Below are 919,885 nucleotides of genomic sequence, written 5' to 3'. Positions count from 1 at the left end.
TCGCCTGCTGAGACTTCATCAGAGGCCACCTTGCACGTGAAACACTGCCCATGAATGAGGCAGTGTCACTGCAGACAGACTACGGCCCAGTACTTTGACCAGAAACGAAAAAGCCCGCCGATGAGGGCGGGCTTTTCGTACAGATTTCACACAGAAGCGAACTGACTGTTCGATCCATACAATTGCTTTACCTGACGCTGACCCGGTGGTCTAGCTTAAGTATTCGCAACCGCTGCGAAGATGGTGGGTCGTGTAGGATTCGAACCTACGACCAATTGGTTAAAAGCCAACTGCTCTACCAACTGAGCTAACGACCCGTTGGATGGCGCGTATAATACTGATTTCTATAGAGAAATCAACACCCCACAATAAAATTTCTTAAAAATAGCGCGTCGGGTCCGCCACGGCGGCTGCCTTGAAGCCGTCAGCGCGCAAGCGGCAGCTGTCGCACTTGCCACAGGCACGCCCGTCGTCATCAGCCTGGTAGCACGACACAGTCAAGCTATAGTCGACCCCATGCGCCACGCCGGCCTGGACGATCTGGGCTTTGCTCATGTTTTGCAAGGGCGCCTGAATGCGGAACCCCTGCCCTTCGACCCCTGCCTTGGTAGCCAGATTGGCCATGCGTTCGAAGGCTTCGACGAATTCGGGGCGGCAGTCCGGGTAGCCGGAATAATCCACGGCATTGACACCGATGAAAATGTCACGGGCTTGCAGCACTTCGGCCCAGCCCAGCGCCAGCGACAGAAACACCGTGTTGCGCGCTGGTACGTAGGTCACCGGGATACCCTCCCCTGGCGTTTCCGGCACATCGATGCTGCTGTCGGTCAGGGCCGAGCCACCGATGCCGTCCAGGTTCAGCCCGATCACCTTGTGCTCTACCACGCCCAGGTCCTTAGCGACCCGTGCCGCGGCGTTGAGCTCGGCGCGGTGACGCTGGCCGTAGTCGAAGCTCATGGTATAGCAGGCATAGCCCTGGGCCTTGGCCATGGCCACGACCGTGGCCGAGTCCAGACCACCGGACAGAAGAATTACTGCGCGTTTATCAGTCATGTCTCACTCTCTTGCTCAGCGGCCAGGTTCGTCGTTCCACAACAGCTTGTGCAGCTGAAGCTGGAAACGCACAGGCAAGTTGTCGGCAACGATCCAGTCGGCCAAATCAGTGGCACTCACCTGGTGGTGGCTGGGCGAGAACAATACTTCGCCGGCGCGCTCGGCCAGGTTGTACTGAATCAACTTGGACACCGCCCAGTCGTAGTCTTCGCGGGAGCAGATGACGAACTTGACCTGGTCGTTGCGCGTCAGGTGCTCGATGTTCTCATAGCGGTTGCGGTGCGATTCTTCCGAACCTGGAGTTTTCAGGTCGACGACGCGGCTGACACGGGTGTCGGTGCCGGCGATATCGAGCGCTCCGCTGGTTTCCAGCGAGACTTCGTAACCGGCGTCGCACAGGCGCTGCAACAGGGGCAAGGCGTTAGGCTGGGCGAGGGGCTCGCCGCCCGTCACGCAGACATAGCGCGGCTTGAAGCCGGCCACCTGTTCAAGGATCGAATCCAGGCTGCGAAGGGTGCCGCCACTGAAGGCATAGGCGCTGTCGCAGTATTGGCAGCGCAGGGGGCAACCGGTGAGCCGCACGAATACCGTGGGCAGCCCAGCCGTTCGTGTTTCACCCTGCAACGAGTAAAAGACTTCGGTGATGCGTAATGTATCTTGCATGATCGCCACGGGCGTGACAGCAAAACAGGCTGCCCGCCTCCGTCAGGCACTGGCACAGACTCGACATAGCGTTATCCGTGACAGCGTGTTTACGAAAAAAGGGCGGTGATTCTAACGAAAAAACCCGCGCCAGGCGCGGGTTTCTTTCGAACGGGGGGCAAGCGCCGCATTACTTCACAGCTTTTGCAGGTCTCGCTGCGCCAGTTGCGCAGCCGATGTGCCCGGGTATTGGGTCACCACCTGCTGAAGAATGCCCTTTACCTTGTCCGTGTGGCCGAGACGACGCTCGACGTCGGCCAGTTTGTACAAGGAGTCTGGCACCTTGCTGTGTTTGGGGTACTTCTGGCTTACCTGGGCAAACGCCTGGCTTGCGCCCTGCAGGTCACCCTTGGCCAGGTTCACTTCGCCCAGCCAATACTGTGCGTTACCGGCATATTGGCTGCTGGGGTACTTGCGCAGGAAGGCGTTGAACGCCTGGCTGGCTTTGTCGAAGTCTTTTTGCTTGATCAGGTCGAAGGCAGCATCGTAGTAGAGCTTCTCCTTGGCCGGATCACCGGGCTCGCTACTGGCGGCCGGTTGTTGGGCAGCAGCACCGGCTGCAGCCCCCGCGGCGGCGCCAGAGGCACCACCGGCGGAAGAATTGTCAGGGGTCGCGGCAGGCGCGGCGCCACTGTTGATGCGACGGTCCAGGTCCTGGTATCGCTCCAGGTTTTCCTGCTTCATGCGAGACACATCGTTTTGCAACTCTTCGATGATGCCTTGCTGGCGGGAAAGCTGATCCTGCATCTGTTGCAGCTGCATGAACAGCTGGCCCTGTGCAGAGGCAGGGGCCGAAGCCCCTGACCCGGCATAGGCGCCGCTCGTGCCATAACCCGCAGGCGGATAGCTGCCTGTGTTGTCATCTACTACAGGGACTGCAGCCCACGCCGAAAGGGGCAGGCTGAGTGCGAGGACGGTTACTGCACGACGGCACTTGCGCATAGGAACTTACTTACGCAGTTCTACGCGACGGTTTTGAGCCCAGGACTGCTCGTCGTTGCCGGTAGCAACTGGACGCTCTTCACCGTAGGAAACCACTTCCAGCTGAGCAGGGGAAACGCCCTGCAGAACCAGGTAGCGCTGAACGGCCTTGGCACGACGCTCACCCAGAGCCATGTTGTACTCGCGGGTGCCGCGCTCGTCGGTGTTGCCTTCCAGGACAACGCGGTTGCCGTTGGCTTTCAGGTCCTTGGCGTGAACGTCCAGAGCGCGCATGGCTTCTGGCTTCAGGTCCGAGCTGTCGTATTCGAAGTAGAAGGTGGTGATTGCGCGCAGAGCGGCTTCTTCGCTCAGGGAACCGTCGACTGCGCCGGTGTTGGCACCGTAGCCAGCGTTCGGGTCAACGGCGCCAGCGCCTTCACCTGCGTTGTCACCGCCCTTGGAGGAGCAACCTACAGCCACAGCCATGGCCAGAGCCAGCGCAGCGAATTTACCAAACTTCAGCATTTCCATCGTGAAACTCCTAATGAAACCCCAGTGTGTTAAGCAAAACGTATTACGCCGCAATCAGTTCAGGTAAGGGGACCAGGACGGTTCTCTGACTTCGCCTTGAGCGGTAGGAAGTGGGAGCCTCACGCGGCCATTAAGCGACACGAGCATCAAGACTCCCCGGCCCTGCTGGCGGGTGGCGTAGATTAGCATGGTGCCGTTGGGCGCAACAGTGGGAGACTCATCAAGACTTGTTTCCGAGAGAATCTTTACACTTCCGCGTTGCAAGTCCTGGGCGGCAACTTTGAAGTTGGTGAAACCCTGTTGGCGGTGAATCATCACCAGGGTCTTTTCATCCGCCGAGAGTTTAGGGTTGGCGTTGTAGTTACCCACGAAGGTTACGCGCTCGGCGCTGCCGCCACTGACCGACTGTTTGTAGATCTGCGGCTTGCCGCCACGGTCGGACGTGAAGTACAGGGTGTTGCCGTCTTTACCCCAGAATGGCTCGGTATTGATGCCAGGGCCGGCGGTCACGCGGCTGATCTGACGCGAAGCCACGTTCATCACGTAGATGTCCGGGTTGCCATCCTTGGACAGCACGAAGGCCAGGCGCGAACCATCGGGCGACCAGGCAGGTGCGCCATTGAGGCCCTCGAAGTTGGTGACCTGTTCACGGCGACCGGTATCGATGTGCTGGACGAAGATACGCGGGCGCTTCTGCTCGAACGACACATAGGCGATGCGTTTGCCATCGGGCGCAAAGCGCGGCGACAGGATGGGCTCGCGGGACTGCAGCAGGGTCACGGCGCGAGCACCGTCATAGTCCGAACGCTGCAGGGTGTAGCGCGTGTTGTTGGTGGAGAAGCGCTCGGCCGTCACGTACAGCATGCGCGTGGAGAAGGCACCCTTGATACCGGTGAGCTTCTCGAACGACTGGTCGGCGATGTAGTGCGACATGTCGCGCAACTGGTCGGTGCTGCCAGCGACGCTGCCGGTCAGGACCTGCTGCTCGGTGGCGACGTTGAACAGGGCGTATTGCACCTGCAAGCGCCCACCGGAGGGCACGATGCTGCCGACCATCACGTACTGGGCACCCAGCGCCTTCCAGTCGCGGAAGATGACTTCACTGGCCTGGGATGGCTGGCTGATCATGTTCTGGCGCGGGATAGGCGAATAGTAGCCGGAGTTGCGCAGGTCGTTGCCGATGATGTCGGCCATGTCTTCAGGCAGCACACTGCCACCCTGAACAGCGAACGGCACCACCGCAATTGGCGTTGCCCGGTCACTGCCACTGGTGACCAGGATGTTCTTTTCCTCTGCTACGGCCATGCCTGCCACGCAGCACAGCATGACCAGCAGTCCTCTCAGACGTTTAATCACAACGCTAGATCCTCAGGTGTAAATGTCATCTTGAACGAGCGATATTGGTTGAAATCGCTCGGCTTCATGCCCTGCATTTCAGTCAGGCGACCGATGTTTTTCACCGCTGCCACCGCCGAGCTGTCGTAGGGGCCGTCACCGCTTGACCGGGCCACACTGACGCTGGTGATGGTGCCATCGGGCAACATGCTGATCTGCAGTACCACCGTCATGCCTTTACGCGCCGATGGCGGGCGAGCCCAGCCTTCTGCCGCGCGCATGCGGATCAAGTCGTCGAAGTCGCCGGCCACTTGGTCACCCTGCTCATCGGCCAGCGCCTGCTGCCGCTCGGTGGTGTCGGACAAGAGCTCGGCCAGGGCCTGTGCCTTCTTGTCTTCAGCCGCCTTGCGAGCCGCTTCCTGTGCCTTTTTCTTCTGAGCATCGGCCGCGGCCTTCTTCTTGGCGTCTTCGGCTGCCTTCTTCTTCGCTTCTTCGGCCGCTGCCGCCTTCTTCTTGGCGTCTTCGGCCGCTTTTTTCTTCGCATCCTCGGCGGCCTTCTTCTTGGCCTCCTCGGCAGCTTGCTTCTTCGCCTCTTCAGCGGCCTGTTTCTTGGCCTCTTCTTCGGCTTTTTTCTTCGCTTCTTCCTCGGCCTTCTTCTTGGCGATGTCAGCCTGCTGTTTCTCGGCCGCTTTCTTTGCCTCATCGGCCTTCTTGGCTTCAGCCGCTTTCTTGGCCTCGGCGGCTTTGGCAGCTTCAGCGGCCTTGGCGGCGTCCTCGGCTTTCTTGGCCTCGGCTGCCTCGCGTGCCTCCTGGGCCTTTTGAGCAGCGTCGGCTTTCTTTTGTTCCGCAGCTTTCACCGCTTCCTGCTCGACCTTCTTCTGCTCAAGCTGCTCGACCTCGGTCTGGCGCGAAGCGGTTTTCTTGGCTTCCCCGGCAATCTTCTGATTGGTCTGAGTGGTGGCCTGGCTCTTGGACTTGAGCTGATACAGCGTAGCCTGAACGATCGGCTTGGACGGCGGCAGTTCGGGCGTCATGGCAAAGCTTACGAACAGCATGCCGAATACCAGCACATGCAGGCCGATGGCCCAGATACTGGGCCAGAAGTAGCTTTCCGAGGCAGAGGGCTCGCGCTGTTGCATCAGGGCGCCTCGGTAATCAGGCCGACGTTACCGACACCGGCTTTCTGCAGCCCGCCCATGGCGCCCATGACCGCGCCGTAGTCCACCGCCTTGTCGCCGCGGATGAATACCTGGGTCTGCTTGCCCTGGTCGCGGCCGGCCGCGATGATCTTGGTGACGGCGTCGGTCATGGCCGGCAGGGTCATGGCCTTGTCCATCTGCTTGTCGGTATCGACTTCGCTGCCAAGGTTCCAGTAGTAGGTCTTGTCGGCCTTGATGGAAATGGTAAGGATCTGGACGTTGTTGTCCTGCGGCAAGGCTTCGCTGGAAACCTTGGGCAGGTCGACCTTCACGCCCTGGTTGAGCATGGGCGCCGTCACCATGAAGATGACCAGCAGCACCAGCATCACGTCGATGTAGGGCACCACGTTCATCTCGGCGACGGGCTTGCGTTTGTGGCGAACTCGGGCCATGGGCTTCTACCTGATTACTCTTCGCTGGTGTGCACTTTGCGGTGCAGGATCGCCTGGAATTCGTCGGCGAAGGTGTAGTAACGGCCGATCAGCGTCTCGCTGCGGGCCGCGAAGCGGTTGTACGCAATCACCGCCGGGATGGCCGCGAACAGGCCAATGGCCGTGGCGATCAACGCCTCGGCGATGCCCGGTGCAACGGTGGCGAGCGTGGCTTGCTGGGCGCTGGCCAGGCCGCGGAAGGAGTTCATGATGCCCCATACGGTACCGAACAGGCCGATATAGGGGCTGGTCGAACCCACGGTCGCCAGGAACGGCAAACTTTGCTCGAGCTTTTCTTCTTCGCGGGAAATGGCAACGCGCATGGCACGGCCAACCCCTTCCATCACGGCATCCGGGTCAACGCCGGGTTGCTGGCGCAGGCGGGAAAATTCCTTGAAGCCTGCACGGAAGACCTGCTCCACACCCGAGTCCGGGTCCGGGTTGCTACCGGCCTGGCGGTACAGCTTGGACAGGTCGATACCCGACCAGAAGCGCTCCTCGAAAGCATCGAGCGCACGACGACCGGCGCGCAGCATGGTGCTGCGCTGGAAAATCATGATCCACGAGGTGACCGAGGCGGCCACCAGGGTCAGCATCACCAGCTGCACCACGACGCTGGCGTTACTGACCAGACTCCACATGGAGGTATGGTCGACGACGTTAGCTTCCACGCTTATTCTCCTGCATTCGATTGATTACCCGAGCCGTCTGCCGCAAAGGCGTCGCGCAGCTGGGGAGGTATGGCTCGGGGTTTGAAAGTGTCGGCGCGCACAGCGGCTATCAGGAACCGCCCTTCGCAGAGCAGCGTGTCGTCCCTTTCCCGCCACACTTGCTGCACGAAGTGCAAGCTGGCGCGATTGAGTTCAAGTACGTGCGCGGTCACCCGCAATTCATCGTCCAGCCGCGCCGGCGCGTGGTAGCGCGCTTCGCTGGAATGGACCACGAACAGCAGGTTGTCGTCAGCCAGTTGCGACTGGGAAAAGCCCAGGTGCCGCAAGCGTTCGGTGCGCGCGCGCTCCATGAATTTCAGGTAGTTGACGTAATACACCACGCCACCGGCATCGGTATCTTCGTAATAGACGCGACAACGGTGTGTGAACGGTTCCAGGCCTTTTTGCGCGCGCATACTCTAGTGCTTACTCCTCGGCTTGCCAATCCGCTCTGGCAACTGTTTTTCAACATTCATGTCCAGGTGCCAACGCCCCCGCTGCATGCCAGCGGTAGGACCACGAAAAGCGTGTTTCGATCTGTCATTCATCACCCGGCTCGGAAAAATCCGCGCCCTCCCCCAACCGCCCGGGAACATTCAGGCCGAAGTGCAGGTAGGCGTGCCGAGTCACCACACGGCCACGGGGGGTGCGCATGATGTAGCCCTGCTGGATGAGATAGGGCTCGAGCACGTCCTCGATGGTGTGACGCTCTTCGCTGATGGCGGCGGCAAGGTTGTCGACACCGACCGGGCCACCGTCGAACTTCTCGATCATGGTCAGCAGCAGGCGCCTGTCGGAATGGTCGAAGCCGCGCTCATCGACGTCCAGCAGGTTGAGCGCCATGTCGGCCACGGCCTTGGTGATCTGGCCTTTGCCGCGCACCTCGGCGTAGTCGCGTACCCGCCGCAGCAAGCGGTTGGCAATGCGCGGCGTGCCACGGGCACGGCGTGCGATCTCGTAGGCACCGAGGTCCTCGATGACCAGCCCCAGGATGTTGGCCGAACGGCTGACGATGGTGGCCAGGTCCTTGTCGCTGTAGAACTCCAGCCGCTGCACGATACCGAAACGATCGCGCAGCGGGTTGGTGAGCATGCCGGCGCGCGTCGTGGCCCCGACCAGTGTGAAAGGTGGCAGGTCGAGCTTGATCGAGCGGGCCGCCGGGCCTTCGCCGATCATGATGTCGAGCTGAAAGTCTTCCATGGCTGGGTAGAGCACTTCTTCGACGACCGGCGACAGCCGGTGGATCTCATCGATGAAGAGCACGTCATGAGGCTCAAGGTTGGTCAGCATGGCGGCCAAGTCGCCAGGGCGCTCGAGAATCGGCCCCGAGGTGCTTTTGACCGACACCCCCATTTCGTGGGCGATGATGTTGGCCAGGGTGGTCTTGCCCAGGCCTGGCGGCCCGAAGATCAGGGTGTGGTCGAGCGACTCGCTGCGCCCACGCGCCGCCTGGATGAACAACGCCATCTGCTCGCGCACCACGGGCTGGCCGATGTACTCCTCCAGCCGCAATGGCCGGATGGCGCGATCCTGGACTTCTTCGCGGTCGCGGCCACTGGCAGCGATCAGGCGGTCGGCTTCGATCACTTGGTAATCATCCCCTTGAGGCTGCGACGAATCAGCTCTTCACTGGAAAGCCCCGACTTGTCCTTGATCGCGCCGATGGCCTTGCTCGCTTCCTGAGGCTTGTAGCCCAGGGATACCAGGGCGCTGACCGCATCCGCCTCGGCGCTGGACTCGCTGGCGGCCGGCAGTGGGCCATCGGACACCAGCGTGAACATGGCCGGTGACGTTTCCCAGGCCTTGAAGCGGTCCTTGAGCTCGACCAGCAGGCGCTCTGCTGTTTTTTTGCCTACGCCGGGTACGCGTACCAACACCGAGGCGTCCTGGGCTTGCACGCAGCGCACCAGCTCATCGATCTCGAGCCCGGACATCAGTGCCAGGGCCAGCTTGGGGCCTACACCGTTGAGCCGAATGAGTTCGCGGAACAATTCGCGCTCGCGCTTTTCGGCAAAGCCATAGAGCAGGTGGGCGTCTTCGCGCACCACAAGGTGTGTGTGCACTGTCACCGGTTCGCCGACCTTGGGCAGGCGATAAAGCGTCGTCATGGGGACTTCCAGTTCGTAGCCCACGCCATTGACGTCGATGATGAGGTGCGGCGGCTGCTTTTCCGCCAGGGTGCCGCGCAAACGTCCGATCACGTTTCGATCCTTTTCACGGGGAGCTGCTCGATGGCCGCTCAACCCTATCAGCAAATACGGCAGGCGGACGCTCCACCTGCACAAAATGTGTATCAGCGCATGAAGCGCTTACAGACGCAAGCGCCCACCGCGCCGACGCGCCGTCGACAGCCCATGGGGCACCAGACTCGAACGGGTGTGGGCATGGCACAAGGCGATGGCCAGCGCGTCGGAAGCATCGATCTGGGGCTTCTGGGTCAGCTTGAGCAGGTGCATGACCATCATCATCACCTGGTCCTTGTTCGCCCCGCCGGTACCGGCCACCGCCTGCTTGACCTGAGTGGCGCTGTACTCGGCGATTTCCAAGCCTGCTTCAGCCGCGGCGACGATGGCCGCGCCTCGGGCTTGTCCCAGTTTGAGGGCGGAATCGGCGTTGCGGGCCATGAACACCCGCTCGATGCCCATGGTCACCGGGCCGTGCTGGCCGATGACTTCGCTGACCCCCCGAAACACGATCTGCAAGCGCTCGTGCAGTTCACCACTGCCTGTGCGGATGCAGCCTGAGGCCACGTACTCGCAACCACGTGCGGTCTGGCGGACGACGCCATAACCTGTGATGCGCGAGCCGGGGTCGATACCTAGAATCAGAGTCATAGCGCCTGTCGTTGAAGTGAAGCGGTGTGCAAACAGTACAGGCCCTTTCGCAGATCAACCCCCTGGCCAGGTCGCATGTGTCGCCACCTGTACCACGGGTGCCCTGCGAAAGGGCCTGTACGACGCCCGGAAGCGTCAGTATGGCGCGCCGGAAAGCCCTCAGCCGAGGTTTTCCATGATCTCGTCGGAAATCTGCGCATTGGAGTAGACGTTCTGTACGTCGTCCAGGTCTTCGAGCATGTCGATCAGCTTGAGTACCTTCTCGGCGCCCTCCTGATCAAGTTCGGCGCTGGTGGTCGGCTGCATCACGATTTCGGCGTCGGCCGCCTTGAAACCGGCCTCTTCCAAGGCATTGCGCACGGCGTAGAAGCTGTTGAACGAGGTGAACACGTCAAACGAGCCGTCCTCGTGGGCCACCACGTCGTCGGCATCGGCCTCCATCGCCGCCTCCATCAAGGCATCCTCCTCCAGGCCCGGTGCAAAACTGATCTGCCCCTTGCGCTCGAACAGGTAGGCGACCGAGCCATCGGTGCCCAGGTTGCCCCCGCACTTGGTAAAGGCATGGCGCACGGCTGCAGCTGTGCGGTTGCGGTTATCGGTCATGGCCTCGACCATGATCGCTACACCGCCCGGCCCGTAACCTTCATAGGTGAGCTCTTCGACGTTGTCGCTTTCGTTCGTGCCGGCGCCACGGGCCACTGCGCGATCGATGATATCGCGGCTCATGTTGGCGCCCAGGGCCTTGTCCAGCGCCAGGCGCAGGCGCGGGTTGGAGGCAGGGTCCGGGCCGCCTTGCTTGGCAGCGACTGTCAGCTCGCGGATCCACTTGGTGAATACCTTGCCCCTCTTGGCATCCTGGCGCTCTTTGCGGTGCTTGATGTTCGCCCACTTGGAATGACCCGCCATAACGACTCCCGATCCGTGTAACAGAAACAGGTTCCGCCCCGAAGGGCGGAACGTGGAAAGACTGCGCCAAAGCGCGTGGGCGCAACCGCCGGCTGCGCCCGGGCCGATTACTCGACCTTGGTCTGCTCGCGCAGACGGATGTGCAGCTCACGCAATGCCTTGGCATCGACCATGCCCGGCGCCTGGGTCATGACACACGCGGCGCTCTGGGTTTTCGGGAAGGCAATCACTTCACGAATCGACTGGGCGCCGGTCATCAGCATGACCAGGCGATCCAGGCCGAAGGCCAGGCCACCGTGAGGCGGTGCACCGAACTTCAGGGCATCGAGCAGGAAGCCGAACTTCTCTTCCTGTTCCGCCGCCTCGATACCCAGCAGGCGGAACACGGCCTGCTGCATTTCCTTGCGGTGGATACGGATCGAGCCGCCACCGAGTTCGGTGCCGTTGAGCACCATGTCATAGGCACGGGACAGGGCCGTGGCCGGGTTGGCTTCCAGTTCCTCGGGCGTGCACTTGGGCGCGGTGAACGGGTGGTGCAGCGCGGTGAAGCTGCCGTCTTCGTTTTCTTCGAACATGGGGAAATCGACGACCCACATCGGCGCCCACTCGCAGGTGAACAGTTCGAAGTCGTGACCCAGACGAATACGCAGGGCGCCCAGCGCTTCGCTGACCACCTTGAACTTGTCGGCACCGAAGAACACGATGTCGCCGTCAACGGCGCCCACGCGGTCGAGGATGGTGTTGAGATTGGCCTCGGGGATGTTCTTGACGATCGGCGACTGCAGACCTTCAACGCCCTTGGCACGCTCGTTGACCTTGATGTAGGCAAGGCCACGGGCACCGTAGATGCCGACGAACTTGGTGTATTCGTCGATCTTGCTGCGCGGCATGCTGGCGCCGCCTGGCAGGCGCAGCGCGGTGACGCGGCATTTAGGATCGTTGGCGGGGCCGGCGAATACCTTGAAGTCCACGTCCTTGAGCTGGTCGGCGACGTCAACCAGCTCCAGCGGGATGCGCAGGTCTGGCTTGTCGGAGCCATAGCGACGCATGGCTTCCTCGAAGGTCATGTGCGGGAATTCGCCGAATTCCAGGTCCAGCACTTCCTTGAACAGCTTGCGGATCATGCTCTCGGTCAGGCCCATGATCTCGGACTCGTCCAGGAAGCTGGTCTCGATGTCGATCTGGGTGAATTCCGGCTGGCGATCGGCACGCAGGTCTTCGTCGCGGAAGCACTTGGCAATCTGGTAGTAACGATCGAAACCGGCGACCATCAGCAACTGCTTGAACAGCTGCGGCGACTGCGGCAGGGCGAAGAAGCTACCGGCGTGGGTACGGCTTGGCACCAGGTAGTCGCGCGCGCCTTCAGGGGTGGCGCGGGTCAGGATCGGCGTTTCCACGTCGAGGAAGCCGTTTTCGTCGAGAAAGCGTCGAATGCTGCTGGTGATGCGCGAACGCAGGCGCAGCTTGTCGGCCATCTCAGGGCGACGCAGGTCGATGAAGCGGTAGCGCAGACGCGTTTCTTCACCAACGTCGGAGTATTCGTTCAGCGGGAACGGCGGGGTTTCGGCTTCGTTCAGCACATTGAGCTGGTAGCCGAGGATTTCGATGGCACCGGAGGCCATGTTGCTGTTCACCGCACCTTCCGGGCGACGGCGGACCTTGCCGGTGATCTGCACGACATACTCGCTGCGCACACGGTCTGCTGCGGCGAAGGTGTCGGCGCGATCCGGATCGAAAACGACCTGGGCCATGCCCTCGCGGTCACGGATGTCGAGGAAGATCACCCCGCCGTGGTCCCGGCGACGATGGACCCAGCCGCAAAGGGTGACTTCCTGGCCGTCCAGGCTCTCGTTCAGTTGGCCGCAATAATGGCTGCGCATCATGATGGTGGTTTCGCTTCTCGTGATTCGTGTATTCGATGGAGGCCTTGGCCGCCCGGAGGGCTAATACTGCAAGACCCGGTCATAGCATTCAACTCAGTCGGCCTTGTCGCCGCCTGCCAGATTCTTTTTCGCACCGGTCTTGAAGTCGGTTTCGTACCAGCCGTTACCGCTCAGGCGAAAGCCGGGTACCGACAGCAGTTTCTTCATCGCCGGCGCCTGGCAGGCCGGGCAATCGGTGAGCGGCGCGGCGCTGATTTTCTGCAGCACTTCCATACGGTGCTCGCAGGACGCACATTGATAGTCGTAAAGGGGCATGGATGTCTCTCGTCAACCATAACGCTGGCTGCCTGGGCAGCAAAAGGCGGGATTATATATGGTTAACCAGCGCTGCGCAGCCCGCCGGGCAATCAGTGCGACGTCGGTGGCTGCTGCAACCAGGCAACGCAGATCACCCGTATCAGCCCGCTGAAGTTGCGCACGCCCCCCTGGCGCAGGTGCACCTCACGGTCGACGTAGGACAACACCGCACTGACCGAGCACTGGTTGGCAGCGGCAATGCGCTCGAGGATACCCCAATACACGGCTTCAAGGCGCAGACAGGTGGAAAAACCATTGAGCCGCACCGAGCGGGAAACAGGCTGGGTCTGCAACATGTCGAAATCTGCCGTGAATGGGTCGACGCATTGTTTGCCGGGCCAGCGCCCCTGACCTGCCGTCCGCTTGCCAGACTGAGCCATCTGCACACCTCCTGATGATTGAACCAAGGGGTGTATCAAGCGCCGAACGCGCCAGTGCAGAGCAGCGGCAAACCCTTCCCGCACAGAAACCGGCAGGCCTGCCCAGTCACCCTGGGCAGGCCTGCCGGCACGGTCCGGCTATTTCTCGTCGAGCAACACGCGCAGCATCCATGCAGTCTTTTCGTGGACCTGCATGCGCTGGGTCAGCAGATCGGCGGTGGGTTCATCGCTGACCTTGTCAACCGCTGGGAAGATACTGCGGGCGGTGCGCACTACCGCTTCCTGCCCTTGCACCAGTTGCCGGATCATCTCGTCGGCTGGGGGAACCCCCTCCTCTTCCTTGATCGAAGAGTGCTTGGCGTAGAACGCGTAGGACCCAGGCGCCGGGAACCCCAGGGCGCGGATGCGCTCGGCAATGGCGTCCACCGCCAGCGCCAGCTCGTTGTACTGCTCCTCGAACATCAGGTGCAGCGTACGGAACGAGGGCCCGGTGACGTTCCAATGGAAGTTGTGGGTTTTCAGATACAGCACGTAGGTATCTGAAAGCAGGCGGGAAAGCCCATCGACGATGGACTTGCGATCTTCTTCACTGATGCCGATATCGATTGCCATGATGCTCCCCTCCGGAAAACGTGAAACCCAAGCGGGTGCCGACCACTTTAGCAACACTCTGAGCGCCGCGCCTCTGTCAGGTGGCCGCAGGCACAGGGCGCCGGGTGCAGTTTGAGTAGCCTGCAGGTTTACGGTTAAATAGGCAGCGTGCCATTCGTGCGGACTGCAATTGCCGAATGCATAGGCTGAAGGCCACGTGTTCGCGCCAACACTTCATGCGCACCGGGCCGTCAGCTCTTCCCGTGATCAGCTTCAATCAATGTGAGCCAATCCCATGTTCAAGATCGTCCACCTGGTGACAGGCGCGGCAGCCTTGCTGCTAGCGTTCATACCCAGTCTTAAAACCGAGGCAACGCCTTTCCTGCAACAACCCGACGCGGTCTACCTGGCCCTGTTCGGCTTGCTCAACCTGATCCTGGCGCCTGTCCTGCCGCTGTACTACCGAGGTGCCAGGCAGCAGCTGCAATACCTGGCCTGCGCCCTGCTGGTGGTGGCCGTGGTGCTGCAGACCCTTACCGTGCTGGCTCGACCGGAGCTTGGCAACCTCGCGGCGCTGGTGTGCGCCGCTCTGGCCGTGGTCCTGCACCTGGGCGCAGGCTTTGCCCAGGGCACGCGCAAGGTACGCAGCAGCCAACAGCCACTGACGGAGGCCGGCAACCGAGATATGGGCACGGTCAAGTGGTTCAATACGTCCAAGGGGTTCGGGTTCATTTCCAGGGACTCAGGCGATGACATCTTCGTGCACTTTCGCGCCATCCGCGGCGAGGGCCATCGCGTCCTGGTAGAGGGTCAACGCGTCGAGTTCTCGGTCATGCACCGCGACAAGGGCCTGCAGGCCGAGGATGTGGTCCCCGTCACGCGCCGCTGACAGGCGAGCAGGCTTCAACACGTTGAAACCAGGCCTGTCGCTTCGCCCATGGGTGCGACAGGCCTGAGGACCAGATGATCAATAGTGAGGCGGCGGCGCCTCTTCACCCTCGCTGCCATACTGACCTGCTATCTCTTCGTAACGTTTGATCAACTCGGCCATCTGCAACTGCAGCCGCTCGATCACGCGCCCTTGCTCGACCACCACATCGTTGAGCGCCTGCAGGGTGTCGTCCTGGAATGCCTGGCGCGTTTCCAGCTCGATCATTCTCGGCTCAAGCGACATCGGCGGCCTCCTGGAAACCTTCGAGGTGTAGATTTCGTACGCGGGCGCGTATCGCCTGTACTTGTGCGTCGGTATAGGCCACGGCCGGGCATTTGCCCCAGACCGGTGCAGGCCAGGCCACATCATCGAGCTGGCGAACGATCACGTGCATGTGCATTTGGCTGACCACATTGCCCAGCGTCGCCACGTTCATCTTGTCAGCCCCGTAGCTGCGCTTGAGCGCCTCGGCAAGCTGCGTGGTTTCCTGCCAGAGCAGGTGCTGGTCATCCAGGCTCAGGTCGAACAGTTCGCTGACCTCGGCACGGCGGGGCACCAGGATGAACCAGGGGTAGTTGGCATCTCGGCTCAGCAGCAACTGGCACAGGGCGAAATCGCCCAGCACCCAAGTGTCCTGCTGCAAGCGTGGATCAAGAACGAACACGGCGTACCTCCTTCAGGCAAAGCGACCCGCACGGGTGGCGGTAAAAACGGCAGCAAGGATACCTTGCGCAATTGCGGTAACACAGCGCTACTTTTCGCACCAATAAGGTGCTTCGCCACGTCAACTGACTCCCTAGCCCACCACAATTGACACCGCATTAACATGTTGCGGTAACACATTGACTTTGATAGCAAGCTAGCCAACTGAATAGCCCGGCCGGGCGGGCTTGAGGTGCAGTGCGACCAACCCCCGTGTTTACGGCGGTTGAAACGAATTCCTGAAAATTTTGTGAAAAATTCATCAATGCCAGCCCAAGTTGAGCACGCTTGTTGCATTGCCTTCACCCCAAGTCGGCATGCTCTCTGAAACACCTGCACACCGGGCGTCACCACCCTCGGATGCGACGCTGAATTGCCCGACAGCGACACGGCCAAAAAGTTCCATCAAGAGTGCTTTACGCCATATCGCCAACGACCTTCAGCGTGCTATACATTTTCGCCGACATAACAAGAAAGAGCTGCACCCTATAACTAGAACACCTGGATGCAGCGGTACTCTTCCTAAAAAAACCAAAGGAGCAAGTCACGATGCGCGTGATGAAGTGGAGCATGATCGCCCTGGCCGTTTCGGCGGGGTCCTCGCAGATGGCACTGGCCTCTTCGCAGGATGAGTCCAAAGGTTTCATTGAAGACAGCAAGCTGAGCGTCAAAACTCGCATGCTGTATTTCAGCCGTGATTTCCGCAACAACGAAGGCGGCCAGAGCCGCCGTGAAGAAACCGGCCTCGGCTTCGTGGGTACTTATGAGTCGGGCTTCACCCAGGGCACCGTGGGCGTGGGTATCGACGCCATTGGTATGCTCGGCCTGAAACTGGACAGCGGCAAGGGCCGTGCTGGCACCGGCCTGTTCCCGAACGGCTCGGACGGCCGTGCACAGGATGACTACTCCAAGGGTGGCGGCGCGGTTAAATTCCGTATCTCCGACACCGTACTGAAAGTCGGCGACCAGTTCACTGCCCTGCCAGTGTTCGCCACCGACGACAGCCGCCTGCTGCCGGAAATCGCCCAGGGCGCGTTGCTGACCAGCAACGACATCAAGGGCCTGACCCTGCACGCGGGTCGCTTCACCAGCCTGACCGGTCAGGAACAGACCAACCGTGACAGCCTGCGCCTGAAAGAAGCCGACGTATTCGGCGGCACCTATGCCTTCACCGACAGCCTGTCCACCAGCCTGTACTACTCCAAGGTCGAAGACTACTGGCGCAAATACTACGCCAACGTCAACTGGGCGCTGCCGCTGTCGGACAAGCAAGGCCTGGTGTTCGACTTCAACTTCTATGACACCAAGAGCGACGGCCAAGGCCTGCAGCGCGCCGAAAAAGACGGCGTGACCAAGCTCGACAACCGTGCGTTCAGCCTGTCCGGTGCGTACAACATCGGCGCCCATACCTTCACCCTGGCCTACCAGAAAGTGACCGGCGACGGCGACTATGGCTACGGCGTCGACGGTGGCGGCACCGTGTTCCTGGCCAACTCCGTGGCCCGTTCCGACTTCAACGCCGAAGGCGAGAAGTCCTGGCAGGCTCGCTACGACCTGAACTTCGCCGAGTACGGCATTCCAGGCCTGAGCTTCATGACCCGCTACGTGCGTGGCAGCGGCGCCGACACCGGCACCACCAGCAACGGCAAGGAATGGGAACGCGACATCGACATCAAGTACGTGATGCAAGAGGGCCCTGCCAAGGACCTGAGCTTCCGCGTTCGTCAAGCCACCTACCGTTCTTCCGATGGCGTCTACTACGGCTCCCCATCGCTGGACGAGCTGCGCCTGATCGTGGAGTACCCGCTGAGCATCCTGTAAGCCTGGCTTGCAACGCTGCGCACCTGAAAAGCCCGGCCACCGCGCCGTAATGCAGTTCACTTAGGGCCGCTTCGCAGCCCATCGCGGCACAAGGCCGCTCCCACACTGACCGCGTGATGCCCTAGTTGGGGTACTCACAGGGCTTGTAGGAGCGGCCTTGTGCCGCGATGGGCCGTGAAACGGCCCCAGCGGTATTGAGTGAACAGCCTTACGGCGACCGTGCCGGGCTTTTTCTTGGCTGACAAGCAGGACGCCCTGGGGCATCCTGTACGCCTTGGCTTCACCCCCGTACAATGCGGGGCTATTTCAACGTCTTAGGCAATCGACACGGCTAACCATGCGCACCAGTCAATATTTGCTCGCCACCCAAAAAGAAACCCCTGCCGACGCAGTGGTCATCAGCCATCAGCTCATGCTGCGTGCCGGCATGATCCGCAAACTGGCTTCGGGCCTATACACCTGGCTGCCGATGGGCCTGCGGGTAATGCGCAAGGTCGAGAACGTGGTGCGCGAGGAAATGAACGCCGCCGGTGCCCTTGAAGTGCTCATGCCCAGCATCCAGCCTGCCGAACTGTGGCAGGAGTCCGGCCGCTGGGAGCAGTACGGCCCCGAGCTGCTGCGGGTCAAGGACCGGCATCAGCGCGATTTCTGCGTGGGCCCAACCCACGAAGAGGTCATCACCGACCTGGCGCGCAACGAGCTGTCGAGCTACAAGCAGCTGCCGTTGAACATGTACCAGATTCAAACCAAATTCCGCGATGAAATCCGCCCGCGCTTCGGCCTGATGCGTGGTCGCGAGTTCATCATGAAAGACGCCTACTCCTTCCATGCCGACCAGGCTTCCCTTCAGGAAACCTATGACCGCATGCACCAGGCGTACACCAATGTGTTCACCCGCCTAGGGCTGGATTTCCGTCCGGTGCAGGCCGACACCGGTTCCATTGGTGGCAGCTACTCCCATGAATTCCACGTCCTGGCGCAGTCCGGTGAGGACGATGTGATCTTCAGCGATAGCTCCGACTATGCTGCCAACATCGAAAAGGCCGAGGCCGTGCCGCGCGAGACCGTGCGCCCTGCCCCAACCGAAGAGCTGCGCCTGGTCGATACGCCCGATGCCAAGACCATCGCCCAGCTGGTCGAAAAATTCGGTCTGCCGATCGAAAAGACCGTCAAGACCTTGATTGTACGCGGCGCCGAGGAAGGCAAGCTGGTCGCCCTGATCGTGCGCGGCGATCACGAGCTCAACGAAATCAAGGCCGCCAAGCTGGAACAGGTGGCGGACCCCCTGGTCATGGCCACCGATGCCGAACTGCGCGAGGCCATCGGTGCTGGGGCAGGCTCGCTGGGCCCGCTGAACCTGCCGCTCGAGTGCGTGATCGACCGTTCGGTCGCCCTGATGAGCGACTTCGGTATCGGTGCCAATATCGACGACAAGCACTATTTCGGGGTCAACTGGGAGCGTGACTTGCCAGTGCCCCAGGTGGCCGACCTGCGCAACGTGGTCGAAGGCGACCCGAGCCCGGATGGCCAGGGTACCCTGGTCATCAAGCGTGGCATCGAGGTGGGTCACATCTTCCAGCTGGGTACCAAGTACAGCGAAGCCCTCAAGTGCCAGGTTCTGGGCGAAAACGGCAAGCCGGTCATGCTGTCCATGGGCTGCTATGGCATCGGCGTGTCCCGCGTGGTAGCAGCTGCCATCGAGCAGAACCACGATGAGAAAGGCATCATCTGGAACGACGCCCTGGCGCCCTTCCAGATTGCCCTGGTACCCCTGCGCTATGAAACCGACGTGGTTCGCGAAGCGACCGACAAGCTGTATGCCGAGCTGACGGCGGCAGGTTACGAAGTACTGCTCGACGACCGCGACAAGAAGACCAGCCCCGGCATCAAGTTTGCCGACATGGAGCTGATCGGCATTCCGCATCGCATCGTCGTCAGTGATCGCAGCCTGGCCGATGGCAACCTGGAATACAAACACCGTACCGAGCAGGATGCCCAGGTGTTGCCACTCGAAGAAGTGCTGACCTTCCTGCAGGCCCGCGTTCGCCGCTGATAATCAATGCACGAGTGATCATGTCCAAGCGAAGTACCTATAAGCTCAAGGGCGCCGCACTGTGCGGCGCCCTGCTCGTCAGCGGCTGCGCCAACCAGATGCCCCAGCGCAGCGACCACGAGGAGCGCGTCGAGCGCAAACTGCTCGAACACACCCTGCAGATCGACGTTGGCGAGCCGAAGGTGATGGAGCTGCCGCAACGACGTGTACGCGTACATGAGCAGAAGCGTTTCGAGGTCACCGAGTTCGAGGTGACGCGCCACTACGACCGCTACACGCCTTACCAACCCTGGCGGGAAATCTACGAGATTCCGCTGGGTGCCGTGGCGGTTGTAGCAGGCGTGGGTGCCAACGTGGTCAACGTCTTCGCCTTGGGCAACCTGCCCCAGAGCATTACCCACGATTGGCTCAGTTATGGCGTGGACGGCCTTAATCCGTTCATGAACGTGCCTTCCAACGGCCGCGCCCAGCAGAACCTGGCAGGTATCAGCGAAGTGCAGAAAGCCAAGCGCGAAGAGGCCACGAGCATGCCGTGGAGCGAGCGCCTGGTGGAGGTCAAGGCCGGCAAGAACACTTATGAGCTGACCACCGACCGTGCGGGCATCCTGCGCCTGAACCTGCTCGACAGCCCCTTCTCGGAGCAGAACCTCAACCATGTCGGCACCTTGCATCTGCAAGTGGTCGATGAGGACAACGCCGTGCGCGGTGACGCCAGTTTGTTGATCAGCGCCACGCTGCGCAACAAGTTGCGCGAAGCTCACGAGCTGATTTTCGACGACCTCGAAGATGATGAGGTGAGCCAGTGGGTGCACCGAGTCAAGCGGCTGTCCGAGCTGGGCCTCGAGGAGGAAGCCAGTGAGTTGGAGCAGAGCCTGATCGAGCTGACGCGCAACGATCCCGAGTTGCAACAGGAGTTCTTGCAGTCCCTGACCAAGGCCACTGGCCGACTGGTGGCTGATCCAGGGCATTGACGCCCGCCTGTGGCTGACCCGCGCTGGACCCGTGAGGGTCTCAACGCGGGCAACTGAGCACTTTTCTTGCGAGCTATAGCGGCGGGAAAAGCTCCAGCTGTTCATGCGCACCGCGCAAGTCCCGCAATCTCACCCCTACACCTAGCAATCGCACAGGTTTACCACCGCGCGCGAACGCTTGCGCCACCAGCTGCCGGTAACTGTCCAAGTCCCTGCCGGCGCCTGCTTGCTCAAGGGTGGTCTGGGTAAAGTCATGGAACTTGACCTTGACGAAAGGCTTTTCCGGCCGGTAGGTGCTGTCCATCCGCTCGATGCGCTCGTTCAGGCTCTGCAGCAATTCCGGCAACCGTGCCAGGCAACTGGGCAAATCCGGCAGGTCGGTGTCGTAGGTATTCTCGACGCTGACCGACTGCCGCCGGCTGTCGTTTTGAACCACGCGATCATCGATACCACGCGCCAGTCCCCACAACCGCTCGCCAAAGGTGCCGAACTCTCGCACCAGCGCCAGGCGAGACCATTCACGCAACTGCGAGCAGGTCTCGATCCCCAGGCGGGTCAGCTTATCTGCTGTGACCTTGCCCACACCGTGCAGACGGGTGACCGGCAGCGTCGCCACGAACGCTTCTATTTCATCAGGCCTGATCACGAACAGGCCATTGGGCTTTCGCCAGTCGCTGGCGATCTTGGCAAGAAACTTGTTGGGCGCCACCCCGGCCGAGACGGTGATATGCAGGGTACGGGCCACGCGCCGACGGATGTCCTCGGCGATGCGTGTAGCGCTGCCGGCATACCATTGGCTTTCACTGACATCCAGGTAGGCCTCGTCCAAGGACAGCGGCTCGATCAGGTCGGTGTAGTCACGAAAGATGGCATGTATCTCTCGAGAAGCCTCACGGTAAGCCTCGAAGCGCGGCTTAACGATCAACAGGTCCGGGCACAACTTGAGGGCGTGACGGGACGACATCGCGGAACGCACCCCGTAGGCACGCGCTTCATAATTGCATGTGGCGATGACCCCACGCCTTTCGGCCGACCCGCCCACTGCCATGGGGCGACCTGCAAGACGAGGGTCGTCGCGCATTTCGATGGCAGCATAAAAGCAGTCGCAGTCGACGTGAATGATCTTGCGCAGGGACATGGATGACCATAGGCACTGTAAATTCATACAGATAATAGCGCATGGTTTGGTGTTCAAACAGCATGGACATAGGTTAGACAGCGCCGGCGTTCACCGTAGGCGCGCTACCCCAGCCCGCGTGCTACAAGGCTAAAGGTCTGAACAAAAAGGGCTTTTCACACTATTTGCTTGACACGGGGAAACAAATCCGTAGAATTCGATCTCACAGGCGCGGGATGGAGCAGCCTGGTAGCTCGTCGGGCTCATAACCCGAAGGTCGTCGGTTCAAATCCGGCTCCCGCAACCAGATTCGAGAAAAGGCCACTGTTAACGCAGTGGCCTTTTTCTTTGCGCGCGTGCAAAGCAATTCGAAAAAACCTCGTTAAATCAATGAGTAGCACTTGACACCACCTGCTAAGACTGTAGAATCCGCCCCACAGACGCGGGATGGAGCAGTCTGGTAGCTCGTCGGGCTCATAACCCGAAGGTCGTCGGTTCAAATCCGGCTCCCGCAACCAAGTTCAAGAAAAGGCCACTGTTAACGCAGTGGCCTTTTTCTTTGCCTGTTTCACGGCACCAGGGTTACCAAGATGCGCCCTGTTCTGTTCAAGCGCTGGCCACAAGATTCCCTAAACGCTTGACATCAAAGTCGTTCGCTGTAGAATGCGCACCTCTGACGCGGGATGGAGCAGTCTGGTAGCTCGTCGGGCTCATAACCCGAAGGTCGTCGGTTCAAATCCGGCTCCCGCAACCATATTCGTCAGAACAAACCCCGCACGTAGCGATACGCGCGGGGTTTTTCGTTTCTACCTCCCTTACTTGCAAGCGATGCCTGCATGCCTTGGCGCACCCCCGATTAGCGGCTGGCGCTGCCCTTGCGTGGATGAACTATCTTTAACCCCTGCCGGGCTGTTATGCGCCCATGGCCGGAGTAATATTGGATACGTTTTCCAAAGGGACTTTCACTTGGCCGCGCCTCTTCTTCACCTCGTGCCTGACGCCCGGGGTAATTCATGACCGCTCAGAACCCTGAACCTACGGTGCCGCTGGCCACAGCGTTGCCCGGAGCCGTGCAGCGCCTGCCCTTGCTTGAACGGATAAGCCGCTATCGTCAGCCGATCGGGCTGGCGGTGACGCTGGTGCTGTTCACCATGGCCTTGATCGCCTGCCGCCACCTGCTGAGCGAGCTGGACATCTATGCCTTGCACGATGCCATGCTCGAAGTGCCGGTGCAGTCACTGCTTGGCGCGCTGCTGGCGACCGTGATCGGATTCGTGATTCTGCTGGGCTACGAGTGGTCAGCCAGCCGCTACGCGGGGGTCAAGCTACCTGCGCGAACGTTGATACTGGGCGGTTTTAGCGCCTTCGCCATCGGCAATGCCATCGGCCTGTCCATGCTGTCGGGCGGCTCGGTGCGCTACCGGCTGTATGCACGCCAAGGCGTGGGTGCGGGCGAGGTCGCGCGCATGACCGTCTTCGCGAGCCTTTCACTGGGTTGTGCACTGCCACCGCTCGCAGCATTGGCCACCCTTAGCAATCTGCCCGCCGCCTCGGCTGCCCTGCGGTTGCCGCAAGGCTTGCTGGCCGGCATCGCGGTTGCCGTCCTGGCCGCCTGCGCACTGTTGGCGGTAGGCCTGTACCGCAAGCGGCTGGCCGAGCAGCCAGTGCCTGACAACTTGCTGGTGCAACTGGGTCGGCGTACGCTGCGACTGCCCGGCGCCCGGCTTACTGGCCTGCAGCTGCTGATCACGGCACTGGACGTCGCCGCCGCCGCTACCGTGCTCTACCTGCTGCTGCCCGAAGCACCCCCGTTCGGTGCCTTCGTACTGGTCTACCTCCTGGCGCTGGCCGCGGGCGTGCTCAGCCATGTACCGGGTGGCGTTGGTGTGTTCGAGGCCATCCTGCTGGCCGCCTTCGCCGATCAATTGGGCGCTGCGCCATTGGCGGCCGCGTTGCTGTTGTACCGCATCATCTATGTGGTGCTGCCGCTTCTGCTGGCCTGCGTGCTGCTGCTGGCCAACGAAGCCCGGCGCTTGCTGTTCGCGCGGCAGGCCATGAAGGCTGCATCCGGGCTGGCAGCGCCTATCCTGGCCATCATGGTATTTCTCTCCGGGGTGGTACTGCTGTTTTCCGGCGCCACGCCCGAGATCGATACCCGCCTTGAGCACATGGGCTTTCTGATTCCCCATCGGCTGATCGATGCCTCCCACTTCGGCGCCAGCCTGATCGGCGTACTGTGCCTGCTGCTGGCCCAAGGCCTGCGTCGGCGCCTGTCGGCCGCGTGGCTGCTGACCACGGTGCTGTTGCTGGTGGGTGCATTGCTCTCGCTGCTCAAGGGGTTCGACTGGGAAGAAGCCTGCCTGCTGACCTTCACCGCCGCGCTCCTGGCCTTGTTCCGCCGCTCGTTCTATCGGCCCAGCCGTTTGATGGAGCTGCCGTTTTCGCCGGTGTACCTGGTGGCCAGCGCCTGCGCGGTGGGCGCCTCGGTGTGGCTGCTGTTGTTCGCCTACCAGGATGTGCCCTACAGCCATCAGCTGTGGTGGCAGTTCACCCTGGACGCCGATGCCCCCCGTGGGCTGCGTGCGGCGATGGGCAGTGCCTTGCTGCTCGCAGCGCTGGCGCTGACCTGGCTGCTGCGCACTGCACCGCCGGTGATCCACCTGCCCGATGAAGCCGAATTGCAACGTGCCCATCGCATTCTGCAGGCATCCGACCAGCCCGATGGCGGCCTGGCCCTGACCGGCGACAAGGCGCTGCTGTTCCATCCCAGGGACAACGCGTTCCTGATGTATGCCCGCCGTGGTCGCAGCCTGGTAGCGCTCTACGATCCGATCGGGCCGGCCCAGGAGCGTGCCGAGATGATCTGGCAGTTCCGCGACCTGTGCGACCTGCACCACGCCCGACCGGTGTTTTACCAGGTGCGTGCGCAGAACCTGCCGTTCTACATGGATATCGGCCTGACCGCCTTGAAGCTGGGTGAAGAAGCCCGTGTCGACCTGCGCCGCTTCGACCTCGACGCCAAAGGCAAGGAGATGAAAGACCTGCGCTACACGTGGAATCGAGGCGGCCGTGACGGGCTGAGCCTGGAAATCCATGAGCCAGGCCATGCGCCGCTGGCTGAGCTCAAGGAAATTTCCAATGCATGGCTAAGTGGCAAGAACGTTCGCGAAAAGGGTTTTTCGCTGGGCCGTTTCAGCCCGGATTATCTGCAACATTTCCGTATCGCCCTGATTCGTTTCCAGGGCCAACCTGTGGCCTTTGCCAACCTGCTCGAGACCCACAGCAACGAGTTAGCCAGCCTCGACCTGATGCGCGCACACCCGCAGGCGCCCAAGCTGACCATGGAGTTCATGATGATCGGCTTGATCCTGCACTACAAAAGCCATGACTACGGCCGCTTCAGCCTGGGCATGGTGCCGCTTTCGGGGCTACAACCACGGCGCGGTGCGCCCCTGACCCAGCGCCTGGGCTCGATGGTGTTCCGCCGTGGCGAGCAACTCTACAACTTCCAGGGGCTGCGCCGGTTCAAGGACAAGTTCCAGCCCGACTGGGAACCTCGCTACATGGCCGTGCCTGCCGGGCTCGACCCGCTGGTGGCTCTGGCCGACACTGCTGCCCTGATTGCCGGTGGCTTGACTGGATTGGTGAAACGCTGATGACCCGACGCTTTTGGCTTTACCTGTTGCTGACCCTGCTGCTGGCCGCCCTGGCCGGCGCCACGGCGTTCTGGTTCTGGACGCGCCCGGCGCCGGATGCACAGCTTGAACAACTTCAAATCAACGATGCCAGCATCACCCGCGTCACCCCAGGCGTGCATCCTACTGCCTGGGTGGCGATCGGCGTACCGCAGGACCAGGCCCTGACCCACAAGCAACTGCTGGACCTTGCCCAGGCGGCCGAGGCGCAATTGGTGCAAGTGGTGCTGCCTGCCGGTGATTGCACCAAGCAGCAGCAAGCCATGGACACGGCCCTGGCCCAGTTGCCGAGCAAACCGACCCTGGTTGCCGGCATTGGCCCGGGTGCCACCCAAGCCTGGCGCTGGCTGGCCAGCCAGAACGACGACAAGGCCCGGGCCATTTCCGTGGGCTTTACGGTCGAGCAGCCAGGGTGCCAGGCCCCCTTGCCCAAGACCGCGCCCCACGGCCACTGGAGCGTGGCGTGGAACGATAACCCGGACGATGCCAGTGCGGCCTTCGTGCGCGACCAGAGCAATGCCGAAACCAGCATCAGCGACTATGACATCCACCTGCCGCAGGTGCTCAAGGCACAGCTGACCCAGGCCTTGGTGGGCCAGGATGGCAACGCATTGGCGATCCCCGTGGTCGAGGTACCTGCCGGTCAAACCACCGATACCGTCACGTTGTTCTTGTCCGGCGATGGTGGCTGGCGCGACCTGGACCGCGACGTGGCCGGCGAGATGGCCAAGCTGGGCTATCCGGTGGTGGGCATCGATACCCTGCGCTACTACTGGCAGCACAAGACACCGGAGCAGAGCGCTGCCGACCTGTCCGAACTGATGCATCACTACCGGCAGAAGTGGGGGACCAAGCGTTTCGTGCTGACGGGGTACTCGTTCGGTGCAGACGTACTGCCTGCCATCTACAACCGCCTGCCGGCGGAAGACCAGCAACGGGTGGACGCTGTCATGTTGCTGGCCTTTGCCCGCAGCGGCAGCTTCGAGATCGAAGTCGAAGGCTGGCTGGGCAAGGAAGGTCAAGAGGCACCCACCGGGCCTGAGATGGCCAAGCTGCCGGCTGCGAAAGTGGTGTGTGTGTACGGGGTGGAGGAAAGCGACGAAAGCGGTTGCACCGACAAGACCGCCGTGGGCGAACGCCTGAAACTACCGGGCGGGCACCACTTCGATGAAAACTACCCGGCCTTGGCCAAGCGGCTGATCGATGAGATCGAGACGCGTCAGGGCAAGTCGAGTGTGGCTGAGCAGAACTGAGGGCTATTGGACGTACAGTTTGCAAGGGCCAGGTCGAGCGCTCGGCACTGATAGCGCGGATCAGGGGTTACCCAGCGCCCTGCATGACCTCATGCCGCGATAAGCTGCACAGCAGCCCCAAGATTTCAGCTTCGCAGCGCATATTGCCGGGGCCGCGCTGCGGCCCATCGCGGCACGAGGGCCGCTCCTACAAAGCCCTGTGAAGCTCCTGACTCAGGCGTTATGCGGTCAGTGTAGGGGCGGCCTCGCCGGGGCGCCGGACCGGCCGCGATGAGCTGCGCAGCAGCCCCAGTACCCTCGCGTCGCCGCAAACATCACCAGGCCCTAGGGGAATCCCCTCAGCCGCTCCCCTACCCTGTTTCAGATCTCAACCTGAGTCCCCAACTCGATCACCCGGTTGAGTGGCAGGTTGAAGAACCTCAAATTGCCGTTGGCATTCTTCAGCAAAAACGCGAACAGGTTGCCTCGCCAGCGCGACATGCCTTCAAGCCTGGACGCGATCACGGTTTCGCGGCTCAGGAAGTAGGTGGTGCGCATGGGCGTGAAGTCCAGCTCGTCCAGGTGGCAGAGTTTCAGCGCCGCCGGCACGTCCGGCTCATCCATGAAGCCGAAATGCAGCACCACCCTGAAGAAGCCATCGCCATAGGCCTCGACCTCGAAGCGCTCCTGCTCAGGCACGCGGGGTCGATCTTCGCTGAGCACCGTCAGCAACACGACCTGGCTATGCAGCACCTGGTTGTGCAGCATGTTGTGCAGCAATGCATGGGGCACGGCATCCGAGCGCGCGGTGAGAAACACTGCCGTGCCCTCCACCCGATGCGGCGGCTGGATGCGGATACTGCTGATGAACAGCGGCAGTGGCAGCGCCCCTTCGTCTATACGTTCGACGAGAATTTGCTTGCCACGTTTCCAGGTGCTCATCAGCAGGAACAGCAAACCGCCCGCCAGCACAGGGAAGGCTCCACCCTGGACGATCTTCGGAACGTTGGCGGCAAAGAACAGCCCATCGACGAACAAGAAGCCGAGCAGGAGCGGCACGGCCAGGACCGGTGGCCACTTCCACAGCAACAACATCACCGCCGCCACCAGAATGGTCGTCATCAACATGGTCCCGGTGACAGCCACGCCATAGGCTGCCGCCAGGGCGCCCGAGGACTCGAAGCCGATCACCAGCAGCACCACGCCCACCATCAACGTCCAGTTGACCGCCGCCACGTAGATTTGCCCTTGCTCGTCACTGGAGGTGTGCTGGATGTGCATACGCGGGATGTAGCCCAGCTGGATGGCCTGTCGGGTGAGCGAGAAGGCGCCGGAGATCACCGCCTGCGACGCAATGACGGTGGCCAGCGTGGCAAGGCCGACCAGCGGCAGCAAGGCCCAGCTAGGGGCCAACAGGTAGAACGGGTTGCGCGCGGCCTCGGGGTTTTGCAGCAGCATGGCGCCCTGGCCGAAGTAGTTGAGCACCAGTGCCGGCAGCACCAGGGCGAACCAGGCCCGTGCGATCGGCTTGCGGCCAAAATGCCCCATGTCGGCGTATAGGGCTTCGGCACCGGTCAGCGCCAGCACCACCGCGCCGAGGATGGCCACCCCCATGCCGGGGTGGACGATGAAGAAATTGACTGCCCAACCGGGGTTGAAGGCGCGCAGCACTTCAGGCGTCTGTGCGATGCCATGACCCCCCAGCGCGGCCAGCACCATGAACCAGATGACCATGACCGGGCCGAACAGCTTGCCGATCTTTTCAGTGCCATGGCGCTGCACCAGAAACAGCGCCACCAGCACCACCAGGGACACCGGGACCACCCAATGATCGATGCCATCGAAGGCCAGGCCCAGGCCCTCGACGGCCGAGAGCACCGAAACGGCCGGGGTGATCATGCTGTCGCCATAGAACAGCGAGGCACCGATCAAGCCGCAGATCACCATGAGGGTCCGCAGGCGCGGATGCGCCGCCGTGGCGCGCCGCGCCAGCGCGGTCAGGGCCATGGTGCCGCCCTCCCCCTGGTTGTCGGCACGCAGGATGAACACCACGTACTTGAACGACACCACCCACAGCAGCGACCAGAGGATCAACGACAGGATCCCCAGCACACCGTCGTGATTGACCTGCACCCCGTAACCGCCCGTGAACACTTCCTTCAAGGTATACAGCGGGCTGGTGCCGATATCGCCATAAACCACCCCGACCGCCGCCACCAGCAGGCCCAGCGACCGGGTCGCCCCCTGCTTCGCTGCGTGCCCGCCCTCGGCGTGACTGCTTGCCTGAACCATCGACCACTCCCGCAAAAGGCCCTCACGGCCACTGTTGTCAGCGTGCATGCCAGGTCGCCCATCCGGGCCTGGCGTAACGGCGCGAAGCATAGCGCAGCGTTCGTCGTATTTGTGCTGGTCAATCGACCCATCGCTCGCTAGAATTGCGCACTTTTTGATCAGAGGCGCCAAAAGCGCCCGTCAAGATCGCCCCCGATCACCGCTGGGCGACCTGTATTCAATGCCGAGGTTAGTCATGTCCACCACGCCCGCCACCCCCAAGGTCGGTTTCGTCAGCCTGGGTTGCCCCAAAGCCCTGGTCGATTCCGAGCGCATCCTGACCCAGTTGCGCATGGAAGGCTATGAAGTCGTGCCAACGTACGAGGATGCCGACGTGGTGGTGGTCAACACCTGCGGTTTCATCGACAGCGCCAAGGCCGAATCGCTCGAAGTGATCGGTGAAGCCATCAAGGAAAACGGCAAGGTGATCGTCACCGGCTGCATGGGTGTCGAGGAAGGCAGCATTCGCGATGTGCACCCAAGCGTGCTTTCGGTGACCGGCCCGCAGCAGTACGAGCAGGTGGTCAACGCCGTGCACGAAGTGGTGCCGCCGCGTCAGGACCACAACCCGCTGATCGACCTGGTGCCGCCGCAAGGGGTCAAGCTCACGCCGCGCCACTATGCCTACCTGAAGATTTCCGAAGGCTGCAACCACAGCTGCAGCTTCTGCATCATCCCGTCGATGCGTGGCAAACTGGTCAGCCGCCCGGTGGGCGAGGTGCTGAGCGAGGCCGAGCGCCTGGTCAAGGCCGGGGTCAAGGAAATTCTGGTGATTTCCCAGGACACCAGCGCCTACGGCGTAGACGTCAAGTACAAGACCGACTTCTGGAACGGCCGGCCGGTCAAGACCCGCATGCTCGAGTTGTGCGAGGCCCTGAGCAGCCTGGGTGCGTGGGTGCGCCTGCACTATGTGTATCCGTACCCCAATGTAGACGACGTGATCCCGTTGATGGCTGCCGGCAAGATCCTGCCGTACCTGGACATTCCGTTCCAGCACGCCAGCCCCAAGGTGCTCAAGTCGATGAAGCGCCCGGCCTTCGAAGACCGGACCCTGGCCCGCATCAAGCAGTGGCGCGAGCAGTGCCCGGAGCTGGTCATTCGTTCGACCTTCATCGTTGGCTTCCCAGGGGAAACCGAGGAAGACTTCCAGTACCTGCTGGACTGGCTGACCGAAGCCCAGCTCGACCGCGTGGGCTGCTTCCAGTATTCGCCCGTCGAAGGTGCACCGGCCAATGACCTGGGCCTGGCCGACGTCCCGGACGACATCAAACAGGATCGCTGGGACCGCTTCATGGCCCACCAGCAGGCCATCAGCGCCGCCCGCCTGCAGATGCGCATCGGCAAGGAAATCGACGTGCTCATCGATGAGGTCGAAGAGCAAGGCTCGGTGGGCCGCAGCTTCTTCGACGCGCCAGAAATCGACGGCAGTGTCTTCATCGATGGCAACCATGGCTTCAAGCCTGGCGACAAGGTGCGTTGCCGCGTGGTAGACGCCGACGAATACGACATGTGGGCAGAGCCCATCTGACAGGGCGCCACGCCGGCCTCCTGTCGCAGTGGCGCGGCCCGCCCCGGGTCGCGCCCTCCCCCAGCATCTATCCTTGGTTTGACGGCCACTGGAGCAGGGACCCGATGCGCACCTTTTCGACCCTGGAAACGCCCCATCTCAGCGACTACCCCAAGCTGGTCAGCGTGTGGGAAAACGCGGTACGTGCAACGCACGCTTTCCTGCCCGAATACTACATCGTGCTGCTGCGCGACAAGGTGCTGCGGCGCTACCTGGACGCGGTGATGCTGGTCTGTGCCCGTGGGCCTGATCGCAGCATCCAGGGCTTTGTGGGTGTGGCGGGCGGGCGCATCGACATGTTGTTCGTGGACCCGCAATGGCATGGCCGGGGTATCGGCAAACAGCTGCTGCAGCATGCTGTGCAGGCGTTGGACGCCCTGACCCTCGACGTCAACGAGCAGAACACCCAGGCGCTGGGCTTTTATCTGCACCAGGGCTTCGAAATCGTGGGCCGTTCGCCCAAGGACGGCCTGGGCCAGCCGTATCCATTGCTGCACATGCGCCGACGCGGCACGGCCTGATTGACACAGATTCCCGCCCCTCGCCCGGCGGGAAGGGTACAATGCAGCCTTTCATTGCCTTTGCGAATCGTCGTCATGTCCGAACCCGTCCGTCTGTCCAAACGCCTTGTCGAGCAGCTTGGCTGCTCCCGCCGCGAGGCTGAGTTGTATATCGAAGGAGGCTGGGTGACGGTCGATGGCGTGGTGGTCGAGCAGCCGCAGTTCAAGGTCGAGCAGCAGCATGTGGAGCTGCTGCCCGGCGCGCGCGCCGAGAGCCTGGAGCCGGTTACGCTGCTGCTGCACCAAGCCGCGGGCATGGACAATGAAACCGCCCGGCTTGGCATGAACATGACCAGCCTCAGCGAGGCCCATCGCGAAGGCGTGCGCCCCTTGCACGGGCATTTCACCCGCCAGGCTTGTATAGCACCGCTGGAACCGGGTGCCAGCGGCTTGCAGGTGTTTACCCAGGACTGGCGGGTTACCCGCAAGATCAACGCCGACCTGCGCAAGCTCGAACAGGAATTCGTCGTCCAGGTGCGCGGTGAAGCCAGTGCGCAGATGCTCGAGCGTCTGGCCCGCGGTGTGACCCGCAATGACCGCGAGTTGCCCAAGGCCAAGGCCAGCTGGCAGAACGAAACCCATTTGCGCCTGGTGCTGAAGAACCCGCAACCCGGCCAGATTTCCGAACTGTGCGCCTATCTGCGCCTGGAGTTGCTGGGCATGCGCCGCATACGCCTGGGTGGCGTTTCGATGGGCAAGCTGGCGCTGGGCCAATGGCGCTACCTGATGGGCACCGAACGTTTCTAAGTGAGATGCCGTGCGATGACGTGCGGCACAAGAACAGGATTTTGCAGCAATGAACCACAATGACGTCCTGCGCAGCCTGCGCTACATGTTGAAAGTCAATGACGCCAAGATGGCCGAGATCATCGGTTTGACCGGCCTGGACGTGAACCCTGTCGTCCTGGCGACCTATGTGAAGAAAGAAGAAGAGCAAGGCTTTGTGCGCTGCCCGGACCGGGTCATGGCGCACTTTCTTGACGGCCTGGTCATCTACCGTCGCGGCAAGGACGAAAGCCGTCCGGCACAACCTGTCGAGCTGCCGGTTACCAACAACCAGATCCTGAAGAAGCTGCGCGTGGCCTTCGAACTGAAGGAAGACGACCTGCACGCGATCTTGAAATCGGTCGATTTCCCCGTCAGCAAACCTGAGCTCAGCGCACTGTTTCGCAAGGCCGGCCATGACAACTACCGCCCGTGCGGCGACCAGTTGCTGCGCAATTTCCTCAAGGGCCTGACCCAGCGCGTGCACGGCTGAATGGTCATGCAGCATACGGTGGCGCCGGTGGGGATCGTGCGCTCCTGCTTCATGGAGAAGTTCGCCATTCCGCGCCAGCCGCAGCTGGCACCAGCCGCACGCGGTGTGCTGGAACTGCTGCCACCCTTCGACCAACCCGAGGCAGTCGAAGGGCTGGATCAGGTCAGCCACGTCTGGCTGCTGTTTCTGTTCCACCAGGCCCTGGAAGAAAAACCCAGGCTCAAGGTGCGCCCACCGCGCCTGGGGGGCAACAAGAGCATGGGCGTGTTCGCCACCCGCGCCACTCACCGGCCCAACGGCATCGGCCAGTCGGTGGTGCGGCTGGAGGGTGTTGAACCTGGCCGCTTGCTGCTGTCAGGCATCGACCTGCTTGACGGCACGCCGGTGCTGGACATCAAGCCTTACGTACCCTATGCCGACAGTGTCGAGGGTGCCCATAACCACATGGCCAGCGCTGCGCCAGTCGCCATTCCCGTGCAGTGGGCCAACAGCGCCCTGCCCCAGGCCCGCGAGCATGCGTTGCGGCTGGGCGAGCCCCTGGTGGCCCTGATCGAGCAATGCCTGGCGCAAGACCCACGGCCGGCCTATCAGGTGCCTGTGGCCGAGCGGGTATATGGGGTGAAGTTCTGGGATGTGCAGGTCAGGTGGCACTACCCGCAGACGGATGTGATCTGCGTGCTTGAGGTGGTGCTGGCTTGAAGGTGCAATAGGGCCGCACCTGGAGGTTGTGCTGCCGCCATCGGCCGCAGGCACGAACTGCCGCCCATGAAAAAGGCGACCCGTCGGGTCGCCTTTTTTTGTGCCGTTACGTTGCGATCAACGCGCAGGACCTTCGGCAACGCCCAGGTCATCGGTTGGACGGGTGTCGATCAGCGGACCGCCACCGGAAGCCAACTCCGACGCCAGCGTGTCGTTGTCCATCTCCTTGACCCACTTGGCCACGACCACGGTGGCAACGGCGTTGCCCACCAGGTTGGTCAAGGCACGTGCTTCGGACATGAAGCGGTCGATACCCAGGATCAGGGCCAGGCCGGCAACCGGCAAGTGGCCAACAGCCGACAGCGTGGCCGCCAGTACGATGAAGCCCGAACCGGTAACACCGGCGGCGCCTTTGGAAGCGACCAGCAGCACCAGCAGCAGGGTGATCTGGTGGGTGATGTCCATCGGGGTGTCGGTGGCCTGGGCAATGAACACCGCAGCCATGGTCAGGTAAATCGAGGTGCCGTCCAGGTTGAACGAATAACCGGTCGGGATGACCAGGCCTACCACGGACTTCTTGGCACCCAGGCGCTCCATCTTGGCCAGCATGCGCGGCAGTGCGGACTCGGACGAGGACGTGCCCAGCACGATCAGCAGTTCTTCACGGATGTAGCGGATCAGCTTGAGTACGCTGAAACCGTGGGCACGGCAGATGCCACCGAGCACCACCAGCACGAACAGCAGGCAGGTGATGTAGAAGCACGCCATCAGGTAGCCGAGCTGCACCAGCGAGCCCACGCCGTACTGGCCGATGGTGAAGGCCATGGCGCCGAAGGCACCGATCGGGGCCAGCTTCATGATCATGTTGATGATGTTGAACATGACATGGGCGAAGCGATCGATCATGTCCAGGAACGGCTTGCCGTAGCTGCCCAGGCGATGCAGGGCGAAGCCGAACAGCACCGAGAACATCAGTACTTGCAGGATGTCGCCGTTGGCGAAGGCACCGACCACGGTATTGGGGATGACGTTGAGCAGGAAGCCTACGGTGGTCTGCTGCGCGCCGGCGGCAGCATAGGCGGCCACGCTGCTGGCATTGAGGGTGCTGACGTCGATGTGCATGCCCGCGCCGGGCTTGACCACGTTGACCACCACCAGGCCGATGATCAGCGCGATGGTGGAGACGATTTCGAAATACAGCAACGCATAGCCGCCCGTCTTGCCGACGGATTTCATGCTCTGCATGCCGGCGATACCGCTGACCACGGTGCAGAAGATGATCGGGGCGATGACCATCTTGATCAGTTTGACGAAGCCATCACCCAAGGGTTTGAGGGCAACACCCGTTTCCGGGTAGTAATGGCCGAGCAGAATACCGATGGTGATGGCAACCAACACCTGGACATACAGGGATTTGTAAAGCGGCTGACGTGTCGTCATGGCTGTTTTTCCTCAAGTGTGCCGCGCCACCCTGTTCCAGGGGTGCAGCACCTGAATCGCTAACCCTCCTGCACTTGGAGGGATTTGTCGTTGTGGTAGAGCTGCCTGTTGAGGCCTCTGCCAATAGCGATAGCAAGGGCGATGCCAAAATGCCCAAACCGGGTGCAGGCTGGGCTATTGCTGGCTTTCCATGCCCAACGGCGGGGCGAAACCTGAGCAAGGGTGGCGGGTTTCCGCCCGCTGGCGGAACTGGAGCGGCCCAGATGGCGGAAAACCGCCTGGGCTCATTCCAGATTGAAGGTGATACGGAAGGCGGCGCCACCAAGCGTCGAGTCATCGAGGCTCAGTTCGGCATCGTAGCTGTCGATGATGTCCTTCACCACAGCCAGGCCAATGCCTTGCCCCGGGTGCTGGCTGTCCAGCCGCTCGCCGCGCTCCAGAATGCGCTGGCGCTGATCGGCGGGCACGCCTGGGCCGTCATCTTCGATACACAGGGTCAGCCGTCCGGCTTCTCTGAACAGGCTTACCCTTATCTGGCCCAGGCTCAGGCGGTAGGCGTTTTCCAGAAGGTTACCCAGCAGTTCGAGCAATGCGCCCTGCTCCACGGGCACCCGTGCCTGGTCTGGCACCTGCAAGGTCACCTCCACGTGCTTGTCGCGATAGACCTTGGCCAGCGTGCTGCACAGGCTGTCGAGCAAGGGGCGTAGCACCACGCTATGGCGCACCAGGCCGCTCTTGCGCAGGCTGGCGCGTTGCAGTTGATAGTCGATCTGCTGGCTCATGCGTTCGATCTGGCTCTGCAGGACCCTGGCCTGCTCGCGCTCGCCGTTGTGCTGCTGCAGGCTTTCGCCCACCCCCTGCAACACGGCCAAGGGCGTCTTCAGGCTGTGCGCCAGGTCGTCCAGCGAGTCCCGGTAACGCTGGCGTTGCTCGCGCTCGCTTTGCAGCAGGCGGTTCAGCGAACCGGTCAGGCGCAGCAGTTCGCGGGGGTGCTGGGTACTCAGGCCGTCCCGCGCGCCGGATTCCAGATCGTCGAGCTCGCGGCTGAGCCGGCGCAGCGAGCGCAACCCCCAGGTCAACCCTGCCCAGAGCAGCGCCAGCAGTGCCAGCAAGGCAGCGCCGAAGCCCAGGTAGAGTTTTTCACGCAGGCCGTCGAGGGTGCGCTGGTAGTCGCGTACTGGCTGCAGGGCCACGATGCTGAAGGCAGCACTCTTGCCGCCCAGCAGCTTTATCTCGACGTCATAGACGAAGAATTCCTCACCGTTGGCCTGGTGGATGCGGGCGAACTCGTTTCCGCGGCCATCGTAGCGAGGCTGGTAGTTGATGTTCTGCGCTGCCGTGGCCCGGGACTGCCAGACCAGGTGGCCACTGCGGTCGAAGATGTACCCCAGCAGGCCGGTATAGGGCAGGTTGAAGCGCTCGTCAGGCAACAGCGCCGGCATCTGCAGCTGCCCGTTTTCGATACGCGCCGCCGAGATCAGTGTAGTCACGTCCGAGGCTAGGCGTTGCTCGATCGATTCCTGCAAGGCAAGGCTGAAGGCTTTCTGCAAGGCTGGCAGCAGCGCCAGCATGAACAGCACCGCCAACACGGCAGCGGCCAGCATCAGGCGCACGCGCAGGGATCGAATCATCGGCAGCGCTCGGTGAACAGGTAGCCAAGCCCGCGCACGGTATCGATGGGCTTGAAGCCGCATTCGCCTTCGAGCTTGCGCCGCAAGCGCCCGATGAGCACTTCGATGACGTTCGGATCACGCTCTTCATCGCCAGGGTAGAGCTGCTCCATCAGGCGATCCTTGGCCACCACCTGCTGGTGATGACGCATCAGGTACTCAAGGATGCGGTATTCATAGGCGGTCAGGCCCAGTGGCTGCTCGTCGAGCGTGGCCTGCTTGCGATTGAGGTCCAGGACCAACGGGCCGGCGGCGATGGTTGACTGGGTAAAGCCGCTGGAGCGGCGCAGCAGCGCATTGAGGCGCGCCTCCAGTTCTTCGAACTGGAACGGCTTGACCAGGTAGTCGTCGGCGCCAGCGGCCAGCCCTTCGACCTTGTCCTGCCAGTTGCCGCGGGCAGTGAGGATGAGGATGGGGAAGGTCTTGGCCTGGTTGCGCAGGCGCGTGATCAGCTCCAGACCACTGATGCCCGGCAGCCCCAGGTCGACCACTGCCAGGTCGAAGTGGTACTGCTCGGCCTGGTACAACGCTTCCTCGGCATTGGCGACCGCCTCGACCACGTGGCCACTTTCCCCCAAGCGGGTATAGAGATGATGGCGAAGCAAGGCTTCGTCCTCGACCACCAGCAGTTTCATGTGCAGCTCCTTGATGGATGTGCCTGTACGGTGCCCAATGCTGACAAGCCAGCCCCACCGCGTGCGCCTACCGGCCCGATGGCCCAGCATGGCACTGGTTGGAGCTGGCTTGCCAGACCCGGGTCGCTCAGGATAACGCGACGGGCAGGTCAGAACTTGTAGGAAGCCGCCAGATAGGTCTGCGCGCTGCTGCTCAGGCGCAATGTACCGGCCTTCGGCGTGCCGTGGGGGCTGACTTCGGTGGCGGCATTGGTGCGCAGGTAACGGTAGCCCAGTTCGACCGAGGCCTTGTCGGTAATGTCCTGGATGACGCCTGCCTGCAGGCCGTAGGCGTAACCGTAGTCGGTGTCGCGGCTCAGGCCTGGCGATTCCTGGGACAGCTTGGTCATGCCCAGGGTACCGCCGCCGAACAGCTTGGTGGTATCGCCTACGGGCAGGAACAGGTCATAGCTGCCCAGCAGGTTTTCCTGGCGAAGTTTCAAGCCGCTGTGGTCACCGGAGACGTTGTCGTAGGTCATGTAGTAGCGACCTTGGTCATTGATACGGCCCAGGCGCACGCCCCAGGTACCGTCCTTGGCGATCACGCCGTCGGTGTTGAGGTGGTCGGTGTTGCGCTGCAGCAGGCCTGACTTGCGAACCTTGTCGCTGGTCTGGCCGTAGGTGAGGCTGGCGAAGTTTTCGTCGGCCGCCTGGGCGCTGGTCATGCCAGCGGCGCAGACGGCTACGGCGGCAAGCAGGGTGTTGAATGTTTTCATGGTGAGGTTACTCCAGTCGAGTGCGCTGTTGAGGTCTGGAAGCTAGAGTAAGCAGGGCACACTGAACCTCGACTGAACCCCTGCTGAACATTGACTGAACGAACCGATCGCAATCCAGGAGTAGTCACCATGCGCGCCTTGCTGGCCTTGACCTTGATGTGTACCGCCGCCTTCGCCCAGGCGGCGGTACAGACCCGCGAGATTCCCTATCAGGATGCCGATGGCAACCGGCTGGTGGGCTATTACGCCTATGACGACGCCGTCACCGGCAAGCGGCCTGGCATCGTGGTGGTGCATGAGTGGTGGGGGCTCAATGACTATGCCAAACGGCGCGCCCGGGACTTGGCAGCGCTGGGCTACAACGCCCTGGCCATCGACATGTACGGTGACGGCAAGCACACCGAGCACCCTCAAGACGCCCAGGCGTTCATGGCGGCAGCACTCAAGGACCCCAAGGCTGCTGCCAGGCGTTTCGACGCCGGGCTGGCGTTGCTCAAGCTGCAGCCCAACACCAACAAGCATGACCTGGGCGCTGTGGGGTACTGCTTTGGCGGCAAGGTGGTACTCGATGCCGCCAGGCGCGGCGAGAAGCTTGACGGGGTGGTGAGTTTCCATGGCGCCCTGGCTACCGCTACTCCAGCAAAGCCTGGGGTGGTGAGGGCGGCGATTCTGGTGGAGCACGGCGCGGCAGATAGCATGGTGACGGCCGAACAAGTGCAGGCCTTCAAGGCGGAGATGGACGCGGCGAAGGTGAATTACCGCTTCGTCAGCCTCGATGGGGCCAAGCACGGGTTCACCAACCCTGATGCCGACCGACTGAGCCATGGGGATCACGGCGGCCCGGACATCGGTTATGACAAGGCAGCCGACGACCGCTCCTGGGCAGACATGCAGGCGTTCTTCAAGCAAGTGTTCAATGAGTGATCACACGGGGCAGCCATGATGGGATGCCAGCGCTCACCGTGACAGGTAGGCAACACTGGGCGCGTTTTCATGCTTGTGTTGAAAACTTCGCCCATGTGCCGGGCAGCATCGCCCTGCACCTCCCGCAACCCCTGCTCAGCTGGCACAATACCGCGCATGACTACCCTTCCTGCCTGCTGTACCTCGCTTCGGCAACACTGGCCCTTGCCCCGCCCCCTGCCTGGCGCGGTGCTGGTCAGTTGCGCCTTCGACCCCACAAGCATTACCCCGGACGATTTCGCGCGTGCTGGCATCGTACCCAGTGCGGGCCTGCTACGTTCAGTCGCCAAGCGCCAGGCTGAATATGTCGCAGGACGGGTATGCGCGCGTGCTGCATTGCAGCAGTTGGATGGCCGGGACTACGTGCCCACCACCCACCAAGACCGCTCCCCCATCTGGCCTGCCGGTATCCGGGGCTCGATTACCCACGGTAAAGGCTGGGCGGCGGCGGTGGTTGCCGCCCAAAGCAGCTGTCGCGGGCTGGGGCTGGATCAGGAAGCGCTGCTCGATGACGAGCGCGCCGAGCGCCTGATGGGCGAGATCCTCACGCCGATGGAGCTGGAGCGCCTGGACCACCGGCAGTTGGGCCTGGCCGTGACCCTGACCTTCTCGCTGAAGGAAAGCCTGTTCAAGACGCTCTACCCCCTCACTGGTCAGCGCTTTTACTTCGAACATGCCGAGCTGCTCGAATGGTCCGCTGAAGGGCTGGCCACGCTGCGCCTGCTCACCGACCTGTCCGCCCAATGGCGCAAGGGCGATCAATTGCAGGGGCAATTCTGCCTGCAGGACGGCCATTTGCTGAGCCTGGTCAGCGCCTGAGGCCTACAACGGCGCCTGTTGCCGCGGCCAGGCGAGGCTGAAACAGGCGCCTCCCAGGGCCTTGCCATGGCCTACCGTGGCACGGCCTGCGTGCCAATAGATGATACGGCGCACGATCGACAAACCCAGGCCATGGCCACCGGAGGCCCGGGTCCGGCTGTCGTCCAGGCGCATGAACGGCGTGAAGATGCGGTCCCACACCCCTTCCGGGATGCCTGGGCCGTCATCTTCCACATCGATACGGCAGACCTGCGGGCCTAGCTGGTAGCGCACGCGCACCTCATGCTCGGCATGGCGCAGGGCATTGCTCACCAGGTTCTGCACGGCGCGGTGCAGGTAGCGGGGTTCTGCCTCGACCCAGGAGGTCTCGCCTTCGACGCCCTGGCAATCGCCTCGCAGCAGGCGTATCTCACGGCGCAGTGGAGCCAATTCGGCAATGACCTGATCGAGTAAGGCATCCAGGTCGATACGCTGGAATGTCAGCGCCGGGGCGCCCTGCTCGAGGCGCGCGTAGGTGAGCATTTCGTCGACCAGCTTGTCCAGGTCCTGGATGTCGCCGTCCATGCCGGCAAGGTGCTTGGCGCGGGCCTGCTCGGTGGCGGCGCTTTCGACCATTTCCAGACCGAAGCGCAAGCGGGCCACGGGGGTGCGCAGCTCGTGCGACACGGCACGCACCAGCTCGCGCTGCATGGACAGCGAGCGCTGCAAGTGCTCGGCCATGCCATTGAATGCAGCGGCCAGGCGCCCGACCGAGTCGGCATCGCCTGCGGGGACGCGTGTGTCCAGGCTGCCCTGGGCGATGCCCGCCGCGGCCAGCGCCAGGCCGGACACGCGCCGCTCCAGTTGGCGCACCAGCAGGTAGACCACCAGGCCAATCAGGCTCAGCCCAACCAGGGTGATCAATACCAGCAACTGGGGTGGGTAAGGGTTGAGCTGGTGCAAGGGCCCGATCTCCAGTACCCACGGCGAGCCGGAGAGCCCGGCGAACACGCGTATGGAATCGCCATCCATGCCCAGCGCCATCACCGTGTCACCCTCCTCCACCCGGCGCCGCTGATCGTCATCCAGGCTGGCCCGCTCGATGCGCTGCAGGGCAACCCCGAACCCGAAGCCCTTGTCGCGCTTGATCTGCTCCAGGCGCTGCTGCTGTTCGGTCACCGGGTAACGCACCAACTCGTCGGCCAGCAAGTAGAGGGTCGCGCGGGCCAGTTGCTCGCTGATCTGCCTGACCTGGGCGACCAGCAGCAGGTCCTGCTGCCCTACCCTGCGCAACACCCGAGCCGCATGCGGGCCGGTCTTCTCGACCACCACGAGGCTGCGGTACAGGCGCGCGCGTTGTGTGCCATCAAGGGCGAAGGCCGACATGGGCTGCAATTGCAGCGGCACCCCCAGCAGCCGCCCCCACAGCAGCAGGGAACGCTTGCGCTCGGTGTCGCTCTGCAAGGCCAGGTTGTCTGCCATGAGGCTGAACGTGCCTTGGGCCAGGCCCTCGCGATGCTGGGCGGCACGTACTTCGTTGACCAGGTGCAGGCTGAGCACCCCCAGCAGCGCCACCAGCACCAGCACCGCCAGCATGCCGCCGTAAATGCGCAGGAAAATGGAGTTCACGGGCATTGGCCCACAAAAAGATAGCCTTTGCTGCGCAGGGTCTTGATCAACCGGGGTTGGATGGGGTCGTCGCCGATGCGAGGGCGGATGCGGGAAATGCGTATGTCGATGGAGCGGTCCTGGCCGTCATAGCCGACACCGCGCAGCGCCGTGGATATCTGTTCGCGGGTCAGTACCTTGCCAGCGTTGCTGGCCAGCAGCCACAGCAGGTCGAATTCGGCGCCCGTAAGCTCGATCTGCCGCTCGCCGAGCCACGCCTCACGCACCCGGCTGTCGATGCGCAGCGCGCCGAAGGTCAGGTCCTGGCGCTTGCCCGCAGGCGCCTCGCTGCGACGCAGCAGGGCCTGGATGCGCGCCAGCAACAGCCGGGGGCGTACGGGCTTGCACACGTAGTCGTCTGCGCCGATGTCCAGCCCTTGCACCTGATCCAGCTCGTCGGTGCGTGCCGTGAGCATCAGGATGGGCCCAGGGTATCGGCTGCGCACGCGGCGACAGATGCTCATGCCATCTTCCCCCGGCAACATCACATCCAGCATGACCAGGTCCGGCTGGGTATCGATGATGCGTCGCGCTGCACGCGCACCATCGCCCTCGACACTGACCGCGTACCCTTGGGCGCTCAGGTATTCGGCGGTCAGCTCGGCCAGACGCTGATCGTCTTCGACAATGAGGATGCGCGGTGGCGTTGGATCCATGGCGTAGGGCCTGTTGGTGCTGTTTTTCCCTGGATAGTACGACCAGCGCCCTGCCGAGCCAACCCACTGGATGGTTCTGCGGACAAAGATCCGAGTGCGTTGGCAGCCCCTGAAAAAAACTGCCCAGCGGCAAGCAGACGCAGAAAAATACTTCAAACCAGTGGGCACAAGGCCTACAGCGAATACTTACGTTTCACTCACAAAGTACCCACAAGATATCCACAGCCGCTCGCCTTGCAAACACCCCCATACCGCATTATCTTGTATCGCGATCGCGACGAACCACTAGATATAGGGGTTCGTGCAAAATCACTTACAAAAGTCAACCCGCAAAATCATCGGATTTTTCGGCTGAACTTACGGTGGTTTCAGCAGCCAAACCGCTCCTGCGGAGGCGACCGAGGCAAGCCCTGCCAGGGCCTTGTTCGGGCATGGGTGCACCAGGCGAGCCTGGCACTCATCAGCAACAGATTCCGGCAACCCGGAACTTTTGACTTCGGCCAGGGAGCGGCAAGCCATTGCCCTTATTCCTGAGTCTGTCCCGAAGTCGGTACGCCCGCGCGGACGGATGCGCTTGCGTTGCGCATCCCCGCCAGGCAATCGAGCAAGTGGACGGAACGGTGGGCGCCCAATTGGGCGCCTGATCAATATAGAAACTGTGGAGACACCCACCCATGCAAACCGACACGACTCGCGAGAACCCGCAGGCCAAGGCCCCGCAGGTTGCCGAATCCAATCAGGATCTGGCCGCCACTGCCCCTGGCCAACTGCGCGTGATCAAGCGTAACGGTACTGTCGTCCCTTACACCGACGACAAGATCACCGTGGCCATCACCAAGGCGTTTCTCGCAGTTGAAGGCGGTACCGCCGCCGCTTCGTCGCGCATTCACGACACCGTCGCGCGCCTGACCGAGCAGGTCTCGGCCACGTTCAAGCGTCGCATGCCATCGGGTGGCACCATCCACATCGAAGAAATCCAGGACCAGGTCGAACTGGCCCTGATGCGCGCCGGCGAGCAGAAAGTCGCCCGTGACTACGTCATCTACCGTGAGCAGCGCGCCAAGGAGCGCGCCACCCGCGTCAGCACCGACGCCGTGGTCGAGCCGCACCCAAGCATTCGCATCACCCTGGCCGACGGCAGCCTGGCGCCGCTGGACATGGCGCGCCTGAACACCATCATCAGCGAAGCCTGCGAAGGCCTGGCCGAAGTCGATGGCGACCTGATCCAGCGCGAAACCCTGAAGAACCTGTACGACGGCGTGGCCATCAAGGACGTCAACACCGCCCTGGTGATGACTGCGCGCACCCTGGTCGAGCGTGAGCCGAACTACTCGTTTGTCACCGCTCGCCTGCTGATGGACACCCTGCGCGCCGAAGGCCTGGCCTTCCTGAACGTTGCCGACAGCGCCACGCACCACGAAATGGCCGACTTGTATGCCAAGGCCCTGCCGGCCTACGTCGCCAAGGGTGTGGAGTTCGAGCTGCTCAACCCGGCACTGGCAGCCTATGACCTGGAGCGCCTGGGCAAGGCCATCGATCACGAGCGTGACCAGCAGTTCACCTACCTGGGCCTGCAAACCCTGTACGACCGCTACTTCATCCACAAGGATGGCGTGCGCTTCGAGCTGCCACAGGTGTTCTTCATGCGTGTGGCCATGGGCCTGGCACTGGAAGAAAAGGACAAGGAAGCGCGCGCGATCGAGTTCTACAACCTGTTGTCGTCCTTCGACTACATGGCCTCGACCCCGACCCTGTTCAACGCCGGCACCCTGCGCCCGCAGCTGTCGAGCTGCTACCTGACCACCGTCCCGGACGACCTGTCGGGCATCTACCACGCGATCCATGACAACGCCATGCTGTCCAAATTCGCAGGTGGCCTGGGCAACGACTGGACGCCGGTGCGTGCACTGGGCTCCTACATCAAGGGCACCAATGGCAAGTCCCAGGGCGTCGTGCCGTTCCTCAAAGTCGTGAACGACACCGCTGTTGCGGTCAACCAGGGCGGCAAGCGCAAGGGCGCTGTGTGTGCCTACCTGGAAACCTGGCACCTGGACATCGAAGAATTCATCGAGCTGCGCAAGAACACCGGTGATGATCGCCGTCGTACCCACGACATGAACACTGCCAACTGGATCCCTGACCTGTTCATGAAGCGTGTCTTCGACGACGGCAAGTGGACCCTGTTCTCGCCCTCGGAAGTGCCAGACCTGCACGACCTGACCGGCAAGGCCTTCGAAGAGCGTTACGAGTACTACGAAGCCCTGACCGAGTACAACAAGATCAAGGTGTTCAAGACCATCCAGGCCAAGGACCTGTGGCGTAAGATGCTCTCGATGCTGTTCGAGACCGGCCACCCGTGGCTGACCTTCAAGGACCCGTGCAACCTGCGCTCGCCTCAGCAGCACGTGGGCGTGGTGCACAGCTCGAACCTGTGCACCGAGATCACCTTGAACACCAACAAGGACGAGATCGCGGTCTGCAACCTGGGCTCGATCAACCTGCCGAACCACATTGTCGATGGCAAGCTGGACACCGCCAAACTGCAACGCACCGTCAACACGGCCGTGCGCATGCTCGACAACGTGATCGACATCAACTATTACTCGGTGCCGCAAGCGCGTAACTCGAACCTCAAGCACCGTCCGGTGGGCCTGGGCATCATGGGCTTCCAGGATGCGCTGTACCTGCAGCACATCGCCTACGGCTCCGACGCTGCCGTCGAATTCGCCGACAAGTCGATGGAAGCGGTCAGCTACTTCGCCATCCAGGCCTCCTGCGACCTGGCCGATGAGCGCGGTGCCTACGAGACGTTCCAGGGCTCGCTGTGGTCCAAAGGCATCCTGCCGCTGGACTCGCAACAGATCCTGATCGAGGCCCGTGGCCAGAAGTACATCGACGTCGACCTGAACGAAACCCTGGACTGGGCGCCGGTCCGTGCCCGTGTACAGAAAGGTATTCGTAACTCGAACATCATGGCCATCGCGCCAACCGCGACCATCGCCAACATCACCGGCGTGTCGCAGTCGATCGAGCCGACCTACCAGAACCTTTACGTGAAATCGAACCTGTCGGGCGAGTTCACCGTGATCAACCCGTACCTGGTTCGCGACCTCAAGGCCCGTGGCCTGTGGGACTCGGTCATGATCAACGACCTGAAGTACTACGACGGTTCGGTACAGCAGATCGAGCGTATTCCACAAGAGCTCAAGGAGCTGTACGCCACGGCCTTCGAAGTGGAAACCAAGTGGATCGTCGACGCCGCTTCCCGTCGTCAGAAGTGGATCGACCAGGCTCAATCGCTGAACCTGTACATCGCCGGTGCTTCGGGCAAGAAGCTGGACGTGACCTACCGCATGGCCTGGTACCGTGGTCTGAAAACCACCTACTACCTCCGTGCCCTGGCCGCTACCAGCACCGAGAAGTCGACCATCAACACCGGCAAGCTTAACGCCGTGTCCAGCGGTGGCGACAGCGCCCCGGTCCAGGCAGCCGGCCCTGCGCCAGTGCCCAAGGCCTGCGCGATCGACGAGCCGGACTGCGAAGCCTGCCAGTAAGGCCAGGCCGAGGCTTCCTGCGGGAAGCCTCTTTTTTGTAGAGCTGTATGCAAGCCTGCGGGTATGGCGCTGCCGCCCCGCTACTCGATACAAAAGCCGCAGCCGCGCCGCTGGGGCCAGCCCGCCACGGGCACCGCTGATTTGCGTGCACCGCACCGCAACCAAGATCTACCGGCCATACTCCACAGATGGCCCTCGAGCAGGAGACTCTCACCATGCTGAGCTGGGACGAATTCGATAAAGAAGATGACGGCGAAGTCGCCGCCAAAGGCAATACCCCTGCGCAGGCACACGCCGCCGCCACCCTCGACAAGCTCGACAGCGCCGGCGGTGCCGCGGCCCTGGAAGCTCGCGCCGCCACGGCCTCGGACTCCGAGGCCGTCAAGCGCGCCAAGGCGGCCCTGGACGCCCTGGACGTTGCCGAAGGCCTGGCTGAGCTGGAAGGCTCCTCTGCCCGTGTGGCGGTGGATGAGAAGCGCATGATCAACTGCCGCGCCGACCTCAACCAGCTGGTCCCGTTCAAGTACGACTGGGCCTGGCAGAAGTACCTCGACGGCTGCGCCAACCACTGGATGCCGCAGGAGGTCAACATGACCGCCGACATCGCCCTGTGGAAGAGCCAGGACGGCCTGACCGAGGACGAGCGCCGCATCGTCATGCGCAACCTGGGCTTCTTCTCCACGGCCGACTCGCTGGTTGCCAACAACCTGGCCCTGGCCGTATACCGCCTGATCACCAACCCCGAGTGCCGCCAGTACATCCTGCGCCAGGCCTTCGAGGAGGCGATCCACACCCACGCCTACCAGTACTGCATCGAGTCGCTGGGCATGGATGAAGGCGAGATCTTCAACATGTACCACGAGATCCCGTCGGTCGCGAAAAAAGCGGCCTGGGGCCTTAAGTACACCCGCGCCATCTCCGATCCGGAATTCAACACCGGCACCGTCGAGACTGACAAGGAACTGCTGCGCAACCTGATCGCCTACTACTGCGTGCTGGAAGGCATCTTCTTCTATTGCGGCTTCACCCAGATCCTGTCCATGGGCCGCCGCAACAAGATGACTGGCGTGGCCGAGCAGTTCCAGTACATCCTGCGTGACGAGTCGATGCACTTGAACTTCGGTATCGACGTGATCAACCAGATCAAGATCGAAAACCCGCACCTGTGGGATGCGGCGATGAAGGAAGAAGCCACCCAGATGATCCTGCAAGGGACCCAGCTGGAGATCGAATACGCCCGTGACACCATGCCACGCGGGGTATTGGGCATGAACGCAGCGATGATGGAGGACTACCTCAAGTTCATCGCCAACCGTCGCCTGACGCAGATCGGCCTGAAGGAAGAGTACCCAGGCACGACCAACCCGTTCCCGTGGATGAGCGAGATCATGGACTTGAAGAAGGAGAAGAACTTCTTCGAGACGCGGGTGATCGAGTATCAGACCGGTGGGGCGTTGAGCTGGGATTGATCCTCAAGCGCGTAGGTTTTCACTTCCGGCTGAAGTTTTTTCACCAACACTAAACTGAACCCTCCTGCTACAAGCGATGTTGATTGAGTGCACAAGGCCCGGATGAGCTCATTGTGCACTCAATCCCTCTGAAATTTTCTTATTCAGCTTTTGTACTGAAATCCAGTCAACGCTGAACCCTTCACTGCACCTCCGACACGTGCTACAGCAGGCGGAAAGTCTACGGCCGATGTAGCGGAGGTCGCTCACCTGTTGCCTGGCGACAAAAACGTTATCTGGTGCCAACGCGGGTTGTACCGGCGTGGAGAAGCAGCCGGAGCCTGGAAAAAGACCAGTGATCTGACAAATCTGCGGCTGAAAATCGGTTCTTTCGTCAAACGATGACCTTTGCGAATGGGTACAAGCGCCTGTTAGCTCTCGTGTCGCGTGAGTGCGCCCTGCGCTGCAGTGATCAGAATGTTTCATTAAGCATTTCAGGATGTGTCCAGCATAATCGAGGCGCTTGACCGCTCAAAAACGAACAGATTTATGCTGGAGAACCGTCTATGCCCGCTTCGCCTCCCGCCCGGTCCAAGGCCGCGGCGGTTCTACGTGTCACATCTGGTAACTTCCTCGAACAATTTGACTTCTTCCTGTTCGGTTTCTACGCCACCCAAATCGCTTCAGCTTTCTTCCCAGCCTCCAGCGAATTCGCCTCGCTGATGATGACCTTCGCGGTGTTCGGCGCCGGTTTCCTCATGCGGCCACTGGGGGCGGTGATTCTGGGCGCTTACATCGACGATGTGGGCCGCCGTAAAGGCCTTATCGTCACGCTGTCAATCATGGCGAGTGGCACGCTGCTCATCGTCCTGGTCCCTGGCTTTGCCACGATCGGCTATTGGGCACCCGCGCTCGTACTACTTGGCCGCTTGCTGCAAGGCTTCTCCGCCGGTGCTGAACTGGGTGGGGTATCGGTCTATCTAGCCGAAATGGCTACACCAGGTCGCAAAGGGTTCTATACCAGCTGGCAATCCGGCAGCCAACAGGTCGCCATCGTGGTCGCCGCTGCGTTGGGTTACGGGCTGAACCAAAGCCTGGCGCCGGCCGAGATCAGCGAGTGGGGCTGGCGAATTCCGTTCGCCGCTGCCTGCCTGATCATCCCGTTCATCTTCTTCCTGCGCCGTAACCTGCAAGAAACCGAAGCGTTCGAGAAGCGTCAGCATCGCCCGACCATGAAGCAAGTGATCGCCACCCTCGGCCGCAACTCATCGGTAGTCATCGCGGGCATGTTGATGGTCGCCATGACCACCAGCGCTTTCTACCTGATCACCGTGTACGCGCCGACCTTTGGTAAGACTGTGCTCAACCTGAGCGCAAACGACGCGCTGCTGGTGACGCTTCTGGTAGGCGTGTCCAACTTTATCTGGCTACCCATCGGCGGCACGCTCAGCGACCGTTTCGGTCGTAAACCAATCCTGATCGCCATGACCGTACTCACCTTGTTCACCGCTTACCCGGCACTGTCTTACCTGGCCCATGCGGCAAGCTTCGCGCACATGCTTGAGGTACTGCTGTGGTTCTCCTTCCTCTATGCGATGTACAACGGTGCGATGATCCCGGCGCTCACGGAAATCATGCCAGTCGAAGTGAAGGTAGCGGGCTTTTCCCTAGCCTACAGTTTGGCTACGGCTCTGTTCGGCGGTTTCACACCGGTCATGTCGACTTGGTTGATCCATGAAACCGGTGACAAAGCAGCGCCTGCTTACTGGGTCGCATTTGCTGCACTGTGTGCGCTGTGCTCGACGGTTGTGTTGTATCGTCGAATGGCAAGGAAGGATCGGGTTCCAATTTGAACCATCGTGAGCCATGAGTTGCCAGGGACCCGTGTCCCTGGCAGTGCCGTTATCCGCCCAGAGTGGGTCGAGCGCTCAGGCCACGCAAGTGGAAAGCAGATGGAAGCGCCAATGGCACCAGAGAGACCGGTGTCACTCCCCCTCAGTCCGCTGTTCACCTTATGGTTGCAGCGCAAGCCGTCACCCACGTCAGTGATCACCACCCGGCTCCACCCGCTGCACGGCAACCTGCTGGCGGGTGGTCATGTCGGCCAGTATCACCTCCCCTTCCTGGTGCGTCGGGGTGATCATCAGCGAGCGGACAAAGTGCTCGTTGCCGCCCTTGCGCTCCTGCACGTTCTCGAACGCCACAACGACCGTATCGTTGCGCCAGTTGCTGATATCGAAGCCGCCGGCGGCAATGAACTCGCGGATGTCGCGCACGTCGTTGAAGGTGTTAGCGGGCAGGATCAGCAAGCGGTCTTTGAGAAATACCTCGTAGTACTGGCGAGACCCAGCAGGCCAGTTGTGCGCTACCACGTGCTCGATGCGCCAGTGATGGACGTCGTTTTCATACACCACGACGCGTTCGACCTTGTGCCCGTTGCAGGCGGCGAGCAAGGGCAACAGCAAACCGCCAAGCCAGGTACGCTTTTGGCGCAGATTCATTCAGATAGCCTCGTTACATCCACAAAGGTGTCATTTACCGGCTTTCGCTACCCGGCGGTTGAATTTACGGATGTCCCGATACTCCATCAGGCGAACACGCATGTCCCGGTAGCGCTGGCTGTTGATGATCAGCAGAGCCAGCAAACCGAACACCAGGACGGAAATATACCCCCCCATGTGCGGGCGATAACCGTAGCTGGGCAATGCGGCGAGCAAGGCAACCACGAGGATGCCGACCACACCGCGCACGCCCCAGGCAAAGCCACGCACCATGGCGATATGGGAGGCGGCGCTCACTACACCGGCTGCCGCCAGCACCATCACCGAGAGTTCAGGGTCTGAACCGCGCATATAGGTGGAGAACACCAGCGAGACGGTACCGCCCAGCGCCATGCAGGAAAAGAAAAACTCGGCAATGAACACGCCGAAATAACGGGAAAGGAATGCTTGCAGTTCCTGGCCATGGGTCATTCGTCAATTTCCTCATAAAGCCCCACGGCAACCGACTGCACGAAGCTACTGCTGGCAAAACCCGACAAGCCGCCAATCGAGTCCTTGATCAAGGTATGCGTGGCGTGCTGGATTTGGGTGGGGGTGAAACGCTTGATCGCGGTACCCGCCGCCTGCTTCAGCTTCAGCTGCTTGGCGGTGAGCGACGGGTGCTTGATCTGCAGAAGTTCCTCGGCCAGGGCCTTGCGCTGCTGCCGCGACAGGCTCTGGAACAGCTCTCTCCAGCCCTTGCCGGTCGCCGCTTTGCGTGCCTGCAGGAAACGCACGGTGGTCAGGCTCGATGCGCCCACACCGGCCAGCGCTACGCCGTCGAGTATGCTCATTACCGTCTGGACCGTGTCATTACTGTCGAGCCAGTCGTTCTGCCCAGGGTCGAACACTTCGTTGAACACCCGATACCCGCCCATCATGCACTGCCCGGTCCCTGCCGCTGCGGCGGCATAACCGACCGCCGTCAACACCATGCTGGCGCCGCCAGTGAAAGGTACGGCAATGGTGCCGCTGAACATGACGACCCAACCCAGGTAGGCCGACAGGCAACTCAAACTGGCGTTCACGGCCTCTGCCATCACCTTGCGCTCACGAGCGCCGGTCTGCAGCTGGGTCATGAACTGTTCAGGTGACTTGTAAGGTGGCGCCTCCTGCAAAATCACGCGCTTGGGCGCGATGCTGCAGATCGGCTTGAATTCGCGCAGGACGATCACGTTGTACTGGGCATCGATGTAGACAACACCCGCGCCAACGATACCCGGGTCGGAATCAATGGCCCTGAATAGCTTCTGCTGGTCGAGGGTCAGCAACAACCGCTGGCGTGCCATTTGCTGCCGGTAGCCGCCGAGCACGTCGGTCATCAGGTCTGTCACAACAACTCTCCTAGTTTCAAAAAGCCGCTGCGCCGGCGCAACCGCGGCCCAGGCAGGTCAGGCGACCTGCACACGGGCTGCGGGTGCAGCGGCGCGAGCGCAACGCAGCGTGGGGTTACACGTTCGGGCACGGTATCGGCGCCCAGTTACCCATGTCGGGGCAGCGGCACATCTTGTTGACCTGGTCCACGCCAGCGTTGGCCACCTGTTGGGCCTCGGCCTTCTTGGTGGCGGCCTTCTGCAGGGTCTTCTCGGTGGCTACGGCCTCTTGCGGCACGGCCTTGTTGACCTTCTTGGCCTGGGTCTTCTTGCCGGTGGTCTTGGCCGGTGCGGCCACGGTGGCGACTTCGGTACGCGCCACGCCAACCTGCTTGAAGTCCTGCTCGTAGGCCTGGGTGTAGCTGTCGAGGTTTTCCGCGACGCGGCCATTGACGGTGGCCAGCAGCTTGTTCGACTCCTGCAGGCCCGAGACGATCTCGGCCAGGCGCTTGCGCCCTTCGGTGTCGTTGATGCGGTTGGCCTTGCGGCCTGCGATCAGGCTGGTGAACTCACGCTGGTAGCAGCTTTGCGAAGCCTTGGCATAGGCCATAGTGCGATCCTGGTCGGCGGCGCTCTTGTCGATGTCGGTGGCGTACGAGGCGATGCGCTGCTTGTCGTCGCTGATCTGCTTCTGGCGCTCCGTGTAGTAGCCGGCGGCGCCACCCACCAGGGCACCACCTGCTGCACCGATGGCGGCATTGCGGCCGCGGTTGTCGCCGTCGATCAGGGCGCCGGTCAAGGCACCGCCGAGGGCGCCGATGACCGCACCGCTGGCCACCGAGCGGGTCATGTCACCGTCGGTGGAACGCAAGTGCTGCACCGGCTCGTAGCAGCTCGGGTAGTACTCGACCTTGGTCGTGGCACCCACCTTGGACACCGGCGAGCTGGAGCAGCCGGCGACCAGGACTGTGCTGAAACGGGTTGCCGTGGCGCAGCAACAACAGCAACGCCTCGTCGGCATTGGGGGCGAATTTCAGCGGGTTGTTCTGCACCGGGGCAATGGTGGTCTGCTGCATGCGGAACTCGCCCTTCAGACTACTGCGCGCACGCAAAACATCGATCAGGCCCTCTACCATCAGGCGGTAGCTACGGCCGATGGCCTCCATCTGCGCGGCGGCATCGGCGGCGTCGATGCGCAGGTGCTCGATGCCAGCGCCGCGCAGGAACGCCTGCAACAGGGCGTCGCTGGCCATGGCCGGTGCGGGCGCAGCGGCAGGCGGCGCGACCGCTGCCGCTGTCACCGGCGGCGCTGACGGTGGCGATATCATATCCGCAGCCGCAGCCGCAGCCGGGGCCACTGCCGCCGGCGCTGCAGCCGGCGTCGAGCCGAGCAGGTCCCAGTCTTCCGGAATCAACCCCGGGGTGGCCGGGGCGGCAGTCGGTGCCGGCGGAGCCAACGGGGTTGGTGGGCGAAAGTCATGCTGCTGGGCAGGGACGTGGTCGGGCTGGCTGACCGGCGGCACGCTGGCCGGGCCGAGGAAATCGAACAGGTCAGGCAGGGTGTCATGGCTCGAAGCCCCCTGCAGGAGCGCAGCCGGCGCCCCGGAAATCGCCGGGGCAGGCATGGTCGGGGCGGCCATCTGGTTGGCCATCAGCGCTTCGAAACTGTGCGCCTGGGGCTCGCTTTCAAGGCTGCCAGGCAGGCTCGCGTCGATCCGCGCCTGTATCTCGTATTCACCAATACGGATAACTTCGCCATCCATCAACGGCTCACTGTTACCACGACGCAAACGAATACCGGCACAAACTAACTCGACACCATTGGTGCTGTCGTCGGTCAAGTAATACTGGCCATTCTTGGACTGGATCACACAATGCCGAGACGATACCAACCGTTCCGGGTCGGGAAGTACCCAGTCATTGTTAGCCGCGCGACCAATAGTGATGGCACCGCTCTCCAGCCGCATTTCCGGACATTGTCCAGGGGTAATCTTGTGATAGCTGGTGATAGTTAGGCAAAGTGCCATCATGCCTCCTTGCATCCGTTTAGAACGTCGATCCATCCATTCGAGTTAGTGTGCGAAGCCACTCGAACACCGCTGCAACGCTTGATTCACGTAGCCCAGGCAAAAACCAAAAATATATGAAGGGTATGTAACGCCAATGCCGTAGCCAAACCAGAATCCATGACGAGCGGTGCCTGGCTACTGCCAACAGCGTCACAGCAGGCACTCGGAGGCGCGTAGCTTACCTTGACACCTGCAAATAGATAAACCATAAATGCGCAACTTCGAAGTGCCAAAATAATATCATCGTGATACCACTTCGACACGCGTTAAAAGTTTGTGCGCCAGTTCACATTTGCAAATTCGCACAAGAACACGCCCTCATCAAGGGCCGATAGGGAGATCGAATTCTGGTGTACGCATCGCCGTTGCTCGCCGCTGTTTCTGCTGACTTCCCCTGCGGCGAAGACCTCGAATATGACGCTGAGTTTCCAACCTGGCCGCGCGCCTGCCGTATCTGTTCGCCACCTGCCGCTTCGCGCACTACCTCAAGTGCATCGTTCGCGACAAGATCGGCTCGTTCAAGGAAAAGGACGAGATGCAGCGCTGGCTGCAGGACTGGATCCTCAACTACGTCGACGGCGACCCGGCGCACTCCACCGAGACCACCAAGGCCCAGCACCCGCTGGCAGCGGCCGAGGTCGTGGTCGAGGACGTCGAAGGCAACCCGGGTTACTACAACTCGCGCTTCTACTTGCGCCCCCACTACCAGCTCGAAGGGCTGACCGTGTCGCTGCGCCTGGTATCGAAGCTGCCTTCGGCCAAAGGGGCCTGACCGCCCCCGGGCTGTCTGACAGCCCTAACTGCACCCAACCGCCAACCTGACGCGTAATACCGAGGACATCATGGCTGTAGATATTTTCATCAAGATCGGCGACATCAAGGGCGAGTCCCACGACAAGGCCCACAAGGACGAAATCGACGTGCTCAACTGGAGCTGGGGCATGTCCCAGTCCGGCAACATGCACACGGGCAGCGGCGGCGGCTCGGGCAAGGTCAACATCCAGGACCTGTCGATCACCAAGTACATCGACAAGTCCAGCCCCAACCTGATGGCCCACTGCTCCAGCGGCAAGCACATCGACAAGGTCAAGCTGACCGTGCGCAAGGCCGGGGGCGAGAGTCAGGTCGAGTACCTGATCATCAACCTTGAAGAAGTCATCATCAGCTCGCTCAGCACCGGTGGCTCGGGCAGCGACGACCGCCTGACCGAGAACGTGACCCTGAACTTCGCCAAGGTCACCGTCGATTATCAGCCGCAGAAAGCCGACGGCAGCAAGGAAGGCGGCCCGATCAAGTACGGCTGGAACATCCGCTCCAACGTCAAGATCTGACCGACCGCGTCCGCGCTGCCTTGGCTGGCGTGGACGCCTTTCCCTCACCTCACCCGCTTACGGTGAACCCATGGCCAAGCCTTCTTTCATCAACCTGTGGAATGCCTACCCGACTGACTCGTCGCCTTGCGACGGCGGCTGGGACAACCAGTGCGCCATTCGCATGAGCATTGCGCTCAATGGCGAACACACCATCAAGGTGAATGCCGGCAGCTACAGCGAACCGCGCTGTGCTCATGGCCATGCCCGGGGCGCCGAGTCGCTTGCCAACTGGTTGTGGAAGTACCATCTCGGCGCACCCCTACAACTGAGCGGCAGCGCCGACGACCGCCTCAAGCTCAGCGAGAAGCGCGGCATCATCTTCTTCAAGGATTGCTTCGCCCGTGCCGGGCAGGCATTCGACAACCGTACCGGCGACCACATCGATCTGTGGGACCGAGGCCGGGTCACGGGCTATTTCGCCGACCAGGCGCACCGATCCAAGGCTGTCTGGTTCTGGGAGCTCAAATGAGACCTGCATGCACAACCCTGCTGCCGGCGCTGCTGCTCGCATTCGCCTTGAACGCGTGTGCCCAGGCGCCCGCTGCCCCGTCGGGCGCGGCGCCTGAGGTGAACTTGGGCGGCCACACCCTTGCGCTGGTTAACCACCAAGGCCGCTGCGCGCTGCGCAAAGCCGATGCCTCGCTGCTGCAACTGGACATGCCCTGGCCCTGCCAGCTCAGCCCAGGGCGCGACAGCGGCAAGCCACGCGTCGAACAATTCAAGGGGGCGCAGATCATCATTGTCAGCCATGTGCAACCAGACCCGGCGCAACCTGGCCGTTGCGACAGCCAGTTCCAGGCCGTGCGTCAGCTCGGCACGCGCCTGGAGCCCTCCATCCTGGCCCGTGGCGGCAGTTGCTCGCGTGGCCCTGTGGACCAGAAGAACTTCGTGGGGCTGTTCGAGTGGTAGCCGAGATCGCCGCCCGCGACCGCCTGCAGCCGTCGCTGCTGGACCGCCTGACCGACGACAACCCGGGCAACCCGCAGGAAGCCCCGGACAAGCGCGTGCTCAGCCTGCACCAGCTCAAGGCCTCTGTGCTGCGCGACCTCGCCTGGTTGCTCAACACCACTTCGCTGCTCGACAGCGTCACCACCCTGGACACCCCGGCCGGGGCCTCGGTGGTCAACTATGGGCTACCGGCGCTGGCCGGCAACAGCGCCTCGAACATTGACCTGACCGCCCTGGAACGCATCATCCACCAGGCCATCGCCACCTACGAGCCACGCATTCTCCCCCACACCCTCAAGGTGCGGGCCCAGGCCGCGCCCGGCGAGATGAACGCCAACGCCTTGAGCTTCGAGATCGAAGGCGACCTGTGGGCCCAGCCAGCGGCGCTGCCGTTGCTGCTGCAGACCGACATCGACCTTGAGTCCGGGCATGTGCGTGTGGCCCCCGCCGAACGCCGGAGGCGTGCATGAACCCGCGCATGCTCGAGCTGTACAACCAGGAGTTGCAGCACATTCGCGAGAGTGCCGCGGAGTTCGCCAGGGAATACCCGAAAGCGAGAGTGCCGCGGAGTTCGCCAGGGAATACCCGAAAATTGCCGGGCGCCTGACGTTGTCCGGCATCGAGTGCGCCGACCCGTATGTCGAGCGCCTGCTCGAAGGCTTCGCCTACCTCACCGCCCGGGTGCAGCTCAAGCTCGACGCCGAGTACCCGACCTTCACCCACAACCTGCTGGAAATCGCCTACCCACACTACCTGGCGCCGACCCCATCGATGACCGTGGTGCAACTGCAGACCGACCCCGACGAGGGTTCGCTGGCCAGCGGTTTCCGCCTGCCGCGTGACAGTGTGCTGCGCGCCAACCTGGGGCGCAACTCGCAGACCCCGTGCGAGTTCCGCAGCACCCAGGACGTTACCTTGTGGCCGTTGCAGGTGGCCGCCGCCGAGTACTTCGGCAACCCCGGTGCGGTGCTCGGGCGCCTAGCCGGCAGCGTGCCGCAGGCCCGCGCCGGCATGCGCCTGACCTTGCGCACTGGCGCCGAGGTGCCGTTCGCCAGGCCTGGGCCGGCAAGAACTGGGGTTCGATGCAGATCCCGCGGATCGGCCAGGAGGTGATCGTCAGCTTCCTCGAAGGCGACCCTGACCGGCCGATCATCACCGGCCGCGTATACAACGCCGAGCAGAGCGTGCCTTACGACTTGCCCGCCAATGCCACGCAAAGCGGCATGAAGAGCCGTTCGAGCAAGGGGGGCAGCCCGGCCAATTTCAATGAAATCCGCATGGAGGACAAAAAGGGCGCCGAGCAGCTGTACGTGCATGCCGAGCGCAACATGGACACCGTGGTCGAGCAGTGCGAGACGCTGGCGGTCGGCATCAACCGCACCCAGACGGTCGGCATGCTGGAAACCATCACCATCGGCCAGGACCGCATCCGCGCCGTGCGCCGCGACGACATGCTGCTGGTCGGCGCTAGCAAGACTGACAGCGTCAGCACCAGCTACCTGATCGAAGTGGGTGAAAACCTGCGCCTAGTGTGCGGCAAGAGCGTGATCGAGCTGAACGCCAGCGGCCAGATCAACATCAGCTGCGCGCAGTTCAGCTTCCATGCCAGTCAGAACGGCGAGATCAATACCGACGGCACCCTCGACCTGAACGTCGGCAGCGGTGCGCAGACCGCACCCGACAACCAGGGTGTGAAAAAGACCATCGACGACTCGGTGAAGGCGATCTTCTCCGGCTCCGACCAGTAACGAGACCTGTCATGAGTTATCGCGTCAACGAATTCCGCCTGGCCCTGCCCGATGCCGCCGTGCAGGACAGCAGCATCAACATCCTGCGCTTCGAGGCGCTGGCCACCTCGCTGATCATCAGCCGAAGCCAGCTGGCCGAAGGCGAGACCTTGCAGAGCAATTTCGATGGCCAGCTGCAGCGCCTGCAACAACAGGTCAAGGACTTGCGCATGCAACCGGCCCAGGCCGTGCAGGTGGGTGCCGCCCAGGCGATCGCCGCCATCGAGCTGAGCAGCCAATTTAGCAAGGGCCAGGAAAAGGTCCACCAGTACCAGCTGGCCCTGGTGCTGCCCGGCACGCGCAAGATGTTTGCCCTGAGTTACGTCAAGGCCAGCCCGCTGGGCGCAGCAGACGCGGCGCACTGGGCAACCATCAAGCAGTCGCTCGATTTCGACAACCTGGGCTGATCGCGCACCATGTCCGACGCCCTGTGGGCCGCCCGCGAAGGCGACGCGCTGATGCACACCTCGATGCTGGCAGACATCGTCGGCGGTGTACTGGAAATCGCTGCCACCGTGGCCATCGGTGCCCTGGCCACTGCCGCCGTGGCGGCGGCGTTCGGCCTGACCGTGGCCACCGGTGGCCTGGGCTGCTTCGTGCTGGGTGCGGTGGTCGGCCTGGTGGTCGGTGTCGTCATGGCCAAGACCGGCGCCGATACCGGCCTGAGCCGATTATGCGAGGGTATCGGAAATTTCCTGTTCCCGCCGTCGGTGCAGGCCACCATCATCAGTGGCTCGCCGAACACTCGCACCAACGGCATGCGCGCGGCACGTGCTGCCGGCATCGTCACCGGCCCGCCGGCACCGCTGGAGCCGGCCGGCGCCGAGGCTGGCGAGGCGAAGGAAGAAAGCTTTCTGGACATGGCCAAGGGCTTCTTCTCGCAGATGTGGCGGCCGACCGTGGCCACGCCAGCCGCCAATACTCTGCCAGCCCCGGACGACAAAGTACTGTGCAGCAAGCACCCGCCCATGCCACCGCAATATCTGGCCGAAGGGTCAAGCAAGGTACTGATCAATGGCCACCCGGCCTGCCGCAGCGGTGACCGCAGCACCTGCGAAGCGGTGATCGTCGAAGGTGGCCTGATATCGAGCAACGTGCGCATCGGTGGAGAGCCGATCGTAGTGCGCGAGATACGCAGCGGCAAGACGCCGGGCATCGGCCTGGCGGTGACCGCGCTGATGCTGCTGCGCGGGCGTGGCGGCAAGTTCTACAGCAAGTTCGGCTGCATGCTGGTGGGCGGGGTGAGCAGCGTCGTGACCGGGCAGGTGACCGGTGCCCTCACCCAGGCCATGGCCGGTTCGCCCAACCCGGTACATGCGGCGACCGGCGGCAAGGTCCTGTGTGGCGATGAAGACCTCGACTTCACCGTGCAGGCCACCCTGCCGATCGCCTGGCAACGCTTCTATAACAGCCACGACGAGCGGATCGATGGCTTGTTCGGCGCGGGCTGGAGCCTGCCTTACGAAGTTTCGGTAGAGGTTGGCGAAGACGATCACCTGGTGCTGGTCGACGAGCAGGCCCGCCGGGTGGATATGGGCATCATCACCTTGGGTGATGCGGTGTTCAGCGTCGGTGAAGGGCTGAGCGTACGCCGGGCGCACAACGGCGAGCTGCTGACCGAAAGCCGCGAAGGCGAGTACCGGTTGTTCCAGCCGACCCCGGGGCGGCCTGACCGACTGCGCCTGAGCCAGATCGGTGATCGCAACGACAACCGGATCTACCTGGATTACGACGACCAAGGCCGTCTTTGCCAGTTGCGCGATACCTTCGATCAGGTGCGTGTCCGGCTCGGCTACAGCCAGCAATGGCCACAGCGTGTGAGCCACGTCGACTTCCACGCGGCGAGCGGCGAATCGCAACGCTTGGCCAGCTATGGCTATGACGTAAACGGTGACCTGGCTCAGGTGCTGGATGGCGCAAGTCAGCCGCTGCGCAGCTTTGCTTACGACGCCGCCCGACGCATGATCGAACACCGTACTGGGGGCGGTCTGTGTTGCAATTACGAATGGGCGCAGCATGAGGACGGTTGGCGGGTAGTACGACACTGGACCAACGGCGGCGACAGCTACGCCTTCGAATACGATGTGGCCGCTGGCATCACGCGGGTGACCGACAGTCTTGGCCGCGTCGCCGTGCGCCACTGGAACCCGCAGTATCAGATCACCGCCTACACCGATGCACTCAAGCGGACCTGGCGCTTCGAATGGAACGACGAGCGCCAGTTGCTCGAGGCAAGCGATCCCATGGATGGACGCTGGCAATTTTTCTACGATGAGTCGGGCAATCTTGCCGAAACGGTCGACCCGCTGGGGCGTAGCGAGTCGAGCGAGTGGCTCGAGCATTGGTCGCTGCCGCGCAGCCAGACCGACCAGGCCGGCCACCGCTGGACATTCGCCTACGACCAACGTGGCAACTGCACGCGCGAAACTGACCCGCTGGGCCAGCACACACGGTATCGCCACGACAGCCAGGGAAACCCTGTCGAAATCATCGATGCCAATGGTTCCAGCCGCCACCTGCGCTGGAACGAGCAAGGACTGCTGGTCGAACAGCGGGACTGCTCCGGCTATCTGACCCGCTTCGCCTACGATACATTGGGCCACCTGCAATCGATCACCGACGCCCAGGGCGAGCGCACCGGCTACCAGCATGACAGCAAGGGTCGCTTGCGCAGCGTGACCTTGCCCGATGGCCGCAGCGAAGCGTTTGTCCTGGATGCCAGCGGCTTGTTGGCACAGCACATCGACACAGCAGGTCACGTTACCCAATACCGGCGTAACCGCCGCGGGCAGCTGGAACTACGCACCGATGCGCTCGGCCGACAGGTGCGCTACCAGTACGATAACCATGGGCGCCTGCTCGCGCTGTACAACGAAAATGGTGAAGCATACGGTTTCGAATGGGATGCAGGCGACCGGCTGATCGCCGAACGCGACCTGGACGGCGGCTTGCGGCGCTACCAGTACGACCTACTGGACAACCTTGTCCAGGTGACCTTCATGCCTGCGCCGGGCAGCGAGGAGGCGCCCATCATTCATCGCATGGCGTATGACGCCGGCGGTCGCCTGCTGACCCGCCATACCGATGAGGGGCGCACCGAATACTGCAATGACCCCCTGGACAACGTGGTTGCGGTCCGCCGTACCGCCGTGGATGGCCAGGTCGAGGAACTTGGCTTCGCCTTCGATGCACTTGGCCAGTTGCTCGAAGAACACAGCGCGCAGGGCCGCGTGCAGTATCAGTACGACCCGCTCGGCAATGTCACCCGCACGCGAGTCCCCGACGGCCGTTGGATCAACCGCCTGTACTACGGTAGCGGGCACCTGCACCAGATCAACCTCGATGGCAAGGTGGTGTGCGATTTCGAGCGAGACCGCGTACACCGGGAGACGCTGCGCCTGCAGGGCAACCTGGCGATTCAACGCCAGTACGACCGTGGCGGGCGCGTGCGCACCCTGCTGCGCCGCCCGGCAACCCAACCCCGCCAGCTGCCGGCGCCAGACCAGCAGCGGTACCAATTCGACGCGGCCGACCAACTGGCCGTACGCGAAGTGCAGCATCCGGGCACCGGCTATTTGCAGGCTTATCAGCATGATGGCTGCGGCTATGTGCTGGGGCGCCAAGACAGCCCTGTCGGCCAGCGCGAAGCATTCCGCTACGACCCGGCCGGCAACCTGCTCGACCCGCGGGCAGCAGGGGCCGGGCTGGTCCGGCACAACCGCGTGCTCACTTTCGAGGACAAGCGCTATCGCTACGATGGCTTCGGTCGCCTGGTGGAAAAGCGCAGCCGTCGCCGCGGTACGCAGCATTTTCGCTACGACGCCGAGCACCGGCTGGTCCAGGTGCGCAACTTGCAACCCGGGCGGGAGCGCATCATCGACATGCGCTACGACCCGATGGGCCGGCGTACCGAGAAGATCGAATCGACGCTCGACGGCCAGGTGGTCGGCCGCACGCGCTTCAGCTGGAGTGGCCTGCGCCTGCTCGGCGAGCAGCACAATGGCCGGCAGGCGTTGTACCTGTACGAGGACGATGGTCATGAACCGCTGGCCCGGGTGGATGGCCTGGGTGCTCACCAGCAGGTACTGCATTACCACAATGACATCAACGGCCTGCCGGAGCAGTTGACCGACGACGCTGGCGAGGAGGTGTGGTCGGCGCGCTACCTGACCTGGGGCGCAAGCTGGGATGAACAGCGGGCTACCCGTCTGCCGGAAAAACAGAACCTGCGCTTCCAAGGCCAGTACCTGGACCGCGAAACCGGCCTGCACTACAACTTGTTCCGCTTCTACGACCCGGAGATAGGCCGCTTTACCCAGCCTGACCCGATTGGTCTGGCCGGTGGTTTGAACCTTTACGAGTATGCGCCCAACCCGTTTACTTGGATCGACCCATGGGGTCTATTGAAGGAAGGCGAGACCGCGGGGTATGGTGCCAAGGCGCACCGAGGCGATGGCCTTGAAGCTCATGAGATTCTGCGTAACAAGTTCTTGCAGGACGCCGGTATTGCACCGAAAAACCGCAGGTTGCGCGGCAACCCTTCGATTGCCCTGACGCCGAAGCACCATGATCAGGTGCATGCTGCAGAGAACCGGTTACGCAAGGCAATGGGCCTCAAGCCTAACCAGATGCTCAAAAGCGGCAAGCTTGAAATCCGCTTGATGTCCAAGGCGATCTACCAATCGTTAGTCAGCCAGGGGGATGTCACAATCCAGCAACTCAGAACGGCACGACGCTACGCCAAATCGTTCGCCAAAAGCAAAGGGTGTTACTAGCCATGAAGAAAATCGTGTTGTCCCAACAAGATCACGGCTACGGCCAGATCGGTGGTGCGCCTTTGCTCAAGGATCTCTCCCTGTGGCCGGCCAACCCGCAAACCGGTGGGCTGATGACTCCCATCATGACCCTTACCGAACCATTCCAACCGGCCCGGTTCGTCCCACCAGGCATGGCTATCACCGTTTTTCTTGCAGTCGCGCAACAGCAGGATGGTAGCTTCAACCGCCCACTTCAACGTCGCTATACGGTCAATCAGCAGTCTGAACTGCAGAGCGTGCTCAGCGGTGGCTTTGCCCGGGTCATTCTGCATGAACTCGCCAGCCATCCACTGGAGCCCAGCACCCCGCCCTTGCTGCTGGAGCGAGCGTTCATCGATTTCGAAGAAATGACCGACGAGGAGCATGACGAGGAGCATGAGGATGAAGACAGCGGGATCGGGCTGAGCAAGCCCAGCGGTCGCCCTTGCTGGCTGCAGGATCCGATCTACGAACCACCGCGCTACATGTTCATGATGCAACTGGTAGACGCCGACGTGGCCCAAGCCAGTCCGCCACATGGTGGGCTGTTTGGCGAAGGTAATGGCTACCTGTTCGTGGACATGCAGGCGCGCCGTGGCAAGGAAGGCGATGACGCCGGGTTCTTCTTCATTCAGTTCACCTGAAGGGCTGCTGACTCAAGGCGATCACCCGAGAGGGGCAAGGGCTGAGGAGATTCACGTGAACATCTGTCACTTGGACAACGCGCCGCCCCTTGGGGAGACTTGGGCGAAGATACCGATGTAGACAGCATCAAGCGCGCCGGCCCACACACCCCAGCCGCCTAGCCCATTACCGACTACCTCGATCTGGAAGGCGGGCCGACCTCTACAATCGATTCACTGCCGCATGACCCTGGCTTGCCGCACGTATGCCCGCGTACCGGCAAGCAGTCGTGGTGGGCAAGCTCAACCTGCACAAGGACCTGCAGCACGAACCACCCAGGTTGCTTTACATTCACCCTGCTCAGTTAAATCAGTCCAGCTGTCGAGCCTTCAGCGCCTGCGCCAGCATGTCAATGAAGGCCCGGACCTTGGCTGAACCGTACTTGCTCTCCCGGTGCAATATATGGATTGGCCAAGGCGCCTCTTCGTAATCGGCCAGAACCACCTGCAGCTGCCCGCTGGCCAGTTCATCCGCGACCTGATACGACAGCAGGCGAGCAATGCCCAACCCGCAGCTGGCCGCAGCGATGGCGCCGTCATTGCTGGTCACAGTCAAGCGGGGTTTCATGCGCACCAGGGTCGGTTCACCGATTACTCCGAAACGCCAGCCGGCTCGCGGCGACAGGTTGGTGGTACCAATCACTGCATGCTCCGCCAAGTCGGACGGGTGCTTTGGCACGCCATGACGCGCCAGATATTCGGGAGAGGCGCACAGCATGCGTCGGACCCTGCCCACCCGCAGTGCTTTGAGCCCGGAGTCGGGTAAGGGCCCGATACGAACGGCCACATCCATGCCCTCTTCGACCATGTTCACGATGCGGTCGAGGAAGTAGGCGGAGACGTCAACCTCGGGGTACTGCTGCAGGTAGCGGACGATGCACGGCATGACGAACTTCTTGCCAAACAGGATGGGCGCAGTAACGGCCAGGTCGCCCTTGGGTGTGGCGTTGATGCCGGCAGCGGCTTCGTTGGCCTCATGGATGCTGGCGAGAATGTGCCGGGTGTCCTCCAGGTAGCGGCCGCCGGCTTCGGTCAGGCGCACACTGCGCGTGGTACGCAGCGCCAACTTCACCCCGAGTTGTTCTTCCAGGGCGACAACAGCACGGGTGACGGCCGCCGGGGAGATATCCAGGCGCCGGGCAGCGGCGGCGAAGCTTTCCAGTTCGCCAACGGCGACGAACACCTTCATCAGGTGGATCTGGTCCATGCGGGCTCCTGGGGGCGGGAATGCGGGCATTATGGTTGATTCGAGGCGCTGGTGCTGCCTGTTCTGGCCGATCAGATATCAAGCATCAACGCCTGCCCCGGCTCATCCATGTTCGCTGGCACCGCACAACAGATCAGCGCGGTCCCGCTCTCCGGCATTTCGGCCGGGAGGTTAGGGTAATGCACCTGGCCACTGAGCAACCGCGTTTTGCAGGTGCCGCAGGTTCCACCCCGGCAACTGAATTCCGGCGACAGGCCATGTGCTTCGGCCAGCTCCAGCAGTGTGCCGCTGGAGGGTGACCACTGTGCCTGCTTAGCTGATGCTGCAAAATGCACCGCCACTGGCTCGCTGGCAGCAAGCGGCTGCTGCAGCGTCGGCTGGCCGGCGTCGAGGTGGCGGCGAAGGCTTGACGGGCCGAACGCTTCGGCATGAATCCGCGCGTCCGGCACATGCAGGCCACGCAGCCCCTGGTAGAAGTCCTGGGTGAAGTTGCCTGGGCCACACAGGTAGAAGTCGTAGTCATCGAGTGTCAGTGTGGCTTTGACGTGCTCGATACCCAGCCGGTCGGCAAACTGATAGTCACGGCCTGGCTGGGCGTGGTCTTCGGGTTGGCTCAGGGCGCGGTACACGTGCAGCAGCCCTGCGGCGTAATGTTGCAAGTGGGCCAGTTCCTTGTGGAATGCCAGATCAGCCAAGCTACGGGCACCTTGGAAAAGATGAATGACCCGCGCCTGCCCCTGCTTCAACTGCTCGCGCAACATGGCCAGCAAAGGCGTGATACCCACGCCAGCGCCAATCAGTACCAGCGGCCGGGTGCTGTTCAAATCGAGCGTGAAACTGCCTACGGGCGGGCGCACCTGCAGTACATCGCCTGCCACGACGCGCTCATGCAAATATCGCGAAGCGGGCCCCTGGGCTTTGACGCTGATACGCACATGGCCGTCGGAGGGTGCGCTGGACAGGCTGTAGGTGCGGATCAGAGGCTTATGCGGGTCCAGCGGGATTTGCACGGGCACATGTTGCCCTGGCGCGAACGTCACTGCGGTAGCGCCAGGTGGCTCAAGGTAGAACGAGCGGATATCGCCGCTTTCCTGCTCTACCCGCAGCACACGCCAAGGTTGCCATTGCGCCTGTTGCGAAGGTTGCAGCAGGCGGGGCCAGGTGCCGGTCGCCAACGTGGTTGGCGCGTAGTCCTTGAATGCCCAACGCAGGCCAACTGCGCCCGGACGCCATACCACCTGCTCGACATCCAGCGTCCATAGACGCTCGGCACCCTCGAACAGGGAAGTGTCGGGGCTGTCCAGCACCAGCTCGGCACGCCCATACAGTTGCAGCACGTTGCCGTTGCTGAAGTCGATGAACAATAGCCCAGCCCGGGGGTTTGCCAGCAGGTTGCCCAGGGTATTGAAGTGCAGGTTCCCGGCGTAATCGGGGATGGTCAGGAGGCTGCCTTCAACCCTGACGAAGCCGGGTCGTCCGCCACGGTGGGAGACGTCCACCGCTCGCTGGCCGTCGGCGTGCTCGACATAACTGGCAACGAAGAAGGTATCGGCTGCCTGGATCAGGCTGACGGCATCGGCATCCAGCGCTGTGGAATCGACGCGCCCTTGGAGCAGTTGCGCAACCCGGGTGTAGTCGCGCCGTTGGATGTATTGCGGGCAGTTGCCGAATGACTGAGCCACGGTCACCTGCAACTGCCCCTGGGTGGCCTGTTGGATGTGGCCGTTGAGGCGATTGCGCCGACGGGTGTGCAGTTCGATACCCAGCAGACCGACTGCCTGCCCGTCGGCCAGCCCTGGCGTCGCCGGATCGTCGGCTGGCGGTTGGGTATCGATTATCAGCTCACGTGGATGGGGCGAGCGGATGAAACCTTCCGGCCCCTCCAGTAGGGTCGCCCATGGACGGCCCTGCGAGTCCACGCTGGCGGCAACAATGAACGGCAGCTGGTGGTAGAAGGTGCGGTGCTGATCGGGCATGTAGTCGCGAATGACCTTATGCCCCACCGCCTCCATGCGCGCTGCAACACCCACCTTTTCCTGCAGGGTTTTCTCGCCTGGGTGCCAAGGCGATGGGCGATGGTCGAGTGTGTGCTGCATGGCGACGTCCTCGGGGCGGCAAAGTGTCAGGCGTTGTTCTGCAGCCCGATCTGAGTACGTGGCATGGCCACGAAGCCGGGCAACGCTTCGATTCGCATCAGCCAGTCGCGCACATTGGCGTAGGGCTCCAGCGACACATTGCCTTCAGGTGCGTGGGCGATGTACGAGTAGTTGGCGATGTCGGCGATGGTTGGGGTATGGCCTGCCAGGAACGGTCTTTCGGCCAACTCGGTATCGATCACCTTGAGCAGCGCATGGGCGCGAGCAATGACCTCGTCGGTATTGAATGCCGCGCCGAATACGGTTACCAGGCGCGCGGCGGCCGGACCGAAGGCCAGCGGGCCGGCCGCTACCGATAACCAGCGTTGCACAGCAGCCGCTGCCACTGGATCTTCGGGCAGCCATGCACCGTTGTCGTATTTCTTGGCCAGGTACACCAGGATGGCGTTGGAATCAGCGATCACCGTACCGTTGTCATCGATCACCGGCACCTGACCGAAAGGGTTCAGGGCCAGGAACTCGGGTTGCTTGTGCGCACCTGCTGCCAGGTCCACGAAAACCAGTTCGGTGGGCAACGCAAGCAGGGAAAGCATGAGCTCGATGCGGTGCGCGTGACCGGACTTGGGGAAGTTGTAGAGCTTTATTGGGTTGGACATTGGCATGGCTCCTAGTCAGCGCCGGCATAGCGCTGGTGGAGCCATACTGCATGTATCGACGTAGAAGCAGAATCAGCGCCTGGAGCAAGCCTCAATTTCGCTGATCGAAACAATGGGCCTGCGTGGCGCCCGCGACAGAAGGTGATTGGAGGTAGAGCCTGTGCTGAGCCTATACAACGTGGGGACTGTGGCACCGTATGGCTGTTTGAACCCCAACTTGCTCAGTTCATCAAATTCGCGGTCTTCGATGGCCTTACCGCTGCCTTGAATAGAAGCGATAGAGCTGGCGAACGGCATCGATGACTTGGGGCACGCACTGCTGGATATTCTGTTCGGACATCTGATCCAATAGCTCGACGTTATCTTCCAACCCATGTAGCGAGATAGTCTTGAGCAGCGCATCCTGTTCTGTAGGCAGGGCAGCCCACCCAGCGACTTGAGTGCCGCGCATGTAGCCAAAGCACCACTCCTCCATGACGACTTCGGTACCCTGATCGCCCTCGCCTTGCTCAAAAAGCGGTTCGAAGCCATCAACATCGTCTTCCAGGTCTTCGGCAACCTGACTGGCGTAGCGCAACATTAATGCCGTATAGGCCTCTTCGTCAGCAGGCTTCTTGAACTTGGGAACGTGACCGCCGGCTACCGCTGGCAGCCATTCCATAGGCTGGACGGTATTGGGTGAGCTAGCCAGGGCGGTGAAGAAGCCGTTGAGCTCTGCCAGATTGATGACCGAGTAGTCATTGCCGTAGACGATCAACATGTCTTCAAGGCGATTGAGCTCTTTTTCTGTAAGCGGTAAAAACATGCAGTAGGGTCCTGGCAGTCGGGTATGCGTGCACCCTAACATAAACACCTCCTGCAGAGCGCCTGCGCGCTTCATACGCATCATGTGGGTATGCCTGAATAGCGTGCTCACTTCCTTAGCGGCATGGCCGCATGCAGGCGATAACCGAGCGTCACATCATAAAGATCTGTACGCCGAACACGGGGGGCGTCATTCAAGGTATTGCAGGGGGCCGAGCGAGCACTGCTCAGGTCTATATCGGCATAGACGATGGTCTGCTCTTGTGCACTGGCCACTTCGCCAATAGGCCAGCCGTTGGTTCCGGCAATCAGTGAACATCCCAAAAACCGCCTACCTCGCTCGTCACCGATACGATTGGCAGCGGCAATGAAGATATTGTTGATGTGGGCGGCCGTCATGGTCGGGTAGTTGGCCATGCACCGGTCTGCCTGATCGAATAGCGGTGGTGGTGTCCAGACCCAGTTATTGAGGCTGCAGATCAGATCGGCCCCTTGGGCTGCCAGCAGTCGTGGCACTTCCGGGAACCAGATATCACCGCCAATCAACAGACCTATGCGGCCTATCGATGTGTCAAACACTGGAAAGCCCAGGTTACCTGGGGCACACCACAAGTTTTCCTGGGCCCCTAAGTGAGCCTTGCGGTAATGCCCGAGCAAACCGCTCGGGCCGAACAGCACCGCACTGTCATACAGTTTCAATCCATCCTGTTCGACGAATCCGGCAGCCAAGTAGACCTGGTATTGCTCGGCAAGGTCTGCCCAGGCCTGCACGCTAGAGCCGTGCTCAAGTGTTTCGGCATGAGCAAAGGCCTCTGCCCGCGACACAAAGGTGTAGCCCGTGTTGGTGAGTTCGGGCAGCACGATGAGGTTGGCTCCAGCACGCGCGGCGCTGCGTGCCAATGCCACGCTCTTGGCGAGGTTACCAGCGCAATGTTCAAGCCCCACCTGAGGCGCGAACTGGATGACGGCAATGCGTGCCGGGCTGAATGCGGCCATGATGCCTTCCCTCTTTTGATCGTTTAGAAGGAAGCCAGTAGAGCCGGCTTTCGTTAACCGGATACAGTCGGGCGTTTCTGATAAGTCGGTAGGATTCTACGATTCAGATGGTAAGCATGACCTTACAGATCAAACCATCTATTCAGCTGCAATAATTTTGGGTAGTCCCAAAGACAAAACCCCTACCTGCATACGCAGATAGGGGTTTTGCGAAATGAATCTTGACGATGACCTACTCTCACATGGGGAAACCCCACACTACCATCGGCGATGCATCGTTTCACTACTGAGTTCGGGATGGGATCAGGTGGTTCCAATGCTCTATGGTCGTCAAGAAATTCTGTAGCCAGAATGTCCTGTTGGACAGCCCAGCGAATCCGGATATGTGATGTTTGTGATGTGTTGCGAACTTTCGGTTCATGTCATCTTCACCACCGCAATCTGCAGAAGCAAATTGCTTGGGTGTTATATGGTCAAGCCTCACGGGCAATTAGTATTGGTTAGCTCAACGCCTCACAGCGCTTACACACCCAACCTATCAACGTCGTAGTCTTCGACGGCCCTTTAGGGGATTCAAGATCCCAGTGAGATCTCATCTTGAGGCAAGTTTCCCGCTTAGATGCTTTCAGCGGTTATCTCTTCCGAACATAGCTACCCGGCAATGCCACTGGCGTGACAACCGGAACACCAGAGGTTCGTCCACTCCGGTCCTCTCGTACTAGGAGCAGCCCCTCTCAAATCTCAAACGTCCACGGCAGATAGGGACCGAACTGTCTCACGACGTTCTAAACCCAGCTCGCGTACCACTTTAAATGGCGAACAGCCATACCCTTGGGACCGGCTTCAGCCCCAGGATGTGATGAGCCGACATCGAGGTGCCAAACACCGCCGTCGATATGAACTCTTGGGCGGTATCAGCCTGTTATCCCCGGAGTACCTTTTATCCGTTGAGCGATGGCCCTTCCATACAGAACCACCGGATCACTAAGACCTACTTTCGTACCTGCTCGACGTGTGTGTCTCGCAGTCAAGCGCGCTTTTGCCTTTATACTCTACGACCGATTTCCGACCGGTCTGAGCGCACCTTCGTACTCCTCCGTTACTCTTTGGGAGGAGACCGCCCCAGTCAAACTACCCACCATACACTGTCCTCGATCCGGATAACGGACCTGAGTTAGAACCTCAAAGTTGCCAGGGTGGTATTTCAAGGATGGCTCCATGAGAACTGGCGTCCCCACTTCAAAGCCTCCCACCTATCCTACACAAGCAAATTCAAAGTCCAGTGCAAAGCTATAGTAAAGGTTCACGGGGTCTTTCCGTCTAGCCGCGGATACACTGCATCTTCACAGCGATTTCAATTTCACTGAGTCTCGGGTGGAGACAGCGCCGCCATCGTTACGCCATTCGTGCAGGTCGGAACTTACCCGACAAGGAATTTCGCTACCTTAGGACCGTTATAGTTACGGCCGCCGTTTACCGGGGCTTCGATCAAGAGCTTCGCTTGCGCTAACCCCATCAATTAACCTTCCGGCACCGGGCAGGCGTCACACCCTATACGTCCACTTTCGTGTTTGCAGAGTGCTGTGTTTTTAATAAACAGTCGCAGCGGCCTGGTATCTTCGACCAGCAAAAGCTTACGGGGCAAGCCCTTCACCTTCGCCGGCGCACCTTCTCCCGAAGTTACGGTGCCATTTTGCCTAGTTCCTTCACCCGAGTTCTCTCAAGCGCCTTGGTATTCTCTACCTAACCACCTGTGTCGGTTTGGGGTACGGTTCCCAGTTATCTGAAGCTTAGGAGCTTTTCTTGGAAGCATGGTATCAACCACTTCATCGCCTAAAGGCAACTCGTCATCAGCTCTCGGCCTTGAAATCCCGGATTTGCCTAAGATTTCAGCCTACCACCTTAAACCTGGACAACCAACGCCAGGCTGGCCTAACCTTCTCCGTCCCTCCATCGCAATAACTGGAAGTACAGGAATATTAACCTGTTTTCCATCGACTACGCTTTTCAGCCTCGCCTTAGGGACCGACTAACCCTGCGTCGATTAACGTTGCGCAGGAAACCTTGGTCTTTCGGCGTGCGAGTTTTTCACTCGCATTGTCGTTACTCATGTCAGCATTCGCACTTCTGATACCTCCAGCAAGCTTCTCAACTCACCTTCACAGGCTTACAGAACGCTCCTCTACCGCATCACCATAAGGTGATACCCGTAGCTTCGGTGCATGGTTTGAGCCCCGTTACATCTTCCGCGCAGGCCGACTCGACTAGTGAGCTATTACGCTTTCTTTAAAGGGTGGCTGCTTCTAAGCCAACCTCCTAGCTGTCTAAGCCTTCCCACATCGTTTCCCACTTAACCATGACTTTGGGACCTTAGCTGACGGTCTGGGTTGTTTCCCTTTTCACGACGGACGTTAGCACCCGCCGTGTGTCTCCCATGCTCGGCACTTGTAGGTATTCGGAGTTTGCATCGGTTTGGTAAGTCGGGATGACCCCCTAGCCGAAACAGTGCTCTACCCCCTACAGTGATACATGAGGCGCTACCTAAATAGCTTTCGAGGAGAACCAGCTATCTCCGAGCTTGATTAGCCTTTCACTCCGATCCACAGGTCATCCGCTAACTTTTCAACGGTAGTCGGTTCGGTCCTCCAGTCAGTGTTACCTAACCTTCAACCTGCCCATGGATAGATCGCCCGGTTTCGGGTCTATACCCAGCGACTAAACGCCCTATTAAGACTCGCTTTCGCTACGCCTCCCCTATTCGGTTAAGCTCGCCACTGAATATAAGTCGCTGACCCATTATACAAAAGGTACGCAGTCACCTAACAAAGTAGGCTCCCACTGCTTGTACGCATACGGTTTCAGGTTCTATTTCACTCCCCTCTCCGGGGTTCTTTTCGCCTTTCCCTCACGGTACTGGTTCACTATCGGTCAGTCAGTAGTATTTAGCCTTGGAGGATGGTCCCCCCATATTCAGACAAAGTTTCTCGTGCTCCGTCCTACTCGATTTCATTGATAAGAGATTTTCGTGTACGGGGCTATCACCCACTATGGCTGCACTTTCCAGAGCATTCCACTAATCTCAAATCAACTTAAGGGCTGGTCCCCGTTCGCTCGCCACTACTAAGGGAATCTCGGTTGATTTCTTTTCCTCAGGGTACTTAGATGTTTCAGTTCCCCTGGTTCGCCTCTTGCACCTATGTATTCAGTACAAGATAACCAGCTTGTGCTGGCTGGGTTCCCCCATTCAGAGATCTCTGGATCACAGTCTGTTTGCCGACTCCCCAAAGCTTTTCGCAGGCTACCACGTCTTTCATCGCCTCTGACTGCCAAGGCATCCACCGTATGCGCTTCTTCACTTGACCATATAACCCCAAGCAATCTGGTTATACTGTGAAGACGACATTCGCCGAAAATTCGCACGTCGCTCTTACGAGCAGAACTCACAAATTTTACCTTAGCCTGAATTCCAGCAGTGAAACTGGTCTTCAGTCTATTTCTATCACATATCCGAATTTTTAAAGAACGGTCTGACAAAAATCAGAAATCAACATTCACGCTGGAATGTTCATTTCTGTATTCTGAACAGTGCTGCAAACCTTAAGCCTGAAGGATTGGTGGAGCCAAGCGGGATCGAACCGCTGACCTCCTGCGTGCAAGGCAGGCGCTCTCCCAGCTGAGCTATGGCCCCGTATTCTACGGCTGAACCAAGTAATGGTAGGTCTGGGCAGATTTGAACTGCCGACCTCACCCTTATCAGGGGTGCGCTCTAACCAACTGAGCTACAGACCTATAACAGGGTCGCTTTACAACATCGTCTTTTACAATGAATCAAGCAATTCGTGTGGGAGCTCATCAGCAGGCTGATGTCGTCGATTAAGGAGGTGATCCAGCCGCAGGTTCCCCTACGGCTACCTTGTTACGACTTCACCCCAGTCATGAATCACACCGTGGTAACCGTCCTCCCGAAGGTTAGACTAGCTACTTCTGGTGCAACCCACTCCCATGGTGTGACGGGCGGTGTGTACAAGGCCCGGGAACGTATTCACCGCGACATTCTGATTCGCGATTACTAGCGATTCCGACTTCACGCAGTCGAGTTGCAGACTGCGATCCGGACTACGATCGGTTTTGTGAGATTAGCTCCACCTCGCGGCTTGGCAACCCTCTGTACCGACCATTGTAGCACGTGTGTAGCCCAGGCCGTAAGGGCCATGATGACTTGACGTCATCCCCACCTTCCTCCGGTTTGTCACCGGCAGTCTCCTTAGAGTGCCCACCATAACGTGCTGGTAACTAAGGACAAGGGTTGCGCTCGTTACGGGACTTAACCCAACATCTCACGACACGAGCTGACGACAGCCATGCAGCACCTGTGTCAGAGTTCCCGAAGGCACCCATCCATCTCTGGAAAGTTCTCTGCATGTCAAGGCCTGGTAAGGTTCTTCGCGTTGCTTCGAATTAAACCACATGCTCCACCGCTTGTGCGGGCCCCCGTCAATTCATTTGAGTTTTAACCTTGCGGCCGTACTCCCCAGGCGGTCAACTTAATGCGTTAGCTGCGCCACTAAAATCTCAAGGATTCCAACGGCTAGTTGACATCGTTTACGGCGTGGACTACCAGGGTATCTAATCCTGTTTGCTCCCCACGCTTTCGCACCTCAGTGTCAGTATCAGTCCAGGTGGTCGCCTTCGCCACTGGTGTTCCTTCCTATATCTACGCATTTCACCGCTACACAGGAAATTCCACCACCCTCTACCGTACTCTAGCTTGCCAGTTTTGGATGCAGTTCCCAGGTTGAGCCCGGGGCTTTCACATCCAACTTAACAAACCACCTACGCGCGCTTTACGCCCAGTAATTCCGATTAACGCTTGCACCCTCTGTATTACCGCGGCTGCTGGCACAGAGTTAGCCGGTGCTTATTCTGTCGGTAACGTCAAAATTGCAGAGTATTAATCTACAACCCTTCCTCCCAACTTAAAGTGCTTTACAATCCGAAGACCTTCTTCACACACGCGGCATGGCTGGATCAGGCTTTCGCCCATTGTCCAATATTCCCCACTGCTGCCTCCCGTAGGAGTCTGGACCGTGTCTCAGTTCCAGTGTGACTGATCATCCTCTCAGACCAGTTACGGATCGTCGCCTTGGTGAGCCATTACCTCACCAACAAGCTAATCCGACCTAGGCTCATCTGATAGCGCAAGGCCCGAAGGTCCCCTGCTTTCTCCCGTAGGACGTATGCGGTATTAGCGTTCCTTTCGAAACGTTGTCCCCCACTACCAGGCAGATTCCTAGGCATTACTCACCCGTCCGCCGCTGAATCAAGGAGCAAGCTCCCGTCATCCGCTCGACTTGCATGTGTTAGGCCTGCCGCCAGCGTTCAATCTGAGCCATGATCAAACTCTTCAGTTCAATACTGCTTGGGTTTTTAAGAAACCCTAAACTTGGCTCAGCAATCTCAAATGACTATGTGATTTCTCGCATGGCCACTTGTGATGCTGATAATCTTTCTGACTATCAGTCCGTACTCACAAGCACCCACACGAATTGCTTGATTCGATTTGTTAAAGAGCGTTTGGCTGAGAGCGTTTCGTCTCAACCGAGGCGCGCATTCTACGCTTTCCTCACTGCCTGTCAAGCGTTTATTTTGAAGTTTTTTGAAGCGCCTTACTCGAAGACTTGAAACTTCAACCGCTGACCGACTTCCCCGCTGCGTTACTCGCTGCGAGGTGGCGAATAATACGCGCTTTGAATCTTGAGTCAACCCTTTGATTTAAAAACTTTTGCACACGTACCGCCCCATTCCCCGCAACTTAATGAGGCCGCGGTGAATCTGTAGATAAACCCACCACGGAGCGTAGCGGTAATGAGCGAGGCGCAAAGCGAGAAAACCCCGGGCCTGTCTGCAGACGAACAACAGGAGGTCAGCTCCAACCAGCCGCCACGTGCGGCAGTGCTCCACGAAACCATCCGGTTGCAGGGCGACCAGGAACTGGAACGTACATTGGCTGCGCTCTGGTGGTCAGCCCTTGCCGCTGGTTTGTCCATGGGGCTGTCACTGATGGCCATGGGTCTTCTGTACTCGCGTCTGCCGGACGGCGAGAGCGCGCAGGTCATCGCCAGTATCGGCTACAGCGCCGGCTTCCTAGCCGTCATCATCGCACGGCAGCAGTTGTTCACCGAGAACACTCTGACCGCCGTCCTGCCGGTGATGACGACGCCAACGCTAGGCAACTTCGGTCGCCTGCTGCGTCTCTGGGGCGTGGTCCTGGCCGGCAACCTGGCCGGTACCTTGCTGGTGGCCTGGGTAATGCTCGAACTGCCCATCTTCGATACCAAGACAGACATCGCGTTCCTGGAGGTGGGGCGTAAAGTAATGGAGAACGACGTTAGCCAGATGTTTGCCAAAGGCATCGTATCCGGCTGGATGATCGCCACCATGGTCTGGATGATCCCCTCCATGGAGCACGCCAAGATCTGGATCATCCTGGTCATCACCTACCTCATGGCATTGGGCGACTTTACCCACATCGTGGTGGGGTCGGTAGAGGTCTCGTATCTGGTCTGGGCAGGTGAAGAAACCTGGAGCAACTTCTTGCTGCACTTTGCCCTGCCTACGCTGGCCGGCAACATCATCGGCGGCAGTCTCATCTTTGGTCTGATCAGCCATGCCCAGGTGCGCAGCGACAGCGGCAAATCGCCGTCGCAGTTACTCAAAGATGAACAGCCCTCGCGAAAACGCCAAGGCGATCAGCAAAAATGAAACGTAGCCTTACCGCGTGCGGGTAACATCTCTTTTTCTTCTATAAGGAAGCTGGGCAAAGGCGTGCCGACAACGCTGCCCAGCTTTCCCGTCTTCTTTCAGATCCCAGTCAGGCATACTCGCCTCCACTGCTCGCATCACCCGTGATTTGGCTTGCAAGGCCATGTCTCGTGCACCGCCCATGGCCCAGAATACTCGCGCACGTTAAGCGATAAGCGCTCCGACAGAGATCACACCCATGGACACACGCACCGGCAAGGGCCTTTCGTTTGCCAAACGGATTTATCTGCCACGGGTACTGGGCAAGGGTGTGGGGCTTTTCGCGGTAATGGCCGCAGTGCAACCCCTGTCTCCCCCCGCCTGGGTTTGGGCATTCATGCTGTTCAACGGCTTGCTGTGGCCACATTTGGCCTATCTGTGGGCGGCCCGGTCCAAAACCCCCTACCAGGCCGAGCAACGCAACTTTTTTCTTGATTCGCTAATGGGTGGGTTCTGGGCCGGTGCCATGCAGTTCAATCCGCTGCCGACGGTTACCGTTCTATCGATGATCACCATGAACAACGTCGCAGCCGGCGGCAAGGCCTTGGCTATTCGCGCAGGCATGGCGCAAGTGGCAGGCATGCTTACGGCTTGCGTCTTGCTGGGGGCGGAATTTCAACCCGACGCCACCGCCTTTCAGGTCTACGCCTGCCTGCCGATGCTGACGTTGTACCCGGCGGCGCTAGGGTGGGTCTGCTATCGACTGGCAATCAAGCTGGCCGAGCACAAACGCCGACTCAACACCCTCAGCCTGACCGATAGCCTGACCGGGCTGCTCAACCACGGCGCCTGGAAAGACCTTATGGCGAGGCGTTTTCACGGGTGCAGGAAACAGCGCAGTGAAGCGGTAGTTGCCCTGATCGACATCGATCATTTCAAGACCATCAACGACACTTTCGGCCATGTGGTGGGCGATCAGGTGCTGCGCCAGGTGAGCATCGAGTTGCGCGGCGCCCTGCGCGAGGGCGACAAGGCCGGTCGCTACGGGGGTGACGAGTTTTGCGTGATACTGCCGAGCACCACCGAAGCCCAGGCCTGCCAGGCCATGGAGCGCCTGCGCGAGCGCGTGGCGGCCTACCGCGACCCGCAGACACCGCACCTGCGCATCAGCTTGAGCATTGGCCTGTGCCCGTTCGACCCCTCGCTGGAGACGCCCGACGGCTGGTTACGCCAGGCGGACACCGCTTTGTATGTAGCCAAGCGCAACGGCCGGGATCGCGTCATGGCCACTCATCGTGCCGATACCAGCGTGACGCCTTCTGCCGAGCCCCCCGCCTTCATATCGCTGGCGCGATGACGCCTGCCGGGTGCAAGCGCCGCTCGGCCACAATCTCCGGCAGGTCGTGCCGACGAAGGTAGGCCCTGAGCGGCTCACTCACATTCAGCCGCTCATCCATGCGTTGCTCCAGCAACAGGCCCAGCCGCTCGCGACACAAGGCCATGCGATGCCCCTGTTCGGGTCGCCATACGAACTCGTTGCTGGGGGTGATGCTGTCGTCGGCGATATCCATGCCGAAGGCATCCTCGGAGAAACGCACGATATAGAGGCCACGTTTACCGTGAAAGCCGACGAAGCCCTTGAGCTGCTCGGCTGCATTGCAGATATCCTGGGATGTAATGGTCATGCCCCACCTCACGATGAATGGAACGCGCTGCGTAGCCTTCAAACGGAAATGCTTGCCGCTGCCAGCCACGCCCGCGCGTAACGGCCCACGTCGCCGGAACAAATGCCAGGCAAAAAAATGGGCGACCGAAGTCGCCCTAAATGCCTTGCGTGCTCGTGAATCGAGAAGGTCAAGGGCGCTTGCGCTTGCTCGAGTCCTTCCAGATGAAAATGCCTAGACCGGCGAAGAAAGCCACCATCAACCCCACCGTTACCACGCCTGCGATAACCACGTTGTCGAAGAACATGCCGACCTCTCCATTTGTTTGCCGTTGTCCGATGGGAGAACAGTAACCAATGTCAGGCGGGAGGAAATTGACCAGGGTCAATGACGCCCGGGGACGGGCGCGCGGGCGGGTGCAGGGTTGACCTGCGTCAAGCATCAGCGTTTCTTGGGCTTGCGCTTGGACTTCTTCTTGGCAGCATTCAAGGGCAGTGCCTGCTCGAAAGCATCGCGCATCTCGTTCAGGCGCTTTTCCTTGATGTCATGCACGCGGCGTGCACGTTCGGCATCGAAATCAATGAGATTGTCTTGGCTCATACTGGGCTCTACACGCTACGGATACTGCATGATGGGGCCAGAACCAGACGCTTGCCAGTCCCGTTTCATACTTCGATGTCCACCAGCAGCCCCTGGCGCACGGGCTCACCCATCAAGGGCACCACTGGCACGGTGTTGTCGGCGTTGACCTCATGGCCCGGCAACGCGTCGAATCGCTCATCGTTACCTTTGCCTTTACCCTGGCGTTGCTGCTGCCGGCGCTGCTCCTCTCGCAGCAGCAACTGCTGTTCCTGCGGGTCACGTTGGCGCTTGAGGTCGATTGCACTTTCACCGGATGCAGGCTGCGCCGGCACTACCGGCTTTATATCCGGGGTCGGTTTGACCGGGTCCTGCTGCGAGGTGACCGGGGCAGCGCTGAGCGGAATGATCGGTGGCAGCATGGCGGTTCTCCTGTAGCCCTGTATCGGCAGCCCTGCCGCTGCCTTGAAGTCATGGACAACTTCTAGCCCGGTTCGTCCGCCGCCTCATCCTGGTCCTGCAAGGCGGTTTCGCTCCAGGGACGCTGGTAGACCTGCTGCCACACTGCATCCATATGAGCCCGAACCCAGGCCGGGGCGGCCCTGAGCGAGGCACTGTCCTGGCGCTCGCCGCCGATCGGATCTTCGCCGGCCGGCGTGATCAGCGACTGGCCCGTGATGCTGTAGACCCTTTGCCCGTCCCGCATCTCGATGGCGATGTCATGGGGCTCGACACCTCCTCCGCAGAACGCATGGCTGGCCACTGTCACCTCGGCCGCACCGTTCTGGTCGAGGTCGGCCACGCCGCTGACATCGGTGTAGAAGTCCACGTCCAGGTCCAAACCCGGACACGTGGTTTGCTGATCGATCTGCCAGCGCGCCTGGAAGGCCTCCTGCGCCTTGCTTCGGCCGTACAAGGTCGCCTTGAGCACGACCTTGTCCACTTCCTGCTCACTTTCAGGGTCGCTGGCCTGGCCATCGACACGGCTCAAGACCAGCAGCCCTTCGCCGTCACTGTCGCGGTAGTGCACGCTCTTGAGCGGTGCCTGCACGCCCAGCACCTCCAGTTGCTCCATGGGGATAGGTGGCAACATTTCGAAGGTCTTCGGCTCGCAGCCTGCCACGAGCAGACCGCCGACTGTGAGGCTCAAGACAACGCAAAGAGGCTTGGCAGGCATGGGATGCAGAACCCTCGTCGGCACGGCAGGAAGCGACGAAACGGCTAGACTGATGCACCGGCCGAGACCGTTCGGCACCCTCAGGTGCACTCGGCACTTTGGTCTGCCCGGCCGATCCGTTAACATAATCGGCTTTTCATCGCGGGAGTGCAGGCAGTATGGCGCAGCAGTATCAACCGGGGCAACGCTGGATCAGCGACAGCGAGGCAGAGCTCGGCCTGGGTACCATCCTGGCGCAGGATGGCCGCCTCCTGACCGTCCTCTACCCGGCCACTGGCGATACCCGCCAATATTCCCTGCGCAATGCGCCGCTGACACGCGTGCGCTTCTCGCCAGGTGACCAGATCACTCACTTCGAAGGTTGGAAGTTGACCGTGCGGGAAGTCGAGGACATCGACGGCCTGATGGTCTATCACGGGCTCGACGGGCAGAATCAGCCCCGCACGATGCCGGAGACCCAGCTGTCGAACTTCATCCAGTTCCGCCTGGCCAGCGACCGCCTGTTCGCCGGCCAGATCGACCCGCTGTCCTGGTTCAGCCTGCGCTACAACACCCTGCAGCATACCAGCAAGCAGATGCAGTCCACGCTGTGGGGCCTGGGCGGCTGCCGTGCCCAGCCCATCGCCCACCAGTTGCACATCGCCCGCGAAGTAGCCGACCGCAGCGCACCTCGCGTACTGCTCGCCGACGAAGTGGGCCTGGGCAAGACCATCGAGGCAGGCCTGGTGATTCATCGCCAACTGCTGACCGGCCGCGCCAGCCGGGTGCTGATCCTGGTGCCCGAGAACCTTCAGCATCAATGGCTGGTGGAAATGCGCCGGCGCTTCAACCTGCAGGTCGCCCTGTTCGATGCCGAACGGTTCATTGAAAGTGATGCCAGCAACCCCTTCGAGGACGCCCAGCTCGCGCTGGTCGCACTGGAGTGGCTGGTCGACGACGAGAAAGCCCAGGATGCGCTGTTCGCGGCGGGCTGGGACCTGATGGTGGTCGATGAGGCGCACCACTTGGTCTGGCACGAGGAACACGCCAGCGCCGAATATGCACTGGTCGAACAGCTGGCTCAGGTCATTCCCGGCGTGCTGCTGCTCACTGCAACCCCTGAACAATTGGGCCAGGACAGCCATTTCGCGCGTCTGCGCCTGCTCGACCCCAACCGTTTCCATGACCTGGCGGCCTTCCGCGCCGAAAGCGAGCACTACCGGCCAGTGGCCGAGGCAGTGCAGGAACTGCTGGACGAGGGGCGCTTGTCGCCGAAGGCCCACGCCACCATCCAGGGTTTCCTCGGGGCCGAGGGAGACGCGCTGCTCGCGGCGGTCAACGACGGAGACAGCCAGGCCAGCGCCCGACTGATCCGCGAGCTGCTCGATCGCCATGGCACGGGCCGAGTGCTGTTCCGCAACACCCGTGCCGCCATCCAGGGGTTCCCTGAGCGGCAGTTGCACCCTCACCCACTGCCTAACCCAGAGCAATACGCCAGCTTGCCTGAGGGCGAACACGCCGAGCTCTACCCTGAGGTCGCGTTCCAGTCCCAAGTGGACCAGGCGCAGGAAGAGCGCTGGTGGCGCTTCGACCCGCGGGTCGACTGGCTGATCGACACCTTGAAAATGCTCAAGCGCACCAAGGTGCTGGTCATTTGCGCCCATGCCGAGACCGCCATGGACCTGGAAGACGCCCTGCGCGTGCGTTCCGGGATTCCGGCTTCGGTCTTCCACGAGGGCATGAGCATCCTGGAGCGCGACCGCGCGGCGGCCTACTTCGCCGATGAAGAATTCGGCGCCCAGGTGCTGATCTGCTCGGAAATCGGCAGCGAGGGGCGCAACTTCCAGTTCGCTCATCACCTGGTGATGTTCGACTTGCCTGCCCACCCCGACCTGCTCGAACAACGTATCGGCCGTCTGGACCGTATCGGCCAGAAGCACACCATCGAGTTGCACGTGCCGTACCTGCAAGGCACGCCGCAAGCGCACCTGTTCCAGTGGTACCACGAAGGGCTCAACGCCTTCCTCAACACCTGCCCCACCGGTAACGCCCTGCAGCATCAGTTCGGCCCCCGCCTGCTGGCACTGCTCGACAGCGATGACAGCAAGGCCTGGGACAGCCTGGTCAACGAAGCGCGAAGCGAACGTGAGCGGTTCGAAGCCGAGCTGCATACCGGCCGTGACCGCTTGCTCGAACTCAATTCCGGTGGTGCCGGCGAAGGTGAAGCGCTGGTCGAGGCCATCCTTGAGCAGGACGATCAGTTCGCCCTGCCGATCTACATGGAGACCCTGTTCGATGCGTTCGGTATCGACAGTGAAGACCATTCGGAAAACGCGCTGATCCTGAAGCCCAGCGAGAAGATGCTCGATGCCAGCTTCCCCTTGGGCGATGACGAAGGTGTGACCATCACCTATGACCGCGGCCAGGCGCTGTCGCGTGAAGACATGCAGTTCCTGACCTGGGAGCACCCGATGGTGCAAGGCGGCATGGACCTGGTGCTGTCCGGCTCGATGGGCAATACCGCTGTGGCGCTGATCAAGAACAAGGCGCTCAAGCCTGGGACCGTGCTGCTCGAGTTGCTGTTCGTCAGCGAGGTGGTCGCGCCGCGCAGCTTGCAACTGGGCCGGTACCTGCCGCCAGCCGCCCTGCGCTGCCTGCTTGATGCCAACGGCAATGACCTGGCGTCGCGGGTAGCATTCGAGACCCTGAACGATCAGCTCGAAAGCGTACCCCGTGCCAGTGCCAACAAGTTCGTCCAGGCACAGCGCGACGTGCTTGCAAAGCGTATCGGCAGCGGCGAAGAAAAGATCGTCCCGCTACACGAGCAACGGGTGGCCGAAGCCCAACGACGCCTGGCCGCCGAGGCCGACGAAGAGCTCGCACGCCTGGTGGCACTGCAAGCGGTCAACCCAAGCGTGAGGGACAGTGAAATCGACGCGTTGCGCAAGCAGCGCGAAGAGGGCCTGGCCATGTTGGCCAAAGCAGCGCTGCGCCTTGAAGCGATCCGCGTACTGGTCGCAGGCTGACCGCAGCGGGCCCGCCTGACCTGCAGCGGCCTTACCCGTCTTGGGATGAGGCCGCTGCAGGTCAGACCGTCCCAACCTCGCGCGGTTTCCCTACCGCGCGCTTGGGCAGCACCTAGTCCTGGCGTTTGATTCGATACTGCTCGACCAAGGTCGAAGGGTCCTGGTCCAGGTAACCCTGACTGCCGTGCAAGCGCATCAATTGGGCAGCCAGACCCGTCAACGGTGTCGCCGCGCCCTGTTCGCGTGAAAACTTCACGGCACCATCCAGGTCCTTGAGCAGCGTTCGCACATGCCACTTTATGGGAGCGAAACGGCTTTCTGCCATCTGCGGGGCCAATATCTGCAAAGGCTTGGAATCAGCAAATCCGCCTGCCAGGGCCTGGGCGATCAACCCGGCGTCCACCCCGGAACGCTCGGCCAGCGCGATGACCTCGGCAATGACCAGGGCATTGCACGCCACGATCATCTGGTTGCAGGCCTTGGTCACTTGGCCCGCGCCAACGCCCCCCATGTGCGTCACCCGCTGACCAAGTACCTCCAGCACTGGGCGAGCACGCGCCAGGTCAGCCTCCTCCCCGCCCACCATGATGGCCAGTGTACCTGCCTGCGCGCCCGCCGTGCCGCCGGACACCGGGGCATCCAGCCAGGCCATCCCACACAAGGCGCCCAGTTGGGCTGCCATTTCCCGGGTAGCGCCAGGCTCCAGGCTGGAAAAATCCACCAGTAGCTGGCCCTGCCGCCCGCCTGCAGCAACGCCCTGATCGCCAAATACCACCTCGCGCACCACGGCGGTATCGGCCAGGCATAGCAATACCATGTCCACCTGCCGTGCAAGCTCGGCGGGGCTTGCGGCCAGTCGTGCGCCTGCGGCAACCAGCGCCTGGCATTTTTCCGGGCTGCGGTTCCATACCCACAGCCGATAGCCGGCCGCCAGCAGGCGCTTGCACATCGGCAGGCCCATCAGACCGACACCAGCGAAACCAAGTGAAGGTAATGCGTTGCTCATCAGGTACTCCTGGCTGAAAAAAGGGCTGGGGCAACGCCGCGCTGCGTGACTGCGGCGACGACCACCTTTACGCATGCCGTAAACTGTTACCGCCACGCCGAATTGTTACTTACCTCTACCTCAATTGAGCAATGACGAGCACCCAAAAGAGGCGCCTGCGCGTTTTCGCGCACCAAAAAAGCACAAGGCTGCTATTCACTGCCTGACTTGAATGACGATGAACGGCGCCACAACCACCGCCCAGATCTCTGGATCGCGGGTTTGCAGTTCACTGGCCTGTTCTGCCGTCACCGGGCCGACAGTGCCATCAGTGCGCCACTTATCGAAGAGATCACTGCGGTTTTCGGCCATTGCCGTGGCCACGGTGATCAGATCCAGGGCGGGATCGACCCAAATCAGGTCACCTTTTGCCCAGAATCTTTCCAGGGCTTTCCACTCGATGGTGGCGGTCTCTCCGAGCAATTTGGCATAGAGGGTGCTTGTTCGATCAGTCATGGGAATATCCGCTGGAAATCTGGCTTTGAAAGGGCCGGCATTTTTGCAGAAAAACCTGGTTTCAAATATGCAATTGGCTGGCAGGCCGCGTCTTTTCGAGGTGCGACTGCCAATATAGGCCATCTGATGGCGCCTTTTTGTACTTTAGTGTCAAGCAAGCGACAACCGTGAAACCAGGCGCTTTTTGCCCGCTTTTCAAGCGCGCAGACAGCGCTCTACACTGTACCGGTACAGTTCCGGGACATGTTCCGGGGAAGGTGGGCTTGCGCGTTGGCATGACCACGCCGCAACCCGCCTGGTCTGTAGCCCTGGCCGCCAGGACTATAAGAATTACAACAGAATGAGTGGAGCACTATGATCAAGATTTCCAAGCTGTTCGCTGCAATGGTTCTGGCCGGGGTAGCCAGCCATTCGTTTGCCGCCGACACCATCAAGATCGGGATCGCCGGGCCCAAGACCGGCCCCGTGACCCAGTATGGCGACATGCAGTTCATCGGTGCCAAGCAAGCCATCAAGGACATCAACGCCGCAGGCGGTGTCGATGGCAAGATGCTCGAAGCCAAGGAATACGACGACGCCTGCGACCCTAAACAGGCCGTGGCCGTCGCCAACAAAGTGGTCAACGACGGCGTCAAGTTCGTCATCGGCCACCTGTGCTCCAGCTCTACCCAGCCAGCGTCCGACATCTACGAAGACGAAGGCGTGATCATGATCACCCCGGCGGCAACGTCCCCGGAAATCACCTCCCGCGGCTACAAGCTGATCTTCCGCACCATCGGCCTGGACAGCGCCCAAGGCCCTGCCGCCGGCAACTACATCGCCGACCACGTCAAGCCCAAGGTAGTCGCGGTACTGCACGACAAACAGCAGTACGGTGAAGGCATCGCCACGGCCGTCAAGCAGACCCTGGAGCAAAAAGGCACCAAGGTTGCCGTGTTCGAAGGCCTCAACGCCGGCGACAAGGACTTCTCGTCCATCATCCAGAAGCTCAAGCAGAACAACGTCGATTTCGTGTACTACGGCGGCTACCACCCAGAGCTGGGCCTGATCCTGCGTCAAGCGCAGGAAAAAGGCCTGAAAGCCAAGTTCATGGGCCCGGAAGGCGTGGGTAACGACTCCATTTCGCAAATCGCCCAGAATGCCTCCGAAGGCCTGCTGGTCACCCTGCCCAAGTCGTTCGATGCCGACCCTGAGAACAAGAAGATCGTCGACGCGATCAAGGCTGACGGCAAGGACCCGAGCGGCCCGTTCGTCTTCCCTGCCTACTCGGCCGTCGAGCTGATCGCCCAAGGCATCAAAGCCGCGAAATCCGAGGACACCGACAAGGTGGCCGAGGCTATCCACAGTGGCTCGTTCAAGACCCCTACCGGCACCCTGGCCTATGACGACAAGGGTGACCTCAAAGACTTCAAGTTCGTGGTTTACGAATGGCACTTCGGCAAACCGAAGACTGAAGTCTCCCCTCAGTAACAAGCGTGACTAATAGCTGACCGAGAAGCCCACTGTGCGAGCAGTGGGCTTTGTTTTACGAGGTTCATGGGCCCGCCCCCGCGATCCGGGGACGGGCTCACCTGAAAATCTTAAAACCGTCACCCGCGGTTTCCTGGCCGTACCCCCGGCCAGCGAAATGCAAATCAGGTTTTTAGGAGCGCTGTAATGCCTGAGATCTACCATTTCTTCCAACAACTGGTTAATGGATTGACCATCGGCAGCACCTATGCCTTGATCGCCATCGGCTACACGATGGTGTACGGCATCATCGGCATGATCAACTTCGCCCACGGCGAGGTTTACATGATCGGCTCGTATGTGGCGTTCATCGCCTTGGCGGGTCTGGCCATGATGGGTATTCATTCGCTGCCGATCCTGATGACCGTTGCCTTCGTCGCGACCATTTTCGTGACCAGTGCCTATGGCTACAGCATCGAACGGGTTGCCTACCGCCCGCTGCGCAACAGTAACCGGCTGATTCCGCTGATTTCTGCCATCGGTATGTCGATTTTCCTGCAGAACACCGTGCTGTTGTCCCAAGACTCCAAGGACAAGTCCATTCCCAACCTGATTCCGGGCAGCTTCTCGTTCGGACCAGGCGGCGCAGAAGAAGTCCTGGTGTCCTACATGCAAGTACTGGTGTTCGTGGTAACACTGGTGGCCATGACCCTGCTGACCCTGTTCATCTCCCGTTCGCGACTGGGCCGCGCGTGTCGCGCCTGCGCCGAGGACATCAAGATGGCCAACTTGCTGGGCATCAACACCAACAACATCATCGCCCTCACCTTCGTCATCGGTGCTGCCCTGGCGGCCGTCGCGGCCGTGCTGCTGAGCATGCAATACGGGGTCATCAACCCTAACGCCGGCTTCCTGGTTGGCCTGAAGGCCTTTACCGCCGCGGTGCTAGGCGGTATCGGCAGCATTCCGGGCGCCATGCTCGGTGGGCTGGTGCTGGGTGTGGCCGAAGCGTTCGGCGCCGACATCTTCGGCGACCAGTACAAGGACGTCGTGGCATTCGGCTTGTTGGTTCTCGTCCTGTTGTTCCGGCCGACCGGCATCCTGGGCCGCCCGGAGGTTGAAAAAGTATGAACAAGAATCTCAAACCGGCGTTTTTCAGCGCCTTGCTGGTATGGGCCGTGGCCTTCCCGGTGCTGGGCCTGAAGCTGAGCATCGACGGCATTAGCCTGGTGGTGCATAGCCAGGGCTCGTTCACTATCAGCATCATCGCCGTGTGCTCGGTGCTGATGTTCCTGCGCGTGCTGTTCGACCGGCAGTGGAGCTCGGTGATGAGCCGTCGCTCGGACCGCAAGCTGATCCCACCTGCGCTAAGCAACTACCTGACCCTTCCCAAAACCCAGCGCTGGGTGATTCTTGGGCTGGTCGTGGTGGCCCTGATCTGGCCCTTCTTCGGATCGCGCGGCGCGGTCGACATCGCCACCCTGATCCTGATCTACGTGTTGCTCGGCCTTGGCCTGAACATCGTGGTCGGCCTGGCCGGGTTGCTGGACCTGGGGTATGTGGGCTTCTACGCCGTGGGTGCCTACAGCTACGCCATGCTGTCGCACTATCTGGGGTGGAGTTTCTGGGTCTGCCTGCCGATTGCCGGACTGATGGCCGCCACCTTTGGCTTCCTGCTCGGTTTTCCGGTGTTGCGCCTGCGGGGGGACTACCTGGCGATCGTGACGCTGGGCTTCGGCGAGATCATTCGCCTGTTCCTGCGTAACCTCACCGACTGGACCGGTGGCCCCAACGGCATCAGCAACATTCCCAAGCCCGAATTCTTCGGCCTTACCTTCGAGCGACGCGCCGCCGAGGGCATGCAGACCTTCCACGAGTATTTCGGCCTGCCCTACAACTCGATCAACAAGGTCATCTTCCTGTACCTGGTTGCACTGTTGCTGGCACTGCTTGCGCTGTTCGTGATCAACCGCTTGTTGCGCATGCCCATCGGCCGTGCCTGGGAAGCGTTGCGCGAAGACGAGATCGCCTGCCGTGCCCTGGGCCTGAACCCCACCGTGATCAAACTCTCGGCCTTCACCCTGGGTGCCTGCTTCGCAGGCTTTGCCGGCAGCTTCTTTGCCGCTCGCCAAGGGCTGGTGACGCCGGAATCGTTCACGTTCATCGAGTCGGCCATCATCCTGGCCATTGTGGTGCTCGGCGGCATGGGCTCGCAGCTCGGCGTGATCCTCGCTGCCATCGTCATGATCCTGCTGCCGGAGCTGATGCGCGAATTCAGTGAATACCGGATGCTGATGTTCGGTGCGCTGATGGTGCTGATGATGATCTGGCGTCCGCAAGGTCTGCTGCCAATGCAACGTCCCCACATGGAGCTGCGTCGATGAGCCGCGAAATTCTGCAAGTCAGCGGCCTTAGCATGCGCTTCGGCGGCTTGTTGGCGGTCAATGGCGTAGGCCTGACCGTCAAGGAAAAACAAGTGGTGGCGCTGATCGGTCCGAACGGCGCCGGCAAGACCACGGTGTTCAACTGCCTGACCGGTTTCTACCGGCCCAGCGGCGGCACCATCCTGCTCGATGGCGAGCCCATCCAAGGCCTGGCCGGGCACCAGATCGCGCGCAAGGGAGTGGTACGCACCTTCCAGAACGTGCGCCTGTTCAAGGAAATGACGGCGCTCGAAAACCTGCTGATCGCCCAGCACCGGCACTTGAACACCAACTTCTTCGCCGGGCTGTTCAAGACCCCGGGGTTTCGCCGCAGTGAAAAGGAAGCCATGGAGCGGGCGCAGTACTGGCTGGACAAGGTCAACCTGACCGAATTCGCCAATCGCACCGCCGGCACCCTCGCCTACGGCCAGCAACGGCGCCTGGAAATCGCCCGCTGCATGATGACCCGCCCGCGGATCATCATGCTCGACGAGCCGGCTGCCGGGTTGAACCCGAAAGAGACCGAGGACCTCAAGGCATTGATTGCCTATTTGCGTGAATCACACAACGTGACCGTGTTGCTGATCGAGCATGACATGAAGCTGGTGATGAGCATTTCCGATCACATCGTGGTCATCAACCAGGGCACGCCCCTGGCCCACGGCACGCCCCAGGAAATCCGCGATAACCCTGAAGTGATCAAAGCCTACCTGGGGGAAGCGTAAATGCTGAAGTTCGAGAACGTTTCCACTTTCTACGGCAAGATCCAGGCGCTGCACAGCGTCAACGTGGAGATCAACCAAGGCGAAATCGTCACCCTGATCGGCGCCAACGGCGCGGGCAAGTCCACTTTGCTCATGACCCTGTGCGGTTCACCCCAAGCCCACAGCGGCAGCATCAAGTACCTGGGCGAGGAGCTGGTCGGCCAGCCCTCCTCGCACATCATGCGCAAGAGCATTGCCGTGGTGCCCGAAGGCCGCCGGGTGTTCGCCCGGCTGACCGTCGAGGAGAACCTGGCCATGGGCGGGTTCTTCACCGACAAGGGCGACTATCAGGCGCAGTTGGACAAAGTGCTACAGCTGTTTCCGCGCCTGAAGGAGCGGTATGCCCAGCGCGGCGGCACCATGTCCGGGGGCGAACAGCAGATGCTGGCCATCGGGCGTGCCCTGATGAGCAAACCCAAGTTGCTGCTGCTCGACGAACCCTCCCTGGGCCTGGCACCGATCATCATCCAGCAGATCTTCGACATCATCGAACAACTGCGCCGTGATGGCGTGACAGTGTTCCTGGTAGAACAGAACGCCAACCAGGCGCTGAAGATCGCCGACCGGGCCTATGTGTTGGAGAATGGGCATGTGGTGATGCAGGGTACGGGCGAAGGGCTGCTGACCGATCCAAAAGTGCGTGACGCCTATCTAGGCGGTTGATGCCAGCGGGGCCTGCGAGGGCCCCGTTATCTCGACACTGCACGCTTGCACCCCCCGCTTCACGATCAAACAGCACGGACTGCGCGCAGGTGGCAGCCGTCTATTTATCTTCGCCGGGCTTGTATTGCCCCTGCCTGCCTCAGTAACGTGACGGCCTCTCGAACACCGGAGCCCGTCATGCGCCTGACCCCTTCCCTGCTACTGACCGCCTTGTTGCCCCTGTTCGCGGGCTGCCAGCTCCTGGCCGAAAAACCCGCCGACCCTGATATAGGCAGCACCCGCATGCAAGGCCAGGTTCACGCTGCCGGTGGGCAGTTGCTATTCAAGCCCTGCAACGAACCCCGCAGCTTCGTCATCAACGATGCCGCCGCCACGGGTATCCTGCAGGAAGCAGCGAACCTTGCAACCGGTGCCAACGACACCCTGTTCGCCGACGTGCGTGGCCGGCTTACAGGCAGCAAGCAGGCCAATACCGATGGGCAACTGGACCTGCGCCGCCTGTACCGCCTGGAACACGCCAGCAATGGGTGCATCGACCCCAACTTCAAGCAGCTCACCCTGCGAGCCGGTGGCCACAAGCCTGACTGGGACGTCAAGGCCAATAGCCGGGGCATGGTGCTCAACCGTGCCGACCAACCCCCGCTTGCCCTGCCCTTTCTGGAGGAGCAGGTACCCGGTGGCGGCTTGACCCTGACCAGCGAAGCCAATGGGCAGCGCGTCGAACTCTGGCTGGCGCCACAGCGCTGCATGGACCCGGCCACGGGCGCGTTCAACCATCTGCGCGCCGAGCTGCGCATTGATGGCACGACCCTGCAAGGCTGCGGTTATTACGGTGGCGCGCGCGATGACTGATGACCGGGCGGCTTAATCCTGCCAGTCGAGGCGGCTAAAGCTTTATACTTGGCGGTTTGTGTTAAGCCGCCGGCCGCCCATGGCCGGGATACTGGACCCTGCCATGCTACGAATCACCGAACTCAAGCTGCCCCTGGACCATCCCGATGAAGCACTGCGCGAGGCCATCGTCCAGCGCCTGGGCATCCGCGACGAGCAGCTGATCAGCTTCAACCTGTTCAAGCGCAGCTACGATGCGCGCAAGAAGAACACCGAACTGCTGTTCATCTACACCATCGACCTGCATGCCAGCAACGAAGAAGAGTTGCTGCGCAGGTTCGCCGACGACCATAACGTCGGGCCCGCGCCGGACGTGACCTACAAGTATGTCGCCCATGCTCCTGAGGGCCTGGGCGCAAGACCCATCGTGGTGGGCCTGGGCCCGTGCGGGATTTTCGCCGGTTTGCTGCTGGCGCAGATGGGCTTCAAGCCGATCATCCTCGAACGCGGCAAGGAAGTGCGCCAGCGCACCAAGGACACCTGGGGCCTGTGGCGCAAGAGCGTGCTCAACCCCGAGTCCAACGTGCAGTTCGGCGAAGGCGGAGCCGGGACATTCTCCGACGGCAAGCTGTACAGCCAGATCAAGGACCCGCAGCATCACGGCCGCAAGGTGTTGGAGGAGTTCGTCAAGGCCGGCGCGCCTGACGAGATCTTGTACATCAACAAGCCGCACATCGGCACCTTCCGCCTCACCGGCATGGTCGAGCAGATGCGCCAGGAAATGATCGCCCTGGGGGCCGAGGTTCGTTTCGAACAAAAGGTCACCGACCTGCTGATCGAAGAAGGTCAGGTTCAGGGCGTGGTGCTTGAAAGTGGGGAGCAGCTGCTTTCACGGCATGTGGTTCTGGCATTGGGCCATAGCGCCCGGGACACCTTCCGCATGTTGCATGCTCAGGGTGTGTACATGGAAGCCAAACCGTTTTCCGTCGGTTTCCGCATCGAGCACCCGCAATCGCTCATCGACAAGGCGCGCCTGGGCAAGTATGCAGGTCACCCCAAACTGGGTGCGGCGGACTACAAGCTGGTGTATCACGCCAAGAACGGGCGGTCGGTCTACAGCTTCTGCATGTGCCCAGGCGGCACGGTAGTGGCCGCCACCAGTGAACCCGGCCGCGTCGTCACCAATGGCATGAGCCAGTACTCACGCAACGAACGCAATGCCAACTCCGGCATCGTCGTCGGCATCGACCCGGAACGGGACTACCCCGGCGGCCCGCTGGCCGGCATCGAGTTGCAAGAGCGCCTGGAAGCGCACGCCTACGTCATGGGCGGGAGCAACTACCAAGCACCGGCGCAGCTGGTGGGCGATTTCGTGGCTGGCAAGCCTTCGACCGCACTGGGCAGTGTCGAGCCGTCCTACAAGCCTGGCGTGACCCTGGGTGACCTGGCGCCAAGCCTGCCGGCCTTCGCCATTGAGGCAATACGCGAGGCCTTGCCAGCCTTTGATCGGCAAATCAAGGGCTATAACCTGCATGACGCGGTGTTGACCGGGATCGAGACCCGCACCTCTTCGCCGCTTCGCATCACGCGGGGCGAAGATTTCCAGAGCCTGAACGTAAAGGGGCTGTTCCCTGCCGGCGAAGGGGCCGGTTATGCAGGTGGCATTCTGTCTGCAGGGGTTGATGGCATTCGGGTTGCTGAAGCGGTGGCCAAGGCCATGCTGGCCCAGTAACAAGCCCTGAAATGCTGGTACAAAAAACCCGACCAGGCCAGAAGCCTGATCGGGTTTTTTTTAGGGCGTTGATCAGTGCGAGACGCGGCTGGTGCCATCGACCGTCATGATGCGCACACGGTCGCCCACTCGGAAAATCTCGTTTTCCTGCACGGACTGCACATAGGCGCGCATGCTGCCGTCGTCTTCGCGCACCGTGATCTCCACACCCTGGGTACGGGTGATGCCCTCTTCGGCGGCCGAACCGGCCAGGCCACCGGCAACGGCACCAATCACGGCAGCGACGATGCTGCCACGCCCGCCACCGACGGCGCTGCCCGCCAGGCCACCCACTACGGCACCAGCGCCTCCGCCAATCGGCGTCTTGGTACCTTCGATCTTCACAGGGCGCAGCGATTCGATGGTGCCCATGCGCACGGTTTGCACACGGCGGGCCTCATCGCGCGAATAGCTGTCGCCGCTCAAGTTTGACGCACAGCCACCGAGTAGCAGCGCGGTGGCTGTGAAGGTCGCAACCAGCAAAGCGGATTTACGCATGGGTAGAATCTCCATAAGTCAGGTACTCATTAGACGCTGCACATTGACGGCTGTCACGGTACTCACTGCATAAAATTGCTTTCATTCAGCCAGCGTACAGCCAACGCGGTCAGGCAGGGCGCTTACCCATCAGACCAAGGATAACCATGGATTACTTCATCGTCGTGGTCGCCACCCTCGCCGGGTTGGGTTTCCACGCCTGGCTGTACGTGCGCATGCGGCGATGGATGGACCGTGACCTGGCGCTGTCACTGGCAGGTGGCGACCCGCACAAGCAGGCGTACATGCTGCAGCGGTTGCAACATGCGCGTCAGTCGAAGATGGGGCGCAAGGCACTGGCTCAGTGGCTTGCGCAGGAGGCGGCGGCGTATTCGCGCTGAAGAACAGAGCCGATGGGGCTATCTCGTAGCCCCGTGTATCAAGGCGCGAGACGCTCGCGATGCCAGCCTTGGGCCGCCTTGCGGTAGTTCAGGCGGTCATGCAGGCGACTGGCGCGCCCTTGCCAGAACTCGATGCGCTCTGGCAGCAGGCGATAGCCACCCCAATGCTCGGGGCAATGAGGCTGGGTGTCGGAGAAACGCGCCTCGGTCGTCTTGACCAAGGTTTCGAGCGCCTCGCGCCCAGCGATCACCTGGCTCTGGGGCGATGCCCAGGCGCCCAGGCGGCTGCCCAACGGCCTGACCTGGTAGTAATCGTCCGATTCCTTGGCCGAGACCTTCTCGACACGGCCCTCGATACGCACTTGCCGTTCGAGCGCCGGCCAGAAAAAGGTCATGGCGGCGAACGGGTTGGCCTGCAGCTGCCTACCCTTGGCGCTGTCGTAGTTGGTGAAGAACGTGAAGCCCTGCTCGTCCAGCCCCTTGAGCAACAGCACACGGCAGTGCGGTCGCCCATCGGCGTCCACCGTGGCCAGGGTCATGGCGTTAGCTTCCACCGGCGCCTGCTCTGTTTGCACGGCATCGCCGAACCATTGGTGAAACAAGGCGAACGGCTCGGCCGGGGCCTGAGCCTCGGTCAGGCCGTCGCGGGTGTAATCGCGGCGCATATCGGCCAGGGATTGGGTCATTGCTGCGTTCCTTGACGATCAGTTGGTCTTCGCAGGGCTGTTGGCAGCTACCTTCTTGTCAGTGGCAGCTTTCTTGGCGGCAGGTTTGGCGGCCGCCGCTTTTTTGGTCGCCGTCTTGGCCGGGGACTTGGCTTTGGCGGCAGGCTTCTTGGCAGCGGTTTTGCCGGCTGGCTTGGCTGCAGCTTTGCTTGGCTGGGCCTTGGCGGCTGTAGCCTTGGTCACAGGTGCCTTGGCATCCTGCACGGCTACCATGGCAGCCGGCGACGGCGTTGGCGTGGCCTGTTGATACTTGCTCAGCAGCGCGACCATGGTGTTCTGTGGGGTCAGCAGCATTTCCACGCGGCGGTTCAGTGCACGGCCTTCGGCACTGTCGTTGGCGGCGCGAGGCATCACCGAGCCCATGCCCTTGAGGATCAGGCGATCACGTTGCAACCCGCTCAGGCGGAAGATGGCCGATACCGAGGCAGCCCGCTCAAGGCTCAGCTTCTGGTTGGCAGCCACCACGCCACTGGTGTCGGCGTGGCCCAGCACCAGCACGGCCGTCTTGGGGTCGCCTTCGACCGTCTTGGCCACGCGGGTGATGGGGCCCAGGGTGACGGGCAACAACATGTTCGGACGGTCAGGGTTGTACGCGCCGTCTACTGGCAAGGTGACTGCCAGCACGTTGTCGCGCCGCTCGAGCTCCAGCTTGCTGTCCTTGATGGCCTCGCGCAGCTTGGGTTCGTACTCGTCCAACCAGGCCTGGGTGGCCTGTTGGTCGATCTTCGGCACCACCGGCCCTTGGGCCTGCTTCTGCTCACCGCCAAACGGCCACCACCAGCGGCTGCTGCTTTCGGATTTGGCGTCGGCCTTGGCGACCTTTTCCGTGACTGCTGCCTTCACTTCCTGTTCGGCGACCTTGTCCGAGCCGAATGGCCACCAGCTTGAACTGGCGCTCTTGGCAGAACCCTCGGGATGGCTGGCGCAGCCGGTGACAGCGGTCAGGCACAGGGCGAGTGCTAAGGTTTTATGTGAAGACATCAGCGATACACCATGAATTAGAAAGAAATTTTGCCCACACTCTTGAGGCGTCGGCATTGAGGATAGTCAAAGAGGCTGGGCAATACCCGCACTAACCGATCAAAGGCATTGCCCAAGTACGCGCACCAGTTTCTGGGCGCGAGGGTCCATCAGCACGTAGGGGCCCAAGGTATTGACGACAAAGCCAAAAGCCACATCTCGCTCCGGATCTGCAAACCCGACCGAGCCCCCGGCACCGGGGTGACCGAAGGCGCGAGCACCCAAGCCGAAGGTGGCATTGGCCACATCAGGCTGGTCGAGCATGCAGCCCAGCCCGAAGCGCGTCTGGGTCAGCAAGGTCCGGTCCTGGCCTAGGCTGTGTTGGCGAGTGAACGCCTCCAGCAGCTCCGACTCCAGCAGGCTGCCTTCGAGCAGGCCTGCATAGAACCCAGCCAGGCTGCGGGCATTGCCATGGCCATTGGCTGCGGGTTGCTGCATGCGCCGCCACTCAGGTTTGTTGGTACTGGTCAGAATGGCGGGTGGGTTGGTAAACGCCCTTGTAGACAGCGCCTCGGGCTCACGCAGCGTCACCTGCAGCAGGCGCTGGGCAGCAGCGTCACCAGGGTTGCCCTTGCCGCGTGCAATATGGGCCACCCGATGAAACTCCTCGTCGGCCAGCCCCACATGGAAGTCCAACCCCAGCGGCCGCGCCGTACGCGCCACGATGGAGTCGCCTGGGCCGCGCCCATCTGCGCGACGAATCAACTCACCGATCAGCCAACCAAAGGTGATAGCGGCGTAGCCGTGCTCGCTACCCGGTGTCCACCACGGTGTTTGCGCGGCCAGGGCATCGACCATTGCCTGCCAGTCGTAAAGGGCCTCGGCTGGCAGCAGCTCGCGAATCGCAGGCAGACCGGCACGGTGGCTGAGCAATTGTCGTAGCGTGATAGCCGCTTTGCCCGCCTGACCGAACTCAGGCCAATAACGCGCCACCGGGGCATCCAGTTCGAGTTTGCCCTCGCCCACCAGTTGCAAGGCGGTGACGGCGGCAAAGGGTTTGGTGCAGGAAAACAGGTTGGCGATGGTGTCGCTGTGCCAGGGCTGCTGGCCATCCTTGTCGGCGGTGCCCGCCCACAAGTCCACTACCGTTTCACCGCCCACCTGAATGCACAGCGCAGCCCCGCGTTCCTGGGGATCATCGAACAGCGCCGCGAAGGCTTCGCGCACTGCTTCGAATTTCAGCTCAAAATGACCCTGAATCTGCACCCTGTGTTCTCCATGCGGCATGTTGGCAAAAGGGCCTGCATTGTTTCAGTAGTTCGGCCTTTTGCCTACAGGCGCCCATCGCTCGTCACGGCGACGCTGGCGCTTGGCTGTGCGCGCGCAACTGGTCCATTGCTTCGAGATTGCTCTTGCGCACGGCCTGGACGAAGCCTGGGTAGGCGATGTCGGTGATGGCAACCAAACCCAGGTGCCCGTTCTCTGCGTCCAGCAATCGGCCGCTGGCAGGCTGGTCAAGGTACTGGAACCAATGGGCGCCGACGATCGTGGGCTGGGCGAGCGCCGCCTTGAGGAAGTTGCCATAGGCAGGCCCGCGGTCTTCCTCGCGTGCGACCTCCACCGGCCCCGGCCAGAACGGCCCGCGATCGCGCGAGCCGAATTGGAACTCGGACACCAGCACCGGCTTGTCCAGCTCCGCCAGGCGCGCGAAGTCATAGCCGTCCTGAGGCTTGAGGGTATAGAAATTGAAGCTGAGCACATCGCAGAACTCGGCGCAGGCCTTGACCGCTTCGGGCGTACTCACGGCAAACCGCCCACCCAGCAAGAGGTGATTCGGCGCATGCCACTTGAGCGAGTCGGAGAGGGTCTTGAAATAGGTCTGGGCGAACACCTGCTGGAAATACTGGTAGTCGCGTTCGATTTCCGGGTGTTCCGGGCTGGGCAGTGGGGCCTCGAAACCGGGGTCTTCCATCAACTCCCAAGCCGACAGCTCGATGCCCCAGGCCTTGGACAAGCCTTCCTGATTTCGGTACTTGTCACGCAGCTGCTTGAGGAATGCGCGCTTGGCCGGTACGTCGGTGGTCAGGCGCAATGTACCGTAGGCCAGCCCATAGCGCGCTTTCGGGTCATCGCCCGGGGCCGCCCAGGCCAGCTCGTTGTCGGCAAAATAACCAATTAGCCAAGGGTCATCGCGGTGGTCGCGGGCGGCGATGGCCACGGCCCGTTCGGTGGCCATCGCAAAGCGTGGGTCGAAGGGATCGGGCATACGGCCCCACCAGTCCATGCCGGTGCTGATGCTCGCGTAATCGCCCACGATGGACAGCGGCAAGGTGTAAGGCACGCGCTGGTGCTCGCCTAAGGCCGCATCGCTCCAGTTGCCCAATGTGTTGAAGCCCCAGGCCTGCAGCCGGTCGAGTGTATGGCGCTGCCAGCGGGCGCTGTCCAACTTGGCAGGAGGGCAATTGGCTGGCTGCGCTGGCGCCTGCGGGTCGGCCCCCTGGCACGGTGCTCCGTAGGTGCGTTCGAGATTGGCGGCATAGAAGTCGAACCACTGCCCCTTCTTGAAGGCGCGCCCCTGGGACGAGGCATTGCCGTCATCGTTATTGCCCTGGCCATAGAAGGCGGACAAGGGCTCGCCCTGTTGCGGCAGCGCCTTGAACATCCCCTCGCGCCCCGCCACATACGTGCGCCCGCCATCTGCGGCCACGGCATTGACGCCCAGGGAATAGAACGGGTGCCCCAGCGGCGTCACCAGGTACCAGCGCCCCTCGCGTTTTTCGGTGCGGAAGAACCCGGTAGCCTCGAAGGGCGTGCCTGCCGTCACGCCGCCATAGGTGTCCAGCGGCTGCTTTTCACGCTCGGCCAACCACCCCTTGATCTGCTGCTGTTCACGCCCGGCGCTCGCCTTGAGCTGCTCATCACTGGTTACTTTCTCAGGCCAGGTGCTGCGCGTGGACTGGCCGTAGGCGTCGATGAGTTCGCGGTAGGCCGCCTGCCACGCCTGGTCGTCATCCTGGATACCCACGCGCTCGATCAGCAGGCTCTGGGCTGCCTTGGGACCAGGGATGCTCAGGCTGACCGCCGCGACCTGTGCCAAGTCCACCGCGCCCGTGCTGCTGCCGAGTAGCACGCGCTGGCCGCCGAAGCTCCACGGCATGGGCGGGCCTGCACGCAGCCCTTGCTGCAGGGGCGAACGCGCTGTCAACGGCACCATCACCGTTTGCGCAGGCCCTGCCGGCAAGTCGATACGGCTGGTCAGCGTACGGCCGTCATTGCCCTGCACCGTCACATCCAAGGTCAGCGCCCAGGCCATCGCGTTTTGCAGGCGCAGGGTCAGGAAGCGGCCGCTAGACCAGTCCCAGGTGCCGCTTTGCGGGCTCATGCGCAAGGTCGGCCGCTCGGCGGCGTTGAACACCACGCGTCGCAACACCTCGCCCTGGGCGGTCTGCTCGGCGTTGTACTGGGGCATGCCGGCATCCACGGTTGCGACATTGACCACCGAGGCCGGGCGCACGAAGCTGAACAACGTCTGCTGCCCCGCCAGCAACGGCGGACTCAACAGCAGGGCGATGACAGCGGGCAAGGTACGGCGAACCATAGGGCGGGGTCTCTCCTTCAGGGCCCTCATGGCCCACGACTGAGGTTGGACAACGTGCCGGCGCAAGCGCTCCGGCCGTCAGGAAATCTCCCGCCGAAATGGCGGCAGCGCATTGAGAATAGCCTTGCCGTAGCGCTGGGTGACCAGGCGCCGGTCCAGCAAGGTGATGACACCGCGGTCCTGCTCGGTGCGCAACAGTCGGCCACATGCCTGGATCAGGCGCAACGAGGCATCAGGCACGGCAATTTCCATGAATGGATTGCCGCCTCGCGCTTCGATCCACTCTGCCAAGGCCGCCTCGACGGGGTCGTCAGGCACGGCAAACGGGATCTTGGCGATGACCACGTGCTCGCAATAGGCCCCCGGCAAGTCGACGCCCTCGGCGAAGCTGGCCAGGCCGAACAGCACGCTGTGCTGGCCGTCGTCGACGCGGGCCTTGTGCTTGTTCAGGGTTTCCTGCTTGGACAAGTTGCCCTGGATCAGCACCAGCTTGCGCCAGTCCCGGTCCAGGCCATCGAACACGTCCTGCATCTGCTTGCGTGACGAGAACAACACCAGCGCGCCGCGGGCATCTTCGACGATGCCCGGCAACTCGCGAATGATGGCCGCGGTGTGGCCGGCGGCGTCACGGGGGTCGGCCTTGAGGTCGGGCACCCGCAGCAGGCCTGCATCACCGTGCACGAACGGGCTGGGCACCACGCAGGAAACCGCATCGCGGGGCAACCCCGAACGCATGCGGAAGCGGTCGAACTTGCCCAGCGCAGTCAGGGTCGCAGAAGTGACCAATGCGCCGTGTGCCACGTTCCACAAGCTGCGCCGCAGCATCTCGGCCGCCAAAATGGGGCTGGCATTGACCTCGATATCGAACAGTGCCCCACTCTCGGCCAAGGTCAGCCAGCGGGCCATGGGCGGGCTGTCCTCGGGGTCTTCGGCGGTGAACGCCGTCCACAATTCCCAGTTGCCCTGGGCACGGGTCTGCAGGCTACCGAACAGCGGGTACCACTCCTCGGCCTGGTGGCTGGCGATGCCAATGCTGACCTCGCCGCCCATGCCTTCCTTGAGCAGGTCGGTCAGGCGGGTGAACACATCGTTCAGACGGGCAAAGCCTTTTTTCAGCTCGACGCCGACCTCGCGGATTTCATCGGGCACCACGCCACCTGGAAAACGGTAGCGGGGGCGTTCACGCCCTTCGTTGTCTTCGCCTGGACGAAAATCGGCCACCTGCTCGCAGAGCGTGAACATGAACTGCTGCTGGGTGCGGATTTCGCGGGCAAGCTCGGGCACCTGTTCGATCAGCTTGCCCAGATCGCCCGGCAGGGGGTGCTGGGCCAGCAGCTTGGTCAGGTTCTTGGCGGTTTGCTCTAGCCAGTCGGCCGTCGAACGCAACCGTGAATAATGGGCGAAGTGGCCGATGGCTTTGTCTGGCAGGTGATGCCCTTCGTCGAACACGTACATGGTGTCCCGGGGGGCCGGGAGCACCGCACCGCCGCCCAGCGCCAGGTCGGCCAGCACCATGTCGTGGTTGGTGACGATTACGTCTACCTTGCCCATGCCTTCACGGGCCTTGTAGAACACGCACTGCTGGAAATTGGGACAGTGGCGGCCGGTGCATTGGCTGTGGTCGGTGGTCAGCCGTGCCCAGTCCTCGTCTTCGAGGCTGTCTGGCCAACTGTCGCGATCACCGTCCCAACGGTTGCCGGCCAGCTTTTCGATCATGCTGTTGAACAGCTTCAGGCTGCGCTCGTCCACGTCGATGCGAAAACCTTCTTCCTCCAGCAACTGCGCCTGGGAGGTCTGGGCGTGGCCTTCCTGGACCAGGATGTCGAGCTTGGACAGGCACAGGTAGCGGCCCCGCCCCTTGGCCAGGGCAAAGCTGAAATTCAGCCCGCTGTTGCGCATCAGGTCAGGCAGGTCCTTGAAGACGATCTGCTCCTGCAGCGCCACGGTCGCAGTGGCGATGACCAGACGCTTGCCTGCCGCCTTGGCCGCCGGAATGGCCGCCAGGCTGTAGGCAACCGTCTTGCCGGTACCGGTGCCCGCCTCCACCGCCACGACGGCGGGTTCGCCGGCACGGCGGCCTTCGTCGTCGCAGGGAATGTCCCCGAGGACCTTGGCTACCTCGGCGATCATCAGGCGCTGGCCGTAACGCGGCTTGAGGCTCTTGGCTTCGAGAAATCGCGTATAGGCGCCCTGGATGGTGGCTTTGAGTTCAGTGCTGATCATGGTGTGCAGGCGCCCGAAGGGCTGGATATATTTTCAGTATCGCGCATAGGGCGGCTATCATACCCCGCTCACGCTGTTTATGCCGCATGGAGATCCGGATGACTGCCTTTGCCCTGCCCTACACCCTGCACGTTCTGGCCGCCCTGGTCTGGGTGGGGGGCATGTTCTTCGCCTGGATGGTACTGCGCCCGGCAACGGTTGCAGCGCTGGACGGGCCTGCCAGGCTACGGTTATGGGCGGAAGTTTTCCGACGCTTCTTCGGCTGGATCTGGGTGGCCGTGGCGATTTTGGCGATAAGCGGCGTGGGCATGATCCACCTGCGCTTCAATGGCTTTGAAACCGCGCCGCGGTACGTCCAGGTGATGATCGGGGGCGGTATCGTCATGTTCGCCCTGTTCATGCGTATCCAGGCGTTGCTGCTTGCGCAAATGAAAACGGCGATCCAGGCCGAGGATTGGCCGGGGGCAGCGGCCGTGCTGGGGCGCATCCGCCGGATGGTGGGGGTGAACCTGCTGCTGGGCCTGGCCGTGGTCGCCGTGGCCAGTGCCCGCCTGATGTTCTGAGCGTACCCGCAGCGATCAGAGTCGCTGCAGGATCAGCTCGCCAGCAGCCCCGGCAAGGCCTGGCTGACCCGGTTGCCCGGCGCGGCCACTGTGGCCCGGCGAGGTGCGGTAGACCAGGCAACCCTTGCTCGCACCGCCCTTGCCCGCCTTGCCTGCGGCACCAGGCTTACCCGGCGCGCCCCCGTCAAGGCGCACCCTGATGCGATCGGCCGGGAAAGCCTCGGGTACGCTCAGGCGAATTCGACCACCCGGCGCACCGTCGTGGCCATTGCCGCCGTCATCCCCGTTGAAACCACGGCTGGCACGGCCCCAGGTGCAGCCACCGGCCTGGCCGTTGGCGCCATCGAGCCCGGCGAACCCTGGCGCACCCGCGCCACCGCGGGCATCGATGGACAGTTGTTCGCCCTCTAGCTGGGCAAGCTTGAGGTCAAGCCCGCGCCCTGAACGCGCGGCACGTTCATAGGTCCCAGGCGCGCCCGGCGCACTGAACTCACTGCCAGCACCCAGGCTGGCACTGGCGGCCTCGATCAGGAGCGGGGTATCGGCCGGTGCCACGGCGATACGGGCATCACGGCCCAGCTCCAGCCGATCGACCGTCAGCGAGGCGAGCGTGGCGGGAAGCAGCAAGGTGGCATCGTCTGCCACCCTGAGCTGCTCCAGGTGCACCTCGGCCGACTTGGTTGGCAGGCGCAGCATGGAATTGGCGGGTACTTCCAGGTTCTGTGCCTGCGCAAGCGGCGCGGCCAGCAGGGCGAACAACATCAGATTACGCATTTCGTGGCGCCTCTTGCGCGCGGGGGATGGACATGATGTGGAAAATGCCCGTCAACAGGATCTGCAGACGGTCGAACCAGCGATGGCTACGGCCGCGCAGACTGGCATTGAACACCAGCATTTCGAGCAGGTGCAGCAGCGCCAACATCAAGCCCGTGGCGTTGATCAACAGGTTCAACGGCACAGGTTGCGGCACCATCTGGTTGTACAGCACTACGCCCCAGAAGACTATGGTCAGGAGCTTGCCCAGGCTCAAGATGAATTTCATGCTCTGCCCCACCGTATGGCGTACTGCCGGGATGGCCAACGCGACCGTTTCACAGTAACTGCTCGGTCGGGAACCGCGCCAGCGCATATCCTGCTTGGCAAGGTCTAGTCCTCCGGCCATTACCGCCCAAGGCGATTGCAGAGCGCCCGCGCTGTAACGGTGCGCGGGCGCCATTGCCTCACCGTTGGATCTTGATTTCCGTACGACGGTTCATGGCACGCCCCTCGGCGGTGGCGTTGTCGGCCACAGGTTGGGATTCGCCAGCCCCGACCACAGACACGAAGCTGTTGCGCGGGATGCCGCTTTCAACCAGATAGTCGGTGACCGAATGGGCACGGCGCTCGGAGAGTTTCTGGTTGTAGCTGTCGGCGCCTACGCTGTCGGTGTGGCCGCTCACGCTCAAGCGGGCCGAAGGCGCTTCCTGCTTCAGGCGTGTAGCGATGGTATTGAGGCGCTGCTTGTCGGCAGCGGTGAGCCTTGCAGAGTCGAATTCGAAATGCACGTCGCGGATGACGATCACTTCTTCTTTCTCGACCACCACCTGCTCGACGACCACAGCTTCGACCTGCGGCGCAGGCGGCGGGCAACCGTTAGCATCGACCTGGACGCCGCGCGGTGTACCTGGGCACTTGTCGCGGCTGTCCGGTACGCCGTCGCCGTCTTCGTCGCCATCCCCATGGGCCCAGCAATACCCCGCTGCAAGCCCGCCCCCGAGCAGTGCACCCCAACCTGCCCAACTCGAGCTTTCAATAGCGCCAAGTGCCGCGCCGCCCACACCGCCGACCGCCGCACATTTGGGCCAGTCGGTCTTTTGCAAACCCGCGCAACCAGTCAACACACTGGTGAGCAGAACCAGAGGTACAGCTGTGCGTACTATGCTCATTTCATAGCCTCTTCTAGGGGGGAATCGGCATCGTGGCCGATCAGGGCAGTAAAGACGCTGCTTGCGCAGCCTGCCAGCCATTTGCCATGACCGCATGCCACGGCCCTATGCCGACAGGCGCTGGCCCGATAGTCTTGGCTAATCTTGATGAGGACTGGCAATGACCGACGGTTTTTCCCAACGCACGCCGCAGCAGGCGCTCGCTGCCTTGCTCGAGCGCGTCACCCCGCAACGCCTGTTGCTGGTGGGCACGCGGTTCCCGGCACTTGATGCCTTCCTGCTGGCCCACCCTGAGGCGAGCCTGGCGAGCGCACCGCCGGGCCCGCTGCCGGCTGAACTGGCAGCACAGCGCTTCGACCTGGCGCTTCTGGTCGATTGCCTGGAGCACCTGCCCAAGCGCAACGGGTTGGAACTGCTTGGTGGCATCCGCAATCTCAACGCCAGTCGAGTCGCAGTGCTGGCCGACCTGGCGGCCTGCGGCTGGCAGGACACGGACTTCTTCGCCCTGGCCCTGTCGGCCAGCGAGAAGTTTCAGCGCGACCAGCAGGTGTTGAGCCTGTTCACCTATGATCTACATGACTACAAGCAGGTCCCTGACTGGCTGAACGCGCGGTTCTGGGCCAACCCTGAAAACTTCGGCAAATACTGGTGGTGATGATGAGTGTTTCGGTCTGCCCATGTGGCAGTGGCAACCTGCTCGACGCCTGCTGCGGGCATTACCACGCTGGCACGCCGGCACCGGATGCCCAGGCGCTGATGCGCTCACGTTACAGCGCCTATGTGCTGGGGCTGGTCGATTACTTGGTGGCGACCACCTTGCCAGCCCAGCAGGCCGGCCTGGATCGCGCCGCCATGGCCGCCTGGAGTGCCCAGAGCACCTGGCTGGGCTTGGAGGTGGAGGACGCCGAGCTGATCGGTGGCCAGCCCGAGCACGGCTTCGTGACCTTCACTGCCCGCTGGCATGACCAGGACGGCGATCATCAGCACCGCGAACGCTCGGCCTTCGTGCAGCACGAAGGCCGCTGGTATTTCATCGACCCCACCGTGGGCCTGAACGCCACGCGCAACGATCCCTGCCCTTGCCAAAGCGGGCAGAAATTCAAGAAATGCTGCGCCAGCTATGTGGGTGGCTGAGCATGATGACTCGCCTGCGTGTCCTGCTGCCTGCCTTGCTGGTGATGCTTCTGGGCGGCTGCGTCAGTTGGGGCGGTGAGCCCTGGCGGCAACCGGAGATCCACCTGGTCAGGGTGGAAACGGTCAAGGCCCGCCTGCTGCAACAGGAATTCGTGCTCCATGTGCGGGTGGAAAACCCCAACGACAGTCGCCTGTTCATCCGCAACCTGTCCTATGCCCTGCGGTTGAACGATGTGCTGCTGGCAGAGGACGAAGCCAGCCTGTGGCGCAGCGTTGGCGGACACGACCAGCGCACCTTCAAGATCACCGCCCGTACCAACCTGTGGCAGCGCCTCAAGCCACTGGCCAAGATGCTCAAGAGCCACCAGCCTTTGAAATACACGCTCAAGGCCGAACTGCGCACCGGCCTGTTGATCCATCGGAACCTGCACTTGTTGCGTGGTGGTGAGATAATGCCCGGCGATCATTACCTGGAGTAACCCTGCAATGTCCCAACAGCCTCACGTTCACGGCCCTGACTGCGACCACGACCACGATCATCACCATGATCACGGCCATGTCCATGGGCCGCACTGCAACCACGGTCACCAGGAGCCGGTGCGCAACGCCCTCAAGGATGTTGGCCGCAACGATCCGTGCCCGTGCGGCAGCGAGAAGAAATTCAAGAAGTGCCACGGCGCCTGACCGCCGCCCCGCCGTTCGACGGCACCGCGCCTGTCCGTTAGCGCGGGCGCGGCGCGGTCTGCAGCTTGGGCGCCGAGGTGCCCGGCTTGGCTGGCAACCGTAGCGCGGTGGCCAGCAACAGCCCCAGGCACAGCACCATGCACAGACCGTTGGTGCCCTTCCAGCCTGCCGTGTCCAGTAACAAGGAAGGCGTAAAGGCCCCGAGCGTGGCACACACGGCAATGGCCAGGTCATTCTTGCCCTGCAGGCGCATCGCGCACGGGCTGTCCTGCAATGCCTGCGCCAGCAGCGCGCCCCCGCCCACATAGGTCAGGTTCCAACCCAGGCCCAGTGCGATCAGGGCCGCGGTCATCACTGCATAACTGCTGGACCCCATGTTCAAGGCCGTGCTCACCACGAACAGGCCCAACCCTGCGCAGATCGTTACCTTGATGCCCAACCGTTTAATGATGCTGCCTGTGAAGAACGACGGCGCAAACATCGCCACGACATGCCACTGGATGGCCATGCGCACGTCGGCGAAGTCCTGGTGCATACCTTTCATGTGCAGCGAAGCCTGGATCATCAACAGGTTCATGATGCCGTATCCCAGCGCCGCCACGCTCATTGCCACCACCAACACCCTGCGTGGCGCAGGTCGCACCGTCTCGGACGCTTGCAGGCCCTGCTGCGGGCGATTCACCGGCATCTCCTTGGGCAAGCACAGGGCTATCAACCACGACACGAGCGCCAGACCAATAAAGACGGCATAGCACAGCGAGAACAGTGGATACCCGCCCACATCCCTGAGCCACCCGGTCAAGGCCGGCCCCGCCACGGCCGCGATCACGCCGCCTGCCACCACCAGTGAAAGCGCCCGCGCCTTGAGGTGTTGTGTCAGATTGTCGGTAGCGGCAAACCGGTTGAAGTTGGCGAACGCGATGTACACCCCTAAGGCACAGTGGCTGAGTATCAAGGCGAAAAAGTGCTGGTGCTGCACGGCCAGGAACCCGCTGACGCCGGATACGGCCAAGGGCAGAGCCCCCAGCATGAATGCGCGGCGACGACCGATGCGCTCCATCAGCCACGACACCGGGTAAGTCGCCAGCATCACGCAGAGAAACTGAAACCCGTAGGGCACCGTCGCCCACGCAGGATCGGGTGCCAGGGCAGCACCGACAAGGGCTGCCATGGTCACGGACATCACAGCCGTGGTGAGGTTGACCGATTGTGCGATGAAATACAGGTAGGTGCGTGCTGGCAGGATTTCGCTCATGGCGTGCTCGCTGAAGGCGCAGTAAATGAATGCGCCAAAGCTTCTCACTGATCGGCTGACCACGGGCGAACAGTCGACGCGGTTTCCAGCTAACTGTTAGGCTGTTTTTTCTAACACTGACGGGCCAGTCGATGCGTGCTGACACTCTCCTTCATCAACTCCGGCAGCGTCTGGCTGCCAGCGAATGGCTGCCCGGGCAACGCATGCCGTCGATTCGCAAGCTCACGGCCAGCACGGGTGCCACCTACCACGAGGTCGTGTCCAGCTATGGGCGCCTGGTCAGTGAAGGGTTGTTGACGGCCGTGCCAGGGCGTGGCTACTTCGTGGCCGGTACCATTCGGCCGCCAGCCAGGGACGAGGCGCCCGGGCATATGGCCGGGGACGCGCTGTTCAAGCTGCTGCAAGGCGGCCCGCACTACACCAAGCTCGGCTGCGGCTGGCTGCCCCCTGCCTGGCGCGACACCGAGCTGCTGGCCAAGGCCGTGCGGCGTACGGCGCGCCTGGAGCAAAGCTCACTGGCCGACTATGGCGACATCCAGGGTTACCTGCCCATGCGCAAGCAGTTGTGCGTGCACCTGCGGCGCATGACCCAGATCGATGTAGGCCCGCAGCAATTAATCAGCACCTTGGGCGCCACCCAGGCCCTGGACCTGGTGGCCCGCCTGCTGATCGCCCCTGGCGATCACGTGTTCGTTGACGAGCCTTGCAACGGCAACCTGGTCAAGCTGATCGAGCTGGCCGGGGGGCACGTGGTCGGCATCCGTCGACTGCAGGACGGTCCGGACCTTGAAGACATGCAGCGGCACCTGGCCCAGCACAAGGTCAAGGCCTTCTTCTGCAACAGCACATTCCACAACCCCACCGGCAGTAACGTCAGCCCGCACAACGCCTTCGGCGTGCTGAGACTGGCGATCGAACACGGCTTCTACGTCGTCGAAGACGACGTGTACGGCGACTTCAGCCCGGGTGTGCGCCAGACCTTCGCCGGCTTGGATAACCTGCAGCAGGTCATCTATATCGGCAGCTTCTCCAAGTGCCTGTCCGCCTCCCTGCGCGTGGGTTACATCGCCTGCCCGGCTGCACTGGTCGAACCGCTCATGCGCCTAAAACTGCTCACCTGCGTGGCCGTGCCTGCATTCTGCGAGCGCTTCGTCAATACGATCCTCACCGACGGCACCTACGCCAGGCACATGAGCGACTTGCAGCAACGCCTGATTCGACAGCAGGTTCAGACCCAGCGCACGCTGACAGACCGCGGCTGGCGCTTCGACATCACGCCGCACGGCGGCATGTTCCTGTGGGTCCATCACCCCGATATTGCCAACCTGCATCCTTTCTTGCGCCAACTCGAACAGCACGATGTGCTGCTGATGCCTGGCGAATCCTTTGCGATCACGCGCAACTACGTTCGGTACACCCGCATCAACTGCACGCACTTTTCCGACGCCATGGCTGTGCATTTCGAAGTTTGACCCGCTGCAACGCGCCCCTGGATACCCCGGCGTCACGGCCGGGGATTGGCAAATGGCCGACAAGGTCTTGCCACTCATCCAGCGCTGGGCCGATGTGCCGAAATAAAGCCAGGGCAGGCCTTGCACCCAGGCGGCCTGCTCACTACCTTAGCGCCTTTCCATCCCCGCTATGCCTTGCAGGAGCCTTGCCATGGCCGCCCCCGCCCTTTTCTTTTTCCGCCCGCGCGCTGCAACGGCTGCCCTGCTGCTCGGTTCACTTGGCCTGGCCGGTTGCCAGACCACTGCCCAACAGGACAGCCTGCCGCCGGCCAGCGGCGTGCAGCCGCTCAAGGGCCTGGCCCAGAACGTGTCGGTCAGGCGCAATGCCATGGGCGCTCCGCTGATTGAGAGCAGCACATTCCATGACGCGCTGTTCACCTTGGGCTACGTGCATGCCGGGGACCGGATCGAGCAAATGGTTGCCATGCGGTTGCTGGCCCAGGGGCGGCTGGCTGAAGTGGCGGGCCGCGATGCACTGGATATCGACCGTTTGATGCGCGCCGCCAACCTCAAGCAAAGCGCGGCACAGCTGTACGCCGACGCATCGCCACGGCTCAAGCGTTTCTTCGACGTCTATGCGCGCGGGGTCAACGCCTACCTGTTCCGCTACCGCGACAAGCTGCCGGCGGACCTGGCCAACAGCGGCTACCGCCCCGAATACTGGAAGCCTGAAGACTCCGCGCTGATATTCGCGTTGTATGCCTTCAGCCAGTCGGTCAACCTGCAAGAAGAGATCAGCGCCTTGACCCTGGCGCAGAAAGTCGGCAGTGACAAGCTGGCCTGGCTGCTGCCCGGCGCCGCCGACGAACCGCTGGCCGAAGGCGAAGCAGCCAAGCTCAAGGGCCTGGACCTTGCCAGTCAGTTGCCGGGGTTGTCTGCCCTGGCAGCCGCCAGCCAGAAACTGGTCGACCTTGACCTGCTGGGTAGCCCCGGTTCAGCCAACCTGGCCATCAGCCCGCAACGCAGCCGCAGCGGCAAGAGCCTGCTGGCCAGCGACAGCCGTGCAGTCTGGGCGCTGAGCCCGGTACAGATCCACACCAGCAAGTACCAGGTGGCCGGCCTGTCGCTGCCGGGCCTGCCGATCGTGCTGGCTGGCTACAACGGCCAGCTGGGATGGACCAGCAGCGCGGTGATGGCCGACAACCAGGACCTGTTCCTGGAAAAGCTGCGCCACCAAGGCAACCAGGTCAGTTACCTGGCGGACGGCAAATGGGTTGCAGCCAGGGCACACACCGAGACCTTCCTGGTGCGCGGCGAGCGCCCACAGCGCGAAGTGATGCATGACACGCGTCATGGCACGCTACTCGGCCAGCCAGGCAATGCCAGCCTGGGCATTGCCCTGAACTTGCCGCAGTTCAAAGGTGATCGCAGCCTTGATGCACTGTTCGACCTGACCCGTGCCAAGACCGTGGAGCGCGCGTTCGACAGCACCCGTGATGTCACGGCTGCTGCGCTGAACTTCGTCTTTGCCGAACCTTCGCACATTGGCTGGCAGGTGAGCGGGCGCTACCCCAACCGCCGAGAAGGCCAAGGCCTGTTGCCTTCGCCGGGATGGGATGGGCGCTATGACTGGGATGGCTATGCCGACCCCATGCTGCACCCGTACGACCAGGACCCGACCGCTGGCTGGATCGGCCACGCCAACCAGCGCAGCCTGCCGCGCGGCTACGGCATGCAGCTGTCGAGCAGCTGGTACTACCCGGAGCGTGCCGAGCGCCTGGGCCAACTCGCTGGCAATGGCCGCCTTGATGGCCGCAGCCTGATGGCATTACAGAACGATCAGGTCACCTTGTTGGCCGGCAAGCTCAAGCAGATGTTCGACGCGCCAGGTATGGCAGGCCCGCTGCAGCAGGCCATCAATGCCTTGCCCACCGATCAGCGCGACAAGGCCCGTACGGCGCTGGCCAGGCTCAAGGCATTCGATGGCCGCTTGAGCCCGGTGTCGTCCGATGCTGCGCTGTACGCCCTGTTCCTCCAGGCCGTTGCCCGTCAGACGTTCCTCGATGAACTGGGGCCGGAGTCGGGGGCGGCCTGGCAGGCATTCGTGAGCAATGCACGCCTGTCGTTCTCGGCACAGGCCGATCACCTGCTGGGCCGGGATGACAGCCCGTTCTGGGACGACCGCGGTACGCCCCAGAAGGAAGACAAACCCGCCATCCTGGCCCGCAGCCTGGTTGCGGCAATGGACACGGGCATCGCCCAACTGGGCGCCGATCGCAGCGCCTGGCAATGGGGCAAACTGCACCAATACCAATGGCCTGCACCGGCCTACCACGGGCTGGGAGATGCCATCGGCCGTCCTGCACAGCCTGCAGGCGGCGACTTCAGCACGCTCGCCTTTACCCCCTACGCCTGGGGAAGCGACTTCGTCACCCGCCTGCCGGCATCGGCGCGGCTGATCGTGGACTTCAGCCAGGCTGAACCCCTGCAGGTGCTGACCAGCAGCGGCCAGTCCGGCAACCCGGCCAGCCCGCATCATGGGGATGGCCTCGATGCCTGGTTCAAGGGCCGCTTCGCGGTCATGCCGCTTGCGCCCCAGCACTTCGCACGTGCCTATGGCACCCAGCGCCTGACCCTGATACCGGGCAAGTAGAAAAGGTCCGCGGCGTGCAGCAGCTGCGATGGTCAAGGGCTGAACAAACCACCGGTCGAACTTCCCTTGGCCGCTGCGGCTCCTAACTGGTAACTCCCTACCAGTGCGTGTGCCATGGACCTCGTCATCGCTCGACCCGAAGGCCTGTACTGTCCGCCCGGCGATTTCTACATCGATCCCTGGCGGCCGGTAGACCGCGCCGTGATCACCCACGGCCACGGTGACCACTCGCGTTCCGGCAATCGCCATTACCTCACCGCAGACCCCGGCGCCGGTATCCTGCGCAGCCGCCTGGGCATGGACATCAACTTGCAGACCCTGCCTTACGGCGAGCGCCTGTTGCACCACGGCGTGACCCTGAGCCTGCACCCTGCCGGGCATGTGCTGGGATCGGCACAGGTGCGCCTGGAATATCAGGGCGAGGTCTGGGTGGCGTCGGGCGACTACAAGGTCGAGCCAGACGGCACCTGCGCGCCCTTCGAGCCAGTGCGCTGCCATACCTTCATCACCGAATCGACGTTTGGCCTGCCCATCTACCGCTGGCCGACCCAGGCGGATGTGTTCGCCGGCATCAATGCCTGGTGGCGGGCCAACAGCGAACAGGGCACGGCCAGCGTGCTGTTCTGCTACGCCTTCGGCAAGGCGCAGCGCATCTTGCATGGCCTGGACCCCAGCATTGGCGCGATCCTGGTGCACGGTGCCGTCGAGCCGCTGAACAGGGTGTATCGCGAAGCGGGGGTGTACCTGCCCGAAACCCGCTATGCCGGCGACATTGCACGCAACGATCCGCTGTTGCGCACGGCCCTGGTGATGGCCCCGCCGTCCGCTGGCGGCAGCAGCTGGATGCGGCGCTTCGGCGATTACAGCGACGCGTTCGCCAGTGGCTGGATGCTGCTGCGCGGCACCCGGCGCAGACGCGGTGTGGACAAAGGCTTCGTGCTCTCGGACCACGCCGATTGGCCTGGGCTGCTGTGGGCCATCGGCCAGACGGGCGCCGAACGGGTCATGGTCACCCACGGATCGGTGGGCGTGCTGGTGCGCTACCTGAATGAACAGGGGCTCGACGCCCGCGCATTCGTCACCGAATACGGTGAGGAAGATGACGCCACAGCCGGGGAGAAGGGCGCATGAAAGCCTTCGCCGAACTGTACTTGCGCCTCGATGGCACCACCTCCAGCAATGCCAAGCTTCAGGCCCTGCGCGAATACTTCGCCAGCGCACCGGCCCAGGACGCCGCCTGGGCGGTGTATTTCCTGGCGGGTGGGCGCCCGCGTCAACTGGTGCCCACCCGAGTATTGCGCGAACTGGCCGGCGCGATGGCAGGGTTGCCGGACTGGCTGTTCGAGGAAAGCTACCAGGCGGTGGGCGATCTGGCCGAGACCATTTCGCTGTTGTTGCCCGACACCCAGCAGGGCGATGACGAAGGTCTGGCGCATTGGGTCGAAACCTACCTGCTGCCGTTGCGCGGCCTGCCCCCGGAGGAACTTCAGCAACGTCTGCCACCTCTGTGGGCACGGCTGGATCGCCCCAGCCTGATGCTGTGCCTGAAGCTGATCACCGGCAGTTTCCGCGTCGGCGTATCGAAACTGCTGGTCACACGCGCCCTGGCTCAGTTGGCGGAGCTGGACGCCAAACGGGTAGCCCAGCGGTTGGTCGGGTATACCGACATCAGCCACCGGCCAACCGCCGAGCGCTACCTTCAACTGATAGCGCCCGAATCTGCCGACGAGCATAGTCAGCGTGGCGGGCAGCCCTATCCCTTCTTTCTCGCGCACCCCCTACAGGCCCCGGTCGAACAGTTCGATACGCTGCTCGGGCCGCCCAGCGCGTGGCAAATCGAATGGAAGTGGGATGGCATCCGGGCACAGGTGGTCAAGCGCGACGGGCAGCTGTGGGTATGGTCGCGCGGTGAGGAGCTGGTCACCGAACGTTTTCCCGAGTTGCAGAGCCTGGCCCAGACCCTGCCCGATGGCGTGGTGCTCGATGGCGAGATCCTGGTCTGGAAAGCGAGCGATGCCAAGGCAGAGGCGTCCGTTCAGCCCTTCGCCCTGCTGCAGCAACGCCTGGGTCGCAAGACCTTGGGCAAGAAACTGTTGAGTGATGCCCCAGTGGTGTTGCAGGCCTATGACTTGCTGGAATGGCAAGGCGAGGACTGGCGCAGTCGCCCGCAGCATGAGCGGCGCGCGCAGCTCGAACGTGTGCTCGAAGCCTGCCCACTTGCGCCTGTACTGCTCTCCCCGCTGCTGCAAGGGCCCGACTGGGCGGACCTTGCCCGGCAGCGGGAGCAGTCACGCAGCCTGGGCGTGGAAGGCATGATGCTCAAGCAGCGCGAGGCACTGTATGGCGTTGGCCGCACCAAGGACATGGGCACCTGGTGGAAGTGGAAGATCGATCCGTTCAGCGTCGACGCCGTGCTGATCTACGCCCAGCGTGGCCACGGACGGCGCGCCAGCCTGTACAGCGACTACACCTTCGCAGTCTGGGACGGCCCTGCCGGCACCCCGGACCGCACGTTGATCCCCTTCGCCAAGGCCTATTCCGGCCTGACCGACGAGGAGATGCGCAAGGTCGATGCCATCGTGCGCAAGACCACCCAGGAAACCTTCGGCCCCGTGCGCAGCGTAACGCCCACGCTGGTGTTCGAGTTGGGCTTTGAAGGCATTGCTCTGTCCAAGCGCCACAAGAGCGGCATCGCCGTGCGCTTTCCACGCATGTTGCGCTGGCGCCTGGACAAGCCTGTCGAGGAGGCCGACGACCTGGCGACCTTACAGGCCTTGCTGGCCTGATCAGGGATCACAGGCAGCTGTGAGGGGCTGGCGTGAGGCGCTGGCAGCGAAATTGTGCTTTCATCTGAAGGCTCAGCCCGTGCTCCAGACCGTTCCAGCCCCGTATTCAGGACCATCATGCACCACTCGACCCACGACATCCTCTCCCCTGTTCCGGGGGTAACCCGCCAACTGCACAGCTTCCACTTCGGGCCACGCGGTGGCCGCAAGGTGTACATCCAGGCCTCGCTGCATGCTGACGAATTGCCCGGCATGCTAGTGGCCTGGCACCTCAAGCGCCAGTTGCTGGAGCTGGACCAGCAAGGCCGCCTGCAGTGCGAGGTCATCCTGGTGCCGGTTGCCAACCCGGTAGGCCTTGAGCAGGTGCTGCTCGACGCCCCGCTGGGCCGGTTCGAGTTGCAAAGTGGCGAGAACTTCAACCGCAATTTCGTCGACCTGTCAGACAGCATCGGTGACCAGGTCGAGGCCCACCTGACCCAAGACCCGCTCCACAATCAGGCCCTGATCCGCGAATACCTGCGCCGTGGCCTGGATGCTCATCCGGCGCGTACTCCACTGCAAGCGCAGCGCCTGATCCTGCAGCGCCTGGCGTGCGATGCCGACCTGGTCCTGGACCTGCACTGCGACTTCGACGCTGTCGAACATCTCTATACCACCCCGGACGCCTGGCCGCAGTTCGAGCCCTTGGCCCGTTACCTGGGTGCCCAGGCCAGTCTATTGGCGACCGATTCGGGCGGGCAGTCTTTCGACGAGTGCTTCAGCCTGCTGTGGTGGCAACTGCAACAGCGCTTTGGCAAACGCTTCCCCATCCCGGCGGGCACGTGTTCAGTCACCCTCGAATTGCGCGGCCAGGCGGATGTGAGCCACGACTTGGCGCGCCAGGACTGCCAGGCCATTCTCGACTTCCTGACCCATGCCGGCGTGATACAGGGCCATGCCCCTGCCCTGCCGCCCTTGCGCTGGCCAGCCACGCCACTGGCTGCCGTGGAGCCGATCACGGCCGCTGCGGGCGGGTTGCTGGTGTACCACGCCAAGCCAGGGCAGTACCTGGAGGCAGGACAACTGATTGCCGAGGTCATCGACCCGCTCAGTGATCGCGTCATGCCCTTGCGCAACAGCCAGCCTGGCCTGCTGTATGCGCGCAGCGTGCGGCGCATGGCCACGGCAGGCATGGTGATCGCCCATGTTGCCGGCGAGCAGGTGTGCCGCAGCGGCAATCTGTTGGCCAACTGACAAGTAAACCAATGCCTTGCAGCGGTGGTCTCTAGAAGCACAGCCTTCGAGGGACTGCCCGCCTGATGCCCGCCGCCACCGATCTTGCCAATGCCTGGTTCGCCCAACGCGGCTGGAAGCCGTTCGCTTTCCAGCGCAAGGTGTGGGCCGCCGTCGAGCGTGGGGAGTCGGGCCTGCTCTATGCCAACACTGGCGCTGGCAAGACGTATGCGGTCTGGCTGGCGGCACTGCGGGCGTTCAAGGCCCAGGCCCAGGGGCGCCACGCGGCGCCGCTCCAGGTCATCTGGATCACCCCCATGCGCGCCCTGGCCGCTGATACGGCACGAGCGCTGCAGGCGCCCATCGACGAGATGGGCTTGCCCTGGAGCGTTGGCGTGCGCAGCGGCGATACCGGCAGCGCCGAGCGCGCACGCCAGGCCCGGCGCATGCCCAGCGTGCTGGTCACCACACCTGAAAGCCTGACCCTGCTACTGACAAGGGCACAGGCCAGCAATGACTTCGCGACGCTGCGCATGGTGGTGGTGGATGAGTGGCATGAACTGCTCGGCAACAAGCGGGGGGTTCAGCTGCAACTGGCGTTGGCCCGCCTTCGGCGTTGGCACCCTGGCCTGCCGACCTGGGGGCTGTCGGCCACCCTCGGCAACCTGCAACATGCCTTGGACGTGTTGCTGCCCCAAGGTGGTCAGCTGGTCCGCGGGCGCCAGGACAAGGTGCTGCAGGTCGATACCCTGGTGCCTGAGCACATCGAGCGCTTCCCATGGGCAGGGCACATCGGCCTGAAGATGTTGAAGCAGGTGAGCCGGGAAATCGACGCCAGCAGCAGTTGCCTGGTGTTCACCAACACCCGGGCGCAGGCCGAGCTCTGGTACCAGGCCCTGCTCGAAGAGCGCCCCGACTGGGCGGGCCTGATCGCGCTACATCACGCCAGCCTGGCACGTGACACCCGCGACTGGGTCGAACGCAGCCTCAAGGAGGGCACGCTCAAAGCCGTCGTCTGTACATCGAGCCTGGACCTGGGCGTGGACTTTCTGCCGGTCGAGCGCGTCCTGCAGATCGGTTCGGCCAAAGGAATCGCCCGGTTGATGCAGCGCGCAGGCCGCTCAGGGCATGCGCCTGGACGGCGCTCGCGTATCACCCTGGTGCCCACCCACAGCCTGGAGCTGGTGGAAGCCGCCGCCATGCGCCAGGCCCTGGCGGCCGGCCACCTGGAGGGACGCCGGTCACCGCGCCTGTGCATGGATGTACTGGTCCAGCACCTGGTCAGCATGGCCCTGGGCAGCGGGTTCGAGCCGCAGCAACTGCTCGCTGAAGTGCGCAGCACCTGGGCCTTCGCCGACCTGCGTGACAGCCAGTGGCAATGGGCACTGGACTTCGTTTGCCATGGCGGCAGCTCGCTCAGCGCCTACCCCGATTATCAACGTGTTGAAATGCACCCAGACGGCTTATACCGGGTCGCCAGTGAGCGCCTGGCGCGCCGCCATCGCATGGGCATCGGCACCATCGTCAGTGACGCCTCGCTGCACCTGAAGTACTGGAGCAAAGGCGGTGGCGGCAAGAACCTGGGCAGCGTGGAAGAAGCGTTCATCTCACGCTTGAGACCCGGGGACACATTCGTCTTCGCCGGCCGCGTGCTGGAGCTGGTTCGCGTGGAAAACATGACCGCTTATGTGCGCCGCAGCAACGCGCGCAAGGCGGCGGTGGCCCGCTGGAACGGCGGGCGCATGCCACTTTCCAGCGAACTGGCAGATGCTGTGGTCCAGCAACTTGACGCCGCAGCGCACGGTCGCTTCGACAGCCCTGAAATGCGCGCAGTAAGGCCGTTGCTCACGGTACAAGCCCAGTGGTCGGCGCTGCCGACGACAGGGACGCTGCTGGCAGAGACATTCAAATCCAGGCAGGGCTGGCACCTGTTCGTGTACCCGTTTGCCGGGCGCATGGCCAACATGGGGTTGGCCAACCTGATCGCCTGGCGTGTCAGCCGTGAGCAACCGCTGTCGGTTTCCATCGCCGTCAACGACTACGGCTTCGAGCTGCTAAGCCCTGGGCCGGTGGATTGGGCCAGCTACCTGCCCCAGGCGTTGAGTACCGAAAATCTTCTGGAGGATGTGCTTGCCAGCCTCAATGCCGGGGAAATGGCGCTGCGCCGGTTCCGGGAAATCGCCCAGATCGCTGGGCTGGTGTTCGGTGGCTATCCTGCGGCGCAAAAGAGCATGCGCCAGATCCAGGCCTCGAGCGGGTTGTTCTACGAGGTGTTCCGCAAGCACGACGCAGGCAACCTGCTGCTGGGCCAGGCACGTGATGAGGTACTTAGCGAGGAGTTGGAAATCGATCGGCTTCGGGCCCAGTTGCTGAAACTGACCGACCTCAGGCTGGACTTGCGTGTGATGGAGCGCACCGGGCCGCTGGCGTTCGCGCTACTGGTCGAAGGGCTGCGTGAAACCCTCAGCACGGAAAAACTGGCAGACCGCATCGCGCGGATGGTAGCGGAATTGGAGAGCATTGCAGGTTGAACCAGATAACGATCAGACGCATTCATGGGGTAGCGGTCATATCGCTGGCCATCGACGGCCTGGCGATCCCCACATGACGACACATTGCGCCATCGAACTGGCCGGGCAGAAACTCTGGCTGCTGCCGGACAAAGCCGTGTATTGGCCAGCCCGCAAGACGTTGCTGCTGGCCGATGTGCACATCGGCAAGGCGGCGAGCTACAGGGCCTTGCACCAACCCGTTCCCAGAGGCACTACCGAAGCCACGTTGGCCCGGCTCGACACACTGCTGGCCGAGCATGACTGCGAGCAACTGATCGTGCTCGGTGATTTCCTGCATGCCCGGACTGCGCGGGCGCCGGCTACGCTGGCCCGGGTGCAAGCCTGGCGGGAGCGTCATCCGGAGTTGAGCATCGTGCTGATACGCGGCAACCATGACCGCAACGCAGGCGATCCACCTGTTGAGCTGGGGATCGACGTGGTAGACGAACCTTATGTAGTGGGGCCGTTCGCCCTGCAACACGAACCCAAGGCGCATCCGGCACTCACGGTGCTTTCAGGGCACGTCCACCCGGTCTTCGTGCTGCGCGGCAGGGCTCGCCAGCGGCTGCGCCTACCGTGCTTTCTGATCGACGAAAAAGTCAGCCTGCTGCCAGCTTTCGGAGAATTCACAGGCGGTTGGGAGATCGAGCCCGCCGGCACCAGCCAGGTCTATCTGGCCGGTGCCGGCCGGGTGTGGCCGCTATGAAATGAATCAGGCCACAGGCGCCGGAGGCGGCTCATCGGGAAGGGTGGGCTCGCCGGGCTCCATAGGCGTATCACCCGGCTGGCCAGGCTGCGGCGTGTCCGGGTCAGGCTGCCCTGGCACACCGCCGGCATGCAGCGGCAATGGGTCAGCCAACAGCGACCAGGACAGCAGCCCGATGTGATTGGGCTGCAAGCCAGCCAACTTCGCACTGATCGTTGGGTGGAGTTTCATTGGCACCTCCTGACAACAGCCGACCCGCTTTATGCAAATCGGCAGGGTTACCCCTTGGAGCGTCAAAAGCCGATGAAATTCCCGACGCCTGTCGGTCAGGTGCGTGGCAGGGTGACGCCACGTTGGCCCTGGTACTTGCCGCCGCGGTCCCGGTAGGACACTTCACAAGGCTCGTCCGATTGCAGGAACAGCATCTGCGCCACCCCTTCGTTGGCGTAGATCTTGGCCGGCAACGTAGTGGTGTTGGAGAACTCCAGCGTCACGTGGCCTTCCCATTCGGGCTCGAGCGGGGTCACGTTGACGATGATGCCGCAACGCGCATAGGTGCTCTTGCCCAGGCAGATGGTCAGCACGTCGCGCGGGATGCGGAAGTACTCCACGGTGCGCGCCAGTGCAAAGGAGTTGGGCGGGATGATGCACACGTCGCTCTTGATGTCGACGAAGCTGCCGGCATCGAAGTTCTTCGGGTCGACGGTGGCCGAGTTGATATTGGTGAAGACCTTGAATTCGTCGGCGCAGCGCACGTCGTAGCCGTAGCTGGAAACACCGAAAGAGATGACCCGGTTATCCTGTTCGCCACGCACCTGGCGCTCCACGAACGGCTCGATCATGCCGTGTTCCTGCGCCATGCGGCGAATCCACTTGTCCGATTTGATGCTCATGGCGGGATGTCCTGAAGAGTCTGCAAGGTAAAGATAGACGCGCATCTTACCGGTCCCGGCGCGGTCTTCAAAGTTCCATCCAGCGTTTGCCGCCCGCCGCGGCTACAGTGCCCGCGAGGCGTGGCTTGCAGCCGCCGTCGATCTCTTTTCGGGGAAAGCGGCGTCTGGCCATTGGCAGCTTGGGCAAAGTGGGGTAAGGTGTTGCCACTGTGCTGCACGTGACACCGAGAATCTCTAGTTTGATGCACGATCCTGATCGGCCCATCGCTGAATTTTCTGCTCTCTTTGCGCTCAGTCCCGGGCAGGGTTTTTCCTGACCGAAATCAAATTGTCCAAGGAGACAGAAAAATGTCCAATCGTCAAAGCGGTACCGTCAAGTGGTTCAACGATGAGAAAGGCTACGGCTTCATCACCCCTCAGTCGGGCGACGACCTGTTCGTGCACTTCAAAGCCATCCAAGCTGACGGCTTCAAAACCCTGAAAGAAGGCCAGGCTGTTACTTTCGTCGCTACCCGCGGCCAGAAAGGCATGCAGGCTGAAGAAGTTCAGATCGCCTAAGTCGATCGAGCTTTCTAGCTTTCAAAAAAAACCCGCTTCGGCGGGTTTTTTTATGCCTGCTACTCAGTCAGCAGGCGCCAGGGCGCGCTGACCATGGTCAAGGATCGCCCGTTGAACAGATACGCGCCTGGCCTCCTCTGAGCACGACCTGTCAGCACGAGCGGCTCACCGAGCCGCCCTCTGGTCTTGATCTGAAAGGCTGCGGTACTACAGCCGACTAGTCTTCGCTGATGGTGATGCTCGGCATCGCTGGCGCTGCCGCCTCACGCAGTACGATACGTGCCCCCACCTTGCGCGCCAGCTCCTGGTACACCATGGCGATCTGGCTCTCAGGCTCGGCGATGGCCGTAGGCTTGCCGTTGTCGGCCTGCTCGCGGATCAACATCGAAAGCGGCAACGACGCCAGCAGATCGACGCCGTACTGGCTGGCCAGTTTCTCACCGCCACCCTCGCCGAACAGGTGCTCAGCGTGGCCGCAGTTCGAACAGATGTGTACAGCCATGTTCTCGACCACGCCTAACACCGGGATGTTGACCTTGCGGAACATTTCCACGCCTTTTCTGGCATCGAGCAGCGCCAGGTCCTGGGGCGTGGTCACGATGACCGAACCTGCCACCGGCACTTTCTGCGCCAGCGTCAGCTGGATATCGCCGGTGCCAGGCGGCATGTCGATGACCAGGTAATCGAGATCATTCCAGGCCGTCTGGGTTACCAACTGCAGCAGCGCCCCCGAGACCATGGGGCCGCGCCACACCATCGGGGTATTGTCATCGGTCAGGAATGCCATCGACATCACTTCGACCCCATGGGCCTGGATAGGCACGAACCATTTCTGATCACGAATCTGCGGCCGCGTACCTTCGGCGATGCCGAACATCACGCCTTGGCTGGGGCCGTAGATATCCGCATCGAGGATGCCTACGCGCGCACCCTCACGGGCCAGTGCAAGCGCCAGGTTGGCGGCGGTGGTGGATTTGCCCACGCCGCCCTTGCCCGATGCCACGGCGATGACGTTCTTGACGTTGGCCATGCCGGGCACTTGGGCCTGGCCCTTGTGGGCCGCGATCACGCACTCGATGCTCACCTGTGCGCGGGTCACACCCTCAAGGTTACCGATCGCCGTTTCCAGCACCTGCGCCCAGCCCTGCTTGAACAGGCCTGCGGCATAGCCGAGCTGCATCTGTACGCTGACACACCCATCCTGGATTTCGATGGCACTCACGCAACCGGCAGTGACCGGATCCTGGTCGAGATAGGGGTCGGTGTACTGGCGAAGCACGCCTTCGATGGCGGCGCGATTGAGGGCACTCATGGACACTCCCATTGGCAAACTGAATGTAAAACAAGCGCCTATCCTAACCCGTCAATCGTCAGCAGATGCGTGCGCGGGGTGAAATATATTCGTCAGCCCTTTATAGTGGCCGATCATCCTCATTTTCACCCGTCGCCAGATAAGTAGCCGAGCCACCATGTCCGAGCCACGTCAGATTCTCGTCACCAGCGCCCTGCCCTATGCCAATGGATCCATCCATCTTGGCCATATGCTCGAGTACATCCAGACAGACATGTGGGTCCGCTTTCAAAAGCTGCGCGGCAATCAGTGCATCTATGTCTGTGCCGATGATGCGCACGGCTCGGCCATCATGCTGCGAGCCGAAAAGGAAGGCATCACGCCAGAGCAACTGATCGCCAACGTACAGGCCGAGCACAGCGCCGACTTTGCCGATTTCCTGGTGGACTTCGATAATTTCCACTCCACCCACAGCGAAGAAAACCGCGAGCTGTCGGGCATGATCTATACCCGGCTGCGCGAGGCGGGGCATATCTCCACTCGCTCGGTGACCCAATACTTCGACCCTGAAAAGGGCATGTTCCTGGCAGACCGCTTCATCAAGGGCACGTGCCCGAAGTGCGCGGCCGAAGACCAGTATGGCGACAACTGCGAAAAATGCGGCGCGACCTATGCACCGACCGAATTGAAAGACCCCAAGTCTGCTATTTCAGGGGCTACACCGGTGCTGCGCGACTCCCAGCACTTCTTCTTCAAGCTGCCCGACTTCCAGGCCATGCTCCAGCAGTGGACGCGCAGCGGCACGTTGCAGGACGCCGTGGCCAACAAGCTCGCCGAATGGCTGGATGCCGGTCTGCAGGAGTGGGACATCTCCCGGGACGCGCCTTATTTCGGTTTCGAGATCCCTGGCGAGCCTGGCAAGTACTTCTACGTCTGGCTGGACGCGCCGATCGGCTACATGGCGAGCTTCAAGAACCTGTGCGCGCGTCGCCCGGACCTGAACTTCGATGCCTTCTGGAACCAGGGCTCCAGCGCTGAGCTTTACCACTTCATCGGCAAGGACATCGTCAATTTCCACGCCCTGTTCTGGCCCGCCATGCTCGAAGGCGCTGGCTTGCGCAAGCCGACCGCGGTCAACGTGCACGGCTACCTCACCGTCAACGGTGCGAAGATGTCCAAGTCGCGGGGCACGTTTATCAAGGCCCGTACCTACCTCGACCATTTGCAACCCGAATACCTGCGTTACTACTATGCCGCCAAACTCGGTCGCGGGGTCGATGACCTGGACCTGAATCTTGAGGACTTTGTGCAGAAGGTTAACTCCGACCTGGTGGGCAAGGTGGTCAACATCGCCAGCCGGTGTGCCGGGTTCATCCATAAAGGCAACGACGGCGTGATGGTGGCCGGTGATGCAGCTCCAGAGCTGACCGAAGCCTTCCTGGCAGCTGCACCGTCCATTGCCGAGGCCTACGAGGGCCGAGACTTCGCACGCGCCATGCGTGAGATCATGGCACTGGCCGACCGCGCCAATGCCTGGATTGCCGAAAAAGCGCCTTGGTCGCTGGCCAAGCAGGAAGGCAGGCAAGACGAGGTGCAAGCCATCTGCGCCCAGGGCATCAACCTGTTCCGTCAGTTGGTGATCTTCCTCAAGCCTGTGCTGCCAGTGCTTGCGGCCGATGCCGAGGCCTTCCTGAATGTGGCCCCCTTGACCTGGGACGATCACCGTTCGCGCCTGGAAAATCACTCACTCAACCCGTTCAAGGCCCTGCTCAGCCGCATTGAACCTGCCAAGGTGCAAGACATGATCGCGGCCAGCAAGGAGGACCTGTTGGCCGCCGAGGAGCCCAAGGCACCTGTGGGTAATGGCGAGCTGCACAAGGACCCGCTGTCGGCGGAAGTCGACTTCGACACCTTTGCCGCTGTCGACCTGCGCGTGGCACTGATCGTCAAGGCCGAGGCCGTACCGGGTGCTGACAAGCTGCTGCAGTTGACCCTGGACATCGGTGATGAGCGCCGCAACGTCTTCTCCGGCATCAAGTCAGCCTACCCTGACCCCGCTCAGCTCGAAGGCCGGCTGACCATGATGGTCGCCAACCTCAAGCCACGTAAAATGCGCTTTGGGGTTTCCGAGGGAATGGTGATGGCCGCCGGCCCTGGCGGTGAAGAAATCTACCTGCTCAGCCCCGACAGCGGCGCCAAGCCCGGTCAGCGCATCAAGTGACCCACAAGCGGGACCTGCATCAGGCCCCGCCTTGCGACGATGGCGCGCAGCCACGGGCTGCTGCGCCTTGCCTGCCTTGCTCACGTTCTCCAGGAACGCTACGAATTCATGAATGCCGTCAAACGTCGAGAAATCTTCCGTCGACTGCACGAAGACAACCCGACACCCAAAACCGAGCTGGCTTACACCACACCCTTCGAGCTGTTGGTAGCCGTGACCCTTTCCGCGCAATCCACCGATGTAGGTGTGAACAAGGCCACAGCGCGGCTTTTTCCAGTTGCCAACACCCCTGAGGCTATCTACGCGCTCGGAGTCGACGGACTGAGCCAGTACATCAAGACCATTGGGCTCTACAACAGCAAGGCCAAGAACGTCATCGAGGCCTGTCGCCTACTCATTGAGCGGCATGACGGGCAGGTGCCGGACACGCGCGAGGCCCTCGAAGCCTTGCCGGGCGTTGGCCGCAAGACAGCCAACGTAGTGCTCAATACGGCATTTCGCCAACCGGCGATGGCAGTGGATACCCATATCTTCCGCGTCAGCAATCGCACGGGCATTGCTCCGGGCAAGACGGTGCTGGAGGTGGAAAAAAAGCTGCTCAAGTTCGTCCCCAAGGATTACTTGCTCGACGCACACCATTGGTTGATCCTGCACGGACGCTATGTATGTCAGGCCCGCAAGCCCAGGTGCGGCAGCTGCCGAATCGAGGACCTGTGTGAATTCAAGCACAAGACCAGTTATGATTGAGGCAATAGTAGAAAGATTGCGCTTCGATTGAAAAAATCTTTTTTACCAGCGCCCACTTTATGGTTATAAGGTCGGCCATTGGCCCTTGCCGTGGAGCGACTCATGAGCACTGATAAAGACGACCTCACGATTGAAGATGATTTTGTGACCGCTGAAGAAGAAGTCGAGCCGCAAGTAGAACCGGCGAAAACCAATCTGAGCAAGCGTCGCACCATCGACAATCTGCTGGAAGAACGTCGACTGCAAAGGCAACTGGCCGATTTCGATTACGATCTCTAGGAGGTGCTGGCTGGCGGGCCTCCGAAAGACCCGCTCCCTCTCCGTTCAGGCCTCGAATTCGGTGCAGAGCCCTCCTGCAGGAGGCTCTGCATACCGTCAGTTCAACCCGTGTCGCTGTGCCAGTTCGATCAAGTCCACCAATGACCGCGCGTTGAGTTTGAGCAGCAACCGAGATTTGTAAGTACTGACCGTCTTGTTGCTCAGGTACATGCTGTCGGCGATTTCCTTATTCGACCGGCCCCGCGCCAATTGCTGAAGCACTGTCATCTCCCTTGCCGAAAGGCGGTTGACCATTTCCGCTTCACTGCCGCCGCTGCGCCCTCGCGAGGCGTGCAGCGCCTGGTTGGGGAAGTAGCTATAGCCCGACAACACCGCCTTGATCGCGCTGAGCAGTTCGGTCAGTTCCTGTTGCTTGCACACGTACCCTGCCGCCCCTGCCTGCATGCACCGCATCGAGAAGTTGCCGGGTGCCTGGGAGGTCAGTACCAGTACTTTGCTGCATGGGCTTGAACTGGCCATGCGGGCTATGACTTCGAGGCCGTCGAGCTTGGGTATGCCGATGTCCAGCACGACGATATCGGGAAGATGTTGCCGTGTCAGTTGCAGCGCGGCCACTCCGTTGTCCGTTTCAGCGACGACATCGTACCCATGCCGCTCCATCAGCATGCGTACGGCCAGACGTATCACAGGGTGATCATCCACGATAAGCACTTTGTTCATGCGATATCCATTCATTGCTGTTGCATTGGCAGGCCACGATAACCGAGAGAAGAACTCATGGCGCGGCGTTTTCGCCTAGAAACGGACGTACAGACACGGCTTACTAAACTTACGGAAGTTTCCTACACACAAGATGAAGAGTTGTTACAAGCTAATTAATAAAAGCGGATAAGAACTCCCTTAGAGGGCAACTCCCGACAACTTTTACATCAAACACTGACACCGTGGTCGTGACGCTTGAAGCGCTTGGCAGGCGCAGGCCCGGCATGGGAAACAGTGCAGGGTTTAGCTGAGCAAGGACCTAGGTTATAGATGTACGAAAGCGCAGGAGAAGGCTCCATGAATCAAGCACAACCCGTTGCTCCGCTGACAATCGTCGCTATCTTTGCGGGCATAATCGAAGCCTCCGCCCTGGCTACCTTGCCCTTTCTCAGCGAAGCCAGCCAGACGCTGTATACATGGTTTCTGGTTGGGTTTCCCTTCTTCCTGACCGCCCTGTTCTTCTTGACGCTGAACTTCAATTACAAGTCTTTCTATACGCCTGCTGGATCGCGTATCGAATCAGTGGACAGTGCGCAGAGCGCACGGAAGATCACGTCCACGACCCTGCCAACCGCAAGCGCAATCGTGCACGGCGAGCCGGTGACCTTCATGTTCAGCGGGCCAGAGGCAAATCAGTTGATGGAAAAGGAGGTATTGCAAGCGCTCGCCCAAGCGCCTGAGCCGGCTCGCACCTGGCAGTTCTGCAATGTGCCAAGAGGGCAATGTGTCCGGCTTTCAGTCAGCCCCCTCGAGTAAAGGCAAAAAACCCGGCACTAGGCCGGGTTTTTGCAGAACGGCGTGCTGAATCAGAGCAACGAGCGGCCCTTGTTCGCAGCGATACGCATACGCAGCGCATTGAGCTTGATGAAGCCCGCCGCGTCTTCCTGGTTGTAGGCACCGCCGTCTTCTTCGAAGGTGGCGATGTTGGCATCGAACAACGAATCGTCGGATTTGCGGCCGACCACGGTAACGTTGCCCTTGTAGAGCTTCAGGCGTACGACACCGTTCACATTGACCTGGGACGCGTCGATCATCTGCTGGAGCATGACCCGCTCCGGGCTCCACCAGTAACCGGTGTAGATCAGGCTGGCGTACTTGGGCATCAGCTCGTCTTTGAGGTGAGCGACTTCGCGGTCCAGGGTGATCGATTCGATGGCGCGGTGCGCCTTGAGCATAATGGTGCCGCCAGGGGTCTCGTAGCAGCCACGCGACTTCATGCCCACGTAGCGGTTTTCGACGATGTCCAGTCGACCGATGCCGTTGGCGCCGCCGATACGGTTCAGATCGGCCAGCACGGTGGCCGGGCTCTTCTCTACGCCGTCAATTGCGACGATGTCGCCGTTGCGGTAGGTCAGCTCAAGGTAGGTTGCCTGGTCTGGGGCGTTTTCGGGCGAAACGCTCCAACGCCACATGTCTTCTTCATGCTCGGTCCAGGTATCTTCCAGGACGCCGCCTTCATAGGAGATGTGCAGCAGGTTGGCGTCCATCGAGTACGGCGACTTCTTCTTGCCATGACGCTCGATCGGGATACCGTGCTTTTCGGCGTAGTCCATCAGTTTCTCGCGCGAGAGCAGGTCCCATTCACGCCATGGCGCGATGACCTTGACGCCGGGCTTGAGGGCATAGGCGCCCAGTTCGAAACGAACCTGGTCGTTGCCTTTGCCGGTAGCGCCGTGGGAGATGGCGTCGGCACCGGTTTCGTTGGCGATTTCGATCAGACGCTTGGCGATCAGCGGACGGGCAATGGAAGTACCCAGCAGGTACTCGCCCTCATACACGGTGTTGGCGCGGAACATCGGGAATACGAAATCGCGCACGAATTCTTCGCGCAAATCGTCGATGTAGATTTCTTTGACGCCCATTGCCTGAGCCTTGGCACGCGCCGGCTCGACCTCTTCACCCTGCCCCAGGTCGGCGGTGAACGTCACCACTTCGCAGTTGTAGGTATCTTGCAGCCACTTGAGAATCACCGAAGTATCAAGGCCGCCGGAATACGCCAGTACGACCTTTTTTACGTCCGCCATGCCATCACTCCACGGGGTTGTACGGAAAAGGCCCGATTCTAACGGCGTTGAGGCTCAATTTATAGAGGCGCGACAGCTTCTGACGACAAAGCGACAAGAATTGTCGATGGCGCGACGGCCGCTACTTTGCAGTGGCGGGTTTGTCCGGGACCGACTTGGTGGCACTTGCAGCCTGCGCCGGGGCAGCGGAGGCAGCGGGGGCCTCGACCGCCTTTTGCGTGGGCTGCGCCTGGGCAGGGCCTCGCTCAAGTTCGATGTTGACCCGCCGGTTACGGGCGCGATTGCCGGCGCTGTTGTTCTTGACCAGCGGATAACGCTCGCCGTGGAAACGCACGGTTATCTGGCTTTCAGGCACGCCGTGGGCCATGAGGTAATCGGCGACCGCTAGTGCTCGCCGGCGGGACAGGTCGCGGTTGGTCAACCGATTGCCGCTGTTGTCGGAATGCCCGTCCAAGGCCACCTGATTGACGCTGGGGTCGGCCTTCATGTATTCGAGCAGCACATCGAGGCGGGTCTTGGCCGCCTGATCCAGCACGATGCCGCCACCGGGGAAGCCCACCTGGGTCTGACGCACCTGGTCGTAGTTCATCGGCAACAGCTTGCTGGCGCAGGCCTGGTAGTCACTGTAGGCCTTGGCGAAACTGACCGGCAGCACGCGCACTTCCATTGCCCGCCCGCCCTCCCCGGCGAAGTTGCGCACCACGGCGCTGCGGCCATCGAGCAGGCCGTTGATCAAGCGGCTGGCCTGGCCTTGGGAGGAGTTGAACAGCACGCCGGTACGTGCCATGCGCACATTGCCCAGGTTGATGTCCCCGCGCCCAGGTTGCCAGGGCGCTGCAGCAGCCAGCAAGGTGGCACCGCCGGCACCCATCGCATTGGTTTGTGAGCGCAGGCGGAACACCGGTTGCTCACCGGCACGGCGTACGAACTCACCGCTTCCGAAACCGTCTATCGGCTGGGTCAGCCGGCATTCGAACGCGTCACCCTCCACCGTCCAGGCAATGCGCTCCATGCGTGTCTGAAACGTCAAGGCACCGGCCGGCACGCTGGCAAACACGATAAACAGGGCTAGGTAACGCTGGCGCACGGCGGGCTCCACATAATTCGACACTCACCTTTACAGTATCGGGCGGCCGCGGGAAAACTTGATACCTGTGCTCTGGAGGGGCTTTTCCGGTAGCATTACGGCTTGAGTTCGACCCGCCTGGAATCCTCAATGTCCGATCGCCTGACCCTTCTGCGCCCCGACGACTGGCACATCCATCTGCGTGATGGTGCCGTCCTGCCTCACACCGTTAGTGATGTGGCGCGCACCTTCGCCCGTGCCATCATCATGCCCAACCTGGTGCCGCCGGTGCGCAATGCCGCCGAAGCCGGGGCCTATCGTGACCGTATTCTGGCTGCTCGCCCGGCTGGCAGTCGGTTTGAGCCGTTGATGGTACTGTATCTCACCGACCGCACCACCCCACAAGACATCCGAGATGCCAAGGCTAGCGGTATCGTGCACGCCGCCAAGCTCTACCCGGCAGGCGCCACCACCAATTCCGATTCTGGCGTGACCAGCATCGACAATATTTTCCCGGCTATCGAGGCGCTGGCTGAAGTCGGCATGCCATTGCTGGTGCACGGCGAAGTCACGCGCAGCGAGATCGACGTGTTCGACCGTGAAAAGCGCTTCATCGACGAGCATATGCGCCGCCTGGTCGAGCGCTTCCCCTCGCTCAAGGTGGTCTTCGAGCACATTACCACCAGCGATGCGGCCCAGTTCGTGACCGAGGCTTCGGCCAACGTTGGCGCCACCATCACCGCGCAGCACTTGCTGTACAACCGCAACCATATGCTGGTGGGCGGCATACGGCCGCATTTCTATTGCCTGCCCATCCTCAAGCGCAACACGCATCAGGTGGCGTTGCTCGACGCCGCCACCAGCGGCAACCCGAAGTTCTTCCTCGGCACCGACTCGGCTCCCCACGCCCGCCACGCCAAGGAAGCGGCGTGTGGATGCGCTGGCTGCTACACCGCCTATGCGGCCATCGAGCTCTATGCAGAGGCGTTCGAACAGCGCAACGCTCTGGACAAGCTCGAAGGCTTTGCCAGCCTGCACGGTCCTGCTTTCTACGGCTTGCCAGCCAACACCGACACCATCACCCTGGTTCGTGATCAATGGACGGCCCCAGAAAGCCTGCCCTTCGGTGAGCAAACCGTGATTCCGCTTCGCGCCGGGGAAACACTGCGCTGGCGCCTGCTGGAGGAACACGCGTGAGCGAAGACCTGTACGAAGATGAACTTGAATCCTCTGGCAGCGGTGGTCACCGTCACCCGATGGCCGAACGCTTTCGGGGTTACCTGCCCGTGGTGGTGGATGTGGAGACGGGTGGTTTCAATAGCGCCACCGACGCCTTGCTGGAAATTGCTGCCGTCACCATTGGCATGGACGAAAAGGGTTTTCTGTTCCCCGAACATACCTATTTTCACCGGGTAGAGCCCTTCGAAGGCGCCAACATCGAGGCCGCGGCGCTGGAGTTCACCGGCATCAAACTCGACCACCCGCTGCGCATGGCGGTGAGCGAGGAAACGGCCCTGACGGATATCTTCCGAGGCATCCGCAAGGCGCTCAAGGCCAATGGTTGCAAGCGCGCCATCCTGGTGGGCCACAACAGCAGTTTCGACCTGGGTTTCCTTAACGCGGCGGTAGCGCGCAACGACCTCAAGCGTAACCCGTTCCACCCGTTCTCGAGCTTCGACACGGCCACCCTGGCAGGGCTCGCCTATGGGCAGACCGTGCTGGCTCGCGCCTGCCAGAGCGCTGACATCGATTTCGATGGTCGCGAGGCGCACTCGGCACGCTACGACACCGAAAAAACGGCTGAGCTGTTCTGCGGTATCGTCAACCGCTGGAAAGACATGGGCGGCTGGCGACAGGATTGATCCGCGCGTTTCAGCGCTAAAGCCAGCCCGTGCGGCTGGCAAAAAAAACCGGCCATGAAGGCCGGTTTTTTTTGCTCGACGCGGGCTTACAGCTTGCCGGCGTTCTCGCTCAGGTAGGCAGCAACGCCTTCTGGCGATGCGTTCATGCCCTTGTCGCCTTTTTTCCAGTTGGCAGGGCAGACTTCGCCGTGCTCTTCGTGGAACTGCAGGGCGTCGACCAGGCGCAGCAGCTCGTCCATGTTACGGCCCAGCGGCAGGTCGTTGATGATCTGCGAGCGCACGACACCGTTGGTGTCGATCAGGAAGGCGCCACGGAAGGCCACGCCGCCTTCGGACTCTACGTCGTAGGCCTTGCAGATTTCGTGGGTCATGTCGGCAGCCAGGGTGTACTTGACCGGGCCGATGCCGCCGTTGTTGACGGGGGTGTTGCGCCATGCGTTGTGGGTGAAGTGCGAATCGATCGATACGCCGATCACTTCCACGTTGCGCGCCTGGAAGTCAGGAATGCGATTGTCCAGAGCAATCAGCTCGGACGGGCAGACGAAGGTGAAGTCCAGCGGGTAGAAGAACACCAGGCCGTACTTGCCCTTGATGGCCGAGGCCAGGTTGAAGCTTTCGACGATCTCGCCGCTGCCCAGTACGGCAGGTACGGTGAAATCGGGGGCTTTCTTGCCAACGAGTACGCTCATTGTTATCTCCTGATGTGAGTGAAGAACCATTGCCAGGCCGAGTCGCCGACCCGACATGCAACAAAGGTTGACCATCATACACAGGTTACGGTGGCAGGCCGAATGCTGAGCGCGCGACCGTTGGTCACCCGGGGCGAATGCCTTCTGAAACCACTTTGACAAGCATTCTCATTCACATTAAGCTCCAACCCATCGAACCCGCCAGCGATGGTCAGCCCTATGTATGTGTGTCTTTGTGTCGGCGTCACCGATGGACAGATCCGCGATGCGATCTATGAAGGATGCTGCAGCTACAAGGAAGTCCGAGCCGCCACCGGTGTCGCCAGCCAGTGTGGCAAGTGCGCCTGCCTGGCCAAGGAAGTGGTGCGCGAAACACTGACCAAACTTCAGGTCAGCCAGGCCGCCCTGCCCTATCCAGTGGAATTTACCGCTGCCTGATATACGGAATGACGAAAACCGGACCCTGTGTCCGGTTTTTTTTCGCCTTAATTCAACAAGTTAGCGTACCAACGCGGTTCACAAACATTCTTATTCCTATTAATTTTCATTTATTATTCAATTACTTAGGTTTGACAGGCTTGGTCATCAGGCTCAAACTTCCCTGTATTGGCACACTTCGACAGGGCAGGAACCCCAATGAAAGGCGACATCAGCGTCATCCAGCATCTCAACAAGATCCTCGGAAACGAGCTGGTCGCAATCAACCAGTATTTCCTGCATGCGCGCATGTACGAAGATTGGGGCCTGAACAAACTCGGCAAGCACGAGTACAAAGAATCGATCGACGAAATGAAGCACGCTGACAAACTGATCAAGCGTATTCTGTTTCTCGAAGGTATTCCCAATGTTCAGGACCTGGGCAAGCTGCTGATCGGCGAGCACACCAAGGAGATGCTCGAATGCGACCTGCGCATCGAGCAGAAAGGCCTGATCGACCTGAAGGCGGCCATTGCCCACTGCGAAACAGCAGGTGACTTTGGTTCGCGTGACGTCCTGGAAGATATCCTGGAGTCCGAAGAAGAGCATATCGACTGGTTGGAAACCCAGCTGGGCTTGATCGACAAGATCGGTATCGAAAATTACCTGCAGTCGCAGATGGGCGAAGAATAAGACGCCCAACCCAAAAAAACCCGCCAATGGCGGGTTTTTTTATAAGCGCATTTTTACGCTTCGGCAGCCTTCGCCTTGGCGGCGGCATCCTTGATCAGGGTCTGCAGCTCACCCTTTTCGAACATTTCCAGCACGATGTCGCTACCGCCGACCAGCTCACCACCGACCCACAGCTGGGGGAAGGTTGGCCAGTTGGCATATTTGGGCAGGTTGGCGCGAATTTCCGGGTTCTGCAGGATGTCGACGTAGGCGAACTTCTCGCCGCAACCCATCACTGCCTGGGAGGCACGGGCCGAAAAGCCGCACTGCGGCGCATTCGGCGAGCCCTTCATGTAAAGCAGAATGGTGTTGTTGGCAATCTGCTCTTTGATCGTTTCGATGATATCCATGTAGCACCTCGGCTTGACTTTCCGACACGGGCGTCGGCACGGTGACGCATTGTAACGGAAAGCCGAGCTGCATGCTCGGCCTTGCCAAAGCTCAAGCGGCTTCCACGTGCACTGGAACGCCATTGAGCGCAGCATTGCCGCAGACCGAGTCGCGCAGCAGCTCGTCAGTGAGATCGTTGGCGCTGACGCCGGGCTGTGCCTGGGCGGTCTGAAGGCGCACACCGTGACGACCATGCCCGAAGCCATGGGGCAGGCTTACCACCCCTGGCATCATGCTTTCGCACGCCTGTACCTGCACCTGCACCGCCCCTGCTCGCGAGCTGACCCTGACCTGCTGGCCATCCTGCAGTTGGCGCTGGCGCAGGTCATCGGGGTGCATCAACAAGTGATGGCGCGGTTTCCCTTTGACCAGCCTGTGATAGTTGTGCATCCAGGAGTTGTTGCTGCGTACGTGACGCCGCCCTATGAGCAGCAGTTGCCCGGTTTCTGGCGGCGCCTGCCGGGCCAGGCGCTGCAGGTCATCGAGCAGCACACGCGGCGCTGCCTCGACGGTTTTGCTCGCCGTGCCCAGGCGATGGGCAAGGTTGGCCTGCAAGGGGCCCAGGTCCAACCCATGAGGGTGTGCATCGAGGGTTTCGAGTGACAGCTGCCAGGGCGTCGCCTGTCCATAACGCCCGCTGCGCAGGGCTTTGTCGATCATCTGCGCCGGCGCTACGGTCGGCGGCAGTTCACGTCCGGCACGGCGCGCATACGCCTTGGCCAGGCCGACGAAGATTTCCCAGTCGTGCAGGGCGCCCTCGGGCTTGGGCAGAATCGCTCGGTTGAACCGGCTCACATTGCGGACCGCCAGCAGGTTGAAGGTGGTGTCGTAGTGATCGTTTTCCAGGGCTGAAGTCGATGGCAGGATCAGATCAGCATGGCGCGTGGTTTCGTTGATGTACAGGTCGATACAGAGCATGAAGTCGAGCGCCGACAGTGCCCTGTCCAATTGCCGCCCGTTGGGCGTCGACAGCACGGGATTGCCCGCGACCGTGACCAGGGCGCGGACCTGCCCCTCACCTGGGGTCAGCATCTCCTCGGCAAGCGCCGCCACCGGCAGTTCTCCGGCGTACTCTGGCAGGCCCGAGACCCGACTCTGCCAGGCGTTGAAGTGGCCACCCGAGGTGCTCGCCACCACGTCCACCGCAGGTTCGGTACACAGTGTCCCGCCCTTGCGATCAAGGTTACCGGTGACCAGGTTGATCAGTTGCACCAGCCAGTGACAGAGCGTGCCGAACACTTGGGTCGATACCCCCATACGCCCGTAACACACCGCCTTGTCGGCGGCGGCGAAATCACGCGCCAACTGGCGAATGGCCTGCGCCGGGATGCCGCACAGGCCGCTCATGGCCTCGGCCGTCATGGGGGTCAGGGCGGCGCGGACATCGGCCAGCCCTGTCATCGGCAGATGCGAGCCGCGTGTCAGGCCCTCCTCGAACAGGGTGTTGAGCAGCCCACACAACAAGGCCGCGTCGCCGCCCGGCCGAATGAATAAATGGTTGTCTGCGATGACCGCAGTTTCAGTGCGCCGCGGATCGATCACCACCAGACGTCCGCCCCTGGCCTGCAAGGCCTTGAGACGTTTTTCCACATCGGGAACCGTCATGATGCTGCCGTTCGAGGCCAAGGGGTTGCCGCCTAGCACCAGCATGAAATCGGTGTGGTCGATGTCCGGAATCGGCAGGAGCAGCCCATGGCCATACATCAGGTGGCTGACCAGGTGCTGGGGCAGTTGGTCCACAGATGTGGCGGAATAGCGATTGCGGGTCTTCAACAGCCCTAAAAAGTAGTTGCCATGGGTCATCAACCCATAGTTGTGCACACTCGGGTTGCCTTGATACACGGCAACCGCATTATTGCCGTGGGCCTGCTGCACGCGCCAAAGGCGCTCGGCGGCCAGCTCAAATGCCTCCTCCCAGCCAATCGCCTGCCACTGGTCGCCCACGCGCCGGTGGGGTTGGCGCAGCCGGTCAGGATCATTCTGGATATCCTGCAGTGCCACCGCCTTGGGGCAGACATGGCCGCGGCTGAAGGGGTCCTGAGGATCGCCTTTGATGGACTCGATCCGGGCAGGTTCGCCAGGCGAGTGGCTCAGCACGATGTTCAAACCACAAATGGCTTCACACAGGTGGCAAGCACGGTGGTGCAGGGTACGGGTCATGGCCGCATGCCTCATTGTCTTGATGGCTCGACTATGAACTCAGCCTTGTACAGGAGCCAGCGTGCTTCGCGGTGTGAATTGGTCTTTATCACTCATACAGCAGGCCCTGCCCGTTTGCCAATGTGCCCTCAAGCCGTGTACAAACAGCCGTAGCAAATAAAACACAGCGATACAGTGCCCTGCGAAACCCCTTGCAACATCGCCGGGGGTGCCAAGCGGTTTCACCCCTTGGTTTCAGGCGACATTTAATTATAGTATTGCGCCTTTCCCTATTCGTCCGCCCCGTGCGGCTTACGCCGCAGGTCACCGCCGTTGTCAAAAAAAACCGCACGGTCGGCCTGCATACTGTTGCAGATAAGGTAGTCAATCATGAGCGCTAGGCACTTTCTCTCCCTGCTGGACTTCACCACCGACGAATTGCTCGGGGTGATCCGCCGCGGCATCGAGCTGAAGGACCTGCGCAAGCGGGGCGTGCTGTTCGAGCCGCTGAAGAGCCGTGTGCTGGGCATGATCTTCGAAAAATCGTCGACCCGCACCCGCGTGTCGTTCGAAGCCGGGATGATTCAGCTTGGCGGCCAGGCCATTTTCCTGTCCCCGCGCGATACCCAACTGGGCCGGGGCGAGCCGATCGGCGACAGCGCCATCGTCCTGTCGAGCATGCTCGACGTGGTGATGATACGGACCCACGCCCACAGCACCCTGACTGACTTTGCCGCCAAGTCCCGCGTACCGGTGATCAACGCCCTGTCGGACGAGTCGCACCCCTGTCAGCTTCTGGCCGACATGCAGACGTTCCTCGAGCACCGTGGGGCAATCGAGGGCAAGACCGTCGCGTGGATCGGCGACGGCTTCAACATGTGCAACTCGTACATCGAAGCGGCCCGGCAATTCGGTTTCCAGCTGCGCATCGCCTGCCCCGAGGGATATGAGCCCGACCCACGGTTCCTGGCCATCGGCGCTGAGCACGTGCAGATCGTGCGCGATCCCCGTGAAGCGGTAAAAGGTGCTCACTTGGTGACCACCGACGTCTGGACTTCCATGGGCCAGGAGGAGGAAACTGCTCGTCGCCTGGCGCATTTCGCGCCGTACCAGGTCACCCGCGACATGCTCGACCTGGCAGCACCCGACGTCTTGTTCATGCATTGTCTGCCCGCCCACCGTGGCGAGGAAATCAGCCATGATCTGCTCGATGACCCCCGTTCGGTCGCCTGGGATCAAGCTGAGAACCGTCTGCATGCACAAAAGGCACTCCTGGAATTTCTTGTCGAACCGGCTTACCACCACGCATGAGTCAACCTCTACTGCTCAACCTGCGCAACCTTGCCTGCGGCTATGGCGACCAGCGCATCGTCCAGAACCTGAACCTGCATCTGAATGCAGGCGACATTGGCTGCCTGCTGGGCTCGTCCGGCTGCGGCAAGACCACGACCTTGCGAGCCATCGCAGGTTTCGAGCCGGTGCACGAAGGCGAAATCCAACTGGCCGGCAACGTCATTTCCAAGGCCGGTTTCACCCTGGCGCCGGAGAAGCGCCGCATCGGCATGGTGTTTCAGGACTATGCCCTGTTCCCCCATCTGACGGTGGCGCAGAACATCGCCTTCGGCATCGCCAAGCACCCGCGCCAGGCGGCGGTCATCGACGAGATGCTGGACCTGGTCAAGCTGGGTGGGCTTGGTGGCCGTTACCCTCACGAGCTGTCCGGCGGCCAGCAGCAGCGGGTGGCACTGGCACGGGCGTTGGCGCCAGAGCCGCAATTGCTGCTTCTGGACGAGCCGTTTTCCAACCTTGACGTGGAGCTTCGTCGCAGGCTCAGCCACGAGGTACGGGATATCCTCAAGCAGCGCGGTACCAGCGCCATCCTGGTCACCCATGATCAGGAAGAAGCCTTCGCGGTCAGCGATCAGGTTGGGGTGTTCAAGGAAGGCCGGCTTGAGCAGTGGGATACACCCTACAACCTGTACCATGAACCGCAGACACCTTTCGTGGCCAGTTTCATCGGCCAGGGCTATTTTATCCGTGGCCAGATGACCAGTGTGGAAGCCGTCAGCACCGAGCTGGGCGAGCTGCGAGGCAACCGCGCCTATCGCATGGCTGCCGGCAGCTCGGTGGATGTGTTGCTACGTCCGGATGACATCGTGCATGCCCCCGACAGCCCGTTGCGCGCAGTGATCGTGGGCAAGAGTTTTCTCGGCGCCTCGACCTTGTACCGCCTGCAACTCCCCACCGGCAGCCAGCTCGAAGCGATCTTCACCAGCCATGTGGATCGTCAGCCAGGAGAAGAGGTGGGCATCGCAGTAAAAGCCGATCACTTGGTGGTGTTTCCGGTGCCAGGCAGCATTGCAACCCAGACGGTGCAGCAGGCAACAGGCGTTCGTCGCCACAGTGGGCCGAACTGACGCCAGGCCCGGGCTACGTCTTGAGCGGGCCCGCTACCGGCTCAACCCGAGCAGGTAGCAAGGATGAATGGGCATCACGTTCTGCCAATACTGGCAAAGGTGGCCTGGGTATGCTCGGCCAGGGTCGTTGCCGCCAGTTCCACCTCCAGCCCACGTCGTCCGGCGCTCACATGGATAGTCGCAAAACGCTGCGCCGCCTCGTCGATGAAGGTGCGCAGACGTTTCTTTTGCCCTAGCGGGCTGATCCCACCTACCAGATAGCCTGTTGCCCGCTGCGCCTTGACAGGGTCGGCCATCTCGCACTTTTTCACCCCCGCCGCATGCGCCAAGGCCTTGAGATCAAGGGTACCCACCACAGGCACCACCGCTACCAGCAACTCCCCTTTCTCGCTACAAGCCAGCAGCGTCTTGAATACCTGCTGCGGGTCCAGGCCGAGCTTATCTGCAGCTTCCAGTCCATAGGACGCTGTCTTGGGGTCATGCTCGTAGCTGTGAACGTGATAGTGCGCGTGATGCTTTTTCAGCAGGTCCAGAGCGGGCGTCATACGAAGTTCCGGTGTAAGACAGATCGGCAGCTACTTTAGGTCAATTCCCACATTCCAGCCAAGAAGCCCGTGCGCCCCGCTCTACGATGGGGCATCACGCTTGTGGCCGTTGCCCAAAACGTGACTGACCGTTCACTTTCGACCTTTGACATCAGCGTTTCTTGTCTATATTTTTTCGTTTCTGAATGCCGGGGGTGCACCTTCACGGTGCACCTCATATCCGCCCAGGACCATCCGGAAGGTCCGGGCCTTGCTGTCGAGCCCCGCGCGACTCACAACAAAAACAACGAGGTCATACATGACAATTGCCCAAGGCCAACCCACGCTGTCCAGTCAGTGCCTGGCCGAATTCCTCGGTACTGCGCTGCTGATCTTCTTCGGTACCGGCTGCGTCGCCGCGCTCAAAGTCGCAGGCGCAAGCTTCGGACTCTGGGAAATCAGCATCATTTGGGGGGTGGGAGTCAGCATGAGCATCTACCTCACCGCCGGGATCTCCGGTGCACACCTGAACCCTGCCGTCAGCATCGCGCTGACCCTGTTCGCCGGCTTCGAGCGGCGCAAGCTGCCTTTCTACATGCTTGCCCAAGTGTGTGGTGCCTTCTGCGGCGCGGCGCTGGTCTACACCCTCTATAGCAGCCTGTTCTTCGATTTCGAACAAGCGCACGCCATGCTGCGCGGTAGTGAATCCAGCCTGGACCTGGCAGCGGTTTTCTCGACCTATCCCCATCCTTCCTTGTCTACGGCGCAAGCGCTGCTGGTGGAGGTGGTGATCACGGCGATCCTCATGGCCGTCATCATGGCCCTGACCGACGATAACAACGGCCTACCCCGCGGCCCGATGGCGCCGCTGCTGATCGGCCTGCTAATCGCGGTGATTGGCAGTGCCATGGGGCCCTTGACCGGCTTTGCCATGAACCCGGCACGCGACCTGGGCCCGAAAATCATGACGTTCCTGGCAGGCTGGGGCGAAATCGCCTTTACCGGCGGCCGAGATGTGCCTTACTTCCTGGTGCCGATATTCGGCCCTATCATCGGCGCCTGCCTGGGTGCTGCCACCTATCGTGGCTTGATTGCCCGCAATTTGCCCGCAGCTCCAACGTCCACGCCTGCGGCAAGCGATGGTCGCCAAGGCGATACGCAAGTCAACTGAGCACGGCAGACAGACCCGCCACGACCCCTATTTTGCAAGGCCAACACCATGACAGACACTCAGGACAAGCAGTACATCATCGCCCTGGACCAGGGCACCACCAGTTCGCGTGCGATCATCTTCGACCGCGACGCCAATGTGGTCGGCACCTCCCAGCGTGAGTTCGTCCAGCATTATCCGCAGGCAGGTTGGGTCGAGCACGACCCCATGGAAATCTTCGCCACCCAGAGTGCGACCATGGTCGAAGCACTGGCCCAAGCTGGCATCAGCCATGCCCAGGTCGCGGCCCTGGGCATCACCAACCAGCGCGAAACGACCGTCGTCTGGGACAAGGAAACCGGCCGCCCGGTATACAACGCCATCGTCTGGCAATGCCGGCGCAGCACCGAAATCTGCGCCCAGCTCAAGCGCGACGGCTTTGAGGACTACATTCGTGAAACCACGGGTCTGGTCACCGACCCGTACTTTTCCGGTACCAAGCTCAAGTGGATCCTGGACAATGTCGACGGCGCCCGGGAACGCGCCGAGCGTGGCGAGCTGCTGTTCGGCACCGTCGATACCTGGCTGATCTGGAAGTTTTCCGGCGGCAAGGTGCATGTCACCGACTACACCAACGCCTCGCGAACCCTCATGTTCAACATCCACACGCTGCAGTGGGATGAAAAGCTGCTCGACATCCTGGGCATCCCTGCGCAAATGCTGCCAGAGGTGCGCTCCTCTTCCGAGGTCTATGGGCATACCAAAAGTGGCATCGCCATCGCCGGCATCGCCGGGGACCAGCAATCGGCCCTGTTCGGGCAGATGTGCGTGGAACCGGGGCAGGCGAAGAACACCTATGGCACTGGTTGTTTCCTGCTGATGAACACGGGCGACAAGGCCGTCACTTCCTCCCATGGCCTGTTGACCACCATCGCCTGTGGCCCGCGCGGTGAAGTGGCCTATGCCCTGGAGGGGGCCGTGTTCAACGGCGGCTCGACGGTCCAGTGGCTGCGCGATGAACTGAAGATCGTCAATGACGCGTTGGATACCGAGTACTTCGCCAGCAAGGTCAAGGACAGCAATGGCGTCTACCTGGTGCCTGCCTTTACCGGCCTTGGCGCCCCCTACTGGGACCCTTATGCCCGCGGCGCGCTGTTTGGCCTGACCCGCGGCGTCAAGGTGGATCACATCATCCGCGCAGCACTGGAGTCCATCGCCTACCAGACCCGCGACGTGCTCGATGCAATGCAGCAGGACTGCGGCCAACGCCTGTCCGAACTGCGGGTTGACGGCGGCGCGGCGGCCAACAACTTCCTGATGCAGTTCCAGGCCGATATCCTCGGCACGTGCGTCGAGCGCCCCAAGATGCGCGAGACCACGGCGCTGGGTGCAGCCTACCTGGCGGGCCTGGCTTGCGGTTTCTGGAGCAGCCTGGACGAATTGCGCAACAAGGCGATCATCGAGCGGGAGTTCAGCCCGCAACTGGATGAAGCGCAGAAAGAGAAGTTGTACGGTGGCTGGAAAAAAGCCGTCGATCGCACCCGCGATTGGGAAGAACACGACGCCTGATCACCGTAGGCAACGGCGCAGTCCGCTCCATGGCCTGCGCCGGATCCACCCTTCGGACGCCACGCTGGTCGTCATCCCCGTCCTACGGCATCATTGCAGCATTTGTCAGGCTGCTCCGAAGGACGTCCATGAATTTGCCTCCACGCCAACAACAAATCCTCGAACTGGTCCGCGACCGCGGCTACGTCAGTATCGAGGAAATGGCGCAGCTGTTCGTCGTTACCCCGCAAACGATCCGCCGCGACATCAATCAACTGGCAGAGCTCGACCTGTTGCGCCGTTACCACGGGGGCGCAGCCTACGATTCAAGCGTCGAGAACACGGCGTATGCCATGCGCGCCGACCAGATGCGTGATGAAAAGCAGCGCATCGCCGAGGCTGTCGCTCGGCAGGTGCCCGATCATGCCTCACTGTTCATCAATATCGGCACCACCACCGAATCCATCGCGCGTGCCTTGCTCAACCACAGCCAACTGAAGGTCATCACCAACAACCTGCACGTCGCCTCCATCCTGGCGGCCAAGGATGACTTCGAGGTCCTGGTGGCGGGCGGTACCGTGCGCCGTGACGGCGGCGTCGTAGGCCAGGCCAGTGTCGACTTCATCAATCAGTTCAAGGTCGATTACGCCCTGGTCGGTATCAGCGGCATCGATGAAGACGGGAGCCTGCTGGATTTCGACTATCAGGAAGTGCGCGTATCCCAGGCGATCATTGCCAATGCTCGGCAGGTGATCCTGGCAGCGGACTCCAGCAAGTTCGGGCGCAATGCCATGGTGCGCCTGGGCGCCATCAGCCTGGTCGACTGCCTGGTGACCGATCAGACCCCAACCCCTGCCCTGGTCCAACTGCTCAATGAACACAAGGTGCGTGTCGAAGTGGTTTAGGTTGTCTAGACCGGCACTGCAACTGTGGGCGCGGCACAAGCCCGCGCCGCACTGGCTTTTTTCGTTAATGTTCATTTGCTTGTCACCTGATCAGTATTTTCTATGAATACGGACTGGCGAGTCGCGTCCTCTTGCGCTAGTATTTTCGGAAACGAACATAAATGTTCACTTTCGATACAAATTGCTCCAGGAGGCCTTCCCTGTGTCCCAGCCCGATTCGACCAGCGCTCCCGTCGCCGATTGCTATGACCTGGTGGTGATAGGCGGTGGCATCAACGGTGTGGGCATCGCCGCCGACGCTGCCGGCCGCGGCCTGAAAGTCTTTCTGTGTGAAAAGGACGACCTGGCCCGGCACACCTCATCAGCCAGCAGCAAGCTGATTCACGGTGGTCTGCGCTACCTTGAGCATTACGAGTTTCGTCTGGTACGTGAGGCCCTGGCCGAACGCGAAGTCCTGTTGGCCAAGGCACCGCACATTGTTAAGCCCATGCGCTTCGTGCTGCCCCACCGCCCCCATCTGCGCCCTGCCTGGATGATCCGTGCTGGCCTGTTCCTGTACGACCACCTGGGCAAGCGCAAGCGCCTGGGCGCCTCGCGCAGCCTGCGATTTGGCGCGGGCTCCGCGCTCAAGCCGGCCATCACCCGCGGTTTCGAATATGCCGACTGCTGGGTTGACGACGCTCGCCTGGTGGTCCTCAACGCCATGGCCGCCCGTGAACATGGCGCGCATATTCACACCCAGACACTGTGCCTGGGCGCCAGGCGTGTCGGCGCCATCTGGGAAGTGGATGTGCAGCACGCCGACGGCAGCACCCGGATGGTGCGGGCCAAAGGGCTGGTGAACGCCGCCGGCCCATGGGTTGCGCAGTTCATCAAGAACGACCTGAAACTGGACGCTCCTTACGGCATTCGCCTGATTCAGGGGAGTCACCTGATCGTCCCCCGGCTGTATGAAGGCGAGCACGCTTACATTTTGCAGAACGAAGACCAGCGCATCGTTTTCTGCATCCCGTATCTTGATCGTTTTACGCTGATCGGCACCACTGACCGTGAATACACAGGCGACCCTGCCAAGGTAGCGATCACCGATCAGGAAACCGACTATCTGCTGAAGGTGGTCAACGCCCACTTCAATCACCAGCTGCAGCGCAGTGACATCTTCAGCACCTATGCAGGCGTTCGCCCCCTGTGCAATGACGAGTCGGACAACCCGTCGGCCGTTACCCGTGACTACACCTTGGCACTGTCCGCCGCCCACGGTGAAGCCCCCCTGCTCTCGGTCTTCGGTGGCAAGCTCACCACTTACCGCAAGCTGGCCGAATCGGCCATGGCCGAACTCAAGCCATTCTTCAGCCAGATGGGCGGCAGTTGGACGGCCGAAGCAACCCTGCCGGGCGGCGAGGACATGACCACGCCCCAGGCACTTGAAGAAGCCTTGCTTGCTCGGCATACCTGGCTCGCCCCGGCCATTGCCCAGCGCTGGGCACGCACCTATGGCAGCCGCGTCTGGACACTGTTGGCAGGCGTCGAAGGCCCGCAGGACCTGGGTCAGGCCATTGGTGCGGGGCTCTTTGCCCGCGAGGTGGATTACCTGTGCGAGCATGAGTGGGCAACCTGCCTTGAAGATATCCTGTGGCGTCGTACCAAGCTTGGGCTGTTTACCACGGAGGCGGAACAGAACACCCTCGCCCAGTACCTGAAAAAGGCAACGCAGCGCAGGCACGCCGCCTGACCCAGGTGCGCCGCCTGTCAGCCCATGCTCACAGGCGGTTGTAGGCCTCAATGGCGAGCTCATGGTAAAGCGCCTGCTCCTGGGCATCGAGTTCAGCCTTCAAGGCAGCAGCTTGCTGTAGATAGACCTGCTCCCCGTGCTCGCCGGCGGTGCGCTCGGCGGCCTCGAGCCGTTCGTGAAACGGTGCCGCCAGCGCCTCGAAACGTTCGCGATAATAGCTGCGCACAAACGACTGCCAGAACTCGCGTTGCGCTAGCGCTGCTGCCAGCACATCCAGACTTTCACCCGCCAGTACCCGGTCTCCGGCCAGCCTGACCTGCCGACTGATGACGTCGCTGAATTCCGGGTAGTTCATGTAGCTCGGCTGAGCCGGCAACCCCAAGCGACTCGCCAGATTGACCCGATAAGCCAGGTACACTTCGATGTCATCCACCATCGCATAGGGATCGCGTCGCATTTGCTCGATGTGCCGAGCGGCAATACTGTCCACCTGGTCCAGGCGGTACAGCGAACGGCCAAGTCGCAAGAGTTCGCGCTCAGTCTGCCCGGCACTCGTCCCAGCCGTATGCATGGCGATATGCGCCCTCACCTCCAGTTGACTGAGCAGCAGCAACAGACGGTCATCGCAGGTTTGCGGACCTTGGGTCTGCAAGTAGACCGATTCGCGGACATCCGTACTTTCAGCACACAACTCCAGGATGTGCCATATACGTGCGCGGTAGTACTGCGGCCGTTCGTCAAAATCGTCAGACTCGGCAAAGTCGGCGAGGAACCGGAACAGATCGGCCGACCCCTCATCGTCGAGCAAGGCGCTCCAGATGCGTTCATACCGATGGCGTATCTCTGGCTTGGGCCCAATCCAGCTGTCTCGCAGTTCGTTGTCAACGGACACTCGGGCATGGTGGCGTGGGGCGCGTGAGCCCTCGTTTGCAGAGGCGAGTGCTTGCTGACTGGCTTCGTCCAACGGATTGTCGTGCAGGGACAGTTGCTGGATGCGGTCTCCAAGCGCGCGCAGGTGCTCGTTGACCTCACGAATCTGGTTTTCACGGATGTCCATCAGGCCGCGCCACAGCACTTGATGGGGCTGCGGGGGGTTCAACAGGCCCGTGTTGCGCAGTGAAATCGCACGCAGATGACGCAGGGCAGACAGGTTCGGTACGCGGCCGATCGGATTACCGCTCAAGCTGATGTGTTCAAGGTGGGTCAGCCCGGTCAGCACCGTGTCACTGTCGGGTTGCAGTACGATCCGATTGTCATCAAGGCGCAGTGTGCGCAACTGCCCCAGACCGCTGAGTCCTGTAGGCAGCTGCGTCAACTGGTTGCCGCGCAAATCGAGCACCTGCAAGTGCGGGAAGCGTCTGAGAAATGCATCGCTGACATAGGTAAGCGCCAGGTTGCGCAAGGCCAGTTGCCGCACGTGATTGAAATCGATGTCACCAGGCAGGTCAGGTAGCGTGCCTACCTGCTCGCCCTCTAGACGCAGCACATACTCATCATTCTCGGACGCGACCGTCTTGCGTCGCCAAGCGCGGCGAATGTGGGTGGCCACCCCGCGTCGGCGGCGCCGATCAATGAAGCCATTGCCCTGGCGCTCCCAGGAGGCGAGGGACTGACGCAGACGTTCCAGTCGCCCTTCGAGATCGCTCAGGTGGTCCCAAAGGTTCACGTCGCGCTCGATCAATTGCGCCAGATAAGCGTCCATCTGGTCATCGGTCAGTGTCGGGTAAATGCGGCGTATGCCCCGACGCAGTGCTTGCCGACTGCTCTCGCCCCGCCCGCTGAGGGGATAACCGATACGGCCATCCTGGAGTCGGCGAGGCGGATTGAAGCGACCACCCAGCGCCGTCATCCCCAGCGACTGGGCCGTCTTCCCACGGTCGGCAGCCGCCCTATGCAGCAGATCTGCCCCTAATTCAGCTGTCGTAATCGATGGGCCGCCGAAAGCGGTTTTCTGGGTTTCATCCAGGGTCTGCAGCAGGCATGCCAGCAGCCCTTGGTCCCGGGCCTGGATAGGATGTGCTTGCAACTGATATCCCCCGATGTTCTGCACGATCACCTCGGTGCGCTGTGCATCAGCCGGGCCGTGGAAGACCACTAGCTGGCCCTGAGCCTCCCCCAAACGCACCTCGATACGTGTTGACACGGGCCATGGCGATGTTTCATCGATCAGCGCCAGGGCCAGGCGCAGTGTGTCCAGGTTGGCGGCATGCTCATGCTCGAGCCCCAACAACGCGCGATCGATGCGGCTTTCACGCAAAGCCCAACGCGCTCGCTCAGCAAGCGGCAGGGGTACCTTGCCGCTCATCAGCGTCGCCAGTTGTTCGGTGGTGGCGCACTCCACGATTTCTTGCGCCAGTGGCACTGACAGGCCGGTGAAGTCGCGAGTGAGCGTATCCACGCCAACGCCTGGCTCGCCCACTGAAAGTGCCAGCGCTTGCTCGACCAACAGCTCGGAGGTCGGCCCTTGGCTATGCAGCAGGTGCCGTGCCTGCGCTTCCCTGAGCCGTGCTGGCGCCGGCTCCTCGTGTAAACGCAAGCTGCGCAAGTGTTCAGGCGACAGACCCGTGACCTGCATCAGCACGTCGGCATCCAGGTTGGATACCTGCTCAAGATCGGCGCCAAAACTGCGCATCAATTCACCCGGATGCTCCAGGCTGTGGGCCGACGCCGGCATCTTTTTCAGACGCAACCCCCTGTTGGCCACCCTCACCGGCGTGAGGCCGTCGACCAAACCGATGCGCTCTAGCGCGCCGCCGATCGTAGACTGCGCAGCCCCAAGCACTGCGCCCGTGGCCACGACCTGCGCCACATTGAACACATGGGCCAGCGCTTGCTGCCTGTCGCCTATCTGCCAAGCCTCGTAACCGTCGTAGACTTCGCGCGCGACGTCTACGGCTGCCGCTACGAACAAAACTTCGCCCAAGCCGGGAACGAACTGCGCGGCCAGGGTGAGCGCATCGAGCCCTGCCCCTTTCAAGGCGTCGATGCGCTCGTGCCGCTCAAGTTGAGTCAAATCGCCCGTAGGGACGGCCAGCACCCGGGCATCGTCGATCATTGTATTGAGCAAGCGTTTACGCAGGCAGGCAAAGACAGAGCCTTTTATTGCGAAATGGCGACCATCGATGGCGAGCGGTGTAGATCCACCAGAGGATTTGTTCAATTGCGCCAACTGGGCCAGGAACGCAGGCTGCTCGCGCTGGGCGATCAAGCTGACGAAATACCGTCTATATTGACGCTCACGCAGCCGCTTGCCGAGGTGCTCGTAAAATCCAGCCCAGTCCGCATGCCGCCCGATGGGCTCGGCCGGGTCATCGGAAAACCAGCTTATCAAGCCGTGCATGGGCCCATTGGCCGCTGCGCGAAGCTCAATGACCAGGCAACGCTGAACGGGCTTGCCTAGGACAAATAGCTCGAACGGCTGGAACCCCTGAGTCACGGCCGGTACGGTCGGCTTCTGGGCTATCAGTGGCAGAAGTGCCAGGTAGTCTTGCTCGGTCAACTGCCCTTTGAGCCTGGCCATCCTGACTGCAACATCGAGTGCCGCACGTAGACGCTCCTCGAAAATCTGTTCTACCGCACGCTGCCCAAAATCGGCGGGTGCTGGGGGGCGCGCCTTGGGGAACAAGCACGTACGCAGCTGCTGCTGGTACTGCCCGCCCAGGTCCAGCTGCCGGCAGAGCCGAGCAAACGCTTCGAAGGAGAGCGGCAATACAGTGCCGTTTGCCTCTTGCAAGTGAGCGCGCCGGTGCAGGCCGGGAAAGGTCTCGCTTTCATGAAAGTTGTGCAGCGCGGCCACCAGCAGCGACTCTTTGCTGTAAAGCGCTCTCATAGGTGTCTGCAGTCGAGGCGCGGCACTGGGTATCGCAACTTTGTCATGCAGCACCACCTGGGCGGTGTCTACATTCACCTCACCCAAGCCCCTGGCTCGCAGCGCCTCCTGAAGTAATGGGCGGGCAAAGGTCTCTAGCCCAGGCAACGTTTTCAAACGCGCCCTGACCGCCTCGCTCGACAACTGTTCAAGATCGAGCGCCCGGTGGAATGTGCTCAGCAGGTCCGGATCAGCGCTGGTCAGCCAAGCCGGCAACGCCTTCGCCACACATGCATCAACGGAAAGATGAGGTAGTGCGTTATCTGCCACAGATCTTCCTCTGGTCTGGAAAACGGCGTAGCAGAACATCGGGCTGTCATGGGCAGGTGTTACATATGGCTGGGTACACAAGCATGAACACTCATTCGGATAACCGAACATGAAATTGAAGGTCATTCGAATTTCCGACTCTGTTGAAAAACTCGAATTAGTCGAACAAGGCTAACGCCCTCGCTTTCAGCGGGGCTAACATGCTTCACGGACCTTGGCACGACTTCTGCTCATATCCATCAACCGGATGCAACAGCTGCCGTATCCGTTGAACGAAAGAGTCCGCCAACGGCTCCATAAAAAAAACAAACACGTCGAGGAAAATTTGATGCGTATCGTTCGTCAATTGCTGGGCGCCGCCATCGCGGCTGCTGTAATCGCTTCGCCGGCCATGGCCGAAGAACTCACCGGCACCCTGAAGAAGATCAAGGATTCAGGCACCATCACCTTGGGCCACCGCGACTCCTCCATCCCGTTTTCCTACCTGGCCGGCAAGCCAGAGCCTGTAGGCTATTCCCACGACATCCAGCTGGCCGTCGTCGAGGCCCTGAAGAAGCAACTGGGTACCGACATCAAGGTCCGCTATAACCTGGTCACTTCCCAGACCCGCATCCCGCTGGTGCAGAACGGCACCGTCGACCTGGAGTGCGGCTCCACCACCAACAACGTCGAGCGTCAGCAGCAAGTCAGCTTCTCGGTGGGTATCTTCGAGGTTGGCACCCGTCTGCTGACCAAGGTCAAAGACGGTCAGCCGGCCTACAAGGACTTCGCAGACCTGGCTGGCAAGAACGTAGTGACTACCGCAGGCACGACCTCCGAGCGCATTCTCAAGGCCATGAACGCCGACAAGCAGATGAAGATGAACGTGATCTCCGCCAAGGACCACGGTGAAGCCTTCAACATGCTCGAGAGCGGCCGCGCCGTGGCCTTCATGATGGATGACGCGCTGCTGGCTGGCGAAATGGCCAAGGCTCGCAAGCCGTCGGACTGGGTCATCACCGGTACGCCGCAATCCTATGAAATCTACGGTTGCATGGTGCGCAAGGGTGATGAGCCCTTCAAGAAGGCCGTGGATGATGCGATCGTTGGCTACTTCAAGTCCGGTGAAGTCAACAAGAGCTACGACAAGTGGTTCCAGCAGCCAATCCCGCCAAAAGGCCTGAACCTGCAATTCCCGATGAGCGACGAGCTCAAGAAGCTGATCGCCGAGCCGACCGACAAGGCGGCAGACGAGAAGAAATCCTGACCCCCAGCCTGGAGCCTGCCGCGCTGCAAGGCGCGAATTAAACCGGCAGGCTCCCCGTTAGTGTCTAACCTTTCATCCGAGGGCAGTTTGCCCTCGGAAGCTGGAAGGTGCCCGTGAAACAATCGTCTGAGGGGAAATCCCGATGAATTACAACTGGGACTGGGGCGTATTCTTCAAGTCCACTGGCGTGGGCAGCGAAACCTATCTGGACTGGTACATCACCGGCCTGGGGTGGACCATCGCCATCGCCATTTCCGCCTGGATCATCGCCTTGCTGCTGGGATCGATCCTGGGCGTGATGCGTACCGTGCCTAACCGGCTCGTTTCCGGTATCGCCACCGCTTACGTCGAGCTGTTCCGCAACGTGCCTTTGCTGGTGCAGCTGTTCATCTGGTACTTCCTGGTGCCGGACCTGCTGCCAGAGGGGCTGCAGGAATGGTTCAAGCAGGACTTGAACCCGACCACGTCGGCCTTGATCAGTGTGGTCGTGTGCCTGGGCCTGTTCACCGCCGCACGGGTGTGCGAGCAGGTTCGCACCGGCATCCAGGCCCTGCCACGTGGCCAGGAATCGGCAGCGCGGGCGATGGGCTTCAGCCTGTCGCAGATCTACACCAATGTGCTGCTACCACAGGCCTTCCGCATCATCATCCCGCCACTCACCTCCGAATTCTTGAACGTGTTCAAGAACTCCTCGGTGGCTTCGTTGATCGGCCTGATGGAACTGCTGGCGCAAACCAAGCAGACCGCCGAGTTCTCGGCCAACCTGTTTGAAGCGTTCACCTTGGCCACGTTGATCTACTTCACCCTCAACATGGGCCTGATGCTGCTCATGCGCGTCGTCGAAAAGAAAGTGGCGGTACCTGGCCTGATCTCTGTAGGGGGCAAGTAAATGGACCTGGATTTCAGCGAAATCATCCCCGCCCTGCCCGCCCTTTGGGATGGCATGGCCATGACCCTGCAACTGATGGTGATGGGCGTCATCGGCGGCATCGTGCTGGGCACCCTGCTGGCGCTGATGCGCCTGTCGTCGAATAAACTGCTGTCCAGGTTGGCCGGCGCCTACGTCAACTATTTCCGCTCGATCCCCTTGTTGCTGGTGATCACCTGGTTCTACCTGGCGGTGCCGTTCGTGCTGCGCTGGATCACCGGGCAGGACACGCCGGTGGGGGCCTTCACCTCCTGCGTGGTCGCCTTCATGATGTTCGAGGCGGCCTATTTCTGCGAAATCGTGCGTGCCGGTGTGCAATCGATCTCCAAGGGCCAGATGGGCGCGGCCCAGGCATTGGGCATGACTTATGGCCAGACCATGCGCCTGATCATCCTGCCCCAGGCCTTCCGCAAGATGACGCCCTTGCTGCTGCAGCAAAGCATCATCCTGTTCCAGGACACGTCCCTGGTCTACACGGTAGGCCTGGTCGACTTCCTCAACTCGGCACGCTCCAACGGCGACATCATCGGGCGCTCCCATGAGTTCCTGATCTTCGCCGGCGTCGTGTACTTCATTATCAGCTTCTCCGCTTCGTGGCTGGTCAAGCGCCTGCAAAAAAGGATCACCGTATGATTTCCATCAAGAACGTCAACAAGTGGTACGGGGACTTCCAGGTGCTGACCGACTGCAGCACCGAGGTCAAGAAAGGTGAGGTGGTGGTGGTGTGCGGGCCTTCGGGGTCGGGCAAGTCCACCCTGATCAAGTGTGTGAACGCGCTGGAGCCTTTCCAGAAAGGTGACATCGTGGTCGACGGCACTTCGATCGCCGATTCCAAGACCAACCTGCCCAAACTGCGCTCGCGCGTGGGCATGGTCTTCCAGCATTTCGAGCTGTTCCCCCACCTGACCATCACCGAAAACCTGACCATTGCCCAGCGCAAGGTATTGGGCCGCAGTGAAGCCGAAGCCACCAAGAAGGGCCTGGCCCTGCTCGACCGCGTCGGCTTGAGTGCCCACGCCAAGAAGCACCCCGGGCAGTTGTCCGGCGGCCAGCAGCAACGGGTCGCCATTGCGCGAGCATTGTCCATGGACCCGATCGTCATGCTGTTCGACGAGCCCACCTCGGCCCTGGACCCGGAGATGGTCAACGAAGTGCTGGACGTGATGGTCGAGCTTGCCCACGAAGGCATGACCATGATGTGCGTGACCCACGAAATGGGCTTTGCCCGCAAAGTGGCCAACCGCGTGATATTCATGGACAAGGGGCACATCATCGAGGATTGCCAGAAGGAAGACTTCTTCGGCAACCCCGAAGGCCGTCACGAACGCACCCAGCACTTCCTGAGCAAGATCCTTCAGCACTGATCCTGCCTCATCGAGCCGCTCGGCCCCGCCGCCCTTCCGGGCAGCGGGCGCTGGCCGTGACGAGGTCACTGTGATGAAATGCGACCCCTCGCTCCTGTTACCTGCCAAGCCTGCCGTGAAAGCCCGCCTTGTTCGCCAACTGCTGTTACCCCCGCTGATCATCCTGCTGATGATCGGGCTGGGCATGGCCGGGTTCCTGATCAGCGAGAGCAACGGCATACGCGTGCTCAGTGAAAATGGCGAGCGCCAGTTGGAATTGCATGCGCGTACGGTCGAGAGCGAAATCAGCAAGTACACCTACCTTCCCAGCCTGCTGGAACTCGAAGACAGCGTGTCGCACCTGCTGACAGACCCTGATGGTGGCTCACGGCAAACCGTCAACGAATACCTCGAAGGCCTCAACCGGCGCAGCCGCAGCCGCGCGATCTTCGTGCTCGATACCCAAGGGCGGGTGCAGGCCACCAGCAACTGGCGCGATACCGACTCGTTCCTGGGCGAGGACCTGTCGTTTCGCGCGTATTTCCAGACCGCCGTGCGTGGCGAACCCGGGCGCTTCTACGGCATCGGCAGCACCACGGGCGAAGCTGGCTACTACTTGGCCCACGGGCTTGAGGAGCACGGCAAAATCATCGGCGTTGCCGTGATCAAGGTGCGTCTCGATACCCTGGAGGAACGTTGGCAGCGGGCCCGCCTGGAAGCGTTCGTCAGCGACGAGAACGGGATCATCATTCTTTCCAGCGATCCGGCTCGACGCCTCAAATCGGTGCGTCCACTGACCCCGCAAACCAAGGAGCGCCTGGCGCGCAGCCTGCAATACTACTGGTGGCCGCTCAATGAGCTGCAACCGCTGGGGCGCGAGACCCTGGCCGACGGGGTAGAAAAGCTGACCTTCCCGGCCAACAGCGAAACGGCCCAGGGCAACCCCGATGAGGTGGCCTACCTGGCCCAGACACGTCGTCTGGTCGATACACCCTGGCACTTTACGCTGCTCACGCCGCTTCAGGATCTGCGTCGCGAATCCATGGTGCAGGGCATCCTGGTCGGTGTGGCGTTTGCCTTGCTGACCATTCTGGGCATCGCCTGGAACGAGCGACGCAAAGTCATCGCTACCCGCCTGGCAGCCCGCGAGGCGCTGGAGCAAGCCAATAGCCAGCTCGAGCGCCGCATCGCCGAGCGTACGGCCGACCTGCGGGCCAGCAACGAACGGCTCAAGGGGCAGATACGCGAGCGCCGTCATGCCGAGCAGACCCTACGCCAGGCGCAAGACGAACTGGTTCAGGCTGGCAAGCTGGCAGCCATCGGACAGATGTCCACCAGTATCGCCCACGAACTCAATCAACCCTTGGCGGCGCTGCGTACCTTGTCGGGCAACACCGTTCGGTTCATCGAACGCGGCGCACTGGAGACCGCCAGTACCAATCTGCGTACCATCAATGGCCTGGTCGACCGCATGGGCCGCATCACCGCCAGCCTGCGTTCATTCGCCCGACGCAGTGACGACAGCGGCCAGGCCGCGGTGGCCAAGGCGGTCGAAGCCAGCCTGCAGGTGCTGGCAGAACGGATCAACAGCAGCCACCTGCAGGTGCACCGCCATTACCAGGACCTGCAGTTGGCCATCGACCAGACCCGGCTGGAGCAGATCCTGGTCAACCTCATCGGCAACGCCCTGGATGCCATGGCTGTCCAGCCCCAACCGGCCTTGTGGCTCGAAGGCGAACTGCAGGGGGATAAATACCGCTTGCAGGTGCGCGACAACGGCCATGGCATCGATCCAGAGGCACGCAAGCATCTTTTCGAACCGTTCTTCACCACCAAGCCGGGCGACAATGGCCTTGGCCTGGGCCTGACCCTCTCGGCTAGCCTTGCTGCGGCCGCCAAGGGCAGCCTCAGTGTCGAGCACCCTGCCAGCGGCGGCACAGCTTTCGTGCTGATCCTGCCCTTGGCCTCCACCCCCAGCGAATCGGCAGACTCTCCATGACCCAAGCGCCCCTTACCGTTCTGATCGTCGAAGACGACCCCCATGTCCTTCTTGGGTGCCAGCAGGCACTGGCGCTGGAGGACATCGGTTGCGAAGGCGTAGGCAGTGCCGAACAGGCGCTCGAGCGCATTGGCGATGACTTTGCCGGCATCGTGGTCAGCGACATTCGCTTGCCGGGTATCGACGGCCTGGAACTGCTCAACCGTCTCAAGGCGCGCGACCGCAGCCTGCCGGTGGTATTGATCACCGGGCACGGTGATATCGACATGGCCGTCGGCGCCATGCGCAACGGCGCGTATGACTTCATGGAAAAGCCCTTCTCTCCCGAGCGGCTGGTCGATGTGGTGCGCCGTGCGCTCGAGCAACGCGGCCTGTCCCGTGAAGTCTCGGCGCTGCGCCGCCAGCTTGCCGGGCAGAGCAGCCTGGAGGGGCGCATCATCGGTCGTTCGCCCGCCATGCAGCACCTACGCGAACTGATCGCCAACGTGGCCGATACCTCCGCCAATGTGCTGATCGAGGGTGAGACAGGCACCGGCAAGGAACTGGTGGCCCGCTGCCTGCATGACTTCAGCCGTCGCCAGGGCCAGCCCTTCGTGGCATTGAATTGCGGTGGCCTGCCCGAGAACCTGTTCGAAAGCGAGATATTTGGCCATGAAGCCAACGCCTTCACCGGTGCTGGCAAACGGCGTATCGGCAAGATCGAGCACGCCAACGGCGGCACGCTGTTTCTCGATGAAGTGGAAAGCATGCCGATCAACCTTCAGATCAAACTGTTGCGGGTGCTCCAGGAGCGCACCCTGGAACGGCTCGGCTCGAACCAGAGCATTCCAGTGGATTGCCGGCTCATCGCGGCGACCAAGGCCGACCTCGACAGCCTGGGTCAGAGCGGGCAGTTTCGCAGCGACCTGTATTACCGCCTGAACGTGGTGACCCTCGAACTGCCACCGCTGCGCGAACGCCGCGAAGACATCCTGCAGCTGTTCGAGCACTTCCTGCAGCAATCGGCGCTGCGGTTCGACCGGGAGACGCCCACCCTGGACAGCCAGACGCTGTCACGGCTGATGGCCCATGACTGGCCAGGCAACGTGCGCGAACTGCGCAATGTGGCCGAACGCTATGCACTAGGGCTGCCCGCGTTCAAGAAAGGCCCCACGGGCACCAGCAGCCAAGGGCTGGGCTTTGCCGAGGCCGTGGAGGCCTTCGAGCGCAACCTGCTCAGTGACGCCTTGCAGCGCACCGGGGGCAACCTGAGCCAGGCCAGCCAGGAGCTGGGCATGGCGAAGACCACGTTGTTCGACAAGGTCAAGAAATACGGTCTGGGTTGATGGACCGAGGCGCCGCAATAGATCAGTCAATGGGCAAGGCACAGTCGACAGCGGCGGTAACATGAGGGAAACTCAACTCCAAGATGTTTACCCTCAGCCCTACCCTCGGAGTTAGCTGTGCTGGAGATCCGCCACCTGAAAACCCTTCATGCCCTGCGTGAAGCAGACAGCCTGGTCGAAGCGGCCGAGCGGCTGCACCTGACCCAGTCGGCCTTGTCCCACCAGTTCAAGGAACTGGAAGAGCGCCTGGGCCTGACGTTGTTCGTGCGCAAGAGCAAGCCCATTCGCTTCACCAGCGCAGGGCTGCGCCTGCTGCAACTGGCCGACGCCACGCTCCCCCTGCTGCGTGGCGCCGAGCGGGATATCGCCAGACTGGCCGGCGGCACTGCCGGTCGCTTGCACATGGCTATCGAATGCCACAGCTGCTTCCAGTGGCTGATGCCCACCATCGATCAGTTCCGTGATGCCTGGCCTGAAGTGGAACTGGACCTGGCCTCAGGCTTCGCGTTCGCGCCCCTGCCCGCCTTGGCCCGTGGTGACCTGGACCTGGTGGTGACCTCCGATCCCCTGGACTTGGCCGGCATTACCTACGTTCCCCTGTTCACCTACGAAGCCATGCTGGCGGTGGCCAACCAACATCCGTTGGCCAGCAAACCCTACATGGTGCCCCAGGACCTGGCGGACCAGACCCTGATCACCTATCCGGTGGAGCGTGACCGTCTGGACATCTTCACCCGCTTCCTGGAGCCAGCCGACATCGAGCCTGCGGCCGTACGCACCTCGGAGCTTACGGTCATGATGATGCAGTTGGTGGCCAGCGGCCGCGGCGTGTGCGGCATGCCCCATTGGGCCTTGCACGAATACAGCTCGCGCGGTTACGTCAAAGGCAAGCGCCTGGGCGAAAAAGGCCTGTTCGCAACACTCTACGCTGCCGTGCGCACCGACATGCTAGATGCACCCTATATGCGCGATTTTCTGCTGACGGCCAAAGACACTTCGTTCGCCACCCTCGACGGGGTCAGTGCGGTGCGCTGAGCAACTGGCGGTACAGCGGCAGGATCAGGTCACGGGTCAGGGGCGCCAGGGGCATTTCTGGCGTCTGGTCAGCGGCCAACCAAGTGATCTCCTCGATTTCGGCCGCCGGCATTACTGATGCCGCGCAGTCCACCCGGAACAACTCGGCCTGCACCTCGAACCCTGGCTCATTGGCTGCCGGAGCGCTGAACTGACCAAGGCGCACGGCCTTGGCGGGGTCGATCTGCAGGCCCAGTTCCTCGTGCAGCTCACGGGCCAACGCTTGAACCGGGGTTTCTCCGGCATCGATCTTGCCGCCCGGCTGCATGAATGCCTGAGTGCCGCGCTTGCGCACCAGCAGCGTGCGACCTTGCGAGTCCAGCAATAAGGCGGCGGCAATGCGGATGGTATTGGCCATGGGTGATCTCCCTGAAAATGGGCGGCGAGCATCCCATGCCTCCCCAGCCGTGACAAGGCCACTGCCAGGTTTGGACGTGGGCCGACGAATGGCCACTTGCCAACCCGGCCGGGACCCTTCATAACCTTCCCAATGACGCTTCCTGCCGCCAACCATCCCGTATTCGAGCTGTTCCATCCAGGCGTTGCGGCCTGGTTCTCAGGCCGTTATCCGTCGGTGACCGATGCCCAGGCTCAGGCCTGGCCGCTCATCCAGGCCGGTCAGTCCGTGCTGCTGGCAGCGCCGACCGGCTCAGGCAAGACGCTCAGTGCGTTTCTGGCGGTGCTCGACCGGCTGTTTCGCCAAGGGCTGGAGCAGGGCGGCACATTGCCCGCCCACACGCAGGTCGTCTACGTATCGCCTTTGAAAGCCCTGTCCAACGACATCCGCTTGAACCTGCAAATACCGCTGGAGGGCATCCAGCGCACACTCCAGGCGCAAGGGCACGCAGCCCCCACCATCACCACGGCGGTGCGCACTGGTGATACGCCCCAGAAAGAACGCATCGCCATGCGCAAACAGGCACCGCATATTCTGGTCACGACCCCTGAGTCCCTGTACGTGCTGATGGGTTCGGCCTCTGGGCGTGAAGGCCTGCGTACGGTGCACACAGTCATCGTCGATGAGATCCATGCCCTGGCCGGCAACAAGCGCGGTTGCCACCTGGCGCTGACCCTCGAACGCCTGCAAGCGTTGTGCGACCGTCCGCTGCGACGCATCGGCCTGTCTGCTACCCAGCGTCCGGTCGAGCGGGTGGCGCAGTTTCTGGTGGGCAGCGGGCGCGCCTGTGCCATCGTCGATGTGGGGCACGCCCGCCAGCGTGACCTGGCCATCGAAATCCCGCCGGTGCCACTGGGGGCGGTGCTCGACCAGGATGCCTGGGGGCTGGTGTACGATCGTCTGGCCGAACTGGCCCGTGCGCATCGCACCACCTTGGTGTTCGTCAACACCCGGCGGCTGGCCGAGCGCATCACCCGTCACTTGAGCGATCGGTTGGGCGCGGCTGCGGTGGCCGCTCACCACGGCAGCCTTTCCAAGGAAAGGCGCCTGAGCGCCGAGCAGCGCCTGAAGGCGGGCGAGCTGCAGGTGCTGGTGGCCACGGCCTCGCTGGAACTTGGCATCGACATCGGCGACATCGACCTGGTGTGCCAGATCGCCTCACCCGGCTCGATCGCAGCGTTCCTGCAGCGCGTGGGGCGTGCAGGACATCAGGTGGACGGGGTGCCCAAAGGACGGCTGTTCGCGACATCGCGAGACGACTTGATCGAGTGCGTGGCGCTGCTCGATTGCGTGCGCCGCGGCGAGTTGGATGAAGTGCAGGTACCGAAGGCCCCGCTGGATGTGCTGGCCCAGCAGATCGTCGCCGAGGCCAGCAACCAGCCCTGGCACGAGCGAGCGCTGTTCGACTGCCTGCGCCAGGCCATGCCGTTCGAAACGTTGGCGTACGAAGATTACGACGCCTTGCTTGGCATGCTTGCCGAAGGCTACAACGGCCGCCAGGGCGTGCGCGGCGCCTACCTGCACCGTGATGCCGTCAGCGCCATGGTGCGAGGGCGCCGTGGCAGCCAACTCACCGCCTTGACCAGTGGCGGGACGATTCCCGACAACGCCGACTACGCCGTCGTGCTCGAACCTCAGGCGCTGAACATCGGCAGCGTCAACGAAGACTTTGCCGTGGAGAGCATTGCTGGCGACATCTTCCAGCTAGGCAACGCGTCTTATCGCATCCTGCGCGTGGAGGCCGGGCGGGTCCGGGTCGAAGACGCCCACGGCCAGCCCCCCACGATTCCGTTCTGGCTGGGCGAAGCCCCTGGCCGCAGCCGCGAGCTCAGCGCCGCCGTGGCCAGGCTGCAAGGGCAGATCGATGAGCGCCTGCAACACGCCGATGGCTCGCTGGCGCATGTGCTGGCCTGGCTGCAAGCCACATTCGAACTGGACGCCAGCTGTGCCGAGCAGTTGCTGGACTACCTGGCCCGCACCCAGCAGGTATTGAGCGCCCTGCCCTCCCAGGACACCCTGGTGATGGAGCGTTTCTTCGACGAGTCAGGCGGCACGCAGCTTATCATTCATTCGCCGTTCGGTAGCCGCATCAACCGCGCCTGGGGTTTGGCCCTGCGCAAGCGGTTCTGCCGTACCTTCAATGTCGAGCTGCAAGCGGCAGCCAGTGAAGATGCCATCGTGCTGTCGCTGTCTACCAGCCACAGCTTTGCCCTCGACGAGGTGTGGCGCTACCTCGACAGCCGCAGCGCCGAGCAGGTGCTGATCCAGGCTGTGCTCGATGCCCCGCTGTTCGGTGTCCGCTGGCGCTGGAACGCGGGTGTGGCCATGGCCTTGCCGCGCTTTGCCGGTGGTCGCAAGGTTGCACCGCAGATCCAGCGCATGAAGAGCGAAGACCTGATCGCCTCGGTGTTTCCCGATCAGATCGCCTGCCTTGAAAATCTGTCCGGCGAACGGCACGTACCGGACCACCCGCTGGTTCGTCAGACCCTCGACGATTGCCTGCACGACGCCATGGATTGCGACGGTTGGCTGGCGTTGCTGCGGCGCATGGAAAGCGGTGCCGTGCGCCTGCTGGCGCGCGACCTGCCGGCGCCCTCGCCGCTGGCGTCAGCCATTCTCAACGCCAGGCCCTACACCTTTCTGGATGACGCCCCGCTCGAAGAGCGCCGTACCCAGGCGGTGCTCAATCGCCGCTGGGCGGATGTGCAGTCAGGTGATGAGCTGGGTGCGCTGGATGCGGACGCCATTGCGGCAGTGGCAGCCGAGGCCTGGCCGCAGCCGATCAACGCAGATGAAATGCATGAAGCGCTCATGAGCCTGGGCGCCATCAGCCAGCCCGAAGCTCAGGCAGGCGCACGCTGGCGTACGCTGCTTGATCAGCTTGCCAAGCGGGGCCGAGCCGTCTACCTGCCCGAGCAGAAGTTGTGGCTGGCCCGTGAGCGCCTGACGCTGTTGAAAGCCGTCTACCCCGATTGCCGCCTGGCGCCCGTGGTCGAGCCACTGCCAGGCTTCGATCAGCCAGTGGACCATGACCTGGCGCTGCCCGAACTGCTGCGTGCCCGGCTCAGCGGTCATGGGCCTGCCACCGTTGCCCAGCTTGCGACGCCGCTGGGCAAGTCCATCGCTGATGTGGAGCAGGCATTGGCCCGGCTCGAGGCCCAAGGCCATGTGCTCAGGGGGCATTTCAGCCCAGATGCAATTGACACTCAATGGTGCGAACGCCACCTGCTGGCGCGTATCCACCGCTATACCGTCAAACGTCTGCGCCGGGAGATCGAGCCGGTCAGCCTGCAGGACTTCATGCGTTTCCTGTTCCACTGGCAACACCTTGATCCGGGGCAACGGTTGCAAGGGCCGCAGGCGCTGCCTGTTGTGCTGGCCCAACTGCAGGGGTTTCCAAGTGCGGCCGGGGCGTGGGAAGCCGAAGTGCTGCCTGCACGCGTGCGCGATTACAGCCCCAGCTGGCTCGACGAGGCCTGCCGCAGCGGGCAGTTCGCCTGGAGCCGGTTGGCAAGTACCGTGTCAGCCAGCACGGTGGCCAGCACGCCCGTGGTGTTGCTGCCTCGCGAACACCTGCAGCTGTGGCGAAGCCTGGCCCCACCCCCGTGCCTCGACACCTTGGGACCACGTGCCCAGCGGGTGCATGACGCCCTGAAAACCCGGGGTGCACTGTTTTTCGACGAGCTGGCCCAAGAGGCCCGCCTGCTCCCCAGCGAACTGGAAACGGCCTTGCAGGCGCTGGTTGGCGCTGGCCTGGCCAATGCCGACAGCTTCACCGGGCTGCGTAGCCTGATCGCGCCGGCCGCCCGGCGCACCGCGCGTCGGCCGCGCTTCGGTCACCTGCCCTTGTCCAACAGCATGGCTTATGCAGGGCGCTGGGCCCTGCTGCCGCGCAGCGAAGCCGCGCCGGATCAGGATCAGCACATCGAAAGCATCGCTCGCCTGCTGCTGCAGCGCTACGGGGTGATGTGCTGGCGCCTGCTGGCGCGTGAGAGCGATGTGTTGCCGCCCTGGCGTGACCTGCTGCGCTGCTACCAGCGCCTGGAGGCGCGTGGGGAAATCCGGGGTGGGCGCTTCATTGCCGGGTTGTCCGGCGAGCAGTTCGCCTTGCCCGAGGCCGTGGCCATGCTGCGCCAGGTTCGCCGGCAAGCGGCGGACGGCACGTTGGTTCTGGTCAGTGCCAGCGATCCGCTGAACTTGATCGGCACGTTGCTGCCGGGGGCCAAGGTACCGGCCACCAGCGGCAACCGACTGCTCTACCGCGACGGCGTACCGGTGGCTGCGCGGGTGGGCAAGCGCTACGTCTATCTGGTCGAAGCTTGCGCAGCGCAGCAAACGCTGTGGCGACAGCTGCTGCTGCGCGACACGGCCTTTGCAGCGACGGACAAGTTGGCTATGGTCGGGGCTCACCCCAGGCCGTGAGCCTGACCGAGCCATCGCAAGGACCCTGTATGAGCCTGTCACTTCTCAGCCGTTATGCGGTGTTCGCCGTCTGCATCGTGTTTACCCTGGCCACCCTGCCATTGATTCATCACCACTGGCTTTGGCCGTTCACCCTGACAACAGGCTTGCTCAGCCTGATAGGCCTGTTCGACCTGTTGCAAAAACGCCACGCCGTGCGTCGCAACTACCCGATCCTGGGCAATATTCGCTACCTGGTGGAAACCATTCGCCCGGAAATCCGCCAGTATCTGCTCGAAGCAGACAGCGACGCCCTGCCCTTCTCCCGTGCCCAGCGCTCGCTGGTCTATTCCCGGGCCAAGAACCAGGTCTCGGACAAGCCGTTCGGCACCCTGATCGACGTCTACGCGTCGGGCTTCGAGTTCATCGGTCACTCCATGCGCCCGGCGCCTCTGGCTGACCCGGCGAGCTTTCGCATCACCATCGGCGGCCCGCAGTGCAGCCAGCCGTACTCAGCCTCGATCTTCAACATCTCCGCCATGAGTTTTGGCTCGCTCAGCGCCAACGCCATTCGCGCGTTGAACCAAGGCGCGAAGCTGGGCAACTTTCACCACGACACCGGTGAGGGCAGCATCAGCCCCTACCATCGCGAGCACGGCGGCGACCTGGTATGGGAACTGGGCAGCGGGTATTTCGGGTGCCGTACCTCGGACGGTCGTTTCGATCCGCAGGCATTTGCCGCGCAGGCGCGCAGCCCGCAGGTGCGCATGATCGAGGTCAAGATGAGCCAGGGCGCAAAGCCTGGGCATGGCGGCATTCTGCCCAAGCACAAGGTCACCCAGGAAATTGCCGACACCCGCGGCGTGCCGCTGGGCGAAGACTGCGTCTCGCCGTCGCGGCACAGCGCGTTTTCAACACCCATCGAAATGATGCAGTTCATCGCCCAACTGCGTGAGCTGTCGGGCGGCAAACCGGTGGGGTTCAAGCTCTGCCTGGGTCACCCGTGGGAATTCATGGGCATTGCCAAAGCCATGCTGGAAACCGGCATCCTGCCCGACTTCATCGTGATCGATGGCAAGGAAGGCGGCACCGGGGCCGCCCCCGTGGAGTTCACCGACCATATCGGTGTGCCGCTGCGCGAAGGCCTGTTGTTCGTGCACAACACCTTGGTGGGCTTGAACCTTCGCGACAAGATCAAGCTCGGTGCCAGCGGCAAGATCGTCAGCGCCTTCGACATTGCCAGCGTCCTGGCCATCGGTGCGGACTGGGCCAATGCTGCGCGGGGGTTCATGTTCGCCATCGGCTGCATCCAGTCCCAGAGTTGCCACACCAACAAGTGCCCCACCGGCGTGGCCACGCAGGATCCGCTGCGCCAGCGTGCCCTGGTGGTGCCGGACAAAGCCGAACGGGTGCTCAACTTCCATCGCAACACCCTGCGTGCCTTGGCCGAAATGCTGGCTGCTGCCGGGCTGGAACACCCGTCGCAGCTCGAAGCCAAGCACTTGGTACGCCGCATTTCAGCCACCGAGATCAAGCTGTTCTCGCAAATGCATGTGTTCCTAAAGCCCGGCGAGCTACTGACCGGCGAGGTCGATGGGCAATTCTATTCGCGTATGTGGCAACTGGCCCGGGCGGACAGCTTCGAGCCCAACAGCGAGGTAGCCGCCTGAATGCTTGAGCGCGGCCAAGCCGCGCACCCGCTTTATTGCGCAGTTTCCACAAAATTTTCACATACCCGGCGCAACGTCTAAGCTCCAGGCAAGCAAGATGAAAATACCTGGTTGGATAGACGATTATGGGCGCACTGTGGCAAACGGAACCAAACACCAAGCAAGCCCCCGCACAAACGCCTGCCGAGACGCCAGAACCCAAGTCCCCTCGTCAGCGCCGGCTATGGTGGCGCCTGATCATCCTGATTCTGCTGGTGGCAGCTGGCACGGTCGGCTTCGCGGCCTATGAAGAATTCCGCACCTCCGAGCTGCAATCGCGCGAGTTCAGCAAGCTGGCAAGCACCTTGACTTACTCGCTGCAGCCCGGCCCCAGCGATTCGATCGTGTACCCAGGCGAAGGGCCGTTCGACAAGCGCCTGGGCTACAGCTCGCTCGGCGAGTTCCTGCCCCGCCTGCTCAAGCGCGATTACCTGATCAGCCAACAAGTGCGGTTCTCGCCGGCGCTGGTCAACTACGTCGATCATGGGCTGTTCGCGCCCTACATCGAAAAGGTCCAGGCAGGCCTGGCGATCACCGATTGCCGGGGCGACATGCTGTACCAGTATCAGTATCCCCAATACCTGTACCCGGACTTCGCCTCGATTCCCTCGGTGGTGGTCAACAGCTTGCTGTTCATCGAGAACCGCGACCTGCTCGATACCCGTGATCCGCGCAACAACCCGGCGGTGGACTGGCCCCGTTTCGCCAAGGCGGCCTACAGCCAGATCGCGCGCTACCTGGCCCTGCCTGGCCAATCTGCCGGTGGCAGTACCCTGGCTACCCAGCTGGAGAAGTATCGCCATTCACCTGACGGGTTGACCGTGTCGGGCGCCGAGAAGATCAGGCAGATGATTTCTGCCAGCGTGCGCGCCTACCAGGGCGGGCCGGACACCACCGAGGCGCGCCAGCGCATCGTGCGTGACTACCTCAACAGCGTGCCGCTGTCCGCCGTGCCGGGTCATGGAGAGGTGCACGGTATGGCCGAAGGCCTGCGCGTGTGGTACGGGGCAGACTTCGAGCAAGTCAACAAAGCGCTCAATGACACCGCCACGGACGCACAGAGCTTGGCGGCCCGTGGCCTTGCGCTGCGTCAGGTGCTGTCGTTGATGATCGCCCAGCGCCGGCCCTCGCACTACCTCTCCAAAGGGCGCCTCGAACTCGCCGAGCTGACCGACGCCCATGTCCGGGTGCTGGCCGCGAACCAGATCATCCCTCAGGCGCTGGCCGATGCCGCATTGGCCAGCAAGGCTGTCTACCGTGACTGGGTCGCGCAGCCGACCATCGTGCCGATCGTCACCAACAAGGGCATCAGCCTGGCCCGCAACCGTCTTTCGGCCATGCTCAACCGCCCGCTGTACGACCTCGATCGCCTGGACCTTTCTGCCACCAGCACCTTGCAGGCTGACTTGCAGCTGCAAGTCAGCGAGTACCTCAAGCATCTGGCCGACCCGGCCTTTGCCGCGCAGATCGGCCTGATCGGCGAACGTCTGCTGACCGCCAAAACCACCGACCAGGTCAGCTACAGTTTCACCCTGTTCGAACGCACGGCCGATGGCTCACGCGTGCGGGTACAGACGGACAGCACTGACCAACCCTTCGACATCAACGAAGGCAGCAAGCTGGAACTGGGGTCCACCGCCAAGCTTCGGGTGCTGACCACTTACCTGGAAATCGTCGCCGAGCTGCATGACAAGTACGCCGGCAAGCCTGTGGCCGAGTTGAAGAACGTCGAGGTCGCCGACCTGGATGTCATCAGCCGCTGGTCACTGGGCTGGCTGATGCAAAACAGCAAAAACCAGAGCCTGGATGCCATGCTCGATGCCGCCCTTGAGCGCAAGTACTCGGCCAGTACCGGAGAATCGTTCTTCACCGGGGGCGGTATGCACGTGTTCAACAACTTCCGCAAGGAAGACAACGGCCGCAACCCTACCCTCAAGGACGCCCTGCGCGAATCGATCAACCTGCCGTTCATCCGCCTGATGCGCGACGTGGTGCGCTACGTCACCTATCAGCAGCCACTGAACGCGGTGCCGCTGCTCAAGGATGATGCTGACCCGCGCCGACAGGAGTACCTGGCAAAGTTCGCCGACAAGGAAGGGACCAGCTACCTGATGCGTTTCTGGCGCAAGTACCAGCGCAAGACCTCGCAGCAACGCCTGGACACCTTCCTCGACAGTATGCGCGTGACCCCCCAACGTCTGGCGGCCGTGCACCGCTACCTGTTCCCCGAGGCCGGCCAGGCCACGTTCAATGCCTTCGTACGGGCCCATAGCAAAGACAGCAAGCTCGCACAAAGCAAACTGACCGACGATCGACTGGTACAGATGTACGATGCCTACGGCCCGGGGCGGTACAACCTACCTGACCAGGGCTTCATCGCCAAGGTTCACCCGCTGGACCTGTGGCTGCTGGGTTATTTGCTCAAGCATCCGGCATCGACCTTGAGCGAAATGATCAACGCCAGTCGCTTCGAGCGCCAGGAGGTCTACAGCTGGCTGTTCAAGAGCCGCCACCAGGGCGCACGGGACAGCCGCATCCGGACCATGGTGGAAATCGAGGCGTTTCTCGACATTCACCAGCGCTGGAAGCGGGTCGGCTATCCCTTCGATCACCTGGTCCCGTCGCTGGCGACCGCTATTGGCAGCTCCGGTGACCGGCCTGCCGCGCTTTCCGAACTGGTGGGCATCATCCAGAACGACGGAGTACGGCTGCCGACACTGCGCATCGATACCCTGCACTTTGCAGCGGATACGCCCTACGAAACCAAACTGATCAGCGACCCGGACCGTGGTGTGCGGATACTGCCGGTCGAAGTGGCGCGAGCCCTCAAGGGCGCCATGTCGCAAGTGGTGGACGCGGGTACCGCGCGGCGCATCTCCGGCAGCTTCATGCTCAAGGACGGCACGCCTCTGGTCATGGGCGGCAAGACCGGAACGGGCGACAACCGCATCGAAAGCTTTGGCGCCGGGGGCCGCCTGATAGGGTCACGGTCGCTGAACCGCACCGCGACGTTCGTGTTCTTCCTAGGCGACAACCACTTCGGCACCTTGACCGCCTTCGTGCCTGGGCGCTCGGCGGAGGCCTTCAAGTTCACGTCTGCGTTACCGGTGCAGGTGCTCAAGGGCATGGCGCCGATCCTCATGCCGTACTTGCAGCCTGGCAACCCTAACGAATGCATCCCCCCACAGCGGTCAAACGCCGTCGCTGGTTCACCTGAGGATGTATCGAACGGGTAGATAAGAATCATCAGCATTTGTGGCTTGCCGAAGATACATCTTGAGTACTATCTTGAGATATATCTTAAACAGGCACTTTCCAGCATGCGCGATTCTGAGTACTTCGAACGCAAACCCGGCCGCGGCGAACGCGGCCCTCGGGTGTTCGCCCCGGGCGATCTGAAACTACTGCTGCTCTCACTGTTGGGCGAACAGCCAGGACACGGTTACGACCTGATCAGGCAAATCGAAAAGCGCTTCGAAGGCAGCTATACGCCAAGCCCAGGTGTGATCTATCCCACGCTCAACTTTCTGGAGGAGGCCGAACTCATCCAGGGCCAACCTCAAGGCAGCAAGCGGCTGTACACCATTACCGACACGGGTCGCAGCGCCTTGACCGAGCAGGCCGTGGCACTGGACGGGTTACGCGTGCGTATCGAAGTCAGCAAGCATGCCCTGCGGGGCCACGACCGCCCTGCTGAGATTCACGAGGCCGTGGGCAATCTGCGCCACGCCTTGCACATGCACCATGGCCGCTGGACACCCGAGGAAATCGAGCGAGTCCGCGACCTGCTCAACGTAACCGCCAAGGCCATTGCTGGCGGCCCCCATGCCCCTGACCAGGAGAGCGTCGATGAGTGAAGCCATTCACCGCGTCAACCACGAGATTCGCCAGCGCCGCCTGAACGTGCTGCGCGTGACCGACCTGACCCCGCGAATGCGGCGCGTGACATTGGGCGGCGCTGAGCTGCAGGGCTTCATCAGCCTAGGCACGGATGACCATATCAAGCTGCTGTTTGCCGAGACTGCCGAGCAGCAGCAAGCCATTGATGCCCGGGCACTGGGTCGGGAAGGTGGCGAGCGGCCCATCATGCGCGAATACACCCCCCGGCGCATCGACTTGCAGGCCAACGAACTGGACATCGACTTCGTGCTGCACGGCGATGGCCCTGCTTCGACCTGGGCGGCGCAAGCGGCACCGGGGCAAACCCTGGATATCGCCGGGCCGCGCGCCTCGATGGTGGTCCCGGACATTTTCGATGCCTACCTGCTGATCGGCGATGAAACCGCCTTGCCCGCCATCGGCCGCCGTCTTGAAGCCCTGCCTGCGGGGCGACGGGTGGTGGCCGTCATCCAGGTTCACGATGAGCAGGAGCGTCAGCCCTTGCCGAGCCAGGCGCAGGTGGACGTGATCTGGTCGGTACGGGGGCGGGACGACCTGGTGGCCACGGTCGAGGCTTTGCCATTACCCGAAGGGGCCTTGTACGCCTGGGTGGCGCTGGAAAAGAGCCTGACGCGTGAGGTCAAGACGCTGCTGATCAGCAAAGGCGTAGCTCAAGACGCCCTCAAAGCCGCCGCCTACTGGCGCGCGGAAGGTTCAGCGAGCGATGACTGAAAGGGGCCGGTCCGGCGCCTCGGCAATGTTCGTTGCGAAGCTCAAACCCCAGGGCAGCCTGAGAAGCTTGAATGACGGCATGCCCTTGCTCACCCCGCCCGCCACCTGTCCAGAATGAGCAGCACCCCGGCGATTGCCCAAAACCCTGCCAGCACACCCAGCGCATTGATCATCACCTGGCCGTACCCCAAGGTGGCGACGTCGATGAAAGGATAGGCGTAGACGCCAATCTCACTGCCGCGCCACAACGCATAGGCGAAATAGACGGCAGGATAGAACGCCCATAACCCAAGGTGGTGCAGCCGTAACCGCCCCTTGGGCACCTCGAACCACCAATACAAGACGTAAAGCGCTGGCATGACGTCATGCAACAGCTCGTCTGCCAACCATTGCCAACCCTCCGGCTGCCACAGATGGCGCAACAACAGGCTATACGCCAACGCCACCAGCACGATGCTCGCCGCCACTGCCGAGCTGACCACAGGAGACAGGAAAAAGCGCTTGCTCGCCCCTTCCCGGCCAAATGCGGCGTAGCTCAGGACAGTGGCCACCAGCGTATTGGTCAGCACCGTGAAGTAGCCGAACACGTTGATCAGCCCACCTATCAGGCTCGCCTGCTCCTGCCATCGCCCCCACAACACCAAGTACACCTGCACGCTCAGGCCCAGCCAGCCCAGCATGGCCAGGGTGCTCAACCACGGGTGACGCCGCATGTCAGGCCTGGCGCTGCAGCTTGATGTACAGCTGCTCGACCTTCTCGCGGGCCCATGGGGTCTTGCGCAGAAAGGTAAGGCTCGACTTGACCGTCGGGTTGCTCTTGAAGCAGCGCACATCGATGCGCTCGGCCAGCCCCTGCCATTGATAGTGGGCGACCAGCTCGGTGAGGATCTGCTCGAGGGTCTTACCGTGCAACGCGTTGTGTTGGGCAGTGCTCATGCCAAGGCTCCGGTACAAAGATGCGCACCTTACACCAGTGCAGGCATCGTCGCGCACCCTGCGCTGGACAAATAAGGCTGGCGGCGTGGGACACGGCTGTGCTGAAATAGAGATGTTATATTGTAACAATTAACATCTCTGCCAAGGATCGCTACAGCTCATGGTGCACTCACCGCTTCGCCTGTCTCCGCTTGCACTCGCACTTTGCATGGTCACCTCCTACAGTCAGGGGGTTGAACTTTCGCCCCAAGTCATCACTGCCAACCCGCTAGGCAGCGCCCAGTTGGCCAGCCCCAGCACGGTGCTGGAAGGCACCGACCTGCTGCAACAACAGCACAGCAGCCTGGGGGAAACCCTGAACCGACAGCCAGGTGTGGCCTCCACTTGGTTCGGGCCAGGGGCCAGCCGCCCGATCATCCGAGGCCTGGACGGGGATCGCATTCGCCTGCTGCGCAATGGCGTAGGCGCGCTGGATGCCTCGTCGTTGTCCTACGACCACGCCGTGCCCCTTGACCCCGTCACCGTCGAACGCATCGAGATCGTCCGGGGCCCCGCTGCCCTGCTGTATGGTGGCAATGCCATTGGTGGCGTGGTGAACACGTTCGACAACCGCATTCCTGATACCCCTATCGACGGCATCCAGGGAGCCGGCGAGTTGCGCTACGGTGGCGCCGACACCACACGCAGCAGTGCCGGCAAGCTGGAGGCCGGCAACGGCGCCTTCGCTTTGCACGTGGATGCCAATGCCCGTCAGTACAATGACTTGCGCATCCCAGGCTTTGCTCGCAGCGCTCAGGTACGCGATGCCGACACCCCAGGCAGCAAGCATCGCCTGGAAAACAGCGACGGTCGCCAGGACGGCGGCGCGCTGGGCGGTGCCTATCACTGGGACCACGGTTATGCTGGCCTGTCCTACAGCCGTTATGACAGTAACTACGGTTCGGTGGCCGAGCCCGGCGTTCGGCTGGACATGGAGCAGGACCACTATGCTTTCGCCTCGCAGTTTCGCGACCTGGACGGCCCGTTCAGCTCGGTGAAGCTCGATGCCGGGTATACCGATTACCAGCACCGTGAAATCGAAGAAGGCGAAGTCCACACCACGTTCAAGAACAAGGGCTACGAGGCCCGTGTCGAGGCCCGCCACCAACCCCTGGGTCCCGTCGAAGGCGTGCTGGGCGCGCAAGTCAGCCGCAACGAATTCTCAGCCCTGGGCGAAGAAGCGTTCGTGCCGCATACCGATACCGACACCTTTGCACTGTTCTTGCTGGAGCAATGGCACGCCACTGATCGGTTGGACTTGAGCCTCGGGGCTCGGATGGAACACACCCGCGTCGACCCGGACGGCAAGGGTAACGCGCAGTTTGCAGAAGCCGACAGCGCCAGTAGCTTCAATGCCTTTAGCCTGTCGTCGGGCGCCGTGTATCAACTTGACTCGATCTGGTCGCTCGCCGCCAACCTGGGCTACACCGAGCGGGCGCCCACCTTTTATGAGCTCTATGCCAACGGCGCGCATGTGGCCACCGGTGCCTATGAAGTGGGCGATGCCAGCCTGAGCAAGGAAAAAGCGTTCTCGGGGGACTTGGCACTGCGCTTTGACAACGGCACGCACAAAGGCAGCGTGGGCGTTTTCTACAGCCATTTTCGCAACTATATCGGCCTGATCGGCACCGGCAACCTGCGCGAAGGTCACGATCATGAGCATGAAGGCGAAGACCATGATCATGACCATGACGGCATTCCCGAATACCAGTACCAAGGTGTTCGAGCCCGCTTCTACGGCATCGAAGCGCAAGACCGGTGGCAGTTGGCGCAGAACCGCTATGGCAGCTTTGCGCTTGAGCTGTCGGGTGACTATACCCGTGCCAAGAACCTCGATTCCGGCGAGCCCCTGCCACGAATCGCACCGTTGCGCTTGAACAGCGGGCTGGTGTGGGAGCTTGACCGCTGGCAGGCGCGGGTGGACGTTGAGCACGCCGCCGCTCAACACCGCAAGCCGGCCAATGAAACCCGCACCGATGGCTATACCACCCTGGGCGCCAGCGTGGGGTATCGCTTCGACGTGGGCCACAGCCAGTGGCTGGCATTCGTGCGTGGCGAGAACCTGACGGATCAGACGGTGCGTTATGCCAGCTCGATCCTGCGCGATATCGCACCTGCGCCGGGACGAAGCGTGGAAGTCGGCCTGCGCACCACCTTCTGAGGTAGCCCGCTCGCCATGATGGGACGCATGGGGCGTCATCCGCCCCATTCAGCCGCACTGTTACTCAAGGGGTAACAATGCACTGCGACATTTTGTCTTTTTTTCCCGCGCTTTACCCTATATCCTCCCCGCCGCAAGCTGAATCGCTTCACCCAACCCCCTTTTTCGTCAACCCATTGCCAGGGCTGCCTGTCGATGCGCTTGCCGTTTTTCCAACAACCAGAAGATAGCGCTACCTCATGCTTCAACTGCCAAAATCCTGCTACCTCGGCCTCGCCCTGGCGACCCTGGCCAACGCAGCCCATGCCAACGAGCCATTTGCCAGTGACTCTCCCTGGATGTTTGGTGACTGGGCCGGGCACCGTACCGCCTTGCTTGACCAGGGTTACGACTTCACCTTGGGCTACACAGGCGAAATGGGTAGCAACCTGCGCGGTGGCTACGGCCACGACCGCACTGCCCGCTACAGTGATCAGTTCACCTTCGGCAGCCACATGGACCTGGAAAAGATCTTCGGCTGGCACGACGCCGAATTCCAGCTCACGGTCACCGAGCGCCACGGCCAGAACATCAGCAACGACCGCATCAATGACCCCCGCGTGGGTGGCTTCACCTCGGCGCAGGAGGTATGGGGCCGCGGCCAGACTTGGCGCCTGACGCAGCTATGGGTCAAGCAGAACTATTTCGACGGCGCGCTGGACGTCAAGTTTGGCCGCTTTGGCGAAGGCGAAGACTTCAATAGCTTCCCCTGCGACTTCCAGAACCTGGCCTTCTGTGGCTCTCAGGTGGGCAACTGGGTAGGCGGCATCTGGTACAACTGGCCCGTCAGCCAGTGGGCCTTGCGCGTGCGTTACAACCTCAGCGACAGCCTCTTCGCCCAGGTTGGCGTATTCGAGCAGAACCCGTCCAACCTGGATTCGGGCAACGGCTTCAAACTCAGCGGCAGTGGCACCCAGGGCGCCGTCATGCCAATCGAACTGGTGTGGAGCCCGCGCATCAAAGGCATGAAGGGGGAATATCGCGCCGGGTACTACTACAGTAATGCCAAGGCAAGCGATGTACTCAAGGATAACGACGGGCAGGCGGCAGCGATCAGCGGTGCCGCCTACCGCAGCAGCTCAAGCAAGCACGGCGTGTGGCTGGGCGCCCAGCAGCAGGTGACTGCGCTGGCATCGGACGGCTGGCGTGGTTTGAGCGTATTCGCCAACGCCACGATGCATGACAAGAAAACCAATGCCATCGACAACTATGTGCAGGCTGGACTGGTATTCAAAGGGCCGTTCGACAGGCGGGCCAAGGACGACATCGGCCTTGCAATCGCCCGTGTGCATGTCAACCCGGCCTATCGCAAGAATGCTCGGCTGGCCAACAAGGCCGCTGGGCTTTACGACTATGACAACCCAGGCTTCTTACCCGTACAGGACACCGAATACAGCGCTGAGCTGTATTACGGCATCCATCTTGCCGACTGGCTCACGGTGCGACCTAACCTGCAATACATCCGCCACCCCGGAGGCGTGTCGCAGGTCGACAACGCCCTGGTCGGCGGCTTGAAGATTCAAAGCACTTTCTAAAAACACATACCAAACGGAGAACATGCGATGAGCACTGAAGGTGCCAAAACGGGAAGCCGCTGGCTCCCCCGCCTGATCGGCGTCCTGCTGTTGTTGATGGGGCTGGCACTGCTGGCCGGCGGCATCAAGTTGAGTCAGGTGGGCGGGTCGCTGTATTACCTGATCGCCGGCATCGGCTTTGCCGTGTCTGGCGCCCTGCTGCTGGCCCAGCGCCGTATCGGCCTGGGTGTCTACGCCGTCGTATTGTTGGGCAGTACGGTCTGGGCACTGCTCGAAGTGGGCCTGGACTGGTGGCAACTGGTGCCGCGTCTGGCCCTCTGGTTCGCCATCGGCGTGGTGCTGTTGCTGCCCTGGTCGCGCCGCCCGTTGATCGGGCCAGCCAGCAAAGCCAACACGGCGCTGCTCACCGTTGCCGTGGTGGCTTCGGGTGCCTGCGCCGTCGCCAGTCAGTTCACCCACCCCGGTGAGGTGTATGGCGAACTGGGTCGCGACACCAGCGAAATGGCCAGCACCGCCCCGGCCATGCCCGACGGCGAGTGGCATGCCTACGGCCGCACCGAGCACGGCGACCGTTACTCACCGCTGCGCCAGATCACCGCGCAAAACGCCCATCGCCTTGAAGAGGCCTGGCGTATCCGCACCGGCGATTTGCCCAGTGACAACGACCCGGTGGAACTGACCAACGAAAACACGCCGCTCAAGGCCAACGGCATGCTCTATGCCTGCACCGCGCACAGCCGCGTGCTGGCCTTGGATCCGGATACCGGTGCTGAAATCTGGCGCTACGACCCGCAGATCAAAAGCCCGGTAGGCACCTTCAAGGGTTTCGCCCACATGACTTGCCGTGGCGTTTCGTACTATGACGAAAACCGCTACGTAAGCCTTGACGGTAGCCCTGCGCCTACTATCAGCGAGGCTGGCAAGGCCGTGGCTCAGGCCTGCCCGCGCCGTCTTTATCTGCCAACTGCCGACGCACGCCTGATCGCCATCAATGCCGACAACGGCAAGGTCTGCGAAGGCTTTGCCAACCAGGGCAGCGTCGACCTGACCACCGGTCTTGGGCCATTCACGCCAGGTGGCTACTACTCCACGTCGCCTGTGGCCATCACTCGCGATCTGGTGATCATTGGCGGTCACGTGACCGACAACGAATCGACCAGCGAGCCGTCCGGCGTGATCCGCGCCTACGACGTACACGACGGCCGCCTGGTGTGGAACTGGGACAGCAACAACCCCGACGACACCGCACCACTGGCACCGGGCAAGATGTACAGCCGCAACTCGGCCAACATGTGGTCGATTGCCAGCGTCGACGAAGACCTGGGCATGATCTACCTGCCACTGGGCAACCAGACGCCGGACCAATGGGGTGCTGACCGTACGCCAGGCGCCGAGAAATACAGCGCCGGCGTGGTCGCACTGGACCTGGCGACCGGCAAGGCACGCTGGAACTACCAGTTCACCCACCATGACCTGTGGGACATGGACGTGGGCAGCCAGCCTACCCTGGTATCGCTGAAGACCGACGATGGCGTCAAGCCAGCGGTCATCGTGCCGACCAAGCAGGGCAGCCTGTACGTGCTGGACCGTCGTGACGGTACGCCGATCGTGCCGATCCGTGAAATCCCGACGCCACAAGGCGCGGTCAAGGGCGATCACACCTCGCCAACTCAGGCCCGTTCGGACCTCAATCTGCTCGGCCCTGAGCTGACCGAACAGGCCATGTGGGGCGCCACGCCGTTCGACCAGATGCTGTGCCGCATCCAGTTCCGCGAACTGCGCTACGAAGGCCAGTACACCCCGCCGTCCGAGCAGGGCTCGCTGATCTACCCAGGCAACGTAGGTGTGTTCAACTGGGGCAGTGTCTCGGTCGACCCGGTGCGCCAACTGCTGTTCACATCGCCCAACTACATGGCGTTCGTCTCCAAGATGATCCCCCGTGAGCAGGTTGCTGACGGTAGCAAGCGTGAGAGCGAGACCAGCGGCGTGCAACCGAACACCGGCGCACCTTATGCCGTGACCATGCACCCGTTCATGTCGCCGCTGGGCGTGCCGTGCCAGGCGCCTGCCTGGGGCTATGTAGCCGCCATCGACCTGTTCACCAACAAGGTGGTCTGGAAGCACAAGAACGGCACCACCCGCGACAGCACGCCGGTGCCGATCGGCCTGCCGGTTGGCGTACCCAGCATGGGCGGCTCGATCGTCACCGCCGGCGGCGTAGGCTTCCTGAGCGGTACGCTGGACCAGTACCTGCGCGCCTATGACGTCAACAACGGCAAGGAATTGTGGAAAGCCCGCCTGCCAGCAGGCGGCCAGGCCACTCCAATGACCTACACCGGCAAGGACGGCAAGCAGTACGTGCTGATCGTGGCCGGCGGTCACGGCTCGCTGGGCACCAAGATGGGCGACTACATCATCGCCTACAAACTCGCCGAGTAACCGGCACGGTGTCACAAAAAGCGGAGCCTGACGGGCTCCGCTTTTTCATGCGCGCGCGCCACTGCCCGGCAGCGGCTTGAAACCCTTCCTGCCTTGCCCCATCTAAGCACCATAGTCATTCACGCAGGTGCCCCATGAGCGACCAGCAGGATTACCCTGAACACGCCGACGATTCCAACGAAGTCGAACACACCAGTAGCCAGCCGATAACCGGCCATGCCTTGGCCCTGCCTGGACAGCAACTGCCGGACAAGGTCTATGTGATCCCCATTCACAACCGCCCATTCTTCCCGGCACAGGTGCTACCGGTCATCGTCAACGAGGAGCCGTGGGCCGAGACGCTGGACTTGGTGGCCAAGTCTCCCGACCACTGCCTGGCGCTGTTCTTCATGGACACGCCGCCTGAAGACCACCGCCATTTCGACACCAAGGCCCTCCCGGAGTACGGCACCCTGGTCAAGGTGCACCATGCCAGCCGGGAAAACGGCAAGTTGCAGTTCGTGGCCCAGGGCTTGACGCGGGTACGTATTCGGACCTGGCTCAAGCACCATCGTCCGCCCTACCTGGTTGAAGTCGATTACCCGCGCCAACCGGCCGACCCCACCGACGAGGTCAAAGCCTATGGCATGGCCCTGATCAACGCGATCAAGGAGCTGCTGCCCCTCAACCCGCTGTACAGCGAAGAGTTGAAGAACTACCTCAACCGGTTCAGTCCCAACGACCCCTCCCCGCTGACCGACTTCGCCGCCGCACTGACCTCGGCGACCGGCAGCCAGCTTCAGGAGGTGCTCGACTGCGTGCCCATGCTCAAGCGCATGGAAAAAGTGCTGCCCATGCTGCGCAAGGAAGTCGAAGTCGCTCGCCTGCAAAATGAAATTTCCGCCGAGGTGAACCGGCAGATCGGCGAGCATCAGCGCGAGTTCTTCCTCAAGGAACAACTGAAGGTCATCCAGCAGGAACTGGGGTTGACCAAGGATGATCGCAGCGCGGATCTGGAGCAGTTCGAGCAGCGGCTCGAAGGCAAGACCCTGCCGGATCAGGCACGCAAGCGCATCGATGAAGAGATGGGCAAGCTGGCGATCCTGGAAACAGGTTCGCCCGAATACGCCGTGACCCGGAACTACCTGGATTGGGCGACAGCCCTGCCCTGGGGTATCTACGGCGATGACAAGCTCGACCTCAAGCACGCTCGCAAGCTGCTCGACCAGCATCATGCGGGACTGGACGATATCAAGGAACGGATCCTCGAGTTTCTGGCCGTTGGGGCATGGAAAGGCGAGATCAGTGGCTCCATTGTGCTGCTGGTAGGCCCGCCAGGCGTGGGCAAGACCAGCGTAGGCAAGTCCATCGCCGAATCGTTGGGCCGCCCATTCTATCGCTTCAGCGTGGGCGGCATGCGCGACGAAGCCGAGATCAAGGGGCATCGCCGCACCTACATCGGGGCCCAGCCCGGCAAGCTGGTACAAGCCCTGAAGGATGTGGAGGTGATGAACCCGGTCATCATGCTCGATGAAATCGACAAGATGGGACAAAGCTACCAGGGCGACCCTGCCTCGGCGCTATTGGAAACCCTGGACCCCGAGCAGAACGTCGACTTCCTCGATCATTACCTGGACCTGCGCCTGGACCTGTCCAAAGTGCTGTTCGTATGCACCGCCAACACCCTGGACTCCATCCCCGGCCCGCTGCTTGACCGCATGGAGGTCATTCGCCTGTCCGGGTACATCACCGAAGAAAAATTGGCGATCGCCAAACGCCACCTCTGGCCCAAGCAACTGGCCAAGGCGGGCGTGGCCAAAAGCAGCCTGAGCATCACCGACAGCGCCTTGCGCCTGGTGATCGAAGGCTATGCCCGTGAAGCCGGCGTGCGACAGCTGGAAAAACAGTTGGGCAAACTCGTGCGCAAGGCCGTGGTGAAGCTGCTTGAAGACCCTACCGCTAAGCTCAAGATCGGACCAAAGGACCTTGAAGGTGCATTGGGCATGCCGGTGTTCCGCAGCGAGCAGGTGCTGGCGGGCAAGGGTGTGATCACAGGCCTTGCCTGGACGAGCATGGGCGGTGCGACCCTGCCGATCGAAGCGACGCGCATTCATACGCTAAACCGCGGTTTCAAACTCACCGGCAAGCTCGGCGACGTCATGAAGGAATCGGCTGAAATCGCGTACAGCTATGTCAGCTCCAACCTCAAGCAGTTTGGCGGCGACCCGGCGTTCTTCAACGAAGCGTTCATTCACCTGCATGTACCGGAGGGCGCCACGCCGAAGGACGGTCCGAGCGCCGGCATCACCATGGCCAGCGCGTTGCTGTCCTTGGCAAGGGATCAGGCACCGAAGAAAGGCGTGGCCATGACCGGCGAGCTGACCTTGACTGGGCAGGTGCTCCCTATCGGTGGGGTGCGCGAAAAGGTCATCGCGGCCCGTCGGCAGAAGATCCACGAGCTGATCCTGCCCGAACCCAATCGCGGCGATTTCGAGGAGCTGCCCGAATACCTGCGTGAAGGGTTGACGGTGCATTTCGCCAAGCGCTTTGCAGATGTCGCGAAAGTGCTTTTCTAAAGCCCAGGAACAGGGGCTGTGCCACAGCCCCTGGTTCACTCGTAACTTGGTATGACTGCCGTGGCGCTTAATCGGTTATCCTCGGGCGTTCGACAACCCGTGGAGCCCCTATGTCCACCTCACGCCTTCTTGCCCCATTGGGGCTGACCCTGCTAACCGCCTGCGCCCAACATGGGTTCGAGCCTGTCACTCTGGATGCCGACAGTGAGTGCCCGGTCTACCTTGAAAAAGGGCAAGTGTTGAACTTGACCCTACCCAGCAACCCTTCCACTGGCTACCGCTGGCGCGTGGAAGCCGCAGCCACGCCTGTGCTCGTCAGTCTCGGGCCTGAGGTCTACAGCGCGCCTGATCAGGAGGATGTGGTCGGCAACGAAGGCCTCTCGACGTGGCGCTATCAGGCCGATCAACCCGGCAAGGCGGCATTGAAGCTGGTCTACCAGCAGCCCTGGGCTACGCAGGTGGCGCCTGTGCAAACCTTCGATTGCACTGTCGTCGTGCGCTAACGCTCGGCGCTGACGTACGTGGGCGTGCCTGCTCTTACATACGCATGGTTCAGGCCAATCGGCGCCAAGCTGGCATGGCAAGATCAACCGCCATTCGATAAAATGCGCGCCCCGTTTTACCCAGCCCCGAGCCCGCCGTGACCACAGATCCCGATCGTCTTTTCGCCCAACCGTTGGCGCAGGTCCCCGACTTCGTTTTCAACGAGGATGTGGTGCGCGTGTTCCCGGACATGATCAAGCGCTCCGTGCCGGGCTACCCGACCATTGTCGAAAATGTGGGCGTACTGGCCGCGCGCTTCGCCAAGCCCGGTACGGCGCTGTATGACCTGGGCGCCTCGCTCGGTGCGGTAACGCAGGCCTTGCGCCGGCACGTGCGCGGGGAAGGTTGCCGAGTCATCGCCGTGGACAATTCCGCCGCCATGGTCGAGCGCTGCCGGGAATACCTCGCGGCCCAGGATTCGATGTTCCAGGAGTTGTTGCCTGTCGAGGTGCTGGAAGCGGACATCCTCAACCTGGCGTTCGAACCGGCCTCGGTGGTAGCGATGAACTTCACCCTGCAGTTCATCGCACCCCCTCAGCGCCTGGCGCTATTGACGCGCATCCGCCAGTCACTGCTACCCGGCGGTGCCCTGATTCTTTCGGAAAAGCTGTGCTTTGCCGACACCACCACGCAGGCACTGCTCAATGACCTGCACCTGGACTTCAAGCGTGCCAACGGCTACAGCGAACTGGAAATTGCCCAGAAACGCAGCGCCATCGATAACGTGATGAAGCCCGACACCCTGGAAACCCACCGCCAGCGCTTGCTCGATGCAGGGTTCTCGACGGTGGTGCCCTGGTTCCAATGCCTTAACTTTGCCTCGTTGATAGCCCTACCATGATCGACCTTTCTCCTCTGGCGCGCCGCCTGGCGGGCACCCCCCTGGCTGCATGGTCGCAAGGCCTGCAGGCGCAGCTCGATACCAAGCTGGAAAAAGGTCATGGCGACCTGGACCGCTGGCGCGGTGCACTGGACGCGCTTCCGGCGCTGCAACCGAGCGAAATCGACCTGGTAAATGGATTACGCCTGGACTGCGACTGCGATGACGCCAGCCGTGTGCAGATGCGCCAGGCATTGATGGGGCTGTCGCCCTGGCGCAAGGGCCCCTTCGATCTGTTTGGCGTGCACGTCGATACCGAATGGCGCTCGGACTGGAAGTGGTCGCGCGTCGCACCGCACCTGGACCTCAAGGGCAAGCGGGTACTGGATGTTGGCTGCGGTAATGGCTATTACCAGTGGCGCATGCTAGGCGCCGGCGCCGACATGGTCATCGGGATCGACCCGAACTGGTTGTTCTTCTGTCAGTTCCAGGCGGTGCAACGGTACTTGCCGGACCTGCCCGCCTGGCACCTCCCCTTCGCCCTGGAAGACCTGCCTGCCAGCCTCGAAGGCTTCGACACGGTGTTTTCGATGGGGGTGTTTTATCACCGTCGCTCGCCTATCGAGCACCTGCTGGCGCTCAAGGACTGCCTGGTAAAGGGCGGCGAGCTGGTGTTGGAAACATTGGTGATCGAAGGCGACACACAACAGGTGCTGGTGCCCGAGGACCGTTACGCGCAGATGCGCAACGTGTGGTTCCTGCCCTCGGTCCCAGCCCTGGAGCGCTGGCTGCGCCGGGCTGGGTTCAGTGATGTGCGCTGCGTGGATGTCAGTGTCACGAGTCTGGAAGAACAGCGCAGCACCGAATGGATGCGCTACCAGTCGCTCAGTGATTTCCTCGACCCCAGCGATTCAGGCAAAACCATCGAGGGCTTGCCTGCCCCGCGTCGCGCCACGCTGGTGGCGCGCAAGTAACCACTGGCTCAACGCGAGGCCGCGAGGATCAACGTCTTCATTTCTGAAACGGCGGCCTTGAAGCCCACGAACAATGCGTGGGCGACCAGTGCGTGGCCGATGTTCAGTTCGTTGATGCCCTTGATGGCCGCCACGGCCTCGACGTTATGGTAGTGCAGACCGTGACCGGCATTGACGATCAGGCCCTGCCCGATGCCAAACGCAACGCCATCGACAATGCGCTTGAGCTCCTCGGCCACTTCGGTAGGTGATTGCGCGTCGGCATAACGGCCGGTGTGCAGCTCGATGGCCGGCGCGCCCACCCGGTGCGAGGCCTCGATCTGGCGTTCGTCAGCATCGATGAACAGCGACACTTCTGCGCCGATGCGCGACAGGCGTTCGACGGCCGCCTTGATCCGCGCTTCCTGGCCTGCCACATCCAACCCACCTTCTGTGGTGAGTTCCTGACGGGTTTCAGGTACCAGGCAGATGTGTGCAGGACGGATCTTTTCGGCAAAGGCCATCATCTCTTCGGTGACGCCCATTTCGAAGTTCATGCGCGTCTGCAATACATCCTTGAGCAGCAGCACGTCGCGCTCCTGGATGTGGCGGCGATCCTCGCGCAGGTGCACGGTGATGCCGTCGGCACCCGCCTCTTCAGCATCCAGCGCCGCCTTGACAGGGTCTGGATAGCGCGTACCCCGGGCCTGGCGCAGGGTGGCCACATGGTCGATGTTCACGCCGAGAAGCATGCGGTTGCTGTGAGTCACGAAAGGCTCTCCTTGGATTGAGCCCTACAGCATACGTCGTGATCAGCGCTTGCGAAACAATTCGCGGCTGACCAGCGGCTTGCCACCCAGATGAACGGCCAAGGCCTGGCGCATCAAGCGCTTGGCCGCCAGCAAAGCACCTGGCGTTTCCCAGTCCGCCTCGGCCAGGGCCAGCAACTCGGTGCCACCGAACAGCCCAGGCTGGGACAGTTCGACCCGCTCCAGCCCAGCGTCCACGCGCAGGCGGTACAGCCCCTCGGCGGCAATGGGCTGATCAACGACATCCCTGTGCAGCGAGAAGGCGTAACCCAGCTCATCGAGCAGCCGCCATTCAAAAGCCCGCAACAGCGGCTCAAGCGGGCGGCCGGCGAGTAGGGCTTGCAAGGTTTGCGCGTAATGATCGAACAATCCAGGCGAAGGTGCCTCTGCCGGTAGCAGGCGCATGAGCAACTCATTGAGGTACAAACCGCTGAAGACAGCGTCCCCATGCAGCCAGGGTGCCATGCCGACCGTTTCCAGCCTGCCAACGTTCTTCAGCTCCCCTCGCCCGCGCAGCTCAAGCTCCAGTGGCACGAAGGGGCGCACCAGGCTGCCACCCTTGCCACGCGCACGGCGCAACACAGCACGCACGCGCCCCTGGGGTGTAAAGAAGTCCACCAGCGCGCTGGTTTCCTTATAGGCACGGCTGTGCAGCACGTAGGCTGGCTGACCGACAGGTTGTTCCATGAAATTCACCAGCCCGCATGAGGCAGACGCTGGCGAGAACGCACCGACCGGGGCGTACTCGCATCAGGCCGCGTGAGCCTTAGAGGTCGCCGTAACCCAGCGAGCGCAGGGCGCGCTCGTCATCGGACCAGCCGCCTTTGACCTTGACCCAGAGGTTGAGCATCACCTTGGCGTCGAACAGCACTTCCATGTCCTTGCGCGCGTCGGAACCGATGCGCTTGATGCGCTCACCCTTGTCGCCGATGATGATTTTCTTCTGCCCGTCGCGTTCGACCAGGATCAGTGCATGGATATGCAACACATGCCCCTGCTGCTTGAACTCCTCGATCTCGACCGTGATCTGGTAAGGCAGCTCGGCGCCCAGTTGGCGCATGATCTTTTCGCGCACCAGCTCGGCAGCCAGAAAGCGGCTGCTGCGATCGGTGATCTGATCTTCCGGGAAGAAATGCTCGTTTTCCGGCAGGTGCTTGGCAATCAGCGCTTCGAGCGACTCGAGGTTGTGGCCCTGCTGTGCGGAAATGGGCACGATCTCGGCATTGGGCAGCTGGCCTTGCAGCCACTGAAGGTGCGGAATGAGCTCGGCCTTTTCATCCATGCGGTCAGTCTTGTTCACCGCCAGGATCACCGGGCCGGTCACATACTGGACGCGCTCGAGCACCAACTGGTCCTCATCCGTCCAGCGGGTGCGGTCCACCACGAAGATCACCACGTCGACGTCCTTCAAGGCCGCCGAGGCGTTGCGATTCATGTAGCGGTTCAGGGCCTTGTCGTTGGCTTTGTGCATGCCGGGGGTATCGACGTAGATGGCCTGCACCTGGCCTTCGGTCTTGATGCCAAGCATGTTGTGGCGCGTGGTCTGTGGCTTGCGCGAGGTGATGGCCAGCTTCTGACCGAGGATGTGGTTCAACAGGGTCGACTTGCCGACGTTGGGGCGACCGACAATGGCGACGTAGCCGCAACGGGTAGTGGTGTTCTCAGTCATTGCCATTCTCCACGCCCAGGGCGATCAATGCGGACGCAGCGGCTACCTGCTCGGCGATACGCCGGCTGACACCCTGGCCACGACTCTTGTTATTCAGCAGCGCCACTTCGCATTCGACGAAGAACGTACGGCAGTGAGGTTCGCCCTGGATATCCACCACTTCGTAACGCGGCAGCTCGCAACTGCGCGATTGCAGGAACTCCTGCAGGCGCGTTTTAGGATCTTTGTTGGTATCGACCAAGGTCAGCCCTTCGAACTCGTTGGCCAGCCAGGCAAGCACGCGCTCGCGGGCCGTGTCCATGTCGGCGTCCAGGTAGATGGCCCCGATCAAGGCCTCCAGCGCATCGGCCAGAATGGACTCGCGGCGAAAGCCCCCGCTCTTGAGCTCGCCGGAACCCAGGCGCAGGTATTCGCCCAGGTCGAACCCGCGGGCCAGACGGGCCAGGGTCTCGCCCTTGACCAGGCGGGCGCGCAGCCGTGACAGCTGCCCTTCACGGGCCTGAGGGAAGCGCTCGAACAGCGCCTCGCCGGCGACGAAGTTGAGAATGGCGTCACCGAGGAATTCCAGACGCTCGTTATTGCGTCCGGCATAGCTTCGGTGGGTCAACGCCAGGAGCATCTGGTCCTGGTCCTTGAAGGTGTAACCGAGCTTTCGCTCCAGGCGGGTAAGGGAAGCAGTCATGCGGCCACCCGATCGTTGTTAAACGCGTTGTTCAAATCAGCATCCTGAAAGACGGTTTGGCCATGGTCACCGCACGCTGGGCGGCGAATCTCCCATCCCTGAGACACAGCCTATGTCAGAAAAGCATTCGGCGCTGTATGGACAGCGCCGAAGGGTATCAATGGATCAGTCCGACCCGCGACAAGTTAGGCAGGTGGCTGAGTTTCGGCTCAGGCCAGCTCATCCATACGGCGAAGGCCTTGCCGACGATGTTGCGGTCCGGAACCATGCCGTGCAGTTCCTTGGGAATATTGGGGTCATCCCAGTAGCGGCTGTCGTTGGAGTTGTCGCGGTTGTCGCCCATCATGAAGTAATGGCCGGCTGGTACCGTCCATTGCTGGTCCGGCGGCATGCGATAACGGCTCATCTCCTTGCGAATCAGGTGCTCTGCAGCACCGAGCTTCTCCTTGTACAGCTGAGCGCTGCCCAGGGTCCCAGGCTCGGTACCCACCAGTTGCTCGGCGACCCGCTGACCGTTGACAAACAACTGCTTGTCGTTGGTGTAGCGGATCTGGTCACCGGGCAAGCCGACGACGCGCTTGATGTAGTTGACGTTCGGGTCGCTGGGATAGCGGAACACCATGACGTCGCCGCGCTGCGGGTCGCCCACCTCGATGACTTTCTTGTCGATCACCGGCAAGCGGATGCCGTAGGAGAACTTGTTCACCAGGATGAAGTCACCCACTTCCAGCGTGGGTTTCATCGACCCCGACGGAATCTGGAACGGTTCGACCAGGAACGAGCGCAGCACCAGCACGATGAACAGCACCGGGAAGAACGACTTGCCGTATTCGACCAGCAAGGGTTCCTTGTTCAAGCGCTCGACCACCGCCGGTTCCGGCTGGCTGACACTGCCCTGGTAATTGGCGATCGCCGCACGTCGGCGCGGCGCCAGGAACAAAAGGTCGATCAGGCCCAACAGACCGCACACGAACACGGCAATGACGAGCAACAGCGGGAAATTTAGCGACATAGGACCTAACTATCCAACCTGAGCACGGCGAGGAAGGCTTCTTGTGGAATTTCCACGTTGCCCACCTGTTTCATGCGTTTCTTACCGGCCTTCTGCTTCTCGAGCAGCTTCTTCTTACGGCTGACGTCGCCGCCATAACATTTGGCCAGTACGTTCTTTCTGAGCGCCTTGACAGTGGTACGCGCGATGATCTGGCCACCAATGGCTGCCTGGATCGCCACATCGAACATCTGCCGCGGGATCAGCTCCTTCATTTTCTCGGTCAACGCGCGGCCTTTGTAGGCAGCGTTGTCGCGGTGCACGATCAATGCCAGGGCATCGACCTTGTCGCCGTTGATCAACACATCCAGCTTGACCAGGTTGGCCGACTGGTAACGATCGAAGTGATAGTCCAGCGAAGCATAGCCACGGCTGGTGGACTTCAAGCGGTCGAAGAAGTCCAGTACCACTTCGTTCATCGGCATGTCGTAGCGCACTTGCACCTGGCTGCCCAGGAACTGCATGTCGCGCTGAACGCCACGCTTCTCGATACACAAGGTGATCACGTTACCCAGGTGTTCTTGCGGCACCAGGATGGTCGCGGTCACGATCGGCTCGCGGAAGTCGGTGACCGACGAGACGTCTGGGAGCTTCGACGGGTTGTCGACGACAATGGTTTCACCCGTCTTGAGTTCCAGCTCGTAGATCACGCTGGGCGCGGTGGTGATCAGGTCCAGGTCGTATTCGCGCTCCAGGCGCTCCTGGATGATCTCCATGTGCAGCATGCCCAGGAACCCGCAGCGGAAGCCAAAGCCCAGGGCGTCGGAGCTTTCGGGCATGTACTGCAGGGACGAATCGTTGAGGGTCAGCTTCTGCAGGGCATCGCGGAAGTCTTCGAAGTCATCGGAACTGACCGGGAACAGGCCGGCGTATACCTGCGGCTGGATCTTCTTGAACCCAGGCAGCACTTCGACTTCCGGAGTGGACGACAGGGTCAGGGTATCGCCAACCGGGGCACCGTGGATGTCCTTGATGCTGGCAATGATGAAGCCTACTTCGCCGGCCTTGAGGTCGGCGGTCTGGGTGTGCTTGGGCGTGAATACGCCCACGCTGTCGACCAGGTGCAGCTTGCCGGTGGACTTGACCAGAATCTTGTCGCCTTTCTTGACGCGACCGTGGCGCACGCGCACCAGCGAGACCACCCCCAGGTAGTTATCGAACCAGGAGTCGATGATCAGGGCTTGCAGCGGCGCGTCGATATCGCCAGTCGGGGCGGGAATGGTATGCACCAGGCGCTCGAGCACCTCGTCCACCCCCATGCCGCTCTTGGCACTGCAGGCCACAGCGTCGGTGGCATCGATGCCGATGATCTTCTCGATTTCGTCCTTGACGCGATCGGGATCGGCCTGTGGCAGGTCCATCTTGTTCAGGACCGGCATGACTTCCAGGCCTTGCTCGATGGCCGTGTAGCAGTTGGCGACGGACTGAGCCTCGACGCCCTGACCGGCATCGACCACCAGCAACGCCCCTTCGCACGCCGCCAGCGAGCGCGAGACTTCATAGGTGAAGTCGACGTGGCCGGGGGTATCGATGAAGTTGAGCTGGTAGACCTTGCCGTCCTGGGCCTTGTAGTTGAGCGTGACGCTGTGGGCCTTGATGGTGATCCCGCGTTCGCGCTCCAGGTCCATGGAGTCGAGCACCTGGGCTTCCATTTCGCGCGCTGTCAGGCCACCGCACAGTTGAATGAAACGGTCGGCCAGCGTCGACTTGCCATGGTCGATGTGGGCGATGATGGAGAAATTGCGGATATGACTCAAATCACTCACGGGTCAACACTCGGAAAAGGCTGCGAGCCGGACGCCCGCCGAAAAATAGCCGGCAATTGTACCTGAAGCTGCCAGGATGTGGGAGATTCCTCTGCCCGGCCGTCACCTGCAGCTTGGCAGGGGAGTCTCACTGCACATGAAAAAGGGCAGCTGTCGCTGCCCTCCTCCCGTATCCGCCGCGCTTACTCGGCGAGCTTGAAGGTAATGAAGCTGGCGCGCCCCTGGCGCAACACGCGCATGGACACAGAGCGGTTCTTCGGCAGTTCCTTGGCGATCTGCGTGAATTCCTTGGCCGAACCGATGGCCTGGTTGTTCAGGTGACTGATGACGTCACCCGGACGCAGGCCGATCATCGCGGCCGGACCATCCTGCACTTCCTTGATGACCACGCCGCCCTTGAGCTCCAGGGACTTCTTCTGCTCGGCAGTAAGGTCGGCCACCGAGACGCCCAGGCGATTGCTGCTGCGCTCGACATTGCTGTCGCCGGCACCGGCACCGATGTCGGCATCGTCGTCTGGCAGTGCGCCAACGCTGACATCGAGGGTTTGACGCTTACCGTTGCGAATGATGTCCAACTTGGCCTTGGCACCATCCTTCAAGCCACCTACCAGGTGCGGCAGGTCGGCCGACATGATGATTGGCTGGCCATTCATGCTCAGGATGACATCACCGACCTGCAGGCCGCCTTTGGCAGCAGGCCCATTTTCAAGCACCTGGGCGACCAGCGCACCGGCCGGTTTGTCCAGGCCGAAGGATTCAGCCAGGTCCTTGTTGACCTCCTGGATGACAACGCCCAGCCAGCCGCGGCTGACCTTGCCGTCCTTCTTCAACTGATTCGAGACATCGATGGCCACGTCGATCGGGATCGCGAACGACAGGCCCATGAAGCCACCGGAGCGCGTGAAGATCTGCGAGTTGATCCCCACCACTTCGCCGTTCATGTTGAACAGCGGCCCCCCGGAGTTACCCGGGTTGATCGCAACGTCGGTCTGGATGAATGGTACGTAGGTGTCGTTAGGCAGCGTGCGGCCTTTGGCACTGACGATACCTTTGGTCACCGAGTGGTCGAAACCGAACGGCGAACCGATGGCCAATACCCATTCGCCGACCTTGAGCTTTTCCGAATCCCCCAGCTTGACGGTAGGCAGGTTCTTGCCCTCCACCTTCAGCAGCGCGACGTCGGTGCGCGGGTCGGTACCGACCAGCTTGGCTTGCAACTCGCTACGGTCGGACAGGCGCACGATGATTTCGTCGGCGTCGGCGATTACATGGTTATTGGTCAGCACATAGCCGTCGCTGGAGATGATGAAGCCCGAGCCCAGTGACTGCGCTTCACGCTGGCGATCACCACGCGGCGCACGCGGTTGCTGCGGAAGGTTGCGCTCGAAGAATTCGCGGAACATTGGCGGCAGGCCTTCAAGATCCGGCATTTGACCCGCAGCGATGCGACGGTCCGGAAGCTTCTGCTTGGTACTGATGTTCACGACCGCAGGCGAGGCTTGCTCGACCAGTGTCGTGAAATCCGGCAAGGCTTCTTCAGCCTGGACCGTCAGCACTTGCCCGAGCATCAGCACGGCCGCGAAGAACGATAGATAGGGTTTCAAGCGAGGTATTGACATACGGCTCCCGTCACAACGAGCGGTAATTAAAAAACGACCCTGCACAACGCAGCAATGGCCAGGCTCCCAGAAGCCTGACCTATAGAAAATTTGCCGTCAGATTGCAAATGACAATGCTTTAATTTCATTTCAAAAAGCCACGCTCTGCACAAGAACGCTCGCCATCAGCCTTCGATCAATGACTCGCCTGGGCGTCTTGAGGGCGCATCGACAAGGCGACGCGTTCGGCCGTGCCGAGCGGGATCTCGCCAACAACGGTCACCATCATCTGGCCCTTGGGTGTACTCAGACGCCGCGATACCGCCGATGTGGGGCCCAACTGGGTACGCACATCGGCGCCAGCCTCGCCTTTCACAGGCTCGATGAAAACAGAGAACCGCGCCAGACCGTCGTCATACATCAAGGTGCTGACCGGGCCACCCTGCCCAGGTTCGCGGCGGATGGTGCTATTGACCACTTCAAACCCCGAAGGCAGCCAATCGGAACGCCACCCAGACACAGCCCCGCCGGCAGGGGCTGCCGCCACCACGGGCTTGCAGGCGGAACTGGGGCGCAGATCGTCGTCGGTTGGCACACGCGCTTCGAGCCGAGTCATCTGGAAGCGCTCCAGCAACTGACCTTTCTCGTTGAGCATCAGCGAGCGCAGCGGCAAGCCCGTCACACGGTCCAGGTGCAGTTCGTAGCCATAGCGGTGCTGATCACGCGGCGAGAGTGACACGACCACCGCGTCCCGGCCTGCAACGCGAGATTTGCCGGACACGGACAGGTCATACCAACTCATGAGCTTGAGGGGGTCAAGGCGGCGTGGCGCACTGTCGGGCGGCGCCGAGATACCCTCGGCAAGCCCGCCACTGACGCACTGTACCTTGCCATCGACGCGCACGATTTCCTGGGCGGTGCCATCGAGCTGCAGCAGCCGCTCGCTGACCTTGCCCTCTTGGACACGGTGCCAGATATCGTGGGTTGAAAAGCTGCCGTTGCGTTCGTAAACGAAGGCGCCCAGGTAGCTCTGTCGTTGCTCGGCCTGTGCCAGCTTGTTCAGCCACTCGTTCGCCTCGGGCGAAGAATTGGCTGCCAATGCTGGCACCGTCATGCAGCTGCCGAGCAGCAGCGACAGGAGAGGTAGCGCGCGCATGAGCCTCCCTAATTAGCGGTTTTCCAGGCTGGCGGCGCGGGCGTAAGGCAAGGCGGTTTCAGAACCCTTCAGAGCGGACTCCTGGGCATGTTGACGCAGGTAACCTGGCAGGCGCTGATCCCAGCCAGCCTGGTTCTGCAGCACGCCGTTGGCCATTGGGCCGGTCGGCTGATCACTGCTTTCGCTGTAGCCGGCCAGCACGGCAGGGCCTTGGGCCTGAGGCACGGTCACACCCTGCTGAACAGGCTGCTGGGCAGCCAGCTGAGCACCGGTGATATCGTCCTGGTTGTACAGGCGCACACCTGCCAGTACGGCGAGGGTAACCGACGCGGCAACGGCCACACGGCTTACAGTGCGCCATGGGCCTTGCTTGGCCTTGGCAGGTACGGCCTCATCGGCCAGTGCCGCGGATACCGCCGAGGCGATGTCCAGGTTAGGCAGCAGCAGCTCCTTGTGCATGGCTGCGCGGGCTACCTGGTAACGCGACCAGGTGGCACGGGTTTCGGCATCGTCGACGGCGTTCAATACCCGACGCAATTCCAGTTGGTCCGCTTCGTTATCCATTACCGCGGACAGCGATTCCTGCAAAGCTTCACGACTCATGGCGGTTCCTCTTTTGGCTGTAGCCGCTGTCTCAGGTTTCCTGCAGCAAAGGCTGCAAGGCTTTGTCAATGGCCTCCCGAGCGCGGAAGATCCGAGAGCGCACGGTACCCACTGGACATTGCATGACGCTGGCAATGTCTTCGTAACTCAGGCCATCGAACTCTCGCAGGGTCAGCGCCGTACGCAAGTCTTCTGGCAGTTGCTGAATGGTGCGATGGACAGTGCCTTCGATCTCATCCCGCAACAACGAGCGCTCCGGGGACTCAAGATCCTTGAGGCCATGATCGCCGTCGTAAAACTCCGCATCCTCGGAGCTCACATCGCTGTCTGGCGGCCGTCTTCCACGGGACACCAGGTAGTTCTTCGCCGTGTTGATGGCGATGCGGTACAGCCACGTGTAAAACGCACTGTCACCGCGGAAATTACCAAGCGCACGGTACGCCTTGATGAACGCTTCCTGTGCTACGTCCTGGGCTTCGTGGGTGTCATGGACAAACCGCACGATCAACCCGAGAATCTTGTGCTGGTACTTCAGCACCAATAGATCGAAAGCTCGCCTGTCGCCGCGCTGTACGCGCTCGACCAGTTGCTGATCTTCTTCCTGGGTTAGCATGAACACTCCTCGGTGAACTCGAAGGAGTGTTGCAGCGGCCATTGCTCAGGCTTGCAACCATAGACTCGGGCTTTGCGCAAAAGTTCTCCCCTCCAAGCAAGTTTCCTGCAGACCTTGAGCGGCGTGCACGGAAGACGCGGTACGGCAGCAGCCGACAACGTCGATAATCAGGTTACGAATACGCAGGTGAGCCCAATGTCGAGCTACCGCCCTGCGTCGCCGCGGCAAATTGTTGGCGTGCGGGCAGCCTTCATAGGATTTCCAGGCACGCTGGAAAGTTCCCACAATGCCTGCCGTTACCGGGCGAGCGGCATGGAAAAGGGCCACCCGAGGCTGCTATAAAGGCTACCCAGCCAGTAAACGATAGTTTCACAATGCCATCGACGCGTGGCTATTGTGCCGTGCCCCTTCCGAAGATTACTAGTGTCCTGACATGAGCCAACAATTCCAACATGATGTCCTGGTTATCGGCAGCGGCGCAGCGGGCCTTAGCCTGGCCCTGAACCTGCCTGCGAATCTGCGCATTGCGGTGCTGAGCAAGGGTGACCTGGCCAGCGGTTCGACCTACTGGGCCCAAGGGGGCGTAGCGGCGGTGCTCGATGACGCCGATACGATTCAGTCCCATGTAGAGGACACCCTCAATGCCGGCGGCGGCCTGTGCCACGAAGACGCCGTTCGCTTTACCGTGGAGCACAGCCGCGAAGCCATCGAGTGGCTGATCGAGCAAGGCGTGCCGTTCACCCGGGACGAGCCCCACGGTGTCGTCGACGCAGGCTTCGAATTTCATCTAACGCGTGAAGGTGGCCATAGCCACCGGCGCATCATCCATGCCGCCGATGCCACGGGCGCAGCCATCTTCAACACCTTGCTGGCCCAGGCCAGGCAGCGCCCGAACATCGAGCTGCTGGAGCAGCGTGTGGCCGTGGACCTGATCACCGAGCGGCGCTTGGGCTTGGACGGTGAGCGCTGCCTGGGCGCCTATGTGCTGGACCGCAACACGGGCCAGGTGGACACGTTCGGTGCGCGGTTCACGGTGCTGGCCACGGGGGGTGCGGCGAAAGTGTACTTGTACACCAGCAACCCGGATGGCGCGTGCGGCGATGGTATCGCCATGGCCTGGCGGGCCGGCTGCAGGGTCGCAAACCTTGAATTCAACCAGTTCCACCCTACGTGCCTTTATCACCCGCAGGCCAAGAGCTTTTTGATCACCGAGGCCCTGCGTGGCGAAGGCGCCCTGCTTCGCCTGCCCAACGGCGAGCGCTTCATGCCCCGCTTCGACCCGCGCGAGGAGCTTGCCCCGCGCGACATCGTGGCGCGGGCGATCGACCATGAAATGAAGCGCCTGGGGGTGGACTGTGTCTACCTGGATATCTCGCACAAGCCTGTCGAGTTCATCAAGAGCCACTTCCCCACCGTTTACGAGCGGTGCCTGAGCTTTGGCATCGACATCACGCGCCAGCCAATACCTGTCGTGCCGGCAGCGCATTACACCTGTGGTGGCGTCATGGTGGACGACAGAGGACACACGGATGTGCCGGGGCTGTATGCGATTGGCGAAACCAGCTTCACGGGGCTGCATGGCGCCAATCGCATGGCCAGCAACTCGCTGCTGGAGTGCTTCGTCTACGGCCGGGCGGCGGCGGCCGACATCCAGGCGAACCTCGAAAATGTGGGCATGCCTGAGGCCTTGCCGGGATGGGACGCCAGCCAGGTCACGGACTCGGACGAGGATGTGATCATCGCGCATAACTGGGATGAGCTACGGCGCTTCATGTGGGATTACGTGGGGATCGTGCGGACCAGCAAGCGTTTGCAACGGGCCCAGCATCGCGTGCGGTTGTTGCTGGATGAAATCGATGAGTTCTACAGCAACTACAAGGTCAGTCGGGATTTGATCGAGTTGCGCAATTTGGCGCAGGTGGCGGAGTTGATGATTCGCTCGGCGATGCAGCGCAAGGAGAGCCGTGGGTTGCATTACACGCTGGATTATCCGGCGATGCTTGGTGAGGCCAGGGATACGGTGCTTCAGCCCGATTGAATAGAGGAGAACCAGGGACTGCTGAAGCGGTTTTGACCTTGATCTTGATCTTGATCTTGCTTTGGCTTTTGATCTTCGCGACTTCAGAAGGCCGAATGCAGGGCTTGCGGAGGGAGGTGACAGGCATGGATGCCTGTCAAGCGCTGGGCCCCAGGATGGGGCCTACAGCGCGGTCCTCCCGGGAGCAAGACCGGAGTGAGGGAACCCCGAAGCGTAGCGTAGGGGCCGTATGAATGGAGCACAGCGTTTTTTGGTTACTTTTTGTCGCGTTTGACAAAAAGTGACTCGCCGTTGAACTGACCCCCAAAAGTTGGACAGTGAGCGCTATGGGGCCAGCGCGTGGGTCCGAAATTGTATCGGACTCAGGCCATCAAGTCTGAGGCTGATGCGTTTTTGGTTGTAGTAAGCGATGTAATCATCAAGTCCTGAAGCCAACTGCTCGACATTTTCAAACGACTCCAGGTAAAAATATTCGCTCTTGAGTGTGCCGAAAAAGCTTTCCATTGCGGCGTTGTCTAGGCAGTTGCCCTTACGCGACATACTCTGCTCAATGTTCTTCTCGGCCAGCATATGCCGGTAAGTGGGCTGCCTGTACTGCCATCCTTGATCGGAGTGCAATATCGGTTTATCACCTGGATTCAGCCGCTCAAAGGCTTGCTCAAGCATTGCCGAGACCATCTTGAACTCCGGGCGCCGGTTAATCTGATAAGCGAGGATTTCGCCGTTATACAGGTCCATCAACGGCGAAAGAAACAGCTTCTGCCCCTTCACTTTGAACTCTGTCACGTCGGTTGCCCATTTCTGATTAGGGGCTCCTGCCTTGAATTCTCGCCTGAGCAGATCAGGCGCAACCAGTCCCTCTGAGCCTCGGTACGAGCGATATTTCTTCGCCCTGACCAGCGACTGGAGACCCATAAGCTGCATCAGTCGCTGCACCTTCTTGTGATTAATCATCCGACCGTTGTGCTTGAGGGTCTCAGTGATCCGGCGATAGCCATACCGTCCCTTATGCTCGTGATAGACGTTGTTGATACTCTCTTTCAAAGCCGCATGCTTGTCAGTCAACAACACCTTGCTTTGGTAATAAAAGGTACTACGTGCAAGCCCGGCGGCACGTAACAGCAGAGCGAGTCGATGCCCGTGCCTCAATCCTTGGACAGCCTTCGTTTTCTCGCCTGCGCAGTGCGAGGGTCCGCTTGGATCAAGGCATCGAGCTTTTTTAGGTAAGCATTCTCCGCACGCAGATATTCCAGCTCTTCGAGCATTTGCTCGGGTGTCAGGTCGCTATCCGAAGCGGTAGGAGGACTTGCGCTGGTTTTTTTCGATGGCTTACGGGGCATGCTCAACTCTCGGGTATGATGCGGATGAAGTGCTTCAACTCCGCCTTGATCATACAACCTTTTCCACTGCCTGATGCTACTTGGACCACGAATATCAAACTGGATGCAGGCTTGCTGGGCAGACAATCCTTCTTGCTCAATGCACTGCAAAACCTTCAATTTGAACTGGGCATCGTAGCGGCTGTACTTGGCATTTAAACCGGCTGCGCCGTGTTTTTCATAGCCCTTTACCCACCGACGTAGCATCGATGGACTGAGGTCATGCTTTAGCGCCACTTCATGAATGCTAGGAGCAGAAAGGCACTCTTCGATGAGTGCCTGTTTGAGCGCCAGGTTGTATTTCGTCATGGAACACCCTCCGGTGAGATAGGTGTCCAACATTCGGGGGTCAGTTCACGTAATGGCGAAAAGGTGACTAAGCGTCGCCATCGCAAATGGAATATGCTCTCTTTCAATACCCACGCCAACGCAATCAAACTTGAAACTTGAAAGCGTGGGCGCATACAGCAAGTTGGTATTCATTGGCACGGGTGGCGCACAGTCACCTTTCCGCCCTTACGGCGGCTTACTTTTTGTCTTCGGTATGTGTCAAGGTAGTTGTCGTGTCTTGCCTAACCGACTTGCTGCTGGGCGTCTCGCTCACGATTCAGATACACATGGTCAGGCAGCTTCCAGCTGCGGATTCCTCTAGCCCAGCGCTCTGGATTCCCACGCTGAGCCACCGTGTAGACCTGTTCACGCTGCTTCAGCGCAGCAGCATCCTGCCTCCCATGTCGCTGCGCAGGAGTGACGTATTTAAGCGCGCTATGGCGGTGTTCATTGTTGTACCAGGCAGCAAACTCCATGACCCATACCCGAGCCTCGTCCAGTGATTCAAACGGCAGGCCTGGCCATCGCGAGCAGTACTTGGCCGTACGGAACAAGGCTTCGGCATAGGCGTTATCGTTGCTGACCCGCGGGCGGCTAAACGATGGCAGCACACCCAGATCACGCAGAGCGGCCAGCATTGTCGCGCCTTTCATGGCGCTGCCATTGTCTGAATGAAGCACCAATGTTTCCGGGCGGATTGCTTCACGCAGACAGGCACGTTCCAGCAAGACGCTGGCATGTTCAGCGCTCTCTGCCTCATGCACCTCATTCATGACCAGCTTGCGGCTGTAGATATCTTTGACCATGTACCAGTAGAAGTAACGGCCTTTGACTGTGCTGGGCAGCCAGGTGATATCCCAGCACCAAACCTGGTTCGGGCCGTCTGCCCTGTGCGTGGTGAGCGGCCTGGCTTGGGGCTTTCTGCCGCGTCCACGCCGATGTGCCTGGCCTGCTGACTTGAGCACTCGATAAAAGGTGGATTCTGAGGCCAAGTAAAGGCCTTCATCTGCCAACTTCGGCACGATTTCATGTGGAGTGAGGCCTGCACAGTCAGGACGATTGGCTGCTGCCAGAACCGCCAGCCGCTCCTGCTCGCTCAGTTTGTTGGCCGGCGTTGGGCGACTCGTTTCAGGCCGCCGGTCTTTAGGTTGGTTGCGCCACCGCTGCAAGGTGCGCTCGGTGATGCCCAGCTCTGTGCAGGCTGCACGCTGACGAGCGCCTGACTCGATAGCCGCATCGATCAACTCAAGGGCAGTGGTGCGATCTGCGGCGCTGGTCATTCGTCCTCGCCCTTGCCCCAGATCGCATTGGCCTTTTTTCGCAGCACCAACAACGCTGCCGTTTCTGCCAAAGCCTTTTCTTTGCGCCGCAGCTCACGCTCCAATTGCTCGATACGCTTGACCGAAGCAATATCTTTGGCGGGTTCCTGCTGGGTAGGCGTATTGGCTTGCTCACACGCTGCACGCCACAACACCAAGTCCGCCGGCACAATGCCTGCGGTACGGCAGTATGCCGAAATCTCTGCCTCGCTCATTGCGGCTGTCTGGAGCACTGCCCTGAACTTGTCAGCGCTGCTCCAGCGCCCGTTGCGCTTACCTGTTCCTGCCATCTGTGCTCCCTGGGTCTTGGCTTCGTTACGCCAAGTCCTGAGTGTGACAGCAGTGATGCCCGTTTGCTTGGCCAGCTCTACGACCGTACGGCTGATCGGGGCCGACATTTGCTCCAGCGCCCAGGCTTTTTCCTCAGCGGTGTAACGTCGTTGCTTCATGAGACAGTCCTCGCCCTCCATCTATTGCACGGGGCGACAACTATCCTGACATGGAGGGTCTTGTCAAAAAGTAAGCAAAAACCGCCTGCTCCTATCATCCGGCCCCTACGCTACGCTCCGGGGTTCCCTCGCTCCAGGCTTGCTCCCGGGAGGACCCCGCTGCAGGCCCCCTCCTGGGGCCCAGCGCTTGACAGGCATCCATGCCTGTCACCTCCCTCCGCAAGCCCTGCGCTCGGCCTCCTGAAGTCGCGATCTGCGGCGCCTGGGCTACCGCGCGCTTAAAAGCAAGAGCGAGAGCGAGAGCGAGGAGACGCGGCGCTCGGCTCGGTCGTTAGGGCTGTATGGGCGCCACCCAGCGCCTGCGGCTGAACTTCAACCTTACCCGCAAACGCCGATGCTCATCTGTCCCAAGCGCATCCCTGGGCACACACTGGCTGTGCCCCCACCACGCCCCAACAGGGATGAATCTCAGCACCACGAGCGACGGCAACGCGATGCTGTCACGACACAGCCGTACCGGCTGCCACCCCCGAGCGCGGGAAAACACCCACCAGCCGGCCCCATCACGGCGCAGCCCGGTGACAGCCTGAACATGGGTCAACAGAATACGACGCGGAATAGCCCAGGCCGCATGGACGATGCACGCGGCGACCACCAGCAGCCCCAACCAGGACGGTAATGGGCTGACAAGCACGGCGAACCAGGCGAGTACCTGGCAGATCAGGTAGGCCGCCAGCAACAGGCGTGAGCCCTGCCAGCGGCATTCGAACCACTCACTTGGGTTGGACACGGTCCAGGATGATGCGAACCATGCGCTGCAACTCCGGGTCCTCGGACTCGGTACGCTCCATGAACCAGCCGAACATGTCCTGGTCCTCACAGCTCAGCAGCCGAACATACAACTGACGATCGGCTTCGTTGAGGGTGGGGTAGACCTCCTGGGTGAAAGGCACCAGCAGGACGTCCAGTTCCAGCATGCCTCGGCGGCTGTGCCAGAAAAGCCGGTTGAGTTCAGTTTGTTCGACCATGGGGCCCTCCTCGAGTGGCCCGCCAGTATACAGTCAGCCGCGCGAAGCGACAGCCAGCTGTTGGTCTAAGTCACCTACCTATTTTGTTACCGGCGTTCTATGATGGCCCCAGACTTTAAGCCACCGCGATGACCCATGGCCGATACCGCTTTCTTCTGCCCTCTGTCCCACGAAGGCATTCTCGCTGTCCGCGGCTCCGATGCAGGCAAGTTCCTGCAGGGCCAGCTGACCTGCAACATCAACTACCTCAGCCCCGAATACGCCAGCTTTGGCGCACGTTGCATGGTCAAGGGGCGCATGCAGTCCAGTTTCAGGATTCTGCCCGAAGGCAACGGTTACCTCCTGGCCATGGCCAGTGAACTGCTGGAGCCGCAACTGGCCGACCTGAAGAAGTACGCCGTATTCTCCAAGGCCACCCTGACCGACGAGAGCGCCGCCTGGGTGCGTTTCGGCCTGCACGACGGCCAGGCAGCGCTTGCGGCGCTGGGTTTGGAATTGGCACCTGAAGCCGGCAGCACTGCACGGCGAGAAGGGCTGATCGCTGTAACGGTCAGCACAGGTCGCGCTGAACTCTGGGCACCAGCGGAGCTGGCAGGCGAGGTGCGCAAGACCCTGGCCGGTACGTTGCCCGAAGGTGACCTCAACCCATGGCTGCTGGGGCAGATACGCGCCGGCATCGGCCAGGTGTTTGGCCCTACCCGCGAGCAGTTCATTCCGCAAATGATCAACCTGCAAGCCGTCGATGGTGTCAGCTTCAAGAAAGGGTGCTACACCGGCCAGGAAATCGTTGCGCGCATGCAGTACCTGGGCAAGCTCAAGCGTCGCATGTACCGCCTGGCCATCGATCAGCAGGCCCTGCCGGCAGCCGGGGAGCAGCTGTTCTCCCCCGTGCATGGCTCCTCGGTGGGCGACGTGGTGATGGCGGCCAGTACCGGCACTGGCTGTGAACTGCTCGCCGTGATCGCAGCCGATGCCGTGGAAGATGGCAACCTGCACTTGGGTCATCTCGAAGGCCCGCGCCTGCAGGTGCTGCCCCTGCCCTACGAACTGGACCGCGACAGGGAAATCCAGCGCTGACCAGCCCCGCCCTGCCACGACAGCGGGGCCGCTTCACCACTGCGGTAGACATGTCCATGAACAAGCTGGCCGAAATGGTCCAGGCGCAATTGCTGGATGCCATCGAAAAGGATGACCTGGTACTTCCGACTTTGCCTGAGGTTGCCTTGAGCATCCGCGAGGCTGCGGAAGACAGCGAGATCAGCGTGGCGGCCTTGAGCCGGGTGATCGGCCGCGATGCCGCCTTGTCGGCACGCCTGATCAAGGTGGTCAACAGCCCGCTGCTGCGAGCCACGGTGGAGGTTACCGAGCTGCACACGGCGATCACCCGCCTGGGCATCAACTACAGCTGCAACCTGGCCATCGGCCTGGTCATCGAGCAGATCTTCCATGCGCGCTCGCCTGCCGTGGAGCAGAAACTGCGCGAAATCTGGGCCAACAGCCTCGAAGTCGCGGGGATGAGCTACGAGTTGGCCCGGCGCTACACGCGGCTCAAGCCTGATCAGGCGGCACTGGGCGGCCTGGTCAACCAGATCGGCGCGCTGCCGGTACTGATCTACGCCGAGGAGCACAACGAACTGCTGTCCGATCCGGTCTGCCTGCACCATGTCATCGAACTGATCCAGCCCGTCCTGGGCGACAAGATACTCAAGGCCTGGGAGTTCCCCGAACAGCTGGTCAAGCTGCCTGGCCTGGTCCAGGACCTGGATCGGCAGACCGACCGCATCGACTACATCGATGTGGTCCAGATCGCTCGCTGTGTCAGCCAACGTGGTCGGGAAAGGCCGCTGGCAGCCTTGCCAGCCTACCGACACCTGGGCCTGCCCATGGGCAGCGAGCTGCACGCCGAGGACCTGCTCGAAGCCCGAAGCTTGTTGCGCTGAGGGCTTCACACTGTCTGGCCGCCGGCTACTCCGGCCGCCAGCGCTCAGTCAGCGATGAAACTCACCCGCACGCGCAGCCCGCCGTTGTCACCATCATGCAGGCTGATCTGCGCCAGGTGAGCCCGGCAGATCTCTCCCACGATCGCAAGGCCCAACCCGCTGCCCTGGGCGCTACGGCGATAAAAACGCTCGAACACCCGCTCGCGCTCGGCCTCTGGAATGCCGGGGCCGTCGTCTTCCACCTCGAGCACCGCAGGCGCGAGCACGCGCAGGATGACGTTGCCACCCTTGGGGGTGTGGGCCAGGGCATTGTCGACCAAGTTGCTCAACAGCTCGTTGAGCAACGTTGGCTCGCCCTTGAGCCATACCGGCGCCTGCGCCTCGAGGGCCAGCGCAACCCCGCGGTTGTGCGCCAACGGCGCCATGGCCATGCCCAGCTCGCGCGCCAGCTGGCTGAGGTCCAAGCGCTGAGCGCCCCCCTCGGCGATTGCGCGCGCGCCGTTTTCCACACGTGCCAGTGAAAGCAACTGGTTGGCCAGGTGCGTCAATTTGTCGGTGCCCTGGGCCGCCGCTTCCAGCGTTTGATGCCACTGCTGCGGTTCACTGGCGCGCAAACCCAGCTCCACCCGCGCCTTGAGCGCCGCCAAGGGCGTACGCAGTTCGTGGGCAGCATCGGCGATGAACTGCGCCTGGCGCTCGAACTGTGCACGCAGACGTTCGGTGAAATGGTTGAGCGCCCCTACCAGTGGCCGCAGCTCAGGCTGCACCTGCACCACCGGCAACGGGCGCAGATCGTCCGGCTGGCGCTCTTCGACCGCTGTGCGCAGGCGCTCGAGCGGTCGCAGCGCCGCACTGACGGCGAACCACACCATCACCAAAGCGCCCAAGGCCAACATGCCCAGGCGCAGCAACGTATCGCCCATCAGGCCGCGAGCCATGCTCACCCGCGCCTCATCCGTTTCGGCCACGCGGATTTCCGCCATGCCGTTCATGTTCGGCTCGCTCACCGCTTTGAGCAGGCTGACCACTCGCACGTTCTGTCCCAGATACGTCGCGTCATAGAAACGCGCCAGGGCGGGATAGTCATCGGTGCGGGGGGTGCCAGGCGGCGGAGGCGGCAGCTTTTCATACCCAGAAATCAGCCGCTGGTTGATGTCCAGGACTTGGTAGTAGATGCGTCCAGCGCTGTCGTAGGCAAAGGTATCGAGCGCCACATAGGGCACATCTGCGCTCAACGAGCCGTCGCGTTGCGACAGGCCCGCGGCGATGGTGCGGGCGGACGCCAGCAGGGTTCGGTCGTAGGCGGTGTCCGCTGCCTCACGGCCGTTCCAGTAGGCACTGAGCCCACTGGCCAGCATCAGGACCACCAACAGCAACGCCAGATTGCCCAGCAGGCGCCCACGCAGACTGATGTTTTCACGCATCGCGATGCTCGAGCAGGTACCCCAGGCCGCGGAAGGTGACGATGGCCACCGGATGGCCATCGAGCTTCTTGCGCAGGCGATGGACGTAGATCTCGATGGCATCGGGGCTGGCGTCCTCGTCCAGGCCGAACACCTGGGCCGCCAACTGTTCCTTGCTCATCACCCGGCCCGGCCGGGCAATCAAGGCTTCGAGCACCCCCTGCTCGCGGGAGGTCAGGGACAACGGCGCTTCACCCAAGGTGAACCGCCGGGTATCGAGGTCATACACCAGCGGCCCGCAGCGCTGCTGGCGCTCGCCCCCCAGCACACTACGGCGCAGCAGCGCCTTGACCCGTGCCTCAAGCTCGGTCAACTCGAACGGCTTGGCCAGGTAATCGTCAGCCCCCAGGTTGAGGCCATGGACCCGATCCTTGACGTCGCTACGGGCGGTGAGCATCAGTACCGGCACGGTCTTGCCACGCCCGCGCAAGCGTGCCAGCACCTCGAAGCCATCCATACGCGGCAAGCCCACGTCGAGCACGGCCACGGCGTAGTCCTCACTGCCAAGCGCAAGGTCGGCAGCTACCCCGTCATGCAGCACATCCACCGTCAGGCCTAGACCTTTCAGGGCCTGGGCCACGCTGTCAGCCAATTGCAGATGGTCTTCTACCAGCAACACACGCATCGGATTGTCCCTGTTCGGTGGGGCGATGGCGCGGAGTGTACCCCGCCGCGGCGACCTGTGAAGCCGGCTCGACAAACCTTTCGCGCTGAAAGGTTAGCGAAAGGTTCGTTACCTAGCATCGCACCACGGTCGCCCCGAGCGCCGAATAAAGCACCAGCAAGGTGCAATCGAATAAGAACAAGAAACGGAGCCACAACGATGCTGTCATTGCAGCCGCAGGCATTCGCACCTGCTCGTTCCTTTGCCGCACGCCCCAGCGCCATTGCCAGCGCCCTCGCGCTCGCCGGCGTCGCCCCGCTCAGCCAGGCCGCCTTTTTCGAAGACAGCACGGCCACCTTCGAAACCCGCAACATGTACTTCAATCGCGACTTTCGCGATGGCACCAGTGCGCAACAATCCAAGCGCGACGAATGGGCCCAGGGGTTCATGCTCAACCTCGAATCCGGTTACACCGAAGGCACCGTAGGCTTCGGCGTAGATGCGCTCGGCATGATGGGCATCAAGCTCGATTCAAGCCCAGACCGTACCGGCAGCGGCCTGCTGCCGACCCATGACAACGGCAAAGCTGCCGACGAGTACTCAAAGCTCGGCCTGACCGCCAAGGCCAAGATTTCCAAAACCGAACTCAAGATCGGCACGCTGATCCCTTCCCTGCCCACCCTGCGCCCAAACGATGGCCGCATTCTGCCGCAGACATTCGAAGGCGGGCTGCTCACCTCCAAGGAAATCAAGGGCCTGACCATCACCGGCGGGCGCCTGGACAAGGCCAAGGACCGTGACGACACCAACTGGGAAGACCTGGCACTGAACAACAAGAACGGCCGCTTCGGTGGCTCGTTCAGCGCAGACAACCTGTCCCTGGCCGGGCTGGACTACCAGTTCAACGACCGGCTGACCGGCAGCTACCACTTCGCCCAACTGGACGACATCTACAGCCAGCACTTCATCGGCCTGCTCGCCACCCAAGCCGTGGGCCCAGGCGCACTGGCCTTCGACCTGCGCCTGGCGCTGAGCGATGACGCAGGCGCTGCCAGGGCCGGCAGCATCGACAATACCACCTTCAACGGCATGGTCAGTTATGCCTTGGGCGGGCACAAGTTCAGCGCCGGCTGGCAGCAGCTGACCGGCGACAGCGCGTTCCCCTATGTCGATGGTGCCGACCCATACCTGGTCAATTTCGTCCAGATCAACGACTTCGCCAATGCCGACGAGCGCTCCTGGCAGGCCCGCTACGACTACAACTTTGCCGCACTCGGCGTGCCTGGCCTGACGTTCCTGACCCGCTACATCAGCGGCGACAACGTCAGCCGTGCCAGCGGTGGCGAGGGCAAGGAATGGGAACGCGATACCGAGCTGAAATACGTGGTGCAGAACGGCCCGCTCAAGAACGTGGCGGTGCGCCTGCGAAACGCGACCTTCCGCTCCAATTTCGCCCGTGACGCCGACGAAGTGCGGCTGCTGGTGAGCTACAGCGTCGCCCTGTGGTAACCCGATAACAACAACGCCTACGGAGATAGACCATGACCTTTTCACTGCGCCATATCGTACTGGCAACCGGCTGCCTGCTACTGGCAGGCAATGCCCTGGCCGCCGAACCCAAACGCCCCGAGTGCATCGCCCCGGCCTCGCCTGGCGGTGGCTTCGACCTGACCTGCAAGCTGGTGCAAAGCGCCCTGGTGCAGGAGAAGATCCTGAGCAAGCCCATGCGCGTGACCTACATGCCGGGCGGTGTCGGTGCCGTGGCCTACAACGCCGTGGTGGCACAGCGCCCTGCCGATGCCGGGACCCTGGTGGCCTGGTCGAGCGGTTCGCTGCTGAACCTGGCCCAGGGCAAGTTCGGTCGCTTCGATGAAAATGCAGTGAAATGGCTGGCTGCCGTCGGCACCAGCTATGGCGCAATCGCGGTCAAGAGCGACTCGCCCTACAAAACCCTCGACGACCTGGTCGCTGCCCTGAAGAAAGACCCGAGCAAGGTGGTGATTGGCTCCGGTGGCACCGTAGGTAGCCAAGACTGGATGCAAACCGCCCTGATCGCCAAGGCAGCCGGCATCAACCCACGCGACCTGCGCTACGTGGCACTCGAAGGCGGCGGCGAAATTGCCACCGCACTGCTCGGTGGCCATATCCAGGTAGGCTCCACCGACATTTCCGACTCCATGCCGCACATCGAGAGCGGCAACATGCGCCTGCTGGCCGTGTTTTCGGAAAAGCGCCTGGACGACCCGGCCATGAAGGACATCCCCACCGCCAAGGAGCAGGGCTACGACATCGTCTGGCCTGTGGTGCGCGGCTTCTACCTCGGCCCGAAAGTGAGCGACGAAGACTACGCCTGGTGGAAAGCATCGTTCGACAAGATGCTGGCCTCCGAAGACTTCGCCAAGTTGCGTGACCAGCGCGAACTGTTCCCCTTCGCCATGACGGGTGAAGAGCTCGATGGCTACGTCAAGAAGCAAGTCGCTGACTACAAGATGCTGGCCAAGGAATTCGGCCTGGTCCAGTAATCCAGACCACTGGGCTTTCCTGGCGGGAGCAGGCAGACGCTGCCGTGCCTAGCCTGGGCCTTGGCCCAGGTTCACGGGTGTGCCGCTCCCATCGCTACTTACCGAGGATTCCTCCATGATCCTGCAACGCATCTTCGCCCTGATTCTGCTGGCCGTCTGCGCCGCCCTGGCCGTGATGGCCTGGCCTTATCAGGCGGCGTTTTCCTATGAGCCGGTAGGCCCGCGTGCCTACCCGCTGCTGATGCTCGGCCTGATGAGCCTGGGCTTGCTGTACATGGCGATCCGCCCCACGCCGATCGTGCACAAAGACGACGAGCCGGCGCTGGACAAGGCGACCTTGACCAAGATCGCCGCCTGCATCGGCCTGCTGCTGATCTTCGCGGCCACCTTCGAATCCCTTGGCTTCATCCTCAGCGCCATCCTGGCCGGTGTGCCCATGGCACGCCTGTATGGCGGTCGCTGGCTGCACAGCGCCATCGTCGTGGTCGGCATGAGCCTCTTCCTCTACTGGCTGTTCGACCGCGTCATGGACGTGCCCCTGCCCCTTGGCCTGCTGAGCGTACTGGAGAACTGACACATGGATACCTTGAGCTACCTGGGCCAGGGCTTCGGCGTCGCCCTGTCCCCTTACAACCTGGTCACGGCCCTGTCCGGCACGCTGATCGGTACCGTCGTCGGCCTGCTGCCGGGCCTGGGCCCGATCAATGGCGTGGCCCTGCTGATCCCCATCGCCTTCGCCCTGGGCTTGCCCCCGGAGTCGGCACTGATCCTGCTGGCTGCGGTGTACCTGGGCTGCGAGTACGGTGGGCGGATCAGCTCGATCCTGCTGAACATTCCGGGCGAAGCATCGACCGTGATGACCACCCTGGACGGCTACCCGATGGCCCGCCAGGGCCTGGCGGGCGTGGCCCTGTCCCTGTCGGCCTGGAGCTCGTTCATCGGCGCCTTCATCGCCACCTGCGGCATGGTGCTGTTCGCCCCGCTGCTGGCCAAGTGGGCAATCGCCTTCGGCCCGGCCGAGTACTTCGTGCTGATGGTGTTCGCCATCGTCGCCCTGGGCGGCATGGCCGGCGACAAGCCGCTCAAGACTTTCATCGCCGCCTTGATCGGCCTGTTCCTGTCGGCGGTGGGCATCGACGCCAACAGTGGCGTGTACCGCTTCACCGGTGACAGCGTGCACCTGGCCGACGGCATTCAGTTCGTCGTGCTGGTGCTGGGCCTGTTCTCGATCAGCGAGATTCTGTTGCTGCTGGAAAAGACCCACCACGGTCACCAGGCGGTCAAGGCCACCGGGCGCATGCTGTTTAACTTCAAGGAAGCGGCGTCGGTGTTCGTGGTGAACATTCGCTGCGGCCTGCTGGGCTTTGTGATGGGCGTGTTGCCAGGCGCTGGTGCCACACTGGCCAGTGCAGTGGCCTACATGACCGAAAAACGCATGGCCGGTGCCAGCGGCAAGTTCGGCAAGGGTGACGCCCGTGGCCTGGCGGCACCGGAAACCGCCATTGGCGCTTCCTGCTGTGGCGCCCTGGTGCCCATGCTGACCCTGGGCGTGCCCGGTTCAGGTACCACGGCGGTGATGATCGGCGCGCTGACGCTCTACAACATCACCCCAGGCCCGCTGCTGTTCGAACAGCAACCTGACATCGTCTGGGGCCTGATCGCGTCGCTGTTCATCGCCAACATCATGCTGGTGATCCTGAACATCCCGATGATCCGCATCTTCACCCGCATCCTGGCCGTGCCGAACTGGGCCCTGGTGCCGGTGATCGCCATCATCACCGGGATCGGTGTCTATGCCGTGCATGCCACCACTTTCGACCTGTTCCTGATGGTCGGCATCGGCATCATGGGCTACATCCTGCGCAAGCTGGACTTCCCACTTTCGCCGATTCTGCTGGGCTTCATCCTGGGTGGCCTGATGGAGCAGAACCTGCGCCGGGCATTGTCAATTTCCAACGGCGAGTTAGGCATTCTCTGGTCGAGCCCGATCAGCATGGGTGTCTGGGCACTGGTAGCGCTCATGCTCGCACTGCCTATGGTGCGCATCTGGCGCAAGCGTAGCCTGCAGCGCCGGGCCATGGCCGATGCCTGATCGTGGGTTGCCGCTGTACTGGGCAACTGGGCTGGTCGGCCTTGCTGGCGGTTTCGCCGCCAGCAAGGTCGGCTGGCCTTTGCCGTGGATGGTCGGCTCGTTGCTGGCGATCATCGCGGTACGTTGCCTGAGCCCTTGGCAGCTGCCAGAAATACCCAATGGCCGGCGCTGCGGGCAATGCATCATTGGCCTTGGCATCGGCCTGCACTTCACGCCCCAGGTCATCGAGCAAGTGGGCAGTCACTTCGCCTTGATCTTCTTCGGCGCTTTGTTCACTACCGTTTCGAGCGTGCTTGGGGTGTGGTTGCTGCGCCGCTCGGGTGAGGACCGCGCCACTGCGTTCTTTGCCAGCATGCCAGGCGGTTCCGGTGAAATGGTCAACCTGGGTGCGCGCAATGGCGCGGTATTGAGCCAGGTGGCCGCAGCCCAAAGCCTGCGCGTGCTGGCGGTGGTGCTGTGCGTGCCGGCGCTGTTCAAGCTGCTGTTGGGCGATGGCGTAGCGCTCAACCACACCGGCAGCGTCAGCTGGGCCTGGCTGGCCCTCATCGCACCGCTGGGCGTGGCAGCTGGCTGGCTCTGGCAGCGGCTGCAACAGCCCAACCCATGGCTGTTCGGGCCGCTGCTGGTGGCAGCCACCTTCAGCCTTGCCGGCAACTTGCAGATCGCCCTGCCCAATGGCGCCAGTCAGATCGGTCAATGGCTGATCGGCAGCGGCCTGGCCTGCCATTTCAACCGTGCATTCTTCCGCCGCGCGCCGGCATTTCTGGGGCGCACGCTGGTGGCCACAGCCTTGAGCATGGCCCTGGCTGGCGCTGCCGCCTGGGGCTTGAGCCTGCTGACAGCTTTGGATCTGCGCTCACTGACGCTGGGCATGATGCCCGGCGGCATCGCTGAAATGAGCCTGACGGCCGAAACGCTGCAACTGTCGGTGCCGCTGGTGACTGCTTTGCAAGTGATGCGCCTGCTCTTCGTGCTGTTCCTGGCCGAGCCCTTGTTCCGTTACTGGATGAGCAAGCGGCCCGCATGACCTGTCGGGGCCTGACGGCCCCGTCTGGCTCACAGCGGTGGCAACGCCCAGTTGATGGGCGCAAGCCCGCGCTGCTCGAGAAAGCCGTTGGCACGGCTGAAATGCCCACAGCCAAGAAACCCACGGTACGCCGACAACGGCGAGGGGTGCACCGACTTGAGCACCAAGTGCTTGGTGCCGTCGATCAGCTTCTGTTTGCTCTGCGCATGAGCCCCCCACAGCAGAAACACCACATGCTCACACTGCTCGCTGACCACCTCGATGATACGGTCGGTGAAGAATTCCCAGCCTTTCTTGGCATGGGAGGCCGCGTTGCCCCGCTCCACGGTCATGGTGGTGTTGAGCAGCAACACGCCCTGCTCGGCCCAGCTTTGCAGGTAGCCATGGTTGGGGATGGGAATGTTCAGGTCGCGGTGCAGCTCCTTGTAGATGTTCACCAGCGACGGCGGCGTGGGCACGCCAGGCTGCACCGAGAAGCACAGGCCATGGGCCTGCCCTGGGCCGTGGTAGGGGTCCTGGCCGAGAATCACCACCTTGACCTGATCCAGGGGGGTGGAGTTGAGTGCATTGAAGATCAGCGGGCCAGGCGGGTAGATCTGTTTACCGGCGGCATATTCACCGCGCAGGAACTCGCGCAACTGCTGCATGTAGGGCTGCTCGAACTCGGCACGCAAGGCGGCTTTCCAACTGGGTTCGAGTTTGATGCGATCGTCGTCAGTCATGGGGGCTTCCGTAAACAATGGGGCGACACTAGGGGTGACACCGACGCTTGTCAAACGATCCGACCAGTGCCCGGCGGGATCGACCAGGCAGGCCATACTTGAGCGGTGACTTGAATGAGGTAAGCCATGAGCATTCATTGCCAAGTACTGACAGGCGCCGATGGCGCTCGCCTGGGCATCGCTACCCTTGATGCGCCAAGGGCGCTCAATGCCCTCGACCTGCCGATGATAGAGACGCTGGCCGAGCAGTTGCACAGCTGGGCGCAAGACCCAGGCATCGCCTGTGTGCTGCTGCGCGGCAATGGCGCCAAGGCATTCTGCGCCGGGGGCGACGTGCGGGCGCTGGCCCAGGCGTGCCGCGAGCAGCCTGGCAGCGTGCCACCGCTGGCTGCATCGTTCTTCGCCGCCGAATATCGCCTGGACCATGCCTTGCACACCTACCCCAAGCCACTGCTGTGCTGGGGCCATGGCCATGTGCTGGGCGGCGGCATGGGTTTGCTCCAAGGTGCCAACGTACGCATCGTGACCCCCAGCAGCGCACTGGCCATGCCTGAGATCAGCATTGGTCTGTACCCTGACGTGGGGGCCAGCTGGTTCCTGGCCCGCTTACCGGGCAAGCTGGGGTTGTTCCTGGGGCTCACCGGTGCGCCTATCAATGCGCGCGATGCGCTGGACTTGGGGTTGGCTGACCGTTTCATGGGTGAAGACCGGCAAGCGGCGTTGATCGACGAACTGCTGCAGATGAACTGGCAGGAGCAGACCGCGTTGCAACTCAACAGCCTGCTCAGGGCTGAGGAGCATTGCGCCCGCCGGGCACTGCCGGCGGCCCAGTGGTTGCCGCGGCGCGTGCTTATCGACGCGCTGCTGGATGTCACCTGCGCGGGCGCTGCCTGGCGGGCAGTGGCGAGCCTGCGCCAGCACGACGACCCGCTGCTGTCGGCAGCCGCCGAGCGCATGCTGGGCGGCTGTCCGCTGACGGCTCATCTGGTGTGGGAGCAAATTCAGCGGGCCCGACACCTGTCACTGGCGCAGGCGTTGCAGATGGAATACGCGATGAGCCTGAACTGCTGTCGTCATCCGGAGTTCAGCGAAGGGGTGCGTGCCCGCCTGCTGGACAAGGATCACCAACCGCGCTGGCACTGGCCGGATGTGGACCACGTGCCCGCAGCCGTGGTGCAGGCACACTTTCAAGCGACGTGGGAAGGCCATCATCCGCTGGCGGACCTGCACTAGCGGCGCGTCGGGCGCAGGGCGCTCCTCACCTGATCAATGGCCTCGCCCACGCCTGTCACCCCAGCCGCCTTGATGCCGACCTCCATCCTGGAAGCGCGGGCCATCGTTGCGGTAGTCGTGTCGATCGCGGTCGCGCCTGTAGTCCCAGCGCTGGCGATGACCGTAATCGTAGCGCGGGTTGCCGTGCCAGCGGCGCACGTCGGGCGGCGGCAACGGTCGGTAGCCGGGCGGCGCATGGTAACGAGGCACCGGTTGGTAGTAGTAGCGCGGCTGGGGCGCCACCGGATAACGACCGTACCGGTAGTAGCCGGGCGCGTAACCAGGCGAGACATATCGGTCAGTGACGTAATAGTCGGAGCGGTAGTAGGTCGACCGACCAGCGTACGGCGCACAGGCGCCAAGCGTCAGCCCGAGCAGGGCCACAAGCAGAATTCGATAGGACATAGGCCGCCTCCCGGACCGCTGAGGTGCCCGCGCAGCGAACGCTGCCGAGCGTCGATGCACGACACGTTGATCGACATGGAATAAGACAAGCGTCAACCCGTGCAGTGCCATACTGGTAATAATTTGATACAGCTGCGGCTTCTGGACAAAATCTTGCAGTCATTTAAAGCCCGGAACACTAGAATGTGCGGCCCGGCACACATCATGGGAAGATCATGCCTTCACGCTCCGCTCCATCATCGCAGCGTTCGTTAGTCGCCGCCCTGCTGATGCTGCTGGCCTGCGGTTTCCTCGCCACGTCGCTGCTGAGTTATTTCTCCTCGCGCAGCGCCATACGTGACGGCATCATCAATACCGAATTGCCGCTGACCTCCGACACGGTCTATTCGGAAATCCAGAAAGACCTGATCCGCCCTGTTCTGATCGCCTCGATGATGGCCCAGGACACTTTCCTTCGAGACTGGGTGTTGGCCGGTGAGCAGGATGCCCAGCGCATGACCCGCTATCTGGGCGAGGTAACGGGCAAGCAGGGCATCTTCACGTCCTTTTTCGTCTCCGAACACACGCTGACCTACTACCAGGCCAAGGGCGTGCTCAAGCAGGTCCAGCCACAGGCCTGGCGCGATGCCTGGTACTTCCGCCTGCGCGACCAGGCGGCACCTTACGAGATCAATGTAGACCTGGACATGGCCAATCAGGACAACCTGACCGTGTTCATCAACTACAAGGTGCACGACTACCAGGATCGCTTCATCGGCGCGGCAGGGGTGGGGCTGAGCGTTTCCACCGTGGTCAGGATGATCGACCAGTACCAACACCGCTATCAGCGATCCGTGGTCTTCGTCGACGCCCAGGGCAAGGTGTTGATGACAGGCTCAGGCGGTGGCCCGCAGGGCCTGCGCGTCGGCCAGTCGCTGGTCGACAGCCCGGACCTGGGCGGCGTGCTGGCACGCCAGCCGGTGCCTGGCGAAGGCAGTCATGAATACCGCGACCTTGAAGGCCACAGCCATTTTCTGAACGTGCGCCACTTGCCGGAACTGGATTGGTACCTGCTGGTGGACAAACGCGAGACCGGGGCGCTGGACCGGATCCGTCATTCGCTGTACCTGAACCTGGCGATCTGCGCCATGATCACCCTTGTGGTGGTAGCCCTGATGCATGCGATGGTGCGCCGCCACCAGGCCAGCACCGAAGCCCTGGCCACGCTCGACAGCCTGACCGGGCTGCCCAATCGGCGCAGCTTCGACCTGCTGGCCGCCCAGGCGCTGCGCGAGGCCCAGCGTGACAACAGTCCGCTGGTGGCGTTGCTGATCGACCTGGACCACTTCAAAGCCCTCAACGACACCTATGGTCACCTGGCAGGCGACGAAGTGCTGCGCCAATTTGCCAATGTCCTGCAAGGCAGCATTCGCCAGTCCGATATACTCTGCCGCTGGGGAGGCGAGGAGTTCATCGTGCTGCTGCGTGAGGCCGATGCCCGCCAGGCGAACGAGGCTGCCGAAAAGATCCGGCGCCGCGCCGAGCAACTGACCTTCAGTTACGAGGACCAGCCCCTGCGCCTGACCACCAGCATCGGGGTGAGTCATCTGCAGCCAGGCGATACCTTGCACACCCTACTGACCCGCGCCGACGGCGCCCTCTATCGTGCCAAACAGGCTGGCCGCAACCGTGTCTGCAGTGAAACCTGAAATGAACGACGATCAACGTTGCCCCGCCTGCGGTGCCCTCAACCGGTGCACCCTGGCCGATCCTGCGCAGGCCACCCAGGCTTGCTGGTGCTACAACGTGCGCATCGACCCGGCGGTATTGCAGGCCTTGCCTGCCGAACTGCGCGACCGTGCCTGCCTGTGCCCAAGCTGCGCAGGCGTCGAGGCCCAATTGGCATCGCCCGCAGGTGACGACCATGCGCCTTGATCGTTTTCTTGCCAACCTACCGACCTGCAACCGCCAGCAAGCGCGCCTGATGCTGGCTCAACGTCGCGTGCGGCTCGATGGCCAAGTGGCCAGCGACCCGCTAACGGAAGTACGGGCGTTCAGCCGGGTCGAGCTGGACGATGAGGTGCTGCAGGCGGGCCTCCCGCCACGCTACCTGATGCTGCACAAGCCGCCCGGTTGCGTCAGCGCCACCCACGATCCCCAGCATCCAACCGTCATGGACTTGCTGCCCGACGCGCTCGCGCAGGGCCTGCATATCGCCGGGCGCCTGGACTTCAATACCACCGGGCTGATGATCCTGACCAACGACGGGCAGTGGTCCCGGCGCCTGACCCAACCGGCCACCAAGCTGCCCAAGCATTACCTGGTCGAAACCCAGGACGAAATCGGCGAGCACTATGTGGCCCGGTTTCAGGAGGGGTTTCACTTTGCTTTCGAAAACCTGACGACCCAACCGGCCGACCTGCAGATCCTCGGGCCGCGCCTGGCCCGGCTCGCCATCGTCGAAGGGCGCTACCACCAGGTCAAACGCATGTTCGGGTTCTATGACAACAAGGTGGTCAAGCTGCACCGGGAGCGCATGGGCGCGATCGCGCTGGACATGAACCTGCCGCCGGGGGCATACCGAGAACTCACGCTCGAGGAAATCGCTGCCGTATAGGTGAGCCTTGTGACGTAGGGAAAAGGCGCAGGAGCGCGGAGGGAAAAGACATTTTTTATAACGCGGGCTTCTAATTTGCCGAACGTTCTGGTAAAAAGTGCAGCTCAGATGCGGGTATAGTTTAGTGGCAAAACGAAAGCTTCCCAAGCTTTAGTTGAGGGTTCGATTCCCTCTACCCGCTCCATCTTCAAGCCAGCGTTCACATGGCTTACGCTTCCTCTACCGCCCATCCTCACTGCACACGTTGATGCTGCAGTACCACCGCCGCTTCCCGCATAAAAATCTCGAGCGTCTTGGGCCCCACGCCATCAAATCCCAGCAGCCATGTATTGGCGTGCGCCATGTCCACCGCCGCATTGAGCAACACCTCATCCATTTCCGCTTCAAGCCCACTGCCCAAGCGATGCAGCCGCCGGGCCGTGGATTCGTCGTAGCGGGCGTAACCGGCCTGACCCAGAAGCTTCACCAGCGTGTGATGCGGGCACCTCGCCAGCTTGCCTGGGGTGTCCAGGCCATGGGTATCGACCAGCAGCCGGTAGGCCTGGATCGCGACACTGGCACGAATGCGCTTGCCGATCAGAAAGCTGGCAAGCAACCACTTATAGAGGCCGCGCCCATGGCACTGGTGTATGTCGATGCCAAGCAGCGCGGCGCTGACCAGTATCAACCCTTGGTGCGCCGCGGGTCAGCGGAGCGAGGGTAGGTGCGCTCTTGCTCGATGGTGCCATCGGCCTTGTGAATCTTCACCGAGGCTGTCTTGCCCTCGAAGAATGTGGCCAGCGACCCCACCAGTTCTTGCTTGGTCGCGCTGTGCTTTGAAGCGCGCGCAGCACCTGCCTTCTTCAGTTCCCACCCGTCATTGGCAGGGCTTACATGATAGGTGTCCATGACAGATCTCCTGTTCAGGTAAAGACATGACGATCTACGTGTCGGTGTGGCCGGTGCTGGCTAGGCGCTGCCCCGTGGCCACTCAAGACCTTGGAGGGATTCAAGTCCGCTCGTGTTCACTTTCAATCCCCTGCAGTTGCCGTCAAGCTCACCGATGCAGCCTGCAACGCGCTGCCAGCACTGGCGCGGCGCACTCATGGCCTAGGCTTGACGTGGTAAAGTCTGCCGGATCCCGCTTTACGGACTCCAGCATGCCCGCACTAGACGCCACTCTTCTCCCCTGGTCAGACCTTGCCGACCAGTACCCCTGTGAAACCCTCATGGTCGGTAACGGCGCAAGCCGGGCCTTCTGGAAGCCGTTCGGGTATTTCTCGCTGTACGAGGAGGCGCAACGGGCCGGGCGTAAGAAGGGCTTGGCCATCAGCGATCAGGCCTTGTTCAAGTCATTGAGCTCCGAGCTGTTCGAACCAGTGCTGACCGCCCTCAACACCACGGTGCGTACCAACGCTGCGCTGGCCATCAACTCGACCGCGCCGCTGAACCGCTATTACTCCATCAAGGAGGCGCTGATCCACGCCGTGCGCACCGTGCACATGCCTTGGTCGGCAATGCCCGAAGCCGCCCTGAGCACCCTCAACCAGGCCCTGCGCGGCTACCGCAACGTCTATACCAGCAACTATGACCTGCTGCTGGTCTGGGCCGTGCAGCACGATCCGAAGGGCTTTGCCGAACTGTTCGACGAGCAGGGTTTTTTCGACGTGCGCCGAACGGCGGGTCAAGGCACGCGGGTGCTGCACCTGCACGGTGGCATGCACCTGCTCAAGCTGCCTGACGGCACTACCCGGCAACGCAGTGCCAGCAGCGTTGAAATGCTCGAAGGGTTCGCCGTGAATGTGCCAGGTGAAGTGCCGCTGTTCGTCAACGAAGAGCGCAGCGACGAAAAGCTGCGTGCCATCCGTAGTTCGGACTACCTGAGCTGGAGCCTGGGCCAGTTGGCCAGTGAACACCGGGGCATGTGCCTGTTCGGTCAGCACCTGGACAGCAACGACCGGCACCTGCTCGACGCCATCCGCTCAGCCCGGCCCAGCCACCTGGCGATTGCCATACGCCCTTTGGGAGAGGCATCGGTCATCAACCAGAAGCGTCATTTCACCAGCCGCTTCGAAGACATGCCGGACACGGCCCTGCACTTCTTCGACGCCCAGACGCATCCGCTGGGGCTGGCAAGCACGACTGTGTGATTGATTGCCCAAGCTGGTTGATCAAGCATGGCTGCAGCATAAAAACGCGCTCATGAGCAGCGAAGCAAGGATGAGCATATCCAAGGCTGGGGCGCATCAGGTTCAAAGCAACCCATCCGCCCGCAGCAACGTTTCAAGACAATGCGCCTTCACCCCGTAGAACGCCTTGAGCTGTTCTATCTTCTCCAGCAAGGCTGACTGATCCGCTGGCTGGCGCCGCTTGACGGCCAGGATCATCTTGTTCTTGTTGGTGTGCTCCAGGGATATGAACTCGAACACCTTGGTCTCGTAGCCGCAGGCCTCCAGGTACAGTGCACGCAGGCTGTCGGTGAGCATTTCGGCCTGCTGGCCCAGGTGCAGGCCATATTGCAGCATCGGTTGCAGCAGGCCCGGGCTTTGCAGCTGCGGGCGGATCTGCTTGTGGCAGCACGGTGAGCACATGATGATTGCCGCGTTGCAGCGGATGCCGGTATGGATGGCGTAGTCGGTCGCCACGTCGCAGGCGTGCAGCGCGATCATCACCTCGATGGCATCGGGCACCACGCTGCGCACATCGCCGCACTGAAACTCCAGCCCTGGGTGTTCAAGCCGCGCGGCGGCGGCGTTGCACAGCTCGACCATGTCCTGGCGCAGCTCAACGCCCGTTACCTGGGCATCGCGGCCCAGCGTATTGCGCAGGTAATCGTGCATGGCGAAGGTCAGATAACCCTTGCCCGAGCCGAAGTCGGCCACCCGCAGGCGTTGCTCGCTCGACAAGGGGGCATTGGCCAGGGCGTGGTCGAAGACCTCGATGAACTTGTTGATCTGCTTCCACTTGCGCGACATCGACGGGATCAGTGCGCCCTGGGCGTCCGTGACGCCAAGGTCACGCAGAAACGGTCGGGCAATGTCCAGGTAGCGCTTTTTCTCACGGTCATGCCCGTTGCTGCCAACGGTTTCCCGGGGCGCCTGGGCGCCATGGCGCTGCAGCATGGGCTTGCCCTTCTTGCTGAAGGTCAGTTGCAACTCACCCTCTGCATCGAACAGGTGGGCATTGCGAAAGCCTTCTGGCAACAGTTCGGCGATGCACTGCAGAGCATCATCGAGCGGCAGGTTGCGGGTGATGTCGCGGGTCTGGTGGCGGTAGACCAGGGACAGGTTCGCCTGTCCCTTGACCAGCAAGGGCTTGGCGATGATGCGTTGCAGGGTCGGGTCGGTGCCGACAGGCCGCGCCAGTACCAGCTTGACCACGGTGTTGCCCTGCAGGCCGGTGCGAAGCAGGTCGAGAAACTGGACGCGCGCATCCGGTGAAGTAGAAAGGGCAGACATGGGCAAACGGTATCTCCAATAGCGGGGGCCGTATTCTACACCCCCGCACAGTCGGCCAGGGTTGCGTTAGTCGAGGATTACCAGCGGCTGGGGCAGATGCCTGCACGCAAGTGCGCGTGGCGCCTGCTGGCCAAGGCGATGGCCGCACGCCTCGACGCACTCGATCATGCCCTGCAGCGCTTGCCCCTGACGAACCTGGCTGGCCAGACGGTCAGTGAGCGTAACGCGCAGCGCGTCGTCAAGGCAGAGTGCGGCCTGCTTGTCCATCAGCAGTTGTGCGTACTGCTCGGCCTCGCTGACGAAGATCATTACGCATCCGGCGCCTGTAAAGGCCTGAGCGCCGAGGTCGAGAAACTGACGAGTGGCAAGGCGCGACGCTCGCCAGCGGCGCCAAGCCCGCGGTACGGTCCAGCGTTCCAGGCGCGGGCTGCGCAACAGCACGCAGAGGCCTACGAACAGCAGCACATTGGCAACGATCAGGCCGCGCACGCTGGGCCAGCCCAGCACCGCGTGCAGCACGCCTGGCAGTGCCAGCGCCAGCACGGCGGACCAGAATAGTGGGAAATAGGCGTAATCATCGGCGCGGCGGGCAAGCACCGCCAGCAACGCGACATCCGTGCGCCGGCCAACACCGGCCATGGCTTCAGCGAGCTGACGCTGCTGGTAGGGTTCAAGCGGGGTCATGCCGTGTTCTCGTGAGCGTTCTTATAGTTGTTTTCCCGGTGTACGGGGCTTCGTCAGCACGCGGCGGATTCAGGCATAATCCGCCGCAGGAAGATCTGCGTGCAAATCGTACAACAACAGCCGCCCGAAAACCTCGCCCATGCATGTGTCACCGTTGACCATGCATCGGCCCCCTTACGGAATTCATGATGAAACTGTCTCTGCTGGGCCTGGCCATGGGCCTGGTCAGCCAGGCGGCTGTCGCCGCCACTTCCGCGCCGCCGCTCGAGAACAAACAGGCCTTCATCGACCATCTGATCAGCCAGATGACCGAGGCCGAAAAAATTGGGCAGTTGCGCCTGATCAGCATCAGCCCTGAAATGCCCCGGGAGAAGATCCGCGAGGAGATCGCCGCCGGACGCATCGGCGGCACCTTCAATTCGCGCACGGCACCGGAAAACCGGCCGATGCAGGACGCGGCCATGCGCAGCCGGCTGAAGATCCCGATGTTCTTCGCCTACGATACGGTACATGGCGAGCGCACCATCTTCCCCATCGGCCTGGGCATGGCCGCCACCTGGGACATGGACGCCGTCGCCAAGGTCGGCCGCACAGCGGCCATCGAAGCGACTGCCGACGCACTGGACATGACCTTTGCGCCGATGGTCGACATCGCCCGGGATCCGCGCTGGGGTCGCACCAGTGAGGGCTTTGGCGAAGACACGTACCTGACCGCGAAAATCGGCCAGGTAATGGTCCGCGCGTTCCAGGGCAGCAGCCCGGCCAACCCGGACAGCATCATGGCCATCGTCAAGCATTTCGCCCTTTACGGCGCAGTGGAAGGCGGGCGTGACTACAACACGGTCGATATGAGCCTGCCGAAGATGTACAACGATTACCTGCCGCCCTACCGCGCCGCGATCGATGCCGGCGCCGGTGGTGTGATGGTTGCGCTGAACTCGATCAACGGCGTGCCGGCCACCTCCAACACCTGGCTGATGAACGACGTGCTGCGCAAGGAGTGGGGCTTCAAGGGCGTGACCATCAGCGATCATGGCGCCATCCAGGAGCTGATCCGCCATGGCGTGGCGCGCGACGGTCGCGAGGCGGCCAAGCTGGCGATCAAGGCGGGCATCGACATGAGCATGAACGACACCTTGTACGGCGAGGAGCTACCAGGGTTGCTCAAGGCGGGCGACGTGAGCCAGGCAGAGCTGGATCAGGCCGTGCGCGAAGTGCTGGGCGCCAAGTACGACATGGGCCTGTTCAAGAACCCCTACGTGCGCATCGGCGCGGCGCAGAACGACCTCAAAGACTACTACGGCGAGGACCGCCTGCACCGCGACGCTGCGCGCGACGTGGCGCGCCGCAGCCTGGTGCTGCTGGAAAACCGCAGGCAGACGCTGCCGCTCAGTAAAGATGCCACCATCGCCCTGGTCGGTCCCCTTGCCGACGCACCGATCGACATGATGGGCAGCTGGGCAGCAGACGGGCGCCCCACCCACTCGGTCACGGTGCGCGAAGGGCTGCGCCGCGCCATCGAGGGCAAGGGCAAGCTGGTCTACGCCAAGGGCTCCAACGTCACCGGTGACAAGGCCATTCTCGACTACCTGAACTTCCTCAACTTCGATGCGCCGGAAATCGTCGACGACCCTCGCCCACCTGCGGTGCTCATCGACGAAGCGGTCAAGGCCGCGCAGCAGGCGGACGTGGTCGTGGCGGTGGTCGGCGAATCGCGCGGCATGTCCCATGAATCTTCCAGCCGCACCACGCTGCAGGTACCGGCCAACCAGCGTGCACTGATCGAGGCCTTGAAGGCCACCGGCAAGCCGCTGGTGCTGGTGCTGATGAATGGCCGGCCGCTGTCCATCGGCTGGGAGCGCGAGCAGGCCGATGCCCTGCTCGAAACCTGGTTCGCCGGTACCGAAGGTGGCAACGCCATTGCCGACGTGCTGTTCGGCGACTACAACCCCTCCGGCAAGCTACCGATCACCTTCCCACGCTCGGTCGGGCAGATTCCGATGTACTACAACCACACCCGTATTGGCCGTCCGTTCACACCTGGCAAACCCGGCAACTACACCTCCCAGTACTTCGAAGAACCCAACGGGCCGCTGTATCCCTTCGGTTACGGCCTGAGCTACAGCACGTTCGAACTGTCGGGGCTCGCGCTTTCTGGCAACAAGCTCAAGCGCGGGGACACGTTGCAAGCCAGCATCGTGGTGCGCAATACCGGCAAGGTGGCCGGCGAGACGGTGGTGCAGTTGTACGTGCAGGATGTGTCCGCCTCGATGAGCCGCCCGGTCAAGGAGCTGAAGAACTTCCAGAAGCTCATGCTCAAGCCCGGCGAAACACGGACCGTGACCTTCAGCATTAGCGAAGAAGACCTGAAGTTCTATAATGGCCAGCTGCAGCGCGTTGCCGAGCCCGGGGCGTTCAACGTCCAGGTGGGCCTGGACTCCGAGGCGGTGCAACAGCAGGGCTTCGAACTGCTGTAAGTGTCGATCCTTGACGGCCTTTTCGCGGACAGACTGGGGCGGCGGTGCAGCGCTCCGGTTTCGCCAAAGCAGGCTCCTTCCCCACCCACGCGGATCTGCTCCCAATGCCTTTTTCCTTTCGCGCCCTGCGTCTGGGGCTGATCACCCTGGTGATCGTGCTGGGTACCGTCCTCTGTGCCAGCTGGGCCATGCACCAGGCCAAACGCCAGGCCATGGAAGCGGACGCCCGCCAGGCCAGCCAGCAACTGGGGCTGTATGCCAATGCCTTGCACACCCTCATCGACCGCTATCGGGCCCTGCCTGCAGTACTGGCCCTGGACCCGGAACTGATCGACGCTTTGCGCGGCCCGGTCCAGGCGCGAACCCAGGATGCCCTGAACCGCAAGCTCGAGCGCATCAACGGTGCAGCCAACTCTTCCACCCTCGAACTGCTCGACCGCAACGGGCTGGCGGTGGCAGCCAGCAACTGGCGGCTACCCACCAGCTATGTGGGTTCCAACTACGGCTTTCGCCCTTATTTCAAGCAAACCCGCAGCCTGGGTAATGGCCGCTTCTATGCCGTTGGCGTGACCAGCGGGGTACCCGGCTACTTTCTGTCCAGCGCGGTGAACGACGAACAGGGTCGCTTTCTCGGCGCCATGGTGGTCAAGCTGGAATTTCCCGAGCTTGAGCGCGAGTGGCGCCAGGGCAGCGACATATTGCTGGTCAGCGATGCCCGTGGCATTACCTTCATCGCCAACCAGGACGGCTGGCGTTACCGGGAACTGCGCCCATTGGATGGCGCTGACCGGGCCGAACTGGCGCAGACCCGTCAGTACGACAAGCACCCGTTGATACCGCTGATGCACCAGGTGCTGACGCGTTTCGCTGAAAACAGCACCCTCAGCCGGGTGCAGGCCCCACAAGGCGAGACCGAGTTCTTGTGGGAAAGCCTGCCGCTGGAAAGCGAGCAATGGACCCTGCACCTGCTGCGCAAGCCCCAGGTGGGAACCGACGCGCGCAATGCCGGCCTGGGTGCTGCAGCGGTATGGCTGAGCCTGGTATTCGCCGCCTTGCTGGTCAGCCAGCGCCTGCGCCTGTCACGCCTGCGCCAACGCAGCCGCGAGGAGCTCAAGCGCCAGGTCGAGGAACGCACCCGCGAGCTGCGCACGGCTCAGGAGGGGCTAGTGCAAACGGCCAAGCTGGCGGCCCTGGGGCAGATGTCCGCCGCCATGGCGCACGAAATCAACCAGCCCCTCACGACCCAGCGCATGCAGCTGGAAACCCTGAAACTGCTGCTGGACCACGGGCGCTACGACGAGGCTCGTCAGGCCCTGGAACCACTGGAGCAGATGTTGACGCGCATGGCGTCGCTGACCGGGCACCTGAAGACGTTTGCCCGTAACAGCCCAGGCGGCTTGCGCGAGCGCCTGGACTTGGCCGGCGTGGTCGACCAGGCGCTGGACCTGTTGCAGGCGCGCCTGCATGCCCTGGACGTGCAGTTGGCCCTGTACCTGGCACGTCCGGCGTGGGTGCGCGGCGACGCCATCCGCCTGGAACAGGTGCTGATCAACCTTCTGAGCAACGCGTTGGACGCGATGGCAGACAGGCGCTACCGGCGGCTGGAAATCCGCATCGAGCCCGATGCGCAGCATTGGCGCCTGAGCGTGCTCGATTCGGGGGGTGGTATCGCGGCCGAGGACCTGCCCAGGATCTTCGACCCTTTCTTCACCACCAAGCCCGTAGGTGATGGCCTGGGCTTGGGCCTGGCGATCTCCTATGGCATCGTGCACGACGCCGGTGGGCAGCTGCTGGCCGAAAACGTACCGGGCGGCGCGCGCCTTAGCATCACCTTGCCTCGCGATCAGGAGCCTGCATGTTGAACTCAGTGATGGTCATAGACGATGAAGCCAGTATTCGTACGGCCGTCGAGCAATGGCTGAGCCTGTCGGGCTTCGAAGTCCAGGTCTTTGCCCGTGCCGATGAGGGCATGGCGCACATCGGCCAGGACTATCCAGGCGTGATCATCAGCGACGTGCGCATGCCTGGCATTGACGGCCTGCAACTGCTCGAACGGCTGCAGGCCAACGATCCGGACCTGCCCGTGATCCTGCTTACCGGTCACGGTGATGTACCCATGGCGGTCGAGGCCATGCGCAGCGGCGCCTACGACTTCCTGGAAAAGCCCTTCACTCCACAGCACCTGCTCGGCAGCCTTCGCCGCGCGCTGGAAAAGCGCCAGCTGGTGCTGGAAAATCGACGCCTGCATCAGCAGGCAGACCTCAGGACGCGGCTTGAAGCCACGCTGCTCGGGGTATCACCGGGCATGCAGCAGTTGCGCCGGCAAGTGCTGGACCTGGCCGCCTTGCCGGTGAACGTGCTGATTCGCGGCGAAACCGGCAGCGGCAAGGAGCAGGTCGCCCGCTGCCTGCACGACTTTGGCCCACGCGCCAGCAAACCTTTCGTCGCGCTCAATTGCGCCGCCATTCCCGAAGCCTTGTTCGAGGCCGAGCTGTTCGGCCATGAAAGCGGCGCCTTCACCGGCGCCCAGGGCAAACGCATCGGCAGACTGGAATACGCCGATGGCGGCACGGTCTTTCTCGATGAAATCGAAAGCATGCCCCTGGCGCAACAGGCCAAGTTGCTGCGCGTGATCCAGGACCAGAAGATCGAGCGCCTGGGCGCGAATCAGAGCATCGGCGTGGACCTGCGCATCATCGCTGCCACCAAGCCCGACCTGTTCGATGAAGCCCGGGCCGGCCGCTTTCGCGAGGACCTGGCCTACCGCCTGAACGTTGCAGAGTTGCGCCTGCCGCCTTTGCGCGAACGACGGGAAGACATCGTCCTGTTATTCGAGCACTTCGCGCAGGCAGCCGCGTCCCGAATTGGCCGCACAGCCCTGCCCCAGTCGGGTCAGCAGTTGGCGCAACTGCTGACCCATGATTGGCCAGGCAACGTGCGTGAACTGGCCAACGCGGCGGAGCGCCACGTGCTGGGGCTCGGTTCGCCCATGCCAGAACAGGCGTCTGTCGGGCAGTCGCTGGCTGAGCGCGTGGAGGCATTCGAAGCGCAGTGCCTGCGTGCTTCCCTGCGCCAACATGCCGGCGAGATCAAGGCGGTGATGCAGGACCTGCAAATGCCCCGCCGTACCTTGAACGAGAAAATGCAGCGCCATGGGCTGGTGCGGGACGAATTCGTCAACGCGCCATAAGCGGAAACTCGCCTACACCTGCGCACTGATGAGCGGAATCTTGCTTATACAGGTGAACCGCCGTTGCGCGCACGCTGTACTGAGTGCATCTCAACTTCTGCTCAACGCCATGATCCATACGGGTTCCACGTCAGCGTGCACCCGGATGAGGCAATCGCGCCTCGTTTTGGCACACCTTCTGCAAAAGCCCCTGCAAGCTGCGCCCTGCGCGCTTTCACAACAACAATGAGAAGGTGTCCTCTGATGGATAACGCTACCTCCCTGCCTAACGGGGCGGCCGCAACGCCTGCCGCGCCAAGAACCACTGCCAGTCGCCTCAAATCGATCTTCAGCGGTTCGATCGGCAACATGGTCGAGTGGTACGACTGGTACGTCTATGCAGCGTTCTCGCTGTATTTCGCCAAGGCTTTCTTCCCGGCCGGCGATTCCACGGCTCAACTGCTCAATACCGCTGCCATCTTTGCCGTGGGCTTTTTGATGCGCCCGATTGGTGGCTGGCTGATGGGCATGTATGCCGACCGCAAGGGGCGCAAGGCTGCGCTGATGGCCTCTGTGCTGCTGATGTGCGCAGGCTCGCTGGTCATTGCCCTCACACCCGGCTATGAAACCATCGGTGTAGCAGCGCCGGTCCTGCTGGTGGTTGCTCGCTTGATGCAAGGGTTGTCGGTGGGGGGTGAATACGGCACCTCGGCCACCTACCTGAGCGAAATGGCGAGCAAGGAGCGTCGGGGCTTCTTCTCCAGCTTCCAGTACGTGACGCTGATCTCGGGCCAGCTCATCGCCCTGGCGGTCCTGATCGTTCTGCAACAGACCCTGACCACCGAGCAACTGTACGCCTGGGGCTGGCGCGTGCCGTTCGTGATCGGTGCCCTGTGTGCGGTGGTTGCCCTCTACCTGCGACGGGGCATGGAGGAAACCGCGTCGTTCACCAAGAAGGAGAAAGCCAAGGAAAGCCTGATGCGCACCTTGATGCGCCACCCCAAGGAACTGCTGACCGTGGTCGGCCTGACCATGGGCGGTACCCTGGCCTTCTACACCTACACCACCTACATGCAGAAATACCTGGTCAATACAGTCGGGATGAGCATCAGCGATTCGACCACTATCTCTGCCGCGACGCTGTTCCTGTTCATGTGCCTGCAACCTTTGGTGGGTGGGCTGTCGGACAAGATCGGCCGGCGCCCTATTCTGATTGCCTTCGGGGTGCTCGGTACGCTGTTCACGGTGCCGATCCTCAGCACCTTGCATACCATCCAGACCTGGTGGGGCGCGTTCTTCCTGATCATGGCGGCGTTGATCATCGTCAGCGGCTACACCTCGATCAACGCAGTGGTGAAGGCTGAACTGTTCCCGACCGAAATCCGTGCCCTGGGCGTTGGCTTGCCCTACGCCCTGACCGTCTCCATCTTCGGCGGTACGGCCGAATACGTGGCCCTGTGGTTCAAGAGCGCCGGCATGGAAAGCGGCTTCTACTGGTACGTCACAGGCTGCATCGCCTGCTCGCTGCTGGTGTATGCCACCATGAAGGACACCAAGCAGCATTCGCGGATCACCACTGACTAAGCCATCCCACGCTTATCACTGCTTCGGGCGCCTAGAGGGCGCCCGACTTCGTTTGGACACCCCGAGCCTGACGGAATTACCTAGGTGCCAGCCCTCCCCCTGCAAGCCCAGCTTGCACCTTCGCACCGCCCGCACTGGCACGACGTTCATCTGACGCGCTTGGCTTAATGGCCTATTAATCACACTCCGGCACATTGCATCCCTCAGCAACAGCGCCAGCACCTGCTCCGCGAAACCCGCCGATTGGCTACCTACAAATCCAGGTGCGCACCCCAAATAATCGAATAATCCGATCATTAATTACGATTTTTAGCGCTTTTTAATCGTATTAATCGGCGTAACATTGAATTTATCGAAACAACCCACTACCTCTGGAGCATCCACATGAAAAGCAAACTCATCCTGACCCTCGCCCTTTGCGCATTTGCCGCAGGCGCATCCGCCGAGGATGGATTCGATCGCACCCATGCGCATACCTTCGCGGCGGCGCCCGCTCAAGCCACCGGCTATGCCGAGGATGGCTTTGACCGCACCGGTGGCCAGCGCTTCGCCGAAGACGGCTTCGACCGCACCGGCGGCCAGCGCTTCGCCGAAGACGGCTTCGACCGCACCGGTGGCCAACGCTTCGCCGAAGACGGCTTTGACCGCACCGGCGGCCAGCGCTTCGCCGAAGACGGCTTCGACCGCACCAACGCTCATCGCATCAGCTGATAGCAACCATGCGTATCCAGCCCGGCTTTCGCCGGGCTCCAGCATTCCCAGTTGGCCTCAGCCTTGGCACACTGGTCGCCTCTCAAACCAGGAGGTGGGCCGGCAAGCCCAGCGCAGATGTATTACTACGAACCCGCCAAAGGCCATGGCCTGCCCCATGATCCGTTCAACGCCATCGTCGGCCCTCGCCCGATCGGCTGGATATCCTCGCAGGACCAGCAAGGCCGTCTGAATCTCGCGCCTTATAGCTTCTTCAACGCCTTCAACTACATTCCACCGATCATCGGTTTCTGCAGCGTCGGGCGCAAAGACAGCCTGAACAATATCGAGCAAACCGGTGAGTTCGTCTGGAACCTGGCCACCCGCCCTCTGGCCGAGCAGATGAACCTGAGCTGCTCTGCTGTAGCGCCGGAAGTGAACGAGTTCGACCTCAGCGGTCTGACGGCCACACCCTCAAGCGTGGTGAAGGTGCCACGGGTAGGGGAAACCCCCGTGGCGTTCGAATGCAAGGTGACGCAGATCGTGCAACTGCAGCGCGCCGACCAGGCACTGGTACCCAGTTGGTTGATCCTGGGCGAGGTGGTGGCGGTGCACATCGCCGAGCGCCTGCTCAAGGACGGCATCTACGACACCGCGGCAGCCGAGCCCATCCTGCGTGGCGGTGGCCCGGCGGACTACTTCGAGCTGGGCAACCTGTTCAAGATGCCCAGGCCCAAAGCCTGATCACCAGATCAGCTCACCCGCCTCGCTGACCCCTTGCAGGCGTTGCAACTGGCCCGTGGCCGCCTCGTCGGCAGCCACGGCGCCCTTGAACACTTGCCCATCGAGCACCTTGTGAAAGCGCGGTGCGCCGCCCATGCCCATGGCCTTCACGGCAATGGCTGCGTGGTAGCCACCGCCTTCGGCCGGCACCATTGCCGACACGGCTTCGTACTGGGGAAACTCTCTACGTGCCATCTTTGCCATACGCCTTGTGAGTGAAACCGAGATGGTACCCACTGGCTCGTTGACGCGGCAATCACTGGCCTGGGCGCCCGCAGCACCGGCTCAGCCGAACGTGTGCAGATCCAGGCTGCTCACCACCTGGGCTTGCACCAACTCACCGAACACATTGAGCGTTGGCGAAGCGAAGTAACCATTCATCGCCTGCTGATCCTGCCAGCTACCGCTCAATAACCACAAGTCGTCATCGGCCTGCGAGCGCTGCACCGAAAAGCTCAGGCAACCCGGGGTATCCAGCGACGGCGCCAACAGGTCGCGCAAGCGTGCCCCGAGTTCGGCCGAGCGCCCGCTGCTGGCCCGAATCAAGGCAAGGTGGGTGACCGGTTGTTGTAGCCTCATTGCACAATCTCCCTCAAGCAGTCCAATACCTGGCTTGCAAGGCTAGGGCCTGGGCGCGTCTGCGCGTTAGGCCATTACTGCACACCGATTGCCTGATTCTGCAACGCGGCAGGATCAGGCAATCGATCTGCAGTATTCGACTAGCTTCGACGATTGCCCAAACCTATGCTGCGTCGGTCAGCAGAGGAAAGCCCCATGCCCATCGCCCCGTCCCTAGATCCGCACCTGGAGGTTCAGCGCCAGGAGCTGGCCGACTTGATCGCTCGCCATGCAGGCGACCCCTATGGGCCGGCCTCAGCCATCGACAACCTTTTCCTGGTGCGCTACACCGAGAACATTCGCTCCGTACCCACTCTGGCGCAACCTGCGCTGTGCATTCTGGCCCAGGGCAGCAAGAGCCTGTTCCTCGGGGATGAACAATACGCCTACGACCCGCTGCACTACATGGTGGTGTCGGTCACCTTGCCCCTGAGCGCGGTCAAGCTCGACGCCAGCCCGCAGCGCCCTAGCCTGGGGTTGCGCATGGACCTGGACCCTGCCGAGATCAGCCAGCTGATCGCCGACAGCGGTCCGATGCTGGTACCCAATCGCCCGTATGGGCGCGGCCTGTATGTGGAAAAAACCGACGGCGCGCTGCTCGATGCCTTGCTGCGTCTGCTGCGCCTGCTCGACACGCCTCGCGACATCGCCATGCTGGCCCCGCTGGTGCGCAGAGAGATTCTCTACCGCCTGCTGCGCGGCCCGCAGGGCTATCGGCTGTACGAAATTGCCTTGGCCAATAGCCAGACCCACCGCGTGTGCCAGGCCATCAGCTGGCTCAACGACAACTATCAGCGGCCACTGCGCATCGAGGACCTGGCCCGCGAGGTCAACCTCAGCGTTTCTACCCTGCACCATCGTTTCAAGGCGGTAACTTCGATGAGCCCGCTGCAGTATCAGAAGCAACTGCGCTTGCAGGAAGCCCGGCGCCTGATGCTCAACGAGGGCCTGGAGGCCGCCGTGGCGGCCTATCGGGTAGGTTACGAAAGCCCGTCGCAATTCAGCCGTGAGTACAGCCGCCTTTACGGCGCACCGCCTATCCGTGACATGGCCCGGCTGCGGTCAAGCGCGGTGTAGCGACAACGAGATCACCGCAGCGCTGCATAGCGTAACGCGCACAGTCACTGAAGCGGCCATTGCATCTCGCCCTTGGCCACCTTGGCGCTGAGCTCAAGCGCACTCTGATCGCCCAACCCCGGATAGTGTCGTTTCATGGCCTCGACCAGCGCCGCCGCATCCCTTGCCACTCGCGCCTGCGCCTCGAAGGTGCGGATGTAATCGGCGGTAAAGCCAACGGACTGCGGTGAGTAATCACTGGCACCGACAAAGTGGCCGGGCACCACGGTTTGCGGCGCAAGTGCCTGGATGTCCGCCAGGGTTTGCAGCCAATGGGCACGCGAGGGTGCCGATTGTGTGTCGGCCATCCACACATGAATGTTCTGCGAAACCACGACGCCGCCAACCACTGCCTTGATCGAAGGTATCCAGACAAAGCTGCGGTCTGGCTGCGGTCCTTCGAGGCCGCGCACCTCCAGCACTTGGTCCTCGAGCAGCAGACGGTTGCCTGCCAGCGCCTTGGGCAGCACCAGCCGTTCAGGTTTGTCCGCCCCCATTTCAGGCCCCCAGTACGCCAGTTTGGCCTCCATGGTGTTGCGGATGTGTTCGACAGTGGCGGCCGAGGCCACTACCTCGGCGTCCGGGAACGCCTGGGTCAGGGTTGCCAGGCCGAAGTAGTAATCGGGGTCGCCCTGGCTGATGTAGATCGTCGTCAGGCGCTTGCCACTGGCGCGCAGTCGCTGCACCAGTTGCCGGGCGTGGTCATTGCCAAATTGTGCATCGATCAACACGGCGTCACGTTGACCGCTTACGATCACGGAGCTGACCGCGAACGGCGCATCGGCGCCAGGGTTGTAAACGTCCAGTTGCAGGGGGGCGGCTGCCAGCAGTGGGGCGGCACAGGCCAGGCATCCGAGCACCAGGCCACGCAAGGGAGAAAGCAGTGTCATCGCAGGCATCCGTCAGAATGGGAATGCCTGGGAGCTTAAGGGGCGATACCCTGTAGAAAAATGCCATGCTTGCACATGGTTTGTTTCTAAAATCGGGCAAATGATGGATCGTCTAACCGCTATGCGCGTTTTCGTCACGGTCGTGGACCTTGGCAGTCAGTCGGCGGCGGCCGAGCACCTGCTGCTCTCGCGGCCCGTGATCTCTCGGTACCTGGCACAGCTCGAAGCGTGGGTGGGGGCGCGGTTGATGCAGCGCACCACGCGCCGGCTCAGCCTCACTGCCGCGGGCCAGGACATCCTGCCGCGCTGCAGGCAATTGCTGGAGCTGGCCAGCGAACTGCAAGGGGCCGTACAACAGCAAGACCAGACACCGCGAGGGACATTGCGTATCAGCGTCAGTACGTCATTTGGACAGGCGCAGCTGGCCGATGCCGTGGCCGCCTACGTGCGCCAGTACCCCTTGGTAAAAGTCGATCTGCAGATGCTCGATCGCACCGTGAACCTGGTGGACGAACGCATCGACCTGGCCATCCGCAACAGCAATGACCTGGACCCCAGCCTGGTTGCCCGCCGCCTGAGCGTATGCCGCTCGGTGATCTGCGCCGCGCCCGCCTACCTGGCCGAACACGGCACGCCCGAGCGGGTCGAGGACCTGGCGCACCACAATTGCCTGACACACAGCTATTACGGCAATGGCGTGTGGCAATTCGAGGTCGACGGCCAACCGGTTGCGGTGCCGGTCAAGGGCAACATCAGTGCCAACGAATCCCTGACTTTGCAAAGGGCCGTAGCAGCAGGGGCCGGCATCGCCTTGCTCCCGTCCTACCAGGCGGCCGCCGCCCTGCGCAGCGCAGAACTGGTGCGCCTGCTTCCCGAGGCCAGGCCGCAGGCCCTGGGCCTGACGGCGGTCTATACCTCACGCAAGCACATGCCGGCGACCTTGCGCACCCTGCTGGACTTTCTCGTCCAGCGCTTTGAGGAGGAACCGGCCTGGGACCGGGACCTGTAAGCGCCCGCTTACTCTTCGACGCTCATGTATTCCTTGGCCCAGCGGATGTAGTCCTCGGGCTGGGTGTAGGTATGCGAAAGCTCGGTGGCGCTCAAGTTATCGGACTTGTGCTGCTGGCCACGCTGCTGGCGCAGGCAGTCGTACGTCGCCTTGATGGCGGCGAAGTAAGCCGCGTGACCGTCGACGGCGATGCGCACGCCAAGGCTTGCCAGGCGCTCGTCGTCGTGGAGGTTGGGGTTACCGTAGGTCACCAGCATCAAGGGTACGGTCAGGTGGCTGGCAATCTGTTCGAGCTGGTCGAAGTCCTTCACCCCTACCATGCAGATGCCGTCAGCACCCGCTTTCTGGTAGCTCTGGGTTCGCACGATCACTTCCTCGGTGCTCAGCACGCCGGCGTTGGTACGGGCGATGATCGACAGGGACGAATCGACGCGCGCCTCGAGCCCCGCGCGAATTTTGCCCACGCCTTCTTCTACCGATATCAGGTCGGTGGACTTGCGGCCGAACTGGGCCGGCAACAGCGTATCTTCGATCGTCAACGCCGCCACACCGGCGCGCTCCAGCTCCGTGACCGTGCGCATCACGTTAAGCGCATTGCCGTATCCGTGGTCAGCGTCTGCCAGTACCGGCAATTGGGCTACGCGACCAATTCGCGTGGCCTGCTCGACGAATTCGCTGAGTGTGATCAGGGCAAAATCCGGCGCAGCCAGTACCTGCAACGATGCCACCGACCCTCCAAGGATGCCGACCTCAAAACCCAGGTCTGCGGCAATACGCGCAGACATGGGGTCGAACACCGAGGCGGTGTGGTAGCAAGAACCTGAAGCGAGCAGCTCGCGGAAGGCAATACGCAGATCTTGGTGGGAAGCCTTGGGCATGATCACTCCGCAATTGTAGAAATTTCTGAACGGTAACTACCGGCCTCTGTATCAGGCGTACCTGCACAATTCATGGACCACTCAATTCGGGGTCATGCTCCACATGCAGGCAGAGGAATAAAGGTGTAGGAGCCAGGGGAATCCGATTAACCCCCGAGAGGTCGCACCAAGCTGGTGCAAACAGGGGTTTAGAGCGGGATTGGCATACCAAAGATATCACGAGGCCAGCCTTTGCTGGATGAATGCTCTGATGCCGATCGTGCATAGGCAATGCCCAGAGTACATAGGAAGCTACGTAACTCAGGTTACACTGCCATGCTTTAACTGCTCAAAAACAAGGAATTGCCGTGCCCCCTGCCCTGCCCGCGATTGCCCTGCGCCAGATCCTGACCGCCTTGATGCTGGCCATCTTTCTCGGCGCGCTGGATCAAACCATCGTGGCAGTGTCATTGCCTGCGATTTCCGCGCAGTTCAACGATGTCGGTCTGCTGGCCTGGGTCATTTCCGGCTATATGGTAGCCATGACCGTGGCCGTGCCGATCTACGGAAAGCTGGGCGATCTCTATGGAAGGCGTCGCATGATCCTGACCGGGATTGGCGTATTCACCGTCGCCTCGATCGGCTGTGCGCTGGCTCAGGACATGCCGCAACTGGTCCTGGCCAGAGTGCTGCAAGGCATCGGCGCCGGCGGCATGGTATCGGTGAGTCAGGCGATCATCGGCGACTTCGTGCCTCCGCGCGAACGTGGGCGTTATCAGGGCTATTTCAGCAGCATGTATGCCCTGGCCAGCGTGGCGGGGCCGGTACTGGGCGGCTGGCTGACCGAGTACCTGTCCTGGCGCTGGGTATTCTGGATCAACCTGCCGCTGGGCATCGCCGCGCTATGGGCTATCCAGCGCGCTCTGGCCGGTCTGCCCGTGCAGCATCGGCCCGCACAAGTGGATTACCCGGGCGCGCTGCTGCTGATCGTGGGGCTGGGCAGCCTGCTGCTCGGCATCACCCTGGTCGGCCAGGGGCAGGCCTGGACGGCCCCCAGCGTGCTGGGCCTGATCACCTGCACCGTGGTCGCCATGGCCATGTTCATCCTCCAGGAGCGTCGCTGCGTCGAGCCACTGCTGCCGTTGAAGCTATTCAATAATCGCGCCGCGGTGCTGTGCTGGGGGGTGATTTTCTTCGCCAGTTTCCAGGCCATTTCCCTGACCATGCTGATGCCCTTGCGCTACCAAGGCCTCACCGGTGCCGGTGCCGACAGCGCCGCCTTGCATCTGCTGCCGTTGGCCATGGGGTTACCCATCGGTGCTTTTACCGCAGGACGACTGACAACGCGGCTTGGCCGCTACAAGCCGCAGATCCTGGTTGGCGCCCTGCTGATGCCCGTGTCTATCCTGGCCTTGGCGATCACCCCGCCACAGGCCGGACTGGCCAGTGCACTGTTCATGCTGCTGACAGGAATCGCGTGCGGGATGCAGTTCCCGACGTCACTGGTAGGCACACAGAATGCCGTGCAGATCCAGGACATGGGGGTCGCCACCAGCACCACCAACCTGTTTCGGTCCCTCGGTGGCGCCATGGGCGTGGCGTGCATGTCGAGCCTGTTGCTGGCCTTGCTGCACCAAGGCGGGCTGGCGTTGCTGGACAATCCGCTGATAGGGACTTTCAAGGCCAACCCGGTGAGCCCCGAACTGCAGGCACACCTGGCGGTCACGTTCCGGCATCTGTTGATGGCCAGCGCAGGGGTTGGCGTCATTGCACTGGTGGTGGCGGTGTTGCTACCTGATCGGCCACTGCGCGGGCACTGAGGTGGCACGCAGGTAGGCTCAGGTGCAGATCACTGGCCCGTCCCCTGGGAATCAAGCCCTCACAAACCTTCACAAAGTCTCATTTGCGCATCGCCGGGCTCCAGCGCAGCATATCCAGCCCGGCGTCGACCCATTTCTCGGCGTTGCCCAGCAGGTCCACGCTGTCGGGCAGCAACAGCCAACGCCTGATCAACCCGTCGACGTAGGAAAACATGGCCACCGCGGCCCGCTCCACATCCAGCTCCACCGGCAGTTGGCCGCGGCGCACGGCATTGGCCAAGGCCAGGGTAATGCCTGTATGGCAGTCCACTACCGCCACCTGGCGCTGCTGGCGGATTTCGCACATGTCATCGGTGAACTCGCACTTGTGATGCAGAATCTCATTGATACGGCGTGTCCTGGCGTCGAGCACCAGGTCGTTGAACACTTGCAGCAGCAATTTGCGCATGCAGTCGAGCGGGTCGAGTTCGTCTTCGCTTTCGCTGGCGCGTGCAAGATGGTCATGGGTTTCATGCAGGCTGTCGAGCAGTGCCTGCACCAGTTCGGCCTTGTTATTGAAGTGCCAGTAGATTGCACCTCGCGTGACGCCCGCCTGTTCGGCGATGTCCGCGAGGGTGGTTCGCGCAACCCCGCGCTTGTAGAAAGCCCTTTCCGCCGCCTGGATGATCTGGGCGCGGGTTTCCTGGGCTTCCTCTTTGGTTCGACGGACCATGGCAGTACAACCTCATCTGGCCCGAACGCGGCGACGCGTGCGGGAAGGCTCCGGGGCGCCTCTTGGGGGCACCTGGCGGATCAAGCTAATCAAGGGCTGTGGCGGTAGCCATGGACAACCCGGCGGTATTTACAAACAACCATGAATGTAAGTATATTCCTTAGCAAGCTATTTATCCACCGGATAGCCATTTATCCAGATCAAGACATTCCATTACTCTTGAGCGTCTCCCTGCTCCTGCGATCCGAGGATTCTCATGCAATTCAAGCCAGCCGTTACCGCCCTGGTTTCAGCCGTAGCCCTCGCAACCCTGCTCAGTGGCTGCAATAAAGAAGACCAAGCCGCGCAGCAGCAGCAACAGCAGCAGCAGGCGCCTCAAGTCGGTGTAGTGACCCTACAGCCGCAAGCCTTCACCTTGACCACCGAGCTGCCGGGCCGCACCAATGCCTACCGGATCGCCGAAGTTCGTCCACAGGTCAACGGGATCATCCTCAAGCGCCTGTTCAAGGAAGGCAGCGAGGTCAAGCAGGGCCAGCAGCTGTACCAGATCGACCCGGCCGTGTATGAAGCCAACCTGAGCAAGGCCCAGGCGGACCTGCAGGCTACCCGCTCTCTGGCTGATCGCTACAAGCAGCTAATCGAGGAGCAGGCGGTTTCCCGGCAGGAATACGACGACGCCAATGCCAAGCGCCTGCAAGCCGAGGCCTCGCTCAAGAGTGCGCAGATCGACCTGCGCTACACCAAGGTCCTGGCCCCCATCAGTGGCCGCATCGGTCGTTCGGCGGTAACCGAAGGTGCGCTGGTCAACAGCGGCCAGACCAATGCCATGGCCACCATCCAGCAACTGGACCCGATCTACGTGGACGTGACCCAATCCACCGCCGAGCTGCTCAAGCTGCGGCGCGAGCTGGAAAGCGGCCAACTGCAGCGCGCCGGCGACAACGCAGCGTCCGTGCAACTGGTGCTCGAAGACGGCACCCTGTACAAGCAGGAAGGCCGCCTGGAGTTCTCCGAAGTGGCCGTGGACGAAACCACCGGCTCGGTCACCCTGCGTGCCATTTTCCCCAACCCTGACCACACGTTGCTGCCTGGCATGTTCGTGCATGCACGGCTCAAGGCCGGCGTGAACGCCAACGCCATCCTGGCACCGCAGCAGGGCGTGACGCGCGACCTCAAGGGCGCCCCTACCGCGCTGGTGGTCAACAAGGACAACAAGGTCGAACTGCGCCAGCTCAAGGCCAGCCGGACCGTGGGCAGCGACTGGCTGATCGAGGAAGGCCTCAACCCAGGCGACCGCCTGATCACCGAAGGCTTGCAGTACGTGCGCCCAGGCGCCGAGGTCAAGGTCAGCGAAGCCACCAACGTCAAGAAGCCGGACAGCCCGAACCAGGGCAACGCAGCGAAAGCAGACGCCAAAGCGGAGTAAACCATGTCGAAGTTCTTTATTGATCGCCCGATCTTCGCCTGGGTGATCGCCTTGGTGATCATGCTGGTCGGCGCCTTGTCGATCCTGAAGTTGCCGATCAACCAGTACCCCAGCATTGCCCCACCGGCCATCGCCATTGCCGTGACCTACCCGGGCGCTTCGGCGCAAACCGTGCAGGACACCGTGGTGCAGGTGATCGAGCAGCAGCTCAACGGTATCGACAACCTGCGCTATGTGTCGTCGGAAAGTAACTCCGATGGCAGCATGACCATTACCGCCACCTTCGAGCAGGGTACCAACCCCGACACCGCCCAGGTTCAGGTGCAGAACAAGCTCAACCTGGCCACCCCCCTGCTGCCGCAGGAAGTGCAGCAACAGGGTATCCGCGTCACCAAGGCCGTGAAGAACTTCCTGATGGTGATCGGCCTGGTATCCGAAGACGGCAGCATGACCAAGGACGACCTGGCCAACTACATCGTCTCCAACATGCAGGACCCGATCTCGCGGACGGCCGGTGTGGGTGACTTCCAGGTGTTCGGCGCCCAGTACGCCATGCGCATCTGGCTCGATCCGGCCAAGTTGAACAAGTTCCAACTCACCCCGGTGGACGTCAAGACCGCCGTGGCAGCCCAGAACGTACAGGTGTCCTCCGGCCAGCTCGGCGGCCTGCCTGCCATGCCTGGGACGCAGCTCAACGCCACCATCATCGGCAAGACCCGCCTGCAGACTGCCGAGCAGTTCGAGAAGATCCTGCTCAAGGTCAACAACGATGGCTCCCAGGTCCGCCTGGGTGATGTCGCCCAGATCAGCCTGGGCGGCGAGAACTACGCCGTCAGCGCCCAGTTCAATGGCAAGCCCGCCTCGGGCCTGGCCGTCAAGCTGGCCACGGGCGCCAACGCACTGGACACGGCCAAGGCCTTGCGCCAGACCATTGCCGACCTGGAGCCGTTCTTCCCGCCAGGGGTCAAGGCGGTATTCCCGTATGACACCACGCCGGTGGTCACCGAATCGATCAGCGGGGTTATCCATACCCTGATCGAAGCCGTCGTGCTGGTGTTCCTGGTGATGTACCTGTTCCTGCAGAACTTCCGCGCCACCGTCATCACCACCATGACCGTACCGGTGGTATTGCTGGGCACATTCGGCATCCTTGCCGCCGCTGGTTTCAGCATCAACACCTTGACCATGTTCGCCATGGTGCTGGCCATCGGCCTGCTGGTGGACGATGCCATCGTGGTGGTGGAAAACGTCGAGCGGGTGATGTCCGAAGAAGGGCTGCCACCCAAGGAGGCCACCAAGCGCTCCATGGAGCAGATCCAGGGCGCGCTGGTGGGTATCGCCCTGGTGTTGTCGGCCGTATTGCTGCCCATGGCGTTCTTCGGCGGCTCCACCGGTGTGATCTACCGTCAGTTCTCCATCACCATCGTCTCGGCCATGGGCCTGTCGGTGCTGGTGGCGCTGGTCTTCACCCCGGCGCTGTGCGCCACCATGCTCAAACCTTTGAAAAAGGGCCAGCACCATGAGGCCAAGGGCGGGTTCTTCGGTTGGTTCAACCGCAACTTCGATCGCACCGTCAACGGTTACGAGCGCAGCGTGGGGGCCATCCTGCGCAACAAGATTCCGTTCCTCTTGGCCTATGCCCTGATCGTGGCTGGCATGATTTTCCTGTTCACCCGCATTCCGACTGCGTTCCTGCCCGAGGAAGACCAGGGTGTACTGTTTGCCCAGGTCCAGACGCCGGCCGGTTCCAGTGCCGAGCGTACCCAGGCAGTGGTCGACCAGATGCGCGAATACCTGCTCAAGGACGAAGCCGACACGGTGTCCTCGGTGTTCACCGTCAACGGCTTCAACTTCGCCGGCCGCGGCCAGAGCTCGGGCATGGCGTTCATCATGCTCAAGCCCTGGGGTGAGCGTACGGCGGAAAACAGCGTATTCGGCCTCGCCCAGCGGGCGCAGCAGCACTTCTTCAGCTTCCGCGACGCCATGGTCTTCGCGTTCGCCCCGCCAGCGGTGCTCGAGCTGGGTAACGCCACCGGCTTCGACGTATTCCTGCAAGACCGCGGCGGTGTCGGCCATGCCAAGCTGATGGAGGCTCGCAACCAGTTCCTGGCCAAGGCTTCGCAGAGCAAGGTGCTCAGCGGTGTACGCCCCAACGGCCTGAACGACGAGCCGCAGTACCAGCTGACCATCGATGACGAGCGTGCCAGCGCCCTGGGCGTGACCATCTCGGACATCAACAACACCCTGTCGATTGCCTTCGGTGCCAGCTACGTCAACGACTTCATCGACCGCGGCCGGGTCAAGAAGGTCTACATCCAGGGCGAAGCCAATGCCCGGATGAGCCCGGAAGACCTGCAGAAGTGGTATGTGCGCAACGCCGACGGCGAAATGGTGCCGTTCTCGTCCTTCGCCAAAGGTGAATGGACCTACGGCTCGCCCAAGCTTTCGCGCTACAACGGCGTGGAAGCCATGGAAATCCTCGGTGCCCCTGCACCTGGCTACAGTACCGGTGAGGCCATGGCCGAGGTCGAGCGCATCGCGGGTGAACTGCCAAGCGGCGTAGGGTTCTCCTGGACGGGCATGTCCTACGAGGAGAAGCTCTCCGGTTCGCAAATGCCGGCCCTGTTCGCCCTGTCGCTGCTGTTCGTGTTCCTGTGCCTGGCAGCGCTGTACGAAAGCTGGTCGATCCCGATCGCCGTGGTGCTGGTGGTGCCACTGGGCATCATTGGTGCGTTGATCGCTACCAGCCTGCGCGGGCTGTCCAATGACGTGTACTTCCTGGTCGGCCTTTTGACCACCATCGGCCTGGCGGCCAAGAACGCCATTCTGATCGTCGAGTTCGCCAAGGAATTGCACGAGCAGGGCCGCAGCCTGTACGACGCGGCGATCGAGGCGTGCCGCATGCGTTTGCGTCCGATCATCATGACCTCGCTGGCCTTCATCCTCGGCGTGGTACCGTTGACCATCGCCAGCGGCGCCGGCGCCGGCAGCCAGCACGCCATTGGTACCGGCGTGATCGGCGGCATGATCAGTGCGACCGTACTAGCCATCTTCTGGGTACCGTTGTTCTTCGTCGCAGTGTCGTCGCTGTTCGGCAGCAAAGAGCCGAAAAAAGATGACACCCCTGAAACTCCACGTTATGAGGCTGGGCAATGACCAAGTCTTTGTTGTCCCTGGCAGTCACCGCTTTCATTCTCGGCGGCTGCTCGCTGATCCCCGACTACCAGACCCCGGAAGCACCGGTGGCTGCCCAGTGGCCGCAAGGCCCGGCCTACTCGCCTACCCAATCGGCGGACGTCGCTGCCGCCGAACAGGGCTGGCGGCAGTTCTTCAACGACCCGGCGCTGCAGCAACTGATCCAGACCGCACTGGTCAACAACCGGGACCTGCGCGTCGCGGCGCTGAACATCGACGCCTACCGCGCTCAGTACCGCATCCAGCGTGCGGACCTGTTCCCGGCGGTATCGGCCAACGGCAGCGGCAGCCGCCAGCGCATCCCGGCGAACATGTCGCAGACGGGCCAGTCGGACATCACCAGCCAGTATTCGGCGACCCTGGGCGTCAGTGCCTATGAGCTCGACCTGTTCGGCCGCGTGCGCAGCCTGTCGGAGCAGGCGCTGGAGACCTACCTGTCCAGCGAGCAGGCGCGTCGCTCCACCCAGATCAGCCTGGTAGCGAGCGTGGCAAACGCCTACTACACCTGGCAGGCCGACCAGGCGCTGTTCAAGCTGACCGAGGAAACCCTGAAGAACTATCAGGAAAGCTACAACCTCACCCGCCGCAGCAACGAGGTGGGCGTGGCGTCGGCGCTGGACCTGAGCCAGGCCCGCACGGCTGTCGAAGGTGCCCGGGTCAAGTACTCGCAGTACCAGCGCCTGGTTGCCCAGGACGTGAACAGTCTGACCGTCCTGCTGGGTACCAGCATCCCCACCAACCTGCCTGAGCCGCTGCGCCTGGATGCCGATCAGCTGGCCGAGGTACCGGCGGGCCTGCCGTCGGACCTGTTGCAGCGCCGCCCTGACATCCAGGAGGCCGAGCACCTGCTCAAGGCGGCCAACGCCAACATCGGCGCTGCCCGCGCGGCCTTCTTCCCCAGCATCAGCCTCACGGCCAATGCAGGCACCTTGAGCACTGACATGGACGGGCTGTTCAAGGGGGGGTCGGGCACCTGGCTGTTCCAGCCGCAGATCAACCTGCCGATCTTCACCGCCGGGAGCCTGAAAGCGAGCCTGGACTACGCCAAAATCCAGAAGGACATCAACGTCGCCCGCTACGAGAAGTCCATTCAAACTGCGTTCCAGGAAGTGTCCGACGGGCTGGCCGCGCGCAAGACCTTCGAGGAGCAATTGCAGGCCCAGCAAGACCTGGTGCAAGCCAACCAGGACTACTACCGCCTGGCCGAGCGTCGTTACCGTATCGGCATCGACAGCAACCTGACCTTCCTCGACGCCCAGCGCAACCTGTTCAGTGCGCAGCAGGCGCTGATTGGTGACCGCCTTTCGCAGTTGACCAGCGAGGTCAACCTGTACAAGGCGCTCGGTGGTGGCTGGTACGAGCGCACCGGGCAGGCCAGCCAACAGGCCTCGGTACAGACGCCCCGCGGCTGATACCCGCCCGCTTGCTCACCACCGGCCAGGCCCCAACAGACGCGGTGGGTGGTGAGCAAGGCGCGGCCTTGGCATTCGCCAGGCTGATGATGATGGTGACCACAGCTATCCTGAGCTATATCGGGCACACCCCGGCAAGCCCACCAGGAGGCAGCACCATGAACACCCTCGCCGAGCACCTGATCCGTTACGCGGGCTATCATCGCGACCCACGCAATATCGTCACCCATTTCGTCGGCATACCCTTGATCGTCCTGTCCGTGGCCATTCTGTTGTCGCGGCCAGGCGTGTCCCTGGGCGGCATCTGGTTATCCCCTGCCCTGTTTGTCTCGGCGGCGGCTACCTGGTTCTACCTGCGTCTTGAGCTTCGCTTCGGGCTGGTGATGGGCGTCCTGCTGGGCCTGTGTCTGTGGCTGGGTCGCCTGCTGGCGGTGCAGACCACGGCGCTGTGGCTGTCGATAGGCGTGGGGGCGTTCGTGGTGGGCTGGATCATTCAGTTCGTCGGTCACCACTACGAGGGGCGCAAGCCAGCGTTCGTCGATGACATCAGCGGCTTGATCATCGGGCCGCTGTTCGTGGTGGCCGAGGCGGCGTTCCTGATGGGCCTGTGCCCTTCGCTCAAGCGTCAGGTCGAGCGCGCCGCCGGCCCCGTGGCGGTGCGTAAGGCCATGCGACACTGACATCGCCGGCAGGCCGTCCCGTCACAGCAGACGGCCCACCGAGCCTGACGTCCTGTGTCGGCCCTCAATGATCGTGGTGCAGGTACTTGGCTTGTTTTGGCAAGCGCAGGCTGAACAGGAAGGCAACGGCCATCATTGCCGTCACGTACCAGTAGAACGTGTTCTCCATGCCCAGGGTTTTGAGGCCCAAAGCCACGTACTCCGCTGACCCGCCAAACATGGCGTTGGCCACCGCATACGCAAGCCCCACGCCCAATGCCCGTACCTGGGGTGGGAACATCTCGGCCTTCACCAGGCCGCTGATGGAGGTGTAGAAGCTGACGATGCACAGCGCCAGGCTCACCAGCACGAACGCCATGAATGGGCTGCTGACCGTCTTGAGCGCCATGAGCAATGGCACCGTGAACACCGTGCCCAGCGCGCCGAACAGCAGCATGGAGTTACGCCGGCCAATGCGGTCGGACAACATGCCGAACAACGGCTGCATCACCATGAACAGGAACAGCGCCCCAGTCATTGCGTAGCTGGCGTGCTTGGCGGTCATGCCGGCCGTGTTGACCAGGTACTTCTGCATGTAGGTGGTAAAGGTGTAAAAGATCAGCGAGCCGCCGGCGGTATAGCCCAGCACCGTGATGAAGGCCGCCAGGTGATTGCCGAACAGACCGCGAATACTCCCGGCGTCCTTGTCCTGGCGCGTCTCTGCGCTGCTGGTTTCGTGCAGCGAGCGGCGCAGCATCAAGGAGATGACGGCAGCGACCGCACCGACCACGAAAGGAATTCGCCAGCCCCAGGCGCGCAGCTCGTCTTCGGTCAGTAACTGCTGCAGGATCACCACCACCAATACTGCCAGCAACTGGCCGCCAATCAAGGTCACGTACTGGAACGATGCAAAGAAGCCCCGCTGGCCACGCAGGGCCACTTCGCTCATGTAGGTCGCGGTGGTGCCATATTCGCCACCCACCGACAGGCCTTGAATCAAGCGCGCCAGCAGCAGCAATGCCGGGGCCCAGGTACCGATGCTGGCGTAGGTGGGCAAGCACGCGATGGCCAAGGACCCGAAGCACATCATCAGTACCGAGATCATCAGCGAGTTCTTGCGACCGTGGCGGTCGGCCAGGCGCCCAAAGATCCAGCCGCCGATAGGCCGCATCAGAAAGCCTGCGGCAAACACGCCGGCGGTGTTGAGCAGTTGCACGGTCGGATCATCGGAGGGGAAGAACGCCGGGGCAAAATAAATGGCGCAGAAGGCGTAGACATAGAAGTCGAACCATTCCACCAGGTTGCCTGAAGAGGCGCCGACGATGGCGAAGATGCGTTTGCTACGCTCCTCGCCGGTGTAGTGAGGGGTGGTCATGTCAGTCGTGCTCCTGGAGGATACAAGGTAAGTCTAGACATACCTGGTTACACAGTCGTTCCGCGTGGTGTGCAATCCGGCGCAGCGAGGCGGTGGAGGCTGCCCTGATCCCTGAGGCACCTGCGGGCTGGTTTCGTCAAAGGCGTTCAATTGCCAGCGCCAGCCCTTGGCCGACACCTACGCACATCGTGGCCAAGCCTTTGCGCCCGCCTGTGCGCTCAAGGTGGTGCAGCGCCGTCAGCACCAGGCGCGCACCGCTCATGCCCAATGGGTGGCCCAGGGCGATGGCCCCGCCGTTGGGATTGACCTGGGGCGCATCGTCCGCCACCCCCAGCCCGCGAAGAACGGCCAGCCCTTGGCTGGCGAAGGCTTCGTTGAGTTCGATGACATCGAAGGCGCTGATGGAAATGCCCAGTCGCTCGATCAGCTTGCGCACCGCAGGCACCGGCCCGATGCCCATGACCCGCGGGGCTACCCCCGCACTGGCCATGCCCAGCACCTTGGCGCGAGCGGTCAGGCCATGGGTGTGCACGGCCTCGGCAGATGCCAGGATCATCGCTGCCGCGCCATCGTTGACCCCCGATGCATTGCCCGCCGTGACCGTTTTGCCCACGCCATTGACGGGGTTGAGCTTGGCCAAGGCCTCAAGGGTGGTATTGGGCCGCAAGTGCTCATCATGCTCTACCCAGGTCTCACCCTTTTTATGCGCGATGCACACCGGCACGATTTCCTCGGCGAAGAACCCGGCAGCTTGCGCCGCTGCGGCCTTGTGCTGACTGCGCAAGGCAAACGCATCCTGGTCGGCGCGGGAGATACCGTAGTCGTCAGCCACGTTGTCGGCCGTTTGCGGCATGGCATCCACACCGTATTGCGCTTTCATGAGCGGGTTGACGAAACGCCAGCCAATGGTGGTGTCTTCAAGTTGCATGCTGCGTGAATAAGCGCTTTGTGCCTTGCCCATGACAAATGGCGCACGCGACATCGACTCCACGCCGCCCGCGATGGCCAGCTCCATCTCGCCGCAGGCGATGGCGCGGAACGCCGCGCCAACGGCCTCCATGCCTGAAGCGCACAAGCGGTTGAGGGTGACGCCCGGCACGCATTCCGGCAGCCCGGCCAGCAGCAGCGCCATGCGCGCCACGTTCCGGTTGTCTTCGCCGGCCTGGTTGGCACAGCCGTAAAACACCTCGTCCAGTTGCGTCCAGTCCACACTGGAGTTGCGTGCGATCAGCGCCCTGAGTGGTACCGCCGCCAGATCGTCAGCCCGTATGCCGGCCAAGGCACCGCCGAATCGGCCAATGGGCGTACGAACGGCATCACATATATACACCTCGCGCATCTTGCCTCTCCTGCAATGGCCATGGGCGCCGGGGACAGAGGCACAATCGGTCACTGCAACCTGTCCGCCGGATGGGCATCAGGTTAGGGACAAAGGCGGATCCACCACAATTGGCTCAAGGCTGAAATGGGCGATTATCGAACGCTTTTGTCAGGCAGGCTGGGCTGATGATCCGCAGGCAAGCATGCGTTCTCAACCAAACAGCTGATGGCTCAACTCCTGGCTAGCCTCCAGCAGAACAGGAAGAAACCGTTGTTCCAGTTCACTGCGCGGCACACGCCCGACGTGAGTACTGACGTTCAACGCCGCCAGCACCTGGCCTGAGGCGTCGTAGACGGGCACGGCAACCGAGCGCAGCCCCTGTTCGAGTTCCTGGTCGACCACGCACCATCCCTGGCTACGCACTTGCTCGATGCAGGCGAACAGCGACGGGGCGTCGTGCAGGGTACGGCTGGTGCGCGCCTTGAGGTCGGCGCGGTCGAAGTATTCGCGCAGGCTGGTGTCGTCCATGGCCGCCAGGAGGATGCGGCCCATGGACGTGCAATACGCCGGGAGGCGCCCACCGACAGACAAGTCCACCGAGATCAGGCGCTCTACTGTCGCCGAGCGGGCGATGTACAGAATATCGTCCCCTTCGAGGGTCGCCATGTTGGCCGCTTCGTGCAACTGGTCGCTGATTCGGTCCAGGTAAGGCTGCGCGGAAATGGCCAGGGGTGTCGATGACAGGTACGCATGGCCCAGCGTCAGCACTTTGGGCAGTAAGGAGTAGGTACGCCCGTCGGTGGTCGCGTACCCCAGCTTCATCAGGGTATGCAGGCACCGGCGCACGGCTGCCCGGGGGATTTCAGTGCGGTGGCTGATTTGCGCGATGGTCAGGTGCCGCTTGCGTTCCTGAAATGCCTGGATGACGGCAAGCCCGCGCGCTAAGGAGGTCATGAAGTCAGGATCGCCGGTGAACGCCTGAATACGCTTGGCCGGTGATGCCACGATCGGCGGGGCCAGGGCTGGCGCCGTGCTGTGCGCTGTTTCGGGCAGGCCACCGTCACGGGCTGTTTTAACGTCCTTCATCGCACACCTCAAAAAAATCGCCGACTTGTGCGATTATCGAACAACCGGCCGATAATCGCAATTGACCGGCGACACGTTTGCTTATACCTTTCCAGTGCCACTTGTGGCTTCTTTGGAGAGACTGGTCAGGTACCCACCGTAGAAGTCCCAGGCAACGGCCCTGCCAATTGGTGGGGCCGTTTTGTTTGTACGACTCGCATCGTTGGGTATCGAACTTTCATACGTTGAGGTTTTCTTAATTTCGACATGTGTTTGATTGCCCATCGCGCCAATCCCATCGCGCTAGCCTTGTTCGCGTGTTGATATACTCCGATCGTCTTGTTGGACGACTCGCCGATGTAGATCCTGCTGGCATGTTAACGTGTCGATACCGCATAACGGTTACGCCGACAGGGCGGTCCTCTTTTCAAATCAATTCAGGTACTGCATGTGACAAAAGAAGAATTGCGCGCAGAACTCGAGCGCCAGGCCGAGCGTTTCAAGGATGTGTATGGCGGCGAAGTGACCACCTATGCGGCGCAGCCGGAACCGGAACGCAAACCATGGCGTAAACGTGTCAACATGCGCGACCAGGCATTCAGTCAGGAGCTGGAACGCATGGAGAAGGAATTGCGCAGCGCCGCACCCTGAGTGCTTTGCCCAGTCGTCAAGTTGCGCAAGGGGTGCCCAAAGCGCCTGACTGCTCTGGCGCAGTGGTTGTAACGGAATTTCACAAATTTCATACAGCCGTTTAAAACGATAAAGGCATCACCTTTTCGCGTATTTTGTTGATTTTTCGCTGACGTTGAATGCATTTGCCTTAGATGATGCCGGCCCACCTGCGGCTGCGGATGGCGTTTTCTGACCTGCGCGACATGATCAGCGGCTGCGGTGGGTGCATCGATTGCCAACGTTTTCTGGCATAATCCGGCCCCCCTACGACCGCCAGACAACCTTCATGATCGATTTATTCAGCGGACTGGATGCCTGGGTATTGGTGAGCCTGCTGCTCGCCTTGACCTTCGTGCTCGCCTTCGAGTTCATCAATGGCTTTCATGACACCGCCAACGCGGTAGCCACCGTCATCTACACCAAAGCCATGCCGCCACACCTGGCCGTGTTCTTCTCCGGCGTGTTCAACTTCCTTGGCGTTCTGCTGGGTGGGGTCGGGGTGGCTTACGCCATCGTGCACCTGCTACCGGTAGAGTTGCTGATCAATGTGAACACCGGGCATGGCCTGGCCATGGTCTTCTCGCTGCTGGCCGCGGCCATTACCTGGAACCTGGGCACCTGGTACTTCGGTATTCCTGCGTCCAGCTCGCACACCCTGATCGGCTCGATCCTGGGGGTGGGCCTGGCCAACGCGCTTATCAACGGCATTCCGCTGGGTGACGGCGTCAATTGGCAGAAAGCCATCGATATCGCCATGTCCCTGGTGGTTTCGCCGATTGCCGGGTTTGCCGTGGCTGCGCTGGTTCTGCTTGGCCTGAAATGGTGGCGCCCGCTGTCGAAGATGCACAAGACGCCTGAACAACGCCGCAAACTGGACGACAAGAAGCACCCGCCTTTCTGGAATCGCCTGGTGCTGGTGATTTCGGCCATGGGCGTGAGCTTCGTGCACGGCTCCAATGACGGTCAGAAAGGCATTGGCCTGATCATGCTGGTATTGATCGGCATCGTACCGGCCAAGTTCGTGCTCGACCTGAACAGCACCACCTACCAGATCGAACGCACCCGTGATGCCACGTTGCACATGAGCCAGTTCTACGAGCGCAACGCTGCCACGCTGGGTGAATTCCTGGCGCTGGGCAAGGCCAAGGCCAGTGACCTGCCTGAGCAGTTCAGCTGCAATCCGCAGCAGACCGAGCCGACCATCGCCGCGCTGCAATCCTCGCTGCAGGGCGTGACCGACTACCGGGCCCTGGACGCGGACAAGCGTGTCGAAGTACGCCGTTACCTGCTGTGCCTGGACGACACCGCGAAGAAGGTTGGCAAGCTGCCAGGCCTGGACGCGCGTGAAAAGTCCGACCTTGAAAAGCTGCGCAAGGACCTGACCGCCACCACTGAGTACGCCCCGTTCTGGGTGATCGTGGCCGTTGCCCTGGCCCTGGGCCTGGGCACCATGGTTGGCTGGCGCCGCGTGGTGTTGACCGTCGGCGAGAAGATCGGCAAGCAGGGCATGACTTACGCCCAGGGCATGTCGGCGCAGATCACCGCGGCCTGCGCCATTGGCATGGCCAACGTGTTTGCGCTGCCGGTTTCCACCACGCATGTACTGTCTTCCGGCGTTGCCGGCACCATGGTCGCCAACAAAAGCGGCCTGCAGGGCGGCACGGTGAAGACCATCCTGATGGCTTGGGTGCTAACCCTGCCTGCCTCGATGGGTCTTGCAGCCGGCCTGTTCTGGTTGGCGTCCAAGGCAATCGGCTGACCTCAGCCCGTATAAGAAGGCGCCGTAGGGCGCCTTTTTTATGGGCGATGGCTTCACACCGCGCAGCTACTTCTTCTTCCCGCCCAGCAACGAGCCCATCAGCCCGCGCACCAGCTGCCGCCCCAGTTGATTGGCAGCCTGACGCACCGCCGACTTGATCGCCTGCCCGGCCGCGCCTTGCAGGAACTCGCCCGCCTTTTCGGCAAAACTGCTGTCATCGGCCTTGGGTTGCGGCGCGGGCTCCACCGCTTCGCCTTTGCGCTGGTTGAGCCTTTCGTAAGCCGAGTCCCGGTCTATGGGTTTGTCATAACGGCCAACCAAGGGTGAACGCGCAATCAGCGCACTGCGTTCAGACTCACTCAACGGGCCGATACGCGATTGCGGGGGCGCAATCAGCACCCGCTGCACCCTGGCAGGTGTTCCCTTGTCCTCAAGCGTGCCGACCAAGGCCTCCCCGATGCCCAGTTCGGTCAGCGAAGACAACGCATCGAATGAAGGGTTGGGGCGAAAGCCCTCAGCTACGGCACGCAACGCCTTCTGCTCCCTGGCCGTATAAGCCCGCAGGCCATGCTGGATTCGCAAACCCAGTTGGGCCAGGACTGCATCGGGTAGATCCGCTGGGGACTGGGTGACGAAATACACCCCTACCCCCTTTGAGCGAATCAGCCGCACCACCTGCTCCAGGCGGTCCTGCAATGCCTTGGGGGTGTCCTTGAACAGCAGGTGCGCTTCATCGAAGAACAACGCCAGCACCGGTTTTTCGGCATCGCCACGCTCGGGCAGTTGCTCGAACAGTTCGGCCAGCAGCCACAGCAGAAACGTGGCATAGACCTTGGGTGCCTCATGCACCAGTCGGCTGGCGTCGAGCAAATGGATGCGCCCTCGCCCATCCGGGTCGGGCCGTAGAATGTCCTCGAGCTGCAATGCCGGTTCACCGAACAACGCCTCTGCCCCCTGTTGCTCCAGGGTGGCCAGCCTGCGCAGCAACGCCTGAACGGACGCGCCGGTCACCAGCGCACTGTCTTCGCCCAACACCTGCGGGTTGTCCTTCAAGTGGCCAAGCAGCGCTTTGAGGTCCTTGAGGTCCAGCAACAGCAGGCCTTCGCGATCAGCCACCTTGAAACTGGCATATAGCGCTGACTGTTGGCTATCGGTGAGCTCAAGCAGGTTGCCCAGCAGCAAAGGCCCCATTTCGCTGATCGTGGTACGCAACGGATGACCCGACTGGCCCGCAATGTCCCACACGCTCACCGGATAGGCCTGTGGCTGGTGGCGCAACCAAGGCATCCCGGCGATGCGCTCGGCCACCTTGCCCTCGGGCGCGCCTTTGGCGCCCAGCCCACACAGGTCGCCCTTGACGTCGGCCGCGAACACCGCCACCCCGGCATCGCTGAACGCTTCGGCCAAGTGTTGCAGGGTCACGGTCTTGCCGGTACCGGTGGCCCCTGCCACCAGCCCGTGCCGGTTGGCAAGCCGCATCGCCTGCCCTACGGGCTGGCCATCAGGGCTCGATCCTACAACGATAAATGAAGATTCCGACATCTCTTTAATCCTCTGCTCAAGCTTTGTCTTACTCCGGCCGATACCTCTGGGTGATATTCGCCTTACTCAGAGAGAACAACCGAAAAAGGACTTTTCGGGATGTTGCACTGGCTGGGCCCTACAGCTGCGAACGCCTGATACAAAACCTTAGCGGACCCGATGATTTCATGAACAAAAGCCTTCGTTTCAGCCACAAGATTCTGCTGGCAGCATCACTGATCGTGATCCTCGCATTCAGCCTGTTCACCCTCTACAACGATTATCTGCAGCGTAATGCGATTCGCGAGGACCTTCAGGACTACCTGACTGAGATGGGCGCTTCCACTTCGACCAACATCCGCAGTTTGTTCGAGGGGCGTATCAAACTGGTCGAAAACCTGGCGCAGAATATTGCCCAGCAACCGGCCAACGCTGAAACCCTGATGGGCCAGCAGGCGCTGATATCGAGTTTCCTAACCGTCTACCTGGGCAGGGTCGATGGCAGCTTCAGCGTACGCCCGGATGCAAAGATGCCTGACGGCTACGACCCCCGCACACGCCCTTGGTACAAGGATGGCATGAGTGCCAGCAGCACCCTGCTGACCGAACCCTACATCGACATGACCACCAACAAGATGGTCATCGGCATCCTCGACAAGGTGGCCGATTCGGTGGGCGTGGTCGGGGGTGACCTGGCACTGGACGGCCTGGCGCAAATCATCAACTCGCTGAATTTCGGCGGCATGGGCTATGCGTTCCTGGTAAATGACCAAGGCAAGATCCTGGTCCATCCGGATCAAGGCCTGGTGATGAAATCATTGTCAGACCTGTTCCCCGAGCGCACACCAAAGCTCACGTCCGAGCTCACCGAAGTGCAAAGTGACGGCCAGGCCCGCCTGCTGACGTTCACACCGGTGACCGGCTTGCCTTCGGCCAACTGGTACATCGGCCTGTCGTTGGACAAGGATGAGGCCTTCGCGATGCTCAGCACATTCCGCACTTCCGCCGTGATTGCCACCGTGGTGGCCGTGGTGATCATCATCGCCCTGCTGGGGCTGCTGATCCGTGTGCTGATGCAGCCGCTGCACACCATGACACGGGCCATGGAGGACATCGCCGAGGGTGAAGGCGACCTTACCAAGCGCCTGCGCATCCACCACCACGACGAGTTCGGCATCCTGGGCAACGCCTTCAACCGCTTCGTCGAGCGTATCCACGGCTCGATCCGTGAAGTGTCCTCGGCCACCGAGCAGGTGAACGAAGTCGCGTTGCGTGTCATCAGTGCGTCCAACTCGTCGATGGCCAATTCCGACGAACAGTCCAACCGCACCAACAGCGTGGCGGCCGCCATCAACGAGCTGGGCGCTGCCGCCCAGGAGATCGCCGGCAACGCGGCGCAGGCGTCCCAGCACGCAAGCTCTGCAAGGCGCCTGGCAGAAGAAGGCCAGCAGGTGGTCGATCGCAACATCGCCGCCATGAACCGTCTTTCCGACTTGATCGTAACGTCCAGCGCCCACATCGAGACGCTCAACAGCAAGACCGTCAACATCGGCCAGATTCTCGAAGTGATCACCAGCATCTCCCAGCAGACCAACCTGCTGGCGCTCAACGCCGCCATCGAGGCCGCGCGCGCCGGTGAAGCAGGTCGTGGTTTCGCAGTGGTGGCCGACGAGGTGCGCAACCTGGCCCATCGCACCCAGGAATCCGCGCAGCAGGTCCAGGGCATGATCGAGGAGCTGCAAGTGGGTGCCCGCGAGTCGGTCGAAACCATGGACCAGAGCCAGCGTCACAGCCTGGACAGCGTGCAGATCGCCAACCAGGCAGGTGAGCGGCTGGAAAGTGTCACCGTGCGCATTGGCGAAATCGATGGCATGAACCAGTCCGTGGCCACGGCCACCGAAGAGCAGACGGCCGTGGTCGAAGCCATCAACATGGATATCAACGAAATCAACATGCTCAACCAGGAAGGCGTGGAAAACCTGCAGGCGACGCTGCGTGCCTGTTCTGACCTGGAGCAGCAGGCCAGCCGCCTGAAACACCTGGTCGGCACCTTCCGTATCTGAAGCCGGCCCAGCCCCGGCACCGACCCACCGAGCGCTATTGCCTAGCGCTCGGCTGCCGGGCGGCCAACCGCACAAGCTGATCGAACAAACTACCCTTCTGAAAGGTCAACTTCATGGCATGTCAACGCCGGTTTCGTTACCGCGCGGTGACAGACCCGAAAGACGATCCCGGAGGGACGCAGATCGTGCACATTGCCGACATCACCATGTTCTACGCCCCGGCCAGCGGCGGCGTACGCACTTACCTTGATGCCAAACACCACCGCCTGGATGCCGTGCAAGGTGTCCGTCACAGCCTGTTGATCCCCGGCGCCAGCGCTCGGCATGAAGGCGGTGTCTATCATGTGCCTGCACTACCCCTGCCCTTTGGCAAAGGCTACCGCTTTCCGGTACGCCTGGCGCCATGGTGCAACACGCTGCGCACGCTAAAGCCAGACCTGATCGAAGTCGGCGATCCGTATCTGACCGCCTGGGCGGCGCTGGAAGCTCGCCGTCAGCTGGACGTGCCGGTCATTGGCTTCTATCACTCCGACCTGCCGCTGTTGGTGAGCAACCGCATGGGCAATTGGTTCACGCCCAACGTCGAGGCTTATGTCAGCAAGTTGTATGGCAATTTCGACCGAGTGCTCGCACCGAGCAAGGTCATGGCAGACAAGCTCCGTCGCCTGGGAGTACGTGATGTCCACGTGCAGCCTTTGGGCGTAGACCTGGAAACCTTCAATCCTGCACGCCGCGATCCACAGGTGCGAGCCGAACTGGGCATCGCCGACACCTGCCGGCTGCTGATCTATGCAGGCCGTGGCTCACGGGAGAAGAACCTGCCCGTTCTGCTTGAATGCATGCGGCAGTTGGGGCGCGGTTATCACCTGCTGCTGGTGGGGTCCAATATGCCCGCCAATGTGCCCGACAACGTCAGCGTGATCGGCCAGTTCTGCCCACCTGACCAGGTGGCTCGCCTGATGGCCAGCGCCGACCTGTTGGTGCATGCCGGCGACCAGGAAACGTTCGGCCTGGTCATCCTCGAAGCCATGGCCAGTGGTACGCCCGTGGTTGCAGTGCGTGCCGGCGCCTTCGGCGAAATCGTCAACGACCAGTGCGGTCGCTTGTGCCAACCCAACGACGCCAGGGCAATGGCCCTGGCCGTGCGCGAGGCGTTCGAAGCGGGTGCGCGCAAGCTCGGTGCCCAGGCCAGGCGCCATGTAGAGCAGCATTACTCATGGGACAACGTGGTCAACGGCCTGCTTGAGCATTACCAGGCCGTACTGGGCCACCAACAGCAGGTGCGGGCACATGCTTGAGGCCTCTCTCCGTTCCCGCAGCGTGATGCTGGTGCTGCATGACGTGGCCCCAGAGACCTGGCCAGACTACGAGCCGTTCGTGCAGGCGGTCGATGCATTGGGTAACGTGCCCATGACTTGGCTGGTGGTACCCGATTTTCATCGACGTAACCTGCTGACTCAGTCTCCCGGCTTCTGCCAGTTGCTCGATCGCCGTCTGGCCGCGGGTGACGAGCTGGCCCTGCATGGTTACGCCCATGCCGATGAAGGTCCCACGCCGCGCACGCCCCTGGACTACTTCATGCGGCGGATTTATACCCATGAAGGCGAGTTCTACGCGCTGGACGAACACCAGGCCATCGCCCGACTACAAGACGGTCTGGCGCTGTTCGACCGTCAAGGCTGGCCCGTGGCTGGCTTCGTGGCCCCCGCCTGGTTGATGAGCCAGGGCACACGACAAGCACTGCGCCAACTGCCGCTGAAGTACACCAGCACCCCGCAGCACCTCTATCGCCTGCCGGACTTTACCGCCATCGATGCACCCGGCCTGGTCTGGAGCGCGCGCAGCGCCTGGCGCCGTGGCGTGTCGCGGGTGCTCAGTGACTGGCAATGTCGACGTTGGCAAGGCGCCAACACCCTGCGCCTCGGGTTGCATCCGGTGGACATGCGCCATCGCTACTCACGGGACTACTGGTTGCGCACCCTTGAAAAACTGATCGAAGACGGGCGTGAACCTTTGACCAAGTCAGCCTGGCTGGAGCGGCAGGTGGCAGCGTGAACCGCTGGCTGCTGCTGGGCTTGGCGCTGTTGGGCGCAGCGTTGGTGCCTGCACTGTTGGGCGGCAGCGAACTGCTGCCCAAGCTGAGCCGTTTCGATCCGCAGCTGCTCATGACGTTGGTGGGCATGATCCTGCTGTGCTGGGTGATCAACGCCTGCCGGATGCGCCTGCTGCTGGGCGATCAGGCAGCGCGTGTATCGCGGGTGCGCACATTGGGTGTGGTCATGGCCACCGAGTTCGCCATCTGCACCACTCCAGGTGGCGGCGGCGGCCCCTTGACCCTGATGGCCTTGCTGGCCCGCGAGGGCATCAGTGCAGCCCGCAGCGGCGCGGTGTTCGCGATGGATCAGCTCAATGACTTGGTTTTTTTCTTCTGCGCCATGCTGGCGATCGCAGGCTATGCGCTGTTTCACAGCCTTGGGCGCAGCCAGGAAAGCATGTTGCTAGGCAGTGCAGCACTGCTATGCGCGGTGCTGGCAGGCGTGGTGATGTTGCTGCGCTACCGGCGCAAGGTGATGCGTCTGAACGGCCGGCTGTTGCAGCGCCTGGGCACCAGCGCACCGCGTAAACGACGCTGGGCACGCAAGCTGCTTCGTTTCGTGCAGGCCTTGGCGCAAACCTGGCAGTTGCCCAAGCGCACTTTGTTTCTGGTGTTCAGCCTGACATGCGTCCACTGGGGACTGCGCTTTAGCGTGCTGTATCTCGTGGTCAGGGGCTTGGGCGTGGAGCTGGCCTGGATTCCCAGCTTCCTGGTCCAGATGCTATCGCTCAGCGCCGGTCAGTTCAGCATGATGCCCGGGGGCGCAGGCGCTGCCGAGCTGACCTCGGCCAGCCTGCTGACACCCATGGTGGGCAGCTCGACGGCGGCGGCAGCGATCCTGATCTGGCGTGCCATCACTTACTACCTGTATCTGCTCGCCGGAGGGCCGGTGTTCGTGTGCCTGCTGGCGCGTCCGCTGCTGGAGCGCTGGCGCCGTCAGGTGGGTTGAGCGCTTGCCAAAGCGCCGCGGCACCGGGAAAGTCGGTACCGTCGGTGTCCTGCAAGGCGTCGGGATCGTAGCGGGCCAGGCAACCCTGACCCACTACAGGGGGAGGTGAGGCTGTAGGGGTACCGCGCCGTCCCATGGGTCGATCCTCACGTTGCTCGACAGGTCTGGGAGTAGCCCTGCGATCAGTCGAACACCACTGTCTTGTTGCCGTGCACCAGAACCCGATCTTCCAGGTGATAGCGCAGGCCGCGGGCCAGGACCATTTTTTCCACGTCACGCCCGAAGCGGACCATGTCCTCGATGCTGTCGGCGTGGGTAACCCGCACCACGTCCTGCTCGATGATAGGGCCGGCGTCCAGCTCTTCGGTCACATAGTGGCAAGTCGCGCCGATCAGTTTCACGCCACGCAGCGCCGCCTGGTGGTACGGCTTGGCGCCGACGAACGATGGCAGGAAGCTATGGTGGATGTTGATCACCTTCTCAGCATAGTCCTGGCAGAGTTGCGGCGGCAGAATTTGCATGTACCGCGCCAGCACGACCACATCGGCTGCATGTTCCTGCACCAGGCGTGACACTTCGGCAAACGCCGGGGCCTTGTCCTTGGGGTCTACTGGAACATGGAAAAACGGAATACCGTGCCACTCGACCATGCTGCGCAGGTCATTGTGGTTGGAAATGACGCAGGGAATATCGCAATCGAGCTCATCGCTGTGCCAGCGGTGCAGCAGGTCAGCCAGGCAATGGGATTCACGGCTGGCCATCAACACGACCCGCTTCTTCTGGGCAGAATCGGTCACGCGCCAGGTCATGGAGAACTCTTCGGCGATGGGCGCGAACGCCTCGCGAAAAGCCTCGATGCCGAAGGGCAGCGACTCGGCGCGAATTTCATGACGCATGAAGAACCAGCCAGTCTGCTCGTCGGAGTGATGGCTGGCTTCGGTGATCCAGCCGTTGTACAAGGCCAGGAAATTACTGACTTTCGCCACGATGCCGACACGGTCGGGGCAAGCGATCACCAGACGGTAGGTGCGCATGAATAAGACTCCAGAACTCGCAAAGGCGCTCATTCTAGCGGCACGCTGAGAAAAACGCAGTAATGATTGCGACGTGCTGCATAGGGCCGTTGGGCCTACCCGTGGGGAATCTTCTGACAAGATTTATGGATGAAACGGCAACCTATGTAAATTTCTGTTCACTTGGAGAAATACTGTCACAGCTTAACCAACTGTTAATACATCAATCATATGTTTACTTGCGAGAGTTGCCTGTTTACTATTGCTCCACACATTCCCGAACACGCATTAAGGAACACTCCATGTCCCTGATCAACGAGTACCGTGCCACCGAAGAAGCCATCAAGGAACTTCAGGCCCGCCTGGCCAACCTGTCTCAGGATGACAAGCTGAAAAAAGAACTGGAGTTCGAAGGCAAACTGCGCACCCTGATGGGCGAATATTCCAAATCGCTGCGTGACATCATTGCCCTGCTCGACCCTGATGCCAAGATGAGCAAACTGCCGCGTGGCGCCGTGAAAACCACTGGCACTAAACGCGCGCGCAAGGTCAAGCAATACAAGAACCCGCACAACGGTGAAGTCATCGAAACCAAAGGTGGCAACCACAAAACCCTGAAAGAGTGGAAAGCTCAATGGGGCGGTGACGAGGTAGAAAGCTGGGCAACCCTGCTGGACTGATTGTCCGTTGCCCGCTATTTGATATTCGAAAAGAAAACGCCGGTTAATAACCGGCGTTTTTTTATGGGTTTTCAATTGACGGCGAACCGCGTTTGCAACGCGTTGGCATGCAGTTGCCAGGCAGTCAGCACTTGCCGTCCTGCTTCATCCGCGTCAGGCCAGGCTACGGCCAGGGCATGGGCGAAATCACCCAAGGTATTGGGCGCACCCCAGCGGGGGTCAGCCAGACGCTGCCTACAAAAATCCTGCCATCGCGCCCGCTCTTCATCGTTCAAGGTGTCCGGAAAGTTACGCGCACGGTAGCGAAAGAGTAGTTCGGGCAGGCGTGGATCATCGAACATCCACTGCCCGGCGCCCAACTGTGCGGGCGCCAGCGAACGCACTTGATCGCATAGCCGCCGGTCACGCTGGCCGAGAAACCGCTCATACAATTGCTGTTCAGGATCTTCACTGGCCGCAAAACCGTCTTGTGTATAAATAAGCGCCAGTTTTTCCTGCCATTGATCCTGTTGACGGGCCAATGCCTCTGCGCGCCGTTGTAACGTATCCAGGTCGATCCCAAGACGCGCTTGATCGGCCGGTCGTATTACAGAAAGGGGCGCGACCACCGGACAGCGGTTGATCTGAATGAGTTTGAGCGGTACGGGCAGCTCGCCTTCGCCAAGTGTTTCTCGACGGGTATAGAGCCGCTGGCGTAAAGTTTCAGCATTTTCCTCAACCAGCGGCAGGGTTTGCTGATGCAGATCGCAAACAATCAATGCATTGCGGTTCTTAGGGTGCCAGGCCAATGGCAACACAATGCCCAGGTAATGACGCGCGGCACTGAAACGCCCGGAAATATGCACCATCGGCTGTAGCAACCGTATTTGCTCCATGACCTTATGCTTGCTGCGAAGCTGAAACAACCAGTCGTACAACTTGGGCTGCTTCTCGCGTATCAGCCGAGCAAGGGCAATGGTTGCCCGAACATCGGACAGCGCTTCGTGTGCATGGCCATGCTCGATGCCATTGGCCTTGCTCAACAACTCAAGGCGCAGACTGGTGCGCCCGTCCTGTTTGGGCCATTGGATGCCATCGGGCCGCAAGGCGCACGCGGCTCTAACGATATCGATCAAATCCCAGCGGCTGTTGCCGCCCTGCCATTCGCGGGCGTAAGGGTCGAAGAAGTTGCGGTAGAGGCTGTAGCGGGTGACCTCGTCGTCGAAACGCAGCGTGTTGTAGCCGGCGCCACAGGTGCCGGGTTGTGCCAGCTCGGCGTGCACCCGCGCCATGAACTCGGCCTCGCCGAGGCCTTTTTCGGCCAACTTTTGCGGCGTGACGCCCGTCACCAGGCAGGCAGCAGGGTGCGGCAGTATATCGTCCGATAGGCGGCAGTAGAGGTTGACCGGATCGTCGATTTCATTGAGGTCAAGGTCAGTACGTACCCCTGCCATCTGCACGGGCCGGTCGCAGCGCGGGTTGATGCCAGTGGTTTCGTAGTCATACCAGAAGATGCTTGAGGTCACAGGGCCGTCCTGTTGCAGGGTCGCCCTGATTCTAACGCGTTGAGCCCGGCCTGACGTCGAGCCGATGAAGCTACCTGGGGCCAGTAGGCGGTGCTATGCAGCCCCTATTGGCCCGGGCCAGTCCCATGGGCAGGCATCAGCGCTCGGCATTACCGACCTGTCAAACCGAGGTAGAGGAAGCGCGAAAACTGAAGTACTCCTGCAGGGAGCGTACAAAGTCATCGTATTCGCGAGGGGCCTGCAACAACATGAAACCCGAATCGTAATATCCAGGGGTCTGGTCCTCGCGGCACCACAGGCAACTGGCCGTAAGGTTGACGAACTGATGCCCACCCCCCGTCAACGGCAGGCGCAACTGCAATTCGTAATCGGGGCCCACCATGACCGGCAGTTCGCTGATCAGCATCATGCCGTTTTCGGAGGCGTTGCCGAGCTGGCCCATCTCCTGGCCGTTGAAGCGATTGAACACTTTCAGGACAAAGGGCAGCTGGTGGCGGTCGATAAGTCGTTTATTGAATAGCGTCAAGGTCAGTCCGTCCGCGATGCCAGGAATGCCTGGTACTGGCGGTTGTTGTATCAGTTGAGTGACAGGTTAGCGCACGCTGCGACAAATCTCCCTGTCAATACAACACACCTTGGCATTAGCGCCAAGGTACGCTCGTCGCTGGCCTGGTCACGGCCGGTTCACCGCCGCGGTAGTGGCCGAGTTTCTCCAGTGTTTGCAGGCGCGCCTGGGCACGGTAGGCATATTCATTGCCCGGATAGCGCTGGATCAGGTACTGGTAGGTCTGTGCGGCATCCACATACAACGCTTGCCGCTCCAGGCACTGCCCACGCAGCAACGCGACTTCCGGGTGGATGAACGGCCGGGCGCGGCTGGTACGATCGACCTGGGACAGCTCCAGCATTACCCGCTGGCAATCACCCCGATCATAAGCGCGGTAGGCATTGTTGAGATGGTGGTCCATGGACCAGCGGGTACACCCGACGGCACTGGCCGCGAGGGCTAAAACGATCAGCATGCGCATGGGACTCTCCTTTGCTGAACAGCATATCGGCCGACCCATCGGATTCTTCAACGATCGGCACTTACCGCGTTTGTTGACCGACACATACCAGCCAACAAACCCGTGCCCCTGTCACCTGCACAGTTTTCCAAAGCCAGGTAGTGCAACCTAACGATGACTACAGCCCGATTCAGGAGTAGCCTCTCGCTGCGCTTCACTATAGGAGTCTGTGCATGACCATCCGCCGTACCAAAATCGTCGCCACCCTTGGCCCCGCCAGCAATTCGCCGGAAGTGATCGAACAGTTGATCCTCGCCGGCCTGGACGTGGCTCGCCTGAACTTCTCTCATGGCACTCCGGACGAGCATAAGGCACGCGCCCGCCTGATCCGTGAAATCGCTGCCAAGAATGGCCGTCACGTGGCCTTGCTCGGCGACCTGCAGGGTCCGAAGATCCGCATCGCCAAGTTCGCCAACAAGCGCATCGAACTGAAAGTCGGTGACACCTTCACCTTCTCGACCGCTCATCCGCTGACAGAAGGCAACCAGGACATCGTCGGTATCGACTACCCCGACCTGGTCAAGGACTGTGGCGTTGGCGACGAACTGCTGCTCGACGATGGCCGCGTGGTCATGCGCGTCGAAACCGCCACCGCCGACGCCCTGCACTGCGTGGTGATCATCGGTGGCCCGCTGTCGGACCACAAGGGCATCAACCGCAAAGGTGGCGGTCTGACTGCACCGGCCCTGACCGAGAAGGACAAAGCCGACATCAAGCTGGCTGCCGAGATGGACCTGGACTACCTGGCCGTATCCTTCCCGCGTGACGCCAGTGACATGGAATACGCCCGCAAACTGCGTGACGAGTCCGGTGGCAGCGCCTGGCTGGTGGCCAAGATCGAACGCGCCGAAGCGGTTGCCGACGACGAAACCCTCGACAAGCTCATCGCAGCCTCCGACGCCGTCATGGTTGCCCGTGGTGACCTGGGCGTGGAAATCGGCGACGCCGAGCTGATCGCCATCCAGAAGAAGATCATCCAGCACGCCCGCCGCAACAACAAGGCAGTGATCGTCGCGACCCAGATGATGGAGTCGATGATCCAGAACCCGATGCCGACCCGTGCCGAAGTGTCCGACGTGGCAAACGCCGTGCTCGACAACACCGATGCCGTGATGCTGTCGGCCGAAAGCGCCGCCGGGTCATACCCGATCGAAGCGGTCCAGGCCATGGCGCGCATCTGCCTGGGTGCCGAGAAGCACCCGACCAGCCAGCGCTCCAGCCACCGCCTGCACACCACGTTCGAGCGCTGCGACGAAAGCATCGCCCTGGCAGCCATGTACACGGCCAACCACTTCCCGGGTGTGAAGGCGATCATCGCTCTGACCGAGAGCGGTTATACCCCACTGATCATGTCGCGCCTGCGCTCGCACGTGCCAATCTTCGCCCTGTCTCCGCACCGCGCCACCCAGGCCCGTGCCTCGATGTTCCGCGGTGTTTACCCGATCGATTTCGACCCGGCATCGCTACCGGCCGACAAGGTCAGCCAGGCCGCCGTGGACGAGCTGCTCAAGCGTGGGCTGGTCGAGCAAGGTGACTGGGTGATCCTCACCAAGGGCGACAGCTACCACACCATCGGCGGGACCAACGGCATGAAGATCCTGCATGTCGGTGATCCGCTGGTCGGCTGATCGGCTGACGAGCCAGGGTTGCTTCGCGCGCGTTCCCCCGTGCGCAAGCGGCCCTGTTCAGGCACCGCAGATACGTCGGCTCAGGCGTGCTCGACAAAGCTGTCTGCAAACACCTGCCCCCTCGGCACCCCAGCGATGAACAGCCGTCGGGCAAAGCGTTCGACGCTGGCGGGCGCGCCGCACAGCAAGGCCAAAGTCTGTCTCGATGAAGGCCGCAGCGCAGCCAGTGCCTCCTCCAGCTGCGCGACCATCACCAATTCCACGTTTACACCTGGCAACTGCTGCAACGGCGCTGCCAAGTAGTGCCCTGCGCGGTCGCGGGCCACGTGCAGCAACCTGATCTCCCCCTGATGGCCTTGGCGCAAGGCTTCGCGCACGATGCCCCACAGCGGTGCAAGCCCGGTACCGGCAGCCAGTAGCCATAACGGTCTGTCCTGCCAGTCAAGGTCGTAATGCAATGCCCCGCCCCTCACCTCGCCAACGCGCAACACATCCCCCACTTCCAGCGCCCGCGCCCGGTCACAGAATGCACCGGGGTGCTGGCAATCGATATGAAACTCCAGGTAATCATCTTCACCCGGCAGGCTGGCCAGCGAATAGGGCCGCGCCACCCCACCCAACCAGAGCACCGCGTGCTGGCCCGGCTGGTAGCGGACGCTGCGCTCGGTCCGCAGGCGCAACCGCAGCACATCACCGAACCAGTCCAGTTCGCTGACAGTGCCACCTACACCGTCGCGCAACGGATCGAACACCTCCACGCGCAGGTCTTCGACCACGCGGCACTGGCAAGCCAGGCGCCAGCCCACGGCATGCCTGTCCAGCGCCAGGGCTTCTGGCAGGGCGTCGAGGGGCAACCCGTCCTCACACCGTACCAGGCACGCATGGCAGCTCCCTGCGCGGCAGCTGTAGGGCACCCCGAGCCCTGCCTCGTTCAGGGCATCGAGCAAGTTGGCACCCGTCGGCACCGTCCAACAACGCGTGCCCACCCTAATTTCGGGCATGTTCACTCACCTGTTCAAACCCCTTGTGCCGATGGACGCGACCGCGCGCCCGTCGAGTCTAATGCCCTGTCCTGTGCCTAGCAGCAAAAAGGATGCCGGCTACCGGCCAGACCATGGTCCTGACCACTCGCAGGTGTTTCACAGGGGCAGGCGCGCTATACTGCCGCGCCTTTTTTGCGTCGGCAGGCTGTCGGCGCGCCTTTGCAAGGCGTTTCGACAGGCTGGTCGGCTCCGTCGAACGTCTCACTGAATGTTCCCGTCTTTAAGAGGAGCGCGCTGCATGACCGTGATCAAGCAAGACGACCTGATTCAGAGCGTGGCCGACGCCCTGCAATTCATCTCGTACTACCACCCCGTCGATTTCATCCAGGCCATGCACGAGGCCTACCTGCGCGAAGAGTCGCCGGCTGCGCGCGACTCCATCGCCCAGATCCTGATCAACTCGCGCATGTGTGCCACCGGTCACCGGCCTATCTGCCAGGACACCGGCATCGTCACCGTATTCGTGCGCGTGGGTATGGATGTGCGCTGGGACGGCGCCACCCTGAGCGTCGACGACATGATCAACGAAGGTGTGCGCCGCGCCTACAACCTGCCTGAAAACGTGCTGCGCGCATCGATCCTGGCCGACCCGGCCGGTGCCCGCAAGAACACCAAGGACAATACGCCGGCCGTTATCCACTACTCCATCGTCCCCGGCGACAAGGTCGAGGTGGATGTTGCAGCCAAGGGCGGCGGTTCGGAAAACAAGTCCAAAATGGCCATGCTCAACCCGTCCGACTCCATCGTCGACTGGGTACTCAAGACCGTTCCGACCATGGGCGCTGGCTGGTGCCCGCCTGGCATGCTGGGCATCGGTATCGGCGGCACTGCCGAAAAAGCCGCGGTCATGGCCAAGGAAGTGCTCATGGAGTCCATCGACATCCATGAGCTCAAGGCACGCGGCCCGCAGAACCGCCTGGAAGAAATCCGCCTGGAGCTGTTCGAGAAGGTCAACCAACTGGGCATCGGCGCCCAGGGCCTCGGTGGCCTGACCACCGTGCTCGACGTCAAGATCATGGACTACCCGACCCACGCCGCCTCGCTGCCGGTGTGCATGATCCCCAACTGCGCGGCCACTCGCCACGCCCACTTCGTGCTCGACGGCACAGGCCCTGCGGAGCTCGAAGCGCCTTCGCTGGACGCCTACCCCGAAATCGTCTGGGAAGCGGGCCCAAGCGCCCGACGTGTCAACCTCGACAGCATCACGCCCGAAGAAGTGGCCAGCTGGAAACCGGGTGAAACCATCCTGCTCAACGGCAAGATGCTGACCGGCCGGGACGCAGCCCACAAGCGCATGGTCGAAATGCTCAACCGCGGCGAAGCACTGCCGGTGGATCTCAAGGGCCGCTTCATCTACTACGTCGGCCCGGTCGACCCGGTAGGCGACGAAGTGGTCGGCCCTGCTGGCCCCACCACCGCCACGCGCATGGACAAGTTCACCCGCCAGATCCTGGAGCAGACCGGTCTGCTGGGCATGATCGGCAAGTCCGAGCGCGGCCCGACCGCCATCGAAGCGATCAAGGACAACAAGGCCGTCTACCTGATGGCTGTAGGTGGCGCCGCCTATCTGGTTGCGCAAGCCATCCGCAAGTCCAAGGTCCTGGCCTTTGCCGAACTGGGCATGGAAGCCATCTACGAGTTCGAGGTCAAGGACATGCCCGTGACCGTGGCCGTGGACAGCAACGGTGAGTCGGTGCACATCACAGGCCCTGCCTTGTGGCAGAACAAGATTGCCCAGAGCCTGGCCGTCGAAGTGAAGTAACCCATGGCAACAGCGGGCGGCGCTTTCAGGGGCCGCTCGCGTGCGCAGCCATGCGCAGCCCAACCTGCGGCGGCGGACCTTGATGCCAGGGCCCGCCGCCGTTGCGTTTAAAGACGTTCGAATTGTTCGGGCCAGTTCCTGCGGGTAAATACCTGCCCCTGCTGCCTGACCCGGCGCACGGCCTCCAGGTCCAGATCGCACACCAGCCAACGGCTGCACTGCGGGTCGAGCGATTCGCTCAGAGCCATTACCCCATCCCCCGGCATGCCACGATCAGGCGGCACGAACAGCCCTGCCCGGCCTAGGTTCTCGTCCAATGCCGGCGACCAGGGTGCCAGCCCTACGGTCGGGCTCTGCAATACGGCCAGCTGGTTCTCCAAGGCGCGTGCCTGAGCCCCGATCCGTACACGGTGATAGCCGGCTTCGGTGTCGGTGCAGCTCGGCGCCAGGATCAGGTCAGCCCCACGCTCTGCCAACCGGCGTGCCAAGAGCGGGAACTCATTGTCGTAACAGACCAGGATGCCAAGACGGCCCAGATCGGTGTCGAACACCGTCAGCCCATGGCCTGCGGCAATGCCCCACTGTTCCCGCTCGAAGCGGGTCATCATCAGCTTGTCCTGATGCCCTAGCGCGCCTTTGGGGCCAAACAGCCAGGCGCGGTTGCGGTAGGCGCCGTCGCTGTCCAGTACCGGAAGCGTGCCTGGTTGCAGGTAGATGCCCCAACGCTTGGCCAGGCCTGCACACAGGGCCTTCCACGGCTCGATCAAAGGCTGGATGCCTGCAATGGAAGCCTTCAGGTCCCCCCGCTGCTCGGGTGTCAGCTGCCCGCTGAGCACCAGCCCTGCATATTCGGGCAGCAGCAGCAGGCGCGCGCCCGCCTCCACCGCCTCTGCACACAAGCCCTGCAGGTGGTCGGCATAAGCCTCCCAGGTTTCGTGCAGCTCAATGGCGTATTGGCAGGCCGCGACACGGATCAAAGGGGCAGTTCCTTGAGCCAGAACGACATCAGCTTGTCCGAGCTTTCCTGCTCGTCCAGGTCGCGCCAGGCATACCGGGTACGCAGTGATGGGTCATGGAGGAAACCGCGGTTGCGCCAGAACCCATGCAAAGGCTTGTAGTCGGCCGGGCGGCGCGGATGTACACCGGGCCGCTCCACGGCGCAGAACGCGCAGTAATCGAACTCGGCCAGTTTGTGGGCATAGGATTCGCGTTCGATGAAAAAACGTACCCCAAGCCCCTGCCCTCGGTATGGCGGCAGAACCACAGACTCGCCGAAATAGTAGACGCTGGCCGGGTCGCGGCCCTGGGCCACGAACGGCTCCTGGAACTCGGGCGCAACGTCGACCAGGGGCAGGCCCGTGGAGGCGCCCACTACCTTGTCCTCATCCATGGCCAGCACCACCAGGCTGCGCCCGGAACGGGCATAGGCGGCCAGGTAGTCGGCTTCGTACTCGGGCGAGCCATCGTAGAGGTAGGGGAACTCGCGGAACACAGTTAGGCGCAGACGAGCGAGGTCATCGATATAGGGCGCGATGGCGGCGCCGTGCAGTAGGCGTATTTGCATGCTTGGCGGTCGTTTTGTCGATGTGGATGACGCGCTCGGCTAAGCCGGGCTTGAGGGGAAACCCTATCATCCAGCCCACCGACACGCCTTTTCCCTACACGACAGGTAATGTTCCATGACCGCTACCGAATTGGTAAACGCTTACTACGCCGCGTTCAACGCAGGTGACATGCCAGGGTTTCTGGCCCTGCTCAGCGAAGATGTGATTCACGACATCAATCAGGGTGAGCGGCAGATGGGCAAGGCCAGGTTCGCCGCCTTCATGGACAAAATGAACCGCTGCTACCGCGAGCGCCTGGCCGACATCGTGGTGATGCAGAATGCCGACGGCAGTCGCGCGGCGGCGGAATTCACCGTACACGGGCAATATGTGGCCGATGACGAAGGCCTGCCTGCGGCCACCGGCCAGACCTATGTCCTGCCGGCCGGCGCGTTCTTCTATATCCATTGCGGCAAGATCGCCCGCGTAACCAACTACTACAACCTCAACGATTGGGTCGAGCAAGTCGGCTGACCCATGGACTGGCCGGCCTGATGAGTCAGAGGATACGGGTGCCCAACACCTTCAAAAACGCCGCCAACCACGCAGGGTGAGCCGGCCAGGCGGGCGCAGTGACCAGGTTGCCGTCCACATGGGCCTGGTCCACCGCAATGTCGATATAGGTGCCGCCGGCCAGGCGCACCTCGGGCGCGCAGGCCGGGTACGCACTGCACTCCCGGCCTTTGAGCACCCCGGCAGCGGCTAGCAACTGGGCGCCGTGACACACGGCAGCGATGGGCTTGCCTGCCTGGTCGAACGCTCGCACCAGCTCGAGCACTTTCTCGTTAAGGCGCAGGTATTCCGGGGCACGCCCGCCCGGGATTACCAGTGCATCGTAACTTTCGGCGCGGGCCCGGACGAAATCGTGGTTCAGGGCAAACTGGTGCCCCGGCTTTTCACTGTAGGTCTGGTCGCCTTCGAAGTCGTGGATAGCCGTGCGCACGGTCTGGCCCGCCACCTTTTCCGGGCACACGGCGTGCACGGTATGCCCAACCATGCTCAGCGCCTGGAAGGGCACCATGACCTCGTAGTCCTCGACGTAATCGCCCACCAGCATGAGTATCTTCTTAACCGTCATCGCATCCATTCCCTCGATTGCCTGTGAACCGTCATTGCACGATAGCTGCGCTCAGTCGCGCCGGTCGAGCACGTTGGCCACCAACCGGTCCAGCCATCCCCAGATGCGCTGTTTGACCCGTCGCCAGAACGGCCTGGCGTTCCAATGCGCCAGGTCAACTTCCTCGCTCAGGGCAAAATCGCGTTCGAAACTTTCGACCACCGCGCTCGTCAGCGGCAGGTCCAACGCTTCTATATTGGCCTCCAGATTGAAGCGCAGGTTCCAATGGTCGAAGTTGCAGGACCCGATGCTGACCCAATCGTCCACCACCACCATCTTCAGGTGCAGAAAGCACGGCTGATACTCGAAAATACGCACGCCAGCGCGCAGCAGGCGTGGATAGTACCGGTGACCGGCATACCGTACCGAAGGATGATCGGTGCGCGGGCCGGTGAGCAGCAACCGCACATCGACGCCCTTGCCAGCTGCGCGGCGCAGCGAGCGACGCACGCTCCAGGTCGGCAGAAAGTAAGGCGTGGCCAGCCAAATGCGCTGCTTGCCGCTGTTGAGGGCACGTACCAATGAATGCAGGATGTCCTGATGCTGGCGGGCGTCGGCATAGGCCACCCGGCCCATGCCCTGCCCTTGCGCAGGCACCTTGGGCAGGCGCGGCAGGCCGAAGCCCTCGGCAGGGCGCCAGGCCGTGCGGCGATGGTTGGCCTGCCACTGGCGATCAAACAGCAATTGCCAGTCGCTCACCACCGGGCCTTGCATCAGCACCATCACCTCGTGCCATTCGCTGCTGGGCTGGCCCGGTTGCCAGAACTCATCGGTAACCCCGGTACCGCCCACCACCGCCCACTGCTCGTCGACCACAAGCAACTTGCGATGGTCGCGGTACAGATTGCGCAGCCCGCGTCTCCAGTGCAGCCGGTTGTACCAGCGCAGATACACGCCGGCATCCACCAGACGTTGCCGCAGCTTGGCGCTCAAGGCCAGCGACCCGTAATAATCGAACAGGCAGCGCACCCGCACCCCGCGGCGGGCGGTCTGTTCCAGCACCTGGACCACAGCCTCGGCGCAGGCTCCGGACTCGACCAGGTACAGTTCCAGGTCCACCTGCGTCTGGGCATGCTCAATGGCCGACAGCATGCGGGGGAAGAATTGTGGCCCATCGATCAGCAGCTCGAACTGGTTGCCATCCCGCCAGGGGAAGACCGGGCCCGGCATGTCAGCGCGCAGTGAAGATCAGTACCGCATTGACCGGTACGGACGGGTTGATGGCCTTAAGGTTGGCGAACTTGCGCAGGGCTTGCAGCCCTGGCATCAGGCCGAAATCCTCGGCGCGCAGCACCAGGGGCTCCAGGGTGACGACCTGGAACCGACGCTCGTCCAGGCGGGTGGCCAACAGCAAGGCGTCGTAGCGGTGGGACTGACCGTGCAACGTTACCGTCAGCGGTAGGCGCAATTCGATCTGCGCACCGTTGGCCAGGTCGTTGATCGGGCGCAGATCCAGCTGCGCCTGCACGGTCGCTTCGGCAAACCGTGCGACGTCGAACAATGTGTCCCGCATGCGCTCATCCCGCAACGGGACGCCGCTGCTGACCGAATCCATCTCGATACGAAGGCTCGCGGCGCCCTTGCGGTCCACCGTGCCATGCAGCACTAGGAAGCGGTGCACCTGCGCCGCTTCGCCGTTGGTGCCGGTGATGAAGGACAGGCGAGACGACTCGCCGTCAAGGTGCCAATTGGCGTGTGCGGGCAGGCACAACGCAAGCAGCAGTGCAGGCCATAGGCGGAGTGACTTGAGCATGAGGGGTCTCGAAAATGCAGGCGACTCACCTTACCGCGCAGGTCTTTGGCACAGCAAGCGCCAGCACGTTCGCCGCCACGCCCAACCGGCGGGTCATGCAAGCATCATCGAACCTTCATCGCCATGACATCCCGTGTTTCTAGCCTGAACGCGCACATAAAAGCCTACCGGCCACCCTTGCATGGCTGGTTTTATGGAGACTCGTAATGACGCGAATCGCTCATGTTGCCGACACCTGCACCGGACACCGCCTGCACGCCGAGCGCCTGATGGGTCACGCCGCGTTGCGGGAGGCTCAGGCCCTGCGCTATCAGGTCTTCAGCGAAGCGTTCGATGCAAGGTTCAAGGGTGCCGAGCACGGCCTGGACCAGGACGAATTTGACCCGCACTGCCGTCATATCGGCGTACGCGATGTCACTACCGGACGGCTGGTGGCCACCACGCGACTGCTCGACCACGAGGCGGCCAGCAACCTGGGCCGCTTCTACAGCGAGGAGGGGTTCAGCCTGCAAGGGTTGCTGCAACTCCAGGGCCCCATCCTGGAAGTGGGTCGTACCTGTGTGGCCGCGCCGTACCGCAACGGGGGCACCATTGCCACGCTCTGGAGCGAGCTGGCCGACGTACTCAACGAAGGCGGTTATCGCTACCTGATGGGTTGCGCCAGCATCTCGATGCAGGACGGCGGGGTGCAGGCGCATGCCGTCATGCAACGCCTGCGCGAACGCCACCTGTGCACCCAGGACCTGCGTGCCGAACCCCGCAATCCGCTGCCGCCGCTGACGTTGCCGGATAACGTGAGCGCCCAGATGCCGGCCTTGCTCAAGGCCTACATGCGCCTGGGCGCCAAGGTCTGTGGCGAACCGTGCTGGGATGAAGACTTCCAGGTCGCCGATGTGTTCATCCTGCTCAAGCGCGAGGCGCTGTGCCCGCGCTACGCCCGTCACTTCAAGGCCGCTGTGTGAGGGGCCGTCTTCGGCAGGTGGGGCGCTTGGTTCACATGCTGCTGGTGGTGGTGCTGGGGCTGCTGATGGCCAGCCTGCTCGTCATCGGGATGCACCTTGGCATCAAAACCTCGCTCGAACGCCGGCAACGCTGGACCCGGCTGTTCATGCGGCGCCTGGTAGCAGCACTGCCCTTCGAAGTCTGCGTGACGGGCAAGCTGCCGAGCACGCCCATGCTGTGGGTCGGCAACCATGTGTCCTGGACCGACATCCCCCTGCTGGGCATGCTGGCGCCTATGTCGTTTCTGTCCAAGGCGGAGGTCCGGCACTGGCCGCTTGCCGGGTGGCTGGCCGAGCAGGCAGGCACCCTGTTCATCAGGCGCGGCGCCGGCGATGGGCAGCAGCTACGCGTGCAGATCGGCCAGCAGTTGGTCACAGGCCACCCCATGCTGCTGTTCCCCGAAGGCACGACCACCGACGGGCACCAGCTCAGGACCTTTCATGGGCGCCTGTTGGCGGCAGCCATCGACCAGGGCATCGCCGTGCAACCGGTGGCCATCCAATACCAGCGGCGGGGCCAGATCGACTCCTTGGCGCCCTTCGTGGGGGATGATGATCTAGTGTCACACCTGCTGCGGTTGCTGGCACAACCTCGCGGCCAAGTACGCATTCACCTGCTCGATCCACTGACAAGTCATGGCAAGGGCCGCACGCTGCTGGCGCTCCAGGCCCAGCGTTCGATCCATCAGGCGCTCTACGGCACACCAGAGCCACCGGTACTTCACAGGCCGTGTGCGACCGCCACCTGAACGCAGCGCCCTGGCGCCAACCACGCGGCAGATCAGTCAATCAACGAGCGGGCCGGCCTGTGCCCGATGGCTGGCAGCGAAGGCTTGTACCAGGGGGTAGAACGCGCGGAAATCATCGAGCAACGGCACGTACAGGCGATCAAGTTCCTCCATGACCCCTGCCAAGCCTTCAGGCCGTGACAAGCGCCGGGCGATCCCGGCGAACACCTGTTCTAGCGTGGCGAAGTCAGCATAGGAGCCCAGCCAGTCAGACTGCGCCATGGAAGGCGCGATGTGGGCCAACCGGCCCGGCAGCGCGGGCTCGGCCAACAGCACCTGATAGAACCCATGGGTGAACTGACGCAGCGGCTGGCGCCCATATTCAGGCCAGTGACGCGCCAGGCAGTGGTCGAAGAAGACGTCCAGCGCAATCCCCGCAAACCGGCGTCGCACCTGCGTAAAACGCGCCAGGGAGGCCAGCACGACAGGATGCGTGTCAGTGAAACTGTCGATGTGCCGGTGCAGGCGGATGGACGCCTCGATTTGCGGCGCGAACCGCCCTTCCAGCGAGCCTTTGACGAAGTCCCCGTAGAGGCTGCCCAGCAACTGCTGTGGGGCTGGTCCCCCAAGGTGAAGGTGTGCAAGATAATTCATGGCGCCAGTCTATCACTTGCCTGGAATGCATCGCCGCCGAGCGATATACCGTCTGGCTATCTGTTCGGAACACTTAAAGCTTTGCGACTCCCTTTGACTCTCAGGTATCCGTCATGACCACGCTATTCGATCCAATCACCCTGGGCGACCTGGAACTGCCCAATCGCATCATCATGGCCCCACTCACCCGCTGCCGCGCAGACGCCGGCCGCGTGCCGAACGCACTGATGGCCGAATACTATGTGCAACGTGCCAGTGCCGGCCTGATCATCAGCGAGGCGACCTCGGTCAGCCCCATGGGCGTGGGCTACCCGGACACGCCGGGCATATGGAGCGCTGAACAGGTCAGGGGCTGGACCAATGTCACCAATGCCGTGCATGCCGCTGGCGGCCGAATCTTCTTGCAGCTGTGGCATGTGGGCCGCATTTCCCATCCACGCTACCTCGATGGCCAGTTACCGGTCGCACCCAGCGCCATCCAACCCAAGGGGCACGTGAGTCTGGTTCGCCCGCTCAGCGACTACCCCACGCCTCGGGCGCTGGATACCGAAGAGATCAGCGACATCGTCGAGGCCTTCCGCACGGGTGCCGAAAACGCCAAGGCCGCAGGCTTTGACGGCGTCGAGATTCATGGCGCCAACGGCTATTTGCTCGACCAGTTCCTGCAAAGCAGCACCAACCAGCGTACTGACGCGTACGGCGGCTCGCTGGAAAACCGGGCCCGCCTGCTGCTGGAGATCACCGACGCCGTAGTCCAGGTATGGGGAGCGCAGCGCGTCGGGATGCACTTGGCGCCGCGCGCCGATGCCCACGACATGGGCGATACCGACCGTGCCCAGACCTTCACGTATGTGGCGCGGGAGTTGGGCAAGCGGGGCATTGCCTTCATCTGCTCACGGGAACGTGAGCGCGACGACAGCCTTGGCCCTGCACTCAAAGCAGCATTTGGCGGCGTCTATATCGTCAACGAAGGTTTCGACAAGGCCAGTGCCAATGCGGCCTTGGCCAATGGCAAGGCTGATGCCGTGGCCTTTGGCGTGCCGTTCATCGCCAACCCGGACTTGCCTGCACGCCTGGCTGGCGATGCGCCATTGAACGAAGCTCACCCAGAAACGTTCTATGGCCAAGGTCCGGTGGGGTACATTGATTACCCACGCCTGTGAGGCCTTAGACAGGGGCCAGGACCCGGCCCCTGTCCTTCCCGGTCAAGGCTTGGCGTTGATCTGCTGTTGCAGGTTCTGCAACTGGCTCTGGACGTTGTTCAGGTTACGGGTCATCTGACCACGAAACGCGTCGAACTCCTGCACCGATGCGCCACCGCCGGCCGTGGTATTGGGGCGGTTGTCCAGCTGGCTTTTGAGCACCAGCACATCCTGCTCCAGGCTTTCGATGGCGGCCTTGGGGTTGCCTTGTTTTTTCAGCGCCGCCACTTCCTCGCTCAGGCTCTTGAGTTGCCCGTCGAGCTTGCGCCCATCGACCTGGCCCGACTTGAGCGCTGCCAACTCGCCGTTCACCGCCTTCAACTGCGCCTGCAACTGCGTTTGCAGTTCTGTCACCGCCCTCTGCTGTTCACGGGTGTCGGCCAGGACCTGCTCCAGGCGCTTGCCAAGGTCCCCGGCCTGGCCCGCCACACCCGCCTGCTGCTTGCCCTGTTCGGCCAGACTGGCCTGCAACTGGCTGATCTGCTGCTTGAGGGCTTCACTGCCACTGTTGTTGGACGAGGCGCTGGCTTCGACCTTGCCGCTGATCGCTTGCAATCGCCCTGCCGCGTCTTCGCTGATGCGCGCGAAGCTCTCCTGGGTGGCGACCAGTTGCTGCTCCATCAGGGAGATCTGCCGATAGCTCCACCACCCTAGACAACCCAGGGCGATGAACGCGGCTACCAGCATCGCCCACAACGGGCCGGTGCTCGGTGGCCTGGTCGCTTGACGACGACTGCGCGGGACATGGGCCGCAAGCACCTCATCGTCGTCATCCGGCGTCCCTGCGCGCAAGGCCGGTACATCATCGAAATCATCGCGAGCATCAAAGCGCATGAGCATCCCACCACAGAGGTTGCAAATAAGCGGGATTATAAACCGCGCGCGCAGCCAGGTGATGCCCGACGTCGTCGTGAGCGCTTACCGGCCAGACGGCTGGTGTTTCCACCAGGTGCAGAATTCGTCCAATGCCGCCCATACGCTAGTGGTGGGCTGGTAGCCCAGGTACTGACTGGCGCGGCTGATGTCCAGGGTAAAATCGCGACTCATCACCTGCATGGCCAGGCGTGACAGCGTAGGCTCGGGCCGGCCCGGCCATAGGGCGCACGCCGCCTCGTTGAGCGCGGCCAGGCCGTAGGCCAGCCCATAGCCTCGGTAGCGGGTGACCTGGGGGAGCTGAAGCTGACGCAGGACATAGTTGATCACGTCCCATAGCGGCAAGGGCTGGCCATTGCTGATGTTGTACGCTTGCCCAAGCGCGCGCCCGTCAGCGAACACTGCGCTGTACAGCGCTTCGTTCAGGTTGTGAATACTGGTGAAGTCAACTTTGTTCAAGCCGTTGCCGATAATTGCCAGCCTGCCTTTGCGTTGCAGGTGCACCAGCCGCGGCAGCAGGCTCGTATCGCCTGCACCGATGACGAAACGTGGGCGCAGCGCCAATACTTCGAGGCCAAACTCCTGGGCACCGAAAACCTTCTGTTCGGCAATGAACTTGGTCCTGGCGTAGTGATTGGCAAACCGGCCGGGCACCTGATCCTCGCCAATGGCCATGCGTGAACGACCATTGAAGTAGATCGACGGCGAGGACAGGTGCACAAGACGACGTACGTGTTCCTTCAGGCAGCCTTCGACGACGTTCTCGGTGACCACCACGTTGCCCTGGGCGAACGTCTGATAGAGCCCCCAGTGCCCCACAGCACCGGCGCAATGCACCACGGCCTCGACGCCCTGGCACAGGCGCCGGGCCAATTCCGCGTCGCCAAGGTCGCCCGGGATGAACTGCGCGCCACGCCGCACCAGATGCTCCACACCTTCGGCACGTCGGCCACTGACCCGCACATCCAGCCCCCGCTCCAAGGCCAGCCGAGCGAAACGCCCGCCGATGAAGCCACTCGCGCCAGTGACCAGAATTCGCATGTAACACTCCGCCTTGCCTGATGTTCAGAAGCCTTTGACGCCCTTCGGCGCTACAACGGCACCAGCCAGTGGTGGGCGCTGTGGCGCAGGTGGTCGGTCAGCTGTGCCAGCAGTTGCCCGCCGTTACGCCAATGATGCCAGTACAACGGTACGTCGATCGGGGTATCGCTGCAGATTTCCACCAATTGGCCGCTTGCCAGTTGCTCGCGGGCCTGCAACTCCGGCACTAGCCCCCAACCCAACCCCGCTTCGGTCATGCGCAAAAAGCCTTCGGAAGAGGGGCACAAATGATGCAGAAAACCGTCCTGCATACCTAAAGAGGCCAAGTAGCGGTGCTGTAGAAAATCGTCGGGGCCATAGACGATTGCGGGCGTGCGAGCCAGGCGGCAGGCATCGAAGCCTTGGGCAAAATGCTGCTTCATGAAGGCAGGGCTGGCCAATGCCCGATAACGCATTGCCCCCAGGGCCAGGCTGCGGGCGCCGGCCACTGGGCGTTCGCTGCCGCACAGGCAGGCGGCCACGTCACCGGCGCGCATGCGCTTGAGACCTACTTCCTGGTCCTCGACTACCAGATCGGTAAGGACCTTGTGCTCGGCACAGAATTGCCCCACTGCGCCGGCCCACCACGTGGCCAGGCTATCAGCATTGAGCGCGATGCGCAGACGTTCCGGCATACCCCCGTCTTCGAGCGCGGGTACCTGGCGCTGCAAGTCGCGCTCAAGCAGGCGCACCTGCTGCACATGGTTGAGCAATTGCCGGCCTACCTCCGTCGGGCCAGGCGGAGCAATGCGAACCAGTACCGGCTGCCCCACGCGCGCCTCCAGCAACTTGATGCGCTGCGACACGGCCGATTGGGACAGGCCCAGCACCTGCGCTGCACGCTCGAAGCCGCCTTGCTCGACGACGGCAGCGAGGGCCGCAAGCAACTTGTAGTCGAACATCGATTTTCCTAATGACCGGTGAGCTTTATTGATTTTTCTTATAACCCGCAAGTTGTCACACTGGCCAGCATCTTTCGAGGAGTCGTCTTCCATGTGGCAGAGTTATCTCAATGGCCTGCTGGTCGCCCTGGGCCTGATCATGGCCATTGGCACGCAGAACGCATTCGTTCTGGCGCAAAGCCTGCGCCGCGAGCATCACTTGCCGGTAGCGGCGCTGTGCATCCTGTGTGATGCCCTGTTGGTCGCCGCAGGTGTGTTCGGTCTTGCCACGGCCTTGGCCCATAATCCGACGCTGCTGAGCGTTGCCCGCTGGGGGGGCGCGGTATTCCTCATCTGGTACGGGATCAAAGCCCTGCGCAGTGCCTTCTCCGACCAGAGCCTGCAGCACCAGCAGGGCCAGGGCATGCGTTCACGGCGGGCCGTGCTGCTCAGTGCCCTGGCGGTCACCTTGCTCAACCCCCACGTCTATCTTGACACTGTGCTGCTGATCGGCTCGCTCGGGGCCCAGCAGACGGCGCCAGGGGCCTACGTGGCGGGGGCTGCCAGCGCCTCGCTGCTATGGTTCTCGACCCTGGCGATCGGGGCGGCATGGCTGGCTCCCTGGCTGGCACGGCCAGGCACCTGGCGTCTGTTGGACCTGATGGTGGCCGTGATGATGTTTGCCGTGGCAGCGCAACTGATCTTCAACTGATCATTCGAGCCCAGGGTGCCAGCGCGTGACGTCCCTGCCCATCCTGCCTGGAAACGACCGCCACCGGTCGCTGCCCGCCAAGGCACCTGGAACCTCTAATCCCTATGTTTGTTGCGTGGTTATGCGCCAAGGCTTGGTGCTATGATCCAGCCCTTGCGTCGCAAAGAGTACAAACTCGCCGACGCACATAGGGCCGCCCGTGATCGGCCCTGCGCAAACCGCGAACTAGACCTGAATCAGGAGATCTACCATGGCTTTTGAATTGCCGCCGCTGCCCTACGCCCACGATGCCCTGCAGCCGCACATCTCCAAGGAAACCCTGGAGTATCACCACGACAAGCACCACAACACCTATGTCGTGAACCTGAACAACCTGGTACCGGGCACCGAATTCGAAGGCCAGACCCTGGAAGAGATCGTCACCTCTTCGTCGGGTGGCATCTTCAACAACGCCGCTCAAGTGTGGAACCACACCTTCTACTGGAACTGCCTGTCGCCAAACGGCGGCGGCCAGCCGACCGGCGCCCTGGCAGAAGCCATCAACACCGCTTTCGGTTCCTTCGACAAGTTCAAGGAAGAGTTCACCAAGACGTCCGTCGGCACCTTCGGTTCCGGCTGGGGCTGGCTGGTCAAGAAAGCGGATGGTTCCCTGGCGCTGGCCAGCACCATCGGTGCCGGCAACCCGCTGACCAGCGGCGACACTCCGCTGCTGACCTGCGATGTCTGGGAACACGCCTACTACATCGACTACCGCAACCTGCGTCCAAAGTATGTCGAGGCGTTCTGGAACCTGGTCAACTGGGCCTTCGTGGCTGAGCAGTTCGAAGGCAAGACCTTCAAGGCCTGAGTCCAGCACTGTTCTTGAAGCCCGGCCACGTGCCGGGCTTTTTCATGCCTGCTACTGGACGATGCCGCACTTGTTCAGCGTGCATAGCGCGCTAACATCAAATTTCCGGTTTCTTGACGACGCCCACTCAAGTTACCCAGGGCTTCAACCGATACACTGCTAATGACCGTCCCGTAGTGAAAGGTCATGATTGATGGCAAAATAATGTCATTTGCATGGATTAAGGAACCTCCATTGAAGCTGGAATTGCGTAACAGCTTGTCGGTCAAGTTGCTCAGGGTCGTGCTCCTGGCGGCGCTAGCGGTCGGCGTCGTGCTCAGCTGTGCGCAAATCGTCTATGACACCTACAAGACCCGCCAGGCCGTCAACAATGACGCCCAGCGCATTCTTGACATGTTCCGCGATCCTTCTACACAGGCGGTCTACAGCCTGGACCGTGAAATGGGCATGCAGGTCATGGAAGGTCTGTTTCAGGACGAGTCGGTGCGAATGGCCTCCATCGGTCACCCCAACGAAACCATGCTGGCAGAAAAGTCCAGGCCGTTGCAGGACATGCCCCTGCGCTGGCTCACCGATCTGATTCTTGGCCAGGAGCGTACCTACACCACGCAGCTGGTAGGCCGGGGGCCCTACAGTGAATATTACGGCGACCTCAACATCACCCTCGACACGGCCGCCTATGGCGAAGACTTTCTGATCAACGCCGTGATCATCTTCATCTCCGGCGTGCTTCGGGCGCTTGCCATGGGGCTGGTGCTGTACCTGGTCTACCACTGGCTGTTGACTAAGCCACTCTCCAAAATCATCGAACACCTCACCCAGATCAATCCAGACCGCCCCAGCCAGCATCAGATCCCACTGATAAGGGGCCATGAGAAGAACGAACTGGGCCTTTGGGTGAACACCGCCAACCAGTTGCTGGCATCGATCGAACGCAATACCCACCTGCGCCATGAGGCCGAGAACAGTCTGCAGCGCATGGCCCAGTACGACTTCCTCACCGGCCTGCCCAATCGCCAGCAACTGCAGCAGCAACTGGACAAGATCCTGGTGGACGGTGGGCGCCTGCAACATCGAGTGGCCGTGCTCTGTGTAGGCCTTGACGACTTCAAGGGCATCAACGAGCAGTTCACCTATCAGGTCGGTGATCAGCTGCTGCTGGCCCTGGCCGATCGTCTGAGGGCCCACAGCGGACGCTTGGGCGCGCTGGCGCGGCTGGGGGGCGACCAGTTCGCCCTGGTGCAGGCCAACATCGAACAGCCCTACGAAGCGGCAGAGCTTGCACAAAGCATCCTCGATGATCTGGAGGTGCCCTTCGACCTGGACCACCACCAGCAGATCCGCCTGCGCGCCACCATTGGCATCACCCTGTTCCCGGAAGACGGCGACAGCACCGAGAAGCTCCTGCAAAAAGCCGAGCAGACCATGACCCTGGCCAAGGCGCGTTCACGCAATCGCTACCAGTTCTACATCGCCAGCGTGGACACCGAGATGCGCCGGCGCCGCGAACTGGAAAAGGACCTGCGCGAGGCCCTGCCACGCAACCAGCTGTACCTGGTCTACCAACCGCAGATCAGCTATCGCGATCATCGCGTTGTAGGGGTCGAGGCGTTGCTGCGCTGGCAGCATCCGGAACTGGGCATGGTGCCGCCCGATCAGTTCATACCACTGGCCGAACAGAACGGCAGCATCATCGGGATCGGCGAGTGGGTGCTGGATCAGGCCTGCCGGCAGTTGCGCGAATGGCACGACCTGGGCTTCAGCGAGCTGCGCATGGCGGTCAACCTGTCTACTGTGCAACTTCACCACAGCGAACTGCCGCGGGTGGTGAACAATCTGCTCCAGGCCTATCGCCTGCCTCCGCGCAGCCTGGAACTGGAGGTGACCGAAACCGGCCTGATGGAGGACATCAGCACCGCAGCCCAGCACTTGCTGAGCCTGCGGCGTTCGGGCGCCCTGATCGCCATCGACGACTTCGGTACTGGGTACTCGTCTTTGAGCTACCTCAAGTCCTTGCCCTTGGACAAGATCAAGATCGACAAGAGCTTCGTGCAGGACCTGCTCGATGACGACGATGACGCGACCATCGTGCGCGCCATCATTCAGTTGGGCAAAAGCCTGGGCATGCAGGTCATTGCCGAAGGCGTGGAAACCGCCGAACAGGAAGCCTACATCATTGCCCAAGGCTGCCACGAGGGCCAGGGCTACCACTACAGCAAGCCGCTGTCGGCCCGGGAACTGACCAGCTTCCTCAGGCAGGCCCAGCGCAATCAGGTTTCCATGCTCTGAATGCACAGGTGAAACGCCGTGACCAGCTTTTACATGAATCGCAGGCTGAACCCTTTACAGCAAATGCAAATCTTTCGCATGATGTGTCGGTTCAGCGTGCCATCGCGCACGGTTCACCCATGGTCCAACCACACGACGCAGGAAACCAACAATGATTCGAATGCCCCTGGCCTCTGCCAGTCTGCTGGCCATTGCCATCGCTCTCGCCGGTTGCGGTGAAGGCAAGGACGACAAGGCCGCCGCGCCGCAAGCCCAGGCTCCCGCTGCCGCCAGCACCCCTGCAGCAACGCCAGGGGCTGTCGACGAAGCCGCTGCCAAGGCCGTGGTCAAGCACTACGCCGAGATGGTCCATGCCGTGTACAGCGACTCGCTGAGCACCGCCAAGACCCTGCAGGCCGCCGTCGACGCATTCCTCGCCACGCCCAACGATCAGACGCTCAAGGCCGCCAGGGACGCCTGGGTCGCTGCGCGCGTGCCCTACCTGCAAAGCGAAGTGTTCCGCTTCGGCAACACCATCATCGACGACTGGGAAGGCCAGGTGAACGCCTGGCCCCTGGACGAAGGCCTGATCGACTACGTCGACACCAGCTACGAGCACGCCCTGGGTAACCCGGCAGCCAGCGCCAACATCATCGCCAACACCGAGATCCAGGTGGGCGAAGAGAAAATCGACGTCAAGGACATCACCCCCGAGAAGTTGGCCAGCCTCAACGAGCTGGGCGGCTCCGAAGCCAATGTCGCCACCGGCTACCACGCCATCGAATTCCTGCTGTGGGGCCAGGACCTGAACGGTACCGGCCCAGGTGCGGGTAATCGTCCGGCGTCGGACTACCTGGAAGGCGAGGGCGCCACGGGTGGCCACAACGACCGCCGCCGCGCCTACCTCAAGGCGGTCACCGACCTTCTGGTCGCCGACCTTGACGAGATGGTGGCCAACTGGGCGCCGAACGAGCCCGACAACTATCGCGCCAAGCTCGAAGCCGAGTCGGCCACCGACGGCTTGCGCAAGATGCTGTTCGGCATGGGCAGCCTTTCGCTGGGTGAGCTGGCTGGCGAGCGTATGAAGGTGTCCCTGGAGGCTAACTCGCCCGAGGACGAACACGACTGCTTCAGCGACAACACCCACTACTCGCATTTCTACGATGCCAAGGGCATTCGCAACGTCTACCTGGGCGAGTACACCCGCCCCGATGGCACCAAGCTGACCGGGCCTAGCCTGTCGTCACTGGTGGCCAAGGCCGACCCTGCTGCCGATGCGACCCTGCGCGCAGACCTGGAAGCCACCGAAGCGAAGATCCAGGTGATCGTCGACCACGCCCTCAAAGGCGAGCACTACGACCAACTAATCGCCGCCGACAACACCGCCGGCAACCAGATCGTGCGTGATGCGATTGCAGCCTTGGTCAAGCAGACCGGTGCCATCGAACAGGCCGCCGGCAAACTGGGCATCGACAACCTGAACCCTGACACAGCCGACCACGAGTTCTGATCCCATCTGGTGCGGCACCCAACGCCCGGCCTTGAGCCGGGCGTTTTCATGTCTGCGGCACCGTTTCCTGCTGCCTGGCAGGCCACCCATCGCCCACCCTGCACGCATCATTTAATCGCCAACAGGGAGGCAGCCAATGCTGCAGATTCTCGATGTTTGGGGAGAGGGCCGGATCGTGCAGCGCATTGAAGGCACGAACCTGATCACAGGATTTCACAACGCCTACAACCTCAACAAAGCTGGCCAGCGTATCTCCAACGGCCCGTTCGCAGGCGGGCCGATCCCCAACGTGATTCTGGTGTACGAGTACGACGCGCCCAAGTTCCCGATCGACGACCACTCTGTTCCCCATGTCACCCTGATGGGGGCGCCGATCACCCACGCGGTGGCCGAGGAGATGTGCCGTGTATTAGCAGGGTCAGGCAAGGTCTACCTCTACGACCCCAACGAAACCGACCGACGGCTGTTCGAAGCCGTGGCCTATGCGCATGGTTTGCAACCTTTAGGTCGCTTCGACCCAGCCGCACTCGAACCGCCCTTCAATGAAATCACCTTGCTCGCGGCCTACGTATACCGCGCCCCGAGCGGCCCCCTGCCCCGTCCGAGTACTCACCCATAAAGGAGATACACAATGGCCAGCGTTACTTACCTGCGTTCCCTTGCCAACAACACGCCTTATACCCTGACCTTGATTGACGGAGAAAACCGCAGCCAAAGCCTGGCAATTGGCGCCCAGCACGTCTGGAACGGCTCGCTCGCGGTGCCTTGGATCGGTAAATCCGAAGAGAACTACAAAGCGCTGCGCTTGATTCTGGGGCCAGGTGCAGAGACCAACATCTGGCTTTTTCAGGATTACTGGCAGCCCGCCTACATGGATGCGGTGAAATACCTGATCGCCTCGTCCATGGAATATGCCAGCGAGGAAGTGATGGAGGTCCCGGGCGATAACCGCGAAGGGGGTAGCAAGAACCTCATCGTCAGCCTGGTCAACCGCCAGTTCAAACTCTTGATGGCCTAAGCACCTGCTACGACGATTTCATCCAGCAAACGCAAATTGCTCTTATTCAATGATCCTGGGCCTGATAAGCTTGCACGCCGGATTTTCGTTCAGGCCCAGGATTCTGCATGTCCCTGCCGCTGTCCCGACTTGCCCCTCTGCTGCTGGTCTTTGCCCTCGCCGCCTGTGACGACGCCCCGCGTTTTACCCAGGCCGAGCCGGGCGAAGCGCTGTCAGGTGGCAAGACGACCGTGTTGCGCAGTGACCGCAATGCGTATTCGCTGCCCGCCGCCAACCTCTCCCATGAGCGGCGCCTGGACTTTGCAGTAGGCAACAGCTTCTTTCGCAACCCTTGGGTCATCGCCCCCTCCACCACCACGGCGCGCGACGGCCTGGGCCCCTTGTTCAACACCAACGCCTGCCAGAACTGCCATGTGCGCGACGGGCGCGGTCACCCACCCGCGGCAAGTGCCAGCAATGCGGTCGGCATGCTCGTGCGCCTGTCGATACCTGACCAACCCTACCTGGCCAAGGTCATCGAACGTCTGGGGGTGGTACCAGAACCTGTATACGGCACCCAGCTTCAGGACATGGCCATCCCTGGCGTAGCGCCTGAAGGCAAGGTGCGCATGACCTACACGGCGCAGACGGTCTCGTTCAAGGATGGCCATCAGGTCGAGCTGCGCATGCCGGCGTTGCAGATCACCCAACTGGGCTACGGGGCCATGCACCCGGACACGCGCTTTTCGGCGCGCGTGGCGCCACCGATGATCGGCCTGGGCCTGCTCGAGGCGATTCCCGAGGCTGACGTATTGGCCAACGAAGACCCGGACGACCGCAATCGCGATGGGATTCGGGGACGCGCCAACCGCGTGTGGGACGATGCGCTGGGGCGCACGGTTGTCGGCCGCTTTGGGTGGAAAGCGGGCCAGCCGACTGTGAACCAGCAGAATGCGCATGCGTTCGCCGGCGACATGGGCCTGACGACGACATTGCAGCCCAACGACGACTGCACCCAGGCTCAGGTCGAATGCCGCGCCGCGCCCAATGGCGACGGCGTGGCAGGGGAAAAGGAAGTCAGTGACAACATCCTGCGCCTGGTCACCTTCTATACCCGCCACTTGGCCGTGCCGGCCCGTCGGGATGTGGCCACCCCCCAGGTGCTGGCAGGCAAGAACCTGTTCTATAAGGCCGGGTGCCAGGGTTGTCATATCCCTCAGTTCACCACCGCCAGCGATGCCGCCGAGCCGGAACTCGCCGGCCAGATCATCCGGCCCTATACCGATCTACTGCTGCATGACATGGGCCCCGGCCTTGCCGATGAACGAACCGAATTTGCCGCCAACGGCCAGGACTGGCGTACGGCCCCGCTCTGGGGAATCGGCCTGAGCGAAACGGTCAGCGGTCACTCGCAATTTCTGCATGACGGACGCGCGCGCAACCTGCTCGAAGCGGTGCTGTGGCACGGCGGCGAAGCCCAGGCAGCACGCGATTTCGTCCTTACATTCGATGCCGAGCAGCGCGCTGCCCTGCTGGCGTTTTTGAAATCACTTTAAACATGCACAGGAGCCGGCCATGTTCCGACCCAAACTGTTGTTTACCAGCCTCGCTGCCCTGGCCCTTGGCGCCTGCTCCCCGCAGGATCCGCAGGCCGTCACCTCCGCGGCCATCGCCAAGCAGGTGATCCTGCCCACCTACAGCCGCTGGGTCGAAGCCGACCGCATGCTGGCCGCCAGCGCCCTGGCGTTCTGCGAAGGCAAGGAAACCCTGGAAAAGGCGCGTGCCGATTTCCTCAATGCGCAAAAGGCCTGGGCCGAGCTGCAGCCCTTGCTGGTGGGCCCGCTGGCCGAGGGCAACCGTGCATGGCAGGTACAGTTCTGGCCTGACAAGAAGAACCTGGTCGGCCGTCAGGTCGAGCAGCTGGTCAATGGGGACAAGCCTGTCGATGCGGCCTCCCTCGCCAAGGCGAGCGTTGTGGTCCGCGGTTTATCAGCCTATGAATACATCTTGTTCGACAGCAAGCCGGACATCGCCACGGCCGAGCAGAAGGCGCGTTACTGCCCGATGCTGGTGGCCATCGCCGAGCACCAGAAGGGGCTGGCCGAGGAAATCCTCAAGGGCTGGAACAGCACCGAGGGCATGCTCTCGCAGATGACCAAGTTCCCCAACCAGCGCTACGCCGATTCGCACGAAGCCATCGCCGACCTGCTGCGTGCACAGGTAACCGCTTTGGACTCGCTGAAGAAGAAGCTGGGTGCGCCCATGGGACGGCAAAGCAAAGGCATCCCACAGCCCCTGCAAGCGGAAGCCTGGCGTAGCCACAACTCCATGAATAGCCTCCAGGCCAGCCTCAAGGCGGCCCAGGCGGTTTGGGTGGGTGTGGACAATAAAGGGCTGCGCGGGCTGCTGCCAGGCGATCAGAAGGCGCTTGCGCAAAAGATAGACGATGCCTACGCCAATTCATTGAAGTTGCTGGCTGATAACCAGAAAACCTTGGGCGAGCTACTGGCCGACGACGCAGGTCAGCAGACCCTCAACCAGATCTACGACAGCCTCAACGTCGTGCACCGCCTGCATGAAGGTGAATTGGCCAAGGCGCTTAACATTCAGTTGGGCTTCAACGCCAACGACGGTGACTGATCATGCTGCGACGCCAGGCCTTGAAACTCGGTAGCGTTGTACTCAGTGCCCTCACCTTGGGCGGCTGGAGTCTTCTGCGCAAAAAAGGCAGCGAGCCCTTGCTGCTGTCGGCACGCGACGACGCCGACGGCAAGCACTATGCCGTGGGCTATCGACTGGACGGCACCCAGGTGTTCAGTACCCAGGTGGCCCAGCGTTGCCATGCCATCATCGATCACCCGGAGCGGCCCATTGCCTTGTTCGTGGCTCGCCGCCCAGGGACTGAAAGCTACCTGGTCGACCTGCGCGACGGGAAGCTATTGCAGACGGTGGTATCGCCGCCTGACCGGCATTTCTATGGTCATGCCGTGCTGCACAAGGACGGTCAGTGGCTGTACACCACCGAAAACGATACCCGAGACCCAGGACGTGGCGTGCTGGGGGTCTACCGTTTCGACGACGAGCGCCTGGTGCGCACCGGCGAGCTCAGCACCCACGGCATTGGCCCGCATGAAGTCGCCTGGCTGCCGGACGGCGAAACGCTGGTGGTCGCCAACGGGGGTATCCGCACCGAGGCCGAAAGCCGAGTGGAGATGAACCTTGATGCCATGGAGCCGAGCCTGGTGCTGATGCAGCGCGACGGCACCTTGTTGAGCAAGGAAACCCTGGCCCAGCAGATGAACAGTGTTCGTCACTTGGCGGTAGCCCGCGATGGCACCATTGCCGCGTGTCAGCAGTTCATGGGGGATGCCTCGGAAACTGCCGAGCTGCTGGCAATCAAACGACCAGGCCAGGCTTTCCAGGCCTTCCCAGTTCCGCACCACCAGTTACAGGCCATGGCCCAGTATACGGCCAGCGTGGCCATACACGACGAACTGCGCCTGGTGGCACTGACAGCACCACGGGCCAACCGCCTGTTCGTCTGGGACCTGGACAGCGGCGCCGTGCGTCTGGATGCGCCCATGCCCGACTGTGCCGGCGTTGGCGCGGTGAAGGACGGGTTCGTGGTGACATCGGGCCAAGGCCGCTGCCGGTTCTATGATTGCCGCAAGCACCAGCTCGTCGGCCAGCCCCTGAACCTGCCTTCAGGCTTCTGGGACAATCACCTGCATGTGATCTGAAACGGGCGTCAGGCTGTGCCCTGCGGCTCAACCAAACGGCCGCAGCCCCTGGCGCATGCCGAACAGGAACAACAGCAGGTCGTGATCAGGCTGCACCTTGGCATGCTGCTGTGGCTTTACCTCGCGCGGCAAAGCACATTGCTCAGCCAGTTCCGATTGGCTGAACACCACGGTTTTCGGTTGTTCCCAGGCTGCCACTGCAACCGTGGTGAGCGCCAAGCCCCCAACCAGAAACAAAGTTCGAGCTATTTCTAGTTTCATTGCCCTAACCCTTTGACAGCGCTGCCAAACGCCATTGGATAAACGTAGTGCAACCTAGGCGCCTTTGCACCGCTCAACGACGAATGGCAGCACCGGTATCGAGGGTGCCTGCGCAAGGGGTACAGGCCTTGTGAACCGTCATGCACCTTAACCCTTGCGCAGCACATACACGCGCCACATGGCATAAAACGGCAGGAAGTCGAGGCGTTCCTGGATCCTGAAACCAGCGGCTGCGAACTCCGCCTCAACCGTTTCGGCAGGTAACACAAAACGGTTCTGGTAACTGTCCGGCCCGTGCTCGGTATCGCGACGGTGCTCGAGCTTCCTGCGCCGCCAGGCTTTGAAATTGCCATCGACCCACAGCGACACAATCACGCTGTCTCGGCTAACCCGTTGAAACTCCTTAAGAATCGCTTTCCTGTGAGCCGCTTCGCCAATATGGTGAAACAGACGCATGCAAAAAATGCTGTCCACCGCGTTATCCGGTAACTCGATGGCAAAGGCCGAGGTCTGCAAAGGTCGTACCCGGGCCACGACTTCCGGTGGTTGGGACGCGCATGCCGTCTCGATCATGTCGGCGGAATTGTCTGCTCCAATGATCACGCGGTTGGCTTTTTCCGCCAGCAGTGGCCAGAAGCGACCCGCTCCGCAGGGCAGGTCCAAGACCAAGCCCGGTTCGCCCGCCAGCGTCAGGGCCCGGCGAGCCAACTGCTCATCGCGTTTATGGGACAGGCGCCTGGCCAAGCCGGCCTGGTGCTTCAAAAAATACTGTTGGGCATGGGCCTTGTCGTATTTACGGGAAAACTCGAGGTTGATGGGGCTGCGCATCGGGCATCTCCTGATTCCAATGGCGGCCAGACTAAGCAGCCAAGCGTTGGAATCAGGTTATGACGTTGTGAAAAAAGCGTTCTTCACCAGGATATTTCTTACAGGCTATTACGAAAGTGTATTCAGCTCACCCTTGACCACTGTACTGCTGAGGTCCACTTGGAATCGGCAGCCATGGGGATGGGTCGAGGTCAGCGTGACCTGCCAGCCTTGGTCATCGCAAATGCGCTGGACCAACGACAAGCCAAGGCCAAGGCCTTCCCCTCGGCGTTCTTCCCCGCGTACGAAGGGCTTGAACATGGCCTCGCGCTGCTCCTCGGGGATGCCTACCCCGCTGTCTTCCACGGTGAAACTTGTGGCCTGCAGAGTCAGACGAATGTAACCGCTGTCGGTGTAATGGGCGGCGTTACGCAGCAGGTTGCCCATAACCGATTGCAGGAAGGTGGCGTTGTACAAGACCGGACCTGCGTTGCCACGGCCTTCGTAATGCAGCGTCAGCCCCTTTTGTTCGATGGTGTCGCGCCAAACCCCGATCAATTCGTCCCCTACTTCGCGCAGGGTTGCCCGCGATGCCACAGCACCTTCGTCCCTTTGGGCCCGGGCCAGCATGAGGAAGGTTTTCACCAGCTCGCGCATTTCCTCGGTGGCGCGTGCCACCCGTTCGACCTGACTGCGCGAACGCGCATCCAAGGCCGGGTTTTCCATGAGCAACTCGCATGAGGTCGCCAGCACCATCAGTGGTGTACGCAACTCGTGGCTGACGTCACTTGTGAACAGGCGCTCGCGCGTCAAGGCATCGCGCAGACGGCCCAGGGTGTCATCGAAGGCCACTGCCAACTGCCCGACCTCGTCAGCGGCGTAGTCAGGTGCCAAGGGTGGCGCCAACCCAAGCAGCTGGTCGCGATGGCGCACCTGGCGCGCCAGGCGGATGACCGGTGCCATCACCCGACGCGCCACCAACCAGCCCAGGATCACGGCGAGCACCAGGCTCAATACGAACCCTACGACCACTACGGCGAACAGCAGCCGCTCTCGCTCCTCGAAGTCGCTTTGATCCTGCAACAGCACGTAACGACGACCGTCCACGATCTCCACCATGGCGTGATACGAAAGCTGGTCGCGAAAGACCTCGTGGAAACCTCGGTCCAGATGGCGCAGGTCCTTGGGCAGCTCGAAGTCGTCCCGCCCCCCGCTGAAGTAGAACAGTTGGTCCGGTCGCGGGCGGTGACTCCAGTCGCTGACGCTGTCCATGCGCAACAGCCGCTGCAGGTCACCGCCGAGCACCGAGGAAATCAGGCGCTCTTCCACCAGGTGCACGGTGGAAACGATACCCACCGCGAAAGCCCCGGCCACCAGCGCGCTCATCAGCGCAAAGGCAATGATGATGCGCTGGGCAAGGCTCTGTTTAAACTCCATCGCGACCCTCGGCGAGGCGATAGCCGACGCCATGGACGGTATGCAGCAGGGGTTTTTCGAAAGGTTTGTCGATCACCTGACGCAACTGGTGTACATGGCTGCGCAGGCTGTCGCTGTCAGGGCAGTCATCGCCCCACAGGGCCTCTTCCAGTACTTCGCGCCGCAACACGTGCGGGCTCTTCTGCATGAGTACCGCCAGCAGTTTCAGACCGACCGGGTTGAGCTTGAGCAGACGTCCTTGCCGGCTGACCTCGAGCGTGTCGAGGTCGTAGCTCAGGTCGGCGACCTGCAGCGTGCGACGGCCACCCCCCTGCGCCCTGCGCAGCACAGCCTCGATACGCGCGGACAGCTCGGACAGGGCGAAGGGCTTGAGCAGGTAGTCATCGGCGCCGGAGCGGAAGCCTTGCAGCCGATCGTCCAGTTGATCGCGGGCGGTAAGCATGATCACCGGCGTGTCGCGGCGGGCGTCTTCGCGCAGGCGCTTGCACAGCGTATAGCCATCGATACCCGGCAACATGATGTCGAGCACGATCAGATCATAGTGCTCGGTCGCTGCCAGGTGCAGGCCCGACAACCCATCCTGGGCACAGTCGACGGTATAGCCTTTCATGCCAAGGTAGTCGGCAAGGTTGGCCAGAATATCGCGGTTGTCTTCAACCAAGAGGATGCGCATGAATTTCTCCTGTGCGACGCTGCTCGCGGTGATGCGCGGCAGGCGCAGCTTAAGGCCTAAGCCTGCGGGGTGCCAGCCTTTGGATGAATTCAGGCGGCTTGACGTTTTTTTCACTGAACCTTCACGGACACAGCATAGGAGCGGCTCGACAATGCGCGACCTTTCCGTGCCCTGGAGCCGCCATGCAGCAACCAATTTGCCCTCGCCCCTTGAACCTGTGGCTGTACCTGGGTATTCCACTGGCCACCATGCTTGCGCTGGTGGCGCTCGAATGGACCTCGGTGGACATGGACGTGGCCAACCTGTTCTTCGATACCGCCACCGGGCAGTTCATCGGTCGGCACAGCTACCTGCTGGAGAACATCCTGCATGACCGGGTCAAGCAGGGCGTTATCTTGCTGGGCGTCTTGGCACTGGCTGTTTTTGTGGCAAGTTTTTTGGTCAGGGGCTTGTACGGCTGGCGCCGCGAACTGGGCTGCTTGGTACTCGCTCTGGGGGTATCCACCGCCTTCGTCACGCCGCTGAAGAAACTGACGCAGGTGCAGTGCCCTTGGAGCCTCACGCAGTTCGGCGGCTCGGAAACCTACAGCAAGCTGCTTGAGCCAAGGCCTGCTACCGACAAGCCGGGGCTGTGCTGGCCGGGCGGTCATGCGACCACCGGGTTCTGCCTGTTCGCGCTGTTTTTCGCGTTGCGTGATCGTAAACCGCGTCTTGCGCGCGTCGCGTTTGCGGTGGCCCTGATCGCCGGTACAGTGCTGTCGGTGGGCAGGATGATGCAAGGGGCGCACTTTTTGTCCCACAACGTCTGGACGGCTGTGTTCTGCTGGCTGATCGGCCTGGGTGCCTACTACCTGGTGCTGTACCGCAGACGCGCGCAGAACAGGCCAGCCACAGAGCCCCGCCCTGCCTGAGCCAGCACCCACCGATAGAATGCCGAGCCCTGAACAAAAAAGCCCCGGCTCTAGCGAGCCGGGGCTTTGGGGTACAGCGGGGGTAAGGCTGGCTTACATCATGCCGCCCATGCCACCCATGCCGCCCATATCAGGCATGCCGCCGCCTGCTGGCTTGTCTTCCGGCAGGTCGGCAACCATGGCTTCGGTGGTGATCATCAGACCGCCGATCGAAGCAGCAGCTTGCAGTGCCGAACGGGTGACCTTGGCTGGGTCCAGGATGCCCATTTCGATCATGTCGCCGTACTCGCCGGTCGCAGCGTTGTAGCCGTAGTTGCCCGAACCCTGCTTGACCTTGTCGGCCACAACGCTTGGCTCGTCGCCGGCGTTGGCAGTGATCTGACGCAGTGGTGCTTCGATAGCACGGCGCAGCAGCGAGATACCGACGTTCTGGTCTTCGTTGTCACCTTTGAGGTCAACGATTGCAGACAGGGCGCGCACCAGGGCAACACCACCGCCAGGCACCACGCCTTCCTCGACCGCTGCACGGGTAGCGTGCAGGGCGTCTTCGACGCGGGCTTTCTTCTCTTTCATTTCGACTTCGGTGCCAGCACCGACCTTGATGACGGCAACACCGCCAGCCAGCTTGGCCAGACGCTCTTGCAGCTTCTCACGATCGTAGTCCGAAGAGGTTTCTTCGATCTGGGCACGGATCTGCTTGACGCGACCCTGAATATCATCTTCAGCGCCAGCGCCGTCGATGATGATGGTGTTTTCCTTGGACAGGGTCACGCGCTTGGCGTTGCCCAGGTGTTCCAGGGTAGCGGTTTCCAGGGACAGGCCGATTTCTTCGGAGATGACCTGGCCGCCGGTCAGGACGGCGATGTCCTGCAGCATGGCCTTGCGACGGTCGCCGAAGCCTGGCGCCTTGACCGCTGCAACCTTGACGATGCCGCGCATGTTGTTGACGACCAGGGTAGCCAGGGCTTCGCCTTCGACGTCTTCAGCAACGATCAGCAGTGGGCGGCCGGCCTTGGCAACGGCTTCCAGCACTGGCAGCAGCTCACGGATGTTGGAGATCTTCTTGTCGACCAGCAGCAGCAGCGGGCTGTCCAGCTCGGCAACCATGGTGTCTGGCTTGTTGACGAAGTACGGGGACAGGTAGCCGCGGTCGAACTGCATGCCTTCTACAACGGACAGCTCGTTTTCCAGGCCCGAACCTTCTTCGACGGTGATGACGCCTTCCTTGCCGACCTTCTCCATGGCTTCGGCGATGATTTCACCGATGGAGCTGTCGGAGTTGGCGGAAATGGTACCGACCTGGGCGATGGCCTTGGAATCGGCGCATGGCTTGGACAGGTTCTTCAGCTCGGCGACGATGGCGGAGGTGGCCTTGTCGATGCCGCGCTTGAGGTCCATCGGGTTCATGCCGGCAGCGACGGCCTTCAGGCCTTCGTTGACGATCGACTGAGCCAGCACGGTCGCGGTGGTGGTGCCGTCACCGGCTGCATCGTTGGCCTTGGAAGCGACTTCCTTGACCAGCTGGGCGCCCATGTTCTCGAAGGCGTCCTTGAGCTCGATTTCCTTGGCGACGGAAACGCCGTCCTTGGTGATGGTCGGCGCGCCGAAGCTCTTGGCCAGTACCACGTTACGGCCTTTCGGGCCCAGGGTCGCTTTTACCGCGTCAGCCAGAACGTTGACACCAACCAGCATTTTCTTGCGAGCGGAATCGCCGAATTTTACGTCTTTAGCAGCCATGATCGTTTAATCCTTGATAAATCTTTGGAGTAACGGGAAGTCGGTGGAAATCAGCCTTCAACAACGGCCAGGATTTCGTTTTCGGCCATGACCAGCAGGTCTTCGCCGTCGACTTTCACGGTGTTGCTACCCGAGTACGGGCCGAAAACCACTTTGTCACCCACTTTCACGGCCAGCGCACGTACTTCGCCGTTGTCCAGGACGCGGCCGGTGCCGACGGCGACGACTTCGCCGCGGTTTGGTTTTTCAGCGGCCGAACCTGGCAGGACGATACCGCCAGCGGTTTTCGATTCTTCTTCGCTGCGACGGATGACGACGCGGTCATGCAGAGGACGAAGCTTCATTGTCGATCTCTCCCAAATTGTGGTTTTCATCGGCCGGTGTCGACACCGGCGGTTTGATGCTGTCCGGCGTTGCCGGAAGGCCGCTCGCCACGAGCAAACGGCCTGAGTCATGTCTGGTGTCGCCACCAGAAACCTTGCGGTGACCACTACATGAGGCCGACCGAATCGATTACAAGGCTTGGTAGGGAAATTTTTTTGCACAGGCATGAAAAAGGGCCGCTTGGCGGCCCTGTTCTCACTGATCGCGGCGTTCGTACTCGCCTTCGATCACATTGGGTCGATGGCCCCCGCCATGCGGGGGCTGGCCCTGCAACGGGTCATCCTGGAACGCGCGCTGGCGGGTCGCTTGGGCCTGGGCGCGCTCGCGCATCTTGCGAGCCGCCAACTGGCGGGTAAAGGGCAACAGGCACAGCAGGCCAAGCACGTCGCTGATAAAACCGGGGATCATCAATAGCCCGCCGCCGACCGCCAGCATCATGCCATGGAACATGTCCTCGGCAGGCAGCTCACCGCGCTGCAGGCTTTCACGTGCACGCAGGGCCGTGGCCAACCCGGCCACTCGCATGACCAGGACCCCGAGGGCGGAGCCGGCGATGATGAGCAGCAACGCGGGGAAAAAACCGATGGCGGCGCTGACTTTCACGAAGACGAACAGCTCCAGCACGGGAAACAGCAGAAGCAGCAGTAGAAAAACACGCATCAAAGCATTCCTCGTCGCAAGACACCCTTGCAGTAAGACCTACAAATGGATGCGTGTGCTCCGCTTTTCAAGCAGGTATTTCGCTCAAGACCGGCCAGTGATCGGCGCGGGCCAGCAAAACCAAGGCTTCGCGCACTTGTGTCGGCGTATTGCAACGGCTCGGGAATGCCAACCAGTGGATCGCCTGGCCGATGCGCAGGTGCATCCCCTCGCTGTCGATACCGACCAACTGCGCAGGGATGTGGCTGGGAAGCTCGGCAAGCTGCACATAGTGCGCGATGGCGGCGGCGTGGTCGCTGTTCATGTGCTCGATCATGCCGCTCTCGACCTTGCCGGCGAAGGGATTGGCCAAGGTCACCTGATCGAGCCAGTGGATAGCACCGAAGCCACCAATGTACCGGTGGCGCACCGGCTCAAGCACCCAGAAATCGAAGTCGTGAGCCTGGTGGTAGTCGGCCGCGTCCGGAAAGTAGCGGTAATAGCGCAGGGCCGCTGCCTCGATGTTGGCCGGGTCCTGCAGCTTGCGCGCCTCGGCCATTACGGTCAGCCGCCCGACCGCCTGCACGTCCTGCGCCTCGCGTTCGCCCACCAGCAACGAACACTTGGCGTCTTTACTCAGGTTATGCGTGTGCTGGGCGATACGGCTGATCAGGATGAGGGGCCTGCCCTCTGCATCGAGGCAATAGGGCACGACCGAACCGAACGGGAAACCCGGCATGGACTTGGAATGGGTCGACAAGACTCCCCGGTATTCCTTGAGCAGCAATTCCCGTGCAGGACGGACGGCGTTCTCACTCACTTCAAAACCCCTCGCTGAAACCCTGTAGGCAGCAGGCAGTGATGGCTGGCACAAGCGCGACCAAGGCAGGCCTGGCGCCAATCGCCCGGCTTGACCTCGACGGCTTACCAGGTAACGCCAAAGCCTGCAGTGTAGCGGGTCTTGTCCAGGTCGCTTTCGCGGGTGCCACTGATGATGTCCTTCTCGGCCTTGAGGTTCAGCGACGCCCAGTCGGTGACCTTGTAGCGCAAGCCGACTTCGGCGTCCAGGGAATAGTCGGCAACATTACCCAGGGGCTTTGCCAGCTCGCCGTTGGTGAACAGCTGCACCTTCTTGCCGATCAGGTACCGGGTGTAGTCCCACTTCACAGCGGCGGAATAGAAGTTGTCCTTCTCACCGTCTTGGTACTCGAAGTCGGTGCGGTTGATCAACGAGCCCAGCGAGAAGGCACCCAGCTCATCGTCCCAGAACTGGTAGCCAGGGCCGGTACCCACCGTGCGCTGGCGGGCGAGGTCTTCGATACGGTCACGCTTGTACTCGGCGCGCCCCTGCCAGAACCATTTCTCTGTCAGGAAGCGGTCCAGCGCGTACTCGGCGCTCCAGTTGTCGGTGGTGGTGACATCGTCCTTGGTCTCGCGGTTGTATTCGCCTTCGGCGTTATGACGCCAGCGCCCATGACGCGCAGTAGTCTTGAAACTGACGTCGTAGTCGTCGGTGTCGTTCTCGGCCCGCTTGTAGTCCAGCGCCACATCGACATTGCCTTTCCAGACCAGGTCCTCGACCACCGGCTTGGGCTTCATTATCTGCTCGATGCTCGCCAGGTCCACCGTCTTGGGTGCCTCGCCGTTGGCCAGGGTCACCTTGCCGGCCTCGGCTGCCTTGAGCGACTTGGCCTTCTCGCCAGAGTAGGCATCCTGCTTGACCAGCAGCTCCTGGTCGCTTTCCAGGGTCTTGACCTGTTTCCAGTCCAAGGCGATCGAACCGCCGTAAGGCGTCTCGAGCAACAGCTTGCCGCCGTCGAACACCTTGATCTTGCCGCTCAGACGGTCGCCGTTCTTCATCCAGACGGTATCGGCAATCGCCGGGGATGCGCAGCAGGACGCGGCAAGCAATGACAGCAGTAATTTGAGGGACATAAGCAGGCTACAGGTTCGATTTGGCGAGAAAACCGGGCATTATCCAGATGCAACCGGCAAGAGCAAGCAAAGACCTGCAATGTGCCGATGAGTTCCACTCTCATTTACTGGCCGCTGGTCAGGTTTCATCTACACCCCAGGGAGGGTCTGGTGTCCGACGCGATGGGTCATACCTTGGAAACTGCAGAGGGCCGACGGATGGCACTTTATTCAGTGCTCGGCCAGGTGCCTGCCGGGCAGGTGGTGAGCTATGGCCAATTGGCCGAGCTTGCCGGGCTTGGCAAAGCCGCACGGTGGGTGGGACGCACACTGTCGCAACTGCCCCAGGGCACGCGCTTGCCCTGGCATCGGGTGCTGGGCGCAGGTGGTCGCCTGAGCCTGCCTTCGGGTACGCCATCGGGCGATGAGCAACGGGCCCGTTTGCGTGCCGAAGGTGTGCAGGTGGCCAACAATCGCGTGGATATGACGCGCCATGGCTGGCGCCCGATGGAGCACAGCGGTTAGAGTGCGCGCTTTGTCCTGGAAACTTGAGGCAGATGTTGGTCCATGCCCCGTAAAACCTGGCGCGCTGCGCTTGCTGCTTATGCCAGCCCGTCAACCCTGGTGCTTTTGCTGCTCGGCTTCGCGGCCGGCCTGCCTTACATGCTGGTGTTCTCGACCCTCTCCGTATGGTTGCGCGAAGCCGGCGTAGCCAGGGAAACCATCGGCTATGCCAGCCTTATCGGCCTGGCCTATGCCTTCAAATGGGTGTGGTCGCCGCTGCTGGACCAATGGCGTTTACCGCTTCTGGGCGGGATGGGGCGTCGCCGTTCCTGGCTGCTGCTGTCCCAGGCACTGGTCGTGGTGGGCCTGGTCGGGATGAGCCTGTGCGACCCGCAACAGCACCTCTCCTGGCTGATCGCCCTGGCCGTCCTGGTGGCCTTTGCCTCGGCTACCCAGGATATCGCCGTGGATGCCTACCGCCTGGAAATCGCCGATGACCAACGCCAGGCGGCCCTGGCCGCCAGCTACATGGCCGGTTATCGCGTCGCCGCCCTGCTCGCCACGGCCGGCGCACTGTTCTTTGCAGAATGGTTTGGCTCCACCGGGTTCAGCTACCTGCACAAGGCGTGGGCCGGCACCTATGTCATGTTCGCAGTCATGATGCTCCCAGCCCTGTTCACGACCCTGGTCATGCGTGAACCGCCCGTGCCCCTGCGCACTCAACTGTCGGCAGCCCGCTACGGGTTGGCCCACCAGTTGGCCTCGGTGTTCGTGCTCATCATCCTGCTGGTGTCGGTGCCGGCCAGCTTCACGCAGATGTTCAATACGGGCTGGTCGAGCGTGATCTCGGGCGACGCCACGCCCCTGGACCTGCTGCTCGAAGACCGCGCCTTCCTGCGCTTGATCCTGTACGTGCTGCTGTCCTGGGCTTGCCTGTCGAGCCTTGGCCGCCGCGGCCTCGCGCCGGTGCTCACGCCCATCAATGACTTCATCGTGCGCTACCGCTGGCAAGCCCTGCTGCTGCTCGGCCTGATCGCCACCTACCGCATGTCTGACACGGTGATGGGCGTCATGGCCAACGTGTTCTACATCGACATGGGCTTTACCAAGGACCAGATCGCCAGTGTCAGCAAGATTTTCGGCCTGATCATGACCTTGGTGGGCGCCGGTGTGGGTGGCTTGCTCATCGTGCGCTTCGGCATCATGCCCATCCTGTTCATCGGTGGCGTAGCATCTGCCGGCACCAACATTCTGTTCCTGATGCTGGCGGACATGGGCCCGAACCTGGAAATGCTGGTGGTGACCATTTCCCTGGACAACTTCAGCTCAGGCATGGCGACTTCAGCCTTTGTCGCCTACCTGTCGAGCCTGACCAACCTCAAGTTCTCGGCCACCCAGTATGCGCTGCTGAGCTCGATCATGTTGCTGCTGCCACGCCTGATCGGCGGCTATTCCGGTGTCATGGTGGAGAAGTTCGGGTACCACGATTTCTTCCTGATCACCGCGCTGCTTGGGGTGCCGACCTTGATCCTGATCGCCTTGCAGTGGCGCCAGGACGGCACGCCCGGCCAGCCGGCAAGCCAGCCTGCCCCGGCCCGCGAGCAGCCCTGAACAGCATGCCTTGCAAGGGCAAGGCCTGTGTATCGACCTAAGGCATCATAGTCGCTTGGGCACTGCGCCCCCTCAACAGCGACCACAGCGGGCAAAGGGCCACCCCCCCTGCCACACCGGCCGCCACGGCAAAGTGCAAAAGGCTGGCACCGGCACCAATCATGGCCAGCAGAGCCCCGCCCAATCCCAGCAGCGCAATGGTGATCATGCCGAGCATGGCCGAGACCAGGCCTTTGCTTTGCGTGCTGGCGAACAATGTCATGCGATAGAGCACGGCATTGGCGACACCCAGGCCCAGTGCGTAGAGCGACAGGCCCGCCACCAGGCTGATGACGCTCGGCCATACCCAGGTTGCCACCACCATCAGGCAAAGCCCGGCCACATACGGCCACAGCGCACCGCGCACCAATGTCGGCAGCGGATAACGGTCGGCAATGTGGTTGATGATCAGGTTGCCCAGAATCAGCCCGCCGAACACCGGCAACTGCCACAGGGCATAGGCGAGCGTGCTTAGCCCCTCATCGTGGATGAGCAGCACCGGGGACAGGCCAATCCAGCCGATCAATGGCAGGCCAACCAGGCCCAGGGCGGCGCTCCCGGCGACGAAGCGTCGGTTCGACAGCAGCTGCCCGTATCCGGCCAGCAAGGGCAGCAGGTGGATCGGGGTAAAGGCCAGGCGCGAGCCGTCGCGCCGCTCCACCCCCAGGGTTTCGGGCATCAACCGATACAGAAGCAACCAGGCGACCACGGCGCCAATGGCGAACGCCACGAACAACCAGCGCCAGTCCAGCCATTGCAGCAATAACGTCCCCACCAAAGGCCCCAGCAGTGGCGAAAGCAAGGCGATATTGGCTAGCAGGGCCATCATGCGCACGGCATCCGCCTCGCTGAATGCCTCGTTGAGTGCGGGGTAACTGACCGTGACCACGAACCCTAGCCCGATGCCTTGCAGCAGACGCAGCAGGTTGAACAGGCCGATGTCATGGACCCAGAAGGTGCCCAGGCACGCCAGGCCGAAGAATGCGCAACCTATGAGCAGCAGCGGTCGGCGGCCATAGCGGTCGGCCAACGGCCCGATCAGCCATTGCAGCAAGACGCCACCGAGCAGATAGAGATTGAGCGCATGTGGAATGTATTCGGGGCCGGCCTTGAGCTCGCCCACCACAACGGGCATCGCCGGCATGACGGCGTCGCTGGCCAGGTAGGTCAGCAGTTCGAACAGTGCGAGAGTCAGGCCGAACAACAAGGCCCGCAACGGGGTGATGTACAGCAGTGGTTTCATGATGGTTTACGAAGATGACGGGGAACGAGGCTATATGCCAGAAATCGCAATGACTGACTGTGAGCAAGTGTAAGCGCGCGTCCATTGAGCGCCTTGAGCAACGAAGCCCGCCCTGCGCGCCCAGCAGGCCCTCTGAAGGACGCTGCTGAACCCGCAGGGCGGGCTCGATCGATGCCAGCCTGCGCTGAGGTCTTACTGCGCGGCCGTTTCCTGCACCACGCGAATGACCCGCTGCGGGAATGGAATGTCGATCCCCTCTGCCTTCAAACGGTCACGCGCCTGCTCGTTGAGCATGAAGATCACGTCCCAGTAGTCCGAGGTCTTTGTCCATAGACGCAGCGAGACGGTGATCGAGCTGTCACCCAGGGTGGACACCACCGCCACAGGGGCGGGGTCGGCCAGCACACGTGGGTCTTGGGCCAGTTCCAGTAGGACGTTGCGCGCCTTCTGCAGGTCAGCCTCGTAGTCCACCCCCACGTCGAACACCACCTTGCGGGTAGGTTGGCGGTTGGTGTTGGTGATGATCCCGTTGGACAGGGAGCCGTTGGGCAGGATCACGGTCTTGTTGTCGCCGGTCCGCAGCACCGTGTGGAAGATCTGGATGCTGTCCACGGTACCACTTACGCCCTGGGCCTCGATCCAGTCACCGAGGCGGAACGGGCGGAACAGCAGGATCAGGACGCCGCCTGCGAAGTTCGCCAGGCTGCCTTGCAGCGCCAGGCCGATGGCCAGGGTGGCACCACCGATGGCCGCCACGAAGGAGGTCGTCTCGATACCGATCATCGAGGCCACGCTGATGGCCAGCAGGATCTTCAGCACGATGTTGGCCAGCGTGCGAATGAAGTTCTGCAGCGCTGGGTCGTGAACTTTAAGGCCCACGAGCCTTGCCAGCCGGTCGCTGACGATGTTGGTCACCCACCAGCCAATGGCAAGGGTCACCAGCGCCAGCAGCAGGCGGCTGCCGTACGCCATGATCATGGGAATCCAGGTTTCGGATTGGCGGACCAGCTGATCGACTTCAGCACTCAAATCCATATTCATCTCCTGATGCCGAGCGGCGATTGCACAATACGTCGGGCCGCCTGCATTTCAGCGGCCAGGCCCCCATGGACAGCCGCAACTGCATGGGGGTTCCGGCGGCCCGGGTCAGTCGCGGAAGTTGTTGAACTGCAGCGGCATGTCGAATTCCTTGGTACGCAGCAAGGCGATGGCTTCCTGCAGATCATCGCGCTTCTTGCCGGTAACCCGTACCTGCTCGCCCTGAATGGCGGCCTGGACCTTGAGCTTGCCATCCTTGATGGTGGCGACGATCTTTTTCGCCAGGTCTTTGTCGATGCCCTCGCGGAACTTGGCCTCCTGCTTTTTCTCCTTGCCGGACGCATAGGGGTCCTTGGTCTCCAGGCACTTGACGTCGATCTTGCGCTTGACCAGGGCCAGGCGCAGGATTTCGAGCATCGCCTCGAGCTGGAACTCTTCCTCGGCGGTGAGCATGACGGTCTGCTCTTTGTCCTTGAACTCGAAGCTGCCCTTGCCCTTGAGGTCGTAGCGGCGGTCGAGCTCCTTGATGGCATTGTCGACCGCGTTCTGCACTTCGTGCTTGTCCAGTTCCGATACCACGTCGAACGAAGGCATGGTTACTCTCCCAAAATAAAAGCGCGCTCGGACTGAAGATGGAGCGCGCTGGGTTTGACGGTTAAAATGCGGGCTCATTATAACGGTTGCGAAACGCATATGAGCAGCACCTGGCACATTCTCGGCGCAGGTAGCCTGGGCAGCCTGTGGGCTTGTCGTCTGGCGCGGGCCAGCAAGGCCGTGCGCCTGATCTTGCGTGACAGCACGCGGTTGCAGGCCTACCAGCAAGTGGGCAGCCTTGGCTTGCTGGAACAAGACCTGACCGCCCACTACGCCATCCCGGCCGAGACCGCCCAGGGTATTGGGCCGATCCACCGTCTGCTGGTGGCCTGCAAGGCCTACGACGCGGCGCCGGCCGTGGCCAGCGTTGCCGGCCGTCTGGTGCCGGGGGCCGAGGTGCTGTTGTTGCAGAACGGCCTGGGTAGCCAGGACGAGGTGGCCAGGCAGGTGCCGCAGGCCCGCTGTATCTTCGTCTCCAGCACCGAAGGCGCCTACCTGGAACATGACTGGCAGGTGCGCTTCGCCGGGCAGGGGTACAACTGGCTGGGGGACCCTGGCAATCCTGCACCACCGCCGTGGCTCGAGGACTTGCAAGCGGCGGGTATCCCTGCCCAATGGACGCCCGACATCCTCACCCGGCTCTGGCGCAAGCTGGCCATCAACTGCGCGATCAACCCGCTAACCGTGCTGCACCAGTGTCGCAACGGGGGCCTGCTCGGCCACCTCGATCAGGTGCAGGCACTGTGCCTTGAACTCGAGAGCCTGTTGCTTCAGTGCGGCCAGCCGCAGGCCGCCCAGAACCTTGAGCAGGACGTACAACGGGTGCTCCTGGCCACCGCCAGCAACTACGCTTCGATGTACCAGGATGTACAGGCTGGGCGGCGCACCGAAGTGCACTACCTGCTGGGGTATGCCTGTCAGGCAGCCCGCCGACATGGGCTGCACCTGCCGTATCTGGAACACCTGCACCAACGCCTGGTCGATAACTTGCGCGCGCGGGGCTTGCCCTGCGACTGACGCGGCCCTTGAACCCACACGGACATCGCCTTGCCCATGACGCTGCGTCAACGCCTGGAGAACCTCCCCGTCGGGCAGAAGCTGCTGGCAGCTTTGCTCGTGTTGCTGGTGACCATTTTGCTGGTGGCGAACCTGACCTTCATCAGCGCCGCCTACTGGATCACCCAGGAAAGCATGGCACCGCAAGCGCTTCAGACCATCGGGCGGCTGGTCTCCAACCCCGAGCTGTCGACCCGCGCGGCAGACGATTCCGCCTCGGCCCAGGCGTTGCTCGATGAACTGGACAGCTATGCGCCGCTGCGCGCCGCCGCCTTGTATGGCAGCGACGGGCGCATGCTCGCCCAGTTGCAGCATGGCGACCCCCTGACACTGCCCAAGCGCTTTCGCAACATAGAAGGCTGGCGATTCATGGAGTTTCGCAGCACGCAGTTGATTCGCCTGCCGCGGGCCGGTAGCCCGCCGGCGCACTTGCTGCTGGTGGCCAGCAGCGAACTGCCCACGGCCTTCTATACCGGGACGCTCAGTGCAAGCCTGGCCATTCTGGTGTTCAGTGTGCTGTTGTGGCTCTTCATTGCCCGGCAGATCAAACGCCTGATCACCCAACCGATCAACCAGCTCGAAGAACTCAGCCGCCAGGTCACCCGTGAGGAGAGCTATGCGCTGCGGGCCCAACGCGGCAACGACGACGAGATCGGTAGCCTGGCCAATGCCTTCAATACCATGCTCTCGCGCATCGAAGCCCGCGAGCACCAGCTCAAGCGTGCCCGGGACGAGTTCCAGAGCGCCTACGACCAGGCCCAGGGGTTGGCCGAGGAAACGCGCCATACCAATCGCAAACTCGAGCTCGAAGTGCAGGTGCGCAGCAAAATCGAGAAGAAGCTCACAGGCTTTCAGAACTACCTGAACAGCATCATCGACTCCATGCCCTCGGCCCTGATCGCCTTGGATGAGCAGCTGTATGTGACCCAGTGGAATCAAGAGGCGACGGCGTTATCCGGCACGACCCTCAACGAGGCGCTCAACCAGCCGGTGTTCATGGCCTTCGCGCCACTCAAACCCTTCTTGCCACAGTTGAAGGACACGGTGGAGCGGCACCGGGTGGCAAAAATCGACCGTGTCACCTGGCACAAGGATGACGAGCCGCGGCATTACGCATTGACCTTCTACCCGCTCACCGGCGGTGGAGGCCGGGGCGTGGTGATCCGGATCGATGACATCACCCAGCGCCTGTCGCTCGAAGAGATGATGGTGCAGTCGGAAAAGATGCTCTCGGTCGGAGGCCTGGCAGCCGGCATGGCCCACGAAATCAACAACCCGCTCGGGGCCATCCTGCACAACGTGCAGAACATCCGCCGCCGCCTGTCACCCGACCTACCGCGCAATCTTGAGCAGGCCCAGGCGCTGGGGATCGACCTGGCCACGGTCAACGGCTACCTGCAAAGCCGCGAAGTGCCGCAGTTGCTCGATGGCATCCAGCAAGCGGGGGCCAGGGCCGCCAAGATCGTCACCCACATGCTCAGTTTCAGCCGCCGCAGCACGCGCGAACTGGCGCCCTGTGACCTGCCTGCCCTGATCGACCAGGCGGTGGACATAGCAGGCAACGACTTCGACCTGGCCATCGGTTTCGACTTCAAGGGCCAGGCTATCGTGCGCCAGTTCGACCCGGCGCTGGGGCCTGTGCCCTGCACCGCCAACGAACTGGAGCAGGTATTGCTCAACCTGCTCAAGAACGCCGCCCAGGCTATTCACCAGCGCCCGGCACCTTGCGAGCCAGGCCGTATCATCCTGCGCACACGGCTTGCGCCACCCTGGGCAGAAATCCAGGTGGAGGACAATGGCGTGGGCATGCCCGAAGCCGTGCGCAAGCGCACCTTCGAGCCTTTCTTCACGACCAAGGAAATCGGCCAGGGCACCGGCCTTGGGCTTTCGGTGTCGTACTTCATCATCACCAATAACCACAAGGGGCAGATGGAGGTGCATTCCACACCTGGGCAGGGAACCTGTTTCACCCTGCGCCTGCCCCTCGGCCAGCCGCATCCGCCGCTGCCGGTCAACACGGAGCAATGACATGGGCTACCGCTTGTCCAAGATCTATACCCGCACTGGCGACACTGGGGAAACCGGCCTGGGCGATGGCCGGCGAGTGCCCAAGGATCATCCACGCATCGAAGCCATCGGTGAGGTGGACAGCCTCAACAGCCAGCTTGGCTTGTTGCTGGCTGGCCTGGATGAACAAGGTCTGGACGAAGTCAGCCGCGTGCTGGCGCCCTGTCAGCACCGCCTGTTCGACCTGGGTGGGGAGCTGGCCATGCCCATTTACCAGGCCCTGACCACCGCTGAGGTGGAGCGGCTGGAGGCGGCCATCGATGTGTGGAACGACGAACTGGGCCCATTGAAGAATTTCATCCTGCCCAGCGGGTCGGCGCTGGTCGCCCAGGCGCACGTGTGCCGCAGCCTGGCACGCAGCGCCGAGCGACGCTGCCAGCACCTCAATACCGTAGAGCCACTGGAAGGTGTCGGCCTGGCGTACATCAACCGCCTATCGGACCTGCTGTTCGTTGCCGCCCGCATCATTGGCAGGCGGCAAGGGATCGCTGAAGTGCTGTGGCAGCCCGCCGAAAAACCTCAGGGCTGACGCCTTGGCGCTTGCCGTACTGGCCCGCCGTCAAAGAGCCGGCCAGAACGCCCTGATACCCGCAACGCCCTGCGCCCCGGCTAGCCAGGCTTGCTCGCGCGCCTCTGGCCCCACGCCACCGAGCAGGTACACCGGCCGGTCGAACCCGGCAATCAGGCGCTGGGCCTGTTCCCAGCCTAGCGGCGCGGCCTGTGGATGGCTTTCGGTAGGCTGGACCGGCGACAGGGTGACGAAGTCCACCCCCATTTGTTTGGCCAGGGCTAGCTCCTCGGCGTTGTGGCAGGAGGCGGCAAGCCAGCGCTGGACCGGGAACGGCCTGCCCTTGTCGGCATACTTGCGCAACTGCGCCGCGGTCAGGTGCCAGCCTGCCGACGGGAAGTCGCCCAGCCATTCCAGTGGCCCCTTGAGCATCAGCTGAGCCTTGCCCGCGCATAACCCCACCGCATCCACCGCCACATCCCGATACTTGGGGTCGTACATGTCCGGTGCACGCAACTGGATCAGCCGGATGCCATTGGCCACGGCCTTCTGGATCCCCTTGAGCATGTCAGGCACGTCCAGGCCGTCCGGTGTGATCAGGTACTGATCCGGCAGCCGGGCAGCGGTGACGATGGGCTTGTTGGCCTCGGGAAACGCATGGTCCGGCAGCTCGCGCGGCGCGACCCAGGCCAGCGGTTGCCCCTCGGCGCCATGGGGCTCACCGGTGAAGGCCTCGACCTCGCGTACCTCAAGCAGTACGTGTTTGTCGGGGTAATCGTGACTGACCTTGATCAAGGGCCGCGAGCGGGTTACCTGGATGCCCAGCTCCTCGTCGAGCTCACGCGCCAGCGCGGCCTCGACGCTTTCCCCTGGCTCCACCTTGCCTCCCGGAAACTCCCAGAGGCCGCCCTGGTGTTGGGTGTCGGCGCGACGGGCGATGAGTATCCGCCCGTCCATACCCCGAATCACGGCTGCAACGACGTGAACCCGTTTCATCGGTCACGCTCCGTCACGCCGACCATGGACGATGGGGTTGGCATAAAGCTCATGGTTCTGCTCCCTTGGCATTGACACATCGGGACCGCGAACGGCCCCGGCGGCATCAGGTGCGGTACTCGGCGTTGATCTTCACGTATTCGTGAGAAAGGTCGGTGGTCCAGATGGTTTCACTGCACTGACCACGGCCAAGGTCGATACGGATGGTGATTTCTTCCTGGGCCATCACCCGGGCGCCCTGGTCTTCGGTGTAGCTTGGGCTACGGCCGCCCTGGCTGGCAATGCACACCTCATCCAGGTACACATCGATCAGGCTCACATCCAGCGCGGGCACGCCGGCACGCCCAACCGCTGCAAGGATGCGGCCCCAGTTCGGATCGGAGGCGAACAGTGCGGTCTTGATCAGCGGCGAGTGCGCCACCGCGTAGCCGACGTCCAGGCATTCCTGATGATTGCCACCGCCGTTGACCTGCACGGTCACGAACTTGGTCGCCCCTTCACCGTCACGGACAATGGCCTGGGCCACCTCCATGCAAACCTCGAAAACTGCCTTTTTCAAGGCTTCGAACAGGGCTCCGCTGGCCTGGGTGACTTCCGGCAGGTCGGCCTGACCGGTGGCGATGAGCATGCAGCAGTCGTTGGTCGAAGTATCGCCGTCGATGGTGATGCGGTTGAACGATTTGTTGGCCCCGTCCAGCATCAAGTCCTTGAGTACCCCTGGCGCGACCTTGGCGTCGGTGGCGATGTAGCCCAGCATGGTTGCCATGTTCGGGCGGATCATGCCCGCACCCTTGCTGATACCGGTTACGGTCACGGTCACGCCGTCGTGCTGGAACTGACGGCTCGCGCCCTTGGGCAAGGTGTCGGTGGTCATGATGCCTGTGGCCGCTTCAGCCCAGTTGTTTTCCGACAAGTTATCCAGGGCAGCTTGCAAGGCGCCTTCGATCTTCTCGACCGGCAGGGGCTCACCAATCACGCCGGTGGAGAACGGCAAAACCGATTCGGCGGGCACACCGGCAAGCTCGGCGAGTTTAGCGCAGGTCCGCTGCGCAGCTTCCAGGCCGGGGGCGCCCGTACCGGCATTGGCATTGCCAGTGTTGGTCAGCAGGTAGCGCACGGTGCCCTGTACCCGCTGCTTGGCCAGGATCACGGGGGCGGCGCAGAAGGCGTTGAGGGTGAACACACCGGCCACACTCGAACCCTCGGCGCAGCGCATGACCACCACATCCTTGCGCCCCGGGCGCTTGATGCCGGCAGAGGCAATGCCGAGTTCGAAACCCGGGACAGGGTGCAGCGTAGGCAAAGGACCAAGACCAACAGCCATTGGAGCGCTCCTAGAAAATACGTTTGGTGAAAAAAAGGGCCGCTGTGCGGCCCATCTCTGGCAAGCCCGGCCGAACCAGGCACACCGTATGGCTTGAATCGGCGCAACCCAGTCCGGCAGTGGCGTGCCGGCGATGAGCTGCGCAGTAGCCCCTTGGCATTGAGCGGCCCACAAGACGCCGTGCGCCTTGTGACGGCCCGGCGGTCAGATCACTCGATCTGGCCGTGGCAGTGCTTGAACTTCTTGCCCGAACCACACCAGCACGGCTCGTTGCGACCCAGTTTCTGCTCATTGCGCACAGGCTCGGCGGCTACGGCTACCTCAGCACCCTCCTCGGCCAACTGCTCGCTTTCAAGACCAGGTGCTGGCGCGTGCTCGAACTGCATGCGGCTGGCCAGCTCTTCGGCGTCGCGGCGCAGACGTGCTTCTTCCTCGGCAGGATCCTCACGGCGAACCTGAACGTGCGAGAGCACACGGATGGCGTCGCGCTTGATCGACTCGAGCAGCTCCTGGAACAGGGTGAACGACTCGCGCTTGTACTCCTGCTTCGGGTTCTTCTGGGCGTAGCCGCGCAGGTGGATACCATGACGCAGGTGGTCCATGGTCGACAGGTGGTCCTTCCACAGGTCGTCCAGCACGCGCAGCAGGATCTGCTTCTCGAAGGTGCGCAGTGCTTCTATCCCGGCCTGGTCCTCTTTCTCGGTGTAGGCCGTGGTGATTTCGTGCAGCAGTTTCTCGCGCAGGGTTTCTTCGTAGAGGTGGTCGTCTTCGTCGAGCCACTGCTGGATCGGCAACTTCATGGCAAAGTCACTGGACAGCGAGGCTTCCAGGCCGGCCACGTCCCACTGCTCAGGCAGCGACTGCGGCGGGATGTGCTGGCTGATGGTGGCATCGAGCACTTCCTTGCGGAATTCGGCAATGGTGTCGCCGACGTTCTCTGCGGCCAGCAGGCTGTTGCGCATGTGGTAGATGACCTTGCGCTGCTCGTTGGCCACGTCGTCGTATTCGAGCAACTGCTTGCGGATATCGAAGTTGCGGCCTTCGACCTTGCGCTGGGCCTTCTCGATGGCGTTGGTGACCATGCGGTGTTCGATGGCTTCGCCCGACTGCATGCCCAGCGCCTTCATAAAGTTCTTCACCCGATCAGAGGCGAAGATGCGCATTAGGCTGTCTTCGAGCGAGAGGTAGAAGCGGCTGGAACCCGGGTCACCCTGGCGACCGGAACGACCGCGCAGCTGGTTGTCGATACGACGCGATTCGTGACGCTCGGAGGCGATGACGTGCAGGCCACCGGACTCGATAACCTGCTGGTGACGCTTCTGCCAGTCGGCCTTGATGTGCGCGATCTGCTCGTCCGTAGGGTTTTCCAGTGCGGCCACTTCAGCTTCCCAGTTACCGCCCAACAGGATGTCGGTACCACGACCGGCCATGTTGGTGGCAATGGTCAGCGCGCCTGGCGCGCCGGCCTGGGCGATGATCTCGGCTTCCTTCTCGTGGTACTTGGCGTTCAGTACCTTGTGTTCGATGCCTTCCTTGTGCAGCAGGTTGGACATGTGCTCGGAGGTTTCGATGGTCGCCGTACCCACCAGCACCGGCCGACCCTGCTTCAGGGTTTCCTTGATGTCGGCGATGATCGCGGCGTACTTCTCTTCGGCGGTCAGGTACACCAGGTCGTTGTGGTCCTTGCGCGCCAGGGGCTTGTTCGGCGGAATGACCATCACGTTCAGGGCGTAGATCTGGGCGAACTCGAAAGCCTCGGTATCGGCGGTGCCGGTCATGCCCGACAGTTTCGAGTACAGACGGAAGTAGTTCTGGAACGTGGTGGAAGCCAGGGTCTGGCTCTCGGCCTGGATGTTGAGGTTTTCCTTTGCCTCGATGGCCTGGTGCAGGCCTTCGGACAGACGGCGACCCGGCATGGTACGCCCGGTGTGCTCGTCGATCAGCAGCACCTGGCCGTCCTGCACGATGTATTCGACGTTGCGATGGAACAGCTTGTGCGCGCGCAGACCGGCATAGACGTGCGTCAGCAGGCCCAGGTTGTGCGCCGAGTACAGGCTCTCGCCCTCGGCCAGCAGACCGACCTGGGTGAGCATTTCCTCGATGAACTGGTGACCGGCTTCGTTGAGCTCGACCTGGCGGGTCTTCTCGTCGATGGTGAAGTGGCCTTCCTGGGTGACCTGGCCTTCGACTTCCTCGATGTGCTGGGTCAGGCGTGGGATCAGGCGGTTGATCTCGATGTACAGCTTGGAGCTGTCCTCGGCCTGGCCGGAAATGATCAACGGCGTACGGGCTTCGTCGATGAGGATCGAGTCCACTTCGTCGATCACGGCGAAGTTCAGTTCACGCTGGAACTTCTCGTCCTGGCTGAACGCCATGTTGTCGCGCAAGTAGTCGAAGCCGAATTCGTTGTTGGTGCCGTACGTGATATCGGCAGCGTAGGCTGCGCGTTTTTCTTCGGGCGGCTGGAACGCAGAGACGATACCGACCGACAGGCCGAGGAATTCGTACAGCGGGCGCATCCAGTTGGCGTCACGACGAGCAAGGTAGTCGTTGACGGTGACCACGTGCACGCCCTTGCCGGACAACGCATTGAGGTAGACGGCCAAGGTACCGACCAGGGTCTTGCCCTCACCGGTGCGCATCTCCGCGATCATGCCCTCGTGCAGGGTCATGCCGCCAATGAGCTGAACGTCGAAGTGACGCATGCCCATCACACGCTTGCCGGCCTCACGGGCGACGGCGAAGGCTTCGGGCAGGAGTTGGTCCAGTGTTTCGCCTTTGGCCAAACGCTCCTTGAACTCGGCAGTCTTACCACGCAGCTGCTCGTCGGAGAGGGCCACCATCTTCTCTTCGAAGGCATTGACGATACTCACCGTCTTGAGCATGCGTTTGACTTCACGCTCGTTCTTGCTTCCAAAAAGTTTCTTTAACAAAGGCGCAAACATATTGGCAGGATCTTCCACACGTAGGGATGGAGGGCGGCCCCATGAGTCGCCCGTGCAGCCCTAAGGCCGCATGCGAACGAGCATTCTACCCGGAAACGATGGTGATGAAAGTGGTGGATTCCACGATGCTGGCACAGCGCTTTTACAGGGGCGTGTCTTAGATAGGGGCATTTCCCCTGAGTTCAAGACCTGGAAAGATGAAAGCGTTCAACACTCGCCTGTGCCGGGTACCTTGCAGGGCCTGGCGCCTGTACGTCGAGCCCTGCGCTTGGCCAGTGGGCTCAACCGCCAGGTGATCGGGACTGACGCTGAAGTGTTAGACTGCCCAACTTGTAACCTCATGCGTACACCCATGGCCTACAAACCCTCCCCCGCCCAGCCGCCATCGGCGCTACTGCGCCAGGTTCGCCCGCTGCGCCTGCTGCTCAACCAGGCCGAGCGCCTGGAGCACCTGCAACGCCTGGTCGAAGGCCAGCTGCAACCGGCTGCACGCGAGCACTGCCACGTGGCGTCATGGCGCGACGGTACCCTGCTGCTTGTGGTCACCGACGGACACTGGGCCACGCGCCTGCGTTACCAGCAAAAGCGTCTGATGGCGGCATTGCAGGCAACCGATGCGTTCGGCAACCTCAGGCGTATTCTTTTCAAGGTGCAGCCACCCCTGGTGCCCGCCAAGCGCGGCGGGCATGCGGCCGAGTTGTCCAACAGCGCAGCCCAGAGCCTGCTGCAGACGGCCGAAGGCATCACTGACGCGAAACTGCGGGCTGCACTGGAGCGCCTGGCGGCGCATGCGCAGGCCAAGGACTGAGCGCCAGTTCTGGCGTGCGGAGCAGGCCAGACGATGCCCAAGACAGCAGGCAGAAGGACTGCGAAGCTTGGTCAGGCGCACTGCCCACTAACGTCCTGGCAATTGCTGCACGAAGCCGCCCATAAAAAAGGCCACCCGAAGGTGGCCTCAATGAACTAGAGAGTGTTCGAGCTTACACAGCCGCGACAGGACGCATATACGAGATCGGCGCCGTGCTGGCATCTTCGAAAGTGACCACTTCCCAGGCATCGGTTTCGGCAATCAGCTTGCGCAACAGCTGGTTGTTCAGCGCGTGGCCGGACTTGAAGCCCTTGAACTCGCCAATCAGGCTGTTGCCCAGCAGGTACAGGTCGCCAATGGCATCGAGAATCTTGTGTTTGACGAACTCGTCTTCGTAGCGAAGACCGTCTTCGTTCAACACGCCTTCCTCGTCGACCACGATGGCGTTTTCCACACTGCCGCCCAGCGCAAGGTTGTGCTTGCGCAGGTATTCGATGTCACGCATGAAGCCAAAGGTGCGGGCGCGGCTGACTTCCTTCACGAACGAGGTGCTGGAGAAGTCGACGCTTGCGCTCTGGGTCCGGTTGCGAAGCACCGGGTGATCGAAGTCGATCTCGAAGCTCACCTTGAACCCTTCGAAAGGCAGGAAGGTGGCGCGCTTGTCACCCTCTTGCACTGTCACCTCACGCAGGATGCGGATGAACTTCTTGGCTGCGTCCTGTTCTTCCAGGCCGGCAGACTGAATCAGGAATACGAAAGGTCCGGCGCTGCCATCCATGATCGGTACTTCCGAGGCGGAGAGCTCGACGTAGGCGTTATCGATGCCCAGGCCCGCCATGGCGGAGAGCAGATGCTCGACCGTATCGACCTTGACGTCACCGTTGACCAGCGTCGTGGACATGGTTGTCTCGCCGACATTGGCCGCACGCGCCGGGATCTCGACCACAGGGTCAAGGTCGGCGCGGCGGAAGACGATGCCGGTGTCAACAGGCGCAGGCTTGAGGGTCAGGTAGACCTTCTCCCCAGAGTGCAGGCCGACACCTGTGGCACGGATGGTATTCTTCAGGGTGCGTTGTTTAATCATGGCATTGGCCGCTTCAGCGCAAATTGCGAACAGTTATCAACAAAGGCTGGCGATAATACCAGACCCAACCTTTGATGAATACCAATCACCTTCATAGCCCTGATAAATTTCATTAATCAGCCTGACGACGCAGGAAGGCCGGAATATCGAGATAATCCAGGTCATCCTGAGGGTTCAGCTTGGCCGCAGCTGCCGCACCCGCGTGCGCTTGATTGCGCATGACGGTTGGGCGCTCCAGATCACGGTAGTTGACCGCTGGCTGCTCCTGACGCGCAGGGGCAGGGTTGGATGCCTCGTAGACCTGCTGGGCAGTCTGCAGGGTGTTATCCACCACCTTGACCGGCTTCTCGATGCGCGCACCCAGACCGGTGGCCACGACGGTGACATGCAGCTCGTCGCGCATGTCCGGGTCGATCACGGTACCGACCTTGACCATGGCATGGTCGGAGGCGAACGCCTCGATGATGCTACCCACGTCGGAGTACTCACCCAGGGACAGGTCCGGACCTGCGGTGATGTTGACCAGGATGCCACGGGCGCCCTGCAGGTTGACGTCTTCGAGCAGCGGGTTGCGGATCGCCGCCTCGGTCGCCTCGCGAGCGCGGTTCGGGCCGCTGGCGCAGCCAGTACCCATCATGGCCATGCCCATTTCACCCATCACGGTACGCACGTCGGCAAAGTCGACGTTGATCATGCCCGGGCGCTTGATGATGTCGGAGATACCGCGAACGGCTCCGGCCAATACGTCATCGGCCTTGGCGAACGCGGACAGCAGACTTGCGTCCTTGCCCAGGATGGTCAGCAGCTTCTCGTTGGGGATGGTGATCAGCGAGTCGACGCTTTCGGCCAGCATGCGGATGCCTTCATCGGCGATCTGCATGCGCTTGCGACCTTCGAACGGGAACGGACGGGTCACCACTGCAACGGTGAGGATGCCCATTTCCTTGGCCACTTCGGCGATGATCGGCGCTGCACCTGTACCGGTACCGCCGCCCATGCCTGTGGTGATGAACACCATGTTGGTGCCTTGCAGCACTTCGGCGATGCGCTCACGGTCTTCCAGCGCGGCCTGACGACCGACTTCCGGATTGGCGCCAGCACCCAGGCCCTTGGTCACGCCAGTGCCCAGTTGCAGGATGGTGCGCGCACCAATGTTCTTGAGCGCCTGGGCATCGGTGTTGGCGCAGATGAACTCCACGCCCTCGATGCTGCTCTTGACCATGTGATTGACGGCGTTACCACCACCACCACCGACGCCGATCACCTTGATGACCGGGCTTTGCGGGACGTTGTCTACGAGCTCGAACATTTTCCCTCTCCTTACAGTTCTCTAGTTGTCGCGCCTACCACTACTGCTTTGAAACTTAGAAGTTGCCTTGTACCCACCGCTTGAAGCGCTCAAGCACTGGGGCCTTCGGTTCATCGCCATAGCTGTTGTTGCTGCTGCTGTTGCCGGTCAAGGGCAGGTCTTCGGTCTGCTTGTGCAGCCCGTAGGTAAGCAAGCCCACACCGGTGGAATAAATCGGGTTGCGTACCACGTCGCTCAGGCCGCGCACGCTGTGCGGCACGCCCAGGCGTACCGGCATGTGGAAAATTTCCTCGGCCAGCTCGACCGCGCCTTCCATCTTGGCGGTGCCGCCGGTCAGGACGATGCCAGCAGGCACCAGGTCCTCGTAACCGCTGCGACGAAGTTCAGCCTGGATCAGGGTGAAGAGTTCGTCGTAACGCGGCTCGACCACTTCGGCCAACGCCTGACGCGACAGTTCGCGCGGAGGACGGTCGCCAACGCTTGGCACCTTGATGGTTTCACCCGCACCTGCCAGCTTGGCCAGGGCGCAGGCGTACCGAATCTTGATTTCCTCGGCATACTGTGTGGGCGTACGCAGGGCCATGGCAATGTCATTGGTCACCTGGTCCCCGGCAATCGGGATGACCGCGGTGTGGCGAATCGCGCCTTCGGTGAAGATCGCGATGTCGGTGGTGCCGCCGCCGATGTCGACCAGGCACACGCCCAGCTCTTTTTCGTCGTCGGTCAGTACCGAATAGGCCGATGCCAGTTGCTCGAGAATGATGTCGTCGATTTCAAGGCCGCAGCGGCGTACGCACTTCTCGATGTTCTGCGCGGCATTGACGGCGCAGGTCACCACGTGAACCTTGGCTTCAAGGCGCACGCCCGACATGCCGAGCGGTTCGCGCACCCCTTCCTGGTTATCGATCACATAGTCTTGGGGCAGCGTGTGCAGCACCCGCTGGTCCGCCGGAATGGCCACCGCCTGGGCCGCATCGAGCACACGCTCAAGGTCGGCCAGGCTGACTTCGCGATCGCGAATGGCGACGATGCCATGGGAGTTCAGGCTGCGGATGTGATTGCCAGCGACGCCCACGAAGGCCGAGTGGATGCGGCAACCCGCCATCAGCTGTGCTTCTTCGACGGCGCGCTGGATCGATTGCACGGTGGACTCGATGTTCACCACCACGCCTTTTTTCAGGCCGCGGGACGGGTGAGTGCCGATCCCGACGATTTCCAGCGTGCCGTCTTCGCCCACCTCACCTACCAAGGCCACTACCTTGGAGGTACCGATGTCCAGCCCGACGATCATTTTGCCGCTATGCGCGTTTGCCATGGTCCTGCCTCTCTCTAATTCTTCGCAACGGCGGGTTGGGCCGTCGTCGGTGCAATCGGTTCCCGCCAGCCAACGGCAAGCCCGTTGGCATATCGCAGATCGATGCGGGCGATGTTGGCGATCTGCTCTTTAAGCGTCTTGTCGTAAATGGCAATGAAACGGCGCATCTTTTCGACCAGATGGTCGCGCCCCAGCAGCAGCTCGATACCGGGCCCTGCGCTGCTCGCGCCCGTGGTCAGGAACCAGCTGCCTCGCTCGCGCAGCTCCAGGCGCGCGATGGAGAAGCCTAAGGGGCGCAGCATCTGGCTCAATATCTGATACTGCTGCATGACCTGCTGCTGGGCCCGCTGGGGGCCGGCCAGTTGTGGCAGGTGCTCGTAGTTGGCCAGTTCGCGCGGTGTAAAGGCCTGGCCCTGATTGTTGAGCAAGGCCGCATCACCCCAGCGCGCCACCGGCAGTTGTTCCTCGAGGCGAATCACTACTTCATCCGGCCATACCCGGCGCACTTCTGCATGGGCGATCCAGGGCATCTGCTCGAGCTCCTTGCGCATCGCCGGCAGGTCGACGGTGAAGAAGCTTGCGGCCACATAGGGTGCGATGCGCTGCTGCACCGACTGCTGGCTGATGTAGGTCAGGTCGCCCTGCACGTCGATCTTGGTGATCGGCCGGTCGGCATACGGCATGAGCCGTATGGCACCCTCGTAGGCGCCGAAGCCTGCGGCTACCAGCAGCACCGGCCACAGCAGGCGCTTGAGGCCGCCCAGGCTTGGACGCGGCAGGCGCGCCGATACGGGCTCGTCGGCCACCAGCCGGCTGGCACCACGCGGCACCGGCTTGCTGCGGCCGGTAACGGGTTGCTGCTGACGTACCATTGCGCCCTGCATGATGATTAACCTCGCGTCGCCACGCTGTCGGCCAGGATCGCCAGCACCAATTGCTGGAAGTCCAAGCCGGCCGCGCGGGCCGCCATGGGCACCAGGCTATGATCAGTCATGCCTGGGGCGGTGTTTACTTCGAGCAGCCAGAACCGGCCCTGCTCGTCCTGCATCACGTCCAGCCGCCCCCAGCCTTCGATGCCAATGGCATCGCAAGCGCGGGCAGTCAGATCGATCAGTTCCTGCTCCTTGGCGCTATCGAGCCCACAGGGAATGCGGTACTGGGTATCGTTGGCGATGTATTTGGCGTCGTAGTCGTAGAACACGTGGGGCGTTCCCAGGGCAATCGGCGGCAGCACCTGCCCGCGCAACACCGCAATGGTGAACTCCGGGCCGTGAATCCACTGTTCCACGAGTACCTGAGAATCGTATTTGGCGGCCTCTTGCCAGGCGGCGACCAGTTCCTGCTCGCTGTTCACCTTGGCCATGCCGATGCTGGAGCCTTCATGGGCAGGTTTGACGATAAGCGGGAAGCCCAGTTCCGTACTGGCACGCAAACAATCGCTTTCGCTGGCCAACACGGCATGCCGCGGGGTAGGAATACCCAGGCTCTGCCACACCTGCTTGGTGCGCAGCTTGTCCATCGCCAAGGCGGAAGCCAGGATGCCGCTGCCGGTGTAAGGAATGCCCAGGCACTCGAGCAGCCCTTGCATGCTGCCGTCTTCACCGCCGCGGCCGTGCAGGATGATGAAGGCACGGTCGATTTTTTCGCTTTGCAGACGCGCAAGCAGGTCATCGCCCACGTCGATGGCGACGACGTCCACACCGGCTTCTGTGAGCGCGCCAATCACGGCGGCGCCGGACTTGAGCGAGACTTCCCGCTCGGCGCTCTTGCCCCCATAGAGCACAGCGACGCGACCGAACGCCTTGACGTCCAGGGTGCTGGGCAATGTGTCGTAGGCGCTGGTCATTTCGACGTCTCCTGCACGGCGCCGGCAAACAGCGGGCTTTTCATCAATTGCGGAGCCAGGCCGCCGACATCGCCGGCACCTTGGCAGATCAGGATGTCGCCGGCACGCAGCAACGGCTGAACCAGCGGCGCCAGCTCGGCGCCGCGCTCGATGTAGATCGGGTCCAGCTTGCCGCGCTGGCGAATGCTGTGGCACAGCTGGCGGCTATCGGCCCCCGGGATCGGCTCTTCGCCGGCCGGGTAGACTTCCATCAGCAGCAGCACGTTGGCATCACCGAGCACCTGGACGAAGTCGTCGTACAGGTCGCGGGTGCGGCTGTAGCGGTGCGGCTGGTAGACGATCACCAGCCGGCGGCTTGGCCAGCCGCCACGCACGGCCTTGATCACCGCGGCCACTTCAGTGGGGTGATGACCGTAATCGTCCACCAGCATCACGCTGCCGCCCTCCACGGGCAGCTCACCGTACACCTGGAACCGACGGCCCACGCCCTGAAACCCGGAGAGCCCTTGGAGAATGGCCTGGTCGGGAATGCCTTCGTCGGTGGCGATGGCGATGGTCGCCAGTGCATTGAGCACATTGTGGTTGCCCGGCATGTTCACCGAAACCTCCAGCGGCTCACAGTCGCGGCGCAAGACGGTGAAATGCGTCTGCATGCCTTGCTGACGAACATTGATGGCGCGGATATCGGCTTCTTCGCTGAAGCCGTAGGTGACCGTCGGGCGCTTGACCTGAGGCAGAATCTCGCGCACCACCGGGTCATCCAGGCACATCACGGCCAGGCCATAGAACGGCAGGTTGTGCAGAAACTCGACGAAAGTCTTCTTCAGTTTGTTGAAGTCCCCTTCGTAGGTGGCCATGTGGTCGGCGTCGATGTTGGTGACCACGGCGACCATCGGTTGCAGGTGCAGGAAGCTGGCGTCGCTTTCATCGGCTTCGGCAATCAGGTAACGGCTGGTGCCTAGCTGGGCGTTGGTGCCCGCTGCAGTCAAGCGACCACCGATGACGAACGTGGGGTCCAGCCCACCGGCGGCGAATACCGAGGCCAGCAGGCTGGTGGTGGTGGTCTTGCCGTGGGTACCGGCCACGGCCACGCCATGGCGGTAGCGCATGAGTTCGGCCAGCATCTCTGCCCGTGGCACCACGGGAATGCGACGTTCCAGGGCAGTGGCCACTTCAGGGTTGGCCGGGTTGATGGCGCTAGACACCACCAGCACGTCAGCGGTCGCAGCGTTCTCTGCACGATGGCCAACGAAGATCTGCGCGCCGAACGACTCCAGGCGCTCGGTCACAGGCGAGGCCTTGAGGTCCGAACCGGATACCTCGTAGCCCAGGTTCAGCAATACCTCGGCGATACCGCACATGCCGACACCGCCGATACCCACGAAATGGATACGACGAATACGGCCCATCTTGGGCTGGGGCATGGCTTTCTGGCTCTCAACCACGGGCCACCTCCAGGCAGATATCGACGACGGTGCTGGTTGCAGCAGGTTTGGCCAGGCGCCTTGCGGTACCGGCCATGACAGTCAGTTTCTCGGGTTGCATCAGCACCTCGTTCAGGCGTTCAGCGAGCTGCGCTGCGCCAGTTGTCGCTTGTGGCATCAGGAAGGCAGCGCCTTCGCGAGCCAGATAATGGGCGTTATGGGTCTGGTGGTCGTCGATCGCATGGGGCAAGGGCACCAGCATCGAGGGCAGGCCCGCTGCCGCCAGCTCGCTGACGGTCAGGGCCCCGGCACGGCACACCACCAGGTCGGCCCAGCCATAGGCTTGGGCCATGTCCTTGATGAAGGGCTCGACCTGCGCCTGGACACCGGCTTGGCGGTATCGCTCGGCGGTGATCGACGCATGTTGCTTGCCAGCCTGGTGGAACACCTGGGGCCGTACGGCTTCGGGCACTTCGGCCAGCGCTTTAGGCAACAATGTGTTCAAGGGTTCCGCGCCCAGGCTACCGCCGAGCACCAGCAGGTGCGGTTGGCGCTGGCCAAGCGCAGGACGCCCGGCATCCATGAACAGTTCTGCACGCACCGGATTGCCTGTGGTGCGGCGCTTTTCACTGGCCGGGAAGGTGTCGGGGAAGGCTTCACATACCCGTGCGGCCAGGGGTACCAGCAAGCGGTTGGCGGTGCCGGCGCGGGCATTTTGCTCATGAATGATCAGCGGTACCCCGCAAAGGCGCGCCGCCACGCCGCCCGGGCCTGTGACATACCCACCGAAGCCCAGCACGCAGGCAGGCTTGAGCGTGCGGATGATGCGCCGGGCCTGCAGCACGGCCTTGACCAGGGTCAAAGGGGCCTTGAGCAGCGAGAGCTTGCCCTTGCCACGCAGGCCGCTGACTTGAATCCGATGCAGGGTAAGGCCGGCCTGGGGCACCAGTTCATTTTCGATCCCTCGCGGGGTGCCCAGCCAGTGCACGGTGTAGCCACGCGCCTGGAACTCGCGCGCGCAAGCCAGCGCTGGGAACACGTGACCGCCGGTTCCGCCGGCCATGATCAATACGTTCTTGTGTTCAGCGGCCATGGGCAGGCTCCTCGGCAAAGTCGCTCTCGCTGAATTCATGTTCTTCGCTGCCCAGATGGGTACGGCTTTCCCATTCGATACGCAGCAGCAGCCCCACGCACGCGCAGCAGATGACCAGCGAGCTGCCGCCATAGCTGAGGAACGGCAGGGTCAGGCCCTTGGTCGGCAGCAGGCCGACGTTCACGCCAATGTTGATCAAGAACTGACCAATCCACAGGAAGGCCAGGCCAAAGGCCATGTACGCGGCGAAGAACTGTTTGGCTTTCTCGGCCCACAGCCCGATGTAAAGCGCGCGAATGGTGACGAAGACGAATAGTGCGATGGTGACCAGCGAGCCAACCACACCCAGCTCTTCGGCCAGCACCGAGAACACGAAGTCGGTGTGCGCTTCAGGCAGGTAGAACTGCTTCTGCACGCTGTTGCCCAGGCCCACGCCCAGCCACTCGCCCCGCCCGAATGCGATCAGGGCCTGGGTCAACTGGTAGCCGGAGCCAAACTGATCGGACCAGGGGTCGGTGAAGGTGATCAGTCGCGCCATTCGATAGGGCTGCGCCTGCACCAGCACAAACACCGCCACGACCGCCAGCACCACCATCAGGCTGAAGCGGAACAGCCCCACCCCACCCAGGAACAGCATGGCAGCCGCGGCCCCCATCATCACCACGGTGGCGCCAAAGTCAGGCTCCATCAGCAGCAAACCGGCCATGGGCAGCAACACGATGAACGGCTTGAAAAAGCCCATCCAGCTCTCACGTACCTCGGTCTGCCGGCGTACCAGGTAGCCGGCAAGGTAGATGACCACAAATACCTTGGCGATTTCCGAAGGCTGGACGTTGAAGAAGCTGAAGCCGATCCAGCGCATCGAACCGTTGACCTCGCGCCCGATGCCGGGCACCAGCACCATGACCAGCAGGCCAAAGGCACCGAGCAGCATCATGAACCCCATGCGCTGCCAGGTGGCGATCGGCACCATCATGGTCGCGCCACAGGCAACCAGCCCGAGGAAGACGTAAACCAGGTGCCGGTACATGTGGTAAAGCGGGTTGCCGGACTGGACGGCGGCCACCTCCGAGGAGGCAGAGGTGATCATTACCAGGCCCAGGCCCAGCAGCGCCAGGCAACCGGCCAGCAGAGGGAAGTCCAAGTCGATGCCACGGCCGCTGATCAGCGGCGACGGGTAAGGCTTGAGGATGCCGAAGATCATGCCAGTGCTCCCGCTGCCTGGGCAAACAGGCGCCCGCGTTCTTCGAAGTTCTTGAACATGTCGAGGCTGGCGCAGGCTGGCGACAGCAGCACGGCATCACCGGGCTGTGCCAATTCGGCGCAGCGCTGCACAGCGTCGTCCAGGGAGGCTACCCGCACCAGCGGCGCGGCATCGCCGAGGGCCTGGCCCAGGCGTTCAGCATCACGGCCGAGCAACACCACGGCGCGGCAATAGCGCCGGATCGGTTCGCGCAGCGCCGCAAAATCGGCGCCCTTGCCGTCGCCTCCGGCAATCAGCACCAGCTTGCCTTGCGTATCGGCACCCAGGCCTTCGATAGCTGCCAGTGCGGCGCCCACGTTGGTGGCCTTGGAGTCGTCGTACCAGTTCACCCCGTTGCGCTCACGTACCCACTGGCAGCGGTGAGCGAGCCCCTTGAATTCACGCAGCGCCTGCAGCATCGGCTCGAAGGGCAGCCCTGCAGCATGGCCCAGGGCCAGTGCGGCCAGCGCATTGCTTTGGTTATGAGCACCGCGCACCTTGAGTTCGCGCACCGGCATCAGAGCCTGGAACGCGAAGGCAAGGTATTTCTCGCCGTCCACCTCGCGCAGGCCGAAGGCTTTGAAGTCGGGCTCGCTCAGACCAAAGGTCCAGCAGGGGCGGCCTTCGACTGGCAGGGGACGGCTGAGCGCGTCCTGGCGATTGACCACCACCTGCCGGGCACCACGGAAGATGCGGTGCTTGGCCAGGTGGTAGGCCGGCAGGCCACTGTAGCGGTCCATGTGGTCTTCGCTGATGTTCAGCACCGTGGCGACTTCGGCATTGAGCTGGTCGGTGGTTTCCAGCTGGAAGCTGGACAGCTCCATCACGTACAGCTCGACGTCATCGGCCAACAGGTCGAGGGCCGGGGTGCCGAGGTTACCGCCAACCGCTACGCGCTTGCCCGCCCTGGCGGCCATTTCGCCGACCAGGGTGGTGACGGTGCTTTTGGCATTCGATCCACTGATGGCGATGATCGGTGCCTTGGCGTTGCGCGCAAACAGCTCGATGTCGCCGGACAGCTTGACCCCGCGGGCAGCGGCTTGTTGCAGCGCCGGCGTAGCCAAGGCCAAGCCTGGGCTGACGTACAGCTCGCTGGCGCGGCACAGGAAGTCCACGTCAAGCTCGCCACAGCGTACTTCCACCTGCGGGTAATCTCGGCGCAGGGTTTCCAGTTCCGGCGGTTGCTCGCGGGTATCGGCGACCGCAAAGGCAATGCCCCGGCTCGCCAGGAAGCGAACCAGGGACATGCCGCTCTTGCCGAGGCCGACAACGATGCGGAATTGGTCGGAAGCGATCAGTGACACGCGCATCTACCTCAGTTTCAGGGTGGCAAGGCCAATCAGCACCAGGATCACGGTGATGATCCAGAAGCGGACGATCACGCGTGGCTCTGGCCAGCCCTTGAGTTCAAAGTGGTGGTGAATCGGCGCCATGCGGAACACGCGCTTGCCGGTCAGCTTGAAGGAAGCGACCTGGATGACCACGGACAGGGTTTCCATCACGAATACACCGCCCATGATGAACAGCACGATTTCCTGGCGCACGATCACGGCGATGGTGCCCAGCGCCGCGCCCAGCGCCAGTGCGCCCACGTCGCCCATGAACACTTGTGCCGGGTAGGTGTTGAACCACAGAAAGCCCAGGCCGGCACCGATCAGTGCGCCGCAGAACACGATCAGCTCACCAGAGCCGGGTACGTACGGGATCAACAGGTACTCGGCGAATTTCACGTTGCCCGACAAGTAGCAGAAGATGCCCAGCGCCCCGCCAACCATCACGGTCGGCATGATGGCAAGACCATCCAGGCCATCGGTCAGGTTCACGGCGTTGCTGGAGCCGACGATGACGAAATAGGTCAGCACCACGAAACCGATGCCCAGAGGGATGGTAACGTCCTTGATGAACGGCAGTATCAGGGTGGTCTCCACACTGGTCGGGGCCGTCTTGTAGAGGAACACGGCCGCAGCCAGGCCGAACACCGACTGCCAGAAATACTTCCAGCGACTTGGCAGGCCGCGGGAGTTCTTCTCGATGACCTTGCGGTAGTCGTCGACCCAGCCGATGGCACCGAAGGCCAGGGTAACGATCAGCACCACCCAGACATAACGGTTGGTCAGGTCAGCCCACAGCAAGGTACTGACGGCAATGGCAGACAGGATCAATGCCCCGCCCATGGTCGGCGTACCGGACTTGGACAGGTGCGACTGCGGCCCGTCATTGCGAACGGCCTGGCCGATCTGGCGAATTTGCAGGGTACGGATCATCCACGGCCCCAGCCACAGCGCCAGCGACAACGCGGTAAGCACCCCGAGAATCCCGCGCAGGGAGAGGTACTGGAAGACCGCGAAGCCTTTGTGGAACTGTTGCAGATACTCGGCCAACAGCAGCAGCATTAATGTTTCTCCCCGCTGGCACCGCACAGTGCAGCCACGACATTTTCCATCGCAGCGCTGCGCGAGCCCTTGATCAAGATAGTGGTATCGCCGGCATTTTCGGCACTGACTGCTTCGATCAGCGCGGCCTGCGTAGCGTAATGGTGGCCATGGGTACCAAACGCCTCGACGGCGTGCGCCATGTTGGCGCCCACCGCATACAAGGCGTCGACCTTGCCGCGGGCGTAGTCACCCACCTGACGGTGACCTTCCTGCGCCCACTGACCCAGCTCGCCAATTTCTCCAAGCACCAGGACAGTGCGTCCGGAAAAGCCGGCGAGTATATCAATGGCGGCACACATGGAGGTGGGATTTGCGTTGTAACTGTCGTCGATCACGCGAGCGCCGCTCGGGGTGACCTGCGCCACGGTGCGGCCCTTGACCGGCTGGACCGCAGCCAGGCCGGCAGCAATGCCCTGCAGGCTGATGCCCACGGCATGGGCGGCGGCGGCGGCGGCCAAGGCGTTGCTGACGTTGTGCACGCCCAGCACGTTGAGTTGCACCTGCGCCTGCTCGCCGGCCCCGTGCAGGGTGAAAGACGGGCAGCCGCGGGGGTCACGGCCAATGTCACTGGCATGGAAGTCGGCACGGGTATCGTCGAGCGCAAAGCTCACGATCCGGTGATCGCCGGCACGCGTTCGCCAAGTGTCGAAGGCCTTGTCGGCCAGGTTGAGAATGGCGGTACCGCCCTCACCCAGTCCTTCGAGGATTTCGCCCTTGGCCTCGACGATCTTCTCCGGGCCGCCGAATTCACCCACGTGCGCGGTGCCGGCATTGTTGATGATGACCACTTGGGGCTGAGTCAAACCCACGGTGTAGCGAATTTCGCCGATGCGCGAGGCGCCCAGCTCGATGACGGCGGCGCTGTGCTCGGGGGCGATTTCCAACAAGGTCAGCGGCGCGCCCAGGTCATTGTTCAGGTTGCCGCGTGTGGCATGCACCAGGCCGCGCGTGCGCAGGACACTGGCGAGCATTTCCTTGACCGTGGTCTTGCCGCTGGACCCGGTAATGGCCACCACGGGCTTGTCAAAGGCCGCCCGGTTGAGTGCACCGAGCTGGCCAAGGGCCAGGCGACAATCGGCGACCACCAATTGCGGCAGGTCGACGCCCTGCACTTGGCGTTCGACCAGGGCCGCCACGGCGCCCTTGGCCTTGACGTCCGTCAGGTAGTCATGACCGTCAAAGCGCGGGCCGGCCAGGGCAACGAAGAGTTGCCCCGGCGCGACGCTGCGGCTGTCGATGCTGACGCCATCGAAGCGGGCATCGGCGCCGGTCAGGCGACCCTTCAAGGTGGCGCTCACCTGGCTAAGCGTCATCGCCTCAAGCATTGGGGGCCTCCCAGGCTGCGAGTGCCTTTTCGGCCTCGGTCAAATCGGAAAACGCATGGCGCTGCGCGTTGATCTCCTGATAGTCCTCGTGTCCCTTGCCGGCCAGCACGATGACGTCGTCGGCAGCGGCACCGGCGATCAGCTGGGCGATGGCCTCACCGCGACCGGCCACGAACGCCACCTCGGCCGGCGCCGTAAAGCCGGGCCGAATATCGTCGAAGATGCGCATTGGGTCTTCGGTACGCGGGTTGTCGTCGGTCACCAGCACCCGGTCGGCCAGACGTTCGGCCACTTCTGCCATCAGCGGGCGCTTGCCCCGGTCACGGTCACCGCCACAGCCGAACAGGCACAGCAGTTGGCCGTGGGCATGGGGGCGTAGGGCCTGGAGCACTTTTTCCAGGGCATCGGGCGTGTGCGCGTAGTCGACCACCACCAGGGGCTTGTCGCCGCCGCCCAGGCGTTGCATGCGGCCAACAGGGCCGTGTAACTGCGGCATGACCTTGAGGATCTCGTCCAGGGCGTAGTCCAACGCCAGCAGGGTCGCCACGGCCGCCAATACGTTGCTCAGGTTGAAGCGACCCAGCAGCTGCGTGCGCAACGTGCGCTCGCCCTGGGCGGTGACGAGGGTAGCGCAGACGCCATCGTCGTCGAACTTGGCCTTGGGGCAGTACAGCGAGGCGTCCGAGTGCTCCAGGCTGTAGGTGATCAACCGGGTATCGATGCGCTCGGCCATCGGCTTGTGAGCGTAGGCGTCAGCCAGGCGGCGACCGAAGTCGTCGTCCAGATTGACCACTTGGCAACGCAGGCTTGGCCAGGCAAACAGCTTGGCCTTGGCCGCTTCGTAGGCCTGCATGCTGCCGTGGTAGTCGAGGTGGTCACGGGACAGGTTGGTCATCACCGCGATGTCGAACGCCAAGGCCGCTACACGCCCCTGTTCCAGTGCATGGGAGGACACTTCCATGGCAACGGCCTTGGCGCCTTGTTTTTTCAAGTCGTACAGGGTCGACTGCACGGCGATCGGGTCAGGCGTGGTCAGTCGACCGCTTTTCAGCTCGCCGTAGAAACCCGTCCCCAGGGTACCCACCAGGCCGCAACGCTGGCCCAACAGGTCGAGCGCCTGTGCCACCAGTTGGGTGACGCTGGTCTTGCCGTTGGTGCCGGTCACGCCTACCAGGTTCAACTGGCGGCTGGGCTCGCCATAGAAACGCCCGGCGATGTCCGACAGCTGGGCGATCAGGCCCTTGACTGGAATCAGCGGTACATCGGTCAGCGGCAGCACCGTGGCGCCCTGTTCCTCGTAAGCCACGGCGGCAGCGCCACGGGCCAGCGCGTCGGCGATATGCTCGCGGCCATCGACCTTGGCACCAGGCACTGCCAGGAACAGGTCGCCTGGGCGCACGTTGCGGCTATCGAGGGTCAGTTCACGAATCAGCGGGTCGCGACTGGCATGGGCGAAGAGGTTGCTCAATGGCATTGTCATTATCCTCGCCCTCCGTTGGCGGCTGCTGCATTGACTTGCGATTGGCTTGCCGGCGCAGGTGGCGGCAGGTTGTCTGGCGGCACGTTCATCAACCGAAGGGTGCCGGACATGACCTTGCTGAACACAGGTGCCGATACCAGACCGCCGAAGTAGCCGCCTTTGCCGGGTTCGTCGATTACCACGACGATCGCATAGCGCGGGTCGCTCATCGGGCCGAAGCCTGCGAACAGCGAGCGATAGGCATTTTCGGTGTAGCCCTTGGAACCCACCGTGGCTTTACGCGCGGTACCGGACTTGCCGGCCACGTGGTAGAACGGCACCTGGGCACGGAACACGCCGCGCGGCGCCTCGATCACTTGCTGGAGCATGCCCTGCACGGTTTCTGCGGTTTCCTTGGGAATCGCCTGGACGGCTTCGGGCGCCTTGTCCACCTTGAGGATCGACAGCGGCACCATCTTGCCGTCGTTGGCCAAGGCTGCATAAGCGTGCACCAGCTGCAGGGCGGTGACCGAAACGCCGTAGCCGTACGACAGCGTGGCTGTTTCGGCCTTGCGCCACTCCCGGTGGTTGGGCAGGTTGCCGACGCGCTCGCCCGGGAAACCCAGGCCGGTGTACTGGCCCAGCCCGACCTGGGACATGACACGGTAGATGGCTTCGCCGCCGATATCGAAGGCGATCTTGCTCATGCCCACGTTACTGGAGTTGATCAGAATGCCGGTCAGGTCGAGGATCGGACCCTCGCTTCGGGACACGTCCTTGATGGTATAGCGACCGATCTGCAGGCTGCCCGGGTAAACCTCGACCTTGTCGGTAGGCTTCCAGCGGCCGCTTTCCAGTGCGGCACTCATCGAGATCGGCTTGACCGTGGAGCCAGGCTCGAACACGTCGATGATGGCCCGGTTGCGCATGGCCGCCGGGAACATGCTGCGGCGGTTGTTGGGGTTGTAGGTAGGCTGGTTGACCATCGCGAGAACCTCGCCGGTCTTGACGTCCATGATCACCAGGCTGCCGGCCTTGGCGTCCTGCTCGGCGATGGCGTTGCGCAGTTCGCGGGTAGCCAGGTATTGAAGGCGCAGGTCAATCGACAACGCCAAGGTCTTCCCTGCCTTGGCGTTCTTGGTGACCTGGATGTCCTTGATCAGGCGGCCGCGCCGGTCCTTGATCACCTGCCGCTTGCCCGGTACACCGGCCAGCCACTCGTCATAGGCCAGCTCGACGCCCTCGCGACCGTGATCGTCCAGGTCGGTAAAGCCGACCATGTGGGCGGTCACGTCGCCGGCAGGGTAGAAGCGGCGGAACTCTTCCAGCCCATAGACGCCTGGTACCTTCAGGTCCAGCACATGCTGCCCCTGCTCCGGGGTCAGGCCGCGGACCAGGTAGATGAATTCCTTGTTGGCTTGCTGGGTCAGGCGCTCGGTGAGCTGCTGGGGGTTTTGCCCCAGAGCAGCTGCCAACTGCGGCCAGCGGTCGCGCGAAGCCTGCATTTCCTTGGGGTTGGCCCACAGCGTGGTGACCGGCGTGCTGACCGCCAGCGGCTCACCGTTGCGGTCAGTGATCAAACCACGGTGCGCAGGGATGGGAATGTGGCGCAGGCTGCGTGCATCGCCCTGGCCCTTGAGGAAATCGCGGTCGACGACCTGCAGGTCGATGATGCGCCAGCAAATGGCACCGACCATCAGCGCCAACAGGCCGACGACCACACGGAACCGCCAGGGATAGAGTGCGCCTTCGAGCTTCATCATGGCGCCACCATCCGCACTTCGTCAGCGGCTGGCACGCGCATCTTGAGCTGCTCGGTAGCCAGGTTTTCGATGCGACTGGCCGCTGTCCAAGTGCTTTGCTCCAGGATCAACCGGCCCCATTCAGCCTGGGCCTTGTCCCGCTCGTTGAGCTCCCCGTACAGGGTATTGAGCAATTGACGGTTCCAGTGCGCGCTGTACGACACGGCAATGGCCGAGCCCAGCACGCCGACGAACAGCATGAGCATGAGGAAGCTGCCGCCAGGCAGAGGTTTGGCGAACAACTTGCTCACCGCAATTTCTCCGCAACACGCATCACCGCACTGCGTGAGCGGGGGTTGGCCTTGAGCTCTGCATCGGAGGCGAACTGGGCTTTACCGATCAGCTTGATGGTGGGCTCAAACACCTTGTGCTGCACGGGCAGGTTGCGCGGCAGGTTGTCAGCTTCGCCCTTGGCCAGTTTGCGCATGAACAGCTTGACGATGCGGTCTTCGAGCGAGTGGAAGCTGATCACGGCCAGGCGACCGCCAACCTCCAGTGCGTCGATGGCCGCTTGCAGGCCGGTTTCCAGGTCGCCGAGTTCGTTGTTGACGTGGATACGCAGGCCCTGGAACGCGCGGGTGGCTGGGTTCTTGCCCTTTTCCCATGCAGGGTTGGCCACCTTGAGAACCTCGGCAAGGTCGCCTGTGCGGGTGAACGGCTGCTTTTCACGGCGCTCGACGACTGCACGGGCCATACGGCCGGCAAAGCGCTCCTCGCCATACTCCTTGAATACGCGGGCGATTTCCTCGACCGGCGCGGTGGCAATGAATTCGGCGGCGCTGATGCCTTGGTCGGGGTTCATGCGCATGTCCAGCGGCCCGTCATTGAGGAAGCTGAAGCCACGCTCCGGGTCGTCAAGCTGTGGTGAAGACACGCCCAGGTCCATCAGTATCCCGCTCACCTTACCGTGCAGGCCGCGCTCGGCCACTTCTGCACCCAGCTCGGCAAAGCTGCGCTGCACAATGACAAAGCGGCCGTCTTCGGCCGCCAGCGCTTGCCCTGTGACAATCGCTTGTGGGTCTTTGTCAAATCCCAACAGCCGCCCTTCTGGGCCGAGCTTGCTGAGGATCAGCCGACTGTGTCCGCCACGGCCAAAGGTGCCGTCCAGATAGCAACCGTCGGCGCGCAAGGCCAGTGCCTCGACAGCTTCGTCGAGCAGGACGGTAATGTGGTTGAAGCCGCTATCTATGGTCACAGGATCAGGTCACGCAATTCGTCGGGCATGGCGCCCGGTTGTTGGATAGCTGCGAGGTCGGCTGCCGAAACCGTGTTCCAGGCTTCCTCATCCCACAGCTGGAATTTGTTCAGTTGCCCCACCAGCATCGCCTTCTTGTCCAGCCGGGCGTACTCACGCAAGCGGGGCGGCACCAGGAAGCGACCACTGCCATCAAGCTCAAGGTCGACCGCGTTACCAATCAGCAAGCGCTGCAGGCGGCGGTTTTCCTCACGAAGCGATGGCAAGGCTCGCAACTTGGCTTCAATTTGCTCCCACTCATCGAGCGGGTAGACGCACAAACAGGGATCGACAGCGTCAATGGTCACGATCAGCTGCCCGTTGCAACGCGAATCGAGCTCGTCACGGTACCGGCTCGGCATGGCGAGACGGCCCTTGGCATCGAGACTGACGGCATTGGCTCCGCGAAACACGGCTGCGATTCCCCACAATATTAGCTTTTTTGTGTCAGAAAACCCACTTCATCCCACTTTCTGCCACTTGCGCACACTATAGGAATCCGCCCGCAGCACCGTCAAGGCACGTTCGGAAGGAAAAGCCTTACATGACCGAGATTTAGCGCGTTAAAGGAATGTGGAAAGACTATCTGGGGAGTAAAAAGACTTGGGAAATCAAATGCGCACAACCCGATGCGTGCCGAACTTAAAGTGATTTATCAAGAGTAAGATTTTTTCGGCATTACAAGATGAGATCTGCTATCGATTCAAGCAGGAGGGAAGAGGTGGAGAGTCAATCTGTAAGCCGGGTTTTGTCGAGGACAGTCATTCCTCTACGACGGCCATCACTGGACGCCTCTAGCAACCTACCCGGTTCCGACGCGGGCCACGCCTGATGGAACCCTATTTGGTCTTGCTCCGAGTGGGGTTTACCTAGCCACGGACTGTTGCCAGCCGTGCGGTGCGCTCTTACCGCACCTTTTCACCCTTACCGGCACAGAAGTGCTTAGGCGGTTGTTTTCTGTGGCACTTTCCGTAGGCTCGCGCCTCCCAGGCGTTACCTGGCACTCTGCCCTGCGGAGCCCGGACTTTCCTCCCCCCGCCAGCGACACCGCAATGCGGTGGAACTTAAACGGGCAGCGACTGTCCGATCGACTCTCCGGCGCAAAGAGTACCGGCAGATGCTACCAAGAACAAGCATTACCGCCTTTTATATCAATTAGCCACTACTACGCTTTCTGTTTTTCCAGTGCAACTTGATACAGCAGGTTCTTGCGGACGCCCGTTATTTCCGACGCCAGCGCCGCTGCCCGCTTGAGCGGAAGCTCGGCCAGCAGAAGGTCAAGTACGCGCTGCGCTTCGGTGCCGATACCCTGTTCGCCTTCCGGGGCGCTCCAGCCGCCTACCAGTACCACACATTCGCCGCGCTGCTGGTTGCTGTCGCCGGCAACGAACGCATGGAGCTCGGACAAAGGCAGGCCCTTGAGGGTTTCAAACGTTTTGGTGATTTCGCGCGCCAGCACTGCTGGACGGTCTGCGCCAAATACCGCCTGCATGTCGTCCAGGCACTCCAGGATGCGATGCGGCGCCTCATAGAAGATCAAGGTACGCGGCTCCTCCTTGACCTGCTCCAGACGGGCGCGGCGCCCCGCTGTCTTGGCGGGCAGGAAACCTTCGAAGATGAAGCGATCCGAAGGCAAGCCTGCCGCTGACAGTGCGGCGATCAAGGCACAGGCGCCAGGCACCGGCACCACGGGCACACCTGCAGCGCGAGCCTGTCGCACCAGGTGATAACCGGGGTCCGAAATCAGCGGTGTGCCTGCGTCAGACACCAGCGCCACATCGTCGCCGGCCATTAGCCGGGTCAGAAAGCGACCACCCTCATCCCGCTCGTTATGTTCATGGCAGGCGGCCAGTGGTGTGTCGATGCCGAAGTGTTGCAGCAGGCGGATCGAATGGCGCGTGTCCTCGGCAGCGATCAGTGACACGCTTGCCAGCACCTTCAGCGCCCTGGCACTCATGTCATCAAGATTGCCGATAGGCGTTGCCACCACATAAAGCGTTCCCACTGGGGCGGTCGAAGCCCCGGCCACATCAGTCACTGCACGCACCTGCCATTGAAATCAAAGCAGGCATTGTAGCCCGAGCACCCGCAACAGCGCGCAAAGAAGTTGAACGCCGCTGCGCCACAGCAGGCCTATAGTGAAGCTTCCACACGGCGACATCGCGCCCCGGCCAGCGCTTGGGTACAATCGCCAGCCAACTTGATCGAGTAACAGGACAATTACATGATCGCCTGCCTGCGGCTGCTCACAGCCTTCTGTCTCGCTGCCCTGCTGGCAGCCTGCGCCAGTTCGCCCTCATCCAGCCTTGGCGAGCTGCCCCGTACGCCGGATGCCAGCATCGAGCAACTGCTCGAACGGGCGACCTCCAGCAAGTCTGCCGAAGATGCCGCACTGCTGCGCCTGAGCGCCGCAGACATGGCCTATCAGCAGAAGGACTTCCCGCGCGCCGCACGCATTCTCGAACAAGTCCAGGTAGACACGCTCAAGCCCGCCCAGCAGGTGTTCGCCGTCACGCTAACCGCCGAACTTGCCATGAGCCGCAACCAACCCAAGGCTGCCTTGAGCGCGCTGCAGCATCCCAGCCTGCAGCACGTGCCCGAATTGCCTGCGCAACAGCAGGTGCGCACCTATTCGGTACATGCCGCCGCTCTGGAGGCCGACGGGCAGGCCATGGCCGCTGCCCAGCAGCGTGTGCTGTTGGCACCGCTGCTCAGCGGGCAAGCCGCCAGCGCCAACCACGATGCCATCTGGTCACTTGTCGCCTCGCTGTCGACCGAGCAGCTGCAACAGCCCGCCAACGATCCGGTCCTGGCGGGCTGGTCCAGCCTCGCCCTGGCCGTCAAGGGCGCCGGCACCCTGGAGCAGCAACAGGCAGCCATCGACGACTGGGTCAAACAGCACCCGGATCATCCTGCCGCGAAACAGTTGCCCACTGCCCTCACCAAGCTCAAGGAGCTGGCTAGCCAGCCTCTGACGCGTATCGCCCTGCTACTTCCCCAGGAAGGCCCATTGGCCGGTGTGGCGCGCGCGCTGCGTGACGGGTTCATGGCCGCCCACTTCCAGGCCCAGCAATCCGGGCAACCCGCCCCGTCCGTGCAGATGGTCGACAGCTCCCGCATCGGGTCGCTGGACGACTTCTACCGACAGGCGCAGGCCGACGGCGTGCAGCTTGTCATTGGCCCATTGGAGAAACCCCTGGTCAAGCAATTGGCTGCCAAGCCGCAGCTTCCGATCACCACCCTGGCACTGAACTATGCCGACGCGGGTCAAAAGGCGCCGCCTCAACTGTTCCAGTTCGGCCTTGCCGCCGAGGACGAGGCCCGCGAGGTGTCCCGCAGGGCCCGCGCAGACGGCATGGTCCGCGCCGTTGCCATGGTGCCGAGCGGTGAATGGGGCGATCGTGTCCTGGCCGCGTTCCGTCAGGATTGGGAGAGCAACGGCGGTACACTGCTGGCTGCAGAGCGTATTGCCCAGCCCGTGGCACTGGCCCAGCAGATTGCCGACCTGTTCCAGCTGCGCCAAAGCGAAGGGCGCGCCAAGAGCGTGCAAAGCACCGTGGGCGGCAGCATCGCTGCCCAGCCGGCACGTCGCCAGGACATCGACTTCCTGTTCCTGGCAGCCACCCCACAGCAGGCGCAGCAGATCAAGCCGACGCTGAACTTCCAGTACGCAGGTGACGTGCCAGTCTATGCCACTTCCAACCTGTACAGCGCCAGCGGCGATGTGAACCAGTACAACGACATGAACGGCATCCGTTTCTGTGAAACCCCATGGTTGCTCGACAGCAGCAACAGCCTCCGCCAGCAGGTGGTACAGCAATGGCCGCAAGCGGCGGGGAGCCTGGGCCGCCTGTATGCCATGGGTGTAGACGCCTACACCCTGGCCCCGCGCCTCGGTCAGCTCAAGGCCCTGCCGGACAGCCGTATCCAGGGCCTGTCTGGCAACCTCGGCATCAATGCCAGCCAGCGCGTTGAGCGTCAGTTGCCGTGGGCAGAGTTCGCCGGCGGCCAGGTCAAGCGCCTCCCTGATACGCCCCGCTGATGACCGCTGCCTCGCCAAGCCATGCTGGGCAAGCGGCGGAAAACCATGCCCTTGAGTACCTTCAAGGGCATGGCCTGAAGCTGATTGACCGCAACTGGCGATGCAAAGGAGGCGAGCTTGATCTGGTCATGCTCGACGCCGATACAGTAGTATTCGTCGAAGTCCGCTATCGGTTGCACGCGCACTACGGTGGCGCCCTCGGCAGTATCGATCAGCGCAAGCAGAAGCGGCTGGTGCTTGCCGCCAGCCTGTTCCTGCATCAGAAACCTCAATGGGGCAACTGTCCTTGCCGCTTCGACGTGGTCGCCCTTCAAGGCAGCCATCATGCTGGCAAGCCGCTCGAATGGTTGAAAAACGCCTTCGAATGCTGAACCCACTTCGTTCTTTTTGCTCTATGTTTCGCGGGCTGATTACCGTCGCGTGCCGCGACGGCCTCCGCCCCATTTAAGGTCACCAGATGGACATGCAATCCCGAATCCGCCGGCTGTTCCAGGCCAGCATCGATACCAAGCAACAGGCAATGGACATCCTGGCACCGCACATCGAGCAGGCCAGCCTGGTCATGGTCAACGCACTGCTCAACGAGGGCAAGATGCTCGCGTGCGGCAACGGCGGCTCGGCCGGCGATGCGCAACATTTCTCTTCGGAGCTGCTCAACCGCTTCGAACGCGAACGCCCCAGCCTGCCAGCAATCGCGCTGACCACTGACAGCTCGACCCTGACCTCGATTGCCAACGACTACAGTTACAACGAGGTGTTTTCCAAGCAGATCCGCGCCTTGGGCCAACCCGGGGATGTTCTGCTGGCCATCTCCACCAGCGGCAATTCCGCCAACGTCATCCAGGCCATCCAGGCCGCACATGACCGCGAAATGATTGTCGTAGCATTGACGGGCCGCGACGGCGGGGGCATGGCCTCGCTATTGCTGCCAGAGGACGTCGAGATTCGGGTACCCTCGACGGTGACCGCTCGCATCCAGGAAGTCCACCTGCTGGCGATCCATTGCCTGTGCGATCTGATCGACAGCCAACTGTTCGGGAGTGAAGAATGACCCCTATGCGCATTGGCCTCATGGCCTTGACCTTGTGCCTGAGCGTCACCGGCTGCAGTTCGGTACTCAACTCTGCTCGTAATTCGCCCATCGAGGACGACCGAGGCACTCGCACCATTGGCAGCAAGATCGACGATTCACTGATCGAGACCAAGGCATCGGTGAACATCGCCAAGGCAAGCCCGGACCTCGACAAGGGCTCGCACATCGTCGTCAGCAGCTACAACGGCATCGTTCTGTTGGCTGGCCAGACGCCACGCGCCGACCTCAAAAGCCTTGCCGAACAGACGGCCAGCCAAGTCCAGCGCGTCAAGAAGGTGCATAACGAACTGCAGGTCATGCAGCCCTCCTCCATCCTGGCGCGCAACAACGATGCGTGGTTGACCACCAAGATCAAGACTCAGATGCTGGCCGATACAGCAGTACCCAGCTCGCGGATCAAAGTGATCACCGAGAATGGCATCGTGTATTTGTTGGGGCTCGTCACCCAGCAGGAGGCCAATGCCGCCACTGCCGTCGTGCAAAGCGTGTCTGGTGTGCAAAAAATCGTGAAACTGTTCGAGTACATCGACTGAACACTTGAGCACGCCAGGCCGCGCAGGCCCTCGCGCACCTAGCCTATTGACAGTACTAAAAAGGCGATCCTTGCGGATCGCCTTTTCTTATTTCACCACTTTCAAACTTGGCCGACCGCTCGGGCGCGGTGGCTGCCCGCCGCCTTCTGGCGGCCCATCATCATCAGGCTGCTCCTGATCGTCCTCGATTTCCTCGTCCTCCATCATCGAAGACTCCAACTCGAAAACCATGCCCTGACCATTTTCGCGGGCATAAATACCCAGTACCGCGCCAATGGGCACGAACAACGAATGGGGCACGCCGCCAAAACGGCCTTCGAAGCTGACGGCGTCATTGTCCATGTGCAAACTGCGCACAGCGCTGGGCGACACATTCAGGACGATCTGGCCATCACTGGCAAAACCTTCCGGCACCTGTACTTTCGGGTACTCGGCATTGACCAACATATGGGGTGTGCAATCGTTGTCGACGATCCACTCGTACAGTGCTCGAACCAGATAGGGGCGACTGGAGTTCATCAACAGCTCCTCAAAGCGTGCGCATTTCGCGTTCAACGGACGACAGGCTTGCCTGGAATGACTCCCGGGCGAACTGTCGCTCCATGTAATCCAGCAGCGGCTTGGCTTGCCGCGGCAATTCGATACCCATCATCGGCAGACGCCAGAGTATGGGCAGTAGACAGCAATCGACCAGGCTTTGCTCATCGCTCATGAAACAGGCGAACTCGCCAAACAGCGGCGAGACACCGGTCAGGCTCTCGCGCAGCGCCTTGCGAGCCTCTGCACGGGCAGCCTCACCGGTGCGTGGGTCGAGAATCTGATCAGCCAGGCTGCACCAGTCACGCTGGATACGGTGCATCAGTAACCGGCTATTGCCACGCCCCACCGGATAGACCGGCATCAGCGGAGGATGCGGATAGCGCTCCTCCAGGTACTCCATGATCACCGACGACTCATACAGGACCAAATCCCGATCAACCAAGGTCGGCACGCTGCCATACGGGTTCAGTTCGGCGAGCCGCGGCGGAATCTTGTCGGTATCGACGTTGGTGATGTGCGCGTCAACGGCCTTTTCGGCCAACACAAGGCGAACCCGATGCGAGTATTGATCGGCAGGGTCGGAATAGCAGGCTAACCCATTGGTTACGCCCATGTAGCGCCTCCTCTCGAGGGATGCTTGTAAAACTGTAAATGAAAACGCGCCTGTGGCGCACTGGCATAACTACCAGTGCGCCACAGGCGCGTTCAACAACCAGAGGTTACTGCGTGATCAGTGCACGTCCTTCCAGTATTCACGCTTGAGCAAGTAGGCGAATACGAAGAAGAAAGCCAGGTACAGCAATACGTAGGTACCAATGCGCTGGCTTTCCAGTTTGACCGGGTTGGCCGAATAGGCCAGGAAGGTCACCAGGTTCTTGACCTTCTCGTCGAACTGCTCGGTGGTCAGAGTACCGGAATTCGGCGTGATGGTCAGCTGATCGCAGGCTTCATGGGTCAACGGCGTGCCGGTCAAGGGGTCAAATTGTTTCTTGCCATCCACCACCGTCTGCACCTGCTTGCAGCCGATCACCTGGTTTCCCTGCAGGCCAACCAGCACGTTCGGCATGCCGACGTTCGGGAAGACCTTGTTGTTCACACCGTAGGGCCGCGATGGGTCTTCATAGAAACTGCGCAGATAGCTGTACAGCCAGTCGGCGCCTCTGACCCGTGCCACCAGGGTAAGGTCGGGTGGCGCGGCACCGAACCAGGTCTTGGCATCGCTGGGTTTCATGCCAATCTGCATGTGGTCGCCAATCTTGGCCCCGGTGAACACCAGGTTTTCAAGCATCACGTCGTGGGGAATGCCCAGGTCATCAGCCACCCGCTCATAGCGCTGGAACTTGGCACTGTGGCACCCCATGCAGTAGTTGGCGAACGTGCGCGCACCGTCCTGCATCGCTGCCTTGTCGCTCAAGTCGATATCGACCTTGTCCAGTTCCACGCCATGCTCTGCAGCAAGGGCGAATGCAGGCATCACTGCCAGGAGAAATACAGCAATCAACTTTTTCATCAGCCAGTCACCCTTTCCGGAACCGGTTTGGTCTTCTCGAGCCTTGTGTAGAACGGCATCAGCAGGAAGTAGGCGAAGTACAGGAACGTGCACACCTGCGACAGCAAGGTACGCCCAGGCGTTGGCGCCAGTACCCCCAGCACGCCGAGGACGATGAAGGCGACGCAGAACACCAGCAGGGAGAGTTTGCTTATCCAGCCCTTGTAGCGCATGGAGCGAACCGGGCTGCGGTCCAGCCAGGGCAGCACGAACAGTACGGCAATGGCTGCGCCCATGGCGATCACGCCCATCAGCTTGTCCGGTACGGCGCGCAAGATGGCGTAGAACGGCGTGAAGTACCACACCGGCGCGATGTGCTCGGGGGTCTTGAAGGCGTTGGCCTGTTCGAAGTTGGGTTTTTCCAGGAAGTACCCGCCCATTTCCGGGAAGAAGAACACCACGGCGCAGAACACGAACAGGAACACGACCACCCCGACGATATCCTTGACGGTGTAGTACGGGTGGAACGGAATACCGTCCAGCGGGATACCGTTTTCGTCCTTGTGCTTCTTGATGTCGATGCCATCGGGGTTGTTAGAGCCGACTTCGTGCAGGGCCAGGATATGCAGCACCACCAGGCCCAGGATGACGATCGGCAATGCCACTACATGCAGGGCGAAGAAGCGGTTGAGCGTGATGCCCGAGATCAGGTAGTCGCCGCGAATCCACTGGGTGATGTCATCACCAATGACGGGAATGGCCCCGAACAACGAGATGATCACCTGGGCACCCCAATACGACATCTGCCCCCATGGCAGCAGGTAGCCCATGAACGCTTCAGCCATCAGCGCCAGGTAGATCAGCATGCCAAACAGCCATACCAGCTCCCTGGGCTTTTGGTAGGAGCCATACAACAGGCCGCGGAACATGTGCAGGTAGACCACGATGAAGAAGGCCGACGCACCCGTCGAATGCAAGTAGCGCAGGATCCAGCCGTATTCCACGTCACGCATGATGTATTCGACTGAGGCGAAGGCCTCTTCGGCCGAAGGCGTGAAACTCATCGTCAGCCAGACCCCGGTGACGATCTGGTTGACCAACACCAGCAAGGCCAGGGAGCCGAAGAAGTACAGGAAATTGAAGTTCTTGGGCGCGTAGTACTTGCTGAGGTGGTCTTCCCACATCTTGGTGGCAGGGAAACGCGCGTCGATCCAGTCCATGAACTTGCTCATCATGCGTTCTCCTGGTCGATACCGATGACGATGATCTCGTCGGACTCGTAGGCATGGGGCGGCACCGGCAGGTTCAGCGGTGCCGGCTGCGACTTGTACACTCGCCCTGCCATGTCGTAGTGGGAACCATGGCACGGGCAGAAATAGCCTCCGACCCATTTGGGACCGAGGTCGACGGGGGCCACTTCCGGGCGGAAGGTGGGCGAGCACCCCAGGTGCGTGCACAGACCAACCAGCACGAGGATCTCCGGCTTGATGGAGCGTACTTGCGGATCGACGTAGGTCGGCTGGTCCGATGCCTGGGAATCAGGGTCTGACAATTCGCCGGTGATTTTCTTGAGGTTGCCGAGGATCTCAGCCGTTCGCCGCACGATGAACACAGGCTGCCCTCGCCATTCTGCGACCATCTGCTGCCCTGGCTCGACCTTAGCGATGTTGACCTTTACCGGTGCGCCTGCAGCTTTCGCCTTGGCACTGGGGAACCATGACCCCACGAACGGTACCGCAGCCCCCACTGCTCCCGCTGCCCCGACCACGGATGTCGCGGCTACGAGGAAGCGGCGCCGGCCTGCGTTGACGCCGTCATTGCTCATTCAGTCCTCTCCCATCAGCTTGCTTGGCCTGTTGAACCAGGCTCGTACCTACGTTGTGTCTGTGGCGCTAAAAATTGGTCGCCATGGTAAGTAACAAAACCACACACTGACAAGGTGATTACCGGGCTGCACGGCCACTACCCACGCTTTGCTTGATCTACGTCTATGGGAAAGGCGCTCACCGACGAGCGGGTAAATTATTCAAGGCAAAAAAAAGCCCGGTTCCAAGGAACCGGGCTTTTTTCGACTGCCGAAGCGGTATTAACGCTTGGAGTACTGAGGACGCTTACGCGCTTTACGCAGACCCACTTTCTTACGCTCGACTTCACGAGCGTCGCGGGTGACGTAGCCAGCACGACGCAGAGCGCCACGCAGGGTTTCGTCGTATTCCATCAGGGCGCGGGTGATACCGTGACGGATCGCACCGGCCTGACCGCTGACACCACCACCGGAAACGGTGACGTAGATGTCGAATTTCTCAACGCTTTCGGTCAGCTCGAGTGGCTGGCGAACAACCATGCGAGCGGTTTCGCGACCGAAGAACACGTCCAGAGAACGGTTGTTGATGGAGATGTTACCAGTACCCGGACGCAGGAATACGCGAGCGGTTGCGGTCTTGCGACGGCCAGTGCCGTAATTTTGAGTCGCCGACATAATGAACTATCCCGTTAGATCTTCAGTTCTTGAGGCTGCTGAGCAGTGTGTGGGTGAGCAGCACCCGCGTACACTTTCAGCTTACGGTACATGTCGCGACCCAGCGGGTTCTTCGGCAGCATGCCTTTGACCGCAGTTTCGATAACACGCTCAGGGGCCTTGGCGATCAACTTCTCGAAGTTGATTTCCTTGATACCACCTGGGAAACCGGAGTGGGAGTAGTACATTTTGTCGGAAGACTTGGCACCCGTCACACGAACCTGCTCGGCGTTGATGACGACGATGTAGTCGCCGGTATCAACGTGAGGGGTGTATTCTGGCTTGTGTTTGCCACGCAGACGGCTAGCGATTTCGGTAGCCAGACGACCCAGGGTCTGGCCAGCGGCGTCGACTACGAACCACTCGCGCTTTACTGTTTCCGGTTTAGCAGTAAAAGTTTTCATTCTCTAAAGCCTCAGAGGCCGCCCAGCGAAAAATAGACGGCGAATCTTACTGGATAGTGCACAGCTTGCCAAGGGCAAGCGCGCAGCCGAACGCTGACGCTTTTGGGGGCTCGGGTCAGGCACGCCAATGTTCGACGGGGTTCTTCCTGCGTGATGGTGCATCACTTCCGCCACGCGGAGAGGGGCTGAATTATCCAGATTGCGGGAAAAATATCAACCTGCTTTGATGAATGACCATAGCCAAGGAGCAAGCAACCGATGGACTACCGTCAGCTGGGTCGCACCGACCTCCAAGTCAGCGCGCTGTGTCTGGGCACCATGACCTGGGGCGAGCAGAACGATCAGACCCAGGCATTCGAACAGATTGCCCGGGCCAAGGCCGCGGGCATCAACTTCATCGATACCGCCGAGATGTATCCGGTACCCCCGCGGCCGGAAACCTATGCCGCTACCGAGCGCATCATCGGTAACTGGTTCGCCCGCCAGGGCGATCGGGACGACTGGGTACTGGCCAGCAAGGTGGCCGGCCCCGGCAATGGCATCAGCCATATCCGCGACGGTCAACTCAGGCACAACCGGCAACACATCGTCGCGGCACTGGAAGAGAGCCTGCGGCGCCTGCAGACCGATCGCATCGACCTCTACCAGCTGCACTGGCCTGAACGCAGCACCAACTTCTTCGGCAAGCTGGGCTACCAGCATCTGGCCCAGGACCATTTCACGCCACTGGAAGAAACCCTGGAGGTGCTCGACGAGCAGGTGCGCGCGGGCAAGATCCGCCACATCGGGCTGTCCAACGAAACCCCCTGGGGCACCATGAAATTCCTGCAGCTGGCCGAAAGCCGTGGCTGGCCTCGGGCCGTCTCTATCCAGAACCCCTACAACCTGCTCAATCGCACCTTCGAGGTGGGGCTTGCCGAAATCGCCATCCGGGAGCAGTGCGGCCTGCTGGCTTACTCGCCCTTGGCCTTTGGCATGCTCTCGGGCAAATACGAAGGCGGCGCCCGCCCGGAGAAGGCGCGACTGACCCTATTCAGCCGCTTTGCCCGCTATTCCAACCCACAGACGGTGGCCGCTTGCGAACGTTATGTACAGCTGGCCCGGGACCACGGTGTCGATCCGGCGCAAATGGCCCTGGCCTTCGTTACCCGTCAGCCATTCGTGACCAGCAACATCATCGGCGCTACCAGCCTCGAGCAACTGGACAGCAACCTGGCCTGCCTCGAACTCACCCTCAATGACGAGCTGCTGGCAGCCATCGAGGCCGTTCATCAGGACCAGCCCAACCCCGCGCCCTGAGCACGCACCCAACGCCGCTTGCTTCACGGCTTACCCGTGCAGCGGGCGGCGCGATCTACCAGGCTAGACACGACCCGTAAAAAATAAGACGATCCAGCCAGTGATTGACCACTCCATCCTATAAGAACAATGACAATGATGTTTACCCAACCCTCCGCGTCGTTGCGGCGCGTCAGCATCCTGGCCATTGACAAGGTATTCGCTTCGACCTTGATGCAGGCCAAGGACTTCTTTCACCTGGCCAGCTTGCGCTACGGCAAACAGTTAGGCCTGGGCTTGCAGCCCATGTTCGAGATCCACCTGGTCAGCCCTGACGGGTTGCCGGTCGAGAGCTTCAGCAACGTGCAGCTGCCGGTGGACGGCGGCCTGGATGATGCCGACGTGATTATTCTTCCGGCGTTCTGGGACGATTTTGACAACCTGTTGCAACGTTATCCGCAGGTGCTGCCCTGGCTGCAGGCACAGCATGCCCGGGGCGCCGTGCTGTGTGCAGAGGCCAGTGGCGTGTTCTGGCTGGCCGAGTCAGGTCTGCTCGACGGCAAGGAAGCGACCACGTACTGGCGTTTCTTCGACAGTTTTGCCGAGCGCTTCCCGCAAGTACGCCTGACCCAGGACAAACACCTGACCGACGCCGACAACCTGTACTGCGCCGGCGGCACTACATCGGCCTGCGACCTGTACATCTACCTGATCGAGCGCTTTTGCGGGGCCAATGTGGCGCGGGCCGTCTCGCGCGACATTCTGTACGAAGTGCAGCGCAACTACACGCCGGGACGCATGGGCTTTGGCGGCCAGAAGCTGCACCAGGACCTGATCATCTTGCAGATCCAGCACTGGCTCGAAGAGCACTTCGCAGACAAGTTCCGCTTCGAGGACGTGGCCCGTAACCACGGCATGAGCATTCGCAACTTCATGCGCCGCTTCCAGGGCGCGACCGGGGACAAGCCGTTGCATTACCTGCAACGCTTGCGCATCGAGACGGCCAAGGGACTGTTGTCGAGCACGCGCAAGAGCATCAAGACCATCAGTTACGAGGTGGGCTATGACGATGCCAGCTTCTTTGCCCGGCTGTTTCGCCAGCACACCGACCTGTCGCCGAACCAGTATCGCCAGCAGTTTATGCAAGAAGCCTGAGCGCAATCGGGCTGCCTGACAGCCCACCGCCGGCAATCAGGCGGTGGACTGCCAGGCAGCCCCAGGGTCTCAAGGCTTGTGCGCGCGGGACAGGAATTCGTGAGACTGCATTTCCAGCAGTCGGCTCAGCGTGCGCTGAAACTCGAAGCTCAGGCGCCCACCGGTATACAGGTCCTTGAGTTCCACCTCGGCCGAGATGATCAGCTTGACGTTACGGTCATAGAACTCGTCGACCATGTTGATGAAGCGACGCGCGATGTCATCGCTTGCCACGCCCATCTGCTCGACGTTGCTCAGCAGGACCGCATGGAAGATCTTGCCCAGTTCGATGTAGTCGTTCTGGCTTCGCGGCCCATCACACAAGGCGCGGAAGTCGAACCAGGCCACATCGTCGCAAGTGCGCAGCGCCTGAATGGGACGGTTCTCGATCATCAGCACGTCGTTCTCGACCGCTGCGGTGCACTCGGGCGTCAGCGCCTTGAAGCTGGCACGCATGCTCTGCTGCGCCGCCTCGTCGAGCGGGTGATGGAACAGTTCGGCCTGCTCAAGGTGGCGCAGGCGATAATCGACACCGCTGTCGACGTTCACCACATCGGTGTACTGCTTGATCATGGCGATGGCCGGCAGGAAGCGTGCACGTTGCAGGCCATCCTTGTAGAGGCCGTCCGGCACGATGTTGGAAGTGGCCACCAGGGAAACACCGTTCTTGAACAGCTCCTCCATCAGGGTGCCCAGGATCATGGCGTCGGTGATGTCCGAGACGAAGAATTCGTCGAAGCAGATCACCTTGGCCTCATCGCTGAAGCGCTTGGCAATGATGGTCAGGGGGTTCTTCTCGCCCTTGAGGGTTTTCATCTCTTCGTGGACACGCTTCATGAAGCGGTGGAAGTGCGTGCGCATCTTCTGCTTGAACGGCAGCGCTTCGAAGAAGGTGTCGACCAGGTAAGTCTTGCCTCGCCCTACCCCGCCCCAGAAGTACAGGCCCTTGACCGGGGTCTGCTCCTTCTTGCCGAACAACTTGCCGAATACACCCGGCTTGTTGTTCTGGGCCTGCACCAGGTCGTCGTACAGGCGCTGCAGGTGACGCACCGCAGTTTCCTGCGCCGCGTCATGAAAGAAATCGGGACGTTTCAGATCTGCTTGATAGCGTTCTAGGGGAGTCATGATTCGTTAGCGAGGCAACAAAAAACGGGCCGTCACTGTAGCGAGCGGCCCGCCTAATGGCAATGCGACTTGCGTCAATATGCCCCATACCGGTAACCAGAGCCCGATGATAGTGCCCTGATCATCAGGCCAGAGGGCGGGCACATTCCGTCCGTCGATCAGTCCTGTTGCGGCTCAAGCGCTGCACGAAGACGCTCGATGGCTGCATCACGGGCTTGTTCGCTGTCGAACGAGGCACCGTCGGCAACCGGCTCACCCTTGAGCCACACACCAAAGCCCAGCCCCTCGGCGCGGATATCGACCCCATCGCCTTGCTGCAACTGCTTGCTTGCGGCACCGGCGCTCTTGCCATCGGCAAAGCTGCGGGACAACAGCAGTTGCTCGCCATCGGCAGCCAACAAGCGGAAGCGGAAGCTGCCGTCTTCGTCCCGGAAGCTGACGAAGCGCGCGCTCTTGGCGACCTTCTTCTTGACGTTCGCCGTGGTCTGCACGCTGCTGCGGAACGAACGCAGGCCAACGGCCTCGCGCAACTGTTCCAGGAACGGCGTGGCGATGGTGCGCGCCTTGGCCGCGCCTGCCAGGAGGATGTCCTCCAGGTCCGCAGGCCGCGCGATCAGCTGATGGTAATAGTCGCGCTTTTCCGCCAACTGGCCATCGAGCAGCTGGAACAGGCGCTGCTTGGCTTCGCCCCAACCCAGGCCCTGCTCTAGCTCGGCTCGGAACTCGGCGCACTGTGCAGGCGTGGAGAAGGCCTGGAACAGCGTGAACAGGTGCGCGTCGTCCGGGTTCTTGGCTTCACCCGGCGCGCGCGAGTCCGTCACGATGCGCGAAATGGCATCCTTCATGTCCTTGGCGCTGGTGAACAACGGGATGGTGTTGTCATAGCTCTTGGACATCTTGCGCCCATCCAGGCCGGGCAAGGTAGCCACGCTTTCCTCGATGACCGCTTCCGGCAGTGCGAAGAACTCATTGCCCTGGCCGAACAGGTGGTTGAAGCGCTGGCCGATATCGCGGGCCATTTCCACGTGCTGGATCTGGTCACGGCCAACCGGCACCTTGTTGGCGTTGAACATCAGGATGTCCGCCGCCATCAGCACCGGGTAGCTGAACAGGCCCATGGTGACGCCGGCGTCCGGGTCTTCGCCGTTTTCGACGTTCTTGTCCACCGATGCCTTGTAGGCATGGGCCCGGTTGAGCAAGCCCTTGGCCGCAACGCAGGTCAGCAGCCACGTCAGCTCGGGGATTTCCGGAATGTCGGACTGGCGGTAGAAGGTCACCTTGTCCGGATCCAGGCCACCGGCTAGCCAGGTGGCGGCGATTTCCAGGCGCGAGCGCTGGATGCGCAGCGGGTCGTCGCACTTGATCAGGGCGTGGTAGTCGGCCAGGAAGTAGAACGAGTCCACGCCAGGCTGCTGGCTGGCTCGGATGGCCGGGCGGATGGCACCGGCGTAGTTGCCCAGGTGCGGAGTGCCGGTGGTCGTGATACCGGTAAGGATACGCGTGGTCATGGGTGTTCGCTTATTCAGGCTTGGCTCAGTTCGAAAGGCGTGGCAGCAGCAGATCCTTGAGGTCGGTCAGCTTGCCATGGAAGAAGTGTCCGCATTCTGCCACTTTCAGCAGCTCATGGGGGCGCGACAGGCTGTCGGACCACTCGTAAACCAGCGTCGGTGCAACGACTTCGTCGGCATCGGGTTGCACCAGGGTCACCGGGCACCGTTGCGGCACGGGGAATTGCTCGGTCAGGCGCATGACGGCCGGGGCGATCATGAACAGATGCTGCAAGGCAACGCCTTCGACTTCCAGGCGGCCAGCCAGGGCGGTCGCCACGAAGCCGCCGAAGGAAAAGCCCATCAGCACCAAGGGCAGCCCGGGATGCGCCGCCCGCAGCCAGGCGGCAGCGGCTTGAGCATCAGCCACCTCGCCTTGTCCCATGTCATGGCTGCCGGCACTCTGCCCGACGCCGCGGTAGTTGAAACGCAGGGTCACATACCCGGTATCCCGGGCCGTGCGTTGCAATGTCGAAACCACCTTGTTGAGCATGGTGCCGCCCTGGACCGGGTTGGGGTGACAGATCAGCACGGCGCCACGGGCGTCTGCCACGTCCAGGTAGAGGGCTTCGAGCGGGCCACTGGGGCCGTCGATGAACAGAGGGGTTTCGCGGACAAGCAAGGCACTACTCCGTGACCTTGGGGGAGGTCGATTCGTCTAGGTGAGGAATTCTGTTCTGATTTGCGATCGCTCGCGGTATACAGCGCAGGTCTGAGCCGTTAACGTAAAGCAAAGCCGTTTATAGAGGAAGGACTCGTGGAACTCTCGCTCCTTGTTTGGTTGTTGCCTACCCTGGCCCTGGTCATCGGTGTGGTCGTCGGTTTCGTCGTGGCGCGCCTGTTGCCCAACGCTGCGCCCAGCAGCAGCCAGCGCCAGCTCGATGACATCCAACAGCGTTTCGACAGCTACCAGAACCAGGTGGTGACGCACTTCAACAGCACCGCCGTACTGGTCAAAAAGCTCAACCAGAGCTATCAGGATGTCCAGGATCATCTGGCCGACGGCGCCAACAACCTGGCCCTGGACGAAGTGACGCGTCAACGCCTGCTGGCAGCGCTGCACTCGGAAAGCTCCCACGGTCCGCACAGTCGCCTGACGCCGCCCAGAGACACCGCCGAAGTGCCGCGCGACTATGCACCGAAAACGCCCAACTCACCGGGCATGCTCGACGAGAGCTATGGTCTGAAGCACTGACATTGAAAAAGGCCTCGGAAGAGGCCTTTTTCAATGCACGATCACCATCGACCAGGTGTCCCGCTGCGATAGGGGGACGCCCTTCAGGTCAAGGCTTGCGCCAAGAATGACCGCCCTCGTCGTCCTCTCCGCCAGCGTGGCGAATGATCAGATCAAGTGGGTATGCAGATGCTTTCATGGTGACGCTCCTTTTGGTTGCGCTGGCTCTCTCGCCAGCACCACCAGAATGCCCTCGCCGTCTCTGGACTAGGCAGCGGGCAGCACTTCCTCGCACCCTCATGCGCAGGCGCGCAACGCCTGTTGCACATCTGCCAGCAGGTCCTCAATGTCCTCAAGCCCTACCGACAAACGCACAAGCCCCTCGGAGATACCGTGCTGCGCCCGCTCTTCGGGTGTATAGCTTGAGTGGGTCATGCTTGCCGGGTGCTGGGCCAACGACTCAGCATCACCCAGGCTCACAGCGCGCGCGAACAGGCCCAGCGCATTCATGAAGCGGCGTCCGGCGCCAAGGCCGCCCTTGAGTTCGAAGGCGATCATGCCGCCGGGCAGGCGCATTTGCCGCTTGGCCAAGTCGTGCTGCGCAAACGACGGCAAGCCTGGGTAGTGAATCAACTCCACCTGCGGCTGACGCGACAGGTAGTCGGCAACCTGTTGGGCGTTCGCGCAATGCCGGTCCATGCGCAGGGCAAGGGTCTTGATGCCACGCATCAGCAGCATGGCGTCCTGGGGTGACAACACCGCCCCGGTCATGTCCTTGAGCCCTTGCAGACGAATGCGATCGACCAGTGCCTGGCGGCCCACCACCAGGCCGGCGGTGATATCGCCATGGCCGCTGAGGTACTTGGTGGCCGAATGCACGACCAGATCAGCGCCCAGTTCCAGCGGCCGTTGCAGGTAAGGCGTGCAGTAGGTGTTATCGACTACCACCAGCACATCGCGGCCGCGTACCGCTTCGGCCACAGCGGCAATGTCGATCAGCCGCATGGTCGGGTTGGCGGGGGTCTCGAAGTAGATCATGCGCGTCTTGTCACTGAGCGCAGCGCGCAGCGCATCGGCATCGTTGAGGTCGACGTGGCGGATGGTCACGCCAAACGCCCCGATGCCATGGTGCATGAAGGCAAAGGTGCACCCATACACGGTCTGCCCGACGATCAACTCATCGCCCGGGCGCAGCAAGGTCCAGAGCGTGGACGTGATGGCGCCCATCCCCGATGCCAGCGCAAGGCCCGCCTCCCCGCCTTCAAGCGAAGCCATGCGCGCTTCGAGCAAATTCAGCGTGGGGTTGGAGATACGGCTGTAGAAATGTCCGGCCTGTTCACCGGCAAAGCACGCCGCGCCGTATTCGACGGTGGGAAAGGCATAGGTAGCGGTTTGGTAGATCGGTGGTACCAGTGCGCCGCCGTGCGCGAGCGGGTCGTAGCCGTGATGGATGGCACGCGTTGAAAAACCGTTGTCGTGACGGGAGTCGCGCATGGCAACAGCCTCTTGTTGGTTTGATCTAAGCTTATGCCACTGCAACCCAAGCATTTTTCCAAAATGACCAGCCCATCAGCGCTGCTTTGGAACAAAAACAAGAACCGTGAATACTTGAGGGCAAAGCATGCCTGCACCCTTGGACCGCATCGACCGCGCACTGCTCGCGGCCTTGCAGAATAATGCCCGCCTCACCGTCGCCGAGCTTGCGGACCTGGTATCGCTGACCACTTCGCCCTGCTGGCGCAGGGTCAAGCTGCTGGAAGAGAACGGTTATATCACTGGCTACCGGGCCACACTTTCACCCAAGTCGCTAGGGTTCGGAGTAACTGCCTTCGTCAGCATCATGATGGACTCCCACACCAAACCCATGGCGCTGGCATTCGAGCAGCGGCTGATGGAGATACCCGAGATTGTGGCCTGCCATAACATTTCCGGGCGGTACGATTTTCTGCTGGAAATCGTGGCCAAGGACTTAGAGGCCTTCGGAGAATTTGCCCGTGAGGTGCTTCAGCGTCTGCCGGGAGTGAAGGAAATTTATTCGAGCTTTTCCTACAAGGCGGTGAAGGAAAAACGAGTGATACCTATGTCGGAGAAGCATATCTAGGCTCTGTGTAAAAGCCTTGATACTCGGTGATGCTGGGTTGGAAATAGCCTGGATCGCCAGCCCGGTCGGAATGCTCATTTACAACCCGTAAAGTCGAACGCGACTCCGACCGTTCCTCGGCTGTTTTCGCCTTGCCTGACCTTCGTCTCAAGACTTTTCATACAGAGCCTAGGACAAGTTCCGAGCGATAAACAATGCCCGCAGCCGCTCTAGACGCCCGCCAGCCTAACCAAATGCCTGCTTGACCAAGTTGTCGAACAGGCTGTAGGCCGGCAGCACTTCACGACGATGATCCTCATCGCTGGCGTCCAGAGGTGTGACAGCATCCCTCCGGATATTACTTGCTATTCAGCACCGTGACCGACACTGGGGCATATGAGATTCTAAAAGTTGTAAAAGTGTGATGGCAGGTGAACGGAAAAGGAGATTTCAATGCTAGTAAAAAGCAGCAAGGCCCTGACTACCTAGGGCCTCAACTTTGAGGTGACCTAGGTGCCAGCTGAGTTATAGATCACATCAAACAAGGCTGCTACTGCATCACCGAATCTAGCCATCAGCAACAGCTGTTGTATTCAGCGCCAAATAAACTGCTTGCTCAGGTGATAACTCCTGAGAAAAATCGGCGACAGCGAAATACACATGGGGGCGAAAAATCAAATCCACGAGTCGCTCATTAGGTACATTCACCTCCAACATAAATAACCAAAAATCAACCTCATGTTCAGCCCCATCACACTCCATGACCCTTCGCATCATCTCAACCAGCTCATCGGTAGTAACGTCGGGAACCGGTTTGATATAGGGTTCGTATAGGACTTTACGGACCCAAGTGTCATGATCTTGGCCACCGTAGATGCCTTGAAAATCCAGGAAATCAAAGGAAGTTGAAGCTAGCTGATTAAACTCGAGAACCATGTGTTCCGTCAGGTCGCGTTCCCCGCAGTCTATTTCCTCAGAAAGACTAGTAAGCTTCAAAACTAGTTTCTCATCAAGTTTGGGTGGCATTAATTCACTACGCAAAGCCATACAGCCCCTCCACTGCTGGAATTTATAACGGCGCTTTTTGTGCCTAAAAGCACACTCATATTTTCAATGAGCAATTGAAGCTTACCTGACGGAGTAAGTTTTAACTTGTAGGATCCGTCTGAATACATCATGAGCGCCTGCTCCCTAATAGAAGATATATGCCACGGCGAACACCCTTAACCGACACCGGCGACGAAAGAGAAGGATGCTCCGAACAAGGCATGGCGCGGCTCTTGGAGTGGAGAGCGTCAGAGGAGCTTGCAGGATTCAGAATTAAAAATCGCTAGCCTTCCGGGTATGGATACAGCTCTGAGGCTTAGGGAAGACTCTTTGCACGCGGCGGTGAATGGCACCAGTTTTGCCAGTGTTCGCGGCTATAGCTCCTGGTTGCGCAACCTTTCAGATTCTCAGCAAGACAGTTGCTCTTACGGACCCCGCAAAAGCAACGGATTACGCGTATACAAAAAACCCGCCGAAGCGGGTTTTTTTGCAAGCCAGCGATTAGATCGCCCCACGCTGCCTCAACACATCCAGCACGAGCTTGACCCCTTCTTCCACGCTGGTGGCCTGGGTATCGATCACCAGATCGGCGTCCAGTGGCACATCGAACGGGAAGCTCTCTCCTGGAATGTTGTCGCCTTCGGCGGCATACAGGCCCTGCGGATCGCGTTCGCGGCAGACCAGTGGCGAGGCTTGAACGTAGACGGTCACCAGGCGGTCCTTGCCGATCAGGGCCTTGGCCTGTTCGCGGCCTTCGGCATCTGGGGCCACGAAGGCGGCCAGGGTCAGCAAGCCGGCTTCGTTGAACTGGCGCGCCACATGGGCGGCGCGGCGCCAGTTCTCGGTACGGCCAGCGCGATCCTGTGGCAGGCCCTTGTTCAGGTCATGGCGCAGGTTCTGCCCGTCGAGTACATAAACGGCACGGCCCATGTCGAACAGTTTGCGCTCCACAGCGTAGGCCAGAGTGCTCTTGCCAGCGCCGGACAGGCCGCTGAACAGTACGGTCGCCGGCTGCTGGCCAAAGCGCAGGGCACGCTCTTCGGTCGAGACATGCGCCGACTTGCCATGCTGCCCGGCGCTGCCATGGGGCAGTACAGGCTGGGCGATGATCATGCCGGCGCCCACGGTGCCGTTGGTCAGGCGGTCGATGACGATGAACGCACCGGTGGTGCGGTTGCTCTCGTAGCCGTCCAGCGCAATGGCGCTGTCCAGGGATACCTTGACGCGACCGATCTCGTTCAGCTGCAAGGCGCTGGCAGCGCCTTTTTCCAAGGTATTGACGTCCACCTTGTGGGTGATGCTGGCAATCGAACCCGGCACGTAGCTGGTCGCACGCTTGATGTCGTACTTCTTGCCCGGCAGCATCGGCTCTTCGGCCATCCACACCAGCATGGCTTCGAACTGGTCGGTCACAGGCGGCACATTGTCGGCATGCACCAGCAGGTCACCACGGGAGATGTCGATCTCGTCTTCCATGGTCAGGGTCACGGCCTGACCCGGGCCTGCGCTTTCCAGCTCGCCTTCGTAGGTGACGATGGACTTCACCCGGCTGCTCTTGCCCGACGGCAGCACGACGACTTCATCGCCCTTGTGCACCACGCCGCTGGCCAGGGTGCCTGCAAAACCACGGAAGTTCAGGTTGGGGCGGTTGACGTACTGCACCGGGAAACGCAGGTCGGTGAAGTTGCGGTCGGCCGCCACTTCCACGGTTTCCAGGATTTCCATCAATGTCGGGCCGGTGTACCACGGCGACTGCTCGCTGTGGTTGACCACGTTGTCACCCTTGAGCGCGGACATCGGCACGAAGTGCAGGCTGCTCGGCGTCAGGTTGATGGCTTCGGCGAAGGCCAGGTAGTCGGCCTTGATCGACTCGAAGACGCCTTCATCGAAGCCCTTGAGGTCCATCTTGTTGACGGCGACCACGATGTGCTTGATGCCCAGCAACGAGGCGATGTAGCTGTGGCGGCGGGTCTGGGTCTGCACACCGTAGCGGGCATCGACCAGGATGATGGCCAGGTCGCAGGTGGATGCGCCGGTCGCCATGTTACGTGTGTACTGCTCGTGGCCCGGGGTGTCGGCAATGATGAACTTGCGCTTGGCCGTGGAGAAGTAACGGTAGGCCACGTCGATGGTGATGCCCTGCTCACGCTCGGCCTGCAGGCCATCGACCAGCAGCGCCAGGTCCACTTCCTCGCCTGTGGTGCCGGACTTCTTCGAATCACGGGTGATGGCTTCGAGGTGATCCTCGTAGATCATCTTCGAGTCATGCAGCAGGCGCCCGATCAAGGTGCTCTTGCCGTCATCCACGTTGCCGCAGGTCAGGAAACGCAGCAGTTCTTTGCGCTCGTGCTGAGCCAGATAAGCGAGGATGTCTTCGCTGATCAAATCGGATTGGTGACTCATCTCATTCAAGCTCCAAGCTGTCAGCTTCAAGCGGCAAGCTTGTCGGCGTACAACTAGTTAGAAATTAGGTTGATCAACCCACTTGGCATTCTGGAGCGCTCGCGGGCCATGCAGGCGGCAATCCACAAGGTTCGAACGCTGCGCGCTCGATTGCTCTTGCAGCTTGCCGCTTGAAGCTTAGAAATAGCCCTGGCGTTTCTTGTCTTCCATGGACCCGGCGCCGTCGTGGTCGATGACCCGGCCCTGGCGCTCGGAGGTGCGGGTCAGGAGCATTTCCTGAATGATGTCGGTGAGCGTCTCGGCTTCGGACTCCACGGCGCCCGTCAACGGGTAGCAGCCCAGGGTACGGAAACGCACCTTCTTCTTGACGATGCGGGCTTTTTCTTCCTCGGACAGGTGCTCGAGGATGCGCGCGTCGTCGATCATGATCAGGGTGCCATTCTTCTCGATGACTTCGCGCTCGGCGGCGAAGTACAGCGGCACGATCGGGATGCCTTCGAGGTAGATGTACTGCCAGATGTCCAGCTCGGTCCAGTTCGACAGAGGGAACACACGAATGGACTCGCCTTTGTTAACCTTGCCGTTGTACACGTTCCACAGCTCAGGGCGCTGGTTCTTCGGATCCCAGCGGTGCTTGCTGTCACGGAAGGAGTACACGCGCTCCTTGGCACGCGACTTTTCTTCGTCGCGGCGCGCGCCACCGAAAGCGGCATCGAAACCATGCTTGTCCAGCGCCTGCTTGAGGCCCTGGGTCTTCATGATGTCGGTATGCTTGGAGCTGCCATGGGTGAACGGGTTGATGCCCTGGGCCACACCCTCGGGGTTGACGTGGGTGATCAGGTCGAGCCCCATTTCCTCGACCATCTTGTCGCGGAAGCGGTACATCTCCTGGAATTTCCACTGGGTGTCGACGTGCATCACCGGGAACGGCAGCTTGCCCGGGAAGAAAGCCTTGCGCGCCAGGTGCAGCATCACGGCGGAATCCTTGCCGATCGAGTACAGCATGACCGGGTTGTCGAACTCGGCGGCCACCTCGCGGATGATATGGATGCTTTCCGCCTCCAGCTGTTTCAAGTGCGTCAGTTTGTCGACCATGGCTACTCACGAAAAACGATCTTATGGACGGCCAGCGGGCCGTGTTCGAGCGAGCCACTCTATCACAGCAGATGCTTCTATTTAGGCGCCTGGATAGATCGAAAGCGTCTAACCATATGACTGAGGGTTTGGGCTGCGGGTCGGCGCTCAAGCCTGCCAACCCATTGCCACGCGGCCTGCGCCGACAGGTCGGTCAGATCGGATTGGGGCAGTCGATGAACAGGTGCTCCACGGCAAAACGCCGTGCCAGGTAATCGCCCAATGCCTGCACGCCGTAGCGCTCGGTCGCATGGTGCCCTGCGGCGATGAAGCTCACGCCGTTTTCGCGGGCGCTGTGGTAGGTCTGTTCCGACGCTTCGCCGGTCAGGTACAAGTCCACCCCGGCCGCGATCGCCGTGTCGATGTACCCCTGCCCGCCGCCGGTGCACCATCCCACACGACGAACGACTCTGTCTTCCTCGACCAGCAACGGCTCACGCCCCAGCACATCCTGCACACGGCGGGCAAAATCGCGGGCAGTCATGGGTTGGGCCAGCGACCCGACCAGCCCGACCACCTTGGGGTTGTCTGGGTCGAGCGGGCCCTCTACGGTGATCTGAAGCTGTTGCGCCAGCTGCACGTTGTTGCCCACTTCCGGGTGGACGTCGAGCGGCAGGTGAAAGGCCAGCAGGCTGATGTCGTTGTTGAGCAGGGTTTTCAGGCGTCGCTGGCGAATGCCGGTGATGCAGGGGTTTTCCCCCTTCCAGAAATAACCATGGTGCACCAGCACGAGATCGGCTTGAGCCTCAACGGCTGCATCGAGCAAGGCCTGGCTGGCGGTCACGCCAGTGACGATGCGCCCGACCTGCGGCCGGCCTTCGACCTGCAAGCCGTTGGGGCAATAGTCCTGGATCCTGCTGCTGCCCAGGTAGCGCTCGGCTTCTTCGACCAATGTACTCAGCGCGACGGCCATGGGAAATCTCCTCGAAAAAACTGCGTGCCTGCCAGGCGCAAGGCCTGGAGAAGGTCCGTATAATGCCGGCCATTATGGGCCGTCGTCGGCACTGGGGGAACCGGTGTATGATCGCGCGCCCACGCTCCACTGCGCGGCCCCAGGCCGCGGCTCTTTCCAGGATTCGTTCATGTTCAAGGCTCTGCGTTACTTTGGCTGGCCCCTGCTCACCGGCGTGCTCATCGCCGCCCTGATCATCCAACGCTTTCCGGAGTGGGTCGGCTTGCCCAGTCAGGATGTCAACCTGCAACAGGCGCCCCAGTCCACGCAGGTGGTGCAGGGCCCAGTCTCCTATGCCGACGCCGTTACCCTGGCTGCACCTGCGGTAGCCAACCTGTACACCACCAAGGTGGTGAACAAGAGCTCGCACCCGCTGTTCGAAGACCCGCAGTTCCGCCGGTTCTTCGGCGACAACCTGCCCAAGCAACGCCGCTGGGAGTCCAGCCTGGGCTCGGCGGTGATCATGAGCCCCGAGGGCTATCTGCTGACCAACAACCATGTGACCAGCGGCGCCGACCAGATCGTCGTGGCGCTCAAGGATGGCCGGGAAACCTTGGCCAGGGTGATCGGCAGCGACCCGGAGACGGACCTGGCGGTGCTCAAGATCGACCTGAAGAAACTGCCGGCCATCACCATCGGGCGCTCCGATACCATTCGCATCGGCGACGTGTCCCTTGCGATCGGCAACCCGTTCGGGGTCGGCCAGACCGTGACCATGGGTATCATCAGCGCCACCGGCCGTAACCAGCTGGGCCTGAACAACTACGAAGATTTCATCCAGACCGACGCGGCGATCAACCCGGGCAATTCGGGCGGCGCTTTGGTGGATGCCAACGGCAACCTGATCGGCATCAACACTGCCATCTTCTCCAAGTCAGGTGGCTCGCAAGGCATCGGCTTCGCCATTCCAGTGAAGCTGGCCCTTGAGGTGATGAAGTCGATCGTCGAGCACGGCCAGGTCATCCGGGGCTGGCTGGGCATCGAAGTTCAGCCGCTAAGCGCAGAGCTTGCCGAGTCGTTCGGCATGAAGGACCGGCCAGGCATCGTGGTGGCGGGCATATTCCGCGAAGGCCCGGCAGCCAAGGCCGGTCTGCAGTTGGGGGATGTGATCCTGAGCATCAACGGCGAGCCGGCGGGCGATGGCCGCCGGTCGATGAACCAGGTGGCGCGCATCAAGCCCAACGAAAAGATTACCATCGAGGTGATGCGCAACGGTCAGCAGCTCAAGCTGATCGCTGAGGTGGGCCTGCGGCCACCGCCAGCGCCGGTGGCCAAGCAGGAAGAAAAGTAACGCAAGTGCCCAGCACGTGGGCGCTTGGGATTGGCCTGCGGCGCCACGCAGGCCAATCGCCCCTTTACTGCATCAATGCAGAATCTGGCTGAGGAACAAGCGCGTGCGGTCGCTCTGTGGCCGGTCGAAGAAATCGTCCGGTGACGCCTGCTCGACGATCTCGCCCTTGTCCATGAAGATCACCCGATTCGCCACAGTGCGGGCAAAGCCCATTTCGTGGGTCACGCAGAGCATGGTCATGCCATCTTCGGCCAGGCCAACCATGGTATCGAGCACTTCCTTGACCATTTCCGGATCCAGCGCCGAGGTCGGCTCATCGAACAGCATGATCTTGGGCTTCATGCACAACGCCCGGGCGATGGCCACGCGCTGCTGCTGACCACCGGACAACTGCCCTGGGTACTTGTGCGCCTGCTCCGGGATACGCACTCGCTCCAGGTAGTGCATGGCGATTTCCTCGGCCTTGCGCTTGGGCATCTTGCGCACCCACATGGGGGCCAAAGTGCAGTTTTCCAGGATGCTCAGGTGCGGAAACAGGTTGAAGTGCTGGAACACCATGCCCACTTCGCGGCGGATGGCCTCGATCTGCTTGAGGTCGTTGGTCAGCTCCACACCGTCAACCACAATTCGCCCTTGCTGGTGTTCTTCCAGGCGGTTCAGGCAGCGGATGGTGGTGGACTTGCCCGAGCCCGAGGGCCCGCACAGCACGATGCGCTCGCCCTGGCGAACATTGAGGTTGATGTCCTTGAGCACATGGAACTGGCCATACCACTTGTTCACGCCCTGCATCTGGATGATGCCTTCGGGGCCGGCAGGCTGCTTGATCGCTTCACTCATTTCGAAACTCCTAACGCTTGTGGCCAGTGTCCAGCTTGCGCTCCAGGTGCATGGAGTAGCGGGACATACCGAAACAGAAAATCCAGAAAACCAAGGCGGCGAACACATAGCCTTCGGTGGCCATGCCCAGCCAGGCCGGGTCGGCGGCAGCTTGCTTGACGCTGTTGAGCAGGTCGAACAGGCCGATGATGATCACAAGGCTGGTGTCCTTGAACAGGGCGATGAAGGTGTTGACGATGCCAGGGATAACCAGCTTGAGCGCCTGGGGCAGGATCACCAGCCCCATCGAGCGCCAGTAGCCCAGCCCCATGGCGGCGGCGGCTTCGTACTGCCCCTTGGGGATGGCTTGCAGGCCCCCACGTACCACTTCGGCGATGTACGCCGACTGGAACAGGATCACCCCGATCATGGCCCGTAGCAGCTTGTCGAAGCTCATGCCCTCGGGCAGAAACAGCGGCAGCATCACCGACGACATGAACAACACCGTGATCAGTGGCACGCCTCGCCAGAACTCGATGAAGGTTACGCACACCACTTTCACCGCCGGCATGCGCGAGCGCCGCCCCAGTGCCAGTACGATCCCCAGGGGCAAGGCCCCGACGATGCCCACGGTGGCGATCACCAGCGTCAGCATCAGGCCACCCCACTGGCTGGTCGGTACCGTCTCCAGGCCGAACAGTCCGCCGTGCAGCAGGGTGTAGGCCACCAACGGGTACAGCACCAGGAACCCCAGGCCGTAGACCGCCTTGCGCGGGAAGCTGCGGATGAACAGCGGCGCTGCGCCCAGCACCGCCAGCCATACCGTCAGGTCCACCCGCCAGCGCATCTCGGATGGGTAGTAGCCATACATGAACTGGCCGAAACGCTGCTGGATGAACACCCAGCAGGCGCCTTCCTTGGTGCAGTCGGCACGGGTGGTGCCCACCCAGTTCGCGTCGATCAACGCCCACTGCAGCAGCGGCGGCACGATCAGCCAGACCAGGTAGATGGCGAACAGGGTAAGCAGGGTGTTGAGCCAGCTGGAGAACAGGTTGGCACGCATCCAGGCGAGCACACCGACGGTCTTGACCGGAGGCGGCATGTCAGGTTTGAAAACATGAGCATTCACAGGCGTGTCCTCACCGTTCGATCAGCGCGATGCGCTTGTTGTACCAATTCATCAACAGCGAAATGCTGATGCTGATGGCCAGGTAGACGCTCATGGTGATGGCGATCACTTCGATGGCCTGGCCGGTCTGGTTGAGTACGGTGCCGGCGAACAACGAAACCATTTCCGGGTAGCCGATGCCTGCGGCCAGCGAGGAGTTCTTCGCCAGGTTCAGGTACTGGCTGGTGAGCGGTGGAATGATCACGCGCAGCGCCTGCGGGATGATTACCTTGCGCAAGGTTGGCCCTTCGCGCAGCCCTAGCGAACGCGCAGCCTCGGTCTGGCCGTGGCTGACCGAACGGATGCCCGAGCGCACGATTTCAGCGATGAACGCCGCCGTGTAGATCGTCAAGGCCAGGGTCAACGCCAGCAGTTCAGGGATCAGTACCCAGCCGCCGACAAAGTTGAAGCCCTTGAGTTGCGGCACCTCCCACTGCACGGGGCTGCCGAACAACAGCACACAGGCACTTGGGATGGCGATCATCAGCGCCAGCCCTACCCAGAACTTGTGAAACGGCTGGCCGGTTTCTTCGAAGCGCCGGTTGGCTCGGCGCACCATCAGCACGGTCGCCAGCACAGCTATCAGCAGGGCAGCCACGAAGGGCCAGAAGCCTTCTGCCATGGAGGCCCCAGGCATGTTCAGGCCGCGGTTGCTGATGAAGAACGCGTCGTCGATGTTGATGCTGCCCCGCGGCCCTGGCAGGGTCAGGAACACGGCGAAGTACCAGAACAGGATCTGCAACAGCGGCGGGATGTTGCGGAAGGTTTCCACATACACGGTAGCCAGCTTGTTGATCATCCAGTTCGGCGACAGCCTGGCGACACCGATGATGAAGCCCAGCAGGGTGGCCAGCACCACGCCGATGAGGGTCACCAGCAAGGTGTTAAGCAGCCCGATGACGAACACCCGCGCGTAGCTGTCCGACTCCACGTAGGGAATCAGGTGCTGGGCGATGCCGAAGCCGGCACTGCGGTCAAGAAAGTCAAACCCCGAGGTGATGCCCCGGTGCTGCAGGTTGGTTTGCGTGTTGTGAAACAGGTACCAGCCCAGACCGACCACGAAGACGATGGTCAGTAGCTGGAACAGCCACGCGCGCACACGTGGATCGCTCAGGGATAAACCCTTTCGTGCGCCAATTGGATTTTGCATGAAATGCCCCGAAGAAAAGGGTAGCGGACCGCCTGCGGCGGCGGGATGCCGCCGCAGGTGCAACCATCAGCGCACAGGGGGTGCGTACTGGATGCCGCCGTTGTTCCACAAGGCATTCATGCCACGGTCGATCTTCAGGTCGGTGCTCTGGCCAAGGTTCTTCTCGAACACTTCGCCGTAGTTGCCCACTTGCTTGACGATCTGCACTACCCAGTCTTTGGGCAGCTTGAGGTCCTTGCCGTACTCGCCGTCGCCACCGAGCAGACGCGCCACGTCCGGGTTCTTGGTGCCCTTGGCCTCGGCCTCGACGTTCTTGGAGGTGATGCCGGCTTCTTCGGCATTGAGCATGGCGAACAGGGTCCACTTGACGATGCTGAACCACTCCTCGTCACCCTTGCGCACGACCGGCCCCAACGGTTCCTTGGAAATGGTTTCCGGCAGTACCACGTAGTCAGCTGGGGCAGCCAGCTTGGAACGCTGGGCGAACAGTTGAGATTTGTCCGACGTCAGCACATCGCAACGGCCAGACTCCAGGGACTTGGCGCTTTCATCCGAGGTGTCGAAGGTGATGGGAGTGTATTTCAGGCCGTTGGCGCGGAAGAAGTCCGATACGTTCAGTTCGGTCGTGGTGCCGGCCTGGATGCAGATGGTCGCGCCATCGAGCTCCTTGGCACTGGATACGCCAAGCTTCTTGTTGACCAGGAAACCTACGCCGTCGTAATAGGTGACCCCGGTGAACATCAGGCCCATGCCGGCATCGCGCGAACTGGTCCAGGTGGTGTTGCGCGACAGCACGTCGACTTCGCCCGATTGCAGCGCGGTGAAGCGTTCCTTGGCGTTGAGCTGGCTGAACTTGACCTTGGTCGCGTCCCCGAACACGGCTGCCGCCACGGCGCGGCAGACATCGGCGTCGATCCCGACGATCTTGCCTTGTGCATCCGGAACCGAGAAGCCAGGAAGACCGTCACTCACGCCACACTGGACGAAGCCCTTCTTCTTAACCGCATCGAGCGTCGCCCCGGCCTGGGCCGTACTCACAGCGCCCAGGGCAGCGGCAGCGGTCAGGACTGCCAGGGTGGTTTTCAACATCTTCATTCACAACCTCCAAATCGCTCTTGTTGTATCGAGCCGGAATTGCACCGCACCCTTTTGAGGCGCATCCGACCCGTATTGGCTTGTTATTGGGTCACTTGGCGCAATGGGCTGTTCTGTGACAGCCTTCGCGTGCAAAGGGTGTTACCGTCTCGGCCTGTCCTTTGCATCACAGATGGAAGTGCAAACCGCGTACCAGATTGCGTGGCTTGAGCGTTTAAGCACGAGTCAAGTAGGGAAAGTTGCATCGTTGCGACATTCTTTTTCCGACTCGCCGGGCGCGCGCCTTCTTTTCAAGCACGACCTCTTCCACACGCACGTTTTCGGAGCAGCCATGACCGACCCACTCATTCTCGAACCTCAAAAAGCCGCAGATGCCTGTGTGATCTGGTTGCACGGCCTGGGCGCGGACCGTTACGACTTCCTACCGGTGGCCGAATTCATGCAGCAGCATCTGCTCACGACCCGGTTCGTCATGCCCCAGGCGCCGACCCGGTCGGTGACCATCAACGGCGGCTACGCCATGCCCAGTTGGTACGACATCAAGGCCATGACGCCGGCCAGGGCCATCGACGAGGCCGAGCTCGATGCCTCGGCCGAGCAGGTCATCGCCTTGATCAAGGCCGAGCAGGCCAAGGGCATCAGCCTGTCGCGCATCATCCTGGCCGGGTTCTCCCAAGGGGGCGCCGTGGTGCTGCACACGGCCTATATAAAGTGGCAGGAAGCCCTGGGTGGCGTGCTGGCCCTCTCCACCTATGCCCCCACCTTCGCTGACGAGCACACGCTGAGCGCGTGCCAGCAACGCACCCCGGCCCTGTGCCTGCATGGCGTGCACGACCCGGTGGTGATCCCATCGATGGGACGTACGGCCTTCGAGTACCTGAACACCTGGGGCGTCGCTGCCCGCTGGCACGAGTACCCAATGGAACATGAAGTGGTCGTCGAAGAGCTGAACGACATCCTCCAATGGCTGACCACGCAACTTCAGTAAGCCGCGCGCACGAGTCGTTCAAGGCCATTGCACTACGCCGAGCAGGGATCTTGCATTACACTGCCCGGCGTACATTCCTTAACCAATTGACGAGATGACCGTGCTCAAGGCACTCAAGAAAATATTCGGCAAGGGAGACATTGCCCCCCAGGCCACTGCGCCCGCTGCCAGCATTGCCCCGGCGCCAGCGGCCCCCCAGGCCCATGCGCCATCGGCCCCTGCCGTTGCGCGCAGCCAGCCTGCCGCCCAGGTTGTACAACCTGCCGCTACCAAGCCTGCCAGCGACAAACCGCGTCGAGAGCGCAAGCCAAAACCCAAGCCCCAGGCCAGCCTGTGGAAACCGGAGGACTTCGTGGTCGAGCCCCAGGAGGGCAAGACGCGTTTCCACGATTTCAAACTTTCCAACGAGCTAATGCACGCCATTCACGACCTGGGTTTCCCCTACTGCACGCCGATCCAGGCGCAAGTGCTGGGCTTCACGCTGCGCGGCCAGGATGCGATCGGCAGGGCCCAGACCGGTACGGGCAAGACTGCCGCGTTCCTGATCTCGATCATTTCCCAGCTGCAACAGACGCCCCCGCCCAAGGAACGCTACATGGGCGAGCCACGCGCACTGATCATCGCCCCCACCCGCGAACTGGTGGTGCAGATCGCAAAGGACGCGGTCGCCTTGACCAAATACACCGGCCTGAACGTGATGAGCTTCGTCGGCGGCATGGACTTCGACAAGCAGCTCAAGGCTCTGGAAGCACGGCACTGCGACATCCTGGTGGCTACGCCCGGCCGCCTGCTGGATTTCAACCAGCGTGGCGAGGTGCACCTGGACATGGTCGAGGTGATGGTGCTGGACGAAGCCGACCGCATGCTGGACATGGGCTTCATCCCGCAGGTGCGCCAGATCATTCGCCAGACGCCGCCCAAGAGCGAGCGCCAGACGCTGCTGTTCTCGGCCACTTTTACCGATGACGTGATGAACCTGGCCAAGCAGTGGACGACCAATCCCGCCATCGTCGAGATCGAGCCCGAGAACGTGGCCAGCGAAACGGTCGAGCAGCACGTTTATGCGGTGGCTGGCAGCGACAAGTACAAGCTGCTGTACAACCTGGTGACCCAGAACAAGTGGGAACGGGTGATGGTGTTCGCCAACCGCAAGGACGAAGTACGCCGTATCGAGGAAAAACTGGTACGCGATGGCGTCAATGCCGCGCAGTTGTCCGGCGATGTACCTCAGCACAAGCGTATCCGTACCCTCGAGAACTTCCGTGAGGGGCGCATCACGGTGCTGGTGGCGACCGATGTGGCTGGACGCGGGATCCATATCGACGGCATCAGCCATGTCATCAATTTCACCCTGCCGGAAGACCCTGACGACTACGTGCACCGGATCGGCCGTACCGGCCGGGCAGGCACCAGTGGCGTATCGATCAGCTTTGCTGGCGAAGATGATTCGTACCAGTTGCCTGCGATCGAGACGCTGCTGGGGCGCAAGATCAAGTGCGAGATGCCGCCTGAGGAGTTGCTCAAGCCGGTGCCGCGCAAGCACGCCTGATCGGGTTGGGTCGGTCAGGTCGATCTGCCCATGCTCCTGGCCGCCGGACCGGCCTCGATGGGCCGCGCAGCGGCCCTGGGCATCACAGCTCCCCGGGCGTTCGTGCAGCGCCCAAGGTCAATCGCTCCCCCCTATCCCCATCGCCCTGCCGCGTCCTGATCGCTCTGACGTCCTTCCACCCATCGTTCCCCTTGCCCGGTCGTTTCCTTCTTCCAGAACGGTGCCCGGGTCTTCAGGTAATCCATGATGAAGTTGCAAGCCTCGAACGAGGCCTGCCGATGGGCACTGGCCACGCCGACGAACACGATCGGCTCGCCGGGCGCCAAATGCCCCACGCGGTGCAGCACCTCGACCTTCAACAACGGCCAGCGCTGCTGTGCCTCGGCCACGATCTTGGCCAGGGCCTTTTCGGTCATGCCGGGATAATGCTCGAGCACCATGCCCGCCACCTCCTGGCCGTCGTTGAAGTCCCGCACGTAGCCGATGAAACTGACCACTGCCCCGACACCTACGTTGGCCGCATGCAAGGCGTTGGTCTCAACGCCCGGATCGAAAGCGCCTTCCTGTACCCGAACGGCCATGCTCAACCTCCAGTCACAGGCGGAAAGAAGGCCACTTCGTCGCCGTCTTGCACAGGCTCATCCAGCCTGCACAATTCCTCGTTGCGCGCGCACATCAGGTTTTGCTCGGCCAGCACCTGATAAGGCTCGCCTCTACCCACCAACGCCAGGCGCACATCGTCCACTACTCTGAACGTCCCTTCGAGCGACTCGCTGCCGCGCTCCAGCCGCTCCCGGTAGCGAGCGAAATACATCACCTTGATCTTCATCAGCCTTGCACCTTGTACGGGCCGCTTTTGCCGCCCAGCTTCTCCAGCAGGCGCACTTGCTCGATGACCATGCCCTTGTCCACGGCCTTGCACATGTCATAGAGGGTCAACGCGGCTACGCTGGCCGCCGTCAGCGCTTCCATCTCCACACCGGTCTGCCCGGCCAGCTTGCACCGGGCGACGATACGCACTGCATCACTGCCCTCGGCGCTGAGCTCGACCTTGACACTGGTCAGCATCAGCGGATGACACAACGGAATCAGGTCGCTGGTCTTCTTCGCCGCCTGGATGCCGGCGATGCGCGCCACGGCGAAGACATCACCCTTGGGGTGCTCACCGTCAACGATCATCTGCAGGGTGTGCGGCAACATGCGCACGCGCGCTTCGGCCGTGGCCTCGCGCTCGGTCACGGCTTTTTCAGTGACGTCGACCATGTTGGCCCGCCCTTGGGAATCAAGATGTGTCAGCACTGCTCTGCTCCTGTGAAGGGAGCTGAGAGTGTAAACCGGTGGGTCAGGTTTGAGCAGGGGCCAGGCCGACGCATTGCGGCCCGAAGCCGCCGGGCGGTGAACCGCCCGGCGTGCGGGGCTACTACATGTGTGACTCGGCGAACTCGGCCAACACCGACCGAGGCACCCCTTGCAGGGTGATGTGCACGCCATGGGGGAAGTCCTTGAAGCGTTCGGTCAGGTAGGTCAGGCCCGAACTGGTCGCGGACAGGTACGGTGTATCGATCTGCGCCAGGTTACCCAGGCACACCACCTTCGATCCCGCGCCAGCACGGGTGATGATGGTTTTCATCTGGTGCGGCGTGAGGTTCTGGCACTCATCGATGAGGATCAGGCTCTGCTGGAAGCTGCGACCACGGATGTAGTTGAGCGATTTGAACTGCAGCGGCACACGTTCGAGGATGTACTCGACACTGCCGTGGGTGCTTTCATCGTCCATGTGCAAGGCTTCGAGGTTATCGGTAATGGCGCCCAGCCAGGGCTCCATCTTCTCGGCCTCTGTTCCCGGCAGAAAACCGATCTCCTGGTCGAGCCCCTGCACGCTTCGGGTGGCGATGATGCGCCGGTAACGCTTGCTGACCATGGTCTGCTCGATGGCCGCCGCCAGTGCCAGGATGGTCTTGCCCGACCCCGCCGCCCCGGTCAGGTTGACCAGGTGGATATCCGGATCGAGCAGCGCCAACAGCGCCAGGCTCTGATGAATGTCACGCGGTTTCAGGCCCCAGGCTTCCTGATGCAGCAGCGGCTCCTGGTGCAGGTCGAGCAGCAGCAGTTCGCCCTCGCGCGTGCCCTTGATCCAGCCGACGAACCCTTGCTCATCGATGATGAACTCGTTCACGTGCACCGCAGGCAGCGGCTCGGCCAGTTGCACCCGGTGCCAGGTACGGCCACGTTCCTGACGCGTGTCGACCTTGCTGACCCGGTCCCAGAACGAGCCGGTGACCGAATGATAGCCCTTGGACAACAGCGACACGTCGTCGACCAGCTGGTCGGTGCTGTAGTCCTCGGCGGCGATGCCGCAGGCGCGCGCCTTCAGGCGCATGTTGATGTCCTTGGTGACCAGCACCACGTCCAGGTCGGTGCGCCGTGCCCTGACTTCGAGCAGCTGATTGATGATGATGTTGTCGTTGAGGGTTTCGGGCAACAGCTTGTTCGGCTCGTTGCGCGGAGTCATCAGGATGGACAGATACCCTTTTGGCCCACTCTTGCCACGCTGGATGGGTACCCCCTGCTCCACCACGCTAGGCGAGGCATCACCCAGCGTCTGGTCGATCAGGCGGATGGCCTGGCGGCATTCGGCAGCGATGCTTTGCTTACCGGCCTTGAGCTTGTCGAGTTCCTCCAGCACCGTCATGGGAATGGCGACGTGGTGCTCCTCGAAGTTGAGTAATGCGTTGGGGTCGTGAATCAGGACGTTGGTATCGAGCACATAGAGGATTGGCTTGCTGGAGGAAGGGGTGCGTCCTTGGTCATCCATACTCGGTCACCTTATGTCGAAGCGGCACGGCGTGGTCTGTTACGCCGCGGGGTGACTGCCGTTCTTCCCGTATCCGCGTTGTTACGGGCGGGAAGCGATCTGGCCAGGTGGACCGATGTGACGCCACCTGTGCTGCAGGAATCGGCTGTCTGGTTTCTTCATACCGCAAAAGCCATGACCGGAAAAAGCATTTTCATGCGATTGCCAACTTTATTTTTCCGATTGACGAACAGGCCTTGGCGCCAACGCCAAGCAGGTCTACAGTCAGAAGTCAGGTTGCTACTCGCCCTGTCCATATTCGCGACAATCCTGCCAACCAATGCCGCTTTGCGCGGTGTGCTCAAGCAGCCATTGCACCGCAGGCCTGGCCTTGGGCAAGGCGTCGTGAAACTGGATCACGCCTTTGCGCCACAGCAGCATCAAGGTCAACACACGCTCGGCTGAGGCCTGCGCACTCAAGCCCGAGTCGTCCTGCGCATCGATATCCCACAGCGAGACCTGCAACTGCTGACGCTGCATGAACGCCTGGCCGTCGGCCCGCCGCTGGCCATACGGTGGGCGAAACAGCGGCACATACTGCTCGGGCAGGTCTGCCCGCACCCGTGCCTGGCTGCGGCTGATCGAGGCCTGCCAATCCGTCCACTGCGCATGGGACCGGTATTCCCACCCCTGAATGCCTACGCACTGGCCAGCATACAAGCGCCGCAGGGCCGCCAGCGACTCGCCGTCGCGACGTTGCTGCAAACGGCTGCCGAGCACGAAGAACGTCCCATCGAGTTTCTGCTTGCGCAAGTAGGCAGTCAGCTCGTCGGTGGTGCCTGCCGCCGCGCCCGGCCCACCGGCAAAGGTGAGCAGAAACAGCCGGTCATTGAGTTCATCGCCGTTGCGCTCGGCTGCAGACAGCCGCTGTACTTCGCTGCTGGTCTGGGGCAACAACGCCGCCTTGCGCAGTTGCTCGTTCAGGTACTGCTCATGAAATTGCCGGCTGGGCTCGATCCAGCCGGTGTAGAACTCACCCACATCGGTGGCGAAGGTCGCAGCTTGCAAGCGCAGTTCGGCCATCGACGTCACCGCATAGCAAAAGGACGCATCTTGCTCGCAACTGCGTTGCGCCTGTTGATAACCCTGCCAAAGACGCTGCCACAGCCGCGCCCGCACCTGCCTGATCTTCTGCAAGTTGACCTGCCGCAGGCCCAATCGGGCTGCCAGGGCGTTCTCGTCGAGCAGCTCGTTCTCGTGCAGTACCCGGGCGAACGAGAGGATTTCGGCCCGCGACGCCACATCGAACAGCGCAGGGTTGTCCAGTTGCTCGGGCCACAGGCCACGGTCCAGGCTGGCCGGCGTGGAAGGGGCGGCTTGCACGGCCAGGCTCAACAGGCCAGTCAGCAGGGCTGAAACGACGCGCACGGTCAGGGCTCCGTTCAAGGAAAACAGGCACTATAGCCGCTGCATCGGCCATGGGCGTTGACTATTGTCGCCATAGTTTGGACTTGCCTCGTCCAACCCTTAGAATCCCGCTCTTTGATGCCAGGAGCAGATCCGATGCTGACGGTGATTTCCCCCGCCAAGACCCTCGACTACGACACCCCACCGGTGACCGAGCGCTTCACCCTGCCCCGCCACCTCGACCATTCCCAGGAACTGATCGAGCAGCTGCGAGAAATGAGCCCGGCGCAGATCAGCGAACTGATGCACCTGTCCGACAAGCTCGCGGGCCTGAACGCCGCGCGTTTCGGCAGCTGGACACCCACGTTCACGCCAGAGAACGCCAAGCAGGCCCTGCTGGCCTTCAAAGGTGACGTCTACACCGGCCTGGACGCCCAGACCTTGGGTGAGGACGACCTCAGCTACGCCCAGGATCACCTGCGCATGCTCTCCGGCCTCTACGGCCTGCTGCGCCCGCTGGACCTGATGCAGCCCTACCGCCTGGAAATGGGCACCAAGCTGGCCAACGCCCGCGGCAAGGACCTTTACGCGTTCTGGGGCACGCGTATCAGCGAGTGGCTCAACGAGGCCCTGGCCGAACAGGGCGATGATCTGCTGCTGAACCTGGCCAGCAACGAATATTTCAGCGCGGTCAAGCGCAGCGCCCTGAAGGCCCGGGTGATCAATGTGGACTTCAAGGACCTGAAAAACGGCCAGCACAAGATCATCAGCTTCTACGCCAAGAAGGCGCGCGGCATGATGAGCCGCTTCGTCATCGAAGAGCGCATCAGTGACCCAACGCAGCTCAAGCAGTTCGACGTGCAGGGGTATTACTACAGCGCCGAGCAGTCGAAGGTCGATCACCTGGTGTTCTTGCGCGATCAGCCCGAAGCATAGGGCGCCGAGCGCGGCGGGGCATCAGGGTAACCTGACGTACCCTGCCCCCAGCCCTGACACCTCGACCCCCTGCGGCCCTATGCCGTCCACGCTGACGGTCACCTCGCTCGGCGCTTGGCCAGGGTCCTCACGAAACCACACAACGTGCTCACCTGCGCTGCTGCGCTGCAGCGCCTCTGGCGGAATGACCAGCGCCTGGGCCTTGCTCGTGATACGTATGTCCACCTGCGCGCTCATGCCCAGGCGCAAGCTAGAGCGGGCTGGCTCGGCGGGCAAGCTTGCGGGCGGTTTTCAGGAGGGTGTCGATCAGAGAATCGGGATCATCGCTGCGAGGGGGGTCGGTTTTGCCTATCATCAGGGTCATGTTGACTTCGTAATTGCCGAAACCTGCTTCCAGAATGGGCGGCAGCGACTTGTAAGTTGCAATAATTTCCCTGATCGCCTCATCTTGATACCCCGTCTGCTGATATTCAGCGTTTGCTTTATCCACCATCGCTCGGGACCATACTTCATAGCGCTTGCCTAACTCTCTGCTTGCGGCGAGGCGCTCGTTGTGGGTGAAATCGCCGCCTTCGTCGTAACCAATCAAAGCGAGCTGTTCAATTGTCAGTTTCTGGAAAGGATTACTCCCCTTTCCGTTCAGAAAATCCGTGGCTTGCCTTGCCCTTGCCAATAACTCGGGATCATCCGTGTCTGGGACATGTGCGTCGTGAAGGGGCTTGGTAAGCCTATATGCACTTCCGCCTAGCTCCATCTGTATCTTGGATGCCAAAGCAGCCAGCTCTTGCCGACTAAGCTGACTGTCGCGCGCAGCCGCCCGCTGAGCGGCACTTGCAAGTTGTTTGGACAACGTAGAAAGATCAAGGGAGGCTTGGCGAGTTGCACCTGAGGGTACCGCGCCCTCTTGATTCGGGACTGCTGAATGGGTATGGATGCGCGTAGAAGCGAGCGCACGGATTGGAGCAACAGAAAACTCACTAACTTTTGACATGACCAATCACTCACTATTTTGAAGTTCCACGGGCAGCCCAAATGCCCGCAGTGCTTGTGACGCCAAGCACTGCAGGCATTTTTAGCCGCTTACTTCATGGTGAATTCAGCCTTCCAGGCATAATTCGCGCTGAATCCAGAGTTCACAGCCGTGCACGTGGCCCCACCGGAGGGGGTCGCGGTCTTGTTCCATTTAGGCTGTTTAATGCCACCGGACATCATCATCACGAACGTAGTGCTGAAGGCACAGGTTTTACCCCCTGCCGCATACCTCAACATAGCGCCGTTGGTATCGGGGCTTACCAATCGTTGCACGCTAAAGGTAATCGACGAGCCGGGCTGTACCTCCTGAAGTGGTGTGGGCCTGGCAATCTGATACGTACTGGTCTCGTTCGCATTGGTCAGCTGGAGCTTCACCGGCTCGGTTCCGAGATTTCTGAACGTCACTTCAACGGGCGGCCCCGCAAGGGCTGGGGCCGCTGCCAGCATGACTGCGGTGGCAGAGAGGATTCGCATGCAGTTCTTCATCGTTTCAAGCCTCGTCTCTTCCATGTGGTTTGGGATCAGAAGCCTGCGTGGGCCGGCCACGCATTGACTGCGACGATCCTTCGTTCACAGCCGCCAATCACGACGTCTGGCCATGTTGGCGGCCCGGCGCTGAAAAACCTTAGGAACTGAAGGGTCTTCAAGCGTTACGAGATGTAGCGAGAAAACGTGGAGCCCAGCTGTGTGAGCCCGTTTATTGACCTCAAGAAATAAACACCGGGCCGAAAGACTTCAGCTTGCCATCATCACCTGGGGCATTTTCTTCATTTTTCCCCTCCCGGCCCCCATGCTGGCATATGAGCGTCCCGAAATATTTGCGTCCTGTGTATACCGAGCCCAAACCGACACGTGCCGAGCCAGGATGCCTTGCTGCCCGAAGGTGTGGCGCGGGTGCCGCAGTTCGTAGATTAAGCCAGTGCGCTGCGGCACTTGACTCCCATCTCACCTTCCTCGATCCACAGCCGGCCAGCCCCTGCCCTTTTGAGCCTTCCCCCATTTCACGCTACGATGCTTCAACCCTCGCGCAACCAAGGTCTGCAAGGCTCATGATCATCGGCGCTCTCCTTATCCTCACCTGGCTGGTGCTGTTGCTGCGCTACCCTGCCAAGGCCTTGCCGATTTCGCTGGCCGCCGTGGGTGGTCTGGGCCTGGTGGCCTTGTTCGTCATCTGGCAGGACACTCGCGAAACCTCGCAACTGGCCCGCTTGGACATGCGCCTTGCCTATGCCCCCACCCAATGCCCCGCCGACCGCCCCTTGCAGGTCACCCTGAAGAACGGCAACAAGGTGCCGCTCACCGAGCTGCGCTGGCGTGTGGCGGCCTATGCGCCAGGCGACACAGTCAACCTGGCAGAAAATACCTACAATGCACCGCGCTACCGTGGGCCTGGCGAATTGCAGCCGGGCGCGCAGTGGTCCGATTGCCTGCCATTGCCTGCGCTGCGCTCGGGCTACCGTGCACAGACGTTGGAATTCAGGGCCGAGCACCTGCAAGGCAGCTTTGCCAACTGACTCCTTGTCGACGCCCAACGGCTGGCGACCGGTTGGCGACTCGGCGCAGACCCGCTGCCCCTCCACACAGACCCAAAGGCCTTCTGCATGTCGACAGTCCTGATCACCGGTTGCTCCAGCGGCATTGGCCGCGCCCTGGCCGATGCGTTTCGCGATGCCGGCCATCAGGTCTGGGCCACCGCCCGCCAGGCTGAAGATGTGGCGCGCCTGGCCGCTGCGGGCTTCGTTGCCCGGCAACTGGATGTCAACGACCCACACGCCCTGGCCCTGCTCGCGCAGGAACTCGAGGCACTGGACATCCTGATCAACAACGCCGGCTACGGCGCCATGGGGCCGCTGCTCGATGGCGGGGTCGACGCCCTGCAGCGCCAGTTCCAGACAAACGTGTTCGCGCTGGTCGGCGTGACACGCGCGCTGTTCCCCCAGCTGCGTCGCGCCCAAGGCCTGGTGGTGAACATCGGCAGTGTCTCCGGCGTGCTGGTCACGCCGTTCGCCGGCGCCTACTGCGCCTCCAAGGCTGCCGTGAAGGCCCTGAGCGACGCCCTGCGCCTGGAACTGGCGCCGTTCGGCATCCGCGTGATGGAGGTGCAGCCTGGGGCCATCGCCTCGCAGTTCGCCAGCCACGCTCAGCAGCAGGCGCAGCAGGTGCTGGCGCCGCAATCGCCGTGGTGGCCACTGCGTGAACACATCCAAGCCCGGGCCCGCGCCTCGCTCGACAGGCCGACACCGACGGCGACCTTTGCCCAAGGCGTGCTGAAAGCGACCCAGCGTTCGCCAGTGCCGGCACGGGTGCGGCTGGGCAATGGCAGCACGGCCCTGCCGCTGATGGCCCGCCTGGTGCCGCAGCGTTTACTGGACAAGGTGCTGCGCAAACGGTTTGGCTTGTCACGAACGTTGTAGGCCGGTCACGAGCCTACGCGTTCAGACCTTGTCGAATGCCTGCCACCCACCGCCGAGCGCTTTGTACAGCCCCACGAGCGCCTGGGATACCGCGGCAGCGCTGTCGATCCACTGCTCTTCGCTGGCCAGCAAGGCCGACTGCACGGTCAGTACATTGAGAAAATCCACCGCGCCTTCCACGTATTGACGCTGGGCCGTTTCCAGGGCGATGCGGTTCTGGCGCACGGCTTCGGCGAGGCGATCGCGACGCAGCTGGCTGGCGTTGTACAGGCGCAGCACATCATCGATTTCATGCCAGGCCCCCAGCACCACCTTGCGGTAGTTCAGGGCCGCTTCCTGCTGCTGCGCCTGGCGCAGGGCCAAGGTGCCCTTGAGGCGACCGCCTTCGAAAATCGGCAGCGACAGCTGCGGCCCGAAGGCGAAGCGGCGAGCATCCCAAGCACCGAAGTCAGCCAGCTGCATGGCCTGGAAACCCACGTTGCCAGACAGCCGGATACGTGGATAAAAATCAGCCTTGGCCACGCCGATGCTGGCCGTGGCAGCATGCAGGCGCGCCTGGGCCTGGCGAATGTCCGGACGACGCTCGGCCAGCTCCGACGGCACGCCGATGGCGAACGTCTGCTGCGGGGCGGGCAGCTCACCGGCTTGCAGCAAGCTGCCCTGCAGGCTGCGTGGGGGCTCGGCCGCCAGCAGGCTCAAGGCATTGATCAGATCGTCACGGCGCGCCTGCAAAGTGGGCAGGCGCGACTCGATCAAGGCGACCTGGGCGTTGGCCTGGGCCACGTCGAGCCGGGTGGCCACGCCTTCGGCCTGACGGTCTTCGGACAACTTCAGGCTGTGCCGCGCGACCTTGAGGTTGTCCTCGGTCACCTGCAACGTATGCTGCACCGCGCGCAGCTGGATGTAATCACCGGCCGTTTCGGCGAGCAGGGCCAGCAGGACGCCGTTTCGGTCGTTCTCGGCCACCTCGACACTGGCGTCGGCTGCTTCGACCTGACGCCGCACACGTCCCCAGACATCCAGCTCCCAACCTGCTACCAAGTCACCCTGCCACAGGTTGAAAGCCGATTTGCCCGCGTTGCCGGAGGGGTCGCTGAGCCCTTCGGCGCTGTTGCGGGCACGGCTGTAGCCGGCATTGGCGTCCACCGACGGCTGCTGGTCGGCGGCCACGGTGCTGCGCAGCGCACGGCTTTGCAGCAAGCGGGCACTGGCGATCTGCAGATCAAGGTTGCGCGCGGCGACCTGTTCGATCAGTGCGCTGAGCCGTGGGTCGTGAAAGCTGTCCCACCAGCGCAACTGCATGGGCTCGGCCACAGGTTGGCTGGGCGCGTGCTCACCCTCCAATTGGTCCCACTGCTGGGGCGCGTGGGTATCGGGCTGCTGGAAGTCAGGGCCAAGGGTACAGCCCGTGAGCAGTGCAGCGAGCATTATGGCCGCAGGGGCCTTGCCCCCCAAACGCGTGATGGGCCGCGATGAACGGGCTGCCTGTGGGCCGGCGGGTGCAGGGCTCTGCGCGTAGGTGATGTTCATCGGGCCGTCACCTCGCTACCGGCCAGCTTATCGCCTTGGGTATCGCTGGTCGTGTCGATGATCGCTTCGACCGACATGCCCACACGCAAGCGCGTCAACAACGGCTGCCCGTCATCGAAGACGATCTTCACCGGGATGCGCTGCACCACCTTGGTGAAATTGCCGGTGGCGTTGTCCGGCTTCACCGCGGCGAACGTCACCCCCGTGGCCGGAGCGATGCTTTCGACGTGCCCATGGAGTCGTTCATCGGCAAAGGTATCGACGCTGATGCTGACCGGCTGACCGGGCTGCACGTGGGTCAATTGGGTTTCCTGGAAGTTGCCTACCACATAGGCCTGCTGCAGGGGCACCACCGACAACAGCCGCGCCCCGGGGTTGACATAGGCCCCGATGCGCAACGCGCGTTCACCGACCATACCGTCCACCGGCGCCGTGATGCGGGTATAGGAGAGGTCCAGCCGGGCCTTTTCCACCCCGGCTTCGGCGCGCTTGAGCTGGCCATCGGCGCTGGCGACCTGAGCGGCGAGGATGTCCACCTGCTTGCGCGCAGCTACCGAAGCTGCACGGGCATTGGCCAGGCGAGCACGGGCCTGATCCACGGCGCTGCGTGCCTGCTGGGCGTTTTGCACGGTACCGGCGCCCTGCTCGGCCAGGCGTCCGTAGCGGCGAACTTCATGATCGGCGAACGCCGCCTCGGCCTCGGCGGCTTTCACCGCTGCCTGGGCCTGAGCAATCAGCGCGTCCTGGCGGTCGAGGGTGGCACGGGCATCGGTGCTCTGGGCCTGGGCCACTAGCAGCTGCGCCTGGGCAGCGTCCAGGGCAGCCTGGTAGTCGCGGGCATCGATGGTGGCCAGCAGTTGGCCGGCCTTGACTTGCTGGTTGTCCTCGACCAGCACCTGGGTGATGAAGCCGGCGACCTTGGGCGCGACCACGGTGTAGTCGGCGGTCACGTAGGCGTCGTTGGTGCTCTGCCGGTGGTCGCTGCCCAGCAGCCAGGGACCGACGAGGGCGGCCAGCACGGCCACGGCCAGCACAGCGCCGATGAACAGGGTTTTACGGTGGGTGGTCATTTGGCGTTTCTCGAATTCAGACAGGGGTCAGGCCACCGCACGCGGTGGATAAACCCGGGTGGGCATGACAGGAATCAGGCAGATCAGGGCTACGGCGATTACGGCCAGGACCAGGTAGAGGTCGGCCGAGGTCAGTACCAGCGCCTGGTCATGGATGCGCCTGGCAAGGCTGGCAGCGTGGTCGTCCAGCAACGGGGCATTGCCCAGGCTGTCGACCAGGTGATTGGAATGGAAATGCCGGCGCAGCGTGCCCAGGGCATCGAGCAGCCCGCCCGCCACGACGGCGGACAAGCCCTTGACGGTGTTGAACCAGGCCGAGGCGAAGGGGCCTTCCTGGGGGCTCATGCCCGTGGTCGAGAGCATCAGCAACGGCAGCACCGCCATCGGCTGGCCGAACACCTGCAACAGGTAGAACGGGTAGAAATCGGTGCGAATCCACTGGCTGGTGAGCAGGCTGCTGCCGATGCAGGAGGCGGCCAGCATCCCCAGGCCGATGCCCAGCACCCAGCGACAGTCGACTGCGCGGATATTGCAAAGCGCGGCGGTCAGCGGCAGGGCGATCAATTGTGGCATCGCCACCAGCAGCATCAGCGGGCTGGTCTGGGCGGGCCGGTAGCCCTGGAGCTGTGCCAGGTAGGCGGACGGCAAACTACCCACACCCGAGAGGACGATGAGCACGCCCGCGACGGTCAACAGGGCAAAGGCCAGGTTACGCCGGCCCAGCAAGCGCAGCTGGAAAAACGGCAAGGGCTCGGACCACTCGTTGAACATGAACAGCACCAACAACAGCAGCCCACCGCCCAGCAGCCAGCAGATCAACGGCGAATCGAACCAGCCCCAGCGATCACCCAAAGACAACCCCAGCACGATACCGCAGATCGCCGGTAACCCAAGCAGCACACCACGCCAGTCGAACTGCCTGAAACGCTCCAGGCGCAATGGGTCCTGCGGCAGCCCCCACGCCACGCAGCCACCGGCCACCAGCGACGGCAGGATGATCTGCCAGAACGCCCAGCGCCAGCCGACGTATTCGGTCCACAAGCCGGCCAACGGTGTACCCAGGTTGGGGCCGAAGGTGGCAGTCAAGGCATAGCACGCCAGGCCGTAGACCTTGATGCCAGGGGGCAGGAAGCGCAGCGCCACGCTCATCAGCATCGGCGGCAGTGCCCCCGAGGCAAGCCCTTGCAGCACCCGCAGCAGCATCAGGCTGTGCAGGTTGGGGGCGAAGGGTTGCAGCAGACCCAGCACTGCGAAGGCACCGATGGCTGCCAGGGTGAAGCGCCGCAGGGAAAAGGTGGTCGCCAACCAGGGCGAGAAGGCCATTGCCGAGACGGAGGCTGCGCTGTACACCGCCAGCAGCCAGGCCCCCTCATCGGCACCGATAGCCATGGCCCCGCGGATATCGGCCAGGGAAATCTTGGTCACGGACTCGTTGAGGCCCGCACACAGCACCGCCAGCAACACGCCGAACAGCCCGACCACCACCTGCAGGCCGAACGCGCCCTGTGCAGGGGCGGTCGATGCAGGCGTGGCAGCCAGCCCGCTAGCAGGGGCAGAAACGGCATTCATTTAGAGACATCTCCAGCAACACTTTTACGACTGGAGCGATTTTAGGCAGGGTAAATGCTGACGAAAACTGAATTATTGGCAGTTTTATATTGCGCCAAACGCAACGATGGCCTGTTCAGGGATCGCTTCGGGTACACGCCTTGATCGTCTGACGCAGCCACTGGTGGGCCGGGTCGTTGTCGAAACGTGGGTGCCAGGCCTGCATCACGTTCACTTTTTCAAGCGGTACGGGAATCTCGAAGGCGCGCAGGGGCAGCTTTAGGCGCTGGACACTGTTCAGGATGTTGGCTGGAATCGGCAGGATCAGGTCCGAATCGGGTAACGAGAACATCGCCGAGTGAAAGCTGGTGGTGATCAGCGCCACCCGGCGCTCCACCCGATGGTTGGCCAGGGCCACATCGATCGGACCGTTGGCACGGCCGCGACGCGACACGCTGATCTGTGGGAACGCGGCGAAGCGTTGTGGGGTGATGTCCTGGTCGAAGACCGGATGTTCCATGCGCGCCAAGCCGACGAAATAGGTGCTGAACAAACTCTGCACCTTGATCTCCGGCCCCAGCTCCACGGAGGAGCTGACGATCAGGTCGATGTGGCCGTTGCGCAACATGGCATCGTCGTCACTGCTGCCTTCGGGCACGAAACGCAACACGGTATTGGGCGCGTCGGCCAGCATCATGCGCAGCAGCTTGGCCCCGTAGAGGGCGATGAACAAATCGTTGGTACGCACGTTGAAGGCACGGTGCAGCTTGGACAGATCGACGCCTTCACGGCTGCGAAACACCTGCCCGGCCTGCTCAACCAGGCCATGCACCTGCTCGCGCAGGGCCAGGGCCCGTGGCGTTGGCACCAGCCGGCGACCGGCGCGCACCAGGATGGGGTCGCCCATGGCCTCGCGTATGCGCCCCAGCGTGCGGCTCATGGCGGCTGGGCTGAGGTTCATGCGTTGTGCCGCGCCTACCACGCTGCCTTCATCGAGCAGCACGTCGAGGGCGACCAGCAGGTTCATGTCAGGGAGTTGCATGGCCGTTTTCCGAGACGACGTTGGGAAACGGCGATGTTAGCAGGTTGCTCGATTGCGCCCGACGCAATGTGCTCGTGCGTGGCAGGGCCTTTATTCGCAGTCCAGGTGAGGTCGAGAATGGCAGCAGCAGGTTCGGCCCCATGCCGGAAGACGAGCCACCACTCACGATAAAGGATCCCGCATGCCCAGCCCCGTGCTCATTGCCATCGACGCCTCCCCTGCCACTCAAGCGCTGCTCGCCCTGGCCCGCCGCTGGTGTCGCCCTGAAGACCATACCTTGCATGTACTGCTGGCCATCGATGCCACCTTTGCCGTGCACGAACAACCGGCGCCCTACACGGCCGACGAACAAGCGCAGTACCCTGCCGCGTGCGAGGAACAGCAACAGGCCGATCATGCCCTGGGCGAGGCGGTCCGTGCCTTGCAGCAGGCAGGCTTCGCCTGCCAGGGCTGCATGGTGGCCGGTCAGCCTGTGGAGGTCATCGTGGCCAGGGCACAGGCACTGGAATGTGAACTGATCATCATGGGGCACCGTCATCTGTCGCGGCTGGGGCGACTGCTGGACCCCTCGATCAGTGCCAAGGTGATCGATCAGGCCCAGGTGCCGGTGCTGGTCGGGGCGGCTGAACGTAGCGCTTGAGAAGCTGAACATCAGGTAAATGCGGGACCTGTAGGAGCGGTCTTGTACCGCGATGGGTCGCGCAGCGGCCCCAGGAATATTTGCTGCGAAGCTGAAATCTTGGGGCCGCTGCGCGGCCCATCGCGGCACGAGACCGCTCCTACCCGGAAATCGACTAGCCTCCAAAGGTGGCACTAGGCAGTTGCTTTTGCAAAGTCCAGGGCCCGCTATCTCAGTCGATACAGGGCCAAGGAGCAGGCTTGCCGGGGCCGTGCTGTGGCCCATCGCGGCACGAGGCCGCTCCTACAGGGGTAACGTGCCGCAGTGTCAGGCCGCCGAGTGCTTCACTGCGGATCGACCACCACCGTACAGGTAGTCCCCGCTGCCAGGAAGAAGCCTTCGGGCACCTGGTCGATATGGATGCGCACAGGCACCCGCTGGGCCAGGCGCACCCAGTTGAAGGTGGGGTTCACATCGGCAATCAGCTCGCGGCTCTGGGGGTTGTCGCGGTCGTAGATGCCCCGGGCGATGCTCTCCACATGGCCCTGCAAGCGTTCCCCGCTCATCATCTGCAGTTCGGCAGGGTCGCCTACCTTCACATGGGGCAACTTGGTTTCTTCAAAAAACCCGTACACCCAGAATGACGCCTCATCGACCACCGCCATCACCGCCTCGCCGGTGCGTGCGTAATCGCCCTTGTGAACGTTCAGGTTGGTCACATAGCCATCGACCGTGGCCACGATCCGGGTACGTTTGAGGTTCAATTCGGCGGCCGCCAGGGCCGCCTGGGCCTGCTGGTAGTCGGCCAGAGCAGCGCTGGCAATGTTGCTGGCATCGTCGCGGTTTTCCTTGGAGATCACCAGGTTGTCCAGGTCGGCACGGCGCCTGGCATTGACCCGGCGCATTTCCCAGGTGGCCTTGCGGGCGGCGACCAGGGCCTTGGCCTGTTCGACCGCCAAACGGTAGTGTTCCGGATCGATCTGGATCAACAGGTCGCCCTTGCTGACCCGCTGGTTGTCCTTGACCGGCACATCGACCACGTAGCCAGGCACATCGGCCGCCACGTTGATGATGTCGGCGCGTACCCGGCCATCCCGGGTCCAGGGGGTGGTCATGTAATGCAGCCACAGCTGACGACCGATCACCACGGCGGCCGTCAGGACCAGCAACGTGGCGACAAGGCTGAAGAACTTTTTCATCGAAGGATTCTCACCAGTAGAGCGACAGCGCCGGGGCGCCGAACAGGCAGACGAACAGGCTCAGGCGCAGCAGCGCCGGGTGCCAGAAGAAACGGTAGCCATCAACGCTGGCAATGAACCGGTCAAGCCCCCAGGCCAGGCCTAGCGCAAACAGGAACATCAGGGTCAGGGTGGGCATGTACACGCCGTGGAAGGCGATTTCACGAGGCATGGGGCAACCCTTTGGGTGGCGCAAGCGGTGAGTGGGGGTCGAGCAAGGACGAGCGGATGAAGTGCAGGTAGCTCTGCACACGGCGTAGCACTGACGTGTCGAAGTGCCGCGCAAACGGCTCGTCGGTGGCCTGGACTCGGGAAATGGCATGGTCCACCGCCACCAGGGCACGCTCATGATTCCCGACGCTGGGCTGCAGGAACAGGCGCGCCAGGGCACGGCCCATGACCCGGATAGCCTGGCGCCACGGCTGGGACTCGGCATAGGCCGGGTGCACGGGGGCCCGCGCCTGCTCCTTGCGCAGCTCGATGACCGCATGGCCGATTTCCAGCACGCTGAACATCCAGCCCATCAACTGGCTTTGCACCTGGGGCTTGCCGGCCGCCAGGCCATAGGCCTGGTGCAGCAAGTCGCGCGTGCGGCTTTCGAAAGCCGTGCCGATGCCGCGCAGGCGCCCGCTGATGGCAAACAGCACTTGTTCACGCAAGGCCTGCTCCAGCCGGCTCCACAACCAGCGGCTATTGGGTGGCAGGATGATCGCCCCGGCAGCCGCGCACACGAACATGCCGACGACCATGGCGATGTAGTCGTTGATGAAGCTGTACGGGTCATACACCGTCAGGTTGTTGGGCACCGAGCCAATGGCGAAAAACACCAGCAGGCCAATGCCGTAGCCCGAGTAGGCCGGGCGCGACGAGAGAAACGCACCCAGCACGAACACCGGCGCCAGGACCATGCACAGCAAAGGGAAGCCGTCGATCCAGGGAAACACGAAGAAGGTTTCGAAAAAACCGACCACCGCGCCGATCGCCGTGCCGCAGGCCATCTGGAACGACAGCCGCTTGGGGTTGGGCGAGGCCGCCGACAGCCCGGCGGTGACCGTGGCGATCAAGGTCATCATGGCGCCGCTTGGCCAGTCGCTGATCAGCCAGTAGCTGCCCAGCAGCAACAGCACCGCCGCCGAACGCAGCCCGGCTGCCAGGCATACCAGCGTACTGGTCTGTGCCACGTAGGGTTCGTCCCACTGCTCCCGCGCGTGGTTGTGCACGGCCAGGGAGGCGTGGGTTTCGGCGTAGCTGTACATCTCGTCTACGAAGCGGTAGAGCAACTCGAACGCCGTGTGAAAATCCAGCAGGTCGGCTTCGCCGGGCGCGGTGGCCAGGTAGTCGGCGCGCAAGCTGCGGACCTGGGCCTGCAACCCTTCGCGGTAGGCACCGAGCTCGAGGGTCAGGCGCAAGGCGTCGGCGTCGGTCAGCGCGCGCCCCACATAGGGTTCGAGCAGGTCGACGAGGGTGTGCAGGCCAGGCTCGATGGCGCTGACGATCTGCACAGGCCCGCGTGCGCGAAGCCGCTCGATCAGACGGTGCAGGGCGTTGAAGCGGGTGGTGATGGCCATGAATTCGCTGTTCATGCGCACCAGCCGGCCACTGCGCCGACGCATGTGCGGGTCCTCGAAGGCAGTGACGTTGCGCAGGCTTTCCAACCCCACCGCCTCGGCCACGAAGCGCACATTGCTGCTTTCGAAACGCTCACGCTGACTGTCGCCGCGCAAGGCTTCGACGACTACCGCCGCGAACGCGCCAAAGCGCTGGTACAGGGCGTTGCGCATGGCGGCACTGGCCGACTGCGGCAGGATGGCGGCGCTGACGAAGGTGGACACCAGGATGCCCAGGGCAATCTCCAGCACTCGCCAGACCGCGGCCATGAATGCCTGGTCGGGGTGCTGCAACACCGGCAGGCCGATCATCGCCGCGGTGTAGCCGGCCAGCACGAAGCCATACGCCTGGAAGGTGCGGTAGCGCATGGCGCCTGCCGAGCACAGGCCCACCCAGACGGCCAGGCTGGGCAGAAACAGTTCGGTGTTCTGCGGGAAGACGGCCATCAATGCGACCATCATCACAGAGCCGGCCAGGGTGCCCAGCACCCGGTAGAAGCTCTTGGCGAACACATGCCCGCTTTGCGGCTGCATGACGATGAACACCGTGATCATGGCGGTACGCGGCTGCGGCAACTCCAGGCGCATGGCCAGCCACAAGGTGATGAAGGCTGCAGCCAGCACCTTGAAGATGTACACCCAGGTGACCCCATCGGTCCGCACCCAGGCATGGAAACCGCGCCGCCATTGCAGGCTCTGCGACCAGCGCAGGGGTAAACCCCATGTGCTCATGGGCGTGCTCTCGGCTTGGGGTTGAGAATGGCGAGGGTTGCCGGCGTGGCTGGCGGCGCCTGGCGCTCTTGGTCCGGTACATCCGAGCCGGCTTGCAGACCGCCGCCCAGCGCCGTCACCAGGGCGGCGTGGGCGATCAGGCGCGCGGCCTGCACCTGCTGCTGAACCTGTTGCTGACGAAACAGCAGCGTTTGCGCGTTGAGCACGTTCAGGTAGTCGGTAAGGCCCCGCTGGTAGGCGACCATGGCGATGTCATAGGTTTTCTGCGCGGCGGCGACCGACTCGGCCGCGAAGTGCGCCTGCGCCTGCATCGATTCGCGACGCACCAACTGATCGGAGATGTCCTTGAGCGCGCCGATCACCGTCTGGTTGTAGCGCGCCACGGCCACATCATAGTCGGCGGCGGCGGCCCCCAGTTGCGCGCGCAGACGCCCGCCATCGAAGATCGGCAGGGTGACGGCCGGGCCGACGGTGTAGTTGAACTTGCGCCCGGTGAGAAACGCCAGCGGGCCGCCGCCAGTGGCGACGAAACCCAGGCTGCCGATCAGGTCCACGTTGGGGAAGAAGCCGGCGTGGGCCATGTCGATCCCACGCGCCTGGGCAGCGACCTGCCAGCGGCTGGCGACCACATCGGGGCGCTGGCCGACCAGTTCGGCGGGTAGCCTGGAGGGCAGCGTCAGCGGTGCGGCAAGGACCAGGCTGGGGCGCTGCAGCTGCGCGCCCTCCCCTGGCCCCTTGCCCGCCAGGGCGGCCAGCTGATGGGTGGCCAGGACGATAGCCTCGTCCAGGCTGTCGAGCTGGCGATGGGTTTCCGGCAGCGGCGCCTGGGCCTGGCTGACCTCCAGATGGGTGCCGATGCCCGCGTCCAGGCGACGCTGGGCCAGGTCCAGGATCTGCTCTTGCTGCGCCAGTTGAGCCTTGATGATGTCGCGCCGGGCGTAATGCAGGCTCAGCTCGATGTACACGCTCACTACCGTGTTCTGCAGCTCCAACTGGGCCTGCCTGGCCTCTGCCACCTGTCGATGGGCCTGGTCCACGGCCTGCTCGCTGGCATTGCGCTCGCGCCCCCAGAGATCGAGGGCGTAGCTCAAGCCAAGGGTTGCGTTGTTATCCCAGGTGGTGGCACCGGACAAGTCGCCAGGGCCATAGAAGGGGTCGTCAGGCCAGTTGTGCCGGTTGAGCGTCGCCTGACCGTTGCCTTGCAGGTGTTCGGCCGACTCGGCAAGGCCAGCCAGGGCACGCGCTTGACGCACCCGTGCTGCGGCGATGGCAAGGCTAGGGTTGGCGGCCAGCGCCATTGCTATCCAGTGATCGAGCTGGGGGTCGCGGTAGGCGCGCCACCATTGCTGGTACGGCCAGTGGGCATCGGTGGCGGCCTGCTCGATGGCTGCACTGGGGCTCAGGGTGTTGGCTTGCAGCGTTTGGGTCTGCGGGGCAATGCCCCAGGTTCCGATACAGCCGCTCAAGGTGAGGGCAAGGGCACAGGCACTGAACGCTTGAAGCGTTCCGATGATGCAACGCGGCACAGCTGCGATATCCCGAGGAAGAGGTGGAGGGGCTGGGCAATTCTAGGGGGCGGCCACACTGGCGATAAGCGCTGATTCCTGCGAATCTTTGTTACTGAAACGGCGATAATCAGCCTTTGGTCGAAGGCAACTTTTCATCCTGGTTGCACGACTTCGTGACACAATTTTGTCCTCTACATCGAGAGTGACCCATGGACACCCTGCAAAACATGCGTGCCTTCAGTTGCGTGGCCCAGCTCGGCAGCTTCACGGCCGCAGCGGGCCAGTTGGATACCACCACCGCGAACGTCTCGCGAGCCGTCTCCAACCTGGAAGCTCATCTGCAAACACGCCTGCTCAACCGCACCACGCGCCGCATCGCGCTGACCGAAGCCGGCAAGCGCTACCTGATGCGCTGCGAACAGATTCTGACCTACGTCGAAGAAGCCGAGGCCGAGGCCAGCGACGCCCATGCCCGCCCTGCCGGGCAGTTGAAGGTGCACTCGATGACCGGGGTGGGCCAGCATTTCGTGGTCGATGCCATTGCCCGCTACCGCGAATCGCACCCGGACGTGACCTTCGACCTGACCATGGCCAACCGTGTACCCGACCTGCTCGACGAAGGCTACGACGTGTCCATCGTGCTGGCCACCGAGCTGCCGGATTCAGGCTTCGTGTCGCAACGGCTGGGCATCACCTACAGCATCGTCTGCGCGTCGCCGGCCTATATCGCCCGTCATGGCGTGCCGCACAAACCGGCCGATCTGCTCAAGCATGCCTGCCTGCGCATGGTTAGCCCGGTGATACCGCTTGAAAAATGGCTGTTTGACGGCCCCGAAGGCCAGGAAATGGTCAACATCACCAGCTCGCCGTTCATGGTCAACACGGCCGATGCGATGCGCACAGCCATTCGCAGTGGCATGGGGGTGGGGGTATTGCCGATCTATTCGGCCATCGAAGGCTTGCGTAACGGCACCCTGGTGCGAATCCTGCCGCAATACCGGCTGCAGGAACTGAACCTGTATGCCATCTACCCGTCGCGCCAGTACCTGGACGCGAAGATCAAGACGTGGGTGGAGTACCTGCGTAACTCGCTGCCGGAAATCCTCGCGGCCCATGAAGCCGACTTGAAAGCGCACTGAGCCACCACCGGGCCAAGGGTTGCAGCCTGCTGCGCACAACCTGTAGCTTCAGGCTTTTGCCTTCAGGTGAACGATGAAAAAGACCGTCCTTGCCTTCAGCCGGATCACCCCGGCCATGGCCGAGCGCTTGCAGCACGATTTCACCGTGATCATGCCCGATCCCAAACGCGGTGACGTCAACGCGCAGTTCAACGAAGCCCTGCCGCATGCCCACGGCCTGATTGGCGTGGGCCGCAAGCTGGGGCGTACCCAGCTCGAAGGGGCCGGCAAGCTCGAAGTGGTGTCCAGCGTGTCGGTGGGCTACGACAACTACGATCTGGACTACTTCAACGAGCGCGGCATCGCCCTGACCAATACGCCGGACGTGCTCACTGAAAGTACGGCTGACCTGGGCTTTTCCTTGATCATGGGCTGCGCCAGGCGAACCGCGGAGCTCGACGCCTGGACCAAGGCCGGCCATTGGCAGGCCAGCGTGGGGCCTGCGCTTTTCGGCAGTGACGTGCATGGCAAGACCCTGGGCATCGTCGGCATGGGCAACATCGGCGCGGCCATCGCCCGGCGGGGTCGCCTTGGCTTCAACATGTCGGTCATCTACAGCGGCAACAGCCGCAAGACGGCCCTGGAGCAGGAATTGGGTGCGCAGATGCGTAGCCTCGAGCAACTGCTGGGCGAAGCCGATTTCGTCTGCATCGTGGTGCCGCTGTCCGATGCCACGCGCCAGTTGATCGGCGCCCGCGAATTGAAGCTGATGAAGCCCTCGGCGTTTTTGATCAACATCGCCCGCGGGCCAGTGGTGGACGAGGCGGCACTGATCCAGGCCCTGCAGGACGGCACGATCCGCGGTGCAGGCCTGGACGTGTATGAAAAGGAACCCCTGGCCGACTCCCCGCTGTTCAGCCTGCCCAATGCCCTGACCCTGCCCCACATTGGTTCGGCCACCGCCGAGACGCGTGAGGCCATGGCCAACCGCGCCATCGACAACCTGCGCGCGGCGCTGCTGGGCGAACGGCCCAGGGACCTGGTCAATCCTCAGGTGTGGAAAGGCTGAGCACGGGCGTAGCTGACACGGGCCGCAATCAATGCGGCCCTGTTTCATGAACAGGCCTAGGCAGGCCGAGGCACCTCGGGGCCGCGCGCAGCCTTGGGTTTGCGAAACACCAGCACATTGCCCGCCATCACCGCTACCAGGCCAAGCAAGGCGGTGGGCGTCCATTGATAGCCTTCGACGGCCGCCGACACGTTCAGGGCCACCAGCGGGAAAAGCACCGTGCAGTAGGCCGCACGCTCCGGCCCCATGCGCCCGACCAAGGTCAGGTATGCGGTGAACGCGATCACCGAGCCCGGCACCGCCAGGTACAGCAATGAGCCCACGTAGCGTGCGCTCCACTCCATCTCGAACGGAATCCCACCCACCAGGCAGGCAATTGCCAGCATGCCTGCCCCATAAGCCATGCCCCAGGCATTGGTGGTCATGGGCTTGAGCCCGGCCGCCTGCTGAACACTCGAAAGCATGTTGCCTGCCGAAAAACACAAGGTGCCAAGCAGCGCTAGACCAAGGCCGTACAGGGTTTGGCGGCTGGCTGCATGGTGCGACAGCTCCGGCCAGAACAGCAGGCCCAGGCCCAGCAATCCCAAGGCGCCACCGCCTAGTACATGCGGGGCCACCTGACGGCCAAAAAACAGCCGGGCATTGATCGCGTTCCACAAGGTGGCGGTGGAGAACACCACGGCAATGAGGCCGCTGGCGATCCATTGGCTGGCGCTGAGAAAGCAGATGAAGTTGATGCAGAACAGGCATAGTCCCTGGGCCAGGCAGATCTGGTGGCCGCGCCGACCCATGGGCTGCAGGCGCCGGGTGAGCAACAGCATGGCAAACAGGATCAGTGCTGCCAAGGCAAAGCGATAGACGATGGATACGGGGATGGCGACCCCACCCAGCTGGAATTTCAGGGCAATCCAAGTCGTACCCCAGATCAGCACGGTGAGCAGGTAGAGCGACAGGTTCATGGTGTGTTTCCTTTGGGCCTTCCACAGGTGTCCCGGCCAAGGCAGGCATGCCTGGAGTAACGGGCACCGCCAGTGTTTCGCCAGGTAGCCCTGCCCTGCTTGCATAAACTTGCGCTTTTGCGCATCAAGGCGCTGTCACCTGCCCTTGGCCGCAGTAGCATGTGCAGCAGAGGTAGGCCCCGATGACGCCATTCACGCAGCTGCAAGTGTTCAATGTCATGCATGCATCCCCCAACGCCCGGCTGGAGCTCAGCGCGCACCTGGGCGATGGGCTGGCGGCTGCGCTGTGGCGCAACCGCGACGATGCCCGCGACTACCAGGCACCCAGCCACCACACCCTGTCCTGCTACCTGGCTGACGGTACCGGCACCTTTCGGCGCCAACGCCCGGCCGACAAGGGTGCTCCGGACAAGCTGTGCGTATTGCCGGCCGAGCACGAATCGAACTGGGTGATCAACGGGGCCATCCGCATGGCCCACCTGTATGTGAGCCCGGCGCAGTTCGCGCTGGGGTGCATACGCCTGCTCGACCGGGAGCCGCGGGCGCTGCAACTGCAAGAGGCGACCTTCATGGACGACCCCAGGCAGGCCCTGCGCTTTCGCCAGCTGTCAGGCCTTGACTGGAACGAGCCGGCCGAACGTTTGCTGGCCAGCAGCCTGGCCCACGAGATCGTCGACCATGCCTTGCTCAGCCAAGTGGGCCTGCGCCAGGGGCTGCGCCTGAAGGGCGGGCTGGCGCCCAGCCAGCGCCGGCAGTTGGTCGACTACATCGAAGCACACCTGGAGCATGCCCTTACCCTGGGCGAGCTGGCCGTGCGCTGCAACCTGTCCGAGTACCATTTCGCACGCATGTTTCGCGTGAGCTTCGGCTTGCCCCCCCACCAATACCTGCTGGCCCGGCGCCTGCACCGGGCGTGCCTGCTGCTGCGGCTGGGCCATGCGCCCTTGGGCGAGGTGGCCCTGGCCTGCGGTTTCGCCAGCGCCAGCCATTTCAGCAATCGCTTTCGCCAGGTGCTGGCGGCCACGCCTGGGGAGTATCGTCAGGCCCTGGGCCGCAGGGCTGGTCGCTAGAATTCGAAGGTACCCGATACGCTCACCTGCCGCGCATCGCCCACCGCCACGAAGTACTGGTTCACCGACGAGCTGTAGTACACCTTGTCGAACAGGTTCTTGACGTTCAGTTGCAGGCGAACGGTGTGCGCGTCCAGCTGGGTCTCGTAGCTGGCGAAGGCGTCGGCCACCGTGTAGGACGGCAGGTCGAAGGTGTTGGTGGCATTGCCGGTACGCTCGCCCACATAACGCGCCCCGGCACCGGCGCGCAGGCTGTCGCCACCGAACAGGCTGCCGAAATCGTAGACGGCGGACAACGAAGCGCCGTGCCGCGCCACGTTCTGCAGGCGATTGCCCTTTAGGGCCGGGTCTTGGGTGACCTTGGCATCGGTGAAGGCGTAGCTGCCGATCAGGCTCCAGCGCTCGCTCAACTGGCCGGTCAGGTCCAGCTCGACGCCCCGGGAGTTCACTTCACCGGCATTGCTGTAGACCGTCTCGCGGGTGCTCGAATCGAAGTTGGACACCAGAACGTTGCGCTTGGTGATGTCGAACAAGGCCAAGGTGCCGGTGATGCGCCCTGGTACGTCGAGCTTGGCCCCAAGCTCCCACGACTTGCCCTCTTCCGGGGCGATGGCGCCGTCGAGCACCACGTTGCCGGCCAGTGGTGCGATGGTCGAGTTGGGCTTGAACGATTCGCTGTAGCTGCCGTAGAACGAGAGCTGTTCATCGACCTTGTACACCACCCCCGCATGGGGGACCCAGGTTTGCCCATTGATGTCGGTGTTGGCCTTGAACGGGCGCCCGCGACCGGCGTACTGGTCATATTGCTGGAAGCGCCCACCGGCCACCAGGATCCAGTGATCGTCCAGGTGCAGCGCATCCTGCATGAACAAGGCGTCAGTGCGCAGCTCGTCGGTCTGGTCACTGTCGGAGGCGCGCACTGTGCTGCCCTCCACTTCGCGCCCATACACAGGGTTCAGGTAGCTGAAGGGGGTGCGCGGCGTCTGGCGGATCAGGTCGGCGCGGTACACCTTGCGGTCTTCATGGTCCAGGCCCACCAGCAGATCATGCTGCAGGCCTGCCAACTGGACCGTGCCGGCCAGGCTCGCCGTGACGAACTGGTCTCGGCTCATGGCACCGCGCGTGCCATCGATGCTGCGCGTCAGTGTGCCAGTGCGCGGGTTGACCCCGGTCACGCGGACCTGGCTGGCGTCATAGGTTTCCCGGTTGAAGCTGTAGCCCAGGTGCAGCTTCCAGTCGTCGGCAAGCTGATGGTCCAGTTGCAGGCTGTAGAGGTCGGAGCGGCCCTGCATGTCGTTGAACGGCTCATCCAGGCGCCGCGTGGCCGGGATGTTGAGCGGATGGCCGTCGTTGCCGAAGGCCGTGCCGCGGTCGAACGGGTAAAGAAATTCACGGTGCTCGTAGGCCACCACTACTTGGGTATCCTCGCCCAGCCAGGCCAGCGAGGGGGCCAGCAGTGTCTCGCGGCGCACGCCGTAGTTGCGCCAGTAGTCTTCGTCCGTGTGGTCGGCAATCAGGCGGTAGGCCAAGTTGCTGTCGCCCAGCGCACCGGTGCTGTCGAACCCACCACCGCTGCCGTTCTTGCCATCGCCGTAGGTCGAGCCGCGTGCAGTCAGTACGTTGTAGGCCTGCAGCTGGGGCCGCTTGCTGACCACGTTGATCACCCCGCCTGGATCCTGGATGCCGTACAACAGCGAAGCCGGCCCCTTGAGCACCTCGACCCGCTCGGTGCTGGCGCTGAGGCTGCGGCCCTGCACCAACGGCATGCCATCGCGCATGATCGAACCGTCGCGGTTGTCGCCAAAGCCCCGCTTCATGACGGTGTCGGAGGTACCGCCGAAATTGTTGCCTTGGGTAATGCCGCTGACGTTGGCCAGGGCATCGTCCAGGTTGCGCGGCGCCTGGTCGCGCAGCACTTGGGCGGGCACCACGTTGATCGCCTGGGGGATGTCCTGGGTGGGGCCCTGGCCGCGCATGATCGAGGTGGTGGTGGGCGGCTGATAGCTCAAGCTGTCGAGCTGCGAAGTCACGGTGGTGGCCTGCAGGTTCAAGGCACCGGCGGTGTCCAGCGCTTGCAGGGTGAAGGTATGGGCATCGACCCGTTGCCAGGTCAGCCCGGCATTACCCAACAAGCGCTGCAACGCCTGCTCGGCGCTCAAGGCCCCGTGCAACGCAGGCGCCTGCACGGCAGGTAGCGTCAGGGTATGGACCACGCTCTGCCCGGTGACGCGGCTGAAGGCGGCGAGGGCCTGGAGCAGTGGCTGGGCAGGTTGGTCGAAGGTATAAGCTTGCGCGCGTTGCGCTGCAGTCGCCGCCTGGGTGTAGATGAGCGGCGGGAGTACTGCAAGACCGAGCCAAAGGGGAACGCAACGCAAAGTAGACTTCATGGACGCTGACCTGAGAGAGGGTATTGAGTGCGAATGAATCGCACTTTCACGTACTACACGGTTATGGCGTGCTGTTACCTCACCTGCGGTAGGAAGTTTTTTTGGAGGGCATGAAATAGGGTGGTCAACGACCAGCAATCAACGGATAACCGTGAACCGACCAAGCACTGTCTGACGCGAAAAGCCGAGCACTGCGCCCAGTGAGTCCAGCGCCTGCAAGGGTTCGGCAATGGGGAAGCTGCCACTGACTTCACGCCGCCCCAAAGCCTCGTTCAGCAGCACGATGTGGCCGGGGTAATAGCGACCCAGATCCTCAACCACCTGGGCCAGGGGCGCCTGGGAATAGGTCAGCCAACCCTCGCGCCATGCCAGGTGCTGCTCGCTGTCGACCGACAACGTGTGGCTGACCTGCCCCGCGCCGTAGCTCACCTGCTGATTGGCAATCAACTCACGTGCCACGGCCCCCTTGGACGGGCTGACCGCCACGCGACCGGCGCGGACGGTGACCTGGGTGGCGGCGCCCTGCTCGCGCACTTCGAACTCGGTGCCCAGCACTCGCACCTGCCCATCGGCGGCCTGCACCACAAAGGGCTCGCCGGTGTGGGTGACCTTGAAGAACGCAGCGCCGTGCAGCAACCGCACGCGGCGCTGGCCGTTTTCGAATTGCACGGCAATCGAACTGTGGGCGTCCAGCGTGACCGCCGAGTGGTCTGGCAAGGTCACTTCGCGCCGGTCGGCCGACGTGCTGTAGTCGGCACGCAGGTCCAGCAGCCAATGACCGGGCTGCCACCCACCGAGCATGCCGATGGCCATGATCAGGCAAGCGGCCATGGCCAACGCCCCTGCACGCCAACGTCCGGGGCGCCTGACAGCGGGCGGGCTCATCCGGGCGAGGTAATGTTGCAGGGCCAGCCGGTCTTCATCGGCCAGGGTCGCCGCAGCGAGGGCGCTGTGGTTCCACAGCGCCTGCGCCTGCTCGTACGCGACCGGATGCCGCGGGTCGGCCAGCAGCCAACGCCTGAACGCCGCACTGCGGGCTTGCTCGGGCTGCCCATTGATGCGTACAAGCCACTGCAGGGCGGCATCGGATTGTGCCTGAGTGACAGCAGGTAACGTGGTGGTCACGGCGTGCCCCGTGGTGGTCGTGGAATGGGCGCGGCCTGGGCGACACTGGCCTTGCACGCTTGCAGGGCACGCATCATATGTTTTTCCACAGCGCTTTGGGACAGGTGCATGGCGCGTGCTATTTCGCTGTACGTGCAGCCGTGGACACGGTTGAGCAGAAAGATTTGCCGGGTACGCTCGGGCAACGCACGCAAGGCGTTTTCGATGCGTTGCAGATCGTCGTCCACCTCCAGGGTCTGCTCCAGCGTCTGGCTCACAAGGTGCGCGCTGCCCTGTGAAACATCGGCCAAAGCACGCTGGCGGCTGCTTTCGCTGCGCAGATGATCGATGGCCAGGTTGCCGGCGCAGCGCATCAAGTAGGTGTCCAGGGCTTCGACCTTCACTTGCGCACGCCCCCAGAAGCGCAGGAACAGCTCCTGGACCAAGTCGGACGCGGTGGCCCGGCAACCTACCCGGCGACTGACCAGCGCCTCCATGCGCGCGCGCTGGGCCATGAAGACTTGGATAAAGCGGGCACGAGCGCTCGATTCACCCTCTGAGCCGTCGTTCTGCGTCGTGGGGCTCATGGCATCATCCGGCTAACAGGACCAACAACGGCCCCAGCAATGCACTGACGGCGGCCATGCCGACCAGCAAGCGAGGCAGGTACGCCAGCCCGAACACCCACAAGGTCACACCTGCCATCGCAACGGCCGTCCACTCCACAAGACCGTGAGCCCAGCCCCGCGCCTGCACGCCAAGGGCCAATGAGACCAGCAGCATGAGCCAGCCGGTCGCTCGTAACAGCCGCGGTTGTCCTGGGACCGGCGTGAGGCCCAAAAGCGCTTCGAAGTGCTTGGGCATGGCCAGACACAAGGCGGCGAACCCCGCGAAGGCGATCAGGGCGATACCGAGCATCACTGGACCTGCGCCGTTTCATGGCCAACCTGGCTGGCGCGTGAACGGGAAGGCTTGGCCAAGGCCAGCGCAGGGCGCAGCTTCTTGCTTGCCAGCCAGGCCAGGAACAGGCCGCAGCCCAATGCGGTGAGATCGAACCCAGCCATGCTCCAATCGCCATCGATGATGGCGTGGTTGAGCCCGTGCGCGGTTGTCAGCGCGTTGAGCAGTGGCAACAGCGTGAAGGCCAGCGCCCCGAGCGCCAGCTGCTCGCCCCAGGCCCGGCGACCGCTACGCGCCATCGCGTGCACCAGCGCCAGGCCCCATGCCATGAAGAACGCATTGACCTCCCAGTCGGCACGGGTTTCAAGCGCCGCCGGCAGCAGCCGGTTAGCCCAGAAAAAGCTGGCCACTGCCAACAGCAGCCCGCTCATGCTGACGATGTTGAGCACCTCCACCAGACGCAGCTCACGCGGAACGCGCGGGGCCTTGGCATGCTTGAGCTGGCGCTTGTCCAACCACATCACCAGGCCGGTCCCGATCACGGCAGTGCCTGCCAGCCCGAAGCAGAAATACAGCCACCGCAGCCAAGGGCCGGCAAAATTGCCCATGTGCAACCCGGCAAAACTGAATGCCGTCAGCATGGCGCCACTTTCGGGCTTGCCTTGTTCGAGCAGCGCGCCTGTGGCGCCGTCGAAGGTCCAGTTGGCACTGCGCCGATAGGCAACGTGGTCGGCGGCAGACTGGGTGAAGGTGACCCGTGCGTTGCTGTCGCCCGGGTTCTCGACCCGAATGTTGCCCACCCGCGCCCCCGGTTGCAGCGCCTGGACCTGGGCATAGAGCGCCGGCAGTGGGGCAAGCGGCGCGGCGACCTGGGCTGCCTTGGGCGCCTCCCCTGCCCCAAACAAATCATTGAAGTACTTCGAGGTGTCATCACCGTAATGCGCCATCAGCCCTGCGGGCATGACCAGGTACATGAACAGCACCAGGCTGCTGTAGCTGATCATCAGGTGAAACGGCAGCACCAGCACGCCGATGGCGTTGTGGCCGTCCAGCCAGGAGCGCTGGCCCTTGCCAGGGCGGAAGGTGAAGAACTCCTTGAACAGTTTCTTGTGGGTGATGATGCCGGTGACCAGGCCGAGCAGCATGATCAGAGCGCAGAATGTCGACAGCCAGCGGCCATACGGATAAGGCATCTGCAGCTGGAAGTGGAACCGGTAGAAGAACTCCCCGCCGCGGCTGTCGCGCGCCGTGACGGGCTCGCCCGTCTTGGCATCGAGGGTCTGGGTGACGAAGCCGCGAGGCCCGCCGTTCACATCCCGGTACCCGACCTTCACCCTTGCTTCACGCTCATTGGGCAGGCGGATGAACCAGCTTTGCGAAGCGGGCGCCTGACCTTGCAGATAGCGCTGCGCCGCGCCCAGCGCGGCTTGCGGATTGGGTGCGTAATGGCCTATCTCAGGCTGCATCCAGTGGGTGATTTCTTCCTTGAAATACGACAGGGTGCCGGTGAGGAAGATGGCAAAGAGCAACCAGCCGAACAGCAGGCCCGTCCAGGTATGCAGCCAGGCCATCGCCTGGCGAAAGCCGTCTTTCATGACAATTTCATCCAATGGACCAGCGCGCCGAGCAGCCCGAGCACCAGGCTCGGTATCAACACACCCAGCCACGCCCGCCAGGCGTCACGGCAGGCAAAGCAACCGATGAAGGCCAACACGTAGAACACGAACGACAGCATCAGGCCGATCAGCGTGGCGTCGACCGGCGCTATGGGCAGCGACACAGCCACGCAGAAACTGGCCGTAGACGCCAACAGATAACCGCCAAGCAACGCCGCCAGGCTGCGTGAAGCCACGGCCAGGCGATAGCTGGGCGTGAGGCTGGCGGGTTTACGGGTCATGGCCAAGTCCGGAAATGTTGAAGCCAGCAATAATAATGATATGGATTCTCATATGCAAAGCCTGGCCGACAGCGTGCCGGACAAAAGTGAGCAATCGGCTTTGCTACAAGACATTTATTTTTAAGAGGGGGTTGAATTCGCTGTTGGCTTGCCTGACCTTAGAGTCAAGAGGCGCAGAAATTCCAAGGGTCTCAAGGACCTGGCGTCTCCATGCGAGCAAGCTGAATAAGGATTGAATCATGCAAATCCAGGTCAACAGCAGCAACCACATCGATGGCAATGCCCGGCTCGACGAGTGGGTCCGCAACACGGTGCAAGACACGCTGGAGCGCTACGAGGAAGACCTCACCCGTATCGAGGTGCACCTGCGCGATGAAAACGGCGGCAAACCCGGACCACAGGACAAGCGCTGCCAGATGGAGGCTCGCCCAAAAGGCCATCAGCCGATCTCGGTGACCCACACGGCAAACTCGCTTGACCAGGCGGTGGAAGGCGCGGCCACCAAGCTGACCCATGCGCTGGAGCACCTGTACGGCAAGTTGCGCAGCAAGCGTGGCGTGCTGGAGCTGAGCGACCCGGAGGCTTGATCGCTTGACCGGAACGGGGCCGCGCAGCGGCCCTGCCTTATCCAAGCGCGAGGGCTCAGCCTTGCACCACTGCCCCCGTGCCACGACCGATAAACGGTTGGAACCCGGCCCCACCCCCACCAGTCAATTTCTGCATCATCACGTTGCAGAAGCGCCATCATGACCAATCCATTCGATCAGATCAGTGCAGCGTTCAGCCCCCAGTACCGGGTCAACCTGAGCATCGAGGCGCTCGACGGGAGCATCATGCTCACCTTGTCTGACGAGGCGGGCATCGCCGCCAAACGCTTGATCAGCCAGGCGCAACGCAATGACCCCGCTCGCTTGCAACGGGTTATCGACAGCATCCGCCTGGGCCTGGCGATAGATCGCAGCCAGAACCCCATGCAAGTGCTCGCCGCCCTTACGCGCCCCAGTGGTGGTCAAGCACGCAACGTGGTGGCCAACTGAGGGTCACTTACCCTCTTCTACATCCTTGCCGCTGGCGTCCAGGACCTTGGTCGACGGATAGCGATACGACGCGTAGCGCACCACCAGAATGGCGAATGCCAGCAGCAGGATGCCTCCGCACACGTACAGCAGCCCCACATCGGGCGCCTTGTGGTGCGACACGTCGCCAATCAACAGGCGGGTGAGCGCGGTGATGGCCACGTACAGCAGAAAGCGGATGGGCATGTGGTTGGTCTTGAAGTAGATACCCACCATGGCGCCCAACTCCAGGTAGATGAACAGCAGCAGGATGTCATCCACGCTGATCCCACCTTTGCCGAGCATGTCCAGAAACGTCACCACAGCGGCATAGGCCGTTATCGCACCGATGCCGAACAAGGCCAGGTAGTGAAAGCCTTCGACGCACAGGTTGCCCAGCGAATCGGCTGAGCCGTGCAGGCCTTTGCGCAGTTTTTCTGCCCATTTGATGTTCATGATCGATGACTCCCCGAAGCTCTCTGAAAAATGATCCGCTGCCTGTATGACGCTTGTGCCATGCAGTTAAAGGGCCAGGCACAGGGGCTTGGAAGGTGGTCGAGCGATGCAGGACACGCACACCCCCTGGGAAATTCAGGGTTGCGCGATTCAGGGAATGCCATTACTGTATATCGATACAGTAAATCGTTAACAGCAAAAAGGCATAGAGGTGATGAATGGCCGTCGAAGTGGTGTATCGCAGCAGCCGCGACCCGGAGCGCTTGTTCATGGATAAGGCCGAAGCAGACCGTCACGACAAGATGCTCGAACTGGCTGAGCGCCTGGCAGAAGTCCTGCACAAGGCTGTGCCATCGTTGAGCGAACAGCAGGTAGAAGAAGCCGGTATCTACATGGCCAAGAACCGCGATGTGTTCGCCAGGGCGTTCAAGAGCCAGCCCGACGCGCTGGGTGAACTGCTCGAGGGCGATGCTGCTCAATAGCGATCGGTGGGCCTTTGAGCGACGAGGCCTGGGGCGTTGTATTCAGTCGTACAACAAACGTTCCGCCAGCGCCTGCGCCACACGTGCAGGCGAACGCTTTTCAGCCTGGGCATGGCCGAACACTTCGGTCAGGCGGGTGGGTATACGGGCAATGTGGGCGGTGATCGCCTCCGCTTTTTCGCCCCTATGGGCCAGCGCTGAGTAGATCAGGGCACCCGCGTTGATCACGTAATCAGGTGCATACAGAATCCCCCGCCCTTCCAACTGGTCGGCAACGTGCAACGATGCCAGTTGGTTGTTTGCAGCACCCGCCACTGCCGCGCACCTCAACTGCATCACGCTTTGCCCATTCAATCCCGGGCCTATGCCGCAGGGGGCGAAGATGTCGCACGGTGTACTGGGGAGCGCATCGTGGGCAATCGGTTGTGCGTCGAACTGCTCTACTGCAAGTCTCACTCGGCCAGGCTCCAGGTCGCTGACCAGCAGGTCTGCACCTGCTGCGTGCAGGTGTTCGGCCAGCGCGTACCCTACACTTCCCAACCCCTGGATGGCGACACGCAGCCCTTCGAGGTTGTGGCTGCCCAGCCGCGCATGGGCGGTGGCGCGCAGGCCCGCGAATACCCCCATCGCCGCATGTGGAGCAGGGTCACCCAGCGCTGTCGTGCTGACAACATGGGGGGTGCCTTGCGCCAAGCAATCCATGTCCAGTGTCGAGGTGCCGCTGTCCAGGGCGATGAGTAGCCGCCCTTGCAAGCTATCGATACAGCGGCCGAATGCTTCGAACAAGGCAGCGCGGTCGTTCACCTGCGGGCTGCGCAGCATGACCGCCATGCCGCCCCCGAAAGGCAGGCCCGCCATTGCCGCCTTGTAGCTCATGCCCTGGGCCAGGGTGACTGCGTCGGTGATCGCACTCTCATGATCGGTGTAGGCCAGGTAGCGACAACCGCCCATGGCGGGCCCGAACCGCTCGCTGTGAATGACCACGACGGCCTCAAGGCCTGTCTGCGGATCGTTGAACACATGCAGTGACTGAGTACGGGTGCTTTGCATCAGTGCGAACATGGCCTGGCTCCCCATGAGGTGCAGCATCCAGTATAGGCACCTGAAACGGGCGGGCCGGGCTACCGGACAACTGGACGAAACCGCTCTGGGCGGCTATTACTCAAGGGTGAGTGGAGAAGCCCATGAAGCCACGTCAAGCCTGCCTGGCCTGCCTTGAAGACACGCCTGCCGCCCTGCTGCAAGCTGCGCTGTGGATTGCCGCTGAGCATGATCCAAGCGTCGATCCTGATGCCTGCCAGGCCGTGTTCCAGAACATGCAGCACACCATCAGCATTCACCTGCCCATGATTGGCGTCACTGAACTTGCCCAGCCGCTCTTGCGCCAGCTCAACGCGCTGGGTTTCCAACAGGATGAATACCTGCCGCTGCGTCCTCACGCTGCCTTGATGAACCATGTGCTGACAAGGCGACGTGGCCAACCGCTGGCCTTGGCCATCCTGGCACTGGAGTTTGCGCAGCGTCTGTCCATTCCACTCGAAGGCGTCGCCTTCCCCGGGCATTTCCTGTTGCGCGTGCCGGGTGCCGACCATTTGCTCGACCCCTGCGGCGGTCGGCGTCTTTACCCCAATGATTGCCGGGAGCTGCTGGTCCGCCAGTACGGTCCGGGTACCGCCTTGAGCGCCGAGCACTTGCGCCCGGCCAGCGCCATGCAGATGCTGCAACGGCTGTCACGCAACCTGCGCCAGTTGCACACCAGCAATGATGCCCCACTCGCGGCGCTGATCGACGCCGAGCGCGTCATGCAACTGGGGCCCGCCCAGGTCGGCGACTACCTGGCCCGTGCCAACCTGTACAGGCAGCTCGATTGCCCGCATGCCGAGCGCTTCGACCTAGAGCATGCATTGCTGCTGACGCAAGACCCTGTCCAGCGGCTGGTTTTGAGCGAGCGGCTGGGTCAGTTGCCTTCGATCAATCGCTTGATTCACTGACGGCAGATGATCCGGGGGGCTAACGTCTTTCTGCGAGTAATGGCGTATGGGCAAAAGTGACTGGATTGGATCACCAGAATTGGTGATGATCTGGAACAACGGATTATCTGGGTGCGCAGCCTTAAAGGCTCAGCGCACCCATTAGCAAGGAGAGCAAGCTTTGAACATAGCGACACGCATAACTGCCATAACCACGTTGACGCTGACTTTCATGGGGTTGCCAGGGTGCGAACAGCGTAAAGAGAGCGAACAGCCGAAAGTGTCGAACGTTCAACTCAGGAAGATCGCCACTCAACTTGTTGAAGTCAATGCCACGCTCAAGGAGCTCAAGGAAATACAGGCTCAAAGCATGGCTATGCAACAAGCTCAGTTTGCAGCTCAGCTAACAAATAACCAAATCGTGCTGAAGTCGCTCAACGACAGGACCTACACGAGCGCAGCCAAGAAACGCAAAGCTGATGCGCATGATGAGGCTCCAGAGCAGTCACCCAAACCACGCTAGGCAATAAACGACTTCTCGGCTCAACCGCGGCTCGAGGCTCTCACTTAGGCGTATCGGGTTGACGCGAAGGATGAGCCTGCATGAACGCCGGATGCTGCTGCGCCAACGCCGCCACCCTGCGAATGCGCGGGTAACCCCCAAGGTCGACCCCGAATCGCTCGGCGGCATAGAGCTGCGGTATCAGGTAGACATCCGCCAGGCCAGGCGCATCGCCCAGGCAGTAGCCACCCTCGCCGATCACCTGCTCGACAGCCCCCAGCCCCTGGCTTATCCAATGGCCGATCCATTGGTTGATCTGCACTTCATCCTGGCCCGCTTCACGCAGGCGGTTGAGCACGCTGACGTTGTGCAGGGGGTGGATGTCGCAGCCGATGATCGCCGCCACCCCACGCGCCTTGGCGCGCTGCGCCGCCCCTGCCGGTAGCAGCGCGGGCAGCGGATAGGCCTCTTCCAGGTACTCGATGATGGCTGGAGATTGCACCAGAACCTCACCATCGTCGGTACGCAGAGTGGGCACCCGGCCCTGGGCATTGATACCCAGATAACCGGCTTGCCGATGCTCGCCTTGCAGCAGATTGACGGGGAGTGCCCTGAAGCTCAGCCCTTTGAGGGCCAAGGCAATCCGCACTCGGTAGGACGAGGTGGAACGGTAATAGGTATACAGCTCCATGCCTGCGTCTCCTCAGTTGGCCGCAATGACCCGACCACGGCACTCGCCGAACCCGATGCTCACCTCACCGTCGCACACACCCCGTGCCCGCAGGATGATTTCGTCGCCGTCCTCCAGAAACTTGCGCACTTCGCCATTGGGCAGCTCGACCGGGTGCTTCCCGCCCTCGGTGATTTCCAGCAAGCTGCCATAGGACCCTGGGGTGGCACCTGACAGGGTGCCGGAGCCGAACAGGTCGCCGGGTTGCAACTGGCAACCGTTGACACTGTGGTGCGCCACCAACTGGGCCACCGTCCAGTACATGCTGCGGGTGTTGCTCAGGGCCAGGCGGTGCGGCGCCCCCCCTTCCTCGCGCATGCGCTCGGTGAGCAGCAACACTTCCAGTTCGATGTCGAATGCACCCGCTGCCTGATCCCGCTTGTCGAGCAGATAGGACAGCGGCTGGGGGTCACCTTGAGGCCTTGGCGGCTGAGCGCAGCGCAAGGGCGCCAGCGCCTCGGCCGTGACGACCCAGGGCGAAATCGTGGTCACGAAGCTCTTGGACAGAAACGGGCCCAGTGGCTGGTATTCCCACGCCTGGATGTCCCGCGCCGACCAGTCGTTGAGCAGGCACAGGCCCGCGATGTGTTCGGCGGCATCGCCGATGGGGATGGCCTGGCCGATGTCGTTGCCCTGCCCGATCCAGATGCCCAGCTCCAGCTCGTAGTCCAGCCGCGCACAGGGGCCGAAGCTTGGTTCGCTCTGGCCGGCAGGCAATGTCTGGCCCTTGGGCCGGCGAACATCCGTCCCGGAGGGGCGAATGGTCGATGCGCGGCCGTGATAGCCGATGGGCACGTACTTGTAGTTGGGGAGCAAGGGGTTGTCGGGGCGGAACAACTTGCCAATGTTGCGGGCATGCTCGATGCCCACGTAGAAGTCGGTGTAATCGCCGATCTGGGCCGGCACATGCAACTGGCAGGTGCTGGCGGGATAAAGCGCGCCCTCCAGCATTGCCTGGTGCTCGGATTGCTCACCGAGCAACTCGAGCAGCCGCTCCCGCAGCGCCACGCGCGCAGCGCGCCCGAGTGCGAAAAACGCGTTCAAGGTGCCGCCCTGGGTGGCAAGTACCGCCGCCTTGGCCTGACCTTCGAAAAAACCCATGGCCAGCACCGCCTCAAGGTCGAGGATGGCATCGCCGATGGCCACGCCACAGCGCTTGGCTTCGCTGCCACGACTGAAGATACCCAAGGGCAGGTTCTGCAGCGGGAAGTCACTGTGCCCATTGGCGTGGCTCACCCAGCTGCGAGCAATGGCGGGTTGGTTCATGGGTTATCTCCGGTTCGGGTTGAAGGTGCTGGGCAAGGTGGCCCAGCAGCTGTCGTAGTCGGCCTGCAACTGCGGGCAGGACATGGCGTACTGGCTCGGGCGCAGCACCTGGCTGGTCTCGAACATGAACGCCATGGTGTTCTCGATCTTGTGCGGGGCCAGCTCGGCCGCTATGGCCCTGTCGCAGGTCTCGGCATCCGGGCCATGGGCACTCATCACGCTGTGCAGGGACGCGCCACCGGGTACGAAGCCTTCGGCCTTGGCATCGTAGGCACCGTCGATCAGCCCCATGAACTCGTTCATCAGGTTGCGGTGGAACCATGGCGGACGGAAGGTGTTCTCGGCCACCATCCAGCGCGGGGGGAAGATCACGAAGTCCATGTTGGCAAGGCCATGCACGCTGGTCGGTGAGGTGAGCACGGTGAAAATCGAGGGGTCCGGGTGGTCGAAGCTGACTGTGCCCAAGGTATTGAAGCGACGCAGGTCGTATTTGTAAGGCACGTTGCTACCGTGCCAGGCCACCACGTCCAATGGGGAATGCTGGAGCTCGCACGCCCAGTGCTCTCCCAGAAATTTCTGTACCAGTTGCACCGGCCCGGTGGTGTGTTCATAAGCGGCCACCGGCGTTTCGAAATCGCGGGGGTTGGCCAGCCCATTGCTGCCAATAGGCCCCAGGTCCGGCAGGCGCAAGGGCGCGCCGTGGTTTTCAGCCAGGTAGCCACGGGCATGGCCATCGAGCAGTTCGACACGAAACTTCATGCCGCGGGGAATCACTGCAATTTCAAGCGGGCCCACCTGCATCACACCCAGCTCGGTGGCAAGGCGCAGCCGACCTTGCTCAGGCACCAGCAACAGCTCGCCATCGGCGTTGAAGAACACGCGCTCCATGGAGCGGTTGGCGCTGTAGATGTAGATGCTCACACCGCCAGGCGTGTTGGCAGGGCCATTGGCCGCCATGGGCAGCCAACCCTCGATGAAGTCGGTTGGCGCTTGCGGGATGGGCTGCGGGTTCCAGCGCAGGCGGTTGGGCGTGATCGTGCCCCCCGCCTCGTTCAGGGGCTGGCGCGTCAGGCGCTCGAAACGCGGATGGGCGGCTGACGGCCGGATACGGTACATCCAGGTGCGGCGCAGCTCATGACGGGCCATGGTGAACGCCGTGCCGGAGAGCAGCTCGGCATAGAGCCCATAGGGGGTTTTCTGTGGCGAGTTCTGCCCGACCGGCAAGGCGCCTGGCAACGCTTCGCTGGTGAATTCGTTGCCGAAACCGCTGAGGTAGTGAAGGTCAGGTGAAGGGTCGCGATTCATCGATGCCTCCGGGCCGGGGCGGCCTGTGGGAGCAGTTGCTGCTGCCCGAGGGAACGGCGGCGCATCTGCATTGTTTTTATCGTAATCAGATTACGGATAACGTAATTTGCTCTGCACCAGGCGTCAAGCTATAAAGGCGCGACTCGATGACTCGCGGATGACCCTACCGATGGCCAAAGCCAGCTCCCCTACCGACAACGGCAAGCAGAAGGTCCGCTCAGCCGAGGTGGGCACCGACATCCTCAAGGCATTGGCCGAACTCTCACCCTCCACGTCACTGTCCAGGCTTGCAGAGCATGTCCAGATGCCGGCGAGCAAGGTGCATCGTTACCTGCAAGCTCTGATTGCCAGCGGGTTCGCCGAACAGAATGCGGCTACCAATCATTACGGCCTGGGGCGCGAAGCCTTGCGCGTGGGCATGGCCGCGCTGGGCAGCATCGATGTGCTGAAAGTCGCCGCGCTGCCGCTCTCCCAGCTGCGTGATGAACTGAACGAGAGTTGCTTTATTGCGGTGTGGGGCAATCAGGGGGCGACCGTGGTAAGCATCGAACCGGCCGTACGCGCCGTCACCGTGGTGACGCAGATTGGCTCGGTATTGCCGCTGCTGACCTCGTCCACCGGGCTGGTGTTCGCGGCCCATTTGCCTGAGCGGGAAACCGTGGACTTGATGGCGCGCGAGCTGACCCAGCTCAAGCTAGGGCCTGGGGATTATCAGACGGTGCTGGCAGGTATACGTGAACGCGGTCTGCACCATATCCACGGGCTGCTGATGCCGGGTGTGGATGCGCTGTCGGCGCCGATCTTCAACGCCATGGGGCAGATCGCTGCGGTGATGACGGTGGTGGGGCCCACGTCGATGTTTCATGCCGATGAACAAGGCCCTGCGGCACAGCGGCTTTTGGCTGCTACGCGCGAGGCAAGCTGGCGCATGGGGTACTGCCCAGCCTCTTGAGCACCGCAGACTGTTGCCTGGTATGTAACGGTGAATGTCGCCGTATGCGGTTTTTCCAGTCGATTCAATTGCTTATTATCGGATCACTGGCTGGCACCGAGGGCTCTCCCCCCGCTCACGGTGCCAGCCGGGTGTATCGACGTAGATTTTGAAGCTCCTTGATCTGACGTCTCGATTGACCGCTGCGAAAGGCAGCGGTTTTTTTTTGCCTGCCGTTTGGTCCTCAGGAGCCCGGTTGCCATGTCATCGGGTCAAAACCTGGCCACTTTGAGCGAGCCGAACCCTTGGGCGGGTTCCCTGAACGCCAGGTAATGACGCAACACCTGTTGCGGCGCCTCGGTATGCGGATGGTGGCCAATACCCTGCAACAGCACGACATCGGCGGTCGGAACGTGTCGACGGTAGTGCTCGACCATGTGCGCGCCATAAAGGGGATCGACTGCGCCGGCGATCAAACGCAACGGCACCGCCCCCTGCAGCGCCTGCGTCCAGCGATCACGGTGCTGCAAGCGTTCAGGCACGTAGCCGGCAAGCCTGTGCAGCACGCGCGTGCCGCGATTGGCAGCCAGCATGCTCCAGAAGTCGTCGAGCACGCTTTCGCTCGGGTGGGTACATGGCCCATAGACACGGGTCAGGTGACGCACCAGGTCATCGCGGCTGAACGAGCGCGCCACCAGCCAGCCCAGGCGACTTAGCAGCAGCTTCTGCAGTAACAGCATGCGACAACCTTCAGGAAACAGGCCGCTGTTGAGAAAGACGCAGCTGGCGATATTGGCGCGCTGCTCATGATGCCGAGCCAGCAGCTCCTGGGCCACGCTACCTCCGTAATCATGAGCCAGCACATCCACCGGCTGGTCGATCTGCAGGTGAGCCAGCAAGGCCTGCTGCAAGTCGGCCTGCTCCATCAGGCTATAGGCGTGATCAACTGGCTTGGCCGAATCGCCGAACCCCAGCATGTCGCAGGCCACCACCCGATAGCGCTGGGCCAGAGGGCCCCACAAGTAATGCCAGTCCCAGCTGCCTGTAGGAAAACCATGTAGCAAAAGCAGGGGCGTTCCTTGCCCTGCGGTCCAGTAGCGGATGCTCTGGCCCCGGAATGTGAAACTCTGTCCCCGGGTACGCCAGACGCACAATGGAATTTCGGCCATGGGCATCGGAAGGCACCGGGTTAAGGGATGTGGACGCGATAAGGCAAGGCTGCTGTCATTGCATGTCACCTCGGCACTTGCATGTGCTCTCTGTGCGAGACACAGTCTAGCCAGCGGCCGAGGCGCTTGAACTTGCGTTGCCAGCCAGCTTGATGACTGAGCGAGTCACCTGCACCAGCGGTAGGCGCAGCCTGACTGGTTGCCGGCTGCGTATCCTTCCTGCAAAAACGTCAGGCGCTCAGTGCCTGCACCAGTTCAGCCAGCCACGGCTCGGCATCGGTTTCCGGTGTCACGGTTTCGCTGGCATCAAGCCGCAGCATGGGCAGCACCTCCTGCACGCCAAGTTCGGCAAACAGTTCGCGCATCTGTTCGCCGCCACCGCAATAGGTATCGCCATAACTGGAATCGCCCAAGGCGATGACTGCACCCGGCAGGCCACGCCAGTCGGCCGGCAGGGTGTCGCGCAGGGCGCTGTAGAGGGGCATGAGGTTGTCGGGTAACTCGCCCATGCCTGTGGTGGAGGTCACCGCCAGTACGGCCTGCGGGCCGAACGCCTGCAAGTCTTGCAAAGAGGCTCGGTTGGCGTGCCAGGCTTCCAGGCCAGCGGCCTTGAGCAGCGATTCGGCGTGACGGGCAACTTCTTCGGCGGTGCCGTACACCGATCCGGAAATAATGACGACTTTCATCAGGGAAAAGGATTCCGATACTGAGTGAAATCGTAGGATACTAGCACCCAGCGCTGGCACAAGGCCGTGGCAACGCCCGCGGCCCTCATTCCTTCACTGCATGACCCAGACATGATCAATGCGCAGTTGCTGCAATCGATGGTCGATGCCTCGGACGACGGTATCGTGGTCGCTGAACAGGAAGGCGACGACACCATCCTCATCTACGTGAACGCGGCTTTCGAGCGTCTCACCGGCTACAGCCGGGATGAAATCCTGTACCAGGACTGCCGCTTTCTGCAGGGGGACGACCGTGACCAATTGGGCCGCGCGCGCATCCGCAAAGCGCTGACCGAGGGCCGGGCATGCCGTGAAGTGCTGCGTAACTACCGCAAGGACGGCACCGCTTTCTGGAACGAGCTGTCCATTACCCCGCTAAGGCACGCGGCTGACCAGCGCCTGTACTACATCGGCATTCAGAGGGACGTTACCCGGCAAGTGGAAACGGAACGCGAACTGGCTGAGCTGCGCGCTCGTCAGAAAGCCGGTGATGGTGCGTGAACCAATGCGCTTTGGAGTCAATCGGGCCGTAGAACCCTCCACATCGAGTTTCAACATGCCCCCCGACACACTTCTGACCCAGGATGAGCTGGACTATATCCAGGATGTCCAGCACTCCCCGCAGTTTGACATGACCGAAGCCATGACGAGCCTCCTGGTCAATGGGGACAGCCGCATTCAGGGTCTGCTCACGCGCCTGGTCGCTCATGAGCAGGTTACCTTGCAGGCCCATGTCGACAACCAGCAGATCAGCATTCCGCTTCAGCTGATCGAGGACGAGTTTCATACGCTGCAATTGCAACTGGGCGCGCCCGATATCTTCGAGATAGGCCCCAGGCTGCGCCCATGGCGGCTGACCCTTGATCCGCCCTGTGCATTGCTCGACGCCCACGGTGAGGAGAGCGGGCTCTGGGTGTGCGATATCTCTGTCAAAGGTGTGCTTGTGCATGTGCGCGACCTGCTAGACGCTCCTGATGTCTTCACGCTCCGATTCGCCCCGGACGGTGTCTGCCCCATCGAGCTTCACGGCAAGCTGGGCCGGCGTATCGACGGCTGCAAGGCCGCCTATGACCTAAGTGGCACTGCCCAGGAAGACATCGAACGCCTGCGCGATTTCATCCTCCACAAGCACCGGCTTGCTCACCCTGAGTTGCATACGCAAATGCCCGGCTGAAGACGACACCCGACGAACGCACCGTGTTCTCCCACGGCGGTGGCTTACGCCCGCTCGGTCGATACGCCATAATCCGCGCCCACTTCTTGCATGCCTAACTGAGTCGACCACCACCCCGGCCGACACAGCCAAGGGGCCAGCTACCCGCCAGCCTCGTCGTCAGGAGATACACGATGTCTAGATCCCCCGTCACCTTGATGGTGTCGCGGCGCGCCGCCGATGGCCGCTATGAAGAACTGCTGGCCTGGCTCCATGAGGGCGAACAGCTGGCCACCGATTTCCCCGGCTACCTGGGCTCAGGGATTCTCGCACCGCCGCGCGACGGCGATGAATTCCAGATCATCTTCCGCTTCAGCGATGAGCCGACCTTGCATGCCTGGGAACATTCGGCCTCGCGGCGCGCCTGGCTCAAGCGCGGCAACGGGCTGTTCGAGCGCCCCAGGGAGGCACGGGTCAGTGGCATAAACGACTGGTTCGGCACTGCCTTGGTGCGTAAACCACCCCGTTGGAAACAGGCCACGGCGATCTGGCTGGCATTCTTTCCGGTGTCACTGGCCTTTAACATGCTGTTCGGTCACTGGCTGGCAGGCATGGACCTGTTGCCACGCGTGCTTGTCAGCACCCTGGCGCTCACCCCCCTGATGGTGTACCTGTTCATCCCCCTTTCAACGCACCTGCTGGCGGGCTGGCTGCAGGGGGCGGCGGCACGCGAACACGCCTGGCGTAGCCGGTAGGCGCAGGCCACACACGCGTTGGGCAGTTGGGGTATGCTGGGCGACAACCTTCGACTCATACAGTTGACCGCCCCGAACATGAACAGCCCTATCCTGATAACCGGAGCCAGCCAACGCGTCGGGCTGGCCCTGGCCATGGAACTGGCCCAGGCCGGCCATACGGTGGTCAGTGCCAGCCGCAGCGTCCAGCCTCAATCGCCACACCCCAATATCATTCCGTTCACCGCAGACTTGTGCCAGGCGGCCGATCGCCAGGCACTGATCGACTACCTCTACAGCCATTACGATGGCCTGCGCGCCGTCATCCACAACGCTTCGCTGTGGCTCGACGATGACCTGGCCAACCTCGACACCATGTTCCGCCTTCATGTCGAAGCGCCCTATCATCTCAATCTGGCCCTGGGCGAGCTCTTGGCCAAGGTCGACAAGGCCGACATCATCCACGTCTGCGACGAAACGTCCTCACGCGGCAGCAAGAGCCACATCGGCTACGCCGCCACCAAGGCCGCGTTGCAGAACATGGTGTTGTCGTTTGCCGAAAAGTACGCACCCACGGTACACGTCAACGGTATTCTGCCTGGGCTGCTGATCCTCAAGGAGGGCGGCGACGAAGCCTATCGCCAGCAGACGCTGAAGAAGGCACTGCTGGAATTCGAACCGGGCGCCGGGCCGCTGATCGAGACCGTCAAGTACCTGCTTGCCAGCCAATACAGCACCGGCAGCCAAGTGGTCATCAACGGTGGCCGCCACCTGAAAAACCGCATCATTTGAGAGAAGCCCATGACCCCACAGCAACAGCTCGAACTGGAAGCCGCCGCTTTCCGCCGGCTCGTGGAACACCTGCGCTCACGCACCGACGTGCAGAACATCGACCTGATGAACCTGTCCGGGTTCTGCCGTAACTGCCTGTCCAAGTGGTACAAGGCGGCAGCTGACGAGCGCCAGGTGGACCTGAGCCTGGATGACGCCCGTGAAGCCGTCTACGGCATGCCTTATGGCGAGTGGAAGGCCCAGTACCAAAAAGAGGCCAGCCCCCAGCAGCAGGCCGCATTCGAACAAGGAAAACCCCGTGACTGATCTGACTACCCTGCGCGCCAGCCTGGACAGTGGTGAACATGTGTTCGCCGACACCTTGGCATTCATTGCCGAACACTATGCCTATCAGCCCCAGGCCTTCAGCAACGGTGGCGTCGAAAACGCGGCCGGGCAGAACGAAGGTTCATGCAAGACCTTGGGCCTGGCGTTGCTAGAGGGATTGACTGATCGTGAGGCGCTGCTGGCCTTTGGCGAGCATTATCGAGATGTGCAGGCCACACCCGAGGGCCACGACCATGGGAATATCCGTGCGCTGATCGCGTACGGCCTGGCAGGCGTCAAGTTCGAGGCATTACCACTGTCGCGCAAGGCTTGATGGGGGTTGTCCATCCAGCGGTCTGCGCCCTGGAGTCGCGCACGGCAGCATGAAGACTGGGGCTGCTTGGCAGCCCCAGTAACCTGACCTCAGAGCGTTACAGCTGCACGCAATCGAACTGCACCTCGGTCGCCACATCTTCGTCGTAATCGACGTCCGTGCGCTCGAAGCCGAACAGGTTCAGGAACTGCTTCTTGTAACCGGCATAGTCGGTCAGCTCGAACAGGTTCTCGGTGGTCACCTGTGGCCACATGGCCTTGCAGGCATCCTGCACATCATCACGCAGTTCCCAGTCGTCCAGGCGCAGGCGGCCTTTTTCGTCGACCTGCGCCGGGGCGCCGTCGGTGCGATACATACGGTCACGGAACATGCGATCGAGCTGATCCTGGGTACCTTCGTGGACACCCTTCTCCTGCATGATCTTGAACACCATCGACAGGTACAGCGGCATGACCGGGATGGCCGAACTGGCCTGGGTCACCACCGACTTGAGCACGGCCACATTGGCGCCGCCCTTGACCTCAGCTGCCAGCTTCTGGTCCAGGCGCAGGGCAGTGTCGTCCAGGTCCTGCTTGGCCTTGCCCAGGGCGCCGTGCCAGTAGATGGGCCAGGTGATTTCGGTGCCAATGTAGCTGAAGGCGACGGTGCGAGCGCCTTCGGCCAGCACATCGGCACCGGCCAGGGCGTCGATCCACAGCTGCCAGTCCTGGCCACCCATGACGGTCACGGTGTCGGCGATTTCCTGCTCGGTGGCCGGCTCGATGCTGGCCTCGATGATGGCGTCCTTGTTGGTGTCGATGGCCGTCGACTTGTACGGCTGGCCGATGGGCTTGAGCGCCGAGCGCACCAGTTCGCCCGTCTGTGGCAGCTTGCGCACCGGCGAGGCCAGCGAATAGATGACCAGGTCGACCTTGCCGCCCATGTCGTTCTTGATCAGCTCGATGACCTTGGCCCGCGCTTCGTCGGAGAAAGCGTCACCGTTGATCGACTTGCTGTACAGGCCCTCGGCCTTGGCGAACTTGTCGAACGCCGCCGCGTTGTACCAGCCAGCGGTGCCGGCCTTGGTTTCGGTGCCTGGCTTCTCGAAGAACACGCCCAGGGTGTCGGCCTTGAAACCGAAGGCTGCAGTGATGCGCGCGGCCAGGCCGTAGCCACTGGAAGCACCGATGACCAACACCTTCTTCGGACCATCCTCGCGCACGCCCAGTTTGCGGGTGGCTTCGATCTGGTCACGGACGTTGAGCTCGCAGCCCTTGGGGTGAGTCGTGGTGCAGATGAAACCGCGGACCTTAGGATGAATGATGGCCAATGTCTGTACCTCGTCTGGTTTATGCACGAAAACGCCACTCAGGGCGTTTTCAAATGTGGACTGAGGGGTAAGACTCACCCCGCAGGTTAGGCGACACATCTTAAGGGTTGAACGCAGCGATGCAAAATCGGTGGGCGGTTGGCGACACGGCGCGCTGTCCGGACGCACCCTCCCAACGCCGAGGCATTGATTCGGTTTTCCTATCAATGGGCAATAAAAACAAACTTAACAAATAAGCAAAATGCGCCGATGCTGGTTGCCCTCACCTTCAGACGGAGAACAACAACATGAACGAAGTGGTGATCGTCGCCGCGACCCGCACCGCCATCGGTAGCTTCCAGGGCGCCCTGGCGGGCGTCCCGGCCGTCGACCTGGGGGCAGCCGTGATCAAGCGTCTATTGGAGCAGACCGGGCTGGAGCCGGCTCAGGTCGACGAGGTGATCATGGGCCAGGTGCTCACGGCCGGCGCCGGGCAAAACCCTGCACGTCAGGCAGCGATCAAGGCAGGCCTGCCGTTCAGCGTGCCTGCCCTGACCCTGAACAAGGTCTGCGGCTCCGGTCTCAAGGCACTGCACCTGGGCGCCCAGGCTATTCGCTGCGGCGACGCTGAGGTGGTGATCGCCGGCGGTCAGGAAAACATGAGTCTTGCCCCTTATGTAATGCCATCTGCCCGCACCGGCCAGCGCATGGGCCATGGCCAGCTGATCGACAGCATGATCAGCGACGGCCTATGGGACGCGTTCAACGACTACCACATGGGCATCACGGCTGAAAATCTGGTGCAGGAGTACGCGCTGAGCCGTGAACAGCAGGACGCCTTCGCGGCCGAGTCGCAGCGCAAGGCGGTGGCAGCCATCGCCGCTGGCCGCTTTGAGGCCGAAATCACCCCGATCGTGCTGCCACAGAAAAAAGGCGAGCCCAAGGTTTTCGCCCAGGACGAACAGCCACGTTCGGACACCACGGCTCAATCCCTTGCCAAACTGCGCCCTGCCTTCAAGAAGGACGGCAGTGTGACGGCAGGCAATGCCTCCAGCCTCAACGATGGGGCCGCGGCAGTGCTGCTGATGAACGCTGCAAAGGCCCAGGCATTGGGCTTGCCCGTGCTGGCCAGGATCGCGGCCTATGCCAGCGCTGGGGTCGACCCCGCCGTGATGGGGATCGCCCCTGTCTCGGCGACTGAACGCTGCCTGGGCAAAGCAGGCTGGCAACTGGCCGACCTGGACCTGATCGAAGCCAACGAGGCGTTCGCGGCCCAGGCGCTGGCCGTTGGCAAGGCGCTGGCGTGGGATGCTTCGCGGGTCAACGTGAACGGTGGGGCGATTGCGTTGGGTCATCCCATCGGTGCATCCGGGTGCCGCGTGCTGGTCACCCTGCTGCACGAGATGATCAAGCGCGATGCCAAGAAAGGTCTGGCAACGCTGTGTATCGGGGGGGGGCAAGGCGTGGCCCTGGCGATCGAGCGCTGATCAACCGAGCCATGGGCACTTGGACGCCGCCGTGCACGCCCTAGCGGCGGCATCTGCCATGCACAATCAGGCGTTGGCTACCTGCAGGGCGTGGAACGCGGGTGGCGTGACCTTGATCGGATCATTGAGCGCCTTGACCAGCCGGACCACTTCCTCACAGGCCTGCACGGCGACGCCCAGCGGGCTGTGCAGCAGTGAGCACGCCGTACCGATCCACAGTCGCTCCCCCAGACGCTCATTGGCTTCACACAGCCAGTGCCACTTGCTGTCCAGGGCATGCTGGGCATCGTTTTCTGCGTCGACCAGGCCCAACGACAGCACTTTGTAGGCAGGCAGGCGGTCCAGGGTGCTCGTCAGCTGCTCAGGGTCGCTCACCAGGTCGATGTGCAAGCCGTCCACCGGCAGGTGCGCGGCCAGGCCAAGGTTGCCCTGCAAGCCACCGGCCCACGTCGCGATCAGCTTTTTCAACGGGGCGTGCTGCAGGATGTTGTAAACCCGCTCGTAGGCGTTCTTCCAGTCCTGCGGCAGCGCCTGGGCAAGGATCGGCTCATCGATCTGCACCCACTGCACGCCTTGTTCGGCCAGGCGATTGAGAACGGCGTCGTAGTACGGAAGCAGTTCGTCGACAGATTCCAGCGCTAGGCTGTGCCCGTCTTGCGCCGCGCTTTGCCACAAATAGGTCAGGGGGCCGACGAGAACAGGTTTGACGGTGTGGCCCAGCGCGCTGGCCTGGGCCACTTCCTGTAGCAGCTGATCGGCAAGCAGGGTGAAATGCCGCGTCACAGGTGCCTGAGGGTCGCGCGCTGCGCCGCCCTGCCAGTCCACATCGCCTACAGGCAATAGCTCGATACCGGCGTCTTTCTGCATCTGCCAATGACGTGCGCGAAGCGCATGGTCGTTGCCAGTGCGTGGAAAGCCCAGGTTATGCGCCAGTGCCATGTGTATGTCCCCAATGTGCAGAAATGATGGGGGCATTTTCAGATCGATGAGCGTTTGAAACAAACTCAATAAATTTGAGATCAACTCAAGTTTCCCTCATGTTACTCGCGCTGGCGCACCCGTGACGCCTAGCCGTGTCTTGATCAGATCAATGCGCTGCGCAACCGGGCATGACCCATTCACAGGGCTGGCGCACAATGCCAGCCTGCCCACACTCGGTGTTCCGTCATGAGCGTGCTCAAAACTGCCCTGCAACAACAGCAATTCGCTTGCGTCATGGAGTTCGTCCCCAAGCCGTCAGCAGAGCGTTTTGCGGCGATGGACGCCATAATGGCCCGCAGGCAGCTGTGTGGCTGGCCGATGACACTCGCCATTGGCGACCGGGTGAGCAGCCCGCTGGACATGTCACCCCTGGATGCCTTGGCCTGTTTTGAGCATCCGGTACCTGCCCTGCCCCACTTTTCCGGCAAGGACCGGGAGCGCCATCACCTGCTCGCCCAGATGCGGCGCATGGATGCTGCGGGCCAGCACCAGTTGCTGATGCTGACAGGGGACCGCCTGCCAGGCCATACCCCAGGCAAGCGCCCGGTGCGCTACCTGGAATCGGTGGCAGCGCTGCAGATCGCCCGGCAAACCTATCCGCACTGGTGGCTGGGCGCAGCGCTCAACCCGTTCAAATACCGTGAAGAAGAAGGCGCCGCTCAGTACCTGAAGGCTGAAAAGAAATTGGCAGCCGGTGCCGACTTTTTCATCCTGCAGCTAGGTTTCGATGCTGCCAAGCACCAGGAAGCCATGCACTGGATGCGCCGCCAGCGCGCACCTAAACCTATGCTGGCTTGTCTTATGAGCCTTACCCAAGGCCGTGCGGGCATGCTCGATCATGTCGCAGGCGTGACCGTCACCCCGTCGATGCGGCAAATGCTGGAAGCCGAGGCGGCGCAATCCAAGGCCTTTGCCCAGGCTCGCAGCATCGACCGCCTGGCCCTGCAGGTCATTGGGGTTAAGCTGATGGGCTACGCCGGCGTGCATCTGTCGGGCATCCATGAGCCCAGCCAGCTGCTTGCCTTGGAGGCACGCCTTGCGCACTGGCAGACGCAAGTGGCCACGCTGGAGCAATGGGCGCCTGCCTGGCAGGCCAGCTGGCAAATGCCTAGCCTACCGGCAGTGACGTTTCACCCACCGCAGGCGGCATGGCGCGAGGGAGAGTCGCGTGTCGTGGCTTCGTTTGCCCAGAAAGCCCGCTACCACGCCATGCATGGCATGCATGGCCTGTTATTCAGTCGTCGCAACCCGGTGAGTCAGTTGTTCGGGTGGGCGGTTCGCCAGCCGATGTGGGCGACAGGCCTGGGCGCCCAGGTGCTGCACAGCGTGGAGCGGGCCGTGAAGCGACCACTGCTTGGCTGCGACACCTGCGGTCGTTGCCGCCTGGAAGACACCTTGTACACCTGCCCCGAGACCTGCCCCAAGGGCCTGGCGAACGGCCCCTGCGGCGGTACCACCTTGAACCGGTGCGAGTTTGGCGATCGTGAGTGCATCCACAGTGCCAAGTACCGCACGGCCAAGGCGGTGCGGCAAACCGATGTGCTGGCCCAGCGCTTGATCCCTTGCGTGGAGCAGCACAACCGCCATCGAAGCTCCTGGCCGGGTTGGTTCGGTGGAAAGGTTCAGCCCGTCACTCAGCCGTCAGCGCCTCGAAGCCGGCGCGAATCGTAGCTTCGGGAAGATCATCGGCAATGAACACCATGACGCTCTCGCGCGGTTCGGCCTCAGCCCATTCAGCGTCCCAGTCGAACCCGTAGAGCTTGAGCACGCCCTGAAACACCAGCTTGCGGTCCTCGCCCGCGATATTGAGCACGCCCTTGTAACGCAACAGTTGCGTGCCATGGGTTTCCAACAGGCCATTCATGAAGTCGCTGAGGCGGTCGATGTCCAGCGCCTTGTCGGTGCGCAACACCAAGGTGGCGATACGGTCCGGGGTGGCGGGTTTGAGTACTGGTCGCAGGGTGGGTTTGAGGTTGGCGCCCAGGTCCGGGTTGAGGTTGAAGCCGCGTACATCGAGCAGTGCACCCAAGTCGATGCGGCCTTGTTCGACCACATGCATGGCGGCCCGCCCATTGATGCGGGCCAGGCGCTCGCGCAGGGCTTGCACGGTGGCCGGTTCCACCAGGTCGGTCTTGCTCAGCAGCAGGCGATCGGCAAAGCCCACCTGAGCCTGGGCGATGGTCTGGGTCAGGTGGACGTCGGCGTGAGCGGCGTCGACCAGGGTGATGATGCCGTCCAGGATGTACCGCTCGCGCAGCTCTTCGTCGATGAAGAACGTTTGAGCCACAGGCGCGGGGTCGGCCAGCCCTGTGCACTCGATCACCAGCCGATCAAAGGCAATTTCGCCAGCATCGAGCCGCTCCAGCAGCAGGAACAGCGCACGGGTAAGGTCGCCATGGATGCTGCAGCACACACAGCCGTTGGCCAGGGTCATGACCTGCACCGGCTCGTCACCGAGCAACTGGCTGTCGATGCCTGCTTCGCTGAACTCGTTTTCGATCACGGCCAGCCGCAGGCCGTGCTCGGCCTTGAGCATGTGCTTGAGCAGCGTGGTCTTGCCGGCACCGAGAAAGCCGGTCAGTACGGTTACGGGAATCGGGGTCTGCACGCAGAACATCTCCTGTTCGGAAAAAACACAGGCCCCACCGCGACAGGCCTGCGCTCATCGCCAGCACCTGCCCCCAAGAGGAGCGGGCTTGTCGATGACCACAGGCTGCCGACGATGGGGCCGGTACAGCTTAACGCTTTGGGCTTAACAGCACTTTGGCCCGGACTTGCCACCATAACGTGCTTCCTGGCGCTCTCGGAAGAACGCTTCGTACGTCATGACCGGTTTGTCCGGATGCGTCTTGTTCATGTGTTCGACGTAATTGTCGTAGTCAGGCATGCCCACCATCAAGCGTGCAGCCTGCCCCAGGTATTTGCCCAGCCGACCCAGGTCATTGAACATCGCAGCAGTCCTCTCAAGCGTCAGGCAGAGCCTGGAACGGGGTTTCCTTGTCGGTCCGCTCTTTGCGACCCCAGGCGGCGTAACCCACCTTGATCGCGAAGAACAGAATGCTGAATACCACCAGCAGGAACAGGATGGTCAGCCCGGCGTTAGTGTAGGCGTTGTAGATCACGTGCTGCATCTGCCCGATGTCCTTGGCCGGTGCCAGCACCTGACCAGCGTCCAGTGCGGTGCTGTATTTCTTGGCCAAGGCCAGGAAGCCCACGGCCGGGTTGGGATCGAACAGCTTGATCAGGCCGGCCGCCGTGGTGCAGATCAGCAACCAGGTGGCTGGCAGCAGCGTGACCCAGATGTAGCGCTGGCGCTTCATCTTGATCAGCACCACGGTGCCCAGCATCAACGCAATACCGGCCAGCATCTGGTTGGAGATGCCGAACAGCGGCCACAGCGTGTTGATACCCCCGAGCGGATCGATCACGCCTTGGTAGAGCAAGTAGCCCCACATGGCCACGCAACCTGCGGTGGCCAGCAGGTTCGCGCCCCACGATTCGGTGCGCTTGAGCGCCGGCACGAAGCTGCCGAGCAAGTCTTGCAGCATGAAGCGCCCGGCACGGGTACCGGCGTCCACGGCGGTGAGGATGAACAAGGCCTCGAACAAAATGGCGAAGTGATACCAGAACGCCATGGTGTTCTCGCCAGGCAGCACTTGGTGAAGAATCTGCGCGATACCCACGGCCAATGTCGGCGCACCGCCGGCGCGGGCCAGAATGGTGTGCTCGCCGATGTCACGGGCAACCGCCTCAAGCTGCTCGGGCGTGATCAAGAAGCCCCAGCTGCTGACCGTCTGCGCCACCGAAACCGCGTCTGCACCGACCACGGCAGCCGGGCTGTTCATGGCGAAATACACGCCCGGCTCGATCACCGAGGCCGCGACCATGGCCATGATCGCCACGAACGATTCCATCAGCATGCCGCCGTAGCCGATGTAGCGGGCGTTGGTTTCGTTGTCCAGCAGCTTGGGCGTGGTGCCCGACGAGATCAGGGCATGGAACCCAGAGACCGCGCCACAGGCGATGGTGATGAACAGGAACGGGAACAGCGTGCCTTTCCAGACCGGGCCGGTGCCATCAGTGAACTGGGTCAGCGCTGGCATCTTGAGCTCAGGGGCGATGATCAGGATGCCGATGGCAAGGCCCACGATGGTGCCGATCTTGAGGAAGGTGGACAGGTAGTCACGCGGGGCCAACACCAGCCAGACCGGCAGCACGGCTGCGACGAAGCCGTAGCCCACCAGCATCCAAGTGATTTGAACACCGGTGAAGGTGAAGGCTGGGCCCCAAACCGGATCCGCGGCAATCTGACCACCCAACCAGATGGAAGCCAGCAGCAGCACCACGCCGATGAGGGAAATCTCACCAATGCGGCCAGGGCGGATGTAGCGCATGTAGACGCCCATGAACATGGCGATCGGGATGGTCGCCATCACCGTGAACATGCCCCAGGGGCTCTCGGCCAGGGCCTTGACCACGATCAGCGCCAGCACCGCGAGGATGATGATCATGATCAGGAAACAGCCGAACAGGGCGATGGTGCCCGGAATGCGGCCCATCTCTTCGCGCACCATGTCGCCCAGCGAGCGGCCGTTGCGGCGTGTGGACAAGAACAGGACCATGAAGTCCTGGACGGCACCGGCCAGTACCACACCGGCAATCAGCCACAGGGTGCCGGGCAGATAGCCCATCTGCGCCGCCAGTACCGGGCCGACCAAGGGGCCTGCGCCAGCGATGGCCGCGAAGTGGTGGCCGAAGAGGATGTGCTTGTTGGTTGGAACATAGTCCAGACCGTCATTGTTGAGCACCGCAGGGGTGGCGCGGCGCGGATCGAGTTGCATCACTTTGGTGGCGATGAACAGACTGTAATAGCGGTAGGCGACCAGATAAATGGCCACTGCCGCGACCACGATCCACAAGGCATTGATCGCTTCGCCACGGCGCAGGGCGACGACACCCAGCGCGCAGGCTCCCAGGACTGCCAGCACCAGCCACGGGAGGTGGCGTAGCAGGCTGTTGTTATTGTTCATAGTTGGCTTCCAGCTGAGAGGTTGGAATGGATGGCCCTCTGAGTCTAGGGCCTGCCTGCCGGCTTTACCATCTCCAATTGCATGCCGATTTACAGCGCAACTCCACGTGGTAGAGCGGCACCGCACTGCCAAATACCTGGTAGTTCTGCCAGTTGTCCCGCCAGGGCCGATTGGCCGACCTTTGGTACTTCCAACTCAGCAAGGAAGTCGCCATGAACTCACTTCATCTCATCATCGCAGCCAGCCTTGCGGCAGGCAGCATGCACGGCAATGCCGCACCTGTAGAGCCGATGCATGGCGCAGTCGAGATGCCTATTTCCAGGCAGTACTACTGTTATCAACAAGGTGACTACAACTGGCCAGTCGACGGTTCAAACATCAAAAGCCCAGGGTGCAAAGCGGCTTACCAGCATGTGTTTAAAAAGTTTGGCAACAATGCGCAACAGGCTGTGTACCAGTTCAATCAATGGCATGAGGTGTCGAAGAACGTCGTTGATTTCCGCAATAAGGAGGCTGTCAAAAAAGCCATTCCTGATGGTCAGCTGTGCTCGGCAGGCAATAGCGTGACGGATACGAAGGCTGGGCAGGTCAATGACAAGAGCGGCTTGGACATCCCTGCCGATTGGTACGCCCAGGACTGGAAAAAAGATGACGACAACAAGGCCCACCTGCGCTACAAAATCATGGCGCCGCACAACCCTAGCTACTGGGAAATCTATGTGTCCAAGCCGGACTACGACCCCACCCAGCGGGCCTTGAAGTGGGATGACTTGGAGCTGGTACAGGAAATCGGAGATGTCCAGCCTGTCAATGGCTACTACGCGTTCGATGTCGATCTCAAAGAACACGCTGGCCGACGTGTGGTCTATACCCGCTGGCAACGTGATGACGCTGCAGGCGAGGGTTTCTACAATTGCAGCGACGTGAATATCGTCAAGTAGTGCAGGGACGAATACGCGATCATGGCTGGTCTATAGTCTGAACATCAGATGAGGACTCGCCATGACCCCGCCACATTCCGAGCGCCGCCGCTTCCAACGCATCGATTTCGACGCACCTGCCGAACTTCGCCAAGGCGAGCAGCGCTGGCCTGCCAGGCTCATCGATCTATCCCTCAAAGGCCTTCTGGTCGAGCGCCCGACCGATTGGAACCCAGACCCAACCCAGAACTACGAGGCGGTCATCCAACTTGACGCCGATACCTGGGTGAAGATGCAAGTCGAACTGCGCCATGAAGAGCTCACGCGGCTGGGCTTCGTTTGCCTGTACATCGACATCGACTCCATGAGCCACCTGCACCGTCTTGTGGAACTGAACATTGCCGACAGCACCGAAATGATGCGTGAGCTGCGTGAATTGATCGAATAACAGGATCTATTAGCTGGCTAACTGCCTGACCACCGCCCCTTTCCTGTCCATCTAGACAGCTTCCTGCCTGTCTCAGGCACCGTTGTATACACCCTCTCGTACAAGCGCTTTGGGTTGGTATGCCTCCTGCAACAAGGTCGCGTACGCCCCAAGGCTGCCCATGACGGCGCTTGGATCAAAAAATTGTATACAATTTGTGTAGTACCTGTAGGCAATAACTGACTACAGTAGCTCCACAACAATAAACAGAGAGCCTGCGCCATGACTACGTCCACAAGCACGTCTCCCGCCCAGCGGCCAGAGGACGAAAACCTCGGCCTGGGTGCCAATCTGGCCTATGGCCTGCAGCACGTGTTGACCATGTATGGGGGAATCGTTGCCGTACCCCTGATCCTGGGGCAGGCCGCAGGCCTCAATGGCGCAGAAATCGGTATGCTCATCGCCGCTTCGCTGTTTGCAGGTGGCTTGGCGACCTTGTTGCAAACCCTCGGCCTGCCGTTCTTCGGCTGCCAACTACCCCTGGTACAAGGGGTGTCGTTTGCCGGCGTCGCCACCATGGGCGCCATCCTCAGCAGTGAGAGTGGGGGCGGGCTGCCGGGGGTGCTGGGCGCGGTGATGGCCGCCTCGCTGATAGGGCTGCTGATCACCCCGGTATTCTCACGCATCACCAAGTTCTTCCCACCGCTGGTCACCGGCATCGTGATCACCACCATCGGCCTGACGCTGATGCCGGTGGCCGCGCGCTGGGTGATGGGTGGCAACAGCGCCTCACCTGACTTCGGCAGCATGGCCAACATTGGCCTGGCCGCCCTCACTTTCGCCATCGTGCTGCTGTTGAGCAAACTGGGCAGCGCGACTATATCCCGGTTGTCCATCCTGCTGGCGATGGTGGTCGGTACGCTGATCGCCTGGGCACTGGGCATGACCGACTTCAGCAAGGTTACCGAAGGCCCTGTTTTCGCCTTCCCCACGCCCTTTCACTTCGGCATGCCGGAATTCCACATCGCCGCCATCCTGTCGATGTGTATCGTCATCATGGTGACGCTGGTCGAAACCTCGGCCGACATCCTGGCCGTGGGTGAGATCATCGGTACCAAGGTCGACTCCAAGCGCCTGGGCAATGGCCTGCGTGCCGACATGGCCTCGAGTATCCTCGCGCCGGTGTTCGGCTCGTTCACGCAAAGTGCATTCGCCCAGAACGTCGGCCTGGTCGCCGTGACTGGCGTGCGCAGCCGCTACGTGGTGGCCACCGGCGGTGTGATCCTGGTGGTATTGGGCCTGCTACCGATCATGGGGCGCATCATCGCCGCGGTGCCTACCCCCGTGCTGGGCGGCGCGGGCATCGTGTTGTTCGGCACGGTGGCAGCCAGCGGCATTCGCACCTTGTCCAAGGTCAGCTACCAGAACAACGTCAACCTGATCATCGTCGCCGCTTCCCTGGGCTTTGGCATGATCCCGATCGCCGCACCGGCCTTCTACCATCAGTTCCCCAACTGGTTCGAAACCATCTTCCACTCAGGCATCAGCTCGGCGGCGATCATGGCCATCCTGCTGAACCTGATCTTCAACCATTTCACGGCAGGCAACTCGGACCAGCAGTCGGTGTTCGCTGCCGGCTACGAACGCACCATTCGCTACTCGGATATCTCCGCACTACGCGACGGGGACTATTTCAAGGATGGCAGGCTGTTCGATGCCGAAGGCCACGAGGTGCCGATGAGGGGCCAGGACGAGCACGGCAGCGAGCCGGCCAAGCGCGCGGCGGTCATCGAGCACTGATCCATCAGGTGGGTGTTGTACAGGGCCGATGCGCATCGTCGGCCCTTTTTTTTGCCAGTGAATTATTCGAACAAGGCATCCAGCGCCTGCTCTAGACGCGTCACGGCGATCACATCCAACCCTGCAGGCGCCTCTTTGGGTGCATTGCCCTTGGGCACGATGGCGCGCTTGAAGCCGTGCTTGGCAGCCTCCTTGAGCCGCTCCTGGCCACTGGGCACAGGCCGCACCTCACCCGACAGGCCGATTTCCCCGAACACCAGCAGGCCATGGGCCAGCGGCCGATTGCGCAGGCTGGACATGACGGCGGCGAGCAATGCCAGGTCCGAAGCCGTTTCCAGTACTTTCACACCGCCCACCACGTTCAGGAACACATCCTGATCGTGGGTCGGGATGCCCCCGTGCCGGTGCAGAACGGCCAGCAGCATGGCCAGGCGGTTCTGATCCAGGCCCAGGGTCACGCGGCGCGGGTTGGCCAGGTGGCTGTCATCGACCAGTGCCTGGACCTCGACCAGCATTGGCCGAGTGCCTTCCCATGTGGCCATCACGACACTGCCGGGGACTTCTTCCTGGGTGCGATTGAGAAAGATCGCCGAGGGGTTGGAGACTTCTTTCAAACCTCGGTCGGTCATGCCGAACACGCCCAACTCGTTGACCGCGCCGAAGCGGTTCTTCACCGCCCGCAGCAGCCGCAGGCGACCGTCGGATTCGCCTTCGAAATACAACACGGTATCGACCATGTGCTCCAGTACCCGCGGGCCTGCCAGCGAGCCTTCCTTGGTCACGTGGCCCACCAGGAAGATCGCCGTGCCACTTTGCTTGGCATAACGCACGAGCAGCGCCGTACTTTCACGCACCTGCGCGACCCCGCCTGGGGCCGATTGCAACTGTTCGGTGAAAATGGTCTGGATGGAATCGATCACCATTACCCGTGGTTTTTCCTGACGGGCGGTGGCGATGATGGTCTCGATGCAGGTTTCGGTCATCACCTTGAGCTGGTCCTGGGGAAGGCCCAGACGCCTGGAGCGCATGGCCACCTGCTGCTGGGATTCCTCGCCGGTGACGTACAGCGCCGGCATGCCGACGGCGATGTTGCACAGGGTCTGCAGCAGGATCGTCGATTTGCCGATCCCAGGGTCGCCACCGATCAACACCACAGAGCCATCAACCAGGCCACCGCCCAGCACCCGGTCGAGCTCGGTGCTGCTGGTGGTGAAGCGCGGGATCTCCTCGACGCTGACCTCAGCCAGGGTCTTGATCTGTGCCTGCTGCCCCGTCCAGCCGGCGCGGCCCGTGCTGGGTGCTGCGGCGCCGCCGCTCTCGATCATGGTTTCGACCAGCGTGTTCCAGGCGCCACACTCGCCGCACTGGCCAGCCCATTTCGGAAAAGTCGCGCCGCACTCGGTGCAGCCATACAAGCGCTTGGCCTTGGCCATGGGGAGTGCCTCCGGGCAAAACCTGCATGATACCCGAGGCTGGCCGTGCCCCGAATGCCTTGGGATGCGACAAAACTATTCGGTGCGACGGAAGTCACTACCCCTGAATGCAGCGCATGAAGCGTTTAAGTGGCTTACACTGCGTTTACCTCACCATTTGTTACAAAGGAATCGAAACATGGGCATGATCAGTGAGTTCAAGGCCTTCGCGGTCAAAGGCAATGTCGTCGACATGGCGGTAGGTATCATCATCGGCGCGGCCTTCGGCAAGATCGTCTCGTCCTTCGTCGGCGACGTGGTCATGCCACCGTTGGGCCTGCTGATCGGCGGCGTTGACTTCAGCGACCTGGCCATCACCTTGAAGGCGGCGCAAGGCGACGTCCCGGCCGTGGTGCTGGCCTATGGCAAGTTCATCCAGACCGTGATCGATTTCGTGATCATCGCCTTTGCGATCTTCATGGGCGTCAAGGCCATCAACCGGCTCAAGCGCGAAGAGGCCGTGGCGCCAAGCGTACCGCCCGCGCCGTCCCCCGAGCAGACCCTGCTTACCGAGATTCGCGACCTGCTCAAGGCTCAGAACCGGCCCTGAAGTGCACCGTTACAGGCTGCAGGAAGCGGCAAAGCTTCATGCACCGCTGCGCCCCTGTAGCCTGTAGCGGCACGCCGGCTACCAGTACGTCTCGACGGCCACCTGGCCCGGCCGTTTGCTAAGGCTCAATTGCAGATCACGGGCCTTGAGCACCTTGCGCGTTTCATCGATCATTTCAGGGTTGCCGCACAGCATGATTCGCGAATGCTCCGGTGACAGCTCAAGCCCTGCCGCCCTTTCCAACTCGCCGCTTTCGATCAAGGTGGTGATGCGCTGATTCAGGGCGCCTGGATGTCGCTCACGTGTCACGACCGGGATGAACTGCAACTTGCCGGCATGCTCGGCCAGGTACTCACGCTGCTCCAAGCCAGCAATCTCGTCCAGATAGGCCAACTCTTTGGCCTCACGCACCGAATACACCAGCTTGATGTTGTCGAAGCGTTCCCAGGCTTCGAAGTCCTGCAAAATCGACATGAACGGCGCGATGCCTGTACCCGTGGCCAGCAACCACAGGTCGCGTCCGTCGACAAAACGGTCGAGGGTGAGAAAGCCAAAGGCTTGCCGCTCCACCAGGAGCGAATCGCCCTCACCCAGTCGGCTAAGCTCACTGGTGAATTCGCCACCCGGCACTACGATTGAAAAGAACTCAAGGTATTCGTCGTGGGGTGCACTGACCATGGAGTAGGCGCGCCAAACCACACTGCCATCAGCCTTGGTCACGCCCAGGCGAGCAAACTGACCGGAGCGAAAGCGAAAACCCGCATCACGGGTGACCCGCAGGCTGAAGAGGTTCGGCGTGAGCGGCTGAACCTCGAGCAAGGTCTGGCGGGTGAATTTTTCGTCGCTGGCGGTCATGTCGGGCTCCATATCTTGGGGCCCTACAGTGTCGCGCAAAGCGCCCGCGATAAAAACCACTGGGTTTTTGCGGCTTCGAAAGTTGTACAAAGATATACAGAAGCACAGCACAGTTATAGCGAAAAAGACGGACACACCGGTTTGGAGCTATCTACACTGCCTTCGAACCCATACGGACTGGGCCGCGTCGCCCTTGGAGACTCACATGTTTCACTGGAACCCCGAGCACCTACACGCCCTGGTGAGTGAGCGTAATCCTCGGAAGCTGTTCGACATCGCGGTGCATCTGGTTCAGGATCTGGGTTTCGAGTATGTGGGACTTAAGCTTCGCATTCAGATTGCTACCCAGACACCACGGCATTACTTGTACAGCAATTACCCCAGCGCATGGATCGAGCGCTACCAGCGCGGAGAATTCTACAAGCAGGACGCAGCGGCTGCGCTCAGCCACCGCTCGACCAATCCTGTGGTATGGAGCGATGAGGTCTACCGCGAGGCACCGCATTTTCGCGAGGCAGCCTGCGAGCATGGCCTGCGTCATGGCTGGACCCAGTCCTTGCATGATCTGCAGCACAACGAAAGCCAGATGAGCGTGTCCAGGCCGCTGCGCACCGTCGAGACCGCCGAGCTGTTCGAAAAAGCCGGGGCCATCCAGTGGTTGTGCCATACCGTACATGCGGTGCTGAGCGCGCATCACCTCGATGCACTGTGCCCCTCCCAGCCCAAAATGAGCGAACGCGAGTTGGAAGTGCTGAAGTGGTCTGCGGCAGGCAAGACTGCTTCCGATGTCGCCTGCATCCTGTCACTGTCGCAGAGTACGGTGAACTTTCACATTCGCAGCGTCATTACCAAGACCAACGCCGCCAACAAAGCGGGCGCTGTCGCCATCGCCGCGTTGCGCGGCTGGATCTGATCCCGGGCCTGCGAGCCCAGCCAAAGCCCTGTAGAATCGCTCGACTAAGCCCGCAGCGAACGGTTGCGGGCAGCTTTGTACCCGAGCCAGATTGCCATGCCCCTGTTGACCACGCCCTTCGCCGAACTCGATCTGATCCGCCAGCCGGACCAGGCCAACGATCCCTTGCAGGCCTTTGACGCCGCCGATGAGTACCTGCTCGAACAATTGCATGCCCAGGCGTTGCCAGCCGGCAGCCGTGTGCTAGTGCTCAACGACAGTTTCGGGGCGCTGGCGGCAAGCCTCGCCAGGCACCTGCAGGTGACCAGCAGCGGCGACTCCTACCTTGCTCAACTCGCGCTGGCCAAGAACCTGGCACGTAACGGCCTGCCTGCCGACAGCGTTTCGTTCGTGCCTGCCTGTCAAACCTGGAACGGCCCCTTTGATCGGGTAGTGGTCAGGGTGCCCAAGACGCTTGCCTTGCTCGAAGATCAACTCATTAGGCTGCAAGGGCACCTGGCGCCGCAGGCGCAGGTGATTGCCGGGGCTATGATCAAGCACCTTCCCCGTGCTGCCGGCGACTTGCTGGAAAAGTATGTCGGCCCTGTGCAAGCCTCGCTGGCACGTAAAAAAGCCCGGCTACTGACCGCCACGGTGGATGCGCGCCCTGCCTTTACATCGCCCTACCCCAGCCGCTATCGCCTCGAATCGCCAGCGCTGGAGTTGCTCAACCATGCCAATGTCTTCTGTCGTGAAGGCCTGGACATTGGCACACGGGCATTTCTTCCGCATCTGCCGGATAACCTGGGCAACGCCCGGGTCGCGGACCTGGGTTGCGGCAATGGCGTGCTGGCCATCGCCAGCGCTCTAAAAAATCCAGACGCCCAGTATACCTTGGTGGACGAGTCGTATATGGCCGTGCAATCGGCACGGGAAAACTGGCAGCGTGCGCTGGGTGATCGCCCAGCCGACTTCCTGGCCGCAGACGGCCTGGCCGGCATCGAAAAACAGTCATTGGATGTAGTGCTGTGCAATCCGCCCTTCCACCAGCAGCAAGTGGTGGGTGACGTGCTGGCCTGGCGTATGTTCCAGCAGGCCCGCGAGGCGCTGGTGGTCGGCGGCGCCTTGTACATCGTGGGCAACCGCCACCTGGGCTATCACAGCAAGCTTGCCCGCCTGTTCCGGGGCGTGGAGCAGGTGGCGGCAACGCCCAAATTCGTGGTGCTCAAGGCGCGCAAGTAACTGTCGACTAGGTGGAACAGCGTACGGCGCCTGGGTGAGCAGGCGCGTTCGGCGTACTACCGGCTGATGCCGGGGTTCAGTGGGTGGTCAAGCCGGCTGCGCTCATGAACAGGCGCATCAACCATGCCGCCACACCCAGCGCGGCCACACTCAACGCCCAGATCAGCACCAGCCAGCCCAGGCGCTGCCACAGCGGTTTCTTGCTTGCCACGTCCTGATCACGGGTCATGGTGCAGTCTCCTAGTGATAGCCTTGGTCATGGGTGACCTTGCCGCGGAACACGTAGTAGCTCCAGAAGGTATAACCCAGGATCAGCGGTAGAATGAACAGCGTTCCCACCAACATGAAGCCCTGGCTTTGCGGTGGCGCGGCAGCCTCCCAGATCGAGATCGATGGCGGGATGATATTGGGCCACAGACTGATGCCCAAGCCACTGTAACCCAGGAAGATCAGCCCCAGCGTCAACAGAAACGGTGTGTAGTTCGCGCTGCGGGCTACTGCCTTGAACAGGTTGTAGAAGGTCAACAGCACCAGGATCGGCACCGGCATGAACCACACAAGGTTGGGCATGCTGAACCAGCGGTCGGCAATCTGCGGATAGGCGATTGGCGTCCACAGGCTGACGACACCCATGACGGCCAGCAACACGAGCGCCAGCGGCCGCCCCAGCTTGTGCATCTGCTCCTGAAGCGGCCCTTCGGTCTTCATGATCAGCCAGGTACACCCCAGCAGTGCATAGGCCACGATCAGCCCCAGGCCGCAGAACATGCTGAAGGGTGTCAGCCAGTCCAGCGAGCCGCCGGCGTAATGCCGATCCACCACCTTGAAGCCTTCGATGAAGGCGCCCAGCGCTACGCCTTGGAAGAACGTCGCCACCAGAGAACCCCAGATGAACGCCTTGTCCCATAGATGGCGGCCAGCATCGGTGGCCTTGAAGCGAAATTCGAAGGCCACGCCACGGAAGATCAGGCCGATCAGCATCAGGATCAGCGGTAGATAGAGCGCTTCGAGCACGACCGCGTAAGCCATCGGGAACGCGCCGAACAGCCCCGCGCCACCCAGCACGAGCCAGGTCTCGTTGCCATCCCAGACCGGTGCGACTGTGTTCATCATCACGTCCCGGTCACGCTCTTGTTTGACGAAGGGGAAGAGCATGCCGATGCCCAGGTCGAAACCGTCCATCACCACGTACATCATGACGCCGAAGATGATAATGACGGCCCAGATCAGTGGAAGATCGATACCCATGACTCAGTTCCCCTTGCTCAGGTCTGCAGTGGTGGCATCGCTGCCTTCGTCGGCGGCGGACAATGGCCGCGCCGGCGTGCGTTTGCGGCCAGGACCGCCCGGACGCTGCTGATCGCCTTCGCCGGTATGCGGGCCCTTGCGCACCAGGCGCATCATGTAGGCGAACCCGGTGCCGAACAGCGCGAAGTACACCACCACGAACGCCACCAGGGTGAACCCCAGCTGGGTATAGCTGTGGTTGGAAACGCCGTCGGCTGTGCGCATCAGCCCGTAGACCACCCAGGGCTGGCGGCCGATTTCGGTGGTGAACCAGCCGGCGAGGATTGCCAGCAACCCGGAAGGCCCCATCCAGGTCACGAAGTGCAGGAACGGCCGCGAGGTGTACAGCTTGCCGCCCTTGCGCAATACAAGGCTCCACACGCCAGCGGCGATCATCAGCATGCCCAGCGCCACCATGATGCGGAAGGACCAGAAGATGATGGTGGAGTTGGGCCGGTCTTCAGGCGGGAACTCCTTCAAGGCCGGCACCTGCTTGTCCAGGCTGTGGGTGAGGATGAGGCTACCGAGCACCGGGATCTCGATCTTGAACCGTGTCGTTTCAGCTTGCATGTCCGGGATGCCGAAGAGGATCAACGGAGTAGGCTCGCCGGGGCGGTTCTCCCAATGCCCCTCGATAGCGGCGATCTTCGCCGGTTGATGCTTGAGGGTATTGAGGCCGTGGAAGTCGCCGATCACTGCCTGGATCGGCGCGACGATCAACGCCATCCACATGGCCATGGAGAGCATCTTGCGCACTGAAGGGTTGTCGCGCCCCCGCAGCAGGTGCCAGGCGGCCGACGCGCCCACGAAGAAGGCGGTGGCGACGAACGCCGCCGTGGCCATGTGCATCAAGCGGAACGGGAACGAAGGGTTGAAAATGACAGCGAACCAGTCGACCGGAATCACGCGACCGTCGATGATTTCGTGACCTTGCGGGGTATGCATCCAGCTGTTCGAGGCCAGGATCCAGAACGTGGAAACCAGCGTTCCGAGCGCCACCATGCAGGTAGCGAAGAAATGCAGCCCACGGCCCACGCGGTTCCAGCCAAAGAGCATCACCCCCAGGAAACCTGCTTCGAGGAAGAAAGCAGTCAGCACTTCGTAGGTCAACAAGGGCCCGGTGACCGAACCTGCAAATTCGGAGAAACGGCTCCAGTTGGTGCCGAACTGATAGGCCATGACCAGGCCCGAGACCACGCCCATGCCGAAGTTGACTGCGAAGATTTTCGACCAGAAGTGGTACAGGTCTCGATAGACCTGCCTGTCTGTCTTGAGCCACAGCCCTTCGAGCACCGCCAGGTAACTGGCCAGGCCGATGGTGATGGCAGGAAACAGGATATGGAAGGATACGGTAAACGCGAACTGGATCCGGGCAAGATCCAGTGCCTCCAGACCGAACATAGGTGCTACCTCATCAGATAATCCGGCGGTCGGGCACTCGGCCCTTTCGCCCACTGCCCCCACATAGTCGAGTACGGCATGTTGGAATTGTTCTGTTCGATGTGCAGGGATTGCGGCCAAAGGCCGAAATCGTCGGGGATCGTTGCAAACGTAACGATTGATCCAGGTCAACGATATGAGTCAAGCATAGCCCCGAACAGCCCGGTGCGAGGTGTGGTTGTTTGCCGCGTGACCGGTTGCCCCACCCCCTGTTCAGCGGCACGGAAACTGTGTCGAACACGGTAAACAGCAACTATTTGTTACATACAGATGATAGGCTGCGGAGCTTCCTTGCATCGAGGTCACAGGTGTCCGATGTCCGAGACTGAACCGCTGCTGTTGCGTCATCATCGCCCTTTTCTGGCGTTCTGGCTGGCACGGGTCTTCACCGCCAGCGGATTCCAGATGTTGACCGTGGCGATTGGCTGGCACCTGTATCAGCTGACCGGCAACGTGCTGGACCTGGGGCTTGTGGGGCTGGTGGAATTTGCACCCCGTGTGCTGTTCATGCTGCATACAGGCCATGTGGCCGACCGCTATGACCGGCGCAAGGTCGCCGCTCTGTGCCAAGGCCTGCAAGGGCTGATCGCACTGGCCCTGGCGCTGGGCAGCGCCACGGACCAGGTCAGCCGCGAGTTGATTTTCGTGCTGGCGTTTCTGCTCGGCGCCACCCGTTCGTTCGAGATGCCGGCGACCCAGGCGCTGTTGCCCAACGTCGTGCCCGCGGGCCTGTTTCCACGAGCGGTCGCCGCTTCGGCCTCTGCGACTCAGTCGGCCACCATCGTGGCCCCCGCCGTGGGCGGGTTCCTGTATGCCTTCGGCAGCGGCTGGGTCTACGGCCCGACTGTGGTGCTTTATGCCATAGCCTGTGGGCTGACCCTGAGCCTGCACGTGCGAGGACAGGTCGTTCAACGCGGCCGTGCCACCGTCGAGTCGCTGCTGGCCGGCATTCGTTTCATTCGCAGCCGACCGGATATCCTGGGCGCCATCTCGCTGGACTTGTTCGCCGTGCTACTGGGCGGGGCCACGGCGCTGCTGCCGGTATTTGCCAAGGACATCCTGCTGACAGGCCCGCTGGGCCTTGGGCTGCTGCGTTCGGCGCCCGCGGTGGGCGCGTTGCTCATGTCGGTGTGGTTGGCGCGCTTTCCCTTCGAGCGCAAGGTGGGCCGAACCATGTTCACGGCAGTTGGCGTCTTTGGCGTGGCCACTGTTGCGTTCGGCCTCTCGACGTCCTTCTGGTTTTCCCTGGCGGTCCTGGTGGTGCTGGGCGCTGCCGACATGATCAGCATGGTCATTCGAGGCGCCTTCGTGCAGTTGCATACCCCGGATGAAATGCGCGGGCGCGTCAGCGCCGTCAACGGGCTATTCATCGGTGCCTCCAATCAGCTCGGCGAATTCGAATCGGGGGTCACCGCGCACTGGTTTGGTACGGTCCCGGCCGTCGTCATGGGTGGGGTGGGGACCCTGGTGGTGACGGGGGTGTGGATAAAACTGTTCCCCACCTTGGCCAACCGAGACCGTTTGCACGAAGGCTGAAAAGCCACCCCAGCGGCCCTGCACGCCATGCGCACCGGGCGGGGCCGGTCTATTCCCAGACGGCCATAGGCCCCTGCACGGCATGCTGGTATGATGCGCGGCTTTTTTCTGCCCCATAGAAATCACGGCAGCCGGTACGGTCTGTGCTTTGCTGATGGGGTCGACATATTCATGGCGCCGGGGGCGCCTCGGGGAGCGGGCATGCTGGAAAGGCTGTTTCAACTAAAAGCACACAACACCAATGTGCGCACCGAGATACTGGCGGGCGTCACCACCTTCCTGGCCATGGCCTACATTCTCTTCGTCAACCCGAGCATCCTCGGCGAGACGGGCATGGACAAGGGTGCGCTGTTCGTCGCGACCTGCCTGGCGGCGGCCATTGGCTCGACCACCATGGGCCTGATCGCCAACTACCCGATCGCCTTGGCGCCGGGCATGGGCCTGAACGCATTCTTCACCTACACCGTGGTGCTGCACATGGGGCACACCTGGCAGGTGGCCCTGGGCGCGGTATTCCTGTCGGCGGTGATGTTCTTCCTGCTGTCGATCTTCCGGATCCGGGAATGGATCGTGAACAGCATTCCCCTGCCCCTGCGCTCGGCCATTGCGGCGGGTATCGGGTTGTTCCTGGCGTTGATCGCGCTGCATAACGCGGGCATCGTCGTGGATAACCCTGCGACTTTGGTTGGCCTGGGTGACCTGCGCCAGCCGGCACCGATCCTGGCCACCCTGGGCTTCTTCCTGATCGTAGGCCTGGAAGCGCTGAAGGTGCGCGGCGCCGTGTTGATCGGCATTCTGGCCGTGACTGTGGCCGCCATTGCCATGGGCGTGACGCCATTCGGGGGCATCGTGTCCATGCCGCCTTCGCTGGCGCCGACCTTCCTGCAACTGGACATTGCCGGGGCGCTGGATGTGGGCCTGGTGAGCGTCATCTTCGCTTTCCTGTTCGTCGACCTGTTCGATAACTCCGGCACCCTGATTGGCGTAGCCAAGCGCGCCGGGCTGATGGGCAAGGACGGCCACATGCCGAAGATGGGCCGCGCCCTGATTGCCGACAGCACCGCGGCCATGGCCGGCTCGCTGCTGGGCACCTCGACCACCACCAGCTACATCGAGTCTGCGGCTGGCGTAAGCGCCGGGGGCCGTACGGGCCTAACGGCCATCGTGGTCGCCGTGCTGTTCCTGCTGGCCCTGTTCTTCGCGCCGCTGGCCGGCAGCGTACCGGCATTCGCCACTGCGCCAGCGTTGCTGTTCGTTGCCGTGCTGATGGCCTCGGGCCTGGCGGAAATCAACTGGGACGATGTCACCGAAGCCGCCCCGGTGGTGGTTACCGCGCTGGCCATGCCGCTGACCTATTCGATTGCCAACGGCATTGCCTTCGGCTTCATCGCCTGGACCGCCGTGAAGCTTATTTCCGGGCGTCGCCATGACCTGAACGCGGCCCTGGTGATTCTTTCCATCCTGTTCGTCATCAAATTGGGTTGGTTCAACGCATGAGTGCTGCATTCGACCCTAGCGCCTACGACGCGCAACTGCAGGATAAGGCCGCCCGCTTGCGTGCGCTGCTGGCCCCCTTTGGTGCGCCAGAGCCTGCCGTGTTCGACTCGCCGCGCGCGCACTATCGTCTGCGTGCGGAGTTCCGCCTGTGGCGCGAGGACGGCCAGCGCCACTATGCGATGTTCGCCCCTGGCGAGAAGCACAAGGCTATCCTGATCGACGATTTTCCGATTGCCAGCGAGCGCATCAACGACCTGATGCCGCGCCTGAAGGCGGCCTGGCAGGCCAGCGAGGCATTGAGCAATCGCCTGTTCCAGGTGGAATTCCTCACCACCCTGGCCGGTGATGCGATGGTCACCCTGTGCTACCACCGCCCGCTGGACGAAGCGTGGGAAGTGGCTGCGCGGCAACTGGCTGAAGACCTGGGAGTGAGCCTTGTCGGCCGCTCCAAGGGCAAGCGCCTGGTCATCGGCCGTGACTATGCGGTTGAAAAGCTCGACGTGGCCGGCCGTGTGTTCAGCTATCGCCAGCCTGAAGGTGCATTCACCCAGCCTAACGGCGCCGTGAACCAAAAGATGCTGAGCTGGGCCTTCGAGGCCATTGGCGAGCGCGATGACGACCTGCTCGAGCTGTACTGCGGCAACGGCAACTTCACCTTGCCGCTGGCCACCCGGGTGCGCCAGGTGCTGGCCACGGAGATCAGCAAGACCTCGGTCAATGCTGCACTGAGCAACCTGGCCGAAAACGCTGTGGATAACGTGCGGCTGGTGCGCTTGTCGGCTGAAGAACTGACCCAGGCGCTGAACGAGGTGCGCCCGTTCCGCCGCCTGGAAGGCATCGATCTGAAAAGCTACGCATTCGGCACGGTCTTCGTCGATCCGCCGCGCGCCGGCATGGACCCGGACACCTGCGAGCTGACCCGGCGCTTCGAGCGGATCCTGTACATTTCGTGCAACCCGGAAACACTCGCGGCGAACATTGCCCAGCTCCACGATACCCACCGGATCGAGCGTTGCGCGTTGTTCGATCAGTTCCCCTACACCCACCACATGGAAAGCGGTGTGCTGCTGGTGCGGCGCTGAGCCTGGACCCTGTGCAGGTCGGGGCCGATGAAATTGAATTCAGCCGCCCCGGCAATCTCCAATGCGCTAGACAGCTGCCGGTGCTCTGACACCTGAGGCTGTGTTGAACTAATATTTGTCTTCTTGTTTCACGCTCTGGAGAGCACTCATGGAATGGCGAAAAGGCCGGCGTAGCGACAATGTGGTCGATGCACGGGGCGCAGGTGGCGGTGGCATGCGCTTTGGCGGTGGCAAAGGATTGGGGCTTGGCGCCATCTTGCTGATTGTCGGGATCGGCTGGCTGACGGGCCAGGATCCCTTGCAGATCCTCGGTCAACTGACTGGCCAGATGCAGCAGCAAGCGCCTGCCGTGACCGATGGCAAGGCGCCACCGGCCAATGACCAGCAGGCAGAATTCGTCGCCTCCGTATTGGGCGACACCGAAGACACCTGGCAAGCCCTGTTCGCCCAGTCCGGCAAACAGTACAGGGACCCCAAGCTGGTGCTGTTCAGTGGTCAGGTGAATTCTGCCTGCGGCTTTGCCACCGCGGCGGTCGGGCCGTTCTACTGCCCGGCGGATCAGCAGGTGTACCTGGACATGTCGTTCTTCCGGGAAATGGAAACACGCTTCTCGGCTGCCGGCGACTTCGCCCAGGCGTACGTGATCGCCCATGAAATCGGCCACCACGTGCAGACCCTGCTTGGCGTCTCGGCCAAGGTGGATGCGGCAAGACGCAGCGGCCAGCGCATGGAAGGCAGCAATGGCCTGCTGGTGCGCCAGGAACTGCAAGCTGACTGTTTTGCTGGCGTGTGGGCCTACCAGGCACAAAAACGCCTGAACTGGTTGGAACCTGGCGATGTGGAGGAAGCGCTCAATGCCGCCAATGCCATCGGTGACGACCGGCTGCAGCAACAAGGTCAAGGGCGCGTGGTGCCCGACTCGTTCACCCACGGCACCTCGGCGCAACGCGTACGCTGGTTCAAGGCCGGGTTCGCTCAAGGCGACGTCGACAGCTGCGACACCTTCAGCGCGCGTAATCTCTGAACATGTTCAGCGTTGCACCTGATTGATTCGACTATTACAGCACCTGTGGTCGCTGAAACGCGCCGTATCGCCCTTACGGCTGAAAAAGCGTTTCAGCTTCCTCGCCAACGGCCGATAACTCCAGCACGATTGAGCGGGCATCCAGAATAACAACGCCTTGCGATCGGAGATCAAGAGAGCGAAAACAACTTCTGGAGTGCGTGCATGAACAGCTGGTTTGCCAATATCAGCGTCAACCTCAAACTCGGCCTGGGCTTCGGCCTGGTGCTGATCCTGACCGGCCTGCTGGCCCTGGTGGGCTGGACGAGCCTGGGCGGTCTCATCGACCGCAGCAACTGGATGAGCGACATCGGCCAGTTGAACAAGGACCTTACCGACCTGCGTATCGCCCGCCTGCAATACATGATCGCCAACGGCGATGACGCCGCTGCTGCCAACACCTTGGCCAAGCTCGACACCTTCAGCAAGCAGCAGGCTTACCTGGAGCACACGTTCAAGAGCCCTGAAAACGTCAAGTTGCTGGGCGAACTGGGCGACATCATCAGCGCCTACAAGGTATCGCTGTCCAAGATGCGCCAGGGCTATGACGCCAGCCGTGCCGCCCGCGCCGCCATGACCCGCGCCGGTAACCAGGCTGACCAAGCCATGGAGGCATTGAGCCAGGAAGTCATGGCTCGCCCAGAGGCCGACAGCGTGCGCCTTGCGCAGTACCAGCTGATCAGCAAGGCCCGCCAGCAACTGATGCAGGTGCGTATCGATGTACGCGGCTACATCGCCGACAACACGGCGGACAATGAACAAGCGGCTCTGCGCCAGCTCGATGCGGCGCTTGCGGTGGTCGATAGTCTCAAGCGTGAGCTGTCCGGCCCAAGCGAGCGGGTGCAACAGCTCGAGCGCGCAGTCACCGACTACCGTGAAGCTACGCGTCAATTCCGCGATGCCGTGGCCACCATTACCAGTGCGCGCGCCGAGATGACGGTTCAGGGCGCGGACATCGTCAAGCACAGCGATGCGCTGTACAAGATCCAGCTGGAGCGTCGCGACGTCGAAAGCAGCCAGGCGCGCACCTTGCAGACCATCGCCACCCTGCTGGCATTGCTGGTGGGCATCGTGGCAGCCGTCCTGATCACCCGGCAGATCACCCGGCCGTTGCAGGACACCCTGGCCGCGGTTGAGAAAATCGCCAGCGGTGACCTGACCCAGCAGTTGCATGTCACCCGCCGCGACGAGCTGGGGGTGCTGCAGCAAGGCATTGCCCGCATGGGCACGACCCTGCGCGAGCTGATCGGCGGCATTCGCGATGGCGTGACCCAGATCGCCAGCGCTGCCGAGGAGCTGTCAGCCGTGACCGAACAGACCAGTGCCGGTGCCAACAGCCAGAAAGTCGAAACCGACCAAGTGGCTACGGCGATGCACGAGATGGCCGCCACGGTTCAGGAAGTGGCGCGCAATGCCGAACAGGCTTCGCAGGCGGCCACAGGTGCCGATGGCGAAGCGCGGGCCGGGGATCGGGTGGTGGGCGAGGCAATCTGCCAGATCGAGCGCCTGGCGCAGGACATGCACCGCTCCACCGAGGCCATGACCGCGTTGCAGCAGGAAAGCCAGAAAATCGGCAGCGTCATGGACGTGATCAAGTCGGTGGCCGAGCAGACCAACCTGCTGGCCCTCAACGCGGCCATCGAGGCGGCGCGTGCGGGTGAAGCCGGGCGCGGTTTTGCCGTGGTGGCAGACGAAGTGCGCGGGCTGGCTCAGCGTACGCAGAAGTCGACCGAGGAAATCGAAGAGCTGATCGCCAGCCTGCAGAATGGCACCCAGCAGGTGGCCAATGCCATGCAGGGCAGCCGCGCCTTGACCGACAGCAGCGTCGAACTGGCGCGCAAGGCGGGTGAGTCGCTGGAGAACATCACAGGCACCGTGTCGAGCATCCAGTCGATGAACCAGCAGATTGCCGCTGCGGCCGAGCAGCAGAGCGCGGTGGCTGAAGAGATCAGCCGCAGCATCCTGAATGTGCGCGATGTGTCGGAGCAGACGGCCTCGGCCAGCGACGAGACGGCGGCGTCGAGCGTTGAGCTGGCGCGGCTTGGGGGTGAGTTGCAAATGCTGGTCAGCCGGTTCCGGGTTTGACCTGAAGCAAAGGGTTGGACGGGGGGCCGTAGCAGAGGCGCCGCAGCAGTTTGTGCAGCCTGTCGTGGAGCTGGTTACCTGAGGCCGCTTTGCGGCCCATCGCGGCCGGTCCGGCGCCCCGGCAAGGCCGCTCCCACGGGTTTGTGAGCTGCGCCCCAAATGTTGGACATCCGTCCACTTTTGGGGTTTTTATGCGCAGGTATTCAAAGCAGTTCAAGCTGTCAGCCATTCAGGCCTTTCTTGATCGCGGGTATGGCTTTCGCCATGTTGCCGCACAGTTCCAAATGGATCCGACGCTCCTTCGTCGCTGGGTCGCGGCCTACCGTACGCACGGTCAGGCCAGTCTGGAGAAAACAGGCCGCCATTACAGCGCCGAGTTCAAGCTCGCTGTTCTTCATCATAAATGGCGCGAAGACCTTTCGTTGCGTGCCACGTCAGCGCTTTACAACCTCGGCAATTCCACACTGGTTCGCAGTTGGGAGGAACAGTATTACAGTGGCGGACATCAACCCCGACCGCCCCGTAAGAAGCCAGTGATTACCGCGATGCCTAAAGCACCCAGCAAGTCTGAAGACGTTTCATCCACGCCTACTGAGCAACTCACTCGTGAGCAGTTGCTGACAAGGCTAGCCCAGCTCGAAGCGGAGAACGCCTATCTAAAAAAGCTCGAGGAGCTAGACGAGGAGAAGGCGAAGAAGAAGATAGCCAGGAAAAAACCCGGCTAGTCGCGGCGCTACGTAAGCTTTACCCGCTTGCCTGGCTGCTCAAAGCAGCTCATTTGTCGCGCAGCACTTATTATTACCAGCTCGGCGTGCTCGAGGCTGGGGATCGGTGTGCCTCGCTCAAAACGTTGATACAAGACATCAGCCACCGGCACCGCGGCCGCTACGGGTATCGGCGAGTCACCTCTACGCTGCGTAGCGAAGGGCAATCGGTTAACAGTAAGAAGGTACGCCGTCTGATGGCCGAACTGGACCTGAAATGTACAGTGCGCCCCAAGAGGTACAAATCTTATCGGGGGCTAATGGGCGAAGCCGCCCCCAACATCCTTAAGCGCGACTTCCGCGCAGACCAGCCAAATCAAAAGTGGGTAACGGATGTTACCGAGTTCAAAGTGGCAGGTGAGAAGCTATACCTTTCTCCGATCATGGATCTTTATAACGGCGAGATCGTTGCCTATCGTACCGACTCCCGACCCCGATTTACCTTGGTAGGCGAAATGTTGGAGACAGCAATCAATAGGCTACCAGCTAACAGCCGGCCGCTCTTGCACTCAGATCAAGGCTGGCATTATCGATACCCTGACTACTGCAAGCGGTTGAAAGAAGCAGGGCTTGAACAGAGCATGTCACGCAAGGGCAACTGCCTGGACAACGCGGCGATGGAAAGCTTTTTTGGGACGCTCAAATCGGAGTACTTCCACCGTGAGCGCTTCGCAAGCGTGGCTGAGCTTAAGGCGGGGTTGGATGAATACATCCATTATTACAACCATGATCGAATCAAAATGAAGCTCAACGGCCTGAGCCCTGTGGCTTACAGGACTCAGGCTGAGATAGGCTAACCAACTGTCCAACATTTGGGGCGCAGCTCATTGCGTATCCAGAGGCTACCCGAATCCTGTGGGAGCGGCCTTGTGCCGCGATAGGCCGCACAGCGGCCTCAGCTTTTGTTGCGGTCCCCAGCCATTGGCTGAATGCCAGCACTCCGGCGCGCCATCAGCCTTTTCACTTCACTACCATCCCTACCCCACGACCACGTGGGTCGGACGCGGTCTCAAGCGTCTGTCCATTGACCCGAATGGCCTGGATGTCGCCCATCTCCCAGCCTTGGTCCTCCAACACATAACCCATCTTGTTCAGATCAGCGGCCACCTGCCCGGTCAGCGGCGCATAGCTGTCGAAATAGATCGTGTCCTTGGGCAGCAACTGGTGGTGCACCCGCTGCGCAGCCACTGCCTTGTCCAGCGGCATGCCGTAGTCGTACAGGTTGTTCATCACCTGGAAAATCGAGGTGAAAATACGCGACCCACCCGGCGTGCCGATCACCAGCTCCACCTTGCCGTCACGGGTCATGAGGCTGGGGCTCATTGAAGACAGCATGCGCTTGCCCGGCTCGATGGCATTGGCATCGCCACCGATTACGCCGAACGCATTGGCAGCACCTGGCTTGGCGCTGAAGTCGTCCATCTCGTCATTGAGCAGGAACCCGGCCCCCTTGACCACCACGCCACTGCCGTAATCGAGGTTGAGCGTGTAGGTGTTGCTGACTGCATTGCCGGCCTTGTCGACGATGGAGAAATGCGTGGTCTGGTGCGGCTCCAGCCCTGGCTTGACCTTATCGGTGGCGGAAATGGCCTTGGGATTGACCTGCGCTGCGCGCTTAGCCAGGTAATCCTTGGCCACCAACTGGTCCACGGGCACTTTTGTAAAAGCCGGGTCGCCAAGGTAGTCGGCCCGATCGGCGAAGACGCGCTTTTCAATCTCGGCCAACAGGTGGATGTACTGCGCAGAGTTGTGCGCCACACCCTTGAAATCGGCGGCACGGTCCTCCTTGATGCCCAACAGCTGGGCCAGGGCAACCCCACCGGAACTGGGCGGAGGCGCGGTGTACACCACATTGCCGCGCCAGCTGACGGCCATTGGCTCGCGCCACACGGCCTTGTAGTCCTTCAGGTCCTGCTTGGTGATCAGCCCCTTATCGGCCTGCATCTGCGCCACCAGCAGGTCGGCGGTCTTACCCTGGTAGAACTCGCTCACGCCCTTGTCGGCGATGCGCTCGAGGGTCTGGGCCATCTCGGGTTGTTTGAACAGCTCACCGACCTTCATGCTGCCGAAGTAGTCGTTGAAGTTGGTGGCGGTCTTGAACATGCCCTGGGCATCGTTGCGGTACTGATACTGCTTGTCCGCGACCTTGAAGCCGTTTTTGGCGTAGCCGATGGCCGGTGTCAGCAGCTCGCTCCATGGCAGCTTGCCGAACTTGCGATGGGCCTCCCACAAGCCCATCACCGTGCCTGGTACGCCCGCAGCACGGGCCCCCACCAGGCTCAGGTTCTCGATCACTTCGCCCTTGTCATCCAGGTACATGTTGCGCGTGGCCGCCTTGGGCGCCACTTCACGGTAGTCGAGGAAATAGGGCTTGCCGTCCACGAACAACGTCATGAAACCACCACCGCCAATGTTGCCGGCCTCGGGGTAAGTGACTGCCAGCGTGAATGCGGTGGCTACCGCGGCATCGACCGCGTTGCCGCCTTTTTTCAGGATATCGGCGGCTACCTGGGCGCCGTACTGATCAGGCGCGGCGACAGCCCCGCCCTCCAGGGCAACGGCGTACACCGATGAGCTGCCCAACAGCGCGGCTGCCAGAGCCAGGTACTGGAAAGGGACGCTACGCATGACACATTCCTTGGGTGTTGTTCTTGTGGGACCGTCAGTAAGACCCAAGCGTCAGGCCTGTGCAATCTCATCGTCGAGAACGCGCCGCCCCTAGGCAGCAGATGTCGCGTTCAGGCAACTGAACAGGCGTAGATCGCCAACTTGCGCTGGATGAAATCCAGGAAGCATTGAATGCGCAGGGCCAGTTGGGTATTGCGGTAGTACACCGCATGGATGGGCTGACGGTGGCCGTTATTGGCCTGGGGCAGCACGACCTGAAGACGGCCGCTGCGAATGTCTTCGTGGGTCATGAAGTGCGACAGGCTGACGATGCCCTCCCCGGCCAGCGCCAGCTGGCGCAGCGTCTCGCCGCTGGACGCGACCAGCGTGGGCCGAATGGTCCAGTGCTCGCCCTGAGCATGGCGCAGAGGCCATTGGTTCAGCGTCTCGGGTTGGCTGAAGCCAAGCAGGCAGTGATCGGCCAGATCCTCGACCCGCTGCGGTGTGCCGTGACGCCTCAGATAAACCGGGCTGGCGAGTACCTGCACCGGGCTGCAACCCAGGTTGCGCGCGTGCAGGCTGGAATCGGCCAGCTCGCCAATGCGGATGGCCACGTCGGTACTGTGCTCAAGCAAGTCGATGATCAGGTCATCGGTGTTGAGCGCCAACTCGATGCCGGGGTACTGCTGCCGGAACTCGCCTATCCAGGGCACGATGGCGTGAAGCATGAATGGCGTGGCCGCGTTGACCCGCAGGCGACCGGTGGGCGTCTGCCGGTTCATCGCCAGGCGCTCTTCCAGCTCGTCCATCTGTCGCAGCACCTGCCTTGCCTGTTCGAGAAAGAACCGTCCTTCCTCGGTCAGGTCCATGCGCCGGGTGGTCCGGTTGACCAGCGTGGTGCCCAGCTTGGCCTCCAGGCGCGCCAGGGTTCGGCTGACTGCCGAGGGCGTCTGGCCCATCTGCGCGGCCGCTGCAGAGATAGACCCACCGTCGATGACGGCGACGAACACCTGGAGTTCTTCGGATCGGGTTTTCACATCAAGGCCTGTGGATAGAGTCGCCAGGGTCTAGATAGCCGCTTGCGCGAGGGAAGTCCAGCGATGCCCGCAAGCCAGAGGGCTACTGAGCTTTGCCGAACACGCGGTCCAAGTGCGCTTGATAGGCCGCTAACGCGGCCGGGACATCCGGTCGCTTCATGACGTCGGTGGCCAGGAAGGTCGGCAAGCCGCTCATGCCCAGGAACTGCTGCGCCTTGTGGAAAGGGAAGTACACCGCATCCACACCTTTGCCCTCGAAGAAGTCGTCAGCCTCGTCGAACGCTTGCTGCGGAGCATTCCACGTGAGCGACAGCATGTACTGCTTGCCTTGAATGAGCCCGCCACTGCCGTATTTTTGCGTGTGATCCGAGCGAGTACGACCATCACTGGCATACAAGCTGCCATGCCCGGCAGTGAAGACCTCATCGAGGTACTTCTTGACGGTCCAGGGCGCGCCCATCCACCAGCCTGGCATCTGGTAGATCACCACGTCAGCCCAGAGGAATTTCTCCACCTCCTCCTGCACGTCATAGCCCCCGTCGATGAAGGTCTGGCGCACGTCGAAACCTGCACGGTCAAGGTGCGCCAGTGCGGCCTCGTGCAGGGTGGTATTGAGCTGCCCGGCGGAATGGGCAAACTGTTTGCCGCCGTTGAGTAGCAGGATATTTTTCATAGGGGCCTCCCGGACCTGGACACTGATTGCAGGCAAGCAGGTTAAAGTCAGGCCCGGTTGGGAAACAGCCAATCAACGGCAAAATACATTTGCCTCAAGATCACGAATCGACAGGGATTATTGCTTTAATCTCTAGCACTCCCGAAGCAGGAGAACGTCATGAACGAGCAGTACGCCTTCATTCTCAAAGCCAAGACACGCCCGGAAATGGCAGAAGCCTTCGAGCGACTGTTCCGGCCCTATGTCGAGCCCAGCCGCCGCGAACCTGGCTGTATCGAATACCACATGCTGCGCGATCAGCAGGACCCGAGCTTGTTCGTGTTCTTCGAAGTCTGGGCGAACAAGGCGGCACTGGATGTGCACTCGGCCCTGCCGCACATGGCCGCTTTTTTCGACCGGCGCATGGATTACCTGGAGCGCGACTTCGAAATCCAACGGGTCGACATGCTCAGCGGCTCATCCGCTAACCGTTGATCAGCAAATGCACGCCCAGCAGCATCAGGCCCACGAAGAAACAGCGGCGAAACACCTGTGCGCTGACGCGTCGACGCAGCCACTGGCCCGCCTGCATGCCAAGCAGGGCGGGCACCACCACCAGTAAAGAGGCACCCAGCGCCGGACCGCCGAGTACGCCCTGCCCGGCAAGGCCGAAGGCCAGCGCCAGGGTGGACACCGTAAATGCCAGCCCAAGGGCCTGAATCATCTCATCACGGTTAAGACCAAGGCTTTGCAGGTAAGGCACTGCCGGCATCACGAACACGCCCGTGGCCGCACTGATCACCCCGGTAGCCAGGCCGCAGACAGGACCTAGCCACCCTTCCCGTTTCCGCGCAACGCGCAAGGCCGGCCCAGCCAGCCCGTAAACGGCATAGAGCATCAGTGCGCCCCCCAGTGCATGCGCGGCCCAGGGGCCACTGCTGATGCCCAGCCACATACTGCCCAGCAAGGTGCCGATGAAAATCATGGCCAGCATCGGGCCCAGCCTGCGCAGCAACGCCTGCAAATGCCCCCCTGCCGCCAGTTGCCAGAGGTTGGTCACCGTGGAGGGGACGATCAGCAACGCAGCAGCCTGCGCAGGTGGCATAGCCAGGCCCAGCAGCCCCATGGCAACGGTTGGCAGGCCGAGCCCGATCACGCCTTTGACGGCACCTGCCAGAAGAAAGGAGGCAAATACCAGCGCAGTCAACAATGGGCCAAGGTCTTGGTAAAACGCTGTGAAGGTCATCATGTGCCCATCATGGTCAATGCATGACGTGCTGAACATCTGTCATATTCGTGGTCAGCCTATTGCCCAGACAGAGCCTCATGCATTTTGACCTCGTTGACCTGACGCTTTTCCGGCACACCGTCGAGTGCGGCAATATCACCGCCGGCGCTGGGCGCAGCCACCTTTCGCTGCCGGCAGCCAGCGCCCGGATTCGTGCCATGGAAGCGTCCCTGGGCGTTGCACTCTTGCTGCGCAATCGCCGGGGTGTCTGCCCCACGCCTGCGGGGCAGGCCTTGCTGCAACATGCCCGGCTCATCGCGCAACAGGTCGAGCGCTTGCAATTCGACCTGGGTCAGTACGCGCAAGGGCATCAGGGCCAGGTGCGCTTGCTGTGTAACACCGCGGCCCTGACCCAATACCTGCCCGAACTGCTGGCGGCCTATCTGGCCGAGAACCCTGGGATGAGCGTGGATGTGCAGGAGCACCCGAGCTTGCGCATCGTGCAGGCCATCACCCAGGGCATGGCCGACCTGGGTATCATCTCCAGCGCAGCCCCTAGCGAGCATCTACAGACACGACCCTTTCGTGACGACCCGTTGGTACTGGTGACGCCGAATGATCACCCGCTCGCCAACCTTCCCACGCCGCGCTTCGTCGACAGCCTGGCCCATGGTCATGTCGGTCTCGGGCCGGCCAGTGCCCTGGCCCTTTACCTGGAAGAGCAGGCGCTGCGTGCAGGCCAGCGCATGCGCGTCAGGGTCCGCGCCGAGGGCTTGGAGGGTGTGTTGCGCATGGTCGCAGGCGGTGCCGGCGTCGGCGTCGTACCCCTGGCGGCGGTGCAGCGCTGGCAAGGGGTGTTGCCGCTGCGGGCCATGGCACTGCAGGAACCCTGGGCTAACCGGAGGTTGCTGTTGTGCGCGCGGGACTTCGCGGCCCTGCCAGGCTATGCAGCGGCATTGGTGGGGGTATTCACCGAGCGGACCTGAAACTTCTTGCAGCGCAGTCATGGTACCTGCGGCTTTACCGGCCACCAGGACTGCACCAGAATGCGCGACAACGCCCCACCAAAAAGGACTTGCCAGTGGCATCGATCTACCAGCTCAAACCCCGTTTCCAGGCCCTGCTGCGGCCTCTGGTGCAGCGCCTGTATGACCGGGGCATCACGGCCAACCAAGTCACGCTCGCCGCTGCCGTAATCTCCGTTGCGCTAGGGTTGTTGCTAGCGGCCCTGCCTCACCTCCACGGTTTGTTCATCCTGGTGCCAATATGGATGCTGCTGCGCATGGCACTCAATGCCATCGACGGCATGCTGGCGCGCGAATTTGGCCAGCAATCCACCCTTGGCGCCTATCTGAACGAGCTGTGCGACGTGATCGCCGATGCCGCCTTGTACCTGCCGTTCGCGCTCTTGGTGGGCGTGTGGCCGGCGCTGGTGGTGCTGGTGGTGCTGCTGGCGACGGTCAGCGAATACGCGGGCGTAATGGGCCCCTTGGCAGGTGCATCGCGCCGTTACGACGGGCCCATGGGCAAGAGCGACCGCGCCTTCGCCTTCGGCGTACTGGGTACCGGTGTCGCCCTGGGTTTGCTTGACGGCACCTGGGTCAATGGATTGCTGCTTGTGATCCTGGCGCTCTGCCTCTATACCCTCTACAACCGGGTGCGTCACGGGCTGGCTGAAACCCGCTGAGTCTTCGCCCGTCGCATAAGGATATCGACCATGCGCCAAGCGCAAAGCCTGCATTTTTCCACCCATGACGGTGTCGAGCTGCACTACCGTCACTGGCCTGCCACGCGCAACGAACACCAGCCGCGTCGGGCGGTGGTGATGTTCCACCGCGGCCATGAACACGGCGGGCGAATGGCCCACCTGGCCGATGAGCTGGCCATGCCGGGCTATGACTTTTTTGCCTGGGATGCCCGCGGCCACGGCCTGTCGCCCGGCGCACGCGGGGACAGCCCAGGCTTTGCGACCAGCGTGCGCGATGTGCAGACGTTCATCGAGCACATTCAGGCCCGCCACGGGCTGGCCGAACAGGACCTGGTGGTGCTGGCGCAGAGTGTCGGCGCGGTGCTGGTGGCCACCTGGGCGCATGATTACGCACCCAAGGTACGTTGCCTGGTGCTGGCGTCTCCGGCGTTCAAGGTCAAGCTGTACGTACCTTTTGCCCGCCCTGGCCTGAAGCTGCTCAAGGCCGTGCGCGGCAATTTCTTCGTCAACAGCTACGTCAAGCCACAACTGCTGACCCATGACCCGGAACGGGTCATGTCGTACAAGGCAGACCCGCTGATCAGCCGGCCCATTTCGGTGACCATGCTGCTAGGCCTGTTTGATGCCGCCGACCGAGTGGTGGCCGACGCCCAGGCGATTCAGCTACCCACGCAACTGCTGGTCTCCGGTGCAGACCTGGTGGTCGAGCGCGCACCTCAGCAGCGCTTCTTCGACCGTCTGGGCAGTGCGCGCAAGGAGATGCACGTGCTGCCAGGGTTCTTCCACGACACCCTGGGCGAGCGCGAGCGGGCACACGCCTTACGCCGTATCGAGCGATTCGTTGAGCACTGCTTCGCCTGCCCGGTCGAACGGCGTTCGCTGCTCGATGCGGACAAGACCGGCGCCAGTTGCGCCGAGGCCGAGAGCCTGGCCGCGCCCTTGCCCCGCCACTCGCTGCGCGGGCTTTACTGGCGCGCCACCCGTGCCGGGCTGCGCTTGGGCAGCAAGGTAGCGGACGGCGTGCGGCTTGGCTTCGACACGGGTTTCGATTCGGGCAGCACACTGGATTATGTGTACCGCAACCAGCCCGCGGGTAAAGGCGGGCTGGGCCGCCTGGTCGACCAGAACTACCTCAATGCCATCGGTTGGCGTGGCATTCGCCAGCGCAAGGTGCATGTCGAAGCGCTGCTGCGCCTGGCCATGGATCGCCTGCGCGATGCCGGCCGCCCGGTGCACATCGTGGATATCGCAGCCGGCCATGGCCGCTACATTCTCGAAGCCCTGCAACAGGTCGATCAGCGCCCTGAGTCAATCCTGCTGCGCGACTACAGCCCGCTCAACGTGCAACAAGGCGCCGCACTGATCCAGGAAAAGGGCCTGGGTGACATTGCCCGTTTCGTTCAGGGCGATGCCTTCGACCGCCATAGCCTGGCGACGCTGGAACAGCCTCCGACGCTGGCAGTGGTGTCAGGCCTGTACGAACTGTTCGCCAGCAACACCCTGGTGAGCCATTCACTGGCTGGCCTGGCCCAGGCGATGGAGGATGGCAGTTACCTGGTCTACACCGGTCAACCGTGGCATCCGCAACTGGAGATGATTGCGCGCGCCTTGACCAGCCACCGGGGTGGCCAGGCTTGGGTGATGCGTCGCCGCAGCCAGGCAGAAATGGACCAGCTGGTTGAAGCAGCGGGCTTTCGCAAGGTGACCCAACGCATCGACGAGTGGGGGATTTTCAGTGTCAGCCTCGCTCAACGGGTGCGCTGAGTGGACCTTGTGTTGGTCGCCAGCCTGCTGCGCCGGGGTCGGCAACTGGCAGGGCTCTCGGACGGCATGACCCTGCTGGCGCTCGGGTTCGGCCTGGTGCCGTTGCTCGGCGCGGCGCTGTCGCCCTGGTCGGTTGTGCCGTGCCTGCTGCTCGTTGGCCTGGGCATGCTGCACAAGTACTGGGCCATTCGCGTTGCGCTCGATGCCGAGCTGTTCGCGCACCTGGCCCAAAGCCAGGACCTGGCGGCAGACATGCAGGCGCTGGACCGCGCGTTGTTCGACCATGGGCTCAAGCCGCAGCCGACCGATGCGCGTACCTGGCCGCTGCGCAGCCGGGCTGCGCTCGGCCTGCTGCGTCGCCAGGCTCTGTGCCTGGGCCTGCAACTCACGGTGGCCTTGGCTACCGTGCTGATACTGTCTATCAAAGGATGATGAACGCTCCATGCTCGCCAACCTCACCGCCTACCTGATCACTTCGGCCGCACGCCTGATTACCGGGGCGCGAGCCCTCTGGCTGGGGTGCACGCCCCTTCCGGTGCAGCGGCTGTACTTTGCCAACCACAGCAGCCACGGCGATTTCGTCCTGCTGTGGGCATCGCTGCCCCAGACGCTGCGGCGTCGCACTCGGCCGGTAGCTGGCGCCGACTACTGGGCCAAGCCGGGTATTCGCGATTTTCTCATCCGCAAGGTGTTCAATGGCGTGCTGATCCAGCGACAACGCGACGAAGGCCAGGGTCACCCCTTGCAACCGGTGCTCGATGCCGTGGCCCAGGGCGATTCGCTGATCTTCTTTCCCGAAGGCACACGCAACCTCAGCGATGAGCCCTTGTTGCCGTTGCGAAGTGGCCTGTATCACCTGGCGGCGGCCCACCCACAGGTCGAGCTGGTGCCGGTGTGGATCGCCAACCTCAATCGTGTGATGCCCAAGGGACGCGCCTTGCCGTTACCGTTGCTGTGCACCCTGAGTTTCGGCGAACCCTTGCACCTGCAGGCCGACGAAAGCAAGCAAGCCTTTCTGGAGCGGGCTGGCCAGGCCCTGCTCGATCTAGCCCCCAAGGACGTTTGACATGCACGACAATACCTTCGCGCTGTTCGCCGGCATCGGCGCCCTGCTGCTGCTCGCCAGTGTGATCGGCCGTGTCCTGAAATGGCGCGCAGGCCCCGGGCCCCATGCGGTGATCGACAACCTCAACGCCCGCATCAATGCCTGGTGGGTCATGGTGCTGGTGATCGGCATCGCCTTCGTCTTCGGCAAATACGGCGTGATCGTGTTGTTCTACGGCGTGTCGTTCTACGCCTTGCGCGAATTCATGACCCTCACCCCCACCCGGCGCAGTGACTACCCCGCCCTGGCAGCGGCGTTCTATATTGCGCTGCCCGTCCAGTACGTGCTGATCGCCATGGACTGGTATGGCCTGTTCAGCATCTTCATTCCGGTCTACCTGTTCCTGTTGCTGCCGATCCTGGCAAGCCTGGGGGGCGACACCACGCGCTTTCTGGAGCGGGCTTCCAAGGTGCAGTGGGGCTTGATGATCGCGGTGTACTGCGTGTCGGCGGTACCGGCGCTGATGACCCTGGAGATTCCCGGTTTTGAAGGGCGCAACCTGCTGCTTATCGCCTGGCTGATCGTGGTGGTGCAGCTCAGTGATGTGCTGCAGTACGTGTGCGGCAAGCTGTTCGGCAAGCGCAAGGTGGCGCCAAACCTCTCGCCCTCCAAAACCCTCGAGGGCCTGGTGGGCGGCGTGGCACTGGCCACGCTGATCGGCGCGCTGCTGTGCTGGATCACGCCGTTCAGCTTCTGGCAGGCTGCCCTGATGGCCCTGGCGGTCAATGCCATGGGCTTCTTTGGTGGGCTGGTGATGTCGGCGATCAAGCGCGACCGTGGCGTGAAGGACTGGGGGCATATGATCGAAGGCCATGGCGGCATGCTCGACCGCATCGACTCGGTCTGCTTCGCTGCACCGGTTTTTTTCCACTTCGTGCGTTACTGGTGGGCTTGAAGCGGCGCCAACGCCTGGTAGCGAACTAGCCTGTAGCCTGAGCTGAATCTGCATGAACAGCGCGGCCAGGCACCTGGACGTCGACTTCAGGCAACTGCACGGGCGCTTCAACACCTATGGTGACGGGTCATTCAACCAGTCACAGGAGTTGTGCCATGTCCGATTTCATCACCGTGCTGCGTGAAACCTGCCCCACCCCGGTCGTGGACGCTACCAAGTGGAAACGTATCGGCGGCGACCCGCACACCGTGAACCTGAACGCCTACCTGTCAGCCGACGGCAGCAAGATCATGGGCACCTGGATCTGCACCCCAGGCAAGTTCGAAGTCAACTATGACAAGTGGGAATACTGCCACTTCCTCGATGGCTACTGCATCGTCACCCCGGAAGGCGAGGAACCGAAGCACCTCAAGGCAGGTGACGTGTTCGTGATCGAGCCAGGAATGAAGGGCACGTGGGAGGTGGTCGAGACGGTGCGCAAGTACTTCGTCTTCGCCTGATTCGCAGACGCAGGGGGCGCGATGAGCCGCCCCCTGCACGTTCATGACGTGCCCCTTTGCTCACTGTGGCTTGCGATAGGCCTCAATGATGGCTGAAAAGTCCTTGCCACCCTCCCCACGCAGGCTCATGGCCTGATACAGCTGTTGCGCAACGGCGCCAAGGATCACAGGCTGGCGGGCCTGACGCGCAGCTTCAGTGGCCAGCCCCAGGTCCTTGAGCATCAATTCGGCGCCGAAGCCGCCGGTGTAGCCACGCGAAGACGGCGCCGTGTCGATCACGCCAGGCCAGGGATTATAGGTGTCGGAGCTCCAGCAGCGTCCGGTGGAGCTGTTGATGATCCCTGCCAGCACCTGGGTGTCGATACCCAAGGCATTGCCCAGTGCCATGGCCTCGGACACACCGATCATCGAAATGCCCAGCAGCAGGTTGTTGCAGATCTTGGCGATCTGCCCCGTCCCCACTTCGCCGCAGTGCACGATGTTGCGGCCCATTTGCTCGAGCACCGGCTTGAGCGCTGAGAACAGTGCGTCGCTGGCCCCGACCATGAACGTCAGCGTACCGGCCGCCGCCCCACCCGTGCCCCCTGAGACCGGTGCATCGCCCATGTCCACGCCCTTGGCGGCCGCCGCCTTGGACACCTCGCGGGCGGTTTGCGGGTCGATGGTGCTGCAATCGACGGTAGGCGTGCCAGCTCGGATCCCGGCCAGTACCCCATCGTCATCGAGGTAGACGCTGCGCACGTGCGCGGCGGCCGGCAACATAGTGATGACCAGGTCGCTTTCGGCCACCGCCTCGCGTGGTGAGGCGCTGACCTGCCCACCCAGGGCGCCGAGTTCTGCCAGTACCTCCTTGTTCAGGTCGAACAGGGCAAGGTGGTGACCGGCCTTGATCAGGTTGCGGGCCATGGGGGCGCCCATGTTGCCCAAGCCAATGAATGCGATACGCATGTCGTGCTCCTTAGCGCAGGCTGATGGTGGTGTTCACGCCGTCGTTGATACTGTCGTCATCGAACCAGCGGGCGGTAACCGTCTTGGTCTGGGTGTAGAACTGCACCACCTGCTTGCCGTACGGCCCCAGGTCTCCCAGCTTGGAGCCGCGCGAGCCGGTGAAGCTGAAGAACGGTACGGGTACCGGGATCGGGATGTTGATGCCCACCTGCCCGACGTCGATCTCGCTCTGGAACTTGCGCGCCGCCGCGCCGCTCTGGGTGAACAGACCGGTCCCGTTGCCGAACGGGTTGGCGTTGACCAGTGCGATGGCCTCGTCGAGGGTATCGACCTCGAGCGTGACCAGCACCGGCCCGAAGATTTCCTGGGTATAGACCTGCATGTCGGTGGTCACCCCGGAGAACAAGGTGGGGCCGACGAAGTTGCCTTGCTCATAGCCCGGCACCTTGACGTCGCGGCCATCGAGCTCCAACGTGGCGCCTTCTCGGATGCCGCTCTCGATCAGGCTCAGTACACGCTCCTTGGCCCGCTTGGACACCACCGGCCCCACATCGGTACCCGGCTCGCAGCCAGCGTTGACGCTGAGCTTGCTCGCCGCCTGCTTGATGTCCGGCAGCCATTCGCGGGCCTTGCCCACCAGCACCGCGACCGAGGTGGCCATGCAGCGCTGGCCTGCGGCACCAAAGGCCGCCCCTACAAGGGCATTCACGGTCTGCGTACGGTTGGCGTCCGGCAGCACCACGGCATGGTTCTTGGCGCCCATCATCGACTGCACGCGCTTGCCATGCTGGCTGGCGAGGTTGTAGACATGGGTACCCACTTCGGTCGAGCCGACGAAGGAAATCGCCTTGATGTCCTGGTGCGTGCACAGGGCATCGACCACGGCCTTGCCCCCATGGACGACGTTGAGCACACCGGCCGGCACCCCGGCCTCCACGGCCAGCTCGACCAGCAACAGCGTGGACAACGGGTCCTGCTCGGAGGGCTTGAGCACGAACGTATTGCCACAGACGATGGCCATGGGGAACATCCACAGCGGGATCATCGCGGGGAAGTTGAACGGTGTGATGCCGGCGCACACCCCGATCGGCTGGCGCAAGGTGTAGGTATCGACACCGCCTGCCACGTTTTCGGCGAATTCGCCCATTTGCAGGGTGCCGATGGAAGCCGCGTGCTCAACCACTTCCAGGCCACGGAAGATATCGCCCTCGGCGTCGGCCAGTGTCTTGCCCTGTTCGGCGCTCAGCACCTGGGCGATGCGCTTGCTGTGCTCACGAATCAGCGCCTGGAGCTTGAGCATGATGCGCATGCGCGCGCCAATCGGCGTATGGCGCCAGGTCAAAAAGGCGCGCTGGGCCGCTGCCACGGCGGCGTCCACCTCCTCGGTGGTGGCGAACGGAACACGCGCCAGCACGGCCTGGGTGGCCGGGTTGACGATATCGCGCCACTCGCTCGTTCGGGACTCCACCCATTGGCCATCGATCAGCAGCTTGGCCTGCTCGACCTTGGTCTGGTCAGGGGACTGGGGTGCGTTCATCTGCGTTCTCCTTGGAATTATTGTCAGGACGAGATCGCCAGCGCCGTCGCTAACGCGGGGTGGCGTGAGAGGGCATGTTTCGAGTATAGATGTGCAAACATCCTACAAGAACGCATAAAAATTCCGGATCATCATGCAAAAAGACCTCACATCCCTGAGCGCGCTCAACTGGGACGACTTGAAGTTCTTTCTTGAAGTAGCCCGCACCCGCAAGGCCAGCAGCGCGGCCAAACGCCTGAGCGTGGACTACACCACCGTCTCGCGGCGCATCACGTCGCTGGAGGGGGCGCTTGGCACCTTGTTGTTCGAAAAATCGCGCACCAGCGGTTTTGTGCTGACGGCAGAAGGCCAACGCCTGCTCGGTTATGCCGAGGCCATCGAGAGTACGCTGCACATGGCGTGCGAGCAGGTGTCAGGCTCCGGGGTGGCGCTGTCGGGGCATGTGCGCATGGGCTGCACCGAAGGCTTCGGCAGCTTCTTCATCACCCCGCAGCTGAGCCACTTCGTCGATGCATACCCGGCGATTTCAGTGGATATCCTGCCGCTGCCGCACTTCATCAGTCTGTCCAAGCGCGAGGCAGACATCGTCATCGCCCTGGAACGCCCGGAACACGGGCCCTATGTATGCTGCAAGCTATGCGACTACCGGCTGCGCCTGTACGCCACCCAGGCCTACCTGGACAGCCACGCGCCGATCCAGGCCGTTGCCGACCTGGCCGGGCATCCCTTCATCAGCTATGTCGACGACCTGGCTTTCAGCTCCGAGCTGCTGTACCTGGCCAACCTGATCCCTGGGGCCACGGCCCACCTGCGCAGTACCAGCGTGATTGCCCAGTGCACCGCGGCGCTTCAAGGTCGGGGGCTGGCCATTCTGCCGTGTTTTCTGGCCGCGCAGGACCCGCGGCTGGTCACGGTGCTGCCCGATCAGGTGGAGGTGACGCGGCAATTCTGGATGTATTGCCGCGAAGACCTGCGCAAACTCAAGCGCATCACCTTGTTGTGGGACTACATCCGCGAGGTGACCGAAGCCAATGCCGCACTGATGATGGGGCAGGATACGGTGATGCGCTTTGCCAGGTCCTGCACCCAGCCCTGACGGCGCTCGCCCTCACACCTGCTCGAGCATCAACCCCGAGATACGTCGAACCTTGCGCTCCACGGCTTCCTCGAAGATGCCCTGGCGAGGTTCGACCAGGCTGAAGCAGTGCTTGGCACGGGTGATGCCGGTGTAGATCAGCTCCTTGGTCAGCACCGGATTGAGTGCGTCGGGCAGGACCAGTGCGGTATGGCCGAATTCCGAGCCCTGGGATTTGTGCACGGTCATGGCGAACACGGTTTCCACCTCGTTCAAGCGGCTGGGCAGTACAAAGCGTACGCCTCCCTTGCCATCGTTGCGGGGAAAGGCCACGCGCAGCAATGGCCTGCCCTGTTCGTCCGGCAGGCACAGGGCGATGCCGATGTCGCCGTTCATCAAACCCAGCCCATAGTCGTTGCGCGTGACCAACACCGGGCGGCCCTCGTACCAAGGCTGCTGGCTGTCGATCAGGCGGGCGTTGTGCAGCACCCGCGCTACCCGCTCGTTCAACCCTTCAACGCCCCAGGCGCCGCGGCGCACGGCGCACAACAGCTGGAAATCCTCGAAACTGTGCAAGACCTTGGCAGCCCAGCGCTCCCACGCAGGGTCGTCGAAGGGAGTGTCCAGCGCCGGACGCTGGCTGCCCAGTGTACGCAGGTAGCTGCGATACCCCTGAGGGCCTTCTGCGCCGCGGTCCAGGCCGTCGAGCAGCAGGCGATCGAAGGCGCGGTCATGCTCCTGTTTCAGGGCTAGGCTGTGGACGTCGGGCGGCGGCATGGCCAGTAGGTTGCGCGCCGCGTGGCTTTGCTGGCGATTGACCAACCGGGCGAGCTGGCCGATGCCGCTGCCTTCGCCGAAGCGCCGGGAAAAGCGCAGCATGACCACTTGCTGAGCCAGTGGGTGGCGCTGTTCATCACCTGGCTCAAGACCGCTTTCAGACAGCGATTGCCCGCCGATATGCTCCAGCCATGCTTGGGTCGCTGGGGAGTAGCGGCCCTGCTCGGCATCCCGGCACAAATCACCCAGCACCGCACCGGCCTCCACCGAGGCCAGCTGATCCTTGTCACCCAGCAGCACCAGCCGTGCCTTTGGCGGCATGGCATCGAGCAGGTTGGCCATCATCTCCAGGTCGATCATCGAGGCTTCATCGACCACCAGTACGTCCAGGGGCAGCGGGTTGGCGGCATTGTGACGGAAATGTCGCGAGCCTGGACGGCTGCCGAGCAGGCGGTGCACGGTGCTGACTTCAGTGGGGATATGGCCACGCACGGCGCTGCTGACCTGCAGACGCTCGACTTGCTGGCCAATGGATTCGGTCAGGCGAGCAGCGGCCTTGCCCGTGGGCGCCGCCAGGCGGATGCGCAACGGCCTGCCCGCTTCCACTGCCGGGGCCTGGAGCAAGGCAAGCAGGCGTACCACGGTGGTGGTCTTGCCGGTGCCAGGCCCACCGGTGATGATGCTGAACCCGGCGCGCGTGGCCAGGGCGCAGGCAAGCTTCTGCCAGTCCACCTGCCCTGCGAGGCTGCCGCCCTCGAACAGGGCGTCCAGACGCGCCGCCAGGTCTGGGGGTATGGCGTCGGCCTGGGTCAGGCGTTGGCGCAATGTGCTGTCGATGCGTCGTTCATAACTCCAGTAGCGGCGCAGGTAGAGGCGTTCGCCGCTGAGGACCAAAGGCCGTGTGTGCTGCCCGGGCGCATCGGCGGCTGCCACCAGCGGGCTTGCGGCAATGCGCTGGCGCCAGGCGTCCAGGTCAAGGCCGGCCAGCAGCTGGGAGGGCAACAGCAGCGGGCCGGTCAATGCATCACCCTCAGGCGGTAACGAGAGCGCGAAGTCAGGTTCGGCCAAGGTCTGCTGCAAGTCCAGGCAGACGTGCCCATGCCCCAGTTGATGGCTGGCAAGGGCGGCGGCCAACAGCAACAGCGGGTCACTGCCCGGCGCAAGCGTCTCCAGAAATGACACGAAAGCACGGTCCAGCGCCCGCAACCAGCCGCGCTCGACCCAGCGATCGAGCAGTTGCAGCAGGTCACTGCTGCGGTGTTGAGGGGCGAGGGCCAGTAGGTGCTCGGCTTGCAGGGGGGTGGGCAGCAGGTCGAGGAGGCTTCGGCTCATGGGGCGTCTCCGGCAAACAGGTCATGCGCAGCAGGCGCGTGCTCGCCGCGAAACAACGCATCGAGGGTTTCGATCAGCTCGCGCGGGGGCTTGGCGTTATAAATGCCATGCCCGCTGCTGTTGGCCCCTCGCAGGAAAATGAAAAGGGCCCCGCCCACATGAAGGTCATAGTCATAGTCCGGCAGGCGGGCGCGCAGCTGTCGGTGCAGGGCCAACAGGTACAGCACGTACTGCAGGTCGTAACGATGCTCGAGGATGGCTTGCTGCATCGCGGCAGGGTCATATGCCTGGATGTCCGGGCCCAACCAGTTGGATTTGTAATCGGTCACGTAGTAGCGCCCCTGCAGCTCGAACGCCAGGTCGATGAAGCCCTTGAACATGCCGTTGAGCAGCGTCGGCTGCGCAGCTGGGCGCAGTAGACCTGGATGGGTGTAGTGGGCCACCAGGCGGTCGAGTTGCTGGGCATCGACCTGATGACTGGCAAACCAGAACTCCATCTCGACCTGATAGTGGGTGAGCTGGCTGAGGGTCACGGTCAGGCCGTTTTGCGCCACTGGCATCGGTGTGTCGAGCAGGCCTGTGAGCCACTGGGTCAGCGTCGGTATCCAGCCCTCCCAACCGCGCCGGTTACAGCGCTGACCCACGGTGCGGGCCAGCGCTTGCGGGTTGTCGCGCACCTGGGCAAAGCCTTCGCGCCCGGCCCACTCCAGCAAACCGTGGAGGAACGTGCCGGGGTTGGGACCGCGGGGGAAACGGTGGATGTCTCCGCTATCGGCCGGGACCTCGCGCAGAACCTGGGTATCGACGCGCTCATCATCGAGCAGTTGTTGCGCCAGGGAACTGTCGACGCCCAGCGCCTGTTCGCCGATCCGCAGGGCGCTGTAAGAGGCGATCCACCACTGTTCGGCCGCCGCGCGGCGGGGCATACGGGCTGGAACCAGCTGATGCTGCAACTGCGGTGTCTGGTAGGCCGCCCGGTCCGCCTCCGGAAGCCCTGGGCAGGTAATGTGCGCGCTGGTATCGGCCAGTGCTTGCAACCAGTCTGCCAGTTGCTTGGAGTCGGCAAGCTCAGTGCCGCCGCCCAGCAGGTAGCCGAGCGCCGAGCGATGCAGGTTCGAGCGCTTGTGATTCCCGCGCTTGAGGTCGGCCACCCCCAGCCAGCAGGCGTGCTGGGCACGGGTAAGCGCCACATACAAAAGGCGCAAGTCTTCGGCCAAACGTTCGTCATCGGCGCGCTCGATCTGCGTGGCGTCCGGCGTCAGGGTCAAGTGCGCATTGCCTTGGCTGTCATGCCAAGCGAGCGGCAGGCGGCTACCGTCCACCGGTTTGCTGGAGCAGATGAACGGCAGATACACCAAGGGGTATTCCAGGCCTTTGGACTTGTGGATGGTCACCACCTTGACCAGTTGCTCGTCACTCTCCAGGCGCAGGATCTGCTCCTCGCCAGCCTGGCCTGAACTGGCCAGATGATCGGCCAAGTGCCGGATCAGCGCCTGTTCACCGTCCAGCTCGCCTGCGGCCTGCTGGAGCAACTCGGCCAAGTGCAAGAGGTTGGTGAGCACTCGCTCGCCGTCCGTGCGGCGAATGAGCGTTCGCGGCAGTTCGAAGTCATGCAGCAACTGGCGCAGCATGGGCAGTACGCCCTGGCGCTGCCACGTGTCGCGGTAGGCGCGAAACCGCATCACCCAGCTTTCCCACACCCGTTCGTCCTGGTTCAGGCGATCAAGCGCCGGCAGCGACAGGTCGAGCGTCAAGCTGGCCAACGCCGCCTTGAGCAGACGCTCGGAGTCCGGCTCTGCGCAGGCTTTGAGCCAGGCCAGCAGGTCATGGGCTTCCTGGGCGGCGAACACCGAGTCCTTGTCGGAGAGGTAGACGCTGCGCACGCCTCGGGCAGCGAGCTCCGTGCGGATGCGTTGCGCCTCGTGGCCATCGCGCACCAGGATGGCGATGTCCGAAGGCAGGCACGGGCGCAATTGGCCATTGGCGTGCGCAAAGCCTGCCGCGCCGCGTTGACTGGCGTTGAGCAGGCCCACGATGTGGCTCGCGCAACTGGCGGCCATCTGCTGCCGGTAAACGCCCACCGAAACCGGCTCGTCGCTGGGTAGTTGCCAGCACTGAAGTGCGGCGCAGGGTTGCCCTTGAAGCATCAATTGCTCGCTGCGGCCCTGGGCGCGCACGGCAACGAAGGGCAGAGGGTTGTCGTGCGCCTCCCGAAAGAGGAAGGCGCCACGCCCGCCGGGACGCGCCTCGGCTTGCTGGAACACCTGGTTGACCGCCGCGACCATGCCTTCGCTGGAGCGGTAGTTGGTGTCCAGGCTGTGCAAGCGCCCTTGGGTCGCACGCCGGGCAGCGAGGTAGGTGTAGATATCGGCACCGCGGAAGGCGTAGATCGCCTGCTTGGGGTCGCCGATCATGAACAGGCCGGTGTCGCCGTGGTTCTCGCCGATGCGGTAGATGCGTTCGAAGATGCCGTACTGGATCGGATCGGTGTCCTGGAATTCATCGATCATCGCCACCGGGAACTGCTCGCGAATCAATCCGGCCAGACGCTCGCCTGCCTCGCTGTGCAGTGCCTGCTGCAACCGCAGGAGCATGTCATCAAAGCCCATTTCCGCGCGGCGCCGCTTCTCCACTTCGAACTGCGCCGAAACCCAACTGGCGGCATGTTCGAGCAGCGCTGCATCCGGACTGGCTAGGCCCTGCAGGTCCTGTTGCAGGGTTTGCATGGCATCGAGTGCAGGGTGCGCTGGCGGCTCGCCGACTTTCCAGGCCTCGGCCAGGCCCGCAGGGGTCAAACGGGTGAAGCCTGTGCCCAGGTCAAGTTCTACGCACTGCTCGTCGTTGCACCACAGGCACAACTTGTCGAACCAGGGTTCGAAATAGCGGGCCTGCATCTTCCTGCCATCCACGTGCTTGGCGGCCACGGCGTCGCGACAGAGCTGTCGCAGCTCCGGTGCCCAGGCAGCCCAGGGCCTCTTGAGCCGGGCCAACTGCTCATCGCGGGCCTGCAACGCCTCAAGGATCAATGTCTCGGGCTCAGGCCCTTGGTGGGCGGCACGCACCCTGCCAAACAACGGGCGAATGCGGGGCAAGAGCGCGGCAGGGCTCACCCAATGGCTACGTACCCACGCCAGGGCCTGGCTTTGCATGCCGTAGCAGAAACGCCGCCAGTAATCGCGCACCACCTGCCCCAGCAGTTCACTGTGGTCGGTTTCCAGACTCTGGGTGAACAGGCTACCGCTGTCGAATGCGTGCTCACGCAGCATGCGCTGGCACCAGCCGTGAATGGTCGATACGGCAGCCTCGTCCATCCACTGCACAGCCGTTTCCAGCCGGGCGGCGCTGCTTGGCCAAGCGTGCTCTGGATAATCGTCACGCAGTTGCGCCAGCAGCGGGTCGACGGCTTCGAGTTCACCGCGGAAAAACCGCGCCGCCTCGGCCAGCCGAGTCCGGATACGCTCGCGCAACTCCTTGGTGGCAGCGTCGGTGAACGTGACCACCAGAATCTGCGGCGGCAGCAGCTCTCGTTCGAAACCCTGCTCGCCACCATGGCCGAGGATAAGGCGCAGGTACAAGGCCGAAATGGTGAATGTCTTGCCGGTTCCCGCGCTGGCCTCGATCAGCTGACTGCCATGCAAGGGGAAATTCAGGGCCAATGGCCGAGCCTGGGTCATGCGTTTTTCTCCGGGTTGCCCAGGGTTTGCCAGGGGGCGTCGAACAGGGGGCGGTACAAGGCCTCGCACCATCCCTCGAAGGTTTCGTCGGCCGTGAGCGCGGCGAAATCGCGGAACTGCCGGGCCAGGGCAACGCTTTCACCGCGCTCGCCGGCACCAGTGCGTTCGTCGCCTTCGTAAGCACGGGCAGCGGCAGCCATGGCTTTGTCCGGCTCGTCCTGGGCGAGCCAGGCGAATGCCGTCTTAGGCGCCACTGGCAGCGGTGCACACATGCCTGCCTGGCGTGCCACCAGCAGTTCTCCCAACAGCTGTGCTGCCGCTTGCTGGCCGACTGGCGCCAGTAGCAGGGTCACGTCACTGGCTACCAGCGCAGTGTGATAGGCGTATCCTGCGGCGCAGGCGGCAAGGTGTGTCACCCATGGCGCGATGAGGCGATGCCATTTGAGGCTGTTGCGCCCTGCACTGATGGTGTTGGGGACCGGGGTGATGCTCAGCACGCTCTGGTCATCGCCTTGGAACACGCGGCCCAGCCAGCCCTCCAGCCGATGAGGACCGTGTTCGAAATGCACGGGCAGTGCGCCCTCAACCTGCCGCGGCCAGCGTTCGAGCAACTGCCCATGGCGTTGCAGCAAATCAGGCAGCGGCTCGATGAGGTCGTGCTGCAAGAGCTCGCCAAAACCGGCCAAGGGCAACAGGCCCTGGGCCTGCAGGCGGCGTGCTTGCTGATGCAGGGCACGCTGGGCATCCTCGGGTGCGCTCAAGGCTGCGCTGAGTAATGCTTCACTTGCGCCATAACGTTGCAAGGCGTCGAGTACGAAAGGCTCTTCGTCCGGCGTGGGCGCTTCGAGCGCTTCGAAGTAGACCTTGAGCCGCTGACTGAAGAAGTGCCGCACTGGGTGCCTCAGAAAATCGGCCAGCTGGTTCAATGTCAGCGGCTCATCATCCTGGTAGGGCGTCAGCTCGGACAGGTCGTGAGGGTCGTCGCTGTGGGCCTGGTGTAGCACTTGCCACTCGTGCGCGTAACTGAACAGCACGCTGCCTTGTTCGAAATAGCGCAGGCTGAACGGCTGCAACGGGTGTTCCTGGGTCAGGGCGTGAAGCAGTTGCTGGCCCGGATCGTGTTTGGTGTCGGCTTGCGCATCGGCCAGTTGCCATCCTGCAGCGATGTGATCGCGAAGCTGGCCGATCAGTACCGAGGCAGGACGCTCGCTGTTGTCGCGGATACTGCGGCCCACCCAGCTCACGTAGAGCTGGTCCTGGGCCGACAATACGGCTTCGAGCAACAGGTAGCGATCATCTTCCCGACGCGAACGATCACCTGGGCGATAGTCGGTGGCCATCAGGTCGAAATCCAGCGGTGGCTGCGCGCGAGGATAGTCACCGTCGTTCATGCCCAGCAGGCAGACCACGCGAAACGGGATGGCCCGCATGGGCATGAGGGTACAGAAATTCACCGAGCCTGCCAGAAACCGCTGGGACAATTTGCCTTGATCCAGGCCCGACAACCAGGCCTCGCGCACCACCGTAAGGGGCAGTGGATCTTGCAGGTCCACGGTTTCGCAGACATCCAGCCACGATTCGCGCAGGTCCTGCAACCGGATCAGCAAGAACTCGTCCTGCTCATCCTCGGCCAGGAAGAAGACGTGCAGCAGGGCATTGAGGCGTTCGCTCCACTCGCCGGCGTTGGCCGGGGATGACAAGGTTTGGCACGCCACTTCCAGCGCATCGAGCAACGCGACAAGCGGGCCAATCAGCGCAGCGTCCAGCCCGCCTATCTCGTCATAAGGCTCTATGCCATCGCAGGCATCACCTACACCCACGGCATACCCCAGCAACATCCGCCGCAAACCAAAGCGCCAGGAGTTCTGCTCGAGACCTTCCGGCAAGCCAAGGCTGGCCCGTTGCTCGGCATTGAGCCCCCAGCGAATGCCGGCCCCTTCGATCCAGCGGTGTAGGGTGGGCAAGTCGCCTTCGCGAATGCCAAACCGAGCCCGTACTGCCGGCACGTCCAGCAGGTCCAGCACTTCGCTGACGGCAAAGCGGCTTTCGGGAAGTTTGAGCAGGTGCTCCAGGGCGATCAGCAGCGGCTCGCGGCCACGCTGGCCCTGGTCGGTCAAGGTAAAAGGGATGTAGCGAGGGTCTTTACGCTGCACCTGGCCGAAGACGGCCCGTATGTGCGGTGCGTAGCTATCCACGTCGGGCAACATGACGATGACGTCGCGTGGACGCAGTGTGGGATCTGCGCTGAAGCGAGCCAACAACTGATCGTGGAGAATCTCGACTTCCCGTTGCGTGCTGTGCGCAACGTGAAAGCGCACCGAACGGTCGCGGCGTGCATTGACCGGCGGCCACTGCTCACGGGATTCGGCCAGCGGGCGCAATTGAAGGATATCGTCCTGTAGCTGGTTGAGCAGCGTTACGGGTGAGCCTTCGGTGAACAGGTCGATGCGTCCATCGCTGAAGACACCCTGGTAACTTCCTGGGTCGTCGTAGCTGTCGAGCAGATTGATGTAGTCGCGGCCTTGCTTGCCCCAGGCTGCCAACAGGGGATGTGCGTGTTGGTGCAGTGACTGGTCATCGAGTTCCAATGGCATGCCGGGCCGGCGTTGCTGACGCTTGTACTGGTGCCGCAGCAAGTCCTTGTCGGCCACGATATCGGCCCAGTGATGGCGACAAGGATTGTGCACGCATAACAACACCTGGCTGAAACGGGCGAGACCGGCCAGCGCTTCGAGCGTCTGGGCCGGCAGCGAGGAGATACCGAACACGATGACCCGCGCGGGCAGGTTTGCCGGGGCCTGCTTCAGGTCGTCGATACAGGCCATGAACCGCTGGTGGACGCCGGCACGGCTCTGGGCCATGCCCTGCTCGCCTACGTCCTCCAACAAGGCACGCCACAGCTCTGCCTGCCAGCAGTTATCCACAGGCAATGGCTTGCGTTCGCTGCGTGCAGTATTGAGCACATGCCGTCCTGCGGCCCACTCTTTCAACCAGTCGGCGCGGTATACCTGATATTGGTCGAACAGGTCGGCCAGGCGCTCGGCGAGCTGATAGCGTTTGCGCAGATCGCTGTCGTCAGTCAGAAAACGCCGCAACGGCTCGAAGTGCGGCCGCTCAATCAGCTCGGGTAATAGGCGCATCAAGCGCCAGGTGAGCGGTGCCTTGTCGAGCAGCGACACTTCCGGTATCTGATCGCGGCCCAACACGGTGCGGTACAGCTGCCACATGAAACTACCCGGGAGCTGCATCTCGATGGCAGCGGCAATGCCACAACCGCCCTGGTCATCCTCTAGGGGGTCTTCGGCCAAAGCGAGCTTGAGCCATTGGGCGATACCATTGCTCTGAACCAGCGCGATTTCGTTCTCTAGAGGCGCCAGGGGGTAACGGCGCATCCAGCTCACCACCAGGCTGCGCAGGTCGTCGGGGCGATTGCCGTGGACGATCATGAAGCCAGGCTGGAGGTGAGTACTGGACATCGGCAGGTCTCTTTAAGGGCGAGTTGACTTGGGCAGGAACGATATCACGGCGCGGATCAAGGGCGGGGCCGTAGCAAGGTGTGGAAGCGTTGATGCGGGGTATTTAATGCTCCAAGGCATAGCAGTCGCGTGCTCACACCTGCTGCTCAATGGCGGTTGCTCGTTTGACGACACCGACGCTGATACGTAAGTTTTTCAGCCCAAAGACAAAACCCCTACCTGCATGCGCAGATAGGGGTTTTGCGAAATGAATCTTGACGATGACCTACTCTCACATGGGGAAACCCCACACTACCATCGGCGATGCATCGTTTCACTACTGAGTTCGGGATGGGATCAGGTGGTTCCAATGCTCTATGGTCGTCAAGAAATTCTGTAGCCAGAATGTCTTGTTGGACAGCCCAGCGAATCCGGATATGTGATGTTTGCGATGCGTTGCGAACTTTCGGTTCATGTCATCTTCACCACCGCAATCTGCAGAAGCAAATTGCTTGGGTGTTATATGGTCAAGCCTCACGGGCAATTAGTATTGGTTAGCTCAACGCCTCACAGCGCTTACACACCCAACCTATCAACGTCGTAGTCTTCGACGGCCCTTTAGGGGATTCAAGATCCCAGTGAGATCTCATCTTGAGGCAAGTTTCCCGCTTAGATGCTTTCAGCGGTTATCTCTTCCGAACATAGCTACCCGGCAATGCCACTGGCGTGACAACCGGAACACCAGAGGTTCGTCCACTCCGGTCCTCTCGTACTAGGAGCAGCCCCTCTCAAATCTCAAACGTCCACGGCAGATAGGGACCGAACTGTCTCACGACGTTCTAAACCCAGCTCGCGTACCACTTTAAATGGCGAACAGCCATACCCTTGGGACCGGCTTCAGCCCCAGGATGTGATGAGCCGACATCGAGGTGCCAAACACCGCCGTCGATATGAACTCTTGGGCGGTATCAGCCTGTTATCCCCGGAGTACCTTTTATCCGTTGAGCGATGGCCCTTCCATACAGAACCACCGGATCACTAAGACCTACTTTCGTACCTGCTCGACGTGTGTGTCTCGCAGTCAAGCGCGCTTTTGCCTTTATACTCTACGACCGATTTCCGACCGGTCTGAGCGCACCTTCGTACTCCTCCGTTACTCTTTGGGAGGAGACCGCCCCAGTCAAACTACCCACCATACACTGTCCTCGATCCGGATAACGGACCTGAGTTAGAACCTCAAAGTTGCCAGGGTGGTATTTCAAGGATGGCTCCATGAGAACTGGCGTCCCCACTTCAAAGCCTCCCACCTATCCTACACAAGCAAATTCAAAGTCCAGTGCAAAGCTATAGTAAAGGTTCACGGGGTCTTTCCGTCTAGCCGCGGATACACTGCATCTTCACAGCGATTTCAATTTCACTGAGTCTCGGGTGGAGACAGCGCCGCCATCGTTACGCCATTCGTGCAGGTCGGAACTTACCCGACAAGGAATTTCGCTACCTTAGGACCGTTATAGTTACGGCCGCCGTTTACCGGGGCTTCGATCAAGAGCTTCGCTTGCGCTAACCCCATCAATTAACCTTCCGGCACCGGGCAGGCGTCACACCCTATACGTCCACTTTCGTGTTTGCAGAGTGCTGTGTTTTTAATAAACAGTCGCAGCGGCCTGGTATCTTCGACCAGCAAAAGCTTACGGGGCAAGCCCTTCACCTTCGCCGGCGCACCTTCTCCCGAAGTTACGGTGCCATTTTGCCTAGTTCCTTCACCCGAGTTCTCTCAAGCGCCTTGGTATTCTCTACCTAACCACCTGTGTCGGTTTGGGGTACGGTTCCCAGTTATCTGAAGCTTAGGAGCTTTTCTTGGAAGCATGGTATCAACCACTTCATCGCCTAAAGGCAACTCGTCATCAGCTCTCGGCCTTGAAATCCCGGATTTGCCTAAGATTTCAGCCTACCACCTTAAACCTGGACAACCAACGCCAGGCTGGCCTAACCTTCTCCGTCCCTCCATCGCAATAACTGGAAGTACAGGAATATTAACCTGTTTTCCATCGACTACGCTTTTCAGCCTCGCCTTAGGGACCGACTAACCCTGCGTCGATTAACGTTGCGCAGGAAACCTTGGTCTTTCGGCGTGCGAGTTTTTCACTCGCATTGTCGTTACTCATGTCAGCATTCGCACTTCTGATACCTCCAGCAAGCTTCTCAACTCACCTTCACAGGCTTACAGAACGCTCCTCTACCGCATCATCATAAGATGATACCCGTAGCTTCGGTGCATGGTTTGAGCCCCGTTACATCTTCCGCGCAGGCCGACTCGACTAGTGAGCTATTACGCTTTCTTTAAAGGGTGGCTGCTTCTAAGCCAACCTCCTAGCTGTCTAAGCCTTCCCACATCGTTTCCCACTTAACCATGACTTTGGGACCTTAGCTGACGGTCTGGGTTGTTTCCCTTTTCACGACGGACGTTAGCACCCGCCGTGTGTCTCCCATGCTCGGCACTTGTAGGTATTCGGAGTTTGCATCGGTTTGGTAAGTCGGGATGACCCCCTAGCCGAAACAGTGCTCTACCCCCTACAGTGATACATGAGGCGCTACCTAAATAGCTTTCGAGGAGAACCAGCTATCTCCGAGCTTGATTAGCCTTTCACTCCGATCCACAGGTCATCCGCTAACTTTTCAACGGTAGTCGGTTCGGTCCTCCAGTCAGTGTTACCTAACCTTCAACCTGCCCATGGATAGATCGCCCGGTTTCGGGTCTATACCCAGCGACTAAACGCCCTATTAAGACTCGCTTTCGCTACGCCTCCCCTATTCGGTTAAGCTCGCCACTGAATATAAGTCGCTGACCCATTATACAAAAGGTACGCAGTCACCTAACAAAGTAGGCTCCCACTGCTTGTACGCATACGGTTTCAGGTTCTATTTCACTCCCCTCTCCGGGGTTCTTTTCGCCTTTCCCTCACGGTACTGGTTCACTATCGGTCAGTCAGTAGTATTTAGCCTTGGAGGATGGTCCCCCCATATTCAGACAAAGTTTCTCGTGCTCCGTCCTACTCGATTTCATTGACAAGAGATTTTCGTGTACGGGGCTATCACCCACTATGGCCGCACTTTCCAGAGCGTTCCACTAATCTCAAATCAACTTAAGGGCTGGTCCCCGTTCGCTCGCCACTACTAAGGGAATCTCGGTTGATTTCTTTTCCTCAGGGTACTTAGATGTTTCAGTTCCCCTGGTTCGCCTCTTGCACCTATGTATTCAGTACAAGATAACCAGCTTGTGCTGGCTGGGTTCCCCCATTCAGAGATCTCTGGATCACAGTCTGTTTGCCGACTCCCCAAAGCTTTTCGCAGGCTACCACGTCTTTCATCGCCTCTGACTGCCAAGGCATCCACCGTATGCGCTTCTTCACTTGACCATATAACCCCAAGCAATCTGGTTATACTGTGAAGACGACATTCGCCGAAAATTCGCACGTCGCTCTTACGAGCAGAACTCACAAATTTTACCTTAGCCTGAATTCCAGCAGTGAAACTGGTCTTCAGTCTATTTCTATCACATATCCGAATTTTTAAAGAACGATCTGACAAAAGTCAGAAATCAACATTCACACCGGAATGTTCATTTCTGATTTCTCATCAGCAAATGAATCAAGCAATTCGTGTGGGAGCTCATCAGCAGGCTGATGTCGTCGATTAAGGAGGTGATCCAGCCGCAGGTTCCCCTACGGCTACCTTGTTACGACTTCACCCCAGTCATGAATCACACCGTGGTAACCGTCCTCCCGAAGGTTAGACTAGCTACTTCTGGTGCAACCCACTCCCATGGTGTGACGGGCGGTGTGTACAAGGCCCGGGAACGTATTCACCGCGACATTCTGATTCGCGATTACTAGCGATTCCGACTTCACGCAGTCGAGTTGCAGACTGCGATCCGGACTACGATCGGTTTTGTGAGATTAGCTCCACCTCGCGGCTTGGCAACCCTCTGTACCGACCATTGTAGCACGTGTGTAGCCCAGGCCGTAAGGGCCATGATGACTTGACGTCATCCCCACCTTCCTCCGGTTTGTCACCGGCAGTCTCCTTAGAGTGCCCACCATAACGTGCTGGTAACTAAGGACAAGGGTTGCGCTCGTTACGGGACTTAACCCAACATCTCACGACACGAGCTGACGACAGCCATGCAGCACCTGTGTCAGAGTTCCCGAAGGCACCAATCCATCTCTGGAAAGTTCTCTGCATGTCAAGGCCTGGTAAGGTTCTTCGCGTTGCTTCGAATTAAACCACATGCTCCACCGCTTGTGCGGGCCCCCGTCAATTCATTTGAGTTTTAACCTTGCGGCCGTACTCCCCAGGCGGTCAACTTAATGCGTTAGCTGCGCCACTAAAATCTCAAGGATTCCAACGGCTAGTTGACATCGTTTACGGCGTGGACTACCAGGGTATCTAATCCTGTTTGCTCCCCACGCTTTCGCACCTCAGTGTCAGTATCAGTCCAGGTGGTCGCCTTCGCCACTGGTGTTCCTTCCTATATCTACGCATTTCACCGCTACACAGGAAATTCCACCACCCTCTACCGTACTCTAGCTTGCCAGTTTTGGATGCAGTTCCCAGGTTGAGCCCGGGGCTTTCACATCCAACTTAACAAACCACCTACGCGCGCTTTACGCCCAGTAATTCCGATTAACGCTTGCACCCTCTGTATTACCGCGGCTGCTGGCACAGAGTTAGCCGGTGCTTATTCTGTCGGTAACGTCAAAATTGCAGAGTATTAATCTACAACCCTTCCTCCCAACTTAAAGTGCTTTACAATCCGAAGACCTTCTTCACACACGCGGCATGGCTGGATCAGGCTTTCGCCCATTGTCCAATATTCCCCACTGCTGCCTCCCGTAGGAGTCTGGACCGTGTCTCAGTTCCAGTGTGACTGATCATCCTCTCAGACCAGTTACGGATCGTCGCCTTGGTGAGCCATTACCTCACCAACAAGCTAATCCGACCTAGGCTCATCTGATAGCGCAAGGCCCGAAGGTCCCCTGCTTTCTCCCGTAGGACGTATGCGGTATTAGCGTTCCTTTCGAAACGTTGTCCCCCACTACCAGGCAGATTCCTAGGCATTACTCACCCGTCCGCCGCTGAATCAAGGAGCAAGCTCCCGTCATCCGCTCGACTTGCATGTGTTAGGCCTGCCGCCAGCGTTCAATCTGAGCCATGATCAAACTCTTCAGTTCAATACTGCTTGGGTTTTTAAGAAACCCTAAACTTGGCTCAGCAATCTCAAATGACTATGTGATTTCTCGCATGGTCACTTGTGATGCTGATAATCTTTCTGACTATCAGTCCGTACTCACAAGCACCCACACGAATTGCTTGATTCGATTTGTTAAAGAGCGTTTGGCTGAGAGTGTTTCGTCTCAACCGAGGCGCGCATTCTACGCTCTCCTCATTGCCTGTCAAGCGTTTATTTTGAAGTTTATTTCGAGAAACTCGTTCAACTTCAAACACTTGACTCGCTTCGATCTCTCGTAGCGGGAGGCGAATTCTACAGCGTTTCAACACGCTGTCAACCTTCTTCTCAACCGCTGTCGATCTGTTCGATCGTAGCCTTTACAGCGCCACCCGAACAAGCTAACTCATTGAATCTCAAGGAGTTTCGCGTTCCGATGTCGCTGGAAGTGGGGCGCATTATAAGGGGATTCGAAACCGCGTCAACCATTAATTTCAGAAATCGTGAGATAAGTGCCTGTCACCTTCCAAGGCCACCTCGAACCGCCCTCCCCTTGCTGCGGTTCACGCGCGCAAGCGAACGCGCAACAGCCGGTATCCTCAGCACCATCAACAACATCCCAATAAAGGCATAGACAGCCCACTCCCGCAGGTCAGAGCGTACGATCCACAGAAAATGCAGCAGCCCCAGGCCCAGTACTGCGTAGACCAGCCTATGCAGCTTCTTCCACCGCGCGCCCAGGCGGCGCTGGCTGTAGCGATTGGACGTGACCGCCAACACCAGCAAACCCAGCAAACCAAGGGCACCCACGATGATGTACGGTCGCTTGCGCAGTTCTACCGTCAACTGTCCCCAGTCCAACCCCAGGATGAAGAACAGGTACGCCAGCACATGCAACACTATGTAGGCAAACACCCACAGCCCGAGCTGACGTCGCACCACGATCCAGCCCGGCCAACCGGTAACCCGCTGCAATGGCGTCATGCACAGGCTGATTAACAGAAACACCAAGGCGCCCAACCCCAACCGGTCCATCAACACCTTGCCCGGATCAGGGCCCAACAGGCTGGCCGATGCCTCATACAGCCACCAGGCCGGAAATACGCAGCCTGCCATGAATATACCTAGACGAAACCAGGGATATCTCATCAGTAGTTCTTCCGCAGATCCAGCCCGTCATACAGCGACGCCACCTCATCGGCATAGCCGTTGAACATCTGTGTCTCTCGCACATTGGGACTGAACAGCCCGCTAGGCAACCTGCGTTCACGAGCCTGGCTCCAGCGCGGGTGGTCGACGGTCGGGTTCACGTTGGCATAGAAGCCATACTCATCCGGAGCCAACCCCTGCCAAGTGGTTTTCGGTTGCTCTGCAACAAGGCTGATGCGCACGATCGACTTGATGCTTTTGAAGCCATACTTCCAGGGCACGACCAACCTGAGCGGGGCTCCGTTCTGGTTCGGCAGCTCCCGGCCATACATACCGACTGCCAGGATGGCCAGCGGATGCATCGCCTCGTCCAGGCGCAGCCCCTCTTCATAAGGCCAATCGATCAGTGCAAAGCCAGAACGCTGGCCAGGCATGCTCTTGGGATCCTCGAGGGTTTCGAAACGGACGTAACGGGCCTTGGAGGTGGGTTCGACCTGCTTGAGCACGTGTGCCAATGGGAAGCCCAGCCACGGAATGACCATCGACCACGCTTCCACGCAGCGAAGTCGATAGACACGCTCTTCGAGTTGGTAGGGTTTGACGAAGTCCTCCAGTGCATAGCGACCGGGTTTACCCACTTCCCCATCAATGACAACGCTCCAGGGTTCGGTCTTAAGGCTGCCTGCGTTCGCAGCCGGGTCGCCCTTGTCGGGCCCGAACTCATAGAAGTTGTTGTAGTGGGTGGCATCCTTGAAGGGGGTCACGGCTTCGTTTTGGACCGTCACCGCCTGCCAACGGGTACCAGGCAGCTTTTCGGCAAACCAGGCAGGCGCCTTGCCAGCCTGTACGTCAGGGTAGCGAGACGGCTCGCCGGCCAGAACGTTGCCCGGCAACGTACCCAGTGCCAAACCCGCGAGCGAGCCACCCATCAGGGTGCGGCGTGAGAGATAGAGGCCTTCAGGGGTGATCTCCGACGCCTTGCATTCGCCTGACCTGGGAAGCTTGATAAGCATGAGCGGCTCCATAGCACTGGGTAACGGATGTACCAGTAAGACTATGGAACCGGAGGGTTATTCCACAATTAAGGGATTGTCACCCTTTGCGACGACGCGAGCGCAGCAGGAACTGGATAGGGCCGGAAGCCGCATAGGCCAGGAAGGCCAGCAGCAGAATGCGCGGAGGATCGCTGAAGACCACTGCGAACACCAGCACCACGGCAAGGATCGCCACGAAAGGCACGCGCCCCTTGAGGTCAAGTTCCTTGAAGCTGTTGTACTTGATGTTGCTGACCATCAGCATGCCCGCAGCCGCCACCAGAAGCGCCACCAGGAACGAGAGCTTCGAGCCCTGGATGCCATAGTCGCTGAACGCCCATACCGTACCGGCCACCACGCCGGCTGCAGCCGGGCTGGCCAGGCCGATGAAGTAGCGTTTGTCGGCGGTGCCCACCTGTGTATTGAAACGCGCCAGACGAAGCGCAGCACCGGCCACATAAATGAAGGCCACCATCCAGCCGACCTTGCCCATGTCACCCAGCGCCCAGCCAAAGGCCAGCAGCGCGGGGGCCACGCCGAAGGCGACCATGTCCGACAGCGAATCGTACTCGGCGCCGAAGGCGCTCTGGGTATTGGTCATGCGCGCTACCCGGCCATCGAGGCCATCGAGCACCATGGCCACGAAGATGGCAATGGCAGCAAAGGCAAAATACTTGCTCGCTTCGCGCGGGTCGCCAGCGCTCAGGGCACTCTGTGCGTTCATCGAACTGATGATGGAATAGAAACCAGCGAACAGGTTCGCGGTAGTGAACAGGTTGGGCAGCAGATAAATGCCGCGATGACGCACCTTGCGCCCTTCGTCGTCATGCCCCTCTTCAATGTGCTCATCGACAGGTAGCAGGCTTTCGGCGTCGGAGGGCTTGTTCGGCTCTTCGGGACGTTCGCTCATGGAGGGTACCTTGCAACAGGATGGAAAAAGTTCGACACGGGCCCGCTAAACAGGTTCTGACGGCGGGCCACTGGTCTGCTTTATACCAGAAGCTGGCTGCCAGAACGAAAAAACGCGGCCTAAGCCGCGTTTTTCATCGTTCGATAAACCTTAGTTCTTGGTCTTGTCGACGATCTTGTTGGCCGAGATCCACGGCATCATCGAACGCAGCTTCTCGCCGATGACTTCGATGCCGTGCGCGGCGTTGTTACGGCGCTTGGCGGTCATCGATGGGTAGTTGGTAGCGCCTTCGGAGATGAACATCTTCGCGTACTCGCCGTCCTGGATGCGCTTGAGTGCATTGCGCATGGCTTTACGGGATTCTTCGTTGATGACTTCTGGACCGGTCACGTACTCGCCGTATTCGGCGTTGTTGGAGATCGAGTAGTTCATGTTGGCGATACCGCCTTCGTACATGAGGTCAACGATCAGCTTCAGCTCGTGCAAGCACTCGAAGTAGGCCATTTCCGGGGCATAGCCGGCTTCGACCAGGGTCTCGAAACCAGCCTTGACCAGTTCGACGGTACCGCCACACAGCACAGCCTGCTCGCCGAACAGGTCGGTTTCGGTCTCGTCCTTGAAGGTGGTTTCGATGATGCCGGTACGGCCACCGCCTACACCCGAGGCGTAGGACAGGGCGACGTTCTTGGCGTTGCCCGAAGCATCCTGGTAGATAGCGATCAGGTCAGGGATACCGCCACCTTTGACGAACTCGGAGCGCACGGTGTGACCCGGGGCTTTCGGGGCGATCATGATCACGTCGAGATCGGCACGTGGAACCACCTGGTTGTAGTGGATCGCGAAGCCATGGGAGAACGCCAGGGTAGCGCCCTTCTTGATGTTCGGTTCGATTTCCTGCTTGTACAGCTGGCCCTGGAATTCGTCCGGGGTCAGGATCATGACCAGGTCGGCAGCGGCGACTGCCGAAGCTACGTCGGTCACTTTCAGGCCGTGGGCTTCTGCCTTGGCAACGGTGGCCGAACCTTTACGCAGACCGATAGTGACATCCACACCGGAGTCTTTCAGGTTGCACGCCTGAGCGTGGCCCTGGGAGCCGTAGCCGATGATGGCGACTTTCTTACCCTGGATGATGGAAAGGTCGCAGTCTTTATCGTAGAAAACTTTCATGAAATACCCCTGGTTATATCCCGGCCCCAATGGAGCCATCGCTAATTTATTGTTGAATTCAGATGCTGAGCACTTTGTCGCCACGGGCAATGCCGGTAACGCCGCTGCGCACGGTTTCGAGAATCGATGCAGTGCCGATGGCCTGGATGAAGCTGTCCAGCTTGTCGCTGGTGCCGCTCAGCTGCACGGTGTACACGCTGGCAGTCACATCGACGATCTGGCCACGGAAGATATCCGTGGTGCGCTTGATCTCGGCACGCTGGGCACCGGTGGCCTTGACCTTGACCAGCATCAGCTCGCGTTCGATATGAGCGCTTTCCGACAGGTCGACAAGCTTGACCACTTCGACCAGCTTGTTCAGGTTCTTGGTGATCTGTTCGATCACTTCGTCATGGCCAACGGTGGTCAACGTCAGACGCGACAGGGTCGGGTCTTCGGTCGGCGCCACGGTCAGGCTTTCAATGTTGTAGTTGCGCTGGGAGAACAGGCCGACCACACGGGACAAGGCACCCGGTTCGTTTTCCAGCAGCAGGGAAATGATGTGCCGCATATCAGGTACGCTCCGTCTTGCTCAGCCACATGTCACGCATCGAGCCGTCCTTGATCTGCATCGGATAGACATGCTCGCTGCGGTCAACCGCGATGTCGATGAACACCAGGCGATCCTTCATCGCGAAGGCCTCTTCAAGCTTGGGCTTGAGGTCCTTCAGACTGGTGATGCGGATGCCCACATGGCCATAGGCCTCAGCCAGCTTGATGAAGTCAGGCAGCGACTCGACATAAGAGTGCGAGTGACGGCCGTTGTAGGCCATGTCCTGCCACTGGCGAACCATGCCCAGCACACCATTGTTCATGTTGACGATCTTGACCGGCAGGCCGTACTGCATGCAGGTCGACAGCTCCTGGATGTTCATCTGGATGCTGCCTTCACCGGTTACACAGGCAACGTCCTGATCCGGGAAATTGAGCTTGATGCCCATCGCTGCCGGGAAGCCGAAGCCCATCGTGCCCAGGCCACCGGAGTTGATCCAGCGGTTGGGTTTGTTGAAGCGGTAGTACTGGGCAGCGAACATCTGGTGCTGACCCACGTCCGAGGTCACGAAGGCATCACCGTTGGTGACTTCGCACAGCGTCTCGATGACTTTCTGCGGCTTGATGACATTGCCGTCGCCCTTGTCATAAGGGAACAGTTCGCCATTGCCACGCCATTCATCGATCTGCTTCCACCAGGCATCCAGCGCCGCCTTCTCAGGCTGTTCGCCGATTTCCTTGAGAATGCCGATCATCTCGGACAACACGCTGTCCACTGGGCCAACGATCGGTACGTCGGCCTTGATCATCTTGGAGATCGAAGCCGGGTCGATGTCGATATGGATGATCTTGGCGTTCGGGCAGAACTTGGCCGGGCCGTTGACCACACGGTCGTCGAAACGCGCACCGACGGCGAAGATGACATCGGCGTTGTGCATGGCCATGTTGGCAGTGAAGCTGCCATGCATACCCAGCATGCCAAGGAACTGGCGATCGGTACCCGGGAAGCAGCCCAACCCCATCAGGGTATTGGTGACCGGCAGGTTCAGCGACTTGGCGATCTCGGTCAGGGACTCGGACCCACCGCCCAGGATCACGCCGCCGCCGGCGTAGACGATCGGGCGCTTGGCGGCCAGCAACATTTCTGCTGCCTTGCGAATCTGCCCGGAATGCCCGCGCACCGCCGGGCTGTAAGAGCGCAGCTTGACCTTCTTGGGGTACACGTACTCGAATTTTTCGGCCGGGTTGGTCATGTCCTTGGGGATATCGACCACTACCGGACCTGGGCGGCCGGATTGCGCCAGGTAGAACGCTTTTTTCAGGATTTCCGGAATCTCGGTCGGGTTCTTGATCATGAAGCTGTGCTTCACGATAGGCCGGGAGATACCGATCATGTCGGTTTCCTGGAAGGCATCGGTACCTACCATGGTGCTAGGCACCTGGCCGGACAGGATGACCATCGGAATGGAGTCCATGTAGGCAGTGGCAATGCCCGTGATGGCATTGGTCGCACCCGGGCCGGACGTCACCAGCACCACGCCGGCCTTGCCGGTAGCGCGGGCGTAGCCGTCAGCCATGTGCGTCGCCGCCTGTTCGTGGCGAACCAGGATGTGCTCGACTTCCGGTTCCTTGAACAGCGCGTCGTAGACGTGCAGGAGAGCACCACCAGGGTACCCGTAGATGTGCTTAACGCCTTCGTCGCGCAAGAAGCGGACGACCATCTCAGCGCCAGATAAAAGCTCCACGTTGTTCACCTCTAAAACGCCAGAATACCGCCCCAACAGGCGGGTCTTAATAGGTTTACTGCCAAGCAGAGCATGAGCGAACGTCAGCACTGACTGAGCAAGTATTGGGAGCTCCCCAGAGTGTTGCGGGGGTTTCCCACCCAGCGCGAGGTAACGCGTTGCGGGGTGTAACAGGTCGGCGCGGGTGTGCGCCTCATGATCTGCTTAGCGGGTCTGCTTCTGGCAGTCCCACTACAGCGGAAGTTGGATTCTTGTGATTTGGCGGCGACAAGTCAAGAAAAATTATTGCCAATTTTCAGCCAAGATGAATTCCTGGCACCACTAAAAATCACTAAAGCAGCAGAAAAATTAAGATTTCTATAAAAAAGGGCCACAATCTGCGACCCTTGAAGGAAAATTGGAATAAATCAGGCGGTCGGGGCGATCAATTGGTCGAATGCTGCCAACAGCCGGCGCAGCTCCCGGCTCTGCTCCGGCCGGTTCACGAACACGGTTTCAGCCATGGTGAGGATCCCCGACGCGTTGGGCAATGGGTGACCCAACTCGATGATGATCTTCATGCGCGGCAGAAAAATCCACTGCAGCCACTGCTCGAAACGCAGGGTGTCGACCGCGAAGGGCACCGTGCTCTCCAGTGCATCGTCCTCAGGCGCCTCGTCGTCCCACCAACCTTGCACCTGCAACTCACGCTCGATCAGCATCAGGTGGTCGGCGATGGCCAGTACCCGCGGCTGCACCGTCACGAGCTCACCCGTGCTTTTTGCCGTGCCTGCGCTGCCCCGGCACTGTCGCCTTGCTTCTCACGCGCCTGGGCGATCGTGTTCCACAACTCGGCCTGCAGGCTCGGACGCCCATTGGCATAGGTCAGCGCACGACGCGCCAACTGCTCGGCCTGCGGGGCGTCACCCTGGGACAGCCTGACCTGCGCCAACCGGTAGAGTACCTGCGGCTCCCGCGGCGCGATCCGCTGGGCCCGCTCTAGGCTCGAGGCAGCGCCGTTGAAATCGCCGCTGCCCTGCTGCGTCTGAGCGGTGGTCAGCAGTGCCAGCACCGGCCCATCGAGCTGTTCGTCAGCAGACAACCCGCCGCCAGCGCCGCTACGCGGAATACCGGTTGGCGCGCTGCTGGCCTTGGGGGCCGACGCGCTGTTCATCGACGCAATATCGAAAGGCTCGTCGGCAATGGGGTTAGGGTCAGTGGTGATCGGTTGGGCGTTGACCGGCTCGGTAGTGATCGGCGTCGTGCTGATAGGCGCCGCGCCATTGCCGGCAGGGAACGTCTGGATGCCGGACGCCCCGGCCCCCTGGGGAATCATCACCGTGACGCCGGAGTCTTCCGGCAGGGTCTGCGCCTGGGGCGTGCCGGCATTGATGCCAGGGGCCTGGCGCTTGGCCGTGACGCGCTCGCTGTTGGACACGCGGGTACTGGAGTCGACCACCGGTATATTGCCGCGAGGCACGCTGGAGCACCCCTGGAGCACCACCAGCGCCGTCACGGCAGGAAACAGCCACTTGTTCACGTCACACCTCTTCAATGCAGCCTGTGCTTAATTCATCCAGCCCTTGACCCAGTCCATGACCGATTCAGCTGGATTCTGCTCGCCGCCACAGGTCGCGCCGGCAGGCGGTTCACTCCCGCGAATATACGGCATCTGCACGGCCCCCGGACAGCTGCTGTCAGACCCCTGGCCGCTGTAGGGATCAATCCAGGCCTGCACCACGTTGTCGGGCTGGGGCATGTCGAGCGGCAGTGGGTCGGCTTTTTTCATGAAGCTGGTCCACACCTGCAGCGCGCCGGTAGCGCCGGTGAAGGGCGTTTTACCGTTGTCGTCGCGCCCCATCCAGACCACCGCCAGCAGGTCCTGGCTGAAGCCTGAGAACCAGCTGTCACGCGAATCGTTGCTGGTACCGGTCTTGCCCGCCAGGGTGAGGGTACGCGGCAAGGTGTTGTACACCGAGCGCCCGGTGCCTTCCCGCATGACCCGCTGCATGGCGTTCTGCACCAGGTAGATGGCCGCAGGGTCGAATGTCTGCTGGATCTGGAACGGATAGCGCTTGAGCGGCTCGCCTTCGGCCGTCAGTACGCTGCGAATACCGCGCATCGGCGTGTTGAAGCCACCGTTGGCCAGGGTCTGGTACATGGTCGCGACCTGCATCGGCGACATCCCGCCTGCACCCAGCAACATCGATGGGAACGCCGGCCAGTCCACATCCACACCCAGTCGCCCAATGGTCTTGATCACGTTCGGCACACCTACTTCCAGGCCAAGCTTGGCGGTGGAGAGGTTGTACGAATGCGCCAGCCCCTGGTACAGGTAGATGGTGCCGTGCGAACGCCTGTCGTAGTTTTGCGGGCGCCACACCTGTCCGTTGGCAGCCTTGACCGAGAACGGTTCGTCCTGCACCCAGCTGGTCAGGGTGTACTTGCTCGGCTGCTCGAGGGCCGTCAGGTACACCGCCGGTTTGACCAGAGAACCAATCGGGCGCACGGCATCGATGGCGCGGTTGAAGCCGGCAAAGCCCGACTGGCGGCTGCCGATCAGGGCCTGCACCTCGCCGGTTTCAGGGTTGGTCACGACCATTGCCGATTCCACCTCGTCGGCGCCCTTGCGCCCGGCCAGGCGCTTGAACGTCTCGTTCATCGAGGTTTCGGCTTTCATCTGCAGGATCGGGTCGAAGCTGGTGAAAATTCGCAGCCCCTCTTCGGTCAAGTCTTCGTCGCGGTAGTCCTGGCGCAGCTGGCGCTTGACCAGGTCCAGGAAGGCCGGGAACGAGCTGTCGGCCAAGCTGCCGCGCTTGGTGACGCCCAGGGGCATCTTCTTCGCCGCATCCACTTCGGCCTGGCTGGCCACGCCCTGTTCGGCGACCAGGTCCAGTACCAAGTTACGCCTAGCCAACGCACGTTCCGGGTAACGGCGCGGGTTGTAGTAGGACGGGCCCTTGACCATGCCGACCAACAATGCGATCTGGTGCAGCTTGAGCTCGGACAACGGCTGGCTGAAGAAGAACTGGCTGGCCAGGCCGAAACCATGCACGGCACGCTGGCCGTCCTGACCGACGAACACTTCGTTGAGGTAGGCCTCCAGGATCTCGCGCTTGTCGTAATGCAGTTCCAGCAAGACCGCCATCATCGCCTCGGTCAGCTTGCGGCTCAGGCTGCGCTCACTGGTGAGGTAGAAGTTCTTGACCAACTGCTGGGTCAGGGTACTGCCGCCCTGGCGCATCGATCCGGACGAGGTATTGACCCACATGGCCCGCGCGATGGATTTGGGCGACACGCCCATGTGACTGTAGAAATCGCGGTCTTCAGTGGCCACAAGGGTTTCGAGCAGGTACTTGGGCACCTGGTCGATCTTGATCAGGATGCGATCCTCGAGGTTCTTAGGGTAAATGCCGCCGATCATCAGCGGCTCCAGCCGGACCACATCCAAGGCCTTGCCATTGGCGCCCGCAAGCCCTGCCACGTAATCACCGGAAAACCGTACACGCACGAACTGGGCAGGTTCCATGCCCTCATAGAACTGGAAGCCACGGGTATTGAGGTCTACCGTGCTGCCGTTCACCGCTGCCGCGCCTGGCCCGTTGGCGGCACTTTCACGGCGATAACCCAGCGCGTCGAGTTCGGTGAGGAAGTCATCCTTGCTCAGTTTCTGGCCGGTGAACAGCTCCAGCGGCCTGGCATACACCTTGGCAGGGATGGTCCAGCGCTTGCCGGAAAACTTTTCCTGCACGACGGCATCGAGGTAGACCGCGAAGCCGGCGATGATCACCAAGCCGACCAGGCTGAGCTTCAAAGCCCAGCCCAGCCAGGCACGGGAGCGGCCGGTCGGGCGTTTTTTAGGGGTACGGGAATTTCGAGATCGAGTCATGGCGGCGGATTATACGCACTTTACTGAGGCTGGGCAGGCGGCCCGGCGGTAGGCAGGGACGGCACCATTGACCATAATGGCCGATTCGAATTCCCTGCCCCCGGAAGGATTTCCCGTGAGCCAAGCCCTCATCACTGCGTTGCAGAACCCTGCCTTGTACCCCCACCCCGTGGATGGGTTCCACCTTATCGAGACGCATATCTCCTGGGTATTGCTCACGGGTGAGTATGCCTACAAGATCAAGAAGCCGATGAACTTCGGCTTCCTCGACTTCACCCACCTGGATCAGCGCCAGCACTTCTGCAACGAAGAACTGCGCCTGAATCAACGCCTGACCGACGGTCTGTACCTGGAGGTGCTGCCGATCACCGGCAGCGCCGACGCCCCGCAGATCGGTGGAGAGGGCCAGGCAATCGAGTTCGCCTTGAAAATGCGTCAGTTCCCACAGGGACAGATGCTCTCCACGCTCCAGGCCAACGGTGAGCTGACCGCTGCCCACGTCGACCAGATGGCCCGCCAGATCGCCGAGTTCCACCTGCAGGCGCCTCGCGTGCCCGTGGAGCACCCGTTGGGTACGCCCGAGAGCGTGATGGCACCGGTGGAACAGAACTTCGAACAGATCCGTCCGTTTCTGAGCGACAAGGCCGATCTGCAACAGCTCGACGCCCTGCAAGCCTGGGCGCGCAGCAGTTTCGACCGTTTGCATGGGCTGCTCGAACGCCGCAAGGCCGAAGGTTTCATTCGCGAATGCCACGGTGACATTCACCTGGGCAATGCCACGCTGATTGATGGCCAGGTGGTGATCTTCGATTGCATCGAGTTCAATGAGCCCTTCCGCCTGACCGACGTCTATGCCGACACCGCCTTCCTGGCCATGGACCTGGAGGACCGCGGGCTCAAGTGCCTGGCCCGGCGTTTCATCAGCCAGTACCTGGAACTGACCGGAGACTATGAAGGGCTGGAATTGCTCAACTTCTACAAGGCCTACCGCGCACTGGTACGTGCCAAGGTCGCGCTGTTCAGCATGCCTGCCGACGCCGATGGCGTACAGAAGGCCACGACCCTGCGCACCTACCGCAACTACGCCAATCTCGCAGAAAGCTACAGCGCCATCCCTTCACGCCTGCTGGCCATTACCCATGGGGTTTCGGCTGTCGGCAAGAGCCACGTAGCCATGCGCCTGGTCGAAGCGCTGGGCGCCGTGCGCGTGCGCTCGGATGTGGAACGCAAACGTCTGTTCGGCGAGCAGGCGCAAGACGCGACGGGCCAGTTGAGCGCAGGCATCTACGATCAAGAGGCCAGTGCTGCCACTTACCAGCGCCTTCATCAGATTGCGGCTACCGTGCTGCGGGCAGGCTTGCCGGTGGTGCTCGACGCCACCTACCTCAAGCATGCACAGCGCCAGGCTGCCGCCGACGTCGCCAGCCAGACTGGCGTACCGTTCCTGATCCTCGACTGCCATGCCCCGGATGCCGTGATCAGCAGCTGGTTGCAGCAACGCCAGGCGCAGAGCCAGGACCCGTCGGACGCTACTTTGGAAGTCGTTCAGGCCCAGCAGGCAAGCCGTGAGCCGTTGGCTGCCGAGGAAGTCGCGTTGAGCACGCCGGTAGACACCCAGGCGAGCAGCAGCATGGACCATGTCATCGAGCAAATCCGTCAGCGCTTGCCCGGGCTCTGATGCCTGACACGGCAAGCCGCCATTTCAAGCAACGCGCCTTCGACCTGCGGCCTTGTTAAAAGGCCGCGCACTTGTCCTGCCCCGCTACACTTCCTCTAACGGCATCCGCTCTTTCCTCAACCATCGCAAGGAGGCGTGATGAGCGAGGATCTTTACTGCCTGAAAAACCTTGGCAAGACTTCAGTCCAGTGGCTGAAGGCTGCCGGGGTGCATAGCTCGTCGGATTTGCGGCGGCTTGGCGCAGTCCAGGCCTACCTGGCGGTGAAGGCTCGCGGCTTTCGCGCTACCAAGGTCCTGCTGTTCGCCATCGAGGGCGCCCTGCTGGATGTGAACTGGAGAGCGCTGCCGCATGCGCGCAAGGCGGCACTGCTCGAGCAGCTGGAATCCGCGACTCAGCGCGAGGCAAAAAATAAAGTGCAATAAGCTATTGACCCATGAATGAGAATCGTTATGATTATCACAACTGGTCGCAAGACTGGTTGGATAACCTCAGAGCCCTTGGTTCGGACTCTCAGATTATCTCCTCATCAGGCTAATCACGGTTATTGACCCGGCAATTTGCCGGGTCTTTTTTTGCCTGGCTGTTCAGGCGAATGTCCGACAGCTTCATGAACACATCCTGCTTCTATTTCAGCGGGCGATGACCAACGGATGCCCCCGCTCAGGATGCGCCTGCACGATGACGTCGATTCCGAAGACAGCCTTCAGCGCCTTTGGGGTGAGCACACTGGCAGGGCTGTCCAGGGCGTAACTGCGTCCCTGTTCCAGTAACAGGATCCGGTCGCAGTACCGTGCTGCAAGATTAAGGTCATGCAGAATGAGCAAAACGCCAGCGCCACGGTCCGCGAAACGACGCACCGCCTCCAGGGTCGTGTGTTGGTGCAGCGGGTCGAGCATGGAGGTCGGCTCGTCGAGCAACAACGTCACGCCCTCTTCGCCCGGCCACAACTGCGCCATCACCCGTGCCAGGTGCACCCGCTGGCGCTCGCCACCCGACAACGCCAAATAACTGCGTTGTGCAAGGTGGGTCGCGTCTGCCGCCTGCAATGCCGCCTCCACAATCTGCGCGTCACGCTGGCGCCCGGTGGCGTGTGGCATGCGCCCCATGCCCACGACGTCCTGCACCTGGAAGGCAAAGCCTAGGCTGGCCACCTGCGGCAACACCGCCAACCGTTGCGCGCGCTCGGGGCCGGCCCAGTCCGACAGCAGACGCCCTTGCAGCGTCACCCGCCCCTGCGCAGGCACGAGTTCGCCACTGAGCGCCCCCAGCAGGCTGCTCTTGCCCGCACCGTTAGGGCCCAACACACCGACGATCTGCCCAGGCGCCAGCTGCAGGTCGATACCTCGCAGAACGTCCTGTTTACCACGGCGCAGGTAGAGGCCTTCGGCTTGCAGCATCACGCGCGTCCTCGGATCAGCAGGTACAGGAAAAACGGTGCGCCAATGAAGGCAGTGACGATACCGATGGGAAGTTCGGCAGGCGCCAACAGCAGTCGCGCTAGCAGATCGGCCATCAGCAACAAAGCGCCCCCTGCCAACAACGAGGCAGGCAATACCACCCGATGATCAGGGCCGGCCAGCAGTCGCACCAAGTGCGGCACCACCAGGCCAACGAACCCGATCAAGCCGGCTGCAGCCACTGCCGCCCCGACGCCCAATGCCGTGCAGAACACCAACTCCCGCTTCAAGCACTCGACGTCGATACCCAGATGCCGGGCTTCGGACTCCCCCAGCATCAACACATTGAGCGCCCTCGCCCGGCGAGGCAGCCAGAGCGAGATGCCCGTCGCGACCAGCAGCAGAGGCCAGATCCGCGCGTAACTGGCGCCATTGAGGCTGCCCAGGTTCCAGAACGTCAGGGTGCGCAGGGTGGCGTCATCGGCCAGGTAGCTGAAAAGCCCCACGGTCGCGCCGCCCAGTGCGGTCATGGCAACCCCGGCCAGCAGCATGGTAGCCACATTGGTCTGCCCGTCGCGCCTGCCCAGCCGGTAGACCAGCGCGGTCACACCCAGCCCGCCGAGAAACGCACAAAGCGACAACAGATACGGTGACAAACCCTCGGGGACGTTACCCAGCCACCGAGCCCCAACGATCGCGACTGCCGCCCCAACCGCCGCACCGGCCGCCACGCCCACCAGCCCAGGGTCTGCCAGTGGGTTGCGAAACAACCCCTGCATGGCCACCCCGGACAAGGCCAGCACTGCGCCTACAGCCAGCCCCAGCAGCGTGCGCGGTAGGCGGATCTGGCCAATGATCATCTGCGCCTGCTGCAAACCCTCCGCTGAAAGCGGCACACCCACAAGCCGCAAGCTGGCCTGCAGCGTATCGGTCAACGGCAGGCTTACGGGCCCCAACGACAACGAAAGCAGGATGGCGAGCATGCATGCCAAGCCCAGCCAGATGAACAACGTGCGCGGTCGAACCCGTGGCCTCATGGCGCGAAGCGGATGTTGGCCGAAGGATAGAACGCTGCCGCCAGCACCTGAAGGCTGGCGGGCAAGCGCGGCCCCAGCCCTCCGACCAGCAGGGTCGGGTCGAGCTGAACCAGACGCTGATCGCGCACTGCACGCGAGGCGGCCAGTGCAGGGTTTTCTTTCAACAGGGCCTGCAAGGCGGCTTGATCGGCGAGCACGCGGTCCGAGAACACGATGACATCCGGGTCCAACGCCGCGAGCGCCTCGCTGGAAAAGTCCTTGTAGCCCTGATGGGTTGCAAGGTTACGTCCCCCGGCCTGCTTCAAGACCCAGTCCCCTGCCGTGCCGGCGCCTGCCAGCAGCGGCCTGGCCCCTGCATGACCTACCAGCAACACCACGCCGGGCGCGGGCTGCCCGGCTTGTGCCTGGCGTACCTTGTCGTGCAACTGGTCGAGCTGATGGCGAAAGTCTGCGGTCGCACGTGCAGCCTGTGCCTGGGCCCCCAACAGCTCGCCCAGGCGCTTGAGGTTCTGCCCCACGGCATCGATATCGGGCTGGCTGGAGAACACCTCGACGGGCACGCCGGCCCTGGTGATTTGCGCCAGCACCGGCGCTGGGCCCATTTCATCCGTACCTATCAACCTATCCGGGCGCAGGCTCAGAATGCCTTCAGCGGACAACTGGCGCTGATAACCAATGCTGGGCAGCGCTTTCAATGAGGCTGGATGTTGGCTGGTGGTATCGACGCCGACCAGCCGCGGCTCAGCGCCCAACGCCACCACCCACTCGCTCAAGGCGCCGCCCGCACTGACCCAACGGCTCGGCTGGTCGGCTGCCAGGGCCTTGGCGCAGAGCAGTGGGCTGGCGGCGAGAACAAGCACGGCGGCAAGGCGACGCATCATTGGATTTCCTTCATCGGTTTGGCCCCCACACCTTGTAGCGGGCGGCAGAACTGCGCACCATGCAAAGCCAGGCGCAGCGAATGACAGCCATTTGATAATTGTTCGCATTGACGCGTCAAGTCGATCACCGCACCCAGAGTCAGGCCCGCCATGCACTTTCTTTGCCCCTCCCACGGCTTGCCCGAAGGCCAGAGCCGCCCGTTCGACGTAGACGGCGTCCTCCTGCTGGGCGTTCGCCGCCAAGGTAGCGTTTATCTCTACCGCAACCGCTGCCCGCACCGTGGCATTGCCTTGAACGGGCCGCAGGAACGTTTTCTGGACGACAGCAACAGCCTTATTCACTGTAGCCACCACGGTGCGCTGTTTCTGATCGAAACGGGCGAATGTGTGTCCGGGCCTTGCGAAGGCGAGGCGTTGCAGGCCCTGGACTGCCTCGAAGACAGCCAGGGCATCTGGCTCAAGGCGTAAGGATCACCGGCAGGCGCCGGTCAATGACGATGCCCTCGGCATCCAGCCGGGTCCCATAGGCCAGCACTTCGACCCCCTCGGCCGCCGCAGCCTTCAGGGCCTGGGCATAGGCCAGGTCGATGTCATCGGCCGGTCGCACGGCCTCTATACCCGTCAGGTTGACGCAATACAGCTGAACCGCCCGTATGCCCTGGCGCGCCAGCTTGGCCAGCTCGCGCAGGTGCTTGGCACCGCGCTGGGTGACGGCGTCCGGAAACGCTGCCGTGGTGCTGTCGGCGTAACCCAGGGTCACGCTTTTGACTTCCACATAAGCCGGTGCACCGTCGAATTCCAGACGAAAATCGATACGACTGCCTTCTTCACCGTAGGCCACCTCCCGCTTGAGTGCAGTGAAACCTGCCAGCTCGGTGATGATCCCCGCACGCAGCGCCTCCTCCACCAATGGGTTGGCGCGCCCGGTGTTGACGCAGGCCAGCCTCCCTTGTGGGGTTTCGCTGATTTCCCAGGTGCCTGGCAGCTTGCGTTTCGGGTCGCTGGAGCGACTGAACCACACCAGGCCACCCTCGTGCATGCAATTGAGCATGGAGCCGGTGTTGGGGCAATGAATCGTCAGTTGCTCGCCAGTGGGCAGTTCGATGTCGGCCAGAAAGCGCTTGTACCGGCGCAGCAGCCGACCTTGTTCAAGGGCAGGAGAAAAACGCATCAGCCCTGCCAGCTCTGCAGGCCACGGGCGATACGCTGGACCGCTTGTTCCAGACGCGGGAGGCTCTGGGTGTAGGCGAAACGTACATGATGGCCGGCCAGGTGGCGACCGAAGTCCAGCCCCGGGGTAAACGCCACGTGTTCGGTTTCCAGGAAATGTCGGCAGAACGCGAAGGCATCCCCCCCGAAGGCGCTGATATCGGCATACAGGTAAAACGCGCCCTGGGGCTCTACGGCGATTTTGAAACCCAGGCTGCGCAGGGCTGGCAGCAGGTAGTCACGGCGTTTGGCAAATTCCGCACGACGCGCCTCGAAGATCCCGAGCGCCTCCGGCTGGAAGCAGGCCAGCGCGGCGTGCTGGGCCATGCTAGGTGCGCTGATGTAGAGGTTTTGCGCCAGTTTCTCAAGGTCAGCCACGGCATCTTCGGGTGCCACCAACCAACCCAGGCGCCAGCCGGTCATGCCGAAATATTTGGAAAAGCTATTTAGTACGAAGGCCGAATCGTCGACTTCGAGCACGCTGGGCGCGTCCATGCCATAGGTCAGGCCGTGGTAGATCTCGTCCACAACCAGATGACCGGCGCGGGCGCGCGTGGCTTGGGCAAGGCTGGCCAGCTCATCACGCCCCAGTACAGTCCCCGTCGGGTTGGCAGGTGAAGCCACCAGAGCGCCGACCGTATCGGCGTTCCAGTGTGCGTGCACCAGCCCTGCATCGAGCTGATAGTTCACCTCAGGCCCTACCGGCACCAACTGCGCCCCACCCTCGACCAAGCGCAGAAAGTGGCGATTGCACGGGTAGCCCGGGTCGGCCAGCAGCCAATGTTTGCCGGGATCGACCAGCAGGCTGCTGGCCAGCAGCAGCGCACCGGAGCCACCTGGCGTGATCAGGATGCGCTCCGGGTCAACGTCAAGACCATAGCGCTGGCCATAGAAACCGGCGATTGCCTGGCGCAGTGCAGGCAGACCGCGGGCGGCTGTGTACCGGGTGTGGCCTTCGGCAAGGGCGGCCTGCCCTGCGGCGACGATGGGCGCTGCCGTGGTGAAGTCCGGCTCGCCGATCTCGAGGTGGATCACGTCATGCCCGGCTGCCTGCAGCTCATTGGCACGCGCCAGCAGCGCCATGACATGGAAGGGTTCGATGGCGCGGCTGCGCGCACTGTAGGGTTGGGCCATGTCCTTCTCTCAATCGGGTCTAAACTTTGGATTCTACCCTTGCATGCAATCGAACGTATGGTTTGCGCCGGTGTCAGTAAGCAGGATCGGGCGGGCTAGCGCACCCCCGATCTATCTGGTAAGTTCGGCGGCTCGCAGTCGCAGGGCCGGCGGTCGCCGGAGATGGAGCATCCTGCGCATAGGATCAGATGAGTGAGAGGCGGTCTATTCATGTCCACCGTAGAAAAGCAAAAAACCGGTCAAACCATGTACGGTGTCGAGCCCTATCAAGAGACCAAGGGCGAAGAATACATGGGTGAGCCCATGAAGAAGCACTTCACCAAGCTTCTCAATGCCTGGAAAGGCGAGCTCATGCAGAGCGTGGACCGCACCGTGGACCACATGAAGGACGAAGCGGCGAACTTCCCCGACCCGGCCGACCGTGCCAGCCAGGAAGAAGAATTCGCCCTCGAGCTGCGTAACCGCGACCGCGAGCGCAAGCTGATCAAGAAAATCGACAAGACCCTGCAGAAGATTCAGGACGAAGAATACGGCTGGTGCGATTCCTGCGGTATCGAGATCGGCCTGCGCCGTCTGGAAGCCCGTCCGACCGCTGACCTGTGCTTCGACTGCAAGGAAATTGCCGAGAAGAAAGAAAAGACCGTCGGCAAAGGCTGATCGTCTTCTTCTCCAGCCGGGGCGCATCATGCGCCCCGCTTCATTTATGTACCCTGCCCGACCATGACCCAGTCCCGTTACACCGGCCGCTTCGCCCCCACCCCCAGCGGTTTCCTGCACTTCGGCTCCCTGGTAGCCGCCCTGGCTTCCTGGCTGGACGCCCGAGCCGTGGACGGGCGTTGGCAGCTGCGCATGGAGGACACCGACCCGCCACGGGAAATGCCCGGCGCGCGCGATGCCATCTTGCAAACCCTGGAACGCTACGGTCTGGAATGGGATGGCGAAGTGGCCTTTCAGAGCCAGCGCTTTGATGCCTATGCCAGCGTGGTCGACCGCCTGTTCAACATGGGCCTGGCCTACGCCTGCACCTGTTCGCGCAAGCAGCTGGAAGCATACGGCGGTATCTACCCCGGTTTTTGTCGCAATGCCGGGCACGCCCGCGAAGGTGCGGCCATTCGTATCCGGGTGCCGGAGCTGACCTACCGTTTCACCGACCGGGTGCAAGGTGAGTACCAGCAGCACCTGGGCCGGGAAGTGGGCGACTTCGTCATCCAGCGCCGTGACGGGCTTTATGCCTATCAGTTGGCAGTGGTGCTCGATGACGCCTGGCAGGGCATCACCGACATCGTGCGCGGTGCCGACCTGCTCGACAACACCCCCCGTCAGTTGTACCTGCAGGAGCTGCTGGGTTTCACGCAGCCGCGCTATCTGCATGTGCCGCTGATCGTCCAGCCTGATGGCCACAAGCTGGGCAAGTCCTACCGCTCGCCGCCCCTGCAGGCCGACCAGGCTACCCCGCTGCTGCTGCGGGCGCTCAGGGCACTGGGCCAGGACACGCCCGCGCAGCTCGCAAGCGCCACCCCAGCCCAAGTACTGGCCGTGGCACGTGCCCAGTGGCGGCCCGAACGCATTGCCCAGCGCACCACGGTCCCTGAGGCCGACTTGCACTAGGCCGGGTTTCAATAACCCGCCCGCCTGAATCAAAAGGCCATGAAATTCAAACCCTTGGCCAACGCTGCCGATTCCCGCTAGCATCCGCCACGCCATATGCGCCAATAATAGATCCACACCCGCAGCGCCCAACCGTCGAGGCCCGCATGTACATCTATCGTTTGGTCCTGCTTCTGGTCGTGGGGATCTACCTGTTCTCCCCGGCCATCATGGACTGGTGGATCGAGCCCACCGGAGCCTGGTACCGCCCGTACCTGCTCTGGCTCATCCTGATCGTCGTCACTTTCATCCTGCAGAGCCAACGAGATGCCGATGAGCTTTAGCCTGACCCAGATGATCCTGATCAGTGCCGGCTACCTGCTGGTGCTGTTCGGCGTGGCCTGGGTCAGCGAACGCGGCTTGATACCGCGCTCGATCATCCGCCACCCCCTGACCTACACCTTGTCGCTGGGGGTCTATGCCAGCGCCTGGGCGTTTTACGGATCGGTGGGGCTGGCCTACCAGTACGGCTATGGCTTCCTGGCCTGTTACCTGGGGGTTTCAGGGGCATTCCTGTTGGCGCCGGTGTTGCTGTATCCGATCCTTAAAATCACCCGTACCTACCAGTTATCGTCCCTAGCCGACCTGCTGGCCTTCCGCTTTCGCAGCACCTGGGCCGGGGCGCTGACCACGGTGATCATGCTGATCGGGGTATTGCCGCTGCTTGCTCTGCAGATCCAGGCCGTGGCCGATTCCATCAGCATCCTCACCGGGGAGCCGGTCAAGGCCCGGGTAGCGTTCGCTTTCTGTGCCCTTATCATCCTGTTCACCATCTTCTTCGGCTCAAGGCACATCGCCACCCGTGAGAAGCACGAGGGGCTGGTCTTCGCCATCGCCTTCGAGTCGGTGATCAAGCTCATCTCCCTGGGTGGCATCGGCCTTTATGCGCTGTATGGTGTCTTCGGCGGGCCCCATGGCCTGGAGGTCTGGCTGCTGCAGAACCAGACGGCGCTGGCGGCCCTGCACACGCCTTTGCAGGAGGGCCCGTGGCGCACCTTGCTGCTGGTGTTCTTCGCCTCGGCGATCGTCATGCCGCACATGTACCACATGGCGTTCACCGAAAACCTCAACCCGCGTTCGCTGGTCAGCGCCAGCTGGGGGCTGCCGCTGTTTCTGCTGCTGATGAGCCTGGCCGTGCCCCTGGTGCTATGGGCCGGCTTGCGCCTGGGCGCCAGTACCAACCCGGAATACTTCACCCTGGGGCTGGGCATCGCGGCCAACAACCAGGCATTGGCCCTGCTGGCCTATGTCGGGGGGCTTTCGGCAGCCAGCGGGCTGATCATCGTGACCACCCTCGCCCTCTCGGGCATGGCGCTCAATCACCTGGTCCTGCCCCTGTACCAGCCGCCTGCAGAGGGCAACATCTACCGCTGGCTGAAGTGGACGCGCCGGGCCTTGATCGTGGCCATCATCACCGCCGGTTTCATGTTCTACCTCACCCAGAGCAACCACCAGAGCCTGGCCAACCTGGGCATCGTCGCGTTCGTGGCCACCTTGCAGTTCCTGCCGGGGGTCCTGTCGGTGCTGTACTGGCCCACGGCGAATCGGCGGGGGTTCATTGCCGGCCTGGTGGCAGGCACCCTGGTGTGGATGGGCACCATGCTGCTGCCACTACTGGGTAACCTGCAGGGTTTCTACATCCCCTCGCTGGACATGATCTACGTACTGGACGACACCAGCTGGCACATGGCAGCCATTGCATCGCTGGCCGCCAACGTGCTGCTGTTCACCTTGATTTCCCTGTTCACCAATGCCAGCAACGAGGAGGTGGCCGCCGCCGAAGCCTGCGCCGTCGACAACGTCCGCCGCCCCCAGCGCCGCGAACTGCATGCGGCCTCGCCGCAGGAGTTCGCCACCCAACTGGCCAAGCCACTGGGCGCCAAGGCCGCACAGAAGGAAGTGGAGCAAGCCCTGCGCGACCTGTACCTGCCCTTCGACGAGCGGCGCCCCTACGCCCTGCGTCGGCTGCGCGACCGCATCGAGGCCAACCTCTCCGGCCTGATGGGCCCAAGCGTGGCCCAGGACATGGTGGAGACCTTCCTGCCTTACAAGTCGGGCAATGAAAACTATGTGACTGAAGACATCCACTTCATCGAAAGCCGGCTGGAGGACTACCACTCGCGCCTGACCGGCCTGGCTGCCGAACTCGACGCCTTGCGCCGCTATCACCGCCAAACGCTTCAGGAGCTGCCGATGGGTGTATGCTCCCTGGCCAAGGACCAGGAAATCCTCATGTGGAACAAGGCCATGGAAGAGCTGACCGGCATTGCTGCCAAGCACGTGGTCGGTTCGCGCCTGATCACCATTGCCGAACCCTGGCGTGGCCTGCTGCAAGGCTTCATCAATGTGCCGGATGAACACTTGCACAAACAGCGCCTGGCCCTGGACGGCCAGCCGCGCTGGCTGAACCTGCACAAGGCCGCCATCGACGAACCGCTGGCCCCAGGCAACAGTGGCCTGGTGCTACTGGTGGAAGACCTGACCGAAAACCAGGCCCTGGAAGAGAAGCTGGTGCACTCTGAACGCCTGGCGAGCATCGGCCGCCTGGCGGCGGGTGTGGCCCACGAGATCGGCAACCCGATCACCGGCATCGCCTGCCTTGCGCAGAACCTGCGCGAGGAGCGCGAAGGCGATGGGGAAATCATCGAGCTGTCCAGCCAGATCCTCGAACAGACCAAGCGGGTGTCGCGCATCGTGCAATCGCTGATGAGCTTTGCCCACGCAGGCGGCAGCCATCAGAACAGTGAAGAGCCCGTGTGCCTGGCAGAAGTGGCCCAGGATGCCATTGGCCTGCTGGCCTTGAATCGGCGTAACTTCGACGTGCAGTTCTTCAACCTGTGCGACCCCGACCACTGGGCAGAGGGTGACCCGCAACGCCTGGCCCAGGTGCTGATCAATCTGCTGTCCAACGCGCGGGACGCGTCTCCACCCGGCAGCGCGATTCGCGTGCGCACCGTGGGCTGCGAGCACACGGTCGACCTGATCGTGGAGGACGAGGGCAGCGGCATTCCGAAGAACATCATGGATCGCCTGTTCGAACCCTTCTTCACCACCAAGGACCCTGGCGAGGGAACCGGGCTGGGCCTTGCGCTGGTCTATTCCATCGTGGAGGAGCATTATGGACAAATCACCATCGACAGCCCGGCCGATATCGAACGGCAACGTGGCACCCGGATCCGCGTGACCCTGCCCCGGCATGTCGTAGCGACGTCCCCTGAAAATCGAGACCGTCGAGAGAATTGAATCAATGCCGCATATTCTGATCGTCGAAGACGAAACCATCATCCGCTCGGCCCTGCGACGCCTGCTCGAACGGAACCAGTACCAAGTCAGCGAAGCCGGCTCGGTGCAGGAAGCACAGGAACGCTTCAGCATTGCGACCTTCGACCTGATCGTCAGCGACCTGCGCCTGCCTGGCGCCCCCGGTACCGAGCTGATCAAGCTCGGCGAGGGTAGGCCGGTGCTGATCATGACCAGCTACGCAAGCCTGCGCTCGGCCGTGGACTCGATGAAAATGGGTGCGGTCGACTACATCGCCAAACCGTTCGATCATGATGAAATGCTCCAGGCCGTTGCGCGCATCCTGCGTGATCGACCAAGCGCGCCACCTGCAGCCCCTGAGCCACGCCTGGCCTCCTCCAAGGCTGCCCCGGGGGACAAAGGCAACGCACCGGCGACCAATGGGGATATCGGCATCATCGGTTCCTGCGCCCCCATGCAGGACATGTTCAGCAAGATCCGCAAGGTCGCCCCTACCGACTCCAATGTGCTGATCCAGGGTGAGTCAGGTACCGGCAAGGAACTGGTCGCCCGTGCGCTGCATAACCTGTCGCGACGGGCCAAGGCACCGATGATCTCGGTCAACTGCGCAGCGATTCCCGAGACGCTCATCGAGTCCGAGCTGTTCGGTCATGAAAAGGGCGCCTTTACCGGTGCCAGCGCAGGTCGGGCTGGGCTGGTGGAGGCCGCTGACGGCGGCACCCTGTTCCTTGACGAGATCGGCGAACTCCCGCTCGAAGCCCAGGCGCGCCTGTTGCGCGTGCTTCAGGAAGGCGAGATTCGGCGGGTGGGTTCGGTGCAGTCGCAAAAGGTCGACGTGCGCCTGATCGCGGCCACTCACCGGGACCTGAAAAACCTGGCCAAGGCCGGTCAGTTCCGTGAAGACTTGTACTACCGCTTGCATGTGATCGCGCTGAAGCTACCTGCCCTGCGCGAGCGCGGCAGCGATGTGAACGAAATCGCCAGTGCCTTCCTGGCCCGCCAGTGCGCGCGGATCGGGCGTGACGACCTGCACTTCTCACCCGAAGCAGAGCAGGCCATTCGTCATTACAGCTGGCCCGGCAACGTGCGAGAACTGGAAAATGCCGTGGAACGCGCAGTCATCCTGAGCGAAAGCCCGGAAATTTCGGCGGAGCTGTTGGGCATCGACATCGAGCTCAGCGATCTGGACGAGGACGAGCTGCTCGACAGTGCGCTGACCGGAGCCAGTGCCGCCACGGCCAGTCATGAGCCGACCGAAGATTTGTCGCTGGAGGACTACTTCCAGCATTTCGTGCTCGAGCACCAGGACCACATGACCGAGACCGAGCTGGCACGCAAGCTGGGCGTCAGTCGCAAGTGCCTTTGGGAGCGCAGGCAGCGCCTGGGCATTCCACGCCGCAAAAGCAACGCCACCAGCGAGAACTGATTCGACCGGGCAGGAGGCGTCTCCTGCCCGTCTTCGGTCACCCTGCAAGGTTCTTCCCCGTAACGGGACCTCAGGCTGATTCCCCCGCATCCCCCCGCCGCAAAAAACTGTTACCTGCCTGCAGGTGCGTAACAGTTGCCGAGGTAAACGGTAACGAAAAACACGCCGCGCACTTGGCATGCTTCCCTGGAAAAATAGCCAAACCCCCGGATTTGCTGGGCCAGCCAAAGTTGGCACGCCTTCTGCTATATGCTTAGTACAAAAACAATAACAAGCACTGCAACCCACAATAAGAACAAGACGAAACGACTCACGCACAATAAGAACAAGACGGCGGAGGCGCAGCTAACTGATTCTTTTGGAGAGGATGCATGTTTGGGGCTTGCCCCACACCCAGGCAGAGAACAACAAAAACTGCACTATAAAGCAGCACCTGAACTGGATGGATCGACGATCAACGTGACATCAGCGGCCAAAGCAATCCGTTTGCTCTTTACCCCTGGTTTGGGGGTCGTCCACAAGCTTCACGCTTAGTGGCAGGGCACTCAACAAAAACAAGAAGCCCGCAAAAAAACAATAAGAGCACATGCAACGACTTCTTGGGGAGCTTAGGCTCCCCTTGTCGTTTCTGCCTTTGGGCAGGCATTCTGCGACCGCCTACACCATCCCGCGAGTAAATGCTAGAATCCCCGCCCATCATGCGGCCATTCTCATATTCTTGGCCGAACATTCCTTCAAACAGTGCATCCCATGCTGAAGAAGCTGTTCCAGTCGTTCCGCCCGCCCGTACCGGGCCAGCACCACCGGCGCACTACGCCCGAGGTGATCAACAAAAGCCAGCATTCGCTGCAGCGCCACCAGTTCACCCGCCATGCGGTGAACATCGTCGAGCGCCTGCAGAGCGCCGGTTACCAGGCTTATCTGGTCGGTGGCTGTGTCCGCGACCTGATGCTGGGCATCACGCCGAAAGACTTCGACGTGGCCACCAGCGCCACCCCCGAACAGGTGCGTGCCGAGTTCCGTAACGCGCGTATCATCGGCCGCCGCTTCAAGCTGGTTCACGTGCATTTCGGCCGTGAAATCATTGAAGTCGCCACCTTCCGCGCCCCTCACTCCGAGGACGATCAGGGCGACAGCCACCGCTCGTCCCATAATGCCAGCGGGCGAATCCTGCGCGACAACGTGTATGGCACCTTGGAAGAAGACGCGCAGCGCCGCGACTTCACCATCAACGCGCTGTACTACGATCCGGTGAGCGAGCGCATTCTCGATTACGCCAACGGCGTGCACGATGTGCGCAATCGCCTGTTGCGCCTGATCGGCGATCCTACCCATCGCTATCAGGAAGACCCCGTGCGCATGCTGCGTGCGGTGCGTTTCGCAGCCAAGCTCGACTTCGGTATCGAAAAGCACACCGTCCAGCCGATTCGCGAACTGGCGCCGTTGCTGCGTGAAATACCGCCGGCGCGGCTGTTCGAAGAGAGCCTGAAGCTGTTCCTTTCGGGCCAGGGCGCCATGGCGTTCGAAATGCTGGTCGACCTGCAGCTGTTCGAACCCCTGTTCCCCGCCAGTGCCCAGGCGCTGGAGGACCGCCCCACCTATACCCACACGCTGATCAGCCAGGCGTTGAGCAATACGGACCTGCGCGTCAAGCAAGGCAAGCCGGTAACGCCTGCCTTCATGTTCGCAGCCCTGCTGTGGCCTGCCCTGCCAGCGCGCGTTCTGCACCTGCAGAACCAGGGGGTGCCGCCGATTCCGGCCATGAACGGTGCAGCCCATGACCTGATCGCCGAGCAGTGCGCACGCATTGCCATTCCCAAGCGCTTCACCCTGCCGATCCGCGAGATCTGGGACATGCAGGAACGCCTGCCGCGCCGCAGCGGTAAACGCGCCGACATGCTGCTGGACAACCCACGCTTCCGTGCCGGTTACGATTTCCTGCTGCTGCGCGAAAGCGCTGGCGAAGAAACCGATGACCTTGGTCAGTGGTGGACCGAGTATCAGGAAGCCAATGACAGCGAGCGCCGCGACATGATCCGCGACCTGGGCAGCCGTGATGAAGGCGGTGCGTCCCGCAAGCGCAAGCGCAGCAACAGCAAGCGCAAGCGCGGTGGTGAAGAGGCCTTCGAGTGAGCATCCGCGTGTACGTCGGCCTGGGCAGCAATCTGGATGCCCCGGCCGAGCAGTTGCGCAGCGCGCTGGACGCACTCGATCAGGTCCAGGCGACGCGTCTGGTGGCCGCTTCGGCGCTGTACACCAGCGATTCGCTACTGCCGGGCCAGCCCCGCTACACCAATGCCGTCGCCGCGCTCGACAGCGCCTTGGCGCCCCTTGACCTGCTCGATGCCTTGCAGGCCATCGAAAACGACCAGGGCCGGGTGCGCAAGGAACGCTGGGGGCCCCGTACCCTCGACCTGGACATTCTGCTGTACGGCGACCAGGTGCTGGACCTGCCGCGCCTGCAGGTACCGCACTATCACATGCATGCCAGGCCCTTCGTGCTCTATCCGCTGGCCGAACTGGTCCCTGCAGACTTCCGGCTTGCCGATGGCCGCCAATTGTCCCAACTGCTCGCCGCTTGCCCATACATTGGCCTCGAACGCCTGTAATCGGCCGTTCGTTAGGGCAGTAACGCCAGCAACAACCTCATCGTAACAATGCGGTAACAGGGTGATTGACTTCCCTCATTTCGCTCACGACTATAGGCGACCCGCGTGGCACCCCTGTGTTGCGCCCCCCTATCGAGGCCCGGACGGACCTGTGCCAGAACATCACGCGCGATGATGTGCCGCTGCGGAAGATGACTACTCAGGTTGCATGCAGTCGTTTCCCCTGGCGCCAGAATGAGGAACTCTCTACATGCCTGAAGTAACCCTTTCCACCCTCAATGGCCTGAAGGCCAAGGGTGAAAAAATCGCCATGCTGACCTGTTATGACGCGACGTTCGCCAAGGCAGCCAGCCAGGCCGGCGTCGACGTCCTGCTGGTGGGCGACTCCTTGGGCATGGTCTTGCAAGGCCATGACAGCACCTTGCCGGTCACCACGGCAGACATGGCCTACCACACCGCCTCGGTCAAGCGCGGCAATCACGGCGCGTTGATTCTCGCCGACCTGCCGTTCATGGCCCACGCCACCCCCGAATCAGCCTTCGCCAACAGCGCGGCGCTGATGCAGGCAGGCGCCCACATGGTCAAGATCGAAGGTGCAGCCTGGTTGGCCGAGACCATCCGGCTGCTGGCCGAGCGTGGGGTGCCTGTGTGCGCCCACCTGGGCTTGACGCCTCAGACCGTAAATGTGCTCGGCGGCTATAAGGTACAAGGTCGCCTGGAGGCACAAGCCCGGCAGATGCAGGCCGATGCCATCGCGCTTGAAGCCGCAGGCGCTGCCATGCTGCTGCTCGAATGCGTGCCCAGCGAACTGGCCGCAGCGATCACCCAGGCCGTGCGCATCCCGGTCATCGGCATCGGCGCCGGCAGCGCCACCGATGGCCAGGTACTGGTGCTGCATGACATGCTCGGCCTGTCCCTCAGCGGCCGGGTACCCAAGTTCGTGAAAAACTTCATGGACGGCCAGCCTGACATCGCCAGCGCCCTCGCCGCTTATGTCCAGGCCGTCAAGCAAGTCACGTTCCCCGCCAGTGAACACGGGTTCAGCGCATGAATACAGTCAAGACCGTGCCGGAGCTGCGCGCCGCCGTAGCCCGCGCCCGCAGCGAAGGCAAGCGCATCGGCTTCGTGCCCACCATGGGCAACCTGCACAGCGGCCATGCGGCCCTGGTGGTAAAGGCTGCGCAATGCGCCGACTTCGTGGTTGCCAGCATCTTCGTCAACCCGCTGCAGTTCGGGGCCAATGAAGACCTGGACAAATACCCCCGCACGTTGGCAGCCGACCAGCAACTGCTGGTCGAATCGGGCTGCAACCTGCTGTTTGCCCCTGCCGTGGACGAAATGTATCCGGACGGGATGAGCGTGCAGACGCGGGTCAGCGTGCCCAACCTGTCAGAAGGGTTGTGCGGCGCCAGTCGGCCAGGGCACTTCGAAGGCGTGGCCACCGTGGTCAGCAAGCTGTTCAACATGGTGCAGCCTGATCTCGCGGTCTTTGGCGAAAAGGACTATCAGCAGCTGGCAGTCATTCGCGCCATGGTGCGCGACCTGAACATGCCCATCCAGGTGATGGGGCTGCCTACAGTGCGCGCCGCAGACGGCTTGGCACTGTCTTCGCGCAACGGCTACCTCACCGCCGAGCAGCGGGCAACGGCGCCTGTGCTGTATCGCGTGCTCCAGACGATGGCAGCTGCCATCGCCCGTGGCCAAAAGGACTTCGCCGCGCTGGTGGCCGACGGCCAGGCCCAATTGAGCGCAGCCGGTCTGCGCCCCGATTACCTGGAAGTTCGACATGCCCTGACCCTGCGCCCGGCCATGGTCGATGACCGAGACCTGGTGGTCATCGCGGCGGCTTACCTGGGCAACACCCGCCTGATCGACAACCTGTACGTGCAGGTGCAGGACAAGACGGCCTGAACGGCCTGGGGTGCCTAGGCACCCCATCTACTTTTGCGCCCCCCATTCCCAGCGCCGGGCCTTTGCCTATAATGATGCCAGCCTGAACCCGGCAATGACTGCCGTGTCCAACGCATCACCACGGACCAAGGGACCCCCGCGCAATGGCGTATTACCGTACCCCCCACGATGTCACGGCTCTACCCGCCTGGCAGGCGCTTAAGCAGCACCGCAATGCCATGCAAGGCTTCAGCATGCGAGAAGCTTTCGCCGCCGATCCTCAGCGCTTCGAACAATTCTCCCTGAGCTCCTGTGGCCTGTTCCTGGATTATTCCAAGAACCTGATCACCGAACAGACACGTGACCTGCTGGTGAACCTGGCCGACGAAGTGGGCCTCAAGGACGCCATCACCTCGATGTTCAACGGCGAGATCATCAACGCCTCCGAAGGCCGGCCGGTGCTACACACTGCCCTGCGCCGCCCGGTGGGTGACAAGCTCAGCGTCAACGGCGTGAACGTCATGCCCGAAGTGCACAAGGTGCTCAACCAGATCACCGAGCTGGTCGGCCGCATTCATGATGGCCTGTGGCGTGGCTACAGCGAAAAGCCCATCACCGACGTGGTCAACATTGGTATCGGTGGCTCGTTCCTGGGCCCGGAACTGGTATCCGAAGCATTGATGCCTTACGCCCAGCGCGGTGTACGCTGCCATTACCTGGCGAACATCGACGGTAGCGAGTTCCACGAACTGTCGGCCAGCCTGCGCGCCGAAACCACCCTGTTCATCGTCTCGTCCAAGTCGTTCAACACCCTCGAGACCCTGAAGAACGCAATGGCCGCGCGTACCTGGTACCTGGCCCAGGGCGGCTCGGAAGCCGAGCTGTACCGCCACTTCATCGCCGTGTCCAGCAACAAGGCCGCCGCCGTTGCGTTTGGCATCCGCGAAGAGAACATCTTTCCGATGTGGGACTGGGTCGGTGGGCGCTATTCGCTGTGGTCCGCCATCGGCCTGCCGATTGCGCTGGCCATCGGTACCGCCAACTTCAAGGAACTGCTCTCCGGTGCCTACACCATGGATCAGCATTTCCAGAGCGCGCCGTTCGAGAAGAACATGCCCGTGCTGCTGGCGCTGCTGGGTGTGTGGTACGGCAATTTCTGGGGTGCCAGCAGCCATGCGATCCTGCCGTACGACCACTACCTGCGCAACATCACCAAGCACCTGCAACAGCTGGACATGGAGTCCAACGGCAAGAGCGTGCTGCAGGACGGCACCCCGGTGAAAACCGAGACCGGCCCTGTGATCTGGGGCGGTGTGGGCTGCAACGGCCAGCATGCCTATCACCAGTTGCTGCACCAGGGCACGCAGCTGATCCCGGCCGACTTCATCGTGCCGGTCGTCAGCTTCAACCCGGTAGCCGACCATCACCAATGGCTGTACGCCAACTGCCTGTCCCAGAGCCAGGCGCTGATGCTGGGCAAGACGCGAGAAGAAGCCGAGACCGAACTGCGTGCCAAGGGCATGAGCGAAGCCGAGGTGCAGAAGCTTGCCCCGCACAAGGTCATCCCGGGCAATCGCCCGAGCAACACCTTGGTGGTCGAGCGTATCAGCCCACGCCGGCTGGGTGCCCTGGTGGCCATGTATGAGCACAAGGTGTTCGTGCAGAGCGTGGTCTGGGGTATCAATGCCTTCGACCAATGGGGCGTGGAACTGGGCAAGGAACTGGGCAAGGGCGTGTACCAGCGTCTTGTAGGCAGCCAGGAAGAGGTGGCCGAGGACGGGTCTACCCAAGGCCTGATCAATTACTTCCGCGGCCGCCATCGCGGCTGATCAGCCCTCTACCTGGCAGGGCTTGTGCTCGCCAGGCAAGGCATCAAGAGATGCGCCGCAGCTTCTGCAATTCGCCCCCTGGGCAATTGCCGGGGCTGCTGCGCAGCGCCTATCGCACGTGGGCCAAGCCCCTACAGCAAGCCTGTCGACGGCTTCATAGCCCCTATCGACCGTACCCGCCCAATCGCCGAACCGGTGGAACACCCCTCCCCGCAAAACTGTCCTACCCATTAACCGTTGCCGTCCCTCGCCCCTCACAAGAGCAGGACCACCGCCATGTTCGATATTCGAAAATACCCGCACGCCCTCGCCGTCAGCCAGGCGGCAGCCCTGTCCCAGGACGACTATCACCGCCTGTACCGCCAGTCGGTCGAAGACCCGGACACCTTCTGGGCCGCTCAAGCGCAGCGCCTGACCTGGATGAGGCCTTGGTCACAGGTTCAACAATCGAACCTGCGCACCGGCCAGGCCCGCTGGTTCGACGGGGGCCAACTGAACGTCAGCTACAACTGCATCGATCGCCACTTGGCCACACGGGCCGAGCAGACCGCCCTGCTATGGGAAGGCGACGACCCCAGCGACACCCAGGCCATCAGCTACCGTGAACTGCACCGCCAGGTGTGTCGCCTGGCCAATGTATTGAAGTCGCGAGGCGTGGCCAAAGGTGACCGGGTGTGCATCTACATGCCGATGATCCCCGAAGCCGCCTTCGCCATGCTCGCTTGCGCGCGCATAGGCGCTGTTCACTCCGTGGTGTTCGGTGGTTTTTCCCCGGACGCGCTGCGTGACCGTATCCTGGACGCCGACTGCCGCACCGTCATCACCGCTGATGAAGGCGTACGCGGCGGTAAGCGAATCGCCCTCAAGCAGAATGTCGACAAGACGTTGGCCAGTTGCCCGGCCGTCAGTACCGTCGTGGTAGTGCGGCGAACCGGGGGTGATGTCGCCTGGGACGATAGTCGCGACCTTTGGTACCAGCACGCCATCGAGCAGGCCGATGAAGCCTGCCCACCCGAACCGATGGAGGCAGAGGCGCCTCTGTTCATCCTCTACACCTCCGGTAGCACCGGCAAACCCAAAGGCGTGCTGCACACCACGGCGGGGTACTTGCTGCAAGCGGCCATGACATTCGATGTGGTGTTCGACTATCGGGAGGGGGAAGTCTTCTGGTGCACCGCCGACGTCGGCTGGGTCACCGGCCACAGCTACATCGTGTATGGCCCCTTGGCCAATGGCGCCATCTCGCTGATGTTCGAAGGCGTGCCCAACTACCCCGACAGCTCGCGGTTCTGGCAAGTCGTGGACAAGCACCAGGTCAACATCTTCTACACCGCACCCACCGCCCTGCGCGCGCTGATGCGCGAAGGGGATGCGCCCCTGCAAAGTACCTCCCGTGCAAGCCTGCGCTTGCTGGGCAGCGTGGGTGAACCGATCAACCCGGAAGCCTGGCACTGGTATTTCAATGAGGTCGGACAGCGCCGCTGCCCCATCGTCGATACCTGGTGGCAGACCGAGACCGGCGGCATCATGCTCACGCCACTGCCCGGCACCCAGACCCTCAAGCCTGGCTGTGCCACCCAACCCATGTTCGGCGTGCAGCCGGTGCTGCTTGATGACAAAGGCCAGGTCATCGAGGGTCCAGGGGCTGGGCTGCTGGCGATCAAGGCCAGCTGGCCTGGGCAGATTCGCACTGTCCATGGCGATCACCAACGCATGGTCGACACCTACTTCAAACCCATGCCCGGCTACTACTTCACCGGGGACGGCGCCAGGCGCGATGCCGACGGGCATTACTGGATCACTGGGCGCGTGGACGATGTGATCAACGTGTCCGGGCATCGCATCGGCACGGCGGAGGTCGAAAGCGCCCTGGTGCTTCACGACAGCGTGGCCGAAGCAGCCGTGGTGGGCTACCCCCACGATCTCAAGGGCCAGGGCGTATACGCCTTCGTGACCACCATGAACGGTGTCCGCCCCGATGAAGATCTCAAGGCCCAGCTGTTGGCGCTGGTCAGCAAGGAGATAGGTAGCTTCGCCAAGCCCGAGTTACTGCAATGGGCGCTGGCTTTGCCCAAGACACGGTCGGGCAAGATCATGCGGCGTATACTGCGCAAGATCGCCTGCAACGAGCTCGACAGCCTGGGCGATACCTCCACCCTGGCCGACCCGGGCGTCGTCCAAGGGTTGATCGACACTCGCCTGAACCGATAACCGGCAGCCGCTTCCCAGGCTGCCCAGCCCTGCAGGTCACCATGGAAGCGCTTCGCCGTCGTATCGAAAAACAAGCCATGAGCCTCACCGGCCTGGCGTTGGGCCAGCTCGACCTGGAGTCGCCCAAAGGCGACCCTGGCCTGTTCGGGCCCAACAGCATCAGCTGGCGCGTGCACGGTGACTTCCCTAGCATGCTGGTCGGCGGCATCAGCGCGCTGATGCTGCAGTTGCTGCACCCGCTGGCACTCGCCGGGGTCTGGGATCACTCCAACTTTCGCCATGACCTTATCGGACGCCTGCGGCGCACCAGCCAGTTCATTTCAGGGACCACGTTCGGCGCGACCGAAGATGCGCACTGGTTGATCGAAAAAGTGCGTCGGATCCACCTGCAAGTCGAAGGCACGGCGCCGGATGGCCGCCCGTACGCAGCCAGCGACCCCCACCTGCTGACTTGGGTGCATGTGGCCGAGGTCAGCAGCTTTCTGGCCGCACACCTGCGCTACCGCAACCCCCGCTTGTCCCTGGCCGACCAGGACGCCTACTACCAGGAAATCGCCCTGATCGCCGAGCGTCTGGGCGCCCATGACGTGCCCCGCTCGCGCCGTGAGGTCGCACACTACCTGCATGAGATGCGCCCACAGCTGAGCTGCGATGCCCGCAGCCAGGAAGTCATCGGTATTCTGCTCAACGCCCCGGCACCCAGCCGGCTGGCAAAACCCGTAGCCAAGCTGATGCTGCACGCCGGTATCGAGCTACTGCCCCAGTGGGCACAACAGCAGCTTGGCCTCGAACAGGGCCATTGGCAAAAACGGTTGATCCACCTAGGCGTGCATGGCACCGCCCCGGTATTGCGCTGGGCCATGCGCGACGGCTCTGCGCACAGGGCAAGGCGCCGCATGGGCATCGAATAAGCACTGGGCGACACTCAGCGGAACTGATTTAACGTGCCATACTCCAAGGCATCCCGCCCCGGACAGACGAAGCGATTCATGTACAAAGGACTGACTCGCGCCATCGGCGCATTGCTGGCGTTGCTCGCCCTGTACAGCCTGCTTGGCTTTCTCATTCTTCCGGGCTTGGCACTGCGTATCGCCAACCAGCAGCTTGCCCACTACGCCACGGTGCCGGCCAACTTGCAACGGGCCGAGTTCAACCCCTTCAGTCTCGAATTGACCTTGTGGGGCCTCCAGATCGGTGAGCCCGGCAAAGAGCAGGTCGGTTTCGAAAAACTGTACGCTAACCTGTCGCTGGACAGCCTGTGGACCGGCGCGCTGCACCTTGATGCCCTCGAGCTGGTCAAACCGCGCACCGAAGTGTTGTTCGCCAAAGATGGCACCCTCAACCTCACGCGCCTTTTCCAACTGCCCACCAGCAAAAGCGAGCCCGATACCCCCCCAGGCGATCCTTTCCCGCTGCGTATCGGCAGCATCAAGCTCGAGCAGGGTTTTGTGCGTTTCGAAGACCTGCGTCCCAGCGAGCCGATCGAGTTTCTCTATGACAACCTTAGCCTGGAGCTGAAGAACCTCAGCACCCTTGCCAACGACAATGCCGACATGACCATGGTGGCCAACGGCCCCAACGGTGGACGCATCGACTGGCAGGGTACGTTGAGCCTGGCGCCTATCGCGTCCGAAGGCACGCTCAAGGTCAGCGACAGCAAGATGAAGCTGTTCTGGCCCTATGTGCGCGATGCCGTGCCCTTGGTGCTGGAAGACGGCAAGCTCAGCCTGAGCACGCATTATCGGCTCAACCTGGCAGACAAGACCGAACTGCGTTTGGAAAAAGCGTCGGTGCGGGTGGCGCCCTTTGCCATCAAGGCCCCGGACGGTCGCCCGTTGGCAAGGCTCGCCAGTCTGGAGTTGAGTGATGCCTCCGTCGATCTGGTCAAGCAACAGGTAACGGTCGGCAAAGTGCGCAGTGAAAAGCTCGAAACCTGGGCGGCGCTGGAGAAGGGCGGTCAGCTCGATTGGCAGGTGCTGTTTGCCGGCGAGCCTGGCAAGCCAACGCCATCAGAAAAGGCCGAGCCGCCCACCGCAGGGCCTGCGGCGGCACCGCGGACGCCAGCGGCCCCGAGCAAGCCCTGGCAGGTGCTGCTCAACGATGTCCAGCTCAGGAACTACCGCGTGCACCTGGCAGACCGCACGCAAAAAGAGCCGGTCACCCTGGACGTAGGCCCCTTGAACGCTGACTTGAAGGGCTTCGATAGCCTCAACCGGAAGCCCTTCACGGTCAAGTTCGACACCGGCATCGGCAAGCAAGGCACCCTGCAAGGGCAGGGCCAGGTCAACCTGGTGCCGGTGTGGGCGAAGCTGGATGTCGGCACCCGGGACATCGACCTGCGGTTGGCGCAAGCCTACATCAACCCCTACATTCTGTTGGAGCTGCGCAGCGGCATGCTCGACAGCGACCTGAAGGTGGACCTGAAAAGCGCATCGCCGCTGGCCTTGACGGTGAGCGGCAAGGCCCAGGTGAATCAGTTGCACACCCTCGACACCATCAAGAGCCGGGACTTCGTCAAATGGCAGCAGGTCAACCTCGATGGCCTGACGTATGTGCATGGCGATGCCCTGTCGATCGACAAGGTGACGCTGCAACAGCCCTATGCACGCTTCATCATCAATGAAGACCGTACCACCAACATCAATGACCTGTTGATTCCACAGCCAACCGATGCGCCTGCCAAGGCTAAATCCCAGCCTGCAAGCGCCACCGCGGAAAAGCCACTCGGTATCCGCATTGGTCAGATCGTGATCAAGGACGGTTCGGCCAATTTCGCCGACCTGTCGCTCACGCCCAATTTCGCCACGGCCGTGCAACAGCTCAACGGCCAAGTCGGCACCATCGATAACCGCAAGCCCCTCCCTGCCCCAGTGGATGTGCAAGGCAAGGTCGACCGGTACGCGCCCGTCACCATCAAAGGTGGCCTCAACCCATTCGACCCGCTCGCGAGCCTAGACATCGCCGCCGTGTTCAAACGCGTCGAACTGACTACCCTTACACCCTACTCGGGCAAGTTTGCCGGCTACCGCATCCGCAAAGGCCGGCTGAACCTGGACCTGCATTACCTGATTACCAAGGGCCAACTCAAAGCCGAAAACAAGGTGGTCGTTGAGCAATTGCAGCTTGGGGATAAGGTAGATAGCCCGGACGCGGTCGATCTGCCGATTCGCCTTGCAGTGGCACTGCTCAAAGATACGCACGGCAAGATTTCAATCGAGTTGCCCGTTGCGGGCGATCTGAACAACCCGCAGTTCAGCGTAATGCCGATCGTGTGGCAAACCTTGCGCAACCTTGTGCTGCGCGCCGCGCAGGCACCGTTCAAGCTCATCGGTGGCCTGGTTGCCGGAGGCGGCGCCGAAGACTTGGGCACCGTCGCTTTCGCCCCTGGGTCCAGCGAGCTGGCAGGCGACGCTCAGGCGTCCCTGGACAAGCTCGCCGAGGGCCTGAGAAAGCGGCCGGAACTGCGCCTGGAAATCGAAGGCACTAGCGCCCAGGCAAGTGACGGCCCCATCCTTGCCCAGCAGCGCCTGGAACGGGAATACCAGGCCACTTGGTACAAGATCCTGCAGCGGCGCGGCGACAAGGTCCCGGCCAGTGCGTCCCTGATGGTGGTCGACGAGGCTGACAAGCCAGCGATGCTCGAAGGCATTTACCGCAGTCGCCTCAAGCAACAGCCCCCTGCCGAATGGGAGCAGCTTGACCGTGACGCGCGCACCGCCAACCTTCGTAACGCCGTGCTCAAATCCTGGGCCGAAAGCACAGCCCTGTTACGCACCCTGGGGCAGGAGCGCGCCAGCAGCATAAAGGACTACCTGGTGGACAAGGCCAAGCTTGAGGACGACAGGGTGTACTTCATCGATACCCACCTGGGGCAGCCCGAGAAAGATGGCCGCGTCGTGACGCCGATGCATCTGGATGCCGACTGACTTCCAACGGCAGGCTTAATGCAAAGCCTGCACGGCCTAATTAGACCGCACACGAAAAAGCCCCGGCACAGGCCGGGGCTTTTGTTGTAGCTAGCCAAATCCATTTGGCCGACAGGACGATCCTTATTCAGCTTTCAGGCCGTCAGCCATCACGCTCTTGACGCCTTTGATGTTCTTGGCGATGCGCACAGCTTCTGCTTTTTGCGACGCGGTCACTTTTACGTCCGAGGACAGAGAAACTACGCCGTGGCTGGTTTCTACTTTGATGTCGCTGCCTGGTACGCCTTTTTCGGTCAGCAGATCCGCCTTGACCTTGGTGGTGATCCAGGTGTCGGAGCCTTCTTGCTTGGCGTTTTCAGTGGTGGTGTTGGCAGCCAGCATTACCGGAGCCTGGGTGGCCTGGGCTGCGAAAGCGGCATTGGCCATGGTCAGGGTCAGAGCGGTAGCAGTAGCGGCAGCAATGGCGAACTTCTTCATGTGAGTCACTCCTGTTTTTCGAAAGGTCTGCGCCGTGTGTCTGGCGGCAGGTAAACAGGTAGTTGCATGGCCTGTGCCAGGTTATACGCTTCGCTTGTTTCCTTATAAATCAAAGACTTACAAATCATCGATATCTTTACTGCTCGTGCATTCTGCAATCTGCACGATAAACCTGCATGCAAGATGCAAGTCCGTTAAAAGTTCCTGGTCTACTTTTGTATTTATAACGGCAAAGCCCAGAATCGAGCCAAAAAAAAGAGCTCCCGAGGGAGCCCTTTGTGAAGCGCTAGGCTATTAGACGCCAGACGCCTTGGCTGCCGCGACGTCCTTGATGGACAGCTTGATACGGCCGCGGTTATCCACGTCCAGTACCAATACTTCGACTTCCTGACCTTCCTTGAGGATGTCGGTGACTTTCTCGACGCGCGCATCGCTCAGCATGGAGATGTGCACCAGGCCATCCTTGCCAGGCAGGATGTTGACGAAGGCGCCGAAGTCGACGATACGCTCGACCTTGCCCACGTAGATCTTGCCAATCTCGGCCTCGGCAGTGATACCCAGGATGCGCTGCTTGGCGGCATCTGCCGCTTCCTTGGTCTCGCCGAAGATCTTGATCGAGCCGTCGTCTTCGATATCGATCGAAGCCTTGGTCTCTTCGCAGATGGCGCGAATGGTGGCGCCGCCCTTGCCGATCACGTCGCGGATCTTGTCCGAGTCGATCTTCATGGCGATCATGGTAGGCGCGTTGGCCGACAGTTCGGTACGCGACTGGGCAATGATCTGGTTCATCTGGCCGAGGATGTTCAGGCGCGCTTCCAAGGCTTGGCCCAGGGCGATTTCCATGATCTCTTCGGTGATGCCGTTGATCTTGATGTCCATCTGCAGCGCGGTGACGCCCTTGGCGGTACCGGCTACCTTGAAGTCCATGTCGCCGAGGTGGTCTTCGTCACCCAGGATGTCGGTCAGAACGGCAAACTTCTCGCCTTCCTTGACCAGGCCCATGGCGATACCGGCAACCGGTGCTTTCATCGGCACACCGGCATCCATCAGGGCCAGCGAGGCACCGCAGACCGAAGCCATGGAGCTCGAACCGTTGGACTCGGTGATTTCCGAGACGACACGGATGGTGTACGGGAATTCGCTGTCGCTTGGCAGCATCGCCTGCACGCCGCGACGCGCCAAACGACCGTGGCCGATTTCACGACGGCCAGCACCGCCCATGCGACCACACTCACCGACCGAGAACGGTGGGAAGTTGTAGTGCAGCATGAAGGGGTCTTTCTTCTCGCCTTCCAGGGTGTCCAGCAACTGTGCGTCGCGGGCAGTACCGAGGGTGGCAACGACCAGCGCCTGGGTCTCGCCACGGGTGAACAGTGCCGAGCCGTGGGTTTTGGGCAGAACACCGACTTCGATGTTCAGCGGACGCACGGTGCGGGTGTCACGGCCGTCAATGCGCGGCTTGCCGTTCACGATGTTCTCGCGCACGGTGCGGTATTCCAGCTCGCCGAAGATTTCCTTGATCTGGCCAGCGGTCGGGCCGGCTTCTTCGTTGCTCAGGCGGGCAATGGCTTCATCGCGCAGCTGGCCCAGGCGGGTGTAGCGGTCCGCTTTCTGGGTGATGGTGTAGGCCTGCGACACCTGCTCGCCAAATTCGGCGCGTACCAGGTTCATCAGCTCGGTGTTGGCGGCAGCAGGCTGCCAGTCCCACGTCGGCTTGCCGGCTTCTGCAGCCAACTCCTTAACGGCCTGGATAACGGCCTGGAACTCGTCGTGGGCGAACAGCACGGCGCCCAGCATCTGGTCTTCGGTGAGCTCTTTGGCTTCCGATTCAACCATCAACACGGCGGTTTCGGTACCGGCGACGACCATGTCCAGGCTCGAGGCAGCCAGTTGCTCGTACGTTGGGTTCAGCAAGTAGCCGGTGCTTTCGTGGAAAGCAACGCGCGCCGCGCCAATCGGGCCTTCGAATGGAATGCCAGAGATGGCCAGGGCCGCCGAGGTACCGATCATTGCGGCAACATCGGGGTCGGTCTTCTTGCTGGTGGAAACCACGGTGCAGACGACCTGCACTTCGTTCATGAACCCTTCAGGGAACAGCGGACGGATCGGACGGTCGATCAGGCGCGAAGTCAGGGTTTCTTTCTCGGAAGGACGACCTTCACGCTTGAAGAAACCACCTGGGATCTTGCCGGCAGCGTAGGTCTTTTCCTGGTAGTGAACCGACAGCGGGAAGAAGCCCTTGCCTGGATCAGCTTGCTTGGCACCGACCACGGTCACCAGCACGGTGACGTCGTTGTCGACGGTGACCAGCACGGCGCCGGTGGCCTGACGGGCAATGCGGCCCGTTTCGAGAGTAACGGTCGATTGACCGAACTGGAATGTCTTGATTACCGGGTTCACGGTTTCCTACCTTCTTCAGTGGCTCTTGGGGGAACTGTTTTCTTGCGAATGCTTGGGCAGTGCAGGGAATCGGCCCTATCTACCGTCCAGATACAACTCGAGGCCGGGAGCCTGGAACCGAGCAAAAAACCGCTCGAATTACCAGGCTGCCAGCCTCGAAGTCATGCTTGGCGTGCCCCACGACAAGGCTGTAAAACAGCCCTGTCGAAGCCAGCGGCACGCCATGCACACCACTAACCAGGCCGCTATTAGCGACGCAGGCCCAGGCGAGCGATCAGCGCGCTGTAACGGGTGGTGTCTTTGCCCTTCAGGTAGTCCAGCAGCTTACGACGCTGGTTGACCATGCGAATCAGACCACGACGGGAGTGGTGGTCTTTGTCGTTGGCCTTGAAGTGGCCTTGCAGCTTGTTGATGTTGGCGGTCAGCAGAGCAACCTGTACTTCCGGGCTACCGGTGTCGCCGGCGGCTTGCTGGTGTTCGGCAACGATCTTAGCTTTTTCTTCGACGCTGAGGGCCATGAGGCTTCTCCTGATTAAACGGACCCCGCTAACGGGTTCCAATAGGCCAGGGACTTATCCCTGTATCAATAGAAAGAGGTGTGACCGTGCCTACTGACAGCCACCCTCTGCTCCACGGACCTCGGCAAACGCCCAGGCCCATGGTTTCGGTCATTCCGACCGAATCAATCGACGTGGCGCGATCCGCCCGTCTTCGCTCACTTCACCGATACCGATGAAGCGGGCATTGTGATCCTGTACACGAACCATGCCGAATTGCGGCGCGTCCGGTGCGCGCACTGCCTGCCCATGCAGCCAGTAGAAGGCGCTATGCTCGGACAGGCTCACCATCGGCCAGTCCTGCAGCCCGCTGTCCGACGGCATGAGGAAGCGATCGAGCGCTTCGTTGCCGCCTTCGGCGTGGGCCTGCTCAAGCTCCTCGAGCGTGACCGTCTGCGCCAGCGCGAAGGGCCCGGCCTGCGTTCTGCGCAGCTCTGCGACATACGCACCACAGCCCAGCACTTCACCGATATCTTCCACCAGGGTACGAATATAGGTGCCTTTGCTGCAGCCGACGCTCAAGCGTGCACGGGTGCCTTCGCATTCGAGCAGTTCAAGACGGCTAATAGTAACAGAACGCGCCTCGCGCTCCACTACCTCTCCTGCACGCGCCAGCTTGTATAACGGCTGACCGTCACGCTTGAGGGCCGAGTACATGGGCGGTATCTGGCTGATCGGACCACGAAAACCGGGTAGCGCGGCTTCCAGCTCGGCGCGACCAACGGTCACCTCGCGGGTGCGCAGCACCTCGCCCTCGGCGTCGCCAGTATTGGTCGTCTGGCCCAGTTGCATGACCGTCTCGTAGCCCTTGTCGGAGTCGAGCAGGTACTGCGAAAACTTGGTGGCCTCGCCGAAGCACAGCGGCAAGACACCGGTGGCCAGCGGGTCGAGGCTGCCGGTATGACCGGCCTTCTCGGCATTGAGCAACCAGCGCACCTTTTGCAAGGCAGCGTTGGAGGTGAAGCCCAAGGGCTTGTCCAGCAGGATGATGCCGCTGACGTTGCGGCGGATACGTTTGACCTGGGCCACCGATTACTCCTTGGTGCCAGACTCGTCGGCATCCTTGTGCAGGCGGTCTTCAGCCACTGCACGCTCGATCAATGCCGACAGGTGCACGCCACGGCTGACGCTCTCGTCGAAGTGGAAATGCAGTTGCGGCACGCTGCGCAGCTGCATGGAGCGACCCAGGTGCAGGCGCAGGAAGCTGGCAGCGCTGTTCAGGGCCTTGAGCGACTGCTGCACGGCATCGGGGGTTTCTTCACCCATCACGGTGATGAACACCTTGGCATGGCCCAGGTCGCGGCTCACATCCACGGCAGTGATGGTGACCAGACCGACACGCGGATCCTTGACTTCACGACGGATCAGCTCAGCCAGTTCGCGCTGCATCTGATCGCCAATGCGTTGGGTACGGCTATATTCTTTGGCCATTCTTGTTACCTGTAACGTAAAGCGGCAAACGCCCGGTCAGAACGATGCCTGACCGGGCGCTACCTGAAGAGGTGCTGCAAAGCGCCCGCCAAGGCGCTTGCAGCCTGCTCACCCTTAGAGGGTACGAGCCACCTGGACTTTCTCGAACACTTCGATCTTGTCGCCGACCTTGACGTCGTTGTAGCTCTTCACGCCGATACCACACTCCATGCCGTTACGCACTTCGGCGGCATCGTCCTTGAAGCGACGCAGCGATTCCAGCTCGCCCTCGAAGATAACCACGTCGTCGCGCAGTACGCGGATCGGGCGGTTACGGTAGACGGTACCTTCGATGACCATACAGCCAGCGATGGCGCCGAACTTCGGCGAACGGAACACGTCACGCACTTCGGCGACGCCCAGGATGTTCTCGCGAACATCGCTGCCGAGCATGCCGGTCAGGGCTTTCTTGACGTCTTCGATGATGTCGTAGATCACGTTGTAGTAACGCATATCCAGACCTTCCTGCTCGACGATCTTGCGCGCACCGGCATCAGCACGCACGTTGAAGCCGAACAGTACTGCGTTCGAAGCCAGCGCCAGGTTGGCATCGCTTTCGGTGATACCACCTACGCCGCCACCAATGACACGAACCTGCACTTCGTCGTTGCCCAGGCCGCCGAGCGAGCCCTGCAGCGCCTCGAGAGAACCGCGCACATCGGTCTTGAGGACGATGTTGAGCGTCTTCTTCTCTTCCTGACCCATGGTCTCGAAGATGTTTTCCAGCTTGCCTGCGTGAGCACGGGCCAGCTTGACCTCGCGATACTTGCCTTGGCGGAACATCGCAACTTCGCGGGCTTTCTTCTCGTCAGCCACTACCGACAGCTCGTCACCGGCTTCCGGCGTGCCGTCCAGGCCAAGGATTTCGACCGGGATGGACGGGCCAGCTTCCTTCACAGGCTTGCCGTTCTCATCCAGCATGGCGCGAACGCGGCCATAGTTGGAGCCGCACAGCACCATGTCGCCCTGACGCAGCGTACCGTCCTGAACCAGGATGGTAGCGACTGGGCCGCGGCCCTTGTCCAGGCGCGATTCGACCACCACACCGCGCCCTGGGGCGGTCGGCGTAGCCGTCAACTCGAGGATCTCGGCCTGCAGCAGTACCGCTTCGAGCAGTTCGTCCACGCCGGTACCCATCTTGGCCGAAACCTTGACGAATGGCGTGTCACCACCCCAGTCCTCGGAGGTCACGCCTTCGACGGCCAGCTCGTTGCGGATGCGATCGAGGTCAGCACCAGGCTTGTCGATCTTGTTGACCGCCACCACCAGCGGTACGCCAGCTGCCTTTGCATGCTGAACGGCTTCGCGGGTTTGTGGCATCACGCCGTCGTCCGCCGCCACTACCAGGATGACGATATCGGTCGCCTTGGCACCACGGGCACGCATCTGGGTAAACGCAGCGTGGCCTGGGGTGTCGAGGAAGGTGACCATGCCGCGGTCGGTTTCCACGTGGTAGGCACCGATGTGCTGGGTGATACCACCGGCTTCGCCAGCAGCAACCTTGGCACGACGGATGTAGTCGAGCAGCGAGGTCTTACCGTGGTCAACGTGACCCATGACGGTCACGACCGGCGCACGGGACTCGGTCTGGCCTTCGAACTTCAGGGATTCGGCCAGGGAGTCTTCCAGGGCGGAATCGCTGATCAGCGTGACCTTGTGGCCCAGCTCTTCGGCGATCAGCTGCGCGGTTTCCTGATCGAGCACCTGATTGATGGTCACCGGGGTGCCCATCTTGAACATGAACTTGACCACTTCAGCGCCCTTGACGGACATCTGGTTGGCAAGCTCGGAGACGGTGATGGTCTCGCCGATGGTCACGTCACGAATGACAGGACCAGTCGGGTTCTGGAAGCCGTGCTGGTTACGCTTCTTCAGCTTGCTCTTGCCACCACGACCACGACGAGCGCCATCGCTCTCTTCGTCGGTGGTACGCGGCGCGGCACGAGGCGTCGGAGCCTTTTCCTTTTCCTTGACCTTAACCTTGATCGACACACGCGGCGCTTCGCCACGACGACGGTCGTCATCACGGGTGCGGCTCTCGTTGCGACGGGTCTCGTCTTTCTTGCGCTCGGCAGCACGAGCGGCAGCGTCTTCCGACGTCGGCGCATTGGCCACTACCGGCGCTGCGGCAGGGGCCGAAGCCTGTTCTGCCTTGGCCACAGGGGCCGGAGCGGCAGCAGCGGCCTCAGCAGCTTGGCGACGTGCCTGCTCTTCGTTGCGCTGACGTACTTCGGCGTCAATTTTATCGCGGGCAGCGTTTTCAGCTGCACGGCGCTCTTCGAGCTCACGCTTCTGCTCAGCCTGGATCTCTTCCGGGCTGCGCTGCACGAATACTTTCTTCTTGCGTACTTCTACGCTGATGCTCTTACTACCGGCGACACGCAGGGTGCTGGTGGTTTTGCGCTGCAAGGTAATCTTGCGCGGTTCTTCCGCCTTGCTCTTGTGGCTGCTCTTCAAATGAGTCAGCAACGTCTGCTTCTCATTGTCGGTCACTACCTGACCGGCGTCGGTGTGCGGCAGACCTGCCTCACGCATCTGCTGCAGCAGGCGCTCTACCGGTGCCTCGACCTCTTGGGCCAGTTCTTTCACCGTGACTTGCGTCATGCACTTCTCTCCTCAGGCCGCGCCTAATTACTCGAACCAGTGGGCTCGGGCGGCCATGATCAACTTGCCGGCACGCTCTTCGTCGATGCCGTCGATGTCGAGCAGGTCGTCGATCGACTGCTCGGCCAGGTCTTCGCGGTTAACCACGCCGCGCACCGCCAGTTCCGCCGCCAGGTCCTTGTCCATGCCCTCAAGGGAGAGCAGGTCTTCGGCCGGATGGGCGTCTGCCAGTTTTTCTTCGGTAGCGATGGCCTTGGTCAACAAACGGTCCTTGGCTCGAGCGCGGAGCTCATTGACGATATCTTCGTCAAAGCCATCGATGTTGAGCATTTCTTCCAACGGTACGTAGGCAATTTCTTCAAGGCTGGTGAAGCCTTCGTCGACCAGCACTTGGGCCAGCTCCTCGTCGACTTCCAGTTCATCGATGAAATTGCGCAGGATGTCGCCAGTTTCGGCTTGCTGCTTGGCCTGGATGTCCTTCTCGGTCATCACGTTCAGGGTCCAGCCAGTCAACTGACTGGCCAGGCGAACGTTCTGACCGCCACGGCCAATGGCTTGGGCCAGGTTGTCTTCGGCGACGGCGATGTCCATGGCATGGGCATCTTCATCAACGATGATCGCCGCGACTTCAGCCGGCGACATGGCGTTGATGACGAACTGCGCCGGGTTATCGTCCCAGAGAACGATATCCACACGCTCACCACCCAACTCTCCGGATACGGCCTGGACGCGCGACCCACGCATGCCGATGCAGGCGCCTTGCGGGTCGATGCGCTTGTCCTTGGAGCGGACGGCGATCTTGGCTCGCGAACCCGGATCACGGGAGGCGGCCATGACTTCGATGAGGCCTTCAGCGATTTCCGGCACTTCGATGCGGAAAAGCTCGATCAGCATCTGCGGCGCGGTGCGCGACAGGATCAGCTGAGGACCACGGTTTTCGGTGCGAATTTCCTTGAGCAGTGCACGCAGGCGCACACCAACACGGAAAGTTTCGCGGGCAATGATGTCTTCGCGGGCCAGCAACGCCTCGGCGTTGTTGCCCAGGTCGACGATGACGTTGTCGCGGGTGACCTTCTTGACGGTGCCGGAGATGATTTCGCCCACACGCTCACGGTAGGCATCCACCACCTGCGCACGCTCGGCCTCACGGACCTTCTGCACGATGACCTGCTTGGCGGTCTGCGCGGCGATACGGCCGAACTCGATGGACTCGATCTTTTCTTCGATCACGTCGCCAATCTTGGCTTCGGGATGTGTGTCCTTGATCTTGTCCAGCCAGGTTTCGATGGCCGGATCATCGAGGTCGGCTTCATCGACCACGGTCCAACGACGGAAGGTCTCGTAGCTACCGGTGTGGCGGTTGATTTCCACACGCAGGTCGACTTCGTCTTCAAAACGTTTTTTGGTTGCGGTGGCCAAGGCCACCTCCAGCGCTTCGAAAATGACGCCGGGCGGTACACCTTTTTCGTTGGATACCGATTCAACAACCAGCAGTACTTCTTTGCTCATCGTACGCCTCGCCTTGCGCAAGCCATTGGGCCCGGATAATCCGTCGGACCCGGCACGTCTCAGTCAAAACTGGGAATAATATTGGCCTTGTCGATCGAATCGATCGGCAGTAGGAACTCCTGGTCGTCCACCTGGACCACCACATCCTGCTCCTCCACACCGCGGAGAAGGCCCTGGAAGTTACGACGACCCTCGAAGGGTGAGCGCAGCTTGATCTTCACTTGTTCGCCGGCATGCGAGGCAAACTGTTCCAGTGTGAACAGTGGGCGATCCATGCCTGGAGAAGACACCTCGAGGGTGTACTCGCTGCTGATCGGATCCTCGACATCCAGGATGGCGCTGGCTTGACGGCTGACAGCTTCGCAGTCGTCCACCAGAATGCCGCCTTCCTTGTCGATGTAGATACGCAATACCGAATGCTTGCCCTGGGAAACGAATTCGATCCCCCAGCATTGATAGCCCAGACCCTCGACAACCGGGGCCAACAAGGCCTGCAACTGTTCTAGCTTGCTCGACACCTGAACCCCCTCGTGCATGCTGTGCAAATAAAAAATGGGCGAAGCGCCCATCCCTGAAAGCGCCGTTGGACAACGACGCCTGAACTGTTCGGTTAGCAAAAAGCCCCTGAAAAGGGGCTTCGCTGAAGCTGGTTGCGGGGGCTGGATTTGAACCAACGACCTTCGGGTTATGAGCCCGACGAGCTACCAAGCTGCTCCACCCCGCGACAAAGCTGGGGCGAAAGTATAAGACCGAACCCACTTGAGGGTCAAATCCAAACCTTCACCTGCAAGAAAGCCCGCCAAGGCGGGCTCTCAAGCTTTAAATGGTACCGAGAAGGGGACTCGAACCCCTACACCCTATGGGCACAACCACCTCAAGGTTGCGTGTCTACCAATTCCACCACCTCGGCAATACTACTTTGAAACCCGTTACTTCTGCTCTTCTGCCGGAGGAGGTACATCACTCGAATTAGGAGTGGCTTCGCTCTTCTGTTCTTGGAGCACCGGTACATCATCATTGATGGCCGGCTTTGGCTGCTCTTTCACTTCTAGCACTGCTGGATCTGGAAGACCTGCTTGGCTAAGCTGGTGAGCTTGTTGCTTCGCGAAGTATCCTAACCCAAGTGCTGTCAAAAAGAAAGTGGCAGCGAGTATTGCAGTGAATTTACTTAGGAAGGTGGCAGAGCCCTGACTTCCGAAGACGGTATTGGAAGCACCCGCACCAAAAGATGCACCGGCTTCCGCCCCCTTACCCTGTTGCAACAGTACCAGCACTACCAGCGACAGCGCTGCCAACAGATGAAAAACAACGATGACTGTTTCCAGCATTTGTTCAGTTTCCTGCGGCGCGACAAATTGCACCGAATTCGTCTGCGTTCAGGGAAGCCCCACCAATGAGGCCCCCATCGATATCCGGCATGCCGAACAGTTCGGCCGCATTGGCCGCCTTCACGCTGCCGCCGTAGAGCAACTGCACCTTCGCAGCCACTTCAGCATCTTTCGCCGCAAGCTGGCTGCGGATGGCGGCATGCACATCCTGGGCCTGCTGAGGCGTGGCCGTTAGGCCGGTGCCGATGGCCCATACAGGCTCATAGGCAATTACCGCATTGGCAAACACACTAACACCGAAGGCTTCGATGATACTGTTGAGTTGACGCCCAACAACTTCGAGCGTTTTGCCTGCCTCGCGCTCTTCAAGGGTTTCCCCGATACAGAGCACTGGCTTCAAACCTTTGGCCTGAGCCGCTGCAAACTTGCGATTCAACACTTCGTCATCTTCGCCGATTACCTGGCGACGCTCCGAATGGCCAATCAACACCAACTTGCAACCTGCTTCAGCCAGCTGTTCCGGAGCAACTTCACCGGTCAGCGCGCCCTGTTCGGGCAATACTGCAGAATTCTGTGCGCCGACGATAATACCCTTGCCATCGAGTTCAGCAACCACCTGGTTGATGAACAAAGTTGGCGGGAATACCGCGACTTCCACCCCGCTCGGCAGGGCAAGATTACGCAAGCCCTCGGTCAGCTCAGCGACGCTGGCGCGGGTACCGTGCATCTTCCAGTTACCAGCAACCATAGGGCGACGCATGCTTTACCTCGTCGGTCAAAGTGGGCGCAGATCTTACCCAACCAGATTCGCGCTGGCAAGCGGCTTCAGGCACAAACTTCTGCGACGCGCTTTGCCAGTGCTTCGGCGTGCAGACGCACCTGGTGTTCATCCTCACCTTCGACCATGACGCGCAACAGCGGCTCGGTCCCGGATTTACGCAGCAATACCCGCCCACGGCCTGCCAGGGCCTCTGTGACCTGCGCGCTGGCTTGCTTGACGTCCGGATGCTCGAGCGGGTCCACGTCGCTTGCAGCGAAGCGTACATTGATCAGCACTTGCGGGCATTTGCGCAATGCCTGGCGCGCCTGGGCCAGGGTCTCGCCACGGCGCTTGAGCGCCATCAGCACCTGCAGCGCGGCGATGATCGCATCACCGGTGGTGGTGTAGTTGCAGCACACCACATGACCGGAATTTTCCCCGCCTATCAGCCACTCGCGCTCGAGCAGCTCGGCCATGACGTAGCGGTCACCGACCTTGGCACGCACGAACGGAATATCCAGGTCTTTGAGCGCCAGCTCCAGCCCCAGGTTGCTCATGAGCGTACCCACCACGCCGCCTTGCAGCTTGCCGCGGTCATGCAGGTCGCGCGCGATGATGAATAGCAGCTCGTCACCGTCGACGATCGCGCCGGTGTGATCGACCATCAACACACGGTCGCCATCACCGTCGAAGGCGATGCCCAGGTCCGCATGCCCGACCAGCACGGCGGCCTGCAGCGATTCGATGTGGGTCGAACCACAGCCTTCGTTGATGTTCAGGCCATCTGGCTGGGCGTGCAGCACAGTGACATCGGCACCCAGCTCACGGAACACGCTGGGCGCGACCTTGTACGTGGCGCCATGGGCGCAGTCGACCACCAGCTTGAGGCCGGCGAAGCTGGTGCTGCTGGGCACACTGCTCTTGCAGAACTCGATGTAGCGGCCGGCTGCGTCGTTGATGCGCGAGACCTTGCCCAGCTTGCTCGATTCCACAACGGTCATGGGCTGGTCGAGCAGCTCCTCGATCATCAGCTCCACTTCGTCCGGCAGCTTGGTGCCCTGCCCCGAGAAGAACTTGATGCCATTGTCATCGTGCGGGTTGTGCGAGGCACTGATGACGATACCGGCTTCGGCATGGAAGGTGCGGGTCAGGTAGGCAATGGCAGGCGTGGGCATCGGGCCCAGCAGCATCACGTCGGCCCCGGCAGCCGAAAGACCAGCTTCGAGCGCAGACTCGAACATGTAGCCGGAGATCCGCGTGTCCTTGCCTACTAGCACGCGGCAATGGCCTTGCTTGCGAAACGCCATGCCGGCCGCCCAGCCGAGCTTGAGCATGAACTCCGGGGTGATCGGGTATTCGCCGACGCGGCCACGAATGCCGTCGGTACCAAAATATTTTCTGCTCATAGGGACTCCAATGTTCTTATTCGGCGTGCTGAACGGCGGCGATCATGCGAACAACGTCAACGGTTTGTGCTACGTCATGCACGCGCAGGATACTTGCACCCTTGGCCATGGCCAGCGCCGCCAGCGCTAGGCTGCCATAGAGACGCTCACCGACAGGACGCTCGAGCGTCAGGCCGATCATGCTTTTACGGGAAACGCCCACCAGAAGCGGACGCCCCAGACGATGGAGCGCTTCGAGGTGTTTGAACAGGCTGAGGTTGTGGGCCAGGGTCTTGGCGAAACCGAAGCCTGGATCGAGCACGATGCGGTCGGCCTCAATGCCCGCGTCCGCACAGGCCATCATGCGCTGCTGAAGGTAGCGCGCCACGTCCTCGGTGACATCGTCATAATGCGGGTCGTCCTGCATGGTGCCGGGCTCGCCGCGCATGTGCATCAGGCACACCGGCAGCCCGGTGGCAGCCGCGGCATCCAGCGCACCATCGCGTTCGAGGGCCCGCACATCGTTGATCAGGCCAGCGCCCAGGCGGGCGGCTTCGCGCATGACGGCAGGCGTGGACGTATCGACCGACACCACGACATCAAGATGACGGTGGATGGCTTCGACCATCGGCGCCACGCGCTCCAGCTCTTCGGTGACCGAAACGGGCCGCGCACCCGGGCGGGTGGACTCCCCGCCTACATCGATCAGCGTGGCTCCGGCGGCCACCATCGCTTCGGCGTGGCGCAAGGCCTCGTCGCGCTGACTGAAGCGGCCGCCGTCGGAGAAGGAATCGGGCGTGACGTTGAGGATACCCATGACATGGGTACGCGACAAATCAAGAACCCGATTGCCGCAAGGCAATCGGGTCGGGTGCTGCACTGAGCTCATAGATGCCCTTAGTGTTGAGCCGCTGGACCACCGATTGGCGATTCCGGGCGATCACCCTGGGCAGCCGGTGTACCGGAAGCCGAATCATCATCCCAATCGCGAGGTTCGCGAGGCGTACGGCCCGCCATGATATCGTCGATCTGCTCGGCGTCGATGGTTTCGTACTTCATCAAGGCCTCGGCCATCGCATCGAGCTTGTCGCGGTTTTCGGTCAACAGCTGCTTGGCGGTCGCGTAGCACTGGTCGATGATGCTGCGCACTTCGGAGTCGATCAGCTTGGCCGTCTCACCGGAGACGCTGGTCTGCTGGCCACCTGCGCTACGACCCAGGAACACTTCGCCGTCTTCCTCGGCATACATCAGCGGGCCCAGCTTCTCGGACAAGCCCCACTTGGTGACCATGTTTCGCGCAATCTGGCTGGCACGCATGATGTCGTTGGAAGCGCCGGTGGTGACGCCGTCGAAGCCCAGGGTCATCTCCTCGGCGATACGACCGCCGTACAGGGAGCAGATCTGGCTGATCAGCGCACGCTTGGACAGGCTGTAGCGATCTTCTTCGGGCAGGAACATGGTCACACCCAGCGCACGACCCCGCGGGATGATCGACACCTTGTAGACCGGATCGTGCTCAGGCACCAGGCGACCTACGATCGCATGGCCGGCTTCGTGGTAGGCGGTGTTCTGTTTTTCCTTCTCGGACATGACCATGGTTTTGCGCTCGGCGCCCATCATGATCTTGTCCTTGGCCAGCTCGAACTCCTTCATGTCGACCAGGCGCTTGTTGGAGCGGGCGGCAAACAGAGCGGCTTCGTTGACCAGGTTGGCAAGGTCGGCACCGGAGAAGCCAGGCGTACCACGGGCAATGACGGCCGGGTTGACGTTGTCGCCAATCGGCGCCTTGCGCATGTGCACCTTGAGGATCTGCTCACGACCACGGATGTCCGGCAGGCCTACAACAACCTGACGGTCGAAGCGCCCGGGACGCAGCAGCGCGGGGTCGAGCACGTCAGGGCGGTTAGTCGCGGCAATGACGATGATGCCATCGTTCATCTCGAAGCCGTCCATCTCTACCAGCAACTGGTTGAGGGTCTGCTCACGCTCGTCGTGGCCCCCGCCCATGCCAGCACCACGGTGGCGGCCGACGGCGTCGATCTCGTCGATGAAGATGATGCACGGGGCGTGCTTCTTGGCCTGTTCGAACATGTCGCGCACACGGCTGGCACCGACACCGACGAACATTTCCACGAAGTCCGAACCGGAAATGGTGAAGAACGGCACCTTGGCCTCACCTGCAATGGCCTTGGCCAGCAGGGTCTTACCGGTACCGGGAGGGCCGACCATCAGCACACCGCGGGGAATGCGGCCACCCAGGCGCTGGAACTTGCCCGGGTCGCGCAGGAACTCGACCAGCTCGCCTACTTCTTCCTTGGCCTCGTCGCAGCCGGCGACGTCAGCCAGGGTGGTCTTGACCTGATCTTCGGAGAGCAGGCGCGCCTTGCTCTTGCCAAAGCTCATGGGGCCACCCTTGCCGCCCGCCCCGCCTTGCATCTGGCGCATGAAGAACATGAACACGGCGATGATCACCAGGATCGGGAAGCTGGCGACCAGCAACTGGGTCCAGATGCTCTGTTGCTCGGGCTGCTTGCCTTCGACGGTCACGTGGTTGTCCACCAGGTCGCCGATCAGGCCATTGTCGGTGATCGCCGGGCGCACGGTCTTGAAGCTATCGCCGTCGGAGCGCTTGCCGGTGATGATGTAACCGTCGACGGTCACTCGCTCGACCTTGCCATCCTTGACCTGCTGGATGAAGTCGGAGTAATTGAGGGTCTGCGGCTCGTTAGGGCTGGAGAAGTTGTTCATCACCGTCACCAGGACAGCTGCGATGATCAACCACAGGATCAGATTCTTTGCCATGTCGTTCAATTCGCTACCCTCTGAGGCCGGCGCACGACGCAGCCGTGCCTCGCATGATATTCATCGCCCTAACTTACTACATTGCCCACGCAACCGCAGGCACCGTCTGTAACCCTTTGTGAAATCCAGACTACACGAAGTTCGGACGATCCTGACGCCGTGACCGATTGGAATTAACTATCGGCCGCTGCGCTTCGTACCGTTCACGCGCCTTTGAACCCCTTGCCAAGCAGGTACTGCTCGCGGGAGCGGTCCCGCGATGAAGACGGTTTGCGCATCTGTACCTTGTCGAACTTGGTTCGCACGTCCTTGAGGTACACATCGAAACCTTCACCCTGGAAGATCTTGATCAAAAAATCACCGCCGGGCCGCAGCACGCGGGTTGCCAAATCCAGGGCCAGCTCGCAAAGGAACATGGCTCGCGGTATGTCGACCGCGGGCGTACCACTCATATTGGGGGCCATGTCCGAAATCACAAGGTCTACGTGTGAATCGCCGACGGCTTCGAGAATTTGCCGCAGCACCTCGTCCTGGGTGAAGTCCCCTTGGATGAAGGTGACATCGGGGATGGAGTCCATCTCCAAGATGTCCGAGGCGATCAGTCGACCCTGACCGCCAATCAGACGACTGGTCACCTGGGACCAGCCGCCCGGCGCTGCACCCAGGTCGATGACACTCATGCCAGGACGGATCAGACGGTCCTTCTCCTGGATCTCAAGCAGCTTGTAGCTTGCCCGCGAGCGGTAGCCGTCCTTCTGCGCCTGTTTGACGAAAGGGTCGTTGAAATGCTCTCGCAGCCAGTTTGCGCTGCTTTTGGAACGTTGTACCACGGGGCACCTCGATGATATGCGTGGTGATTGACTGGGCGGAGCCGGTGGCCCTCGGGTAAAATGCCGGTCAATTTTACAGAATCAGACGGAAAGGGTCAGATTATGCCGCTCAATAACGAGCAGAAGAAGCAATACAAGTCCATTGGTCATGACCTCAAGCCGGTCCTGATCGTTGCTGGCAACGGTTTGAATGAAGGCGTCGTCGCCGAATTGGAACGCGCATTGGCCGACCACGAGCTGATCAAGGTCGAAATTCGCTCCGAAGACCGCGAAGAGCGTGCCGAAACCATCGCCGCGCTGTGCAAGGCCGGCCGCGCCGAGCTGGTGCAGACCATCGGCAAGAAAGCACTGATCTACCGCAAGAACCCTCAGCCGAACAAGCAGCTGTCCAACGTCCACCGTTACAAGTAACGGCGGCGCCGCTCAGTGGCGCGCGTGACGCGCCCTGAGCGGGACGGGCTGGGCTACCAGCACGATGCCGGAGAAGCCCAGCACCAGGAAACAGAACATCTGCCAGCGCTCGCCCACGGAGATTCCGTAGCGCAAGGTGTAATAGCCGATGCAGGCCCCAAGGCCCAGCAACAGCATCTGGCCACGGAACTGGCGCCACCAGGCAGCCGGGCCTTCCACCTTTGCCAATACCGCCAGCTGGGTGATCAAGCCGAGCAGTGCCACGCCGATCAACCAACGATCGATCTGCCCGGCAATGTCTTGAACCAGTAACGGCGCAAGGCCGCTGACTTTCAAAGCAGGCACCAACCCCACGTGGAACACCCACAGGCCACCGACCCAGAATACCTGGGCCAGTTGCCAGAGGATCCCCTCAAGGGAAGGCGCCCGCAGGCGCCGGTCAGATGTGCTTGACTTCGACAATCTCGTACTCGACCGTACCGTTTGGCGTCTTGACGACAACGGTGTCACCCTCTTCCTTGCCAATGATGGCGCGAGCGATCGGCGCACTGTTGGACAGCTTGCCTTTCTTCACGTCGGCTTCATCTTCGCCAACGATCTGATAAGTGACCTGATCACCCGTTTCGGTGTTTTCCAGATCGACGGTTGTGCCGAAGATGACCTTGCCCGTATGGGCAATGGTGGTCACGTCGATCACGACCGAGTTCTGCAAACGGCCTTCGATATCGCGGATACGTGCCTCGACCATGCCCTGCTCTTCGCGGGCGGCATGGTATTCGGCGTTCTCCTTCAAGTCGCCCAGCTCACGCGCTTCACCGATGGCTTGGCTCAGGCGCGGGCGCTCGGTCTTGCTCAGAAAGAGCAGTTCTTCTTCCAGGGCGCGAGCGCCCTGAACGGTCATCGGGTATTTGGTCATGCTCATGCTTTGAGTCCTGCGTGCAGATCCTGCAGGCGGCGAACGGTTTTTTCCGGACCGAATTTCAGCGCCTCGCAGATGGCTTCACCGGCCGCAATGGTCGTGGTGCAGTAGATCTTGTGCTGCAGCGCATTGCGGCGAATCGAGTAGGAATCGGCGATCGACTGACGGCCTTCGGTGGTGTTGATGATCAGCGACACTTCGTCGTTCTTGATCATGTCGACCACGTGAGGACGGCCTTCGGTCACCTTGTTCACGCGGCGCACCTTCAAGCCCGCCGCCTCGATGACCTTGGCGGTACCTGCGGTTGCCACCACTTCGAAGCCCAGGGTGATCAGGTCGCGGGCGACTCCGGCCACTTGCGGCTTGTCGTCGTCACGCACGCTGATGAACGCGGTACCACCGGTCGGCAGCACTTCGCTGGCACCCATCTGGGCCTTGGCGAAGGCTTCACCGAAGCTGTCACCGACACCCATCACTTCACCGGTCGATTTCATCTCAGGGCCGAGGATCGGGTCAACCCCTGGGAACTTGGCGAATGGGAAGACGGCTTCCTTCACGCTATAGAAGTTCGGGATGATTTCCTGAGTGAAGCCCAGCTCCTTCAGGGTTTTGCCTGCCATGACACGAGCGGCGATCATGGCCAGCGACGTGCCGATGCACTTGGACACGAACGGTACGGTACGCGAGGCGCGCGGGTTGACTTCGATCACGTAGATCTTGTCGCCCTGCAGGGCCAGCTGCACGTTCATCAGGCCAACCACGCCCAGCTCCAGGGCCATTTTCTTGACCTGCACACGCACTTCATCCTGCACCTCCTTGCTCAGCGAGTAAGGTGGCAGCGAGCATGCCGAGTCACCGGAGTGAACGCCAGCCTGCTCGATGTGCTGCATGATCGCGCCGATGACCACATCGGTACCGTCGCAGACCGCATCCACGTCCATCTCGATGGCGCAGTTGAGGAAGTGGTCCAGCAGCACCGGGCTGTCGTTGGACACCTGCACGGCTTCGCGCAGGTAGCGCTTGAGCTCGTCCAGCTCGTAGACGATCTCCATGGCGCGACCACCCAGGACGTAGGACGGACGCACGACCAGCGGGTAACCGATGGTGCCGGCGGCGCTGATGGCCTCTTCTTCGCTGCGCACGGTGGCATTTGGCGGCTGTAGCAGGTTCAGGCGCTGCACCATCTGCTGGAAGCGCTCACGGTCTTCGGCACGGTCGATGGCGTCGGGGCTAGTGCCGATGATCGGCACGCCGGCTTCTTCCAGGGCGCGGGCAAGCTTGAGCGGGGTCTGGCCGCCGTAGTGCACGATCACGCCCTTGGGCTTCTCGACGCGGCAGACTTCCAGCACGTCTTCCAGGGTCAGCGGCTCGAAGTACAGGCGGTCGGAAGTGTCGTAGTCGGTGGACACGGTTTCCGGGTTGCAGTTGACCATGATGGTTTCGTAACCGTCGTCACGCAGCGCCAAGGCGGCGTGCACGCAGCAGTAGTCGAACTCGATGCCCTGGCCAATGCGGTTAGGACCACCGCCGAGGATCATGATCTTGTCGCGGCTCGACGGATTCGCCTCGCATTCCTCCTCGTAGGTGGAATACAGGTAGGCGGTATCGGTGGCGAACTCGGCGGCGCAGGTGTCGACGCGCTTGTACACCGGGAACACTTCCAGCTTGTGGCGGTGACGGCGCAGGGTCTTGTCGGTGATGCCGAGCAGCTTGGCCAGACGCTGGTCCGAGAAGCCCTTGCGCTTGAGGCGCAGCATGCAGTCCTTGTCGATCGCGGTGAGGGCCAGGGTCTTGACCTTCTCCTCCTCCTTGATCAGGTCTTCCATCTGCACCAGGAACCACATGTCGATACCGGTCAGGTCGAAGATCTGCTCGCAGGTCATGCCCGAACGCATGGCGTCGGCTACATACCAGATGCGCTCGGCGCCCGGTACGGTCAGCTCGCGCTTGAGGATGCTGGCAGCCTCGGGGCTGGCCAGGTCGACTTTCGGGTCGAGGCCGCAGGCGCCGACTTCCAGGCCACGCAGGGCTTTCTGCAAGGATTCCTGGAAGGTACGGCCGATGGCCATGACTTCACCGACAGATTTCATCTGGGTCGTCAGACGAGCGTCGGCCTTCGGGAATTTCTCGAAGGCAAAGCGTGGCAACTTGGTCACCACGTAGTCGATCGACGGCTCGAAGGAAGCCGGCGTGCGGCCACCGGTGATGTCGTTCTGCAGCTCGTCCAGGGTGTAGCCGATGGCCAGCTTGGCGGCGATCTTGGCGATCGGGAAGCCGGTGGCTTTCGAAGCCAATGCCGAGGAGCGCGACACCCGCGGGTTCATCTCGATGACGACCATACGACCGGTATTCGGGCAAATGCCGAACTGCACGTTGGAACCGCCGGTCTCGACGCCGATTTCACGCAGCACCGCCAGGGAGGCGTTGCGCATGATCTGGTATTCCTTATCGGTCAGGGTCTGCGCCGGCGCGACGGTGATCGAGTCGCCGGTGTGCACGCCCATCGGGTCGAAGTTCTCGATGGAGCAGACGATGATGCAGTTGTCCTTCTTGTCGCGGACCACCTCCATCTCGTATTCCTTCCAACCGATCAGCGATTCGTCGATCAGCAGTTCCTTGGTCGGCGACAGGTCCAGGCCACGGGTGCAGATTTCTTCGAATTCTTCGCGGTTGTAGGCGATGCCGCCGCCAGTGCCGCCCATGGTGAACGACGGACGGATGATGCAAGGGAAGCCAAGCTTCTCGAGCACCGCGTTGGCCTCTTCCATGCTGTGGGCGATACCGGAGCGCGGGCACTCCAGGCCGATGTCCTTCATGGCCTTGTCGAAGCGCGAGCGGTCTTCGGCCTTGTCGATGGTGTCGGCATTGGCGCCGATCATTTCCACGCCGAACTTCTCCAGAACGCCGTGGCGCTCAAGGTCCAGGGCGCAGTTCAGGGCAGTCTGGCCACCCATGGTCGGCAGGACAGCGTCAGGGCGCTCTTTCTCGATGATCTTGGCCACCGACTGCCATTTGATCGGCTCGATGTAGGTGGCGTCGGCCATGGCCGGGTCGGTCATGATGGTGGCTGGGTTGGAGTTCACCAGGATGACGCGGAACCCCTCCTCGCGCAGGGCTTTGCAAGCCTGGGCGCCGGAGTAGTCGAATTCGCAGGCCTGGCCGATCACGATCGGGCCAGCGCCGAGAATCAGGATGCTTTTGATGTCTGTACGTTTTGGCATGGTTGTCACTCAAATCCGGGGTCAGTCGGCAAGCCGCGTTGAACAATCTGGGTCAGGCGCATCCGGGCATGGCACATGCCAGCCCGGGGCCTTGAAGCAGGAGACTCAGCGGCGCTTGGCCATGGCATCGGTGAAACGATCGAACAGTGGCGCGACGTCGGTCGGGCCTGGGCTCGCTTCAGGGTGGCCCTGGAAGCTGAACGCGCTCTTGTCGGTGCGCTCGATACCCTGCAGGGTACCGTCGAACAGCGACTTGTGAATGGCGCGCACGTTGCCAGGCAAGGTCGCTTCGTCCACCGCAAAGCCGTGGTTCTGGCTGGTGATCATGACCACACCGGTATCGAGATCCTGAACCGGGTGGTTGGCACCGTGGTGGCCGTGGCCCATCTTCACGGTCTTGGCGCCGGAGGCCAGGGCCAGCAACTGGTGACCCAGGCAGATGCCGAAGACCGGGATGTCGGTTTCCAGGATTTCCTTGATCGCCTGGATGGCGTAGTCACAGGGCTCGGGGTCGCCCGGGCCGTTGGACAGGAACACACCGTCCGGGTTGAGGGCCAGCACTTCGCTGGCGGGCGTCTGGGCCGGCACCACGGTGACGCGGCAGCCACGGGCGACCAGCATGCGCAGGATGTTCAGCTTAACGCCGTAGTCGAACGCCACCACGTGATAAGGCAGGTCGGCAACTTCGCGGGTGGGGTGGCTATCGGTCTTGAGCTCCCACACGCTGGAACGCCATTCGTAGCGCTCCTTGGTGGAAACCACCTTGGCCAGGTCCATGCCCTTGAGGCCTGGGAAGCCGCGCGCAGCGGCGATTGCGGCTTCTTCGCTGATGTCGTCACCGGCCAGGATGCAGCCGTTCTGAGCGCCCTTTTCACGCAGGATTCGAGTCAGGCGACGGGTGTCGATGCCCGCAATGGCCACCACGTTGTTGGCCTTGAGGTACTCGGGCAGCGACTGGGTGTTACGCCAGTTGCTGGCCAGCAGCGGCAGATCGCGAATGACCAGGCCGGCCGACCAGACGCGGTTGGATTCTGCGTCTTCTGGCGTGGTGCCGGTGTTGCCGATGTGCGGGTAGGTCAGAGTCACGATTTGCTGCGCGTAGGAAGGGTCTGTAAGGATTTCCTGGTAGCCGGTCATAGCGGTGTTGAATACCACTTCACCAACGGTCTGGCCGTCGGCACCGATTGCCTCACCGCGGAAAATACTGCCGTCGGCAAGGGCGAGTATGGCTGGCTTTGTCAAGAAGACCTCCCGAAAATCAAGCATGAAAGGGCGATCGCAGGTTGCAAAAAAGCGGAGTGACGTATGGACACGTCACCCCGCTTTTATGTGCTGAATTCAATTCGCTGCGCGCTTTTAGTGGACACACTAAAGCTGTAGCTTACAGAAAAGTGCGTTTTCGGTCTACCGCATATGTGCCTCTTAAACACATGAATGCGACAGACCGCTACCAGAGCCACTTGCTAGAGGTGGGCCCCACCGCCCAGACACGCCTGGGTGCGTATCATCGGCGGCAGGTTGCTCTGGTCTGGGCCGAGGGCTCAGTGCAGCTCGAGCACATCCTGCATGTCGTACAGGCCAGGCTCGCGCCCGTCCAGCCACAAGGCCGCTCGCACGGCACCCTTGGCGAACGTCATGCGGCTGGAGGCCTTGTGGGTGATCTCCAGGCGCTCGCCTTCGGCAGCGAACAGCACCGTGTGATCACCGACCACGTCACCGGCGCGCACCGTGGCAAAGCCAATGGTCTTGCGATCACGTGCACCGGTCTGCCCTTCGCGGCCATACACCGCCACTTCCTGCAGGTCGCGCCCCAGCGCATTGGCCACCACTTCGCCCATGCGCAGCGCGGTGCCCGAAGGCGCATCGACTTTATGGCGGTGGTGCGCCTCGATGATCTCGATATCGACGTCGTCGCCCAGCACACGCGCCGCGATGTCCAGCAGCTTGAGGCTGAGGTTGACCCCTACACTGAAGTTGGCCGCGAACACGATCGGAATGTCCTTGCCCGCTTCGGCCAGCAGGTGCTTTTCTTCCACGGTGAACCCGGTGGTGCCGATGACCATGGCCTTGCCATGCTTGCGGCAGAACGCCAGGTTCTTCAGGGTGACCGATGGATGGGTGAAGTCGATAAGCACGTCGAAGTCATCGGCAACCTTGACCAGGTCGTCGGACAGCAGCACGCCAATGCGCCCCAGGGCGGCCAACTCGCCTGCATCCGCACCCACCAGCGTGCTGTCCGGGCGGTCGATGGCAGCCGTCAGGCCGGCACCTGCGGTTTGCTGCACGGCTTCGACGAGGGTCTTGCCCATTCGCCCTGCCGCGCCCATCACTGCAATACGTCGCATAGCCTTTTCCTTGTCAAAGATCGCCGAAGAAGCGCTTCACGCCATCGAACCAGCCACTGGCCTTGGGCGAATGGGAGCTGTCGCCTTCGAGCGAATCACGCAGCTCTTCGAGCAGTTCGCGCTGACGACGGCTGAGGTTGACCGGCGTTTCCACCGCCACGCGGCACAGCAAATCACCCGCACCACCACCGCGCACAGGCGCCACGCCCTTGCCACGCAGGCGGAACTGCTTACCGGTCTGGGTGCCTTCGGGGATGCGCAGCTTGACCCGACCATCGAGGGTTGGCACTTCGAGCTCGCCACCCAGCGCAGCGTCGGTGAAGCTGATCGGCACTTCGCAGTACAGGTGCTTGCCATCACGTTGGAAGATCTCGTGCTCGCGCACGTTGATCACCACGTACAGGTCGCCGGTCGGCCCACCGTGCGCGCCGGCTTCACCCTCGCCCGACAGGCGAATGCGATCACCGGTGTCGACACCTGCTGGCACCTTGACCGACAGGGTCTTGTATTCCTCGACCCGGCCTTCGCCATGGCAGGCCCCGCAAGGGTCGGTGATGATCTTGCCCTGGCCATGGCAGCGCGGGCAGGTCTGCTGCACCGAGAAGAAGCCCTGCTGCATGCGTACTTGGCCGATACCGCCGCAGGTGGGGCAGGTCGACGGGGTGGAACCTTTCTTCGCACCGCTGCCATCGCACGGCTGGCAGTTGACCAGCGTTGGCACGCGAATGCTGACCGTGGTGCCGCGCACGGCTTCTTCCAGGTTCAACTCCAGGGTGTAACGCAGGTCGCTGCCGCGCTGAGCGCCGCCGCGTCCGCCACCCCGGCCACCACCGAAGAAGTCGCTGAACACATCACCGAAGATGTCGGAGAAGTTAGCGCCCCCGAAACCGGCCCCGCCGCCACCCATGCTCGGATCGACGCCGGCATGGCCATATTGATCGAACGCCGCGCGCTTGCTGGCATCCGACAGGACCTCGTACGCCTCGTTGGCTTCCTTGAATTTGTCTTCGGACTCTTTATCACCCGGGTTGCGGTCGGGGTGGTACTTCATCGCCAACCGGCGATAGGCCTTCTTGAGGTCAGCATCCGTGGCGCCGCGCTCGACACCCAGGACCTCATAATAATCACGCTTGGACATAGGTCATTTGCACCTTGTTGGGCGTCCGGCATCTGCGCCGCGCCGTCAGCATCTGCTCCCCACGGGGGGCTGACAAATGCTGCAAAAAATCTCGAATTCCAGATACGTCAACGCGGGAGCAAGCCCCCGCGCGGCGACATCCTACCAGTCCACCGCCAAACGGCGGTGCACTGGCCGACAACTTGCAGGACTTACTGCTTGTTGTTGTCTTTCACTTCTTCGAACTCGGCGTCCACCACGTCGTCGTGCTTGGCTTCCGGCTCGGCCTGCTGCGCGCCGCCCTGAGGCTGTTCGGCCGACTGCTCGGCGTACATTTTCTGGGCAACCGGTGCAGAGACCTTGGACAGCTCTTCGACCTTGGCGTCGATGGCAGCCTTGTCGTCGCCTTTGACGGCGGTTTCCAGGGCAACCACGGCCGCTTCGATGGCAGTCTTCTCTTCAGCGGTGACCTTGTCACCCGCGTCAGCGACCATCTTGCGGGTCGAGTGAACCAGTGCATCACCCTGGTTACGGGCAGCGGCCAGTTCTTCGAACTTGCGGTCTTCCTCGGCATTGGCCTCGGCGTCACGCACCATGCGCTCGATTTCGTCGTCCGACAGGCCGGAGTTGGCCTTGATGACGATGGACTGCGACTTGCCGGTGGCCTTGTCTTTGGCGCTGACGTGCAGGATGCCGTTGGCGTCGATGTCGAAGGTCACTTCGATCTGCGGCACGCCACGTGGCGCTGGCGGAATGTCAGCCAGGTCGAACTTGCCCAGCGACTTGTTCTGTGCCGCCTGCTTGCGCTCGCCTTGCAGCACGTGAATGGTCACGGCGCCCTGGTTGTCGTCAGCAGTCGAGAACACCTGCGACTTCTTGGTCGGGATGGTGGTGTTCTTCTCGATCAGCGAAGTCATCACGCCGCCCATGGTTTCGATACCGAGGGTCAGCGGGCTGACGTCCAGCAGCAGGACGTCCTTCACGTCACCGGCCAAGACTGCGCCCTGGATGGCAGCACCCATGGCGACGGCTTCGTCCGGGTTCACGTCCTTGCGCGCTTCCTTGCCGAAGAAGTCGGCAACGGCTTTCTGAACCAGCGGCATACGGGTCTGACCGCCGACCAAGATCACGTCGTCGATCTTGCTGGCGTCGATACCGGCGTCCTTGAGCGCGATGCGGCAAGGCTCGATGGTGCGGCTGACCAGGTCCTCGACCAGCGATTCCAGCTTGGCGCGGGAAATCTTCACGTTCAGGTGCTTCGGACCGGTTGCATCTGCAGTGATGTACGGCAGGTTGACGTCGGTCGACTGGGCCGAAGACAGCTCGATCTTGGCCTTTTCAGCAGCTTCCTTCAGGCGCTGCAGGGCCAGTGGATCGTTCTTCAGGTCCATGCCGGACTCTTTCTTGAACTCGTCGACGAGGTAGTCGATCAGGCGCATGTCGAAGTCTTCGCCACCCAGGAAGGTGTCGCCGTTGGTGGCCAGTACTTCAAACTGGTGCTCGCCGTCGACTTCGGCAATTTCGATGACCGAAACGTCGAAGGTACCACCACCCAGGTCATAGACGATCACGGTGTGGTCGCCCTTGGCCTTGTCCATGCCGTAGGCCAGTGCAGCGGCGGTCGGCTCGTTGATGATGCGCTTGACGTCCAGACCGGCGATGCGGCCGGCGTCCTTGGTGGCCTGACGCTGGCTGTCGTTGAAGTAGGCCGGTACGGTGATGACCGCTTCGGTCACAGGCTCGCCGAGGTAGTCTTCGGCGGTCTTCTTCATTTTCTTCAGAACTTCGGCGCTGATCTGCGGTGGCGCCATGTCCTTGCCGCTGGCCTGGACCCAGGCGTCGCCGTTGCTGGCCTTGACGATCTTGTAAGGCACCAGCTTGATGTCTTTCTGTACGACGTCTTCTTCGAAGCGGCGGCCGATCAGGCGCTTGACTGCGAACAGGGTGTTGTGCGGGTTGGTCACGGCCTGGCGCTTGGCCGACTGGCCGACCAGGATTTCACCATCGTTGGCGTATGCCACGATCGATGGGGTGGTACGCGCACCCTCGACGTTCTCGATGACCTTGACGTTACCGTTTTCCAGCACGGAGACGCACGAGTTGGTGGTCCCCAGGTCGATACCGATGATCTTGCCCATGTTAACTCTCCCGAAACTTGAATGAGGTAGCAGCGGCTACTGCGGCCAACTGCGGTAATACTTGAAGGCTTGACACCTAGATGGGGATGCCCGAAAGGATTTCAAGCCTTTTCATCGATAGAAGGTTGCGCTGCGCTCGGCGCCTTGCTGACCACCACCATGGCGGGGCGCAGCAGGCGGCCATTGAGCAGGTAGCCCTTCTGGAACACGTTCAGTACGCTGTTGGGTTCGACCTCGGCGTTTTCCTGCATGGCCATGGCCTGGTGGTGCTCAGGGTTGAACGGCTGACCATGCGGATCGATGGCTTCGAGGTTGTAGCGCTTGAGGGTGTCCTGGAACATCTTCAGGGTCAGCTCGACGCCCTCGCGGATCTGCTTGACGTGTTCGTCCTGGGCGCTGGAGTGAGTCAGGGCCAGTTCCAGGCTGTCGATCACAGGCAGCAGGTCGGTGGAGAACTTCTCCAAGGCGAACTTGTGCGCCTTTTCCACATCCTGCTCGGCACGCCGGCGAATGTTCTGCAGTTCGGCCACGGTACGCAGTGACTGGTCCTTGGCCGCGGCCAGCTGTTCTTCGAGTTCCAGCACGCGGGCATCAGCTGCGTTGTCGGCACCGGTTTGCTCGACGTTGAGGTCTTTCTCGTTCAGCTGCTCATCAGCCATGGGATATCTCCTGCGCAATTTGGTGGACTGCGAGCCAGGCTCGCCGGTGATGTGGCGTATATGGGGCCGGAAAATACAGCTTCAAGGGGCAGCCTGGTTTTTACGCCTTGAAGCGTTTGCACCAAAAGGGCATTGGCAGGCTGGAAAAAACTACTGTATAAATAACCAGACATGACTTTCTGGAGTCGCCCTCATGCTGGTGCACCTGTCCATTCACAACTACGCCATCGTCGAACACCTCGACCTGGAAATCGCCCGCGGCATGTCCGTGATCACGGGCGAGACAGGTGCGGGCAAGTCGATCATGCTCGATGCCCTGGGCTTGGCCTTGGGCGACCGCGCCGACAGCGGCGTGGTACGCCCCGGCACCGACAAGGCCGACATCCTCGCCACGTTCGACCTGGTCGACATCCCCGAGGCCCACACTTGGCTCGCCGAACGTGACCTGGCCAGCGATGGACTGTGCATCCTGCGGCGTGTCATCACTGCCGAAGGCCGCAGCCGTGGCTATATCAACGGTACACCCTGCCCCCTTGGGGACCTCAAGGCCCTGGGCGAGCTGCTGATCGACATCCACAGCCAGCACGAGCACCAGTCCCTGCTCAAGGCCGATACCCATCGGCGTCTGCTCGACGAATACGCCGGGGCCATCGACCTGGCCCGGCAAGTACAGATGGCGGCCAAGCGCTGGAACCAGACGCGGCTCGAACTGGAGCGCCTGTCCAATTCCGGCGACGAACAGCGTGCCCGTCACCAACTGCTCAGCTACCAGCTCGAAGAGCTGGACAACCTAGGCCTGGGCGAAAACGAGCTGGAGCACCTGGAGCAGGAGCACAAGAACCTCACCAGCGCCGAGGCCCTGTTCGGCATTTGCCGCCAGGTCATCGACCAGTGCAGTGAAAGCGATTCGGGCAATGTGCTTGGCGCGCTCACCTCCAGCCTCAACCGGCTGGGCGCTGCCAGCAACGCCCCCAAGGCACTGTCGGAAGCGGCCAACCTGATTGCCAGCGCGCAGATTCAGGTGGAAGAAGCCGTGGGCGAACTCAACCGCTTCCTCGACAATTTCGATGCCGACCCCATGCGCCTCCAGGCCCTGGAAGAGCGCCTCGACACTATCTACACCCTGGCGCGCAAACACCGGGTGCACCCCACGGAGCTACCGCACCTGCAGCAGCAGTTGATGGAGGAGCTCGAAGGGCTCAACGCCAGCGATGAATCCCTGGAGCGCCTGGGCGAAGAAATGGCTGCATTCGCTCAGCACTATAAAGAGAAGGCCCGCGAACTGAGCGGGTTGCGTCAGCATGCCGCCAAGCAACTGGCAGAGGCGGTCGAGCAGGAAATCCAGCGCCTGGGCATGCCCGGTGGCCGCTTCTGCATTCAGCTCACGCCCAATGACACGGCCGACCTATCACCCAATGGGCTGGAGCAGATCGAATTGCTGGTCAGCGCCAACCCCGGCCAGCCTCTCAAGGCGCTGTCCAAAGTCGCCTCGGGCGGCGAACTGTCCCGGATCAGCCTGGCGATCCAGGTCATTACGGCACAGACGTCGCGTATTCCTACCCTGGTATTCGACGAAGTGGACGTGGGTATCGGCGGGCCTACGGCGGAAATCGTGGGCCAGCTGTTGCGTCGCCTGGGCGAACGCGGCCAGGTGCTGACCGTCACCCACCTGCCTCAGGTAGCCGCCCAAGGGCATCACCACCTGTTCGTGCACAAGGTCCGCGAGAGCGATACCACGCACACGGCCGTGGCCAGCCTTGGCAAACGCGAGCGGGTCGAAGAAGTGGCGCGCATGCTGGGTGGCATCGACCTGACCAAGGAATCGCTGGCCCATGCGCGCAAGATGGTGGTCAGCGGCAAGGCCTGAGGCACTTCGGCACAGGGCCGGAATAACGGTCACCACCACCGTTTGCAGAAAAAACAAAGGCGACCCCAGGGTCGCCTTTGCTGTTCAGAACGAAGTAATCGTTACTTCTTCTTACGCACATAAAGGACCAGGTTGTGGTCCACCAGCTCGAAACCATGCTCTTCGACGATTTCACGCTGACGCTTCTCGATCTCGGCGTCCATGAACTCGATGACTTCACTGGTATCCACGTTGACCATATGGTCGTGGTGACCGCCATCGGCCAGTTCGAACACCGCATGACCGCCGTCGAAGTTGTGGCGAACCACCAGACCCGCTGCTTCGAACTGGGTCAGTACACGGTACACGGTGGCCAGGCCAACATCCTCGCCTGCCTCCATGAGGGCCTTGTACACATCTTCGGCGCTCATGTGACGCTGCTCGGCAGAGTCGAGCATTTGAAGGATCTTGACTCGAGGCAGGGTCACCTTGAGACCGGCTTTGCGCAATTCGCTATTTTCAACCATGGTCAGCTTTCTCGCCGATGCTGCTTCGCAGCTTCTCTTAATACGGGTATGATCGGTGTTTACGTTGTCCAGCCAAGATAGTGGAAGTCGCCCACCGATGCAAAACACCAAGCTCTTGCTAACCAGCCTCACCTTCGTGGGACTGCTCGCACTCGCCGGTTGCTCGTTTCCCGGGGTTTACAAAATCGACATCCAGCAGGGCAATGTCGTCACGCAGGACATGATAGACCAATTGCGTCCGGGAATGACCCGGCGGCAAGTGCGGTTTATCATGGGCAACCCTCTGATTCAGGATACGTTCCACACCAACCGGTGGGACTACCTCTACAGCCTGCAACCTGGTGGCGGTCAGCGCCAACAGGAACGCATGAGCATTTTCTTCAATGAAAGCGACCAGCTGGTAAGCCTGTCTGGCGACTTCATGCCGGGCGTCAGCCGCGACCAGGAAATCCTTGGTGGCAGCGGCGACACCACGGTCAGCCCAGGTGCCAACGGCGAGCAGCCGGCAGCCCAACCGGAAGAAAAACCGGCCAAACCAGGCTCGGTCGAGGAATCCATCCAGCGCGAGATCGACACCATCGAAACCACGCCAGTGCCTACACCGGCACCGCTGGAAACGCGCTAAACGCGCTGATACGAAAAAGCCCGGACAGTGTCCGGGCTTTTTCATTGCTGCAAGAGACGCTTCCAATCGAGCGTCATCGCTCCCTGCCACTTGAGTGTGGCCATACCTCGATTGCAACCCTTAGGAAGCAGCGTACAACTGCTTGGCACGCTCGCAAAACGCATCCACCAGGGTATTGGCGGCCTGATTGAACAGCGGCCCCAAGGTGGCGCGCACCAATGAGCCGGCATAGTCGAACGACAAGTCCAGGCTGATCTTGCAGGCCTTCTCACCCAAGGGCTTGAACACCCAGATGCCGTGCAGCTGAGAGAACGGCCCCTCCTCCAGGTTCATCTCGATGGATTGCCCCGGCACCAGCACATTACGGGTAACGAAGTGCTGGCTGATACCGCCTTTGGCCACCTCGAGCTTGGCGCGCATGTGAGTTTCGCTGGCTTCGAGCACCGTCGAGTCGGAACACCAGGGCAAGAAGTCCGGGTAGCTGGCCACATCGTTTACCAGGTCGTACAAGGCCTGGGCGGGGTATGGCAGCAGGGCGGAGCGTTGAATATGGGTAGTCATCCAGGCGTCACTTCCAAGGCTGGGTGGCGGTGCTTCGCAGCATTCCGATTACAGGTTCTGTACCTATGACAGTGCAGGTATTGTCCGGTATTCATTCCAGTGGCTCAAGCACGCAGAAATCCCATAGCGGACGACGCGCGGACTTGCCTATAATGCCGTCCCTATGGCTAAGCAAAAAAAACATCCGACCGGGACCATCGCGCAGAACAAGAAAGCGCGACACGATTACTTCATCGAGCACAAGTTCGAGGCCGGGCTGGTCCTGTCCGGCTGGGAAGTAAAAAGCCTGCGAGCCGGCAAGGCGCACCTCGTTGACAGCTACGTGCTGCTCAAGGACGGTGAGGCCTGGCTGTTCGGCAGCCACATCACCCCGCTGACCACCGCCAGCACCCACGTCATCGCAGACCCTATCCGCACCCGCAAGCTGCTGCTCAACAAGCGTGAGCTCGAGCGCCTGGAAGCGGCCGTGGCGCAGAAGGGTTATACCTGCGTGGCATTGGCGCTGTACTGGAGCAAGCACCTGATCAAGTGCGAAATCGCACTGGGCAAGGGCAAGAAGGAATACGACAAGCGCGATACCGTGCGCGAACGCGATTCCAACCGCGAGCTGCAGCGGGCCGTACGCAACAAGGGCAAGGAAGACTAACGTTTGCCCCCTTCCCCGCCGAGTGATGATACGGGCAGCTAGTTGCCCGATCTTTTCCTCAAAGGGATGTGTACTTGCCATGAACAGCACGTCGCCCGCAGCGGCCTGCTGTTCACGCGCACACTCGCCTGCACAAATACCCCTAGTGCCCGTTGCGCCGCTCCGCCCGCGCGACCCGCTGCGCCTCTTCGTGCGCCTCTTCAAGCACCTCCTGCACGTACAGAATGTGCCGGCTGGACACCTCCCGCGCATCCTCGGCCCGACCTTCGACAATCGCCAGGTACAACTCCCGGTGCTGACTGATCAGCATGTCGCGCGTTTCGCTGCGTTGCTGATACATGCCCCCGATGTTGGTGACCACGTTGCGCTTGAGCAAGTCGAACAACCCGCGGATGGTATGCAGCAGCACGGCATTGTGACTGGCCTCGGCAATGGCCAGGTGAAAACGCGCATCGGCGGCGCCTTCTTCGGCCCGTGTGACCTCCCCTGCCCGCGCGTAGCAGTCCTGCAGCACGTCGAACGCCTCCTTCAAGCGAGCCCGGTCGGGTGCAGTGGCGCGCTGGGCAGCGTAATAGGCACAAGACGCCTCCAGGGTGTGGCGGAACTCCAGCAGGTCGTGTTGCGCCTGGGGGCTGTGTTCGAGCAGTTGCAACAACGGGTCGCTGAACGTGGAGCCCAGCGACTGCGCCACATAGTTGCCGCCGCCCTGCTTGCTGACCAGCAAGCCCTTGGCCACCAGCTTCTGGATCGCTTCGCGCAGCGACGGGCGTGACACCCCGAACTGCTCGGCCAGCACGCGTTCGGCCGGCAGCCGCTGGCCCGACGTCAACGTGCCTTCCAGAATCATCCCTTCCAACCGATCGACAATGTCGTCGGACAGGCGCCGCTGGCGGACCTGATCAAAAACCATCACACGCTCTCCACGAATCCCGGCTGATATCCGGGGCATCCATTCTCGCCGATCCGCAGCCGGCCGACACCAACCAGCGCTCGTTTTTCATGCCACATCACCTGCCCGCTTATCGGCATTCGACCAAAGTGCTGCCTCGGACAAATTGACACACCCCCGTGTGCGCTTTTAACCTAGCGGCGAGCCATTGTAAATTGGTCTTACCAATTATCCAGGGCCAGCGCATGACCAACAACAATTAGGGGCCACCCCATATGCAAACCTGGCAACAACTCTACAGCCCGCTGGGCAGTCTCGGCCTGTCCGCCCTGGCGGCGGTCATCCCCATCGTATTCTTCTTCCTGGCCCTGGCCGTCTTCCGCCTCAAAGGCCACGTCGCCGGCAGCATCACCTTGGGTCTGTCGATCCTGGTGGCGATCTTCGCCTTCAAGATGCCTGTCGACATGGCCCTGGCCGCTGCCGGCTACGGCTTCCTCTATGGTCTGTGGCCCATCGCCTGGATCATCGTCGCGGCCGTGTTCCTGTACAAACTCACGGTCAAGAGCGGCCAGTTCGAGGTGATCCGCAGCTCGGTGCTGTCGATCACCGACGACCAGCGCTTGCAGGTGCTGCTGATCGGTTTCTGCTTCGGCGCCTTCCTGGAAGGGGCGGCCGGCTTTGGTGCGCCGGTAGCGATCACCGCCGCGCTGCTGGTGGGCCTTGGCTTCAACCCGCTGTACGCCGCAGGCCTGTGCCTGATCGCCAACACCGCACCGGTCGCTTTCGGCGCGCTGGGCATCCCGATCATCGTGGCAGGCCAGGTCACCGGCATCGACGCCTTCCACATCGGCGCCATGACCGGTCGCCAGCTGCCGTTGCTGTCGCTGTTCGTGCCTTTCTGGCTGGTGTTCATGATGGACGGCCTGCGCGGCGTGAAAGAAACCTGGCCCGCAGCCCTGGTGGCCGGCCTGAGCTTCGCCGTCACCCAGTACTTCACCTCGAACTTCATCGGCCCGGAACTGCCGGACATCACCTCGGCCCTGGCCAGCCTGATCGCCCTGACCCTGTTCCTGAAAGTGTGGCAGCCCAAGCGCTCGTTCGCAGCGGCCACTGGCAGCGTTGGCGCGGCCGTGGTGCAAACCGGTGGCAGCCAGCCAAGCCCCTACAGCCTGGGTGAAATCTTCAAAGCCTGGTCGCCGTTCCTGATTCTCACGGTGCTGGTCACGATCTGGACCCTCAAGCCCTTCAAGGCCGCGTTCGCCCCGGGCGGTGCGATGTACAACTTCGTGTTCAACTTCGCCATCCCGCACCTCGATCAACTGGTGATCAAGACCGCCCCCATCGTGGCCGCGCCTACGGCCATGCCGGCCGTGTTCAAGCTCGACCCGATTTCTGCCACAGGCACCGCGATTTTCCTGTCGGCGCTGATCTCCATGGCCGTGCTCAAGATCAACCTCAAAACTGGTCTGACCACTTTCAAGGAAACCCTGTACGAGCTGCGCTGGCCCATCCTGTCCATTGGCATGGTGCTGGCCTTCGCCTTCGTGACCAACTACTCCGGCATGTCCTCGACCATGGCCCTGGTACTGGCTGGCACCGGCGCGGCGTTCCCGTTCTTCTCGCCGTTCCTGGGCTGGCTGGGGGTGTTCCTGACCGGTTCGGACACCTCCTCCAATGCCCTGTTCAGCTCGTTGCAAGCCACCACCGCACACCAGATCGGCGTGAACGACACCCTGCTGGTTGCAGCCAACACCAGCGGCGGCGTGACCGGCAAGATGATCTCGCCGCAGTCGATCGCCGTGGCGTGCGCCGCCACCGGCCTTGTGGGCAAGGAGTCCGACCTGTTCCGCTTCACCGTCAAGCACAGCCTGTTCTTCGCCACCATCGTCGGCCTGATCACCTTGGTGCAGGCCTACTGGCTGACCGGCATGCTGGTTCATCACTAAAGTGAAAGGGGCCGGGCAGCCCACATTGCCCGGCCTTACTCACCTGCCAAGCTGCGAGAGCCCATGATCATTTCTGCCTCTACCGATTACCGCGCCGCCGCCCAACGCAAGTTGCCGCCCTTCTTGTTCCACTATGCCGACGGCGGCGCCTACGCCGAGTACACGCTGCGCCACAACGTTTCGGACCTGGCCAGCATCGCCCTGCGCCAGCGCGTGCTGAAGAACATGTCCGAACTCAGCTTGCAGACCGAGCTGTTCGGTGAAACCCTGAGCATGCCCGTGGCCCTGGCCCCGGTCGGCCTGACCGGCATGTACGCCCGTCGTGGCGAAGTGCAGGCGGCCCGTGCGGCGGCCGCCCACGGCATCCCGTTCACGATGTCCACCGTTTCGGTCTGCCCCATCGAAGAAGTGGCCCCGGCCATCGACCGGCCGATGTGGTTCCAGCTGTACGTGCTCAAGGACCGCGGCTTCATGCGCAATGCCCTGGAGCGCGCCAAGGCCGCCGGCGTTCGCACCCTGGTGTTCACCGTCGACATGCCTACTCCCGGCGCCCGCTACCGTGATGCCCACTCGGGCATGAGCGGCAAGAACGGCCCGCTGCGGCGTATGCTGCAAGCCATGACCCACCCGCAGTGGGCATGGGACGTGGGCGTCATGGGCCGCCCGCACGACTTGGGCAACATCTCCACCTACCGGGGCAACCCCACGGGCCTGGCCGACTACATCGGCTGGCTGGCCAACAACTTCGACCCGTCCATTTCCTGGCGCGACCTGGAGTGGATCCGCGAGTTCTGGGACGGCCCGATGATCATCAAAGGCATCCTCGACGCCGACGATGCCCGCGATGCGGTCAAGTTCGGCGCCGACGGCATCGTCGTGTCCAACCACGGTGGCCGCCAGCTCGACGGCGTGCTATCCAGTGCCCGCGCCTTGCCGGTGATTGCCGACGCGGTGAAGGGCGACCTGAAGATCCTGGCTGACTCCGGCATTCGCAGCGGCCTGGACGTGGTGCGCATGATCGCCCTGGGCGCGGACACCGTGCTGATCGGCCGGGCCTTTCTGTATGCCCTGGCAGTTCATGGCCAGGCGGGGGTGAAGAACCTGCTGGAGCTGTTCGAGAAAGAAATGCGCGTGGCCATGGTGCTGACCGGCACCAAGTCCATCGGCGAGATCACCCGCGACTCGCTGGTACGCGAACTGGGCGCCTGAGCGCCTGCCTGAAACACCGCCTGATTACCGGGGCACGCGCCGCACCAGACGTCGCGGCCCCGCGAGGAGACTGCATGAGCCTGCCTGCTGCGTTTCTGCGCGATGCCGAGCGCCTGATACCTGCCGAGCGTCGCTTCGACGACCCGACCTCTACTCTGGCCTTCGGCACCGATGCCAGCTTCTATCGCCTGATCCCCAAGCTGGTGGTGCGCGTGGAGTCCGAGGCCGAGGTGGTCGGCCTGATCAAGCTGGCCCAGCGTGAGCGAGTGCCCATCACCTTCCGCGCTGCCGGCACCAGCTTGTCCGGCCAGGCCATCAGTGATTCGGTTCTGATCGTACTGGGCGATAACTGGAACGGGCGCGAGGTGCGCGGCCAGGGCGAGCAGATCAGGCTGCAGCCGGGTGTCATCGGCGCACAGGCCAATGCCTGGCTGGCGCCATTCGGGCGCAAGATCGGCCCGGACCCCGCCTCGATCAATGCCTGCAAGATAGGCGGCATCGTCGCCAACAACGCCAGCGGCATGTGCTGCGGCACGGCGCAGAACACCTACCACACCCTGGCCGGCCTGCGCCTGGTGCTGGCCGACGGCACCTGCCTGGACAGCGAGGACCCGGTCAGCGTCGCGGCCTTCCAGAAAAGCCACGCCACCTTGCTCGACGCCCTCGCCCGCCTGGGCCGGGAGACCCGCGCCAACACGGCCCTGGCCGAGCGCATCCGGCACAAGTACCGGCTCAAGAACACCACCGGCATGTCGCTCAATGCCCTGGTGGATTTCGACCAGCCGCTCGACATCCTGCAGCACCTGCTGGTCGGCTCCGAGGGCACCCTGGGTTTCATCAGCGCGGTGACCTACGACACCGTGCCCGACCACCCACACAAGGCCAGCGCCCTGCTGGTGTTCCCCAGTGTCGAAAGCTGCTGCCGCGCCGTGCCGATCCTCAAGCGCCAGCCCGTGTCGGCGGTGGAGTTGCTGGACCGGCGCAGCCTGCGCTCGGTGCAGGACATGGCCGGCATGCCGGTGTGGGTCAAGGGCCTGTCGGCCAATGCCTGCGCGCTGTTGATCGAATCCCGCGCCGCCAGCCAGACCCTGCTGCACGAGCAGGTGCACCAGGTGATGGCCTCGATTGCCGAGTTCCCCCTGGAACAGCAAGTGGATTTCAGCGAAGACCCGGTGGTGTACAACCAGCTGTGGAAGATCCGCAAGGACACCTTCCCCGCCGTGGGCGCCGTGCGCCAGACCGGCACCACGGTCATCATCGAAGACGTCACCTTCCCCGTCGAGCAACTGGCCGAGGGCGTCAACCGCCTGATCCAGCTGTTCGACCAGCACCGCTACGACGAGGCGATCATTTTCGGCCATGCGCTGGAAGGCAACCTGCACTTTGTCTTCACCCAGGGTTTCAACAGCGCCGAGGAAGTGGCTCGCTACCAGGCTTTCATGGACGACGTGGCGCAGTTGGTGGCCGTGGAGTTCGGCGGCTCGCTCAAGGCCGAGCACGGCACCGGCCGCAACATGGCGCCCTTCGTGGCGCTCGAATGGGGGCATGATGCCTACCAGCTGATGTGGCAGCTCAAGCGCCTGCTCGACCCTAACGGCATTCTCAACCCTGATGTGGTGCTCAGCGAAGACCCGGCCATTCACCTCAAGCACCTCAAGCCGCTGCCGGCTGCCGACGCAATCGTCGACAAGTGCATCGAATGCGGTTTCTGCGAGCCGGTGTGCCCGTCCAAGGGGCTGACCCTCAGCCCGCGCCAGCGCATCGTCATGTGGCGGGATATCCAGGCCAAGGAACGCAACGGCCAGGATACCCGCGCCCTGCGCGACACCTTCCAGTACCAGGGCATGGACACCTGCGCTGCCACGGGGCTGTGTGCCCAGCGCTGCCCGGTGGGCATCAACACCGGCGAGCTGGTCAAGAAGCTGCGCGCCCAGGCGGCCGAACATGGCAAGACCGCCGACTGGTTGGCCGAACACTTCAAGACGGCCATGGGCGGCGCGCGCCTGTCCCTGACCGCCGCCAATACAGCCCGCAAGCTACTGGGCGCGCCTCGTCTTAACCGCTTGAGCGCCGTCCTGAGCAAGACCAGCAAAGGCCGCGTGCCCCGCTGGACCCCGGCGATGCCCCAGCCTCTGCGCCCTGTGCGCGTAGGTGAGGCGAGCAACGACCCGCGCCCGCGCGTGGTCTACCTGGCTGCCTGCGTGTCCAAGGTCATGGGCCCTGCGTATGCCGATCGCGAGCAGAGCTCGTTGCTGGACAAAACCCGCAGCCTATTAGAGAAAGCGGGGTATCAGGTCGTCTTCCCGGAGAATGCCGAAAGCCTGTGCTGCGGCCAGCCCTTCGCCTCCAAAGGCTACCCCGAGCAGGCCGAACACAAGCGCCAGGAGCTGATCAATGCCCTGCTGCACGCCAGCCGTGGCGGCCTGGACCCGATCTATTGCGACACCAGCCCCTGCACGTTGCGCCTGGTCCAGGACCTGGGGGATACCCGTTTGGACCTGTACGACCCCGTGCGTTTCATCCGCACGCACCTGGTCGACCGGCTTACCTTCACCCCGCAGGATGAACCGGTGGCCGTGCATGTGACCTGCAGTACGCAGCACTTGGGCGAAAGCCAGGCCCTGATCGACCTGGCGCGGCGGTGCAGCACCCAGGTGGTGATACCGGAAGGCATTCATTGCTGCGGGTTTGCTGGCGACAAGGGCTTCACCACCCCGGAGCTCAATGCCCATGCCTTGCGCAGCCTGAAGGATGCCGTGCAGTACTGTGGTGAGGGTATTTCTACCAGCCGCACCTGTGAGATTGGCTTGTCGACCCACAGTGGCATCGATTATCACGGGCTGGTGTACCTGGTGGATCGGGTGACCCAGGCGCGGTAGCTGGAGCCCCGCGTTCGATGCTGGGAGCCTGGGGCCGCTGCGCGGCCCATCGCGGCACTAGGCCGCTCCCACAGTACATCCGAGCAGTATTCAAATACGCAAAACCCAGTGGAGCGGCCTTGCGCCGCGATGGGCCGCGCAGCGGCCCCGGTGATCTTCATCCGATACCCAACGGCACAGCAAACTCAGCAACAAGAAAGGGCTGCCAGGCAGCCCTTTCACACAGGTTATAAAACCTGCATCAAAACCCGACACCTCCGGTGCCAGGTCCCGACCCTCTCAGCCATAAACCGGATAACGACGGCACAGCGCAACCACCTGCTCACGCACATGGTGCCCCACCTCGTCACTGCGCCCGGTTTCCAGGGCATCGAGCACATCGCACAACCAGCCCGCCACCTGCTCGCACGCCTCGACATCGAACCCACGGGTGGTCACTGCCGGCGTACCGATGCGCAGCCCCGAGGTCACGAACGGCGAACGCGGATCGTTAGGCACCGAGTTCTTGTTGGCCGTGATATAGGCGCTGCTCAAGGCCGCATCGGCTTCCTTGCCGGTGTAGGGCTTGGCCGACAGGTCGATCAGCATCATGTGGTTGTCGGTCCCGTCCGACACGATCTTGTACCCGCGCGCCTGCAACACTTTGGCCATGGCCCGGGCATTGGTTACCACCTGGGTCTGGTAGCTGCGAAATGCCGGCGACAGCGCTTCCTTGAAGGCCACGGCCTTGGCCGCGATCTGGTGCATCAGTGGGCCGCCCTGGACACCAGGGAACACCGCCGAATCGAGCTTCTTGTAGAAACTCTCGTCCTGCCCCTTGGACAGAATCAGGCCGCCGCGTGGGCCGCGCAGGGTCTTGTGGGTGGTGCTGGTGACCACATGGGCGTGGGGCAGCGGGTCCGGGTATTCGCCAGCGGCAACCAGACCGGCCACGTGGGCCATGTCCACCCAGAAGATGGCCCCGACCTTGTCGGCGATGCTGCGCATGCGTGCCCAGTCCTTGTAGCGCGAGTAGGCCGAGAAACCACCGATGAGCATCTTCGGGCGGGTTTCCAGCGCGATGCGCTCCATCTCGTCATAGTCCAGAAAGCCCGTCTTCGGGTCCAGGCCGTAGGGCACGATCTTGTAGTGGCGGCCCGAGAAGTTGGCCGGGTTGCCGTGGGTCAGGTGCCCGCCCTGGGCCAGGTTCATGCCCATCACGGTGTCGCCTGGCTGGATCAGCGCCAAAAACACCGCCGCGTTGGCCTGGGCACCGGCGTGGGGCTGCACGTTGGCGTAGTCGCAGTTGAACAGGGCCTTGACCCGCTCGATGGCCAGGCTTTCGGCCACGTCCACGTATTCACAGCCACTGTAGTAGCGCTTGCCGGGATAGCCCTCGGCGTACTTGTTGGTGAGCACCGTGCTCTGGATCTGCATCACCAATGGGCTGGCATAGTTCTCCGAGGCGATCAGCTCGATGTGGTCTTCCTGGCGATTCACTTCGTTGCGAATCGAGGCGTGCAGCTCTGGATCGAAGGCGTTGAGGGTCAGCGTCGAGTCGTACATGTATTAAGCGTCCTTGTTCTGAATCAGGCTTGGGATGACAGCAAGCGGGTCACGCGTGAAGCGATGTCGTCGATCTGCGCCTCGGAGCAGATCAGTGGCGGCAGCAGGCGCACCGTGGTACCTCGGGTGACGGTGATCAGCAGGTGTTGCTCGTCCCGGGCCCGGTCCACCAGTTCGGCGCAGGGGCGGTTGAGCTCGATACCGACCATCAGGCCCAGGCCGCGCACCGACACCACCTCAGGGTGCCCGGCCAGCGCCAGTTGCAGGGCCGCCAGCAAACGCTGGCCCAGCACCGCAGCCCGCTGCGGCAGGTGATCGCGCTGCATGATGTCCACCACCGTGCAGCCCACGCGGCATGCCAGCGGGTTGCCGCCGAAGGTGGAGGCATGGTGGCCAGGGGAGAACAGCTCGGCGGCCTTGCCACGGGCCAGGCACGCGCCGATGGGGAAGCCATTGCCCAAGGCCTTGGCCAGGGTGATGACATCGGGCTCGATGCCGGCGTGCTGGAAGCCGAACCAGGTGCCGGTACGGCCCATGCCGGTCTGCACCTCGTCGATCATCATCAGCCACTGGTGCGCGTCGCACAGCTGGCGCAGCGCTTGCAGATAGCCCGCCGACGCCGGGTGCACACCGCCCTCGCCCTGCACGGGCTCGACCAGCACGGCCACCACGTTGGGCGAGTTGGCCGCGACCTGGCGCACGGCCTCAATGTCATCGTAGGGCACGCGGATGAAGCCTGGCATCAGTGGCTCGAAGCCGCGGTGAACGGCCGGGTTGCCGGTGGCGGCCAGGGTTGCCAAGGTGCGCCCATGGAAACTGTTTTCCATCACCAGCACCTGGGGTTGGGCGACGTTCCGGGCCGTGGCGTGCAAGCGCGCCAGCTTCAGCGCGGCCTCGTTAGCCTCGGCGCCGGAGTTGCAGAAGAACGCCCGCTCCATGCCCGAGAGCCGGCACAGGCGCTCGCCAAGCTGTTCCTGCCACGGGATACGAAACATGTTGGTGGTGTGCAGCAGCACGTCGGCCTGTTCGGCCAGGGCCGAGGCGATCTCGGGGTTGGCGTGCCCCAGGCTGGTCACGGCCACCCCGGCGATGGCGTCGAGGTACTCGACCCCGTGCGAATCCCACAACAGGGCGCCCTGGCCCCGGCTGAACGCAACCGGTTGGCGGGCTGAAGTGTGCATCAGGTAAGCGGGAGCAGCAGACATTGCAGGTTTCCTGTACAGAGGGGTCAGTGGCTGGTGGCCAGCGACGGGGTGGCTTCCTGGTGCGGCGCGGCATCGGCCGTAGGCCAGTAGTAGGCATCGGGCATGGCGCGGGCGCCGAAGATCGCCTGGCCGACGCGCACCACCGTGGCGCCCTCCTCGATGGCCACTTCGAAATCACCCGACATGCCCATCGACAGCTCCTGCAACGACACCCCTTCAGGCGCACTGGCGCGCAGCCGGTCGCGCAACTCGCGCAGCAACACAAAGCACGGGCGTACCCGCGCGGCGTCGGCCGAAAACAGCGCCAGGGTCATCAGGCCGCGCACACGCAGCGCCGGGAACGCTGGCAGCGCTTGCACAAATGCCGCCACGTCATCAGGCACCAGCCCGTACTTGCTGGCCTCACCGGAGGTATTGACCTGGACGAACACGTCCATCTGCCGCCCCTCAATGCGCAGGCGGCGGTCCAGCACCTCGGCGACCCGCAGGCTGTCCAGCGCCTGGAACTCGCTGGCAAAGCGCGCCACCTGCTTGGCCTTGTTGGTCTGCAGGTGGCCGATCACCGACCACTGCAAGTCGTGCAGGTCGGCCATGGCTTCCCACTTGCGCTGGGCCTCCTGCACCTTGTTCTCGCCCAGCAGGCGGCAACCGGCGGCATAGGCCAGGCGCAGATGCGCTTCGTCGAAGGTCTTGCTGACCGGCAGCAGGCGCACTTCGGCCGGGTCTCGCCCGACCCGCTCGCATGCCCGGGCGATGCGCTCATGCACGGCGGCCAGGTTGCGGCGAAAATCCTCGACGGTGTTGGCCTGCGGGTAGCGGCCGTGGCGCGCATGCAGGGTGGTGAGGTCTTCGGCGTACTCGCTCATCAATTTGTCGCTCCTTTGGTGGGCACTGCTGCCGGTTCTGCCTGAACGGCCTTGGCCCGGCGAGGCAGGCGACCGTTGAGCACGGCGTAGGCCACAAGGCCGATCACCAGCCCCCAGAACGCACCGCCGATACCCAGCAGGGTGATATTGGCCGCACAGGCCAGGAAGGTGATCAACGACGCCTCGCGCGCTTTTGCATCGAGCATGGCATTGGCCAGGCTGCCGCCGATGGTGCCCAGCAGGGCCAGCCCCGCCAGGGTGGTGATGAAGGTAGCCGGGAAGGCCATGAACACCGCCGCCAGGGTCACCCCGAAGATGCCCACCAGGATGTAGAAGATGCCGGCGGCCACACCCGCCACCCAGCGCTTGGATGGGTCTTCGGACGCTTCCTTGCCGGTGCAGATGGCGGCAGTGATGGCGGCGATGTTGAAGGCGTGGGAGCCGAACGGCGCCATCAGCAGCGAGCCGAGCCCAGTGATGCCGAGGATCGGGTTGGCACTGGTGCGGAACCCGTCGTTGCGCAACACCAGCATGCCGGGCATGTACTGGCCGGTCAGGGTGATCAGGAACAGCGGCAGCGCCACGCTCAGCAGTGCGTTGAGCGAGAACTCGGGGCGGGTGAACACTGGCGTGGCGAATTCCAGGGACAGCCCAGCGAAATCGACCCGCCCCTGCATCACCAGGTAGACCAGCCCCAGCACCAGGATGCCGACCACCGCATAGCGGGCGCTCAGGCGCTTGAACACGATGTACGCCCCGATCAGCAGCCCGACCAGCAGCGGGTCGACGCTCATGCTGGCGAAGGCGCCGATACCGAACTGCAACAGGATGCCGCCCAGCAGGCCCGCGGCCACCCCTGGCGGAATCAGGCGCACGGCTTTTTCGAAGTAGCCCGACACGCCCAGCAGCACGAAGGCCACCGCTGACACCATGTACGCTCCCACCGCCTCGGCGTAGGGCGTGGTGGCCAGGGCCACGATCAGGAACGCCGCCGCCGGCGTGGACCAGGCGGTGATGATCGGCTCGCGGCTGACCCAGCTGAGCAGCAGCCCGGTCACGCCCACGCCGATGGACACCGACCACACCCAGGAGGCGGTCAGATCGGGGCTGAGCCCTGCGACCTTGGCAGCCTGGAACACCAGGATGAAGGTGCCGCCATAGTTGACGATCACCGAAATGAGCCCGGCCACCACCGGGTGCAGCAGGTCCTGCAAGCGCAGGGGCGAGGGGGTACGAGTAGATGACATAGGTCTTGGCTCCTTGCTAGACGCTGTATCCGGCTGCGGTAGGCAGTCATTTATAGCCGCAGATTGGCTGGTTTTACCCTGACGCTTCGCCTAGGCAGACCAGACCACTTTCAGTGCGCTCAACCGTACCTGCGGGCGAACGCCCCCATGAATTCGCAAAGGGCGGCCACCGCTTCGACGGAGATGGCGTTGTACAGGCTGGCGCGGATACCGCCGACGCTGGCGTGGCCCTTCAGGCCATGCAGCCCGGCCGCCTCGGCCTCGCGCAGGAAAGCCGCTTCAAGGGCTTGATCGGCCAGCCGGAACGGTACGTTGTTGATCGAGCGATAGGTCGGCTGCACCGGGTTGCGGTAGAAGCCGTCGCTGCCGTCGAGGGTTTCGTACAGCAGGCTGGCCTTGGTCTGGTTGCGCTGGTGCAGCACCTGCAAGCCCCCGCTGCGCTTGATCCATTGCAACGTCAGGCCGGTCAGGTACCAGGGGAAGGTGGCGGGCGTGTTGAGCATCGACTGGGCATCGCTGATACACGCGTAGTTGAGAATGTCCGGGGTGAACCCGTGGCAGCGGTCCAGCAGCGCCGGGTCCATGATGACCACCGTCAGCCCGGCCACGCCCATGTTCTTCTGGGCGGCGGCATACACCAGGCCATGGCGGGCGATGTCGATGGGCTTGGACAGCAGGCTCGAACAGGCATCGCACACCAGCGGCGCCTCGCTGGCGGGCGGTTCGGCGAACTGCACGCCGTGCACGGTCTCGTTCTCGGTGTAGTGCAGGTAGGCAGCCTTCGGGTTCAGCTGCCAGTCCTGGACCGCCGGCACCCGGTCAAAGCCGGTGCCCTGGGCACTGGCGACCACGCGTACCTCGCAATACTGGCGCGCCGCCTCGATCGCCTTGCCCGACCACAACCCGGTGTGCAGGTAGTCCACGCTGCCGTTTTCACCGGCCAGGTTCATGGGCACCTGGGCGAACTGCAACGAAGCGCCGCCCTGCACGAACAGCACCCGGTAGTGCGCCGGCACCTCCAGCAGCTCGCGCAGGTCGGCCTCGGTCTGCTCGGCAATGGCGCGGAAGATGGGCGAACGGTGGCTCATCTCCATGATGGACATGCCCGTGCCGGCAAAATCGTGGAACTCGTCGTACGCCTGGTTGAGCACTTCCAGGGGGACTGCGGTGGGGCCTGCGCTGAAATTGTGTGACCGTGCCATGGGGGGGTGGACTCCTGTGCGTGAACGCGCCGACGCGGTGAATACCAGGCCTGGCCTGGCTGGCGAAGGCCGGAGTCTACGGATAAACTGGCCTGCCCTTACCTGCCAGTTCATGGATGGAGAGCAGACCACATGGCGAAGACCTTCGCGCTGGACACCCTGAAGATTCGGCTCAACGACGCCGAGTTTCAGCTGCTGGACCTGCACCAGCGCATCCAGCGCGCCATGCGTGCGTTGATCCTCGATGGCGCGCTGGGCCCGAGCCTGAAACTGCCCTCCACCCGTGTGCTATCCAAGTCCCTGGGTTGTGCCCGCGATACCGTCGAAAACGCCTACGTGCAGCTGCACCGGGACGGTTTCATCGTGCGCCGCGGCGGCGCGGGCAGCTACGTGTGCGACACGGTGGGCGCCGAATTGCGCGGGGCCGGGCCACGCCGGCAACGCACGCAAGAGGTGCGGCGCAGCGTGGTCGCGCCCGGCGCCGAACTCAGCCAACGCGGGCGCATGATCTTCGAGACCGGTGGCGTGCGTGACCAGCAAGTGATCAAGGCCTTCGCCACCGGCCTGCCGGAAACCCGTAGCTTCCCCACCGACGTCTGGGAGCGGCTGCAACGCCAGGTGGTCAAGGACTACCGCGCCAGCGTCCTGCTGCACGGTGACCCACAAGGCGCCGAACCCCTGCGCAAGGCCATCGCCACCTACCTGAACCTCGAACGCGGGGCCACGTGCACCCCCGACCAGGTGCTGGTGCTCAGCAGTACGCGCCAGGCGTTGTACCTGTGCGCGCAATTGCTAGTAGATGCCGGCAAACCCATCCTGCTGGAAAACCCCGGCTACTACGGCGCCCGCAAGGCGTTCGCCATCGCCGAAACCAAGGTGTTGCCCATCGACGTGGACGAACGGGGCATCCGCACCGACCTGCTGTTCGCCGACCGCAGCGGCGCCAACTGCGTGTACGTCACCCCCTCGCACCAGTACCCCACGGGCGCGACCCTGCCCCTGGAGCGCCGGCTGGAGCTGATCAACTGGGCCGCACAAAAAGCCAAGTGGATCATCGAGGACGACTACGACAGCGAGTTTCACTACGACGGCCAGCCCACCGCCTGCGTGCAGGGCCTGGATCGGTACCAGCGCACCCTGTACATCGGCACCTTCAGCAAGACCCTCTACCCTGGCCTGCGCATGGGCTACATCGTGCTGCCGCCCGAACTGGTCAAGCCTTTCGCCTATGCCCGCAGCATGATGGATGGCCACACCCCGCAGGTCTTGCAGTTGACCCTGGCGCGCTTCATGGAGGACGGGCACTACAACGCCCACGTACGCGCCATGCGCAAGTTGTACGCCGGGCGCCGGGCGGTGATGCACGATGCCATCGCCAAGTACCTGAGCCCGGTGGTCACCGCCCACCTGCCGCCAGGTGGCTTGCAGATCCCCTGCCTGCTCAAGCCAGGCTGGTCCGAAGAAAAGACCATTCGCCAGGCGGCCACAGCCGGCGTGCAGCTGTCGGGCCTGAGCAGCCTGTACCTGGGCGAGCCGCAGACCCATGGCTGGCTGCTGGGGTATTCCTCGCTCACGGCCTACGAGATCGAAGCGGCCATGCTGCGCCTGGCCAACGCCCTCAAGCTTTGAGCGCCGGGTTCAGTAAGGCAGCTTGAAACGCCGGGTCAGGTCGAAGATGCCCTCGCGGATCGAGCGCTCGGTGCGGCTGTCCATGGCGCCGCTGCGCACGCCCCCGAGCATGGCCAGGATCATGTCCCCGATCTCGCGGAACTCATCCTCGCCCATGCCCCGGGAGGTACAGGCCGCGCTGCCCAGGCGAATGCCCGAGGTGACGCTGGACTTGACCTCGTCCCCGGGCACGACGTTACGGTTGACGGTGATGCCAACCGCCTCCAGCGCGCCTTCGGCGGCGTTACCGGCAAGGCCCCAGGGCCGCAGGTCGATCACCCCCAGGTGGCAGTCCGTGCCGCCCGATACCACCAGCAAGCCGCCTTCGGCCAACCGCCCGCACAAGGCCCGGGCATTAGCCACCACCGCATGGGCGTAGGAGCCGAAGCCCGGTTGCAGCGCCTCGCCCAGGGCCACGGCCTTGGCCGCGACGGTGTGCATCAGCGCAGCGCCTTGCAGGCCGGGGAACACCGCCGCGTTGATCCTGCGCGCCAGGGTCTGGTTGTTGCACAGGATCATCCCCCCGCGCGGGCCGCGCAGGGTCGCGTGGGTGCTCAGCGTGGTGACGTGGGCATGAGGCACTGGCGAGGGATAGGCGCCGCCTGCGACCAGCCCGGCGACGTGGGCGATGTCGGCCATCAGGTACGCCCCAACCTCGTCGGCAATGGCGCGGAAACGGGCGAAATCCAGCGCACGTGAGTACGCCGACGCCCCAGCGATGATCAGCCGTGGCCGCTCACGGCGGGCGATGTGCGCCACCTGGTCCATGTCGACCAGGTGCGTCAGCGGGTGCACACCGTAGCTGACCGCCTGGAACCAGCGCCCGGACACGTTGAACGCCGCGCCGTGGGACAGGTGCCCGCCAGACTTCAGGTCCAGGCCGAGAATCTTGTCCTCCGGCTCCAGCAGCGCCAGGAACACCGCCTGGTTGGCCTGGTTGCCAGAGTGGGGTTGCACGTTGGCGTAGCTGCAGTCGAACAGCAACCGGGCCCGCTCGGTGGCCAGGTCCTCGACCACATCCACATTGGCGCAGCTGGCGTAATAGCGCCGCCCCGGATACCCCTCGGCATACTTGTTGGTCAGCACCGACCCTTGCGCTTCGAGCACGGCGCGGCTGACCACGTTCTCGGCGGCGATCAGCTCGATGGACTGCACCTGGCGCAGCCGCTCGGCATCGATGGCGGTCCACACCTCGCTGTCCACCTGCGGCAGCGCAGCGGCACTGATGCCCGGCAGCGCGTGGCCCTCTTTATAAGCGAAATGCGGCATGTGTACTCCTTGTCTGAACGCCGGCAATAACCGCACTACCCTAGCGGCCTGCGGCGCCTGCGACCGTACCGGTTGCCCGCGCTGTTGCAGACCACCTGTCCTGGCCCGGCAAGCAGGCGTCTGCCCTGGGCATGCCAGAACGCGCGAAAGATGGGCCAAAGTGGTCTGGCCTAATGCCATTAACTGGACTACCCGGCAAGACCATAGCCTCTTTAAGCTCTGCGCCGACTCAGCTCATGCCCCTACAGGTTTCACCATGACGATACGTATCGGCCTGTTGCCGCAAGTCGCCGCAGCACACTTTGTCAGCCACCTGCACATCATGGTGCTGGCGGCGCTCTTTCCGCTGCTGCCTGCTTTTTTGAACGTGGATTATGTAGCGCTGGGCCTGGCCCTCAGCGTGTTCAACATCGTCACTGCGCTGGTGCAGGCCCCCATGGGCTTCGCCGTCGATCGCCATGGCGCCAGGCGCCTGCTGCTGATGGCCCTGGCCTTAGGCAGTTGCAGTTTCCTGCTCATTGCCCTGCTGCCCGGCTACACCTGCCTGCTGGTGGGCATGGCGCTGGCGGGGGTGGCCAATGCCGTCTACCACCCTGCCGACTACGCCCTGCTGTCGCGGCACATCAACCCTGCGCACATCGGCAAGGCGTTTTCAGTGCACACCTTTGCAGGTTTTCTGGGCGCGGCGGTGGCCCCGGTGTTGTTGCTGGGGGTGGCGGTGGCTAGCGGCCCGGCCATGGCCTTTGCGACCGCAGCACTGGTGGGCTTTGCAGCACTGGCCCTGCTCCTGATACCCGGCTCGGCACTGGCCCAGGTCAGTGACACGCCGCCCGCCCCGGCACCCAAGCCCGTGCAGGCACAACGCGTGGCGCTGCTCTCGCCCATGATCATCAGCCTGACCCTGCTGTTCGTGCTGCTGAACCTGAGCACCGGGGCCATCGAAAAGTTTTCTGTCGCGGCCCTGATGCAAGGCCAGGGCGTGGCGCTGTACTGGGCCAACTCGGCGTTGACTGCCTTCCTGTTCGCCAGCGCCTTCGGTGTGCTGGCAGGCGGTGCACTGGCCGACCGCACCCAGCGTCACGGAGTGGTGGCGGCCAGTGCTTTTGCGGTGGCGTGCGTGCTGATGCTGCTAGTGGCCACGGCGGGCCTGAGCGAGCCGCTCTTGCTCGCCGTGCTGGGCGCGGCAGGCTTTTTGACCGGCGTAATCGCCCCGTCACGGGACATGCTGGTACGGGCCGCCGCTACCAAAGGGGCCGAAGGCAAGACCTTCGGCATCGTGTCCACGGGGTTCAACATCGGCGGTGCCATCGGGCCGGTCGGGTTCGGCTGGTTGCTGGACCAGGGCCACCCCAACGCGATTTTCTGGGCCAGTGCCGCGTTCATGGGCCTGACCGTGGCCCTGACATTGCTGCAGGAATGGGTAATGGCGCGGCAGCGCAAAGTCACTGCCCTGCAACTTTCATTTAAATGACTTGAAGCAATAATAACGAAACATTTTAACCACAAACTTGAAGGGCGCCGCCCGCACCTGCGCGTGCAACTACGCCGGCGTAATCAAACTTAACAACTACAACCGATAGCCTGGAGTTTTAACATGGATGTTAACCATAGCGGTACCGATGATGCAGTTAAAGGCATGCTGGCCAAACTTTCAACCCTGTGGAAAACCCGCGCTGCTGTAAACCAGCCACAGCCCGATTACTGGGGCCTGGCGTTCGATGCCAACAAGAACGACTTCAGCCATTCACTGCTACCGTTTCGCAACCACCAGGCCTGGCTTGAAGCCCCCAAGGACTTGCAGTCCAAGTGCATGTCCTACGCCTGGGGCATCTATAACCTCAAGACCATTTATATTGAATGCAATGTGGTAGTGCCGGCGTGTGAAGACATTATCAAGACCCCGCCGCAAAGCCATAACCGCGCACTGCTGCAAGATGTGATGTCACAAGCCCTGCTTGATGAAGCCCTGCATACCCGTATGTCGATCATGGCCTGCAATTACATCTATGACATGCGCCAACTTACCCCCCTGGACTTCAGCGCCTTCAACCTGGTGACCTGGCGCGAAGCGCTGCTGGCCAACTGCACCGCCGAATGGGAACGCCGCCTGACCCGCTTCGGCATCGCCTGCGCCAGCGAAACGCTGATCACCGACTACCTCAAGACCATGGCCGAAGACAGCACCATCCAGTCGGTCTGCCACGAAGTCACCCGCACCCACGCCATGGACGAGTGGAGCCACTCCAGCGTGTTCAGCTTCGTCGCCACCGACATCGTCAACGGCCTGACCCGCAAGGAACGCCTGTACCTGCGCTCGATCATCCTGCGCACCGTGCAGATGTTCGCCAACAACGAGATGGGCGCCTGGGCGCGGGTGTTCGACATGCTGGGCTTGCCCAACGGCAACGAGATCCTGCACGACGTGGGCGACAACAACGAGATCAGCGTCTATACCGACTCCCTCGAAGCCCTGGTCAACCGCATCGGCCTGGCCGGCAATGGCCTGGAGAGCGCCGAACAAGCCGTCGAACAGCTGCGCGAGAGGGCTAGCGCATGAGTACCCCGACAAGCTTCGAAGCCGTGTGCGAGCACGTCAGCAGCGAGACCGCGCAGATCAAAGTATTCGGCCTGCGCGTGCTCAACGCCTCCAGCGCCTTTCTAGCAGACCTGGTGCCCGGCCGGCACGTGGCGTTGCAGGCAACGGACCTGTCTGGCGCCCGCCAGCAACGGCTGTACTCCATCACCCGCAGGCTCGGCAACGACCAGTTCGAGCTGGCGATCAAGCGCGAAGGGCGCGGCGGGGTCTCGGACCAGCTGCACGCCACCTGCCAACCCGGCTCGCGTTTCGACGTGCAGTTCGCCGCAGGTGACATCACCCTGGCCTCGGTCCAGGCCTGCCGCCACGTCGGCCTGCTGGCCGGCGGCATCGGCATCACCCTGCCCATCGCCCTGCTGCGCGGGCTGCACGAGCGCGCCCAGCGCGGCCTGAGCGTGCCGCAGGTCAGCCTGCTGCTGTGCGTGCCGTCCATTGCCGACATCCCGTTCCTGCACGAACTGCTGCAACTGGAACTGAGCTGCCCCTGGTTCGACCTGCAGATATTCGTCACCCGCGAAACAGTACACGGCAAAGGCCACTTCAAGGCCGGCCGCCCGCAAGCCCAGGACCTCCAAGCACTGGGCAACCCGGACAGCGTGGTGATCTGTGGCAGCCACGGCTTTGCCCAGGGCATGCGCGAGCACTTGCTGGCGCTGTTCCCCGCCTGCCCCCTGCTGATCGAATCATTCACCCCGCCAGCCGCCTCTGCCCCGGCCACGCCAGACAATGCCCAGGCCGAAAGCCCCTTGCGCCTGCACCTTCAGCACAACGACCAGGTGCTGGAGCCCGCCGCAGGCAAGAGCCTGCTGGAGATGCTGGAAACCAGCGGCATCGAAGTGCGCAGCCTGTGCCGCGCCGGCATCTGCGGCCACTGCCGGCTGAAAGTGTCGGAAGGCGAGTACAGCGTCGAACCCGACTTCTGCCTGACCGACCAGGACAAGCGCGACGGCCACGCCCTGGCCTGCTGCACCTTTCCCAAGGCCGGTACGATCAAGGTCGACCTCAACCCCTCGGCGTAAACCGCGCCCTCACTTCTTTCATCATCGGGTTTGCACATGAAGACAGCCATCGCACTGCGCCACATCCACTTCGAAGACGTCGGCACCCTGGCCCCCGTCCTGAACGAAGCCGGCTACACCCTGACCTACATCGACCCCACCGTCGAAACCCTTCACCCCGAACAGGTGATGCAGGCCGACCTGCTGATCGTGCTGGGCGGCCCCATCGGCGCCTACGACGAAAAGCCCTACCCCTTCCTCAAGGCCGAACTTGAGCTGGTGCGCCAACGCGTCGAGTCGGGCAAGCCCATGCTGGGCATCTGCCTGGGCGCACAACTGATCGCCCGCGCCATGAACGCCAAGGTCTACCCTATGGGCGTCAAGGAAATTGGCTTCTCGCCCCTTACCCTCACCGCCGAAGGCCAGCAATCGCCGCTCGCCGAACTGGGCGACGTGCCCGTGCTGCACTGGCACGGCGACCAGTTCGACATCCCAGAGGGCGCCGTGCTGCTGGCCAAGACCGACATCTGCGCGCACCAGGCGTTTGCCGTGGACAACCGCATCCTGGGCCTTCAATGCCACCTGGAAGCCGACCCCGCCCGCATCGAGCAGTGGCTGGTAGGCCACGCCAACGAAGTCGGCCAGACCGGCCTGGACCCTATCGCCCTGCGCTCGGCCGCTGCCGAACTGGGCGAGCGCCTGACCCAGGCCGCCGCCCGCGTGATGCGCGCCTGGCTTGCCAACCTGAAGTAACCCGCTGCACCAGCACCGCATGAAAACAACAAAGTCATCAAGGATGAGGCACTACCCATGATCGTCGTATTGTTCGAGTTGCAAGCACTGCCCGGCCAGGGCGAAACCTACGTAGACCTGGTCAACAAGCTCACCCCCCTGCTCAAGCCCATGGAAGGGTTCATCTCGGTGGAGTGCTTCCAGAGCACCCTGAACCCCAAGAAAGTGATGTCGGTAACCACCTGGCGCGACGAAGAAGCCGTGGTGCAGTGGCGCAACGTCACCGCCCACCTCTCCGCCCAACGCGCCGGCCGCGACAAAATCTTCGACGACTACCGCGTGCGCGTTACCTCGGTGATCCGCGACTACGGCCTGCGCGACCGCGACCAGGCCCCCTACAACGAAGTCGTAGACGGCACCCGCCCAACCGCCTGCCCAGTAGCCTAACCCGCGACAAGGCCACTCTCCCTGTGGGAGCGGCCTCGCGCCGCGATGGGCCGCAAAGCGGCCCCTTCCCCCGCCAATGAGTCATACCCATCCCGACGCCCCCCTCCCCACACCCCAGCAACATCCCGCCACAAACCCTCATGCCATCCCGCCACCATCACAACGGAACTGTCAGCCAAACGGCACAGTCCACCTTTACAGGCCCACCTACCAGAGGCCACAGAGGAGACTCCCATGAAAGGTACCGCGCTTTCGGCCCTGTTCGCGGCCGCTACCCTGCTCGCTTCGCCGGCCTTCGCTGCCGACGACCTGTGCGCCCTGAACCTGCAGAAAATCAACGACAGCATGGCCACCGCCGGTGCCACCTCCGAAGGCCTGGACACTGCCGTCCAGAACAAGGTGGACGAAGCCAAGCAAGCCCAGGCTTCCGGCGACACCAAGAAGTGCATCGAAATCACCAGCAAAGTCGTTGAACGTTTGGATAAAACCAACAAGGGCAGCGGCTCGAGCAGCGGCGGCGCCTAATGCATCGCGCGGGTGAGCGCTCAGCTGTCGACGCCGCCCGCGCAATGCCGTATACTCCGGTTCACGTGCCGTAAGGTGCGTTAGCTTAGAGCTAGTGTGGGGCCGATTAGGATTCGACGCCGGTAGCGAAACTCTAGGTGCATGCCGAGTTGGTAACAGAACTCGTAAATCCACTGTTGCAACTTTCTATAGTTGCCAATGACGAAAACTACGAGGGCTACGCTCTCGCTGCGTAAGCAGCTGAGCCCGCTCTCCTGGTAGCTTCGGCTCCAGCAATCACCAGGGGATGCCTGTAAACCCGAAGTGATTGTCATACAGAACAGGATCGTCGTGTAGCACGTTGGGGGCAAAGCGACTAAAACTTACCCAACTCGTCCAAAGCACCCTGCCCGTCGGGCGGCTGCGGATTAACTCAGTAGACACGGCTAAGCATGTAGTACCGACAGCGGAGTATTGGCGGACGGGGGTTCAAATCCCCCCGGCTCCACCAAATTGATGAAGGAAGGCGCCTATGGGCGTCTTTTTTTGTGGGCGATTTTTTTGCGTGCACGATTTACAGATCAATTCGAACCGCCTCCCCCAAATTTATCCTTAAGCCTGACCGAGCCGAAGCAGCTACCTACAGGTCCGTCCTCTCAGCACGTAAGCCTCTTAACTCGTATATGCAATACCTCCCTTCCGATTAGCGCCAATCCATTTGTTACAAAAAGCCCGGGTCGCACAGTCGCCCGGAGTGGCCACCAGGATTAAATTGTGAGATTTTCCTATGCTTTACTCAAAGCTAGGTGGGAAATTTCCTTTTTTTTGGTAGGCTTCAATCCTCTGCTTGGGGGAAACGGGATGCCTGCCATCATTACTGAAAACGATGTTTCGCAATGGGATGATGAAACCGGAGTGGTGTACCACTTCCCCAAGCGCTACAGAGCACTGCTGCAGCCAGACACTGAGGTTATTTACTACAAAGGTCGTATAAAAGATAAAGCGTTTGCATCTGCCCGCCTCAGCCCTGAGCCACATTATTTCGGCATGGCACGCATCGCTGAAGTCTGTATAGATAAGAAGAGCGATAAGGGTGACCTCTACGCGCTGATCGAAGGTTTCATTTCATTTGAAAAAGCTGTCCTAGCGAAGGTCGAAGGAGCGTATCTAGAAACGATACCAAGCAATAGGACCAGTAACTATTGGCGCGATGGTGTGCGAGGTATCTCTAGGAGCGACTATTACGCGATCATCCGCCTTGCTGATCTCTCGGCTACAAAATTGACAGCTGGCGAGCCAGCCTTTGCATTCGACCCACTAGCTTTCGAGTCTGCAAATGAAGGGGACAAGACCAATTATTTCGGAACTCGTTATGAACGCAATAAAATTCTGAGGCTGAAGGCAATTGCTATTCATGGTCTCAGCTGTAAAGCTTGCGGCTTCAATTTTGAAAAAGTCTATGGCGAGTACGCAAAAGGTTTCATCCACGTTCATCACCTTATACCAATCTCCGCATATGGGGAAGAAACAGCAGTCAACCCGCAGACCGACCTCGTCACATTGTGCGCTAACTGCCATGCCGTAGTTCATAAAAATCGTGATGTTACTCTCAGCATGGAACAGCTTAAAGAAATGCTGAAGCGTTAAGCAGTGATTTGAATTACATCCGTCAAAAAGCATGACCCACTCTGCCCAATCTGCACCCAAGGACAAACCGTGATCGTTTACGCTGCGACCAAACAGCAATTTCTTAAAGACAACGATAACGATGACATTGAGGAGGTGATCCTCAGGCATTACAAGGAAGCAACCGGCAAGAACGTTGGCACCTCGGAAATCAGGTCGTGGCAAGGGTCCCTAACGTACATGGCCAAGGTCCTTAGAGATGAGGGCCTGCCGAGCGATGCAGGCCTAGCCATTGAATTGCACATTCCGCAGTCGTCGAAGCGAATCGACTTTCTACTCACCGGTCGCGACGAAAACCAGGCAAAAAAAGCCGTACTGATCGAGCTGAAGCAATGGAGCAAGGCCAACGCCACCACCAAAGACGCCATCGTCAAAACGGCATTGGGTGGCGGCCTCATCGAGACCATTCACCCGTCCTATCAGGTATGGTCCTATGCAGCGCTGCTGGAAGGCTTCAACGAGGCGGTGTATGACAAAAGCATCGAAATCCGTCCGTGCGCCTACCTCCATAACTACGTCAGCGACGGGGTCATAGATTCAGCCCACTATGAGCCCCACATCAGCAAGGCTCCGCTGTTTCTAAAAGGCCCGGAAGAGCTCAGTAAACTCAGAACCTTTCTGAAGAAGCATATAATTCATGGCGACAACAAAGAGGTTCTTTACGAGCTGTCCGGAGGGAAAATTCGCCCATCCAAGGCGCTAGCCGAAGCCCTAGGGGGGTTGATGAAAGGCAAACCCGAGTTCGTATTGATTGACGATCAGAAAGCAATTTTTGAGTCGGCGCTGGCGGCGGCAAGCGAGGCCTCGGTCCAAGCACCAAAGGTGATGATCATCGAAGGTGGGCCGGGCACCGGGAAGACTGTCCTGGCTATCAATCTGCTGGTGAAGCTCACCGAATTGAAGCTGATGAGCAAATACGTCTCCAAGAATGCTGCCCCTCGCAAGGTCTACGAAAGCAAACTGGTTGGCACCATCAAGCGCAGCCATTTCTCGAATTTCTTTTCAGGCTCTGGGGCATTCATCGACACTGAGCCCAACACATTCGATGCGCTCATCGTGGACGAAGCTCACCGACTGAATGAGAAAAGCGGGCTTTATGGAAACCTTGGGGAGAACCAGATCAAGGAGCTGATTGACTCAGCGAAATGCTCCATTTTCTTCATTGATGAGGACCAGCGTGTAACCTTGAGCGATATCGGCAGCAAGCAGGCGATTCGCGCCTTTGCGAAAGCCAAGGGTGCTGTGGTTGAAGAACACGTGCTGTCTTCGCAGTTTCGCTGCAGTGGTTCTGACGGTTACCTGGCATGGTTGGATGACACGCTAGGCATTCGCTCTACGGCAAATCCTACGCTTGAGACCCAAGAGTACGAGTTTAAGGTGTTCGACTCACCTCAGGCGATGCATGAAGCAATCAACGAAAAAAACCACGGAAACAAAGCTCGTGTGGTCGCGGGCTATTGCTGGCCTTGGCTGAGCAAGAAAGACTCCACCGCTGCTGATATCGTCATTGGTGACTACAAACGCCAATGGAATCTGGATCAGGATGGCAGCCTATGGATCATCGCTGAGAACTCCATTGAGCAGGTTGGCTGCATTCATACCTGCCAAGGTTTGGAAGTCGACTATATCGGGGTCATCATCGGGCCTGACCTAGTCGTACGTGACGGTAAGGTCGTGACCTCCCCAGGTGAGCGCGACAAGCACGATAAATCGATTCGCGGCTGGAAAAAAATGATGAAAGAGCAACCTACCCTCGCGAAAAGTGAAACAGACCTGATCATCAAAAATACGTACCGAACTCTGATGACACGCGGGATGAAGGGTTGCTACCTGTACTGCACCGACAAAGAGACGGCGCAATACTTCGAGAGTCGGCTTAGCCAACACAGCAATCATTGACGGTATCGTTTGCTAAGAGCCCCTGTACCGACAAGCGCAGGGGCAACGATCACTAGGATGACCATTTGCTTTATAGATTCGGCCCCGATTCGTTTTCGGGGGCGGTTATCAAAAAGCACTGTCCATCGGAATCCAGACAACGCAGCGTTTCAACTGGTATTCAAAGCAAGTTGACCAAAAAATTATTTACCAGCCAAAACAGATAGATACCGACCGGCTTCAAATTACCCCGGCTCAACAAATGACAGTATCAATGCATCGATGAGCGCCAGTCGGTCCTTAGGATTTGGGGCCAACGTCAAATCAACACTCCCAACGTCCCTGCAACCAAGCTCAGGAATAGCCCATCACGCCCAAAACCTCAGATTTCCCCACTTCCCTGTAGTCCATTTCCCAAAGATACTCCCCAAGCCCATTTCTCATTGCACACCCCAAAAGCCGACCGTAGTCTCGCCATGTCGCTGACATCCAGCGACCAGGTTAGCCGCCTGAAAAAACGTCGGACACCACAGCTGTGCAATACCGGGAAATCGGTGTTGTCGCCTTATGGCGGCTGTGCGTGGGGCACTTTCGAGTGCGCCGGGTGCCTGACGTCCCGGTCGGCTAACCCGCGTACAGCTGCCACCCTCCTGTTTAGCCGCAGCAGGTGGTCGCTTCACCACGTCAGGAGCCGTCATGTTAAAAATCGTCCCCGACCCACCACCCACACCCGTCACCCTGGAAGACACCCTAACCCTAGCCGCCGACTACGCCCTCTGCGCCGAAGCCGTGGCCCAACAAGCCCTCCTCACGCAGCCCCGCTCTCCGGCAGCCCCACTGATCATGGCCTCCATGCACGAGCTGGAATCCCTGCGCCGCCTGCTGGAATCCGCCCTCCTGCAAATCCACCACCCTCCCTCGCGACACCCCACGCACTAACCCTCAAGCCCCTGGCTCAAGCAAAACGGCAGTCATCAACTTGCCTAGCCAAACAGCCAGCCCAAAAAACTTCAGGGAGCCACACCCATGTCCACCCCAGACACCCCCTGCACGCTCGGCCAAACCGTCTTCTACCAAGGCGAAAACCACACCCACGCGCTGTTCCGCTTCGAGCCAGGCATCCCCTGCCAACACGCCCGCGAACAGGCTTCGGAATTGATGGGCTACGCCCGCGACCTTACCCTCGAAGGCTTGATGGAAGACAAACCCAAACTGATCTGGGCCGCCCACTACCTCTGCGCACTCGGCAAAGCCCTGCTGGACGACGCTGAACTGGGCATGATGCGCTGACCCCGATCCCCCGGCGCACCTGCGCGCCGGGGCTGGCAATCCGGTCAAACCGGGCCGGGCACCTGAGGCACTGCGCGCCCCGAAAGAAAACGCGGCAACACCACCATATGCGGCAGTGCAAACGCCGCCAGCACCACGAACAGGGCCCGAATGCCGGTCTGTTCCTGCTGCCAGAACACAGCCCCACCTACCAGGGCAAACACCCCTGCGCCAACGAGCACTGGCCAGGTGCGATGCAGGTAGTCGCCCATCGACAAGGCACCCACCATTCGCTCGCGCACACGGGTTTGGGGTTCGGCATGCAGCAGGTAGAACCCGAGCGCAAACCCAATCAGCGGCGGTGTGACCACCACCAGCAGCAAGGTCACCGCCAGGCGCAGGTCACGCCGTTGCCAGGCACTCATCAGCAGCACACCGAACGCAATCAGCCCGGCACACGCAAGCGTCACCGCCAGCCATCCACCCAAGGCAGAAGAGGCACCGGCCGCCATCGCCAGGTTGAGCAACTCGGCTACCGCATTACGGTGCAACACTGCAGGCCCGCCCAGGATGAACAGCCCCAGCGCAATCTGTTCATGCCGCCGCTGAAACACCTCATCTTCATGGGCGAAGTGCCAAACCGACAGCAATAAAAAGGCGGTAAGCGCCAACGCCCCCGCCACTTGCCAGGCCAGGGCGCACACCACGGCCACGCCCAGGTAGCTGAGCACAAAGCGCTTACGCTGCCCGTGCTCGACCAGGTACAGGTCGCTGGCCCCATGCAGCAGGCCAAGCCCGAGCCCGACCATCAGCACGTAGGCCAGCGGCGCCAGCCCGCCTGCAAGGCTGGCTGCTATCGCCAGCCCCACAAGGGCGCGCCAGCTGCGCCCTGTACAGGTCATGCTCAGTAGCCTCGGCCTACCGGCACGGCGCGCAGGTTACGTTCGGAGGTAAAGGCGTAGACGACCTTGGCCAGCACGTCGAGCACCAGGAATACCCACACGGTGGTGGTGTCGCTCACGGCCCAGAAGCCTTCAGGGCCGACGGCGAAGACCACGGGGTAGATCAGCCACAGCACGGTGAGAAAGCCTACGTTGCGGCGGTAGGCGGGGCTGACGCCGGGTTGTTGGCTGGCGATGCTGGCGACGGGTTTCCACAGCAGGTACAGCACGCCGGCAAAGGCGGCGCAGGACCAGGCGAAGAACACCCATTTGATCACGCCGTAGGGGGTCAGGGAGGCGATCAGGCCGGTGACGATCATGATCACGTCGAGGGTGACGATGGCGGTGATGTAGCCGCTTTTGCCGTACAGGTCGCGGGTGCCGTAGTAGGCGGAGCTGACGACGCCTGCCAATAGCAGTGGGGTGGTGAAGGCCCAGTCTACGTAGCGGGCCAGGTAGGTGACGCTGCCGTCGACTTTGATCAGGTTGCCGACGCCCAGGTACATGCACAGGTAGGCGGTGGCGGCGATGAAGGGGACGGCGGCGTGAATGAGCGTGTGGCCGAGCAGCGGGCCGTAGTGTGCGCCTTTGATGTAGATGGCCAGTGATGCCAGGGCCATGACGATGAAACCGATCAGCAAGGGGGTTTGGATCATTTGAGGCTCCGCTACCAGCAGTAAAAGGCCCGGGGTGCATGCAAGGGGGTGCCGGGGTTCGCCGCGGTTTTTTTAGCCGCTTCGTTTACGGATGGAGAGGGGGGTGAGATTTTTGGTTCAAAATGTTTCGGGGCTTGGTGCGATTCTTCCCAGGTCACGCGATCCACTGTAGGACCGGCCGCGATGGGCTGCGAAGCGGCCCCAGGATTTTAGCCCGCACCTCAAATCGCCGGGGGCCGCCATGCGGCCCATCGCGGCGCAAGGCCGCTCCCACACGGAGGCGCGTTTCTGCCTGATCACTCAAACATTGTGTCGAGCAGTGGACCTGCCAATCTGTGATTTGAGCCTGGGATGCTGGGGCGCGATCCATGTGGGGGCGGCCTCGCCGGGGCGCCGGACCGGCCGCGATGGACTGCGAAGCGGCCCCAGGATTTCAGCCCGCACCTCAAATCGCCGGGGCCGCTATGCGGCCCATCGCGGCGCAAGGCCGCTCCCACACGGATCGCGTGCTCCCGCCAGATCACCGCCCCATCAATCCATCAAACGCCTTGTCCAACCCCACATCCGCATCCACCAGCTTCTGCCGCCGCTGCTGCATCCACGCCCGATCCTCCTTCAACCGCGCCTGCGCCTCAGCCAACATGCGCCGCACTTCTTCAGGCTGTGGCCCACCGGTGCCCTTGCGGCTTTGCACCATCGCGCGGGGGGACAGGCTGGCGCGGAAATCTGCTTCGCTCAGGGGCAGGGTGTTGTCCTTCCATTTGTATTTGTCCGCCGCCTGGGTGAACAACGCCTGCGCATCGGCGTAGGCGAAGTCCTTGGGCAAAGTGCCGTCGGCGCGGGCTTTTTCGACGATCAGCGAGGCGAAGCTGTGGCCGATGCGGAAGGGGACGTGGTGCTTACGCTCCAAAGTGTCGGCCAGTTCCATGGAAGTGGTCCAGTCGGCGTCCAGTTCTTCTTCGGCGCGGGCGGAATTGATCTTCAGCGCGTCGAGCACCTGGTCCAGGCGCTTGAACATGTCGCCGGTGGAGCGGAACAGGCCCAGGTCGTCGAAGGCGGCCTTGTAGTCGGTCATGCCGGTAGTGACGTTGTGGGCGCGCAGGGTGGTGGCGTTGGCCAGGCCGACCACGTCGGAGGCGGCTTCGCGGGTGCGCATCAAGAGGCCGGGGTTGCGCTTTTGCGGCATGGCGCTGCTGGTGTAGGTGGCGCCTTCGTCGAGCAGCAGCCAGGGCCGGGTCTGGTGGTACTGGGTGTGGATGTCGCCGATGAAGGCGCCAATGCGGATGGCCGAGGACGAGACCAGGCCGGCGGCCTCCAGCGGGATGTCGTAGGTCGAGACCTGGCTGGCGTCCAGCGAGTTCTCGCGCACGCCGTCAAAGCCCAGCAGCTGGGCCAGGCGCTCGCGGTTGATGGGGTAGCCGGAGTTGGCCAGCACGGCGGTGCCCATGGGGCTGAGGTTCAGGCGGGCGTACAGCTCGTGCAGGCGCTGGGCGTCGCGCTCGAACGAGGCCTCGTAGGCCAGCAGGTAATGGGCATAGCTGATGGGCATGGCTTGTACGCCGTTGGTGTAGGCCGGCACCAGGGTGTCGACGTGCTGGGCAGCCAGCGTGAGCAGGCGCTGGCGGGTGGCGTCCAGGGCGTCGCCATAGGCCAGCACGTGGTTGCGCAGCGAGGCCAGGCGGTAGGTGGCGTACATGTCCTGGCGGCTGCGGCCCGAGTGAATCAGCGAGGCCTCGGGGCCGACCTTGTCGATGATGATCTGCTCCAGTTGCAGCACATCGCTGGGGCGCTTGCCGTCTGGCTGGGTGGCCTGGTCGATGGTGTGGCGTACGCCGCCTGCGATGGTGGCAGCCTGTTCGGCGGTGACGATGCCGGCTTCCTTGAGCATCACCAGGGAGGCTTTGTTGATGCGGTTGAGGTAGTCGAACTGGGTTTCGCCGTGGCGCTGGCCATCGGGGGTCTTTTCCACGAAGGCGCCGATCTTGCGGGCCTGCTCGGCGCACTCGGCGGTGGTCTTGCATGGGTTGTCGGCGGTGTTGGCGGCGTGGACTGCGGGGCTGGTGAGCCAGGCGCAGGCGATGGCAAGGCAAAGCAGAGATCTTGTTGTTGTCATGGTGGGTCCGCTCGGGGCTTGTGGAGGGCTGGCGGGCTGGTGGCACCCTTGGAGGGTCAACCTACACCCCTGCCCCCCCTGGCCGAAAGTGAAACCACCGCCGGGTAGGCGGTGGCGTCGGTGCACTGGCGGGTTGATCGAGCCGCCGGTCAGGGCATGCCGAGAAACTCCGGCAGCGCCAAGGAGATGTACGGCACGTAGGTGACCAGAATCAGGAACAGCAACAGAATCGACAGCCACGGCAGCGCTGCGCGAATGGTCTGGCCCAGTGTCAGGCCCGTCACGGCACTGGTCACGAACAGGTTCAGCCCCACCGGCGGGTGAACCAGTCCGATCTCCATGTTCACCACCATCACGATGCCCAAGTGGATCGGGTCGATGCCCAGTTCCATGGCGATGGGGAAGAAGATCGGCGCCAGAATCAGGATGATCGCCGACGGCTCCATGAAGCTGCCGGCAATCAGCAGCACCACGTTGACCATGATCAGGAAGCCGAGGGGCGTCAGGCCTTCGGAGAGCACCCACTGGGTAATTTGCTGCGGGATCTGCTCGGTGGTCAGCACATGGGCGAACAGCATGGCGTTGGCGATGATGAACAGCAGCATGATGGTCAGCCGCCCAGACTCCAGCAGCACCTTGGGGCACTCGCGCCAGGTCATGTCCTTGTACACGAACAGGGCGATGAACGCCGAGTACACCGCCGCCACCGCTGCTGCTTCGGTGGGGGTGAACATGCCGCTGTAGATGCCGCCCAGAATGATCACCAGCAGCAACAGGCCCCAGAAGGCCCGCCGCGCAGCCGTCAGCCACTCGCGCAAGCTGGCACGTGGCTGGGCAGGCAGTTTCTTGACCCGCGCCACGATGTAGATGGCGATCATCAGGAACACGCCCAGCAAAATCCCAGGGATCACGCCGGCCATGAACAGCTTGCCCACGGAGGTCTCGGTTGCGGCCGAATACACCACCATCACGATCGACGGCGGGATCAGGATGCCCAGGGTACCGGCGTTGCAGATGATCCCGGCGCCGAATTCCTTCGGGTAGCCCGAGCGCACCATGCCGGCCACGGCAATCGAGCCCACCGCCGCCACCGTGGCCGGCGAGGAGCCGGACAGCGCGGCGAACAGCATGCACGCCAGCACGGCGGCAATGGCCAGGCCACCGCGAATGTGCCCCACGCAGGCGTTGGCGAAGTCGATCAGCCGCTGCGCCACGCCGCCTGTGGTCATGAAGGCGCCGGACAGCAGGAAGAACGGAATGGCCAAAAAGGTGTAGCTGTCGGAGGTCTCGAACAGCTTGATCGCGAGCGAACTGAGCGAATCCTGGCTGAACAGCAGGATCGACACCGCCCCGGACAGGCCCAGGGAAATGGCGATGGGCACGCCCAGGAACATGAAGATGAACAGCAGCAGGAACAGGCAGATAACGGTCATCGCGGCGACTCCTCACCGGGGTTGGCCAGCTTGCTCGCCTCGGCCGCTTCGTCGGCCAGGCCCAGGTTGGTCTGGCGGTGGGTGTAGATGCGGTAGAGGATTTCCAGGTAGCGCACGATGATCAGTGCAAAGCCAAACGGCACGATCATCGCGATGTGACCGATCTTGATGCCGTAGCGGTCCAGGTCTTCGGCGCCGATGCCGGCGGCCAGCACGGCGCTGACCCACTTGATGCTGGCGACCAGGAACAGCCCGGCATAGGCCAGGCAGCAGGCGCAGGCGAGCATGGCCAGCACACGCTGCACCGGCTTGCGGGTGCGCCTGACCAGCACATCGACCCCAAGGTGCCCGGCGGTGCGCACGCCATAGGCGATACCGAAGAAGATCAGCCAGCCGAACAAGGCCTTGGTCAGGGCGATGCTCCAGGTCATTTCCTGGGCGTAGCCCATCAGGTGATCGCCGATGTTCAGCAGCGGCTCGCTGGCAAAGGTCCAACGGTCGCTCAAGCTGTAGAACATCGTGTAAAGGTTGTTCAGCGCCACGTAGATGAAGGTGATGAGGGTCATGGCCGCCAGGAGAAAGGCAATCATGCCTTCCTCGAAGCGCTCCCAGACGCGCCGTAACGTTTGCATGGGCATTCTCCGCGCACAATGGGGCTGAGCCGCCCACGCAGGGGCGGCTGCAAGCAGAACGGATCAGGAAGCGGTGTTGGCGTCCTGGGCGGCCTTGATCAGGTCAGCGCCGATCTGGCCTTCGAACTTGTCCCAGACCGGGCGCATGGCTTTGCGCCATTCATCACGCTGCTCGGGGGTGAGCGCATCGACCTCGCTGGTCTTGGCGTCGATGATCTTCTGCCGCGAAGCCTGGTTCAGCGCCTCGGCCTGCTTGTTCACCTCGACGGTGACCTTGTCCATGATGCCCTGCAGTTCGGTGCGCACGTCTTCAGGCAGGCCGTTCCAGAACTTGGCGTTGGTGATCACCATGTAGTCGATCAGGCCGTGGTCGGTCTCGGTGAAGAACGGCTGCACTTCGTTGACCTTCTGGCTTTCGTAGTTCGACCAGGTGTTCTCGGTGCCGTTGACGGTACCGGTCTGCAAGCCTTGGTACACCTCGGCAAAGCTCATCTTGCGCGGGTTGGCGCGCACGGCCTTGAACTGCTCTTCCAGCACGCTGGAGGCTTGCACCCGGAACTTCAGGCCGCGGGCGTCCTTGGGCAGCAAGATCTTCTTGTTGGCCGACAGTTGCTTCAGGCCGTTGTGCCAGTAGGCCAGGCCGCGAATGCCCTTGTCCTCCATGGAGGTGAGCAGTGCCTTGCCTTTAGGGCCTTGCTGGAAGCGGTCGACCGCCGCCAGGTTGTCGAACAGAAACGGCAGGTCGAAGATTTGCACCTGCTTGTTGTAGTGCTCGAACTTGGCCAGCGAGGGCGCCAGCATCTGCACGTCGCCCAGCAGCAGCGCTTCCATTTCCTTGCCGTCGCCGAACAGCGACGAATTGGGGTAGACCTCGACCTTGACCTTGCCCTTGAGCTTGTCATCGGCCTCCACGAGTTTCTGGAACATGAGCGCGCCCTGGCCTTTGGGCGTGCTGTCGGCCACCACGTGGGCAAACTTGATGATGACCGGGTCCGCGGCGTAGGCGAACGAGGTCAGGGAGACGGCGGCGGCGCAGAACAGCGCCTGGGTCAGCTTCAACATGGGTTTCACCTGTTATTGTTGTTGGTAAGGTCAGCAGGGAAGCGTAGCCAAGGGTACGGTGGCCCAGTATAGGTGTTTGGGGAATCTGCTTTTGTGTAAGCCTGCGTTCGGCAAACCCGAACGCAGGCCATCGCGAGACGGCCGTAACTATAGCCACTAGCCAGCATGGGCCAATGCCAGCAGACGCTGCGCACGCAACACCACCGGCGCATCGACCATCTGCCCATCCAGCTGGAAAGCCCCTGCCCCGCCTGCAGCTGCGCTGCCCTCGATCACCCGGTGCGCCCAGGCCAGTTCGTGCTCACTGGGCTGCAAGGCCTCATGAATCACCGGCACCTGGCTTGGGTGGATGCACAGCGCCCCGCCGTAGCCCATGTCGTAGGCATGGCGCATGGCCTCGCGCTGCCCCTGCGGGTCGCGGATCGCTGGAAACACGCCGTCCAGTGGCGGCGCCAGGTCGGCCCCACGCGATTGCAGCTGCACGGCCATGCGGGCCTGGTCGATGAAGCGTTGACCTGCCGGGCTGTCGGTGTTCAGGCAAAGGTCCAGCGCCAGGTCCAGGCTGCCAAACGACAGGCGTTCGACACCCTCGGCGCCCGCGATGCGCTCAAGAGCCAACAGCCCCTTGGCAGACTCGATGATCGGCACCACGGCCTTGCCCGTGCGGGCGGCGACCGCCACTTGAGCGGCGCTCTCGACCTTGGGCAGCAGCACCGTGGTCACGCCCAGGTGCTGCGCGCAAAACTGCAGGTCCTCGGCGTGGTTTGCGTGGCTGGGGGCATTGACCCTCACCCACACCCGAACATCCAAGTGTTCGGCCAGAAAGCGCGCCAGGTGCTCGCGGGCCTGGGCCTTGAGCGGCTCTTCGACTGCGTCTTCGAAGTCCACGATCACGGTATCGGCTCCGGCAGCCAAGGCCTTGGCGAAGCGCTCCGGGCGGCTACCGGGCACGAACAGGGCGGAGCGAACGATGGGGTACGGCATGCTTTTGCTCCTCTGCTAAACCACGCCTGCGCTGTTCAATTGCGCCTGCTGATCGTCGCCATACCCCAGCTCGGCCAGGATCGCGGCAGTGTGTTGGCCCAGTGCAGGCACCGGGTCCATGCGCGGGCTGAAGGCCGCGTTGCGCCCAGGCGGCAGCAGCGACGGCAGCTTGCCCGCCGGGCTGTCCACCTCGCGCCAACGGTCACGGGCCTGCAACTGAGGGTGCTGCCACACCCCTTGCATGTCGTTGACCCGGGCGTTGGCGATCTGCGCGCTTTCCAGGCGTGACACCACGTCTTCAAGGCTCAGCGCGGCAAAGCCCTCGACGATGATCTGACGCAGCGCATCGCGGTTCTCCGAGCGCCGGTAGTTGGCGCAGAAGCGCTCGTCGGTGGCCAATGCCGGGTCGAGCAAGACCTTCTCGCAGAACACCTGCCATTCACGCTCGTTCTGCAGGCCCAGCATGACCGTGCCGCCGTCGCCCGTGGGGAAGGGGCCGTAGGGGTAGATGGTGGAGTGGGAGGCACCGGCCCGCGGTGGCGGCGGTGCGCCGTTGTAGGCGTAATACATGGGGTAGCCCATCCATTCCACCAGGCTTTCGAGCATGGACACGTCGATGCGACTGCCCACCCCCGTGCGGTCGCGCAGCAACAGGGCCGAGAGCACGCCGGTGTAGGCGTACATGCCAGCGGCAATATCGGCCACCGAACACCCGGCCTTGGCCATCCCCTCCTCCCCTGGGCTGCCAGTGACCGACAAGAAGCCGCCCTCGCTCTGAATCAGCAGGTCGTAGGCTTTCTTCTTCTCGTACGGGCCACCTTCGCCGTAGCCGGAAATGTCGCACACGATCAGCCGTGGAAAGCGCGCGTGCAGTGCGTCGAACCCCAGGCCCATGCGCGCGGCGGCGCCGGGTGCGAGGTTCTGTACCAGCACGTCGGCCTTGGCCAACAGTGCTTCGAGAATGGCGTCGGCCTGGGGTTGTTTCAGGTCCAGGGTCAGGCTTTCCTTCGAGCGGTTGGTCCACACGAAATGGGACGCCAGGCCATCGACGCGCTGGTCGTAGCCACGGGCGAAATCACCGCTGCCGGGGCGTTCGACCTTGATCACGCGGGCGCCCAGGTCGGCCAGTTGGCGGGTGCAGAACGGCGCGGCAATGGCGTGTTCCAGGCTGACGACAGTGATGCCGTCCAGGGGGCGGGGGGCAGATGCACTCATGGCAAGGTCCTGTGCGCAAGTTATGGCAGGTCGGCCAGCGAGCGGGTATCGCGCAGCTGCCAGACACGTTGAATCAAGGCACGGCCGTCGGCCGCACTGCGCTGCCCGGCGTAGGCCAGCAGGCGCTGAAACTTGTCCTCCAGTTCCGCGCGGGACAAGGTGTTGCCGGGGTCGCCCTTGGGTTCGTCGATGGCGGCGGTGAAGTGGCGCCCGTCCGTGCAGCGCACCTCCACCCGGCCCAGCCAGCGCGCCGGGTAGGCCGCATCCACTTCCGGGTCCAGTTGCATGCGCACCTTGTCGCGGAACGCGGCCACATCCGGATCGCTCAGGGCCAGGTCCCGGAATGTCAGCAACTGCGCGCAGCCATGCACGGCAATCAGGCCGAGCACCGTGCCCATGGAGAACTTGGCCTGGTGCACGCTGGTGGGTACTTTCACCCGGCCCAGCACATCGATAGCGCCTTGGTGCACGTGGGCGATCACGTCGGCGATGTCGCCGTGGCGCAGCCCTTCGCGCTGCATCAGTTCGAGCAAGGCATCGGCCGCCGGGTGGGTGTGGCGGCACGAGGCGTGGAACTTGAACGAGGTTTCGGTCAATGCCCAGCGGCTGCCCAGGCGGTCCGACAGGCGCGCCGGGTCGGCGTCGCTGGACATGCCGGCCGCCAGGCCCTGGTCGCCTTCCAGAATATTGCGCGCCCCGCTCAGGCCATCGGCGGTCAGGTAGGCCGCCAGCAGTCCGTCGGCAGCGGCCTTGGCGGTGTGCAGCTGTTTCGAATCGGCCGCATCGCGCAAGAACTCCCACAAACCGGCCGCCTGCGTGCCGGCACTGCCCAGCACATGGATGAACTGGGCCTGGTCGAAGTCCATCAGTTTGCCCACCGCCACGGCGGCCGCCAGGGTGCCGACGGTGGCGGTGGTGTGGAAGATGCGGTAGTGCGAGCGGCCCATGAATTCGCCGATGCGAATGCCGGCCTCATAGCCGGCCACGGCGGCCAGCAGCAGGTCCGGCCCTGACTTGTCCAGGTCCTGCGCGGCGGCCAGGGCAGCGGAGAACACCACCGTGGCCGGGTGCAGCACCGAGCTGTTGTGCAAATCGTCCTGCTCCACCAGGTGGGACGCTGCGCCATTGACCAGCGCGGCGAAATACGGCGAGGTGCCACGGCCGGTGCTCATCAATCGGGCTTTACCGGCAGGGGGCCCCATGCGCTCGGCGTAACGCTCGAACAGCGGCACCGGGTGCGCGCCCTGGCTGGCCAGGGCCGAGCCGAGCCAGTCGAGGAACAGGTCTTCGGTACGCGCCAGCACGGCGGGCGGGATGTCCTGGTAGCGCAGGTCGGCCAGGAAGGTGGCCAGTGCTTGGGTATCACGCATGGGCATGGCCTCCTTCAGAAGCTGCGCGGCAGCTCGAGCAGGTGCTCGGCCACGTACGACAGGATCAGGTTGGTGGAAATCGGCGCCACCTGGTACAGGCGGGTCTCGCGGAATTTGCGCTCCACGTCGTACTCGTTGGCGAAGCCGAAGCCGCCGTGGGTTTGCAGACAGGCGTTGGCCGCCTCCCACGAGGCCTTGGCCGCCAGGTACTTGGCCATGTTCGCGGCCGCACCGGCGTTGGCGCCGCTGTCGTACTCGGCGCAGGCCCGCCAGCGCATCAGGTCGGCCGCCTCCAGCTCGATGTGGGCTTCGGCGATGGGAAATTGCACACCCTGGTTCTGGCCGATCGGGCGGCCGAACACCACGCGGTCGCGGGCGTACTGGCTGGCCTTTTCGACGAACCAGCGCCCGTCACCGATGCACTCGGCAGCGATCAGCGTACGCTCGGCGTTCAAGCCGTCGAGGATGTAGCGAAACCCCTTGCCCTCCTCGCCGATCAGGCTGCTGGCCGGAATGCGCAGGTTGTCGAAGAACAGCTCGTTGGTTTCGTGGTTGACCATGTTGGCGATCGGCTGCACGGTCAGGCCGTTGCCAATGGCCGTGCGCAGGTCCACCAGGAAGATGGACATGCCTTCGGACTTGCGCGTGACCTGCGCCAGCGGCGTGGTACGTGCCAGCAGGATCATCAGGTCCGAATGCTGGATGCGCGAGATCCACACTTTCTGCCCGTTGATCACGTAATCGTCGCCCTCGCGCACGGCCGTGGTCTTGAGCTGCGTGGTGTCGGTGCCGGTGGTCGGCTCGGTCACGCCCATCGATTGCAGGCGCAGCTCGCCGCTGGCCAGCTTGGGCAGGTAATGACTTTTCTGTTCCTCACTGCCGTGGCGCAGCAAGGTGAACATGTTGTACATCTGCCCGTGGATGGTGCCGGAGTTGCCACCGCAGTGGTTCACTTCCTCGAGTATCACCGACGCCTCGGCCAGGCCCAGCCCTGAACCGCCATAGGCCTCGGGAATCATGGCCGACAGCCAGCCGGCGTCGGTCATGGCTTTGACGAAGGCTTCCGGGAAGGCCTTCTGCTCGTCCAGGGTGCGCCAGTATTCGGCCGGAAATTCGGCGCACAAGGCGCGCACGCCTTCGCGGATGGCGTTGAGGTCATCGCTGTCGTAGCTGTGCATGGCAGGCTTCTCTACGGTGCTGAAAAGGGGTCAGTCGAAGGTGACGTCGGCGCTTTGCGCCACGCCGGCGGCATTGCCAGCCCACAGGCGCGCCTGGCCTGGGCCGCCGAGGCAGCCGCTGAGTTCGAAGGGCGTGGGCAGGGTCAGCGGGCGCAGGCTGCGGTAGCTGTAGCGGCGCAGGCGGGCACCGGGGTTGGCGCGCAGAAAAGCCCGCAGGTTGAGCGTGGCGATCAGCGGGCCGTGCACCACCAGGTCCGGGTAGCCTTCGGTGGCGGTGACATAGGGGTAGTCGTAATGGATGCGGTGGCCGTTGAAGGTGACCGCCGAATAGCGAAACAGCAGGGTCGCGGTGGGCGTGACGGTTTCGCCCCAGGTGCCGGTTTCACAAGGCTCGCCCGTGCTCGCCTTGGGCGGGGTCGGCTCGCGGTAGACGATGTCCTGCTCTTCACGGATGCACAGCTGGTCGTGCTGGGTGTAGTCATGGCGCACGGTCACGAACAGCAAGGCGCCGCTGCGGCCGTGTTTCTCCTCGATGTGCAGGATGGTCGAGGTACGCTGCGCCTCGCCGCCGACCACCAGCGGGGCGATGAACTCGACCCGGCCACCGGCCCACATGCGGTTGCGCCCATCGGCCGGCGGCAAAAAGCCCCCGCGTGCCGGGTGCCCGTCGGTGCCCAGTTGCGCTTCGGGCACAGGGTCTTGAAAGAAGCACCAGGTCCACAGCGGCGGCAATGCCTCGCCGTGGGCCGGGGCGGTCTCGCCGAACGTCGCCGCGATGCGCTGCACCAGGTTGCGGCTGAGCACATCCCAGGCTTGCTCGGTGCGGCCGAGCCACGGGCTGTAATCAAAGGGCGGATTGGGCATGGGTGGGCCTCTGGAATTGTTGTTATGGCAGGCCACCTGCGGGCGCGTCATCGACGCTGCGCAGGCGACAGGGACGATCATGCGACCCTCTCGCGCATTCTGTGAATTTGCATTTCCATAACCCGGCGTTCATAAATACCGAACGCCTTCCCGACTCCAGGACTTGCCCATGCACTTCGATCTGGCTGATTTGCGCCTGTTCATCCACATCGGCGAATCCCCCAGCCTGACCCAGGGCGCCCGCCGCGCGCACCTGTCCCCGGCCGCCGCCAGTGCACGCATCAAGGCACTCGAAGCGCAGCTCGACACCCGCCTGCTGTACCGCGACAGCCGCGGCGTCGAACTGACCCCGGCCGGGCACACGCTGCTGACCCACGCACGTCTGGTGATGCGCCAGGTCGATTACCTGAAGGCGGAGTTCACCCAGTTCGGCGGCGATTCGGCGGGGCATATCCGCATCTTTGCCAACACCACGGCGGTGACCGAGTTCCTGCCCGAGGTACTGGCAGGCTTTCTGGCGCAACGGCCGGGGGTCACGGTCGACCTGCAGGAACGCCTGTCCCGCGACATCGTGCGAGGCGTGCTCGATGGCAGCACCGACATGGGCATCATCGCCGGCCCTGTGGAGGCCAGCGGCCTGCAGGTGATGCACTTCAGCACCGACCGGCTGGTGCTGATCGTGCCCGCCGGCCACGAACTGGCCAGCCGCCGCCAGGTGACGTTGAAACAGACCCTGGCCTACCAGCACATCGGGCTGCACGACGGCAGCACCCTGCTGACCTTTCTGCGCGACCAGGTCGAGCGCATGGGGGAAACCCTGGCCCTGCGTATCCAGCTATCGGGCTTCGAAGCCATCTGCCGCATGGTCGAGGCCGGCGTGGGCATCGGCATCATTCCCGAGTCATCCGCATCGCGTCACAGCCACACCATGAACCTGGTGACCATCGCCCTGGACGAACCCTGGGCCGAGCGCGAACGCAGCATCCTGGTCCGGGAACTGGAGGCCCTGCCGGGAACGGTGCGCGCATTGATCAAGACGTTGATGCCTGGGAAGTAGGCAGGCCATCCCGCACGGGTGACTTGGCCCTCAGATCGGGTGCAGGACAGTTCCTCGGATTTGCACTGCAGACGGATAAATCCTACTGTGGCGCGTCGTTTTGGATATGGACAATAAGGATATGGCCCAAATCATCCCAACGCTCGGCGCTTGCCGTTTCGACACGCCCGGGGAAAAACGCCTGGCTGAGCGCCTCGAAAAGAAACTCCCCGATGACTGGTTGTGCTGGTTCAACGTGCCGGTTGGCCCAAAGGGGCTACAGCCGGACTTCGTTCTTCTGCACCCTGATGTGGGCTTGCTCATTCTCGAGGTCAAGGACTGGAGGCTGGGCTCGCTGAAGGCGGTGAAGGTCAACGAGGTCACCAAGCTCGAGGACGGCCGCGAAGTCACCGTTATCAACCCCATGGCACAGGCCCGCAAGTACGCTTTCGAAACCAAGAACGCGCTGGAAAAGGACCCGGCGCTGACCCAGAAACCAGGCTCTGTCCGAGCGGGCAACCTGTTGATGCCCTACACCTGGGGCATCGTGCTGCCCGAGATGACGCGTAAAGAATTCACCTCGCTGCAAGCCGGGTCGGCCTTGGAGAGCGTACGTGTCATCTGCAAGGACGAGATGTTCGAGACAGTGGATGCAAGCCTGTTCGAACAGCGCTTCAAGGCCATGTTCGTGCAGCACTTTCCAGTGGCGCTGTCAGACGAGCAACTTGACCGCGTGCGTTACCACCTGTTCCCGGAAATCCGCCTGAACCCGGCACGTGCCCAGTTCGGGCTGTTTGGTGAGCAGGAGGCACCCATGCCCAGCCTGATCAAGGTCATGGACCTTCAGCAGGAGCAACTGGCGCGTTCCATGGGCAGTGGGCACCGGGTGATTCACGGCGTGGCGGGCAGCGGCAAGACCATGGTCCTGGTGTACCGCAGCCTCTACCTGGCGCGCACCTCCAGCAAGCCAGTGCTGGTGTTGTGCTACAACAAAACCCTCGCAGCGCGCTTGAATCAGGTGCTCAAGGCGCACCAGCAAGACGTCCAGGTAGTAGCCATGAGCTTTCATGCCTGGTGTCACAAGCTGCTGACGGATGCGCAACTGCCCATCCCCCAACTCAAGGGGCAGAAGTTCTTTCAGGCGCTCGAAGACGACGTGCTCAAGCACATGGCTGACGGCAAGCTGGCCGCTGATCGTTATGCCGCGATCCTGATCGATGAGGGCCACGACTTCAAACCGGAGTGGTTCCGCCTTGTCGTTCACCAACTCGACCAGGATCAGGAAAACCTGCTGGTGCTCTACGACGATGCCCAGGCCATCTACCGCGGCAAGGCCACCCTTGCCTCGAAGATGACCTTCAGCTTCGCCAGTGTAGGGATCAAGGCGTCAGGCCGGACCACCATCTTGCGCGTCAACTACCGCAATACGCTGGAAGTGTTGTCGGTCGCGCATGCGTTTTCCAAGGACTTGCTCAGCGCACGCGATGCCGAGGACGACCACATCCCTGTACTGGCCCCGCAAAGCGCAGGCCGCCGTGGCGACTTGCCGCAACTGCTCAGCCACCCCGGGCTTGCGCAGGAAGCCCAATGCCTTGTCGCCCGGCTTGAGCATGAGCAGGCAAACGGCCGGGCCTGGCAAGACATGGCCGTGATCTACCGAGAAGGTTCCCAGGCCACCTGGATCGAGGACACACTCAAGGCCGCGGACATTCCGTACACCAGCGCCAAGACCGTTTCCAAACGCAGCGCGCTGTATGGCGAGAACACGGTGAAGATCGTGAGCATGCATTCGAGCAAGGGGCTGGAATTCGGCTTCGTGGTGATTCCGCGCTTGCACGAGATGCCGGTGCAAGGCGAGGACGAGGCCGATGAGATGCGCTTGCTGTATGTAGCCATGACCCGCGCCGTGGACAGGCTGGTGATGACCCATCAGACCCACTCCGGGTTCACCGAACGCTTGCAGGAAGCAGTGGCTCAGGTTCAAGCGAGCCTTTAAGGGGAGCGGCCTTGCCGGGGCGCCGGACCGGACGCGATGGGCAACAAAATAGGCTCGCCCATTTGCAATCATGGGGCCGCTGCGCGGCCCATCGCGGCACAAGGCCGCTCCCACAGGGGATTGAGGCAAGCCCCCAGAGCCAGCACAAGCTGGTTGCTCTGCAGGTTCGGCGCGCAGCTAAAAATAGCGCAGTGTGGGAGCGGCCTCGTGCCGCGATGGGCCGCACAGCGGCCCTAGGATTGCAGCCGGGCATCAGATCCCAAGGCCTACCGCGCTGCCCATAACGCCTAACGCGCACAGGCTATCCATTGCAGCCCCCAAAGCCACCGCAATCCCCCAATAATCGCTTACCAGCTATAACTCACTCGCGCCGTCACCTCACGCCCAGGATTGTAATAATCGGCCGTCCCCGAGCCCACCACGTGCTGTTCATCGAACAGGTTGCTCACGTTCACCGCAAGGTCAGTGCCCTTGGCGATCTGGTACTTGAAGGCCGCGTCGAACAACGTGGTCCCATCGCTCTTCTTGGTGTTGGCCGCATCCATGTAGTAAGCCCCCACGTACCGGGCACCCAGCCCGACACTCACGGCGGTCGCCGGAATATCGTAGTACGTCCACAGCGAAGCCGAATGCTTGGGCGCGGTGGCGAAGGCGTTGCCCTTGAGCGAAGAGCCGTCATACAGCGACCCGCGCTTCACGTCGGTGTCCATGTACGAATAAGCGCCAATCACGCTGATATCAGCCGTCACCTGGGCTTTGGCCTCCAGGTCCAGGCCGCGTGCGTGAGACTCACCGACGGTTTGCTGCTCGATGATGCCGCTGGGCAGTACCACAGCAATGGTGACGTTTTCCTGGGTCAGGTCATACACCGCAGCGGAGAACATCGCGTCCATGCCGATGGGCGAGTACTTCACCCCCACTTCGTACTGCTTGCCGGTTTGCGGAGTCACGCCCACCTGGGGTGGGGACACCGATTCCACCATGCTCACGTACGTCGACACTTCGTCGTTGACGATGTAGGTGAGCGCAGCGCGATATGAGGTCTCCGACAAGTCGTCGCTCTGCTTGGCCGCCCCGCCCACGTACTCGGTGCTGGACAAGTCCATGGAGTCGTTGCGCACGCCAGCGGTGGCGATGACGCGGTCGTAGAACGACAGGTTCTGCTGCATGAACACGGCCTTGGTGGTCACGTCCTGCTTCTTGCGGCTGTAGGGCTCGATGCCACGCGGCACGCCGGTGAACACCGGGTTGGCGATGTCGATCGGGGTGGCCAGGCTGTAGACCGAGCGCTGCTTGGTCGAGGAGTCGAGGTACTCCACCCCCACCAGGGTGCTGCTGTCGATGTGCTCGAACTGCGCATCGTATTGCAGCATCAGGTTGCCGTTGAGCTGGTCGGCGTCGCTGTCGGTGCCGAACACATAGCGCGGGATGGTCGTGCCAACGCGCGAAGGGCTGTCGCTCAAGTAGGCGTAGCCGAAATCGTCGGTCAGTTCGCTGTAGCGCAGGTTGCCGCGCAATACGAAGCCGTTGTCGAAGTCGTGGGTGAGGTTGCCGGACAAGCTTGTGCGCTCCACATCGTGGAAGTTGTAGCCAGGCTCGCCGAAGAACTTGCTGCGGTCGTATTCCTTGTCCAGCGGGTAGCCACCGCTGTTGGGCGAGCTGTTGGTCTTCAGGTAGTCCAGCACCACGGTGGCCGAGGTGAAGTCGCTTGGCGCCCAGGTCAGCCCGCCCATCACCAGGCGGCTGTCGTCGCGGGAGTGGTCGTACTCACGGTCGCTGTCCTGCAGCTTGGCCGTGAAGCGCCCTGCCACTGTACCGCCTTCGTTGAGCACATCGCCCATGTCGATGCCGGTCTCGGCATGGTCGTACGAACCGTAGGTCACATAGCCCTGGCCGAAGCGTTCGAACCGCGGCTGCTTGGTCACGAAGTTGACCGAGCCGCCCGGGTCGGCAGGGCCAAACAGGGTGGAGTTGGCGCCGCGAATGATCTCGATACGCTCGTAGGCGTAAGGGTCTTCGCGCACGCCACGCATGGAGCTGAGCGTCAGGCCGTCGCGGTAGGTGGTGGCCTGGAAGCCGCGGATCTGGAAGTAGTCGTTACGGTCGTCCGACCCATAGAAGTCGCTGATCACCCCAGGAGTGTACTGCAGCGCCTCTTCGGTGGTGCTGACGCTGCGCTGTTCCATCTCCTTGCGAGTCACCACCGACACCGAAGCTGGGGTATTGAGGATGCTGGTGGCGACCTTGCCCCCTACCCATAGCTCCTTGGCCACAACCGAGTTGATGTCGTCGTCGGCGCTGGCCTTGACCTTGGCATTGACGATCACCGGGGCCAGGCGGTAGTCCTCGGTGGCGCCCAGCTCCAGGGGGCCGGTGGACTTGGGCTGGGGCAGCAGCAAGTAGGCGTTGGGGCCTTGCTGTTCCGATTGCAGGTCACTGCCCTGCAACAGCGCAGACAAGGCCGCGGTGGTACCCAGCGAGCCCTGGACGCCCGGCGTTGTCCGGTTGGCCACGCTTTGCGCGTCGTACGACAGGCTGATGCCGGCTTCCCTGGCAAAACGATCGAGCGCTGGCGCCAGCGGACCTGCCGGGATGTTCCACTGCTTGAGCGGGCTGCTGCTGTCAGTGGCTGCAGGCTGGGCCAAGGCTGGCAGCACATGGCTGCCGACCACCAGCCCGAGCAGGGCGCCACGCAGGGCTCGGTTCAGGGGGTGGCGCGGTGAAACCGGGGTAGAACTCATTCTCTCGCTCCGTAGCGTGTCGGCGGGCGGCCTGTATTCCGGCCTTCCCTACCTGCCGAACGAGAATGAGAAAACACCTCATTTATTTTCAGATTAATTAACTTCGATTGTAGGTTGCTTCCTACGCCTTACGGATAGCTTGCTTCACTTTGCGCAGCAGCTCACCCATGCGGAAGGGCTTGATCAGCATGTCCATGCCATCGCCGAGAAACGCCTGCCGGTCCAGCGCGGCATCGGCATACCCGGTCATGAACAGCACGGGCAGGTCGGGCCTGTAACCACGGGCAAGGTCAGCCAGCTCCCGGCCGCTGAGCGTGGGTAGACCAACGTCGGTCAGCATCAGGTCCAGGCTCGGGTCGTCGCGCAGGTATTCCAGCGCCTGGTCGGTGGTCGAGGCCAGTGTGCAGTGGTAGCCGGCATCGGCCAGCGCTTCGGCCACCGACAGCCGCACCGACGCCATGTCCTCGACGATCAGCACATGCTCGCCGTTTCCTTGCAGGTCGAGCCCACGCTCGCGCACCACGGGCACGGCTGCCTGTGCGCTGGCCGGCAGCATCAGCGCCACTTCAGTGCCCTGCCCCATCACGCTGCTGAGCATCACGTGGCCGCTGGACTGGCGGGCGAAGCCGTAGATGGTCGACAGCCCAAGGCCGGTGCCCTGGCCGACGGGTTTGGTGGTGAAGAACGGGTCGAATACCTTGTCCAGCAACTCAGGTTCGATGCCGGTGCCGTTGTCGCGCACGCTGACCACCACATAGGGGCCGTCGGCCAGGTTGGGGTTTTCCTGGGACCAGATGGCAGCCGTGTCCAGCCAGATCCGCCCGCCCTTGGGCAGCGCGTCACGGGCGTTGATCACCAGGTTGAGCACCGCGCTTTCCAGTTGCACCGGGTCGACCAGGGCAATGACTGGTTGCGTGGACAGGTTCAGGGTCAGCGTGATGCGCTCGCCAATGGTGCGGGTCAGCAGTTCTTCGAGCGAGCGCACGTGACGGTTGACGTCCACCGGCCGGGTATCCAGGGGTTGCTGGCGAGCGAAGGCCAGCAACCGATGGGTCAGCGATGCCGCGCTATTGGCCGAGCTGAGCGCAGCTTCGGCATAGCGCGGCACTTTGTCGATGCGGTGCTCGGCCACCCGTTTGCAGATCAGTTCGAGGCTGGTGATGATGCCAGTCAGCAGGTTGTTGAAGTCGTGGGCGATGCCGCCGGTCAAGCTGCCCAGTGCCTCCATTTTTTGCAGTTGCACCAGCTGCGCCTCGGTGCGTTCGCGCACGGCCACTTCGTGGGCCAGCTGGCTGGTGGCGTCGTCCAGCCGGGCTAGGTGCGAGCGTTCGCGGTGACGGTGCTCGGTGATGTCCTCGACGAACACCAGGCACAAACCCGGCGCCTGATACGGCGAAAGCTGCCACTCGGTCTCGCGTACATGGCCATGCACCTGCATGCTCAAGGTGCCCTGCCAGCGCTCGCCGGCCATCAGGTGCTCGCGCAGGCTGGCCAGTGCCGCTTCCTGCCCATCGGCAAAGCATTCGTGCAGCTGCTCGGGGTGGAGGTTGTCCTGGATCAGGTAGCTGAATGCCTGGTTGCATTCGTGCACCTTCAGCTGGGCGTCCATCACGGCAATCGGCGCCGACACGCTGGTGAATATCTCGCGAAAGCTTGCCTCGCTCTGGCGCAGTGCGCGCTCGGTGTCGCGCACGCGCAGCAAGGTGCGCAGGGTGGCCAGCAGCACGTCCGGGTCGACGGGGTGAATCAGGTAGGCGTCGGCACCGGCGTTCAGCCCGGTAATGATGTCGCCACTCTGGATCGAAGCGGCCGACACATGAATCACCGGCAGCAGGGCCGTGCGTGGGTCCTGACGCAGCAGCCGGACAATGTCGAAGCCGCTCATGTCCGGCAGGTTCACGTCCAGGATCAAGGCGTCGATCTGGCTGTCGCGGATCAGCGCCAGGCCCTCGCCGCCCGTGCCGGCCTCCAGTACCTGGTACCCGTGCACCGCCAACCGCCTGCGCATGGCATAGCGGGTGGCAACGTTGTCATCGACGATCAGCAAGCGCACATCGGCATTCATTCAGCGCTCTCCGGAGCGAGGGCAAGGGGGATCACCACGAAGAAGCAGGAGCCGACGCCCGGCTCGCTCTCCACACCCACATGACCACCCAGCAGCTCGGCAAAGCGTTTGCACAGCGACAGGCCCAGGCCCGTACCGCGCAGGCGCTTTTGCAGCGGCGAGTCCACCTGGGCAAAGTCCTCGAACAGGGTGCCCAGCAGCTCCGGTGCGATGCCGATACCCGTATCGCTCACGGCAAACCGGATACTGTCATCGCCTTCCAGGCAGGCGGAAATACGCACTTCGCCCTGGGAGGTGAACTTCAGGGCATTGGAAATGAAGTTGCGCAGGATCTGCGCCAGCTTCTTGTCATCGGTGTACAGCCGCGGCAGGCCGGCATGCTCTTCGAAGATGAGGTCCACGGCCGAGGCATCGACAATGGGCCTGAACATGCCTCGCAGGGCGGCGAACAGGTCGAACATGTCGAACCAGGCCGGCGAAATGGTGATGCGGCCGGCTTCGATCTTGGCAAGGTCCAGCAGGTCGTCGACCATGTCGGACAGCTCGCGGGTAGCGGTGCTGATGAACGTGACCTGACGGTGCTGTTCGGCCGACAACGGCCCGTCGAGCTCGTCGGTCAGCAGGCCGGTGATGCTCAAGATCGAGCCCAGCGGCGTGCGAAATTCATGGCTCATGTAGGACAGGAAGCGGCTCTTGAGGTCCGAGGCCTGGCGCAGGTGTTCGGCCTGGGTATCGAGCTCGGCATACAGCGCCAGCACGCCCTGGTTGGTTTCATCCAGCTCGGCGCGCAAGGCGTCGTTCTCGGCTTGCAGGCGGGCAATCATGGCAGCATCAGACATTGGGCAACTCCAGGTCGATGACAAGTACGGTGACATCGTCACGGCCGCGGCAAAAGTCGCGATGCAGCACGGCAGCGATCACGGCCGGATGGCGGTGCACCAGGCCAGGGTAATCCTTGAGGTTCCACCGGGACTGCAGGCCATCGCTGTACATGATCAACACATTTCCGTTCAGATCAGCGTAGTCGAACACTTGGGTTTTTCTGAATTGCCCGCCAACAATGCCGGGCATCGACGCCAGGCCTCGCCATTGGCTGCCATTGACCAGGCTCGCGCCGATGTTGCCAATGCCGGTGAAGCTCAGCCGTGCATTGCAGCCATCGTAATGCGCCAGGGCAACGGCGCCACCACGCGTGCCCGTCATCGCCTGGTGCATGGCCAAAAGTTGCTGCTGCGCCTTGGCGAACGGTGCCTGTGCGAACACGGCCGCACCCGCCTGGGCTGCCGCTTCGGCTTCGCTGCCATGCCCCAGCCCGTCGATCACCAGGGCGCTCACGTGCTGCCCATCGTAGGCCAAGTGCCAGGTATCGCCGCAGGCCGGGTCGCCATTGAGGGCATGCTGGCTGACGCCGAAGCGCAGGTCAGTGCCTGAGTCACCCTGGGCATACAACCGCGCCAGGACAACAGCTCCCCGGGTATCGGCATAAACGTCGAAGACTTGAGCCTGGCGGGCGATGGCGCCCATGCCGATACCTTGGGTGCCCGCCGACGAATAGCCGTCGGCCAGGCAGGCTTGGGCATCGAACCCTTGGGCGCGATCGAGGGTGAGCACTTCGATACCAAACCTGCCGTCACCGCGCGGCAGCGCGCGCAGATGAAGCTCGCCGTGCCCGGCATGCTTGAGCACATTGGTGCACAGCTCGGTCACCACCAGCGCGACACGTCCGGCGTCCGTCTCGTCATGCCCGTGGGCCTGTGCGAGCTTTTGCGCGATCCGTCGAGCGTGGCCAACGTCACTGGCATCAGCCAACGGTACGACGCAGGTCTGGCTCGCGGCGATGCTCACGCCCATCGAGTGATCGTCACGCGAGTACCCTGGCCAGGCGCGGTGTCCAACTCGAACTCATCCACCAGCCGTCGCGCGCCGGTCAGGCCCAGGCCCATGCCACCGCCCGAGGTCCAGCCGTCGGTCAGTGCCAGGCCGATGTCGGGAATGCCAGGGCCTTCGTCACGAAAATGCAGGCGCAGGCCCACCCGACCGAAGTCCTCCAGCACCTGCCAATCCATGTCGCCGCCACGGCCATAGACCACGGTGTTGCGGGCCAGCTCGCTGACGGCGGTGACCAGCTTGGTCAGGTCGACCAGGCGCATACCGCACTCGCCCGCCAGCTTGCGGGCCAGTTGGCGGGCAAGCACCACATCCTGCTCGATGCGCACCGGCAGGCTACCGCTGTCGCGCACGTTCATTTGCGGGCCACACGCTGACGCAGCACGTGCATACCGCGCTCCACATTCAAGGCCGTACTCACGCCAGGCAACGTCAACCCCAGCTCCACCAGGGTGATGGCCACGGCCGGCTGCATGCCGACCACCATGGTTTCGGCGTCCATGATGCGCGACAGGCCCGAGATGCTGGCGATCATCCGTCCGATGAACGAGTCGACCATGTCCAGCGCCGAGATGTCGATGAGTACGCCACGGGCGGAGGTGCTGCTGATGCGGTCGGTCAGGTCTTCCTGCAGGGTGAGGGCCAGTTGGTCATGCATGTCCACCTGGATGGTCACCAGCAGAAATTCCCCCATCTGCAGGATCGGGATACGCTCCATGGCTCAGGCTCGCTGGCCGAGGTCGCTGCCCACACGGGTCAGGGCCAGCTTCAGGGCGTCGGCCAGGTTGGCCTTGGTGGTCAGGGTGCCAAGGTCCAGGCCCAGGTGCACGATGGTCTGGGCGATCTGCGGACGAATGCCGCTGATGATGCAATCGGCGCCCATCAGGCGAATGGCCGTCACGGTCTTGAGCAGGTGCTGCGCCACCAGGGTGTCCACGGTGGGCACGCCCGTAATGTCGATGATGGCGATTTCCGAACCAGTGTCGACGATGCGCTGCAGCAGCGACTCCATGACAGTCTGGCTGCGCTGGGAGTCCAGGGTGCCGATCAGTGGCAATGCCAGCACACCGTCCCACAGCTTGACCACGGGCGTGGACAGCTCCAGCAGTTCTTCCTGCTGGCGGCGGATGACGTTTTCACGGCTCGCCTGGTACGTGCGCATGGTGTGCATGCCCATGCTGTCGAGCAGCTCGGACACGCGCCAGAGTTCCTCGGCAAGCGTGGCCGGGTCGGCGCTGTAGAGCGATTGCAGCAAGGCGAACAACGGACGCTTGAGGGCGTAGATGAAGTACACGGTCTGGTGGGAGTCATGGCCCATCTGCGCGCGCGATAACGACAGCTTTTCGAGGAACCGGCGCACGGCCTCCCAATCGGCGGCTGCCAGGTTGGCGCCGCCTGGGCCCTTGAAGCCTTGCACCAGCAGTTGCAGAAACTCGCGGGTTTCCTGGGCCAGCACCTGCTCCTTGACATTGCGCGTGGCACCGTTGGCTTCCAGGCCTGCTATCCATTGGGTCAACAGCTGTTCCTGGTTGTTTTCGACCGCGTCCAACGTACTGCTCTGCAGTGCTGCCATGTATCTGAGCTCCTGTGGTGAAAGCGGGCACTTTCACACTATGACCGGGTTTTTTTGAGTGACAGTTACTGGCCGGAATAGTTGTCCGGGTGGCGCATTTAATTGCATTAGGCCATCGGATGGTAGCCCATTGCGCAAAGAAATTTGACAGGTTGGATCAAGGGCAAGTGGGCGGCATCGGCAAGGATGACCTGGGGAATTTCCATCATTCGGTGGAGGGGTAGGCCAGCGGGTGTGTGCTCGGCCAGCTTGGCCGGGCCATTGAATGCGCGGGGGGGGGTGCGCTACGACCCACTGTCAGCAAGAAGGCTCCACTGGCCAGGTATACGCTCGGTGAGTGCACACGCTCGGCCGAGGATATTGGCGGCGCGGCGCATATTGCCGGGGCTGCTTTGCAGCCCATCGCGGCACAAGGACCGCTCCTACTTGGATGGGTGTCTGCCTTCGGGCTGGCGCGAGCCGGTTGCTGCGTAGCGAAAGGTTGCACGGTATTTGTGGGAGCGGCCCTCGTGCCGCGATGGGCCGCAAAGCGGCCCCAGCACCATGAGTTGCGAAGCTGAAACCCTAGAGCCGCTTCGCAGCCCGAAGGTTCCAGCAAAGCTCATCTCAACCCAACGACCGCGCCCCCATCGGCTGCGCATGACCGCGTGTCGTCACAATGCCCAGGAAGGAAATCATGATCGCAAGCCCCAGCGTGGCGCTCACCTCCGCCCGGTGCTCGGGCGTGTACATCATCACCGCCAAGGCCAGGGCAATGAAGATGATCACCGCCCAGGTCAACCAGGGGAACAGCCACATGCGGAACTTGAGCTCGGTATTCTCCCGCTCAAGACGGCGGCGCATGCGCAGCTGGGAGATGGCGATGACCATGTACACCAGCAGCGCGATGGCGCCTGAGCTTGCCAGCAGGAACTCGAACACGCCCTTGGGTGCAAAGTAGTTGAGCACGGCGATGAACGCACCGATCAGGGTGCTGCCGAACACCGCAGCGCGTGGTACGCCGACTTTGGACGTGTGCTTGAGCATTGCCGGCGCATCGCCGCGCTTGGCCAGCGAGTACATCATGCGCGAGGCGATGTAGATCGAGGAGTTCATGCAGCTGGTGACCGCCACCAGCACCACCAGGTCGACCAGCAAGGCCGCGTTGGGGATGTTCATGATTTCCAGTGCACGCTGGTACGAGCCCACCACAGCCAGCTGCGGGTCATTCCACGGCACCACGGAAATGATCACGAAGATGGAGAGGATGTAGAAGGTGCTGATGCGCCAGATCACCGAGCGGGTGGCCTTGGCGATGTTGCGCGACGGGTCGCTGGACTCCGACGCTGCGATGGTCACCGCCTCAGTGCCGATGAAGCTGAACATCACAGTGATGAACGCCCCCACCACCGCGGCCCAGCCCTTGGGCGCGAAACCACCGTGGTCGGCCATCAACCCACTCAGGCCGCTGACTTCGCGGTTGGGCAGCCACCCCATCAGCGCCGCGAACCCGAGGCTGATGAAGGCAAGGATCGCGGTCACCTTGAGGATGGCGAACCAGAACTCGAACTCACCGTACTTGGCCACGCTGAACAGGTTGGTACCTGCCAGCAGCAACACCGACGCCAGGGCGAATATCCAGCTGTCTATCTGCGGGAACCAGGCATTGAGCACATGCCCTGCCGCGAGGGCTTCGATGGGGATGACCAGCACCCAGAACCACCAGTACAACCAGCCGATGGTGTAGCCGGCCCAGCGACCGATGGCCTGGTCGGCGTAGGTGGAGAAGGAACCGGTATCGGGGTGCGCGACGGCCATTTCGCCGAGCATGCGCATGACCAGGACGACCAAGGTCCCGGCCACGAAATAGGAGATTATGGTAGCCGGGCCGGCTGCCGCAATGGCGTGGCCCGAGCCGACGAAAAGTCCGGCGCCGATGATGCCGGCGATGGACAGCATCGTTACATGACGTGGCTTGAAACCTTGTGCAAGGTTGCCATCAGATCCCACGGTGTTCATGGATGTTGTTCTCTTTTTGCTGACACAAGGATGGACGGGCAGGCGTAGGCGAAAATAGCTCCTTGAAGGGTTCAGGTCGACAGGTTGCTTGCGCTCTGTTGTTGATCTTTGCAGCGCATCACAAGGCAACGTGCCGGTGGGGGTCGGGCTTCATTTAAGCCCCGCAGGGGGGAGGGAAATTACACGAGAACGCCCCGGAACTGTTCGATCACGACAGCGCTTTTGTGCAAGCGACAAATGTCGCGATTGGCATATCCGAACGCGCCATGCACGCCAATGGCGCTTGGGTTTTTCATTCGAGTGTGTTGCACCCGCTGCCTGTCCAGCAGGCAGCGCGGGCATCAGGCCAGTGCGTGGTCGACCAGCACCTGCAGCCGCCCCTGGGAGCAGCGCTCGACCCGCGCCTGGACGCCATACACCTGCGCTAGCAGGTCAGGCACCAATACATCCTGCGGCGTACCACTGGCCACCACCCTGCCCTCGCGCAGCACCACCAGCCAGTCGGCATGGCTGGCGGCCAGGTTGATGTCGTGCAGCACCGCCACCGCCAACAGGCGATGCACCTGCACCCGCTCACGCACGGCGTCCATGACCCGCAATTGATAATGCAGGTCCAGCGCGCTGGTGGGCTCGTCGAGCAGCAGCACTTGCGGGTTGCGCGCCAGCAACTGGGCCAGCGCCACCAATTGCCGCTGCCCGCCGGACAAGCTGTCCAGCGAGCACTGGGCCAGATGCTCGATACCCAGCTGGCGCAGGGCCGCAAAGGCCTGGCCCAGCAGATCGTCCGCACTGCCTACGCGAAGTGCCGCCATGATGCTTTCCAGCACACTGAGGGCAATGCCGGGGGGCAACTGCTGGGGCATGTAGGCCAGCCGTCGCGAACGGTCGGCAAAGGCCAGCCGGGTCACGTCCTGGCCATCCAGGCGCAGGCCGCCGCGCATGCGCTCGAGCCCTGCCAGGGCCCTGAGCAGCGTGGACTTGCCTGCTCCATTGGGCCCCACCAGCGCCACCAGGCTGCCTTCGGGCAAGGCCGGCAGGCTGACCTCGTGCAGGATCTGCCGCGCACCGTAGGCGACCGAAACCTTGTCGATCACCAGGCTCACAGCTTTCTCCCCCGCCGGAACACCAGCGTCACGAAAATCGGCACCCCCACCAGGGCGGTGACGATGCCGACCGGCACAATCACGCCTGGCATGATCAGCTTGCTGGCAATGGAGGACAGCGACAGCATCAGGGCGCCCACCAGGGCGCTGGCCGGCAGCAGGAACCGCTGGTCTTCACCGACCAGCAGGCGCGCAATGTGCGGCCCGACCAGGCCGACGAAGCCGATGGTGCCGACGAATGCCACGGCGGTTGCCGACAACAGGCTGATGCGCAGCAGCGAGGCAAAGCGCAGCCGCCGGGTGTCCACGCCGAAGCTGCGCGCCCGGTCCTCGCCCATGCGCAGCAGCGTCATCGCAGGTGCTGCGCGCAGCGAAAACGGCAACACCAGCGCCAAGACCAGCGCCAGCATGCCGAGCTTGTTCCAATCGGCCCGGGCCAGGCTGCCCATGGTCCAGAACACCAGTTGCTGCAGCACGTCCTCGGTGGCCAGCAGTTGCAACAGCGACACCAGGGCATTGCAGCTGAACACTAGGGCGATGCCGAACAGCACCAGGCTCTCCACGCCCGCCCCGCGAAGCCGCGACATGGCCTGCAACAGCACCACCGACAGGCAGGCGAAGACGAAGGCCATCACCGTCACCTGCACACCCGCCGTCATCCAGGCGACGCTGAGCGGGTAGGCGATGGCAAGCGAAGCCCCCAGTGCCGCTGACGAGGACACTCCCAAGGTGAAGGGGCTGGCCAGCGGGTTGTCGAGGATCGCCTGCATCTCGGCCCCTGCCAGCGACAGTGCCGTGCCCACCAGCACGGCCATCAGCGCGTACGGCAGGCGAACGTTCCAGATAATCACCCGCTCCGTGGCGCTGAGGGTGGTCGGGTCGAACAGGCCTTGCACCAGTCGCCCCAAGCTCATGCCCGATGCACCGCTGGCCAGGTCGCTCAAGACCGAAACCAGCAACAGCACGGCCAGCCCGGCCACCAGCCCGGTACGCCGCCACAGCAGCCGACGGTAATGCCAGGCGGCCTGCTGCACGCCTGGCAGCGCCTGTGCGGTCACTGGGCGTCGACCCAGTACTGACCGTCCAGCCCTACCTTGAGCATGCGGTTGATCTCGGCCATGGTCGCTTGCGGGTCAATGGCCTTGAACCGCTCTGGATGCACCCAGCGCGCCATCGCTTCAATTGCCAGGATGTTGAACGGCGAGTTGTAGAAGTCATGCCACAAGCCATGGGCCTGGCCGGCCTGGATGGGGCGCAAGGGGGCGAATTCCGGGCGGGCCGTGATCTTCGCCAAACTGTCCCGGGCCGTTTTTTCGGACACCCCGGCACCCAGCAGCACGCCGGGGGCACGGTTGCCGGTGGCGATGTAGACGTCCGGGTCGGCTTGCAGCACGTACTCGACGCTGACATCGCCCAGCGCACCGGGCACCACGTCGGCGCCAATGTTATGGCCACCCACCGCCTGGACCACACTGCCCAAACCGCTTTTGCCAGTGGTATGGCCGGGCGCTTGCCATACCCCGGCCAGCAGTTCCAGAAACACCTTGGGCCGCTCGCTGTCCTTGATGCCGGCCACGCCCGCTTGCACCCGCTCCAGGTGACGGTCGTACAGGTCAAGGTACTGCTGCGCCTGCGGTTCACGGCCCAGCAGCGTGCCCAGCGCCTGCATGCTGACATGGGTGTTGCGCATGGGGTGCACGCGAAAATCGATGAACAACACCGGCACGCCGGCCTTGGCCAGCAAGTCGGCCACCGGGCTGTGCTGGGTCGGGCCTTCACCGGCGATGCTGAAAATGGCCAGGTCCGGCTTGAGCGACAGGATCTGCTCGGCGCTCACGCTCTGCTCGGAGGCCTGCCCGATCAAGGGCAGCTTGGCGATCTGCGGGTAGTGCTGGGCGTAGACCTCGTAGGTGTGCGGGTCCAGCAAGCGCATGTCGTTCTGCCAGCCCACCACGCGCTGGAACGGGTTGTCCCGGTCGAGCAGCGCCAGGGCGAAGAACAAACGCCCCTCGCCCAGCACGATCCTCTGCGGGGCGTGGTCAAGCTCGACGGTACGCCCCAGCACATCGGTGACTTGCAGGGCGTGGGCGGTATGGGTAAAGCCGAGGCAGGACGCCAACAGCAACAAGGCCGGCAGCAGGCGCTGCCGCAAACGGGGGAACAGGCACATCGGGGCGTCCTCTTGAAGAGAGAATCAGTCGCAACGGAGCCGGGCATTCTAGCCAGCCACCTGTGCGCCCGATGTGCGCGAATGTATTGGCCTGCTCGCTAGCCATTACATCCCGTTACCCCAAGGCGTTACCAGGTCAGGCAGATCTTGCCGAAATGGCGGTTGCTTTCCTGATAGCGAAACGCCTCGACGATCTGTTCGAGTTCGAAGTGCTTATCCACCACCGGGCGCAGGCCGTTAGCCTCGATGGCCCGGACCATGGCTTGCTGCTGAGCACGGCTGCCCACCAGGACACCCTGCAAGCGGATCTGCCGCACCAGTGCCTGCACCAGCGGCAGTTGCCCCGCCACACCGGTCAGAATACCGATCAGCGACACATTGCCCCCAATGCGCGCGGCAATCATCGACTGCTCCAAAGTGGCGGGCCCGCCCACTTCGATCACATGGTCCACCCCACGGTTGTCGGTCAGTTCACGCACCTTTTCGCCCCAGGCCGGCGTGCGCGTGTAGTTGATCACGTGGTCGGCGCCCGAGGCTTTGAGCCGCTCGAGCTTGGCATCGCTGGAAGAAGTGGCGATCACCGACGCGCCGGCCAGCTTGGCGAACTGCAGGGCGAAGATCGAAACCCCGCCGGTGCCCTGCACCAGCACCGTGTCACCGGGCTTGAGGTGATCGTCGCTCATCAGCGCGCGCCAGGCCGTCAGCCCGGCAGTGGTCAAGGTCGCCGCCTCGGCGTGGCTGAAGCCCTTGGGCGCGAGAGTGAACGCCGTGGCCAGCGCGGTCACATGGCCACGGGCATAACCGTCCAGGCCATCGCCCGGCACCCGGGCAAAGCCCTCGACATTGGCCTGCCCATCCAGCCAGTCAGGGAAGAAGGTGCTGACCACGCTGTCACCGACCTTAAAGTCGCTGACACCGCTGCCCACGGCTACCACCTCGCCAGCACCGTCGGCCATCGGGATGCGGCGTTCGGCCGGGCCCCACATGCCGCTGACCACGGCAAAGTCATGGTAATTGAGGGAGCTGGCATGCAAGCGCACGGTGATTTCACCCACGCCTGGGGCAGTGGCTTCACAGGTGCCGACCTCGACCTTGTCGTAGCCGCCGCCGGGTTGAACGTAAATCGCCTTGCTGCTCATGGTCGAGTGCTCCATCTGTAAAAAGGAAAGTGGCCGGCGAGCGTCGGTTCAGCCCAGCATACGCTTCAAAGCATGGCAGTCGGGCGCATGTCGATCGGCAAGGCCCGGCCAGGCGTCGTGCGGCTGGTTCACGAGTACCGTGCCCGCACCGGCGGCTCGCCCGCAGTCCAGGTCGAAGCGGTGGTCGCCGACCATCACCATCGCCTGCGGCGCGACGCCCCAGGCATCGGCGATCTTGAGCAGCCCATCGGGGCTGGGCTTGGGCTGCGCTTCATCACGCCCAAGAATGTGCGCCACCGGAAAACAGTCGGCAAGGCCAATGGCCTCGAGCGTGATGTGCGCCAGCTCGCGGGCATTGCGGGTAAGGATGCCCAGCTGGCAACCACGGCTGGCCAGCTCACGGACCAACTCCACCGCCCCTTGGGCGGCTCTGGAGGCAAACGCCAGATGACGCTCGTGCTCCAGCAGCCAGGCATGCTTGGCGGCGGCTTCGTCGGCGGGCAAGGCCGCCAGGTGCGCCAGGATGTCGTCCTTGGGCGGGATGCCCAGCTTCACGCGGATAGCGGCAAAATCGTGCGCGGCCACGGTCAGGGTGCCGTCCATGTCGAACACCCAGTGGCGCACCTGGCCGAGGTTCATACCCAGTCCTTGCGATGACGAATCAGGCCTTCCTGGCTGGACGAGGCCACCAGCTGGCCGGCCTGGTTGAAGATACTGCCCCGGCAGAAGCCACGGGCATTGCCTGCCCAAGGGCTGTCGGTGGCATACAGCAGCCATTGATCGGCGCGCAGGTTGCCGTGGAACCACAAGGAGTGGTCCAGGCTTGCGATCTGCATGTCGCGCTGCCAGACCGACTTGCCATGGGGCAGCATCGAGGTGGTCAACAGCCCGAAATCAGAGGCGTAGGCCAGGATGTACTTGTGCAGCGCAGGGACGGCCGGCAGGTTGCCATCGGCGCGGAACCAGGCGTATTTCACCGGGTCGCCGGGCTTGGGGTTGAACGGATCACGTTCGGTCACCGGGCGAATCTCGATGGGCTTGGCGCACAGCACCTTGTCGCGGATGCGCTCAGGCAGCTGATCGGCCATGGCGCTGGCCAGTTCCACTTCGGTGGGCAGGTTTTCAGGGCCGACTACATCGGGTATCTGCGCCTGGTGGGTGAACCCTTCTTCGTCGTATTGGAACGACGCGCTGCAGGTGAAGATCGTCTTACCCTTCTGAATCGCCGTGACGCGGCGGGTACTGAAACTGCCACCGTCGCGCACGCGGTCCACCGAATACACCACCGGCAGGCTGGCATCGCCCGGGCGCAGGAAGTAGCCGTGCAGCGAGTGCACATGGCGGGCATCCTCTACCGTCTGGCTGGCGGCCGACAAGGACTGGCCCAGCACCTGGCCGCCATACAGCTGGCGAAAACCCAGGTCCTGGCTGCGGCCGCGGAACAGGTTTTCTTCAATGGCTTCGAGGCTCAACAGGTCGACCAGGTCGTCCAACACATGACTCATCGGGGTTCTCCGTAGACGCAAGGCGTGCTCACAAGGCGCCGTGGGCCGGCGCTCGATTCAACCGGCGCGGCCCCTGCATGAGCCCCACCGTCCAATAGCGCAAATGATACAGGGTTTGACACCGCTGGCCCCCCTGGCGGTTCACTCGGCCCGCAAGGTCTGCTCCCACCGCGAGCGATCGATCCGGTACAGCACATGCGGGCGCAGCGGATGGCCGAGGGCGACACGCGGGTGGTCGAAGCTGCCTGCCAGGTCCTGCTCCATGCCGATGGCTTGCATGACCTTCTGCGAAGGCAGGTTGAGGGTACTGGTGAAGGACACCACCTGCTCGACCTGCAACTGGGCGAACGCACAGCGCAAGCACGTCCAGGCCGCCTCACTGGCAAACCCCAGGCCCCAGTGCCGGCGTGCCAGGCGCCAGCCGATCTCGATCGCCGGGGCGAAGGGCGCGTCGAAATTGACGTTGAGCAGGCCCGTCATGCCGATGAACGCGCCACTGTCCTTGCGCTCAAGCGCCCACAGGCCAAACCCGTACTCATGAAAATGCCCGCGGATGCGGCCGATCAAGGCAGCCGCTTCCAGACGTGTGAGCGGCGCGGGGAAATACCGCATGACCTGGGGGTCGGCGCACAGGGCAGCGAACTCGCGCAGATCCTCGTCCTGCCATTGGCGCAGGATCAGCCGCGGGCTTTCCAGTTCCAGAATGGGGGTCATGGGGTTCGCTCCGTTTTGGCGTGATGCAGTGTACAGCGTAGGCGCAGCCACGGCAGGGCACCGGGTGACGGGTAGCCGAATGCATTTTTCACATGCGCTTCACCGGCTGGCAACACGTCGGTTAGCAAAATGCCGCCATCCCTGCCGCGCCCAGCGCGCGGTTTTCTTGTCGGAGCCACCCATGCTGTCGAGCAACACCCTGCCGCCCTACGCCTTGCATTCACCGCGCAAGCGATGGCTGCCCCGCCGCGCCGTGACCGTCGCCTTGAGCCTGAGCCTGGCCGTGGCGGCATCGACCTCCTGGTTTATGACGAGAACCTCCATCGTGGACCTTGGTAGCGAGCAACAACTCAGCAAAAGCGGCCTGCTCCAGGCCTGGGCCAACGGTGCGGTGATCGTCATGATCCGCCATGCCGAGCGCTGCGACAGCGCACCAGGCCCTTGCCTGGACGACCCAGCGGGCATCACGGTGGCCGGTAGCCAGGCTGCCGGGCGCGTGGGCGAAGGTCTCAAGCACCTTGGGCTGGCCGATGCCGACCTGTTAAGCAGCCCGAAGGTGCGCACCCAGCAGACGGCGCATTTCATTCTGGGGCAGCCGGTCGCCACGCGGGAATGGATCGGGCAGTGCGACGGCAGCTTCCCGGCCCAGGCGCTGGCCGCCAAACGCCCCGAACACAACTTGGTGCTGGTAACCCATAGCGGCTGCGTCGATCAGTTCGCTCGTCAGCAGAACGTTGCCGGCGGCGAACGGGACAGCGGTTATGCCAGCGCCCTGTTCGTTTCCGTGGACGACAACGGTAAGGCACGCATTCTGGGGCGCTTGAACGAGCCCGCATGGCAGCGCGTGCTGGCCAGTGCCGCACGTTGAAAGTGCCCACTGCATGGGCCGCCACCGGCTTCGAGTTGGCGCCAGCAAAGTTTTCCACAGCCGTAGGCCACTCATGGCAAGATCGAGGCTGTTCCCTGCTGTGGATAACCCATGTCGCTGCCGCTGATCTACCACGAAGACTACAGCCCTGAGTTTCCGCCGGACCATCGTTTTCCGATGGACAAGTTTCGTCTGCTGCACGATCACCTGATCGACAGCGGGTTGACCACTGACCAGGCGTTGCTGCGGCCCGACATCTGCCCCAATGACATTCTCGCGCTGGCCCACGATCGCCATTACATCGAGCGCTACATGCACGGCGAGCTGTCGCGCGAGGACCAGCGCCGCCTGGGCCTGCCGTGGAGCGAAGCGCTGGCGCGGCGCACCGTACGCGCGGTCGGGGGGTCGTTGTTGACGGCCGAGATGGCCCTGCAACACGGGGTGGCCTGCCACCTGGCCGGGGGCACTCACCATGCCCACTACGACCACCCGGCCGGCTTCTGCATCTTCAATGACCTGGCCGTGATCAGCCGGTACCTGCTTGAAGCCGGTCGCGTGCATCGGGTGCTGATTTTCGATTGCGATGTCCATCAAGGAGACGGGACTGCGCGCATGCTTGAGGACACACCCGACGCCATTACCGTCTCCCTGCATTGCGAGCAGAACTTCCCGGCCCGCAAGGCACAAAGCGATTGGGACATTCCCCTGCCACGCGGCATGGGGGACGACGCTTACCTGCAAGTGGTGGATGAGGCGCTCAATTACCTGCTGCCGCTCTATCAGCCTGACCTGGTGCTGTACGACGCCGGAGTCGATGTTCACAAGGACGATGCCCTGGGTTATCTGCAAATCACCGATGCAGGGCTGGCCGCACGTGACGAGCGCGTGCTCGGCCAGTGCCTGGGGCGCGATATTCCGGTCATGGGTGTGATCGGGGGCGGCTATAGCAAGGACCGCAAAGCACTGGCCAAGCGCCACGGCGTGCTTCATCACACGGCAGCCAAAGTCTTGCGTTGTGCACAATGACTGTGGAACCGCTTGTGGATAACCTGAGCGAAACAGGCTGTAGCCCTTTGATGCCGCTGCTTGCGCGTTATTGATCATTTTTTGATCAGTGCTTGTGGGAGGCGTGCTGCGTTAGAATGCGCGTCTTTTCCACAGCCTGCAGCCGATCATGTCCGAAGTAAGTCACCCCGCCCTTCCTGTCGCCGCTGTCATCGGGGGCGGCCCTGCCGGCCTGATGGCGGCTGAAGCCCTGGCACAGGCCGGGCTTGCGGTGGAAGTGTTCGACGCCATGCCTTCAGTAGGTCGCAAGTTTCTGCTGGCGGGCGTGGGTGGCATGAACATCACCCATTCCGAGCCCTACCCTGCCTTTGCGGCGCGGTATGCCGAGCGCCAGGGCGAGGTTGACGGGCTGCTGCGCGATTTTGATGCCAACGCCTTGCGCCAGTGGATTCACGCGCTGGGCATTGCCACGTTCGTAGGCAGCTCGGGCCGCGTGTTCCCCACCGACATGAAAGCCGCCCCGCTTTTACGCGCGTGGCTCAAGCGCCTGCGTGAAAGCGGCGTGGTTATCCACAACCGTCATCGCTGGCTGGGCTGGAGCGAGGACGGCGCGCTGCGGATTGCTTATCCACAGGGCGAGCGGCTGGTCCGACCTGCGGTGGTAGTACTGGCGCTGGGTGGCGGCAGTTGGGCGCGGTTGGGGTCTGATGGGCGCTGGCAAGCAACCCTGGCTGACCGGGCTGTGGATATCTCACCCCTACGACCGAGCAATTGCGGGTTCGAGGTGGCGGGCTGGAGCGCAGTGCTCACCGACAAGTTCGCAGGGGCGCCGGTCAAGAACATTGCGTTGAGCGTACCCGGCAGCACACCGCGCAAAGGCGAATTCATCCTGACCGCCCAGGGTGTGGAAGGCAGCCTGGTCTACGCCTGGTCGGCGCAGGTGCGCACGGCCATCGAGCAGCGTGGCAGCGGTGTGCTGGTACTGGACCTGCTACCGGACAAGCCTGTGGACAAAATTGCCCAGGCGCTGGCACGGCCGAGGGGCTCGCGGTCCATGGCCAAGCACTTGCAAGGGCAATTGGGCCTGAACGGAGTCAAGGCAGCGCTGCTGCGTGAACTGACCGACCCGGCAACCTTCGCCGACCCGCCCTCCCTTGCTCGGGCGATCAAGGCCCTGCCGATCACGCTGGTGCGCACTCGCCCCCTGGACGAAGCGATCAGCAGTGCCGGCGGGGTCCGCTTCGAAAGCCTGGATGAGGGGCTGATGATAAAGCACATGCCAGGGGTGTTCTGTGCAGGCGAAATGCTGGACTGGGAAGCGCCAACAGGCGGGTACCTGCTGACTGCCTGCTTCGCCAGCGGGCTGCGCGCCGGGCGGGCGGCGGCGGCTTGGGTGGGGCGGCGGGGGAAGACGCCGGGCTGATCGCGGGGTTGGGTGGGGTGAGGGGTTGCGTTGTGGTCTGAAGGTCTTCTGTTCTGTATTCAAGCCCGTTGGGGGCCGCTGCGTGGCCCCAGAGTTTCAGCCCCGTATGACAAATCGCCGGGCCGGCTGTGCAACCCTGCAAGACACCCGCAAACAACCAGGGTCCTGCCCTAGACCTGTCCAAACCCGCTCAAGGCTTGCGCTTGCGCGGCCCCCCATTGAAGCTAGGCACCTTGCGCACCGCCTTCACCGCAGGTGGCGCGGTACCTGCCTCGTCACTGTCCATCCACCGCCCCAGCCCGCGCTTGGCACTGTTTTCCTTGGCCTTCTTCGGTTTCTTGGGCTTTTTCATCACTTGACCACTGGCATCGGTCAGCGGTACCCGGTGATCAGGAATGAAATCAGGCTCTTCATGACGCGCCAGCGTCTGGCGGGTCAGTACCTCGATGGCCGCCAGCAACTGCACCTCGTCGGCGCACACCAGCGAAATCGCCTCGCCCGTGTTGCCCGCACGGCCGGTGCGACCGATACGGTGCACGTAGTCTTCGGCCACGATCGGTAGGTCCAGGTTGACCACCAGCGGCAGGTCGTCAATATCCAGCCCGCGCGCAGCCACGTCGGTGGCCACCAGCACCTGCACTTCGCGTGCCTTGAAGCTGTCCAGCGCCCGTTGCCGGGTCGCTTGCGGGCGGTCGCCATGGATGCCGTCGGCCTTGACCCCTTCGGCCAGCAAACGCTCGACCAGCTGATCGACACCGTTGCGGGTCTTGGCGAAGACCAGCACCTGTTTCCAGCGCTGCTTGCGCAACAGGTGGCAGAACAGGTCGACCTTGCGCTTCTTGTCCACCGTCACCAGCCATTGCTTGACGCTCGCGGCCGTGGCATTGCGCGGGCTGACTTCGATGCTGAGCGGGTCGTTGAGCGCGAGCCCTGCGAGCATGCGGATCTGGTCCGAGAACGTCGCCGAGAACAACAGCGTCTGGCGTTTGCGGGGCAGCGCGGCATAGACCGATTGCAGCTCCTCGGCAAACCCCAGGTCGAGCATGCGGTCGGCTTCATCGAGCACCAGAATCTGCACCTGGTTGAACTTGATCGCGTTCTGGCGATACAGGTCCAGCAGCCGGCCCGGGGTCGCCACCAGCAGGTCCACACCGCGGCGCAGGCGCATCATCTGCGGGTTGATGCTCACCCCGCCATACACTGCATAGGTGCTCAGCGGCAGGTGCTCGGCGTATTCGCGCACGTTGGTATGCACCTGCTCGGCCAGTTCACGGGTGGGCACTAGGACCAGGGCACGAATCGAGTTGGCCGCGACCTTCTCGCCTTCGAGCGCCAGGCGTTGCAACACGGGCAGGGCAAAACCTGCGGTCTTGCCGGTGCCGGTCTGGGCGGCGGCCATCAGGTCGCGGCCGGCCAGCACGGCGGGGATGGCCTGGGCCTGTACCGGGGTCGGGGTGGTGTAATCGCGCTGCTCAAGGGTGCGCAGCAAGGGTTCGATCAGGCCGAGTTTGGCGAAATTCATGGCAATACCATCAGGGGTTCAGCGAAGCCGGCAAGTCTACCGCATCACCCCTGTGCACTTGCAGGTTTCCCGGTCGAGCGGCTACGCGACGGGTCGCGCCTTGCGCCACTGCGGCAGGCCGATCAGGACCACCGCGCCGATGATCACGGCCATGGCAACGCACTCCTCGGCACCGATCTGCTCGCCGGCGAACACGATGCCCAACAGCACCGCCACGGCCGGATTGACGTAGGCATAGCTGGTGGCGGCAGCCGGGCGAACGTGCTTGAGCAGGTACATGTAGGCGCTGAACGCCAGGATCGAGCCGAAGAACACGAGGTAGGCCAGCGCGCCCCAGCCGGCAACGGTGGGCATCTGCGTCATGCGTTCGCCCGACAGCAGGCTGCCCAGCAGCAATGCCGTACCGCCGACCAGCATCTGTGCAGCGCTGGCCATGGGGCCCGGTGGCATGGGCAGGCGCTTGCTCCACACCGACCCGAACGCCCACGAGGCGGCGGCGAAGATCAGCAGCGCCGCGCCAAGCGGGCTCGCCTGCAGGTTGGAGCCCAGGTTGAGCAGACCGATGCCAGTCAGGCCCAAGACGATGCCCGCCCATTCGAGCGCCGAGTTGCGGTAACCGAACATCAGCCCAAACACCAGGGTGAACAAGGGCACGGTCGCCACCGCCAGCGCTGCCACGCCGGACGCCACGCCCGCATGTTCGGCGATGGTCACGCCCCCGTTGCCACAGCTGAGCAGCAAAAAGCCCACCAGCCCCGCTGCCCGCCACTGCGGCCAGGACGGCGATGGCGCCCCTCGCCAGCGCATGAAGCCGTACAACAGCCCTCCGGCAATCAGAAAGCGGACCCCGGCCATGAGCATGGGCGGCCAGCTTTCCACACCGATGCGGATAAACAGGTAGGTTGAACCCCATACGAAATACAGGGCCACGAAGGCCCCGATTAGCAGAAGCGGGAAGCGGCGGGTGCTGGACATGGTCGAGTCGAAAATCCTTTTGCGGGTGACGCAGTCTAACGGCGTGAAGCGCAGCGGCAACCCTACAGTGGGGCGCTGGATCAGCAGCACACTTGCAACCTGGGGCGTGCGACGCCAGGCGCTGCCCGCTTCAGCGATAGATTGCCAGCGCGTCGCGCACCTTGGCGGCGGGGGTTTTCTGCAGGCGGCAGAACAAGTCGTGGGAAGGCTGCTGCACCCCGTGGTCCTGGCGCAGTACGCCGGCCAGGTGCTGGACCAGGTTGGCGGCCATTTCCGCGTCGGCCATGGCCCGGTGGGCCGTGCCAGTGTTGGGCAGCCCGGCCCAGCGGGTCAGTGTGCCCAGCTTGTGGTTGGGGGCTGCCGGCAGCAGGCGCCGGGACAGCAACAGCGAGCAGGCGAAGGGCTGGCTGCGGCTGCGGCCGATGCGGCCCAGCTCGAAGTCCCAGAACTTCTGGTCGAAGGCGGCGTTGTGGGCCAGCAGCGGCGTTGCCCCCACGAACTCGGCCACCTCGTTCATCACCTGCTCCACCGGGGGTGCCTTGCGCACCATGGCAGTGGTGATGCCGGTCAAGCCCGACACGAAAGCAGGCACCGACACCCCCGCGTTCATCAGGCTCTGATAACGCTCGACGATTTGCCCGCGCTCGAGCATCACCACGGCCACCTCGGTGGCGCGGCAACCGGTGCCTGGGGAAATGCCGGTGGTTTCAAAGTCGATGACAGCGATACGTTCCATAAAAACCTTAGTGCTTGAGCAACAACGGGCCCTCGATGGGCACATAGCGGGTGGCGGCGCGGATCAGCGACATCGCCGTCAGCCCAGGCACGCCATAGACCACCGCTTCGGTGCCGTGACGCTGGATCACGCGGTCGAGCAGCAGGTCGAAATCCCCATCACCCGACGCCAATACCACCTGGTCCACGCGGCTGGCCGCATCGATCACATCCAAGGTGATGCCGACATCCCAATCGCCCTTGGCCGAGCCATCGCTGCGCTGGATGAAGGGCTTGAGGCGCACATCGAAACCCAGGTTGCGCAGTATCTGCTGAAACTGCTGCTGCTTGCTGTCGCCCCGATCGATGGCATAGGCCACCGCCTCGACGATCTGGCCTTCGCGGCTGACCTGGTTCCACAAGGCGGTGTAGTTGAAATGGCAACCGTGGGCCTGGCGCACGGTGTAATAGAGGTTCTGCACGTCGGCGAACAGCGCGATCTTTTTCACCTTGGCACCTCGTCTGGCCGAATCGGGGGCGGGTTCAGCGCCCCGCGAAGGCCAGCAGTATGCCAGAGCCGTCAGACGTAGGAATCGTCGTCGGAGAATAATCCCCCGTCATCACCGCCGTAATCGGCGTCACTGTAACCGCCCTGGTCGCTGCCCCAGCCGCTGTTGTCGGCCACGTGCTGCTGCTCGCTCTGGTCGTTCCAGCCGCCACTGTCACTGGCCTGCGCAGGCGCTTCCTTGATCACCTCGACCACCTCTTCGGGCTGGGAGTTGTGGTTGAACAGGCTGCTGATGCCCTGGGCCAGCAAGACACCACCGGCTACACCGGCAGCCGTCTGCATGGCGCCGCCCAGGAAGCTGCTGGCGCCGCCGCGCGCGGGCGCTGCGCTAAAGCCCGACTGCTGGGCCGGCGGCTGCGAGAAGCCAGGTGCCGCGGGTTCGCGCCAGCCGCCACCGGCGGGTGCGGACGGTGCGACCGAACGCTGGGGCTGAGAGGCAGGTGCCGGCGCCGAGCTACGCCCGCCAGCGCCGAAGAGGCTGGACAGAAAACCGCCGCCGCCTGTGTTCTGCGAGGCGCCGGCCTGCGCAGCTTCGGCCTGGGCGCGTGCCTGCTTGAGTTCCGCTTCGAGCTGTTTGTTTTGTTCGTCCAGGCGCTTGATGGCCGCTTCCTGCACCAGGATCGCCTGGGCCATGTAGTAAGGGGCCGCCGGCTGCTGGCGCACATGCGCCTCGATGCAGGCCTGGGCCTGCGCATCACGGGGCTGGCTTGGGTCTTCGGCCTGCTTGATGCGGCTGAACAGGCCATCGATCAGGGATTGTTCTTCGGTATTCATGGGGCGACCTCGTGGGTAGCGGGACTACGGACAGGCTCAAAGATGGGGCGTCGACGCGGCTGATTCAATCACCGGCGGGGTGAAACTTTTTTCAGCAAGTAACGGATCAAGGGTCGCTTTGGGCTAGAGTTAGACCCCCTGTTTCAACTGCCATGCGATGTTGACCCCATGAATCCGCTGAGCGTTTTGCGCGACTCCCTCCACTTCTTCACCCGCCACCTGGCCGGTATTGCCCAACTGTGCCTGCCGCTGGTGGTGCTCGAAGCCGTGCTGACCCAGGTGCTGTATCGCCAGCTGGGCGAGCAGGCCTCCCCGGCCTACGGCATGCTGATCTACGTGCTGTGCTACCCGCTGTACAGCGCAGCACTGATCCTGTACCTCGATACCCGCAGCAATGGCCAGGCGATCGCCAAGCGCGACCTGTTTGCCCGTGCGGTGCAGCTCTGGCCGGCGCTGACGCTGCTGGTGCTGATCAGCTCGTTGCTGATCATGGCCGGCATGGCCTTGTTCGTGTTCCCTGGGGTGTGGATCATGGTCAACCTGGTGTTCGGCGAATACCTGTTGGTGCTGCGCGGCTTGCCCGTGGTGCAGGCGATGCGTGAAAGCGCCCGCATGACCACTGGCCATTTCCTGCGCATTCTGGTGTGCCTGCTGGCCGTGCTGGCGTCGATCTGGCTGATCGAAGGCCTGATCCTGATGGCCATCCCCGACCCTTCCCCTGGCGTGCAACTGCTCGTGGACAGCCTGGCAGGCTTCCTGCAATTGTTCGGCACGGTGGTCATGTATCGGCTGTTCATGCTGCTAGAGGTTGAGCAGCGCACGTGAACCCAGCTACCGGCTGCTAGCGCTGGGCCTTGAGAAACAAGGCGAACAGCTCTGACTGGGACTTGATGCCCAGCTTGCGGTAGATGTGCTTGCGATGGACCCGCACAGTTTCCGAGGAGATGGCGAGTTTGCGGCCAATCTCCTTGCTGGAACAGCCGCTGAGCAGCATGCGGCCCACCTCCAGTTCGCGGGCGGTGAGCGGCGTTTCAAGGTGGCCAAAGCCCTCGGCCAGGTGGTTCTGCCACGCAGGCGCCGGGGTGACTTCGTCGACATCGTGCTCGAACCGAAAGCGCTGGCGCATGGTGGCCAGCACCCAGGGTTGCAGAAGATGCAGCAGCGCAATCTGCTCGCCCGCAAAGCGAGAGCGGCTACCCAGCGACAGGCACAGCGTGCGCCCGGCATCCAGGGCCACGTTGTACTGCACCTCGTCGGCCACCACGTTGAGGCGGAAATAACGCTGGTAATAGTCGGTGCGCTCGAAGCATTCAGGGGCCACGTCGGCCAGCTGCACCAGGCCGCTTGCCGGCGTCTCCCGGCTGGCGATGTAGAACGGGTCCAGCAGGTAAAGGCCCATGAGGTAATCCTGAAATAACGGGTCCAGCCCACCATCACTGCCGGGGGATTCGGCATACACCAGCGGGCGATGCTCGCTGAAAAGAAACGCGACCCAACTGTCGAACGCCACGTATTGCTCCAGCAACCGCACCAGGCGCAGCCAGAAGCCGGGGTGGTCCAGCGCATCGATCACCTGGCCGACCGACCGATGCCAGGCAATGTCCTGAAGTGTGAGGTTCATGTCCGGGCTCTGTACCAAAAGGTGAGATGCAGGTCAGGGTGAATACAACCGAGCAGGCAAAGTGTACTGGAGTGCATGGGCATTGCGGCGCTGTTTTCAGCACAGCGTTGGCCAGTACCGAAGGAATGTGTACGGGGCTAACCCCTATGGGTTACCTCAAGGGCGTAATTACCCCGCCGCCGATGGCAGCGGCATACTCGGGCAATCACCGTCCGCCACAGCAAGTGGCAGGCACGTTATCTCAGCCGGTGCAGTGCGCTGGTTTCACGCCGCGTCGATTACCTGGCAGCCGTTTGGCTGCGCAGTCAGGAGTTGCAATGAAAGTAGAACTCGTCCAGCTGGACGGTCGCGACGGCGACACCGCCTACAACCTGGAACGCACCCTGGAGGCGATCCACCGCGCCGCAGCGGATGTGGACCTGATCGTGTTCCCGGAAACCCAGCTGATGGGCTTTCCGACGCAAGACAACATCGCGGCCATCGCCGAGCCCCTGACCGGCCCGACGCTTGCCGCCGTCGCCCAAGCGGTGACCGACAAGGGCGTGGCAGCCGTGGTCGGCCTTGCCGAGGCGGGCGAAGACGGGCACTTCTACAACACCACCGTGCTGATCACCCCGGACGGTGTCGCGCTGAAGTACCGCAAGACCCACCTGTGGGCCTCCGACAAGGGCATCTTCACGGCGGGCGATCGCTACGCCACGGCGCTGTACAAAGGGGTGCGCGTAGGGCTGTTGATCTGCTTCGACATCGAATTCCCCGAAAGCGCCCGCGCCCTGGGCCAGCTGGGCGCCGAGCTGATCCTGGTGACCAACGGCAACATGGACCCGTACGGCCCCACGCACCGCACTGCTATCAGCGCTCGCGCCATGGAAAACCAGGCCTATGCGGTGATGGTCAATCGCGTCGGCCAGGGCGATGGCAACCTGGTGTTTGCAGGCGGCAGCGCGGTGGTCGACCCTTACGGCCAACTATTGTGCGAGGCAGGGCGCAGCGCCTGCCGGCTGCAGTTGGACCTCGACATGGCGCTGATCGGGCAAGCGCGCCAGGACTACAGCTACCTGGCCGAGCGCCGCTTCGAGCTGCCAGGCCAGCAGGTCGAGCACCCAGGCGGCTTGCGAGAACTGATCCTGACCACCGGCTGAACCCTTGCGCCACGGCTGGCGCCCAGGGCCCTGGCCGGGCCCTGACACTGAACTCCATAAAAAACACAATCCGGAGTAACACCATGGCCCACTTGAAACGTACCCTGTCGCTGGGTGCGGTGACGCTGTTCGGCATCGCCTACATGACCCCCATCATTGTGCTGGGCACCTTCGGCATCCTTGCCGACACCACCCAGGGCGCTGTGCCCTCGGCTTACCTGGCCGCCTCCATCGCCATGCTGTTCACCGCCCTGAGCTACGGCAAGATGGCCAAGGCCTTCCCCGTCGCTGGCTCGGCCTACACCTACGTGCGCAAGTCCATCAGCCCCAAGCTGGGTTTTCTGGCCGGTTGGGCGGTGCTGCTGGACTACCTGTTCCTGCCCATGGCGATCTGGCTGATCGGCGCGGCCTACCTGCATTCGGCCTTCCCGGCGGTGCCGCAGCCAGTGTGGGTGCTGGCCTTCATTGCCGTCACCACGGCCATCAACATCATCGGCCTGCAACTGGCCAAGACCGTCAATGGCGTACTGATGCTGCTGCAGTTCCTGGTACTAGCAGCCTTCGTGGGCCTGGCCGTGCACTACGCCACCGGCGAGCTGAACCAGCCGTTGTGGTCGCTGGCACCCTTTCATCAGGACGGTTTCCAACTGCCTTTGATCATGAGTGGCGCCGCAATCGCCTGTTATTCGTTCCTGGGCTTCGATGCGGTCAGCACCTTGACCGAAGAAACCCATGAACCGCGCAAGACCATCCCTCGCGCCATCCTGCTGATCACCCTGCTGGGCGGCTTCATCTTCATCGTGGCCAGCTACTTCGTCCAACTCGCCCACCCTGGTGCGACCTTCAGCAACCCGGACTCGGCTGCCTACGAAATCGCGAAGGCCATTGGTGGGGACATTTTCGTCAGTTTCTTCCTGATCGGCCTGATCGTGGGGCAATTCACCTCGGGGCTTTCGGCGCAAGCCAGCGCCTCGCGCCTGCTGTTCGCCATGGGCCGCGACGGCGTATTGCCCAAGCGTTGGTTCGGGCGACTGAGTGCACGGTTCGGCACACCGGTCATCAGCATCGTCCTGTGTGGGATAGTCGCGCTGCTGGCCTTGCGCATGGACGTGACGACCTCCACCTCGTTCATCAACTTCGGCGCTTTCCTGGCCTTCAGCCTGGTCAACCTGTCGGTGATCTTTCACTACTGGATCGCCCAGGGCGAACGCGGGCTCAAGGCTGCAACGGTGTACCTGGCCTTCCCCTTGATTGGGCTGGTGGCGGACCTGTGGCTGATGGCAAGCCTGGACCACATGGCCATCTACCTTGGTTTGGCCTGGCTGGCCATGGGGTGTCTGTACCTGCTGGTCATCACTCGTGGGTTGCGCCAACAGCCGCCAGAGATGCATTTCGAGGAAGCTTGAGGATGGGCGGGCAGTGTGGCTGGCGGGGCTTGGAGGTATGCCCCGCGGGCTTGGGTATGTTGGGATTGGATGACTAGGGTCTTATGGTAAGCCTGCGGGCAATAGACCGCGCCTTACTCAAGGGCATCAACGTTTGCTAAAGGCGAGACGCGCCGCAAAAAGAACGAAGATCATACCTGTTGCACGATCCATCCAGGCAACGACCTTCTCACGACGCAGTAGCCCGGCCAATGGCTGGGTGGCGGCGATCAGAATAATCGACCATAGCAGCCCAATGGCCACGTGAATGCTGACCAAACCGAACGTCCAAGCAACCAATGGCTGACCTTGGGGAATGAATTGGGGCAAGAAGGATACGTAGAAAATACCAATCTTGGGATTCAGGATATTTCCCGTCATTCCCTTCAAGAACCAGTTATGGCTTGGCTTTACTGCCGCCTCGACAGGCGACAATGATTGACGCGGACGTAGAAGCATATTCAGCCCAAGCCAGGCTAGATAGGCGGCGCCACAGTATTTCAAAACGTTGAACGCCAACGCTGATACAGCAATCAGTGCGCCTAGCCCAAACGCCACAGCGGCGCCCCACAGCAAGCAACCTGTGTTGATGCCTAGCGCGGCGCGAAAGGCCTGCTGCTTTCCTTCTACAGTAGCCGTTCTCAATATCAGAGTTGTGTCGAGGCCGGGGGTCAGGGTTAACAGTGTTGCTGCGAAAGTGAACGCAATCAGGTTGTCAATAATTGACATAGGGAGATGGCCTCGGCGTGCTTGAGTGGGGCAGTTAACCTCAAAAGGCTGTCTGCTAGAAGTCGTCTCTCTAACGCAGAGGGCAAAGCCTACGCACTTCAAATATGGCCGGTTAATTCCGACGCAAAGCCAGACTTGCAAAAGAGGTGAACGTAAAAGGCTGGGAGCGTGGTTGAATCGCCCACGCCCCTACGTCCCTCTTGGCTTGGCACGAGCCGTGGCTTCGGCCACCAATGGGTCTTCAGGCCAGTAGTGCTTCGGGTATCGCCCCTTCAGATCCTTCTTCACCTCCACGTAAGTGCTGCGCCAGAAGTTCGCCAGATCCTGGGTAACCTGCACTGGCCTGCGAGCCGGCGACAGCAGGTGCAGCACCAGCGGCTGCCTGCCCTGAGCAATACGAGGGGTTTCTGCCAGGCCAAACAGCTCCTGAAGCCGCACGGCCAAGATGGGCGGATGCTGCGAGTAGTCGATACGGATATTCGAGCCGGACGGCACCTGGATCGCCTGGGGTGCCTGGGTGTCCAGCTCCTGTGGAAGTGGCCAGGGCAGAAGGTTTCTGATGATCGAGGGCAGGTCCAGCTGGCTGAAGTGGCTGAGCCTCGTGACTTTACCCAGGTAGGGCGTGAGCCACTGGTCCAGCGTGTCCAGCAGGTTGGCATCGCTCAGGTCAGGCCACTTGCTGTGTGCCTGCCCACCCTCGATATCCAGCTGGCGCAACAGACCCACTCGGGCCTGCCACTGCCGCAGTTCAGGGTTCCAGGGCAGAAGCTCGATGCCCTTGCGCCTTACCAGGTTGACCAGGGCAAGCGAACGGGTGTGCTCATCAAGACTCGGCAGCGCTTTCGTCGACAAGATCAGCTGCCCCACCTTCAACTGCCGCTCAGCCTTCAGCACCCCTTCCCTTTCGTCCCAGTCAACCTCATCGACAGACTTCACAAGGTCAGCCAGCTCGTCATCGAACAGAGCAGGCTCGAGGTCACTCGCCAGGTAGATCCGCTCCTCACGCTGCCCTTGCCGGCTACCCAGGTCGGCAACCACCAGCCACTCATGCTTGGTTAGCGCATCGGGCTCTGAGAACACCGCGGCACGACCGTTGGAAAGACGGTATTCGGATGCACTTGCACGCCTCTGCTGGCCGATTCGGTCAGGGTAGGCAAACGCCAGGAGACACCCTACCCACCGTGGGTGATCGGGCTCGCTGACAGGGCTGGAGGCCTTCCCACGCAGTAGGGATCGGTACTGCCGAGCCGACTGCTTCACCCGCTGGAGAGAACCGCCACTGCGACGTGAATGTTGCTCCCCTAACAGGGCACTCAGCCGGGTGTGAAGGTCAGCACCGGCCCCACGCAGAATGTCCTTTTCGCCCAGCAGTGCCGCGATGTTGCATGCCAGGTCATCCAGGCCCATCGCATTGCCCTTGATGAGCATGTGGGCGATCCGGGGGTGGGCTGGCAGCGCGCTCATGGCCGCACCGTGTGGGGTGAGCTGCCCAGCATCGTCGAGTGCGCCCAGGCGCTTGAGCAAGTCTCTGGCTTGAGCGAAGGGTGCTGCTGGCGGCTGGTCGAGCCAGGTCATCTCTTGCGGCTTCATGCCCCATCGGGCCAACTGGAGCGCCAAGGCTGCCAAGTCTGCCTGCAGGATTTCAGGGGTGCTGTAGCCGGCCATCTGTTCGTGTTGGGACTGCGACCACAGCCGATAGCAGATGCCGGGCTCCAGGCGCCCAGCCCGCCCCGCACGCTGGGTAGCGCTGGCTTTGGAAATGCGCTGTGTGTCGAGTCGGGTCATGCCGCTGCGGGGGTCGAACCTGGGCACTCGTTCAAGGCCGCTGTCCACCACCACCCTCACCCCTTCGATGGTCAGGCTGGTCTCGGCGATGTTCGTGGCCAATACGATCTTGCGCGACCCCTTGGGTGCGGGGTCTATCGCCGCACGCTGCGCCTGCAGGTCGAGGTCACCGTACAGTGGGCACACGATCACCTCTGGACGGCTGCCGAGCAGCGCCTTGAGGTCCTCTGCCACCCGCCGAATCTCTGCCTGCCCCGGCAGGAAAACCAGAAGGCTGCCAGGTTGTTCATCGATGGCAGCCAGGCACGTGTCCGTGATGCGCGCATCGATTCGCTCGCCCGGCTGATAGGGGCTGCCCCATACCGTCGAGACGGGATACATCCGGCCTTCGCTGGTGACCACGGGTGCATCGTTCAGCACCTTCGAAAGGCGAGCACCCTCCAGCGTTGCAGACATCAGCAGCAGCTTGAGCGGGGGTTCATCGCGCAGCAGTTCACGGGCGCTCAGGCACAGCGCCAGCGCCAGGTCAGAATCGAGGTTGCGCAGGTGGTACTCATCGAAGATGACTACCCCCACACCCTCCAGCGCCGGGTCATCCTGAAGCCGGCGAGCCAGGATGCCTTCGGTGACCACTTCGATCTGCGTACGCGGCCCTGCCTTGCTTTCAAGGCGAATGCGGTAACCGACCGTCTCACCCACCTGCTCACCCAGCTCACTGGCCAAACGCTCCGCCGCCGCCCGCGCAGCCAGTCGGCGAGGTTCGAGCATCAGGATCTTTTGCCCGGCCAGCCAGGGTTCATGCAACAACGCCAGGGGCACCCGAGTGGTCTTGCCAGCACCTGGGGGCGCTTCGAGGATCACTTCATTGCGACGGGCCAGGGCCTGTCGCAGATCTGCCAGTACAAGGTCTATAGGTAATGAAATCATGGTGGCCCTCGAACAAGCAGGCGAGTATAACGGCGAACCGACGTTGTCCTATCATGGTCTTAACTGCGCGGGTTCAGGCGCCTTGCCTGGCCTGCCGAACGCCACGCCTGGAGATTTACATGCGCATTGCTTCCCGCCTGATCGGTGCTGCCCTCGTGGGCACCTTGCTGACGCAACTGACGGCTTGCGGCTCTATCTTCTATCCAGACCGTCGCGGCCAGATCGACGGCAAGGTCGACCCGGCGATCGCCGTGCTGGACGCCGTTGGCCTGTTGTTCTACATCATCCCCGGGCTGATCGCCTTCGGTATCGACTTCGCCACCGGCGCCATCTACTACCCGCCAGGGCAAACCGCGCAGGTGGACCCTGCCAAGCTGAAAGACGCCGTCAATGCCGATGGCACCGTGGACAACCTCAAGCTGCAGGCCATTCTGGAGAGCGAACTGGGGCAACGCCTGCCGCTGGACGACCCACGCCTGATCCAGCACCGCGGCAGTGCTGAACAACTTGCCAGCCTAGGGCTGGTGCCTGCCGCCTGATGCCAAGGACAACCGCCTGACATGACCACCTCGGCCGAACACAAACGGTTGCTTCGCCTGGCCACGCGCGCCTCCCTGGCGGTGGCCAGCATCCTGGTGGTCAGCAAGGCGCTGGCGTGGTGGTTGAGCGGCTCGGTGAGCCTGCTGGCCGGGTTGACCGATTCGGCCCTGGACGCCGTGGCGTCCTTCCTCAACCTGCTGGCCGTGCACTACGCCCTGCGCCCGGCCGATGACGACCACCGCTTCGGGCACGGCAAGGCAGAAGCCCTGGCCGGTATCGCCCAGGCGCTGTTCATCGGCGGCAGTGCCGTGCTGATCGCCTTGCAGGCGTTGGAGCGTCTGCGCAACCCGCAGCCGTTGGGCGATACCGCCATCGGTATCGGGGTAATGCTGTTGTCGTTGGTGCTGACCGTCGCGCTGCTGGCCCTGCAACGCAAGGTCATCCGCGCCACAGGCTCCACGGCGGTACGCGCCGATTCCCTGCACTACCGCTCCGACCTGTTGCTCAACGGCAGCATCTTGCTGGCATTGCTGCTGGCGCGCTTCGGCTGGCCGCAACTCGATGCGCTGTTCGGGTTGGGCATCGCGTTGTACATCCTGTGGAGCGCCCTGCAGATCGCACGCGAAAGCACGGCGATTCTCATGGACAAGGAGCTGCCCGTGAATGTCAGTGAAGACATGGCCAACCGCGTGCTGGCTATCGATGGCGTGCTGGGCGTGCACGACCTGCGCACCCGGGTATCGGGCAACCAGTGGTTCGTGCAGTTGCACATCGAGCTGCCTGGGCAACTGCCGCTGCATCACGCCCATGGCCTGTGCGTGCAGGCCTCGGAGGTGATCCGCGATCAGTACCCCAAAGCCGATGTAATGGTGCACGCCGACCCGGTGTAGCCCTTCAGTTGATGCTGTAGCCCCGCCCGGACAAGCACGCGCCAAGCGCCCGTTGGTAGGTACTTGCAACCGCAGGCGCCGGCGCATAGGCAGCCATGGCAGGATCGAATCCCGACTGGCTGACCGCCCAGCGGTGGCACTGGTAGCGATCCTGATCCTGCTGTTCCTGCCCTTGCCCATAACGCGGATAAGCCACCACGTCATACCCCGGCGCCGCTGCTGGCGCAGGTTCTGGGGGATTGACCACCACGTACTCGCGACTGTTTTCCAGGTACCGATAGTAGGTGTCGGCGACCAGGTACATCATCGCACCGTCCACGCGGAACTTGTGCGCATAGGGCGGCAGGTAGCTGACTCGCGCACCTGGGGGCGGCACCACGACCTGGTAACCCCGTTCCCAGGGGCGATACCAGTACCCGCCCGAGTAGAAATAGTCCTGCCCTTGGTAGGGCACCTTCCAGAAGCGGTCAGGGAACCGGTCCACGGTCTGGCCAGGCCGGTAGTGCGGGCCGGAGCCCCAGCCTTCACCGTGGCCACCAGGGCGGCCCTGCCACCGCGGGCCATCACCGGGGCGGCGGGGAATATCCTGGTAGAACCCTGGCCGTGGGGGCTGCGTCTGCCCGACTTCGTCCCGTGAATTGAGCGCACGCCCAGGCGCAGGCCCTGCCTCGATACCTGGCCCTGTAGCGGCGGGGGGCAGCGCGCCTGGGCCGTCGTTGGGCCCGGCCGCCAGGGCTGCCACGCTGATGCCCATGCCCAGCAAACCAACACCTGCCCACTGCCAGATGTGCGACTTCATGGTAGTCCTCTCGACGGGAAAACGGCTGACTGCGCCAGTCTACCGCGCCCCACCGCGCCGCCCATTAAATTTCAGCCATGAAAAAAGGGAGGCCATGTGGGCCTCCCTTCAGCAATTGTCGTCCGTGCTCGGCGCTTGTGGCCCCGGCTCACCTCACACCGTCTTCTGGAAGGTGCGTAGCCCGGGGGCCTGGCCCATCCTGTTGGATGGCTTGGCCGCGAGCGCCCGTCTGGGGCGCATCGCCGTGGACTGATGTCCGGGCAGTGATTCTGGTGATAAAGATACCGGGCGCGCACCGGCACGGGATTGCGAAGATTGCTCAGATAAATAGCACTTGCGCAATTTTTAACCCTGGATTGATAATTCGCCGCAATCCGAACAGAAAAGGCATGATTCATGAGCAAGCTGGACCGATACGACCTGAGCATTCTGGCTGAATTGCAGCGCGACGCGCGCATCTCCAACCAGGAGCTGGCCGAACGCATCGGCCTTTCACCCTCACCCTGCTCGCGCCGCGTCAAGCAACTCGAAGACGACGGCTACATTTCCCGCCAGGTGGCCTTGCTCGATCGCAAGAAGCTGGGTTTGAGCCTGACCGCCTACGTGCTCATCGGCATGGACCGGCACACCCCCGAGCGCTTCGAAACCTTCGAGGCCACCATTCGCAATCTGCCCCAGGTGCTGGAGTGCAGTCTGGTGACCGGGATGGACGCCGACTATCAGCTCAAGGTCGTCGTGCCCGACATGGACCATTACCAGAAGCTGCTGCTCGGTAGCCTCACGCGCATCGAGGGCGTCACCAGCGTGCGTTCAAGCTTCGTGCTCAACCAGGTATTGGCCAGCACCGAGCTTCCATTGACCCACCTTCGCTGATCGGTTGTCACCTCACGCGTATACTTGCCCCCTCAACCCGCCTGGAGCACTGCAATGGATCCTGCCGTATTCGAAGAGTGGATGATGATCATCCTGGTGACCACCTTGATCGGCTTCATGGGCTTCATCGTCTGGGACCTGGCGAAAAAATCCCAGGCGGGGCGGTTCGGCACCCTGATCCTGTTCTTCGTGCTCGGCCTGGGTGTGCTGGCGTTCATCATCAAGAGCGTGGTGGTGGGGTTCATCGAGGGGGTGTAGCCGGCGCGGTCGTCACGTCCGCGCCGGCCATGACGCCTAGCGCCGCAGGGTCGGCGCCACCTCGCGCCAGCAGCCCTGCTCCAGCCCATCGAGTGCCCAATCGCCAATGCGCACGCGCACCAGGCGCAAGGTGGGCAGGCCCACAGCGGCGGTCATGCGCCGTACCTGGCGATTGCGGCCCTCGCGAATCACCAATTCAAGCCAACGGGTCGGGACGCTTTTACGAAAGCGTACCGGCGGGTTGCGCGGCCACAGCGTGGGCTCTTCCAGGCTGCGGGCCTCGGCGGGCAGCGTTGGCCCGTCATTGAGCTGCACGCCTTCGCGCAGCTGGCGCAGCTGCTCCTCGGTGGGCTCGCCCTCGACCTGCACCCAGTAGGTCTTGGGTAGTTTGTGTTTGGGGTCGGCAATACGCGCCTGCAGGGCGCCGTCATTGGTCAACAGCAGCAGGCCTTCACTGTCCCGGTCCAGCCGGCCGGCGGGGTAGACGCCCGGGATGTCGATGAAATCCTTGAGCGTGGCCCGCCCCTCGCCGTCGCTGAACTGCGTCAGCACGTCGAAGGGTTTGTTGAACAGGATCAACCGCGGCTCGGCGGGTGGCGCCTTGGGCTGGCGATGAGCACCAGGCGCAGGCCGCCCTTGGGGGCGGCGCGGCTTGGAACGGGGTGGCAGTGACATGGATCCTCAGCGGAACGGCGGCTCGTCGAAGCTGCGCAGTTTACGCGAGTGCAGCGAATTGAGCTCGGTGCGCAACAGATCCAGCGCCGCAATACCGATCTTCAGGTGCTGGCTGACCGCGCGGTTGTAGAACGCGTTGGCCGAGCCCGGCAGCTTGATCTCGCTGTGCAGCGGTTTGTCGGACACGCACAGCAAGGTGCCGTACGGCACCCGCAGGCGATAGCCCTGGGCTGCGATGGTGCCGCTTTCCATGTCCACGGCAACGGCGCGGGACAAGTTGATCAAGGGCCGTTCCTGAGCCCAGCGCAGCTCCCAGTTGCGGTCGTCGTAGGTCAGCACGGTACCGGTGCGCAGGCGCTTCTTGAGCTGCTCGCCCCGCTCGCCGGTCACCTGGGCGGCGGCTTCCTGCAGGGCCAGTTGCACCTCCGCCAGCGCCGGGATTGGAATGTTCGGCGGCACCACGCGGTCGAGGATGCCGTCGCGGCGCATGTAGGCGTGGGCCAGCACGTAGTCGCCAATGGTCTGCGACTGGCGCAGCCCGCCGCAGTGCCCGATCATCAGCCAGCAATGCGGGCGCAGCACTGCCAGGTGATCGGTGATGTTCTTGGCATTGGACGGGCCGACGCCGATGTTGACCAGCGTGATGCCGTCGCCGTCCCCTGCAATCAGGTGATAGGCCGGCATCTGGTAGCGGTGCCAGACCACACCGGCGACCAGCGCCTGGGCCTCGCCGTGGTCCATGCTCTTTTCGATCACGACGTTGCCCGGCAGCACCATGCGCACGAAACGCGGATCATCGCGCAACTGCTCAAGGCCATGGCTGATGAACTGGTCCACGTAACGGTGATAGTTGGTCAGCAGGATCCAGGGCTGCACGTGGCGCCAGTCGCTGCCGGTGTAGTGCACCAGGCGCCGCAGCGAGAAGTCCACGCGCGCAGCATCGAACAGGGCCAGGGGCAAGGTATCGGTGCTGTCCCAGTCGTAGAGCCCATCGGCGATGTTGTCGGTGGCCGAGGACAGGTCGGTGCTGGGGAACACCCGCGCCAGCTGCGCGGCGGTGATGCCGCTGCCGGCCAGCTCGTCGCCCTGGTCCACCACGTACGGATACGGGATGGGCTGCTCGCTGACCCCCACTTCAACCGTGACGGTGTAGTCGTGCATCAGCGGGCGCAGTTGCTCCAGCAGGTAGCCGCGAAAAGCAGCCGGCTGGGTGATGGTGACGCTGTAGGTGCCAGCCACCTGGACCTTGGCATAGGCCCGCGTGGTGGCAGCGACCTCGCCATTGCTGTGGTAGGTCAGGCGCAGCGCCGGGTAGCGGAACAGGTCACGCTCCTGGGCGTCGGGCTCGGTGCGGTCCTTGAGGTAACGCTTGAGGGCCTGGCTCAGGGCACCGGTGGCCTGCTCATGCAAGGCCGCCAGACGATCGACGGCCTGTTCGGGAGTATCAACGACTTCAAACGCGTGGCTCACACTGTGCTTCCTGTCTGGACATGCATGCGAACCATCTTGCCTGCCTTCTTGGGTAAATTCATCCCCTTGATGATGCAGGGAGGCGCAGCTGGGGCGTACAGGGCCGGCCTGTCAGCTGGCCATGGCCCGCGCCATCACGGCCTGTACGTCAACACCGCGTGGCAGCGTGCCATAGGCGCGCCCCGTCCCTGTGAGGCGACTGGCAATGAACGCATCGCTGACCGCAGAATGACCAGCCTCCAGCAGCAACTTGGCCTGCAACGCCAAGGCGATGGCCTCGGTCAGTTGTCGCGCCCGGTACTGGATATCGCCCGTGTCGAGAAACGCATCCTTCAGGTTGACGATGCAGGTGGCCAGGCGCTTGTCGCCGTGCCCGTCCCCCAGTTCGGCGAACAACGCCTCCAGCACACCCGGCTCCTTGGACAAAGCGCGCAGCACATCCAGGCACTGCACATTGCCCGAACCCTCCCAGGTCGAGTTAACGGGCGCCTCGCGGTAAAGCCGCGGCAGGATGCTGTCCTCCACATACCCTGCCCCGCCCAGGCACTCGGCCGCTTCGTTGATCATGGCCGGGGCACGCTTGCAGATCCAGTACTTGCCCACCGCCGTGACCAAGCGCGCGAAATGCGCCTGCTGGGGGTCGTCGAGCTGTTCGAGGGCGTGGCCCATGCGCAGGCTCAGGGCCAATGCCGCTTCGCTTTCCAGCGCCAGATCGGCGAGCACGTTCTGCATCAGCGGCTGCTCGGACAACAGGCGGCCCGCCACCTGCCGATGCGCACAGTGGTGCAGGGCCTGGGTCAGCGCCTGACGCATCAGGGCACTGGAGCCGACCATGCAGTCGAAACGGGTCATGGCCACCATTTCGATGATGGTCGGCACGCCTCGGCCCTCCTCACCGATCATCCAGGCCAGCGCACCGCGAAACTCCACTTCGCTGGAAGCGTTGGAGACATTGCCCAACTTGTCCTTCAGGCGCTGGATGTAGAACTGGTTGCGGCTGTCGTCCGGGCGGTGGCGGGGCAGCAGGAAGCAGCTCAGGCCGCGCTCGGTCTGGGCCAGGACCAGGAAGGCATCGCACATGGGCGCCGAGCAGAACCACTTGTGACCCACCAGCTCGTAGGCCTGGCCGGGCCCCGTCGCGCCCACGGGGTAAGCACGGGTGGTATTGGCGCGCACGTCCGTGCCGCCCTGCTTCTCTGTCATGGCCATGCCCAACGTGACGCCGGCCTTGTGCCGGTCGCCGACGTTGCGCGGGTCGTATTCACGCGACAGCGCCTTGGGCAGCCAGTAGTGGGCGATCTCCGGTTGCAGGCGCAGGGCCGGCACCGCAGCGAAGGTCATGGTCAATGGGCAGCCCGTCCCGGCCTCGGCCTGGCTGTGCAGGTAGGTCATCGCCGCGCGGGCCACATGGGCGCCCGGGCGCGGCTCGGCCCAGGGCAGCGACGGCAGCCCATGCTCGACGGCGGTGCGCATTAATTGGTGATAAGCGGGGTGAAATTCGACCAGATCGATGCGATGGCCGTATCGATCATGGCTGCTGAACACCGGCTTGTGCGCATTGGCCAGAAAGCCTGCCTGCATCAACGGCCCACCGGCCAGCGCGCCGTACGCATCGATCCGAGACTGCGCCCAGTCGGCACCAAAGCGCCTGGACCACTCCTGTAACGGCAGGTCCAGGCGGTACAGGTTGACTCCGTCCAGCGGTGGCGGCTGGTTGGTGACCTCGTGGGTTTCAGCGTACTGGTGCAGGTTCATGGAGGCGCTCCTGAATCCGGGCAGGCGTGAGATACCCAGTGAAGCACTGTCTGGTCGGTGGACAAAGGGGCATTCCTGACTAAAGGCAGGGGTGCGTGATGAGCGGCGCTTTTGAGACCTGCATTATCAGGGTCGCCAGCGGCGTGTTCGTGCGGCGCCCGAACAGATGAGGCCGTCAAGAACTTGTAATCCGGTTCCCAATAGTCCGTGGGAGTCTTCCTAGAAGCTGAATCAAGCGCACATAAGTGGATACCGCCTGCTAGGTTGCGGGTTCTTTCATGAACAGCAGGCAAGCCATGAGTATGCGCATCAGCATCCTGGGTCGGTACCAAGGCCTGGACAGCGATGAAACCACCACCGGCGCCATTTGCATTGCCGGGCAATCCAGAGGTCGCGTCTATGGCCGTAACTGGCTGCTGCAAGGCGACAAGACCACGCCCTGCCCCCGCTGCGGGCAACCTGGCACGCTGGTGGAGGGCGAGCCCCGTTGGAAGCAGGACGGCATACCTACGGTCCTTGACGGCGCATTGGTGGCGTGTGGGTGCCCTACAGGCAGCAACCGCGTAATTGCAGGCGGATCTGCAGTACCTGCAACGTTCAGGGCACCTGCATCTGAACCGGTCAGTGACGCGCTGCGACATCCTCAAGCACGCAATAGGGCGATCAGTCCGGAGCGGTTCCGGGACGCGGCGCCTTCAGCGGCTCAGCACAGCAATGAACCTGGTTTCTACATCGTGCCGCGCAGCATGTCGTATGAAGAGGTGCTGGTAGAACTCGGTTCGCCCCACGCGCACCTGTCTCGGTCAGCATTGGAACGGCTTAATCCAACCTTCCGGAACGGATTCAAACCGGGCGAGATATTCGTCGTGGGTGAAGAATCGAGGTACCCGATGTGTACCCGGCAGGAGATGTCGGTTATGAGTGCAGCGGAGCAGGCGCGCGCTGCATTGGCCGGCCTCACAGAGGAGGAAGCCGGCTTCATGATGCAGCATCAGGCCGAGATAGCCGCGCTGTTTGGTGATACCAGTCTGGCCATGGGCGTAGCCGAGACAGTGGCGGGTAAGTCACTGGATGAGATCACCAGCCTTTTGCGCAAAATCGAAGACCTGCACAAAGCGCAATTTGCCAAGCACGGGCACCTTCGCCACCCGGAATTCTTCGCCCAGCGCCAGCAGCTGTTCAATCAGTTGAGTGCCGGTTTGAAGGCCACCCTTCTCAATAAGCGGCTTAATCTTGGGGATTACTCAACACTGCGCCGAGACTTGGGTATCTCTTCCAAAAGCCTGGTGCACCACTGGAGCAAAGCAGGCGGGCCCACGGACATACCGGGGTATTCCACTCACTTGGACAAACTGGCAAGGATGGCCAAGTATTTGAAGGCTGGAGGGGCAGTGGGTATTGCGCTCGGGGGTATTGGATCAGCGATGAATATTGCCGATGCGTGCCGGGTGGGGAATACGAAAGCGTGTAGAAGGATCCGCTTTACTGAGGCTGGTAATTTTTCGGGTGGACTAGGCGGTGGTTGGTTGGTGCCAAGATAGCTAGGGAGCTGTCCCCTAAAATTTGCTGGAGGGCTGGCCCGAAGGCGTTGATATGCGTCATTGCAATTACCGGAGCAGGGGCTTTGGCGGGGAGCCTCGAAGGTATGCAATTCGGTGAAGATTTCGGTGACATAATTTTCGAGGCTTTGGAAGATGATTAAGAGCCTTGACATCAAGCTTCAATTACTTTTTCTTGCCACTCCCTTTATTCTCGGACTGACCGGCCTCGCCATGGATCTGCGTATCGCAGGCTCCAAAGAATACAAAATCATGATCGAGGCCCTGCAGCGCAGTGCGTGCCTACCCTTTATTGTCACCCTTTGTGGTGAAAAGACTTTGCGTGCGAGAATGTTTGTGACATTCATGGTCGCCGGGGTCATAAAGTATCCAAAATCAAGTATTCGACAAGGCATGCTTGACGCACAAGACTATGAGCAATTTCCACCATCCGTGAGAAAGCGGATTGTGGCCGCCTCATGGCTGAACACAGTCGCCTTCGGCTGGTTAATCATAGGTTCTTACTTTCTTTGATACCCCGAGTCGCACGCCCACGTTATCGCACTGCCCATTTAGCTAACAGCAAATCGTCCTAACCTACCGATGCTTACCGCCAACGCCGCCCCTCACTCCCCTGCACAGCCACCTGCCCCTGCGAAATCGCCAACTCCACACTCATCTCGAACCGACTGCCCACCCCAGGCGCCGATTGATGTGACAGCCGTGCCCCCAGCAATTCGCTCATCTGCCGGCAGATGGCAAGGCCAATGCCCAACCCGCCGTAGCGCCGGGTCATGGACCCATCCACCTGGAAAAACCGCTGGTAAAGAATCGACTGGTCAAGGTCTTCGAAACCGATACCCGTGTCGCTCACGGTAAACGTCAAGGCCAGTTGATTAGGCCCCCTGTGCTGTCCGCGAACCTGGATCATCACACCACCCTGATGGGTGAATTTCAGGCCATTGTCCACCAGACATCCCAGGCAGCGGGCCAGCTTCGGCCCATCGCCCACCAGTCGGTCGGGCAGGTCCGCCGGCATGTCCACACTCAAATACAGGCCCTTGCCCAGTGCCTGGCCGGCATAGCCAGCGCGCACGCCTTGCAGCAGTGCCCGCAGGTCGAAAGGTGCTGGCTGCGCACGCAGCCGCCCTGCCTGGAGTTCGGACAAGGTCAGGATGGCGTCGACCATGTTCATCATGCCCTGGGCCGAACCCACCGCTGTCTGATGAAAGCGGGCCATTTCCGCGTCCATCGGCAGAGTATGCATCAACTCCAGGGAACCGATCACGCCATTCATTGGGGTGCGCAGTTCATGGGTGGCGCAGGCCAGAAACTCGTCTTTGAGCCGGTTGCTGTTGGCCAGTTGCTGGTTGAGTAGCTCCAGTTGCTGCCCCGTTTCACGCAGGGTACGGGCCTGCTCATCGCGCAGCGTCTTGATGCGGTCGGCCAGGGCCAGCGATAGCAACGCCACTTCCAGCGCAGCACCCAATTGACTGGCATACATGGTCAGGAACATGTTCGGCAGGTAGCCCAGCACCATCAGCGTGTTGACCAGCCCCCCGAGCAGGAACGCGGTCCAGGCGATGATGAACCAGCGCGCCACGCGCAGCCCGCGCCGCCAGGCGTTGAGCCCTGCACACAAAACGCCCAGGCTGAACACGAGCGCCAAGGCGGTGGCAAGGCGCATGGCCACGCCATAGGGTACGCTCACGGCCAGCACCATCACCACGGCACCGCCCAGCATCAGCGCCTGCAGCAACCGGTCGAAGCCGCGGCTTTGATGGCGAAGTTGCAGAAAATGCCGGGCGAACTGGGAGCCGAACAGCGCAGCTGCGCCTACGAACAACGGTGTGCAGGCATTGGCCCACCATGGGCTGTCGGGCCACAGGTAAGCGATGCCGGCGCCATTGACCGAGACCTGGTAAAGACCGAAGGAGGCGATGTAGAGGATGTAGTACAGGTAGCTGACGTCCCGCACGCTCAGGTACAGGAACAGGTTGTACACCAGCATCACCAACAGCACCCCGTAGATCATCCCCAGCACATACAGGCGCGTGGCCTGGGCTTCCAGGTAGGCCTGGGGCGACCAGAGGGCCAGCGGCGCCTGCACCGAGCCCTGGCTATGCAGCCGCAGGAAGACGGTGGTGACCTGCCCAGGCGGCAATTGCAGGTTGAACAGGTAATTGTCCTGCCGAACCTCCCGACTTGAGTAAGGCAGTGCGTCACCGGTGCGCTGGGCCAGGTGAAAGCGCCCGTCCGGGCCCTTCAGGTAAAGCTCGAGGTGGTCGAGGGGTGGGTAGGCCAGTTCCAGCAACCAGTGCCGGGGCATGCCCGGCTCCGCGTCAGGGTGCAGCTCGAGCTTGAGCCAGAACACCGACTTGGAAAACCCGGCATTGAGCACGTCTTCAGGGTGGGAAAGAAAATGCTGTGCGAAGTCGGGCGCACTGACCTCCGTGATGCTGGCGCTGCCGTCCGGGTCTTCGTAGACCTGCATGACCTTGCCCAGAGGCAGGTGACGGGTGGCCGCGGTGATGTCCACCGCCTCGGCGAATGCGGGCAGCAAACCCATGAGCATAATCAGCAAATAGCGCATACAGCCCCAGCATGGCCTGTCCGGTCGCGTCGCGGTTGCCCCCTTTCCGTTTGAGACGACGAAATCCTGCAGAACCTGTTTATCGATTTATCTGCGCACTCTAGCACAGCTTCTGGTGCATCGAGCGGCGGCACAAAACCCACAGGACCGCTCTGGCACGGGCATAAGCGGCATTGAGCGTTGCCCATCTCGCACCAAAAAATCCACCGACCTGCACGGGCAAGGTCCGCACAAACAGGTTTGGTGGTAAGCTCGCCGACCATGAATACCTACGCCTCCCGCCCCGTTGTCCTCTGTCTCTCCGGCCACGACCCCAGTGGCGGCGCCGGCTTGCAGGCAGATATCGAAGCCCTGCTTGCACAAGGTTGTCATGCCGCGCCCGCGGTGACCGCCCTGACCGTGCAGGATACCGTCAATGTCTCCGACTTCCGCGTGCTCGACCGTGAGTGGGTGCTGGCCCAGGCCAATGCCGTGCTCACCGACTCCACGGTGGCTGCGGTCAAGCTGGGCATGCTCGGCTCGATCGACATGGTCGATACCGTGGCCGAGCTGCTGGCTGCGCACCCGCACCTGCCGTTGGTGTGCGATCCGGTGCTGCGCGCAGGCGGCGGCGGGCGCCTGGGCAAGGATGAAGTAGGCTATGCCCTGCGTGAACGCCTGTTGCCGCTGGCGACCATCACCACGCCGAACCTGCCCGAAGCCCGCATTCTCGCCGAGTTGCCCGAAGGCAGCGCCGACGAGTGCGCTGCCAGGCTGCTGGAGTTCTGCCCGCACGTGCTGATCACCGGCGGACACGGCGACGAGGTCGAAATCCACAACCGTCTGTACAGCCGCGACGGTCACCGCAGCACCTCGACCTGCCAACGCCTGCCGGGCAGCTACCACGGTTCGGGCTGCACCCTGGCCAGCGCCCTGGCGGGTCGACTGGCCTTGGGCGAGCACCTGGAAAGCGCCGTGCGCACCGCCCTGGACTACACCTGGCGCACCCTGCGCGATGCGGAGCAGTTGGGACGGGGCCAGTTCGTGCCTCGGCGCCTGCCTCTGGATTTCTGCTCCTGACTCGAGGTGCTCGATGACCCTACGCGGCCTGTATGCCATCACCGACAGCCAACTGCTGGCCGGCCGATTCCTGTCTCATGTGGAGGCAGCGCTCGAAGGGGGTGTATGCCTTCTGCAGTACCGGGACAAAAGCGATGACGCCGCGCGGCGCTTGCGTGAAGCGCAGGCACTCCAGCAGCTGTGCGAGCGTTATGGCACCCAGCTGCTCATCAACGACGATGCCGAACTGGCCAGGCACCTGGGCGTGGGTGTACACCTGGGGCAAACCGACGGGCCGCTGAACCCTGCACGCGCCCTGCTGGGCAGCGCAGCGATCATCGGCTCGACCTGCCATGCCAGCCTCGACCTGGCCGCCCAGGCAGCCCGCGAAGGCGCCAGCTACGTCGCCTTCGGCCGCTTTTTCACCTCCAGCACCAAACCCGGCGCTCCGGCTGCCGACGTCCGTCTTCTGGCGCAGGCTCGCGCCCAGGTGAACCTGCCGATCGCCGCCATTGGCGGGGTCACCCTCGACAATGCCGCCGCACTGGTGCACCACGGTGCCGACCTGCTGGCGGTGATCCACGGCTTGTTCGGTGCCGACAGTGCGCAGGAAGTTACCCGCCGCGCCCGCGCCTTCAATGCCTTGTTCGCATCCTGATTCGAGAGAACTTTCCATGTCCCGTTCCGAAGCACTTTTCGCCCAAGCCCAGAAACACATCCCCGGTGGTGTGAACTCGCCCGTGCGCGCGTTCAAGAGCGTGGGCGGCACCCCATTGTTCTTCAAGCATGCCGAGGGCGCCTACGTCGTCGACGAAGATGACAAGCGCTACGTCGACTACGTGGGCTCCTGGGGCCCGATGATCCTGGGCCATGGCCACCCTGACGTGCTGGACTCGGTACGTCGCCAGCTGGAACACGGGCTGTCCTATGGCGCCCCGACCGCCATGGAAACCGAAATGGCAGACCTGGTGTGCTCGCTGGTGCCTTCCATGGAAATGGTGCGCATGGTCAGCTCGGGTACCGAAGCGACCATGAGCGCCATCCGCCTGGCCCGTGGCTACACCGGCCGTGACGCGATCATCAAGTTCGAAGGCTGCTACCACGGCCACTCCGACAGCCTCTTGGTCAAGGCCGGTTCCGGCCTGCTGACCCAAGGCGTGCCCAGCTCGGCAGGCGTGCCCGCCGACTTCGCCAAACACACCCTGACGCTGCCCTTCAACGACATCGCCGCCGTCGAGAAGACGCTGGCTGAAGTGGGCCAGACCGTAGCCTGCATTATCGTCGAGCCGGTTGCCGGCAACATGAACTGCGTCCCGCCGGCGCCAGGCTTCCTCGAAGGCCTGCGCGAGCAGTGCGACAAGCATGGGGTGGTGTTGATCTTCGATGAAGTGATGACCGGTTTCCGGGTTTCGCTGGGTGGTGCGCAGGCGCACTACGGCATTACCCCCGACCTGTCCACCTTCGGCAAGATCGTCGGCGGCGGCATGCCGGTCGGCTGCTTCGGCGGCAAGCGCGAAATCATGGGCTGCATCGCCCCGCTGGGCCCGGTCTACCAGGCGGGTACGCTGTCGGGCAACCCGCTGGCCATGGCCGCCGGCCTGACCACGCTCAAGCTGATCAGCCGCCCGGGCTTCCACGCCGAGCTGACTGACTACACCAGCCGCATGCTCGACGGCCTGCAACAGCGCGCCGATGCTGCCGGCGTGCCGTTCGTGACCACTCAGGCTGGCGGCATGTTCGGCCTGTACTTCAGCGGGGCCGACGACATCGTCACCTTTGATGACGTAATGGCCAGTGACGCCGGTCGCTTCAAGCAGTTCTTCCACCTGATGCTCGAGGGTGGCGTGTACCTGGCGCCGAGCGCGTTCGAGGCTGGCTTCACCTCCATCGTTCATGGCGACAAAGAGCTGCAGATCACCCTGGATGCGGCTGAAAAGGCCTTCGCAGCCCTGAAGTAACCCGGCGCCTTCCCACCTTGGTAGCTGGTAGTACCCGCTATCACGGTGGGTATACCGGCCATCGCCAGGGGCATACCCCATGGGAACGGGCGCATGTGCAATGAGGCCATACAGGTAACGAAGGGGTCCTGCCATCAGCCTGTTTCGCCACGCCGACATAAATTCGAGTAAAACTTTGTAAGGTTGGCGCTGCTTATCCCATAATGTGCCACCAGAGACATTGGCCGCAGCTTTGCAGAGGTAAGTCGATCCCCATGAACCGCACCGGCCGCGCCCTCACCCTGGGCTGCCTGTTGCTTCTCCAGCCCCTGCTGGCCCTGGCGGAGGGCGGTAACTCGTTGCTCATCCCGACGACGGGTCGCTGCACCTTGAACGTGCAGCCGCAGGACCTGGCCAGCGCACTCAAAACCTGTGAACAGGTGGCCGATGCCGGCGATGCCCAGGCACAGTACGAGCTGGGCGAGTACTTCTATGCGCAAGCGCCGAAAAACCTCAATAAGGCACTGGACTGGTACCAGAAAGCGTCCCTGCAAGGCCATGCCGAGGCCCAGTACCGCCTTGGGTCGATGTTTTTCCGCGGCGAAGGGGTCAAGGCCAACAACGTGCAGGCCTACATCCTGTTGAAGATGGCGGCAGTCAACGGCGCTGAAGATGCCCTGGACATGGCGGACGAAGTCACCGAACAGATGCCCAGGGACGACCTGGAGCATGCGACGCAGGTGCTCGGCCAGATCTTCCGCAAGTACCTGCTCGAGCTGCAGAACGCCGAGGGTCGCTCGCCGTTCTCCCCGCTGCCCTAGGCTTTGCTTGCAGAATGCCGTTGAGCCCATCAGGACTTTCGCCACTGCCATTCAAGGGTTATTCTTGAGCTCACACTCATTGCCGTCGGGCGGCTAAAAACGACCTTGAACGCACCCATCGAACCCCATCGTTTCATCCTCGAACCTTTCGAGGCCCACCGTTTCGCCAACTTGTGTGGCCAGTTCGACGAGCACCTGCGCTTGATCGAACAACGCCTTGCCATCGAGATCCGCAACCGCGGCAATCAGTTCGAACTGATCGGCGAATCCAAGACCACCCATGCTGCCGAGCAACTGCTGCGCCGTCTCTACCGCGAGACCCAGGCCACCGAGCTGTCGCCGGAAACCGTGCACCTGTACCTTCAGGAATCGGCCGTCGAGCACATCGACAACCCGGCGGTGAACGAGGTCAGCGTCTCGCTGCGCACACGCAAGGGCAATATCCGACCACGGGGCGCCAACCAGCAGCGCTACGTCAAGGAGATCCTGGCCAACGACATCAACTTCGGCATCGGCCCGGCCGGTACCGGCAAGACGTACCTGGCCGTGGCGTGTGCTGTCGACGCACTGGAACGTGAACAGGTTCGCCGCATCCTGCTGGTGCGCCCGGCCGTTGAAGCTGGCGAGAAGCTCGGGTTCCTGCCTGGCGACCTTGCACAGAAGATCGACCCTTATCTGCGCCCGCTCTACGATGCCCTTTATGAAATGCTGGGCTTCGAGCACGTGGCCAAGCTGATCGAGCGTCAGGTCATCGAAATTGCGCCGCTTGCCTACATGCGCGGTCGCACCCTGAACAACAGCTTCATCATTCTCGACGAAAGCCAGAACACCACGCTCGAGCAGATGAAGATGTTCCTCACCCGTATCGGCTTCGGCTCCACGGCGGTGATCACCGGCGACATCACCCAGGTCGACCTGCCCCGGGGCACCAAGTCGGGCCTGGCGCATGTGATCGAAGTGCTGCGGGACGTGCCGGGCATCAGTTTCACCCACTTCCAGCCCAAGGACGTGGTACGTCACCCCTTGGTGCAGCGCATCGTAGAGGCCTATGACCGCTTCGAAGCCCGCCAGGCCACTCCCGAGGCGCCCGGCAAAAATGCTTGAACTGGACATACAACGGGCGACACAGGCTGTCGCCCCGGTCGATGCCGACTTTCGCCGCTGGTGCGAGCTGGCCTTGCAGCAACGCAAGGCCGACTCGGAGATGACCATTCGTCTTGTGGACGAAGCGGAAGCGCGCGAGCTTAATCACACGTATCGGCACAAGGACTATGCGACCAACGTGTTGTCCTTCCCGGCCGACGTGCCAGACGAATTGCTCGACATCCCCTTGCTGGGCGACCTGGTGATCTGCGTCGCGGTGGTCGAACGCGAGGCGGCCGAGCAAGGCAAGTCGCTGGCGGCGCACTGGGCGCACCTGGTCATACACGGCTGCCTGCATCTGCTCGGTTACGACCACATCGAGGATGAGGAAGCCGAGGAGATGGAAAGCCTGGAACGAGAATTGCTGGCGCAACTGGGTCACCCGGACCCATACGCCGATGACGAAACCGAATCAACCCCACACTGATAGACCAAGGATCACGAGAACCGCCATGAGCGAAGATCGATCGAGCAACGGGCAGAAGTCCTGGCTGGGTAAACTGACCCAGGCTTTTGCCCATGAGCCGAAAAACCGCCAGGAGCTCCTGGAGCTGCTGCGCGAAGCACATCAGAACAAGCTGCTGGACAGCGAGGCGCTGACCATCGTCGAAGGTGCCATCCAGGTGGCGGACCTTCAAGTGCGTGACATCATGGTGCCGCGCTCGCAGATGAACAGCATCAAGGCCGGTCAGTCGCCTCGCGAGTTCCTGCCGGCGGTGATCGACGCGGCGCACTCGCGCTACCCGGTAATCGGCGAAAGCCATGACGATGTGCTCGGTGTCCTGCTCGCCAAGGACCTGCTGCCGCTGATTCTCAAGGAGAACGGCGACAACTTCGACATCAAGACGCTGCTGCGCCCGGCCACTTTCGTGCCCGAGTCCAAGCGCCTGAACGTGCTGCTGCGCGAGTTTCGCGCCAACCACAACCACATGGCCATCGTCATCGATGAATACGGCGGCGTGGCTGGCCTGGTGACCATCGAGGATGTGCTCGAACAGATCGTCGGCGATATCGAAGACGAACACGACGTCGAAGAGGACAGCTACATCAAGCCGCTGCCCAACGGCGACTTCCTGGTCAAGGCACTGACGCCGATCGAGCACTTCAACGAGTCCTTCGACAGTGCGTTTTCGGACGATGAGTTCGACACCGTCGGCGGTTTGGTGATGAGTGCCTTCGGCCATCTGCCCAAGCGCAACGAAACCACCGAAATCGGCGCGTACAAATTCCGCGTGCTCAACGCCGACAGCCGCCGGATACACCTGCTGCGCCTGACCCCGATCAACCGTTAAGGAACGACATGCGCTGGATCACCCGCCCCGGCTGGCCCGGTAACCTGCTGGCCCTGGCGGCCGGCGCTTCTACCCTCCTGGCCCTGGCGCCATTCGATCTGTGGCCACTGGCGCTGCTGTCCATCGCCCTGCTCTACCTGGGCCTGCGCGAGCTTAGCCCGCGCCAGGCCTTGTGGCGTGGCTGGTGGTTCGGCTTCGGCCTCTACGGCGCCGGCACCTGGTGGATCTACGTCAGCATGACGAACTACGGCGGCGCCTCGCCGCTGTTGGCCATCGCGCTGCTGGTTGCGTTCTTTGCGGCCTTGGCCTGGTTCTTTGCGCTGCCCACCTGGTTGTGGGCACGCTGGTTGCGGCGCAACGAGGCGCCGCTTGCCGATGCCCTGGGCTTTGCTGCCCTGTGGGTGGCGCAAGAGGCGTTTCGCGGCTGGTTCCTCACCGGCTTCCCGTGGTTGTACGCAGGCTACAGTCAGCTGGACGGCCCGCTGGCCGGCCTGGCGCCTCTGGGCGGGGTGTGGCTGGTGTCGTTTGCGTTGGCGCTGACGGCTGCGCTGCTGTGCAACCTCAACCGTTTGCGTACCCGTCCGGGCTTTCTTGCCATCGCCTGCGTGCTGCTGCTCACTCCCTGGGCGGTAGGATTGGCACTCAAAGGGCATGCCTGGACTACTCCGGCAGGCGACCCACTCAAGGTCGCTGCCATTCAGGGCAACGTCGAACAGGACGTGAAGTGGGACCCGGCGCATATCGACGCCCAGTTGGCCCTGTACCGCGATCTGAGCTTCAGTTCAAAACCTGCGGACTTGTTGATCTGGCCGGAAACGGCGGTACCTGTGCTCAAGGACCAGGCGCAAGGGTATATCGACATCATGGGGCGCTTCGCCGCAGACCGGCATTCGGCCCTGATCACCGGCGTGCCGGTTCGCGAGGTGGTGCACCGTCAGCGTCGCTACTTCAACGGCATCACCGTCACGGGCGAAGGCGACGGCACCTACCTCAAGCAGAAGCTGGTGCCCTTTGGTGAATATGTCCCGCTGCAGGACATGCTGCGGGGGCTGATCGAGTTCTTCAACCTGCCCATGTCGGATTTCGCCCGGGGCCCTGAGGACCAACCGCTGCTCCAGGCCAAGGGTTATCAGATCGCGCCTTATATCTGCTACGAGGTGGTCTACCCCGAGTTTGCCGCCGGCCTGGCGGCACGTAGCGACTTGCTGCTGACCATCAGCAACGACACCTGGTTCGGCACTTCCATAGGCCCGCTGCAGCACTTGCAGATGGCCCAGATGCGTGCGCTTGAAGCCGGCCGCTGGATGATCCGGGCCACCAACAATGGCGTGACGGCCTTGATCGACCCGTTCGGGCGCATCACGACCCAAGTGCCTCAGTTCCAGCAGGCAGTGATGTACGGCGAGGTGGTGCCGATGCAGCAGCTGACGCCTTATCTGCAATGGCGTTCCTGGCCGCTTGCAATCGTTTGTGGGTTGCTGCTGGTCTGGGCGTTGATGGCCGGGCGTGTGGCCAGGGCAGTGTGACGGGGCTTTGAAGTTGACGTTCCACGGGGCTGTTGCTCAGCCCTTTCAGTAGAACAACCGATACCCCACCAGCCCAGCCACCTCATTGAGCAACTGCCCGCTCTGCCACATGGCCCGGCTTTCCGGCAGCCAACCTGCGAATGGCCGCGCCGGATCACGGCCGAGGAAGCCGACTGGCGCGGGTACCACTTCGAAACCTGCCTGCTCGAAGCTCCAGCGTGAGCGCTGCATGTGCCAGGCCTGGGTCACCACCACGACGCGGCGTATCCCCAACGGCTCAAGCACACTCGCCGAGTGCTGGGCATTTTCCCAGGTGGTGCGGCTCGCCTGCTCCAACCACTTCACCTCAATGCCGAAGTCGTCATGCAGGCTGTCGGCCATCAGCCGCGCCTCGCTGGGTGGTGTGCCGTAGTGCAGCCCGCCGCTGGTCAGCACCGGTAGCCCGGACGCCTTGGCCAGGCGAGCGGCAAAGCGCAGCCGCTCCAAGGCCGTGGGCGTCGGCTGGTCGACACCCGCCCAGGCAGGGTCGCCCCGTTCACGCCCTGCGCCCAGCACGACGATGGCATCGGCCCGCTGCTTGAGGCCAGCCCAGTCCTGCCCGGCTAGCGCAGGCTCCGTCTCCAGGGCTCTTGCCAGGTACTGAACGGCCACCGGCAAGCTGGTCATCCACAGCCCGCCTAGCCCTGCCACAAAGCACACAGCGGCCAGCCGGGGGCGACGCCTGCGCAGCCACCAGGCTGAAAGCAGCAGGAGAAACAGCACGCCTGGGGGTAACAACCACTGTTTGATGAAATACCGGATGGGCATGCACACCTCCTTCGAAGGTGTGCAGACTAAAAGCATCGGCGCCGGCCAACAACATGGCCGGCGTCGATCAAGGTCGGATTACTGTGCAAACCCTTGAAAAGCGCCGCGCAAACCCCTAGCGGCGGGAGGCCTTGCGTGGGCGTGGCGTGCGCACTGTGCGCTTGATGTCCTTGAGCCAGATGATCCTGGCCGACGCAGGTTCAGCTTGCGGCCTGAGGTTTGCAGCCTCGTCGGCGCGTTTCTGGAAGGTATCCAGATAAGTTTTGATCACCTCGAACTCGGCGCGGCTCAAACCACGCAACTCCAACTCGGCTGGCGCCTCGTCCCGAAGCCGCATGGACGTTCTGGCTGTATCCAGGGCAAGCCCGAGCCTATCGATCAGGCGCTCATAGAGTTCTGGTTTTCCTGCAGGTAGCTGCGACTCTCCCATTCGTTCACCTCATTGAAGATAACGATTATCTCCCCCACCCGAGAGCTTAGCGTCGTTGCGAAAAGCAGCCCGACGCTGCGACCAGCGGCCATTCGCAACGAACGTTTCCCACGATGCGCGGCGCTGCTGTATGCTACGGCGTTCACTCCCGATGACACCGGAGTGCCGGACGCAGCGAGGTTCGCTGCCTGGAAAGGTCTCCTCTCTCTCAGCCAAAAGTAGCCATGCACGAACAATACACGCCCCGTGATATCGAAGCCGCCGCCCAGAAATTCTGGGACGAGCAACAATCGTTCGCTGTTACCGAACAGCCAGGCAAGGACACGTACTACTGCCTGTCGATGTTCCCGTACCCGAGCGGCAAGCTACACATGGGCCACGTGCGCAACTACACCATCGGCGACGTGATTGCCCGCTACCAGCGCATGCTGGGCAAGAACGTCCTGCAACCTATGGGCTGGGACGCTTTCGGCATGCCTGCCGAAAACGCGGCGATGAAGAACAACGTCGCCCCGGCCAAGTGGACCTACGAAAACATCGACTACATGAAGACCCAGCTCAAGAGCCTGGGCCTTGCCATCGACTGGGCCCGCGAGGTCACCACCTGCAAGCCCGACTACTACCGTTGGGAGCAGTGGCTGTTCACCCGCCTGTTCGAGAAGGGCATCATCTATCGCAAGAACGGCACCGTTAACTGGGACCCGGCTGACCAGACCGTGCTGGCCAACGAACAGGTCATCGACGGACGCGGCTGGCGTTCCGGCGCGCTGATTGAAAAGCGCGAAATCCCGATGTACTACTTCCGCATCACCGACTATGCCGACGAGCTGCTGGAAAGCCTCGACGAGCTGCCGGGCTGGCCTGAGCAGGTCAAGACCATGCAGCGCAACTGGATCGGCAAGTCCCGCGGCATGGAAGTGCAGTTCCCGTACGATCAGGCCAGCATTGGCCACACCGGTACGCTGAAAGTCTTCACCACCCGCCCGGACACGCTGATGGGCGCTACCTACGTGGCAGTCGCCGCCGAGCATGCGCTGGCCACCCAGGCGGCCCAGGGCAACCCGGCGCTGCAAGCCTTCATCGATGAATGCAAGGGCGGCAGCGTGGCCGAAGCGGACATGGCCACCCAGGAAAAGAAGGGCATGGCCACTTCCCTGCTGGTCGAGCACCCGCTTACCGGTGAGAAGCTGCCGGTCTGGGTCGCCAACTACGTGCTGATGCACTACGGCGACGGTGCAGTCATGGCTGTGCCAGCCCACGACGAACGCGATTTCGAGTTCGCCCGCAAGTACGACCTGCCGGTCAAGGCCGTGGTGCGTACCAGTGCCGGTGACGAGGTCGGTGCCCAGTGGCAGGCCGCCTATGGCGAGCATGGCCAGCTGATCAATTCCGGCGAATTCGACGGCCTGGATTTCGCCGGCGCCTTCGACGCCATCGAAGCGGCGCTGGTGCGCAAGGACCTGGGCAAGTCCCGCACCCAGTTCCGCCTGCGCGACTGGGGCATCAGCCGCCAGCGTTACTGGGGCTGCCCGATTCCGATCATCCACTGCCCGTCTTGCGGCGATGTGCCGGTGCCGGAAGACCAGTTGCCGGTTACCCTGCCCGAAAACGTGGTACCGGACGGTGCAGGCTCGCCGCTGGCGCGCATGCCCGAATTCTACGAATGCAGCTGCCCCAAGTGCGGCGCTGCGGCCAAGCGCGAAACCGACACCATGGACACCTTCGTCGAGTCCTCGTGGTACTTCGCGCGCTACGCCTCGCCCAACTACGAAGGCGGCATGGTAGACCCGAAAGCGGCCAACCACTGGCTGCCGGTCGACCAGTACATCGGCGGCATCGAACACGCCATCCTGCACCTTCTGTATGCGCGCTTCTTCCACAAGCTGATGCGTGACGAAGGCCTGGTGACCTCGAACGAGCCGTTCAAGAACCTGCTGACCCAGGGCATGGTCGTGGCCGAAACCTACTACCGCGTCGCCAGCAACGGCGGCAAGGACTGGTTCAACCCGGCCGATGTCGAAGTCGAGCGCGATGCCAAGGCCAAGATCGTCGGCGCGCGCCTGAAGACCGATGGCCTGCCGGTTGAGATCGGCGGCACCGAGAAGATGTCCAAGTCCAAGAACAACGGCGTCGATCCCCAGTCGATGATCGAACAGTACGGCGCCGATACCTGCCGCCTGTTCATGATGTTCGCCTCGCCGCCCGACATGAGCCTGGAATGGTCCGACTCAGGTGTGGAAGGCGCTAGCCGCTTCCTGCGCCGCGTCTGGCGCCTGGCCCAGGCCCACGTTGCCCAGGGCTTGCCTGGCAAGCTGGAGGTGGCAACCCTGGATGACGCGCAGAAAGTGATCCGCCGCGCCATCCACGCCGCCATCAAGCAAGCCAGTACCGATGTAGGCCAGTACCACAAGTTCAACACCGCCATCGCCCAGGTGATGACCGTGATGAACGTGCTGGAAAAGGCGCCGCAGGCCACCGCGCAGGACCGTGCCCTGCTGCAGGAAGGCCTCGAAGCCGTCACCCTGCTGCTGGCCCCGATCACGCCGCACATCTCCCACGAGCTGTGGAAGCAACTGGGCCATGACCAGGCCGTCATCGATGCCGCCTGGCCTGCAGTGGATGAAGCCGCGCTGGTACAGGACACCGTGACCCTGGTGGTGCAAGTCAATGGCAAGCTGCGTGGCCAGATCGAGATGCCAGCCGCAGCCAGCCGCGAAGAAGTCGAAGCCGCCGCGCGCAGCAACGAGAATGTCCTGCGCTTCATCGATGGCCTGGCCATCCGCAAGGTCATCGTAGTGCCGGGCAAACTGGTCAATATCGTCGCCAACTGATGGCAACGCCCGTTCGCAGGCTCTGCGCACGGGCGGAACAGGCTCACGAGGGAGCAACAACATGATCAAACGCAATCTGCTGGTAGTTGGCCTGGCGGTCATGCTCAGCGCCTGCGGGTTCCAACTGCGCGGCACGGGCACCAGCGAAATGAGCGTCAAGGAGATGGACGTCAGCGCGCGCAACGCTTACGGCCCGACCGTGATTCAACTGCGCGAAGTGCTCGAGCGCAGCGGCGTGAACGTCCACGCAGGCGCACCGTACCGCCTGGTGCTGACCAACGAACAGGAGCGCCAGCGCGCCGTTACCTACAACAGCGGCAACCGCACGGCGGAATTCGAGCTCACCACCGAGCTGGACTACAGCATCCATGGCCTGAACAACCTGGAGCTGACCAGCGACAAGGTCGAAGTGCGCAAGGTCTATGTGCGTGACGCCTCGAACATCACCGGTTCCGAGCAGGATGCCAAACGCGCCCGTGACGAGATGCGCCGCGACCTGGTCAATGCCATGGTCGTGCGCCTGCAAAACCTCACCCCTGCCCAGCTCGATGAATTGCAGCGCAAGGCCGATGAGCGTGCCAAGGCCGAAGCGGATGCGCTGGAAGCCGCGCGTCGCCAGCAGGCCGAGACACCGCAGCAATCGCCGCTGGAAGTGCCGGGCAACTGAGCCCGTGCAGGGCGCTGTCTGGCGCCCTGCCCCCGATGCCATGAAACTCGCCCCCGCTCAACTCACCAAACACCTGCAAGGCTCACTCGCGCCCGTCTACGTGGTCAGCGGCGATGACCCGTTGCTGTGCCAGGAAGCGGCCGACGCCATCCGCAGCGCCGCCCGCCAGCAAGGTTTCGACGAGCGCCAGGTGTTCAGTGCCGATGCCAACTTCGATTGGGGCACCCTGCTGCAAGCAGGTGCGAGCCTGTCGCTTTTCGCCCAGCGACGCCTGCTGGAACTGCGCCTGCCCTCGGGCAAGCCGGGTGAAAAGGGCGCTGCCGCATTGCTGGAATACTGCGCCCGCCCTGCCGAAGACACGCTGCTGCTGATCAGCTTGCCAAAGCTCGATGCCAGCGCGCAGAAGACCAAATGGGGCAAGGCACTGGTCGAGGGTGATCATTGCCAGTTCATCCAGATATGGCCCGTGGACGCGCATCAGTTGCCCCAATGGATCAATCAGCGGTTGCAACAGGCAGGCCTGAGTGCCCAGCGTGACGCCGTGGACCTGATTGCTGCGCGCGTGGAGGGCAACTTGCTCGCGGCCGCGCAGGAAATCGAAAAGCTCAAGCTGCTGGCCGAGGGCAACGTCATCACCCTGGAAACGGTCCAGGCCGCGGTGGCGGACAGCGCGCGCTTCGATGTCTTCGGGCTGGTCGACGCCATTCTCAAGGGTGAAGCCGCCCATGCCTTGCGCATGCTCGAAGGCCTGCGCGGCGAAGGCGTGGAGCCCCCGGTGATCCTCTGGGCCCTGGCCCGTGAACTGCGGCAACTGGCGGGCCTGGCCCAGCAGTTCAGCCAGGGCGTTCCCCTGGACAAGGCCTTCAGCCAGGCACGCCCACCCATCTGGGACAAACGCCGCCCCTTGGTCAGCAAGGCCCTGCAGCGGTTACCCGCCCAGCGCTGGTCGCAGCTGCTGCAGGACGCCCAGCGTATCGACGCCCAGATCAAGGGCCAGGCGCAAGGTTCTCCCTGGACAGGCCTGGCGCGCCTGGTGCTACTGATGGCCGGCCAGCGCCTAGCGCTGCCTGCCCAATAGTCGAAGCCCTGCCTATAGAGCCCGCGCTTGTTGGCCATGGCCGGCAAGCCGCCTCATGAGGCCTGGATGACACTCACGACCATATAAACAATCAATTGGCCTGCCCACGGCCAAGCCTGCACAGTGCAGCCCGCACTGTCCCAACGCAGGAACCACTTTCATGAGCAAAAAACCAACCAAGCAAGGCCATAACAAGGCCAAGTCCATCGTCGCCCAGCCCCTGTTCCGTTGCCGTCGGGAACGGCCGGAGAAAGGCAAGGGCAGCTACCGCCGCGAAGCCTTCCAATCGAGAGATTGGGAGGCTTCTTACTTTTTGGCGGCATGAAGGCATCCGTAGCGCAGGCATGATATGGTCATCACCTGACCTGCAGACCTGGACCTGTGCATGCTCTACCGTCTTTTTCCTCGTTGGGAAACCCGCCAGCTCGTTGCGGCCTCCAGCTTCATCCTGCTCGTTGCCTGTGCGGAAAAACCCACGGCAGCCGATGCATTGCCCCTCGCCCAGGCGCAGCCGGCACCTGTCGTGAATGCACCTGGCAAGGCGCCAGACAGCAACCCAGATATCCAGCCGTCCCAAACCTTTGCCCAGTGGCAAGCAGGTTTCCGCCAGCAGGCCCTACAAGCGGGCATTGCCCCGGAAATTTTCGACAAGGCGTTTCTCGGCGTCACGCCGGACATGGACGTGATCAAGGCTGACCGAAGCCAGCCAGAGTTCACCCGGCCAGTCTGGGAATACCTGGAAGGTGCCTTATCCCCCGTACGCGTACGCAACGGCAAAAGGCTGCTGGAGCAGAACGCCGAGCTGCTGACCCGCCTGGAACAGCGCTACGGCGTTGATCGCCAGATCCTGGTCGCGGTATGGGGCATGGAAAGCAACTTCGGCCAGTTCCAGGGCAGCAAGTCAGTGATCCGCTCCCTGGCCACTCTGGCCTACGAAGGACGACGCCCACAGTTTGCCCAAGACCAGCTGATTGCCGCCCTGCAGATCATCCAGCACGGTGATATTCAGCCTGATGCGATGCGCGGCTCCTGGGCCGGCGCCATGGGCCAGACCCAATTCATCCCGACCACCTACAACACCCATGCCGTGGATTTCGACGGCGATGGCCGCCGCGATATCTGGAACAGCACGCCCGATGCCTTGGCCTCCACTGCACACTACCTTCAAAGCTCAGGCTGGAAGCGTGGCCAACCTTGGGGGTTCGAGGTGCAGGTACCGGCAGGCTTCGATTATTGGCAAGCTGACGGGACCTCGCGCAAGCCGATCGCCGAATGGCTGGCCATGGGCCTGACACTGCCTGCTGGTACGCAGTTGCCAGCCGGTAGCAATGAGCTGCCAGCCGCCCTGTTGCTGCCCGCTGGCGCGCGAGGCCCGGCATTCCTGGTTCTCGACAATTTCCGCGCCATCCTTAAATACAATAACTCATCGGCTTACGCGCTGGCCGTCAGCCTGCTGAGCGATCGCTTCACCGGCTGGGGCTTCATCGCTGGCAGCTGGCCCAAGGACGACACCCCCCTGAGCCGTAGCGAGCGCATGGAGTTGCAGAACTTGCTCAATGCCAAGGGCTTTGAGGCGGGCAACGCCGATGGGATCATTGGCGCCAACACCCGCAAGGCCATCCGTAATGCCCAGCAGGGCCTGGGCTGGCCAGCCGATGGCTATCCGACGCACAAGCTCCTGGAGAGCCTACGGTAGCCACACGCTCTCGCTGACTGGCAACAATGCGGGTCCCCCTGGGCACGGTAACCGTGACCCTGGGGTGGCCTTGGCGCCAGGCTCATGCCTGGAACAGCGCCTGCTCCAGCACCAGGCGCTGCCGCTCGCTGTCCAGCGTTACTCGAGCACCTAGCGGCAGGCAGATATTGGGGTCACAGTGCCCACTGCGCCATCCGGCCAGCACAGGGACGCCCAAAGGGCCGAACGTGTCGCGCAGCAGCGGTGCCAGCGCCGCCGCGGTAATACCAGCAAAGTCCCCTACCAGCACACCCCTGATGCCTTCTAGCTTGCCAGCTAGCCGTAACTGCGTCAGCAGGCGATCGACTCGGTACAACGGCTCGTTCACGTCTTCGATGAACAGGATGCAGCCCTGGGTATCCAGCTCTGCCAAGGTCCCAAGGGTCGCACCCAGCATCGACAAGTTCCCACCCAGCAGCGGGCCACTGGCACGGCCGGGGAAGACCGTGTGCAAGGGGAACTGCGCTGGGTGCGTGATCGGGTCACCGGCTGCCACCTGCCCGCTCAACTGCGCCACCAGCGACGATTCGGTGGGTGCCTGCTTGCCACCCAGCAGGTCGGCGTTGAGCATGGCCCCGTGGAAGCTGATCATCCTCGTGTGACGGTAGAGCGCCGCATGCAAGGCGGTGATATCGCTGTAGCCAATCAAAGGCTTGGGGTGGTGTTGCAACAGCTCGAAATCGAGCTTGTCCAGCAGGCGCATGCTGCCGTAGCCGCCACGCATGCACAGAACCGCGTCGATGGACGGGTCCCGAAAGGCGTCGTGCAGATCCTGAAGCCGCTGCGCGTCGGCGCCTGCCAGGTAGCCCTCGGACTGAGTCGCACCTGGATAGACCCGGCAGCGGTAGCCGCGCTCGGCGAACCACTGGGCCGCTTTGTGCACATCCAGACGCGCCGGGCCTGCCGGGGCAACCACGGCAAAGCAGGCATCGGGCTCAATGGCCTTGCGCAGTGGCAAGGCAGAAGGTTCTACGCAGTTCATCGGGCAACTCCATACGGCTTGTCACAAACAGCTTACGGCTTGGCTGGTAGAAAAAAAAATGCCGACGCGGCCTTGCGGCGCATCGGCATTTCTCTTTTTACGGTCAGATCAGAGTTTGATCTTGGCTTCGTGCGCTTGCTGGTCGGCATGGTAGGACGAGCGCACCAGCGGGCCGGAAGCGACGTTCTTGAAGCCCATGCGGTAGCCTTCCTCGGCGAACCAGGCGAAGGTGTCAGGGTGCACGAAACGCTGTACCGGCAAGTGGCTGCGCGATGGCTGCAGGTATTGACCCAGGGTGAGCATGTCGATGTCGTGCTCGCGCATGCGGTGCATGACCTCGATCACTTCTTCGTCGGTCTCGCCCAACCCGAGCATCAGGCCAGACTTGGTAGGAACATGCGGTACCAGCTGCTTGAACTTCTGCAGCAGGTCCAGCGACCAGTCGTAGTCCGAACCCGGGCGAGCGGCCTTGTACAGACGCGGCACGGTTTCGAGGTTGTGGTTGAACACATCCGGCGGCTCCTGAGCCGTGATCGCCAGCGCGACGTCCATACGGCCCCGGTAATCCGGCACCAGGGTTTCAAGCTGCACGCCTGGCGACAAAGCGCGGATTTCGCGGATGCAGTCGGCGAAATGCTGGGCGCCGCCATCGCGCAAATCATCACGGTCAACCGAGGTGATGACCACGTACTTCAGGCGCAGGTCGGCAATGGCCACCGCAAGGTTCTTCGGCTCGTCCACGTCCAACGGCTTGGGACGGCCATGCCCCACGTCGCAGAACGGGCAGCGGCGCGTGCAGATGTCGCCCATGATCATGAAGGTGGCGGTGCCGCCCGAGAAGCACTCGCCCAGGTTCGGGCAGGAGGCCTCCTCGCAGACGCTGTGCAGCTTGTGCTTGCGCAGCAGTTGCTTGATGCGGTCTACCTCGGGCGAGACCGGGATACGCACACGGATCCAGTCAGGCTTCTTGGGCAGCTCGTCAGTGGGGATGATCTTGACCGGGATGCGCGCGACCTTGTCGGCGCCTCGCAGCTTGACCCCAGCTTCGACCTTCTTGGGGGCGGAGCGCGGCGTAGCGTCCTGGGTTGGGATCAGGTTCGGCACGGCTTCTTGCACAGTAGTCATATTCAGTCGATTCCGCCCGTGAGGGTCGTCTGCTCTGCGTAGTCGAGGTGCTTGACCAGCTGTTCGCGCAGCCTTGTCCTGACCTCGTCGAGTTCGATCGGGCCTGCCAGGTCACGCAGCTGGGTCATCGCCAGCCCCGCATAACCGCAGGGGTTGATTCGGCAAAAGGGCGCCAGGTCCATGTCCACGTTCAAGGCAAGGCCATGAAAGGAGCGGCCGTTGCGGATACGCAGGCCAAGCGAAGCGATCTTCGCGCCGTCCACATACACACCGGGTGCATCGGGTTTGGCAGCGGCCTGCACCGCGTAGCCATCGAGCAAAGCGATCAGGCTGCGCTCGATGCGGCTGACCAGGTCGCGTACGCCAAAGCCCAGGCGGCGTACATCCAGCAGCAGGTAGGCCACCAGCTGGCCTGGCCCATGATAGGTCACCTGGCCACCACGGTCGGCCTGCACCACGGGGATATCGCCCGGCACCAGCAGGTGCTCGGCCTTGCCAGCCTGCCCTTGCGTGAAGACCGGCGGGTGTTCGACCAGCCAGACTTCATCCTGGGTATCGGCAGTGCGCTGCTCAGTGAAACGCCGCATGGCCTCGAGCACCGGCTCATAGGGCTGCAGGCCAAGTTCGCGGACACCGAGGCAGCCGGGCATCACAGCACCATTTTCACGATGCCGGTGGCACGCAGGGCGCTGTTGATGTCGTGGAGCTGGTTTTCGCTTTCGGCCACGATGTGCAGTTGCACGGTGGTGTACTTGCCTTCCTTGCTCTGGCGTTCGGCCAGCGTGGAAAGATCGACCTTGGCGTATTTGCTGAGCACTTCGATCACGGTGTCCTTGAAGCCGACACCAGTGTCACCAATGACTTTGATCGGGTAGTCGGCACAGGGAAATTCGATTTTATGAGACTTGACGTCTGGTTCGCTCATGGCGGAAACGGCCTCGCAAGCCGTGGCAACAACAACACCCCCGCGATCACGCGGGGGTGTGCAGGTCACGTGTCAGTTGAACAACCCGTAGAAGAATAGACGGATGCTATCCCACATACGGCGGAAGAAACCACCTTCCTCGACGCCATCGAGGGCGATCAGGTCGGCGCTGTGAACCACTTTGTCGTCCAATTTGACTTCAACCTTGCCGATCACGTCACCCTTGGCAATGGGTGCGGTCAGTTGCGGGTTCATGGTCATCGAAGCCTGCAGGCGCTTGAGCTGGCCCTTGGGCATGGTCATGGTCAGGTCTTCGGCAAGGCCTGCCTTGACTTCGCTGGTGGCGCCTTTCCAGACCGGCGCCTTGGTCAGCTCGGTGCCTTTCTGATAGAAGGTCTGGGTTTCGAAGAAGCGGAAACCGTAGGTCAGCAGCTTCTGGGTTTCGGCAGCACGGGACTGCTCGCTGTTGGTACCGAACACCACGGCGATCAGGCGCTGCCCGTCACGTACCGCCGATGCCACCATGCAGTAGCCAGCCTCTTCGGTGTGGCCGGTCTTCAGGCCGTCCACGGTCTTGTCACGCCATAGGAGCAGGTTGCGGTTAGGCTGCTTGATGTTGTTCCAGAAGAACTCTTTCTGCGAATAGATGGCGTAGTGAGCCGGATCGACATTGATGATCGCACGGGCCAGGATCGCCATGTCGTGAGCAGAAGAATAATGCTCCGGGTTAGGCAGGCCGGTGGGGTTCATGAAGTGACTGTTGGTCATGCCCAGGTCGGCAGCGGTCTTGTTCATCATGTCGGCGAACGCGTCTTCGCTGCCGGCGATGTGCTCGGACAGGGCGACGGACGCATCGTTGCCGGACTGGATGATGATGCCGTGCAGCAGGTCGCTGACGGTCACCTGGCTGCCCACCTTGATGAACATGCGCGAGCCGCCGGTGCGCCAGGCGTTTTCGCTGACGGTCACCGGGTCGTTTTCGCCGATCTGGCCACGGCGGATGTCCAGCGTGGCGATGTAGGCGGTCATCAGCTTGGTCAGGCTGGCTGGCGGCAGACGCTCGTCACCGTTGTTCTCGACCAGCACGTTGCCGCTGGACGCGTCCATGAGTACGTAGGACTTGGCTGCCAGTTGAGGCGGCGCGGGCGTCATCTGCTCGGCCGCGAAGGCTACCGGAGTGAGCAGGAGCAATACGGGCAAGCAAAGTCGTTTGGCAAGGTTGGTGATGTTCATCCGTCTCTCGAAAATCGCTTAATGGTCTGGAGATGTTTTCTGGGCAAGCACACGGCCCAGCACCGGTCAGTCTAGTTATTGGCCTGAGGCCTGGCCCGGCAACGTGCGACAGGGTGCCGCTGCGGGCAAAACCGGCATTGTACATGGCTGAGCCTGTCAATTCATGACAAAACCGCCACATTGCACCGTGCTTGCCCGTAGGTGAACCCCACACGCAGGCTGTTCATACCGTGCGCGAGGGGTCGGTCATCCTGCCGGGACGCCTGGTCAGTCAGCTGTGACCAGCTTGGCCTGCCCTAGGTTCGCCAGGCGAATGCTGTTCTGCGCCTGCTGGACTTCACCCTGGCTGTTGATCGGCCCCAGGCGTACACGATGCAATGTCTGCTGGTTACGCACGACCGAGCTGATGAACACCGGTGCGCTGACCATGCTGCTGAGCTTGGCGCGCAGCAGCTCGGCCGCATCCGGGTTGGCGAAAGCGCCGACTTGCAGGAAGCTGCCGCCAGTGCCAGCAGGCACGTTGTTGCCGCCCACCTGCACCGGCACCACCGGTGCTGCATGCTGCTGTGGCGGCGGCGTCCACTGCTCTACCCGACCGGAGCTGGCCGGGATCGCCTGGGTCTGGGCCACCTGGGGCTCCTTGAGCACCATGGGTGGCGTCTGGCCACGTTGCGCCCACCACTGCTGGGGGTCGATGCCTTCGACGCGTACATGGGCAGTGCCGATCTCGGCGTAGCCCAGCTTCTTCGCCGCCGCGTACGACAAGTCGATGATGCGATCGGAATAGAACGGGCCGCGATCGTTCACCCGCAGGATAACGCTGCGACCGTTAGCCAGGTTAGTCACCTTCACATAGGCGGGCAGTGGCAGTGTCTTGTGCGCGGCACTCATGCCGTACAGGTCGTACAGCTCGCCGTTGGCGGTGTTCTGGCCATGGAACTTGGTGCCATACCACGACGCCGTGCCCTCGGCGCGGTAGTTGCGCGCATCCTGCATCGGGTAGTAGGTCTTGCCCAGGACGGTGTAGGGGTTGGCCTTGTAGTTGCCGGTGTGCAGGGTGGGCGTGGCATCGGGGATCTTGTTGACGTCCACATCCCACCACGGCGCACCGTCCTTGTGGGCACGGTTGATGTCCAGGCCGGGCTGGCTGCGCACCACGCTCGCACCGCTGGAACTCTTGGGCGCCGGGCGGCTGGAGGAGCAACTGACCAATGCCAGGCCGATGGCTGCGCAGGTGATCAGTTTGAAGGAAGTGGTAGAGAAAATTGCGCGCATTAGTTGACGCCCCGTGCTTGGACCAGCTGTTGCGCAAGCTGATGCACCGCCATGGCATACATCACGCTGCGGTTGTAGCGAGTGATCGCGTAGAAATTCTTCAGCCCCACCCAGTACTCGGGGCCGTTCTCACCCTCCAGGCGGAAGGCCGTGACGGGCAGATCATCGCGCAGCGAATCATGAACCGACCAGCCAAGGGCACGCAACTCTCCGACCGTGCTGGCCGGCTCGATACCGGTGGTCAGGCCTTGATCGGCGCGCTCGCCCTGCACGGTTGCGCGGCTGACCACTTCCTCTCCGGCCATCCAGCCATGGCGCTTGAAGTAGCTCGCCACGCTGCCGATGGCATCATCGGGGTTGGTCCAGATGTTGATGTGCCCATCACCGTCGAAGTCCACGGCATAGTTGCGAAAGCTGCTGGGCATGAACTGCGGCAGCCCCATGGCCCCGGCATAGGAGCCCTTGAGGGTCAGGGGATCGAGCTGTTCTTCACGGGCCAGCAGCAGGAACTCACGCAGTTCCTTGCGGAAGAATTCGGCGCGGGGGGGATAATCGAAGCCCAGGGTGGACAACGCGTCAAGCACCCGGAAGTTGCCCGTGTTGCGCCCGAAAAAGGTTTCAACGCCAATGATCGACACGATGTATTGTGCCGGCACCCCGTATTCCTGCTCGGCCCGCGCCAGCACGGCCTCGTGCTGACGCCAGAAGTCCACGCCCCGCGCAATGCGCGCGTCGGTGAGGAACATGGGGCGATATTCCTTCCAGGGCTTGACCCGTTCGGCGGGCCGCGAAATCGCATCGAGGATCGACTGCTTGCGCTGCACTTCACGGAACACGCCCATCAGTTGTTCTGGGGCAAAACCATGGTCGCGGCTCATCTGGCCAACGAATTCGGCCACCTGGGGCGAGTTGTCGTAGTCGCCAGCCTCGGCCAGCTGTACAGCGCCAAACAGGCTCACCGCACCAAACCACGGCGCACAACGGGTAGCCCAGTTACGCACTGCTTGCATGTAATTGTTCACCTTATTCAAACCTGTGCGATCCACTTTCGATGCGTGTGGATCGACATCAGAACGCCAAACGCTGACAGCAGCGTCACCAATGAAGTTCCGCCATAGCTAATGAAGGGCAACGGCACGCCGACGACGGGCAAAAGGCCACTTACCATCCCGATATTGACGAACACGTATACAAAGAACGTCATGGTCAAGCTGCCTGCCAGCAGCTTGCCGAACAATGTCTGTGCCTGCGCCGTGATCATCAGGCCCCGGCCGATCAGCAGCAGGTAGACGATCAGCAACAGGCAAATGCCCACCAGGCCGAACTCCTCGCCCAGCACGGCGATGATGAAGTCGGTGTGGCTTTCAGGCAGAAAGTCCAGGTGCGACTGGGTGCCCAGCAGCCACCCCTTGCCGAACACGCCGCCAGAACCAATCGCTGCCTTGGACTGGATGATGTTCCAGCCCGTACCCAGCGGGTCGCTCTCCGGATCGAGGAAGGTCAGCACCCGCTGCTTCTGGTAGTCGTGCATCACGAAGAACCACATGGCCACCGCCACCGGCACCGTGGCCGCCAGCACGCTGAGAATCCAACGCCAGCGTAGGCCGCCCATGAACAGGACGAAGGCACCGGAGGCCAGGATCAGCAACGCCGTACCCAGGTCCGGCTGGCGCACGATCAGGATGAACGGCACGCCAATCAATACCAGGCTGATGGCCACATGCTTGAGGTGCGGCGGCAGGGTGCGCTTGGACAGGTACCAGGCGATGGTCGCCGGCATGATGATCTTCATGAACTCGGAGGGCTGGAAGCGAATCACCCCGGGTATGTTGATCCAGCGCGTCGCACCCATGGCGTTGTGGCCCATCACGTCCACCACCACCAGCAGCAACACCCCGGTGAGGTAGGCCAGTGGCACCCAGCGCGCCATGAACCGTGGCTCGAGCTGGGCGATGACGAACATCGATACCAGGCCGATGCCAAACGAGGTGGCCTGCTTGAGCAACAGGTCCCAGTTCTTGCCGCTGGCCGAATACAGCACGAACAGGCTGCCTGCGGCCAGGGTCAGGAGGATGATCAGCAAAGGACCATCGACGTGGATGCGCTGCAGGAAGCTGGCGCGCCGACGCATCACATCCTCGCTGGAGAGCATGCGATCGAAATTGTTCATCACAGCGGCGACTCCTGAGTAGCGGTAGCCGGCGCAAGCTCAGGCTTGAGCCGGCCGTTTTCGTCCAGCAGCCAGGCATCCATGATCTGGCGCACCACTGGCGCAGCCACCCCAGAACCCGACTCACCGTTCTCCACCATGACCGACACCACGATCTTGGGGTCGTCTGCCGGAGCGAAGGCCACGAACAAGGCATGGTCGCGGTGACGCTCCTGAAGTTTGTTGCGGTCGTACTTCTCGCCCTGCTTGATGGCCACCACCTGGGCGGTACCACTTTTGCCGGCGATGCGGTATTGGGCGCCGATGGCGGCCTTGCGGGCAGTACCGCGCGCGCCGTGCATCACCTGCTCCATGCCATGGGTCACGCGCGCCCAATCGGCCTTGTCGCGCAGCACGATGTCCGGCATTGGGTTTTCGTCCACCGGCGGTTCCCCTTCGATGGTCTTGGCCAGGTGCGGCCGATTCCACACACCCTTGTTGGCAATCAGCGCCGTCGCCTGCGCAAGCTGCAGCGGCGTGGCCTGCATGTAGCCCTGGCCGATACCCAGGATCAGGGTTTCGCCCGGGAACCAGGCCTGCCGGCGCGTGGCCCGCTTCCATTCCCGCGACGGCATCAACCCTGCGGACTCTTCGAACATGTCCAGCGACACCCGCTGGCCGATGCCGAACTTGTTCATATAGCTGGACAACCGGTCGATGCCCATCTTGTGGGCCAGGTCGTAGAAGTAGGTGTCGTTGGAACGCATGATGGCGGTATCCAGGTCTACCCAGCCGTCACCCGAGCGGTTCCAGTTACGGTATTTGTGATCGTAGTTGGGCAGCTGGTAGTACCCTGGGTCGAACACACGGCTGCTCGGGGTCACCGCGCCGCTGTCCAGGCCGGCGATCGCCACGGCGGGCTTGATCGTCGAGCCGGGCGGGTAGAGGCCGCGCAGGATGCGGTTGAACAGCGGCCTGTCGATCGAATCACGCAGTTCGGCATAGGCCTTGAAGCTGATGCCAGTGACGAACAGGTTTGGGTCGAAGCTGGGCTGGCTCACCATGGCGAGCACCTCACCAGTGCGTGGGTCAAGCGCAACCACCGCGCCACGGCGCCCGGCCAGGGCGGCCTCGGCCGCTTCCTGCAACTTGATGTCCAGGCTCAGCACGATGTCCTTGCCAGGCTTGGGATCGGTACGCTTGAGCACCCTGAGCACACGGCCGCGGGCGTTGGTCTCGACTTCTTCGTAGCCGACCTGGCCGTGCAGCGTGGCCTCGTAGAACCGCTCGATGCCGGTCTTGCCGATGTGGTGCGTGCCGCTGTAGTTCACAGGGTCCAGGGTTTTGAGCTCTTTCTCGTTGATACGCCCGACGTAGCCCACCGAATGCGCGAAATGCGCCCCCTGTGGGTAGTGACGTACCAGCTGGGCGACCACTTCCACCCCTGGCAAGCGGAACTGGTTCACCGCCACACGGGCGATCTGTTCCTCGTTGAGTTCGAACAGGATAGGTACCGGCTCGAACGGCCTGCGCCCCTGGCGCATGCGCTTTTCGAACAGCGCGCGGTCGTCTGGGGTGAGTTCCAGTATCTCGACGATGCTGTCCAGTACCTGCTGCCAGTCTCCGGCACGCTCCCGGGTCATGGACAGGCTGAAGCTGGGCCGGTTGTCGGCGATCACTACCCCGTTGCGGTCGAAGATCAGCCCGCGTGTCGGCGGGATCGGCTGCACGTGCACCCGGTTGTTCTCCGACAGCGTGGAGTGGTAGTCGTACTGGATGATCTGCAGGTAGTACAGCCGCGCAATCAGCACGCAGATGAGCAGCATGACCGCCACGGCGCCGACCACGACGCGGTTGCGCACCAGACGGGCGTCTTTTTCGTGGTCCTTGAGGCGGATCGGCTGCGACATCGGGCTGCTTACAGGCTCATTTGTGGTAGGGATGGCCGGACAACACCGTCCAGGCCCGGTAGACCTGCTCGCCGATGAGTATCCTGACCAGCGGGTGCGGCAAGGTCAGCGGCGACAGGGACCAGCGCTGATCGGCGCGGGCGCACACTTGCGGCGCAAGCCCTTCGGGCCCGCCCACCATCAAATTCACCGTGCGCGCATCCAGGCGCCAGCGGTCCAGCTCACCTGCCAGCTGCTCGGTGCTCCACGGCTTGCCATGAACCTCAAGGGTCACGACGCGCTCGCCGGGTTGCACCTTGCTGAGCATGGCGTCGCCCTCCTGGCGAATCAGGCGGGCGACGTCGGCATTCTTGCCGCGTGTGTTCAGCGGTATTTCCACCAGCTCGAGCGAAAGTTCGGCCGGCAGGCGCTTGACATACTCATGCCAGCCCTCCTCGACCCACTTCGGCATGCGCGAGCCGACCGCGATCAGGCGCAGACGCACGGCGCTTTCCTTATTCGCGATCTTTGAGCTTGTCGGAGTACTCGTGGACATGGTCCGGGCTGTGGTGCTTGCCATCGGCGGCGCGGCTCTGCTCGGCACCCTGCCACAGGCGTTCGAGGTCGTAGAACTGGCGTGCAGCCGCGGTCATCATGTGCACGATGACATCGTTAAGGTCCAGCAGCACCCAATCGCTGTCACCCTTGCCTTCCTCACCCAGCGGCTGGGCGCCCTTGGCCTTGACCGCCTCGCGGACCTTCTCGGCCATGGCGTTGATCTGACGGTTGGAGGTACCGGTGGCGATGATCATGTAGTCGGTCAGGCTGTGCTTGTCACGCACGTCGATGACCTGGATATCCTGGGCCTTGACGTCTTCCAGCGCTGCCGTGGTCACTGCGACCAGTTCGTCGCCGTAAATTTTCTGCTTGGTCATATAAAACTCGTTCAACTCGTAGGATGAGGTGCCAGGGGCACCGTCAGTTGGGCGCACGATACAGTTCGTGCGCCTCGATGTAGGCCAGTACGGCGTCCGGCACCAGGAACCTCACCGACCTGCCGCTGGCCAGCAGCTGTCGGATCTGTGTAGCCGACACCGCAAGCGGTGTCTGCCAGACGAACGAAATGTTTCCCGCCGGGCCGGACATGGCGGTGGGATCGCTCTGCGAACGGGCAGCCAGCAGGTTGCGCAGTTCGTCGGGGGGGTCTACGTCCGCATCCGGGCGTTGCAGCACCAGGATGTGGCAGTGTTGCAGCAGTTCTTCCCAGCGGTGCCAACCCGGCAGTCCGCAAAAGGCGTCCCAGCCCAGCACCAAAAACAACTGGTCATCAGCAGCAAGCTCGGCACGGATCGACTCCAGCGTATCGATGGTGTACGACGGTTTGTCCCGTGCCAGTTCACGTGCGTCCACGCTCAGGCCTGCAACGCCCGCGACGGCGCCCCGCACCATGGCCAGGCGATCATGCGCGGCCACTTGCGGCGTGTCTCGGTGCGGCGGGCGAGCATTGGGCAGCAGGCGCAGCTCGTCCAGGGCCATGAACTCGGCGACTTCCAGCGCACTGCGCAGATGGCCGATGTGAACCGGGTCGAAGGTGCCGCCAAGAATGCCGACGCGGCGCACTGCCTGGGCCTGATTCAACTCAGCAGGACTCCTGGCCGCGCAGTTGACCGTCGCCGATCACCACGTATTTCTCGCACGTCAGGCCTTCGAGGCCGACCGGGCCACGGGCGTGAAGCTTGTCGGTGGAAATGCCGATCTCGGCACCCAGGCCATATTCGAAGCCGTCGGCGAAGCAGGTCGGGGTGTTGAGCATGACGGAGGCCGAGTCGACTTCCGCCATGAACTGGCGCGCCTGCCCCTGATGCTCGGTGATGATCGAGTCGGTATGGTGCGAGCCATAGTGGTTGATATGCTCGATGGCCTGATCCAGGCCTTGCACCACACGGATGGACAGTACTGCATCGAGGTACTCGGTGTGCCAGTCATCTTCGCTGGCCGCGTGCGCGTCGATCAGCGCACAGGTACGCTCGCAACCGCGCAACTCAACGCCCTTTTCCTGGAAGCGACGCGCCATCTCTGGCAGGAAGCGCTCGGCAACCTGCTGGTCCACCAGCAGTGTTTCCATCGCCCCGCAGATGCCGTAGCGGTAAGTCTTGGCGTTGAACGCCACGCGCCAGGCCTTGTCCAGGTCGGCATGCTGGCTGACATAGACATGGCAGATACCGTCGAGGTGCTTGATGACCGGTACCCGGGCGTCGCGGCTGATGCGCTCGATCAGGCCCCGGCCGCCGCGCGGCACGATGACATCGACGAACTCGGGCATGCTGATCAGCGCGCCCACTGCCTCGCGGTCGGTGGTTTCCACCACCTGGACCACGGCCGCGGGCAAGCCTGCCGCCGCCAGGCCGCGCTGGATGCAGGCGGCAATGGCGCGGTTGGAGTGGATGGCTTCGGAGCCGCCGCGCAGGATGGTGGCATTGCCTGACTTCAGGCACAGGCTGGCCGCGTCGATGGTGACGTTCGGGCGTGATTCGTAAATGATGCCGATGACGCCCAGCGGCGTGCGCATCTTGCCGACCTGGATGCCCGATGGGCGGTAGCTCATGTCGCGAATGGCGCCGACCGGATCAGGCAGGCTGGCCACCTGGCGCAGGCCGGTGATCATGCCATCGATGCGCGCCGGGGTCAGGGCCAGGCGGTCGAGCAACGCGGCTTCCAGCCCGGTGGCACGGCCGTGGGCCAAGTCCTGCTCGTTGGCTGCGATCAGCACGTCACGCCCTGCATCCAGCGCGTCGGCGGCAGCGTGCAGCGCACGGTTCTTCTGCGCGGTACTGGCACGGCCGATTACCCGGGACGCTTCACGGGCTGCGCGACCCAGGCGGGTCATGTAGTCAAGAACGGACTCAGTCATGGGCTCGATGTCTTGGCGGTGGGGAAACGGCTGATTATAACTGTCGCGCAGGTGTACGCCCAGCGGTGGGTGGCGGATGGTAAAAAAAGCTGTGGGTAATCCGTAGGAAAGATGTAACCGGGCTTATCCATAAAAACGCAGAACTCTGTGGAAATCGCTGCCGTGCGCCGTCGCATATTCGCAGGTTTCAGATTCGGTTAAGGTAGCGCTTGTTACCCTCATGCCTTTAGCCTGCGAAGTCCTTGCATGCCAGCACTGCCAGACAGCTTTTTCGACCGCGACGCCCAGACCTTGGCCAAAGCCCTGTTGGGCAAGGTTATCCGCCACCGCCAGGGCAACCTGTGGCTCGCCGCCCGTATCATCGAGACCGAGGCCTATTACCTCGCCGACAAGGGTAGCCATGCGTCGTTGGGCTACACCGAAAAGCGCAAGGCGCTGTTTCTCGATGGTGGGCACATCTATATGTACTACGCCCGCGGCGGCGACTCCCTGAACTTCAGCGCCCAGGGTCCCGGCAATGCGGTGCTCATCAAGTCTGCCTACCCATGGCAGGATGCCTTGTCCGGGCCAGACAGCCTGGCGCAGATGCACCTGAACAACCCCGACGCCAGCGGCAACCTGCGCCCCATCGAGCGCCTGTGCGCAGGGCAGACGCTGTTGTGCCGGGCGCTGGGCCTCAAGGTGCCACAGTGGGATGCGCAGCGCTTCGACCCGCAGCGGCTGTATGTGGACGACTGCGCCAACCCGGTGCCCCGGGTGATCCAGGCAGCGCGCCTGGGCATTCCCCACGGGCGTGACGAGCACCTGCCGTACCGCTTCGTCGATGCCGCGTACGCCCGGTTCTGCACGCGCAACCCATTGCGGCGCGGCCAAGTCGAAGGCCGTGACTTCTCAATCATCGAACAAGAGAACTGAACCATGGAACAATGGCTCGACGGCCTGACCGGTTGGCTGGGCGCCAACCCACAGTGGCTGGGCGTCGCGATCTTCCTGGTCGCGTGCATCGAATGCCTGGCCATCGCCGGCATCATCGTCCCCGGCACGGTGCTGCTGTTCGCGGTCGCCGTGCTGGCAGGCAGCGGTGTGCTGGGCCTTGGCGAAACCTTGCTGCTGGGCTTTTTGGGTGGGTTACTGGGTGACGCGCTGTCCTACATGATCGGCAAGCATTTCCACCAGAACATTCGCCGCCTGCCGGTGTTGCGACACCACCCGGAATGGATCGGCAGCGCCGAAACCTACTTCAAGCGCTATGGCATCGCCAGCCTGCTCGTAGGCCGCTTCATCGGCCCGTTGCGGCCCATGCTGCCAATGGTCGCAGGCATGTTCGACATGCCCCTGCTGCGGTTCATCGCCGTTAGCCTGGTGGCAGCCGCAGGATGGTCGATCGCCTACCTGCTGCCCGGTTGGGCCACGGGCGCTGCCATGCGCCTGCCCCTGCCCGAAGGCTTCTGGCCCCAGGCCGGCATCATTTTTGGCACGTTGGCGGTGATCATCGGCCTTAGTCTGAGCACCAGCATCCGCGACCGCCGGCACGGCACACGGCTGATTGGTGCCCTGTGCCTGCTGGCCTTGGTCGGGGTGTTTCTCGGTTGGCCTTACTTGCACGACTTCGACGACGGGGTGATGACCCTGGTCCAGGAGCATCGCAGCCAGGCCATCGACGGCGCCGTGGTGGTGGTGACGCGGCTTGGGGATTTTCGCACGCAGTTCTTTCTGGGCGGGCTGCTGACAGGCTTGCTGCTGGTGGTACGTCAGTGGCGGCACGCTTTCTTCGCCGCGGGGGCGCTGATGGGCACCGCCATCGCCAACGGCACGCTCAAGTGGCTGTTCGCCCGGGCCCGCCCGGAAGTGCTGACCGACCCGCTGACCAGCTACAGCATGCCCAGCGGCCACAGCTCGGCGTCGTTTGCGTTCTTTCTGGTGCTGGCGGTGCTCGCCGGCCGCGGCCAGCCACCGCGCATGCGCCTGACCTGGATCATGCTGGGCTGCATTCCGGCATTGGCCATCGCCCTGTCGCGGGTGTACCTGGGTGCACACTGGCCCACCGACATCCTGGCCGGTGCCCTGCTGGCCTGCTGCGTCTGCGCGATCAGCCTGACGTTGTCCCAGTACCGGCAGACCCTGCCGGCCCTGCCCCTGAAGGTCTGGTGGCTGGTGTTGCCGGCCTGCATCGCCTTGCTGGCCTTCTTTGCCACCCACGCCCTGCCCCACGCGCTGCTCAGGTACCAATACTGACGCCCGGCGCTATTTAGGCAAACAGCTCACCCTGGATGCGCTCGAGCAACCTGTGGATCTCGCCCAGCCGCTGCTCGGGCGAGTCTTGGGCCAGCAAGTCCAGCTTGTCTTGCTCGGTGAAGGGCAGCAGGTAGGCCAGTTGGTTGGCCAGTGTCTGACGCCCGTCCACGGCCCGGGGCATGTCGAGCGCCTCGACCATCGGATGTTCGCCCAAGGCCAGCAGCAGCGCCAGCAAATCGTCGTCCGCTTCCTGCAAGGGGCTGTCTTCAAGATCAGGCAGCCACTGCACCTGCCCCACCAGCAGCTGATCCTTGAGCACTTCGGTGGCCTGCAGATCGAAACGCCGCACGCCTTCGACGCGAATGCCCAAAAGGCCGTTTTCCTGCTGGACGAAATCGCGGATCACGGCTTCGCAGCCAATGGACGCCACCACGGGCGGCGCCTTGCCGACCTGCTCGCCCTCCACGATGCAGACCACACCAAAGCCTTCGCCCTGTTTCATGCAACGCCCGATCATGTCCAGGTAGCGGGCTTCGAAAATCTGCAGGTCGAGAAAACACCCTGGAAACAGCACGGTGTCGAGGGGAAACAGCGGTAGCATCATCATCACTCCTCAAGCCACCAGGCTGACGGCCAGCGGCAGGAACACTGCCGTTGCCACGCCCATCAGGCTCATCGCCAGCGCGGCGAAGGCGCCGCATTCGTCACTTTCCTGCAAGGCCACCGAGGTGCCGACCGCGTGGGCCGTGATGCCCAGGGACATGCCCCGCGCTTCAGGGCTGAGCACACCGCAGCGGCTCAACAAGGCAGGCCCGAAAATGGCCCCGATCACCCCGGTAATCAGCACGAAGACCGCAGCTAGCGCCGCCACCCCACCGATCTGCTCGGCGACCAGCATCGCGATGGGCGAGGTGACGGACTTGGGTGCCATGGTCATCAGGATCATGTGCTCGGCGCCAAACCACCACCCCAGCAACAGGCAACACACCGTGGCGAACAGGCCTCCGAGTACCAGCGTAGTCAAGGTCGGCCAGAACAACTGACGAATGCGGCGCAGGTTCAGGAACAGCGGCACCGCTAAGGCCACGGTGGCAGGGCCCAGCAGGATGTTCATGATTTCGGTGCTCTTGCGGTATTCGGCGTAGTCGATGCCGCATAGCAGCAGTACGCCGATGACCAGCGCCATCGACACCAGCACCGGCTGCAGGAAGATCCAACGGGTCTTCTCATACCCGGCCAGCACCAGCTGATAGGCCCCCAAGGTCACGCCAATGCCGAACAACGGGTGGTGGACCACTGCATTCACTGCGCCTTGCCAGTCGAGCATCATGGCTGGTCCTCGCGCCGGGCCTGACGATGAATGAGTTTCTGCATCAGCACGCCCACTACCACCAGCGTCAGCAGGCAGGAAATCAGCAGCGCGCCGACAATGGCCCAGAAGTCGGCGGCGATGTCGCGGGCATACACCATCACCCCCACGGCAGGAGGCACCAACAACAGCGGCAAGTAGCGCAGCAGGCTGCCGGCAGCTTCATTGAGGGGGGCCCCCACCTCGCCGCGCACCATCAGAAAGCCCAGCAGTAGCAAAAGGCCAATGATCGGCCCCGGCAAGACGGGAACCAACAGATGATTGACTGCCGTCCCCAACAGCTGGAACAGCACCAGCCAGGTCAAACCCCGCAACAGCATAACGTTCTCCTTCAGGCGTGCGGCTCATTATAAGCATGGGCACACTGCCAGCGCCGAGCGCAACTTGACCGGCCTGGCCGGGCGTGTTGATCTTGCACGCACGTACCATTTAATACCCATGAGGCTCACCATGCCGCTAGTGCCGGTCACCGCGCTTACCCAATACATCGGCAAGTCCCTCGGCCACTCGGCCTGGCTGACCATCGACCAGCAGCGTATCGACCGTTTCGCCGAGGCGACTGGCGATCATCAGTTCATCCACGTCGACCCGCAGCGAGCGGCGCAGACCGTGTTCGGCTGCACCATCGCCCATGGGTTTCTGACCCTGTCCCTGATACCTGCGCTGATCGAAGACATCCTGGTCTTGCCACAGGGGTTGAAAATGGTCGTCAACTACGGCCTGGACAGCGTGCGCTTCATCCAGCCGGTGAAGGTCGACAGCCAAGTGCGCCTGCATGTCGAGCTGGCCGATGTGCAGCAAAAGCGCCCCGGCCAATGGTTGCTCAAGGCCATCGCCACACTGGAGATAAAAGACGAGGACAAGCCCGCCTACCGGGCCGAATCCCTGTCCCTGTGCTTTGTTTAGGCACCGGCACCTGGCAGGCGCAGGCGTCTCTACAAACCCCACGCACTCGCGTAAACTGCCAGGCTTCCGCGCAGCCTTGGGCTGCCCTTCTGGATCTATCAAAGGTACACGCCATGCCCTGGCTGCAAGTACGTCTGGCCATCAGCCCGGAACAAGCCGAAACCTACGAAGACGCGCTGCTGGAAGTCGGCGCGGTGTCGGTCACCTTCATGGACGCCGAAGATCAACCCATCTTCGAGCCAGACCTCAATACCACGCCGCTGTGGTCGCACACCCATCTGCTGGCGCTGTTCGAGGCCGACACCAACCCCGAGCAGGTATTCGCGCACCTGCACCTGCTGACGGGGGTCGAGCTGCCCCAGCACCAGGCCGAAGTGATCGAAGACCAGGATTGGGAACGCAGCTGGATGGACAACTTCCAGCCGATGCGCTTCGGCCGCCGGCTGTGGATCGTGCCCAGCTGGCACGATGCCCCGGAAAAGGAGGCCGTGAACCTGTTGCTCGATCCTGGCCTGGCGTTCGGCACGGGCACGCACCCCACCACGGCGCTGTGCCTTGAATGGCTCGACGGTCAGCAACTGCAAGGCACCCAGGTCCTGGACTTCGGCTGTGGCTCGGGCATTCTGGCCATCGCTGCACTGCTGCTGGGCGCGCGCGAAGCGGTAGGCACGGACATCGATGTGCAGGCCATCGAGGCCTCTCGCGACAATGCCCAGCGCAACGGCATTGCCGACGAGCTGTTCGCGCTCTACCTGCCCGAGCACATGCCTGCCATGCAGGCCGACGTGCTGGTGGCCAACATCCTGGCCGGGCCATTGGTGGCGCTGGCACCGCAACTCAGCGGCCTGGTTCGCCCGGGCGGCCTGTTGGCGCTGTCGGGCATCCTCGCCGAACAAGGTGAAGAAGTGGCTGCCGCCTACGCTGCCGATTTCGACCTGGACCCCATCGTCGTTCGCGATGGCTGGGTGCGAATCAGTGGTCGCCGCCGCTAGTCGAACCCAGAATAGCCCTCAGCACAGCCTCCGGATCGCCGCATGACCGACAGTTTCGTCACCCAGTGCCCGCATTGCCAGACCAGCTTTCGTGTCACCCACCACCAGTTGAGCGTGGCCCGTGGCGTGGTGCGTTGCGGCCAGTGCCTGCAAGTGTTCAATGCCGCCAAGCAGCTGCTGGCACAGAACCGCAGCGCCCCCCCTCAGGCGAACCCGCTGCCGGCAACCGAGGCAGCGCCGTCGCCTGCCGCGCCCACCCCCGCGCAAGGGCACCCCATCGCCCCGGACGACGAGGCCTGGGCCCAGACCGCCCAGGCCTTGGACGAACTCGATCTGGACAAGGAACTGGAGCGCCTGGAACGCCGCCACACGCCTATACAGGTGGGTGAGGCCGACCAGACGCCCGTGCTGCAGGCACGGCGTCACGAGGAGGACACAGAGGAACACCTGGACGAGGTCTTCGGCACTGCAGCCGGCGAGCCGTTTGAACCGGAACAGGCTGATGCCGCCCCCGTGCTCAAGTCCGCCCCCCAGGCAGATTCACGGCGCGAGGCGCGTACCGAGCCGACCTTCACCGCTGACCTGAACACCGATGCAGAAGGTGAGCCGCCGCTGGGCAGCATCGTTACGAATGAAGATGAGCCGAAACTGGGAGCGCCGCTGCGCCCCGATGACGATGACGATGTGTCGATTGCCGGCCTCACCGCGCACGACGACGAACCTTTGGCAACTAGCCTGCGCGCCGACGATGAACTCGACGAGGCGCCGTTGCCCATGGGGCGTCTGGAGCCTGAAGTCACTGACAAGGTCGAACGCCCAAGGCGCAAGGAACCCCTGGTGGATGTGGTGGACGACCCGCTGCAACTGGGCTGGGAGAAACCGGCCCCGGCCTGGGGCAAGCGTTTGTTATGGGGTGGCTTGACGCTGATCGCTGCCGCCACGCTAGCCTTGCAGTATGTGTGGTTCCATTTCGACGAGCTGTCCCGACAGGACCAGTATCGCCCACTGTTCGAGCAGGTGTGCCCGGTCGTGGGCTGCCAGGTCCCCTCTCGCGTCGATGTGAACCGGATCAAGAGCAGCAACCTGGTGGTGCGCAGCCACCCGGACTTCAAAGGGGCGCTGATCGTGGACGCCATCATCTATAACCGCGCACCTTTCGCCCAACCGTTTCCACTGCTCGAACTGCGCTTCTCGGACCTCAACGGCCAACTGATTGCCAGTCGCCGCTTCAAACCGGCCGAATACCTGTCCGGGGAGCTGGCCGGACGCGGCGAAATGCCCAGCCAGACCCCGATCCACATCGCGCTGGATATTCTGGACCCAGGACAGCGAGCGGTGAACTACAGCCTGAGCTTTCGCTCGCCGGAATAAACCCAGGCGGCCTACCCGGTACGCTGCCGGCACGCCGGCCATGATGCCGCTTGTCCGGGTCTGACGACCCGGAGCCCAAGGTGCAGGGGCGGCAACCCGCAGTTGTTCAGATTTTATCCAAATCCATCTTTATCCGGTCATCCAGAGCGGGTATCATGCCAACCCTTTTTCGAACCTCAAGATTCGGCCCCACAACAGGGAACACCTATGTCGGCGGTACGCATCGGCCCTTATACACTGCGCAATAATCTGATCCTCGCACCCATGGCTGGGGTCACGGACCAGCCGTTCCGAACACTTTGCCAGCGCATGGGCGCAGGCATGGTGGTGTCGGAAATGGTCTCCAGCGACCTGTCCTTGTGGAACAGCCGCAAGTCGAGCCTGCGCCGCATCCACGAAGGCGATCCCGAGCCCCGCTCGGTCCAGATCGCCGGCGGCGATGCACAGATGATGGCGGCGGCTGCACAGGCCAATGTCGCCGCGGGCGCCCAGATTATCGATATCAACATGGGCTGCCCGGCAAAAAAAGTCTGCAACAAGGCGGCAGGCTCTGCTTTATTGAGAGATGAAGCCTTGGTCAGCGAAATTCTGCACGCCGTCGTGGGCGCCGTGGACGTGCCGGTGACGCTGAAAATCCGCACCGGCTGGGACCGGGCCAACAAGAATGGCCTGAACGTGGCGAAGATCGCTGAACAGGCTGGCATCCAGGCGCTTGCGGTGCATGGCCGCACACGCGCCGACCTGTACACCGGTGAAGCCGAATACGACACCATCGCCGCTATCAAGCAAGCGGTGTCCATCCCGGTTTTCGCCAACGGCGACATCACCTCGCCGGAAAAGGCCAAGGCAGTGCTCGACGCCACGGGCGTGGATGGCCTGCTGATCGGCCGGGCCGCTCAAGGGCGGCCCTGGATCTTTCGCGAGATCGAGCATTACCTGCGCACTGGCGAGCATTTGCCAGCGCCGCAGCTGGACGAGGTGGAACGCATCCTGCTAGAGCACCTGGCCGCCCTGCACGCCTTCTACGGCGATGTAATGGGCGTGCGAATCGCCCGCAAGCACGTGGGCTGGTACCTGGCGACACGACCCGGCGGCAAGGAGTTTCGCTCCCGGTTCAACGCTTTGGAAGACACACAAGCGCAGTGCGCCAACGTTCGCGCGTTTTTCAGTGAACGTCGACAGAGCCTTGAGACAGAGGACGGACAAGGGGTGGCCGCATGACGATGATGACCGAAACATTTGTGAGTGGAACAACGCCCGTGAGCGACAACGCCAACCTGAAACAGCACCTGAACACGCCAAGCGAAGAGGGCCAGACCCTTCGCGACAGCGTCGAGAAGGCGCTGCACAACTACTTCGCCCACCTCGAAGGCGCGACCGTCACGGACGTGTACAACCTGGTGCTCTCCGAAGTCGAGGCGCCGCTGCTTGAAAGCGTGATGAGCTATGTGAAGGGCAACCAGACCAAAGCCAGCGAGATGCTCGGGTTGAACCGAGGCACGCTGCGCAAGAAGCTCAAGCAATACGACTTGCTGTAAGCCAGAATCCCGATCGAAAAAGGCGCCTGTCTCAACACAGACGCCTTTTTTGCTGACTCCACCGCGTTATTGGAACCCGAAATGACCGACCAGACTACCCGCCTGCCAGTCCGCCGCGCCCTGATCAGCGTCTCCGACAAGACCGGTATCCTCGAATTTGCCCGTGAGCTGCAACTGCTCGGGGTCGAGATACTGTCCACCGGCGGCACCTACAAGCTGCTCAAGGACAACGGTGTCAACGCGGTGGAAGTGGCCGACTACACCGGCTTCGCCGAAATGATGGATGGCCGGGTCAAGACCCTGCACCCGATGATCCATGGCGGCATCCTCGGTCGTCGCGGTACCGACGACGCGATCATGAACGAGCACGGGATCAAGCCCATCGACCTGGTGGCGGTCAACCTGTACCCCTTCGAAGCCACCATCTCCAAGCCTGGCTGCGACCTGCCGACCGCCATCGAGAACATCGATATCGGCGGCCCGACCATGGTCCGCTCGGCTGCCAAGAACCACAAGGACGTGGCCATCGTGGTCAACGCCAGTGACTACGCCAGCATCGTCGAGGGCCTGAAGGCCGGCGGTCTGACCTACGCCCAGCGCTTCGACCTCATGCTCAAGGCCTTCGAACACACCGCCGCCTACGACGGCATGATCGCCAACTACATGGGCACCGTGGACCAGGCCAGGGAAACCCTGAGCACCGAGGCACGCGGCGATTTTCCGCGCACCTTCAACACCCAGTTCGTCAAGGCCCAGGAAATGCGCTACGGCGAGAACCCGCACCAGCGCGCGGCGTTCTACGTGGAAGCCAAGAAAGGCGAAGCCAGCATTTCCACTGCCGTGCAGCTGCAGGGCAAAGAGCTGTCCTTCAACAACGTGGCCGACACCGACGCTGCGCTCGAGTGCGTCAAGAGCTTCGTCAAGCCGGCCTGCGTCATCGTCAAGCATGCCAACCCGTGTGGCGTGGCCGTAGTGCCTGAAGACGAAGGCGGTATCCGCAAAGCTTACGACCTGGCCTACGCCACCGACACCGAATCGGCCTTCGGCGGCATTATTGCCTTTAACCGCGAGCTGGACGGCGAAACCGCCAAAGCCATCGTCGAGCGCCAGTTCGTCGAGGTGATCATCGCACCGACGATCTCCCAGGCTGCGCGCGAGGTGGTTGCAGCCAAGCAGAACGTGCGCCTGCTCGAATGCGGCGAGTGGCCAGCGGAGCGGGCTGCCGGCTGGGACTTCAAGCGAGTCAACGGCGGGCTGCTGGTCCAGAGTCGTGACATCGGCATGATCAACGCCGATGACCTGAAGATCGTCACCCAGCGTGCACCCACCGAGCAAGAGATCCACGACCTGGTGTTCGCCTGGAAAGTGGCCAAGTTCGTCAAATCCAATGCCATCGTCTATGCCAAGCAGCGCCAGACCATCGGTGTTGGCGCGGGCCAGATGAGCCGCGTCAACTCCGCCCGTATCGCCGCCATCAAGGCCGAACATGCCGGCTTGCAGGTGCAGGGCGCCGTCATGGCCTCGGACGCATTCTTCCCGTTCCGCGATGGCATCGACAATGCGGCCAAGGTCGGCATCAGCGCGGTCATTCAGCCCGGCGGCTCGATGCGTGACGCCGAGGTAATCGCTGCCGCTGACGAAGCCGGCATCGCCATGGTGTTCACCGGCATGCGCCACTTCCGCCACTGATTCAGGGCAATCGGCCGCACCCAGGCAGGCAACTGCTGCGGTGCGACCTGGCACAGCGAGAGGCACAGCCTTTTGCTCGACAGATCTAGAGGTTTTGACATGAAAGTTTTGATCATCGGCAGCGGCGGCCGTGAGCACGCCCTGGCATGGAAAGTCGCCCAGGACCCACGCGTCGAAAAAGTCTTCGTGGCTCCAGGCAACGCTGGCACCGCCATCGAGGCCAAGTGCGAGAACGTCGCCATCGACGTTTGCGCTCTGGAGCAACTGGCTGACTTTGCCGAGAAGAACGTCGACCTGACCATCGTCGGCCCGGAAGCGCCACTGGTCATCGGTGTGGTCGACCTGTTCCGCAGCCGTGGCCTGGACTGCTTCGGCCCGACCCAGGGCGCTGCCCAACTGGAAGGTTCCAAGGCGTTCACCAAGGACTTCCTGGCCCGCCACAAGATCCCGACGGCCGACTACCAGAACTTCACCGAGATCGAACCGGCCTTGGCGTACCTGCAGGAAAAAGGCGCGCCGATCGTGATCAAGGCCGATGGCCTGGCCGCTGGCAAGGGCGTGATCGTCGCCATGACCTTGGCAGAAGCCGAAGCCGCCGTGCGAGACATGCTCGCGGGCAATGCCTTTGGTGAAGCGGGTTCGCGCGTGGTCATCGAGGAATTTCTCGATGGCGAAGAAGCCAGCTTCATCGTCATGGTCGACGGCCACAACGTGCTGCCCATGGCCACCAGCCAGGACCACAAGCGCGTCGGCAACCAGGACAGCGGCCCGAACACGGGCGGCATGGGTGCCTACTCCCCTGCCCCTGTAGTCACTGACCAGGTTCACCAGCGGGTCATGGATCAGGTGATCTGGCCGACCGTGCGCGGCATGGCTGAAGAAGGCAATGTCTACACCGGCTTCCTGTATGCAGGCCTGATGATCGACAAGGCGGGCAACCCCAAGGTCATCGAATTCAACTGCCGCTTCGGCGACCCGGAAACCCAGCCGATCATGCTGCGCCTGGAGTCGAGCCTGGTACTGCTCATCGAAGCAGCCTTTGCCAAGGCCCTGGACAAGGTCGAGGCGCAGTGGGACCCACGCCCTAGTCTGGGTGTGGTGCTGGCCGCAGGCGGCTACCCTGGTGACTACGCCAAGGGCGCAGCCATTTCAGGCCTGGAGGCGGCCGCAAAAATCGAAGGCAAGGTATTCCATGCGGGCACTGCCTTGAAGGACGGTGACGTGGTTACCGCTGGGGGGCGCGTGCTGTGCGCCACGGCCATGGGTGAGACCGTCGAATCCGCTCAGCAGCAAGCGTATCGCCTGGCCGAGCAGATCACCTGGGACGGCAGCTTCTACCGGACCGACATCGGCTACCGGGCCATTGCCCGGGAACGTGGCGAGCAATAACCGCTTTATCGCTGCACTGTCGAGGCGCCCGGACCTGTGCAGCCGGGCGCACGGCAACCGGCTCGTTGGCGTGCCCGCGGGCCTTGCCTTCAACTCCAAACGCCGCGCATAGTTAGCACCCCGCACATGGGCCAAGAAGGGATTTCGTAGTGCGCCGGCTCCGGATTGCCTCAGCGTTGATCGTCAGCTTGCTGACCCTGATCTGCATGTTCCCCGCGATGGCGGAGCATGACAGTGGCTGGGCCCTGCTGCTCGACGAACAAGGCAACCTGCAACTGAGCGACGTGCGCTCGGACCGTTATCGCAACCAGTTCAGCCCGCTGGAGCTGGCAGAACTCGATGCGGCGCCCCCCGACCAGGCCCTGTGGCTGCATTACCGCCTAGAGCCCGGTGAGCAGGAACAACTGCTGCGCGTCTTCGCGCCTGATCTTTCTGGTCTGGACCTATACGCCCTGCAAGGCGACAAGCTGATACGCCACCTGCATCACGGCCGCCAAACCGGCAGTGCCAACCCCACATTGCGCGGCAGCGACCACGTGCTGCCATTGCCTAACAGCAAGCAAAGCCTGGATATCTACCTGCGCCTGGTATCGGAACACCAGCTGCGCCCGGCCATCAGCCTTGAGCCCGCTGCGCGCGCCGCCGCCAATCAGACCCAGCCGTTGCTGTTCGGCATGCTGTTCGGTGGCCTGGTGATGCTGATCCTGCATAACCTGATTCGCTTCATCTACAGCCGCTCGAGCACTGCCCTGATCCTGGCGTTCTACCATGGCTTGATGTTGCTCAGCGGCCTGATCCTGCTGAACCTCAGCGGCCCATGGTGGCATGTGTGGTACAGCGCCCAGACGCCAGCGGCGTACCTTACGCTGGTCCTGGCAGGGCTGGCAGGGCTGTACTTCACCCAGCGCTTCTTCGCACCGCGCAACTCGCCGCGCCTTAACCGGCTGTTGAGCGGCGAGATGCTGCTGGTGGGGGTGAGCGGGATCGTGCTGCTGTTCATCGACACCTTGCCGCTCAATCTCATGACCTATGCCTTGATGGCACTGGGCAGTGTCACGATGCTGGTGGTCAGCAGCTACCATTGGTACCGCGGTTACGCACCCGCCCGTTTGTTCGGTCTGGCGATGATCATCTTCAACGTTGGCGGGCTGGTGCTGCTGCCTGCCCTGCTTGGGCTTACACGCACCCCCACGCCTTGGTTGCTGTGCATTCTGTTGGGGCTGGCAGTGGCGAGCGGGCTGCTATTGAACCTGGCTGTCAGCGACCGGCTGCGACGCATCAATGAGGAGCGCTTCAGTGTCAGCCGCGCCTTGGCAGCCAGTGACGCCGAAATCAACGCCAAGGCCGAATTTCTGGCCAAGATCAGCCACGAAATACGTACCCCCATGAACGGCGTGCTGGGCATGACCGAACTGCTGCTGGGCACGCCGTTGTCCGTCAAACAGCGCGATTACGTTCAGACCATTCACAGCGCGGGCAACGAGCTGCTCACGTTGATCAACGAGATACTCGATATCTCCAAGCTCGAATCCCGTCAGATCGAACTCGACGATGTCCAGTTCGACCTCAACGCGCTAATCGAAGACTGCTTGAACATCTTTCGGGCCAAGGCCGAGCAGCAGAACATCGAGCTGATCAGCTTCACCCAGCCCCAGGTGCCCCGTGTGGTCAGCGGCGATCCCACACGCTTGCGCCAGGCGCTGTCGAGCCTGATGGAAAACGCGCTGAAAAACACCGACCAGGGGGAAATTCTGCTTGTCGTTGCACTGGACCAGCGCGGCGAGGTGCCCCGCTTGCGCATCGCGGTACAGGACAGCGGCGACCCCTTGCCGGCAGCCGATCGCGAGGCGCTGCTGCAGGCGGAACTGCACAGCAGGCACTTCCTGTCCAGCAATCGGCTGGGCGGCCACCTGGGGCTTGTAATCGCCAAGCAGCTGATTGGCCTGATGCATGGGGAGTTTGGCATCAAGAGCAGCACCGGCACCGGCAATACCTTGTGGCTGACCTTGCCGCTGGACCCAGCCTGCCTCGAGCAACCTCCGGCCGACCTGGACGGGCCGCTGCGCGACGCGCGGGTACTGGTGGTGGACGACAACGACACGTGCCGCAAGGTACTGGTCCAACAGTGCAGCGCCTGGGGCATGAATGTCAGCGCAGTGCCTTCAGGCAAGGAAGCCTTGGCTTTGCTGCGTACCAAGGCTCACCTTCGCGATTACTTCGACGCGGTGCTCCTGGACCAGAACATGCCCGGCATGACCGGCATGCAACTGGCCGCCAAGATCAAGGAAGACCCCAGCCTCAATCACGACATCCTGGTGGTCATGCTGACCGGTATCAGCAACGCCCCCAGCAAGATCATCGCCCGTAATGCCGGGATCAAGCGGATACTGGCCAAACCGGTCGCTGGCTACACGCTCAAGACCACGCTGGCCGAAGAACTGGCTCAACGCGGCCGCGAGCAGGCGCTGCCGGCTGTTGCACCAGGCCAGCCCCAGGCCCTCGACCTGCCCCCAGATTTCAGCGTGCTGGTCGCAGAGGACAACACCATTTCGACCAAGGTCATCCGCAGCATGCTCGGCAAGCTCAGCCTGCAGCCCGATACTGCCTCCAACGGCGAAGAAGCCCTTGAAGCGATGAAAGCCAAGCGCTATGACCTGGTGCTCATGGATTGCGAAATGCCGGTTCTGGATGGTTTCTCGGCAACCAGGCGCCTGCGCGAATGGGAAGCCGCCAACCAGCGCGTGCGCACGCCCGTCGTTGCACTGACCGCGCATATCCTCGCCGAGCACAAGGACCGCGCCAAGCAAGCCGGCATGGACGGCCATATGGCCAAGCCCGTCGAATTGTCCCAACTGCGAGAGTTGATCCAACACTGGTCCAGCCAACAGCCGGCCAATGCTGATCAGGGCATGGGCCCTGACGGCAGTTGGCCGCGCAACTAGAGCACCAGATCCCTGATGACACGCTCGGCCGTTCGCGCAACACTGGCCTCTGCCCTGCGCCGATAATCCTCACGGAACCCTTGCAGATTGAAATGGATCACTTCCAGTCGCAGGTCTCTCACACTGATCCCGTTGCTTGCGCCCATGAACAGGAAATCGCTGGTGCTTGTCTTCATCGAGATATCCATGTGCAGCAGCACCATGTCGATAAAACCATTCGACTGCTGAGCACAGGGCAACAACTGCACGCGCGCCTGAGTGCCCACGGTCGAATGTGCGCTGAACAGTCTCAGCGCCTTGTCATCTCGACGTAGGGCCTCTAGCGCCTGGTTGGCCGCTTCGGCCAGGCGTGGAGAGCTCGCCTGGCTGATGTGCTCGACTGCCTGCGCAGCAAGGCTGCCTCGGTCAGGCCCGGGCCGCCGCCCTACTGGCGCCAGCTTGCCATCGAAGCCAAGGGCAGCGAGGTTGCGCCAATAATTCCTGAACCAGTCAGGTTCAAGACCGTCTTTCAAATCCCCCCATGCCACCTGCTGCGCAAAGGCGTTGGCCAACAGTATGTCTGAACGTGCTTGCGGGCATACGCCTGGCAGAAAGACCAGCACGCTGCTGTGGACCAGCTGGCCGGCGATAGATGATGCGTCGGTGTTAGTCATGGTTGGGCTCCTGCACGCTGATTTCGCTGCGGTGATGGGCCAGCTTGCCCTGAAGTTTTTTTGCCAGCCCCGGACCGATGAGGTTCATACGCCTGGAATCGATCAAGTACTGCCCCTGGAACTGCCAGCACGCCTGCACCGTCTGAGGGTCGAACAGTTGCCAGAGCCAGTCAGGATCAAGAGGCTCTCGACTCCCCAGGTTCAGTTGAGTGCTGATGATGGAATACTCAGGCAGCACCAACCGAACCTCGGCATGCGCGTAGTTCAGACCAGTGTCGCCAGGGTGTTCGCCAAGATCCCAGCGCTCCCCCGTCCGGTCATCGCGTGTTTCACTGCTGGCGCAGGCTGCCAGACACTGCGCGACAGCTTCGCGAAGACGGTGAGGCGTAGCCTGAAGAAGACTGTCGCAAAGCATGTCCCAAGGCTTGAAAGCGGCAACCGGCACCATGGATATGGTTTGCGACCGCAGCGTAGCAAGCGTGCAGCCGAAACTGCTCTGCACACGTATGTATTCATTGAGCCAGCTGTCACCATCAGCCCCGGAGACACCGCCATTGCACGCGGCCAGGTAAGCCGCCAGCTGGATATTGAGCATATCGTGCCTGCAAGCCTCGTTGATGGTCTTGTCGACGAGCACCAGACTGTTGCCATTGCGCCACACGCTGTAGTTATTTGCCATTGATGCACCCTCCAGGCTCACCGAAGCCAAGGCCCCGGTGAGTCAGACCGACAGGTTAGATTTCGAGGGCCAGCAACACTTCCAGGGCGTTGTCGTCGAGCTTGGTTTCAACCACGGCGCGTACTTTCTCGTACTGGCGCTGATCGAGATTCAGTACGGCACCGCAGGCGTAGTTGGTGGTGCCGCTGCTCTCCCATTTGGCCAACAGGTAGTTGGCTTTCTTGTCAGGCTTGGCATCGGTCTGGACTGCGCTCACCATCATGGCGACCTGGCCAGCACCGGTCTGCTCACACTTGTTCAGGCTCAGGCTGTTGCGGTCATCCTCCACGGATTTGCGATCCAGCAATTCGACATTCTTGGTGCTGGCAGCCAGTGCGGAAATGACGGTCTTGCCCAACCCTTCCAGCGCCGATGCCACGTCGCCGGTAAAGGCGCCACAGGCAGCCTGCAGCCCCTTGCCAACCAGGTTGCTGATTTCCAGGTGCCTGTCGCTCTGGGTAATACGCTGCACATCAACGCGCGTGGGTGTCCAACCCATCTTCGACATCAGGAACACGTACTGGTTGAACCAGGCTTGGGTTTCCTGGATCGGGTGGTGCTGTCTATTGGCGCCCTGGGTAGCAAGGGCGTGGCAGGCCTTGGCCGCGCTACGGTTAACCTCGCTCATGGTGTCCGGGAACACGAACAGGTTCATGTCAGGCAGGACTTGCAGTTCAAGGTTCTCTTTGTTGGTGGTCATGTCAAAGGCTCCAGTTAGGTCCGGTCGAAACCAGGTGGTTTCGGCCGTGAACCTAACTGCTCGACGCTGCTCATCCTGCCTCGAAACGCTTCCCCTCTGATCGAGCTTCCGTACTTCAGGGCTTTGCGCCATACCACCGCGGCGTGTAGACCCACTGCCCGCCGTCCGGGCGCTCGAAGGTGCACGTGGTCGATGAGCCCACCAGCACCATGGTGCGCATATCGACCATTTCTGGCACCAGTTGGGCCAAAGAGACGACGCGCAAAGTCTGCCCCGGCCTACCAATGTCACGGCCAAGGACTACAGGTGTATCAGCACCACGGTGCCGGCGCACGACGTCCAGCGCGGTCCCCAGTTGGTGAGGACGTGCTTTGGAAATCGGGTTGTAGAAGGCCAGCACCAGATCGGCCTGGGCAGCGAGGTCCAGCCGTTTTTCGATGATCGACCAGGGTTTGAGATTGTCCGACAGCGACATGACACAGAAGTCATGCCCCAGCGGCGCGCCAGCCTGTGCAGCCGTTGCCAGCGAGGCCGATACGCCAGGCAGTATCTCCAGATCGACAGCGTGCCAGTCAGGATTCGTGGACTCGTGCAAAGCCTCAAGGACCGCAGCGGCCATGGCGAATACACCTGGGTCGCCCGATGACACCACCACCACCGAACGGCCCCGCGCGGCCAGTTCGAATGCGTGGCGGGCGCGCTGCATCTCCTCACGGTTGTCGGTGCAGTGCAGCACCTGATCGTCCCGGAATGGGCCTGCCATTCGTACGTAGGTTTCGTAGCCGAGCACATCCTCGGCCCGTGCCAGCTCAGCCTTGACCGCTGGCACCATCAGCTCCGCTGCACCGGGTCCCAGACCGATGACGGCCAGCCGTCCACGGCGACGGCCAATCTGAGTCACCTCGACCGGCGCAGGTGCCACGGCGATGACCACCTCACCCTGGCACTGCAACCGCGCCTCGGGCAGTGCAGCGCCCACCATGCCAGCCACATCGTCGGGCCTTGCCGCAAAGCGCAATTCGACACCCAGCGCCTGCGCGGCGGCATGCAACCGGGTGTCCGTCATGGCCCGCTCATCGGCCAGCACGCAGGCCAGCGATGCCTGCGCAATACCGGCCTGCTGCAGCGCGTCACGAATCGTCTGCAGATCGCCGCTGGCGAGACCGACCACGACGGAGCGGGGGTGGATCAACAGCTCGTCTCGGCTGGCGGGGCGCGCCAAATGGCCCACATGGATGGTGCGCTGCGCGGCATCACTGGCAGGCAACTGAGCCTGCGCCAGCCACGGTGCTTGACCCTCGATGCGAACCGGCTCTCCAGCCAGCAGGTCGGACACGAAACGCTTGCCTTGTTCCAGATCCGCCAAGGCGTAACCCTGGGGCGGATTGAGCAGGCACGTACCAAAGCGCAACTCGCCGCTGGTGGTGATGGCCGCTGCAACACCCAGCGCAGCGGCGATGTCGCGTGCCATCTGGTTGACGCCACTGAGGCCACCGAGCAGGGGCACCACGGCACTGCCGTCTTCTGCCACGGCAAGCACAGGCGGCTCGCTGCCTTTCTCGCCCAACAGGCTGGCCAGGCTGCGGATCACGATCCCCGCGGCGCACAAGGCGATGATCGGCGTACCACGCTGGTAAAGGCTGCGCAGCAGATCGCCAAAAGTGCTGTAATCCTGGTCTGCCCCCTGGACGCGCCCTTGCAGGCCGTAAATTGTGGCTTGGGCGTAGATCTGTTGAAGGCAACGGGCGGTGGTCAGACTGCCTTGCCCCAGGATGACGATGGCCGGTGCCACCTGCGTGTTCAGCCCTGCCATTTTTCCCCCGGCACGATGATCAGCGAAAAGTAAGGCGAGGACTGCGGGTCGACCTGGTCCAGCGGTACGATTTTCTGGTTGGCCATGGTGGCGCGTTCCACATACAGCGCACGCTCGTGCAGGCCCAGCTCACCGAGCACCTGCCGCACCTTGGGAAAATTGCGCCCCAGTTTCATGATGACGGCCGCATCGGCGTCGGCCAGGCGGCGCTTGAGGTCTTCGGCCGGCAAGACGCCAGAGAGCACCGAAAGGCTCTGGTTGCGATAGACCAGCGGTGCACCCAGCACCGAGGCCCCACCGAGCATGGAGCACACGCCAGGAATCACCTGCGCTTCATAGCGCTGGGCCAGGCGGTCGTGCAGGTACATGTAGGAGCCATAGAAGAACGGGTCACCCTCGCAGATCACCGCCACGTCACGCCCTGCGTCCAGGTGTTCGGCCACCTGGACGCTGGCTTCGTCGTAGAAGTCGCTGATCACCTGCTCGTAGGACAGGGGCGCGGGCAAGGCTTCGGTAGTCACCGGATAGACCAGCGGTAGTAGCGTCTGCTCGGGTTGCAAGTGCGCTTCGATGATGCCGAATGCGTTACCGCGCTTGCCCTTGGCGACAAAGTAGCCGACCACCGGCGACTCGCGCAGCAGGCGCAGGGCCTTGAGCGTGATCAGTTCAGGGTCGCCCGGCCCTACGCCAAGGCCGATCAGGCGTCCGCGCGGGGCCATCATTCCACCTCCGTGGCCAGGGCGTTCACGGCCGCGGCGGCCATGGCGCTACCGCCCAGCCGCCCCTGCATGATCACGAAGGGCACGCCACGGCTGTCGGCCGCCAGCATGGCCTTGGATTCGGCAGCGCCAACGAAGCCGACGGGGAACCCCAGGATGAGCGCTGGGCGCGGCGCACCGGCGTCGAGCATTTCCAGCAGGTAGAACAACGCCGTCGGCGCGTTGCCGATCACCACTACGCTGCCTTCCAGGTGGGGGCGCCACAGCTCCAGGGCAACGGCGGAGCGGGTATTGCCAGCGGCCTTGGCCAGGTCCGGTACGCTCGGGTCGCGCAAGGTGCAGATGACCGGGTTGTTCGCTGGCAGCCGTGCCCGGGTGATGCCTTCGGCGACCATGTGCGCATCGCACAGGATCGGCGCGCCACGCAGCAGGGCCTGACGGCCGGCCTGGCCGGCGCCCTCGGAGAATTGCAGACCATCGATCGCATCGACCATGCCGCAGGCATGGATCACGCGTACCGCAAGCTTTTCGAGGTCTGCGGGAATCCGCTCAAGTCGGGCTTCCTCACGAATGATCCGGAAGGAATTGCGATAGATCTCCTGACCATCGCGGATGTAGTCAATCATCAAGGTGCTCCGTCGGCAGGTCGAGCATGGCGCCTGCTTCATTCAAGGTAATGTCAGTGGCGCGCAGGGCGCCGAACCCCGGCAGGCGGGGGTCACGCTGGTAAAGATCGTAGTGCCCGGGCGCGCGGGCCAGCAGTGTGGCCGGGGCGGTGTGGGCCAGGGCACAGGACCGGGGGCAGCCAGTAAGATGCACGCTGGCAGGCGCTCCGGGCCCCAGTAATGCGGCCAGTGCCACGGCGTCGGCCTTCGTCTCGCTCAAGGCCTTGGCACAGCCGCTGGCGCCGGTGCAGGCGCTGATACGCGCCAAGGGCTCGGCCGCGTGGCAGAGCAGCCCGACCGTCATCAGGCTGTGCTGCGCCTGGTCGATGCCGCCGGACGCCAGGTTGGGCAGCACCAGGCTCTGCCAGGGGGTCACCCGCAGGCTGCTGTCGCCCTGTTCACGCGCGACACGCGCCGCTTCACGCAGCATGGCCGGGGTGAGCCGCCCCAGTGGCGGTGCCACGCCAAGCGCAACCCCACGCCGCTGAGGCAGTGCCCCAAGCCACGTCACTGGGCGAACCGGCCGGCGCCAACCCAGCACGGCGGGGTCTTGGCGCAACGCCACGCCAAGCCCATCGATGAAGTCTGCAGCCGTGCAGGTCTGCAGCACATGCCGCATGCGCGACTGGGTTGGGGTGGCCAGGTCCAGAAAGCGTTCGAGCATGGCGCGTACCAAGGTCAAGCCCTGGCTGAACGGCACCGCACCCAGTACGTCACTCTCCCCAAGGCTGCCGGCCAGGCCGAATGCGAGCCAGGGCTGCTGCTCAAGCTCAAGCACCGAAAGCCACAGGTCGTGCGGGTGATCGAGCATGGCCAGGCGTTCACCGGCATCGAGCTGAAGGGCGAACTTGGCCGATAACGCGTGAAAGCGTGGCGTGCCCTCGAGCAGGTCGAGGATTTGCCCCCCCAGCGGCCTGACGTCCAGCACCATCGCCGGGTCAAGCCCGGCCAGTGGGCTGAGCATCAGGTTACGAACATCGTCGCCGGCTGCTTCACGCGGGCCCAGCCCAGCTGCAAGCAGCGCCGCCACCAGGCCCTGGTGATCAGGGCCGACGCCACGGATTTGCAGATTGCCCCGGTTGGTGGCCTCGATCACCCCCCCTGCGAAGCGCTCGGCAGCGCTGGCGACGGCCTCGGCCTGCTGGGCCAGCAACACCCCGCCCGGCAGTTTGATCCGGCAAATGCCGCCATCCAGGGCGCTGACGATACGCCACAACCCCGGACAAGCCGAGGGGCGAGGCGAACTGTAGGAAGCGTGAGGTGGCATCGCTGAGGTATCCGGCAATCCGTGAAACTGCGCTTGAGTGGAGAAGGCGCGGTATTATGCCTGCTTTGGCCGCCCGCATGAAAAGCCGGTGGTCGAGCATCTTTCGGGTAAAGGCACAATTGGGCGTGCTGCACACGCACGAACTCTAGAGGTATCAATGGCACCCTGGCTCACAGTAGTAGGCATCGGCGAAGACGGTTTCAGCGGTCTGGGCAAACAGGCTCGCCGAGCGCTGCTCAGTGGGACACGGATTTTCGGCAGCCCTCGCCAGCTGGCCCTGCTGCCACGTTGCGTGACCGGCGAACGGCTGCACTGGCCGAGCCCTTTCTCGCTAGCGCCAGTACTGGCGCTGCGCGGCTCGCCTGTGTGCGTGCTGGCCAGTGGCGACCCGATGTTCTATGGGGTGGGCGCCAGCCTGGCGCGCCAGGTGCCTGCCGACGAAATGCAGGTGCTGTCGATGCCCTCCTCGTGCGCCCTGGCTGCTGCGCGCCTGGGGTGGGCGCTGCAAGACGTGCAGGTGGTGTCGCTGGTGGCAAGGCCCCTGGCCGCACTCAACGCGCACCTGCATGGCGGCCTGCGCCTGCTGGTACTGAGCAATGATGGAGATAGCCCGGCGGCCATTGCCGCATTGTTGCGCGAACGGGGCTTCGGCCCCAGCCGTCTATGGGTCTTCGAACACCTGGGGGGCGAGGCCCAGGGCCAGTTGCACGGGCAGGCATCCACGTGGCAGCACGGGCAAACGGCTGCGCTCAACCTGGTGGCCATCGAATGCGTGGCAGCGCCCGAAGCGCCTCGCCTGCACCGCCTGGCAGGCCTGCCCGATGACGCCTACCGGCACGACGGCCAACTGACCAAGCGCGATGTGCGCGCCATCACCCTGGGCCGGCTGGCCCCCGAGCCCGGGCAGCTGCTCTGGGACGTGGGCGCGGGCTGCGGCTCGATCGGCATCGAATGGATGCGTGCACACCCGGCATGCCGCGCCGTGGCCATCGAGGCCGACGAGGGCCGTCAGGGGTTGATCGAGTACAACCGCGATGCCTTGGGCGTACCTGGCCTGCACCTGGTGCGCGGCAAGGCCCCCATGGCACTGGAAGGGTTGGAACCGCCGCATGCGGTGTTCATTGGTGGCGGGGTCACCCGTCCAGGGGTACTGGCGCATTGCTGGTCCAGCCTGCGCCCAGGCGGTCGGCTGGTGGCCAACGCCGTGACGGTGCAAAGCGAACTGGCCCTGGCCCACTTCAAGGCGCAGCACGGTGGCGAACTGACGCGCATTCACGTTGCCCATGCCCAGCCCTTGGGTGCGTTCGATACCTGGCGCCAGGCGCTGCCCATCACCTTGCTCGACGTGGTCAAGCCGGCCGATGCGTGAAGAAACCCGCGAACAGGCCGCCCCGCTGCGCAGTGGCCTGACCACTGGCAGTTGCGCCACCGCGACCAGCCTGGCGGCAGCGCGTCTGCTGCTCACCGGTGCAGACAGCGACGCAGTGAGCATCACCCTGCCCAAGGGCAAGGTGGTGCAGATGCGCCTGGAGTTCTGCCGTCTGGTCGACGATTACGCCGAAGCAGGCACGCTCAAGGACGCTGGCGACGACCCGGACGTGACCCATGGAGCACTGCTGTACAGCCAGGTGCGCCTGCGTGCCCAGGCCGGTGTGCACTTCGTCGCAGGCACAGGCGTGGGCACTGTGACCCGGCCTGGGCTGGTACTGGCCGTGGGCGAGCCGGCCATCAACCCGGTGCCACGGCGTATGATCACGGACCACCTGCAGGGCCTGGCCGTCGAATGCGGCTACACCGGCGGGTTCGAGGTCACCCTCAACGTGCGGGACGGTGAAGCCTTGGCGCTCAAGACCATGAACCCACGCCTGGGCATCCTCGGCGGCCTGTCGATCCTGGGCACCAGCGGTATTGTGCGCCCCTTCTCCTGCGCAGCCTACATTGCCTCCATTCATCAAGGTATCGACGTGGCGCACACCAACGGCTACACCCACATTGCCGCGTGCACCGGCAACGCCAGCGAGGACACCATGCGCCGTGTCTACGGGCTGCCGGAAATCGCCCTGATCGAGATGGGCGACTTCGTTGGGGCGGTGCTCAAGCACCTGCGCAAGGTGCCGGTTTCACGCCTGACCCTGTGCGGGGGCTTCGGCAAGATCAGCAAGCTGGCCGCCGGGCACATGGACCTGCACAGCCGTCATTCGAGCATCGACCTGCCGCAATTGGCGGGCTGGGCCGCAGCAGGCGGGGCCGATCCGGCGCTTCAGGCTGCCATCGTGGCCGCCAACACCAGCCAGCAGGCCCTGGCGTTGGCCCACAGCGCCGGTGTCCAATTGGGCGATGCCGTGTGCCAGCATGCCCTGGCCTTCGCCCGCAGCGTCGTGCCTGCCCAAGTGAACGTCGAGGTGGTCGCCATCGACCGCCAGGGCGGCATCGTCGGTCGAGCGGGCCAGCCATGAAGGCGCGCATTCTGCTGCTCGGCGGCATTACCGAGGCGCTGGCCATCGCACGCCTGCTGGGCCCGGACCACATCTACAGCCTGGCCGGCGTCGGCCGGGTGCCCGACGACCTGCAGTGCCAGGTACGCGTGGGCGGCTTCGGGGGGGCCGCTGGGCTGGCCCAGTACCTTTATGAAAACGGCATCACGCTGCTGGTCGATGCCACCCACCCCTACGCCGCCCGTATCAGCGCCAACGCGGCCAGCGCCGCGCAGCGTGTCGGGATCCCTTGCTGGGCCCTGCACCGTCCGGCCTGGCAGGCACAGGCGGGGGATGACTGGCGCGAAGTCGAAGACTGGCCGGCGCTGATGCAGGGCATTGGGCCCTATGCCCGACCGCTGTTCACCCTGGGCCGGGAACCCCTGCAGCACCTGGACGCCATCCCGGATGGCCAGTTCTGGACATTGCGCGCCCTGCAGGCCTGTCCTGGCAATGCGCGCTGCGAGGTGATCGGTGCTCGCGGGCCTTTCGACCTGGACCAGGAGCGTGCGCTGTTCACCGACCGGCGCATCGACGTTCTGGTCAGCAAGAACAGCGGCAGCGTCGCCACCGAACCCAAGCTGGAAGTAGCCCGTGAGCTAGGCCTGCCGGTGTTCATTCTCAAGCGACCGACATTGCCGATTGCCGATCGGACGTTCCATGCCCTGCCGGAACTGGTGGCGGCTTTGTTCGCTATGTGACGAAAGCCCCCTTGCATAGCGCCTAGGGGGGGTTGAGCTCCTACACCCCTTTGGGCATTTTCCGAGCGCCTGCAAGTGGCCATGTGTCGCAGTCCTGCCTTAAACTCGGGCGCCCCCCCTCGGAAGACGTGCCTGATATGGAACTGCAATGGTGGATCTGGTTGGTGTTCGGCATCGCGCTGATGTTGCTCGAACTGGTCTTGCCCACGTTCTTCATCCTCTGGTTCGGTATCGGTGCCGTGCTGGTGGCCTTGGCCTCCCTGGCGTTTCCAGGCCTGGAGCTGGACATGCAAGGGTTGCTCTGGGTCGTGCTTTCATCGCTGACTACCCTGCTGTGGTTCAAGGTGTTTCGCCGTAAGCAGCCGGATGAGCGCTGGACCGCCGCCAGCGTGATCGGCGAGGTCGGCTTGCTGACCACAGGTGTGTCCGAATTCCAGAAAGGCCGGGTGCGCTTCCAGAAGCCCGTACTGGGCAATGAGGAGTGGACCTGCATTGCCGATACCACCATCCCGGCCGGCGAGCGGGTACGCCTGATCGCCGTCGAAGGAAATACCGCCCGCGTCATCCGGGCCTGAATCCGTAAAAAAGGAATTTGCCATCATGACCAGCCTCATCGTCGTCGGCGCCATCGCCCTGTTCGTCCTGATCACCGTGTTCAAGGGGGTACGCATCGTCCCCCAGGGTGAGGAATGGATCGTCGAGCGCCTGGGCCGCTACCACACCACCCTCAAGCCTGGCCTCAACGTCGTCATCCCCTACATGGACGTGGTTGCCTATCGCCTGCCGACCAAGGACATCATCCTCGATGTGCAGGAACAGGAAATCATCACCCGCGACAACGCCGTCATCGTCGCCAACGCCCTGTGCTTTGCCAAGGTCGTTGACCCGCAGAAGGCGTCTTATGGCGTGCAGGACTACGCCTTTGCCGTCACCAGCCTGACCATGACGTCCCTGCGCGCCATCGTCGGCGCCATGGACCTGGACGAAGCCCTTTCCAGCCGCGAGCAAATCAAGGCGCGCCTGCGCGAGGCCATGTCCGAGCAGACCGAGGACTGGGGCGTGACCGTGCGCTCGGTGGAAATCCAGGACATCAAGCCGTCCCAGAACATGCAACTGGCCATGGAACGCCAGGCGGCCGCCGAGCGGGAGCGCAAGGCCGACGTCACCCGTGCCGAAGGCGCCAAGCAGGCGGCAGTACTCGAAGCCGAAGCGCGCCTGCAGGCCGCGCGGCTGGATGCCGAGGCGCAGATCAGCCTGGCCGAAGCCTCGGCGCGGGCCATCTCGCTGGTCAAGGACGCGGTCGGCAACGAAACCGTCCCGGCCATGTACCTGCTCGGTGAGCGCTACGTCGGGGCCATGGAAAACCTGGCGAGCAGCAATAACGCCAAGGTGGTGGTACTGCCGGCCGATCTGCAGGAAACCGTACGCGGCCTGATGGGCCGCAACAAGGCCTGAACCTGAACGGCTTCGCGGTGCCAGGCATCGCGAAGCCAGCGGCCAGGCACGCCACCTGCGTCACGTCACCGCACCCTGCCAAATTTGCTTATACTCGGCCGTACAATAGTCACCACGATTCCTGACCGGATCTCTCCATGCCCCCACGTCGGCACATTGCCTGGATAGCCTGCCTAGCGGTGCTGTTCAACCTGCTGGCCATGCCGTTGTCCTCTGCTGCGCCCAAAGGCCCGGCAGAGCAACTGCTATGGGGGGCGTTCTGTTCCAGCATGGCCAACAAGGCCAAGGTCGATGTGCAGGCCCTGGCCAAGATCGACCTGGGCCCGCAAAGCGATGACAGCGCCAGCACGATGCACTGCTGGTGCTGCCTGGGTGCCGCGCCGCCACTACCATTGGGCGGACAAGCGTTACAGCTGCATGCCTCGCCTGCACGTCTTGCCGGCCCACTGTCGCTGGATGCGCCACCCACGCCTACGCCGCGCCAGCTCAGGCCCGCGCTCAACCCCCGTGCCTCCCCGCTTGCCTGAGTGTCTCACGCCGCCTGCCTGAACCTCATTCCATCGGGACATTCATCATGCTCAAGCACGCCCTTGCCGTGGCCGCCCTCCTGCTGCCCGCCGCTTTCGCCCATGCTCACGAATACACCGTGGGCGACCTGCATATCGCCCATCCCTGGTCGTTGCAGCTGCCGCCCAATGCCCCCAACGTCGCCGCGTATTTCGTGGTGCACAACAATGGCAACACCGATGACCGCCTGCTGAGCGCCGAGTCCCCCATCAGCGATGACACCCAGTTGCACGAGCACGCCATGAGCGCGGCCGGTGCCATGCGCATGCAGCAAGTGCCAAACGTGGTAGTGCCCGCAGGCAAGGATTTGGTGTTTGCACCCAGCGCTTACCATGTGATGCTCATGCAGCCCAAGGATCGCAGCCTGCTGACCGATGGCCAGCGCTTCCCGCTGACCCTTCGCTTCGAGAAAGCCGGCCCCATCACCGTGCAAGTGGCTGTGCAGAAAGCACCGCCGACTGGCCAGCCGCAGGCTCATCAGCACTGACTGCCGCTGACAGGGCGTGATGCGCTCGTCGCCACACCGCCAGTCCCGTACCACCCGCCCTGATCGCAGGCGCGCCGGTGGCGGATGGCTGAGCCTGTTCGCCATGTGGATGATTTTCATCGGGCCGCTGGTTTCCCAGTCGATGCCCATGGATCACCATGGCGCCGGCATGACCATGCCAATGGACATGCCGATGCCGGCTGCTCATCAGCATGGCGACGCTCATCACGGCCCGAGCCAGGACGGCCAGCTTCATGTGATGTGGGAGAAGTGCGGCTACTGCAGCCTGCTGTTCAACTGCCCTGCAGTGCCCCAGGCGCTCAGCCCCCTCAACCTGGCAGCCGCCCTGCCTCAGGTCCATCTTCAGCCTGCCACGCGCCACGGGCATGCCAGGCAGGCCGTTTTCCCCGGCGCCCGCAGCCGCGCACCGCCCGTTTCGATCAGTGTTTGACCCATTAGCGCACGAAGCCTGAACGCTTCGCGTTTTCTCACGACTGATCGACTGGAATCATTATGTCCGGCTGCACCCCTCTTTTGTCCCTGCGCGGGACCATTGCCGCTCTGTGTGGCTCGTTGCTGACCCCTGTCGCACTGGCGGCAGACCCAGGCCACGTTGGCCATTCATCCGCTGCACCTGAGCTCGGCCCTACGGTCATCACCGCCATCGCCCCCAGCTCGCCACTGACCGTGGTCACCCACCCCAAGGACCCTCGCCAGCCCGTGCCGGCCAGTGACGGTGCCGATTACCTGAAAACCATTCCCGGTTTTTCGGCCATTCGTGCCGGCGGCACCAACGGCGACCCGGTACTGCGCGGCATGTTCGGCTCGCGGCTGAACATCCTCACCAATGGTGGGCTGATGCTGGGCGCCTGCCCCAACCGCATGGATGCCCCAACCGCCTACATCGCCCCGGAAACCTACGACCGACTGACCGTGATCAAGGGCCCGCAGAGCGTGATCTGGGGGCCGGGCGGTTCGGCAGGCACCGTCTTGTTCGAGCGTGACCCCGAGGCATTCGGCACCCTTGGCAGCCGCGTCAATGCCAGCCTGCTCACCGGCACCAACGGCCGCTTCGACAAGGTGCTGGACGCTGCTGTCGGCAACAGTCAGGCCTATGCCCGTTTCGTCGGCAATCAGTCGCGTGCCGGTGACTACCATGACGGGGCTGGCGATTCAGTGCCGTCGCGCTGGAAAAAATGGAACGGCGATGTCGCCCTGGGCTGGACGCCCGATGCCGATACGTTGCTCGAACTCACCGCCGGCAAGGGTGATGGGGAGGCGCGCTATGCCGGTCGGGGCATGGACGGTTCGCAGTTCAAGCGTGAAAGCCTGGGCCTGCGCTTTGAAAAATCCAACCTCGGCGAGGTGCTCGACAAGATCGAAGCCCAGGCCTATTACAACTATGCCGACCATGTGATGGACAACTACAGCCTGCGCACACCCTCTGGCAGCGGCATGATGGGCATGCCGATGGTCAGCAATGTCGACCGCCGCACGATGGGTGCACGCCTCAAGGCGACCTGGCGCTGGGCCGATGTACAGCTGATCAGCGGTATCGACGCACAGACCAACGCGCATCGCCAGCGCGGCGGCATGGGCGTGGATGCGCACAAAGGCCAGGCCTGGACCAAGGATGCCGATTTTCACAACTACGGCGTGTTCGGCGAGCTGACCTGGTCGCTCAGCGGCGACGACCGGGTCATCACCGGCGCCCGCCTGGACCGCGCGTCGGCGCGGGATCTGCGCCAGGCCAGCCCGACCCGCAACGACACCCGCGCCGACACGCTGCCCAGCGGCTTCGTGCGCTATGAACACGACATGGCAGCCCTGCCGGCAACGGCCTACATCGGCCTTGGGCACGCCCAGCGTTTCCCGGACTACTGGGAGCTGTTTTCGCCTAAAACAGCGCCCATCGGGTCGGTCAATGCCTTCGACGGCATCGAGCCCGAGAAGACGACGCAGCTCGACTTCGGTGTCCAGTACCGCAGCGAACGGTTGGAAGCCTGGGCTTCGGGTTATGTCGGGCAGATCCGCGACTACATCCTGTTCGACTACCGCACTGGCATGATGGGCATGGCGACTTCGAAGGCGCAGAACATCGACGCCCGCATCATGGGTGGCGAAGTGGGTGCGGCCTACTCGCTGAGCGATACCTGGAAGGCCGATGCCACACTGGCCTACGCCTGGGGCAAGAACAGCAGCGATGGCAAGGCGCTGCCCCAGATGCCGCCCTTGGAAAGCCGCCTGGGCCTGACCTACAGCCGCGATGCATGGAGCGCAGGCGCGCTCTGGCGGCTGGTCGCAGCGCAGAACCGCATCGCCCGCAACCAGGGCAATGTGGTTGGCAAAGACTATGACGCCAGTGCAGGTTTTGGGGTGTTCTCGCTCAACGGCGCGTACAAGGTGAGCAAAAATCTGAAACTCAGTGCAGGGGTCGACAATCTGTTCGACAAGACCTACGCCGAACACCTGAACCTGGCGGGCAATGCCGGTTTCGGCTACCCGGCCAGCGACCCTCAACCGGTCAATGAGCCCGGCCGGAGCGTCTGGACCAAAGTCGATTTCAGCTTCTGACATCCACCGCGGGCGCGGCAGTGACCGCGCCCTGTGCGGGTTTACCTGGAGGTTCCCATGAGAGGAACACGCGTTTCATTCTACAACCTGGCCTGGCGTTGGCATTTCTATGCAGGGCTGTTCGTGGCCCCATTCATGATCCTGCTGGCCCTTACCGGGCTGGTATACCTATTCAAGCCGCAGCTCGATCCATGGCTGTACCGCGACCTGATGGTGGTTGAGGCCGGCCATCATCGCCAAGGGGCCGATGTGATGCTGGCCGAAGTGCGCAAGGCGCACCCCGAAGGCCATGTGGGCCAGTACCTGCCGCCACTGAACGCACAGCGCAGTGCGCAGTTCGTGGTGCACGAAAAGGGCCGCGAGCTGAACGTGTTCGTCGACCCGTACAGCGGCAAGATCCTCGGCGAGCAGGACGGCAAGCGCAATCTGCAAGCCATCGCCCGCGCCCTGCACGGCGAATTGATGGTGGGCACCCTGGGCGATCGCCTGGTGGAACTGGCCGCAGGCTGGGGCATCGTGCTGGTGATTTCGGGCCTGTACCTGTGGTGGCCTCGCGGGCGCCTGGGCGCAGGCGTGCTGTGGCCGCGCCTGGCCGCCCGAGGCCGGCTGTTCTGGCGCGACCTGCATGCGGTCAGTGGGTTCTGGGGTTCGGCGCTGTTGCTGTTGATGCTGCTCAGCGGCATGACCTGGACCGGGTTCTGGGGCAAGCAATATGCCGATCTGTGGAACCGCTTTCCGGTAGCGATGTGGAACGATGTGCCGAAGTCGGACCAGCAGGCGCGCGAGCTCAACCATGCTCACCGCCAGACCGTGCCCTGGGCCATGGAGAACACGCCGATGCCTCAATCTGGCGCCCATGCCGAGCATGCCGGGCATCACACGATGTCCAGCCAACCGGCCGCACCGAATGTGAGCGTGCAACAGGTCGAAGACATCGCCACTGCGCGGCAGGTGGAGCCGGGCTACAGCATCACCTGGCCAACCACAGCCGACGGCGTATTCACCATCGCGGTATTCGCCGACGACCCACGCAACGACGCCACCCTGCATGTGGACCAGTACACCGGTAAGGTGTTGGCCGATGTGCGCTGGCAGGACTACAGCCCTGTGGCCCGCGCCACGGAACTTGGGGTCATGCTGCACGAGGGCAAGATGTTCGGCCCGCTGAACCAGATCGTCATTGCGCTGGTGTGCCTGATGATTCTGCTGGGTTCGGTCAGTGGCCTGGTGATGTGGTGGAAACGTCGGCCCGAAGGCGGCCTGGGCGTTCCCCCCTTGCGCCACGACCTGCCGCGCTGGAAGACGGCCGTGGTGGTGATGCTGGCATTGGGGCTCGTTTTCCCCTTGGTGGGGGTGTCGATGGTGCTGATGTGGGTACTCGACAACCTGATCATGCGGCGGGCAAGGGTGGCGACGCAGGCATAGCGGCCCGGCAGGCGGCTGTCGTGAAACCCCAGGCGGGCCGAAAGGCCCGCCGAGCGTTTCATGGCCCCTGCCTGTAGGTGCTGGATTATTCTCTAAAGCGCCGACGCTTGAACCCGATCATTTCTAAAGCGCCCTGCACTCGCGATATCGTGTCGATCTGTCACGCCCGCACCTTTGCAGTGCGTGATAGCCTAGCCGGCTACGTCAGCCAATGCGACTGACCTCTACAAGGGAATGCAGCCTATGACGCAAACTGCGCCGACTCCACCCGATGACCAACACCTGCAACGCAACCTCACCAACCGACACATCCAGCTCATCGCCATTGGCGGTGCCATCGGCACCGGTCTGTTCATGGGCTCGGGCAAGACCATCAGCCTGGCTGGGCCTTCGATCATCTTCGTCTACATGATCATCGGCTTCATGCTGTTCTTCGTCATGCGCGCAATGGGCGAACTGCTGCTGTCGAACCTGAACTACAAGTCGTTCATCGACTTCTCGGCCGACCTGCTCGGCCCCTGGGCGGGCTACTTCACCGGCTGGACCTACTGGTTCTGCTGGGTGGTCACCGGCATCGCCGACGTGGTAGCCATTGCGGCTTATACCCAGTTCTGGTTTCCCGACCTGCCTCAGTGGATACCGGCGCTCACCTGCGTGGCCGTGCTGCTGTCGCTGAACCTGGTCACGGTCAAGCTGTTCGGCGAAATGGAGTTCTGGTTTGCCCTGATCAAGATCATTGCCATCCTGGGCCTGGTGGCCACCGGCCTGTACATGGTCATCACCGGCTTTACCTCCCCCAGCGGACGCACGGCTCAACTGGCCAACCTGTGGAATGACGGCGGCATGTTCCCCCACGGCATGATGGGCTTTTTCGCCGGGTTCCAGATCGCGGTCTTCGCCTTCGTGGGTATAGAGCTGGTCGGCACCACGGCAGCCGAAGCCAAAAACCCGGAGCGCACGCTGCCCAGGGCGATCAACTCGATCCCGATCCGCATCATCGTGTTCTATGTACTGGCACTGATCGCGATCATGGCCGTGACTCCATGGCGCGACGTGGTCCCGGGCAAAAGCCCGTTCGTTGAGCTGTTCGTACTAGCTGGCCTGCCAGCGGCGGCGAGCATCATCAATTTCGTGGTGCTCACCTCGGCGGCCTCGTCTGCCAACAGCGGGGTATTCTCCACCAGCCGCATGCTGTTCGGCCTGGCCCAGGAAGGCGATGCACCGAAAGCGTTCGAGAAGTTGTCCCGCCGCGCTGTGCCGGCCAACGGCCTGTACTTCTCCTGCCTATGCCTGCTGCTCGGCGCGGTGCTGATCTACCTGGTCCCGAACGTGATCGAAGCCTTCACCCTGGTCACCACGGTATCGGCGGTGCTGTTCATGTTCGTCTGGACGTTGATCCTGCTGTCGTACCTGAGCTACCGCAAGCAGCGCGCGGCGTTGCACGAGCAGTCGATCTACAAGATGCCTGGCGGGCGTTTGATGTGCTACGTGTGCCTGGCGTTCTTCGCCGGTATCCTTGTGCTTCTGAGCTTGGAGGCCGACACCCGCTCGGCGCTGGTGGTGACGCCGATCTGGTTTGTGATCCTGGCGGTGACCTACCAGTTCGTGCGGAGCCGGCGCCAGCCGCGTACTGCCGTACGTGGGTCGTCGGGCAACTGATCAGGAAACTGTGCAGCCCATTCTCCGGCAGAACTGGCGAATGGGCGCACAACAGCCAGGCCGCTTCAGCCGTGCTCCATCCCCTTGAGCACTGCCTCGGCCAGGGCCAAACCTTTCTTTAGCGAGTTTTCCGTCGCGGTCAGTAAACTACGAAGCGGCTCTCCCACCCTTTCCAGTGCTGCGGCATTGGTTTCATAAGCCGCTTTCAGCGCGGCAACGGCGCACACAAGTGCATCCTCGCTATCGACTCCAGCCTGAACCGACAGTATTGGATCATGAGCCTGATTGCAGGTGCCAAAATCAGCACTGGCGGTCACGGAACGAGATGTGCGGGGTGGATCTGGAACGATCTTCTTGAGCATGGTGCATCTCCTTGCAGCTCTCTCTTTATGACGCTCCGAGCCCATACGCCAATATGGGTGGACGGAGCCGTGCGGGTTGGCGTGCCGGCAGAGAGAACCGGTGAGCCCGAAGGCTCCCACACACGGCTCCGCCCATGACGGGTGCAGCCATGCAGAGCAAAGTCGCAAGGAGCGTCAATGCTCGATCTCTCTGTATAACGGGACGCCAATCCCGGTCGCAGAATCTACTGCGGTGCCGAACGGTACTCAAGTACCGCTTATGTGTCAAAACTGTTCACTGCCCTGGACCCAATCCTGTGCAGGCCAGTCGCGCAAGCACCAACCTGGCCCCTATCCAAGCCCCCCATAGAAGCACAACCCTTCTAGACCGCAGCCTTGCGCACCACGGCACAGCCTTTGCAATCGCCCTTCTGCCCACACCACAACAACTCAGCGGAGAGAGCACATGAAGCGACGCAGTCTGATCAAGGCCTTCACCCTCAGCGCCTCGATGGCGGCGATGGGCCTTAGCTGGAGCCTCCAGGCAGCCGAGACCATCAAGGTCGGCATCCTGCATTCGCTGTCCGGGACCATGGCCATTTCCGAGACGTCGCTCAAGGACATGGCCTTGATGACCATCGATGAAATCAACGCCAAAGGTGGGGTCAATGGCAAGATGCTGGAGCCGGTGGTGGTGGACCCGGCGTCCAACTGGCCGCTGTTCGCCGAAAAAAGCCGCCAGTTGCTGACCCAGGACAAGGTCGCGGTGGTGTTCGGTTGCTGGACGTCGGTGTCGCGCAAATCGGTATTGCCGGTATTCGAGGAGCTCAACGGTCTGCTGTTCTACCCGGTGCAATACGAAGGCGAAGAGATGTCGCCGAACGTCTTCTACACCGGCGCTGCGCCCAACCAGCAAGCGATTCCGGCGGTGGAATACCTGATGAGCGAGGACGGCGGCGGCGCCAAGCGCTTCTTCCTGCTGGGCACCGACTACGTCTACCCGCGCACCACCAACAAGATTCTGCGCGCGTTCCTGCACAGCAAGGGCGTGGCCGACAAGGACATCGAGGAGGTCTACACGCCGTTCGGCCACGCCGACTACCAGACCATCGTCGCCAACATCAAGAAGTTCTCGGCCGGGGCGAAGACGGCGGTAATTTCCACGGTCAACGGCGACTCCAATGTGCCCTTCTACAAAGAGCTGGCCAACCAGGGCTTGAAAGCGACCGATGTGCCGGTCGTGGCGTTCTCGGTGGGCGAAGAGGAGCTGCGGGGTATCGACACCAAGCCGTTGGTGGGCCATCTGGCCGCCTGGAACTACTTCGAGTCGGTGGATAACCCGGTCAACCAGAAGTTCGTCGCTGATTGGAAGGCCTATGCCAAGGCCAAAGGCCTGCCTGGCGCCGACAAGGCGGTGACTAACGATCCAATGGAAGCCACCTATGTGGGCATTCACATGTGGGCGCAGGCGGCGGAAAAAGCCAAATCCACCGATGTGGACAAGGTGCGCGAAGCGCTGGCCGGGCAGACCTTCAAGGCCCCTTCGGGCTACACCCTGACCATGGACAAGACCAATCACCACCTGCACAAGCCAGTGATGATCGGCGAGATCCAGGACGATGGGCAGTTCAGCGTGGTGTGGGAAACCGAGCAACCGCTGCGGGCGCAACCCTGGAGCCCCTTCATCCCAGGCAATGACAAGCGCCCTGATTACGCCGTGAAAGGCAACTGAGGCCCTGGGCCGCGCTGCAGCCCGCCCGTGGGCGGCCCGGTGTTCGGGTACGCCTGCGCGTAAGCGCTGATTCACAGGAGAGCCTCATGCTCAGATTCCTGCTTACCCTGCTACTGCTGTTGCCCATGGCAGTAGACGCCAGCGAAGGCGAGTTTTTCTTCGCCGCCAAGCCCGCCGAGCAGGCGCGCCTACTCGATACCTGGGCCGCCCAACCCGAGCCAGGCCGACTGGCACTGCTGGAAAACCTGCAGGCCGGCCGAATCGCCAAGGACGACAGCCGCAAGGTGCGCCTGAACAACCGCCTGCGCGGGCTGATCGACAATGCCCTGGCCAGCCACCGGTTACTCAGTGACGACAGCGCCACCCGGCTAGCCGCCGCCAGGCAGTTGCAAAAGAGCGCACAACCGGCCCAGGTCGCCTTGCTCGACCGGCGCTACGCCAGCGAACCGGATGCGACCGTGCGGGCAGCCTTGGGCCTGGCGTTGGCCAACCTGCAGCTCGGCGCCAGCGACCCTTCGGTGCGCCTGGCGGCCGTACGCCTGTTAGGGGAAACCGGTGACCCAACGGCCCGTACCCGCCTTGAGGCGCTGTTGCAACCCGAGATGGAAACGGACCCCACGGTGCGTACCGCCGCCGAAACCAGCCTGACCCAGGTCAAGCGCAAGCTGCTGGTCGGTGAAGTACTGGGCCAGGCCTTCAGTGGCCTGTCGCTGGGGTCGATCCTGCTATTGGCGGCGCTGGGGCTGGCGATCACGTTCGGACTTCTGGGTGTGATCAACATGGCGCATGGCGAGATGCTGATGCTCGGCGCCTACAGCACCTACATGGTGCAGGTAGTGGTGCAGCGCTACGCACCGGGTGCCCTGGAGTTCTACCCACTGATCGCCCTGCCCGTGGCGTTCGCCGTCAGTGCCGGTGTCGGCATGGCGCTGGAACGTACGGTGATCCGCCACCTGTACGGCCGCCCTCTGGAAACCCTGCTGGCCACCTGGGGCATCAGCCTGATTCTGATCCAGGCCGTGCGTTTGCTGTTCGGCGCACAGAACGTTGAGGTCAGCAACCCGGCCTGGTTGTCAGGTGGCATCCAGGTTCTGCCCAACCTGATCCTGCCTTACAACCGCCTGGTGATCATCGCGTTCGCGCTGGCCGTGGTGCTGCTGACCTGGCTGCTGCTCAACCGCACGCGCCTGGGCCTGAACGTGCGCGCTGTAACCCAGAACCGCAACATGGCGGCGTGCTGCGGCGTGTCCACCGGGCGTGTGGACATGCTCGCCTTCGGCCTGGGTTCGGGCATCGCCGGCCTGGGCGGCGTGGCCTTGAGCCAGGTCGGCAACGTGGGGCCGGACCTGGGGCAAAGCTACATCATCGATTCATTCCTGGTGGTGGTGCTCGGGGGTGTCGGCCAACTGGCCGGAAGCCTCTGGGCGGCGTTCGGGCTGGGCATCGCCAACAAACTGCTGGAGCCGCAGATCGGTGCGGTGCTCGGCAAGATCCTCATCCTTGCGCTGGTCATCCTGTTCATCCAGAAGCGCCCGCAAGGCCTGTTTGCCCTCAAGGGACGGGTGATCGACTGATGAACCAGCCACTGCTTGTCACCGCTGCGCATAAAGCCGGCCTTCGCCTGTCGCTGGCACTGGGTATCGCCGCCCTGGCGCTGCTGCTCGCCTTGCCGCTGTTGTCGCTGCTGCCCGCCGACCACGCCCTGCATGTGTCGGCCTATGTGCTCACACTGGTGGGCAAGATCCTCTGCTATGCCATCGTGGCCCTGGCCCTTGACCTGGTCTGGGGCTATGCGGGGCTGCTGTCGCTCGGCCATGGTCTGTTCTTTGCCCTGGGCGGCTACGCCATGGGCATGTACCTGATGCGCCAGGCCGCCGGGGAGGGGCTGCCAGGCTTCATGACGTTCCTGTCCTGGAGCGAGCTGCCCTGGTACTGGGCCGGCACCCAACACTTTGCCTGGGCCCTGTGCCTAGCGGTGCTGGCGCCTGGCATGCTGGCCCTGGTGTTCGGCTGGTTTGCCTTCCGCTCGCGGATCAAGGGTGTGTACTTCTCGATCATGACCCAGGCCCTGACCTTTGCCGGGATGTTGCTGTTCTTTCGCAACGAGACCGGTTTTGGCGGGAACAACGGCTTCACCAGCTTTCGCACCCTGCTGGGCTTCGACATCGCCGCACCCGGGACCCGCGCCGTACTGTTCCTGCTCACCGTCGCGCTGCTGGTCGCCAGCCTGTACCTGTGCTGGCGGTTGACGCGCAGCAAATTCGGGCGCCTGTTGACGGCCGTTCGCGATGCCGAGAACCGGTTGATGTTCTGCGGCTACGATCCGCGTGGTTTCAAGCTGCTGGTATGGGTGCTCAGCGCCATGCTGTGCGGCCTGGCAGGCGCGCTGTACGTGCCTCAGGTCGGCATCATCAACCCCAGCGAAATGTCGCCCACCAACTCCATCGAGGCTGCTGTCTGGGTGGCACTGGGCGGGCGCGGCACCCTGATCGGCCCGCTGCTGGGCGCGGGGCTGGTCAACGGCATGAAGAGCTGGTTCACGGTGGCTTTCCCGGAATTCTGGCTGTTTTTCCTCGGCGCGCTGTTCATCCTCGTGACCCTGTACTTGCCCAAGGGCCTGGTCGGCCTGTGGAACAAAAGGAGCCAGTCATGAGAGGCCTGCCCCCGGTACACCCGGAGTTCATGCTCGAACCTGCCTTCGACCCGCAGGGTATCGGCCGCGACGCCATAGGCCTGGGCCATGCCCGCGTACCAGGCCTGGACGCGCGGCATGGCACCGTGTTGAGCCTTGAAGAGGTGAGCGTCAGCTTCGATGGGTTCAAGGCACTCAATGCGCTGACGCTGTATATCGGCGTGGGCGAGCTGCGCTGCATCATCGGCCCGAACGGTGCGGGCAAGACCACGATGATGGACGTGATCACCGGCAAGACACGGCCCAGCGCAGGCAGTGCCTACTTTGGTGACACGCTCGACCTGACGCGCATGAGCGAGTACCAGATTGCCCAGGCTGGCATCGGCCGCAAGTTCCAGAAACCCACGGTGTTCGAGGCGTTGAGCCTGTATGAAAACCTCGAGCTGGCGCTCAAGACCGACAAGTCGGTGTGGGCGAGCCTGAGGTCGCGCCTGAGCGGCGAGCAACGCGACAGGATCGACGAAGTCCTGACCACCGTGCGGCTGAACGGGCTGGCCTCGCGTCAGGCCGGGCTGCTGTCCCACGGCCAGAAGCAGTTTCTGGAAATTGCCATGCTGCTGGTCCAGGAACCTCAACTGCTGTTGCTCGACGAACCCGTGGCCGGCATGACCGACGCCGAAACCGCCTTTACCGCCGAGCTGTTCAAGGGCCTTGCAGGCAAACACTCGCTGATGGTGGTCGAGCATGACATGGGGTTCGTGGGCAGCATCGCCGACCATGTGACGGTGCTGCACCAGGGCTCGGTGCTGGCTGAGGGGTCGCTTGAGCAGGTGCAGGCCGATGATCGTGTGGTCGAGGTGTACCTCGGTCGTTGAACAGGCGCACGTCTTCTCGCGTACACCGGTGAGCTGCCGGGGACGCCCAACCCGTTACTTCAGGAGCCTTGCATGCTCAAGATCGATACGCTGCACCAGTACTACGGCGGCAGCCATATTCTGCGCGGCCTTTCCTTCGAAGCCAGGCTGGGCGAGGTCACCTGCCTGCTGGGCCGCAACGGCGTGGGCAAGACCACGTTGCTGCGTTGCCTGATGGGCCTGGTGCCCGTGCGCGAAGGCAGCGTGGAATGGGAAGGCAAGCCCATCACCGCACTCAAGCCGCACCACCGGGTGCAGGCCGGCATTGCGTACGTGCCACAGGGCCGAGAAATTTTCCCGCGCTTGAGCGTCGAGGAAAACCTGCTGATGGGCCTGTCACGCTTTCCGGGGCGCGAGGCGCGTGAAGTGCCTGCCTTCATCTACGAGTTGTTCCCTGTGCTTGAGCAGATGAAGCAACGCCGTGGCGGGGATTTGTCCGGGGGGCAGCAACAGCAGCTGGCCATCGGCCGGGCATTGGCCAGTCGTCCGCGCCTGCTGATTCTCGATGAGCCCACCGAGGGTATCCAGCCTTCGGTGATCAAGGAAATAGGCGCGGTCATCCAGCGGCTGGCGCAGCGCGGCGACATGGCCATCCTGCTGGTCGAGCAGTTCTACGATTTTGCCGAGGCTTTGGCTGATCACTACCTGGTCATGGCCCGTGGCCAGATCGTGCAGCGTGGCCGGGGCGAAAACATGCAGGCCGAAGGTGTACGCGGGCTGGTAACCATTTAACCTGCACGCTTCGACCTAGCGAGACGCTGCCATGAGTCACGAAATCCGCGACGCCCTGCCTGACGACCTACCGGCCATCCTCGACATCTACAACGATGCCGTGCGCAACACCACGGCCATCTGGAACGAGACACCGGTGGACCTGGCCAACCGCCAGGCTTGGTTCGACACCCGTGCGCAACAGGGTTACCCGATACTGGTGGCCGTGGACGGCGCCGACGTGCTGGGCTACGCCTCCTTCGGGGACTGGCGCCCGTTCGAGGGGTTTCGCCACACGGTCGAGCATTCGGTATATGTGCGCAGCGATCAGCGCGGCAAAGGGCTTGGGCCGGCGCTGATGATTGCGTTGATCGAGCGCGCCCAAGGCTGCGGCAAGCACGTCATGGTCGCGGCCATCGAAAGCGGCAACGCAGCGTCTGTGCACCTGCACGAGCGCCTGGGTTTCGTGGTTACCGGGCAGATGGCGCAGGTGGGCGTGAAATTCGGGCGCTGGCTGGACCTGACCTTCATGCAGCGGGTGCTGAGCCCAGGGGCCGATCCAGACCAGCCATGACACCGGGCCCAGGCAGTCCTCACGCAGCCTTGCCGGGTGACACAAGGCTGCACTGGCCAGCGTTCCAGCCTTGCCCGCGCCTGATGACACTCACATCTGCGTGAACCTGCCCAGGCGCTGGCGCAGCATGCTGTTCTCGTTGCGTAGCTGCTGCACCTCCTGGAGCAATTCCAGGGCCAGCGCCACGCCTTCCCATTCCAGTTCCAGCTCCTGGTGCAGCTTGGCCGCGCGCCTTGCCAGCAGCGGTGCCTGATCGTCGAACAGCCAGTCTTCAGGCCTGCGCCCGGTTGGCTCCACAATGCCGTGCTCGACGATCTCGATCACACAGTCCGCCGTGAGGTCGGCTTCCTGACACAAGGTATGCATGTCCAGTTGAACGATCAGGGTGCTGCTCATGATCACTTACTCCATTGTGCCCTCGGGTCGAACGCGGCCTTCTCGGAAAGCTTGGCCCACAGTTCTCGGGTAGATTCGTCAGAGGTGGTCGGCATGACGACCTTGAGCTGTGCATAGAGGTTGCCGCGCTGGCCCTGCTTGTCGGCCAGGCCCTTGCCTGGCACCCGCAGGCGCTGCCCGCTCTGGCTGTCGGGGCGGATGGTCAGGTTGATCCTGCCTTCGAGCGTAGGTACCGCCACCTTGGTGCCCAGGGCCGCTTCCCAGGGTGCCAGCGGCACGGTGATGATCAGGTCGTGCCCTTCGACGTCGAACAGCGGGTGCGGGGCCATGCGGATGGTCAGGAACAAATCGCCATTGGCACCGCCACCGACCCCCGGGGCACCCTGGCCCTTGAGGCGAATGCGCTCGCCATCGGTCACGCCGGCCGGGATCTTCACGTTCAGGGTCTTGGTGGTGAACCCGGTGCGCTGGCCCATGGCATTGGTTTGCGGTACCTGGAAGCTGATCTGCTTGGACTCTTTGCTCAGGGTTTCTTCCAGAAATACCGCCAGTTCAAGCTCCACGTCCTGCCCTCGCCTGCCGGCACTGCGCTGTTGTTGACGGGCACCCCCGAACGGGTTGCCTCCACGACCGCCGAACATCGAGCTGAAAAAGTCCGAAAAATCGCCACTCTCGAAACCACCCCCGGCCCCACCTCGGCTTTCCCAGCCCGGCGGTGCCTGGAACGGCCTGCCATGCTGGCCGCCGTACTTGCGGATTTCATCGAATTCGGCGCGTTTCTGCGCGTCGCCCAGCACTTCGTAGGCCTCGTTGGCTTCCTTGAATTTGTCTTCGGCGTCGCGCTCTTTGCTGACATCAGGGTGATACTTGCGGGCCAGCTTGCGGTACGCGGCCTTGATCGCCTTGTCGTCCGCCGTGGGCTCTACGCCAAGTATCTTGTAGTAGTCTTTGAAGTCCATCTAGGGATCACCAGTGTGAATGTGCGTGTTGCTGGAGAAGATAGGGATCAAGCATAGCCTTTCAAGGCCCGCTTGGGGTTGCTCCATGGCAGACGACCGGTCTTGATTCTGTCGCCAGCTGGCATACACTGCGCGGCCGTTTTGCCTCCGGAAGCCTTTTCCCCATGTCCGACGTATCCCCGGCCCGCGCCCTTGGCATCGACTTTGGCACCTCCAACTCGACGGTTGGCTGGCACCGTCCGGGCATGGAATCGCTGATTGCCCTGGAAGACGGCAAGATCACCTTGCCCTCGGTGGTGTTCTTCAACATCGAAGAGCGCCGCCCTGTCTATGGCCGCCTGGCCCTGCACGAGTACCTCGAAGGTTATGAGGGGCGCTTGATGCGCTCGCTCAAGAGCCTGCTCGGGTCCAAGCTGATCAAGCACGACACCAGCGTGCTGGGCAGCGCACTGCCGTTCAAGGACCTGCTGGGGATGTTCATCGGTGAGCTGAAAAACCGCGCGCAGGCTGAGGCCGGGCGTGAGTTCGATCAGGTGGTACTTGGCCGCCCGGTATTCTTCGTCGACGAGGACCCGGCAGCCGACCAGGAAGCCGAGGACACGCTGGCCGAGGTGGCACGCAAGATCGGCTTCAAGGACGTATCGTTCCAGTACGAGCCCATCGCCGCGGCGTTCGACTACGAGTCGGGCATCAGCCGTGAAGAACTGGTGCTGATCGTCGACATCGGCGGCGGTACGTCCGACTTCACCCTCATTCGCCTGTCGCCGGAGCGGCACGCGGTGGCCGAGCGCCAGAGCGACATCCTCGCAACCGGTGGCGTACACATCGGCGGCACGGACTTCGACAAGCAGCTGAGCCTGCAAGGGGTGATGCCGCTGTTCGGTTATGGCAGCCGCATGAAAAGCGGTGCCTTGATGCCAACCAGCTATCACCTCAACCTGGCCACCTGGCATACGATCAACGCGCTGTACTCACAGAAGTCGCAGTTGGCGCTGGGCAACATGCGCTACGACATCGAGGACACCCTTGGCGTTGATCGGCTGTTCAAACTCATCGAGGAGCGCGCCGGGCATTGGCTGGCCATGGAAGTGGAAGCCAGCAAGATCGAATTGACCGAGCAGCCGAGTCGTCACGTCGACCTCGGCCGCATCGAACCAGGCCTTGGCGTGGACCTGTCTCGCAACCTGTTCGAGACGGCCATCGAAAGCCTGTTGGAACGGGTGCGGGCCAGTGTCACGGACTTGCTGGCCAAGGCCGGGGTCAGCCAGGGCCAGGTCAACACGGTCTTCTTCACGGGCGGCTCCAGCGGCATTCCAGCCCTGCGCAACAGTGTGGCGGCGATGTTGCCCAATGCCCGTCACGTGGAAGGCAATATCTTTGGCAGCATCGGCAGTGGGCTGGCCATTGAGGCACGCAAGCGTTATGGCGCGTGACGAAACGACGGGGTAAGGGGCGCCTGTGTCGCCCCTCGTTGACGGTAGCGCTGGCTGTAACCGCCTGACCAAGCCTGCGCCGGCCTTGTTATGTCCTGAGCAGGCCCGCCGTGGCCGCCTTCAAACCAGCTCCATCCTGCGCAGCTCGCTCTTGAGATAAGCGTAATAGACCGGCCCTGCCACCACCCCCGGCAGGCCGAACGCCGCTTCGAACACCAGCATGGCCAACAGCAGTTCCCAGGCCTTGGCCCTGATCTGCCCACCGACGATCTTGGCGTTGAGGAAGTACTCCACCTTGTGGATCACGATCAGGTAGACCAACGCCGCCGCCGCCACCCACACCGACAATGACAACCCGACGATGGTGATCAGGGTGTTGGACATGAGGTTGCCGATGACCGGTAGCAGACCCAACAGGAACGTCAGCACGATCAAGGTCTTGGTCAGCGGCAGGTGCACGCCGAACAACGGCAACACCACGGCCAGAAAGATGCCAGTGAAGGCGGTGTTGAGCAGGGAAATCTTGATCTGGGCGAAAACGATGTTGCGAAACGCCTGTACCAGCAGGCTCAGGCGCTCGAACAGGGCGGCTGCCAGAGGTTTGCGCCGGGAGATGTCGGGTATGCGCTGCAGGGCGACGATAGCCCCCAGGATCATGCCGATCAGCAAGGTCACGAACATGTGGGCCATGCCCTTGCCCACCAGTTGCAAATCACTGAGATGGCTCTTGATCCAGTCGCCGATCGCCACCTTGAACTCAGCAGCACTGGCCGGCAAATAGCCCTCGATGAACGGCGGCAACTGCCCGCGCGCTCGCTCAACCAACGCCATGAACTTGTCCAGCGAAGCGCCAGGATTTTCCGCTTCATGCAACAAGAAGCTGAACGCCCCGGCGATCAGCAGCGCCAGGCTGATCACCACCAATGTGCCCAGCAGCGCCACTGCCAGCCAGCGCGCACGCTGCCCGGCAATCAATGGCTGCAGGCGCGGCGTGAGCATGTTGACCAGTTCGAACACCAGCAGGCCTGCCAGCAGACTGGGCAGCAGCTTCAACGGCAACGCCAACAGCAAGCCTGCGAACACGATAATCAAACTGGCCAGGGTGACTTGGCGGGGGGTGAAGGTCATACAGCCTCAGCGGCAGCCAACGAAGAAGATCCGCAGTCTGCCAGCGTTATGCCTGCAGGCATAGGCACCGATCATTTCTTCTTCAGGCACTCACTCATGAAGGCCTTGCGCTCATCACCCTTGAGCACCTTGGCGGTGGCGTCGGCATTGCACGCCTTCATCTTCTCCTGCTGGGTCTGTGGCACCTGTTTCTTCAGGCACGTACTCATGAAGGCCTTGCGGGCGTCGCCCTTGAGCGATTGCGCCGTGGCATCTGCATTGCACGTTTTCATCTTTTCCTGCTGGGTGGTATTTGCCGCGAAACCTTGGGCGCTGAACAACAGCGCAACCATCACTAACGGAATGTGCAGCCGTTTCATGTCGTGTTCTCCTGAGCCCGCGCCCAACGCACGGTGACATTTGCAGTGTAGACAAGCGCTGACGCGAGGCCCATTTCGTCATCAAGTGCACGACAACCTTTTTGCACGCAGGCAATTGGCTACCTCGATCGAACTCCTGGCGCTGCGTGAGGTTCAAAACCTGCACATACCCTTTTGTGCAAGGAGCGGGACGATGTTCAAGCAGACTCTGGCAATCCTTCTGGCCAGCGCCACCCTGACGGCATGCGGCAGCCGCCCGGAAAACCCGGTGGACTATGTGACCTACCGCAACGAGCCCCTGGTCAAGCAGGTCGAAAATGGCATGACCATGCAGCGCGTCATCGCCATCGGCGGCAGCCCGTCCAACGTCATCGATCTGCCCAATGGCGGTACCTGCAATGACTACATCCTCAACCGCGACGGCAAGCAGCAGCCGTACTACGTGCGCTTCGATGCCACCGGCCATGTGGATGCCAAGGGTTTCAAGACCTGCAAACAACGTGAAGAAGACCGCGAGGCCGTCAAAGGCGCGTAAGGCTTCCGCTACCTGACTACGACTACCTGATGCTTTTTGGAGATGAAACATGAACACGACTGAAATGACCGACATTCAGACCTTGCGCCAGCGTGCGCGCGAACATGTGGAAAACGGTGCCGTGACCGAAGGCTACAATGCCGATCGCGAGCGCATCATCAAGCTGCTCAACGATTCGCTGGCCACCGAACTGGTCTGCACCCTGCGCTACAAGCGTCACTACTTCATGGCTTCTGGCGTCAAGGCCAGCGTGGCTGCCGAAGAATTCCTGGAGCATGCCAACCAGGAATCCGAACACGCCGACAAGCTGGCCGAGCGTATCGTGCAGCTGGGCGGTGAGCCAGACTTCAACCCGGATAACCTGAGCAAGAACTCCCACGCCCAGTACGTGGCAGGTGCAACCCTCAAGGAAATGGTCCTGGAAGACCTGGTGGCCGAGCGTATCGCCATCGACAGCTACCGCGAGATCATCCAGTACATCGGCGACAAGGACCCGACCACCCGCCGCATTTTCGAAGACATTCTGGCGCAGGAAGAAGAGCACGCCGACGACATGTCCGACCTGCTCGATGGGCTGTAAGACCAGTAGCAACCGACAAGGCCGCTGATGCGGTCACGCTGTTCACGCAGGGCTGCTTCGCAGCCCATTGCGGCCAGTCCGGTGCCCTGACCGGACCCTTCCACCTCGGAGATCGTGAAGCACTGGCGATCTTTCATTTGACTCTGGATTACTCAAGCCCACGACCGGCTCCGCCGGAGCGTTGGACTGGCTGCAATTGCCTGCGCAGTAGCCCCAGGATCTTAGCTTCGCAGCGCATAATGCCGGGGCCGCGCTGCGGCCCATCGCGGCACCAGGCCGCTCCTACCTTGGTTCTGTATTGGCTGAGATAGCGGGGCCTGGACTTTGCAGAAGCAAATGCTCAAGGCCGCCCCGAAGGCTAACCGATTTCTAGGTAGGAGCGCTCTAGTGCCGCGATGGGCTGCGCAGCCGCTCCAAGGTTCAGCTCGCAGGCCCATGCCCCGCCATCACTTGCGGCTTTTGACGGCCGCCGGCGCCTTACCTTCCTTCATCTGCTGCAACAAGGGTGTGCACTGGTTGGGATCATCCCCACTGCTGGGTGCGATCAGCGCCAAGAGACCGGCCGCAGGCCCCGCGACCACCCCAAGGGCAACCATACCGGCGCCGCGCAGTGCCAGCGGTACGGCCTGTACCCCGGCGCTAGGTTTGGCGAAAGCCCCCCGCACATACAGCGGCGAGCGCAGGGAGAACAGCCTCAACCCCTTGGATTCCGGCGTGATCTTCAGGTCCAGGCGCTCGTTGGCGAAGTTGGCGGTGCCGTTGATATAGATGATCGCGTTCTCGGTGTCGAAAATGAACAGGCGCGTACTGGCAAGGCCATTCTTGATACCGACATCGGCTGCGGCGCAGTTGATCTTCACGTCCTCATCACCGAAGAGTTTGTCGACGATGTAGTTGCCCACGTTCAAACCTGCGATTTCCATGAGGCTGCGGCTGATCGCGCCATCGTTGACCAGCATGCGCAGATCGCCATTGGCGCTACCGAGCAGTGCTGCCACGGAGTTGCCGCGACCGGCGATGTCGGCATCCCCATTGAGCTCGCCAAAGCTGCTTTGCATCGGTGCGAAGGTAGGGAACAGTTGCTTGAGCTTGAACCCCCTCGCAGTAAGCCGTGCACGCCCCTGCAACGGAACGTTGCGGCCGTCCAGACGAATGCGTGATGCCAGGTTGCCGCCCGCTACGCCGAACCTCAACGGCTCCAGGCGCAGCAGGCCGTCTTCCAGGATCACGTGGGCCGACAGGTCGTTGAAAGGAAGCTGCTCGCTGTGCACGATGCGCTTGCCGGTGAAGGTGACATCGGCATCCATGGCACGCCAGCGATCGGTACGGAATTCCTCGACCGGCAAGACCTTGTCGGACGGCTGCTTGCTGGCACCACCACGGGCTTTTTGCTCGGCATTGGAGTCAGCGCCGATCAGCGGTGCCAAGTCCTTGAACAGGAGCTGGTTGGAAACGAGCTTGCCCGTGAGCTTGGGCCGAGGCTTGCTGGCGACATACGCCAGGTCACCGTGAATGTCGCTGTCACCGATCTTGCCATTGAACCCTTGGTATTCGAAGGTAGCGCCTTGCTCGGCGTGCAGGTTGGCGTTGAGGTGACCATCGGTGGAATACGCTGGAGTGTCAGGCAATGTCACGCCGGTCAACGGGAACAGATTGCCAAGGCTGGCGCCTGACAGGCGCAGCCGCAGATCGAGCGCACCCAGGTTGAGCGGGTCGGTCAGGGTACCAGCCAATACCACATGGGTATCGGCGATGCGCACATCCGCTTGCAGCGGGAAGGGTTGATCGGACGCTTTGAGTGCCAGCAGGCCGCCAATCTTGCCGGTGCCGGACACGGGCTGATCCTTGTAGCGTCCCTGCGCCTTGAGGCCGAACGCATAGTCCTGTGCAGGCGCCGACTTCTCGGCCGTGGCCTTGCCCACGATGTCGCTGAATGCAATGGGCTTGCCCAGAGGATCGATCTGGACCTTCATGCGAGCCTTGAGCGTCTGGTCGTCAAAGCTGACATTGCCTTGGTCGAAACCGATCGCGCCGATGTCCATCTGCCATTTGGACGGTTCTTCGTTCTCGTCCTTCGGGCCGAAGTCGAAATTCCAGTTGGCCCGGCCGTCCGCCAGGCGCGTCAGGCTGGCAGTCGGCTTGGTCAGGTTGATACGCGGGATGCTGACCTGGTGGAACAACAGCGGCAGCGGCGACAGGCGAAACTCCACGCGCTCCAGTGCAACCATCTGCGGCTCTTTGAGCCAGTCCGGGTTGCCCAGGGTAAGATCTTCAGCCGTGAAATGCGGCCAGGGTATCCACGCCCGCCAACTGCCTTCTTCAGGCTCGGTGCGCCAGTGCACTGCAAGGTTGCCATTGATGGCGAAGGGCCGATGCAAGGCCTCGGACACCTTTTCGTTGAGCAGGGGCTTGACGCGGTTCCAGTCGAAGGTGGCAATCACCACGACCAGGATTGCCAGCACGGTCAGCAGTGTGGTCAGGGTCCAGAGGATGATTCTGGCGGGGCGCGTCATTGCGTGAGTCTCCATGCGGCAAGGCGAAAACAAGCGTAGCGGTGAGGGGTCATGTATCTGGGACTGATGAAAGGCGTGAGGGTTTTATCTCAGGGGGAGGATAGCCAAGAATTTCCCGTGCCTGGGTGCGCCTGGCGCGTCCGGTTCGCTTGGTGCATCCCGTGCGCACCCATGCCATCAAGCCACCTGCGACCCTGCCAGGGCTCTGAATAGAGCCTTTGGCGGCTGATATCAATGAGGTCGATTTTTACCATTACCCGGATGAACTTCTCTGTGCCGGTGCGCGGCGTAGCATTGGCTACACACCCACTTTCCAGCCCCGCAGAGGAGCACTGAATCATGAAACGCCACCTGTTGACCCTCACCCTTTCCCTGCTTGCAGCCAATGCGTTCGCCCTGCCAGGTGCCGAGCAGCACCTGACCGCCGAATCACGTTCGAGCGCTGTTCAAAACATCCAACCGCTTGAAACACTTGCCGAAGGCGGTTCAGACCGGTTGATCGAGCGTAGCGCCCGTGTTGCCGAAGGCGGCTCCGATCGCCTGATCGAGCGTAGCGCCCGTGTTGCCGAAGGTGGCTCCGATCGCCTGATCGAGCGCAGCGGCCGTGTTGCCGAAGGCGGTGCAGATCGCTTGTCGCAAACGGCACGGGTGAGCTGACCTTATGCAAGACGCACCGCGCTGTCGTCTGCCTGACCTACCCCTTCGAGCCCGGTCCATTGACCGGGCTTCGTTTTTTTAACTAGAGTGCCCAGCCACCCTCTATAGAAACCTGCATCATGTTGCCGCGTGCCGAACAGAAGCTACAGACCCGCCAGGCCCTGCTCGACGCCGCCTGCCTGCTCATGGAGAGTGGTCGCGGTTTTGGCAGCATCAGCCTGCGCGAAGTGGCCAAGGCGGCCGGCATCGTGCCCACCGGCTTCTACCGACATTTCCCGGACATGGATGCACTGGGCCTGGCACTGGTCAGCGAGGTGGACGATACCTTCCGCCAGACCATCCGGCTGGTGCGACACAACGAGTTCGAGCTGGGCGGTATCACGGATGCGTCGGTCCGTATATTCCTCGACGTGGTCGCTGCCCACCGTGCCCAGTTTCTGTTCCTGGCGCGTGAGCAGTACGGAGGGTCGCAGCCCGTGCGCCAGGCCATCGCCCAACTGCGTGAAAACATCACCGCTGACCTGGCCACCGACCTGGGCCGGATGCAGCGTTGGCAGCACCTGGACAATGCTGCGCTTACCGTCATGGCGGACCTGGTGGTCAAGACCGTGTTCGCCACCTTGCCCGAATTGATCGACAGGCCAGAAAGGGGTGAACCCCAGGCGTTGACCCCTCAGGAAAAGATCACCCAGCAACTGCGCTTCATCTTCGTCGGTGCGCGGCATTGGCAAGGCCTTGGCAACCCGGGCTGACGGGCTCGGCAAACCCGACTTCTGCTACCATGGCGCCCTGCCCGACAGCGACGAGCGCCAAGATGTCCAACCCCCGCCCCACCCTGCCCGAACTGACCCGCTTCAATCAGCACTTTGCCACGTGCATCGTGCCCCTATGGCAGGGGCCAGGCTGGAACACCGAACTGGCACTGCCCTACGAAGCGCTCGACGCCGAACATCAGCCGCTGCCTGTGCAGCGCTATCGGGCCATGGCGTGCGCACGCCAGTTGTACCTGTTCAGCAGCCGCATCGATCAACCGGGTGCGGCCGAACGCGCCGCGGCATTGTTCCGCTCCTTGCAAAAGCACTTCCATGACCCCGAGCACGGTGGCTGGTTCTACAGCATCGACGCCCAGGGCAAGCCGCTGGACCGGCGCAAGGACCTCTATACCCACGCGTTCATCGTCTTCGCCTGCGCGCACTATTGGGGCCAGGTCCGCGACAACCTGGTGGTCTCCGCCCTGGCTGCTGCGCTGGACGTCATCGAGCATCGCTTTGCCCGGGATGATGGCTTGTACGAGGCCAGCCTGGGTGAAGACTGGGGCAACCTGGGCAGTGGCGCGCTGCAGAACCCGCAGATGCATTTGGCGGAAGCCTTCCTGCAGGTGTTGGCCGTGCGTGATGACCAGGCTGTGCAGCAGTCACTTTTGCAGTTATGCACCGCGATGCAGGCCCACTTCATCGAGCCTGCCCACGGCCTGATGCTGGAAAAGCCCAGGGGCACTGTGGATAACTGGTTCGAGCCGGGTCATCAGTTCGAGTGGTTCTATTTGCTGCACACCTCGCCGCTGCTGCGTGGGACGGCGTTGCATGCTTCCATTGAGCGGGGGTTCGCCTTTGCCGAGCGCCATGGCGTGAAAAACATGGCGGTACTGGCGATGCTGGATGTGCAAGGGCACGTGCTGGATGCGACCCAGCGTATCTGGGCACAGGCCGAATACGCCAGGGCCTTGGCATTGCGCCCTGACGCAGACGTGAAGCTGCCCCAGCTGTTGCAGGCCCTGCAGGGGCGGTTCTTGCGGCAGGCGGGATGGTATGAGTGCCGGGATGGGCAGGGCGATGTCAGCCGGCATGATATGCCGTCGACTACGCCTTATCATCTGGCTACCTGTCTGGAAGGGTTGAAGCGATTGGGTGGGTGAAGGCGGACGCTGCTAGCGTTGTTACCGTAATGCGTGGTTAGGCCTAGATTCTGGAGCCGTCCAGCGCGCTGAGAAGCTTGCGCCATTGAAATACGTTCAATGGCGAGCGTTGTCAGGACTGCTACAGTATCGAGTGCCTGATTTACTGGCGTAGTTATATTCACATTGCTACTACTCTTGTAACAGCAACAGCATATGTAAATACAAAATCCTTGTTACGCCTGTACATTCTTTGAAGACGACTCAATTACCGTGTGGGAGCGGCCTTGTGCCGCGATGGGCCGCGCAGCGGCCCCAAAACTTGAGCAATATCGCTATGACTGGGGCCGCTGCGCGGCCCATCGCGGCACAAAGCCGCTCCTACACGGGATATATATCGCGGCAAGTTTAGAAGTTATCACTCCTACTATAGACACTGTTGCTGTGGCTGTGGCTGTGGCTTTTGATCTTGCTTTTGATCTTCGCGACTTCAGAAGGCCGAACGCAGGGCTTGCGGAGGGAGGTGACAGGCATGGATGCCTGTCAAGCGCTGGGCCCCAGGATGGGGCCTGCAGCGCGGTCCTCCCGGGAGCAAGACCGGAGTGAGGGAACCCCGAAGCGCAGCGTAGGGGCCGTATGAATGGAGCGCAGCGTTTTTTGGTTACTTTTTGTCGCGTTTGACAAAAAGTGACTCGCCGTAATGGCGAAAAGGTGAATAAGCGTCGCCATCGCAAATGGACTATGCTCTCTTTCAATACCCACGCCAAAGCAATCCAAACTTGAAACTTGAAACTTGAAACTTGAAACTTGAAACTTGAAACTTGAAACTTGAAACTTGAAACTTGAAACTTGAAACTTGAAAGCGTGGGCGCGCACAGCAAGTTGGTATTCATTGGCGCGGGTGGCGCACAGTCACCTTTCCGCCCTTACGGCGGCTCACTTTTTGTCTTGTCAAAAAGTGAGCAAAAACCGCTTGCTCCTGTCATCCGGCCCCTGCGCTGCGCTTCGGGGTCCCCTCGCTCCGGGCTCGCTCCCGGGAGGACCGCGCTGCAGGCCCCATCCTGGGGCCCAGCGCTTGACGGGCATCCATGCCCGTCACCTCCCTCCGCAAGCCCTGCGCTCGGCCTCCTGAAGTCGCGATCTGAGGCGCCTGAACTACCGCGCGCTTAGAAGCAAAAGCAACGGCAACGGCAACGACAACGACGACGGCCATTCAGGTTCGCGAACAGCACGTCCGAATACGGCAGGGTTGCGCGGGGAACTCGCCAGTTGACGAGATCATTCCCACCGAGAAAGACACCAAATTACCCCTTCGCCGAGCGATCAATGGAGAACCCAGCCCAGTCCTGGCTTACCGGCATCAGTTCCAGGCTGTTGATGTTGATATGCGCCGGCTGGTTGAGGATCCAGAAGATGGTCTCGGCAATGTCCTGTGGCTGAATCGGCTCGGCACCCGCGTAGGTAGCATCGTACTTGGCCTGGTCACCGCCAAAACGCACCAACGAGAACTCGCTCTCGCACAAGCCAGGCTCGATGTTGCTCACCCGCACGCCAGTGCCGCGCAAGTCGCACCGCAAGCTCAACGAGAACTGGCCGACAAACGCCTTGGTACCGCCATAGACGTTGCTGCCCGGATAGGGATAATTACCCGCCACCGACCCCACGTTCAGGATGGACGCCCCCCGCCCGTGGGCAATCAAGCGCGGCAGCAGCAAGCGCGTGGTGTAGATCAGCCCCTTGATGTTGGTGTCGACCATGGTTTCCCAGTCGTCGAGGCTGCAATTCTGTGCCGCGTCCACCCCCAGCGCCAACCCGGCGTTGTTGACCAGCCCGCGAAGCGTGTCGAAACCCGCTGGCAAGTTGGCGATGGCCTGTTCCATCGCCTGGCGATCACGCACATCCAGCACCAGGCCATGGACTTCGGTTTGCGCTGACAATTCGGCACACAAGGCATCCAGGCGGTCCTTGCGGCGCCCAGTGAGCACCAGCTTCCAGCCCGCCTCGGCAAACCGGCGGGCAGTGGCCTCGCCAAAGCCGGACGTGGCGCCTGTGATGAAGACGGTCGAAGTCATGCAGTGTTCCTCACGTAAGAGATCCTGGGTTAACCCGAAGCATGCCCGTGCTCGATGCGCCGGGCAAGTCGCCATACGCACTGATCGTTTTTTGACCACACCGCTGAAGGCCGCGTATGCACTGGGCTGCAGCCACCTATGCGCACCTTATCCACAAGCCTTTCCCCGCCAATTGGGGGCAACTGCCGCACCCGGCGGAACCCTTTCAGCGAACCACGGTCTCGTCTGACTTTTTCACTAGGGCCAGATCCTTGGCCACATGCTGCTTCCAGACGTCTGTCCAATGCTTTTCCACAATTTTATCCACAGACATCTGACCTTATGACATCACACTTAAAAAGTACTAGTCAGATAGGCATAGCACCACCCAGCACGCCCATGGTCAAAAAATGATCAAATCTATGAAAGCCTTTGATTCAATGGCCTGCAGAAAGATGCCACCATGTTTTCCACAGGCACCTCCACACGAATGGTGGACTAAATCAAGTTGTGGGTAACCGAGGGCGGCCTGTCGCCTCGCGCCTGTGCATAAGCCCGAGGTCATGGCAGTTGTCCACATGAGGACTGGCCTGTTGAGACGTGCAGGAAGATGCTTTCGAGCGCTGACCAGCCCCGATTGGCTCAAGGCTGGACGACCATCAGGGCTCAGTGCCCGCCCAGATAAGCACTGCGCACCTCTTCATTGACCAACAACTCCTGGCCCGTACCCGTCATGCGTATCTGCCCGTTGACCATCACGTAAGCCCGGTCGGACAGCTTCAACGCATGGTTGGCGTTCTGCTCGACCAGGAAGATGGTCATGCCCGTCTTGGCCAGCTCGCGCAGGGTGGCGAAAATCTGCTTGACGACGATGGGCGCCAGCCCGAGCGAAGGCTCATCCAGAAGCAGCAGTCGAGGCCGGCTCATCAGGGCGCGGGCGATGGCCAGCATCTGCTGCTCACCCCCCGACATGGTCATGGCGCGCTGGTTGCGTCGCTCCTTGAGGCGTGGAAACAATGCATACATCCGCTGCATGTCCTCGTCAGCATGCTTGTCGCCGATGGGGATGGTGCCCATCATCAGGTTTTCTTCGACACTCATGTCCGGGAACACCCGCCGCCCTTCCGGCGATTGAGCGATGCCATTGGCGGCGATGTAGTGCGAGGACTTGCGGGTGATGTCGGTGCCCCGGTAGAGGATCTGACCGGAAGCGGCGCGAGGTTGCCCGAAAATGGACATCAACAAGGTGGACTTGCCCGCCCCGTTGGCACCGATCAGGCTGACCGTCTCACCTTCGTCGATGTGCATGGACACCTGCTTCAGGGCCTGGATGGGGCCGTAGAATACATCCAGGTCCTTCAATTCCAGAATGGGTGCAGTCATATCAGCTCCTCTTCGTCGGCACCCAGATAGGCAGCGATCACTGTCGGGTTGTTGCGGATATCCTGGGGCGCGCCCTCGGCGATCACGTTGCCGTGGTCCAGTACGACGATGTGGTCGGAAATGCTCATGACCATGCCCATGTCATGCTCGATCAGCACCACGGTGATGTCATGCTCGTCACGCAGGACCCGCACCATGCGGCTCAACGCTTCGGTTTCCTGAGGGTTCAGGCCCGCGGCAGGTTCGTCCAGGCAGATCACCTTCGGGCGGGTGCACATGGCACGGGCGATTTCCAGGCGTCGCTGCTGGCCGTAGGACAGTTCGCCGGCCAAGCGGTTGGCGCAGTCGACCAGGTCCACCACCTCCAGCCAATAGAACGCATGGTCAAGCGCGTCGCTCTCGGCCTTGCGATACCCCTTGGTGTTGAGCACGCCAGCCAACAGGTTGCGGTTGACCCACATGTGCTGGGCCACCAGCAGGTTCTCGACGACGGACATTTCCTTGAACAATCGGATGTTCTGGAACGTCCGGGCCAGGCCGGCCCGGTTGACCAGGTGGGTGCCGCCAAACATCTTGTAGTACAGCCGGCTGGCGAACCGTGATGGCGAGACGAAGTCCGCCGCCTGGAAGCGTTCGCCCAGCAATTGGATGACGTTGGTATGGCTACCCCGCGCGTTGAGCTCGATCCGCCCGCCGCTGGGCTTGTAGAAGCCGGTCAGGCAGTTGAACACCGTGGTCTTGCCTGCGCCGTTGGGGCCGATCAGGGCGAAGATTTGGTTGCGCCTGACTTTCAGGCTCACATCGCTGAGCGCCTTGATGCCACCGAACTGCATCATCAGGTGGTCTACCGAGAGAATGATGTCGTCGCTCATGGCGCCACTCCTTTACGCGGGGTCACACCGGACCGGCTGATGCGGATCAGCCCGCGCGGTCGCCAGATCATCATCAGCACCATTAGCACGCCAAACAGCAGCACCCGGTACTCGGAGAAGCTGCGCAGCAGTTCTGGCGCAACAGTGAGCACGAACGCGGCAATCACCACGCCGACGGTCGAACCCATGCCGCCCAGTACCACGATGGCCAGGATCAGCGCTGACTCGAAGAAGGTGAACGAGGACGGGTTGACGAAGCCTTGGTAGGTGGCGAAAAACACCCCCGCCAGCCCCGCCGTCGAGGCGCCCAGGGTGAACGCCGAGAGCTTGACCAGCACATGGTTGAGCCCCATGGAACGGCAGGCAATCTCGTCTTCGCGCAGGGCCTCCCAGGCGCGACCTACCGGCATGCGCGTCAGCCGGTGCTTGATGTACAGCACGGCCAGCACCACCAGGAACAGTACCGCGTAGATGAACACGAACTTGAGGTTGGGGTTGTAATCGATACCCATGAACTCGTGGATAGGCACGCCCCCGTCCTTGGCCCGCCGCCCGAACTCCAGGCCGAGGAACGTCGGCGCCGGGGCCGGCATGCCGTTGGGGCCGCCAGTGAACGACAGCCAGTTGTTGAGCACCAGGCGAATGATTTCGCCAAAGCCCAAGGTAACGATGGCCAGGTAATCGCCGTGCATGCGCAACACCGGAAAGCCCAGGATGCACCCGGCCAGGGCCGCGGCAATGGCCGCCAAGGGCAGCACGCTCCAGAAGCCAAGCCCCAGGTACTGGTAGCCCAGCGCCAGGCCATAGGCACCGATGGCATAGAACGCGACATAGCCCAGGTCCAGCAGCCCGGCCAGGCCAACCACGATATTCAGGCCAAGACCCAGCAGCACGTAAATCAGCCCAAGGATCACCACCGTCAGCAAGTACTTGTTGGCAAAGATCGGGAAGATGATGGCGATCACGATGAGCGCAGGAATGATGTAGCGCAGCCGCGACTTGTAATCTGGCGGGTTCACATGCACGCCCGAGCCGCCATTGTCGAAGCCTTGCAGCATGCGCCGGCCGGCAGCGGTTTGCAGGTAGAGGCTGAGCAGGAAGCGCCCAAGCATCACACCGCCGACCAGCCACGCCACACGCCGCGGTTCGGCGTTGAAGCTGTAGCCGTCGAGCACCACACCGACGACCGGGCCGAACACGATGAGCGCCAGCAGCCCTGCCACCAGGGTTTCCACTACGCTGCGCTTGAGATCGAAGCCTGTCTTTTGGGGAACGGATACGGATTTGGCAATGGACATGGTCACACCTTAGCCACGAGTGGGCGACCCAGCAGGCCTTGGGGGCGGAAGATAAGGATCAGCACCAGCAGCGAGAAACTGAATACGTCCTTGTAGTCCGAGTTGATCAGCCCGGAGAACAGCGATTCGGAGATGCCCAGGATGATGCCGCCAAGCATAGCGCCAGGCAGCGAGCCAATACCGCCGAGCACTGCGGCAGTGAAGGCCTTGATGCCGATGATGAAACCGGCATAGAAATCGAAGGTGCCATAGTTCATGGTGATCAGTACGCCGGCCAGCGCCGCCATCACGGCACCGATGACGAACACGTAGGAAATCACCCGGTCGGTGTTGATGCCCAGGATCGACGCCATCTTGCGGTCCTGCTGAGTGGCCCGGCACATGCGCCCCAGCTTGGTGTACTTGATCACATAGGTCAGCAGGCCCATGCCAACGAAGGCCGCCACCAGAATGAAGATCTTGGTGTAGGTCAGTTGCACGAAGCCGCTGCCCACCTCGACGCGCCAGGCGCCTTCAAGCAGGGTTGGTACCCCCTGTTGCCGCGCACCTTGGCTGATTTGCGCGTAGTTCTGCAGGATCAGGGAAATGCCGATGGCACTGATGAGCGGCGCCAGGCGGGTGGAGTTGCGCAAGGGTTTGTAAGCGATGCGCTCGATGGTGAAGCCGTATACCCCGGTCACCACGATGGTGAACAACAAGGTGCCCAACATCAGCAGAGGGAAGGACTCGACGCCGAAATAGGCCAGCAATGCCAGGCTGATCGCCGCCAGGTAGGCGGAAATCATGTACACCTCGCCGTGCGCGAAGTTGATCATGCCGATGATGCCATAGACCATTGTGTAGCCGATGGCGATCAGGCCGTAGACCGACCCGAGGGTCAGGCCGTTGACCAGTTGCTGCAGGAAAATACCATCCATAACGCAATCTCACCTGATCGAGATCGCACCGGTGCTGCCCACGCAGGGCTCGGTACCAGGCAGCCATGGCGCTGCAGCACTGTGCTGATCTTCGGATAAAGACGGGTACCGCAGGGCCGGGCACTAGGGCTCGCGCCCCAGGGCCCTGGAGCCGTTGTTATTGTTGTTTTTCCAGCTGGTGGTACTTGCCGTCCTTGTCCCACTGGTAGACCACATAGTCCGACACCGTCAGGTCACCCTTGCTGTCCCACTTCTTCTCGCCCATCACCGTCTGCACAGGATTGGCCTTCAACCACTTGGCCGCTTCTTCGCCCTTGTTGGACTTGGCGCCGTTGAACGCGGCAGCCAGTGCCTGCAAAGAGGCGTAGGCGTAGAGGGTGTAGCCTTCAGGCTCGGTGCCGCCTTTACGGAATTCCTCGACCACCGCCTTGCTGTCGGGCAGTTGACGCGGGTCGGCGCCGAAGGTCATGTAGACGCCATCGACGTACTGCGCCCCGCCTGCCGTGGACACCAGTTCGTCGGTGACGATGCCGTCATCGGACATGAACCTCACGTCCTTGAGCCCTTGCTCGCGCAGCTGGCGTACCAGGGGGCCGGCCTCAGGGTGCAGGCCACCGAAATAGACCACGTCGGCGCCGGTGGAGCGGATCTTGGTCACAATGGCGCTGAAGTCTTTCTCGCCGCGGGTCAGGCCCTCGTACAGCACAGGCTTGACGCCGCGTTTTTCCAGCTGTGCCTTGGTCGCGTCGGCCAGCCCCTGGCCGTAGGTGTCCTTGTCGTGCAACACCGCTACTTTCTGGCCCTTGAGTACATCGACGATATAGTTGCCGGCGACGACGCCCTGCTGGTCGTCACGCCCACACATGCGGAACATGGCCGACAGCCCGCGCTCGGTGACCTGCGGGTTGGTCGAGCCGGGCGTGATGGCAATGACGCCTGCTTCGTCGTACACCTCGGATGCCGGGATGGTATTGGAGGAGCAGAAATGCCCTACCACGCCAATGACCTTGTCCTGATCCACCAGCCGGTTCGCTACAGACACGGCCTGCTTGGGTTCGCACGCGTCGTCGCCTTTGACCAGCACGATCTTCTCGCCATTGACTCCTCCGGCTGCGTTGATCTTGTCGGCCGCTGCCTGCGCACCTTTCATGTATTGCTCGCCAAACGCTGCGTTGGCACCGGTCATCGGGCCTGCAACACCGATCTTGACGTCGGCCTGTACATACGAAGAAACACCCATGGCCGTGGCAACGGCCAGGGCGAGGAAACCTTTCCTGTAAAACGTCTGCGACATGAGGTGGTGCTCCTAGAGTTTTTTTGATTGGCACTACAACGACTCAGCCCTGTGCTCTGAGCAAGGGCCGTGCCATTAGATTCGCATCATCTCCAAACACCATCGTGCGTAGGGTGGCGGGCCGGCGTTGGCCGTTTCTTTATTGAGCGTGCAACCGTCTATTCCACCTCAGGTGACACCGATTATCGCGGCGCAGGGCAACCGTAACGGCAGGGCGTTGCAACTGGTGCACGGGCCGATGGGCAACCGACCTGTAACAATTAACGTCACCGAACTGCACACAGCTGGTGCATGACTGCTACAGCCCGCACCTTAACTACACTCGGCACGTGATGTAACGCCGCCTGGTTTGGCAGGTACGACACCGTAGTCAGATTCTTCTGAAGGGTTTCACGCTGCCTTACCTCTTCATCGGCGTCGCAATCACATCGGCTTGGCAAAGACTGGCACAATGACCGCCTATTGCCGTTTCTGGAGCCACCTTGATGAGCGAGAGCGCATTCGCCGAGCGCATCGTGCATAACCTGCTCGACACCGATTTCTACAAGCTCACCATGATGCAGGGCGTGCTCCACAACTACCCTGACGCCGATGTCGAATGGGAATTTCGCTGCCGCAATGGCGAGGACCTGCGCCCCTACCTGCACGACATTCGCCAGCAACTCGAGCAGCTTGCCGAACTGACGCTGGATAACGGCCAACTTGCCTTCCTGGAGCGCATCAGCTTTCTCAAGCCTGATTTCCTGCGCTTTCTGAGGTTGTTCCGCTTCAACCTGCGTTACGTGCACCTGGGTATCGACGGCGGTCAGCTGGTGCTGCGCCTCAAAGGGCCCTGGCTACATGTGATCCTGTTCGAGGTGCCGCTGCTGGCGATCGTCAGCGAGGTGCGCAACCGTTCGCTGCACCCGCACATGCGCCTGGCCGATGCCCGTGATCAGCTTTACCGTAAATTCGATTGGCTGCGCGCCAACGCCAGCACCGATGAACTGGCCGAAATGCAGGTCGCTGACTTTGGTACCCGCCGGCGTTTCTCCAGCCGTGTGCAGGAAGACGTGGTGCGCGTGTTGCGCGATGACTTCCCGGCCCGCTTCGTCGGCACCAGCAATGTGGACCTGGCCTGGAAACTCGACATCAAGCCGCTGGGCACCATGGCTCATGAATGGATCATGGCCCATCAACAGTTGGGCCCGCGGTTGATCGACAGCCAGATCGCCGCACTCGATTGCTGGGTGCGTGAGTACCGGGGGTTGCTGGGCATCGCCTTGACCGACTGCGTGACCATGGACGCCTTCCTGGGCGATTTCGACCTGTACTTCGCCAAGCTCTTCGATGGGCTGCGCCACGACTCCGGTGACCCTGTGCTCTGGGCCGAGAAAGCCATTGCTCACTACCAGCACCTGGGCATCGATCCGATGACCAAGACGCTGGTGTTCTCTGATGGGCTGAACCTGCCCCGGGCGCTGGAAATCTTCCGTGCCCTGCGCGGTCGCATCAACGTAAGCTTCGGTATCGGCACCAACCTGACCTGCGACATTCCGGGCGTAACGCCGATGAGCATCGTGCTTAAGATGACCGATTGCAACGGCGCACCGGTGGCCAAGATTTCAGACGAAGCGGCCAAGACCCAGTGTCGTGACGAGAACTTCGTCACCTACCTACGTCACGTTTTCAAAGTCCCCAGCAAGGAGTAACCCCATGCAAGCGGTTCAGCAAGAGATTGCCCAGGCACTCAAGGTACAACCGCCGTTCGCCGACGCTGCCGCCCTCGAGGCCGAAGTGACCCGGCGGGTAGCGTTCATCAAGGACTGCCTGGCCAATGCAAGGCTCAAGACCTTGGTACTGGGCATCAGCGGCGGCGTCGATTCGCTGACCGCAGCCCTGCTCGCCCAGCGCGCCATCAATGAGTTGCGTGATGAAACCGGTGACAAGGGCTATACCTTCATCGCCGTGCGCCTGCCCTATCATGTCCAGCACGATGAGCATGATGCACAGGCGTGCCTGGACGTCATCAAGCCGGACGAGACGCATACCATCGACATTGCCCCGGCCGTCAAGGCACTGGCAGGCGAAACGCAGGCGTTGAAAAACGGCTCGCCTACGCTCGTGGATTTCGTGGTGGGTAACATCAAGGCCAGGATGCGCATGGTTGCCCAGTACACCATCGCAGGCGCGCGCGCAGGCCTGGTGATCGGGACCGACCACGCAGCCGAGGCGGTCATGGGCTTTTATACCAAGTTCGGCGACGGCGCCTGCGACCTGGCGCCGCTCAGTGGCCTGGTCAAGCATCAGGTACGCGCCATCGCGCGCCATTTCGGGGCGCCGGAGTCACTGGTGGAGAAAGTGCCTACCGCCGACCTCGAAGACCTCGACCCGGGCAAGCCAGACGAAGCGGCCCACGGGGTTACCTACCAGCAAATCGACGCATTCCTGCATGGCCAGGAAATCGATCAAGCTGCGTTCGATGTCATCGTTGCCAACTACCGCAAGACCCAGCACAAGCGCGAACTGCCGTTCGCCCCTTGAATACGCAATTGGGGCCGCGTTGCGGCCCCAATTCGTGTTCTACCGCGTGGTGACATCACTTGACCACAACTTTGCCTTTCATCATCGCGATGTGACCTGGGAAGGTGCAGAAGAAGCTGTAGTCACCGCCGGCTTCGAGCTTGGCGGTGTCGAACGTCACTTCAGTTTCCTTCTCTGGCGCGCCGATCATCTTGGTGTGGGCGATGATGGCGGCGTTGTCGGCCTTGATGTAGTCCTTTTCCAGACCCTGACTCATGCCTTCGGTGGCGATGCCCTGCATGTCGGCCGTCTTGCTGATGACCAGGTTATGGCCCATGACGTTCTTCGGCAGGTTGCCGGAGTGAGTCAGTTTGACGGTGAATTCTTTGCAGCTCTTGTCGACCGTGATTTCCTTGGTGTTGAAGGACATCTGGTCAGTCGAATCGACAGTTACCGAACACTCGGCTGCGAAGACAGAGGCGCTGGCGAGGGTCAGCAGGGATACCGCTACAGCTTTCGCAAACATCGTGAATCTCCTTGGCAGGGTTTTATCAACAGCGAGACTGCCTGAAACCGTCCAGCCCCTGGGTGACGTGCGTCAAGGGGATGTCAATGGGCAGTCAGTTGAATTGTTCAATGGATTGTATACAACCAATCTAAGGGCACATCATGCCCTTTTAATAGACGATGGGACAACCTCTCATTTAGGAGCAGTACCAAATGCCCATGTCCAGTTTCTTGAACAGCCTGCTCGCTGCCTATGCCCACGCTGCCACAGGCGCGATCTGCGAGTTCTCGCGCCCCGAGTGATGCCGTTGTGCAGTGATCGAGTAACCCTTTGTTGCTGAGGAAGGGGCCGCCAGGCGGCCCGGGGTTTAGCGTGGGATGACTGGCTGGCGCGGCTTCTTCCCACCTTTGCCACCCTTGGCCGACTCCTTGCGCTCCTTGGCCGCCTGCTGGTTGCGGGCGAACGCCTCCGCCTTGGCCTTCTCACGCTTGTCCCATGGCTTGCTGCCATCGCTGGCACGCGGCGGCAGGCCGGTGTGCTGGGTCAGGATCTTTTGGTCCTTGCCCACCTTGTGGCTACCGGCAGGCGTCGAGTTCTTGCGTCGGGCGCTCTGGTAGGTATCGGATTGCGGCTGGTGCAACGGGATCAGCTGATGCTTGCCTGGCCCGATCAGGTCGGCACGCCCCATGCGCTGCAGCGCCTCGCGCAGCATCGGCCAGCCCTTGGGGTCGTGGTAACGCAGAAACGCCTTGTGCAAGCGACGCTGCTCGTCGCTCTTGACGATATCCACGCCCTCGCTCTTGTAGGTCACCTTGCGCAGCGGGTTCTTGCCCGAGTGATACATGGCTGTGGCAGACGCCATCGGCGAGGGGTAGAACGCCTGCACCTGGTCGGCACGGAAACCGTTGCCCTTGAGCCACAAGGCCAGGTTCATCATGTCTTCGTCGGTGGTGCCGGGGTGCGCCGCGATGAAGTACGGGATCAGGTACTGCTCCTTGCCCGCCTCCTTGGAGAACTTCTCGAACATGCGCTTGAAGCGGTCATAGCTGCCAATGCCCGGCTTCATCATCTTGTCCAGCGGGCCACGCTCGGTGTGCTCCGGGGCAATCTTGAGGTAGCCACCCACGTGGTGGGTCACCAGCTCCTTGACGTACTCCGGCGATTCCACCGCCAGGTCGTAGCGCAGGCCCGAGGCGATGAGGATTTTCTTCACGCCTGGCAGCGCACGGGCCTTGCGATACAGCTCGATCAACGAACTGTGGTCGGTGTTCAGGTTCTCGCAGATACCGGGGAACACGCACGAGGGCTTGCGGCAGTGCTTCTCGATTTCCGGGCTCTTGCAGGCGATACGGTACATGTTGGCGGTAGGGCCGCCGAGGTCCGACACCACGCCAGTGAAGCCTGGCACCTTGTCGCGCATCTCCTCGATCTCGTTGAGGATCGATTCGTGCGAACGGTTCTGGATGATGCGCCCTTCGTGCTCGGTGATCGAGCAGAACGTACAACCGCCAAAGCAGCCGCGCATGATGTTGACCGAGAAGCGGATCATCTCGTAGGCCGGGATGCGCTCCTTGCCATAGGCAGGGTGCGGCACGCGCGCATAGGGCATGCCGAACACGTAGTCCATTTCCTCGGTGCTCATGGGAATGGGCGGTGGGTTGAACCACACGTCCACTTCGCCATGTTTCTGCACCAGGGCGCGGGCGTTGCCTGGGTTGGTCTCCAGGTGCAGCACACGGTTGGCATGCGCATACAGGACCGGGTCGTTACGCACCTTTTCGAACGATGGCAGGCGAATTACCGACTTCTCGCGCGTCACGCGCGGGCTGTCCAGTATCTGCACCACCTTGGCTTCGTTCGGGTCTTCCTGGTCGCCCTTGGCTTGTTCGATGGCGCAGGCCTGGGTGTCCTGGGTGTTGACGTACGGGTTGATGATCTTGTCGACACGCCCCGGACGATCGATACGGGTGGAGTCGATTTCGAACCAGCCGTCCGGGGTGTCGCGCCGCACGAAGGCCGTGCCACGCACATCGGTGATCGACTCGATCTTCTCGCCGTTGGACAGCCGTTGTGCCACCTCGACCACGGCACGCTCGGCATTGCCGAACAGCAGGATGTCGGCGCTGGCGTCGATCAGGATCGAGTGGCGCACCTTGTCCTGCCAATAATCGTAGTGCGCGATGCGGCGCAAGGAGGCCTCGATGCCGCCCAGCACGATGGGCACGTGCTTGTAGGCTTCCTTGCAACGCTGGCTGTACACCAGGCTGGCACGGTCAGGCCGGCTGCCCGCCAGGCCGCCCGGGGTGTAGGCGTCGTCGGAACGGATTTTCTTGTCGGCGGTGTAGCGGTTGATCATCGAGTCCATGTTGCCGGCAGCCACACCGAAGAACAGGTTGGGCTCGCCAAGCTTCATGAAGTCGTCTTTGGACTGCCAGTTCGGCTGGGCAATGATGCCTACGCGAAAACCCTGGGCCTCCAGCAACCGGCCGATGATGGCCATGCCGAACGACGGATGGTCGACGTAGGCGTCGCCAGTCACGATGATGATGTCGCAGGAATCCCAACCGAGCAGATCCATCTCCTCCCTGCTCATCGGCAGGAAAGGTGCTGGCCCGAAGCATTCGGCCCAGTACTTGGGATAATCGTAAAGTGGTTTGGCTGCTTGCATATCAGTGACCGGCTCTGGTGTGCAGGGAAATCGCGGGCGCGGAGAATAGCACAAATTTTAACCAAATCCGACTGGATTCGTGGGAATTGACAGGCGTGCGATGATTGGGGCGTGACACCTCCCGGGGCACGTTCGCCCCACGGTGCAGGTGATGAGGTACGTCTGGTGAAGCAGAAACAGGTGCTATTCGTCGTCGTCGAAGTTGTACATGCCCGGCGCGAGGTTCTCGAAGCGGGTGTACTTGCCGATAAACGCCAGGCGCACAAAGCCGATAGGCCCGTTACGCTGTTTACCGATGATTATTTCCGCCACGCCCTTGTGCTCGGTCTCCGGATGGTACACCTCGTCGCGGTACACGAACATGATGACGTCGGCGTCCTGCTCGATTGCACCCGATTCACGCAGGTCGGAGTTCACCGGACGCTTGTTCGGACGTTGCTCCAACGAACGGTTGAGCTGCGAAAGGGCAATGACCGGGCAATTGAATTCCTTGGCCAGGGCTTTGAGCGAGCGAGAGATTTCGGAAATCTCGTTCGTGCGGTTGTCACCGGAAGATCCGGGAATCTGCATCAACTGCAGGTAGTCGACCATGATCATGGCGATCTCGCCGTGCTCGCGTGCCAGGCGCCGGGTGCGCGCGCGCATCTCTGATGGGCTGATGCCAGCGGTGTCATCGATGAACAGCTTGCGGTCGTTGAGCAGGTTTACCGCCGAGGTGAGGCGTGGCCAGTCGTCGTCGCTCAATTGACCGGAGCGGACCTTGGTCTGGTCGATACGACCCAGTGAGGACAGCATACGCATGACCAGCGATTCCCCTGGCATTTCCAGCGAAAACACCAGCACGGCCTTGTCGGTCCGCAGCACGGCGTTTTCCACCAGGTTCATGGCGAACGTGGTTTTACCCATCGAAGGCCGGCCCGCCACGATGATCAGGTCGGCCGGCTGAAGGCCGCTGGTTTTCTCGTCCAGGTCGGTATAACCGGTGGAAATACCGGTGATGTCGCTGTCGGAGTTGAACAAGGTATCGATGCGGTCGATGGCCATGGTCAACAGGTCGTTGACCCCTACCGGGCCGCCGGTCTTGGGTCGCGCCTCGGCGATCTGGAAGATCTGCCGCTCGGCGTCGTCGAGGATTTCCGCCGCATCACGGCCTTGCGGATTGAACGCATTGTCTGCGATGTCGGTACTGATGCTGATCAGTTGCCGCAGCGTGGCCCGCTCGCGAATGATCGCGGCGTAGGCCTTGATGTTGGCCACCGAAGGCGTGTTCTTGGCCAGTTCGGCCAGGTACGCCAGGCCACCGACCTGCGTCGATAAGCCTTCCTTGTCGAGCTGCTCGTGCAGCGTCACCACATCGAACGGCTGGTTGGCGTCGGCCAACTTGTGCACGGCACGGAAGATCAGCCGGTGGTCATGCCGGTAGAAGTCACCGTCCGACACCTGATCCAGCACCCGCTCCCAGGCGTTGTTGTCCAGCATCAGACCACCGAGCACGGCCTGTTCGGCCTCGATGGAATGCGGCGGCACTTTCAGGGCTGCGGTTTGCAGGTCGAGCTGTTCGGAGGTAGTGATCTCGTTCATGGCCACGAAAGAATTCTGGAGGATGAAAAAGACAAAGGGCACGGCCTGTCGAAGACAGGACCGTGCCCGATGTTAACCGGCTGACACCTGAGGGGCCAGCCAGTCAGCGCAGCTTAGGCAGCTACGACGACCACGCGTACGGTGGCTTCAACGTCGCTGTGCAGGTGCACGGCTACGTCGTATTCGCCAACCTGACGGATGGTGCCGTTCGGCAGACGAACTTCAGCTTTGGCCACTTCAACGCCGGAGGCGGTCAGGGCGTCAGCGATGTCGTGGGTGCCGATCGAACCGAACAGCTTGCCTTCGTCGCCAGCGGTGGCAGTGATGGTCACTTCCAGCTCGGCCAGTTGGGCAGCGCGGCTTTCAGCCGACGATTTACGGTCTGCAGCTGCTTTTTCCAACTCGGCGCGACGCTCTTCGAACGCAGCCAGGTTGGCGGCGTTGGCAACGGTAGCCTTGCCGAATGGCAGCAGGAAGTTACGGCCGTAACCAGCCTTAACTTTTACTTTATCGCCCAGGTTGCCCAGGTTGGCGACTTTTTCCAGCAGGATCAGTTCCATTTGGTAAAACCTCTTAACTTTTAACCTTCACCGTTCGCGGAGTCATTCCCTTTGGGGGACTTGCGACCGCGAAAATCAATCAGGCTGTCGACAATGGCCAGGACCACCAGCAACGGGTAAATCAGCTGCATGATCAGCGGCAGCGTCACGTACATCCCTACCAGCCAGAAACCGGCCAGTCGGCCCTGCGCCACGAGCCCATGCATCAAAGCGATGCCGGCCAGCACCAGTACCAGGCTCGAAGCCGATGCCAGGATGATGAACTGCGGCCCGATGAACGGGGCCACCACCATCACTGCCACCAGGGCCACCATGGTCTGTTTCGGCAGCTTCAGGGCACGAAACTCGTGACCGAAGCCTCCAGGGTTGTACAACGCTGCCTGCCAATAGCGCGCTAGCACCAAGGCCAGCACGCAGAACAACTGCACTGTCACCGCTGTGGAAGTGACCAGCAATGGGCGGATCACTTCACCGGAGAGCACCGGCTGCCCTTCTACTTGCGGCATGGCTTCGGCAAACGCCTTGGCCAGCGCATCGAAGGTAGGGGCCAGCGCCAGATCGAGCACGAGGCTGAACGCCACGGCGAACACGGCACTGACCACCAACACCCGACTCCAGGGATGCTCGGCCCGCAACAGGCCGGCAAGTGCCAGGGCGCCCGCGATCACCATGAAGGTAATCGGATCGCCCATGACCCAAACGGCCAACCCTGCCAGCAAGCCGCCAGCGATGACCGTTGAAGCATCCTTGAACCCGCGCCGCAGCAGCACAAGGCTGCCGGCAGCGGCACTCAACCAGAACAGCAGCGGCAATACCGCGCTGATGACCACCACGAGGGTGGCCTGCACACGACCGCGCATGATGAAACTTGCTAACGCTCGCATGCTAATCCCTTACTGCTTGTCGACGACCCGGTCTCAGCGGCCGTGGCTGTCGGTGTAGGGCAGCAGGGCCAGGAAGCGGGCGCGCTTGATAGCGGTAGCCAGCTGACGCTGATAACGAGCTTTGGTACCGGTGATACGGCTTGGAACGATCTTGCCGGTTTCGGATACGTAAGCTTTCAGGGTGTTGAGATCTTTGAAGTCGATCTCTTTCACGTCTTCAGCAGTGAAGCGGCAGAATTTACGACGACGGAAGAAACGTGCCATTTAATAGGCTCCTCTAAAGGTCCGTGGATTACTCGTCAGCGCTATCGCTGGAGTCGCTGTCATTGCTGTCGTCGCCTTCGGCGGACTCGGCATGCTCAGGACGCTCACGACGCTCACGGCGCTCGCTGCGGTTTTCTTCAGCCTTCAGCATCTCGGACTGACCGGTAACGGCTTCGTCGCGACGGATGACAAGGTTACGGATAACGGCATCGTTGTAGCGGAAGTTGTCTTCCAGCTCGGCCAGGGCCTTGCCAGTGCACTCAACGTTCAGCATCACGTAGTGAGCCTTGTGAACATTGTTGATGGCGTAGGCCAGTTGACGACGGCCCCAATCTTCCAGGCGGTGGATCTTGCCACCATCTTCTTCGATCAGCTTGGTGTAACGCTCAACCATGCCGCCGACTTGCTCGCTCTGGTCCGGGTGAACCAGGAAGATGATTTCGTAATGACGCATGAATGCTCCTTACGGGTTAGTAGTCTGCCAGCGAATCTGGTCAGACAAGGAGTGAATGACACTGGTGTGTCTTGCCAGGGAGTAGAGGCACATGCGCACCTGCCAGCTCGGCAAGGGGCGCAATTGTAGAGAAGGCCAGACAGACAAGCAAGGCAATTGGCGATTATTTGAACAACCGGAAACACTTCGACGCGGCGCCTGTCGCTCCACGGGTGCAGCTGCCTGCATAGGATCAGTTCACGTGGTCAGGTCAGGCTGACGCCGCGCCGGCCACAAGACCGGCACGGCCCTGGGCTCAACCCTTGGCCTGACGCTGGCGCACGGCCTCGAACAGGCATACGCCAGTGGCCACGGACACGTTCAGGCTGCTGACGCTGCCGCTCATCGGCAGCTTCACCAGAAAATCGCAGTGCTCGCGGGTCAGCCGGCGCATGCCCTTGCCTTCGGCGCCCATGATCATCACCAGCGGGCCGGTCAGGTCCTGCTGGTAGATTTCCTGCTCGGCTTCGCCAGCGGTGCCGACCACCCATAGGCCCCGCTGCTGCAACTTCTCAAGCGTACGCGCAAGATTGGTCACGGCCACCAGCGGGATCACCTCGGCTGCGCCGCATGCGACCTTGCGCACTACAGGCGTAAGGGTCGCTGACTTGTCCTTGGGCACGATCACAGCCGTGGCCCCCGCCGCATCGGCGGTGCGCAGGCAGGCACCGAGGTTGTGCGGGTCGGTCACCCCGTCCAGCACCAGGATCAGCGGCGGCGTTTCAGTGCGTTCGAGCAACTCCTCGAGCATAAGCTCGCCCCAGACCTGGCTGGGGCTCACCTCGGCCACCACACCCTGGTGCACGCCCTCGACCCAGGCGTCCATCTCACGGCGTTCGGCTTGACCCACGGCCACACGGTTCTCGGCGGCCAAGGCCAGCAGCGCTTGCAGGCGCGGCTCGCTGCGACCCTCTGACAGCCAGATCTGCTTGACTCGCTTGGGATGGTGCTGCAACAGCGCCTGTACCGCGTGAACGCCGTAGATCTTTTCCAACTGACTCATGAATTGCTCTTGCTCTTGCGTGAGGCGCCGGATTTCGACGGCCCTTTACGGTGCTTGGTAGGCTTGCCGGACGTCTTGCTGCCCTTGTCCGACTTGCTGCTGCCGTGGCCGGTAGTGCGGGCCTCGGTCATCAGCGCCTTTTTCATTTCGCGGCTCTTGCGCACCTCGGCGTTGCGCTGCACGGCGTCCTTGGGGAAATACGCCTCGGAGGCTTCGCTCTTGCGGCTGCGCGGCTTGGGCGTGGCCTTGGCCTTCACTTGCTCCGGAGCTTGCTCGGTCGGGGCCGCCGCAGCCGTTGCACCACGCTGCTTGCGACCGATCGGAGCGGCCAAAGTGGCGTCGGCCACCTCGAAGTCGATCTTGCGCTCGTCCAGGTCCACGCGCATGACCTTGACCTCGATCGTGTCACCCAGCCGGAAGCTGCGGCCGGTGCGTTCGCCCGACAGGCGATGATGCACAGGGTCGAAGTGGTAATAGTCGCCCGGCAGCGCACTGACGTGCACCAGACCCTCGACGTAGATGTCGGTCAGCTCGACGAACAGGCCGAAACCGGTCACCGCAGTGATCACACCCGGGAACGTCTCGCCCACGCGGTCCTTCATGTATTCGCACTTGAGCCAGTTGACCACGTCACGGGTGGCTTCGTCAGCCCGACGTTCGGTCATCGAACACTGCTCGCCCAGTTGCTCGAGGGTGTTCTCGTCGTACGGGTAGATACGCGCCTTGGGAATGCTCATGGCACCGGCACGCTTGACGTGCGGGGTATCGACCTTGGAGCGGATCACGCTGCGGATGGCGCGGTGCACCAGCAGGTCAGGGTAACGGCGGATCGGCGAGGTGAAGTGAGTGTACGCCTCGTAGTTCAAGCCGAAGTGGCCGTTGTTGTCGGTGCTGTACACCGCCTGGCTGAGCGAGCGCAGCATCACGGTCTGGATCAGGTGGAAGTCCGGGCGGGCGGCGATGCTCGCCAGCAGTGCCTGGTAGTCCTTGGGCGACGGATCCTTGCCCTTGTGCAGGGACAGCCCCAGCTCGCCCAGGAACGCGCGCAGCTTTTCCAGGCGCTCCGGTGGTGGGCCGTCGTGCACGCGGTACAAGGCCGGCACGTTATGTTTTTGCAGGAACTCTGCCGTGGCCACGTTGGCGGCCAGCATGCATTCCTCGATCAGCTTGTGCGCATCGTTGCGCACGGTCGGGCGAATTTCCGCGATTTTGCGGTCTTCGCCGAAGACGATGCGAGTTTCCTGGGTCTCGAAGTCAATGGCACCGCGGGTGTGACGGGCCTCGAGCAGGACTTTGTACAGGTTGTAGAGGTTCTTCAGGTCCGGGACGACTTCCTTGTATTCCTCGCGCAGCGCCTTGCCTTCACGGGTGCGTGGATGCTCGAGCATGCTGCTGACCTTGTTGTAGGTCAGGCGGGCGTGGGAGTGGATGACCCCTTCATAGAACTGGTAGTCGACCATTTGCCCGGCCTTGTTCATGGTCATTTCACAGACCATGGCCAGTCGATCGACATGCGGGTTCAACGAGCACAGGCCGTTGGACAACTCCTCGGGCAGCATGGGCACCACTCGCTCGGGGAAGTACACCGAGTTGCCGCGCTGCTGGGCTTCCACATCCAGCGCCGAGCCCAGGCGAACGTAGCTCGACACGTCGGCGATGGCCACATAAAGGCGCCAGCCACCGGAGAACATCCGCAGCTTGCCCAGCGGTTCGCAGTAAACGGCATCGTCGAAGTCGCGCGCGTCCTCGCCGTCGATGGTCACGAAAGGCAGGTGGCGCAGGTCGACGCGCTTTTCCTTGTCCTTGTCTTCGACTTCGGAGCGGAACTTGCGGGCCTCCTTGATCACATCCTTGGGCCAAACGTGTGGGATATCGTAGCTGCGCAAGGCAACGTCGATTTCCATGCCCGGCGCCATGTAGTTGCCGACCACTTCCACCACATCGCCTTGTGGCTGGAACCGCGCCGTCGGCCAATGGGTGATCTTGATCTCGACGAACTGGCCGATCTTCGCGCCACCGTTGCGCCCGGCCGTGACCAGCACTTCCTGCTGGATCTTCGGGTTGTCGGGGGTCACGTAACCGATGCCGCCCTCCTCGAAGTAGCGGCCGACCACGCTCTCATGGGCGCGGGAGACAACCTCTACCAGTACGCCTTCGCGGCGACCACGGCGGTCGACGCCAGATACGCGAGCCAGGGCGCGGTCGCCATCGAATACCAGGCGCATCTGCGACGGGCTCAGGAACAGGTCTTCGCTACCGTCGTCGGGAATGAGGAAGCCGAAGCCGTCGCGGTGGCCGGAGACGCGACCGCAGATGAGGTCCAGCTTGTCCACCGGGGCATAGGTGCCGCGCCGGGTGTAGATAAGCTGGCCGTCGCGCTCCATGGCCCGCAGGCGGCGACGCAGTGCTTCGATCTGGTCTTCTTCGTGCAGACCGAACTCTGCCGCCAGCTCCTCGCGCGCGGCCGGTTCGCCACGGTCGGCAAGGCGCTGCAGGATCAGCTCACGGCTGGGAATGGGGTTGTCGTATTTTTCCGCTTCGCGAGCGGCCTCGGGATCGAGGGATTGCCAATCGGCCATCAGAAGGGGTTCACCTTGGGGTATATAGATAGGAATTCTGGCATAGGCGTATTGAAACCGGAAATGTCAGCCTTGGACAGCCCCCTGAGGAGCGCTCGGCAATCGGCAATAGGCCCATGAAATCAACAAGTTGAATTTTTTGAGATTTTTTTTGATCGAGGGCTTTACAGCCCTTGGGAGCATCCGTATAGTGCGCACCACGACGACGGACAACCCCGAAGTTGTAGTAGAGATGAGCGGCGCTGTAAAGCATCTTTTATCTCGAATGTGTGCCCAGGTGGCGGAATTGGTAGACGCGCTGGTTTCAGGTATCAGTGGCTTAACGGCCGTGGAAGTTCGAGTCTTCTCCTGGGCACCAAAATTTTCAAGTAATAGATGACCAAGGATCTGTTACTACTGTGTGAAGCGAACAATAGTCGCCTTCATCAGATGATGTAAAGCTTTGCCCAGGTGGCGGAATTGGTAGACGCGCTGGTTTCAGGTATCAGTGACTTAACGGTCGTGGAAGTTCGAGTCTTCTCCTGGGCACCATACAAAAACCCACTAGCTTGCTAGTGGGTTTTTTCTTGCCTGAAATTCAGCACCTTGGCCGCGCCCTCCCGTGCTTTCGGCCTTCTGCAAGACGGTGCACAAGACCCAACGCCCCGCCCCTTTCGATGCATGCATAAGCCCACGTAACCCGCTCAATGAATTTATCGTCACCTCGCCACATGAGAAACGATTTCGTTTACCATTGTTTCCGAATATGTAGCCGTAAGCGAGGAAGTACCCGCATGACGATCCGCCCGCAACCGCTGATGCGCACCCTGGCCGCCGCCGTATTGAGCCTGGTCATCGGCGCTCCGGCCGCCATGGCAGACGCGCCGGTCACCTTGACCATGTACAACGGTCAGCACAAGGAAATCGGCGAGGCCATCGCCAAGGCTTATGAAGCCAAGACCGGCATCCATATCAATATTCGCAAGGGCAGCAGCAACCAGCTGGCCAGCCAGATCATCGAAGAAGGCGAGCGCTCGCCGGCCGACATCATCTATACCGAAGAGTCGCCACCCCTGAACAACCTGGGTGAATTGGGCCTGCTGGCAAAGATCGATGATGCCACGCTCAACATGCTGCCCAAGGAATACGTCGCCGCCAACGGCACCTGGATGGGCGTGACCGCGCGGACCCGGGTGGTGGTGTACAACCCCAAGAAAATCGACGAGAAGGACCTGCCGACCACGGTGATGGACTTCGCCAACCCTGAATGGGACAGGCGTGTTGGCTTCGTGCCCACCAGCGGGGCTTTCCAGGAGCAGGCGGTAGCCATCCTGAAGATGCATGGTCGCGAGGCAACGGAAGAATGGCTGACCGGCCTGAAGGCCTTCGGCAAGACCTACACCAACAACATGGTCGCCCTCAAGGCCGTGGAGAAAGGTGAAGTGGACGCGGTGCTGGTCAACAACTACTACTGGTACGCCTTGGAGCGCGAGCGTGGCAAGCTAGATTCCAAGCTGTACTACCTGGCCGACGGCGATGCCGGCAACCTGGTGACCATTTCGGGTGCCGCGGCCGTGAAGGCCAGCAAGCACCCCAAGGAAGCCCAGGCCCTGCTCAACTGGATGGCCAGCGAAGAAGGTCAGCGCGTCATCACCCAGACGACAGCCGAGTACCCGCTGCACAAGGGCATGGTCTCCGACCGGGGCCTGAAGCCGTTTGAAGACCTGCGCCCGCCCAAGATCTCGCCTGCCGACCTGGGCAATGCCGAGGAAGCCATCGAACTGGAACGTGAGGTCGGTCTGCTCTAATGACTGCCGCCCTGACCCAGCCGGTGCCGGTACGTTTCGTACCGCGCCGCAGGCGCCCCTCGATCTGGGTGGTGCTGCCCGTGCTTTTCCTGGTGGCGATGAGCGTGCTGCCATTGCTCTACGTGGCCATCAAAGCCTGGGAAGCCGGCTGGCGAGAGGCGCTGTATCTGTTGTGGCGCCCCTATGTATGGGGGCTGATGCGCAATACCTTGTTGTTGATGGTCGGGGTAACCCTGACTTGCATGGTGGTGGGCCTGGCGCTGGCCTGGTTGCTCGAACGCAGCGACCTGCCCGGTCGCAGGCTGTGGGGGGTGGTGTTGTGCCTGCCCTTTGCCGTGCCGTCGTTCGTCAGCAGCTTCACCTGGGTCTCGCTGAGCGCTGACTTCGAGGGCCTGGGCGGCGCCATTTTGGTGATGGCCCTGTCCAAGTACCCGCTGATCTTCCTGCCAGTGGCCGCCACCTTGCGCAACCTGGACACCTCACTCGAGGAGTCGGCGCGCACCCTGGGCTGTAGCCGCTGGAGCGTGTACCGGAAAGTCACCCTGCCCCTGCTGTGGCCATCGATGCTCGGGGGCGCCTTGTTGATTGCCCTGCACATGCTCGTGGAATTCGGCGCGCTGTCGATTCTAGGCCTGCAGACATTCACCACCGCCATTTACCAACAGTTCGAGCTGGAGTTCAGCAACGCCAACGCGGCCATGCTCTCTGCCGTACTGCTAGCCATGTGCCTGGTCATGCTCTGGCTGGAGCTGCGGGTACGCGGCAAGGCCCGGCATGTGCGCATCGGCCAGGGCGTGGCACGCCGCGCTCAGCCTATAAAGCTGCGTGGCTGGGCAATACCTGCTCAGTTGTTCTGCCTGGGCCTGGCAGTATTGGGCAGCGGTATTCCATTGGCCATGCTCGGTTACTGGCTCAGCGTGGGTTCCTCCGCAGCGTTCCCCATTGCGGATATTTCCAGTGCACTGCTCACCTCGCTGTCCGTGTCGCTAGGCGGCGCCGGCTTCTGCGTCGTGCTAGCTCTGCCGATCAGCTTCCTGGTGGTGCGCTACAAGGGGCGCCTGGCCATTTGGGCAGAACGCTTGCCGTACCTGCTGCATGCCCTGCCCGGCCTGGTCATTGCCCTGACGCTGGTGTTCTTCGCCCTGCACTACGTGCCGGTGCTGTACCAGACCACGGCGTTACTGCTTTTGGCCTATGCACTGTTGTTCCTGCCTCTGGCCCAGTCCCCTGTACGCACGGCCTTGAACAAGGCCTCCCCTACGCTGGAAGAAGCGGCCCGCACCCTGGGAGCAAGCAGCTTTGCCGCGTTTTGCAAAGTGACCCTGCCGATCATCTTCCCGGCGATGGCAGCGGCCTTCGCCTTGGTGTTTCTGGACGCCATGAAGGAATTGACGGCAACGTTGCTGCTCAGCCCGACCGGCATGACGACCCTTGCCACCGAAGTCTGGGCACACACGGCCAATGTGGAGTTCGCGGCCGCAGCCCCGTATGCGGCGTTGTTGATTGTGGTGTCGGGGTTGCCGGTGTACCTGCTGACAACGCGGATGTACCTGAACCGGGCGTGATGGCCTCAAACGCATCAAGCCCGGAACTGGCCTAGACTCGCCCGAAGCTGCGCCGCCAGATCGTCCAGTACCTTGCTGCTTGCCGTGGTCTGCATCACCACTTCGGCTGAACGCTCGGCCTGGGTATGTATGTTCTGCACCCTGCCGCGCACCGCTTGCGCGCCGTTGGCTTGCTGTTCGGCGGCACGGGTAGCCAGGCCTATCGCCGCATGCACCTGCTCGACGGCAGCCTGTACCGACTGCTGGCGACGCTCGTTGTCACGCAGCACCAGCAGCCCTTCGCTGGCCTTTGTACCCGCCTGACTGATCGTGGCTACCGCCTCCTTCGCCCCTGCCTGCAGTGCGGCAATATGCGCCTGGATATCACCGGTGGAGCGTTGCGTCTTGCTCGCCAACGCCCTCACTTCGTCCGCCACTACGGCGAAGCCACGCCCCGTCTCACCGGCACGGGCGGCTTCGATGGCGGCATTGAGGGCCAGCAGGTTGGTCTGCTCGGCAATGCCGTGGATGACCGTCAGCACCACCTCGATCTGCTCGCTTTGCTTGGCCAGGCGCTCGATGACCTGGGAGCCTGCATCCACCTGCCCAGCCAGGTTTTCGATCAGCGCGGCCAGTTGCGTCGAGGTGCGACTGTTTTCGTCGGTGGCCTGGCGGATGTCCACCACTTGCTGCAAGGCGGCCTGCATGGCGTAGCTCTCGGCCTGGGCTTCTTCAGCCATGCTCGACAGGTCGCTCAGGCTGGCCGCCACTTCATCACGTTGCAACGCAGCGGCGGCATCGGCGCCGGCGTTGCGCTGGGCCATGGCGTCGATTTCCACACCGGTGCGCTGGGCCACGTCACCGGCTTCGCGCACGATAGGTTGCAGCTTGTCGACGAAGCGGTTGACTGCAGAGGCCATGTCGCCAATCTCGTCGCAGCTGTCCAGCCGTACCCGCTTGGTCAGGTCGCCTTCGCCCGCCGCCAGGTCATCGAGCGCCGCGATCAACAGGCGCAACTTGCTCACTACACGCCGGCCCAGCACCACGGCCACCACCAACAGCACGCCCAACCCTACCAGCACCAGGCCCAGGCCGATGCGCCAACGCAATTCAGCCGCCGCATCGCGCACGGTTTGCGCTGTATTGTTCTGCATGGCCGCGGCGCTGCCTTGCGCAGCCTCAAGGCGTTCACGCAGGGTCTTGCCACTGTCGGCAGCCGCCCCTACCAGGCTGTCGCCAACCAGCCGTTCGCTGCTGGTGATCAAGGCTGCGAAACGCTGATCCAGCGCGGCCAGTTGCTGATCGATACCGGCGGTTGACACACCCAGCAGAACCTTGCCGATTTCCGCCCCGTTTGGGTTGATCGACGCTTCGACCATGTACACGGCAGGGTCACGGCGGGCGGCCTCGATCACCTTGTCCAGCGCTCGCTCCCCTTGGCCTTTCTTGAGCAATGCCTGGTTGATCGGGTTCTGTCGGTTCAGGTAGCGGGTCAGGTGCTGGCCTTCTGCATCGTCATAAATCACGAACAGAACGTTGGGATTGCGCTGCGCCCGTCGGGCGAAATCCGATAGCACCGGCACATCCTTGTCCCAGATGGCGCGCGGCGCCACCGAGGCCAGCAACTCTGCCATGTCGTTTGCGGACTCCTTCAGCGTGCCTTCGAGAGTTTCGCGCAGTTGCTGCTGCTCGGCCTGCAGGCGCGTCGAGAGCCCTGCACTCAAGCGTTGGCGCGTGCTGGCAGACAGGCCATCGAGGCCTGCGCGCACCTCCTGGCCGGCTTGCTCCAGATCGGTCGTGAGTTGCTGGCTGTCATGCCCCAGGCGTTCGGCCAGTTCGCGCTCAAGGGCCGAAACGGTGCTTCGTGTCAGGGCAACGGCCACCAGCACTTGCACCAAAAGGGCGATACCCAAGGCCACAAAAACAGGCCGCAACAGGCGGCTTCGTAACAGCGAAAGGATGGCAGACACGGTGAAACCCTCGTGTTTTCTGGCGCCATTACTTTGATGGCATCGACAGACACTTCTTACAGCAAGGGTTATGCCGGTAGCAGCGGGGATAAACGCCAAGTCCAAGCAATGCGCGTTTCATACCCACAATGAAAAACGCCGCGGCCCCTGTTCAGGGCCACGGCGTCAGATCAGCCTGCAGGGCAGATCAGGCGAACGGATGACGCAGCACGATGGTCTCGTTGCGGTCCGGGCCGGTGGAGATGATGTCGATCGGAGCGCCGATCAGCTCCTCGATACGGGTGATGTAGGCACGCGCATTGGCAGGCAGCGCTTCCAGGGTCTTGGCACCCAAGGTCGACTCGCTCCAGCCCGGCAGTGTTTCGTACACAGGCTGCAGGCCGATGTAGCTGTCGGCATCGGTCGGGGCTTCGATCACTTCGCCATTGGCATCCTTGTAACCTACACAGATGTTGATGGTCTCCAGGCCGTCCAGCACGTCGAGCTTGGTCAGGCAGATGCCCGAGATGCTGTTGACGTCGATGGCGCGGCGCAGGATGACGGCATCGAACCAGCCGCAACGACGGGCACGCCCGGTCGTGGAGCCAAACTCATGGCCACGCTTGGCCAGGGTGGCGCCCGTGTCATCGAACAGCTCGGTCGGGAACGGGCCCGAACCTACGCGGGTGGTGTAGGCCTTGGTGATGCCCAGGATGTAGTCCAGGTACATCGGGCCCACGCCGGAACCGGTCGAGATACCGCCAGCGGTGGTGTTGGAGCTGGTGACGTACGGGTAGGTACCGTGGTCGATGTCCAGCAGCGAGCCTTGCGCGCCTTCGAACATGATGTCCTTGCCGGCACGACGCAGTTTGTGCAGCTCGGCAGTGACGTCGAGCATCATCGGCTTGAGCTGTTCGGCATAGGCCATGCACTCGTCCAGCGTCTGCTGGAAGTCGATGGCAGGCTCTTTGTAGTAATTGACCAGCTGGAAGTTGTGGTAGTCCAGCAGCTCGCCCAGCTTGGCGGCAAAACGCTCGCGGTGGAACAGATCGCCCACGCGCAGGCCACGGCGGGCGACCTTGTCTTCGTACGCTGGGCCGATACCACGGCCGGTGGTGCCGATCTTGGCTTCGCCACGGGCTTTTTCACGGGCCTGGTCCAGCGCGACGTGGTACGACAGGATCAGCGGCGCAGCCGGGGAAATGCGCAGGCGCTCGCGCACCGGTACGCCCTTCTCTTCCAGCTTGGTGATCTCGCGCATCAGCGCATCGGGTGCAACGACCACACCGTTGCCGATCAGGCATTGCACGCCTTCACGCAGGATGCCGGATGGAATCAGGTGCAGAACGGTCTTTTCACCGTTGATCACCAGGGTGTGGCCCGCGTTGTGGCCACCCTGGTAGCGCACGACGGCGGCAGCATGTTCGGTCAGCAGATCGACGATCTTGCCTTTGCCCTCATCACCCCACTGGGTGCCCAGGACGACGACATTCTTACCCATTACATTGGTCCTCATTCACGCAAACTTGGTTGCCGGCCTGTTGCCGACGCAGAAACTCACTGGGCCAGCGGCAGAACCTGCCAGCGCCCGTCTTGCTGAATCAATTGACGATCACAATCCGCTTCAAGGGCAGCACTCAGCGGCTGACCAGGCAGGGCCTGGACCACACGCTGGCCCTCGTTGCGCAACTGGCAGACATGCTGCCATAGGGCCGCATCGCCACTGTCCGGCATCCAGATGCCGCCCGTGGGCAGTACGACCTCCGCTCGCCCCAGTGTGACCAGGGTCTTCAAATCCGTGGAGAAACCGGTAGCCGGGCGCGCCCGGCCAAAGTCGGCGCCGATGTCGTCATAGCGTCCGCCCTGGGCAATCGACTGCCCTTCACCTGGCACGAACACCGCAAACACCACGCCCGTGTGGTAGTTGTAACCGCGCAGTTCACCCAGGTCGAAGTACAACGGCAACTGCGGATAACGAGCGGCCAACCGGTCGGCGATGGCCAGCAAATCGTCCAGGGCCGCCAGCACGCTGGCAGGTGCACGACCCAGGCGTACGCGGGCCTCGGCCAGAACTTCCCTGCCGCCGCACAGCTCGACCAGGGCTCGCAGCATGTTGCCCACATCCTTTGGCAAGTCGGCCGTCAGCGCCTGCACTTCGTCGACCGCCTTGCGCTGCAGGGCGTCGAACAGCTGCTGCTCGACCGCGCCCGACAGGCCGGCGGCCCGAGCCAGGCCACGGTAGATGCCCACATGGCCCAGGTCCATGTGAACATCAGGCACATCGGCCAACTGCAGTGTGGCGAGCATCAGGCTGATGACTTCCACATCGCTGGTGGGGCTGGCATCGCCATACAGTTCGGCACCCAGCTGGATAGGGCTGCGCGAGGTAGACAAAGCACGCGGCTGGGCATGCAGCACACTGCCGGCGTAACACAACCGGCTTGGGCCTTCACGGCGCAGGGTATGGGCGTCGATGCGCGCGACCTGCGGCGTGAAGTCGGCACGAAAGCCCATCAAGCGGCCGGACTGCGGGTCCACTACCTTGAAGGTACGCTGATCCAGGTCCTGGCCAGCGCCGGTAAGCAGCGACTCCAGGTACTCGATATGCGGGGTGACGACCAGTTCGTAACCCCAACTCTGGAACAGGTCCAACACCTGGCGACGCGCGATCTCGATGCGCGCGGCCTCAGGTGGCAGTACTTCCTCGATGCCATCTGGCAGCAGCCAGCGGTCTACCGTTGCCATTACGCCTTTTCCCCTCTGGTCCGGGCGGCCGCCAGCAAGCCGGCCGTCAGTAAAGCAGGTATCGCGCACAGCAACGGGCAGCACTGATCCCAGCGCAGCCACCGTACCCGATACCCTCGAATTGCCTTGCAAACGTGTCAAAGGCGAACCGACACCAAGCCGATCAACCTTGCAGACGCAAAAAAGCCGGGAAATTTCCCGGCTGATTCATCATACACCCCTTTTGATTCGGGATGCACCCTGCCTGGCGTTTTAGCTGCCAGGCGGGGCGCCTGCCTGAATTCGCCTCAGGGCTTGCTCTTGTCCATGAAGCGGAAGAACTCGTTCTTCGGATCCAGGACCAGCACGTCGCTCTTGCTGGAGAAGCTCTCGCGGTAGGCTTGCAAGCTACGGTAGAACGCGTAGAAATCAGCGTCCTGCGTGTAGGCCTTGGCGTAGATAGCCGCCGCCTGGGCATCACCCTCACCGCGGGTCTGTTCAGATTCGCGATAGGCCTCGGCCAGTAGCACACGGCGCTGGCGATCGGCGTCGGCACGAATACCTTCGGCCAGCTCATTACCCTTGGCCCGGTGCTCGCGCGCCTCGCGCTCACGCTCGGTGCTCATGCGATCGAACACACTGCGGTTGACTTCCTTGGGCAGGTCGATGGCCTTGACGCGGACGTCGATGACCTCGATACCCAGCTCCTTGTTGGCCATGCGGTTCAGCGAAGCGGTGATGTCGGCCATCAACGCGTCACGCTCACCGGACACCACTTCGTGCAGGGTGCGCTTACCGAACTGGTCACGCAGGCCGCTTTCCAGACGACGGGACAGACGCTCATCAGCGATCTGCTTCATGCCGGAAGTGGCCGTATAGAAGCGCTCGGCATCCTTGACGCGCCATTTGGCATAGGCGTCGACCATCACCGCTTTCTTCTCCAGGGTCAGGAACCGCTGGGTAGGGGCGTCGAGGGTCATCAGGCGGGCGTCGAACTTGCGTACCTGGTTCACGTACGGCACTTTCACGTGCAGCCCTGGCTGGACATCGGCCTGAACCACCTTGCCGAAGCGCAGCAATACTGCCCGCTCGGTCTGGGCCACGATGTAGAAGCTGTTCCAGGCCACGATGGCCAGAACCACGGCGGCGATCAGGGCGATCAGCGATCGGTTGCTCATCAGCGGCTCTCCCTAGTGCGCAGCGGCTGCTGTTGCTGTTGCGTGTCCTGCGCCGAGCGCGCGGCGGCAGCGTCGTTGGCCGACGATACACCGCTCGCAGGTGCGGACGAGTTGCGGCTGCCTTCGACCATCTTGTCCAGTGGCAGGTAGAGCAGGTTGTTCTGCCCATCCTTGGTTGCCACCATGACCTTGCTCGAATTGCTGTACACCGCCTGCATGGTTTCCAGGTACAAGCGCTCGCGGGTCACATCAGGTGCCTTGCGGTACTCGGTGACCAGCTTGGTGAAGCGGTCGGCCTCACCCTTGGCCCGGGCAATGACTTCATCGCGGTAACCGTTGGCGTCTTCGATGATGCGCTGGGCCTGACCACGGGCTTCGGGCACCACGCCATTGGCGTAGGACTCGGCCTGGTTGCGGGCACGCTGCTCGTCTTCGCGCGCCCGGATCACGTCATCGAAGGCTTCCTGCACTTCACGCGGGGCTGCCGCGCTCTGCACGTTGACCTGGGTAACGGTAATGCCGGTGCGGTAGTTGTCGAGGAAACGCTGCAGACGTTCGCGGATGTCCACGGCCATCTGTTCACGACCTTCGGTCAATACCTGGTCCATGGACGTAGAGCCCACCACGTGACGCAGGGCGCTGTCGGTCGCATGCTGCAGGCTGACCTCAGGCTGGTCGACGTTGAGCACGAAGTCCTGCAGGTTGCTGATCTTGTACTGGACGGTCAGCGGTACCTCGACGATGTTCTCGTCTTCGGTCAGCATCTGGCCCTGCTTGGTGTAGGCCCGCTCGCGCGTGACGTTTTCCATGTACTTGCGATCGATCGGCGGGAAGTAGATGTTCAGGCCGGGACCGACCGTCTCATAGTACTTGCCGAAGCGCAGCACAACGGCCTGCTCCTGCTCGTCGACGACATACACGGCGCTGTACAGCCAGATGGCCGCCAGCACTGCCAGGCCGATGGCCAGCAGCCCGAGGCCGCCGCCTTTGCCGACATTGCGGTCACCGCCACCCCGTTTCTTGCCACCACCGAACATGCCGTTGAGGCTGTCCTGCAGTTTGCGGAAGGCCTCGTCCAGATCCGGCGGACCTTTTTTGTCGCCGCCACCACCGCCACCGCGGCGGCCGCCCCAGGGATCCTGATTGTTCGAGTTGCCACCCGGCTCGTTCCAAGCCATAGCGCTCTCCATCTGATAAAGCAAAGACGCGCCCACGGCGCGCCGTCCAATGCTACAGAATGCCTGTCACTGCTGCCCGACGACCTCGTAGGGCATTTATTGCAAAGTGTGTTGCTCGACAAACACTTGCGGCTCCATGCCTTCACGGCTGACCAGGCGATTGAGTTCTACCCTGGGCAGACGCACGCTCAGCAGGCTGCGCCCTTCTTCATCATGCGCTTCACTCTGCACCGCGCCCAGGTCAAAGAATTGCGCGCGCAGGCGGGCAAAACGTTGCTCCAGGCACAAGGTGCCGACAAACAGATCATCACCCAGCAGCTCGGCAATAGCCTGGCCAACCAACTCCAGGCCACGCCCGTCACGTGCCGAAACCCAGACCCGCTCAGGCTTGCCGTCGGCATTGCGCTGGATCTGCGGCTCGACCTCTTCGAGCAGGTCGAGTTTGTTATACACCTCGAGGATCGGCAAGCCTTCGGCGCCAATCTCGCCCAACACGGCCAGCACCTGCTCGATTTGCTCCATGCGCTCAGGCTCATGGGCATCGATCACGTGCAGCAGCAGGTCGGAGTTGCTCGACTCCTCGAGCGTAGCCCGAAACGCCTCGACCAGCTTGTGCGGCAGGTGGCGAATGAAGCCCACGGTATCGGCCAGCACGATAGGCCCCAGGTCGTTGAGCTCAAGCCGACGCAGCGTCGGGTCGAGGGTTGCGAACAACTGGTCGGCGGCGTACACCTCGGACTGGGTCAGGGCGTTGAACAACGTGGACTTGCCGGCGTTGGTGTAGCCCACCAGCGAGACCGACGGAATGTCCGCGCGCTTGCGCCCGCGACGCGCCTGTTCGCGCTGGCTGCGTACTTTCTCGAGGCGGGACTTGATCTGCCGGATGCGTACGCGCAGCAGGCGACGGTCGGTTTCGAGCTGGGTTTCACCCGGCCCCCGCAGGCCAATACCCCCTTTTTGTCGCTCAAGGTGGGTCCAACCGCGTACCAGCCGCGTACTCATGTGCTCAAGCTGGGCCAGTTCGACCTGCAGCTTGCCTTCGTGGGTACGTGCCCGTTGGGCGAAGATATCCAGAATCAGCCCGGTCCTGTCGAGCACACGGCACTCGAACACGCGTTCGAGGTTGCGTTCCTGACTGGGCGTGAGGGTGTGATTGAAAATCACCAGGTCTACCTGCTCGGCATGGACACGGTCGTGCAACTCCTCGACTTTGCCACTGCCAATCAGGTACTTGGCCGAGGGCTGATGCCTCGAGACCGTTACCAGCGAGACGATGTCGGCACCGGCCGACAACGCGAGTTCCTGAAACTCCTGCGGGTCTTCGCGCGCCTCAGGGTTCTGACCTTCCAAGTGAACGAGCAACGCGCGTTCACCACCACCGTGGCGCTCAAAGAACAATGCAGGCTCCTATCAGGCGTTGCCTGGCTCGCTGTCGCCGTGATCGGAATCGGACGGGCTTGGCAGACGAACCGGGCGGGCAGGTACAACAGTGGAAATGGCGTGCTTGTAGACCATCTGGCTGACGGTGTTCTTCAGCAGCACCACGAACTGGTCGAACGACTCAATCGAGCCTTGCAGCTTGATGCCGTTTACCAGGTAGATCGAAACCGGAACCTTTTCTTTTCTCAAGGTATTCAGGTAAGGGTCTTGTAGCGAATGCCCTTTTGACATATGCCGCACTCCTGTAAGGATAAATAATTGGAAAATCTGAAAAAACGATAAGTAAGGCCGGCTTTCACAAGGATAGACGGCAATCAGCAGGGACTCAGCTCAATATGGAGACGGCCCCAAGGTATTTCAAGGTGCGGGACAGATTGTCGCAGGCCAGGCTGTCGAGCCAATGCACGTCTGGCCAGCCACGCAGCCAGGTGAATTGCCGCTTGGCCAACTGCCTGGTCGCGATGATACCGCGTTCACGCATCTCATTCTCAGTCAGCTGGCCGTCCAGGTAATCCCAGACCTGCCGATAGCCCACTGCCCGTATAGACGGCAGTCCGGCGTGCAAGTCACTTCTGGCTCGCAGCAATCGGACCTCGTCGACAAAGCCCTGTTCCAACATCTGTGAAAATCGTAACGCAATTCGCTGATGCAGAATGTGACGATCTGTAGGCGCAATCGCAAGACTGGCGACAGTATAGGGCAAATGACCGCAGGCGCTTGCGTCTGCACCGCTACTTTCAGCCAATTGACGCTGTCGATGGGCCGTCATGCTTTGCCCGCTGACCCGGTACACCTCCAGTGCCCGGATCAACCGTTGCGGATCGTTGGGATGGATGCGCGCGGCCGACTCCGGATCGACCTCAGCCAATTGCTGGTGCAGCGCCTCCAGGCCCTCGACTTCGGCCAGGGCCTCGAGCTCGGCCCTGACCTGGGCATCGGCCGCCGGCATGTCGGCCAGCCCCTCGGTCAACGCCTTGTAATAGAGCATGGTCCCGCCCACCAGCAATGGGATATTGCCGCGGGCGGTGATCTGGGCCATCACGCGCAAGGCGTCGGCACGAAACTGCGCAGCCGAGTAAGCGTCGGCCGGGTCGCGGATGTCGATCAGGTGGTGCGGATGGGCAGCCAGCACAGCCTTGGAAGGCTTTGCCGAACCGATGTCCATGCCCCGATAGACCAGGGCGGAATCGACGCTCACCAGCTCGCAAGGCAAGACCTTGCTCAGCTCGATGGCGAGGTCGGTCTTGCCCGATGCCGTCGGGCCCATCAGAAATATTGCAGGGGGCTTGCCACTCATTTCATCGACCGCGCAGGAATAGTTTGTCCAGATCATCCAGGCCCATCTGGGTCCAGGTGGGACGGCCATGGTTGCACTGGCCGCTGCGCTCGGTGTTTTCCATGTCGCGCAGCAAGGCGTTCATTTCCGGGATCGCCAGACGCCGATTGGCACGCACGGCACCGTGACAGGCCATGGTGCCGAGCAATTCGTTCAGGTGTGCCTGGATACGGTCGCTGGTGCCGTACTCCATGAGGTCCGCCAGCACATCCTGTACCAGGCGGTTGGCTTCAGCCTGCTTGAGCAACGCAGGAATCTGGCGAATCGCCAGGGTTTCCGGGCCAAGGCGCTGCAACTCGAAGCCCAGGCGCTGGAACCAGGCGGCGTGTTCTTCGGCGCAATCGGCCTCGCGCTGGCTCAGGGCGAGCGTTTCGGGCACCAGCAATGGCTGACCGCTAAGACCCTCGCTGGCCATGGCCACCTTCAGCCGCTCGTACATGATCCGTTCATGGGCGGCATGCATGTCGACGAGCACCAGGCCTGCGGCGTTCTCGGCCAGGATGTAGATGCCCTTGAGCTGGGCCAACGCGAAGCCAAGCGGGGGGATGTCGCCCTGGCTTTCCGGCAGCGCGGCGGCGCCTTCGCTCAAGGGCTTGTAGAACTCGCGATAGACCGCCTGGGCCTCGGCAGCCGGCAATGGCGGCGACGGCCTGGGTGTGTATTGATACTGGTAACCCGCGCCACTGCCACTGCCGGCAACGGGAGACGGCGCAGCACGCGGTTGCTCGAGCACGGCCGCAGCCAGGCGCATTTCGCCCTGGGGCCCGAACTCGCCTGCCTGCTGCCCCGTCGGGCGGGTCGCCTCAGGCAAAGCAGCCGGGGCAGCCAACTGGTCTTCGGGACGCACATCGGCCAGGGCACGGTGCAAGGTGCCGTACAGAAAGTCGTGGACGCTGCGTCCCTCACGGAAGCGCACTTCGTGCTTGGTCGGGTGAACATTGACGTCCACGCCGTTGGGCTCAAGCTCAAGAAACAGGACGAAGGTGGGGTGACGGCCGTTGAACAGCACGTCCCGATAAGCCTGGCGTACGGCATGGGCCACCAGCTTGTCGCGCACCGCGCGCCCGTTCACGAAGAAGTACTGCAAGTCTGCCTGGCTACGCGAGTAGGTCGGCAACCCGACCCACCCCCATAGACGCAGGCCGTTGCGCTCCACGTCGATGGGCAGGGCCTGCTCCATGAAACCCGGACCGCAGATGGCGCCCACCCGCCGGGCACGGTCGGCTTCCTCGCGTGCCTCGTGCAAGCTCAGAATGCTCTTGCCGTTGTGCCGCAGATGGAAGGCCACGTCGAACCGGGCCAGTGCCAGGCGTCGGATCACTTCCTGCAAGTGGTCGAATTCGGTTTTCTCGGCCTTGAGAAACTTGCGCCGCGCCGGCGTGTTGAAAAACAGGTCGCGCACTTCCACGGACGTGCCGACGGGGTGCGCAGCAGGCTGCACCCGCGCGGTCATCTCGCGCCCTTCGGTTTCCACCTGCCAGGCTTCGCTGGCGTTGGCCGTGCGCGAGGTCAGGGTCAGCCGGGCGACCGAACTGATCGAGGCCAAGGCTTCACCGCGAAATCCCAGGCTCAGGACGCCTTCGAGATCTTCGAGCTCGCGGATCTTGCTGGTGGCATGGCGCTCCAGCGCCAGCGGCAGATCGTCAGCAGAGATGCCGCTGCCATCGTCGCGCACCTTCAGCAGCTTGATGCCACCCTGCTCGACGTCGACGTCGATTCGGCGAGCACCGGAGTCAAGACTGTTTTCCAACAGCTCCTTGGCAACCGATGCCGGCCGTTCCACCACCTCGCCAGCCGCAATCTGGTTGGCCAGCCGCGGGCTGAGCAGCTGGATACGTGAGCCGCCGCTCATTGTGAAGCCAACGTGGTGGCAGGAATGTCCAGGCGCTGGCCGACCTTCAGCTCATCGGTCTTTAGGCTATTGGTGCTGCGCAGGCTGGTGACGCTGACCTGATAGCGCACCGCAAGCATGGCCAGGGTTTCGCCGGGCCGCACCGTATGTTCACGCGGGCCCTGGGCGATCTTGCCGCTGTCGCGCAGCCACGCCACGTAAGTGCCTGGCGGTGGGTTCTGCTGGAAGTACTGGCGAACCCCGGTGTGAATGGAGCGCGCCAATGCCTGCTGGTGGCTGCGTGTGGCCAGCTTGGCGGCTTCTGCATTGTTCGAGATGAAGCCGGTCTCTACCAGGATCGAGGGAATGTCCGGGGACTTGAGCACCATGAAGCCGGCCTGTTCCACGCGCTGCTTGTGCAGCGAGGTGATACGCCCCATGTTGCCCAGCACCTTCTGACCGACGTTGAGGCTGGAGCTGAGCGTGGCCGTCATCGACAGGTCGAGCAGCACCCCGGCCAGCATGCGGTCCTTGTCATCGAGGCTGACATTGCCGGCACCGCCGATCAGGTCAGAGCGGTTTTCCGTATCGGCCAGCCAGCGTGCGGTCTCGGAGGTGGCACCGCGGTCGGACAAGGCGAACACCGAGGCGCCGAAGGCAGCGCGCGACGGGGCAGCATCGGCGTGGATGGAGATGAACAGGTCGGCGCCTTTCTTGCGGGCGATCTCGGTGCGCTTGCGCAACGGGATGAAGTAGTCGCCGGTGCGCGTCAGCTCGGCGCGAAAGCCCTTCTCGCTGTTGATCTGGCGCTGCAGTTCGCGGGCGATCTGCAGGACGATGTCTTTTTCATGCTGCCCGCTGGAGCCCGAAGCGCCTGGATCCTCGCCACCGTGACCGGCATCGATGGCCACCACGATATCGCGCTTGCCACTGGGCACCGGTGGCAGCTTGATGGCTGGCTGGGTTGGCGTGACGGGCACCGCTGGCGTGGTGGCTGGCGTTTGCACCGGTGGCGGCGCAGGCGGTGGGGCACTGGCGGCAATGGCGTCCGCCTCCTGATCGTACAGGTCGACCACCAGGCGATTGCCGTATTGCGCGTTAGGCGCCAGGGTGAAGCTCTTGGGCGTGACCGATTTCTTCAGGTCCACGACCACCCGCAGGTCGGTCGGCGTGCGCTGGGCCGAGCGCACGCTGCTGATCGGCGTATTGGACGTCGCCACCTTCAAGGGTGCGCCCAGGGTTGCGCCGTTGATGTCGATGACCAGCCGATCGGGTGCGCTCAATGTGAAGACACTGTGCTGCACAGGGCCAGACAGGTCGAAGACCAGCCGGGTGTTGTCCGGCGCACGCCACAGGCGCACGCTCTTGACTTGAGTGACGGCCAGAGCCTCAACGGTCACCGTTGTCAGCAAAAGCCCAACGATGGCGACCAGTGCGCGTATGCGCATACCTACCCCGCTTGCTGTTTATAGTATTCGGCCAGTGCCACGCACCAGGCGTCGCCGCGAGCCCCCTGCGGCGAAAGTACAAGCGAGCGTCCGCTCGCCTGGGGGCTTATGGTAATGGTCAGGTCAGGCTTTGGCAAAACGCCCGCACCCTTTTGTGGCCACTCGAACAGGCACAGTGGATCACCCTCGAAATAGTCACGAATGCCCATGAACTCAAGCTCCTCTGGATCGACCAGCCGATAGAGGTCGAAGTGAAAAGCTCGGACATCACCAATCTCGTAGGGTTCTACCACGGTAAACGTAGGGCTTTTCACTGCACCCGTATGGCCCAACCCACGAATAAGGCCGCGAGACAGGGTTGTCTTGCCAGCGCCGAGGTCGCCTTCCAGGAAGATGATCCCGCGCCCACCGGTCACACCGGCCAGTTGGCCGCCAAAGGCAACCATGGCCGCTTCATCGGCCAGAAACAGGTTTAAGCCAGACACGCTGAATGCTCCTCCAACAACGCACGAATCACAGGTATCAGATCACTGGCCGCCAACCCCCGGCCGCCGCTACCCAGGCGCTCGCCAGCACAGGCATGCAGCCAGACGCCCAGGCCTGCGGCGTCCCAGGCGCCAAGCCCCTGGGCCAGCAGCGCGCCGCACACACCACTGAGCACATCTCCAAGGCCTGCGCCCGCCATGGCTGGATGGCCACGGTCGCAGCGCGCCAACCGCCCTTCGGGGTCGGCGACCAAGGTACCTGCGCCTTTGAGCACGCACACACTGTTGTGGCGGCGTGCCAGCTTGCGCGCTGCACCCGGGCGGTCCGCCTGCACCGCTTCGGTGGAAATACCCAGCAGCCGTGCAGCTTCGCCTGGGTGCGGGGTCAGGATACTGCCACTGGGCAGCGCAAGGGGCGAGGCTGCCAGCAGGTTCAGGGCATCGGCATCCCAAACCTGCGCGCCCTCGGCGTTGGCCACAGCGGACAGCAGGCTGCGCCCCCATGCCGCCTGCCCCAGGCCAGGCCCCACGACCGCCACCGAAGCGCGGCCCAGCACGGTCATCAACTGGTTGGCCGACTGCACGCCCAGGCACATGGTTTCGGGCATGCGAGTCAGCCCGGCGGCCACGTGCTCCGGCCGCGTGGCTACGCTCACCAGCCCCGCGCCGCAGCGCAACGCGGCCTCGGCGCTGAGCAGGACGGAGCCGCCGGTGCCAAGGTCGCCGCCGACCACCAGCACATGGCCGAAGTCACCTTTATGGGCCTGAGCAGGGCGTGGCGGCAGGCGGGCAACGGTCAGGCTGCTCAGCACTGTGGGGGCGTGTACGGGGTTACTGGTCTGTTGCATGGGGTCAAAAGCTCCAATGTCTGGCAGAATTATACGCACCTCTGCCCGTATTGCTTGCCCATCCATGTCCGCCTTCACTCCTGACCTCGACGCACTGGCCCATAACATCAAGCTGTGGGGCCAGGAACTGGGCTTTGCCCACGTCGGCATCGCCGGTATCGACCTGGGCGAACACGAGCATCACCTGCAGCGCTGGCTGGACGCCGGTTATCAGGGGGAGATGGAATACCTGGGGGCACACGGCAGCAAGCGCGCCCACCCAGAGCAGCTGATTCCAGGCACCGTGCGCGTCGTCTCGCTGCGCATGGACTATCTGCCCGGCGACACGCAAATGGCGCAGCGCCTGGCCCAACCGGAAAAGGCCTACGTATCCCGCTATGCCTTGGGCAGGGACTACCACAAGCTGGTGCGCAAGCGTGTGCAGTCGCTGGCCGACCGCATCCAGCAGGCCATCGGCCCCTTTGGCTACCGAGCCTTCGTCGACAGCGCGCCGGTGCTGGAAAAGGCGCTGGCCGAACAAGCCGGGCTTGGCTGGATCGGCAAGAACACCCTGTTGCTCAACCGCAAGGCCGGCAGCTACTTCTTTCTGGCTGAACTGTTCGTCGACCTGCCCCTGCCAGTGGACCAGGCCACCACCAGCGAGCATTGCGGCCGCTGCACGGCTTGCCTGGACATCTGCCCAACCCAGGCATTCGTCGGCCCGTACGTGCTCGATGCCCGCCGCTGCATCTCCTACCTGACCATCGAGCTCAAGGGGCCGATCCCGGTGCAGTTGCGCTCGATGATGGGCAACCGGGTGTTCGGCTGCGATGACTGCCAGATCGTCTGCCCCTGGAACCGCTTCGCCAAGCCCACCCGCGAGCAGGACTTCCAGCCCCGCCACGGCCTGGAGAATGCGGAACTGGCGCAGATGTTTCTGTGGGATGAGCCTACTTTCCTGCGCAAGACCGAAGGCGGACCTCTGCGCCGTGCCGGTTATGAGCGCTGGCTGCGCAACCTGGCCGTCGGCCTGGGCAACGCCCCCTCCACGATCCCGGTCATCGAAGCCCTCAAGGCGCGGCGCGACGATGCCTCGCCACTGGTGAGGGAACACGTGGAATGGGCGCTTGCCCGGCACGGGGTGGCATGACCCTCTAGGGGAGGTCGCGATAGGCCGCATAGCGGCCTCTGCACCTTTGCGGTGTAGCACAAAGCCAGGGCCCGCTAGCCTGGTGCGGGCGCCCAACCTCACTGCTGGTCATTGTAATGAAACTTGGGCATCTCCCAGTGAAAGCGGATAGCCAGCAACCGCACCAGAAAGCCACCGAACAAGGTCAGCAGCATGGCTTGCTCTGCGGGCACCTTGAAGTAGTCGCAGCCCAGGTAGAACCAGGCCGCAGCGAACGACACGCTCGCGTAAAGCTCCCGGCGGAACACAAGCGGAATGTCATTGCAGAAGATATCCCGCAAAATCCCGCCGAAGACCCCCGTGATCACACCGCTGATGGACGCCACCAGCATGCCCTGCCCCATCTCCAGCGCGGTCATGCAACCAATGAGGGTAAAGGCCACCAGCCCCAAGGCGTCGAGTACCAGAAACAGGGAGCGCAGGCGGCGCATCATCGGCGCGATGAAAATGGTCAACAGCGCCGCACAGCTGGTCAGCACCAGGTATTCCGGGTGCTTGACCCAGGTCAGCGGGTAGTGCCCCAACAGCACGTCACGCACCGAGCCACCGCCCAATGCGGTCACGCATGCGATCAGCACCACCCCGAACCAGTCCATGCCACGACGGCCGGCAGACAGCGCACCGGTCATCGCTTCGGCGGTGATGGCGATCAGATAAAGCATCAGCAACATGAGCAAGACCCACACCGATCACCCGCTCAAGCGACCATCAGCGTACGGCCCCGGGCAGAAGTGCCGGGGGCCGTGCGCCAATGGCCGCGTGAAGCGCGTGAGCTGCGTTTTTTTAGAATTTGATGAAGTGTTCGCGGTAGTGGCGCAGCTCGGCGATGGATTCGCGAATGTCGTCCAGCGCCAGGTGCGTATTGCCCTTGCTGAAGCTGTCTCGCACTTCGGGGGCCCAGCGCGCTGCCAGTTCCTTGAGGGTGGAGACGTCGAGATTGCGGTAGTGGAAGTAATTTTCCAGCTGACGCATGTGCCGGTACAGGAATCGACGGTCCTGGCAGATGCTGTTCCCGCAGATTGGCGATTTGCCTTTAGGTACCCACTGCTCGAGGAAGGCGATGGTCTGGGCCTCGGCCTGGGCCATGCTCACCTGGCTCTCGCGCACACGCTGGGTCAGGCCGGAGGCGCCGTGGGTGCGGGTGTTCCAGTCGTCCATGCGCGCCAGCACTTCATCACTGTGGTGGATGGCGATGACCGGGCCCTCGGCCAGCGTATTGAGGTCGCTGTCGGTGACAATGGTGGCCATCTCGATGATGACATCGCTGTCCGGATCCAGCCCGGTCATCTCCAGGTCGATCCAGATCAGGTTCTGTGGGTTTTGCATGCAGGCACTCCTCCGATGGAGGCCTATATTAGCGCAGTGCACCCCCACGAACCAAAGTGAAGCGGACAGCGTTCAGGCCCGGCATGCTAGACTGCCAGTCGTTTTCTACGCCCCGCACGGGGCCTTCTACGGAGCGTTCATGGCCAAACGCCAGCTCAACCGTCGCCAGAACTGGCGTATCGAAAAGATTCAGAACGAGCGCGCTGCACGTGCGGCAAAGCGCGAGCAGCATGCCTTGCAGGAACTGGAAGGCGGCGACCTTGGGCCCGAGCAGCTGGGGCTGGTGATCGCGCACTTCGGTGTACAAGTTGAAGTCGAAGCCCAGGATGGCGACACCGCAGGCCAGGTGTTTCGCTGCCACCTGCGCGCCAACCTTCCTGCGTTGGTCACTGGCGACCGCGTGGTCTGGCGTGCCGGCAACCAGGGGATCGGCGTCATCGTTGCGCAGATGCCCCGTGCAACCGAACTGTGCCGGCCCAACAACCATGGCCAGCTCAAGCCAGTGGCGGCCAATGTCGACCTTATCGTCATCGTTTTCGCACCGGCGCCGGAACCGCACCCCAACCTCATCGACCGCTACCTGGTGGCCGCCGAGCATGCCGGCCTGCGGCCCCTGTTGCTGCTGAACAAGGCTGACCTGGTCAATGACGAGAACGGGCCAGGCCTGCAAGCACTCCTGGACGTCTATCGTGAGCTGGGCTACCCGCTGCTGGAAGTGTCGGCGCATCAAGGGGATGGCATGCAGCGCCTGCAGCAGTCACTGGATGGACACATCAGCGTCTTCGTCGGTCAGTCGGGGGTGGGCAAGTCGTCGCTGGTCAACAGCCTGCTGCCACAGGCCGGTACCCGGGTCGGTGACCTGTCGGAATGGTCAGGCCAGGGCACCCATACCACCACCACCGCCCGCCTGTACCACTTCCCCAACGGGGGCGACCTGATCGACTCGCCGGGCATCCGTGAGTTCGGCCTGGGGCATGTCAGCCGCACCGATGTGGAAGAGGGCTTTATCGAGTTCCGCGACCTGTTCGGCACCTGCCGCTTCCGCGACTGCAAACATGATCGCGAGCCTGGGTGCGCGCTGCTCAAGGCCCTGGAAGACGGGCGAATCAAGCCACAGCGGATGAACAGCTACCGCTCGATCATCGCCAGCCTGCCGGAAGAAACCTACTGATCAACCCTGCATGCCCAATGCAGGCGGGGTGCCTTGTCCGCCCCGGCAGTGACCGGCAGCCCAACGGGGCTGCCAAGCCCTTACTGTTCCTTGGTCTCATCCATCTTCAACGTGCCGTCCTCGAAGATGTTGAGCTTCTGGCGCAACTCACGTGGTTGCATGGGCGTATGGTCATCGGCCGCCGAGGGTGCCGGTGCAGTCGTTGAAGGTGGCTGCGCCCCGGTAGGGGCTTGCGCCGGCGGTGGCGCGGCGCCCTGCTCGCCTTCGATATCACGCTGGGCCTTCTTGGTCAGCACGATGATGTCGATCCGACGGTTTACCGGGTTGAACGGGTTCTTGCGATCGAACAGCGACGAAGACGCATACCCCACCACCCGTGCCACCTGGCCATCTGGATAACCCCCTGCCACCAGGGCCCGCCGCGCAGCGTTGGCACGGTTGGCCGACAGCTCCCAGTTGCCGAACTCGCCAGCGCCTGCGTACGGCTTGGCATCGGTATGGCCACTGACGCTGATCTTGTTGGGCACGGTCTTGATGGTATCGGCCATGGCCAGCAGGATGTCCTCGAAATAGGGCTGCAAGCGTGCACTGCCGATGTCGAACATGGGCCGGTTCTCGGCGTCCATGATCTGGATGCGCAGGCCGTCCTGGGTGATCTCGAACAGGATCTGGTCCTTGAACTTCTGCAGCTGCGGGTTCTCCTCCACCTTGTTCTGCAACTCCTGCAGCAGCAGCTCGAGGCGCTCGCGCTCGACCTGCTCGGCCATGGTTTCCACCTGGTCCTTGTTCAGTTCGATGCTGGTGTCTGGGGTCGGCTCCGATTTCACCTCGGGGTTGATGGTCTTCTCCGGCGCCAGCTCGGGCGAGCCGCCCAGGTCGATGACGTAGGGTGTACCACTCTCGGAGAAGCCGATCGGGTCCTTGAAGTACCCGGCGATGGCGATCTTCTGCTCAGGGGTTGCGGTCGACAGCAACCACAGCACCAGAAAGAACGCCATCATGGCCGTGGCGAAGTCGGCAAAGGCGATCTTCCAGGCGCCACCGTGGTGGCCGCCGCCAAAGCGCTTTACGCGCTTGACGATGATGGGCTGATTGTTCTCCATGACTCAGCGACCGCGTACCGCTTGCTCGAGCTCGGAGAAGCTGGGGCGATGCTTGGGGTACAGCACCTTGCGCCCGAACTCCACGGCCAGCGACGGCGGCATGCCCGAGGCCGAGGCGACCAGCGAGGCCTTGATCGACTCGTACAGGTTGAGTTCTTCCTTGGCATCGTGCTCAAGGCACTTGGCCAGTGGGCCGAAGAAACCGTAGGCGGCGAGAATACCGAAGAAGGTACCCACCAAGGCGGCGCCCACGTGCATACCGATGGCTGCCTGGTCACCATCGCCCAGCGACGCCATGGTGACGACGATACCCAATACGGCTGCAACGATACCGAAGCCTGGCATGCCGTCTGCGACCCCAGTGACCGCGTGGGACGGATGCTCCAGCTCCTCCTTCATGCTCAGCAGCTCCATGTCGAACAGACCTTCGAGTTCGTGGGGGGCCATGTTGCCGGTGGACATGATGCGCAGGTAGTCGCAGACGAACGCGGTCATGCGCTCATCGGCCAGTACGGTCGGGTACTTGGCAAAGATCGGGCTGGCCGAGGCGTCTTCGATGTCGGCCTCGATGGCCATCATGCCTTCGCGGCGGCTCTTGTTGAGAATTTCATAGACCAGTCCCAGCACTTCCAGGTAATAGGCATGGGTGAAGCGCGAGCCGAACATCTTCATCGACTTCTTCAGAACGTGCATCGTCATGTAGCCAGGGTTGGCCTGCAGAAACGCACCAAAGGCCGCGCCGCCGATGATCAGCACTTCGAACGGCTGGATCAGCGCCGCAATCTTGCCGTGGGAAAGGACGTAGCCGCCGAGTACGCTCGCGAATACGACGATGATGCCGATAATTTTAGCCATAGATTCAAAGCACTTGCTGTCGTGGTCAGGGAAAGAGGCGGGAGCGTCAAAACTCTTCTTCTCCTTATCGGCAGAACTGCGCCAGACTATAGCCACTAAAAGCGAAAAGCCAGTTCGGACTGATGTCAAAATGCCAATTGAAACCGAGGTATCCGGCCAGGCCCCACGTACGTTAGAAGCCTGGGTGAAGCTGCTGGAGAGTGTGCGCATTCCTGTGCCCAAGCACAGCTACGACCGGGTCATGGCGGCCATCAACGATAACCGGCGTTCATTGCGCGACATCGCCGAGCTGATGCAGGACAGCCCGGCCCTGGTGCTGTCGGTGATGCGCGAAGCCAACCACCCGACCAACGCCAGCCAGGCCGAGCCGGCCGAAAGCCTGGAAATTGCGCTCAATCGCCTGGGCCTTGAGCGCAGCGCACTGCTGCTCAAGCGCCTGCCAGCGCTGCCGATGGAAGACATCCCGCCGGTGCTGCGCCAGTTCCAGATGATCAGCCAGCATGCCTCGCAGCAGGCCAGTGGCCTGTTCGCCAGCCGACTGGCGCGGCTGTGGCAGGAAATCCACTGGGGTAGCCTGCTGTTTCTGTCCCCGTTATGGCCGCTGGCATTGGCCCACCCGAAGCTGCTCGACACCTGGGAGCTGCGGGTCATCCATAAAGGAGAAGACGCCGCCATTGTCGAGCAGGAGCTGTTCGGTGTTCGCATCATGGCGCTGTGCCAGGCCGTGGCCCAGCAGTGGCGCCTGCCGCAATGGGTGACCCAGGGTTACCGTCTGCTGCTCGAAGAGCGCGAGCAGCTTGCCCAGGTGTTGAACATCGCCCGGGACGAAGACCTGCTCAACCAACAACATCGGCTCGATGCCGAGCCCGGTCTGCGGCGCTGGTTCAATCAACCGGCCAACACCGTGCTGTTGGCCAATAACCTGGCGCTGGCAGCCCAGGTGGGCTGGGACAATCCCCATCTGCTGCGCTGGCAACTGCTGACCGCACTCTACCTGCAGACCTCGCTCGAAGACATACAGCAGCAGGTGCACCAGCAAGCCGCGGCTAGTGCCAGGCGCCATGCGCGCCTGGCACTGTTCCACCCAGCCGAGGCCTTGATCTGGCCATGGCATCAACGCCGCCCCCACCCGGACATGCTGGCGCCCCCGCCCCCCACCGCCGATGAACTGGCGCGCTGGCGGTCGCTCTGCCAGGACTTGCTGGCCCAGCCCAGCCCTTTCACCAATACCGTGCACCTGGCGGCCCAAGCCCGTGAGGCGGTACTGGCGTGCGGCATGCAACGCCTGCTGCTGCTTGGCCTGGACCGGGCCAATGACTGCCTGCGCGTGCAACAGGCGGCCGGGCTAGCGAAAGAGGCGACCAGCCTGGTATTGCCGGTGGCGGCGAACAAGCTGCTGCAAAAGCTGATGTCCAAGGCCGGGCAACTGCGCATCACGCCCGAAAACCACACGCAGTTCGCCTCGTTGTTGCCGCCGCCCTTGCGTGCCCTGTTCCGAGGCGAGCATGTCCTGCTGCGCTCGCTGGCGGTCAATGACCAGGTGGTCATGTTATTGGTGGCCGACCAGGGGTGCCGGCCCTTGGCCGACATCAGCGTGCAGGCTTTTGGCAAAACCTCGCAATGCATCGAACGGGCGCTGTGGGTGTTTGCCAACCGCAACGGCTGAGCCTTGCGCTACAATCGCCCCTTTGCACACTGGAGACCGTGGATGACCGACTTTTCCGGCCTGCCGCTGGTGATCGAAGCCGCCGACCTGTTGCCACGCCTGGGCTCGCCCGACCTGATCCTGGTCGACCTCAGCAGCGCCAATCGTTACGTCAGCGGGCATATCCCGGGCGCGCATTTCGTCGAGGGCAAGCGGACCCAGCTCGGCCAGCCGCCTGCGCCTGGGCTGCTACCGCCGCAGAGCGACCTGGAAAAGCTGTTCGGCGAACTGGGCCACCGCAGCGATGCGGTCTACGTGGTGTATGACGATGATGGCGGTGGCTGGGCTGGCCGCTTCATCTGGTTGCTCGATGTGATCGGTCACACCCGGTACCACTATCTCAACGGTGGCATCCAGACCTGGCCGGCCGACCGGCTCAGTACCGATGTGCCTGCCAAGGGTACCCGGCCGGTGAGTTTGCAACTGCATTCGGAACCCACCGCCACCCGCGAGTACCTGCAAAGCCGCCTGGGCGCCGATGACCTGGCCATCTGGGATGCTCGCGCCCCACAGGAATTCACCGGCGAAAAAATGCTCGCGGCCAAAGGCGGGCACATACCTGGTGCGGTCAATTTCGAATGGACCGCCGGCATGGATCTCAATGACCATCTGCGCATCCGCCCGGACATCGCCGAAGTGCTGCAGTCCCTTGGCATCACGCCTGACAAGGAAGTGATCACCCACTGCCAGACGCATCGCCGCTCCGGCTTCACTTATCTGGTGGCAAAGGCCCTGGGCTACCCGCGAGTCAAAGCGTACGCTGGCTCCTGGAGCGAGTGGGGCAACCACCCGGACACGCCTGTCGAAGTTTAAGGAACCTGAATGAAATCCCGTCTGTTCATCATCAGCCAGTACCTGCTGCCGCATCACCTGCTGTCGCGCCTGGCCGGCTGCGTTGCCGAGTGCCGCGCCCGCTGGTTCAAGAACGCCTTCACCGCCTGGTTTGCCAAGCGCTACCAGGTCGACATGCGTGAAGCGCTGGTCGAAGACTTGACCGCCTATGAGCACTTCAACGCATTCTTCACCCGCGCCCTGAAACCAGGCGCACGCCCCCTGGACCAGACCCCCGGCGCCATCCTGTGCCCGGCCGACGGTGCAGTGAGCCAGGTTGGCCCGATCGAGCACGGCCGCATCTTCCAGGCCAAGGGCCACAGTTACAGCGCACAGGAACTGCTGGGCGGCGACCCGGCCCTGGCAGCCCCCTTCATGGGCGGCGAGTTTGCCACTGTCTACCTGTCACCCAAGGACTACCACCGCGTGCACATGCCGCTGGCAGGCACGCTGCGCGAGATGGTCTACGTGCCGGGGCGGCTGTTCTCGGTAAACCAGACCACCGCAGAAAACGTGCCTGAACTGTTCGCTCGCAATGAGCGGGTGGTCTGCCTGTTCGACACCGAGCGCGGCCCGATGGCGGTTGTCTTGGTCGGTGCCATGATCGTGGCCTCCATCGAGACCGTCTGGGCAGGGCTGGTCACGCCGCCCAAGCGCGAGCTCAAGACCTTCCGCTACGACGATGCCAGCCGTGCGCCAATTCACCTGGAAAAAGGCGCCGAACTGGGTCGGTTCAAGCTGGGTTCGACGGCGATCGTGCTGTTCGGCCCCGACCAGGTCAAATGGGCCGAACACGTGGGCGCCGCCTCGGCGGTGCGCATGGGCCAGCTGTTGGCCACCCCGTTGCAGGCGTGATGGCCCGAGACGTGGCTCCAGGGTTCGGGCGCTAACGCCAAAACCCTGGGGTCTGCGCAGGCTGGATCAGCCGCGGGTATCGCGATCGCGCAGGCCCAGCAGGTACAGCACACCATCAAGGCCCAGCGTGGAAATCGCCTGCTTGGCCGACTGACGCACCAGCGGCTTGGCGCGGAAGGCCACGCCCAGCCCCGCCAACGCCAGCATCGGCAGGTCGTTCGCGCCATCGCCAACGGCGATGGTCTGCTCCAGTTGCAGGCCCTCTTCGCTGGCCAGTTGCTGGAGCAGCTCGGCCTTGCGCTGGGCATCGACGATAGGCTCCACCGCCACGCCAGTCACCTTGCCGTCGACCACTTCCAGCTCATTGGCAAAGACATAGTCGATGCCCAGGCGCGCCTGTACCTGGCGGGCGAAGTAGGTGAAGCCACCCGACAAAATGGCGGTCTTGTAACCCAGGCGCTTGAGCTCGGCAAAGAGGTTTTCCGCGCCCTCGGTCAAGCGCAGCGATGCGCCGATTTCATCCAGTACGCTGACATCCAGGCCCTTGAGCAGCGCCATGCGTTCCTTGAAACTGGCCCGGAAGTCCAACTCGCCCCGCATGGCCCGCTCGGTGATTGCCGCGACCTGCTCGCCCACGCCAGCGGCCTTGGCCAGCTCGTCGATCACTTCGGCCTCGATCAGGGTCGAATCCATGTCGAACACGGCCAGGCGGCGGTTGCGGCGGAACAGGTCGTCCCGCTGGAAGGCGATGTCGATGCTCAGGGCCTCGGACAAGGCAAAGAACTCGGCGCGCAACGCCTGGCCATCGTCAGGCTCGCCGCGAACCGAAATCTCCACCGCGGCCTTGCCCTTGCTGGTGTCCGCGTCCAGCGCCACTCGAGCCGACAGGCGCTCGATGCGCTCGATGGTCAGCCCGTGCTGGCTGATGATGGCGCTGACACGCTGTAACTGGTCGGGCGAGATCTTGCGGCTAAGCAGGGTCACCATGTGCCGTGCTTCACCATGGCCATCGGCCCAGTGCTGGTAGTCCGCTTCGGAAATCGGTGTGTAGCGCGCCTGCAAGTTCAGCTCGTGCGCCTTGGCCTGGACACTCTGCAGCAGCTTGGTCGCCACTTCGTTATCCGGGATATCCACCAGGATGCCGAACGACAGCGTGCCGTGCATCACCGCCAGGCCGATGTCGAGAATGCTCACACCGCCCTGCAGCAGGACGCCAGTGATGGCAGCGGTAAGACCGGGGCGGTCCTCACCGGTGATGTTGATCAGGACGATTTCGCGCACAACCAGGCTCCGACTTCGATGAAAAATGCGCATTCTACCGATTTTCCGTGACCATCGGGCGCTAACGATACTTTGCCGACAAAACCCGTGTCGCTATACTGCCCCCCACTTCATGCCATTAAGAGCCGAGCTCAGTGAACCGGCCCACCTCAGTCAAAACAGACAATTTCTTCCTGATGATCTATCGCGCCCTGAGTCAACGTCGCGTGCCATTGGCATTGCGCATCGCCTGCACCAACATTTTCCTGGTGGCCCTGGCGCTGGTGATCTATGCCTGCGTAATGGGGTTGCAGTTCAAGCAGGCCATGCACGACCAGGCCGATGCCGTGGGCCAGAGCCTGACGACCCAGACGGCCACGTCGGCGACCGAGTTGCTGGTGGCCAACGATATCCTCAGCCTCAACGTGCTGCTGGGCAACCTGGTGAAGAACCCGCTGGTGGCGCATGCCGCCATCTACAGTGTCGACAACCGCATCCTCGCCGAGGCAGGCCAGCGTCCGCGCAACAGCCTGCTGGGTGAGGCCGAGGGCGTCTATCAGACCAAGATCACCTTCCAGGACGTGGCCGCCGGACAACTGCGCATGAGCCTGGACATGAGCCAGTTCCAGCAGCCCATGCTGATCAGCATGCAGAGCATGGCTATCCTGGCGGCCATTCTGCTGGTGCTCGCCCTGACCTTGAGCCTGCGCCAGGGCCGATTCATCACCTTGCCGCTGCTGCAACTGCGGGTCTGGTTGCGCGACCCGCAGTATTACACGCCCGCCACCGACCGCCAGGACGAGATCGGCGACATCGCCCGGCAACTGCACGCCCGACTGGCGCCACCGCCTCCGCCAGAGCCGGAACCGGAACTGGAGGACGACGAGCACTTCGATGAAGCGCCCGCCCCCGTTTCCAAGCCTGCCCAGCGCACTACCGTGACCAGCGCGGACGATGACGACGAGGCATTCGCCGGCCTGCTGGACGACACACCGGCGCATGCGATCGAAATGGAGTCCGATGAGCCCCAGTTCAGCGCAGTGCTTGCCGTGCAACTGGGTTCCCAGGAGCAGCTGCGGCGTTTGCCGCGCACCCGCCTGACCGAGCTTACCGAGCGCTATCAGGAGTGCCTGGAGCATGCGGCCTCGCTGTACGAGGGCGAAACCCACACCCTCAACGATGGCAGTACGTTGGTCCTGTTCCACAGCCGCCAGTGCGGCGAGGACTACCTTACCAATGCCATCTGTTGCGGTGAGTTGCTACGTGCCTTGGGCCATGCCTTGCAGATCGACGTCGCTGACAGCGGCATCACCTTGCAACTGCAACTGGGCCTTGCCATGAGCAATGACCTCGATGGCCTGGAACTGGTCGACCTGCTGATGGCTGAGAAGGTGCAGGATGCGCTGGCACTGTCTCAACACAGCCGCAATCTGTTGCTGGTCGAGCGCAAGGTCAATGACGACGGTTTGATTCGCCAGCGTGCTCGCATCCGCCCCATTGCAAGCCCGGAAGGCGCCTGCTGTGTGGAGCGCCTGATGGAGCCATACCCCTCGATGCTGGAGCGCCAGCTGGCCCGCATGCACGAACGCCGCGCCTGAGCCATTACAGGGTCGCTGCGCGGCGCCGTACAGCGCCCACGAAAAAGCCCGCCTTGATGCGGGCTTTTTCGTGGCTGGTCTTCGATCAGAACCGATACACTTCCATGTCGGTACGAATCGGCGAGGCCATCGGGATTTTGGATTTCTCGGGCTGCTTCTTGACCTGCACAGGCGCTGCAGGCTTCTTGGGTGCGGCTTCGGCGATGGCCGGCTGGTTTGCCAACGGCTTGACCGCAGTGCTTAGTTGCTCGGCCAGCTTCTGCAACAGTTGCCCTTGCGCCTGGACCTGCGAGGCCTCGCTGCCTTCATGCTTCTGCTCTAAATGTACGATGCGGTTGTCACGCACCTGACCACGGCGGTCGAGCACACGCCATTGTGCATCCAGAACCGCGGGTTGGTTCTTGCCAGAGTCCAGTCGCGTGATCGATAGCAGCACTTGCACGTCCGGGCTGAAACCTGCCGTCGCCGGCGCCAGCACCACGCGCTGGCTGTCCAGACGCCAGGCCAGCTGCCGCACCAGCAACTGGTCAATATCCGAGGACAGGCTGCCTGCCCAGCGCCCGTCGGTCGCAGCACTGAGGCTGCCGTCGGCCTGGCGTTGCAGGAACGTCTCACGTTGCAGATAGTCGGCCACCGAAACCGGGCCGAGTACGACGGCCATGCCCGCATGTTGCGACGGCTGGCCAGGATCACCGCTGTCGAGCTGGTACAAGGCAACCGGCTGGTGCATGGTGCACCCGCCAAGGCCCAATAGACCCGTCATCAACAGCGCAAAGGGAAGGCGCAGAAATTTCATCATCCCATCCAGGCGGCTGCCTTCAGGCACGCCGCAGTGATACGTATGGATTCAAACGGGCACACGGCTACGCCGGCACCGCAGGGGGCATATCATCCGCGAAATAAGTGCCCGACTCCAGCATTTCTGCCCGCAACGGCGGTGGAATCGCCATTGCGGGCCTGTCGGATGCTCAGGCGGGCAATTCGACCTGCAGCCCATCGACCCGCTGGAAGCCACGGGGCAACTTGCTGCCGCGCCTGCCACGCTCGCCCTTGTAGTGCTCCAGGTCATCGCCCTTGAGTGACAGGGTCCGCTTGCCGGCTTGCAGCACCAGCGTGGCCCCTTCGGCCACCACGGCAAGGTCGGTGACGTACTCTTCCCGGCTGGCGACCCGGTCACCGGGCACGCCGATGATCTTGTTGCCCTTGCCCTTGCCCAACTGCGGCAGGTCACTGACCTTGAACACCAGTAGACGGCCTTCGGTGGTTACCGCTGCCAACCAGTCCTGCTCCCGGTTGGCCACCGGTCGCGGCGTCATCACCTTGGCGCCGTTGGGCAGGCTGAGCAGCCCTTTGCCAGCCTTGTTCTTAGCCTGCAGGTCTTCACCCTTGACCACGAACCCGTAGCCGGCATCGGAAGCCACCACGTAGAGCGCATCGTCTTCGGGCAGCAGCACGCACTCGAAAGTGGCGCCCGGTGGCGGCGCCAGGCGCCCGGTCAGGGGCTCGCCCTGGCCACGGGCTGACGGCAGGCTGTGGGCGGCCACCGAATAACTTCGTCCGGTGGAGTCGATGAGCACGGCAAATTGGTTCGAGCGCCCTGCGGCCGCGGCCTTGAACCCATCCCCGGCTTTATAAGACAGGCCAGTGGCATCGATGTCATGCCCCTTGGCACACCTTACCCAGCCTTTCTCCGACAGCACCACCGTGACGGGCTCGGTCGGCATCAGCTCGTTTTCCGAGAGCGCCTTGGCTTCTGCCCGCGCCACGATGGGCGAGCGTCGGTCATCGCCATAGGTCTGAGCATCCTTGATCAATTCGCTGCGCACCAACTTGCGCAACTTCGCCTCGCTGCCCAGCAGTGCCTGCAGCTTGGCCTGCTCCTTGAGCAGCTCGTCCTGCTCGCCACGGATTTTCATCTCTTCCAGCCGGGCGAGCTGGCGCAGGCGGGTTTCCAGGATGTAATCGGCCTGGATCTCGGTGAGGTTGAAGCGGGCGATCAGCGCCTGCTTGGGATGTTCCTCGGTACGGATGATATGAATCACTTCGTCCAGATTGAGGAAGGCAGTGAGCAAGCCGTCCAGCAAGTGCAGGCGTTTTTCGACCTTGTCCAGGCGATGCTGCAAGCGCCGCCGGACAGTGCCGGTACGGAACTCCAACCATTCCAGCAGCAGCGCCCGCAGGTTCTTCAGTTGCGGGCGGCCGTCCAGGCCGATGATGTTGACGTTGACCCGGTAGCTGCTTTCAAGGTCGGTGGTGGCGAACAGGTGCTGCATCAGCTCGTCGGCATCCACGCGATTGGAGCGCGGGATGATGACGATGCGGCAGGGGTTTTCGTGATCGGACTCATCGCGCAGGTCAGCGACCATCGGCAGCTTCTTGGCCTGCATCTGTGCGGCGATCTGCTCCAATACCTTGGCGCCGGACACCTGGTGCGGTAACGCCGTGACGACGATATCGCCATCCTCGACCCGGTACACTGCACGCATGCGAATCGAACCGCGCCCGCTTTCATACATCTTGAGAATGTCGGCCCGAGGCGTGACGATCTCTGCCTCGGTCGGGTAATCGGGCCCCTGGATGTGCTCGCACAACTGCTCGATGGAGGCCTTTGGCTCGTCGAGCAAGCGCACGCAGGCACTGGCCACCTCGCGCAGGTTGTGCGGCGGCACGTCGGTGGCCATGCCCACGGCGATGCCGGTGGTGCCGTTGAGCAGAATGTTGGGCAGGCGCGCGGGCAACACCGCCGGTTCCTGCAAGGTGCCGTCGAAGTTGGGCACCCAATCCACGGTACCTTGGCCGACTTCGTCGAGCAGCACCTCGGCATACCGCGACAGCCGTGCTTCGGTATAACGCATGGCGGCAAACGACTTGGGATCGTCCGGCGCGCCCCAGTTGCCCTGGCCGTCCACCAGTGTGTAGCGGTAGCTGAAGGGCTGCGCCATCAGCACCATGGCCTCGTAGCAGGCCGAGTCCCCGTGAGGGTGAAACTTGCCGAGCACATCGCCCACGGTGCGCGCCGACTTCTTGTGCTTGGCATCGGCATCCAGGCCCAGTTCGCTCATGGCGTAGACAATTCGCCGCTGCACGGGCTTGAGGCCGTCGCCGATATGCGGCAAGGCCCGGTCCATGATCACGTACATGGAGTAGTTGAGGTAGGCCTGTTCGGTGAAGTCAGCCAACGAGCGGCGTTCGACGCCGTCCAGACTGTCTTGTAGTTCGCTCATGCAAGCCTCGTCATTTCAGGTTCTGGCGCAGCAGCATGGTGCCGCCGCGCTGGGTAAATTCAAGTTGTTTCAGGGCGCTCATGCCCAATAGCACAGTGGTGCCATCCAGGCCCGGCACCACGATCGCGCGAATGTCGCGCAGGTGGATATCGCCTAATTGCAGGCTGTCCAGCCGGGTGCGATAGCCTTGCGTGCGACCGTTGGCGGTGCTGACGGTTACCGGGCTGCCACGCTTGAGCGCAAGGCCGTCGGCCAGGGATTCGGGTATGGCAACATCGGTGGCACCGGTGTCGAGCATGAAATGCACCACCTGGCCATTGATGGCGCCATCGGCGACGAAGTGGCCCTGGCCATTGCCCAGCAGGCGCACCTCGACAAACCCTTGTCCATGGGAGGACTGGACCTGCGCATTGGGGTTGCGCTGGCGGTCTTCCCATTGCCCGAAGAAGCGCGTGGCCAGGAACAGCGCCGCCGCCCAGGCCAGGATCATCAGCACCCTGCCCGCCCGTTTGCCCGGTGCCTGGCTCACGGCTTGGCACTCCAGCCGCCGGCAGGGGCCGCAAAGCGCCAGACGATCGGCCGGCGCTCGCCATCGGCACGCGCGCCTTCATTGTTGTCCAGGCCGATCCACGCCCCCTCGGCGTCGACCACTAGCGCCTCGGCCACACCGAACAGCTGGTCATAGCGCCGTGGCTCGGTCAACGCGTCGGCCGCAAACGACCAGCAGCGCTCGATCTGACCGCTGTCGGCATCGCGGCGACAGATGCGATAGGCATTGCGCTCGAGCGTGAACAGTTTGCCGTCGAACCAGGCCAGGTCGGCAAAGTCTCGCGAAACCGGTCGCGCATCGGGCAGCTGCGGCGGCTGCATCTCTACACCGGCTTCGCTGAACAGGACGCAGCGTCGCCCGCAGGCCCACACCGACTGTTGGCGCTCGATGGCCACCAGCCCACGGCGCTCACGCTCGCCAGCCAGCCACAGGCGATCGCCGGCAGGGTTGACGGCCACGCCTTCGAACAGCGCATTGAAGTTCAGCAGCATGCCGCTGGCCCGTGCCTGGCGCACCATGGCCGAATCGATCTTCAGCCAGTGCGGCGCGCCCGAAACAGGCAGTTGCAGCACGGCGGCATGCGCCTCGCTGACCAGGTACAGGTTGCCGGCCTGGTCACAGGTGATGCCCTCGAAATCAAGGTCGCCACCGCGCAGCCACGACGCCAGCCAGGTCCGCATCTTCAGCCCCCACGGCAAGCCGCTCTCCGGCACCGGTGGTGGGTCGAACGCCACTGCCTGTGCCTGCCACGCACCGTCCTTGAGTTCGAAACGGTAGAGGCGATCGTCGTCCCGGTCCGAGACACCCCATAAGCTACCCCGGCATTGCGCAAGGCCCGACAGGTTACCGGCACGCATGCCATCGATGGGGTGCTCGCCGATCAGTTCAAGTTCAGGCCAGGTGTCTGCCAGGGTCGGCAAGGCCACCAGCGGCAGGCAAGCCGCCAGGAGCCAACGAATCAAACCATGACCTCTGCCAGGTTGCCCTTGGTTTCCAGCCAGGCCTTGCGGTCCCCGGCACGCTTCTTGGCCAGCAGCTTGTCCATCAGCTCGCATGTGGTCTGCACGTCGTCCAGGGTGAGCTGGACAAGGCGCCGAGTGTTGGGGTCCATGGTGGTTTCGCGCAATTGGGGCGGGTTCATCTCGCCCAGGCCCTTGAAGCGGGTGACCTGCGGCTTGCCGCGCTTTTTCTCTGCCACCAGGCGGTCGAGAATGCCGTCTCGTTCGGCTTCATCCAGGGCGTAGTAGATTTCCTTGCCCAGGTCGATACGGTACAGCGGCGGCATGGCCACGTACACATGACCGGCTTCGACCAGTGCCCGGAAATGCTGCACGAACAGCGCGCACAGCAGGGTGGCGATGTGCAGGCCGTCGGAGTCGGCGTCGGCCAGGATGCACACCTTGCCGTAACGAAGCTGCGCCAGGTCGGTAGCGCCTGGGTCCACGCCAATGGCGACGGCGATGTTGTGCACTTCCTGGCTGGCGAGCACTTCACCGCCGTCCACTTCCCAGGTGTTGAGGATCTTGCCGCGCAGCGGCAGGATCGCCTGGAACTCTTTGTCACGCGCCTGCTTGGCCGAACCACCTGCCGAGTCGCCCTCGACCAGGAACAGCTCGGCGCGCATCGGGTCCTGGCCCGCGCAATCGGCCAGCTTGCCCGGCAGTGCGGGGCCCTGGGTGATGCGCTTGCGCTCGACCTTCTTGCTGGCCTTCAGGCGGCGACCGGCGTTGCTGATGGCCAACTCGGCCAGCTGCATGCCCAGCTCCGGGTGGGCGTTGAGCCACAGGCTGAAGGCATCCTTGACCACGCCTGAGACGAAGGCGGCGGCTTCGCGCGAGGAAAGGCGCTCCTTGGTCTGCCCGGAGAACTGTGGGTCCTGCATCTTCATCGACAGCACGAAGGTGATGCGCTCCCAGACGTCTTCCGGGGCCAGCTTCACGCCACGGGGCAGCAGGTTGCGGAATTCGCAGAACTCACGCATCGCGTCCAGCAGGCCTTGGCGAAGGCCATTGACATGGGTGCCGCCCTGGGCCGTGGGGATCAGGTTGACGTAGCTTTCCTGAATGCTGTCGCCCCCTTCGGGCAGCCACAGCAGGGCCCAGTCGACCGCTTCCTTGTTGCCGGCCAGGCTGCCGCAGAACGGCTCGTCGGGCAGGCGCTGGAAGTCACTGACCGAATCCACGAGGTAGGAGCGCAGGCCGTCTTCGTAATGCCACTCCACCTTCTCGCCGCTGGCCTTGTCCTCGAAACTGACCAGCAGGCCTGGGCAGAGCACGGCCTTGGCCTTCAGTACGTGCTTGAGCCGGCTGATGGAGAACCGCGGGGAGTCGAAGTACTTGGGGTCGGGGCTGAAATAGACGCTGGTGCCGGTGTTGCGCTTGCCGACCGTGCCGACCACTTCCAGCTCGCTTGACTTGAAGCCATCGGCAAAGGTCATCTGGTATTCGTTGCCGTCACGCTTCACCCGCACGCGCACCTGCGTGGACAAGGCGTTGACCACCGAAATACCGACGCCATGGAGGCCGCCGGAGAATTGGTAGTTCTTGTTGGAGAACTTACCGCCGGCATGCAGCTTGGTGAGGATCAGTTCGACGCCCGACACGCCTTCTTCAGGGTGGATGTCCACTGGCATGCCGCGACCATCGTCGCTGACTTCCAGCGAATGGTCGGCGTGCAGGATGACCTGCACCGAACGGGCGTGGCCGGCGAGGGCTTCGTCGACACTGTTGTCGATGACTTCCTGGGCCAGGTGGTTGGGGCGGCTGGTGTCGGTGTACATGCCCGGCCGCTTGCGAACCGGGTCAAGGCCCGAGAGGACTTCGATGGCGTCTGCGTTATAGGCGCTAGCGCTGGGATTGGCCATGGGGTCTCGTCGTCAGTCTGGTGAATGCAAAAAAATCAAAATACAGAAAAATCGAGTGCAGCGTACTGCGTCGGGGCAACACCGGCGAAGGCCAGTAGGGCCGGCAGGCGCTCGGCGAAGCCTTGGAAGCTGTGGTCGCCACCGGCCTGGATACGCAGCGCGCAGTGGCGGTAGTACCGCTCGGCGTGGCGATAGTCCAGGGTTTCGTCGCCGGTCTGCAACCATACCTGGTAGCGGCTTGGCTCCGTAGGGGGCGGGACCTCCAGCTCGGCCAGCGCCTGGACGTGGTCGAGGGTCAACTCCCACGCCTGGCCTGTGTGATGGTTGTGCTGGGTACCCAAATAGCCGTCGAACAGGCGGTGCGGCCCTACGGCGGGGTTGACCAGCAAGGCCTTGAGGCCATGGCGCTCGGCCAGGAAGGTGGCATAGTAGCCGCCCAGTGAACTGCCCACCAGCAACGGCGCGCCCAGTTCGGCAATGCAACCTTCAAGCTGCTCGATGGCCTGGCGGGGATGATGATGCAGCGCTGGCAGGCGCAGCCGGTCGATCAGCCCGAGGTGCTGCATGACGGCCTGAAGCTGCCTGGCCTTGGCTGACAACGGCGAGCTGTTGAAGCCGTGTATATAGAGGATGGAACCCGACATGCTGCCCCCGGAAGCTGTAGCGTTGCGCCTGTAGGCAGGCGCAGGGACGCGCAGTGTATCGCGTTCGCAAGGTTTTGGCGCCGCGCTGGTTTTTCTGAAACACATTCCGCTATGGGCAGGTGGAGAGTCACTGACACTATTGGCAGCTATGGTGACACGGTTAGGATGGGAGCGGCCGGTCCGGCGCCCCGGCGAGGCCGTTCCCACACGGAACTGGGTTCTTTGGAGAGCGGGTGCAGGACAGCCCGCGCAGTTCAATACCCCGGGCTATCGAAATCGAGCCTGACCTCGAAATCCAGCGCCCGCTCCACCCCCGTGTCCACCGTCCCATCAGTCTGCAAGCGGATCCAGCGATAGCCAGGATGCTGCTGGCTTACCTCGAAATCTTCACTGCCTGGGGCGAACTGGATGCAGGTCGAAGGCGTGGCCAGCAGCCGCAGGTCGCCGCGCCATTGATCCCATTCCTGATGCACGTGCCCCCACAACAGCGCACGCACCTGGGGGTGACGATCGATCACGGCGAACAGCGCATCGGCGTTGCGCAGGCCGATGGGGGCGATCCATGCACAGCCGATGTCGACCGGTTGATGGTGCAGGCACACCAGGCAGTGGCGCTCCCCTGACGTGCGCAATGCAGTTTCCAGCAGGCTGAGCTGGGTATCCTGCAGCCAACCATGGGCCGCTCCTGGCACAGCCGTGTCGAGCATGACGATGCGCCAGGGCCCGATGTCGGTAACCGGCTGCACCAACTCGGGCGCCACCTGCGCCATCACCTGCGCTTCGTCATGGTTGCCCGGCAGCCAGCGCGCCGGCGCAGCAAAGCCTGCGGTCAATTGCTCAAAGGCCGCGTAGGAAGCAACGCTGGCGTCCTGGGACAAGTCCCCCGTGCACAACAACAGGTGCGTGTCGCTCTGCTCGCGCAATGCCTGCCGCACCACATGGCGCAGGCTGTCGCGGGTATTGAGGCCTAGCATGCTGCCCTCGGGGCTGGCGAACAGATGGGCGTCGGTCAGGTGCACCACGTTAACGGTGCCGGCAGGGTTCGAGTGCGGCAAGGCCGTCTCCTTTCAGCGAGCGCTTACCAGTTCGTGGCCGCAGGCCAGGCAGTGAGAAAGCCATTCACCCAGGAACAGGTTCAGCTGGGCTTTTTCGTCCGGCTGGTGCATGGCGGCGTTGGGGTAAGGATAGATGCTGCGCAGACGCCTGGCGTGCTCGGCGCTCACCACTTCGGCCATGCGGGCGTCATGGTAAACCTGCACCTCCATGACCGGGACCGGCAGCCAGGGCAGGCTGTGCTCCTGGCGTATGCGCAGCGTGGTGGTGTAGGGGCAGGCCAGGACCACGTCGAGCACCAGCACGCCCAGCATCTGGTCGCCCTGGGTCATGCCGATGCTACGCGAGCTCTGGGTGGTGCGCATGTCCGGGAGCAGGCGCATCAGCCGGGCATAGTTGGCCTCACAGGCGGCCTGCAATCCGGCCAGGTCGACCCGGTAGCGCTCGCGCAGCAGGTTCACTTCCACATACCTCGAACTTCGTCGCGGTTCAGGGCGAGCCATTGCAAGCCGATGATGGTCGCGGCATTGCAGATGCGCCCGTCGCGTACCGCCTGCAAGGCATCCTCGAACGACCACACGCGCACCCGGATATCCTCGCCTTCAGACTCCAGCCCGTGCAGGCCACCGGCACCCTCGGCGCTGCAGCGGCCAAGGAACAGGTGGACGTATTCGTCACTGCCGCCTGGCGAAGGGAAGTAGCGCGTCATCGGCCACAGCGCGCTGAACGTCAGGCCGGCCTCTTCCTCGGCCTCACGGTGGGCCACTTCTTCTGGCTGCTCGTCCTTGTCGATCAGCCCGGCGACCATCTCGATCAACCAGGGGTTGGCGACCTTGTCCAGGGCGCCCACACGAAACTGCTCGATCAGGACCACTTCATCGCGCTGCGGGTCGTACGGCAAAACGCACACCGCGTCATGGCGCACGAACAGCTCACGGCTGATTTCCCGGCCCATTCCACCGGCGAACAGCTCATGGCGAAGGTGCAGCTTGTCGAGCCTGTAAAAGCCCTGGAAACACTTGTCCCGCTTGACGATCTCGACCGCCTGGGGCACTGAATTCAACGTATCCGACATGAAAATCCTCGTTGCATCGCTGCTGCATCGCGCCATCCTACTCTGCACGCTGGCACGTTTCACCCCCCGGCGACAACCGTTGGCGTACATGGCACAGCGGGCCCGGTCTCTGTTAGCTTAGTGGCGAACTGAAGGCCATGCCGACGGTCAAAGGCCGACTTTTCCCTGTTCTTGCAAGGATCATCATGACACTCGTCAAACTGACATCCATCGCTGTGCTGGCCTTGGCGCTGGGCGCATGCCAGAGCCTGTTCGCCCCCAACTACCGAGCACCGCTCGAGGTCAAGCGCGAAGCCTGGGAGCACGTCAAGCCAGGCTGCAGCGAGCGTGATTGCCCGTTGGTGAATATTGACACCGTGCATTTCCCGGCGTTGCCCAAGCTCGACGGTATTGTCGAAAAGCGCCTGCTGCAGCTGACCGAGGACAACCAGCACGCGGCAGCACCGACCACGTTGCAAGCCTACGAACAGCACTACCTGGCCAGCGCCGAGAAGCGCAACAGCAGCTACTTGCAGGCCAAGGTACGCGAACAGCATGACGGGCTGGTGATCATCGAGCTGTCCAGCTACCTGGATACCGGTGGCGCCCATGGCATGCCAGGTCGTGCCTTCATCAACTATTCACGCAAGCTGGACAAGGTCCTGACACTGCAGGACATGCTGGTCCCGGGCCAGGAAGAAACGTTCTGGAAGACGGTGGAGGAATCGCACCGCGCCTGGCTGATCAGTGTCGGCATGGACAAGGATGCCGAGTTCATCAAGACCTGGCCATTCAAACGCTCGCCCCATATCGCCCTGACCTACGGCGCGGTGGTGGTGAAGTACGAGGTGTACGCCATCGCGCCGTATTCCATGGGCCATGTGGAGCTGAAAATCCCTTACCCACGCCTCAATGGTGTGATCAAGCCCGAACTGTTCCCCGGCCGCGGCTGAGGTTCAACACGCCATACAACACCCCTGCCAGCACCAACGCCGGCAGGGTCGCGCCCAGGTCCGGCGCCTGGGCGGCGATGATGTGATACGCCGCCACCCCAGCCGCCCATGCCAGCAATGCCGGCCAGTGCAGCGCCCCCACATGGGCTGGAACGCTGCGACGGCGAACCCAGTAATGGTCCATCAGCACCACGCCGAACAGCGGGGCGAACACCGAACCGATCAGCAGCAAGAAGTTCTCGTACTGCGCAAGCGGTGCCAACAGGGCGATCAACGTGCACAGCACACCGATGGCCATGGCCAGGTGTTCTACCTTCACGCGTACCAGCACCCCGGCGGAGACCGCTGCCGAATGAATATCGGCGAAGGCTTTTTCCGATTCGTCGAGCAGAATCAGCAACAACGGAATACCCATGCCAGCCCCGGCGAGCGCCAGTAGCAGGGCATTGACTTCGCCCTGCGCCGCGAAGGCCAGGGTGTAGGCCACCCCCAGGCTCATCAGCCAAGTGTTGCCGATGAAGTACCCCACCACCGTACTACCGAACACCTGCCTGCCGTCACGGGCAAACCGCGAATAGTCGGCAATCAGCGGCAACCACGACAAGGGCATGGCGATGACGATGTCAAAGCCCACGGCCAGCGACATCGACCCATCCCCGCCGCGTTGCCACAGCGTCGCCAGGTCAGCCTTGGCGAACAGGTTCCAGGTCAGCCAGGCACAGGCGCCCAGCAGCAGCCAGATACCCCAGGCCCGCAGGATCTTGCGCACGAAGGCCAACGGCCCGCTGACCGCAAGCACTGTGGCCAGCGCGCCGAAACACAGCGTCCACAGTACCGGGCTGTTCCACACGCTGGCCTCACCGAAGGCTCGTGCACCCAGCAGGCTGGCGGCATCGCGCATGACGATGATCTCGAAGGCGCCCCAGCCTATCAGCTGCAATACGTTGAGCAGCGCTGGCAAGCGCGCACCTTGCGCCCCCAGGCTGAGCTTGAGCGTACCCATGGCGGACAAACCGGTGTCACTGCCGATCACACCGGCAGCACCCAACAACAACACACCGACCCCGGTGCCCAGGGCGATGGCCAGGATAGCCCCGGACAGGCCAAGGCCTGGCGCCAGCATGGCACCGACTTGCAGCACCATCAGGCCGATGCCTAGGGAAAACCATAGTGAAAACAGGTCGCGGCCGCCGAACACGCGTTGGCCGTTGGGGATGGGATGATCGGGGGAGAATTGACTGGACGTGGTCATGCTTGCTCGCACTCGGCAATGTGATTGTAGGGGTGGGCGCAAGGCAGGCGGCTAACCAGGTACCTGCTTCGCGACCTGCTTGCGCCCACCTTGGCCCAAAGGCTGCGCCTCAGACCTTGTGGTACAGCTGGCTGCCGGCCTGGCGGAAGCGCTCGGCCTGCTCACGCATGCCCTGCTCCACCGAGACGTCCACGGTTTCGATCCGGGCAGCGTATTCACGCACTTCCTGGGTGATCTTCATGGAGCAGAACTTCGGCCCGCACATGGAGCAGAAATGCGCCACCTTGGCCGACTCCTTGGGCAGGGTTTCGTCGTGGAAGGCACGCGCCGTGTCAGGGTCCAACCCCAGGTTGAACTGATCTTCCCAGCGAAACTCGAAGCGCGCCTTCGACAACGCGTTATCGCGAATCTGGGCCCCTGGGTGACCTTTGGCCAGGTCGGCTGCATGGGCTGCAATCTTGTAGGTGATGATGCCGGTCTTGACGTCGTCCTTGTCAGGCAGTCCCAGGTGTTCCTTGGGCGTCACATAGCAGAGCATGGCGCAGCCAAACCAGCCGATCATGGCCGCCCCGATGCCGGAGGTGATGTGGTCGTAGCCAGGGGCGATGTCGGTGGTCAGCGGGCCGAGGGTGTAGAACGGCGCTTCGTCACAGCACTCTAGCTGCTTGTCCATGTTCTCCTTGATCAACTGCATCGGCACATGGCCAGGGCCTTCGATCATGCATTGCACATCGTGCTTCCAGGCGATCTTGGTCAGTTCGCCCAGGGTTTCCAGCTCGCCGAACTGCGCCGCATCGTTGGCGTCGGCGATCGAGCCTGGGCGCAGGCCATCGCCCAGCGAGAAGCTGACGTCGTAGGCCTTCATGATTTCGCAGATTTCTTCGAAGTGGGTGTACAGGAAGTTCTCCTGGTGATGCGCCAAGCACCACTTGGCCATGATCGAGCCACCCCGGCTGACGATGCCGGTGACGCGCTTGGCGGTCAGCGGGACATAGCGCAGCAGCACCCCGGCATGGATGGTGAAGTAGTCCACGCCCTGCTCGGCCTGTTCGATCAGCGTGTCGCGAAACAGCTCCCAGGTCAGGTCCTCGGCCACACCGCCAACCTTTTCCAATGCCTGGTAGATGGGAACGGTGCCGATGGGCACGGGTGAGTTGCGAATGATCCATTCGCGGGTTTCATGGATGTGCTTGCCGGTGGACAAGTCCATGACGGTGTCCGAGCCCCAGCGAATGCCCCAGGTGAGCTTGGCCACTTCTTCTTCGATGGACGAACCCAACGCACTGTTGCCGATGTTGCCGTTGATTTTCACCAGGAAGTTGCGGCCGATGATCATCGGCTCCAGCTCGGTATGGTTGATGTTGGCCGGGATGATGGCGCGGCCACGGGCCACTTCCTCACGTACGAACTCGGGGGTGATTTCCTTGGGAATGCTGGCGCCGAAGCTGTGACCGGCATGCTGCGTATCGAGCAGGCCTGCCGCCCGGGCCTCCTGCAGCTTCATGTTCTCGCGGATGGCCACGTATTCCATCTCGGCGGTGATGATGCCCTGGCGGGCGTAATGCATCTGCGACACATTGACGCCTGGCTTGGCACGACGCGGGTTGCGGACATGGGCGAAGCGCAGCTTGGCCAGTTCGGCGTCGTTCAGCCGCTGCTGGCCGAAGTGGGAGCTCAGCCCGCTCAGGCGCTCGGTGTCACCCCGTGCGTCGATCCAGGCCGAACGCACGTCGGCCAGGCCCTTGCGCACGTCGATCAACACCTCTGGGTCGGTGTAAGGGCCGGAAGTGTCGTAGACCAGCACCGGCGCATTGCTCTCACCCCCAAAATCGGTGGGCGTGTCGGCCAGGCTGATCGCGCGCATCGGCACGCGAATATCCGGGCGCGAGCCCTGGACATAAACCTTGCGCGAGCGCGGAAATGGCTGCACGGACTGCTGATCGACTTGCGCCGATTCGCTGAGGTTCATCGCTTTTTCTTGTTGGGTCATCACAGGCTCTCCAGACGGCTTCCTAGCAGTGGAATGTCGGGGTGAACCTGAAGGACGCGGACGCACTCCTAGACGGGTGCGGTGCCAAAGACGGGGTGTCATGGGCTGCAAGCAGCCGATGCTTTCCCGGACCTGGCACAAGAGGCTCCCCGGGAAGGCGAGCAATCTTGTTCCCTACGCAGGCGCTAACCTGATCAGGTTCAACGGGATCCGCACCTATGCGATCTCAGCCTTTGCTTCAAGGCACCCCGACAAGAACATGCGCAGTCTAGACTGGAGTTGCCGGCAAAGCCAAGCGAGCAATCCCGGGAATGATCAACGGTATCCGGGGTGATTGTTGCCCGGTGCGCATGGCACTACACTGCGTCATCACACGAAACTCAACAGTTCAGTAATTACATTTCGTACAAGGATTGCCCCTATGCTGCGCAAACTCTCACTGGCCCTGGCCGTGTCTTGTGCGTCCCAGACGATGGCCTGGGCAGCGGACGTGCCGGCTACGGTGAAGACCGATCTGGTGAGCGTTTACCAGGAAGCGGTACAGAACAACGCCGATCTGGCCGCCGCTCGCGCCGACTACGGCGCGCGTCGCGAAATCGTGCCCCAGGCCCGTGCCGGCTTGCTGCCCAACCTGTCGGCCGGTGCCGAAATGCAAAGCACCCGCACCAAGCTCGACGAACCTTCGATCACATCCAACCGCAGCGGCAATGCCTGGAGCGCGACCCTGGCCCAGCCCATCTTCCGCGCCGACCGCTGGTTCCAGTTGCAGGCTGCCGAAGCGTTCAACGAACAGGCCGCGCTGGAGCTGTCTGCCACCGAGCAGAACCTGATCCTGCAGACGGCGCAAAGCTACTTCGCGGTGCTGCGCGCCCAGGACAACCTGGCGGCCAGCAAGGCCGAGGAAGCGGCCCTCAAGCGTCAGCTCGACCAGTCCAACGAGCGTTTCGACGTGGGGCTTTCGGACAAGACCGACGTGCTGCAGTCCCAGGCCAGTTACGACACGGCCCGCGCCAACCGCATCATCGCCGACCGTCAGGTGCAGGACGCCTTCGAGGCGTTGGTCACCCTGACCAACCGGGAATACACCGCTATCCAGGGCGTGGTGCACAGCCTGCCGGTGCAGGTGCCCGTGCCCAACGACGCCAAGGCCTGGGTCGAAACTGCAGGCCGGCAGAACCTCAACCTGCTGGCGACCAACTACGCAGTGTCCGCGGCGCAAGAAACGCTGCGTCAGCGCAAGGCCGGTCACGCCCCGACCGTGGATGCCGTGGCCAAATACCAGAAGGGTGACAACGACAACCTGGGCTTTAGCAACCCTTCACCGCTGGGTGTTCGCTATGGCGGCGACGTGGAGCAGACCACCGTTGGCTTGCAGTTGAACATCCCCATCTACAGCGGCGGGCTGACCAGTTCACAGGTACGCGAAGCCTACCAACGCCTGAGCCAGAGCGAGCAGCAGCGCGAAAGCCTGCGCCGCCAGGTGGTGGAGAATACCCGCAACCTGCACCGCGCGGTGAACACCGACGTCGAACAGGTGCAGGCGCGCAAGCAGTCGATCATTTCCAACCAGAGCGCACTTGAGGCTACCGAAATCGGCTATCAGGTGGGCACCCGCAACATCGTCGATGTGCTCGACGCCCAGCGCCAGCTGTACACCTCGGTGCGCGACTACAACAACAGCCGGTACGCCTACATCCTCGACAACCTGAGCCTGAAACAGGCAGCCGGTACGCTGAGCCCGCAAGACCTGCAGGACCTCAAGCGCTACCTGAAACCCGACTACAACCCGGACAAGGATTTCCTGCCACCGGACCTGGCGGCAGCGGCGGCGAAGAATTTCGAGCGCAGGCCCTGAGGGCGGGCTGTCCGAACTGCAAGATGGGCCGCAAAAGCGGCCCCCCTGATCACGGCAACCGCAGCCATCGCCCCCGTGGTGAGCTCAGGGCATCAACTTTTCCAACCCCTCGAGCAAGCGCTGCAACGCCCCCTGATTGGCCCTCATCACCGCCCTGCCCGCCTCACCCATGCGCCGGGCATCTTGCGGTAATTCGACCAGCCGCTGCACGGCACCGGCCAGCCCCTGGGCGTCATCGACCTGCTGCAACCCGCCCGCCTCGCGCAACATGGCACTGATCTCGAGAAAATTGAACACGTGCGGCCCCATCAGCACCGGTAGCGCCAGGGCTGCCGGTTCCAACGGGTTGTGCCCGCCAGTCGGCACCAGGCTGCCGCCGACGAACGCCATGTCGGCAAGGGCATACAAGAACAGCAACTCACCCATGGTGTCGCCCAGCAGCACTTGCGTCTGTGCAAGCACCGGCAGCCCGGTAGAGCGACGCACCGTGGCAAACTGCTGGCTGCACAAGGCACGGACCGCCTCAAAGCGCTCCGGATGCCGGGGCACCAGGATCAACAGCGCATCCCCATGCACCTGCAGCAACTGCCGGTGCGCCTGCAGGACCAGGGCATCTTCGCCATCATGGGTGCTGGCGGCGATCCACACCGGGCGCGAAGCGGCGGCCCATTGCTGGCGCAAGGCCTGGGCCCGCGGCACCAGGTGCTCATCGATCTTCAGGTCGAACTTGATCGAGCCGGTCACCTGCACGCATCCAGTACGCGCTCCGAGTGCAAGAAATCGCTGGGCTTCGACTTCAGTCTGCGCAGCAATCAGGCTCATTTCGGCCAGCATGGGCCGGGTCAGCCTGGCAAACCGCCCGTAGCCACGGGCCGAGCGTTCTGACAAGCGCGCGTTGGCCAGCGCCACGGGAATGCCACGCCTGGCGCACTGATGGATGTGATTGGGCCAGAGTTCGGTTTCCATGATCACGCCCAGCCTTGGCTGCACATGGTCGAGAAAGCGCCCTGCCGCCCACGGCAGGTCATATGGCAAGTAGCAATGCTGGACCCGGGGTTCATCGCCGAACAGGGCGCGAATACGCTCCGACCCGGTGGGCGTCATGCACGTCAGTGTAATCGGCAGCTCAGGGTAGGCCTTGAGCAGGGCGCGCACCATGGGCGCGGCTGCAATGCTTTCGCCCACCGAGACGGCATGCACCCAGATGCCGCCTTTGCGCATGGCCGGTAGCCTGAAGGCGAACCGCTCACCGAGGCGGCGGCCGTAGGCAGGGGCCTTGCGCGCGCGCAAGTACAGGCGCAGCGCCAGCAAGGGCAGGCCCAGGTGAAACAGCAAAGTGTAGAGGGTTCTGTTCATGGCGACGCAGTTTACCCGATCGCACGCAAATGCACCGCAAAGCGCTCGGCCAGCCACTGCGCAGCAGGCCCCAGCGGTTCGTCCCGACGCCAGGCAAGCTCCACCACCAGCGCCGGTGGCCGCCAGTCGCTGGCCAGCTCTACCATGTGCGCCTGGTAGGTGGGGTACTGCACCACATGGCGCGGCAGCCAGGCCCAGCCCAGCCCACGCATCAGCAGTTCGGCCATGGCATAGAAGCTGTCGGCCCGCCATACCTGCGGGCTGATCGCCTCACCCCCCGGGTAACCGCTCTGCTGGGGCGTAATCAGCAGCTGTCGATGGCGTGCCAGTTGCTGTCGGTCCACCCGGCCGGCCTGCGCCAAAGGGTGGCCGACGGCGCAGACCGTGACCATTTCCACGCTACCCAAGGCCCGCCGTTCAAGCGACGCCGGTATGCGCTCGTGGTGAAAGAACAACCCCAAGTCGGCGCGCCGCTCCACCAGCTTGCGCGCGACATCGCCCTGAGCGCCGCTGGCCAGTTGCACTTCCAGAAAGGGGTAACGGGTTGCCAGCTCATCCAGGCTGTCGATGACAGGCTGATACGGCATCGCCTCATCCTGCGCCACCCGCAGCAGTGCTTCCTGGCCACGCATCAGTGCCAGGGCCCGCCCATCCAGGCGCTCGCATTGGCGCAGCAGCTCACGGGCATCGGCAAGCAGCGCTTCGCCGTTTGCGGTGAGCTTCGGTTGGCGCCCACTGCTGCGTTCGAACAAGGTGACCCCAAGGTCCGCTTCGAGCAGGGCGATGGCGCTGCTGATCGCTGACTGAGCCTTGTGCTGTTCGCGTGCAACCGCCGAAAACGAACGCAGCTCAGCCACCCGCAGGAACGTGCGCAGCTGATCCAGACTCCATTGTTCGGCCATCCACCTATCTCCTTGCCAGATAGGTAATGACTTTACCGCATCCGAGTACGGCCTAGAATGCGCCCATCGAATGGAGAACCGTCATGAATGCCTACACCTACCTTGCGATTGCCATCTGCGCCGAAGTCGTCGCCACCGCTTCCATGAAGGCCGTCAAAGGCCTTAGCACGCCATTGCCTTTGCTGCTGATGGTGGTGGGTTACGGCATCGCGTTCTGGATGCTGACGCTGGTGGTGCGCAGCATTCCGGTGGGCATCGCCTACGCGATCTGGTCTGGGCTCGGTATCGTCCTGATCAGCGTGGCAGCACTGGTGATCTATGGGCAGAAGCTGGACATCCCGGCGATACTCGGCATGGCGATGATCGTCGGCGGCGTGGTGGTGATCCAGTTGTTCTCCAAGACCACGGGGCATTGAGCCGGGCCTTGGCAGCAGCCTCTGGATGCGTGACGCACGCCACCCCGTGCATCCGATCCTGAGCCTGTATACTTGCCAGCTGTCCCAGTTTTCGAGGTATCGCCATGCCATCTGCCATTTCCACTGACGTGCTGATCGTCGGCGCCGGGGTCGCAGGCCTCTGGCTCAATGCCCGCTTGCGCCGCTTGGGTTATTCGACAGTGCTGGTGGAGCGCGCCACGGTAGGCGGCGCACAGACGCTCAAGTCCCAGGGCATCATCCATGGCGGGACCAAGTACGCGCTGCATGGGGCCTTGACCGGCGCCTCGGAAGCGATTGCCGACATGCCGCGCCGCTGGCGCGAAGCCTTGGCGGGCAACGGCGAACTGGACCTGCGCCACACGCGCTTGCTGTCCGATGCGCATTACCTGTGGTCTCCAGGCACCCTGGCCGGCAACCTCACCAGCTTCTTCGCCAGCAAGGCGGTGCGTGGCCGGGTAGATCAGGTCAAAGGCGATCAATTGCCTGCGGCGTTGCAAGACCGCGCCTTCAAGGGCAAGGTCTATCGCTTGGCCGAGCTGGTGATCGACGTGCCCAGCCTATTGGCCAACCTGGCCGAACTGGCCGGTGACAGCCTCTTGGCAGGCGAGCGCATCGAGCCGCTGCGCGACAATGGCGAGCTGGTGGGCCTACGTGTGGATGGGCGTGACATCCGCGCCCAGCGCATCGTGCTCAGCGCCGGCGCCGGCATCGCGGACCTGTTGCAGGCACTGGGCCTCGAGCAGCCCGCCATGCAAACCCGCCCCCTGCACATGGTGATGGTCAAGGGGGCCAACCTCAAGCCACTCTATGCCCATTGCCTGGGCGCAGGCCCCAAGCCGCGCATGACGGTGACCACCCACCCGGCCGCCGACGGACAGTGGGTATGGTACCTGGGCGGCGAGCTGGCCGAAGCCGATGGGGTGGCCCGCGAGCCGGCCGAGCAGATCGCCGCGGCACAGAAAGAAGTGGCCAGCCTGCTGCCCTGGGTGGATCAAAGCCAGCTGCACTGGGCTACCTTGCGGGTGGACCGTGCCGAGCCTGCCCAGTCCGGCCTGGTGCGCCCGGACAATGCGTTTCTTGCCGAACAGCAACGGCTGCTGGTGGGCTGGCCTACCAAGCTGGCCCTGGCACCTGATTTCAGCGATCGGGTTATCCGCCAGTTGCAACGCGACGCCGTGCAGCCCCAGGCCCAGGCCGACCTGACCGACTTGCCGCGCCCGCCGCTGGGCCAGCCTGCGTGGGAGACCCTGCTGCCATGAGCCTGCCAACCCTCCACGGCCTGCATCGCCCCCTGGGCAGCACGGGCTTGCAGGTTTCGCCCCTGGGGCTGGGCACGGTCAAGCTTGGCCGGGACCAGGGCGTCAAATACCCTTCAGGCTTCACCATCCCCGGCGACGATGAAGCCAGGCTGCTGCTCGGCCAGGCCCGCGACCTGGGCATCAACCTGCTCGACACCGCCCCGGCCTATGGCCGTAGTGAAGAGCGCCTTGGCCCGCTGCTGCGGGGTCAGCGCGATGCCTGGGTGCTGGTGAGCAAGGTGGGCGAGGAATACGACGGCGGTCAATCGCGCTTCGATTTCAGCGCAGCCCACACCCGCCGCTCGGTAGAACGCAGCCTGCGCCGGCTGGAAACCGACCGTATCGACCTGGTGCTGGTGCACTCCGACGGTAATGACCTGGCCATCCTCGAACAGCAGGAAGTGTATGAGACCTTGGCCGCGCTCAAGCATGAAGGCAAGCTCCTGGGTTTCGGCTTTTCAGGCAAGACTGCGGCCGGAGGCTTGAAGGCGTTGGAGCAAGGCGACTGCGCCATGGTGACCTTCAACCTGAACGAACAGGCGGAGCGACCGGTACTCGACTACGCTGCGCAGCACGGCAAGGCCATCTTGGTTAAAAAGGCCCTGGCCAGCGGCCATGCCTGCCTGGCACCCGGCGTCGACCCGGTCCGTGCCAGCTTCGAGCTGCTGTTCGCCCACCCAGGCGTCAGCAGTGCTATCGTGGGCACCATCAACCCGTTGCACCTGGCCCATAACGTGGCCACCGTCGCCCGAATCCTGGGCCAGCATTGAGTCTGCCTGGCCACGCGCCAGGTGAGCCGTCGCAAGGAGGAGCAACGTGGCGCGAACGCTGATACGCAAGAACCCGAGCAACTTCAAGACGCTGCCGCTGCATGTCGAAGCCACGGCCGAAAGCCTTCTCTACCAGGGCACCGGCATGCCCCTCAATTTCGCCCAGACCCAGCAACGTCGCAAACCGGTGGCGGTGGCAGATCCGCAGCGGTTCGCGGTTGAGCTTGCCAACCTGGGTGTGTCGGTGCGCCTGACGCTGAGCTGGCAGAACCGTGACTACTGGGTGCTGGTCCGTCAACGGCGGCAAGACCGTGGCGACGTGGTGCTGAAACTGATCTCAGGCTACGTGCCCGCCCAGGAGCTGAACCTGCCGTTGCACACCGCCGTGCAGGAAGTGGCAGAGGAATGCCTGCTGGAAACCACCGAGGGTTGGCTGGGCGGCCGTTTCAACGACACCTGGCTACCGGTGCCCTATGCAGCAGCCTTGCACTACCGTGAGACGCCGCATTTTCAACTGGCCCCGCAGTCCGGTGCCGCCCGCCCGGTCTACTGCGGTAACCTGGTCCTGCTGGAACGGCCCCGGGCCTACGTGCACCTGCCGACCGCTTCCCTGCAACTGATCTACGACATGCGCCTGCAAGTGCCCAGGGAGATCAAGAAACTCAGCCTGTTCCATGTGGACGAACGCCTGGAGGGTGACCAGTTGGTGGCGCGGCTGAACCGCAAGCGCCCGGACCTGTACCTGATGCCGCTACAGGACGGCCAGCCCCTGGCCGAGCTGTATACCTTGAAGAAAGACGAACTGGTGCCAGCCAGCACACGCGGGTTGTACCTGGCCGAAAGCTTCGCGCGGCAGGAGGGCTGGGTGGTCAACGAGGAACGCATACGCTGGAAGGACTGGGTGCGTCAGCAAGGCCTGGTGGAACCCAAGCCAGCCCGCGCCTCCCACCTGCAACGGTTCGGTGCCAAGGCCCGAGCGCTGCTCAAGCGGGCGCGTACCTCGCTGCACAAGCCCTGACCGAAGCCGGCCTGCAGCGCGCCGCTAGCAGGGCCGGCTGACCGAGGACCACCACGCAGCCCTGCCCTGTCAGTGCTTGCGGATTTTCTCGACGATGGCGGTGGTAGAGCTGTTTTCCACCAGCCCCAGCACTTTCACGGTGCCGCCATAGGCGTTGACGATGTCGGCGCCAACCACTTGGTCGATGCCGTAGTCGCCGCCTTTGACCAGCACATCCGGCTTGACCTGGCTCAGCAGGTTTTCCGGGGTGCCCTCGGAGAAACTGATCACCCAGTCTACCGCGCCCAGGCCTGCCAGCACGGCCATGCGGCGGTCGACGCTGTTGATCGGCCGGCCCGGGCCCTTCAGCCGGCTGACCGAGGCATCGTCGTTGACCGCGACGATCAGGCGATCGCCTTGCGCGCGTGCCTGCTCCAGGTAGGTCACATGGCCCGCATGCAAGATGTCGAAGCAGCCGTTGGTGAACACGATGCGCTCGTTGTGCGCCCTGGCATCGTCGATTGCCACCAGCAATTGCTCAAGGCCCAGCACCCCGCGCTCGGAGCCCTCTTCGCGCTGGATGGCGCGGCGCAGCTCCGGCGCGCTGATCGCCGCAGTACCGAGCTTGCCGACGACAATGCCCGCTGCCAGGTTGGCCAGGGCCACTGCCTGGGGCAGTTCCTCACCGGCGGCAATGGCGGCGGCAAGGGTGGAGATCACGGTATCGCCTGCGCCGGTCACATCGAACACTTCACGCGCACGGGCTGGCAGGTGCAGGGGCGGATGGCCCTCGCGCAGCAAGGTCATGCCGTGCTCGCCACGGGTCACCAGCAAGGCGCCCATGTCCAGTTCCTGCAGCAGCTGCAAACCCTTGGCAACCAGCTCCGCCTCGTCGGCACAACGGCCGACGATGTTCTCGAACTCGCTGAGGTTGGGGGTGATCAGGCTGGCCCCGCGGTAGACGGAGAAATCCTTGCCCTTGGGGTCGGCCAGCACCGGGATGCCCTTGGCCCGTGCAGCCTGGATCAACGCCTGATGGTTTTTCAGCGCGCCTTTGCCGTAGTCCGACAGCACCAGAACCTTGACGCCTTCGAGCAAACCGTCGACTTCTGCGCTGAGCGATACCGGGTCGGTGGCGAAGGATTCTTCGAAATCGATGCGCAGCAGTTGCTGGTGCCGGCTCATGACCCGCAGCTTGACGATGGTCGGCTGGTGCGCAATGCGCTGGAACACAGAACGCACGCCTGCCGCCTGCAGGCTGTTGGAAAGGCTGTCGGCAGCTTCGTCCTGCCCGGTGACGCCCACCAGGGAAGCCGGCGCGCCGAGTGCGGCGATGTTCAAGGCCACGTTGGCCGCACCGCCTGGGCGATCCTCGATCTGATCGACCTTGACCACCGGCACTGGCGCTTCCGGCGAAATACGCGACGTACCGCCATGCCAGTAGCGGTCGAGCATGACATCGCCGACCACCAGTACCGGGGCTTGATCGAAACGCGGCATGGACAACTTCATGGGCAACCCATATGACAATAGTGAACAGGGACGGGATATTAGCACAGCGTGGCTGGCGGCTTTAGGGCCAGTTCGCGCTGAGGAATACCCCGAAACAGAAGGGGCGCTGGGCCCCCTTTGCGGGCAGGGTCAGGTGATGTCGGCCTTGGCCGGCTCATCCAGGCCCATGGCGTGCAGGCGGGCATAGTAGCCGTTGGCAGCCAGCAGTTCGGCATGGGTGCCCCGCTCCACCAGGCGGCCCTGATCCATGACCAGGATCTGGTCGGCCTTCTCGATGGTCGACAGGCGATGCGCGATCACCAACGTGGTGCGCCCCTGCATCACGCGGTCCAGCGCAGCCTGGATGTGCCGCTCGGATTCGGTATCCAGAGCCGAAGTCGCTTCGTCCAGGATCAGCAACGGCGAGTTCTTCAACAGCGCACGGGCGATGGCCAGGCGTTGGCGCTGGCCACCGGAGAGCAACACGCCGTTTTCGCCGATCTGGGTATCGAAGCCCTTGGGCAACTGATCGACGAAATCCTTGGCAAACGCCGCCTCGGCCGCCGCTTCGATGTCGGCACGCGGCGCGCCGGCCAGGTCACCGTAGGCAATGTTGTTGGCGATGGTGTCGCTGAACAAGGTCACATGCTGGTTGACCTGGGCGATGTGTCGACGCAGGTTGAGCAACTTGAAGTCTTCGATTTCCACGCCGTCGAGCAGTATCTCGCCGCTGCTGTGGTGGTAGAAGCGTGGAATCAGGCCGGCCAGGGTGGACTTGCCGCTCCCGGAGCGGCCCACCAGCGCGACCATCTGCCCAGGCTCGACGGTGAAGTTGATGTCGCTCAGCACCTGGCGATCGGTACCGGGGTAGGTGAAGCTGAGGTTGCGAACTTCCAGGCGCCCGCTGACCGCATCGCGCTCGACGGTGCCCTTGTCCACTTCCCGCTGCTCGTCGAGCTGCTCGAAGATACTCTCGGCACCGGCCACGCCCTTCTGGATGGTCGAACTGACTTCCGAAAGCTGGCGAATCGGCTTGGGCAGCAGGCCGGCCAGGGTGATATAGGCCACCATGTCACCTGCCGAGGCGTCGCCACGAAGGTACAGCACCAGGAACATCAGAACGGCCATGGCAACGTAGATCACCAGTTGCAGCAGGGGCGTATAGATGGCGCTGGTGCGGGTCATGCGCAGCTGCTTGTCGGTGTTGCTCTGGCTGGCCTTGAGGAAGCGCTGGCGCTCGTAGGCTTCACCGCCGAAGCTACGCACCACGCGGTAGCCCTGAATGGTCTCGGACGCCACGTGGGTGACGTCGCCCATGGCAACCTGGATCTTCTTGCTCTGCTTGCGGAATTTCTTGCTGGCACGGCCCACCATGAAGGCGATCAGGGGCAGGATGGCCAGCATCACCAGCGTCAGGCGCCAGTTCATCAGCAGCAGCGAGCCGAACAGGAACACCACCGTCATGCCTTCGCGAATGACCACCTTGATGGCATCGGTAGCCGCCCCGGTGACCATGGTCACGTTGAAGGTGATGCGCGAGATCAGGTGCCCGGAGTTGTTCTGGTCGAAGTAGCGGTTGGGCAGGCTCAGCAGGTTATTGAACAGTTGCACCCGCAGGTCATGGACCAGGCCCAGCGAGACCTTGGCCAGGAAGTAGTTGCCCAGAAACGACCCCAGGCCCTGCCAGGCAGCGATGATGATGATCAGCGCCGGCACCGTGTGCAGCAGGTTCAGGTCACGCAGGTGCGGGACGTTGGGAAACAGCGAGGCATCCGGGTTGGACAGGCCGTCGACGAAATACTTGAGGATGTAGCCCAGCATTGGCTGGGTCGATGCAAAGATCAGAAAGCCCAGGATACTCAGCAGGAACACGCCGATGTAGGGTCGGACATAACCAAGTAGACGGAAATAGATCTTCATGCTCGATGGGCTCTGGGAGCCGTTGGCGTCTGTCATATCACGGAACATGCTGAAAATGGGGTGCTGACTTTACCACACGTTGGCAGCGGCGTCGGACCACTCGGCCCCGCCGCTTACCAGCAGCAATGCGCGCAAAGCTGGGTTAACATTGCCCGTTCTTTCGACCTGGGCCCTCTTTCTCCATGTTCCCAAGCAGCCTACACAACGCCGGCAACCGCTTTTTCGATTTCGTGTGCCTGTGGCTGCTGCCGGCCGGCATGCTGGCGCTGCTCGGTGCCCTGTTCTTCCTGCCCGAACGCAGCCTGCACCACAAGCTGTACTACGGTCTTTTCAGCATTCCGACCCTGCTGGCGCTGTGCGTCCGGCCTCGTGAACTGAAAACCCTGTTTCGTGAACCGCTGCTGTGGCTGTTCGTGGCCTTCGCCGGCTACGCCATCCTCAGCCTGAGCTGGTCACCCTCGCCGGCGCAGGCGGACAACCTGATCAAGCGGCCCCTGCACACCCTGATGCTGTTCCTGGGCACCGGGCTGATGCTGCGTTACCGACCCGAGGCGCTCAAGGGGCTGTTCCTGGGCGCTGCGCTGCTGGCGCTGCTGGCCACGCTGCGGGACCTGACCACGTTCATGCTCACCTACACCCCGGGCAGCCGGCTGATCGGGGCCGGCGCTCTGGACAACCCGCTGCTCAGCTCGCACCTGTACGGTTTCTTCGGGACCTACTGGCTGTGGATGGCGGTCAACGGCAAGCGGGCGTTGACCGTGTCGCTGTGCATGGCGGCCTTTGCGGTCATGTTCGCCGCGGTGGTGGCCACCGGTTCCCGCACGCCCCTGGTGGCCATGACCCTGGCGGTGAACTGGATCGCCCTGCTCTGCCTGGACCGTCGCTCGATCCCCCTGTTCCTGGCCGCCCCGCTGTTCATCGTCGCGGTGCTGGTGGTGGACCCGCAGTTGATCATGGCGCGCGGCGACTCATACCGTTTCGATATCTGGCGCATTACGTGGGACCTGTTCCTCCAGCACCCGCTGATCGGCCATGGCTACGACGCGCCCCTGTCCATCGATGTCGGCGTGGGCTACCTGCTGAGCGAGCCCCACAGTTTCGTCATGGGCGTGCTGTATTACGTGGGCATCCTGGGCTTGCTGCCGTGGCTGGGCATGATCGTCTACGCGCTTTACAGCGGCTGGAAGTACCGCACCCACCCTGCCTTGCAGATGGCCTCGGCGCTGCTGGTGTTTGGCATCGGTGCGGGTCTGACCGAGGGCGGCGGTATCCTGTCGCGGCCCAAGGAGCATTGGTTCCTGCTGTGGATTCCGCTGGCGCTGGTCGCCGGGCTGAACATCGCCCGCCGGGGTGGCAGGCTGGTGGCGGCCAACCGCGCCCGCTTGAGCGAGGCGCAGGCCAGGCAGCTGCATGAGGGTGCTCGCGTCATCGAAGAGGACGGGCTGGGCCCCAAGGTCCTGCTGCTGCAAGATGGCAGCTTCCTGAAGTTGTTCCGCCCGCGCGCCTGGTACACCGCCGGCGCCTTCTACCCCTACGCGCGCCGCTTTGCCAGGAACAGCCAGCAACTGGCACTCGAAGGCATTCCCACGCCCCCCGTCGTGGAACTGCTGAACTACGCCGATGGCACCCAAGGCGTGCGCTACATCCCCCTGGCAGGCCAGACCGTACGCCAGGCGCTGCAGGCCTGCCCATCGCTGGCAGAACGCCGGGCCCTGGTGCAGCGTATGGGGCGGTTCATGGGGCGTCTGCACCAGCAAGGCGTCTACTTCCGGTCCTTGCATCTGGGCAACGTACTGCTGATGGACAACGGTGAATTCGGCCTGATCGACCTTGCCGACATGCGCTTGCTGCCTTCGCCGCTGTCGGCGGAGCTGCGCCAGCGCAATTTGCGCCACATGCAGCGCTACACCGAAGACAAGCAGTGGCTGTTCGAGGAAAACGTCCAGGCCCTGCTGGAAGGCTACAGCGCAGCAGCCAGCCAGACCATGAGCCACGCCCTGCGCCAAAAGCTGGAACTGGCCCCGGGAGCGGAACGCTGACATGGGCTATCTGGCGCCGCTGCTGAGTTTCCTGGTGTTCGGCCTTGCCTTGTTGCTGGCAGGGCTGCTGCTGCGCAGCCCTTGGGTGGCGCGCCATCTTGAGCCGGTGGCGGGGCGCTGGGCCACTCTCGATGGCTTGAGGGGCTACCTGGCACTCGGGGTCTTCATCCACCATGCCGCCATTGCCTGGCACTACCAGCACACCGGCCAGATCAACATGCCCCCCGAACGCTTCTTCGCCCAGATCGGGCAAGCGAGCGTCGCGCTGTTCTTCATGATCACCGGGTTTCTGTTCTGGAGCAGGCTGGTGCGCCAGGGCCGCGCCTTCGACTGGCGAGCCTTTGCCATTTCCCGGGTCATGCGCCTGTACCCGCTGTATTTCGGCCTGCTGGCTGCGGTGCTTGTGACGGTGTTCTACCTGCAAGGCTGGAAGCTGCTCGACACGCCAACCGCCCTGGCACAACAGCTTTCAGGCTGGCTGCTGTTCCACCGCCCCGACATCAACCAGTTGGCCGGCACCGGCAACCTGATCTCGAACGTGACCTGGACCCTTAACTACGAAATCTACTTCTACCTGGCCCTGCCGTTGCTGGGCCTGATGTTCGTCTACCGCGGTACGCTCTTGAGTGCCATTGCCTGCGTGGTCGCCCTGTACCTGCTGGCAAAGCTTGTGGGCTGGGAACATGCGCTGAAAAAGAAATACCTGATGAGCTTTGCAGGCGGCATTGCGGCGGTTTACTGGGTACGCAGCCCGGCACTGGTGCAATGGGCCAAGGGCAGGTACGGCACCTGGATGGCCATCGGCTTGCTGGTGCTGGTAATGACGGTGCTGCACAAGACCTTCGCGGTGTTCCCGCTGCTGCTGCTGAGCCTCGTGTTCTGCATCATCGTCTCAGGCAACGACCTACTGGGCGCCCTGGCCCTGCGCAGTGCCCGCTGGCTGGGTGAAATCAGCTATAGCCTGTACCTGCTCCATGGGCTGGTGCTGTGGTGGCTCGCCTATCGCCTCTACCCCTCTTACGGGTTCACCTACGACGACCGCGGGGCGTTCATGGCCGTGATCGCCGTCGCCTGCACCGTGTTGGTGGTCGTGAGTAGCGCCACGTTCCTCCTACTGGAAAAGCCGGGTATCGCCCTGGGCAAGCGCCTGGCCCAGCGCCCGCAGGCCAAGCCTGGGAACCTGAAGTCAGGCTCGACCCACCAGGCCTGAGGCGCGCCGCTCGGCATAGGCGAGAAACGCCTGGATGTCATCGCTGCACAGCTTGCCCACCACATGGGCAATCTCGGCAGGTGGCCAGTCCCACCAGGCGCTGGCCAGCAGTTGCTCTCGCACCGCTTCCGGAAATCGCCAGCGCACGATGCTGGCCGGGTTGCCGCCGACCACCGCGTAAGCGGGCACATCCCGGGTCACCACGGCCCCAGCGGCCACGATGGCCCCGCTGCCAATGCTAACCCCCGACAGGATCGTGCAGTTGGAGCACAGCCATACGTCGTTGCCGATGGTCACGTCACCGCGGCTGAAGGCATAGCCCTCGATGGCCGATGCCTCGGGCAGCATGGCCGGGAATGGGTAAGTGGTTACCCAGTCGGCCCGATGATGCCCGCCCAGGAAAATCTGCACGCCTTCGGCAATCGAGCAATAGGCGCCGATGCGCAGCGTCGTCCCCTCCTGCCAGTCGTGCACCTCGGGCACGCCATAGCTGCCCACGCCGAAAGCGTACTGGGGGTAACGCGCGGCAAATCGCGCTTGCCCGCGCTCGATGGCCGGCAGCTTGCGAATCGCCCGCTTGGCCCGTTTTTCCCGGTAGCGCGAGAGCCAGCCCATGCCCTTCAGCCCTTTTCCAATGGCGAGAAGAACAATCGCCCCAGCCCGCGCCAGGTCTTGCGCGTATAGGCGCGCAGTGGAATCTGCGCCAGCAGTTCGCGGGCCAGCTTGCGATCACGGTTGGCCACCTTGAGGAACATCGAGTTCAACGCCTTGAACTTGACCTGCTCATAGGCCGGATGATCCTTGAACTTGGCATAGGTGCGCAGGATGTTGTCGATCATGAAACGGTGGTTCTTGTACGAGTTGCTGGCATGTTTGCGGTAGCGCGCCATGACCACGCTCAGGCCATCGATGAAGTACCCGGCATGGGTCACCTTCAGTTCGATCAACAGGTCTTCCAGGCGGATATCCGGGTCGAAGCCGCCCACCTTCTCCAGTGCCTCGCGGCGAATCAGCAGCGTGGGCGCAGGTGGGTAGGGTTTGCGCTCAAGGAACATGTCCTCGAAGTCTAGGCGCCTGAATGGGACTTCGCGGCGCTGCCGCGCTTCGGGGAACAGCTCACCCTGGGAATCGATGAGCTCGATGTTGCCAGCGCAGATACCCACTTCGGGCTTGTCGGCCATGTACTGGACCTGGATCGCGATGCGGTCCGGCATCATGATGTCGTCGGAACCAAACGGCGCAATCAGCGAGCCCTTGGCCCGCGCAATGGCCTCGTTGAGCGTGTGGGTCAGGCCTTTGTTGCGCTGCACGCGAAAATCGAAACCGTGCTGCGCCTGCAGGCGCTCGATACGCTCGACGCTGTCATCGGTAGAGCCGTCGTCCACCACCAGCAGCTCGATGTGCGGGTAGGTCTGGTTCAGCACGCTGAGAATGCTCTGCTCGATGTATGGGCCATGGTTGTACGATGCGATGATCACCGTGACCAGGGTTGGGTCCGCACTCATTTCGGCTCCTTCGCAGCCAAGCCCGACTCGATCAGCGCCAGGTATTGCTGACGGAACACGTCGATGTCGTGGTGTTGATTGAGGTAGTGATAGGCCTGCTCGCCCTTGGCGTGCAACGCCGCGTCATCCAGCGCCAGGTAGCGGTCCAGTGCTGTGGTCAGGCTGGCAACGTCCGCAGGCTTGACCACCTCGCCGCCCGCGCCGGTGATCAGCGGCAACATGGCCGGCACGTCGCTGGCGATGACCGGCAAACGCCCGCTCATACCTTCGAGCAGGGCAAGGCCCAGACCTTCGGCCAGCGATGGCATGGCCCAGATGTCGAACGCACGGACATAGCGCAGGGCGTTGTCACGAAAGCCCAGCAAGTGCGCCCTGCCCGTCAGCCCCAGGCGATCGATCTCGGCCTGCAGGCGCGCCTGCTCACGACCCGCCCCGATGATCGCCAGTTGCGCGGTGGGGTACTTGTCCTTCAAGGCGGCAAACGCCTGGATCAGGTAGGTATGGCCCTTGACCGGCACCAGGCGGCCCAGCGCCCCGACCATGCGAACGTTCTGGGCCAGGCCAAGTTGTGTGCGGGCCTCGGCCTTGTCCAACTGCAACGCCTGGGCCTGATCCGTGTCGATGGCATTGGTGATGGCATGGGTGTTGGCATCGGTGAAACCGCACTTGCAGTCCAGCAGGTATTGCTTGACTGCCGGCGACACACCCACGAACTGCCAATGACCGTCGATCAGGCGCTGGGTCTGACGACGGCGATAGGTGCGGTCATACTCGCCAAAGCCATGGGAAATGCCGATGCACAACGGGATCTTCAACCAACGGTTGAGTTGCAACAGCATGTTCACAGGCTTGAAGCGGTTGCAGATCACCACGTCGAAGCGTTCGCGCCGGCAAAACCGGTAGAGCTGCCACAGTGCCTTGAGGCGCATGCCCTTGAGCGCACCGTCGCTGAAGTCGAAGTACACTGAATGGTCGGCACGACTGACCGGTTGGCCAGGCGCAGGCCGGCCCTTGAGAAAGGCCATGGTCGTTTCGAACCGATCCGCTGGCAGCGCCTTGAAGATCTGTTCGGCCAGGTCGGCAAAATCGTGCTGCTTGATGTTGTAGTCCGGTTGCAGTTGCAGGACTTTGAAACGCTTCATACGTTTTCCCGATGTACACCTTGGTGGCGGTCCGTCAGAACCCAGAACAGCTCGTGGCGACGCACGGCCTTGCGGAAAAATTCGTTCTCGCCGTAAGGCGAACTGCGCCGGCCTGCCAACCAGCGCTGGATCACTCGGCGTACTCGGCGCTTGAAGGGCGGGCGGGGCTGCAGGTCGTGCATCATGCCCAATGCCATGGCCTTGTCATGTTGCAGTGAGCGGTCCAGCACCAGGGTGCAAGGGTGCCCGACCGAAAACTCACTGGTAACCGGCGGCAAGGCCACGCCTGCACCGCTGTCGCCCATGGGCCAGCGGTCGTTGTCGTGCAGGTGATTGGCATAGCCCAGCAGGATTTCGGGTTGCCACTGCAGGCCCTGCAACGCTTCGTGCAGCGCTTGCTGGGCAGCCACATGGTCAGGATGCGGATCGAGCACCGGGTGCGGCATCACGATCACTTCCGGGCGCGCCTGTAGTACCAACGCGCGCACGTCGGCCAGCAGGTTCTGCCAGGTCGGAACGCCGTCGTCGCCCGGCAAAGGCAGCGCGTTGAGGGTACGGAAGGGGCGCGTGTCGGTCATGTCCGCCTCGCGCGAGCCGAAGGGGGTGGTCGGTGCCTGCCGCATGGCGGGCAATTGCAGGCAGAAGTAGCCCAACTGCACGCAGCGCTCTTGCGCAACGCCCGCCCAGCGAGGCACCGCGATACTGTCCCAGGCCCGCAAGCGCCCTTTGAGGCGCGCAGCCTCGGCAGATGACAGGCCCATGGCCTGGTAGTGCTCGGCCTCGATTTCGCCAGCGGTCAGGGTCACGATCCAGGCTTCGTCTGCCTGGCTGTACAGGCCGTAGGCGGCGAGTTCGGCATCATCGGCATGGGGCGCGATGACCATCACCCGCTTGCGACGCAGGTCTGGCTGCTGGAACATCCACAGGCGCGGCTGGCCCACCAGCCGGCAGAAGCGCCCGCGCAAGGTGATCTGGCTTTGACGCAGCACCGTGTCGAACCCAGTCAGGTTGAGGTAGCGCTTGCCGCGAACACCGCGCTCGAACACCTGCAGGTCTTTGCCGCCTGCGCCTTCGATGTACACCCCGGGGTCGAAAAACCTGCCCAGCAGGGCGCAACGCAGTTCAACCTGCAGCACCCATGTTGCACCTTCAGCGACGGGCGCTGCGGGTAATTGCAAACGGCCGCCCTGCAGGCTTACGCCCATCACTTCATCGGCCCCATCGAAGGCATAGGTGTAGTCGCCGGCCGGGGTGTAAAACAGGTGGTCGGCCAGCCACGCCTCGTGGGCTACCCACAGCAGCGGCAGGAACAACAACGGCAGCCACCAGATGAACGCACCCAGCGCAATCAACGCCACCAGGGCCATCAGCAGCCCGAAGCGCTTGTTGCGCCGATGGCGCTTTAGCAACTGCTGCTTGCGGCTCACGCCTGGTACACCGGCACAGGGTGGCACCAGCGGTCCTTGTACTCGCGGTCGGCCCGGCCGAACGAGAACCGCAATGGCTTGTTGCGCGCGCGGGCGTCCTCCCAGGCGGCCTGGGTATTAAGGAAGCTCAGCACGCTGCCGGGGCTGAACGCCTTGGTCTCAGGGTCGACGCCGCCATTGACGTATTCGACGCTGATCCATTCAGGCGCCTCGACGCGGTACACCAGCTGGATGGCGATAGGCTTGTCATCGAGCAGCAAGACTGAGCCGATCAGCAGGTCCCGCAGGCGCTCGATCACGTCGCCCATGCGCTCGGCGCCAGTGGCTGCGAACCCCCAGCGACGCTGGAAAAGGTCGCAATACATGGCGGCGACAGTAGCGGCATCGAAGTCGCTGATCGGCCGCACCACGCCACCGGCTTCTTCCAGCAACCGCAGTTCACGGCGCTGGTTGTAACGGAATTTCTTCGACAGGTCTTCTGGCGCACGGGCCATCGCCAGCTGTTCTTTCTGCGCCTTGAGGCCGACAAAGCGGCCCTGGTTCAGTTCGGACAGGTAGCGTGCGCCATGGCGCAGCGGCGCGGCGGCGTCGGCTGCCGCAGGCAGGATGATTTCGGCATTGCCCAGGTCGAACAATGCCTTCTTGCCGCTGCGCTTGAGCACGTCCTTGGACAGCGCCAGGTGACGCCCCCAGGTGGGGATGGCCGCCTTGAGCTCGCCGGCCTGGTGCCAGGCCAGGTAACGCACGGGGATCTGCGCCAGGTCCGCCAACTGCGAGACCACCAGGGGATGGGTGGCGACACTGCCGCCGAAACGCGCCCAGGCCTGGGCATAGGTCTGCGCATCGATGACTTGCCAGCCACGCTCGCGCAGGGCTTTTACAGGATTGAACATCAGGCCCCCACCAACGCGCGAACCTGGGGCAGTTGCCAGAAGGTGTCGCGCACCGCCTGGTCCGAGAAACGCTCGCGCAGGCGTTCGAGCATATGCTCGGCGCACACCCGGCGTTGCGAGTCGTCCAGCGCGGCCATGCGTTCGAGGCCTTGCGCCAGTTGGCTGGCATCGCTCAGGGGGAACAGCATGCCGACACCTTCGACCACTTCCCGCGCACCGCCACAGGCCGTGGCCAACACCGGGACGCCAGCGACCATAGCTTCGAGCAGGACCATGCCGAAGGGCTCATGATCGGAACTCAAGGCGAACACGTCGAAGGCCTGGAAATAGCGACGCGCATCGGGCACCTGCCCCAGGAAGTCGACCTGATCGGCAATGCCCAGCTCGCGGGCCAGGGCCTTTAGCTTGGATTCCAGGCGGCCCTTGCCCAGGATGGCCAGGCGCGCACCAACCGGCAATGCCGGCAACGCCTGGGCAAAGCCGCGCAGCAAGGTGGCCTGGTCCTTGTCTGGGTGCAACCGACCGACATTGCCCACCACCCAGGCCTGCGCATCCAGCCCCAAGGCTTCGCGTGCCTCGGCACGCGGCACCAGGGCGGCTTGAAGGGTGGCGATGTCGATGCGGTTGTACAGCGTCTGGATGCGGTCGGCGGGCCACTGCGCCAGGCAGCGGCGCATGTCGTCGCGCACCGCGTCGGATACACCCAACAGGCTCAAGCGCTTGCTGAACAGGTTGGCGAACAGGCGCCGGCCTTTGCGCTCATAGTCGCCAAAGGCGTGGTGCACGCCTATCACCGGTAACCGGGTCCCGAGCAAGGCGACGTAGATCGGCTTGAAACGGTGAGCGATGCAGAACGCGAAGTCGCGCTGGGCCGCGATCTTGCGCAACGCCCGGATCGCGCCGAGCTTCAGGCCACGGACCGCCTTGGAACTGAACTCCAGAAACAGCACTTCATCCGACCCACAGCCGGCCGCCACCTGCGGGTCGGCTGCACCAGTCAGAAACACGGTCGTGACCTTGTAGCCGCTGCCCTCGAACAGGCTGGCGTATTGACGGGCACAATCGAGGAAAGGCCCGTCATAGCCATGACAGAACTGCAGGATGCGCGGTTCAGAGCGGCTGTTCATAGGCGGCAGCGCCGTCCTTGACGACAAGGATATCTTCCATGATCAAGTACTGCAGATCGGAGCCGAAGAACATGTTCAGGGCATCGGTCGGCGAACAGATCATCGGCTCACCGCGACGGTTGAGCGAGGTGTTCAGCGAGACGCCGTTGCCGGTCAACGTCTCCAGCGCCTTCATCATGTCGTAGTAGCGCGGGTTGTACTCGCGCTTGAGCACTTGGGCACGGGACGTGCCGTCTTCATGGACCACCTCCGGCACGCGGCTTTTCCACTCCTCGGCCACTTCGAAGGTGAAGGTCATGAAGGGCGCCGGGTGGTCGACCTTGATCATCTGCGGGGCGACCGTATCGAGCATCGACGGGCAGAAGGGTCTCCAGCGTTCGCGGAACTTGATCTGCTCGTTGATGCGGTTGGCCACGCCCGGCACGCTCGGGCAACCGATGATCGAGCGGCCACCCAGGGCACGAGGGCCGAACTCCATGCGGCCCTGGAACCAGGCCACCGGGTTGCCATCGACCATGATCTTGGCGATGCGCTGCGGCATGTCGTCGAGCTTGCGCCATTTCGGCGCGTTGGGGTGACGGGCGCAGGCTGCGATCACATCTTCGTTGGAGTAGGACGGGCCGAGGTAGACGTGCTCCATCTTCTCGACCGGCACGCCGCGGGCGTGGGACACGTAGGCGGCCGCCCCCACTGCCGTGCCGGCATCGCCGGAGGCTGGCTGCACGAACAGTTCCTTCACGTCGGGACGGGCGATGATCTTCTGGTTGAGCTTCACGTTCAGCGCACAACCGCCGGCGAAGGCCAGCTTGCCGGTTTCGCGCAGGGTGTCGCCCAGGTAGTGGTCGATCATCTGCAGGGCGATCTTCTCGAACAGTGCCTGCATGCTGGCTGCGTAATGGATGTACGGCTCGTCAGCGATGTCGCCTTCGCGCTTGGGCCCCAGCCATTCGATCAACTTGGGCGAGAAGTAGAAGCCCTTGCCTTTCTCTTTGTAGCGGCGCAAGCCAATGACGTTGGCGTAGTCGGTGTTGATCACCAACTCGCCGTTTTCGAAACTGGCCAGGCGTGAGAAGTCATATTTGCTGGCATCGCCATAGGGCGCCATGCCCATGACCTTGAATTCGCCGTCGAGCATTTCGAACCCGAGGAATTCGGTGATGGCACCGTACAGGCCCCCCAGCGAATCCGGATCGAAGAACTCCTTGATCTTGTGGATCTTGCCGTTCTCGCCGTAGCCGAAGAAAGTGGTGGCGTACTCGCCTTTGCCGTCGATGCCCAGGATCGCGGTCTTTTCCTTGAAGCCGGAGCAGTGATAGGCGCTGGAGGCATGAGCCAGGTGGTGTTCCACGGGCTCGATCTTGACCTTTTTCGGGTCGAAGCCCAGCTGTTCCAGGCACCAGACGATCTTCTTGCGGTAGCGCTTGTAGCGGCGGTTGCCCATCAGAATCGCGTCGAGGGCGCGGTCCGGTGCGTACCAGTAGCGTTTGGCGTAGTGCCAGCGCGCCTTGCCGAACAGGCTGATGGGCGCGAACGGGATGGCAATGACATCGACGTCGGAGGGCTTGATACCGGCTTGTTCCAGGCAGAACTTCGCCGATTCGTAGGGCATGCGGTTTTTTGCATGCTTGTCGCGCACGAAACGCTCTTCTTCGGCGGCGGCAATCAGCTTGCCGTCGATGTACAGGGCCGCGGAAGGGTCATGGCTGAGGGCGCCGGACAGGCCAAGAATCGTCAATGCCAAGGGATAGGCCTCTTCATTCGATAAAGATGCGCCAGCGGCCTGGTGGGCGGGTGGCGGCTAAAAGGCGGGATTATAACGCAAAGCGCAGCGTGCGCATGCCTCTGCAAAGGCTACGCCTTTGGCCAGGGCACAAACTCCACAAACACGGCAATCCCGCAGCTCACCCATCACGCGGTCACTGGCGCGGCCTAGCCGGGGCGACCGCAATGGGCCCGTCAGCGACCGCCAGGCCTCATTCGGCGATCAGCCAATCCATGCGGTAGCTGCCCTCGGTCTGCGCCAATTCCCGGGCGAGCCAAGGCAGCAGTTCCTTGAGCTCATCTTCCAGCCCCCAAGGCGGGTTAGCGATGGCCAGCCCGGATCCATTGAGGCCCTGCGGGCTGTCCTGGTGGTGCACATACAGTTCGACACGCAACAGCTTGGGCGCGCCAGTGCTGGTGAGGTCCTGGTAGAAACGGGTCAGCGAGCGCTGGTCTTTGATGGGGTACCAGATGGCCACCACCGTCTGGCGCATCCGACCAATGGCTTCCTTCATCGCAGCCGTGCAACGCTTGAGCTCATCAGCCTGCTCGAACGGCGGGTCGATGAGCATGACCGCGCGTTTTTCCTGCACGGGCAACAAGGCGCGCGGCACGTGCCAACCCTCGCCCAGGTGCACGACCACGCGCGGATCCTTCTTCATGTTTTCCTTAAGCAGCGGCCCGTCCTCGGGGTGCTTCTCGTTGAGCAAGGCGCGGTCCTGCTGGCGCATCAGGCGACGCGCCAATTCAGGGGAGCCTGGGTAGTAGCGCAGCTCGCCATCGGCATTCAGGCGCTTGATGACGCGCAGGTAATCGGCGGTCATGGCCGGCAGGTCATCACGGTTCCACAGCCGCGCGACCCCCTCGAGGTACTCACCGGTTCGGCTCGCCTGATCACCCTTGAGGTCGTACAGCCCCAGCCCGGCATGGGTGTCGAGGTAGGCGAACGGTTGCTCCTTGCGCGACATCAGGGCGATGAGGCGGGTCAGCACGATATGTTTGAGAACGTCGGCATGGTTGCCGGCGTGGAAGGCGTGACGATAATTCATGGCAACTCCTGCGCAGGACGCAAGTTTACCCTGCCTGGCAAACGACGTCAGGCCTGACGGTCCCCAGAGAACAACGAACCCGCCACCGCAGTGCTGCACGAACCCTCAAAGGCCGTGCGGACACTGCTGGAGCGGGTCCGGCTTTCAGCTAGCAGCGAGCCTTGGTGGCTGTCACTTGTCAGCGCGATAAGCCGCATCTGCCGTTTCAAAGCGGCTGACCATCGCCTGCGATGGGCGGCCCAGCTTGCTCACCAGGACGATGGCGATGCTGGCGAACAGGAAGCCAGGGATGATTTCGTACAAGCCCATGGTGTCGAAGCTTTTCCACAGGATCACGGTCAGCGCACCCACCACGATACCGGCCAGCGCGCCGTTGCGCGTCATGCCCTTCCACAGCACCGAGATCAGCACGACAGGGCCGAATGCAGCGCCGAAGCCGGCCCAGGCGTAGGCCACCAGGCCCAGCACGCGGTTTTCAGGATTGGCAGCCATGGCGATGGCGATCAAGGCCACGGCCAGTACCATCAGACGACCGACCCACACCAGTTCTCGCTGGGAGGCGTTCTTGCGCAGGAAGGCTTTGTAAAAGTCTTCGGTCAGCGCACTCGAGCACACCAGCAGCTGGCAACTCAGGGTACTCATCACCGCCGCCAGGATGGCCGACAGCAGGACGCCGGCGACCCACGGGTTGAACAGGATCTTCGCCAACTCGATGAACACGCGCTCGTGGTTTTCATTCACTGGCCCGGCCACCTCAGGGTGGGCCGAGAAATAGGCGATGCCGAAGAAACCGACGGCGCAGGTACCGGCCAGGCACAGGATCATCCAGGTCATGGAGATGCGGCGTGCGTTGGCGATGGACTTCACCGAGTCGGCGGCCATGAAGCGCGCCAGAATATGGGGCTGACCGAAGTAGCCCAGGCCCCAGCCCATCAGCGAGATGATCCCGATGAAGCTCGCACCCTTGAGCAGGTCGAAGTGCGCCGGGTTGACGGCTTCGATGGCGGCGAAGGTCTGGTCGAAGCCACCGGTGGAGATCAGCACGATTACCGGCGTCAGGATCAGCGCGAAGATCATCAGCGATGCCTGGACCGTGTCGGTCCAGCTCACGGCCAGGAAGCCACCGACGAAGGTGTAGATGATGGTAGCGGCAGCACCTGCCCACAGCGCTGTCTCGTACGACATGCCGAAGGTGCTTTCGAACAGGCGAGCACCGGCCACGATGCCGGAGGCGCAATAGATAGTGAAGAACACCAGAATGACGATGGCAGAGATGATTCGCAGCAGGCCGCTCTTGTCTTCGAAACGGCTGGAGAAATAGTCCGGCAGGGTGAGCGCATCGCCGTTGTGCTCGGTCTGTACGCGCAGACGGCCGGCGACGAACAGCCAGTTCAGGTAGGCGCCGACGGTTAGGCCGATGGCGATCCAGACTTCCGACAGCCCCGCGAAATAGATGGCGCCGGGCAGGCCCATCAGCAGCCAACCACTCATGTCGGAAGCACCGGCCGACAATGCGGTGACCACGCTGCCTAGGCTGCGACCGCCAAGGATGTAGTCGGAAAGGTTCTTGGTGGCGCGGTAGGCAGCGAAGCCGATCAGCACCATTGCTGCGATGTAGATCACGAATGTGATCGTTAACGGATTACCCATGTGTTGGCCCTGGCGTTTGTTGTTATCTCATGCGCACCCACATCGTTGGTGGTTGCACCCAGGCGGCAGATGCTATTCAACAACATAAATCCGGTGCAACCATTTTTCACTGTGAAGTTGCACCCAAGTATGCTTTTTCAGACAAAGCCCCGTTTTTGCTCCCTAATGAGGCAGGCGTTGCCCTTTTATAGAACAAAATCTTGTCGACTTGACGCTTTGACCCTCACTAAAAACGACAGCCTGACGAGTTGCACCTTATTCGCGACATTTTAGGGTTGCACCTGGTTGCACCCGCGTTTTCCTACAGATAATCTTGTCGCCAGCTTAAGCCGCACTCGTGGCAATAATGAGGATAAGAAATGGCGACGACCACCCTTGGGGTCAAACTCGACGACCCTACCCGTGAACGACTCAAGGCCGCTGCGCTGTCCGTGGACCGCACGCCGCATTGGTTGATCAAGCAAGCGATCTTCAGCTACCTGGAGAAGCTCGAGGGTGGCGCGACCCTGACCGAAATCAGTGGCCAGGCCCTGGGCCTGAGCGATGAAGCCGGCGATGTACAGCCCGAGCAAGGTCACCAGAGCTTCATGGAATTCGCCGAAAGCATCCTGCCGCAGTCGGTCCTGCGCTCGGCCATTACCGCCGCCTACCGTCGGCCCGAGCAGGAAATGGTGCCGATGCTGCTGGAGCAGGCGCGCCTGAGCGCTCCGCTTGCCGACGCGGCCAACAAGATGGCTGCCGGCATCGCCGAGAAGCTGCGCAACCAGAAGAGCACCGGTGGCCGGGCCGGCATCGTTCAAGGCCTGCTGCAGGAATTCTCGTTGTCTTCGCAGGAAGGTGTGGCGCTGATGTGCCTGGCCGAAGCGCTGCTGCGCATCCCCGACAAAGGCACCCGCGACGCCCTGATCCGCGACAAGATCAGCACCGGTAACTGGCAGCCGCACCTGGGCAACAGCCCGTCGCTGTTCGTCAACGCCGCCACCTGGGGCCTGTTGCTGACGGGCAGGCTGGTAAGCACCCACAATGAGTCCGGGCTGACCTCCTCGCTGACCCGGATCATCGGCAAGAGCGGCGAGCCGATGATCCGCAAGGGCGTGGACATGGCCATGCGCTTGATGGGCGAGCAATTCGTCACCGGCGAAACCATCGCCGAAGCACTGGCCAATGCCACGCGCTTCGAGTCCAAGGGCTTCCGCTATTCCTATGACATGCTCGGTGAAGCAGCACTCACCGAGCACGATGCCCAGAAGTACCTGGCATCCTATGAGCAAGCCATCCACTCGATCGGCAAGGCTTCCAACGGCCGTGGTATCTATGAAGGCCCGGGCATCTCCATCAAGCTCTCGGCCCTGCACCCACGCTACAGCCGTGCCCAGTACGAGCGGGTGATGGAAGAGCTGTACCCGCGCCTGCTGTCCCTGACCCTGCTGGCCAAGCAATACGACATCGGCCTGAACATCGATGCCGAGGAAGCCGACCGCTTGGAGCTGTCCCTGGACCTGCTCGAGCGCCTGTGCTTCGAGCCCGCGCTGGCCGGCTGGAACGGTATCGGCTTCGTGATCCAGGCGTACCAGAAGCGCTGCCCGTATGTAATCGACTACGTGATCGACCTGGCCAAGCGCAGCCGCCACCGCCTGATGATCCGCCTGGTGAAAGGTGCCTACTGGGACAGCGAGATCAAGCGCGCCCAGGTCGAAGGCCTGGAGGGCTACCCGGTTTACACCCGCAAGGTCTACACCGACGTGTCGTACGTGGCCTGCGCGCGCAAGCTGCTGGCTGTGCCCGAGGCTATCTACCCGCAGTTCGCCACGCACAACGCCCACACCCTGTCGGCCATCTACCAGATCGCCGGGCAGAACTACTACCCCGGCCAGTACGAGTTCCAGTGTCTGCACGGCATGGGTGAGCCGCTGTACGAACAGGTGGTCGGCAAGATCGCCGACGGCAAGCTGAACCGCCCTTGCCGCGTGTATGCGCCGGTCGGCACCCACGAAACCCTGCTGGCCTACCTGGTTCGCCGCCTGCTGGAAAACGGCGCGAACACCTCGTTCGTCAACCGCATCGCCGACCAGTCCATTTCCATCCAGGAACTGGTCGCCGACCCTGTTACCAGCATCGAGCGCATGGGTACCCAGGAAGGCCGCATCGGCTTGCCACACCCCCGCATTCCGCTGCCACGTGACCTATACGGCACCGAGCGGGCCAACTCCGCCGGCATCGACATGGCCAACGAACACCGCCTGGCTTCGCTGTCCTGCGCCATGCTGGCCACCGCCAACAACGACTGGAAAGCCGGTCCGCTGCTGGCCTGCACCGCCAGTGACAGCGCGGCAACGCCGGTGCTGAACCCTGCCGATCACCGCGATGTGGTCGGCCACGTTCAGGAAGCGACCGTTGCAGACGTCGACAATGCCATCCAGTGCGCACTCAACGCAGCGCCCATCTGGCAGGCCACCCCGCCAGCCGAGCGCGCCGCCATCCTGGAACGCACGGCCGACCTGATGGAAGCCGAGATTCAGCCCCTGATGGGTCTGTTGATCCGCGAAGCCGGCAAAACCTTTGCCAACGCCATTGCCGAAGTGCGCGAAGCCGTCGACTTCCTGCGCTACTACGCCGTCCAGGCGCGCAACGACCTGAGCAACGATGCCCACCGCCCATTGGGCCCGGTGGTGTGCATCAGCCCATGGAACTTCCCGCTGGCGATCTTCACCGGCCAAGTGGCAGCAGCTTTGGCCGCCGGCAACCCAGTATTGGCCAAGCCTGCCGAGCAAACCCCGCTGATCGCCGCCCAGGCCGTGCGCCTGCTGCTGGAAGCCGGCATTCCGGAAGGTGTCCTGCAACTGCTGCCGGGCCGCGGCGAAACCGTCGGTGCTGGCCTGGTGGGTGACGAGCGCGTCAAGGGCGTGATGTTCACCGGTTCCACCGAAGTGGCTCGCCTGCTGCAACGCAACGTGGCAGGCCGCCTGGACAACCAGGGTCGCCCAGTGCCACTGATCGCCGAAACCGGCGGCCAGAACGCGATGATCGTCGACTCCTCGGCACTGACCGAGCAGGTGGTGATCGATGTCGTGTCCTCAGCCTTCGACAGTGCCGGCCAGCGTTGCTCCGCGCTGCGCGTACTGTGCCTGCAGGAAGACTCCGCCGACCGCGTGATCGAGATGCTCAAGGGCGCCATGGCCGAAAGCCGGCTCGGTTGCCCGGATCGCCTGGCCGTGGATATCGGCCCGGTGATCGACGCTGAAGCCAAGGCTGGCATCGAGAAGCACATCCAGGGCATGCGCGAGAAAGGCCGCTCGGTCTATCAGGTGGCGATTGCCGACAGTGCCGAGATCAAGCGTGGCACCTTCGTGATGCCAACTTTGATCGAACTGGACAGCTTCGACGAGCTCAAGCGCGAGATCTTCGGCCCAGTACTGCACGTGGTGCGCTACAACCGCCGCAACCTGGACCATTTGATCGAGCAGATCAACAATTCGGGCTATGGCCTGACCCTGGGTGTGCACACACGCATCGACGAAACCATCGCCAAGGTGGTCGAGTCGGCCCATGCCGGCAACATGTACGTCAACCGCAACATTGTCGGTGCCGTGGTGGGCGTACAGCCGTTCGGTGGCGAAGGCCTGTCGGGCACTGGCCCGAAAGCCGGCGGCCCGCTGTACCTGTACCGCCTGCTGTCGACCCGCCCGGCGGACGCCATCGGCAGCCACTTCCAGCACCAGGACGGCGAAGCCAAGCCAGACCGCGCGCTGCACGAGCAGCTTGTCAAGCCGCTCCACGCCCTGAAGGCCTGGGCCGAGAGCAATCAGCTGTCCGACCTCGCCGTGCTGTGCAGCCAGTTCGCCAGCCAGTCGCAGAGCGGTATCGCCCGTCTGCTGCCTGGCCCGACCGGCGAGCGCAACACTTACACCATCCTGCCACGCGAACACGTGCTGTGCCTGGCGGACAACGAAACCGACCTGCTGGCGCAGTTCGCCGCCGTGCTGGCGGTGGGAAGCTCAGCGGTGTGGGCCGACGGCGAACCCGGCAAGGCCCTGCGCGCCCGCCTGCCACGCGAACTGCAGGCCAAGGTGAAGCTGGTACCGGACTGGAGCAAGGACGAAGTGGCGTTCGATGCCGTGATCCATCACGGCGATTCGGACCAGCTGCGCAGTGTCTGCCAGCAGGTGGCCAAGCGTGCCGGGGCGATTGTCGGGGTACACGGCTTGTCCAGCGGTGATCATCAGATTGCACTGGAGCGTCTGGTAATCGAGCGGGCGGTGAGTGTGAACACTGCGGCGGCTGGGGGTAACGCCAGCTTGATGACCATTGGCTAACGCTGAAGGTTGAACAAAAAGGGAGAGCTCGGCTCTCCCTTTTTTATGGTCGCACTCTAGCCGGAGTGACAACCTGACCATGTACCGGCGCCCGTCCAATAGCGGGGGTATGACGCGACGTGTCGCGAAGCGACTTTCGACACAACGGGCTTCACCTTTCTCACGCCATATCACCCAGACCTATTAACCTGTCCTGGCCATCCAACCCGCTTCTACACTCGCAGCATTGCGCACCAGGACCGCCATCATGCCCGAGACCTTGCTTAGCACCCGAAACCTGGCATTCGAACTCTATGAAGTCCTCGACGCCGAAAGCCTCACCCAGCGCCCCCGCTTTGCCGAGCACAGCCGTGAAACCTTCGACGCTGCGCTGACCACCGCGCGCACCATCGCCGAGAAATATTTCGCCCCCCACAACCGCAAAGCTGACGAAAACGAACCGCGCTACGTAGACGGCCGCGCCGAGCTGATTCCCGAGGTCAAGCCTGCCGTGGATGCTTTTCTTGAAGCCGGGTTCCTCAACGCCAACCGCGACTTCGAGGTCGGGGGCATGCAGTTGCCCAGCCTGGTGTCACAAGCCTGCTTTGCCCATTTTCAGGCGGCGAACGCCGGCACCACCGCCTACCCGTTTCTGACCATGGGCGCGGCCAACCTGATCGAGAGCTTCGGCAGCGAAGAACAAAAGCGCCTGTACCTGCAGCCGATGATCGAGGGCCGCTACTTCGGCACCATGGCCCTGACCGAACCCCACGCCGGCTCATCGCTGGCTGACATCCGCACCCGCGCAGAACCGGCCGGTGACGGCAGCTACCGGCTCCGGGGCAACAAGATTTTCATCTCCGGCGGTGACCATGAGCTGTCGGAAAACATCGTGCACATGGTCCTGGCCAAACTGCCGGATGCCCCACCGGGGGTCAAAGGCATCTCGCTGTTCATCGTGCCCAAGTACCTGGTCGGGCCCGACGGCAGCCGGGGCTCGCGCAATGACGTAGTGCTGGCGGGGCTGTTTCACAAGATGGGCTGGCGCGGCACCACGTCCACGGCGCTGAACTTCGGCGACAACGGCCAGTGCGTGGGCTATCTGGTCGGCCAGCCACATCAAGGCCTGGCCTGCATGTTCCAGATGATGAACGAAGCACGCATCGGCGTCGGCATGGGCGCGGTCATGCTCGGTTACGCCGGTTACCTGTACTCGCTGGACTATGCGCGGCAGCGCCCACAGGGCCGATCAGCCGAAAACAAGGACCCGCAAACCCCGGCCATCCCGATCATCGAGCACACCGATGTCAAAAGGATGCTGCTTGCGCAAAAGGCCTATGTGGAAGGCGCTTTCGACCTGGGCTTGTATGCGGCGCGCCTGTTCGACGACACCCACACGGCGCCCGATGAAGACACTCGCCAGCAGGCCCAGGCGCTGCTCGACCTGTTGACGCCCATCGTCAAATCCTGGCCCTCGGCGTATTGCCTGAAAGCGAACGAACTGGCCATCCAGATTCTCGGCGGCCACGGCTACACCCGGGAGTACCCGGTCGAGCAGTATTACCGTGACAATCGCCTGAACCCCATCCACGAAGGGACCGAGGGCATCCAGTCGCTCGATTTGCTGGGCCGCAAGCTGGCCCAGAACGGGGGTGCCGGGCTCAAGCACTTGATGCGCCTGATCGCTGTCACTGGTGAGCGCGCCAGCCATCACCCCAACCTCGACCCGCTGCGCCAGCCACTGGAACAGCTGGTCAATCGCTTGCAAGGTGTCACCCTTGCCCTGCTCGGCGACCTGGCCCAGGGCAAGGTCGCCGGCGCCCTGGCCAACTCGGCCCTTTACCTCAAGGTCTTCGGCCATTGCGTGATTGGCTGGCGCTGGCTGGAACAGGCGATTCATGCCGAACTCGGTCTGCTTCAGCGCGCCGCGGCTGACCGCGACTTCTACCTCGGCAAGCTGCAGGCAGCCCGGTATTTCCTGACCTGCGAAATACCGGGCTGCCATGCAGACCTGGCCTTGCTTGAAGCGCGCGATGACACCAGCTTGAACATGCAACAAGAGTGGTTCTAGAAAGTGGCCTTGGCCCGCTCATCGTTGCGGGCACTCCCCTGCTGACGGCACACGTCGAGCGGTGCGGGTGATGGCAATGCCAGTGGCGACTATCGCGATACCCAGGTAGGTCGTCCAATGAATGGCATCGCCGAACATCAACGCCGCCCAAATGAGCGTTACAGGGGGTTCCAGGTAAACCAACGCGGACACCCGTGTTGCCGACAGTTTGGTCAAGAGTATCCACAGGCTCAGGTAGGCGATGAAGGTCGAAAACAAGGTCAACCACGCCACCGCCACCCATACCTGAGCACTGCTGGGCAGCTCGATCAGGCGCAACGGCACTCCTGTGACACTGAGCAGTACCAGCGTCGCGCTCGATTGCAGGAAGAGCGGCATCAACAAGCCCTCTTTACTGTGATCCGTGCCCATGACCGACTGTCGCCGTTGGTAAAGGGTGGCGATCGATAACGTGATCGCGGCAATCAGCGGCAGCGCATACAGCCATAGCTCGAGCCGAGTGGAAGACAGGCTGTACTCACCAAGAATCACCACACTGACCCCGGCAAACCCGAGTACCAGCCCAAGCCACTCCTGCCTGCCGCTTCGCTCCTGCTGATCCGCACTACCCATCGCCGCCGTGATCAGGGGCTGCAGCGCGCAGATGATGGCGGCTATCCCCGCAGGCAAGCCACCGCGTATGGCAATGTAGACACTGATCAGGTAAGCGAACTGAGCCAGGAAGCCGATGACCGCGTTGTAGCGAACTTGCGCCCAGGACAGGTTACGTAATCGATGCAAAACAAACGGCAATAAACAAAGACTGACCAACAGGAAGCGCCAGAACAGCAAGTTCACTGCGCCTGCATCCTGCGTGCCGAGCCGGGCGCCAATGAAACCGGAACTCCAGGACAGGACAAAGGTTGTTTGCAGGAAAATGTGGGAGGGCCAGTTATGTTGCATCTCTACACCTCCAAATGACGCGGGCGATGGTAAAGAGTGGATTTACGGCCACCCACCTCTACCCGATCAGCCAAGCGCTCATTAAACAAACTCAGCCTCTTGGCTAGGCGCAGAGCGCAGGCACGCTGTTATCCGGTGCCCGCTGCCTAGGCATTTCGGCAGTTGGACATTCGTTGACCTCACCTTAGGAAGGGGTATAAAGCCTGTACAGTTGATTAAATCGAAGTGCTGATTCGATCCAGCCAAACCAGGTGCTTTCATGGGCAAAGGTCTAGATATCAATGTGTTGCGAACTTTTCAGGCCGTGGCTCGACTCGGTCGTTTCAACGCAGCGGCAGACTATGTCCATCGCAGTCCTTCAGCGGTGACCACGCAGATACAGAAGCTCGAAGAGCAGGTTGGCCAACAGCTGTTTGCGCGCAGCAACCAGGCAGTGGAGCTCACCCCCGCAGGCCGGCATCTACTGGGCGAGGCGACACGCTTTCTGATCGCCCACGACAAGCTGCTGGCGACGCTGTCCCCCCGGCAACTGACAGGCAAAGTCCGTCTGGGGGTACCGGATGGCTATGCCGCCACGCTCATGAGTGAATGCCTGCCGGTATTCGTTGCCAGTAATCCGAAGATGGAGCTGGAAGCTGTGGCGTGCTCCAGCGCGCAGTTGCTGGACCTGTTTGCCAGGCAGCAACTAGACCTGGCCGTGGCGGTCAGCAGCGAGCACATCCAACAGGGTGACTGGCTGCGCCCCACAAAACCCCGTTGGGCCGCCGCGAAGGGCTTCATCCGCGATCACAGCCGCCCGCTACCTCTGGCATTGCAGCTAAAGGGCTGTCCCTACCGGGAGGCAGCGGTACAGGCATTGAAAGCCGAAGGCATTGCGTACCGTATCCTGCTGGAAAGTGCCAACTGGCATGCGGTACTGGCCTGTGTCAAAAGTGGCCTGGCAGTTGGCATCGTCGAGGAACTCGAAGCCGACGACTCGCTCGTTTTTTTGCATGACCAGGACCTGCCGACGCTTCCCGCGCACGGCATCTACCTGTTGACAGACACCGCGCACCCTGTGGCCGTGCATTTGCACGCAGTGCTCAAGGCTGCGATTCAAAAAGAAGCCGACTCAGAGTTCGCCGCAACGCAAACGCCCGTTAATGCCTGACCAGCACATCAGTAGGCTGCCATAATGACCCGGCATTGCCCGAGCCCGCAGCGCGGCCCGTCTCGGCATTGCCCAGCGCGTGGTTCCAGGGAGCCACCGTGTATCCGGAGGCTTGTCCATGTTCGATTCCAGCACCCTGCTGCGCCAGCGCTTCGCCGCCCTGCGCAGCACGGCGGATCTGTTTTCCTTGCGCCATGTCAGGCAGTCGCACCAGGCATTGTCCGTGCGCCGCAACGTCGCCGAGCCGCCTGCCTTGAGCCAGGACGAGGGCGCCATGCTGACCGTGCGCATCAACGGTGTGGAGGCCTACGCCGCCACGGCCGATCTGTCCCAGAGTGGCCTGCAGCGCGCATTGGAGCAGGCTGAAACCCTCGCTCGACAGATTGCCCGCTACAGCCTGCTGGACCTGCGCGAACAGCCTGTGCCGACCGGGCGCCACGATTACCTTTCGCCTCATTTCGACCAACCGATGCCGGGCCTTGCCGACTGCCTCGGCTTGCTCGCCGAAGAGTCGGCCAGCGTGCCGTCGGACTCGCGCCTGGTGGACTGGCAGGCAAGCCTTGGCATGAGCCTGGTCGAGCAGACTTACCTGAACTCGGCCGGTGCCGAACTGCGCCAGGCCCAGCGCTTTCTGTTCCCTGGCCTGGCCGTGACGGCCAGCGATGGCCAGGACAGCCAGAGCCGCAGCCTGGGCAGGGAGAACTTCGGTCAGCAGGGCGGCTTCGAAATCATCGAGCGCTGCGGCCTGAGGGGCTCGGCCCGGCAGGTTGCCGACCAGGCCCTGCAATTGCTGCAGGCGCCGAACACGCCCAGCGGCGTACGCGACCTGCTGTTGATGCCTGACCAGATGATGCTGCAGATCCACGAATCCATCGGCCACCCCTTGGAGATGGACCGCATCCTGGGCGATGAGCGCAACTACGCCGGTACCAGCTTCGTCAAAGCCAGTGACTTTGGCCAGTTGCAGTACGGCTCTTCCCTGCTGAACGTAACCTTCGACCCGACCTTGAACGAAGAGCTGGCCAGCTACAGCCACGACGACGATGGCACGCCGGCCAGCAAGCAATTTCTCATTCAGGACGGCGTGCTGCTGCGCCCGCTGGGCGGTGCCCTTTCCCAGTTCCGCTCTGGTCTTGGCGGCGTGGCCAATAGCCGCGCCTGCGGCTGGAACCGGGCGCCGATCGACCGCATGGCGAACCTGAACATAGAGCCGGGCGACCAGTCCCTGGATCAGCTGATCGCAGGTATCGAGCATGGCATCCTGATGCGCACCAACCGGTCCTGGTCCATCGACGATGCGCGCAACAAGTTCCAGTTCGGCTGCGAATGGGGCCAACTGATCGAAAATGGCGAACTCAAGGGCATCGTGAAGAACCCCAACTATCGCGGCATCTCCGCACGGTTCTGGCGCAACCTGGCCGCCGTCGGCGACCGCAGCACCTTCCAGGTCCTGGGGACGCCCAATTGTGGCAAGGGCGAGCCCAACCAGGTGATCCGGGTTGGGCACGCCTCGCCAGCTTGCGTGTTCAGCGCCATCGACGTGTTTGGAGGAGATGCATGATGAAACAGGCCTTCCAATCCCTCATCGACACCCTGGGCGCTGCCCTGCAAGCAGGCGAACACTACACCCTGGGGTTGAGTGCCGAGCATTCGCAGTTCGTGCGCTTTAACCACGCCAAGGTTCGTCAGGCGGGCGAGGTGAGCCAGGCCAGTGCTCACCTGCGCTTGATCCACGCTGGTCGTCAGGCCGAGCAACAAGTGACCCTTAGCGGTGATGCGCACCTGGACCGCCAGCGCCTGCTCGATGCCCTGTCGCAACTGCGCCAGATGCTGCCGCTACTGGCGGCAGACCCGTACCTGAGGCTGGATGAAAGTGCCTGGCGCAGTGATAGCCAACAGACGCATGCTCTGCCCGACCTGAATGAGGTGCTGGCCCTGCTGGAACAGGAAACCGGTGACCTGGACCTGGTCGGCATTTATGCCGCAGGCCCGATCTGGCGGGGTTTCGCCAGCTCGTTCGGCGCCTTTGGCTGGCACCAGGCCAATAGCTTCAACATCGACTGGAGCCTGTTCCACGAGAGCGGCCAGGCGGTCAAGGCCAACTATGCCGGGCAGGTATGGCGTGCCGACGACTTCACCGCCCGCCTGCGTCAGGCTCGGGCACAGTTGGGCTACCTGGGGCGTGCGCCGGTGGTACTGCAACCGGGCAGCTACCGCGCCTACCTGGCGCCAGCGGCCATGGACGAAATCGCCGGCATGCTGTGCTGGGGTGGCTTCTCGGCGCAGGCCCTGGCGACCGGCAGCAGTGCCCTGCAGCGGTTGTACAGCGGTGACGCCACCCTGAGCCCACTGATCAGCTTCACCGAGCAGGTCAGCGGCTCACTGAGTCCAGCGTTCTCCGACGAGGGCTCACCGCGCCTGGACGTGGCGCTGATCGAGCAGGGCAAGCCAGCACGACGCCTGGTTTGCGCGCGCAGCGCGGCCGAGTTCGGGGTGTTGGCCAACGGGGCCGACAGCCACGAGTCGCCCTGTGCGCTCAGCCTCGCACCCGGCCAATTACCCCGTGAACAGGTTCTGGAGCGGCTCGGCACCGGCCTGTACATCAGCAACCTGTGGTACTTGAACTACTCCGACCTGCCCGCAGCGCGCATGACCGGCCTGACCCGCTTCGCCACGTTCTGGGTGCAGGACGGGCAGATCCAGGGGCCGGTCAACACGATGCGCTTCGATGACAGCCTGTACAACCTGCTGGGCGAGCAACTGGAGGCGTTGACGTGCGAGCGAGAGCTGATTCTGTCGACCAGCACTTACGGGCAACGCAGTACCGGATCGAGTCATTTGCCCGGCGCGCTGGTCAAAGCGCTGACGCTGACATTGTGATTGGATTTTGCCGGCCACCTCACGGCGGTAGCCACGCCTGCCCCGCCCCGTAGGCGCGGCGCTTGCCGTCGAGAGGCCAGTACAGACAGACGAGGACGTCATGCCCGAACGCAACCCGCTCGACCCCATCACCGCCCGCTGGCTGCCATGGGTGGTGGCGATCGCCTTCTTCATGCAGTCGCTGGACGGCACCATTCTCAACACCGCGCTGCCCGCCATGGCCCGCTCCCTGGCCGAAGACCCCTTGCGCATGCAGGGTGTGATCATTTCGTACATGCTCACCGTGGCTTTGCTGATCCCCGCCTCGGGCTGGATCGCCGACCGTTTCGGCACCAAGCGCATCTTCTTCAGAGCCATCCTGCTGTTCAGTTTCGGCTCGTTGCTGTGCGCAGTGGCCAACAGCCTGGGCTTTCTGATCTTCGCGCGGATCGTGCAAGGGCTCGGCGGGGCGCTGATGCTGCCGGTCGGCCGGCTGGTGGTGCTGCGCGCCTACCCTCGCACCGAACTGGTGCGCATCATGAGCTTCATCACCATCCCTGGTCTGCTCGGGCCATTGCTGGGCCCGACGGTAGGTGGCTGGCTGGTGGAGATCCTGAGCTGGCACTGGATCTTCCTGCTCAACTTGCCGGTCGGCCTGCTGGGCTGTTACGCCGTCTGGAAGTTCATACCCGACCTGCGCGGCGCCGAGCGCACTACGTTCGACGGGCCGGGCTTTTTGCTGTTCGGCGCCGCGATGGTGCTGATCACCATCGCCATGGAAGGCCTGGGCGAGCTGCACCTGCCGCACTTGCGCGTCATGTTGCTGCTGTTCGCCGGCATGGCCTGCCTGGCGGCCTACTGGCTGCGAGCCGGGCGCGACCCGGAGCCGTTGTTCTCTCCGAGCCTGTTCCGCGTACGTACCTTCGCCATCGGTATCCTGGGCAACCTGTTCGCCCGCCTGGGCAGCGGTGCACTGCCGTTCCTGGTACCGCTGCTGCTTCAGGTAGCGCTTGGGTATTCACCGGCCCAGGCGGGCATGAGCATGATCCCCTTGGCGGCGGCGGCCATGGTCGCCAAGTCCGTCGCCAGGCCGCTGATCGAACGGCTCGGTTACCGCATCATCCTGACTGGCAACACGGTGCTGCTGGGCGTGCTGCTCGCTGGCCTGGGCCTGGTGGACGAGCAGACCCCGTACTGGTTGCTGCTGGTGCAACTGGGCCTGCTGGGCGCCGTGAACTCCCTGCAGTTCACTGCCATGAACACGGTGACGCTGATCGACCTGGACGATGCCAGCGCCAGTAGCGGCAACAGCTTGTTGTCGGTGGTGGCCCAGCTGTCGCTGAGCCTGGGGGTGGCTTGTGCTGGCGCGCTGCTGGGCGGCTTCACGGCAGCAGGCAGCGCCGAAGGCGTGGAAACCACCTTGGGTGCGTTCCAGCTGACGTTCTTCACCATCGGCATCATGGCTATGCTGGCGGCGGCCATCTTCCTGCAACTGGCGCCGACGGACGGAAGGCGTGCCCGTCGTCCGGAAGAGCACGTGGAGTCTTAGGGCGAATGGCGTCGGGGCTGGTAGACTGTGCAGCATTTTTCGCTTCGCACCGCAGGCCCGCCTCGTGACCACCGATTCCACCGCCTTTGCCACCTTGCCGTTGTCCGCCGCCATGCTGGCCAACCTGGACGCTCTCGGCTACACCTCGATGACGCCGATCCAGGCCCAGAGCCTGCCGGTCATTCTCAAGGGCCAGGACCTGATCGCCCAGGCCAAGACCGGCAGCGGCAAGACCGCCGCCTTCGGTATCGGCTTGCTCAACCCGATCAACCCTCGGTACTTCGGCTGCCAGGCGCTGGTGCTGTGCCCTACCCGCGAGCTCGCCGACCAGGTGGCCAAGGAACTGCGTCGCCTGGCCCGTGCCGAAGACAACATCAAGATCCTGACGCTGTGTGGCGGCGTGTCGCTGGGCCCGCAGATCGCCTCTCTGGAGCACGGCGCGCACATCATCGTCGGCACCCCGGGCCGCATCCAGCAGCACCTGGACAAGGGCACGCTGGTTTTGGGCGGCCTGAACACGCTGATCCTCGACGAAGCCGACCGCATGCTCGACATGGGCTTCTTCGATGCCATCGCCAGCATCATCGCCAAGACCCCAGCGCGCCGTCAGACCTTGCTGTTCTCCGCCACCTATCCCTCTGGCATCAAGCAGCTGGCGGCCGATTTCATGCGCGACCCGCAGCAGGTCAGAGTCGAAAGCCTGCATACCGACAACCAGATCGAGCAGCGCTTCATCGAAATCGCTCCCGAACAGCGCCTTGAAGCGGTTACCCGGGTGCTGGGCCATTATCGCCCGCAGTCCTGCGTGGCATTCTGCTTCACCAAGCAGCAGTGCGAAGACGTGGTGGCCCACCTTACGGCCAAGGGCATCGTGGCTCAGGCGCTGCACGGTGACCTGGAGCAGCGTGATCGCGACCAGGTGCTGACCATGTTCGCCAACCGCAGCAGCTCGGTGCTGGTGGCCACCGATGTGGCCGCCCGTGGCCTGGATATCGACGGCCTGGACATGGTTATCAACGTAGAGCTGGCGCGTGATGCCGAAATCCACGTGCACCGCGTGGGCCGCACCGGCCGCGCTGGCGAGAAGGGTATCGCGGTCAGCCTGGTCGCACCTGCCGAAGGCCATCGCGCCCAGGCCATCGAAGCCTTGCAGAAGAGCCCGCTGCGCTGGGACCTGTTGGACAGTCTCAAGAACAAGGGCGGTGAGCCGCTGCTGCCGGTCATGAGTACGCTGTGCATCGCAGCCGGGCGCAAGGACAAACTGCGCCCGGGCGATATTCTCGGTGCGCTGACCGGTGATGCCGGTATCCCCGGCAAGCAGGTGGGCAAGATTGCGATCTTTGATTTCCAGGCGTTTGTGGCGGTGGAGCGGGCGCTGGCCAAGCAGGCCATGCAACGCTTGAATAGCGGCAAGATCAAGGGCCGCTCCCTGAAAGTCCGCATCGTCTGACATTTTTTCGGGCCGCGTTGCAGCCTATCGCAGACAAGCCAGCCCCTACAGGATCATCACAGGCCTCCAGCCAGTTGCCGTCCCTGTAGGCGCTGGCGTGCCTGCGATGGGCCGCAACGCGGCCTCGGCTATTGATGAGGTAACACCGTGCACTCCACCGACGTGATCATCCTGGGCGCAGGCGCTGCCGGCCTGATGTGTGCCCAGCTCAGCGCCCGCCGAGGCCGCCGGGTCCTGCTGCTCGACCACGCCAACAAGCCAGGCAAGAAGATCCTGATGTCCGGCGGCGGGCGCTGCAATTTCACCAACCTGTACACCGAGCCGAGCAACTTTCTTTCGCACAACGCGCACTTCTGCAAGTCGGCCCTGGCTCGCTACACCCAGTGGGACTTCATCGAGCTGGTGTGCAAGCACGGCGTGCCCTACCACGAAAAAAAGCTCGGCCAGCTGTTCTGCGACAACAAGGCCAGCGACATCCTCGACATGCTCCTGGCCGAGTGCGACGAGGCCGGCGCCCAGATTCGCATGCACACCAGCATCGAGCAGATCGACAAGACCGACAACGGCTACCTGCTGCAGACCAGCGCCGGCCCATTCGCCTGCCAGTCGCTGGTGATCGCGACGGGTGGTCTGTCCATCCCGACGTTGGGTGCGACCGGTTTCGGCTACCAGGTGGCCCGACAGTTTGGCCATACCTTGCTGCCGACCCGCGCGGGCCTGGTGCCATTCACCATCACCGAGCCCCAGCTCAAGGCCATGTGCAGCGAGCTGTCCGGCACCTCGCTGGACTGCACCGCCAGCTGCAACGGCACCAGCTTCCGTGAAAACCTGCTGTTCACCCACCGGGGCCTGAGCGGCCCGGCGATCCTGCAGGTCTCATCGTTCTGGGAAGCCGGCGATACGCTTGAGATCAACCTGCTGCCTGACCGCGATGCGCTGGACTGGTTGCAGACCCAGCAAACCGAGCGCGGCAATGCTGAACTCAAGACCGTGCTGGGTGAGGTGTTCACGCGCAAGCTGGCCACTTTGCTGGCCGAGCAGTGGTTCGAATCCAAGCCGATGAAGCAGTACACACCGGCTGAACTGGCCCTGATCGCCGACAAGCTGGCACGCTGGCAACTGGTGCCTGCCGGCACCGAGGGTTACCGCACTGCCGAGGTGACCTTGGGCGGTGTGGACACCCGTGAGGTCTCGTCCAAGACCATGGAGTCGCTCAAGAGCCCGGGGCTTTACTTCATCGGTGAAGTGCTGGACGTCACGGGGCACCTGGGCGGCTTCAACTTCCAGTGGGCTTGGGCATCGGCCAACGCCGCAGCGCAGTTCGTCTAGGGTAGAATCCACCGCGCAGCACGGAACGCTTCTTGCTGGCACGTGCTCAATAGCGGGTGGCGGGGCGCCTGGCGGCCCCGCTCATCGCTACGGTATTTCTACGATCACTGCCCGGCAGGCCATCATGTCATCGAGCTCGTTACGTCATTCACTGCGTCGCCTGTGGGGCCAGGACAAGTTCAGCTACAGCATCCGGGTAACCATTGCCCTTACCGGCAGCCTTGCCCTGTGCTGGCACCAGAACGAAATGGCCCTGCTGATCCCGTTGTTTCTGGGCATCATCGCCAGTGCCCTGGCTGAAACCGACGACAGCTGGCAAGGCCGCCTCAGCGCCCTGGCGGTCACCCTGGTCTGTTTTGCCATCGCGGCGCTCGCGGTCGAACTGCTGTTCCCCTACCCCCTGATCTTCGTCTGCGCCCTGGCCCTGGCAGCGTTTGCCTTGACCATGCTGGGCGCCCTGGGCGAGCGCTACGGCGCCATCGCATCGGCAACACTCATCACGGCGGTCTACACGATGATCGGCGTGGACCAGCGCGGCGGGCAGGTGACGGACTTCTGGCACGAACCCATGCTGCTGGTGGCAGGCGCGGCCTGGTATGGGCTGCTCTCGGTGCTGTGGCAGGCGTTGTTCTCCAACCAGCCGGTGCAGCAGAGCCTGGCGAAGCTGTTCTTCGAACTGGGCAGCTATCTCAAGCTCAAGGCCAGCCTGTTCGAGCCTGTCCGCACCCTGGACGTCGAAGCACGTCGGCTCGAACTCGCCCAGCAAAATGGCAAGGTGGTGGCGGCCCTCAACGCGGCGAAGGAAATCATCCTGCACCGGGTGGGCAACAGCCAGCCCAACTCCAAGGTCAGCCGTTACCTGAAACTCTACTTCCTGGCCCAGGACATCCATGAGCGGGTCAGCGCCTCCCACTACCCCTACAATGCACTGGCCGAAGCTTTCTTCCACAGCGATGTGATGTTCCGGTGCCAGCGCCTGCTGCGCAAGCAAGGTGCCTCGTGCCAGGAACTTGCACGCTCGATTCGGTTGCGCCAACCCTTCGTGTTGGCCAGCGGCTTTACCGAGGCACTCGAAGACCTCAACGCTTCGCTCGAACACCTGCGCGGCCAGAACAACCCGGCCTGGCGCGGGCTGCTGCGTTCATTACGTGCACTGGCGGCCAACCTGGCCACGCTCGATCGCCTGCTCGGTGCCGCAAGCAACCCTGACAGCCTGGCCGATGCCAGCGACAGCAGCTTGCTGGACCGCTCGCCGCGCTCGCTCAAGGACATGGGCAAGCGCCTGCGCACGCAATTGACGCCCACCTCGCTGTTGTTCCGCCACGCCCTGCGCCTGCCGCTGGCCCTGTCCATCGGTTACGGCATGGTGCACCTGATCCACCCGACCCAGGGCTACTGGATCATCCTGACCACGCTGTTCGTGTGCCAACCCAACTACGGAGCAACCCGGCGCAAACTGGTGCAGCGCATCATCGGCACTGCCGTGGGCCTGACCGTCGGCTGGGCGCTGTTCGACCTGTTCCCCAACCCGGTCATCCAGTCGCTGTTCGCGGTCGTGGCGGGGGTGGTGTTCTTCGTCAACCGAACCACGCGCTACACCCTGGCCACCGCTGCGATCACACTGATGGTGCTGTTCTGTTTCAACCAGATCGGCGACGGCTACGGGCTGTTCCTGCCGCGGCTGTTCGACACCCTGGTCGGGAGCCTGATCGCCATTCTTGCCGTGTTCCTGTTCCTGCCCGACTGGCAAGGCCGCCGCTTGAACAAGGCCTTGGCCAACACGCTGATCTGTGCCAGCGAGTACCTGCGCCAGATCATGCAGCAATATGCCTACGGCAAGCGCGACGACCTGGCCTATCGCCTGGCGCGGCGCAATGCCCACAATGCCGATGCGGCCCTGTCGACGACCTTGGCTAACATGCTCATGGAGCCTGGCCACTTTCGCAAGGAGGCCGATGTGGGCTTCCGCTTCCTGGTGCTGTCGCACACCCTGCTCAGCTACCTGTCGGGACTGGGCGCCCACCGTGACACGGCTCTGCCGGCCGACGCACGGGAGCACTTGATCGAAGACGCAGGCAGCCGCCTGGCAAACAGCCTTGAGGAAATAGCCAATGGCCTGGCGGCGCGCTCACCGGTAGCGATTCACAGCGATGCCGAAGAAGCGCTTGCCAACGCCTTGGAGCAGATGCCCGAAGAGGTGGATGAACATCAGCGCCTGGTACAGACGCAACTGGCACTGATCTGCCGCCAATTGGCTCCGCTGCGTACGTTGGCGGCGCATTTGATCAAGAAGGATGCTCCGGCAGGTGGCGCTTCGCGTTAGGTCTGGAGCAAGGATGAATAGCTTTGATTAGTCTTCGCAGGCTGGCGAATCTCCAGGGACAGCGGATTGGTAGGGGCTATGCAATAGCCTGATATTTCAGCTTCGCAGCGCATACTGCCGGGGCCGCTTTGCGGCCCATCGCGGCCGGTCCGGCGCCCCGGCAAGGCCGCTCCCACCCGAGAAATCGATTGCCTTTGGATGCACCGACTTGCAGGCAAACGCGGTCTTTGTAGGAGCGGCCCTTGTGCCGCGATGGGCCGCAGAGCGGCCCCCGGCACCATGAGCTGCGAAGCTGCAATCCTGAAGCCATTGCCAAGCCGGCGCATCGTAACGCCACCCCTGCTCGCCTAGAAACCATACTGATGCAGTAACCGTTCATAACTGCCATCGGCCTTCATGGCGGCGATGGCCGCGTCGAAGCGAGCGACGATCAATTGGTGATCCGGGTGCTTCAAGCTGACCAGAATGTGCAGCGGGTTTTCGCCCAGTGCAGGCTCCACCAGCTCCACCTTGTCACGCACATTGTCCGGCTCGCGCTGCAGGTGATAGCGGGCCACGTACTCGTCCTCCACGGCCAGGCTCACACGCCCTGCCGCCAGCATGCGCACGGCGGACGAAAATGTACTCACCGCTACCTTGTGCAAGCGGGTATTGCCGTCGAACGCGCTCGAGTAGGCGTAATCACGCACCACGGCGATGCTGTAGGGATACAGGTCCGAGATGTGCTCATAATGCAGGCCCGCACCCTTACGCTGCAGCAGGCGGATACGGTTGTTCAGGTAGGCGCTGGAAAAAAGTCCGATGCGCGCACGCGATTCGTTGTGCCAGGCGTTGATCAGTATGTCGTAACGACCGTCCCCGACGCCTGCCAGGGCCCGAGCCCAGGGTGCCTCCTCGAAGCTGCTGCTATACCCCGCCCGCGTCAGCGCCGTGGTCACGATGCTGATGGCCAGACCGCCGCCAGGCATACTGGCGTCGGTGAAGGGCGGCCAATGATCCGATACCAGGCGCAGCTTGCCGGAGGCGGCGGCCGGAGGCGCCATGACAGTGGCCAGTAACCCGAGAACACAAAGCATCAGCCGCATGCCCAAGCCCTTGCGCGGTGAAGAAACGTACACTGCGGGTGAGCTTACACAAAGGCTCTGGTCGGGGCAGCGGCCAATAGTGTCATCTAGCCTCTATTCTGGCCGAACCTACGGTTTTTATTGCAGTGGACTTAACGGGTACAGGTCAGGGATAACCCAGTACCTTGCGTATTTGATTCAGGTGACGCTCGATCCACTGCCGGTCGATGGCCCCCCAGTCCTTTATGCGGTAATGGCCTGCGTGATTGCGCGCGCCTTCTTGCTGCTCGAAGGTGCAGACGATGTCCAGATCGGCCAGCGCTGCAAGGGTGTCCTGGGCCGTGCGCCGGGGCATGCCCGTAGCCTCCATCAGCGCAGGCACGCTGGTAGCGGCCTGGCTGTCGATCAGCCAGGCGACATAAAGACGGCGGTAGAAACTGCTCTTGGTCTTGCTTATTTCCATGCTGCGGGTCCTCAAGCGTTACCCGGCAACTCCCGATAGGTCAGGTAGACGCGCAGGTCGAATTCCAGTTGATGGTAGTCCGGCTCCATGTGCTGACAGAGCTGGTAGAACGCCTTGTTGTGGTCACGCTCGCGCAAGTGGGCCAACTCATGCACCACGATCATGCGCAGAAACTGCGGCGCAGCCTCCTTGAACAGCGAGGCGATGCGGATTTCCTTCTTGGCCTTGAGTTTGCCGCCCTGCACGCGAGAGACGGCAGTGTTCAGGCCCAGCGCCCGGTGTGTCAGGTCCAGCCGGCTGTCGAACAACACCTTGTCCAGTGGCGGTGCACTGCGCAGAAAACGCTGGCGCAGTTCCTGGGCGTAGCTGTACAAGGCCTTGTCGCTTTGTACCTCGTGCCGCTCGGGGTAGCGCTTGTGCAGGTATTCGCCAAGGCGGTCGCTGTCGATCATCTGCCGCACCTGTTGTTGCAGGTGCGGTGGGTAAGCTTGCAGGTAGCGTAGGACGGTCATGGCAGTACAGTCTGCGTAACGAGCGGCAATTCTAACCCGCTGGCGGGGCAGGCCAGGGGAAAATTGCCGGGAAGTTGCTGGCATCGGCAGCTGTCATAGGGTGCGCTACCAAGAAGCCCTGAACGTATTGGCAGCCTGCGGCTTTGAGCCATTGAGCCTGGGCCTGGGTTTCCACGCCCTCGGCAATCACGGTGATCCCGTAATCGGCACACAGCCCGATGACGCTGCGTGCCAGCGCCGCATCGGCCGACGCCTCCGGCAGGCGCGCCACCAGGTGGCGATCGAGTTTCAGGGTATCGATGGGCAAATCGCGCAGCATACGCAGTGAGCAGTCACCGGCCCCGAAATCGTCCAGCGCCACACGTACACCCAGCGCGCGCAACCGGTCGACCTGCTTGACCGCCGCATCGATGTTGTACATGAGCGAGGTTTCGGCCACTTCCACTTCCAGGTGCGCTGGCTGCAGGCTATAGCGCTGGATGACCCGTTGCAGCTCCTCGACCAGGCTTGGCGAGACGAACTGGGCCCGGCTCAGGCTGATGCCCAACACAATGTCGGTCGCAAAGCATTGGTACCAGGCCTGGCGCTGGGCAGCACTCTGTCCGTAGATCCAGCCGGCCAGGCGGTTGATCAGCCGCGCTTCCTCGAGCAGGGGAATGAACAGGCCTGGCGGCACATCGCCAACGCTGGGGTGCTGCCAGCGTAGCAGGGCTTCGAAGCCGCGCAGGCGACCATCGGCGAAGGCCACTTGCGGCTGATACACCAAGGTAAAATCCTGCTGCTCGATGGCCGTACGCACGCCGTCTTCGAGCATCAGGCGGGAACGGGCGCGGCCATTGAGCTCCTGGTCGTAGAAGCGATACTGCTGGCGCCCTGCCTGCTTGGCAGCGTACATGGCCGCGTCGGCTGCGCGCAGCAAGCCTTCGACGTTGCCACCGCAGTCGGGGTAGGTAGCGATGCCGATGCTCACGCCCAGGCATACGTCCAGCCCATCGATCTGGTGGCTGATGGCAATGCGCTCGAGCAGCCGCTCGGCGTAGCGCCCGGCTTGCTCGGCATAGGGCAAGCCGTCGAACAGCGCGGTGAATTCGTCTCCGCCCATGCGTGCCAGCAGGGCTTCACTGCCCAGACAATCCTTGAGCTGCTCGGCCACCCAGCGCAATACCCGGTCACCTGCATCGTGGCCGAGGGAATCGTTGATACGCTTGAAGCCATCCAGGTCCATGTACATCAAGGCCTGCGCCCGGTCGGAGCGCTCATTGCGCAGCAATGCCCCTTCGGCCGCCTGGTAGAACCCACGGCGGTTAAGCAGGCCGGTAAGTGGGTCGGTAATGGCCTGGTATTCGAGCTGTTGGTGCAGGTTGTGCACCGCCGACATGTCCAGCACGGTCACCACCATCGCCTGCTGCTCGGCAGGCAGGGGCGCACAGGACAGGGCCACCGGCAGCAGCTCGCCGCTCGGGCGACGCAATTGGGCGTCGTGCAGGCGGTAGATGCGCCTGGCCAGGTAGCTTTGGTAGAACGCCGAATCCTGCCACGTACTCGGCGTGCTCAGCTGCAACAGCCCCAGCAGGTCGACGTTCTGCAACAGTTCGATAGGCGTTGCCAGCAGGGAACAGACAGCCGGGTTGGCGAAGCGGATGATGCCGCCTGCATCCACCACCACAATACCCTCGGCCGCATTGTCCAGAATGGATGCATTGAAGGCGCGGGCTTCGTCGAGTTCACGGGTCAGCGCCTGCAAACGCCGCCGATTGCGCTGCTGGTCGAGCAGGGCCTGAACCTTGGGCTTGAGAATCTGCGGGTCGAACGGCTTGAACATGTAGTCCACGGCGCCGTTGGCATAGCCTTTCAACACGGCGGCCTGGGACTGCTCGTTGGCTGTCAGGAAAATGATGGGCGTAAGCCGGGTTCGCTGGCTGCCACGCATCAGACGAGCGACTTCGAAGCCGTCCATCTCGGGCATATGCACATCGAGTAAAACCAGGTCGACATCGTTTTCCAACAACGCGCTCAGGGCTTCTCGGCCCGAACTTGCCGTCAGCACCTGCCAATCCTGGCGCGACAACAAGGCTTGCATACTGATGAGGTTCTCCGGGTAATCGTCGACTACCAGAAGCACCGAGCTGCCATCCTGTGGCATGAGTTGAAGGTGAGCGCCATCCATGCTGCATCTCTGTTATATGACCGACTACAAACTGGCCGTTGGATCCAGTTTTACCCCAGGCATGAGCTGATAGCACGCATCACAAGCCAAAACCATCAGTCACTGACTGAAGGTAGCCGACCGATAGCGGTTTCGCTGACATTCTGTGATACGCAACGGCAGATCGGTTTCGCAGCCACTGCCAGAAACGAAAAACCCGCATCGCTGCGGGTTTTTTCGAGGCCGGGTGGCTTAGTTGACCTTTGCAGCCAACTCGCCTTTGGCGTAGCGCTGGAACATGCCTTCCAGGGAGATCGGCTTGATCTTCGAGGCATGGCCGGCAGTGCCGAATGCTTCGTAACGGGCGATGCACACGTCGCGCATGGCTTTTACGGTTTCAGCGAAGAACTTGCGCGGGTCGAACTCGCTTGGGTTCATGGCCATGTGACGACGGATGGCACCGGTGGACGCCAGACGCAGGTCGGTGTCGATGTTGACCTTGCGCACGCCGTACTTGATGCCTTCGACGATTTCCTCGACCGGCACACCGTAGGTTTCCTTGATGTCGCCGCCGTACTGGTTGATGATCGCCAGCCACTCCTGCGGTACCGAGGAAGAGCCGTGCATCACCAGGTGGGTGTCGGGGATGCGCTTGTGGATTTCCTTGATGCGGTCGATGGCCAGCACGTCACCGGTAGGCGGCTTGGTGAACTTGTACGCACCATGGCTGGTGCCGATGGCGATGGCCAGGGCATCGACCTGGGTCTTCTTGACGAAGTCGGCCGCTTCTTCAGGGTCGGTCAGCATCTGGCTGTGGTCGAGCACGCCTTCGGCACCGATACCGTCTTCTTCACCGGCCATGCCGGTTTCCAGCGAGCCCAGGCAACCCAGTTCGCCTTCTACCGACACACCACAGGCATGGGCCATGGCAACGGTCTGCTGGGTGACGCGCACGTTGTATTCGTAGTCGGTCGGGGTCTTGCCGTCTTCGCCGAGCGAGCCGTCCATCATGACCGAGCTGAAGCCCAGCTGGATGGAACGCTGGCAGACATCCGGGCTGGTGCCGTGATCCTGGTGCATGCACACCGGGATATGCGGGAATTCTTCGATGGCCGCCAGGATCAGGTGGCGCAGGAACGGCGCACCCGCGTACTTGCGCGCACCAGCCGAGGCCTGGACGATCACAGGGGAGTCGGTCTTGTCAGCCGCTTCCATGATGGCGCGCATCTGCTCGAGGTTGTTGACGTTGAAAGCCGGTACGCCGTAACCGAACTCGGCGGCGTGGTCCAGCATCTGGCGCATGCTAATGAGTGCCATTGTGTATCTCTCTCCCGACAAGCGTCGTTGTTTCGTGCAAGCCTGCCGCAGGGGCGGTTGCTGTTCAAGTAGTGTGGGCCACCTAGGCTTTTCACACAGAGCCTAGCGGCCCGGCCAGTCACGGTGCCTTGCAGCCCCGCCCTATCAGATCGTTGGTCGCCACCCAGTACACCAGGCCTTCCTCACCCTGGGTATGGAATGCCAGCATGCCGTCGCTGTACAGCGCGCCGGACGCGCCGGGCTCGGCCTTGAGCCGGTACACCTGGTCGCCGCCACCAAGACGCACGTCGACCTGGTCCCGCTGCGGGTCGGCAAACCGCCACAGCACTTCGGCCTGGGTGTCGCAGACCCAGCGGGTCCAGTTGTCCGCCGGCGCGGTGTGCGCCGGTTGCAGCAGTGAACATCCTGCCAGTGTCGCCAGGGCCATTACGGCCAAGAGCGCTTTCATTCAATTACCTCGATGGGCAGTACACGGCCCTTCTCCAAGACCACAAACCGGCCTGCAGGTTGCCGGCGGCCCGATCAAGGGCAGCCTGGCGCCTTGCGCTGGTGCTCTTCGTCGTACTTTTCCAGGCCTTCCGGGCCTACGCGCTTGCTGATCACCGGCACGGTTTCGGCTTGCCATTCGGACTGATAGCACCCGCCCTTGGGCGGTTGCGCCGGGTCGTCCTGGGCATCCGGGCTGCCGGCGCAGGCGCTCAGCAGCCCGGCCAGCAGCAACACAGGCAACTGCTTGGCCACCAGGCCACTCCTTTTGCCAGGCGCCGTGTTCATCAGGCTTTGGCCCGCTCTTCGAGCATGGCCACCGCTGGCAGGACTTTGCCTTCGACGAATTCGAGGAAGGCGCCGCCACCGGTAGAAATGTAGGAGATATCCTGGCTGACGCCATATTTGTCGATGGCCGCCAGGGTATCACCGCCACCGGCAATGGAGAACGCGGCGCTGTCGGCGATCGCCTTGGCCAGCACCTGGGTGCCATTGCCGAACTGATCGAACTCGAATACGCCGACCGGGCCATTCCACAGGATGGTCTTGGAGGACTTGAGCAAGTCGGCGAACTGGGCGGCGGTCTGCGGGCCGATGTCCAGGATCATGTCGTCGGCAGCGACATCGGCAATGGCCTTGACGGTGGCTTCGGCGTCTTCGGCAAAGGCCTTGGCAACCACCACATCGACAGGCAGCGGCACGCTGACCTTGGCGGCAATGGCCTTGGCCGTTTCGACCAGATCAGGCTCGTACAGCGACTTACCGACCGGGTGCCCGGCAGCCGCCAGGAAGGTGTTGGCGATGCCGCCACCGACGATCAGCTGATCGCATACCGAGCTCAGGCTGTTGAGCACGTCCAGCTTGGTGGAAACCTTGGAACCGGCAACGATGGCGGCCATTGGCTTGGCCGGGGCCTTCAGCGCCTTGCCCAGGGCATCCAGCTCAGCTGCCAGCAACGGGCCAGCCGCCGCGACCTTGGCGAACTTGGCAACGCCATGGGTAGAACCCTCGGCGCGGTGCGCCGTGCCGAAGGCGTCCATCACGAACACGTCGCACAATGCCGCGTACTGCTGGGCCAGCTCATCGGCGTTCTTCTTCTCGCCCTTGTTGAAGCGCACGTTCTCGAACAGCACCAGCTCGCCGGCCTTGATCTCGACGCCATCGAGGTAGTCACCCACCAGTGGTACGTCGCGGCCCAGCGCCTGGCTCAAGTACTGGGCAACCGGCTTGAGGCTGTTTTCGGCAGAGAATTCACCTTCAGTGGGGCGGCCCAGGTGCGAGCAGACCATCACCGCCGCGCCCTTTTCCAAGGCCAGCTTGATGGTCGGCAGCGCCGCCTGGATGCGCGCATCGCTGGTCACCACACCGTCCTTGACAGGCACGTTCAGGTCTTCGCGAATCAGTACGCGCTTACCTTGCAGGTCGAGGTCGGTCATCTTCAACACGGTCATGAATGCGGTCCTTCAGGGCTGTTTGTTGCGGTTTGGGTGGACGACGTGCAGAAAATGTCCGGCGACGTCGAGCATACGGTTTGCAAACCCCCATTCGTTGTCGAACCAGGCCAGCAGGTTGACCAGGCGCGGGCCTGATACACGGGTCTGGCTGGCATCGACGATGGCCGAATGCGGGTCGTGGTTGAAATCACAACTGGCGTGGGGCAGCTCAGTATAGGCCAGCAGGCCTTTGAGCGGCCCGGTCAGCGCGGCCTCGCGCAGCACCCTGTTGACCTCGGCTGCGGTGGTGTCGCGAGCGGTCTGCAAGGTGATGTCCAGGCACGAGACGTTGACCGTCGGCACGCGTACCGCTTTGGCCTGGATTCGCCCGGCAAGTTCCGGGAGCAGGCGCTCGATGCCGCGCGCAAGCCCGGTGGACACCGGAATCACCGACTGGAACGCCGAACGGGTACGGCGCAGGTCTTCATGGTGATAGGCGTCGATCACCGGCTGATCGTTCATGGCCGAGTGAATGGTGGTGATCTGTACGTAGTCGATGCCAAATGCCTGATCCAGCACCCTCAGCAGCGGTACACCGCAGTTGGTGGTGCACGAAGCATTGGAGACTAGGCGCTCAGTGCCGGTCAGGCAATCCTGGTTGATACCGTAGACCACCGTGGCATCGACGTCGGCCTCGCTGGCCATGGGCTGGGAAAACAGCACCCGTGGCGCACCCGCCTCAAGAAAGCGCTGGCCATCGGCACGGGTGTTGTAGGCCCCGGAACACTCCAGGACCAGGTCCACGTCCAGGGCTGCCCAGTCGATGCCTTCGGGCGTGGCGCTGCGCATCACCTTTACGCAATCGCCATTGATATGCAGGCAATCGCCATCGACCTTGACCTCGCCGGGAAAGCGCCCGTGGGTGGAGTCGAAGCGGGTGAGGTATTCCAGGCTGGCCTGGTCGGCCAGGTCGTTGAGTGCGACGATCTCGAAATCGGCCCTGCTGCCCCGCTCGAACAGCGCGCGCAGAACACAGCGGCCGATACGGCCATAACCGTTGAGTGCAACTTTATAGGGACGCAAGTGGGACATTCGTTGACTCGCTAAGCGTGATGGCTTCGAGGCCGCATGGCGGCCTATCGCGGCACAAGGCCGCTTCCACAGGTACCACGCCGTTGCTGGCAGGGTAGTACCTGTGGAAGCGGCCTCATGGCGCGATGGAGGGCGACGCCCTCCCCTCGCACGACCAGGAGGGCATCCTGCCCTCCCTGATACATCAGTCTTCCAGCAGCTCTTCGGCAGTACCCAGGATGTTCTCCAGGGTGAAGCCGAATTCTTCGAACAGTGCCGAAGCCGGCGCCGACTCACCGTAGGTGGTCATGCCGATGACGCGGCCTTCGAGGCCGACGTACTTGTACCAGAAGTCCGCATGGGCCGCTTCGATGGCGATACGGGCGCTGACTTCCAACGGCAACACCGACTGCTTGTAGGCAGCATCCTGGGCATCGAACACGCTGGTCGACGGCATGGACACCACGCGCACGTTGCGGCCCTGCTCGGTCAGCTTGTCGTAGGCCTGAACGGCCAGGCCCACTTCCGAGCCGGTGGCGATCAGGATCAGCTCCGGCTCGCCCGCGCAATCCTTGAGCACGTAGCCGCCACGGCTGATGGCAGCGAGCTGCTGCGCATCGCGAGCCTGGTGCTGCAGGTTCTGGCGCGAGAAGATCAGCGCCGATGGGCCATCCTTGCGCTCCAGGGCGTTCTTCCAGGCCACGGCCGACTCCACGGCATCTGCGGGGCGCCAGGTGTCCAGGTTCGGCGTGGTGCGCAGGCTGGTCAGCTGCTCGATCGGCTGGTGGGTCGGGCCGTCTTCGCCCAGGCCAATGGAGTCGTGGGTGTAGACGTGGATAACGCGCTGTTTCATCAACGCCGACATGCGCACGGCATTGCGGGCATATTCCATGAACATCAGGAAAGTCGCGCCGTAAGGCACCAGACCGCCGTGCAGTGCCACGCCGTTCATGATGGCGGTCATGCCGAACTCACGTACGCCGTAGAACACGTAGTTACCGCTGGCGTCGCCGGCTTCCACACCCTTGCAACCCTTCCACAGGGTCAGGTTGGAACCGGCCAGATCCGCCGAGCCGCCAAGGAATTCAGGCAACATCGGGCCATAGGCGTTCAGGGCATTCTGGCTGGCCTTGCGGCTGGCGATGGTTTCGCCCTTGGCCGCCACTTCCTCGATGTAGGCCTGGGCCTTTTCGCTGAAATCGGCAGGCAGGTCACCGGCCATGCGGCGCTTGAACTCTGCGGCCAGCTCCGGATGAGCCTGGGCGTAGGCCTCGAAACGCTGGTTCCACTCGGCTTCGGCTTTGGCACCGGCTTGCTTGGCGTCCCACTCGGCATAGATGTCGGCAGGGATTTCGAACGGACCGTGGTTCCAGCCCAATGCCTGACGGGTCAGGGCAATTTCGTCGTTGCCCAACGGCGCGCCGTGGGACTCTTCCTTGCCCTGCTTGTTCGGCGAACCGAAACCGATGGTGGTCTTGCAGCAGATCAGGGTCGGACGGTCGCTCTTGCGGGCGGTCTCGATGGCCGTCTTGATCTCTTCGGCGTCGTGGCCGTTGACGTTGCGGATCACCTGCCAGTTGTAGGCTTCAAAGCGCGCCGGGGTATTGTCGGTGAACCAGCCATGCACTTCGCCGTCGATGGAAATGCCGTTGTCGTCGTAGAAGGCGATCAGCTTGTTCAGCCCCAGGGTGCCGGCCAGTGAGGCCACTTCGTGGGAGATGCCTTCCATCATGCAGCCATCGCCCAGGAACACGTAGGTGTTGTGGTCGACGATGGTGTGGCCGTCACGGTTGAACTGGGCCGCCATGACCTTTTCGGCCAGGGCGAAGCCCACGGCGTTGGCGATGCCTTGGCCGAGCGGGCCGGTGGTGGTTTCCACCCCAGGGGTGTAACCGTGCTCCGGGTGGCCAGGGGTACGGCTGTGCAGTTGACGGAAGCCCTTGAGGTCGTCGATCGACAGGTCGTAGCCAGTCAGGTGCAGCAGCGAGTAGATGAGCATCGAGCCGTGGCCGTTGGACAGCACGAAGCGGTCGCGATCGGGAAATGCCGGGTTGCTCGGGTTGTGCTTGAGGTAGTCGCGCCAAAGAACTTCGGCGATATCCGCCATGCCCATGGGGGCACCGGGGTGGCCGCTGTTGGCCTTTTGCACGGCATCCATGCTAAGGGCACGAATGGCGTTGGCACGTTCACGACGGCTGGGCATCGCTGATCTCCTGGGGGCTTGAATAGGTGGTATTACGAAAAAGGCGGCCATTTTCGCCCACTGGGGCGCTTGGGGCAAACATTTAAGCAGCAGGCGGCGTGCATTAGTCCGAGCATCGGGCGCAATGGCAACGCCAGGGCCAGGGCGACTGGGTAGCAGGCCTGCAATATCAAAACTTTTTGATATAGAACTTGCTAGGGCAACGATGCCTGTCTAGACTCCCGCACCATGAACCTTCGTGCGCAAGCAATTCCGGAACAACGCGAGGCACTGGCCGCCCTGTGCAAGGCCAGTGGCGACGAGTTGCGCCTGAATGTACTGCGCGCCCTGGCCAACGATTCCTTCGGCGTGCTGGAGCTGGCGCAGATCTTCGACATCGGTCAGTCGGGCATGAGCCACCACCTCAAGGTGCTGGCCCAGGCCGACCTGGTCGCCACCCGTCGGGAAGGCAACGCCATTTTCTATCGCCGTGCCCTACCCGATAGCCTGCGCCTGGGCGGGCGCCTGCACGCCGCGTTGCTCGACGAGGTCGATAACCTGGCCTTGCCCGCTGAGGTGCAGGGCCGCATCGCCCAGGTGCAGCAGCGCCGCGCAGCAACCAGCCAGGACTTCTTCCTGCGTGTGGAAGAACGCTTTCGCGCCCAGCAGGACCTGATCGCAGGCTTGCCGCAATACCGCGAGAGCCTGCTGGCGCTGCTCGACAAACTGCATTTCGACCCAAGCGCCAGCGCGCTTGAAGTCGGCCCCGGCGATGGCGGGTTTCTGCCGGACCTGGCTCGGCGCTTTGCCCAGGTCACGGCGCTGGACAACAGCCCGACCATGCTCGAACTCGCCCGCCAGGTCTGTCAGCGCGAAGGGCTGGACAATGTGAACCTGCAGTTGGCCGATGCACTGGGTGCAACGGATGTGGTCGCTGACTGCGTTGTGCTGAACATGGTCCTGCACCATTTCAGCGACCCGGCCCTGGCGTTGTGCCAGCTGGCCAAACGGGTGAAAGCAGGCGGCAGCCTGCTGATCACCGAGTTGTGCAGCCATGACCAGGGGTGGGCGCGGGAAGCCTGCGGCGACCTGTGGCTCGGCTTCGAACAGGACGACTTGGCCCGCTGGGCCAACGCGGCAGGCCTGTCCCACGGGGATAGCCTGTACGTAGGCCTGCGTAACGGTTTCCAGATCCAGGTCCGCCATTTCCAGCGGACGGCTGGCGACATACACCATCGGTAAATTTCAGGAACCTTCGAGATGAGCGAATACTCCCTTTTCACCTCCGAGTCCGTGTCCGAAGGGCATCCGGATAAAATCGCCGACCAGATTTCGGACGCCGTGCTGGATGCGATCATCGCCCAGGACAAGTACGCCCGCGTCGCCTGTGAAACGCTGGTCAAGACCGGCGTGGCGATCATTGCCGGCGAGGTGAGCACCTCGGCCTGGGTCGACCTTGAGGACCTGGTACGCAAGGTCATCATCGACATCGGCTACAACAGCTCGGACGTAGGCTTCGACGGTGCCACCTGCGCCGTGATGAACATCATCGGCAAGCAGTCGGTGGACATCGCCCAGGGCGTCGACCGTTCCAAGCCAGAAGACCAGGGCGCCGGTGACCAGGGCCTGATGTTCGGCTACGCCAGCAACGAGACCGAAGTGCTGATGCCAGCGCCGATCTGCTTCTCGCACCGCCTGGTCGAACGCCAGGCCGAAGCACGCAAGTCTGGCCTGCTGCCCTGGCTGCGCCCGGATGCCAAGTCGCAGGTCACCTGCCGCTACGAAGGTGGCAAGGTCGTGGGCATCGATGCGGTGGTCCTGTCCACCCAGCATAACCCTGAGGTATCGCAGAAAGACCTGCAGGAAGCGGTCATGGAACTGATCGTCAAGCACACGCTGCCTGCCGAGCTGCTGCACAAGGGTACCCAGTACCACATCAACCCGACCGGCAACTTCATCATCGGCGGCCCGGTCGGTGACTGCGGTCTGACCGGTCGCAAGATCATCGTCGACTCCTACGGCGGCATGGCCCGCCACGGTGGCGGCGCGTTCTCGGGCAAGGACCCGTCCAAGGTCGACCGTTCCGCCGCCTATGCCGGCCGCTACGTAGCCAAGAACATCGTCGCCGCCGGCCTGGCCGAGCGCTGCGAGATCCAGGTCTCGTATGCCATCGGCGTGGCCCAGCCGACTTCCATCTCGATCAACACCTTTGGCACCGGCAAAGTGTCGGACGAGAAGATCATCCAGCTGGTGCGCGAGTGCTTCGACCTGCGTCCATATGCCATCACCACCATGCTCGACCTGCTGCACCCGATGTACCAGGAAACCGCTGCCTACGGCCACTTCGGCCGCACCCCGCAACAAAAAACAGTGGGTGACGACACCTTCACCACCTTCACCTGGGAACGCACCGACCGCGCTGAAGCGCTGCGTGACGCTGCCGGCCTGTAATTTCCTACAGCGCTGAGCGAAAGCCCCTGCCGAGCAATCGGCAGGGGCTTTTTTGTGACATATCGCCTGACAAACCGCCCGAGGCGAACACCGTGAAAAACCCATAGGCTCGGCACATCCTCAGCCACGCAAGGAAGCGGGCCATGCCAATCGTATTGCTGCTGATCATGGTGGTGTTCCACCTGCCGCCGACCTGGGCCAACCCGTGCCCGGATTGGACACCGTCGCGCTCACACGCTGAGATCGCCCAGCTGAGCGCCACGCTCGCGCACTGGGACGAACGTTATCACCGTGACGGCGTGGCACTGGTGGCCGATGAGCTGTATGACCAGAGCCGCGATCACCTGGCCATGCTGCAACGCTGCGTTGGCCTTGCGACCCAGGCCTCGCCGCTGGCCAGCGCAGGTGGCCCAGTCGTCCATCCCGTGCCGCACACCGGCGTGCAGAAGCTGGCCGACTTCCAGCGTGTTGCCGGCTGGATGGTTGGCAAGACTGACCTATGGATACAGCCAAAGGTCGATGGCGTGGCCGTTTCACTGATCTACCGCCAAGGCCGGCTGACCCAGTTGATCAGCCGAGGCGACGGGGTCCAGGGACACGATTGGAGCCGCCACATCCCACAACTCGGACGGATTGTCCGGCGACTGCCCCACCCGCTCGATCTGTCGGTTCAAGGCGAGCTCTACTTGCGCCTTGAGGGCCACATACAGGCAAGCGCAGGGGGTATAAATGCCCGTGGCACGGTCGCCGGCCTGCTTGCTCGCCACCAAATCGACGAGGAACAAGGCGCCCGCATCGGTCTGTTCGTGTGGGATTGGCCCAACGGGCCTGAGCAGCAAACCGAGCGCCTGTCGCAGCTGGTCCAGTTAGGTTTTGCGGACAGTCAGCATTACAGCGTTGCGATCAATACTCCCGAAGAAGCTGCGCGGTGGCGGGACCACTGGTTCAGCACGCCGCTACACTTCGCCAGCGACGGGGTGATCCTGCGCCAGGGCAAACGCCCACCCGCCCAACGCTGGCAGGCCAAGGCGCCGTACTGGATCGCAGCCTGGAAATACCCCTACGCACGAAAGTTGGCGCAGGTACGCGATGTGCGCTTCCAGGTCGGCCGTACTGGCAAGGTTACCCCCATCGTTCACCTCGAGCCGGTCACCCTCGATGACCGACGCGTGACCCGTATCAGCCTGGGTTCGCTGTCACGCTGGCAGGCATTGGACGTTCGGCCAGGCGACCAGATAGCCATTAGCCTGGCGGGGCTGACCATCCCCCGTTTCGAGCAGATCGTGCATTACTCGGTCGAACGCCAGCCAGTCAACGCACCTGCAGTCGACCAATACCATGCCCATAGCTGCTGGCGTGCTGGAGAAGGCTGCAATGAGCAGTTCATCGCCCGCCTCAGCTGGCTGGCCGGCAAACAGGGCCTGGTCCTGCCTGGGATGGGCCCAGGGACCTGGCGGCGACTGGTCGAGGCAGGCCTGGTGTCGACGATGACCGACTGGCTGGAGCTCGATGAGGGGCGCCTGCAACAGGTGCCAGGCATCAGCGCTCTGAGGGCAGCCCAATTGCTAGCCGCCTTCGAGCAGGCCCGCTCGCGCCCATTTTCCCAATGGGTTCGCGGTATAGGAGCACCCATTGGCAAAGGTGTGCTGCTGCCCGGTGACTGGCCGACAGTGGTTGCCCAGACGCACGTGCAGTGGCAAGCCCAGCCTGGCATCGGCTCGAAAAGGGCGGACGAACTTGCGCGATTCTTCGCCAGCGCCGAGGTGCAAGCCATTGCAGCCCATCTGGCCGGGCAGGCTGTAGACGGGTTCTCGGAGCAGCCGCTCAGGCCTGAGCAATGATTATTTACCAAAAAAACTGTAGGAAAAGCCGGAGATTTAGCGGCCCAGCTTTATCAAGGGTTTCTAAATAGCCAAAACCAAGGCAGGATTTCCATCCAGAATTTTTCTCGTTGCCCTGCCCCGTCCAGGAGGCTTTTCATGAAACGCTTTTCCCCCCTTTTTCTGCTCGCGGCCTTGGGCCTGGGCGCAGGCACTGTACAAGCAGCCGCGCCCGATGCCGGCCTGACAGGTTGCGGCGCCAAGCGCAGCGCGATCGAGAACCAGCTCAAAATCGCCCGTGAGCATGGCAATGCCGCTCAGGCGGCCGGGCTGGAAGAAGCCTTGCGTGGCGTAGCCAACTGCACTGACGCCAGCCTACGCAAGGAGCGTGAGCAGAAGGTGCTCGATGCGCGCCATGAGGTGGCCCAGCGAGAGAAAGACCTGAAAAAGGCCGAGAAGAAGGGCGATGCCGAAAAGATCAACAAGCGCAAGGACAAGCTCGCCGAGTCCCGCAAGGAACTGCAGGACGCGGTAGACGACCTTGACCGCTGAGGCCAGCGCCTGAGGCGGCGCACGGGCCAGCCGCCGCCCGCCTCGCCATTCAATGGTTACGAAATTCGCTATGGCACGCTCGGCATGCGCCTTCGACTTTGTCCATGGGCGCCTTCAATTGCGCAGCGTCCAGCGATGGCTGGCGCGTCGCTTGTACGAGCTCGCCAGTGGCTGCCTCCAATTGCCGGGCCAGGTCCTGAAAGCGCGCCTGCCGTTGCCACACCTCAGGGCGGGCTGCGCTGCTGTCGCCTTCACGCACCTGCGTAAAGTGCTGCCAGGGTTGGTGAGACAGCGTATCCAGTGTCTGCGCCCCTTGGGCGAAGCGGCCGGCGTCGAACGGCAGTCGACCACGCAACATGCCGCCCAGGTCCTCGCTTGTCGTGAGCATGTCCTTGAAGATGGCCTTGCGCTTACCCAGCGGCGAGTCGGGGTCAACGCCCCCGCACCCCGTCAGGCCACTGCCCAAGGTCAATACTGCAAGCACCACAACGCCCAACCGCTTAAACATCTCGCCTACCCATGCCTGGTAAAAAGGGCCGGCAGTATCGCTGGCAAAAGGCGAAAGACCAATAGCCACATAAAAAACAGGGGTGAACCGCGTGTTCGTCCATGACAGGAATACAACGATGAAGCATGCCTTGCGCCACCTGGCCTGGTCATTCCCGCTAATGGCGTTGCTGGCCGGCTGCGACAACGACCAGACGACAAAGCCCGAGCCCCACGCCATCGCGACCTACGCGCCTGTTGCCTGGAAAGACCTGCCCACGGTCAGCGACGAAGACATGCTCGCCGGTTTCTATGCCTGGCGCAGCGGCTGCGAAAAACTCACGCGCGACCCGGTCTGGGCCGCCACCTGTGAAGCCGCCGGGAGCCAGCCGGCAAGCGCTGCACAGGTGCGCACCTTTCTCGAGCAGAACCTCGAGGTCTACGGCCTGCGTTCGGCCGACAACAGTGCCAACGGCTTGATCACCGGCTATTACGAGCCTGTCTACCCCGGCAGCCTGACCCCATCTGCCACCTATCATGTGGCGGTCTACGGCCCTCCCGAAGACATGATCACGGTGGACCTGGCCAGCGTGTACCCGGAACTCAAGGGCAAGCGCCTGCGCGGTCGCCTCGAAGGGCGCGTGCTCAAGCCCTACGACACCGCAGAGGTGATCAACCGCAACGGCGCCAAGGCACCGGTACTGGCCTGGCTGACCGACCCGATGGACTTGCAGTTCCTGCAAATCCAGGGCTCTGGCCGTGTTCAACTGGAGGGCGGGCGCCAGCTGCGCCTGGGTTACGCCGACCAGAACGGTCATCCGTATCGTCCCATTGGCCGCTGGTTGGTCGAGCAAGGGCAGCTGAAAAAAGAAGACGTGAGCATGGGCGCCATTCATGCGTGGGCCCAGGCCAACCCTTCACGGGTGCCTGAATTGCTGGCCAGCAACCCCAGCTACGTGTTCTTCAGCCCACGCCCCGACAGCAACGAGGGGCCACGTGGTTCGCTCAACGTTCCGCTGACGGCGGGCTACAGTGTGGCCATTGACCGCAAAGTCATCCCGCTTGGCAGTCTGCTGTGGCTATCGACCACACGCCCGGACGGCAGCCCCGTCGTGCGCCCGGTCGCAGCCCAGGACACCGGAGGCGCCATTGCAGGCGAGGTGCGCGCCGACCTGTTCTGGGGGACCGGCCAGGCAGCCGGAGACCTGGCCGGGAACATGAAGCAGCAGGGCCAGATCTGGATGCTGTGGCCCAAGGGCCAACCGCTGCCTGAGGTGCCCAAGGTCCCGTGACCAGGGCCTTGGCATCGGGCGATGGGGTCAGGCCGAGACCACGAAGAACGCCACGATGATCGCAAGGCCGGCGAACCAGACCAACGAGCGCAGTACCGCCCAGTCGGCGAGGTAGCAGATGATGTAAAGCAGTCGGCTGGTGATGTACATCACCCCCAGCACATCCTGGGTCACCTGTTCGGCATTGCCGACGATGTCTGCCACCAGCACGGCGGCGGCGAATGCCGGAAAGGCTTCGTACCCGTTCTGCTGGGCTGAGTGCGCGCGGCGCGGCAGCCCGGACAGGGTATCGAGGAAGGCGCGCGGGTCATGGTTGTGCTTCAAGCCGAACCGGCCGCTCGCCAGCTTGGCGATCAGCGCACAAAGCGGCGGCAGGATCATTGCGATCAGGATGCACCACAGGGCAACGGTCATGGACAGGGTTCCTCGTTCGTCAGTCGGTCAGAGCTTCATTACCAGCATACCTGCCAGTACCAGCCCGCAAGCTAGGAGTCTTGGCCCGCCGAAAGGTTCTTTGAGGTAGCGCATCCCCAGCAACACCACCAGGATCACGCTCAGCTCGCGCAGCGCCGCTGCCTCGGCCACCGACCCCAGGTGCATCGCCCAGAGCACCAGGGCATAACTGAACAGCACGCACAGCCCAACGGCCAGGCCCAGCCGCCACTGGGTTTTCCAGAACAGCACGAACGGGGCCCGGCGCGCCACCACGGCCAGCGCGGGGAATTGCCAGGCGCTGAGCAACGTCAGCCACACCAGGTAGTCCCAGGGCTTGCCCCACTCGCGCACGGCCTGACCGTCAAACCAGGTATAGCACCCGATGCACAGCCCGATCAGGGCCACTACCGGCAACATCGACCAGGGCAGCCGGCCCCCGCCACCGCCCTGCCACAACAGGCAGGCCATGCCACAGGGAATCAGCAGAATGCCGATGATTTGTTGCTGGCTCAGAGGTTCTCCGGCGAACACCAGGGTTAGCGCCAGCACGACCAGGGGCGACAGCCCACGCATCAGCGGATAGACCAGGCCCAAATCACCCACGCGGTAAGCCTTGATCAGCAGCCAGCGATACAGCTGCTCGGCAAACGCCGAAGCCAGCAACCAGGGCCAGATACCGGCAGGCGGGATGTCCACGAAGGCCACCGCAGGCACCACCAGCGCCAGGGCCACCGTGTCCATGCTCGCAATGACCAGCAGGCGCTCGCCGCTGAATTTGATCAAGGTGTTCCAGGTGGCATGAAGCAAGGCAGCGATCAGCACCAGAGACGTGGCCAACACGCGGTGGGTCCTCAATGGGTTACCGGACGCAGACTATAAGCCCTGGCCAGGTGAACGCGTCAATCACAAGGCGGCCTTGCGTCCCTGTGTTGCAGCCCGCCCACCGCCTTTAGCAGGGCTCGAACGGGAACGTTTACGGCAAATTCGGTCAAACCCTGTGCCCCGAACCCCTCGTCAGGTCATCAAAGAGCTGCCCGAGTCATTCGGGTGACGACTTGGAAGCCACTGTTACAGGAATCGGGATGCTTGAATTAGTTGCCGCGTTTATCTGCCTCACCACCCTGCTCACGTATGTGAACTATCGATTCATCGGCCTGCCCCCTGCGATCGGCGTGATGGTCACGGCCTTGCTGTTTTCGCTCATGCTGCAGGCATTGAGCCTGATCGGCTTTCCGGGCCTGGAAGCCCGCGTCGAAGCCCTGATGAACCAGATCGACTTCAATGACCTGCTGATGCACTGGATGCTGGCGTTCCTGCTGTTCGCCGGTGCCTTGCACGTGAACTTGTCCGACCTGCGCAGCTACCGCTGGCCCATCGGCCTGCTGGCCACCGTGGGCGTGCTGATCGCCACCGTGGTCATCGGCTACCTGTCGCACTGGGTGTTCGCGATGTTCGGCTGGCAGGTGCCGCTGATCTACTGCCTGCTGTTCGGCGCGCTTATCTCCCCGACCGACCCGATTGCAGTGTTGGGCGCCCTGCGTACGGCCAACGCTCCAAAACCCCTGAAGACCACCATCGTCGGCGAGTCGCTGTTCAACGACGGTACTGCCGTTGTGGTCTTCACCGTGCTGCTGGGCATCATCCAGCTCGGTGAAACCCCGAGCATCGCCGACACCGCGCTGCTGTTCGCTCGCGAAGCCATCGGCGGTGTGCTGTTCGGCGGTGTGATCGGCTACGCCACCTACCGCATGATCAAGAGCGTGGAGCAGTATCAGGTCGAGGTCATGCTGACCCTGGCACTGGTGATCGGTGGCTCGGCGATGTGCTACGAGCTGCACGTCTCGGCCCCCATCGCGATGGTGGTGGCGGGCCTGATCATCGGCAACCTAGGCCGCAACCTGGCGATGAACGACATGACCCGTCGCTACATGGACGGTTTCTGGGAGTTGATCGACGACATGCTCAACGCGCTGCTGTTCGCGTTGATCGGCCTCGAACTGCTGTTGCTACCGTTCAACTGGCTGCACATGGCCGCCGGCAGTGTACTGGCGCTGGCCGTGCTGCTGTCGCGCCTGCTGACCGTGGCGCCGGCCATCGTGTTGCTGCGGCGTTGGCGTGCGGTGCCCAAGGGCACGGTGCGGGTGCTGACCTGGGGTGGCCTGCGGGGTGGGGTATCGGTAGCCCTGGCGCTGTCGTTGCCATTGGGTGAAGAGCGTGACCTGCTGCTGTCGATCACCTACATCGTGGTGCTGTCCTCGATCCTGGTCCAGGGCCTGAGCATCGGCAAGGTGGTGCGCAGGGTCAGCGCACAACCCTGAAAGAAGCGGGGCTGCACCCAGCAGCCCCAGACCGTCACTCCACGGCAGAATCGGGGAACTGGTCCTGCACGTACTTGATCTCGGTACGCCCGTGCGGTGCAGGCAGACCGTCCTCGCCCAGGTTCACGAAGACCATGCGTTCGACGGTCAGGATGCTCTTGCGCGTGATCTTGTTGCGCACTTCGCAGCGCAGCGTGATCGAGGTGCGGCCGAACTCGGTGGCCGTGATGCCCAGCTCGATGATGTCGCCTTTGCGCGAGGCACTGACGAAGTTGATTTCCGACATGTACTTGGTCACCACGCGCTGGTTGCCCAGCTGCACGATGGCATAGATGGCCGCTTCCTCGTCGATCCAGCGCAGCAGGCTGCCACCGAACAGCGTGCCGTTGGGGTTGAGGTCTTCGGGTTTAACCCACTTGCGGGTATGGAAGTTCATCGGGACTCCTGAGCATCCTGGCTTGCGTAAAACGATGATGGCAGAGCGGCCAGCGTCACTCCACCCAACATCGACTATCGTCTCGATTAATCGACAGAAAACCTTGGGGATGGTGCCGCACCCGGCTATAATCGTGGCCGTTTTACATGGCCGTCCACAGCGGCGCCATGCCCGCCACCTGTCCGAGGGGCGCTGCAGCAGGCTCGACCTGTCAGGCTCGGATGGGGCGTTGTCCGCTCCCGCGGACGCTCAACGCACAACGGCGCCCATTCGCACACTACGAATGGAGGCTCTGATGAGCGCTGCAAACATGCCTGCTGGTTTTACCGATTTCAAAGTTGCCGACATCTCTCTGGCCGCCTGGGGCCGTCGCGAAACCATCATCGCCGAATCGGAAATGCCTGCGCTGATGGGCCTGCGCCGCAAGTACCAGGCCGAGCAACCGCTCAAGGGTGCCAAGATCCTGGGCTGCATCCACATGACCATCCAGACTGCCGTGCTGATCGAAACCCTGGTCGCCCTGGGTGCCGAAGTGCGCTGGTCGTCGTGCAACATCTTCTCCACCCAGGACCAGGCCGCCGCCTCCATTGCAGCCGCCGGTATCCCGGTCTTCGCCTGGAAGGGTGAAACCGAGCAGGAATACGAATGGTGCCTGGAACAGACCATCCTCAAGGACGGCCAGCCCTGGGATGCCAACATGGTCCTGGATGACGGTGGCGACCTGACCGAGCTGCTGCACAAGAAGTACCCACAGGTGCTCGAGCGCGTCCACGGCGTGACCGAAGAAACCACCACCGGCGTGCACCGCCTGCTGGACATGCTGGCCAAGGGCGAGCTGAAGGTTCCGGCCATCAACGTCAACGACTCGGTCACCAAGAGCAAGAACGACAACAAGTACGGCTGCCGTCACAGCCTGAACGATGCCATCAAGCGCGGTACCGACCACCTGCTGTCGGGCAAGCAGGCCCTGGTGATCGGCTACGGTGACGTGGGCAAGGGCTCGGCTCAGTCGCTGCGTCAGGAAGGCATGATCGTCAAGGTCACCGAAGTCGACCCCATCTGCGCGATGCAGGCCTGCATGGACGGTTTCGAAGTGGTTTCGCCCTTCCTCGATGGCCTGAACGATGGCACCGAGGCCAGTGTCGACAAGGCGCTGCTGGGCAAGATCGACCTGATCGTCACCACCACCGGTAACGTCAACGTCTGCGACGCCAACATGCTCAAGGCCCTGAAAAAGCGTGCCGTTGTCTGCAACATCGGCCACTTCGACAACGAAATCGATACCGCTTTCATGCGCAAGAACTGGGCATGGGAAGAGGTCAAGCCGCAGGTGCACAAGATTCACCGCACTGGTGCTGGCAGCTTCGATCCTCAGAACGACGACTACCTGATCCTGCTGGCCGAAGGCCGCCTGGTCAACCTGGGCAATGCCACTGGCCACCCAAGCCGCATCATGGACGGCTCCTTCGCCAACCAGGTCCTGGCACAGATCTTCCTGTTCGAGCAGAAGTACGCCGACCTGTCGGCCGAGAAGAAAGCCGAGCGCCTGACGGTCGAAGTGCTGCCCAAGAAGCTCGACGAAGAAGTAGCCCTGGAAATGGTCCGCGGTTTTGGCGGCGTGGTTACCCAGTTGACCAAGCAGCAGGCCGACTACATCGGCGTAACCGTTGAAGGCCCGTTCAAGCCTGACGCTTACCGTTACTGATTGGCACACTTCAAGCGCCAGGCAGTGCCAGACCGTGGCATTGCCGCTTGGAGTACACGCCTGAAAGAAACGTGAACGATGCCAGGCCAGGTCGGCCATCACCGACCTGGCTTCTACTTGCAGCTTGCAGCTTTGGGCTTGCTGTTAGAGGAACGAGTGATGTCACAGGAACGCCGCTACAGTTTCGAGTTCTTCCCGACCAAAACCGACGCAGGTCATGAAAAGCTGATGGGCGTGGCGCGCCAGTTGGCCGCCTGCAACCCTGATTTCTTCTCCTGCACCTATGGCGCTGGTGGTTCCACCCGCGACCGCACGCTCAACACCGTGTTGCAACTGGAGAGCCAGGTGCAGGTGCCGGCTGCGCCCCACCTCTCGTGCGTGGGCGATACCAAGGCCGAGTTGCGCGCGCTGCTGGCCGAGTACAAGCAAGTCGGCATCAAGCGCATCGTCGCACTGCGCGGTGACTTGCCTTCGGGCATGGGCATGGCCAGTGGCGAGATGCGTTATGCCAGCGACCTGGTCGAGTTCATCCGTCAGGAAACGGGTGACCACTTCCACCTCGAAGTCGCCGCCTACCCCGAGATGCACCCGCAGGCACGCAACTTCGAAGCCGACCTGGCCAATTTCGCGCACAAGGTCAAGGCCGGTGCCGACAGCGCCATCACCCAGTACTTCTTCAACGCCGACAGCTACTTCTACTTCGTCGAGCGGGCCCAGAAGCTGGGCGTGGACATTCCAGTGGTGCCCGGCATCATGCCGATCACCAACTACAGCAAGCTGGCGCGTTTTTCCGACGCCTGTGGCGCCGAAATTCCACGCTGGATTCGCAAACAGCTCGAAGCCTATGCGGACGATACGGCCAGCATCCAGGCCTTCGGGGAAGAAGTCATCACCCGCATGTGCGAGGAGCTGCTGCAAGGCGGCGCACCGAGCCTGCACTTCTATACCTTGAACCAGGCAGAACCGAGCATGGCGATCTGGAACAACCTCCAACCCTCTCGTTGAAGCCTGATGGACCACGTGCTGGTTTCTGACCGGCGCCTGGTTCATTCGCACGTGTCGCAGGCCCCACCTGCGGCGCGCTGCTCCACCCAATCCGGCACTGGTCTTGACCTGGCCGAGCGCGTAATCTCCGGGCATGCCAATCTCCGCCCGTCTGATCTGGATCCTGCTGCTCTTTTGCCTCAGCCCGTTCGCGCTGGGCGAGCGCTTGCGCCTGGTAAGCGATGACTGGGCACCCTATGTCTACGAGCAAAACGGTCAGCCGCGAGGCATCGACTACGAGGTCACGACCGAGGTGCTGCGTCGCCTGGGGTACGAGGTCCAATGGCAATTCATGCCCTTCAAACGTTGCCTGGCGATGATCGAGCAAGGGCAGGCCGACGGCATCATGGATGTCTTCCAGGTCGAGTCCCGCCATCCTTATTTGCTGTATGTCCCAGAACCCATGTCCACGGCCGAGTTGATCCTGTTCCAGACCAAGGCACGCCGGCATGAGGTTTCGAGCCTGGATGAGCTGGCCGGCCTGACCGTCGGCACCTCGCCAGGCTACAACTACAGTGCGGCTTTCAATGAGGCTGAGTTCTTCAAGCGCGAAGCGGCGCCGACCCATGAAGCGAACTTCGGCAAGCTGGCGCTGGGGCGCATAGACCTAGCGATCACCGACCGTAGGGTCGGCCTGCATGTCATCCGGCTCATGGGCCTGGAGCAACAGATCGAGGCCTTGCCGCTTGTCGTCAGTCGTCAGCCCCAATACCTGGGCCTGGCCCGCAAGCCCGGGCGCGAGGCACTGGCCCAGGCCTTTGCCGAGGAACTGCGACGCTTCAAGCAGGAACCGGCCTATGCGGCCATCATGGACCATTACACACACGACCCTGAGACCGTTGCGAACGCCGTTGAGCAGCAGGAAAGCAGCACAGCGCGCTAGCTCTGTTATACTCGGGCCTTCCCGCCCGGCTCACGCCCGGACGCTCGGCCTCGCAACAGGCATCCCGATCGGCATCGACGCACTCAGGCGTCAGCCCTCCGTTTCCCGGATGTGCAGTGAACGCCCAGCTGGACCGGACGCGATCGCATCTTGCCGATGCCAGTCGCGCCAGGCAGAACATCCCTACGGGCCCAGCCCACACGAGAACAGGATTGCCCATGTCCTTTGCTTCCCTCGGTCTCTCCGAGGCTCTTGTCCGCGCCATTGAAGCCGCGGGCTATACCCAGCCGACCCCCGTGCAACAGCGGGCAATTCCCGCCGTGTTGCAAGGCCGCGACCTGATGGTCGCCGCACAAACCGGTACCGGTAAGACCGGCGGCTTCGCCCTGCCGATTCTCGAACGTCTGTTCCCGGCCGGTCACCCTGACAAATCCCAGCGCCATGGCCCACGCCAGCCACGCGTCCTGGTACTGACCCCGACCCGCGAACTCGCAGCCCAGGTGCACGACAGCTTCAAGCTGTACGCCCGCGACCTGCCGCTGGTCAGTGCGTGCGTCTTCGGCGGCGTCGGCATGAACCCGCAGGTGCAGGCCATTGCCAAGGGCGTCGACGTCCTGGTTGCCTGCCCTGGCCGCCTGCTCGATCTGGCCGGTCAAGGCAAGGTTGACCTGGCCCATGTAGAAATTCTGGTCCTGGATGAAGCTGACCGCATGCTCGACATGGGCTTCATCCACGACGTCAAGAAAGTGCTGGCCCGCCTGCCGGCCAAACGCCAGAACCTGCTGTTCTCGGCCACGTTCTCCAAAGACATCACCGACCTTGCCGACAAGCTCCTGCACAACCCGGAGCGCATCGAGGTCACCCCGCCCAACACCACCGTCGAGCGCATCGAGCAGCGTGTCTACCGCCTGCCGGCCAGCCACAAGCGTGCTCTGTTGGCGCACCTGATCACCCTGGGTGCGTGGGAGCAAGTGCTGGTCTTCACCCGCACCAAGCACGGCGCCAACCGCCTGGCCGAGTATCTGGAAAAGCACGGCCTGACTGCCGCCGCCATCCACGGCAACAAGAGCCAGAACGCGCGCACCAAGGCCCTGGCTGATTTCAAGGCCAACAACATTCGCGTTCTGGTCGCCACCGACATCGCCGCTCGCGGGCTGGACATCGACCAACTGCCCCACGTCGTCAACTTCGAGCTGCCCAACGTCGAAGAAGACTACGTGCACCGCATTGGCCGTACTGGCCGCGCCGGTCGCTCGGGCGAGGCCATCTCCCTGGTGGCACCTGACGAGGAAAAACTGCTCAAGAGCATCGAGCGCGTGACCCGTCAGAAAATCGCGGACGGCGACCTGATGGGCTTCGATGCCAGCCAGGTCGAGGCCGAGAAGCCCGAAGTACGCGAACGCCAGCAAACCAATGGCCGCGGCGGTCGTGGTCAGCAGGCCCGTGGCGAGGGTGGCAAAGACGCCAACGGTGGCCGCAAGGACAAGGGCAAGGACAAGGGCAAGACCCGCCAGCAGGCTGCGGACAAACCCGCTGACAAGGAAAAGGCCGGCGACAGGCAGCAACAGCCGCGCAAGCCACGTGACAAAAAGCCTCGTCAGCAACAGGCCAGTAACGCTACCCCTCCGGTCATGCAGCCCAACCGCGACCCGGAAGAGTTTCTGGATGACGATGTAGACAACTTCGGTAACCGTGCCGACTACGTAAGCCCCTACCAGAATGGCAAGGCACAGGGCCGCAACCGTCGTCCAGCCGGTAATGGCGGTCAACCGCAAGGGGGTACGCCGCGTACCAATGCCGGTGGTCAAGGCCGCAACAACGGTCAACCCCGTACTGGCGGTGGCGAAAAACGCCCGCCTCGCGGCAATAATGGCGGCGCTGCCCGCCGTGACGGCGGCGCACGTGGTGGTCGTCCACCGCGTGACGCCGCCGCCCGCCTGGAACCGGCCGTGGGTAACACGCGCCAGCCCCAGCATCAGCCTGTGATCATCCGCAAGGAATCCAAGCTGGACCGTTATCCGACTCCCGAGCAACTGGACGATCTGCCAAGCCGTCCGCGGGGCGAACGCCCGGCACTGCTGACCCGCAAGGGGTCGTAAACGAAAACGGGGCCGCTAGCGGCCCCGTTTTTCATTCGGCTGGCGTTTATTACTTCTGCTTCACGCCCTCGACGCTGATGTCCAGATCCAGCGTTTGCGAGGTTGGACCTGGGCCTTTGATGCCGAAGTCGTTCAGGTTCAAGGTGGTGGTGGCGTTGAAGCCAGCGCGCTCACCGCCCCACGGGTCCTTGCCCTCACCATTGAAGGTAGCCTTGAACGTCACCGGCTTGGTCACGCCGTGCAGGGTCAGGTCACCGGTCACGTCAGCGGTCTTGTCACCCGTGGACTTGACGCTGGTGGATACGAACTTGGCATCCGGGTACTTCTTCACGTCCAGGAAGTCGGCGCTGGCAATGTGCTTGTCACGCTCGGCGTGGTTCGACCACAGGCTGGCGGTTTTTAGGTCGACGCTGATCTTGCTGGCTTCAGGCTTGGCACTGTCCCAAGTGAAGTTACCGTCAAAGTCCTTGAACGTACCGTGAATGAAGCTGTAGCCCAGGTGGCTGATCTTCCAGTCCACGAAAGCGTGCTGGCCTTCCTTGTCGATCTTGTACTCGGCTGCCATGGCCTGGCCAGCGGAGAACAGAGCAGTACCGAGCGCCAGAGCGGCAAAAGTCTTTTTCAACATCGTTACTTCCTTCCTTTGCGATTGAGGTTGAGCGTCAAGCTTTGCGGCCCAGCATGCGCATGAGGGTCGCGTCATGGTCGATGAAATGGTGCTTGAGTGCGGCCAGGGCGTGCAACCCCGCAAAAACCACCACACCCCACGCCAGCCACAGGTGAATGACACCAGCCAGGTCCGCCTGGTCTGGCAGATTGCTGACCAGGGCGGGCACCTCGAACAGGCCAAACACCGGAATACCTACGCCGTCGGCGGTGGATATCAGGTAACCGGCGATCATTACGGCGAACAATCCCAGGTACAGCGCCAGATGCCCCAGCTTGGCACCCAAGCGGGTGAGCGGGCCATAACTGGCCAGTGCCGGCGGTGGGGGGCTCACAAAGCGCCACAGCACGCGCAACAGCATCACCGCCAGCAGCACCAGACCGATGCTTTTATGCAGGTCCGGGCCGGCCTTGCGCCATGGGTCATAGTAGTCGAGCCCGACCATCCACAGCCCGAGGCCGAAAAGGCTGAAGACGGTCAGCGCCACGCCCCAGTGCATGAAGATGCTGACAGCGCCGTAGCGTGAAGATGAATTGCGCACTTGCATGTTGGCGTTCTTCCCCGTGAAAGCTATGCAAAGACTAGCGTCAAACGTATCGAATAAAAGCGGAAAAACTTGCTTTGGATTATCGACAAATCCGATAGCAAGTTTCGCTACGGCCTATTAAGGAAACGTTAACGCCGATAACGGGCAGCGAGTGCTTCGAGCAACGCGCATGACACAGGGCTCAGTCAAGTGGCTGAGCCCTTCTGACAGGCCTGCCGGGCAGTGCCCGACAGACCTGCAGTATCAGCTCGCCTTGGCCTGGCTATCGGTTGCAGGCTTCTTGGCTGGCGCCGGCTTGGTAGCAGCTTTTTTGCTGTCGGCAGGCTTGTGCGCTGGCTTGTGCACCGGTTTGGCCGCTGGCTTGTGGGCCGGCGCCTGCTTGACCGGGGCAGCCTTGGTGGTTGCCGCCTTGGTGGGCGCTGCCTTGACGACGGGCGCCGGGCTGGCCGGTGCCTGTGCCGGGGCTTGCGCCGCCGGTTGCGCCGCCGGTTGCGCTGCGGGTGGCGCCACAGGGGCTACTTCAGCTGCCTTGGCCGCCGGTTGAGGCGCTGGCGCCGGGGTTTCCTTGGCACCGAACAGGCGAGCGAAGAAGCCTGGTTTTTTCTGGCCCGTCGCATCGGCCGATTGGGTCTCAGGCTTGGCCGGCGCTTGGTCGACTGCCTTGTCCTTGTCGGACGCGCCGCCGCCGAACAGGTTGGTGAAGAAATTGCCCTTGCTCTTGGCCGCTGCCGCGCCTGCAGCGGCGGTCGCTGCCACTGGCACGGCCTTGACCGGGTCGAACGACTTGCCGGCCAGCAGGTCCTGCACTTGGCCGGCAGCCCGTTGACCGCTGCGCAGTGCGCCTTCAAGGGTGCCTGGGTACAAGGCATCGGTGTGCTCACCGGCAAAGGCGATGCGTTGTACCGGGCGCTCCCAAAGGCGCCAGTACTTGCTGATCTGGCCAGGTCCATAGGCCAGGTAGGCACCCCCAGTGCCGGCATCGGCGCTGTAGCGCTTGACTTCATAACCGGTGAAAGCGCCACGGGCCTGAGGGTAGAAGGTATGCAGGCGAATGAGCACCTGGTCGACCATCTGCTTGTCACCAAAGGCCTGCAGCAGGCGGGCGTTGTCGCCGGAAAGGTTGATCACCACGTTGGCACCGCCCTTGAGGGCCGGTTCGATCCACAACATGCCAAGGCCCGTATTGCTGAAGATCTCACCCGACATACGCGCCCGACTTTCCCAGACCGGTTTCTTGAACTTGAGCATCACCTGGTCGCGCCAACCGTAGTTGGTGCCCTTGAGCGCCGCCACATGCTGGTTATCCAGGCCAGGCGTCATCTGGATCTTGGCCAGTGCACGCAGGGGCACGGCCATCACCACGTAATCGGCGCGGTAACCCACGCTGCCGACTTTCACGGTAACGCCGTCCTTGTCCTGAACGATTGCACTCACCGGCGAGCCGGTCTTGATGGTCTTCAGTTGCTTGACGAACGCCTGCGCCAGCACCGGGCTGCCGCCGGGCAGCCGCGCTGCACGCAGGTCACGGTCGCTCACGTCACGGTAGACGCGGTTCTGCTGGGCGAAATACAGCAGCGACAGGCGCGACGGTTCGTCGTAGCGGCTGCGGATCTGCTGGTTGACCAACTGACGGGCCGTGGCAGGTAACTGCAACTTGTCCAGCCAGGAGGACACGTTGATCTGGTCCAGAGCGAACAGGGTGCTGGTCGCCTGGGGGTTGAGCGGATCGTCGATCGAACGGGCCAGGTCGTCCAGGGTTTTCTCGTAGCGCTTGAGAGCTTCGGCCGTGGCCGGCTGCTTGAGGGCCAGGTCTGCGGCACTGAAGTACTCGCCATCGATCAGGTACCCAGGGGTGCGCACGAATTCGGGCGCCGGCAGCGTGTCGAGCTTGAAGCGATCAACGTACTGGTTGAGTACCGGCTGCGCCTTGGTATTGCCGATCCATTCGCTGGTGGCCAGGCCCGAGCGGCCGCCCATGCCTGCCTTGGCTTCGAGCAGGGTCACCTGCCAGCCCTTGTTCTGCAGCTCATAGGCTGCGGTAAGGCCCGCCATGCCGCCGCCCACGACGATTGCCGTGGGCGTCTTGTCACTCGCCAGCGCGGCACCGCTGGAAACACCAATCAATACCAACGCGCACAGGCGCACCCAAGCAGCAGCCATGTTGGCGAACTCCGAGTCAAAGGTTGCAGAAAAACAGAGAGAGGCGGGATGCCCCGAGAGAGGCGGTAGAATACGTCACCGCTGCCAGGGCTGCCAGTGGAGTGACATCAAGTGGTCTGGCTAAATGACATTTTCTGGCGGGTTGTTCTCACCCGTGCCATTGCTTAGGCTTACGCCCCCACGCCGCCAAGCCAGGAGAAGTGCTCATGGGCCTCAATGATCAGTGGATGCAGCGCGACCTCAAGGTCCTCTGGCACCCCTGCACCCAGATGAAAGACCACGAGCAACTACCGCTGATACCGATCAAGCGCGGTGAAGGGGTGTGGCTCGAGGATTTCGAAGGCCGGCGCTACCTGGATGCTGTGAGCAGCTGGTGGGTAAACGTGTTCGGCCATGCCAACCCGCGTATCAATGAGCGCATCAAGGAGCAGGTCGACCAGCTTGAGCACGTGATTCTGGCAGGCTTCAGCCACCAGCCTGTCATCGAGCTGTCCGAACGCCTGGTGGCCATGACGCCAGCCGGGCTCGACCGGGTGTTCTACGCCGACAATGGCTCGTCCTGCATCGAAGTGGCGCTGAAGATGAGCTTTCACTACTGGCAGAACGTCGGCAAGCCGGACAAGAAGCGGTTCGTCACCCTGACCAACAGCTATCACGGGGAAACCATCGCCGCCATGTCCGTCGGTGACGTCCCGTTGTTCACCGAAACCTACAAGGCGTTGCTGCTCGACACCCTAAAAGTCCCGAGCCCCGATTGCTATCTGCGCCCGGAGGGCGTCAGCTGGGAGGCGCATTCACGCACCCTGTTCCAGGTCATGGAGCAGACCTTGGCCGAGCATCATGCCTCGATCAGCGCGGTCATCATCGAGCCGTTGATCCAGGGCGCCGGCGGCATGCGCATGTACCATCCGGTCTATCTCAAGCTCTTGCGCGAAGCCTGCGATCGCTACGACGTGCACCTGATCCATGACGAGATCGCGGTTGGCTTCGGTCGCACGGGCACCATGTTCGCCTGCGAGCAGGCAGGTATTCGCCCGGACTTCCTGTGCCTGTCCAAGGCCCTGACCGGGGGGTATCTGCCCCTGGCTGCCTGCCTGACCACCGACAAGGTGTACCAGGCGTTCTATGACGACTACCGCACGTTGCGCGCGTTCTTGCATTCGCACAGCTACACCGGCAACCCGCTGGCGTGCGCGGCCGCCTTGGCCACCCTCGACATCTTCGAGCAAGACAACGTGATCGAGGCCAACAAGGCGCTGGCTACGCGCATGGCCAGCGCCACTGCGCATCTGGCCGACCATGCCCACGTGGCCGAGATTCGCCAGACCGGCATGGTCCTGGCCATCGAAATGGTCCAGGACAAGGCCGGCAAGGTGCCCTACCCCTGGCAGGCGCGACGCGGCCTCAAAGTGTTCGAGCATGCCCTGACCCGTGGCGCGCTGCTGCGCCCGCTGGGCAGTGTGGTGTATTTCCTGCCACCGTATATCATCACGCCCGAACAGATCGACTTCCTGGCCGAAGTGGCCAGCGAAGGCATCGACATCGCCACCCGCGACAGCACCCGCGTGACGGTGCCCAGCACCTTCCACCCGGATTTTCGCGATCCGGGCTGATAGCGAGTCAAAGGCCATGCCTGCGACCGCGCCGGAACCTGCGCTGCATGCGTCATGCCGGCGTGGGCCTTCCGGTCGTCCTTACCTTTTCAGAGCTTACCCATGAGACTGTCCCGCTTCTTCATCGACGCCCCCCTGAGCCTTGGCGAACACGACCTGCCCGAGGCACAGGCCCACTACATCGGCCGCGTATTGCGCATGGCGGCGGGTGACCCCGTGCAGCTGTTCGACGGCAGCGGCCAGGAATACCGTGGGCAGTTGCTGGAGGTGGGCAAGAAAGCCGTGCGCGTGAGCCTGGACCAGGCATTCGCTGGCCAAGCCGACTCACCGCTGCAGGTGCACCTGGGCCAAGGGCTGTCGCGGGGCGAGCGTATGGACTGGGCCATCCAGAAAGCCACCGAGCTGGGCGCCAATGAGATCACCCCGATCGTCAGCGAGCGGTGCGAGGTGCGCCTGAAGGACGAGCGCGCCGACAAGCGCCTGGCCCACTGGCGGCAAGTGGCAATCAGCGCCTGCGAACAGTGTGGCCGCTCCAGCCTGCCGATCATCCACCCGCCCATCACCCTGGCTGAGTGGCTGGCCGCCACCCAGGCGCAGCTCAAGCTGGTGTTGCATCCGGTAGCCGAACCGCTGGTCAGCCATGCCAAACCGGCAAGCCTGGCGTTCCTGATTGGCCCAGAAGGCGGCTTGAGCGAACCCGAGGTCGAGCAGGCCAAGGCAGCGGGCTTTCATGCGGCGCGCCTGGGCCCGCGGGTATTGCGCACCGAAACCGCCCCCGTGGTGGCCCTTGCAGTGGCACAACAGCTCTGGGGTGATTTCTAAGCCTTCCCAGGCGCACGGGCGGTGCTCGCAGGCTGGGGTGATCAGCGCACGTAGTGCGACACCGCCACGAAATGCATCAGGCTGCCGGCAATCACGAACAAGTGCCAGATGCCATGCCAGTGACGAAAACGCCGGTCGAATGCGAAAAAGATGATGCCCACGGTGTAGAACACGCCCCCTGCGGCCAGCCAGGCAAAACCGGTGGTACCCAGCGCCTGCAGCAGCGGGTTGACCGCGACCAGCACGATCCAGCCCATCACGGCATAGATCACGATGGACAAGACCCGTGCTTCGGAGCGCGGCTTGATTTCCTGCAGCATGCCCAGTACTGCCAGCCCCCAGACGATGCCGAACAGGCTCCAGCCCCAAGGCCCGCGCAGGCTGATCAGGCAGAAGGGCGTGTAGCTGCCGGCGATCAGCAAATAGATAGAGAGGTGATCGAGCTTGCGCATGATCACCTTCGCCCGTCCGCGCGTGCTGTGATACAGCGTCGAAATGCTGTACAGCAGCAACAGCGTGCCGCCGTAGATGGAGAAACTGACGATCTTCCAGGGGTCCCCCTGCAAGGCGGCCCCGATGATCAGCCAGAGGGCACCGAGGCCTGCCAGCAACGCACCCACCAAGTGGGTCCAGGCATTGAAGCGTTCACCGTAATACATGCCCTTAAAGACCTTTCGAAACCCATCTAGTTTCAGCCACGACAATCGACGCACGGCGACCGTACGCTCTAACCCGACGCTTGCAGCCTGCCGCTGCGTTGCGCGTCCCTGACCAGGCGCTCGAGCCCCACCAGGTCAGGTACGCGCGCCACCTGCTCCCCTACCTGGACAGCGGCCAACTCAAGGGGTGCCAATGCCACGTCGACGTAGTTGAGCTGGCTGTCGAGCTTGCACGAGCGCGGTATGCCTTGCAGCAGCAAGGCCAGGTAACGCAAGCCCGTGTCGCCCAATGCGTTGAGCACTACCACGCGGGCCCGTTCGCCACAGGGCGTATGGCTGTCGCAGGCCGCTTCGAAACCGATCAGGGGCAAGCGCTGCTGGCGCCAGTCGACCCAGCCCAGGTGCCAGGGCAGGTCACCGCGCTGGCACGCCACATTGCGCAGCCCACTGAGTTCGGCCACGGCCACATTGGGCAGCACCAACGTACGGTCGCCCAAGGGCAGCAACAGCCCGGTGAGGCTGCTGCGCTGCCCGGCTATCAGTTCAAGCATGGGACTGGCTCCACTGGAGGATGCTGTGCAGCAATACCGACTCCTGATAAGGCTTGCCGAGGTATTCGTTGACCCCGATGGCCATGGCTCGGTCGCGGTGCTTCTGCCCCGTACGCGAGGTGATCATGATAATGGGCAGGTCCTTGAGGCGGGCGTCCTGGCGAATGCGGGTCGCCACTTCGAAGCCGTCCATGCGCGGCATTTCGATATCCAGCAGCAACACATCGGGCCGGTGCCCTTCCAGCACTGCCATGGCATCCACTCCGTCCTTGGCGGTGATCACGCTCATGCCATGGCGCTCCAACAGCCGGCTGGTGACCTTGCGCACCGTGACCGAGTCATCCACCACCATCACCAGCAAGGTGCGATCCGGGGTTGCTGCCGGCAGCAACCCACGTGGCATGCCTCCAGGCAAACGAGCAAGCCGCCGTTGCTGGCCGCGCAACTGCCCCAGAAGGTCCAGAATCAGCACCACTCGCCCATCCCCCAGCAACGTTGCACCCGAAAGGCCGGCAACGGCCGCGAACTGCGGGCCCAGGCTTTTGACCACGATCTCCCGGCTGGGCGACAAGCTGTCGACCTGGATGGCGAACGACTGCTCCTGCGAGTGCACCAGCAGCAAGGGCAATGGCACGCTCTGGCCCAGCAGCGTGGGACGCGGGGCGCCCTGCACCAGCTCGCCCAGGTAGCGCAGCTGGTACTGATGGCCTGCGTAGGCGTAGCGCGGCGGCTCCTGCTCGTAGCAGGCCGCCAGTTCAGCGGGCGGTACCCGCACGATGCCTTCGATGGTGTTGAGCGGGATCGCGTACTGCTCATCGCCCAGGTGCACCATCAGTGCGCGGTTGATCGACACCGTGAACGGCAGGCGAATCTGGAAACGCGCCCCCTTGCCCTGGGCCGACTCGATGGTCATCGAGCCGCCCAACTGCTTGACCTCTTCGTGGACGACGTCCATGCCCAGGCCCCGCCCTGAGATCTGCGTGATCTTTTCGGCCGTGGAAAAGCCCGGCCTGAGGATGAACTGCAGTATCTCGTGGTCGCTCAGCTGCGCCTGCGGGTCCAGCAGACCGCGCTTGATGGCCTTGAGCCGGACAGCGTGCAGCGGCACGCCGGCGCCGTCGTCGGTCATCTCGATGACGATGTCCGCCCCCTCGTGCAGCAGGTTCAGGTGGATCGTGCCCTGCTCGGGCTTGCCCGCGGCCAATCGGGCTTCGCGACTTTCCAGGCCATGGTCGACGGCATTGCGCAACATGTGTTCAAGGGGCGCCACCATGCGTTCCAGCACGCTGCGATCCAGCTCCCCCTCGGCGTTGCCCACCACCAGCTCGACCTGCTTGCCCAGCTCGCTCGCCACCTGCCGCACCACGCGCTGCAAGCGCGGCACCAGGCGTTCGAAGGGCACCATTAACGTTGCCGTCAGGCCTTCCTGCAGTTGGCTGTTGACCCGCGCCTGCTGCTGGAGCAGGCCGTAGGCTTCCTGGGCGCGCTGGGCCATGGTCTCCTTCAGGTCCAGCAGGTCCGAGGCCGACTCGAACAGGGCCCGCGACAACTGCTGCAACTGCGAGTGGCGGTCCATTTCCAGTGGGTCGAAATCTTCATAGACATCGCCTTCGATCTGCTGGCGGCTGGAAATCCGGCCCTGGGTTTCGATATCCAGGCGTAGCAGTTGGTCACGCATGCGCTCGAGCGTGGTTTCCATTTCGTTGAGCGTGAACTGGGCGTCGTTGACCTGCTGCTCGATACGCCCACGGATGATCGAATGCTCACCGGCCAGGTTGCCCAGGTCGTCCAGCAATTCGGCATCGACCTTGACCATGTCCCCCGGTACGCGCTCAGGGGTTACTGCCGGCCCTTCGCTGGCGGCAGTTTCGACCGGGCTGGTGCCGGCCGCGCTGTCGGTCAGCCCTGCGCTGCTGAAGTTGCGGATGTAATCGATCAGCGCCGTGGCAGCGTGCAGCGGTTGCCCCAGGCGCACGGCATCGAGCATGTGCGCCAGGCGGTCGTGGCAGTTCTGCAACAGCGAGAACAAGGCCCCGCTCGGTGGCAGGCGCCCTGCCGCGAGCAACTCGTACAAAAATTCCAGCTCATGGGCCAGGTCACCGATGGGGCCGATTTCGACCATGCGTGCCACCCCTTTGAGGGTGTGCAGGTCGCGCATCAGGTTGTCCACCTCCACCGTGCTGCGTGGGTCGGCCTGCCACCGCGCCAGGGCCGCCGCAGCGCTCTCGACGATGTCCGAGCTTTCTTCGAGAAAGACCTCCATCAGCTCTTCCCCGGCGCTTTCCGGAGCCTGGGACGGCTGTACTGGCGCCGGGTCGAGGGCTACGTCAGGGGTCGGTGTGTCGATCAGCTGCACGTCCATGTCCGGGTGCAGCGGTGTGACACTGTCGAGGCCCACGCGCCCGGTGGCATCCGGAGCCAGCCCTTGCCCCTGCAGATCGCGCAGACGGGTCACCAGCGCCGTACGCGGGGCTACGTTCTGGCCAGCAGCCAGCTCGTCGAGCATGTCCAGCAGCGCTTCGTGGGCGTGCTGGGCTTGGGTGAAGAACTGCCCATCGGCAGGCAGACTGCCCTCCTCCACGGCACCGTACAGGTCCAGCAACGCTTCGCACACCTCATCGACCTGCCACAGATCGGCTGAATGGGCGGCATGGGCAAGTTCGGTCATGTCATCGAGCAGCGTGTCCAAGGCCCCCCGTTGGGCCGGGTGCCGCTGCCAGTCGGCCAGCAACGTCTCGGCATCCAGCAGACGGTCCATGGCCTGTGACAGGAACGTTGCGACCTGTTGCGGGTCGCGGGCGTTGCCGGTCGAGGCATGCGCATCGCCACCCAGGGCGGCAATACGCGCATCCAGGGCCAACTCAACCTGCTCGATCAACTGGGCCGCGCCGGGCAGGGGGGCGAGCGGGGTGGTGGATAATTGCGCCAGGCCCTGCCCGAACATGGAGGCGGCGGACGTGAGCCAGCGCAGCTCTGTTTCGTCGAGCAGCAGGTCGTGCGCCTTGTACTCACGCACCAGCCGATCGAATACGGTGGCAAGTTCGGCCATGGGCAAGACCCCGGCCATGGCCGCACTGCCCTTGAGGGTGTGCAAGGCCCGCTGCAGGGCGTCGTCCACAGGGACGCCGTGCTGGGCATGTGCCAGGAATGTATCGAGGCTGGCCAGGTGGCCTTGCGCCTCGGAACGGAAGATGTCCAGCAACTGCGGGTCGAGCCCCTGCGCGTTGGCCGCGGCTGGCAAATCGCGCTCGGCAAGGGCATGCAGGCGGCCCACCAATTGCTGTACTGCGCTCACGTGCGGCAGGTGCCCTGCGGCGAAGTCGGCGAGCACCTCGGGCAGTTGCGCGAACGCTTGCTCAAGCGCTATCTGCCCGTCTGCGCCAAGCACGTTGCGGCCGGCAAGCACGCGGTTGAGCAGGTGCTCGGCGGCCCAAGCCAGCTCTGCCAACGCCTGGGCATGCACCAGGCGGGCTGCGCCCTTGAGCGTATGCAACGCCCGGTGCACGTCGATCAGCGCGTCCTGCTGCTGGTGGTCGGCACGCCAGTTCAGCCAGTGCCGCTCAATGTCCTGAAGCAGTGTTTGGGCTTCTTCGATGAATACGCCACGCAACTCGTCCTGAAGGCCGTCCCCCTCCTCCAGGTCGGCATGCTCTTGTGCGGTGGAACAGTGGACGCCCAACGCCCCCAGACGCTCGCGGGCCATGACGATGAAGCGCTGGGCATCGGCCAGCGGGTCGGCCACGCGCCATTGCAGGTAGCATTCGCCAGCGCTCAAGGCTTCGGCCAGCAGCGTCAGCTCCTCGGAGGAGGGGTCGGCCTGCGCCTGTTGTACCCAGCCCTGGACAAACGCCGTGCAGCGCGCGAACACCTCGGTAGCTGCCGGCAGCATCAGCATGGCCAAGGCGCCGCGCACCTGCTGAAGCAAACCTGGCAAGGCCTGCAGGTGTTGACGGGGCCAACCCGACTCCAGGCAATCGCCCAACAGGTCCTTGGCTTGCTGCAACACGTTCAGCGACTCTCGCAGCACGACCAGGCGAATCTCGGCGACATCGGCGCCCGGCAGGCCTGCCTCTCCCCCTTCTTCGAGCGGCCCGACCATGCCGTTGAGCGTGGCCTCCACATACAGCAATGCCCCCGCCACATCCATCAACACCGCGTCATCCACGGCCCGATCGCCCTGGGCCAGCCCTTGCAGCGTCATCACTTGATCGATGATGACCCGACGCGGCTGCTGGAAACCCAGCACAGCCAGGGTGTCGGCCACGTGGCGCAGAGGAGCGAGCAACACCTCCAGTTGTTCATTGTGCTGCCGGTCGCTGCGCACGAACTGGTCCAGGCGGTCCTTGATGCGCATGAGGTCGTCACACAATGCCGCCACCACCGACCTTAGCGCATCGCGGCCCTCCCCGGCCTGCAACTGCTCGCGCCAGTTGCCCAGCGACACGTCAAGGTTCGCCAGGTCCTCGGCACCTGCCAGACGCTGGCCTGCACTGCCGAGCAGACGGCCATGAACCACCGGTTCCGCGCCTCGGCAAGCACGCAGCTGGTTGAGTAGCGGCAACATCACCAGTGGCAGGTCATGGCGAGCGCCGCGCAGACGTTCAAGGTACGAAGGCAACAGCTCCAGGCCCCTGAACAGCGCGCCCAGGCAGTCGCCTCGCGGGGTGACCTTACCGCTGGCCAGGTCGGTCACGAGCATTTCCAGCTCCTGGGCAAGGCGCGTGGCCCCAGGCAACTCCAGCATCACCAGGCAACCGTGGACCTGGTGCAGGTTGTCCGCCACGAAGGTGAGTAGCGACAGGTCTTCAGGCTCGCCGGCAAAGCGTTCCAGCGCCTGGCGCCCCTGCCCCAGGCAATCGAGCAGGGCAGCCTTGGTCCAGGCCAAGCCCACGGTATCGTGGCGAGCAGGGCCAGCAATGGAGCCGGGCATGGGCGTGGACATGGGCATTTCTCAATGGGGCTCGGCAGGTGCCGGCAGGGTGAACCCGGAAACCGAGCGACGCATCTCGCTGGCCATGCGCGCCAGGTGACGAATACTGTCGGCGGTGGCGCCGGAACCTGCGGACGTCTGGGCGGTGATCTGCTGGATGACGGCCATGGTGTGTGAGATCTGCCCCGCCGAGGAGGTTTGCAGCTGGGCCGCATCGGAAATGCTGTGGATAAGGTCGGCAAGGTTCTGCGAAACGCCTTCGATCTCGGCCAGCGCCACGCCGGCGTCCTGGGCCAGCCTGGCGCCTCGCACGACTTCGGCCGTGGTCTGTTCCATGGAGATGACCGCTTCGTTGGTGTCGGCCTGAATGGTCCGTACAAGGGCTTCGATCTGCCGTGTAGCGGAGGACGAGCGCTCGGCCAGGCGCTGGACCTCGTCCGCGACCACGGCGAACCCGCGCCCTGCCTCACCCGCCAGGGAGGCCTGGATAGCGGCGTTCAAGGCCAGGATGTTGGTCTGGTCGGCGATGTCGTCGATCAGGCTGACGATATCGCCGATTTCCTGGGACGATTCGCCCAGGCGCTTGATGCGCTTGGCGGTGTCCTGGATCTGCTCGCGAATGTTGTTCATGCCGTCGATGGTGTTGTGCACCACCTCATTGCCCTTGTTGGCAATGGCCACGGACCGCTCGGCGACCTTGGCCGATTCGTAGGCATGGGCCGAAACACGGTCGATCGACTCGACCATGTCCCCGACTGCCTCGGAGGCTTCGCTGATCTGTTCGGCCTGCTGCTCGGACGCCTTGGCCAACTGGCGGGCCGTATTCTGCGTGTCCTGCACCGCCGAGGCGACCTGTACTGCGCTGTGGTTGATGGTGGCGACCAGGTCGCGCAATTGGTCGACGGAGTAGTTGATGGAGTCGGCGATGGCACCGGTGAAGTCTTCGGTCACCGAGACGGTCACCGTCAGGTCGCCATCTGCCAACTCTTCGATTTCATCGAGCAGGCGCATGATCGCCTGCTGGTTGCGTTCGTTCTTTTCGGCGGTCTCACGCAATTGACGGTTGGTGGTGCGCACCATGACCAGGCCGATGAGGATGATCGAGGCCAGTGCCAACAAGCCCAGTGCATACCCCCCAACGGTATCGAGCGTGCGCCCGCTGGCCAGGTTCTCGAAGCCGTTGGCCAGGTGCGAGGCTTCCTCGAGCAAGGTCTGCGACAGGCTGAAAATGCTGCCGGCCGCCTCCCGCACCCGGAACAGCTCCGGCGAGGTCTCGAGAATTTCATCGACCGAGCCGGCCACGAACTGGAACAGCTCGGCGATTTCCGCCAGCCGCGCCCTGGCATCGGCGTCTTCGACACGGGTCACGCCAATGGCAGCATCGCCCTTGAGCATGCCCTCGAGCACCTGGCCGAAGCGGCCAGCATCGCGGCCGAAGGCATCGGCGGCCTGCGCCGCCGCCGCATCGCCGGCCAGTACGGTGTTGACCGACCCCAGGATACGTTCGGCCAGCAGCAGCTGGCGCTGTGCCACGGCAACCTGGCTGGCCGGGGCGCCACTTTGCAGCAGGATTTCGACCACCTTTTCGTATTCGACCTGCAACTGCGGGACGGTTTCGGCCAGGGTGGCCGCCACCTGGTGCAAGGACAGCACGGTCTGTTCGCTGGCCAGGATGGTGTCGGTGCTCTTGCGCAGGCTCTCCCAGTCATCGCGCACCGCTTCCATCTCTCCGCGCACCGAGGCTGGCGCCGCAGGCAGGCCGGTGGCCTTGTCGCCTTCGCGCAGGTAGCCCCAGCGACGCTCGAAGTCGTTGCGTGCATCGGACAGCAGCCTGAAGGCTACGCCCTTGCCGGCAGCCGCTTCAGTGGCGTTCTTGGCGATGCGCTGGGACAACACGCGCAGCTCGCCGGCATGGCCGATGTACTGCTTGTCGTAGTTAGACTGGGTGTTGAGGTAGGCGAAATTGGCGAACAGCAGAATGATCGAGAGGATCAGGATCAGGAACAGCACAGTGATCTGCGCAATGCTGCGGGTGCGGGGGCTCACGGTAGTGGCGGTGACGGGGGGAGCAGGCTGGTTCACGTTTGCAAGGTCCTATAACGCCACATCGAGAAAGCCCGGTGCCTGGGCCAGGGCAAAGGGGCTGAAAATCGCCCAGTAGTCGTGGTCGCGTTCAAAGCGCCCCTGAACGAAGGGCCCGGCAGCATCGGTCACCGGCAGCGCGGGTTGCAGGCTGTCGATTGCAAAGTGCTGCAGGCCTACCACTTCGTCCACCAGCAGGCCAACGAAAAGCGCCTCGTGATCAAGCACCAGGACGCGCCGTTGCTTGCCGGGCACAGCACTGCCCAGGCCGAGGAAACGGCCCAGGTCCATCACGGGCAGCAACCGGCCACGCAGATTGGCCACCCCGCATACCCAGGGTTGCACCCCAGGTACTCGACTACTGCGGGGCTCACGCAGCACTTCGGCCACCTCGCCCATGGGGGCGACGAACCATTGCCCGGCTACACGAAAACCGATGCCGCTCCACTGCCGCAACCTGTCACCCGAAGCCGGTTGGTCGGCTACCAGCAGGCGGCAGCGCCGATCGATATCCAGCAACAGTTCGAAGGCGGTCAGCGACGCTCCCTGCGGGCGTGTGGTCAAGCCCCCAGCACCTCTTGGAGCTTGTGCACCAGTGCGTCTTCTTCCACAGGTTTGGTCAGGAAGTCACGTGCGCCCTGGCGCGTCGCCCAGATGCGGTCGGTTTCCTGATCCTTGGTGGTCACCACGATGACCGGAATGCCCTTGGTCTCCGGGTCCTTGCTGAGCTGGCGAGTGGCCTGGAAGCCGTTCATGCCTGGCATCACGATATCCATGAGCACTGCATCGGGCTTCTCCTGCCGGGCAAGGGCCACGCCATCGGCGCCGTTGTTGGCCTTGAGTACCTCGTGCCCGTGGTTTTCCAGCCATTGGGTCAATCGATACATCTCTGTCGGCGAGTCGTCGACAATCAGAACGCGGGCCATACGGGTTCCCCATCAGGATTCGAAAGACCGTGCCATGGCAGGGCGCGGTCAGGGTGCTGTTTGTTGAGCGGTGGCAAACCCAGGTACATGGGCCTGTATCGCCTCGATCAGTTCTTCCTTGGTAAACGGTTTGGTCAGAAACTGATCAGAACCGACCACACGCCCACGGGCCTTGTCGAACAGACCGTCGCGCGACGACAACAGAATCACCGGGACGTCCTTGAAGGTGCTGTTCTGCTTGATCACCGCGCACGTCTGATAGCCGTCCAGACGCGGCATCAAGACATCGACGAAGATCACGGCCGGGTTGTGATCGACAATCTTGGCCAGGGCATCGAAGCCATCGCTGGCAGTGATGACCTCGCAGCCCACCTCACCGAGCAGCATCTGCGCCGTGCGGCGAATGGTGCGTGAATCGTCGATCACCATCACTTTCAGGGGTTGTTCCATAAACGCCTACCCGGGGAATTGAGCTGCACGTTGCAAGCGCCACGCTACAGGAAAGCCCAATGGGCCCGTGGCCGCTTTTCGCTTGAGGCGTGTAGCCGAAGGCTTGAAGCTGCATTTTTAGCACAGTCCGGGTAGCCATTCCATCTGCCGCGCCCCTTGACCGGCGGCGTTGGCGGCGCCACCCTGAGCCACTTTTCTTTCGATCCATCGCGGCCACGCCGCCAAGAGGAACCACCCCATGAGCGTTCGCCTCGGCATTGTCATGGACCCTATCGCGTCCATCTCCTACAAGAAGGACAGTTCGCTGGCCATGTTGCTGGCTGCCCAGGCACGCGGCTGGAGCCTGTTCTACATGGAGCAGCGCGACCTGTATCAAGGTCAAGGCAAGGCACGTGCGCGCATGCGCCCGTTGACGGTGCACGCAGACCCGGCCCGCTGGTACGAGCTGGGCGAGGAGCAGGACAGCGCCCTGGCCGAACTGGACGTGATCCTGATGCGCAAGGACCCACCCTTCGACCTGGAATTCGTCTACAGCACCTACCTGCTCGAACAAGCCGAAAGCGAAGGCGTGCTGGTGGTCAACCGCCCTCAGAGCCTGCGTGACTGCAACGAAAAGCTGTTCGCCACGCTGTTCCCGCAATGTACGCCACCCACCCTGGTCAGCCGTCGCCCGGACATCATCCGCGCGTTTGCCGCCGAGCATGGCGATGTGATCCTCAAGCCCCTGGATGGCATGGGCGGCACGTCGATCTTCCGTCACCGGGCGGGCGACCCGAACCTGTCGGTGATCCTCGAAACCCTGACCCTGCTGGGTACTCAGCAGATCATGGCCCAGGCCTACCTGCCGGCGATCAAGGACGGCGACAAGCGTATCCTGATGATCGACGGCGAGCCGATCGACTACTGCCTGGCCCGTATTCCGGCCAGCGGCGAAACCCGTGGCAACCTGGCAGCCGGCGGTCGTGGCGAAGCACGCCCCCTGAGCGAGCGCGACCGCTGGATCGCGGCGCAGGTAGGCCCGACATTGCGCCAGAAGGGCCTGCTGTTCGTCGGTCTGGACGTGATTGGCGACTACCTCACCGAAATCAACGTGACCAGCCCCACCTGCATCCGCGAAATCGACGCCGCCTACGGCACCGACATCGGCGGCCAGCTGATGGATGCCATTGATCGCCAGCTCAAGACGCGTTGACCACGGACATTCGGTAACGGACTGGCGTGGGGTATCATGCTCACCCGCAAACGACAGGCTGCAAGACCGGTACGCCCGCCCCGTGCCTCTGCTGCCTGTTGCGTGCCGTTTGTAGCTCGACGATGCCCCTGGATACCTGATGACGCTGCCCGCTGACATCCCCGCCGACCTGTTGCCGCCCCGCGTTCGCCCGGTGGACAGGCTGGGCTTCACGCTGTTTCTGGCGGCGCTGGTGCACCTGGCGTTGATCCTCGGGGTGGGCTTTACCGTGGTCAAGCCGGCGCAGATCAGCCGCACCACGGACATCACCCTGGCCACGTTCAAAAGCGAAAAGCCGCCGGAAAAGGCCGACTTCCAGGCGCAAGACAACCAGCAAGGCAGCGGCACCCTGGACAAGAAGGCCGTGCCCAAGACCACCGAGCTTGCGCCTTTCCAGGACACCAAGATCAACAAGATCACCCCGCCACCTGCCGCCAGGCCCGAGGTACCGCCGCCCCCGCAGAAGTCGGCGGTCGCGACCAAGGCTCCGAAGGCGCAGAAGGTCGAGCCCAAGCCACGGGAAAGCAAGCCCCAGCCCAAGCCGAGCACGCCCGTGCGCGAGTTCGACAGCTCGCAGCTGTCCAGCCAGATCGCCAGCCTTGAGGCAGAGCTTGCCAATGAGCAGCAGCAATATGCCAAGCGCCCGCGTATCCATCGCCTGAATGCGGCCTCGACCATGCGCGACAAGGGCGCCTGGTACAAAGAGGAATGGCGCAAGAAAGTCGAACGCGTGGGTAACCTGAATTATCCGGACGAGGCACGCCGGCAGCAGATCTACGGCAACCTGCGCATGATGGTCTCGATCAACCGCGACGGGTCACTCTACGAAGTGCTGGTGCTTGAATCGTCCGGCCAGCCCGTGCTGGACCAGGCTGCCCAGCGCATCGTGCGCCTGGCCGCACCGTTCGCGCCGTTCACCGGTGATCTGGCCGAGTACGACCGGCTGGAAATCATCCGTACCTGGCGCTTCGCCAGGGGTGATCGGTTGTCCAGCAACTGAGCCGGCACGCTTGCAGCGGTGGCCGGGTGGCGCCACACTATCCCCCATGAAGAACCTCACGCCGAGCTACCTCAAGCACCAGTTCCTGATCGCCATGCCGCACATGGCCGACCCGAACTTCGCCCAGACCCTCACGTACATCGTCGAGCACAATGCTCATGGCGCGATGGGGCTTGTGGTGAACAAGCCGCAGGAACTGAACCTGGCCGACATCCTCGAGCAACTGCGCCCGGACGAAACCCCGCCGGCCAGCACGCTGCAGGTGCCTATCTACCAAGGCGGCCCGGTGCAGACCGACCGCGGCTTCGTGCTGCATACCAGCGAGTGCAGCTACCAGGCCACGGTGGAACTGCAGGGCCTCTCGCTTTCCACGTCCCAGGACGTGCTGTTCGCCATCGCCGAGGGCGTGGGCCCGGAAAAGAGCCTGATCACCTTGGGTTATGCCGGCTGGGAAGCGGGCCAGCTCGAAGCCGAGCTGGCCGATAACGCCTGGCTCAACTGTGCGTTCGACCCGGATATCCTGTTTGCCATGACCAGCGAGCTGCGCCTGGAAGCGGCGGCCGCGAGCCTTGGCATCAACCTGCATCTGCTGACCAGCCAGGCGGGCCACGCCTGATGGCCGACGCGCTTGCCGCACCCCGGCTGCTGCTGGGTTTCGACTATGGCACCAAGCAGATCGGCGTGGCCGTCGGCCAGGCGGTCACCGGCCAGGCCCGTGAACTCTGTACGTTGCGCGCCCAGAATGGCGTGCCGGACTGGGCCCAGGTCGAGCGCCTGATCGCTGAATGGAAGCCTGACGCCATCGTCGTCGGCCTGCCGCTGAACATGGACGGCACCCCCAGCGAAATGAGCGCCCGGGCCGAAAAATTCGCCCGCCGCCTCAATGGGCGCTTCAACCTGCCGGTGCATACCCATGACGAACGCCTGACCACGTTCGAGGCCAAGGGCGAGCGCATGGCCCGTGGCGGCCAGCGCGGCACGTACCGGGACAACCCGGTCGACGCCATCGCCGCCGCCCTGCTGCTGCAAGGCTGGCTGGAGGCCAATACCTGATCATCTTCGCGACCGGATGCATCCGGCGCACCCTTCCGAGGAACCTGCAATGAGCCTACCTGATCCTGCCGCGCTGATCCGGCAGATGGCTGTCGACCTTCGCGCCCATCTGGCCCGCCGTGCCATCGTCGAGCCACGCTACATCGGCATTCGCACCGGAGGCGTGTGGGTGGCCCAGGCATTGCAACAGGCCATGGACGACACCAGTGCCATGGGTACGCTTGACGTGTCGTTCTATCGAGACGACTTCAGCCAGAATGGCCTGCACCCGCAGGTGCGCCCCTCGGAGCTGCCATTTGAGATCGAAGGCCAGCACCTGGTGCTGGTGGACGACGTGCTGATGAGCGGTCGCACCATTCGCGCCGCCCTCAACGAACTGTTCGACTACGGCCGTCCGGCCAGCGTCACCCTGGTCTGCCTGCTGGACCTGGATGCAGGCGAGCTGCCCATCCGCCCGAATGTGCTCGGCGCCACCTTGTCACTGGCGGCCCATGAACGGGTAAAATTGACCGGACCCGCACCGCTCGCCCTCGAGCGCCAGGACCTCGCCCCCGCTACCGCCCTTTAAGAGTCCCCCGCGATGACGCCAATCGACGCCAAGCGCCCGCTGCAGCTCAATGATCAGGGCCAGCTGCGCCATTTCCTTTCGCTTGACGGTTTGCCCCGCGAACTGCTGACCGAAATCCTCGACACTGCCGATTCCTTCCTGGAAGTCGGCGCCCGCGCCGTGAAGAAAGTGCCGCTGCTGCGTGGCAAGACGGTGTGCAACGTCTTCTTCGAGAACTCCACCCGCACCCGGACCACGTTCGAGCTGGCCGCCCAGCGCCTGTCCGCCGACGTGATCAGCCTGAATGTGTCGACCTCCTCGACCAGCAAAGGCGAGACGCTGTTCGATACCCTGCGCAACCTTGAAGCCATGGCCGCCGATATGTTCGTGGTGCGCCACTCGGATTCGGGCGCGGCGCACTTCATTGCCGAGCACGTGTGCCCGGAGGTGGCCGTGATCAACGGCGGTGACGGCCGCCATGCGCACCCGACCCAGGGCATGCTCGACATGCTCACCATTCGCCGGCACAAGGGCGGCTTCGAGAACCTCTCGGTTGCCATCGTCGGCGATATCCTTCATTCGCGCGTGGCACGTTCGGACATGCTCGCGCTCAAGGCGCTGGGCTGCCCGGACATTCGCGTGATCGGCCCGAAAACCCTGATCCCGATCGGCATCGAGCAGTATGGCGTGAAGGTGTACACCGACCTGGCCGAAGGCCTCAAGGACGTCGACGTGGTGATCATGCTGCGTCTGCAGCGCGAGCGCATGGCCGGTGGCCTGCTGCCCAGCGAAGGCGAGTTCTACCGCCTGTTCGGCCTGACCACTGCCCGCCTGGCAGGGGCCAAGCCGGACGCCATCGTCATGCACCCCGGTCCGATCAACCGTGGAGTGGAAATCGAATCTGCCGTGGCCGATGGCAAGCATTCGGTGATCCTGAACCAGGTCACCTACGGGATCGCCGTGCGCATGGCCGTGCTGTCCATGGCCATGAGCGGGCAAAACGTACAACGTCAACTCGACCAGGAGATCGCCCAGTGAGCATCAGCATTCTTGGCGCCCGGGTCATCGACCCTCAAAGCGGCCTTGACCAGGTCACCGACCTGCACCTGGAGGGCGGCCGCATTGCCGCCATGGGCGCCGCGCCCGTTGGCTTTACCGCCAACCGCACCCTTCAGGCCGATGGCCTGGTCGTCGCCCCTGGCCTGGTGGACCTGGGCGTGTCGCTGCGCGAGCCCGGCTATAGCCGCAAAGGCACCATCGCCAGCGAGACCCGCGCGGCCGTGGCCGGTGGCGTGACCAGCCTGTGCTGCCCGCCGCAGACCCGCCCGGCCCTGGACACCTCGGCGGTGGCCGAGCTGATCCTGGACCGCGCCCGCGAGGCGGGCAACAGCAAGGTTTACCCGATCGGCGCGCTGACCAAGGGCCTGGAGGGGGAACAGTTGGCCGAACTGGTGGGCCTGCGTGACACCGGCTGCGTCGCGTTCGGCAATGGCCTGAAGGAAATCCCCAACAACCGCACCTTGGCCCGTGCGCTGGAATACGCCGCCACGTTCGACCTGACGGTGGTGTTCCACTCCCAGGACCGCGACCTGGCCCAAGGCGGCCTTGCCCATGAAGGTGCCATGGCCAGCTTCCTGGGTTTGCCCGGCATTCCCGAAACTGCTGAAACCGTGGCGTTGGCGCGCAACCTGCTGCTAGTGGAGCAGACCGGCGTCCGCGCCCACTTCACCCAGATCACCAGCGCCCGTGGCGCGCGGCTGATTGCCCAGGCGCAAAGCCTTGGTTTGCCGGTCACTGCCGATGTCGCGTTGTACCAGTTGATCCTGACCGACGAATCGCTGCGTGAATTTTCCAGCCTGTACCACGTGCAACCGCCACTGCGTAGCGCTGCCGATCGCGATGGCCTGCGCGAGGCGGTGAAAACCGGCGTGATCCAGGCGATCTCCAGCCATCACCAGCCTCATGAACGCGATGCCAAGCTGGCCCCCTTCGGCGCCACAGAGCCGGGTATCAGCAGCGTGGACGTGTTGCTGCCGTTGGCCATGACGTTGGTGCAGGATGGCTTGCTCGACCTGCCGACCTTGCTGGCGCGCCTGACCTGTGGTCCCGCTGATGCCATGCGGCTGCCGGCTGGCCAGCTGAAGGTTGGCGCTGCGGCTGACTTGGTGGTGTTCGATCCACAGGCCTCGACCGTGGCCGGTGAGCATTGGTACTCCCGTGGCGACAACTGCCCGTTCATCGGGCACTGCCTGCCGGGTGCCGTGCGCTATACGTTGGTCGATGGGCGTATCTGTCACGAGGCTTGAGCCTGGTGGGCCGGTCAAAGGGTTGCGCGGCGGTTTAGGGTTTCAGCTTCGCAGCGCGTATCGTTGGGGCCGCTGCGCGGCCCATCGCGGCACGAGGCCGCTCCTACAGGGAGGGTGGTGCACCTGAGGGGAGCAATCGCCTTGCAGCGTATTTGTGAGGCTAACTGATTCCGGTGTAGGAGCGGTCTTGTGCCGCGATGGGCCGCACAGCGGCCCCAACGATACGCGCTGCGAGCCAAAATCCCTGGGCTGCTGCGTTCCCCCTCGGGGTGCTTCCCCAGAACCTGGGCACCCCCTGCCACTGATCCCGAGCCCCGCCCCCCTCGAACCGTTCATCCCCCACGGTTGAAATCCCGCCTTGCACCCCCATATGAGTTTGCAACAGGCATTTTCGCCCCGCTGCGTGGAGACTCTCCCTTGACCACCATCGTTTCAGTCCGCCGCAATGGCAAAGTCGTCATGGGCGGCGACGGCCAGGTATCCCTCGGCAACACCGTGATGAAAGGCAACGCCAAGAAAGTGCGTCGCCTGTACCACGGTCAGGTCATCGCGGGCTTTGCCGGCGCCACTGCCGATGCCTTCACCCTGTTCGAACGCTTCGAAGGCCAACTGGAGAAACACCAGGGCCACCTGATTCGCGCGGCCGTGGAACTGGCCAAGGAATGGCGTACCGACCGTTCCCTCAGCCGCCTCGAAGCCATGCTGGCCGTGGCCAACAAGGATGCGTCGCTGATCATCACCGGCAACGGTGACGTGGTCGAGCCTGAAGACGGCCTGATCGCCATGGGTTCCGGCGGCGCCTACGCCCAGGCCGCAGCCCGTGCACTGCTGAACAAGACCGACCTCTCGGCCCGTGAAATCGCCGAGACCGCGCTGAACATCGCCGGTGACATCTGCGTGTTCACCAACCACAACCTGACCATCGAGGAGCAGGATCTGGCCGAGTGATCAGCTGCTCTGGCGCCCCGTCCCGGTGACGGGGCTTTTCCACGCTGAATCATTCGTATCAGGACCCTATTGATCATGTCCATGACCCCCCGCGAGATCGTCCACGAACTCAACCGCCACATCATTGGCCAAGACGACGCCAAGCGCGCCGTGGCCATCGCCTTGCGCAACCGCTGGCGGCGCATGCAGCTCCCCGCCGAGCTGCGCGCCGAAGTGACGCCCAAGAACATCCTGATGATCGGCCCCACCGGCGTGGGCAAGACCGAGATCGCCCGGCGCCTGGCCAAGCTGGCCAATGCCCCGTTCCTCAAGGTCGAAGCCACCAAGTTCACTGAAGTGGGCTATGTGGGCCGCGATGTGGAATCCATCATCCGCGACCTGGCCGACGCGGCCTTGAAGATGCTGCGTGAGCAGGAAATCATCCGCGTGCGCCACCGCGCCGAAGATGCCGCCGAAGAGCGCATCCTCGATGCCCTGCTGCCACCGGCACGGGTCAGCAGCTTCAGCGAGGAAGCCGCCCAGACCAGTTCCGATTCCAACACCCGCCAGCTGTTCCGCAAGCGCCTGCGCGAAGGCCAGCTGGACGATAAGGAAATCGAAATCGAGGTGGCCGATGCCGTGGGCGTCGAAATCGCCGCGCCTCCTGGCATGGAAGAAATGACCAATCAGTTGCAGAGCCTGTTCGCCAACATGGGCAAGGGCAAGCGCAAGTCGCGCAAGCTGAAGGTTCGCGAAGCGCTGAAAATGGTGCGCGACGAGGAGGCTGGTCGCCTGGTCAATGAAGAAGAGCTCAAGGCCAAGGCGCTGGAAGCGGTCGAGCAGCACGGCATCGTGTTCATCGACGAGATCGACAAGGTCGCCAAACGCGGCAATGTCGGCGGTGCCGATGTCTCCCGTGAGGGTGTACAGCGCGATCTGCTGCCGCTGATCGAAGGCTGCACGGTCAATACCAAGCTGGGCATGGTCAAGACCGACCACATCCTGTTCATCGCCTCCGGCGCGTTCCACTTGAGCAAGCCGAGCGACCTGGTGCCTGAACTGCAAGGTCGCCTGCCGATCCGCGTGGAGCTCAAGGCCCTGACGCCGGAAGATTTCCAGCGCATCCTGCGCGAGCCGCATGCCTCGCTGACCGAACAGTACCAGGCACTGCTCAAGACCGAAGGGCTTAACATCGAGTTCGTCGAGGATGGCATCAAGCGTTTGGCCGAGATCGCCTACCAGGTCAACGAGAAAACCGAGAACATCGGTGCCCGTCGCCTGCACACGTTGCTCGAACGCCTGCTCGAAGAGGTGTCGTTCAGCGCTGGCGACCTGGCCAGTGCCCATGACGAAGCGCCGATCCAGATCGACGCAGCTTACGTGAACAGCCACCTGGGCGAGTTGGCCCAGAACGAAGACCTGTCCCGCTACATCCTGTAACGGGCCTGCGCCAGGCTGCAAGCGAGCCCGTGCGGCGCTTGCAGCCTGGCGACACAGTTTTTTTGCTCAAGAAGCTGGCGAGCGCTTCTTGCAGCGGGTAGCGTGCGGTGTGTAACTCAAACAGAGATCACGCCCATGGCTCGCATGCCTACCGCCATCAACCTGCACAAAGCCTCCAAGACCCTGCGCCTTACCTACGGGCCCGATGAGGTCTACCACCTGCCCGCCGAATTCCTGCGCGTGCACTCCGCCTCCGCCGAAGTCCAGGGGCACGGCAACCCCATTTTGCAGTTTGGCAAGGTCAACGTCGGCCTCGTCGGACTGGAGCCGGCGGGTCAATACGCCCTGAAACTTACCTTCGACGATGGCCATGACAGCGGCCTGTTCACCTGGGAATACCTGGAGCAGCTGTGCCTGCGGCAGGATGCCTTGTGGGCTGAATACCTCGAGGCGCTGCACAAGGCCGGCAAGACCCGTGACCCTTCGGAGTCCGTGGTCAAGCTGATGCTTTAGCCGCTCCCCTCGCACGCGCTCTCGTCCGACATGCCGGACCAACTGACAATGATAAGGAGCTTACGACAGCGCCAGGTTGCTTCGCGCCTGAAACTCGGGTAACCAGTAGAAGTGGCCATTTACCAGCATGGCGCTGCAGGCGCCTGATCGTCCGTAGCACTGCAGGACGCGGTCACGGATTACCCGAGTAGCGGTATCGGGGACACGTCGGTGCACCCACGCCAGCCGGTACTCGTCTCAGACAACGGAGCGTCGCGGATGAGTAACAACAACAATGAAGATCAGCAGCAGAGCCCGCAACGCGCCACGGGCCTGAACCCGATGGTCGGCGTTCGACGTAAGGACCTGTTGGGCACGGCCCAGACCGTGCTGCGCCAGGCTGTGCGTCAGCCCCTGCACAGTGCCAAGCACGCGCTTGCCTTCGGGCTCGAACTGAAAAACGTGATGCTGGGCAAATCGAGCCTTGCCCCTGCCAGCGATGATCGCCGCTTCAACGACCCGACCTGGTCACAGAACCCGCTTTACCGACGTTACCTGCAAAGCTACCTGGCATGGCGTAATGAACTGCAGGCCTGGATCAGCAGCAGTGACCTGCCCCCTGAGGACATCAGCCGCGGGCAGTTCGTCATCCAGCTCATGACCGAAGCGCTGGCGCCTACCAATAACCTGTCCAATCCTGCCGCGCTCAAGCGTTTCTTCGAGACCGGCGGCAAAAGCATGCTCGATGGTCTGTCGAACCTGGCCAGGGACGTGGTCCACAACGGCGGCATGCCCCGCCAGGTGAACATGGATGCTTTCGAAGTGGGCAAGGACCTGGGCAGCAGTAGCGGCGCGGTCGTGTACCGTAACGAGGTGATGGAATTGATCCAGTACAGCCCCCTCACCGAGCAGGTGCATGAGCGGCCACTGCTGGTGGTGCCACCGCAGATCAACAAGTTCTACATCTTTGATCTGTGCCCGGAAAAAAGCCTGATGCGCTTCTGTCTGGACGCCCGGCAACAAACCTTCATGGTCAGTTGGCGCAACCCGACCAGGGCGCAGCGTGACTGGGACTTGTCTACCTATGTGCAGGCACTTGGCGAGGCGGTGGACGCCGTGCTGAGCATCACCGGCAGTGCGACCCTGAACATGCTCGGTGCATGCTCAGGAGGGATTACCTGCACCGCGTTGCTGGGTCATCTAGCGGCGCGTAATGAAACCAAGGTCAATGCCTTGACCCTGCTGGTCAGCGTGCTGGACGCCACGCTCGACAATGCGCTGGCATTGTTCGTCGACGACCAGGCGCTGGATGCGGCCAAGCGTCAATCCCAGCAGGCGGGGGTACTCGAGGGCAGCGACCTGGCCCGGCTGTTTGCCTGGATGCGTCCCAATGACCTGATCTGGAACTACTGGGTCAACAATTACCTGCTCGGCAATGAGCCGCCAGCGTTCGACATCCTGTACTGGAACAACGACACCACGCGCCTGCCCGCCGCATTCCATGCCGACCTGATCGAGATGTACAGGCGCAATCCGCTCACCCGTCCCGGTGGCCTCACCGTCTGCGGTACCGCCATCGACCTCAAGCAGGTCAAGTGCGACCTCTTCAGCGTGGCGGGCAATGCCGACCATATTACGCCTTGGCAGGCCTGCTATCGCTCGGCGCGACTGTTCGGCGGCAAGGTCGAGTTCGTGCTGTCCAACAGCGGGCACATCCAGAGCATCATCAATCCGCCCGGCAATCCGAAGGCGCGCTTTCAGGCTGGGGATGGCCAGCATGACGATCCGCTTGCCTGGCAACAGGGCGCCGTCAGGCACGTCGATTCATGGTGGCTGCACTGGCAGGGCTGGCTGGCCGACCGAGCCGGGGCATTGATCGAGGCACCGAGCCACTTGGGGTGCCGCAGCCATCCTGCAGCCGAAGCTGCGCCAGGCAGCTACGTGCACCAGCGTTGAACCCCTGCGCCGTGGCCACCTGCGCGGTGCCAAGGCGTTTACCAGCTCCAGGAGCCATGCGCATGCCGTCACCTTACGTGTTCAAAACGGTCGAGCTCGATGGCCTGTCCATCCGTACCGTCGTGCGTCCAGGTCAGTCGACCTTGGCGCCCTTGCTGATCTTCAACGGCATCGGGGCCAACTTCGAGCTGATATTTCCGTTCATCGAAGCACTGGACCCCGACTTGCAGGTCATCGCCTTCGACGCCCCAGGTGTGGGCGGTTCATCCACGCCGCAGCGGCCTTATCGGTTTTCAGGACTGGCCCGGCTCGCCGCTCGGCTGCTCGACACGCTAAATTACGGCCAGGTCAACGTCATCGGCGTGTCGTGGGGAGGCGGGCTGGCTCAGCAATTCGCCCATGACTACCCGCAGCGCTGCCGAAAACTCATCCTGGCTGCCACGGCCGCAGGCGCGGTCATGGTACCTGGCAAGCCCAAGGTGTTGTGGAGCATGGCCAGCCCCCGCCGGTACGTAGACCCCTCCCATGTCATGCGCATCGCGCCGCTGGTGTATGGCGGCGGGTTTCGCCGGGATCCGCACCTGGCGCTAAAGCACGCGGCCACGGCACGCTCGGCTGGCAAGCTGGGTTATTACTGGCAACTGTTCGCGGCACTTGGCTGGACCAGCATCCATTGGCTGCACAAACTCCGCCAGCCCACCCTGGTGCTTGCCGGGGATGACGATCCGTTGATTCCGCTGGTGAACATGCGTCTGCTGGCCTGGCGTATCCCCAATGCGCAATTGCACATCATCGATGATGGTCATCTGTTTCTGATCACCCGGCCACACGCCATCGCGCCGGTCATCATGAAGTTTCTGGCCGAGCCAACCTGAAACGCCCCATTCGCGATCACCGGCCGAACCGGGCCGAACGGCCGGTGTCCAGATTCAGGCAAGTGCCTTGTCCAGCGCCCGCTCGATTTCGCCCTTGATGGTGCCGCTCATCATCGACATCATCATGCCGAGCTTGAGATCGACACGGATGCTGTCCTGGCCGATGTGCACGCTGCCGTTCGCGCCGCTGCGTGCCACATCGACGCGGTCGCCATCCCACGAGGCCTTGAGGTCATACTCGCGGCTGAGGCGGTCCACCAGCGCTTGGGCCTTGGAACGGGCGGCGTCGCGCCCGAGGGTGTGTTTGCGTTCGACGCTGATCTGGGTCATGCGGGTGTTCCTGAACATGTAGACATAATCGGCATTATGCCCGCCCCCGCCTGGCGGCACACCCCGCCAAGACAAATCCGCTCGTTCGCCCTAGAATGGCGTCAATTAATTTCGGTGAAGCGATATGAACGACCAGCGCAAAGGCGACCACGCCGAACCCACGACCCATTTTGGCTACCAGGACGTGCCTGAAAGCCAGAAGGCGCGCAAGGTTGCCGAAGTGTTCCACTCGGTGGCGGCCAAATACGACCTGATGAACGACGTGCTGTCCGGCGGCATGCACCGCCTGTGGAAGCGCTTCACCATCGAGCTGTCGGGCGTTCGCAGCGGCAACCGTGTGCTGGACATCGCCGGCGGCACGGGCGACCTGGCAGCCAAGTTCTCGCGCCTGGTGGGCCCGACCGGGCACGTGGTGCTGGCCGACATCAACGAGTCCATGCTCAAGGTCGGCCGCGACCGCCTACTGGACCGTGGGGTGGCCGGCAACATCGAGTTCGTCCAGGCCGACGCTGAAAAGCTGCCGTTTCCGGACAACCATTTCGACTGCGTGACCATCGCCTTCGGCCTGCGCAACGTCACCCACAAGGAAGATGCCATTCGCTCCATGCTGCGCGTGCTCAAGCCGGGTGGCCGCCTGCTGGTGCTGGAGTTCTCCAAGCCGACCAACAAGCTGATGTCCAAGGCCTACGACGCCTACTCATTCGCCTTCATGCCCCTGGCCGGCAAGCTGATCACCAACGATTCCGAGAGCTACCGCTACCTGGCCGAATCGATCCGCATGCACCCTGACCAGGAAACCCTCAAGGCCATGATGGTGCAAGCCGGGTTCGACCGGGTGACCTACCACAACATGACCAGCGGCATCGTGGCCGTGCACCGGGGGATCAAGCCCTGATGCTCATGGCCGGTCTGCTCGCCAGCGCCGAACATGGCCTGAACCGCGTCCTGCGCATGGACAGCACGGCATTGCCAAGGCTAGCAGCGCTGGAAGGCAAGGTCATCGAGATCGACTGCCGCCAACCGGCCATGCAGGTCTTCATCCTGCCTGACGAGCAGGGCCTGATGCTGGCCAGTGCCTGGGAAGGCGAAGTCGACTGCCGGTTGAGCGCGCCGGCGGCAAGCCTGGCGCACCTGGCGTTGTCGCGAGACAAGACGGCAGTCCTGCACAGCCCCCATGTGGCGTTGCACGGCGATACCGCGGCCTTGCTCGATCTGTTCGGTATTCTCCAGGACCTGGAGCTGGACTGGGAGCATGAGCTGCAGAAGTGGCTGGGCCCTGTGCCCACGGCCCTGATCGCAGGGCACATCCGCCTGCGCACCCGGTGGACCCGTCAAGGCCTGGCACGCCTGAGCCAGAGCCTGTCCGAGTATCTGGCGGAAGAATCGCGTACGCTGGTAGGCAAACGCGAAGCCGAGGCCGCCTTCAGCGAACTCGATGCCATGAAGGTCGATACAGAACGCCTCGAGGCGCGCATCCTGCGCCTTTCCCGATCCCTTGATTCCAGCGATAACGCATGAAGCTGCTCGCCTTCCGCCGCCTTTTCCGCATCCAGCGCGTCGTCATCCGCTACCGGCTCGATGACTTGCTGTTCGACTACCCTCTGCCCTGGTGGTTGATGAGCCTGCGGCTGCTGTTGCCGTGGCGCTGGCTACCGCGTCGCGCCTCGGAACTGAGCCGCGGCGCGCGGTTGCGCATGGCGCTGCAGGACCTAGGGCCTATCTTCATCAAGTTCGGCCAGCTGTTGTCTACCCGGCGCGACTTGCTGCCCACTGACATTGCCGACGAGCTGATGCTGCTCCAAGACCGCGTACCGCCGTTCGACCCGCAAAAAGCCGTGGCGCTGATCGAAGCCCAGCTTGGGGCCAAGGTGGGTGAGGTGTTCAGCCGCTTCGACGTGGAGCCCCTGGCGTCCGCATCGGTGGCGCAAGTGCACGCCGCGCGCCTGAAAAGCGGTGAAGAAGTGGTGGTCAAGGTGGTACGGCCGGGGCTCAAGCCAATCATCGCTGCCGACATTGCCTGGCTGTTCCTGATCGCCAAGGGTGCCGAGCGCCTTTCTGCCGATGCACGTCGCCTGCACCCGGTGGAGGTTGTCGGCGATTACGAGAAAACCATCTACGACGAACTCGACCTGCTTCGCGAGGCGGCCAACGCCAGCCAGCTGCGGCGCAATTTCGAGGATTCCGAGCTCATGTACGTGCCCCAGGTCTATTGGGACTGGTGCCGGCCCAAAGTGCTGGTGATGGAGCGTATCTACGGCGTGCCGGTGACCGACATGGCCACCCTCGCCGATCAGCGCACCGACATGAAGATGCTGGCCGAGCGCGGCGTCGAAGTGTTCTTCATGCAGGTGTTTCGTGACAGCTTCTTCCATGCCGACATGCACCCGGGCAACATCTTCGTGAGCACGGTCAAGCCGTGGAGCCCCAAGTACATCGCCATCGACTGCGGCATCGTCGGCAGCCTCACCGATGAAGACCAGGATTACCTCGCGCGCAACCTGATTGCCTTCTTCAAGCGCGACTATCGCCGCGTCGCCCAGCTGCACATCGACTCGGGCTGGGTACCGGCCAACACCAAGGTCAATGAGTTCGAAGCGGCCATCCGCACCGTGTGCGAGCCGATCTTCGAAAAACCCCTCAAGGATATTTCCTTCGGCCAGGTGCTGATGCGCCTGTTCCAGACCGCGCGCCGCTTCAACATGGAAGTGCAACCTCAACTGGTGCTGCTGCAGAAGACCCTGCTCAACATCGAAGGCCTGGGGCGTCAGCTGTACCCTGAGCTGGACCTGTGGAGCACGGCCAAGCCTTATCTTGAGCGCTGGATGCGCCAGCGCATGAGCCCCAAGGCCTTGCTGGGCAACCTGCACAGCCAGGCTGAGCAGTTGCCGCACCTGGCCAACATGACCCGGGACTTGCTCGAACGACTGTCGCAACCGCACCTGCACGACCCCAAGATGCCAGAGCGCCGAAATGGCGACCATTGGGCCCTGCGACTGCTCGGTGCCGGCTTGCTGGGCGGGGGTGTGATCCTGGGCGGTGTCGCCCTGCAGGCCGGTAGCCTGGCGGCCGCCACGGCGTGGCCGGCCTGGTTGATGCTGGCCGCAGGCCTTTACCTGATCGTGCGCCAATAGCCAGCCGCGCCCGTGGCTGGCACACTAGCGCAAAAGGCCCGCGACGCAGACGGGCCCGTTTTGGAGTCGACGATGAAAGACTGGCTGGACGAGATCAAGTGGAACAGCGATGGCCTTGTGCCGGCCATCGCCCAGGACCACAAGACCGGACGCGTGCTGATGATGGCGTGGATGAACCGTGAGGCACTGGCGTTGACCGCTGCCGAGCAACGCGCCATCTACTGGTCGCGCTCGCGTGGCAAACTGTGGCGCAAGGGCGAGGAGTCGGGCCATGTGCAAAAACTTCACGAAATGCGCCTGGACTGCGACGCCGACGTGATCATCCTCATGGTCGAGCAGGTGGGCCACATCGCTTGCCATACCGGCCGGGAAAGCTGCTTCTATCGCGTCTACGCAGACGGCCAGTGGGCCACCGTCGACCCGGTCCTGAAAGACCCGCACGCCATCTACGACGCAGGACACTGACATGAGCGACACCCTCAACCGGCTGGCCGCCGTGCTCGAAGAACGCAAACAGGCGGCGCCGGACAGCTCCTATGTGGCCAGCCTGTACCACAAGGGCCTCAACAAGATTCTGGAAAAGCTCGGCGAAGAGTCGGTTGAAACCATCATTGCCGCCAAGGATGCTGCGCTCAGCAAGGACTGCAGCGACGTCATCTATGAAACGGCCGACCTGTGGTTTCACAGCCTGGTGATGCTCAGCGCCCTGGGTCAGCACCCGCAAGCCGTGCTCGACGAGCTCGACCGGCGCTTCGGGTTGTCGGGCCATGACGAAAAAGCCGCCCGCCAGCCTTCGGCCTGATGTATGTTCAGGGCTGACGCCCGGTGACCTTCACACAATTTTCGGGAGTACGTAATGGGTATCTTTGACTGGAAACACTGGATCGTCCTGCTGGTCGTGGTGGTGCTGGTGTTCGGCACCAAGAAGCTGAAGAACCTCGGCAGCGACCTGGGCGAATCGATCAAGGGCTTTCGCAAGGCCATGAACGAAGAAGAAACCAAGCCGGCTGAACCTACCCCTCCTCCGGCCCAGCCCGTACCCCCTGTGCAACCGGTGCAGACCACTGCCCAGGCCAGCCAGGGCCATACCATCGAAGGCCAGGCCCAACCGGTCCAAGAGCCGCAGCGGAAAGACTGACTTATGTTCGGCATCAGTTTCAGCGAGCTGCTGCTCGTCGGCCTCGTCGCCCTGCTGGTGCTCGGCCCCGAGCGCTTGCCGGGCGCCGCCCGCACGGCGGGCTTGTGGATCGGCCGGCTCAAACGCAGCTTCAACAGCATCAAGATGGAAGTCGAACGCGAAATCGGCGCCGATGACATCCGCCGCCAGCTGCACAACGAGCACATCATGCACATGGAAGAGCAGGCCAAGCGCATCCTCAACCCCAATGCGCCGCCTGCCCAGCCTCCGGTGACCACGGCCACCGTACAGCCCCCCACTGGCCTGCCAACCACGCCAGCTGAAACCGATGTAACCGCCCCAGCCACTGCGCACCCTACCCCTGTAGCGCCCGAGCCGCCGCGAGCCCCATGAGCGAGAACCCGGAACACGACCAGCCCATGCCGCTGGTTTCGCACCTGACCGAACTGCGCACCCGCCTGCTGCGTTGCGTTGCCGTCATCTTCCTGATCTTTGCCGGGTTGTTTTCCTTCGCCCAGCAGATCTACACCCTGGTCTCGGCGCCGCTGCGTGATCATCTGCCCGCCAATGCGACCATGATCGCCACTGACGTGGCCTCGCCCTTCCTGACGCCGTTCAAGCTGACCATGATTGTTTCGCTGTTCCTGGCGATCCCCTTCATCCTGCAGCAGATCTGGGGCTTCATCGCACCAGGCCTGTACCGTCATGAAAAGCGCATCGCCATACCCCTGCTGATGTCGAGCATCGTGCTGTTCTATGCCGGCATGGCCTTTGCCTACTTTCTGGTCTTCCCGTTGATCTTTGGCTTCTTCGCCAGCGCAACGCCTGAAGGCGTATCGATGATGACCGACATCGCCAGCTACCTGGACTTCGTGATGACGTTGTTCTTCGCCTTCGGCGTAGCCTTCGAGATTCCGGTGGCCGTGGTGCTGCTGGTCTGGATCGGCGTGGTCGATGTGAAGTACCTGAAGAAGATCCGCCCCTACGTGATCATTGGCTGCTTCGTTGTCGGCATGGTGCTGACGCCCCCGGACATCTTCTCCCAGACCCTGTTGGCCGTCCCCATGTGGCTACTGTTCGAGGTCGGCGTGCTGTGCGGCAGCCTGATTCGCAAGCGTGGCAGCGACGAACAGCCTGCCGATGATCATCAAGACCAACCACCCGCGACGCAGCCGTGAACCTGCTGCTGCTGGAGGAGGCCGATTTCATCGCGGCTGACCGGGTTGTATTGGCTGATCGTCGTTTCGTCCATATGCAGGATGTGCACGGGGTCGCCGTCGGTGACACGTTGCGCGTTGGCCGCATCAACGGCCTGATGGGCCTGGCGACGGTGCAGCGCCTGGAGCGCCATGAGGCCGAGCTTCACGTCAGCTTCGATCAGGCACCACCGGCCAAGCTGCCGTTGACCCTGGTGCTGGCGGTGCCACGGCCCAAGATGCTGCGCAGGCTGTTCCAGACCGTCGCCACCCTTGGGGTGCCGCGCCTGATCCTGCTTAACAGCTACAAGGTGGAAAAGAGCTTCTGGCAAACCCCCTTCCTTCAGCCCGACGTCATCCGTGAAAACCTGATCCTGGGTCTGGAACAGGCACGTGACACGGTGCTGCCGGAAGTCATCATCGAAAAACGCTTCAAACCCTTCGTCGAGGACCGTCTGCCTGCCATTGCCGAAGGCACCCTTGGGCTGGTCGGTCACCCAGGCGACTATCCCGCCTGCCCTCGCGCGGTAGAACAGGCAGTCACCCTGGCCATTGGCCCGGAAGGCGGGTGGATCCCCTACGAGGTGGATCTGCTGGGCAAAGCGGGTTTGGCCCCGGTGCAGCTCGGTGCACGCATCCTTCGGGTGGAAACGGCCGTCACGGCCTTGCTCTCACGTATATTCTGACGAACCGGTCAGCTTTTACCCATCAAGTTTCCGTTTCCCTGGCCGATGCCATTGGCAACAACAACTAAATCGTGCTGCCAAGCCGCCAGGGAGTTTCTATGAATCGATGGTTAACCCAGCTTTTGGGCAACGTGAGTGTGACCCGCAAACTGGCGCTGGGCTTCGGCCTGGTGTTGCTGCTGACACTGATCATCACCCTGACCGGGTGGCACGGCATGAACAGCATCACGGCCAGGGGTGACAAGCTGGGCAACATCTCGATCATCCAGCAATACGCCCAGGAACTGCGCATTGCCCGCCAGCATTATGAGCGCCAGCGCGACGAAGCCTCGATCGGCGAGATGGAGAAGGCGCTTGGCACCCTGGACCGTCAGGTTCAGCTGATGCTTGGCCAGATCGACGAACCCGCCGATCATCAGCGCCTCGAACAGCAGCGCGATGCGGTAGCGGCCTACCAGCAAGCCTTCGCGCAGCTCAAACAGTCGAACTTGCGGCGCGAGGCCAGCCGTGGCGTGTTGGGGGACAGCGCGGACAAGGCCGTCGAACTGGTGGGCCGGGTCCAGCAGCGCCTGCTTCAAGCGGGCGATATCACCCAGTACCAATATGCCGTCACCGTCAACAGCCTGCTCCAGCAAGCGCGCTTCCAGGTGCGTGGTTACACCTATAGCGGCAACGCCGACTATCAGCAAACGGCACTCAAGGCCATCGACCAGGCGCTGGACGAGTTGCGAGGGCTGCCCGCCAAGCTGCCTGCTGAATTCGCCGCCGGCCTGACCGACGCCAGTACCGCCATGGGCGGCTACCGCGACGCCGTGATGCAGTTCGGCGAAGCGCAGAGCGCCAGCGCCCAGGCGTTGCAGCAGATGGCCGACCAAGGCGTGACCTTGATGCAGACCAGCCAGGCCATGACCAGCTCGCAGACCCAGGTACGTGACACGGCGGCCGCTCAGGCAAAGGCGTTGCTGGGGTTGGCCACGGGCCTGGCCGTCTTGCTGGGCCTGCTGGCAGCCTGGGTGATTACCCGCCAGATCATCCTGCCGCTGCGCGAGGCGCTGCGCGGGGCTGAACGGGTGGCCAGCGGCGATCTCACCCTGCATGAGCCTTCGAGGCGTCGAGACGAGCTTGGCCAGTTGCCGGCCAGCATGCAGCGCATGACCCAAGGCCTGCGCGACCTGATTGGTGGCATAGGCGATGGCGTAACCCAGATTGCCAGTGCTGCCGAAGAGCTCTCGGCAGTGACCGAGCAGACCAGCGCAGGGGTTACCAACCAGAAGGTGGAGACTGACCAGGTTGCCACGGCGATGAACCAGATGACGGCGACCGTTCACGACGTGGCACGTAACGCCGAGCAGGCCTCGGAGGCAGCCGTCATGGCCGACCAGCAGGCCCGTGAGGGCGATCGTGTGGTCAGCGAAGCGGTGGCGCAGATCGAGCGGCTGGCCAGCGAGGTGGCCAACTCCAGCGAAGCCATGAGCCAGCTCAAGGGTGAAAGCGACAAGATCGGTAGCGTGCTGGATGTGATCAAGTCGGTGGCCCAGCAGACCAACCTGCTGGCGCTCAACGCGGCGATCGAAGCGGCCCGTGCAGGCGAGGCCGGACGCGGGTTTGCAGTGGTGGCTGACGAGGTGCGCAGCCTGGCGCAACGCACGCAGCAATCCACCGAAGAGATCGAGGAACTGATCGCCGGCCTGCAAAGCGGCACCCAGCGCGCAGCGAGCGTGATGGACAGCAGCCGGCAACTCACCGACAGCACCGTCGAACTGACCCGCCGTGCAGGCAGCTCGCTGGAAAACATCACCCGTACGGTCTCGTCCATCCAGGCGATGAACCAGCAGATCGCCACGGCAGCCGAGGAGCAAACGGCGGTGGCCGAAGAGATCAACCGCAGCGTGATCAACGTACGGGATATTTCAGACCAGACCTCGGCGGCCAGCGAGCAGACTGCCAGCTCCAGTGTCGAGCTGGCCCGCCTGGGCACTCACTTGCAGGAGTTGGTGGGGCGTTTCAAGCTTTGACGGGCAGCTCTTTCGGCGCGGTCAATGACCATGCCGGTCAATAGGCGCATTCAGAATGAGGCTCGCACGCAGCCTCTTTATGCGCACGCAGGTGGCTTGAATAGGCGCGTACCGGGCATTGCCGTTATAGCTGCGTAACCGAAAAAGATCTGACTGACCGCTCCGAATTTTCCTACATGGATTTCAGGTCAAGTCCTACACGTCCTCCGCCGATGGGCAGGGATGGCTTGCATGTATTGCGCGTGCTCTTCATTCCTTCCACTTGCACGGAGAATCCCCATGCTCGGTTACCTCAACCGCAAGCTCGGCAACATCAGCGTCGCCGCCAAGTTGGCCCTTGGTTTCGCCGTGGTGCTGCTGCTCACGCTGGTCACTACGATCAGTGGCTGGCGCGCCCTGGACGGCGCCATCGTTCGCTCGCAGCAATTGAGTGAAATTGGCGAAATCAATGACCTGACCAAGGACCTGCGCGCCGAGCGCATCACGTACCGTGTGCTCGACGATGAGCAGAGCAAGACGCGGATCGGCCGCATACTCGAACAGCTGAGCGATAGGCTCACTACCCTTCAGCAGCGCAGCAATGTCGAAGAATCACGGCAGATGCTCACCGAAAAGCTGGGTTTGCTGCAGCAATTGCGCGATGACTTCACTGAGTTGCAGCGCACTGCCACCAGCCGCGCCACCTTGCGCCAGGCTCTGCTGGTTCAGGAACAGAAACTCAGCACGGCCATCGATGAACTTGAAACCCAGGCCCTGTTGAAGATGCCTGCCGATGGGCAGCAGACCAATGTGCTGGGCATGATGGATACCCTGAGTCGGCATGTGGAGAGCGCCAACCAGCAGAGCCTGGTACCGGCCTACACCTTCGCCCCTGTCGAAGACTTCGCCAAGGTCGGTGAAAGCGCCTTGCAGGCCGCAGGCACTAGCCTGGCTCAACTGGTCAAGGGCCTGGCGCCTCTCGGGCTGCCGCGCGCCGTGATCGAGCAACCAGGCACCGAATTGGCCCGATACCGTGCCACCTTGGATCAGTACCGCCAAGTCGCCGTCAAGGCCGAGCAGCTGCAGAACACCATGGAGCGCCGCGGCGACGAGTTACGCTCGGTGAGCCTGGAACTTGGCAAGCGCAAGGTCGAACAGCGCGACAGGGAAGCACTGGCCGCCCGCTCGCTGTTGACCACCGTGGCACTGCTGGCGCTGTTGGTCGGCGTGGTCGCCGGGTGGCTGATCACATTGCAGATCACCCAACCGCTGCGCCAGACCCTGGAGGTGGCCGCACGTATCGCCAAAGGGGACCTGAGCCAGGTCGAGCCGGTGCAGCGCCGCGACGAGATGGGCAAGCTGCAGGCCAGCATGCGTGAAATGACAATAAGCTTGCGCGAACTGATCGGCGGCATCGACCACGGTGTCGGGCAACTCTCGCAAGCCGCGTCGCAATTGGCCTCCAGCAGCGAAGACACCAAGGTGCGCATCAACCAGCAGCGAGAGGAGACCGACCAGGTTGCCACTGCCATGAACCAGATGAGCGCCACGGTCCAGGAGGTGGCGCAAAATGCAGAGCAGGCATCGATGGCCGCCACCAATGCCGACCAGCAGGCGCAGGTGGGCGATCAGGTGGTGACCGAAGCCATTGGGCGTATCGAACAGTTGTCCGGGCAGATGGACCATTGCCTGGCAGCCATGCAGCACCTGGCCGGCGAGAGTCAGCGCATCGGCAGTATTCTGGACGTGATCAAGTCTGTCTCCGAACAGACCAACCTGCTGGCGCTCAACGCCGCGATCGAGGCGGCACGGGCGGGTGAAGCCGGGCGGGGCTTCGCGGTGGTAGCCGACGAAGTGCGCGGCCTGGCCCAACGCACCTCCACCGCCACGGAAGAAATCGGTCAACTGATCGACAGCCTGCACAACGGCACCGACGAAGTTACGCGCTTGCTGGACAGCAGCAAGAACCTTACCGAGCAAAGCGTGGAATTGAGCCGCAAGGCAGGCGATGCGCTGAGCCAGATCACCGGGACGGTCTCGAGCATCCAGGGTATGAACCAGCAGATCGCCACGGCCAGCGAACAGCAGAGCGTGGTGGCCGAACAGATCAATCGCAGCGTGTTGAATGTGCGTGATGCGTCCGATCAGACCAGTGCAGCCAGTGAGCAGACGGCGGCTTCAAGTGGAGATTTGGATCAGCTTGGGCAGCAACTGAGGGGGATGGTCAGGCGTTTCAGCTTGTAAATACACTGGCGCTGGCAACTGGCAAAAATGCCAGTTGCCCCCCCTTTAAATTTCACGATAGGTTATCAACATCAACTCAGAGCAGGTTGCATATGTATACCGCAAACTCTCACAACACGCTGTTCACCCCTGCTTATACGCCCTATGGTTTCTCTCCTGCAAGTGCGTCAGTCCCTATCGCTTTCGCCGGAGAACCTTACGACGTCAGCTCTAGAGGATATTTACTAGGCAATGGCTACAGGCTTTACCTGCCATCAATTATGCGGTTCGCCTCACCAGACAATATCTCACCTTTCACCGTGATTAGTAGTTATTCGTATTGCGGCGGGGACCCGACAAACTACAAAGACCCGTCAGGGCATTATCCGATACCTCCACAATCCCTTATTAACATCTTTAATAAAACTAGGTACGCTAAGTATTTAAAGGCATATGATACCCAGAAGGCCGCTGCTCTGGATACCTACAATCAAATGCAGCACACCCGACAGCAAATCACCAACCATCAATCACGCATTGACAAGCTTATTGCCGACATCAAAAGTACATGTACCAGCTTAGACTTGGCTGAAAACTATGATGCCTGGGCCGAACATACCCGTTATCAGAAGATATTAAAGAAGCAGAAGCGCGAATTAAAGTCCCTCAAAGCGAACTCACGCGCTGAGATCCGTGCCTTGGAGGAAAGAGTAACTACATTACATTCTAAATTTGCAAGGCAAATGGACTTATTAGGCTTGCCTGCTAACAAAGCGGGCCTAGATCAACTCGAGCCCATCAACCCCATGAATATACGCCAAGAAATCCCGCTCCGACGTCAGAGCCCCCCCATATCACGGAGTGAGAATTTTACATTTAAAGTAAGACCGTCTTACCAATATCTGATCTGATCTTCCGGTTACCCGTGAAGGCCCAGCCAGTTCAAGTGTGGCATTCACACGGCTGGGGATCCGTTTGCAGAGCTGGCGGGACGGTTCAGGTGACGGGATTGTTGAGCCGCGTTGCGGCACAAGGTCGTTCAGGGATACAGGTCCGTCGTAAGAGCGACCTTGTTCCGCAAATGGGGTGCAGAGCCCCCTCAGCGGTTACAGCACCTGACGCAGGAACGCCTGCGCGCGCGGATCCTTTGGTGCATTGAAGAACGTGTTTGGCGAGGCATCTTCCAGCAGCTTGCCATGGTCGAAGAACAGCACGCGGTCGGCCACTTCACGGGCAAAGCCCATTTCGTGGGTGACGCAGACCATGGTCATGCCCTCAAGGGCCAGAGTCTTCATCACATCCAGCACCTCCCCTACCATTTCCGGGTCCAGCGCCGAGGTGGGCTCGTCGAACAGCATCACTTTCGGGTCCATGGCCAACGCGCGGGCAATCGCGACCCGTTGCTGCTGACCGCCCGACAACCGCGACGGATACTCGTTGGCTTTCTCCGCGATCCCCACCTTCTGCAACAAAGCCCGGGCCTTGGCTTCGCGGTCGGCCTTGTTGCGCTTGCGCACCACCTTCTGTGCCAGACACAGGTTTTCCAGCACGGTCATGTGCGGAAACAGGTTGAAATGCTGGAACACCATCCCGACTTCGCGGCGGTAGGCGTTGATGTCGGTCTTGGGGTGCGCCAGATCCAGGCCGGCGATGGCCACATGGCCCTCGTCGAAGTGCTCCAGGCCGTTGAGGCAACGCAAGAAGGTCGACTTGCCCGAGCCCGAAGGGCCGAGGACCACGACTACTTCGCCTTTTGCCACGTGCGTGGTGACGTTGTCGACCGCCCGCACCACATGGCCACGGGTGTCGAATACCTTGAGTAGGTCACGGACTTCAATCACTTTGCGCAAGCCTCCGCTCGAGCCGGCTGGCAATGTGCGACAGCGGCAGGTTGATCAGCAGGTACAAGCCTGCCACGCAGAACCAGATCTCGAAGGTCGAGAACGACGTGGTGATGGCTTCCCGTCCGCTTTTCGTCAGTTCGGTAATGGCGATCACCGACACCAGCGAGGTGTCCTTGACCAGGCTGATGAACTGACCAGCCAACGGCGGCAGTACACGCTTGAACGCCTGGGGCAGTATCACATGACGCATCGACTGCCCGGCATTGAGGCCCAGCGAGCGCGCAGCTTCGTTCTGCCCCTTGGCGATGGACTGCACGCCGGCACGCACGATTTCCGCCACATAGGCACCTGTGAACAGCGCCAGGGCGGCTACACCGGCAAACTCCCGCGACAGGTTCAGGACCGTGCCGATGAAGAAGTAGAAGATGAAGATCTGAACCAGCAGCGGCGTGCCGCGCACCAGCTCGACATAGACGGTCGACAGGTCATGCAGCGTGGGGTTGGTCGACAACCGGCACAGGCCGGCAAACAGCCCGATCAGCAGCCCCAGCGCACCGGAAACCACCGAAATCCACAGTGTGGTCCACAACCCCCAAGCCAGTGGCCCTGCGGCCCAGTGCCGGGTCACCCCTATCTGGTCCCCTTCGGCCACATCGTCGCCGCGGCTCAGTTGCAGGCTGTCCTTGGCCACGTCCAGGACCTGAAGCGCCCCGCTTTCATCCTTCAAGGTGACGCGGGCTTCATCCCCGGTGATGACGACTTCCTGCACGGTGCCGTAGTCGCTCGCGCGCTGTACGTCCTCGGCCTGATAGGCGAAATACTGAGGGACGCGGTTCCAGCGCCACTCGTATGAAATCATCGAGGTGGCCATGTACAGGCTGACGGCCAGGCCTACCAGGACCAGTGCAGTCAGCCCATGCCAGGGCCACTGGGCCTTCTTGTGTTTGATCACGTTGGATACTCCGGAAAACGGCAGGCCGCAAGCCACAAGCCGCAGCCTATGGCCGATCCCGTAAGGTCGGTCACTGGCTGCGGCCTGCAGCTTGCGGCCTGAAGGTGCCTTTTATTCCATGTCCTTGAGCCAGTCCTTGTTCTTGAACCACTTGTCGTGAATACGATCGTAGGTCCCGTCATGCTTGATCTGGTGCAGGAAGTTGTTGATGAAGTTGATGCTATCGTAGTCGCCTTTCTTCAGGCCGAAGGCCAGCGGCTCGTAGGTGAAGGGTTCTTCGAGGAACAGCAGCTTGCCCGCACCGGCCTTCTCGACGGCCACTACGTTATAAGGAGCGTCATAGACAAAGGCATCCGCCTTGCCGTTGACCACATCCATGACCGCTTCCTGCTCATTGTCATAGCCGTGGTACTTGGCTTTGCCGATCAGCTTCTTGGCCACCATCTCGCCGGTGGTCCCCAGCTTGGAGGTCAGGCGATACTTCTCGTTGTTCAGGTCCTTGTACGACTTGATCTCGCCGGCCAGGTCCTTGCGGATCAGCAGGGTCTGGCCCACGACGATGAAGGGTTCGCTGAAGTTCAGGCGCAGGTTGCGCTCCTGGGTCAGGGTCATGCCGCTGCCGATCATGTCGAACTTGTCGGTCAGCAGGGCGGGAATGATGCCGTCATAAGCGGTGGATACCGCTTCGAACTTCACGCCCATCGACTTGGCCATGGCCTTGAGGATGTCGACCTCGAAGCCGATGATCTCGCCACGCTTGTTGGTCATCTGGAACGGCATGTAGGTCGGGTCCATGCCCACACGCAGCGTGCCACGCTTGACGGCCTCGTCGATGGCCCCGGCCTGGGCAGCGGACACCGCTACCAGAGCGGTCATGCCCACCAGCAGCCGCGAAAGGTATTTCTTGAACATCACCAAGTCCCCTGAAAGTAGAAGTAGCGCGTTTTCTTATTGGTACGGCCTTGCGGGCCGCCGTGAGCTATCGGAGAGGGATGCTAACGCATGGCGCGCTGGCGATATAGCATCGGGGGGGACTTTGTTGGCCTAAATCGGCCCGAAGGGCGAAAGCGTCGCGGGCCAACCCGCTCCGGTCTGACCCTGCAAGCCTCGGCTGCAGGGCAGGTCAGAACGGGCTGGCCCGCGTATGGCGCAGGTCAAGAGCCTGCGAGCGCCGGTTGGCCTTCCTGTTCAGGATGCAGCGGCAACAACGGCGAATGCGGGTCGCTCTTGATCGAAGCGCGCCAGGCATCGATCCATGCCGCGTGCTGCTGCGACCATACCTGGTCGTGCAGGCGGGTCAGCGCAACGGGATCGCTCAGCAATGCCAGGCGCGTGCCCAGGTCGAGCCCATGGGGGCCGACTTCCAGGGCTTTGGCGATGCGTTCGGCCCGCATGGCCTCGATGGGTGCTGCCTGACCGTGCCGGGCAGTGGCCATGGCGCACGCCAGGGCGTTCTGCCGCGGGTCCACCACAGCGCGCACAAAACCGTCGCGCAGGGCGTGCCAGCGGTTCTCGTGGGTGTACTGGTCCGTGGCCAGCAGCTCCTGCGGCGTGGCGTACTCCTCAGGAATCAGGAACAGCTTCTCGTCCTTGGCGGCCAGACCCAGGCGGGTACGGCTGGAAATGACCGAGACCGGGATGGACAGCATCAACGAGCCCACGATCGGCGTCAGCCACCACAGGAAGCTGGGGTTCAGCCAGGCTACCAGGCCTGCCCATGCCACGCCCAGCAAGGTTTGCGGACCATGGCGCTTGACCGCCTCGCTCCAGGGCGTGGAGTCATCGTCGCGCTGGGGAGAGTTCCAAGTGGCGGCCCAGCCCAGGAATGCGGCGAGCACGAAGCGGGTGTGGAAGATCATGCGCACCGGAGCCAGCAACATGGAGAACAGCATTTCCATGAGCATCGACAAGGTGACCTTGATCCGCCCACCGTACTCCACCGCGCCCTTGGCCCAGATCAGGATGACGCTGAGCAGTTTGGGCAGGAACAGCAGCACGATGGTGGTGGAGAACAACGCCACGGCTTTTTCCGGGTGCCATTGAGGCCACAGCGGGTACAGCTGGTACGGCTCGATGAAGTACTGGGGCTCCATCAAGGTGTTGGTCGCCAGCAACGCGGTCGACAGCACCAGGAACAGGAACCACAACGGCGCAGACAGGTAGGACATGACACCCGTCAGGAACACGGCACGGTGCACCGGGTGCACGCCCTTGACCAGGAACAGCCGGAAGTTCATCAGGTTGCCATGGCACCAGCGACGGTCGCGCTTGAGTTCGTCGAGCAGGTTGGGCGGCAGTTCTTCATAGCTGCCCGGCAAGTCATAGGCGATCCATACCCCCCAACCGGCACGGCGCATGAGCGCGGCTTCGACGAAATCGTGGGAGAGAATGGCCCCAGCGAACGCACCCTTGCCTGGCAATGGCGCCAATGCGCAGTGTTCGATGAACGGCTTCATGCGGATGATCGCATTGTGCCCCCAGTAGTGCGACTCGCCCAGCTGCCAGAAATGCAGGCCGGCCGTGAACAATGGGCCGTATACGCGCGTGGCGAACTGCTGCATGCGTGCATACAGGGTATCCATACCCGACGCCTTGGGCCCGGTCTGGATGATGCCGGCATCAGGGTTGGCCTCCATCAGGCGCACCAGGCTGCTCAGGCATTCGCCGCTCATGACGCTGTCGGCGTCCAGCACCACCATGTACTTGTACTCGCTGCCCCAGCGGCGGCAGAAGTCGTCGAGGTTACCGCTTTTGCGCTTCACCCGACGCCGGCGACGGCGGTAGAAGATACGGCCGAACCCCTTGGTTTCACGGCACACGTCCAGCCATGCCTGTTGCTCGGCAACGGCAATGTCGGTGTCGTTGGTGTCGCTGAGCACAAAGAAGTCGAAGCGGTCCAGGTTACCGCTGGCTGCCACCGACTCGAACGTTGCACGCAGGCCTGCGAACACCCGCGGCACGTCTTCGTTGCAGATCGGCATGACCAGCGCGGTCCGTGCGTCTGGCGCGATGGGTTCGTTGCCGGCACTGCTGCCGGAAATCTTGTACTTGTCGCGCCCGGTTAGCAGCTCGAGGAAGCCCATCAGGGCTGTCCAGAAGCCGGCCGACACCCAGCAGAACAGAATCCCGAAGAGAATCAGGATGGACGTCTGCAAGGCGTACGGCCATACCTGCACCACCGTATCCCAGATCGGCTGGGCGAAGATTTCGTCCAGATCGACAAACGACCAGCCCTGGTAGGGCAGGATGCTCTTCATGTACCAGCCAGCGACCAAGGTCTGCCCGATCATCAGTGCCAACAGGATGTATCGGCGGATCGAACCGACAGTACGCCAGCGGGCCGCCGGCAACTCACGCTTGGGTGGCTGCGGTACGTTGGTACGCCCGGTCAGGCGCCGCCATGCCCGCACCAGCAGATTGGTACGCCATGGTTCGGGCACGACCTTGGTACGCGTGATGGGCGGCGCGATCTTCAGGCACAGGCGCCCGTTACCGTCCACACCGAGCATTTCGGCCTCTTCCAGTTCGCCCGCAGTGCCGACCGTCAGGCGCGAGCCCACCGAGGCCTGCACGGCCTCGGCTGGGCTGGCGGGCGAGGTGGCCGCCAGGCGCTGGTGCAGTTCGCTGAACGATGTGCACGTGGCAAGTTCCGCGCGCTGCTCATCGCTCAGTGGAAGGTGGGCCAGGTATTCGCCAAGCGATACCGGCCTTGGGCTCGGATTACTCATCGGCAGGCAACTGATAGGTCCAGGTTTCGGTCAGCACCTTTTCGGTGGTGGCCGCAGCCCCGGCAGCGGGCGCCGCGTCGGCGGCAGGTTGTTCGGCTTTGACGGTCTTCTCGGCCTTGGCATGCTTGGCAGACGCCTTTTCCTGCTTGGCGTCCTTGGCAGGCGCTGGCGCCTCTACCGGCACATCACGTACCAGCGCTGCACGCATTTCAGTCGACTTGTTGGCCTCCTTGACCTTCAGGCGCAGGGTCAGGCGCCAGCCCTTGGTTTCAGGGTTGTAGCGCAGGTTGTTCTCGACCACCTCACCGTTGTCGCCCACGCTGATCTGGCTGCGCACTGGGGTGTCTTCAGGCAAGGCGGCCAGGGCCGGGCCTGCGAAGTCGACCAGAAACGCCACGCTGCCATCAGGCTGGCGGATCAGGTTGGACTGCTTGACGTCACCGGTGGAGCGCAGGGTCTGCTTGACCCAGCCCAACTCAGGCGCCTGGAACTTGGGCTCGTCGATGGTCCAGTGCAGGCGGTAGGCGAACTCGGCCGCTTCGCCAGGCTCGGGCAGCTTTTCCGGGCTCCAGAAGGCAACGATGTTGTCGTTGGTTTCGTCGGCCGTCGGGATTTCCACCAGGTCGACGGTACCCTTGCCCCAGTCGCCTTTGGGTTCGATCCAGGCACTTGGGCGCTTCTGGTAGTTATCGTCCAGGTCTTCATAGTCGCTGAAGGCGCGCTGGCGCTGCATCAGACCAAACCCGCGCGGGTTCTCGACGCTGAAGTTGCTGACCGACAGATGCTTGGGGTTGTTCAGCGGGCGCCACAGCCACTCGCCGTTGCCGGTATGGATGGACAAGCCTTCGGAATCGTGCAGCGCTGGGCGGTAGTTGAGGACCTTGGACGGCTGGTTCGGGCCGAACAGGTACATGCTGGTCAACGGCGCTACGCCAAGGCGGCTGACGTGATCGCGCAGGTACACGCGCGACTGCACGTCAACGACCGTGTCGTTGCCAGGACGCAGGGTGAGCTTGTAGGCACCGGTTGAGCGCGGCGAGTCCAGCAGCGCGTAGATCACTAAATGCTTGTCGGCCGGCTGCGGCTTCTCGACCCAGAACTCGGTGAACCGTGGGAATTCTTCGCCCGAGGGCAGCGCCGTGTCGATGGCCAAGCCACGGGCCGACAGGCCATAGACATGGCCCTTGCCAACGACGCGGAAATAGCTGGCGCCAAGCAGGGTCATGATTTCGTCCTGCTTGTCGGCCTTGTTGATCGGGTACAGCACGCGGAAGCCCGCATAGCCCAGGTTCTTGGTGGCATTGGCATCATGCGGCACGTCGCCGAACTCGAAGCGGCTCGGGTCGTACTTGATTTCCTGGACCTTGGTGGCGGTGACTTCGTTGATTTTCACCGGCGTATCGAAATGCATGCCCTGGTGGTAGAACGACAGCTTGAACGGCGTCTTGTCGTTGGCCCACTCGGCCTTTTCCTGCAGGAAATGGATCTTCTGGTAGTCCGCGAACTTCATGTCGCGGAAAACGGCCGGCAGGTTGCTTTTGGGCGCTTCGTACTTCTGGCCGGCCAGATCCTTTGCCTTGGCGGCAACATCGTCAAGATTGAATGCCCACAGCTGGCCCGCGCTCATCAGGCCAACGATTGCCATGCTGGCCATCAGCGCCTTGCGTAGCCTGACGCCGGGGATTCTTGATGCTTTTTGGGGACTAACAATCACGAGCAACCCTCGCCGAAAACAGATCATGAAACCAACGGCCAGCGACAAATGCCGGGTTGGCGAGCACTGTTCGGACCCCGTAAGGGCGTAATGATTCCCCAAACGGCTACGGACAATGCTCGAGTCAGAGTGAAACGGGCCTGCGAACGCAGGCCTCATGCAGCGCGCGATTATCCAGCAGGTCGCGTGACAACGCATCAGGCTGCAACAACTATTTATGGTATAGAACCGCTTATTCATTCAGGAAAGCGGCTTTTTTAACCTTAAATTTGTAACAGTAGTGTTACAGGGCCATCATTGACGAGGTGCACCTGCATATCGGCACCGAATTGACCGGTAGCAACGTCGGCATGGCGGCCTCTGGCTTGCGTCACCAGGTAGTCGAACAGCTCGGCCCCCAGGGCCGGGGGTGCCGCCGTGGAAAAGCTGGGTCGCATGCCGTTGCGGGTGTCGGCCGCTAGTGTGAATTGCGAGACCAGCAGCAGACCGCCACCCACCTCTTTCAACGACAGGTTCATCTTGCCCTGCTCATCGCTGAACACGCGGTAGTTCAACAACTTGTGCAGCAGCTTGTCGGCATGCTCGCGGGTGTCGTCCGGCTCCACGGCCACCAGTACCAGCAGGCCTTGCTCAACAGCGCCAATGACCTGGCCCTGCACTTCCACCCGCGCGTTGCGCACCCGTTGCAACAGGCCCTTCATGCTTCTTCCAGGGGCAAGTCGAGCAGGCGCCTGGCCATCTGGTCGGCTGCGCGCACCAGGGCATCGGTAATGCCCGGTTCGGAGGCGGCATGCCCGGCATCACGAATCACCTTCAATTCGCTGTTCGGCCACGCCTGGTGCAGCTCCCAAGCGTTGTCCAGTGGGCAGATCACATCGTAGCGCCCGTGCACGATCACCGCTGGCAGGTGGGCGATCCTGGGCAGGTCGCGCACCAGCTGGTTCGGCTCGAGAAAGGCGTTGTTCATGAAGTAGTGGCATTCGATGCGGGCGATGGACAAGGCCCGTTGCGGCTCGGAGAAGCGATCCACCACCAGGGGGTTGGGCCGCAGCGTGGCCGTACGGCCCTCCCAGGTGGACCATGCCTTGGCCGCGTGCATCTGGGCAATCTGGTCAGAACCGGTCAGGCGCTTGTGGAACGCGCTGACCAAATCGCCGCGCTCCTCCGGTGGAATGGGCGCAATGTAGTCCTGCCAGTAGTCCGGGAACAGGCGGCTGGCACCTTCCTGGTAGAACCACTGTATCTCCTGAGGCCTGCACAGGAAGATCCCGCGCAGGATCAGGCCATGCACGCGTTCAGGGTGGGTCTGGGCGTAGGCCAGGGCGAGCGTGGAGCCCCATGAGCCGCCGAACAGTACCCACTTGTCGATGCCCAGGTGTTCACGGATGCGCTCCATGTCCTCCACCAGGTGCCAGGTGGTGTTGTTTTCCAGGCTGGCATGGGGAGTGGAGCGGCCGCAGCCGCGCTGGTCGAAGGTGATGATGCGGTACAGGGTGGGATCGAAATAGCACCGGCTCTGGGCATCGCAGCCTGCACCCGGGCCGCCATGAATGAAGAGCACCGGCAAACCTTCGGGTGAGCCGCTTTCATCGACGTACAGCACGTGTGGCGCTTCCACGGCCAGATCGTGCCGGGCGTAGGGTTTGATCTGCGGGTAGAGGGTCTGCATTGCGCACTCCGTGTGAAGGTTGTTCGGCCGTGAGCCATCATAAACCTGAATTGAGCGCAGAGCATGCTTGTACATCAACTCCATGCCTGGCCCGATACAGTTGCCAGGCAGACATATCTACCTCCTTTCTCCGTCCCCGGCCCTACAGAGTCCTTCACCCCATCGTGCTGAGGACTACGAAATGCCCACCCCAACCAGCGATACCCTACCCTTACAAGGTGTCCATTACTCCACCATCGCCAAGCGCATCCCCCAGTGGCTGAAAAAGAGCCCGGCCCAGACGCATCAAGCCTTGCGCAACTGGCGGCAGGCACCTGCCTGGCTGGCGTCAGCGATTACAGAGCAACCGGCCATCGCGCGTGCCTGGAGCATGGAACATGCTCAGCACCGTCAACACCAAGCGCAGGTCGCGGCGCTGTTCGAGCAGGTTGCAGACCTGAAGAGCTATGCTAGAAAGGCGTTGACCGAAGCCATCGCTGAACGCTTTGGTCTGCAGGTAGATGTCGACCGGAGCTACCTGGTGGACGCGCGCCTGATCAAGGAGCACAACGCCCTGGACGGGCGGCAGGCCGTGGAACGGGCGACCCGCTCACTGCTTCAGGCAGCCCTGCATAATTTCGAGGCATCGGCCGCCGTTGAGGGGGGCATGGATGCGCCCGACGCGCTCCTGAAAAAATCGGTGATTCTCGACCACCGACGCTTCATGGGCACCGTGCCCATCACCAATGCGCTGGATATACCGGCAGAGGCCTTCGCCGACCTGTGTCGAACGCTGGACATTGGTAGGAAATATCACGACCTGATCCACGCGATCTATTACCCGGCCGCAACGGCCGACCGCAGTGCCGACGAGGTGGCCTTGGAGGTGTATCAAACACTGGGACGAACAGAGGGGTCGGCCTGGCGGCAGTCCCTGCATTACGCTCGCTTGAAGGGCGATATCAGCGAGACGTTCTACACCGCCGCGCTGGCAGTGCCGCTTGATCAAAAGCTGGACCCTTACGCCTCAGGGATCAGGTTCAGCGAGCTGCAACTCTGGGGTTGCGTACTGACGGGGGTAGTGGCCATCGACACGCAATCGGCTACCGATAGCCGCGTTGCGCTGTACATTCCCGCCGACGAGCATACTCCTCTCAAGGAGTTCGCTGATACGCAGGCCATGCATGACGCGCTGCGGGATCGGCTTCAGGCCGACATGAGCTACCTGGACAAGCATGTGCCCGAGCGCGACAAGGCGATGGTTCGACAGCGCCTGCAAGCGCGTCTGATGCCGCTGGGCTGGAGTACTCGCGGCGTGTACGAGCCCGTACTCGATCCCAATGCCAGGCTCTATCCCGTTCAAACGCCTTTCAGTCACGCGTTTGAGGGGCTCATGGCTTTTCGCAAGGTGGAACGTCATGAACAGGACATTCTCTTTCACGCCGTTCCAACCGAGATCGTCGACCGGCGTGCGGCCCAGGCTCACCGCGAACTCATTGCCGAGCGCGCATTACTGGCACTGAACATCGCCGGCTTCTTCGTGCCTGGCCTCGGTGAGGCCATGCTACTGGTGGGTATCGTCCAGCTAGCCCATGAAGTGTATGAGGGCATCGAAGCCTGGGAAGCAGACGAGCGCGACACGGCTTACGACTATCTGGTCGATGTCGTCGAGAACGTAGCGGTCATGGCTGCGCTGGCAGCTGCTGGCCATGCGCTCAAGGGAACATCGGAAGCCTCCGAGGGCGACGAACCCATCGTCGAGGAACCCGACGACGAACCCGGTGACGCGCGCACTCCCGTAGAAACCCCGTCATTCATCGAGGAGCTGGAAGACGTGGGCATGCCTGATGGGCAGGTAAGTCTGTGGAAACCTGATCTCACGCCCTATCAAATCCAGGACCCACTGCCGCAGGCAGGGGTGCCCAATGAGCAGGGCCTGTTGGTGCATGAGGGTCAACAACGGCTGATACTGCAGGGCCGCCAGTATCGGGTCGTGTCAGACGCTGGCACCGGCCAATACCGGCTGCAACACCCACGCGGCGAGCATCGCTATCAGCCACCGCTGCGCCATAATGGCGCTGGCGCGTGGGTTCAGGTCACAGACCGCCCAGCTACCTGGACAGGTTCGACACTGTTGCAAAGAATGGGGCACCTAAGTGCCGACTTCGATGAGCCGACGCTGCGACGAATGCTAAAGATCAGTGACACGGACGAAGATGCCGTGCGCAGGGCGCTGGTGGAGAACGAGCGGTTGCCTGCGTTGCTACAAGACACGCTGCAGCGATTCAAGCTTGACCAGTCGATAAGCCAGTTGCCCACCACGGCAGACCGATCAACCGAATTTTTCAGAGCCTACAGCCGCATGACATCGGCCCAACTGCCCGATGCCGAACCGATCATGCGTGCATACCCCGGTCTTCCAGCCGCCATTGCCGACGAGCTGGTAAGCAGCGCCAATGCCAACGAACGAGGCGTGCTGGCAAGCGGTAGGGTGCCGCTGCGGCTGAGTGAGGAAATTCGTGTTTATCTGCAACAGGTCCGTCTGGCGCGGGCTTACGAGGGGTTGTTCCTGGTAGGGGCTCAAGGCTGGGACAGCGATCGACTGGTGCTGCACACCCTGCCCACACTCAGCAAATGGCCTGCCGAAACCAGACTACAAATCGTAAGGGGTGGGTCCTGGCCCACTCAAGCCGAGGCAGTCGGCCCCGAGCAAGGCAGCCCCCGCGTAACCATCATCCATGCCCATGCGGGGTACATCGTCCAGGATCAAGACGATCCATCTCGGCTGATAACGGCACATCCGGACCTCTTTACCGCGCTGCACGCGGCGCTGCCAGAGGTCATGGCAAAACTCGGCGCGGCTGACGCGCCGGCCCTGCAGCACCTGATGCAGGAAAGCCCGCTGCTGCCTCGCCCAGCCTTGCGCAAGGTTCTGGGCATGCGGCCGGTGCGCCCCGGCTATCGCTCACCCATGCGCCTTGCCGATGGTCGCCTGGGGTATCCGCTGAGCGGCGGTGGCCCGCAAGCCCATGCGGTCTCTCACTCACAACTCATTGCAGCGGTCGAGGCACTGGAGTTGGCGCAGCGTACCGGCCGCTCTGCCGATCAAGTGATCAATACGCTGGCCAGTGGCGGCCGCACCCGCCTGCAGATTTTCGAGCACCTGCAACGCTTGGCCGAACAGCGCACCGAACTGCAAAGCAGGCTCGATGACTGGAGCGAGGCCATCTCGCCGCCGACCGACGAGGCAGCACGCAACTACGACGCATTGCGCGAGGCGATCGTGCAGTTCTGGTATGACACGGCGTTGGACGAAGGCGACCGGAGTTCGGCCGTGTTACGCCTGGCGCAGATCTCTCTGGCTGATATTCCGCTGAACTTACCCGAGTTCTTCTACCAGCGAGTGAGCAGCCTGATCTTGTATGACCTGCCCTCAGGCGCGATGGCCAGTTGGGCGCAGAACGAGCGTTTGCTGCAACGCCTGCTCCGTCAGATGCCGCAACTCGAGGCATTGGAAATCGACCGTCCCTACACACCCCGGGCAACACCCTCGGCATTCATGTTCAGCATACCCACCATTCTGGAGAATCTGCCACGGTTGCAGCGCCTGGCACTGACCAACCAGAACATTGCCTTGTCCTCCAGTGACCTGGACATGCTGACCGGCGCCGGTCAACTGCGTCATCTGGACCTCTCTGGAAACCGCTTGGCGCAGAGTAACCGGCCTAGCTTCCACGCGCTCACACTCAATTACCTCGGGCTCGACCGCATGCAGCTGTCGCAATGGCCAATGGGCATCGGCAGCGACGCCTTGAGCCGCATCGGTGAGCTGTCGCTGCGCGACAATAACCTGCTCACGCTGCCAACGTTCCTGCTGCACGAAGCCGAATCACTTCGCCTGCCGCCGGTCATCAATCTTGAAGGCAACCCTATAAACGAAATTCACGTGCAGCGTTTGCTTATGAACGAGCAACTGGACACTTCCGGCATTCGCGTGGACCAACCGCCGTCGCTTATCGAGGGAATCACGCGCCTGCGCAACGAGCGCTCGCAGGTACGAGAAGCGCTCGAAGGCTGGGCGCAGGCATCGAGTTCCAGCAACCCTTTGACACAAACCGCCCTGGCCGAGCGTCAGCGCATTGAAACGGCGATCAACGATTTCTGGACGCATCAGGAACAGGGCCATCGATACCTCAGGCTGCAACTGGAAGACGTGTCGATTGAGCACTTCCCCAGGCGCCTGCCGCCATTCTTTGGCGAGCGTGTTCGCGCCCTGGCCTTGACTCGCCTGCGGGGCACGACTGCGCAGCTCGATGAGTTGCTCAGTCGCTTTCCAGGTATCACGCGCTTGACCATAGACGGTCATCAAGCGCCGCAATCGACACTGCCTACCGCCTTGCTGCGCTTGCCAGCGCTGGAGTACCTGGAACTGCGCAACATGAACCTGGAAATCGACCAACCCATGTTCGAGATCTTTGGTCGCCTGCCCCACCTCACCTCACTGGACCTGTCGGGCAACCGGGTGGGCGCCATCAACCACGTCCCTGCTCACCTCGCGGCGAATCTGCAGTCCCTGGTGCTGAGCAACATGGACCTGCAGGGCTGGCCAAGCTGGTGCGATCAATTGCTGCCGCTCGAATTGCTGGACCTCAGCTCGAACAACATCACCGAACTGCCAGACCATATCCTGTCGAATCTGGATAACGCCATTCCGATTTCTTCCGTGTCCTTGCTCGACAACCCGCTGCCAGCTGCCACCATCCAGCGGGTCCGTACGTTTTCGGACAGCCACCACAGCTTCTCCTTCGCCCTGGACATTCCCAACGATCTACTGCTCACCGACGGTTCCAGTGATGGCTCCCTGGACCACCCGCATTTCCCGGTGGCCAGTGACGATACCCCCCGGATGGAGTCGTGGATGCTGGGAAATGCACTGCAAAATGAATCTTTGCAGGCATGCTGGGAGGCGCTTGCAGGCAGCGACTTGCTGCGCCTGGCAGGCCGTTTGCAAAACGCGGCCCCTTATGTGGAGCCTGCCACCCGGGGCAGCTTCTGCGAACGGGTGCGACTGATGCTGGTCGCGGCGGCGAGCAACCCGGCCGAGCGGCCATTGCTGGAAAGCATCGCTGTAGAGGCGCTGCCTGACGAGAGTGGCGCACAAACTTGCCATGACGGTGCGCTTCAGGCGTTCAACAACATCGAGTTGTACCTGATGCATCAACGTGTCGTGATTGATGCGGGGGATAGCCTGCAGCAGATGCGTCAAAGGCTGCTGCAGCTGTTCCGGGTAGAGGAACTCGAACGCCTTGCCCAGCACCGCGCGATACCGGGGGATCTGGTTTCGGTGCGCCTGGCCTACCGCCGCGAGCTGGCCAAGGAACTCGAGCTGCCCATCGCTGACCGTATGCGTTTCCGAAGTGCTGCCAACCTGGCAGCCGATGAGCTTTCGAGCGTTCTCGAACACGTGCGCAAGCGCGAACACAGCGAAGCCTTCATCGATTACCTGCTGTCCAACCAGGACTGGACCCAGCGCCTTCGCGGTGAATACGCCGAGCGGTTCGAGGAAATTGAGAACCGGTACCGCCAGCGGGTAATGGAACTGGCCAATACCAGCCATCCGCTGCAGGAAGAGGTGGTCTTGCAACAAGGCTTGCAAGTGGACCGGGAGCTCGAGGAGCAGGCACTGCTGCGCGAGCTCACGCTCAAGGAGGTCGCCAAAGACTGACGATAGACCAGGCCGCGCGTGCACCGCGCGCTGCCTGGCCGACTGGCTTCAGTTGCGATAACGCGCCTGGCCCCATGCCAGCAGCGCCTCCAGCAGCTGCTTGAGCACCGCCTGGGTTGGGCGTGCCAAGTCTTCACGGTAGGTAAAAGGTTCACGCTCTTGCATGTAGGTGCTTTGCGCGAGCTCCAGTTGGACGGCGTGAACGTGAGCGGCTGGGTTGCCGTAGTGACGGGTGATGTGCCCGCCCTTGAAGCGCCCATTGAGCACATGATCGTAACCTTGTGCCTGTTGGCAGACGTGCGTCAGCCGCTGGGCCAGGCTCGGGTCGCAACTCGCATCGTTGAAGGTCCCGAGGTTGAAGTCCGGCAGCTTGCCGTCGAACAGCCGAGGAATGTGCGAGCGGATGGAGTGGGCGTCCCAGAGCAAGACATAGCCAAACGTCTCACGCAAGCGTGCCAGCTCATGCCTGATTGCCCTGTGATAAGGGTGCCAGACTTGCTCAAGGTAGTGCTTGCGCTCTGCCGGGCTTGGCGCCAGCCCCTCCTTGAACAAAGGTTCACCCTCAAAGAGGGTGTCCGGATAGAGCCCGGTGGTGGCCCCTGCATACAGCGGCTTATCGTCCTCCGGGCGGTTGAGGTCGATGACGAAACGCGAATACTCGGCCGTCAGTACGCTGGCGCCCAGCGCCTGGGCGAAATCGTACAGACGGGGAATGTGCCAGTCCGTATCGGGCAGGCTGCGCGCCTGGTCGACCAGGCCATCGGCCACTGCCGGGGTCAGCTTCAGGCCCGCATGGGGAATGCTGATCAACAGCGGCAATTGACCCTGGTGAAAGCTCAGTACCTTGTCCATCTCGCCTCGCTCAGATATCACGTTCATGGCCGCCGCGCACCACGCGCTTGGGCAGGTCGCCGCCAAGCCAATAGGCCAGGTCGGCAGGGCGTTCTATTTGCCAGGCAACGAAGTCCGCAGCCTTGCCCGTTTCAAGGGTGCCATGGCTGCTTCCCATGCCCAGCGCGTGCGCCGCATGGGTGGTGACACCGGCAAGGGCTTCTTCAGGCGTCATGCGCATCAGGGTGCAGCCCATGTTCAGCATTAGCCGCAGCGACAGGCCCGGCGAAGTGCCCGGGTTCAGGTCGCTGGCCAGGGCGACTTTCACGCCGTGCCGGCGCAGGGCGTCCATTGGCGGAAGCTGGGTTTCGCGCAGAAAGTAGAACGCGCCGGGCAACAAGACGGCCACGGTGCCAGCCGCTGCCATGGCCATGGCATCTTCTTCTGTCATGAATTCCAGGTGATCGGCCGACAGTGCCTGGTAGCGGGCAGCCAGGCTGGAGCCGTGCAAGGAGGACAATTGTTCCGCGTGCAGCTTGACCGGCAAACCCAATTGCTGCGCCTTGATGAACAAGCGTTCAACCTGTGCGGGTGAGAAGGCCAAGTGTTCGCAGAAGGCATCCACCGCATCCACCAGCCCTTCTGCTGCCAATGCCGGCAGCATGTCATTGCAGATGTGGGCAATGTAGTCGTCGCTGCGTTCGGCGTATTCCGGCGGTAAGGCGTGGGCTGCCAGACACGTGGCCCGAACCGTGATACCCAGCTCGTCACCCAGACGTCGGGCTACACGCAGCATCTTGCGCTCGTTGGCCAGGTCCAGGCCGTAACCGGACTTGATCTCCAGGGTGGTCACGCCATCGCGCATCAACGCCTGGACGCGCTGCTGGGCGCTGGCGAACAGCATGTCTTCACTGGCGGCGCGAGTGGCCCTCACGGTACTGGCAATGCCCCCGCCCTGCGCGGCGATCTCGGCATAGCTCACACCTTGCAGCCGCTGTTCGAACTCGCCGCTGCGGTTGCCGCCGAATACCGCGTGCGTGTGGCAATCGATCAGCCCGGGGGTTACCCAGGCGCCACCCAGGTCCACCGTCTGCTCGGTGCCTTCGACTGCCCAGTTGGCACGTGGGCCGATCCACAGGATTCGCCCACCACCGGTCACGATGGCGGCGTCTTCGATGATCGAATAACGGCCTTCGGCCATGGTTGCCACATGGCAGTGCTGCCAGAGGGTTTTCATGCAGGTTCTCCTTTGCTAGCGATGCAGCTCGGCGGCTTCGGCCACTGGCGCGCCCTGTCCTGTCCGCGGCTTGCACCACAGCAGGTAGGACGCCACCAGAAAGACCAGCCAGACCATGCCGACCAGCAACGCCGCCTGGGTGTCGGGGAAATAGCCAAGCACACCGAAGACAAAGACCATGAAGGCAATGGCCAACGCCGGCCCCCAGGGCCAGAACGGTACCGGAAACTTGAGCTCGGCCATCTGCTCGCGGCTCATGCTGCGCCGCATCGCCACTTGAGTGATGAGGATCATCAGCCAGACCCAGACGGTGGCGAAGGTGGCGATCGAGGCGATCAGCAGAAACACGTTTTCGGGGATCAGGTAATTGAGCAGTACGCCAACCAGCAGCGCTGCCCCCATGACCAGTACCGTCATCCACGGCACGCCATGCCTGGACAGCCGGCTAAAACCCTTGGGGGCATGCCCCTGCTGGGCCAGACCATACATCATGCGGCCCGCACCGAAGATATCGCTGTTGATGGCCGAAACGGCCGCGGAGATCACCACCACGTTCAGCACCGCAGCCGCAGAGCCGATCCCCAGGTTACTGAAGATCTGCACGAAGGGGCTGCCCTGGCTGCCAATCTGCGGCCAGGGGTACAGACACATCAGCACGAACAGGGTGAGTACATAGAACAGCAGGATGCGCAGGGGCACGGCGTTGATCGCCTTGGGAATCACCCGTTGCGGATCCTTGGCCTCGCCTGCGGTCACCCCGATGATCTCTATGCCGCCGAAGGCGAACATCACCACTGCGAACGAGGCGATCAGCCCGGCGACACCGTTAGGCATGAAACCACCATGGTCGAACAGGTTGCCCAGGCCCACGGCCTGCCCGCTGCCCACCTGGCTGAAGCCGAACGCCATGATGCCCAGGCCCGCCAGGATCATGGCCACGATCGCCCCCACCTTGAGCAAGGACAGCCAGAATTCCAGCTCGCCGAACACCTTGACGTTGCACAGGTTGAGCGCGCCGATGAACAAGACGATGCCCAGCACCCATGTCCAGCGGGCGACCTCCGGGAACCAGAAGCCCATGTAGATACCGAACGCCGTCACGTCGGCAATGGCGACGATGACCATCTCGAACGCGTAGGTCCAGCCGAGGATGAAGCCGGCCATGGGGCCCAGGTAGGTGCTGGCATAGTGACCGAACGACCCGGCTACGGGGTTGTGTACGGCCATCTCGCCCAATGCCCGCATGACCATGAATACCGCTGCGCCGCCAATCAGGTAAGCCAGCAATACCGCCGGGCCGGCCATCTGGATGGCCGAGGCCGAGCCATAGAACAGGCCGGTACCGATAGCCGAGCCGAGGGCCATGAAACGAATGTGGCGGGCAGTCAGCCCGCGCTTTAGACCTTGTGCAGGTTGCATGTCACGTCCTTGAATTGTTTTTGTGGTCGTGAGATCCGGGGGCCGCCACCAAAGGCCCCCAAGGGCATTACAGACTAGGGAGCACGCCCGCTGGCAACAGCGCGGTCAGGCTGCCTTCGGCCAGCAGGTGCACGGCCTTTTCGATGTCCGGTGCAAAGAACCGGTCGCGGTCGTAGTGCGGCACTTCACAGCGCAACGCCTGGCGTGCTTGCTCAAGCTTGGCGGAGGTCTTGAGCCCTTTGCGCAGATCCAGGCCCTGGCAGGCGCCCAACCATTCGATCGCCAGCACGCCCCGGGTATTTTCGGCCATTTCCCATAGACGTTTGCCGGCAGCCGGAGCCATTGACACATGGTCCTCCTGGTTGGCGGAGGTCGGCAGGCTGTCGACGCTGTGGGGATGCGACAGGGCCTTGTTCTCGCTTGCCAGGGCAGCGGCGGTGACCTGGGCAATCATGAAGCCGGAGTTGACCCCACCGTTTTCTACCAGGAAAGGCGGCAGTTGGGACATGTGCTTGTCCATCATCAGCGAGATGCGGCGCTCGCTCAACGAGCCCATTTCGGCGATGGCCAAGGCGATGTTGTCGGCGGCCATCGCCACCGGCTCGGCATGGAAATTACCCCCTGAAACCACGTCGCCTTCGGCGGCGAACACCAAAGGGTTGTCCGACACAGCATTGGCCTCGACGCCGAGCACCTCGGCAGCCTGGCGCAGTTGGGTGAGGCAGGCGCCCATCACTTGTGGTTGGCAGCGCAGCGAGTAAGGATCCTGGACCTTGTCGCAGTTCTGGTGCGAGAGCGATACCTCGCTGGTGTCCCCCAGCAGGTCCCGGAAGCAGGCAGCGGTGTCGATCTGCCCGCGCTGGCCGCGCACTTCATGGATACGGGCATCGAAGGGCGAGCGCGAACCAAGGGCGGCTTCCACGCTGAGCGCGCCGCAGGTGACCGCGGCGGCGAACAGGTCCTCGCCATGGAATAGCCCGCGCAGGGCATAGGCCGTGGAGGCCTGGGTGCCATTGAGCAGGGCGAGCCCCTCTTTGGCGGCCAGGGTCAACGGCTCAAGGCCAGCGATGGCCAGGGCCTCGGTAGCCGCAAGCCACTGGCCCTTATAGCGCGCCTTGCCCTCCCCCAGCAGTACCAGGGACATGTGGGCCAGCGGCGCGAGATCACCGGAAGCGCCGACCGAGCCTTTGAGGGGGATGTGAGGATAGACCTCGGCGTTGACCAGCGCGATCAGCGCGTCGATGACCTTGCGGCGAATACCGGAAAAGCCGCGGCTCAGGCTGTTGATCTTCAGCACCATGATCAATCGGACCAAAGCGTCATCGAGGGGCGCGCCGATCCCGGCAGCATGGGACAGCACCAGCGAACGCTGCAGGTTTTCCAGGTCGTGGCTGGCGATGCGGGTCGATGCCAGCAGCCCGAAACCTGTGTTGATGCCATAGGCGGTACGGTCCTGCGCGATGATCTGTTCGACGCAGGCCACGCTGGCATCGATGGCCAGGCCGGCGCTGGCGTCGAGCTGAAGCCTTACTGGGCCTGCATGCACAGTGCGCAGTTGCGCCAGGGTCAGGCAGCCGGGCTTGAGGGTAAGTTCGGTCACGTTGCTACTCCAGTTCGCGAGGCATGGCAGGCAGCGCCAGCCCGCCTCTTCTTGTTGTTGAGTATCACCTTGTGGGGGCATTGCAGAGGACAGTGATCAGCCGGTGATCATCGGCAGGTCCAGCCCCTGCGCTTGCGCGCACTCAATGGCGATAGCGTAACCGGCATCGGCGTGACGCATGACACCGGTGCCTGGATCATTGGCCAGCACGCGAGCGATACGGGCGGCCGCCTCGTCGCTGCCATCACAGACGATGACCATGCCCGAATGCTGGGAGAAGCCCATGCCGACACCGCCGCCATGGTGCAGCGACACCCAGGTGGCACCGCTGGCGGTATTGAGCAGGGCATTGAGCAATGGCCAATCGGAGACCGCGTCGGAGCCATCGCGCATGGCCTCGGTTTCGCGGTTGGGGCTGGCTACCGAACCCGAATCGAGGTGGTCGCGTCCGATCACGATCGGTGCCGACAGCTCACCACTGCGCACCATTTCGTTGAACGCCAGGCCCAGCTTGGCCCGCAGCCCCAGCCCTACCCAGCAGATGCGGGCCGGCAAGCCCTGGAAGCTGATGCGCTCGCGGGCCATGTCCAGCCAGCGGTGCAGGTGGGCGTCATCGGGGATCAGTTCCTTGACCTTGGCATCGGTCTTGTAGATGTCGTCGGCATCGCCCGACAACGCTGCCCAGCGGAAGGGGCCGATGCCGCGGCAGAACAGTGGGCGAATGTAAGCCGGCACGAAACCTGGGAAATCGAACGCGTTGGCCACACCCTCTTCCTTGGCCATCTGGCGGATGTTGTTGCCGTAGTCGAAAGTGGGGACGCCCTGCTGCTGAAAATCGAGCATGGCCTGCACATGCACGGCCATCGATTGCTTGGCCGCCTTGACCACGGCTACCGGGTCGGTCTGGGCGCGGTCGCGGTACTGCTCCCAGGTCCAGCCGGCAGGCAGGTAGCCGTTGAGCGGGTCATGCGCGCTGGTCTGGTCGGTGACCATGTCTGGCCGCACCCCGCGCCTGACCAACTCAGGCAGCACTTCGGCCGCGTTGCCATGCAAGGCAATGGAAATAGCCTTGCCTTCGGCGGTGTAGCGGGCGATGCGCGCCAGGGCGTCGTCCAGGTCCGTGGCCTGCTCATCGACATAGCGGGTTTGCAGGCGGAAATCGATACGGCTTTGCTGGCACTCGATGTTCAGCGAGCAAGCCCCGGCCAGGGTCGCGGCCAATGGCTGGGCCCCACCCATGCCGCCCAAGCCTGCGGTCAGCACCCACTTGCCCTTCAGGCTGCCGCCATAGTGCTGGCGACCCGCCTCCACGAAGGTTTCGTAAGTGCCTTGCACGATGCCCTGGCTACCGATGTAGATCCAGCTGCCCGCGGTCATCTGGCCGTACATGGCCAGGCCCTTGGCGTCGAGTTCGTTGAAGTGCTCCCAGCTGGCCCAGTGAGGGACCAGGTTCGAGTTGGCAATCAGCACGCGTGGGGCGTTGCTGTGGGTCTTGAACACGCCGACCGGCTTGCCGGACTGGACCAGCAAGGTTTCGTCGTCTTCCAGACGGGTCAGGGTTTCGACGATCTTGTCGTAGCAGTCCCAGTTGCGCGCGGCCCGGCCGATGCCACCGTACACCACCAGCTCCTTGGGGTTTTCGGCGACCTGCGGGTCGAGGTTGTTCATCAACATGCGCAGTGGCGCTTCGGTCAGCCAGCTTTTGGCAGTGAGCGTATTGCCACGCGGGGCACGGATTTCAACGTCACGGTATTTGTTGTTGTCGGTCACGGGAATGTCCTTTGCGGTCGGCTGCAGCAGATATGTCGTGGAGCAATACAAACACATCTTTACTTGTATGTACAAGCATGGACAAGTGAAATTCTCAAACCGTGTCGCTGCAAGCGATGCCAGCCCAGGGTCAGCTCAACGGGGATCGAGTTCGATCAGGCAGCACCGCCCCTGTACGTCCAACGCCAGCAACGCTTCGTTGCCTTCCAGTTGCAGGCAGTCATGCTGCTCCAATTGCAGGGCCTGTTGCCCCGCCTTAACGTCTACCGCTTGGCTGCCGGCAAACAGCAGCACGGTCGAAGCCGAGGTGTGCACACGATTGAAACCTTCCAGCCATTGCAAGCGTGCCCGATAGCGCTGCGGTGCATAGATGAGGTTGAAATCACGAATCGGCCCGCCGATCAGTTGGCAATCGACCTCGCTTGCCCCGTCGAATGCAAACCCGTCGAAGGGCAGCAACGGCCGGCTGAGTTGGCCGTCTACCAACAGTTGCATGCCATCGCCCTGCAGCACGGTGATGATCCGCTGGTAGCCGGCGAAGCTCGAAAAAGCACCCGACGCCTGGATATCGGCAATCGACAGTCGCCAGCCAAAACCGTCCAGGCCCTGGCCTTGGTCACGGGCGATTTCCTCGGTGAAGCCGCCGCCGTTCTTCCAAGCCATGCGCGGGTAGCCCCGCGCCTGCAATACATGCACTCGGCTCATTTGCCAAAACGTCCTTCCAGGCGGTGGCGCGATCCGGGGTGAATCAGCCGCGCGGCCGTGACCGGCTGGCGCCCGGACCAGGTACGGCGGCGGATGAGCAGGCATGGCTCGCCGCGTTCGATTTGCAGGAGTTGGCACTCCTCGGGCTCTGCCAGGATCGCCTCGACCACATGCTCACCCTCTGTCAGTGGGGCTACCTGGGACAGATAGGCATAAGGCGTTTGACGGGTGAAGTCCTGCAGCAGATATTCGGGCGCCACGGCCGCGTTGACGTAGCGATCCTCGATCTGCACCGGGGTATCGTTCTCGAAATGCACGATCAGCGAATGAAATACCCGCTGGCCTTCGCGCATGTTCAAGGCCAGCGCTCGCTCGGAACCTGCCGCTTCCTCGGCAAGCACCACGACCTGACAACTATGCCGATGCCCACGCGCGGCGATTTCATCGGCGATGTTGTTTACTTCGAACAGCGCAGAGCGGCCTTTGGGTTCGGCTACGAAGGTGCCGACACCTTGCATGCGCACCAACAGCCCTTCGGCTGTGAGCTCGCGCAGGGCACGATTGATGGTCATGCGGCTGAAGCCCAGTTGGCTGACCAGTTCGCTTTCCGATGGCACACGGTGATGCGGCGGCCAGCTACCGTCATCAATGTGCTGCTTGATCATCTGTTTGACCCGCGCGTACAGCGGCGCCGGGCCCTCGCCCATGGGGGCAACCAGCGCGTTGACAGGAGGTGTCGGCACGGCCAGGAATCCTTGTGCATAAGAAATGAGCATTAGCTTGCCGGAGTTTACCCGGCAGGCAAACGCCTGTATATGTATATACAACCTAACAAAAACAGGAGCCCGTAATGCCCGCCTATTTTGCCCAACGTGCCTTGTTGCCCTCAGGGTGGGCCCGCGATGTGCGCTTCGACGTCGGCGTGGACGGGTACCTGACGCGGGTTGAAGCCGACGCTTGCGCCGACGGCGCAGAGCATCTGGCGGGCCCCGTACTGCCCGGTATGCCGAATGTGCATTCCCATGCGTTCCAGCGCGCCATGGCCGGGCTTGCCGAAGTCGCCGGCGACCCCAGTGACAGCTTCTGGACCTGGCGCGACCTCATGTACCGCCTGGTCGGGCAGATCACAGCTGAGCAGTTGCAGGTCATCGCCCGCCAGCTCTACATCGAGATGCTCAAAGCGGGCTATACCGCGGTGGCGGAGTTCCATTACGTGCACCACGACCAGGCAGGTAATGCGTATGCAGACCCGACCGAGTTGTCTCGCCGGATCAGCGCAGCGGCCGCGCAGAGCGGTATCGGCCTGACCCTGCTGCCGGTGCTTTATAGCCATGCAGGCTTTGGCGGCCAGACGCCAAGCGCTGGCCAACGCCGGTTCATCCAGTCCACCGACCACTACCTGCAACTGCAGGCGCGACTGGCGCCGCTGGTGGCCGCGCAACCGGCGCAGAGGCTGGGCTTGTGCTTTCACTCGCTGCGGGCTGTGACGCCTGGGCAAATCGCCGAGGTGTTGGCAGCCAGTGACGATCAATGCCCGGTGCACATTCATATTGCCGAGCAGCAACGGGAAGTCGATGACTGCCTGGCCTGGAGCGGTCTGCGGCCCTTGCAATGGCTGTATGAACACGTGGCCGTGGATGAGCGCTGGTGCCTGGTACACGCCACCCACGCCCAGCCCGACGAAGTGACAGCCATGGCCCGCAGCGGCGCCGTGGCGGGATTGTGCCTGACGACCGAAGCCAACCTGGGCGACGGCATTTTCCCGGCTGCGGATTACCTTGCGCAGGGCGGGCGCCTGGGGATTGGTTCGGACAGCCATGTCTCGCTAAGCGTGGTCGAAGAGCTGCGCTGGCTGGAATACGGCCAACGCCTGCGCGACCAAAGGCGCAACCGCTTGCATCGCCACGATCAACCCATGGTCGGGCGCACCTTGCTTGACGCTGCGTGGGCAGGGGGTGCACAGGCGCTGGGCCAGCCCATTGGCGAACTGGCTGTAGGCAAGCGCGCCGACTGGCTGGTGCTTGATGATCAGGACCCCTACATCGCCACAACCGATGGCGACGGCATTCTCAATCGGTGGCTGTTTGCCGGCGGCAATCGGCAGGTGCGCGACGTGATGGTCAATGGACAGTGGGTGGTACGCCAAGGCCATCATCTGCAAGAGGAGCAAAGCCGGGCGGCATTCGCTCAGGTGCTGCGACAGCTTTTGGGATGAAGGGATCGAGGCCGCGTAGTGGCGACCGCGATTCAAGCTGAGGCAGTACAGGAGAACCCGGTAGGCTTGACGTTCCTTTCGGCCCACCACGCCTGCAACGTCCTCAGTGCATCTTGACGATCTGCTGATCGGAAGCTCGCCAAATCAACCGGCTGGTGTCGTAGCCCTGCTGGCGAGCCTTGGCCAGCAAGTGCTCGCGCTCCCAGGCCGGCAAGCTGGGCGTGCGTGACAGAATCCACAAGTATTTGCGGTCCGGGCTGCCGACGACCGCGGTGCGGTACCGCTCGTCCACGTACAAGATCCAGTATTCGCCCCTGGCAACGCCCGGGACCAGCCGTGTGAACCAGTTATCGAACTCGACCCACAGCCTGTCGGTATGACCTGGCGCCTCGATATAGGCGCGGCCCTCGGCACGCAACCACTCGTCACCCAGGGTGCGGCAGCGGTTCAGCAGACCGAACGACCCGTCGGGCCGTAGGTTGTAATGCGCCTCGGACTGTTCGCAGCCGGCCTGATAGCGCATGGGCAAGCGTGCAAGCTCGTACCACTTGCCCTGATAACGCTTGAGATCAACCTGCCCTGCGGTTTTCGGTGCAAGCGGGTCATTCATCGACCCCGCGCACCCGCCGAGCAAGAGGGTTAGGCACAGGCCCAACAGCAGACCGACAGCCCTCATTTGAGGCCCTGCCCGGAATACATCAAGACTTTGTTCGACGCGTACTGCACGCTGATGAAGCTACGTTCGTCCCCCCACGTGCAACTGCTCATGCCCAAAGCGCCCGAGCACTCGGTTGGCGTGCCGAGCAATTGCTCGACGTCGGCCTTGCTCATGCCAGCCTTGAGTTTGGAATAGTTTTCCTGATTGATCTTGCTGCAGGCGACAAGCACGACACACAGCGACAACAGGGCGAGGGAACGCAACGACATGAAGACACTCCTGAACGAGGGAGCAGGCGAGTGGCCTGCAGTGCCCTTCGACGGGAAAATGCCTCCCAGGTTCCCTGGTGGGCCTGCCCATGACTGCTACCGCTGATCGGGAAAACGGCTTATTCGAATGAGCCTCCGGGGGATGGGTGTGTTCTGTATGGGGTTTTATATGCTTGGGCTGGGCCTGAAATAGCGGACACCACTGGGGCCGCTGTGCGGCCCATCGCGGCCGGTCCGGCGCCCCGGCGAGGCCGCTCCTACACTGACCGCGTGATGCCTGAATAGGCGAGGCCGCAGAACGTGGTGGGACCGGCTTTACCGGTAGCCAGACTGGCCGTAAAGCGGCCCCAGCTGCGAACCCGTCAATTCAGGCGCTACGTGGTTGGTGTAGGAGAGGCCTCGCCGGGGCGCCGGACCGGCCGCGATGGGCCGCACAGCGGCCCCAACGGTTTCAAGTCAATCGCATTAGCCCATGAAGGGCGGCCTCAGGCATTGGACGCACAACGCCGCTTCAGAACCTGGAACCGGGCTCGAGCAGAAAGTCCATTTCTTCACTGGTACTTGGCCTGTCCAACACCAGGTTGCGGTGCGGGAACCGGCCGAACCGCTCGATCACCCGCTGGTGCTGCTGGGCATAATCCAGAAAACCTTCGAACAACCGACGGTTGGCTTCAGGCTGCTCATCGAGCAGCACCTGGTAGCGCTCGACGGACATGTTCTGCCAGTCCAGCACTTCGGCATGTTCGAGCACCAGCAGCACGAATACCCGCTGGATCGGGAGCAACTGGTAATCCCAGTCCTTCTGCAACCCTTGCAGGGCAACCACTTGCGCACGCCGATCACCTTCGAACGCACGCGGCGTGTCGCGGTAGATCATGCGTGGCAACTGATCGAGCAGAAGCAGAAGCCCGAGCCAGCCCTGAGGGCTTTGCTGCCACTCGTCTAGCCCGCCAGCCAACGCCTGTTCTACAAGCTCACCGAACAGCGCCTGAGCCTCGGCGTCGTGATGCTTGCCGAACCATTGGGCGCTCTTCTCGTCAGCCACGGCCTGGGCACTGGTGCCCCAACCGAACCACCATTCCAGCAAAGGCTGCCAAGGTGCGAGCATGACTTACTCCTTGTGGTAGGCGGTGACGCGCTCGACCTCTTCCTTCGAGCCCAGGATCACCGACACGCGCTGGTGCAGGCTTTCTGGCTGAATGTCGAGGATGCGGTCGTAACCGTTGGTGGACGCGCCACCGGCCTGTTCGATGATGAACGACATCGGGTTGGCCTCATACATCAGGCGCAGCTTGCCCGGCTTGCTCGGCTCACGGGCATCGCGCGGGTACATGAACAGGCCGCCACGGGTCAGAATACGGTGTACGTCGGCCACCATCGAGGCGATCCAACGCATGTTGTAGTTCTTTTTCAGCGGGCCGGTCTCGCCTGCCAGCAACTCGCCCACGTAGCGCTGTACCGGGGCTTCCCAGTGACGCTGGTTGGACATGTTGATGGCGAATTCGGCGGTGGTTTCCGGAATACTGATGTTCTCGTGAGTCAGCACGAAGCTGCCCAATTCGCGATCCAGGGTGAAGCCCTTGACGCCGTTGCCCAGGGTCAGGATCAGCATGGTTTGCGGGCCATAGATGGCATAGCCGGCCGCCACCTGCTCGGTACCCGGCTGCAGGAAGGCATTTTCGTTCAGGGTTTCGTTCTGGCTCAGGTACTCGTTGGGGCAACGCAGTACCGAGAAGATGGTGCCGACCGACACGTTGACATCAATGTTGGAGGAGCCGTCCAGCGGGTCGAAGACCAGCAGGTAGGCACCTTTGGGGTAGCGACCCGGAATCTGGTAGGCATTGTCCATTTCTTCGGACGCCATGCCGGCCAGATGACCGCCCCACTCGTTGGCTTCGAGCAGGATGTCATTGGAGATCACGTCCAGCTTCTTCTGAACTTCGCCCTGGACGTTTTCGGTGCCCATGCTGCCCAGCACGCCGCCAAGGGCGCCCTTGGACACGTGGTGGCTGATTTCCTTGCACGCACGCGCCACCACTTCGATCAGGAAGCGCAGATCGGCAGGGGTATTGTTGCTGCGGGTCTGCTCAATCAGATAGCGACTAAGGGTAACGCGGGACATGTATGGCTCCAACAGGATTGGGGATGGAAAACCCACGCAGTTTACAGGGAGAGCGGCGGGCTAGCGAGCGATGAGACTCGCCACGGCTGTCAGACGGCACAATGGATCGGGAGTTCAGCGCTCGCCAGGCCGACGGTCGGGCACCGGGCTGCCGGCCCCATCCTGGCGCCGGCCAGCCTGTGCTCGCTACAGATGGCAACGCTGACGAGCCAGAGCGGTGCCCCCCTGGCCGTCCCTGTGTCAGTCCAGTGCCTTCCAGATCTCGGTCGCGTACTCGCGGATGGTCCTGTCCGACGAGAACCAGCCCATGCGTGCCGTGTTCAGCACAGCCATGCGCCACCACTGCTGCGGCTGGTGCCACAGGTCTTCCACCCGTTGCTGAGCATCCCAATAGGCATCGAAGTCGGCGCAGACCATGAAGCGGTCGTAGCCAATCAGGCCATCGATCAGACCGGTGTAACGCGAAGGGTCGTCCGAGGAGAACACGCCACTGCGAATGGCCTGCAACACATCGTTCAAGCGCCCGGAGGCCGCGATGGCAGCAGAGGCACCAAAATCGCCAGCGCGCTTGCGCGCCTCGACCTGCTGCGCCGTCAACCCGAAGATGAACATGTTGTCGGGGCCGACCTGCTCACTCATCTCCACGTTCGCGCCATCGAGGGTGCCGATGGTCAGGGCGCCATTGAGGCCGAACTTCATGTTGCTAGTACCCGAGGCCTCGTAACCGGCAGTGGATATCTGCTCGGAAAGGTCCGCGGCCGGGATAATGCTTTCGGCTAGGCTGACGTTGTAATTGGGCAGGAACACCACCTTGAGCAGGCCGCGCACGGTGGGATCGTTGTTGACCACGCGCGCGATGTCGTTGGTCAGCTTGATGATGAGCTTGGCCTGATGGTAGCTGGCCGCCGCTTTGCCCGCGAAGATCTTGACCCGCGGTACCCAGTGCGTACCCGGGTCGTGGCGAATGGCCTGGTACAACGCGACGGTGTGCAGCAGGTTGAGCAATTGCCGCTTGTACTCGTGGATGCGCTTGACCTGCACGTCGAACATCGCCTCCGGGTTCACCGTAACGCCCACCCGGTCCTGGATGATGCTCGCCAATGCACGCTTGCTGTGCAGCCGCTGCGCCGCGAACTGCTTGCAGAAACTGGCTTTGTCGGCGAACGGAGCCAGCCCGGTCAACAGCCGCTCAGGATCGTCCAGAAGTTCCGGGCCCAATGCCTCCACCAGCATGCCGGTCAGCTGGGGGTTGGACTGGTAGAGCCAGCGGCGGAAGGTGATGCCGTTGGTCTTGTTGTTGATTCGCTGCGGGTACAGCTTGTGCAACTCGGAAAAGACCGTACTTTTCATCAATTGGCTGTGCAGGGCCGACACGCCATTGACGCTGTGCGAGCCCAGGAAGGCCAGGTTGCCCATGCGCACTCGCCGGCCGTTGTCTTCTTCGATCAATGACACAGCACGCAGCACGTCGAAGTCGTGCATGCCTTTGGCCCGCAATGAGTCGATATGGTAGGCGTTGATCAGGTAGATGATCTGCATGTGCCTGGGCAGCATGCGCTCCATCAATGCCACCGGCCAGGTTTCCAGGGCCTCGGGCAGCAAGGTGTGGTTGGTGTAGGCCAAGGTGCCCACGGTCAGTTCCCAGGAGGTTTCCCAGGGGATCTGATGTTCATCGACCAGCAACCGCATCAGCTCGGCCACAGCAATGGAGGGGTGGGTATCGTTGAGCTGGATGGCCGCCGCCTCGGGCAGGTTTAGCAAGTTATCGTGCATGTTCAGGTGCCGACGCAGCAGGTCTTGCAGCGATGCCGACACGAAGAAGTATTCCTGGCGCAGGCGCAGTTCCTGGCCAGCCTCGGTACTGTCGGCCGGGTACAGCACGCGGGAGATGCTTTCGGCGCGCGCCACCTCGGCAACGGCGCCCAGGTGGTCACCTGCGTTGAAGCGCTCCAGGTGCAGCTCTTCCAGCGCCCGTGCACGCCACAGGCGCAAGGTATTGACGCTGGAGCCTCGCCAGCCGACCACCGGCGTGTCATACGCCACCGCCCGGACGGTTTCGCTGGGTGACCACACCTGGCGCTGGTTGCCATGCGTGTCGCTGACCGTTTCGACGCTGCCACCAAAACTGATGGGGTAGATGACTTCGGCCCGCTCGAATTCCCATGGGTTACCGAAATCCAGCCAGTTTTCCGTCTGCTCCTGCTGCCAGCCGTCCACCATCGCCTGCCGGAACAGCCCGTGCTCGTAGCGGATACCGTAGCCATGCGCAGCAATGCCCAGCGTCGACATGCTTTCCATGAAGCATGCCGCCAGCCGGCCCAGGCCGCCGTTGCCCAACGCCGCATCGGGCTCGAGCAGGCGAATGCGCTCCAGGTCCACATCCAGGCCGTCCAGCGCTTCGCGCGCGATGTCCAACAGGCCCAGGTTGCTCAGGCTGTCATACAGCAGGCGACCGATCAGGAACTCCAAGGAGAGGTAGTACACCCGCTTCTGGCTGCGTCGGTAGGATTGCCGGGTATGGTCCATCCAGTGATCGACCATATGGTCGCGCGCGGCCAGGGCGATGGCTTCGAACCAGTCATGGTCGAAAGCATGCTCCGGGTCCTTGCCGACGGCATAGGTGAGTTTATCCAGCACTGCGGCGCGAAAATCCGCGACTTCAGCGTCACGCGCTTTGGGTTCCTGGGACATGCGTCATCCTCGGGGCAAGTGGACAAAAGCAGAAGGCAAATGTTGAGCCTAGACGCTTCGACCGGCCGCAATCACCAGTGTTCGAGTATTTGCGCGGCAGCGTGCAACCGGTCATAAAATTGTTCATAAATTGAACAATTCCGGTATTATCGCGCGCCCTACACCGTGATCCACCTCATAAAACGATGAAAACGACCCTGATCGCCGCTGCCGAAGTCGACCGCCTGGAGACTTGGCAGCGCTATGCCAGCCACATGTGCGGCGGCTGCCACTCAACTTGCTGCACCTTGCCGGTGGAGGTCAAGATCAAGGACCTGATCCGCATCGGCGTGGTGGATGAATTCGAAAAAGACGAGCCGCCCAAAAACGTGGCCAAGCGCTTGCAGAAAGAAGGCATCATCGAGCGCTTCAACCAGAAGTCAGGCATCTTCACCCTGACGCGCATGAGCAACGACGATTGCATGTATCTGGATCGTAAGAGCCGGCTGTGCACCATTTATGACAAGCGCCCCGACACCTGCCGCAACCATCCGAAGGTCGGGCCACGGCCGGGGTATTGTGCGTACAAGCCGAAGGTGGTTGGGCGGTAATCCGTTGCATACGCCGACCTCTCACCGTAAGCCTGCCCCCACAGGTTTCCACTGCTGACTGTGGATTCGGCCTGGGCGTTTTGATCGACCAGCGCGAGCCTCAGCTTTTCGCTGTCGTGATTGACAACCAGGGAGGTAGCAGCTCCGCCGCCGACGTGATGTAACCCATGATAATTTCCAGCGTTGCGGCCATCTTTTGTTACGCCTCAATCAGGATATTTTCACTGCCATGACACCAGTCTTAGTCGTGAAGTCCGCGAATAGCTATTGAAACCTGAAGCACCTTCAAAACGTCGAATAGAGGGAAATGGCCACTCATGCCTCGGCATGTTATCCACGGGTTGACTTGAAACTGGACAAACAAAATGCCCCCGGTCTTTCGAACGGGGGCGTTTTCATTACACCTGCAGGAGGAGCGAAAATGGCCCAGAATCCAAGTCAACTCTGAAGGCCCATCCCGCGCTGATGACGTGCAAGCATGACGACCGCAGCTACGGCAGTTCCTATTGATGCCAAGCAACCCAAAATTACCGTGGATCGAATCGATTCGTTATTCCAAAGCACGACCTGTTGACCAAGCCGATCGTCGTAGAGTATTCGTCCGTCCAATGTGGCAAGTTCACGCACCCTGCTGCCTTCATCCACACGCTCTACCGTGAGAACAACTTTTGTGTTGATACGAAGCCTCGACGCCTCATACAGCTCCCGATAGGTATAGATAGGTTTACCCTCACGCTTCCCATCCAGTTTGTACGCTACGCCAAAATGCACCAGCGAACGATTATGCTCCCAGCTGTCCGGATAACCGGACACCCTTCCCTCTATGACCATCAATCTAGACGCATCTGGAGCTGTATAAACCATCAATTGACTTAAATAAAGCGCAACACCTGCCAGCATCGTAACCACAACAACCGTGAGCAATTGGGCGCACTTTAATGGAGAGGACGACTTGAGCAGTTTAACGAAACCGGAAAAAGAATGCACACGCTCCTCCCATTACGCTTAACAAACAGACTATTGAAGCACTTCAATGGTATCTATCAACTCCACCTAGTCCTCCCCCAGGCGGAACAATTTCTATAGGACCTATATCAACACTCCACCCAGGGTACTCCGGCAATGGAAATATGATAGGCCCACCCCCACCATCCGGCTCAAAATACCCACCCCCGCCACCCGCAGATATTTGATAGAGATGCAAATGATCACTTCCAGCCACTACGCTCTGCGTGTCCGAATTCCAATGGGCTACCGCAACTCGACCCGCATAGATTGCGCTGACTTGGGCGAGGGATGCAAGGGCAAAATCCGGAGCCACCCAATAATCAGGATAGATGGCATTCGTGTTTGCAACGAAATGCTTTTGCAGGACAGGGGCGATTAAAGAGTGATACAAATTTTTTGCCGCATCGGAATTCAGAATCCCCAACGCATTAGCTCCAACGCCTACAGCAGTAAAAATGGCTGCGGGAGTGCCAGCTCCAGCGAGCAGGCTTACGCTACCGACAATCCCCGCAACATTCCCAACAAGGCTCAGGACGTCACCTTTGTCAAAATTCTTGTCAGTTTTGTACTGAGCAGTAATTTTTAGAAATACTGTAGTCGCCGCAAGCGTATTAGCCTTGATATTGAGAAAGGGCGTAAAACCCGCAGTCAGTTTCACAATTGATGTTACACCTGCGACCGCAGCGCCAGCCTGGGCACTCTGGTTCACGAGAGCAAACCCTGACTTGTCGCTATTGTACTGATCCGTCAGGGAAGTAGATGCTGCACCCACTGCCACCGGTTTCTCAACGTAGCCCAAGATAATTTCTAGTGTTTTGGCCATCTTTCGCTACTCCCTTATCAGGGTCTTGAAGGCGATGCTCATACGTAGCCGGTTACAACTCACACCAGGTGCCCGAGCGGCATGCGGCACTTCCCCATTGAAAACGACAACCCGCCTCGGCTTGGGCTGTATCGACAGGACGATACTTTCTTTGTCAGCGTCGTAGAACACCAACTCCCCGCCCCAGCAAGTGGCCCAGTACTCACTGCAGAACAGCATTACGGTTTTCCCTGGTGCCTCGACTGTATTGTCACGATGAATAGGACCATCCTGACTGCTGGTTTGACCATTGGCGTACACACCTAACAGTGTCGCCGAGGGCATGTGCGCAGCTTTGATACGCGCCCAGATATCCGCCAGGAAACCCCAGTCTGTTCGCTCTCGTAATTCTTGTTCACAATCTTCCAACTCGTTCCTGCGAGTACCAGCAATAAAACTATGCCAACATGGCCGATCAAGGGGAGCATAAGGATAGGGCCAGCCATAACGCCACGTTGCGCCAGTGAGGAGCTTGAGTATTTTCGTGTGCTCTTCGTCCGTTATGCCATTATCAATCACACAGATATCTTTGCAAACATTCAATGCCGCCATGATTTCAATCTCCTGATCTCAAATTAGCGATTGGAGACTGTAAGCTAAAACACCTCTAGACTTTCGCACACATGGAAGCAGGTACTCAGCGGCTGCCTTTACCTTACCCTAGCTGAGATAGAGTATTTGGTTCTAATAACGATTTCTGTATTCCACTGCATAAAACTAATTTTTCGGTCTGACACCTACCTAAACGCCTACCGTTGTCATAAGTATTTTCTGAGCATAAAGATAAAAGAACAGCGCACGCGAGACATCAAAGGCAACACCTATTTTTGCATTGACTCAGAATTGGACATAAAAAAACGCCCCCGGCCTTTCGACCGGGGGCGTTTTCATTGAGCCTGAGCTAACTCAGTTCTTGGCTTTCTTGGCCGCGCGGGTACGCTCGCCTTCGTCCAGGATCTTCTTGCGCAGACGGATCGACTTAGGCGTGACTTCGCACAGCTCGTCGTCCTGGATGAATTCCAGGGCCTGTTCCAGGGTGTGGCGAACTGGCGGAACCAGGGCGATGACTTCGTCCTTGCCCGAAGCACGCATGTTGTCGAGCTTCTTGCCTTTGGTCGGGTTCACGCCCAGGTCGTTGTCGCGGCTGTTCAGGCCGATGATCTGACCACCGTAGATTTCCTGACCGTGCTCGACGAACAGCTTGCCGCGCGCCTGCAGGGTTTCCAGGGAGTAGGTCAGGGCCTTGCCGGTCTCGACCGATACCAGGACACCGTTCAGACGGCCGGACATCTGGCCCGACTTCATGGTGTCGTAGCGATCGAAGATCGAGGTCAGGATGCCTGCACCGTTGGTCAGGGTCAGGAACTGGTTACGGAAACCGATCAGGCCACGGGCCGGGATGTTGTACTCAAGGCGCACACGGCCTTTGCCATCCGGAACCATGTTGGTCAGGTCGCCCTTACGCAGGCCCATCTCTTCCATGACCTTGCCCTGGGATTCTTCAGGGATGTCGATGGTGACGTTTTCGAACGGCTCTTGCTTGACGCCGTCGACTTCACGAATGATCACTTCCGGACGGCCCACAGCCATCTCGAAGCCTTCGCGACGCATGGTTTCGATCAGTACCGACAGGTGCAGCTCGCCACGGCCCGATACCTTGAACTTGTCAGGGGAATCGGTTTCCTGAACGCGCAGGGCCACGTTGTACAGCAGTTCCTTGTCCAGACGGTCCTTGATGTTCCGGCTGGTGACGAACTTGCCTTCCTTGCCGCAGAACGGCGAATCGTTGACCTGGAAGGTCATGGATACGGTTGGCTCGTCAACGGTCAGTGGCTTCATCGCCTCGACCGCGGTTGGGTCACACAGGGTGTCGGAGATGAACAGCTCGTCGAAACCGCTGATGCAGACGATGTCGCCAGCCTGGGCTTCTTCAACGTCGACGCGGTGCAGACCGTGGTGGCCCATCAGCTTCAGGATACGACCGTTACGCTTCTTGCCGTTGGTGTCGATGGCGACAACCGGGGTGTTGGGCTTGACGCGACCACGGGCGATGCGGCCAACGCCGATCACGCCGAGGAAGCTGTTATAGTCCAGTGCCGAGATTTGCATCTGGAACGGGCCGTCACGGTCAACCGAAGGCGCAGGTACGTTGTCGATGATCGACTGATACAGCGGGGTCATGTCTTCGGCCATATCGGTGTGGTCCAGGCCGGCGATGCCGTTCAGGGCCGAGGCGTAGACGACTTTGAAGTCCAGCTGCTCATCGGTGGCGCCCAGATTGTCGAACAGATCGAAGATCTGGTCCAGAACCCAGTCAGGACGCGCGCCCGGACGGTCGACCTTGTTGATGACCACGATTGGCTTGAGGCCAGCTTCGAACGCCTTCTTGGTCACGAAGCGGGTCTGTGGCATCGGGCCGTCCTGGGCATCGACCAGCAGCAGCACGGAGTCGACCATCGACATCACACGCTCAACCTCGCCACCGAAGTCGGCGTGGCCGGGGGTGTCGACGATGTTGATGTGGTAGCCGTTCCAGTTGATGGCGGTGTTCTTCGCCAGAATGGTAATGCCGCGCTCTTTTTCCTGGTCGTTGGAGTCCATCACGCGCTCGTCGTTGAGCTCGTTACGCTCGAGCGTGCCCGACTGGCGCAGGAGTTTGTCGACCAGGGTGGTTTTACCATGGTCAACGTGGGCGATGATGGCGATGTTACGCAGATTTTCGATCACAACTGTATCTCGATCAGAGGATTCGGTTGCCGCCAGTGTAGGCGGCGAATAAGTACGTTTGAGGCTCAGCGGGCCCGTAGGTCGGGAGGGCGATGGCGGATGCTGCCGCCATACAGCCCTGGCGTCTTATGCCGGACGATAAACACGCACATTGGCATGTCCCTCACTGAGCAGGTGGTGTGCGTGCAGACGGCTCATCACACCTTTGTCGCAATACAGCAAGTACTGGCGCGTGGGGTCCAGGTGCTTGAACTTGCTGTTGATGGCATAGAACGGGAGCGCCTGGACTTCGATACCGTTGATCGCCAGAGGCTCGTCCTCCTGGGCGTCGGGGTGGCGGATATCGATGACGATCTGGCCCGGCAATGCCTCGGCCACTTCTTCGATCTCGATGCCCTTGCCCAGCTCATCGATCACATGGTCGATGGAGATGAACTTGGCGCGCTCAATGGCGCGCTCGAGCACCTGCATCTCGAACTGCTTTTCTTCGTGCTCCATGCGGTGACGCTTGGCATGGGTGGTCGGGTTCACCGAAATCACGCCGCAGTACTCAGGCATGTGCTTGGCGAAATCGGCGGTCCCGATGGCGTTGGCCTGGTCGATGATGTCCTGCTTGTGGGTCGCCAGCAGAGGGCGCAGCACCAGCATGTCGGTGGCCGAGTCGATGATCGACAGGTTCGGCAGGGTCTGGCTGGACACTTGGGATATGGCTTCGCCGGTCACCAGTGCGTTGATCTCGAGTCGCTCGGCCATGCGCGTTGCGGCGCGCAGCATCATGCGTTTGAGGGTGACGCCCATGTAGCTGTTGTCGACCTTGTTGAGGATCTCGCCGACCACTTCCTCGAAGGGCACGCTGATGAACAGTACGCGCTGGCTGCTGCCGTACTTCTTCCAAAGGAAATGTGCCACTTCCATCACGCCCAGTTCGTGGGCACGTCCGCCGAGGTTGAAGAAGCAGAAGTGCGTCATCAGGCCGCGACGCATCATCTGGTAGGCGGCCACGGTAGAGTCGAAGCCGCCGGACATCAGGACCAAGGTCTGCTCCAGGGCGCCAAGCGGGTAACCGCCGATCCCCTGGTGCTGGTTGTGGATCACGAACAGGCGCTGGTTGCGAATTTCGATGCGTACCAGCACATCCGGGTTCTTCAACGTGATACCGGCCGCACCGCACTGCTGACGCAACTGGCTGCCAACGTAGCGATCAACGTCCATCGACGTGAAGTCATGGTGCCCACCGCGCTTGCAACGCACCGCAAAGTGCTTGCCGGCCAGCAGGTGACCGAAGTGCTGCTTGCACTTGGCAACGATGTCGTCGAAGTCACCCAGGGGGTACTCCTCGACCTGCAGGAAGTGGGTGATACCCGGTGTACAGGTCAGGCGCTCGACGATCTCGCGCTGAACCTTGTCGTCCTCGATGCGGGTGATCACTTCGAGGTTGTCCCAGACACCATCGACCACGAGCTCAGGATCCAGATCCTTGAGCACGTTGCGGATGTTCTTGGCGAGCTGACGGATGAAGCGCTTGCGCACCGGCCGGCTCTTGATGGTGATCTCTGGGAAGACTTTGACGATAAGTTTCATTGGTTTACAGCGCGCGCAGGGCCTGCCGAAAATGAGGGGCGCGAATTATATCGGAAATTGCTCAGGATTTGACCAACTTTTGAGCAGAAGCTTGCAGAAAAATGCAGGAGACCACCTTCAGACACCGCGCTTTGGGGCTTGAGGAGGTATCTGCATGGTAGGGGTAGACGGCGCATAGCATCTGGTTGAACCCATACCTGGAACATGGCCAGCTCACAGCCATCCAATCCGACGCACCCTATTGGTGCGAAACTCAAAAAAATCGCATCGTAAGGGTGCACTTTTTCATCTGCAGCCCCAGCCAGATGCCCGTAAACGCCTCCTTCTGTCCAGACCTCGCCATTTTCGAGCACTGGCATGCAATTTGCTCCCTTGTGAGGCAGGTAAGCTTGGCCGACTATCCGCGCCCGGCAACACCCTTTTTCCAGGGCGGCGGCCAACCGTGCCCTAGACCATCCGGAGGACAACATGTCGAAGTCGGTTCAGCTCATCAAAGATCATGACGTCAAGTGGATTGATCTGCGTTTCACGGACACCAAAGGTACTCAGCACCACGTGACCATGCCGGCGCGTGATGCGTTGGACGAAGACTTCTTCGAAGTCGGCAAGATGTTCGACGGCTCCTCCATCGCTGGCTGGAAAGGCATCGAAGCCTCCGACATGATCCTGATGCCGGTGGACGAAACTGCCGTTTTGGATCCGTTCACCGAAGAGCCGACGCTGATCATCACCTGTGACATCGTCGACCCGTCGAGCATGCAGGGCTACGACCGCGACCCACGTGCGATCGCCAAGCGCGCAGAGGAATACCTCAAGAGCACTGGCATCGGTGATACCGTGTTCGCCGGCCCAGAGCCTGAATTCTTCATCTTCGAAGAAGTGAAGTTCCAGTCGGACATCTCCGGCTCGATGTTCAAGATCTTCTCCGAGCAAGGCTCGTGGATGACCGGTGCCGATATCGAAGGCGGCAACAAAGGCCACCGTCCAGGCGTCAAAGGTGGCTACTTCCCCGTGCCACCCTTCGACCACGACCACGAAATCCGTACTGCCATGTGCAACGCACTGGAAGAAATGGGCCAACTGGTCGAAGTGCACCACCACGAAGTGGCCACTGCCGGCCAGAACGAAATCGGCGTCAAGTTCAACACCCTGGTGAAGAAGGCCGACGAAGTCCAGGCTCTTAAGTATGTCGTGCACAATGTTGCCGACGCCTACGGCCGCACCGCGACCTTCATGCCAAAGCCGCTGTACGGCGACAACGGCTCGGGCATGCACGTGCACATGTCGATCTGGAAAGACGGCAAGAACACCTTCGCAGGTGAAGGCTATGCCGGCCTGTCTGACACCGCCCTGTACTTCATCGGCGGCATCATCAAGCACGGTAAGGCCCTGAACGGCTTCACCAACCCGTCGACCAACTCGTACAAGCGTCTGGTCCCAGGTTTCGAAGCACCGGTAATGCTGGCCTACTCGGCGCGCAACCGTTCGGCTTCGATCCGTATTCCCTATGTTGGCAGCCCGAAAGCCCGCCGTATCGAAGCGCGCTTCCCGGACCCATCGGCCAACCCGTACCTGGCCTTCGCGGCCTTGCTGATGGCTGGCCTGGACGGCATCCAGAACAAGATCCACCCAGGCGATGCAGCCGACAAAAACCTGTATGACCTGCCGCCTGAAGAAGCCAAGGACATCCCGCAGGTGTGCGGCAGCTTGAAAGAAGCGCTGGAAGAGCTGGACAAAGGTCGTGCGTTCCTGACCAAGGGCGGCGTCTTCTCCGACGACTTCATCGACGCGTTCATCGAGCTCAAGAGCGAAGAAGAAATCAAGGTCCGCACCTTCGTTCACCCGCTTGAATACGAGCTGTACTACAGCTGCTGATCTGATCGGCGCCTGGCGCCGATGACATGATCGAAACGGCCTCCCTTGGGAGGCCGTTTGCGTTTTGGACTTCAAGCATTTCGGAAGTTGCCTACCTCGATCCGTTGCCCTTCCCTCTCAAAATCAAGCCTCCATCCTAAGGAGGCACCCCATGCGCAATCGACTGCTTTGCCTGCTCACCGCGTTCAGCTTGAGCGGCTGCAGCGCCGCTTCACCGCGGCACCCTGCTCTTGAGCCGTTGCTAGATACCATTGAGCAGCGCCTGGCCATTGCACAGGCCGTTGCCCTGCACAAATGGGACAAAGAGCAACCCGTGCAAGCCACTGACCGCGAGCAAGCAGTCTTGGCGCGCGTGCAGGTGGCCGCGCCCGGGCTGGGCCTGGCCCCGCACGATGCCGAAGCCTTTTTTGCCGACCAGATAGAAGCCAACAAGCTCGTGCAGTACACCCTGCTTCACCAATGGCGCCTGGAAGGGCGGGCGCCGGACAACCTTCGGGCGGACCTGCAGACCGTCATTCGCCCGAAGCTGGACAGGCTAGAAGGTCAGTTGCTTAAACAGCTCGCGGCATTCAGGCGTCAGGACGGTCAGGCCTGCGCACGAAGCGTGGCCACCGCTATTGCGAGCCGGCCAAGTGCACCGCTGATGAAGCAGGGCATGATCAGGGCAACTGGCCAGCTTTGCGATCCGTCTTAAACACCCTATGCTCCAAAATGGTGCAGCAATTCCATGGCCGCACTGCGATTCAAGCCATAATGAGGCACCTGAAACGTTAATGCAGTGTCTTCTGGTGCGAATCTGGGCGAAAACTCACAGGATTCTGTCGAATCTGCCTCTTTTCGGCGCCTTGGTTTGTTTCTTGCATTTCCAGACCAACAGCCACCACTGGATGTGTCGCGCATCGCGCGCCTCCTTTGCCAGCAAGCACCGAAAGAGGTCGACGCCGCACCATGACCATCAGCGATGCACAACACCGTCTGCTTTTGGACAACCTGACCACGGCCACGCTGCTGCTCAATGCCGAGCTGCGGCTGGAGTACATGAACCCGGCCGCCGAAATGCTGCTAGCCGTCAGTGGCCAGCGCAGTCACGGGCAGTTCATCAGCGAACTGTTCACCGAGTCCACCGAAGCGTTGAGTTCGCTGCGTCAGGCCGTGGAGCAGGCGCACCCCTTCACCAAGCGTGAAGCCCAGTTGACCTCGCTGACGGGGCAGACCATCACGGTGGACTATGCCGTCACACCAATCCTGCACCTGGGCCAGACCTTGCTCTTGCTGGAGGTCCACCCGCGCGATCGCCTGCTGCGCATCACCAAGGAAGAAGCCCAGCTGAGCAAGCAAGAGACCACCAAGATGCTGGTGCGCGGCTTGGCCCATGAGATCAAGAACCCGCTGGGCGGTATTCGCGGTGCAGCACAATTGCTGGCGCGTCAGTTGCCCGAAGAGAGCTTGCGCGATTACACCAACGTGATCATCGAGGAAGCTGACCGCCTGCGAAACCTGGTCGATCGCATGCTGGGCTCGAACAAGCTGCCGTCGCTGGCCATGACCAATATCCACGAGGTGCTGGAGCGGGTATGCAGCTTGGTGGAGGCCGAAAGCCAGGGCTGCATCACCCTGGCGCGCGACTATGACCCCAGCCTTCCGGACGTGCTGATCGACCGCGAACAGATGATCCAGGCGGTGCTCAACATCGTGCGCAACGCCATGCAGGCCATCAGCTCGCAAAATGAGCTGCGCCTGGGCCGCATCACCTTGCGCAGCCGGGCACTGCGCCAGTTCACCATCGGCCACGTGCGCCATCGCCTGGTGGCACGCGTCGAGATCATCGACAACGGCCCTGGCATCCCTGCCGAGCTGCAGGACACCCTCTTCTACCCCATGGTCAGTGGTCGCCCGGACGGTACCGGCCTGGGCCTGGCCATTACCCAAAACATCATCAGCCAGCACCAGGGGCTGATCGAGTGTGAAAGCCACGCAGGCCACACCGCCTTCTCAATCTATCTGCCCCTGGAACAAGGAGCCACCGCCTCATGAGCCGAAGTGAAACCGTATGGATCGTCGACGATGATCGCTCCATTCGCTGGGTCCTTGAAAAAGCCCTGCAACAGGAAGGGATGACCACCCAGAGCTTCGACAGCGCCGAGGGTGTCATGGGTCGCCTGGCCCGTCAGCAGCCAGACGTGATCATTTCCGACATCCGCATGCCTGGCTCCAGTGGCCTGGAGCTTCTGGCGCAGATACGCGACCAACACCCTCGCCTGCCGGTCATCATCATGACCGCACACTCGGACCTGGATAGCGCAGTGGCGTCATACCAGGGCGGCGCTTTCGAGTATTTGCCCAAACCTTTCGATGTGGATGAAGCGGTTGCCCTAGTCAAGCGTGCCAACCAGCACGCCCAGGAGCAGCAAGGGTTGGAGGTGCCGCAAAACCTGGCGCGCACGCCTGAAATCATCGGTGAAGCACCGGCAATGCAGGAGGTGTTCCGTGCCATCGGGCGCCTGAGCCATTCCAACATCACCGTACTGATCAATGGCGAGTCCGGTACGGGCAAGGAGCTGGTCGCCCACGCACTGCATCGGCACAGCCCGCGGGCAGCCGCACCTTTCATCGCCTTGAACATGGCGGCGATCCCCAAGGACCTGATGGAGTCGGAGCTGTTTGGCCATGAAAAAGGCGCTTTCACTGGCGCGGCCAACCTGCGTCGAGGACGCTTCGAGCAAGCGGACGGCGGCACACTGTTTCTCGATGAAATCGGCGACATGCCGGCCGATACCCAGACGCGCCTGCTGCGCGTGCTGGCCGACGGCGAGTTCTATCGCGTCGGCGGCCACATTCCGGTCAAGGTCGATGTGCGCATCATTGCAGCGACCCACCAGAACCTGGAGGCGCTGGTGCAGGCCGGCAAGTTCCGCGAAGACCTGTTCCATCGCCTGAACGTCATTCGCATTCATATCCCTCGGTTGGCAGATCGCCGTGAAGACATTCCCGCCCTTGCTCGCCATTTCCTGGCCAGGGCGGCCCAGGAGCTGTCGGTAGAACCCAAGGTACTCAAGCCCGAGACCGAGGAATTCATCCGCAACCTGCCATGGCCGGGCAACGTGCGACAGATGGAAAACACCTGCCGCTGGATCACGGTAATGGCTTCGAGCCGTGAGGTACTGATCGGCGATTTGCCACCTGAGTTATTGAACCTGCCGCAGGATGCCACGCCGGTTACCAACTGGGAGCAAGCGCTGCGCCAGTGGGCGGACCAGGCACTGGCGCGCGGGCAGACCAGCTTGCTCGACAGCGCCGTACCGAGTTTCGAACGCATCATGATCGAGACGGCCCTCAAGCACACCGCAGGGCGGCGCCGAGATGCGGCATTGTTGCTGGGATGGGGTCGCAACACCTTGACGCGCAAGATCAAGGAGCTGGGCATGAACGTCGCCGGTGGTGATGAGGAAGAGGGTGAAGACCACTAGGCGTCGACTGCTGCAGAACACCAGAGAAGGGCCGCTTAGCGGCCCTTTTCAGTTTGAGGGTTAGGTGCACCGTTGCTGTGCCACACGCACCGCCTGAAGGCACAAATGGCCGCGCATACTGGCCGTTTTCCCCCTTTTACCCCGCATTAACAGGGTTCAAAAGTTGGCACGGCACCTGCAATAAGACAAATAACTCCAGTTTCGGGGCCCTGGTACAGGCAGGCCAGGTGACCCCTCTTTTATTCGCTCACGCACACGTTTCGGGGACCTTGGTACAGGCAGGCCGGGAATCCCCTCTTTTATTCGTGCAGGTCCACCTGCACACGCCAGCGTCCAGATACTTCTTCACTGGACCAGTGACCCTGCAGCGTACGCGCAGCCACCACCGTCAACAGCAGGCCCTCCTGACTGTCCTGCACTCGCCAGCTGACCGGCTTGCCACGCACGGTCAGCTGCCCTCGCTGAGGGCGGCCCTTGGCCTGAAACAGCAACGCCACGGTGCCTTCCACAATCTCGCCATGCAGCTTGGGTTCTGCGTTGAACCACAACACCAACCCGTCTTGCGCCACGCTCACCTGCTGCAACTCACGCTCGACGGGCGCGGTCAGGCGGCCAATCATCAAGCCGATCATCACGCCCACAATCGCCAATGAAAGCATCACCCGAGGGAAGGCTTTCGATCGCACGTCCAGTTCAGGGGTAGAATGCTCGCCATCTTCATGCTTGGAGCCGTGCATGTTTCACGTCATCCTTTTTCAACCCGAAATTCCACCCAATACGGGCAACATCATTCGCCTGTGCGCCAACAGCGGGTGCGCGCTGCACCTGATCGAACCCATCAGCTTCGAACTGGACGACAAGCGCTTGCGCCGCGCAGGCCTCGATTACCACGAGTATGCCACGCTCAAGCGCCACCCGAGCCTGGCGCACTGCCTCGAAAGCCTGGGCCAGCCACGGCTCTTCGCCTTCACGACCAAAGGTTCGCACCCTTTCCATGAAGTGGCCTACCAGCCAGGCGATGCGTTTCTGTTCGGCCCCGAAAGCCGCGGCCTGCCGACCGAAGTGCTGGACAGCCTGCCTGCCGAACAACGGCTGCGACTGCCCATGCGCCCCGGCTGCCGGAGCCTGAACCTGTCCAACACAGTGGCGGTGACGGTCTATGAAGCCTGGCGCCAGAATGGGTTTGCCGGCAGCTGACAAAGCGCTACGCAGCAGCGCAATAGCCCACGGGGGCCTGCTAGAGGCTTTATACCAGGCAAACAAAAAGCGCCACTAAGGGCGCTTTTCGTGATGCGGGCGATCACTGCACGGTGGGTGCTTCGCCGGCTTCCTGCATGCGCTGCATTTCTTGCGCATACAGCGCATCGAAGTTGACCGGCGACAGCATCAGGGCCGGGAACGAGCCACGGGTCACCAGGCTGTCCAGGGTTTCGCGGGCATACGGGAACAGGATGTTCGGGCAGAACGCACCCAAGGTGTGGCTCATCGACTCGGCATCCAGGTTCTTGATCAGGAAGATACCCGCCTGCTGCACTTCGGCGATGAAGGCGACTTCGTCACCGTTCTTGACCGTCACCGACAGGGTCAGCACCACTTCGTGGAAGTCGCCTTCCAGGGCCTTTTGCTTGGTGTTCAGGTCAAGCCCAACGCTCGGCTCCCAGGTCTGACGGAAGATCTGCGGGCTTTTCGGGGCTTCGAACGACAAGTCACGCACGTAGATGCGCTGCATCGAGAACTGAGGGCTGTTGTCTTCTGCAGCAGCGCCGGTGGTCTGTTGGTCAGTCATGGCAGATCCTTATCCTAATGTTTGGGAATGCAGTGCAAAAATCAGTCGGCAAGCAGTGCGTCGAGCTTACCGGCGCGCTCCAGGGCATGCAGTTCATCGCAGCCACCGACGTGGGTGCTGCCGATCCAGATTTGCGGCACGGAGGTGCGACCGGCCTTCTGGGTCATTTCAGCGCGAACCTGCGGCTTGCCATCGACCTTGATTTCCTCGAATGCCACACCCTTGCTTTCGAGCAGGTACTTGGCACGCATGCAGTAGGGGCAGTAGTCGCTGGAATAGACGATGACAGGTTTCATATCACTTCACCAAAGGCAGGTTGTCGGCTTTCCAGCTGGAAACGCCACCGCTGAGCTTGGCAGCGTTGTAACCAGCCTTGAGCAGGTCGCGGCACACGGTGCCGGCATGCTGACCCATCGCGTCCACCACGATCAGGGTCTTGTCCTTGTGCTTTTCAAGCTCGGTCATGCGGGTGGCCAGCTTGTCCTGGGGGATGCTGAGCGCACCGACGATGTGACCGGCAGCATATTCCTTGGCCGGGCGAATATCGATTACCAGGCCTTTGTCGGCGTTGACCAGGGCGGTGAGTTGCCCATTGCTCAGGCTTTGCCCGCCACGGCGGATTTCGTTGACCAGCAATGCCGCCAGCAGAACGACGAAGATCGCCACCAGGAGGTAGTGGTTTGTCGCGAATTGAATCAGGTTAGCAACCATCTGGGGTGTTCCACGCGATTGAAAATGCCGGCCAGTATACACACCAGCCCGGTGCCACCAAAGCCTGACCGGGCCGTGAAGCAAGTGCCGTTACACAATGCCGTGAGGGTGCGCCGGTCGGGCTTGAGGACGATTATTCGCCCACACCGGCGCATTTGCCCTAAAATGCGTGTCTTTATCATCTTTGAACAACCGTGAGTTTGATTGATGACGAGCACGCCCAAACCCCTGGTCCTGATCATCCTGGACGGCTTCGGTTACAGCGAAAGCCCTGAGTACAACGCCATCCACGCCGCCAACACGCCGGTGTACGACCGCTTGCAGGCTACCCAGCCGCACGGCCTGATTTCCGGTTCGGGCATGGATGTCGGCCTGCCGGATGGCCAGATGGGCAACTCCGAGGTCGGCCACATGAACCTGGGCGCCGGGCGCGTCGTTTACCAGGACTTCACCCGCGTCACCAAGGCCATCCGTGACGGCGAGTTCTTCACCAACCCGGTGCTCACCGGTGCGGTCAATGCGGCGGCGGGCGCTGGCAAGGCCGTGCACATTCTCGGCCTGCTGTCCGACGGTGGCGTTCACAGCCACCAGGACCACCTCGTTGCCATGGCTGAGCTGGCTGCGCAGCGTGGGGCCGAAAAAATCTACCTGCACGCCTTCCTCGATGGCCGCGACACCCCGCCGCGCAGCGCCCAGTCCTCCATCGAACTGCTCGATGCCACGTTCGCCCGGTTGGGCAAAGGCCGCATCGCCAGTCTCATCGGCCGCTATTTTGCCATGGACCGCGACAACCGCTGGGACCGGGTGAGCGCCGCTTACAACCTGATCGTAGACAGTGACGCGCAATACACCGCCGACACTGCCCTGGCCGGTCTCGAAGCAGCCTACGCCCGCGATGAGAGTGATGAGTTCGTCAAGGCCACGCGCATCGGCGAGCCCGTCAAGGTCGAAGACGGCGATGCAGTGATTTTCATGAACTTCCGCGCCGACCGCGCCCGCGAGCTGTCGCGCGTGTTCGTCGAGCCGGACTTCAACGAATTCCCGCGCGCGCGTCTGCCGAAAGTGGCGGCGTTCATCGGCCTGACCCAGTATTCGGCCAAGATCCCGGCGCCGGCCGCCTTCGCGCCGGCCAGCCTGCACAACGTGCTGGGCGAATACCTGGCGAACAATGGCAAGACCCAGCTGCGCATCGCCGAGACCGAAAAGTACGCACATGTCACCTTCTTCTTCTCGGGCGGGCGCGAAGAACCATTCGAAGGCGAAGAGCGCATCCTCATTCCATCGCCCAAGGTCGCTACTTATGACCTGCAGCCGGAAATGAGCGCGCCCGAAGTCACCGACCGCATCGTCGAAGCCATCGAGCAGCAGCGTCATGACGTGATCGTGGTGAACTACGCGAACGGCGACATGGTTGGCCATACCGGTGTGTTCGATGCCGCAGTCAAGGCCGTCGAGGCCCTGGATGGCTGCATGGGCCGCATCGTCGCGGCGCTGGACAAGGTCGGTGGCGAAGCACTGATCACGGCTGACCATGGCAACGTCGAGCAAATGGAAGACGAATCCACCGGCCAGGCGCATACCGCACACACCACCGAGCCGGTGCCGTTCATCTATGTAGGCAAGCGCAACCTCAAGGTCCGCGAAGGCGGAGTGCTGGCAGACGTGGCACCGACCATGCTCAAGCTGCTGGGGCTGGAGAAGCCTGCCGAGATGACAGGCACGTCCATCCTGATCGACGCCTGACAGTCATGCCACACGCCACAAGAAGCACGGGCCAGTTCGCGGCCCTTTCCTGTGGCGTGTAGCGTGCAGCCTGCCGCTCATTCATACTAGGCCAGTCTCCATCCCCGGTATGCCAAACCCATGCTTCGCGCCCTGATCCTTCTCGCCTTGTCTTGCCTGCTCACCCCGGCGTTCGCCGACGAGCGCGCACAGACCCAGCAGCAACTGGACGCCACCCGCCAGGACATCGCCGAGCTCAAGAAAACCTTGGGCAAGCTCCAGGAAGAAAAGGCCGGCGTGCAGAAAGACCTGAAGGCCACCGAAACCGACATCGGCAACCTGGAGAAGCAGGTGGAGGCCCTGCAGCAGCAACTAAAAAAGACCGAGGGCGAGCTGGAGCGCCTTGATACCGAGAAAAAAAAACTCCAGAGCGCCCGCGTTGAACAACAGCGGCTGATTGCCATCCAGGCCCGTTCGGCCTATCAGAACGGCCGTGAGGAATACCTCAAGCTGCTGCTCAACCAGCAGAACCCCGAAAAATTCGCGCGAACACTCACCTATTACGACTACCTGAGCAAGGCGCGCCTGGAGCAACTGCGCGCCTTCAATGACACCCTGCGCCAACTGGCCGGTGTCGAACGTGACATCGGCAACCAGCAAGCGCAATTGCTGGCCCAGCGCGCCGACCTCGATACCCGCCGCCAGGCGCTAGAAGTCGAACGAGGCAAGCGCCGCGAGGTGCTGGCCAAGCTCAACGGCGATGTGAAGGACCGCGACCAGAAGCTGCGCGCCCGCGAGCAGGACCAGGCCGACCTTTCCAAGGTACTCAAGACCATCGAGGAAACCCTGGCCCGCCAGGCGCGTGAAGCCGAGCAGGCACGCCAACGCGCACTGCTGGCTCAGCAGGAGGCGGAAAAACGCCGCCAGCAAGAGGCACTCGCCGCCGCAGCCCGTGACAAGGCGCCCGAGCCAGTCGAGCCACCTCGCAAGGCCCGCGCGACCCTCGGCCCCATGGTTTCGAGCGACGGTGCCAGTTATGGCGGCGCATTTTCTGCGTCCCGCGGAAAACTTCCATGGCCCGTCAATGGTCGATTGCTGGCACGCTTCGGGGATGCCCGTGGCGGTGATTCACGCGCCAAGTGGGACGGGGTGATGATCAGTGCCAACCCCGGTACTCAGGTGCGGGCTGTCCATGGAGGCCGTGTGGTGTTCGCCGACTGGTTGCGTGGCGCCGGTCTTCTGGTCATTCTCGACCACGGCAATGGTTACCTGAGCCTGTATGGCCACAACCAGAGCCTGCTCAAGAGCGCCGGTGACGTCGTCAAGGCGGGCGAAGCCATTTCGACAGTCGGCGATAGCGGTGGCCAGGAGGCTGCCGGTCTGTATTTCGCCATCCGCCAGCAGGGCCGGCCTTCCGACCCCTCCCAGTGGTGCCGCGGCTAGTCAAACTTATGTGGCGCAGCGTGTGCTGTGCCCATGCTCCGAAGGGAGCGTCTACAGGATCAGGAGTTCGTTCGACATGCTGCACTCGCCCCGTCTTACCCAGCTGGCCCTGTCCATCGCCCTGGCGGTCGGCGCACCCCTGGCCATTGCTGCAGAGCCTGCCAAGGCGGCTGCCGTGCCCGTCACCGAGGTCACTGCCAAAGAGCCGCTGCCGCTTGAAGAGCTGCGCACCTTCGCCGAGGTCATGGACCGTATCAAGGCAGCTTACGTCGAGCCTGTCGATGACAAGACCCTGCTGGAAAACGCCATCAAAGGCATGCTCAGCAACCTCGATCCTCACTCGGCCTACCTGGGCCCTGAAGACTTTCAAGAGCTTCAGGAAAGTACCAGCGGTGAGTTTGGCGGCCTGGGCATCGAAGTCGGCCAGGAAGACGGTTTCATCAAGGTGGTCTCGCCCATTGATGACACCCCAGCGTCCAAGGCCGGCGTGCAGGCGGGCGACTTGATCGTGAATATCAACGGCGCACCGACCCGCGGCCAGACCATGACCGAGGCCGTGGACAAGATGCGCGGCAAAGTGGGCGACAAGATCACCCTGACGTTGGTGCGCGATGGGGGTACGCCGTTCGATGTGACCCTTGCTCGTGCAGTCATTCAGGTTAAAAGCGTCAAGAGCCAACTGCTCGAGAACGATTACGGCTATATCCGCATCACCCAATTCCAGGTCAAGACCGGCGACGAAGTGGGCAAGGCCTTGGCCAAGCTGCGCAAGGACAACGGCAAGAAGCTGCGTGGCGTTATCCTGGACCTGCGCAACAACCCGGGGGGCGTGTTGCAGTCGGCGGTGGAAGTGGCTGACCACTTCTTGACCAAGGGCCTGATCGTGTACACCAAAGGGCGGATCGCCAATTCCGAGCTGCGCTTCTCGGCTGACCCTGCCGATGCCAGCGAAGGTGTGCCACTGGTGGTGCTGATCAACGGCGGCAGCGCCTCGGCCTCGGAAATCGTCGCGGGCGCCTTGCAAGACCAGAAGCGCGGCGTGCTGATGGGCACCGACAGTTTTGGCAAGGGCTCGGTCCAGACCGTGCTGCCCCTGGCCAACGACCGTGCCCTGAAGCTGACCACTGCCCTGTACTTCACCCCCAACGGTCGCTCCATCCAGGCCCAGGGTATCGTGCCGGACATCGAGGTCCGCCAGGCCAAGCTTACGGCCGAAGCGGACAACGACAACTTCAAGGAAGCCGACCTGCAGGGGCACCTGGGCAACGGCAATGGGGGCGCCGACCGTCCCACCGGCAGCAGCAAGCGCAAGGAGCGGCCGCAGGACAACGACTTCCAGCTGAGCCAGGCCCTGAGCCTGCTCAAGGGCCTGAACATCACCAAAGGCAGCTGAGCCACCCATGCGTTATTTGCTGTATCTGCTGATCGGGCTGATGGCGGGCGTGGCGCACGCGGCGCCCACCAGCCAGGCCTACATGAGCATCATCATCGATGACCTCGGCCAAAGCCCCGAACGCGACAGTCGAACCCTGGCGCTGCCGGGGCCGGTGACCATGGCCATCATGCCCGACACCCCGCATGCCACCGATTTCGCCCGCCAGGCGCATAAGGCGGGTAAAACCGTCATCCTGCACATGCCCATGGACCCGGCCACCGGGCCCTATGCCTGGCACCCCGGCGTGCCGCAAGACGAGCTTGCCAGGCGTCTTGATGCGGCCCTTGCCAAGGTGCCTTATGCCGCTGGCGTGAACAACCACATGGGCAGCCGCATGACGGCACAACGCGACGCCATGACCTGGTTGATGGGTGAGCTACAGCGCCGCGACCTGTTCTTCGTCGACAGCCGCACCAGCGCTGCGACCGTGGCCGCGGCACAAGCCCAGGCACAGGGCACGGCGAATGTCTCCAGGGATGTATTTCTGGATGATGACCGCACGCCGGAGGCAATTACGCACCAACTGCACCAAGGCATCGCCCTGGCACGCAAGCAGGGCTCGGCAGTGCTGATTGGCCACCCGTATCCACAGACCCTCGAAGTGCTGGAGCGCGAACTGCCAAACCTCACGCGACAGGGTGTGAAGCTGATCAACCTACAGCAGATGATTGCCGAACGAAGCAACCTGGCCATGCCCGCCCATGGCAAGCAAGGCCGCTACAGCAACCGTTGAGCGGGCATCGCGAACGATGCCCGTCAAGCAGGTCATGTGAACGGAATGATGCCCCGTGCCTGTTCCAGCGTCAGCCTTCCTCGGTGCAGACGAAGGCCTGACTGAGCAGCCAACTGGCTGCTCATGCGTCGTTGCTTCCAGGTTTTCAAATGCCCGACGGTGAAGTCTTCGGCGTATGCGTCGGGCGAGTCGAAATGAAAATGGGCGGCCCAGAGATTGCGCTTGCTCGGCAGGCGCAAGATTTTGTATTCATCGAAGGCAGTGCCATTTTGCATGGTTCGCCGTTCCACATACTCCACCTTGAGCAAGCCTTCGTTGTGCAGGAATTTCAAAGCCTCGGCAGAGGGATAGCTGGTGTCCGTATAGAGTGTTGTGAGCTGCAGTTTCTTGTCCGCCCGCAGTGCATCGGCGTGCCGCTCCAGAGCCCTGAGTAGCATGTCGTTGCCGCCTCCATCCCGGACAACGGCTGCCGCTTGATCCATCTTTTCGAGCTGGGTGTCGTAAAGCTGGACCAGGGCGCCACTTTTGATATCGTTCTTGACATAGGCCTCAGCCTTTTCCCTGATCGCATCGCTTTCTTCGATCAGCGATTGCACCCACAGGCTCAAATCCGCAGGTGGTGGTTCATCAGACAATGAAGGCCGTTTGGCAGGCTCGCGCTGCTGCCATTGCCCGTCCACTTTCTCGAAGATCGCCAATAGCTCATTGCTGAACGATTCACGAACTTCCAGTAGTGGTTTTCCGTCCACGATCACTTGCGTGCCAAACAGCAATTGCCCGTGTGCATTGCGGACCAGATGCTGCGGTGTGTCGGAAGCCTTGTAAGGTGAACGTGCGTTGGACGTGCTGTTGCCCTGCCCCCCATCTTGTTCGCGCGCCGCTTCAAGCAGGCGCCGACCGGCATCGAGCTTGAGCTTTTCCACATGTGCGCGATAACGGTCGAGCATGGCTGGCTCAATCAGATTGCCGCCGTCTCTGCGGATACGATCACTGTTGAGCAGGGCGGCAGAGTACTCGTCCCAGGCTTCCTGCAGAATCGAGATCCGATCCTGGGCCTCTAGATTGGCAAAATCCAGTTCGCCGTGGGCTTCAGCCGCATTGCGCAACCCTATGCTCGCCAGATCTTCACGGTAGCCAAAGAGTTTTTTCTGGCCTGCTGCATCGTCAAGGTGCAGTGCCAGATCCGCCAAGTTGAGTACCTGATGGAAACGCATCTGTACGGTGGTGAATTTGCGCAACGCAATCAACCCGCCTGTCGTCCGAGGTGCGTCGCCGTCCGCGCCTATGATTTCAAAGTCATCGGGTGTATCGGCGAGCTGTTGATCGAGGTGTTCAAAGGCGGTCAGCACGTGGTCTTGCATATCGACAACAAGCGTCAATCGTTGTCGGAAGCGCTGATACTCAGCCTTCACCTGCGTCAGGTCTTGCCCCTCGATACGCTTTTGCAGCTGGTCAAGGTCAGCATAATCGCTGAGGCTCCACAGCTCGGTCACGATGAAATCACTGTTCCGGATGATATTTGCGCGAGTCGTGACCTCGTAGCCTGGCAAAATTTCATTCCACCCGCCTTTTTCCAACTCGGTGCGATACTTCGGCTCTTTCATGGCTGAGAGCAGCGGCAGGATCGCTGTATCTGCAACAACGGCAGTTTCCAATTGCTGAACGGCAGCCTTTCGCATGCTGACGGCCTCAGCCTCCCATTGAGCAATACGCGCATCGAACTGGTCGATCAGAAGCTGGAGTTTCTGTGATTCCTCACCTGGCGGAAGCGCAGCTTGGGCTTGATGTGTACTCTCTCTGCGGGTTCTAAGCGCAGTCAGCTTCGATTGCAAGCTCACCACTTCAGCGCCTAGCCGGTGGAACTCATTGGAAGCCGCCACCCTGCGTTCATCATGGGCATTGATCGCTTTGTGCAGCTCACGGAATTGGTTGGCAAGGCGAGCGCGAGTCCCGCTGCGATTCATACCTCCCGAAAGGCGCAGCGACGAGTCTATGCGCCATACGCCGTCAACGCGGGTCAACCATGGCCCTGGATTAGCTTGGCTATCGACCACTCGAACACCGGCAGGTAGAAGCTCCACGCGGTAGACCTCACTCGCGAGCATGACGTAATGATTGCCACCTATCAGGTAGAGCCCGGCAGCTTCCCCGGCAGTCAGTGGCATGAGCCCTGCGAGTGAAACGCTCGAACGCATGGCCAACAATGCAGCTTTCTGGGTTGCAGGCAACCAGTTGAACCCCTGCTGACCACGCCATGAGAAGTCAAGCCATCGGCTGGACAGCACGCGTGGTGTCTGACCATCGACCAAATCAACGTATGTCGGGTCTACTGCTAGCTCGGCAAAGGCGCCACGCTGGGGTGCAGGGCCCATAAAGGCCCCGGCATCTAGAGGTGTTTCAACGACCAGCGGCAGTGTTGGAGGCCGCCGTGCATGCAACAGCGTCATCCCCATGTTGAGCAACAGATCGACAATGGCGGCGCAGCGACTGAACGCATTGCCTTGCTCAAGCGCCAGCAAGTCGTTTTCCAGCGCGGCCATCAACTGCACTAGCCAGGCAACAGAAGCAATCGGGCCCGAGACCGCCAGGGTCGCTACATCAAAAAGAAGCCAGGCACCTTCGGTGAGGGTCTGCCAGCGGTTTTCGGCATTTGACACAGTATGAGCTTCGGCAAGCTGCACGAGCAGCTCACAATTAGCGGTATACAGTTTCTCATCGATATCCGAGCGCCAGAATTCAACGGACAATGTTGCTGGAGCCGGCGTTTCAGGCGGTGTGAAAAAGTCCTGGTTCAGCACGGCAATATGTGGCTCGAGAAAGCCACCGTTCTGGTAGATCGCCTGTGCCGCGGGCTCCATCCACGGCAGGATGCTGTCTTGCAGCCGCTGCGATTCCCGGACGTGTTCCAACAATGCGTCGAGGCTTGCGTACTGGCGAAGCGTATCTTGCTTGAAGAGCGGCCGATACAGCAGTACCAAAGCTGGCTCGGTGCAGTAAAGCACATACATGCCGCTAACCTTGTCGACGTGCCGGGAGGAGGCGCTGCGTCGAAACACCAGCGGCAGGAGCAACACCCGCGGGTCGGCTATGTCCACATGCCCCGCGCAGAAATCAACCACGCACTGCAAGCCGTTTTCCTTGACCTTGCCGTCAGTCATACCCGTGACGGCACTGGCGAGCAAAGCGCTTCGCCATTCTTTACCCATCTTTCGAACTCGCTCGGTACGCCTGTCCGGGGCTTTCAATGCGTCGGCCACATAACGGGGATAGTGCGCACCGATATCAACTTGGGATACAAGCTGCCTGGCGGCTTTGGCATCGAGCCAGTCAGGGCGTTCGCCACCGCTGCGGTGGCGGACTTGGGTGATGATCGCTCCCTTGAGCGAGGCCAGGTTACCGATGGCGAAGTCTGTCAGACTCTTGCTTCCCGCATATTCAAGAGGCTCCCCGCCGCCTGCACCGGTAGCAGCACCACCCGGGATCCCTTGTGCCATGGCCAGGTCCAGCACAATATCGTCGGGTGAGCAGCTCTCTTCATGGTCCTGGATCATCTGCTGGGTCAGGCGTTGACGGGCGTATGCCTCAAGCGACTCGACACCATCGAGCGCTGCAATACCGTCCGACTCAAGTTGATAGGTCGCAATTTGCACCAGTGCAGCGCCCCATGCGAACGTGTCCCTGCCGGCAGCGCTCCACAGCCCAGGCGGCGTGTTTACTGCGGGGGTATCGTTTTCATAACTTATGAACCAGTCAGTGAGATCGCTCAGCCTTGCAAAACGGGCTTCAAGTGCTGTGACATCGCTCAAACCACGCAAACACGCAGCGTCGACCCGGTCGAATAGCGTCTGTAACAACAAAGCGGTTTGTGCTGCAAAGACATTCCCTTCGATTGGATAACGGGTCCAGGTCATACGATCGAACGCGTAGCGTTGTGCCAACTCATCACGCAACGCAACACTGAAATCGCTTAACGAGCCAAAGCTGCGCACGATACCCGAAGGTGCGCACCACAGAACGGCTTCTCGCTCGTCCCACTCCCCGCAAACCAGCAAGTTACACAGCTTTTGTTCATGCTCCAGCGGTCTATCACCCAGCGTAACCCGCACGGCGTAAACGGCTGCATGGTTTGGCTCTGCGCTGATGAGGCCTCTGAGGCAGGCCTGCTCTTGCGTGTCCAGGTCCTGAAGGGGCAAACCACGCAGGAGTGCAATTTTGAGCAACAGCTGCATCCAGTGATCACGGGTGATACCGGCATCGCTCTGACTGTTCCAGTACTGCAACTGAGCCTCACAGAAATGTTGAGGTAGTTGCTCGACCAACTCGTTGAGCGCTGTAGAGACCCCACTAAGTTGCCGAGTGTCCAATGGCGCCTCGGACCCTGCAAAGCGGAAACCTGCAGTCAACCCCACATTGTGGTGACGCCCGTCGGGCAAAGGCTCCAGATCGAGTGGCTCAGACTCGAGCATGGCTTTAAGTATTCGATCTACGAAAGGTTCAGTCGCCCAGTAAGGTGTAGCGGGGTCTGGGCTGTCCAAGGTCAGGGGGTCTGCGGACGTCAGTGCAGGTGTGGTGAAGGCCAGCCATGGCAGCTTGTCGTTCAATAGCTGCAACAACTGCTTGCTGGCCACCTGTCGCAGCGTTGGCCTGCCTGAAAAAAACCTGGCTACTGCCTGCTTGAAATCGAATATGGGCGTTGCAGGATTGTTCATGTTTACACACCTCTTGAAAAACCAAGAGGCTGCTACAAGTCGCAAGGTCCGCGTCGCTACATATTGCTTGGCCTGGATTGAGCATTCTGTTTAACGGTGAGTTAGTTGAGGCGTACGCTCATCAGCCACAGACCGCAATGTGCTCTGCCACCTGGCCGCGAGCAGAGCACAGGCCATCACAGTCAACATCGTTACCCGAATGGAATGATGCCCTCCACATCGCCTTTACGTAGCTGGCCACGGTAGATGGAGAGCACTTGCTGTTTCTTTGCGGCCCGCAACATAGCTTGATGCCCAAGCCTGCGCTGCTCCCACAATTTCAGATGCCCACGAGAAAAGTCCTGATCTGCCGTGTCCACGGCAGGATAATGAAAGTGAGCCTCCCAGATAGGCTTGCCTAGTACCCGTTTGATCTCGTAGGTATCCAAATAGTCATTTGTTCCCAACGGCACTCTGCGATCTGCTCGGCTAACGGTAATCTCACCCAGTTCGTAAAGGAATTTGAGCGCGTTCATGGCAGGGGTTTTACAGGTCAAATAATAGGTCTTGAGCAGCTTCTGACGATGGTCGTCAAGCTCAGTGATTGCATGCTCGATTCGCCCTCTCAACGCACTTACAGCATCAGTTCGAGGCAACAACGCCAGGTTGGCTTTGAAGCTACGTCGAACAGCAACCAGGCACCTTGAGTGAGAACCGCCCACTGGCTTTCTGCGTTGGCGACCGAGCTGCGTTCGGCCAGATCGACCAGCAAATCGCGGTTGGCTTTGTACAACTGAAGGTCGACATCATTTAGCCAGGGTTTGGCCCAGAACTGAGCAGGCGCAACACGCCCGGGCAAGATCGAGGTATCGATAATCGAGTGCCCCAGATGGGGCTCGCTGAACCCGCCGTGGTCGTAAACCGGGCGAGCTTCAGGCGTTAGCCAGTCAAGAATGCTGGCCTGCAGCTCAACGTTGTTGCGCACCTCATCCATCAAGGCGTCTGTGCTTGTGAACTCCAGCACGGCCCTACTACCGTAAAGGGGCCTGTACAGCACAACTGTTCCAGGCGTCTGATTGACCAGAACATACATGCCATGTACCTGATCGTATTGCTCACTGTCCGGTGCACGTCGCAATGCGAACGGCATCAGTGTGCTGGCCGGTTGCATTGCGTCCACCCTGCCGCCGCAATAATCGGAAATAGCCTGAAGACCGATTTCGCTTAACTGTCCCCTCAATTTTGCCTGCAAGGCGCTGTGCAGTAATGCGCTCCGCCATTCTCCTGCGAAGCGTTTGACCCGCTCAGACTGACGCTGCGCGTCGTCGAGATGGGTGACCACATATGCCGGGTAAGTGGCGCCGATATCCAATCGCCAGACAAGCTGCTTGGGGTAGTCGACCGTCAACCAATCCATGATCAGCTGATCTTCACGGTGGCTGATGGCGGTGCGCAAAAGGGTCTCCTCCAAGCTCATGCCGATGCCATACCATCCCTTGCTCGTCCACAAGGGCGGGATACTCCTGCTGTAGGGCCTGCGCAGATTCATCCAGCGTGTCGAACGTCCAGACCACGCCGGACGGCTTGCACCACAGCACTGCCTCACCCTCGTCCCACTGTCCCTGTACGATGAGATCTGGCAGGAAACGGCTAACGCTGCTGTTCTGATAGGGACGTACCATCTCCACCATGAACACAGTCGGCCGCTCACTGGGGCTGCCCAAGAGTCCACGCAGACAAGCCTGCTACCGAGCGCTCAAGCCGTGAAGCGACAGGTTGTGCAGCAGCGCCGTTTTCATGACCAGCTGCAGCCAGCGATCGCGGCTGACGCCCATACTGCCGACAGCACGCCAGTACTTGACCTGTGCCGCGTTGAAATAGTCGTCCAGTAAAAGCAGCAGGTCTTCGAAGGCAGGTTGCAGAGCCACGAGATCGATTTGATCGCCCTCGGCAGTCTCGAACGGGTCGGGGATGGCAAAGAAGTGTCTGCCGCTGAGCAGCAGATACTGATTGATGTTGGCCACTGGCGTGAAGTCCAGCACCCGGTTGTGCAGCTTGGCCTTGAGTATCTCGTCTACGAGTGGAAGGGTCGTTGAGCTTTGCCCATCGGGGTTCACCCTGACCAGGCTCAGCTGGTTGGTATCCTTGAGCGTGGGCGATGAACGGCAATCAGGGGGTAGTGCTCGATCAGCAAGCCCATGATTTGCAGGCTGGCTACCTGCCGTAAGGTAGGCCGACCAGAAAACTGCGCGTTGACCTGGGCTTTGAAGTCGTATGAAGCGGCTCGAGCGGTGGGCATGGTGGGCCTCCTTGAATCGGGAGACCCACCGTAGCCACGCACGTGTGGTCATTGGCCGTACATATTGCTAGGCCAGGTCGTGCGTCAGCTGTAGACCCGCCCCAACACCTGGCGGTGGCTCTCGAACTGATCCAGCACATCGCGCACGATTTGTTCAGGCGCAAAGCCCATCAGGTCATACTCCTGGCTACCGTCGTGCAAATACACTTCGGCGCGGTAGAAGCGTTGCCGTACCTCGGGCTCACCCTCGGCCGGGGCTTCTGTTGGTGCAGCCATGTAACCATCGAGGCTGACCTCGTAGACGAAGGGGTTGCCTTCTTCCATCATCACCCGCAGGCCCATCATGTTGCGCGACTGGCCGACCCGGGTCTCGACGTCGAAGCCCTGGGTTTGCAACTGGGCCGCTGCATCCTTCAGCGCAGGGCTTACCTGCTTGTCCATGAAGCGCTGTACCACTGCCTGGGTCGGTTGCAGTTCGAGCTGAGTCAGGCGCTCACTGAAGCCTCGACGGCCACGTGCGGCCAGTTCGGCCCGCTCCTGCTCCATGGCCACGTCCTGCCGCATGGCCTTGTACAAGCCGAACATGAACAGCACCAGCACCACCGAGAACGGCAGGCCTGCCAGCACCACCATGGTCTGCATGGCTTCGAAGTTGCCGGCGAACAACAAGCCGATGGTGACCAGCGTGATGATCACCGACCAGAACACCACCATCCAGTGCGGGGCGTCCTCGTCGACCTTGCCACCTTTGCACGACAGGTTGGCCATCATGACTGCGCCGGAGTCCGCTGGGGTCAGGAACAACACGAAGCCAACAAACACGGCCACACCGATCACGATCTTAGCTGCCGGGAAGTATTCCAGCAGTTGGTAGATTGACATGGACGGCTGCTCGAGGGCGGTCTTGCCCAGTTCCACGGCGCCATGGTTGATCACCAAGTCCAGGGCGGTATTGCCGAAGATCGACAGCCACGCCAGGGTGAAGCCCAGCGGGATCAACAGCACACCGCTGACCAACTGGCGCACGGTACGGCCCTTGGAGATCCGGGCAATGAACATGCCTACGAACGGGCCCCAGGAAATCCACCAGGCCCAATAGAACACCGTCCACAAGCCCAACCAGCGTTCGGACTTGCCCGCCTCACCCTCATACACATACAGGTCAAAGGTTTTCAGCACGATGCCGTTGAGGTAGTCGCCCACGTTCTGCACGAAGCCGTTGAGCAGGTGCAGGGTTTCGCCGCCCAGCAGGACGAAGATCAGCAGGCCACTGAACAGCGCGATGTTCAGGTTGGACAGGCGGCGGATGCCGTTCTCCACACCCGAGACCGCTGCTACCGTTGCAACGCCAGCCATTACCAGGATCACCACCAGCAGGTTGGTCTTGCTGTGGTCCATGCCGAACAGGTATTCGAGCCCCGACGCAACCTGCATCGAGCCGATCCCAAGGTTGGTGACCAGGCCCAGCAGGGTCACGAACATGCCGAAGATATCCACAGCGTTGCCGGCAGCGCCCTTGACCCAGCGCTCGCCCACCAGTGGATAAAGTGCCGAGCGCAGGGCCAGCGGCTGGTTGTGACGGTAGGCGAAGTACCCCACGGCCAGGCCCACCAGAGCGTAGATCGCCCAGCCGTGCAGGCCCCAGTGCAGGAACGTAAGCTGCAGGCCCTGACGCGCCGCTTCCAGGCTGGCCGGCGTGCCTTCGGGCGGATTGAAGTAGTGATCCAGCGGCTCGGATGCGCCGAAGTACAACAGCGAGATACCGATGCCCGACGAGAACAGCATGCCGGCCCAGGCGCCATAGCTGAAGTCAGGCTGGTCTTCCTTGCCGCCCAGCTTGAGCTTGCCGTAGTCGGAAAACGCCAGGTAGATGACGAACAGCAAGTAGCCGCAGATCACCAGCATGTAGTACCAGCCGAAACTGCGCGTCAGCCACTGCTGGGCGACGCCCAGTACGCGGCCGGCAGTTTCAGGAACAGCGATAAGCAAGGCAGTCAGAACGAGGATCATCAGCGCCGAGGTGTAGAACACCACGCGGTTGACCCGTACCCTCTCGGCGGGGGGTTTGGTTAGTGAGGCAGAACTCATTGCAAGAAGGCTCCGGGCAGAACGGCAGTGGAGGCTAATCGGTCTTCCTGAGCATTTGGTGGAATACCCCCACTGCATCAGGTGTTATAAAAGCACCCTGGAAATCGCGGTTTCGAACCGATCCGCTGCAACACATACGCCGTTACCACCGCTTCAAAACGCTGCGCACGGTTGAAAGTGCGCGCATTGGTCACAGGGATATCGCCCGATCCTGAGGCATGTCGCAGGTCTTCCACGCTGCGACGGCGTCTGCGTCCTTTATCGATCGCCCCCGTTACAAGCCTTGCCGGCCCTGGGTTTGCGCGATTTCCTAAGGTTTCAATCGATGCCGCTGGAGCCGTCACATGGGCTGTCAATGGCACAAATTGTCGCAGAGCTTATTCTTTATTGATTGAACGTTCAATCAAAACAAAATAGACTGGTCTTCGCTGAGTCAGACGCTGGTCGTCTGCTCGCAGACCTGAGGAGAAAGCAAGATGCCCAAGGTCGGTATGCAACCCATCCGCCGTCAGCAGTTGATCGAAGCCACGTTACAAGCGGTCGATCAGGTCGGTCTGGGGGACGCCAGCATTGCGCTCATTGCCCGTTTGGCCGGCGTGTCGAACGGCATCATCAGTCACTACTTTCGGGACAAGAACGGCCTGATCGCAGCGACGATGGGCTACATCATGAGCATGCTCAACGAAGGCGTGCGAGCACGCCGCCAGGCGTTGACGGACGATGCGCCGCGCGCCCACCTGAAAGTGATAATCGAGGGCAACTTCGATGCCAGCCAGGTGAATGGCCCGGCGATGAAAACCTGGTTGGCTTTTTGGGCTTCCAGCATGCACCAGCCCGATCTGCACAGGTTGCAACGGATCAATGACCACCGTTTGTACTCTAACCTGTGTTGCCAGTTTCGCCGCGTGCTGCCGCTTTACCATGCACGCAAGGCAGCCCGCGGGCTGGCGGCTCTGATCGACGGTCTGTGGCTGCGTGGAGCCTTGTCGGGGGATGCCTTCGACACCGACCAGGCGATACGGATCGCTTACGAATACATGGATCTACAACTGGCCAAGCAGCGCACACTGGGCACCGACCCTGCTGCTGAAAAACGGCGCACGGCCTCTGCCAGCACGGCAGGAGCGTGACGCCTGGCCTACACACACATTGCACTTGCGAGGACACTATGGCCCGTTTCGGAACGCAAAAACTCTACATCGATGGCGGTTACGTCGACGCTGGCACCGATGCCACCTTCGAAGCCATCAACCCGGCTACCGGCGAAGTGCTTGCCCACGTGCAACGCGCCACCGAGGCTGACGTCGAGAAGGCTGTCGAAAGCGCCGAGCGCGGCCAGAAAGTGTGGGCGGCCATGACTGCCATGCAGCGCTCGCGCATCCTGCGCCGCGCCGTGGACATCCTGCGCGAACGCAACGACGAGCTGGCTATGCTGGAAACCCTGGACACCGGCAAGTCCTACTCCGAAACCCGCTACGTCGACATCGTCACCGGCGCTGACGTACTGGAATATTACGCAGGCCTGGTCCCTGCCATCGAAGGCGAGCAGATTCCGCTGCGCGAATCGTCCTTCGTCTACACCCGTCGCGAACCGCTGGGCGTGACTGCCGGTATCGGCGCCTGGAACTACCCGATCCAGATCGCCCTGTGGAAATCCGCACCGGCCCTGGCTGCCGGCAACGCGATGATCTTCAAGCCGTCGGAAGTCACCTCGCTGACCACCCTCAAGCTGGCCGAGATCTACACCGAAGCCGGCCTGCCGGACGGCGTGTTCAACGTACTGACCGGCAGCGGCCGCGAAGTCGGCAGCTGGCTGACCGAGCACCCGCGCATCGAGAAGATCTCCTTCACCGGCGGCACCACCACCGGCAAGAAGGTCATGGCCAGCGCCTCGAGTTCCTCGCTCAAGGAAGTGACCATGGAGCTGGGTGGCAAGTCGCCGCTGATCATCTGCGCCGACGCCGACCTGGACAAGGCCGCCGACATCGCCATGATGGCCAACTTCTACAGCTCGGGCCAGGTGTGCACCAACGGTACCCGCGTGTTCATCCCAGCCGAGCACAAGGCCGCCTTCGAAGCCAAGATTCTCGAGCGCGTGGCGCGTATCCGTGCCGGCAACCCGGAAGATGAAAACACCAACTTCGGCCCGCTGGTCAGCTTCCAGCACATGGAAAGCGTGCTGGGCTACATCGCCAAGGGCAAGGAAGAAGGTGCCCGCGTACTGTGTGGCGGCGAGCGCCTGACCGAAGGCGACTTCGGCAAGGGTGCCTTCGTGGCCCCGACCGTGTTCACCGACTGCCGCGACGACATGACCATCGTCAAGGAAGAGATCTTCGGCCCGGTCATGAGCATCCTCAGCTACGAGACCGAGGAAGAAGTGATCCGCCGCGCCAACGACACCGAATACGGCCTGGCTGCCGGTGTGTGCACCAACGACCTGAACCGTGCCCACCGCATCATCCACCAGCTCGAAGCGGGCATTTGCTGGATCAACGCCTGGGGCGAGTCGGCAGCCGAAATGCCGGTGGGCGGCTACAAGCAATCGGGCGTTGGCCGCGAGAACGGCATCAGCTCGCTGGCCCAATACACCCGCATCAAGTCGGTACAGGTCGAGCTGGGCGACTACGCCTCGGTCTTCTGACCGGCCGTAGCACGCCAGCCCATGCTGCAGGACAGCGCCGGTCGTTGACCGACCGGCCCTTGCAGCACTCATCCATTTGCGCGTGAGGCCAGGCTGCACCAGGTGCAGCGCCAGACGCGCAACTGCTTCCGGAGGAAGCTTCCCCATGGAATACGATTACATCATCGTTGGTGCCGGCTCTGCCGGTAACACCCTGGCTACTCGCCTTACCGAAGACGCAGGCACCACCGTGCTGCTGCTAGAAGCCGGCGGCCCTGACTATCGCTTCGACTTCCGTACTCAGATGCCAGCTGCCCTGGCCTTCCCGCTGCAAGGCCGCCGCTACAACTGGGCCTACGAGACCGACCCGGAGCCGCACATGGACGGCCGCCGCATGGAATGTGGCCGCGGCAAGGGCCTGGGTGGCTCCTCGCTGATCAACGGCATGTGCTACATCCGCGGCAACGCCCTGGACTTCGATGGCTGGGCTGAGCTGCCAGGCCTGGAAGACTGGACCTACCTGGACTGCCTGCCGTACTTCCGCAAGGCCGAAACCCGCGACATCGGCCCCAACGACTACCACGGTGGTGACGGGCCGTTGAGCGTGGCCACGCCCAAGGCTGGCAACAACCCGCTGTTCAACGCAATGGTCGAGGCTGGCGTACAGGCCGGCTACCCGCGCACCGAAGACCTCAACGGCTACCAGCAGGAAGGCTTCGGCCCGATGGATCGTTCGGTGACCAAGAATGGCCGCCGCTCCAGCACTGCCCGCGGTTACCTGGACCAGGCCAAGAAACGCCCCAACCTGACCATCGTGACCCACGCCCTGAGCGACCGCGTACTGTTCGACGGTAAGCGCGCCATTGGTGTGAGCTACTTGGTGGGCGACAGCGAAGAGCGCGTCGAAGCACGTGCCCGCAAGGAAGTGATCGTCAGCTCCGGCGCCATCGCCACGCCGCAACTGCTGCAGCGCTCCGGCGTGGGCCCGCGCGCCCTGCTCGAAAGCCTGGACATCCCGGTCGTTCACGACCTGCCAGGCGTTGGCGAAAACCTGCAGGATCACCTGGAACTGTACCTTCAGTACGCGTGCACCCAGCCCGTCTCGCTGTACCCGTCGCTGCTGTGGTGGAACCAGCCGGCCATCGGCGCCGAGTGGCTGTTCAACGGTACCGGCATCGGGGCCAGCAACCAGTTCGAGGCCGGCGGTTTCATTCGCTCGCGCCCTGAATTCAAATGGCCGAACATCCAGTACCACTTCCTGCCGGTAGCCATCAACTACAACGGCTCCAAGGGCGTCAAGGAACATGGCTTCCAGGCGCACATGGGCTCGATGCGCTCGCCTAGCCGCGGCCGCGTGCAGGTCAAGTCCAAGGACCCACGCCAGCACCCAAGCATCCTGTTCAACTACATGGCCACCGAGCAGGACTGGGAAGAATTCCGTGACGGTATTCGCCTGACCCGCGAAATCATGGCCCAGCCAGCGCTGGACCCGTACCGTGGTCGCGAAATCAGCCCAGGTGCGCACGTGCAAACCGATGAAGAGCTGGACAAATTCATCCGTGAGCACGCCGAAACCGCCTACCACCCATCGTGCTCGTGCAAGATGGGCACCGACGACATGGCAGTGGTCGATGGCGAAGGCCGCGTGCATGGCATGCAGGGCCTGCGTGTAGTGGATGCGTCGATCATGCCGATCATCATCACCGGCAACCTCAACGCCACCACCATCATGATCGCCGAGAAAATCTCGGACAAGATCCGTGGTCGCAAGCCGTTGCCGCGCAGCACTGCCAAGTACTACGTGGCCAACGACGCGCCGGTCAAAGGCAAGCCCATGCGTGAAGTGAAGCAGGGCTGATCACCAAAGGGGCTGCCTGGCAGCCCCTTTTTTTCGAGTCAGCGAACGACTATTCCGCGCGCTGCCATATAGGCCTTGGCCTCAGGCACCGTGTACTCCCCAAAATGGAAGATGCTGGCAGCCAACACGGCACTGGCATGCCCTTGCAAGATACCATCGGCCAGGTGCTGAAGGTTACCCACCCCGCCCGAGGCGATCACCGGGATGCTCAACGCATCGCTGATGGCACGGGTCACGCCCAGGTCGAACCCGTTCTTCATGCCATCCTGGTCCATGCTGGTCAGCAGGATTTCGCCCGCACCCAGGTCTTGCATCTTCTTCGCCCACTCCACCGCGTCCAGGCCGGTCGGCTTGCGCCCGCCATGGGTGAAGATTTCCCAGCGCGGGGTTTCACCGGGGCCGGATACCTGCTTGGCATCGATGGCCACGACGATGCACTGGGAACCGAAACGGTCCGCCGCCTCGCCCACGAAGTCCGGGTTGAATACCGCGGCAGTGTTGATCGATACCTTGTCGGCACCGGCATTGAGCAGGTTGCGGATGTCCTGCACGGTGCGCACCCCACCCCCCACGGTCAGCGGGATGAACACCTGGCTGGCCATGCGCTCGACGGTGTGCAGGGTGGTATCGCGACCATCGACGCTGGCCGTGATGTCGAGGAAGGTGATCTCGTCCGCACCCTGCTCGTTGTAGCGCCGGGCAATCTCCACCGGGTCGCCGGCATCGCGGATGTTCTCGAACTTGACGCCCTTGACCACACGGCCGTTGTCCACGTCCAGGCAAGGGATGATGCGTTTAGCTAAAGCCATGAGAGGGCTCCTGGGAAGCAACAGCAAGCGGCAAGCGTGGGGCAACACAGGAGACGCCATAGGCGCCCCCTTGTCGCGCTCGCTTAGCGCTGGCCAATGCTCGGGTAGTTGTCACAGAAGGCCTGAGCCTCGGCTACGTCGAGGGTGCCCTCGTAGATGGCGCGGCCGGTGATGGCGCCAATGATGCCAGGCGCCTTGGCTTCGAGCAGCGCCTTGATGTCGCCCAGGTTGTGGATGCCACCCGAAGCGATCACCGGAATCGACGTGGCTTCTGCCAGGGCCTTGGTGAACGGTACGTTGCAGCCCTGCATCATGCCGTCCTTGGCGATGTCGGTGTAGACGATCGCCGAGACGCCATCGGCCTCGAAGCGCCTGGCCAGGTCGATGACCTGCACGGTGCTCACTTCGGCCCAGCCATCGGTGGCGACGAAGCCGTCCTTGGCGTCCAGGCCGACGATGACCTTGCCAGGGAAGGCCTTGCAGGCCTCGGCCACGAATTCAGGCTGCTTCACCGCCTTGGTGCCGATGATGACATAGCTGACGCCAGCCTTGACGTAGTGCTCGATGGTTTCCAACGAGCGGATGCCGCCACCGATCTGGATCGGCAGGGTCGGGTAGCGCTTGGCGATGGCGGTGACCACTTCACCGTTGACCGGCTGGCCTTCGAAGGCACCGTTGAGGTCGACCAGGTGCAGGCGACGGCAGCCGCCCTCAACCCACTTGGCGGCCATGCTCACCGGGTCATCGGAAAATACCGTGGAATCTTCCATGCGGCCCTGGCGCAGACGCACGCAGGCACCGTCCTTCAGATCGATAGCGGGGATAATCAGCATCTTGGGAACCTGTCCGTTCTTGGGGTTTCAGGGCTTCTCGAGCGCCCACAGATCGCTTTCGATGCTCTCGAACCGCTCCTTGAGGTGCAGCTGAACATCGGCGATCGCCCTGTTGTAGTAATGGGGTGCAATGTGATGGGTGAACAGTTCGAGCACCTCGGCGACTTCGAATGACCCCAACTCCAGCTCGAAACGGTCTTCGAGAAAGCGCTTGAGCGTATCGAGCGCTTCACGCTCCTGCTCGGGGGCCAGCGTGAGGATCGGCGCCTTGGTCTTCGAGCGGCTCATTTACCAGCGCCCGTCCCAGGCCACGAAGTTCTGCAGCAGTTGCAGGCCATGGGTATGGCTTTTCTCCGGGTGGAACTGGACCGCGAAACGCGAACCATCGGCCAGCGCCGCGGCGAAATCGACGCCGTAATGGCCACGGCCAACCACCTGGGTGGGCTTGCCGGCGGCAATGTAGTAGCTGTGCACGAAATAGAAACGCGCCTGGTCGCTGATGTCGTGCCACAGAGGGTGATCGACGCTCTGGCTGACTTCGTTCCACCCCATGTGCGGCACTTTCAGGTGCTCGCCGTCTTCTTGCAGGTCTTTGCCGAACAAGCGCACCTGGCCCGGGAACAGGCCAATGCAGTCGACGCCGTCGTTTTCTTCACTGTGCTCGAGCAGCGCCTGCATGCCTACGCAGATACCCAGGAATGGGCGATCCTGGCTCACTTCACGCACCAGGCTGTCAAAGCTCAGGCGCCGAATCTCGGCCATGCAGTCGCGAATGGCACCAACGCCTGGGAACACCACCCGGTCCGCTTCGCGGATCACCGCTGCATCACTGGTGACCAGTACCTTGCCAGCGCCGACGTGCTCAAGCGCCTTGGCCACCGAGTGCAGGTTGCCCATGCCATAGTCGATTACCGCTACCGTCTGCATTTACAGGCACCCTTTGGTGGACGGCATCTGCCCGGCCATGCGCTCGTCGAGGGTAACAGCCATGCGCAGTGCGCGGCCGAAGGCCTTGAACACGGTCTCGATCTGGTGGTGGGTGTTGTGCCCCCGCAGGTTGTCGATGTGCAACGTGACCAGGGCGTGGTTGACGAAGCCCTGGAAGAATTCCTGGAACAGGTCGACGTCGAAACCGCCGACGCTGGCACGGGTGTAAGGCACATGCATCTGCAGGCCGGGGCGGCCGGAGAAGTCGATGACCACGCGCGACAATGCTTCGTCCAGCGGCACATAGGCGTGGCCGTAGCGGAAGATGCCTTTTTTGTCGCCGATGGCCTGGGCGAACGCCATGCCCAAGGTGATACCGACGTCCTCGACGGTATGGTGATCGTCGATATGCAGGTCGCCCTTGCACTCGATATCCAGATCGATCAGCCCGTGGCGGGCGATCTGGTCCAGCATGTGTTCAAGGAAAGGCACGCCGATATCGAATCGGGCCTTGCCACTGCCATCGAGGTTGATCGAGCACTTGACCTGGGTTTCCAGGGTATTGCGCTCGACGGAAGCCTTACGTTCGACCATCACCAGCTCCGCAAAATCATTAGGCGAAAAGGGCTGCATTATAGGCGCAGATGGCCGCTGCTTGGAACGCGCAAGACATATGACAAGCCCAGTGATGACGGGGTCGGATACCGCTACAGGTCTATACAACCGGGAGGAAATGACCGCTTTTGCGATAACTCTAGGGCCGCCACTGAACGCGGCCCTGTTGCACTTGCCGACAGCATCGATGCCACGGGGCCCGGCGCGAATGCCCCATGACAACGCTTCGACCGGCCTAGGTCAGTGGAACAATACGGCGGTCTTCTGCAGGGTCACCCAGACGCCCCAGGCCAACGGCACCACCACCACGGCCCAGGCCAACAGCACCAGCGGCAGGCTGCCAGGTGCGGCCTTCCATTCGAGGGATCGCGCGCCGTCAGCGCCCTTGTCGTGGCTCAACGCCCGTTCGGCGGCCAGTTGCGCATCGGTCATGAAGTGCTTGTCGGCCACCGGGCGGATCAGCATGTTGCAGATGAAGCCCAGCACCAACAGGCCAGCGAGGATGTACAGGGTCATGTCGTACGCTGCCGCACGCTCGACGCCAGCCGCCAACTGATACTCGCGCAGGTAGGTGATCAATACAGGCCCCAGCACCCCGGCGGCGGCCCAGGCTGTCAACAGGCGCCCATGGATGGCGCCGACCATTTGCGTGCCGAACAGGTCGGCCAGGTAGGCCGGTACCGTGGAGAAGCCACCGCCGTACATCGA

811 protein-coding genes, 11 tRNA genes, 6 rRNA genes, 2 other RNA genes, 8 pseudogenes and 2 riboswitches (1 of these 840 only partly in view) are annotated in these 919,885 nt (G+C 62.4%); of the genes and pseudogenes, 375 read left to right on the top strand and 463 right to left on the bottom strand.

Annotated features, from left to right (window positions below; genetic code table 11):
• Positions 1 to 241: 241 nt before the first annotated feature.
• The 18 genes from B2J77_RS05570 to B2J77_RS05485 form a co-directional block, all read right to left on the bottom strand.
• Positions 242 to 317: transfer RNA gene (locus B2J77_RS05570), tRNA-Lys, on the bottom strand.
• A 61-nt stretch (positions 318 to 378) separates the two neighbouring features.
• A complete protein-coding gene (queC, locus tag B2J77_RS05565) occupies positions 379 to 1,053 on the bottom strand; it encodes a 7-cyano-7-deazaguanine synthase QueC (RefSeq protein WP_058638503.1) in 675 nt (224 codons plus the stop codon).
• Positions 1,054 to 1,068: 15 nt separating this feature from the next.
• Positions 1,069 to 1,716, bottom strand: a complete 648-nt coding sequence (gene queE / locus B2J77_RS05560) for a 7-carboxy-7-deazaguanine synthase QueE (RefSeq protein ID WP_023536244.1) — start codon at positions 1,714 to 1,716, stop codon at positions 1,069 to 1,071.
• Positions 1,717 to 1,890: 174 nt separating this feature from the next.
• A complete protein-coding gene (gene ybgF, locus B2J77_RS05555) occupies positions 1,891 to 2,697 on the bottom strand; it encodes a tol-pal system protein YbgF (protein WP_058604311.1) in 807 nt (268 codons plus the stop codon).
• A gap of 6 nt (positions 2,698 to 2,703) precedes the next feature.
• Complete coding sequence (gene pal / locus B2J77_RS05550; RefSeq protein ID WP_023536326.1) at positions 2,704 to 3,207, bottom strand: peptidoglycan-associated lipoprotein Pal; 504 nt, start codon at positions 3,205 to 3,207, stop codon at positions 2,704 to 2,706.
• A gap of 54 nt (positions 3,208 to 3,261) precedes the next feature.
• A complete protein-coding gene (tolB, locus tag B2J77_RS05545) occupies positions 3,262 to 4,533 on the bottom strand; it encodes a Tol-Pal system beta propeller repeat protein TolB (RefSeq protein ID WP_058604312.1) in 1,272 nt (423 codons plus the stop codon).
• A 26-nt stretch (positions 4,534 to 4,559) separates the two neighbouring features.
• Positions 4,560 to 5,681, bottom strand: a complete 1,122-nt coding sequence (gene tolA, locus B2J77_RS05540) for a cell envelope integrity protein TolA (RefSeq protein WP_058638505.1) — start codon at positions 5,679 to 5,681, stop codon at positions 4,560 to 4,562.
• A complete protein-coding gene (gene tolR / locus B2J77_RS05535) occupies positions 5,681 to 6,133 on the bottom strand; it encodes a protein TolR (protein ID WP_003254760.1) in 453 nt (150 codons plus the stop codon). Before tolR ends, tolA begins: the two co-directional genes overlap by 1 nt.
• A 14-nt stretch (positions 6,134 to 6,147) precedes the next feature.
• Positions 6,148 to 6,843, bottom strand: a complete 696-nt coding sequence (gene tolQ, locus B2J77_RS05530; protein WP_023536305.1) for a protein TolQ — start codon at positions 6,841 to 6,843, stop codon at positions 6,148 to 6,150.
• 2 nt (positions 6,844 to 6,845) lie between these two features.
• A complete protein-coding gene (ybgC, locus tag B2J77_RS05525; protein WP_058604314.1) occupies positions 6,846 to 7,298 on the bottom strand; it encodes a tol-pal system-associated acyl-CoA thioesterase in 453 nt (150 codons plus the stop codon).
• Between the two features lie 124 nt (positions 7,299 to 7,422).
• The gene (ruvB, locus tag B2J77_RS05520) at positions 7,423 to 8,469 is read right to left on the bottom strand and encodes a Holliday junction branch migration DNA helicase RuvB (RefSeq protein WP_023536242.1); all 1,047 of its coding nucleotides are present in this window, start codon (positions 8,467 to 8,469) and stop codon (positions 7,423 to 7,425) included.
• A complete protein-coding gene (gene ruvA, locus B2J77_RS05515) occupies positions 8,466 to 9,083 on the bottom strand; it encodes a Holliday junction branch migration protein RuvA (protein ID WP_058604315.1) in 618 nt (205 codons plus the stop codon). Before ruvA ends, ruvB begins: the two co-directional genes overlap by 4 nt.
• 108 nt (positions 9,084 to 9,191) lie before the next feature.
• A complete protein-coding gene (ruvC, locus tag B2J77_RS05510) occupies positions 9,192 to 9,716 on the bottom strand; it encodes a crossover junction endodeoxyribonuclease RuvC (RefSeq protein WP_023536229.1) in 525 nt (174 codons plus the stop codon).
• 159 nt (positions 9,717 to 9,875) lie between these two features.
• Entirely contained in the window at positions 9,876 to 10,622 is a 747-nt protein-coding gene (locus B2J77_RS05505) for a YebC/PmpR family DNA-binding transcriptional regulator (RefSeq protein WP_058604316.1), read from the bottom strand.
• A gap of 107 nt (positions 10,623 to 10,729) precedes the next feature.
• Positions 10,730 to 12,505, bottom strand: coding sequence for an aspartate--tRNA ligase (aspS, locus tag B2J77_RS05500; RefSeq protein ID WP_027914214.1), 1,776 nt, complete (start codon positions 12,503 to 12,505; stop codon positions 10,730 to 10,732).
• Between the two features lie 93 nt (positions 12,506 to 12,598).
• A complete protein-coding gene (locus B2J77_RS05495; RefSeq protein WP_023536249.1) occupies positions 12,599 to 12,820 on the bottom strand; it encodes an FmdB family zinc ribbon protein in 222 nt (73 codons plus the stop codon).
• 92 nt (positions 12,821 to 12,912) lie between these two features.
• A complete protein-coding gene (locus B2J77_RS05490; RefSeq protein ID WP_027914213.1) occupies positions 12,913 to 13,242 on the bottom strand; it encodes a ribbon-helix-helix domain-containing protein in 330 nt (109 codons plus the stop codon).
• A gap of 138 nt (positions 13,243 to 13,380) precedes the next feature.
• Complete coding sequence (locus B2J77_RS05485; RefSeq protein WP_023536324.1) at positions 13,381 to 13,854, bottom strand: Dps family protein; 474 nt, start codon at positions 13,852 to 13,854, stop codon at positions 13,381 to 13,383.
• A gap of 274 nt (positions 13,855 to 14,128) precedes the next feature.
• Here B2J77_RS05485 and B2J77_RS21755 point away from each other — a divergent pair, with 274 nt between their 5' ends.
• Entirely contained in the window at positions 14,129 to 14,722 is a 594-nt protein-coding gene (locus B2J77_RS21755; RefSeq protein ID WP_058638507.1) for a cold shock domain-containing protein, read from the top strand.
• 78 nt (positions 14,723 to 14,800) lie between these two features.
• Here B2J77_RS21755 and B2J77_RS05475 read toward each other — a convergent pair whose 3' ends face one another.
• Together B2J77_RS05475 and B2J77_RS05470 are read right to left on the bottom strand one after the other, a co-directional pair.
• Positions 14,801 to 15,007: a SlyX family protein gene (locus B2J77_RS05475; RefSeq protein ID WP_058638508.1), complete on the bottom strand. Its 207-nt coding sequence runs from the start codon at positions 15,005 to 15,007 to the stop codon at positions 14,801 to 14,803.
• Positions 14,997 to 15,428, bottom strand: a complete 432-nt coding sequence (locus B2J77_RS05470; protein WP_058638509.1) for an HIT domain-containing protein — start codon at positions 15,426 to 15,428, stop codon at positions 14,997 to 14,999. The genes B2J77_RS05475 and B2J77_RS05470 overlap by 11 nt, the downstream gene beginning before the upstream one ends.
• Before the next feature lie 587 nt (positions 15,429 to 16,015).
• Between B2J77_RS05470 and B2J77_RS05465 the strand changes: the two genes are divergently transcribed.
• The 3 genes from B2J77_RS05465 to B2J77_RS05455 all read left to right on the top strand — a co-directional run bounded on the left by B2J77_RS05465 (position 16,016) and on the right by B2J77_RS05455 (position 20,311).
• Positions 16,016 to 17,287: an OprD family porin gene (locus B2J77_RS05465; RefSeq protein ID WP_058604319.1), complete on the top strand. Its 1,272-nt coding sequence runs from the start codon at positions 16,016 to 16,018 to the stop codon at positions 17,285 to 17,287.
• A gap of 337 nt (positions 17,288 to 17,624) precedes the next feature.
• Positions 17,625 to 19,340 (top strand): proline--tRNA ligase, encoded by a 1,716-nt coding sequence (locus tag B2J77_RS05460; RefSeq protein ID WP_058638510.1) that lies wholly within the window; start codon positions 17,625 to 17,627, stop codon positions 19,338 to 19,340.
• A 20-nt stretch (positions 19,341 to 19,360) separates the two neighbouring features.
• Positions 19,361 to 20,311 (top strand): hypothetical protein, encoded by a 951-nt coding sequence (locus B2J77_RS05455; RefSeq protein ID WP_058604321.1) that lies wholly within the window; start codon positions 19,361 to 19,363, stop codon positions 20,309 to 20,311.
• A 73-nt stretch (positions 20,312 to 20,384) separates the two neighbouring features.
• Here the strand turns inward: B2J77_RS05455 and dinB are convergent, their stop codons facing one another.
• Positions 20,385 to 21,443: a DNA polymerase IV gene (gene dinB, locus B2J77_RS05450; protein WP_372239215.1), complete on the bottom strand. Its 1,059-nt coding sequence runs from the start codon at positions 21,441 to 21,443 to the stop codon at positions 20,385 to 20,387.
• Positions 21,444 to 21,658: 215 nt separating this feature from the next.
• Here dinB and B2J77_RS05445 point away from each other — a divergent pair.
• The 5 genes from B2J77_RS05445 to B2J77_RS05425 all read left to right on the top strand — a co-directional run bounded on the left by B2J77_RS05445 (position 21,659) and on the right by B2J77_RS05425 (position 26,376).
• Positions 21,659 to 21,735 (top strand) — tRNA-Met (locus tag B2J77_RS05445).
• A 134-nt stretch (positions 21,736 to 21,869) separates the two neighbouring features.
• Positions 21,870 to 21,946: transfer RNA gene (locus tag B2J77_RS05440), tRNA-Met, on the top strand.
• A gap of 159 nt (positions 21,947 to 22,105) precedes the next feature.
• Positions 22,106 to 22,182, top strand: a tRNA-Met gene (locus B2J77_RS05435).
• Positions 22,183 to 22,441: 259 nt separating this feature from the next.
• Positions 22,442 to 25,084 carry a bifunctional lysylphosphatidylglycerol flippase/synthetase MprF gene (gene mprF, locus B2J77_RS05430; RefSeq protein WP_078478131.1) on the top strand — a complete coding sequence of 881 codons (2,643 nt, stop codon included), beginning with the start codon at positions 22,442 to 22,444 and terminating at the stop codon, positions 25,082 to 25,084.
• The gene (locus B2J77_RS05425) at positions 25,084 to 26,376 is read left to right on the top strand and encodes a virulence factor family protein (RefSeq protein ID WP_058638512.1); all 1,293 of its coding nucleotides are present in this window, start codon (positions 25,084 to 25,086) and stop codon (positions 26,374 to 26,376) included. Before mprF ends, B2J77_RS05425 begins: the two co-directional genes overlap by 1 nt.
• A 360-nt stretch (positions 26,377 to 26,736) precedes the next feature.
• Here B2J77_RS05425 and B2J77_RS05420 read toward each other — a convergent pair whose 3' ends face one another.
• On the bottom strand, positions 26,737 to 28,647 hold the full coding sequence (locus B2J77_RS05420; protein ID WP_078478130.1) for a potassium transporter Kup: 1,911 nt from the start codon (positions 28,645 to 28,647) through the stop codon (positions 26,737 to 26,739).
• Positions 28,648 to 28,882: 235 nt separating this feature from the next.
• On the opposite strand from B2J77_RS05420, the gene rimO reads away from it, so the two are divergent.
• The 5 genes from rimO to tsaA all read left to right on the top strand — a co-directional run bounded on the left by rimO (position 28,883) and on the right by tsaA (position 32,770).
• A complete protein-coding gene (rimO, locus tag B2J77_RS05415) occupies positions 28,883 to 30,214 on the top strand; it encodes a 30S ribosomal protein S12 methylthiotransferase RimO (RefSeq protein ID WP_058604326.1) in 1,332 nt (443 codons plus the stop codon).
• Positions 30,215 to 30,318: 104 nt separating this feature from the next.
• Positions 30,319 to 30,774 (top strand): GNAT family N-acetyltransferase, encoded by a 456-nt coding sequence (locus B2J77_RS05410; RefSeq protein WP_078478129.1) that lies wholly within the window; start codon positions 30,319 to 30,321, stop codon positions 30,772 to 30,774.
• Between the two features lie 75 nt (positions 30,775 to 30,849).
• On the top strand, positions 30,850 to 31,560 hold the full coding sequence (locus tag B2J77_RS05405) for an rRNA pseudouridine synthase (RefSeq protein ID WP_078478128.1): 711 nt from the start codon (positions 30,850 to 30,852) through the stop codon (positions 31,558 to 31,560).
• A gap of 49 nt (positions 31,561 to 31,609) precedes the next feature.
• A complete protein-coding gene (locus B2J77_RS05400) occupies positions 31,610 to 32,071 on the top strand; it encodes a DUF1456 family protein (protein ID WP_058604329.1) in 462 nt (153 codons plus the stop codon).
• Positions 32,072 to 32,077: 6 nt separating this feature from the next.
• Positions 32,078 to 32,770 (top strand): tRNA (N6-threonylcarbamoyladenosine(37)-N6)-methyltransferase TrmO, encoded by a 693-nt coding sequence (tsaA, locus tag B2J77_RS05395; RefSeq protein ID WP_078479394.1) that lies wholly within the window; start codon positions 32,078 to 32,080, stop codon positions 32,768 to 32,770.
• A gap of 117 nt (positions 32,771 to 32,887) precedes the next feature.
• Here tsaA and B2J77_RS05390 read toward each other — a convergent pair whose 3' ends face one another.
• The 4 genes from B2J77_RS05390 to B2J77_RS05375 form a co-directional block, all read right to left on the bottom strand.
• A complete protein-coding gene (locus B2J77_RS05390) occupies positions 32,888 to 34,210 on the bottom strand; it encodes a dicarboxylate/amino acid:cation symporter (RefSeq protein WP_058604330.1) in 1,323 nt (440 codons plus the stop codon).
• A gap of 284 nt (positions 34,211 to 34,494) precedes the next feature.
• On the bottom strand, positions 34,495 to 35,841 hold the full coding sequence (locus tag B2J77_RS05385; RefSeq protein WP_058638515.1) for an ATP-binding protein: 1,347 nt from the start codon (positions 35,839 to 35,841) through the stop codon (positions 34,495 to 34,497).
• Positions 35,838 to 36,515 (bottom strand): response regulator, encoded by a 678-nt coding sequence (locus tag B2J77_RS05380; RefSeq protein WP_023536231.1) that lies wholly within the window; start codon positions 36,513 to 36,515, stop codon positions 35,838 to 35,840. Before B2J77_RS05380 ends, B2J77_RS05385 begins: the two co-directional genes overlap by 4 nt.
• 149 nt (positions 36,516 to 36,664) lie before the next feature.
• Positions 36,665 to 37,270 (bottom strand): outer membrane beta-barrel protein, encoded by a 606-nt coding sequence (locus tag B2J77_RS05375; protein ID WP_078478127.1) that lies wholly within the window; start codon positions 37,268 to 37,270, stop codon positions 36,665 to 36,667.
• Between the two features lie 129 nt (positions 37,271 to 37,399).
• Here B2J77_RS05375 and B2J77_RS05370 point away from each other — a divergent pair, with 129 nt between their 5' ends.
• Complete coding sequence (locus tag B2J77_RS05370; protein ID WP_058604332.1) at positions 37,400 to 38,194, top strand: dienelactone hydrolase family protein; 795 nt, start codon at positions 37,400 to 37,402, stop codon at positions 38,192 to 38,194.
• A 156-nt stretch (positions 38,195 to 38,350) separates the two neighbouring features.
• Entirely contained in the window at positions 38,351 to 39,052 is a 702-nt protein-coding gene (locus tag B2J77_RS05365) for a 4'-phosphopantetheinyl transferase family protein (RefSeq protein ID WP_058638517.1), read from the top strand.
• 3 nt (positions 39,053 to 39,055) lie between these two features.
• On the opposite strand, the gene B2J77_RS05360 is transcribed toward B2J77_RS05365, so the two are convergent.
• Both B2J77_RS05360 and B2J77_RS05355 read right to left on the bottom strand, forming a co-directional pair.
• Complete coding sequence (locus B2J77_RS05360; RefSeq protein WP_182139888.1) at positions 39,056 to 40,627, bottom strand: ATP-binding protein; 1,572 nt, start codon at positions 40,625 to 40,627, stop codon at positions 39,056 to 39,058.
• A gap of 29 nt (positions 40,628 to 40,656) precedes the next feature.
• On the bottom strand, positions 40,657 to 41,355 hold the full coding sequence (locus B2J77_RS05355; protein ID WP_058638519.1) for a response regulator transcription factor: 699 nt from the start codon (positions 41,353 to 41,355) through the stop codon (positions 40,657 to 40,659).
• Positions 41,356 to 42,029: 674 nt separating this feature from the next.
• On the opposite strand from B2J77_RS05355, the gene B2J77_RS05350 reads away from it, so the two are divergent.
• The 3 genes from B2J77_RS05350 (at position 42,030) to B2J77_RS05340 (ending at position 48,210) form a co-directional block, all read left to right on the top strand.
• Complete coding sequence (locus B2J77_RS05350; RefSeq protein WP_027914193.1) at positions 42,030 to 44,909, top strand: ribonucleoside-diphosphate reductase subunit alpha; 2,880 nt, start codon at positions 42,030 to 42,032, stop codon at positions 44,907 to 44,909.
• A 215-nt stretch (positions 44,910 to 45,124) separates the two neighbouring features.
• On the top strand, positions 45,125 to 46,378 hold the full coding sequence (locus B2J77_RS05345; RefSeq protein ID WP_023536270.1) for a ribonucleotide-diphosphate reductase subunit beta: 1,254 nt from the start codon (positions 45,125 to 45,127) through the stop codon (positions 46,376 to 46,378).
• A gap of 545 nt (positions 46,379 to 46,923) precedes the next feature.
• Entirely contained in the window at positions 46,924 to 48,210 is a 1,287-nt protein-coding gene (locus tag B2J77_RS05340) for an MFS transporter (RefSeq protein WP_058638520.1), read from the top strand.
• A gap of 189 nt (positions 48,211 to 48,399) precedes the next feature.
• Here the strand turns inward: B2J77_RS05340 and B2J77_RS05335 are convergent, their stop codons facing one another.
• The 5 genes from B2J77_RS05335 to tagH form a co-directional block, all read right to left on the bottom strand.
• Positions 48,400 to 48,858 carry a hypothetical protein gene (locus tag B2J77_RS05335; RefSeq protein ID WP_058638521.1) on the bottom strand — a complete coding sequence of 153 codons (459 nt, stop codon included), beginning with the start codon at positions 48,856 to 48,858 and terminating at the stop codon, positions 48,400 to 48,402.
• 30 nt (positions 48,859 to 48,888) lie between these two features.
• Positions 48,889 to 49,329: a hypothetical protein gene (locus B2J77_RS05330; RefSeq protein ID WP_058638522.1), complete on the bottom strand. Its 441-nt coding sequence runs from the start codon at positions 49,327 to 49,329 to the stop codon at positions 48,889 to 48,891.
• Positions 49,326 to 50,219, bottom strand: coding sequence for an NAD synthetase (locus B2J77_RS05325; RefSeq protein WP_078479393.1), 894 nt, complete (start codon positions 50,217 to 50,219; stop codon positions 49,326 to 49,328). The genes B2J77_RS05330 and B2J77_RS05325 overlap by 4 nt, the downstream gene beginning before the upstream one ends.
• Before the next feature lie 127 nt (positions 50,220 to 50,346).
• The gene (gene tagQ / locus B2J77_RS05320; RefSeq protein ID WP_267128933.1) at positions 50,347 to 51,147 is read right to left on the bottom strand and encodes a type VI secretion system-associated lipoprotein TagQ; all 801 of its coding nucleotides are present in this window, start codon (positions 51,145 to 51,147) and stop codon (positions 50,347 to 50,349) included.
• The gene (gene tagH / locus B2J77_RS05315) at positions 51,062 to 52,237 is read right to left on the bottom strand and encodes a type VI secretion system-associated FHA domain protein TagH (RefSeq protein ID WP_078478125.1); all 1,176 of its coding nucleotides are present in this window, start codon (positions 52,235 to 52,237) and stop codon (positions 51,062 to 51,064) included. Before tagH ends, tagQ begins: the two co-directional genes overlap by 86 nt.
• Before the next feature lie 469 nt (positions 52,238 to 52,706).
• On the opposite strand from tagH, the pseudogene B2J77_RS05310 reads away from it, so the two are divergent.
• From B2J77_RS05310 to B2J77_RS05265, 11 genes and pseudogenes are all read left to right on the top strand, one after another.
• Positions 52,707 to 53,051, top strand: a pseudogene (locus B2J77_RS05310) (type VI secretion system contractile sheath large subunit); the annotation flags it as partial.
• A gap of 70 nt (positions 53,052 to 53,121) precedes the next feature.
• A complete protein-coding gene (locus B2J77_RS05305; RefSeq protein WP_058638525.1) occupies positions 53,122 to 53,610 on the top strand; it encodes an Hcp family type VI secretion system effector in 489 nt (162 codons plus the stop codon).
• Positions 53,611 to 53,680: 70 nt separating this feature from the next.
• The gene (locus B2J77_RS05300; protein ID WP_058638526.1) at positions 53,681 to 54,121 is read left to right on the top strand and encodes a type VI secretion system amidase effector protein Tae4; all 441 of its coding nucleotides are present in this window, start codon (positions 53,681 to 53,683) and stop codon (positions 54,119 to 54,121) included.
• A complete protein-coding gene (locus tag B2J77_RS21445; RefSeq protein WP_182139752.1) occupies positions 54,118 to 54,561 on the top strand; it encodes a hypothetical protein in 444 nt (147 codons plus the stop codon). The genes B2J77_RS05300 and B2J77_RS21445 overlap by 4 nt, the downstream gene beginning before the upstream one ends.
• Positions 54,555 to 55,070, top strand: a complete 516-nt coding sequence (gene tssE / locus B2J77_RS05290) for a type VI secretion system baseplate subunit TssE (protein ID WP_078478124.1) — start codon at positions 54,555 to 54,557, stop codon at positions 55,068 to 55,070. The genes B2J77_RS21445 and tssE overlap by 7 nt, the downstream gene beginning before the upstream one ends.
• A pseudogene (locus B2J77_RS05285) lies at positions 55,067 to 55,650 on the top strand (type VI secretion system baseplate subunit TssF); the annotation flags it as partial. The gene tssE and the pseudogene B2J77_RS05285, both read left to right, overlap by 4 nt.
• A pseudogene (locus B2J77_RS05280) lies at positions 55,647 to 56,348 on the top strand (type VI secretion system Vgr family protein); the annotation flags it as partial. The pseudogenes B2J77_RS05285 and B2J77_RS05280, both read left to right, overlap by 4 nt.
• A gap of 11 nt (positions 56,349 to 56,359) precedes the next feature.
• Positions 56,360 to 56,794: a DcrB-related protein gene (locus B2J77_RS05275; protein WP_078478122.1), complete on the top strand. Its 435-nt coding sequence runs from the start codon at positions 56,360 to 56,362 to the stop codon at positions 56,792 to 56,794.
• A 9-nt stretch (positions 56,795 to 56,803) separates the two neighbouring features.
• Positions 56,804 to 57,907, top strand: a pseudogene (locus B2J77_RS21825) (DUF6531 domain-containing protein); the annotation flags it as partial.
• A 2,361-nt stretch (positions 57,908 to 60,268) separates the two neighbouring features.
• A complete protein-coding gene (locus B2J77_RS21820; protein ID WP_409077310.1) occupies positions 60,269 to 61,162 on the top strand; it encodes an RHS repeat domain-containing protein in 894 nt (297 codons plus the stop codon).
• A gap of 2 nt (positions 61,163 to 61,164) precedes the next feature.
• Positions 61,165 to 61,827, top strand: a complete 663-nt coding sequence (locus tag B2J77_RS05265; protein ID WP_078478120.1) for a hypothetical protein — start codon at positions 61,165 to 61,167, stop codon at positions 61,825 to 61,827.
• Positions 61,828 to 62,176: 349 nt separating this feature from the next.
• Here B2J77_RS05265 and B2J77_RS05260 read toward each other — a convergent pair whose 3' ends face one another.
• From B2J77_RS05260 to B2J77_RS05215, 10 genes are all read right to left on the bottom strand, one after another.
• A complete protein-coding gene (locus B2J77_RS05260; RefSeq protein ID WP_078478119.1) occupies positions 62,177 to 63,073 on the bottom strand; it encodes a LysR family transcriptional regulator in 897 nt (298 codons plus the stop codon).
• 71 nt (positions 63,074 to 63,144) lie between these two features.
• Positions 63,145 to 65,169 (bottom strand): pyridoxamine 5'-phosphate oxidase family protein, encoded by a 2,025-nt coding sequence (locus B2J77_RS05255; protein ID WP_078478118.1) that lies wholly within the window; start codon positions 65,167 to 65,169, stop codon positions 63,145 to 63,147.
• Between the two features lie 26 nt (positions 65,170 to 65,195).
• A complete protein-coding gene (locus B2J77_RS05250) occupies positions 65,196 to 65,825 on the bottom strand; it encodes a glutathione S-transferase family protein (RefSeq protein ID WP_078478117.1) in 630 nt (209 codons plus the stop codon).
• Positions 65,826 to 66,078: 253 nt separating this feature from the next.
• Entirely contained in the window at positions 66,079 to 66,630 is a 552-nt protein-coding gene (locus tag B2J77_RS05245) for a UPF0149 family protein (protein ID WP_078478116.1), read from the bottom strand.
• Positions 66,631 to 66,737: 107 nt separating this feature from the next.
• On the bottom strand, positions 66,738 to 67,625 hold the full coding sequence (locus B2J77_RS05240) for a nitrilase family protein (RefSeq protein WP_078478115.1): 888 nt from the start codon (positions 67,623 to 67,625) through the stop codon (positions 66,738 to 66,740).
• Positions 67,626 to 67,844: 219 nt separating this feature from the next.
• Positions 67,845 to 67,960, bottom strand: a 5S ribosomal RNA gene (gene rrf / locus B2J77_RS05235).
• Between the two features lie 134 nt (positions 67,961 to 68,094).
• A 23S ribosomal RNA gene (locus tag B2J77_RS05230) occupies positions 68,095 to 70,987 on the bottom strand.
• A gap of 250 nt (positions 70,988 to 71,237) precedes the next feature.
• Positions 71,238 to 71,313: transfer RNA gene (locus B2J77_RS05225), tRNA-Ala, on the bottom strand.
• Positions 71,314 to 71,337: 24 nt separating this feature from the next.
• Positions 71,338 to 71,414: transfer RNA gene (locus B2J77_RS05220), tRNA-Ile, on the bottom strand.
• An 85-nt stretch (positions 71,415 to 71,499) separates the two neighbouring features.
• Positions 71,500 to 73,036: ribosomal RNA gene (locus B2J77_RS05215) — 16S ribosomal RNA — on the bottom strand.
• The 16S, 23S and 5S rRNA genes sit together here with 2 tRNA genes alongside, the layout of an rRNA operon.
• A 454-nt stretch (positions 73,037 to 73,490) precedes the next feature.
• Here B2J77_RS05215 and B2J77_RS05210 point away from each other — a divergent pair.
• Together B2J77_RS05210 and B2J77_RS05205 are read left to right on the top strand one after the other, a co-directional pair.
• Positions 73,491 to 74,387, top strand: coding sequence for a formate/nitrite transporter family protein (locus tag B2J77_RS05210; protein ID WP_078478114.1), 897 nt, complete (start codon positions 73,491 to 73,493; stop codon positions 74,385 to 74,387).
• A gap of 238 nt (positions 74,388 to 74,625) precedes the next feature.
• The gene (locus tag B2J77_RS05205; protein WP_078478113.1) at positions 74,626 to 75,723 is read left to right on the top strand and encodes a diguanylate cyclase; all 1,098 of its coding nucleotides are present in this window, start codon (positions 74,626 to 74,628) and stop codon (positions 75,721 to 75,723) included.
• On the opposite strand, the gene B2J77_RS05200 is transcribed toward B2J77_RS05205, so the two are convergent.
• From B2J77_RS05200 to B2J77_RS05190, 5 genes are all read right to left on the bottom strand, one after another.
• Positions 75,704 to 76,051, bottom strand: coding sequence for a DUF2025 family protein (locus tag B2J77_RS05200; protein WP_078478112.1), 348 nt, complete (start codon positions 76,049 to 76,051; stop codon positions 75,704 to 75,706). The genes B2J77_RS05205 and B2J77_RS05200 overlap by 20 nt on opposite strands.
• A 169-nt stretch (positions 76,052 to 76,220) precedes the next feature.
• Positions 76,221 to 76,337, bottom strand: coding sequence for a cytochrome c oxidase subunit CcoM (gene ccoM, locus B2J77_RS21750; protein WP_023535213.1), 117 nt, complete (start codon positions 76,335 to 76,337; stop codon positions 76,221 to 76,223).
• Positions 76,338 to 76,471: 134 nt separating this feature from the next.
• Complete coding sequence (locus B2J77_RS21440) at positions 76,472 to 76,630, bottom strand: hypothetical protein (RefSeq protein WP_088523537.1); 159 nt, start codon at positions 76,628 to 76,630, stop codon at positions 76,472 to 76,474.
• 65 nt (positions 76,631 to 76,695) lie between these two features.
• Positions 76,696 to 77,031 (bottom strand): hypothetical protein, encoded by a 336-nt coding sequence (locus B2J77_RS05195; RefSeq protein WP_028687605.1) that lies wholly within the window; start codon positions 77,029 to 77,031, stop codon positions 76,696 to 76,698.
• A gap of 62 nt (positions 77,032 to 77,093) precedes the next feature.
• Entirely contained in the window at positions 77,094 to 77,786 is a 693-nt protein-coding gene (locus B2J77_RS05190; protein WP_078478111.1) for a M949_RS01915 family surface polysaccharide biosynthesis protein, read from the bottom strand.
• Between the two features lie 158 nt (positions 77,787 to 77,944).
• Between B2J77_RS05190 and rapA the strand changes: the two genes are divergently transcribed.
• Positions 77,945 to 80,791: an RNA polymerase-associated protein RapA gene (rapA, locus tag B2J77_RS05185; RefSeq protein WP_078478110.1), complete on the top strand. Its 2,847-nt coding sequence runs from the start codon at positions 77,945 to 77,947 to the stop codon at positions 80,789 to 80,791.
• 112 nt (positions 80,792 to 80,903) lie between these two features.
• Here rapA and B2J77_RS05180 read toward each other — a convergent pair whose 3' ends face one another.
• Entirely contained in the window at positions 80,904 to 81,797 is an 894-nt protein-coding gene (locus B2J77_RS05180) for an NAD(P)-dependent oxidoreductase (RefSeq protein WP_058637972.1), read from the bottom strand.
• 195 nt (positions 81,798 to 81,992) lie between these two features.
• Positions 81,993 to 82,292: a DUF2288 domain-containing protein gene (locus B2J77_RS05175; protein ID WP_058637980.1), complete on the bottom strand. Its 300-nt coding sequence runs from the start codon at positions 82,290 to 82,292 to the stop codon at positions 81,993 to 81,995.
• Between the two features lie 354 nt (positions 82,293 to 82,646).
• On the opposite strand from B2J77_RS05175, the gene B2J77_RS05165 reads away from it, so the two are divergent.
• The 7 genes from B2J77_RS05165 (at position 82,647) to B2J77_RS05135 (ending at position 90,154) form a co-directional block, all read left to right on the top strand.
• A complete protein-coding gene (locus B2J77_RS05165; RefSeq protein ID WP_058637971.1) occupies positions 82,647 to 83,762 on the top strand; it encodes a branched-chain amino acid ABC transporter substrate-binding protein in 1,116 nt (371 codons plus the stop codon).
• A gap of 186 nt (positions 83,763 to 83,948) precedes the next feature.
• The gene (livH, locus tag B2J77_RS05160) at positions 83,949 to 84,872 is read left to right on the top strand and encodes a high-affinity branched-chain amino acid ABC transporter permease LivH (protein ID WP_023535272.1); all 924 of its coding nucleotides are present in this window, start codon (positions 83,949 to 83,951) and stop codon (positions 84,870 to 84,872) included.
• Positions 84,869 to 86,125: a high-affinity branched-chain amino acid ABC transporter permease LivM gene (locus B2J77_RS05155; RefSeq protein ID WP_058606033.1), complete on the top strand. Its 1,257-nt coding sequence runs from the start codon at positions 84,869 to 84,871 to the stop codon at positions 86,123 to 86,125. The genes livH and B2J77_RS05155 overlap by 4 nt, the downstream gene beginning before the upstream one ends.
• Complete coding sequence (gene livG / locus B2J77_RS05150) at positions 86,122 to 86,889, top strand: high-affinity branched-chain amino acid ABC transporter ATP-binding protein LivG (protein ID WP_023535212.1); 768 nt, start codon at positions 86,122 to 86,124, stop codon at positions 86,887 to 86,889. The genes B2J77_RS05155 and livG overlap by 4 nt, the downstream gene beginning before the upstream one ends.
• Entirely contained in the window at positions 86,890 to 87,591 is a 702-nt protein-coding gene (locus B2J77_RS05145; RefSeq protein WP_023535231.1) for an ABC transporter ATP-binding protein, read from the top strand.
• Positions 87,592 to 87,768: 177 nt separating this feature from the next.
• Positions 87,769 to 88,443, top strand: coding sequence for a COG3650 family protein (locus B2J77_RS05140; protein ID WP_058606034.1), 675 nt, complete (start codon positions 87,769 to 87,771; stop codon positions 88,441 to 88,443).
• Between the two features lie 103 nt (positions 88,444 to 88,546).
• Positions 88,547 to 90,154: an NAD(P)/FAD-dependent oxidoreductase gene (locus B2J77_RS05135; RefSeq protein ID WP_078478109.1), complete on the top strand. Its 1,608-nt coding sequence runs from the start codon at positions 88,547 to 88,549 to the stop codon at positions 90,152 to 90,154.
• Positions 90,155 to 90,226: 72 nt separating this feature from the next.
• On the opposite strand, the gene B2J77_RS05130 is transcribed toward B2J77_RS05135, so the two are convergent.
• Positions 90,227 to 90,691: a glycine zipper 2TM domain-containing protein gene (locus tag B2J77_RS05130; protein WP_023535237.1), complete on the bottom strand. Its 465-nt coding sequence runs from the start codon at positions 90,689 to 90,691 to the stop codon at positions 90,227 to 90,229.
• A gap of 146 nt (positions 90,692 to 90,837) precedes the next feature.
• Between B2J77_RS05130 and B2J77_RS05125 the strand changes: the two genes are divergently transcribed.
• Entirely contained in the window at positions 90,838 to 91,071 is a 234-nt protein-coding gene (locus tag B2J77_RS05125; RefSeq protein ID WP_058637969.1) for a hypothetical protein, read from the top strand.
• 38 nt (positions 91,072 to 91,109) lie between these two features.
• Here B2J77_RS05125 and pdxH read toward each other — a convergent pair whose 3' ends face one another.
• The 5 genes from pdxH to dinG all read right to left on the bottom strand — a co-directional run bounded on the left by pdxH (position 91,110) and on the right by dinG (position 98,577).
• Entirely contained in the window at positions 91,110 to 91,757 is a 648-nt protein-coding gene (gene pdxH / locus B2J77_RS05120; protein WP_078478108.1) for a pyridoxamine 5'-phosphate oxidase, read from the bottom strand.
• Positions 91,758 to 91,775: 18 nt separating this feature from the next.
• The gene (locus tag B2J77_RS05115; protein ID WP_058606038.1) at positions 91,776 to 92,777 is read right to left on the bottom strand and encodes an OmpA family protein; all 1,002 of its coding nucleotides are present in this window, start codon (positions 92,775 to 92,777) and stop codon (positions 91,776 to 91,778) included.
• A gap of 99 nt (positions 92,778 to 92,876) precedes the next feature.
• Positions 92,877 to 94,022, bottom strand: coding sequence for a serine hydrolase domain-containing protein (locus B2J77_RS05110; RefSeq protein ID WP_058637968.1), 1,146 nt, complete (start codon positions 94,020 to 94,022; stop codon positions 92,877 to 92,879).
• An 85-nt stretch (positions 94,023 to 94,107) separates the two neighbouring features.
• The gene (locus B2J77_RS05105) at positions 94,108 to 96,354 is read right to left on the bottom strand and encodes a beta-galactosidase (protein ID WP_058637967.1); all 2,247 of its coding nucleotides are present in this window, start codon (positions 96,352 to 96,354) and stop codon (positions 94,108 to 94,110) included.
• A 78-nt stretch (positions 96,355 to 96,432) separates the two neighbouring features.
• Positions 96,433 to 98,577, bottom strand: a complete 2,145-nt coding sequence (dinG, locus tag B2J77_RS05100) for an ATP-dependent DNA helicase DinG (RefSeq protein WP_023535209.1) — start codon at positions 98,575 to 98,577, stop codon at positions 96,433 to 96,435.
• A gap of 98 nt (positions 98,578 to 98,675) precedes the next feature.
• On the opposite strand from dinG, the gene B2J77_RS05095 reads away from it, so the two are divergent.
• On the top strand, positions 98,676 to 99,140 hold the full coding sequence (locus B2J77_RS05095; RefSeq protein ID WP_078478107.1) for a CopD family protein: 465 nt from the start codon (positions 98,676 to 98,678) through the stop codon (positions 99,138 to 99,140).
• A 15-nt stretch (positions 99,141 to 99,155) separates the two neighbouring features.
• Here the strand turns inward: B2J77_RS05095 and B2J77_RS05090 are convergent, their stop codons facing one another.
• From B2J77_RS05090 to B2J77_RS05080, 3 genes are all read right to left on the bottom strand, one after another.
• The gene (locus B2J77_RS05090; RefSeq protein WP_058637965.1) at positions 99,156 to 99,914 is read right to left on the bottom strand and encodes a hypothetical protein; all 759 of its coding nucleotides are present in this window, start codon (positions 99,912 to 99,914) and stop codon (positions 99,156 to 99,158) included.
• Entirely contained in the window at positions 99,907 to 100,182 is a 276-nt protein-coding gene (locus B2J77_RS05085) for a DUF1145 domain-containing protein (RefSeq protein WP_058606062.1), read from the bottom strand. The genes B2J77_RS05090 and B2J77_RS05085 overlap by 8 nt, the downstream gene beginning before the upstream one ends.
• Before the next feature lie 178 nt (positions 100,183 to 100,360).
• Positions 100,361 to 101,065, bottom strand: a complete 705-nt coding sequence (locus B2J77_RS05080; protein ID WP_027915328.1) for an OmpA family protein — start codon at positions 101,063 to 101,065, stop codon at positions 100,361 to 100,363.
• Positions 101,066 to 101,225: 160 nt separating this feature from the next.
• Between B2J77_RS05080 and B2J77_RS05075 the strand changes: the two genes are divergently transcribed.
• From B2J77_RS05075 to B2J77_RS05060, 4 genes are read left to right on the top strand one after another with little or no spacing between them, the layout of a single operon-like run.
• A complete protein-coding gene (locus B2J77_RS05075; protein ID WP_078478106.1) occupies positions 101,226 to 101,720 on the top strand; it encodes a DUF6231 family protein in 495 nt (164 codons plus the stop codon).
• Positions 101,721 to 101,722: 2 nt separating this feature from the next.
• Positions 101,723 to 102,199 carry a YchJ family protein gene (locus B2J77_RS05070; RefSeq protein WP_058606045.1) on the top strand — a complete coding sequence of 159 codons (477 nt, stop codon included), beginning with the start codon at positions 101,723 to 101,725 and terminating at the stop codon, positions 102,197 to 102,199.
• Between the two features lie 2 nt (positions 102,200 to 102,201).
• The gene (locus B2J77_RS05065; protein ID WP_078478105.1) at positions 102,202 to 102,678 is read left to right on the top strand and encodes an LEA type 2 family protein; all 477 of its coding nucleotides are present in this window, start codon (positions 102,202 to 102,204) and stop codon (positions 102,676 to 102,678) included.
• 7 nt (positions 102,679 to 102,685) lie between these two features.
• Complete coding sequence (locus tag B2J77_RS05060) at positions 102,686 to 102,883, top strand: SEC-C metal-binding domain-containing protein (RefSeq protein WP_023535239.1); 198 nt, start codon at positions 102,686 to 102,688, stop codon at positions 102,881 to 102,883.
• A gap of 37 nt (positions 102,884 to 102,920) precedes the next feature.
• Here the strand turns inward: B2J77_RS05060 and B2J77_RS05055 are convergent, their stop codons facing one another.
• Positions 102,921 to 104,138 (bottom strand): MFS transporter, encoded by a 1,218-nt coding sequence (locus B2J77_RS05055; RefSeq protein ID WP_078478104.1) that lies wholly within the window; start codon positions 104,136 to 104,138, stop codon positions 102,921 to 102,923.
• A 131-nt stretch (positions 104,139 to 104,269) separates the two neighbouring features.
• Between B2J77_RS05055 and B2J77_RS05050 the strand changes: the two genes are divergently transcribed.
• The 7 genes from B2J77_RS05050 to pdeM all read left to right on the top strand — a co-directional run bounded on the left by B2J77_RS05050 (position 104,270) and on the right by pdeM (position 115,498).
• Positions 104,270 to 105,610 carry a PLP-dependent aminotransferase family protein gene (locus B2J77_RS05050; protein ID WP_078478103.1) on the top strand — a complete coding sequence of 447 codons (1,341 nt, stop codon included), beginning with the start codon at positions 104,270 to 104,272 and terminating at the stop codon, positions 105,608 to 105,610.
• Positions 105,611 to 105,800: 190 nt separating this feature from the next.
• On the top strand, positions 105,801 to 108,242 hold the full coding sequence (locus B2J77_RS05045; RefSeq protein WP_058637959.1) for a penicillin acylase family protein: 2,442 nt from the start codon (positions 105,801 to 105,803) through the stop codon (positions 108,240 to 108,242).
• A gap of 114 nt (positions 108,243 to 108,356) precedes the next feature.
• On the top strand, positions 108,357 to 109,373 hold the full coding sequence (locus tag B2J77_RS05040; protein ID WP_078478102.1) for a ligase-associated DNA damage response exonuclease: 1,017 nt from the start codon (positions 108,357 to 108,359) through the stop codon (positions 109,371 to 109,373).
• Positions 109,370 to 111,028, top strand: a complete 1,659-nt coding sequence (locus B2J77_RS05035) for an ATP-dependent DNA ligase (RefSeq protein ID WP_058637957.1) — start codon at positions 109,370 to 109,372, stop codon at positions 111,026 to 111,028. Before B2J77_RS05040 ends, B2J77_RS05035 begins: the two co-directional genes overlap by 4 nt.
• 117 nt (positions 111,029 to 111,145) lie before the next feature.
• Entirely contained in the window at positions 111,146 to 112,261 is a 1,116-nt protein-coding gene (locus B2J77_RS05030) for a succinylglutamate desuccinylase/aspartoacylase family protein (RefSeq protein WP_058637956.1), read from the top strand.
• 65 nt (positions 112,262 to 112,326) lie between these two features.
• Entirely contained in the window at positions 112,327 to 114,771 is a 2,445-nt protein-coding gene (locus B2J77_RS05025; RefSeq protein ID WP_078478101.1) for a ligase-associated DNA damage response DEXH box helicase, read from the top strand.
• A gap of 73 nt (positions 114,772 to 114,844) precedes the next feature.
• Entirely contained in the window at positions 114,845 to 115,498 is a 654-nt protein-coding gene (pdeM, locus tag B2J77_RS05020) for a ligase-associated DNA damage response endonuclease PdeM (protein ID WP_078478100.1), read from the top strand.
• Positions 115,499 to 115,504: 6 nt separating this feature from the next.
• Here the strand turns inward: pdeM and B2J77_RS05015 are convergent, their stop codons facing one another.
• Both B2J77_RS05015 and dcd read right to left on the bottom strand, forming a co-directional pair.
• On the bottom strand, positions 115,505 to 115,729 hold the full coding sequence (locus B2J77_RS05015; RefSeq protein WP_058606055.1) for a hypothetical protein: 225 nt from the start codon (positions 115,727 to 115,729) through the stop codon (positions 115,505 to 115,507).
• Positions 115,730 to 115,824: 95 nt separating this feature from the next.
• Positions 115,825 to 116,391, bottom strand: coding sequence for a dCTP deaminase (dcd, locus tag B2J77_RS05010; protein WP_023535255.1), 567 nt, complete (start codon positions 116,389 to 116,391; stop codon positions 115,825 to 115,827).
• A 348-nt stretch (positions 116,392 to 116,739) separates the two neighbouring features.
• On the opposite strand from dcd, the gene B2J77_RS05005 reads away from it, so the two are divergent.
• Positions 116,740 to 116,949: a cold-shock protein gene (locus tag B2J77_RS05005; protein WP_016488765.1), complete on the top strand. Its 210-nt coding sequence runs from the start codon at positions 116,740 to 116,742 to the stop codon at positions 116,947 to 116,949.
• 217 nt (positions 116,950 to 117,166) lie between these two features.
• On the opposite strand, the gene apbC is transcribed toward B2J77_RS05005, so the two are convergent.
• Positions 117,167 to 118,261: an iron-sulfur cluster carrier protein ApbC gene (apbC, locus tag B2J77_RS05000; RefSeq protein ID WP_058637953.1), complete on the bottom strand. Its 1,095-nt coding sequence runs from the start codon at positions 118,259 to 118,261 to the stop codon at positions 117,167 to 117,169.
• Between the two features lie 157 nt (positions 118,262 to 118,418).
• Between apbC and metG the strand changes: the two genes are divergently transcribed.
• The 3 genes from metG to B2J77_RS21435 all read left to right on the top strand — a co-directional run bounded on the left by metG (position 118,419) and on the right by B2J77_RS21435 (position 121,487).
• Entirely contained in the window at positions 118,419 to 120,461 is a 2,043-nt protein-coding gene (metG, locus tag B2J77_RS04995; RefSeq protein WP_058637952.1) for a methionine--tRNA ligase, read from the top strand.
• A 108-nt stretch (positions 120,462 to 120,569) separates the two neighbouring features.
• Positions 120,570 to 121,208, top strand: a complete 639-nt coding sequence (gene nth / locus B2J77_RS04990; RefSeq protein ID WP_078479391.1) for an endonuclease III — start codon at positions 120,570 to 120,572, stop codon at positions 121,206 to 121,208.
• Positions 121,209 to 121,310: 102 nt separating this feature from the next.
• Positions 121,311 to 121,487, top strand: coding sequence for a PA3496 family putative envelope integrity protein (locus tag B2J77_RS21435; protein WP_178091282.1), 177 nt, complete (start codon positions 121,311 to 121,313; stop codon positions 121,485 to 121,487).
• Between the two features lie 96 nt (positions 121,488 to 121,583).
• Here B2J77_RS21435 and B2J77_RS04985 read toward each other — a convergent pair whose 3' ends face one another.
• Complete coding sequence (locus tag B2J77_RS04985) at positions 121,584 to 122,207, bottom strand: response regulator transcription factor (RefSeq protein WP_058637951.1); 624 nt, start codon at positions 122,205 to 122,207, stop codon at positions 121,584 to 121,586.
• A 339-nt stretch (positions 122,208 to 122,546) separates the two neighbouring features.
• On the opposite strand from B2J77_RS04985, the gene B2J77_RS04980 reads away from it, so the two are divergent.
• On the top strand, positions 122,547 to 123,005 hold the full coding sequence (locus tag B2J77_RS04980; protein ID WP_058637950.1) for a hypothetical protein: 459 nt from the start codon (positions 122,547 to 122,549) through the stop codon (positions 123,003 to 123,005).
• A gap of 50 nt (positions 123,006 to 123,055) precedes the next feature.
• On the opposite strand, the gene B2J77_RS04975 is transcribed toward B2J77_RS04980, so the two are convergent.
• Positions 123,056 to 124,273: an argininosuccinate synthase gene (locus B2J77_RS04975; RefSeq protein ID WP_058606061.1), complete on the bottom strand. Its 1,218-nt coding sequence runs from the start codon at positions 124,271 to 124,273 to the stop codon at positions 123,056 to 123,058.
• A 121-nt stretch (positions 124,274 to 124,394) separates the two neighbouring features.
• Positions 124,395 to 125,360, bottom strand: coding sequence for a flagellar protein MotY (locus tag B2J77_RS04970; protein ID WP_078478099.1), 966 nt, complete (start codon positions 125,358 to 125,360; stop codon positions 124,395 to 124,397).
• Between the two features lie 129 nt (positions 125,361 to 125,489).
• Here B2J77_RS04970 and pyrC point away from each other — a divergent pair, with 129 nt between their 5' ends.
• Positions 125,490 to 126,536 (top strand): dihydroorotase, encoded by a 1,047-nt coding sequence (gene pyrC, locus B2J77_RS04965; RefSeq protein ID WP_058639703.1) that lies wholly within the window; start codon positions 125,490 to 125,492, stop codon positions 126,534 to 126,536.
• On the top strand, positions 126,533 to 127,201 hold the full coding sequence (gene rnt, locus B2J77_RS04960) for a ribonuclease T (RefSeq protein WP_027915348.1): 669 nt from the start codon (positions 126,533 to 126,535) through the stop codon (positions 127,199 to 127,201). Before pyrC ends, rnt begins: the two co-directional genes overlap by 4 nt.
• An 86-nt stretch (positions 127,202 to 127,287) precedes the next feature.
• Here the strand turns inward: rnt and B2J77_RS04955 are convergent, their stop codons facing one another.
• A complete protein-coding gene (locus tag B2J77_RS04955; protein WP_078478098.1) occupies positions 127,288 to 127,890 on the bottom strand; it encodes a peroxiredoxin in 603 nt (200 codons plus the stop codon).
• Positions 127,891 to 128,109: 219 nt separating this feature from the next.
• Here B2J77_RS04955 and B2J77_RS04950 point away from each other — a divergent pair, with 219 nt between their 5' ends.
• Positions 128,110 to 128,328, top strand: a complete 219-nt coding sequence (locus B2J77_RS04950) for a bacterioferritin-associated ferredoxin (RefSeq protein WP_058639702.1) — start codon at positions 128,110 to 128,112, stop codon at positions 128,326 to 128,328.
• Between the two features lie 198 nt (positions 128,329 to 128,526).
• Positions 128,527 to 129,000: a bacterioferritin gene (gene bfr, locus B2J77_RS04945; protein WP_058605176.1), complete on the top strand. Its 474-nt coding sequence runs from the start codon at positions 128,527 to 128,529 to the stop codon at positions 128,998 to 129,000.
• A gap of 53 nt (positions 129,001 to 129,053) precedes the next feature.
• On the opposite strand, the gene grxD is transcribed toward bfr, so the two are convergent.
• Both grxD and B2J77_RS04935 read right to left on the bottom strand, forming a co-directional pair.
• Entirely contained in the window at positions 129,054 to 129,389 is a 336-nt protein-coding gene (gene grxD / locus B2J77_RS04940) for a Grx4 family monothiol glutaredoxin (RefSeq protein WP_023535214.1), read from the bottom strand.
• 91 nt (positions 129,390 to 129,480) lie between these two features.
• A complete protein-coding gene (locus B2J77_RS04935; protein ID WP_078478097.1) occupies positions 129,481 to 131,589 on the bottom strand; it encodes a molybdopterin-dependent oxidoreductase in 2,109 nt (702 codons plus the stop codon).
• 369 nt (positions 131,590 to 131,958) lie between these two features.
• On the opposite strand from B2J77_RS04935, the gene argF reads away from it, so the two are divergent.
• Together argF and B2J77_RS04925 are read left to right on the top strand one after the other, a co-directional pair.
• Positions 131,959 to 132,879 (top strand): ornithine carbamoyltransferase, encoded by a 921-nt coding sequence (gene argF, locus B2J77_RS04930; protein WP_058605178.1) that lies wholly within the window; start codon positions 131,959 to 131,961, stop codon positions 132,877 to 132,879.
• A complete protein-coding gene (locus tag B2J77_RS04925) occupies positions 132,876 to 133,985 on the top strand; it encodes an ABC transporter ATP-binding protein (protein WP_058605179.1) in 1,110 nt (369 codons plus the stop codon). Before argF ends, B2J77_RS04925 begins: the two co-directional genes overlap by 4 nt.
• Positions 133,986 to 134,059: 74 nt before the next feature.
• On the opposite strand, the gene ybaK is transcribed toward B2J77_RS04925, so the two are convergent.
• On the bottom strand, positions 134,060 to 134,530 hold the full coding sequence (ybaK, locus tag B2J77_RS04920) for a Cys-tRNA(Pro) deacylase (RefSeq protein ID WP_058605180.1): 471 nt from the start codon (positions 134,528 to 134,530) through the stop codon (positions 134,060 to 134,062).
• 298 nt (positions 134,531 to 134,828) lie between these two features.
• Between ybaK and B2J77_RS04915 the strand changes: the two genes are divergently transcribed.
• From B2J77_RS04915 to glpD, 4 genes are all read left to right on the top strand, one after another.
• Complete coding sequence (locus B2J77_RS04915) at positions 134,829 to 135,680, top strand: MIP/aquaporin family protein (RefSeq protein ID WP_058639698.1); 852 nt, start codon at positions 134,829 to 134,831, stop codon at positions 135,678 to 135,680.
• Positions 135,681 to 135,728: 48 nt separating this feature from the next.
• On the top strand, positions 135,729 to 137,228 hold the full coding sequence (gene glpK / locus B2J77_RS04910) for a glycerol kinase GlpK (RefSeq protein ID WP_078478096.1): 1,500 nt from the start codon (positions 135,729 to 135,731) through the stop codon (positions 137,226 to 137,228).
• Between the two features lie 128 nt (positions 137,229 to 137,356).
• The gene (locus B2J77_RS04905; protein ID WP_058639696.1) at positions 137,357 to 138,112 is read left to right on the top strand and encodes a DeoR/GlpR family transcriptional regulator; all 756 of its coding nucleotides are present in this window, start codon (positions 137,357 to 137,359) and stop codon (positions 138,110 to 138,112) included.
• Between the two features lie 202 nt (positions 138,113 to 138,314).
• Entirely contained in the window at positions 138,315 to 139,844 is a 1,530-nt protein-coding gene (glpD, locus tag B2J77_RS04900; protein WP_078478095.1) for a glycerol-3-phosphate dehydrogenase, read from the top strand.
• A 28-nt stretch (positions 139,845 to 139,872) separates the two neighbouring features.
• Here the strand turns inward: glpD and B2J77_RS04895 are convergent, their stop codons facing one another.
• Positions 139,873 to 143,940 carry an NEL-type E3 ubiquitin ligase domain-containing protein gene (locus tag B2J77_RS04895; RefSeq protein WP_228385164.1) on the bottom strand — a complete coding sequence of 1,356 codons (4,068 nt, stop codon included), beginning with the start codon at positions 143,938 to 143,940 and terminating at the stop codon, positions 139,873 to 139,875.
• Between the two features lie 370 nt (positions 143,941 to 144,310).
• Here B2J77_RS04895 and B2J77_RS04890 point away from each other — a divergent pair, with 370 nt between their 5' ends.
• The 7 genes from B2J77_RS04890 to metR all read left to right on the top strand — a co-directional run bounded on the left by B2J77_RS04890 (position 144,311) and on the right by metR (position 151,858).
• Positions 144,311 to 145,228, top strand: a complete 918-nt coding sequence (locus tag B2J77_RS04890) for a glutamate/aspartate ABC transporter substrate-binding protein (RefSeq protein WP_058639693.1) — start codon at positions 144,311 to 144,313, stop codon at positions 145,226 to 145,228.
• Positions 145,229 to 145,370: 142 nt separating this feature from the next.
• Entirely contained in the window at positions 145,371 to 146,117 is a 747-nt protein-coding gene (locus B2J77_RS04885) for an amino acid ABC transporter permease (protein WP_058605186.1), read from the top strand.
• Positions 146,118 to 146,789, top strand: coding sequence for an amino acid ABC transporter permease (locus B2J77_RS04880; RefSeq protein ID WP_023535230.1), 672 nt, complete (start codon positions 146,118 to 146,120; stop codon positions 146,787 to 146,789). It begins immediately after the preceding gene.
• Positions 146,786 to 147,520, top strand: coding sequence for an amino acid ABC transporter ATP-binding protein (locus B2J77_RS04875; protein WP_058605188.1), 735 nt, complete (start codon positions 146,786 to 146,788; stop codon positions 147,518 to 147,520). The genes B2J77_RS04880 and B2J77_RS04875 overlap by 4 nt, the downstream gene beginning before the upstream one ends.
• A 73-nt stretch (positions 147,521 to 147,593) precedes the next feature.
• The gene (locus B2J77_RS04870; protein WP_058639300.1) at positions 147,594 to 149,498 is read left to right on the top strand and encodes a sensor histidine kinase; all 1,905 of its coding nucleotides are present in this window, start codon (positions 147,594 to 147,596) and stop codon (positions 149,496 to 149,498) included.
• Positions 149,495 to 150,823: a sigma-54-dependent transcriptional regulator gene (locus B2J77_RS04865; RefSeq protein WP_027915364.1), complete on the top strand. Its 1,329-nt coding sequence runs from the start codon at positions 149,495 to 149,497 to the stop codon at positions 150,821 to 150,823. Before B2J77_RS04870 ends, B2J77_RS04865 begins: the two co-directional genes overlap by 4 nt.
• Before the next feature lie 117 nt (positions 150,824 to 150,940).
• Entirely contained in the window at positions 150,941 to 151,858 is a 918-nt protein-coding gene (metR, locus tag B2J77_RS04860; protein WP_023535218.1) for a transcriptional regulator MetR, read from the top strand.
• Here metR and B2J77_RS04855 read toward each other — a convergent pair.
• Positions 151,842 to 152,255: an NUDIX hydrolase gene (locus tag B2J77_RS04855; RefSeq protein ID WP_078478093.1), complete on the bottom strand. Its 414-nt coding sequence runs from the start codon at positions 152,253 to 152,255 to the stop codon at positions 151,842 to 151,844. The two genes, metR and B2J77_RS04855, sit on opposite strands and share 17 nt — an antisense overlap.
• Before the next feature lie 132 nt (positions 152,256 to 152,387).
• Between B2J77_RS04855 and B2J77_RS04850 the strand changes: the two genes are divergently transcribed.
• The 5 genes from B2J77_RS04850 (at position 152,388) to B2J77_RS04830 (ending at position 163,015) form a co-directional block, all read left to right on the top strand.
• Positions 152,388 to 156,716 carry a DNA glycosylase AlkZ-like family protein gene (locus tag B2J77_RS04850; protein WP_078478092.1) on the top strand — a complete coding sequence of 1,443 codons (4,329 nt, stop codon included), beginning with the start codon at positions 152,388 to 152,390 and terminating at the stop codon, positions 156,714 to 156,716.
• A gap of 29 nt (positions 156,717 to 156,745) precedes the next feature.
• Positions 156,746 to 158,365 (top strand): FMN-binding glutamate synthase family protein, encoded by a 1,620-nt coding sequence (locus tag B2J77_RS04845; protein ID WP_078478091.1) that lies wholly within the window; start codon positions 156,746 to 156,748, stop codon positions 158,363 to 158,365.
• A 125-nt stretch (positions 158,366 to 158,490) separates the two neighbouring features.
• Positions 158,491 to 161,640, top strand: a complete 3,150-nt coding sequence (locus B2J77_RS04840) for a transglycosylase domain-containing protein (RefSeq protein ID WP_078478090.1) — start codon at positions 158,491 to 158,493, stop codon at positions 161,638 to 161,640.
• Positions 161,641 to 161,724: 84 nt separating this feature from the next.
• Positions 161,725 to 162,261: a PadR family transcriptional regulator gene (locus tag B2J77_RS04835; protein ID WP_078478089.1), complete on the top strand. Its 537-nt coding sequence runs from the start codon at positions 161,725 to 161,727 to the stop codon at positions 162,259 to 162,261.
• Positions 162,254 to 163,015: a siderophore-interacting protein gene (locus tag B2J77_RS04830; RefSeq protein WP_078478088.1), complete on the top strand. Its 762-nt coding sequence runs from the start codon at positions 162,254 to 162,256 to the stop codon at positions 163,013 to 163,015. Before B2J77_RS04835 ends, B2J77_RS04830 begins: the two co-directional genes overlap by 8 nt.
• A gap of 89 nt (positions 163,016 to 163,104) precedes the next feature.
• Here B2J77_RS04830 and B2J77_RS04825 read toward each other — a convergent pair whose 3' ends face one another.
• Together B2J77_RS04825 and B2J77_RS04820 are read right to left on the bottom strand one after the other, a co-directional pair.
• On the bottom strand, positions 163,105 to 163,728 hold the full coding sequence (locus tag B2J77_RS04825; protein WP_058605196.1) for a Pr6Pr family membrane protein: 624 nt from the start codon (positions 163,726 to 163,728) through the stop codon (positions 163,105 to 163,107).
• Position 163,729: 1 nt separating this feature from the next.
• Positions 163,730 to 163,951 carry a VF530 family DNA-binding protein gene (locus B2J77_RS04820; protein ID WP_027915371.1) on the bottom strand — a complete coding sequence of 74 codons (222 nt, stop codon included), beginning with the start codon at positions 163,949 to 163,951 and terminating at the stop codon, positions 163,730 to 163,732.
• Between the two features lie 160 nt (positions 163,952 to 164,111).
• Here B2J77_RS04820 and B2J77_RS04815 point away from each other — a divergent pair, with 160 nt between their 5' ends.
• From B2J77_RS04815 to cmoB, 7 genes are all read left to right on the top strand, one after another.
• The gene (locus B2J77_RS04815) at positions 164,112 to 166,151 is read left to right on the top strand and encodes a TonB-dependent receptor (RefSeq protein ID WP_078478087.1); all 2,040 of its coding nucleotides are present in this window, start codon (positions 164,112 to 164,114) and stop codon (positions 166,149 to 166,151) included.
• 239 nt (positions 166,152 to 166,390) lie between these two features.
• A complete protein-coding gene (locus B2J77_RS04810) occupies positions 166,391 to 167,725 on the top strand; it encodes a carbohydrate porin (RefSeq protein ID WP_078478086.1) in 1,335 nt (444 codons plus the stop codon).
• Positions 167,726 to 167,752: 27 nt separating this feature from the next.
• On the top strand, positions 167,753 to 170,164 hold the full coding sequence (locus B2J77_RS04805; RefSeq protein WP_058639309.1) for a glucose/quinate/shikimate family membrane-bound PQQ-dependent dehydrogenase: 2,412 nt from the start codon (positions 167,753 to 167,755) through the stop codon (positions 170,162 to 170,164).
• 134 nt (positions 170,165 to 170,298) lie between these two features.
• Positions 170,299 to 172,719 (top strand): endopeptidase La, encoded by a 2,421-nt coding sequence (gene lon, locus B2J77_RS04800; RefSeq protein ID WP_058605200.1) that lies wholly within the window; start codon positions 170,299 to 170,301, stop codon positions 172,717 to 172,719.
• Between the two features lie 110 nt (positions 172,720 to 172,829).
• The gene (locus tag B2J77_RS04795) at positions 172,830 to 173,222 is read left to right on the top strand and encodes a protease inhibitor I42 family protein (RefSeq protein WP_058639310.1); all 393 of its coding nucleotides are present in this window, start codon (positions 172,830 to 172,832) and stop codon (positions 173,220 to 173,222) included.
• A 137-nt stretch (positions 173,223 to 173,359) separates the two neighbouring features.
• The gene (gene cmoA, locus B2J77_RS04790; RefSeq protein ID WP_078478085.1) at positions 173,360 to 174,103 is read left to right on the top strand and encodes a carboxy-S-adenosyl-L-methionine synthase CmoA; all 744 of its coding nucleotides are present in this window, start codon (positions 173,360 to 173,362) and stop codon (positions 174,101 to 174,103) included.
• A complete protein-coding gene (cmoB, locus tag B2J77_RS04785) occupies positions 174,100 to 175,056 on the top strand; it encodes a tRNA 5-methoxyuridine(34)/uridine 5-oxyacetic acid(34) synthase CmoB (RefSeq protein WP_078478084.1) in 957 nt (318 codons plus the stop codon). Before cmoA ends, cmoB begins: the two co-directional genes overlap by 4 nt.
• Before the next feature lie 8 nt (positions 175,057 to 175,064).
• Here the strand turns inward: cmoB and pdxJ are convergent, their stop codons facing one another.
• The 10 genes from pdxJ to rpoE all read right to left on the bottom strand — a co-directional run bounded on the left by pdxJ (position 175,065) and on the right by rpoE (position 184,982).
• On the bottom strand, positions 175,065 to 175,787 hold the full coding sequence (gene pdxJ / locus B2J77_RS04780; protein ID WP_230377170.1) for a pyridoxine 5'-phosphate synthase: 723 nt from the start codon (positions 175,785 to 175,787) through the stop codon (positions 175,065 to 175,067).
• A 60-nt stretch (positions 175,788 to 175,847) separates the two neighbouring features.
• Positions 175,848 to 176,531 (bottom strand): DNA repair protein RecO, encoded by a 684-nt coding sequence (gene recO / locus B2J77_RS04775; protein ID WP_058639314.1) that lies wholly within the window; start codon positions 176,529 to 176,531, stop codon positions 175,848 to 175,850.
• Positions 176,532 to 176,610: 79 nt separating this feature from the next.
• Entirely contained in the window at positions 176,611 to 177,513 is a 903-nt protein-coding gene (era, locus tag B2J77_RS04770; RefSeq protein ID WP_058605208.1) for a GTPase Era, read from the bottom strand.
• Positions 177,506 to 178,195 (bottom strand): ribonuclease III, encoded by a 690-nt coding sequence (rnc, locus tag B2J77_RS04765; RefSeq protein ID WP_078478083.1) that lies wholly within the window; start codon positions 178,193 to 178,195, stop codon positions 177,506 to 177,508. Before rnc ends, era begins: the two co-directional genes overlap by 8 nt.
• A 157-nt stretch (positions 178,196 to 178,352) precedes the next feature.
• Positions 178,353 to 179,207, bottom strand: coding sequence for a signal peptidase I (gene lepB, locus B2J77_RS04760; RefSeq protein WP_058605209.1), 855 nt, complete (start codon positions 179,205 to 179,207; stop codon positions 178,353 to 178,355).
• A 5-nt stretch (positions 179,208 to 179,212) separates the two neighbouring features.
• The gene (gene lepA, locus B2J77_RS04755) at positions 179,213 to 181,012 is read right to left on the bottom strand and encodes a translation elongation factor 4 (protein WP_058639316.1); all 1,800 of its coding nucleotides are present in this window, start codon (positions 181,010 to 181,012) and stop codon (positions 179,213 to 179,215) included.
• 182 nt (positions 181,013 to 181,194) lie between these two features.
• Positions 181,195 to 182,580 (bottom strand): DegQ family serine endoprotease, encoded by a 1,386-nt coding sequence (locus tag B2J77_RS04750; RefSeq protein WP_372239223.1) that lies wholly within the window; start codon positions 182,578 to 182,580, stop codon positions 181,195 to 181,197.
• Between the two features lie 226 nt (positions 182,581 to 182,806).
• Entirely contained in the window at positions 182,807 to 183,766 is a 960-nt protein-coding gene (locus tag B2J77_RS04745) for a MucB/RseB C-terminal domain-containing protein (RefSeq protein WP_058639318.1), read from the bottom strand.
• A 12-nt stretch (positions 183,767 to 183,778) separates the two neighbouring features.
• Positions 183,779 to 184,369 (bottom strand): sigma-E factor negative regulatory protein, encoded by a 591-nt coding sequence (locus tag B2J77_RS04740; RefSeq protein ID WP_023535291.1) that lies wholly within the window; start codon positions 184,367 to 184,369, stop codon positions 183,779 to 183,781.
• Positions 184,370 to 184,400: 31 nt separating this feature from the next.
• On the bottom strand, positions 184,401 to 184,982 hold the full coding sequence (rpoE, locus tag B2J77_RS04735; protein ID WP_003252049.1) for an RNA polymerase sigma factor RpoE: 582 nt from the start codon (positions 184,980 to 184,982) through the stop codon (positions 184,401 to 184,403).
• 433 nt (positions 184,983 to 185,415) lie between these two features.
• Here rpoE and nadB point away from each other — a divergent pair, with 433 nt between their 5' ends.
• Positions 185,416 to 187,020 carry an L-aspartate oxidase gene (gene nadB / locus B2J77_RS04730; protein WP_078478082.1) on the top strand — a complete coding sequence of 535 codons (1,605 nt, stop codon included), beginning with the start codon at positions 185,416 to 185,418 and terminating at the stop codon, positions 187,018 to 187,020.
• A 324-nt stretch (positions 187,021 to 187,344) separates the two neighbouring features.
• Here nadB and B2J77_RS04725 read toward each other — a convergent pair.
• From B2J77_RS04725 to B2J77_RS04710, 4 genes are all read right to left on the bottom strand, one after another.
• Positions 187,345 to 188,708, bottom strand: a protein-coding gene (locus tag B2J77_RS04725) for an IS3 family transposase (protein WP_153302485.1) whose coding sequence is annotated in 2 segments (ribosomal slippage) — positions 187,345 to 188,243 and positions 188,243 to 188,708 — 1,365 coding nt in all. Because the reading frame shifts where the segments join, the coding sequence is not laid out codon by codon here.
• A 263-nt stretch (positions 188,709 to 188,971) separates the two neighbouring features.
• Positions 188,972 to 190,497 (bottom strand): IS3 family transposase gene (locus B2J77_RS04720; protein WP_416231882.1). Its coding sequence is split into 2 segments (ribosomal slippage): positions 188,972 to 190,038 and positions 190,038 to 190,497, totalling 1,527 coding nucleotides; the frame shifts between segments, so codons are not numbered across the junction.
• Positions 190,498 to 190,828: 331 nt separating this feature from the next.
• A complete protein-coding gene (locus B2J77_RS04715) occupies positions 190,829 to 191,287 on the bottom strand; it encodes a protein YgfX (protein ID WP_078478081.1) in 459 nt (152 codons plus the stop codon).
• Positions 191,271 to 191,525 (bottom strand): succinate dehydrogenase assembly factor 2, encoded by a 255-nt coding sequence (locus B2J77_RS04710; protein WP_058603186.1) that lies wholly within the window; start codon positions 191,523 to 191,525, stop codon positions 191,271 to 191,273. Before B2J77_RS04710 ends, B2J77_RS04715 begins: the two co-directional genes overlap by 17 nt.
• Positions 191,526 to 191,660: 135 nt before the next feature.
• On the opposite strand from B2J77_RS04710, the gene B2J77_RS04705 reads away from it, so the two are divergent.
• Positions 191,661 to 192,602, top strand: coding sequence for a YgfZ/GcvT domain-containing protein (locus B2J77_RS04705; protein WP_078478080.1), 942 nt, complete (start codon positions 191,661 to 191,663; stop codon positions 192,600 to 192,602).
• Positions 192,603 to 192,658: 56 nt separating this feature from the next.
• Complete coding sequence (locus tag B2J77_RS04700) at positions 192,659 to 193,465, top strand: HDOD domain-containing protein (protein ID WP_058603188.1); 807 nt, start codon at positions 192,659 to 192,661, stop codon at positions 193,463 to 193,465.
• A 44-nt stretch (positions 193,466 to 193,509) separates the two neighbouring features.
• Here the strand turns inward: B2J77_RS04700 and B2J77_RS04695 are convergent, their stop codons facing one another.
• Both B2J77_RS04695 and B2J77_RS04690 read right to left on the bottom strand, forming a co-directional pair.
• The gene (locus tag B2J77_RS04695; protein WP_058639953.1) at positions 193,510 to 194,889 is read right to left on the bottom strand and encodes a sensor histidine kinase; all 1,380 of its coding nucleotides are present in this window, start codon (positions 194,887 to 194,889) and stop codon (positions 193,510 to 193,512) included.
• Positions 194,882 to 195,553 carry a response regulator gene (locus B2J77_RS04690; RefSeq protein ID WP_078478079.1) on the bottom strand — a complete coding sequence of 224 codons (672 nt, stop codon included), beginning with the start codon at positions 195,551 to 195,553 and terminating at the stop codon, positions 194,882 to 194,884. The genes B2J77_RS04695 and B2J77_RS04690 overlap by 8 nt, the downstream gene beginning before the upstream one ends.
• 198 nt (positions 195,554 to 195,751) lie before the next feature.
• Between B2J77_RS04690 and B2J77_RS04685 the strand changes: the two genes are divergently transcribed.
• The 5 genes from B2J77_RS04685 (at position 195,752) to B2J77_RS04665 (ending at position 201,173) form a co-directional block, all read left to right on the top strand.
• Positions 195,752 to 197,041, top strand: coding sequence for an OprD family porin (locus B2J77_RS04685; protein ID WP_078478078.1), 1,290 nt, complete (start codon positions 195,752 to 195,754; stop codon positions 197,039 to 197,041).
• Between the two features lie 32 nt (positions 197,042 to 197,073).
• Complete coding sequence (locus B2J77_RS04680; RefSeq protein WP_058603192.1) at positions 197,074 to 198,054, top strand: Bug family tripartite tricarboxylate transporter substrate binding protein; 981 nt, start codon at positions 197,074 to 197,076, stop codon at positions 198,052 to 198,054.
• 115 nt (positions 198,055 to 198,169) lie between these two features.
• Positions 198,170 to 198,628, top strand: a complete 459-nt coding sequence (locus B2J77_RS04675; RefSeq protein WP_058603193.1) for a tripartite tricarboxylate transporter TctB family protein — start codon at positions 198,170 to 198,172, stop codon at positions 198,626 to 198,628.
• A 3-nt stretch (positions 198,629 to 198,631) separates the two neighbouring features.
• The gene (locus B2J77_RS04670; RefSeq protein WP_078478077.1) at positions 198,632 to 200,146 is read left to right on the top strand and encodes a tripartite tricarboxylate transporter permease; all 1,515 of its coding nucleotides are present in this window, start codon (positions 198,632 to 198,634) and stop codon (positions 200,144 to 200,146) included.
• Positions 200,139 to 201,173, top strand: coding sequence for an AbrB family transcriptional regulator (locus B2J77_RS04665; RefSeq protein ID WP_058637095.1), 1,035 nt, complete (start codon positions 200,139 to 200,141; stop codon positions 201,171 to 201,173). The genes B2J77_RS04670 and B2J77_RS04665 overlap by 8 nt, the downstream gene beginning before the upstream one ends.
• A gap of 29 nt (positions 201,174 to 201,202) precedes the next feature.
• On the opposite strand, the gene ung is transcribed toward B2J77_RS04665, so the two are convergent.
• A complete protein-coding gene (ung, locus tag B2J77_RS04660; protein ID WP_023534412.1) occupies positions 201,203 to 201,895 on the bottom strand; it encodes a uracil-DNA glycosylase in 693 nt (230 codons plus the stop codon).
• A 126-nt stretch (positions 201,896 to 202,021) separates the two neighbouring features.
• On the opposite strand from ung, the gene B2J77_RS04655 reads away from it, so the two are divergent.
• On the top strand, positions 202,022 to 203,128 hold the full coding sequence (locus tag B2J77_RS04655; RefSeq protein WP_078478076.1) for an enoyl-CoA hydratase/isomerase family protein: 1,107 nt from the start codon (positions 202,022 to 202,024) through the stop codon (positions 203,126 to 203,128).
• A gap of 33 nt (positions 203,129 to 203,161) precedes the next feature.
• Here the strand turns inward: B2J77_RS04655 and B2J77_RS04650 are convergent, their stop codons facing one another.
• Complete coding sequence (locus B2J77_RS04650; protein WP_078478075.1) at positions 203,162 to 203,572, bottom strand: hypothetical protein; 411 nt, start codon at positions 203,570 to 203,572, stop codon at positions 203,162 to 203,164.
• 215 nt (positions 203,573 to 203,787) lie between these two features.
• Here B2J77_RS04650 and B2J77_RS04645 point away from each other — a divergent pair, with 215 nt between their 5' ends.
• The 4 genes from B2J77_RS04645 (at position 203,788) to B2J77_RS04630 (ending at position 206,352) form a co-directional block, all read left to right on the top strand.
• Complete coding sequence (locus tag B2J77_RS04645; protein WP_058637099.1) at positions 203,788 to 205,260, top strand: diguanylate cyclase domain-containing protein; 1,473 nt, start codon at positions 203,788 to 203,790, stop codon at positions 205,258 to 205,260.
• A 1-nt stretch (position 205,261) separates the two neighbouring features.
• Complete coding sequence (locus tag B2J77_RS04640; protein ID WP_058603200.1) at positions 205,262 to 205,486, top strand: cysteine-rich CWC family protein; 225 nt, start codon at positions 205,262 to 205,264, stop codon at positions 205,484 to 205,486.
• Positions 205,476 to 206,168 carry a pseudouridine synthase gene (locus B2J77_RS04635; RefSeq protein WP_058637100.1) on the top strand — a complete coding sequence of 231 codons (693 nt, stop codon included), beginning with the start codon at positions 205,476 to 205,478 and terminating at the stop codon, positions 206,166 to 206,168. Before B2J77_RS04640 ends, B2J77_RS04635 begins: the two co-directional genes overlap by 11 nt.
• A 110-nt stretch (positions 206,169 to 206,278) precedes the next feature.
• A tRNA-Gly gene (locus tag B2J77_RS04630) sits at positions 206,279 to 206,352 on the top strand.
• Between the two features lie 48 nt (positions 206,353 to 206,400).
• Here the strand turns inward: B2J77_RS04630 and B2J77_RS04625 are convergent.
• On the bottom strand, positions 206,401 to 206,835 hold the full coding sequence (locus B2J77_RS04625; protein ID WP_153302484.1) for a DNA methylase: 435 nt from the start codon (positions 206,833 to 206,835) through the stop codon (positions 206,401 to 206,403).
• The gene (locus B2J77_RS04620) at positions 206,832 to 207,056 is read right to left on the bottom strand and encodes a DUF2188 domain-containing protein (protein WP_078478074.1); all 225 of its coding nucleotides are present in this window, start codon (positions 207,054 to 207,056) and stop codon (positions 206,832 to 206,834) included. Before B2J77_RS04620 ends, B2J77_RS04625 begins: the two co-directional genes overlap by 4 nt.
• A gap of 251 nt (positions 207,057 to 207,307) precedes the next feature.
• Between B2J77_RS04620 and B2J77_RS04615 the strand changes: the two genes are divergently transcribed.
• The gene (locus tag B2J77_RS04615; RefSeq protein ID WP_058637102.1) at positions 207,308 to 208,297 is read left to right on the top strand and encodes a DUF4917 family protein; all 990 of its coding nucleotides are present in this window, start codon (positions 207,308 to 207,310) and stop codon (positions 208,295 to 208,297) included.
• Positions 208,298 to 208,399: 102 nt separating this feature from the next.
• Here B2J77_RS04615 and B2J77_RS04610 read toward each other — a convergent pair whose 3' ends face one another.
• Positions 208,400 to 209,605: a class I SAM-dependent methyltransferase gene (locus B2J77_RS04610; protein WP_078478073.1), complete on the bottom strand. Its 1,206-nt coding sequence runs from the start codon at positions 209,603 to 209,605 to the stop codon at positions 208,400 to 208,402.
• Between the two features lie 66 nt (positions 209,606 to 209,671).
• On the bottom strand, positions 209,672 to 210,289 hold the full coding sequence (locus tag B2J77_RS04605) for a hypothetical protein (protein WP_078478072.1): 618 nt from the start codon (positions 210,287 to 210,289) through the stop codon (positions 209,672 to 209,674).
• Positions 210,290 to 210,474: 185 nt separating this feature from the next.
• Here B2J77_RS04605 and bglX point away from each other — a divergent pair, with 185 nt between their 5' ends.
• From bglX to B2J77_RS04575, 6 genes are all read left to right on the top strand, one after another.
• Positions 210,475 to 212,766, top strand: coding sequence for a beta-glucosidase BglX (bglX, locus tag B2J77_RS04600; RefSeq protein ID WP_078478071.1), 2,292 nt, complete (start codon positions 210,475 to 210,477; stop codon positions 212,764 to 212,766).
• Between the two features lie 104 nt (positions 212,767 to 212,870).
• A complete protein-coding gene (locus tag B2J77_RS04595) occupies positions 212,871 to 214,628 on the top strand; it encodes a sensor histidine kinase (RefSeq protein WP_078478070.1) in 1,758 nt (585 codons plus the stop codon).
• Positions 214,622 to 215,956, top strand: a complete 1,335-nt coding sequence (locus tag B2J77_RS04590; RefSeq protein ID WP_078478069.1) for a sigma-54-dependent transcriptional regulator — start codon at positions 214,622 to 214,624, stop codon at positions 215,954 to 215,956. The genes B2J77_RS04595 and B2J77_RS04590 overlap by 7 nt, the downstream gene beginning before the upstream one ends.
• Positions 215,957 to 216,199: 243 nt before the next feature.
• Positions 216,200 to 217,519, top strand: a complete 1,320-nt coding sequence (locus tag B2J77_RS04585; RefSeq protein WP_058603230.1) for an MFS transporter — start codon at positions 216,200 to 216,202, stop codon at positions 217,517 to 217,519.
• A 384-nt stretch (positions 217,520 to 217,903) separates the two neighbouring features.
• Positions 217,904 to 218,230: a hypothetical protein gene (locus B2J77_RS04580; protein WP_078478068.1), complete on the top strand. Its 327-nt coding sequence runs from the start codon at positions 217,904 to 217,906 to the stop codon at positions 218,228 to 218,230.
• Positions 218,231 to 218,347: 117 nt separating this feature from the next.
• Positions 218,348 to 218,953, top strand: a complete 606-nt coding sequence (locus B2J77_RS04575) for a flavin reductase family protein (protein ID WP_078478067.1) — start codon at positions 218,348 to 218,350, stop codon at positions 218,951 to 218,953.
• Here the strand turns inward: B2J77_RS04575 and B2J77_RS04570 are convergent, their stop codons facing one another.
• Positions 218,954 to 219,196 (bottom strand): hypothetical protein, encoded by a 243-nt coding sequence (locus tag B2J77_RS04570; RefSeq protein WP_058603233.1) that lies wholly within the window; start codon positions 219,194 to 219,196, stop codon positions 218,954 to 218,956.
• A gap of 81 nt (positions 219,197 to 219,277) precedes the next feature.
• Entirely contained in the window at positions 219,278 to 219,571 is a 294-nt protein-coding gene (locus tag B2J77_RS04565; protein WP_078478066.1) for an antibiotic biosynthesis monooxygenase family protein, read from the bottom strand.
• A 195-nt stretch (positions 219,572 to 219,766) separates the two neighbouring features.
• Here B2J77_RS04565 and B2J77_RS04560 point away from each other — a divergent pair, with 195 nt between their 5' ends.
• Positions 219,767 to 220,687, top strand: a complete 921-nt coding sequence (locus tag B2J77_RS04560) for an AraC family transcriptional regulator (RefSeq protein WP_078478065.1) — start codon at positions 219,767 to 219,769, stop codon at positions 220,685 to 220,687.
• Positions 220,688 to 220,731: 44 nt separating this feature from the next.
• Here B2J77_RS04560 and B2J77_RS04555 read toward each other — a convergent pair whose 3' ends face one another.
• Complete coding sequence (locus tag B2J77_RS04555) at positions 220,732 to 221,616, bottom strand: MBL fold metallo-hydrolase (RefSeq protein ID WP_058637114.1); 885 nt, start codon at positions 221,614 to 221,616, stop codon at positions 220,732 to 220,734.
• Between the two features lie 103 nt (positions 221,617 to 221,719).
• Between B2J77_RS04555 and B2J77_RS04550 the strand changes: the two genes are divergently transcribed.
• Complete coding sequence (locus B2J77_RS04550; protein ID WP_078479389.1) at positions 221,720 to 222,625, top strand: LysR family transcriptional regulator; 906 nt, start codon at positions 221,720 to 221,722, stop codon at positions 222,623 to 222,625.
• A gap of 8 nt (positions 222,626 to 222,633) precedes the next feature.
• Here the strand turns inward: B2J77_RS04550 and B2J77_RS04545 are convergent, their stop codons facing one another.
• Positions 222,634 to 223,503, bottom strand: coding sequence for an isocitrate lyase/PEP mutase family protein (locus B2J77_RS04545; RefSeq protein WP_058603237.1), 870 nt, complete (start codon positions 223,501 to 223,503; stop codon positions 222,634 to 222,636).
• A 347-nt stretch (positions 223,504 to 223,850) separates the two neighbouring features.
• Here B2J77_RS04545 and B2J77_RS04540 point away from each other — a divergent pair, with 347 nt between their 5' ends.
• The gene (locus tag B2J77_RS04540) at positions 223,851 to 225,302 is read left to right on the top strand and encodes an MDR family MFS transporter (RefSeq protein ID WP_145256080.1); all 1,452 of its coding nucleotides are present in this window, start codon (positions 223,851 to 223,853) and stop codon (positions 225,300 to 225,302) included.
• A 79-nt stretch (positions 225,303 to 225,381) separates the two neighbouring features.
• Here B2J77_RS04540 and ttgR read toward each other — a convergent pair whose 3' ends face one another.
• On the bottom strand, positions 225,382 to 226,014 hold the full coding sequence (ttgR, locus tag B2J77_RS04535; RefSeq protein ID WP_078478064.1) for an efflux transport transcriptional regulator TtgR: 633 nt from the start codon (positions 226,012 to 226,014) through the stop codon (positions 225,382 to 225,384).
• Between the two features lie 256 nt (positions 226,015 to 226,270).
• Here ttgR and B2J77_RS04530 point away from each other — a divergent pair, with 256 nt between their 5' ends.
• From B2J77_RS04530 to B2J77_RS04515, 4 genes are all read left to right on the top strand, one after another.
• Positions 226,271 to 227,440, top strand: a complete 1,170-nt coding sequence (locus B2J77_RS04530; RefSeq protein WP_058603240.1) for an efflux RND transporter periplasmic adaptor subunit — start codon at positions 226,271 to 226,273, stop codon at positions 227,438 to 227,440.
• Between the two features lie 3 nt (positions 227,441 to 227,443).
• A complete protein-coding gene (gene ttgB, locus B2J77_RS04525; RefSeq protein WP_058637116.1) occupies positions 227,444 to 230,596 on the top strand; it encodes a multidrug efflux RND transporter permease subunit TtgB in 3,153 nt (1,050 codons plus the stop codon).
• Complete coding sequence (locus B2J77_RS04520; protein WP_058637117.1) at positions 230,593 to 232,047, top strand: AdeC/AdeK/OprM family multidrug efflux complex outer membrane factor; 1,455 nt, start codon at positions 230,593 to 230,595, stop codon at positions 232,045 to 232,047. The genes ttgB and B2J77_RS04520 overlap by 4 nt, the downstream gene beginning before the upstream one ends.
• A gap of 158 nt (positions 232,048 to 232,205) precedes the next feature.
• Positions 232,206 to 232,727: a DUF962 domain-containing protein gene (locus B2J77_RS04515; RefSeq protein WP_078478063.1), complete on the top strand. Its 522-nt coding sequence runs from the start codon at positions 232,206 to 232,208 to the stop codon at positions 232,725 to 232,727.
• 64 nt (positions 232,728 to 232,791) lie between these two features.
• Here the strand turns inward: B2J77_RS04515 and B2J77_RS04510 are convergent, their stop codons facing one another.
• The 3 genes from B2J77_RS04510 to pcaR form a co-directional block, all read right to left on the bottom strand.
• Positions 232,792 to 234,081, bottom strand: coding sequence for an MFS family transporter (locus B2J77_RS04510; protein ID WP_058637118.1), 1,290 nt, complete (start codon positions 234,079 to 234,081; stop codon positions 232,792 to 232,794).
• A 136-nt stretch (positions 234,082 to 234,217) separates the two neighbouring features.
• Positions 234,218 to 235,420 carry a 3-oxoadipyl-CoA thiolase gene (gene pcaF, locus B2J77_RS04505; protein WP_078478062.1) on the bottom strand — a complete coding sequence of 401 codons (1,203 nt, stop codon included), beginning with the start codon at positions 235,418 to 235,420 and terminating at the stop codon, positions 234,218 to 234,220.
• A gap of 192 nt (positions 235,421 to 235,612) precedes the next feature.
• Positions 235,613 to 236,488, bottom strand: a complete 876-nt coding sequence (gene pcaR, locus B2J77_RS04500) for a pca regulon transcriptional regulator PcaR (protein WP_078478061.1) — start codon at positions 236,486 to 236,488, stop codon at positions 235,613 to 235,615.
• Between the two features lie 429 nt (positions 236,489 to 236,917).
• Here pcaR and B2J77_RS04490 point away from each other — a divergent pair, with 429 nt between their 5' ends.
• Both B2J77_RS04490 and B2J77_RS04485 read left to right on the top strand, forming a co-directional pair.
• The gene (locus tag B2J77_RS04490; RefSeq protein WP_078478059.1) at positions 236,918 to 237,118 is read left to right on the top strand and encodes a hypothetical protein; all 201 of its coding nucleotides are present in this window, start codon (positions 236,918 to 236,920) and stop codon (positions 237,116 to 237,118) included.
• 307 nt (positions 237,119 to 237,425) lie between these two features.
• The gene (locus B2J77_RS04485; protein WP_058603246.1) at positions 237,426 to 238,898 is read left to right on the top strand and encodes an inorganic phosphate transporter; all 1,473 of its coding nucleotides are present in this window, start codon (positions 237,426 to 237,428) and stop codon (positions 238,896 to 238,898) included.
• Positions 238,899 to 238,964: 66 nt separating this feature from the next.
• Here B2J77_RS04485 and B2J77_RS04480 read toward each other — a convergent pair whose 3' ends face one another.
• Complete coding sequence (locus tag B2J77_RS04480; protein WP_078478058.1) at positions 238,965 to 240,440, bottom strand: helicase HerA-like domain-containing protein; 1,476 nt, start codon at positions 240,438 to 240,440, stop codon at positions 238,965 to 238,967.
• Positions 240,441 to 240,607: 167 nt separating this feature from the next.
• On the opposite strand from B2J77_RS04480, the pseudogene B2J77_RS21815 reads away from it, so the two are divergent.
• The 5 genes and pseudogenes from B2J77_RS21815 to B2J77_RS04460 all read left to right on the top strand — a co-directional run.
• Positions 240,608 to 241,624: pseudogene (locus B2J77_RS21815) on the top strand (cache domain-containing protein); the annotation flags it as partial.
• Between the two features lie 93 nt (positions 241,625 to 241,717).
• Positions 241,718 to 242,482 carry a methyl-accepting chemotaxis protein gene (locus B2J77_RS21810; protein ID WP_416231922.1) on the top strand — a complete coding sequence of 255 codons (765 nt, stop codon included), beginning with the start codon at positions 241,718 to 241,720 and terminating at the stop codon, positions 242,480 to 242,482.
• Positions 242,483 to 242,688: 206 nt separating this feature from the next.
• Positions 242,689 to 243,780 carry a glycosyltransferase family 4 protein gene (locus B2J77_RS04470; protein ID WP_058637229.1) on the top strand — a complete coding sequence of 364 codons (1,092 nt, stop codon included), beginning with the start codon at positions 242,689 to 242,691 and terminating at the stop codon, positions 243,778 to 243,780.
• On the top strand, positions 243,773 to 244,537 hold the full coding sequence (locus B2J77_RS04465) for a DUF2334 domain-containing protein (RefSeq protein ID WP_058637123.1): 765 nt from the start codon (positions 243,773 to 243,775) through the stop codon (positions 244,535 to 244,537). The genes B2J77_RS04470 and B2J77_RS04465 overlap by 8 nt, the downstream gene beginning before the upstream one ends.
• Complete coding sequence (locus tag B2J77_RS04460) at positions 244,534 to 245,526, top strand: lysylphosphatidylglycerol synthase transmembrane domain-containing protein (protein ID WP_078478055.1); 993 nt, start codon at positions 244,534 to 244,536, stop codon at positions 245,524 to 245,526. The genes B2J77_RS04465 and B2J77_RS04460 overlap by 4 nt, the downstream gene beginning before the upstream one ends.
• 182 nt (positions 245,527 to 245,708) lie before the next feature.
• On the opposite strand, the gene purU is transcribed toward B2J77_RS04460, so the two are convergent.
• Positions 245,709 to 246,560: a formyltetrahydrofolate deformylase gene (gene purU / locus B2J77_RS04450; RefSeq protein ID WP_023534293.1), complete on the bottom strand. Its 852-nt coding sequence runs from the start codon at positions 246,558 to 246,560 to the stop codon at positions 245,709 to 245,711.
• A gap of 281 nt (positions 246,561 to 246,841) precedes the next feature.
• On the opposite strand from purU, the gene mvaT reads away from it, so the two are divergent.
• Entirely contained in the window at positions 246,842 to 247,219 is a 378-nt protein-coding gene (gene mvaT / locus B2J77_RS04445) for a histone-like nucleoid-structuring protein MvaT (RefSeq protein WP_023534419.1), read from the top strand.
• A 71-nt stretch (positions 247,220 to 247,290) separates the two neighbouring features.
• On the opposite strand, the gene sbcB is transcribed toward mvaT, so the two are convergent.
• From sbcB to B2J77_RS04430, 3 genes are all read right to left on the bottom strand, one after another.
• The gene (sbcB, locus tag B2J77_RS04440; protein ID WP_078478053.1) at positions 247,291 to 248,724 is read right to left on the bottom strand and encodes an exodeoxyribonuclease I; all 1,434 of its coding nucleotides are present in this window, start codon (positions 248,722 to 248,724) and stop codon (positions 247,291 to 247,293) included.
• Between the two features lie 160 nt (positions 248,725 to 248,884).
• Complete coding sequence (locus tag B2J77_RS04435) at positions 248,885 to 249,250, bottom strand: PilZ domain-containing protein (RefSeq protein WP_058603253.1); 366 nt, start codon at positions 249,248 to 249,250, stop codon at positions 248,885 to 248,887.
• Between the two features lie 115 nt (positions 249,251 to 249,365).
• Complete coding sequence (locus B2J77_RS04430) at positions 249,366 to 249,752, bottom strand: hypothetical protein (protein ID WP_023534272.1); 387 nt, start codon at positions 249,750 to 249,752, stop codon at positions 249,366 to 249,368.
• Positions 249,753 to 249,964: 212 nt separating this feature from the next.
• Here B2J77_RS04430 and pyk point away from each other — a divergent pair, with 212 nt between their 5' ends.
• Positions 249,965 to 251,419, top strand: a complete 1,455-nt coding sequence (pyk, locus tag B2J77_RS04425; protein WP_027914526.1) for a pyruvate kinase — start codon at positions 249,965 to 249,967, stop codon at positions 251,417 to 251,419.
• A gap of 80 nt (positions 251,420 to 251,499) precedes the next feature.
• On the opposite strand, the gene B2J77_RS04420 is transcribed toward pyk, so the two are convergent.
• The gene (locus tag B2J77_RS04420; RefSeq protein WP_078478052.1) at positions 251,500 to 252,420 is read right to left on the bottom strand and encodes an iron-sulfur-binding ferredoxin reductase; all 921 of its coding nucleotides are present in this window, start codon (positions 252,418 to 252,420) and stop codon (positions 251,500 to 251,502) included.
• Positions 252,421 to 252,700: 280 nt separating this feature from the next.
• Between B2J77_RS04420 and B2J77_RS04415 the strand changes: the two genes are divergently transcribed.
• Positions 252,701 to 254,224 carry a fumarate hydratase gene (locus B2J77_RS04415; protein ID WP_023534301.1) on the top strand — a complete coding sequence of 508 codons (1,524 nt, stop codon included), beginning with the start codon at positions 252,701 to 252,703 and terminating at the stop codon, positions 254,222 to 254,224.
• 107 nt (positions 254,225 to 254,331) lie between these two features.
• Here B2J77_RS04415 and B2J77_RS04410 read toward each other — a convergent pair whose 3' ends face one another.
• Together B2J77_RS04410 and B2J77_RS04405 are read right to left on the bottom strand one after the other, a co-directional pair.
• The gene (locus B2J77_RS04410; RefSeq protein ID WP_078478051.1) at positions 254,332 to 255,201 is read right to left on the bottom strand and encodes a carbon-nitrogen hydrolase family protein; all 870 of its coding nucleotides are present in this window, start codon (positions 255,199 to 255,201) and stop codon (positions 254,332 to 254,334) included.
• Positions 255,198 to 255,788, bottom strand: a complete 591-nt coding sequence (locus B2J77_RS04405; RefSeq protein WP_058603257.1) for a GNAT family N-acetyltransferase — start codon at positions 255,786 to 255,788, stop codon at positions 255,198 to 255,200. The genes B2J77_RS04410 and B2J77_RS04405 overlap by 4 nt, the downstream gene beginning before the upstream one ends.
• Before the next feature lie 115 nt (positions 255,789 to 255,903).
• On the opposite strand from B2J77_RS04405, the gene B2J77_RS04400 reads away from it, so the two are divergent.
• Positions 255,904 to 256,302: a nuclear transport factor 2 family protein gene (locus B2J77_RS04400; RefSeq protein ID WP_027914521.1), complete on the top strand. Its 399-nt coding sequence runs from the start codon at positions 255,904 to 255,906 to the stop codon at positions 256,300 to 256,302.
• Positions 256,303 to 256,327: 25 nt separating this feature from the next.
• On the opposite strand, the gene B2J77_RS04395 is transcribed toward B2J77_RS04400, so the two are convergent.
• Genes B2J77_RS04395 through B2J77_RS04385 form a run of 3 tightly spaced genes read right to left on the bottom strand, consistent with a single transcriptional unit; the run spans position 256,328 to position 258,698 of the window.
• Entirely contained in the window at positions 256,328 to 256,906 is a 579-nt protein-coding gene (locus B2J77_RS04395) for a DJ-1/PfpI family protein (protein ID WP_058637230.1), read from the bottom strand.
• A 51-nt stretch (positions 256,907 to 256,957) separates the two neighbouring features.
• Positions 256,958 to 258,115, bottom strand: coding sequence for a phospholipase D-like domain-containing protein (locus B2J77_RS04390; protein WP_078478050.1), 1,158 nt, complete (start codon positions 258,113 to 258,115; stop codon positions 256,958 to 256,960).
• 1 nt (position 258,116) lies between these two features.
• The gene (locus tag B2J77_RS04385) at positions 258,117 to 258,698 is read right to left on the bottom strand and encodes a YceI family protein (protein WP_058637130.1); all 582 of its coding nucleotides are present in this window, start codon (positions 258,696 to 258,698) and stop codon (positions 258,117 to 258,119) included.
• Between the two features lie 206 nt (positions 258,699 to 258,904).
• Here B2J77_RS04385 and B2J77_RS04380 point away from each other — a divergent pair, with 206 nt between their 5' ends.
• Both B2J77_RS04380 and B2J77_RS04375 read left to right on the top strand, forming a co-directional pair.
• Positions 258,905 to 259,660: a GNAT family N-acetyltransferase gene (locus B2J77_RS04380; RefSeq protein ID WP_078478049.1), complete on the top strand. Its 756-nt coding sequence runs from the start codon at positions 258,905 to 258,907 to the stop codon at positions 259,658 to 259,660.
• A 35-nt stretch (positions 259,661 to 259,695) separates the two neighbouring features.
• The gene (locus B2J77_RS04375; RefSeq protein WP_058637132.1) at positions 259,696 to 260,448 is read left to right on the top strand and encodes a lysophospholipid acyltransferase family protein; all 753 of its coding nucleotides are present in this window, start codon (positions 259,696 to 259,698) and stop codon (positions 260,446 to 260,448) included.
• A 36-nt stretch (positions 260,449 to 260,484) separates the two neighbouring features.
• On the opposite strand, the gene B2J77_RS04370 is transcribed toward B2J77_RS04375, so the two are convergent.
• A complete protein-coding gene (locus B2J77_RS04370; protein ID WP_058637133.1) occupies positions 260,485 to 261,081 on the bottom strand; it encodes an ACP phosphodiesterase in 597 nt (198 codons plus the stop codon).
• 113 nt (positions 261,082 to 261,194) lie between these two features.
• Here B2J77_RS04370 and B2J77_RS04365 point away from each other — a divergent pair, with 113 nt between their 5' ends.
• Positions 261,195 to 262,244: an alkene reductase gene (locus B2J77_RS04365; RefSeq protein WP_058637134.1), complete on the top strand. Its 1,050-nt coding sequence runs from the start codon at positions 261,195 to 261,197 to the stop codon at positions 262,242 to 262,244.
• A 42-nt stretch (positions 262,245 to 262,286) separates the two neighbouring features.
• Here B2J77_RS04365 and B2J77_RS04360 read toward each other — a convergent pair whose 3' ends face one another.
• The 3 genes from B2J77_RS04360 to B2J77_RS04350 form a co-directional block, all read right to left on the bottom strand.
• Positions 262,287 to 263,117 (bottom strand): ATPase, encoded by an 831-nt coding sequence (locus B2J77_RS04360; protein ID WP_078478048.1) that lies wholly within the window; start codon positions 263,115 to 263,117, stop codon positions 262,287 to 262,289.
• A gap of 84 nt (positions 263,118 to 263,201) precedes the next feature.
• Positions 263,202 to 264,197 (bottom strand): NAD-dependent epimerase/dehydratase family protein, encoded by a 996-nt coding sequence (locus tag B2J77_RS04355; RefSeq protein WP_078478047.1) that lies wholly within the window; start codon positions 264,195 to 264,197, stop codon positions 263,202 to 263,204.
• A gap of 50 nt (positions 264,198 to 264,247) precedes the next feature.
• On the bottom strand, positions 264,248 to 265,138 hold the full coding sequence (locus B2J77_RS04350; RefSeq protein WP_058637137.1) for a LysR family transcriptional regulator ArgP: 891 nt from the start codon (positions 265,136 to 265,138) through the stop codon (positions 264,248 to 264,250).
• Between the two features lie 91 nt (positions 265,139 to 265,229).
• Between B2J77_RS04350 and B2J77_RS04345 the strand changes: the two genes are divergently transcribed.
• The 9 genes from B2J77_RS04345 to B2J77_RS04305 all read left to right on the top strand — a co-directional run bounded on the left by B2J77_RS04345 (position 265,230) and on the right by B2J77_RS04305 (position 275,191).
• Positions 265,230 to 265,829, top strand: a complete 600-nt coding sequence (locus tag B2J77_RS04345; RefSeq protein WP_058603268.1) for a LysE/ArgO family amino acid transporter — start codon at positions 265,230 to 265,232, stop codon at positions 265,827 to 265,829.
• 250 nt (positions 265,830 to 266,079) lie between these two features.
• The gene (locus B2J77_RS04340) at positions 266,080 to 266,676 is read left to right on the top strand and encodes a superoxide dismutase (RefSeq protein WP_078478046.1); all 597 of its coding nucleotides are present in this window, start codon (positions 266,080 to 266,082) and stop codon (positions 266,674 to 266,676) included.
• Between the two features lie 234 nt (positions 266,677 to 266,910).
• Positions 266,911 to 268,965, top strand: a complete 2,055-nt coding sequence (locus B2J77_RS04335) for a putative bifunctional diguanylate cyclase/phosphodiesterase (protein ID WP_058637138.1) — start codon at positions 266,911 to 266,913, stop codon at positions 268,963 to 268,965.
• 151 nt (positions 268,966 to 269,116) lie between these two features.
• Positions 269,117 to 270,454, top strand: coding sequence for an imelysin family protein (locus tag B2J77_RS04330; RefSeq protein WP_078478045.1), 1,338 nt, complete (start codon positions 269,117 to 269,119; stop codon positions 270,452 to 270,454).
• A gap of 136 nt (positions 270,455 to 270,590) precedes the next feature.
• A complete protein-coding gene (locus B2J77_RS04325) occupies positions 270,591 to 271,073 on the top strand; it encodes a hypothetical protein (RefSeq protein ID WP_058637140.1) in 483 nt (160 codons plus the stop codon).
• Positions 271,074 to 271,085: 12 nt separating this feature from the next.
• Positions 271,086 to 271,472, top strand: a complete 387-nt coding sequence (locus tag B2J77_RS04320; RefSeq protein ID WP_078478044.1) for a hypothetical protein — start codon at positions 271,086 to 271,088, stop codon at positions 271,470 to 271,472.
• 107 nt (positions 271,473 to 271,579) lie between these two features.
• Positions 271,580 to 273,007 (top strand): di-heme oxidoredictase family protein, encoded by a 1,428-nt coding sequence (locus B2J77_RS04315; RefSeq protein ID WP_078478043.1) that lies wholly within the window; start codon positions 271,580 to 271,582, stop codon positions 273,005 to 273,007.
• A gap of 19 nt (positions 273,008 to 273,026) precedes the next feature.
• Positions 273,027 to 274,091, top strand: a complete 1,065-nt coding sequence (locus B2J77_RS04310) for an imelysin family protein (RefSeq protein ID WP_058637143.1) — start codon at positions 273,027 to 273,029, stop codon at positions 274,089 to 274,091.
• 2 nt (positions 274,092 to 274,093) lie between these two features.
• A complete protein-coding gene (locus tag B2J77_RS04305; RefSeq protein WP_078478042.1) occupies positions 274,094 to 275,191 on the top strand; it encodes a DUF1513 domain-containing protein in 1,098 nt (365 codons plus the stop codon).
• 27 nt (positions 275,192 to 275,218) lie between these two features.
• Here B2J77_RS04305 and B2J77_RS04300 read toward each other — a convergent pair whose 3' ends face one another.
• From B2J77_RS04300 to colR, 4 genes are all read right to left on the bottom strand, one after another.
• On the bottom strand, positions 275,219 to 275,452 hold the full coding sequence (locus tag B2J77_RS04300; RefSeq protein WP_058603276.1) for a hypothetical protein: 234 nt from the start codon (positions 275,450 to 275,452) through the stop codon (positions 275,219 to 275,221).
• Positions 275,453 to 275,599: 147 nt separating this feature from the next.
• Positions 275,600 to 276,280: a class I SAM-dependent methyltransferase gene (locus tag B2J77_RS04295; RefSeq protein WP_078478041.1), complete on the bottom strand. Its 681-nt coding sequence runs from the start codon at positions 276,278 to 276,280 to the stop codon at positions 275,600 to 275,602.
• A gap of 108 nt (positions 276,281 to 276,388) precedes the next feature.
• On the bottom strand, positions 276,389 to 277,696 hold the full coding sequence (locus tag B2J77_RS04290; protein WP_058637145.1) for a sensor histidine kinase: 1,308 nt from the start codon (positions 277,694 to 277,696) through the stop codon (positions 276,389 to 276,391).
• Positions 277,686 to 278,369, bottom strand: a complete 684-nt coding sequence (gene colR / locus B2J77_RS04285) for a two-component system response regulator ColR (RefSeq protein WP_023534349.1) — start codon at positions 278,367 to 278,369, stop codon at positions 277,686 to 277,688. The genes B2J77_RS04290 and colR overlap by 11 nt, the downstream gene beginning before the upstream one ends.
• Positions 278,370 to 278,551: 182 nt before the next feature.
• Here colR and B2J77_RS04280 point away from each other — a divergent pair, with 182 nt between their 5' ends.
• Positions 278,552 to 279,280, top strand: a complete 729-nt coding sequence (locus B2J77_RS04280) for a phosphatase PAP2 family protein (RefSeq protein WP_058637146.1) — start codon at positions 278,552 to 278,554, stop codon at positions 279,278 to 279,280.
• A gap of 93 nt (positions 279,281 to 279,373) precedes the next feature.
• Here the strand turns inward: B2J77_RS04280 and groL are convergent, their stop codons facing one another.
• The 5 genes from groL to B2J77_RS04255 form a co-directional block, all read right to left on the bottom strand.
• Positions 279,374 to 281,017 carry a chaperonin GroEL gene (gene groL / locus B2J77_RS04275; RefSeq protein WP_058603280.1) on the bottom strand — a complete coding sequence of 548 codons (1,644 nt, stop codon included), beginning with the start codon at positions 281,015 to 281,017 and terminating at the stop codon, positions 279,374 to 279,376.
• Between the two features lie 50 nt (positions 281,018 to 281,067).
• Positions 281,068 to 281,361 carry a co-chaperone GroES gene (locus B2J77_RS04270; protein WP_003251905.1) on the bottom strand — a complete coding sequence of 98 codons (294 nt, stop codon included), beginning with the start codon at positions 281,359 to 281,361 and terminating at the stop codon, positions 281,068 to 281,070.
• A gap of 235 nt (positions 281,362 to 281,596) precedes the next feature.
• Entirely contained in the window at positions 281,597 to 282,061 is a 465-nt protein-coding gene (locus tag B2J77_RS04265) for an FxsA family protein (protein ID WP_058637147.1), read from the bottom strand.
• Positions 282,062 to 282,128: 67 nt separating this feature from the next.
• Positions 282,129 to 282,860, bottom strand: a complete 732-nt coding sequence (locus B2J77_RS04260) for a HugZ family protein (protein WP_058637148.1) — start codon at positions 282,858 to 282,860, stop codon at positions 282,129 to 282,131.
• A 104-nt stretch (positions 282,861 to 282,964) separates the two neighbouring features.
• Positions 282,965 to 283,975, bottom strand: coding sequence for a DUF481 domain-containing protein (locus B2J77_RS04255; protein WP_058637149.1), 1,011 nt, complete (start codon positions 283,973 to 283,975; stop codon positions 282,965 to 282,967).
• Between the two features lie 162 nt (positions 283,976 to 284,137).
• Between B2J77_RS04255 and B2J77_RS04250 the strand changes: the two genes are divergently transcribed.
• On the top strand, positions 284,138 to 284,479 hold the full coding sequence (locus tag B2J77_RS04250; RefSeq protein WP_078478040.1) for an MGMT family protein: 342 nt from the start codon (positions 284,138 to 284,140) through the stop codon (positions 284,477 to 284,479).
• Between the two features lie 42 nt (positions 284,480 to 284,521).
• Positions 284,522 to 286,069: an AmpG family muropeptide MFS transporter gene (locus tag B2J77_RS04245; protein WP_058637151.1), complete on the top strand. Its 1,548-nt coding sequence runs from the start codon at positions 284,522 to 284,524 to the stop codon at positions 286,067 to 286,069.
• Between the two features lie 37 nt (positions 286,070 to 286,106).
• Here B2J77_RS04245 and B2J77_RS04240 read toward each other — a convergent pair whose 3' ends face one another.
• The 3 genes from B2J77_RS04240 to B2J77_RS04230 all read right to left on the bottom strand — a co-directional run bounded on the left by B2J77_RS04240 (position 286,107) and on the right by B2J77_RS04230 (position 288,983).
• Complete coding sequence (locus B2J77_RS04240) at positions 286,107 to 287,351, bottom strand: MFS transporter (RefSeq protein WP_058637152.1); 1,245 nt, start codon at positions 287,349 to 287,351, stop codon at positions 286,107 to 286,109.
• A 192-nt stretch (positions 287,352 to 287,543) separates the two neighbouring features.
• Positions 287,544 to 288,386, bottom strand: coding sequence for a mechanosensitive ion channel family protein (locus B2J77_RS04235; RefSeq protein WP_058603287.1), 843 nt, complete (start codon positions 288,384 to 288,386; stop codon positions 287,544 to 287,546).
• A gap of 111 nt (positions 288,387 to 288,497) precedes the next feature.
• Positions 288,498 to 288,983: a YajQ family cyclic di-GMP-binding protein gene (locus B2J77_RS04230; RefSeq protein ID WP_058603288.1), complete on the bottom strand. Its 486-nt coding sequence runs from the start codon at positions 288,981 to 288,983 to the stop codon at positions 288,498 to 288,500.
• A gap of 99 nt (positions 288,984 to 289,082) precedes the next feature.
• Here B2J77_RS04230 and B2J77_RS04225 point away from each other — a divergent pair, with 99 nt between their 5' ends.
• Genes B2J77_RS04225 through B2J77_RS04215 form a run of 3 tightly spaced genes read left to right on the top strand, consistent with a single transcriptional unit; the run spans position 289,083 to position 292,635 of the window.
• The gene (locus tag B2J77_RS04225; RefSeq protein WP_058637153.1) at positions 289,083 to 290,000 is read left to right on the top strand and encodes a putative 2-dehydropantoate 2-reductase; all 918 of its coding nucleotides are present in this window, start codon (positions 289,083 to 289,085) and stop codon (positions 289,998 to 290,000) included.
• Positions 290,001 to 290,036: 36 nt separating this feature from the next.
• Positions 290,037 to 292,067 carry an ATP-binding protein gene (locus tag B2J77_RS04220; protein WP_058637154.1) on the top strand — a complete coding sequence of 677 codons (2,031 nt, stop codon included), beginning with the start codon at positions 290,037 to 290,039 and terminating at the stop codon, positions 292,065 to 292,067.
• Position 292,068: 1 nt separating this feature from the next.
• Positions 292,069 to 292,635, top strand: coding sequence for a cob(I)yrinic acid a,c-diamide adenosyltransferase (locus B2J77_RS04215; protein WP_058637155.1), 567 nt, complete (start codon positions 292,069 to 292,071; stop codon positions 292,633 to 292,635).
• A 30-nt stretch (positions 292,636 to 292,665) separates the two neighbouring features.
• On the opposite strand, the gene B2J77_RS04210 is transcribed toward B2J77_RS04215, so the two are convergent.
• The 3 genes from B2J77_RS04210 to secA all read right to left on the bottom strand — a co-directional run bounded on the left by B2J77_RS04210 (position 292,666) and on the right by secA (position 297,879).
• A complete protein-coding gene (locus B2J77_RS04210) occupies positions 292,666 to 293,610 on the bottom strand; it encodes a Nudix family hydrolase (protein ID WP_058637156.1) in 945 nt (314 codons plus the stop codon).
• A gap of 106 nt (positions 293,611 to 293,716) precedes the next feature.
• Positions 293,717 to 294,934, bottom strand: a complete 1,218-nt coding sequence (gene argJ / locus B2J77_RS04205; RefSeq protein WP_058603293.1) for a bifunctional glutamate N-acetyltransferase/amino-acid acetyltransferase ArgJ — start codon at positions 294,932 to 294,934, stop codon at positions 293,717 to 293,719.
• Between the two features lie 209 nt (positions 294,935 to 295,143).
• Positions 295,144 to 297,879, bottom strand: a complete 2,736-nt coding sequence (secA, locus tag B2J77_RS04200) for a preprotein translocase subunit SecA (RefSeq protein WP_058637157.1) — start codon at positions 297,877 to 297,879, stop codon at positions 295,144 to 295,146.
• Positions 297,880 to 298,231: 352 nt separating this feature from the next.
• Between secA and B2J77_RS04195 the strand changes: the two genes are divergently transcribed.
• Positions 298,232 to 298,687 carry a DUF721 domain-containing protein gene (locus B2J77_RS04195; protein ID WP_058637158.1) on the top strand — a complete coding sequence of 152 codons (456 nt, stop codon included), beginning with the start codon at positions 298,232 to 298,234 and terminating at the stop codon, positions 298,685 to 298,687.
• A 172-nt stretch (positions 298,688 to 298,859) separates the two neighbouring features.
• Here B2J77_RS04195 and lpxC read toward each other — a convergent pair whose 3' ends face one another.
• From lpxC to rsmI, 18 genes are all read right to left on the bottom strand, one after another.
• Entirely contained in the window at positions 298,860 to 299,771 is a 912-nt protein-coding gene (gene lpxC / locus B2J77_RS04190; RefSeq protein WP_023534425.1) for a UDP-3-O-acyl-N-acetylglucosamine deacetylase, read from the bottom strand.
• Positions 299,772 to 299,883: 112 nt separating this feature from the next.
• Entirely contained in the window at positions 299,884 to 301,080 is a 1,197-nt protein-coding gene (ftsZ, locus tag B2J77_RS04185) for a cell division protein FtsZ (RefSeq protein WP_058606149.1), read from the bottom strand.
• 55 nt (positions 301,081 to 301,135) lie between these two features.
• Positions 301,136 to 302,395 carry a cell division protein FtsA gene (gene ftsA / locus B2J77_RS04180; protein WP_023534383.1) on the bottom strand — a complete coding sequence of 420 codons (1,260 nt, stop codon included), beginning with the start codon at positions 302,393 to 302,395 and terminating at the stop codon, positions 301,136 to 301,138.
• A gap of 14 nt (positions 302,396 to 302,409) precedes the next feature.
• On the bottom strand, positions 302,410 to 303,279 hold the full coding sequence (locus B2J77_RS04175; protein WP_027914483.1) for a cell division protein FtsQ/DivIB: 870 nt from the start codon (positions 303,277 to 303,279) through the stop codon (positions 302,410 to 302,412).
• A 5-nt stretch (positions 303,280 to 303,284) separates the two neighbouring features.
• Positions 303,285 to 304,241, bottom strand: coding sequence for a D-alanine--D-alanine ligase (locus tag B2J77_RS04170; protein WP_058606147.1), 957 nt, complete (start codon positions 304,239 to 304,241; stop codon positions 303,285 to 303,287).
• A complete protein-coding gene (gene murC / locus B2J77_RS04165) occupies positions 304,238 to 305,665 on the bottom strand; it encodes a UDP-N-acetylmuramate--L-alanine ligase (protein WP_181405482.1) in 1,428 nt (475 codons plus the stop codon). Before murC ends, B2J77_RS04170 begins: the two co-directional genes overlap by 4 nt.
• A gap of 13 nt (positions 305,666 to 305,678) precedes the next feature.
• Complete coding sequence (murG, locus tag B2J77_RS04160; RefSeq protein WP_058637159.1) at positions 305,679 to 306,758, bottom strand: undecaprenyldiphospho-muramoylpentapeptide beta-N-acetylglucosaminyltransferase; 1,080 nt, start codon at positions 306,756 to 306,758, stop codon at positions 305,679 to 305,681.
• A complete protein-coding gene (gene ftsW / locus B2J77_RS04155; RefSeq protein WP_058637160.1) occupies positions 306,748 to 307,962 on the bottom strand; it encodes a putative lipid II flippase FtsW in 1,215 nt (404 codons plus the stop codon). Before ftsW ends, murG begins: the two co-directional genes overlap by 11 nt.
• Entirely contained in the window at positions 307,959 to 309,305 is a 1,347-nt protein-coding gene (gene murD / locus B2J77_RS04150) for a UDP-N-acetylmuramoyl-L-alanine--D-glutamate ligase (RefSeq protein ID WP_058637231.1), read from the bottom strand. The genes ftsW and murD overlap by 4 nt, the downstream gene beginning before the upstream one ends.
• A 6-nt stretch (positions 309,306 to 309,311) precedes the next feature.
• Positions 309,312 to 310,394 carry a phospho-N-acetylmuramoyl-pentapeptide-transferase gene (mraY, locus tag B2J77_RS04145; protein ID WP_015271711.1) on the bottom strand — a complete coding sequence of 361 codons (1,083 nt, stop codon included), beginning with the start codon at positions 310,392 to 310,394 and terminating at the stop codon, positions 309,312 to 309,314.
• On the bottom strand, positions 310,394 to 311,761 hold the full coding sequence (locus B2J77_RS04140; RefSeq protein WP_058637161.1) for a UDP-N-acetylmuramoyl-tripeptide--D-alanyl-D-alanine ligase: 1,368 nt from the start codon (positions 311,759 to 311,761) through the stop codon (positions 310,394 to 310,396). Before B2J77_RS04140 ends, mraY begins: the two co-directional genes overlap by 1 nt.
• Complete coding sequence (locus B2J77_RS04135; RefSeq protein WP_078478039.1) at positions 311,754 to 313,241, bottom strand: UDP-N-acetylmuramoyl-L-alanyl-D-glutamate--2,6-diaminopimelate ligase; 1,488 nt, start codon at positions 313,239 to 313,241, stop codon at positions 311,754 to 311,756. The genes B2J77_RS04140 and B2J77_RS04135 overlap by 8 nt, the downstream gene beginning before the upstream one ends.
• Entirely contained in the window at positions 313,241 to 314,980 is a 1,740-nt protein-coding gene (locus tag B2J77_RS04130) for a peptidoglycan D,D-transpeptidase FtsI family protein (protein ID WP_194286104.1), read from the bottom strand. The genes B2J77_RS04135 and B2J77_RS04130 overlap by 1 nt, the downstream gene beginning before the upstream one ends.
• The gene (gene ftsL / locus B2J77_RS04125; protein WP_023534348.1) at positions 314,980 to 315,273 is read right to left on the bottom strand and encodes a cell division protein FtsL; all 294 of its coding nucleotides are present in this window, start codon (positions 315,271 to 315,273) and stop codon (positions 314,980 to 314,982) included. The genes B2J77_RS04130 and ftsL overlap by 1 nt, the downstream gene beginning before the upstream one ends.
• On the bottom strand, positions 315,270 to 316,217 hold the full coding sequence (gene rsmH / locus B2J77_RS04120) for a 16S rRNA (cytosine(1402)-N(4))-methyltransferase RsmH (RefSeq protein ID WP_078478037.1): 948 nt from the start codon (positions 316,215 to 316,217) through the stop codon (positions 315,270 to 315,272). The genes ftsL and rsmH overlap by 4 nt, the downstream gene beginning before the upstream one ends.
• Positions 316,214 to 316,669 carry a division/cell wall cluster transcriptional repressor MraZ gene (gene mraZ / locus B2J77_RS04115; RefSeq protein WP_023534344.1) on the bottom strand — a complete coding sequence of 152 codons (456 nt, stop codon included), beginning with the start codon at positions 316,667 to 316,669 and terminating at the stop codon, positions 316,214 to 316,216. Before mraZ ends, rsmH begins: the two co-directional genes overlap by 4 nt.
• A gap of 308 nt (positions 316,670 to 316,977) precedes the next feature.
• Positions 316,978 to 317,351, bottom strand: an RNA gene (gene rnpB, locus B2J77_RS04110) — RNase P RNA component class A.
• A gap of 70 nt (positions 317,352 to 317,421) precedes the next feature.
• Entirely contained in the window at positions 317,422 to 318,294 is an 873-nt protein-coding gene (rsmI, locus tag B2J77_RS04105; RefSeq protein ID WP_078478036.1) for a 16S rRNA (cytidine(1402)-2'-O)-methyltransferase, read from the bottom strand.
• A 186-nt stretch (positions 318,295 to 318,480) separates the two neighbouring features.
• On the opposite strand from rsmI, the gene B2J77_RS04100 reads away from it, so the two are divergent.
• The 4 genes from B2J77_RS04100 (at position 318,481) to B2J77_RS04085 (ending at position 321,924) form a co-directional block, all read left to right on the top strand.
• Positions 318,481 to 320,298 carry a penicillin-binding protein activator gene (locus B2J77_RS04100; RefSeq protein ID WP_078478035.1) on the top strand — a complete coding sequence of 606 codons (1,818 nt, stop codon included), beginning with the start codon at positions 318,481 to 318,483 and terminating at the stop codon, positions 320,296 to 320,298.
• Positions 320,298 to 320,669: a YraN family protein gene (locus B2J77_RS04095; protein ID WP_058604947.1), complete on the top strand. Its 372-nt coding sequence runs from the start codon at positions 320,298 to 320,300 to the stop codon at positions 320,667 to 320,669. Before B2J77_RS04100 ends, B2J77_RS04095 begins: the two co-directional genes overlap by 1 nt.
• An 86-nt stretch (positions 320,670 to 320,755) precedes the next feature.
• Positions 320,756 to 321,349, top strand: a complete 594-nt coding sequence (locus tag B2J77_RS04090) for a phosphoheptose isomerase (protein WP_012274070.1) — start codon at positions 320,756 to 320,758, stop codon at positions 321,347 to 321,349.
• Positions 321,346 to 321,924, top strand: a complete 579-nt coding sequence (locus tag B2J77_RS04085; protein WP_058604946.1) for a BON domain-containing protein — start codon at positions 321,346 to 321,348, stop codon at positions 321,922 to 321,924. Before B2J77_RS04090 ends, B2J77_RS04085 begins: the two co-directional genes overlap by 4 nt.
• Positions 321,925 to 322,011: 87 nt before the next feature.
• Here the strand turns inward: B2J77_RS04085 and B2J77_RS04080 are convergent, their stop codons facing one another.
• The 7 genes from B2J77_RS04080 to rplM all read right to left on the bottom strand — a co-directional run bounded on the left by B2J77_RS04080 (position 322,012) and on the right by rplM (position 326,875).
• Positions 322,012 to 322,443 (bottom strand): ClpXP protease specificity-enhancing factor, encoded by a 432-nt coding sequence (locus B2J77_RS04080; protein WP_058604945.1) that lies wholly within the window; start codon positions 322,441 to 322,443, stop codon positions 322,012 to 322,014.
• A 10-nt stretch (positions 322,444 to 322,453) separates the two neighbouring features.
• The gene (locus B2J77_RS04075) at positions 322,454 to 323,077 is read right to left on the bottom strand and encodes a glutathione S-transferase N-terminal domain-containing protein (protein WP_078478034.1); all 624 of its coding nucleotides are present in this window, start codon (positions 323,075 to 323,077) and stop codon (positions 322,454 to 322,456) included.
• A gap of 117 nt (positions 323,078 to 323,194) precedes the next feature.
• Positions 323,195 to 323,974: a cytochrome c1 gene (locus B2J77_RS04070; RefSeq protein ID WP_058604943.1), complete on the bottom strand. Its 780-nt coding sequence runs from the start codon at positions 323,972 to 323,974 to the stop codon at positions 323,195 to 323,197.
• Positions 323,974 to 325,185 (bottom strand): cytochrome b, encoded by a 1,212-nt coding sequence (locus tag B2J77_RS04065; RefSeq protein ID WP_078478033.1) that lies wholly within the window; start codon positions 325,183 to 325,185, stop codon positions 323,974 to 323,976. The genes B2J77_RS04070 and B2J77_RS04065 overlap by 1 nt, the downstream gene beginning before the upstream one ends.
• Positions 325,185 to 325,778 (bottom strand): ubiquinol-cytochrome c reductase iron-sulfur subunit, encoded by a 594-nt coding sequence (gene petA / locus B2J77_RS04060; protein WP_023534417.1) that lies wholly within the window; start codon positions 325,776 to 325,778, stop codon positions 325,185 to 325,187. The genes B2J77_RS04065 and petA overlap by 1 nt, the downstream gene beginning before the upstream one ends.
• A 261-nt stretch (positions 325,779 to 326,039) precedes the next feature.
• A complete protein-coding gene (gene rpsI / locus B2J77_RS04055; protein ID WP_003251821.1) occupies positions 326,040 to 326,432 on the bottom strand; it encodes a 30S ribosomal protein S9 in 393 nt (130 codons plus the stop codon).
• Between the two features lie 14 nt (positions 326,433 to 326,446).
• On the bottom strand, positions 326,447 to 326,875 hold the full coding sequence (rplM, locus tag B2J77_RS04050; RefSeq protein ID WP_003260798.1) for a 50S ribosomal protein L13: 429 nt from the start codon (positions 326,873 to 326,875) through the stop codon (positions 326,447 to 326,449).
• A 258-nt stretch (positions 326,876 to 327,133) separates the two neighbouring features.
• On the opposite strand from rplM, the gene B2J77_RS04045 reads away from it, so the two are divergent.
• Positions 327,134 to 328,174 (top strand): NADP(H)-dependent aldo-keto reductase, encoded by a 1,041-nt coding sequence (locus tag B2J77_RS04045; protein ID WP_058637166.1) that lies wholly within the window; start codon positions 327,134 to 327,136, stop codon positions 328,172 to 328,174.
• Positions 328,175 to 328,411: 237 nt separating this feature from the next.
• Positions 328,412 to 329,308 carry a GlxA family transcriptional regulator gene (locus tag B2J77_RS04040; protein WP_167338593.1) on the top strand — a complete coding sequence of 299 codons (897 nt, stop codon included), beginning with the start codon at positions 328,412 to 328,414 and terminating at the stop codon, positions 329,306 to 329,308.
• A 69-nt stretch (positions 329,309 to 329,377) separates the two neighbouring features.
• On the opposite strand, the gene zapE is transcribed toward B2J77_RS04040, so the two are convergent.
• From zapE to B2J77_RS04025, 3 genes are all read right to left on the bottom strand, one after another.
• On the bottom strand, positions 329,378 to 330,472 hold the full coding sequence (gene zapE, locus B2J77_RS04035; protein ID WP_058637167.1) for a cell division protein ZapE: 1,095 nt from the start codon (positions 330,470 to 330,472) through the stop codon (positions 329,378 to 329,380).
• 158 nt (positions 330,473 to 330,630) lie between these two features.
• Positions 330,631 to 331,980 (bottom strand): tryptophan--tRNA ligase, encoded by a 1,350-nt coding sequence (locus B2J77_RS04030; protein ID WP_058637168.1) that lies wholly within the window; start codon positions 331,978 to 331,980, stop codon positions 330,631 to 330,633.
• A gap of 25 nt (positions 331,981 to 332,005) precedes the next feature.
• On the bottom strand, positions 332,006 to 332,641 hold the full coding sequence (locus B2J77_RS04025) for an alpha/beta hydrolase (RefSeq protein ID WP_058637169.1): 636 nt from the start codon (positions 332,639 to 332,641) through the stop codon (positions 332,006 to 332,008).
• A 135-nt stretch (positions 332,642 to 332,776) separates the two neighbouring features.
• Between B2J77_RS04025 and B2J77_RS04020 the strand changes: the two genes are divergently transcribed.
• Positions 332,777 to 333,214 carry a YhcB family protein gene (locus tag B2J77_RS04020; protein WP_023534478.1) on the top strand — a complete coding sequence of 146 codons (438 nt, stop codon included), beginning with the start codon at positions 332,777 to 332,779 and terminating at the stop codon, positions 333,212 to 333,214.
• A 276-nt stretch (positions 333,215 to 333,490) separates the two neighbouring features.
• Here B2J77_RS04020 and B2J77_RS04015 read toward each other — a convergent pair whose 3' ends face one another.
• The gene (locus tag B2J77_RS04015; protein ID WP_058637170.1) at positions 333,491 to 334,687 is read right to left on the bottom strand and encodes a methionine gamma-lyase; all 1,197 of its coding nucleotides are present in this window, start codon (positions 334,685 to 334,687) and stop codon (positions 333,491 to 333,493) included.
• Between the two features lie 127 nt (positions 334,688 to 334,814).
• On the opposite strand from B2J77_RS04015, the gene B2J77_RS04010 reads away from it, so the two are divergent.
• The gene (locus tag B2J77_RS04010; protein WP_078478032.1) at positions 334,815 to 335,294 is read left to right on the top strand and encodes an Lrp/AsnC family transcriptional regulator; all 480 of its coding nucleotides are present in this window, start codon (positions 334,815 to 334,817) and stop codon (positions 335,292 to 335,294) included.
• A gap of 546 nt (positions 335,295 to 335,840) precedes the next feature.
• Here the strand turns inward: B2J77_RS04010 and B2J77_RS04005 are convergent.
• From B2J77_RS04005 to B2J77_RS03990, 4 genes are all read right to left on the bottom strand, one after another.
• Positions 335,841 to 336,320 carry a hypothetical protein gene (locus B2J77_RS04005; RefSeq protein WP_078478031.1) on the bottom strand — a complete coding sequence of 160 codons (480 nt, stop codon included), beginning with the start codon at positions 336,318 to 336,320 and terminating at the stop codon, positions 335,841 to 335,843.
• A gap of 501 nt (positions 336,321 to 336,821) precedes the next feature.
• Entirely contained in the window at positions 336,822 to 338,723 is a 1,902-nt protein-coding gene (cysN, locus tag B2J77_RS04000) for a sulfate adenylyltransferase subunit CysN (RefSeq protein WP_027914462.1), read from the bottom strand.
• 177 nt (positions 338,724 to 338,900) lie between these two features.
• Positions 338,901 to 339,818, bottom strand: coding sequence for a sulfate adenylyltransferase subunit CysD (gene cysD / locus B2J77_RS03995; RefSeq protein WP_058604935.1), 918 nt, complete (start codon positions 339,816 to 339,818; stop codon positions 338,901 to 338,903).
• A gap of 193 nt (positions 339,819 to 340,011) precedes the next feature.
• The gene (locus B2J77_RS03990) at positions 340,012 to 340,770 is read right to left on the bottom strand and encodes a Nif3-like dinuclear metal center hexameric protein (protein ID WP_049696503.1); all 759 of its coding nucleotides are present in this window, start codon (positions 340,768 to 340,770) and stop codon (positions 340,012 to 340,014) included.
• 169 nt (positions 340,771 to 340,939) lie between these two features.
• On the opposite strand from B2J77_RS03990, the gene algW reads away from it, so the two are divergent.
• Positions 340,940 to 342,100, top strand: coding sequence for a Do family serine endopeptidase AlgW (gene algW / locus B2J77_RS03985; protein WP_023534328.1), 1,161 nt, complete (start codon positions 340,940 to 340,942; stop codon positions 342,098 to 342,100).
• Between the two features lie 72 nt (positions 342,101 to 342,172).
• Here algW and B2J77_RS03980 read toward each other — a convergent pair whose 3' ends face one another.
• From B2J77_RS03980 to B2J77_RS03965, 4 genes are all read right to left on the bottom strand, one after another.
• Positions 342,173 to 342,937, bottom strand: a complete 765-nt coding sequence (locus B2J77_RS03980; RefSeq protein WP_058637173.1) for an amino acid ABC transporter ATP-binding protein — start codon at positions 342,935 to 342,937, stop codon at positions 342,173 to 342,175.
• A 10-nt stretch (positions 342,938 to 342,947) separates the two neighbouring features.
• Positions 342,948 to 344,045 (bottom strand): amino acid ABC transporter permease, encoded by a 1,098-nt coding sequence (locus B2J77_RS03975; RefSeq protein ID WP_058604933.1) that lies wholly within the window; start codon positions 344,043 to 344,045, stop codon positions 342,948 to 342,950.
• A 10-nt stretch (positions 344,046 to 344,055) separates the two neighbouring features.
• Complete coding sequence (locus tag B2J77_RS03970) at positions 344,056 to 345,234, bottom strand: amino acid ABC transporter permease (RefSeq protein WP_058637174.1); 1,179 nt, start codon at positions 345,232 to 345,234, stop codon at positions 344,056 to 344,058.
• 66 nt (positions 345,235 to 345,300) lie between these two features.
• Positions 345,301 to 346,329, bottom strand: a complete 1,029-nt coding sequence (locus B2J77_RS03965; RefSeq protein ID WP_058604931.1) for an amino acid ABC transporter substrate-binding protein — start codon at positions 346,327 to 346,329, stop codon at positions 345,301 to 345,303.
• A gap of 331 nt (positions 346,330 to 346,660) precedes the next feature.
• Here B2J77_RS03965 and B2J77_RS03960 point away from each other — a divergent pair, with 331 nt between their 5' ends.
• Complete coding sequence (locus tag B2J77_RS03960) at positions 346,661 to 347,317, top strand: alpha/beta hydrolase (protein ID WP_078478030.1); 657 nt, start codon at positions 346,661 to 346,663, stop codon at positions 347,315 to 347,317.
• Positions 347,318 to 347,417: 100 nt separating this feature from the next.
• Positions 347,418 to 348,866 carry an ATP-dependent RNA helicase RhlB gene (rhlB, locus tag B2J77_RS03955; RefSeq protein ID WP_058637232.1) on the top strand — a complete coding sequence of 483 codons (1,449 nt, stop codon included), beginning with the start codon at positions 347,418 to 347,420 and terminating at the stop codon, positions 348,864 to 348,866.
• Between the two features lie 131 nt (positions 348,867 to 348,997).
• On the opposite strand, the gene moaE is transcribed toward rhlB, so the two are convergent.
• From moaE to B2J77_RS03930, 5 genes are all read right to left on the bottom strand, one after another.
• Positions 348,998 to 349,447: a molybdopterin synthase catalytic subunit MoaE gene (gene moaE / locus B2J77_RS03950; RefSeq protein ID WP_058604929.1), complete on the bottom strand. Its 450-nt coding sequence runs from the start codon at positions 349,445 to 349,447 to the stop codon at positions 348,998 to 349,000.
• A gap of 2 nt (positions 349,448 to 349,449) precedes the next feature.
• The gene (locus B2J77_RS03945) at positions 349,450 to 349,695 is read right to left on the bottom strand and encodes a MoaD/ThiS family protein (RefSeq protein ID WP_058637177.1); all 246 of its coding nucleotides are present in this window, start codon (positions 349,693 to 349,695) and stop codon (positions 349,450 to 349,452) included.
• On the bottom strand, positions 349,695 to 350,165 hold the full coding sequence (moaC, locus tag B2J77_RS03940; RefSeq protein ID WP_023534451.1) for a cyclic pyranopterin monophosphate synthase MoaC: 471 nt from the start codon (positions 350,163 to 350,165) through the stop codon (positions 349,695 to 349,697). The genes B2J77_RS03945 and moaC overlap by 1 nt, the downstream gene beginning before the upstream one ends.
• 121 nt (positions 350,166 to 350,286) lie before the next feature.
• Positions 350,287 to 351,681: a PhoH family protein gene (locus B2J77_RS03935; RefSeq protein WP_023534350.1), complete on the bottom strand. Its 1,395-nt coding sequence runs from the start codon at positions 351,679 to 351,681 to the stop codon at positions 350,287 to 350,289.
• Positions 351,682 to 351,960: 279 nt separating this feature from the next.
• Entirely contained in the window at positions 351,961 to 353,088 is a 1,128-nt protein-coding gene (locus tag B2J77_RS03930; protein ID WP_078478029.1) for a polysaccharide deacetylase family protein, read from the bottom strand.
• 135 nt (positions 353,089 to 353,223) lie between these two features.
• Between B2J77_RS03930 and yaaA the strand changes: the two genes are divergently transcribed.
• A complete protein-coding gene (gene yaaA, locus B2J77_RS03925; RefSeq protein WP_058637179.1) occupies positions 353,224 to 354,003 on the top strand; it encodes a peroxide stress protein YaaA in 780 nt (259 codons plus the stop codon).
• A gap of 21 nt (positions 354,004 to 354,024) precedes the next feature.
• Here the strand turns inward: yaaA and B2J77_RS03920 are convergent, their stop codons facing one another.
• From B2J77_RS03920 to B2J77_RS03910, 3 genes are all read right to left on the bottom strand, one after another.
• A complete protein-coding gene (locus tag B2J77_RS03920) occupies positions 354,025 to 354,228 on the bottom strand; it encodes a hypothetical protein (protein ID WP_153008530.1) in 204 nt (67 codons plus the stop codon).
• Between the two features lie 25 nt (positions 354,229 to 354,253).
• A complete protein-coding gene (locus B2J77_RS03915) occupies positions 354,254 to 354,994 on the bottom strand; it encodes a hypothetical protein (protein WP_153302483.1) in 741 nt (246 codons plus the stop codon).
• 89 nt (positions 354,995 to 355,083) lie between these two features.
• Entirely contained in the window at positions 355,084 to 355,521 is a 438-nt protein-coding gene (locus B2J77_RS03910) for a hypothetical protein (protein WP_058637233.1), read from the bottom strand.
• A gap of 563 nt (positions 355,522 to 356,084) precedes the next feature.
• Here B2J77_RS03910 and B2J77_RS03905 point away from each other — a divergent pair.
• Entirely contained in the window at positions 356,085 to 356,549 is a 465-nt protein-coding gene (locus B2J77_RS03905; protein WP_058604910.1) for a hypothetical protein, read from the top strand.
• Positions 356,550 to 356,636: 87 nt separating this feature from the next.
• Entirely contained in the window at positions 356,637 to 357,449 is an 813-nt protein-coding gene (locus B2J77_RS03900) for an SDR family oxidoreductase (protein WP_078478028.1), read from the top strand.
• 21 nt (positions 357,450 to 357,470) lie between these two features.
• Here the strand turns inward: B2J77_RS03900 and B2J77_RS03895 are convergent, their stop codons facing one another.
• From B2J77_RS03895 to B2J77_RS03880, 4 genes are all read right to left on the bottom strand, one after another.
• A complete protein-coding gene (locus tag B2J77_RS03895) occupies positions 357,471 to 358,877 on the bottom strand; it encodes an efflux transporter outer membrane subunit (RefSeq protein ID WP_228385182.1) in 1,407 nt (468 codons plus the stop codon).
• A gap of 98 nt (positions 358,878 to 358,975) precedes the next feature.
• Complete coding sequence (locus B2J77_RS03890; RefSeq protein ID WP_058604908.1) at positions 358,976 to 360,049, bottom strand: HlyD family secretion protein; 1,074 nt, start codon at positions 360,047 to 360,049, stop codon at positions 358,976 to 358,978.
• Positions 360,050 to 360,076: 27 nt separating this feature from the next.
• Positions 360,077 to 361,618, bottom strand: a complete 1,542-nt coding sequence (locus tag B2J77_RS03885; protein WP_078478026.1) for an MFS transporter — start codon at positions 361,616 to 361,618, stop codon at positions 360,077 to 360,079.
• A gap of 115 nt (positions 361,619 to 361,733) precedes the next feature.
• A complete protein-coding gene (locus B2J77_RS03880; protein WP_058637184.1) occupies positions 361,734 to 362,639 on the bottom strand; it encodes a LysR family transcriptional regulator in 906 nt (301 codons plus the stop codon).
• A gap of 181 nt (positions 362,640 to 362,820) precedes the next feature.
• Here B2J77_RS03880 and B2J77_RS03875 point away from each other — a divergent pair, with 181 nt between their 5' ends.
• Positions 362,821 to 363,279: a universal stress protein gene (locus B2J77_RS03875; protein ID WP_078478025.1), complete on the top strand. Its 459-nt coding sequence runs from the start codon at positions 362,821 to 362,823 to the stop codon at positions 363,277 to 363,279.
• A gap of 323 nt (positions 363,280 to 363,602) precedes the next feature.
• Here the strand turns inward: B2J77_RS03875 and B2J77_RS03870 are convergent, their stop codons facing one another.
• The 4 genes from B2J77_RS03870 to B2J77_RS03855 are packed head-to-tail and all read right to left on the bottom strand — an operon-like array spanning position 363,603 to position 368,361.
• Entirely contained in the window at positions 363,603 to 364,457 is an 855-nt protein-coding gene (locus tag B2J77_RS03870; protein WP_058604904.1) for an HlyD family secretion protein, read from the bottom strand.
• A 10-nt stretch (positions 364,458 to 364,467) separates the two neighbouring features.
• Positions 364,468 to 364,668, bottom strand: coding sequence for a DUF1656 domain-containing protein (locus tag B2J77_RS03865; protein ID WP_078478024.1), 201 nt, complete (start codon positions 364,666 to 364,668; stop codon positions 364,468 to 364,470).
• Positions 364,658 to 366,835: an FUSC family protein gene (locus B2J77_RS03860; protein ID WP_058637186.1), complete on the bottom strand. Its 2,178-nt coding sequence runs from the start codon at positions 366,833 to 366,835 to the stop codon at positions 364,658 to 364,660. The genes B2J77_RS03865 and B2J77_RS03860 overlap by 11 nt, the downstream gene beginning before the upstream one ends.
• Positions 366,832 to 368,361, bottom strand: coding sequence for an efflux transporter outer membrane subunit (locus tag B2J77_RS03855; protein ID WP_078478023.1), 1,530 nt, complete (start codon positions 368,359 to 368,361; stop codon positions 366,832 to 366,834). Before B2J77_RS03855 ends, B2J77_RS03860 begins: the two co-directional genes overlap by 4 nt.
• Positions 368,362 to 368,552: 191 nt before the next feature.
• Here B2J77_RS03855 and B2J77_RS03850 point away from each other — a divergent pair, with 191 nt between their 5' ends.
• Positions 368,553 to 369,482 carry a LysR family transcriptional regulator gene (locus tag B2J77_RS03850; protein ID WP_058604901.1) on the top strand — a complete coding sequence of 310 codons (930 nt, stop codon included), beginning with the start codon at positions 368,553 to 368,555 and terminating at the stop codon, positions 369,480 to 369,482.
• Between the two features lie 73 nt (positions 369,483 to 369,555).
• Complete coding sequence (locus B2J77_RS03845) at positions 369,556 to 370,530, top strand: 2-hydroxyacid dehydrogenase (protein ID WP_058637188.1); 975 nt, start codon at positions 369,556 to 369,558, stop codon at positions 370,528 to 370,530.
• A gap of 56 nt (positions 370,531 to 370,586) precedes the next feature.
• Here the strand turns inward: B2J77_RS03845 and B2J77_RS03840 are convergent, their stop codons facing one another.
• A complete protein-coding gene (locus tag B2J77_RS03840; RefSeq protein ID WP_058637189.1) occupies positions 370,587 to 371,489 on the bottom strand; it encodes a DMT family transporter in 903 nt (300 codons plus the stop codon).
• 182 nt (positions 371,490 to 371,671) lie between these two features.
• On the opposite strand from B2J77_RS03840, the gene B2J77_RS03835 reads away from it, so the two are divergent.
• The gene (locus tag B2J77_RS03835) at positions 371,672 to 372,559 is read left to right on the top strand and encodes a helix-turn-helix domain-containing protein (protein WP_078478022.1); all 888 of its coding nucleotides are present in this window, start codon (positions 371,672 to 371,674) and stop codon (positions 372,557 to 372,559) included.
• Here the strand turns inward: B2J77_RS03835 and B2J77_RS03830 are convergent.
• From B2J77_RS03830 to B2J77_RS03805, 6 genes are all read right to left on the bottom strand, one after another.
• On the bottom strand, positions 372,556 to 374,946 hold the full coding sequence (locus tag B2J77_RS03830) for a TonB-dependent siderophore receptor (RefSeq protein ID WP_078478021.1): 2,391 nt from the start codon (positions 374,944 to 374,946) through the stop codon (positions 372,556 to 372,558). The genes B2J77_RS03835 and B2J77_RS03830 overlap by 4 nt on opposite strands.
• Before the next feature lie 138 nt (positions 374,947 to 375,084).
• On the bottom strand, positions 375,085 to 376,071 hold the full coding sequence (locus B2J77_RS03825; protein ID WP_078478020.1) for a FecR family protein: 987 nt from the start codon (positions 376,069 to 376,071) through the stop codon (positions 375,085 to 375,087).
• A complete protein-coding gene (locus B2J77_RS03820) occupies positions 376,068 to 376,637 on the bottom strand; it encodes an RNA polymerase sigma factor (RefSeq protein WP_078478019.1) in 570 nt (189 codons plus the stop codon). The genes B2J77_RS03825 and B2J77_RS03820 overlap by 4 nt, the downstream gene beginning before the upstream one ends.
• Before the next feature lie 4 nt (positions 376,638 to 376,641).
• Positions 376,642 to 376,968 (bottom strand): DUF3325 domain-containing protein, encoded by a 327-nt coding sequence (locus B2J77_RS03815; RefSeq protein ID WP_058637194.1) that lies wholly within the window; start codon positions 376,966 to 376,968, stop codon positions 376,642 to 376,644.
• Positions 376,968 to 378,545, bottom strand: a complete 1,578-nt coding sequence (locus B2J77_RS03810; protein WP_078478018.1) for a PepSY-associated TM helix domain-containing protein — start codon at positions 378,543 to 378,545, stop codon at positions 376,968 to 376,970. The genes B2J77_RS03815 and B2J77_RS03810 overlap by 1 nt, the downstream gene beginning before the upstream one ends.
• Positions 378,542 to 378,847, bottom strand: coding sequence for a DUF3649 domain-containing protein (locus B2J77_RS03805; protein WP_058604892.1), 306 nt, complete (start codon positions 378,845 to 378,847; stop codon positions 378,542 to 378,544). The genes B2J77_RS03810 and B2J77_RS03805 overlap by 4 nt, the downstream gene beginning before the upstream one ends.
• A 239-nt stretch (positions 378,848 to 379,086) precedes the next feature.
• Between B2J77_RS03805 and B2J77_RS03800 the strand changes: the two genes are divergently transcribed.
• Together B2J77_RS03800 and B2J77_RS03795 are read left to right on the top strand one after the other, a co-directional pair.
• Positions 379,087 to 379,434 (top strand): HPF/RaiA family ribosome-associated protein, encoded by a 348-nt coding sequence (locus tag B2J77_RS03800; protein WP_058604891.1) that lies wholly within the window; start codon positions 379,087 to 379,089, stop codon positions 379,432 to 379,434.
• Positions 379,435 to 379,593: 159 nt separating this feature from the next.
• Positions 379,594 to 379,884 carry a DUF3509 domain-containing protein gene (locus B2J77_RS03795; protein ID WP_058637196.1) on the top strand — a complete coding sequence of 97 codons (291 nt, stop codon included), beginning with the start codon at positions 379,594 to 379,596 and terminating at the stop codon, positions 379,882 to 379,884.
• 3 nt (positions 379,885 to 379,887) lie between these two features.
• Here B2J77_RS03795 and B2J77_RS03790 read toward each other — a convergent pair whose 3' ends face one another.
• Positions 379,888 to 380,358 carry a phosphate-starvation-inducible protein PsiE gene (locus B2J77_RS03790; protein WP_058637197.1) on the bottom strand — a complete coding sequence of 157 codons (471 nt, stop codon included), beginning with the start codon at positions 380,356 to 380,358 and terminating at the stop codon, positions 379,888 to 379,890.
• 218 nt (positions 380,359 to 380,576) lie between these two features.
• Here B2J77_RS03790 and B2J77_RS03785 point away from each other — a divergent pair, with 218 nt between their 5' ends.
• Complete coding sequence (locus tag B2J77_RS03785) at positions 380,577 to 380,840, top strand: YebG family protein (RefSeq protein WP_058604888.1); 264 nt, start codon at positions 380,577 to 380,579, stop codon at positions 380,838 to 380,840.
• 42 nt (positions 380,841 to 380,882) lie between these two features.
• Here B2J77_RS03785 and B2J77_RS03780 read toward each other — a convergent pair whose 3' ends face one another.
• Entirely contained in the window at positions 380,883 to 381,902 is a 1,020-nt protein-coding gene (locus B2J77_RS03780; RefSeq protein WP_058637235.1) for a Glu/Leu/Phe/Val dehydrogenase family protein, read from the bottom strand.
• 122 nt (positions 381,903 to 382,024) lie between these two features.
• Here B2J77_RS03780 and B2J77_RS03775 point away from each other — a divergent pair, with 122 nt between their 5' ends.
• Together B2J77_RS03775 and B2J77_RS03770 are read left to right on the top strand one after the other, a co-directional pair.
• Positions 382,025 to 382,831: a SirB1 family protein gene (locus B2J77_RS03775; RefSeq protein WP_078478017.1), complete on the top strand. Its 807-nt coding sequence runs from the start codon at positions 382,025 to 382,027 to the stop codon at positions 382,829 to 382,831.
• Between the two features lie 160 nt (positions 382,832 to 382,991).
• Positions 382,992 to 383,333, top strand: coding sequence for a hypothetical protein (locus tag B2J77_RS03770; RefSeq protein ID WP_058637199.1), 342 nt, complete (start codon positions 382,992 to 382,994; stop codon positions 383,331 to 383,333).
• 40 nt (positions 383,334 to 383,373) lie between these two features.
• Here B2J77_RS03770 and maiA read toward each other — a convergent pair whose 3' ends face one another.
• The 3 genes from maiA to hmgA are packed head-to-tail and all read right to left on the bottom strand — an operon-like array spanning position 383,374 to position 386,613.
• A complete protein-coding gene (gene maiA / locus B2J77_RS03765) occupies positions 383,374 to 384,003 on the bottom strand; it encodes a maleylacetoacetate isomerase (protein WP_078478016.1) in 630 nt (209 codons plus the stop codon).
• Positions 384,004 to 384,015: 12 nt separating this feature from the next.
• Complete coding sequence (gene fahA / locus B2J77_RS03760; protein ID WP_078478015.1) at positions 384,016 to 385,308, bottom strand: fumarylacetoacetase; 1,293 nt, start codon at positions 385,306 to 385,308, stop codon at positions 384,016 to 384,018.
• A gap of 3 nt (positions 385,309 to 385,311) precedes the next feature.
• On the bottom strand, positions 385,312 to 386,613 hold the full coding sequence (gene hmgA / locus B2J77_RS03755) for a homogentisate 1,2-dioxygenase (protein WP_058637202.1): 1,302 nt from the start codon (positions 386,611 to 386,613) through the stop codon (positions 385,312 to 385,314).
• 169 nt (positions 386,614 to 386,782) lie between these two features.
• Between hmgA and B2J77_RS03750 the strand changes: the two genes are divergently transcribed.
• Complete coding sequence (locus tag B2J77_RS03750) at positions 386,783 to 387,565, top strand: IclR family transcriptional regulator (protein ID WP_078478014.1); 783 nt, start codon at positions 386,783 to 386,785, stop codon at positions 387,563 to 387,565.
• Positions 387,566 to 387,816: 251 nt separating this feature from the next.
• Here B2J77_RS03750 and B2J77_RS03745 read toward each other — a convergent pair whose 3' ends face one another.
• Entirely contained in the window at positions 387,817 to 388,719 is a 903-nt protein-coding gene (locus B2J77_RS03745) for an alpha/beta fold hydrolase (RefSeq protein ID WP_058604882.1), read from the bottom strand.
• A gap of 224 nt (positions 388,720 to 388,943) precedes the next feature.
• Positions 388,944 to 389,399: a flavodoxin gene (locus B2J77_RS03740; protein ID WP_058637204.1), complete on the bottom strand. Its 456-nt coding sequence runs from the start codon at positions 389,397 to 389,399 to the stop codon at positions 388,944 to 388,946.
• 111 nt (positions 389,400 to 389,510) lie between these two features.
• On the opposite strand from B2J77_RS03740, the gene B2J77_RS03735 reads away from it, so the two are divergent.
• The 6 genes from B2J77_RS03735 (at position 389,511) to B2J77_RS03710 (ending at position 392,757) form a co-directional block, all read left to right on the top strand.
• Entirely contained in the window at positions 389,511 to 389,939 is a 429-nt protein-coding gene (locus B2J77_RS03735) for a PAS domain S-box protein (RefSeq protein ID WP_058637205.1), read from the top strand.
• A gap of 55 nt (positions 389,940 to 389,994) precedes the next feature.
• Positions 389,995 to 390,612: a hypothetical protein gene (locus B2J77_RS03730; RefSeq protein ID WP_078478013.1), complete on the top strand. Its 618-nt coding sequence runs from the start codon at positions 389,995 to 389,997 to the stop codon at positions 390,610 to 390,612.
• A 173-nt stretch (positions 390,613 to 390,785) separates the two neighbouring features.
• Positions 390,786 to 391,346 (top strand): antibiotic biosynthesis monooxygenase, encoded by a 561-nt coding sequence (locus B2J77_RS03725; RefSeq protein WP_078478012.1) that lies wholly within the window; start codon positions 390,786 to 390,788, stop codon positions 391,344 to 391,346.
• A gap of 33 nt (positions 391,347 to 391,379) precedes the next feature.
• On the top strand, positions 391,380 to 392,117 hold the full coding sequence (gene folM / locus B2J77_RS03720) for a dihydromonapterin reductase (RefSeq protein ID WP_058637208.1): 738 nt from the start codon (positions 391,380 to 391,382) through the stop codon (positions 392,115 to 392,117).
• Positions 392,118 to 392,126: 9 nt separating this feature from the next.
• Positions 392,127 to 392,423, top strand: coding sequence for a DUF1244 domain-containing protein (locus B2J77_RS03715; RefSeq protein WP_058637209.1), 297 nt, complete (start codon positions 392,127 to 392,129; stop codon positions 392,421 to 392,423).
• The gene (locus B2J77_RS03710; RefSeq protein WP_058637210.1) at positions 392,416 to 392,757 is read left to right on the top strand and encodes a HopJ type III effector protein; all 342 of its coding nucleotides are present in this window, start codon (positions 392,416 to 392,418) and stop codon (positions 392,755 to 392,757) included. The genes B2J77_RS03715 and B2J77_RS03710 overlap by 8 nt, the downstream gene beginning before the upstream one ends.
• Positions 392,758 to 392,854: 97 nt before the next feature.
• Here B2J77_RS03710 and fabV read toward each other — a convergent pair whose 3' ends face one another.
• On the bottom strand, positions 392,855 to 394,066 hold the full coding sequence (gene fabV, locus B2J77_RS03705) for an enoyl-ACP reductase FabV (RefSeq protein WP_078478011.1): 1,212 nt from the start codon (positions 394,064 to 394,066) through the stop codon (positions 392,855 to 392,857).
• 287 nt (positions 394,067 to 394,353) lie between these two features.
• On the opposite strand from fabV, the gene B2J77_RS03700 reads away from it, so the two are divergent.
• Complete coding sequence (locus B2J77_RS03700; protein ID WP_058604874.1) at positions 394,354 to 395,532, top strand: acetyl-CoA C-acetyltransferase; 1,179 nt, start codon at positions 394,354 to 394,356, stop codon at positions 395,530 to 395,532.
• Between the two features lie 66 nt (positions 395,533 to 395,598).
• Here B2J77_RS03700 and B2J77_RS03695 read toward each other — a convergent pair whose 3' ends face one another.
• Positions 395,599 to 396,471 (bottom strand): 5-methyltetrahydropteroyltriglutamate--homocysteine methyltransferase, encoded by an 873-nt coding sequence (locus B2J77_RS03695; RefSeq protein ID WP_078478010.1) that lies wholly within the window; start codon positions 396,469 to 396,471, stop codon positions 395,599 to 395,601.
• Between the two features lie 228 nt (positions 396,472 to 396,699).
• Between B2J77_RS03695 and B2J77_RS03690 the strand changes: the two genes are divergently transcribed.
• Complete coding sequence (locus B2J77_RS03690) at positions 396,700 to 398,184, top strand: methylenetetrahydrofolate reductase C-terminal domain-containing protein (RefSeq protein WP_078478009.1); 1,485 nt, start codon at positions 396,700 to 396,702, stop codon at positions 398,182 to 398,184.
• Here the strand turns inward: B2J77_RS03690 and yjiA are convergent.
• From yjiA to B2J77_RS03675, 3 genes are all read right to left on the bottom strand, one after another.
• A complete protein-coding gene (gene yjiA, locus B2J77_RS03685; protein ID WP_078479388.1) occupies positions 398,144 to 399,121 on the bottom strand; it encodes a GTPase in 978 nt (325 codons plus the stop codon). The genes B2J77_RS03690 and yjiA overlap by 41 nt on opposite strands.
• A 144-nt stretch (positions 399,122 to 399,265) precedes the next feature.
• Entirely contained in the window at positions 399,266 to 399,463 is a 198-nt protein-coding gene (locus B2J77_RS03680) for a YbdD/YjiX family protein (RefSeq protein ID WP_023534469.1), read from the bottom strand.
• Positions 399,464 to 399,476: 13 nt separating this feature from the next.
• Positions 399,477 to 401,543 (bottom strand): carbon starvation CstA family protein, encoded by a 2,067-nt coding sequence (locus B2J77_RS03675; RefSeq protein WP_058637213.1) that lies wholly within the window; start codon positions 401,541 to 401,543, stop codon positions 399,477 to 399,479.
• 170 nt (positions 401,544 to 401,713) lie between these two features.
• Here B2J77_RS03675 and B2J77_RS03670 point away from each other — a divergent pair, with 170 nt between their 5' ends.
• The 3 genes from B2J77_RS03670 to B2J77_RS03660 all read left to right on the top strand — a co-directional run bounded on the left by B2J77_RS03670 (position 401,714) and on the right by B2J77_RS03660 (position 404,690).
• Positions 401,714 to 402,484, top strand: a complete 771-nt coding sequence (locus B2J77_RS03670; protein WP_153302482.1) for a lytic polysaccharide monooxygenase auxiliary activity family 9 protein — start codon at positions 401,714 to 401,716, stop codon at positions 402,482 to 402,484.
• Positions 402,485 to 402,545: 61 nt separating this feature from the next.
• Positions 402,546 to 402,911, top strand: a complete 366-nt coding sequence (locus B2J77_RS03665) for a PilZ domain-containing protein (RefSeq protein WP_058637215.1) — start codon at positions 402,546 to 402,548, stop codon at positions 402,909 to 402,911.
• A gap of 261 nt (positions 402,912 to 403,172) precedes the next feature.
• Positions 403,173 to 404,690 (top strand): nucleobase:cation symporter-2 family protein, encoded by a 1,518-nt coding sequence (locus tag B2J77_RS03660; RefSeq protein ID WP_058637216.1) that lies wholly within the window; start codon positions 403,173 to 403,175, stop codon positions 404,688 to 404,690.
• 62 nt (positions 404,691 to 404,752) lie between these two features.
• Here B2J77_RS03660 and radA read toward each other — a convergent pair whose 3' ends face one another.
• Positions 404,753 to 406,123: a DNA repair protein RadA gene (radA, locus tag B2J77_RS03655; RefSeq protein ID WP_058637217.1), complete on the bottom strand. Its 1,371-nt coding sequence runs from the start codon at positions 406,121 to 406,123 to the stop codon at positions 404,753 to 404,755.
• Between the two features lie 178 nt (positions 406,124 to 406,301).
• On the opposite strand from radA, the gene mscL reads away from it, so the two are divergent.
• Positions 406,302 to 406,712: a large-conductance mechanosensitive channel protein MscL gene (gene mscL, locus B2J77_RS03650; RefSeq protein WP_023534347.1), complete on the top strand. Its 411-nt coding sequence runs from the start codon at positions 406,302 to 406,304 to the stop codon at positions 406,710 to 406,712.
• Between the two features lie 78 nt (positions 406,713 to 406,790).
• On the opposite strand, the gene B2J77_RS03645 is transcribed toward mscL, so the two are convergent.
• Complete coding sequence (locus tag B2J77_RS03645) at positions 406,791 to 407,567, bottom strand: ferredoxin--NADP reductase (RefSeq protein WP_058637218.1); 777 nt, start codon at positions 407,565 to 407,567, stop codon at positions 406,791 to 406,793.
• Positions 407,568 to 407,772: 205 nt separating this feature from the next.
• Between B2J77_RS03645 and B2J77_RS03640 the strand changes: the two genes are divergently transcribed.
• Entirely contained in the window at positions 407,773 to 408,480 is a 708-nt protein-coding gene (locus tag B2J77_RS03640) for an autoinducer binding domain-containing protein (protein WP_058637219.1), read from the top strand.
• Positions 408,481 to 408,576: 96 nt separating this feature from the next.
• Positions 408,577 to 409,701 carry a methyltransferase gene (locus tag B2J77_RS03635; RefSeq protein WP_078478007.1) on the top strand — a complete coding sequence of 375 codons (1,125 nt, stop codon included), beginning with the start codon at positions 408,577 to 408,579 and terminating at the stop codon, positions 409,699 to 409,701.
• Positions 409,702 to 409,777: 76 nt separating this feature from the next.
• Here B2J77_RS03635 and B2J77_RS03630 read toward each other — a convergent pair whose 3' ends face one another.
• From B2J77_RS03630 to B2J77_RS03620, 3 genes are read right to left on the bottom strand one after another with little or no spacing between them, the layout of a single operon-like run.
• On the bottom strand, positions 409,778 to 409,930 hold the full coding sequence (locus tag B2J77_RS03630) for a DUF2474 domain-containing protein (RefSeq protein ID WP_058637221.1): 153 nt from the start codon (positions 409,928 to 409,930) through the stop codon (positions 409,778 to 409,780).
• 11 nt (positions 409,931 to 409,941) lie between these two features.
• Positions 409,942 to 410,949, bottom strand: coding sequence for a cytochrome d ubiquinol oxidase subunit II (gene cydB, locus B2J77_RS03625; RefSeq protein ID WP_058604864.1), 1,008 nt, complete (start codon positions 410,947 to 410,949; stop codon positions 409,942 to 409,944).
• 3 nt (positions 410,950 to 410,952) lie between these two features.
• Positions 410,953 to 412,389: a cytochrome ubiquinol oxidase subunit I gene (locus B2J77_RS03620; protein ID WP_078478006.1), complete on the bottom strand. Its 1,437-nt coding sequence runs from the start codon at positions 412,387 to 412,389 to the stop codon at positions 410,953 to 410,955.
• A gap of 354 nt (positions 412,390 to 412,743) precedes the next feature.
• Here B2J77_RS03620 and B2J77_RS03615 point away from each other — a divergent pair, with 354 nt between their 5' ends.
• From B2J77_RS03615 to B2J77_RS21265, 6 genes are all read left to right on the top strand, one after another.
• On the top strand, positions 412,744 to 413,964 hold the full coding sequence (locus tag B2J77_RS03615) for an MFS transporter (protein ID WP_078478005.1): 1,221 nt from the start codon (positions 412,744 to 412,746) through the stop codon (positions 413,962 to 413,964).
• 201 nt (positions 413,965 to 414,165) lie between these two features.
• Positions 414,166 to 415,461: an NCS2 family permease gene (locus B2J77_RS03610; RefSeq protein WP_023534351.1), complete on the top strand. Its 1,296-nt coding sequence runs from the start codon at positions 414,166 to 414,168 to the stop codon at positions 415,459 to 415,461.
• Positions 415,458 to 416,543 (top strand): tRNA (uridine(54)-C5)-methyltransferase TrmA, encoded by a 1,086-nt coding sequence (gene trmA / locus B2J77_RS03605; RefSeq protein ID WP_058604861.1) that lies wholly within the window; start codon positions 415,458 to 415,460, stop codon positions 416,541 to 416,543. Before B2J77_RS03610 ends, trmA begins: the two co-directional genes overlap by 4 nt.
• A gap of 148 nt (positions 416,544 to 416,691) precedes the next feature.
• Positions 416,692 to 417,567 (top strand): neutral zinc metallopeptidase, encoded by an 876-nt coding sequence (locus tag B2J77_RS03600; RefSeq protein ID WP_058604860.1) that lies wholly within the window; start codon positions 416,692 to 416,694, stop codon positions 417,565 to 417,567.
• Positions 417,568 to 417,771: 204 nt separating this feature from the next.
• On the top strand, positions 417,772 to 419,691 hold the full coding sequence (locus tag B2J77_RS03595) for a HAMP domain-containing methyl-accepting chemotaxis protein (protein WP_078478004.1): 1,920 nt from the start codon (positions 417,772 to 417,774) through the stop codon (positions 419,689 to 419,691).
• Positions 419,692 to 419,882: 191 nt separating this feature from the next.
• Positions 419,883 to 421,252, top strand: a protein-coding gene (locus tag B2J77_RS21265; protein ID WP_416231881.1) for an IS3 family transposase whose coding sequence is annotated in 2 segments (ribosomal slippage) — positions 419,883 to 420,362 and positions 420,365 to 421,252 — 1,368 coding nt in all. Because the reading frame shifts where the segments join, the coding sequence is not laid out codon by codon here.
• A 163-nt stretch (positions 421,253 to 421,415) separates the two neighbouring features.
• On the opposite strand, the gene ggt is transcribed toward B2J77_RS21265, so the two are convergent.
• The 3 genes from ggt to B2J77_RS03570 all read right to left on the bottom strand — a co-directional run bounded on the left by ggt (position 421,416) and on the right by B2J77_RS03570 (position 424,772).
• Complete coding sequence (ggt, locus tag B2J77_RS03580; RefSeq protein WP_078478001.1) at positions 421,416 to 423,083, bottom strand: gamma-glutamyltransferase; 1,668 nt, start codon at positions 423,081 to 423,083, stop codon at positions 421,416 to 421,418.
• A 110-nt stretch (positions 423,084 to 423,193) separates the two neighbouring features.
• Complete coding sequence (locus B2J77_RS03575; RefSeq protein WP_078478000.1) at positions 423,194 to 424,099, bottom strand: LysR family transcriptional regulator; 906 nt, start codon at positions 424,097 to 424,099, stop codon at positions 423,194 to 423,196.
• A gap of 82 nt (positions 424,100 to 424,181) precedes the next feature.
• A complete protein-coding gene (locus B2J77_RS03570; RefSeq protein WP_078477999.1) occupies positions 424,182 to 424,772 on the bottom strand; it encodes an NAD(P)H-dependent oxidoreductase in 591 nt (196 codons plus the stop codon).
• Between the two features lie 159 nt (positions 424,773 to 424,931).
• Between B2J77_RS03570 and B2J77_RS03565 the strand changes: the two genes are divergently transcribed.
• Positions 424,932 to 425,246 carry a putative quinol monooxygenase gene (locus B2J77_RS03565; RefSeq protein WP_078477998.1) on the top strand — a complete coding sequence of 105 codons (315 nt, stop codon included), beginning with the start codon at positions 424,932 to 424,934 and terminating at the stop codon, positions 425,244 to 425,246.
• Here the strand turns inward: B2J77_RS03565 and B2J77_RS03560 are convergent.
• Positions 425,236 to 426,000, bottom strand: a complete 765-nt coding sequence (locus B2J77_RS03560) for a sulfite exporter TauE/SafE family protein (RefSeq protein ID WP_078479387.1) — start codon at positions 425,998 to 426,000, stop codon at positions 425,236 to 425,238. The genes B2J77_RS03565 and B2J77_RS03560 overlap by 11 nt on opposite strands.
• A gap of 77 nt (positions 426,001 to 426,077) precedes the next feature.
• On the opposite strand from B2J77_RS03560, the gene B2J77_RS03555 reads away from it, so the two are divergent.
• The 7 genes from B2J77_RS03555 to B2J77_RS03525 all read left to right on the top strand — a co-directional run bounded on the left by B2J77_RS03555 (position 426,078) and on the right by B2J77_RS03525 (position 431,951).
• Positions 426,078 to 426,965, top strand: a complete 888-nt coding sequence (locus B2J77_RS03555; protein WP_058604853.1) for a LysR substrate-binding domain-containing protein — start codon at positions 426,078 to 426,080, stop codon at positions 426,963 to 426,965.
• A 95-nt stretch (positions 426,966 to 427,060) separates the two neighbouring features.
• The gene (locus B2J77_RS03550) at positions 427,061 to 427,666 is read left to right on the top strand and encodes a CDP-alcohol phosphatidyltransferase family protein (RefSeq protein ID WP_058639888.1); all 606 of its coding nucleotides are present in this window, start codon (positions 427,061 to 427,063) and stop codon (positions 427,664 to 427,666) included.
• A 30-nt stretch (positions 427,667 to 427,696) separates the two neighbouring features.
• Positions 427,697 to 429,451: a bifunctional alpha/beta hydrolase/class I SAM-dependent methyltransferase gene (locus B2J77_RS03545; protein ID WP_078477997.1), complete on the top strand. Its 1,755-nt coding sequence runs from the start codon at positions 427,697 to 427,699 to the stop codon at positions 429,449 to 429,451.
• The gene (locus B2J77_RS03540) at positions 429,452 to 429,883 is read left to right on the top strand and encodes a hypothetical protein (RefSeq protein ID WP_078477996.1); all 432 of its coding nucleotides are present in this window, start codon (positions 429,452 to 429,454) and stop codon (positions 429,881 to 429,883) included. It begins immediately after the preceding gene.
• Between the two features lie 10 nt (positions 429,884 to 429,893).
• A complete protein-coding gene (locus B2J77_RS03535; protein ID WP_058604849.1) occupies positions 429,894 to 430,517 on the top strand; it encodes a lysophospholipid acyltransferase family protein in 624 nt (207 codons plus the stop codon).
• Between the two features lies 1 nt (position 430,518).
• Positions 430,519 to 431,451 (top strand): phosphatidate cytidylyltransferase, encoded by a 933-nt coding sequence (locus tag B2J77_RS03530; RefSeq protein ID WP_058639891.1) that lies wholly within the window; start codon positions 430,519 to 430,521, stop codon positions 431,449 to 431,451.
• Positions 431,452 to 431,606: 155 nt separating this feature from the next.
• On the top strand, positions 431,607 to 431,951 hold the full coding sequence (locus B2J77_RS03525) for a cupin domain-containing protein (RefSeq protein ID WP_023534343.1): 345 nt from the start codon (positions 431,607 to 431,609) through the stop codon (positions 431,949 to 431,951).
• A gap of 60 nt (positions 431,952 to 432,011) precedes the next feature.
• Here the strand turns inward: B2J77_RS03525 and mmsB are convergent, their stop codons facing one another.
• Both mmsB and B2J77_RS03515 read right to left on the bottom strand, forming a co-directional pair.
• Positions 432,012 to 432,899 carry a 3-hydroxyisobutyrate dehydrogenase gene (gene mmsB / locus B2J77_RS03520; protein WP_058639892.1) on the bottom strand — a complete coding sequence of 296 codons (888 nt, stop codon included), beginning with the start codon at positions 432,897 to 432,899 and terminating at the stop codon, positions 432,012 to 432,014.
• Positions 432,900 to 432,909: 10 nt separating this feature from the next.
• Entirely contained in the window at positions 432,910 to 434,436 is a 1,527-nt protein-coding gene (locus tag B2J77_RS03515) for a CoA-acylating methylmalonate-semialdehyde dehydrogenase (protein ID WP_058639893.1), read from the bottom strand.
• Between the two features lie 133 nt (positions 434,437 to 434,569).
• On the opposite strand from B2J77_RS03515, the gene B2J77_RS03510 reads away from it, so the two are divergent.
• Positions 434,570 to 435,532, top strand: a complete 963-nt coding sequence (locus tag B2J77_RS03510; protein ID WP_078477995.1) for a LysR family transcriptional regulator — start codon at positions 434,570 to 434,572, stop codon at positions 435,530 to 435,532.
• A 12-nt stretch (positions 435,533 to 435,544) separates the two neighbouring features.
• On the opposite strand, the gene recD is transcribed toward B2J77_RS03510, so the two are convergent.
• From recD to mrcB, 15 genes are all read right to left on the bottom strand, one after another.
• Positions 435,545 to 437,620, bottom strand: coding sequence for an exodeoxyribonuclease V subunit alpha (gene recD, locus B2J77_RS03505; RefSeq protein WP_078477994.1), 2,076 nt, complete (start codon positions 437,618 to 437,620; stop codon positions 435,545 to 435,547).
• Complete coding sequence (recB, locus tag B2J77_RS03500) at positions 437,617 to 441,294, bottom strand: exodeoxyribonuclease V subunit beta (RefSeq protein WP_078477993.1); 3,678 nt, start codon at positions 441,292 to 441,294, stop codon at positions 437,617 to 437,619. Before recB ends, recD begins: the two co-directional genes overlap by 4 nt.
• Complete coding sequence (gene recC / locus B2J77_RS03495) at positions 441,291 to 444,770, bottom strand: exodeoxyribonuclease V subunit gamma (RefSeq protein WP_078477992.1); 3,480 nt, start codon at positions 444,768 to 444,770, stop codon at positions 441,291 to 441,293. Before recC ends, recB begins: the two co-directional genes overlap by 4 nt.
• A 252-nt stretch (positions 444,771 to 445,022) precedes the next feature.
• Positions 445,023 to 445,138, bottom strand: a 5S ribosomal RNA gene (gene rrf, locus B2J77_RS03490).
• 134 nt (positions 445,139 to 445,272) lie between these two features.
• A 23S ribosomal RNA gene (locus B2J77_RS03485) occupies positions 445,273 to 448,165 on the bottom strand.
• A gap of 278 nt (positions 448,166 to 448,443) precedes the next feature.
• A 16S ribosomal RNA gene (locus B2J77_RS03480) occupies positions 448,444 to 449,980 on the bottom strand.
• A 515-nt stretch (positions 449,981 to 450,495) separates the two neighbouring features.
• A complete protein-coding gene (gene msrQ, locus B2J77_RS03475) occupies positions 450,496 to 451,125 on the bottom strand; it encodes a protein-methionine-sulfoxide reductase heme-binding subunit MsrQ (RefSeq protein WP_058639173.1) in 630 nt (209 codons plus the stop codon).
• Positions 451,125 to 452,138, bottom strand: coding sequence for a protein-methionine-sulfoxide reductase catalytic subunit MsrP (gene msrP, locus B2J77_RS03470; RefSeq protein WP_058639174.1), 1,014 nt, complete (start codon positions 452,136 to 452,138; stop codon positions 451,125 to 451,127). The genes msrQ and msrP overlap by 1 nt, the downstream gene beginning before the upstream one ends.
• Before the next feature lie 79 nt (positions 452,139 to 452,217).
• On the bottom strand, positions 452,218 to 453,069 hold the full coding sequence (gene pssA, locus B2J77_RS03465; RefSeq protein ID WP_023533151.1) for a CDP-diacylglycerol--serine O-phosphatidyltransferase: 852 nt from the start codon (positions 453,067 to 453,069) through the stop codon (positions 452,218 to 452,220).
• 150 nt (positions 453,070 to 453,219) lie between these two features.
• Positions 453,220 to 454,236 (bottom strand): ketol-acid reductoisomerase, encoded by a 1,017-nt coding sequence (ilvC, locus tag B2J77_RS03460; protein WP_058604733.1) that lies wholly within the window; start codon positions 454,234 to 454,236, stop codon positions 453,220 to 453,222.
• A 58-nt stretch (positions 454,237 to 454,294) separates the two neighbouring features.
• Positions 454,295 to 454,786, bottom strand: a complete 492-nt coding sequence (ilvN, locus tag B2J77_RS03455; protein WP_003250040.1) for an acetolactate synthase small subunit — start codon at positions 454,784 to 454,786, stop codon at positions 454,295 to 454,297.
• A gap of 1 nt (position 454,787) precedes the next feature.
• Entirely contained in the window at positions 454,788 to 456,512 is a 1,725-nt protein-coding gene (locus B2J77_RS03450; RefSeq protein WP_058639204.1) for an acetolactate synthase 3 large subunit, read from the bottom strand.
• A 407-nt stretch (positions 456,513 to 456,919) separates the two neighbouring features.
• Positions 456,920 to 457,249 carry a YqcC family protein gene (locus B2J77_RS03445; protein ID WP_372239202.1) on the bottom strand — a complete coding sequence of 110 codons (330 nt, stop codon included), beginning with the start codon at positions 457,247 to 457,249 and terminating at the stop codon, positions 456,920 to 456,922.
• Positions 457,250 to 457,251: 2 nt separating this feature from the next.
• Positions 457,252 to 458,031: a tetratricopeptide repeat protein gene (locus tag B2J77_RS03440; RefSeq protein WP_078477991.1), complete on the bottom strand. Its 780-nt coding sequence runs from the start codon at positions 458,029 to 458,031 to the stop codon at positions 457,252 to 457,254.
• A gap of 27 nt (positions 458,032 to 458,058) precedes the next feature.
• Positions 458,059 to 460,380: a penicillin-binding protein 1B gene (mrcB, locus tag B2J77_RS03435; RefSeq protein WP_078477990.1), complete on the bottom strand. Its 2,322-nt coding sequence runs from the start codon at positions 460,378 to 460,380 to the stop codon at positions 458,059 to 458,061.
• A 115-nt stretch (positions 460,381 to 460,495) separates the two neighbouring features.
• Between mrcB and B2J77_RS03430 the strand changes: the two genes are divergently transcribed.
• Together B2J77_RS03430 and B2J77_RS03425 are read left to right on the top strand one after the other, a co-directional pair.
• Positions 460,496 to 462,058 carry an AAA family ATPase gene (locus tag B2J77_RS03430; protein ID WP_058639176.1) on the top strand — a complete coding sequence of 521 codons (1,563 nt, stop codon included), beginning with the start codon at positions 460,496 to 460,498 and terminating at the stop codon, positions 462,056 to 462,058.
• A 138-nt stretch (positions 462,059 to 462,196) separates the two neighbouring features.
• Complete coding sequence (locus B2J77_RS03425) at positions 462,197 to 462,481, top strand: TfoX/Sxy family protein (protein ID WP_058639177.1); 285 nt, start codon at positions 462,197 to 462,199, stop codon at positions 462,479 to 462,481.
• 207 nt (positions 462,482 to 462,688) lie between these two features.
• On the opposite strand, the gene B2J77_RS03420 is transcribed toward B2J77_RS03425, so the two are convergent.
• From B2J77_RS03420 to B2J77_RS21260, 4 genes are read right to left on the bottom strand one after another with little or no spacing between them, the layout of a single operon-like run.
• The gene (locus B2J77_RS03420; RefSeq protein ID WP_058604738.1) at positions 462,689 to 463,456 is read right to left on the bottom strand and encodes a heme ABC transporter ATP-binding protein; all 768 of its coding nucleotides are present in this window, start codon (positions 463,454 to 463,456) and stop codon (positions 462,689 to 462,691) included.
• A complete protein-coding gene (locus tag B2J77_RS03415) occupies positions 463,456 to 464,439 on the bottom strand; it encodes a FecCD family ABC transporter permease (RefSeq protein WP_194286093.1) in 984 nt (327 codons plus the stop codon). The genes B2J77_RS03420 and B2J77_RS03415 overlap by 1 nt, the downstream gene beginning before the upstream one ends.
• Positions 464,440 to 464,489: 50 nt before the next feature.
• Positions 464,490 to 465,374 carry a heme/hemin ABC transporter substrate-binding protein gene (locus tag B2J77_RS03410; RefSeq protein ID WP_058639180.1) on the bottom strand — a complete coding sequence of 295 codons (885 nt, stop codon included), beginning with the start codon at positions 465,372 to 465,374 and terminating at the stop codon, positions 464,490 to 464,492.
• Positions 465,371 to 465,526 (bottom strand): hypothetical protein, encoded by a 156-nt coding sequence (locus B2J77_RS21260; RefSeq protein ID WP_153302481.1) that lies wholly within the window; start codon positions 465,524 to 465,526, stop codon positions 465,371 to 465,373. The genes B2J77_RS03410 and B2J77_RS21260 overlap by 4 nt, the downstream gene beginning before the upstream one ends.
• Here B2J77_RS21260 and B2J77_RS03405 point away from each other — a divergent pair.
• Positions 465,525 to 465,842: a Rieske (2Fe-2S) protein gene (locus B2J77_RS03405; RefSeq protein WP_058604741.1), complete on the top strand. Its 318-nt coding sequence runs from the start codon at positions 465,525 to 465,527 to the stop codon at positions 465,840 to 465,842. The genes B2J77_RS21260 and B2J77_RS03405 overlap by 2 nt on opposite strands.
• Here the strand turns inward: B2J77_RS03405 and sfsA are convergent.
• Both sfsA and B2J77_RS03395 read right to left on the bottom strand, forming a co-directional pair.
• Positions 465,832 to 466,545 carry a DNA/RNA nuclease SfsA gene (gene sfsA / locus B2J77_RS03400; protein ID WP_058639182.1) on the bottom strand — a complete coding sequence of 238 codons (714 nt, stop codon included), beginning with the start codon at positions 466,543 to 466,545 and terminating at the stop codon, positions 465,832 to 465,834. The two genes, B2J77_RS03405 and sfsA, sit on opposite strands and share 11 nt — an antisense overlap.
• A complete protein-coding gene (locus tag B2J77_RS03395) occupies positions 466,545 to 467,717 on the bottom strand; it encodes a pyridoxal phosphate-dependent aminotransferase (protein WP_058639183.1) in 1,173 nt (390 codons plus the stop codon). Before B2J77_RS03395 ends, sfsA begins: the two co-directional genes overlap by 1 nt.
• A 210-nt stretch (positions 467,718 to 467,927) precedes the next feature.
• On the opposite strand from B2J77_RS03395, the gene dksA reads away from it, so the two are divergent.
• From dksA to B2J77_RS03335, 13 genes are all read left to right on the top strand, one after another.
• Positions 467,928 to 468,374 (top strand): RNA polymerase-binding protein DksA, encoded by a 447-nt coding sequence (gene dksA / locus B2J77_RS03390; RefSeq protein ID WP_023533176.1) that lies wholly within the window; start codon positions 467,928 to 467,930, stop codon positions 468,372 to 468,374.
• Between the two features lie 63 nt (positions 468,375 to 468,437).
• Positions 468,438 to 469,325 (top strand): tRNA glutamyl-Q(34) synthetase GluQRS, encoded by an 888-nt coding sequence (gene gluQRS / locus B2J77_RS03385; RefSeq protein WP_078477988.1) that lies wholly within the window; start codon positions 468,438 to 468,440, stop codon positions 469,323 to 469,325.
• Between the two features lie 146 nt (positions 469,326 to 469,471).
• The gene (locus B2J77_RS21255) at positions 469,472 to 469,648 is read left to right on the top strand and encodes a hypothetical protein (protein ID WP_003250005.1); all 177 of its coding nucleotides are present in this window, start codon (positions 469,472 to 469,474) and stop codon (positions 469,646 to 469,648) included.
• Positions 469,632 to 472,607, top strand: coding sequence for a sensor histidine kinase (locus tag B2J77_RS03380; protein WP_194286092.1), 2,976 nt, complete (start codon positions 469,632 to 469,634; stop codon positions 472,605 to 472,607). Before B2J77_RS21255 ends, B2J77_RS03380 begins: the two co-directional genes overlap by 17 nt.
• 4 nt (positions 472,608 to 472,611) lie before the next feature.
• The gene (locus B2J77_RS03375; protein WP_078477986.1) at positions 472,612 to 474,051 is read left to right on the top strand and encodes a sigma-54-dependent transcriptional regulator; all 1,440 of its coding nucleotides are present in this window, start codon (positions 472,612 to 472,614) and stop codon (positions 474,049 to 474,051) included.
• Positions 474,052 to 474,801: 750 nt separating this feature from the next.
• On the top strand, positions 474,802 to 476,184 hold the full coding sequence (locus tag B2J77_RS03370; protein ID WP_078477985.1) for a polynucleotide adenylyltransferase PcnB: 1,383 nt from the start codon (positions 474,802 to 474,804) through the stop codon (positions 476,182 to 476,184).
• On the top strand, positions 476,181 to 476,660 hold the full coding sequence (folK, locus tag B2J77_RS03365) for a 2-amino-4-hydroxy-6-hydroxymethyldihydropteridine diphosphokinase (RefSeq protein WP_058604749.1): 480 nt from the start codon (positions 476,181 to 476,183) through the stop codon (positions 476,658 to 476,660). Before B2J77_RS03370 ends, folK begins: the two co-directional genes overlap by 4 nt.
• Positions 476,661 to 476,910: 250 nt before the next feature.
• The gene (gene panB / locus B2J77_RS03360) at positions 476,911 to 477,711 is read left to right on the top strand and encodes a 3-methyl-2-oxobutanoate hydroxymethyltransferase (protein ID WP_058639188.1); all 801 of its coding nucleotides are present in this window, start codon (positions 476,911 to 476,913) and stop codon (positions 477,709 to 477,711) included.
• Positions 477,708 to 478,571 (top strand): pantoate--beta-alanine ligase, encoded by an 864-nt coding sequence (gene panC / locus B2J77_RS03355; protein ID WP_058639189.1) that lies wholly within the window; start codon positions 477,708 to 477,710, stop codon positions 478,569 to 478,571. Before panB ends, panC begins: the two co-directional genes overlap by 4 nt.
• Before the next feature lie 143 nt (positions 478,572 to 478,714).
• Complete coding sequence (pgi, locus tag B2J77_RS03350) at positions 478,715 to 480,379, top strand: glucose-6-phosphate isomerase (protein ID WP_058604752.1); 1,665 nt, start codon at positions 478,715 to 478,717, stop codon at positions 480,377 to 480,379.
• A 276-nt stretch (positions 480,380 to 480,655) separates the two neighbouring features.
• Entirely contained in the window at positions 480,656 to 482,590 is a 1,935-nt protein-coding gene (gene acs, locus B2J77_RS03345; protein WP_078477984.1) for an acetate--CoA ligase, read from the top strand.
• Between the two features lie 41 nt (positions 482,591 to 482,631).
• Entirely contained in the window at positions 482,632 to 483,501 is an 870-nt protein-coding gene (locus B2J77_RS03340; protein ID WP_058639191.1) for an oxygenase MpaB family protein, read from the top strand.
• Positions 483,502 to 483,579: 78 nt separating this feature from the next.
• Positions 483,580 to 486,516: a DUF748 domain-containing protein gene (locus tag B2J77_RS03335; protein WP_078477983.1), complete on the top strand. Its 2,937-nt coding sequence runs from the start codon at positions 483,580 to 483,582 to the stop codon at positions 486,514 to 486,516.
• Between the two features lie 123 nt (positions 486,517 to 486,639).
• Here the strand turns inward: B2J77_RS03335 and B2J77_RS03330 are convergent, their stop codons facing one another.
• From B2J77_RS03330 to rlmE, 16 genes are all read right to left on the bottom strand, one after another.
• Complete coding sequence (locus B2J77_RS03330; RefSeq protein WP_078477982.1) at positions 486,640 to 486,993, bottom strand: BON domain-containing protein; 354 nt, start codon at positions 486,991 to 486,993, stop codon at positions 486,640 to 486,642.
• Positions 486,994 to 487,287: 294 nt separating this feature from the next.
• On the bottom strand, positions 487,288 to 489,393 hold the full coding sequence (gene pnp / locus B2J77_RS03325) for a polyribonucleotide nucleotidyltransferase (protein WP_023533183.1): 2,106 nt from the start codon (positions 489,391 to 489,393) through the stop codon (positions 487,288 to 487,290).
• A gap of 248 nt (positions 489,394 to 489,641) precedes the next feature.
• Positions 489,642 to 489,911: a 30S ribosomal protein S15 gene (gene rpsO / locus B2J77_RS03320; protein ID WP_023533188.1), complete on the bottom strand. Its 270-nt coding sequence runs from the start codon at positions 489,909 to 489,911 to the stop codon at positions 489,642 to 489,644.
• Positions 489,912 to 490,061: 150 nt separating this feature from the next.
• Positions 490,062 to 490,979 (bottom strand): tRNA pseudouridine(55) synthase TruB, encoded by a 918-nt coding sequence (gene truB / locus B2J77_RS03315; protein WP_027915407.1) that lies wholly within the window; start codon positions 490,977 to 490,979, stop codon positions 490,062 to 490,064.
• A 3-nt stretch (positions 490,980 to 490,982) separates the two neighbouring features.
• The gene (rbfA, locus tag B2J77_RS03310; protein WP_012274243.1) at positions 490,983 to 491,381 is read right to left on the bottom strand and encodes a 30S ribosome-binding factor RbfA; all 399 of its coding nucleotides are present in this window, start codon (positions 491,379 to 491,381) and stop codon (positions 490,983 to 490,985) included.
• 114 nt (positions 491,382 to 491,495) lie between these two features.
• Positions 491,496 to 494,024, bottom strand: coding sequence for a translation initiation factor IF-2 (gene infB / locus B2J77_RS03305; RefSeq protein ID WP_058639194.1), 2,529 nt, complete (start codon positions 494,022 to 494,024; stop codon positions 491,496 to 491,498).
• Positions 494,025 to 494,051: 27 nt separating this feature from the next.
• Complete coding sequence (gene nusA / locus B2J77_RS03300) at positions 494,052 to 495,533, bottom strand: transcription termination factor NusA (RefSeq protein WP_023533184.1); 1,482 nt, start codon at positions 495,531 to 495,533, stop codon at positions 494,052 to 494,054.
• Positions 495,534 to 495,592: 59 nt separating this feature from the next.
• Entirely contained in the window at positions 495,593 to 496,051 is a 459-nt protein-coding gene (rimP, locus tag B2J77_RS03295) for a ribosome maturation factor RimP (RefSeq protein WP_023533134.1), read from the bottom strand.
• A 129-nt stretch (positions 496,052 to 496,180) separates the two neighbouring features.
• Positions 496,181 to 496,257, bottom strand: a tRNA-Met gene (locus B2J77_RS03290).
• A gap of 100 nt (positions 496,258 to 496,357) precedes the next feature.
• Positions 496,358 to 496,443 (bottom strand) — tRNA-Leu (locus B2J77_RS03285).
• A 19-nt stretch (positions 496,444 to 496,462) separates the two neighbouring features.
• Complete coding sequence (secG, locus tag B2J77_RS03280) at positions 496,463 to 496,861, bottom strand: preprotein translocase subunit SecG (protein ID WP_058604759.1); 399 nt, start codon at positions 496,859 to 496,861, stop codon at positions 496,463 to 496,465.
• 4 nt (positions 496,862 to 496,865) lie between these two features.
• Positions 496,866 to 497,621 (bottom strand): triose-phosphate isomerase, encoded by a 756-nt coding sequence (gene tpiA / locus B2J77_RS03275; RefSeq protein ID WP_058639195.1) that lies wholly within the window; start codon positions 497,619 to 497,621, stop codon positions 496,866 to 496,868.
• A gap of 65 nt (positions 497,622 to 497,686) precedes the next feature.
• Entirely contained in the window at positions 497,687 to 499,027 is a 1,341-nt protein-coding gene (glmM, locus tag B2J77_RS03270) for a phosphoglucosamine mutase (RefSeq protein ID WP_058604761.1), read from the bottom strand.
• A gap of 16 nt (positions 499,028 to 499,043) precedes the next feature.
• Positions 499,044 to 499,895, bottom strand: coding sequence for a dihydropteroate synthase (folP, locus tag B2J77_RS03265; protein ID WP_078477981.1), 852 nt, complete (start codon positions 499,893 to 499,895; stop codon positions 499,044 to 499,046).
• Positions 499,896 to 499,903: 8 nt separating this feature from the next.
• The gene (ftsH, locus tag B2J77_RS03260) at positions 499,904 to 501,808 is read right to left on the bottom strand and encodes an ATP-dependent zinc metalloprotease FtsH (protein WP_058604763.1); all 1,905 of its coding nucleotides are present in this window, start codon (positions 501,806 to 501,808) and stop codon (positions 499,904 to 499,906) included.
• 203 nt (positions 501,809 to 502,011) lie between these two features.
• The gene (gene rlmE, locus B2J77_RS03255; protein WP_027915415.1) at positions 502,012 to 502,638 is read right to left on the bottom strand and encodes a 23S rRNA (uridine(2552)-2'-O)-methyltransferase RlmE; all 627 of its coding nucleotides are present in this window, start codon (positions 502,636 to 502,638) and stop codon (positions 502,012 to 502,014) included.
• Positions 502,639 to 502,740: 102 nt separating this feature from the next.
• Here rlmE and yhbY point away from each other — a divergent pair, with 102 nt between their 5' ends.
• Positions 502,741 to 503,049 (top strand): ribosome assembly RNA-binding protein YhbY, encoded by a 309-nt coding sequence (yhbY, locus tag B2J77_RS03250; RefSeq protein WP_023533185.1) that lies wholly within the window; start codon positions 502,741 to 502,743, stop codon positions 503,047 to 503,049.
• Between the two features lie 12 nt (positions 503,050 to 503,061).
• Here the strand turns inward: yhbY and B2J77_RS03245 are convergent, their stop codons facing one another.
• From B2J77_RS03245 to grpE, 8 genes are all read right to left on the bottom strand, one after another.
• Positions 503,062 to 503,511, bottom strand: coding sequence for an MFS transporter (locus tag B2J77_RS03245; protein ID WP_078477980.1), 450 nt, complete (start codon positions 503,509 to 503,511; stop codon positions 503,062 to 503,064).
• A complete protein-coding gene (gene greA, locus B2J77_RS03240) occupies positions 503,489 to 503,971 on the bottom strand; it encodes a transcription elongation factor GreA (protein WP_178091239.1) in 483 nt (160 codons plus the stop codon). Before greA ends, B2J77_RS03245 begins: the two co-directional genes overlap by 23 nt.
• Positions 503,968 to 507,189, bottom strand: a complete 3,222-nt coding sequence (carB, locus tag B2J77_RS03235) for a carbamoyl-phosphate synthase large subunit (RefSeq protein WP_078477979.1) — start codon at positions 507,187 to 507,189, stop codon at positions 503,968 to 503,970. The genes greA and carB overlap by 4 nt, the downstream gene beginning before the upstream one ends.
• A 105-nt stretch (positions 507,190 to 507,294) precedes the next feature.
• Complete coding sequence (gene carA, locus B2J77_RS03230) at positions 507,295 to 508,431, bottom strand: glutamine-hydrolyzing carbamoyl-phosphate synthase small subunit (RefSeq protein ID WP_058604765.1); 1,137 nt, start codon at positions 508,429 to 508,431, stop codon at positions 507,295 to 507,297.
• Positions 508,432 to 508,730: 299 nt separating this feature from the next.
• On the bottom strand, positions 508,731 to 509,534 hold the full coding sequence (gene dapB / locus B2J77_RS03225; protein WP_058604766.1) for a 4-hydroxy-tetrahydrodipicolinate reductase: 804 nt from the start codon (positions 509,532 to 509,534) through the stop codon (positions 508,731 to 508,733).
• A gap of 13 nt (positions 509,535 to 509,547) precedes the next feature.
• On the bottom strand, positions 509,548 to 510,672 hold the full coding sequence (gene dnaJ, locus B2J77_RS03220; protein ID WP_023533145.1) for a molecular chaperone DnaJ: 1,125 nt from the start codon (positions 510,670 to 510,672) through the stop codon (positions 509,548 to 509,550).
• Between the two features lie 191 nt (positions 510,673 to 510,863).
• Positions 510,864 to 512,789, bottom strand: a complete 1,926-nt coding sequence (gene dnaK, locus B2J77_RS03215) for a molecular chaperone DnaK (RefSeq protein ID WP_058639199.1) — start codon at positions 512,787 to 512,789, stop codon at positions 510,864 to 510,866.
• Positions 512,790 to 512,890: 101 nt separating this feature from the next.
• Positions 512,891 to 513,448, bottom strand: a complete 558-nt coding sequence (gene grpE / locus B2J77_RS03210; RefSeq protein ID WP_078477978.1) for a nucleotide exchange factor GrpE — start codon at positions 513,446 to 513,448, stop codon at positions 512,891 to 512,893.
• Positions 513,449 to 513,641: 193 nt separating this feature from the next.
• Here grpE and recN point away from each other — a divergent pair, with 193 nt between their 5' ends.
• Positions 513,642 to 515,315 (top strand): DNA repair protein RecN, encoded by a 1,674-nt coding sequence (gene recN / locus B2J77_RS03205; protein ID WP_023533129.1) that lies wholly within the window; start codon positions 513,642 to 513,644, stop codon positions 515,313 to 515,315.
• 101 nt (positions 515,316 to 515,416) lie between these two features.
• On the opposite strand, the gene fur is transcribed toward recN, so the two are convergent.
• Positions 515,417 to 515,821: a ferric iron uptake transcriptional regulator gene (fur, locus tag B2J77_RS03200; RefSeq protein WP_023533128.1), complete on the bottom strand. Its 405-nt coding sequence runs from the start codon at positions 515,819 to 515,821 to the stop codon at positions 515,417 to 515,419.
• A gap of 97 nt (positions 515,822 to 515,918) precedes the next feature.
• Here fur and B2J77_RS03195 point away from each other — a divergent pair, with 97 nt between their 5' ends.
• Positions 515,919 to 516,446, top strand: coding sequence for an outer membrane protein assembly factor BamE (locus B2J77_RS03195; RefSeq protein ID WP_023533140.1), 528 nt, complete (start codon positions 515,919 to 515,921; stop codon positions 516,444 to 516,446).
• A 120-nt stretch (positions 516,447 to 516,566) separates the two neighbouring features.
• On the opposite strand, the gene B2J77_RS03190 is transcribed toward B2J77_RS03195, so the two are convergent.
• Positions 516,567 to 517,007: a type II toxin-antitoxin system RatA family toxin gene (locus tag B2J77_RS03190; RefSeq protein ID WP_023533169.1), complete on the bottom strand. Its 441-nt coding sequence runs from the start codon at positions 517,005 to 517,007 to the stop codon at positions 516,567 to 516,569.
• A gap of 163 nt (positions 517,008 to 517,170) precedes the next feature.
• On the opposite strand from B2J77_RS03190, the gene smpB reads away from it, so the two are divergent.
• Complete coding sequence (smpB, locus tag B2J77_RS03185; protein ID WP_023533119.1) at positions 517,171 to 517,653, top strand: SsrA-binding protein SmpB; 483 nt, start codon at positions 517,171 to 517,173, stop codon at positions 517,651 to 517,653.
• Between the two features lie 142 nt (positions 517,654 to 517,795).
• Here smpB and B2J77_RS03180 read toward each other — a convergent pair whose 3' ends face one another.
• The gene (locus tag B2J77_RS03180) at positions 517,796 to 518,563 is read right to left on the bottom strand and encodes an FCD domain-containing protein (protein WP_058604769.1); all 768 of its coding nucleotides are present in this window, start codon (positions 518,561 to 518,563) and stop codon (positions 517,796 to 517,798) included.
• Positions 518,564 to 518,817: 254 nt separating this feature from the next.
• On the opposite strand from B2J77_RS03180, the gene B2J77_RS03175 reads away from it, so the two are divergent.
• The 3 genes from B2J77_RS03175 (at position 518,818) to B2J77_RS03165 (ending at position 524,576) form a co-directional block, all read left to right on the top strand.
• Entirely contained in the window at positions 518,818 to 520,488 is a 1,671-nt protein-coding gene (locus tag B2J77_RS03175; RefSeq protein ID WP_058604770.1) for a lactate permease LctP family transporter, read from the top strand.
• 63 nt (positions 520,489 to 520,551) lie between these two features.
• Complete coding sequence (gene lldD, locus B2J77_RS03170; RefSeq protein WP_078477977.1) at positions 520,552 to 521,697, top strand: FMN-dependent L-lactate dehydrogenase LldD; 1,146 nt, start codon at positions 520,552 to 520,554, stop codon at positions 521,695 to 521,697.
• 74 nt (positions 521,698 to 521,771) lie between these two features.
• Positions 521,772 to 524,576 carry an FAD-binding and (Fe-S)-binding domain-containing protein gene (locus B2J77_RS03165; RefSeq protein ID WP_078477976.1) on the top strand — a complete coding sequence of 935 codons (2,805 nt, stop codon included), beginning with the start codon at positions 521,772 to 521,774 and terminating at the stop codon, positions 524,574 to 524,576.
• Between the two features lie 279 nt (positions 524,577 to 524,855).
• Here B2J77_RS03165 and glyA read toward each other — a convergent pair whose 3' ends face one another.
• The 5 genes from glyA to serC all read right to left on the bottom strand — a co-directional run bounded on the left by glyA (position 524,856) and on the right by serC (position 530,641).
• Positions 524,856 to 526,121 carry a serine hydroxymethyltransferase gene (gene glyA, locus B2J77_RS03160; protein WP_078477975.1) on the bottom strand — a complete coding sequence of 422 codons (1,266 nt, stop codon included), beginning with the start codon at positions 526,119 to 526,121 and terminating at the stop codon, positions 524,856 to 524,858.
• Between the two features lie 23 nt (positions 526,122 to 526,144).
• The gene (locus B2J77_RS03155; RefSeq protein ID WP_078477974.1) at positions 526,145 to 527,326 is read right to left on the bottom strand and encodes an aspartate aminotransferase family protein; all 1,182 of its coding nucleotides are present in this window, start codon (positions 527,324 to 527,326) and stop codon (positions 526,145 to 526,147) included.
• Positions 527,327 to 527,349: 23 nt separating this feature from the next.
• On the bottom strand, positions 527,350 to 528,192 hold the full coding sequence (locus B2J77_RS03150) for a YggS family pyridoxal phosphate-dependent enzyme (RefSeq protein WP_078477973.1): 843 nt from the start codon (positions 528,190 to 528,192) through the stop codon (positions 527,350 to 527,352).
• A complete protein-coding gene (locus B2J77_RS03145) occupies positions 528,192 to 529,439 on the bottom strand; it encodes a benzoate/H(+) symporter BenE family transporter (protein WP_078477972.1) in 1,248 nt (415 codons plus the stop codon). The genes B2J77_RS03150 and B2J77_RS03145 overlap by 1 nt, the downstream gene beginning before the upstream one ends.
• A gap of 119 nt (positions 529,440 to 529,558) precedes the next feature.
• Positions 529,559 to 530,641 (bottom strand): 3-phosphoserine/phosphohydroxythreonine transaminase, encoded by a 1,083-nt coding sequence (gene serC / locus B2J77_RS03140; RefSeq protein WP_078477971.1) that lies wholly within the window; start codon positions 530,639 to 530,641, stop codon positions 529,559 to 529,561.
• Between the two features lie 132 nt (positions 530,642 to 530,773).
• On the opposite strand from serC, the gene B2J77_RS03135 reads away from it, so the two are divergent.
• Positions 530,774 to 532,270 carry a PLP-dependent aminotransferase family protein gene (locus B2J77_RS03135; protein ID WP_078477970.1) on the top strand — a complete coding sequence of 499 codons (1,497 nt, stop codon included), beginning with the start codon at positions 530,774 to 530,776 and terminating at the stop codon, positions 532,268 to 532,270.
• 9 nt (positions 532,271 to 532,279) lie between these two features.
• On the opposite strand, the gene B2J77_RS03130 is transcribed toward B2J77_RS03135, so the two are convergent.
• On the bottom strand, positions 532,280 to 533,578 hold the full coding sequence (locus tag B2J77_RS03130; protein WP_078477969.1) for a serine hydroxymethyltransferase: 1,299 nt from the start codon (positions 533,576 to 533,578) through the stop codon (positions 532,280 to 532,282).
• A 256-nt stretch (positions 533,579 to 533,834) separates the two neighbouring features.
• Between B2J77_RS03130 and B2J77_RS03125 the strand changes: the two genes are divergently transcribed.
• The 11 genes from B2J77_RS03125 (at position 533,835) to B2J77_RS03075 (ending at position 543,709) form a co-directional block, all read left to right on the top strand.
• A complete protein-coding gene (locus B2J77_RS03125; RefSeq protein ID WP_078477968.1) occupies positions 533,835 to 535,049 on the top strand; it encodes an MFS transporter in 1,215 nt (404 codons plus the stop codon).
• Positions 535,050 to 535,172: 123 nt separating this feature from the next.
• Positions 535,173 to 536,135 carry a diiron oxygenase gene (locus B2J77_RS03120; protein ID WP_078477967.1) on the top strand — a complete coding sequence of 321 codons (963 nt, stop codon included), beginning with the start codon at positions 535,173 to 535,175 and terminating at the stop codon, positions 536,133 to 536,135.
• Positions 536,132 to 537,193 carry an iron-sulfur cluster-binding domain-containing protein gene (locus tag B2J77_RS03115; RefSeq protein WP_078477966.1) on the top strand — a complete coding sequence of 354 codons (1,062 nt, stop codon included), beginning with the start codon at positions 536,132 to 536,134 and terminating at the stop codon, positions 537,191 to 537,193. The genes B2J77_RS03120 and B2J77_RS03115 overlap by 4 nt, the downstream gene beginning before the upstream one ends.
• Positions 537,194 to 537,229: 36 nt before the next feature.
• Entirely contained in the window at positions 537,230 to 537,925 is a 696-nt protein-coding gene (locus tag B2J77_RS03110) for a glutamine amidotransferase (RefSeq protein WP_058638214.1), read from the top strand.
• Between the two features lie 57 nt (positions 537,926 to 537,982).
• On the top strand, positions 537,983 to 538,351 hold the full coding sequence (locus B2J77_RS03105) for an antibiotic biosynthesis monooxygenase family protein (RefSeq protein WP_027915438.1): 369 nt from the start codon (positions 537,983 to 537,985) through the stop codon (positions 538,349 to 538,351).
• 234 nt (positions 538,352 to 538,585) lie between these two features.
• A complete protein-coding gene (locus tag B2J77_RS03100) occupies positions 538,586 to 538,876 on the top strand; it encodes a hypothetical protein (protein WP_058605955.1) in 291 nt (96 codons plus the stop codon).
• 98 nt (positions 538,877 to 538,974) lie between these two features.
• Positions 538,975 to 539,366: a transfer-messenger RNA gene (gene ssrA, locus B2J77_RS03095) on the top strand.
• A gap of 350 nt (positions 539,367 to 539,716) precedes the next feature.
• Positions 539,717 to 540,502, top strand: a complete 786-nt coding sequence (locus tag B2J77_RS03090; protein ID WP_058638433.1) for an HNH endonuclease — start codon at positions 539,717 to 539,719, stop codon at positions 540,500 to 540,502.
• Positions 540,503 to 540,571: 69 nt separating this feature from the next.
• Positions 540,572 to 542,440, top strand: a complete 1,869-nt coding sequence (locus B2J77_RS03085) for a DUF2075 domain-containing protein (RefSeq protein WP_058638403.1) — start codon at positions 540,572 to 540,574, stop codon at positions 542,438 to 542,440.
• 675 nt (positions 542,441 to 543,115) lie between these two features.
• Positions 543,116 to 543,358: a hypothetical protein gene (locus tag B2J77_RS03080; protein WP_058638404.1), complete on the top strand. Its 243-nt coding sequence runs from the start codon at positions 543,116 to 543,118 to the stop codon at positions 543,356 to 543,358.
• Positions 543,359 to 543,445: 87 nt separating this feature from the next.
• Entirely contained in the window at positions 543,446 to 543,709 is a 264-nt protein-coding gene (locus B2J77_RS03075) for a DUF3077 domain-containing protein (protein WP_058638405.1), read from the top strand.
• Between the two features lie 44 nt (positions 543,710 to 543,753).
• Here B2J77_RS03075 and B2J77_RS03070 read toward each other — a convergent pair whose 3' ends face one another.
• From B2J77_RS03070 to B2J77_RS03020, 11 genes are all read right to left on the bottom strand, one after another.
• The gene (locus B2J77_RS03070) at positions 543,754 to 544,590 is read right to left on the bottom strand and encodes a beta-carotene 15,15'-dioxygenase, Brp/Blh family (RefSeq protein ID WP_058638406.1); all 837 of its coding nucleotides are present in this window, start codon (positions 544,588 to 544,590) and stop codon (positions 543,754 to 543,756) included.
• 2 nt (positions 544,591 to 544,592) lie between these two features.
• Positions 544,593 to 545,285, bottom strand: coding sequence for a bacteriorhodopsin (locus tag B2J77_RS03065; RefSeq protein WP_058638407.1), 693 nt, complete (start codon positions 545,283 to 545,285; stop codon positions 544,593 to 544,595).
• A gap of 520 nt (positions 545,286 to 545,805) precedes the next feature.
• Complete coding sequence (locus B2J77_RS03060; RefSeq protein WP_078477965.1) at positions 545,806 to 547,398, bottom strand: argininosuccinate lyase; 1,593 nt, start codon at positions 547,396 to 547,398, stop codon at positions 545,806 to 545,808.
• 149 nt (positions 547,399 to 547,547) lie between these two features.
• On the bottom strand, positions 547,548 to 548,831 hold the full coding sequence (gene dctM / locus B2J77_RS03055) for a C4-dicarboxylate TRAP transporter large permease protein DctM (RefSeq protein WP_078477964.1): 1,284 nt from the start codon (positions 548,829 to 548,831) through the stop codon (positions 547,548 to 547,550).
• Positions 548,828 to 549,463, bottom strand: coding sequence for a TRAP transporter small permease (locus B2J77_RS03050; protein ID WP_078477963.1), 636 nt, complete (start codon positions 549,461 to 549,463; stop codon positions 548,828 to 548,830). The genes dctM and B2J77_RS03050 overlap by 4 nt, the downstream gene beginning before the upstream one ends.
• Before the next feature lie 63 nt (positions 549,464 to 549,526).
• Positions 549,527 to 550,525, bottom strand: coding sequence for a TRAP transporter substrate-binding protein (locus B2J77_RS03045; RefSeq protein ID WP_058638410.1), 999 nt, complete (start codon positions 550,523 to 550,525; stop codon positions 549,527 to 549,529).
• A 156-nt stretch (positions 550,526 to 550,681) separates the two neighbouring features.
• Positions 550,682 to 551,509, bottom strand: a complete 828-nt coding sequence (locus B2J77_RS03040) for an HpcH/HpaI aldolase/citrate lyase family protein (protein WP_078477962.1) — start codon at positions 551,507 to 551,509, stop codon at positions 550,682 to 550,684.
• A gap of 15 nt (positions 551,510 to 551,524) precedes the next feature.
• Entirely contained in the window at positions 551,525 to 552,724 is a 1,200-nt protein-coding gene (locus tag B2J77_RS03035) for a CaiB/BaiF CoA transferase family protein (protein WP_058638412.1), read from the bottom strand.
• Between the two features lie 20 nt (positions 552,725 to 552,744).
• Positions 552,745 to 554,094 (bottom strand): MmgE/PrpD family protein, encoded by a 1,350-nt coding sequence (locus tag B2J77_RS03030; protein WP_078477961.1) that lies wholly within the window; start codon positions 554,092 to 554,094, stop codon positions 552,745 to 552,747.
• 14 nt (positions 554,095 to 554,108) lie between these two features.
• Positions 554,109 to 555,272 carry an acyl-CoA dehydrogenase family protein gene (locus tag B2J77_RS03025; protein ID WP_058605881.1) on the bottom strand — a complete coding sequence of 388 codons (1,164 nt, stop codon included), beginning with the start codon at positions 555,270 to 555,272 and terminating at the stop codon, positions 554,109 to 554,111.
• Positions 555,273 to 555,302: 30 nt separating this feature from the next.
• Positions 555,303 to 556,136, bottom strand: coding sequence for an FAS1-like dehydratase domain-containing protein (locus B2J77_RS03020; RefSeq protein WP_078479386.1), 834 nt, complete (start codon positions 556,134 to 556,136; stop codon positions 555,303 to 555,305).
• Positions 556,137 to 556,305: 169 nt separating this feature from the next.
• Between B2J77_RS03020 and B2J77_RS03015 the strand changes: the two genes are divergently transcribed.
• Positions 556,306 to 557,193, top strand: coding sequence for a LysR substrate-binding domain-containing protein (locus B2J77_RS03015; protein WP_078477960.1), 888 nt, complete (start codon positions 556,306 to 556,308; stop codon positions 557,191 to 557,193).
• A gap of 121 nt (positions 557,194 to 557,314) precedes the next feature.
• Positions 557,315 to 559,168: a 3'-5' exonuclease gene (locus tag B2J77_RS03010; RefSeq protein ID WP_058638416.1), complete on the top strand. Its 1,854-nt coding sequence runs from the start codon at positions 557,315 to 557,317 to the stop codon at positions 559,166 to 559,168.
• Positions 559,169 to 559,515: 347 nt separating this feature from the next.
• Here the strand turns inward: B2J77_RS03010 and B2J77_RS03005 are convergent, their stop codons facing one another.
• The 15 genes from B2J77_RS03005 to B2J77_RS02935 all read right to left on the bottom strand — a co-directional run bounded on the left by B2J77_RS03005 (position 559,516) and on the right by B2J77_RS02935 (position 576,063).
• Complete coding sequence (locus B2J77_RS03005; RefSeq protein WP_078477959.1) at positions 559,516 to 561,909, bottom strand: TonB-dependent siderophore receptor; 2,394 nt, start codon at positions 561,907 to 561,909, stop codon at positions 559,516 to 559,518.
• 121 nt (positions 561,910 to 562,030) lie between these two features.
• Positions 562,031 to 563,974: a response regulator gene (locus B2J77_RS03000; protein ID WP_078477958.1), complete on the bottom strand. Its 1,944-nt coding sequence runs from the start codon at positions 563,972 to 563,974 to the stop codon at positions 562,031 to 562,033.
• Positions 563,971 to 564,813 carry a sensor histidine kinase gene (locus tag B2J77_RS02995; RefSeq protein WP_078477957.1) on the bottom strand — a complete coding sequence of 281 codons (843 nt, stop codon included), beginning with the start codon at positions 564,811 to 564,813 and terminating at the stop codon, positions 563,971 to 563,973. The genes B2J77_RS03000 and B2J77_RS02995 overlap by 4 nt, the downstream gene beginning before the upstream one ends.
• Positions 564,806 to 565,825: an ATP-binding protein gene (locus tag B2J77_RS02990; protein WP_242529828.1), complete on the bottom strand. Its 1,020-nt coding sequence runs from the start codon at positions 565,823 to 565,825 to the stop codon at positions 564,806 to 564,808. Before B2J77_RS02990 ends, B2J77_RS02995 begins: the two co-directional genes overlap by 8 nt.
• A complete protein-coding gene (locus B2J77_RS02985; protein WP_058603627.1) occupies positions 565,816 to 566,220 on the bottom strand; it encodes an anti-sigma regulatory factor in 405 nt (134 codons plus the stop codon). The genes B2J77_RS02990 and B2J77_RS02985 overlap by 10 nt, the downstream gene beginning before the upstream one ends.
• Entirely contained in the window at positions 566,217 to 566,579 is a 363-nt protein-coding gene (locus B2J77_RS02980) for an STAS domain-containing protein (RefSeq protein ID WP_058638419.1), read from the bottom strand. Before B2J77_RS02980 ends, B2J77_RS02985 begins: the two co-directional genes overlap by 4 nt.
• Positions 566,580 to 566,582: 3 nt before the next feature.
• On the bottom strand, positions 566,583 to 567,434 hold the full coding sequence (locus B2J77_RS02975) for an STAS domain-containing protein (protein ID WP_078477956.1): 852 nt from the start codon (positions 567,432 to 567,434) through the stop codon (positions 566,583 to 566,585).
• Positions 567,435 to 568,040: 606 nt separating this feature from the next.
• A complete protein-coding gene (gene gabP / locus B2J77_RS02970; RefSeq protein ID WP_058638422.1) occupies positions 568,041 to 569,432 on the bottom strand; it encodes a GABA permease in 1,392 nt (463 codons plus the stop codon).
• Positions 569,433 to 569,773: 341 nt separating this feature from the next.
• The gene (locus tag B2J77_RS02965) at positions 569,774 to 570,535 is read right to left on the bottom strand and encodes an ABC transporter ATP-binding protein (protein ID WP_058638423.1); all 762 of its coding nucleotides are present in this window, start codon (positions 570,533 to 570,535) and stop codon (positions 569,774 to 569,776) included.
• On the bottom strand, positions 570,532 to 571,593 hold the full coding sequence (locus tag B2J77_RS02960) for a FecCD family ABC transporter permease (RefSeq protein ID WP_078477955.1): 1,062 nt from the start codon (positions 571,591 to 571,593) through the stop codon (positions 570,532 to 570,534). Before B2J77_RS02960 ends, B2J77_RS02965 begins: the two co-directional genes overlap by 4 nt.
• Complete coding sequence (locus B2J77_RS02955) at positions 571,590 to 572,705, bottom strand: ABC transporter substrate-binding protein (RefSeq protein ID WP_058638425.1); 1,116 nt, start codon at positions 572,703 to 572,705, stop codon at positions 571,590 to 571,592. The genes B2J77_RS02960 and B2J77_RS02955 overlap by 4 nt, the downstream gene beginning before the upstream one ends.
• Positions 572,706 to 572,833: 128 nt before the next feature.
• The gene (locus B2J77_RS02950) at positions 572,834 to 573,844 is read right to left on the bottom strand and encodes a zinc-dependent alcohol dehydrogenase family protein (RefSeq protein ID WP_078477954.1); all 1,011 of its coding nucleotides are present in this window, start codon (positions 573,842 to 573,844) and stop codon (positions 572,834 to 572,836) included.
• A gap of 48 nt (positions 573,845 to 573,892) precedes the next feature.
• The gene (locus B2J77_RS02945; protein WP_078477953.1) at positions 573,893 to 574,483 is read right to left on the bottom strand and encodes an HAD family hydrolase; all 591 of its coding nucleotides are present in this window, start codon (positions 574,481 to 574,483) and stop codon (positions 573,893 to 573,895) included.
• Positions 574,480 to 575,349: an acyl-CoA thioesterase II gene (gene tesB / locus B2J77_RS02940; protein WP_078477952.1), complete on the bottom strand. Its 870-nt coding sequence runs from the start codon at positions 575,347 to 575,349 to the stop codon at positions 574,480 to 574,482. The genes B2J77_RS02945 and tesB overlap by 4 nt, the downstream gene beginning before the upstream one ends.
• Positions 575,350 to 575,490: 141 nt before the next feature.
• The gene (locus tag B2J77_RS02935; protein WP_078477951.1) at positions 575,491 to 576,063 is read right to left on the bottom strand and encodes a GNAT family N-acetyltransferase; all 573 of its coding nucleotides are present in this window, start codon (positions 576,061 to 576,063) and stop codon (positions 575,491 to 575,493) included.
• 181 nt (positions 576,064 to 576,244) lie between these two features.
• On the opposite strand from B2J77_RS02935, the gene B2J77_RS02930 reads away from it, so the two are divergent.
• From B2J77_RS02930 to B2J77_RS02920, 3 genes are all read left to right on the top strand, one after another.
• A complete protein-coding gene (locus tag B2J77_RS02930) occupies positions 576,245 to 576,931 on the top strand; it encodes a histidine phosphatase family protein (RefSeq protein ID WP_078477950.1) in 687 nt (228 codons plus the stop codon).
• Positions 576,932 to 577,042: 111 nt separating this feature from the next.
• On the top strand, positions 577,043 to 577,957 hold the full coding sequence (locus B2J77_RS02925; protein WP_058638431.1) for a histone deacetylase: 915 nt from the start codon (positions 577,043 to 577,045) through the stop codon (positions 577,955 to 577,957).
• A gap of 148 nt (positions 577,958 to 578,105) precedes the next feature.
• Positions 578,106 to 579,359, top strand: a complete 1,254-nt coding sequence (locus tag B2J77_RS02920; RefSeq protein WP_078477949.1) for a TIGR03862 family flavoprotein — start codon at positions 578,106 to 578,108, stop codon at positions 579,357 to 579,359.
• Between the two features lie 190 nt (positions 579,360 to 579,549).
• Here B2J77_RS02920 and B2J77_RS02915 read toward each other — a convergent pair whose 3' ends face one another.
• From B2J77_RS02915 to B2J77_RS02895, 5 genes are all read right to left on the bottom strand, one after another.
• On the bottom strand, positions 579,550 to 580,881 hold the full coding sequence (locus B2J77_RS02915; protein WP_058638978.1) for a DEAD/DEAH box helicase: 1,332 nt from the start codon (positions 580,879 to 580,881) through the stop codon (positions 579,550 to 579,552).
• A gap of 81 nt (positions 580,882 to 580,962) precedes the next feature.
• Entirely contained in the window at positions 580,963 to 581,856 is an 894-nt protein-coding gene (gene yedA, locus B2J77_RS02910; protein ID WP_078479384.1) for a drug/metabolite exporter YedA, read from the bottom strand.
• A gap of 130 nt (positions 581,857 to 581,986) precedes the next feature.
• Complete coding sequence (locus B2J77_RS02905; RefSeq protein ID WP_058603609.1) at positions 581,987 to 582,592, bottom strand: PolC-type DNA polymerase III; 606 nt, start codon at positions 582,590 to 582,592, stop codon at positions 581,987 to 581,989.
• Positions 582,593 to 582,599: 7 nt separating this feature from the next.
• Positions 582,600 to 583,079, bottom strand: coding sequence for an NYN domain-containing protein (locus tag B2J77_RS02900; RefSeq protein WP_023534583.1), 480 nt, complete (start codon positions 583,077 to 583,079; stop codon positions 582,600 to 582,602).
• A 71-nt stretch (positions 583,080 to 583,150) separates the two neighbouring features.
• On the bottom strand, positions 583,151 to 583,912 hold the full coding sequence (locus B2J77_RS02895) for a DUF2076 domain-containing protein (protein WP_078477948.1): 762 nt from the start codon (positions 583,910 to 583,912) through the stop codon (positions 583,151 to 583,153).
• Between the two features lie 168 nt (positions 583,913 to 584,080).
• On the opposite strand from B2J77_RS02895, the gene B2J77_RS02890 reads away from it, so the two are divergent.
• On the top strand, positions 584,081 to 584,737 hold the full coding sequence (locus B2J77_RS02890) for a hypothetical protein (RefSeq protein WP_058603606.1): 657 nt from the start codon (positions 584,081 to 584,083) through the stop codon (positions 584,735 to 584,737).
• A 16-nt stretch (positions 584,738 to 584,753) separates the two neighbouring features.
• Here B2J77_RS02890 and B2J77_RS02885 read toward each other — a convergent pair whose 3' ends face one another.
• Positions 584,754 to 585,533 carry a helix-turn-helix transcriptional regulator gene (locus tag B2J77_RS02885; protein WP_058638976.1) on the bottom strand — a complete coding sequence of 260 codons (780 nt, stop codon included), beginning with the start codon at positions 585,531 to 585,533 and terminating at the stop codon, positions 584,754 to 584,756.
• Between the two features lie 317 nt (positions 585,534 to 585,850).
• Here B2J77_RS02885 and B2J77_RS02880 point away from each other — a divergent pair, with 317 nt between their 5' ends.
• Positions 585,851 to 586,675, top strand: coding sequence for a carbon-nitrogen hydrolase family protein (locus B2J77_RS02880; protein WP_058638975.1), 825 nt, complete (start codon positions 585,851 to 585,853; stop codon positions 586,673 to 586,675).
• 83 nt (positions 586,676 to 586,758) lie between these two features.
• The gene (locus B2J77_RS02875) at positions 586,759 to 588,081 is read left to right on the top strand and encodes an APC family permease (RefSeq protein ID WP_078477947.1); all 1,323 of its coding nucleotides are present in this window, start codon (positions 586,759 to 586,761) and stop codon (positions 588,079 to 588,081) included.
• Positions 588,082 to 588,207: 126 nt separating this feature from the next.
• Here the strand turns inward: B2J77_RS02875 and B2J77_RS02870 are convergent, their stop codons facing one another.
• Together B2J77_RS02870 and hrpB are read right to left on the bottom strand one after the other, a co-directional pair.
• Complete coding sequence (locus B2J77_RS02870) at positions 588,208 to 588,828, bottom strand: LysE family translocator (RefSeq protein WP_058638973.1); 621 nt, start codon at positions 588,826 to 588,828, stop codon at positions 588,208 to 588,210.
• 189 nt (positions 588,829 to 589,017) lie between these two features.
• Positions 589,018 to 591,540 carry an ATP-dependent helicase HrpB gene (gene hrpB, locus B2J77_RS02865; protein WP_078477946.1) on the bottom strand — a complete coding sequence of 841 codons (2,523 nt, stop codon included), beginning with the start codon at positions 591,538 to 591,540 and terminating at the stop codon, positions 589,018 to 589,020.
• A 119-nt stretch (positions 591,541 to 591,659) separates the two neighbouring features.
• On the opposite strand from hrpB, the gene B2J77_RS02860 reads away from it, so the two are divergent.
• Positions 591,660 to 592,079 carry a polyribonucleotide nucleotidyltransferase gene (locus tag B2J77_RS02860; protein WP_078477945.1) on the top strand — a complete coding sequence of 140 codons (420 nt, stop codon included), beginning with the start codon at positions 591,660 to 591,662 and terminating at the stop codon, positions 592,077 to 592,079.
• Between the two features lie 21 nt (positions 592,080 to 592,100).
• Entirely contained in the window at positions 592,101 to 592,970 is an 870-nt protein-coding gene (locus B2J77_RS02855) for a cation diffusion facilitator family transporter (protein ID WP_058638970.1), read from the top strand.
• Positions 592,971 to 592,974: 4 nt separating this feature from the next.
• On the opposite strand, the gene B2J77_RS02850 is transcribed toward B2J77_RS02855, so the two are convergent.
• The gene (locus B2J77_RS02850) at positions 592,975 to 593,769 is read right to left on the bottom strand and encodes a DUF6515 family protein (protein ID WP_058638969.1); all 795 of its coding nucleotides are present in this window, start codon (positions 593,767 to 593,769) and stop codon (positions 592,975 to 592,977) included.
• Positions 593,770 to 593,863: 94 nt separating this feature from the next.
• On the opposite strand from B2J77_RS02850, the gene B2J77_RS21250 reads away from it, so the two are divergent.
• From B2J77_RS21250 to B2J77_RS02840, 3 genes are all read left to right on the top strand, one after another.
• Positions 593,864 to 594,022 carry a hypothetical protein gene (locus tag B2J77_RS21250; protein ID WP_153302480.1) on the top strand — a complete coding sequence of 53 codons (159 nt, stop codon included), beginning with the start codon at positions 593,864 to 593,866 and terminating at the stop codon, positions 594,020 to 594,022.
• Between the two features lie 143 nt (positions 594,023 to 594,165).
• The gene (locus B2J77_RS02845; RefSeq protein ID WP_023534579.1) at positions 594,166 to 594,642 is read left to right on the top strand and encodes an Lrp/AsnC family transcriptional regulator; all 477 of its coding nucleotides are present in this window, start codon (positions 594,166 to 594,168) and stop codon (positions 594,640 to 594,642) included.
• A 54-nt stretch (positions 594,643 to 594,696) separates the two neighbouring features.
• Complete coding sequence (locus B2J77_RS02840; RefSeq protein WP_078477944.1) at positions 594,697 to 594,900, top strand: DUF2788 domain-containing protein; 204 nt, start codon at positions 594,697 to 594,699, stop codon at positions 594,898 to 594,900.
• A gap of 36 nt (positions 594,901 to 594,936) precedes the next feature.
• Here the strand turns inward: B2J77_RS02840 and B2J77_RS02835 are convergent, their stop codons facing one another.
• The 3 genes from B2J77_RS02835 to B2J77_RS02825 form a co-directional block, all read right to left on the bottom strand.
• Complete coding sequence (locus B2J77_RS02835; RefSeq protein WP_078477943.1) at positions 594,937 to 595,575, bottom strand: pseudouridine synthase; 639 nt, start codon at positions 595,573 to 595,575, stop codon at positions 594,937 to 594,939.
• 6 nt (positions 595,576 to 595,581) lie between these two features.
• A complete protein-coding gene (gene amn, locus B2J77_RS02830; protein ID WP_023534634.1) occupies positions 595,582 to 597,045 on the bottom strand; it encodes an AMP nucleosidase in 1,464 nt (487 codons plus the stop codon).
• Between the two features lie 111 nt (positions 597,046 to 597,156).
• Positions 597,157 to 598,800, bottom strand: a complete 1,644-nt coding sequence (locus B2J77_RS02825) for an acyl-CoA dehydrogenase family protein (RefSeq protein ID WP_078477942.1) — start codon at positions 598,798 to 598,800, stop codon at positions 597,157 to 597,159.
• 296 nt (positions 598,801 to 599,096) lie between these two features.
• Between B2J77_RS02825 and B2J77_RS02820 the strand changes: the two genes are divergently transcribed.
• Both B2J77_RS02820 and B2J77_RS02815 read left to right on the top strand, forming a co-directional pair.
• A complete protein-coding gene (locus tag B2J77_RS02820) occupies positions 599,097 to 600,341 on the top strand; it encodes a PAAR domain-containing protein (RefSeq protein ID WP_228385163.1) in 1,245 nt (414 codons plus the stop codon).
• A gap of 153 nt (positions 600,342 to 600,494) precedes the next feature.
• Positions 600,495 to 600,872, top strand: a complete 378-nt coding sequence (locus B2J77_RS02815) for a hypothetical protein (protein ID WP_058638965.1) — start codon at positions 600,495 to 600,497, stop codon at positions 600,870 to 600,872.
• Positions 600,873 to 600,945: 73 nt separating this feature from the next.
• On the opposite strand, the gene B2J77_RS02810 is transcribed toward B2J77_RS02815, so the two are convergent.
• Positions 600,946 to 602,931, bottom strand: coding sequence for a sensor histidine kinase (locus B2J77_RS02810; protein ID WP_078477941.1), 1,986 nt, complete (start codon positions 602,929 to 602,931; stop codon positions 600,946 to 600,948).
• Positions 602,932 to 603,192: 261 nt separating this feature from the next.
• Here B2J77_RS02810 and B2J77_RS02805 point away from each other — a divergent pair, with 261 nt between their 5' ends.
• The 8 genes from B2J77_RS02805 (at position 603,193) to lnt (ending at position 610,688) form a co-directional block, all read left to right on the top strand.
• Positions 603,193 to 603,990 (top strand): hydroxymethylpyrimidine/phosphomethylpyrimidine kinase, encoded by a 798-nt coding sequence (locus B2J77_RS02805; RefSeq protein WP_058638963.1) that lies wholly within the window; start codon positions 603,193 to 603,195, stop codon positions 603,988 to 603,990.
• Positions 603,991 to 604,003: 13 nt separating this feature from the next.
• The gene (gene thiE, locus B2J77_RS02800; RefSeq protein ID WP_078477940.1) at positions 604,004 to 604,627 is read left to right on the top strand and encodes a thiamine phosphate synthase; all 624 of its coding nucleotides are present in this window, start codon (positions 604,004 to 604,006) and stop codon (positions 604,625 to 604,627) included.
• 16 nt (positions 604,628 to 604,643) lie between these two features.
• Positions 604,644 to 605,927: a glutamate-1-semialdehyde 2,1-aminomutase gene (hemL, locus tag B2J77_RS02795; protein ID WP_058638961.1), complete on the top strand. Its 1,284-nt coding sequence runs from the start codon at positions 604,644 to 604,646 to the stop codon at positions 605,925 to 605,927.
• 254 nt (positions 605,928 to 606,181) lie between these two features.
• Entirely contained in the window at positions 606,182 to 606,727 is a 546-nt protein-coding gene (locus B2J77_RS02790; protein ID WP_058603547.1) for a tetratricopeptide repeat protein, read from the top strand.
• 105 nt (positions 606,728 to 606,832) lie between these two features.
• Positions 606,833 to 607,831, top strand: a complete 999-nt coding sequence (locus B2J77_RS02785) for a PhoH family protein (RefSeq protein WP_028687151.1) — start codon at positions 606,833 to 606,835, stop codon at positions 607,829 to 607,831.
• Complete coding sequence (gene ybeY, locus B2J77_RS02780; RefSeq protein ID WP_058638960.1) at positions 607,824 to 608,297, top strand: rRNA maturation RNase YbeY; 474 nt, start codon at positions 607,824 to 607,826, stop codon at positions 608,295 to 608,297. The genes B2J77_RS02785 and ybeY overlap by 8 nt, the downstream gene beginning before the upstream one ends.
• 25 nt (positions 608,298 to 608,322) lie before the next feature.
• Entirely contained in the window at positions 608,323 to 609,162 is an 840-nt protein-coding gene (locus tag B2J77_RS02775; RefSeq protein WP_023534628.1) for an HlyC/CorC family transporter, read from the top strand.
• A gap of 8 nt (positions 609,163 to 609,170) precedes the next feature.
• A complete protein-coding gene (lnt, locus tag B2J77_RS02770; RefSeq protein WP_078477939.1) occupies positions 609,171 to 610,688 on the top strand; it encodes an apolipoprotein N-acyltransferase in 1,518 nt (505 codons plus the stop codon).
• A 45-nt stretch (positions 610,689 to 610,733) separates the two neighbouring features.
• On the opposite strand, the gene B2J77_RS02765 is transcribed toward lnt, so the two are convergent.
• Entirely contained in the window at positions 610,734 to 611,495 is a 762-nt protein-coding gene (locus tag B2J77_RS02765) for a YdcF family protein (protein ID WP_078477938.1), read from the bottom strand.
• 115 nt (positions 611,496 to 611,610) lie between these two features.
• Positions 611,611 to 611,925, bottom strand: coding sequence for a hypothetical protein (locus B2J77_RS02760; protein WP_078477937.1), 315 nt, complete (start codon positions 611,923 to 611,925; stop codon positions 611,611 to 611,613).
• A 224-nt stretch (positions 611,926 to 612,149) separates the two neighbouring features.
• On the opposite strand from B2J77_RS02760, the gene leuS reads away from it, so the two are divergent.
• The 5 genes from leuS (at position 612,150) to B2J77_RS02735 (ending at position 618,197) form a co-directional block, all read left to right on the top strand.
• Positions 612,150 to 614,756: a leucine--tRNA ligase gene (gene leuS, locus B2J77_RS02755; protein WP_078477936.1), complete on the top strand. Its 2,607-nt coding sequence runs from the start codon at positions 612,150 to 612,152 to the stop codon at positions 614,754 to 614,756.
• Positions 614,757 to 614,817: 61 nt separating this feature from the next.
• Positions 614,818 to 615,423, top strand: a complete 606-nt coding sequence (gene lptE / locus B2J77_RS02750; RefSeq protein WP_078477935.1) for an LPS assembly lipoprotein LptE — start codon at positions 614,818 to 614,820, stop codon at positions 615,421 to 615,423.
• A 40-nt stretch (positions 615,424 to 615,463) separates the two neighbouring features.
• Positions 615,464 to 616,501 (top strand): DNA polymerase III subunit delta, encoded by a 1,038-nt coding sequence (gene holA / locus B2J77_RS02745; protein ID WP_078479383.1) that lies wholly within the window; start codon positions 615,464 to 615,466, stop codon positions 616,499 to 616,501.
• A gap of 160 nt (positions 616,502 to 616,661) precedes the next feature.
• Positions 616,662 to 616,826 carry an alternative ribosome rescue factor ArfA gene (gene arfA / locus B2J77_RS02740; protein ID WP_078477934.1) on the top strand — a complete coding sequence of 55 codons (165 nt, stop codon included), beginning with the start codon at positions 616,662 to 616,664 and terminating at the stop codon, positions 616,824 to 616,826.
• Between the two features lie 60 nt (positions 616,827 to 616,886).
• Positions 616,887 to 618,197: a lytic murein transglycosylase gene (locus tag B2J77_RS02735; RefSeq protein ID WP_058638953.1), complete on the top strand. Its 1,311-nt coding sequence runs from the start codon at positions 616,887 to 616,889 to the stop codon at positions 618,195 to 618,197.
• An 82-nt stretch (positions 618,198 to 618,279) separates the two neighbouring features.
• Here B2J77_RS02735 and B2J77_RS02730 read toward each other — a convergent pair whose 3' ends face one another.
• The 13 genes from B2J77_RS02730 to B2J77_RS02670 all read right to left on the bottom strand — a co-directional run bounded on the left by B2J77_RS02730 (position 618,280) and on the right by B2J77_RS02670 (position 630,725).
• Positions 618,280 to 619,218 (bottom strand): S66 peptidase family protein, encoded by a 939-nt coding sequence (locus B2J77_RS02730; RefSeq protein WP_058638952.1) that lies wholly within the window; start codon positions 619,216 to 619,218, stop codon positions 618,280 to 618,282.
• Positions 619,219 to 619,326: 108 nt separating this feature from the next.
• Positions 619,327 to 620,343, bottom strand: coding sequence for a lipoyl synthase (lipA, locus tag B2J77_RS02725; protein ID WP_058603537.1), 1,017 nt, complete (start codon positions 620,341 to 620,343; stop codon positions 619,327 to 619,329).
• A gap of 2 nt (positions 620,344 to 620,345) precedes the next feature.
• Positions 620,346 to 620,993: a lipoyl(octanoyl) transferase LipB gene (gene lipB / locus B2J77_RS02720; protein ID WP_058638951.1), complete on the bottom strand. Its 648-nt coding sequence runs from the start codon at positions 620,991 to 620,993 to the stop codon at positions 620,346 to 620,348.
• Complete coding sequence (locus B2J77_RS02715; RefSeq protein ID WP_058603535.1) at positions 620,993 to 621,268, bottom strand: DUF493 domain-containing protein; 276 nt, start codon at positions 621,266 to 621,268, stop codon at positions 620,993 to 620,995. Before B2J77_RS02715 ends, lipB begins: the two co-directional genes overlap by 1 nt.
• A gap of 72 nt (positions 621,269 to 621,340) precedes the next feature.
• Complete coding sequence (locus B2J77_RS02710; protein WP_023534573.1) at positions 621,341 to 622,501, bottom strand: D-alanyl-D-alanine carboxypeptidase family protein; 1,161 nt, start codon at positions 622,499 to 622,501, stop codon at positions 621,341 to 621,343.
• A 267-nt stretch (positions 622,502 to 622,768) separates the two neighbouring features.
• Complete coding sequence (locus tag B2J77_RS02705) at positions 622,769 to 623,776, bottom strand: septal ring lytic transglycosylase RlpA family protein (protein ID WP_058603534.1); 1,008 nt, start codon at positions 623,774 to 623,776, stop codon at positions 622,769 to 622,771.
• Positions 623,776 to 624,786: a lytic murein transglycosylase B gene (mltB, locus tag B2J77_RS02700; protein ID WP_058603533.1), complete on the bottom strand. Its 1,011-nt coding sequence runs from the start codon at positions 624,784 to 624,786 to the stop codon at positions 623,776 to 623,778. Before mltB ends, B2J77_RS02705 begins: the two co-directional genes overlap by 1 nt.
• Positions 624,787 to 624,803: 17 nt before the next feature.
• The gene (rodA, locus tag B2J77_RS02695) at positions 624,804 to 625,907 is read right to left on the bottom strand and encodes a rod shape-determining protein RodA (RefSeq protein WP_042139378.1); all 1,104 of its coding nucleotides are present in this window, start codon (positions 625,905 to 625,907) and stop codon (positions 624,804 to 624,806) included.
• Positions 625,908 to 625,945: 38 nt separating this feature from the next.
• Positions 625,946 to 627,835, bottom strand: coding sequence for a penicillin-binding protein 2 (gene mrdA / locus B2J77_RS02690; RefSeq protein WP_058603532.1), 1,890 nt, complete (start codon positions 627,833 to 627,835; stop codon positions 625,946 to 625,948).
• Positions 627,836 to 627,851: 16 nt separating this feature from the next.
• A complete protein-coding gene (gene rlmH / locus B2J77_RS02685) occupies positions 627,852 to 628,319 on the bottom strand; it encodes a 23S rRNA (pseudouridine(1915)-N(3))-methyltransferase RlmH (protein ID WP_023534514.1) in 468 nt (155 codons plus the stop codon).
• Between the two features lie 10 nt (positions 628,320 to 628,329).
• Positions 628,330 to 628,749 (bottom strand): ribosome silencing factor, encoded by a 420-nt coding sequence (rsfS, locus tag B2J77_RS02680; RefSeq protein WP_027915263.1) that lies wholly within the window; start codon positions 628,747 to 628,749, stop codon positions 628,330 to 628,332.
• Between the two features lie 43 nt (positions 628,750 to 628,792).
• Complete coding sequence (gene nadD, locus B2J77_RS02675; RefSeq protein WP_078477933.1) at positions 628,793 to 629,452, bottom strand: nicotinate-nucleotide adenylyltransferase; 660 nt, start codon at positions 629,450 to 629,452, stop codon at positions 628,793 to 628,795.
• Between the two features lies 1 nt (position 629,453).
• Entirely contained in the window at positions 629,454 to 630,725 is a 1,272-nt protein-coding gene (locus B2J77_RS02670; protein ID WP_058638946.1) for a glutamate-5-semialdehyde dehydrogenase, read from the bottom strand.
• Positions 630,726 to 630,971: 246 nt separating this feature from the next.
• Between B2J77_RS02670 and B2J77_RS02665 the strand changes: the two genes are divergently transcribed.
• Both B2J77_RS02665 and B2J77_RS02660 read left to right on the top strand, forming a co-directional pair.
• Positions 630,972 to 631,640, top strand: a complete 669-nt coding sequence (locus B2J77_RS02665) for a DNA-3-methyladenine glycosylase (RefSeq protein WP_078477932.1) — start codon at positions 630,972 to 630,974, stop codon at positions 631,638 to 631,640.
• 3 nt (positions 631,641 to 631,643) lie between these two features.
• Complete coding sequence (locus tag B2J77_RS02660) at positions 631,644 to 632,960, top strand: bifunctional DedA family/phosphatase PAP2 family protein (RefSeq protein ID WP_058638945.1); 1,317 nt, start codon at positions 631,644 to 631,646, stop codon at positions 632,958 to 632,960.
• A 13-nt stretch (positions 632,961 to 632,973) separates the two neighbouring features.
• Here the strand turns inward: B2J77_RS02660 and B2J77_RS02655 are convergent, their stop codons facing one another.
• The 3 genes from B2J77_RS02655 to B2J77_RS02645 are packed head-to-tail and all read right to left on the bottom strand — an operon-like array spanning position 632,974 to position 634,649.
• Positions 632,974 to 633,564, bottom strand: a complete 591-nt coding sequence (locus tag B2J77_RS02655) for an LON peptidase substrate-binding domain-containing protein (RefSeq protein WP_058638979.1) — start codon at positions 633,562 to 633,564, stop codon at positions 632,974 to 632,976.
• A gap of 9 nt (positions 633,565 to 633,573) precedes the next feature.
• Positions 633,574 to 634,290, bottom strand: a complete 717-nt coding sequence (locus B2J77_RS02650) for an LrgB family protein (RefSeq protein WP_058603527.1) — start codon at positions 634,288 to 634,290, stop codon at positions 633,574 to 633,576.
• Positions 634,287 to 634,649: a CidA/LrgA family protein gene (locus tag B2J77_RS02645; protein ID WP_023534554.1), complete on the bottom strand. Its 363-nt coding sequence runs from the start codon at positions 634,647 to 634,649 to the stop codon at positions 634,287 to 634,289. Before B2J77_RS02645 ends, B2J77_RS02650 begins: the two co-directional genes overlap by 4 nt.
• Before the next feature lie 130 nt (positions 634,650 to 634,779).
• Between B2J77_RS02645 and B2J77_RS02640 the strand changes: the two genes are divergently transcribed.
• The 8 genes from B2J77_RS02640 to B2J77_RS02605 all read left to right on the top strand — a co-directional run bounded on the left by B2J77_RS02640 (position 634,780) and on the right by B2J77_RS02605 (position 645,156).
• On the top strand, positions 634,780 to 635,235 hold the full coding sequence (locus tag B2J77_RS02640) for a MaoC family dehydratase (protein ID WP_058603526.1): 456 nt from the start codon (positions 634,780 to 634,782) through the stop codon (positions 635,233 to 635,235).
• A gap of 113 nt (positions 635,236 to 635,348) precedes the next feature.
• Positions 635,349 to 636,227: a 50S ribosomal protein L11 methyltransferase gene (gene prmA / locus B2J77_RS02635; protein WP_078477931.1), complete on the top strand. Its 879-nt coding sequence runs from the start codon at positions 635,349 to 635,351 to the stop codon at positions 636,225 to 636,227.
• Positions 636,228 to 636,269: 42 nt separating this feature from the next.
• Positions 636,270 to 637,598 (top strand): DUF3426 domain-containing protein, encoded by a 1,329-nt coding sequence (locus B2J77_RS02630; protein WP_078477930.1) that lies wholly within the window; start codon positions 636,270 to 636,272, stop codon positions 637,596 to 637,598.
• Positions 637,599 to 637,805: 207 nt separating this feature from the next.
• Positions 637,806 to 638,819, top strand: a complete 1,014-nt coding sequence (dusB, locus tag B2J77_RS02625; protein ID WP_058603523.1) for a tRNA dihydrouridine synthase DusB — start codon at positions 637,806 to 637,808, stop codon at positions 638,817 to 638,819.
• The gene (gene fis / locus B2J77_RS02620; RefSeq protein ID WP_023534526.1) at positions 638,816 to 639,136 is read left to right on the top strand and encodes a DNA-binding transcriptional regulator Fis; all 321 of its coding nucleotides are present in this window, start codon (positions 638,816 to 638,818) and stop codon (positions 639,134 to 639,136) included. The genes dusB and fis overlap by 4 nt, the downstream gene beginning before the upstream one ends.
• 81 nt (positions 639,137 to 639,217) lie before the next feature.
• Positions 639,218 to 640,825 (top strand): bifunctional phosphoribosylaminoimidazolecarboxamide formyltransferase/IMP cyclohydrolase, encoded by a 1,608-nt coding sequence (purH, locus tag B2J77_RS02615; RefSeq protein WP_058638216.1) that lies wholly within the window; start codon positions 639,218 to 639,220, stop codon positions 640,823 to 640,825.
• Between the two features lie 99 nt (positions 640,826 to 640,924).
• On the top strand, positions 640,925 to 642,214 hold the full coding sequence (gene purD, locus B2J77_RS02610; protein WP_058638217.1) for a phosphoribosylamine--glycine ligase: 1,290 nt from the start codon (positions 640,925 to 640,927) through the stop codon (positions 642,212 to 642,214).
• Positions 642,215 to 642,363: 149 nt separating this feature from the next.
• Positions 642,364 to 645,156, top strand: coding sequence for a hybrid sensor histidine kinase/response regulator (locus tag B2J77_RS02605; protein ID WP_058638218.1), 2,793 nt, complete (start codon positions 642,364 to 642,366; stop codon positions 645,154 to 645,156).
• Here B2J77_RS02605 and B2J77_RS02600 read toward each other — a convergent pair.
• From B2J77_RS02600 to cobG, 7 genes are all read right to left on the bottom strand, one after another.
• The gene (locus B2J77_RS02600; protein ID WP_078477929.1) at positions 645,153 to 645,809 is read right to left on the bottom strand and encodes a hypothetical protein; all 657 of its coding nucleotides are present in this window, start codon (positions 645,807 to 645,809) and stop codon (positions 645,153 to 645,155) included. The two genes, B2J77_RS02605 and B2J77_RS02600, sit on opposite strands and share 4 nt — an antisense overlap.
• Positions 645,802 to 646,488, bottom strand: a complete 687-nt coding sequence (locus tag B2J77_RS02595; RefSeq protein WP_078477928.1) for a hypothetical protein — start codon at positions 646,486 to 646,488, stop codon at positions 645,802 to 645,804. The genes B2J77_RS02600 and B2J77_RS02595 overlap by 8 nt, the downstream gene beginning before the upstream one ends.
• Before the next feature lie 55 nt (positions 646,489 to 646,543).
• Positions 646,544 to 647,227 (bottom strand): hypothetical protein, encoded by a 684-nt coding sequence (locus tag B2J77_RS02590; RefSeq protein ID WP_058638221.1) that lies wholly within the window; start codon positions 647,225 to 647,227, stop codon positions 646,544 to 646,546.
• A gap of 115 nt (positions 647,228 to 647,342) precedes the next feature.
• Positions 647,343 to 649,040: a precorrin-3B C(17)-methyltransferase gene (cobJ, locus tag B2J77_RS02585; protein WP_078477927.1), complete on the bottom strand. Its 1,698-nt coding sequence runs from the start codon at positions 649,038 to 649,040 to the stop codon at positions 647,343 to 647,345.
• Complete coding sequence (locus tag B2J77_RS02580; RefSeq protein ID WP_058603631.1) at positions 649,028 to 649,759, bottom strand: precorrin-2 C(20)-methyltransferase; 732 nt, start codon at positions 649,757 to 649,759, stop codon at positions 649,028 to 649,030. Before B2J77_RS02580 ends, cobJ begins: the two co-directional genes overlap by 13 nt.
• The gene (locus B2J77_RS02575) at positions 649,759 to 650,385 is read right to left on the bottom strand and encodes a precorrin-8X methylmutase (protein ID WP_027915280.1); all 627 of its coding nucleotides are present in this window, start codon (positions 650,383 to 650,385) and stop codon (positions 649,759 to 649,761) included. The genes B2J77_RS02580 and B2J77_RS02575 overlap by 1 nt, the downstream gene beginning before the upstream one ends.
• Positions 650,378 to 651,691 (bottom strand): precorrin-3B synthase, encoded by a 1,314-nt coding sequence (gene cobG, locus B2J77_RS02570; RefSeq protein WP_078477926.1) that lies wholly within the window; start codon positions 651,689 to 651,691, stop codon positions 650,378 to 650,380. Before cobG ends, B2J77_RS02575 begins: the two co-directional genes overlap by 8 nt.
• Before the next feature lie 157 nt (positions 651,692 to 651,848).
• Between cobG and B2J77_RS02565 the strand changes: the two genes are divergently transcribed.
• From B2J77_RS02565 to cycA, 11 genes are all read left to right on the top strand, one after another.
• Positions 651,849 to 653,060, top strand: a complete 1,212-nt coding sequence (locus tag B2J77_RS02565) for a bifunctional cobalt-precorrin-7 (C(5))-methyltransferase/cobalt-precorrin-6B (C(15))-methyltransferase (RefSeq protein ID WP_058638224.1) — start codon at positions 651,849 to 651,851, stop codon at positions 653,058 to 653,060.
• Positions 653,053 to 654,147 (top strand): cobalt-precorrin-5B (C(1))-methyltransferase, encoded by a 1,095-nt coding sequence (locus B2J77_RS02560; protein WP_058638225.1) that lies wholly within the window; start codon positions 653,053 to 653,055, stop codon positions 654,145 to 654,147. Before B2J77_RS02565 ends, B2J77_RS02560 begins: the two co-directional genes overlap by 8 nt.
• Positions 654,144 to 654,866 carry a cobalt-precorrin-6A reductase gene (locus B2J77_RS02555; RefSeq protein WP_078477925.1) on the top strand — a complete coding sequence of 241 codons (723 nt, stop codon included), beginning with the start codon at positions 654,144 to 654,146 and terminating at the stop codon, positions 654,864 to 654,866. The genes B2J77_RS02560 and B2J77_RS02555 overlap by 4 nt, the downstream gene beginning before the upstream one ends.
• Before the next feature lie 137 nt (positions 654,867 to 655,003).
• Positions 655,004 to 655,441 carry an NfeD family protein gene (locus B2J77_RS02550; RefSeq protein ID WP_058638227.1) on the top strand — a complete coding sequence of 146 codons (438 nt, stop codon included), beginning with the start codon at positions 655,004 to 655,006 and terminating at the stop codon, positions 655,439 to 655,441.
• 25 nt (positions 655,442 to 655,466) lie between these two features.
• Positions 655,467 to 656,321, top strand: coding sequence for an SPFH domain-containing protein (locus B2J77_RS02545; RefSeq protein ID WP_058638228.1), 855 nt, complete (start codon positions 655,467 to 655,469; stop codon positions 656,319 to 656,321).
• A gap of 137 nt (positions 656,322 to 656,458) precedes the next feature.
• Complete coding sequence (locus B2J77_RS02540) at positions 656,459 to 656,848, top strand: DUF2946 domain-containing protein (protein WP_058603509.1); 390 nt, start codon at positions 656,459 to 656,461, stop codon at positions 656,846 to 656,848.
• Positions 656,849 to 656,895: 47 nt separating this feature from the next.
• Positions 656,896 to 657,375 carry a copper chaperone PCu(A)C gene (locus B2J77_RS02535; protein WP_058603508.1) on the top strand — a complete coding sequence of 160 codons (480 nt, stop codon included), beginning with the start codon at positions 656,896 to 656,898 and terminating at the stop codon, positions 657,373 to 657,375.
• A gap of 19 nt (positions 657,376 to 657,394) precedes the next feature.
• A complete protein-coding gene (locus B2J77_RS02530) occupies positions 657,395 to 657,826 on the top strand; it encodes a DUF2946 domain-containing protein (RefSeq protein ID WP_078477924.1) in 432 nt (143 codons plus the stop codon).
• 62 nt (positions 657,827 to 657,888) lie between these two features.
• Positions 657,889 to 659,949: a TonB-dependent copper receptor gene (locus tag B2J77_RS02525; RefSeq protein WP_078477923.1), complete on the top strand. Its 2,061-nt coding sequence runs from the start codon at positions 657,889 to 657,891 to the stop codon at positions 659,947 to 659,949.
• A 57-nt stretch (positions 659,950 to 660,006) separates the two neighbouring features.
• On the top strand, positions 660,007 to 661,374 hold the full coding sequence (locus B2J77_RS02520) for a PepSY-associated TM helix domain-containing protein (protein WP_078477922.1): 1,368 nt from the start codon (positions 660,007 to 660,009) through the stop codon (positions 661,372 to 661,374).
• Positions 661,375 to 661,617: 243 nt separating this feature from the next.
• Entirely contained in the window at positions 661,618 to 663,033 is a 1,416-nt protein-coding gene (gene cycA, locus B2J77_RS02515) for a D-serine/D-alanine/glycine transporter (protein WP_058638231.1), read from the top strand.
• A gap of 65 nt (positions 663,034 to 663,098) precedes the next feature.
• Here the strand turns inward: cycA and B2J77_RS02510 are convergent, their stop codons facing one another.
• Positions 663,099 to 663,395 (bottom strand): hypothetical protein, encoded by a 297-nt coding sequence (locus tag B2J77_RS02510; RefSeq protein ID WP_078477921.1) that lies wholly within the window; start codon positions 663,393 to 663,395, stop codon positions 663,099 to 663,101.
• Positions 663,396 to 663,840: 445 nt separating this feature from the next.
• Between B2J77_RS02510 and urtA the strand changes: the two genes are divergently transcribed.
• The 6 genes from urtA (at position 663,841) to B2J77_RS02480 (ending at position 669,937) form a co-directional block, all read left to right on the top strand.
• Positions 663,841 to 665,106, top strand: a complete 1,266-nt coding sequence (gene urtA / locus B2J77_RS02505) for an urea ABC transporter substrate-binding protein (protein ID WP_027915294.1) — start codon at positions 663,841 to 663,843, stop codon at positions 665,104 to 665,106.
• Positions 665,107 to 665,192: 86 nt separating this feature from the next.
• Entirely contained in the window at positions 665,193 to 666,680 is a 1,488-nt protein-coding gene (gene urtB, locus B2J77_RS02500; protein WP_058638232.1) for an urea ABC transporter permease subunit UrtB, read from the top strand.
• A complete protein-coding gene (gene urtC, locus B2J77_RS02495) occupies positions 666,680 to 667,759 on the top strand; it encodes an urea ABC transporter permease subunit UrtC (protein ID WP_078477920.1) in 1,080 nt (359 codons plus the stop codon). Before urtB ends, urtC begins: the two co-directional genes overlap by 1 nt.
• Positions 667,756 to 668,613 carry an urea ABC transporter ATP-binding protein UrtD gene (gene urtD / locus B2J77_RS02490; protein ID WP_028687177.1) on the top strand — a complete coding sequence of 286 codons (858 nt, stop codon included), beginning with the start codon at positions 667,756 to 667,758 and terminating at the stop codon, positions 668,611 to 668,613. Before urtC ends, urtD begins: the two co-directional genes overlap by 4 nt.
• A gap of 72 nt (positions 668,614 to 668,685) precedes the next feature.
• Entirely contained in the window at positions 668,686 to 669,384 is a 699-nt protein-coding gene (urtE, locus tag B2J77_RS02485) for an urea ABC transporter ATP-binding subunit UrtE (protein ID WP_027915298.1), read from the top strand.
• 31 nt (positions 669,385 to 669,415) lie between these two features.
• Positions 669,416 to 669,937, top strand: coding sequence for a GNAT family N-acetyltransferase (locus B2J77_RS02480; RefSeq protein WP_078477919.1), 522 nt, complete (start codon positions 669,416 to 669,418; stop codon positions 669,935 to 669,937).
• 90 nt (positions 669,938 to 670,027) lie between these two features.
• Here B2J77_RS02480 and B2J77_RS02475 read toward each other — a convergent pair whose 3' ends face one another.
• Both B2J77_RS02475 and cbpA read right to left on the bottom strand, forming a co-directional pair.
• Positions 670,028 to 670,333: a chaperone modulator CbpM gene (locus tag B2J77_RS02475; RefSeq protein WP_023534557.1), complete on the bottom strand. Its 306-nt coding sequence runs from the start codon at positions 670,331 to 670,333 to the stop codon at positions 670,028 to 670,030.
• Between the two features lie 2 nt (positions 670,334 to 670,335).
• Positions 670,336 to 671,292 (bottom strand): curved DNA-binding protein, encoded by a 957-nt coding sequence (gene cbpA, locus B2J77_RS02470; RefSeq protein WP_027915300.1) that lies wholly within the window; start codon positions 671,290 to 671,292, stop codon positions 670,336 to 670,338.
• 164 nt (positions 671,293 to 671,456) lie between these two features.
• Here cbpA and B2J77_RS02465 point away from each other — a divergent pair, with 164 nt between their 5' ends.
• Positions 671,457 to 672,725, top strand: coding sequence for an Hsp70 family protein (locus tag B2J77_RS02465; RefSeq protein ID WP_058638235.1), 1,269 nt, complete (start codon positions 671,457 to 671,459; stop codon positions 672,723 to 672,725).
• Between the two features lie 120 nt (positions 672,726 to 672,845).
• Here B2J77_RS02465 and B2J77_RS02460 read toward each other — a convergent pair whose 3' ends face one another.
• The gene (locus tag B2J77_RS02460) at positions 672,846 to 673,853 is read right to left on the bottom strand and encodes an AI-2E family transporter (protein WP_023534518.1); all 1,008 of its coding nucleotides are present in this window, start codon (positions 673,851 to 673,853) and stop codon (positions 672,846 to 672,848) included.
• A gap of 71 nt (positions 673,854 to 673,924) precedes the next feature.
• Positions 673,925 to 674,212, bottom strand: a complete 288-nt coding sequence (locus B2J77_RS02455; RefSeq protein ID WP_058638236.1) for a PsiF family protein — start codon at positions 674,210 to 674,212, stop codon at positions 673,925 to 673,927.
• A 193-nt stretch (positions 674,213 to 674,405) separates the two neighbouring features.
• Between B2J77_RS02455 and osmE the strand changes: the two genes are divergently transcribed.
• Positions 674,406 to 674,747: an osmotically-inducible lipoprotein OsmE gene (osmE, locus tag B2J77_RS02450; RefSeq protein WP_058638237.1), complete on the top strand. Its 342-nt coding sequence runs from the start codon at positions 674,406 to 674,408 to the stop codon at positions 674,745 to 674,747.
• 49 nt (positions 674,748 to 674,796) lie between these two features.
• Positions 674,797 to 675,327, top strand: a complete 531-nt coding sequence (locus B2J77_RS02445; protein ID WP_023534650.1) for a ferritin-like domain-containing protein — start codon at positions 674,797 to 674,799, stop codon at positions 675,325 to 675,327.
• 446 nt (positions 675,328 to 675,773) lie between these two features.
• Here the strand turns inward: B2J77_RS02445 and B2J77_RS02440 are convergent, their stop codons facing one another.
• A complete protein-coding gene (locus B2J77_RS02440; RefSeq protein WP_078477918.1) occupies positions 675,774 to 677,840 on the bottom strand; it encodes an AsmA family protein in 2,067 nt (688 codons plus the stop codon).
• A gap of 339 nt (positions 677,841 to 678,179) precedes the next feature.
• On the opposite strand from B2J77_RS02440, the gene B2J77_RS02430 reads away from it, so the two are divergent.
• The 3 genes from B2J77_RS02430 (at position 678,180) to B2J77_RS02420 (ending at position 680,412) form a co-directional block, all read left to right on the top strand.
• Entirely contained in the window at positions 678,180 to 678,497 is a 318-nt protein-coding gene (locus tag B2J77_RS02430) for a hypothetical protein (RefSeq protein ID WP_058638240.1), read from the top strand.
• A 119-nt stretch (positions 678,498 to 678,616) separates the two neighbouring features.
• Entirely contained in the window at positions 678,617 to 679,249 is a 633-nt protein-coding gene (locus tag B2J77_RS02425; RefSeq protein ID WP_058638241.1) for a TetR family transcriptional regulator, read from the top strand.
• A gap of 62 nt (positions 679,250 to 679,311) precedes the next feature.
• Positions 679,312 to 680,412 carry an AGE family epimerase/isomerase gene (locus B2J77_RS02420; RefSeq protein WP_078477916.1) on the top strand — a complete coding sequence of 367 codons (1,101 nt, stop codon included), beginning with the start codon at positions 679,312 to 679,314 and terminating at the stop codon, positions 680,410 to 680,412.
• A 1,283-nt stretch (positions 680,413 to 681,695) separates the two neighbouring features.
• On the opposite strand, the gene B2J77_RS02415 is transcribed toward B2J77_RS02420, so the two are convergent.
• From B2J77_RS02415 to B2J77_RS02390, 6 genes are all read right to left on the bottom strand, one after another.
• Positions 681,696 to 682,463: an SDR family oxidoreductase gene (locus tag B2J77_RS02415; RefSeq protein WP_058638002.1), complete on the bottom strand. Its 768-nt coding sequence runs from the start codon at positions 682,461 to 682,463 to the stop codon at positions 681,696 to 681,698.
• Between the two features lie 645 nt (positions 682,464 to 683,108).
• Positions 683,109 to 683,825, bottom strand: coding sequence for an ABC transporter ATP-binding protein (locus B2J77_RS02410; protein WP_058638001.1), 717 nt, complete (start codon positions 683,823 to 683,825; stop codon positions 683,109 to 683,111).
• A complete protein-coding gene (locus B2J77_RS02405; protein ID WP_023532980.1) occupies positions 683,822 to 684,697 on the bottom strand; it encodes an ABC transporter ATP-binding protein in 876 nt (291 codons plus the stop codon). The genes B2J77_RS02410 and B2J77_RS02405 overlap by 4 nt, the downstream gene beginning before the upstream one ends.
• The gene (livM, locus tag B2J77_RS02400) at positions 684,694 to 685,995 is read right to left on the bottom strand and encodes a high-affinity branched-chain amino acid ABC transporter permease LivM (protein ID WP_078477915.1); all 1,302 of its coding nucleotides are present in this window, start codon (positions 685,993 to 685,995) and stop codon (positions 684,694 to 684,696) included. Before livM ends, B2J77_RS02405 begins: the two co-directional genes overlap by 4 nt.
• 2 nt (positions 685,996 to 685,997) lie before the next feature.
• Positions 685,998 to 686,912 carry an ABC transporter permease subunit gene (locus tag B2J77_RS02395; protein ID WP_023533025.1) on the bottom strand — a complete coding sequence of 305 codons (915 nt, stop codon included), beginning with the start codon at positions 686,910 to 686,912 and terminating at the stop codon, positions 685,998 to 686,000.
• A 157-nt stretch (positions 686,913 to 687,069) separates the two neighbouring features.
• A complete protein-coding gene (locus B2J77_RS02390; protein WP_078477914.1) occupies positions 687,070 to 688,206 on the bottom strand; it encodes a branched-chain amino acid ABC transporter substrate-binding protein in 1,137 nt (378 codons plus the stop codon).
• Positions 688,207 to 688,691: 485 nt separating this feature from the next.
• Between B2J77_RS02390 and pncB the strand changes: the two genes are divergently transcribed.
• Entirely contained in the window at positions 688,692 to 689,897 is a 1,206-nt protein-coding gene (pncB, locus tag B2J77_RS02385) for a nicotinate phosphoribosyltransferase (protein ID WP_078477913.1), read from the top strand.
• A 4-nt stretch (positions 689,898 to 689,901) separates the two neighbouring features.
• A complete protein-coding gene (gene nadE / locus B2J77_RS02380; RefSeq protein WP_058637997.1) occupies positions 689,902 to 690,729 on the top strand; it encodes an ammonia-dependent NAD(+) synthetase in 828 nt (275 codons plus the stop codon).
• Positions 690,730 to 690,784: 55 nt separating this feature from the next.
• Here nadE and azu read toward each other — a convergent pair whose 3' ends face one another.
• The 9 genes from azu to rnr form a co-directional block, all read right to left on the bottom strand.
• Positions 690,785 to 691,234 carry an azurin gene (gene azu / locus B2J77_RS02375; protein ID WP_058637996.1) on the bottom strand — a complete coding sequence of 150 codons (450 nt, stop codon included), beginning with the start codon at positions 691,232 to 691,234 and terminating at the stop codon, positions 690,785 to 690,787.
• 349 nt (positions 691,235 to 691,583) lie between these two features.
• Entirely contained in the window at positions 691,584 to 693,884 is a 2,301-nt protein-coding gene (locus B2J77_RS02370) for a YgiQ family radical SAM protein (RefSeq protein ID WP_078477912.1), read from the bottom strand.
• A gap of 183 nt (positions 693,885 to 694,067) precedes the next feature.
• Positions 694,068 to 695,465, bottom strand: a complete 1,398-nt coding sequence (gene dnaB, locus B2J77_RS02365) for a replicative DNA helicase (protein WP_023532900.1) — start codon at positions 695,463 to 695,465, stop codon at positions 694,068 to 694,070.
• Between the two features lie 113 nt (positions 695,466 to 695,578).
• A complete protein-coding gene (gene rplI, locus B2J77_RS02360) occupies positions 695,579 to 696,025 on the bottom strand; it encodes a 50S ribosomal protein L9 (protein ID WP_012316464.1) in 447 nt (148 codons plus the stop codon).
• A gap of 20 nt (positions 696,026 to 696,045) precedes the next feature.
• Entirely contained in the window at positions 696,046 to 696,909 is an 864-nt protein-coding gene (locus B2J77_RS02355; RefSeq protein WP_023533001.1) for a hypothetical protein, read from the bottom strand.
• A gap of 33 nt (positions 696,910 to 696,942) precedes the next feature.
• Entirely contained in the window at positions 696,943 to 697,173 is a 231-nt protein-coding gene (gene rpsR / locus B2J77_RS02350; protein ID WP_003249563.1) for a 30S ribosomal protein S18, read from the bottom strand.
• A gap of 28 nt (positions 697,174 to 697,201) precedes the next feature.
• Positions 697,202 to 697,627, bottom strand: a complete 426-nt coding sequence (gene rpsF, locus B2J77_RS02345; protein ID WP_078477911.1) for a 30S ribosomal protein S6 — start codon at positions 697,625 to 697,627, stop codon at positions 697,202 to 697,204.
• Between the two features lie 295 nt (positions 697,628 to 697,922).
• Complete coding sequence (gene rlmB / locus B2J77_RS02340) at positions 697,923 to 698,669, bottom strand: 23S rRNA (guanosine(2251)-2'-O)-methyltransferase RlmB (protein WP_023532995.1); 747 nt, start codon at positions 698,667 to 698,669, stop codon at positions 697,923 to 697,925.
• Positions 698,666 to 701,248, bottom strand: coding sequence for a ribonuclease R (gene rnr / locus B2J77_RS02335; protein WP_058637994.1), 2,583 nt, complete (start codon positions 701,246 to 701,248; stop codon positions 698,666 to 698,668). Before rnr ends, rlmB begins: the two co-directional genes overlap by 4 nt.
• 271 nt (positions 701,249 to 701,519) lie before the next feature.
• On the opposite strand from rnr, the gene B2J77_RS02330 reads away from it, so the two are divergent.
• From B2J77_RS02330 to B2J77_RS02315, 4 genes are all read left to right on the top strand, one after another.
• Positions 701,520 to 701,606 (top strand) — tRNA-Leu (locus B2J77_RS02330).
• Positions 701,607 to 701,692: 86 nt separating this feature from the next.
• Positions 701,693 to 701,779, top strand: a tRNA-Leu gene (locus tag B2J77_RS02325).
• A 242-nt stretch (positions 701,780 to 702,021) separates the two neighbouring features.
• Positions 702,022 to 703,035 (top strand): extracellular solute-binding protein, encoded by a 1,014-nt coding sequence (locus B2J77_RS02320; RefSeq protein WP_058637993.1) that lies wholly within the window; start codon positions 702,022 to 702,024, stop codon positions 703,033 to 703,035.
• Positions 703,035 to 704,600, top strand: coding sequence for an ABC transporter permease (locus B2J77_RS02315; RefSeq protein ID WP_058637992.1), 1,566 nt, complete (start codon positions 703,035 to 703,037; stop codon positions 704,598 to 704,600). Before B2J77_RS02320 ends, B2J77_RS02315 begins: the two co-directional genes overlap by 1 nt.
• Before the next feature lie 14 nt (positions 704,601 to 704,614).
• Here the strand turns inward: B2J77_RS02315 and B2J77_RS21805 are convergent, their stop codons facing one another.
• The 13 genes and pseudogenes from B2J77_RS21805 to B2J77_RS02255 form a co-directional block, all read right to left on the bottom strand.
• A complete protein-coding gene (locus tag B2J77_RS21805) occupies positions 704,615 to 705,319 on the bottom strand; it encodes a methyl-accepting chemotaxis protein (protein ID WP_416231921.1) in 705 nt (234 codons plus the stop codon).
• 201 nt (positions 705,320 to 705,520) lie between these two features.
• A pseudogene (locus tag B2J77_RS21800) lies at positions 705,521 to 705,733 on the bottom strand (methyl-accepting chemotaxis protein); the annotation flags it as partial.
• A 1,003-nt stretch (positions 705,734 to 706,736) separates the two neighbouring features.
• Positions 706,737 to 708,029: an adenylosuccinate synthase gene (locus B2J77_RS02305; RefSeq protein WP_058637990.1), complete on the bottom strand. Its 1,293-nt coding sequence runs from the start codon at positions 708,027 to 708,029 to the stop codon at positions 706,737 to 706,739.
• Positions 708,030 to 708,085: 56 nt separating this feature from the next.
• A complete protein-coding gene (locus B2J77_RS02300; RefSeq protein ID WP_023532898.1) occupies positions 708,086 to 709,273 on the bottom strand; it encodes an ATP phosphoribosyltransferase regulatory subunit in 1,188 nt (395 codons plus the stop codon).
• A gap of 287 nt (positions 709,274 to 709,560) precedes the next feature.
• Positions 709,561 to 710,430, bottom strand: a complete 870-nt coding sequence (gene hflC / locus B2J77_RS02295; RefSeq protein ID WP_058605819.1) for a protease modulator HflC — start codon at positions 710,428 to 710,430, stop codon at positions 709,561 to 709,563.
• The gene (gene hflK, locus B2J77_RS02290; RefSeq protein WP_058637989.1) at positions 710,430 to 711,608 is read right to left on the bottom strand and encodes an FtsH protease activity modulator HflK; all 1,179 of its coding nucleotides are present in this window, start codon (positions 711,606 to 711,608) and stop codon (positions 710,430 to 710,432) included. Before hflK ends, hflC begins: the two co-directional genes overlap by 1 nt.
• 96 nt (positions 711,609 to 711,704) lie before the next feature.
• A complete protein-coding gene (gene hflX, locus B2J77_RS02285) occupies positions 711,705 to 713,006 on the bottom strand; it encodes a ribosome rescue GTPase HflX (RefSeq protein ID WP_058605817.1) in 1,302 nt (433 codons plus the stop codon).
• 12 nt (positions 713,007 to 713,018) lie between these two features.
• Entirely contained in the window at positions 713,019 to 713,279 is a 261-nt protein-coding gene (gene hfq / locus B2J77_RS02280) for an RNA chaperone Hfq (RefSeq protein WP_015272006.1), read from the bottom strand.
• 94 nt (positions 713,280 to 713,373) lie between these two features.
• Positions 713,374 to 714,345 (bottom strand): tRNA (adenosine(37)-N6)-dimethylallyltransferase MiaA, encoded by a 972-nt coding sequence (gene miaA, locus B2J77_RS02275; RefSeq protein WP_078477909.1) that lies wholly within the window; start codon positions 714,343 to 714,345, stop codon positions 713,374 to 713,376.
• A 1-nt stretch (position 714,346) separates the two neighbouring features.
• Positions 714,347 to 716,236, bottom strand: coding sequence for a DNA mismatch repair endonuclease MutL (gene mutL / locus B2J77_RS02270; protein WP_078477908.1), 1,890 nt, complete (start codon positions 716,234 to 716,236; stop codon positions 714,347 to 714,349).
• Positions 716,233 to 717,663, bottom strand: coding sequence for an N-acetylmuramoyl-L-alanine amidase (locus tag B2J77_RS02265; protein WP_058605814.1), 1,431 nt, complete (start codon positions 717,661 to 717,663; stop codon positions 716,233 to 716,235). The genes mutL and B2J77_RS02265 overlap by 4 nt, the downstream gene beginning before the upstream one ends.
• A gap of 2 nt (positions 717,664 to 717,665) precedes the next feature.
• Positions 717,666 to 718,148, bottom strand: coding sequence for a tRNA (adenosine(37)-N6)-threonylcarbamoyltransferase complex ATPase subunit type 1 TsaE (tsaE, locus tag B2J77_RS02260; RefSeq protein WP_058605813.1), 483 nt, complete (start codon positions 718,146 to 718,148; stop codon positions 717,666 to 717,668).
• Positions 718,136 to 718,996 (bottom strand): NAD(P)H-hydrate dehydratase, encoded by an 861-nt coding sequence (locus B2J77_RS02255; RefSeq protein ID WP_078477907.1) that lies wholly within the window; start codon positions 718,994 to 718,996, stop codon positions 718,136 to 718,138. The genes tsaE and B2J77_RS02255 overlap by 13 nt, the downstream gene beginning before the upstream one ends.
• A gap of 64 nt (positions 718,997 to 719,060) precedes the next feature.
• Between B2J77_RS02255 and queG the strand changes: the two genes are divergently transcribed.
• The gene (queG, locus tag B2J77_RS02250) at positions 719,061 to 720,125 is read left to right on the top strand and encodes a tRNA epoxyqueuosine(34) reductase QueG (protein ID WP_058637985.1); all 1,065 of its coding nucleotides are present in this window, start codon (positions 719,061 to 719,063) and stop codon (positions 720,123 to 720,125) included.
• Between the two features lie 98 nt (positions 720,126 to 720,223).
• Here queG and B2J77_RS02245 read toward each other — a convergent pair whose 3' ends face one another.
• Positions 720,224 to 720,835 (bottom strand): trimeric intracellular cation channel family protein, encoded by a 612-nt coding sequence (locus tag B2J77_RS02245; protein WP_023532953.1) that lies wholly within the window; start codon positions 720,833 to 720,835, stop codon positions 720,224 to 720,226.
• Between the two features lie 112 nt (positions 720,836 to 720,947).
• Complete coding sequence (orn, locus tag B2J77_RS02240) at positions 720,948 to 721,490, bottom strand: oligoribonuclease (protein ID WP_027913960.1); 543 nt, start codon at positions 721,488 to 721,490, stop codon at positions 720,948 to 720,950.
• Positions 721,491 to 721,629: 139 nt separating this feature from the next.
• Here orn and rsgA point away from each other — a divergent pair, with 139 nt between their 5' ends.
• Positions 721,630 to 722,661, top strand: a complete 1,032-nt coding sequence (gene rsgA, locus B2J77_RS02235; protein WP_058637984.1) for a small ribosomal subunit biogenesis GTPase RsgA — start codon at positions 721,630 to 721,632, stop codon at positions 722,659 to 722,661.
• An 80-nt stretch (positions 722,662 to 722,741) separates the two neighbouring features.
• On the opposite strand, the gene motB is transcribed toward rsgA, so the two are convergent.
• Together motB and motA are read right to left on the bottom strand one after the other, a co-directional pair.
• Entirely contained in the window at positions 722,742 to 723,764 is a 1,023-nt protein-coding gene (gene motB / locus B2J77_RS02230; RefSeq protein ID WP_078477906.1) for a flagellar motor protein MotB, read from the bottom strand.
• Positions 723,765 to 723,767: 3 nt separating this feature from the next.
• Positions 723,768 to 724,619, bottom strand: a complete 852-nt coding sequence (gene motA, locus B2J77_RS02225) for a flagellar motor stator protein MotA (protein WP_058605808.1) — start codon at positions 724,617 to 724,619, stop codon at positions 723,768 to 723,770.
• Positions 724,620 to 724,749: 130 nt separating this feature from the next.
• Here motA and B2J77_RS02220 point away from each other — a divergent pair, with 130 nt between their 5' ends.
• The 3 genes from B2J77_RS02220 to asd are packed head-to-tail and all read left to right on the top strand — an operon-like array spanning position 724,750 to position 728,010.
• Positions 724,750 to 726,285, top strand: coding sequence for an HDOD domain-containing protein (locus B2J77_RS02220; protein ID WP_078477905.1), 1,536 nt, complete (start codon positions 724,750 to 724,752; stop codon positions 726,283 to 726,285).
• A 42-nt stretch (positions 726,286 to 726,327) separates the two neighbouring features.
• On the top strand, positions 726,328 to 727,137 hold the full coding sequence (locus tag B2J77_RS21580) for a rhodanese-like domain-containing protein (RefSeq protein WP_078477904.1): 810 nt from the start codon (positions 726,328 to 726,330) through the stop codon (positions 727,135 to 727,137).
• Between the two features lie 9 nt (positions 727,138 to 727,146).
• A complete protein-coding gene (gene asd / locus B2J77_RS21575) occupies positions 727,147 to 728,010 on the top strand; it encodes an archaetidylserine decarboxylase (protein WP_078477903.1) in 864 nt (287 codons plus the stop codon).
• Positions 728,011 to 728,076: 66 nt separating this feature from the next.
• Here asd and serB read toward each other — a convergent pair whose 3' ends face one another.
• Positions 728,077 to 729,291, bottom strand: coding sequence for a phosphoserine phosphatase SerB (gene serB, locus B2J77_RS02205; RefSeq protein ID WP_078479382.1), 1,215 nt, complete (start codon positions 729,289 to 729,291; stop codon positions 728,077 to 728,079).
• A gap of 134 nt (positions 729,292 to 729,425) precedes the next feature.
• Here serB and B2J77_RS02200 point away from each other — a divergent pair, with 134 nt between their 5' ends.
• Positions 729,426 to 730,868, top strand: coding sequence for a hypothetical protein (locus tag B2J77_RS02200; protein ID WP_058638925.1), 1,443 nt, complete (start codon positions 729,426 to 729,428; stop codon positions 730,866 to 730,868).
• An 85-nt stretch (positions 730,869 to 730,953) separates the two neighbouring features.
• Here the strand turns inward: B2J77_RS02200 and B2J77_RS02195 are convergent, their stop codons facing one another.
• The 9 genes from B2J77_RS02195 to B2J77_RS02155 form a co-directional block, all read right to left on the bottom strand.
• On the bottom strand, positions 730,954 to 731,664 hold the full coding sequence (locus B2J77_RS02195; RefSeq protein WP_023532908.1) for a PqiC family protein: 711 nt from the start codon (positions 731,662 to 731,664) through the stop codon (positions 730,954 to 730,956).
• Between the two features lie 172 nt (positions 731,665 to 731,836).
• Positions 731,837 to 734,092 carry a DNA topoisomerase IV subunit A gene (gene parC / locus B2J77_RS02190; protein WP_078477902.1) on the bottom strand — a complete coding sequence of 752 codons (2,256 nt, stop codon included), beginning with the start codon at positions 734,090 to 734,092 and terminating at the stop codon, positions 731,837 to 731,839.
• 10 nt (positions 734,093 to 734,102) lie between these two features.
• Positions 734,103 to 734,621 carry a retropepsin-like aspartic protease family protein gene (locus tag B2J77_RS02185; RefSeq protein WP_058638923.1) on the bottom strand — a complete coding sequence of 173 codons (519 nt, stop codon included), beginning with the start codon at positions 734,619 to 734,621 and terminating at the stop codon, positions 734,103 to 734,105.
• Positions 734,618 to 735,604, bottom strand: a complete 987-nt coding sequence (locus tag B2J77_RS02180) for an esterase-like activity of phytase family protein (RefSeq protein WP_078477901.1) — start codon at positions 735,602 to 735,604, stop codon at positions 734,618 to 734,620. The genes B2J77_RS02185 and B2J77_RS02180 overlap by 4 nt, the downstream gene beginning before the upstream one ends.
• Complete coding sequence (gene parE, locus B2J77_RS02175) at positions 735,601 to 737,505, bottom strand: DNA topoisomerase IV subunit B (protein WP_058603996.1); 1,905 nt, start codon at positions 737,503 to 737,505, stop codon at positions 735,601 to 735,603. Before parE ends, B2J77_RS02180 begins: the two co-directional genes overlap by 4 nt.
• 35 nt (positions 737,506 to 737,540) lie before the next feature.
• Positions 737,541 to 738,149: a YqiA/YcfP family alpha/beta fold hydrolase gene (locus tag B2J77_RS02170; RefSeq protein ID WP_078477900.1), complete on the bottom strand. Its 609-nt coding sequence runs from the start codon at positions 738,147 to 738,149 to the stop codon at positions 737,541 to 737,543.
• A gap of 254 nt (positions 738,150 to 738,403) precedes the next feature.
• The gene (gene cpdA / locus B2J77_RS02165) at positions 738,404 to 739,204 is read right to left on the bottom strand and encodes a 3',5'-cyclic-AMP phosphodiesterase (protein ID WP_078477899.1); all 801 of its coding nucleotides are present in this window, start codon (positions 739,202 to 739,204) and stop codon (positions 738,404 to 738,406) included.
• Between the two features lie 12 nt (positions 739,205 to 739,216).
• The gene (locus B2J77_RS02160) at positions 739,217 to 739,705 is read right to left on the bottom strand and encodes a DUF1249 domain-containing protein (RefSeq protein ID WP_205885101.1); all 489 of its coding nucleotides are present in this window, start codon (positions 739,703 to 739,705) and stop codon (positions 739,217 to 739,219) included.
• Positions 739,660 to 740,277: an NUDIX domain-containing protein gene (locus tag B2J77_RS02155; protein ID WP_023532940.1), complete on the bottom strand. Its 618-nt coding sequence runs from the start codon at positions 740,275 to 740,277 to the stop codon at positions 739,660 to 739,662. Before B2J77_RS02155 ends, B2J77_RS02160 begins: the two co-directional genes overlap by 46 nt.
• A gap of 185 nt (positions 740,278 to 740,462) precedes the next feature.
• Between B2J77_RS02155 and B2J77_RS02150 the strand changes: the two genes are divergently transcribed.
• Positions 740,463 to 741,209, top strand: a complete 747-nt coding sequence (locus tag B2J77_RS02150) for an RsiV family protein (protein WP_058638919.1) — start codon at positions 740,463 to 740,465, stop codon at positions 741,207 to 741,209.
• Here B2J77_RS02150 and cytX read toward each other — a convergent pair.
• Positions 741,178 to 742,461, bottom strand: coding sequence for a putative hydroxymethylpyrimidine transporter CytX (gene cytX / locus B2J77_RS02145; protein WP_078477898.1), 1,284 nt, complete (start codon positions 742,459 to 742,461; stop codon positions 741,178 to 741,180). The genes B2J77_RS02150 and cytX overlap by 32 nt on opposite strands.
• 109 nt (positions 742,462 to 742,570) lie before the next feature.
• Positions 742,571 to 744,451 (bottom strand): phosphomethylpyrimidine synthase ThiC, encoded by a 1,881-nt coding sequence (gene thiC / locus B2J77_RS02140; RefSeq protein ID WP_078477897.1) that lies wholly within the window; start codon positions 744,449 to 744,451, stop codon positions 742,571 to 742,573.
• 154 nt (positions 744,452 to 744,605) lie between these two features.
• Positions 744,606 to 744,712: riboswitch (TPP riboswitch) on the bottom strand.
• A gap of 160 nt (positions 744,713 to 744,872) precedes the next feature.
• On the opposite strand from thiC, the gene B2J77_RS02135 reads away from it, so the two are divergent.
• Positions 744,873 to 746,306 (top strand): TolC family outer membrane protein, encoded by a 1,434-nt coding sequence (locus B2J77_RS02135; RefSeq protein ID WP_058638916.1) that lies wholly within the window; start codon positions 744,873 to 744,875, stop codon positions 746,304 to 746,306.
• A gap of 84 nt (positions 746,307 to 746,390) precedes the next feature.
• On the opposite strand, the gene waaA is transcribed toward B2J77_RS02135, so the two are convergent.
• Together waaA and B2J77_RS02125 are read right to left on the bottom strand one after the other, a co-directional pair.
• Positions 746,391 to 747,662 carry a lipid IV(A) 3-deoxy-D-manno-octulosonic acid transferase gene (gene waaA / locus B2J77_RS02130; RefSeq protein ID WP_078477896.1) on the bottom strand — a complete coding sequence of 424 codons (1,272 nt, stop codon included), beginning with the start codon at positions 747,660 to 747,662 and terminating at the stop codon, positions 746,391 to 746,393.
• A gap of 11 nt (positions 747,663 to 747,673) precedes the next feature.
• Positions 747,674 to 748,564 (bottom strand): LysR family transcriptional regulator, encoded by an 891-nt coding sequence (locus B2J77_RS02125; protein WP_078477895.1) that lies wholly within the window; start codon positions 748,562 to 748,564, stop codon positions 747,674 to 747,676.
• An 83-nt stretch (positions 748,565 to 748,647) separates the two neighbouring features.
• Between B2J77_RS02125 and B2J77_RS02120 the strand changes: the two genes are divergently transcribed.
• From B2J77_RS02120 to B2J77_RS02105, 4 genes are all read left to right on the top strand, one after another.
• A complete protein-coding gene (locus B2J77_RS02120; RefSeq protein WP_058638913.1) occupies positions 748,648 to 748,980 on the top strand; it encodes a DMT family transporter in 333 nt (110 codons plus the stop codon).
• Between the two features lie 104 nt (positions 748,981 to 749,084).
• Positions 749,085 to 750,260: an NAD(P)/FAD-dependent oxidoreductase gene (locus B2J77_RS02115; protein ID WP_078477894.1), complete on the top strand. Its 1,176-nt coding sequence runs from the start codon at positions 749,085 to 749,087 to the stop codon at positions 750,258 to 750,260.
• Positions 750,257 to 751,069, top strand: coding sequence for an aldo/keto reductase (locus B2J77_RS02110; protein WP_078477893.1), 813 nt, complete (start codon positions 750,257 to 750,259; stop codon positions 751,067 to 751,069). The genes B2J77_RS02115 and B2J77_RS02110 overlap by 4 nt, the downstream gene beginning before the upstream one ends.
• A gap of 46 nt (positions 751,070 to 751,115) precedes the next feature.
• Complete coding sequence (locus B2J77_RS02105; protein WP_058604008.1) at positions 751,116 to 752,087, top strand: hypothetical protein; 972 nt, start codon at positions 751,116 to 751,118, stop codon at positions 752,085 to 752,087.
• Between the two features lie 69 nt (positions 752,088 to 752,156).
• Here B2J77_RS02105 and hldE read toward each other — a convergent pair whose 3' ends face one another.
• Entirely contained in the window at positions 752,157 to 753,578 is a 1,422-nt protein-coding gene (gene hldE / locus B2J77_RS02100; RefSeq protein WP_023532960.1) for a bifunctional D-glycero-beta-D-manno-heptose-7-phosphate kinase/D-glycero-beta-D-manno-heptose 1-phosphate adenylyltransferase HldE, read from the bottom strand.
• Between the two features lie 129 nt (positions 753,579 to 753,707).
• Positions 753,708 to 755,513 carry a lipid A export permease/ATP-binding protein MsbA gene (gene msbA, locus B2J77_RS02095; RefSeq protein WP_058604009.1) on the bottom strand — a complete coding sequence of 602 codons (1,806 nt, stop codon included), beginning with the start codon at positions 755,511 to 755,513 and terminating at the stop codon, positions 753,708 to 753,710.
• Positions 755,514 to 755,659: 146 nt separating this feature from the next.
• Between msbA and B2J77_RS02090 the strand changes: the two genes are divergently transcribed.
• Positions 755,660 to 757,516 carry a bifunctional O-antigen ligase/aminoglycoside phosphotransferase family protein gene (locus tag B2J77_RS02090; protein WP_058604010.1) on the top strand — a complete coding sequence of 619 codons (1,857 nt, stop codon included), beginning with the start codon at positions 755,660 to 755,662 and terminating at the stop codon, positions 757,514 to 757,516.
• Between the two features lies 1 nt (position 757,517).
• The gene (locus tag B2J77_RS02085; protein ID WP_078477892.1) at positions 757,518 to 758,726 is read left to right on the top strand and encodes an acyltransferase family protein; all 1,209 of its coding nucleotides are present in this window, start codon (positions 757,518 to 757,520) and stop codon (positions 758,724 to 758,726) included.
• Here B2J77_RS02085 and B2J77_RS02080 read toward each other — a convergent pair.
• From B2J77_RS02080 to putP, 9 genes are all read right to left on the bottom strand, one after another.
• On the bottom strand, positions 758,703 to 759,341 hold the full coding sequence (locus B2J77_RS02080) for a CatB-related O-acetyltransferase (RefSeq protein ID WP_058638908.1): 639 nt from the start codon (positions 759,339 to 759,341) through the stop codon (positions 758,703 to 758,705). The two genes, B2J77_RS02085 and B2J77_RS02080, sit on opposite strands and share 24 nt — an antisense overlap.
• A 5-nt stretch (positions 759,342 to 759,346) precedes the next feature.
• Positions 759,347 to 760,231 (bottom strand): glycosyltransferase, encoded by an 885-nt coding sequence (locus B2J77_RS02075; protein ID WP_058604013.1) that lies wholly within the window; start codon positions 760,229 to 760,231, stop codon positions 759,347 to 759,349.
• Positions 760,228 to 761,373 carry a glycosyltransferase gene (locus B2J77_RS02070; RefSeq protein ID WP_058638907.1) on the bottom strand — a complete coding sequence of 382 codons (1,146 nt, stop codon included), beginning with the start codon at positions 761,371 to 761,373 and terminating at the stop codon, positions 760,228 to 760,230. Before B2J77_RS02070 ends, B2J77_RS02075 begins: the two co-directional genes overlap by 4 nt.
• On the bottom strand, positions 761,370 to 762,800 hold the full coding sequence (locus tag B2J77_RS02065) for a PIG-L deacetylase family protein (RefSeq protein WP_078477891.1): 1,431 nt from the start codon (positions 762,798 to 762,800) through the stop codon (positions 761,370 to 761,372). Before B2J77_RS02065 ends, B2J77_RS02070 begins: the two co-directional genes overlap by 4 nt.
• Positions 762,797 to 763,693: an antimicrobial resistance protein Mig-14 gene (locus B2J77_RS02060; RefSeq protein WP_058638906.1), complete on the bottom strand. Its 897-nt coding sequence runs from the start codon at positions 763,691 to 763,693 to the stop codon at positions 762,797 to 762,799. Before B2J77_RS02060 ends, B2J77_RS02065 begins: the two co-directional genes overlap by 4 nt.
• Complete coding sequence (locus tag B2J77_RS02055) at positions 763,693 to 764,820, bottom strand: glycosyltransferase (protein WP_078477890.1); 1,128 nt, start codon at positions 764,818 to 764,820, stop codon at positions 763,693 to 763,695. Before B2J77_RS02055 ends, B2J77_RS02060 begins: the two co-directional genes overlap by 1 nt.
• Positions 764,804 to 766,561: a carbamoyltransferase gene (locus B2J77_RS02050; protein WP_058604017.1), complete on the bottom strand. Its 1,758-nt coding sequence runs from the start codon at positions 766,559 to 766,561 to the stop codon at positions 764,804 to 764,806. Before B2J77_RS02050 ends, B2J77_RS02055 begins: the two co-directional genes overlap by 17 nt.
• Positions 766,562 to 766,793: 232 nt before the next feature.
• Positions 766,794 to 767,630: a 23S rRNA (adenine(2030)-N(6))-methyltransferase RlmJ gene (locus B2J77_RS02045; protein ID WP_078477889.1), complete on the bottom strand. Its 837-nt coding sequence runs from the start codon at positions 767,628 to 767,630 to the stop codon at positions 766,794 to 766,796.
• A gap of 171 nt (positions 767,631 to 767,801) precedes the next feature.
• On the bottom strand, positions 767,802 to 769,280 hold the full coding sequence (gene putP, locus B2J77_RS02040) for a sodium/proline symporter PutP (RefSeq protein ID WP_058638903.1): 1,479 nt from the start codon (positions 769,278 to 769,280) through the stop codon (positions 767,802 to 767,804).
• 359 nt (positions 769,281 to 769,639) lie between these two features.
• Here putP and putA point away from each other — a divergent pair, with 359 nt between their 5' ends.
• Together putA and B2J77_RS02030 are read left to right on the top strand one after the other, a co-directional pair.
• Positions 769,640 to 773,593: a trifunctional transcriptional regulator/proline dehydrogenase/L-glutamate gamma-semialdehyde dehydrogenase gene (gene putA, locus B2J77_RS02035; RefSeq protein ID WP_058638902.1), complete on the top strand. Its 3,954-nt coding sequence runs from the start codon at positions 769,640 to 769,642 to the stop codon at positions 773,591 to 773,593.
• 247 nt (positions 773,594 to 773,840) lie between these two features.
• On the top strand, positions 773,841 to 775,643 hold the full coding sequence (locus B2J77_RS02030) for an acyl-CoA dehydrogenase (protein ID WP_078477888.1): 1,803 nt from the start codon (positions 773,841 to 773,843) through the stop codon (positions 775,641 to 775,643).
• A gap of 18 nt (positions 775,644 to 775,661) precedes the next feature.
• Here the strand turns inward: B2J77_RS02030 and B2J77_RS02025 are convergent, their stop codons facing one another.
• Positions 775,662 to 776,585, bottom strand: coding sequence for a DMT family transporter (locus B2J77_RS02025; protein ID WP_058638898.1), 924 nt, complete (start codon positions 776,583 to 776,585; stop codon positions 775,662 to 775,664).
• 259 nt (positions 776,586 to 776,844) lie between these two features.
• Between B2J77_RS02025 and B2J77_RS02020 the strand changes: the two genes are divergently transcribed.
• The 7 genes from B2J77_RS02020 to yccS all read left to right on the top strand — a co-directional run bounded on the left by B2J77_RS02020 (position 776,845) and on the right by yccS (position 787,245).
• Positions 776,845 to 777,735: a LysR family transcriptional regulator gene (locus tag B2J77_RS02020; protein WP_058638897.1), complete on the top strand. Its 891-nt coding sequence runs from the start codon at positions 776,845 to 776,847 to the stop codon at positions 777,733 to 777,735.
• Between the two features lie 118 nt (positions 777,736 to 777,853).
• Positions 777,854 to 779,296 carry a TldD/PmbA family protein gene (locus tag B2J77_RS02015; protein WP_058638896.1) on the top strand — a complete coding sequence of 481 codons (1,443 nt, stop codon included), beginning with the start codon at positions 777,854 to 777,856 and terminating at the stop codon, positions 779,294 to 779,296.
• The gene (locus tag B2J77_RS02010) at positions 779,296 to 780,615 is read left to right on the top strand and encodes a TldD/PmbA family protein (protein WP_078477887.1); all 1,320 of its coding nucleotides are present in this window, start codon (positions 779,296 to 779,298) and stop codon (positions 780,613 to 780,615) included. Before B2J77_RS02015 ends, B2J77_RS02010 begins: the two co-directional genes overlap by 1 nt.
• Before the next feature lie 100 nt (positions 780,616 to 780,715).
• Positions 780,716 to 782,143, top strand: coding sequence for a multidrug transporter subunit MdtD (gene mdtD, locus B2J77_RS02005; protein WP_078477886.1), 1,428 nt, complete (start codon positions 780,716 to 780,718; stop codon positions 782,141 to 782,143).
• A gap of 112 nt (positions 782,144 to 782,255) precedes the next feature.
• Positions 782,256 to 783,593 carry an ATP-dependent RNA helicase DbpA gene (dbpA, locus tag B2J77_RS02000; RefSeq protein WP_230375157.1) on the top strand — a complete coding sequence of 446 codons (1,338 nt, stop codon included), beginning with the start codon at positions 782,256 to 782,258 and terminating at the stop codon, positions 783,591 to 783,593.
• 147 nt (positions 783,594 to 783,740) lie between these two features.
• Positions 783,741 to 784,922, top strand: a complete 1,182-nt coding sequence (locus B2J77_RS01995) for an NAD(P)/FAD-dependent oxidoreductase (protein ID WP_078477885.1) — start codon at positions 783,741 to 783,743, stop codon at positions 784,920 to 784,922.
• Between the two features lie 124 nt (positions 784,923 to 785,046).
• Positions 785,047 to 787,245, top strand: a complete 2,199-nt coding sequence (yccS, locus tag B2J77_RS01990) for a YccS family putative transporter (RefSeq protein WP_058638891.1) — start codon at positions 785,047 to 785,049, stop codon at positions 787,243 to 787,245.
• 347 nt (positions 787,246 to 787,592) lie between these two features.
• On the opposite strand, the gene B2J77_RS01985 is transcribed toward yccS, so the two are convergent.
• The 10 genes from B2J77_RS01985 to tkt form a co-directional block, all read right to left on the bottom strand.
• The gene (locus B2J77_RS01985) at positions 787,593 to 788,330 is read right to left on the bottom strand and encodes a substrate-binding periplasmic protein (protein WP_078477884.1); all 738 of its coding nucleotides are present in this window, start codon (positions 788,328 to 788,330) and stop codon (positions 787,593 to 787,595) included.
• A 145-nt stretch (positions 788,331 to 788,475) separates the two neighbouring features.
• Complete coding sequence (locus B2J77_RS01980) at positions 788,476 to 788,772, bottom strand: winged helix-turn-helix domain-containing protein (protein ID WP_078477883.1); 297 nt, start codon at positions 788,770 to 788,772, stop codon at positions 788,476 to 788,478.
• An 11-nt stretch (positions 788,773 to 788,783) separates the two neighbouring features.
• Positions 788,784 to 789,284 carry a M48 family metallopeptidase gene (locus tag B2J77_RS01975; RefSeq protein WP_078477882.1) on the bottom strand — a complete coding sequence of 167 codons (501 nt, stop codon included), beginning with the start codon at positions 789,282 to 789,284 and terminating at the stop codon, positions 788,784 to 788,786.
• A 31-nt stretch (positions 789,285 to 789,315) separates the two neighbouring features.
• Positions 789,316 to 791,451, bottom strand: a complete 2,136-nt coding sequence (locus B2J77_RS01970; RefSeq protein WP_078477881.1) for a putative bifunctional diguanylate cyclase/phosphodiesterase — start codon at positions 791,449 to 791,451, stop codon at positions 789,316 to 789,318.
• Positions 791,452 to 791,682: 231 nt separating this feature from the next.
• The gene (gene fba, locus B2J77_RS01965) at positions 791,683 to 792,747 is read right to left on the bottom strand and encodes a class II fructose-bisphosphate aldolase (RefSeq protein WP_023533056.1); all 1,065 of its coding nucleotides are present in this window, start codon (positions 792,745 to 792,747) and stop codon (positions 791,683 to 791,685) included.
• A 118-nt stretch (positions 792,748 to 792,865) separates the two neighbouring features.
• Complete coding sequence (locus B2J77_RS01960) at positions 792,866 to 793,195, bottom strand: MliC family protein (RefSeq protein WP_078477880.1); 330 nt, start codon at positions 793,193 to 793,195, stop codon at positions 792,866 to 792,868.
• Positions 793,196 to 793,269: 74 nt separating this feature from the next.
• Complete coding sequence (locus B2J77_RS01955) at positions 793,270 to 793,521, bottom strand: hypothetical protein (RefSeq protein ID WP_058604036.1); 252 nt, start codon at positions 793,519 to 793,521, stop codon at positions 793,270 to 793,272.
• A complete protein-coding gene (locus B2J77_RS01950) occupies positions 793,521 to 794,684 on the bottom strand; it encodes a phosphoglycerate kinase (RefSeq protein WP_058604037.1) in 1,164 nt (387 codons plus the stop codon). The genes B2J77_RS01955 and B2J77_RS01950 overlap by 1 nt, the downstream gene beginning before the upstream one ends.
• Positions 794,685 to 794,696: 12 nt before the next feature.
• Positions 794,697 to 795,758 carry an erythrose-4-phosphate dehydrogenase gene (gene epd / locus B2J77_RS01945; protein ID WP_058604038.1) on the bottom strand — a complete coding sequence of 354 codons (1,062 nt, stop codon included), beginning with the start codon at positions 795,756 to 795,758 and terminating at the stop codon, positions 794,697 to 794,699.
• Positions 795,759 to 795,942: 184 nt separating this feature from the next.
• On the bottom strand, positions 795,943 to 797,940 hold the full coding sequence (gene tkt, locus B2J77_RS01940) for a transketolase (protein WP_078477879.1): 1,998 nt from the start codon (positions 797,938 to 797,940) through the stop codon (positions 795,943 to 795,945).
• Positions 797,941 to 798,168: 228 nt separating this feature from the next.
• Here tkt and B2J77_RS01935 point away from each other — a divergent pair, with 228 nt between their 5' ends.
• From B2J77_RS01935 to B2J77_RS01920, 4 genes are all read left to right on the top strand, one after another.
• Positions 798,169 to 799,161, top strand: a complete 993-nt coding sequence (locus B2J77_RS01935; RefSeq protein ID WP_078477878.1) for an ArsR/SmtB family transcription factor — start codon at positions 798,169 to 798,171, stop codon at positions 799,159 to 799,161.
• A gap of 18 nt (positions 799,162 to 799,179) precedes the next feature.
• Complete coding sequence (gene metK / locus B2J77_RS01930; protein ID WP_023532964.1) at positions 799,180 to 800,370, top strand: methionine adenosyltransferase; 1,191 nt, start codon at positions 799,180 to 799,182, stop codon at positions 800,368 to 800,370.
• 143 nt (positions 800,371 to 800,513) lie between these two features.
• Positions 800,514 to 802,211: an NAD-dependent DNA ligase LigB gene (ligB, locus tag B2J77_RS01925; RefSeq protein WP_078477877.1), complete on the top strand. Its 1,698-nt coding sequence runs from the start codon at positions 800,514 to 800,516 to the stop codon at positions 802,209 to 802,211.
• Positions 802,212 to 802,349: 138 nt separating this feature from the next.
• Positions 802,350 to 802,742 (top strand): DUF1090 domain-containing protein, encoded by a 393-nt coding sequence (locus B2J77_RS01920; RefSeq protein WP_078477876.1) that lies wholly within the window; start codon positions 802,350 to 802,352, stop codon positions 802,740 to 802,742.
• Positions 802,743 to 802,791: 49 nt separating this feature from the next.
• Here B2J77_RS01920 and B2J77_RS01915 read toward each other — a convergent pair whose 3' ends face one another.
• Positions 802,792 to 803,250 (bottom strand): c-type cytochrome, encoded by a 459-nt coding sequence (locus B2J77_RS01915; RefSeq protein ID WP_058638929.1) that lies wholly within the window; start codon positions 803,248 to 803,250, stop codon positions 802,792 to 802,794.
• Positions 803,251 to 803,368: 118 nt separating this feature from the next.
• Between B2J77_RS01915 and B2J77_RS01910 the strand changes: the two genes are divergently transcribed.
• Positions 803,369 to 804,520: a murein transglycosylase A gene (locus tag B2J77_RS01910; RefSeq protein ID WP_058638883.1), complete on the top strand. Its 1,152-nt coding sequence runs from the start codon at positions 803,369 to 803,371 to the stop codon at positions 804,518 to 804,520.
• A 27-nt stretch (positions 804,521 to 804,547) separates the two neighbouring features.
• Here B2J77_RS01910 and B2J77_RS01905 read toward each other — a convergent pair whose 3' ends face one another.
• Together B2J77_RS01905 and B2J77_RS01900 are read right to left on the bottom strand one after the other, a co-directional pair.
• A complete protein-coding gene (locus B2J77_RS01905; protein WP_058638882.1) occupies positions 804,548 to 804,934 on the bottom strand; it encodes an MAPEG family protein in 387 nt (128 codons plus the stop codon).
• A gap of 27 nt (positions 804,935 to 804,961) precedes the next feature.
• Complete coding sequence (locus B2J77_RS01900; RefSeq protein ID WP_078477875.1) at positions 804,962 to 805,795, bottom strand: DMT family transporter; 834 nt, start codon at positions 805,793 to 805,795, stop codon at positions 804,962 to 804,964.
• 242 nt (positions 805,796 to 806,037) lie between these two features.
• On the opposite strand from B2J77_RS01900, the gene B2J77_RS01895 reads away from it, so the two are divergent.
• On the top strand, positions 806,038 to 807,273 hold the full coding sequence (locus B2J77_RS01895; RefSeq protein ID WP_058604046.1) for a cation:proton antiporter: 1,236 nt from the start codon (positions 806,038 to 806,040) through the stop codon (positions 807,271 to 807,273).
• A 34-nt stretch (positions 807,274 to 807,307) separates the two neighbouring features.
• Here B2J77_RS01895 and B2J77_RS01890 read toward each other — a convergent pair whose 3' ends face one another.
• Entirely contained in the window at positions 807,308 to 807,709 is a 402-nt protein-coding gene (locus tag B2J77_RS01890) for an acyl-CoA thioesterase (RefSeq protein WP_023533000.1), read from the bottom strand.
• 178 nt (positions 807,710 to 807,887) lie between these two features.
• Positions 807,888 to 807,984: riboswitch (S-adenosyl-L-homocysteine riboswitch) on the top strand.
• A gap of 20 nt (positions 807,985 to 808,004) precedes the next feature.
• On the opposite strand from B2J77_RS01890, the gene ahcY reads away from it, so the two are divergent.
• From ahcY to B2J77_RS01870, 4 genes are all read left to right on the top strand, one after another.
• A complete protein-coding gene (gene ahcY / locus B2J77_RS01885) occupies positions 808,005 to 809,414 on the top strand; it encodes an adenosylhomocysteinase (protein WP_027914022.1) in 1,410 nt (469 codons plus the stop codon).
• Between the two features lie 159 nt (positions 809,415 to 809,573).
• A complete protein-coding gene (metF, locus tag B2J77_RS01880; protein WP_058638928.1) occupies positions 809,574 to 810,419 on the top strand; it encodes a methylenetetrahydrofolate reductase [NAD(P)H] in 846 nt (281 codons plus the stop codon).
• Positions 810,420 to 810,552: 133 nt separating this feature from the next.
• Complete coding sequence (locus B2J77_RS01875; protein WP_078477874.1) at positions 810,553 to 811,341, top strand: substrate-binding periplasmic protein; 789 nt, start codon at positions 810,553 to 810,555, stop codon at positions 811,339 to 811,341.
• Between the two features lie 218 nt (positions 811,342 to 811,559).
• Positions 811,560 to 813,440, top strand: a complete 1,881-nt coding sequence (locus tag B2J77_RS01870; protein WP_058638879.1) for a DEAD/DEAH box helicase — start codon at positions 811,560 to 811,562, stop codon at positions 813,438 to 813,440.
• 49 nt (positions 813,441 to 813,489) lie between these two features.
• Here B2J77_RS01870 and B2J77_RS01865 read toward each other — a convergent pair whose 3' ends face one another.
• From B2J77_RS01865 to B2J77_RS01855, 3 genes are all read right to left on the bottom strand, one after another.
• Positions 813,490 to 814,068 carry a YceI family protein gene (locus B2J77_RS01865; RefSeq protein WP_058604050.1) on the bottom strand — a complete coding sequence of 193 codons (579 nt, stop codon included), beginning with the start codon at positions 814,066 to 814,068 and terminating at the stop codon, positions 813,490 to 813,492.
• Between the two features lie 34 nt (positions 814,069 to 814,102).
• On the bottom strand, positions 814,103 to 814,654 hold the full coding sequence (locus B2J77_RS01860) for a cytochrome b (RefSeq protein ID WP_078477873.1): 552 nt from the start codon (positions 814,652 to 814,654) through the stop codon (positions 814,103 to 814,105).
• Between the two features lie 243 nt (positions 814,655 to 814,897).
• Positions 814,898 to 816,814 (bottom strand): FAD-dependent oxidoreductase, encoded by a 1,917-nt coding sequence (locus B2J77_RS01855; RefSeq protein ID WP_058638877.1) that lies wholly within the window; start codon positions 816,812 to 816,814, stop codon positions 814,898 to 814,900.
• Between the two features lie 206 nt (positions 816,815 to 817,020).
• Here B2J77_RS01855 and B2J77_RS01850 point away from each other — a divergent pair, with 206 nt between their 5' ends.
• A complete protein-coding gene (locus B2J77_RS01850; RefSeq protein ID WP_058638876.1) occupies positions 817,021 to 818,427 on the top strand; it encodes an adenosylmethionine--8-amino-7-oxononanoate transaminase in 1,407 nt (468 codons plus the stop codon).
• 102 nt (positions 818,428 to 818,529) lie between these two features.
• Positions 818,530 to 819,249, top strand: coding sequence for a 16S rRNA (uracil(1498)-N(3))-methyltransferase (locus tag B2J77_RS01845; protein WP_058638875.1), 720 nt, complete (start codon positions 818,530 to 818,532; stop codon positions 819,247 to 819,249).
• A 41-nt stretch (positions 819,250 to 819,290) separates the two neighbouring features.
• Here B2J77_RS01845 and trhA read toward each other — a convergent pair whose 3' ends face one another.
• The 7 genes from trhA to B2J77_RS01810 form a co-directional block, all read right to left on the bottom strand.
• Positions 819,291 to 819,908 (bottom strand): PAQR family membrane homeostasis protein TrhA, encoded by a 618-nt coding sequence (gene trhA, locus B2J77_RS01840; RefSeq protein ID WP_078477872.1) that lies wholly within the window; start codon positions 819,906 to 819,908, stop codon positions 819,291 to 819,293.
• A 68-nt stretch (positions 819,909 to 819,976) separates the two neighbouring features.
• The gene (locus B2J77_RS01835) at positions 819,977 to 820,459 is read right to left on the bottom strand and encodes a chemotaxis protein CheW (RefSeq protein WP_058604056.1); all 483 of its coding nucleotides are present in this window, start codon (positions 820,457 to 820,459) and stop codon (positions 819,977 to 819,979) included.
• The gene (locus B2J77_RS01830) at positions 820,452 to 825,401 is read right to left on the bottom strand and encodes an Hpt domain-containing protein (RefSeq protein WP_228385162.1); all 4,950 of its coding nucleotides are present in this window, start codon (positions 825,399 to 825,401) and stop codon (positions 820,452 to 820,454) included. The genes B2J77_RS01835 and B2J77_RS01830 overlap by 8 nt, the downstream gene beginning before the upstream one ends.
• Positions 825,402 to 825,410: 9 nt before the next feature.
• Positions 825,411 to 827,435, bottom strand: coding sequence for a methyl-accepting chemotaxis protein (locus B2J77_RS01825; RefSeq protein ID WP_228385180.1), 2,025 nt, complete (start codon positions 827,433 to 827,435; stop codon positions 825,411 to 825,413).
• A gap of 48 nt (positions 827,436 to 827,483) precedes the next feature.
• On the bottom strand, positions 827,484 to 828,035 hold the full coding sequence (locus B2J77_RS01820; RefSeq protein WP_058638873.1) for a chemotaxis protein CheW: 552 nt from the start codon (positions 828,033 to 828,035) through the stop codon (positions 827,484 to 827,486).
• Positions 828,032 to 828,397, bottom strand: a complete 366-nt coding sequence (gene pilH / locus B2J77_RS01815) for a twitching motility response regulator PilH (protein ID WP_058638872.1) — start codon at positions 828,395 to 828,397, stop codon at positions 828,032 to 828,034. The genes B2J77_RS01820 and pilH overlap by 4 nt, the downstream gene beginning before the upstream one ends.
• Positions 828,398 to 828,445: 48 nt before the next feature.
• A complete protein-coding gene (locus B2J77_RS01810) occupies positions 828,446 to 828,847 on the bottom strand; it encodes a response regulator (protein WP_058604060.1) in 402 nt (133 codons plus the stop codon).
• 238 nt (positions 828,848 to 829,085) lie between these two features.
• Here B2J77_RS01810 and gshB point away from each other — a divergent pair, with 238 nt between their 5' ends.
• The 12 genes from gshB to phaZ all read left to right on the top strand — a co-directional run bounded on the left by gshB (position 829,086) and on the right by phaZ (position 840,674).
• Entirely contained in the window at positions 829,086 to 830,039 is a 954-nt protein-coding gene (gene gshB / locus B2J77_RS01805; protein ID WP_058638871.1) for a glutathione synthase, read from the top strand.
• 139 nt (positions 830,040 to 830,178) lie between these two features.
• Complete coding sequence (locus tag B2J77_RS01800) at positions 830,179 to 831,078, top strand: energy transducer TonB (RefSeq protein WP_078477870.1); 900 nt, start codon at positions 830,179 to 830,181, stop codon at positions 831,076 to 831,078.
• Positions 831,079 to 831,124: 46 nt separating this feature from the next.
• On the top strand, positions 831,125 to 831,694 hold the full coding sequence (locus tag B2J77_RS01795; RefSeq protein WP_023532990.1) for a YqgE/AlgH family protein: 570 nt from the start codon (positions 831,125 to 831,127) through the stop codon (positions 831,692 to 831,694).
• The gene (ruvX, locus tag B2J77_RS01790) at positions 831,694 to 832,131 is read left to right on the top strand and encodes a Holliday junction resolvase RuvX (protein WP_058604062.1); all 438 of its coding nucleotides are present in this window, start codon (positions 831,694 to 831,696) and stop codon (positions 832,129 to 832,131) included. Before B2J77_RS01795 ends, ruvX begins: the two co-directional genes overlap by 1 nt.
• A 49-nt stretch (positions 832,132 to 832,180) precedes the next feature.
• Positions 832,181 to 832,699, top strand: a complete 519-nt coding sequence (gene pyrR / locus B2J77_RS01785) for a bifunctional pyr operon transcriptional regulator/uracil phosphoribosyltransferase PyrR (protein ID WP_078477869.1) — start codon at positions 832,181 to 832,183, stop codon at positions 832,697 to 832,699.
• Positions 832,700 to 832,711: 12 nt separating this feature from the next.
• Complete coding sequence (locus B2J77_RS01780) at positions 832,712 to 833,716, top strand: aspartate carbamoyltransferase catalytic subunit (RefSeq protein WP_058604064.1); 1,005 nt, start codon at positions 832,712 to 832,714, stop codon at positions 833,714 to 833,716.
• A complete protein-coding gene (locus tag B2J77_RS01775) occupies positions 833,713 to 834,984 on the top strand; it encodes a dihydroorotase (RefSeq protein WP_058638867.1) in 1,272 nt (423 codons plus the stop codon). The genes B2J77_RS01780 and B2J77_RS01775 overlap by 4 nt, the downstream gene beginning before the upstream one ends.
• A 417-nt stretch (positions 834,985 to 835,401) precedes the next feature.
• Positions 835,402 to 835,932, top strand: coding sequence for an ATP-dependent protease subunit HslV (gene hslV / locus B2J77_RS01770; RefSeq protein ID WP_023533032.1), 531 nt, complete (start codon positions 835,402 to 835,404; stop codon positions 835,930 to 835,932).
• Positions 835,933 to 836,007: 75 nt separating this feature from the next.
• Positions 836,008 to 837,351: an ATP-dependent protease ATPase subunit HslU gene (hslU, locus tag B2J77_RS01765; protein ID WP_058604290.1), complete on the top strand. Its 1,344-nt coding sequence runs from the start codon at positions 836,008 to 836,010 to the stop codon at positions 837,349 to 837,351.
• Between the two features lie 135 nt (positions 837,352 to 837,486).
• Positions 837,487 to 837,864: a gamma-butyrobetaine hydroxylase-like domain-containing protein gene (locus B2J77_RS01760; protein ID WP_078477868.1), complete on the top strand. Its 378-nt coding sequence runs from the start codon at positions 837,487 to 837,489 to the stop codon at positions 837,862 to 837,864.
• A 258-nt stretch (positions 837,865 to 838,122) separates the two neighbouring features.
• Positions 838,123 to 839,799 (top strand): class II poly(R)-hydroxyalkanoic acid synthase, encoded by a 1,677-nt coding sequence (gene phaC, locus B2J77_RS01755; protein ID WP_078477867.1) that lies wholly within the window; start codon positions 838,123 to 838,125, stop codon positions 839,797 to 839,799.
• Positions 839,800 to 839,861: 62 nt separating this feature from the next.
• On the top strand, positions 839,862 to 840,674 hold the full coding sequence (phaZ, locus tag B2J77_RS01750) for a poly(3-hydroxyalkanoate) depolymerase (RefSeq protein WP_058604287.1): 813 nt from the start codon (positions 839,862 to 839,864) through the stop codon (positions 840,672 to 840,674).
• Between the two features lie 54 nt (positions 840,675 to 840,728).
• Here phaZ and B2J77_RS01745 read toward each other — a convergent pair whose 3' ends face one another.
• Positions 840,729 to 841,004 carry a polyhydroxyalkanoic acid system family protein gene (locus B2J77_RS01745; protein WP_058639876.1) on the bottom strand — a complete coding sequence of 92 codons (276 nt, stop codon included), beginning with the start codon at positions 841,002 to 841,004 and terminating at the stop codon, positions 840,729 to 840,731.
• A gap of 124 nt (positions 841,005 to 841,128) precedes the next feature.
• On the opposite strand from B2J77_RS01745, the gene ubiE reads away from it, so the two are divergent.
• The 14 genes and pseudogenes from ubiE to B2J77_RS01685 all read left to right on the top strand — a co-directional run bounded on the left by ubiE (position 841,129) and on the right by B2J77_RS01685 (position 852,283).
• Positions 841,129 to 841,899 carry a bifunctional demethylmenaquinone methyltransferase/2-methoxy-6-polyprenyl-1,4-benzoquinol methylase UbiE gene (ubiE, locus tag B2J77_RS01740; protein WP_058604286.1) on the top strand — a complete coding sequence of 257 codons (771 nt, stop codon included), beginning with the start codon at positions 841,129 to 841,131 and terminating at the stop codon, positions 841,897 to 841,899.
• Positions 841,899 to 842,522, top strand: a complete 624-nt coding sequence (locus B2J77_RS01735; protein WP_078477866.1) for a ubiquinone biosynthesis accessory factor UbiJ — start codon at positions 841,899 to 841,901, stop codon at positions 842,520 to 842,522. The genes ubiE and B2J77_RS01735 overlap by 1 nt, the downstream gene beginning before the upstream one ends.
• On the top strand, positions 842,519 to 844,135 hold the full coding sequence (gene ubiB, locus B2J77_RS01730; protein WP_058639874.1) for a ubiquinone biosynthesis regulatory protein kinase UbiB: 1,617 nt from the start codon (positions 842,519 to 842,521) through the stop codon (positions 844,133 to 844,135). The genes B2J77_RS01735 and ubiB overlap by 4 nt, the downstream gene beginning before the upstream one ends.
• Before the next feature lie 72 nt (positions 844,136 to 844,207).
• Positions 844,208 to 844,600 (top strand): phosphoribosyl-AMP cyclohydrolase, encoded by a 393-nt coding sequence (hisI, locus tag B2J77_RS01725; RefSeq protein ID WP_058639873.1) that lies wholly within the window; start codon positions 844,208 to 844,210, stop codon positions 844,598 to 844,600.
• A 1-nt stretch (position 844,601) separates the two neighbouring features.
• Positions 844,602 to 844,937 carry a phosphoribosyl-ATP diphosphatase gene (locus B2J77_RS01720; protein WP_023532983.1) on the top strand — a complete coding sequence of 112 codons (336 nt, stop codon included), beginning with the start codon at positions 844,602 to 844,604 and terminating at the stop codon, positions 844,935 to 844,937.
• Between the two features lie 54 nt (positions 844,938 to 844,991).
• The gene (locus tag B2J77_RS01715) at positions 844,992 to 845,273 is read left to right on the top strand and encodes a twin-arginine translocase TatA/TatE family subunit (protein WP_023533071.1); all 282 of its coding nucleotides are present in this window, start codon (positions 844,992 to 844,994) and stop codon (positions 845,271 to 845,273) included.
• A gap of 3 nt (positions 845,274 to 845,276) precedes the next feature.
• The gene (tatB, locus tag B2J77_RS01710; RefSeq protein ID WP_058639872.1) at positions 845,277 to 845,666 is read left to right on the top strand and encodes a Sec-independent protein translocase protein TatB; all 390 of its coding nucleotides are present in this window, start codon (positions 845,277 to 845,279) and stop codon (positions 845,664 to 845,666) included.
• Positions 845,663 to 846,451, top strand: coding sequence for a twin-arginine translocase subunit TatC (gene tatC, locus B2J77_RS01705; protein WP_058604281.1), 789 nt, complete (start codon positions 845,663 to 845,665; stop codon positions 846,449 to 846,451). Before tatB ends, tatC begins: the two co-directional genes overlap by 4 nt.
• Complete coding sequence (locus B2J77_RS01700; RefSeq protein ID WP_078477865.1) at positions 846,448 to 847,155, top strand: 16S rRNA (uracil(1498)-N(3))-methyltransferase; 708 nt, start codon at positions 846,448 to 846,450, stop codon at positions 847,153 to 847,155. The genes tatC and B2J77_RS01700 overlap by 4 nt, the downstream gene beginning before the upstream one ends.
• 98 nt (positions 847,156 to 847,253) lie before the next feature.
• A pseudogene (locus tag B2J77_RS21795) lies at positions 847,254 to 848,315 on the top strand (methyl-accepting chemotaxis protein); the annotation flags it as partial.
• Positions 848,298 to 849,170 (top strand): methyl-accepting chemotaxis protein, encoded by an 873-nt coding sequence (locus B2J77_RS21790; protein ID WP_416231920.1) that lies wholly within the window; start codon positions 848,298 to 848,300, stop codon positions 849,168 to 849,170. The pseudogene B2J77_RS21795 and the gene B2J77_RS21790, both read left to right, overlap by 18 nt.
• Before the next feature lie 222 nt (positions 849,171 to 849,392).
• A pseudogene (locus B2J77_RS21785) lies at positions 849,393 to 850,490 on the top strand (methyl-accepting chemotaxis protein); the annotation flags it as partial.
• A 9-nt stretch (positions 850,491 to 850,499) separates the two neighbouring features.
• Entirely contained in the window at positions 850,500 to 851,393 is an 894-nt protein-coding gene (locus B2J77_RS21780) for a methyl-accepting chemotaxis protein (RefSeq protein WP_392527337.1), read from the top strand.
• Between the two features lie 92 nt (positions 851,394 to 851,485).
• Complete coding sequence (locus tag B2J77_RS01685) at positions 851,486 to 852,283, top strand: RHS repeat-associated core domain-containing protein (RefSeq protein WP_078477863.1); 798 nt, start codon at positions 851,486 to 851,488, stop codon at positions 852,281 to 852,283.
• A 195-nt stretch (positions 852,284 to 852,478) separates the two neighbouring features.
• Here the strand turns inward: B2J77_RS01685 and B2J77_RS01680 are convergent, their stop codons facing one another.
• From B2J77_RS01680 to pip, 7 genes are all read right to left on the bottom strand, one after another.
• A complete protein-coding gene (locus B2J77_RS01680) occupies positions 852,479 to 853,213 on the bottom strand; it encodes an amino acid ABC transporter ATP-binding protein (RefSeq protein WP_058639881.1) in 735 nt (244 codons plus the stop codon).
• The gene (locus B2J77_RS01675) at positions 853,206 to 854,168 is read right to left on the bottom strand and encodes an amino acid ABC transporter permease (RefSeq protein ID WP_058639867.1); all 963 of its coding nucleotides are present in this window, start codon (positions 854,166 to 854,168) and stop codon (positions 853,206 to 853,208) included. Before B2J77_RS01675 ends, B2J77_RS01680 begins: the two co-directional genes overlap by 8 nt.
• A 111-nt stretch (positions 854,169 to 854,279) precedes the next feature.
• The gene (locus B2J77_RS01670) at positions 854,280 to 855,080 is read right to left on the bottom strand and encodes a transporter substrate-binding domain-containing protein (protein ID WP_078477862.1); all 801 of its coding nucleotides are present in this window, start codon (positions 855,078 to 855,080) and stop codon (positions 854,280 to 854,282) included.
• 242 nt (positions 855,081 to 855,322) lie between these two features.
• The gene (mdoH, locus tag B2J77_RS01665) at positions 855,323 to 857,896 is read right to left on the bottom strand and encodes a glucans biosynthesis glucosyltransferase MdoH (RefSeq protein WP_078477861.1); all 2,574 of its coding nucleotides are present in this window, start codon (positions 857,894 to 857,896) and stop codon (positions 855,323 to 855,325) included.
• Entirely contained in the window at positions 857,889 to 859,610 is a 1,722-nt protein-coding gene (locus B2J77_RS01660) for a glucan biosynthesis protein G (RefSeq protein ID WP_206597718.1), read from the bottom strand. Before B2J77_RS01660 ends, mdoH begins: the two co-directional genes overlap by 8 nt.
• A gap of 263 nt (positions 859,611 to 859,873) precedes the next feature.
• Positions 859,874 to 860,311, bottom strand: a complete 438-nt coding sequence (gene dtd, locus B2J77_RS01655) for a D-aminoacyl-tRNA deacylase (RefSeq protein ID WP_058604273.1) — start codon at positions 860,309 to 860,311, stop codon at positions 859,874 to 859,876.
• Positions 860,308 to 861,279: a prolyl aminopeptidase gene (gene pip, locus B2J77_RS01650; protein ID WP_058604272.1), complete on the bottom strand. Its 972-nt coding sequence runs from the start codon at positions 861,277 to 861,279 to the stop codon at positions 860,308 to 860,310. Before pip ends, dtd begins: the two co-directional genes overlap by 4 nt.
• 181 nt (positions 861,280 to 861,460) lie before the next feature.
• On the opposite strand from pip, the gene B2J77_RS01645 reads away from it, so the two are divergent.
• Positions 861,461 to 866,983, top strand: a complete 5,523-nt coding sequence (locus tag B2J77_RS01645; protein ID WP_228385161.1) for a dermonecrotic toxin domain-containing protein — start codon at positions 861,461 to 861,463, stop codon at positions 866,981 to 866,983.
• A 48-nt stretch (positions 866,984 to 867,031) separates the two neighbouring features.
• Here B2J77_RS01645 and hutG read toward each other — a convergent pair whose 3' ends face one another.
• The 7 genes from hutG to hutC all read right to left on the bottom strand — a co-directional run bounded on the left by hutG (position 867,032) and on the right by hutC (position 875,252).
• Positions 867,032 to 867,835 (bottom strand): N-formylglutamate deformylase, encoded by an 804-nt coding sequence (hutG, locus tag B2J77_RS01640; RefSeq protein ID WP_078477860.1) that lies wholly within the window; start codon positions 867,833 to 867,835, stop codon positions 867,032 to 867,034.
• A 10-nt stretch (positions 867,836 to 867,845) separates the two neighbouring features.
• Positions 867,846 to 869,051, bottom strand: coding sequence for an imidazolonepropionase (hutI, locus tag B2J77_RS01635; protein WP_078477859.1), 1,206 nt, complete (start codon positions 869,049 to 869,051; stop codon positions 867,846 to 867,848).
• A gap of 15 nt (positions 869,052 to 869,066) precedes the next feature.
• Positions 869,067 to 870,470 carry an amino acid permease gene (locus B2J77_RS01630; RefSeq protein WP_058639863.1) on the bottom strand — a complete coding sequence of 468 codons (1,404 nt, stop codon included), beginning with the start codon at positions 870,468 to 870,470 and terminating at the stop codon, positions 869,067 to 869,069.
• Between the two features lie 67 nt (positions 870,471 to 870,537).
• A complete protein-coding gene (hutH, locus tag B2J77_RS01625) occupies positions 870,538 to 872,070 on the bottom strand; it encodes a histidine ammonia-lyase (RefSeq protein ID WP_058639862.1) in 1,533 nt (510 codons plus the stop codon).
• A 96-nt stretch (positions 872,071 to 872,166) separates the two neighbouring features.
• The gene (gene hutU / locus B2J77_RS01620) at positions 872,167 to 873,840 is read right to left on the bottom strand and encodes a urocanate hydratase (RefSeq protein ID WP_058639861.1); all 1,674 of its coding nucleotides are present in this window, start codon (positions 873,838 to 873,840) and stop codon (positions 872,167 to 872,169) included.
• 135 nt (positions 873,841 to 873,975) lie between these two features.
• Complete coding sequence (locus B2J77_RS01615; protein ID WP_058639860.1) at positions 873,976 to 874,545, bottom strand: HutD family protein; 570 nt, start codon at positions 874,543 to 874,545, stop codon at positions 873,976 to 873,978.
• On the bottom strand, positions 874,542 to 875,252 hold the full coding sequence (hutC, locus tag B2J77_RS01610) for a histidine utilization repressor (RefSeq protein ID WP_173645899.1): 711 nt from the start codon (positions 875,250 to 875,252) through the stop codon (positions 874,542 to 874,544). Before hutC ends, B2J77_RS01615 begins: the two co-directional genes overlap by 4 nt.
• A gap of 143 nt (positions 875,253 to 875,395) precedes the next feature.
• Here hutC and B2J77_RS01605 point away from each other — a divergent pair, with 143 nt between their 5' ends.
• Positions 875,396 to 876,760 carry a formimidoylglutamate deiminase gene (locus tag B2J77_RS01605; RefSeq protein ID WP_078477858.1) on the top strand — a complete coding sequence of 455 codons (1,365 nt, stop codon included), beginning with the start codon at positions 875,396 to 875,398 and terminating at the stop codon, positions 876,758 to 876,760.
• Between the two features lie 103 nt (positions 876,761 to 876,863).
• Here B2J77_RS01605 and B2J77_RS01600 read toward each other — a convergent pair whose 3' ends face one another.
• The 5 genes from B2J77_RS01600 to B2J77_RS01580 form a co-directional block, all read right to left on the bottom strand.
• A complete protein-coding gene (locus B2J77_RS01600) occupies positions 876,864 to 877,436 on the bottom strand; it encodes a lipocalin family protein (protein ID WP_058604264.1) in 573 nt (190 codons plus the stop codon).
• Positions 877,433 to 877,687: an outer membrane protein assembly factor BamE domain-containing protein gene (gene bamE / locus B2J77_RS01595; RefSeq protein ID WP_058604263.1), complete on the bottom strand. Its 255-nt coding sequence runs from the start codon at positions 877,685 to 877,687 to the stop codon at positions 877,433 to 877,435. The genes B2J77_RS01600 and bamE overlap by 4 nt, the downstream gene beginning before the upstream one ends.
• Positions 877,688 to 878,198: 511 nt before the next feature.
• Positions 878,199 to 878,795, bottom strand: coding sequence for a DUF924 family protein (locus B2J77_RS01590; protein ID WP_023533038.1), 597 nt, complete (start codon positions 878,793 to 878,795; stop codon positions 878,199 to 878,201).
• Between the two features lie 3 nt (positions 878,796 to 878,798).
• A complete protein-coding gene (locus tag B2J77_RS01585) occupies positions 878,799 to 879,809 on the bottom strand; it encodes a class 1 fructose-bisphosphatase (protein WP_023532920.1) in 1,011 nt (336 codons plus the stop codon).
• A 240-nt stretch (positions 879,810 to 880,049) separates the two neighbouring features.
• A complete protein-coding gene (locus B2J77_RS01580) occupies positions 880,050 to 882,500 on the bottom strand; it encodes a glycogen/starch/alpha-glucan phosphorylase (protein WP_078477857.1) in 2,451 nt (816 codons plus the stop codon).
• 185 nt (positions 882,501 to 882,685) lie between these two features.
• On the opposite strand from B2J77_RS01580, the gene B2J77_RS01575 reads away from it, so the two are divergent.
• On the top strand, positions 882,686 to 883,090 hold the full coding sequence (locus tag B2J77_RS01575; RefSeq protein WP_016712459.1) for a YkgJ family cysteine cluster protein: 405 nt from the start codon (positions 882,686 to 882,688) through the stop codon (positions 883,088 to 883,090).
• Between the two features lie 438 nt (positions 883,091 to 883,528).
• On the opposite strand, the gene B2J77_RS01570 is transcribed toward B2J77_RS01575, so the two are convergent.
• The 5 genes from B2J77_RS01570 to thiI form a co-directional block, all read right to left on the bottom strand.
• On the bottom strand, positions 883,529 to 884,077 hold the full coding sequence (locus B2J77_RS01570) for a hypothetical protein (RefSeq protein WP_078477856.1): 549 nt from the start codon (positions 884,075 to 884,077) through the stop codon (positions 883,529 to 883,531).
• Between the two features lie 43 nt (positions 884,078 to 884,120).
• Positions 884,121 to 884,921 carry a hypothetical protein gene (locus B2J77_RS01565; RefSeq protein WP_058639152.1) on the bottom strand — a complete coding sequence of 267 codons (801 nt, stop codon included), beginning with the start codon at positions 884,919 to 884,921 and terminating at the stop codon, positions 884,121 to 884,123.
• Positions 884,922 to 884,927: 6 nt separating this feature from the next.
• Entirely contained in the window at positions 884,928 to 885,512 is a 585-nt protein-coding gene (locus B2J77_RS01560) for a 2OG-Fe(II) oxygenase (RefSeq protein WP_078477855.1), read from the bottom strand.
• 354 nt (positions 885,513 to 885,866) lie between these two features.
• Complete coding sequence (gene typA / locus B2J77_RS01555) at positions 885,867 to 887,687, bottom strand: translational GTPase TypA (RefSeq protein ID WP_023532979.1); 1,821 nt, start codon at positions 887,685 to 887,687, stop codon at positions 885,867 to 885,869.
• A gap of 126 nt (positions 887,688 to 887,813) precedes the next feature.
• On the bottom strand, positions 887,814 to 889,268 hold the full coding sequence (thiI, locus tag B2J77_RS01550; protein ID WP_078477854.1) for a tRNA uracil 4-sulfurtransferase ThiI: 1,455 nt from the start codon (positions 889,266 to 889,268) through the stop codon (positions 887,814 to 887,816).
• A gap of 468 nt (positions 889,269 to 889,736) precedes the next feature.
• Here thiI and glnA point away from each other — a divergent pair, with 468 nt between their 5' ends.
• The 4 genes from glnA (at position 889,737) to ntrC (ending at position 894,610) form a co-directional block, all read left to right on the top strand.
• The gene (gene glnA / locus B2J77_RS01545; protein WP_078477853.1) at positions 889,737 to 891,143 is read left to right on the top strand and encodes a type I glutamate--ammonia ligase; all 1,407 of its coding nucleotides are present in this window, start codon (positions 889,737 to 889,739) and stop codon (positions 891,141 to 891,143) included.
• A 151-nt stretch (positions 891,144 to 891,294) separates the two neighbouring features.
• The gene (locus B2J77_RS01540; RefSeq protein WP_078477852.1) at positions 891,295 to 891,837 is read left to right on the top strand and encodes a chorismate mutase; all 543 of its coding nucleotides are present in this window, start codon (positions 891,295 to 891,297) and stop codon (positions 891,835 to 891,837) included.
• 254 nt (positions 891,838 to 892,091) lie between these two features.
• Complete coding sequence (glnL, locus tag B2J77_RS01535; RefSeq protein ID WP_058639155.1) at positions 892,092 to 893,177, top strand: nitrogen regulation protein NR(II); 1,086 nt, start codon at positions 892,092 to 892,094, stop codon at positions 893,175 to 893,177.
• Entirely contained in the window at positions 893,174 to 894,610 is a 1,437-nt protein-coding gene (gene ntrC, locus B2J77_RS01530) for a nitrogen regulation protein NR(I) (protein ID WP_058639156.1), read from the top strand. Before glnL ends, ntrC begins: the two co-directional genes overlap by 4 nt.
• A 299-nt stretch (positions 894,611 to 894,909) precedes the next feature.
• Here the strand turns inward: ntrC and B2J77_RS01525 are convergent, their stop codons facing one another.
• The gene (locus B2J77_RS01525) at positions 894,910 to 895,347 is read right to left on the bottom strand and encodes a hypothetical protein (RefSeq protein WP_058639157.1); all 438 of its coding nucleotides are present in this window, start codon (positions 895,345 to 895,347) and stop codon (positions 894,910 to 894,912) included.
• Here B2J77_RS01525 and trmL point away from each other — a divergent pair.
• Positions 895,346 to 895,807: a tRNA (uridine(34)/cytosine(34)/5-carboxymethylaminomethyluridine(34)-2'-O)-methyltransferase TrmL gene (gene trmL / locus B2J77_RS01520; RefSeq protein ID WP_058604254.1), complete on the top strand. Its 462-nt coding sequence runs from the start codon at positions 895,346 to 895,348 to the stop codon at positions 895,805 to 895,807. The genes B2J77_RS01525 and trmL overlap by 2 nt on opposite strands.
• Before the next feature lie 103 nt (positions 895,808 to 895,910).
• Here trmL and secB read toward each other — a convergent pair whose 3' ends face one another.
• The 3 genes from secB to B2J77_RS01505 are packed head-to-tail and all read right to left on the bottom strand — an operon-like array spanning position 895,911 to position 897,107.
• A complete protein-coding gene (gene secB, locus B2J77_RS01515; RefSeq protein ID WP_023532907.1) occupies positions 895,911 to 896,396 on the bottom strand; it encodes a protein-export chaperone SecB in 486 nt (161 codons plus the stop codon).
• A gap of 41 nt (positions 896,397 to 896,437) precedes the next feature.
• Entirely contained in the window at positions 896,438 to 896,692 is a 255-nt protein-coding gene (grxC, locus tag B2J77_RS01510; RefSeq protein WP_023532936.1) for a glutaredoxin 3, read from the bottom strand.
• A gap of 1 nt (position 896,693) precedes the next feature.
• Positions 896,694 to 897,107 (bottom strand): rhodanese-like domain-containing protein, encoded by a 414-nt coding sequence (locus B2J77_RS01505; protein ID WP_023532978.1) that lies wholly within the window; start codon positions 897,105 to 897,107, stop codon positions 896,694 to 896,696.
• Positions 897,108 to 897,314: 207 nt separating this feature from the next.
• On the opposite strand from B2J77_RS01505, the gene gpmI reads away from it, so the two are divergent.
• The 4 genes from gpmI (at position 897,315) to B2J77_RS01485 (ending at position 902,440) form a co-directional block, all read left to right on the top strand.
• Positions 897,315 to 898,850 carry a 2,3-bisphosphoglycerate-independent phosphoglycerate mutase gene (gene gpmI, locus B2J77_RS01500; protein WP_078477851.1) on the top strand — a complete coding sequence of 512 codons (1,536 nt, stop codon included), beginning with the start codon at positions 897,315 to 897,317 and terminating at the stop codon, positions 898,848 to 898,850.
• A gap of 120 nt (positions 898,851 to 898,970) precedes the next feature.
• Positions 898,971 to 900,272: a murein hydrolase activator EnvC family protein gene (locus B2J77_RS01495; protein WP_058639159.1), complete on the top strand. Its 1,302-nt coding sequence runs from the start codon at positions 898,971 to 898,973 to the stop codon at positions 900,270 to 900,272.
• A 76-nt stretch (positions 900,273 to 900,348) separates the two neighbouring features.
• Positions 900,349 to 901,665, top strand: a complete 1,317-nt coding sequence (locus B2J77_RS01490) for a S41 family peptidase (protein ID WP_078477850.1) — start codon at positions 900,349 to 900,351, stop codon at positions 901,663 to 901,665.
• Positions 901,666 to 901,672: 7 nt separating this feature from the next.
• Complete coding sequence (locus B2J77_RS01485) at positions 901,673 to 902,440, top strand: divergent polysaccharide deacetylase family protein (protein WP_058639160.1); 768 nt, start codon at positions 901,673 to 901,675, stop codon at positions 902,438 to 902,440.
• 32 nt (positions 902,441 to 902,472) lie between these two features.
• Here B2J77_RS01485 and B2J77_RS01480 read toward each other — a convergent pair whose 3' ends face one another.
• From B2J77_RS01480 to B2J77_RS01455, 5 genes are all read right to left on the bottom strand, one after another.
• A complete protein-coding gene (locus tag B2J77_RS01480; RefSeq protein ID WP_078477849.1) occupies positions 902,473 to 907,149 on the bottom strand; it encodes a DUF6543 domain-containing protein in 4,677 nt (1,558 codons plus the stop codon).
• A 191-nt stretch (positions 907,150 to 907,340) separates the two neighbouring features.
• Positions 907,341 to 907,664, bottom strand: a complete 324-nt coding sequence (locus B2J77_RS01475; protein WP_058639162.1) for a hypothetical protein — start codon at positions 907,662 to 907,664, stop codon at positions 907,341 to 907,343.
• 98 nt (positions 907,665 to 907,762) lie between these two features.
• Positions 907,763 to 908,584, bottom strand: coding sequence for a dermonecrotic toxin domain-containing protein (locus tag B2J77_RS01470; RefSeq protein ID WP_078477847.1), 822 nt, complete (start codon positions 908,582 to 908,584; stop codon positions 907,763 to 907,765).
• A gap of 289 nt (positions 908,585 to 908,873) precedes the next feature.
• Positions 908,874 to 909,479, bottom strand: a complete 606-nt coding sequence (locus tag B2J77_RS21240) for a hypothetical protein (protein ID WP_153302477.1) — start codon at positions 909,477 to 909,479, stop codon at positions 908,874 to 908,876.
• Positions 909,480 to 909,511: 32 nt separating this feature from the next.
• Positions 909,512 to 911,515, bottom strand: a complete 2,004-nt coding sequence (locus B2J77_RS01455) for a BCCT family transporter (protein WP_058639166.1) — start codon at positions 911,513 to 911,515, stop codon at positions 909,512 to 909,514.
• Between the two features lie 476 nt (positions 911,516 to 911,991).
• Here B2J77_RS01455 and betI point away from each other — a divergent pair, with 476 nt between their 5' ends.
• The 3 genes from betI (at position 911,992) to betA (ending at position 915,993) form a co-directional block, all read left to right on the top strand.
• Positions 911,992 to 912,645: a transcriptional regulator BetI gene (betI, locus tag B2J77_RS01450; RefSeq protein WP_058639167.1), complete on the top strand. Its 654-nt coding sequence runs from the start codon at positions 911,992 to 911,994 to the stop codon at positions 912,643 to 912,645.
• Between the two features lie 38 nt (positions 912,646 to 912,683).
• Positions 912,684 to 914,156 carry a betaine-aldehyde dehydrogenase gene (gene betB, locus B2J77_RS01445; RefSeq protein WP_023532870.1) on the top strand — a complete coding sequence of 491 codons (1,473 nt, stop codon included), beginning with the start codon at positions 912,684 to 912,686 and terminating at the stop codon, positions 914,154 to 914,156.
• Between the two features lie 145 nt (positions 914,157 to 914,301).
• Complete coding sequence (gene betA / locus B2J77_RS01440) at positions 914,302 to 915,993, top strand: choline dehydrogenase (RefSeq protein ID WP_058604247.1); 1,692 nt, start codon at positions 914,302 to 914,304, stop codon at positions 915,991 to 915,993.
• Positions 915,994 to 916,031: 38 nt separating this feature from the next.
• Here betA and hisF read toward each other — a convergent pair whose 3' ends face one another.
• From hisF to B2J77_RS01410, 6 genes are all read right to left on the bottom strand, one after another.
• On the bottom strand, positions 916,032 to 916,802 hold the full coding sequence (gene hisF / locus B2J77_RS01435) for an imidazole glycerol phosphate synthase subunit HisF (RefSeq protein ID WP_058604246.1): 771 nt from the start codon (positions 916,800 to 916,802) through the stop codon (positions 916,032 to 916,034).
• Between the two features lie 83 nt (positions 916,803 to 916,885).
• The gene (hisA, locus tag B2J77_RS01430; RefSeq protein ID WP_058604245.1) at positions 916,886 to 917,635 is read right to left on the bottom strand and encodes a 1-(5-phosphoribosyl)-5-[(5-phosphoribosylamino)methylideneamino]imidazole-4-carboxamide isomerase; all 750 of its coding nucleotides are present in this window, start codon (positions 917,633 to 917,635) and stop codon (positions 916,886 to 916,888) included.
• Positions 917,636 to 917,662: 27 nt separating this feature from the next.
• Positions 917,663 to 917,923, bottom strand: coding sequence for a DUF2164 domain-containing protein (locus tag B2J77_RS01425; RefSeq protein ID WP_027914086.1), 261 nt, complete (start codon positions 917,921 to 917,923; stop codon positions 917,663 to 917,665).
• Entirely contained in the window at positions 917,924 to 918,562 is a 639-nt protein-coding gene (gene hisH, locus B2J77_RS01420) for an imidazole glycerol phosphate synthase subunit HisH (RefSeq protein ID WP_078477844.1), read from the bottom strand. It abuts the gene before it with no gap.
• A complete protein-coding gene (gene hisB, locus B2J77_RS01415; RefSeq protein ID WP_023532883.1) occupies positions 918,563 to 919,156 on the bottom strand; it encodes an imidazoleglycerol-phosphate dehydratase HisB in 594 nt (197 codons plus the stop codon).
• 261 nt (positions 919,157 to 919,417) lie between these two features.
• Positions 919,418 to 919,885, bottom strand: the 3' end of a protein-coding gene (locus B2J77_RS01410; protein ID WP_078477843.1) for an OFA family MFS transporter. 1,194 nt of this gene lie beyond the right edge of the window; the window shows 468 of its 1,662 coding nt (coding positions 1,195-1,662); its start codon lies beyond the right edge, outside the window; it ends in the stop codon at positions 919,418 to 919,420.

Origin of the sequence: Pseudomonas parafulva (genome assembly GCF_002021815.1) — a bacterium.
In the GTDB taxonomy this organism is placed as follows: Bacteria; Pseudomonadota; Gammaproteobacteria; order Pseudomonadales; family Pseudomonadaceae; genus Aquipseudomonas; species Aquipseudomonas parafulva_B.
Note: the sequence above shows the minus strand (reverse complement) of the source record. Positions and strands in the feature narration are given on the sequence as shown.

Bases quoted from the DNA above. Each gene is read 5' to 3' on its own strand.
- queC (WP_058638503.1), bottom strand. From the start codon at position 1,053: ATGACTGATAAACGCGCAGTAATTCTTCTGTCCGGTGGTCTGGACTCG.
- queE (WP_023536244.1), bottom strand. From the start codon at position 1,716: ATGCAAGATACATTACGCATCACCGAAGTCTTTTACTCGTTGCAGGGT.
- ybgF (WP_058604311.1), bottom strand. From the start codon at position 2,697: ATGCGCAAGTGCCGTCGTGCAGTAACCGTCCTCGCACTCAGCCTGCCC.
- pal (WP_023536326.1), bottom strand. From the start codon at position 3,207: ATGGAAATGCTGAAGTTTGGTAAATTCGCTGCGCTGGCTCTGGCCATG.
- tolB (WP_058604312.1), bottom strand. From the start codon at position 4,533: ATGCTGTGCTGCGTGGCAGGCATGGCCGTAGCAGAGGAAAAGAACATC.
- tolA (WP_058638505.1), bottom strand. From the start codon at position 5,681: ATGCAACAGCGCGAGCCCTCTGCCTCGGAAAGCTACTTCTGGCCCAGT.
- tolR (WP_003254760.1), bottom strand. From the start codon at position 6,133: ATGGCCCGAGTTCGCCACAAACGCAAGCCCGTCGCCGAGATGAACGTG.
- ybgC (WP_058604314.1), bottom strand. From the start codon at position 7,298: ATGCGCGCGCAAAAAGGCCTGGAACCGTTCACACACCGTTGTCGCGTC.
- ruvC (WP_023536229.1), bottom strand. From the start codon at position 9,716: ATGACTCTGATTCTAGGTATCGACCCCGGCTCGCGCATCACAGGTTAT.
- B2J77_RS05505 (WP_058604316.1), bottom strand. From the start codon at position 10,622: ATGGCGGGTCATTCCAAGTGGGCGAACATCAAGCACCGCAAAGAGCGC.
- aspS (WP_027914214.1), bottom strand. From the start codon at position 12,505: ATGATGCGCAGCCATTATTGCGGCCAACTGAACGAGAGCCTGGACGGC.
- B2J77_RS05495 (WP_023536249.1), bottom strand. From the start codon at position 12,820: ATGCCCCTTTACGACTATCAATGTGCGTCCTGCGAGCACCGTATGGAA.
- B2J77_RS05490 (WP_027914213.1), bottom strand. From the start codon at position 13,242: ATGGCTCAGTCTGGCAAGCGGACGGCAGGTCAGGGGCGCTGGCCCGGC.
- B2J77_RS05485 (WP_023536324.1), bottom strand. From the start codon at position 13,854: ATGGCAATCGATATCGGCATCAGTGAAGAAGATCGCAAGTCCATCGTC.
- B2J77_RS21755 (WP_058638507.1), top strand. From the start codon at position 14,129: ATGTTCAAGATCGTCCACCTGGTGACAGGCGCGGCAGCCTTGCTGCTA.
- B2J77_RS05475 (WP_058638508.1), bottom strand. From the start codon at position 15,007: ATGTCGCTTGAGCCGAGAATGATCGAGCTGGAAACGCGCCAGGCATTC.
- B2J77_RS05465 (WP_058604319.1), top strand. From the start codon at position 16,016: ATGCGCGTGATGAAGTGGAGCATGATCGCCCTGGCCGTTTCGGCGGGG.
- B2J77_RS05460 (WP_058638510.1), top strand. From the start codon at position 17,625: ATGCGCACCAGTCAATATTTGCTCGCCACCCAAAAAGAAACCCCTGCC.
- B2J77_RS05455 (WP_058604321.1), top strand. From the start codon at position 19,361: ATGTCCAAGCGAAGTACCTATAAGCTCAAGGGCGCCGCACTGTGCGGC.
- mprF (WP_078478131.1), top strand. From the start codon at position 22,442: ATGACCGCTCAGAACCCTGAACCTACGGTGCCGCTGGCCACAGCGTTG.
- B2J77_RS05425 (WP_058638512.1), top strand. From the start codon at position 25,084: ATGACCCGACGCTTTTGGCTTTACCTGTTGCTGACCCTGCTGCTGGCC.
- B2J77_RS05420 (WP_078478130.1), bottom strand. From the start codon at position 28,647: ATGGTTCAGGCAAGCAGTCACGCCGAGGGCGGGCACGCAGCGAAGCAG.
- rimO (WP_058604326.1), top strand. From the start codon at position 28,883: ATGTCCACCACGCCCGCCACCCCCAAGGTCGGTTTCGTCAGCCTGGGT.
- B2J77_RS05410 (WP_078478129.1), top strand. From the start codon at position 30,319: ATGCGCACCTTTTCGACCCTGGAAACGCCCCATCTCAGCGACTACCCC.
- B2J77_RS05405 (WP_078478128.1), top strand. From the start codon at position 30,850: ATGTCCGAACCCGTCCGTCTGTCCAAACGCCTTGTCGAGCAGCTTGGC.
- B2J77_RS05400 (WP_058604329.1), top strand. From the start codon at position 31,610: ATGAACCACAATGACGTCCTGCGCAGCCTGCGCTACATGTTGAAAGTC.
- tsaA (WP_078479394.1), top strand. From the start codon at position 32,078: ATGCAGCATACGGTGGCGCCGGTGGGGATCGTGCGCTCCTGCTTCATG.
- B2J77_RS05390 (WP_058604330.1), bottom strand. From the start codon at position 34,210: ATGACGACACGTCAGCCGCTTTACAAATCCCTGTATGTCCAGGTGTTG.
- B2J77_RS05385 (WP_058638515.1), bottom strand. From the start codon at position 35,841: ATGATTCGATCCCTGCGCGTGCGCCTGATGCTGGCCGCTGCCGTGTTG.
- B2J77_RS05380 (WP_023536231.1), bottom strand. From the start codon at position 36,515: ATGAAACTGCTGGTGGTCGAGGACGAAGCCTTGCTTCGCCATCATCTC.
- B2J77_RS05375 (WP_078478127.1), bottom strand. From the start codon at position 37,270: ATGAAAACATTCAACACCCTGCTTGCCGCCGTAGCCGTCTGCGCCGCT.
- B2J77_RS05370 (WP_058604332.1), top strand. From the start codon at position 37,400: ATGCGCGCCTTGCTGGCCTTGACCTTGATGTGTACCGCCGCCTTCGCC.
- B2J77_RS05365 (WP_058638517.1), top strand. From the start codon at position 38,351: ATGACTACCCTTCCTGCCTGCTGTACCTCGCTTCGGCAACACTGGCCC.
- B2J77_RS05360 (WP_182139888.1), bottom strand. From the start codon at position 40,627: ATGCTGGCGGTGCTGGTGCTGGTGGCGCTGCTGGGGGTGCTCAGCCTG.
- B2J77_RS05355 (WP_058638519.1), bottom strand. From the start codon at position 41,355: ATGGATCCAACGCCACCGCGCATCCTCATTGTCGAAGACGATCAGCGT.
- B2J77_RS05350 (WP_027914193.1), top strand. From the start codon at position 42,030: ATGCAAACCGACACGACTCGCGAGAACCCGCAGGCCAAGGCCCCGCAG.
- B2J77_RS05345 (WP_023536270.1), top strand. From the start codon at position 45,125: ATGCTGAGCTGGGACGAATTCGATAAAGAAGATGACGGCGAAGTCGCC.
- B2J77_RS05340 (WP_058638520.1), top strand. From the start codon at position 46,924: ATGCCCGCTTCGCCTCCCGCCCGGTCCAAGGCCGCGGCGGTTCTACGT.
- B2J77_RS05335 (WP_058638521.1), bottom strand. From the start codon at position 48,858: ATGAATCTGCGCCAAAAGCGTACCTGGCTTGGCGGTTTGCTGTTGCCC.
- B2J77_RS05330 (WP_058638522.1), bottom strand. From the start codon at position 49,329: ATGACCCATGGCCAGGAACTGCAAGCATTCCTTTCCCGTTATTTCGGC.
- B2J77_RS05325 (WP_078479393.1), bottom strand. From the start codon at position 50,219: ATGACCGACGTGCTCGGCGGCTACCGGCAGCAAATGGCACGCCAGCGG.
- tagH (WP_078478125.1), bottom strand. From the start codon at position 52,237: ATGGCACTTTGCCTAACTATCACCAGCTATCACAAGATTACCCCTGGA.
- B2J77_RS05305 (WP_058638525.1), top strand. From the start codon at position 53,122: ATGGCTGTAGATATTTTCATCAAGATCGGCGACATCAAGGGCGAGTCC.
- B2J77_RS05300 (WP_058638526.1), top strand. From the start codon at position 53,681: ATGGCCAAGCCTTCTTTCATCAACCTGTGGAATGCCTACCCGACTGAC.
- B2J77_RS21445 (WP_182139752.1), top strand. From the start codon at position 54,118: ATGAGACCTGCATGCACAACCCTGCTGCCGGCGCTGCTGCTCGCATTC.
- B2J77_RS05275 (WP_078478122.1), top strand. From the start codon at position 56,360: ATGAGTTATCGCGTCAACGAATTCCGCCTGGCCCTGCCCGATGCCGCC.
- B2J77_RS21820 (WP_409077310.1), top strand. From the start codon at position 60,269: ATGCGCTACGACCCGATGGGCCGGCGTACCGAGAAGATCGAATCGACG.
- B2J77_RS05265 (WP_078478120.1), top strand. From the start codon at position 61,165: ATGAAGAAAATCGTGTTGTCCCAACAAGATCACGGCTACGGCCAGATC.
- B2J77_RS05260 (WP_078478119.1), bottom strand. From the start codon at position 63,073: ATGGACCAGATCCACCTGATGAAGGTGTTCGTCGCCGTTGGCGAACTG.
- B2J77_RS05255 (WP_078478118.1), bottom strand. From the start codon at position 65,169: ATGCAGCACACACTCGACCATCGCCCATCGCCTTGGCACCCAGGCGAG.
- B2J77_RS05250 (WP_078478117.1), bottom strand. From the start codon at position 65,825: ATGTCCAACCCAATAAAGCTCTACAACTTCCCCAAGTCCGGTCACGCG.
- B2J77_RS05245 (WP_078478116.1), bottom strand. From the start codon at position 66,630: ATGTTTTTACCGCTTACAGAAAAAGAGCTCAATCGCCTTGAAGACATG.
- B2J77_RS05240 (WP_078478115.1), bottom strand. From the start codon at position 67,625: ATGGCCGCATTCAGCCCGGCACGCATTGCCGTCATCCAGTTCGCGCCT.
- B2J77_RS05210 (WP_078478114.1), top strand. From the start codon at position 73,491: ATGAGCGAGGCGCAAAGCGAGAAAACCCCGGGCCTGTCTGCAGACGAA.
- B2J77_RS05205 (WP_078478113.1), top strand. From the start codon at position 74,626: ATGGACACACGCACCGGCAAGGGCCTTTCGTTTGCCAAACGGATTTAT.
- B2J77_RS05200 (WP_078478112.1), bottom strand. From the start codon at position 76,051: ATGACCATTACATCCCAGGATATCTGCAATGCAGCCGAGCAGCTCAAG.
- ccoM (WP_023535213.1), bottom strand. From the start codon at position 76,337: ATGTTCTTCGACAACGTGGTTATCGCAGGCGTGGTAACGGTGGGGTTG.
- B2J77_RS21440 (WP_088523537.1), bottom strand. From the start codon at position 76,630: ATGAGCCAAGACAATCTCATTGATTTCGATGCCGAACGTGCACGCCGC.
- B2J77_RS05195 (WP_028687605.1), bottom strand. From the start codon at position 77,031: ATGCTGCCACCGATCATTCCGCTCAGCGCTGCCCCGGTCACCTCGCAG.
- B2J77_RS05190 (WP_078478111.1), bottom strand. From the start codon at position 77,786: ATGCCTGCCAAGCCTCTTTGCGTTGTCTTGAGCCTCACAGTCGGCGGT.
- rapA (WP_078478110.1), top strand. From the start codon at position 77,945: ATGGCGCAGCAGTATCAACCGGGGCAACGCTGGATCAGCGACAGCGAG.
- B2J77_RS05180 (WP_058637972.1), bottom strand. From the start codon at position 81,797: ATGAGCAACGCATTACCTTCACTTGGTTTCGCTGGTGTCGGTCTGATG.
- B2J77_RS05175 (WP_058637980.1), bottom strand. From the start codon at position 82,292: ATGACTGATCGAACAAGCACCCTCTATGCCAAATTGCTCGGAGAGACC.
- B2J77_RS05165 (WP_058637971.1), top strand. From the start codon at position 82,647: ATGATCAAGATTTCCAAGCTGTTCGCTGCAATGGTTCTGGCCGGGGTA.
- livH (WP_023535272.1), top strand. From the start codon at position 83,949: ATGCCTGAGATCTACCATTTCTTCCAACAACTGGTTAATGGATTGACC.
- B2J77_RS05155 (WP_058606033.1), top strand. From the start codon at position 84,869: ATGAACAAGAATCTCAAACCGGCGTTTTTCAGCGCCTTGCTGGTATGG.
- livG (WP_023535212.1), top strand. From the start codon at position 86,122: ATGAGCCGCGAAATTCTGCAAGTCAGCGGCCTTAGCATGCGCTTCGGC.
- B2J77_RS05145 (WP_023535231.1), top strand. From the start codon at position 86,890: ATGCTGAAGTTCGAGAACGTTTCCACTTTCTACGGCAAGATCCAGGCG.
- B2J77_RS05140 (WP_058606034.1), top strand. From the start codon at position 87,769: ATGCGCCTGACCCCTTCCCTGCTACTGACCGCCTTGTTGCCCCTGTTC.
- B2J77_RS05135 (WP_078478109.1), top strand. From the start codon at position 88,547: ATGCTACGAATCACCGAACTCAAGCTGCCCCTGGACCATCCCGATGAA.
- B2J77_RS05130 (WP_023535237.1), bottom strand. From the start codon at position 90,691: ATGCGTAAATCCGCTTTGCTGGTTGCGACCTTCACAGCCACCGCGCTG.
- B2J77_RS05125 (WP_058637969.1), top strand. From the start codon at position 90,838: ATGGATTACTTCATCGTCGTGGTCGCCACCCTCGCCGGGTTGGGTTTC.
- pdxH (WP_078478108.1), bottom strand. From the start codon at position 91,757: ATGACCCAATCCCTGGCCGATATGCGCCGCGATTACACCCGCGACGGC.
- B2J77_RS05115 (WP_058606038.1), bottom strand. From the start codon at position 92,777: ATGTCTTCACATAAAACCTTAGCACTCGCCCTGTGCCTGACCGCTGTC.
- B2J77_RS05105 (WP_058637967.1), bottom strand. From the start codon at position 96,354: ATGGTTCGCCGTACCTTGCCCGCTGTCATCGCCCTGCTGTTGAGTCCG.
- dinG (WP_023535209.1), bottom strand. From the start codon at position 98,577: ATGATCAGCACTGAACTCAAAGCCACCATCCAGGGCGCCTATACGCGA.
- B2J77_RS05095 (WP_078478107.1), top strand. From the start codon at position 98,676: ATGACTGCCTTTGCCCTGCCCTACACCCTGCACGTTCTGGCCGCCCTG.
- B2J77_RS05090 (WP_058637965.1), bottom strand. From the start codon at position 99,914: ATGCGTAATCTGATGTTGTTCGCCCTGCTGGCCGCGCCGCTTGCGCAG.
- B2J77_RS05085 (WP_058606062.1), bottom strand. From the start codon at position 100,182: ATGAAATTCATCTTGAGCCTGGGCAAGCTCCTGACCATAGTCTTCTGG.
- B2J77_RS05080 (WP_027915328.1), bottom strand. From the start codon at position 101,065: ATGAGCATAGTACGCACAGCTGTACCTCTGGTTCTGCTCACCAGTGTG.
- B2J77_RS05075 (WP_078478106.1), top strand. From the start codon at position 101,226: ATGACCGACGGTTTTTCCCAACGCACGCCGCAGCAGGCGCTCGCTGCC.
- B2J77_RS05070 (WP_058606045.1), top strand. From the start codon at position 101,723: ATGAGTGTTTCGGTCTGCCCATGTGGCAGTGGCAACCTGCTCGACGCC.
- B2J77_RS05065 (WP_078478105.1), top strand. From the start codon at position 102,202: ATGATGACTCGCCTGCGTGTCCTGCTGCCTGCCTTGCTGGTGATGCTT.
- B2J77_RS05060 (WP_023535239.1), top strand. From the start codon at position 102,686: ATGTCCCAACAGCCTCACGTTCACGGCCCTGACTGCGACCACGACCAC.
- B2J77_RS05055 (WP_078478104.1), bottom strand. From the start codon at position 104,138: ATGAGCGAAATCCTGCCAGCACGCACCTACCTGTATTTCATCGCACAA.
- B2J77_RS05050 (WP_078478103.1), top strand. From the start codon at position 104,270: ATGCGTGCTGACACTCTCCTTCATCAACTCCGGCAGCGTCTGGCTGCC.
- B2J77_RS05045 (WP_058637959.1), top strand. From the start codon at position 105,801: ATGGCCGCCCCCGCCCTTTTCTTTTTCCGCCCGCGCGCTGCAACGGCT.
- B2J77_RS05040 (WP_078478102.1), top strand. From the start codon at position 108,357: ATGGACCTCGTCATCGCTCGACCCGAAGGCCTGTACTGTCCGCCCGGC.
- B2J77_RS05035 (WP_058637957.1), top strand. From the start codon at position 109,370: ATGAAAGCCTTCGCCGAACTGTACTTGCGCCTCGATGGCACCACCTCC.
- B2J77_RS05030 (WP_058637956.1), top strand. From the start codon at position 111,146: ATGCACCACTCGACCCACGACATCCTCTCCCCTGTTCCGGGGGTAACC.
- B2J77_RS05025 (WP_078478101.1), top strand. From the start codon at position 112,327: ATGCCCGCCGCCACCGATCTTGCCAATGCCTGGTTCGCCCAACGCGGC.
- pdeM (WP_078478100.1), top strand. From the start codon at position 114,845: ATGACGACACATTGCGCCATCGAACTGGCCGGGCAGAAACTCTGGCTG.
- B2J77_RS05015 (WP_058606055.1), bottom strand. From the start codon at position 115,729: ATGAAACTCCACCCAACGATCAGTGCGAAGTTGGCTGGCTTGCAGCCC.
- dcd (WP_023535255.1), bottom strand. From the start codon at position 116,391: ATGAGCATCAAATCGGACAAGTGGATTCGCCGCATGGCGCAGGAACAC.
- B2J77_RS05005 (WP_016488765.1), top strand. From the start codon at position 116,740: ATGTCCAATCGTCAAAGCGGTACCGTCAAGTGGTTCAACGATGAGAAA.
- apbC (WP_058637953.1), bottom strand. From the start codon at position 118,261: ATGAGTGCCCTCAATCGCGCCGCCATCGAAGGCGTGCTTCGCCAGTAC.
- metG (WP_058637952.1), top strand. From the start codon at position 118,419: ATGTCCGAGCCACGTCAGATTCTCGTCACCAGCGCCCTGCCCTATGCC.
- nth (WP_078479391.1), top strand. From the start codon at position 120,570: ATGAATGCCGTCAAACGTCGAGAAATCTTCCGTCGACTGCACGAAGAC.
- B2J77_RS21435 (WP_178091282.1), top strand. From the start codon at position 121,311: ATGAGCACTGATAAAGACGACCTCACGATTGAAGATGATTTTGTGACC.
- B2J77_RS04985 (WP_058637951.1), bottom strand. From the start codon at position 122,207: ATGAACAAAGTGCTTATCGTGGATGATCACCCTGTGATACGTCTGGCC.
- B2J77_RS04980 (WP_058637950.1), top strand. From the start codon at position 122,547: ATGAATCAAGCACAACCCGTTGCTCCGCTGACAATCGTCGCTATCTTT.
- B2J77_RS04975 (WP_058606061.1), bottom strand. From the start codon at position 124,273: ATGGCGGACGTAAAAAAGGTCGTACTGGCGTATTCCGGCGGCCTTGAT.
- pyrC (WP_058639703.1), top strand. From the start codon at position 125,490: ATGTCCGATCGCCTGACCCTTCTGCGCCCCGACGACTGGCACATCCAT.
- B2J77_RS04955 (WP_078478098.1), bottom strand. From the start codon at position 127,890: ATGAGCGTACTCGTTGGCAAGAAAGCCCCCGATTTCACCGTACCTGCC.
- B2J77_RS04950 (WP_058639702.1), top strand. From the start codon at position 128,110: ATGTATGTGTGTCTTTGTGTCGGCGTCACCGATGGACAGATCCGCGAT.
- bfr (WP_058605176.1), top strand. From the start codon at position 128,527: ATGAAAGGCGACATCAGCGTCATCCAGCATCTCAACAAGATCCTCGGA.
- grxD (WP_023535214.1), bottom strand. From the start codon at position 129,389: ATGGATATCATCGAAACGATCAAAGAGCAGATTGCCAACAACACCATT.
- B2J77_RS04935 (WP_078478097.1), bottom strand. From the start codon at position 131,589: ATGACCCGTACCCTGCACCACCGTGCTTGCCACCTGTGTGAAGCCATT.
- argF (WP_058605178.1), top strand. From the start codon at position 131,959: ATGAGCGCTAGGCACTTTCTCTCCCTGCTGGACTTCACCACCGACGAA.
- B2J77_RS04925 (WP_058605179.1), top strand. From the start codon at position 132,876: ATGAGTCAACCTCTACTGCTCAACCTGCGCAACCTTGCCTGCGGCTAT.
- ybaK (WP_058605180.1), bottom strand. From the start codon at position 134,530: ATGACGCCCGCTCTGGACCTGCTGAAAAAGCATCACGCGCACTATCAC.
- B2J77_RS04915 (WP_058639698.1), top strand. From the start codon at position 134,829: ATGACAATTGCCCAAGGCCAACCCACGCTGTCCAGTCAGTGCCTGGCC.
- glpK (WP_078478096.1), top strand. From the start codon at position 135,729: ATGACAGACACTCAGGACAAGCAGTACATCATCGCCCTGGACCAGGGC.
- B2J77_RS04905 (WP_058639696.1), top strand. From the start codon at position 137,357: ATGAATTTGCCTCCACGCCAACAACAAATCCTCGAACTGGTCCGCGAC.
- B2J77_RS04890 (WP_058639693.1), top strand. From the start codon at position 144,311: ATGCGTATCGTTCGTCAATTGCTGGGCGCCGCCATCGCGGCTGCTGTA.
- B2J77_RS04885 (WP_058605186.1), top strand. From the start codon at position 145,371: ATGAATTACAACTGGGACTGGGGCGTATTCTTCAAGTCCACTGGCGTG.
- B2J77_RS04880 (WP_023535230.1), top strand. From the start codon at position 146,118: ATGGACCTGGATTTCAGCGAAATCATCCCCGCCCTGCCCGCCCTTTGG.
- B2J77_RS04875 (WP_058605188.1), top strand. From the start codon at position 146,786: ATGATTTCCATCAAGAACGTCAACAAGTGGTACGGGGACTTCCAGGTG.
- B2J77_RS04870 (WP_058639300.1), top strand. From the start codon at position 147,594: ATGAAATGCGACCCCTCGCTCCTGTTACCTGCCAAGCCTGCCGTGAAA.
- B2J77_RS04865 (WP_027915364.1), top strand. From the start codon at position 149,495: ATGACCCAAGCGCCCCTTACCGTTCTGATCGTCGAAGACGACCCCCAT.
- B2J77_RS04855 (WP_078478093.1), bottom strand. From the start codon at position 152,255: ATGGCCAATACCATCCGCATTGCCGCCGCCTTATTGCTGGACTCGCAA.
- B2J77_RS04850 (WP_078478092.1), top strand. From the start codon at position 152,388: ATGACGCTTCCTGCCGCCAACCATCCCGTATTCGAGCTGTTCCATCCA.
- B2J77_RS04845 (WP_078478091.1), top strand. From the start codon at position 156,746: ATGAGCCTGTCACTTCTCAGCCGTTATGCGGTGTTCGCCGTCTGCATC.
- B2J77_RS04840 (WP_078478090.1), top strand. From the start codon at position 158,491: ATGGGCGCACTGTGGCAAACGGAACCAAACACCAAGCAAGCCCCCGCA.
- B2J77_RS04835 (WP_078478089.1), top strand. From the start codon at position 161,725: ATGCGCGATTCTGAGTACTTCGAACGCAAACCCGGCCGCGGCGAACGC.
- B2J77_RS04830 (WP_078478088.1), top strand. From the start codon at position 162,254: ATGAGTGAAGCCATTCACCGCGTCAACCACGAGATTCGCCAGCGCCGC.
- B2J77_RS04825 (WP_058605196.1), bottom strand. From the start codon at position 163,728: ATGCGGCGTCACCCGTGGTTGAGCACCCTGGCCATGCTGGGCTGGCTG.
- B2J77_RS04820 (WP_027915371.1), bottom strand. From the start codon at position 163,951: ATGAGCACTGCCCAACACAACGCGTTGCACGGTAAGACCCTCGAGCAG.
- B2J77_RS04815 (WP_078478087.1), top strand. From the start codon at position 164,112: ATGGTGCACTCACCGCTTCGCCTGTCTCCGCTTGCACTCGCACTTTGC.
- B2J77_RS04810 (WP_078478086.1), top strand. From the start codon at position 166,391: ATGCTTCAACTGCCAAAATCCTGCTACCTCGGCCTCGCCCTGGCGACC.
- B2J77_RS04805 (WP_058639309.1), top strand. From the start codon at position 167,753: ATGAGCACTGAAGGTGCCAAAACGGGAAGCCGCTGGCTCCCCCGCCTG.
- lon (WP_058605200.1), top strand. From the start codon at position 170,299: ATGAGCGACCAGCAGGATTACCCTGAACACGCCGACGATTCCAACGAA.
- B2J77_RS04795 (WP_058639310.1), top strand. From the start codon at position 172,830: ATGTCCACCTCACGCCTTCTTGCCCCATTGGGGCTGACCCTGCTAACC.
- cmoB (WP_078478084.1), top strand. From the start codon at position 174,100: ATGATCGACCTTTCTCCTCTGGCGCGCCGCCTGGCGGGCACCCCCCTG.
- pdxJ (WP_230377170.1), bottom strand. From the start codon at position 175,787: ATGCTTCTCGGCGTGAACATCGACCATGTGGCCACCCTGCGCCAGGCC.
- recO (WP_058639314.1), bottom strand. From the start codon at position 176,531: ATGGAACAACCTGTCGGTCAGCCAGCCTACGTGCTGCACAGCCGTGCC.
- era (WP_058605208.1), bottom strand. From the start codon at position 177,513: ATGACTGAGAACACCACTACCCGTTGCGGCTACGTCGCCATTGTCGGT.
- rnc (WP_078478083.1), bottom strand. From the start codon at position 178,195: ATGACTGCTTCCCTTACCCGCCTGGAGCGAAAGCTCGGTTACACCTTC.
- lepB (WP_058605209.1), bottom strand. From the start codon at position 179,207: ATGTCGCTAAATTTCCCGCTGTTGCTCGTCATTGCCGTGTTCGTGTGC.
- B2J77_RS04750 (WP_372239223.1), bottom strand. From the start codon at position 182,580: ATGCTCGGGCAAGTGCTGACGGTCCAGGCTGAAGAAGCCTTGCCGGAT.
- B2J77_RS04745 (WP_058639318.1), bottom strand. From the start codon at position 183,766: ATGCGCGCGCTACCTCTCCTGTCGCTGCTGCTCGGCAGCTGCATGACG.
- B2J77_RS04740 (WP_023535291.1), bottom strand. From the start codon at position 184,369: ATGAGTCGTGAAGCTTTGCAGGAATCGCTGTCCGCGGTAATGGATAAC.
- rpoE (WP_003252049.1), bottom strand. From the start codon at position 184,982: ATGCTAACCCAGGAAGAAGATCAGCAACTGGTCGAGCGCGTACAGCGC.
- nadB (WP_078478082.1), top strand. From the start codon at position 185,416: ATGAGCCAACAATTCCAACATGATGTCCTGGTTATCGGCAGCGGCGCA.
- B2J77_RS04710 (WP_058603186.1), bottom strand. From the start codon at position 191,525: ATGGTCGAACAAACTGAACTCAACCGGCTTTTCTGGCACAGCCGCCGA.
- B2J77_RS04705 (WP_078478080.1), top strand. From the start codon at position 191,661: ATGGCCGATACCGCTTTCTTCTGCCCTCTGTCCCACGAAGGCATTCTC.
- B2J77_RS04700 (WP_058603188.1), top strand. From the start codon at position 192,659: ATGAACAAGCTGGCCGAAATGGTCCAGGCGCAATTGCTGGATGCCATC.
- B2J77_RS04695 (WP_058639953.1), bottom strand. From the start codon at position 194,889: ATGCGTGAAAACATCAGTCTGCGTGGGCGCCTGCTGGGCAATCTGGCG.
- B2J77_RS04690 (WP_078478079.1), bottom strand. From the start codon at position 195,553: ATGCGTGTGTTGCTGGTAGAAGACCATCTGCAATTGGCTGACAGCGTG.
- B2J77_RS04685 (WP_078478078.1), top strand. From the start codon at position 195,752: ATGCTGTCATTGCAGCCGCAGGCATTCGCACCTGCTCGTTCCTTTGCC.
- B2J77_RS04680 (WP_058603192.1), top strand. From the start codon at position 197,074: ATGACCTTTTCACTGCGCCATATCGTACTGGCAACCGGCTGCCTGCTA.
- B2J77_RS04675 (WP_058603193.1), top strand. From the start codon at position 198,170: ATGATCCTGCAACGCATCTTCGCCCTGATTCTGCTGGCCGTCTGCGCC.
- B2J77_RS04670 (WP_078478077.1), top strand. From the start codon at position 198,632: ATGGATACCTTGAGCTACCTGGGCCAGGGCTTCGGCGTCGCCCTGTCC.
- B2J77_RS04665 (WP_058637095.1), top strand. From the start codon at position 200,139: ATGCCTGATCGTGGGTTGCCGCTGTACTGGGCAACTGGGCTGGTCGGC.
- ung (WP_023534412.1), bottom strand. From the start codon at position 201,895: ATGACTGACGACGATCGCATCAAACTCGAACCCAGTTGGAAAGCCGCC.
- B2J77_RS04655 (WP_078478076.1), top strand. From the start codon at position 202,022: ATGAGCATTCATTGCCAAGTACTGACAGGCGCCGATGGCGCTCGCCTG.
- B2J77_RS04650 (WP_078478075.1), bottom strand. From the start codon at position 203,572: ATGTCCTATCGAATTCTGCTTGTGGCCCTGCTCGGGCTGACGCTTGGC.
- B2J77_RS04645 (WP_058637099.1), top strand. From the start codon at position 203,788: ATGCCTTCACGCTCCGCTCCATCATCGCAGCGTTCGTTAGTCGCCGCC.
- B2J77_RS04640 (WP_058603200.1), top strand. From the start codon at position 205,262: ATGAACGACGATCAACGTTGCCCCGCCTGCGGTGCCCTCAACCGGTGC.
- B2J77_RS04635 (WP_058637100.1), top strand. From the start codon at position 205,476: ATGCGCCTTGATCGTTTTCTTGCCAACCTACCGACCTGCAACCGCCAG.
- B2J77_RS04620 (WP_078478074.1), bottom strand. From the start codon at position 207,056: ATGGACACCTATCATGTAAGCCCTGCCAATGACGGGTGGGAACTGAAG.
- B2J77_RS04615 (WP_058637102.1), top strand. From the start codon at position 207,308: ATGCCCGCACTAGACGCCACTCTTCTCCCCTGGTCAGACCTTGCCGAC.
- B2J77_RS04610 (WP_078478073.1), bottom strand. From the start codon at position 209,605: ATGTCTGCCCTTTCTACTTCACCGGATGCGCGCGTCCAGTTTCTCGAC.
- B2J77_RS04605 (WP_078478072.1), bottom strand. From the start codon at position 210,289: ATGACCCCGCTTGAACCCTACCAGCAGCGTCAGCTCGCTGAAGCCATG.
- bglX (WP_078478071.1), top strand. From the start codon at position 210,475: ATGATGAAACTGTCTCTGCTGGGCCTGGCCATGGGCCTGGTCAGCCAG.
- B2J77_RS04595 (WP_078478070.1), top strand. From the start codon at position 212,871: ATGCCTTTTTCCTTTCGCGCCCTGCGTCTGGGGCTGATCACCCTGGTG.
- B2J77_RS04590 (WP_078478069.1), top strand. From the start codon at position 214,622: ATGTTGAACTCAGTGATGGTCATAGACGATGAAGCCAGTATTCGTACG.
- B2J77_RS04585 (WP_058603230.1), top strand. From the start codon at position 216,200: ATGGATAACGCTACCTCCCTGCCTAACGGGGCGGCCGCAACGCCTGCC.
- B2J77_RS04580 (WP_078478068.1), top strand. From the start codon at position 217,904: ATGAAAAGCAAACTCATCCTGACCCTCGCCCTTTGCGCATTTGCCGCA.
- B2J77_RS04575 (WP_078478067.1), top strand. From the start codon at position 218,348: ATGTATTACTACGAACCCGCCAAAGGCCATGGCCTGCCCCATGATCCG.
- B2J77_RS04570 (WP_058603233.1), bottom strand. From the start codon at position 219,196: ATGGCAAAGATGGCACGTAGAGAGTTTCCCCAGTACGAAGCCGTGTCG.
- B2J77_RS04565 (WP_078478066.1), bottom strand. From the start codon at position 219,571: ATGAGGCTACAACAACCGGTCACCCACCTTGCCTTGATTCGGGCCAGC.
- B2J77_RS04560 (WP_078478065.1), top strand. From the start codon at position 219,767: ATGCCCATCGCCCCGTCCCTAGATCCGCACCTGGAGGTTCAGCGCCAG.
- B2J77_RS04555 (WP_058637114.1), bottom strand. From the start codon at position 221,616: ATGACACTGCTTTCTCCCTTGCGTGGCCTGGTGCTCGGATGCCTGGCC.
- B2J77_RS04550 (WP_078479389.1), top strand. From the start codon at position 221,720: ATGGATCGTCTAACCGCTATGCGCGTTTTCGTCACGGTCGTGGACCTT.
- B2J77_RS04545 (WP_058603237.1), bottom strand. From the start codon at position 223,503: ATGCCCAAGGCTTCCCACCAAGATCTGCGTATTGCCTTCCGCGAGCTG.
- ttgR (WP_078478064.1), bottom strand. From the start codon at position 226,014: ATGGTCCGTCGAACCAAAGAGGAAGCCCAGGAAACCCGCGCCCAGATC.
- B2J77_RS04530 (WP_058603240.1), top strand. From the start codon at position 226,271: ATGCAATTCAAGCCAGCCGTTACCGCCCTGGTTTCAGCCGTAGCCCTC.
- ttgB (WP_058637116.1), top strand. From the start codon at position 227,444: ATGTCGAAGTTCTTTATTGATCGCCCGATCTTCGCCTGGGTGATCGCC.
- B2J77_RS04520 (WP_058637117.1), top strand. From the start codon at position 230,593: ATGACCAAGTCTTTGTTGTCCCTGGCAGTCACCGCTTTCATTCTCGGC.
- B2J77_RS04515 (WP_078478063.1), top strand. From the start codon at position 232,206: ATGAACACCCTCGCCGAGCACCTGATCCGTTACGCGGGCTATCATCGC.
- B2J77_RS04510 (WP_058637118.1), bottom strand. From the start codon at position 234,081: ATGACCACCCCTCACTACACCGGCGAGGAGCGTAGCAAACGCATCTTC.
- pcaF (WP_078478062.1), bottom strand. From the start codon at position 235,420: ATGCGCGAGGTGTATATATGTGATGCCGTTCGTACGCCCATTGGCCGA.
- pcaR (WP_078478061.1), bottom strand. From the start codon at position 236,488: ATGAAGGACGTTAAAACAGCCCGTGACGGTGGCCTGCCCGAAACAGCG.
- B2J77_RS04485 (WP_058603246.1), top strand. From the start codon at position 237,426: ATGATCGATTTATTCAGCGGACTGGATGCCTGGGTATTGGTGAGCCTG.
- B2J77_RS04480 (WP_078478058.1), bottom strand. From the start codon at position 240,440: ATGTCGGAATCTTCATTTATCGTTGTAGGATCGAGCCCTGATGGCCAG.
- B2J77_RS21810 (WP_416231922.1), top strand. From the start codon at position 241,718: ATGGCCAATTCCGACGAACAGTCCAACCGCACCAACAGCGTGGCGGCC.
- B2J77_RS04470 (WP_058637229.1), top strand. From the start codon at position 242,689: ATGTTCTACGCCCCGGCCAGCGGCGGCGTACGCACTTACCTTGATGCC.
- B2J77_RS04465 (WP_058637123.1), top strand. From the start codon at position 243,773: ATGCTTGAGGCCTCTCTCCGTTCCCGCAGCGTGATGCTGGTGCTGCAT.
- purU (WP_023534293.1), bottom strand. From the start codon at position 246,560: ATGCGCACCTACCGTCTGGTGATCGCTTGCCCCGACCGTGTCGGCATC.
- mvaT (WP_023534419.1), top strand. From the start codon at position 246,842: ATGTCCCTGATCAACGAGTACCGTGCCACCGAAGAAGCCATCAAGGAA.
- B2J77_RS04430 (WP_023534272.1), bottom strand. From the start codon at position 249,752: ATGCGCATGCTGATCGTTTTAGCCCTCGCGGCCAGTGCCGTCGGGTGT.
- pyk (WP_027914526.1), top strand. From the start codon at position 249,965: ATGACCATCCGCCGTACCAAAATCGTCGCCACCCTTGGCCCCGCCAGC.
- B2J77_RS04420 (WP_078478052.1), bottom strand. From the start codon at position 252,420: ATGCCCGAAATTAGGGTGGGCACGCGTTGTTGGACGGTGCCGACGGGT.
- B2J77_RS04415 (WP_023534301.1), top strand. From the start codon at position 252,701: ATGACCGTGATCAAGCAAGACGACCTGATTCAGAGCGTGGCCGACGCC.
- B2J77_RS04405 (WP_058603257.1), bottom strand. From the start codon at position 255,788: ATGCAAATACGCCTACTGCACGGCGCCGCCATCGCGCCCTATATCGAT.
- B2J77_RS04400 (WP_027914521.1), top strand. From the start codon at position 255,904: ATGACCGCTACCGAATTGGTAAACGCTTACTACGCCGCGTTCAACGCA.
- B2J77_RS04395 (WP_058637230.1), bottom strand. From the start codon at position 256,906: ATGACGGTTAAGAAGATACTCATGCTGGTGGGCGATTACGTCGAGGAC.
- B2J77_RS04390 (WP_078478050.1), bottom strand. From the start codon at position 258,115: ATGCCGGGCCCGGTCTTCCCCTGGCGGGATGGCAACCAGTTCGAGCTG.
- B2J77_RS04385 (WP_058637130.1), bottom strand. From the start codon at position 258,698: ATGCTCAAGTCACTCCGCCTATGGCCTGCACTGCTGCTTGCGTTGTGC.
- B2J77_RS04380 (WP_078478049.1), top strand. From the start codon at position 258,905: ATGACGCGAATCGCTCATGTTGCCGACACCTGCACCGGACACCGCCTG.
- B2J77_RS04375 (WP_058637132.1), top strand. From the start codon at position 259,696: ATGCTGCTGGTGGTGGTGCTGGGGCTGCTGATGGCCAGCCTGCTCGTC.
- B2J77_RS04370 (WP_058637133.1), bottom strand. From the start codon at position 261,081: ATGAATTATCTTGCACACCTTCACCTTGGGGGACCAGCCCCACAGCAG.
- B2J77_RS04365 (WP_058637134.1), top strand. From the start codon at position 261,195: ATGACCACGCTATTCGATCCAATCACCCTGGGCGACCTGGAACTGCCC.
- B2J77_RS04360 (WP_078478048.1), bottom strand. From the start codon at position 263,117: ATGCGCTTTGATGCTCGCGATGATTTCGATGATGTACCGGCCTTGCGC.
- B2J77_RS04355 (WP_078478047.1), bottom strand. From the start codon at position 264,197: ATGCGAATTCTGGTCACTGGCGCGAGTGGCTTCATCGGCGGGCGTTTC.
- B2J77_RS04350 (WP_058637137.1), bottom strand. From the start codon at position 265,138: ATGTTCGACTACAAGTTGCTTGCGGCCCTCGCTGCCGTCGTCGAGCAA.
- B2J77_RS04345 (WP_058603268.1), top strand. From the start codon at position 265,230: ATGTGGCAGAGTTATCTCAATGGCCTGCTGGTCGCCCTGGGCCTGATC.
- B2J77_RS04340 (WP_078478046.1), top strand. From the start codon at position 266,080: ATGGCTTTTGAATTGCCGCCGCTGCCCTACGCCCACGATGCCCTGCAG.
- B2J77_RS04330 (WP_078478045.1), top strand. From the start codon at position 269,117: ATGATTCGAATGCCCCTGGCCTCTGCCAGTCTGCTGGCCATTGCCATC.
- B2J77_RS04325 (WP_058637140.1), top strand. From the start codon at position 270,591: ATGCTGCAGATTCTCGATGTTTGGGGAGAGGGCCGGATCGTGCAGCGC.
- B2J77_RS04320 (WP_078478044.1), top strand. From the start codon at position 271,086: ATGGCCAGCGTTACTTACCTGCGTTCCCTTGCCAACAACACGCCTTAT.
- B2J77_RS04315 (WP_078478043.1), top strand. From the start codon at position 271,580: ATGTCCCTGCCGCTGTCCCGACTTGCCCCTCTGCTGCTGGTCTTTGCC.
- B2J77_RS04310 (WP_058637143.1), top strand. From the start codon at position 273,027: ATGTTCCGACCCAAACTGTTGTTTACCAGCCTCGCTGCCCTGGCCCTT.
- B2J77_RS04305 (WP_078478042.1), top strand. From the start codon at position 274,094: ATGCTGCGACGCCAGGCCTTGAAACTCGGTAGCGTTGTACTCAGTGCC.
- B2J77_RS04300 (WP_058603276.1), bottom strand. From the start codon at position 275,452: ATGAAACTAGAAATAGCTCGAACTTTGTTTCTGGTTGGGGGCTTGGCG.
- B2J77_RS04295 (WP_078478041.1), bottom strand. From the start codon at position 276,280: ATGCGCAGCCCCATCAACCTCGAGTTTTCCCGTAAATACGACAAGGCC.
- B2J77_RS04290 (WP_058637145.1), bottom strand. From the start codon at position 277,696: ATGGAGTTTAAACAGAGCCTTGCCCAGCGCATCATCATTGCCTTTGCG.
- colR (WP_023534349.1), bottom strand. From the start codon at position 278,369: ATGCGCATCCTCTTGGTTGAAGACAACCGCGATATTCTGGCCAACCTT.
- B2J77_RS04280 (WP_058637146.1), top strand. From the start codon at position 278,552: ATGCAGCAACCAATTTGCCCTCGCCCCTTGAACCTGTGGCTGTACCTG.
- groL (WP_058603280.1), bottom strand. From the start codon at position 281,017: ATGGCTGCTAAAGACGTAAAATTCGGCGATTCCGCTCGCAAGAAAATG.
- B2J77_RS04270 (WP_003251905.1), bottom strand. From the start codon at position 281,361: ATGAAGCTTCGTCCTCTGCATGACCGCGTCGTCATCCGTCGCAGCGAA.
- B2J77_RS04265 (WP_058637147.1), bottom strand. From the start codon at position 282,061: ATGCGTGTTTTTCTACTGCTGCTTCTGCTGTTTCCCGTGCTGGAGCTG.
- B2J77_RS04255 (WP_058637149.1), bottom strand. From the start codon at position 283,975: ATGTCCCTCAAATTACTGCTGTCATTGCTTGCCGCGTCCTGCTGCGCA.
- B2J77_RS04250 (WP_078478040.1), top strand. From the start codon at position 284,138: ATGGGTCATACCTTGGAAACTGCAGAGGGCCGACGGATGGCACTTTAT.
- B2J77_RS04245 (WP_058637151.1), top strand. From the start codon at position 284,522: ATGCCCCGTAAAACCTGGCGCGCTGCGCTTGCTGCTTATGCCAGCCCG.
- B2J77_RS04240 (WP_058637152.1), bottom strand. From the start codon at position 287,351: ATGAAACCACTGCTGTACATCACCCCGTTGCGGGCCTTGTTGTTCGGC.
- B2J77_RS04235 (WP_058603287.1), bottom strand. From the start codon at position 288,386: ATGGATTTGAGTGCTGAAGTCGATCAGCTGGTCCGCCAATCCGAAACC.
- B2J77_RS04230 (WP_058603288.1), bottom strand. From the start codon at position 288,983: ATGCCTTCGTTCGACGTGGTATCGGAACTGGACAAGCACGAAGTGCAG.
- B2J77_RS04225 (WP_058637153.1), top strand. From the start codon at position 289,083: ATGAGCAGCACCTGGCACATTCTCGGCGCAGGTAGCCTGGGCAGCCTG.
- B2J77_RS04220 (WP_058637154.1), top strand. From the start codon at position 290,037: ATGACGCTGCGTCAACGCCTGGAGAACCTCCCCGTCGGGCAGAAGCTG.
- B2J77_RS04215 (WP_058637155.1), top strand. From the start codon at position 292,069: ATGGGCTACCGCTTGTCCAAGATCTATACCCGCACTGGCGACACTGGG.
- B2J77_RS04210 (WP_058637156.1), bottom strand. From the start codon at position 293,610: ATGAAACGGGTTCACGTCGTTGCAGCCGTGATTCGGGGTATGGACGGG.
- argJ (WP_058603293.1), bottom strand. From the start codon at position 294,934: ATGGCTGTTGGTCTTGGTCCTTTGCCTACGCTGCACCCTGTCCCGGGT.
- secA (WP_058637157.1), bottom strand. From the start codon at position 297,879: ATGTTTGCGCCTTTGTTAAAGAAACTTTTTGGAAGCAAGAACGAGCGT.
- B2J77_RS04195 (WP_058637158.1), top strand. From the start codon at position 298,232: ATGGCCTACAAACCCTCCCCCGCCCAGCCGCCATCGGCGCTACTGCGC.
- lpxC (WP_023534425.1), bottom strand. From the start codon at position 299,771: ATGATTAAACAACGCACCCTGAAGAATACCATCCGTGCCACAGGTGTC.
- ftsZ (WP_058606149.1), bottom strand. From the start codon at position 301,080: ATGTTCGAGCTCGTAGACAACGTCCCGCAAAGCCCGGTCATCAAGGTG.
- ftsA (WP_023534383.1), bottom strand. From the start codon at position 302,395: ATGGCAAACGCGCATAGCGGCAAAATGATCGTCGGGCTGGACATCGGT.
- B2J77_RS04175 (WP_027914483.1), bottom strand. From the start codon at position 303,279: ATGCAGGGCGCAATGGTACGTCAGCAGCAACCCGTTACCGGCCGCAGC.
- B2J77_RS04170 (WP_058606147.1), bottom strand. From the start codon at position 304,241: ATGACCAGCGCCTACGACACATTGCCCAGCACCCTGGACGTCAAGGCG.
- murC (WP_181405482.1), bottom strand. From the start codon at position 305,665: ATGCCCCAGCCCAAGATGGGCCGTATTCGTCGTATCCATTTCGTGGGT.
- murG (WP_058637159.1), bottom strand. From the start codon at position 306,758: ATGGCCGCTGAACACAAGAACGTATTGATCATGGCCGGCGGAACCGGC.
- ftsW (WP_058637160.1), bottom strand. From the start codon at position 307,962: ATGATCTTCGGCATCCTCAAGCCTTACCCGTCGCCGCTGATCAGCGGC.
- mraY (WP_015271711.1), bottom strand. From the start codon at position 310,394: ATGCTGCTGCTGTTGGCCGAGTATCTGCAACAGTTCCACAAAGGCTTC.
- B2J77_RS04140 (WP_058637161.1), bottom strand. From the start codon at position 311,761: ATGCTTGAGGCGATGACGCTTAGCCAGGTGAGCGCCACCTTGAAGGGT.
- B2J77_RS04135 (WP_078478039.1), bottom strand. From the start codon at position 313,241: ATGACAATGCCATTGAGCAACCTCTTCGCCCATGCCAGTCGCGACCCG.
- B2J77_RS04130 (WP_194286104.1), bottom strand. From the start codon at position 314,980: ATGAAGCTCGAAGGCGCACTCTATCCCTGGCGGTTCCGTGTGGTCGTC.
- B2J77_RS04100 (WP_078478035.1), top strand. From the start codon at position 318,481: ATGATCGCCTGCCTGCGGCTGCTCACAGCCTTCTGTCTCGCTGCCCTG.
- B2J77_RS04095 (WP_058604947.1), top strand. From the start codon at position 320,298: ATGACCGCTGCCTCGCCAAGCCATGCTGGGCAAGCGGCGGAAAACCAT.
- B2J77_RS04090 (WP_012274070.1), top strand. From the start codon at position 320,756: ATGGACATGCAATCCCGAATCCGCCGGCTGTTCCAGGCCAGCATCGAT.
- B2J77_RS04085 (WP_058604946.1), top strand. From the start codon at position 321,346: ATGACCCCTATGCGCATTGGCCTCATGGCCTTGACCTTGTGCCTGAGC.
- B2J77_RS04080 (WP_058604945.1), bottom strand. From the start codon at position 322,443: ATGAACTCCAGTCGCCCCTATCTGGTTCGAGCACTGTACGAGTGGATC.
- B2J77_RS04075 (WP_078478034.1), bottom strand. From the start codon at position 323,077: ATGGGCGTAACCAATGGGTTAGCCTGCTATTCCGACCCTGCCGATCAA.
- B2J77_RS04070 (WP_058604943.1), bottom strand. From the start codon at position 323,974: ATGAAAAAGTTGATTGCTGTATTTCTCCTGGCAGTGATGCCTGCATTC.
- B2J77_RS04065 (WP_078478033.1), bottom strand. From the start codon at position 325,185: ATGAGCAAGTTCATGGACTGGATCGACGCGCGTTTCCCTGCCACCAAG.
- petA (WP_023534417.1), bottom strand. From the start codon at position 325,778: ATGAGCAATGACGGCGTCAACGCAGGCCGGCGCCGCTTCCTCGTAGCC.
- rpsI (WP_003251821.1), bottom strand. From the start codon at position 326,432: ATGTCGGCGACTCAAAATTACGGCACTGGCCGTCGCAAGACCGCAACC.
- rplM (WP_003260798.1), bottom strand. From the start codon at position 326,875: ATGAAAACTTTTACTGCTAAACCGGAAACAGTAAAGCGCGAGTGGTTC.
- B2J77_RS04045 (WP_058637166.1), top strand. From the start codon at position 327,134: ATGGACTACCGTCAGCTGGGTCGCACCGACCTCCAAGTCAGCGCGCTG.
- zapE (WP_058637167.1), bottom strand. From the start codon at position 330,472: ATGACTCCCCTAGAACGCTATCAAGCAGATCTGAAACGTCCCGATTTC.
- B2J77_RS04030 (WP_058637168.1), bottom strand. From the start codon at position 331,980: ATGACCACGCGTATCCTTACCGGTATCACGACCACCGGCACTCCGCAC.
- B2J77_RS04015 (WP_058637170.1), bottom strand. From the start codon at position 334,687: ATGCGCGACTCCCGTCACGACAACGGTTTTTCAACGCGTGCCATCCAT.
- B2J77_RS04010 (WP_078478032.1), top strand. From the start codon at position 334,815: ATGCCTGCACCCTTGGACCGCATCGACCGCGCACTGCTCGCGGCCTTG.
- B2J77_RS04005 (WP_078478031.1), bottom strand. From the start codon at position 336,320: ATGGCTTTGCGTAGTGAATTAATGCCACCCAAACTTGATGAGAAACTA.
- cysN (WP_027914462.1), bottom strand. From the start codon at position 338,723: ATGAGTCACCAATCCGATTTGATCAGCGAAGACATCCTCGCTTATCTG.
- cysD (WP_058604935.1), bottom strand. From the start codon at position 339,818: ATGGTCGACAAACTGACGCACTTGAAACAGCTGGAGGCGGAAAGCATC.
- B2J77_RS03990 (WP_049696503.1), bottom strand. From the start codon at position 340,770: ATGGCCGTCGCGCTGAGTACATTGGTCGAAGAAGCCGAGCGCTACCTG.
- algW (WP_023534328.1), top strand. From the start codon at position 340,940: ATGTTCAAGGCTCTGCGTTACTTTGGCTGGCCCCTGCTCACCGGCGTG.
- B2J77_RS03980 (WP_058637173.1), bottom strand. From the start codon at position 342,937: ATGAGTGAAGCGATCAAGCAGCCTGCCGGCCCCGAAGGCATCATCCAG.
- B2J77_RS03970 (WP_058637174.1), bottom strand. From the start codon at position 345,234: ATGCAAAATCCAATTGGCGCACGAAAGGGTTTATCCCTGAGCGATCCA.
- B2J77_RS03965 (WP_058604931.1), bottom strand. From the start codon at position 346,329: ATGAAGATGTTGAAAACCACCCTGGCAGTCCTGACCGCTGCCGCTGCC.
- B2J77_RS03960 (WP_078478030.1), top strand. From the start codon at position 346,661: ATGACCGACCCACTCATTCTCGAACCTCAAAAAGCCGCAGATGCCTGT.
- moaE (WP_058604929.1), bottom strand. From the start codon at position 349,447: ATGGCCGTTCGGGTACAGGAAGGCGCTTTCGATCCGGGCGTTGAGACC.
- B2J77_RS03945 (WP_058637177.1), bottom strand. From the start codon at position 349,695: ATGAAGATCAAGGTGATGTATTTCGCTCGCTACCGGGAGCGGCTGGAG.
- B2J77_RS03935 (WP_023534350.1), bottom strand. From the start codon at position 351,681: ATGGATGACCAAGGACGCACCCCTTCCTCCAGCAAGCCAATCCTCTAT.
- yaaA (WP_058637179.1), top strand. From the start codon at position 353,224: ATGCTGACGGTGATTTCCCCCGCCAAGACCCTCGACTACGACACCCCA.
- B2J77_RS03915 (WP_153302483.1), bottom strand. From the start codon at position 354,994: ATGTCAAAAGTTAGTGAGTTTTCTGTTGCTCCAATCCGTGCGCTCGCT.
- B2J77_RS03910 (WP_058637233.1), bottom strand. From the start codon at position 355,521: ATGAAGAACTGCATGCGAATCCTCTCTGCCACCGCAGTCATGCTGGCA.
- B2J77_RS03905 (WP_058604910.1), top strand. From the start codon at position 356,085: ATGATCATCGGCGCTCTCCTTATCCTCACCTGGCTGGTGCTGTTGCTG.
- B2J77_RS03900 (WP_078478028.1), top strand. From the start codon at position 356,637: ATGTCGACAGTCCTGATCACCGGTTGCTCCAGCGGCATTGGCCGCGCC.
- B2J77_RS03895 (WP_228385182.1), bottom strand. From the start codon at position 358,877: ATGCTCGCTGCACTGCTCACGGGCTGTACCCTTGGCCCTGACTTCCAG.
- B2J77_RS03890 (WP_058604908.1), bottom strand. From the start codon at position 360,049: ATGACCACCCACCGTAAAACCCTGTTCATCGGCGCTGTGCTGGCCGTG.
- B2J77_RS03885 (WP_078478026.1), bottom strand. From the start codon at position 361,618: ATGAATGCCGTTTCTGCCCCTGCTAGCGGGCTGGCTGCCACGCCTGCA.
- B2J77_RS03880 (WP_058637184.1), bottom strand. From the start codon at position 362,639: ATGCAACTCCCTGACATGAACCTGCTGGTCGCCCTCGACGTGCTGCTC.
- B2J77_RS03875 (WP_078478025.1), top strand. From the start codon at position 362,821: ATGCCCAGCCCCGTGCTCATTGCCATCGACGCCTCCCCTGCCACTCAA.
- B2J77_RS03870 (WP_058604904.1), bottom strand. From the start codon at position 364,457: ATGAAAAAGTTCTTCAGCCTTGTCGCCACGTTGCTGGTCCTGACGGCC.
- B2J77_RS03865 (WP_078478024.1), bottom strand. From the start codon at position 364,668: ATGCCTCGTGAAATCGCCTTCCACGGCGTGTACATGCCCACCCTGACC.
- B2J77_RS03860 (WP_058637186.1), bottom strand. From the start codon at position 366,835: ATGAGCACATGGGGTTTACCCCTGCGCTGGTCGCAGAGCCTGCAATGG.
- B2J77_RS03850 (WP_058604901.1), top strand. From the start codon at position 368,553: ATGGACACCCTGCAAAACATGCGTGCCTTCAGTTGCGTGGCCCAGCTC.
- B2J77_RS03845 (WP_058637188.1), top strand. From the start codon at position 369,556: ATGAAAAAGACCGTCCTTGCCTTCAGCCGGATCACCCCGGCCATGGCC.
- B2J77_RS03840 (WP_058637189.1), bottom strand. From the start codon at position 371,489: ATGAACCTGTCGCTCTACCTGCTCACCGTGCTGATCTGGGGTACGACT.
- B2J77_RS03835 (WP_078478022.1), top strand. From the start codon at position 371,672: ATGACGCCATTCACGCAGCTGCAAGTGTTCAATGTCATGCATGCATCC.
- B2J77_RS03830 (WP_078478021.1), bottom strand. From the start codon at position 374,946: ATGAAGTCTACTTTGCGTTGCGTTCCCCTTTGGCTCGGTCTTGCAGTA.
- B2J77_RS03820 (WP_078478019.1), bottom strand. From the start codon at position 376,637: ATGAGCCCCACGACGCAGAACGACGGCTCAGAGGGTGAATCGAGCGCT.
- B2J77_RS03815 (WP_058637194.1), bottom strand. From the start codon at position 376,968: ATGCTCGGTATCGCCCTGATCGCCTTCGCGGGGTTCGCCGCCTTGTGT.
- B2J77_RS03810 (WP_078478018.1), bottom strand. From the start codon at position 378,545: ATGAAAGACGGCTTTCGCCAGGCGATGGCCTGGCTGCATACCTGGACG.
- B2J77_RS03805 (WP_058604892.1), bottom strand. From the start codon at position 378,847: ATGACCCGTAAACCCGCCAGCCTCACGCCCAGCTATCGCCTGGCCGTG.
- B2J77_RS03800 (WP_058604891.1), top strand. From the start codon at position 379,087: ATGCAAATCCAGGTCAACAGCAGCAACCACATCGATGGCAATGCCCGG.
- B2J77_RS03795 (WP_058637196.1), top strand. From the start codon at position 379,594: ATGACCAATCCATTCGATCAGATCAGTGCAGCGTTCAGCCCCCAGTAC.
- B2J77_RS03790 (WP_058637197.1), bottom strand. From the start codon at position 380,358: ATGAACATCAAATGGGCAGAAAAACTGCGCAAAGGCCTGCACGGCTCA.
- B2J77_RS03785 (WP_058604888.1), top strand. From the start codon at position 380,577: ATGGCCGTCGAAGTGGTGTATCGCAGCAGCCGCGACCCGGAGCGCTTG.
- B2J77_RS03780 (WP_058637235.1), bottom strand. From the start codon at position 381,902: ATGTTCGCACTGATGCAAAGCACCCGTACTCAGTCACTGCATGTGTTC.
- B2J77_RS03775 (WP_078478017.1), top strand. From the start codon at position 382,025: ATGAAGCCACGTCAAGCCTGCCTGGCCTGCCTTGAAGACACGCCTGCC.
- maiA (WP_078478016.1), bottom strand. From the start codon at position 384,003: ATGGAGCTGTATACCTATTACCGTTCCACCTCGTCCTACCGAGTGCGG.
- fahA (WP_078478015.1), bottom strand. From the start codon at position 385,308: ATGAACCAACCCGCCATTGCTCGCAGCTGGGTGAGCCACGCCAATGGG.
- hmgA (WP_058637202.1), bottom strand. From the start codon at position 386,613: ATGAATCGCGACCCTTCACCTGACCTTCACTACCTCAGCGGTTTCGGC.
- B2J77_RS03750 (WP_078478014.1), top strand. From the start codon at position 386,783: ATGGCCAAAGCCAGCTCCCCTACCGACAACGGCAAGCAGAAGGTCCGC.
- B2J77_RS03745 (WP_058604882.1), bottom strand. From the start codon at position 388,719: ATGCCCATGGCCGAAATTCCATTGTGCGTCTGGCGTACCCGGGGACAG.
- B2J77_RS03740 (WP_058637204.1), bottom strand. From the start codon at position 389,399: ATGAAAGTCGTCATTATTTCCGGATCGGTGTACGGCACCGCCGAAGAA.
- B2J77_RS03735 (WP_058637205.1), top strand. From the start codon at position 389,511: ATGATCAATGCGCAGTTGCTGCAATCGATGGTCGATGCCTCGGACGAC.
- B2J77_RS03730 (WP_078478013.1), top strand. From the start codon at position 389,995: ATGCCCCCCGACACACTTCTGACCCAGGATGAGCTGGACTATATCCAG.
- B2J77_RS03725 (WP_078478012.1), top strand. From the start codon at position 390,786: ATGTCTAGATCCCCCGTCACCTTGATGGTGTCGCGGCGCGCCGCCGAT.
- folM (WP_058637208.1), top strand. From the start codon at position 391,380: ATGCTGGGCGACAACCTTCGACTCATACAGTTGACCGCCCCGAACATG.
- B2J77_RS03715 (WP_058637209.1), top strand. From the start codon at position 392,127: ATGACCCCACAGCAACAGCTCGAACTGGAAGCCGCCGCTTTCCGCCGG.
- B2J77_RS03700 (WP_058604874.1), top strand. From the start codon at position 394,354: ATGAACGAAGTGGTGATCGTCGCCGCGACCCGCACCGCCATCGGTAGC.
- B2J77_RS03695 (WP_078478010.1), bottom strand. From the start codon at position 396,471: ATGGCACTGGCGCATAACCTGGGCTTTCCACGCACTGGCAACGACCAT.
- B2J77_RS03690 (WP_078478009.1), top strand. From the start codon at position 396,700: ATGAGCGTGCTCAAAACTGCCCTGCAACAACAGCAATTCGCTTGCGTC.
- B2J77_RS03680 (WP_023534469.1), bottom strand. From the start codon at position 399,463: ATGTTCAATGACCTGGGTCGGCTGGGCAAATACCTGGGGCAGGCTGCA.
- B2J77_RS03675 (WP_058637213.1), bottom strand. From the start codon at position 401,543: ATGAACAATAACAACAGCCTGCTACGCCACCTCCCGTGGCTGGTGCTG.
- B2J77_RS03665 (WP_058637215.1), top strand. From the start codon at position 402,546: ATGACCCCGCCACATTCCGAGCGCCGCCGCTTCCAACGCATCGATTTC.
- B2J77_RS03660 (WP_058637216.1), top strand. From the start codon at position 403,173: ATGACTACGTCCACAAGCACGTCTCCCGCCCAGCGGCCAGAGGACGAA.
- radA (WP_058637217.1), bottom strand. From the start codon at position 406,123: ATGGCCAAGGCCAAGCGCTTGTATGGCTGCACCGAGTGCGGCGCGACT.
- mscL (WP_023534347.1), top strand. From the start codon at position 406,302: ATGGGCATGATCAGTGAGTTCAAGGCCTTCGCGGTCAAAGGCAATGTC.
- B2J77_RS03645 (WP_058637218.1), bottom strand. From the start codon at position 407,567: ATGACCGCCAGCGACGAAAAATTCACCCGCCAGACCTTGCTCGAGGTT.
- B2J77_RS03640 (WP_058637219.1), top strand. From the start codon at position 407,773: ATGTTTCACTGGAACCCCGAGCACCTACACGCCCTGGTGAGTGAGCGT.
- B2J77_RS03635 (WP_078478007.1), top strand. From the start codon at position 408,577: ATGCCCCTGTTGACCACGCCCTTCGCCGAACTCGATCTGATCCGCCAG.
- B2J77_RS03630 (WP_058637221.1), bottom strand. From the start codon at position 409,930: ATGACCCGTGATCAGGACGTGGCAAGCAAGAAACCGCTGTGGCAGCGC.
- cydB (WP_058604864.1), bottom strand. From the start codon at position 410,949: ATGGGTATCGATCTTCCACTGATCTGGGCCGTCATTATCATCTTCGGC.
- B2J77_RS03620 (WP_078478006.1), bottom strand. From the start codon at position 412,389: ATGTTCGGTCTGGAGGCACTGGATCTTGCCCGGATCCAGTTCGCGTTT.
- B2J77_RS03615 (WP_078478005.1), top strand. From the start codon at position 412,744: ATGTCCGAGACTGAACCGCTGCTGTTGCGTCATCATCGCCCTTTTCTG.
- B2J77_RS03610 (WP_023534351.1), top strand. From the start codon at position 414,166: ATGCTGGAAAGGCTGTTTCAACTAAAAGCACACAACACCAATGTGCGC.
- trmA (WP_058604861.1), top strand. From the start codon at position 415,458: ATGAGTGCTGCATTCGACCCTAGCGCCTACGACGCGCAACTGCAGGAT.
- B2J77_RS03600 (WP_058604860.1), top strand. From the start codon at position 416,692: ATGGAATGGCGAAAAGGCCGGCGTAGCGACAATGTGGTCGATGCACGG.
- B2J77_RS03595 (WP_078478004.1), top strand. From the start codon at position 417,772: ATGAACAGCTGGTTTGCCAATATCAGCGTCAACCTCAAACTCGGCCTG.
- ggt (WP_078478001.1), bottom strand. From the start codon at position 423,083: ATGCGTAGCGTCCCTTTCCAGTACCTGGCTCTGGCAGCCGCGCTGTTG.
- B2J77_RS03570 (WP_078477999.1), bottom strand. From the start codon at position 424,772: ATGAAAAATATCCTGCTACTCAACGGCGGCAAACAGTTTGCCCATTCC.
- B2J77_RS03565 (WP_078477998.1), top strand. From the start codon at position 424,932: ATGAACGAGCAGTACGCCTTCATTCTCAAAGCCAAGACACGCCCGGAA.
- B2J77_RS03560 (WP_078479387.1), bottom strand. From the start codon at position 426,000: ATGATGACCTTCACAGCGTTTTACCAAGACCTTGGCCCATTGTTGACT.
- B2J77_RS03555 (WP_058604853.1), top strand. From the start codon at position 426,078: ATGCATTTTGACCTCGTTGACCTGACGCTTTTCCGGCACACCGTCGAG.
- B2J77_RS03545 (WP_078477997.1), top strand. From the start codon at position 427,697: ATGCGCCAAGCGCAAAGCCTGCATTTTTCCACCCATGACGGTGTCGAG.
- B2J77_RS03535 (WP_058604849.1), top strand. From the start codon at position 429,894: ATGCTCGCCAACCTCACCGCCTACCTGATCACTTCGGCCGCACGCCTG.
- B2J77_RS03530 (WP_058639891.1), top strand. From the start codon at position 430,519: ATGCACGACAATACCTTCGCGCTGTTCGCCGGCATCGGCGCCCTGCTG.
- B2J77_RS03525 (WP_023534343.1), top strand. From the start codon at position 431,607: ATGTCCGATTTCATCACCGTGCTGCGTGAAACCTGCCCCACCCCGGTC.
- mmsB (WP_058639892.1), bottom strand. From the start codon at position 432,899: ATGCGTATCGCATTCATTGGCTTGGGCAACATGGGCGCCCCCATGGCC.
- B2J77_RS03515 (WP_058639893.1), bottom strand. From the start codon at position 434,436: ATGAACGCACCCCAGTCCCCTGACCAGACCAAGGTCGAGCAGGCCAAG.
- B2J77_RS03510 (WP_078477995.1), top strand. From the start codon at position 434,570: ATGCAAAAAGACCTCACATCCCTGAGCGCGCTCAACTGGGACGACTTG.
- recD (WP_078477994.1), bottom strand. From the start codon at position 437,620: ATGAGCCGAAGCCTCCTCGACCTGCTGCCCACCCCCCTGCAAGCCGAG.
- recB (WP_078477993.1), bottom strand. From the start codon at position 441,294: ATGACCCAGGCTCGGCCATTGGCCCTGAATTTCCCCTTGCATGGCAGT.
- recC (WP_078477992.1), bottom strand. From the start codon at position 444,770: ATGTCCAGTACTCACCTCCAGCCTGGCTTCATGATCGTCCACGGCAAT.
- msrQ (WP_058639173.1), bottom strand. From the start codon at position 451,125: ATGAGATATCCCTGGTTTCGTCTAGGTATATTCATGGCAGGCTGCGTA.
- msrP (WP_058639174.1), bottom strand. From the start codon at position 452,138: ATGCTTATCAAGCTTCCCAGGTCAGGCGAATGCAAGGCGTCGGAGATC.
- pssA (WP_023533151.1), bottom strand. From the start codon at position 453,069: ATGAGCGAACGTCCCGAAGAGCCGAACAAGCCCTCCGACGCCGAAAGC.
- ilvC (WP_058604733.1), bottom strand. From the start codon at position 454,236: ATGAAAGTTTTCTACGATAAAGACTGCGACCTTTCCATCATCCAGGGT.
- ilvN (WP_003250040.1), bottom strand. From the start codon at position 454,786: ATGCGGCACATCATTTCCCTGCTGCTGGAAAACGAACCGGGTGCCTTG.
- mrcB (WP_078477990.1), bottom strand. From the start codon at position 460,380: ATGACTCGATCTCGAAATTCCCGTACCCCTAAAAAACGCCCGACCGGC.
- B2J77_RS03425 (WP_058639177.1), top strand. From the start codon at position 462,197: ATGAGCGAGGATCTTTACTGCCTGAAAAACCTTGGCAAGACTTCAGTC.
- B2J77_RS03420 (WP_058604738.1), bottom strand. From the start codon at position 463,456: ATGCTGCAAGCCGAAGGCCTCTACCTGCGCCGTGGTAAACAGGACGTT.
- B2J77_RS03415 (WP_194286093.1), bottom strand. From the start codon at position 464,439: ATGCTCGCCATCCTGCTTTCGTTGTCGTTGGGGCCCGTAAGCCTGCCG.
- B2J77_RS03410 (WP_058639180.1), bottom strand. From the start codon at position 465,374: ATGATGCGTCGCCTTGCCGCCGTGCTTGTTCTCGCCGCCAGCCCACTG.
- B2J77_RS03405 (WP_058604741.1), top strand. From the start codon at position 465,525: ATGCACTTTCTTTGCCCCTCCCACGGCTTGCCCGAAGGCCAGAGCCGC.
- B2J77_RS21260 (WP_153302481.1), bottom strand. From the start codon at position 465,526: ATGGCGGGCCTGACTCTGGGTGCGGTGATCGACTTGACGCGTCAATGC.
- sfsA (WP_058639182.1), bottom strand. From the start codon at position 466,545: ATGCGTTTTTCTCCTGCCCTTGAACAAGGTCGGCTGCTGCGCCGGTAC.
- B2J77_RS03395 (WP_058639183.1), bottom strand. From the start codon at position 467,717: ATGGCCCAACCCTACAGTGCGCGCAGCCGCGCCATCGAACCCTTCCAT.
- dksA (WP_023533176.1), top strand. From the start codon at position 467,928: ATGTCCACCGTAGAAAAGCAAAAAACCGGTCAAACCATGTACGGTGTC.
- gluQRS (WP_078477988.1), top strand. From the start codon at position 468,438: ATGACCCAGTCCCGTTACACCGGCCGCTTCGCCCCCACCCCCAGCGGT.
- B2J77_RS21255 (WP_003250005.1), top strand. From the start codon at position 469,472: ATGTACATCTATCGTTTGGTCCTGCTTCTGGTCGTGGGGATCTACCTG.
- B2J77_RS03380 (WP_194286092.1), top strand. From the start codon at position 469,632: ATGCCGATGAGCTTTAGCCTGACCCAGATGATCCTGATCAGTGCCGGC.
- B2J77_RS03375 (WP_078477986.1), top strand. From the start codon at position 472,612: ATGCCGCATATTCTGATCGTCGAAGACGAAACCATCATCCGCTCGGCC.
- B2J77_RS03370 (WP_078477985.1), top strand. From the start codon at position 474,802: ATGCTGAAGAAGCTGTTCCAGTCGTTCCGCCCGCCCGTACCGGGCCAG.
- panB (WP_058639188.1), top strand. From the start codon at position 476,911: ATGCCTGAAGTAACCCTTTCCACCCTCAATGGCCTGAAGGCCAAGGGT.
- panC (WP_058639189.1), top strand. From the start codon at position 477,708: ATGAATACAGTCAAGACCGTGCCGGAGCTGCGCGCCGCCGTAGCCCGC.
- pgi (WP_058604752.1), top strand. From the start codon at position 478,715: ATGGCGTATTACCGTACCCCCCACGATGTCACGGCTCTACCCGCCTGG.
- acs (WP_078477984.1), top strand. From the start codon at position 480,656: ATGTTCGATATTCGAAAATACCCGCACGCCCTCGCCGTCAGCCAGGCG.
- B2J77_RS03340 (WP_058639191.1), top strand. From the start codon at position 482,632: ATGGAAGCGCTTCGCCGTCGTATCGAAAAACAAGCCATGAGCCTCACC.
- B2J77_RS03335 (WP_078477983.1), top strand. From the start codon at position 483,580: ATGTACAAAGGACTGACTCGCGCCATCGGCGCATTGCTGGCGTTGCTC.
- B2J77_RS03330 (WP_078477982.1), bottom strand. From the start codon at position 486,993: ATGAAGAAGTTCGCCATTGCTGCCGCTACTGCTACCGCTCTGACCCTG.
- rpsO (WP_023533188.1), bottom strand. From the start codon at position 489,911: ATGGCCCTCAGCGTCGAAGAAAAAGCTAAGATCGTTGCCGAACACCAG.
- rbfA (WP_012274243.1), bottom strand. From the start codon at position 491,381: ATGGCCAAAGAATATAGCCGTACCCAACGCATTGGCGATCAGATGCAG.
- infB (WP_058639194.1), bottom strand. From the start codon at position 494,024: ATGACGCAAGTCACGGTGAAAGAACTGGCCCAAGAGGTCGAGGCACCG.
- nusA (WP_023533184.1), bottom strand. From the start codon at position 495,533: ATGAGCAAAGAAGTACTGCTGGTTGTTGAATCGGTATCCAACGAAAAA.
- secG (WP_058604759.1), bottom strand. From the start codon at position 496,861: ATGCTGGAAACAGTCATCGTTGTTTTTCATCTGTTGGCAGCGCTGTCG.
- tpiA (WP_058639195.1), bottom strand. From the start codon at position 497,621: ATGCGTCGCCCTATGGTTGCTGGTAACTGGAAGATGCACGGTACCCGC.
- glmM (WP_058604761.1), bottom strand. From the start codon at position 499,027: ATGAGCAGAAAATATTTTGGTACCGACGGCATTCGTGGCCGCGTCGGC.
- folP (WP_078477981.1), bottom strand. From the start codon at position 499,895: ATGAGCTCAGTGCAGCACCCGACCCGATTGCCTTGCGGCAATCGGGTT.
- ftsH (WP_058604763.1), bottom strand. From the start codon at position 501,808: ATGGCAAAGAATCTGATCCTGTGGTTGATCATCGCAGCTGTCCTGGTG.
- yhbY (WP_023533185.1), top strand. From the start codon at position 502,741: ATGCCGCTCAATAACGAGCAGAAGAAGCAATACAAGTCCATTGGTCAT.
- greA (WP_178091239.1), bottom strand. From the start codon at position 503,971: ATGAGCATGACCAAATACCCGATGACCGTTCAGGGCGCTCGCGCCCTG.
- carB (WP_078477979.1), bottom strand. From the start codon at position 507,189: ATGCCAAAACGTACAGACATCAAAAGCATCCTGATTCTCGGCGCTGGC.
- dapB (WP_058604766.1), bottom strand. From the start codon at position 509,534: ATGCGACGTATTGCAGTGATGGGCGCGGCAGGGCGAATGGGCAAGACC.
- dnaJ (WP_023533145.1), bottom strand. From the start codon at position 510,672: ATGTCCAAGCGTGATTATTATGAGGTCCTGGGTGTCGAGCGCGGCGCC.
- dnaK (WP_058639199.1), bottom strand. From the start codon at position 512,789: ATGGGCAAGATCATCGGTATCGACCTGGGGACCACCAACTCGTGCGTC.
- grpE (WP_078477978.1), bottom strand. From the start codon at position 513,448: ATGGCTGATGAGCAGCTGAACGAGAAAGACCTCAACGTCGAGCAAACC.
- recN (WP_023533129.1), top strand. From the start codon at position 513,642: ATGCTGGTGCACCTGTCCATTCACAACTACGCCATCGTCGAACACCTC.
- fur (WP_023533128.1), bottom strand. From the start codon at position 515,821: ATGGTTGAAAATAGCGAATTGCGCAAAGCCGGTCTCAAGGTGACCCTG.
- B2J77_RS03195 (WP_023533140.1), top strand. From the start codon at position 515,919: ATGCAAAACACCAAGCTCTTGCTAACCAGCCTCACCTTCGTGGGACTG.
- B2J77_RS03190 (WP_023533169.1), bottom strand. From the start codon at position 517,007: ATGACTACCCATATTCAACGCTCCGCCCTGCTGCCATACCCCGCCCAG.
- smpB (WP_023533119.1), top strand. From the start codon at position 517,171: ATGGCTAAGCAAAAAAAACATCCGACCGGGACCATCGCGCAGAACAAG.
- B2J77_RS03180 (WP_058604769.1), bottom strand. From the start codon at position 518,563: ATGGTTTTTGATCAGGTCCGCCAGCGGCGCCTGTCCGACGACATTGTC.
- B2J77_RS03175 (WP_058604770.1), top strand. From the start codon at position 518,818: ATGCAAACCTGGCAACAACTCTACAGCCCGCTGGGCAGTCTCGGCCTG.
- lldD (WP_078477977.1), top strand. From the start codon at position 520,552: ATGATCATTTCTGCCTCTACCGATTACCGCGCCGCCGCCCAACGCAAG.
- B2J77_RS03165 (WP_078477976.1), top strand. From the start codon at position 521,772: ATGAGCCTGCCTGCTGCGTTTCTGCGCGATGCCGAGCGCCTGATACCT.
- glyA (WP_078477975.1), bottom strand. From the start codon at position 526,121: ATGTACGACTCGACGCTGACCCTCAACGCCTTCGATCCAGAGCTGCAC.
- B2J77_RS03155 (WP_078477974.1), bottom strand. From the start codon at position 527,326: ATGTCTGCTGCTCCCGCTTACCTGATGCACACTTCAGCCCGCCAACCG.
- B2J77_RS03150 (WP_078477973.1), bottom strand. From the start codon at position 528,192: ATGAGCGAGTACGCCGAAGACCTCACCACCCTGCATGCGCGCCACGGC.
- B2J77_RS03145 (WP_078477972.1), bottom strand. From the start codon at position 529,439: ATGTCATCTACTCGTACCCCCTCGCCCCTGCGCTTGCAGGACCTGCTG.
- serC (WP_078477971.1), bottom strand. From the start codon at position 530,641: ATGGCACGGTCACACAATTTCAGCGCAGGCCCCACCGCAGTCCCCCTG.
- B2J77_RS03135 (WP_078477970.1), top strand. From the start codon at position 530,774: ATGGCGAAGACCTTCGCGCTGGACACCCTGAAGATTCGGCTCAACGAC.
- B2J77_RS03130 (WP_078477969.1), bottom strand. From the start codon at position 533,578: ATGCCGCATTTCGCTTATAAAGAGGGCCACGCGCTGCCGGGCATCAGT.
- B2J77_RS03125 (WP_078477968.1), top strand. From the start codon at position 533,835: ATGACGATACGTATCGGCCTGTTGCCGCAAGTCGCCGCAGCACACTTT.
- B2J77_RS03120 (WP_078477967.1), top strand. From the start codon at position 535,173: ATGGATGTTAACCATAGCGGTACCGATGATGCAGTTAAAGGCATGCTG.
- B2J77_RS03115 (WP_078477966.1), top strand. From the start codon at position 536,132: ATGAGTACCCCGACAAGCTTCGAAGCCGTGTGCGAGCACGTCAGCAGC.
- B2J77_RS03110 (WP_058638214.1), top strand. From the start codon at position 537,230: ATGAAGACAGCCATCGCACTGCGCCACATCCACTTCGAAGACGTCGGC.
- B2J77_RS03105 (WP_027915438.1), top strand. From the start codon at position 537,983: ATGATCGTCGTATTGTTCGAGTTGCAAGCACTGCCCGGCCAGGGCGAA.
- B2J77_RS03100 (WP_058605955.1), top strand. From the start codon at position 538,586: ATGAAAGGTACCGCGCTTTCGGCCCTGTTCGCGGCCGCTACCCTGCTC.
- B2J77_RS03090 (WP_058638433.1), top strand. From the start codon at position 539,717: ATGCCTGCCATCATTACTGAAAACGATGTTTCGCAATGGGATGATGAA.
- B2J77_RS03080 (WP_058638404.1), top strand. From the start codon at position 543,116: ATGTTAAAAATCGTCCCCGACCCACCACCCACACCCGTCACCCTGGAA.
- B2J77_RS03075 (WP_058638405.1), top strand. From the start codon at position 543,446: ATGTCCACCCCAGACACCCCCTGCACGCTCGGCCAAACCGTCTTCTAC.
- B2J77_RS03070 (WP_058638406.1), bottom strand. From the start codon at position 544,590: ATGACCTGTACAGGGCGCAGCTGGCGCGCCCTTGTGGGGCTGGCGATA.
- B2J77_RS03065 (WP_058638407.1), bottom strand. From the start codon at position 545,285: ATGATCCAAACCCCCTTGCTGATCGGTTTCATCGTCATGGCCCTGGCA.
- B2J77_RS03060 (WP_078477965.1), bottom strand. From the start codon at position 547,398: ATGACAACAACAAGATCTCTGCTTTGCCTTGCCATCGCCTGCGCCTGG.
- dctM (WP_078477964.1), bottom strand. From the start codon at position 548,831: ATGACCGTTATCTGCCTGTTCCTGCTGCTGTTCATCTTCATGTTCCTG.
- B2J77_RS03050 (WP_078477963.1), bottom strand. From the start codon at position 549,463: ATGCAAACGTTACGGCGCGTCTGGGAGCGCTTCGAGGAAGGCATGATT.
- B2J77_RS03045 (WP_058638410.1), bottom strand. From the start codon at position 550,525: ATGTTGAAGCTGACCCAGGCGCTGTTCTGCGCCGCCGCCGTCTCCCTG.
- B2J77_RS03040 (WP_078477962.1), bottom strand. From the start codon at position 551,509: ATGCCGTACCCCATCGTTCGCTCCGCCCTGTTCGTGCCCGGTAGCCGC.
- B2J77_RS03035 (WP_058638412.1), bottom strand. From the start codon at position 552,724: ATGAGTGCATCTGCCCCCCGCCCCCTGGACGGCATCACTGTCGTCAGC.
- B2J77_RS03030 (WP_078477961.1), bottom strand. From the start codon at position 554,094: ATGCGTGATACCCAAGCACTGGCCACCTTCCTGGCCGACCTGCGCTAC.
- B2J77_RS03025 (WP_058605881.1), bottom strand. From the start codon at position 555,272: ATGCACAGCTACGACAGCGATGACCTCAACGCCATCCGCGAAGGCGTG.
- B2J77_RS03020 (WP_078479386.1), bottom strand. From the start codon at position 556,136: ATGCCCAATCCGCCCTTTGATTACAGCCCGTGGCTCGGCCGCACCGAG.
- B2J77_RS03015 (WP_078477960.1), top strand. From the start codon at position 556,306: ATGCACTTCGATCTGGCTGATTTGCGCCTGTTCATCCACATCGGCGAA.
- B2J77_RS03010 (WP_058638416.1), top strand. From the start codon at position 557,315: ATGGCCCAAATCATCCCAACGCTCGGCGCTTGCCGTTTCGACACGCCC.
- B2J77_RS03005 (WP_078477959.1), bottom strand. From the start codon at position 561,909: ATGAGTTCTACCCCGGTTTCACCGCGCCACCCCCTGAACCGAGCCCTG.
- B2J77_RS03000 (WP_078477958.1), bottom strand. From the start codon at position 563,974: ATGAATGCCGATGTGCGCTTGCTGATCGTCGATGACAACGTTGCCACC.
- B2J77_RS02995 (WP_078477957.1), bottom strand. From the start codon at position 564,813: ATGTCTGATGCTGCCATGATTGCCCGCCTGCAAGCCGAGAACGACGCC.
- B2J77_RS02990 (WP_242529828.1), bottom strand. From the start codon at position 565,825: ATGGGCGTGAGCATCGCCGCGAGCCAGACCTGCGTCGTACCGTTGGCT.
- B2J77_RS02985 (WP_058603627.1), bottom strand. From the start codon at position 566,220: ATGAACGTGCGCGACAGCGGTAGCCTGCCGGTGCGCATCGAGCAGGAT.
- B2J77_RS02980 (WP_058638419.1), bottom strand. From the start codon at position 566,579: ATGGAGCGTATCCCGATCCTGCAGATGGGGGAATTTCTGCTGGTGACC.
- B2J77_RS02975 (WP_078477956.1), bottom strand. From the start codon at position 567,434: ATGGCAGCACTGCAGAGCAGTACGTTGGACGCGGTCGAAAACAACCAG.
- gabP (WP_058638422.1), bottom strand. From the start codon at position 569,432: ATGAACACCGTGGGATCTGATGGCAACCTTGCACAAGGTTTCAAGCCA.
- B2J77_RS02955 (WP_058638425.1), bottom strand. From the start codon at position 572,705: ATGTGCCTGTTCCCCCGTTTGCGGCAGCGCCTGCTGCCGGCCTTGTTG.
- B2J77_RS02950 (WP_078477954.1), bottom strand. From the start codon at position 573,844: ATGAGCAGCAAGGCGATTTACGTTCAACCCGGCGGCGGCTACGACAAG.
- B2J77_RS02945 (WP_078477953.1), bottom strand. From the start codon at position 574,483: ATGAACCTCGGCCAGGTGCGCCACTGGGTGTTCGACATGGACGGCACC.
- tesB (WP_078477952.1), bottom strand. From the start codon at position 575,349: ATGAGTCATGTGTTGGACGACCTGGTCGACCTGTTGAGCCTCGAAGCC.
- B2J77_RS02935 (WP_078477951.1), bottom strand. From the start codon at position 576,063: ATGACCCCCATTCTGGAACTGGAAAGCCCGCGGCTGATCCTGCGCCAA.
- B2J77_RS02930 (WP_078477950.1), top strand. From the start codon at position 576,245: ATGCTGTCGAGCAACACCCTGCCGCCCTACGCCTTGCATTCACCGCGC.
- B2J77_RS02925 (WP_058638431.1), top strand. From the start codon at position 577,043: ATGTCGCTGCCGCTGATCTACCACGAAGACTACAGCCCTGAGTTTCCG.
- B2J77_RS02920 (WP_078477949.1), top strand. From the start codon at position 578,106: ATGTCCGAAGTAAGTCACCCCGCCCTTCCTGTCGCCGCTGTCATCGGG.
- B2J77_RS02915 (WP_058638978.1), bottom strand. From the start codon at position 580,881: ATGAATTTCGCCAAACTCGGCCTGATCGAACCCTTGCTGCGCACCCTT.
- yedA (WP_078479384.1), bottom strand. From the start codon at position 581,856: ATGTCCAGCACCCGCCGCTTCCCGCTTCTGCTAATCGGGGCCTTCGTG.
- B2J77_RS02905 (WP_058603609.1), bottom strand. From the start codon at position 582,592: ATGGAACGTATCGCTGTCATCGACTTTGAAACCACCGGCATTTCCCCA.
- B2J77_RS02895 (WP_078477948.1), bottom strand. From the start codon at position 583,912: ATGAATACCGAAGAACAATCCCTGATCGATGGCCTGTTCAGCCGCATC.
- B2J77_RS02890 (WP_058603606.1), top strand. From the start codon at position 584,081: ATGAATCCGCTGAGCGTTTTGCGCGACTCCCTCCACTTCTTCACCCGC.
- B2J77_RS02885 (WP_058638976.1), bottom strand. From the start codon at position 585,533: ATGAACCTCACACTTCAGGACATTGCCTGGCATCGGTCGGTCGGCCAG.
- B2J77_RS02880 (WP_058638975.1), top strand. From the start codon at position 585,851: ATGAAAGTAGAACTCGTCCAGCTGGACGGTCGCGACGGCGACACCGCC.
- B2J77_RS02875 (WP_078477947.1), top strand. From the start codon at position 586,759: ATGGCCCACTTGAAACGTACCCTGTCGCTGGGTGCGGTGACGCTGTTC.
- B2J77_RS02870 (WP_058638973.1), bottom strand. From the start codon at position 588,828: ATGTCAATTATTGACAACCTGATTGCGTTCACTTTCGCAGCAACACTG.
- hrpB (WP_078477946.1), bottom strand. From the start codon at position 591,540: ATGATTTCATTACCTATAGACCTTGTACTGGCAGATCTGCGACAGGCC.
- B2J77_RS02860 (WP_078477945.1), top strand. From the start codon at position 591,660: ATGCGCATTGCTTCCCGCCTGATCGGTGCTGCCCTCGTGGGCACCTTG.
- B2J77_RS02855 (WP_058638970.1), top strand. From the start codon at position 592,101: ATGACCACCTCGGCCGAACACAAACGGTTGCTTCGCCTGGCCACGCGC.
- B2J77_RS02850 (WP_058638969.1), bottom strand. From the start codon at position 593,769: ATGAAGTCGCACATCTGGCAGTGGGCAGGTGTTGGTTTGCTGGGCATG.
- B2J77_RS21250 (WP_153302480.1), top strand. From the start codon at position 593,864: ATGTGGGCCTCCCTTCAGCAATTGTCGTCCGTGCTCGGCGCTTGTGGC.
- B2J77_RS02845 (WP_023534579.1), top strand. From the start codon at position 594,166: ATGAGCAAGCTGGACCGATACGACCTGAGCATTCTGGCTGAATTGCAG.
- B2J77_RS02840 (WP_078477944.1), top strand. From the start codon at position 594,697: ATGGATCCTGCCGTATTCGAAGAGTGGATGATGATCATCCTGGTGACC.
- B2J77_RS02835 (WP_078477943.1), bottom strand. From the start codon at position 595,575: ATGTCACTGCCACCCCGTTCCAAGCCGCGCCGCCCCCAAGGGCGGCCT.
- B2J77_RS02825 (WP_078477942.1), bottom strand. From the start codon at position 598,800: ATGAACCTGCACCAGTACGCTGAAACCCACGAGGTCACCAACCAGCCG.
- B2J77_RS02820 (WP_228385163.1), top strand. From the start codon at position 599,097: ATGAGTATGCGCATCAGCATCCTGGGTCGGTACCAAGGCCTGGACAGC.
- B2J77_RS02815 (WP_058638965.1), top strand. From the start codon at position 600,495: ATGATTAAGAGCCTTGACATCAAGCTTCAATTACTTTTTCTTGCCACT.
- B2J77_RS02810 (WP_078477941.1), bottom strand. From the start codon at position 602,931: ATGCGCTATTTGCTGATTATGCTCATGGGTTTGCTGCCCGCATTCGCC.
- B2J77_RS02805 (WP_058638963.1), top strand. From the start codon at position 603,193: ATGAATACCTACGCCTCCCGCCCCGTTGTCCTCTGTCTCTCCGGCCAC.
- thiE (WP_078477940.1), top strand. From the start codon at position 604,004: ATGACCCTACGCGGCCTGTATGCCATCACCGACAGCCAACTGCTGGCC.
- hemL (WP_058638961.1), top strand. From the start codon at position 604,644: ATGTCCCGTTCCGAAGCACTTTTCGCCCAAGCCCAGAAACACATCCCC.
- B2J77_RS02790 (WP_058603547.1), top strand. From the start codon at position 606,182: ATGAACCGCACCGGCCGCGCCCTCACCCTGGGCTGCCTGTTGCTTCTC.
- ybeY (WP_058638960.1), top strand. From the start codon at position 607,824: ATGCTTGAACTGGACATACAACGGGCGACACAGGCTGTCGCCCCGGTC.
- B2J77_RS02775 (WP_023534628.1), top strand. From the start codon at position 608,323: ATGAGCGAAGATCGATCGAGCAACGGGCAGAAGTCCTGGCTGGGTAAA.
- lnt (WP_078477939.1), top strand. From the start codon at position 609,171: ATGCGCTGGATCACCCGCCCCGGCTGGCCCGGTAACCTGCTGGCCCTG.
- B2J77_RS02765 (WP_078477938.1), bottom strand. From the start codon at position 611,495: ATGCCCATCCGGTATTTCATCAAACAGTGGTTGTTACCCCCAGGCGTG.
- B2J77_RS02760 (WP_078477937.1), bottom strand. From the start codon at position 611,925: ATGGGAGAGTCGCAGCTACCTGCAGGAAAACCAGAACTCTATGAGCGC.
- leuS (WP_078477936.1), top strand. From the start codon at position 612,150: ATGCACGAACAATACACGCCCCGTGATATCGAAGCCGCCGCCCAGAAA.
- lptE (WP_078477935.1), top strand. From the start codon at position 614,818: ATGATCAAACGCAATCTGCTGGTAGTTGGCCTGGCGGTCATGCTCAGC.
- holA (WP_078479383.1), top strand. From the start codon at position 615,464: ATGAAACTCGCCCCCGCTCAACTCACCAAACACCTGCAAGGCTCACTC.
- arfA (WP_078477934.1), top strand. From the start codon at position 616,662: ATGAGCAAAAAACCAACCAAGCAAGGCCATAACAAGGCCAAGTCCATC.
- B2J77_RS02735 (WP_058638953.1), top strand. From the start codon at position 616,887: ATGCTCTACCGTCTTTTTCCTCGTTGGGAAACCCGCCAGCTCGTTGCG.
- B2J77_RS02730 (WP_058638952.1), bottom strand. From the start codon at position 619,218: ATGAACTGCGTAGAACCTTCTGCCTTGCCACTGCGCAAGGCCATTGAG.
- lipA (WP_058603537.1), bottom strand. From the start codon at position 620,343: ATGACTACTGTGCAAGAAGCCGTGCCGAACCTGATCCCAACCCAGGAC.
- lipB (WP_058638951.1), bottom strand. From the start codon at position 620,993: ATGCCCGGCTGCCTCGGTGTCCGCGAACTTGGCCTGCAGCCCTATGAG.
- B2J77_RS02715 (WP_058603535.1), bottom strand. From the start codon at position 621,268: ATGAGCGAACCAGACGTCAAGTCTCATAAAATCGAATTTCCCTGTGCC.
- B2J77_RS02710 (WP_023534573.1), bottom strand. From the start codon at position 622,501: ATGAACATCACCAACCTTGCCAAACGACTTTGCTTGCCCGTATTGCTC.
- B2J77_RS02705 (WP_058603534.1), bottom strand. From the start codon at position 623,776: ATGCGCGCAATTTTCTCTACCACTTCCTTCAAACTGATCACCTGCGCA.
- mltB (WP_058603533.1), bottom strand. From the start codon at position 624,786: ATGCAAGCAGTGCGTAACTGGGCTACCCGTTGTGCGCCGTGGTTTGGT.
- rodA (WP_042139378.1), bottom strand. From the start codon at position 625,907: ATGCGTCGGCGCGCCAGCTTCCTGCAGCGCATCCACGTCGATGGTCCT.
- mrdA (WP_058603532.1), bottom strand. From the start codon at position 627,835: ATGTCGCAGCCGATCCGCCTCAAGGACCACGAAAAAGACGCCCGTCTG.
- rsfS (WP_027915263.1), bottom strand. From the start codon at position 628,749: ATGACCAAGCAGAAAATTTACGGCGACGAACTGGTCGCAGTGACCACG.
- B2J77_RS02670 (WP_058638946.1), bottom strand. From the start codon at position 630,725: ATGACTGAGTCCGTTCTTGACTACATGACCCGCCTGGGTCGCGCAGCC.
- B2J77_RS02665 (WP_078477932.1), top strand. From the start codon at position 630,972: ATGCCAGCACTGCCAGACAGCTTTTTCGACCGCGACGCCCAGACCTTG.
- B2J77_RS02660 (WP_058638945.1), top strand. From the start codon at position 631,644: ATGGAACAATGGCTCGACGGCCTGACCGGTTGGCTGGGCGCCAACCCA.
- B2J77_RS02655 (WP_058638979.1), bottom strand. From the start codon at position 633,564: ATGATGCTACCGCTGTTTCCCCTCGACACCGTGCTGTTTCCAGGGTGT.
- B2J77_RS02650 (WP_058603527.1), bottom strand. From the start codon at position 634,290: ATGATGCTCGACTGGCAAGGCGCAGTGAATGCAGTGGTCCACCACCCG.
- B2J77_RS02645 (WP_023534554.1), bottom strand. From the start codon at position 634,649: ATGCTGTTGCGGGGTTTGACCTGGCTGGTGCTGTTCCAGCTGTTGGGG.
- B2J77_RS02640 (WP_058603526.1), top strand. From the start codon at position 634,780: ATGCCGCTAGTGCCGGTCACCGCGCTTACCCAATACATCGGCAAGTCC.
- prmA (WP_078477931.1), top strand. From the start codon at position 635,349: ATGCCCTGGCTGCAAGTACGTCTGGCCATCAGCCCGGAACAAGCCGAA.
- B2J77_RS02630 (WP_078477930.1), top strand. From the start codon at position 636,270: ATGACCGACAGTTTCGTCACCCAGTGCCCGCATTGCCAGACCAGCTTT.
- dusB (WP_058603523.1), top strand. From the start codon at position 637,806: ATGTCGGCGGTACGCATCGGCCCTTATACACTGCGCAATAATCTGATC.
- fis (WP_023534526.1), top strand. From the start codon at position 638,816: ATGACGATGATGACCGAAACATTTGTGAGTGGAACAACGCCCGTGAGC.
- purH (WP_058638216.1), top strand. From the start codon at position 639,218: ATGACCGACCAGACTACCCGCCTGCCAGTCCGCCGCGCCCTGATCAGC.
- purD (WP_058638217.1), top strand. From the start codon at position 640,925: ATGAAAGTTTTGATCATCGGCAGCGGCGGCCGTGAGCACGCCCTGGCA.
- B2J77_RS02600 (WP_078477929.1), bottom strand. From the start codon at position 645,809: ATGACTAACACCGACGCATCATCTATCGCCGGCCAGCTGGTCCACAGC.
- B2J77_RS02595 (WP_078477928.1), bottom strand. From the start codon at position 646,488: ATGGCAAATAACTACAGCGTGTGGCGCAATGGCAACAGTCTGGTGCTC.
- B2J77_RS02590 (WP_058638221.1), bottom strand. From the start codon at position 647,227: ATGACCACCAACAAAGAGAACCTTGAACTGCAAGTCCTGCCTGACATG.
- cobJ (WP_078477927.1), bottom strand. From the start codon at position 649,040: ATGGCAGGGCTGAACACGCAGGTGGCACCGGCCATCGTCATCCTGGGG.
- B2J77_RS02580 (WP_058603631.1), bottom strand. From the start codon at position 649,759: ATGGCCCCGCGCGGACGCCTGATCGGCCTTGGCGTAGGGCCGGGCGAC.
- B2J77_RS02575 (WP_027915280.1), bottom strand. From the start codon at position 650,385: ATGATTGACTACATCCGCGATGGTCAGGAGATCTATCGCAATTCCTTC.
- cobG (WP_078477926.1), bottom strand. From the start codon at position 651,691: ATGCCACCTCACGCTTCCTACAGTTCGCCTCGCCCCTCGGCTTGTCCG.
- B2J77_RS02565 (WP_058638224.1), top strand. From the start codon at position 651,849: ATGGCACCCTGGCTCACAGTAGTAGGCATCGGCGAAGACGGTTTCAGC.
- B2J77_RS02560 (WP_058638225.1), top strand. From the start codon at position 653,053: ATGCGTGAAGAAACCCGCGAACAGGCCGCCCCGCTGCGCAGTGGCCTG.
- B2J77_RS02555 (WP_078477925.1), top strand. From the start codon at position 654,144: ATGAAGGCGCGCATTCTGCTGCTCGGCGGCATTACCGAGGCGCTGGCC.
- B2J77_RS02550 (WP_058638227.1), top strand. From the start codon at position 655,004: ATGGAACTGCAATGGTGGATCTGGTTGGTGTTCGGCATCGCGCTGATG.
- B2J77_RS02545 (WP_058638228.1), top strand. From the start codon at position 655,467: ATGACCAGCCTCATCGTCGTCGGCGCCATCGCCCTGTTCGTCCTGATC.
- B2J77_RS02540 (WP_058603509.1), top strand. From the start codon at position 656,459: ATGCCCCCACGTCGGCACATTGCCTGGATAGCCTGCCTAGCGGTGCTG.
- B2J77_RS02535 (WP_058603508.1), top strand. From the start codon at position 656,896: ATGCTCAAGCACGCCCTTGCCGTGGCCGCCCTCCTGCTGCCCGCCGCT.
- B2J77_RS02530 (WP_078477924.1), top strand. From the start codon at position 657,395: ATGCGCTCGTCGCCACACCGCCAGTCCCGTACCACCCGCCCTGATCGC.
- B2J77_RS02525 (WP_078477923.1), top strand. From the start codon at position 657,889: ATGTCCGGCTGCACCCCTCTTTTGTCCCTGCGCGGGACCATTGCCGCT.
- B2J77_RS02520 (WP_078477922.1), top strand. From the start codon at position 660,007: ATGAGAGGAACACGCGTTTCATTCTACAACCTGGCCTGGCGTTGGCAT.
- cycA (WP_058638231.1), top strand. From the start codon at position 661,618: ATGACGCAAACTGCGCCGACTCCACCCGATGACCAACACCTGCAACGC.
- B2J77_RS02510 (WP_078477921.1), bottom strand. From the start codon at position 663,395: ATGCTCAAGAAGATCGTTCCAGATCCACCCCGCACATCTCGTTCCGTG.
- urtA (WP_027915294.1), top strand. From the start codon at position 663,841: ATGAAGCGACGCAGTCTGATCAAGGCCTTCACCCTCAGCGCCTCGATG.
- urtB (WP_058638232.1), top strand. From the start codon at position 665,193: ATGCTCAGATTCCTGCTTACCCTGCTACTGCTGTTGCCCATGGCAGTA.
- urtC (WP_078477920.1), top strand. From the start codon at position 666,680: ATGAACCAGCCACTGCTTGTCACCGCTGCGCATAAAGCCGGCCTTCGC.
- urtD (WP_028687177.1), top strand. From the start codon at position 667,756: ATGAGAGGCCTGCCCCCGGTACACCCGGAGTTCATGCTCGAACCTGCC.
- urtE (WP_027915298.1), top strand. From the start codon at position 668,686: ATGCTCAAGATCGATACGCTGCACCAGTACTACGGCGGCAGCCATATT.
- B2J77_RS02480 (WP_078477919.1), top strand. From the start codon at position 669,416: ATGAGTCACGAAATCCGCGACGCCCTGCCTGACGACCTACCGGCCATC.
- B2J77_RS02475 (WP_023534557.1), bottom strand. From the start codon at position 670,333: ATGAGCAGCACCCTGATCGTTCAACTGGACATGCATACCTTGTGTCAG.
- cbpA (WP_027915300.1), bottom strand. From the start codon at position 671,292: ATGGACTTCAAAGACTACTACAAGATACTTGGCGTAGAGCCCACGGCG.
- B2J77_RS02465 (WP_058638235.1), top strand. From the start codon at position 671,457: ATGTCCGACGTATCCCCGGCCCGCGCCCTTGGCATCGACTTTGGCACC.
- B2J77_RS02460 (WP_023534518.1), bottom strand. From the start codon at position 673,853: ATGACCTTCACCCCCCGCCAAGTCACCCTGGCCAGTTTGATTATCGTG.
- B2J77_RS02455 (WP_058638236.1), bottom strand. From the start codon at position 674,212: ATGAAACGGCTGCACATTCCGTTAGTGATGGTTGCGCTGTTGTTCAGC.
- osmE (WP_058638237.1), top strand. From the start codon at position 674,406: ATGTTCAAGCAGACTCTGGCAATCCTTCTGGCCAGCGCCACCCTGACG.
- B2J77_RS02445 (WP_023534650.1), top strand. From the start codon at position 674,797: ATGAACACGACTGAAATGACCGACATTCAGACCTTGCGCCAGCGTGCG.
- B2J77_RS02440 (WP_078477918.1), bottom strand. From the start codon at position 677,840: ATGACGCGCCCCGCCAGAATCATCCTCTGGACCCTGACCACACTGCTG.
- B2J77_RS02430 (WP_058638240.1), top strand. From the start codon at position 678,180: ATGAAACGCCACCTGTTGACCCTCACCCTTTCCCTGCTTGCAGCCAAT.
- B2J77_RS02425 (WP_058638241.1), top strand. From the start codon at position 678,617: ATGTTGCCGCGTGCCGAACAGAAGCTACAGACCCGCCAGGCCCTGCTC.
- B2J77_RS02420 (WP_078477916.1), top strand. From the start codon at position 679,312: ATGTCCAACCCCCGCCCCACCCTGCCCGAACTGACCCGCTTCAATCAG.
- B2J77_RS02415 (WP_058638002.1), bottom strand. From the start codon at position 682,463: ATGACTTCGACCGTCTTCATCACAGGCGCCACGTCCGGCTTTGGCGAG.
- B2J77_RS02410 (WP_058638001.1), bottom strand. From the start codon at position 683,825: ATGACTGCACCCATTCTGGAATTGAAGGACCTGGATGTATTCTACGGC.
- B2J77_RS02405 (WP_023532980.1), bottom strand. From the start codon at position 684,697: ATGAGCGACGACATCATTCTCTCGGTAGACCACCTGATGATGCAGTTC.
- livM (WP_078477915.1), bottom strand. From the start codon at position 685,995: ATGTCCATTGCCAAATCCGTATCCGTTCCCCAAAAGACAGGCTTCGAT.
- B2J77_RS02395 (WP_023533025.1), bottom strand. From the start codon at position 686,912: ATGGATGGTATTTTCCTGCAGCAACTGGTCAACGGCCTGACCCTCGGG.
- B2J77_RS02390 (WP_078477914.1), bottom strand. From the start codon at position 688,206: ATGTCGCAGACGTTTTACAGGAAAGGTTTCCTCGCCCTGGCCGTTGCC.
- pncB (WP_078477913.1), top strand. From the start codon at position 688,692: ATGAGCGAGAGCGCATTCGCCGAGCGCATCGTGCATAACCTGCTCGAC.
- nadE (WP_058637997.1), top strand. From the start codon at position 689,902: ATGCAAGCGGTTCAGCAAGAGATTGCCCAGGCACTCAAGGTACAACCG.
- azu (WP_058637996.1), bottom strand. From the start codon at position 691,234: ATGTTTGCGAAAGCTGTAGCGGTATCCCTGCTGACCCTCGCCAGCGCC.
- B2J77_RS02370 (WP_078477912.1), bottom strand. From the start codon at position 693,884: ATGCAAGCAGCCAAACCACTTTACGATTATCCCAAGTACTGGGCCGAA.
- dnaB (WP_023532900.1), bottom strand. From the start codon at position 695,465: ATGAACGAGATCACTACCTCCGAACAGCTCGACCTGCAAACCGCAGCC.
- rplI (WP_012316464.1), bottom strand. From the start codon at position 696,025: ATGGAACTGATCCTGCTGGAAAAAGTCGCCAACCTGGGCAACCTGGGC.
- B2J77_RS02355 (WP_023533001.1), bottom strand. From the start codon at position 696,909: ATGCGAGCGTTAGCAAGTTTCATCATGCGCGGTCGTGTGCAGGCCACC.
- rpsR (WP_003249563.1), bottom strand. From the start codon at position 697,173: ATGGCACGTTTCTTCCGTCGTCGTAAATTCTGCCGCTTCACTGCTGAA.
- rpsF (WP_078477911.1), bottom strand. From the start codon at position 697,627: ATGCGTCATTACGAAATCATCTTCCTGGTTCACCCGGACCAGAGCGAG.
- rlmB (WP_023532995.1), bottom strand. From the start codon at position 698,669: ATGAGTCAGTTGGAAAAGATCTACGGCGTTCACGCGGTACAGGCGCTG.
- rnr (WP_058637994.1), bottom strand. From the start codon at position 701,248: ATGGCCGATTGGCAATCCCTCGATCCCGAGGCCGCTCGCGAAGCGGAA.
- B2J77_RS02320 (WP_058637993.1), top strand. From the start codon at position 702,022: ATGACGATCCGCCCGCAACCGCTGATGCGCACCCTGGCCGCCGCCGTA.
- B2J77_RS02315 (WP_058637992.1), top strand. From the start codon at position 703,035: ATGACTGCCGCCCTGACCCAGCCGGTGCCGGTACGTTTCGTACCGCGC.
- B2J77_RS21805 (WP_416231921.1), bottom strand. From the start codon at position 705,319: ATGGCTGAAGAAGCCCAGGCCGAGAGCTACGCCATGCAGGCCGCCTTG.
- B2J77_RS02305 (WP_058637990.1), bottom strand. From the start codon at position 708,029: ATGGGTAAGAATGTCGTCGTCCTGGGCACCCAGTGGGGTGATGAGGGC.
- B2J77_RS02300 (WP_023532898.1), bottom strand. From the start codon at position 709,273: ATGGCAACGGTAGACCGCTGGCTGCTGCCAGATGGCATCGAGGAAGTA.
- hflC (WP_058605819.1), bottom strand. From the start codon at position 710,430: ATGAGCAACCGATCGCTGATCGCCCTGATCGCCGCCGTGGTTCTGGCC.
- hflK (WP_058637989.1), bottom strand. From the start codon at position 711,608: ATGGCTTGGAACGAGCCGGGTGGCAACTCGAACAATCAGGATCCCTGG.
- hfq (WP_015272006.1), bottom strand. From the start codon at position 713,279: ATGTCAAAAGGGCATTCGCTACAAGACCCTTACCTGAATACCTTGAGA.
- miaA (WP_078477909.1), bottom strand. From the start codon at position 714,345: ATGAGTGGCAAGCCCCCTGCAATATTTCTGATGGGCCCGACGGCATCG.
- mutL (WP_078477908.1), bottom strand. From the start codon at position 716,236: ATGAGCGGCGGCTCACGTATCCAGCTGCTCAGCCCGCGGCTGGCCAAC.
- B2J77_RS02265 (WP_058605814.1), bottom strand. From the start codon at position 717,663: ATGCGCATACGCGCACTGGTCGCCATCGTTGGGCTTTTGCTGACAACG.
- B2J77_RS02255 (WP_078477907.1), bottom strand. From the start codon at position 718,996: ATGCAACAGACCAGTAACCCCGTACACGCCCCCACAGTGCTGAGCAGC.
- queG (WP_058637985.1), top strand. From the start codon at position 719,061: ATGTCCGCCTTCACTCCTGACCTCGACGCACTGGCCCATAACATCAAG.
- B2J77_RS02245 (WP_023532953.1), bottom strand. From the start codon at position 720,835: ATGTTGCTGATGCTTTATCTGATCGCCATCACCGCCGAAGCGATGACC.
- orn (WP_027913960.1), bottom strand. From the start codon at position 721,490: ATGCAAAACCCACAGAACCTGATCTGGATCGACCTGGAGATGACCGGG.
- rsgA (WP_058637984.1), top strand. From the start codon at position 721,630: ATGGCCAAACGCCAGCTCAACCGTCGCCAGAACTGGCGTATCGAAAAG.
- motB (WP_078477906.1), bottom strand. From the start codon at position 723,764: ATGGAGAACAATCAGCCCATCATCGTCAAGCGCGTAAAGCGCTTTGGC.
- motA (WP_058605808.1), bottom strand. From the start codon at position 724,619: ATGGCTAAAATTATCGGCATCATCGTCGTATTCGCGAGCGTACTCGGC.
- B2J77_RS02220 (WP_078477905.1), top strand. From the start codon at position 724,750: ATGCCAATTGAAACCGAGGTATCCGGCCAGGCCCCACGTACGTTAGAA.
- B2J77_RS21580 (WP_078477904.1), top strand. From the start codon at position 726,328: ATGACCGACTTTTCCGGCCTGCCGCTGGTGATCGAAGCCGCCGACCTG.
- asd (WP_078477903.1), top strand. From the start codon at position 727,147: ATGAAATCCCGTCTGTTCATCATCAGCCAGTACCTGCTGCCGCATCAC.
- B2J77_RS02195 (WP_023532908.1), bottom strand. From the start codon at position 731,664: ATGAAATTTCTGCGCCTTCCCTTTGCGCTGTTGATGACGGGTCTATTG.
- parC (WP_078477902.1), bottom strand. From the start codon at position 734,092: ATGAGCGAACTACAAGACAGTCTGGACGGCGTCGAACGCCGCTCGTTG.
- parE (WP_058603996.1), bottom strand. From the start codon at position 737,505: ATGGCCAATCCCAGCGCTAGCGCCTATAACGCAGACGCCATCGAAGTC.
- B2J77_RS02170 (WP_078477900.1), bottom strand. From the start codon at position 738,149: ATGTCGGGTTCCATCCTCTATATACACGGCTTCAACAGCTCGCCGTTG.
- B2J77_RS02160 (WP_205885101.1), bottom strand. From the start codon at position 739,705: ATGGCTCGCCCTGAACCGCGACGAAGTTCGAGGTATGTGGAAGTGAAC.
- B2J77_RS02155 (WP_023532940.1), bottom strand. From the start codon at position 740,277: ATGTCGGATACGTTGAATTCAGTGCCCCAGGCGGTCGAGATCGTCAAG.
- B2J77_RS02150 (WP_058638919.1), top strand. From the start codon at position 740,463: ATGACACTCGTCAAACTGACATCCATCGCTGTGCTGGCCTTGGCGCTG.
- cytX (WP_078477898.1), bottom strand. From the start codon at position 742,461: ATGACCACGTCCAGTCAATTCTCCCCCGATCATCCCATCCCCAACGGC.
- thiC (WP_078477897.1), bottom strand. From the start codon at position 744,451: ATGACCCAACAAGAAAAAGCGATGAACCTCAGCGAATCGGCGCAAGTC.
- B2J77_RS02135 (WP_058638916.1), top strand. From the start codon at position 744,873: ATGCTGCGCAAACTCTCACTGGCCCTGGCCGTGTCTTGTGCGTCCCAG.
- waaA (WP_078477896.1), bottom strand. From the start codon at position 747,662: ATGAACAGAACCCTCTACACTTTGCTGTTTCACCTGGGCCTGCCCTTG.
- B2J77_RS02125 (WP_078477895.1), bottom strand. From the start codon at position 748,564: ATGGCCGAACAATGGAGTCTGGATCAGCTGCGCACGTTCCTGCGGGTG.
- B2J77_RS02120 (WP_058638913.1), top strand. From the start codon at position 748,648: ATGAATGCCTACACCTACCTTGCGATTGCCATCTGCGCCGAAGTCGTC.
- B2J77_RS02115 (WP_078477894.1), top strand. From the start codon at position 749,085: ATGCCATCTGCCATTTCCACTGACGTGCTGATCGTCGGCGCCGGGGTC.
- B2J77_RS02110 (WP_078477893.1), top strand. From the start codon at position 750,257: ATGAGCCTGCCAACCCTCCACGGCCTGCATCGCCCCCTGGGCAGCACG.
- hldE (WP_023532960.1), bottom strand. From the start codon at position 753,578: ATGAAGTTGTCCATGCCGCGTTTCGATCAAGCCCCGGTACTGGTGGTC.
- msbA (WP_058604009.1), bottom strand. From the start codon at position 755,513: ATGACAGACGCCAACGGCTCCCAGAGCCCATCGAGCATGAAGATCTAT.
- B2J77_RS02090 (WP_058604010.1), top strand. From the start codon at position 755,660: ATGTTCCCAAGCAGCCTACACAACGCCGGCAACCGCTTTTTCGATTTC.
- B2J77_RS02085 (WP_078477892.1), top strand. From the start codon at position 757,518: ATGGGCTATCTGGCGCCGCTGCTGAGTTTCCTGGTGTTCGGCCTTGCC.
- B2J77_RS02080 (WP_058638908.1), bottom strand. From the start codon at position 759,341: ATGGGCTGGCTCTCGCGCTACCGGGAAAAACGGGCCAAGCGGGCGATT.
- B2J77_RS02075 (WP_058604013.1), bottom strand. From the start codon at position 760,231: ATGAGTGCGGACCCAACCCTGGTCACGGTGATCATCGCATCGTACAAC.
- B2J77_RS02070 (WP_058638907.1), bottom strand. From the start codon at position 761,373: ATGAAGCGTTTCAAAGTCCTGCAACTGCAACCGGACTACAACATCAAG.
- B2J77_RS02060 (WP_058638906.1), bottom strand. From the start codon at position 763,693: ATGTTCAATCCTGTAAAAGCCCTGCGCGAGCGTGGCTGGCAAGTCATC.
- B2J77_RS02055 (WP_078477890.1), bottom strand. From the start codon at position 764,820: ATGAACAGCCGCTCTGAACCGCGCATCCTGCAGTTCTGTCATGGCTAT.
- B2J77_RS02045 (WP_078477889.1), bottom strand. From the start codon at position 767,630: ATGAATTATCGTCACGCCTTCCACGCCGGCAACCATGCCGACGTTCTC.
- putP (WP_058638903.1), bottom strand. From the start codon at position 769,280: ATGGGTAATCCGTTAACGATCACATTCGTGATCTACATCGCAGCAATG.
- putA (WP_058638902.1), top strand. From the start codon at position 769,640: ATGGCGACGACCACCCTTGGGGTCAAACTCGACGACCCTACCCGTGAA.
- B2J77_RS02030 (WP_078477888.1), top strand. From the start codon at position 773,841: ATGCCCGAGACCTTGCTTAGCACCCGAAACCTGGCATTCGAACTCTAT.
- B2J77_RS02025 (WP_058638898.1), bottom strand. From the start codon at position 776,585: ATGCAACATAACTGGCCCTCCCACATTTTCCTGCAAACAACCTTTGTC.
- B2J77_RS02020 (WP_058638897.1), top strand. From the start codon at position 776,845: ATGGGCAAAGGTCTAGATATCAATGTGTTGCGAACTTTTCAGGCCGTG.
- B2J77_RS02015 (WP_058638896.1), top strand. From the start codon at position 777,854: ATGTTCGATTCCAGCACCCTGCTGCGCCAGCGCTTCGCCGCCCTGCGC.
- B2J77_RS02010 (WP_078477887.1), top strand. From the start codon at position 779,296: ATGAAACAGGCCTTCCAATCCCTCATCGACACCCTGGGCGCTGCCCTG.
- mdtD (WP_078477886.1), top strand. From the start codon at position 780,716: ATGCCCGAACGCAACCCGCTCGACCCCATCACCGCCCGCTGGCTGCCA.
- dbpA (WP_230375157.1), top strand. From the start codon at position 782,256: ATGCTGGCCAACCTGGACGCTCTCGGCTACACCTCGATGACGCCGATC.
- yccS (WP_058638891.1), top strand. From the start codon at position 785,047: ATGTCATCGAGCTCGTTACGTCATTCACTGCGTCGCCTGTGGGGCCAG.
- B2J77_RS01985 (WP_078477884.1), bottom strand. From the start codon at position 788,330: ATGCGGCTGATGCTTTGTGTTCTCGGGTTACTGGCCACTGTCATGGCG.
- B2J77_RS01980 (WP_078477883.1), bottom strand. From the start codon at position 788,772: ATGGAAATAAGCAAGACCAAGAGCAGTTTCTACCGCCGTCTTTATGTC.
- B2J77_RS01975 (WP_078477882.1), bottom strand. From the start codon at position 789,284: ATGACCGTCCTACGCTACCTGCAAGCTTACCCACCGCACCTGCAACAA.
- B2J77_RS01970 (WP_078477881.1), bottom strand. From the start codon at position 791,451: ATGGATGGCGCTCACCTTCAACTCATGCCACAGGATGGCAGCTCGGTG.
- fba (WP_023533056.1), bottom strand. From the start codon at position 792,747: ATGGCACTCATTAGCATGCGCCAGATGCTGGACCACGCCGCCGAGTTC.
- B2J77_RS01960 (WP_078477880.1), bottom strand. From the start codon at position 793,195: ATGAAAGCGCTCTTGGCCGTAATGGCCCTGGCGACACTGGCAGGATGT.
- B2J77_RS01955 (WP_058604036.1), bottom strand. From the start codon at position 793,521: ATGAACACGGCGCCTGGCAAAAGGAGTGGCCTGGTGGCCAAGCAGTTG.
- B2J77_RS01950 (WP_058604037.1), bottom strand. From the start codon at position 794,684: ATGACCGTGTTGAAGATGACCGACCTCGACCTGCAAGGTAAGCGCGTA.
- epd (WP_058604038.1), bottom strand. From the start codon at position 795,758: ATGTCCCACTTGCGTCCCTATAAAGTTGCACTCAACGGTTATGGCCGT.
- tkt (WP_078477879.1), bottom strand. From the start codon at position 797,940: ATGCCCAGCCGTCGTGAACGTGCCAACGCCATTCGTGCCCTTAGCATG.
- B2J77_RS01935 (WP_078477878.1), top strand. From the start codon at position 798,169: ATGAACCTTCGTGCGCAAGCAATTCCGGAACAACGCGAGGCACTGGCC.
- metK (WP_023532964.1), top strand. From the start codon at position 799,180: ATGAGCGAATACTCCCTTTTCACCTCCGAGTCCGTGTCCGAAGGGCAT.
- ligB (WP_078477877.1), top strand. From the start codon at position 800,514: ATGCCAATCGTATTGCTGCTGATCATGGTGGTGTTCCACCTGCCGCCG.
- B2J77_RS01920 (WP_078477876.1), top strand. From the start codon at position 802,350: ATGAAACGCTTTTCCCCCCTTTTTCTGCTCGCGGCCTTGGGCCTGGGC.
- B2J77_RS01915 (WP_058638929.1), bottom strand. From the start codon at position 803,250: ATGTTTAAGCGGTTGGGCGTTGTGGTGCTTGCAGTATTGACCTTGGGC.
- B2J77_RS01910 (WP_058638883.1), top strand. From the start codon at position 803,369: ATGAAGCATGCCTTGCGCCACCTGGCCTGGTCATTCCCGCTAATGGCG.
- B2J77_RS01905 (WP_058638882.1), bottom strand. From the start codon at position 804,934: ATGACCGTTGCCCTGTGGTGCATCCTGATCGCAATGATCCTGCCGCCG.
- B2J77_RS01895 (WP_058604046.1), top strand. From the start codon at position 806,038: ATGCTTGAATTAGTTGCCGCGTTTATCTGCCTCACCACCCTGCTCACG.
- B2J77_RS01890 (WP_023533000.1), bottom strand. From the start codon at position 807,709: ATGAACTTCCATACCCGCAAGTGGGTTAAACCCGAAGACCTCAACCCC.
- ahcY (WP_027914022.1), top strand. From the start codon at position 808,005: ATGAGCGCTGCAAACATGCCTGCTGGTTTTACCGATTTCAAAGTTGCC.
- metF (WP_058638928.1), top strand. From the start codon at position 809,574: ATGTCACAGGAACGCCGCTACAGTTTCGAGTTCTTCCCGACCAAAACC.
- B2J77_RS01875 (WP_078477874.1), top strand. From the start codon at position 810,553: ATGCCAATCTCCGCCCGTCTGATCTGGATCCTGCTGCTCTTTTGCCTC.
- B2J77_RS01870 (WP_058638879.1), top strand. From the start codon at position 811,560: ATGTCCTTTGCTTCCCTCGGTCTCTCCGAGGCTCTTGTCCGCGCCATT.
- B2J77_RS01865 (WP_058604050.1), bottom strand. From the start codon at position 814,068: ATGTTGAAAAAGACTTTTGCCGCTCTGGCGCTCGGTACTGCTCTGTTC.
- B2J77_RS01860 (WP_078477873.1), bottom strand. From the start codon at position 814,654: ATGCAAGTGCGCAATTCATCTTCACGCTACGGCGCTGTCAGCATCTTC.
- B2J77_RS01855 (WP_058638877.1), bottom strand. From the start codon at position 816,814: ATGGCTGCTGCTTGGGTGCGCCTGTGCGCGTTGGTATTGATTGGTGTT.
- B2J77_RS01850 (WP_058638876.1), top strand. From the start codon at position 817,021: ATGGGCCTCAATGATCAGTGGATGCAGCGCGACCTCAAGGTCCTCTGG.
- B2J77_RS01845 (WP_058638875.1), top strand. From the start codon at position 818,530: ATGAGACTGTCCCGCTTCTTCATCGACGCCCCCCTGAGCCTTGGCGAA.
- trhA (WP_078477872.1), bottom strand. From the start codon at position 819,908: ATGTATTACGGTGAACGCTTCAATGCCTGGACCCACTTGGTGGGTGCG.
- B2J77_RS01835 (WP_058604056.1), bottom strand. From the start codon at position 820,459: ATGCTTGAACTGATAGCCGGGCAGCGCAGCAGCCTCACCGGGCTGTTG.
- B2J77_RS01830 (WP_228385162.1), bottom strand. From the start codon at position 825,401: ATGTCCACGCCCATGCCCGGCTCCATTGCTGGCCCTGCTCGCCACGAT.
- pilH (WP_058638872.1), bottom strand. From the start codon at position 828,397: ATGGCCCGCGTTCTGATTGTCGACGACTCGCCGACAGAGATGTATCGA.
- B2J77_RS01810 (WP_058604060.1), bottom strand. From the start codon at position 828,847: ATGGAACAACCCCTGAAAGTGATGGTGATCGACGATTCACGCACCATT.
- gshB (WP_058638871.1), top strand. From the start codon at position 829,086: ATGAGCGTTCGCCTCGGCATTGTCATGGACCCTATCGCGTCCATCTCC.
- B2J77_RS01800 (WP_078477870.1), top strand. From the start codon at position 830,179: ATGACGCTGCCCGCTGACATCCCCGCCGACCTGTTGCCGCCCCGCGTT.
- B2J77_RS01795 (WP_023532990.1), top strand. From the start codon at position 831,125: ATGAAGAACCTCACGCCGAGCTACCTCAAGCACCAGTTCCTGATCGCC.
- ruvX (WP_058604062.1), top strand. From the start codon at position 831,694: ATGGCCGACGCGCTTGCCGCACCCCGGCTGCTGCTGGGTTTCGACTAT.
- pyrR (WP_078477869.1), top strand. From the start codon at position 832,181: ATGAGCCTACCTGATCCTGCCGCGCTGATCCGGCAGATGGCTGTCGAC.
- B2J77_RS01780 (WP_058604064.1), top strand. From the start codon at position 832,712: ATGACGCCAATCGACGCCAAGCGCCCGCTGCAGCTCAATGATCAGGGC.
- hslU (WP_058604290.1), top strand. From the start codon at position 836,008: ATGTCCATGACCCCCCGCGAGATCGTCCACGAACTCAACCGCCACATC.
- B2J77_RS01760 (WP_078477868.1), top strand. From the start codon at position 837,487: ATGGCTCGCATGCCTACCGCCATCAACCTGCACAAAGCCTCCAAGACC.
- phaC (WP_078477867.1), top strand. From the start codon at position 838,123: ATGAGTAACAACAACAATGAAGATCAGCAGCAGAGCCCGCAACGCGCC.
- phaZ (WP_058604287.1), top strand. From the start codon at position 839,862: ATGCCGTCACCTTACGTGTTCAAAACGGTCGAGCTCGATGGCCTGTCC.
- B2J77_RS01745 (WP_058639876.1), bottom strand. From the start codon at position 841,004: ATGACCCAGATCAGCGTCGAACGCAAACACACCCTCGGGCGCGACGCC.
- ubiE (WP_058604286.1), top strand. From the start codon at position 841,129: ATGAACGACCAGCGCAAAGGCGACCACGCCGAACCCACGACCCATTTT.
- B2J77_RS01735 (WP_078477866.1), top strand. From the start codon at position 841,899: ATGCTCATGGCCGGTCTGCTCGCCAGCGCCGAACATGGCCTGAACCGC.
- ubiB (WP_058639874.1), top strand. From the start codon at position 842,519: ATGAAGCTGCTCGCCTTCCGCCGCCTTTTCCGCATCCAGCGCGTCGTC.
- hisI (WP_058639873.1), top strand. From the start codon at position 844,208: ATGAAAGACTGGCTGGACGAGATCAAGTGGAACAGCGATGGCCTTGTG.
- B2J77_RS01720 (WP_023532983.1), top strand. From the start codon at position 844,602: ATGAGCGACACCCTCAACCGGCTGGCCGCCGTGCTCGAAGAACGCAAA.
- B2J77_RS01715 (WP_023533071.1), top strand. From the start codon at position 844,992: ATGGGTATCTTTGACTGGAAACACTGGATCGTCCTGCTGGTCGTGGTG.
- tatB (WP_058639872.1), top strand. From the start codon at position 845,277: ATGTTCGGCATCAGTTTCAGCGAGCTGCTGCTCGTCGGCCTCGTCGCC.
- tatC (WP_058604281.1), top strand. From the start codon at position 845,663: ATGAGCGAGAACCCGGAACACGACCAGCCCATGCCGCTGGTTTCGCAC.
- B2J77_RS21790 (WP_416231920.1), top strand. From the start codon at position 848,298: ATGCAGCGCATGACCCAAGGCCTGCGCGACCTGATTGGTGGCATAGGC.
- B2J77_RS21780 (WP_392527337.1), top strand. From the start codon at position 850,500: ATGGGCAAGCTGCAGGCCAGCATGCGTGAAATGACAATAAGCTTGCGC.
- B2J77_RS01685 (WP_078477863.1), top strand. From the start codon at position 851,486: ATGTATACCGCAAACTCTCACAACACGCTGTTCACCCCTGCTTATACG.
- B2J77_RS01670 (WP_078477862.1), bottom strand. From the start codon at position 855,080: ATGTTCAAGAAATACCTTTCGCGGCTGCTGGTGGGCATGACCGCTCTG.
- mdoH (WP_078477861.1), bottom strand. From the start codon at position 857,896: ATGAGTAATCCGAGCCCAAGGCCGGTATCGCTTGGCGAATACCTGGCC.
- dtd (WP_058604273.1), bottom strand. From the start codon at position 860,311: ATGAAGGGCCTGTTGCAACGGGTGCGCAACGCGCGGGTGGAAGTGCAG.
- pip (WP_058604272.1), bottom strand. From the start codon at position 861,279: ATGCAGACCCTCTACCCGCAGATCAAACCCTACGCCCGGCACGATCTG.
- B2J77_RS01645 (WP_228385161.1), top strand. From the start codon at position 861,461: ATGCCCACCCCAACCAGCGATACCCTACCCTTACAAGGTGTCCATTAC.
- hutG (WP_078477860.1), bottom strand. From the start codon at position 867,835: ATGGACAAGGTACTGAGCTTTCACCAGGGTCAATTGCCGCTGTTGATC.
- hutI (WP_078477859.1), bottom strand. From the start codon at position 869,051: ATGAAAACCCTCTGGCAGCACTGCCATGTGGCAACCATGGCCGAAGGC.
- B2J77_RS01630 (WP_058639863.1), bottom strand. From the start codon at position 870,470: ATGCAACCTGCACAAGGTCTAAAGCGCGGGCTGACTGCCCGCCACATT.
- B2J77_RS01615 (WP_058639860.1), bottom strand. From the start codon at position 874,545: ATGAGCCGAGTGCATGTATTGCAGGCGCGGGGCTACCCGCGCATGGCT.
- hutC (WP_173645899.1), bottom strand. From the start codon at position 875,252: ATGGGCGAGGGCCCGGCGCCGCTGTACGCGCGGGTCAAACAGATGATC.
- B2J77_RS01605 (WP_078477858.1), top strand. From the start codon at position 875,396: ATGCCCGCCTATTTTGCCCAACGTGCCTTGTTGCCCTCAGGGTGGGCC.
- B2J77_RS01600 (WP_058604264.1), bottom strand. From the start codon at position 877,436: ATGAGGGCTGTCGGTCTGCTGTTGGGCCTGTGCCTAACCCTCTTGCTC.
- bamE (WP_058604263.1), bottom strand. From the start codon at position 877,687: ATGTCGTTGCGTTCCCTCGCCCTGTTGTCGCTGTGTGTCGTGCTTGTC.
- B2J77_RS01590 (WP_023533038.1), bottom strand. From the start codon at position 878,795: ATGCTCGCACCTTGGCAGCCTTTGCTGGAATGGTGGTTCGGTTGGGGC.
- B2J77_RS01585 (WP_023532920.1), bottom strand. From the start codon at position 879,809: ATGTCCCGCGTTACCCTTAGTCGCTATCTGATTGAGCAGACCCGCAGC.
- B2J77_RS01580 (WP_078477857.1), bottom strand. From the start codon at position 882,500: ATGTCCCAGGAACCCAAAGCGCGTGACGCTGAAGTCGCGGATTTTCGC.
- B2J77_RS01575 (WP_016712459.1), top strand. From the start codon at position 882,686: ATGAAAACGACCCTGATCGCCGCTGCCGAAGTCGACCGCCTGGAGACT.
- B2J77_RS01565 (WP_058639152.1), bottom strand. From the start codon at position 884,921: ATGGCCAAAACACTAGAAATTATCTTGGGCTACGTTGAGAAACCGGTG.
- B2J77_RS01560 (WP_078477855.1), bottom strand. From the start codon at position 885,512: ATGGCGGCATTGAATGTTTGCAAAGATATCTGTGTGATTGATAATGGC.
- thiI (WP_078477854.1), bottom strand. From the start codon at position 889,268: ATGAAACTTATCGTCAAAGTCTTCCCAGAGATCACCATCAAGAGCCGG.
- glnA (WP_078477853.1), top strand. From the start codon at position 889,737: ATGTCGAAGTCGGTTCAGCTCATCAAAGATCATGACGTCAAGTGGATT.
- B2J77_RS01540 (WP_078477852.1), top strand. From the start codon at position 891,295: ATGCGCAATCGACTGCTTTGCCTGCTCACCGCGTTCAGCTTGAGCGGC.
- glnL (WP_058639155.1), top strand. From the start codon at position 892,092: ATGACCATCAGCGATGCACAACACCGTCTGCTTTTGGACAACCTGACC.
- ntrC (WP_058639156.1), top strand. From the start codon at position 893,174: ATGAGCCGAAGTGAAACCGTATGGATCGTCGACGATGATCGCTCCATT.
- trmL (WP_058604254.1), top strand. From the start codon at position 895,346: ATGTTTCACGTCATCCTTTTTCAACCCGAAATTCCACCCAATACGGGC.
- B2J77_RS01525 (WP_058639157.1), bottom strand. From the start codon at position 895,347: ATGCACGGCTCCAAGCATGAAGATGGCGAGCATTCTACCCCTGAACTG.
- secB (WP_023532907.1), bottom strand. From the start codon at position 896,396: ATGACTGACCAACAGACCACCGGCGCTGCTGCAGAAGACAACAGCCCT.
- grxC (WP_023532936.1), bottom strand. From the start codon at position 896,692: ATGAAACCTGTCATCGTCTATTCCAGCGACTACTGCCCCTACTGCATG.
- B2J77_RS01505 (WP_023532978.1), bottom strand. From the start codon at position 897,107: ATGGTTGCTAACCTGATTCAATTCGCGACAAACCACTACCTCCTGGTG.
- gpmI (WP_078477851.1), top strand. From the start codon at position 897,315: ATGACGAGCACGCCCAAACCCCTGGTCCTGATCATCCTGGACGGCTTC.
- B2J77_RS01495 (WP_058639159.1), top strand. From the start codon at position 898,971: ATGCTTCGCGCCCTGATCCTTCTCGCCTTGTCTTGCCTGCTCACCCCG.
- B2J77_RS01490 (WP_078477850.1), top strand. From the start codon at position 900,349: ATGCTGCACTCGCCCCGTCTTACCCAGCTGGCCCTGTCCATCGCCCTG.
- B2J77_RS01485 (WP_058639160.1), top strand. From the start codon at position 901,673: ATGCGTTATTTGCTGTATCTGCTGATCGGGCTGATGGCGGGCGTGGCG.
- B2J77_RS01480 (WP_078477849.1), bottom strand. From the start codon at position 907,149: ATGAACAATCCTGCAACGCCCATATTCGATTTCAAGCAGGCAGTAGCC.
- B2J77_RS01475 (WP_058639162.1), bottom strand. From the start codon at position 907,664: ATGAACGCGCTCAAATTCCTTTACGAACTGGGTGAGATTACCGTTAGC.
- B2J77_RS21240 (WP_153302477.1), bottom strand. From the start codon at position 909,479: ATGACCACACGTGCGTGGCTACGGTGGGTCTCCCGATTCAAGGAGGCC.
- B2J77_RS01455 (WP_058639166.1), bottom strand. From the start codon at position 911,515: ATGAGTTCTGCCTCACTAACCAAACCCCCCGCCGAGAGGGTACGGGTC.
- betI (WP_058639167.1), top strand. From the start codon at position 911,992: ATGCCCAAGGTCGGTATGCAACCCATCCGCCGTCAGCAGTTGATCGAA.
- betB (WP_023532870.1), top strand. From the start codon at position 912,684: ATGGCCCGTTTCGGAACGCAAAAACTCTACATCGATGGCGGTTACGTC.
- betA (WP_058604247.1), top strand. From the start codon at position 914,302: ATGGAATACGATTACATCATCGTTGGTGCCGGCTCTGCCGGTAACACC.
- hisF (WP_058604246.1), bottom strand. From the start codon at position 916,802: ATGGCTTTAGCTAAACGCATCATCCCTTGCCTGGACGTGGACAACGGC.
- hisA (WP_058604245.1), bottom strand. From the start codon at position 917,635: ATGCTGATTATCCCCGCTATCGATCTGAAGGACGGTGCCTGCGTGCGT.
- B2J77_RS01425 (WP_027914086.1), bottom strand. From the start codon at position 917,923: ATGAGCCGCTCGAAGACCAAGGCGCCGATCCTCACGCTGGCCCCCGAG.
- hisH (WP_078477844.1), bottom strand. From the start codon at position 918,562: ATGCAGACGGTAGCGGTAATCGACTATGGCATGGGCAACCTGCACTCG.
- hisB (WP_023532883.1), bottom strand. From the start codon at position 919,156: ATGGTCGAACGTAAGGCTTCCGTCGAGCGCAATACCCTGGAAACCCAG.